Consider the following 922,746-nt stretch of genomic DNA (forward strand, 5'->3'; position numbering starts at 1 on the left):
CCACCAGACCCGCCCCCCTCCTTGCCATAAAGCAGAACGGCGAGCGCCGATCCGGGAGCGCCGACGAACACCGGCCACGTCGATTTGACCACGCGCCATGGCGAAAGATGGATGCAAGCGAGCAGAATAAATTCGATCAGCAATGCGACGCTAGCCGAAACCCAATCAAGGCTCAGAATCAACGGCAACGCGGCGATGAAGCCCCCAACAAGCGGAACGTCGGGTTCAGTGAAGCGAGGAACGGTGAACGGCTGGACTGCCGTTCCTGTTCGTCGCGCTCGTTGACCGGGCTGACGGTGATTGTTGCATCACTGACTGCAACGTTAGCATTCGAGACAACGTCTCCACCAATAGATTGAATGGCTCTCGGCATTTGCAATTGCAAGTCGCCGGAACTTGTGTTTCCGTCAGAATTTGAAGGATTTAATAGTCCTTCATTTCCCATGCGATTCCCGGATGCCTGTAAATGGTTTCGCTTACATCCATCATCAACACCTTCGATATCGCTTTTAACTATCTGAGATGCTTTCGACACATGCATCGAAGGGACTCCCTCGGCATCGCCTTGCGCCTGCAGCTCGATGACGCGAGCGCCTAATGCAGTTACTAGGTCGCGGTCATGGGTGACCACGATGACGCTGACACCGTCGCCGCGCAGAGAGTGGATCAGTGAGACGATCTGCATCCATGTGCGTCGGTCCTGCCCGAAGGTCGGCTCGTCAAGGATGATGACGCGCGGCGCTGCGGCGAGCGAGGCCGCGACGGTCAAACGTCGTTTTTCGCCGCCGGAAAGCGTGTAGGGGTTGACCGATGCATATTGCGAAAGCCTGAATCGGCGGAGCAACGCCATGGCTTTCTCCTTGGCCTCGTCCTCCGGTGTGCCGGTGCGCAGAAGCCCGAGCATGACCTCTTCAAGCACGCTGCCCCGCGCGAACTGATGCTCGGGGTTCTGGAAGACGTAGGAGATTCGTGCCGCCAGTTCCGTCGATTTCCAATCCATCGGAATATCGCCGGTGGCACCTTTCGCCAGCTGAGGTGAGGCTTCGACATTGCCCGCCACAGGCTCCAGCAGTCCGGCCAGCGTCAGCGAAAGCGTTGACTTGCCGACTCCGTTGCGCCCTACCAACGCGGTAATCTGCTCGGCGGCGAACGAGACATTGATGTGTTCGGCTATGGCCTTGCCATTACGTCCGATAGACAGGTCTTTGGCGGAAAGCAACGCCTTGCCATCGCCAAGCGCAGGGTCGCTGTCGGGCTCGTCGTCAGTATGGATGCGCCGAATCTCATCTTCTTCACGACGGTATTTATCCGGCATCCAGATGCCAAGCGCCGCAAAATCGAGATTACGGTTCTCGAATACCTCGTCGGGCGTGCCGTCCGCCACCACGATGGTCCTGCGGAAACCGCTGTGGTCAATCTCGGCGTCGTCACCAACCTGCGTGACGCGGGCCTTGACCTGATCATCGGATTCGAGGCCTAGAACGATGACCCTATCAATAAGATCGATCCACGGTCCGGCCCGATGCTCGACCAACAACATGGTCGCCTCGGTATCTCGTAAGACATCAGCAACAGCTCCGACGACCTGCTCGACACCCTCCGGGTCGAGATTCGCCGTCGGCTCATCCAGAAGCAACGCCCCCGGCTGCATGGCCAGTGCCCCGGCCAAAGCCAGACGCTGCATCTGTCCGCCGCTTAAATGCATAGTGGAACGATGCAATTGCAAGCCTTCAAGCCCCACTGCGGCAAGGCTTTGCCTGACCCGCTGCCAAATTTCTGGACGTGGCACGCCCATGTTTTCCGGGCCGAAAGCGACGTTGTCGCCCAAGCGCTCGAAAATCGTCTGCGCGTCAGGGTCTTGTAAAACGAGTCCAATCCGACCGTGGGCACAGGTGGCCGGGACGTCGCCATCGATGAAGATGCCGCCTTCGGTCACTCCGCCTTCCGAATCCTCGACGGCAACAACCTGGCCCGTCTCGTCTTGCCCGTCCTCGTTCGTAGCTTCGACCACATCCCCGCCCAACAGGCCGGAAGCACCTTCGAGTATCGTCGACTTGCCGATGCCCGAGGCCCCAAGCAGAAGCACGCGCTCGCCAGGCCGGATGTCAAGGTTGAGGCCTCGCACGGCGAAATGCTGGCGTGAGGCGTGACGATAGCCCCAATTCTCGAAACGGATTGAAGCCGGCGAGACCTTGGACGAGACCTCGCTACCAGCAGGTTCTACATCCTGCGAAACCGTCGAGGCGACAGTCGCGTCGACATATGGAGCAGACTGCACGGCCATACCATCTTTTCGGCTATCGGACCTTCGATTGCTCGTCTTGCATACGTTCCCCCATTGATGCCTGAATTCTGACGAATACCGCTCACTTGGATGAAGTACGGACCTGACGGCCCGAAGCGAACTTGTCAATCGCGCCGGTCTTGGCGATAGCGATGTAGAGATACCACATCAGTACACCCGCCACCAAGGCTCCGGAAATCACCGTGGCGACGAGGTTCCAGATGCCGTAGACACCGGTGATCTGGAATCCCTGCAGATTCGTGAAGAAGGTATAAGCCCAGCAGCTGATGGCGGAAAGCGTGCCGGAAAGCATGACCGTAACAAGGTTCCAAACCTTGTACATCACCACGATAAAGACGATTTCGGCGAAGAACCCTTGCACCAGCGCAATGAGGAACGTCTGCATGCCGCCCCAGGTGTTGCCCCAAAGCGCTTCGAGCACTCCCGCGACCACTTCCGCGTATATCGCGGCACCCGGCTTGCGCACGATCACCGCGGCGAGAGGGCCGGCGAAGAGCCAGAAGAAGCCGTTCATCAGACCTCCGAGTCCGGGAACGAGCGCGTCGAGGGGCGAGGCGACAGGGCCATAAAGCAGGGCTGCAGCCCAATAGATCAACGCGCTGGCAACGCCGATGACCGAGGCGACGGCAATGTCGACGACGCGCCATTTGAGGTTGGGTTTTGAAACGATAGTCGTTTGATTCGATGATGACATGATTTGTGCCTTTCCGTTGTGCACACCGCCTATCGGCGTGCATACAAGGCACGGGAAAAGAGACGTCCGTGCGCCGGCATTGTCCGGACTCACGTTCATTCGGTCGAGGAAATCCTCATCTCAGCCAGCCCCGAAAGGCCAGCCCCCGTGTCAATTCGCCATCCTAGAGCAATCCCCTGTCAAACTGTTGCCGATGGGTCGTGTGGGATTAGAACATCTGCGAATAGCTACCGCATAATTGAGGTACCTGAATGATTAGTGGAGGCGTGGAATATGCGATGTTCGGGCGTAAGACACGGCCGAGCGGCCAAGGAGCGTCCCGAACATCGCATATTCCACGCCTCCACGACTAACCGTTGAAATAAGCGGACTACCTGTTACTTGGCGAGTTTGCTGAGAATCAGGGCCTCGGTGATGACGTTGTTTTTGAGGCTGTTCAGGTCGATGGACTCGTTGGGGCTGTGGGCGTTGGCCTTCGGGTCTTCGGGGCCGGTGACCAGTACCTGGGCCTTGGGAAAGATGCGCTGCAGTTCGGGGATGAACGGAATCGAGCCGCCCTCGCCCTTGTTGATCGGGTCGACGCCGAAGGCCTCACGCATCGCCTCGAGCGCGTCCTGGGTGGCTTCGGCATCGGGATCCATGCTCCAACCCATACCGCTGTCGAGCGTAGAGACCGAGACCTCGGCACCGAACGGCGCATGCGAGATGAGGAAATCAGCGACTGCCTTGGCCGCATCTTCCGGACGCTGGCCGGGTGCAGTACGGACAGAAAGGCGGAACTTGGCCTCATTGGCGATGACGTTGAACGAGCCTTCCACCGGATGGGCGTCGAAACCGATGACGGAGATGCTCGGCTTGGTCCACAGGCGTGAGGCCAGCGAGCCTGTACCCGCGAAACGATAGGAATCGACCACACCGGAATCGGCGCGAACACTTGCCTCGTCGAGGTCGCGCTGAAGCCCGCCGATTGGGTCTCCCCCTTCGAGACCCGGAATATTCAGCGCTCCATCTTCGTCGTACATCGAGGCGATAAGCATGGATGCGAGAGTATTGGTATCGAGAATCGGGCCACCGAACTGGCCGGAATGCACGGGATGTTCCAGCGCCTTCACGGTGACGTCCAGATCAGTGTTGCCACGCAGGCTGGTGGTGAGGCTGGGGATTTCAGCACTCCAATTGCCGGAGTCGGCCACAATGATTACATCGGAATCGAATTCGTCCTGATGCGCCTCGATGAAGGGGATGAAGCTCGGCGAGCCCATCTCCTCCTCACCTTCGATGAAGACCTTGATATTGACTTTGAGGTCGTCGCCCAGCGCATGCAGCGCGCCGGAATGGATGGCGATGCCACCACCGTCATCGGCCGAGCCGCGACCATAAAGCCTGCCGTCCACTTCGGTGGCCTTGAACGGATCAGTGTCCCATGCCGAAGCGTCCGGCACCGGCTGAACGTCGTGATGGGCGTAGAGCAGGACGGTCGGCGCGTCGGGGTCCACAATCTTCGAGCCGACAACCTCGAAGGCACCCGGGGTGCCGTCGGGATTCTTGGACTGGACGACCTTGGTGTCCAAACCGCGCTCCCGTAGCTCGTCGGCGACGAATTGCGCCGAACGACACATGTTCTCGCCGGTGATGCCTTCGGCAGAGACGGATTTCAACGCCACCTTCCTGCTCAACAGATCAACGACTCGATCGAAATCGCCGTCCACCCGAGAACGTATCTCCTCAACCTTCAATGCGGCCATGTCCTGCTCCTTTTCAAACGCGGTCATATCCACATCGATAATCACACAGCCCCGCGAAAAGCGCCAGAAACCGGTAAAAAATAGTGTCTATTATCACCATTGAGAACCGCCCAGCGTCGAGGCTTTCCCGTAACCTCAAACACATGACATGGAATCCTTTCAGCAAGGACAAGAGCACAGACTCGGCGCAAACGACCGTCGAGCAGACCAACAAAGTACAAGAGACGGAAGGCAAGGGCCGCCCCACGCCGAAGCGCAAGGAAGCTCAGGAGCGTAACCTTCACCCTCTCGTTCCCAAGAACCGCAAGGCCGACAGAAAAGCCGCCAAGGAACGTATCAGGAAAAAAGAGGACGAGCAGTACGAGGCTATGCGCACCGGTGACCTGCCCCATATGCCACGCATCGAACGCGATCCTGTTCATATCTACATCCGCGATTACATTGATGCGCGCTTCAATCTTGCCGAATACTTCATTCCGGTGCTTTTCGGCGTGATGATCCTTATGCTGGTCATCGCCTTCATCTGGCCGGCGTTCTACACACCTTTGGGCATTTTGATGTACGTTTACATCATCGTCGCGGCCATCGATATCTTCCTCATGTGGCACAAGCTCAAGAAGAAGATCGTTGAGAAATTCGGAGAGAAAGCCGTCGGCAAGGGCACACATGTGTGTTCTTATGCCTGCAGCCGCGCTTTGCAGCTGCGTCGCTGGCGCGTTCCCAAGCCGACTTCGAAGAAGCGCGGCAACTGGCCGAAGTAAGCCAGTCATCCAAACGCTAGAGTTTCCCGTGAATATGCCTTGAGCGCTATATTCACGGGTTTTCTTATATTGGCATCATACCATTCCCCGACCTTTCGGAAACCTCATGAGGGTCGGCGGAGATTCCGGAGGCAGCCATGCAGACCAATCATTTCGACATCGCCATCATCGGCGGCGGCCCAGGCGGTTATGCCACGGCGCTGCGCGCCTCTCAGCTGGGACTTTCGGTGGCCTTGATCAATCGAGAGGACAGGATTGGAGGCACCTGCCTCAACCGGGGATGCATACCCTCAAAAGCACTCATCACCGCCACCCGAGCGATGCGCAACGTCGGCGACGCCGGACGTATGGGCATCAACGCGAGAATCGGCAATGTCGATTTCCCAAAATTGGCCGCGTTCAAGGACCAGGCCGTCACTTCGATGACCGATGGCCTGGCCTCATTGCTCGAGGCGCGAAAAGTAACCGTAATCCGCGCAGAGGCCTCGATAACAGCCCCACACACTGTCTCCATCGAATATTCGGATGGGGATGACGAGTCAACAGCACGTATCACCAGTTTGCAAGCGGAGCATATCGTCGTGGCGACAGGATCCCGCCCTCGTCCGATGCCCGAGCAACCGTTCTGCGGAGCACTGATTGACTCCACACAAGCGCTGGCTCTTCCTCGATTCCCCCAATCCGCCGTCGTCATCGGAGCAGGTGCCGTGGCCGTGGAATTCGCTTCGATGTGGAACGCGGCAGGCGTGGATGTCACCTTGCTCATCCGGCACGAACGGGTGCTTTCACACGCTCATCGACGCACCGCAATGGCATTGACACGGGCATTAAGCAAGGATGGCATCCACATCGTCACTCACAGCGAGGTCACTGATATCAAAGTCGGAAGCCTCCCATCCGAACTGCGCCATGAGCCATACAACGCCAACTCAGAGACCGCAATCACCGGCAGCAAGGCGGATTCGGAACAACCTCGCGACGCTGTACATGATGAAAACCCTGGCTTGACAGGAGCCATCGTCACCTATCACACCGATCGCGATGAAACAGAACAGCAATGCAAAGCCGACGTGGTGTTAAGTGCAATCGGCCGCGATCCGAACACCGATGGGGATTGGTTCGCCACAGCAGATATCGACTTGGACGAACACCGACTTGTCAAAACAGACGCTTACGGACGTACCAGCCAACCGGGAATCTGGGCATTGGGCGACATCACGCCGGGCCCGGCCCTCGCCTATCACGCCTTCGAACAGGGCATCGTCATCGCCGAATCCATCGCCGGCCTCGACCTCGAACCGGTGAACGACGACACCATACCCGAAGTCGTTTTCTCAACCCCAGAATTCGCCAGCGTCGGATTGACCATAGACGAGGCCAAAAACCGCAAGGACATCATCGAAGCCCAAGAGACCGCCTACCCGATGATGGGCAATGCCCGCGTACTCATGAGCGGAGAAGCCGCCTCCCTGTCTCTGGTTTCCGGAACCTATGCGGACCGACCGGACACTCCGGTGGTTTTGGGCGTTCACATGCTTGCCCCGGATGCCGGAGACCTTATCGCCGAAGCGGAGGAACTGGTCGGCAACCGTGTGTCTTTGTCCGATGCGGCACGCTTGATTCATCCACACCCCACGTTCAGCGAAGCACTAGGCGAGACGCTGCTCAAGGCCGACGGGCGTCCGTTGCACACCAGATAGACTTACGCGTGCGTCAACCGTCCGGCATCGCCGGACTTCCGCCACCACTGATACCATAATCAACCAGTACGTCCATTTTTAATAGGCAAGTGAGGGAGTAGATGGCCAAAGAGAAAAAGGCGAAGAAGGACAAGAAAAAGGGTCCGAAAATCATTGATCAGATTCGCCAGATCTACAAATACACTCGCGCGGAGGACCAGGCACTCCCCTGGCTGCTGGCCGCGGCGTTCCTTCTACCGGTGGTCATCGGCGTTGTAGTCGGCCTCTTCCTGCACTGGGGCTGGCTCATGTGGATCTTCATGGTGATTCTGCTGGTCATGATCGGCGTGCTGCTGTTCACCATGACATTGACCAGGCGTGCCGACAGGGTGGGTTACGCCAAGCTTGAAGGCCAGCCGGGAGCTGCCATCAGCGTGCTCGGCAACATCAACAAGGCCGGATACACCTTCCCGCAGACTCCGGTATGGATCGATCCCAAGACCAAAGACGCCATCTGGCGCGGTACCGGCTACAACGGCATCTATCTGCTGGCGGAAGGCAACCCAAGCCGCACCAAGCGTGCGCTCGAGCGCCAGGAACAGGCCATTAAAGGCATCACCGCAGGCAGCGAAATCCCTGTCTTCTGCATTTCCGTAGGAACCGCCGAAGGCCAGGTAAGGCTGAAAGACCTGCGTAGCAAAGTCATCAAATGCAAGAGCTATGAGCCGACCGATCATTCGTTCTTCCTGATGAAGAAGATTCATCCGCGTCGCCGTTTCGTGCTCACCAAGGCAGAACTCGAAACCCTGAACGACCGCCTGCGCACCCTGCAGGAGAAGCGCGGACTCGGCATTCCGAAGGGCATGGATCCCACACGCCCGCAGCACATCAGCCGCAGAGCCATGCGCGGCCGGTGATCTCATCCTCTTGTGACCAAATCACGAGAGGATTTTTCATATTTAATTCGTTTGATAGCTCTTGATAATGTCACGAATTACAGCTGAAAATCACATTCCGAAACATATTCGTAACCCAATAAGCGACCCGTTGAAATTCATTACCCTACACTTGAACATTGTTAGAACAACGAAAGGAGCGGTCCATTGACTGCACTCGAAACGAAGGAAGACCTCGAAGCCCTCATCAACACGGAAGGCGTGGAATACATCTCCGTGCGCTTCACTGACCTGCTAGGCGGCCAGCAGCACTTCACGGTGCCTGCCAGCGAATTCCTCAAGGATGCCTTCACCGACGGCGAGCCGTTCGATGGTTCCTCCATCCGCGGTTTCCAGGCCATCGAGAACTCCGATATGAAGCTCGTACCGGACGTCTCCACCGCATTCATCGATCCGTTCCGCAAGCACAAGACGCTCGTTGTCTCGCATTCTGTGGTCGACCCGATCACGATGGAACCCTATTCGCGCGATCCGCGTCAGGTGGCTGCCAAGGCCGAAGCCTACATCAAGTCGACCGGCGTGGCCGACACCGCCTGCTTCGCTCCCGAAGCTGAGTTCTTCCTCTTCGACAGCGTGCGCTATGAGAACACGATGCAGCGTTCCTTCTACGAGGTTGATTCCGTCGAAGCACCGTGGAACACCGGCGCCGAAGTCGAGGCCGACGGTTCGGCCAATGTCGGCTTCAAGAACCGCGTCAAGGGCGGCTACTTCCCGCCGGCACCGCAGGACCACAACCAGGACCTGCGCGACGACATGGTCGCCAACCTGCAGAAGGTCGGTCTGATTCTCGAGCGCAGCCATCACGAGGTCGGCGGCGCTGGCCAGCAGGAGATCAACTACCGTTTCAATACCCTGCAGCACGCCGGTGACGACCTGCAGAAGTACAAGTATGTCGTGCACGAGACCGCATTCGAGGCCGGCAAGGCCGTGACCTTCATGCCCAAGCCCATTGCAGGCGACAACGGTACCGGCATGCACTGCCACCAGTCGCTCTGGAAGGACGGCAAGCCGCTCTTCTATGATGAGAACGGCTACGGCGGCCTCTCCGACATCGCCCGCTGGTACATCGGCGGCCTTATCAAGCACGCTTCCTCGGTGCTCGCCTTCACCAACCCGTCGCTCAACTCCTATAAGCGCCTGGTGCCCGGCTATGAAGCTCCGACGAACCTCGTCTACTCGGCTCGCAACCGTTCGGCCGCCATCCGCATCCCGTTCGCCGGCACCGCTCCTGCGGCCAAGCGCATCGAGTTCCGCGTCCCCGATCCTTCCTGCAACCCGTTCCTCGCCTTCTCGGCCCAGCTGATGGCCGGCATGGACGGCGTCCTGAACCACATCGAGCCTCCGGCTCCTGTCGACAAGGATGTCTACGAACTGCCGCCAGAAGAGCTGGACAACATGAAGCACGTTCCCGCTTCTCTCGACGAGGCACTCAACGCCCTTGAGGAAGACAACGACTTCCTGACCGCAGGCGACGTCTTCACTCCCGATCTCATCGAGACTTGGGTCTCCCTGAAGCGCGACGAGATCAACCAGCAGCGTCTGGCCCCGACCCCGCTTGAGTACGAGCTCTACTTCAACTGCTGAGTCCGTTTCTTTCGGCAATAAATAAGATGCCTGCCACTTTATTGAAGTGGCAGGCATCTTGCTGTTGTAAGTCTGGACATCTTTTGATAGGTAATCGCAGAAATCAGATTGACGATATTTCGTCTTCATTGCAATGATGAGTGTCTCACAGCCATTGCAACAATGCACCATGCACTATTGCAATGTTGAGATATTTCCGCCGCTACTACCGCATCAAGGTTTCGGCCAGATTCTTGAATGAATCGGCCAAGCCTGATGAAGCAAGAGTGCCGTCCGGATTGAGCACGGCTGGGCGGCCGGACTCGTCGATTTCACGGATTTCAGGCTGAAGTGGCAATTGTGTCAGCAACGGAACATCATAGCCAAGCGCTTCACTCAGTTGTTCCGAGACACGCTGGCCACCACCTTCGCCAAAGATGCGCAGACGCTCGCCCTTGTGGTCGAAATAGCTCATGTTCTCGACCACACCGCGCACTTTCATCGGCACCTGCAAGGCGACCAGGCCGGAACGTACGGCAACATCGGAGGCACTGGGCTGCGGGGTGGTGACCACGACCAATTCGGCATTGGGCAACGCCTGCGCCACGGATATGGCCATATCGCCGGTTCCGGGGGCCAGATCAAGCAAAAGAACATCGGGGCTTCCCCACCACACATCGGCAAGGAATTGCTCAAGCGAACGCTGCAGACGCGGACCGCGCCAAAGAATCGCACGGTCGGCTCCGGCAAACATGCCAATGGAGATCATCTTGACCCCCAGGCCACCACTGGCATCAGCATGCCATTTAAATCGGTCGGCCGAGAATGAACACCGAATAAAGAAGGCAACGAGAACCCATAAATATCGGCGTCAATGGCAGCCGTATCGTAGCCGAGTGCCGAGAACGTCGCCGCAAGATTGGCTGTGACCGATGATTTGCCTACACCACCCTTGCCGGAAGCGATGGCGAAGATTCTGGTTTTCGTTCCAGGTTTGTTGAAGGGATTCTGCCGACGTTCGGCCTTGAGCTCACCCACGAGTTTCTCAAGCTTGTCCCGGCTCATCGCGCCTATTTCGATGTTCGGTGTCAACTTCGCGTCGGGATAGGTGAGCACAGCTTGCGTAATGCGTTCGCTGATGGTCCTGGAAAGCGGGCAGCCAGGTACGGTGAGTTCAACATGAACAGTGAGATCGTAATGGTTAGCGCCATCGTCGCTCTTGACTGCTTTGATGGCGGGAATCATCCCCAGATCGGTGACGGAACGGCCAAGTTCCGGATCGATGACATGGCTCAAACGCTCGTAAACCTGTTGTTCAATCCTCTGCTCAATCGTGCCGTTATCCGTCATTGCGTTTCCTTTTCTCACTCGCTTTCCACTGTATCGTTTCCCGGTAAGGCTCGCCAGTACCTCATTGCCCGATGCACGACATCATTTTCGTTCGCTGGGTTCTCCGGTTTCTAGCAAGGTCGCGAACTGAGCCTCGTCGAGCATCGGCACACCGAGTTCCTCGGCCTTGGCCGCCTTGGAACCTGCATTTTCACCAACAACAACGTAGTCCGTCTTCTTGCTGACCGAACCGGACGCCTTACCTCCACGTTCGACGATGGCTTCCTTGGCTGATTCGCGGCTAAAGCCTTCCAACGAACCGGTGACGACCACGGTTTTGCCGGCTAGGGTTTGCGGCAGGGTGTTTTCCTCAACACTTTGACCGACTCCGGCCGTTTTCCATGCTTCCAGAATCTTGCCACGCCAATCCCCTGGCGTTCGGGCGTTAGAGAACCACGAGACCACGGATTCCGCGATTTCCTCCCCAATGCCGTTGATGGCCACAAGGTCATCGACACTTGCGTCAGCAATAGCGTCGAGCGAGCCAAAGCGATTGGCAATCATACGTGCCGTCGGCGGACCCAGACGACGAATGGAAAGCGCCACAAGCACTCGCCAAAGATCGGCCTGCTTGGCTTTGTCGATCTCTTCCAGCATCTTCTTGGTGTTCTCACCGGGCCGCACATAAACCGGCACATCACTGACGCCGCCACGAGTTTTCTTCCGATGCGTGCCGACAACCACGGCATCGGCAGGGACATCGTATCCCGGATAGCTGCGCGGTTGCGATTGAGTCCGAGACTCAACTGATGCCGGCGCCTGATCTGCAGGCTGTGCGGAAGTATTCCCATTGCTGAAAGCGCTGGATTGCCCATCAATTTGAGGGGAGGCCTCTTCACCATCATCAATGGATGATTGGTTCTTCTCGCTTGCTCCCGAACCCGAGTCCTTCACTTTCTTCGCGTCGATCGGAGCTGTCCAGAATGCCGGCACACGATGCCACAGGCCGGAACCTCCACGGTTCTTGCGGTGTTTGTGTTTCTTGCCCTGCTCATCGATATGCTCGCTGACCTCGATGATGTCGGATTCGCGCCAGACCTCGACGTCCTTCAGCTCATCGGCCGTCAGCGTGAACACGCCCGCTTCGCTGGTGAGCACCGGCTGCTGCTTGGCTGGCAACTGCAGCCCTGTCACCGGTTCGTAAGGTTCAGGCTCCTCGCCCGGGCCAACCTCGATATCGCGCAGGTCAGGCGCATAGGTCGCCACGCTTTCCGGACGGTTTTCCTCCGGGTTGGTAAGGGCGATAGCGCTCTGCTCCCCCAAATGCTCAATATCCAACGCCTTGCGGCTGGCAAGGTTCATGACCCGCTGGGTGAACTGCGCCGGGCAGCTTTCCACATTCGGGCAGCGGATGTCCTTGTCGCCTTCCTTGGCCGGAGCCAGCTTGGCGCCGCAGGACGGGCAGTACTCGGGCATGACGAATTCGCGTAGCTCGTTCTCGTGCCCTTTGCGCCGTTCCAGCACCGGTCCGACGATTTCAGGAATCACATCCCCGGCCTTGCGCACTACCACGGTGTCACCGATCATCACGTTCTTGTGCTTGACCTCGGAAGGATTGTGCAAGGTTGCCGCGGCCACGGTTGAGCCTGCGACGTACACGGGCTGCAGCACGGCCACAGGCGTGACACGCCCGGTGCGCCCGACCTGAACGACGATGTCGAGCAGTTTGGTGTTGACTTCCTCGGGCGGGTATTTATAGGCGATGGCCCAACGCGGGGCACGCGAAGTGGCACCGAGCCTGCGCTGCAATGCCAAATCGTCGACCTTTACCACGATACCGTCAAGCGCATGCTCGATGTCGCCACGATGTTCGCCATAGTAGTCAATCATGTCAAGTATCTGGTCAAAGCTGGTGACTTCACGGTTGTGCGGCGAGACCGGAATGCCCCACTTCTGGTAGAGGTCATAGGCCTCGGATTGGTCGTCGACAGCATCATGTCCCTCATTGACGCTGCCTGGCGCCCATTGCAAAAGACCAAGGCCGTGGGCATAGAAACTCAGGTGCCTGGACGCGGTAATTCTGGGATCCTTCTGACGCAACGAACCCGCTGCAGCGTTGCGCGGATTGGCGAACGGCGCCTTGCCGTCGTTTTCGTTCACCTTGTTGAGGTCATGGAAATCGTCCCAGCGCATGAAAACTTCGCCGCGAATCTCAACAAACTGAGGAATGTCCTCGGGAGCGCCTTTGAGATTCTGCGGAATGAAGGCGATGGTACGTACGTTGGTGGTGATGTCCTCGCCGGTCGTGCCGTCACCGCGGGTGAGCCCCTGTTCCAGAACGCCGTCGCGGTAGAGCAAATCGAGTGCCAGACCGTCGATCTTGACCTCGCAAGTCATCGGCAACGTCTTGTCTTCCGGCCATTCCAGCGCCTTCAACACGCCATCGTACCAATCCTTGAGCTCGTCGATGGAGAAAACATCGTCCAGACTGAGCATCTTCGAAGGAAGGGTTACATCGGGGAATTCGTTGGAGAAGGTGCCTCCCACCCGATGGGTCGGCGACTGAGGATTGTCCAGCGCAGGGAAATCGGCCTCGAGCTTTTGCAGACAACGCAAGAACGCATCGTAGGCGGCGTCAGATGAAACGGGCTTGGAGTCGATGTAATAGGCCATCTGGTCGGTTTCGACCCATGCGGCCACGCGCGCCCACAACCTTGCCGCAGCCTCGCTGGAAAGCCCTGCAACATCAAGTTTATCGAGCCTCACCGCGTCGGCATCGGTGTGCTGCAGCGAGGCAATCCATGGAAGTGACCCGGGAGCATATTGGGCAGCTCCGGTATTCTCCGCCACTTCCGGCGTTTCACTGCCGAAATCCCAAGCCAGCTGATCGCTCTGATCGGACTTGCCGGACTTCCCATGGTTCGTATCCGTTTGCGTCGCCTTGCCCATGTCGCCTCATTCATTCATATCAAACCTGAAATTGCAATATATTCAGGCGCTGTCACGTACTGTTTCGATTGTACGGTCACGGCGGGAAGGAACCGCGAGAAGGTTGACGGCCTTATGCATTGAGTGAACGGAGGAACTGCGCCTGTGCCATGTCGATGCCATCATCGGCGCTGTCGTCCATGCGGGCGGCCGCGACCGAAAGCGTACGTGCCGGCACGAACATGGCCTTATCGACACTCACTTTGGCGGCCTCGCGCACGATGTCGGCAACCTCGGTATGAGGCCAGACCGGAAGATCATGGGAAGCCAGCACCTGCTGGGCACTTTCGAAGGAGACCGGCACCAGGATGCACTGCGATTCGGCCCGTGCCAGAAGCTCCTGCAATTCACCGTCAAGCGAGGCGATCTTGCCCGGTGAGATGTGCTCGCTCATGATGTAGCAGGCAACCGCCACATCGAAATCACCGAGCATCCATTCGGCATAGGCTAAGCGGTAATAGGCGTACGCTGCATCGTCCCGATCCAGAGAGACGCGCAGGGCGTTGAGACAGGCGGCACGAGCGGAATTCCAATCTTCCTCGCGTGCCAGCTGCACCGCAAGCCGCATGTGCGAAAGCGGGTAGGCGGGCGCATAGGAGACCATCATGTTCAGGTGCGGCAACGCGGCCTTGGCCCCCTGCAATTGCGCCAGAATATCGGCGAGTTCCATGTGTGCGTAAAAGAGGTTGTCAGGGATGAGCACGGTGCGCTCGTCGCTGGTGGCGAATAGCCGGTTGTAGACCACACGTTCGGCGTAGGAATTGAAATAGCGCGGAGCCCCGGTGCCAGCATACAGAGCGTCGATCTTGGAAACGGCTTCATCAAGTGAGGCGATGGCCTGGTCGACTTGGCCGGAGAAGAGCAGATCGCGGGCTTTCACACGCTGCGCATCGAGATCCTTCGCCAAAGTGAAATCAAGGTCCGGAGTGTCCACGCCGTCGATAAGCGCACTGCTCACCGCGGGAGCGAGCCTGTTCAGTTCGGGGTCGCCGTTCGCCTCGACGATTGCCATGGCGCGTTGCGCCTTGGAGACACTGGGCATGCTCTCATCGGCAGCGATACGGTGGAAGTCGGAGACCGCACGTTGCAACAGGTCGGCCCGCTGAATCGAAAGACCGGTGATGTTGTCGGTTCCCAGAACCCTGCTGGCCTCACCGTTGAGCGTGACATCGGAGAGTTCAGGTTCCTCCTGGCTGCCCAGAGGCGAGAACCGCTTGTCGCGCAAGGTGAACTGAGGATTGGGGTTACGAGGAATCGCCCCGTTGATGTTGAGCGAGGCTCCGAACGCGCTATATGTAGCAATCGGATTATTCAGTCCATCTGTTTTGAGATGACGCATGAATGCTTCACGCGTGAAAGTCACGGTCGCCATATTGTGTGCTGTAGGGCCGCTGCGCAGTACCGCCAACGGGTCGTTGCCGTCCTCGTGTCCATCCTCAGCCTCGTTGTCAGCGTCGATAGTCCCTTGCTGCCCGCCTTGTGGCACGGAAAGGGCGATGCTGTCAAAATCAACGCCTTTCATCAAATCCTCGAATTGAGCGTCGGTCTGGTCCTCGTCTCTGTTGGTGTCGCCGGATTGACCGTCTGAAGAATCAGCATCGTCTGAGTTTCCGTTCTCGCCATCACCGCTTGGGCGCGCGGAGCCGACGCCCTCGTCTGAATCCTCGTTCGGACTCACTGACGAATTCGCTTCATCTGAGGCAGAGGAATCCTGTGCCGACGGCTGGGCGAACGGCATGGCATCGCTGCCGGCGGTCATGGAACCGGAATGGGTGGGGTCACCGTGGATGTCACCGTCTTTGGGATCGGCCTTCGACCCTCCCCTGCGCATATCCGCGGAAGGCATACGTTCGAACGCTCCCAGCGCCTGCGCCATCAGCTTGGAAATCGCAGAATCCTGCTGAGCAACAGCCTCCTCCAACCCCATGGAATCGATACGAATGGAGACGTTGTTCACTGACTCGTCGGCTCCGAAGCACAACGCGGCGATAATCAGGCCGACACGCAGGTTGTATCGCTCGCTCATCGCAGTACGTTCCTCGTCGCTCAGCGAAACCCACGCATGGCTGCGCTCATCGTATCGGCTGGCCGGCATCATCGTGCGCCCGGCCGTGGTGAATGACACTGCCACATTGCCTTCGGAAAGGTTGGAGCGGAATTCCGTATCGAAACGATACGGCAGTCTCAAGCGCCGCAACAAAGTGGAGACGGTCTGACGATACACCCATTCGCCGCGACTGTCCGCCTGCGTTTGAGAATGATGCGCGGCAACAGAGGCATCACCAGAAGCGCCGCCAGTGGTGGTGCCTTGGCCGCGATCTCATCCGCGGTCTGCGCGGCTGTAGTCACCATGCGCTCCAATGACACGGAACTCGGCTCATCAAGATTCAAAGCCCGGCTTGACTGTGGCTTCAAAGCCAACAATGCAGGATTTTCAAGCAAGGCGTGGTCGATCTGCGCAGCCTGCGCACGAGTGACGGTGTCCTCAATCGGCAACGCTCCCGTGTGAGCATTGTGCTCGAGCCAGGCGCTGACAGACGCGAACCGATTAAGGTTCCCCTCGATGTTCAGCGCTTCAAGGGCCGGTGCCAGATTCAGGGAATCATCCCAAGTAAAGAAATAGGCGCCAGAATAACTGGAAGTGTAAAGGTGCAACGGTTCTGCGCCATGCACCGCCTCAAGGCCGGCCGAAGGTTTCAGCGCCCCGGATTCGCGCATAAGGTCGGCGAAATAATCCTCAAGACCGGAGACGCGCAGACCACGGCCGCGCGCATCGAGGCTGTCGCGCACGCTGCGGCGAATCGCTCCCAGCGGTGCCTCACGATTGAGCCTGCGGAAGATGTTGCCTGCACCGAAGCCAATCAGCTGACCGCTGATCTGCGGAAGCATATAGGCGGCGAAGAAGGCGATGGCCATCGCATCGCGGTATTCCAAATCGAGGCGCAACGATTCGGGCAGACGATAGCGCATCTGCTCCAGCGTATATCGGTTACCGCTCTTGAGCCATGACGCCAGCCAAGCCATTCTGCCGAACATGTCCCGTCCGATGATGCCGCCTTGCACCACATCGATACTGCGGTTTTCAGACGCCGGCCTGTGGGGATTGGACGACAATCTCTCGGTCACCTTGCCGATAGTCGAAGCAGAGCCAGACACACCCGCGCGGATTCTGGTGTCATCCTGCAAGGAAAAATCGCCTTCCTTGCCGAACATCAGCGCCGGTTCGAGCTCATGGGTATCCATCTGCGGGTCGGCACCAAGGAACACGCGGCCTTTGCCGTCAACCAAAGCGACCTGGCAGAAATCCTTATGGTTCAAGAACACGCCGAGCGAGAAGAAACGCCCGTCAAGTTGCGGCAACTGCGCCCAGCCGAGCTCCAGTCCCTGAGGAACATCAGGGAAATCTTCGAAGATGCGGCGCTTGACCATCGGCCCCAATTGCATGGACCGGCCAGCCAGTTCCTTCATCATGGCATCGATGCCACCACTGGTGGCGCCTGAAGCAGAAGAGGCCGAAGACGAAGAATTCGCACTGCTAGTATGCCGCGAAACGCCAGTACCCACCAGGGTATTCACACGGTGCGCCATGCGACGAACCTGCGGCATGAACCCACCTTGAGATGAAGAATCGGCGAAATCATGCAAATGCTGTGTGAAATTGGACATATAGTTAATTGTTTCAATTCAGCCAGACATAAAGCTTATAGAATAAACATGTGAACACTGCCGAGCATCGCTTCCTCTCCCGCCACAAAACCGCCGTATTCGCGGTGATGGCCGGGGTCGTCATCATCCTTCTCGAGTGCGTCGCGTTCAATCTTCCCTTCTGGACCACCTTGAGCGCGAGTCGTGATTCGCAGTCGGCGCTGAACACCCTCGGCTCCGGCCTCGTCCGTCAGTCCGACGGCACGATACGCGTGACTGACCCCACTTCGGCGTTTCTTACGGTGGAGGCAGACGGTAGTTCGCGTTTCGTGCGCATCGACCCGGCCGAATCGACGTTCCGTTTCACGTCGCCGGCTAACGTACTCGGCGTCAACGCCAACAACACTGAACACCCACCACAACGGGGACATGCCAGCCAGACGCCCCTCACGGCGTTTCATATCCGCATCGATGCCAATGGCCAGACTTCGCAGACCCGCTCCGTTTCCACACATGTGCCGAATTCGTTGTATCTGACGACCCCTTCGCTCAACTCTGCTCCGCAGACGACCCATCTGAAAATATGGATCGAGGAACCAGCGGGCACGCAAGTGGACATCGCCGCCGTGCGCACCAACGTTCGGGTGCCTTTCCACGCCGACTGGGGGCGGATCGCGGCACTGGCAATCCTTGTGGCACTGATCGTTCTATGGATGCCCGGTTCAAGGCTATGGCGTACACGTCTTGACACCGCAAACGTCCGGCAACGTCTCGCTTTCGCGGGGTTCATGGTCGTTGTCGGCCTTTTGGCGGTATTGGCCATCGTGCGCGAACTGTGGTCGGCCAATTCATCCACCTTCCATGAGCCCGGCGAATACACTTACGATTTCAACCAATACGGCCATATGGCCGACGCTCTGTTGCACGGCCGCACGTCAATCGACTTGCCTGTTCCGGACGCGCTCAAGCAGGCAGCCAATCCCTACGACCCGCAAACTCGTGACACATTGCTGTCCCGCGGCGTTTCGCCGATTTACTGGGACTATGCCTACCACAACGGCCACTGGTATTCGTATTTCGGGGTGCTGCCGGCACTGCTGCTGTTCGCGCCGTACCGACTGGTGACTTCGCTTTTCATCAACGGAGGCCTGATGCTTCCCTCCGGCGCGGCGGTCGCATTCCTGGTGTTCATCTTTGTGCTGTTCGGCTCACTGCTGGTCATTCGTCTACTCAAAAAGCTCAATCCGAACACTTCTCTGGCCACGGTGTCGATGGCCATCACGCTTTTCATCTTGGGCTCGCAGGTCGGTTATCTGATGTTCCGCATGAATTTCTATTCCGTGCCGTTCGCGGCTTCGCTCGCCTTGAGCGTCATGGGATTATGGTTCTGGATCGGAGCGGCGAAAGATTCTGCCGACATTGGCGACGCTACGCAGGCCAAGAAACATAGTGATTCAGGTTCGCAGGCCGGCTCGGCGCAATCCTCGCAATCTCGGAGACACGCCAGCCACCATCTTATCTCGATTGGTACGGCCCAGCCGCTCTCCTGGCCTCATCTCGTGGCTGGTTCGCTTTGTCTGGCAGCGAATTTCGGATGCAGGCCGACGTTCACATTGGTCGCACTATTGGCCTTCCCCATCTTCTGGCAGCAAATACGCGAGATACTACGAAAACCGTCGAAAAACGCGGGGCGGTCAGTACCTCGCAAATCCGTGGTTACCGTGTTGTGCGCGGTATTGTTGCCGGCATTAGTCATCGTGATTCCGCTGTGCATCTATAACGCCGTCCGTTTCGGTTCGCCGATCGATTTCGGCGAGCGTTATCAGATCACCGTCGCCGACATGACCCATTACCGCAACTCTCTCGCGAATCTGCTGCCGACACTCGGCTACTACCTGTTCCTGCCGCTACATTTTTCGAAAGATTTCCCGTTCCTCACCATCAATCCCACACCGTTGACGTCGTGGAGCTACGCGGAACCACTGGCTGGAGGACTGTTTGCGCTGTGCCCCATGTTGCTGCTGGTCGTGTTGCTCTTGGTGCCCGGCATCAGACGTCGGTGCCGCCATTCGGGGTTGCTGCGAATCGTGTTGTCCACTCTGCCACTGGCGTTGCTGCTGCTACTGGTCGATAGTGTCAAGGGTGGCATCGGGTGGAGGTACATGCTCGATTTCGGCTGGCTGATCGCTTTGGCCGGTATCGTGGTGTTGGGTGCCATTTCAGGCGACGCACAACCATGTAGTCGTACGAAAACCTTGCATGCCGACCAGAATGATGCAATAGCCTCGGAGAAAGCATCATCGCCATCTTCGTCTTCAAGTCTGCATCATTGGGTTTCGGTACCGCGGCTTGGTCATCGAATGGTATCCAAGGCCTCACCCACACGCATCGCTTGGGGTCGCGTCATCATCCGACTGATGATGCTTCTGCTCGTACTGGCCAGCATCGTCGTGGCATTCCTGGTCATCTTCGTCCCGGGACGCGAAGATGCCTTGACCCGCGCAAACCCTGCACTGTTCCAGGCGGTCGCCTCCTGGTTTACGCTCTGACGATAATGTTCGTCAAACCGCGCGGACCTGCCGGCACACTCAGCTTCGAGAATGCTCTTCTCAATGGAAGCAAGGCATTATCGCAGTCATAACAAGACATCTAATCCAGAATTGATCTATTGACGGTATGTCCGCCGTCCATTATCAGGCTCCCACCGCATTGAGTTCATCGGATACCGCAGTCAGTATGGCGCCGATGTTGCGTTCGAAGACTTCCGGCTCAGGCAGCAGTGAGACGGCGAGATAGCCGTTTTCGGTCATGTCGAAATAGTAGCCGGGCTGGCCGGTCAGGTTAAAATCACGAATCAGACGAAGTACCAAAGCGTTCTCATCGATGACCGATGGGAACCGCAGCAGCACGTTCCAGCCGCCTTCGGCTCGCAGCACGGAGACCAAACCTGCTTCATCCTCACGCAATAGGGTATGCAGTCGATCGAGATTGGCCCGTGTACGTTGCTGCAGGCGTTCTAGTTGCCCCGGAACAGCGGAAAGAAGTTCTGGCATTCGCTCGGCAATGATGTCGCTGAACGGCAAGTAGTCATCGGCGATGATATCGAGCCGACGTTGTGCCTCGGCCACCAAATCCTCCGGTCCACTGACCTGTATCCAGCCGACCTTGGCATGCGGGGCAGCCAGCAGCTTGGAGAAGCCATCGAGCGCAAAGGTCAGAGCACCCTGCTCCCCGCCAACCGCCGATTGCCGGCGAAAGGCTCCAATGAATAGTCAAAGAACACCTCATCGGCGATGATGGCGACCTCGTGCTCACGGCACAACGCCACCAACGATTCGTGTTCGTCAGGCTTGATGTAGGAACCTGTCGGATTGTTCGGGTTAATCAGCACAATGGCCCGCACCTTTTCGCCCTTTGGGCCTTCCAGAAGCTCACGCAGCCAGGCGATGTCGATGAACCAAGAGCCATCAAACTGCAACTGGTATTCAATCGTGTCCACGTTCTCAAGCCCGCCAATGGATTCGATGAGCGGATAACCGGGTTTGGGACCGAGCACGATGTCACCCGGATCGCACATCAGCTTGAATAGCCACGTATAAGCTTCCGAAGTGGAACTCAGCAAGTAAAGTCGGTCCGGATCCACCGATGCGGAAGAAGTTGGTTCCGTCTCCGTCGACTCGTACACAACCTCGCCGTCTCCGGCAAGATTCGACATCGTTTCCTTGACGTTTCGTTGCGTCAGAAATCGAGCCAGTTCCTTACGCACCGCCAACGGGCCACGCGGTTCTGCGGTATAGACGCCGGGCACCTGCACTGGTGCAAGACCATGTTTCGTCGGATTGGAATCATTGACGGTATTGAGCGTAATCCCCCGGCTTCTGGCCTCCGCCTCGGCCTTGGCGATAGGATTGAGCTTGGTTGAACCGACTCGTGACGAAAAGCGCATACTGTTCCTGTTCCGGATAGTGATTCAAACACCGCAATCCATCAATCATGGCACATCGTGATTAATAATCAATGATTGCTGGCGTTCACCGATTCGATTCCTCGAATGAATCTCGTTAAAAACACCCATGACATACAAAATTCCGCCCGACCTTGTGGCCGGACGGAACCGAAAACATCAAATCTCAGACAAGCTTGGTGGTCGCATAGTATGCGGCACCCACAATGCCCGCCTCATTGCGCAGCTTGGCCTGCACGATCGGGGTCTTGATGTCGATATACGGCAGGAACTTGTCGGCCATACGGCTCACGCCACCGCCTACCACGAAAAGATCGGGGTTGAAGTACTTCTCCATCAAGCCATAATACTTGGTCAGGCGCTTGGCCCACTTCTTGTAGCCGAGGCTCTTCTTGTCGCGCACCGAAGAAGCAGCATACTTCTCAGCATCGCCCTTACCCTTTTCCAACTGGATATGACCGAGCTCGGTGTTCGGAATCAACACGCCGTCGTAAATCACGGCGGTGCCGATGCCGGTGCCCAACGTGGTCGCGATGACCAGGCCGTCCTGACCCTTCGCCGCACCGTACTGCTGCTCGGCGAGTCCTGCCGCATCCGCGTCGTTGACCACGGTGACCGGACGCCCGCAGGCCTTGGAGAAGACCTCGGTGACGTCGACGCCAATCCACGACTTGTCAAGGTTGGCGATGAAATCAATCGGCTTGCCGGGCTTGACCGGAGCCGGGAATGCAATGCCCACCGGAGCTCCTGCAGGCACCTCGAAATGCTCGAGTTCCTGACGAACAATGGCTGCCACGGCATCCGGAGTGGAAACCTCAGGGGTGAGGATCTTCAGACGAGGAAGCGCGAATTCGCCCTTTTCCAAGTCCACGGGCGCAGCTTTAATACCCGAGCCTCCAATATCCACGCCAAAGGCCTGTGCTGTTTCAATCATCGCTAACCCCTCTTGGTACATGCGGAATAAAAGAATCGTTGACATTCTAGCGCATCCGATAGCCAATACAAGCCGATTCAGGCCCAAATTGACTTCAACGACGCACAGTCTTCAAGGGTCGTTTCAGACACCTAGAGCTTTCAACGAATCATGTTGCGTTTTATATTGATAATTAATACTACACTTCGATTAACTAGGCCTTTAAACCCGGCCCCGGTCAATCTCCGACTACTTCAACGGAGGCATTGGCTGCCAGTTCGGGTCGTGCAGCAATTTGCGCGAATCGACCCACCCCTTGGCAATGGCCTTGAGCCCTGTTTTGATGTGCTCGTGGTCGACGGCAACGAGGCGAATGACCTCTTTGATGGCGGTAAGCAAGGTTCCCAGACCGAACATGACCGGACGGTAATCACCATGCGCCATGAAGTAGCGGGCCATGTAGCCACGGTTGCGCATGATGTGGTAACGGTTCATGTCGGAGGTCGAATTGAGCTGGCGGACGCCGGCGATGTCCCAGTTACCGATATCACGGGTACGCTGGATGATCTTGTCATTGACCACGATCGGATCGGTCACCTTGCTGGCGAGATACCCGTACATGGTGTCGTCCCAATAGATGAAGAAGCGCGGATCCGGCAGGCCGATCTGTTCGACAATGTTGCGACGGAACAGGCCGCCCTCGAAGCACATCGTATCCATGGTGCGATAGCCGGAAGGTCCGAACGCCGCCGGGGCGATGGGATTCGGAATGCCGAGCGACACAATGAAATCGTACTGCCAATAGAAGTCGCCGCCGTCGTAATCGAGGCGCGAACCTTGAATCACGTCATGGCGCGGCGTCCACTTGGCGAGCTGTTGGATGGCGTTCGGCAGCACGGCCACGTCGTCATCCATCACCCAGAACCATTCGGCGCCGAGTTCGTAAGCCTTCTTGACACCGTTGGAGAAGCCGCCGGAACCGCCGATGTTGCCGGCTTGGGGCGCGTAGACCACACGATTGTCATTGCCGCTTTCGTCCGGTTCGGTCTTGCCCCATTGAACGTCGAGTGTGTCAGAGAATTGCCGTACCATCGCTGCGGTTTCATCGCTGTGCTCGTTGTCGACCACGACCACACGCCAAGGTGCCACGTTCAACGCCTTGATGGAATCGAACAGGTTCGCCAGAAGCTTCTGGCGCTTGTAGGTGACCACAACTATGGCCAGTTTCTCGATCGGCGAGGCATCAGAACCCGCGACATCCCTATCTGCAGTTTCCGCAACTTCCATGGGTTTCTCGTTTTCATTCATGTTCCTATTCTTGCACTCCCACACGATGGAGCGACGAACAATCCGCCAATACCAGCTCAGAAATGGCACATTGCTGCCTGTTTTGTGTACCCAGCAACGGTTTTTCGGCTCTGCACGGACAAAGGTTGCGCCATGACCACACATAAGGGTATAGATGGAAATGCAAGTTTCAGGGAAGGTGAAATTCCTTATTGGCGGTAACGGCACTGTCGGTTTCATAACGACAGCATTGCCGAAGCCCGCGAGCCGCGAAAGCGGTCGATCCGGTGAGAATCCGCGGCCAACGGTTACAGTCCGGATGAAAGAAACGGGGCTCATCGTGAGCGATATTTCTGATACCCAAAATCCGTCTGGTTCCCACAATCGGGACAAGACACAATCCACTCATTCCACCGGCGTGGCCGATAACGGCCGTTGGTCGACGCAACGCATCGCCATCTACGCGCTGTTCGTGGCGCTGGCAATGGCTGCTTCGTTCATCGAGTTCCCCATCATGCCGGGCGTGCCATGGCTCAAATACGACCTTTCCGGCATCATCTGCCTAGTCGCCGGCTTTGCGTTCGGCCCCATGGCGGCGTTCATCGTCAGCGTGCTGAGCTGGATTCCGCATCTGTTCATGAACCCGTGGGGCGCTGTGATGTCCATCGCGGTTGCCGTGTTCCTGAGCGTTCCGGCAGCCATGGTCTACAAGCGCATCCGCACCCGTATGGGCGCCTTGGCCGGCATCCTGGTCGGCGTAGTCTTCGGCCTCATTGCAGCCATCGGCGGCAACCTGCTGATTACCCCAATCTATGCGCACATGACCACCGCCCAGGTCCTGAAGATGGTGGTGCCGATTCTTTTGCCGTTCAATCTCATCAAGTTCGCGATTCACGGCGTGGTCACCTTCATCATCTACAAGCCAATTTCGAACCTGCTCAACCGCTGAATCACCATGAACACTGCTTTCGACAAACCAACCGACGCCGGGCCTTCCTCGCCGACCAACGAGCCAGGCCTGTCCGCCAGCCTGCACGATGTCGGATTCAGCTATGACGGCGGTACCTCATGGGTGTTGAACGGCATCGATCTCGACATCAAGGTCGGCGAACGCATCTGTCTGGTCGGGCCGAACGGCTCGGGAAAATCCACGCTGGCTCGTCTTATCGCCGGCCTCTCCTCCCCGGACAGGGGGTCAATCGCCCTTCTTGGCTATGACGTGTTCCACGACGGCAAGCCCAACAGCGGCCTCTACCGTAAGGCCCGCAAAGGCATCGGCGCGGTCTTCCAGAACCCGATGGACCAGATCATCACCACTGTGGTGGGCGATGATGTCGCGTTCGGGCCGGAAAACCTCGCCCTTGCCCCGGATGTAATCACCACGCGCGTCCACGAATCGTTGGACGCCGTGGACATGGAAGGCACTCTGTTTGATGACCCGTCGCGCATGAGCGGCGGTCAACAGCAACGCATCGCCATAGCGGGCATTCTCGCCATGGCGCCGTCGATGATCGTGCTCGACGAACCCACAGCAATGCTCGATCTTGCAGCACAACATGACGTGTTGGATGTCCTCGATAACCTGCAGCATGAGGGAACCACCATCGTTCATGTCACTCATCGGCCCGAGGAACTGAAACATGCCGATCGCATTCTGAGTCTGGAAGATGGCGAACTCGTCGAATTGACCCCAACTCAGGCCGCTTTGAAGCTTTCGGTGACCAATGCCGACGACACTGGTTTGCTGAAACCGGATGGTCTCATCATCGAAGGTGGTAGCAGGAAAGACAATGGCCTAAAAACCGATGGTGCGCTTAATGGCAGCGCAAAAGAAGACGTCAATCGCACCATTAACCATTCACAGACCGAATTCCAGGCAGCAGCCTCTTCGGACACTGCGGCGAGCGCCACAAATGCGCCAGCGAGCGACAATGCTCCTGCAATCACCGCTGAACCGGCCATCCGTTTCGACCATGTCTCCTACCGTTATCCCAAGTCCGACAAGGACACCCTGCATGATTTTTCGATGACCATCAAACAGGGCGAGATCGTGGCCATCATGGGTCGCAATGGCACGGGCAAGACGACCCTTACCCGGCTCATGTCTGCGTTGTCGAAGCCCGACAGCGGCACTATCCAGGTCTCCGGCATTGACCTCAGTTCGATGTCGCGCCGCGACAAAAAAGCACTGCGCTCAAGTGTCGGACTGGTGATGCAGCAGCCGGAACAACAGCTTTTCGCCGAAACGGTACGGCAGGATGTAGCCTATGGGCCAAGCAACCAGGGGCTTCCGGCGCAAGTAGTAGACCAACGCGTCAACCGTGCCTTGACTTTGCTGGGTATTGACGGGCTTGCCGACCGTTCGCCGTTCTCGCTTTCCGGGGGTCAGCAACGCTTGACCGCCATTGCCGGCATCATCGCCTGTGAACCGCGTATCCTCATCCTCGATGAACCGACCGCCGGACTTGACGCGAGCGCCAGCGAACGCATCTATGCGCTGATACGCACGCTCAACGCCCACGGCGTCACGATAGTCCTGATCACTCATTCCCCTCGTCAGGCACGGCAATTGGCCGACCGGGTAATCACCTTGGGCGGAGTCGAGCAAGGCGACAAGTCCCAAAAAGACAGCAATCACCATTCACGCAATGATTCCGGCCCGAACACTGCAATCGATAAGGCAATTGATACCGATACTTCCGTCCATGCATCAGCAGCGGGGAACATCGACCAACCGCGTCAACACACGTCTGACGAGAAAACGGCAACATCCGGCAATGCCGACCAAGTCGGCGCAGCCAATCAACCCACCCCACCGGCTCAACGCCAGAGCATCATCGAACGCCTCGACCCACGTGTCAAACTAATCGTATTCCTCGTCCTGATGTTCACTTCGTTTATGGTCACTTCCCTGCCGCAACTGGCGCTGACCGCTGTAATGGTTGTCATACTGGCTGCCGCCGCGAAGCTCGGGCCAAAGCTGTTGTTCCGCTCGATGAAGGGATTCCTCATACTGCTCGCCGTGATGGGTGTCATCAATATGCTCTTCGTACGCACCGGCAGGCCTCTGGTCTCCATCGCCTCCTTCCCCATTACCGATGATGGCGTCATGGCGGCGATACTCTACACCTGCAGATTCGGGCTGGTCATTCTGCTGGGCATCATCCTGCTGCAGACCACCACGCCCACCGCGTTAACCGACGGATTCGGCTCTTTGCTTTCGCCGTTACGCAAATTCGGTCTGCATACCCAGGAACTGGCTTTGGTGATGAGCCTGGCGCTGCGTTTCCTGCCGACACTGGCGGCCGAAGCCCGCAACATCATCGACGCGCAATCGGCCCGTGGAGGCAGCATCGAAACCGGTTCACCCACCCGTCGTCTCAAGGCACTGGCGGCCATTGTCGTTCCGATTTTCGCCGGTGCGCTGCGCCATTCCGACAACCTTTCGCTGGCCTTGGACGCTCGCTGCTATGAAGAGAACATCGAACGCACCCATTGGCATGCGATGCACGTCGCCCGTCGGGATGTTGCCTTCATCGTGCTCTGCGCACTGTATCTGGCGATATTGCTGACGCTCAAAACAGGACTCGTGGCGGCCCCTCGTCTCTAACTTTCCTGGTTCAGGTTCCAGGAAAAGAAACACGACCCGCGAATTCGTCTCTTTTCTGACAGTCTCAGCCAAATCCTGATAGAGTGAAAGCGAGTTTGTTTTCAAGCTTCACTTTCAAAGGAGACGATATGCACGCACCACGTAATACCGCGATAGAACCTTTCGCCATCGAGCACGCCACTGTCGCCACCGGCGACGCTGATGGCCGTACGTTGAGCGATACCACCATCCTGGTGGACGGTCTTGGCAAGATCCGAGAAATCGGACCGTCCTCGAACGTGGTGGTGCCTCCGGGCTATCACGAGCTGGACGGCACCGGCAAGGTCGTCTCCCCGGCATGATCAACGGTCACGTCCACACCTTCTCGCAGGGCAAGCCGCTCGACCCCAAGGGCAGCACTCCGGAAGGCCAGCGCAAGACCGCCAAAATCATGCATTCGGCGCCAGGCAAGCTCTTCATGTATGAGACCAGCAAATCCAACATCATGACGCTGCTGAACTCCGGTGTCACCACCATCCGCACGGTCGGCGACGTCGGCTATGAGGTCGTCGCCATCCGTGACCGCATCAACTCCGGAAAGATGGTCGGTCCGCGCATCATGGCTGCAGGCCCGATGCTCGCGATTCCCGACGGCCACGGCGCACCGCTGGTCGCCATGGAAAGCACCACCCCCGAAGAAGCGCGTAGCGAGGCCGAATACAGCATCGACCACGGTGTCAACGCCCTGAAGATCGCGGCCACCGGTGGTGTCACCGATTCTCAGGTACCCGGCGAGGCCGGCGCTCCGCAGATGACCACCGAGCAGATGAGCGCTATTTGCGAGGCCGCACACGCCAACGACATCATCGTTGCCGCTCACGCCCAGAGCGTGGAAGGTGTTCGCCGCGCACTGAAGGCCGGCGTCGACACCATCGAACACGGCTGCGAGCTGGACGACGAACTGACCGAGCTTTTCCTGAACAATCCGAACTCACTGCGCGGCTGGAGTGCTCTGGAGCCTACGCTTTCCGCGGGCCTGCCGATGAAGTATCTTTCGCAGGAAACCTTGAACATGACCGACGTCCAGATGCAGAACTCCGTCCCTGTAATTGAGGGTATGGTCAATGGCGCACGTCAGGCGCATGAAGCCGGCATCAAGGTCGGCGTCGGCACCGACACCGCCATGCCGTTCGTACCGCAGTATGGCACCTGGCGCGAGATGGCCTTGCTCAACCGTTTTGCTGGGTTTACCCCTGCCGAGGCCTTCCACGCCGGCACGCAGGTCACCGCCGAGATTCTCGGTCTAAGCGATGAAACCGGGTCGCTTGAGGTCGGCAAGTCCGCCGATCTGCTGGTGCTCGAGGAGAACCCAGTCGATAACCTGCGTACGCTGGAGAAGCCGCTGCTCGTGGTTGCCGCCGGTCATCCGATCTTCCACCCGCAGGTCGAACGTTTCGACGACATGGAAGCTCAGCTGGACGAAGCTTATAAGTAAAGCAATCATCATTTTCATCAGCTGATTCCGCTTCATTACATCGGACGATGAAAGGAAAATCCGCCACCTTACAACATTGAGGTGGCGGATTTTTATACGTCAGATACGAACATCGACCCATTCGGATAATCAAGGTAACCCGGTCACATCGAATAAGCAACCTTTCGTTCCCATCAATGACAATGTGGTCCAATTCTAAGAAGAACTGGACCACATTTATCAAATGCACGAGTCGGTAGAAACCAACCTGGCAATACCCAACCGTTTAGCGATGCGCGTTGTCCTGCAACGGCTCACCATTGGCATACCGACGTACGTTGGCCACGGCGATGTCGACGATATGGGCATCGTTGCTGGCCAGGTGGCTGCCGCCGGCGACATGCGGGGTCATGAGGCATCGAGGTTCGTTCCAGAGCGGATGGGTAGGCGGCAACGGTTCCGTCTCGAAGACATCGAGCCCGACACCACGAATGGCATTATGCTTCAACGCTTCGGCCAAGGCATCGTCGTCAACCGCGTCTCCACGGCCTCCGTTGACGAGGATGGCATCTTTCTTGAGCATCGCAATCCTACGTACATCAATCAGATGATGGGTATCAGCCGCTCTCGGAAGCGACAAGGCGACCACATCAGCCTGCGGCAACAGCTCATCGAGCTCGTCGAAGCCATGCATCTCATCGATGCCCTCAACGGATTTGTCGGCACTGCGACGCACACCAACGGTATGCATGCCGACACCCTTGGCAAGACCTGCGAAATGCGAGCCGATATCTCCGGTACCGATGACCAATGCCGTTGCACCGCGTGGGGTGAGCACGCTGCCCTCGTCCTGCCAACGATGAGCCGTCTGGTCACGGACATAGAGTTCGAGGTTCTTCATCAACGCCCACATCATCGCAATCATGTGTTCGGAAACCGACTGCCCGTATGCGCCGGTCGCACTGGTGACGGTCACACCTTCCGGCAGCACACCGGGTTTGATATACGCATCGACTCCCGCGCTCCAGGTCTGCAGCCATTCAAGATTGGTGAATTGCGGAGCCAAAGCCGGATCGAAATTGCCCAGTACCGCCGTGGCACGCCCACGCAATTGCTCGGGAATCTGCGCCTTCACTTTCATGTCGCCATAGTTCTTAGGATCCCCGCAGAACTCAATGGGAACATCTCCGGCAGCTTCGATGAACCGTTGCTTGTCCTTTTCGTCAACAGGTATGCAATTAACGATGAATTTGCCGTCTTTGCCATCTTGCTGAGTCATATTTAGCCCTTCTCATAATGACACGTTTTACGGTTTAATACTAACCGTTGTTATGGTTGCGCTCTTGCCCGTCAGAGGAATCATTACCTGCTGATCCGTTTGTCTGCCCGTTGCCACCATGCAGAATCTCGCGAATCTTCTCGAGTCTTGGCCCGACCTCACGCTCATAACCTCGGTCGTTGGGGTGATAATATTCACGGCCCACCAGCTCATCGGGCATGTATTGTTGCGTGGCGACGCCACCGGGCACATCATGCGCGTAAATGTAGCCTTCTTTGTTGCCCCAATCCTTCATGAGCTTGGTCGGGGCGTTACGCAGCCAGAGCGGCACCTGACCGATCATTCCCGCATCTACGTCGGCGAGCGCCTGGTTGATGGCATTGTAGCTGGCATTGGATTTGGGTGCCGTGGCCACGGCGATAACCGCTTCTGAAAGTATGATCCGTGCCTCGGGCATACCAACCATGGCTACAGCCTGTGCCGCGGCGACGGTAACCTGCAAAATCTGCGGAGCAGCCATGCCGACCTCTTCGGCCGAGGCAATCATGATGCGTCGGGCGATGAATCGCGGGTCCTCCCCGCTCGCAGCATTCGTGCCAGATAGTGCAAGGCGGCATCCGGGTCTGAACCCCGCATCGATTTGATGAATGCGGAGGCGACGTCGTAATGGTCGTCGCCGTCCTTGTCGTAACGCACGGTAGCGGAATCCATGACCTTCGAGACGATATCGGGGGTGATGATCGGTTTGCGAGCGCCTTTTTGCGTTCTTTATCGCCGGTGACCGCACCGGCGGCCGCCTCGAGGATCGTCAGCGTCTTACGCCCGTCTCCCCCTGCCATGCGAATAATCTCATTGATGCCCGCGTCGCTGGCTTTGACTTCGCCCTTGAGACCATGTTCGCTTTCCAACGCACGGGTAATCAGCGTTTTGAGGTCGTCAGGTTCCAGCGACTCGAGCTTGACCACCACCGACCGGCTTAGCAACGGTTTGTTGATGGAGAAACTCGGATTTTCCGTGGTGGCGCCGATGAAGGTGACATCACGGTTTTCGACGCTGGGAAGCAATGCATCCTGCTGGGATTTGGAAAAGCGGTGCACCTCATCGATGAACAGCACAGTCTCCCGCCCCTGTGTCACCAAGCGTTCGTGGGCTCGATCCAACACCGCGCGCACATCCTTGACTCCGGAAGTGACGGCGGAAAGCTCTTCAAAATCGCGTCCGGATTGCTGCGCGACAATATAGGCCAACGTGGTCTTGCCGACTCCCGGAGGACCAAAAAGGATAATCGAACTCGGCGCAGTCAATGACCCCTTCGACGCAGGACTGGCAAGCCGACGCAACGGCGAGCCTTCGCCCAACACCTGTTGCTGGCCCACCACGTCGTCAAGAGACACCGGCCGCATCCGCACGGCCAGCGGGCGGGTCACGTCTTCTGGCGCATCAGCGGCACTGAACAAATCTTCGGTCATGCCTTCACCTTATCCCATCGTTCGAACATTTGTTCGGTTCCTTGCTAGATTTCAAAGACCGAGCTGATCAATCAAGTCCGTCATCGCTGACTCGATAATCCACGAAGACCACCTCACCGCTTTCCTGCGTGGCATCGAGATCGACGGTGCCGGTGATGGCCCAGTCGTGGTCACCGTCGGAATCATCGATGATCTGCCGTACCTTCCAGGTGTGTTCCTTGGCCTCATTGGAGTCGTCCAAGATGAACAGCTTGCCGCTGCGGGCCTTCTGATCGATGCCGACGTATTCGTGTTCGTCGTAATAATCGTCCAGTGCATCCTCCCATTCGTGCACACCATAGCCCCAGTCCTTGTCGAGCGCACCGAGCTCTTCCGGCCTGTCCTGGTCCATGAGCTGAATCCGGCGGAACATGGCGTTGCGAATAAGCACGATAAGTCCTCGCCTATCCTCTACCACAGCAGTCTTGCCGCCGGGAGCGGCGGCGGTGAGCCCAGCGTTTTCTGCATCGGCAGCCGTCTCGCCGCCGGCGTTCTCCCACTCGTCCACAAGACTGGAATCGACGGAACGCACGACCACACGTAGCCACGAGATGATGTCCTCAAGTTCATCGTTGCGTTTTTCGACGGGAACCGTTCGCGCCAAGGAACGGTAAGCGTCAGAAAGATAGCGCAGAAGCGTGCCTTCGCTCCGGGCAATGTTGTATCGGGCGATGTAGCCGGTGAAATCACTGGCCGTCTCGACCATGTCGCGCACCACCGATTTGGGACTCAACTCATAATCATTGGCCCAGGGCACATCATGGCGATATTCATCGAACGCTGCATCAAGCATTTCCTCAAGCGGCTTGGGCCAAGTGACTTCCTGCAGCTTGTCGATGCGCTCGTCGTAGTCGAGTCCATCGGCCTTCATTTCGGCCATCGCCTTATCGCGCGCCTGTCGTTGCTGGGCTTTCAAAACCTGCTTGGGGTCTTCAAGCGTCGCTTCGACCATCGAGAGAACGTCGAGCGCATAAGTGTCGGATTCAGGCTCGAGCAGTTCCAGCGCCGCCAAGAGGAACGGCGAAAGCGGCTGGTCAAGCGCGAAATTGTCCGGCACCTCAACGGACAGGAAATAATCCTTTCCGCCGCGGTCATTGTCTTCCGCCTCGATGAAGGACGAATCGAACATGGTTTGGAAGATCTCATCGGCACGCTCGTGCAGATGCTCTTTCTGCTCAGGTGTTTGCGAGGAATCGTCGATGAGCTTGTCGATGCGAGCGCGCGCATCGCCGCCTTGCGCCACCTCGTTCAGAACCATGGAGTGGCTGATCTTCATGTGCGGCACCAACGTTTCGGGCTCAGCCTCGATGAGCTTGTCGAATGTGCCTTCGTTCCACGTGACGAAGCCTTCCTGGGGCTTCTTGCGCTTGATCTTCTTGAGTTTTTTCGGGTCGCCATTAGCCTTGGCGATGGCCCGGGCGTTCTCGATCTCGAATTCGGGGGCCTCCGCCACCACCAGCCCTTCGGTGTCGAATCCCATGCGTCCGGCACGTCCGGCGATCTGATGGAATTCACGAGCGCGCAATTTGCGCATTTTGAATCCATCGAATTTGGTGAGCTGGGTCAACACGACCGAATGAATCGGCACGTTGATACCGACGCCAAGCGTATCGGTGCCACAGATGACCGGAAGCAGACCTTGCTGCGCGAGTTGTTCGACCAAGCGCCGGTAGCGTGGCAGCATACCCGCGTGATGAATGCCGACTCCGGTGCGCAACAGTCGTTGCAGAATCTTGCCGAATGCCGTGGTGAAGCGCGTTCCCTTGATGGCTTCGGTGATGGCCTTGCGCTGTTCCTTGCTGGAAACACCCGTGCTGGCAAGCGCCTGTGCGGTTTCAAGCGCCGCATCCTGCGAAAAGTGGACGACGTAGATGGGGGTATCGCTGCGATTGAAGAGCAGTTCGACCGTGCCGGCGAGCTGTTTGTCGGTGTATTCGTAGCTCAGCGGCACCGGCCTCGGCGCATCGTCGATGACATCTACATCGCGCCGAGTCATGTCCTCGAGCTTGTCGGCGATGGCGTTGACATTGCCGAGCGTGGCGCTCATCAGGAGGAACTGAGTCTTGGGCAGCGTCAGCAGCGGCACCTGCCAAGCCCAGCCGCGGTCAGTATCGCCATAGTAATGGAACTCGTCCATCGCCACGCAGCCGATATCGGCGTTCACGCCTTCACGCAACGCTTGGTTGGCCAGAATTTCGGCAGTGCAGCAGATGATCGGCGCATCAGAATTGATGCTGGTATCGCCGGTAATCATGCCGACATTGTCACGGCCGAATGCCTCTACCAAGTCAAAGAATTTCTCGGAGACCAAGGCCTTGATCGGCGCAGTGTAATATGAACGCCGTCCGGTGCACAACGCCGCAAAATGCATGCCCAATGCCACCAACGATTTGCCAGACCCGGTTGGCGTGCTCAAAATGACATGGTCTCCGGCCAGCAGGTCCATCACGGCCTCTTCCTGATGCGGCCACGGGTCGATTCCCTTGACATCGTGCACCCATCCGAAAAACCTGTCATAGATCTCGTCGGCATCGATATTATGCCTCTCGTCCCCGCTGCCGTCCCAGCTAGGCGCCAATTCCCCTAAACTCTGTGTCATAACCCCAACTCTATCGTCCGCTCGCTACTCTTCACTGTTATTTCAGCATAGAGATCTCTTCAGCTCACCATTATTCACAAGTAATATCGCCTTCCCGTCCCACAACCTACCTGTCAAAGCAGGTTTACGGACAAAGAAATGGTGACCACTGTGAAAAAACAATGGTCACCATTTCAAAACTTACGACAGCAGGTTATTCATCCTTGTGTCCGTCAGACTTGTCCGTCTTCGGATGAGACTTGAGTCCCGGAATCGGGATATTAGGAAGCTCGATATGGTCGGAGTCCTTGGCGCTGTCGGGATGTGTAGCGTCATAGCCCTGCATGTAGCGCGTTTCCCTCCAGTGATGCACGGAGGCATTGGTGCCACGATGATGGATGTGGTATTGGCCGGGAGCACCACCATAGCGGTCCTCGCCCAATTCCTTGGCCACGGCAATCTGGTTGACATTGGAGGCATCCATGATGGCGATCGGGGCTACGGCTTCAGGCTCGGCGGGAGCTGCGGTGCGTGCCTGCATACGGCTCGGGAGCCATTCGGCGAGCTTGGACAGCAACGCGCAGACGATGAAGTAGACCACGCCTGCAACGACCAATGTCTGCAGAATGTTGAAGTACATCGAGCCCAGACGGCGCGATTCCTGCAACAGATCCGTGTACATGATGATCGAACCGAGCGCCGTATCCTTCAAGACGACGACCAGCTGGGTCACAGCGGCCGGCAGCATGGCGTAGATGGCCTGCGGGACTTCGACCTGCATCAACGACTGCGTGGTGGTCAAGCCAAGGGCCAGCGAAGCCTCGCGCTGACCGCCGGGCAGGTTGCCCACACCGCTTCGTACCAATTCCGCGACCACGGAACCGTTATAGAGAATCAGACCGAGTACGACTGCCCAATAGGAGGCGCTTTGAATACCCATGAAGGAGAAGAGTCTCCAGAAGAAAATCATGAACATCAGCACCGGCACCGCGCGGCAGAATTCGACGATGACGCCGGAAACCGCTCGTACGATTCCACTCGGCAGCAGCCTGCCGATACCGAAAATCAGACCGAAAACAACCGATCCGATAACCGCCAGCACAGCCGCCTTGATCGTCATCCAAAGCCCCGGCAGATAGAAGTCAGTCCAGGCCTCGCCGTCTAAAGCGGGCTTCCAGAGCGCCCAGTCCAGCTGGTTCTCGCCATCCGGCGGGTTATGCAGGCGCATGAGAATGAGCACCACGAGAATGATGACGATGATGCCACCAATCCAGTTGGCGATACGAATGTTGCGTTTGCCTTTCGGCCCCGGCTCATCGAAGAGCACGGACGATTCATTGTTGTTCTTGCTCATGCGTTCACCTCTGTACTGCAAGCTTGTTGGAAAGGAACGTGGTCAGCGCCCCGATCGGAATGATCAGAATGACGTAGCCGAACGCGAAGATCAGGAAGATGGCGACGATGGAGTTCGCATGGAATTCAATCATCTCGCTCATCAGGCTGGAAGTTTCGGTGGCGACCGATGCCGCCGCTGCGACCGTCGAATTCTTCAGAAGGGCGATCAGGGTATTGCCCAGAGGCGCGACGGAACCACGAAATGCCTGCGGTAGAATAATCTGCGTGGCCGATTGCATGAAGCTCAGGCCAAGCGCGCGTGCCGCCTCAGCCTGACCGAGAGGCACGGTGTTGATGCCGGAACGCAGGGATTCACAGACGAAGGCCGCCGTGTACAGCGAGAGGCCGGTGACCGCAAGCCAGAAGAAGTTCGTAGCGAAAGTGCTGGAGAACGTGAGCTTGAGCTGGGCGAAAGCACCAAGCACCATGAAGACCATGATAATGGTCAATGGCATGTTTTTGAAGAACTCAACGTAGCCGCTCGCGACAGCACGCAGCGAGGAAATCGGCGAAATGCGCATCATCAGCAGGATGACACCAAGAATCAGCGAGAACAATGCAGACCAAAGCGTCAACTCGATGTTGACAAGGAACGCTCCCGGAACGTTGTACTGGCTGAACAATTGCAGAAATTCATTCATTTCGCGGCTCCCGTCTCTCCGAGGTCCGGTGTCGGCGGATTGTATTTCATATTCGGCTTATATTTCACGCCACGCGTATTGTCGCTGATATAGCGTTGCCATGAACCGTCTTTTTCCATCTGGGCAATGGCCTTGTCGATCTTCTTGGCGAATTTGATATCGCCCTTCTTGACACCGACACCGTAGTATTCCTGCGTGAACGGCTTGCCGATCAGACGCAGCTTGCCGTGGGCGTTGGAGGCGAGACCGGCAAGAATGATGTCATCGGTGGTCACCGCGTCAACGATGCCGCTGAAGAGGGCGGTCGCGCATTCGGCGTAACCGGGCTGCTCCATCAACTGCACTTCGGACGAGAACTTCTTCTTGACCACTTCGGCCGAAGTCGAACCGGTCACCGAGCAAAGACGCTTGCCATTCAGGCTGCCGGGCCCGGTGATGTCATGGTCGTCTTTGCGGACCATCAGATCCTGTCCAGCCACGAAATACGGCCCAGCGAAGGTGACGGCCTTCTTGCGCTCGTCGGTGATGGAATAGCTGGCGACGATCATGTCGACGTCACCATTCTGCAGCATGGCCTCACGCTGCTTGCTCGGCGCTTCCTTCCAGACGATCTCGTCGTCGGAATAGCCGAGTTTGCGGGCAATGTACCGTGCCACGTCAACGTCGAAGCCAACATAGGTGCCGGACTTCTTGAAGCCTACACCCGGCTGATCGAATTTGATGCCGATGCGGATCTTGCCCGCCTCATTGCCCGAGCCGCAGGCGGCTACGGTGAATACGCATGCCAAAGCGCAGAAGGCCGCAAGGACCCTGCGCCACATGCGCGAAAGATGGTTGAATGATGGTTTCATAGATTTTTGCTTTCCCGATACTTCCCCATTCGCTTTTTAGCGGATTAACGATTGATGTTCTTGAATATTTGCGGAAATGTGCGTCACGGTTGCTGACGTCTACCGAATTCCCGGAATCCGATAGATACCGAACCCCGCACACGATATACCGGGTCAGTGCGTAAGAATCTTGGAAAGGAAGTCCTTGGCACGGTCGGTCTGCGGATGGTCGAAGAATTCGTCAGGAGTGCCCTTTTCGAGAATCTTGCCATCAGCCATGAAGACGATGTGGTTGGCCGCCTTGCGTGCGAAGCCCATCTCGTGAGTCACGCAAATCATGGTCATGCCTTCCGAGGCGAGCTTGATCATCACATCGAGCACCTCGTTGACCATTTCGGGGTCGAGAGCGCTGGTCGGCTCGTCGAAGAGCATGATCTTGGGCTTCATCGCAAGTGCGCGGGCGATGGCGACACGCTGCTGCTGACCACCGGAAAGCTGGGATGGCATCTTGTTGGCCTGGCTTTCCACACCAACCCTGGCAAGCAGGTCCATGCCGAGGTCGTCGGCATCCTTCTTGTCCATGTGACGCACCTTGACCGGTGCGAGCGTGACGTTCTGTAGGATGGTCTTGTTAGCAAAAAGATTGAACTGCTGGAAGACCATGCCGACCTCGGCTCGAAGGGTGGCAAGATCCTTGCCTTCCTGCGGCAACGGCTGCCCGTCGATACGGATGGTGCCGGAGTCGATGGTCTCAAGGCGATTGATGGTGCGGCACATCGTGGACTTGCCGGACCCGGAAGGCCCGACGACGACCAGCACTTCGCCCTTGTTGACCTTGAGGTTGATGTCTTTCAGGACATGGAGCTTACCGTAATGCTTCTCAACATGCGAAAGCTCGACCAGCGGATGGCTTTCGCCCATCGCCTGGCTTGACGCGCCGTTTTCGCGCGCTTTCATAATAGTTTCGTTAGTTTCTGACATGAAAAGTAGTATACCTGCACATTGTTACTACATAGTTACCAGCGAAATTATTGCAAGATATCAGCAATTATTGTTGTATATACGCATTACCGTTGTCTAATTTATCTGAAGATACAAATGTGTCCAGTTCACAATGAGCTGGACACATTTGAAAGATGATTCATCTGAAAAGAATCTATAGACTCGAACGAGTCAGAATCTCTACTCTTTATCTTCTTCCGGGTCATAATCGACACCGGTTTCGGCACGCTGGGCATCCGAAATCGGAGCCGGGGCACCCGTCAGCGGGTCGCGACCGCCACCGGCCTTCGGGAAGGCGATGACGTCGCGGATGCTGTCGGCACCGGCGAGCAGCGAGACCGTACGATCCCAGCCAAGCGCGATGCCTGCGTGAGGCGGTGCGCCGTACTTGAAGGCCTCGAGCAGGAAGCCGAACTTCTCCTGGGCTTCTTCTTCGCCGATGCCAAGCACGTCGAGCACACGCTCCTGGATGTCGTTGCGGTGGATACGTACCGAGCCGCCGCCCATCTCCTCGCCGTTGCAGACGATGTCGTAAGAATCGCTCATGGCGTGTTCCGGATCCTTGTCGAACTTGTCGATCCAGTCGGCACTCGGCATGGTGAACGGATGATGCATGGAGGTCCACTTGGAATGACCCACGGCCACATCGTCATCGTCCGGGTCGTCGGTGCGCTTGAAGAGCGGGAAGTCGACCACCCATGTGAAGGCGAACTTCTTCGGGTCGAGCAGGCCTGCACGACGGGCAATCTCGACACGGGCCGCACCCAGCAGCAGCTGAGAAGACTCACGGGCACCGGCCGCGAAGAACACCGCGTCGCCGTCCTTGGCGCCCACGGCTTCCTTCAAACCATTGCGCTCTTCCTCGGAAAGGTTCTTGGCCACGGGGCCCTTCAAGGTGCCGTCGCCAGTGAACTGCACGTACGCAAGGCCCTTGGCCCCACGCTGGCGCGCCCACTCCTGCCATGCGTCGAACTGGCGACGCGGTGTATCGGCACCGCCTTCGAAGACCACAGCGCCAACATAAGGCGCCTGGAAGACGCGGAACGGGGTGTTCTTGAAGTAATCGGTGAGTTCAACGATCTGGTTGCCAAAGCGCAGGTCGGGCTTGTCCGAACCGTACTTGTCCATAGCGTCTTGCCAAGTGATGCGGTCGATCGGCAGCTTGATGTCGTAGCCCTGGGTCTTCCAGATGGCGGCAATGACCTTCTCGGCCATGGCCATCACATCTTCCTGATCCACGTAGCTCATTTCCATATCGAGCTGAGTGAATTCGGGCTGACGGTCAGCGCGGAAGTCCTCATCACGATAGCAGCGGGCAAGCTGGAAGTAACGCTCGACGCCACCGACCATCAACAGCTGCTTCAGCAGCTGCGGGGACTGCGGCAGCGCGTACCAGGAACCGGGCACCAAGCGTGCCGGGACCACGAAGTCGCGTGCGCCTTCCGGCGTGGACTTGATAAAGGTCGGGGTCTCCACCTCAGTGAAGTCCATATCCTCCAACGCGTGACGTGCGGCGCGGGTCATGTCGCTGCGCAGCTTGAGGTTCTTCTGCATGGAAGGACGGCGCAAATCGAGATAACGATACTTCAGACGAACATCCTCGCCTGGAAGCTTGTTCTCGGCCTCGTTCTCGAGGGCGGTGGAAACCTGGAATGGCAATGCATCAGCCTTGGCCAGTACCTTAAGGCTTTCGACCACAACCTCGACCTTGCCGGTGGAAAGGTGCTCGTTCTCGTTGCCGTCCGGGCGCTCACGCACTTCGCCGACGACCTGCACCACGAACTCGCTACGCAGCGGGCGGGCAATCTCCTCGTCGTAGATGACAATCTGCACCAGACCGGTGTTGTCGCGCAAATCAATGAAGGCGACGCCGCCGTGGTCGCGCCTGCGGTCGACCCAGCCCGCAAGGGTTACCTTCTGACCGATGAGTTCCTCGGTCACTTCAGTGGCATGGTGTGTTCTATAAGCCGTTTGGCTCATGCTCCCTCTATTCCTTATCTACTAACCGCTTGAAAACCGCGAGAATCCGCGCTCTTTTACTTGTCCAAAGAGACGGTTTGCTGAGCATACACAGTATCGGGTTGCCATGACTTGACATCGGCGGGGACCTGCTCGCCGGTGATGATGTTCTTCACCTCGTCATGGTCGCTGCCTTCGCCATCACCAGATGCGTCGGCCGGGAACCAGACATACGGGATGCCCAGTTTGTCGGCGTATTTAATCTGCTTGCCGAGTTTCGCAGCCTTCGGCGCCACATCGGCGGCAATGCCACGCTTGCGCAAGGCAGCGGCGATATGGTTGCAGTTCAAACGATCGTCCTCGTTCCAGACGGCCACCATTACGGCTGCTGGCGAGACGCGAGAGGCGTGTGCACCGGCAGTGTGCAGCATATAGGAGACCAGACGCGAGAGGCCGATAGACAGGCCAACGCCCGGATACTTCTTGTTGCCCTGCGAGGCGAGGTTGTCATAACGACCGCCAGAGCAGATGGAACCAAGCTGGTCGGCGCCATCAAGGAACGTCTCATAGACGGAACCGGTGTAGTAATCAAGGCCACGCGCAATCTTCAAATCCGCAATGACGGAGCCCGGACGGGTGATGGCCGCTTCGTCTACGATCATCGCCAACGTGTCGAGGCCTTCTCGGGCGAGCTTGTAGGCATCGCTGTCCTGTGCGATATCGTGCTTGTTGCAGAGCTCGTCGAACTTCTGCAACAATTCCTTGCCATCGGCTGCAGTGAGTTCCGCTAATTCAAGGCATGCACGGGCCTGTACCTCGGTCGCGCCACATTCACTGACGAGCAGCTTGACCACTTCGTCGGCACCGATCTTGTCAAGCTTGTCGATCTCACGCAACACGCCTTCGACGTCAGTCAAGCCAAGCCCGCGATAGAAACCTTCGGAAAGCTTGCGGTTATTGGCATGTACGGTGGCCTTGGGCAGGCCGAACTTACGCAGTTCCTCAAGCGCCTGCACCATCACCAGCGGCAGTTCAACCTCATAGTGGTCTTCCAGCTCGCCGTTGCCGATCACATCGATATCGGCCTGGACGAACTCGCGGAAGCGGCCTTCCTGCGGACGCTCACCGCGCCAGACCTTCTGAATCTGCCAACGCTTGAACGGGAAGGTGAGCTGGCCGGAATGTTCAACCACGTAACGACTCAGCGGAACCGTCAGATCAAAATGCAGACCGAGACGACGCTCGATGGGCGTGTCGGATTCGTGGCCAACCTCCTGCAGACGCGAAAGGAGATAAATCTCCTTGCTTGTCTCGCCCTTTTGAGGAGACTTGATCCTTCCTCCACTGCCCTTGTCTCGATGCCGATGAATCCGTTGAGTTCGAAAACTTTACGAACCGTATCGATGACACGTTGTTCGACCACTCTTTCGCTGGGTAGCCATTCCGGAAATCCTGATATTGATGCGCCTTTTGCCATAACTCCCTATAATAAGTGTTGTTGTGGAAAATCGGGGCATCCGTCTCGATGCCGCAACGCCTGTTACACGAAGACTCTCAAGGAGCTGGCCATGGCCGACGAACAAGTCACTGAATCCGAAAACACCAATGAATCCAACGCGCAGGCAGCGCAGCCTGCCGCGGACGCACAGGCCAGCGCCACGTCCAAACCGGCAGAGCCGGCAGCAGCGCAAGAACCGGCAACGCCTGAGGTACCGAAGACCGGCGACACGCCGGCCGCTTCTGCACCGGCTGTAGCAAAACCGCATGTCCCCTCCCCTTGGCCTTTGCCAAGAAGCCGGCGAAGCACCCGGTCGCAGCTCCTGCTCACACCTACTCCGAGGCCGATGTCAAGGCCGCTGAGGCCTTTGGCCGTGTCGACGACAAAGGCACCGTCTATGTCAAGGAAGGCGAGAACGAGCGCGAGGTTGGTGAGTTCCCAGGAGCCACCAACGAAGAAGCGCTCACGCTCTATGCACGCCGTTACCTTGACCTCAAGGCCAAGCTCGACCTGTTCGCCACACGCCTCAAGGCCGCGAATATCAAGCCTCATGAGATCGATGAATCCGTCAAGACACTTGGCGAAGAGACCACGAACCCGGCCATCGTCGGTGATATCGCTGCACTCAAGGCCCAGTATGAAGAACTGAAGAAGGCCGGAGAAACCAAGAAGGCTGAACTCGCCGAGGCTCGCAAGGCCGCGCTTGAGAAGGCCATCAAGGAGCGTACCGCCATCGTCGAGAAGGCCGAGGCGCTTGCAAATTCGCTGGGAGAGAACACGAATTGGCGTTCCACCGCTGACAAGTTCCGTTCGCTCTTCGAGGCTTGGCAGGAGCATCAGCGCACTAGCATCCGCATCGACAAGCCGACCGCCGACGCACTGTGGAAGCGCTTCTCCGCCGCCCGCACCACTTTCAACCAGCACCGCCGCAAGTGGGCTCAGGCCCGCGACGCCTCCCGCGAGGAGACCAAGCGTATCAAGGAAGAAATCATCAAGGAAGCCAACGAAATCAAGGACTCCACTGAGTGGGGTGCCACTTCGCACCAATTCAACGAGCTCATGGATCGTTGGAAGGCCGCCGGCCGCGCCGGACGCAAGGAAGATGACGATTTGTGGGCCAAGTTCCGCGAGGCTTGCGATGTCTTCTTCAATGCACGTCAGGCCGATCGTGACCAGATGAGCTCCGACGAAAAGGACAACCTCGCCAAGAAGGAAGAGCTGTTGAAGAAGGCCGAGGCGTTGGTACCGGTCGCCGACGAAAAGGCCGCCAAGAAGGCCCGTCAGGCACTGGCAGATATCCAGGACGAGTGGGATCAGATCGGTTATGTGCCTCGCGAGGACATGCGCCGCATCGAAAGCCGCCTCGACGCCGTCGACACCCAGATCAAGTCCGTCGAGGAAGCCGCCTGGAAGAAGAGCGACCCCGAGGCCGACGCCCGTGTCTCCAGTTTCGAGACTCAGCTCAAGGCCCAGCTCGATGAGCTCGATGCCCAGATCGCCGCCGAGTCCGACCCGGCCAAGAAGTCCAAGCTCGAGGCCGAAAAGGCCACCAAGGAGCAGTGGCTCAACGCTGTGAAGTAAAGCCCTGAGCTTTCATAACCCAGCAAAAGTGGCTTGCACCATCAATTTGGTGCAAGCCACTTTTCATATTGCGATTGAATCAAGCCCATCTCCAAGAAGAAACGGGAAGTGAAAGCCGGAGCGCCTGTGTCTCTCATAGGGGCCGGCTTTCGCTTTGCTTACGACGTTGCAGGCAAATCTCGTGATTCCAAAGATTGACTTGGCTTATAAAAGCTATCAACCTTATGAAAATTTTTACGGATTGGATACGTAAAGACCCGGCTCCTCTTTTGAGAAAGCCGGGTCTTTGTAGTCCGGATGCCTTTAAATCAGCAGCCCTTTAGCTCAACATCATTCACTCGGAGCTGAAGAAGGATCCGTGCCTTGTACATCTGAACTGGAGTCACCCGGGAAATCATCCGCAGACGGGTCAGATGTCGGCGTTGAGGACGAAGTAGCTGGCACACCGGAATCAGTGGATACGTCAGCAGCTGCCGTATCAGACAGAGCACCGGCACCTACCAGCTCAGGTTGTTTGTCAGCTTCAGACGACTCAGCGTTGGAATCCTCGAAGGGCTCGCCCTTGAAGGTGAACTCGCCCAGGATGCCTTCACCTTCGGCGTCGACTTCCACCTTTTCGCCGTTCTTGAGGTCGCCCATCAGAATCTTCTCGGAGACGGCGTCCTCGATATCACGCGTGATGACTCGACGCAGCGGACGGGCACCGAGCAGCGGGTCGAAGCCCTTCTGCGCGAGCAAGTCCTTGGCGGCATCGGTCAGCTCGATCGACATGTGACGTTCGAAGAGACGGTCGTTGAGCTGGGTCAGGTCGAGATCGACGATCTGACGCACCTGCGGCTCGGTCAACTGGCGGAAGACGATGATGTCGTCCAAGCGGTTGAGGAACTCGGGACGGAACTGCTGCTTGAGCTCGCTCGTAACCTGGCTCTTCATACGCTCGTAGCTCGACTCCTGGTCATTGCCGGAGCTGAAGCCGGTATTAGCGGCCTTAGCGATGTCCTTGGTGCCGAGGTTGGTCGTCAGGATGATGATGGTGTTCTTGAAGTCCACCTTGCGGCCTTGGCCGTCGGTCAAATGGCCGTCATCCAGCACCTGCAACAGTGTGTTGAAGATGTCAGGGTGGGCCTTTTCGATCTCATCGAAGAGCACGACGGAGAACGGCTTACGGCGCACCTTCTCGGTGAGCTCACCGCCCTCTTCGTAGCCGACATACCCTGGAGGCGCGCCAAAGAGGCGCGACGCGGCGTACTTCTCGGAGAACTCGGACATATCGACACGAATCAACGCGTCCTCGTCATCGAAGAGGAACTGGGCCAACGCCTTGGCCAGCTCGGTTTTGCCGACACCGGTAGGGCCTGCAAAAATGAACGAACCTGCGGGACGCTTCGGGTCCTTCAAGCCAACACGCGTACGGCGAATCGAACGGGCCAACGCGGAAACCGCCTCGTCCTGGCCGATGATGCGCTTGTGCAGCTCGGACTCCATGTTGAGGAGCTTCTTGGATTCGGCCTGCGTGAGCTTGAAGACCGGAATGCCGGTAGTCGAGGAGACGACCTCAGCAATCACTTCTTCGTCGACAACCATCTTGACATCGCTGCCACCCTCGCGCCAGGTCTTTTCCTTTTCCTTGCGCTCGGCCTGCAGCTTGTCTTCCTGATCGCGCAGTTCCGCAGCTTTCTCGAAGTCCTGGCCCTTGATGGCCTTGTCTTTCTCGTCGGAAATCTTGGAGATCCTGCCGTCGAGCTCCTTGAGCTCTGGCGGCGCAGTGAGACGCTTGATGCGCAGACGTGCACCGGCCTCGTCGATAAGGTCGATGGCCTTGTCGGGCAGGTTGCGGTCCTGGATGTAACGGGACGAGAGTTCGGCTGCGGCCTGGAGAGCACCGTCGGTGATGGTCACCTTGTGGTGGTTCTCGTAGCGGCTGCGCAGGCCTTTGAGAATCTCGATGGTGTCCGCAATGGACGGCTCGTCGACCTGGATGGGCTGGAAACGACGTTCGAGCGCCGCGTCCTTCTCGATGTACTTGCGGTACTCATCAGTAGTGGTAGCGCCGATGGTCTGGAGCTCGCCACGGGCCAGCATCGGCTTCAGAATGTCGGATGCGCCCAGAGCGCCATCCGCCGAGCCCGCGCCGACGATGGTATGAATCTCATCGATGAAGAGAACGATGTCGCCGCGGGTCTTGATTTCCTTCAAGACCTTCTTCAGACGCTCCTCGAAATCGCCGCGATAACGCGAACCGGCCACCATGGAGGCCAGATCAAGCGAATAGACCTGCTTGTCCTTCAAGGTCTCCGGAACGTCTCCGGAATGAATCTTCTGCGCCAACCCTTCAACGACCGCGGTCTTGCCGACGCCGGGCTCACCGATCAGCACTGGGTTGTTCTTGGTGCGCCGAGAGAGCACGACCATGACACGCTCGATTTCCTTGGCACGGCCGATAACCGGGTCCAGCTTGCCTTCCGAGGCTTCCGCAGTGAGGTTGCGACCAAACTGATCGAGAATAGCGGAACCGGTCTGACGGCCCTTGTTCTCCACGCCACCAGCGTTGGCAAGGTCTCCCTTGCCTTCACCTTCGGCACCGCCGGAGTTGCCACGAATCAGGTCGATGGTGGAGCTGCGAAGCTCTCCCAGATCGACATCCATCTTGATCAGCACCTGGGTGCCGACGCCCTCACCCTCACGGATGAGGCCAAGCAGAATGTGCTCGGTTCCGATATAGCTATGGCCCAGCTGCAACGCCTCACGCAGGCTCAGTTCCAAAACCTGCTTGGCATGAGGGGTAAACGGAATATGACCATTCGGCGCGGCGTTGCCCTTGCCAATCATTTCCTCTACTTGCTTGCGTGTGTCTTCCAAGGTGACGCCCTTGGCAGCTAACGCCTTGGCCGCAATGCCTTCGCCTTCACGAATCAGGCCGAGCAGCAGATGTTCGGTACCGATATAGTTGTGCTGGAGGGCCTTGGCTTCTTCCTGTGCCAGCACGATCACACGCCTGGCACGGTCAGTAAACCGTTCGAACATACTTGTCCTTCCACTGTTGATAATCCATTTAACTCTACCGATTTATGGTGACGTTTATTTCACGTGTCGCACCTATTGCGCTGAGAACGCAACAAAGATGACAGAAACGGCTAGAACTGGCTCGGCTATTCCTATTCCGCCACTTCGTCGACAGAGTCGTCCAGATCTTCATCTGCCTCATCATCGTCATTGTCGGAATCATTGTCAGAGCTTAGAACGATGGTGGATTCAACGGCCGCATCAGCAGTAACAGCGCTGCCTACCGTGCCCTTGCCAATGGCTTCGTCCTCGCCGTCTTCGCTCTCGTCATCGTTTTCTTCCAACGAACCGGGAATGGTTTGTTCGGCGATATCAGTTTCGGTTGCACTGTTCTCACCCATCTCATCGGATGCTTCGGATGCCACAGCTACAGCCTCATCATCTTCGTCGATCGATTCGATGAGCTCGACCTGGTCACGTTCCTCACGCGGAGCCTGGGCGATGATGTCGATATGCAGATCGTCGAAGGCAGGTTTGGATTGCACCCACAGACGAGAGGGCTCAGGCTGCTCTATTTCAGAATGTTCTCCGCAACCATGGTCGAGAGAGACCACACGTCCATCGTCCGGGCTCCAACGGTTCGCACACACACCGAACATAGTGTCCAAATCGCCCTTGAGTCCGATGAAGAATGCACAAGTTGAGCACAGATTGCCTTCGGCCGTCTTGGTGGAAAGCGACTTCGGCCCGTGTTGCCCGTCGTACCAACGCTTGGCGGTCTGCGAACGTCCCAATTCACTCATCACATGTCGCCGCGAAAGTCCGAATTGCTCAACCGTGTCCTCAAGCTCACGGCTCAGGCCGGTTTCCGGGTCGATGTCCGCATCAGCCTTCGCTTCGCCGTCAACTGACGTTTGTTCGTCGGCTTGAACCTCTGAAGTTACAGACTCACTGTCAGTCGTCACATCGCCATTATCGGACTCATCGGCTGAAGAAGCATTCACCCCCTCAGCGTCATCGGTCTTGACGCCAGTCTTGCGGAATCCATCCTCCATGCGAGGATCGTCCGGGTCGGTGCCCAGCGAATCCGTCACAGAAAGGTCGGCGGCTTCGAGCCTGTCCTTCCAAGGAATCCAAGTCGGTGCCAACAACGAATCCTTGGAGGGGACCAACGTAGATTCATTGACGCTCCAAGAATCGAGTTCGACGTCATGATAGAGCGTCACCGCCCATTGCCAGCCCTCATAGCCTTTCCTCAGGCACTCAAAACGAAAATCAGTGACATTGTCACCCAAGTCAATGCTTTGCGCAAAGTCGCCGACTTCTTCCGGTTCATCCGCGACTGCCAGCACAACCGATTTCGCCAAGGACCGTGGGTCAAGTTTCGTCTCTTCATTCTGATCCTGGGCCATCGTATCTGCCGTTGTTTCCACCATATCGTCTTGCGTCATACCGTCTTCCGTCTTCTTTTCAGCCTTCGACATCGAAATCATCAGCCACGGCTCTCAGCAATGTGGCCAGTTTTCGGCTTTCGCCGGGATTGGGATAACGATGATGCCTCAAAGAATTACCCGCCTGGTCGAGAAGCTTGATGAGGTCTTCGACAATGGCAGTCATGTCATCGGGCTTGGGTCTGGTTGCACGCACGACCGATGGAGCTGGGCCGAGAACATGCAAATCCATGGCCTGCGGCCCCTTACGTCCGTCAACCAGCGAAAACTCAACCTTGGCCCCTTTGCGTAGGGTCGAGGTGCCATCCGGAAGCGCTGCCGCAGGCAAGAACACATCGTTGCCTGCTTCATCGGTGATGAAACCGTATCCCCTCTTGGAATCGAACCAACGCACTTTTCCGCTGGGCATGACACACCTCATTCATTCATATCTTCCAAACGGCATGAACCGTCCGGAGTCCTTGTTGACGTACTACCCATCAGTCTAGCGTAACGACTACGCAAACCGCGAAACGGCAGGACTCTATAAGTATCTCCGGCTCATGCGCCGTCTGGGGTGACGTTTCCCTGTTGCCCTTTGCCAGTGGCTTTTGTCTTGTTTTTGTCACGATGGGGCCACTTGCTCTGTTTGTTTGGCTTTCCAGGCTTCTTAGCGGCCGATCTATCGGACATTCCCGTCATCGTGGCACTGCCCAATACATGTGGTTCAACGGGCGCTACAGGAAGGATAACGGTCAAGGTCAGCCCTCCCCCGTGTCTGGTCGTTGTGGCGTCGATGAAACCGTGATGCGCCCGCACGACAGACTGGGCGATGGACATTCCCAAGCCAGTGCCGCCCTTCTGCCGCGCACGCGACGGATCGGCGGTATAGAAGCGTTCGAAAATCTGGGATTGGCGGTCAGCCGACACGCCAGGGCCATGGTCGATGAAGCTGAACACGGCATAGTTCATCCCCATCTGCATCGATTGTCCTACCTCTACGGCCTCAAGGAAATAACGCAGGGATTGCGTATCGGCTGGCATGCGTTGCAACGATTCCGGGCTGATGGAGGCAGGCATGATGGCAAGGCCCACTTCCACTGGCGAATCAGAAGGCGTATAGCGGTGGATGTTGCCGACGATGTTGGTGATGACCTGGCGCAACCTCGATCCGTCACCGGTCAACGTCACATCGGGGAACTCACCTTCCTTGAACTCCAGATAGGCCGGATTGCTGCCGTCCTTGGCATTGAGCTCAAGTCTGCCGCGACGTATGCCGCGCTGGGAGTCCAATGCATGCAGATCGTCGACGGCGTCCTTTAACTGCTGGGTGAGATTGACCTGCTGGGTCATGTCGATGCCACGGCCTTCATCAAGCCGCGCGAGGGAAAGCAAATCCTCCACTAGCACTGTCATTCGTTGGCTGGAAGCCTCGATGTGGTCGATGGATTCATCGGCCCGCTCGAGTGCACCCGGAAGATCACGCTGCATGTGGTAGAGCTCAGAATAGCCGTGAATCGTGGCCAACGGCGTGCGCAATTCGTGGCTAGCGTCGGAGACGAACTGCTTCATCTTCTCGGTGGTTTCCTCCTGCTCGCGGAAGCTGGATTCGATGCGGGCAAGCATAGCGTTGAGGGAGGCGGCCAGCGAACCGACCTCTGTGTTCTCTGGAGCGGTGGGCACACGTTGACTCAGGTCACCGGCGGCGATCTTGGCGGCGGTCTTCTCGATGCGTTTCAACGGCAACAGTGTACGTTGAATAATCAATGTTGCCACTACGGCGCCGAGCAGCACAATAATGATGCTGACAAAAATCGAATATTGGGTCAGCGTATTGATGATGTCAATCTGATCGGCCATCGACACACCGATGTAAACAGTCATCTTGACCTCGCTGGTGCCGTCAGGCCCGCGTTCACGGCCTTCAAGCGCCAGGACGCGCCACGGGGCCTGAGCCACCTGCATCGTACGTTTGTCAGCCCTCGCGGTCGGGCTTAATACTCGTACCTTGGCGGAAGCAGTGAAGGGCTTGTCGAATTTGACGTCGCCCATCGAACCGTTGGCGGGCAGCTCCGGCTCGGAGAGAATGCTGTTGCGCAGCACAGGGACCAGTGGAGTGCTGACGATGTTGTTGTTAGTATCGCGCAGCTGCATGAAATATTCGTTGGGCCCGACGTTTTCGTTCTCATCTTTGCTGCTCAGCAGATCGACGTTGCTGTATACCAATTGGGCTTGGTCACGCAGCTGCGTGTCGGTTTTCTGCACCAAGTAGCTGCTGACCAGTTGTCGGATGGTCAGGGAGATGCCGAACGTGCCGACCATCAGCAGCACGAGTGTACATGCGACGAGTTTGGTGGAAAGCGGCACGGCATCGAGGCGGGTCAGGCAGCGCTTGCGCATGCGGGCGAAAGCAGGAAATCGGCTGGGCTTGCTCCCTTTGGACGTTTTATTGGGTTTGCTTTCCTCACCGAATTTATCGGAGGCATACGGCATATCCTGATTTTCGCCGATATTGGTCTCATCCGTCTGTTCGGCGGACTGATGTTCTACACCCGTGCCCTCGTCCTCTGGCTGCAAGGCTGTCTGTATGTTGGTCATTGCCCTTGCTGGTCTTTCGGCTCGCGAATCATGTAACCGATGCCACGCTTGGTCTCGATGAGCGGGGCCACCTTATGCTTGGTGCCGTCAGAATCGGTAATGACGACGCCATCGACCTTCTTGCGCAGATAGGAAATGTAGGATTCGACGATGGCCGCATCCCCGCCCCAGTCGTATTGCCAGACGTGGTCGAGAATCTGTGCTTTGGAGAGCACCCTACCCTGGTTGTCCATAAGGTAGCGCAGCAGCTTGTATTCAGTGGGACTCAAATCGATGGCTTGCCCGGCTCGAGAGACATCGTGGGAGTCCTCGTTGATTTCGAGGTCGCCGACGCTGATGACCGGATCATCCTCTACCTGTTCATGCGTACGGCGCAGAATGGCACGGATACGGGCGACCACTTCCTCAAGGCTGAACGGCTTGGTGACATAATCGTCGCCGCCGACGGTCAGACCCATGATCTTGTCTTGAGTATCGTCGCGCGCAGTCAGGAAGAGGACCGGCGCATCGATGCCTTCCTGACGGATGCGGCGGGTGACGGTGAATCCGTCGATATCCGGCAGCATGACGTCAAGGACGATAAGGTCAGGCTGGGTCTTTTCAATCACTTCGATGGCTTCGGTGCCCGAGGCGGCCGTGGCCACTTCGAACCCGGAGAAGTGCAGGGACGCGACCAGCAGATCGCGGATTGACGGCTCGTCATCCACCACGACGATTGATGCTTCTATCGGTTTGCTCATAGCCATAAGATTTACTCATGAGGCTGTACGTTTCCTGAACGTATCCTGCATAATAAGGTTGATTTTTCACTCAGCTAAACGAAGCGAATGAGAACTTAGCAAATCTATGAAGAATGCATCATACAGGTGCAGATTCCTTCAAGCCGTTATTTGCTGCTGAGTACCTCCCAGACACTATGTATTCAGTGCTTTTTACGATGTTTGGGACCTTTTGCGTTCTCTTTACCAGATTTGCCAGAACCTCCGGCAGCCATTCCGTTGTTCTTTTCCTTGCCGTGCCGCCTGTTTGAACCAGATTTAACGCTATGAGCACCCAAAGAAGACTTGCGACGTCGAATGACCAAAGCCACTGCCACCGCAATCAGCACGATGACGCCCACACCTACGCATACACCGATGATGATCTTGGGCCTTTTCGACGCTTCCTGCTGATGCAACGTTTTGATCTCGTCCATCATCGAGCAGGCGGAACCCGGCCAATCGGGATTATCGCCCTTCTGTATCGGACCCAATGCAGCCTGCGAAAGCGCGGCTACATGATCCTTGCTCTTAATCCAATTGTCCGAATTGTGTGAAACAGCGACCACGAGTCTTCCATCATTGGAAGCTACCGCAAGCAGCACTGTATTGGCTGGCGGGTTCGTGGATTGCAGAGTCTCCGCAGCCCATTTGTCCGGATCGTTCGTGCCAGTGAAATTCGCTAAATACAGCAGACGCACGGTCACCCCGGTCTGCTCTTTGACCGCTGCAATCTCATCGTTGACATGAGACGCGTCTCCGCCCAGAAGATTCTGCGGATCGGTGATGTCCGAACTAATGTCGACTTTCGCAGGAGTCGCCGCCGCGGCTTCCCTGCTCCCAGTGACAACAAAGAGGCCAGGTCCAGTCATCAGCGCTATCGCCAATGTCAATACCAACGACACGAACTGCACTAACAGTCTTCTGAAGTCTTTTTCTCAAATCTACGGATATGGCCGCTCAATACTAAACCAGTATCGGCTACCGACTCGGAGGCTTTTGGATATTGCGAGATGATGGCTGGCATATCCACCACTGTACCGGTCAGCTTCACCAACGAAATCATGGTTCGCTTCGAGCACCATACAAAGAGGCCGATACCTCATCACGAGATATCGGCCTCTTCAGAAATCCTATCGATGTCTTAGCTCATCCTTGGCGGCAAACCGCCTGCGGATGATCGGGCATCAGTGACGGATCAGTAGCCCATGTCAGCGCCCTGGCCCTGAGCAGGAGCCGGCTTCGGTTCCGGCTTGTTGGCCACCACAGCTTCGGTGGTCAGGAACAGGCCGGCGATGGAAGCCGCGTTCTGGAGAGCGGAGCGGGTGACCTTCAGCGGGTCGGCCACGCCGGCCTCGAGCAAGTCCTCATACTCGTTGGTCGCAGCGTTGAAGCCTTGGCCGTCGGGGAGCTCGCGCACCTTGTTGAGCACAACGTCACCGGAGACACCGGAGTTCTCAGCAATCTGCTTGATCGGGGCTTCGATGGCACGGAAGACGATGGCAGCGCCGGTAGCTTCTTCGTCGGTCAGAGCCTTGATCTCAGCGGAGTCCTCAGCCTTCTTGGCGGCCTGAACGAGTGCGACACCACCGCCGGGCAGCAGGCCCTCTTCAATGGCGGCCTTGGCGTTACGCACGGCGTCTTCGATGCGGTGCTTGCGTTCCTTGGCTTCGACCTCGGTAGCAGCGCCTACCTTGATGACGGCCACGCCACCGGCGAGCTTGGCAAGACGCTCCTGCAGCTTCTCGCGATCGTAGTCGGAATCGGTGTTGTCGATCTCGGCACGAATCTGGGAGACGCGGGCATCCACATCTTCCTTGGAGCCGGCACCGGAAACGATGGTGGTCTCGTCCTTGGAGACGATGACCTTCTTGGCCTGACCCAGCACGGACATATCCACGGAGTTGAGCTTGAGACCCAGATCGTCGGAGACGACCTGAGCACCAGTCAGGATGGCGATATCCTGCAGCATGGCCTTGCGGCGATCGCCGAAGCCAGGAGCCTTGACGGCGCAGGAGTTGAAGGTGCCACGAATCTTGTTCAAGATCAGGGTCGGCAGCGCTTCACCGTCGACATCCTCGGCGATGATGAGCAGCGGCTTGCCGCTCTTCATAACGAGCTCGGCGATGTGGACCACATCTTCCTGGCTGGAGAGCTTGCCGCTGGTGAGCAGGATGTACGGGTTGTCGAGAACAGCGGTCTGCTCATCGTTGTTGGTGACGAAGTACGGGGAGATATAGCCCTTGTCGAAACGCATGCCCTCGGTGAAGTCGAGATCGAGACCGAAGCGGTTGTTGTCTTCGACGGTCACGACGCCATCCTGGCCGACCTTGTCGAGCGCTTCAGCGATCTTCTCGCCGATCTCAGGATCGCCGGCGGAAATCGTAGCGGTTGCGGCAATCTGTTCCTTGGTCTCAACATCCTTGGCGACGGAGACGAGTTCCTTGACTACGGAGTCGGAAGCCTTCTCGATGCCACGGCGAAGAGCCACCGGATTCGATCCGGCGACCACGTTCTTCAGGCCTTCGTGCACGAGCGACTGGGCGAGCACGGTTGCGGTGGTGGTGCCGTCGCCTGCGACGTCATCGGTCTTCTTGGCGACTTCCTTGACCAGTTCAGCGCCAATGCGTGCGTAAGGATCCTCAAGGTCGATTTCCTTGGCAATCGAAACGCCGTCGTTGGTGATGGTCGGAGCGCCGTAGCTCTTGTCGAGCACGACGTTACGGCCCTTCGGGCCCAGCGTTACCTTGACGGTGTTGGCGAGTTCATCAAGACCCGCAAGCATTCCCTGGCGAGCTTCCTCGTCGTATGCAATCATCTTTGCCATTGTTTCCTCCACAAGTGGCTTCACATCTAATATTGACTCACCCAAAATCCTGGAAACGCAATAACCAACCGTCAGCTGCCGATTATCACTCTCAGGCTTCGAGTGCTAATTGCAAGATTAGCACTCCCACCCGTCGAGTGCCAAAACTGATGAAATTGCGCTGTTGGCATGAAAAAAATCAGGCTCTGATTCCTGAAGAATCAAAGCCTGATATAAATACTGCTACTGATTAATCAATCAGAGCTTGGTGACGCTGGTGGCCTGCAGACCCTTCGGGCCCTGCTCAAACTCATATTCCACCTTGTCGCCGTCATCGAGCTTCTTGAAGCCTTCGCTTTGAATTGCGGAATAGTGCACGAACACATCCTCGCTCCCATCATCGGGGCTGATGAATCCGTAACCCTTGCCAGCATTGAAGAACTTCACGGTACCTTGTGCCATAATAACCATTCTCTCATCCGAGTTACCACGCGAAAACAATATGAGGAACCCGGCTGATTCCGGATACCACATCACGTGATATCAACCATGATAACCAAGACCACGGTCAAAATGTCGCAACACGCCGAAAAAATAAACAAAACCAGGTGGAAAGTCAAACATGACCTTCATACTAAAAAGTTTCGCCAGCCAATCGCATGTAAAGCGTCTAATTAATTAAGAAGGACAGCAACGATTGGCTGAGATATTCCGCTCTGCTGTTGGACAGACGTGATGCCCAACGTGTTCGCCACATCCTGCGCGGTGGCCTTTTCGTCCTCATTCTGGTACCAGACCACAGAGGCGCTGGGCACCTTGCCGCTGGGATTCGCTGCAGTGACGCTGGAATATCCAGACTGCTGCAACACGTTCTGCTTCTTGGCCGCATAACCGTTGATACGAGTAGCGTTGACGACCTGGACCGCCGTCTGCTTATTTACTTGTTGCTCTGGCTGCGAGGTTGCCTGCTGTTGCTGCTCGGACTCGGAAGAAGTATCCGACTTTGCGGCATCCTTCTTTGCAGTGTCTTTCTTTTCGGTCGTCTTCTTTTTCTCCGTCTTGGAGGCGCTGACACTCTGCGAGGAATCAGAACCGTGACCCGAGAACGTCTTCTGCAGCTCGCCGGAATAGAGGCCCCACACCAGAAGTCCCGCCAAAACAGCGACGATGACCACGATGAGATAAGGAATGAAACGGGAGATCAGAGAGGTATTGCCACGATGGACGCCTACCGGCCCTTTGGGCGGGTTGTCGAACGCGTCCTTCGGATAGGACTCGTACGTATCTTGTTCATCGCGCGCCATGTTTTCCCCTCCAAATAATTTCACTAGAGTTTACGTGTAAGTGTAGCGTTTGGCACTGTCAAAAGGCCTGATATCGAGAAAATTCAGCGAACATAGGGACCGGAACCTAAGGTTATAGCCATGAGCGAAACCCATATCAAACCACTGTCGCAGCTGGTCGAGGCCGGGTGGGCCCAGGCACTGGCTGACGTCGAACCGGATATCCACCGCATGGGAGACTTTCTGCGTGCGGAGCATCAGGCCGGACGCCCGTCCCTTCCTGCAAGTCACAACATCCTCCGCGCCTTCACCATTCCGTTTGACTCCATCAAAGTGCTGATCGTCGGACAGGATCCCTACCCCACCCCAGGGCATCCGGTGGGATTGAGCTTCTGCGTGGCTCCCGATGTGCGACCTGTGCCAAAAGCCTACAGAATATCTATAAGGAGATGCACGACGATCTGGGTGTGCCGATTCCGGAAAACGGCGACCTGACGCCATGGTGCGCACAAGGCGTCATGCTGCTGAACCGCTGCCTCACCGTAGGTGTCGGACGACCCAACAGCCATCAGGGCAAAGGCTGGGAAAAGGTGACGGATGCCGCCATCACCGCACTCAATGCCCGCACCGACGAACAAGGCCGGCCCAAACCATTGGTCGCCATCCTCTGGGGCCGCAACGCACAGAGTCTTGAGCCCAAACTGACCAATGCCTTTATCATCAAATCGCCTCACCCAAGCCCGCTTTCCGCCTCGCGCGGTTTCTTCGGTTCACGGCCATTCTCGCGGACCAACGCCGCATTGCAACAGCTGGGGGCCGAACCCATCAACTGGGACCTCACCTCGCCCTCGACCGCACCAGCCGCTACAATGCCACACACAGAGCAATAGCGATACGAATCATCACCACATCGAAGAATTGAAACATCATGGCATTTTTCCCACCACGCCCGCAGCAGGCACAGCCCGCGGAGCAACCAAGCAATAGTTCGATACCCACTCCGACATCTCCCAGCGCCGGTGCCACGGATGGCGCACGTGCCAAGCAATTGGCCGACCGTATCCGCTCGCGCTTTGCCCAGACCCTTATCGGGCAGGAGAACCTGCGAGAGGCCCTCATCACCACGATGATCGCCGGAGGCCATATTCTCATCGAATCGGTGCCGGGCCTGGCCAAAACCACCGCGGCGCAAACCCTGGCCACCTCCGTTTCCGGCTCGTTCCGCCGCGTGCAGTGCACGCCGGACCTGATGCCCTCGGACTTGGTGGGCACGCAGATCTTTGATTTCTCGACCCAGCAGTTCTCCACGCAGATCGGCCCGATTCATGCCAACTTCGTGCTGCTCGACGAGATCAACCGTTCCAACGCCAAGACGCAGTCGGCCATGCTTGAGGCGATGGCAGAAGGCGCCACAACCATCGGTGGCAAGCGCATTGCCCTGCCGAAACCGTTCATGGTCATCGCCACCGAGAACCCCATCGAAGAAGAAGGCACTTTCACCCTCCCTGAGGCGCAGATGGACCGCTTCATGATGAAGGCCGTTATGACCTACCCCAGTGCCGAAGACGAGACACGCATGCTGGCACTGCTGACTCAGCGCGGCACGGATGTGGTCGATCCCACGGCGCCTGCCCAAGATGCGCTGAGTGTCGCAGATGTGGATTTCCTGCGGGCCGCCGCACGCCGTGTGCATGTCAGCGAATCGATCATGGATTACGCAGTGGATCTGGTGGCGACCTCGCGCGGCGCCGGAAGCCATCCAATCAAGAACCTTGCGTCTCAGGTCCGTCTCGGCGCCAGTCCCCGTGCCTCCATCGCACTCGTACGCATCGGCCAGGCCCAGGCGCTGCTGAACGGGCGCGACTACGTCATTCCCGAGGACATCAAGAAATTTGTCCACGAAATTCTGCGTCACCGCATCCTGCTGACCTTCGAGGCTCAGGCCGAAGGGCTGAATACCGATCAGATCATCGACACCATCGTGGAAACGGTGCCGGTTCCATGAGTTCCTCCTTACGTGATCTCTCGCCGAACAAGACGGGAGTACGCAGGAAGATCGAGACCCTTTCATCGACCTTGACCCTGCCGACCGTACGCCGTGCGTTGGGCGTGCTCGAAGGTGAGCATTCCTCATCACGTCTCGGCGGCAACAACGACCCCATGTCCATCAGGGATTACACTCTCGAGGACGAGGCGAGGCTCATTGACTGGAAGTCCAGCGCCAAACAGGGACGCCCCATGGTCATTGACCGTGAGCGCCTGGTCACCTCACGCATCCATCTGCTCCTTGACAACGGCATAGAGATGGAGGGACGCACCGCCAGCGGCGAAACGGCGGCTCAAATCGCAACGAATGCCATGTGCATGTTTGCGGCGCTGAGCACCAGACGGCACGACAGCATCTCATTGGTGTTCGCCGACAGCAAGAGCATCATCCGCAAACCGTTCAAGGGCGGACTGGCCCAGTTCGAACAGGCCATCGACGCCGGAACCGGTGCCGAAACTCATCCCCCACGCAATTTCGGGGCGCTGCTTGACTATGCGCGTACGCTGAACGACAAAGGTTCGCTGGTGGTCATCGCCACCGACGACCATGCGCTGAGCGAAGACCATCTTCATACCATTCGGCTGATAGCCGCCATGCATCCTCTGATGCTTATCGATGTGGCGACGCTCAACCCGTTCCGTCCGATTTCCTTCGGCCAAGTCACTGACGGGTTCGACGGACGCAGAATCCCCGCTTTCCTGATGGACGAGGAAAGTGCGGCCGCCGTCGACACGCACCGCCAATATCTGGCGACGCGACTTGAGGATGAGCTCAGGAAATGCGAGGCAACATTGCTGCGTGCCACTTCCAGCGAAGACATGTTCTCGAAGTTCATCCGTCTGGTGAGCGTGGCACTGAAACAGAGCTCTTCAGGCGATGTTTCCACAACACCGATGGCTCTTGGGGCAGGTGCATGATGACAGCAACGCATTGGCTCACCTCTCTCGCCGCCAATGGGCAGCAACCACACGGCATATCAGGATTCCTCGATGGACAAATCGTCGGCGTCCCTTTCTCGGCTCCCAGGCCAGAGGGACTTATCGAAGTACCGCAAACGCTCATCATTGCCCTGGTTGCATGCCTCTGCGTGGCCGCGCTGCTGATCGTCGCGATTCCGGTCCTTTCGCGTCCCAGAAAACAGACCGACGCGAAACCTCACGGAGCCCACAGCGCAAACAACGACAAGAAGGTATGGCGAGAACGCATCAATGAAATCGTCGATAACCATGCACAAGGTGCTTCGACACGTGACGAGGCACTGCGCGATCTGGCGCAGGTCGCCCGCGATTTCGCCGGCATGCAGACCGGCAAGGATATGAGTTCGTATACGCTCTCCGACATCAGCCAGATGCCGGTTTCCGCCGCTGCCGACCCAGGTCTGAAACTGTTGCGTCAAACCATTAGCGCCCTCTATCCCCCGGAATTCGCAGATGTCGAACGCCATTCCCAGGCTCGTGAGACGAGCGTGGAACAGGCAGGAGAATGGGTCGCCAATCTCATCGAAAGGTGGCGCAAGTGAACCTCGAATGGCATTGGCCTTGGGCAGCAGCGATAGGACTGGCTCTTGCAATCGTCCTGATTGTTGCCTGGATGTTGGTTTCCTCGCATCGCCACCCCAAAGTTCCACAGATCCCAGTCTTCAACCTTGATGAAGATCTCAACACCGAACACGTTGAAGAACGATTCCATCAGTGGCGTGTGCTCGGGCGTGTAGCCACCATAATGCTGGCAGCCTCGCTGCTGCTTTCGTTGGCGACCATCTCGCGCCCCTCCACGATCGACGAGGCGGACGAACGGGCAGGAAATCGCGACATTGTACTGTGTCTGGACGTCTCCCCCTCAATGCTTTCCTACGATCATGAAGTACTTGCCTCTTATCAGAAGCTCATCGCCAATTTCAAGGGTGAGCGCATCGGTCTGAGCCTGTTCAATTCGACCTCGCGCACACTGTTCCCGTTGACCGATGACTACCAATTGGCTTCCAGCCAGCTGAAGAACGCGGGTGACATTCTGGGGCGTATATCTTCTCAGGACAAGATTGACAAAACCAATCCGCGTACGTTGCAGGATTTCTCCGACCTGATCGATGGCACGCAGAACCGCAAGGACCAGACCAGCCTTATCGGCGACGGTCTGGTGAGCTGCGCCGCGATGCTTCCGGGGTTCACCTATGGCAAGCCCCGCACCACCGGCACCGAGCGTGAGAGCGCCTCGATCGTGCTGGCGACGGATAACTTCTCCGGCAAATCGACCTATACGCTTTCTTCGGCGCTGGATCTGACGCACAAGGCCGGCATCGTGGTCGATGGACTCTACGCAGGGCCGGCAAGCAGTGAGCACGATACCACGACCATCGAAATGCAGCGTGACATCACCTCGCACGGCGGCTCGTACTTCTCGGTGCACTCCGGCAAACCAATCGAAAATCTGGTGCAAACCATCGAGAAACGCAAGAACCGCGATGAGCAGAAGGTCCGCAAGGCCGCGTTGGTGGACGCTCCTGGCTGGTGGACGCTCGCTCTGGCATTGCTTGTCGCCGTCTGGATCTGCATGGCTTGGAGGCTCAAGCGATGAACCTGCAACAATTGACAAATCTTCGTTTCGCCCCGGCATTAGGCTGGCCGGCCGGCATCGCCATCGCCACTATCATGTTCGCATTCGCGGTGGCCGTCATCGTGATTCACAAGCGAAATAAAGGCAAAAGCGATGAGACGGTATGGGCCTGTGCACGCCGGTGCGCCATCTGCGTGCTCATTGCCATTCTTGCGCTGACCCCCTCGACGCTGGCCACGACGACCAGTCGGGCGGTCAATACCACTGATGTCGTCCTTGCCGCTGATGTGACCGGCTCCATGGCAGTCAACGATGCACATTACGGTTCACAGACCCCGATGACCCGTCTGGACGCAGCCAGGAAAGCCATCGATGACCTGACCGGCATCTACGAGAATTCCAGTTTCGCGGCAGTGCATTTCGGCGCCAGTGCAACACTGGACGTGCCCCTGACCCCTGACGTCGGCGCGATACGGAACTGGGCCACCGGTCTCAAGCCCGAGCCTACCGCCGTCTCGGCAGGTTCCACTCTCGACGCCCCCATCGATCCTCTGCTGGTTACGCTCAAATCCATGCGTGCCGCGCATCCACAGGACCGCATCGTTCTGTATTACATATCGGATGGAGAACAGACCTCTGCTAAAGCCCGGCGTACTTTCTCTTCGTTGCGTCAATATCTTGACGACGCCTTCACCATCGGCGTTGGCAGCACCCAGGGCGGGCAGATCCCGGAAATCAAGGCCGGAACCGAGGACTCGTCTTCGGCCGCTACCGCAAATTCCGATGATGCTTGGGTGAAAGATCCCGCCACCGGCCAGCCCGGAATATCGAAGATGGACGAGACAAATCTGAAGACAATAGCCGACGAAATGGGCGGCAAAAGTGTCATCCTCGATGCCACGCACCGACTCAGCAAACATTCGGTCTCCTCGCTTTCCAGACATTTCAGAACCGTCGAGACACCGAAACGGCGTGAACGCATCATGCCTGTGGTCTGGCCGTTCTCCATCGCGCTGGCAGCATTGCTGGCTATGGAGATGGCCAGCTGGCTGGCGACCTCAAGGAGGCTGCTGTGAAGAAGAACAAAAAGATCACCACTCCTGCTCCCCTGTGGCGCCGACCAAAATGTCCGCGAAGCAGACCGACAGGAAACGCGATATCGGAAGCTCTGCGAGTACAAAAGCCCAAAGCAAGAAGCGACAAGCCATTGTCTCGTTGCCCGTACGTGTGACGATGGGAGTGGCAGCGGTCATCCTTATCGCCGTCGCCGGGGTGTTGCTGGCCAATATGACGGCAATCGACACCTACAACCAGGCCACCGCGTCACTCAATGCCAGCCTCGAATACGCCAAAAAGCCGAATGCGGATCCCCAGCAGCTCAAGGCGCAGCTCGATCAGGCCAACGCCCAGTTTGACGAGGCGCGCCGCCTGGGCGCATTGCTGGCGCCCAACACCAAGGAACTCATCAACACCAATAGCGACATCTCCGACAAAATCACCTCCTCCACCAAACGCAAGATAGCCAAGGCTAACGGGAACGGTTCCGCAGGCAAGGCGAACGGCCAAGGCTCGCAATCATCCAACAACGGACAGGACAATGGGCAGAATCAGGGCCTGACCGACGAACAGCGCAAGCAGGTCGAGGACACGCTCAAGGCCAACCAGCCGAATGGTCCGGTCAACGGCGACAAAAATGCCCAGACAAAAAACGACACGGATACCAACGTCAAGCCTTGGTGAGCTCCGTCACAGACAACGGGTTGCGCTAAGCTCGGGCTTATGCAGCTGACCCAAATTTCACCGGCAATCGCGTTGACTTCATTGGACGGGCGCTATCACCAGCAAACCGCCCCACTCGTCGAATACTTGAGCGAACCGGCATTGAACCGAGAACGAATCACCGTTGAAATCGAATGGATGATTCTTCTGACCAACGGCTACGAGGGCAATGGCAATAAGCCCGTGCTTGATGGTATCAAGCCACTTACCGACGCTGAAATCAATTATCTGCGCGACATCCCTGAGCATTTCGACGCCGAAGGTATCGCACGCCATGCGGCCTATGAGGCCAAGACACATCACGACGTCAAGGCTGTCGAATATTACATCGACGACGAGTTGGACCGCGCATCAAGCGTTCTCGGATCCGACACACAGCTGTCGAATCTCAAGACCTTGGTGCATTTCGCCTGCACCTCCGAAGACATCAACAATCTGGCCAATGCCCGTTGCATCAAGAAGGCCGTCACGCTGGTCTGGCTGACCAAAGCTCAGGAACTGACCGATTTCCTTGCATCAAAGGCCGAGGAATTCAAAGACCTGCCCATGCTCGCCTTGACCCACGGCCAACCGGCCACACCGACGACGCTGGGCAAGGAACTGGCGGTCTTCGTCCACCGCCTGAACCGCCAATTGAATCACATCGAGAACCAGGAATATCTCGGTAAGCTCAATGGGGCGACCGGCACGTTCGGCGCCCATATCATCGCCTGCCCGAAGGCCGATTGGCTCGCCATCTCACGCGAATTCGTCACCAACCGCATGGGGCTGACCTGGAACCCGCTGACCACCCAGATCGAGAGCCACGACTGGCAGGCGGAACTCTATGGCACCATCAGCCACACCAACCGCATCCTGCACAACCTTGCGGTGGATATATGGATGTACATCTCCCGCGGAGTCTTCGCGCAGGTTCCCGTCAAGGGCGCGACCGGATCGTCGACCATGCCGCACAAGGTCAACCCGATCCGTTTCGAGAACGCCGAAGCGAACCTCGAACTGTCCTGCTCGTTCCTAGACACGCTTTCCAATACCTTGGTCGAAAGCCGTTGGCAGCGTGATCTGACCGATTCGACGACGCAACGCAATATCGGCGCAGCTCTCGGCTATTCGCTGCTCGCCCTGGACAATCTGCTCGGCGGACTCAAATCCATTCACCCCAATTTCGAAGTCATTGCCCGCGAACTCGACGAGAACTGGGAAGTATTGGGCGAACCCATCCAGACGGCCATGCGCGCCCAGGAATTCGCCGGACGCCAAGGCATGGAACGTCCATATGAGAAAGTCAAGGAGCTCATGCGCGGCAAAAGCATTTCCAAGGCCGACATCGAAACATTCATCGATTCCCTCGACTTCGACGAGGAGACGGCTGCCCGTCTGAAAGCACTCACCCCAGAGACCTATACCGGTCTCGCCGCACAACTGGTGGATTTCGACAAGCAATGACCAACGAGATGTTTGCAACTTCTTCGGCCGACGAGCCGACCGCTGCTGTGACCTTGACATCAGACGAACCCAAACTGGTTGCCGATGCTGAAACGAATACGTCGACACCAAGCCAGACGCCAAAGCGTCGTCAACCGGCAGACATCGAAGATGTCGCCCCGCAGCGCACGCACAACGCCAACGATCTGCTCCATGCTGTCGGAGCTCTGATTATTGCCGTCATCGTCATCGTGTTCGCCACCTATATGAAGGGCATCACCCGTGGCGTGGAATACGACGCCAAGACGGCCGGGCAGGCCTTGACATGGCTGATGGATCTTCCGGTTTCGGTGCTTCAGCAGTTCCTGAGCTTTGTCATCATCATCAGCGTGCTGGTGCATCTGCTCATCAACCGAGAATGGCTGCAATCGGCGGTTTCGGTGGTGGCCCTGTTTTGCGGCTATGCACTTATTCTGGGTCTTTCGTTTGTACTGGCGCATCTGGGCGTCCCCGCATTACTGGCCGCCCTGCGTTCCAGCGAAGGGGCGGGACCGGCGATGCTGCCCGATTTCTATGCGGGCATCGGCGCCTTCCTCACCGTTGCGGGGCCGAAACGTTCCCGTTCATCGGTGAAATGGAGCTGGAATACCCTGCTGGTGGCAGCGGCCGTGTTCGTCATCGTCTCCTGGCACTCCGTGGCCGGAGTTATCGTCTCCTTCGCCGTCGGACGCATCATCGGCCTCGTTCTTCGTTTTGCCATGGGCACACGAACCCAAGGGCTTTGGGGCACGGGCGTAGTCCAAGCCGTACACAGCATCGGACTGGACATCACCGAGCTGCATCGTCGCATGGACGCCGACAACGAGCCGGGCGTACTCAAGACCAGGCTTGACGACGATCTCATCGAAAACTCCCGCATCTATGATGCACGCGACGGACAGAGCCGACGCTATATCATCTCCGTACTGGATTCACTGCCCCATGCGGCCGGCTACCTGAACCAGATATGGCAAGGCTTGCGCTTCACCGGGGTCACCATGCGCCGGGATCGTTCGGCCAGCGATGCCATCCATCATCATCTTGACATGCTTCTGGGACTGAAATCTTGCGGTCTTACCACGCCAAGCCCCTACGGAGTGGCGGACAGCGAGGAATCGTCGGTGTTGGTGTTCAACGTCACCGACACCTTGAACGCCAGCAGCCCTGAAAACCTCGACGAAAGCACCATGGCCGGCTATATGGACTATCTTGCCCAGGCGAACAACCGCGGCTACACCCATCGGCGCATCACCCCCGACACCCTGGCGCTGATCGACGGTCAACCCGCCATCATCGGCTGGCAGAACGGCGACTACGCCAGCGGCAACACCAACGTGGCCATGGACAAGGTCCAGCTGCTGATGCTCCTGTGCACGCTCACCAGCCCGGAACTCGCCATCAATACAGCGCTGAAGACGTGGGGACGCGAAACACTGGTTTCTCTGGCCCCATTCGTGCAGAAGGTCGCCATCCCCTCGGCCACCCGCAGTCTGCCGGGATGGGACAAGCAGATCATCGGCGACGTGCGTGACCGACTCAACGCGCTGGCACCCCACGAAGAGGTCGAGACCACCGAACCGGTGACATTGGCCCGTTTCAATGTCAAATCGTTTGTTTCCATTACCCTGCTCATTATCGCCGTTGCCGTCATCTTCACCCAGTTGCGCCCCAACGAAGTCATCGACGCAGTAAAGAACGCGAACATTGGCTGGGCCTTGGCATGTCTGCTCTTCTCGATGCTCGCCTGGGCCGGCTCGGCCATCACCTTGGGCGCGTTCATGGACGACGGCAAACGCCATGGGTTCGACCTGTTCTGTTCACAGGCAGCTTCTGGCTTCACGGCTGTCTCCATGCCTGCAGGCGTGGGACCGGCTTTCGTCAACCTCCAGTTCCTGCGCAAGAACGGCTACAAGAACACAGCGGCCACCGCCATCATGAGCGTGACGTGGGCCGTGCAGGGAGTGACGACAGTCGTGCTGCTCCTGCTTATGGGCCTGTTCACTGGACGCAACATGTTCTCCGGAATGGTGCCCACCAACACATTGGTCGTTGTCATCGGCGCCATCGTGCTCGTGCTGTGCCTGTGCATGGCCATCCCGCCGTTGCGCCGCCTGCTCGTCGACAAATACCTGCCGCTACTACGTTCTTACGCGCAACAGTTGGTTCAGGTCTTGGCCCAGCCCACCAAACTCGTCGGCGGTGTCATCGGCGCTATCCTCCTCAACATCGCCACCGGCCTTGGCTTCTGGGTGGCGTTGAAGGCGTTCGGCACGACTTCGAACCCGTTGGAGACCACTTTTGTCTTCCTGCTGGCCAATACGCTGGGTAGCGCGATGCCCACTCCCGGCGGCTTGGGTGCAGTCGAAGCTGCATTGACCTTCGCGTTCACTTCCATCGGCGTACCCCCGGCAGTCGCCTTGAGCGCCACACTGCTGTATCGCGTCGGATTCTATTGGCTGCGCATCCCCATCGGTGCACTGGCCATGAAATGGCTCGACAAGCGCAATCTCCTCTGACAGTCCAAATGTATCTAGACATTCAATGAACCGATGACACCCTAGTCATCGGTTCATTCATATCAATATTTGCGTCAAGAAATGGGCTAAACATTCCATTGGACGGTCATAACGCAAAAATAAGCCCTCAATCGGGTCAAATCTTTACAAATCAAAGAAAAATCCCTATAAATTGGCGGTATTTGGTCAGAGTTTGAGTTAAACTGTATAACTGAAACGTGGCTTTCACCAAACAGGAAAGCCCCTAATCACAAAGGATTCTTCATGGCATACAACAAGTCTGATCTCGTTTCGAAGATTGCACAGAAGTCCAACCTGACCAAGGCCCAGGCCGAAGCTGCCGTCAACGCCTTCCAGGATGTGTTCGTCGAGGCAATGCAGTCCGGTGAAGGCCTGAAGCTGACCGGTCTCTTCTCCGCTGAGCGCGTTCGTCGTGCTGCTCGCACCGGCCGCAACCCGCGCACCGGCGAAACGATCAAGATCCCGGCATCCTATGGTGTCCGCATCTCCGCTGGCAGCCTCCTCAAGAAGGCCGTTGCCTCCAAGTGAGTTAAACAGCAGGTCTTGTGATCTGTATGCCTCCGGTCGTCAATACGATCGGAGGTTTTTTCATGGCTTTGAAGGATATAAAGCCTGCAGGATACTATAGAAGCGGCAAAAGAATCAGGCAGGTAGGCAGGCGAATATGACGACGAATCCACGCGCGCTCGCGCTGAAAGTGGCCCAGGTGACGCAGGATGCAGGAAAATACGCCCTGCACGACCAGATCAACCCCCAAGATTTCGATACCTTAGAGATTCCCACCACCAGCCAAAGGGTCGGCAGCAGCATCGACAAAAAACTCACCGACTTCATCGAGAACCGTCTCAACTATCTGGAGCCTTATAACGGCATGTGGCGCGACAGGCCTGACGATGCGAAGCCCGGCGACAAGTTCTGGTGTGTTGGCCCCATCGACGGCGCCATCAACTTCCGGCGCAACATGAGTGAATGGGCCATCACCGTTTCGCTTTTCGAATTCAACGAGGAAGGCTCTGCGCAGCCGATTCTGGGTGTGGTGCATGCCCCGGCGCTCGGCCTGACCTATCTGGCCGCCGAAGGACAAGGCGCCATCCGCATCCGCCGCACACCGATCGGCGAAAAACGTGGCAAGGTCATCCCCTCCACCATCAGCAGCCTTACCGGTTCGGTGGTGAGTTTCGGCATGTCTCATGTAACGGAGGAATCCGAACGTGCCTTCCATGTCTTGAGCGACATCGCCGGCAAGCCTGCCGACGTCAAGCGCATTGGCCCTGTCTCCCTCGATCTGTGCAAGGTGGCTGATGGCACGTACGACGCGTATTTCGAGCCTCACCTGCATCGTTGGGACATCCCCGCAGTCTCGGCAGGCACTGTCGTCGTACGGGCTCAAGGCAAGGTGAGCCGTTGGAACGGCAATCCGATTCACTGGCGAAGCGAAAACGATGTGGTGGCCACCAACGGGCTCATCGACAAGGAACTCGAGCCTTATCTGGTCGATCTGGCCTATCCCTTCAAGTGAGCACCATCGCCAACAGCGAGAACGAACGTTCATTTCAGTTTTCTTATGTCAAGGAGCGACATGGCACAGCAAATGAAGAAGCAGCAACAATCGGCCGAGTCCGACAACGAGATCCAGGAGCAAGTCAAGAAGACCGGCAACGTGCAGGAACAAAGCGATGCACTGGACGCGGTACTTGATGACATCTCCTCAGTTCTGGAGACCGATGCGGAGCAATATGTCTCAAGCTTCGTGCAAAAAGGCGGCGAGTGATGCCACAGCTGCGAGACAGCAGCAATCAGGGACCCGGCAACCGCACACAACGTTCTGCCGAATATGATTCATACGCCCGCATTTTCGGCATTGAAACGGAATACGGTGTATCGGTGACCGGAGCCAATCAACCCTGCGACCCAGGGCAGGTCGCGATGATGATGTTCGCACCAATCCTCTCACGCTCACGCTCGACCAACACGTATCTGGAGAACGGCTCTCGCCTCTATCTTGACGTCGGCTCGCACCCGGAATATGCCACCGCCGAAGCCCGCGACCCCTCTCAGGCACTGGTGCAAGACCTGGCTGGCGAGGAAATCATGCGTCGACTCGTCAAGGGCGCTCAGGCACGGCTGCGCAAGACACATGGCGAACATGCCACCATTCATCTGTTCAAGAACAACGTCGACTCGGCCGGCCACTCGTTCGGCTGCCATGAGAACTATCTGGTGCGTCGCTATGTCTCGTTGCCCGTCATCAAGCAGCAGCTGCTGCCGTTCCTCGTGACCCGGCAACTCTTCACCGGTGCCGGACGCGTGAGCGACAACGGTTTCGAGATCACGCAACGCGCGGCGTTCCTTGACGAAGGTGTTTCCTCGTCCACCACACGTTCCAGACCAATGGTCAACACCCGCGACGAGCCGCACGCAGACCCGGACGAATTCCGTCGGCTTCACGTCATCATCGGCGATTCGAACCGCTCGCAGTGGGCCACATTTATGAAGCTGGCCACCACGCATTTGGTGCTTTGCGTCATCGAGGATGCTGCGTGCAGGGGCGTATCCTCAGGATTGGAAGCCTGTGGTCTCACCGACCCCAGCGCCTCCAATCAGGCGATGAGCGCCGACCTGAGTTGCCATCAAGCCACCATGCAAATGGAAGACATCGAAGCATTCCGGGCGGCGCAGCAAAAGTTTGGAACCCAGATAGTCGGCAATGCCGATAGCACCGGCAAGGTCACCGCACTGGAAATCCAATACCTTTACTGGCATATCGTTTCCCGATTCGTTGAATACCATGGTGATGAACTCGAAAACTCGTTACCGCACACCAGCTGCAAGGACATTCTCAACGAATGGAAACGAACGCTTGATGCGCTGTCGGAAGGCGACTTCGCTTCGTTGAGCAACCGCGTCGATTGGGTGGCGAAATATCAGCTGCTCACGCAAATGGAACGTCGCAACCCTGCACTTTCGCCGGTCCAAGCGCAGGAAATCGACCTGAATTACCATGACATCGCCAACGGAACCATTTATCCATCGCTGCTGAAGCATGGGCTGATGGAAACATTGGTTGACGACGATGCTGTGGAACATGCGTTGGGGAATCCGCCGACGGATACGCGCGCAGCCTTACGTGGAGCGTTCATTCACCAGGCTTTGCACAGTGGAGCCGCTTTCAGCTGCGATTGGACGCATCTGAAGACAACCACCCCGATCCGCTGCGAAGCCACGCTCATCGATCCGTTTGCATCTAAGCCCGATTCGGATTATGAACAACTGATGAATAGTTTGAGATAAATTTCATCAGCTAATTGCTTTATTTTTACGTTTCTTCCCAGCGTTGTCGTGGAGGGGAGGGATATACAATATTTCGACACCCTCCAGGCCGGTAGGCCAAGCTTTATGTCTCAACATCGCATATCCCTCCCCTCCACTCACTTTGTTTTTATGGCTTGCGCTACTACGATTTTTACGCAATCAGTTTAATTTGCCAAACGCTTGAGGGCCTGAACAGCGGATTCATTATGAGCTTCAGAATAGACTAGCGACTGTTCACATTGGGACTTGGTCCAGCGAGCGGAATCTGAGATGTCTAGCGAATAGAGATGTGCGGACCTGCGCGCCATGCGGTTGCCTTCGGCATCTGTCGTGTAATCGGGATGGGCGTTGGCATCGTCATTGCTGTCTTCCGAAACGGTGATGTGCGACCATGAGGCAGCAACAACATCTTGCGGGAAAAGCCTGAGGATTTCGGCTCGAAGCCAGGCTCTCGTATCTTCCGGAGGTGTTGATGTGGCGCGTTCGAGTTCGGCATCAGCCTGTTGTTGTGTGGAAACCTGCGATGGTTCAGAATCGCTATCGGAGATGTCAGATTCTTCGGAATCGGCTTGATGATGCAGATTCACGAACGTACGCTCGGTTTGCGATTGCAGGCGCGCGAATACCGAGTGCGACGGGTCGAGAGCAGCCCAACTCAGGTCCAGAGCGGCCAGTTTGGGACTGGACCAGTTCTCGCCAATCTTGCTCCGCAAGCGTTCCATCAGCTGCCATTTCAGCAGCCATTCCAGACGGGAACCTTCGTCTGTCATGGTGAGCCGTTCGTCGTCACTCGCGTGGCGGACCTTGGCCACGTCGGCGAGCGCCTGTTGCCACATCGCCATGACCCGTTTGGTTGGTTCATCGGGCCATAGCGGATCTCCCCTGCTGTCGGTGCCATAGGTGGCCGCACCTTGCGCCGATACCGCCGAAAGCAAACGCACCTGAATCTGCCAGGCCGTTGTGTTGCCGCCTTGCTCAAGCGGTAACGGCGCAGCAAGGCTCAAATCATGCGAGATGATATGCATCGCCTCAACGGGATCGACAAGCTGCAAGTCAGCAAGGAGACCTTCAATATCGAATGCTGAGTTCCCGTCCTCGGTCTGTTCAAGCAGCCACAGCAGCATGCTTGTTGTGCCAAGTTTCAGCGCCTGAGGCACATCCATGCGGTTGGCGTCGCCGACGATGACATGCAGACGACGGAAGTCACCGGTGACGTGGGATTCGTCGCGGGCATTGACAATCGGCCGGTCGAATGTGGTCTGCAAGCCAACGATGGAATGAACGTAATCGGCACGTTGGCTCAGCTGATAACCAGCCTCCTCGCTTTTCTCACCGATGCCGACACGTCCGGAACCGGCGTAGATCTGGCGCGAAACGAAATGCAAGGTCATCAGCGCGGCGACCTTTTCAAACGGAACGTTGCGCAGCATCATATAGTTCTCGTGCGTGCCCCAGCTGGCGCCTTTACCGTCCACGTTGTTACGATGCAGAACGATATGAGAACCGTTGCGTTCATTGGCCTTACGTGTCGCTTCACGCATGAGTGCATCACCGGCATGGTCGTAGCAGACAGCTTCGAAGGGATCCATCGTCTCAGGCGCGGAATACTCGGGGTGCGCATGGTCGACGTAGATACGGCCGCCGTTGGACGCGATGACGTTGACAATCTGGCGTTGCGGCTCGTCGGTGAGCATGTCGGGTCGGGCCGCTGCACGGGGCAGACGGGTACCACGGGCATCATTCAGCGGATCCTCCTGCCGGTAATCCCAACGGATATGCTGCGTTTCAGGGTTCGCCGCACCGCTGACCACATCGAACGAAAGCTGAACGGGATTGTAATGTTCCCGCCCCAAATCAGAAACGGCATATTCTGTTTCGGTGCCCATCATTCTGCGTACAGTCATTCGTTGCCACGCTTTCTTTCTGCGTCATCCCTCTGTGTCAATATCGACATCCTACCTTGCTTGTACGCCCTAATATCCCAGACAATGTATATCTCTTCCGCATCATTCAACACAGATTATTGTGCCGGACGGATGTGCACGGCATGACCGCCAGCGATGCCATTGATCTTCGACCACTGCACCGGGTCGGAATCCATGACCGAATCGCTGGTCTCGGCATATTCGTCGTCAACGGCCCGTCGCACCGCTTCGGCGCCGATTTCCATGGGTCTGCCAAGCGTAATCGAGTCTTTGACGGCATGCGTCTTGACGCGATCGACGATGTTCTTCAGCATCGCCCCGCACATGACATCAGAGAGCATGACCCTCGACCAACGCCCTTGGTCGTCACACACATCGCAGATGTGCCGTTGCAGGCCATCATCGTAGACGCTATCGACCAAAATCTCGGTCAACGACGCCGCGTCCTGCCCATGCTCATAGGGCAGGTTATCGGTCAGATAATGCGAAACAATCTGTGCCGCCTGCTTCCTGCCCGGCCGGTCGATGCGAATCTTGACATCGAGCCGCCCGGGGCGCAGCACGGCGGGATCGATCATGTCCACGCGGTTCGAGGCACCGATGACGATGACATTGTCCAAGCTTTCGATGCCGTCGAGTTCGGCCAGGAACTGGGGCACGATAGTGGTTTCCACATCGCTGGATACACCGGAACCGCGCGTGCGCAACAGCGAATCCATCTCATCGATGAACACGATGACCGGCTTGCCCTCGGCGGCTCGGGCACGGGCACGTTTGAAAATCAGACGGATGAGCCGTTCGGACTCGCCCACATATTTGTTGAGCAATTCCGGGCCCTTGACCGAAAGGAACACGCCGTTTTCGGCGTCACCTCCGGAAAGCGCGTTGGCGACGGCCTTGGCAATCAACGTCTTGCCGTTGCCCGGAGGCCCGTATAACAGCACACCCTTGGGCGGTCGCAGATCGTAGCGTTCGAAGAGTTCGCGATGGAGGAACGGCAGTTCGACGGCATCCTTGATACGCCCGATCTGATCATCAAGCCCGCCGATGTCGTCGAATGTGGCATCAGGCGTCTGTTCCAATACCAGATCGGTGGCATTCTCGCCTGGCAAGACCTCCAGCGCCAAGCGCGCAGTGCTGTCGACCAAAATCCTAGCGGAGGGCTCGATGGACACGTCCGCGAGCGCGCTGGCCCGTTCAATCAGTGTGACATTGCCGGATTCGTCGGCAACCATCAGCCGGCCATCATCCAACGGCTGCTTGACCACGCGCACGGCACCGGAGATTTCAAGCCCACGCTGCTCGACCAGCACCATGTTTTCGTTGAGGAGCACCGTCCGACCGCCGACCAGACGTGAGACCTGTACGTTCGAGGCCACGGGCACAATCAATCGACGGCCGCCGGAAAGCACCTCGGCCTTGGCATGCTGCACACCCTGCTCGTCAGTGCTGCAGGAATCCACACGCATCATCGTGGCGAAGTTCAAGGGAGGCGCAGCCATCTGCCCCAGCTGGGACTTGGCCTTTGCAGCTCCTTGCCGGCTCGCGTGAGCGCCACCGCCAGCGCATGGTTCTTGGCCCTCAGGTTGTCGTTCTCTTTCGCCAACCCCTCCGAACCGTTTTCATCGCTACTCATGTGTCCCCCGCATCTGCCGTTCCGAATCGTTTCGGTAATCCCATCTTATGATTCGACCACGAGGTTTCACCGTAGATTGATGGATATTGGACAATGCGAATCGAATAGAACCCTCACGATATGCCTGTATTCTGCATAAGCCGAAACATTCAAGCACACTACCTATCGAAGGTCTGCATTCCTTCGCCGTTACCGATGAGTCCGGCTATCCGATCCGTGCGTCGAAATCAATCGACGTAAGCATCAGCAGCGAGACGAGCACCACGGGCCCAATCGGCGGCACGCATGGCCTTTTTGCCCTGTGCCTTGACCTGTTGCAGCTCAATCGGCGCAGTTGCAGTGCCAATCCACACGTGCTTCTTGGTGGCGGCCAGCATACCTGGCTTCAGGTCAGACGGCACTTGAGGATCGTTGACATCGGCCGGACGTGCCTCAAGCACATGGAACGGCTCGGCATCACCCATATCGCTTTCGACGCTCGTACCAGCGGAAACAGAAGTATTCACACCGTCACGTCCATCGTTCCCGTTGTCCACGTTATCCATGGAAACCGCACCATGCGGATGCAGCATGCACCACGCTCCAGGCTCTGGTGTACAGGCACGAATCTGGCGATCAATAGCGAAGACCGGCACATCGAAACGGATGCGGGCGTCATCGTGTGTAATCTTTTGAGCCACCTCGTAGGCGCCCCGTGGCTGCTCCTGCATAAGAATCCGCCCTTCAGCCATAGCTGTCAACGCGGAGGCCAGCAGATACGAACCGTCGTCGGCCAAGCGCGACAACAAATCGCCGGAAGTTTCGTGCGCGCCGATTTCACAGGTGGATTGAGCCAGAATCGGACCAGTATCCATACCTTTGGTCAGCCTGAACACGGTGGCACCGGTGAGCGTGTCCCCGCTCCAGATCGAGCGCTGCACGGGAGCTGCGCCACGCCACTGCGGCAATAGCGAGAAATGCAGGTTGTACCAGCCCATCGGCAGCGCATCCAGCACGTTTTCCTTGAGAATCTTGCCGTAGGCTACCACGGCTCCGGCCTGAGCTCCTGTGGCTTTGAGCTCGTCGAGGAACGTCGGCTCCTTCGGGTCGCTTTCCAGCACGGGGATACCTAACTCGAGAGCCGCTTGCTTCACAGGGCTCGGCATCAGTTTGCGCCCGCGACCTTGCGGGGCATCAGGCCTGGTGAGCACCGCAACAACCTCAAAATGCTCCTCGTCATCCGCCAACCGGCGCAACGCAGGAACCGCCACATCAGGCGTCCCTGCAAACAATACTTTCAACATGACAATCCTTTCAGCGCTGGATATCGGGAATATTGACGCCTTGCTGTCTCAGGAGTTCCCGAAGCCGAGAAGCGTCATTGAACCGCACACCGCGTATGCCGGCGGAGTTGGCACCGACGATGTTCATCGCCTTGTCGTCGATGAAAATGGCGGTCTCGGCGGGAATATCGAAGCGTTTCAGCGCGTATTGGAAGATGTCGCGGTGCGGCTTGCGCAGGTTCCATAGCCGGAAACCACCGCATCGTCCAGTTCACTGAGAATCGGGTACATCTTCTCGGCCGGAGGGAACAGCTCTGTCGCCCAGTTCGACAGGCCCCACACACCGATGCCGGCCTCTTTGAGGTCGTTAACCAGCACGCGAGCGCCTTCCACCGGGCCGACCAGCGAATCTTCGAAGTTGGCGAAGTAGTATTCCATCATATCGGCCCAGGTATCGCCGTATTGTCCGCGCACCTGATTCACGGCCTGAACGGCTGTGCCGCCGATATCCATGGCATCGCTGGCGTCATAGAAGCCGGAAATGTCGTTGTCGAGGAACTTGTCGGTCAGCTCCTGCGAATAACGCGGCAGCATTGCGGCCTGCGGGTCCCAGCGCACCAATACGTTGCCGAAATCGAAGATCACGTTCTCGATGGGCTTGCCCGCAGCACCTTGGGCCGCATCCTCCGACTTGATCACGTTATAGTCCATTTCCGGTTCGCCCGGCCAACCTTTCATGGTGCCTCCTTCAACTGCGTGTTGATACCCTATCTGCTCTCATATTTTCATAGCGCGACGACGAGAACCCGCTGGTTTCAGATCAGGTCCTTGGGGTCAAGCTGGAAGCGCAGCTCCCCGGCGTGCGGGTGGCAACATGCCTGGCAACCTCGCTGTGCAGCCGTTGGGCCAGTTGCGCCCGCAGCGCCTGCGGCACACGCACCACGGCCTTGACACGATCCTGCGTGGCCTCCAGTTCGCGGGCATCCACCGTCCGAGGCTGGGCAATGGGCACCGGCCCCAAGACAGCCGGCAACGGGCCGATTTGTGTCTGCACTTGGCTCCAGTCTCCATCCAGTGCTCCGATATGTGCCAGAGTCGCCGTCACCGCTTCCCGTCTGCCCCAAACGCAAGCCAGCGCGAAAACAGGTGAAAGTCCGGTCTCCGCACGCTCGTCAAGTTCGCGTGCAGCGAGGATACGCGAGTCCCACCGTTTCAGAGATTCGGCGATTATCGGGTCAGTCTCGCCGATCAGCAGCACCTGCCCGCCTTCCTGGTGGCAGGCGCACATCGACGCTGCTCGCATCCAAGCGGTCAGCGCGTCGATGCGCGCGTCGACACCGGGCGCGTAAAGGCTCGTCCATGCATCGAGAATGGCCACGGCCTGGTAATGGCCGGTGGTCCCGTCTTGGCGCCTCACCCGAGGCTCAGCCTCCGGGGTGGCGATGACGATAAGCGGCTGGTCCGGAATCCAATCAACGATGCCGTTGGACTGGCTTGGGCTGGAAAGCACCATCGGAATATCACGGAATAGATGCTGCAATTGCGCCGCTGTGCCTGCCGCGCCCACGCGCACGACGCTCATCCGCTTGCCATGGCACTTGGGACAGCTCCAATCACTAGCTGGTGCCCCGCACCAGCGGCAGCGCGGCGCTCCCCGCGAATCTGCTGCAAAGGCCCGGTGCAACGCGGGCAACGGGCTTGACGATGGCAATGGGCGCAGCTCAGCACTTCGGCGATGCCTCATGGGGAATGGAAAAGAGAATCGGCCCCTTCTCCAGCGCCTCCGAAAGGACCCGGACCGCCGTATGCGGCACCCGAGCGCCAATCGACGGATCGGCCAGCCGTGCGAGTTCGTCGCGATTGAGCCAGCGAATCCACGGCGAAACGTCCTCGACCACGGCAGGCAACGGATGCACGGCAGTGCTGAATCCGCTGACCGGCGTTTCGCAAACCTCGACGTAGGCGGCCGGTTCGATGGAGAATATCGCATCATCGGACTGTTCCTGCCCAGCCATCGAAACGTTCGTGTCTTTTTGCCCTCTGTTGGGAGCATCGAGCGAGTAGGTCTCGCCAGTCTCCAATATCGGGTTTGTTGGGTCATTGCCATCGGAATTGTTGCCGTTGTTCGCCTTCGTCTGATCGACAATACCTACACTGTCCTCTTCAACATTATCGACAGCAACCGTGTCATCAACCACAGCCTGCGACGCGTTATCGGCAATCGCCGCAGTCTTGCGTACATTGCCGCTCACTTCCCACTCGCTGATGGCGCTTCGAGCATTGGCCATGGCCACGAAGGTACCGCTGTGAAGCTTGGCACGAAGCCGCAGGACCCCGCGTGCGGCGGCGTAGGGCATCATGCCGTCGGCGTTCTGGTAGGCTACGTCTTCAAGAATGGCGAAAAGACCCGGTCCTTCCACCGGCGCGTACATCGCGGCCCTGGTGCCGATGACGCAGCGCACCTGCCCACTGGCAGCCGCCAGATAGGAGCGGTAGCGTTCGGCCGGCGCCATGGCAGCTGCCAACAACGCAAAATCACCGTCGTAACCACTATGGCTCGCGTTCGTCTGCTTGAACGGCTTGAGACCAAATCGCCGCAAGGCCGCCGCCACATAGTTGACCTCACGCATCGTCGGCAGCACCAACACCGCAGCTCGCCCGGCCTGCAGCGCACAAGCGGCCATATAAGCCAAGTCATCGGCCCAGCGCACCGCTCCCGGCAAGGCATCGACCACGAACGAAGCAAAACCGCCACCGATCAAAGCTTGCTGCAGGGCCGGAGCATTGTCGTAACCAGCCCGAAAGCGTTCCGCCCCGTGCTCAACAGCGCTGTCGTCAAGTCTTACACGACCCCGGCTTCCGGCCCATGTTCCGGCCATCGCCAGATGCTGTTCCTTGTCTACTCTGGCGACTCGCGGAGGAACAGCAAGACGCAGAATGTTGGCAGGAGTACCGCCGTAGGCTTCGGCAATGGCAGTGATGTCACGCCTCATCGAGGCCGAGACCAGCACGTCGGGGGTCATCACCCGTTCGATATAGCGCAACGCGGAAGCCGTGGTGTGACTGCTCTCGACACGATCCCAAACAATCCCGTTGACACGCCTGCCGCCGAAACGCACCCGTACCATCACGCCCGGCTGCGCAGCTTCGGAGAATTTCTCATCGATGAGATAATCGAACGTCTGTCCCAAATGGGTGGCCTGCACATCGAGCACCACCTGCGCAATCGGATTCTCCTTCGCCGGGGTATGGGTGACCGGCTTGCGGCGCTTGCGCGGGGCCAGCCCGGCGAGCGCTGGTTGTTCAGCCTGCGGTTCACTCATGCTTCAAGGATAGCAAGGCCGTGGATTGTTGAAACGCAAATGTGGCCACATGCCTGAGCATGCAGCCACATTCAAAAAGCAGAATCTGATAGAAACTCAGATCTTGGTCGGCTTGACGGTCGAATCCTCGATCCACCACGGACGCAGCGGGTAGGTGTCGGTCATCTGCTTGTCATCCGGACGCACGCAGAGGAACTGGTGAATCTGGATATTGTTGAGCTCGAAGTTCAGCGCGCAGCCGGCCATATAGAGGCCCCACAGGCGCGACTTGGGCTCGCCCATCAGCTCGACGGCGCGGTCCCAGCCGGCGACCAGGTTCTTGTTCCAGTTGTGCAGGGTCAGCGCATAATGCTGACGCAGGTTCTCCTGGTTGACAACCTCAAAACCAGTGTCTTGAATCACGGTCTCGATCTCGCCCGGAGAAGCCAGCTGGCCATCAGGGAAGATGTAGCGATCGATGAACTCGCCGGCGGCCTTGCCCGTCATGGAGTTGACGCGGGTGATCTGGTGGTTCAGCAGACGGCCGTTGGGCTTGAGCTTGTCGAAGATCTCCTTGAAGTAGGAGGGATAGTGCTTGAAGCCGACGTGCTCCATCATGCCGATCGAGCAGATGCCGTCGAAATCACCTTCCGGCACGTCACGGTAATCCATCTGACGCACTTCAGCGAGGTCTTCGAGGCCTTCGCGCTTGATCCATTCCTGAGCCCACTTGACCTGTTCACCGGCCAAGGTGACACCGAGGACCTTGATGCCACGCTGTGCGGCGCGAATCTCCATGGAGCCCCAGCCGCAGCCGATGTCGAGCAGCCGGTCGCCGGGCTTCAGGTTGAGCTTGTCGAGCACGAGATCGAGCTTGCGCCATTCGGCATCCTCAAGCGAATCCTCAGGCGAGGTGAACACGCCACAGGTGTAGGTCATCGAGGAACCGAGGAAGAGACGGTAGAACTCGTTGGACTGGTCATAGTGATAGCTCACGGTGGCCTCGTCGCCGGCCTTGGAGTGTGGCAGCAGGCCTTCGGTGCGGCGCTTCCAGCGGCTCGGGCCTTCGATCGACGGAGCTTCGGGGTGACGGATGCCGTGCGAATAGACGGAAGCGACGATGCGGGCCAGGTCGGCCGGGCTCGGCTTCTTCATATCCGGCTTCAGGGCTACAAGCTTCTTGAACACCTCATACGGATCGCCGGGGATGAGTTCTGGGGAGGCAATGTCGCCCTGCAGATAGGCGCGCGCGAGGCCGAGATCGTTGGGATGGTCGACCATATAATACACGGCACGCGAGTTGTTCACCGTGATGTGCAGCGGTGCGTCCTGCGGCCCGAACGAAGAACCGTCGAAAGCGGTGATGTTGATTTTCCCATTGTCCTCAAGGAACATTGAAACCATATCGGCTACGGTCATAGCGGCCATGCGCAACCTCCAAAATAAGTGCATTTCATTGCATTTTCCTCATGCAAAACCATATTTAGACTATTGCCCAGTTACGACACCATAACGGTTTTGCTGGCCGTGAAATTCTCGGAGTTTCGCAGGCCCACGAGCAAAAAAAGAGCCGTATCCTCGGAAATCCCTCGGATACGGCTCCCTGCATATAGGTCAATTACGACCAGTTAGACACGCTCAGCCCTCGGCGATGGCCGCCTTGAGCTCGTCGACCTTGTCGGTGGCCTCCCATGTGAAGTCCGGATCGGTGCGGCCGAAGTGGCCGTAAGCCGCCGTCTTCAGATAGATCGGGCGCATCAAGTCGAGCTCGTCGATGATCGCGGCCGGACGCAGGTCAAAGACCTTGCGCACCGCAGCCTGAATCTGTTCGCGGGTCACACCGCCGATTTCAGTGCCGAAGGTGTTGACGTTGATGCTCACCGGGTCGGCGACACCGATGGCGTAGGCCACCTGCACCTCGACCTTGTGTGCCAGACCTGCGGCGACGATGTTCTTGGCCACCCAACGCGTGGCGTAGGCCGCGGAACGATCGACCTTGCTCGGGTCCTTGCCGGAGAAGGCGCCGCCGCCATGGTGGGCTGCCCCGCCGTAGGTGTCGACGATGATCTTGCGGCCGGTGAGTCCCGCATCGGCCGCCGGGCCGCCGAGGACGAAGGAACCGGTCGGGTTGACCAAAACGCGGTAATCGTCGTGGCGAATCTTGGTGCCGCACACCTCTTCGAGCACGGGCTTGATGACATGTTCCTGCAGCTGTTCCATGAGCCAGTCATGATTGACCTCGGGGTCGTGTTGCGTGGAGATAAGGACCGTGTCGACGCGAATCGGCTGGTCGTTGTCGTCGTATTCGATGGTGACCTGCGTCTTGCCGTCCGGACGAAGATGCGGCACGATGCCTTCCTTACGCACCTGAGCCAAGCGGAACGCCAGACGGTGCGAAAGATAGATCGGCAACGGCATCAGCACATCCGTCTCATCGCAGGCATAGCCGAACATGATGCCCTGATCGCCAGCGCCCTGAGCCTCGTAGCGTTCCTCACGCGAGACCGCGGACTCTTGCTCGGGGTTAAGACGGTCGACACCTTGGTTGATCTCGGCGCTCTGCTCGGTCAGCGAGACCAGAACGCCGCAGGAATCAGCGTCAAGGCCGACCTCGGAGGAGGTGTAGCCGATGTTTTTGACGACATTGCGCACGATGCGCTGGATGTCGGAATAGCCGGAGCTGGTCACCTCGCCAAAGATAAGGAATTGCCCAATGGCGGCCGAGGTTTCCACGGCCACGTGGGAATGGGGATCCTGACGAAGCATATCGTCGAGAATTGCGTCCGAAATCTGATCGCAGACCTTATCGGGATGCCCTTCGGTAACCGATTCCGCGGAGATCAGGCGACGCTCTTTTGTCACTTCTGTAGACACAGTGAACTTCTTTCTTCCATGCCAGAGCCGCAGTGCGGCCGACGTGTATACATACGAAATGTCACTCTACGCGCAGGCAGGTATGAAGAAACGCCTTTATAAAACAGAGAAGTCTCGGCCGTGCGATTTCTACTATTTGCACAGCCCAAGCCGACAAGTCCAGCACCAATTATAAATTGTATTGCAGTGTCTTTAGACATGAATTTATTTGGGTTTAAACAAAGGGTTTGGTTACCATGAGCGTTTTCCGCTACTTTATTGCTTTTGTACTTTGCATTACAACATCATTGAATATCGCCCCCCCCGCGAAATCTCATGATGTCCCGATAAACCAAAGCAGTCAGACAGCTAGCGCTTCCTCAACATCAACCCATCCCACTTCCTCATCAGTCCAAACTCATCCAGCATCGCAAGTCACCAATGATGGTGACCAACACATAGAGCCTTCGGCCCCAGCCAGCCAAGCCGAGACGCAGTCCCCGCAACCAGCGTCGTCTTCCCTGCAACAGAAAGATGCAGACAATAGCGAACCTTCATCATTGACTCGCTTGAGTCCGGCGACCCCATCACTCGCCGCGCAGCCCAGCCCCATCGATGCCTCGAACGTGCAAAACACCAACAGTCGAACGCTCCCGACTCCAAACCCGCAAGGCCAGATCAGCAGTCCGCAACGCTCGCAAGGCCAAGACAATGCCTCTCAGACCCCAGAAGCCAAGGGAATCAAATCCAGATCCGAAGTCAGCCCCCGCTCCGCCACCTGCACGTCTACCAGCCCAGCGACCTGGGCAGGTTCCAACATCCAATGGCACATCTCGGACGACGGCACGGACTGCACCCTCCACGTCAGCGGTGGCACCACACCATCCACGTTCGTTTCCTCCCCGCGGTACGACCAGGAAACCGTGTATGGCATCACGCAAGTCATCATCGAAGGCAACCTCACCATCCGCAATACTTCGAGCTATCAAGCAGGTGTGTTCGGAGAATTGCAGTATCTCAAAACCTTCAAGATGGGCAATGGAGCCTCCCTCACCTTCAGCGGAACAGGAGCAATCAATTTATTTTACAGTGGTTACTGGTCGTTATCAGATCTCGAATCAGTGGATACGACAGGATGGGATACCAGCCAAGCTACCAGCCTTCACAGCATGTTCGACGGCTGTGGAAACTTGGACTCATTGAACACCACTAATTGGAACACCAGCCAAGTCACCGACTTCTCAAATATGTTTAATAATTGCAATGATCTTGCCCCAATAGATACCAGCAAGTGGGACACCAGTCGGGCAACCAATATGGACAATATGTTCCACTACTGCCGCAGTTGGGAATCCCTGGACATCAGCAACTTCGATACAAGAAACGTCACAACCGCGAATGCCATGATGCCACCAAATCTAAAGAAAATCATCCTTGGCACCAACACTGTCCTTCCTCCTTCATCCGTCACATCATCCCATGATGACGATCCGGTGTCCTCTGGCCCAATGGGTTCTTTAGACCCCAGCCATTGGTGGCGAGAACAAGGTAATTGGTGCCAGCCCCTGGCTCCCACACAGGTCGGACTCGACAAGCCCGCCACTTACGTCCGCGATGATGTCGCTATACCTTCGAACGTCAGCTGCGTCATCTTCGCTATCAACCCCAACGGAGGGGTTATGTCCAACGCCGGCACTGGATTCGACAGCGCTCACACCGGCGGTACGCTGACCGTCCCCTCTGCAACAAACCTTATCAATAAGAGCGGCTCGTTATTTGCCAACTGGAACACCTCACAAAATGGCAGTGGAACAGCATACACCTCAGCTCAACAGTCCATGAGCTATCCAAAAGGCACCAACACGACCGTCACTTTCTACGCGCAATGGTACGACATCCCACTACCCACGTTCAACAACATCAAAGTGCACGCACTGACCGGTCAAAACCCGACCTTCGACCTCACCATAAACTCCCAAAGCTCGTTCCAAGCAGGAGACGCAATATCAGCCTATTCATCTTCAGGACCTAGTGGACAGAATCAGCTTACTTGGTACTCAACATCCTATGCCATTCCATCAGACGGGTACGCAGGACCCATCATTTTTTCGGCACAACCTGTCTCATCACTCGCTAGTCAACAAACCCAGTGGAAAGTTGGTATCGCAGTCCAGCGCAAAACGATAGACCGTAAAACCGGCAGCAGAGCACGATTGCGCAACTATTTTGCTCGGGATTTTACGATTCCACATGTGACGTTGTCCTTCGACCTGAATACAGGCGACGGCAAAGTACCAGCTATCGTGGAATCTCCAATCGACACAGATAGTTCTACGGCCACATTCGCCATCACCCGACTAACGACTATAAGTAAACCCAATTTCGCGTTCGACAAATGGGCCTCCAACGCAGACGGCTCCGGCAGCAGTGTCTCGCCTGGAGGAAACATCACATTCACGCAAGCCCAATATCAGCCGGACAACAAAGTAACCCTGTACGCGCAATGGCGGATGGTGCCCTTTGACTCCAGCGTCGCCTATCACCGCGACTCGGACACGGTCACGGCCAGCGGCACCGCACTGCAATACAGCACAATTAATGCCTGCATATCAGCCGACACCTGCCAGTCACAAACGATATCCGGCCCGACAACGATGGACAATGTTCAAAGCAACACCCGAAATACCATCACCAGCGTGACCATTGACCCATTAGACCCCGGGAACATCACTATCAGCGGAAAAGTGGGCAGTAACATCTTAAACGGCAAAGGCACATTCGGACGTGTGGTCGTTTTTCCTCGATCGCTTGCCTCCATTCCCGCTGGAGGTACTGGTATACCCTGCCCCGTTCCGACAACTTCCGACATGTTCCCCGGCACAAGTTGTGGACAAGGAGAGTCTGGTCTTATTTATCCGCTTAATAGCGGGAAAAACATGTGGACTGTAAAACTCTCCAGTAAAGATTTCATCCAAGCGGGCTATACATATCCTGCACAAGATCCCGCTACAGGTCGCTGGACTTACGTCACCGTCCCCGATACACCTGAAGCCCCTGGTTTTTATGACATCTACGTGTGCGTACAAGCTTTGGGACCGGCATCTAATTTTACTAATATTCTTAAACTCAGAGCTGATTACCCCTACAGGATGGGCACTTCCACAAGCCCGTGGAAGGTGTCGTTCCCAGCAAGCACGTTCATGGCCAAGTTCCCGATAGCCAACCAGTACTCCGTCGATGTCACCGATTCCACAGGCCAGGTAACCGATCCAGCCACAGGCAACCTAGTGGAGAAACTGACGATGAAGGGAACGCTGCCGTACATGTACGCCCACTACGACGCCAACGGCGCAACCGGAACCACGCCTCCCGACGGAGCCAAGGCGCTCGTGGACACCACGACAAGCAACTCGATCAATGTCACCCTGCCCAAGCCGAACGCGCTGGTTAACCCGGCGCACCAACTCTTCACCGGCTGGGCTACAGACAGTACCAGCCCGCCCACCGACGCGTTCCAGCCAGGTGCGGCCAAGACGTTCGACGTGGGATACTCGCCAGGCGATGTCGGCATCCCAGTCAATGTGTACGCGATTTGGAAGACCTTGGAGGGTCCGACCATCGACACAGTGACCACGCACGCACCGACCGGCGCCGACCCAACCATCGATGTCAAAGCGGTCGACTCGAACGCCCACAAAACCGGCGATGCAATCTATCTGACCTCCCTGAACGGCGCCGGCTATACCAATATCTACACCTACACCAGCGACGGCGACACCGGCAGCAACACATGGACCGGCCTGACTCCCGCTCAGCTGCGCGCTGGATGGACCGACACCTACGACCTGAAGGCGGACGCGAGCACCACCGACCCCAACACCGGCCAGACTGTGCACAGCGAATACAGTGAGAAGACCGGCGTGCTGCCCTTCTTCAACATCACCTTCGATGCCAACAGCGCCCACCACGGCGCCGGCGACCCACCCGATGGTATCAAAACCTTGGCCGACACCACCAACCAGAGCGCGACGATCATCCTGCCCAAGCCGACCGCCACCATGACGCCCGCAGCCGCGATCTTCACCGGCTGGTCCAAGACCGCCTCGAGCACGGCCCCCGACATCGGGATGGGCAGCCCCGGCCACCGCCAGATCGTCGTCAACGCCTCCTCCGAAAACGCGGAGACCGACCTGACCTTCTACGCAATCTGGAACACCGTCGAGGCCCCGGTAGTCACCGGGATGTACAGAAACGCGTCCGACAACACGGTAATTGTCACCGGCACCAGCAAGCCCTGGTCCACCGCTGACAAACCGCTCGTCGACGTGACAGGACTGGATGGACAGCCCGGCAACACCACCGGAAACCCCGTCACCTTCGACGACAGTCTCCTGCCCTACGACGGCTCCAATACCCATCCTTGGACGCTCACCCTCACTGAGGCGCAGCTGCCCAAGGGCGGTAGCTACCGCGTCAAGGCCAAGATCTCACGCAACGAGGACGCCTGGCGCGACCCGAGCCGCACCGTCGAGGCCAGCGACACCAAGGACTACACCATCCTCAAGCCCTTCCTCCACGGCCTGCCCATGACCGGCGGCATTTGGAGACGGGTCCTGCCCCTAGGCATCGTTCTCGCTGCTTTGGTCGCCGGACTCGCCATGGTCCTGCGCGACCGGCGACGTCGCCACGCCAGGCGCGCGTAGTGGAACCTTTGCGTGTGACGGCCTCTGACAAAGGTCGCCATACGCACGGGCGCACCTCTACACGCGATAATCCCCACACACGAAGAGCCCACAATAAGCTCTACCCATAGGGGACGTGATTGCGGCCAGATTACAAACGACTGTGCCATCCGTCCCCTCCTAACACTTCCCGCCAGGCCACCCAACACCCGGCCCGGCGGGAACACCAACTGGGTGCCGACGACGGGTTCAAACAAACCCAAACCAACCGACCCGCCGCCGGCACCCACCCTATTTTTTCTACAGACAGCATCACGTTCATTTCCCGCACCCAATATGGTTGCTTGGCGTAGATGCGTGACGACCATATGTCAACGAAGACGCATTCATAATGAACAAGACGCAAGCGCTAACAACAAAAACGTTTTGTATCTTGCGAAGACAGCGCTTACCGAAAGAGCACCTTCATTAAGTTTTGTATCACAATTTGGACACTTTCCAGATTTACACATTATGAGATATATGATTAAGTACGGATAGTTATGGAGTGCGCCGCTCCGGCGAACTCCACATAATTCTCTAGGAATTGGGTTTGATCATGGGTATTTTCCGTACAATTGTCGCCTTCGCGCTATGTGTCGCGAATACTGCTTTTATCGCGCCCCCCGCGATTTGAGTCCCAAGAACTAAACTCCGCATCCGCGGCACAGTCGCCGCGCACCACCGCTGACGCAACAGCTTCCAGCCATTCCTCAACTCAATCGGGCAATACCGCCCATCCAGACAGAACTACTTCCCTAACTTCTTCGGGCAATGTCCGCTCCGCTTCGGAGGCCGAGCCGAACACAAGTGCCACATCCCGGCAACCAACGACCACGCAATCCCCTCGCAGACGCCACAGTCCCAATCAGCACCGTCACCGTTACAAGGACAGTCGCCCTCCGGCATAGGTCAAAGCCGACTTCCATCCCCGTCATCGCCGCTACAGTCTTCCGGTATCACATCCACACCCCCAGCATCCGCAAACAAGCAGGATGCTACTTCGGGATCAGGTTCCAACCCGCTGCTGCGCGGGGGCGTGACACCACAGACACCATCCCTGCCATCGCTCGGCTCACCGGTAGACGGCCAGTCCGGCATCAGCCTGCGCGACTCCAACCCCCAGGTCACCGGCTTCACGCAAAACAGCGATGGCACCATCACCATCACCGGCACCGCCACCCACCTCTTCATACCCACATACAACCCCGGCTCCTGGTCAGGCGGCACATGGTGGGAATCCGGAGGCACCGTCATCGCCATCTACACCTGCCGCACCGGCATTGACTCCGTCCCCCTCAACTGCACCAGGATATGGGCGCAGCCAGAGAACGTGTTCCCCGCAACCCCGACCTACGCGAATACAACCAACTCGACCTCCACGCCTGGTACCCAAACGGGAAAAGCAGCAACAACTACGGCGTCATCAAACGCACCGTCTACCAAAACGACCCGTTCAACTGGACCGCCAACCTCGACAGCAGCTGGTTCAACGGCGCAGGAACCTACGACATCTACGCCCAGCTCGAGACCGTCGGCCGGTTCTCACAGCCCTTCAGCAGCCTTCTCCCCTACGACCAGCAGACCGCCCCCATCGTGACCATCCGCACTGGCGTCCCCTACGGGGGCGTCAACCTGCACCTCGATCCCAACAGCGGCCAAGGCGGCTACGGGTCCGTCAACGACCAATGGCGGAACCTGGCCGGGTCCGGCTGGGCATCCTTCACCCTGCCCACCAGCAACGGCATGGCCAACACCGGTAACAAGCTCTTCACCGGATGGAACACCCGCGCCGACGGCAACGGCACCCAATACAACGCCGGAAGCACATACAGCGCCTACACCTCCACCGGTCAGACATTGACCCTCTACGCCCAATGGCGGAGCGTCAACAGCCCGTCCATCAGCGGCACATCGCGCACCAGCCGCACCCAGATGACCGTCAACGGCTATAGCCAGCCCTTCACCAGCTCGGACCAAATCAAGGTCTGCTCCAAACCCTCCAGCTGGGCCGAGTCCGAAAACAACTACACCTGCACCACCGTCAACCCATCCAGCTACGGCAGCTACGACGGCAGCACCAGCCACTACTGGTCCACCAACATCAGCCCCTACAACTTCCCGACCGGCGGCACCTACACTGTCCGCGCCCGCATGCAGTCCTGGGATTCGGCCAACAGCCGCTGGGTATGGAGTGACGCCACCCGAACCACGGTGACCTACACCGTCTACCCCTCCCAGATCACCCTCCAGCCCAACACCGCCGCCGGCGGCCAGGGCGCCGCGCAGACCCAGAGCCTTAACCCCGACAGCGGCGGCCATGCGACCTTCACGCTGCACGACCCCACTTATTACTTCACCAACACGAACAGCCATGCCACCTCGACCGGTTGGAGCACCAACGCCTACGCCCTAGACGCGGCGGGCGCCACGAACACGAACAGCCAGACGGGCCCGTTCACCCTCACTCCGCCCGAGGCACGCACCCTCTACCCAGTGTGGCAGACCGTCAAACAGCCGACATTCGCCTCCGTCACCCGGCAGTCCGACCAGACGCTCACCGTGACTGGATCAGCCAAGCCCATCAGCGCCAACGATACCGTCGAAATATGCTCCGCCACCCCAGGCACGGCCAGCACACCCAACTGGGGCAACTGCGCGAGCGCAACGCCCTACACCGGCACCACCCCCGACGGGCAGGCCAGCCAACCATGGACCCTTACCGGCGTCGCTACACCCAGCAGCGACTACTACTGGCTGCGCATACGCCTCGGCCACCAGAGCGAACGCGGCACCACCTGGAGCAGTGAACAGTACGCCGCCGGACCCGACACCACCTGGAAGTTCCACCCCAACACCGCCCAAGGCGGTCAGGGCGACGACCAGACCGTCACCGCCACGCCCAACGCCACCACCGGCCTGAGCACCACCACCATGCCCAAACCCGACACCGTAGGCGGCACCGACGGCTACACCAACACCGACCTCCACAAGGTCTTCGACGGCTGGAACACCGATCAGAACGCCACCACCGGCGATCCGACCCTGAACCCCGGTCGCACCGCCACCAGCCCCGGCGGACCCACCGACCGCTACGCCATCTGGCGCACCGTGCTCGCCCCCACCATCACCAGCACAATCCGCCAGACCGACGGTACACTGAAGATCAGCGGAAGCAGCACACCCCTCAAGTCCGGCGACACCGTCACCGCCTGCACCAAAGAGACCAACAACCCGGTCGCCATGGCGAACTGCCAAAGCATTGCCATCCCTGACAACCCAGCCGGAACAAGCAACGCGTACGACGGCACCACCCCGCACGCATGGACCATCACCCTTCCCGCCGCCTGGTACACCAACACCAGCTTCGGCACCGGCTACACCATTACCGCCTTCACGACCAGCAAAGACTCCTGGCGCGGCGACGGCACCAACACCGTCAACAGCGCCGAGGCCAACGGCACATACACACGCCCGGCCGTCACGCTAACCCTCGACCCGAACGCAGGCACAGGTGCAAGCCAAGGTGGTTCCGGCACCCTAACCGACACCAACTGGACCGACAACGCACAATCCCTGTGGTCCGACGCCGGCGGCACCGTGACGTTCACCTACCCGTCCAGCGCAGGCATGAGCGCCCCAGGCAAGCTGTTCCTCGGCTGGGCCGAGAACCCCACCGACACCACGCCCAGCAAGACCGCCGGCCAGACCGAAACGTTCACCCAAACCTCCGGCACCCGCACGATTACCCGCTATGCGGTGTGGAAGGCCTTAGACGCACCCACCGGCGTCACCGCTACATGGAAGCGCTCCACCAACAAAGTCACGTTTACCGCCTCGGGGTTGCCGAGCGCCGCCACCGGCTGGCAAATCCGGTACAAGCCCAACAGCAGCCAGTACGGGTGGCACGTTCCGAGCTGCGCACCGGCATTAACAAGCTCCTGCGAGGTGTATGCCTACAACGATTTCACGCCGGGCGCCACATGGATAGCCCAGCTACGCTCGACCTCAAGAGACAGCACTGGAGCTACCGCCACCAGCGCATGGAGCAGCGACATCACCGGAGTCCTGCCCTACATGGACGCCACCCTCAAGCCCGGGTCGGGCACCGGCCCAGCACCGGATCCACACGTGAAAGCCCTGCTCGACAAGACCGACGGCAAAGCTGACCTGACCCTGCCCACCGCTGCGGACAAAGGCATGACACCTCCCACGTCCATGAAGTTCGACCAGTGGAACACCGCCGGCGACGGATCTGGCACAAGCTACCAGAACGGCCCGGTCACCATTCCCGCAAGCCTCGGCATCCCGGACGGGCAGGCCACCCGCCTGACCCTCTACGCCCAATGGAAGCCAAGCACGCCCACCGCCACGCCCGGCCATTGCGAGGACACCGCCGGCTGGCACACCTGGGGCGGCCCCGGCCAACCGACACCGGGCCTCATTCCTCCGGTGCCCGAAGCCGTGTGCTGGACCATCGACAACGGCGACACCCTGCGCCTGTCCGGAGGCACCAGCCCCAACTACTACGGATATACAGACATCCCCTGGATTGCACGGAAAAGTGGCATCACTAGAATCAGCATCGAGGGTGATCTCACCCTCACCACCAGTAGCTACGCCGGCAACGGCCCCCTCAACAACATGTCCGCGCTCACCGCAATGGACAACGGACATCATACCGTAACCCTCGATGGGAAAGCCGGCTATTACCTCTTCTACAACGACTCCGCCTTGCAATCATTGGACCTGAGCGATTGGAAAACCAGCACCCTCACCAATATGACGGTCATGTTCACCGAATGCACCAGATTGTCGCGGCTGACCGGCCTAGAGAATTGGGACACAGGCAATGTTACCGATATGACCCAAACGTTCGGCTACGACCAGGCGCTCACCAGCCTCGACCTCAGCGGTTGGGACACCAGCAATGTCACAGACCTGAGGTCGATGTTCAACGACTCCGGTATCATCGACCTCGATCTGACCGGCTGGGACACCAGCAAGGCCCTAGCCTCCGGCACCTACAACATGGCCAGCATGATGCCCGCCAACTTACAACGTTTCCGGCTCGGCGAGCACACCCGATTCGCCGCCAACACTCTCAACGGCCTCGACCCCTCGCACACTTGGACAAAATGGGATTGGCCCAAAGGCCACCACCCCTCCAACCCCAGAATCGTCGGCAATCTCACCGGCCTCCAGACGAACACCACCTCCGCCACACCCCAAGGCACTTATGTGCGCGACGACGTAACCATCACTTACGTCGATCTCAAATACGACCTGGCCGGCGGCACTGGGGACGCCAGCCTGCCCACGCAGGCGAGCACCACCGACAGCAACGGCCTCGCCATCGACACCACCTTCCAGCCCGGCACCTACACCGTCCCCGACACCGCCACGGCTCATATCACTGCCAACAAACCCAACAACCTGTTCAACGGCTGGGCCTATGACACCATCGGAGTCACCGGCGGTGCGGCTACGGTGAGCAACCACACAATCACAGCGCCAAAAGGCACAGGAGGCACCGCCACTGTCAAGGCCGTCTGGAGCACAATCGCGGAGGCCGTCACCGCTGCGCCCCAGGTCGCCATCGACACCCACGCCACCGACAAGGGCACCGCCACCGTCGCAGCGACCGCCCCGCTCAGTGCGGCCCTGCCGGCACTTGGCTGGATGCCGGCGTCCGGCACCGATCCTGGCCGAGTCCCCCAGCCCGCCGTGAACGCCGGAGGAACGGTGACCGTCTGTGTGAAACCCTCCAGTCAGACCGGCGCCTACACCGGCGGGCAATGCCACACCAAGACGAGCTCCACCGCGGGCAGCCAGACGGTCACTCCCGACGCGTTCACTCTGCCCGGCTCACTCACCGCAGGACAGGACACCACCTTCCCCGAACCCGGCGAAAGCTACGTGATGACGGCCTCGTACACGACCACCGACCCGATCACGCGCAACAGCATCACCAGCGACGCCACTGCCGCGGGTGGCGGGCTCGTCTCGGGAACCCTGCCATGGGTGGATGCATCGTTCGACGCCAACAGCATGCACGGCGGCGCCGGCACACCCCCAGGCGACCTGAAGTCCCTAGTCGACACCGGCAGTAGCAAGGCCTGGATCCAACTGCCCTACGCCACCGCGAGCATGGCACCCGCCCACGCCGTGTTCGCCGGCTGGTCCGCCAGCAGCGAGGCCCAGCAGCCCGACACCGGCATGAACGACCCCGCCCACCGCGACATCCAACTGGCCGCAACCCCCGGCGCCACACGGACCGGGACGACCCTGCACGCCGTCTGGCACACCCTCGCCGCGCCCCACGCCCTGCGCGCCACACGCGACCCCGCCACCAACAACGTCACCATCACCGGCACCACCACCCCATGGGACAGCCGCGACAGGTCCCGCGTCCAGATCAACCCCATGGCCGGCCAGCACCTCGCCCTCCTCGGCTACCAGGACACCACCACCAGCCCCGACGACCCACAGGGCAACCCACTGTCCTACGACGGTGCCACCGAACACACCTGGACGCTCACCATCCCCGCCGACCGGATCCCCCAGGGAGGGGAATACGGAGGCTACACCATCCTCGACGCCGACGACGGGGCCTGGCACGACACCGCCTTCCGCTACGCCGAAAGCGACAGCTCTGCCATCAACCCCCACCTCACCATCCCCGGCACTTACCAACACCAGCTCCCCTGACCGGCGGACGACAGGACAAGGCCCTCCTCGCCGCCACCGTCATCGCCACGGCTGCTCTCCTGCTGGCTACCGCGCTGCGCGACCGACGACGCCGGAAAACCGGTCGCGAACAATGACGGCAACCGAGTAAGAAAGGGCATGGCCCGCAACCCGATACAGAAGCCATGGGCCACGCCCCTACACCACACAAGACTTCCCGCCGGCCCCCAACACCCGTCCGGCGGGAACCCCGGCGGGTGCCGGCGGCAGGTAAAACCAAACCCAAACCAACCACCTGCCACCGGCACCCGCCATACACTTACAACAGCACTCAACCATCCATCAATAAGATAATCACAAGGTTATAGGCCAGAATATTTGGTTTGCAACCCTTATCAACAACCAACAGCAACCACCCACATACAAAAACAGGTGCCCGACTCCAATCACGGAACCGGGCACCTGTAACGTTTAAAGGACGAAACCGCCTTAGTCGAGGCTGCCTTCGCTCAGGTCATCCTCGCCAAGAGTCTCCTCCAACAGACCTTCGTTAATCTCACGGAAGGCGATGGAAAGCGGCTTCTCGTTGTTCTGGTACTCCACCAACGGGCCAACGTTCTGCAGAAGGCCTTCGTTGAGCTGAGTGAAATAGGAATTAATCTGGCGAGCGCGCTTCGCGGCGAAAATCGACAGCGAATACTTGTTGTGCTCGGAATGCTCCATCAACTGGTCGATCGTCGGATCGGCAAGACCGCTCGGTGTAGGCTCGGTGCCAAATGCCATATTGTTTGCTCCCTAAAGAAGAATAAAGCTACTCAAAAGTTTAAGTATACTCAATACCTTTGATATTTCACTGTTTCCATGTGAAAGAACAATACACTTACGCAAATTGATATCTGACTACATTCTGATGAATATGAGAAGCCAAAACCCAACGTCTCAGAACCCTGTGAATGGCCGAATTTCAGCGCTTATCCCACTTACGCAAGTCTTTCAACGGTTTGTAACCGGGCTCGTCCGGGCCGAACAACGTCTCGTCGTCACGAATGACATATGGCGCTTTGGCTTTCCCTTCCAAACCCGCCATCGACGCTGTGGTGAAGGTCAAGACATGGTCATCGCTCCAACTGCTGACATCGCAACCATCGTCTTCCCATCCCGAGCCCGAAAGACAACTGGCTTTATTTGCCAAAATCTCCGTGCCGGTGCTAACGCCCAGCGTAACACGACCGTTCTCATGCTGGATGTAGTGGACTTGGACGGTTATTTTCACGTGATTCATGTCCGGCATACCATCTGCCTGAAGATACCCGTCTTCGCAGTCCATGGCGACGTCCCGTTCCCTTTGCGAATATTCTGACATCACCGTCTGGTTGTTTTCCAATGTCGCCTCAAGCAGGGAAACATAGGCATCCAACGATTTCTTTACATCGGGCTCTATCGATATTGTCCGTTTCTCTTCCTTTATTTCATGGTTATTCCATGCGCCCTTAGCAGTGACTGCAGCAGCCGCCAGCAAGCAAAGTACCAATATGACGGCCAATACAATCCACACCGCCTGTACGAGCTTTTTATATCCGCTCTTCATATTGACCATGTTGACCGCCTATCAATTGCGCAACGCCGTGAAATCAATGAAAATCGTTCACGCGTTTCAACATTTGGTCGAAAATCAGCAAATATGAGACGAATGAACTTATATGGAACCATGCAAATGCGCTCACATAATATCATGACCGGCCGCATGTTCGCCGGCGCCCGAGCACTCTATCGCGCCGCAGGCGTGCCAGGAGATGACTTGGGCAGAAAACCCATCGTCGCCATCGCCAACTCATTCTCCGAGTTCGTGCCTGGCCATGTCCACCTCAACAAGGTCGGACGTCTCGTCTCGAAGGCTGTCAAGGAAGCCGGCGGCATCCCCCGCGAGTTCAACACCATCGCCGTCGATGACGGCATCGCCATGGGCCACACCGGCATGCTCTATTCGCTGCCGAGCCGCGATATCATCGCCGACGCCATCGAATACTCCGTCAACGCCCACTGCGCCGACGCCCTGATCTGCATCTCCAACTGCGACAAGATCACCCCCGGCATGCTGATGGCCGCACTGCGCCTCAACATCCCCACCATCTTCGTCTCCGGCGGCCCAATGGAGGCCGGCGAGACCACGCTGTCCAACGGCGAGACCGAGACCTCCGATCTCATCGACGTGATGTACGCCTCCGCCGACGACAACGTCTCCGACGAAGATTTGCTCGCCTACGAGAAGACCGTCTGCCCCACCTGCGGCTCCTGCGCCGGTATGTTCACCGCCAACTCGATGAACTGCCTGACCGAGGCGCTTGGTCTGGCCCTGCCCGGTAACGGCACTACGCTCGCTTCGCACGGCTATCGCAAGCAGCTCTTCATCGACGCTGGCAAGAAGATCGTCGACCTTGCGCACCGTTACTACGACGAGGACGACGAGAGTGTTCTGCCGCGCAGTATCGCCACCAAGCACGCCTTCGAGAACGCCATGACCATGGACGTGGCCATGGGCGGTTCCACCAACACGGTGCTGCATATCCTCGCCGCCGCCCAGAGCGCCGACGTCGACTTCACACTTGACGATATCGAACGCATCAGCCACACCGTACCTTGCATCTGCAAGGCCAGCCCTTCCGGCGATTGGGAAATCACTGACGTGCACCGCGCCGGCGGCATCTGCGGCATCCTGGGCGAGCTCGACCGCGCAGGCAAGCTCCACAAGGACGTGCATTCCGTCGATTATCCGACGCTCGAGGCCAAGCTTGACGATTGGGATATCATGCGCCCGACCTGCCTCGACAAGGCCAAGGAACTCTATCGCGCGGCTCCGGGCCACATCAAATCCCCCGAACCGTTTACGCACGAGACGCTGGCCGACTCGCTCGACACCGATCGCGTCAACGGCGCCATCCACGACATCGACCATCCGGCCGTGAAAGAAGGCGGTCTCGCGATTCTGCGCGGCAACCTCGCTCCCGACGGCTGCGTGGTCAAGACCGCAGGCGTCCCCGAGAACATCTGGAAGTTCCGCGGACCGGCCCACATCGTCGAATCCCAGGAACAGGCCGTTGAGGTCATTCTGAGCGACAAGCTCAAGAAGGGCGAAGCACTGGTCATCCGCTATGAGGGACCGAAGGGCGGACCGGGCATGCAGGAAATGCTCTACCCCACCTCATTCGTCAAGGGCAAGGGCATCGGCCGCGATGTCGCGCTGATCACCGACGGTCGTTATTCAGGCGGCTCGTCAGGTCTCTCCATCGGCCACGTCGCCCCTGAAGCGGCCAACAAGGGCCCGATCGCCCTGATCAAGGATGGCGACATGATCGACATCGACATCCCCAACCGCACCATCAACGTGGAGCTTACCCCCGAGCAGTTCGAGGAGCGCCGCAAGGAACTCGAAGCCGGAGACGGCTACGTTGCCCACCGCGATCGCAAGGTCTCGCAGGCCCTCAAGGCCTACGCCGCCTTCGCCCGTTCTGCCGACAAGGGTGCTACTCGAGACCCCGAGTTGATAAATCAGCTCTCTGGCCTCAAGTAGCCTTCGCGACCTTAGCGGTCGCTCACCTCGCCTACGGGGAGTCCACAGAACTCCCCGCTTCACGGCTCGGCCCGAGATCCTGAACTTATCAATAAGCTCTCTGGCCTAGCATGATTCAATAAACTAATAAAAGGCTGATTCTTCAAATAGAATCAGCCCTTTTATTATCTAACAATCTAAACAATCAAGTGGTCAACGATATGCTGCCATCGATGAAGCATTCGATTGCTACTTGATGCCATATTCCTTGGCGATGACGCCCCAGAGCTCATCGGCGGCACGATCGACGGTATCGTTAACGATCTTGACATCGAATTCCGGTTCTGCAGCCAACTCGACTTTCGCGGTTTCCAAGCGCTTTTTGCGCTGTTCCTCGTTCTCTGTACCTCGTCCGACCAGTCGCTTCACCAGCTCGTCATAACTCGGCGGAGCGATGAACACCGAAACAATCTCAAGGTTCAGTTCCGCGGCACGCTGCTTCACACGCCGGGCACCTTGCAAATCGATCTCAAGAATGGTCGGGATGTTCTCGGCCAAGTGGTCGAGCACCGGCTGCAACGGCGTGCCGTAATGGGCCATGCCATGCACGACAGCGGTTTCCAGGAACCAGTTCTGCTTCTCTTTGGCGACGAACTCGTCCTCGCTCATGAACCAGTAATTCTTCCCGTCGACTTCCCCTGGTCGCGGATCGCGCGTGGTGGCGGAAACGGAGACCCACACCTCAGGATGCTTACTCAGCAGATCGGCCTCGACGGTCCCCTTGCCGACGGCCGTAGGACCGGTCAGAACAATCAAACGTCCCTTATGTGTCTCTTGCCTGTTCTCGTTACCGTCATGTTCGCTCAAGATAGCGCTCCTCTCGATGCGTCCCAGTCTACCAAGCCATAGGGAATGACCTCCCGGGAACGAACATAACCACAAACAAAAACGCTCCGTGGAAGTCCTTTAAAAACTTCCACGGAGTGTTATCAAGCTAGTGCCTGAAAGCCATTATCAGCTTTCAGACAGTACCGGTTATTCCTTTTCAGAAGCGAAAAGCTGCTTGGCGTGTTCCTGAATGCTCATCACCTGATAATCATTGGCTTTGACTGCCTCTATGGCAAGCAGGACCGCAGAAAATTCGGTCATGGTGGTGAACTGCGGGATGTCGGCAATCACGGCCGAGGCACGGATGGCGTAACCGTCGGAACGAGACCCACGGGAGCTCGGAGTGTTCAGCACCATGTCAATTTCGCCGTCTTCGATCATCTGAACAGGGTTCTTGCCGATATAATCGTCGCCGTATTCCGACTGCACCTCCTGCTCATGCTCTGGTGTCTCCGTAATTTTGCTGACTACCCTGGAATCAATGCCGTAACGACGCAGGACGGAAGCCGTGCCCTCGGTGGCGCATACCGTGAATCCGAGCTCCTTCAAACGTGTGGCAATCAGCGGCAGCTGGCGCTTGTCGGTATCGGAGACCGAGAGGAACACGTTGCCATGCGTGGGCAGACCGCCCGTGTAGGCGGCGAGCTGGGACTTGGCGAAGGCGTGCGGGAAGTCACGGTCGAAGCCCATGACTTCGCCGGTCGAGTGCATTTCCGGGCCAAGCAACGTGTCGACGGATCTGCCGGCTTCAGTACGGAAGCGCTTGAACGGCAGCACGGATTCCTTGACAGCGACCTGCTGACCTGGGCGGATGGTGCCGCCGTCGCCCTTGGGCAAGAGCAGACCACGCTTGCGTTGGTCGGCGATGGTCTCCCCACCATAATGCGCGCAGCGGCCTTGGCCAGAGCCACACCAGTCGCCTTCGAGGCGAAGGGAATGGTGCGAGAAGCACGCGGGTTGGCTTCTATGACGTAGAGCGTGTTGGCCATATAGGCGAACTGGACGTTCATCACGCCTCGCACGCCGCAGCCTTCGGCGATGGCAAGTGTCGCATTGCGCAAGCGCTGAATCTGGTCGTCGGAAAGCGTGGAGGGCGGCAGGGTGCATGCCGCGTCGCCGGAGTGAACGCCGGCTTCCTCGACGTGCTCCATGATGCCACCGATGTAGAGTTCTTTGCCGTCATAAAGTGCGTCCACGTCGATTTCAATAGCATCCTGAAGGAACTTGTCGATCAGCAACGGTGAAGGCAAACGACCGGAAACCACCGTATCGGCCTGGGCCTCATCGAGTGCGCGATCGACGTATTTCTCGAGCTGCTCATCGTCGTAGACGATTTCCATGCCTCGTCCGCCGAGCACATAGCTCGGGCGTACCAGCACCGGATAGCCGATGGAATGGGCGGCTTCACGGGCTTCTTCAAGGTTGAGCGCAGTGCCGTACCGTGGCGCGTTGAGCTTTTCACGACGCAGCACTTCGCCGAAAAGCTCGCGGTTTTCGGCCAGGTCGATGGATTCGGGAGAGGTACCGAGAATCGGGACGCCTGCAGCCTTGAGACGTGCAGCCAGCGAAAGCGGGGTTTGTCCGCCAAGCTGAACCACAACGCCCTTGATCGGACCGAGCTTCTTTTCGGCATCATAGATCTCCATGACGTCTTCGAAGGTGAGCGGCTCGAAGTAGAGCCTGTCGGACATGTCGTAGTCGGTGGAGACGGTTTCGGGGTTGCAGTTGACCATGATGGTGTCATAGTCCTTGCCAAGCTCCTGCACGGCATGCACACAGGTGTAGTCGAACTCGATGCCCTGGCCGATGCGGTTCGGGCCTGAGCCGAGGATGATGACGGCTTCGCGGTCGCGCGGCTTGAGTTCGGATTCGTCGGCGTAGCAGGAATAGTAGTACGGTGTGATCGCGTCGAATTCGGCGGCGCAGGTGTCGACGGTCTTGTAGACCGGGCGCAGGCCGTAGCTGTGGCGCAGCTCGCGAATCGTGTTCTCGCCCTCATCACCCAAGTGCCGCAGATGGGCGATCTGCAAATCGGAAAGTCCGGCCAGCTTGGCTTTTTCAGCAGCTTCGGCGAGAGGATTTCCGTGAATCGCACCTCCATCGCGGTCTGGTTGATCAGCGCGAACTGCTTGAGGAACCACGGATCGATCTTGGTGGCGTCGAAAAGCTGTTCAAGGCTTGCCCCGCCCCAAATCGCCCGCTGCACCTGCAGATAGCGGTTCTCTGTAGGCGTGCGCATGTCTTCGAGCAGCTGGTCGACCTCGGCTTGGCTCGGCTTGGTGCCATCCCAGTTGAAGCCCATGTGGCGCTTGTCGATGGAACGCATGGCTTTGCCCAACGATTCCTGGAAGTTGCCGCCGAGTGCCATCGCCTCGCCCACTGATTTCATCGAGGTGGTGAGCGTCGGGTCGGCATTCGGGAACTTCTCGAAGGTGAAGCGCGGCACCTTGGTGACCACGTAGTCGATGGTCGGCTCGAAGCAGGCCGGCGTGGATTGGGTGATGTCGTTCTGAATCTCGTCGAGCGTATAACCGAGCGCGAGTTTCGTGGCAATCTTGGCAATCGGGAAACCGGTCGCTTTCGAGGCGAGGGCGGAAGAACGGGAAACTCGCGGGTTCATCTCAATGATGATGATGCGGCCGTTCTTCGGATTGACGGCGAACTGGATGTTGCAGCCACCGGTGTCGACGCCGACACCACGAATGATGGCGATGCCGAGGTCACGCATTTTCTGGTATTCGCGGTCGGTCAATGTGAAGGTCGGGGCCACGGTGATGGAATCACCGGTGTGCACGCCGACGGGGTCGACGTTCTCGATCGGGCAGACGACCACAACGTTGTCCTTACGGTCGCGCATGAGCTCCAGCTCATATTCCTTCCAGCCTTCGATGCCCTCTTCGATCAGAACTTCGTCGGTCGGCGAATCGTGGAGACCAGCGCCGGCAATGCGGTGCAGTTCCTCCTCGTTGTGGGCGATACCGGATCCAAGGCCACCCATGGTGAAGCTCGGGCGCACAACGACCGGGAAGCCGAGCTCAGCGACAATATCGTCGACTTCCTCGAGAGTATGGGCCACGTCGCTTTTTGCGGATTCTCCCCCAACGGAATCCACAACCTTCTTGAACTGTTCGCGGTCTTCGCCACGGTCAATGGCTTCAAGCGAGGCACCGATGAGCTCGACATGGTATTTGTCGAGTACTCCGGCCTTGCCCAATGCTTCGGCGGCATTCAGAGCGGTCTGGCCGCCGAGCGTCGGCAGTAAGGCGTCCGGCCGTTCCTTGGCGATGATGCGCTCGAGAATCGGCACGTCGATGGGCTCGATGTAGGTGGCATCGGCCATTTCCGGATCAGTCATGATGGTGGCCGGGTTGGAGTTGACAAGGATTACTCGGATGCCTTCCTCCCGCAGCACGCGGCAGGCCTGGGTGCCCGAATAGTCGAATTCCGCGGCCTGTCCGATGACGATGGGGCCGGACCCGATGACCATGACGGATTTGATGTCCTGACGTTTCGGCATTACTTGTTCTCCTTGTCAGCGGCGACGGTTTGGCCGGTTGCAGCGGTATTCGATGACGATAATGACGTTGGTGCGGCAAGCACGGTTGAGATTGGCTCCCCTGCCTTATGTGCCCGCATCAGCGCGACGAAGCGGTCGAAAAGATAGGCCGCATCGTGCGGGCCTGCGGCGGCTTCGGGGTGGTATTGCACCGAGAAGGCCGGGATATCAACACATTGAAGGCCTTCGACCACGTCGTCGTTCAAGTCGATATGAGAGACGAACACCTTGCCGAATTTGCCGTTATCATAAGGCGAATCAACGATCTTGCCGATTGGTGCATCCACGGCGAATCCGTGGTTGTGCGCCGTAATCTCAACCTTGCCGGTGGTCATGTCTTTCACCGGCTGGTTAACGCCGTGATGGCCGAATTTGAGCTTATAAGTGTCGAAGCCAAGCGCGCGACCAAAGAGCTGGTTGCCAAAGCAGATGCCGAAGAAGGGGTATCCGGCATCGAGTACTTCGCGCAGCAAGTCCACTTCAGGGGCAGCCTCTTCAGGATCACCAGGACCGTTGGAGAAGAAGACACCATCTGGATTCAAGGACTGGATTTCGTCAAAGGTAACGGTAGATGGCACAACGTTCACTCGGCAGCCACGTTCGGCCAAACGATGCGGCGTCATGCCCTTAATGCCAAGATCGACCGCTGCAACGGTGAACAACGGCTCTTTGCCTTCAAATTCTCCGCACGGCTCGATGGTATAGGTTTCGTCAGTGCTGACATGATCGTACAGCCTGGCTCCCTGCATCTTCGGCGAAGCCAAGACCTCTTGCAGTAACGAGTCCGGCGAACGCAACTCCCCATTCTCATTGTCGACTAAGGCGTCTCCCGAGAAGATGCCGGCCCTCATCACCCCTGCGCTGCGCAAATGACGCACCAGCTTGCGGGTGTCAATATTGCTGATGCCGACGATGCCATCACCCTTGAGCTCATCATCGAGGCTGTCGTTGGCCCGCCAGTTGCTGACATTCGGACTGGGCTGCCGCACGACATAACCTGCAACCCAGATCTGTTTGGATTCGGGATCTTCGTCATTGACCCCGGTATCGCCGATATGCGGGAAAGTCTGCACGACGATCTGCTGGTCGTAGCTTGGGTCGGTAATCGTCTCCTGATAGCCAGTCATGGCCGTTGCGAACACGATCTCGCCAAACGTCGATCCGAGCGCTCCATAAGGCTCGCCGACGTAAAGTTGCCCATCTTCCAACAACAGCACGGCATCCTCTGCGGAATACCGTGCTGTAGAAGCTGTTTGCTGACTCACCACGAGTCCCCCTTGCTCCGGGCCCGTGTGCGGACTCGGAATAACTGGACCGGAAAAACAAATTCGCGGCCCGGCCACCGTACCGCGGTCAGACTAATTACACAATTATTGAATTATTGTCACCATCCGGTGGCAACGGTTGATCCTCACCCGATGACTCGGATTGATCGGATGAACCATCAGGAGATGAAGGCAAATCGCTCGCTCCCTGACTCGATTCATCAACCACAGCAGGAATCGGAACGTCACCGACTCCGCCAGATGAACTCGCTTCCACAGCAGAAGAGTCATCAGCAGTAACGTCTCCTACTACAGCAGGTACCGCCGAAACCTCTCCGTCATTATTAGCTTCATCCTTTTCTGCAGAATCGACAGCCTCCGCAGAATCCGTGTCACCACTGGCTGCAGAGTCATCATTGTCGTTTTCCGTCTCAAACGGCACGCCATCGCCCTTGCCGGAAATGCCTCCGGATTGAAGGAAACCAGGCGCAGTAGGTGAATTGAGCCTGCGCTCGGCCGCCTCACGTTCCGCCTTTTCCTTGGCTTCTGCTTCGTGCGCAGCCTTAATATCGGCAAGAACCGAATCTTTATCGTCGCAAAGAGCGCTCAGCAAACCATGAATAAACGCAGGCGACTCATCGTCGGAAAGGCTTTTCGCCAGCCCCAACGCCTCATCGATGGCTACACGCTCGGGCACGTCATCATTGAAAAGAATCTCCCAAGCTGCAATCCGCAGAATATTTCTGTCGATGACCGCCATGCGCCGCAGAGGCCATTTGGTGGAATGAGCCTCAAGGGCCTTGTCGATGCCAGCCTGCTCGTCGGCCACTCCACGAACGATCTGAATGGCATAATCCGGCAACGGGGTCTGAGCCCCGGGTTCGGCAATACGTTCGGCGAGCAACGACGGGATGTCCTGCCCCTTCTCATCTGCTTCGTAGAGCGTATTCAGCGCTCGTTTACGAGCTGTCGAACGTGCCATGTACCAGTTACCTCTCAGTCAAAAATTTCGCGATTTACCGTTAGCCGGATAGAGTATCCCGACTTGGGCGACGAAGCCGCTCCAAGTCGGAAATGGGAATCAGTTGTTTTCACGTCCAAGATAGGAACCGTCGCGGGTATCGACCTTGACCATTTCGCCTTCGCCGACGAAGAGCGGAACCTGGATCTCGGCACCGGTTTCAACGGTGGCAGGCTTGGTGCCAGCGTTTGCGCGGTTGCCCTGAACGCCCGGCTCGGTCGAAGTGACCTTGAGAATCACTGATGCCGGCAATTCGACGCTCAGCGGAGTGCCATCGTGGAAGCTGACGATGCAATCGGTGCCTTCCAGCAGGAACTTGGCCTGATCGCCAACGAGCTCCTTGGGGATGCTGACCTGGTCATAGGTGGTCATATCCATGAAGACGAAGGTGTCGCCTTCCTCATAGGAATACTGAAGAGTGCGGTTGTCGACGGTTTCGAATTCCATCTTCATGCCGGCGTTGAACGTCCTGTCGACGATCTTGCCCGAGAGCACGTTCTTGATGGTGGTACGCACGAAAGCCGGTCCCTTGCCGGGCTTAACGTGCTGGAATTTCGTGACGGTCCAGAGCTGTCCGTCGAGGTTCAATACCGACCCGTTTTTGATGTCATTGCTTGTTTGTGCCACGTCTCGTCACCTTAGTCATTTACTTTTCAAACGATTTGCATTCCATAAAATGCCTCAGCAATTATGCCACAGCGTATGTACAGCCTACAAGCCGTATGTCTCCAAAACTTCACTGCTATATACAGTTGTGCCCCGCACCTTTCGATGCGGGGCACAAACAGTTAAGTAAATCTACAACTTACGTTCTAGAACTACTCGATCACCTTGGTGACACGGCCTGAACCGACGGTGTGGCCGCCTTCACGAACTGCGAAGGTCAGGCCCTCTTCCATTGCGACGGGCTGAATCAGCTCGACGGAGAAGGTGGCGTGATCGCCAGGCTGAACCATCTCGACGCCTTCCGGCAGCGTGATGACGCCGGTGACGTCGGTGGTGCGGAAGTAGAACTGCGGACGGTAGTTGGAGAAGAACGGCGAATGACGGCCGCCCTCATCCTTCGTCAAGACGTAGACTTCGCCCTCGAACTTGTGGTGCGGGGTCACGGAGCCCGGCTTGGCCACAACCTGGCCACGCTCGACGTCGTCACGGTTGATGCCGCGGAGCAGCAGACCGGTGTTGTCGCCAGCCTCGGCCTCGTCCATCTGCTTGTGGAAGGTCTCGATGGAGGTGACGGTGGTGGTCTGGGTCGGACGAATGCCGACGATCTCTGCCGGGGCGTTGACCGGGATACGGCCACGCTCAACACGGCCGGTCACCACGGTGCCACGGCCGGAGATGGTGAAGACATCTTCGATAGGCATCAGGAACGGCTTGTCGAGATCGTGAACAGGAGTCGGGATGTAATCATCGACGGCGTCCATGAGATCCTTGACGGTCTGGACCCACTTGTCGTGATCCGGAGCATCATCATGCAGAGCGCCATAAGCGGAGGTGCGGATGACCGGGCAGTCACGATCGAAGCCGTTTTCTTCGAGGAGGTCGCGGACCTCTTCTTCGACGAGCTCGATGAGCTCTTCGTCGTCGACCATATCGCACTTGTTGAGCGCAACGAGAATCCTCGGCACGCCTACCTGACGAGCGAGCAGAACGTGCTCGCGGGTCTGAGCCATCGGGCCATCAGTGGCGGCGACAACGAGGATCGCACCATCCATCTGAGCAGCGCCGGTGATCATGTTCTTCACGAAATCGGCGTGGCCGGGGCAATCCACGTGAGCATAGTGACGCTTCTCGGTCTGATACTCAATGTGGGCGATATTGATGGTGATACCACGCTGCTTCTCTTCAGGAGCGGCGTCGATCTGATCGAAGTCATACTCCGGGTTGAGATCGGGGTACTCTTCGTGCAGCACCTTCGAGATGGCCGCGGTCAGGGTCGTCTTACCGTGATCAACGTGGCCAATGGTGCCAATGTTAACGTGCGGCTTAGTCCGCTCGTACTTTTCCTTTTCTGCCATTACTTTGTCCTCCTGGACGTTTCGTAGTTACTCTCAGACCTTTCGGCCCTGAGATACTCGCTACAATTTACTGGGTTTCTGGGTTACTTGCCACAAAGTGCCCGAACCCAGTCAGCGCTAGAAAATTCTAGCGCCGACTGGAGACAGACACGCCTTGAGCGAAGTATTTTATTCGCCGCGCTGGGCCTTGATGATCTCGTCGGCGACGTTCTTCGGCACCTCTGCATATGAATCCATCTGCATGGTGAACATCGCGCGGCCCTGCGTCTTGGAACGCAGATCGCCGATGTAGCCGAACATCTCGCTCAGCGGGACCTTCGCCTCGATGACCTTGACGCCGGTGGCGTCCTTCATCTCCTGGATGTTGCCACGGCGAGAGTTGATGTCGCCCATGACGTCGCCCATGTACTCTTCAGGCGTACGCACCTCGACGGCCATAATCGGCTCGAGGATGACGGGCTTGGCCTTCGGGGCCGCGGTCTTGAATGCCATGGAACCGGCGATCTTGAACGCGAGCTCGGAGGAATCGACATCGTGGATCTGGCCATCGGTGACGGTCGCCTTGACGCCGACCATCGGGAACCCGGCGAGCACGCCGGCTTCCATGGCTTCCTGCACACCAGCATCGATCGAAGGAATGAATTCCTTGGTGATGTGGCCGCCGGTGACCTCGTTGACGAACTCGTAGTCCTTGCCCTCGGCGGGGTCGATCGGCTCGAAGTTCATGAGGACCTTTGCGAACTGGCCGGAACCACCCGTCTGCTTCTTGTGGGTGTATTCCTGGTTCATGACGGCCTTGCGGATGGTCTCGCGGTAGGCGACCTGCGGGTTGCCCACGTTGCACTCCACCTTGAACTCGCGACGCATACGGTCGACGATGATGTCGAGCTGAAGCTCGCCCATGCCGGAAATCAGCGTCTGGCCGCTTTCCTCATCGGTCTTGACCTGGAAGGTCGGATCCTCGTCGGCGAGCTTGGCCAGAGCCAGGCTCATCTTCTCCTGATCGGCCTTGGTCTTCGGCTCCACGGCGACCTCGATCACCGGGTCCGGGAAGGTCATGGACTCGAGGGAGATCGGAGCGCTGTCGGCGCACAGGGTGTCGCCGGTGGAAACGTTCTTCAGACCGACGAGCGTGTAGATGTTGCCGGCTTCGGCAGCGTCAACAGGGTTCTCCTTGTCGGCGTGCATCTGGAAGATCTTGCCGACGCGTTCCTTCTTGTCCTTCGTAGAATCGAGCACGGTGTCGCCCGGCTTGATGGCGCCGGAGTAGACACGCACGAACACGAGTTTGCCATAGAAGGGGTGGGTCGAGATCTTGAAGACCAGAGCGGCGAACGGATCGTCCATCGTGGGCTTACGATCGATCTCCTGGGACTCGTCACCGGGCTTGAAGCCGACGATGGCGGGAACGTCCTCAGGGCTCGGCAGGTAATCGACCACTGCGTCGAGCAGCGGCTGAATGCCCTTGTCCTTGAAGGCAGAGCCGCAAAGAACCGGGTAGGCCTTGCGCTCGATGGTGAGCTTGCGGATTCCTGCACGGATCTCCTCATCGCTCATCTCGCCGGACTCGAGGTACTTCTCCATCAGGTCGTCGTCGGACTCGGCCACCTGGTCGAGAAGCTCCGAACGATACTGCTCGGCCTTGTCCTTGAGATCATCAGGGATGTCGACGGTGTCGTAGTGGGCACCGAGATCGGTGGTGACATCGTTCCAGACATACGCCTTCATGCGAATCAGGTCGACCATGCCGACGAAGTCGTTCTCAGCACCAATCGGCAGCTGGACGACCAGCGGGGTGGCTCCGAGCTTCTTCTTGATGGTGTCGACGGAGTAGTAGAAATCAGCACCGAGCTTATCCATCTTGTTGATGAAGCAGATGCGCGGCACGCCGTACTTGTCGGCCTGACGCCACACGGTCTCGCTCTGGGGCTCTACGCCTTCCTTGCCATCGAAGACGGCAACGGCGCCATCGAGCACGCGCAGCGAACGCTCCACCTCGGCCGTGAAGTCCACGTGGCCGGGGGTGTCGATGATGTTGATCTGGAACTTCTTGTCGGGATCATGGGTCTGACGGTTCCAGAAGCAGGTGGTCGCAGCAGACTGAATGGTGATGCCGCGTTCCTTTTCCTGGGCCATGAAGTCCATGGTCGAGGCGCCTTCGTGCGTCTCGCCGATCTTGTAGTTCTTACCGGTGTAGTACAGAATACGTTCCGTACACGTTGTCTTACCGGCATCGATGTGAGCCATGATGCCGATGTTGCGGACCTCATTGAGGTCGTTGAGCACATCAAGTGCCATAAGTGTTTCCTTACCTTAACTCGTCTGCGAAGATTACCAGCGATAATGAGCGAAGGCCTTGTTGGCCTCAGCCATCTTGTGCGTATCCTCGCGACGCTTCACGGAAGCACCGAGGCCGTTGGAGGCATCGAGAATCTCGTTGGCGAGACGCTCGGCCATGGTCTTCTCACGACGCTTGCGGGAGAAGTCGGTCAGCCAGCGAAGGCTCAGAGCGTTTGCACGGTTGGGCTTGACCTCGACCGGGACCTGGTAGGTCGCGCCGCCGACACGGCGGGAACGAACCTCGAGGGACGGACGGATGTTGTCCAGTGCGCGCTTCAGTACGGAAACGGGTTCCTGATCGGTCTTCTCCTTGACCATGTCAAGTGCGGAGTAGACGATGTCCTCGGCGATCGACTTCTTGCCGTCGAGCAGGATCTTGTTGATGAGCTGAGCGACCACGGTCGAGCCGTAGATCGGATCAGGGAGCAGCTGATGCTTCTTGGATGGTCCTTTACGTGACATATCTCTTACTTCACCTTCTTTGCGCCGTACAGGGAGCGTCCCTGCTTGCGGTCCTTGACACCCTGGGTATCGAGCGCGCCGCGCACGATGTGGTAACGCACACCAGGAAGATCCTTCACACGGCCACCGCGGACGAGCACGATGGAGTGCTCCTGCAGGTTGTGGCCCTCGCCCGGAATGTAGGCGGTAACTTCGATGCCGGAGCTCAGGCGCACACGGGCGACCTTACGCAACGCAGAATTCGGCTTCTTCGGTGTAGTGGTATACACACGGGTGCACACGCCACGACGCAGCGGGCTACCCTTCAAGGCCAAAGTCTTGGATTTCTTTGACTTTGCCTTACGTCCTTTGCGGACAAGTTGTTCTATAGTAGGCAACTTCAGTTCTCCGATTCGTTAATCATTATTACTTGCGGAGCCGCCTCGCTGCAGCCCCAATCGACGAATCGAAATGAGACAGCCACAGTCCACCGGCCCGATGGCCCTTCACTCTCCTGCCGCCGCATTGCTGCGCGCAATCTAACAAGTTCCGGGATATCCCAGTACCCACGCCTGTTACATAAGGCATGCCACTGGCACACACGTTCAGAACTATAGCATGTCACTTCGGACATTTTGGAAAGCCGCGTGGTAACCAATACGTATCAGACAAGGAACCTACACTGAACGATATCGGCAGATGCGGCGTACCGATAAATCGACATAGGAGCACGAAGCAAGATGACAGAGACTTGTGAACAGACAGTCAGACGATTGCACCGTTCATTCGACGAGGGAGTCTCACGCCCTCTTGCCTGGCGACGAGAACAGCTCGGGCGGATGAAACGCATGATTACCGCCCATCGAAAGGATATCGAACAGGCGGTGTTCCTCGATCTCGGCAAACCTGCTGCCGAAACGGCACTGATGGAAATCAAGTTGGTTCTGGACGAGATACGCTTTGTCGAGCCACGTATCGAACGCTGGAGCAGGCGACATCATGCGGTCATGCCACTGCTGATGCAACCGGCGAGAAGTTGGACGATGGCTGAGCCCAAAGGCGTCGTTCTGGTCATTTCGCCGTGGAACTACCCACTGATGCTTAGCCTTGAACCGATGGTCGATGCCATAGCAGCAGGCAATTGCGTATGCCTCAAGCCTTCCGAGCTCTCCCCCAATACCAGCACATTGCTCGAACGGCTGATTGGCGAATACCTTGACCCGCGTGCGTTCGCCGTTGTTCAAGGGGCAGTACCCGAAACCACAGAGCTTTTGCGACAACCGTTTGACCATATCTTCTACACCGGCAATGGCAGGGTCGGTTCGATTGTGATGGAAGCGGCAGCGAAGCAACTCACGCCAGTCACTCTCGAATTGGGCGGTAAATCACCGGTATTTGTGGATTCGAGTGCCAATCTCGACGCTGCTGCCGGACGTATCGCTTGGGGACGCTTCACGAATGCCGGTCAGACTTGCGTAGCACCTGATTATGTCTTAACAACCCCTGATCTTATCGAACCGTTGGCAGAAAAAATCACAGCCTTCACGAAGAAATTCTTTGGCGATAATCCCACAGAATCTGCCAGCTACGGCCACATCGTCAACACCAAACAATTCGATAGACTCGTGAAACTACTACCAACTGACAGAAAAGCGTTTAGCGTTAGCAAAACAGATCGCGAGCGCCTTTATATTGCCCCGACCGTTCTCACTGACGTTCAGCCAGACGACCCGGTGATGCAGGAGGAAATCTTCGGGCCGATTCTGCCGATTCTTGCGGTAAAAGATGCAAAAGAAGCCGTGGCGTTCATCAATGAACGGCCGAAACCGCTGGCTTTGTATGTATTTACATGTTCCAAAACGACCCGCTTGCTTTTCGAACAACACACCAGCTCCGGCGCACTCGGGTTCAATCTACCTCTTGGGCACCTGCTTTCCAACCGCCTCCCCTTCGGCGGCGTCGACGCCTCCGGCATGGGCTCCTATCACGGCAAAGCCGGCTTCCTCGAGTTCAGCCACGTCAAAACCGTGACCAGCAAACCGACGTTCCCGGACACGTTGCGTATCGCTTATCCGCCATATAGGAGACTTACAAAATAAACAGAGTCACGAGGTAGGCATTGATTTGGAACTTCTGAATCAAGGATAGGTGAAAAGGCCAAAACACAAAATCCCCGAAACCTTAATGATTTCGGGGATCGATGGGGTGGCCAACGCGGTTCGAACGCGCGACCTTCTGAACCACAATCAGATGCTCTACCTGCTGAGCTATGGCCACCATCGAAGTGAGAAACTGACCGATTCAGTGAACCGAATCAACATCCGCACAACAGATAAGAACTATACATGATTCTCGAGACCTTAGGTAATCGGCGCGTCGCGAGTTGTCCAATACCGCCTATTCTCAGTACTTGAACATCGGGATGTTGTGGTCTTTGATGAGTTCCTCGGCGACGCCTCTGGTGTGATAGGCCTCAACGACCTTGCGCAGTGTCTTGCTGTCCTTGTTACTCGTGCTGGCCACGATGATGTTCACATAGGGCTTGAAACTTGCGTCACCGGGCTTGAGGCTTGGAGCGTAGATGGCGTCTTCAGGCTTCTTGCCCGCATCAACGATGAAGTTAGTGTTGACGACGCCTCCGGCGTAGTCGGGCAGAAGGTTGATGATAGAGGCCGCGTCATTGAGCTCGACGACGATGCCACTGGGATTGGCGACGATGTCATCGGTTGTGGGGTCGGCTTTCGTGTTGTCTTTGAGCTTGATAAGACCCGCCGAATCCAGCACCTTGAGCGAACGGCCAAGGTTGGTGGCGTTGTTGGGCACGGCTACCTTGTCACCGGGCTTGAAATCCTTGACGCTCTTGTATTTCTGCGAATACAGGTTCATTGGAGAAATGTAGGTCTCGGCGATGGGAGTCAGCTTGTATCCCCTCTTCTTGATGTCTTGATTGAGGAAGGCGTAATGCTCACAGGCGGAAATATCAAGCTCATGGTTGGCGACCGCCTGGTCGGCGTAGATGGCGTCCTGGAAAGTTCTGTATTTCAGTTTGATGTTGGCATGTTCCTCATCGAGCCGCGCCTGCACGGCTTTCCATTCGGCTTCGTCGGAGTTTCCGACAAGGGCCACGGTGACGACCTGTTCCTTGGAAGCTTTGGCATTATGGTAGATATTGATGCCGGCGACGACTAACACCACCGCAGCAATTGCCGACAGAAGAGCGATAAGTTCGTGCTTGGCTCTGATTTGCTTTTTAGTGGCCATGGAAAGCCCCTTTCATGAGTTCATCTATCAGATATCCATCATTTTCGCGTTGCTTGCATTGCCGCTGAATGGTCGTTGTTGAAGTCGAAGTCGACATCGTTACCGGAAATGAGTTCAGGTCACCGTCAGGGTTCGGTGATTTCCACAAGCAGCCGGCCGATGAGTTCAACCAAACCGACAAGCAGCACCAAGACGATAATGGTGGCGATGGTGACGTCCATCATGTAACGCTGGTAGCCGTAGCGGATAGCGAAATCGCCGAGTCCCCCGCCGCCGACCACACCAACCACTGCGGTCATATCGATGAGGCTGACCAGCGTGATGACGCTGACGCGAATAATCGAGGGAATCGCCTCGCGCAAGTAGACTCGCCAGATGATTTCCGGCAGGCCCATGCCCATAGCCTGCGCTGCCTCGATCAGACCAGAATCGATACCAGCCAAAGCCGACTGAATCTGACGGGCGAAGAACGGCGTGATGCCAATGACCAGTGGGAACAACGCGCCTTTTGTGCCGATGGCTGTGCCCATGATGAAACGGGTAACCGGCACCAGCGAGGCCGCGAGGATGATGAACGGAATCGAGCGGAACAGGTTAATCAGCTTGTCGATGACGTTGAAGACGATCTTGTTGGGATGCAGTCCGCCAGGTTTGGTGATGGTGACGGCGACACCCAGGATGAGCGCCAGAACGAAGGAGATCAGGCCAGCGACGGTGACCATGATGATCGTCTGCACGAATGCATCGAAGAACTCCGGCAAACGGCTCATCACATTCGGAAACCATTGGTTGAGCAGATTAAGCACGATCGATCACCTCGATACCGATATTGCGTTCCTTGAGATAGACGAGCGCGTCATTTGCCTTTTGGGAATCCCCCTTGAGCATCACCACGAGCCCGCCGAGCGGCGCGTCTTCCACGATGTCGATGTCGGCGAAAATGATGTTGACGTCAATCGAGAACTCGCGCGAGATGTGCGAGACCAAGGCTTCGGAGACCTCTTTGGCGATGTAGTTCATGCGTAGCAGCACCTGCCCGGGCTGTGGCTCGACCAGCGGCGAATGCTCGTCAAGCAGATCATGGACCTTGTCGAGATTCGAGGTCGTGGCGACGAACGCTTTGGTCAGCGCGGCCTTCGGGTTGGCGAAGATGTCGAACACATCGCCTTTTTCGACAATAGTGCCGTGGTCGATGACGGCGACCTTGTTGCAGATCTGCTTGATAACGGCCATCTGATGGGTGATGATGACGATGGTCAGGCCCAATGTGTCGTGCAGGTTGCGCAGCAGGGCAAGAATCGATTTGGTCGTGGTCGGGTCGAGAGCGCTGGTTGCCTCGTCGCTCAAAAGGATACTGGGCCGGTTCACTAAGGCCCTGGCGATGGCGACGCGCTGCTGCTGGCCGCCGGAAAGCTCATTGGGATAGGCATCGGTCTTTTCGGTCAAGCCAACCAATTCCAAAAGCTCGGCGACACGGGCCTGCTTGGTCCGAGCATCGGCTTTTCCCCGAAATGCAAGCTCGACGTTGGCGGCGACCGTACGTGACGGCATGAGATTGAACGATTGGAAAATCATGCCGACATTGCTTCTCAGGGCGCGCAGATCCTTGGGCTTCAGTTTGGCGACTTCCTCGCCATTAACGCGAAGCGTTCCACCGTCATAATGTTCAAGCCCATTGATGCAACGGACCAGCGTGGACTTGCCGGCGCCGGAAAGACCGATAATGCCATAGATATCCCCCGATTCGATATCGAGGTTCACACCGCTCAGCGCGGTCTTTTCGCCATCTTCACTGGAATATTTCTTGGTGAGGTTGCGTATCGTAATAGCCTGTGACATCGTACCCCTTCTTGCTCAAATAACTGCCGCGCCACTTCCGTTCTTCTCAAAACCGACTGTAAACCGAACGCACAAAACCCTTGTTGCATCTAGCTCATTGGCGTTAAACATTGAGTTTATTAGGCATGAATTGGCAATTGCAACCTGAACGATATACACAGAATCAATAGTTCTTTATCAATCGACGGAGCCGCAGGCGACACGGGAAAATAATCGATATTTTTATTTTTGTCTATCTGTAAACTTTTATCATCATTGAGCGAGCCGATTGGCAATGCAGTTTCAAATTATGTAACATTTATCACATAATTATTGTGTTCTTGCTTACAAAGTGGCATGTTCTTTCAAAAAGTGACGTGTCACCGTCTCATAATGAGATTTAGCGGACTTAATTGCAAAAACTAACAGATCAAGAAGAAAAATACACATTGAAGAGCAAACTATCAGAACTCAAAACGACCATTTCCGAAGTCGAAGGCACTGAGGACGAAACCAAGCCCCTGTTCCCCGGGCGCGCATTCATCTCGACCGTGCTCGACGCGCTTGACAACAAAGAGACCATGACCGGCAAAATGACCGGACGCTACATCCAGCGGGCCATGATGGCAGGCATTCTCGTCGGCGTCTTCTTCACCGCATTCTGGGTCATGATGGGAGCCAGCTCCAACGGCGGCCCGGGCTTGATGCTGGCCGGCAAAGTACTGGCGGGAACGACCTTCGGCTGGGCACTCGTGCTCATCTATTACACCAATTCCGAGCTGCTGACCTCCAACATGATGGTCGTCAGCGTCGGTGCCTACCACAAGCGCATCGGCTGGCTGCAGTCGCTGAAACTGCTCGGCCTGTGCCTGCTCGGCAACCTGCTGGGCGCACTGATTGTCGCCGTCATCCTGCGCTTCTCGACCATCATCTCCGGTGCCGGCTACGACGCCATGCTTGCGGCAGCCAACACGAAGCTCAACTACCTGAACTCCGTCGGCGGTGTCGGTGACCTCTTCGTACGTGCAATCTTCTGCAACTTCTGCATCAACATCGCCATGCTGATGGTCTACAACGGCAAGCTCTCCAACGATTTCACCAAGTGCATCATCATGGTGGTGGCCGTGCTGGTCTTCACCTTCTGCGGCTTCGAACATTCCGTGGCTGATTCTGCGATGTTCCTCATCCTCGGCATGCACGGTGTCATCAACGCATGGAAGGCGATTCTCGTCATCGTGGTGGCGATTCTCGGCAACCTTGTGGGCGGCGGCATTCTCATCGGTCTCAACTTCGCGACCATGAACGACGAGCGCGGCATCACCGCTGAAGCAGACGAGAAATAGGTTCTATTCTCCGGCGCAGATTTCCGTATCCGGCATGTAAACGGCACTTAACCGTGAACTATAAGAGGTAATTCGCATTCCACGCGAATTATCTCTTTTATTATTCGCCATCCCGCCAAATGAGAGAGCGATATCGCGCCCTTTCTGGCTTGTCGTAACCACCCTTGGGATTATGGTTGAGGCATATTATTACGCGCAAAGCAAGGAGCGATATGCTGGACTTCACCAGTGATTACACGGAAGGCGCTCATCCCTCGATTCTGAAGCGGATGGCCGAGACCAATATGGAACAGCTGCCAGGTTACGGCTCCGACAAATACTGCGATTCCGCCAAGGAAAAGATTCGTCAGGCCTGCGGCTGCCCGGACGCCGATGTATGGTTCCTGGTCGGCGGCACGCAGACCAATCAGACCGTCATCGACACCATCACCCCGGCCTATGCGGGCGCCATTGCTGCGACCAACGGGCACATCAACGTGCACGAGGCCGGCGCCGTGGAATCGACGGGACATAAAGTGCTGACGTTGCCGAGCCACGAGGGCAAAATCGATACCGGCGAACTCGACCAGTTCTGCAAGGACTTCTACGCCGACGGCAACTACACGCACATGGTCTTCCCCGGTTGCGTCTATGTTTCACACCCCACCGAATACGGCACGATGTATACCAAGGCGGAACTTACGGCCATTGCCGAAGTCGCACACCGTTACGACATGCCGCTCTTCCTTGACGGGGCACGACTGGGTTACGGGCTGACGGCGGCCGACAACGACCTGTCGCTGGAGGACATCGCACGTATCGCCGATGTTTTCTATATCGGCGGCACCAAGGTCGGCGCCCTGTTCGGCGAAGCGGTCGTCTTCACCAAGAACAACACACCCAAGCATTTCCTCACACAGATCAAGCAGCATGGCGCGCTATTGGCCAAAGGCTGGCTGCTCGGGCTGCAGTTCGATACGCTGTTCACCGACGGACTGTATACGAAGATCGCCAAGAACGCGAACGTCATGGCCGATCAAATCCGCTCCGCGCTGAAAGCCAAAGGTTATCAGCTCGTCTACGAAAACACGACCAACCAGGTCTTCGTGGCCATGGATCAGTCGACCATCGACCGCCTTTCGCCGCAAGTCGCCATGGGCTTCCTGGAGAAATACGACGACACCCGTTCGGTGATGCGCCTCTGCACCAGCTGGGCCACCACGCAGGAGCACACCGACCAGCTCATCACGCTGCTGTAACGCCCTACGGATTCGGACATGCGATGAGCATCAGGACTACAAGGCTGTTTTCCTGATGCTCATCGCTTTTTGCGTTCGTCGGCGATGGCCTCACGCTCCATCGCAATGAATTTGCGCACGCACTGCGGCAACGCATATTCCTCGCGGGCTTCCTTCGCGTATTGTGGCCCCCACTCGGCGCGCTTCTGCGGATGTTCGATCCACCAGTCGATGCGCCGAGCAAGAGCCTTGGCATTGCGGGCCGGGAAGATTGAGGAATCCGTCAGCGCGAACTGGCTGGCTGCCGAAAGCGGCGAATCAGCGATGACCGGGACCAGGCCAGAGGCAATGCCTTCGAGCACACTGAGCGATTCGATATCGACAATGGATGGATGAACCAGCAAATCAGCTTCACGCAGCAAGTTAGGCATGTCTTCGTTGGCATGGAATCCGATGTGTGCAGGCCGCGGCAGCAACCGCTTGGCGAGCCGACGAAGATGCCGTTGCAACGGGCCGGTGCCGCAGATGGTCAGATCGATCTGATTGGCGTGACGGCTCATCGCCACTGCACGAATCAATGTCTCATGATCCTTTTCGTGGGTCAGTCGGCCTGATGCGACGATACGGAACACGCGCCGAGAAACATCGCCGTCGGCACTGCACGACTGCGCTTTCGCGGGATGAAAACGGCCCGAATATCCGTTGGAGATGACATGAAGCCGTGCCCGATAGCCGTGTGCGCGCAGCTGACGGGCAATCATCTGGCTTGGGGTATGGATATGTCCGATATGGCGGTACAGCCAGAAATCGAAAAGATAATAAATCAGTGAGGGAATGCCGGGAATATAACGCAACGGACCTGCCGAATAGGTAACGTTCTCAGGCTGGAGATGGAAACCTGCGGTTACGGGAATCGCCATCGAGCGTGCGACGGCAAGCGCACATCTGCCGAATTTGAACGGCATGTAGATGTGAACGATGTCAGCGCCCTTGAAAGCCTGACGAAAGACGGCATCGTCAGGCTGCGCGAATTGCATCTGCTGTTTGGCTGCGAGCCAAGAAACGAACGGAAGATGGTGGACTTCGACGGGATAATCCGGTGCGTCTACACCTATCAGCCGAACATGATGGCCTTGCCGCTCAAGCTCTTGGGCATATTGCAACGCCGAATTTGAAGTACCATTGCCCCGATTGCCAACAGAATCCACAACCAGCGCGATGGTCAATGGCTTGTCGGCATCGACTGCGGCGTTTCGAGAATCTGACATGATTTCGACCGACCTTTTGTTGACGGAATCTGAGGACTCAGCCCATAAATTTAGCGTCTTTGAGGTAGCCCTTGCCGGCAGTGACATCGTACTGAATGAGCTTGTAGTCGTGCATGAGCTGCTTGGTTTCCTTGTCGAAATCACTCTCAGCCATCGGCTGGCCCTTGGGGTCGAGGTAAATCGGCTGGCCTTCGGGAATGCGCGACCAACCCTGGATCTGATTGACCACAGGCGGCTCCATCGCGGAGACCTTGCCGTGCAGCTGGGTCAGGAAGGCGAGGAACGGCGTCACCTTGGAATTGGTCTGCTCAGCGGTCTGCGCCATGAAGAAGTTCGGAGAGGAATACTCACCGTCGGGGCTCTTGTACCCCTGCCTGCCGCTGGCTTTGTTCGACCAGATGAAATAGTCGGTGGTGTGCAGCGCCAGCGAGTTCTTCTGGTCGGCCGAAGCGGTCTTATAGATGCCTGGCAGATGGTCGCCGTAGAAGACAACGGTGACAGGCTTGTTGAGGGAATCCATCTGTTCCAAGAACTTGGCAGTGGCCTCGTCGGTGATGTTCGCGCCCTTGGCATAGGTATTGATCGACTCGTTCTCGTCCGCATCGAGCGGCTGCGAGGGATCGGTGGATTCGGCCTTGAAATCGTTGTCCTTGTACCAGTTATGGTATGGCATGTGGTTCTGCATCGTGGCCAACTGGACAAATTCGTTCTGCGAGTTCTTTTTCATCGACTCATAGACGCTCTGATAGGCCGAAGCATCGGAAACATAGGGAGAGGAATCAATCTTCTGTCGGTGCGCGATGACCTCCGGTGGTTCCAGCGAGTAGAAGTGCGAGAAGCCGAACTTCTTGTAATTGTTGGCGCGCAGATACATCGAAGGCTCGTAGGGGTGGAAGGCTACGGAATGCTCCTTGCTTCCCCACAGCTGGTTGATGGTCGGCGTCCATTTCTCGCCGGGAATGAGCTGCTGGTATGGACTGGTGAGCGACGGGTCGAAATTAGCCATCGACATGCCGGTCAGGCTCATGTATTCAAGGTTCGCGGTACCGCCACCATAGCCAGAAGAGAGCATGTACCCGCCGGTCGTATGCTGTTTGATTTCTCGGGTATTGGGAATCGGGTCATGGTTGAGTTTGATTCCCGGTACGCGTGAAGGGTCGGAATACGATTCGGAAAGAATGAAGACGACGCTGCTGTCGTTCATCTTGGACGTGCGCGTCTTGTTGATCTTCACGGCTTCGGTGTTATAGCGTTTAGCGATCTGTTTCATGGTCGCTTCGTTGTAGTCGCTTGGCTGATCCATCACCTTGGGATGTGCCTGACCCAAGAACGAGACCAGCGGCCCGTTGCGCTGCGCATCGTAGACGGAATCCCACATGGAGGGGATGTAGCCCATGGTCTTGGCGAAGGAATTGGTGAAGGTATTGACTTGCCCTACCTGGTAGCTGAAGCCGGTCACCAAAAGCAATGGAATAAGAATGAACACAATACGCAACGCGGCACCAAGACTCTTGCTCCTAGTGTTGCTGTCGCTTTCCTTATTGTTGTTCTCGACCCCGCTCTTCACGGCACGTTCACTGCTATCATCGTCGTTCCCGTTGGCTTCATGGCGGTGAAAACCGAACACCTTGCCATGTCGCGCGTCAAAATGGCTCAGAGCCACGAACAACACGACGACCAGCACCATGGCAACCACGACAGAGGCAATCAACCCTCCCGAGCCAGAGGGAATGAAACTCATCAACGAACCGGCGTCACCGTTGGAAACGAAGCTCAGATCGGAAGGCAGAATCGTCTCGTAGCGCACACTGACCTTGAAATGCTCAATGACAGAAATCAGCATGATCAACACGAACATCACCGGAGTGGCAATCCAGAACCGGTTGAACGCCATGATCACCGCAAGGTAAATAAGCCCCAACAGCAGCAGGTTCAGCACCAGGACGAAATTGCCCTTCTCCCACATCTTGGAGATCATGCCCCACACCCCGGTAAGCGGGCTGGCAAGCTTCACACGGGTGTCGTTTTGAGAGACGCCCTGTTGCAGGATAAGCGTCATCATGATGTCGAAGACGATGAACAGCAGCACATATACCCAACCGGGAATGTGCATACGCCAGCCTTTGCCTGACCGATGGGATGCATCCCCCGTCTGCCCATTGTTGTTCTGATTCATCGGCTCCTCCACGTCCGTCGCATTGGCATCGGCAACGTGCCTGCCGTTGTCTTCAGCGAGTGCATTTTCCTCAACACCGTCCATATTGTTCTTTTCCTTCATACTTCAGATTTCCCGCAAAGAGGAATCGCCACCACCTTCATAAGCGACCGTTTCACGTCATAAGCCTATGATCCCCATCACCGGCCGCATTCGTTGTGCTGTACCGCAAGGCTATGGACCTCACCCATGCCACGATTCACGTATTTTCCCTATATCATAACGACACAGTACTATATCTAAGGCACCGAATTGCGTTAAAAAGGGAATCATTCTTCCGACCGATAGACCTCTCACAGTTCGGGAGTCTAGAATCATCAGATAATGATGTTCGCGCTTTGGATGGCGAGAGGAAAAGATGGACTGGTTTTACAATATCAATCTGCTTGAAGGATGGCTGCCGAACTCCCTGAAAACAATCACGGTAATTGGCTTTATCGCTGTCATCGTGCTCAAGTCGAAGGACGGCTGGCGCGATCCGCTGCTCAAGCAGCTCGGATGGGGATTCATCGGTACCATCGTCGGATATATTGTCGTGTGGCTGCTTTCCGACGTGTTCATGGTCTTCGGCGTCAGTCTGGGCCGAGTCATCGAGTTCAACATCGCCTTCGGCATCGGTTTCATTTCAGCATTGATTGCTATGTGCTTCGATTCGGGAACATTGCGAAAGGTCCTGGCGATCATCACCGCAATCCTGACTCTCCTCACCTTCGCACTTCGCGTCGATATCATCTACGGGGAATACACGACCGTCGGTTCACTGTTCGGACGTAACCAATTTGCCACGCTGGATCCCAAGGTCGTTCATAAGGTTTCGACGACCCAGCCGCGCACCGTCGAGGACTGGAAAAAGCTCGGCAAGGAAAACAAATTGCCTAAGGACATGCCCAAGCAAGGTATCGTCCGCTCGGTGGATATTCCTGCCACCATCTCGCATTTCAACGCCCGTACCGCCAACGTCTATCTTCCTCCGGCTGCACTGACCAAGAATCCGCCACGACTCCCTGTCATGGTCGTTATGGCAGGGCAACCCGGCACTCCAGACCGTTTCTTCAACGCCGGAGTACTCGGGCAGAAGCTCGACAAATACGCAGCAAAGCATTACGGTCTGGCACCCATCGCCGTCTCCCCGACCAGAACGGATCCATCACCCACAATTCCCTTTGCTCGGATACTCCTGTCTTCGGCAATGCCGAAACATACCTGACCAAAGATGTGACCAATTGGATCAAAAAGACCCTGCCTGTGGAAAAGACCCCCGATAAATGGTTGATCGGCGGCTATTCCCAAGGCGGCACATGCGCCACACAGCTGGGTGCGGCCTATCCCAATCTTTATAGTCATATCTACAGCGCGGGCGGCGAAATAGAACCGACCGACGGCTCGCACAATTCCACGGTGAAGCGTTTCTTCGGTGGCGATGAAAAGGAATTCGACAAACACGTCCCCATCTCCATCATCCAGAGCCACGCGCCTTCAACTCAAAGCTGGTTCTCGGCGGCCGGCCAGCTGGATACCAAGTCCCAGAAGAATCAGAAAGCCATATCCATGGCTGCCATGAGGGCTGGCATGTCAACGACCACCGTAATTGTCAAAAACAGCGCACACGACTGGCATACCGTCAACGCGGGAATGACAGCACAGATTGATCTCTTTGGCACAGATACAGGATTGGGAGAAACCGGAAGGCAGATATCCTCCTATCCGAATCTTGAAGTAGTGGCCGCAAACACGAATCGCGAAAGCGACTAATGCCCATGTCTAGAGTGGAATCCCATTGTTTGGCGATTCCACTCACTGATAATCGGGAAGCCATAAGATTGAAGAACGAAAGTCACAAGATGCAAAACAACGTTGAAAACAATACCGAGCCACCGGCACCTTCATCAGCACCTTCTGCCATGAACCCGGATTCTTCGGCTGCAGCGCCTGATGCATCGAAGGCACCGGCCAATAGTGAATCGGCCGGCAACGGCGGAAAAGCAACCGCCAAAGGCGACCGGGCCGGCAATAGCCGGAGAAATTCGTCCGGCCAGCCTTCAAAGCCAAATCAGCATGGCTCCAATCCCAATCGTTCCACATCCTCAAAAGGCAAAAAACGCGGCCCCTCAAGTTGGACCGTTTTGGGCCATGACCTTGTCAGTTGGATGCGTGGCCATCTTTTCGCCATCGTAGTCGCCGCACTGTTCCTCGTCATCAATATCGTCGATATGGTCTTTTCGGCCATGCGGCATATGCATGTCCCAGCTAACGGACGCAACCTGAGCCTCACCGAAATTCTGTTCGGAAGGGCGAGAAATGGAATGAGACCGCACAATCCGTTCCATCAAACGCTGCATAGTCAGGACATCATCCCTTGGTTGACGCAGATCTTCCGCTCCTCGGTTATCGTGCGCAGCCCCTTGATGCTGATCATTTACACGTTGTTGATTGTTATCATCCTCTCCGTAGCCCAATCCAAACTTGGCGCATGGAACGACGACATTCGCCGCCCTCTTCAGCGCCGTCATCGGTTCCACGATTGGTCTGCTTGTCTGCATGCTGGTCGATATGGCGATGCACGACTGGCAAAGCATGGAACGTCTGCCGGTACTGCTTTCCCCACTGACCATTATCATCGGCGCCTTGATGGCTGACAGTGCCTATGAGTCCATCCTCTGGCGGCGCCGCATCATTCTCATCGGATACACCTTCATCTGTACGCTCCTGCTCTTCAGCGGCAACCCGGGCGATTACTGCACTCTCGGCGCCGCTATCGTCGGTCAGCTCACCGGCATGCTGATGCACGGCCCCATCAAAGATCGCATCCATTGGACCAACACCTCCGATTACGAGATCAGGCGACTCTTCGCCTTCGCCCAGCTGGTGCTCGCCGTCGGCCCGCTGCTCGCCCTGACCTCCACTTCCCACCTCGGCCCGCTGACCACTTTCGGCCTCTTTACCTCGTCGCTCTGGAGTGATTCCTCACTGCTCACCTCATGCAGCGTCAACAAATCGGTAACCAGTTGCCTGCGTCTGGTCGCAACTCAGAAACATCTCGCTGTGGCCGGACTGTGGCTGCACATGTTGCTGCCCATCGCCGCCCTTGCGGTGGTGGCCTGGGGCCTCTACCACGGACGTCGATTGGCAGCCTGGGTGAGTATCGTGCTCAATGGCGCTGTCGTCGTGTTCTCATTGCTTTACTACGTCATCTTCCCGTTGACCATCACACCGAGCAACCAGAGCATGGCCAACAAATACGACTTCATGCCTGCGTTCTTCACCACGGCCCTACCGCCTCTGGTGCTGATTGTTCTGATGATCAAGGAACTTTCTCACTTCAGCGTCTCCACGGGATCGTCGCGCATACGTAACGGCATCATCGCCATGGTCGGCATGCTGCTGATCACCAGTTTCGTCTATATCGGTTTTGCTGTGGCCGCTCCTCAGGACTTCAGACCACGGCCCACCGTCAAACTCATGGTGATGGATATGCTGCGCAGGCTCCTGCCCACCGGTTTCGGCGGTCGCAAGTCCACTGCCCTGATCATGCCACAAACCACGTTGGCGACATTGGTGAGCGAGGGACTGACCGTCGTATTCTGGCTGACCGTGCTTATCGTCTTCATCCTCTGGTTCCGCGACAACGTGACACCAGACGAACGCGATCGTAAGAGGGCCGAGGCGTTGGTCACTCTTGGCGGCGAATCGATGAGCTTCATGACCACGTGGGAAGGCAACCACTATTGGTTCTCCCCACCGGCCGTTCCGCCATCGCCTATCGCGTCCTGCACGGTATCGCCCTGACTGTCACCGGACCGTTCGGCGAGCCCAGCGAATACATGAACGACCTGCGCCAATTCACGGCATTCTGCTATGAAAATGGCTGGTCCCCTTCCTTCTACGCGGTTCACGATGATCAGCGCGAAGAGCTGGAATCATTGGGCTGGTCTTCCATTCAGGTCGGTACCGAAATGGTGCTCGATCCCAACCGCTGGGAGACGCGTGGCAAGAAATGGCAGGATATTCGTACCGCCATCAACAAGGCCAAACGCGACGGCATCACCGATGTGCTCACCACCTACGACCAGGCCGGTTTCAATATCGACCAACAGATCGTCGACATCTCCGAGCAGTGGTCCCAGCTCAAGGCGCTGCCGGAAATGAAATTCACGCTCGGCGGCATCGAGGAACTGCGCGACGACCGTGTGGCACTGCTCTATGCGGTGGATTCCAACGGCAAGGTGCTCGGTGTCACCAGCTGGCTGCCCACCTATCGCGGCGGCCGAATCATCGGCTGGACGCTTGATTTCATGCGTCACCGCACCGACAGCCCCAACGGTACCATGGAATTCCTCATTGCACGCATGGCCGAACGCCTGCGCGACCAGGGATTGACCGACCCCGCCAACGCGATAGAGTTCATGAGTCTTTCGGCCGCACCCTTGGCCGGCATGGGCGAGAAGGCCCCGGCTGCCGCCGACAAGGCGGTTGAAGGCGACAAGGACACAAGAACCAGGAAACCAAAGAAAACCGGAGAATCCGAGCATACCGATAACAGCAAAGTCTCTACGGATAGGGTAGCTAGCAGCAGAGAAAAGGAAGCCGTCTCTGTTGCCAAATCCGCAGATGACAAATCAGACAGCCTCAAGGCAAATGCCTCTGCACCTGATGCCAAATCAGATACCAAAGATGCTCAGCCTGCGTCTGCTGACAGCGCCAAATCGAAACCTGCATCACCGACAGGTACGGAAATCATCGAGCACGCCCTGCAGATTGCCGCGGACATCCTTGAACCGGCGTACGCTTTTAAGTCCCTGTTCTTCTTCAAGAAGAAGTTCCAGCCTAGCCCGGCCCCGATCTATATCTGCTACCTGGATTCGGCCAAGCTGGCACAGATCGCCTTCGCCGTAATCAACGCCTATGTGCCGGAACTCAAGCCGAAGCAGGTTGTGGAGATCGTCAAGCAGATGACGACTACGGATAAACCAGACAAGAAGTAACATCTGGAAGTTCCGTGAATATGAAAAAGGATGGTGACCAGTCAATCAAGGCTGGCCACCATCCTTTTCTATTTAACTATTCTCCTGACGAGAAATTTGATACAGATTCTTACAAGTCCGACTTGTTCCGGGTTTCCGTTTCAGCTTCCAAGCGCTGGCAGTCCGGGCAAAGGCCGAATACTTCCAGCGTGTGCGAGCTAACGGTGAAGCCATGTTCCACGGCGACCTTACGAACCCACTCCTCGGGCGGTTCGATTTCCACCGTTTTGCCGCAGTTCTCACAGACCAGATGATGATGGTGCTCGCCGTCGTCGCAGATGCGGAACATCTGCTGATCATTAAGATGAATGGTGTCGGCTCTGCCATCATCAGCCAATGCGTTGAGCTGCCGATACACGGTGGAAAGTCCGATACCCTGCCCGTTCTCGCTGAGGATTCGATAAAGGTCCTGCGCGGAGATGAAATCGTCGCAGCCCGAAAGCGCCTTCAGTACGGCATCCTTCTGCCAGGTATGCTGGCTGCCGCGGCGGCCATGCCTGGTGAGCACTCTACGCATAGAATGTCTCTCTTCGTTTTGCCCGTTGGCTACCACCGTCACATAACCTCTTTCGTCATCATGTTTATGGCCAATGTGCTGTCCTGATTGTTCTGCGGACTCACCATTGGACGTAAACGGCATTTTACTCGCAATCGCATGGCTTGGAAAGAGCAGCTCAATCCAAGAGACTTGACGCTGCAATCAATTACCAACCAACGTTGAGATAAAGCCCCCTCAACGCGAAACGCAGCAAACCATGAGTCCGTCATCATTCAGCACTGTTGACTGGTCCTGGCTATTGTCGCAAATCATCCCAGCACCCGGTGGCCTCAAGTTCGGACCGTTCATGATGCATCGTCTCTCAATCGCTTGCCGAACTATAATCACTGCTATTGATGGAACGTGAGCTGCCATGATATCTCCGAAGTATCGTTGGGAGATCTGAGCCGTTCCCAATTTTACGCGACACTTACAAGACAATACGACTGCTCAATTCCTTATACAAAACGTCTCATTTCATCAAAAATGCCACCGGCACATACCGGTGGCACACAAGTCATAAAACTTATGACAAATGACTAATGAACGAGCTCAATCTTAGTGATGCCGGGCTTCTTCGAAGGCCGGTAGAGCACGAAACGATGACCAATCACCTGTACCAGCTGCGCACCGATCTGACCGGCCAAGGTCTCACCGACCTCTTGCTCATCAATCGGGCATCCGTCCTGCACCACGCCTTTGAGCAACTCGTGCGATTCAAGTGTCTCCGAAGCCTGCTTCACGGCGGCGTCGGTAACCCCGTTCTTGCCGATCCACAGCATTGGCGAAATCTTGCTCGCCAACGCCTTGAGCTGCTTGACTTGTCGCTTGTTGAGTTTTGTTGCCATGTAACATTCCATTCTTCGTAATCGCCTATTGCCGTAATCGGTCCTTGCCTTCTCATCGAGTAGACAACGCCCGGCCTTCCATATGATTACACCATATCCCAAAGGCTTGTCCTGTGGCATTTCGACGGAACAGCATATATCACAATTTGCTTTTCAGACATGATGCCATCAACACGGGCTTAAACCAGTACCGCAACATCAGCAGAAAAATGATCTCCATCTATTAGACTTCAGATGGTTGGAAGGTTCAGTTTCAAGGTGGTTTTCTAGCCGGAACACAACCGCGACTAGCTTTGACGGCGTTCCGGCCATTTTGCGTCCCGCGTGCTGATATAATCGAACATTGGTGTCTGGCCCCGTAGCTCAGTTGGATAGAGCAACTGACTTCTAATCTGTAGGTCGCGAGTTCGAATCTCGCCGGGGTCACTTTGTTTTGCTGGCCGAATTTTGCCAGCCGCGCCGAAGGAGTCAGATGACCGATCACGGCAAAGGCAAGGCGGCAGGAAAACCGTCAATATTCAGTATCGATGGGAAGGCGCCGCGCCGCCGATTCCCCAAGTACTCGGCATTGATATTCGGCTTGGCGTTTGCTTTTATCATTCCCGATTCCGCGTATGTGGGCCATTTCGTGCTTATGGTGCTGCAACCGGTACTGATTCTGCTGCTCTATATCGCCATGTTCAAGGCACCGAAACTGTTCTGGCAACGCACGGCAGCCTTGGTTCTGATAGTGGTCTGCATATGGTCGGCGCCTTACCTGCGCCATGGCGGGCAGCTGCTCGCCTACATCGTCATTGCCGAAGCATCGATGTTGTTCAATGCCGCATTCGGGTACATCACCATCGTGGTTTCCGCAATTGCCATGTGGTTACTCTCGCCGATACTCAATAATTTGTCAAGCCTGCATCTCTTCGATTCCATCGCTACTTCAGTCTATATATTATTCGCCGGAATCCTTTTCATGGTCTATACCGTGCAATCAGAGAAACTGCAACGGGCCAATACTCAACTGCAAGAGAACGTGGAGCAGATCGAATCGCTGACCCTCTCGCGCGAACGGGCACGAATGGCCAGCGAAATGCATGATTCGCTGGGGCAACAACTTACCGCGATGCATTATGCCCATGAATCTGCGGCAAATGCCACCGCTGCCGCTACCAATCTCACTGAAACAGAACGGGTAGCCATCAGCAAACCTATCACCAGAGCCGACGACATTGCGGAAGGCGCGCTGTCCGAAGTGAGGCAGATGGCACGCGCTCTGGATCCAGCGGCGTTCGGCCAAACACTGACGAATGCATCCATCGACGCGATGGCGCACTCGTTTAGCCAAACAGGACTCGAGATGCAGACCGACATTACGGGAGAAGTGAGCTTACTCAGCTCTACCGAGCAGACTCTGCTCTTCCGTGCTCTGCAGGAAACGTTGACCAACGCCGTCCGTCATGCCCACGCCGCCAAGGTACGGCTCGCCATTACTGTCGGCAGCCATGAAACAACACTGTGCGTTGAGGATGACGGACCGGGCATCGATCCGAACGACATCGATCACGGATTCGGCCTCGCGGCGTTGCGCCAGCGCGTGGAACAAACCGGAGGGACTCTGACACTTGGGGAATCACAATTGCTGGGCGGGGCCAAGGTGACTCTGACCATCACGGAACAGCACAAGAGTCCGCCAAAACAACCAACGCGTTTTGACCAAGCAGACCAGACCACTAAAAACAATACAGAAAGCAACGCGCCGACGCCGATGAAAGGAACAGACGAGTCGTGAACAATACCGTCGAAACCGAAGTTAACCTGCCCGAGCGTCCTATCCGCCTCCTGATTGTGGACGATCAAGAGCTCATTCTCACCGGACTCGCTGAACTCGTCACCTATATGCCCGGCGTAGAAGTGACCGCCCAAACGCAGAGCGGACAAGCGGCACTGGCACTGAAAAACGAGATACTCAGCTCGATCGATGTCGCACTCATCGACGCGCGCATGCCACAGATGAACGGCCCCGAACTCATTGCGCAACTGCACAACAAATATCCCAATATCAAATGCATCTTGCTCACTGCGTTCGACGAGGATGACAATCTCATCAATTCCTTACAAGCCGGGGCGGTCGGCTATCTGCTCAAGGACGTCTCCACGGCCGACCTCGACGATGCCATTCATCGAGCAGCCGAAGGAGGGCGCATCATCGGAGCCAGCGCCACCGCTCATGTCATGCGTCTCATCTCGCAATCCGGCACGAGTAACGACAATAGCCATAAAAATACGGCTTCTTCGAACAATCCCGGCGAACAGTCCACGGATGAAAGAATCCTACGAAGATTTGACGCCTCTCCTACCGGAACCGCTCATCAATCCCAGTTCGACCGGAATGCTGACAGCCATGTAGAAGCTATCGAAAATCCCGATACAACTGCAAGCAGCGTCACGGACTTCTCTCAAACCAGTCCGGAAACCCGTGCGCTGCTCGCCGAGCTGACGCCACGAAACCAGCAGATTGCCCTACTGATCGCGCAAGGCCGCACCAATTCGGAAATCGCAGATCAGCTGTTCCTCTCCCCTGGAACGGTGAAAAACCACGCCAGCCACATCTTCGCCAGCCTCAATGTCCGCAACCGCACCGAGCTGACCGCCATGCTTGGCGGAACGTTGGACTGAAACCGTCTCTTATCGTCCTCCATTTCGTGCAACACCACGATAGACCGAACGATACAACAAGCCACCGCAGCCAACAACAAACAGCAATGCGAGCGCCATCATGCCCAGTTGCGGCCACGGCACATACACCCGAGCCGCATGCCAATAGCCGGCAAGGCTCTGTTGTTGGGTGAGGTTGCTGGAGACTACGACAGCCACCATAGTGAGCAACCCTGCCACACCGACCTCGACACCGGTGCGAACACAACCGATTGTGGCCCACTGTCGTTCACTCATGCCAATCATCCAGGCGGCCCTGGCCTCACGGCGACGAGATTCCGCATCGTTGGCGACCACCGAGACCAAACCGACCACCGAGATGAGCAGAATCGGATAGACCGTGAAATAGAGACTGGTTCGGTTGCCAGCCGAATATTCACGCTGAGCGACCGCACCAAGCGGCAGTTGGTCGATGATGTTCCGCGTATCCGAAACCTGCAAAGATTTCCTGCTGCCGTCAGATACCAGCGCCCGAACTTGACCCACACGATTGTTATGAATCATCGCCATGCGCTTGCCATGCTGGTTCTCCATCGGCTTGAGCGAGCGCGGAACATAGAAATTACCGGTCATACCGCTGGCCATCCGCACGATTGCGGTAACCTTGCTGCGATGCCAATGCCCATCCGCGCCGGCTACGCACACCGGCTGACCGATCTTGCCGTATTCTCCGCCATAATCAGTCGATACCACACCATCGCGAGCATCCACGTCTCCCTGTATTGCATCTGCCGGCACGAAGCTCGAAAGCGACCCATGGTCGATCACCGAAGAAAGCCCCTCATTCAACGGCTCATGTTCCGCGATTTCCTCCTTGATCTGCCCTTCACAACTGGTCGAGTACGAATCCGTATATTGCACGCCAGTCGGAGCCAATACCAACGCATGAGGATCGGCTTCAATCGCCGTTGCTCTCAGCCTGTCGGTACCGGATTTGCCAGCGCTCGTTGTCTGGACAATCGCCGTACCGTCGAACATCGCATGCAACGAGCTGCGGGCGGCGTTGTCCAGAGACGTCTGCAACCCATAGAAGAACACGAACACAGCCACCGCGACGACGGTGATACTGAAAATCGACATGGATTTGAGCGCAGCCAAATCACGCAAAGCGATATCCGCCCATGAACGACCATGCAATCTTTTGCTGATGCCGCCGCCTATGGCTCGCAGCAACGGTTTGGCCAGACGAGCAATACCCCAGCAAACCAACAGAGGCATCACGCCATTACCCATCTGGGCCATCTCGCTGCCGGACCGAGATGAGACAACACCCCAGCCAATACCGACAATGAACATCGCCAAGGTGATGAGGTTACGAGATACCGTTGAAAGCCGCGTATACACGGTACGTCTCGTCTTGGGTTCAGAAACGTGTGGAGAGCGTCAGTCTCGATCTGACGACTTTCCTGCCTGAGAAATATGCGGACACCACGGCGCAGAACAACGAAATCAGCACGGTTTGCCAGACTGCTTTGACGAAACCGGAACCGGTGCGATTCAGCGCCTCTGGTCCCATTATTTTGAAGAAGAACGTGAAAATCGCATTGCCCGGCACACCCAGCACACAAGCGCCGAACGCCGAAACAAAGGCGATAGGCAGTTGCACACCGATCATGGCACCAATCAGCCAACGCGGGGTGGCGCCCATCATCCGCAGACGCATCAGATCGCTCCATTTGGCGATGAAGGCGTGGTCCGTAGTGGTCTTGTCAATCAGTACAACACCAATGACCATGAAGACAAGGAACGTCCCCAACTCCGATCCCAACGCCGGCACCGAGTTCGTGGCCCAAGCCAGCACAAACACCAGAGCCATCCCCACCATGTTCGCCACACCGTTGAGCAGCTGCAGACGCCTGTTGCCTCTCCAAAGCGAGGACATGATATGCACGCTGTTCATCCAAGCCCTGTATGACGGCAGACTACCCGTACTTTCTACGCCACCCGCGCCAGTTGTATGCCTCGAGTCGGCAACACCCATGCCGTCTTTTTGCTTCATCCTCCCGATTTTGGACTTACTCATGGCGACCTCCCAGCAGCAGATCTTCAATCTGTGCGGAGGAAAGCTCATTACCGTATTCCCCTACGATGCGGCCGTCAGTCATCAGCACTACACGGTCGGCCGATGAAGCGACCACCGGGTCGTGCGTGACAATCAATGCGGCTTTGAGCCCAGCTCGCATGGAGGCATGGATGGTCTCGATTACCTCATCACGGGCCTTCGGATCAAGATTGCCGGTCGGCTCATCAGCGAACAACACATCGGCTCCAATTGCGAGCGCCCTGGCAATGGCGACCCGCTGTTGTTGCCCGCCGGAAAGGCTGGTGACAGGTGTGCCCAATGGTTTGGCGGCAAGCCCCACGCATGCCAGGGCCCGCAACATCTCATCGTCGCCCATCCGCTCGCCGCGAATCGAGGCAGGCAATGCCACGTTCTCCCCTATGGTCAGGTTCTCGAGCAGCATGTAGTCCTGGAAGATGAACGCGAAACGCAAGGCACGCAGCTGGGCCAGTTCTTTCTCGCCGAGCTTGGCCAGCACCTTGTCATCGAATATCACTTTGCCGCTGGTGGGCTTGTCCATGCCCGCCATCGACCGCAGCAACGACGACTTGCCACATCCCGATGGCCCGATGACCGCCACCGTCTCGCCTTCGCGAAGCGTCAGATCGATCGGCCCCAGCTTGAACCCGAAGTCACGAACCAAACCTTCGGATCGCAAAACCTCTTTGGTTCTTGTCTTTTGCTGTATGGGATATGTCTGTGTTGCATAGCTTGTGATGTTTTCGTTTTCCATATTTTTATCGTCACATATTCCAAGATGCCCAGCTCAGTGCCGAAAGTCACTGTTTTCCCTTAGGTATTTTCAATTGAGAATCAAAGAACAGCCAGCATTCTGCCTCGCATTCACGAATGTTGTCACTCCCCGATCGCCAAAGCGATGATGTGCACGGAATCCTGGTACTTGGTTGCCAAGCCCTGAATCCCCGTGGCGACGGCGCCGACGATAACCGCGATAACGAGAATGCCGAGCCAGCCGAGCAACTCCAGATTCGGCACACAATGGCCCACCAATTTCAGCAAGCCGAAATCGAGGGAAAGCAACGAGATATTCGTGACGATGAATGCCAGCAGCACCGCGGTCGCGGTCATGATGGCACCATCCAAGAACGAGAGCACCGTCAACTGGCCGATATCGGCACCGGCGACGTAGGTCAGCGCCGCATCGATTTTCCGTGCTCCTGCTGAAATGCACAACCCTGCCACGACTCCGGCCAGAGCCACGATGATGGCCGGTGCCAAGCTGGCGAGAATCCGTTCAAGACTTGCAGCCCCATACCCTTTGACGCCCGGAGCGATGTGACGCATCGTCGTGCTGAGTGTGGCCAAAATACTGGAAACCGTCATGGTCATTGCCAACCCGATCACCAACGGCATCACCGTGCCCCGCTGCCGATTGATGCGACCGCTGGACTGCTGGCCGGCTAGTCTCCAAGTAGCCGAAGGTATGGGAATCGAGGTCCACCACGAAGCGAACCGGCCCAATACCAACGGTGCCGCCGTAGCCAACGCGAAGACCAACAGGAACATACCGAGAATCGCCGTCAGCATCAGCAAGGTGCTTGTCGAATCGGTGAACGCCTTGCCACGCATAATCGTCGCTTGGCTCACGGGTTTGAGTGTCAGCCCGGAAATGCTCAAGACCACCAAAGCCGCCACAAGGAGTATTACAGTCATTACCAAGCGTTTGATACCGGAGCGGCGCGGAGGATTCTGTGACTGCCGCAGTGCCTCTATCGGGCTGATTCTCGCGATCGAACGCATGGTGAATACCGTGCCGACCAGCACCGTCACACCGCCGAAAATCGCACCCTTAGCCAAAGCGGAATAGACTCCGGAGCCTACATACGGCGAAAACGAATCCACATCAATCGCAATCGGCATATAGAATCCATAAAATCCCGGAGCAACCAGCGGCACAACGACAAACGCCACCATATTCGCCACTACGAACAACACCGCCACCACCGCAATCGTGCGCAGGAGCAGCTGAATCGGCGTGGCACCCTGCAAGACCAGCAACGCGAGCTGACGACGACGCTGGGCCAACGCCGAAGATACCGTCCACAGCACGACGAAGGCGAACATGACAATCAGGAAGGACAACGGCATGGTCATCATGAATGACTGATCGCCGCTCGTGCCTATACACGGCCCTGTGCAGGCACGTTTCAGCGATTCCCACAAGGCCATGAACAGCGAGAGCATGGTCTGACCGACGACCAGCACCAGCCCGACTGCACCCCAGACCATCGGAGCGGCTTTGAGGTCTTTCAATGCGCATTTCATGCCGTCACCCCGTCTTGAGCCGAACCCTGCGAAATTCTGCCGTCTCGGACTTCGACGACCCTGTCGCATTGATTGGCAATCTCAGCGCTATGAGTCACCAGCACGACGGTTTTCTGAGGGTTCTGGGCGATATCACGTAGGATTTCCATGACCTTCCTGCCGTTTTCCTGGTCCAATGCACCCGTCGGCTCGTCGGCGAAAATGATGTCCGGACTTGCCAGCAGCACCCGGACCAAGGCCACACGCTGCTGTTCGCCGCCCGAAAGCTCGGTCACATTGGCTTTGCGTTGCTTCAGCAGTCCGAAATAATCCAGCATGCTTTCAGCCTGTTTGCGCGGAAAACGGGCACTACGCAGCGTGAACGGCAGAGCGATGTTCTCCTCAACGCTCATACTGGCCACAAGATTGTATGACTGGAAGACAAAACCCAGATGGTTACGCCTAAATTTGGTCAGTTTCGTAGGTTTCGTATCTTTGATCGGCGTACCTAACAATGAAACGGCACCATCGCTGAACGTTTCAAGCCCAAGAGACAGTAAAGCAGCGTCGACTTTCCTGATCCGGAAGGACCGACAATAGCGGTGATTTGGCCGGGGTAGGCACAGAAATCGACCTTGTCAAGGATCGTGACCGAGTCGCCTTTACGGGGCGAGACCACCTTCGACAACCCGACCGCTTTCACGCTCGGCTCTGGTTTTGCTTGCTGTTGGGCAGTATTGGCAATCGTGGAATCCGATGTAGTCTGTTGGATTTTCATATTGTTATCGTCACATATTTCAACGTGCCATGCCCGGTGTCGAAAGTCACTGTTTTCCCTTAGGTGTTCTGAAATACCGAATTACTGATTGGCGACGACGATATGAAAATTCACCATGGCAAAAGGATTCGAACGAACGGTGCAACGATTGCGTAAATGCCGAAATATGGCGGAATTGCAATGGAAAAATTACTATTCGTGTCGTAAAGTGACGATAAACTCAAGACATGGACACGGACAAGGAAACGCCTCAGACTGTTGACAATGACGACGCTTGGCAAACAGCCCACGCGTTTTCCTCTACGTTGCCCTTTGACCATCGTTTGAGCGCCGATCAGAATCTGACTTTCGAATATGCGAAGCCGGCGTTTGCTTCGGCCGGATTTGAATGGTCCGACGAAAACCTTATTAAGTTGCATCTTTTCAATGCCGAAAAGCAAGCCACCAATACAGCTCTGTTGCTCTCCGATCAATGCCCATTTCGCGTCAAGTGCGCGGTATTCGACGGCGACACCAAAACGAATCTGATTGAGCGACACCATGTTTCCGGCTCGATTTTAAATCAGATCGATGCCACGATGATGTTTCTGAACCAGCACAATCCCGAAAACGCATGGCCACAAGCTGCGTTGCGTGAGTCGCTGGTCAATGCGGTGATGCACCGTGATTATGACAAGAATGGCCCGATTCTTATCAGCATCTTTGATTCAAGCATCGAAATCGTCTCTCCCGGCGGCTTGGTCGACGGTTTCGAAGTCAACGATTTGTTGAATGGCGTCAGCGAATCGCGCAACCCATGGCTCGCGGACGTGTTCGAAGCACTGCACTTGAGCGAGAACTGCGGCACCGGTGTGCAACGCATCCTTGACTCGTATTCCGAAAGCCTTGCCAGCCCCCAACTTCGTGTCGGGCCGGGTTCGGTGGCAATGATTCTGCCAAAGCCAGTGCTGGATTCGGCATGGCCCGAGCCTCAAAGCACTGACGAGAATGAAGACAAATCGGGAAACGAAACAGATAATCCCGATAACGATAATTCGGGCGTTGTCTCAGGCAAAGCCAAGCGCTATACATTCCCGCTTGGCGGGCAACATCTTTTCACCACCATCCCCGCGGAAGCCCTGAACGGCAGCCGCGTGCTGAATGTCGCCTCTTTGAATTCACTGCCTTCCATGGTTCTGGCCGGAGCAAAAGCGTGGGAGCAACTACATGATTCCCACAAGATACCAACTTCCGAAAATTCTCAATTAGCCAAAGGCAAGGAACGCGGACGACGGCAAATCAACACGGATTCAGAAGCCTACCAAATCAACACGCTTGAAGAAATCACCATGCATCTGTTCGCGCAGCAGGGCACTGAACTGAGCCTCAAGGAAATTCAGACTCGACTCGGCACGAACTCCAACGGTCTTACCGATGCCCTCGAAGGACTCACCGATCAGGGTAAGTTGAGCAGCTTCATCCGCTCGGGAACCACCACGTATTCACTGCCCCGATAGTCCAGCAGTCTCATTTCATCAATCTGACCGTCACTGTCAGTTGATAATCAGCGCCAGTCCCAGCAACACCGCCAGGAAAAGCACATTGGTGACTGTGTAAACCAGCAGATAACGTCCCTTCTTGTCGGGATATTTGCGCGCGATCTGCTGGTAGGAAATCAGCGAGGCCATCGAAGCAATCAGTGTGCCCAAACCACCGAGATTCGTACCGATAATCAGTTCACGCCACTGGCTGCAGAAACCGGAGAGCAGAATCGAAGTGGGCACATTGCTGATCAGCTGGCTGGAGGCAACGGCGACCTCCATCGGGTGCTGGTTGACGATGGACGCCACGAAGTTTGAGAACTCCGGAACCCGACGCATGTTGCCGATGAAGATGAAGAACATGACGAAGGTAAGCGGCAGGCTCCAGTCGACCTTGAGGAACGCACGACGGTCGCAGAACAGGAATGCCACGAACACCAGCACACACATGAGCCACAGCGGAATCGAGCCGCCGACGGTGAAAATGCAGATAAGGAACAGGACAATGTAAACGACTACGCGCCAGCCGCCGTAGCCTGCACCATAATCTACCACCCGCACCTCATCCGGCTTTTGCTTTCTTTCCGGCGCGAACAACGACTGCTCGATGCCCTTGCTACCAAGTCCCGAGAAATCAGCCTGGCTGTCGCGACGACGGAAAACAACAAGAATGACGACCAGCAGCAGTACCGCCGAAGCCAAGGAAAACGGCCCCATGACCTCGAGGAATTCCGCGGTCTGCATCTTGGAGATCGATTTGAAATAGAGATTATGTGCATTGCCGACAGGCGTGAGCATGCTGCCGGTGTTGGCGCCGATGGTCATCAACGTGGCCACCAGAACGGCCTTGTCCTCCATTTCCGCCATGACCAGCACCGAAATGGCGAAGGGAATGAACGTGACCAGTGAAACATCGTTCGTGATGAAAATTGCAGAGAAGAAAGCTAGAAAAACCAACGAAATTACGAGAGCGCTCTCGTTGTGGACGTGAGAGAGGAGCTTGGTTCCGATGATATGAAACACGCCGATGCGCTGGAACCCGCAGACCACGAGCATGAGGCAGACCAGCTGGCAGATGGTGTTGAGGTGGATATAACCAAGATACTGACGATCGGGTGGAACAATAAAACACGAGATGATGGCGAGTATCATCGCCACCACGAGAATGGTGTCGTTTTTCAGTTCCTTGATAATCCACTGGCGCATTGACTCACCAACCAACCGTCAACAGGGAATACACGACGCATTGAAGATCTCTCATTGGTGCAGTCCAATCGTCTTCGGGTGCGCGCACCCGGCAATCTCCAGCGTCTTGATCATCCGTCTTCCCATCCATCATTTCGGCCGGCAAAGCGGCCAACGAAAACACGTCCCATAATGAGTTCCATCACGATATCGGACGCATATATTCGTTTTTCTATTACCCATTGTATGGGTATTTGAAAGCAGAAAAAGACCAAAAAACGGGCTTTTAGCGACCTTTTGCCGATGTATTACCGAAACGAAATGGAAGAATACTAGAAAATATTGATATTGTTTCGTCCGTTCAAAAGCGACCAAAATTCTCAAAAATTCTTAAGAAATTCTTCATAGCCTGTCGTATTTAAGGCTCAAACGGCAATGCTATGCCACAGTATTGCCATAAACCTGCGCTTGAAGATCCTTTCGTGCGGTTTCCATTTCAGTGATCTTGCCCAGAAGCCGGATCTTTTCCTCGCCGTCCGGCAATTGTGCCATCTTGCGCTTTGCAGAGCCGATACGGCGCATGTAACCGACATCGAGCAGCCGTGCTGTCAGCTCCGAGGCATAGCGCTGTTCTTCGGCCGTTGGTGTGCGCAATTGGGCGGCTGCAGGATTGGGCACACCCGTGCCATTAATGTCACCATTCTGTCCGTTATTTACTGCAGAAACGTTGTTTGCTCCATTGGCATTGGCGTTCTGATCATCGCCACCAGGCAACGGCAACGGCATGACGGCAAGCTCGTTGATGACTTGTTCGAGCATCGGGCCGCCGGCCTTGGTGAGATTATGCATCCAAAGACCCTGAGGCGTGTTGTTCTCCGGCAGACCGCCCGCCGCCGCAATTGCCTGGAACAGGGTTCGGAACACCGGCGTCATGAAATCGGCCAATGTCAGCTGTGCGAACGCATTGGGGTCGATGGCACGCGGCACCTGGATCAGCACCGCCATGAACTGCTGCTCGCAGATAAACACGGCGTCATCGACCCGGAAATAGGTCTGATCGGCGGCATCACGGTGTTGCAGCGCCTTGCGAGCTGCGGGATTGGCGTAAGCGTTCTCGCGGCTCTGTGCATTGGCTTCATAACCGTTGCCGCCACGGCGTTTGGATGCATATGCATCGTCGTCGCGCACATGGAGCTGGTGCCGGGCGCGGTCGACCTCGCGGCGCATGATATCGAGATCCACGCCGATACGACGAGTCGCCTTGCGGGTATAGATGTCCAGCAGCGAACGGTCGCGAATCTGCGCGATGAGCGGCGCCGCGGCCTTGACCGCACCCATTTGCCCGGTGGTGTACGACGTGTCAAACCGGCCGATGGCGGTATCGATGACGAAGTCATAAAGCGGCTTGGCGCGGGCGATCAGCGAGCGCACGGCCTCGTTGCCTTGCTGAATGCGCAGGTCGCATGGGTCAAGATTGTTGTCGGCTACCGCCACGAAGGTCTGCGAAAGGAACGCAGAGTCAAGCCCGAAGGCATGAATCGCGGCCTTCTGCCCTGCCGCGTCGCCGTCGAAGGTGAATACGATACGCGAGCTCAGGGATTGTCCCTCTACTTTCAGCGGACCGACCAGCTGTACGGCGCCGAGTGAATCATCGGAAATCAATCGGCGGATGATCTTGGCGTGTTCCTCGCCGAACGCGGTGCCGCACGTGGCGACGGCCGTGTCGATGCCGGCCAGTTGACAGGCCATCACGTCCGTATAGCCTTCGACGATGACGGCCTGGCGCTTCTTGACGATGCTGGACTTGGCCAGATCGATGCCGTAAAGCACCTGGGTCTTGCGATACAGCTGGGTGTCGGGAGTGTTGATATATTTGGCGTTGATGGTGTCATCGTCATACAGTTTGCGTGCTCCGAAGCCAAGGGTGCGGCCCGTGGAATCGCGAATCGGCCATGTGGCACGACCGCGGAAATAGTCGTAAACACCGCGCTGCCCCTGCCGCGCAAGTCCGGCGTCCAGCATCTCCTTCTGGGTGAAGCCCTTTTCTGCCAGATGACGGACGAGATTGTCCCACCCTTGCGGCGCGTAACCGCAGCCGAACCGTTCGCAGTCCGCCTGGCTGAAGTTGCGTCCGCCAAGCAGCTTGCGGGCGGCGAGCGCCTCCGGGGTCAGAATCTGCGAGACGAAAAAGCGCTGGGCCTCTTCGTTGGCTTCGAGCAAGCGAGCGCGTTTAGAGCCGCGATGCTCCTGCTTGTCCCCGTTGTCACTGACGTAGTGCAGCTCGATATGGTATTTGTCGGCCAGCAGTTCCACGGCCTCGCGGAAATCGATGTTTTCCTTATGCTCGACATAGCCGAAGACGTCACCGCCGAGCCCGCATCCGAAGCAATGCCAGACTCCCAATGATGGGCGCACGCTGAAACTGGGAGTCTTTTCGTCATGGAATGGGCAGAGCCCCATGAATGTGCCGGTGCCCGCAGCCTTGAGCGTTACCGTCGACGAGACGATATCGTAAAGGTCCGCCGTCGCGCGCACCTTTTCAATGTCTTCTTTCGGAATCATTCCCACCATAACTGCTCACCTTACCGCGCACCATGCATCAGAGGCAATCACAGCGAACACCGGAAACCGAAAATCAAGACTTCCTTTTTCCATCAACGCAAAAAAGCAACAACCCAATCATGGAGATTCATTTGCCAACGACCGACCGGCTCAACTGTTCATGAGCCACACGAATGACCCAAATTCAGCAAATCAGCGAATGTAGGGTCATCGCGGAGCCGTCGGTGAGGCTGGCCACTTGGTCGATGGCCACGCGCAGGCGCTCGTCATCGTTGGTGGACTCGTTCCAGTCCTCAAGGAACACGGTTTCCAACGCGTCGGAAGGACGCGGCGAATCGGCCATCAGCACATCGACCAGATCGGCGACAATCTGCTGCTCCTGTTCGTGCAATGGTTCGTGTTCACGCGGCGCCATAACGAAGTACACCGCGATACCCTTGAGCGCGACGATCTCGTAATTGGTCTCTTCTGGAATGACGACATTGGCGCTGTAACGTGTCAGCGGCCCCTGCCCGTACTGCTCGCGTGTCGCCCGTTCCACGGAGCCAGCGAATCGACCGATCAACGAGCTGGTGATGTTCTTCAACTGCGCCAACGCCTGGCGCGAACCGTTGAAATGCGAGGGGAACATATGACGTTTCTTCAAACGTTGGAATGCCTCGAGAAGCTTATCAGGATCCCACTGCTGCCCATACCATTCGCGGGTAACCTCAACAATGCCGTCGAGCACACGCGAATCGGCCAAAGCCAGCGGGTTGAAGGCACCCGTGGCGATGGCGTCCTCCACGTCGTGAACGCTATAGGCAATGTCGTCGGAAAGGTCCATGACCTGGCATTCCATCGGTTTGGCGTCCTTCGGCGCGCTCTGTTTGAGCCAGTTGAACACATCGACATCATCTGGATAGACGCAGAATTTCGCGCTCCGCTCCCCTTTCGGGTGCTGTGCGGCCTCGGCAAGCGTCCAAGGATATTTCACCGCCGCATCGAGCGAAGCACGGGTGAGGTTGACGCCTGCGGAACGCCCATCAGCATGGAAGACTTTCGGCTCAAGCCTCGTCAGCAGACGCAAGGTCTGCGCATTGCCTTCGAAACCGCCGATTCCGGAGGCGATATCGGCCAGCACACGCTCGCCGTTATGCCCAAATGGTGGATGGCCGAGATCGTGGGCAAGGCAGGCACAATCGACCACGTCCGGGTCACAGCCGAGCATCGAGCCGATCTGGCGGCCAATCTGTGCCACTTCAAGCGTATGCGTCAGACGGGTTCGGGCGAAATCATCGGTGCCTGCCACCAGAATCTGGCTTTTCGCACCAAGTCTGCGCAACGCCGAGGAATGGATAAGACGCGCACGGTCACGTTGAAAAGCGGTACGGGACTGCGATTTTGGCGGCTCGGAAGCCCAACGCTCCTCGTCAAAGGCATCATAGCCTTCCTCCGTCAGCACTTCTTCACCATCCGCAGTTCGCGTCTCAGTCATGTAAATCTCTTTCCGTCGCCTTATCTTGTCGTCATCGCAGTTCTACAAGCCCTTTCCTAATGCAACACAACCATACCGATGAATACATCATTCATCCATTATCGCTACAGCACTATGAATCAGAGCAAGGTCTTGGAATTGAGTTTGCTCATGTCTTGCGGCTCGAGCACCTCGGCTGCATGCAGGTAAAGCCGAGGGATACGAGTACGTAGGCAAGTGAAAATCTCGTAGCTGATGGTGTCGGCGGCGCGCGCCCAATCGTCGGCTGTTGGTTCCGCGTAGTCCTCGCCACGCCCCGGCCCGAACAGCTCGACCGTATCGCCTTCATGCACGCCAAGTTTCTCGGAATCGCCATGCAGGTCGAGGATGAACTGGTCCATGCACACGCGTCCGGAGACCCGCATCAGCCTGGGCCCCTCATTGGTCATCACACGCACCGGACCGCCCGGTTTACGCGTATGTTTCGCTCCGGACTCGTCGAAACCTGAGGCGGAACGGTGGATGCCGTCGGCATAGCCCAGCGGCACGATGGCAGTACTGGTCGCCTCGTCTGTGATGTAGGTGCGTCCGTAGGAAATGCCGTGACCGGCCTCAACGCTTTTGACCGTGGCAAGCTGGGCCTGCAACGTCATCGCCGGCTTCAGGCCATACTGCGACGACGTACCCATTGCCGGATCGGCCTCGTAGCCGTAAAGCCCGATACCCGGACGTGTCAGCTCGAAGCGTGCCTCCGGACGCGAGAACGTGGCCGCAGTGTTGGCGATATGACGGATGCGCGGCGGAATGCCGGCCTTCTCCATGCGTGCAGTAAATTCTTTGAAGTTTTCGAGTTGCTGATCCGTCACCTCTACGAATTCAGGAACATCGGGCGCGTCGGCCACAGAGAAGTGACTCCACTGCCCCACGATGTCGAGCACACCTTCCTTGGCCAGCGGTACCAGCTTGTCGAGCGCAGCTTGGAACCCCTCTGTGGTGAAGCCGTTGCGCCCGAAACCAGTGTCGACCTTGATATGCACTCGCGCCGGCATATTGAGCTTGCGCGCGGCAGCGGCCACGGCGTCGATGCCGTCAAGCGAACCGACCGAAATGTCGATGTCGCTGGCGATGAGCTCGACTAGCGGGGCGTTGCGCCCGTTGTACATCCACGTGAGAATGTGGCAACGGCTCGAATCGATACCCGCCATGCGTAGCAGCAACGCCTCACGCGGCTGTGCGGTTCCCAGCCACGTCGCACCGCCCGCGAGCGCCGCCAGCGCGGAGGGAATGAGCCCGTGCCCATAACCGTCGGCCTTCACCACGCCCATCACAGCCGTGCCGGACTTCGGCCCGCCGACGACCTCGACCATGTGGCGCATATTGTCGCGCATCACCTTCAAATCAACGATGGCCTGCCCTGGGTAACGCCGCAACGCTGCGGTATAGTTCGCCTTGCCAAGGGTGGAGGAAAACGGCCATGGTTCCAATGCATTCAATGTCATGTTCTTATTGTGTCGCGCGTAAGTAACGAACGCAATAAGCGTGGCAAAACAGCTACACAACCGGCAAATTCAGCGAGTCGCGGGACAGCCTCAGCGATCACGGCGCTGATAGGCGATGCGCACGTCAGGCTTGTCGGTGATGTTCATGACATGAATCAGCCCGCAACGTTGGAACCCATCACTCTCGAACACATGCTGCATGGCTTTGTTGTTCGGATGGGTGTCACAACGGACATTGCCATACGTCTTGACTGCCCAGTCAAGGCAGGTTTTGGCACTATGCAGCTTGAGTCCTGAAGCCGCAAGACGATGCATCGTGGCGTATTCGTCATCGTTAAGCCACTCACCTTCGATTTCGGCATAGGTCGGCTCCAATCCGGTGAACATCGCGAACTGCGCAAGAATGCGCTCCGCACCGTTCTCGCCTTCGTTATCCACCAAAACAAAAGCATTGCCGCCGTCGATGTCCTGTTGAACGAGCTCGGCCGGAGGCCACGTCGTGCCCCACTGCGTCGGATTGCCATTTTGCGCCATAAGTTTGCGCGCCCGCTCGAAGTTGTGCTGAATCGCTTCGAAATCCGCCTGTGTCGCCTTACGGATGTGTTCGCCTGACTGTTGCTCGCTCATGAAATTGCCTGCCCTTTTCATACATCATCAACCACTACGAATGCCGAACGAAAGCCTAACATAGAGATGTTCCAGAGAACAAAGTATCGCCTTCAAAGAAAAGCACTGAAATGACCTATACAAGTTGTCACATCACTTATGGCTTCATCGCCGAATACTGACAGATTTCTTTAATCCTGATTTTCATTGGACACCCCAGGCACACATCGGCAGCTTTGCAAAGCACCATCGTTGCCCACAAACCCCAAACAGCAAAACGGAATAAACAAAATGCAAGAGGCACCGGCAGAATATTTGCCGGTACTTCTTGCATTTCAAATTCCGATTACTCACAAACCTCAAACCGAGGTCAGGACGTTGACGAAATCAGACCACCTTGCGGACGTATGGATCGGAGCTGATGCCCTCATCGAGAATCTTCTTGCACCATTCCTTGGCGGTGAAGAGGCTGTGGTCACGATAGTTGCCGCAGCTCGTGATGTCTGTGGCCGGTACGTCGTCCCAGGTTGCCTTGTATGCGATGAACTCGAGCGATTCCTTGAGCGCCTTCGCCACGTCCTCGGTGCTGTGCTCGCCCCAAGTCAGCAGGTGGAAACCGGTGCGGCAGCCGAACGGCGAGCAGTCGATGTAGCCCGGGATGCGCTCGCGCAGTAGCACCGCGATAGTGTGCTCGATGGTGTGTAGACCGCCGGTCGGTATAGCGTTCTCGTTAGGCTGCACCAGGCGCAAATCGTAATTGGAGATCACGTCACCCTTCTCGCCCGTCTCGGTGTCGATAAAGCGCACATACGGCGCCTTCACCTTGGTGTGATCGAGCTTAAAGCTCTCCGGTTCCGGCTTGTTTTCCGAATTGACTTCTTCAGTCATGTTGCCTCTTTCGTTAATATTTACCTTAGGATTTCAGTGTAGCGCGCGAATACCTGCTTTCCTACACAAAAGCGCGTATTCAATACGATTCCTGTATAGATTTTATCAATATTTACTTATCGTATGTAATCGAGCCAATAGAATAGCAATACGCTATCGATACTGAAAACAACTAGTTTCGACTCGCACGCATCCGCACGATGATCAACAAACCTGCAATCAGTAGGGCAACCACCGCTATTATTGCTATTCCCCTGACATCAGAGCCAGTTTTTGCGAGCGAAGTACCATCATCAGATGTTGCTTGGCCGGAAGTTTTAGACGCTTTACTGGAAGAGGGATCTGCAGGAGTCAAAGATGCTGCATCTTGATGACCTTGATTTTGCTCAACGCCATGGTGTCCTTCAGCGGCACTGATTTCACTAGACTGCGATGAATTACTCGCTTGGGATGGTTGACTCGTCGAATTGCTCACTTGAGAAGGAACCGCCACTGGGCCACCTAGATGCGACGACGAATTTGCCGAGCTCACTGGCTGCGAAGGCGGAGTAGCCGGGCTGACTGGCTGAGACGGCGAAGCCAACGCATTACTTGGCGGGGACGGAACCGTCACCGAACCTTCAGACGATGAAGGCACATTCGGTTTTGCAGGCTGAGAAGGCTCAGAGACCGGATTACTGGGTTGTCCCGATGAACCCGTCGACTCCGCCGGATGAGAAGGCGAAGTCACAGGACTGGTCGGCTGTGAAGGCGAAGCAGTAGGATCACCAGGTTGCGAAGGTGGAGTAGTCGGGCTGCTTGGCTGAGACGGAGACGAGGGCTGAGACGGCGAAGTTACGGGATTCGTCGGCTGTGAAGGCGGAGTGGTGGGATTACTCGGCTGCGACGGAGTAGACGGGCTGCCCGGCTGAGACGGAGACGAAGGCTGCGAAGGCGTCTGTGAAGCTCCACGTTCAGTGCCGTCAGGCTTTACTTCATCCAATTGATCGGTGGGAATAATGGTCTTACTCGCAGGACACGTATCAAGCGTCTGCTGCATAGCTTGTTTTTCAGTGGAACTGACAGTCAGATTCCATTTGTGTTTCACCGCAATCTGTCGAGTAACGAATTCGCAATCATATGAGTAATCCATGCTGATGCCATTAAGCTGACCGGCCTTGTCGGTTTTGCGACTCCAGTCTGTTGGCTGCCACTGGTCTGCGGCCATATCACCATGGTCAATATTGCCTAAATGATCAGCGGCAAAGAGAATATAAGGATCGTTATAGTAGGATCGTCGATTGGCCGCACTCCATGAACGAGCACCTGATTTCCACGCGTCCCCTGTTGCCACACTATGCTCGATATCAAGATTGCTCATAACGTACGGCTTGCTGCTACCGGCAATAAAGGTAACGGTTTTGCCGGAATACGGCTCGACCATGGTTCCACCCTGAACATGGCATTTGCCTGTGACCGTTTCTCCGGTCAAATCTCTCTTCAGAATGCTGTTGCGCGTGTTGCAGCCATCTTTACTAGCCCAGCTTTTTGCGAAATCTTTTCCTCGGTTGTAGTCACCACGATCATCTTTGGCAACGACACGTAACTCATTAAGCGCCGTGCTTGCCTGTGTGTCAGCAGCAATTTCCTCATTCGGATCCGTCTGGGATGATGCGGTGTCACCCATTGCAGGAACAGCATAAAACCCAAAAGCAAGAGCAACGGCAACAACGCTGCTCACAATCCCAGTTTTTATCTTCATTTAATCCCCTTCTGCAATCGTTATTACAATTTGCGTTATTTTATTGGAATAGCGTCGTATAACGATAAACGCTCAACCCGACGAGCATTGTCTTCCATGTACTACGTCAACGATTGACGTACGGAAATTTTCACTCTAAACCGCAAAATGGCACCGAGTATAAGAAGAACAGAGCCGCCACACACATCTTCACGATTATCGTGCCGGTGGTGGATATGCACATTGGGACAAACTCATATGGAAGAACACACTTACCAGCAAGTTATCGGTGGGCTGAAGCAAAAGCCGAAGGACGCAATCACGCAAGGCGGGCTGCCGGCCTTCAAGGCCAGCGAGTTCAACCCGGATGCACCCAGCGTCGACCCGCATGTCAATTACTTCTGCCCCGACTGCGCAACTCTCGACCACGCCATCGCACCTACACTGAAGTGACCGACTCACTACAGATTAACCCGTATAGTCAATCCCCTCGACACCAAGACGAAGAATCACTACTCCACCCGGCCCGCAAAACGTTGCCACTTATTCCCGCGAAGGAAGTAACGCTTCTTCTCCCGCCACGCGCCTCCAGAAGCGTCCGATTCCAATCCGTGCCCTACGAAGGGTGCGACAGACACTTGCCGGCGACGAGGATCTTGGGGGTATTTCAATCCACGCCCCCGCGAAGAGAGCGACGATGGGTAAGCTTGCCGTCCCTGAGCATGTCCTGATCTCAATCCACGCTCCCGCGAAGGGAGCGACTCAAAAACATCACCTGCACCATACGCAAATACTCATTTCAATCCACGCCTCCGCGAAGAGAGCGACTTCAGCACGCCTCAACCCGCACTCCGCGCCGAGTCATTTCAATCCACGCTCCCGCGAAGGGAGCGACGCGACTCCCACATGGTCACGGCCGTGTGATCAAGATTTCAATCCACGCTCCCGCGAAGGGAGCGACCAGCCATCCGTGGCCGGGGTTGCACGAACCGGCATTTCAATCCACGCTCCCGCGAAGGGAGCGACTGGTTTCTCATCGGCGTGCTCGTATTGAGAGGGATTTCAATCCACGCTCCCGCGAAGGGAGCGACCAACACGGTTCTTCTCGATCGTGCGGATCCTTTGTTATTTCAATCCACGCTCCCGCGAAGGGAGCGACTCAACAAGTTCTATGGAGATGATGCAGCATGGCAATTTCAATCCACGCTCCCGCGAAGGGAGCGACCAGCAGGGCGCCAAACACCCGCTCGCCCCGGACCAATTTCAATCCACGCTCCCGCGAAGGGAGCGACATCTGATGGCCGGCATACTGAGGTGGGGCCATATATTTCAATCCACGCTCCCGCGAAGGGAGCGACGTTTAAAGGTGCGCAGAAAGACCATTAGCGAGTGATTTCAATCCACGCTCCCGCGAAGGGAGCGACCTGGACGTAATGGCCGATCTCATGGGCGAGCGTATTTCAATCCACGCTCCCGCGAAGGGAGCGACACCGGCGGATGGCACGTTGCGCGGCCTTCAGCCAATTTCAATCCACGCTCCCGCGAAGGGAGCGACATGCGTACATTGACCGATTGAGCAAGATAGCCAAATTTCAATCCACGCTCCCGCGAAGGGAGCGACGCAAGGCATGGCAAAGCTTCACGTCTTGGCTATCATTTCAATCCACGCTCCCGCGAAGGGAGCGACTTACCTGTTGGGCGAGCATGTCGATGACGGTTTTATTTCAATCCACGCTCCCGCGAAGGGAGCGACCCGCGCTGCCCCATGGCGGACACCTCCAAAAACATTTCAATCCACGCTCCCGCGAAGGGAGCGACTCGTGGCCGCCGGCAACGCGGCCACGGCCAAATGATTTCAATCCACGCTCCCGCGAAGGGAGCGACTCGGCAGCGAGTTCAGAAACTCCGGCGAGTTCCTATTTCAATCCACGCTCCCGCGAAGGGAGCGACACCAATCATCATTCACCGCCAATATCATCAAGTATTTCAATCCACGCTCCCGCGAAGGGAGCGACCATATTCCCAATCTTGTCTGCCACCCACTGCCATATTTCAATCCACGCTCCCGCGAAGGGAGCGACATGCAATGTTCCATGACATGATTTTCCGTGCGGTATTTCAATCCACGCTCCCGCGAGGGGAGCGACCATCAAGGGTTCCACCTGCGCCTTGTCTGATATTATTTCAATCCACGCTCCCGCGAAGGGAGCGACCTGCCGTAGCCGCCTGTCTTGCGGATGGTCGGGAATTTCAATCCACGCTCCCGCGAAGGGAGCGACGGAAATCAAGAAAATCATCGAACAAATCCAAGGAATTTCAATCCACGCTCCCGCGAAGGGAGCGACGGAAAATCGGAGCAGTATGGTCGGCCACCTGGTTATTTCAATCCACGCTCCCGCGAAGGGAGCGACGGAAAATCGGAGCAGTATGGTCGGCCACCTGGTTATTTCAATCCACGCTCCCGCGAAGGGAGCGACAAATTCGGCATCGTCAGCGTATTGGATGGTTATTATTTCAATCCACGCTCCCGCGAAGGGAGCGACCTCGCCTACGAGACCGCATGACACAGGAAAGAGATTTCAATCCACGCTCCCGCGAAGGGAGCGACACGACGGATGGGCCGCGGTCGAGCCGCTCGGCGAATTTCAATCCACGCTCCCGCGAAGGGAGCGACCAGTAAAGGCAATACGTTGGGCGCGGATAGCTGATTTCAATCCACGCTCCCGCGAAGGGAGCGACCTTAACGAGCTTGCCGACCAACGGCGTATCCGTATTTCAATCCACGCTCCCGCGAAGGGAGCGACCGGCTGAGGATTTGGCCAGTGTAATCGACACTAAATTTCAATCCACGCTCCCGCGAAGGGAGCGACTCATAACCTTCAAGGGCTTGCACAATGACCCTGAATTTCAATCCACGCTCCCGCGAAGGGAGCGACAGCAGTGATGGAATCAATAATTCCACTATACGAACATCATAATAGCAAATGCCGAGCCAAATGAAAGATAAAATTATCTTCAAAACAAAAAATCACTTTTAAGTTATCAAATGACCATCAAAGATGAAGAGAAAACTCAAAATCTTGAAAATTTATCAAATCAATTGGTGCGAACCTCATACATAAACTATGAGTCCTTACCCTTCGCACTAAACCATCATGACTTCATCATTAGGCAAATGCCTTTGAACACCGATATGTTCAATGCGATTTGAATATTTGGCACCAAGATTGTAAAAACGAAGGCTATCACAATCCGTGTCAATGATTTCGGTCAAACCATGTTTTAAAACCAATAAATCCGAAGGTGTAACAGTACATTCGAAAACGCTGTTGTTCTGTACTCTCTGTCCATATTTCGTACAAACTTTCGCAACCCTTCTCAAACGACTACGCCCTTGAGGAGTTTCTGTATTCACATCATAAGCAACGACGACCATCATGTTTTCTCACACTTCTAGCGATGAAGCTCACGGAAATTAACGACTTCCATTTGGCCTATCACTTCCACAGCAGTGGCGGATATGCATCCAAATCTCCTCGTAATGCCCGCACCAAGAGCAGCGCCTGCACATAAGGCACGAGACCCCAAGGTATCTTTTCATTAAGAAATGGGTGAGTCATTTGCTCCTGTTTACGTTTCTGCCACGACGCTAAAACAGTTTTTCTACCCTTCTCATTAAGGAAAATCCCGTCATTCTCACGTTCTTCGAAATCCTTCCGTTTAATTGCTCCTGTATTGACCAAACTAAGCACGAATCTATCAGCTACAACCGGCCGGAACTCCTCCATTAAATCCAATGCTAAAGAAGCGCGGCCAGGCCTATCAACATGCATAAATCCCACATAAGGATCAAGGCCAACACCTTGCAATGCCGCAGTACAATCACCGGTCAAAAGCGTGTACACAAAAGACATCAGCGCATTCATCCGATCCATCGGTGGTCGACGGCTCCGCCCCTCAAAATAGAAATCATCTTTTGAACGAAGAATCAAATCATCATATGCAGCAAAATAGTCCTTAGCCGCATTCCCTTCTATTCCACGAAGCTCATCTACTGAGGAACAATTCTCCACTTCCCCTAGCGCACACTTTAGCGCAGCACTTTGAGCCGAAATTCTCTCCACATTAACACGCATAGCATGGTCACGCTTGGTTCTTTCCAAAACCCAACGGCAATTAAAAACTTTGCCAAGAATAAATGACTTAGCGACAGGCAAACTACGGCTTTCGTCATCGGCTACCCTGAACTGCTCTCTGCGTAACAACACATTGCGATTCTTCTCGCCAAGAATTGAACAATAGTAATGTCCGTGTGGTGAGAAGAACGCAATCGAGACACCAAACTCAGCACATTTACCCATCAATGCCGGAGATGCGCCTTTGTAGCTAAAAGATACTATTCCTTCAATAGAGCGCAAAGGGATTGAAGCCAAACGCTTGTCTTTATTTTGGACGACAACATTGTCGTCTTTCAACGACAGATAGGCACCTTCACTAAGCACAAATAAAGTATTGAGTAATTGTCTCACAGTTTCTCCCTTCATCTATCAACCGCAATATTCTCTTTGATATATTCTTTTGCCGACATGGTTTTGCTCAATTCCGGCAAACATAAATCCTTCAACGAGCATGCATTACAAGATTTTGTTCGTTTCACTTTTGGTGTGCATCCCCGACGATAGAGATCATGCATCTGTTGAGTCAGACTGACCACAGTGTCACGCAAATTATCATCCAGCTCAACGATTTCCCGACGTTTTGTCTCCCGATAGAACAACGCCGCATTCGGAATCTCGCATGCAAGCATCTCCTCCAGGCACATCGCTTCAGCACAGAGTTGGAGTCTGTCCTCATCCCGCACTTTGGCGTGGCCGTGTTTGTATTCAATCGGATATGGCGACCATTCCCCATCACGGCCGTGAAGTTCGACACCATTATCATCACGGTGAAACTCAACCACATCGCAAATTCCCGTGATTCCCAACTTCCTTGAAAACACTCTTAGACTACGCAAAATCAATAGATTCCCTCGCGTTTCGGACTGGCTGTAGTCATCCACACGTTCATGTTCCAGCTGCCCTGCTGTTGTACGCGCATTTTCCTGCCAAAGCTGCTCGATATGAATCAACGCCCATTGCCTCTTGCAGAAGGCATAATGTTGAATGCCCGAAAGGGCCAGCCAATCGCCCTCAGGATAATCGGCCGACCCGTTCAACAATTCTCGGTATGTTGGAAACTTGGAGTTCATAATTCGTCTTTGTCTAAACTCAAAAACGTTACGACCAACATGACCTCACTGCCCATCGAGGATTTCATACTTCAATCCCGGAATTTCAGTAGCATCGACGGACACATTACCACCATCATCAATATGAACAGAACGATGAACTTTTGCAGAAGAATATTGCCCGGCTTTGCAGTTGTGGGTGAACCAGACGACTTTCAACACCTCCATAGACCCTGCCGGACGTGCAGAGCTTTCATCATTGACAAAGAGGGTGAGTAGAGCATCCTTAATCTTTTCGGCATCTTCTTGAGAGAATCCAGTCTTTTCAGAGAGCTGTGGACTGATACTTCCTTTAGTAACATAAACGGCTTTACCGGAAATTCGGTATTTGGTACCCATAGTGTCACTAGATTTCTTACCGTCATCGGTTGTCTCACTATTCACCGATTTGGTAATTTGCACGCTGTCAACGGCAACCGGCTCAAGGGAAAAAGCAGATTGTATGGACACCGGTCCACGAACACCGATAGAAACAGCCTCAACACCTGTACCTTTTTTGAAAGCAAAAACCTGTCCGAATGACCTTACATCAAACCATTCTTGACACACTTTGTTGAATACAACATCTCTGTTCTTCTGATCTTCCTTCGGAAGCCCTTTAAGGAATTTGTTCAAACGGTCGGAAAGAGACTTGGCTCCGTCATCAGACCTTTCTTGCATCCGGACAAAAATATTCTCGCCCTCGTCTTGCTCACGGTTGCGAATCTTACGTTTGATGGCCACGTCGGAAATCTCTCCAAGGCCATCGGAGGTGGTTCTTGGCCGATTCCCTCCCAATGGATCACCATTAGGGTTGGCGTTATCGACACCTAAAACCACAACGAAATCAATCTTGTTCTGTAAAGTTTCCATCATTTCTCCTTAGCTAGTTCCACTTTTATCGATTTTTGTTTCCGCTGTTTTTTCTTTTGCAGTTTTCTGCGCTCTTGCGAATACCCCATCAGATACAGTGGCGTCAACGGATGATTATCCTCATATTCGTTGTTTTTGAATAAGGCCATCACTTCATCAATATCATTCTGGAACCATTGACTACCATTGAGCGATTTTATATAGGGGGCAAGCTGAAGCATGATATTTCCCCAAGTCGTATAAGGCTTAGCTGCAAAATTCGTCATCAGTTTCACCGCCGTAGTCGGCCTATCAGCGTTCTGCTTCCAAAGCACTCCCCTTTCCAAATGATCTGCAAGTGCGAGCAGTCTGCCATACAGATAATCTCTGTCCTGGCGTTGTTCATCCAACTCCATAGTTATTCCCTTCCCGTTTTGTATATAAATGCTCTTCCAAATACTGCAGGTAATTTCAAGGTCGCGTTTCCACTGGTTTTCCTTTTCATAGCTGGCAGGTCGAATAACGTTATTAAACGCAGAAAGCGCCAACCCTCTGGGCAGACTTGAGTTGCTGAACATCGATTGAATCAGCTGTTTCTCAACTTTCATTTTCAAGCTACTATAGGAGTTACCACTTTTTCACCTGGTCCATATACGCAATTGACAATGTCCAAATATGATGGAGCACCAAAATACTCTATAGGCTTGCTAGACGCAGAACTTGTACGCGAGCCTTCTGCGGACGACATATCAAAACGCACCAACGGCCAAGACGAATCTTCATGCCAACGATTTATCGATTCAAAATACTGATCTTCTAGCAGCTCTTGATAATAGGTAAGACTTAGCCTGCCCGTAGTGGCCGAATCGAATATGGACACGACGACAGTTCTTGGATGTTTTTCACTTGCTCAGCAGAACCGAAGCCACGGACCAATGCTCCAAATTTTCTTGCATAATCAGTGTCTGTGTTCGATTTTGCCCGGCTAAGGATTTCTGTATCCGTCAAATACGCTTCGGTCGCTTGTTCGACGACATAGGAATTCCCGAAAGGCAAAGGAATACGCCGCCTCTGCCCTACCGCCCATATCACTATTGCTTGTTTATCGGTTATAGTGCCGTTATTATTTACCAGCCATTTCAAGGCAGCATGCGCTTTTTGCGATGTTATCGAATCGATTCTACTAGCTTCAGCTTGTGAAGAGAATCGTCCTCTGAACGTGAAATTACTGTTGTCATTTGCCGAAACAAGCTTAGCGTTGCCCGCAGTACCGACAATGTTCTTGGGATAATTGGCTGCCTGTGAGCGGAAAATGCCTCCCAATGAATCCCGACCCTTGGCTGGTTTATCTCCAGTTTCATACGCTATCCAACGCTGCCATAATGTTTTATCCTCCCAGACGTTGCTTTCAGAACTGTCAAGATCCCTTACGGAAAAACGAACTCCGGCTTTCTCCTCACCTTTTGGCAAGGCGACGCTTCCATCTTCATTGCGCTCGTAAATACCGTGATCACATGCATCGGAAATGAGACTGTGCTGACTCAGATAGGCAAATATCGCATTAAGTTTGACATTGCCGCCTTTCCAATCACCCAATTGTCCCATATACTGACTGAATTTCTTCTTATCGAATGTACTATCAATATATTGCAATTGATCACACAGCGGATGCGGAGCTGGGTCTTTTCCAGCACGCCCCATGGAAGACTCCGTACAGGGTGCAATAATCGTGACATCCTGGGCATCTCTTGTAACGCCAATACAATTACCTGCGGCATCGAGCGATATCTGCAGCTTGGTTGGAAACGTCATATGGAACAAAGGCAACAGAGCTTTTTTGACTTGCGGATTACCTTCTTCATCAAAAGGCACGATGCCTGTGCTGGACTCAATCCCATCGTAAGTTTTTAACAAATTGGACCACAGACTCATGACTCCTCCTCGCCCAAATTGACATTGTTACCAGGCACAAATTGACGAATATGTCGATTTTCCCGAATAAGATTCGAGTCAAGTTCCCGCGAACCAGGTTGCGGAAATTCTATAACCCCATTGTGCATCACAGGACGCCAGAACTGAGCGATGAAATCATGCTGATCGTTTTCATCTGGATAAATGAAGGAATGGAAGGTGTACCCCATGTCCATCTCGCCATAATCATCATAGAAACCTCCGCCTGAACCGAATTCACAAGGTTCGACATACCCTTGACACTCGCGCGTCCCAAGAAAGACATCTCTTCTACCACCAAGATTCACCGATCTTTTAGCGATGTTATGATGTTTGTTTTCATCCCGGTCAGCTGCCAAATCTTCTCGTTGCTTGTTCCACTCGAAGTGGGCGAGTACTTGGTAACGTACATCCTTCAGGTATGTATAGTACGAAAGATCGTTGCCACCTTGTGTATATTTTATGGGACGAATGCCTTTGCTTTCGGTCTGAATTCGGTTGACGACCCGGACGGCATCCACATACCAAATAAACGTCGGCTTCCAGTAAACGCTTTCGGTGATGCCTTTAAGTGCCTGGTACGTGGGAATCTGATAGGAGAATTTCTCACCTCCTACACGCGTTGCCACTTCAGAAAACAACGCATAAGGTCCGAACACCTCAAATTCTATGGAATTACGATATTTTTCATATTGCACATCCTGTTTCATTGTCAAACATCAAAAGGGGCATCTCCGTCTCAGTTACCACACCGTAGTCATCCTTATAATAAACCTCATTAAGCTGCCACACGTCGAAATCCTTATCGATACATTCCAAAGCGTGGTGGCTCATCAGTTTTTGAACTTCATAATCAAACAGAGATACAGAATAATCCTGTAACTTCCTTAGAGCCTTTACTCTTTGTTTGGCATCGCCGTTTCGCAAACAATCAACCCAAATATCACTGTCTCCATAATGGACCACAACATTCCTTGCGACATTCGATATTACATGGAAGTTATCGCTTACCGTCTTAAACGACTGAGCGAGACAGTGCGCATAACCTCGATTGTCAATATGATCCATATACGATTCTCGCGCCGTCTCATTTACAGATAACAACTCATAGGCTGTCCTATCATTTGCCATAGGGTAATCCATTCTTCCGCCCTTATCACATTCATGAAAATATTCTTGGTAAAACGCATCCAACATCTCCTTTGATTGCAAATCCGCATCCGGATAGTCATGCATCAGGCCCAGAGTAATGGATTTGCCCAACTCAATGTCCTTGAGTCTGCTTAGTCCTCTCTCATTTGCGATTGGATAGACGTACACATTTTTCGGGGTCTCGGATTCACCGCTTCGATTGCATCGCCCGGCTGCCTGCATAATGCTGTCCAGACCAGCCATCGCGCGCACGACACTGGAAAAAGACACATCGACGCCAGCCTCAATGAGCTGCGTACTGATGCAGATAACGGGCTTACCTGTATACACACGTTTGTCCCTAATTGTCTCATTCAGGGGTTTAAGCAGGGTTTCCATATGACTGATTTGATCTCGTCTGTGACGACCACACATCGAAGTACTTAAATGGATGACGTTACATTGTTTGAACCGATCATCATTCGCAATCATCTGGTATATTCTGCGCGCCTCTGATTTAAGATTGACAATTGCCAGACAACTACCTTCTGTCATCGCCAGTTCAAGAATCCTGTCGGCGAGCGCCTCGATGCTTATTTCTTCTGCGGTCGCAATGATATTCGTTCTACGCAATTGTTCTTGGTAGCCTTCTGATTCGGCAATCAAATCAGGATTGTCCGAAATCAGAAGATTCTTCCTCTGTGTTTTTTCCAGTGGAGGCTGGGTTGCCGTACACAATAAAACCGTCGTGTTCAGCACCTTTGAGAGGAAACTGACAACTTCATCAAACAGATGGATTGTGTTGATTGGCAACGACTGTATTTCATCGAAAATAATCACGCTGTCGGCCATGTTATGGAATTTCCGCAAATCAGTACCATGTGAGGACATAACCGTTTCAAGAAACTGCACCATGGTCGTCACTATTATGGGGTTGTCCCAGCGTTGCGCAGCCTCCTGACGCTTTCTCTGCAACTCATCGCGCATCTGCTCGGGTATTTTCATATCGTCAAACTCATTGACGGCACTTGAATAATGTTCGAGCAAGGTGTCATCGTCCGCCGATAAATCTAGGAATTTTCGCAAATCGCGTGAAGTCTGTTCAGTGATAGATAGATACGGAATAACATAAATAATGCGCCTCTTAACAGTCTTCTGAGCGTGATGCAGGGCAAAGCGGAATGAAGCCAACGTTTTGCCACCTCCTGTCGGAACAGACAGACGATAAATTCCGGTAGGCCTATCGCATGCATCAAGACATTGCTGCGAAATACTGGTTCTGATGCGATTGACCAGAGACGTGTTGTCAAAATCTTTCAGATGAGATTCAAATCGTGAAATCAAAGCATCCCAATCAACTTCCCGCTGCTGTCTTTTCGCCCCCTCGCTGAATTGTGCAGTATCTAACCGATCGGCATCGATCAGTCTCGAATAAACATATTTCGTATATAGCCCCAAGGCGAAATTAAATGAACCCTGCCGTTGTGCACCCTGATAGCCGTCGTTCATCAAACCTTCCACAAAATTTTTGGAATCCAATGCTGCGGTATTGAAGTAATCAGACAAATCCAATTTCATTCCTGTAAGATTTTTCTTCACCTCATCGAAATGATACTTTTCATCGCTTTGCCGGTCACTGTTCACTGAATCAAAAAAGGTACTGTAACCATCTGGACTGAGATAATCAGGCAAATCGCCGTGATGCTTCGCAATGGCTCCCTCCAACACCTCTTGTGTCAACATCTCAAATTCATCTGAAATCGGGAATCCAGCACTGACGAATGCACCTTGCAACGAATGAATCACATCACCGCGATTGGCGTCTCCATTGAGCAAATAACTTTGAAAACGATTGGTCGCCTTGCCTATATCATGCAGACATCCCGCCAAAAAAGCGATATTTCCAAACCGGTTTTCGAATTTCTTAGAAAATGTAGCAGTATGTAATAAATGTTCTTGCAACGTCTGCTCACGAGTATGTTCATCATTAATATGTGCAAGTAAAGCTTTCATTCTGGCCGCTCCTTTGCGTTTCTTTTGAATAAGTATATCACGTTTTTATTTAATCATTCATTAGAATAGAAAAATAATTTATTTGAAACATGACTGTATACTTTAAAACGTCATCAGCAATGATGTGGATTGAAATTAATGCATGATTAAGAACATTCTTGTTGCGCCACAATAATTATTGCAGCGCAACAAGATGAGCTTATTCACCAATTCTTTCTTGAATACAGCACTAAAACAGTAAGTCTTATCACAAGATATTGGTTTATTCGTCCATCATGCCCATAAATCAGCCCTAATCCCAGAGTCCTATTCAAACTCAGGTTCATACCCGTCATCCGCTTCAGACTCTCCACCAAACACTTCCTCTTCAGTTAGACGCTTGCCATCATCGTTTTTAATCGTTCCAGTGCTTCTTGATACAGCACGAAATTCTCTTCAGCCTCGTTCAGCCGACGATAATCATCTGGACTTACAATAACCGCTGTCGGTTTATTATTTTTCAAAACAACAACCGGGTTATCATCCTGTACACGTTTGAACGTCTGACTCGCCTTACCGTGGTTAAAATCGCTGACCGAAACCAAATTATTCAAAAGAGTAACAGTTCCCATAATACCTCTTTCTTACAATTATAATCCATGTAATATATGTTATTTAAATTTAAAACATAATTCAAATCAGTAGTATCAATCATTATAATCGCTTTGCCGCTTCTCTATAAACGGTTTCATCATCTCGTACACCTACAATCACAACAGTCATCGTTTCATTAACTCGTTCGAGGGAATAAACGATTCTTATCCCGTCGCCTCTTAATTTCACTTTCAATAAGCCAGTTAAATCGTTATTTCTTTTATGCCCTAAAGGCTTACCATATCCACCTTCAGTGAACGGTAAAGGGTTATCGGAAACCTTATGAATTGCTTTACGCACATGGCTTGCACGTGGTTCACCAAGTTTTTAATGTCAACCTTTGCCTCATTTAAATATTTAACTTGCCATTTACCCATTTTGACACCTCTCCGTTGCTTACAGCCCATCTCTTTGGAAGATTATCAATCCAAAATCAAAATAATCAAATCAGTTTTAGGAAGATGTCAAAAAAATCAAGATTTCATTCCTATATAAAATAGCAATCAATACAATACATGTTGCTAATAGAACCAGTTAATCTTCACGGTTATTAAAACCTCAACATTGATACTTCATTTATTTAACTGATTTCTTTATTGATGAGCAACCGATAATATCTCGCAGCAAAGAATAGTAAAATATCAGAAGAAAGCGTTGGAGGACAGTTATAAAGAATCAGGGAGAAACGCAATATGGCAAACAACGGAAATGAAAACAACGTTCAACGACCAAACATTGCGATAAACGATAACTCACAAACTCATTATTATGGTGAAACAAACAAAAGTTTTCCTCATTCAGCTGATACGAAGCAAAAGCACCACACGCTCACTATCTTCGCGATCATCGCGGCCGTGTTGGTCGTGGTCATTGTGGCGGTTGTGGGGTATGCGTATTGGGACAAGCAGCATGCGGAAGATCGTGCTTACCAACAGCTGCAGGAACTGACGCAGAAGCCAGCAGACATGACCAAGCAAGGCGGCCTGCCGACTTTTAAAGCCGGCGAGTTCAATCCCGATGCGCCCAGCGTCGACCTGTACGTCGATTACTTCTGCCCCGACTGCGCGGATCTCGACCGCGTCCTCTCCCTCACGCTGAAGAAACTGGCCGATGCGAGACAGATCAACCTGTATCTGCACCCAGTCAATTTCCTCGACGCCAAAACGAAGAACCACTACTCCACCCGAGCTGCAGGCGTTGCCGCTTATATCTCTTCCCACGAACCGGACAAACTACTCGATTTCACCATGGCGATGTATGCCGATAACTTCATGCCGAGCTCAAAGAACGGCAAAGACATCACCGACCGACAGTTGACCGACCTGGCCATAAAGGCCGGAGTGAGCAAGCAAGTGGCCTCAGCAGCTACGAACGGTACCTACACGGATTACGTTCAGAAGGCCACGAAATACACTCTGCTTCGCAAAGACCTGTTTGTCGACGTACATGGCGAACATCGTTTCTCGTCACCGACCATCGCCATTAACGGCACCATGTGGAAATACCGGGCAATGCAGAAGCTAGAGAACGTCTCGCCTGCACTGGTTCAGGTCATTGGTCTGCGCCAGCAAGACGTTGGCAACCCCCAGGTCATGCCGTCGATTGGTGCGCATGGGCAAGTCAGGGCGATGGCAAAACAATATTTGTGACCACCGAAGATTGATGCCGGAATCCTTGTCAACAAAACAGACTAGCCAATCAAACCGGTTCACAAGAGGTCGGGCACATCGTCCTTGCCTCCCCCACTGCCGACTCATCACTCACAGCATATTCAATGTTTAGTTGAGTCCGAAATTAAAAGGGCCGTTGCAAATCAGTTTGCAACGGCCCTTTTAATAAGCAAATACAACCCGAGTCAAACACTCGAATTCATACTCGCAGGGTTTAAAACCACTCAGACAATGCTTGCCAGAATATACAGCGCGGCGATATGGGCGGGATAGAAGATATAGAAGAAATACTTGTCTCCGCGTCCTTTCGCGCCATTGTAAAGCAGGATCGGAATGATGGCGAAAATCATCATCCATTGGGTCTGTCCTACTAAAGCGTAGAGCACCGCAACCACAGCGATAGCCAAGCTCTGCCAGATTGCGCTGCGTTTGACGTTGCGGAGAGCGTACATCACCGGAATGAGTAACACCATAACCGTGTTTTCAGCGAGCAGGATCGCAGGATCGACCGCAGTCAGCACTCGCAACGCCCAAAGCATCATCGGGCTTTGTGAGCCGTCACCTTGAGCCATGAACGGCAAAAGGGCAAGCGAAAGCAGGAACGGAAGGGCAAAAAGCAACAATCCTTCGGCCGTCTTCTTGACGCGGAAACCGCGGGTGACATCATGTTTTTTGAACGCAGCCTCAAAACAATCGACAGCGACCATGAAAATCGTGCCGATGAAGAGGTCTCGGAAGATGTTGTTGACCAGCTGTGCACCGTCATAATTGACCACCTGCTGAAGGCCCATATCAAGTGCAGCCATCAAGACCATGCACACGTAAAGCCGCACCATGTAGGCCTTTTTGCTGTGCGTGTGCGAGAAGCCAATGACGCTGACAAAGAAGAACAGCGTGGCCACGGGTCGCCCGAACCAGTCGAGCCAATTCGGCGCACCTTGTGTGGCGAACATCTGATGGACGTGGTCGACCACCATCAGTACCACGCCGATCATCTTGATGTCGAAAGTCGTCAGGCCAAGCCGCCGGATATGGCCCTTGCCGACCGTACCGGTTCCGTTGCTAGCGATAGTGATATTTCTACTCATTCGTATATTTCCCCATTTGCAATTGGCGTTTTAAAGCCAATACTGTGTCTGCTTTGTGTTCATAAAAATCCCAAATGCCGTCTCGATTCCCCAACGGAAACCAGCATCCTTACGAACTCCAAGAATACGGGCCAGTGACAGTTACGCCATCGTTCTGCAGGATGAAATATTATTCTTGCCTGTCTAATTATTCGGAATGACACTGAATTGAATCGTTAAGCCCACATACTGTCAAGCTATCTTCCGTTTTCGTCTCCGCCGATATACTTGTTATACAACACTGAGCGCTTGTTACAACACTCAAGGAACAGAGTCCATAAGCAAGCACAAAAAGGGGCAAAGTATGTCACGCAAACACCGCAAGCCACAGAACAGAACGGCTCACCCATCAAGCAATTCCACTACTTCAACGCGAGCTCAGCAGCAACGACTCGCATCCAAACTAGCAGCTGAAGCGCAAGCGGCTGCGGTAACAGCGAAGGAACGTCAGCAGCAGACAATCATCGGCGCTATTGTGACGCTGGTTGTTGTGGCACTGGTCGCAGTAATTGGCGTAACCGCATGGGGTGAGCACAGCAAGGCACAACAAATCAAAGCTCAGACCACTTCCGGTGCCTATCGCCAGCTGCAGGCAGTCGCTCAGAAACCCGCGAACACCACCGATCAAGCCGGCTTGCTCGCCTGCAAGAAGGCCAAGCTCAACGCCAAGGTACCCACTGTCGAAATCTATCTCGACTTCATGTGCCCCACCTGCGGCGAGCTTAACCGCAAGCTTGACGCCACGTTAGAGAAGATGAACAAGGCCCGCCAAATCAATATCGAGGTGCATCCGGTCACATTCCTCGATGGCAATTCGACCGATCATTATTCACTGCGCACAGCGAGCGCCGCCGCATATATTGCCAGCAAAGACCCCGACCATCTGATGGATTTTGTATCGTCCTTGTTCGAAAAAGACTTCCAGCCCAGCGAAACCGCCTACAAGCCAGTGAGCGACGACCAAATCATCTGCCAAGCCGTCAAAGCTGGTGTCGACAAGACCACGGCAACCAAAGCCACACAAGGCACTTACACTGAATATATGAGCAAAGCAAACAATTACACTGTTTTGCATCGACCGGAATTATGCGACACCGCCATGTATCCGCAAGGTGGCACCTTCGCCACCCCGCTCATCCGTATCAACAAATCCGTCTGGTCGCTGAAAGACCGCTCTTATGATGAGCTAGCGTCCGACTTTGAAAACGGCATCGGCCTGAAGGCTCAGGATGTCGGCAACGCTAAGGTCCTACCAACGCTCGGCCCCGATAACGCGCCAAAATCTGCATGAAAACCCACACAGCTAGAGACGACTGAAACAGTCAGCACACAATCTGATATGGAATCGGGTCCGCACCTTATGGGTGCGGACCCGATTTCTATTTACAGTATTACTGCACAAGTCGTCTTTGTGCTATTCATTTCAACGGAGCAGCAACAATGATTAATGCGCCTGCCGTGCACTTCAATACACATTCGGCGGAACGTTCCTAATGGAAACCGTCCCGCCGAATTATCTGAATTACTTAGAAGATATTATTCCAAACTTCCTCAGGCCTTGGCGACCGTCACCTTCAACTCATCGGCGGACGCGTCGGCATTGATGTCAAGCGACGTGGCGAGCGTCTCGTGAGCGATGAGGTCACGGAACTGCTCGGCCTTTGGAGCGTCGGCAGACGGCACATCGAGCTTAAGGCTGATACGGTCGGCGATGTCGAGGTCAGCTTCCTTACGGGCGTCCTGCACGGCGCGGATAACATCACGTGCATAGCCTTCAGCGACGAGATCGTCGGTCAGTGCAGTGTCGAGGATGACGAAACCGCCGCCAGGAAGCGCTGCGGAGACGTCGTTGGCACGGTCGTCCGCACCGACTTCCTCGACCTGGTTAATGAGCGTGTACTCGCCCTCCTCCAGCTTGAGATCGCCATTCGGCGTCTCAACAACCGGCGCACCGGATTCGTCGACATGCCAGTTGCCAGACTTGGAACCCTTAATGGCAAACTGCACCTGCTTGCCGAGCCTCGGGCCGGCGGCACGTGCGTTGACCTTGAGGTCATGAACGATCTTCAAGCCGTGTTTGCCGGCGTCCGCGAGCGTGGAGAATTCCACGTCCTTGACGTTGAGCTCGGTCTTGAGAATGTCATCATATTCCGCGACGGCATCGGGATTATCGACCAAAACGGTGAGCTTAGCGAGCGGCTGGCGCACGCGAATCTGGCAGGACTTGCGCAGCGACAGCGTGCCGGAAACAACCTCACGCACCTGCTCCATGGCCTCAACCAACGCCGGCTCGTCGACCAAAACGCGACCCAGCTCGGTTTCCTTGCCCTTGTTGAGCTCGCTGGTCGATTCGGCGTTCGCGCCGACATCGTGGGACTGTTCGTCCTGAACAGTGACAAACGGCCATTCGGCCAGATGCACGGATTCTCCGCCGGTAAGTCCCCGCCAAATTGACTCAGCTTCCATCGGGGCCAACGGCGCCATGACGCGCATGAGCACCTCGAGCACGGTGTACAGCGTGTTGAAGGCGTTCTCGTCTTCGTCCCAGAAGCGTTCGCGGTTGTTGCGAATGTACCAGTTGGTGAGCATGTCGATGAAGTCTTGAACCGCGGCGCACGCGTCGGAAATGGCGAAGGTGTCGAGCGCATGCTCGACCGAGACCACGAGCCTGCGGGTGCGGGCCAGCAAATAGCGGTCCATCTGCGGCAGTCCAGCAACTTCCTCGGGCTTCAACGCACGCGCATCGTAGCCTTTACCGCCGTTCGCCGCGTTGGCGTAGAGCGTGAAGAAGTAATACGAGCTCCACACCGGCAGCAGCACCTGACGAACGGTATCGCGAATACCGTCAGCGGTGACAATGAGGTTGCCACCACGCAGAATCGGCGAAGACATGAGGAACCAGCGCATCGCGTCGGAACCATAGTCGTTGAACACGCCGTTGACGTCCGGGTAGTTCCTGAGGTGCTTGCTCATCTTCTGCCCGTCGTCGCCGAGCACGATGCCGTGGCAGATGACGTTCTTGAAGGCGGGCTTGTCGAAGAGGGCGGTAGCCATGACGTGCAGCACATAGAACCAGCCGCGGGTCTGTCCGATGTATTCGACCACGTAATCGGCCGGGAAGTGCTGCTCGAAATACTCCTTGTTTTCGAAGGGGTAATGGAACTGGGCGAACGGCATGGAACCGGATTCGAACCAGCAGTCGAGCACGTCGGAGATGCGGTGCATATGCGACTTGCCGGTCGGATCGTCGGGGTTGACGCGCGTGAGGTTATCGATATAAGGACGGTGCATGTTGACATTGCCCTCGCCGTCGCGCGGATAATCACCGAAATCGGCCTTCAGCTCGTCGAGCGAACCGTAGACGTCGACGCGCGGATACTTAGGATCATCCGAAACCCACACGGGAATCGGTGAACCCCAGAAGCGGTTGCGGGAGATCGACCAGTCGCGAGCATTCTGCAGCCACTTGCCGAACTGTCCGTCCTTGACGTTCTCGGGAATCCAGTTGATCTTCTGGTTGTTCTCCAGCAGACGATCCTTGATCTTGGTCACGGAGACGAACCAGGAGGAGACCGGTTTGTAGATCAGCGGGGTGCCACAACGCCAGCAGTGCGGATAGGAGTGCACGTAGCTCTTCTCCTGGAAGAGCAGGGCGCGGTGGTCCTCAGGAATACGAGCCAGCGGACCGTCACCGTTGCGCAGGTTGCGCAGAATCGGCATATTGGCATCGAAGACGTACATGCCTTCGTAATCCGGGCAATCGGCGGTGAAGGTGCAGCTAGCGTCGAGCACGTCGATGCAATTGACGCCGGCTGCGTTCAGCGTGTTCATATCGTCTTCGCCATAGACAGCCTGATGGACCATGCCGGTACCTTCGACGGTGTCGACGTAATCGGCGGCGAGAATCTGGTAGGCGTTCGGCCCAGGGACATGGCCTTCAGACTCGGCTTCTTCACCTGCGAAATATGGGAAAACCGGCCAGTAGCGACGACCGACCAGCTCCTTGCCTTTAAGTTCACGAACAACCTCATAGTTCTCGCCAAGTTCCTTGGTATACGAGCCGAGCAGCGGCTTTCCAAGGTAGAACTTCTTCCCAGCGAACTTGCCTTCAGTAGGCTTGACCTCGACATAATCGATATCCTCACCAACGACAATAAGGAAGTTGGTCGGCACGGTCCAAGGCGTTGTGGTCCAGAAGACGGCGTAGGCGTCGTCCTCATCACGCATCTTAACGGCGACGGAGAGGGTGATGTCCTGACGGTCCTGATAGACGTCGGCATCCATGCGCAGCTCGTGCGCGGAAAGCGGGGTGCGATCTTTCGGGCAGTACGGCAGCACGCGATAACCCTTGTAGGCCAGGCCCTTGTCGTACAGGGTCTTGAACGCCCACATCACCGATTCCATATAGGTGGTGTTGAGGGTCTTGTAGCCGTGCTCGAAATCGACCCAGCGAGCCTGGCGGTGGACGTAGTCCTTCCACTCGTTGGTGTACTTCAGAACGGACTTACGGCAGGCGTCGTTGAACTTCTCGATACCCATTTCCTCGATCTGATCGACCGATTCGATGCCGAGTTCCTTCTGCGCTTCAAGTTCGGCTGGAAGGCCGTGGGTGTCCCAGCCGAAGACGCGGTTGACCTTGCGGCCCTTCATGGTCTGATATCGCGGAATGACGTCCTTGGCATAGCCGGTCAGCAGGTGGCCGTAGTGCGGCAGGCCGTTGGCGAACGGCGGACCATCGAAGAAGACGAATTCGTTGTCGCTGTGGTCGCCGCTGGGGTTGCGCTCAACGGACTTTTCAAAGGTGTCGTCCTTGTCCCAATAGTTGAGCACCGATTCTTCCATTTTGGGGAAGCTCGGGTTCGGTGCGACGTGCGCGCTTTGCTCGCCTACGGACGCCTTGGGATACACATGGGAATTGGTGGTTTCGCTCACCGCTGTCTCCTCGCTTGGCAGATGTCATTACTACCACGAGGACGATGACGAACGCTAGCACGCGCCGTTACCGCGGTACCACCTCGCTTGTCACATCACCGGTACTCGAACGCACCACGCAACGCAACCGCTTGAAGTACAGGCTATGTCGGGCCCACCCGTCGGTTCTAATAAGCCGCTCACCTCAAGTGAGCAACCGTTCTTCCGAAAGCTCCCCGCCGATAACGGATCAGCGCTTACACATTGTTATATTAGCAACGCCCTCTGAAAAAGTTCTCTCCAGATTCATTCTGCGGACAAATTCTAACGGAACTGATTGTTCAACATGCAAATCACTAGCGGCCGCTTCTTACGTCCCACTTGAAGAATTTGCGGGAAATGACAACCGAGGCGACCAGCCATACGGCACAGACCGCCAAGCCTGGCGAAACCAACATTGCCAGTCCCGTGTGGCTACCCAAAATCAAACCGCCGTTTCGCACTGTAGCGTGGACGAAATCCTGACCTAGCCACATGGAACGCATCGATTCGGCCAAATAGCCGACCGGGAAGAAAGCACTCAACGTACGCAACGACGAGGGAATGATCCACGACGGCGTGAACACACCGGAAAGGAACATGAGAATCAGCGTAGGAACCAGAAGCATCATCTGCGAGGAGTCAGCGGAAGGAATCAACGCGGAATATGCAACGCCGATGACGGTACAAAGCACCGCACCCAAAATCGTGACGAGGATGACACCGGGAATATTGGCAGGAGCTTTGAGGCCAAGGAACAGCACGGCGGACAACAGCAGAACTGTCTGGCATATCAAAGCCACAACAAATCCGGAAAGCGCATAACCAAAGAGCACAGAACCATCGGAACGTCCCCTCAACCTGATGCGCTTGAGCAGGCCCGAGTCTCTTTGCGAAACGATGTCGCCAGCCACCTTGACGAACCCACCCATCAGGACCACGTATGAAGTAAGGCCGAGGGCCGACCAACTTGCAGCCGAAACCTGTGCTCCCCGCCGAGCGGAAGATTGTCGCCTTTGTAAGCCAGTCCAAAGAGAAGCGCCAATGCGACAGGAAAAGCGAGTGTGAAAAACACCGATTTGCCGTTACGAAGGAAACTCAGCGTTTGCAGATGGAACTGGGGAAGAATGGTGTCGTTCATCGTTTGTCGTCTTTCGTCGCTGGGATATTGTTTTTCGACTTTTCCGTCCCGACCAATGCCGAATAGGCCGCACGCAAGGAAGGCTTTTCCACGCACACATCAGCGATCTGCCATCCGTGATCCGCACAAGTGCGATAGATGGCCTCCAAATCGCGAGCCGGATCATGCGATTGCCATTCCAGACGACCATCTTTTCGGCTTGCACCATCGCCATGTTGTGGCAAGCAATCTGCCAGACCATCCAAAACATCCTGACTCGCCGCCACCGAACTGGCTCGAGGCGCGGGAACGGATGCAGCCAGCTCATCAACGGTTCCCGAGACGGTGATATGTCCTTGCTTGATGACGCTGACGGAATCGGAAAGCGCCTCGACCTCATCGAGATAATGGGTGGTCAGCAAAACGGTGGCGCCAAGGTCTCGCTGGCTACGGATGATGCCCCAGACGTTCTCACGAGAGACGGGATCGAGGCCAGTCGTCGGCTCATCGAGCACAATCAGTTTCGGATTGCCATACAAAGCAATGGCAATATCGACTCTTCTCCGTTCGCCGCCAGAAAGCGAACTCAGCGGCCTGTCCAACAGATACTTGAGATTCACCCGTTCGACGATGTCCAAGACATCCTTTTTCGTCATTTCAGGCACATAGCGCCTCCAGCTGAAAAGAATATCCTTGACCTTCATCCCGGTCGGGAAACCAGCGCTTTGCAGCACGATGCCGACATCCGGTCGCAACTTGGCGGCATCGCCTATCGGATCAACCCCGAGGGTGCGAATACTGCCGTCCGAGACCTTTCTGGCACCGATGACCGCATCGACAAACGTGGATTTGCCGGCACCATTGGGCCCCAACAAGCCGATAATTTTGCCCGTCTCGGCCGTAAAAGTCAAGTCTCGCAAAGCTGAGAAATTACCATATTTCACGGTCACGTTCTGGGCGTTGATGGCATAGTCAGACACTGTGATGGCCTTTCATTGAAGAAACGAATCAGATCAGGGCTATCAGCTGAGACCAATTGACGACAATAAACACCAGCACGCCGCCGCCAATCAGCACTACCCGTCTGATGATTTTCTGCTTGCGCTTCTTCTGATAAGCCAGAGCTTCGGATTCTTCGTCCATAATGACAATTCTCAATTCAGTAGAAAGGCTGGAATCACAGGCGTGTCATCACACGGTGTCGAATCACCTTGTTTCAAGCCATGTTGAAGTACGATTGATATCTTGCGAAAGCCTTATCCCCAATAAGGTTTCAAAAGTCAAGACAAAAAGTTTTAAAGAAACCAGTCCACTGATTTCGCCAGTTAGCTACGATTCCCTTTCATGTCATCTATCAGTCTATTAAAATAGATTTTATTATCTTTGCATACAACAACGACATACAATCATCAACCGAGTTCCCACACCGAGAAACCATGTCATATCCGAAGAAATTCTAAAAATTACATAACGTCTTAACGGGCAAACAACAAATGCCCTGATCAAAGGTCGGATACCGATTAATCTTTGATCAGGGCATTTATTGACTATTTATTGGGCTTTAGTGCTCTTTAATAGACCTCAAAGCCGTGAGCCTTGAACTGGTCATGGACACGCTTTTTCAGTTCCTTGGATGGGCCTTCCTTGGTTTCCAGAGGATACGGAATGTTGAGCTCGTGCCACTTCGGACGGCCGAGCTGGTGGAACGGAAGGACATCGATATGCTCGACGGCATCGCCGAACGACTCGCAGATCTTGGCCACGTTCTCGACGTTCTCAACGCTGTCGGTCAGACCGGGAACGAGAACGAAACGTACCCAGATCTTCTTGCCGGCCTTGCTCAAACGCTGGCCGAACTCGATGGTCGGAGCGAGCTGGCTGCCGGTCACCTCGTGGTAGGTCTTCTCATCACCGGACTTGACATCGAGCAGGCACAAATCAACATCGTCAAGCATCTCGTCGGTCCATTCCCTGTTGAGGAATCCGGAGGTATCGAGGCAGGTGTGGATGCCATTCTGGTGCACCGCGTGGAAGACGCGTGAGACGAACTTTCCCTGCATCATGGATTCACCACCAGAGAACGTCACTCCCCGCCAGTGCTCTGGAAAACGTCCTTGTAACGGGTGACGCGTTCAATCATGTCGTCAAGATAGACCGGTTGTCCGTCACGCATCTTCCAGGTGTCAGGGTTCTGGCAGAACTGGCAACGCAGCGGGCATCCGCTCATGAACACGGTCATTCTGGTCCCCGGCCCGTCGACGGACGTGTTGATGTCCCAGGAATGGACGAAGCCGATGTCTCCGGTGCGCAGCGCGGAGATACGGTCATGACGATCCAAGCCTATGGGAGATTCGAAGCCCGAAAGACCGCCCATCAACGTGTGCTTGGCATATACCTTCGACTCCTTGAGCATGTGCTGCGTCGTGGTTCTAAATTGAGTGGTTTCGGACATCGTTGCCCTCCTTGTCAAATTCTGGTTTCATACTATCGGATTTCAGGTTGAAATCCCAGTCGTTCGGTGTGCCTCAAACACAATGTGATGCGCGAAATATTCCATAGCTGAAAACCAATGGTTGCCGCCATCGGCAATGGTTTCCACGGCCATGAAACATGATTGAAGGGACGGAGCCAGAGCCCCGCCCCTTCAATCAATCATTCACCACATTTTACCGTTCAATGAACTGTCACTCAGAGACAGCACCCTGGTGGAACGTACGGGAAATCACATCGAGCTGCTGCTCGCGGGTGAGCTTGACGAAGTTCACTGCATAGCCCGAGACGCGCACGGTGAGGTGCGGATACTTCTCAGGATGCGCGACGGCGTCCTCAAGCTGCTCCTTGCGCAACACGTTGATGTTGGCGTGATAGAGGCCATGGCCATTGCCGGAATCCAGGATGCCGACCAGGTTGGTGACACGCTCTTCCTCGTCACGGCCGAGACCGTCAGGGGTAATCGTGTTGGTCAGCGAAATGCCGTCCAGCGCGTCGTTGTAGTTGATCTTGCCGACCGAGAACATGGACGGCAGCATGCCGTGCGAATCCATGCCGTTCTCCGGGTTGGCACCAGGGGCGTAAGGCTCGCCCTTCTTGTGTCCGCTCGGGAAGGAACCGGTCGCCTTGCCGTAGACCACGTTCGAGGTGATGGTCAGGACGGACTGCGTCGGCACCGCGTTGCGGTAGACCGGCAGAGCCTTGATCTGATCCATAACCGTGGAGACGGTCCACTTGGCGAGGTCATCGGCGCGATCATCGTCGTTGCCGTAGATCGGGAAGTCGCCGACCGTGCGATAGCCGACCACCAGGTCGTCGTCAGCACCTTCGACATATTCCTTCTCATGGCCTTCGAGGTTCTTCGCATCCTTGTTGTAGATAGGATAGACCTTTGCATACTTCAGTGCGGAGAGCGAATCTGCAGCGATCGACAGGCCGGACATGCCGCAGCCGAGGGTGCGGTAGACTTCCTTGTCGTGCAGAGCCATCTCAATGGACTCATACGCATACTTATCATGCATGTAATGGATGATGTTCAGCGCTTCGACGTAGGTCTCGGAGAGCCACTCAAGGGCCTTCTCGTAGTTGTCCTTGACCTTCTGATAGTCAAGAGTGCCGTCGGCTTCGGGCTTGATCGGATCGATGATGCCCTTGTCGATGACCTGCATACCGGTCATCTCGTCGCGGCCGCCGTTGATCGCGTAGAGCAGAGCCTTCGCGGAGTTCACACGAGCGCCGAAGAACTGCATCTGCTTGCCCACACGCATCGGGGAGACGCAGCAAGCGATGGCTGCATCGTCGCCCCAGTGGTTGCGGATATCGCGGTCGGACTCATACTGGATGGCCGAGGTGTCGATGGAGATACGGGCGCAGAAACGCTTGTAGCCTTCAGGTAGCTTGGAATCCCAGAAGATGGTGATGTTCGGCTCAGGTCCGGGCCCAAGGTGATCGAGGGTCAGGGTCGCGAGCAGACGGAACGAGGTCTTGGTGACCATGTGGCGTCCGTCATCGGCGAAGCCTGCATCGGACCAAGTGGCCCAGTACGGATCGCCAGAGAAGATCTGATCATAATCCAGAGTACGCAGGAAGCGCACGATACGCAGCTTCATAACGATCTGGTCGATGATCTCCTGAGCATGAGGCTCGTCGAGCACACCGTTCTTCAGATCGCGCTCGAAGTAGCAATCGAAGAAGGCCGAGTTACGGCCGAAGCTCATGGCCGCACCATCTTGGCTCTTGACGGAGGCGAGGTAGCCCATGTAGGTCCACTGCACGGCTTCCTGCGCGGTCTGCGCCGGGCGGGAGAGGTCGAGGCCATACTCGTTGCCGAGAGCGATGAGTTCCTTCAGGGCCTTGATCTGATCGGAGTGCTCTTCGCGGAAGCGGATCCAGTGTTCGATCTCGGCCTCGGTGAAGTCGTTGCGATAAGGAATCGAATCCTTGTCAATCTTCTTCTGAGCAATCAGATAGTTGACGCCATAGAGGGCAACACGGCGATAATCGCCAATGATGCGGCCGCGGCCGTAAGCATCAGGCAGGCCGGTGAGAATCTTGTTGTGGCGAGCAAGCTTGATCTGCTTGGTGTAAACGCCGAAGACGCCGTCGTTGTGGGTCTTGCGATACTTGGTGAAAATCGTCTTGATGTTGGGGTCAGGCTCCTTGCCAGCCTCAATGATGGCCTGCTCGACCATACGCCAGCCGCCGTTCGGCATCATGGCACGCTTGCAAGGCTCGTCGGTCTGCAGGCCGACGATCACGTTATCGTGTTCCTTGTCCATGATGTAGCCAGGGCCGAAGTTGTCGATGCCAGCCGGGGTGTGGGTATCAACGTCATACACACGCTGCTTGCGCTCTACGGCAAGCTGGTTGTTGTCGAGGTACTCCCACATTTCCTTCGTCTTGGGGGTCGCCTTGGCAAGGAAGGATTCATCGCCATCGTACGGCGTGTAGTTCTTCTGAATGAAATCGCGAACATCGATTTCCTTCTGCCAATTTCCTCCGACGAAGCCGTCCCAAGCCTTTGCTTGGAGCTCTTCCTGAGAGAGAGCAGTCTGATCTACTGCGGTCATTTAGCACTCCTTGTTTGTGGAGCAACGCATCTTCACGTTGCGTTCGTTTACCATTGTAGAGTGGTTTGTGTCACATTAGCACCAAAATAGATGTGACATACGTCACTTTTTGGATTTTATCGACACGCAGTTAACCAGCAGAGATACGGCAACGATACGGAAACCCAGCCACAAGAACGATTTAACAAAAATCGATTCTCATACACAATCGGGAACATCAAGCAAAAATAAAGTGATGTACGTCACATTTTGTCTTTAGATAGAACAATAGGCCAGCAGACGACGTTCCGTCCACTGACCCATTGTTGATTGAGCGCGACCTTTTTATAGTGAAGACTCTCAGAGCTGTTGTCTATTCGCTATCAGAACCCTCACCAGAGCCGTCATCCTCTCCGGCCCTGTCCCACGCATTCCATTTACGATTCTGCTCATCCCAGACCTCGTTGCGCTTCTTGGCGATTTTCCAAGCATTCTCAGCGTCCTTACGGGACTTGTATGGACCGCTGCGTTGGTTAACCGGCGAAAGCTTACCCAATTCCGGCTTGCCCGTGACGGTATTGAAATACCACTGTTCGTTTCCACCGTCATCGTTCATATTCTGCGTATCCTGTGCCATCGCCATTCCCCTTCATTGTCAACGTCAATGTTTCAACTCTAACCCAGCCTAGTTCACGGTTATGCTTGTCTTACCCGTGGGCGTAGCCATATTGCACAAACGCGTCGACGGCATCTAATCGCATCTCAAAGCATCTCAGCAAACCCACGAACAACGGGGTGTTTGCTGAGATGCTTTCCTTGCACTATCCGACTATTCGCGGAACGCGCTGGTCACCGGGAGGCGACGGTCGCGGCCGAAGGCCAACGAGGTGACCTTGGGGCCGAGCGGATACTGGCGACGCTTCCACTCTGCGCGGTCGACCAGACGCATCACCGTATCGACCGTCTTCTCATCGAAGCCATCTTTCAGCAAATCTGCACGCCCATGGGCCTTTTCGATATATGCAGCCAAGACCTTGTCGAGCAACGCATACTCAGGCAACGAATCAGAATCTTTCTGTCCGGGACGCAATTCGGCGCTCGGGGCTTTCTCGATACTGGCAACAGGAATCATCACACCGTCTTTGAGCGGCACTCCTGCTCCCCGTTTTCGTTACCGACGATTTTCAGCCCTCCGACACCCACACCTGCAGCAGCGGCACGGTTGCGCCAACGGGAAAGCTCCCAGACACGGGTTTTCAGCAAATCTTTGATTGGCGCATAGCCGCCCACGGCATCACCGTAGATGGTGGAATAACCGCACGCCAATTCGGATTTGTTGCCAGTGGCGAGCGCCAGCAGGTTCTTGGAGTTGGAATAGGCCATGACGATGACCCCTCGGATGCGCGCCTGTAGGTTCTCGGCGGCGACACCATCCAAGTCAAGTTGGGATTGGAATGCCTTGAACAGGGGTTCGATAGGCTGGATGTCGTAATGCGCGTCGAGGTTCTGCGCCAAATCGGCGGCATCATCCTTGGAACCGTCAGAGGAATACATGCTGGGCATGGAAACACCTTGCACGTTGGTGCCACCCACCGCGTCGGCCGCCATCGCCGCCACAAGCGCCGAATCGATGCCTCCGGAAAGGCCGAGCACAACGCCGGTGAAATGATTTTTGGCCATGTAATCTTTGAGTCCCAGAACGCAGGCCGTGTAGACTTCCTCGTCCGGATCGCGCGGTGCATCGATGGCGCCGACCTGTTGATGTTCCGCTGCCGAATCGAAATCGAAGTAGCTCAGGTCTTCCATGAACATCGGCGAACGTTCGATAAGCGTGCCGTCGGCATCGACCACGAAGCTGCCGCCGTCGAAGATCAGGTCATCCTGGCCGCCGACCTGATTCAGGTAGATCAACGGGGCGCCCACTTCGTGGGCACGGCGAACGGCCAGATCTTGCCTTGTGTGGGTTTTGCCTTCTTCATACGGAGAACCGTTGATGGTGAGCAGCACGTCGATGCCGCTCGAAGCCAATTGGGCGACGGGGCCGCCATCCTGCCAGATATCCTCGCAGATGGCGACGCCAACCTTTACGCCATCGATATCAAGGATGACGGAACGTTGACCGGGCTCGAAGATACGGAACTCGTCAAAGACGCCGTAATTGGGCAGGAAATGCTTGTCGTACGTTGACCATACCGATCCGCCGTGCAGCACGACCAAACGATTCGTGGGCTTGTCGTCGACATCGGTCACCGCGGAGGTGCCCACGGTTCCCACCACCACGTAAAGATCGCCCAACCCCTCCTTTTCGAGCGTCCGGGCCAGTTCGTCGGCCTTATCCGCCGCAGCCTTGCGGAAGGTGGCCCGCAATGCCAGATCTTCGATGGGATAACCGGTCAGTGTCATCTCAGGGAACACGACCACCTGAGCGTTGTTGAGCGCGGCCATGCGAGTGAATTGCAAGACGCTGGAAGCGTTGCCGTTAAGATCGCCCACGCAGGTGTCGATCTGGGCCAAAGCGAAACGTAGTTGAGTCATGCCTTCATCATATCCGTTCGTCTGCCGCTTTGGGCCAATACCCCGAGCAATAGCGCCTCCGCAATGTCTTGTTTCTTACATGAGGTGTATGAAATTGCCGCCCCACTCTGAAAGGCAAAGGCGGCATCAATTCAAGCCACTAATCAGAAACAGCCGATCAGGCGAGTTCGCTTTCGACCCGCAGCAATGCGTTGACCAGGAATTCCGCCGTGGGTTTGATGGCTTCGTCCAAGGCCACGAATTCCGGATTATGGATGCCGCGATGCCCGGGGCGGCCGTTGGAACCGATTGAACCGAATACCAGCGGGCCCAGCTGCTGAAAGTCCGCGAAGTCCTCGCCTCCCATCGACGTGATGACCGGGACGGAGGTGGCATAACTCGGCAGGTCTTCGGACACAGGTTCGATCAGTGTCGCGGCGCTGACCAGCGGAACCGCAAGCTCGTCCCATGTGATGTCGACCGTTATGCCGTAGGCGGCCGCCGTGGATTCAACAATCTGGCGGAAACGCTTGGTGACCAGATCATGGTCATCCTTATAGAAATAGCGAACCGTGCCGAGGAATCCGGCGGTGTCGGGAATCACGTTCCACACGTCGCCGCCGTGCACTTCCGTGATCGAAAGGACAACGGGACGGAACGCCGAGACATTACGGCTGACGATGGTCTGCAACGAAAGGATCGTCGAAGCCAGAGCCTCGATGGGACCGGTGCCGCACTGCGGCTTCCCCGCATGGGTGCCTTCGGCGTGGAATGTGACGGCGAAGCTCACGCATCCGGCCATCATCGGGTCTTTGCTCACTGCGATCTCGCCCGGCTTGTGGTCAGGCGTGTTGTGAGTACCGATGAGTGCGTCGACCTTGCCCAAGGCGCCGGTCTCGATGACGTGCCGCGCTCCCCTGCCGGTCTCTTCGGCAGGCTGGAAGAGGATGACGGCGGTGCCGTGAACACGGTCACGATGCTCAGCCAGCCAGAAGGCGGCGGCGAGCAGACCGGTCATGTGGATGTCGTGGCCGCAGCCATGCATTACGCCGGGATTCTTGGAAGTGAACGGCAGTCCGGAATGCTCATGGATGGGCAGACCGTCGATATCGGCGCGAAGCACCACACGAGGCCCCGGCTTGTCGCCCTTGATTTCCGCCACCAATCCGGTCTCAAGTGAAGTGTCCAAGACCTCGATGCCATGGGAGGTCAGCTGGTCACGCAGGAATTTGGTCGTCTCGTATTCCTTGAAACCCAGTTCGGGATATTGGTGCAGATGATGCCTGATTGCAATCAAATCGTCGGAAATTTCCAATTGCTCTGCCATAGTGCAATGCTCCTTTTGTCTGTTCCTTATTAAACGCATTGAGCGGTTAACGTTATCGAAACACCGATTCCACTCGTTAACAGCCTGAAATCCGTTATCTTGCAGGATCTTGGACCCACATCTGTGGGGCCTGCTGATCTTTGGTCTCCGTTATCTTTTCGGACCTGATGCGCGCAAACCTCATGCTTCTTGCGACTTGCGCATGTCCTTTTCGACATCACTCAGGAACCCTCGAAGCTGGGAACCGCTGTATTGGTCGGCAAATACACACGTGCCCTTGGACTTCTGCTGCAAAGCCGCCTTAAATTCCTTGGTGTGGGCGATGCCTGCGAGCTTCAGGTAGAGCGGGTTGTTGATATCCGCCTTCTTGACGATGAAGATATTGATGTAAGGACGGGCATGGTCGCTGTGCGGATCGTCGCGGAAAATCGATTCCGAAGGCTTGAGACCAGCGTCGGCGACGAAATCATTGTTCATGATGCCTGCTGCAACATCCGGATCGTTGAGCGATTTGGGAACTTGGGCTCCCTTGACCGGCACGACCTTGACCTTGGAATTGGCCTCATCGAGATCGGCTTGCGAAACGAATGGGGTCCATGGGCGCTTCAACTTGATGAGCTTGGCTTGGTCAAGCACACCCAAGGCTCGGGAGAGATTCGTCTCGTCATTAGGCACAGGGATGCTGGCTCCAGCCGGAATCTGCGAAACGTCTTTGTATTTGGTGGAGTACATGCCGAGCGGGAAGACACCGGTGGCACCAATCGGTTGCAAATCCTTGTGGTTCTTGACGTTGTAATTGGCCAGCAGAAGAATATGCTGCGACTCGTTCATATCGAGGCTGCCGGAATCCACAGCGGGATCTTCGGAGGTGTAATCCTGGAAATCGACCAGCTGAACCGAAATGCCGAGCTTCTGCGCCTGTTGCTTGAAGACGACCCAGTCAGGGTTCGTCACGCCGACCACGCCGATCTTGACCGGGTTGGAAGGCGTGCCCTTGGCAGCACTCGCCTGCTTCGCTGCGAAACCCCGGTAGCCGAAGAATGCAAGCGCGGCGAGCAACACGATGACGACGGCCGCAATCACGACGTTTCGTTTTGTGTGATTGACACGTACCGGTTCCTCCGGCCGGAGGCCGCCTGCCGACAGCGGGCTCAAGTCTGGATTGGGTTGCGTATGCAGGTTGGTTGATGACATGTGCTTCCCTTCTCACTGATTTGCAATTGATGTCTTGCGGCAAGAATACACGGCGCAAACCGCGGAAAATATCGAAAAATTAAAAACAATTATCCGTATTCGTTATGACGCGTATAAGAACCACGATATTCTGCGATCGCTGTCGTTCAAATACATAAGAAAAAAAGAGGCGCCTTTTCTGCGAAATCTGCAGAAAAGGCGCTATCGATAAAGTCAGCCGCGCGACAGACGAATTCAACCAAACGTCACGCTAGACGGCAAAGGTCTTCTCAAATTACTTCTGCCGCTTGAGAATGCGTTTGGCAAGCATGTTGGCAATGGCCTGCACGACCTGCACCAGCACGATCATGATGATGACCGCCGTCCACGTGACAACGGGATCGAACTTCTGATAGCCATAGGAAATCGCGAAATTACCGAGACCGCCACCGCCGATATAGCCGGCCATGGCCGACATATCGAGAATCGAGATGAACAGGAAGGCATAGGCCAGAATCAGCGGCCCCAACGCCTCGGGAATCAGAACCGTACGCACGATGGTGAACGTGGAGGCACCCATGGAACGAGCCGCCTCGATCACCCCTCGGTCGACTGGTACCAGATTCTGCTCGACAAGCCTTGATGTGGCGAACGTGGCCATGATGATCATCGGGAAAATCGCCGCGGCCGTACCAATCGACGTACCGACGACCTTCATGGTCAGCGGCTGAATCGCAGCCAAAAAGATGATGAACGGGATGGGCCTGACGATGTTGACGATGACATCAAGGATGCGATAGACCACCGAATTCTGGAAAAGGTTGCCCGGCCTGGTGCCGTATAGTATGACTCCCAATACCAATCCGAGGATACCGCCGACGACAAGCGTGACAAAGACCATTTCGAGTGTCTGCGCGATGGATTGGAAGAGCATCGGTTTCAAGATCGACCAATCTTGGTTCGCCGCCAAAGTCACGGTTCCCGTGGTTGTTATGGCCGATGAGCCGGCCAAGTTAAAGGTATTCATCAAGATCGCTCCTCTTTCTCGTCGCCATCAGAACCGTCATCATCAGCACTGTGCACCGGACGCGTCTTCGGCCCTCCAAGGGGTGCGGAAACTGCCGTGTCATACTCCACCGGGGCCTGCGCCGTACCGAAATCGAACACATCGCTGTCACGCGACAATTCGTCGAGGAAAGCATCGATGAGCGACGCTTCCCCTGCCAATTCGTAGGTCATCGCGCCGATGGCGTAGCCGGTGACGGTATCGATGCCGCCATAAACCAGATTCGTGGCGACGCCATATTTGGAGATGAGCCCCGAAATGTTCTGTCCAGAAGACGGTACGATCGAATCGTCCAACTCGTTTTGCGCGTCCTTCTGCCGAATGAGCACGGTGACGAGGCGTCCGGGCCACTGCCGGTGCATATCGACGACACGTTCCGAGCCGGGAATGCCAGAAATGGCCGTGGCTATGAAACGTTTGGTGATTTCTTGCTTCGGTGCGGCGAAGACACTGTAGGCGTCCCCGCGTTCGACCACACGGCCATCGCTCATCACAGCAATCCGATTGGCGATTTGCTGCACGACGTTCATCTGATGAGTAATCAGCACGATGGTGACGCCCAGCTGACGGTTAATCTGTTGCAGCAGGTCGAGCACCTCCCCTGTAGTCTCAGGATCGAGAGCGCTCGTGGCCTCATCGGCCAGCAGGATTTCAGGATTCGTGGCCAACGCCCGGGCGATGCCCACACGCTGCTTTTGCCCGCCAGATAGCTGTGAAGGGTATTTATTCGCGTGTTCCTCAAGACCGACGAATTTCAAAAGCTGGTTTACACGGCGCTCCTGGTAATCCTTGCGCCAATGGTCAAGGACCAGCGGATAGGCGATGTTCTGCGCCACGGTTTTGGTGGAAAACAGGTTGAACTGTTGAAAAATCATGCCAATCTTGCGACGCAGAGGACGCAGACCCGATTCGTTCAAGGAAGTGATGTCCTGACCCAAAACGCGCACGGAACCGGAAGTCGGCCGCTCCAAGGCGTTGATCATGCGCACCATGGTCGATTTGCCGGCACCGGAATAGCCGATAATACCGAAGACGTCGCCTTTATTGATGGTAAGCGACACATCATCAACCGCCCGCATCGGTTGTTTGCTGTCCTTTGACCTGAATTCCTTGACCACATGGTCGAGTTCGATGATTGCCTCGCTCATATTCCTCAATCCTCACATTCTTTTGTGTCATACGGCAACGATTGGCGACAGATTCCATCTGTCGCCAATCAAACCGAATGCTCAAACGTACGTATCAGTCTTTGGCCTTGGCATCCTGCTCGACATCCTGCAGGAAGCCTTGCAGCTGCTTGGCGCTGTATTCACCAGCCAGCGAGGCACTGTTATCGGATTTCTTCATGATGCCCTCAGAAACCTTCTTGGAATGGAAAATCTTGACCAGTTTCAGATATGTAGGATTGCTGGCATCGGCCTTTCTCGCCGCGAAAATGTTGATATAAGGCCTCGCCTCTTTGCTTTCGGCGCTGTCATGATAAATGGCGTCACTGGCCTTAAGCCCCGCATCCTTGACATAATCATTGTTGATGACGCCTGCGGAGACCTGCGGATCCTTCAGAGAATTGGCGACCTGCTCGGCCTTCAGCGGCAGCACTTTCACTTTTGAGGCGGCGGTGTCGATGTCGGCCGGGGTGGTGAATGCCGTCCATGGATGATGGAGTTGGATGAGCCCAGCGGATTTGAGCACACCGAGCGCACGAGCCTGGTTGGTTTCGTCATTGGGAACGGGAACCGTGGTGCCGGCCGGAATATCTTTGACATCCCTATATTTACTGGAATAGATGCCCAACGGGTAGACTGCAACACCACCAATAGGCTGTAAATCCTTGTGGTTCTTCACGTTGTAATCTGCAAGGTAGAGGATGTGCTGGAACTCATTCAAATCAAGGTCGTTGGAATCGAGAGCCGGGTTTTCGGAAGTGTAGTCCTGGAAATCCACCAGCTTCACGTAAATTCCCTGCTTCTGCGCCTCTTCCTTGAAAATCGGCCACTCAGGGCTGATAACACCCACCACGCCGATTTTGATGGGATTGGACTCGCTGCCTTTGGTGGCCGCTGCCTTGTTGCCTGCGAATCCACGATAACCGAAGAAAGCCAACACCACGACAAGCACCACGACCACGGCCGCGATGATGACGTTGCGGACCGTGTGATTGACCCTGACCGGCTCCTGCGGGCTCTGGAAATCGTCGGCAGACAATGCGTCCTCTTCGGGTGTGCGATCGTCAAGATGTTGGTTGTTGGATGATGACATATTTTGCCTCATTTCGATAGGTGCCTGTGGTCACCATACCTGAGCTTTCGCCTATGACACAACGCAGAACCCAGAAAAGCCTATCGACATTCGTTATAACCCGTGCAATAACGGTTAAAACTCAGCATTACACAGCGTAATGCCATATTACGTAAGACAGCGGCTCGTCCTAACACGGTGGGAAAATGAACCTCATGACAAATGTAATCATGCATACCACTGAGGGCGACATCGCTCTGAACCTCTTCGATGACAAAGCTCCAGAAACCGTGAAGAATTTCCTCGGGCTGGCCACTGGCGACAAGGAATGGACCAATCCCGAGACCGGTGAGAAATCGCACGATCCCTTCTATGACGGCCTGACCTTCCACCGCATCATCAAAGATTTCATGATCCAAGGCGGCTGCCCACTGGGCAACGGCACCGGCGGCCCTGGCTATGACTTCGACGATGAGATCGTCGATGACCTGAAATTCGACGAGCCCTTCAAGCTCGCCATGGCCAACGCCGGTGTTCGTCGCGGGCGTGACGGCCAAATCCACGGCACCAACGGTTCGCAGTTCTTCATCACCACCGTGCCGACCCCATGGCTCAACGGCCATCACACCATTTTCGGCGAGGTCGCTGACGACGCGAGCAAGTCCGTGGTCGATCGCCTCCAGAACCTGCCCACCGACGGCAACGACATGCCGCAGGAACCAGCCGGCATCGTCTCCGTTGAAGTCGTGAAGTAACCAACAGACGCATCAAACGCACGAAGTCCCCGCCATTCGCAATCAGAATGGCGGGGACTTCGCATATTTCAACTCAACATGCGCCAGAATCAGCATCCAACTCTATTTTGCCGATTTTCATCACAGCTTCGAGTAAACCTTCGATGAAAATTACGGTTTTGGCCTGTTTATTTTGATTGTCGTCCGCATCTTCGATGTTCTCCCTCAGTCGGCATGAACCTTACATCTTGCGCATATGCGGGACGGCGGAATCCTTCGCTCCCGTGAGCCGATAGACATCGAAGACGCCATCGATCTTGCGAACGGCGCTCAGCAGCGTGTTCATATGCTGCGGATCGGCCATTTCAAAGGAGAACTGGCTGGTGGCGACACGGTCCGAGCCGGTGGCGACAGCGGCATTAATGATATTGACGCCGTGATCGGAAAGCACTTGGGTGACATCAGTCAGTAGATGCGGCCGATCGAGCGCCTCCACCTGAATCTTGACCATGAACAGGCCCTTGGCACTGGTCCAAGCGACCTCAACCACGCGATCTGGCTGCTGCTTCTCGAGATTCAGCATGTTCTGGCAATCGGCGCGATGCACGGAAACACCCTCGTTCTTGGTGATGAAACCGACAATCTTGTCGCCGGGAACCGGCGTGCAGCATCGGGCGAGTTTGACCCACACGCCTTCCACACCCTTGACCGAAATGCCGAGTTTGTTGGTATCGCGGCGGCGTTCGGCGTGCTTGAGCGGCAACGCTTCCTGCTCGACATCCTCTTCGACCTCGTCCTGCCCGGCGTCCTTGACCAGACGTGAAATGACGTTCTGCGTGGAGATCTGGCCGTCACCAATGGCGGCGAACACGGCATCGGCGTTGTCGAAATTGAGCTCGTCGGCCACACCAATCAGCGCCTGTGGAGTCAGCAGATTCGAGACCGGCAGATTGCGCTTGCGCATGGCACGGGTGAGTTCGTCTCGACCTTCGTCGATGGCCTCGCTGCGGCGTTCCTTGCTGAACCACTGGCGAATCTTGTTGCGAGCCTTCGGGCTTTTGACGAAACTCAGCCAATCGCGCGAGGGGCCGGCAGTCTCGGATTTGGAAGTCAGAATCTCGACGGTGTCGCCACTTTCGAGCACCGTGTCGAGAGGAACGAGACGGCCGTTGACGCGAGCACCCATGGTGCGGTGGCCGACTTCGGTATGCACGGCGTACGCGAAATCGATAGGCGTGGCATGGGCCGGCAGCGAGATGATCTTGCCTTTCGGCGTGAAGACGTAGACTTCGGCGCTGCCCAAATCCTCTTTCAACGATCCCAAGAATTCGTCGGAATCCGGGGTCTCGCTGGTCCAATCGGCCAGCTGCTGAATCCATTTGAGGTTGTCGGCCTCACTCAAGTCCTGGTTCTCTTCGCTTTCGCGCTTGCGATCGCCCTTGTCCGGTTCGCTCAGCCTGCGTCCGGCCTGTCCGTTTTCCTTGTATTTCCAGTGCGCGGCGATGCCGAATTCACTGCGCCGATGCATTTCCCAAGTACGAATCTGAATCTCGACCGGCTTGCCGCCAGGGCCAACGACCGTGGTGTGCAGGCTCTGGTACATGTTCATCTTCGGCATGGCGATGTAGTCCTTGAACCTGCCGGGAATCGGGCTCCAGCGAGCATGGACAGCACCAAGCGCCGCGTAGCAGTCCTGGATGGTGTTGACGATGATGCGCACACCGACCAAATCGTAGATATTGGAGAAATCGTGGCCGCGCACAATCATCTTCTGATAGATCGAGAAATAGTCCTTCGGCCGCCCCGTGACAGTCGCTTTGATGTGGTCGTCGTCGAGGTCTTCGTTGATCTCGCTGACGATCTGCTTGAGGTAGACATCGCGCTGGCCAGCACGACGATTGACGAGCACGACGATCTCGTTGTAGATCTTCGGGTAAAGAACCTTGAAGCTCAGTTCCTCGAGCTCGGTCTTGATGGCGTTCATGCCGAGCCTGTTGGCCAAAGGCGCGTAGACATCAAGGGTTTCACGGGCCTTGCGCTGGGCGTTGGAAGGCTTGACATAGCGCCAGGTACGCGCGTTGTGCAGACGATCGGCCAATTTGACGACAAGCACACGCACGTCGCGGCTCATGGCGACCACCATCTTGCGGATGGTTTCGGCCTGCGCCGAATCGCCGACCTCCATGCGGGTCAGCTTGGTGACCCCGTCGACCAGGCCGGCGACAGTATCGCCGAATTCCTCACGGCACTGGTCGAGCGTGTAATCGGTATCCTCTACGGTGTCATGCAAAAGGCCGGCGGCAACCACCAATGTGCCCATGCCGAGGTCGGCCAGAATCTGGGCTACGGCCAAAGGATGGATGATATAAGGCTCGCCGGAACGACGGCGCTGGTTGCGATGCTGCCAGACTGCCCTGCGGTAGGCACGCTCGAGGATGCTCATATCGGCATCTGGATGGTGTGCACGGCAGGCGCGCACGATGGGTTGCAGAGGGTCGAGAGGGTCGGTGCTAATCTCGCAGCCCAGCACCCTTGCTGAATTGTTGTCTGAAACCGTATCGACCATGTCCGCTCCCATCATCGTCGCTGTCTTCATTCTATCTGATTGGAAGACGGTCTGACGCTACTTGCTCGCCATTCCAGTAGAACCGAATCCACGTTCGGCCCGATCGCTGCCCGGAAGGGTCGCCGCAGGAACGAACTTCGCCTCGACGTAGCGCTGAATAACCAACTGCGCAATGCGGTCTCCGGCGTGAAGCACCACGGTCTGTTCCGGGTCAAGATTGATCAGCGGCACCTTAATCTCACCACGATAGCCGGCATCAATGGTGCCGGGCGCGTTCAGCACCGTCACACCCATCTTGATTGCCAGACCGGAACGCGGGTGGACAAGACCGACATAACCATTGGGCAACGCGATGGAGACGCCCGTCGGCACCAAGGCGCGTTCAAACGGCTTGAGCTCGACATCTTCGGTGGTGACCAAATCGGCACCGGCATCGCCTGCATGGGCATAACGCAACGCAGAACGTTGCCGTCCGCGTCGGCCTTGAGCAGCACCTCGACGTTTTCCGGTTCGTTGTAGCTTTCGGCGTAGGCCATCAGGCGGCACACTCCTTGCATACCGGGCCGTCGGCGCCCATGTGGTCAAGCTGGCTGCGATGCTTGACGAGGAAGCACTCCGAGCAGATGAACTCGTCGCCCTGCATAGGAATGACGGTCACGGAAGAGTCCTCATTGCTCAGATCAGCACCAGGCAGCTCGTAATCCTCGGCAATGGCATTTTCGTCATCGTCGATGTCTTCCGCCGAATCCCTGTTGCTTTTGCTCAGCGCCTGCAGCGATTCCTCGTCTTCATCCTTGTTGCGGGGGAATCATAATCCTGGGCCATGTGTCGTCCTTTCTTATCGGTTCACGGCGTTTGCCAAGATGTCTATATCTGACAAAAAGTGTTTTACGGGCTAAAGGATACACGATTTAGCCAATTCGTAAAGTACGACACGGGGGACATAATGGAATAAAATAAATTTCTCGGGGTTTTATTGTTGAGGAAAGTGGTGCTTGTATGCCAGTGAGTTCAGTTCAGGAGGCACAGTTCGACCATGTCGATGAGGACGGCGAGCTGGTGTTCCGCGCACGGGGACTCGAGTTCCGTGTGCCGGTGGATGACACGCTGGAACACGCCATACTCGAGGCACGCCAGATCTTAAGCGAAGTCAGAGAACCCGAGAATCCGGGTCTTGCCCAAACCCTTCCAATTTCAAGCATTCAAGCGCTTATTCGCGCCGGAGCACAGCCCGATAAAGTCGCAGAGAAATACGGACTGAGCCAGGCACTAGTACGACGTTTTTCCGCTGCCGTCGAGACCGAAAAACAGTACGCCATCGAACAGTTTCTTTCGGTCTCGGCGCCGAAAGGCAGCAAGGTGCATTCCGTCGAGGAACTCATCGCGCGCACGTTGGCGGCAGCTCGCATCGGCATGGAATCGGTGACCTGGGGCGCGACACGCCGAGGGCGCGAACCTTGGCGAATCACGGCCACATTCAGCACCCAGCGCAATCGTGTGCGCGCCGAATGGACCTGGAACATGCACGACAACACCGTGGAATGCCAGAACGCCGTGGCACAAATCCTCTTAGGCGAGGGAAATGCGAATCAATCAGCTGCCGCAAACGGTAAGACTGAGTCCCAGACCACCTCTGCAGAAAACGGCGAGGCCGGCCAACCAGCAGCCCAGAACAGGCAACCTCAACAAGCGCCAGCCCTATCAAATCAGCCTGCGAACGGCGTCGAACAGGCGGCAGTCACGGAACTTGGCGGTAATCGGCAATTGCCGGGTGACTCGGTGCGCTCGGCTCGCATCGCCAACACAGTGGCTTCGATGCAAGAGCAATCTCAACGCGTGCAGCCAGAAGGCAATGCGACCACTGCGACCTCGGTAAATGCGGAAAATCAGACAAGTCAGGCACTGCACGAGAATCGCAATACGACATCCGCCGCACCCTCTATGCCGAGTCCGTCGGCAACGGCACAGACCACGACTTCTGCCAATAAGCAGATTTCCAACGCCACCAAGCCAACAACGGCACCTGTCGATGCTTTTTCGTTGCCATTGCCCAATCGCACACCTGCCGAGCAACCGAAGCCTTTCAATACATCCAACGCTTCTGCCCAAACAACAGGAAATGACAGTTCTCAAACGGTTTCGGACACATCATCCAACATTCCATCCGGCGCATCTGCACAGAAAAACGCGACCGACCAGAAGGAACACAAACAGGGCAAGCGCAAGTCGGGCCGTTCGGCTGTGCCGAGCTGGGACGAAATCCTGTTCGGAGAGTGAGTCCAAAAGCCAGCTTCTCAGTCGTAGCTGATTGTTGGCTATAAGCTACGAACAGATTATTTATTGGCTCAATATATTGCTGTAGTTCTAGATAGCTCTAGATAAAAGACACCGCTATGGCGTCATATCAAAAAGCCGCTCAGGTCACATCGATGAGGCACGGAATCTCGCGCTCCAGACGTGTCAATGATCCATGAACACCTTTGAGCCCCAGCGAACTCTCACTCTGAGTGCGCGAATCCACAATCGTGGCGTTGCCTTTGGCGCAAACAATCACGTCACCGATCAACGGCCTGACTCGAGCTTCGACCTTGCCGTAGAGACCGTGTTCAATCGCCTCGTTACGAGTGAAGATTGTCGCCTTGTCTCCCAATTCTTCTCGCCAACGTGCCGCTATCGCCCCGATATCCGTTTTCGGTTCGGCATACAGCATCGTCATACGAGGTTCTCCCCTACTAAGGCGACATCGCGTGTCAGATTCTCGTTGTTCGCAATATCAATCTGATGGTCGAAATCGACCTCGACCATGCCGTGATCCGCGACAATCACCATCAGGGTGCCGGGTTTCAACCCGCGTCTCAACGTCTGCAACTGTTCGTCTGTGTTTTCCAGCGCCGTGGCCCATTCCTCGCCAAACGGACTGTAATGGTGCCCGGCTTTATCAACGTCATCGATATAGTAAAATGTCAATCCCGGCTTGGCGGCAGCCTTGAGGGCGGCACGCACACGAAGCTCCTCATGCCGTGAGCCTTGATATTCCGGTCCCCGCAAGGCGGCGCGAGTCAGGGCCGAATGAGCAAATTTCGGCAAACCGACACTGGTCACACGCACACCGGCCTCGACAAGACGCTCAAAAATCGTAGGTTGCTGCTGAAGCTCCTTTGGATCGGGAGCGCCGGCGAAACTGATGAGCTGCCCCAATTCACCAGTCTCTTGGTTGCGTTGAGTGAAACCGGTCATGCCAGTCATGCCAGGGCAGGTGCCGGTGCCGAAGGATCCCATGACAATCGGTGTGGTGCTGGGCATGCAGGTCGCAATCGGTTTTGCATTACATTCCTTGTTCATCAGACCACGCAGGTACGGCGCATGGCCGGCACGCATGGCGAGATTCCAGAAACCCAAGCCATCCACCAGAACGACGATCGCCGAATCGGCTTTTGGAAAGCCCAATGCCAATCTTGTGGCCTCCGGGTCGGGATGAACGGAAGTCGGCATCGGATGGCCGATGGCGTCGCTCAAAGCGGGAAGAACCCCGGAAATGTGACGGGAGCTGCTATACGCATCGATTTTGCGGAATTTCAGCAGTTCATTCATCGGTTCGACTTCAACACTCATATTTCCATTGAATCACCGCACGCCGAAAAGCCATGCTCGTAAACAATCATCCATCCATACACGCATCCACGCATCATCATGCGCGCAGTACAACAGGATCCACAACCTCGACGAGGGCAACGGATATGATGAGACGGATTGTTTTTTCGTGAAGAGGAGTGCTTTTCAGTATGGCTCAACGTCGCAAAACGGCCAAACCTTCCTATGACCCGCACACGGTTAAGGAGAACATCGTCGAAACGCCGCTCGACGAGGAAATGAGCAAGTCCTTCCTCGAATACGCCTATTCGGTGATCTATGCGCGAGCTCTGCCTGACGCGCGAGACGGCCTCAAGCCGGTGCAGCGGCGCATCATCTACCAGATGGGCCAGATGAACCTCACCCCCGACAAGCCGTACATGAAATCCGCACGAGCCGTCGGCGAGGTGATGGGCAAGCTCCACCCCCACGGCGATTCCTCAATCTATGAGGCGATGGTGCGCCTCGCACAGCCGTTCGCGATGCGTCTGCCACTGGTGGACGGACACGGCAATTTCGGCTCGCTCGACGACGGCCCGGCAGCTTCGCGTTACACCGAGGCAAGGCTCGGCCCCGCGGCGCTGGGTATGAACGCTGATATCGATGAAGATACGGTCGACTTCTCCCCCAACTACGACAACAAGTTGAAGGAACCGGACGTGCTGCCGGCCGCTATTCCGAACCTTCTGGTCAACGGCGCTTCCGGCATCGCGGTGGGCATGGCCACCAATATGGCCACGCACAACCTCGGCGAAGTGGTGGCTGCGGCGAAATACCTGATGAAGCATCCAGATGCCACATTGGACCAGCTGATGGACTATGTACCGGGGCCGGATTGGCCGGGCGGCGGCATCATCATCGGCCGCGACGGCATCCGAGAGGCCTACGAGTCCGGACGAGGCACACTGACCACACGCTCGGCCACGCACATCGAAAACGTGACCGCACGCAAAAAGGCCATCGTGGTCACTGAGCTTCCGTTCATGGTCGGGCCTGAGCACGTGCTCGAACGCATTTCGGAGGGCGTGAAGAACCATCACATCGAAGGCGTTTCCGGGGCAATCGACCTGACGGACAGGCACAACGGCACGCGCATCGTCATCGAAATCAAAACCGGGTTCGACCCCAATGCCGTACTTGCCCAGCTCTTCAAGTACACACCGCTGGAAGACAACTTCGCCATGAACAACGTGGCGCTCGTGCATGGCCGGCCGCACACCATGGGCCTCAAGGAAATGCTCGAAGTCTGGGTGGAGCACCGACGCAACGTCATCCACCGTCGCAGCGAATACCGCCTGCGCAAGGCGCAGGAACGGTTGCACTTGGTCGAAAGGCATGCTGCTGGCCATGGTCGACATCGACGAGGTCATCCAGGTCATTCGCACTTCGGACAACGCCGATGCCGCCAAGACACGGTTGATTGCCGTCTTTGACCTCGACGAAATCCAAGCACAATACATTCTCGACCTGCGACTGCGTCGACTCACCAAGATGAGCCGTATCGAGCTCGAGGCCGAGCAAGACGATTTGAAGAAGCAGATTGACGGACTCAATGAAATCCTCGCTTCGCGCGAACGGCTTGACGAGGTCATCGTCTCCGAAATGGACGAGGCCGTGGAAAAGTGGGGCGACCCGCGACGCACGGTGCTGCTGGAACGCCATGAGGACGGCAGCCTGACGCCGGTGCGTTCGTTGGCTTCCTCCAGCTCTTCAGCCGATGACGCTGCAAATGCCAATCCGGATTCCTCCGCCTTGGCCGCCATCCGCGTGGAGAACACCGTTTCACAGGCCGCGCAGGACGTCGAAGCTGCGAAGAAAGCCAAGAAGGCCGGCAATGTCGAAGAAGCAGCCGCAGCATTGCGACTGGATGATGAGCCCTGCGCCGTGATGTTGAGCGCCACTGGACTCATCGCGCGCACTTCGCCGAGCGCCGTCGACCTTTGGCAGACGCGTGAAGCGAACGGAAATCGTGCGCACGATGACCAGATCATTTCCATCTTCGCCAGTACCACACTTTCCAGCTATGGACTCATCACTTCCGCGGGGCGCTTGGTCTTGGCCCATGTCGCCGATCTGCCGTTGCTTCAGGCAAGCGAGAATCTGAACGTTTCCGGCGGCGTGAACGCCGATGAGCTGCTCGGCATGACCACCAGCACCGAACCGGTTCCCGGCGAACATGTCGTGGCAGCAATTGCGATGAGCGACGTTTCCGGGAAGTCCGAATCCGCTGATTCAGGCGAAGCCAACGCCTCCAACGCTGATACCACCACCATTCCGCTAGCCATCGGAACGCGTAACGGCATTGTCAAGCGCTGGAACCGCGAATCGCCCAGCACTATGGACTCCTGGCCGGTCATCGACTTGAAAGACGGGGACACGGTCGTATTCGCCGCGCCCGCAGCTGACGACGACCGCATCGTCTTCATCTCCTCGGATTCCTCGCTTCTGACGTTCGAAGCGAATGTCGTGCGTCCGCAAGGCCGCACCGCAGGTGGCATGAACGGTATCAGGCTTGCCGAAGGGCAGCACGTCGTAGCCTTCAACGTCGTTCCGGCCGGCAAGATCGCATGGACTTACGACGAAGGCGAGAACGGCCTGTATTCGGCATCAGGAGCCGTCGTGCTCACCGTCGCTGGCGATGACGCGGCCCTGCCCGGCACCGAAACCGGAGCAGCCAAGGTGACCCCGCTGGAGATGTACCCGACCAAGGGACGCGGCACCGGCGGCGTACGTTCGCAGCGCTTCCTCAAGGGCCAGAACATCCTGACCTGCGCGGCCATCGGCACCTATCCTCTCTACGCCAGCACATCCGGCGGCCAGCCCGTCGAGCTGCCCAAGCCGGACATGCGCCGCGACGCATCGGGCGTAGACCTGCCTGCGCCGATTGAATATGTGGCATAAAGCAAGACAGAGCACAAAACGGACGGAACGATGGCTAATCGATTCCGTCCGTTTTGTGCTGCCCAAAATCGGCTACCGGTAAAGTTTCATGCCTTGCGGTGACGATATGAAACCGGCGGCACGCAAAAGCTGAGTGTAACGGTTCAAAGCCGTCAACGGCTCCCCGTTTACGTCACGGAAGGTGGCGCTGCCATGCCTGCTCCCCGGCTGGTGACCTGATTGGTATTGTGCACGCAAGATATCGGCCAGTTGGGTAACAGCACGTTGCAATTCAAAATCCGTGGCTTCGAAACAGACCAGATGATGGCTGGACACCATGGCATACAGTATGGGTTTGCCTTCAATAAAGACGACCACGGAACCAGTCTTGCGCATAGGCTGCGCTGATTTTCTGCGCCTATTGGACCCTGCCGCCAATCCATGCTCTTGATGCTCTTGGCTGGAGTCGACGGAATCATCTCCGCCATTGGCGGTATCAGCGAGCGTATTCAAGGAAGGCCATGTGACGGCACCACCGGCAAGACTGGCTGGATCTGCAGCATCGAGCGCCACCGCGAATGGGGCGTCCTGTGTACGCCATTGACGTAGCTGATCGATGGTCTCACGCTCAGCAAATTGGACCGCCGACAGACCCTTCACAAACATCCCCGGACCAACGTACCTACGGCTTCCATTCGTTTCAGTACCGGATAGATATCCGAAAAACTCAGGTTTCCCGGATCCATATCCATCAAAGGCGGTGCAATGATGCCATAACGGTTAAGCAGCGTTTCAACCTGTGCGATGGCACGCTGTTCCGGTCCAACCTCTTGGAATTGTGGCACAGCAGACCACAAACCGGCCAACGTGCCCGGCAATTGTGGACGTCGCTCAACCCGAGGCCGCCCATATAGCCGATGACGGCTCAGTGACGCTTTTGTATACGAACGACGAGACGCTTGAGCATTGCTTCCGCTCTGCAGTAAGGCGCGAACCGGAGCGAACGATGAGTTGGTGACCCGTCCTCGCCACACCAACGACCATACAGCTCGTTCAAAGCCGGTGTCACCGGCAGACGACAGCCGTACCTCACCGGTCAGCGAATCCACGACCTCCTGCGGTTTGTCGCCACCATAAAGTTGCCATTGCTGTTTCAGTTGTTCCGCACGATAGGAACCGCCTAAACTCAGCGCGGCCATAATGTGATTACCTGTAGAATCGCTATTTTCATCGACCCTGCTCAACAGAGGCGAATCAGCAAGATAGAACGCGATTTTGCCTGGCTTCATCGACGATTCTGGGCCGGTAGTGCCGCTTTGGTCTTTGGAGCCCACCCAAATAACCTCTCCCGCCGAGAGCAACTCGTCGAGCATGGCTGCATTGAAGTCAGGCACTCTGGCCGGGAATACCGATGATTCCCACATCGCGGCAGGTAATGGCATGCCTTCCAACTGCTCGATGACGTGCAGCAGACCGTCCGTTCCGGTAAAACGCGACCATACAGCTTGAGGATTTCTCAATTCCTCTTCGATGGACTCGTTTTCTGTCGAATCCTCATCACCAGCCAATGGTCTGTTATCTGGCACACCGTTTCGAAAAGCTGCACTACTGGCTTTCGCACCAATCCCCTGCCGTACCAGCAACCACGATTGATATGTTTCGGAACTTACAGGTTTCAGAGATTTGCGGGTCAACGTCTGCGAGCGCGAACGAATGCGTCGGAAGACCTCGCGGTGCAGATATTGCGGGCTCGGCAAGTCATGCACAAACTCGCCGGCCATCAGCACGCCACGAGCCTTCAAATCGTCAAGTTCATGGACGACCGCGGCCGCATCCAACCCAAGTTCTTTCATGGCCTGATCCGCGGTGAACGGCCCGTGCGTCTTGGCGAACCGCACCATTCTGCCATTGACGTCATCGGGTTCCAGCTCATTCCAGAACTGCCGATGGCTCAGCTCCTCCTCGATCTGTTTGATGGTCTTTGGATCAAGGACGTCGGCAATATGGTCGCTGCCCAGTAGCTCTTCCAAGACCTCGGGATCCATCGCCAACAACGAGGCGCGGCGCTCGGCCTGCGGCGAGTCGTATTCATACATCACCGAGCCCACGAAACCAAAGAGCAAATTCTGTGCGAACGGTGATGGGCTCTGCGTCTCCACATCCTTGACTTCGATTTTGCCGTCATCGATATCGGTCATCAACCGCTTCAGCGCGGGCAAATCATAGACGTCTTGCAAACACTCACGGGCGGTCTCCAGAACCAGAGGGAAATTATGCTGCGTTTTGGCAGCAGCCAAAAGCTCCGAAGCACGCAAACGCTGTTGCCACAGTGGCACCCGCTTACCCGGATTCATTCTTGGCATGTAGAGCGAACGAGCGGCACACTCGCGGAATCGGGTGGCGAAGAGCACCGAGTCGCCGATCTCTTCCTCCACATCCCGCAGCAATTCGTCGGCATCAAATTGGAAAAGCTCGGCGGCACTGACGTGGCTGTCCTGCTCTGGCAACCGTACGACTATGCCATCATCGGTGGCATAGGTTTGTCCGTCAAAACCATATTTACGCTTGAGCCGATTCGTGATGGCAAGCGCCCAAGGTTCGTGCACACGCCGACCATACGGAGAATGCAGAATGATGCGCCAGTCGCCTTCTTCGTCCTGACACCGTTCGATGACGATGGTCTTGTCTGTGGGCAACGCGCCAGTGGCAGCCTTCTGTTCGGCAAGCAGACGAGCAAGATTGGCCCAGCCGTTATCGTCCAAACCATCGTCACGCAAGCGCTGCGCGGTGACGGCATCAAAATGCGGCTCTCTATTATCGTTCCAATGAGTCTTGTCAGCACAGTTTGAATCGTAGGAATCCGGGGAATTAGCGATACTTGATGAGACAGTGGTAGAAAATGGTTCGGCACTGTCGTTATCGGATTGCCAGATACCCATATCCGACGATGACGACGGTATCAGGCCGTTACCGATCTCACGGACGAACGCGCCCAACAAGGCACCAAATCCTGCGTCGCGTCCCGGTCCTTCGCCATGCCAAAACGGCAGTCGTGCGGTGCGACCGGGAGCCGGGGTGACCACCACACGGTCGTTGGTGATTTCGTCAATCTGCCAGGTCGAGGTGCCAAGCGTGATGACATCGCCGACGCGGGATTCATAGACCATCTCCTCGTCAAGCTCCCCCACCTTCTTGCGTCCAGACCCGGCATCGGCCTCAGGCAGGACGACGGTATAGGTACCGCGGTCGGGAATGGTGCCGCCACTGGTGACGGCAAGACGTTGCGCTCCGGGACGGGCGGAGATGATACCCTGTTCAGCATTAAGTTGCAACGGTGGCCGAAAAGCCGAGAATTCCTCGGAGTTATAGGCACCGGTGAGCATACCGATGACATTGTCGAACATATCTCGCGAAAGCTTGGCAAATGGTGCCGTTCGACGGACGGCCGCATACCACTCGTCGACCTTGAGGTCGTCCATCGCGGCTGCCGCGACAGTCTGCTGAGCCAGGATATCAAGAGGATTGTGGCGTACAGCCAACGGTTCGATTTCACTACGTCTCATGCTTTCCACGGTCGCTGTGGAGGTAATCAGCTCCTGACGGGTCAGCGGATAGAACAGCGCGTGCGAGACGCCACCGACTCGGTGGTCGGCCCTGCCAACGCGCTGCAGGCCTGACGAGACCGACAGAGGCGGCGCCACCTGAATCACCATCTCGACCGAACCCATATCGATGCCGAGCTCAAGGCTGCTGGTGGCGACTACGCAACGCAGACGTCCATGCTTGAGATCATCCTCGATGATCTTGCGCCGTTCCTTGGAGACGGAACCATGGTGTGCCATGGCGATGGTCTTGTTTTTCGGGTGTGAACCCACCAGAGACGTGGAGGAACCAACGACGGAATCGTAATGTTTGCCATCGCCGTAAGAACGATTGTCGACTTTTGCACCGCATTCGGTTTCGGCGTAAAGGTCATTGATACGCGCGGTGAGCCGCTCAGCCAATCCTCGGGAGTTGACGAACACCAGCGTACTGTGATGGCTCAGTATCTCGTCCAGAATACTGCGCTCAACAGCCGGCCAGATGGAATGTGAGGCGGCCGAAGTCGGTGAGGAATAGTCACCGTGTTTGGCCGACCGACTCGAATGCTTGGAAATTTCATCAATATTCGGTTCGCGGTTTATGCCATCGTTGCGGGTTGTGGCCAGGGCGCGCATAGCAGGACTTACCCCACTGATATGACGAGGACCGTTATGCCCCTTAACGGTTCCGACCGACTTCGATTTTCCAGCTTTCGAGCCGCCGACGTGGAACCCGTTATCATCATCGGATGATGTGCCCAGCGCTCCCATATCCGCAACGGGCTCGACAATCTTCAAATCCATGTGAACCGGATCGGTGGCATCGACGATGGTGACCGCTTGATCGCCTCCCAAGAAGAACGCCGCTTCCTTGGGAGGATTAACCGTAGCCGAAAGGCCGATGCGTTGTACCTTTCGCTTAGTCAACAAGTCAAGTCGCTCAAGGCTTAAAGCCAGATGGGCCCCACGTTTGGTGGCGGCGAGCGCATGAACCTCATCGACGATGACGGTTTCGACGTTCTTCAGGATGTGCCGCGCCTTCGAAGTCAACAGCAGATACAACGACTCGGGAGTGGTGATGAGAATATTCGGCGGGTGCGAGGCGATGCGACGCCGTTCCTTGGCGCTGGTATCCCCCGAACGAATCGCCACGTCAATATCCGGCGATTGCAGACCTTCCGTAACGCACTCGGCGGCTATGCCTTCCAAAGGAACCCGCAGGTTACGTTCGACATCAGCGCCCAATGCCTTCAACGGAGAGATATAAAGTACCTTGACACCTGGCTTGCCTGCCTTACCGGACTTGGTCGCTTTGGATGTAGTCGCTCGTTTAGCCGCGCCATCACATCGATTCGATCGCGTACCGCTCTTGCCTGATTTGGATTCATCCTCGGAATCATCAGACTGACTGATCTGGCCCGTTTGCTCGCCCATCAACCCGTCGATAGCCGAAAGGAACGCCGCCAAGGTCTTGCCGGAACCGGTCGGGGCCACCACCAAGACATTCTCTCCGGCTTTGATGTGCGGCCAGGCCTCCTGCTGGGCATCAGTAGGGGCAGAAAACGCATGTCTGAACCACGCCTTGGTAGGCGAAGAAAACAAATCCAGACATTCGTACATATGTTCGATTATCGCAATGCCTCAAGACGTTGCCGAACAGCAATCAAGCCTTATGACCCACCTTGCGACGCAACATCTCATGCATCACCACCATGAGCGCCAACAGCACCAACAGGTACCACGGATAGAGCGCTATCGAGATATGCTGAGCAATAAGGCCGAACAGCGGCGGCATGACCATCGAACCGGCATAGGCGCATGCCATCTGCACTCCGACAATCGCCTGCGAACGCTCCACACCGAAATAAGCAGGAGTGGAATGAATGACGCACGGGTAAATCGGCGCACAGCCAAGCCCGATTAGCACCAAGCCGACGACGGTAGCAACATGCCCCGGAAGCGGGATGAGCATCACGACAACGCCCAAGCCAAGAACGGCTTGGCCAATACGAATCATCGCGGGATCGTCGAACTTCATGGTCATGAATCCGCTCAACGCACGGCCCGCGGTGATACCGAGGTAGAACAGGCTGGCCAGAGACGCAGCGGTGACCTTGCTGATGCCGTCATGGCCGACCATGTAACTCGAGGCCCAAAGTCCGGAGGTGGTCTCGATGGCGCAGTAGCAGAAGAACATCACGAGAATCTCTTTGGCACCGCGGATGGCAAGTACCCCTCGCACGCCCAGCGGTTTGACGGGCTTGGACTCGGTTTTCGCCTCGGCAACAGCCTCGGTCTCATCTACAGGAGTCTGGCTTTCCTTGTGGCCGGCATCAACCGCATCCGAAACCTCATCGCGATTTTTCCACAACGGCAGCGAGAAGACGATGATGATCGTAAGCACGATCTGGATAATCGAAATATAGCGGTAGCCCCACGGCCAGCCCTGCCCGTTGGAAAGAGCGAATCCCATGATATAGGGGCCAACCGAGGCTCCGATGCCCCACATGCAGTGCAGCCAACTCATGTGTCGGCTGGCGTAGTGAATGGCGACGTAATTGTTGAGAGCCGCGTCCACTCCGCCAGCGCCCAGGCCGTAGGGAATCGCAATCAATGCCAGCACCCAGTAATTAGGCGCCACGGAGAAGCCGAAAAGGGCCACCGCAGTCAGGCCGACCGAAGCGGCGGTCAATTTACCGGTTCCGAAACGTAACGTCATGCGGTCGGAAAGCAAGGCCGAGACGATGGTGCCGGCCGAAATAATCATCGAGATGCCACCGACCCATGAGAGCGGAACCCCCATCTGCGGGCGCATACTCGGCCACGCGGCACCAAGCAACGAATCGGGAAGACCCAGCGAGATGAACGCCAAATAAATGACGGCAAGCAGCAGATTGGTCACAATGGCTCCTTTGTGCCATGCCGACGGCAGCAGACTTTACGGCTCCGAGAGCAAATTGCAGACAACGTTTTCATTCTCTCACACCCGTGAGGACGAGGCGAACAATACGCTGACTTCATCTCGCGATATGAAATCGGCGTCTATTTTGCAAACGGTTTATTCATATTTGTCTCAATTTGCAGAATCTCAACCCGCATGGTCCAACAAACAATACAAAAATTGCCCATGCCGGCGTTGAAGGGGCATGGGCAAAAATCAAGGTTGGCGTCAGAGATCAGGTGTCGATCTTGGTGCGGTCGAAATCATCGGCGTTGTCGACGATGAACTGGCGGCGCGGCGGCACTTCGTCGCCCATGAGCAGCGTGAAGATGCCGCTGGCGTCCTCCGCTTCTTCCATCGAGATGCGGCGTAGCATTCGCGTGCGCGGGTCCATGGTGGTGTCGGCCAGCTGGTCGGCATCCATCTCGCCCAAGCCCTTGTACCGCTGCACATCAGGGTTGTAGGCGATGCCCTGCTCGTCGAGTTCAGCGAGCTTTCCGGCCAGTTCATCGTCGGAATAGGTGTAGATGAACTCGCCCTTGTGCTTACCAGCAAGCGCGATACGGTGCAGCGGAGGCACCGCAGCGTAAACGTGGCCATGCGAAATAAGCGGACGCATGAACCGGTAGAACAATGTCAACAAGAGAATGCGGATATGTGCGCCGTCGACATCAGCATCGGTCATCATGATGACCTTGTCGTAGCGGGTCTGAGTAACGTCGAAGTTCGCACCGGACCCGGCGCCGATGACCTGAATAATCGCCGAGCATTCCTTGTTGGCGAGAATCTGGGTCATGCTGGCCTTCTGCACGTTCAGGATCTTGCCACGAATCGGCAGAAGCGCCTGGAAACCGGAATTGCGTGCGGCCTTGGCGGTGCCGAGTGCGGAATCGCCCTCGACGATGAACAGTTCGGCCACATCGTCGTTTCCCGGCTGGCAGTCGGAAAGCTTGGACGGCATGGAGGCGGACTCGAGCGCATTCTTACGGCGAGTGACTTCCTTGGTCTTGCGTGCCTGAATACGGGCGTGCATCTCGCCGACAATCTTCTCGAGTACACGTCCGGACTGTTCCTTGAAGCCGCGGCGCGATCCGTTGATCATCTCGCCAAACTGCTTGTCGGTCATCTTGGAGACGATCGGGCGCACCGGAGCCGTGCCAAGCACGTCCTTGGTCTGGCCTTGGAACTGCGGTTCGGCGATACGTACGGTGACCACAGCGACGAGGCCGGCAAGAATGTCGTCACGCTCGACCTTGTTCTTAGTGTCCTTGAGATTGACCTTGAGCTTACGGGCGTTGGCCTCAACAGCCTTGCGCACCTGCTTGGTGATACTTTGCAGGAAACCGTCGACGTGCATACCGCCACCGGGAGTCTCCACGACGTTGACAAAGCTGCGAATGGTGGTGTCGTAGCCGTTGACCCAGCGCAAGGCGATATTGACCGAGCAGTCACGCTTGATCTTCTCGGCATGCAAATCGCCATTGGCGTCGACCGCCTGCGTTTCCTCGGTATAGGTGGCGTCGCCGGAGATGCTCCAAACGCTCGAGACGGACTCTCCATGAGAAAGGAAATCGACAAAATCCTTGACGCCACCGGTGTGCAGGAACTCCTCGACGCGCTTGTGCGGGCGCTCTGGAGCACCATTGGTTTCGACATTCAACGATGCATTGGCATCGCTCTGCGATTGGCTTTCGTCTTCGGCTCCGTCATTCGTCGAATCGTCATCTGCGGAATCCGTTCCTTCTCCATCGGAGGAGTCGAGTTCCGTATCGTTGGATGACGGTTCCTTGTCATCGTTTCCAGCGTTGTCCTCGATGCTGTCAGCATCACCGTCGTCTGATGATTCACCAACGCCAGTCTCATCGGCATTGTTGTCAGCGCTTTCGCCAGCTTGCGATGACAGAACATTGTTACCCTCATCGAATGCCGAAGCCAACGTGGGTGCCTGCCCCACACTGGCGGCATCAGTTTCCGATTCCGTACCGGCTTCTTGCACCGGTTGCGGCGCATCAACCTCAAACATGTCATCCACGGAAGCGTCGCCGGTCTCTGGAATGTTCTCGTCAATGACCACAATCTTGAGGCCCGGTACCAGGAAGCTGGTCTGGCGCACACGGTCTATCAACTGCTCGTAGCTGAATCGCGCAGTATCGTTGAAAATCTCGGGATCAGCCCAATAACGGATACGGGTGCCGGTGGTCTTAGACGTCACCTTGCCGATAACCTCAAGCTCGGTCGGCTTGTTCTTGCGAGTCTTCTTGAATTTGTTGTCCGGCGAGCGATGCTCGGCATCCGGATCGTCATAGACCCCGGGATGACCTTGATGGAACGCCATATGGTAAGTCTTACCGTTGCGGTCAACTTCGACATCCAGGCGTGAACTCAGCGCGTTGACGACAGAGGAGCCGACACCGTGCAGGCCGCCGGAGGCACCATAAGAGGAATTGCCGAATTTCGCGCCTGCATGCAGTTTGGTGAGCACGACTTCGACGCCGGTAAGTTTGGTCTTTTTCTCGACATCGACGGGGATGCCACGGCCGTTGTCGGCCACTTCGATGGAACCATCGGTGTGCAGAGTGACCACGATCTTGTTGCAGGCACCAGCGAGCGCCTCATCGACGGAGTTGTCGATGATTTCCCACAGGCAGTGCATGAGCCCTTGGCTGTCGGTGGTGCCGATGTACATGCCGGGGCGTTTGCGCACGGCGTCAAGCCCTTCCAGCACGGACAGGTTCTTGGCACTGTATTCCTCAACCATTCGCTTCTCTACCTACCTTATAAACACTTTTGGCTTTCGGCCACGAATTATCACCATACCCAACAGCCTCGCCAAATCCGCACCTTCAAGCCTATGAAACCTCAATCACAGCAGCCGACATTGATTTCCTGTTTCATACGCAAAACAAATTCAACGCACCAGGCGGGGTCGAAACGTTCAAGTCCGTTCTTACAAAACTTAAGAGGATACGGAAAACCCGCCGCACCAAGGCGACGGGCACCGAAAATCACTGATCGAGGAAGTCGCGCAGCGTCTGCGAACGAGACGGATGGCGCAGCTTCGACATGGTCTTGGATTCGATCTGACGAATGCGCTCACGGGTGACACCGTAGACGCGCCCGATATCGTCCAACGTCTTGGGCTGTCCGTCTTCGAGACCATAACGCATCTTGATGACGCCGGCTTCTCGAGGCGAAAGCGTCTCCAACACCTGCTTGAACTGTTCCTGCAAGAGGGAGAAGGCGACGGCTTCGGAAGGTGCAATCGCGTCGGTGTCTTCAATCAAATCGCCGAACTCAGAATCGCCATCTTCACCAAGCGGGGTGTGCAGTGAAATCGGCTCACGACCGTACTTCTGCACTTCCTGAACCTTCTCGACAGGCATATCGAGCTCGCGGGCCAGCTCGTCAGGAGTAGGCTCACGACCCAAATCCTGCAGCATCTGGCGCTGAACGCGGGAAAGCTTGTTGATGACTTCGACCATATGGACGGGCACGCGAATCGTACGGGCCTGGTCAGCCATGGCTCGGGTAATGGCCTGACGAATCCACCAGGTAGCGTACGTGGAGAACTTGAAGCCCTTCTTCCAGTCGAACTTCTCGACGGCGCGAATAAGGCCCAGGTTGCCTTCCTGAATCAGATCGAGGAAGAGCATGCCGCGGCCGGTGTAGCGCTTGGCCAGCGAAACGACCAGACGAAGGTTAGCTTCCAGCAGGTGGTCCTTAGCCTTCTTGCCATCGTTTGCCGCCCACTTGAGCTCGCGCTTGCGCTTGAAGTCCATGCCTTCGGACTCGGTGTCGAGCAAGTGCTGGGCGTAAAGACCAGCCTCAATACGCTCGGAAAGGTCGACTTCCTGCTCGGCGTTCAACAGGCTTACGCGGCCGATCTGCTTCAGATAATCCTTGACAGGATCGGCTGTCGCACCGGCGGCGACCACACGGCGTTTCGGATTGCCGGAAGGAGTCAGATTGTCATCATCGTCATCATTGTTGCTGACAACGAACGCGCCCTTGGCCTTCGGCAGTTCGGCGGCGCGGCGATGCGAAGCGGCATCGTCCTCATCGTCGTCATCATCCTCCGGTTCGGAATCCTCATCGTCATCATCGGGCAATGTCGAGGAATCATCTGTAAGGTCGTCGAAATCCTCGTTCTCGTCGACTTCGCCGACATCCTCCATGTCCTCTTCCTGGAACTCATCGTCATCGACGATGTCCTCAGCCTTCTGATTTTCGATTTCAGACTCTTTGGGCTTCTTACGAGAATTCTTCGTAGCAGTTTTGGCGGAACGACCGGTACTGTTCCTCTTGGCCGTCTTCTTGGAAGCGCTTGTTGAGGCGGCGGTCTTCTTGGCCTTCGTCGTTTTGGTCGACTTTTTGGCTGATGACGATGAGGAAGACGAACGGCTTGACTCCGACGCGCGAGTGACTTCGCTATCCTCGCTCTGCTTAGCCTGTGCGGTTGTTGTCTGTTCCTTCTTGGCCAAACTTGTCCTCCTCAAGTAAATCCGATTATTCCACGCATCCAAAAACGACGCGAATACGCCATATTACAAATTTTGTGACTATAAGAGTCAACCATCTCATAAGGACGATTATTCCCGATTCCGGCAAATCGCTTCGTCAAAAAATAACAGAATGTCTTATTCACCGTAAAAGGGTTCAATCAAGTCCACCCGGAGCAGTTTCAAAAATCCATTTTCGTCACTATGTCAGCATTTCAGCCGCCAAGCCGGCCTCAGTTCCTGAGCCACAGCCGAAGCCACGATACGCGCCAGCGTGCATTGACTGTCAAGCTCCAACGCGCGCTTCGCGTAATCAAGCGCGTCATCGCTGCCAAGCCACCAGGAACCGTATGCTGCCACGGTGAGAGGCTGCACTTCGAAACGGCCCGATACCTGGTCGGCCATGCTCTCAAGCATGTCAATGCCGCATACGCAACGCTCACGATCAGGCAAACAGTCGGCGTCGTTGAAGGCACGGTCAAGCAGCCGGTACAGATGGATGACATTGGCCGGATCGTGGGGACTTGAGGCCAGATCAAGCATGGCTTTGGTATCGACCACGGTCGGCGCTCCGGACACCAGCGACATGATCAGGGCATCACGCGCGGAAAGCATATCCGCCATCGCCACGCATAGCTCCTGCGCATGCTCCTGCGACATGCGATGCACGCGGCCATCGAGATTGCCGTTCCATTCGTCGAAGGGAGCATCAAGCCAATCTCGGTTGGCCTTGGCGATGCCCCGTTCCATCTTGCAATGCTGCAATCGACGGGACAAAACTTCCAACCGGTCATCATCGTGCGGCCTTTGCGATTCATCAGCAGCTTTTGCCTTGCCTTCATCAAAATCAAAAGGGGCACCTCGCTCCCCAGACGCGCCACGAGAACGATTTGCCGGCCGATTGCAAGGCGGACGGCAAGCATGTGAACCCGTACATGCTTGAGAAGTTGGACGTTTCCTTGTTTTGCGGCCATACCTATTTTCGGCTGAATCCTGTCTTTCCGCCTCGGCCCTTCTTCTGCCTTTATCGCCACGCCTTCTACTGGCTGAAGACCTTTGAGCCGAAACTCTTGTCTCCGTTTCGTCCTCGGCAAACTTCGATGTTAGTTGCGTCATAATCGCTCCTTGATGGTTGGTGCTCCGCACCTATCCGATCCTGGAAAAGAAATGTGCGAAGGCATCTTGTTCAATTCACTATGTCATACTTCTCAACATTTCCGCGTGATTTTCGGCCACTGTGGTCGAAGGCTTCTTAACGTTGGAAATTCGCCATTTTCTACACCAAAACAACAATGTGAATAGCCAAGTATGGCGATGTGGATAATCTTGGGCAATATGCAGACAAGTGTGGATAGCCGTGTCATCGATCAACGCATCGCAGAACTGACCGACAAGTGGATGCAATGCCATGACGGGGACGATATCGCCGCAAGCTTACAGCCGACATTGCAGGCGGTCATCGACGAAGGAGCGGCTGCAAACCGGGGCGGAAAACGGTTGCGTGCCCTGCTCGCCTTGGCTGCTTTCAAGGCATATGGCACTGAATGCAACCACGACCTCTCCCCTATGCTCGACCTCGCCTGCGCCATCGAAATCTATCAGACCAGCGCGCTCATCCACGACGACATCATCGATGATTCACCCCTGCGCCGCGGGCACGCGAGCGCCCACATCGCCCTGTCTCAAGCCGGCGGGCCAAGCAATTCAGGAACCGGGCTGGCACTTATGCTCGGCAACATGCTGGCCACAGCCTCAGTCGACATCGCGGCAAATGCCCTTGAAAACGATGCCCTGCACCACTCGCAAGCCAATCTGCACACCTTCCTTGAGATGCAGCGAGCCGTGGAAATCGGCCAGAGCATGGATTTGGGGGCCGAGACCATCAGCTTGAGAAAACCGGACGAGCTGATCGACGCCTCACTCAACGTCTTTGCTTGGAAAACGGCCAGTTACACCACCATCGCACCGTTGCAGCTGGGCCTGTGCGCGGCAGGAATGTCCCCGGAGACAGCACGCGAGACAGCACGTTCCATCGGTCTGCCACTGGGTTTGGCGTTCCAGCTGGCCGATGACCTCATCGATGTTGTTGGCACGACGGAAAACACCGGCAAGCCCGTAGGAGGCGATATTCGTGAGGGCAAACGCACGGTATTGCTGGCCGACGCCTTGCTCGCGTCGGATGACAGTGAAAAGAAAACCCTAATTAATATCTACACCCACCAGCAACGAGACAACGCAGATGTGCGCACGGCACTGAATCTGTTTGCCGTCACCGGTGCCATCGAAACTTCTAAACAGCGCATCGACCAGCTTTGGCAGGAAGTGCAAACGGCCATCAACTGGACGGATTTGGATACCGAAAACCAGAGGATCTTACAGGACGCCTGCTCCCATTTCATTCCCAAAGATTTCCAATAGGTCTTCATTTCCCGACAGCAAAGCACAAGATGCTATATTTCATCGTTTCATAGGCAAAATCGCAAAGACAAGAAAAACGTTGTCGGCTCAGTACCTTGGCGCATGTAATATTGAAATAATCCGTATTCACCATTCGAGCCAAGGAACAGCAACCAAGCCATGAGCGAAGCCGAGCAGGAGCCGCAAACCCAGCTGATCGATGGACGTTACCGCGTCTTGGGGCCGATTGCGGACGGCGGCATGGCCACGGTCTACAAGGCGAAGGACGAACGGCTTGAACGCGTCGTCGCCATCAAGGTGATGCACACGCAGCTGGCGCAAGGCCCACACCGCGACCAGTTCGTGGCCCGTTTCCACCGTGAGGCCCGCAGCGCAGCGGCCATCAGTAACCCGCATATCGTACAGGTCTACGATTCCGGTACAGCCGGCGGACGCGACTATCTGGTGATGGAATACGTGCACGGCGTCAATCTGCGCCACGAGATGAATGAGCGCGGCACTTTCAGCGTCCACGAGACGGTGCGTATCATCTCCCAGACGCTCGACGGTCTGGCCAGCGCCCATCGAGCCGGGGTGGTCCATCGCGACATCAAGCCCGAGAACATCCTGTTGAACGACCGTGGACGGGTACAGATCACCGATTTCGGACTTGCCAAGGCAATGAGCGAAGCAACGCTTTCAACCACCGGTATGCTACTCGGCACGGCGGCTTATCTGGCACCAGAGATGATCGAGAACAATCTCGCCACTCCACAAGGCGATCTCTATTCCGTAGGTATCATGGCTTGGGAGATGCTGGCCGGACGCGTACCTTTCACCTCCGATAACCCTGTGACGATGGTGTTCAAACACGTCCATGAGGACGTACCCGCACTGGACACTGTCTGCCCGGGCATAGACCCCTCGATTTCGGCATTCATCAGCCACCTGACGGCCCGAATGGTCGAGGCTCGACCAGCTGATGCCACAGAGGCCTTGCAAGAACTGAAGACGCTCAGTTCAAAGATTGGCGTTGACGGATGGCAATACCGTTATGTCGTGTCAGCTGACAGCCGTGAAGCCGACGGAAAAGGGACCACTACGCCACTTGTCGGCACGGCCCCGCCGATACCTCCTGCCACAGTTGCCGAAGTTCCTGACGAGGCTGCCGCCGCTCCCGCAGTGCAGTCGGTTTCACCCACATCTCCGATGTCTCCTCTACCGTCTGCCGCTTCAACGGCGCAAAAGGCATCTTCACCGTCATCGGCTTCTCCGACAACGCAGGACATGCCCTCCCAATCAGAGGCTCCATCGATCGCGCAGAATACGACCCCTCAATCACAGGCGCCCTCAGCGATAAAAGACATGCCATCCGACTTTTATGAGCGGCAATCAGCGCCAAACGCTGCCACACAAGCAATCGACGGGCGTACCTTGGCCAACGACGGCACTGCCGCAGCGAACAACCCGACCATGTCGATAGGTCTAATGGACGTCCCGGTGACGGCTCAACAAGAATCTGTGGCACTGGACAACACCGCCGCCACATCAAAATCCGGCAAACCCTCGAAACTGCGTAAACCGGTAATCATCATGACCATCATTCTCATTCTTCTGGCGATACTCGGCGCCGCCGGCGTGGCATGGTGGTATTTCCTCGGCCCCGGCAGCTACTACAGCCTGCCCAAGCCCGAAGATCTGAATTGCGCGCAAAACACGACCTGCCGCATCACCGATGTCAAGTGGAAACCGTACGAAAGCACACTCAAGATCGCCGGCATCCCCTATGAGACTTCAGAACAGTTCAGTGACAAAACGGCTAAAGGCAAGGTCATTTCCACCGACCCTGGCAACGTGGGCGGCAAGGTGAGCAAACGCACCGATGCAAAACTCAAGGTGGTCATTTCCAAGGGCGTCCGCCATATCACCATTCCCGAAGATATTCTCGACCCGTCGAGCACAGATGGCCAAAAGCCGCTGGAAGCACTCTCCCAGGCTGGTTTCACCAATGTGGTCCATGAGCAGAGCACGGACGAATACTCCGAAGACCTTCCCGAAGGTGCGGCAAAATCCGTATCCCCCAAGCCCGGAACAACCATCGCCCACAACAGCAAAATAACGGTGGTCCTTTCCAAAGGACCCATGCCCGTGAGCATGCCCGACGTGACAGGTCGTTCGAAGGATGACGCACAAGCCGCGTTCGACGATGCGAAACTGAAGCCGAACTACAGAGAGCAGTTCAACGATTCGGTGCCCGCCGGTTCCATCGTCTCCACTTCCATCAAGCCAGGCACGCAACTGCACTGGGGCGACAAGGTCGACGTTGTGGTCTCCAAAGGGCCGGAAACGGTGACCATTCCCGATGTGCGGGGCAAAAACAAGGACGATGCACAGAAGATTTTGGAAGATCTGGGCCTCACAGTCAAGGTCTCAGCGCCCCTCGGCGACATCACCCACCAGGTCCGCTTCCAGTCCCCCGATCCCGGAGCCCAGGTTCGCGTACGCGGCGACGATGGCAATCCCACCGTCATCACGATTACCGTGGTTTAGCAATCGCTCAGCCTTAAGACCTATTGAGTCTTTAACCGGCGCCATTACTTTCAGCATCACGGATTTGGAACGCTTCAACCCGTACTTGCAATGATTATTTTCATCATCACATGGTCAAAGCAATCTGTTTCACTGCCCGATCTGTTTGGCCTGCTTCGCCTTGTTCATCTCCGCTTTGACCTTCTGGGCATATTCATCCACGTATTCCTGCCCGCTGAGCTTGGCAATTTCAGCCATGACACGATCTGTCAGATCACGTAACTCTTCATGCGTGATGGTATCCGGATCGACTTTGCGCACTGAAATCGGTTTGCCGTAGATGACCTTGGTATGGCCAGAACTCGGGATAATCTGACCAGGCATCTGTACCTGTCTGCTGCCGACCACAGCCGTGGGAATGATAGGACAACCGGTTTCCAACGCCAACTTCGCCACACCGGTATGACCGCGATAAAGCCTGCCATCGGGGCTACGCGTGCCTTCCACGTGGATGCCGAAAAGGTGTCCGTCTTCGATAATCTGGCGCGCATGGGCAAGCGCACCGAGCGATTTCGAGCCACCGGAGCGATCCACCGGGAACACACCGACCGAGGTGAACCACCATTTGATGAACTTGCCCTTGATGCCTTTGCCTTCAAAATACTCGGCCTTGCCCATGAAATGAATCATGCGCGGGCTGGTGAGCGGAATAAGCGCATCATCGATGACCGCCAGATGGTTCGAGGCGATGATGCCGCCGCCGGTCTTGGGAATGTTCTCCACACCGATACCCTGGGGATGCATGCGCCAACGCGCGAGCGGACCAAGTCCACGGACAAAGAACCAATAGAGCACGAACTCTTCCCTCCTCATGGCACACGCATCTCACAGGCGTGCATATTCCACATCAATTGGCCGACCACTGGGTTAAAGTGGTCGGTATGACTAGTCTCAAGGATAGCAACAACGCTGACGATAACCATGGTGACGCCGATTCGAACGCGACACCAGTTGATCATCACGATGATGCCACCGAGACCAGTGCGATCATGAATAATACAAACGGTGGGAACACCGATGACATGTGGAAGCAATTTGAAGCCGAACATGCCGACGATTTGAGCGATATCAGCAGTTCCCACAACGCCAAGCGCTTCGAGAAACATGCCAAGCGTGAGGAGAAGAAGGCACTGCTTTCCGTCGAAGATATCACTCCCGACTCTTTCGCACGCGGATCTTCTTCTTCCAAACCGCACGGCCCGCGTGATTTCGTAGGTTCCAGCTGGCTTGACGCCGATGATGTGATGGACAGTTTCGATGACTTCACACCTCCGAACCCCGATCTCGGCCACTTTGACCCGGTAAAGGTCGTTTTCTGGGGGTTGCTGATTGTCGGCATCGCCGGGCTGATCGCTCTGGTCTTCTTCCCGAGATTCGCCACCATCATGGGTCTTGTGTTCGGCTTATGCGCTCTGATCGGAGGCGTGGGGCTGCTCAGTGTGCATAAGGGACACAGTCAGACACGGATGGACTATTTTGATGATGGATCCAGGGTCTGAAATACCTTCTTAAAACAAAACAAGACGGTGGCTGACATACACAATGTCAGTCACCGTCTTTCATATCCGGCAACATTGAGTTACCGGATAATCAACACAAGCTTCACTTCTCTTCGTTCTGCCCGTGGCACATCTTGTACTTGCGTCCCGAACCGCAGGGGCACGGATCGTTCTTTTTAGTGCCCGGGAACGTCCTGCCATCAGACCACGGGCTCTTGAGCTCTTCGGCCTTCGGACGCTTGTTGGCTGGTACCTTGCCTTCGGCGTGGCTTGAAGGCTCCGGGCCGACGATGCTGGGCTCGGGGTTGCCTTTCTCGCTTTCTTCCGTTTCGGCGATGTCCGCTTCCTCGGCGTCCTCATCGGTGGCATCGGGATCGGCCGGTGCGGAGGCAACCGTGGCCTCGGCATCCGCTTCACCATTATCCATCGAATCGAGGCCAGCGGCTTCAGCGGCCATATCAACGGCCTCATCCTCGGCAGAAGATTCGGCATCTGCGTTCTGGGCTTCAATGTCTTCGGTCTTGGCAACCTGATCGATGTCAACATGGAAGAGCAACTGAATGCTTTCTTCCTTGATGGCGTCAATCATCTTGTTGTACATTTGGAAGCCTTCGCGCTGATATTCAACCAGCGGATCACGCTGACCCATACCACGCAGGCCGATACCATCCTTGAGGTAATCCATCTCGTAGAGGTGTTCACGCCACTTCTTGTCGAGCACCGCGAGCACAACACGACGTTCGAGCTGGCGCAGTCCGTCAGAGCCAATCTTGTCCTCGTAGCCGTCGTATTGCTTCATGGCGTCTTCGACGATAAATTCCTTGACCGCGTTGACGGCCTTTTCGCCCTTGAGACCTTCTGCCTTCTGCTTGGCTTCATCCTCTTCAACGGCAATCGGATAGACCGTCTTCAATGCGCTGAACAGACCGTCCCAATCCCATTCATCAGGCTTGTCGCTGCCATTGTTGGCACCCTTGATATAGCTTTCGATCGTCTCATTGATGAAACGCAGAATGTCGTCGTGAATATCGATGCCACGCAATACAGCCTGACGCTCGGCATAGATCACCTTGCGCTGCTTGTTCATCACGTCATCATATTTGAGGACGTTCTTACGCATTTCGAAGTTGCGGGATTCCACGGACTTCTGTGCGGTGCGCACACCCTTGGAAACGCTCTTGGACTCGATGGGTTCGCCTTCAGGCAGGCCCTTGGCCATTACGCGCGCAACGAGCTGGGTGTTGAAGAGACGCATCAAATCGTCTTCAAGGCTCAGATAGAAGCGGGATTCGCCCGGATCGCCCTGACGACCGGAACGGCCGCGCAGCTGGTTGTCGATACGACGGGATTCGTGGCGTTCGGTGCCGAGCACATACAGACCGCCGAGCTTGGTGACTTCCTCATGCTCGTCCTTGGCCTGATCCTTCATCTCGGCCAAGGTGCCGGGCCAACGCTTCTCGTACTCTTCGGGAGTGTCATCCGGAGAATAGCCCTCGCTCTTGAGCTTCTGATCGGCAAGGAACTCGACGTTGCCGCCGAGCATGATGTCGGTACCACGGCCGGCCATGTTGGTCGCCACAGTGACGGCGCCCTTACGGCCTGCAACGGCGACGACCGCCGCTTCCTTCTCGTGATGTTTCGCGTTCAGGACCTGATGAGGAATGCCTGCCACATCAAGCAGCGAGGAAACGACCTCGGAGGATTCGACGGAAGCTGTACCGAGCAGGACCGGCTGACCTTTCTTGTAGCGCTTGGCAACATCCTTGATGATGGCGGTGAGCTTTTCCTTCTTGGTGCGATAGATCAGATCGTCGTTGTCCTTGCGGACCATCGGCTTGTTGGTCGGAATCGGCAGCACGCCCAGCTTGTAGGTGTTCATGAACTCGGCGGCTTCGGTTTCTGCCGTACCGGTCATACCTGCGAGCTTGTCGTACATACGGAAGTAGTTCTGCAGGGTAATCGTCGCGAAGGTCTGGTTCTCGGCCTTGACCTCGACACCTTCCTTGGCCTCGATGGCCTGATGAAGGCCCTCGTTGTAACGACGGCCGGGAAGCACACGGCCGGTGTGTTCGTCGACGATGAGCACTTCGCCGCCGGTGACGACATAGTCCTTATCGCGCAGGAAGAGTTCCTTGGCCTTGATGGCGTTGTTAAGGTAACCAATCAGCGCAGTGTTGCTGGGCTCATAAAGATTATCGATACCCAGGAAGTCTTCAACCTTGGTGATGCCCGGGTCAAGAATGCCGACGACCTTCTTCTTCTCGTCGACCTCATAATCCTCGTCACGCGTCAGCTTGGTGACGAGCTTGGCGAACTGACGATACCAGCGGGTGACACCGCCCTCTGCGGGGCCGGAAATGATCAGAGGAGTACGCGCCTCATCGATAAGAATGGAGTCGACCTCATCGACGATGGCAAAGTGATGGCCACGCTGCACCAGCTCGTTCTTCTCCCACGCCATGTTGTCGCGCAGGTAATCGAAACCGAACTCGTTGTTGGTGCCGTAGGTGATGTCCGCCTCATACTGCTTGCGGCGTTCAGCGGGCTTCTGGTCGGTGATAATGCAGCCGACATTCATTTTGAGGAAGCGGAAGATACGGCCCATCAGTTCGCTCTGGTAGCTGGCGAGATAGTCGTTGACCGTGACGATGTGAACGCCCTTGCCTTCCAATGCATTCAGATAAGCAGGGAGGGTGGCGACCAAGGTCTTGCCTTCGCCGGTCTTCATCTCGGCGATGTTGCCCCAATGCAGGGCCGCGCCACCCATGAGCTGCACGTCGAAGTGACGCTGACCAAGCGTGCGCTTGGAAACCTCGCGTACCGTCGCGAAAGCCTCAGGCATGAGCTTGTCCAGTTCCTCGCCGTTGTCGAGACGCTCCTTGAACTTGGCGGTTTGCCCGGCAAGTTCCTCGTCGCTCAGCGCCGCGATCTCATCTTCGTGGGCGTTGGTCGCTTTGGCCACATTCTCGAGCTTCTTGAGCTGATGGCCTTCACCCATACGTAGGGCCTTGTCGACGATATCTACCAATTTCGCTCCCTAGTTCGCTTCCCATAAACGAGCAAGACCAAGCCAACCGAGGCTTGGCACAGACTGTATTTTATCTTACGCGACGGCGCAGATTTTCCGAACTATTTATTCACAATGATACGATGTGTGATATTTTCTCTATGACGACATGAATGACGGCCCATCAGCTTCCCGATGGGCCGTCATTCAAGAACATTCAACGCCGTGACGACACTTGGCCAACCGCTAGCGGCAAACCGCATGTCAATCACAACCAGACAAGCTTACTTCTTGGCAGCTTTCTGAGCCTTCTCAACGTTCTCTGCAGTATCAATCTCAAAGACACCGTAGCTCCAGCCGTGACGACGATAGACTACGGACGGGCGATGCGTCTCACTGTTGACGAACAGGAAGAAATCATGGCCGATGAGTTCCATCTCATACAGCGCTTCATCAATGGTCATCGGTTCGGCGATATGCAGCTTGCGACGAATGACGATAGGGGTGTCTCCAACCTGCACCTCAACGCTTTCGCCGGGGCCGAGATCGGTGGACAACGGATGCTCCACGTCTTCGGGCTCCTGAAGCTCCGTAGGCTCAGGATTAATCGGCTCGTCAATGGGCACCACGCCCATATCGACGACCTTCTGCTCCTTGCGAGTCGGACGATGGCTCTTGCGGCGATCGCGCACACGGCGCAGACGCAAGGTCAGCTTGTCCAACGCGATATCGAGAGCGCTATACTCGTCGGAACTCGAGGCTTCGGCGCGTACCACGGTTGCTCCGGCCTCAATGGTGATCTCGACTCGTTTGGCGGTATCGGCCTGGCGCGGGTTGCCTTCGCGTGACACCACAATCTGAACGCGTGCAGTGTCCGGAGCGATGGACGTGACGCGATTCATCTTGGTATCCACAACATCGCGGAACTTCTGATTGACTTGCATGTGACGTCCTGTGACGACAATATCCATGGTCGACCTCCTACTAGGTTCGACGGGGTTAAATCCGCCTGCGTACCAGCAGCGCCATTACTGCCGCGCTGCTAGTTCCAGTTTAGCGTCATACCTTGGGACTAGCTGAGTATTCCCCGAAAAATACGCCATTCGCATGGTCGCAACGCCGAGCATGCGCGTTTTGCTATAATTGATTTCTTGTGAGACCTCTTGATGGCTGCGGCCGCATTCGGCTCGTCCGAGTCGGCTGAGGAACTTCCGGGCTCCATAGAGCACGATGGCGGATAACGTCCGCCCAGGGCGACCTGAGAGCAAGCGCAACAGAAAACAAACCGCCCGAGCAATCGGGTAAGGGTGAAACGGCGGTGTAAGAGACCACCGGGCCACTGGTAACAGTTGGCCGCTGGCAAGCCTCATCGGGAGCAAGGCCAAGCAGAAGGCACGTCGGATTTTTCAGTTTCGACACGGGCTGCTCGTCCGGCCTTCGGGTAGGCTGCTGGAGCCTGGCGGCAACGTCAGGTCGAGATGGATGGCCATCCGCGTGGCAACGCGCGACAGAACCCGGGGTATACGAGGTCTCACTTCACTTTTAAACGACAGATTTCACAGAAGAAATAACCATATAGTCGCCAAGGTAAATCACCGCTCTCGACACTCAGTCAGGCTTATTTTTCCCGTTTCCGGAACATTGTCGAACAACTCGTGAGCGACACGTCTCAGTGTTTCCGGATCATGACCTTTGCGTCCCCGGCACTCCAGAAACGGCGTCGACGAACCTCAAGTTCTAGACCTTCTGTTTTCGCAGCCACCTTGCGTCCCAGCTGCCAGGCAGCATCTTCGAACACACCTTGTTCACGGGCTTGCACGGCCACTTGCTGGGCCATGTGGTCATCGACACCTTTACGTTTCAGCTCCATGACGGTGCCGCGAAAACCAAGCATTCGTCCGGCGCAGCTGCGCACCACGGAACGTGCGTATTCCTCGTCATCGATCAGATGCACCTCGACCAGACGAGTCACAACATCTTCGGCGACAACAGGGTCATAGCCCTTATCGATCAACCGTTTGATAAGCGCCCCGGAAGAACGTGCAGTGGCATCCAACAGCGTCAGCGCCGCTTCACGGCACGCATCCCCATCTGCAGGATCGTCAGGAACGCGTTTTACCGGTGCACCCGTGCGATATCGACGATAACGATTGTTACTTTTACCTCGACCATACCGTCGATACTTGCGCTTGCCGGAGCCGGTATCTTCAGTGTCAAGGCTACCGCCAAACCCACTGGTATAGTTGCTGGTCACTGGTACGGCGTGGGTATGGGCTCTATTCGGCCTTTTGACACGCTTACGTTTCCCGTCAGTTTCCGCGTGGGTTCCTGCACTCTCAATCTGAGAGCCAGGAGTTGATTCACGAACTTGAGGGGTGTCCTCTAAGCGCTCATCATCTTGCGTTGCATCGGCAAGACGACGAGGGGCCTGCCCATTCTGCGACCGAGGGTCGTCGTAATCCAGCTGCGCGACCGGAATATGACGACCTTCGAGAAACTCTTCGACGCTGATCATGTCTCAGACCAATGAATCAGGCGTTCGACACCGATTCAGAAGCGGGCGCGGCATCGCCATTGGCATCGGCCGCCGAGTCAGTGCCTTCGCCTTTATCTGCATCCCCACCGTCAGCCGGCTGGGAATCATCGGGAATCAAACCATACTTCACTTTGACCTTGCGTTCAATTTCCTCGGTCAGTGCCGGGTTATCCTTAAGGAACTGGCGGACGTTTTCACGCCCCTGCCCCAGTTGGTCTCCCTCATAGGTGAACCATGAACCGGACTTCTTGACGACATCGCTCTGCAAGGCCATATCGAGCACCGAACCCTCTTTGGAAATGCCCTCTCCATAGAGAATGTCAAACTCGGCAAACTTGAAGGGCGGCGCCATCTTGTTCTTGACGACCTTGACCTTGGTTCGATTGCCGATGGCCTCGTCACCATTCTTCAACGTCTGGATACGACGGATGTCGAGACGCACGGAAGCATAGAACTTCAGGGCCTTGCCACCGGTCGTGGTCTCTGGACTGCCGAAGAAGACACCGATCTTCTCGCGCAACTGGTTGATGAAGATGGCGGTGGTGTTGGACTGGGCCAATGCACCGGTCATCTTACGCAACGCCTGGCTCATCAACCTGGCCTGCAGACCGACATGGCTGTCGCCCATCTCGCCTTCGATTTCGGCCTTCGGCACCAAAGCCGCCACCGAATCGATGACCACGATATCAAGTGCGCCGCTGCGTACCAGCATGTCCGCGATTTCAAGCGCCTGCTCGCCGTTATCCGGCTGGGAGATAATCAGGGAATCTGTATCGACGCCTAGCTTCTTGGCATAGACCGGATCGAGCGCGTGTTCGGCGTCGATATATGCCGCGACACCACCGTTCTTCTGCGCGTTGGCCACAGCGTGCAGCGCCAACGTGGTCTTGCCGGAAGACTCAGGTCCGTAGATCTCGACGATTCTGCCGCGCGGAAGGCCACCAATGCCCAACGCCATATCAAGAGCCAGAGAGCCCGTGGGGATGACCTCAACATTCTGCACAGGCTTGTCGCCAAGCCTCATGGCCGATCCCTTGCCGAAGTCCTTTTCGACCTGCTTCAGTGCGGTGTCGAGCGCCGCCTGCTTGCGCGGATCGATGCCATTCCCGCTACCAGACTCGGTCTGGGCGTTCTTGGCCTTGGCGCCTTTCGTCGTTTTTGATTGCTGTGCCATCGTTCTCCTTTACGTTCGCTCCTGCACTACCAGAGTACGGAGCAATCCGTCACTTGCGCAAGCCGAACAGGGTTATGTGGTCGAACGCTTGCCTTTTCGACACGCCATGGTTTTCCGGGCTTTTGAGACCCAAACCCCGTTTATTCGTTCCTGCTTTCAACATAATCATAGAACAACATACGAACATTTGTTCGAATGACGCGCCGAGATAACCTTCAGCAGAAAACCTCCATTACGCCGCTTGCCTACTTCGCCGGCAGCGGCGGAGCGTTATGGTCTTTGCCCCATCGTCTCGAATCCGGAATCTGCAGCTGGTCACACAGCACGTTCCATATGACACGCGGCTCAACACCAGCCGCAAGCGCTTCGACGACGGTCATGTCGTCAAGCGCGGTCAACACCTGATCGCGCGCCAGCGAACGCCCGTATGTCCGCCCGAGCACTTCTTCGAGCAATTGCCAAAATTCACGTTCCTTCACATGCAGCAGTCTATCAGCGCGAATGAATAGCAATCTGTCCGCGAAATTCATGGACGAATTTCCAATATTCATGAAGGAAGTCACAAAAGGCGCCGTCAGATATTCGACGCCACCAACCACGAGCTTGTTCTAAAACATCGTGTAACACCCTATAATCCGACATCGTTTTGTCTGTCGCAAATTCCGTCATAAGCAATCTCGCACAAACAGCGAGGAAACAAGGGAAGGCCCACCGGTTAGATACCGATGGGCCTTCCCTGCGGGACGCTTTACAAACGCAAATCACGCCTCGTTGTAGTCAAGGTAATCCGCCACCATACGCAGCATCTGCGCGGTGCTCAGTCCGAGCGATTCGGCGATGGACGCCAGCAGTTCGGAACTGGCTTCCTTCTGCCCGCGTTCGACTTCGAAAGGTAACCGAGCGAGACGCCGGCCTTTTCACTGACCTCTCGCAGGGTCTTATGATCGCGGGTACGCAGGTCACGCAGCACGTGGCCGATCGCCTCGCGCAACGAGATGTCGCGCGTCTCACCGTCGGCGTCATGCTTGCGCGTGGCCGCCCTGGGCTTGGACTGCTCGGCGTCCTCTTCCTGCCACATCCTGTTGAGCACCGCCTGGCGTTCGTCCTTCGCCTTTTTGCGGCGCGTGCTTTCAAAACTTGTTGCTGCGCGAATGCCACCGCGCGGCGCTGAGCAGGGGTCAAGTCCCTGTTGCGCGCATTGCTCGGGCGCGTGGCCCCTGTTGCAAGCGTGTTCATTGCCATCTGCTCCTGTGGTCGAGTCATCGTTTCCATTACGCCACCCCTCTTTACCTCGTATTGACCTGTTCACTTCAATCAACAACTGAGGGGAAAAGTTTATTCCTTTTTGGACGCTGTGAACTGCGTCACAAACCGCAATACGTTCAGTACCGAAAGGTGCCGCACTTCCTCGCGTGAGCCGGAAAGTCGCAGCTTTACCGCAACGGTTTTGCGGGTATCGGCGAGGGCCCCTGCGGGGATGCTGACACCGATATAGACAAGTCCCGCAGGCTTGTTCCCATCCGGACCGGGTCCAGCGACGCCGGTAGTCGATAAGCCCAAGACATGACCCTCGTATTGCGGCTGGTCATAAAGATACGCCGTGCGTTCGGCCATTTGACGGGCCACCTCGGGATGCACCGCCCCCTCGGCACGCAGCAGGTCCGCATCGACTCCGAGAACGCTTGCCTTGGCGTTGATGTCGTAGGTCACTGCCGAGCCAAGGAAGACCTCGGAAGCCCCCGGAATACGAACAAAGGCGTCAGCCAGGAGGCCGGCGGTAAGCGATTCTGCCGCAGCAATCTTCCAGCCGCGAGTCTTCGCTGTTTCAAGGATATTCGCGGCCAAAGTGTCACATTGCGGTTGGACGGCTGCGACCGTGCCGCTTGAAGTCAAACCGTCCATGTCCTGTATCGCATAGGATGCGCCGTCCGGTGTCTGAATATATCGCTCCATATTCCCCACTTTTGCGGCCTTGCCGTCACGGCTGCAAACCCGGAACCCAAGACCATACAAAACCGCCCCAAACCTACCTACCAGTCGGTCGGTAGCAGTTTGGGGCAAATTTACAAGCTGCTCATGCAACTTTCCGCGCACGCACCACATTGCGGACATAAATATAACCGGAATACAGGCACAGAATCAACGCGATAAGAATGAGCAAATCAGTGACACTGTAGTAGCAGAACCACCACACAGGAACGCCTGCACCGATATGAGAGAACGCGGGAATGCCGCCAGCGAAAGCGACCAATCCCGGATTGGTGATATGCGAGGAAAGCGCCCAAACCGGCATCAACAGCATTCCCAAGCCAATGCACTGCGTAAGTGTCTTGTATTTGCCGACTTTGTCCGCAGCAATGACCTTGCCACCGGTATCGATGACGAAGAAACGCATGACCGTGATACCAATCTCACGGATGAGGAACAGCGCGGTGACCCACCACGGCACCTCGCCGAAAACCGAGGCGACAACGAGCGCCGAGCAGATCAACAGCTTGTCCGCGATGGGATCCATCAGCTTGCCGAGCTCGGTGACCTGGTTGTAGGTACGAGCCATCCAGCCGTCGAGCTTATCGGTCGAGGCAGCCACGATGAAGAGCATCGCCGCGGCAAAACGCATCCATGGGCTGCGCTGCCCCCAAGGGCCCGCGGCGATATCTACCCACAAAAATACCAGCACCAGAACGATGCGGGTATAGGTCACCAGATTCGGCGGGCTGTTCCAGCCGTCCACAAAGCGATTTCTTACCATCTCGTTGTTGTTGCATACCCAATACCTTAGCGCGGCGGCGATACTGTGACGTGCCGAAATCAGCGAGGACATTGCCGTCGAGAAGGCACAGCCCGTTACTGTGCCGTAGAACCCGAGGAAGCTGAAGGCGACACGGCACCAGTCTTGCCTTGGATGAAGTCAAGGACCTGAGTCAGATCCTGCGGTTGAACGAGGACCTCGCGGGCCTTGGAACCTTCGGAAGGCCCGACCACGCCGCGGGATTCCAGCAGATCCATCATGCGACCGGCCTTGGCGAAACCGATGCGCAGCTTGCGCTGGAGCATGGAGGTGGAACCGAACTGGGTAGTGACCACGAGCTTCGCCGCTTCCAGCAGCGTGTCCATGTCGTCACCGATTTCCTCGTCGGGATGGGTCTCGTTCTCCTCGGCCTTCTTGGCCATTTCCTCGATGTCCTCGCGATAGTGCGGCTTGCGCTGGGTACGGGCGAATTCGACGGCCTTGCGAATCTCGGACTCCCCTACCCACGAGCCCTGCACACGAATCGGCTTGGCGGCGCCCATCGGCAGGAAGAGCGCATCACCCTGGCCGATCAACGATTCGGCACCGGTGGAGTCAAGGATGACTCGAGAATCGGTGGCCGACGAGGTGGCGAACGCCAGACGAGAAGGAATATTCGCCTTGATCAGACCGGTGATGACATCGACCGACGGACGCTGGGTGGCCAGCACAAGGTGCACACCGGCGGCTCGCGCGAGCTGGGTGATGCGCTGGATGGAGCTTTCGACATCGTTCTTGGCCATCATCATCAAATCGGCCATTTCGTCGACGACCACGACGATATACGGGTAGGGAGCCACCTTGCGGTTCGAGCCAAGCGGCGCGTGAACCTTGCCAGCGAGCACGGCCTTGTTGAAGTCCTTGATGTGGCGGAAGCCGAAGTACTGGAGGTCGTCGTAGCGGGCGTCCATCTCCTTGACCACCCATTCCAGAGCCTGTGCGGCCTTCTTCGGGTCGGTGATGATTGGAGTCAGCAGGTGCGGAATGCCGGCGTAGGCGGAGAGTTCCACTCGCTTGGGGTCGACCATGATCAGACGCACCTGCTCGGGGGTGGCACGCATGATCAGCGAGGTGAGCATCGAATTGATGAAGCTCGACTTGCCGGAACCGGTGGCGCCGGCGACCAGCAGATGCGGCATCTTGGTAAGGTCGGCGGTAACGAAATGGCCTTCGACATCCTTGCCGACGCCGGCGAGCATCGGGTTCGGATCGTTCATGGCCTTGTCACTGCGCAACACGTCGCCCAAGTGCACGATTTCACGATCGATGTTCGGAATCTCGATGCCGATGGCGGACTTGCCGGGAATCGGGGAAAGGATGCGCACATCGGTGGAGGCCACGGCGTAGGCGATGTTGCGCTGCAGGTTGGTGACCTTCTCGACCTTGACGCCCGGGCCAAGCTCGACTTCGTACTGCGTGACCGATGGGCCGCGCAGGAAGCCGACGACCTTGGCATCGACGTTGAATTGTTGGAAGGTGGCGGTCAACGCCTTGATGACGTTGTCGTTGGCCTGCGTGCGGACCAGATGAGGCTTGCCTTTGACGAGAATATCGAGGTTGGGAAGATGGTAAGGCTTGTTGTCTTCCTCGTCTTCCGCGTTTTCGGCCTCATGACGCGCAACCGGATCGTCGCCATCATGGTTGGCAATGGAAGCCGGAAGATTCGCCGCTCCACCGGCGATACCTTTGACTTCGGGTGTCACTGGTTCCGTGGCGCTACCGTCTTTGCCAACCGCCGCCCAAGGATCCGAGGCGTGCCCTCCAACAGAAGCCTCAGAATCAGCATCGGACCCGTAAGCGCCAGACGCGTTTGCCGGAACCGCAGCGGGGAAAGCGCCGGTCTGCCCGTTCACAGCCGTGTTCGGCACTGTCGTATTAATGGCGTTATTGACGTCGTAATCGGGCATGCTAGTTGGCAGAGAAGTAGGCATATGAGCGTCGCTAGCAACACTTCGAAGTTCACCGGTAACAGGGTCCACCAGTGTGTGTGCACCGCCGGCAACGAGCTGGGTCTCGTCGGTATTGCCATTGAGGTCGGCGGCCCTGTCGAACGCCTCATCTCCGGCATAACGTTCGAGCTTGGCTGCACCGTCGTCATCATCGGAATGACCGAAAAGACGAGAAAAGAACGCTCCGATACCACGTTTGTGGGGCTGTGAGGCATTGTCAGATACAGGTTCCGCGTCATTACTATCATGCGTCGGTACACCCGCGGCAAGCTCCAACGTTTCATCGCCGACGCGCACCTCGTTCGGGAACTGCTCACTTTGGACATCAGCATTGTCAGCAGCATCGTTTTCGGCACTGTTTTTACGTTGTTGCAACCAGTTCTGCAGCTGTTCGGGAATCTTGGTGATGTCAAGTTTGACAATCAGCAGTATTGAGAATATCGCCACTACCACAAAAATAACGACGGCGAAAATGCTGGAAAGCCCCCAAGCCAAGGCGATCCCAACACGAATCCGAGCAGACCACCTGCACCTCGCAGCACTTCCATGCTGAAGTCACGGGAGGGCGAAGCGACGATGGCGTCGATGATGGAACAGATTGACCAGAACAGCAATGCGCAGCCGATAATCAGACGCAGATTGCGCTTATGCTTGGCAGGGTCGAGCAACACCTGGTATGCCACAACCACCAGAAAGACCGGCAACACCACGCTCATCACACCAAAGAGCCCAGCCGCAACCATGTGCAGCCAATGGCCCAGGAAGCCATCGACATGGAACCATTCGGACGCGCAGAACATAATGGCCAATATCACCAACGCGAAGAAACCGGCGATGCGGCACAGCGTGGTATGACGAGCGAAGAACGAAGCACCATCGGGCGGCATGACCTTCGTCGTCTCGGTATCCTTATCAGAAGAAGACCCGTTCGCCTTACTGCGACGGGTCTTTGAGCTCTTGCTATTCGTCTGTGTCTTACGTGCCATAACAACAGCGATTCTACTTCAAGCCCGCCCCCTTGGAAACGTTGAACGGTCAACCTGCCCAACCCTTTCAAATGCGATCGAGTTTCCAAGCAATTGTCCGCAAATCATGTTGGCAACGCTATGGGAATGGTCCCGACGGTTCAGGCTGTCTGCGTTGACTTACGCAACTGCACGCAAATGGAGACAACTTCGCCCATAGCCCTACGATAGAGGCATGGTCATGACTCCTGCCGAACGTGCGAGCGCCGTCGCGTTCTCTTACAAGAACTGCGAGCTTTCCGGGATTGTGCCGAGCGATGTGATGGTCGAGGCCGCGAACGGCTACCAGCGCGGAACGTTGAAACTTTCGAATTTCGCCGCAACCCCCGAGCGCTATAAACCGCACTCGAATGCACAACACGAGGAACACCAACCTTCTGAGTGCAACGGTAGCAATGAAAATTCTCTGCTTGGACACACCGAGATAGGCATCGGCGATGACGCTCATCCAACCAATCAACGCAAGCGAATAGGAAAACGTAACGAAACCCGTCTTCGGGGCGACCGCATTTTCGCGCGTTCGGTGCGATTGATCGATTACGGATGGCGTGCAGTCGGCGGGCTGGATGAACTCATGACCATTCATCGCGGATTGTTCGTCGGCGCGATGCCAGGTGCGGGGCGGTTTCGCACCGATAATGATGCCATTGTCGACGCCAATCTCGCAACGGACCAATCGAGCCCAACCGACGAACCTCGCAATCAACAGCACCAACCATCGAGCCCGTATTTTCCGGCGGCGCTCATCGAAACCGGAGCGGCCAACATCTTCTCGCAGCTGGCCGAGCAGGATTATTTCTCCAGGCTCGACCGCGCAGGATTCATCCACGCCCTGGCCAGTATCTACGACGAACTGAACGCCTTGCGCCCTTTCGCCTACGGCAACGGAATGGTGCTGCGCATCTATATTTCGGAACTCACACATGCGGTGGGCTGGGATCTGAACTGGGGCACAGTGACATTCGACAGTTACCACGACGCAACCCGCAAAGCACTGGTCGAGCACGATATCTCAGGATTGGAGCGCATGTTCGCTTCGATCATTCGACTTGCCAATCCGACGCGTATTTTCCTGATCTCCGGTTGGGACCAAGGCCCTGCACACTGAGCTCAAGAGCAATGAGAAAAGCGTTTTCAGGGCCTTTGGGCACTTTCCGCGGTCTCGCGTGAGAGCATCATTTTCAATCAATTGGCTCTTTCCGAACCAGAGCTCAGTAAAATAGCGCTTTCACTTTGTTTCGCACTATTTGATGTTGGCAATATCCCCCAAATGATGAGCAATATGCTGCTCGTCGGCGTGTGCATCGGCCTCGTCGTATTCTCCGGCATCAGCACAAGCGACAATATCGAACGCCTTGTCCACCAAGCCGTCATCAAGCGCATCAAGCCAATGAATCCGCGGGTCGCGGCCAAACCAGCCCATCTGCTTGCGGGCCAAGCGCTTCGTCTTCTGCGCAATATCGGCGAATGCCTCATCTTCGCTCATTTCGCCATCCAGATACGCCTCAATCTGAGAGTATCCAAGAGCGCGCGACGCCGTGACGCCCAGCTGCGGCCGGATGCGGCGCACCTCATCGACGAATCCTTGCTCGCGCATCTGGGCCGTGCGAATGTCGATGCGCCGGTCAAGTTCCTCACGAGACAAGTCCAGACCAATCTGGACGGAAGGGATGACGTAACGATATCGCGGCAGACTCGCGGAATAGGGCCGACCGGTAATCTCGATGACCTCGAGCGCGCGGATAGTACGACGGGCGTTGTGCGGATCCATACGCTCGGCAGCCTCGGGATCCTTGCGCTTCAGTTCGTCGTAAAGCGCCCCCGCCCCTTCGTTTTGCTCGCGCTGCTCGAGCTGCGAGCGCACTTGCGGGTCGGTTCCGGGAAACGAAATATCGTCAATGGCCGCACGCGCATAAAGTCCGGAACCACCGACCAGAATTGGCCGGACTCCCCTACCTTGTAATTCTGCGATTTCTTCACGTGCCAGCTTCTGAAACCTCGCAACGGTCATCGTTTCATAGGGATCGATGATGTCAAGTAGGTGATGCGGTACCGCGTCCTGTTCCTGCGCACTCGCCTTGGCCGTACCGATATCCATGGATCGGTACATCTGGTAGGCATCGGCGTTGACGATTTCCGCTTTCTGGCCACATTGCGCGAGTTCACGTGCCAACGCTATACCCAAACCAGTTTTGCCAGAGGCGGTCGGGCCAATGATGGAAACGACACGTCCTCTGTTGTCATTCGTCGCCATACGTCCGCCTTCCGATCATCCCGTTTACCCGTTATTCGCGATTCTAACGACGGGCATAACCTTCAACTTCCCTCACAATTTTGAGGAAACATCCAGTTTAGATAGACGGGACTCATTAAGATGGAGGCCGTGATACTTGATCGACACGAACGGATTAACACTGCAGAAATCCAGGCCCGGCTTGAAAAAGTGGCGCAGAGCGGCAACGGAGAGCCGAACAAGCGGATTTTCCCTGCGGAAGAAATCACCGAATTCATTGACATGATGCAGGTCTACGAAGGCGCAATGTACGAGATCAGCACCAAATTGGAGGTGCTCGACAGCGAGTTCCACGTCCATTTCGCCCACGACCCCATCCACCATATGGAACGGCGGCTGAAGTCCGTCAACTCGATTCTTGGCAAACTGCAGCGCCGAGATCTGCCGATGTGCACGAAATCGATTCGCGACAACCTCTTCGATGTGGCCGGTATCCGCGTCATCTGCAACTATCGTGATGATGTTTACTCGGTGGCCAACTATCTTTCCAGCCAGTCCGACATTCAGGTCCTGCGTGTCAAGGACTATATCAAGAACCCGAAGCAGAACGGTTACCGCAGCCTGCACGTCATCTACGCCGTGCCAGTCTTCCTCTCGACCGGTGAGCATTACACGCCGGTCGAAGTGCAGTTCCGCACCATCGCCATGGATTATTGGGCCAGCCTCGAACATGCTTTGCGCTACAAGTCCGACCTTCCTGACGCCAAGCTGAGTGAGCACTCTCAGACGCTACTCGACTGCGCACGCAGTCTGCAGAACATCGAGACGCAGATGCAGAACATCCACCGCGACATCAACGGCGCTCCTCGACAGGAGGAAGCCCCGATCTCACAGACGTTCGATCCGAAGAAATAAAGCACAGCGGCAAACGACATTCTTTGTCGAACATTGGTTTCGCCGGTTCCTCCTGATCGAGGAACCGGCGAAATCGGTTCTATAGATATTCAGAAATCAATCCCGAATCAATGAACAGTATCTAGAAATCGAAGTTGTCGGGGTCACCGCCGGTACGCACGCCAGTCGCCAAACCCGCAATCTGCTGCATCTCCTCATCGCTCAGCTCGAAGTCGAACACGTCGATGTTCTGCTTAATGCGCTCGGCATGCGTGGATTTCGGAATGACGATGACACCGCGCTGCAGATGCCAGCGAATCACCACCTGGGCCGGCGACTTGCCGTATTTCGCGCCAATCTGAGCCAATTGCGGAGAAGAAAGCAGCGAACCGCCGGTGCCACCAAGCGGACTATACGCTTCAACAGCAATATCCTGCGACTTGACGAAATCGATCAGCTCCTGATTCGGGAACTGCGGCGAGGACTCAATCTGGTCGACCGCAGGCTTGACGCCGGTTCCCAACGCCTCCAGTTCTCGCACATGATGCTCCTGCAGGTTGCATACGCCAATGGCACGGATGCGTCGTTCGTTATACAGCGCGACCATGTCTTCCCATGCCTGCTGCCAACCCTGCGCCGGCCAATGAATCAGATAGAGATCGACGTAATCGGTGCCCAGCCGGTCGAGACTTTCATAAAAGGCCTCGCGTGTGCGTCCGGCACGAATGTCCTCGTTCCAAAGCTTCGTGGTGAGGAAAATATCATGACGAGGAAGTCCGAAACGACGCATGCCCTCGCCCACCGACTTCTCGTTGCCGTAGACCTTCGCCGTATCGATGTGGCGATAGCCCGAACGCAGCGCCACATCGACCGCATTGGCCGTGGTTTCGCCTTCCGGGGTCTGGAATACGCCCAGCCCCAGCTGCGGGATGGTAATGCCATTGTTCAGTGTGATATTCGGAACCTTGTTATCAATCATTGCAGCCTCCAAATTGTGTAGCCGTATAGCACCTGTCTTGACCTTTCGAGACAGGTTTAAAGACGTTCATTGGCTATGATAATCGGAGAACATTACGCTGGGAGCTCCATAGGAAAATACTCGGTCAATTCGCACCATATCGCGCTTGCAGCACCTTCGTTGTTCACACTCAGCCAATTGCCAGCGTATACCGATAGACTTTGAGCCATACACGAAATGTCAATCGCAAATCGATAAAGGAGCGGATATGGCTTTCGGGAACAGACCTGAGGAAAACAACAACGCACAGCAGCCTTATGGGCAACCGGCGCAGTATGGGCAGAACTACGGGCAACCACAGTACAACCAATACGGGCAGCCTCAAGACCAGCCTTATGGCCAGGGGCAGAACATGCAGTACGGCCAGCCTTACGCACAGCCGCAATATCAGCAGCCCGCATACGCCGCAGCTGGTGCAGGAACAGCGGCACCGACGATGACGATGAACGGGCAGGCCGCCTATTCCTTCGAGCGCGAGCGCCACGTCTCCACCACCAAAGCCTACGGCGAAATGACGCTGGGCCTGCTGCTCACTGCAGTAGTCGCCGTCGTCACGCAGATGACCGGAGCTCTTGACAGTTTCCTGATGGCCACGGGCATGATCGGCTGGATTGGCCTGGCTGTGGTGCAGGTGGCCATCGCGGTTGTGCTGGGTTGGCGTATCAACAAGATGAAGGTCGGTACCGCACGCGCGATGTTCTATCTTTACGCGGCACTCACCGGGTTTACACTTGCCACGATCTTCGAGGCTTACAGTTTGCCGTCCATCGGCATCGCGCTGGGCCTGTGCGTCGCGTTCTTCTTCGTGCTGACCATGCTTTCCCTGACTACTAAGAAGGACATGCTCAAAGCCGGCCCGATTCTCATGGTCGCGCTGGTGGTGCTCTTGGTCGGCGAGGTCATCATGATGTTCCTCGCGCCTTCGCACACCACGCTTATGGTGACCGGCGCCATCGGTCTCATCATCTTCGCGGGTCTGACGATGTATGACGCCCAGCAGACGCGGGCCATGTTCGACGCTGCTGAGCAAACCGGCGACACCGTGACGTTCAACCGCATCTCGATTCTCTGCGCGCTGAACCTCTACCTCGACTTCATCAACATGTTCCTCTATCTGCTCCAGCTGTTCGGCAACAACGACAACTGATAGATAACGACAGATATTAAAAGGCCTGTCGGCAACCTAGTTGCTGACAGGCCTTATTTTGTTGTACAAATTGGAGATATATCTAATCTCGGCATCGGCGCTCGCTACGAAGATGCCATTGATTGACTTACGCTACTTCATCAGTCGACGTAGGACGTACTGGAGGATGCCGCCGTTGCGGTAGTATTCGGCTTCGCCGGGAGTGTCGATGCGGACCTTGGCGTCGAACTCGATTACCTTTGACACTAGCCTTCCGTCGGCTGAGGGTTTGGTAGCTACAACATGGACGGTATCGGGGATTGCCCCATCATTAAGTGCATCGATACCCTGGAAATCATAGGTTTCCGTACCGTCAAGCCCCAACGACTCAGCTGATTGGCCTTCGGGGAACTGCAGAGGCAGCACACCCATGCCGATGAGGTTAGAACGGTGAATGCGCTCGAAGCTACGGGCGATGACGACCTTGACACCGAGCATCAGCGTGCCCTTGGCCGCCCAGTCGCGCGAGGAACCGGTACCATATTCCGAGCCCGCCAGCACGACTAACGGAGTGCCGGCCTCGCGGTAATCGAGCGAGGCATCAAAAATCGTCGAGGGCTTGCCGGTGACGAAATCGTAGGTGAATCCGCCGGGCCGCACTTCCTCTCCAACCGAAGCAAGCAACTGGTTGCGTAGGCGAATGTTGCCGAACGTGCCACGAACCATGACCTCGTGATTGCCGCGCCGAGAGCCGTAGGAGTTGAAATCCTTGGGCTGGATACCATGTTCCAGCAAGTATTTGCCTGCGGGACTTGTAGCGGGGAAAGCACCGGCCGGCGAAATATGGTCGGTGGTCACCGAATCGCCAAGCAGGGCCAGCACGCGAGCGCCACGAACATCTTCGACCGGTTGAGGCTTGGCACTCATGCCGTCAAAGAAAATCTGCTTACGTACATAGGTCGAATCCGGATCCCACGCGAAACGCTCACCCTTCGGCACATCGAGCGACTTCCATCGTTCGTCGCCTTCGAAGACATCAGCGTAATCACGCACGAACATCTCGCGGTTGACGGACGACGAAACGACCTTGGCAACTTCCTCGTTGGAAGGCCAGATATCGCGCAGGAAAATCTCACGTCCGGTCTTGGCATCAGTGCCCAGCGGCTGGGTTTCGAAGTCGAAGTCGAGGGTGCCAGCGATGGCATATGCAATCACGAGCGGCGGCGAGGCCAGATAGTTCATCTTGACATCGGGGCTGATGCGCCCTTCGAAGTTGCGGTTGCCGGAAAGCACCGAAACCACCGTGAGATCGTTATCGTTGACAGCCTTGGAGGTCTCGGGCAACAACGGGCCGGAGTTGCCGATGCAGGTGGTGCAGCCGAAGCCGACGAGCTCATAACCTAAGGCATCCAAATCCTCCTGCAGACCAGCCTTCTTCAAGTAATCGGCCACAACCTGCGAGCCTGGGGCCAGCGAGGTCTTGACCCACGGTTTGGGCTTCAGACCATGCTCGCGTGCGGCGCGGGCAAGCAGACCGGCGGCGATCATCACCGACGGATTAGAAGTGTTGGTGCAGCTGGTGATGGAAGCGATGGCGACGTCGCCGTTCGTGATCTCGAAGTCGCCGCGGAAATCGGTATGTACCGGCACCGGGTTCTGGTTGGTCTTCGACGTCTCGTAATCCGGCAGCGTCTTTTCGAACGTTGCTTTGGCTTCGTCCAAGCGAATGCGATCCTGCGGACGCTTCGGGCCGGCGATGGAGGGGACGACCGTACTCAAATCCAATTCCATGTATTCGGAATATTCCGGTTCGACATAATCGGGGTCACTCGTGTCGCCCCAGAGACGGTTGGCCTTGGCATAAGCTTCGACCAACGCGACCTGCTCGTCACTGCGGCCGGTAAGACGCAGATAATCCAGCGTGACCTGATCGATTGGGAAGATGCCACAGGTCGAGCCGAACTCGGGGCTCATGTTGCCGATGGTGGCTCGGTTGGCCAGCGGCACGGATGAGACGCCATCGCCATAGAATTCCACGAATTTGCCGACCACGCCATGCTCGCGCAACATCTGCGTGATGGTGAGCACCACGTCGGTGGCAGTGACGCCTTCGGGGATGGAACCGGTGAGTTTGAAACCGACAACGCGCGGGACGAGCATGGAGATGGGCTGGCCGAGCATGGCCGCCTCGGCCTCGATGCCGCCGACGCCCCAGCCGAGCACGCCCAGGCCGCCTACCATGGTGGTGTGCGAATCGGTGCCAACACAGGAGTCAAGATAGGCAAGGTCACGCCCGCGCTCCCCGGTTTCGTCATAACGACTTTGGCGAGGTATTCGATGTTGACCTGATGAATAATGCCGGTCCCTGGCGGCACCACGCGGAAGTTCTTGAACGCCTGCTGGCCCCAGCGCAGGAAACGGTAGCGTTCGCCGTTACGCTGATATTCGCAATCCATATTGCGCGCCACCGCATCGGCGACACCGTAATTGTCGATCTGCACGGAGTGGTCGATGACCATATCGGCTTCGACCTGCGGGTTGATGACCTCAGGATTGCCGCCAAGATCCGCCACCGCGTCGCGCATGGTGGCGAGGTCGACGATGCACGGCACGCCGGTGAAGTCCTGCATCAGCACGCGTGATGGGCCGAATTCGATCTCATGGCTGGGTTCGGCGTTCGGATCCCATTTGAGCAGCTCGTTGACCTGATCTTCAGTGACGTTGACGTCGTTGATGCGACGCAACAGGTTTTCGACCAGAACTTTCAACGAATACGGCAGATGTTCGATGCCCGGCAAATCGGCAATCCGGTAATAATCAACATCTTTGTCCCCGACCCTCAACGTATCGAGCTGTTCGTCCCGCAATGACATTTCAACCCTCCGAACATGTGGCAATGTGACTTTTCATTATCGGTCAATCGAAAGTCAAAAACGTTAATTGCATCGTTTCTCTGCCAATCTCGCCTTTGATTTCTAGATAAAACAGTGGAAAATCAACAAAAGCAGCCAATCCACTATGTGAGACTATTAGGGATAAAGATGCCAAGGGAACCATAGGCAAGATCGGAACCAGCAAAATTTTCATTATATAAACAAAGCGTGCAGATTCGACATTCTCGTTATGAGAAACGATATCGAATCCGCACGCTTGGCAACCACAGCAGAGTTGCGAATCTACTTGATTTTGTTTTTGTCCTTCTTGCGATTGACGAGGCTGGAATACACACGGCCAATCAGATCGGCGATGGTCTGGACGCCGGCGAAGATGACGATGGAGAGCGCCAGCACGATTATCGTGGCGACCAACATCCAACCGGTCGGGAAAGCCAATTCGAAGAAGTTCGAGACAATCGGAATGAACATGCCAATCAGTCCGGCCAGTGCAAAACCGGCCACAAGGACGCCACGCCAAGATTTGAGCGGCTGGGCCACACGGGCCATCACGAGAATACCCAGTACAAAGACGATGATGGCACAGACATCACGCAGCTTCAACAAATCACCCGGCTTGGAGAGGTTCCAGTTCATGAAACCTGGCAACACCCAGGCGGTGAGCAAGACGGAAAGCCCTACCGCGATGCCACCCGGCAAGGCGAAACGCACCACACGTCCCAGGAATCCCGGAATATAGCGCCGATTATTGGGAGCAAGCGCAAGAATGAAGGCGGGGATGCCGATGGTCAGCGCGCCGATATAGGTGATGTGACGCGGCAGATACGGGAACGGGATGAACGTGCAAACCACGCCCAGAGAAATCAGTGCGGAATAGACGGTCTTGACCAGGAAGAGCGATGAGACGCGTTCCATGTTGGCCATGACCTGACGGCCACGGGCCACAACGCTCGGCAGGTGCGAGAACTTGGAATCAACCAAGACAACCTGCGCCACGGCCTTGGTGGCAGGCGCGGCGTTGCCCATCGCGATACCAAGATCGGCCTCTTTCAGCGCCAAAGCATCGTTGACGCCGTCGCCGGTCATCGCCACGACATGCTTACTTTCGTGCAGCGCTTCGACGATAGCCTTTTTCTGCTCGGGCAAGACACGGCCGAGTACGTCAACATTCTCCATGACCTTGGACAGTTTCTTGATATCGCTGGGCAGCTCACGAGCATCCATTGCCACCGGTTCGCGGTCACCGGTCAGTTTGACGGTTCTGGCGATGGCACCGACAGTGGCCGGGCTGTCGCCGGAAATGATGCGGCAGCGCACGCCCTGATCACGGAACCATGCCAGCGTCTCTTCGGCGTCGTCACGGATGTGCTCACTGCATAGCACCAGCGCGACCGGCTGAGCGGAAGGAATCAACACAGGGGTATTGGCGAAATCGTTCGTGGCTTCCGGAGTATTTCCCGCCCCCGCCGCACGCGCCAACAGCAGTACACGCATGCCCTGATTGGCATACTTGGCTACCATATTCTTGGCCGCGGCGCCGTCCCCTTCGAAGCCACTCAGGAGCATTTCGGGCGCACCCATGTACCACACGTCGCCGTCGCGTACGATGGCGCTCCACTTTCGAGCCGATGAGAACGGCACACGGGCATCGACCGGCTGAGCGCGAACACCCTTGGCGTTCAACGCCTTGAGCACTGCGGCGCCGGTTCCATTGGGATTCTCTTCGTTGGAAAGATCGTAAAGGGCTTGTACGGCCGCGGACTTTTCGTCATCGGTGGTGCCGACGGTAACGCTGGCATGTACGGCGTGCTCACCGGACGGAGCATCAACCACGATATCGGCGTCGGCCGTCGGACTGGCCGTATCGGCCTCACCGAGCATCACGACCTGATTGAAGACGATGCCACCGTCGGTGATGGTACCGGTCTTGTCAAGGTTCAGAGCATCCACGCGGGCCAGGGTTTCCACGCTTTCCAGCTCCTGGACCAGAGTATGCTGACGTGCCAGACGCATCGCGGCGATGGCGAAATTAAGCGATGTCAGAAGAACCAAGCCCTCAGGAATCATGCCGACCACGCCAGCAACGGCCGAGACGATGGCCGAACGCCAAGCCCCTGTCGTGAAAGCGACCTGCCAGCCACCGACCGTGCGAATCTGCGAGGCCACCAGCAGAATGCAGAGCGGAATGACGATGACGGTCATCACCTTGAGAATGGTGTTGATGCCCCTGCTCAGGTCGGAAACGGTCTTCTTATAGACCTTGGCCTTGGCCGTCAGCTTGGCGGCGTAACCGTGCTCACCCACCGCGCGTCGACACGCACCAGCGCCATGCCGGAAGTGGCGTTGGAACCGGAATAGACCTCGGCGCCCTCGCCCTTTTTAACAGTGCGGGATTCGCCGGTGAGCATCGACTCGTCAAGTTCGAGCCCCCACGTATGCACGATGGTCGCATCGGCCGGCACCTGCTCACCGCTTCTGAGCCACAGCAGGTCGCCAAGCACGATGTCTTCATGCTCGATTTCAACATCCTGCCCGTTACGGCGTACCAGAGATTTCGAAGCGACCAGAATGGAAAGCTTGTCGAGCGTATGCTTCGCTCGCATCTCAGTGAATACACCGATACCGGAGTTGACGATGATGACCAGTCCGAAAACGGCGTCCTTCCATTGACCGGTCAAAAGCACCAAGATCATCGCCACGAAGATGATGGCATTGAAAAGCGTAAAGACGTTCTCGCGAATGATCTGTCCCAGCGAACGCGAGGTCTCGGTATCGATCTTGTTAACATTGCCCTGCGCAACCTGTTCTTCGACTTCGGCAGTGCTCAGGCCCGCTTCGCTGATTTGAGGAAGACGAATCGCGGACTGCTGACCGTCATTGCCACCGTTGCGATTGTTGCCATCTTTTCCGCCGTTGACGGCCGAGCCGCCATTGCCGCCCTGTCCGTCTGCCATTGTTCTTGCCGTAGTCTCGCCGTTATTCTGCCCGAACATTCCGGTTGCACTCATCGGTCGCCCCTTTACCCGCGCCCATTCGCCCTGCGGATTATCCACAGTTCATTGCTGCGTGTCGTGTCATCTCATCTGCCGCCAATCCCTGAAATACTTGGACGGCCTGATCTATTAAAAAGTATATGCGGTGTCACTCTACCGTGTCTCAAACGTTCGCGTTGGGCGCTTGCTGCATATTTACGGTAACGTCACGCTCATCGTCTTGGCATGAGGATTGTCATTGACCGCCGATTGCACAGCCTGATCGAGCGGTATGGCCCCTTTGCCATCTTGCGCCGAGCTGTCGGCCTGATCCGAGGACACGATGTGCAGGGATTCGGCATACAGTTTCCCGTCGGCCGGAGGTTTGACAGCGTTGACCAATATCACCGGAATACCGGCGTTCCTCGCCGATTGCAGGGATTTCGTCCAGCTATCAGCAAGCTGACCACCCATGTCGAGGCTATCGACGACAAAAGCGCGGACGGGCCGTCGGGCCATGTCTTTGAACGATTGCACCGGATCCAAAGCCATTCCTCCATAGGGCGCCTGCGCATAGATGGCCTTGATTCCGGCTTTGTTGAAGGCATTGAGCACCGTACGATCGAGTTGCGCGTCACCGGCTGTGACCACGCCGATCAGCATATCGGATTTGTCGACGCTATCGTGCGGAACATGCCCCGAGACCGATGCGGTGTCACCGACAGCGGCATTATTCGGGGTGCAGGACGCAAGGGCCGGCATGACCAATAATGCCATGCAGATACCTAGAACGATTCCTCGCACCCTCCGCACCGTGCACCTACCTCATTCATGATTTCGCACGAACAGTGCCACGGTTTCGACGTGGTGGGTCATCGGGTAAATGTCGAACGCCTGAATCGATTTGAGGCCATACCCGAGCTTGGTGAGCGTGGCCGTGTCACGGGCAAGGCTGGTCGGATCGCAGGCGATGTAGACGATGGCGTGCGCACCCGAATCAGCGAGCTGGCGGCAGACCTGTGCCTTGGCGCCGGCACGGGGCGGATCGAGTACGACGACGTTGGGATTGGCGAGTTCTTCGGGAACATTGCGCAGGCAATGGGAGACATCGCCTTGCAGTGCGGTGACATTGGCATCCTTGGCGATATGCAGGTTGCGTTCCGCGTTGCGAACCGCCATGCGTCCGCCTTCCACCGAAAGCATCTTGGTGTGAGCGAAAGTCTTGGCCAGCGGCACGGTAAACAGACCGGAACCGGAGAACAGATCCCAAAGCGTGGCGGATTGCACGCCGGAAAGCTCCTGGCTGACCAGACGCATGACATACTTGACCAGCGTGAGCGGGGCCATGCGATGTACCTGCCAGAATCCGTCATCCTCGACGCCGTATTTGTAGCGTTTGCCGTCCACATCCACGACTTCCTTAAGACGCTTCGAACCGGCATGCAGATGCCCGTCGACCGTGATGGCGAAGTTGTCGCCGATGGCCTCAAGCAAGGCCTTGTTGGACACCCGAGAGGTGTGGATATCACGCGGTTCCGGCACCGCAACGCGGATTTTGGCACCGGGTTCGAATGCTTCGTCCCAGAGTTTCTGCTCTCGCGCCACGGCCAGCAACGCTCGGGTGGCCAGAGGCATCGTGTCGATACGAACGCGGGTATGCGAGGCGCGACGGCGCATCGAAGCACGGCCTTCTTCATCGGCAATCAGTTCGATGCGGGTGCGCCAATGCAGGCCCTTTTCCTCGACATCACCGTCCATGCGTGCCACCGGCACGTCGTCGATGTCGAGATGGCCCATGCGCCGCATCTGGTCGGTAATCACGGCAGATTTCCACTTGAGCTGCCCCGGCAGCGAGACGTGAATCAGGTCGGCACCGCCGACTCCCCGCCTTGCGAGAGCGGCCCAGCCAACGGCCACAACGGTTCGACACGATCCTCGGAAGGTTCCACCACATCGACGACTTCTCCGGTCCAGAAACGATCGTCGCGTTCGTGCGGCTCATCAAGTTCAATGGTGTCCAGTTCACCGGGCAGCGCGAAACGCACGAAAACCACCCGCCCGTCGATATGGGCGACGCAGCGCCCTTGGTCGGCGTAGCGTTCGATACGTACTGTGGCTTGCATGCTTGACCTCTGCTTCTAGAAATTCAATAGCGACACGAAAACATTCGATTCCGTGACTCATCATTCATGTTGTTTGGCATATTGCCGCGAGTTCCGATGTCGATATATGCAAATTGGAACCGGCATATCCTCATAACTGGAATCCCAGTCTATCGTTCACCCTCGTCCGCAGCTCGCGTGGTTTTGTCAGCCTTCAAGGCATCGCCGACACCGTGAGCTTTGCATTCACGTTGCTTTGATACATGTACCTATCTTGCGGTATCAGTCTTCACGTCGTCGTTTTCATCTTCATCTTCCGACCTGAATTTGGGATGGTGCCTCATCGGATCGGCTATCAGAAGGTAGGAAACCCAAATCGCCAGCGCCCAGAACGGCAGGCCCATCAACAGGCGCGCCGTTCCAAGCCAAGTGACGTGATTGGTCAGATAGAGCGGCACCTGCACCACAAGCCGCAGCGCAAAGACACCGATCCACATGGCCGTGACGATGTCGTAGGCGCGCATGAGTGTTTTGTCGCCGCGCCAATCCGCCAGCCATGCACGGTAATGTTCGGTGGGCAAAGAACGGATGAACTCGACCAGGAAACCAACGCCGGGTACGCGGATGGCTAGCGTAATGGCTAGCAGCACGATATAGACGCTGTTGGTGATGAACCCGTACATGTAATAGTTGCGGGCCTCGTGGGTGTTCCATGCCCAAATCAGGCAAATGGCGATGGAAATCAGGCCGGCCAACGCGCCGAGTACGGTCTGGCGCTGCACCAAACGCACCACGACCGAAAGCAGTGCCAGAACCGCCGAGACGATAATGGTGAGCTTGAGATCACTGGTGACCACGAACATGACTACAAAGACGAAGCCCGGCAGCATCGATTCGACAACGCCGCGTATCCCGCCGATGGCGTCAATGACGGAAAAATCCTCGCCGCTTCCTGCCGCGGCCAGTGCCGCCAGTCCTTGTTTCTTGTTCGCGTCAGCCATGATTTCCTATCATTCCATCCATCGATACCGATACATAATTCGCCGGCCTGCCCGAAGACATGACCGGCGAAACGAATAAGCAAACAATCAGCGCAATTCCGAGAACATCGGGCCACGCGAAATGGTGGTCTGCACCTCGGTCTGCTGATCAGCCACGAACGGGCCCTTGATGCGCTTGGGAATCTTGTGGCCCTTGCCGTCCTTTTCAGCTGCAGCCGCAGCAGCCTCGTCGGCCTTGCGACGTTCCTCGGGCGAGACCGGAGGATGCATCGGGATCAGGTCGCGCGGAGCCAGTGGCTCCTCACCGCGATCAACTACGATGTCGGAGAAGAACTGGTTCAATGCCTTGGTCTCCGGGCTTTCCGGATGGGTGGCAGCACGACCGGAGAAGATGCCGCGAAGCATCCAACGCGGGCCATCGACGCCGACGAAACGGGTGACCAGTTTCTTGCCGCTTTTGACGGTAATCGGGAACTGGATTTCCGTGCCGAAAATGCCAGGCTGCGCCTTGGCTTTGGGATGGTCGGCAAGCAAATCCTCACTCATTCCTTCCCAGAGGCTCAAGGACTTGGGCGCCGCAAACGCTTCGATCTCCAAGCTGGAAGCCTTATAGGAAATGGTGCATCCGATGACCTCGCCGGTGGCACGCTTGGCCTTCACGCGAAGTTCGATGCCCGGCATGAACGGCAGATAGAAAGCGCCCATATCGAGGTATTCGTCGTAATCGGGTGTTTCCTCTTCGTCAATGTCCCACGGCCCGTAAAGCTCGCCGCGCTCCGGATACGCGTCACTCGGCTCGTCTGGAACCTTGTGTTCGTCCGCATCATCATCGGCATCCGATTCCGAACCTGTGTTGTCAGAAGCCTTTACGGTGTCATTATCAGTGTCTTTGGCCTTGTCTTCACTGGCTTCATTAGCCTGATCATCCTCAGCCTGCACACCCGCGTCTTCATCCTCGGCAGCAGTTTCCTTGGCCTTCGCTTCGGCCTCGTCATCCTCGTTGCGATGCTTCTTTTTGCCGAATCCGAACAATCCCATAGTTCCTCGTTTCAAAACGCGTTATACTTCTGGCAAGCGTAGCACGTCGCTTTGTCCACAACCTCAAACTGGCACCGAAACTCAAGACATCAAATTCCGGCCCCTGTTGTTGAGAGCCTCAGTTTCCGATTGTCAGACCTTATAGACCACGCTCAGTGGCGCGTGGTCGGACCAACGGGTGTCGTAGGAAGGTGCACGGTCGATGTCGAAGGACACGGCCTTTTCGGCGAGCCCCGGCGTGGCCAGCTGATAGTCGATTCTCCAGCCGACATTGTTGTCGAAGGCGCGTCCGCGCTGGCTCCACCACGTGTAGGGACCTTGTACATCGCCGGCGAGGCTTCGCAGCACATCGACGAAGCCATATTGCGCGGGGTCCAGCCATTTATCGACATAAGCACGCTCCTCGGGCAGGAAGCCGGCATGCTTTTCGTTGGCTTTGGCATTCTTGATATCCAACGGCGTGTGGGCGATGTTCATATCACCGCACAGCAACGCCTGGCGTCCGCCCTTTTCGGCCTCGTCGCGCAATTGCCCCATACGCTCCAGCATCCGGTCGAGGAAACGGTACTTCTGGGTCATCTTGTTCGGGTCATCGGTGTTACCGGCATGCACGTAAACGCTGGCGATCGTAAGCTTCATCCCCTCCGGAGTGGTGACATCGGCCTCAATCCAACGGCCGGAATCCACGTCATCACTCAGGTCCATCAGCCCGTAGCGCTGCTCCTCGATCTTGAGGTCGCTCAACAAACCGACACCGGCACGGCCCTTGATGCGGCAGACTTCATCCATACGTCCCAGTTCGTCGGCCCCCGGAACCTTCCCAGCTTTTTCATACCCTTCAGCCATTGCAGCGAAAATCGGATCGATCTCCTCCTGCGGGGCACGCACCTCCTGCATGCACCAGATATCGGGGGTATTGGCCTCGGCCCAGTCAAGCACGCCCTTGCGTTTGGCCGCGCGGATGCCGTTTAGATTCGAAGTAGTCACAGTAATGCTCATGCGGTCAGTCTATCGTGACGCATACGAACAATCAATACAGTGCGAAATGAAAATGGCGAAGAACCAAGCTTTCGCCGCTTGCTGGGTCACATGGTTTCAGGCAGCCATTCAGAATCAGTTTTGACAAATCAACATCAATCACAGCACTGAAGACCATTTCTGTTGAGCTATTGCTTCAATGCTGCAAAAGGCGTCGATATGAAAAACACGAAACCTTAAAAAGGCTGGGATATCAACGATTGCCTGTTCACATTCACCAGTCGTCATAGCAGGGAAAATCAAATCTCGCCCTAAAATGCTTCGATGCTACCTATGCTCGAGGAAACGCCTGCTTATAACGGGATTTCAGCTGTTCGATGGAGACATGCGTATAGCGCTGGGTGGTTTTGAGGGAGGAATGGCCCAGCATCTCCTGCACCTCACGCAGATCCGCACCACCGTCAAGCAGATGGGTCGCAGCACTGTGCCGCAAGGCGTGCGGGCCAATATCGGGCACACCCGCCTCTTCAGCCTTTTCATGGACCACTTCGCGTACGACACGCTGGTCGATGCGCCCTCCACGAGCGCCAAGGAACAGGGCATTCCCGACATCAATGGACTTGCCTGGTTTCCCTTTTCTCGAGTCGACTTCTGCAGATTGAGCCAATGCTCTTCCCTCCGAAGTAATTCCCGAGAGTCCGGCAAGTCGCTTCTTTGCCCCGGCGAGCACCGGTCGACCTTCATCACTCAGCCAAGCTTCAAGCGCACGCAACGCCGGCACGCCGAACGGCACAACCCGCTGTTTGTCGCCCTTGCCGGTCACTCGAACGGTACGCGTATCAAACGCGACATCACCGATATCAAGCCCGGTCAGCTCCGCCACACGGATACCCGTAGCATAAAGCAGCTCCACCATCGCCGCGTCTCGCAACGCCAACGCCTCATCTCTGGGTGTGCGTTTCTGGGGATTCTCTCGGGTTCCCTCTTGATCGGTGTCGTTTATGACATCACCATCAGCCAAATGCTTGACTTTGCTTCCATGACTCGGCGAATCCTCACAATCCGCATCGACGGTATCCATTAACCGTTCGGCCTGCGATTCGTTGAGCACGGTCGGCAAGGTCTTCGGGATTTTTGGCGTCATCAGCGTCGCTGCAGGATTGGTGGCGATAACATCATGCTCGTCGGCCCACGCGAAAAAGTTGCGCACTGCCACCGTCTTACGTGCCATGGAACTGCGGGCATGCCCTTGTGATTCGTTGGCCATCCACTCGCGCAGGCTCTCCAACGTTACGTCGCTGAGTTCGTTCATACCTCGGTTATCAAGGAATCCCAGGCATTCCTCCAAATCGGAGCGATAGGCCTTAATAGTATTGTCGGCAAGCCCGCGATTGGCTTTGAGAAAGTCAAGGAACCGGTCTATCTGACGTTGGTATTCCGTAGACTTTGTTTCCTCTAATGACATATTCACATTACGATATTGCGAACAGTTTAAGACTCATCAAAGCCAAAACGCACTAATCTATGATATGCCTCTGCTTCTGGATCTCGCCCCGTGTCGCTAAATCCATTCCTTTCGAAAAGTGCCATGCTGTTTTTATTGTCAGGATCTATTCTCACACCGATAACTGGGTCTCTCCCAGTTTCCTTTTGGTTGCTTTCCATGACAGAAAGGGCATGTTTCAACGTCGAATCTCCAAAATGGCAACCTTTTGCATCTAAAGATCTGGCGATGTACCCAACCATATAGGTTCCCATTGAATCTTTCTTTGTTCCGCCAACAATACCGAACCAGACAAACGACCAGATACGTTCCTTCTTCTCGCGAGATACACAAATATCCACCCACTGACTCTTCCGGTCCCATGATCTCATATCACGTATCGTGGATTGAACTTCATACTCATATTCTGCGTAATATTGATTGTGTTTTCGCACAGCATTTAAAGCAAAGCCGCCCAAAGGGGCGGCACATGCAAACTGCTGTAATCTTGCTCTGTAATCAGGAGACGCTTCAGTCCAGCGGCAGTCGCTCTCGCTTGTCATATTTCTCCCGTGCGGCTTCAATAAAATCTTTATTAAAAGAACGTTCCAAAGACTGCCAATACTCTTCTTGCTTAAGATTTCGGCCAGTCGGTGCCTTGGCGCGCTCAAGTATCTTATCTCGTGCCATATTGTCCCACTTTCCTTTGGTTTTGCAAAGCTCGGTACACTCAGAAACTAGCACCGAAACAATGTGATTACACTTTACAAGAACGGAATGACTGATTACAACAATGTTTGCGTATAGTGGATAACAACAAAATTTAGGATGGCGTTCAAAACCAACGTCACAAAAAAGAAAGCAAAACCTATGCCATTGCCGAAATCCATTCCTGTCGGCGCCCGGCTGATGGTACGCACACTCGACGGCAAAGATCCACAGACCGGCCGTCAGCAGTTTCGCGACTACATAGGCCACGTCCGCTCCTGGGACGGCGACACACTTTCCATCACCCGAGACCCGGCCGCCAACGGCTCACGCCCTGCGCAAGACGTCGACATCCCGCGCAACCGCATCGTCGCCCTCAAGCCCATTCCAGAGCGGAAAAAACACGAGCCTCATGGCTCCATCAGCAATCGCTAATAGCTGCTTTCACCTGCCCCAACACATTGTATTCGTCAGCGATAATCAGCTCATACTTTCGAACGAGTCTCAACCTCAACCTGCCAAGGCTGAATGAAGCGAATGATGTGCTCACCCCGGCGAGCAGAATCCAGGAATGTGTGTTGCCAACCGGATTCCGGAATGGAGATGGCGATGCGTTCGTCCTTATCCGACTCCCCTGACTTCCCGAATTCATCGAATTGGTGAGCATTGCCCGACTCATTAAGCTCGCGCTCGCGAGCCTTGTAGTCACGGAATGGCTGGCCTGCCTCGAAGAATCGCGTTAACGCTGCATCGTCATGATTGTGCAGTTCATCGGCAAATGCTGTGAGACGATTGGCCAGATCACGTAGCAATACCTCGACGTTATCGGCGTCCTCCTCAACCATCGCGCGGGTGCGGTTGGGGTCGGTCAGTGCCACACGAGTCATGTCGCGCCAAGAACCGGCGGCGAGCGCAGCGGCGATGTTGCGGTCTGGGCTTTCGCTCAATTCATTAATCAACGCCGTCGAGACGACATGCGGGGTATGGGAAATCATCGCGGCAGCGCAATCGTGTGTCTCGTCATCCAGCACGATGATACGGTTCTCGAGGACACCGGTAATCAACGTGGCCACCTTCAAAAATCGTTGATAACCCGTAGTGTCATCGACACTCACCGCCCAAAGCGCATCATCGTATATCGCCGGATCACTGGCTGCAAACCCTGAAAATTCGGTGCCAGCCATCGGGTGGGCACCAACATAGCAATCGCCAAGGCCGGCGGCCTCAACCTGCTGACGTACCATGCCCTTGACACTACCGACATCACTCAGCGTAGTGGCATCACGATCGAGCACCGAAGACAGTTGCTCCAGCATCTCAGGCATGGCTTTCAGCGGATTGCACAGGAAAAGGATTTCGGGTCTGGCTATGGCCAAATCCTCCAGCGAGTCGACACAGGTGATACCATCCTCGCGAGCCGCCGCGTACGGGCGCTCGGTGTGGTTCCATGCGATGACCTCGACCTCACGCTGAACCAACCGCCTTGCCAGCGAGCCACCGATGAGACCAAGCCCCACGATTCCGACGGTTTTCACCACAGCAGTTCTCTTTCCTCTTTGCTTTCAATCTCACCGGAGTGCGCACGTTTCAGGCATATCCCACCTTGAGGCAACATCCAGGTGTCGACCGGCGGATTCGGATGCTCACCTCGCGGATAGACGGCCAGGGTCTTGACCCAATCCCCTTCGGCCACGATTTGCGAAAGCAGATGGTTGAAGTTCTCTTGCCACGGGGCCGCATCGAGCGTGATGATGAAGCTGTAGGTGCCGGCGTTGCCTTTGATCGGCCGCGACATAAGGCTGGTCATGTTGAGGCCCTCATCACGCACCGAATCAAGCAGCTTGGCGATGACGCCCGGCCCTGTGCTCAAGGGAATCACCGCAATGATCGTCTCATAATCGGTGACACCGCTGTGCCGTTCAGCCTGCAATCGACGACGTACCGCATCACGTGGAGCCACCACCAGGAAATCCGTGTTGGCGCCAACGAAATCCTGCACATTGCGTTCCAGCATTTCTCTTCCCGTATAATTCACCACACAAACCCGGTCCCAGCGCCACCTGGCCGGGCTTGACGTCCCGGCAGGCCGCAGCGTTGGACGATGCAGGCACGGGTGTCAGATGATGGTCTCTTGCAAATCGCTTGCATTGCGCCAACCCGTGCGGATGCGCAACCACCTCGTGCAAAGCAACTGATCCATCTTGAGCTTTTGCATCTTTCCCGCCATCGCCGTCAACCTTGCTTTGCACGGTTTCAACGTTTCCGTCAACATCACCATTGCTCGGACGCACGAAGGCATCGAACGCGATATCAACACTCAAACGGGCCAGACCTGCTATATCGTCGGCATCAATCACGGCGTCAAGATTCGGTACGACATACCCCTCGACGCTGTTCTCCCAAGCGATGACGCCCCACCCGAGTCCGGCCTCGACGTCATGAATAATGGACGGGACGTTCTCACGCGCGACCAGCGCGACCGAATCGTCTCGCTGCCCGAGTTGCCGGGCCGCCATGGCCGCCGCCTGATGCGTGAACGACCCTTGCGGACCAAGGAAAAACAGAGTATTCACATCATCGCGTGACGTCTGACCGTCATCGGCATTCTTGCGTTTATCCACGGAAGTCCTCAAACTTCCTCGACGGATTTGGCTTCATCGGAATCATCCGCCGATTCTTCTTTTGCGTTCGCCTTGTCCTTATTCGCAATAACAAACCAGCGCCTCGGCAGGAACGCGAAAATGACAGGTACCACAATAAGACCGCCAAGCCAGAACCAGCCGACGTACTGGCTGAAGAACGAGAGCGTTGTGCTGTAGAAGCCCATCGGCAACAGAACGTCGCCCATGAAATCGGCGAAGAATCCCGTCACGGCAGTCGAGAACATAAGGTGCAACGCCAGCCCTACGATGCCGCTGCGAGCGCGTGCGCTCCAAGTGGAAATCATGAGAATCAGCCAAGCCAGCAGAAGTCCAATCGGCACGTTGTATTGTGCACCGATCCGGTGCACAAGTGTGCCGCACACGCCGACCACGATGCCGGAGACTACACAGATAAGTGCACGAACCACGACGTTCTGACGGAACGACCATGGCAAGTGCTTGGTAGAAGGTTGAGGTGTCTCGTGGGCGGGAGCAACAGCAGGCACGGACGATACGACAGCATGGGAAGCGGCGTGAGAAGTCATAGTGCCAGTATGCCTCACCGGGCGGTCAACAGGCAGGAACCGCCATATTCCAGATGTCAATGACTACTAATGCACAACAAACGAAACGCCATGCTTTCGTTCTTGAAGAGCAAAAGCATGGCGTTGTTCACGGATTTATATCCGTATGTCTAGATGAGCATTGCAGCCACCAATATCACTTCTTGTTGGCGTTCTGGCGACGCTGCTTGGCGTGCCACTTGTACCATTCGTCGCGGTCGAGAATGACCTTGCGCACGCGGATGGCCTCGGGGGTGACCTCGACGCACTCATCCTCGTTGGCGAAATCAAGCGCCTCTTCGAGGCTCATCTTGATCGGCGGCGGGGTAAGCGTCTCGAGCACATCCGCGGTGGCCGAACGCATGTTGGTCATGTGCTTGGCCAGCGTGATGTTGACGTCGAGCTCGTCGGGCTTGTTGTTGATGCCGACGACCTGGCCTTCATAGACGTTCGACTGCGGTTCAACGAAGAAGTTGCCACGAGCCTGCAGACGCTGCATCGCATACGGAGTAGCGGTGCCGGCGCGGTCGGAAACCATCGAACCGTTCAGACGGGTCGAGATCTCGCCAGCCCACGGAGCGTATCCGGCGGAGATGGAGCTGGAGATGCCAGTGCCGCGGGTAGCGGTCAGCAGTGCGGTGCGGAAACCGATCAGGCCACGGGAAGGAACCGTGAACTGCAGACGAACCCAACCGGAACCGTGGTTGGACATGGAGTCCATGCGGCCCTTGCGGTCGGCCATGAGCTGAGTGACCGCGCCCATGTACTCTTCGGGCACGTCGATGGTGTTCGCTTCCATAGGCTCGTTGAGCTTGCCGTCGATAGTCTTGGTGACCACCTGCGGGCGGCCGACGGTAAGTTCATAACCTTCGCGACGCATCTGCTCGGCGAGAATGGCAAGCGCGAGTTCGCCACGGCCCTGTACTTCCCATGCGTCAGGACGATCGGTCGGCAGCACCTTGATGGATACGTTACCGATGAGCTCCTTGTCGAGCCTGTCCTTGATCATGCGAGCGGTAAGCTTGTGGTCCTTGCCTTCGCGGCCGGCCAGCGGAGAGTCGTTGATGCCGAAGGTCATGGAGATGGCCGGGTCGTCGACATGGATGAGCGGCAGGGGCTTCGGATCGTTCTTGTCGACGATGGTCTCGCCGATCATGATGTCGTCCACGCCCGCGACCGCGACGATGTCGCCGGGGCCGGCGCTCTCAGCGGGGGTGCGCTCAAGGCCCTGCGTGCGCAGGATCTCGGTGAGCTTGAAGTTCTCAATGGTGCCATCAACACGGGAAAGGCCGTACTGCTTGCCCTTTTCGAGCGTGCCATTGTAGACGCGGACCAGGCCGAGACGTCCGAGGTAATCGGAGGCGTCGATGTTGGTGACATGGGCCTGCAGCGGAGCGCCCTCTTCGTATTCCGGAGCCGGAATGTTGGAGATGATAGCGTCGAAAATCGGCTCAACGTTGTCATTGTCCGGCAGCTCGCCGTTCTTGGGCTGGTTGACCGAGGCATACCCCGCCTTAGCGGCGCAATAGATGACCGGCAGATCGAGCAGGGAATCGAGATCGAGGTCCACGCCTTCCTCGCTCACGTCCTGGGCCAGGCCCAGCAGCAGATCGGTCGACTCGCTGACGACCTCTTCGATACGGGCGTCGGGACGATCGGTCTTGTTGACGCACAGAATCACCGGCAGCTTGGCTTCGAGGGCCTTGCGCAGCACGAAGCGGGTCTGCGGCAGTGGGCCTTCGGAGGCGTCCACCAGCAGCACAACGCCGTCGACCATGGAAATACCACGCTCGACCTCGCCGCCGAAATCGGCGTGGCCGGGGGTATCGATGACGTTGATGGTGATGCCGTCGGGCTCGCCGTACTTGGCGGCCAGCGGGCCGGTGTAACGCACAGCGGTGTTCTTGGCGAGGATGGTGATGCCCTTCTCACGCTCAAGATCGTTGGAATCCATCACACGGTCCGGCACTTCCTCGCGCTCGTTGAACACGTGCGACTGCTGAAGCATCGCGTTGACCAGCGTGGTCTTGCCGTGATCGACGTGAGCCACGATCGCCACATTTCGAATATCACCACGTACCGCCATAAAAGCCTCTCCTAATTACCTTTTCCTGAGTGTTTATCAGATAGAGTTATTCTAACCTTCTACTTACACATAAACCTTCACAATAGTATCCACGTATCCCGACACAGATATGCTATTTGCAAAACAATCAGCCGACCAATGACCAGGCAGCCCATTCAGTCCGTGGTCAACGGCGAAAGCGCATCATCGTTTCCACGCGAAAACCCATTGTCTTTACGGCCATCGTCACCTGATGCCGAAAGACCAACCTGCGGGCCCCATGGCTTCCACATCTCGCTGCCTCCGACGACCACGCCAGGCACAAAGCGATAGACGGTAGCCGGGCGATGCCGACCTTCCGCCAGCTTCTCCCCGTTTCCTCAAGCTGCCCGGAAGCGAGCATCTTGCGCCGGAAATTGCCCAAGTCGAACCTACGCCCTGCGATGGCCTCATAGACATCGTGCAGACGTCGCAAGGTGAAACGCGGACCCACCAATTTCGAAGCGACATCGGGATACGAGAGTTTCGAGCGCAACCGATCCAGCGCATAATGCACGATGACCGAATGATCGAAGGCGAGGGACGGCAAGGCCGATTCGGCGAACCATTGCACGTTCTCGCCGCCTTGCAGATCATCAGCCTCGGTACTGCCAATCAGGGCCCAATAGACGATGGAGACCATGGGTAAGCCGGAACCCGAACGACCTGGGTCACCGAACGTATAGAGCTGTTCAAGGTAGCCAGGGCGCAGGTTCGTCGTCGATTCCAAAGCGTCATAAGCCGAGGATTCCAACGAACGCCCAGCCTGCACATCGCCGCCGGGCAACGCCCACATGCCTTTATACGGTTCACGGACACGGCGTACCAGCGGTATCCAAAGCTCGTCACGTTGATCTTTGGCGTTTTGCGGTGCCTGAGGCGAAGGAGCGAGCGCGAAAATAATGACGGAGACCCCAACCTCGGGCGGGCCAGCCTTGCGTTCCGTCACATTGCCTTGTCGCATCTGCCGATTGCCTCCGCTCTTCTGCTCCGCCATTGAAGATTACCCTCACGAGATTAGCAAGCCGACGGCACAATACAGATGAAAATCAGCCCTAGCCTATTTATCCCGTAGAGCGCAAAAGGTCTGCCATAAGTCAGTTCTCAGGATTTTGGAAAGCAGCTTAGTTGGAAAATCTCAAATCTTCATGACAACGCTATGACAGGCCTTATCAGCGAAGCTTATAAGATTGGCGAATACTCAGTCCTTCGCCTGATTGACCACATCACTGGCCGCCGGCATGAACGGGGCCAACTGCGGCAACTGGTCAAGCGATTCAAGACCCATCTTCTCCAGGAAGAGGCCTGTCGTCACTAAAAGCGCCGCACGCGAATCCTCGTCGGTGCCCTCTTCGCGAATCAGACCACGCACACTCAACGCACGCACCACACCATCGGAATTGACTCCGCGAATGGCGGCAATCTGCGCACGGGTAATCGGCTGTTTGTAAGCGATGATGGCAAGTGCCTCGAGCGCCGCCTGCGAAAGCCGGGCCATCTGCCCATCCGTGACGAAGGCCGAGACCACCGGCTCGAACACGGCCCGGTTGCCGAATTGCCAGCCGCGCGCGGTATGGCGCAGCTCGAAGCCGCGCGGGGCAAGATTGCATGCCTCGTCACCGTCATATTCGCGTTGTATCGCCTGCAGCGCCGCAGTGACCTGATCTTCTTCCAAGGCCAGCACACGAGCCAGATCGCCGGCCTGCTGCGGCTGATCGGCGACCATCAGAATCGCCTCAAGGCAGGATTCCAATCCGCCCGGAAAATCGTCGACGCTAAAGTCCACATATTCAGGCCGCGTGGAGTCTGCATCGGGTCCGATTGACGAAGAACTTTCGCTGCCGCGATTGTCATGACGTCCATTGACGTTTTCAGCTGAATCGTCCACTGTCTCGTCAGTTTCGTTCGTCATCTCTTCGGTTTCGCTTTGGGCATTATCGAATGCGGAATCGCCATCGTTTCGAACGTCCGTATCTTCAAGATTCCCTTTGATGTCTGACTTTTCCTCATAAACATCAAACATCGATTTCGTACCGTTTTCGGCCATATCATTGGTCTCGCTCATGCGAAATCACCTTCATTCACGTCCACGGCGTCGTCCCCGTCATCGGCGCCTGGTACCCATCGTAGATGCAAATCCTCAAAAGGACCTGCCTGTTTGTACTGCAATACCCCTTGTTTGAAGAACAGCAAAATAGACAAAAACCTGGCCACAATAACCAATGTGCTTGAGGCGTCGGCCGTCAGCTCACGAAAGGTCATCGAGCCGCCCTCGCCGAGTTCCCGCAATCGACTACGCACGATCTGCGACTGCTGTTTCAAGTCGACCTGCGAGACGTGCAGCTGGTCGAGCCGTACCTGATCGGCCGGAGCGTTCAAAAACACTTCGACGGCAATCTTGGCCAGATCCTCCGGCCCCAGCGTCCACGCCAGTTCCGGCAGCATCGCGGCGATGGCCGGGTCGCTGAAAGACGGATGCGGGTAACGACCGGAATTGGCGGCGAGCTGCGCGCGAAAATCATTGGCGGCACTTTTGAATGCGCGGTATTGCACAAGTCTGGCGAACAGCAGATCCCGCTCGCGTAGGGCTTCCATGCTCTGCTCGTCACGTTCGCCGTTCTCGTCACCAGGCAGAATCGCCGCACTTTTGGCTTCCACCAAGACGGAAGCGACATCGAGGAAGGCACTGACCTGCTCCATATCGCGGGTCATGTCGAGTCCGCGCACGTATTCGATGAATTCTTCGGTGATGGCCGAAAGCGAGACCTCCGTGAGCTCAAGCTTGCGATTGGCGATCATCGTCAGCAGCGCGTCAAACGGCCCGGAATAGACCGAAAGATTGACGGAGAATCCCACATTTTCAGGCTTTTGCGAATCTTCGACACCATCCGCCGGACTCGACGCCAAAGGCAAATCATCAACAGTCATGTCATCAACGTGAGACTCAAGCCCGTCCTCGTCCATGACACCTCGCTTATACCAATCAACACCACCTGAAAACCAGAACCCTGCCTATGCCGGAAATCTCATTCCACGATGCCGCGGGCAATGAGCTCACGTGCGGTCTCGCGGTATTCCTTGGCCGTCTTGTGGTTCGGCGCATAAATCGTAATCGGCGCGGCCGCAACATTGGAATCGGGCAGTTTGATCGAACGGGAAATCACGGAGTGGAAGACCTTGTCTTGGAAGGCCTCGTAGATGCGCTGCAGGACTTCCTCGCAGTGCAGCGTCGAGGTGTACATCGTCACCAGAACGCCGTAGACCTCAAGCTGCGGGTTGATGCGAGAACGCACCTTTTCAATGGACTGCATCAACAGCGCCACACCACGCAAGGCGAAGAATTCGGCGGCCACAGGGATGATCACACCGTCGGCCGCGGCGAGCGCATTGACCGTCAACAGCCCCAGTGAAGGCTGGCAGTCGATGATGATGACGTCATATTCATCGCGCACGCCTTCCAAAACGCTGGCGAGGATGCGTTCACGCCCGACCTCGGTAACCAGTTGCACCTCGGCCGCAGAAAGGTCGATGTTAGCGGGGATGATGTCGAGATTCTCGAAAGCGGTATGCTGCACCACGTCATGCACATCAAGCGAGGAATCGAACAAAGCGTTGTAAATGGTGGCATCCACGGTGTTCGCATTGATGCCCAAGCCGGCACTGGCAGCACCCTGCGGATCGAAATCGACGATGAGCACACGCCGGCCATACTGGCTCAGCGCCCCACCGATGTTGATGGAACTGGTCGTCTTGCCGACCCCGCCCTTCTGGTTGCACATCGCGATGATACGCGCCGGGCCGTGGTGGCTCAGCTGCTTTGGCGCGGGAAACGTCTCATATTTTCGTCCAAGAAGATCGGTAGGCATGTCTTTTATGCTATCAACAGGCCTGTTCACCGGAACTGGCGGCGGTTTGACCGAAATCGTGCCCGGCAACGGCAATTGACCTTGCATGGCTTTGTGCTTCTTCTTTGCCATCTCACCCCTCCAGCTTCATCGCATTCCGTCTTCCATACGCCATCATAATCGACGACATACATCGGCTGTTTCAACGCGCTCGTGGATGGGCGGTCAGATAGGTTTCGATGAGGTTTTCCGGACTCACATGAGTGTAGATCTGCGTGGTGGTCACCGAAGCGTGGCCCAGCAGCTCCTGCACGGTGCGCACGTCGGCACCGCCCTGAATCAGATGGGTGGCAAAGGAATGACGCAATGTGTGCGGGTGCAAGGGCTTGGTGATATGGGCTCGCTCCCCGGCGGTTTTGACAACCTCCCACACCGATTGCCGCGAAATGCGATGCCCGCGTTTGTTGAGGAATATCGCACGACGCTCTTTGCCTCCTTTGCCCTTGGATTCAAGCTGCGGCCGTCCAATCGTGGTATAGCGCTGCAATGCCTTGATCGCGTACTCGCCCAACGGCACCAGCCGTTGCTTCGAGCCTTTGCCAGTGAGCACCACTACCCGCTCGTCAACATCCATATCATTCAAATCAGCATCCACCGCTTCGGAGACGCGGCAGCCGGTGGCGTACATGAACTCGAGCAGTGCCTTGTCACGCAGAACCACCGGGTCATCGGAACCGCCCATCGACGCGGCATCGAGCAAACGAATAACCTCGTCAACACTCAGCACATCAGGCAAGTGGCCATTGGCCTTCGGCGCCTTGACACGCGAGGAAACATCATCGGCCACCACGCCCTGCCTCAGCGCAAAATTATGAAACTCATGGACGCTGGCCAGCCGACGCGCCTTGCTGCGCCCGCTCTCCCCCGCCTCGTCAAGCGCGGCGACATAAGACTCGACATCGTGACTGGTTACATCAACCAGATCTTTGATTCCTTGCGCATCCAGCCAATCCAGATACTTGCGGATGTCGGCCGCATATGCCTTCACCGTGGATTTCGCCAGCCCGCGCTCCACGTCGATATGCGCCAAAAACTGCGCAAGCAATGCGTCTGATCCATCCATAATTCCATTCTCGCCGCATTGAACGACTTTCGCCATCATTGCCAGCGTCATAAATTAAAAAATCCACGAATACGGTCACTCCAGCCCTGGCGCATAGCAGAAGGTCCGTGTTCGCAACAATCGCCATTGCAAGCAATACATTGAAAACACGGACCTTCAGGAAGGCAAAACCAGCAAACACAGCATTTGATGGTTTGTGTCAGGCCACCGGTCCGGCTTTCAGCATTTGCGCGAACCGAACCCGCAGCCTAACGCTTCGACATCACCTCAGCCTTCCTGGCTCAGGGCCTTTTCTCCACGACGGGTGTAGATGAAGAGCGCACCCGCACCGCCGAGCAGGGCGATGACGATGAGTCCGACCACAATCGCGCCTGCACCGCCGGTCATCGGCAGCTGCGAGAAGGAATTGATTTCCTGGACGAGGATGTAGTGAGTAGGATCGGCCGCCTTGTCCCAGTTACCTTCGGCCACCAGGTCCCATCCGTCATGAGAGTTGGAGTACGCAGGCTCCTCAGCGGACGGATCAGGAACGGAAGTGGTGGGGGTATCAGTCGAGACCGTGACGGTGAAGGTCGACTTGCCCAGTGCAGAATACGGTACCGGTACCGTGTTCTGTACGACAGTGTAGGTTCCTTCCGCAAGACCGGTGAACCGCATCCTACCGACAGCCAGGTCATAGGTTCCAGTGCCACTGCCGTCAGCTGGAGTCAACGTATCGAAGACAGTAGAGTTATCGACAGTAGCCGTTTGGTCCGCTGCCTTCTGATACGTTCCATCGCCCAGCTTCATGAACTTGATCACCGTGGCACCCTGCTTGATCTGGAACTCACCACCGGTCAGATAGGTCGAATGGTTGTTCTTGTCGACATCGGCAAGACCGAAGCCGTACATATATGTCTTAACCGTACCGATCGGATCGCCGTCGTTGTCAACATCGGTGGTGGTGCCGTCTCCAGGAGTTCCGTCGTCACCGGTTGGCGGATTGCTCGGATCATTGGAATGAGTCAACGACACGCCGTTCTGCAGCTGCACATTTTCACGTGCGCTGTCATCGATCTTCATCGTATAGGTGATCTTGAAATAATCGCCGTAGTACGAGGGAGTACCTTGCGTGAAGTTGATGATGCTGCCGGAGAAGTTGAATTCCACCGGATCGCCAGAAGAGGCGCCGCCGGACACCGTATAGTCGGTACCAGCCAAGGTATGTTGAATTCCGGTATCCGCAAAATCGGCGTTATCGGCGATCTTGATGCTGGTCACTCCCTGATAGGTCAAGCCATCTGACGGATCATCCTTGACTACATAGGTGTAGTGGCTGAACCCGGTGGTCAACGGAACCTTGGAGACAATCATGTAGGTCAACGTGTCGCCGACGGAAGCATTACCCGTGGTCGGAGCAATCATCTTCTTCTTCACGGTCAACGGATCGTTTTTCACACTGACCTCACCGAGCTTGACCAACGGACTCGTGGAGAAGGCATCGTAGACATTCGGGGTGCTTGCGGTGTCGACCACTGCCGTGCTTGCCAGCATCGGAATCGATGCCGGAATCTTGGTGAGATTCACTGCACCGTGGTTGGCGGTGGTGTCGACGATGATGTAGATACCCTGTTTGACGCTGAATTGAACGGTGGTGTCATCATCATCAAGCACGGTAGTCGAAGCCTGAACCTCATGGCCATGGGCCGGATCGGCAAGACGGTTCTTGAAGTTCGCGTTCTTGGTCAACGTGGTGACGAACTTACGAAGGCTGCCGCTCCAAGCCGCCGAACTTGAATTTGAGGTGGTATCGGCTGTTTCTCCGGAAGGAGGTGCGACAGACGAGGGGAAGCCAAGCCATGTCACCGCGACCGCGCCGACAGGGTTGTTGGCATAGCCGGATGGCAAAGAGCCACTGGTGCTGGTGGTTGTATAGGCATCCTTCATGGCCTGCATGATCTGCTCATTGGCCGGTACGCTGCCGGCATCGACCTGGCTGGAATCCACACCAACCGAGGACAACTTTCCGCCACCGACAGCTGGGGTCTGCGCATTGCCGTAGGCACCGATACGCATCGCGGTGAAGTAATGTCCACGCAGCTTGGAGCCCTTGCCTTCGATCTTCAACGTCGTATTGGCGTTCTGATCGATGGGAATGTTGTCATCCGCCGACGCGGTGCCCGCAGGCACCATTGCCAACGCCACTAGAGCCGCAGCGGCAACAACACCGCCAACGCCGCGTCTCAATCCTTTGTTGATATTCATGATGGTTCACTTTCTCTGTGAAATTTCGGTTTCAAATATTGGTTATGTTCGGCAATCAACTGTTTATTCGGTCGTTACACCTCCATCGACCTGCAGTCGGCCGAACGTCCCGGGCGGCGAGAGCGACATCAACGTCAACGCAGACGTCGCCCGGGAACACAGCAATTTAAGGATCATCGGCCACCGCCTTTCCAAACCTCATTTTCCGGCTGATCACCGTGTAGACTCCGGCTCCGATCACCAGCAACGCCGCAACAATTCCGGCGATGGTCGGCACAAGCCTGCTGCGGTCACCGGTTATCGGCAACGAATAGACCGGCGCGGACAAATCCAAATCGTGAACAATCCAATCGGATTCGTTGGTCTGCGGATCGATGCCGTACACCCTGACCTGACCAGGCGTCATGCCATCCGGTACGGTGAACGACCACGTGCCATCCGCCTGAACGGTCGCCGTCTCCTCGTTATTGTTGGGCCAATGGATATGAACCGTTGCCCCGCTGGCCGGAACCGTATGGGCGGCATCGAGATATGCAGTGCCACTGACCGTATTCAAGGCTTGCGAAGCGTCAAATGCTACGAACGGCGCCGTCATATCAACGACCTGCTCCTTGTCCGCCGAGAAGCCAGAATCCACACCTCCCGCCGTGTTGACCAGTTTCGCAACAAACACATAGTCTTCGCCCTGCGCCAACTCACTGGTGAAGAATGACGGATCCACCTCACACGACCAGTTCTGCAATCCAGCATTGGTGAGAACCTGCGTGCAACCGCTGATGATATCGCTCTCGCTCATCGGCGGATCAGACACATGCCTGACGTAGACTTTCAGCGTCTCTCCTGCCGAGTTGGGGGTCGCCGTGCCGTGGATAACCACCCTATCGGTGCCCAGGAGCACGCCGCCATTGGGGTTGGTCGTGTGCGGCACGTCAACCGTCGTGACCGGCGGAGCCGTACTCGGCACTGCGAACTGGACTGTACGGATGTTGGAGAACTCCGAGGTGATGTCCATTGAATCCCTGGTCGCGGTTTGCGTAGCATGGTAGCGCTGGGATCCTGTGACCTTCGTGTTGTCCGTATCGGTATACGACCAATTGCCATCCACGTCCACTACCACGGTGCCGACCAGACGGCCTTGCGTAGCCGGATCGTTGGGGTCGCTCGACTGAATAGGATGGGCGTCGTCTTCGGCGTAGAGGTTGATGGTGGCTCCTGGCTCGCCGGTGCCATAAATCGTCGGATGCTGGTCAACATACGCATTTTCGTTTGGCGTGGTGATGACCGGCGGACGTACCGGCAGACCGTACTTGCTGAACACCGTATCGATGACCCAGCCCCTGTTGACCAGTGCTGCAATATCGAACTGGGACATAGAGGTCGAAATCCCGGGATTGGTCTGTCCATACAGAGGATTGAATATCTCCTTCGGGCTGAAATCCTGCCCCGAGGCGACAGTGGTCGCTCTGCATGAACTGTTGCCAACGCTGGTAATCGGCCAGGTGACCAGTTTGAAATAACCGTCAAGGCCCTGATCAGTTTTGGCCTTCGCAAAATCAATGGATCCATCTGCATTCTGAGCAGGACTCAACGTATTTCCCGGGCCTTGCATGGCACGCAGATGCGGTGAGGAGCCACTTTTGTTGAACGCGTATCCGGCCGACTGCGACCATGCGAAGGTCAAGAGTTTATCGTTAATCGCCGTTTGCGAGACTTCCTGGGCTTGCGGTGTCAAATCAGTCACCGGCACCCATTTACCGTCTTTAAGGCCAATCCATTGGAAATAGTAACCGGCAGTAGACGAACAAGGCGATAAGGAGGACGCGCGATTGAACCATTTCACGAAGAATGAGTTGGGAGGCGCGACACCGATATTGTAATCAATACTGTTGGCGGTCAACCCATAATCGGTGACCAATCCCCAATTGGTCTGACCGCCGCTCCATAGATCCGGATTGTCGTTCCAACCGACCATAGCACGCGGCCCGTTGCAGCCCATTCCGTCACCGTTGGCCCCACATGTCAGGTCCTGATAGACATAGGCCGGATAATCCGCCAGAACATTGGTCATGTAGTCAGTATCGATACCCGCCTGCTCTGTGGCCAGTACAGGGTAAACTCCGTAAGGCAAAAGCGTTGTAGCGGCCGTGGGAACCTCAACCCATAGGTACTGGCTGAGCTTTGACCCACCCAAATCGTACGGACTGGTGGTCAGCACACCCGATATGGCAATGGCGCAGGTCACCGAAATAGTAAGGTAATCGAAATCCCCGGCAGTCAGCACGCTATGGATGGTGAAGCAATTGTCTTGGTTCGCCGCCCAGTTCATGGCACCGGCCTTGCCTGACAAGGTGTTCTTGTAGGTAAGGGTAATGATTGCGCCGACCCCAAGCAGATTCAAAGTGGAGTTGTATCGGATGACCATGCCACAACTGGCTCCAATATGATTGGTTCCATCGGCACATTGCCAAGCCAGATCTGCCGTGCTCGTCGCATTAGCATTGACTTGGCCGTGGCGCACACGTACAACAAAATCAGCACGCATCTGTTCGCTGCTGGCCGGGTCGCTGTTGAGCACGATGTGCTGGTTGTCGGCCAGCATCTTGGTCAACACCGGCTTGCTGGTCAACGGAACATCCTGCGTCGACACCTCGTCGGCATTCGCGACGTTTTTCGAAGATACCGGAGCGAGCAACTCCATCCCCGCCTGCGCCACTATCAGAAGAATCGCCAATAACAGCGCGCATAGGGAAGTTGCCAGTCGTTTGCTTCTCTCACCATTGCGCAACATAATCGCCACCTTTGGCATAACAGTTACATCTGTTGATTAATCTATGCTGTCAATAACTAGTATATAACAATTGGTACAACGGCGGGCGAAATTACTGAAATATCCTCTTTTCAGCGGGATTTATTTAGATTTATCTATCGAGAAATGCCTATATAAAATGATTGACGGATTTTCTAAAATCCAACTACAGAACCACAGCAAACGAAATCAACGGCGATGACGAATCGGCCACTTACGCCGGTGGCGAATTAGGTTGATGGTTATTCCCACAGCGAGAACCGCCAACATGCCGCAGATACCCATCAGCACACCGTCGCCGGACGAGTCTTCAGGATAGGGAATGTCCTTGGGAATCGGCCGCCGTTCGGCGGTAAGGATCAATCTGTGCGTATTGACGCCATAGGGAGTGCAAGTCATCAGCGTAACGAGGTCTTTGCCTGGCACAACGGAGTAGAAACGGGTGTCATCCGGCAAGACGACATGCCTGGCGACGATTTTGTAGCCTATGGTGTGGTCCAGCGTATTGATGTAGATGACATCACCCTTTTTAAGCTCATCAAGACGCGTAAACAACAGCTCATAGGGCCGTCCGGTATGACCGGTCAGGACGGCATTGGTGGATTTACCGCCCACCGGAAGACTGGTGCCATACAGGTGCCCGACACCATTATCAAGCACCTTATCCGAAGTACCGTGGTAGATCGGGAGCTTCAAAGAAATCTTAGGGATGCGAATCATGCCCATGGCGCCACCGCCTTCATTGAGCAGACTTTGGTAAGCCGTGTCTTTCTCAGAACGGGTGGCCACTTTCTTCTTGCCTTGTTGGCTCTCGGGCCCCGAAGCAAAGGGGTCGACATACTCTCCGAATGATTGCTTGCCAGCGGCTATGCCGGCATTGTATTGCTGCGCAGCCGCAAACTCCTGCGCCACACGGCCCTGTGGCCATTTCTTGACGCGGTTCATGGCAGCGACCGCCTCTGCCTCCTGCTTGCGAGAATTGATGTATTGATTGGCCGGCAACCATAGAGCCAGCCCTATGGCGCAGACAACACACAACGCCATCAACGCTCTCAGTGCATTGATGAGCATCCGTTTGCGATGAATGACATGATAATGGGTTTTGGCATGCCTGAGCACCCTGCTAAATGATTCGTCGAAAACCGGGATATTACTAGCAACAGCACCTTTATGGCGCGGCTTCGTCGATCCGCTCATCGCAGGCCTCCCACAACCGAACAGCTGTCGTTCGGCTTTCACTGCCTATCAAAGATCACGACCATCACAAGCAATCTTTGCTTCGATTGTCTTAGTTTTTACTATTTATTATCTATGTTTATTCCGACATATCGTAAATTTTTTGCTGGTCAAACCGTCAAACTGCACCAGACTGGTATAAAAAGAACCCTGCATCAAACAATGCAGGGTTCGAAAATACGCGACCTGAAAGAATCAGGCAGCCACTGGGGCGTTGACATCCTTGGGCAGTGCGGCCTTCGCCTGGTCGACGATGGTCTTGAAAGTGTCCGGATCGGAAACGGCGAGCTCGGCAAGCGCGCGGCGGTCGAGTTCGATGCCTGCGAGCTTCACACCTTGCATGAAGCGGTTGTAAGTGATGCCCTGAGCGCGGACAGCGGCGTTGATGCGCTGGATCCACAGCTTGCGGAAGTCACCCTTACGCGCCTTGCGGTCGCGGAAGTTGTAGTTAAATGAATGGAGCAGCTGTTCCTTCGCACGACGGTACGAACGGGAACGCTGGCCACGGTAGCCCGAAGCCCTCTTGAGAACGACGCGACGCTTCTTGTGAGCGTTGACTGCGCGCTTGACACGTGCCATATTGTTTCCTCTAGCTTTCTATAAACCTTTTAAAACCTATACGCCAAGCCGATTTCAGCGGCCGAGCAGCTTTCGCATGTTCTTGCTCTGCGCCGTGGCCAGCACCTGGTCGCGGGAGAGGTTGCGGCGCTTGCGCGCGGACTTGTGCTCAAGGTTGTGGCGCATCGAGGTGCCAGCCTGCATGAGCTTGCCCGTACCGGTGACGCGGACGCGCTTTTTCGCGGCGGAATTGGTTTTCATCTTCGGCATTGCTGCCCTCCTATTTCCTTCGGATATCGAATGCATTCTTCGATGCCCTGTACCTGCCGACGTTTTCGCCGACCTGCACAAAAATTTCGTTGTTACTTCTTGCTTGCCCTAGGTGCTGGCTTGGCCGACTTTGTAGCGGTGGTAGCAGACTTGGCGGCTTTTGCCGGCTTGTCCGACTTGGTCGCAGCTTCAGACTTAGTGGCCTTCGGTGCTACCTTGGCAGCAGTCTTCTCGGCAACTTTCGCGGGCTTTGCGGGAGCAGATTCTTCCGCTGCCCTAATCTCGCTAACCGCGGCCTTGGCCTCGCCGGCCTCCTGTGCCTTTTCCTTTTCCTTGGCTGCCAGCCTTGCCTTCTGGCGGGCCTGACGGTCGGCACGGGTGTCGGCGCCACGACGACGCTGCTCAGACTGAGCGTGCACCTTCTTGCCCTTAGGAGCCAACGTCATGAAGATGTTGCGTCCCTCGTGCTTGGGGTAAAACTCGATGGTGCCGTACTCGGAGACCTCATCGGCCAGACGCTGCAGGAGTTCCACACCGCCGATCGGACGGGACTGCTCGCGGCCACGCAACATGATGGTGACCTTGACCTTGTCGCCGCCGGAAAGGAAACGAATCACATGGCTCTTCTTGACTTCGAAGTCGTGTTCGTCGATCTTCAAGCGGAAACGGATTTCCTTGATCTCGGCCGCACTCTGGTTGCGACGCGCCTCACGTTGCTTGATCTTCTCGTTGTACTTGTACTTGCCGTAGTCGATGAGTTTGGCGACCGGAGGCTTTGCATTCGGCGCCACCTCAACCAAATCGAGATTCGCTTCCTTGGCCAGATTCAATGCGACGGAGGTCGCGATGACCCCGACCTGCTCGCTGTTCGGGCCGATCAGTCGTACCTGGGAGACGCGTATCTCGTCGTTAATGCGTGGTTCTGCGCTGATGATGAACTCCAATCCTTGCTGCCGTCGGACGCGTCATCATCGGAAAGCACACATCATCGAACAATTCGACAACCATCGCAACAGGAATTCAAAACAAAGGCATCGCAAAACGGACACCAGGAATATTCGGCAAAGCCGATTTCCTACTTCCGGATAAAACCGGAATGCTTTGAACCCGAAGCTACGATAAGCTTCCAGGTGGGGCGCACCCACTTTCTTGATTTCTCAAGCCTGTTTAAGTATACCCGGCCTCCAGACAATAACAACACCCTATAAGCAGACTCTCAACCAATGGCTTATCATTGAATGTGACTTCAATCACATTCTTAAAGGAGAGATTATGAAAGCGGTCCGTTACTACGGCAAGGAGCATGTCCAGCTTGATGACATTCCGGAACCAGAGTTGAAACCGGGAACCATCAAAATTAAACCGGCTTATACCGGTATCTGCGGCTCTGACCTGCACCTTTACTTCGACGGCCCGGAGAGTGGCGGCATCACGCCCGGCACCCCTCACCCACTTTCCGGAGAGAAACTTCCCACCGGCTTCGGCCATGAGTTCTCCGGTGTTGTGGAGGCAATCGCGGATGACGTCGATACCCCCGTCAAGGTCGGCGATCACGTCGTGGTCGAGCCGCTTATGGTTTGCGGCAAATGCTACGCATGCCAATCCGGAAACTACAACGCCTGCGAAAAGATGGGCTTCATCGGAGTCAACGGCGGTGGCGGCGGCCTGAGCGAGCACATTGTGGTCGAATCCCGCTGGGTGCATCCCATCGGCGATCTGCCGCTTGATCAGGCTGCGCTCATCGAACCCATGTCAGTGGCTTATCATGCGGTCCGCCGCACCAACCCTCAACCCGGCCAGACTGCTGTAGTCGGCGGCGCCGGCCCCATCGGCCTCTTGATCGGCACCGTGCTCAAAGCCAAGGGCGTCCGAGTCATCATCTCCGAGCTTTCCAGCGCCCGTAAGGAAAAGGCGTTGAGTTCCAAGTCGGCGGACATCGTCATCGATCCCAGCAAAGAGGATCTCGGTAAGCGGGTGCACGAAGAAACCGGCGGCGCCGGCGCGGATATCGCGTTCGATGCGGCAGGATCAGAAATCGTCGTTCATCAGCTGCTCTCTGCCTTGCGCCCTGAAGGAAGGCTGGAAATCGTGGCGTTGCATGCCAAACCCGTCACGCTCAATGTCCTGCCCGAACTCATCATGCCCGAAAAGCTCATCGGGGCATCCATCGGCTACGCCCACGATCATGAGCCCGTTATCAAGCTGGTTCATGACAAGCACATCGATCTTTCGCAGTTCATCACGGATCGAATCAAGGTCGACGACATCGTGGAGAAGGGCTTCAAGGCCCTGCGTAACGATGCCGAACACCACGTCAAGATCATCGTCCAGATGTGACGATTAATCCACGATATATATAAGAGGTGGGGTGCCGATATCGATCGGCACCCCACCTCTGCGTTACTCATGAACAACTACTTCCTGCACACGGCTTCGATGTTGTTGCCGTCAGGATCGTGAACGAAGGCCGCATAATAGTCCGGGCCATAATTCGGACGAGGACCGGGCGCACCGTTGTCGGCGCCGCCAGCCTTGAGGCCAGCCTCATAGAACGCCTTGACGGCATCCTCGTCGGCAGCGGTGAAGGCGATGTGGATCGGCGCCGGAGTCGTGCCCTGCGCGGCTTCGATCCAAACACTGTCGCCATCCTTGCTGTCCGCAAACATCACGGCTCCGGGGAACTCCACTCCCTGCACGTAGCCGAGCGGGGCCAACGCGGCCTGATAGAAGGCCTTTTCGGTGTCGAAATTGAGCGTGTACACGCCGATATGATTGATCATGGCTACTCCTCGAAACGATGAATATATCGCATGTCATATTAACAGTGCCGCATATACATTTTCAGCCCGTATCACCGAGCCACGGCGCACCCATACCTCTACAATTGCCTTATGTCTCAAACTTGCGTCGTTTTCGCGGCAGGAACCTATTACGGCAATGAACCGTCAGCCAGAGAGCTGCCCGACCACGCCTTCGTGGTGGCTGCTGACGGCGGACTCGATCACGTCTGCAAAGCAGACATTCGCCCCAATCTGGCTATCGGGGATTTTGATTCCGCAAAAACCAAAGTTCCGCAAGATATCGAGGTCATCACACTGCCTCCCGAACACGACGATCCCGACATGCTTTCAGCGCTCAAGGTCGGCTGGTCGAGAGGATGCAGGGATTTTCGCATTTATGGCGGCCTGGGTGGACGACTAGACCACACCATCGCCAATATCCAGTTGCTTGCACTGCTCGCCCGCAACGGCGGACACGGGTTACTATACGGCGAGCACAGCGTCATCACCGCCATTTGCAATGGTTCGATGCACTTCCCTGCTCATGCTTTGCACCTTGGTGATGCCGTCAATGCCGACAATCGCATGGTCTCGGTCTTTTCGCACAGCGATGTTTCGCACGGAGTCACGGAAACGGGACTCAAATACGAACTGCAAAACGGCACGATGCACAATGACACCGTGCTCGGAGTGAGCAATGAACTGCTTGATGATCGCTCTTCAACGATAAGCGTGGCTGACGGAACTTTGATCGTCACATTCCCCACCGAAGCAGCCTCGCCGACATTCAAAACCGAAATCAAGAGCGCTGAGACGTTGGGACCGCTGGCCTCCCACGTCTCGGCACTGCTCAATAAGTCACGTTGAACCCCAATCAGCACTGAGCGTCTCCCAGCGCTTCCGGCCTGCATGCCATCGAAACGACGATTCCCATTACACTCTGCCTCAAAGTGCGCAAATCCACGGATGCCCCATCGCTAACACAACTGTGAATCAGCGAACATAGATTGGTCACGTTTCCGGCATTTCTCACTTTCAAAGCACCAAGGAAAAACCTAAAATCAAATCAACAATATAGTGAAAGGGCTCATTATGGCCAACGAAAAACAACCGTGAAACCAGATCCGGCGCAGCAGGACGGCAAGGCGCTCTTCGTCTGCTACAACCACTGCACCACCTGCGCCAAGGCCCGCAAATGGCTCAACGAAAACGACATCGACTTCACGGAACGCAACATCAAAATCGACAATCCCACCGCCACGGAGCTCAGGCGCTGGTGGAAGGCAAGCGGTCTGCCTCTGAAGCGTTTCTTCAACACTTCCGGCATGCCGTATCGGGAGATGAAGCTCAAAGACAAGCTACCTGACATGAGCGAAGATGAGCAGCTGAATGTCCTCGCCAGCAACGGAATGCTGGTCAAACGACCAATTATTGTGAGCGCTAACAAAATTTTGGTCGGTTTTTCTCCTGAAGCGTGGGGAAACGTCTTCGCTAGTACAGCAGACAGGTTACAGTAAAAGTGTTGGTAAATATACAGCGAAGGACACGAGCCCGTGTCTTCAAGCTGTTTCCTTTAGGGAGAATTACATGACAGTAAAGATTGGTATTAACGGTTTTGGCCGCATCGGCCGCCTTGCGTTCCGTCGCATTTTCGAACTTCAGGCCCGCGGTGGCGAGGCCGGTGACATCGAAGTCGCAGCAATCAACGATTTGACGACGCCTTCCATGCTCGCCTACCTCTTGAAGTACGACAGCACCCACGGCACCTTCCGTCACGACGACGGCACCCCGGTCGACGTCAAGTCCACCGATGACGCGATCATCGTCGACGGCAAGGAATACAAGGTCTATGCCGAGAAGGATGCCCGCAACATTCCGTGGGTAAAGAACGATGGCGTTGAGTTCGTGCTCGAGTGCACCGGCTTCTACACCTCCGCCGAGAAGAGCCAGGCTCACCTGGACGCCGGCGCCAAGAAGGTCCTCATCTCCGCTCCCGCGAAGGATGAAACCACTCCGACCATCGTCTATGGCGTCAACCATGAAACCCTCAAGGCCAGCGACAACATCGTCTCCGCCGGCTCCTGCACCACGAACTCCTTCGCGGCGCTCGTCAAGCTGCTTGATGACAACTTCGGCATCAAGGTCGGCTTCATGACCACGATCCACGCCTACACCGGCACTCAGATGCTGCTCGACGGCCCGCGTGGTTCCAAGCCGCGCAGCAACCGCGCTGCCGCCATCAACACGATCGAACACTCCACCGGTGCCGCCAAGGCCATCGGCAAGGTTGTTCCTTCGGTCAACGGCAAGCTGCAGGGCCATGCCCAGCGCATCCAGGTCCCGGACGGGTCCATCACCGAGCTCTTCACCGTGCTCGACAAGGATGTCACCGCTGACGACATCAACGCTGCCGCCAAGAAGGCCTTCGAGAACAACGAGACCTACGGCTACAACGCTGACGGCATCGTCTCCTCCGACATCATCGACGACACCCACGGTGGCGTCTTCGATCCGACGCAGACCGACGTCAACACCGTTGACGGCACGACGCTGGCTCGCACCGTTGCCTTCTACGACAACGAGTACGGCTTCACCTGCAACATGATCCGCACCCTGCTCTACTTCGCTGAACTCAGCAAGTGAGCCGTTGCGACGTTAAGCTGCACATCCGTTTCATCAAGGAAACGTGATTAATACAAAAATCCCCAGCCAAGTGGTTGGGGATTTTTGTATATAACAGCAATCGTTCATACGAGCCTGGCAAATTCAATGAAATCGGCCTTCCGTACAGACAAACAGCACAAAACCCGAAGCATTCTGTTTCATAGGCATACTCTATGACGATTAGACTTAAACGATATGAGCAAGAAGCATAAGAAAAACGGCGGGACCGCCTCCACTCCGGCAACGCGCGAACTGACCGAGGCGGGAATTCCCTTCACCATCTACGAGTACGAGCATTCTTCGGATCACATGGACGAAGGATACGGACTCGAAGGCGCGGAGAAGCTCGGTGTCGACCCGCATCGATCGTTCAAGACGCTGATGGCCGACACCGGCGAGGAACGAGTCATCGGCGTGGTGCCGGTCAGCGGACATCTGGATATGAAATACCTTGCTGCAGCAGTAGGAGCCAAGAAAGCCACGATGGCTGATCCGAAGGTCGCACAACGCGAAAGCGGCTACGTCGTCGGCGGTATTTCTCCGCTTGGCCAACGTACCAACCACAAGACGGTGCTTGATAAAAGTGCGATGCAATTTGACGAAATCATTATCTCCGGCGGCAAACGTGGCTTCAGCATCGGCGTGAACCCGAACGACCTCGTGAACGTGCTTGGGGCGACCGTCGCCGAAATCGGTACATGGTAATCCTCGCGCGCGAAAGAGTGAAACGGGGGTTCTGTCGTCTCGTATAACCGCACGCCCTTAACCAGCGTTTCCATCATGGACATTTAATAAAGGCTACCTACCATTGCGTGGTGTGCAGACTACGACAAATAGTGTGTTCAATATCGCATTTGCGCGACATCCGATTAGAATAGCGAACGATAACCATTACGTTTTCATCTTTCAGGAGTTGACATGACTTCATCGGTTCTCCCCTTCGTTCGGGTCAGCAATTCACTATTTCGCACGGCGATTACACTGCTGTGATTACCGAGCTCGGCGCAATCCTGCGTAAGCTCACCTATCGCGGCAAGGATATGATCGCCTCGTGGGACCCAGACAACATCGTGCCCTGCACCAACGGCGAACTGCTCGTTCCCTTCCCCAACCGTATCGAAGACGGCGTTTACACTTTCGAAGGCAAGACCTATAAGCTGCCAATCGACGAGCACGAAAAGCACAATGCCATTCACGGCTACGGCTATCGCGCCTTCTGGAATCTTGAAAGCCTCGAAGAAGATAAGGTGACGCTCACCTGGCGCACCGGCAATATGAAGGGCTATCCCTTCGACCTGCTGGTTCGTGCAGTGTACAGCCTCAGCGACGATGGACTTCAGCTGACCTTGTCCGCGGCTAATAACGACAACGTCAACGCGCCTTGGGCCTTGGCCATCCATCCGTGGATTGCCAATGGTTTTGATGGCTATGGCGATGAAATTGATGGACAGAACGCGCAATGCTCGGTCACCATCCCGGCACGCACACACGTCACCGTCAACGAGCGCCTGCTGCCCACCGGCACCGAGCCCGTCAGCGGCAAATATGATCTCCGTCAGCCCACGGCGCTGACCGAGCAGCCGTTCGACGATGCCTGGACCGACGTGGAGCGCGATGCCGAAGGCAACACCTTCGCAACGCTGACCCGTCCCGACGGCCTGACGGTGAGCGTCGGCGGCGACAAGACCATCACCTCCTTCCAGATGTGCACCGGCACCGGTTTTGCACCAGAGTCGCATCCGTCCGGCGTCGCCATCGAGCCGCAGACCGCGTACGCCAATGCGTTCAACACCGGCCGCGACCTCATTGTCGTGCGTCCTGGCGAAACCAGCACAACCAACCTCTATTTCAAGGCCGAGCAACACTGAGCAACCAGCTGATTTAACGTGTAGCACGATCGGCATGGTCCAGCTGCCGCTAACCAGCCAGTTCTGCTAGTTTCCGTGCACCTTGGTGCTTAAAACATACGAAAACTAGCAGAACTAACCTGAATCCAGCAGCAAAACCAGATACGAAGTCGCAACAACGTGCGATAATACCTAAGGCTTATTCATTGGAAAGTAAAGGAGTCCATCATGGGAATGCGCGGACGTAAACGTAAGGCACGCCGCAAAAAGGCGGCCAACCACGGCAAAAGGCCAAATGCCTGAGTTCCGTTAGGTACGCAAAAATAACGAATGCCTCGCAGCAATTGCGAGGCATTTTTGTATACCGCTCACGAAAAACATCTGCAACAATCACAGACAGCAATGATGCCATCAACCTGACGATATACACGAAAACCGAATATGGCCGAATTCAGCATCGTCCACAGTAACACCAATAAAAAAACCACGCATTGAAGCGTGGCTACAAGATTTAAGCTTGTGCACAAGACTATGCGGTAGCGATTTCCCCACCGCAAGATTCCTCCAAGCAGCAACGATCGAGCGTTGCTTGGAGCTTGAAATGAGGCATTGCGGAGCGCAAGTCGGACGCAACAATTCACGCAATTCGGCAATCAATGCTTTCTCACGCGCATCACAACAGGATTCCGGGTTGAAACACTCTTCATCAGCCACAGTATTGTTGGAATCATAACGAGAGATCTCGATGTCGGCGCGATTGACACCGTCGGCGCATTGGCTTGTTACCACCACTCGGCTGGTGCGTTCAGTTCGTCCGTCCATCGTTGCTCTCCTTTCGTGATGCCGATAAATCACTATTATTACTCATTTTGGCCGTTTTGGGGTTCGCGGACAGTGAAGACGCCGCCTTATCGCCGTTTTTCATGTTATTTGTGGCTTTTGTCGCATTCGCAGAGCCTGCAGATTCCGAGGGCATTGCGGTTTTCCCTGATTCCTCTTTGCCATAGCCACGTTGACGGGCGTACTCGGTCAGCTCATCCTTTAACTGCGCTCGAGCTCGATTAAGCCGGCTCATCACCGTGCCAATCTTGATACCCTGTTCCTTGGCTACCTGCTTATACGATTTGCCGTCAATGGCGGTATCGATGAACACCTGCCGGCGTTCCGGCGAAAGCGAATCCAACGCCTGCATGATCTCGGCTGGCGCGAATCCATCCAGATATTCCTGTTCGGCGGATTTGAGCCCTTCAGAGGAATGATCGGAAGCGGAATAGATATCCCAGTCGTCGTACTCCCCGTCGAGTCGTTGGCACGCTGTGGCCGACGCTTGGCCTTCGCATATTGATTGAAGTAGGCATTGCGCTCGATCGTGGTCATCCACGCCTCAAAATTGCTGCCGGGGCGGAAGCTGTCGAACGCCTTGAATGCGCGCTCGTAGGCATCCTGAACCAAATCCTGCGCATCCTCGGGCTTATTGGTCAATTTCATGGCCTGCCGATACAACGCATCAACTGCAGGCATGGCGAGTTTTTCGAAACGTGCGCGCTTCTGCGCGGTCGTCTCGGTTTCGCGGTGTTCTAGCTGCGCCTCATCGGTTTGTGTCACATCACCATTCTAAACATCACGCACCTATCAGCCGACACGCACCATCCACACTGTTAAAATAGACGATTCTCATACTTTCTTTTGATTCTTTAGACTCCATTCTCATTGTTATACAATCACGCAATAAACGTTGTGCCGTAAGGCTTTTGACGGCTCAACGGACACGGCCCAGATGTCGGAATGGACACGCACAATAGAATCATGGACACAGCAAAGAACCTCGATAAGGACAACAGCACTTCGATCAGCGAAGCAATCGCGAAAGCTCCAACCCAATCGGACGATACAAAACTCTCCGATGCCTGGCTCTTGGGATTCGATACCGAGACCACTGGTACCGGAGCTAAAGACGCCATCGTCTCCGCATCACTGGTACTCCGCAACCCGGCAGAAGGCTATGAAGGCGACGTCGTAGCGGAATGGATGATTAACCCTCACCGACACATCAGCGAGGGTGCAAGCCGTGTCAACGGGTTCACCGATGAGTTCCTCGAAGCCAACGGAGCCGAACCTGGCGATGCCATCGCCTCCATCGCCGCCATTGTCACCGCAGCGCAAAACAAACACATTCCACTGCTCGCCTACAACGCGCCGTTTGATGTTCGCATGCTCTCCGGCGATCTCAAGCGCTGGGACCTCGATCCGCTTCCCGATGAGCTGCTGGTCGTCGATCCACTAGTCATCGATCGTGAAATCTCCAAGCGCCATGGCAAACGAACATTGACCTACACCACCGAATATTACGGCATCGAACCGCATGGCGACTTCCATGACGCCACCGCCGACACCACCGCGGCCGTCGATCTCATCAAGCCGATGTCCACGCTGTATCCGCAGGTCGGCAATCTCAAGCTCGCCGACCTCATGGATTGGCAGCGTGAGGCCCACAAGAAGTGGAAAGACTCGTTCAACGAGTGGATGAAATCGAAAGGCCGCCGACCGGTCACCGATACTTGGCTGTGACGAAAGCCTCGCCACAAACGAAGCGTGGCAAAGCCATGAACGCGAACCAAAACACGGCACATTAAAAGATGCCGGAGCTATCGCAAATTATTGCAATCACGGTTGCAATTCCGGCTTCCCTCGCCCACACCATGCGGTAGCCTTACCTATGGCAAGAAAGGTTCGGTATGGCTCTGACATTGGCATCGGCGGTTGAACTGCTCGACGAGCACCATCTGCTTCGCGAAATCATCCAAGGCAAGAAATGGTCCCGCAATCCGGCCCGCTTCGCCGGCGCCGAAGACGCCTTTACCTCCATTACGTATGACACGCGGCAAGTGCGTGAGGGCACACTCCTGTGCTGCAAGGGCCATTTCAAAGCTGAGTATCTTGACGGCTGCGACGAACGCAGGCTCAAGGCTTACGTGGCCGAGACGGATTTCAGCGCGAAATGTGACGCCATCGGCATCATCGTCAATGACATACGCAAGGCCATGAGTCTGCTTTCTGCAGAGTTTTACAGGCGACCACAAGACGAGCTTACGGTTATCGGCATCACCGGGACCAAAGGCAAGACGACCACCGCCTACTTCGTCCAGGCAATCCTCAATGCCTCCAGCGACGGCAAGGCCGCGTTGTTCTCATCGGTCGACAATTGCCTCGACGGACACACCTACACCACCTCGGCACTGACCACACCGGAATCGATGGACGCGTTCGCGATGATGCGACAGGCCGTTGACAACGGGATGCGTTACCTGGTGATGGAAGTCTCCTCGCAAGCCTACAAGGTCGACCGCGTTTACGGGCTCACGTTCGACGTCGGGGCTTTTTTGAACATCTCCCCGACCACATCAGCCCTATCGAGCATCCTACTTTCGAGGATTATCTGTATTGCAAGCGACAGATTACGGCCAATAGCAAGGCCTTGGTTCTAGGAGCCGACTGCGACCATGCCGATTTGATTACCGAGGACGCCGCGGCCGCCAATGTTCCCGTCACGACCTTTGCGTTGCATACTGACGAACGCGACAGCGGCACAGAAGCCAACACCGTCGCATGGCCGGCAGATAAAGATCACACGGCATTCCATATTGAGGTTGCCAGCACAGCCAATACCTACAAGCTCCGCATGGACGGCGATTTCAACTACGCCAATGCCGCAGCGGCGCTGACCATCGCACGGCTCGCCGGCGTGGATCTGGGCGACGAAAAGATCTCACACGCCCTGGAAAACGTTCGTATCTCCGGACGTATGGAACGGTTCAAGGACTCGCACGGGCCGAACATCGCCATCGTCGATTACGCCCACAATTTCGCCAGTGTCTCTGCACTGATCGATTTCACCATGGAACGCTACGGCTCGAACAAACCGCGTATTACTCTGGTCAGCGGCTCTGCAGGCGGCAAAGCGGTTGACCGCAGACAAGAGATCATCGATGCCGCGCAACATCGCGTCGACCGCATCATCATCACAAGCGACGACCCGGACAAGGAACGAGCGGAAGACATCTGCGAGACGATGCAATCCGCCGTCAACGACCCTGATGTGCAATCGAGCATCATCGTCGACCGCCAGCAGGCCGTCGAAACCGCCATCGCCGAGGCGCAGGCCCATGATGGGTTCGACGTCATTCTGGTCGTCGGCAAAGGCGAGGAGCAGTGGATCAAGGTCGACGGCAAGCACGCCCCCTACGAAGGCGATACGCATATCGTCACCAGATTGTTCTCGTAATCGAAGCAACGGCGAAAACAGATAGACGATATACCGGATTCGATTACATTCGTAGACGTAAACTTGAACGTTAGTACGGTGAAAGCGAAACGACAAAGGAAAGCATGATCAGCTTAGAAAAAATCGAATACCCCCAGCTGGAACAGGCCGCAGCCGAAGCCGGCATCACGCTGCCGATTGAGCAAACCGGCATTTGGGCCAACTTCCAGGCGGATATCCCCGGGCGCACGCCGTGGGGCTCGTATCGGATTCTGCAGGACGGCAAAACCTTGGCGTTCATTGGGTTCATCGATATGGAAACGCATGGCTATCACTATCTGCGTGCGGTTCATGGACCGGCCTGGATTACCAAACCGGACGAAGCGCTGGAACGCGAGACCATCGATGCCATTGTTGCCGAGGTGAAACGGGTCGATAAGAAGGTCGTTTTCCTCCGCATTGACACTTGGTACACCGACGGCACCACGCCGGTGCTTTCCACCATTCCATACAATCAAACCGTTATCATCGACGTCACCGGCGGCGATGACGCCATCATCAGCCGCATGAAAAAGCGCGGACGCCGCGACGTACGCAAGGCACTACGCGAATGCCCGGCCGACGTGGCCGACGAAACGAAACAGGCCATCGCCGACTTCCACGAATATTACGATGTGATGGTAGAAACCGGCAAGCGCGACGGCTTCACCCCTGCCCCTATCACCGATTATTCGGACATGATCGAAGCGCTGGGAGCTGAGCACTGCCGCGTCTTCGCCGCCCGTATCGACAATCGTGTGGTGGCCTGGTCCATTGTCACCGTCAACGGCACGCGCGCCGTACGCTATTATGCCGCGATGCGAAACGACGTGATGCGCCTGCACGTCACCGACAAACTGCTCTATCAGGAATGCTGCATCCTCGGCTCGCAGGGCATCACCGACTATGATCTGATGGGTATCGGCAACGACTTCGCGCCAAGCCTCACGGGTTTGAACGAGTTCAAGTGCAAGTTCACCGAGGACATCACACCGGTGGCTCCGGCACGTGACGTACCGATCAAGAAGACCTTCTATAAGGCACTTAAGGCCGCAAAAAGCTTAGGAACAGGCTGTAAACCTGCAAAGGATTGCATAACATGGCAAACAATACAAACGTCACTAGCGGCGTTGAAAACCCCGCCTCGACACGAAACCAGCAGACTGAGTTCCTGCCGGTTTTGATTGGCACCGGGGCCAACGCCTACGGACTGGCCTGCGGGTTTTACCAGACTTACGGCGTTAAATCACTGGCCGTGGGGCCCGCCGCACTGATTCAATGCCGGAACTCTTCCATCGTCGATATCCGTATCATTGCGGACTTGACCGAAGACGAGCATTTTGTTCCCGAACTGCATAGGCTTGCCACGGAGCTGAAGGCCCAGAATCCCAACCGCCAACTGCTTATCATCGCCTGCGGCGACACTTCCGCGGCGTTGCTTGCCGAACATCGTGACGAAATCCGCAAGGACTACCTCACCTCGACCATCGACGGGCCAACGCTGGAACGCGCCGTCGACAAGGTTTCGTTCTGGAAACTTTGCGAGACCACAAACGTCAATACTCCCCTGACCGCGGTGTATTCCTTTGCTGATTTTGAAGCTGGTCAAAAGGTTCCGCAGCCTTCCGCTTTTCCGCTGGAGCTCAAGGCAGCGGACAGCGTTTCGTATTTGAGCATCGATTTCCCTGGCCGTAAGAAGGCCTACACCATCGGCGATGCCAGCGAGCTCAACCAAGTGGCGCACGACATCTACACCAACGGATACCGCGGCGACCTCATCATCCAGGAGTTCATTCCCGGCGACGACACCGGCATGCGCACGCTTAACGCGTACGTCAACAGTGACGGCAGCGTGGCCATGATGTGCATGGGACGGCCCGTCATGGAGGAATACGCACCCAACCGCATCGGCAACTACGCCGCCATCATCTCCGAAGGCAACAAAACCGTGTACGAGCAATGCAAGCGCCTCATCGACGAACTCGGCTACACCGGCTACGTGAACTTCGATATCAAGCGTGACCCGCGCGACGGCAGCTACCGCTTCTTCGAGATCAACCCGAGGCCGGGCGGGAGCAGCGATTACGTCACTCAGGCCGGTTTCAACCTGGCCAGCTGGATTGCCGAAGATCTGGTGATGAACCACCACGCCGAACCGTCGTTATGTTTCAGCGAACACCTTTGGATGGAAATTCCCAAGCGAGTGCTCAAGAAGTACGCTCCCGCCGGGCAGCTCAAAGACGATGCACTGAGACTCATTAGCGAAGGAAAGTGGAGCCGTTCCTGCTTCAATCCAGCCGACCGCAACCTGAAGCGCACGCTTCAATTGTGGCGCTGGCAGCTGCATATCTCTCGTGATTTCAAGCAGTATGCACCGAAACGGAGCTAAGACTGAACTTCCGATATCTATTTTCGGAATACGAAATAAACTTGATGATCTGCTACTCACTGCTAAAAGCAGGAAGTAGCAGATCGCGTAAGAAGCGCGTCTCTCTAAACACGCAACCATGTTCAAACGCATAAGGCACCTGACGCTGGTACTATAAGTCGGGAGCATCGTTATATTCCGTTTCGAGCGGATACCGTATCTGTTGGCTGGGAGAGCTATGAAACGACCGTTTTTCGCCGTCATCGGCGGCATGGGCACTTTGGCGACCGAATCGTATATCCGGCTCATTGACAAGATGAGCGACGCCACCAACGATCAGGATTTCCTCGACTACGTGGTTTTCAACGACGCTTCCGTGCCCGACCGCACCGATTTCATGCTCGGCAACAGTACCGATGACCCCTACCCTGTCATCGCCGACGACATCGAAAAGGCCACATCCATCGGTGCCAGCTTCATCACAATTCCCTGCAACACCGCGCATTTCATGCTGCCACGCTTCCAAGAACTCACTGACGTGCCGATTCTCAATATGCTGACCGGCGCCGTGGAGCGCATGAAGGCCACCCTGCCCGTTTCCACGCACCCGCGCGTAGGTTTCATGGGCACCGAGGGCTCACGTCATTCCGGCCTGTACCAGCGCGAGATCGAAGCCGCCGGTTACACGTTCATCGAGCCCGACGACGAGCTGCAGAAGCGCATTGATTCACTCATCTACGACGATGTGAAAAGCGGCGGCCCGCTGAGTCTCGAACGCTACCGCTACGTCATCGACACCTTCCTTGACAAGTCCTCCTCGGCTCGTTATCGCTGCGACATCGTGGTCCTCGGCTGCACCGAGCTCTCCGTCTTGAACGAGACCTTCCCGCTGCCCGATCTGCCCATCATCGACGCCCAGACCATCCTCGCCGAAGACACGGTCGCACGCGCAAAAGCGCTAAGGCAATAAATTCATTCCAGCTTTATAACACGTTGTGGGGCCTGCGTAAACATAGGTTTTACGCAGGCCCCACAACAACTCCGGACTGCCGATCCGAGATTGCAAACGGTCAAAACGAAACCGGCTTACCGCTTGCAGCTTTGGAACGCCATATCAGCGGACTTCGCTTCAGACCAACAGACGCATGACGTTCTCTGCCGTACGGTTGATGTTTTTTTTCAGCGCTCTCCTCACGAATCGCCTCTGGAAGCGTGCAGACACCAGGCAGCACACCGAAAATGGCATCGATACCAAGGCCGTACAGCACCTCAACCCCGTCGCCGACATTGCCGGCCAAGGCGATGACCTTGGCATCAGGTGCAACCTCTTTCACCGCCTGCGCGGTACCCATCGGTGTCTTGCCGTATTGCGTCTGAAAATCGATGCCGCCTTCGCCGGTGAAGCAGTAGTCGGCACCACGGGCTTTGGCTTTAAGCCCTGTAGCCCCCACAACCGTCTGGACGCCCGAACGCATATGTGCGTCGGTGAACGCGAGGAATCCTGCGCCCAAACCGCCGGCAGCACCCGCTCCAGGCGTATCGGCAATATCACGGCCAAGCTGACGATCGATGAGTCCGGCATAATGTTCCAAACTCGCATCGAGCTGTTTGACCATTTCCGGCGTAGCGCCCTTTTGCGGTCCGAACACCGCGGATGCGCCAGTGGCACCCGTCAATGGATTGGTGACGTCCGAAGCCAGGGTGATGGACACCCCATCGAGTCTCGGGTCAAGATCCGAAACATCGATAGTGGCCAAATCCTTCAGCGCAAGGCCCCCTTCCGGAAGCGGATTGCCCTGACCATCAAGGAAACGGACGCCAAGAGCACGGGCCATACCAGAGCCTCCATCGTTGGTGGCGCTGCCGCCCAAACCGACGATGATGTCGCTGATACCACGCTCGAGCGCATTGACAATCAACTCACCCGTGCCACGAGTCGTGGTGATCAGAGGGTTCTTGGTATGGTCATCAACAAACTGGATGCCACTGGCCGCAGCCATCTCGATGACGGCGGTTTTGCCATCTCCCAACAGACCGTAGGCCGCATCGACAGGGGTACCGAGCGGACCGGTGACTTTTACCGTGACAATCTTGCCGTTTGTCGCATCAACCAAAGACTGCACCGTGCCCTCGCCACCATCGGCCATGGGCACTTTTACGCACTTGGCATGGGGAACGGCCTTCAGAACGCCAGCCTCGATGGCATCGGCCACTTGCTTTGCGGTGAGGCTGCCTTTGAACGAATCCGGCGCTATCAATACCTTTGTTTCTTCGTTTGCGCCATGTCGAGCTGTCATTTGCTCATCTCCTAACCTTCGAATTTCGAATCACTATGATCAACGATCAGAACACGATGTACATCAAAGTTGCCACAACCGTCATCGTCAGGCCGACCAACACCTCGAACGGCAGCACGCCCATACGCTCGCCAAGAGTCATGTTCATCGACTTGGCAGTGACGTGGAAGTAATTGCCATGAGGCAACGCATCGATGACGGTGGCACCCGCCTGCATCGTCACCGCGGCCGCGACCGGAGAGGTGCCGAAAGCGAGGATGGAGCTGCCGAACGAATTGCTGCCAAGGATGACGCCGGTGGAGGTGGAAGCTGTGGCCGCAGCCATCAGAATGCCTGCGATAGGTGCGAGCAGCGAGCCAGGAACACCCATGTGGTTGATGAGGCTGACGATTTGCTGGGGCAGATTCGAGTTGGAGATCAGGCCGCTCAGAGCGCCCGCACCGATAAGAATCATGACCACATCGATCATGCGGTTGAGGCCTGCGGTGGTGTAGGAGAGAATCTTCTTGCCCTTGCCCATGGCCAGAAGTCCGAGGATTGCGGCAATCGGCAGAATGTACATGGCATCGACCTGGAAGCTTTCCAGAAGCTTGATGTGAAGCATGGAACCGATCGGATTGATGAGCAGCAGCACCACAGCCACCACCGGAGCGACGAGCGCACGGCCAATGGAAGGCAGTTCCTTCTCGTCCTTCTTGTCGCCGTCCGTGCCTGAGTCGATATCCGCAGCAGTAGGCATGGCGCCCTTGTGCTGGACGAGCGTAGCCAACAACACCGCCATGGCCAGTCCACACAGCGCAGGGATGAAACTCTGAATCATGACGGACGAAGCCTGGACCTTGAACCCTGAAGCAACCGCAATGGTGTTGGGGTTAGGCGACATGATGTTGCCGGCCTTGCCGCCACCGGAAAGAGCGACCAGAAGCGCGAGCTTCGAAATCTTGAGCCTTGAACCCACTTCAAGGGCGATCGGGGCGACGATGAGGACGGCAACCGGAATGAAGACGCCAACGGCGCAGATAATCATTGTGGCGAGCGCCAGAGAGAAGATCGCCAGTTTTTCGCCGAGTTTATCGACGATGGTTCGGGCTATTCGATCGGCAGCCCCGGATTCCATCATCACGCCGGCCAGCACACCGGCGGCGATGACACGCACCACGGTACCCATCACGCTCTGTGTGCCGCCGACGATGATGGTGACCGTTTTCGGCAACGAGGCCCCACCGATGATGCAACCGACAATCGCACCAAGTAAAAGCGAATACGTGGTATTCAGCTTCGCCAGAATAAGAATGATGGCCAACGCAAGACCAATAAGCGCCGCCCACCATGCAAGAGAGCTATTCATGACTTATTTCTCCTTTTCAAGCCAAGTCGCCTGACAGCCTTCCTCGGCTTCCAGTTATGACCAACAGTGTCATTACGTAAATATGAGATACATCACATTTACATACTGTATTGTTGTCCGATCCGCTCGCTGTTTCCATATCCCCAAGACTTGTTCTTGCATGTCTTGCTCTCTGAGTAATTGTTCTGGGTAACAAATTCTTTATTTTGGCAAAGAGGTCATCCATGGAAATAGATCCGGCTATCGCCACCACCATAGTCAGCAGTTTGAAAGATGTGACCCAACACGAAATCAACTTTTTCAACACCGATGGGGTCATCATCGCCAGCACCGATACATCCAGAATAGGAACAACCCATGCCGGCGCGAGAGAAGCGATCATCACCAAACAGACGAACGTCGTTCACAGCAATCACGAATACGAGGGCGCACGAAAAGGCATCAACATGCCCGTCCTATTCAACGATTCGGTGGTGGCCGTGGTCGGAGTGACAGGCAATCCCAATGAAGTCAAGCCCCTTGGCGGCACCGTCAAGAAAATGACCGAAATACTCATCCGCGAGAACCTGGAGCAAAATTTCAATTTCAACCGTGCCATGCTTATGCAGAACCTCATCAACACGCTTATTCTCCCCCGACATGACGTGGGGTTCACCGCCTATCTCTCATCCGCACTCAACGTCGATCTCGACCTGCCACGGCAAGCGGTTGTCGGGCGCATGCCATATCCGTTGAAAAGGATTCCTCCGCGCGACAAAGTGCAGAAAATACTTGATTCGAATTTCGGAGATGATACTAACAATCTGTTCTGCATAACAGCTCAGGGCTTCACCCTTCTGGTCAATATCAGCGATGGACAACATTGGAAACCCAGATTGAGCCAATGCCTGAACGAACTCAAAGCAGAGACCGGAATACAGTTCACCCTTGGTATCGGCTTGCCCGCATCGGATGTCGATCAATATCATCTAAGCTACCAGCAAGCCCATCAAACCGCCGAGTGGCACACCTTCACTACAGGTAAAGGCATCGGAGACTACAAGGACCTACGCATCGGGCTCATTGTCACGTCCACTCCCATCAACCTCATTCGACGTTTCACGAATGCCCTGTTGGGATCACTCAGCGAGAGCGAAATCAAGGAATTCCGCGAGGCTTTCGACGCTTATACCGCCTACAATGGCAGCATCACCCGCGCGGCGCAATCACTCTACATCCACAAAAACACCTTGCAGAACCGGCTGAACAAGCTCGCTGAACGCACCGGATACAATCCCCGAGATCTCAATGATTACACGACGTTGAGCATGGCGTTTATCATGAACGACTATTTGAATTTCATCTCAGAAAAGTCAAATAACGACGCTGCAACTGACGATTGACAATCGAACAGCATTATTGTCTATCAGGAATTTCACGGCAGATGAATCAGCTATCGTGCTCAAGCTTCTGGCTCACCACAGCCGTGACGCCATCGGAACGCATCGTCACGCCGTAGAGAGCATCGGCGATGGCCATCGTGCGCTGCTGATGGGTGATGATGATGAGCTGGGCGTGCTGGCGCAGGTCATTGAACGCGTTGATCAGACGAGTCAGGTTGATGTCATCAAGCGCGGCCTCAACCTCGTCCATCACATAGAACGGGCTGGGACGCGCGGTGAAGATGGCGAAGAGCAGCGCCAGCGCCGTGAGGCTGCGTTCGCCGCCGGAAAGCAGGCTCAACTGCTTCACGCGCTTGCCTGCGGGGCTCGCCTCGACGATGACGCCCGTGGTGAGCAAATCGTCCGGGTTCTCCAAACGCAGACGGCCTTTACCGCCCGGGAACAACGTGGCGAAGACCTTTTCAAAGGCTGCCGCCGTGTCGTCGAAAGCGTTCTTGAACACTTCGATCATCGTGTGGTCGAGGTCCTTGATGAGCTTCAGCAGGTCGTCACGGCTCTTGGCGACATCATTGCGCTGATCGTTCAGGTACTGGTTGCGCGTCTCGAGCGCGTCGAATTCCTCGGCCGCCAGCGGATTGATCTTGCCCAACGCCTTGAGGTCACGTTCGGCCTTCTGCAAGCGCTTCTCCTGCTCCGCACGAACGAATGGAACCATCTGGTAATGGTCGGCATCGATTGGTGCGTTCTCGCGTGAATCATCCTGATCATCGTTTTCAGACGTATCTTCATCTGCGTGGTGAGGAACTTCAACGCCGGAAACATGCTCTGCACTATCTACTGCGTCGAGGTTATCGGTGCCATCAGCTGAAGCCGACGTCGATTCGCCATTTTCAGCACCAGAACCATCAATGACGCCACTGTTTTCAAGCGGAATCGGATGGCCTTCGTCGTCGAGCACCGGAATCAGCTTGTCGGGGCCATATTCGTTGACCAACGCTTCAAGGCCCATGCCCAGCGTGTCCGAAACCTTCTGCTCAATCTGCCCATATTGCGCGGCCAAACGTTCACGGTTCACGTCCAACTCGTGTTCACGCTGCTGCAAAGCGGCAACCTTAGGCTCGGCCTCATCACGTTGCGCACGCAACTGCTTCAGTTCGGCATCATGGCTCGATGCCGCTTTGGAAAGCTCATCACGTTTGGCCACCACGGTCTTGAGCTCAGTGGCGACCAACGCAGCCATGCCCCTCGCATCTGCAGCAATCCGCCGATCGTGGGCCTGCTGGCGCTCACGCTTTTCATTGAGCGCCCTCATCTTCGCACGCCTTGCCACGGCATCACTGGCCTGGTCATGGAGCAGCCCGGCCTGACGAACCAACGAATCGGCCTTGCGATTGGCGTCATTCCAGACAATCTTGGCCGAGACTTCCTGTTCACGCGCCTTGTCAAGGGTGGTTTCGAGCTCGTGGACACGTTTGTCCAGATCGTCGAAATCTTCATTTTCGGCATCTGAATGTTCAGCGGCTTCCAGCGCCTGACTCAAATCCTCAAGCTTGAGCTGGTGGGTCTGTCGGTCGTCGTCCGTCTGCTTGATTTTCTCATCAAGCCCGTTCAGCTGCCGTGTCAGCTGTTTGACCCGTTCTTCGACATTCTTAAGATTTTTACGCGCCTGATCGGCCCTCACCTTGGCCTGAATACGCTGCTGCGATTGGCGGTCAACTTCCAGTCTAGCCTTGTTGCGGGCTTCCTTCGCAGCTTCAATTTTCGGCTGAATCACAGCCGTTTCACTCTCCAGTTGTTTGGCTTCTGCCGCAGCCTTGTCACGTCTTGCAGCCAATGACAAATCACTTTGCGAACGCGAGGAACCGCCGATAGCGCCAACAGCGTTGACGACCTCGCCGGATTTCGTGACAGCTTGGTTAAAGCGCTTCTGCTCCCCCTCCACGGCTTCCAACGCTGTGTTCATATCGAGCACAGCCGCTACGTCGTCCAACAACAGACGAACAGCACGCACGACATTGGCCGCGAAATCAGCATCTTTCGCGGAATTATTGGCACTTACCAGAGTCGAAGCGCAACGAATCGGATATTGGTCGTCTTTTCCGTCGGATTTTTCAATTTCCGCGTCATCAGCACTTCCGCCTTCAAGCGGATGCAGTACCACCGCCTGCCCCAGCTTGCCTTCGCTGGCTTTACGCAACGCTTCCACCATGTTTGACTTGCCCGGCACCACGATGGCGCTGGCGAACTGATCGAGCGCATGTGCAACGGCTTCTTCCCAGCCATCTTCGACATGAATGAAGTCTGCAAGCCTGCCCAATGCAGCAACGGCATCGTCCTGTTCCAGCTCACCAGAGGCGTTGCGACTTTCCAACGTCTCGTTCAGCGCATCGGCCTTCGCCTTCAGCGCCGTTACCCTGGCATTTGCGGCCCGCAGTTGTTCCTGCAAGGCGTCAAGCTCCTCCTGACGCTGCTGCATCTCAGTTTTCGCCGCTTCAAGCTCGGAAGCACTGTCTTCCTCGTTGGTATTCTGCATTTCCCTTTCAAGGGCATTGCGTTGAGCGGTGACATCATCACATTGCTTGGCGATGGATTCACGCTGCCCATTGAAATCCTTGGCACGACTTTGCGCCAGTTCGATGGCAGATTCCTCACGCGTCTTGAGTTCACGCAGATTGGTGACCTTCGAGGTATGTTCCTGCGCCACCTTGCGCAGCTCTGTCAAAGTCTGACGTGCCGCAGCGAGCTGCTTTTCATTGCCGGCGCGCGCCTCGGTCGCTTTGTCATAAGCGATACGCATGTCGGAAACGGCCTTTTTCTGCGCCTCGGCCTGTTCGTCGAGTTCTTTGGCACGAGATTCGAGAATATCCGGATCCTCACCGAAGTTCGTAATCATCTGACCGGCAAGAGAACGTGCACGTTCGTCGGCCAGCGAGGCCAGCGAGCGGAACCGTTCCTCGATACTCGAAAGCTCATGCCACGTGTCGTTGATCTTGGCCATGGCCGGGCTGGATTCGGAACTCAGCGCCTCGACCTGCTCGATATGCACCTTGACTTTCGCCAGTTCACGTTGACCGGTTTCCAGCTCTCGCCGCACATCCCCCAACTCATTGCGCAGCTTGGCACGGCTTTCAAGGATTTCTGCGCATCTTCGGCAAAGATTCTCGATTGCGCGTCACGCAAGGAAATCTGGATACTCGCCGCACGGCGCGAAATCTTGGCCTGTCGACCTAATGGACCCAGCTGCCGCCGAATCTCGTGGAGCAGATCGTCGGTGCGAGCAAGGTTTGCCTCGGTGTTCTTGAGCTTACGTATCGCACGTTCCTTGCGCTTGCGATGCTTGAGAATGCCGGCAGCCTCTTCGATGAACGCACGGTGGCCGGCGGGGTCGGCTTTGAGAATCTCGTCAAGCCTACCCTGACCGACAATGACGTGCATCTGCTGGCCCAAGCCGGTGTCGCTCAGAAGCTCCTGAATGTCGAGCAGACGGCAGGGCGAGCCGTTGATGGCGTATTCGGAGCCGCCGTTGCGGTAGATGGTACGGCTAATGGTGACTTCCGTGTAGTCGATGTCGAGCGTACCATCGGTGTTGTCAATGGTGAGACTCACCTGAGCACGCCCCAACGGCGGACGCGAGGAAGTGCCGGCGAAGATTACGTCTTCCATCGAGGTGCCGCGCAGGTTCTTGGCGCCCTGCTCACCCATCACCCAGGTCAGCGCATCGACGATGTTGGATTTGCCGGAACCGTTCGGGCCAACGACGGCCGTGATGCCCGGCTCAAAACGCAGAGTGGTTGCAGAGGCAAAGGACTTGAATCCCTTGAGCGTCAGTTCCTTCAAATACATGGACGATGCTTCCTCTGCTCTTCCCGTTTGCCCTTGAGCGCCATTGCACGACGCTTCCGTTTTCCTTAGCCATCATACCGTCTGGGGCAACCCAACAAATCGTCCCAGACCGCTGAAGTTATACGGTTTCAGCCCCTGTCTTCATCACCGTTCTGCTTACGACGGAGCTGCTCAGCGGTGTCGCCCGGCTCGGGCTCGCCTTCGAACGGAACCTGCTTGACTCCAAAATCACCGAACGCATCGCCGAAGACCTCGGAGACAATGTCCTCGTCCTCGTCTTTCACGTTGTCGGAATCGGCCTCATTCTTGTCTTCCGTTGACTTGTCAGACACGCGCTGGGCCTTGGGCAACGCCAGTTCCGGGTTCTTTTTCTCTTTCAGGAGCGTACGGGCGTCGCCTGCAGTGACGAAGCTGCCGCAGATGAGCACACCGTGGCCGTAGCCGACGCCCAACTCATCGTCAGCATCGACCATATTGACGGCCTCCTGAATGGCATCGGGAAGATCGTCGATACGGGTGACACGATCACGACCGAACACGCCGACGGCGATCTTCTCAAGGTCTTCGGCGGGCATCACGCGGTCTCGCCACGAATTCTCGGTGACGATGATGTGGCTCAGCATCGGCTCAAGCGTGCCAAGATATTCTTCGACCTGCTTGTCCTTCATCATCGCGACTACGCCGACCAACTGCTTGAAGCTATAGTTCTCCTCGAGGGCCGCGCGCAGCGATTCGGCGGCGTTGACATTGTGGCCACCGTCGACGATGATGGTCGGCGAGGTGCGCACCTGCTCGATGCGGCCGGGAATCTTCACCCCGCCCAGTGCCTCAGCCACAACATCCTGCGTGAGCTGCCCGGAAACGGGAATGACCGTCTCGGCCGCCGCGAGCGCCGCCAAGGCGTTGTGCGCCTGATGCTCGCCGAACTTGGCGACTGGAATGTCCTCGTAGGTGCCGTTGGGCGTACGGAACGTGACCAGCTGGCCGCCGACCGCAGGCTGCCTGGAGACGACCTCCATCTCCTCGCCGTCGCGGACGAGTGTGGCATGTTCTTTGACGGCCGCCTCTTCCAAAATCGGCATGACTTCCATCTCGTGCGGCTGCACGCCGATGATGGCGGTGGACTCGTGCTTGATGATGCCGGCCTTCTCGGTGGCGATCTGTTCGACCGTGTCCCCCAGCCACTGCATGTGATCCATATCCACCGGACCGATGACGGCGGCATCGCCGTTGAGCGCGTTGGTGGCATCCCACTTGCCGCCCATGCCTACTTCGAAAATCGCGACGTCGACGGGTGCGTCGGCGAACTTCCAGACGGCCATGGCAGTCAGAATCTCGAAATAGCTCATCGGCGCCTTGCCGTCAGACTCCATCTTGTGGTCGACCAGCGCGACGAAATCCTTGATCTGCATCCATGTGTCGATGAAATCGTCGTCGGAAAGCTGCTGGCCATCCACGGCGATACGTTCGTTGATTTTCTCCAGGTGAGGTGAGGTGTAAAGACCAGTACGCATGCCATAGGCGCGGCAGATGGCCTCGGCCATGCGGGCGGTGGAACCCTTGCCATTGGTGCCGGTGATGTGGATGATGCGGAACGTGTCTTCCGGATGTCCGAGCAGGTCAAGCATCAGATCCATGACCTCGAGGTCGTGGCCCAGTTCCTCGTGGCTGGTACGCCGACTCATGATCTCGCGCTCGACGTCGCGAATGGTGACCCCGTTGGTTTTCGGATGCTCGAATGACATAAGACCTCGTTTTGGCTTGAATCCCTTGAAAAATAGACATACCTATTCTATGAAACAGCCTCGAAAAGCGCTACGCCGAACGACGAACAGACCAACATGTTCCGTCCTGGCAGCCACCGCGAACGCGTGAGAGGGATAACCGCTAACGGCAACTTCCGCGACATGAACCGATTATTTCGACTTGAGTAACGAACTCCAGTTGCGCCGAGAGGAGTCACACTGGATTATTAGGATGAGAAGCAACAGATTCATCGAATGGAGCATGTATGGCTGACGTGATTACGCCAAACGACAAGAAATACGAGGCACAGGAACTGGCAGCGGCACCTGGGGCCGAGCAGCCCATGGAGGATCGGACCAACAACCGCACGCTGCGGCCGAATATGTCCAAGGCATTCCAGAACTTCATGAAAACGGGCTGGGACAACCAGGAGCCGGACATCGAGCCGCTGGAATCCAGCAAGTTCACGCCCGCCCGCCTTGAGGCGCTGGGTAAGCGCTTCCCGGGCGAGCGCATCGTCATCCCGGCAGGCAATTATAAGAACCGAAACAACGACGATGACTATGCGTTCCGCCCCAACACCGAGTTTTCGTATTATACCGGCCTCGGTCAGGACTACGAGGCGGGTGCTGTACTCGTGCTGAACCCGCTTGACCCCGATTCCGACGAAGCCAAGGCCGGCAAGACGCACGCCCCTGAGCTTTTCGTCGCCCCGCGCGCCGACAACAGCACCGTGGATTACTATGCCAACGCGCAGTACGGCGAATACTGGGTCGGGCCGCGAGCCGGCGTCAAGGAGCTGTCCGCGATGACCGGCATTCCCACGCACGACATCGCCCAGTTGCCCGACGCTTTGGGCAAGGACGTCGGTACCGAAGCCGGAGCGGTGCGTATGCGCGTGGTGCGTCAGGCCGACCCGCAGATGACCGCCGAGGTCGAAAGCATACGCGAGGCCAACGGGTTCCCCGATTCGGATACCAACGAGAAGGCCGACAACGAGTTGCAGGAGTTTGCCTCGACCGCACGCATGATCAAGGATTCCTATGAAATCGGTGAAATGCGCAAGGCAGTGGCCGCGACCAAGGACGGTTTCGACCGCATTCTCTCCCGCATCCCGCAGGCTGTCGGCAAGCCTCGCAGCGAGCGCATGTTGGAGGGCGCGTTTACCTCGGTCTCGCGCGAGGAAGGCAACAGCGTGGGATACAGCACCATCGTGGCTTCCGGCGAACACGCACCGATTCTGCACTGGATGCGCAACACCGGTGTCGTCGGCCACGGAGAGCTGGTGCTGATCGACGCCGGCATCGAAGTCGAAAGCCTCTACACCGCCGACATCACCCGCACCTTCCCGGTGGACGGCAAGTTCACGCCGCTGCAGAAGAAGATCTATCAGGCGGTACTTGACAGCCAGCAGGCCGGGTTCGAGGCGGCCAAACCGGGCGCCACCTACTCCGACATCCATCACGCCTGCATGCGCGTCATCGCCGAGCGCCTGCACGAATGGGGCATCTTGAAGGTCGACGTCGAGGAATCGCTCTCCCCGACGGCCAGCAGCACCGTCGTTGGATTGCCTGCGGCGTGGCCCATCATCTCGGCCTCGATGTGCACGACTGCGCGCAGGCGCGTTACGAGTCCTATCAGGGCGCGAAGATCACGCCAGGCATGATCTTCACCATCGAACCAGGGCTCTACTTCGCCAAGAACGATCTCATGGTTCCGCCGGAAATGCGCGGCATCGGCGTGCGCATCGAAGATGACGTGCTGATGACTGAAAACGGCCCGGAATGGATTTCCAAGGACATCCCGAAGCAAATCGACGACGTTGAAGACTGGATGGCCCAGCGCGCGGCGGCGAATAAGTAAAGAGGACCAGATGACTACACCATCGTTCATTGTCGAGCTGCGCGAGAAAATCGGGCATGATCTGCTCTGGCTCAACGGGGTCACCGGACTCGTCGAAGATGCCGAAGGGCGGATTCTGCTTGGACAGCGAGCCGATACCGGCGAATGGGCGATGGTGTATGGCATCAACGAACCCGGCGAGCAACCGGGTGACACTGTAGTGCGCGAAATCAAAGAGGAGACGGGCATCGATGCCGAAGTCACCGATTTGGTTGCGGTGACCTCTTCTTCGGAAATCATCACCTATGCCAATGGCGACCGCACGCAGTATATGGACCATTCATTCCTGTGCCGACTCAAGCCGGGCGGCAATGCTGACCCGTTCGTCGGCGACGACGAAAGTCTCAAAGTCGGCTGGTTCTCGCGCGACAACCTTCCCCAACCGCTTGCCAAAAGCACCATCGAACGCCTGAAAATCTTTGATGCATACCAACGCAATAAGGCCGCTGGCGACGTACACGCCTTGTTCGTGAGCGACGGGCAACTCCACTGACCTAAAAGCCGATATCGTGCCTCCAATGAGAACAACTGGGCACAATATCGTTGGCCTGACATCAGACACCAATCAGCAGAAAACCGCGGCAAATTAACTTCTTTCTTGAATCTTGCTATTCCGATTTGCGGTTTTTTATTAACCTCGTTAATATATGAAGTCAGTTCATCAATACACAACCGTTAATAACGACGGTTGAGATGCAGGATTGGCCCAAGGAGGCGTCAGATTGCACGAGAATAGCGAAGCATCAACACCTCAGCCAACGACGCGGCCCCTCTCATTCGACCACTTGGCACCTTCGACTCCGGACTTTCCCGACGGCCATACGCATGCAGCTGCGTCACAATCCGTCGTTTCCGAACGCAACCGCTCTCGAACGTTGTGGCACCTGTATCACTATGACATTTCATCGCGTGCACAGATCGCCAAGACGCTCGGTTTGACACCCGCTGCCATCACAAAAATCACCGCACGTCTGATCGATGCCGGAATCGTCGCCGAAACTGGCGATATGAAAGGCAGCAAACGCCGGCGGTCCATCGGGCTTAAAATCGATACGGAACGTTTCCACTTCATCGGCGTCAAATTCGCGCGCAGTCTCGTCCAAATCGGAGTCTTCGACCTGAAGGGCACTCGTCTGAGCCTCGAGGATATGCCAAGAGTCAGCGATGACACCATAGACGCAGCCATCGCCGCCACGCACAAGACCATCGACTCTCTGCTGGCCAACGACCCCGATATCGTCGCCATCGGCATGGCCGTGCCTGGGCCGTATCTGCACGGCACCGGATATGCGGCACTTGTTTCCAGCATGCCGCATTGGCGCAACATCAATTTCCAGAAAGAATTCGGGCAGAACTGTCCCGTTCCGGTTTTCATCGAGCAGGACGCGCGGGCCGGAGCTCTGGCACAACGCCTTTTGGAGGTCTTGATGACGCAGGAAGCCTAGCCTATTTCCTGCTTGGCGAAGGGGTCGGTCTCGGGGTCATCGAGAACGGCAGGCTTATCTACGGCAATCTCGGAGCATCCACCGAACTCGGCCACGTCTCAATCGATGCCGTCAATGGCAAAAAATGCGAATGCGGCAATGTCGGATGCCTTGAGTGCTATTGCTCAGCGGGTGCAATCCACAAACAAATCGACAAACTCGGCATCGTCCCAGGTTCCGAAGCAATGACCCATATCGAAGCATGCAAGGCCTTGTTCGCGCTTGCCGAACAGCAGAATGACGATGAGAAACAAACCCATGAAGCGCGTACACTCGTCACCGAAATCGGCCGATACGTGGGCTACGGATGCGTCATCATCTGCAACGTCTTCAACCCGTCCCGCATCGTCCTCGGCGACATCGGAGCGCTCGGTGGCGAACAACTGCTCGCCACCGCCCAAGCCGTGGTGAACGAACGTGTTATCCCAGAGATAACGCAATCGACCGAAATCACCCTATCCGGACTACCTACCGACGCGGCGGTTCTCGGCGCCGCCGCCACAGCCATCACCCAATTTCTGGACCATCCGTCATATTTCCTCATGACACGACCTCCAGGAAACACAGGCTGATTGCACAACACAGCCGACTCCGCACCAGCTTCCTGAGCTAAAACGGACGGTCGAATCAACCAATCAACAAACTCATAATTGAAAACTTTTAAAGAGAAGTAAGAAAGGATCACATCATGACCAAGCCAATCGTTGTCTCGCTGGGAGAACTGCTCTGGGATATGCTCCCCACCGGCAAGCGCGCAGGCGGCGCTCCCGTCAATTTCGCCTACCACGCCACGATGAACGGCGCGGAAGGCCACGCCATCAGCGCTGTGGGCGAGGACCCTCTGGGCGATGAACTCGTCGCAGCCACCGAAAAATCAGGCGTGGAATCCATCGTGCAGCGCAACGCATGGCCGACCTCCACCGTCGAGGTCGCCCTGAAGAACGGCATCCCGGAATACACCATCATCAAGGGCGTGGCATGGGACCACATCCTCTACACCCGCGAGCTGATCAACTTGGTGCAGCAGGCCGACGCTATCTGCTACGGCACGCTTGCCCTGCGCAGCCAGGAATCCCACGACACCATCGTGGAGTTGCTGAAGCACACCAAACCCACCGCCATGAAGTTCTTCGACATCAACATTCGCGGCGACCACTATTCCAAGGAACTGATCGAGGAGCTGCTCGGCTACGCCACCGTTTTCAAGATCAACGATGCCGAGCTCCTACTTCTGCGCGACATGTTCAACATTCGCGGCACCTCGGACGAAGAGGCATGCAACTGGTTCATGGAGAAGTACAACCTGAACTATGTCATCCTCACCGGCGGCTCGACCTTCAGCACCATCATCGCCAAGGACGGCGAATCCTCCACCCTTGACACCCCGCGCGTTGACGTGGTCGACACGGTGGGCGCCGGCGATTCCTTCTCCGGCACGTTCACCGCCAAGGTACTTACCGGTTCGTCGTTGCAGGAAGCGCATCGCGCCGCCGTCAACACCGCCGCTTTCGTCTGCACACAGAACGGCGCATGGCCCAAGTATCCGGAGAACATTCCGGATTATCTGGGTGAAGCTGAGAAGTAAACCGCTGAAAACAAAATAGTTTTTGCTTTATTACATTCCAATAAGAGTCGGGGTGCGAACGTTATGTTGGCGTCCCGACTCTTATTGGATAGATCAGGCAAAGAACCCACGGCACTTGATGCAAAAATTACGCTCAGAGACCGTCTTGCGCTAACCGTCGTAGTGGCAAGCTAAAATAAGAAATTCCGGTGCAAGCCGGGGCTTGATAATTCAAAATTGGGGATGATCGGTTTCGACGGTGACCTGTTCGTCGCAGGGAAGCGTGCCGAGAATGTGGAGTCCACTCGAGATGACCTCCACGAAACAACAAGTGCTAAATCTAATCGCACTGAGTTCGCTCTCGCTGCCTGAGCTTCGCGCCAGGATTAACCAGTGAGCTGCTGCTCCGTCCACTCCTTTTCGTCTTCGGGAGGATGTTGGGCGTCATTAGAGGACTTGCTTGAGCCATTGAACCACAGGGTGACTCAGGGACTTTAACTGTAGATATGCTCGCCATCCATTGTCCGCGACACGGATGGGGGCAGAAAAATTGCCATACGGCCAGCGGACTAAGCACGTAGAAGACTGAGGGTTCGGCCATCGGACCGGGGTTCAATTCCCCGCATCTCCACTGTTCAAACGCCGCCGGGGTTCGCCTTGGTGGCGTTTTTGCATTCACACACCAATTCTCAAGATTCATCTCGCTGCGTTTCAGGCAGTGGTATACGTCATCTCATATGTCGCTCTCATCGCATCCTTGTTATCAATACGCCAATCAAGCTAAACTTGAAACCATGAAAATCGTGTTGCAGAAAGTCAGTAAAGCCGATATCGATGTCGTCAACGAAATCAGCGGGAAAGTTGATACGACGTTTGAGCCACAGCATATCGGTATCGGATACGTTTTGCTCGTCGGGGTCAGCGACGAGGACGGACAAGAGCAGATCGACTGGCTTGCCCGTAAAATCAGCAAATTGCGTGTGTTCGAAGACGAGAACGGGAAGATGAACCTTTCTCTGAAACAGGTCGACGGCGCAATTCTGTCGGTTTCGCAGTTCACCCTCTTCGGTGACACGCGAAAAGGCAACCGGCCGAGTTTCATCAACGCCGGCGAACCAGAACATGCCAAGCGTATATGGCTGGATTTCAATGAGGCACTACGGGCACAAGGCATCACTGTGAAAGAAGGCCGTTTCGGCTCGCATATGCGAGTGAGTCTGACCAATGACGGCCCGGTGACCATTCTCTTCGACACCGACGAGCTGATGTCCAAGCACTGACAGCAAGTCTCGTCACTAAAGTGCGGCAAAGACGCAATAGAAATCAAGAAAACCAGTCACGAATCCTGATTTCGTTCGCATGTTCCATCGAGCACGCGAACGAAATCACGCAAATCACAGCAGAACACTGATTCTCATCGCATTTCGGGTTGCACACCGCCCGCATACGGAGTCTGGTCACTTGATAATCGGACGCAGCGGGGCCGAAACGTCAACCTGATGTTTATCGCCGATCTTGGTGGGGTCGTTGATGATTTTGTCGACCACGGCCTTCTTGAGCTTCATGTCGGAAGCGTCGCCCCAGACGATGACGCGCTGCCCGCCGTTGAGCTCGGTGGTGATGGAATCTTGGGTTTTCGCGCTCACTTTGGTGATTGAGGCACGCATGTCGTGCGGTAGCAGGTTCAGCACCTTGAGCGCCTGCTGAACGGAACGGTCACGAAGGCTGGTCTGAACGTCGTCCACTTCGATAACCGGGATGCCATCGGCGGAGACATTGCCGACCTTGTTGAGCACTCGCCCGTAACCGTCCACGGCCGTTTCGGTGTTATCAGGAGTCTTAAGCATCGCCGCAGGCTCTTGTGCCGTAATGCTGACTTTCAGACCTTTGGGATAGGTCTTGTCGACCTTGGCCTTCGAAACGCCGGGAATGTTTTTGAGTTCCTGTTCCACATCATTCGAAGACACTAATAACAGCGATTTGCCAGCCTGCTTGTCGGCGATGGAAACAATCTGAGATTTGCCAACCCATTGATTTTCCCCGGAAACCGCAATCTGGTGTGCGTCAAGCCGAAACAGAGGCGAGAAAAACAGCGTCCACGACAAGGCGACAATCACGGCCACAATCAGCAACGCCACCAACACCCGAGTCGTCATCTTCCAAGCGCTTATCCGACGCCGTTCCTTGAGACGGGCGTCAAAATCAATGACTTTCGGACGCGAGGCAACACCAAGCGGACCGGCAGTCTGCTCCAATGTTTCGCCGACCAGGTCCTCGTCCTGCAATTGCCTAGCATCTACAAAACCACCAGGAGTGCTTTTGGTCGCCGCTGCCCCAGACCTTGCCGAGCGTGCGGTTCTTGGAGAACCAGCATTCCCGCCATCTGCCAGAGGTTTGTCAATCCCGTATTGGCGCTTGGATCGGCGACGACGGGACACGCTGACGGACTTGCCGCTATGTCCCGTTTGTTTGCCGATGGTCGCTTCTGCAGACGAAGACGATGAGCGGACCGATGAACGACGCTTGCGCCCGCTGCTCTTCCCTGTCTTTTCGGAACCGGAACGAGTGGAGTCTGATTTCACGGAACGCGGCTGACGCGACCATTCGTCATGGTCGGCATCATGCCGTTTCCCGCTGGTGATACGTCGGCCGCTCATCAGCGCAACTCTTTCGCTCGGTCTTTGAGCTGCGAAAGCATAACATCGTCCATGGCGGTGACATCACCTGCGCCGACGGTAATAAGGACATCTCCCGGCCGAGCGTGACGGACCAAGGTTTCAGCACCTTCTTGAAGATCCTTTGACGTGGCGATCCATCCTTGAGCCGGAGCATGCGCCAACGCGGCGGCAGCATTCACAATAACCTGCGAGGTGACCTCCGGGAAATCCTCCTGCCGCTCACGGGCCGGGAAAATAGGCGCGATGACGACATCATCGGCCTTGGCGAGCGCCGCTGCGAATCTGTCAGTAAAGAACTTGGTGCGGCTGAAGAGGTGAGGCTGGAAGAGCACGCGGATGGTTGAATCGGGATAACGACGACGGGCCGCATCAAGCAAAGCGGCGATTTCCGTGGGATGGTGCGCATAATCGTCGACCACCGTCACCCCGTCTTCCACGCCGTTGACCTCGAAGCGTCGCGAGGCTCCCTTGAACGTGGAAGCCGCACGCGCGGCGAGCTCGGGATCCATGCCCAGCAGCGTCGTGGTGATGATGGCAGCAGTCGCATTGCGCGCGTTGTGAATGCCGGGAACGCGAAGCGTGACGGAGACACTGCGTTCCTCGCTGCAACCGGCGAACCCTGCCGGGAACGCGATGGTGAAACGTTCCGTCCCATCCCCGGCGCTCTCCTGCTCCGAGAGAATACGAACGAGTTGCGGCTGACCGTCAGAACCCGCGATTTGCGTGATGTCATCCGTTGCCTGCGTGGTATAGCAGATTGTTCTAGCTGCCACGTCGGCCGGCAATGCACGCACGATTGCCTGCGCTCCCCGTCATCGACGGACATGATGACATGGCCTTTGGCATGACCGGCATACTGCACGAAAGCCTGCTGGTAGTGTTCGGCATCGCCGTAATGGTCGAGGTGATCGGCTTCGGCGTTGGTGATCAGCGCGAACTGCGGACGGTATTTCTCGAAACTGCCGTCGGATTCGTCGGATTCGGCCACAAGTACATCACCATGGCCGGCGTGCCCTCCATCGATCGCCACCCCGTCAGGGCCTTGAATCGATCCACCGATGGCATAGCTGGGGTCTGCCAGTTTCACTGCGGCACTGGTTCCCGATTGAGCATCGGCCTGCCCCCGGCGTTGACGAGAATATGGGAAATCAGGGAACTGGTGGTCGTTTTGCCGTGAGCTCCGGCAACGCTAACCGCACATTTCGCAGCCATCAGGAGCGCCAGAATGTCACTGCGGTGGACGATATGGGCTCCAGCATTCGCCGCTGCCACGATTTCGGGGTTGTCCGGCTTAATAGCACTGGAGTAGACGACGGTCTGCGCGCCCTCGACGTTTTCAGCGCGTTGTCCGAAATAGACCTTGACGCCCAACGCAACCAGACGGTCAGTCTTGGCATTGGCCTCGCGATCAGAGCCGGAGACCTCGACGCCCTCTTCGTGAAGCATCTCGGCGAGCACGCTCATGCCCGCGCCGCCGATACCGATGAAATGGGTACGCCCAAGCGATGCCACCGTCTCCGTGGGACCGAACGCTGCGACCGTCGGATCAAGCACGATGGATTCAGAGCTGGTTGTTGACTGCACGATACGCTCCTTGGACGTTGGTTACTGCCGATAAAAACATCATTCGATGACCGTTATACCCGATATCTGTACCAGACCTAAGCCCAAACGCCAAACCCACGCAGACTACTTGCAATTGCCGGACTCGGACGACATTTGCGAGTAGTCTCGATTGACCCTGACCATGTCAGAACCATCAATCAGATACTTCGAACGCGGCGCTCGCCTTAAAAGCCAAAAGCGGATACCGCGCGTCACGAATTCCTGTCAGCCATGTCAAGCACCACTGCGGCCATGGTCTCTGCGGCATCGCGCATGCCATAGCCATAAGCCTTGTGGCCCATGGCCTCGAGCCGTTGGCGGTCGGCCAGAAGCGCCGGCACATGCTCACGTACCCATGTCGGCGTGAAATCATCGTCAACAACCATCAAACCGCCTCCGGCCTCAACCACCGGCTGTGCGTTGAATCGTTGCTCACCATTGCCGATGGGCAACGGCACATAGACCGCAGGCATGCCGATGGCCGCCAGCTCGCTGACGGTGCCTGCTCCGGAACGGCAGACCACCAAATCCGCCGCAGCGAATGCCAGGTCGATGCGTTCCAGATATTCGGCAATATGATAATCGCCTTGCCCTGCATGGGCCGGGTCAAGGTCGGTGATGACCTGCTCCCCACGTTTTGCGCCACACGTCGGCGCACATCGTCGCTTTTCTTCCGACCAGTCAGATGGATGACCTGGGTGACATCGAGCAGCTGGGCCGCCGCATCGCTGACCGCCTCGTTAAGACTCACCGCTCCCAACGAACCGCCGGTGACCACCATCAACGGGCGATTGGGATCGATGCCCAGCTGACGTGCGGCTTCTTGACGAGCCAACGACTTGTTCTCTCCGAGCTTCCGGCAAAGATCGGCCATCACCGGGCGCAACGGCAGCCCAACCCGGCGTATTTCCGCGCCGTTACGAACTTTAAGGCCGGTGCCATCGTAAGCGGTGCCAATGAACGAGGCCCAACGTGCGCCGAGCTTGTTGGCCATACCGGCACGAGCGTTCTGTTCGTGGATGACAATAGGCAAGCCCATCGAGTGTGCCACGGTGTAGACGGGAGCCGATACATACCCGCCGAAACCGACGACCACATCGGCCTGACGACGCTGCAGAATCTCACGGACCTTCTGCTGTTCATGCTTCCAACGGCCGGGAAAGCGCAGCGCCTGCATATTGGGGCGCCGAGGAAAAGGAACCTTGGCAATGGTATCGAGCTCAAACCCTGCCTGTGGCACCAAATCGTGTTCAAGCCCGACATCTGTGCCGATAACGCTCAATGCGGCTTGTGGATCGGCGCTTTTGATGGCAGATGCGACGCTGAGCAACGGGTTGACATGTCCGGCGGTTCCACCGCCGGCCAGTACGATATGTTTCATTCCATTCATCCTTGCTTGTTCACATGCAACAGCGCGTTCAGACGCTCAATGATGCAACATTAGCCTGAATCTGTGGTTGCATCTTCATCATACTGGTGGCCACGCCTGCCGCGAACAGACACATGACCAGGCTGGAGCCACCGGCCGAGACGAAGGGCAACGGCACGCCCATTACCGGCAACAGTCCGATGACGACCATGATGTTTACAAGCGCCTGGCCCACAATCCAGATCGCGATGCAGATCAACACCCTGGAAGCGTACTTGTCGGGGGTCTGCAAGGCGATGGCGAACATGCACCAACCGAGGATGGCGAACAGAATAATGACGATGGCGGCACCAATGAAGCCAGTCTCCTCGCCGATGATGGCGAAGATGAAATCGTTGTGCGCCTCGGGAAGATAGTTCCATTTCTCGCGTGAATTGCCGATGCCTACCCCGAAAAAGCCTCCGGAGGCCATGGCGTATTTGGCGTGCATGGACTGATAGCATTCGCCTTGCAAGGCTGAGGTGGGGCAAGGCCGGTAGGCCGCCGTGATGCGCATCATGCGGTTCGGGCTGGTGACCACAAAGAGCACAACCACTGCCAACAAAGCCAGTCCAGAACCAACCAGCCATTTAAGCGGGAATCCGCCGACGAGCATGGCAGTGACGCCAATAGCCACAAGAATGAGTGCGGTACCCAGGTCGCCGCCGAGCATGACCGCCCCCAGACAGGCCAGGAACACGACAATGGACGGCAAATACGCTTTGAAGCCCTCAGCCTTATAGTGTTTCGCGGCAACGGAAATGGCCCAAGGCATCCACATGCACAGCGCCAGTTTCATGACTTCCGCCGGCTGCATGGTGAACACGTTGCGGATGCCAATCCAGCCTTTGTTGCCATTGACTTCCACACCGAGCGGCGTCATGGTCAACAGCTGAAGGACGATGGAGAAAACCGTGAACCAGAACGAGATTTTCCGATAGGAATCGGAATGAACGTGCATGGCCAGCAGACAAACGACCAGTCCGATGATGCAATACAGTCCCTGGCTCAGCGCTTGTTTCCACGGAGACAGATTCGCGGCGATCATGGTGACCGAAGAGGCCGAAAATACCATGACTACACCGAAGCAGGTCAATGCAACAACGGCGATGCGGAAGCCGTAATAACACCATAGCGGATTCATCAACGCGCGGATGCCGGTATAGTCAGAAATCTGAAGCGCTCCACCCGAGTTGTCGACCTTGGAAAGCGAGGATGGCGATGGAGAGGCTTTTTGATAGAAGACATCGAAAAGCGACTTTGCCTTCGCTTTTCTGCTGGCTGCTTTATCTTGCTTATCTCGCGCCGGCAAGGAAGATTTGAAGGCTTTGGCTATCGAATTCCAATGCCTTTGCCCTGCCTTGTCAGAACGTTTCGAACGTTCCTCATTTCCGTGGTCATACACGCGTTTAACCATGGACACGCACCCACTGACGGGCGGCATCGGCGAACTGCGAACCGCGGTCGGCGTAGGAGACGAACTGATCCATCGAAGCGCAGGCCGGTGCCATCAGCACCACATCACCGTCCGCAGCATACTGGCCGGCAGTCTCGACCGCACGGGCCATCACGCTGTCCTGGTCTTTCGGGTCGATAACCGTAAGCGGAATATCAGAAGCGCTGGCCTTGAAAGCCGAAAGCATGGGTTCCTGATCGACGCCGATGATGACGGCGGCCTTGATGGTCTTGGCCTGATCGGCAACGAGATCTTCGAAATGCCCGCCCTTGGCCAGTCCCCCGGCAATCCAGACCACGGACTTGGGCTTGTAGCTGGAAAGCGAGGCGTGGGCCGCATGAGCGTTGGTGGCCTTGGAATCATCGACGAACCGCACGGTACCGCCGTCCTGCAAATGTGCGGTGGCAACGGTTTGGATACGGTGGCCGCCAGGGGCGAAAGCGCGCAGAGCATCGAGACAGCGTCCGGGGTCGGCACCCAAGCCCATCGCCAACGCCAACGCGGTGATGGCATCGGCCAGCAGATGCGGATAAACCGTCCCGTCCGGCTCGCAAAGATGGGAGAACTCGGTGACCTTGGCCAGCGCGTTCATATCCCCCTCTGGAGCCCCGGCCAGGCCGCTGGCGTCGACGATCCAGCCATCGGATACACCGATCTGACCGGGTTCAGGGGCATGCAACGTGAAGCCCACCTTACGGCATTCGGGGCTAGTCTGAGCAGTCTGCGCCAAGGCCGTAACTCGTTCATCATCGGCATTGAACACCAGCGCACGCTTGGCATTGTGGAAGACCTTGGATTTGTCGGCCGCATAATTGGCCATGCCGCCATGCCAGTCGAGGTGGTCGGCAGCGATGTTGGTGATGGCCGCGCAATCCAAAGCCACGGAATCGGTGAAATGCATCTGGAAGCTACTCAGTTCCACGCACAACGCGTCATGTTTCGGATCGACGGCGGCGAGGCTGACGGATTTGCCGATATTGCCCACGGCTGGCGCGTTCATGCCACATTCGGTGAGCATGGCCGAAACCATCTGCGTGGTAGAGGTCTTGCCGTTGGTGCCGGTGATGCCGACCCATGGCGCTGGGGCGTGCGAGGCGGAATGCTCGGCAGGCACACGCAGTGCCCAAGCCAGTTCGACTTCACTGATCACCGGGATATGGCGACGCTGAGCCTCAAGAATAAAGGGAGTACGAGGATTGAATACCGGTGAGACCACCACGATATCGACGTCATCGAAATCGATGTCATCAAAGGAGTGCAGATCGGCTTCCGGTTTCTTCTCGTCCAGACTCACCACACGGCCGGCACGACCTTGCAAAGCCTCGACGGCACCTCGGCCGGAAACGCCTAGGCCAACCACCAATACGGTTTTACCAGCAACATCCAAAGGAGACGAAGCACTATTCGTGTTCTCGCGGTTCACCTGCGAAAAACCAGAATCCGTCGTTGTCTGCATTTGAATCAACCTTTCCTTTGACACCCGTAAACCGTTCCATCCGATGTCTTTGTCTTCTAGATCAAAAGACCGGTGCGTGACGCCCAATCCGTATAGAAGATGACCAAGCCGATGAGCATGAACATGAATTCGATCATCCAGAAGCGCACGACGACCTTCTGCTCGCTCCACCCCATCAGTTCAAAATGATGGTGAATCGGCGCCATCTTGAAGACGCGCTTGTGGGTGAGCTTGAAGCAACCGACCTGGATGATGTCGCTCGCCACCTCGATGACGTAAAGACCGCCGAGAATGATGGCGAGGAATTCGGTGTGTGTGGCGATGGAGAGGGCTGCGAAAAGCCCGCCCAGAGCCAGCGATCCGGTGTCACCCATAAAGATGGTGGCCGGGTTGGAGTTGTACCAGAGGAAGCCGAAGCAGGCCACGGCAGCACAGGCGGCAATGATCGTCAAGTCCAGCGGGTCCGAAACCGCATACGAGTAACCGGGCTTCGGGCCGCCTTTGACGTGGTAGCTTTCCCAGAAGGCGATGATGGTGTAGCCTGCCAGGGAGATCATCGAGGAACCCGTGGCGAGTCCGTCAAGTCCATCGGTCAGGTTGACGGCGTTGGTCCATGCAATCATCAGGAAATTGACCCAGATGACGAAGATGACAATGGCAACGGCCTTGCCGGCGAACTCGAAGCTGAAGAACGGATGCTCGATGAAGCTCATGCCTGCTTGTGCCGAAGGAAATCCGGATTTGGTGGGGATCAGCAGCGCCAGCACCGCGTAAATGGTCGCGAAGACGAACTGGCCGAAGAATTTACCGCCAACGCTCAACCCTGTATTTTGCTTTTTACGCACTTTGGCGAAGTCGTCGATGAAGCCCAAAGCCCCCATCGACACCATGGCGAAGAGGACCAGAACGGCCGACCATGACACACTCTGCCCGCCAGTCAAGCCGCGATAAAGCGCCGAAGCCCCCATCCAAGCACCACTGCGAAGATGATGACCACGCCGCCCATCGTGGCGGTACCGCGCTTCAGAAGATGCGATTGCGGGCCGTCCTGACGGATATACTGGCCGTAATGCAACCGGTGAACCAGTCGAATCATGGCTGGCGTGCCGACCATCGTGACCACGAGCGAGACCACGATGCCGATGATGAGGGAAATCAATGTTTCGGCTCCACTTCTGTAGGCTGTTGCGAAGAGACGTGCGCCCAATGCTCGGCCAAGGCGGAAAGTCCCGAAATATGGGAGCCTTTGAGCAGCACGACGGTATTAGGATGCTGGTGGGCTATTTCGGCAACCAACCGATCAGCCTGACCTGCACTATGTACCCATTGCACCACGACGGGGGTACGCAAATCACTGTTGGACGCACCGGCAACAGCACTCGGAGCGGCGTCTTGGCCCAATTCCTCTTGGGCCCCTTGTGCCAAGGCCGAGGCCAGCTCATCAAAATGCTGGTCCGTCTTGTTGCCCACGGCGATGATCTCGTCGATGCCCAGCGAGGCGGCATAAGCTCCGGTCTGTCGATGCAGCTTCAATTCGTCGGCACCGAGCTCCAGCATCGCGCCAAGCACGGCGACACGATAAGGTTTCGCAGCATTTGCGGCGGACGTACCAGCCTCGGATTCTTGAGGATTACCGTTGACCTGCCAGCGAGCCAAGCCATCCAAACCGGCGCGCATAGAGTCGGGATTCGCATTGAAGGAATCGTCAATCAGTGTGAAAGAATCCTCGCCATCACCGATTTGGGAGACGGCCATACGATGCGGGCTGATGTGCGCGACTTCACCCAGCCCCTCAGCAATATCGTTTAGCGACATTCCAAAATGCCGGGCGACCGTGGCCGCTGCGAGCGCGTTCATGACATTGTGTGCACCGCCGATGCCCAAATGCACCAAGGCACGGGAACCATCGGTATCTACCAATGTGAAGCTCGGACGGTCCAAGGCGTCTACCGTGACAGCTTCTGCGCTCATCCTTGTGGCATTCGGCTGTGCGTCGCCGTCAAGTCCGAACCACAGCACGTCGCCCGGAGCAAACTTGGTCATTGCCGCCACATGTTGATCGTCGGCATTGAGCACGGCGATGCCTCCAGGCACCAGACCTTGCACAATCTCGCTCTTGGCCTGGGCGATGCGTTCCACGGAACCGAACTCCCCCAGATGCGCCACACCGACCTTCAGCACCACGGCCAGGTCGGGAGGCACGATGCTGGTGAGCTTCGCGATTTCACCGACATGGTTGGCCCCCATCTCGGCGACAAAGAACCTGGTGCGCTCCCCAACTTTCAACGCCGTCAGCGGCAGACCGATTTCATTGTTGAACGAGCCGACGGGAGCCACGGTCTCGCCAAGCTTCGCCATCAATGAGCGCAGCAAATCCTTGGTGGTCGTCTTGCCGACGGAACCGGTGATGCCGATTACCGAAAAATCCGCGCCCAGCTCACGGCGACGCTCAATATTATGCTGTGCCAAACCGCCCAGCGCCTGCACCGTGTCGTCAACCTCGATTTGCACGATATCGTCGGCGCCGTCCACAACGTGGTCGACCAGCGCAGCGACCGCACCTTTCTGCGCAGCACCGGCCACGAAATCATGGCCGTCCACCCGTTCGCCGGGAATGGCCACAAACACCGAACCGGCGCGAATCTGCCGGGAATCGCTCACGGTCGAGGTGGCCACCGGCCCCTCCGGCACAGCGCAAGCGGCACCGGCCACCAGACGCCCGCCGACCGCTTCGGCAATCTCCGCGACCGTCATCGGCATCATCATGCCGGTTTCCCCTTGCGTCCCGGCCTTGTTGTCGTCCAACCTATGCGCTCCTTTATTACATATCACCGTTTTCAAAGTCAAACCATGAAAAGGCATCAATTTCAAATCAATCCGTCTACGAGAACCGGGAAGAATGCCTTCACTGCATCTCCTTCGAAACGCGCAGGGCATTGCGAATATTGCTGCGGCGCACGCCGGCGTCCATCGCCATCGCAATGGCCAGCGAAAGTCTGCGCTGCCCGTCCAGATTGCGAATCACCGCGGTCTGGCCTGCAAGCCAACCGGATTCCTCGTTGCAGACGACTAGATGCTTGTGCTCGTCGATCGAAAAACCATAACGCTGCTGAACTTCGTCAAACATCCGTTGAGAACCGGCCTTATCCAACGGCTCAATGGACCCGAGCACATCGACATTGACACTTTCGAGCGCACCCGGTCGCAGCGTCTGCCTGTCCGCCGAAATCACCATGGCCGCAGCCCCGTCCTCGGAACAGACGGCGAGCATGTGCTGGATGTCGAATATTCCCAGAGGATAGGTCATGGCGAGTTCACGTTCCAGCGAACTCGAGCCGGAAGCGCTGACAATGCCTACCGGATTGCCAAGCATGTGCAGAAAATCAGCCAGACGCACCACATCGGCCTGGTTCTCTTCATCGTCATCACCACAGACGACGAACACGGCCATCGTATTGGCCGGCGTTCCGGCGATGTCGGCTGCCAAAGCGCCAATGGTGGCCTTGCTCGGTGTGGCCAGCAGCGCGGGAACCCCTGCGGATTGTGCCAGAGCTGCCATCGAAGGCGGCACGAGCACGGCGTAGGCTCCCCGACTCACTGCAAAATTAAGCAAAGAGGATTCCTCGATATCCTGAAGAACATAAAGTGCTCCCGGACGAACGGAATCAGGGGTGTCGGCGAGAGAAGTAACCGTGACGCCATCGGCGAATCCAGGTTCAAGATCGAAGCCGTAATGGCTGGCGATGTACCCCAGGGTCACACGCCGTGAAATCGACTCACTTACCGCACTCATAGCCTTACGTCCTTCTGCCTCGCGGCACACGGAAACGTCACTATCTGATGTTGCCGCATGCCATCACCACGACACAGGAATAGCACCAGTACGCGGGGCCGAGGCCGGGACTTCGTACTTCTGCATAAGGAATTCACCGATTTGCTTGAACAGCGTGCCGCTGGTGAGGCCACCATATATGCCTTGCGGATTCTTCATCGCCACCGTGACCACGAAACGAGGATTGTCGGCGGGCAGGATGCCGGTGAAGTCACCGACGATGCCATCAAGCGCGCCACTGGGGCCCGCTACCTGCGCGGTTCCGGACTTGCCGGCGATACGGTAGCCGTCGATGCCGGCTGTCCTGTGATATTCCTCGGCGGCGGATTCCATGGCGTTCATCAATTGCGCGTCGGCGTTCGGGTCGAGGATGCGAGTGCCTTCGTCCTGAGGCTGGTTGATGACATGCCCATTAGCATCCGTGGTCGAAACGACGATCGACGGTTTGCGATAGATGCCGCCGTCGGCGATGGTGGCGATGGCATTGGTGAGCTGGAGAATGTTGGTGGCATAGCCCTGTCCGAAGAGGATCGTATCGCGCGTACGTTTGTCCCACGCCTTGGGATTAGTAAGCGTTCCGCGAGACTCGCCCGGAAGGTTGAGGCCGGTGGGCTGTCCGATGCCGAACTTGGTAAGCATGTCGTAGCGGTCCTGATCCTGGTAATTGTCGGAAGCCATCACCATGCCGACGTTGGAGGACTGCTGCAGAATGCCGGCCAACGTCCAGTTGGAAACCGCATGCGGCGAGGAATCGGTGAAGATCTGGTTGTTCTTGTTCAGATGGTCCGGAACTTGGAACTGGTCGGTCATCTGATGGATGCCATGCTGCAAGAGGCCCGCCATCGAGAAGGTCTTGCCAATCGAGCCGGGTTCGAAGGTCTCGGAGACAGCACGCGAGACATTAAGTTTGGCCTGATCGCTACCGGCCTGAATATCATCGGAATCGTCAATCGCGATGATCTGGTGCGTGCGTATGTCCTCGACGCAGGCCACCGCCCAATCCGCATGATACTGCGCCTTGCCTTGGGTGAGTACCTTCTTGACGTACCAATCAACATCCGAGTCGATGGTCAATTTCACGTCACTGCCGTTCTGGGCGGCTTTGGAATCGGTCAACGTGCCGGGAATCTCGACGCCGTTGTTGCCTTGCTGGTAGATCTTGTAGCCATCGGTGCCGGAAAGTACCTTGTTCTGCACCTGCTCCATGCCCGAAGCGCCATTGACCTGAGCATCGACGCCGCCAAGGAACGCGCCGAGCAATGTGCCGTCGGAATAGACGCGGTTCTGCGAAAGCTCGCCGTAGACGATGCCGCCAAGATCCAATTTGTCAAGCTTGCGCTTGGTAGCCGGCTCAACGTCTTTTTCAGCACGACATAACGGCCGGAAGTCGCGAGCTGACCACCGAGTTCCATGGCGTCCATACCCAGTATCGGGGCAATCATTCTCGCCACACGCGCGGCACCGACCACACCGATGGTTTTGCCTCCCTGGCTTTTCGGCTGGGTGCAATTATTGGTGACCTGCTTGCTGCAAACCGGCTCATAGGCCTGGGCCGCTTCGGGGTCACCGATGATGGTGTAGCGTTCCACGCTTTGCGCAAGCACCGCACCGTTGGTATCAAGAATCTTGCCGCGCATCGCGTGCACCGGCACTTTCAGCGTGCGGCCCGCCGTGGCGGCCTCGGCCATGGAACGCCCATTCAACAACTGAATGTTGGCCAATTGTCCAAAGCAAACAACGAAAACAATCGCGAGCACCGTCCCGATGACGGCGCAACGCGATACGAATTGTTTGGCTTTGGCATTATCGGCAGGTGTACGCATGTCACTGGCCTTTGCTCGTCGGTGTTTGTTGGCTTGGCGGCGCCTGATAACCTTGCAAATCAATGGAAAGTGGCCCTTGCTGAGGCACCATGCCCATCTTCTGGGCACGATCGGGCAGGCTGGCCTGCAGGCTGTCGAGTTGAGCCTGATCGTCTTCCACGTCCTGGTTCAATTTGCTGATGTTCGACTGTACCTGCGCCTGTTCGAAGGAATTCTGCACCATCTGCGTACGCAAAGCCAGAGAGCCCAGCAACGATGCGAAAAGAAAGACCACGGCAATGACGATATGCACCACCGACACCGTTTTGATATGGCTGAAAATGCCGAAGGCGTCGCGGGCTTTGTCTTTATCTGCCTTGCCACCGGCAACAACCTGGAAGCGAGGACGCGAGGAGATTGCATGATTGTCGTCTTCACGTCCGGCAGGCGCCACATGGGAACGAATCGATCTTGCGTTTGCACTGCTGCTCATCATGCCCTCCTTTCCCTCTGGTTATCTGAATGTTTCTGGCTATACATAGTTCCGCCGCTCAGACGTTCCAACGGTTCGGGTTCCTTTTCAGCGTCCCGTTCGAAGCGATTGCGCCAACGCTGAGGCAACTCACGGGAAAGCTCGACACCACGCAGACGCACCGGCGCCGAACGCGAGTTGTGCTCGATTTCCGCCTCATCGGCCTTGATTGCACCCCGGGTGAGCTCGTGGAAGAAGGGCTGCGCATCATCAGGAATCACCGGCAGATCGGCCGGCGCATCGACCTTGAGTCCTTGGGCCATGAACGTCTTGACGGTGCGGTCTTCCAGCGAATGGTAAGACTCGACCACCAGTCTGCCGTCAAGCGCCAGATGATTGGCAATCTGCGGCAAGGTGCATTTGAGCTTGTCCAACTCACCATTGACCTCGATGCGCAGCGCCTGGAAAACGCGCTTTGCGGGGTTGCCCTTGGCGCGATGGGATTTCGGCACCACACGGTCGACCAGCTCATCGAGCTGACGTGAAGTCTTGAGCGGCTCGGTTTCGCGTTGGCGAACAATTGCACGGGCTATCGGCTTGGAAAAACGTTCCTGCCCGTATTCGCGGAAAATGCGGGTCAGATCCTGTTCCGAGTATTGCGCCAGAATCTGCGCGGCGTCAAAGCTTTGCGTAGTGTCCATGCGCATGTCGAGCGGAGCGTCGTGCGAGTAGGAGAATCCGCGGTCGGTCTCGTCAATCTGCAGGCTGGAAAGCCCCAAGTCCATAAAGGCCGCATCGACACGACGCAGCTTCAGATCATCAAGCACATCACTGAATTCGTCGAACGCGGCATGCACCGGAGTGAACCGGTCGTCGAGACCGGCTTCCTTCATACGTTCGGTAGCCATGCCCAGCGCTTCCTCGTCGCGATCGATGCCGATGAGACGAGCCTGCGGCGAAGCCTGCAGGAACGCAAGTGCATGACCGGCAAGGCCGAGTGTGCAATCGACGACAATGGCTCCAGGATGCTGCAGCGCAGGGGTGACCAGATCCACGCACTCCTGCAGGAGCACGGGCTGATGAATATTCGCCAGTTCCGCCATCACCACTCCACCGCCGGTAATACGTCATCGGCTATATCGGAATAGCCCTCCTCCTGGGCGGCCAGATAGGCATCCCACGATTCCTTGTTCCAGATCTCGGCGCGGGTGCCGACTCCGATGACCACGATATCGTCGCCTAACCCGGCATAGCTGCGCAGGTTCTGTGGCACCAGAACGCGGCCTTGCTTATCCGGTTCGCCTTCAACGGCACCGGAGAGGAAGACACGCAGATAGCTTCTGGTCGCTTTGTTGCCCATGGACGCACGCTGGATTCGCGAGGCGATACGCCTGAATTCCGTTTGGGGCAGCAAGTAGACACATTTTTCCTGGCCACGCGCCATCACCATGCCCGTCCCCAATTGGGCACGCATTTTGGCAGGCAATGCCATACGTCCTTTGCTGTCGATTTTCGGAGTATAGGTGCCGAGCAGCAGCGGTTCAGGCTGGGTCATCGGGGAAACGGTATCCTGAGGCTGAGCTGTCTGGCCGGCATTCATCGCTGTCGGAAGGCTTGAGGAAGCGGCAAATGCCACGCTTTCATCAGGATTTTCATCGTGTCCGGTCATCTGCCACCCCCTTTACCCGAATGTCAAGAATTGACGAGTCCTACAACTAGTTCACCACTTTACCCCACTAATCACCATTCTCCCCCACAAAAACGCAAAAACACTACTTTTTTCTTCGGAAAAACTGCATTACGGCGTTTCTTCACGATTCGACCATCGACAAAAATTAGATAACCGCGACCAATACGAATAATTTGACGTTTTGTTGACGCACACATCTCGTCATTACTGTTTCGGCATCGTCCATAAGCGCAATCGAGGCGGCGGAAATAGGGAGCGCAGACTAGAATTATTAATTCGAGTTTTCACTTGAATCTCCATGCCGAAACAATCCGCATAAAAGGGGACTGTATATATGTCGAGCTACTCCTCACAAATCGACGACGAACAGCACGCGGTCGATCGCGCTTACGGACGCCTGGACTCCTTGAGGGCCCAGACACGCACACGACTCGATACCGTGCGTGCCGCCGGCGCCCACGGCTCCCCACCATGCGCACTGAACGCGACTCTTTCGCCACGATGTACGAAGACAGGCTCACCCAGCTGCGTGGCGTCGAGGACCGGCTCGTTTTCGGACGCATTGACAACGATAAAGGCGAAAAACGCTACATCGGACGCATGGGCCTCTCCAGCGAGAACCATGAGCCAATATTGACCGACTGGCGCGCAGAGGCCGCTCGGCCTTTCTACGAGGCCACGCCCTCCCATCATGGCGATATCGTCATGCGTCGCCATCTCACGCTGAACTTCCGCAAGGTGGTCGGCATCGAAGATGAGGTGCTCGATGTCAATTCCGGGCAAGTCGGCGTTGCCCAGCAGGCGGGGACACTGACCGGCGAAGGCGCGCTGATCGCCTCGCTCAATTCCAAGCGCACCGGCAAGATGACCGATATCGTGGCCACCATCCAGGGCGAGCAGGACCGTATCATCCGCGCCCCGCTCGACCGTGCCATCGTGGTGCAAGGAGGCCCGGGAACCGGCAAAACCGCCGTGGCATTGCACCGTGCCGCCTATCTGCTTTACACCCATCGCCGCAGGCTTGAGCGCTCCGGCGTGCTGGTGGTCGGTCCAAGCTCCGCTTTTCTGCGCTATATCAACCAGGTGCTGCCGTCGCTGGGCGAAACCGGAGTGGTCTCGCGCACCATCGGCGATCTGGTACCCGGATTCAACGCCGCCGGCACGGACGAACCTCATGCGGCGAAGCTCAAGGGCGAGGCGCGTATGGCGCATGCAGTCGCCAACGCCGTTGCGGCGCGTGAACGCGTGCCCAAGCACTTGCCAACCGTACGCGTCAACGGCATGGACGTGCGCATGCTCAAAACCGACGTCCAGCAGGCCATCGAAGACGCCAAGCGCACGCGTTCCCCGCACAACAAAGCCCGCGAAACTTTTGTGCGCAGCGTGCTGAGTGCCATGCGCAACCGTTACGTCAACAACCTTGACTACACCCCGGAGCAATCCGAAATCTCGGACGCGGCCCTGCAGCTGAAGATGAACGACGAGATTCGCAAGACGCTCAATCTCGCGTGGCTGCCGATGAACGCCGCATGGCTCATCGATCAGATGTTCGCCAAACCGGCACAGCTGAAACGTTTCGCGCCATGGCTTTCCGAGGATGACATCGAGGCGTTGACACGACCGAAGCATTCCCCGCTCACCGTCTCTGATATTCCACTTCTGGACGAGGCCATGGAGTTGCTTGGCCCTGATCCGAAAGTATCGGCACGCGAAGCTGCGGAAAAAGCCAAACGGGCCGAGGAAGAGCAATTTGCCAAGGACACACTGGCCCAGGCTGGCATCGGCTCAGGCATCGTTACCTCCTCGATGCTGGTGGACAACATCAACGGGCTGGATGCCGAGGCTGTCGCGCAGCGGGCCGGCTCGGATCGCGAATGGACTTACGGTCATATCGTCATCGACGAGGCCCAGGAGCTCACGGCGATGGACTGGCGGATGCTGATGCGCCGCTGCCCCTCGCGCTCCTTCACTATCGTGGGCGACGTTGCGCAAACTTCTGCGCTGGGTGGTACCCACCGCTGGGATCGGACCATGAATCGGCTCTTCGGCCCCGACGGCTGGGACCTCAAGGAGCTGACCATCAATTACCGCAACCCTAAGGAAGTCTCACAACTCGCATCGCGTTTCGCCGAAAACGAGGGTCTTTACGTCTCCACCACCGAGGGCGTGCGCACGATGGCCGACTCCGTGAAACGAGTGGCCGTCGCCGAAGGCGAATCGGACAGCGATCTTATGCACACCATCGAGCACGAGACTTTGGAATCGGTCCAGCAGTTCATCGCCGATGACGGAACAGGCCGTGTCGCCGTGATTGCGCCGGACGCCTTGGTCAAACCGCTACGCAGTAGCCTCTATCACCATCTCTCTGAAAACGTTGGGGAGAAACGGGCTTCGACTTTGATGGGCATCTCCTCCGACACCCGGCAAACCGGCAACGGTGAATATACAGAGGATGCCATGAGCGATGCGCCGTTGAGCGTCTGCGACACCCAGATGATCAAGGGACTGGAATACGACGCTGTCATCTTGGTCGAACCTGGGGAAATCACCCAGAACGCACCATCACGGCTTTCCGGCGCCGCCAACCTCTATGTGGCTCTCACCCGACCGACCCAACGTCTGATTATCGTTCAGACTTCGTCCGACCGAGAGTTGCTTACCATATAGATTCGCTGCCTAGCCACGCCAAGCTACGAGTCTCCACTTCATTACTCCCAAAAGTACGGAAAATATTTGAGCGTTGCATCCGAATTTGAAATCGGATGCAACGCTCAAATATTCAATGCGAAACGACTGCTTACTACTTGTTTGCCGCTTGATCACGCTTAAGATCGTCAATGGCATTCTGAAAATCAGCGAGCCCGCTGAAATTCTGATAGACGCTGGCGAAGCGCAGATAGGCCACTTCGTCAAGTTCGCGCAAAGGCTTCAAAATAGCCTTACCGATATCTTCCGATTTCACTTGGGCAAGCCCCTGGCTACGTAGGTCTTCTTCAACCTGCTGGCCCAATTGTTTCAGTGCACCTTCATCAATCGGCCTGCCCTGGCACGCCTTGCGCACTCCATCAATGACTTTCTGGCGATTGAACGGCTCGAGATTGCCTGACCTTTTGGTGACCAGCAGCATGGTTGTCTCAACCGTCGTGAAGCGACGGCCACATTCCGGGCATTCACGACGACGCCTGATAGAATGGCCGTCCTCGCTGATACGCGTATCGACAACTTTAGTGTCATTATTCTGGCAAAAAGGGCAGTGCATACTGACACCATAGCCAGAGGCCGCGAAAATAGCGTGTTATTCCTCAGGCACGACAATCTTCTGTCCGGGCTGCAACTGGGCGGAATCAAGCTGATTCAAATCCATCAATTGGTTGACCGTGTCACCAACATTCTTATTGGACGGAGTAATCTTCCTTGCATAAGACCACAAGGTGTCTCCCGGGCGAACCGTATAACTGACCACATTAACGTCGCTTTGTGCTGAGTTCGCAACATGCGGGGCGACGACCTGCCAACCGAAGAACACGACTACCGCCATCACCATTACCACGATGAAACGGTGAAATGCAATCTGACGACGCTTTGCTGCGCTGCGAACCATTGAATTGTTGGCATTTCCACTCATCTTCTGCACTCCTTCGAACATCTGTACTAACGAACGTTTGTTCTATATTGGCACACTTGTTCGAAAAAAGCAAGACAGAATCGAACATCTGTTTGATTTTGCGGCAAAACAGGGTTATGCTGTAAGTCAAACGCCGAAAGGAAGCATCGTGAGCACCCTCCCACCTACCCATCATCCGCATGGCAACTTTGCGCAGGCCACCCCTTCGCAACAATTAACCGACCGTCAGCAGAAAGTCTTGGATGCGGTTCGTCGGCATGTCTCGCGTTATGGCTTTGCACCTTCATTCCGTGAGATAGGCGAGGCGGCAGGGCTCAAAAGTCCCTCTTCGGTCAAACATCAGCTGGAGGTCCTTGAAGACAAGGGCTACATCAGGATGAACGCGAATAAAGGACGCGCCATCGAATTGGTGGAGAACGAATCGAATGTCGCCGCTGAGAGCCGCACCTCCACGGTTCTTCCCTTCTCGTCCGATGAAGACACCGACGAGGCCATCGCTCAATCGCACGACATTCCTTTGGTCGGCCGCATTGCCGCGGGTGCTCCCATCACGGCCGAACAGCATGTCGAAGACGTGATGCGCCTGCCGGAACGGCTCACCGGCAACGGCAACCTCTTCATGCTGGAGGTTCATGGCGATTCGATGATCGACGCAGCCATCTGCGACGGCGACTTTGTGGTGGTCCGCGAGCAGGAGACAGCAGAAAACGGCGATATCGTCGCCGCATTGCTCGACGGCGAGGCCACGGTCAAAACCTTCCAGAAGGATCACGGCCACGTGTGGCTGATGCCGCACAATCCTTCCTACTCCCCCATCGACGGCACTTATGCCAAGGTGATGGGCAAAGTCGTCACGGTGCTACGCAAGATCTGAATCAGCGGTGAATCTTCTCTTTCTGAGAAGAACTGAATCCCTTCGGTTCAAGTTGGAATGTGGTGTGGGGAATCGAAACCGAGAAATGATTGGTCAGGCAGGTATGCAGCTGATGTAAAATCTCGGCACCTTGCGCCATCGAAAGCCCCGGTTCCACCACAACATGCGCCGTAAGAATCGGCATGCCGGTCGCCACAGTTGAGGCGTGCACATCATGGACATCAATGACATGGTCGACGCTTTTCATATGCTTACGAACCTCGTCCAAATCGAGGCCGTCCGGTGTCTCTTCAAGCAATACCTTGACAGCGTTCTTCATCAGGATGAACGCCCTGGGCACAATCAACAACGCAATAATCGCACCGGCAACGGCATCGAAGCCGTGCCAGCCGGTAGTCATAATCACGACGGCTGACACCACCACAGTAAATGAGCCGAGCGCGTCGTTCATGGTCTCAAGGAAAGCGGCTCGCATGTTCATATTGTCCTTGTGCTGCCCGGAAAGCACGAACACAGAAATGACATTGAAGACCAGGCCCAGAACACCGAAACCGAGCAGCATGCCGACGCTTTGCACCTCATCGCCGGAGATGCCGACCAAGCGCAGCACGGCTTCGACCAGCGCATAGACGCCGACAGCCATCAGAATCAACGCACCCAGGCCTGCGGTGATCGGCTCGAGCCTCGCCCACCCCCAGGTCCTCTCCTTATCAGGCTTCCTGCGCATCAATATGGCGGTAATCGTTGAGGCGGTCAGCACTGCGACATCGGTGAGCATGTGAGCACAATCGACGAGCAACGCAAGAGAGCCGGTGATGATAGCACCGATAACTTCGACCAAGAAGATCGTCAAGGTGAGTCCCAACGTGACCATCAGCCTGGTCTGGTGTTCCCTCGCCCTGCCTTGGCTGTCCAAAACTTTCGTCCCTTGACTTTCCTGCGTGCTGGTTTCCTGCCCTCGCGAAGCCATATCCGCTCCCTGCTCGATTCATCACCGTCGACGAAGCCGGAACTCATATTCCGTCGGCCTTCGCCGATTGACGTACGTTCGCTTTCGCATGACCTATACGTCTTGTTACTGGTGACACTATACGCGTCAGAATCTCTGCCTCAGTTGGGTTTTACGACTCAGAGCCGAAGACCAAGCAGGTCGCACAATATTGTGTATTTCATTTTTCTTTGACACTAAAACCGACAATCTTTTCCATTGTCAACAAGCGCCATGAATGGCAGTACTAAAAAGCCAGAATCCTTTGGTTCCAACGATTTCCTGCTACTGCAACAGCAGCATTGCGCAACTCAGGGTGACGAACGAAAGAATCGTACTCAAGAATTGCGTCGAAGCCATCTCCGACTCGTGGATGCCGTAATCGATGGCCAGATTCGTAGGCAAGGTGGCAGTAGGAATGGCCATGGTAATCACGACAATGCGAGTCAAATCGCTTGGCATGCCAGTGGCAGCCATCAACGCCCAGATAATAGCCGGGTAAGCGATGTTCTTCAGGCCCACGGTGAGCCAGACGTGCGGGCTGAAGGAAATCTTACGAGTAACGAGCACGATGCCAGTGGCAAACATCGCGACACCGCCAGCGGTCTTGCCCAGTACAGTGAACGTCGGCTCAAGCACGCTAGGCATTGACCAACCACAGATGGAAAGAATGAAGCCTAGGAACGCTGCAAGCACCAACGGCTTGGTGAGCCCTTTGACTAGTCGCTTGCCCACCGAAATCTTCGGGCCGCCCTCCTTGTTGACGTCCGCGGCAAGCGCCTCGTAGACGAACGGAACCAGAATCACATTGATGATGAGGCTGGCGATGCCAATATCGATGGCGCTGACAGTCTCGTCGAAGAAGAGCGGCAGCACCGCGGAACCAATGAACGGAATGGAGGGATCAGCCACCGAAAGCGCACGCAGCGAGGAGAGCCCGCTTTCGTTTTTGACGATCTTCCAGTAGATGAAATACAACACGAAATAGGAAACGAGCATCGCGCCGAGCATCCACAGGGCCAACGGGATGTCTTCAACAATCAATTGGCGTTTGGTGCCCCAGATACCACCGAAAACGTGCATGGGCAGAGCGTAATTCATCACGAATTTGATGAGCCTGCTGCTGTCAGTGCTATCGAAATCCCCGCGCTTTGCAGCGAACGCGCCAAGCAGCATGGTAACAAGTATCGGCAACAGCGCAAATATGACAGTTTTCAGCATAATCCACCCAATCTCTCACACGCCTCCCGATAAACGTCTCAACGCACATCATTGAACAGCGACACCGCACGTAAGACGTTCTGGCGTGAATTAGGGCTACTGTACACGACGAATATTTTCTTGATGTTTCTGTCTCAACCAACGGACAACAGAAATGACAGCGGAAATTATCGATCAAACACCCGCTGAAATCACGAATGCCGCCCCTGCCTCGCAGAAGACAGAAGCGGCATTACGCGTATCGTTATCGCTGAACGATCAACAGCCGAGCATCAGAAGCCGAACTTGGAGACGGTCTCCTTGAGCGTGTCGGCCGAGCGACGCAGCTGCGCGAGCTCATGGTCCGAAAGCGGCGTGTTGATGTGCGAGTTGACGCCGGAGCGGTTGACAAGCGTCGGCACGGACATGCAGATGTCGGAGATGCCGTGGAAGTCCTGCAGCAGCGAGGAGACCGGCAGCACGCGGTTCGAATCGTTCAAGACCGCGTCGATGATGTCGACGCCGGACATGGCGATGGCGAAGTTCGTCGCGCCCTTGCCGTTGATGATGCGGTAGGCGGCGTTCTTGACTTCCTGGTGAATCTCTTCACGCTTGTCGGCATCGAGCGGCTCATGGCCGGGCAGTGCCTTCCAGTCGCACATGGTGACGCCACCGATGGTGGCGGAGGCCCACAGCGGCACTTCGGAATCGCCATGTTCACCGGCGATGTAGGCGTGCACGTTCTTGACGTTGACGCCGGTCTGCTCGGCAAGCAGGAAACGCAGGCGCGCAGTGTCGAGGTTGGTGCCGGAGCCGAAGATCTGGTTGGCCGGCAGGCCGGAAAGCTTCAGCATCACGTAGGTGACGATGTCGACCGGGTTGGTGATGAGCATGTAGATGGCGTTCGGGGCGACGTTGATAACGCCGGGAACGATGGACTTCATCATGTTGACGGTCGCGTTGGCGAGGTCGAGCCTGGTCTGGCCCGGCTTCTGGCGTGCACCTGCGGTGATGACGACCATATCGGCGTCACGGCAGATCTCCACGTCATCGCTGCCGTCGATGGAGACGGAGGGATAGAAGCTGGAGCCATGCTGCATATCGAGAACTTCCGCCTCGACGCGCTCCTTGTTGATATCTTCGAGCACGATGTCGCGAGCGACGCCACGCTGGGCGGCGGCGAAGGCGAGCGTGGAACCGACAGCGCCGGCTCCGATGATGGCAAGCTTGGTTGGTTTAATCGAATTGGCCATGTGATTGGCCCCTTTCAAAATGAGTGTTTGCAAGAAGGCCACTGATGTGCTGAACCAATTCCGGCATACAGATGAACCTCCCTCACACAATTACGCGAGCGTGCCGCAACGTGCCAAACGGGCAACGCTTTGCATCTCGTCATTGTGATTTATCACAAACCTTAATCGGCACAGTCTCAGAGCGAAGAACAACCGCTCCTGCACTGCCGGTAACCGCCCACCGAATTCAAATCGGTGCCAAAACGGAACCTTTGTGACTTATAAAATTTTAGCATGAGGCACTCATAAATTTGAAATTCGTCACATTGATAGATTTGTCTCATTTCAGTTCAGGAAAGGCTGAAAATAGCTGAATATCCTTTATTGTTCCTCTTGCTGCTGCTCGATCACAACTGGAAAATCCGCGTGTCGATAAACGTCACTTCCGCAAGGGGAAATGCAAATCAGTCGATTGCCTGATCCATCACCTGGGCCGCCAGACGCGAATCGACATCCGCCTGCAACGCAACGCCGTCGGCGCGGTAATCCTCCTGCTCCACCTTGCCGTATTCGCGCACACGGGAGAGCAGGGCCCCAGCCTCATCGGTATATGGCAGCAGCGCTTCGACGTGGACTTGCGGAACAGGCAACGTCTGCTCCACCTTCTTGCGCAAATCGTCCAAACCGCTTTGATCGGCCGCGGAGACGATAAGGGCATCGGGACGGATGTTATGCAGACGGTCAAGCGTACCCTGATCGACCTGGTCGGCCTTGTTGAAGACGAGGATGTGCGGAATATCAGAAGCACCTTCGATACCGGCCAACACGTCGTTGACCGCCTCGATCTGGGCGAACGGATCGGTGGTGGAAGCGTCGACGACGTGCAGAATAACGTCGGCCTCACCGATTTCCTCGAGAGTGGATTTGAAGGCTTCAACCAGCTGCGTGGGCAGACGTCGCACGAAACCGACCGTATCGACGTAGGCATAAAGGCGTCCGTCGGCAGCTTTGGCGCGGCGAACCGCGGTATCGAGCGTGGCGAACAACGCGTTGCCGACCAACTCACCGGAGTTCGTCAGACGATTGACTAGCGAGGATTTTCCGGCGTTCGTATAGCCGACCACGGCAACGGTAGGCAGGCCATAGCGATGGCGAGAGCCACGTTTGACCGCTCGTGCCGGGGCCATGGCGCGAATCTGCTTCTTGAGGCGAGCGATACGGGTGCGGATGACTCGACGATCCAACTCGATCTGCGTCTCGCCCGGTCCACGGGAGCCGATGCCGCCGTTGACACCTGCAGCCTGGCCGCCGGCCTGACGAGAAAGCGAACCACCCCAGCCACGAAGCCTCGGCAGCATATATTCCAGCTGCGCCAGCTCCACCTGAGCCTTGCCTTCGCGGCTGGTGGCGTGCTGGGCGAAGATGTCGAGAATGACGGCGGTGCGGTCAACCACCTTGACCTTGGTGGCATCCTCAAGCGCACGGCGCTGACTCGGGGCCAAGTCGCCGTCGACGATGATGGTATCAGCCTCGCATTGCGCCACGATTCCAGCGATTTCCTTGGCCTTGCCTCGGCCGACGTAAGTGGCGGCGTCAGGCTTCAGACGATGCTGCAATACACCGTCGCAGACCACGGCACCAGCCGTATGTGCGAGTGCCGCAAGCTCTCGCAGAGATTCCTCAGCCTGCTCGATGGTGGTGTCGACGTTCGACCACACCCCCACCAACACGACGCGTTCGAGGCGCACCTTGCGGTATTCGACGTCGGTCTCGTCCTGCATCTCGCCCAAGCCAGTGACATGCTTGAGCTCGTTGCGTGACTCTCGCTCGCTCCATTCCTCGGCCCCGGGAGCGCGGCCATCGCTGGTCTCCTGCAAAATGTCGGACTGCCGTCCCAACACTTCGTTCTGCTCGTCACGCTCACCATGCTCAGCTTGAACGCCCTTACGCCCGTCGTTTGTTGCCAATAAATCAACCTTTCGCTGGTCAATACTCTTTCTAGAACCAAGCATATTCGGTGCGGTGAACTCGTTTCACTGTTCTGGTATGCCACTAAGATTGAAAACCTATTATTGTGGCACAGCGAAGGCTGAAAGAAATCGAAATCTGACGGGGCATGATGAGCGAAACAGCGGAAAAACAGCAGAAGAGAACGGACGCCGAGCATCAATCGGCAGAACAGTATTTTTCGGCGGAACCGACCTCACGCGACGTGCGGCGGAATCTGCACGTTACTTTGCGCGGGCACGATGTGAATGTTGAAGTCTCGAATGGGGTGTTTTCAGGGCATCGGCTCGACTTGGGCACTTCCGTTTTGCTGCGGCACGCTCCACAGACCCCGGAAAACGGGACTTTTCTTGACATTGGGTGTGGCTGGGGGCCCATTGCGCTCTCGCTGGGAATGGAGTCGCCTAAGGCCGATATTTGGGCGCTCGACGTCAACGAACGCGCGTTGGAACTGACAACAGCGAATGCCGGAAAACTCGGGCTGGGCGAACGCATTCACGCGGTGAAAGCCGCGGATATACCGACAGACATGAGCTTTGACCTGATCTGGTCGAACCCGCCGATTCGCGTGGGCAAGGATGAACTGCATGCACTGCTGATGACCTGGCTTCCCCGACTGAGCGCCAACGGATACGCCTATCTGGTCGTGCAGAAAAACCTTGGCAGTGATTCGCTGATCAAGTGGCTATCGACGACGCTCGGCGACGATTATCAGGTATCAAAATACGCGAGTTCCAAAGGCTATCGCGTCATCGAAGTAAAGCACTGACAAATTCGTACATCCAAACGGAACACGTAAAACAAGACCTGCGGAACTCCGCTCATTATCTATAAATAGACCATTTGGGTGTGCGTACAATAGAGAAACACATGAAATACCATTATCCTTCGGACCTGCCTGTCAGCGCCGCGCGCGACGAAATCCAGCACGCCGTACGCGATTCGCAGGTCGTCATCGTCTCCGGCCAGACCGGTTCGGGCAAGACCACCCAGATTCCGAAAATGCTTCTGGAAATGGGCCGCGGCACCCACGGCCATCAGATCGTGCACACCCAGCCGCGTCGTTTGGCCGCACGAACCGTAGCCGAACGCCTTTGCGACGAAATGGACGTGAAACTCGGCGAGGAAATCGGCTATCAGGTGCGCTTCACGGACGAAAGTTCGCCGAAAACCAGATTGCGCATTGTCACCGACGGTATTTTGCTCGCCCAGATCCAGCATGATCCGCGACTTTCGCGCTACGACACCATCATCATCGACGAGGCGCATGAGCGCAGCCTCAACAACATGATTTTCTGCTCGGCTATCTGACCGCACTACTGCCCAAACGCCGTGACCTCAAGCTCATCATCACCTCGGCCACCATCGATTCGGTGAAGTTCAAGGAGCATTTCGAGGATGCGCTGCATACGAAGGTGCCCGTCATCGAAGTTTCCGGGCGAACATACCCTGTGCAAATCGTCTACGAACCACTGGGCGGCATGCCCGCGCTGATGCGGCATGTACCAGGCTTCGCGGACGGCTCCTTGCCTGATCAAAATGGCGAGATTCCGGGAGCCGACAGCAGCAATAGTGACGGCAACTTCGGCAACACCGGTAGCGAGGACATGCCACGCGCCGTGGCGAGAGCCTGCGCCGAACTGGTCATCCACTCCTCTCATGACCGCGGTCCACGCGATATTCTGGTCTTCGCTTCCGGCGAGCGCGACATCCATGAATACGAGGATGCCATCCGCCACCACTTCGGCCCCCGCGCCGCCGATATGCGCCGGCCGGACGCACTGGAAATCGCGTGCCGCTATACGCCCGCCTCTCCTCCAAAGAGCAGCATCGCGTCTTCGAGCACCATTCTCACCAGCGCATCGTCATCGCCACCAACGTGGCCGAGACCTCGCTGACCGTACCCGGCATCCGTTATGTGGTCGATCCCGGCGAGGCCCGTATCTCGCGTTATTCCAAGTCCGCCAAGGTGCAGCGCCTGCCGATCGAGGCCATCAGCCAGGCCAGCGCCGATCAGCGCTCGGGCCGTTGCGGGCGTATCGCCGACGGCATCGCCATCCGCCTCTATTCCAAGGACGACTACGAATCTCGCCCACGCTTCACCGAGCCTGAGATCCTGCGTACCTCGTTGGGCGCAGTGGTGCTGCACATGCTTTCAGTGGGCGTGGCCCGCACGGCCGACGACGTGACCCATTTCGGCTTCATTGACCCACCCGACACCCGTTCCGTCTCCGACGGCTTCAACGAACTGACCGAGCTCAAGGCCATCGCTCGCAAGCACGGCGAAGTGCGGCTGACCCACACCGGCCGTCAGCTTTCGCGCATTCCCATCGATATCCGCTTGGGCCGCATGATTCTCGAAGCGGCGCAGAAATCTACACCCAACACGTTGGCCGCGGTACTGGTCATCGTCGCCTTCCTCAGCCTGCAGGACCCACGAGAACGACCCGACGCGATTCGCGCCGAAGCCGACCGCGTCCACAACCGTTACGCCGACGAGACCAGCGACTTCCTGACCGCCCTGAACATGTGGGACCATATCTTCGGCCCCGACGAAGGCAACGACGGCAACCACACCGGCAACGCCAAGTTGCGTAAGATCTGCAAATCCGAATACTTCAGCTTCATTCGGCTGCGGCAATGGCGCGATTTGGTCTCGCAGTTGCGGCAGATGTGCAAGCAGATGCATTTCAAGGTCGGCAAGCCCGCCCCAATCTCTCGTCCGGCGCCTGAAATTCTGATGCTGCCCATCAACCAACAGGCGGCACATTCGTTGTGCTGCTCGTGGGATTCGCAGGGCATCCACTCCTCCATGCTTGCCGGTCTGCTCTCGATGATGGGCATGCAAGTGGTGCGCGAGCCCAAGGCCTCTGATTTCTCCGGGCTCAAAGGTGCAGCAAAAGCGCGAGCCATGAAACGTGCTGCCAAACAGTCGAAGAACGAGTACCAAGGCGCGCGCGGCACACGCTTCGCCCTCTTCCCCGCCTCATCGGTGTCCAAATCGACCCCGCCTTGGGTGATGTCGACCGACTTGACCGAGACCTCGCGCCTTTGGGCCCGCTATTCCGCCGCCATCGACCCGGCATGGGCCGAACCGTTGGCCGGCAATCTCACCCGTGTCACCTACGCCGAGCCGCATTGGTCGGGTTCACGAGGCAGTGCCATCGCCAGCTCGAAAGTACTGCTCTACGGCTTGCCGATTGTGCAGAATCGCCAGGTACAATGGGGGCGCATCAATCCTCCCGAAGCCCGCGATTTCTTGATTCGCCAAGGCTTGGTCGAAGGCGATATCCAGCAACGCTTCTCCTACGACGATTTCATCGAAGCCAACCGCGACATTCTGCTCGATGCGGTGGATGACACCAACCGCACCCGCCAGATCTCCGATAGCGTCAGCGACGAAGACCTCTTCGACTTCTACAATGCCGTCATCCCTCAAGACGTCACCAGCGTCGCCGATCTCGGCAAATGGGTCAAGTCCATCCACGTCGAACAGCCGCATCTGCTCGATTTCGACCCGGACAAGGTCGAACGCCTCCAGTCACACGAATCCGTGAATTTGCGCGATTATCCCAATCAGTGGCATACGCTGGGCACCGACGGCACCCCGATCGATCTGCGCCTGAGCTATATCTACAATCCGAGCGACCCTACCGATGGCGTGACGGTGCATATCCCTATCAAAGCCTTGTCCCGCCTGACTCCAGAACAGTTCACATGGAACGTTCCAGGGCTGCTGGACGAGCTGATTCTTGGCTACATCAAGTCGTTGCCGAAATCGCTACGCGTCCAGTTCGTGCCTGCTCCCGACACCGCCCGCACCATCCGCGCCGCCATTGACGCTCGCTACCCCGACCTACCCGGTTCGGGCTCTGAAGGCAAACCGAACCTGCCGCCGGTCGACGAGGCAACCGGCACCGCACGCTGGCCCGACTTCGCCCACACCTTCACCTACGCCGCCATCACCAGCGTCAACGCGACCATCCATCCCGAGGATTTCAACAGCAGCCAGCTCGACAAGCTCTCCTCATATCTGCGCGTGACGTTCAGCGTCGAGGAGCCACTGCCGCCGGCACCCGGCAAAGGCCGACATGGCAACAAACGAAACGGCAAAGGCAACCACATTGGCACAGCCAACGCCAATCCCAACGCCAGCAATGCCACCAGCAACCCGACCATCATCGACGACGCAACCTTCCGCGCCCAACGCCACGGCAAAGCCCAGCGGTATCGGGTACTCGGAACCGGCAAATCGCTGGTCGAACTGCAGCGCAAGTTTGCTCACGAAGCCCAGGCCAGCGCCCGCAAGACCGTGGAGCGCCAAGCTAGCAAGGCCAAGTCGCAAGGCAAGGTAGTCGCACAGGCGAACCTTTTGAACAAAGCTGGCGCCACCACGGTCTCCCGCGCCGAGATGCTTTGGCAGGCAGCATACGAGAAGCTGAAGCTTCCCGAGGACCGCATCTCGTCCCGCTGGCTGGGCAGCGAGGCACTGATGCTGGCCAGCGCGCCGTACAAGTCCACAAAACTCTTGGTCGATGACCTTGAGCTGGCAGCCGTCAAGCGCTTGCTGCCCCATATCGACAAGCTTGCTGACGACACCGCGTTGGCAGAGGCCGTGAGCGGAGTGACGCAGACCTTCGAAGACACGGTTTACGCCGTGGCCCACGATGTCATCACGATCCTCAAACGCTACGCTGCCGTTGATTCCGTGGTAGGCGGCAAGGCCGATCTCACGATGCTGGCCGTGCTGCAATCGGTGCGCGAACATATCGCCACGCTCGTCTACCCCGGTTTCATAGGCGCGACACCGCCCGAAGCACTGCCGAACATCGAACGCTACCTCCACGCCGACCTGATGCGTCTGGAAAAGGCCAAGGCCGACAAAAATCGCGACGTACGTTGGGCGTGGGAGGCCGACGAGGCCAAGGATCTGGTCACCAGAGCTCAGGAAAAGCTCAAAGCCGAACCCGCCGGCCCACGTCGTGAACAATTCGGCAAGCAAGTAGAACAGGCCCGCTGGATGCTCGAGGAATTCTACGTCTCACTGTGGGCGCAGGAACTCGGCACCAAGTCCCCCGCCAGTCTCAAGCGCATTCGTAAGTTGTTGGCATAACCAAGATAAGACGCACAGTCTTACCAACTATCAACGTTTCATAGCGGTAAACAGCGATCAAGCCGGAAAGATTTATGAGACAGGTGCGTGACCGGGAACTGAAGGCCGAATCAAGGAACTCTGCCTGACGATATTGTCATTCCCGTCATGTGCTCTCAGGAATTGGACACTTCGGCGTTTTGTACTACGAAAGCTGTATCATTGATGACGGTTTATCAGCAGTGCGCCCGTCGGCGCACCGCTCACATTTTCACGAAATGGGTTTGGTCATGGGTATTTTACGCAGTATTCTCGCATTCGCACTATGCATTACAAATTCAGCAATTATCGCCCCCCGCAAATCTAAACCCCTCCCCAACAGCACAATCATCCAGCAGCGCCACTAGCGCGCAGGCCCCCAGCCAATCCCCGGCACAACCGGACAGCACCGTCGCCGCCCGCACACACGAAACCGTCTCCGTCTCCCAGGTCACCACCGACCCGGGCAAGACCACCACCCGGCAGCAACCCCAATCCGCGTCACAACCGCAGACGCAATCCCAGACACAGCAATCACAGTCGACCACACTGAGACAGGGCACTTCGACTCTTCAGAACGGCCAGCAGCCAACATCTACAGGGCAGGGGTTATCTAAAACACAGGCTCTGCAGGCACCGACCTCCCCGGTCAGCCCGAAGTCGCCCTCCACACCGTCTCTCCAACCGCGTTCCGGCGCGGACCAGTCGCAGCAATCTGGCATAAGCCCACGGAGCAGCAGCCAGATGAGCAGCTGCTACAACACCAGCTGGGCCGACTGGGGCCCGCCCGCCTCGGGCGTGCCCTACATCCCCGGCCGCGATACCGGCACCGTCCGCTGGCGCATCACCAAGGACGACTCCGGTATAAACGCCGATTATTGGCCAACCTGCACCCTGCACCTCACCGGCGGCACCAGCCCGGACTTCAGGCCTTCCTACGGCACCGCGAGCTATCCATGGCCCACCGGACGCTACACCTATAACAACAGCGACTCCCCCATCGACAAGATCTCCGTCGAGGGCAACCTCACCCTCTATTCCACCGGGAACATGGCTCAGGGGGCAGGCCCGTTCAACGTCGGCCTCGACAGAAACAACCGGATGCTCGTCTCCAAGCACGGCAACCCGTTCCACCTCGCAGGTACCGCCGCGAGTAACCTCTTCGGCCCTGCCAACGGCCAGAGTAGCCTCATTGTCACCAACAGCAGCGAGATGACCACCCCGAGCGACCCCAGCTACTTCGAGGTGAACGACTGGGATCTCAGCCAGGCCACCAACATGGATTCGATGTTCGGCCTGAACATCGAAAGTTTCAAAGGCGACGCATTCTCCAACTGGAATGTCAGCAACGTCACCAGCGCGAACAACATGTTCGTGGGCGGATCACGCCTGGGCAGCAACGGCATCTTCGACATCAGCAACTGGAACACCAGGCGCATGACCAACCAAGCGGCAGGCCTCACGGAACTGAGCCGCTACGTAGGCGTGGTCCTTGGACCGGACACCGTCCTCGCAGCCAACGCTTTCCCCACTTCCAACGCCAACGTTTGGTACCGTGTCGACCAGAGCCAGCTCACCCGTATAGGCAACTCCCAGGCCCTCGCCGACTACACCAGTTCCAGCCGCATCTATCATCCCACGCTTTTCACCTGGAGTGCTCTGGGCAGCATGTGGGTGTTTCCCGACTACAACGGCGGGCAGGGACACGTGACTCCCTACAGGGCCGGCCTCAACTGCATGCCTAACTGCAGCACCAGCCGCCTCAACTCGGTCAGCATCAGAGTGCCCGATTCCTCCACGGTCACGAAGGCCGGCAGCTTGCTCACCGGATGGTACCTGTATTCCAGCTCGCTCTACTACGACAACAACGGCCGTTACACCTTCACCGGCCCCAAAGACCAATACGGCAACCAAAGCTATTACCAGTCCAGTTACAACTACTTCGGCATCGCAGACAATGATTACGACACCGCCACCGTCACCGCGCAGTGGCAGACCATCCCGGTCCCATCGATCACGTCGACCACCTACCAGAACGACGGCACCGGCACCGTATCAGGCACCGCCTCAAGCTCGCCTCCGGCGACTACCTCGAGGTCTGCGCCAAACCCTATGGCAGCGGCGACAGCAGCTACCAATGCACCAACCCCGGCATCGCCTCCGACGGCACCTGGACCACCACCCTGCCCGCCAGCTGGCTCACCGGCACCAACCGGTTCACCGTCCGCGCCCGCCTGTCCACCTACGACAAATGGCACAGCAGCCGCGCCTGGTCCAACCCTTCCACCGCCACTCTCGTCGTGCCCCCGCCGACCCTGCGCCTGCAACCCAACACCACCGCCGGCGGCCAGGGCAACGCCACCGACATCACCGGCACCCCCGCCAGCAACGGCTACGCCAGCATCGCCATCGGCCACGACCCGACGTACTACTACACCAACACCAACAGCCACGCCACCTCGACCGGCTGGTCCACCACCCCGTACGGCCTCGACGCCGCCGGAGCCACCAACGCCAACAGCAGCCAGGGGCCCTACAGCGTCCGTGACCACACCGTCACCACCCTGTACCCGGTGTGGCAGACCGTCAAGCAGCCGACGTTCGCCTCCGCCACACGCCAGTCCGACCACACGCTCACCGTCACCGGCACGGCCAGGCCTCTGGCCGCGGGCGACACGGTCGAGGTGTGCTCCAGCACCGCCGGCACGGCCGCATGGTCCAACTGCAGGACCATCACGTTCGACGGCACCACCCCCGACGGGCAGGCCAGCCAGCCCTGGACCGTCACCGGCATACCCACCACCAGCGATTCCTACTACTGGCTGCGCATCCGCCTGGGCCACCAGAGCGAACACGGCACCACCTGGAGCACCGAACAATACGCCGCCGGGCCCCAATCGGCCATCACCTACCATGCCAACACCGCGCAGGGCGGCCGGGGCGACGACCAGACCGTCACCGCAACACCCAGCGCCGCCACCGGCCTGTCCACGACCACCACGCCCAAACCCGACACCATGGGCGGCACGGAAGGCTACACCAACACGGACCCCCACAAGGTCTTCGACGGATGGAACACCGACCAGAACGCCACGACCGGCGACCCCGCCCTGAACCCCGGGCGTCCGGCCTCCACGCCCGGCGGGCCGACGGACCGCTACGCCATCTGGCGCACCGTGCCCGCCCCTTCGGTCACCGGTGCCACCCGCCAGGCCGACGGCACCATGAAAATCACCGGCACCAGCACACCCCTCAAGTCCGGCGATACGGTCAAGGCCTGCACCAGGGAATCCTCAAGCCCGCTCGCCACGCCCACCTGTCTGACCGCCACGGTGCCCGACAACCCGTCCGGCACCAGCAACGCGTACAACGGCACGACCCCGCACACGTGGACGATAACCCTGCCGGCCGCCTGGTACACGAACACCACCGTGGGCGCCGGGTACACGCTCACCGCCACGCTGACCACCAAGGACCAATGGCGCGGCGACGGCACCGGAGACGTGTCCAGCACGACCACCGAAAGCGCGTACACGCGCCCGGCCGTCACCCTCAAACTCGACCCCAACCCCGGCACCGGCAGCAGCCAGGGCGGGTCCGGCACCCTCACCGACGCCAGCTGGACCGGCAACGCGCAGCCCCTGTGGTCCGACGCCGGCGGCACCGCCACCTTCACCTACCCGTCCAGCACGGGCATGAGCGCGCCCGGCAAGCTGTTCCAGGGCTGGGCCGATACGGCCACCGCGACTTCGGCCGCCCACCAGCCCGGCTCCACCGAGACGTTCACCCAGCCCACCGGCACCCGCACGGTGACCCGCTACGCGGTATGGAAGACGATCCCGGCACCCACGGGCGTAAGCCTGACGTGGAAGCACAACGGCTACTACGGCAACAACGGGGTCACGTTCACCGTCTCGGGCCTTCCCGCGGGGGCGACGGGCTGGCAGATCCGCTACAGGGGCGGCAGCAGCCAGTCCTGGTGGTACACGCCCAGCGACACGATGACACCCACCGGCACCTACACCTACTACGACTCCGGCTTCACGCCCGGCGACACGTGGACCGCCCAGCTGCGTGCCATTGCCACGGACAGCACCGGCGCCACCGCCACCAGCGCGTGGAGCGCGGACCTCACCGGCATCCTGCCCTACATGGACATCACCCTCAAGCCCGGTTCGGGCACCGGCCCCTCGCCCGAACCGCACATCAAAGCTCTCGTGGATCTGGCCGAGGGCAAGGCCTACCCGGTCCTGCCCGCCGCCACCGACAAGGGCATGAGCGCACCCTCGGCGGCCCTGGTCTTCGACCGCTGGGACACCCAGCCCGACGGCAACGGCACCTCCTACCCCAACGGAGACACCGCCATCCCCACTGGCCTGGGCACCCCCGACGGGCAGGCCACCGACGTGACCCTCTACGCCCAATGGAAGCAAAGCACACCCACCGCCACGCCCGGCAACTGCGCGGCTACCGCCGGATGGCACACCTGGGGCACGCCCGTCACAGACACCGGCGGACTCACCCCGCCCGATCCCAGGGCCGTGTGCTGGACCATCGACAGCGGCACGACCCTGCGCCTGTCCGGCGGCACCGCCCCCGACTACTACCACAGAACCGACATCCCCTGGAACGCGCAGATAAACACCATCACCGCCATCAGCATCGAGGGCGACCTCACCCTCGCCGGAAAGAACAGCATGATGGTCTCCCCGTTCAATGAGATGGCCGCCCTCACCACGCTGGACAGCGGACGCCACACCGTCAGCCTGTCACGCTGGGCCGGCAACTCCCTGTTCGACAGCGACCAATCCCTCACCAGCCTCGACCTGTCCCACTGGGACGTCAGCCACAACACCAGCATGAACTACATGTTCAGCCGCTGTACCAACCTGAAGACCCTCACCGGCGTGGCCGGCTTGCAAACCGACAACGTCACCGATATGTCTGGCATGTTCCAATACAGCCGGAACCTGACCGACCTCGACCTGTCCGGCTGGGACACCCACAACGTCACCAGTCTGTACGGCACCTTCGACGGCTGCGACAAGCTCGCCGACCTCGACCTGTCCGGCTGGGACACCCGCAACGTCCCCGCCGGTTTCTTCTCCGACAGCTACATGCTGCCCGGCAACCTGAAACGCCTCACACTCGGCGCACACACCACCCTGCCCAACGCCGCCAATACCTCGACCGCGAGCATGGGGCCGGGCGACGCGTTCTACCGGCTGGACCCCGCCAGCCACTGGCACGAATGGGACTGGCCCAAAGGCCACCACCCCACCGACAACGGGCCCGTAGGACCCACACCCCTCACCGCCGGGGACGGCACCCTCGCCACACTCAGGGCCCGCGCCGCAAGCGCCACACCCCAAGGCGTCTACATCCGCGACGACGTCACCCCCACCTGGACCGACCTCACCTACAACCTCACCGGCGGCGCCGGCGACAACAGCCTGCCCGCCCAGATCGGCCAGGCCGCCAGCGGGTCGACACCCAAACGCGACGGCCTCGCCATCGACACCACCTTCCGGGACGGCTCGTACACCATCCCCGACGACCCCGACACCGGACGGGCCACCGACCACATCACCGCCAACAAGGCCCACAGCCTCTTCAACGGCTGGTCGTTCGACACCAGCGGCGTGACCGGCGGCACACCGAGCGTCAGCAACCACACCCTCACCGCACCCAAGGGCGCGACCGGCACGGCCACCGTCAAGGCCGCATGGAACACGGCCGACGAGGCCGCGCCCGGCACGCCACAGGTCGCCACCGACACCCATACCGCCGACCAAGGCACAACAGCCGTGGGCGCCACCGCCACACTCGGCACCGCCCTGCCCGCGCTGACCGCCGTACCCGCGTCCGCCAACGGAATCGGTCGGCCAGCCAGGCCCGCCGTCGACGCCGGAGGCACGATGACCGTCTGCGTGAAACCCGCCACCCAGACCGGACCCTACACGTCCGGGCAATGCCACACCAAGACCAGCAGCACCGGCGGCAGCCAGACCCTGACGCCGGACGCGTTCACGCTGCCCGGCAGCCTGACCGCGGGACAGGACACCACCTTCCCCGGGCCCGGCGAGGCCTACACGATGACCGCCTCGCACACGGCCACCGACCCCGTGACCCGAAACACCGTGTCCAGCGACACGACCACGGCCGGCGGCGGACTCGTCACCGGCACCCTGCCCTGGGTGCACGCATCGTTCGACGTCAACAGCGCGCACGGCGGCACCGGCACGGCGCCCGGCGAGCTGAAGTCCCTGGTCGACACCGGCAGCGGCAGGGCATGGATCCAACTGCCCTACGCCACCGGCAGCATGACGCCCGCGCACGCCGCGTTCGCCGGATGGTCCGCCAGCAACGAGGCCCAGCAGCCCGACCAAGGCATGAACGACCCCGCCAACAGGGACGTCCGACTGGCCGCCACACCCGGCGCCACCGAAACCGGTGCCACCCTGCACGCCGTATGGCACGCCGTCCACGCGCCCGCCATCACCGGCGCCACACGCAGCCCCGCGGACAACGCCGCCGTCATCGACGGCACCGGCACGCCATGGGACGGCCACGAGACCATACGCCTGGCCCTCACCGGCCTTGACGGCCAGTCCAACACCGCCACCACCTTCCTCTGGGACACCAACATCGACCCGGACGACGCCCAGGGCAGTCCCCTGCCCTACGACGGCGCCACACCCCACGGCTGGCACCAGACATTCACCGCCAGGCAGCTGCCCCAAGGCGGCCGCTACACCGTCAGCGCCCACGCCACCGCCGACGACACCGCCTGGCACGCCGGCACCACCCGCACCGCCACCAGCGAGGACACCGCCACCACCCTCACCATCCCCGGCCAATACCAACACCAGCTCCCCTGACCGGAGGACAACGGGACAAGGCCCTCCTCGCCGCCATCATCGTTGCCACCGCAGTGCTCCTGACCGCCACCGCGCTGCGCGACAGAAGACGCCGGGAAACCGGACGCGAGCAATGACAGCAGCCCGCCACGACAGGTAGCCGCCCCACCTATCCGGTTGGTGGCTGCCTGTCCATCCCAGACCGGTAGCCGCTAACCGGATAAGACCAGGACAGGAAAAGACACTGCCGGCAACCCACGAGTAAGAGAAAGGCGTGGTCCACCCCATCCACAGGGGCCACGGGCCACGCCGCCACCACAAGACTTCCCTCCGGGCAACACCCAAACACCCGCCCGGAGGGAACACCAAACCGGACGCCGGCGACGGGACCAACAACCCAAACCAACCAACCCCGCCGCCGACGCCCAACCCTAAACACAACACCAGCCACCCAATATTCATCGAGTTTTCTCTGGGAAAACATTCAAGGGCGGACGATAGCATGAATGATGTGTCTTCCCGTTCAAAATCTCGCACCAGTTCCCACCCCTTCAAATCCTTCGCTGCGACCTGCAAACGCAAGTGGCGCAAGGCCGGCGTACCCGCCAAAGTCGGGGTGGTGTTCGGCGGTATCGTTGCCGTAATCTGCGTCATGGCATTGGTTATGGGTCTGATTCGTATGGTTCAGTGGCATGTCGAAGTCACCAACGCTCAGAAACGACAGGAAGAACTCGTTCAGAAATACGATTTCGACCCCGGCAACATCATTTCCGACGCACAATTCTTCAACCCTGATGCGATGAGCCAGGCCGAAGTGCAGGCCTTCATCATCAAGCATGGCCCGAACTGCACTTCGCCGAACTGCCTGCCCGTCAAGACCTTCGACACCACCGACATAGCCGCCAACAATCTTTGTAAGGCCTATAAAGGGGCCAAAGGCGAATCCGCGAGCGCCATCATCTACAAGTCCTCGCAGGCCTGCGGCGTCAGCGAAAAGGTGCTCCTGACCGTGATGCAGAAAGAGCAGCATCTCATCGGTTCCGCCAATCCCACTGATTTTCAATACAAGGCCGCCATGGGCCTGAGCTGCCCGGACGACGCCGACTGTGACCCGCAATATGCCGGTTTCTTCAATCAGGTCTACGGCTCGGCAAAGCGCTTCAAGTACTATCAGGCCCACAAAAGTCAATACGGTTATCACGTGGGCACGCTCAACTACGTGCAGTATCACCCAAACAAAAGCTGCGGCGGCACTCAGATCTATATCCGCAACCAGGCCACTGCCCTGCTCTACGTCTACACGCCCTACCAGCCCAACTCAGCCTCGCTCGCCGCGGGCATGGGCGAAGGTGACTCCTGCTCCAGCTACGGCAACCGCAACTTCGCCCTGATCTACAACAACTGGTTCGGAGACCCGCGCAAGTAGCTGGAATTTCAGCATATCGAGCATTCTCCGATAGTATCCGGTATCATCAAATATAAGTCGACCTTATACAATCAGCTTCATCCCGATACGACAGTCAGGAGAAATGATGGAAACAGTGTGGTTCACCATCGCGCTTGGCGCATGCTTGACTTTTTGGGTGGCACTGATATGCGTGAATACGGCTCACAGAGAGCAGGAAAAGACGAAACTTAACACCGCACTAAGGGTGTTTCTGTATCTCGTGCTTTTGGGCTATCCGGCTGTAACGATATTGTTCAAGCCACTGCGACCATTCGCACTGTGGAATATCGCATTGACCTTCGGCGTAGTAGATAGCAAGGAAAATAGCAACGGCATCTTCTATATCGCCGGGCTCATGGCCATTGTTCTGACCACGCTGTTCATTTTTTGGTATGTACTCGTCTGGCAGAGCCGTCGCCATCACGATGAACATCCAGAACATACGGAAACCAATGCCATTGAGAATGACAAAGCAAAGCAGGATGAGGACAGTTGCGCTGAAACCGCCTAAAACATCAGCGCAACTTCATTCAACATCTCGCGATTCCTACATCTCGTCCGACCATAGAATCTCAACATTAATAGAAACCGCGATATAAGTCTCCGTTCCGCTCCATCTTGAATCGGAAAGCACGTTCATCACAGCTTCGGCAGGAACTTCTCCAGCTCGTAGCGAGTGACCTGGCGGCGGTAATCTTCCCATTCCTGGCGCTTGTTGCGCAGGAAGTATTCGAAGACATGCTCGCCCAAAACGCTGGCGACGAAGTCAGATTTCTCCATCACCTTCAGGGCCTCGTCAAGGTCCTCCGGCAACGGCTCGATGCCCATCGACTTACGCTCCGCGTCGGTCAGATCCCAGACCGCGTCGCTGGTGGGCTCGCACAGCGTCATCTTCTGCTCGATACCGTCGAGGCCACTGGCCAGCAGCACTGAGAAGGCCAGGTACGGGTTGGCCACCGGGTCAAGCGCGCGGTATTCCATACGCGCCGAATTGCCCTTGCCAGGCTTGTACTGCGGGATGCGCAGCAGGGCGGAACGGTTGTTGTGGCCCCAGCAAACGTAGCTCGGAGCCTCATTGCCACCCCAAAGCCGCTTGTAGGAGTTGACGTACTGGTTGGTGATCGCGCTGATTTCGCGGGCGTGGTAAAGGATGCCAGCGGCAAACTGACGCGCAATCAGCGACATGTTGAATTCCTGTCCGGCCTCGTAGAACGCGTTCGAATCGCCTTCGAAGAGACTCAAATGGGTATGCATGCCGTTGCCGGGTTCGTCGGTCAGGGGCTTGGGCATGAAGCTGGCATGAATGCCACGCTCGAGCGAAATCTCCTTGACCACGGTACGGAAGGTCATGATGTTGTCGGCCGTGGCCATCGCGTCGGCGTAACGCAGATCAATCTCGTTCTGGCCTGGGCCGGCCTCATGATGCGAGTATTCGACGGAGATGCCCATCTGCTCGAGCATGTTGACGGCGGCGCGACGGAAGTCCATCCCTGGGCTGCGCGGCACGTGATCGAAATAGGCACCGTGGTCAACAGGCTTTGGCGCCGCTCCCCAATCGTCCTGCTGCTCGAAAAGATAGAACTCAATCTCAGGATGAACGTAGAAGGTGAAGCCCTTCTCTTTGGCCTTTTCCAGTTCCTGCTTCAGCACATGCCTGGGGTCGCCCAGAGACGGCTCGCCGTCGGGGGTCAGAATGTCACAGAACATGCGGGCGGTGCCTTGCGGGCCGTCGCGCCAGGGCAACAGCTGGAAGGTGGATGGGTCCGGCTTGACGATCATGTCGTCTTCGGAGACACGGGTCATGCCCTCAATCGCCGAACCGTCGAAACCAAGACCTTCCTCGAAAGCGTCCTCAAGTTCGGCCGGAGCGATGGCCACGGACTTCAGCGTCCCCAGCACGTCGGTGAACCACAAACGAATAAATCGCACATCGCGTTCCTCAACGGTACGCAAGGCGAATTCTTGCTGTTTATCCATAATTACTATGGTCTCATGGCATTATTACATTTCAGTTAAACCTGCGCGTTATGCCAACGATTTTGCCGTTTCCGATTCGCTATCGACGTTCCCAGGCCTGTTCGATTTCGTCAAAGTGCAACGCGGCGGTATTCGGTACGAGCAACTTGGCGTGGCCAAGCTCATTCGGACTGCCGACACCGACCGAGAACGCACCGGCGGCGTTGATGGCGGTAATACCAGCAACAGAATCTTCGAGACCAACGCAATCATCGGAGTCAACGCCGATTTCGGAAGCCGCCTCCAGGAAGATGTCAGGCGCAGGTTTTCCAGCAGCCACCTTGCTCGGGTCAGCAATCGCGTCGAAGGTATCCGAAAGCCCAAGCTTTTCAAGGATGAACGGCCCGTTCATACTCGCCGATGCCAGCGAAAGCTTCACACCATGCTCTTTCATCTGTGTGATAAGTTCAGGGATTCCGGGAAGGATATCGGCCGAAGTCAGCCCAGCCAAAAGCCTGCGGTACGCCTCGTTCTTCTCGGCGGCCATCGCGTCAAACTGCTCCTGCGGAACGGTGATGCCAAGATAGTTGAGAATCACCTTGAGCGAGTCGACACGGCTGACGCCTTTGGTCTTCTCCTCAAGTTCGTCGGGAAGCTCGCGGTCGAAGTGGTCTTTCACCAGCTTGCGCCAGGCCTGGAAATGATAGACTGCAGTATCGGCGATTACGCCATCCAAATCAAAAAGCGCACCCTTCATAAACTCTCTCTTTTCTTTTTGATAATCACATTCATTAAAGCATGATACTCATGTGACCAATATTCGTATGGCTCGTTTTAGCGTATTACAGCGGAGATATTTCCTACTTGTCTCATCTTCGACTTTTATTCAGCTTATAAAGCCGAATCTGTAAACCCAGCTAGTCAATCCAGTTCAAGACCGAAACTTACCAACTAGATGATTTAACTTGCACTCCACAAACAAACCAGCTTACGAGATTCGGCGTTATTCCTGCCCCGCAAGCGCTAATGCCTCTTTGAGCGTAAAAGCATGGGCATACAGGGATTTGCCGAGAATCGCGGCATCTACGCCAACACTTTCGAGTTGAGCGACCGCACGGATGTCGTCGAGGCTGGAAATGCCGCCGGAAGCGGTAACATGGGCCGGCGTGCGTTCGGCAACCTCGCGCAGCAATGTCAGGTTCGGGCCGTCCATCATGCCGTCGTGGGCGACGTCGGTGACCACATAACGCTGGCATCCCGCCTTATCGAGCATTTCCATGGTCTCGAAGAGGTCGCCGCCTTTGCTGGTCCAGCCGCGACCAGCCAGCGTATGGCCTTTGACATCGAGGCTAATGGCGACTTTGTCGCCGTATTTCTCGATAATCTTGGCCGTCCATTCGGGATTTTCCAGCGCTGCGGTGCCGATATTGACACGTGCCGCACCGGCTTCGAACACCGCTTCAAGGCTGGTGTCGTCGCGAATGCCGCCGCTCATTTCGATATGAACCTTGTCGCCGAGTTTTTCGCCGATCTCACGCAGTTTCGAGCGGTTGTCGCCAGTGCCGAAGGCCGCGTCAAGGTCAACCAGATGAATCCAGCTCGCACCTTCATCGAACCATGTCTGCGCAGCCTCGTACGGGCTGCCATAGTCGGTTTCGGACCCGGATTTGCCCTGCCTCAGACGCACGGCCTTGCCACCTCGGACATCTACTGCCGGAAGCAATGTCAGCATGTTTTCTCCTTCGAATTGAAACGTTCATCCCTATCTCGGCAAACAGACAGCAATACATATTGGAGGCTCTATATGCTTTGAACCTCGACATCACTCCAGTGCCGAATCGTTACATTACAGCGTTGCGGCCCAGTTCTTGAGCAACTGCGCACCCGCCTCGCCCGACTTCTCAGGATGGAACTGAGTGGCCGAAAGCGGGCCACGCTCATAGGATGCGACAAAATGGCTACGTCCGTAATCGCAGAAACCGACCTTTTGCGTAGCAACATCATCGATGGAAGCTTGCGCATGACCGCGATAGCCATCAAGTTCCAAAGAGACTGTATTCGCCGCCATCACAGGCTTTTCAGGAATGGCTGCACTCATCGAAGCGTATGAATGCACAAAATAAAAGCGCTGATCTTCAAGACCATGAAGAATCACGGAATCATCGGGAGCGCTGATCGTGTCCCAGCCCATATGCGGCACCACATCCGCATCAATCAAATCCACGCTGCCATCGATAACGCCAAGACCTTCGGCGGCGGAACCACCTTCCGTGCCCTGCGCGAACATAATCTGCAAACCGACGCACACGCCCAGCACCGGACGCCCCGAAGCAAGCCTGTCGAGAATGATCTGATCGCCGCCCACGGCCTTAAGCCCATCCATGCAGGCCGCAAAAGCACCCACGCCAGGCACTACCAGCCCATCGGCCTCAAGAGCCTGCTGACGGTTGCTGGTCAGGGTCGGCTCAAGCCCGATATGCGCCAGCGCGCGCATCATCGAGCGCACGTTGCCGAAGCCGTAATCGAACACCACCACTGTGGTCATTGCCATTCCCCGTTCTATAGATTTGCCTGAATATTCTAAGTATTGCCTAGATTCTCGCTGCACATCAGAATCATTCACGATACGATATGAATGGTTCTGGCACATATGCCGTTGGCCTGAGTCGCTTGCACAGCAGACCCATCACTTATTCAATGCTGGGCTTGCCGCGTCCACGCGAACGCGTATGGCTGGCAATCACGTCCAAAGCCTTTTTGCGGTCGAAATCAGCGGTTTTCACCACATGTTCCCCGTGTTCTTCAAGCCCTTTGACGTCAACGATGCCCAACATCAGATCTTCGACGAACTCAGGAGTGGTGGTGAACAGTACCGGCGGTGCGAACTGCTGCCCCGGCTCCCCTGCCATGTAGAGCGTGGAAACCAGCTTGTCCGCACGATTGACCGAGAGTACGGCCGGCATGCCGTTGACCACGCTGGTCAGGTCCTTTGCAGCACCTTCCGGCGCATCACCGTCAAGATTGTGCAGAATCGCAACAGCCCCGTTCTCGTCGGCCACACAATCAGCGGAAATATCCGCAATCTGGCAGAACGCAGCGAGCAAATCCGCCGAAATAAGCCTGGTAATCAGCACGGCGACCTTGGCACGGTTGCCGATGAGCCCTTCGAGCTCTTCGTCAAAGTTTATCTGGTCTAGTTCGTCGGTGATTTTGCGATCGGTCTGTTCCGAAGTATTCGTGCCGCTCATACCGGCTTCAGCGTTTGACTGTGATTCGGCATTGCCGCGCGAAACGCTACCTCTTGTACCATCGTCAGGAGCCTTGCCGTCTACGCCCAAATCGTTGGAACCTGCGGCATCGTTATCGTTCGAACTTTTGCCATCCGGGTCATCCGCAAACTCCTTCTCGAAACCAGCCAGTGCCGCTTCGAGTTCTTCGTCGCTGAACAGACCGCCGTTCTCGTCGTTGGAACCATCGGGTTTATTGGCCTTATCGGCATTATCGAAATTTTCGAAGCCGTCGGTTCCCTCGTTGTCGTCACGACGTTCGCTCATCACAGCGCCCCTTTGGTGCTTGGAATGATACCGGCAATACGCGGGTCGGGCTCGACAGCGAAACGCAGTGCACGAGCGAGCGCCTTGAACTCGGCTTCGGCGATATGGTGCGGATCGCGGCCGGCGAGCACTGTCATATGTAGGCAGAGATCGGCATGGAAGGCGATGGATTCCATGACATGACGAACCAGAGAGCCGGTGAAATGTCCGCCGATCATGGCGTATTCAAATCCCTCCGGTTCTCCGGTGCACACTGCATACGGACGGCCGGAAATATCGACCACGGCGCGAGCGAGCGCCTCGTCCAGCGGCACGGTGGCATCGGCGAAACGACGGATGCCGCGCTTGTCTCCCAATGCCTGCTTCAGCGCCTCGCCGAAAACGATGGCTGTGTCTTCGACGGTATGGTGCACGTCGATGTCGGTGTCGCCGCTCGCGCGAATCTTCAAGTCAATCAGCGAGTGCTTGCCGAGTGCGGTCATCATATGGTTGTAAAAGGGTACCGAGGTCTCGATATCGGTTTTGCCGGTGCCGTCGAGATCCAGGCTCAGCTCAATCTTGGATTCGCTGGTCTCGCGCACTATCGTCGCCGTTCTTGCCATGACCGCTCCTTATCGCTCATTCACACACATTTCAACGCTTAACACCATCATAATTCATCACGAAGTCAAGCAGACATTACCACTATTCGTTTTCGAGCTGGCTCAGCACTTCCGTCAATGCCTCGCGGAAGCGGGCCATCTCTTCGTCAGTGCCCATGCACACACGCAGCCAGCCGTCCGGCCCAACAACACGAATCAAAACGCCGCGCTTCAGCAGTTCGTCGAAAATGCGTTCGCGGTTTTCGAATGAACCGCCGAACAGCACGAAGTTGGACTGAGAATCGGCAACCTGAAGAGGCTTGCCATGCCAGGTGAGGGTCTTCAACCAAGCGGCAGTCGCCTCACGTGTTTCACGCAGGTGCTTCACTTGGCTCAGCTGTTCGTCGGTATGTTTGAATGCCGCGAGCGCCGTGGCCTGAGTGACGGCGGAAAGATGGTAAGGCATACGTACGATACGCACGCAGTCGATGATGCCTCGATCAGCCGCCAGATAGCCTACACGAGCGCCCGCAAAAGCGAAGGCCTTGCTCATGGTGCGGCTCACGGCGAGATTCGGATATTTCGCCAGAAGGTCCAGCGCTGTCGGCGTGCCGGGAGTACGGAATTCGATATAGGCTTCATCGACCACAACCACAGGGTGCACACCTTCTGCCGCACCTTCGACCTTCGCGTTTTGTGCGGCTTGCAGGATTGTCTCCAGCTGGTCCATCGGCAGGATGGTGCCGGTCGGGTTGTTCGGGCTGGTCAGCAGAATGATTGACGGCTGCTCACGTTCCATGGCTTCCAGCACGGCATCAAGGTTCAGCGAGAAATCGGGATTGCGCTGTACCGTAACCCACTTGGTAAACGTGTCGCGCGCATACTCGGGGTACATGGAATAGGTCGGATCGGCACCCAGAGCCTTGCGTCCGGGACCGCCAAAGGCTTGGAAAAGCTGGAGCATGATCTCATTGCTGCCGTTGGCGCCCCACAGCTGCTCGATACCAAGTTTTACACCGGACTCGCGTTCGAGATAATCGGCAAACGCCTGACGCAGCGCGGTATGCTCGCGGTCAGGATACCGATTGAGCGTCGGAGCGATCTTGCGGACGTCTTCTGCAATCTCATTAACTACAGCCGGCGCGGGCGCATACGGATTTTCGTTGACGTTCAGGCACACCGGCACATCGAGTTGCGGCGCACCGTAGGGGACCTCGCCGATAAGGTCATTGCGCAGTGGCAGATTCTGCGGAATCGTGTCGGTCATAGTCTGTTCTTCTCTCCTCGCCTTGTGGCGACATACATGTAATGGCATACGTCTGCAATTCCGGCCAATCGAGACCAGAAAATTGCTTGCTGGTAAGCATGAGCCTATACGTCGCCCATGCCCATAAAAATGTCAAAGCGGTTTTGCCAAGCCGAAGACCGGATGGCAAAACCGCTGAAATCTCAACCGAAAGGGCGCTACTTACGCAGGCCGGCCTTGCGCTCCTGATCCTTCAACGTGGCCTTGTCATACGGGTCGTCGACGAAACGGCTCAGCACGCACTCGCCGTGGGCGGGCAGGTCTTCGGAAACGGCGAAGGCATTGATAAGCGAGGCCAGAGGCTTGAGTCCCTGCTCGTCGTATTCGATGACTTCGACAGGCTTCATGAAGGTGTGCACACCGAGACCGCAGGCAAAGCGAGCAGTACCACCGGTGGGCAGCACGTGGTTGGAGCCGGACATGTAATCGCCCAACGGAACCGGAGAATACGGCCCGCGGAAGATGGCGCCGGCGTTCTTGATGCGCGGCACAACCTCGTCGGGGTTCTCGGTCTGGATCTCCAAATGCTCGGCAGCGTAGGCGTTGGCGGCATCGACGGACTGATCAAGTCCATCCGTGAGGATGATGCCGGACTGGCGGCCAGTGATCGATGTGGCGACGCGTTCATGCGACATGGTGCGCGGTACACGCTTATCGAGACTTTCCTGCACCTTCTTGGCCAGCTCTTCGCTATCGGTAATCAGAACGGAACCGGCGAGTTCATCGTGTTCTGCCTGACCGATGAGGTCGGCAGCGACCCAGCTCGGATTGGCGGTCTTGTCGGCCAAAATGGCGATTTCGGTAGGTCCAGCGACTGCGTCAATACCGACGATGCCGGAGACCATGCTCTTGGCCGTGGCTACAAAGATGTTGCCGGGGCCGGTGATCTTATCGACCGGCTCGCACAGCACTTCACCGTCTTGCGGCTCGGAGCCGTTGGCGCCGTATGCAAACATGGCGATAGCCTGTGCACCGCCGACCGCGTAGACCTCATCGACACCCAAAATGGCGCAGGTGGCAAGGATGGTCTTGTTGGGCAGACCGTCATTGTCAGCGCTCGGAGGCGTGGCAATGGCCAACGAAGAGACGCCTGCAACCTGGGCCGGTACGGCGTTCATAATCACGGAAGTCGGATAGACCGCCTTGCCACCGGGCACATACAGGCCGACGCGCTCGACAGGAATCCAGCGTTCGGCGACACGCGCGCCTTCGGCCAAGTCGGTGTAGAAGTCCTTCGGCACCTGCGAGGTGCAGACCTTACGAATACGGCGCACCGATTCCTCGATGGCGGCACGAACTTCGGGATCAAGCTCTTCAAGCGCACTCTGCATTGCTTCAGCAGGCACACGCAGATGGTGCGGACGAATATGATCGAACTTCTCCTCGAAATCACGCAAGGCCGCAGCTCCGCGAGCCTTGACATCGTCGAGGATAGGACGCACAGCACTGCTGGCTTGTTCGTGCCCATTTCGGCACGAGGCATGGCCTCCAGCATCTGTGCGCGGGTGAGGCGCTTTCCGCGCAGATCAATAATTCGCATGGTGTTATTTTCCATACTTGACTATCGTATTCGGCACCAAATACCAATATGAGATACAAGCCACATGCTGAGATAAACCGTGCACGGCGCTCATGATGCGAGACAAAAGTGTCCGAAACCAGGCTCTCTCAACTCAATCAGCCACCCTCAACCTAGGCCTTGCCGGAAACTTTTGCCAGATCTGGTCACTCACGATGCCGGCAGGCAACGCGGGCCGAAAAGAATCTTGATTTCGGCAAAAAGCGTGGTATCGCGCTTGACCCTGAATCTGTCACCGAACGTGAGCACCTGGGCATTGCCGCTGGAATCCATGATGGCGAGCTTGACCTCACAGATGCCGGGATGATGGGTAAGCACCTGCCCGAGCTTCATGACATGTGGCCGGTTCAACGCGGCTTTCGGCAGCGTGATAATCAGCGGACGCTCATCCTCGGCCTCCAGATTGGGGACAGTCATCTCGTTGGCGCGCATGCTTACCGTTTCGTCGCGCTGCTCGACGAAACCGCGAATCTGCACCACTTCGTCGACAGCCATCAGCTCGGCGGCGGAACTATAGGCCTTGCCGAAGAACATGCACTGGATGGAGCTTTCCATGTCTTCGATGGTGACGATGGCCCAAGGGTTGCCCTTCTTGGAGACACGACGGTCCACTGCGGTGATGAGCCCGGCGATGGTGACCTGCGCACGATCGTCCATGTTCGGCGCGCTGTTGATCAGTTGTGCGATCGACATATCGCGTAGACCGTTGAGCACTGCGGTCATGCCGGAAAGCGGGTGATCGGAAACGTAAAGGCCGAGCATCTGCCGCTCGAAATTGAGCTTGGTCTTCTTGTCCCATTCCTCGATATCGGGCACAGAGACCTGGGCGTCGCCCATCGCGTCGTCCTCTCCCCCGTCGCCGTCCAAGCCGGCAAAGAGGTCGAACTGACCTTCCGCCTGCTTGCGTTTGAGGCTAATCACCGAGTCGATGGCGGACTCGTGAATCTGGAAGAGCGCACGACGGTTCGGGTCGATGGAGTCGAAAGCACCGGCCTTGATCAGTGATTCCACGCTGCGCTTGTTGAGCGCTTCCAGAGAGACACGGCGGATGAAGTCCATGAAGTTGACATACTTGCCACGCTTGGTCTCGCGCTCGTCGATGATGTCCTGAACGGCCTTGTCGCCCACATTGCGGATTGCGCCCAGGCCGAAACGGATGATGTTGCCGACAGGAGCGTACTCGAGTCGGGATTCGTTGACATCCGGCGGCAAGACCTGAATACCCATGCGCCTGGCCTCGCCCAGGTAGAGCGCGGTCTTGTCCTTGTTGGTGCGTTCGTTCTGCAGCAACGCGGCCATGAATTCCACCGGATAGTGGGTCTTCAAGTACGCGGTCCAATAAGAGATCAGACCGTATGCAGCGGAATGGGCCTTGTTGAACGCATAGCCGGCGAACGGCACGAAGATGTCCCAAACGTCCTGTGCGGCCTTCTGCGAGTAGCCGTGTTCCTTCATGCCTTCGAAGAACGGCTTCTGTTCCTTGGCCAGCACCTCGGGCTTCTTCTTGCCCATCGCTCGCCGCAGCACGTCTGCTCGGCCCAGCGAATACCCTGCCAGGATTCGTGCCGCGGACTGCACCTGCTCCTGGTAGACGATGAGGCCGTAGGTCTCGTCGAGCACGGGGGCGAGAGCCTCGGCCACCTCGTCGTTAATCGGAGTAATCGGCTGCAAACCGTTCTTGCGTTTGGCGTAGTTGTTGTGCGAGTCCACATCCATCGGGCCCGGGCGATAGAGGGCGATGAGTGCGGATATATCGTTGAAGTTATCGGGCTTGAGGCTCTTGAGCAGAGCCCTCATCCCGTCGCCATCGAGCTGGAAGACACCCAGAGTGTCACCGCGGGTCAACAGTTCGTAGGTTTCCTTGTCGTCCAGCGGAATCTTGGTGTAGTCGATGGGTTCCTTGCCATTGAGCTCGATGTTCTTCAAGGTGTCGCGGATGACCGACAAGTTGGAGAGACCGAGGAAGTCGTTCTTCACCAGGCCAAGCGTTTCGCAGGTGTGGTATTCGAAGGTTGTGGTCACTGTGCCGTCGGTACGTTCCAGCAACGGCGAGGTGTCGGTGATCGGCGTGGCCGACATGATGGTGGCGCAGGCGTGCACACCGGTCTGGCGAATCAACCCCTCGATACCCTTGGCCTCTTCCACAATGCGCTTGGCGTCCGGATCGGAATCATAGAGCTCACGGAACTCACGCGCTTCGGCGTATTTCTTGGAAGTCGGGTCGAACATCTCCTTGAGGCTCGCGTCCTTGCCGTTCTTGCTCGGCGGCAGGGCCTTGACGATGCGGTCGCCCACGGAGAACTCATAGCCCATGATGCGTGCGGAGTCCTTGATGGCCTGCTTGGTCTTGATGGTGCCGTAGATGACGCACTGCGCCACCTTGTCGTGTGCCCGTATTTATCGGCCACGTAGTCGAGTACTCGCTGTCGGCCTTCGGGGTCGAAATCGATATCGATATCAGGCAGGGAGACGCGCTCCGGGTTGAGGAATCGCTCGAAGATCAGACCGTGCTTCAGCGGGTCAAGTTCGGTGATGCCCATGGCGTAGGCCACCATGGAGCCTGCCGCGGAGCCACGGCCTGGTCCGACCATCACACCGTGGGTCTTGGCCCAGTTGATGTAGTCGGCGACCACCAGGAAGTAGCCGCAGAACTGCATCTGGCAGATCACGCCGCATTCGTAATCGGCCTGTTTGTGCACTTCTTCAGGAATGTTGCCGTCGTAGCGCTTCTCGAGGCCCTTCTGCACGTCGTGCAGGAACAGCGAGGTCTCATCCCATCCGTCGGGGCAATCGAACAGCGGCATGAACGCGCCATCCTCATGGTCGTCGAACATGACATTGCAGCGTTCGGCCACTTCCAGCGTATTGTCGCAGGCCTCTGGCAATTCCTTGAAGAGCGCACGCATCTCTTCGGCCGACTTGATGTAGTAGCCGGAACCGTCGAATTTGAAACGATTCGGGTCGTCCAGGTGCGAACCCGAGTTGATGCAGAGCATCGCGTCCTGCGAGCCGCGATCTTCTTCGTGTACATAATGGGAATCGTTGGTGGCGATGATGGGTGCACCGAGGTCCTTGGCGATTTTGAGCAGGTCCTTGGTCACCCGTTTCTCGATCTCCAGGTTGTGGTCCATCAGCTCGATATAGAAATTATCCTTGCCGAAGATGTCTTGCAACTGATGTGCGGCGCGCAAGGCTTCCTTGTACTGGCCCAAACGCAGACGGGTCTGAATAATGCCGGACGGGCAGCCCGAGGTGCCGATGACACCCTTGTGATAACGCTGCAGGACATCGTAATCCATACGCGGCCATTTGCCGACACGTCCCTCTAGGTTGGCTACCGACGAGGCCTTCATCAGGTTGACCAAGCCCTCGTCGTTTTCGGCCCACAGGGTCATATGGGTGATGAAACCACCGCCGGAGACGTCATCACTACGCTGGGCTTCGGTACCCCAATGCACACGGCCCTTGTCTGTTCTCGAAGTTTCAGGTGTGACGTACGCTTCGATGCCAATAATCGGCTTGATACCAGCGTTTACAGACGTGCTCCACATCTCGTAGGCGCCGTGCATGTTGCCGTGATCGGTGATGCCGATAGCCGGCATTTCAAGCTCTTTGGCGCGATTGACCAGGTCGGGAATCTTGGACGCACCGTCAAGCAGCGAATAATGCGTGTGATTGTGCAATTGAACAAAGTTTCCCGATTCAGCCATAGGTTCCACGATACCGACTCGGTCAGACGCATACAGACAGTATCCAATTAACTTTTCCAGCTACACTCATGACGGTCGGAGGGGCGGGCATACCTTATTCGGGACGTTCCTTGGCTAAGCCGTTAAACGGAAAGCTCTGTGAGCTTTCCGTAGGCGAAGTGAGCGCGATGCACGAGCGCGAAGACACGATTTCAAATCGTGTACGACCGTGTCTTATGCCCGAACAAGGCATGCCCGCCCCTCCAACCTCAACCTCACTAATTATTATTTAGCAAAAGCTGTAAGCGTAACACTCTATCTTCACCTATTCTTTTGTACGTTTGACGTCACGCACGATGCTGAGAGCACGCTGGAGATCGGCGGGATAACGGGACGAGACCGTGGTCCAGAGGTGGGTGCGGGGATGGCGGAATTCCAAGCGCATGGCATGCAACCATTGACGTGTCAGCCCCAGGTGTTCGGCCAGCACGGGGTTGGCACCGTACATCGAGTCGCCGACCAACGGATGACCGATGGAGGAGAAATGTACACGAATCTGATGGGTACGGCCGGTCTCGAGGTTCACGCTCACCAGTGTGGCTTCGCTGAACCGTTCAAGTACGTCCCAATGGGTAATCGCCTTTTTGCCCAACGGCGTGACGGTGAAACGGAAATCAGAGACTTTCGCACGGCCGATGGGCGCCTCAATGGTCGCTTTATCGTGAGTAAGGTTGCCCTGCACCAAGGCATGGTAGATCTTGACGACTTCATGGTGGGCGAACTGGCGGCGCATCTCGCGATATGCCAGATCTGATTTGCATACCAGCATCAATCCGCTGGTGCCGACATCGAGTCTACTGACGATGCCTTGCCTGCCAGGAGCGCCGAGGGAGGTGATATGGGTGCCACGCGCCAGAAGGCTGCCCAGCACCGTGGGCCCCGTCCATCCCGCCGACGCATGAGCCGCAACACCAACCGGTTTGTCGACCACGACGACATCCTCGTCCTCATAGACCACGGCCATGCCTTGCGCCAACGGTTCGGGATCCGGATCCTTCTCCACGATATCGAATTCGACGGTGTCGCCGTCGGCCAGTGTTCCTGATTTCGAAATGCTACGTTGTAATACAGATACTTCGCCGTCTTCGATGAGTTCAACGGCCTTCGAGCGTGAGACACCCAGCATCTTGGCCACGGCAATATCGAATCGCTTGCCGACCAAAGCATCCGGAGCGGGCACCAATCGGCTCATCGACCATTCACTCCCCTGCCCTGCGGGCTTTGACTTTGTTCATCACGCTGTTCCTGCGCTTCCTTGGCGCTGAACGGCACACTGGCCAACAACAGGACGACAATCATCACAGCGGCCACGCCAAGTTCGATATCGGCCACATTGCCGACGGACCAGCCATAGTTGAGGAAATCCACCACGGAGCCGTTGAGGAATCCATGGGCAAAAATCACCCTGTCGATAAGATTGCCGAAGGCTCCTGCAAATGCCAGCGTTAGCGCCGCTGTCCACCACAGCGAAATCGTGGTCAGTGCCAGATACACCAACACCACGCAGGCTACCAATGCCACGCAAGAAATAAGCCATGTCACCGACGAGCCCATGCCCAGCGACGCACCGGGATTATGGACCAACGTCAATCCCAACAATTTGGGAATGACCACAACGGTGGTATCGCTGCTCAACGCAGCCTGCGCCCACAGTTTGGTCAGACGGTCGAGTACAAGCGCCGCCACTGCCACGATAACGAAAACGGCCACACGAGTGCGCGGCCGTTTGGGTGATACATTCTTCATATCGATGGCCGAATCAGTCCTTGGACTCTTCCATCTTCTTGTACGTGCTGCCATCGCTCACCTGAGAGACGAGCTGGCCGAGGAACTCGGTAAGGCGCGTACGGTATTCGGTCTCGAACTGCTTGAGGCTCTGGATATTGGCCTCAGCGGTCTTGGACTCCGAAGCCAGATTCTCACGCACCTGCTTGGCGTAAGTATCGGCAGAGGAACGGGTCTTCTGATCGTAATCGGCAGCGCGGCGCTGTACTTCGGACTCATAGGAATCTGCAGCGGTATGCTTCTGCTTCTCATACTCTTCGGCAGCGCCACGGGTCTTCTGCGCATAGGTGTCGGCTTCCGAGCGGGTCTGCTTGGAATAGTCCTCAGCCTTGCCGCGAGTCTGCTTGGCGTATTCATCGGATTCATTGCGAGTGCGGGTGGAATAATCGTTGGCCTTGTTGACCAGCTCCTGATACTTGTTCTGGCTGGCTTCGGTGATTTCCTTGGCCTTAGCCTTGCCCTTGTCAACGTACTGATCGTGCAGCTGCATCGCAAGCGTCAGCATTGCAGTAGCGCGTTCAGGCTCGCTGGCGGCGCCGGCTGCGGCACCCGCGATCTTCTGCAGGCTGCCGGTCTCGGCGCTCGGCTCAATCTTGGAGACCTGGGCACGAAGCTGGTTCTCACGCTGCTTGGACTCTTCAAGCTGACGAGAGAGATCCTGCAGCTGCTTGGACTGCTCGCTAGAGTTGGAAAGCTGCTTCTTGGCCTGCTCAAGCTCACGGGAAAGCTTCTCGTTGCCGCTGCGGAACTCATCGCGTTCACGCTGCACGGCGGCGAGCTGGTTATCGACGTCTTTCTTGCCTGCGGCTTGCGCAGCTTGGGCGGTGAGCTGATCGATCTGCGCGTTCAGGCGATCGACCTGATCCTTCAGCTGCTTGTTCTGCTCAGCCAGGCCCCTGTTGCTTTCCTCAGCCTCGGCGAGCTTGGACGCGGCAACCGTCGCGGCCTGATCGCTGCCATTGCCGGACTGCTTGCTGGCATCCTTGAGCGTCTGGTTCTCGCGGCTCAGCGCCTGAACCTGTGAGGTAAGATCAGAAATCTTCGAGTTGAGCTTGCTGACATCCGGGCCCAACGATTGCGTCGACTGTCCGTTGCCGCCTGCCATAGCCTGCTTGCCAAGAGCTTCTACGGTCTCGGTGACCTGGTCGAGAAAATCATCGACCTCTTCGACGTCGTACCCCTCTTTAAAACGTACGGTTTGGAAGGCATGTTCCCTGATATCCTTCGGCGTTAACAGTGCCATAAACTTTTACACCTCACTTTGGGCATAATGCCTCTAATTTTTATTCTCCGATAAATGCTACACCACCCAGTGTACCCGAAATAAGGGGCTATAATCGGCATAAAGGACGGTTATCTGTCCCACGACAGCTGTGCGGAAGAACCATTCTCTCCGCCTTCGGATTCCTCTCCGTCATTGAGTTGAACAGGCTGAGCCGCTTGCGAATTCGCGGAAGGCCACGGAGAAGGGCTGCTACCGGTGCTGCTACCTGAATTGATAGGGAGGCTTCCTGGGACCCTGCCTTCAAGATAGGCGATGCGTTGTTCTTGCTGAGTCAACGTTTCTGCGACTTCGTCCAGGAAATCATCCACTTCCCGGACATCGTAGCCTTCCTTAAAACGAACCGTCTGAAACGCCTTATCTCGTACCTCTCGTGCAGTCAGTATTGACATAAAGGCCTCTTTTCACCCAGAACTGCTTTCAAACCAACTTAAATCAAATAATCACTTCGAGCACGGCGATGACAAACCACAACACCATCGGCGTAACATCCAGCCCCATGTTGCCAAGCCTGATGGGCGGAATAAAGCGCCGCAGCCAGCGCAGCGGCGGGTCAGTCAACACATAGAAGACATTGATGATCGATCCGAGTACACGGCCCGGACGCCAGCGCGGCGCGAGCACGAACAGCCAATCCAAAAGCACCCTGATAAAGAGCACGGTTCCATAGAGACCAAGGAGCCAACGCAGAATGGAGAGTATGAGAAAAAGCATAGGACCTCAGAACAAGCCGTCGCCGGCTTCATCGGACTGGGACTTTTCGACCTTGATGTTGACCTGGGCAGGGCTCAGGAGGAACACCCTCGGGGTGACGCGTTCGAGCGAACCACGCACGCCGAAAACAACACCTGCCGAGAAATCGACGATACGATAGGCCACCGCTTCGGAAACGTCAGTGAGATTCAGGACCACGGGAATGCCGTCACGAATGGCACGACCGACCTGCTGCGCGTCCTCGTAAGACTTGGGATGGATGGTAGTGATGCGGTTCATGCGTCCGGCAGGGAACGGCTTCGAGGCACGCGAGACCGTCGAGGAATCCTGAGAAGCGGCAGACGTGGTGTGCTGCGTAATCGGCGTCACGGTGCTATCCGAATCGAAATCCGAAGGCGTTGGCTCGTCATCGTCCTGCACGTCGATGTCATCGTCATCGACGACATCGGTCATACCCAGATATGACATCGCCTTTTTCATGTATCCAGCCATCAAAAATCCTTTCGTCTACTTGCTTACCGCAGGAAATCCGGGATATCGAGATCGCCGGGATCATCGGGAGAAGTGGAATTGTCAGGCTCCTCATACGTCGGAGTTTCCGGGGTATGAGACACAGTCGGCGCGTCCAAATCAGGCATTTCGTGTACCAAAGGCTCACTATCGGATCGATAGGAATCGCGTGCCGGGGCATCGTCACGGCGAGACGTGGACTTGGCAGCGGTGACGCTTTCGAGGCTTTCAGTGTCTTTCTTGCTTTCGGAATCGAATCCTGCCGCGATGACGGTGACACGAACCTCGTCGCCGTAAGCATCGTCCAAGGCAAGACCCCAGATGATCTGTGCTTCCGGATGAATGGCCTTGCGCACCAGTTCGGTGGCATCGCTGGCTTCCTGCAGCTTGAGGTCGGTTGGGCCGGCGATGTTGATAAGCGCACCGTGAGCGCCCTCAATGCTCTCTTCGAGCAACGGCGAGCTGATGGCGATTTCGGCGGCCTGGGTGGCACGGTCCTCGCCGCGCGCCGAACCGATGCCGAAGAGCGCCGTTCCTGCACCGCGCAGGATCGCGGTGACGTCGGAGAAATCGACGTGAATGTAGGAGTTCATCGTGATGAGATCGGTGATGCCCTGCACACCGGCAAGGAGTGCGGTGTCGGCGGTCTTGAAGGCATCGACGATGCCGATGGTCTTGTCGGAAAGCTCCAGAAGACGATCATTCGGGATGACGATGAGCGCATCGACTTCCTTGCGCAGGTTCTCGATGCCCAACTTGGCGGAAGCCGCACGCTGCGGCCCTTCGAAGGCGAAGGGACGGGTGACCACAGCAATGGTCAACGCACCCTGCTGATGTGCCGCCCGAGCAACGATGGGGCTTGCACCGGTACCGGTGCCGCCGCCCTCGCCGCAGGTGACGAAGACCATATCGGCACCCTTCAGCGCTTCCTCGATGTCGGACTGGTGATCTTGCGCAGCCTTGGCACCCTTCTCGGGGTCGGCTCCGGCTCCCAGCCCGCGGCTGGAATGATCGCTCAGGGAAATCTTGACATCCGCGTCGCTGCGGAGCAAATCTTTCGCATCGGTATTAATCGCTACAAATTCAACGTTCTGCAAGCCTTCGGCAATCATGCGATTGACGGCGTTGCCGCCGGCACCACCGACACCGACCACCTTGATGCTCGTCTTATCGTTGAAATTGTCATTCTGGGCAATCTCGCTCACCATAGTCTCCTGTCACTTCACGGTTATGCCTATTACTCTATCGCAGAACACGCCTATGTTAAGACTATTTCCCGGTGTGTACCACATCTTTTTATATTTTTTATCGATCAGTAACTGGCATCCATCGGGTCATCGCCGAAAAGCTGCTCGCGTTCCTCGTGGGTCGTGGTGCGTGAATCGAACCAGCCGTAGGGAACGTGGACCTTTTTCGCGTAGCGAACACGGCCGCGGGGCTTGTCGGTGACACGTTCCGGATATGTGATGGATGGGTCAAGTTTGTCCATCACGTTTTTGACATCGGCCAATGTTTCGGATTCCATGAACTCACGACGGGTATTGCCGCCGACGGGGAATCCCTTCAAATACCATGCGATATGCTTACGCAGATCGTGCACAGCCATCGTCTCGTCGCCGTCGTAGAAGCGCAGCAACAGTTGGCCGTGGGCCATGATGATCTGGAAGACACCACCGAGCGTGGGGCTGAAGCGCTCGTCGGAGCCGGCGAAGGCATGCTTGATATCGGAGAAAATCCAGGGCCTGCCTTGGCAGCCACGACCGACAGCAACGCCGGCGCAACCGGTTTCACGTACCATTTCCAGAGCATCCTCGGCACCCCAGATGTCGCCGTTGCCGAAGACCGGAATATCTACGGCTTGGACGAGCTCAGCGATACGGCTCCAATCGGAGTGGCCACCATAATATTCGGCGGTGGTGCGCGCATGGAGCGTGACGGCCGCGCATCCTTCATCCTCCGCGATACGAGCTGCATCAAGGAACGTAGTGTGGTCTGCATCGATGCCGACGCGAATTTTTGCGGTCACGGGGATGTTCGCGTCGCTACACACCTCAACCACGCGGTGAACAAGTTCACGGAACAGGTCGGTCTTCCACGGCAGCGCGGAACCGCCGCCACGACGCGTGACCTTCGGCACCGGGCATCCGAAGTTCAGATCGACGTGATCAGCCAGATTGCCGTCGACCACCATCTGCGCGGCCTGGGCGGTGATGTTGGGATCGACACCATAGAGCTGGAGCGAACGAATCTTCTCGGTGGGCGCGAAACGGCAGAGACGGAAGGCCTTGGGATTGCGAGCGACCAGCGCACGAGCAGTGATCATTTCGGCCACATACAGACCATCAGGACCATACGCGCGGCACAGAGAGCGGAATGGCCAGTTGGTGACGCCAGCCATCGGAGAGAGCACGACCGGAGTCTCGATATGCAACGGTCCCAAATCGACGGGCGCAATCTTCGGCAACGGTTTGCCATCATCCTTGGCTTCGTATTCGCCGTCCTGTGCACTGGTTTCGCTCGAATCAAGCCCGGGCAACTCCTTGAGCACCTCGTCCCAACCATCATCAAACCGCTGCCGAGCTTCCGAATAATCGACCTTACTCAGCCATTCCTTAAAATCCTTCACGTATCACCTATTCTCAATCACAACTTATTGAAACGAAATCTAACTGACGTGGTGGGGCGGGGATATGCGATGTCCGACACGCTCCAGGCCGCTCAGGCCAAGTCTTTACGGTCTGACATCGCATATCCCCGCCCCACCACTCAACGGTATTATTGTTAGTTCAAATAGCTATTAGTAGAGACCGCCAGCCTCTGCGACCTTAACCGGGGCGGACTCATCGACGCCAGACTCCTTGGCGAAGTCCACGCCGCCGTCAGCTGCAGTGGTGCCAACGATGGAAGCCGGGCCTTCGGGATAGCGCACGCGCTTCTCGCCGATACGGTCGGCCACGTACTTGGCCACGTTGTCGAGGTCGACGCGCTCCTGCTTCATCGAGTCACGCTCACGGATGGTGACCGCGTGGTCGTCGGCGGTATCGAAGTCAACCGTGATGCAAAGCGGGGTACCAATCTCGTCCTGACGACGGTAGCGGCGGCCGATGGCTCCGGCCTCGTCGTAGTCAATCATCCAGTCGTGCTGGCGCAGTTCAGCGGCCAAGTCATGGGCGATGCCTTGCAACGGCGCCTTCTTGCTCAGCGGGAAGACGGCGGCCTTGACCGGCGACAGGCGCGGGTCGAGACGCAGCACAGTGCGGCGGTCGACGCCGCCCTTGGTATTCGGTGCCTCGTCGACGGCATAGGCGTCAACCAGGAAGGCCATGAGCGAACGGGTCAGACCCGCAGCCGGCTCAATGACGTAAGGAATGTACTTCTTGCCGCTGGTCTGGTCGAAGAAGGCCAGATCCTCGCCGGAATGCTCCTGATGTGCGGAAAGATCGAAGTCGGTGCGGTTGGCCACGCCTTCAAGCTCGCCCCAGTCGGAGCCTTTGAAACCGAACTTGTATTCGATGTCGACGGTGCGCTTGGAATAATGCGCGAGCTTCTCCTTGGGATGCTCGTAGTGGCGCAGGTTCTCCGGGTTGATGCCGAGGTCGGTGTACCAGCGGGTACGGGTGTCGATCCAGTACTGGTGCCACTCTTCGTCGGTGCCGGGCTCGACGAAGAACTCCATCTCCATCTGTTCGAACTCGCGAGTGCGGAAAATGAAGTTGCCGGGGGTGATCTCATTGCGGAAGGACTTGCCCATGTTGGCGATGCCGAACGGCGGCTTCGAACGCGAAGAGGTCATGACGTTCTTGAAGTCCACGAAGATGCCCTGGGCGGTCTCCGGACGCAGATAGTGCAGCGAGTTCTCGTCGTCGACAGGACCCAGATGCGTACGCAGCATCATGTTGAAGTCGCGCGGTTCCGTCCACTCGCCGCGAGTGCCGCAGTCGGGGCAGACGATGTCTTTCAAGCCGTTCTCGGGCATCTTGTCACCGTGCTTCTCGGCATAGGATTCCTCGAGCTTATCGGCGCGCTGGCGCTTGTGGCAGTTCAGGCACTCGATCAGCGGGTCGTTGAAGACCTTGACATGGCCTGAAGCCTCCCAAACGGCGGAAGGAAGGATGATCGAGGTATCGACACCAACCACATCGCCGCGGGTAACCACCATCGAGCGCCACCACTCGCGCTTGATGTTGTCCTTGAGCGCGACGCCGAGCGGACCATAATCCCATGCGGAACGTGTGCCGCCGTAAATCTCCCCGCAGGGAATACGAAACCACGACGCTTGGCCAGCGATACGACTTCATCTAGTTTGGATTGAGCCACGACACACCTTCCGCTTTCGGCTTTAAACAGCCATTTCATGACATTTACTCGTGTGCCCACTTTACCGATACATCGTGACACAGCCGGCAAACGCATGAACCCGCATTGCCAAGCCTGACAGGTAGGATGCAGGAAGTACCAAAAGGAGAACAATCATGGACCAAGATATCGACCGTAACGCCGTCAAACAAACCGTTCCCACCGACCCGAAAACTGGCAAGCCCTATATCAATACTGTGGCCGCCGTGGCCATTGCACCGAGCGGCACCGGCTCGGAGCTGAGCGAATATGTCGCGCAAGCCATCGATGTCATCCGAGAATCCGGACTGCCCAACGAGACCAACGCGATGTTCACCAACATCGAGGGCAATCTTGATGACGTGCTCAAGACGGTGCGCGACGCAACCATGGTGCTTGCCGAGCAGGGCTATCGTACCGGTTTGACGTTGAAGCTTGACATTCGCCCCGGTTTTTCAGGTCAAATCAAAGAGAAGCAACAGCTTGTTGACGAAATCCTGAGTCAAACGAAATAACCGCCAGTTTGCGGCGAAATAAGCCACAGTGTAAACTGTGATTACAAGTCTTGATTTCGTCCTTGAAGAGGTATAACTTAAAAGTATGTTGACAATGAAAGATGTCGCGGAGAGAGCTGGGGTTTCAATTTCCACTGTCTCCTTGGTGCTCAATAATCGAGACGCCGGGCGAGTAAAACCAAAAATCGCCACAAAGGTGCGCCAGATTGCAGACGAGCTGGGCTACAAGCCCAATCCGATGGCACGAAGCCTGCGTACCAGCAAGACCGGCATCCTAGGATTCATTGCCGAAGATATCTACGACATCCCCTATACCGCGCAGACCCTGCAGGGCGCGCAGGACGCGGCCAGCCATTACGGCTACATCATTCTTTTTGTTGATACGGACGGTTCCGCAAGTCAGGCCGAGCAAATCAACGTGCTTCAGCGCTACGGCATGGATGGATTCCTTTATTCCAAACCCTCGAGCCAAGTCACCGAGGTGCCGGAAGACCTCGTGCACTCCCCGCTGGTGCTCATCTCCACCAACACCGTCGACAACCGCTTCCCCATCGTCGAACCGGACGAATTCGCCATCGGCTACGATGCCACCAAGAGACTGATCGACGCCGGAGCAAAGAAAATCGCCTACATCGGTAACAGTGAGCCAACCATCGCCCAGGCCACACGCATCGAGGGCTACCGCAGGGCCATCAAAGAGGCCAAAATCCCCTTCGACAAGAACCTCGTGGTCAACGTCTCGCAGGACGGCGAAGCTCTGGGCCGTGTCTCGGAACTTTTCGACAAGGAAAAGCCAGACGCTTTCTTCTGCTACGGCGATTCGCGCGCCTGGTACATCTACGAATGCGCCGCCCGCCGCGGCCTCACGGTAGGCAAAGACATCTCCGTGGTTGGCGTGGGCGACAGCAGCAACATCGCCGACACCTTCTCCCCCAAGCTCACCACCATCGCCATGCCCTATTACGAAATGGGCTATTGGGCGGTGTGCAAGCTGGTCTCGCTGATCGAGAAGCGCTCGCTGGGCAACGATCCGTTCCCCAAGAACCTCATCGACCTGCCGCCGATCAATTCCGCAATTCCCGCCTGCATCCACTGCCAATTAATCGAGAACGATTCGGTGGTTAGCGCAGACAAAGACTGAGCGTTGACAAGTCCGGCTTGATTCCGAATTGTTTGCTTTTCTCCGGCATACGGCTTCTTCGCCATGTGCCGGTTTTGTTTTTCTCAAACCCTACCAAGATTTCCTGCCCGGAATCCAACACCGTCGGACAGGAAACCCAAATGGATACCAACACGGCAACAAACTTAAACCAACCTCCGTGTCAGCACCCTTCTACTCTAATAAAACCGATATGAAATACAAATTTCTGGGCACAGTACAACTTTCTCATTGACTCAACACACGAGAAATTCAAAGGTGAACGAGCAGAAAACCGACGCCAAACTCGCAAAGTTATTGTCGCAACAACGCCGAATCCCTGGTGATTCCCTCAACCGTCCGGCTAATAACCCCATCCCGATCCATAGGGGATAATCGTTCGGCAGTCTCCGGCAAAGCCACACGCAGGCCGTGAACGGCATCCTGCACAATGCTTTCGCTCTTCGCCGATGGAATTCCCAGACGAATACCTTCTGCCACTACGGTTTCGGGGAACATCTGCCGCATATCGTAAGTCTTGCCAATCTTCATAGAAGACAGCGGTACGGCACCATCCTTGAGAAATGGTGCGACGGAAAGCACATCATACATTGGAGCCAGCTGCACCGAATCTCTTTCAAGCAATAACGAATAGTTTTTCGCATGAGCATCTGTATTGAGCAATGCGATATTTACACTCAGCGCACGCAGAAAATCAGCCGCCACCTGTTGTGCATATTCCGGCGTCACCCGGGTCCGCAACAACTGCGCTACCTGCCCTACGCCAGGGCCACCGTCGTTACGCTGATATTTTTTGGAAGGAGAAACGGACATCGCTTGGCACAAGTCCTCTTGATGCAATCTCGACCACGTGCCATCAATGTTACGTTTTCGATCATATCTTGTCGAAACCAAAGCCCGTACATCACCGTCAGGCGACTGCCACAAATCAGTCTTTGCAGCAGGAATGCCAGCGCTCTCAACCACCTTCTGGCAGAAGAACTCGACGATATCCATATCAGGTAGCATCATATCGGAGGCTAGCAATGGCTTGAAAATATGGGTGGTTGGCACGCCTCGTTCAGGAATGCACCACCTACCATCATCGGTACGCGTCACGGCAACCTTGGCTTGCGCACCAGCAAGGCTCATACGCTGCTTGTTGGAAACTCGAGCTCCATGCTCATACATGGTTATCGTGTTTTTCAATAATTGGGACAGCTGCGTATCATCCATCGCCTGTATTGGACGAGTCCGGTTAGCCTGCGCATCTTCAGAGACTCCGCCAGGCTCTACTATCTGCAACGCACCTGCAACATCATGGCCAACATATTGCAATAACGAAAACGGCGACGAAGCCGAAACCTGATACGTCGAAGCCATCGATGCCAAAGCCTCAGAGTTATCGGGAAGCAAGCCCTGCAGAAAAGGAAGAACGGACCTGTTGCCATAACTTTTTTTCGTCAACGGCATCGACAACGAGAGCGGAGTCGCCCTGGAAGATGTGCGGTATCGTTCCTCGTAATCAAAGGTCAAGCGCCCCTCGGTCGACATGGCAAGCGAGCCGACAAACGTACCATCCATATAGACATCAAGTGTACGTTTCGCCATCAGTTGACCTTCTCCCCCTAGGCTTAGCCTGAAACCCGGGACGCTCTTTCACTTCCAGTTGTAGACCGAGTATGGAAAACACCTGGAGCACCTTGTAGACGTCAAATGAAGGTTTACCTGTCTCGACCTGGGCGATCCAACTCCGTGAGACTCCTGACTGATCCGCAAGCTGCTGTTGGGTAAGGCCGATGTCCTCACGCCGTTTCTTAACAGCCAAACCCATATCCAGCATCGTTCTGACTCGCATACCAGCTCGACCACCTTATCTTTTGTTCACGTTCGTGAACAAATTACATTGTACACGTTCGTGAACAACTATCAAACCCAAGCGCACGTGTGCTTCTGGACTATCAGCGGTTACTAAGCCGTTGCCTTGGTTTTGACGCCGCCGAAACGACGGTCACGGTGGACGTAGTGGTCGATGGAACGCCAGAGGGCCTCGCGGCCATAATCCGGGAACAGTTCGGGAGCAAAATCAAGCTCGGCGTAGGCGGCTTCCCACGGCAGGAAGTTCGAGGTGCGCTGCTCGCCAGACGTACGAATCACTAGATCGCAATCGGGGATATCCGGGTTGTAAAGATGGTCGGCAATCATCGATTCGGTGACGCGGTCACCGCTGATCTTGCCGTCACGCACTTCCTTGGCGATGGCCGCCGCGGCATCGGCAATCTCGGAACGGCCGCCGTAGTTGATGCAGAAAACCACGTCGATGGTCGAGTTGTGCTTGGTGCGCTCCATGGCGACCTCGAGCTCGTCGATAACCGATTTCCAAAGCCGCGGACGGCGGCCGGACCAGCGCACGCGCACACCCCACTCGTCCATCTGGGCCACGCGACGATGAATGATGTCACGCGAGAAGCCCATCAGGAAACGCACCTCCTGGGGGCTGCGTTTCCAGTTTTCCGTGGAAAAAGTATAAAGGCTCAGATATCGCACTCCTGCTTCGATGGCACCGGCGATGGTGTCGAAAACGACCGGTTCGGCCGCCTGGTGGCCATGCGTGCGAGTCAAGCCACGCTGTTGAGCCCAGCGCCCATTGCCGTCCATGATGACACCGACATGGCGAGGAACCTTGTTTTTCGGGTAGTCAGGAATAATCGAGGGGTCGGAAAAAGGCGCTGCCGGAACGTCTAGCGACTGGTAATCCACGTGTTCAAAAGCCATAGTTAAAAATCTAGCAATTTCAGCGAGCGAAGGGGACGTTCCAGGTAATATTCTCCCCATTCTTCAACAAATCGACGAATTTCGGCTTTGAGCGGGGCCTGATCGAGCACACTCCAGTCACCTTCGACCAATGCTTCCATCTGCTCGCGCCCGTCAAGATCGATGCGCCGCGAGTCCGGAGTGTGGTCGGTGGAACAGAGGACACCGCCGGCGGCCACGGAGAAATAATCGAGATCATCGCGTTTGCCGCATACCGCACAAGACGCGAGTCGTGGCGTCCAGCCAGCCTGCGCAAGTGCCCGCATCACATAGGAATCGCTAATCGCTCCAGCGGGGTGACGCGCTCGGGCAAGCGCTGCCAAGGCTGAAATCAGGAGCATATATTGGTTTCTGGCAGGCTCATGTTCTGTAGAAATGAGCTTGTCTACTGTTTCGGCGATGACATTGGCGGCAGTGTAAGCGTCATAGTCCACGCAAATGCGGGCGGCGTAGGAGGAAATCGAAGCGGCCTGCGAAATCACATCGAGCGAACGACCTTCGGCGACGAGCAGATCGTCTCGCATGAACGGCTCAAGTCTGCCTCCAAAACGTGATTTGGTGCGGCGCACGCCTTTGGCGACCGCCCGCACCTTGCCGTGACTTTTGGTCATCAGCGTGACAATGCGGTCCGCCTCTCCCAGTTTGACGGTTTTCAGTACCACGCCTTCATCCCGATACAACGCCACTGAAAACCACCTCCTCGGGTTCGACTCTCGATATTTTCAGATGTTTCCAGCCTATACGCCGCACGAACCTGCGTTTTCTAGAAGATGAACAAGCCCCAGAAGGCAAAGAACAGCAGGACACTGAACATGGCCGCAGCGACCAGCCAGAAGAAGACTCGGCCAAAACGCTTTGAGGCGAAAACGGGCTCGCGACCGCTGACCACATCCTGGATGGCACCTTTCCGAGGCGGAATCTGCGCCAATCCGCGCCCTTGGGCCACTTCGATGCACCGGGCAAGGATGCGGGCCCAAGCCCACACCACCAAGGTGGAGACCACCTGGATGACCGGCCAGCTCCAGTACATCATGCCTGGATCCTCAGTGGGTGCACCACCCCAGCCAAGCTTGACCACAGCCATGATGACCTGCCCGAGGCCTGTGGCGAAGAGCACGAATGTCGCCAACGTCGTAAGAGTGATGGCAAAGAGCTCTCCGCCGAATCCGCGCATGAAACCGAACACCTTGTTATGGTTGCCGCGAATCATACGCAATGCCTTAATCACACAGCCAATCAACGCCATCAGGAAGGCCGCAAGCAGCAGAACCACCATACCGACATTGACAATGGCACCATAAATGGTGAGGTTGCGGTCCGCCTTGAGTTCCCGTGGCACAGCGATGGACTGCCGGATGGTGGTGCCGGCGACTGGTTCGCTCGTCTGCTTCAGCCCTGCTACGGTGCCCGTTGCCCAAGAGATGACATCGTTCTCATAATCGTCGGCGAACGGCGTTCCAGTGTCAGCCTCATCGCCGAGGCGCAAGACATGGTTCGCCACGGAATAGCTGCGTACCGTTACGTTCTGGTTGCCTGCTCGGTGGGCCGAATAAAGAATGTGTTCGAGGCCTTCGACCTGCGCGGTGAGCACGTCCTTGGATCCGTAGACCACCATGGTCGGTACGGAGTAAGCCTGCGGCAAATCCATCGGGAAGTCAAGATTGTGAAGCCCCATCATCTCCGTGTCGGTATGGAACAGCCTGCGGACGATGGACTGATAGCCGTTGTTCGCACCAACCAGCGAAAAATCCTGTCCGACAAAGAATCCCAGCGATTGCCGAGGGCCGTAGACCATCGGACTCAGGAGCAGCTGGAAGGCGATATGCTTGTCGTATTTGATGACGTATGGCGAAATCCAAGTACTCTCAGAGGTGGCATAAAGGCCGACTTTGTCCGGATCGACATTGCGTTGCGTGCGCAGGTAATTGACCACCTGGTCATACGCTTTGGCGCTTCCTGGATAATCTCGAGTCAGGTCGCTGGTCGACCAGACCGGCTTGTCGAGCACGGCCGTGACGAATCCCGCAGACGAAAGGTCCTGGGCCACATCGCCGAAGCTGTTTTCGGCGGTACCGTAGCCTGCTCCATGCATGAAGACCACACCCGGATGCTTCGCGTTTGTGCCGGCAGAATCCTGAGGCTGGCGAATCAGGACATTGATATGCTGTATCTCCCCTGTAGCCGGCCGTTTGATATCCAGCTTGACCGTGCGCGCAACAACCTTGAAACTTCCCTTTTGAGCCAGGGGCACGCCTTGCGGATTGTCGAACGTTACGGCGGTGTTGGGCGAAAGCGTGGCGATTGATTGCTCGGTCGGATCACGTTTCCATGGCACGCTGGTCAGGTTGGAAACCGTGACCAGAATGCCTAAAAGAACAATGAAAATAGGAATGGTGACCAGCAGACGACGTCCAAGGCTCCATGCCGTCTTGGACTTGTCGGTTCGAGACGGATCATTGCCGTTTGCGGCATTGCCGCTCAAGGCGCTGTCGTTCAAACTGGCGTCAACAGACGAAACCCGCTCGTTGTGAGCGGGAATATCGTTGTGATTAGACAGTGGATGTAACACGGTACTCATATTAGACAAAGACGGCGTCTGGCACGCCTTCTGCCAGAAAAATCACTCGCCGGTCTTCGGGCTATCAGTGCCGGAAACATTGAAATCAGGGAAGGAAAGGCTAGGGATGTCCACATCGTCGCTGTCACCGAGGCTGTTATCACCAGCGGTAGCGGCATGGTTATCATTCGAGGCGAACAACGTCTGAGTAGCTGCGTCCGTGTTCGCATCCGCGGACGCGTCGGCTGATGAAGCAGCTGACGGTTCCGGTGCCTGAGGCGGAGTACTCAACGCCGATATCGTCGGCGACGGTGGCGCGAACGAAACAGTCTGATTCGAGCTCGGCTCAGTTGTCGAGGTATGTGCCATACTCGCCAAAGCGGCCAATGACGAGTCGCCATTAGTATCCGTCGTGCTGCCGAAGTTCGTAGTCTCTGCAGAAGAATTCTGTGAAGTGGCCGTTTCGCCTGGAACAACAGCGTTATCGGGAAGGTCCGGAATCACCGGTGTAGCGGTATCTGCTGCAGTTACATTGAAATCGAACGAAGCAGGCGAAGACGTGTCAATGCCGAAATTCTGCCCCGTCTGAGAGGACATATCAAAAGGCGACGAGGAGGCTTGCGTAGCCTGATACGAAGCTTCGGGCTGAGGGGCGGGAACCGTAGGCGTGGCGAATGCAGCCGTAGCATTCTCGTCAATCAGAGGGCTGACGCCGGCAGCTCCCATCGTTTCAGAAGTCATAGAATCCTGCGCCTGCAACGGCGTTACCGGCATGCTTACCTGGTCGACAGACACGGATGCCGCACCATTCATCTCAGCGTAATCACTGACTCGCGCATAGGATTCAATGCGGCTCAGCAGCTGCACGCACGCGTCCAGGAAGTAATCGACCTGACGTTCGTCATAGCCGCGATGCCCTTTGCGCTGAGTGAAAATGACATTGGCAACACTGCTGGAATTGAGATCGGCAAGGTTGCGGGCCTCTCGCTTTTGCTCATCGGCTTGATGCCCAAATCATCGGACGTGCGCGTAACAATCTGGTCAATCAGCCGATCGACCTGCTTCATGTCGTAAGCGGGACGCTTTTTCTCCGCGCGAATAAAACGTTCTTTGTGAGCACGCTGTGCGTGGTCGCTCACCATCTTATAAATCTGTTGGGTCTGGGCCTGCCAAGTCACTTGACCGTTGCTCGCAATCTCACGAGCGGCGTTCTTGTCGACCACCGCATGCTCGAGGCGCGCCAAAGCGGCATCCACCTCGGCGATGACGTAACCACCTTTGGCGAACGTGAACGAGGCACTCTGAATGTCCTGCTGCGTCAGCGATCCGTCATTCCTGTCATACTTTTCGTGCGCGCTCTCGAGAAAATCATCAACCTGATCAACGTCATAACCCCATTTACGCTTTCCCGCGTACTCGATCCCTGTCGAGCTCTGTCTGTTATCGGATTTTCCAGCCATCAGTCGTGCCTCCTGAGGTGTTATCTGCAATGTGGCTAGTATACGTGAGCGTTACGACGCGGCAAAAGGAAGGAAATACCCCGCAAAACCACACTTATCAGCGCAGGTTCAAGTCTGAAAACGGAAGCTATACACCCAAGAAATCTACTCGATATACACAATCAACTCGGCAAGCCGGCTTCGATCAACGGCTCTCACTTCAACCCATCACTATTCGAGTATCCACTGGTTAATCAACTATCAGAAGCATCCTTGCATTCTTGCTATTACTTCCCTCGAACGCCCGATCAAACCCGTTTCGCACCGCACCTTTTAAGATTGACTATTTCACCATCGAGCCGTTTCCGGTCACACGACTTGGTCATTCTCTTCTTTTGAGATCGGTTTCTTCGTCGTTCACGGGAGACTGCGGCTCTTGCCGAATATTCCGGCCAGAATTCCCGGCATCCTGCGGACCGGATTTCACCTCGACGCGCTCCTGCGTCCGAGCCTCCTTGATATCACGCAAGATATCAGGAAGTGGTTGTCGTATTTGGCGGCCAATACCCGCAGCCATCCGACTACTACCTTCACACAACGCCAGAGCATACGAAGTGTCCGAACCGCCCGGCCCGGGCCCTCGATCGGCACCAATCTCTGTGCCACCGGCGGCGCGGCACCAGTTTTGCGCAGGCGCCTGTTCTCCTCGTTCAGCCGGTCTGCCTCTTCAAGCCATGCCAACTCCGGAGCCACCAACGCCAACGCCTTATCACGCCTCGCCTCATTGTGTCCGGCATGTTTCGCCAGACGCACTGCCCGCTTGTAACGCCTCGAAGCCTCACGCACTCGCGCTCTCACCTCGCGCGACACCGCACACCGGCTCTGTACACAGGTACGCGGTAACGCCACTCCATCACCGTTCCACGCTCTACGGAACAGGCCGCCACCTTCGGCCACCACATTCCATAACACCGAATCCCGTCCACGATCCCGCACTGCCAGAAAGAGAAAATCACGCGTCCAGACCGGACGCTTCCGCATCACCATGAACGGCGTACGAATCACCGTCCCGTCCGCCGTTACTTCCTCGCCGCCCAACTCGCACAATGAAGTCGACACCGACACCACCACACCACGCGGATCGACATCCTCACCCGGAAAATCTGCGCCACGCGCCGCGAAAAATCTCGCTACCTCGTCCAAACGAAACAAAAAACTAAACGGAGGACGAATCAAAAGCCAAAGAAAACCCAACGAGATCGCAACGCCACAAAGGAAACCCCACAAATCCGTCCACGAAAACACAAACGTACCCTGGTATAAATCCTTCACGATGTAATAAATTTCACCTGGTATTATCCATCCTGTACACAGCACACCACCAGCACCTAGCTTGCGCATGTATCGGTCGTTCTCCGCGTGGAACATCTGTTTGAATCCGTCGAATCCGATCTCGAACCGGAACGGCCCCAACAGCGTCGATGGAGAGTCCGAAACCGGTCCATCCGACAAAAGACTTCCACTCATAACCGTTCTCCTCCATGCAAGAGACCGTCAGGACCATTCCTAGACTCGTTATCCATACCTTCACCTCTCCTTGAAGGTTTTCGAACTCGACAATGAAACAGTCTTTGCATCATAAAGCAACACAAATTATCGTTACCGAACGATATTACACGTATGGAAGATTGACTTTAAAATACTGCCCCTTGTTCTGGCCGCACTGTCAAACAACCGCGACCAACACTCCGATGGGCAAGCGTTGCGCTAAACTAGTCACATTAACGGGCGATTAGCTCAGCTGGTTAGAGCGCCACCTTTACACGGTGGATGTCGGGGGTTCGAATCCCTCATCGCCCACTAGGACTTCCATAGTCCAGAAACGTTGAAATTCCAAGGTTTTCAACCTATTTACTTCTCTCTGATGCCGCCTAAAAACCGAAATCAGACACAAATCAGGCACACTTTTCGGCAAGCTCCTTTTCCGGAAACACCGGAACACCATCGATTTCCTGCTGCTCGACATCTATCGAGGCGTCTATCATGCGGGCCACGTCGTCCAGATCGGAGTCGAAAAGGTCGGCGTAGACGTCGAGTGTCATGGACGCCGAAGCATGACCCAGCATCCTCTGCAGGGCTTTCACGTTCGCACCTGCATGCACGGCTATCGACGCCGCGGTGTGGCGAAGGTCGTGGGGCGAAGGCATGTCCTCGGGCCGGTATCCGAGACGTTTGAGGGCGGAGATGTACCAGGTGCGATTGCTCTTCAGATTGGCGACCGATTGTGGCCGTATCGTCCTGCCCGAGGGGTCAAGGAACACATGCTCGTCCCTTGCTTTTCCACTGCAGACCCCGTCCAGTGTATTCTCGACGATTCTCGGCATCGGGACATCACGCATCTCACCGTTCTTCGGCGTGCCCTCCACACCTTTACCTTCGACCATGACAACGTTGTGCCTGACCTTGATGCGATGGTCAGAGAAGTCCACATCCCTCACCCGGAGGCCTGCGGCCTCGCCCCAGCGCAGCCCGCAGAATCCGAGCAGGAGTATGAGCGCCCGTCGTTCGTCGCCTTTTTCCTGGGCATTACCACATTCGTCCGCGAAAGCGATGAGCTGGGATATCGTCAGATAGACGCGACGCTGTTTCCTTCTCGGCTTCCTCGGCACCTTGACCGCGGTCAACGGGCTTTTCGCGATGCGCTTGTCCTGGACGGCCAGTTCGACGATGCCCTTCAGTATTCCATAGGCTTTGTTGACGGTGCTGGCGCTGCGTTGCTTGCTGAGTGCTGACACCCATTGCTGCACGCCGCTGCGTGTCACATCGGATATTCTGACCCCGGCCCATTCGGGCTCCACATGGGTCCGCCAGGAGATGCCGACGGTGCTCGCCCACGAGGGCTTCCAGAGCGGGCTCCGCTCCGCATACCATGTTTGGTAAAGCTCCCCAACGGTTATCTTTCCTTTTCCGGGGTCGACATAGGTGTCGTTGGCGAGCGCGTCGGTCACATGGTCTGCAGCCCAGAGCTCGGCGTCCCGTTTTCTTTGAAAACCGCTCTTCCGCCCCATCGAATGGTCAGGTTTTCGATACCGAACAGAATATCGCCTGCCTTTTGCCGTATCGTACGGCTCAATACTGGTCATTGCTTTTTCCTTTTCTTAACCAACGGCAATATGGAGTCTTTTATTCTTCTTTGACTTCATAGGTGGCCCTGAAGCCGGAATTTCCGTTATAGGACCATGTCACCTCGAGATTTCCCCAAGAATCGTGCTGCGAACCGTCCAGTCCTGAAGTCTGTTCCATTTTGGATAGAATCCCACTGGGCACATGCAGTTGCTGATTGACGCATTGCTGAGTCTTCATCCCCTCGTACATGTTGCTTTCCGGTATGAACATGCTAAGGCTGCGGCCGTCGCTTCCTGCGGTCAACTCGGTTTCTTCATCACCAATTATGCATTCGTTGCCTATTTTCTTGAAGTCAGGCAATTTTGCTTTTTCGGCCGCGACGGCATCATTCTGCTTGGCCACCTTGTAAGCGGCAATACCGCCCAACGTGCCCACTCCCGCTATTGCACCTATAACGATACCCGTTACAAGACCGGTCCAGAAACGTCCATCTTTAAAAATGGTTTTCTGACGTGCCGAGGTGGGAGCGGGATGTTTCCGATGCTCATTTCTCGTTGCCCTTGAGACGACTGTTGCGACGCTACGAACGTAGACGACATAGCCTCCGGCTGGCTTCCAGCCGCATTTTGCGAAATCTCGCTTTGAAATTCCGGCACGGCATCTTGATCACTGACAGCCCTTGTGCTCTCTTGAGCACGAACACCTGTCCCCTCGAATTCCGCTAAACCTGTCGAAGGGTCTTTTAAAGCCTCATCATGCAGCTGAGTCTCATCGTTTTCTTCTGTCATTTTTCTCTTCTTTGATATTCTTTTAATCTACTAAATTATTTTGGTAAAAATTCGGTATAGTATCGTGCAACCAGCAGCGATATGCCAGAATCAGGTCGGGCGTAACGCCGAGTTCGCTGGCAATCCACGACGGATTGTCACAGCACCGCTCTGCATTCATGTAGTCGGCTTGATCTATGAGCATTCTTGCTGCTTCGATGTCGGCACGAAGCTCCGCCGCGTCATGACCATTGCGACAACCACAGTCGCCATGCCTGGCATGGCTGAGCTCGTGGGCGAGCACGCATTTATGCTGTACGTCGGTGAGCCTGTCAGACAGGTAGATAGCGTCGCGTTCGATGTCGTAGGCGCCTTTGAACCCGTCTTCCATTGGCAGCACATAGACCTTGGCCCAGTTGCGGGCGAACAGTTCAAGGTCTGTGTTCACGGCATCTCCTCCATCGCCTGCTGCTCGGCATCAATATCACCTTGTTTCGCCGCGAGGCCCAAATCACTGGCATGAAGAGCACGATAACGATTCTCTTCCGTTGGCACGTCAGCAACAATCTTCGAACCTGTATCGGAATCTTTAGACGCACACATAAGTTCGAGACCATCTTCGTACCCGAGATGCGGAGCAAGAGCATCCAGCTCATCAATCGTCCAAGATTTAAGACCTTTAATCCTCAGAGACGCATACGACTGCGCCCTGTTGATAATTGCCCCTACATCTTCCTGCGTGAGATGATGTACTTCTATCTGTTCATAAACAAAAGCGGCAACGTTCTTCGCCGTGTGACCTATTTCAGACAATTCACTATTTCGAACCATGCATAAATAATATCTCATTTGAGTTCTTTCGCAACATGCCCATTACAAAATTTATCTCATTTGAGTTGACAAACCCAAAAAAGAGCGTAGATTAGCAATTAGCTCATTTGAGATAAAGGAGGTGAAATGAAAGACAGTCAAAAATATCTATCCCAAACAATTAACGGCTTACTCGCTTCCTCGGGTAAAACCCGCGATGACTTAGCAAAATATCTGGGAATCCAACGTCGTGTCCTATATCAGCGACTCTCCAACAAACAATCCTGGACTGTCGAAGAACTCGACAAAATCGCCTTGTTCTTCGGTTACGACGACGCCTATGCACTTTCCGCTCTTGCTTCCGCTCAGAAGCAAGTCGACCGAAAACTCTCAACCACTCAAGCCGCATAAAAATGCCGCAGTCACAGCTGCGGCAAATCGACACAGAAAGAATCACAAACCATGTCAAAGAGCATTCTAGCAAAAGGAGGAACCGATGGCACGCACGTTGGAGGACGACGAAATCCTGACCAGCCAGCAGGCCGCGGACACCCTCAAAGTGACAAGGAACTATCTCAGCCAACTCAGGTTCCAAGGCGAGGGACCAGTATTCATCCAATGCGGGAGACGGACAATCCGCTACTGGAAGAGCGACATACAGAAATGGCTCAGCCAAAACCTGCACCAAGGCACAGCCGAATACCACACCTGAAACGGCAAACCATTGCGCTCATCTGCCTTGCAGGCGGCTCCATAAGCGCCGCGGCCATGTGCGTGAGCGTCACATGGCTGGTCGCAGGCCTCGCCGGCGGACAACTGGGGATTCTCCAACTGCTGGCCGTGCTCGTCACCATCCCCCTGACCGCGTTCCTGCTATGCCGCTGGGACGAACTCGCCACCCACGAGGACTGGCACGACAAGCGCATCAGCTCATTGGAGACCACCTGCATCGCACTGGCCGACGCCAACGCACAACTTCAGGAAAAACTCGACGAGACCTCGAGGGGAGGCGAAGAAGATGACCAGTGAATTCAGGTTCGTCGTCCCTGGGCCGCCGCAGTCAAAGGGTCGGCCACGGGTCTACCGGAACCCCGGCGGCAGGGGCGTGCACGGCGTCACGCCGAAGAAGACGAAGGACGCCGAGAACCGCGTCTACAGCACGTTCATCGCCAAGTACCCCGACGCACAGCCGTTCACCGGCGACGTCGAGGTCGCGTTGAGCTTCTGGATGCCCGACCGTTCGGGCAAGGACTGGGACAATCTCGCGAAACTGGCAACCGACGCGCTCAACGGCGTCGCCTACCTCGATGACAAGCAGATCATGCACGCCACCGTGCGCAAGATTCTTCCCGACAAAAGGGTTCAGGGCAAACGCGGCATGCGCAACCGGAAGGCCGGCGACCCTCTCACCCACGACGGCGTCCCCTACCAGGCGCACACGCACATCCACATCGCGGAAATCAGCAGCATCGGAAAGGAACAGGAACAATGAGCAAGAAAATAACGGTGTCGCTGGAGGTGTTCCAGGAAGTACCGAAGTATGCGGAACCGAAGCCGACGACGGTGACGGTCCAGATCAATCCCCTAGAGGCATGGCCGAACTGCCTGCGGGTGGCCCTGCTCCATCTTGCCGAGGAGAACGCCATGTTCGGCGACTATACGACGTTCGAGGAGTTCAAACGGCAGATGGAGACGCTGCGCCCGTTCGAGCAGATGGCTTCGGACTGGCCCGACCAACTCGACAAGCACGGTGACCCGTGGAAAATCGTCGCCTACTGCACCGCCGGGCCGAAGGCAGTCGTGGATGAGCCTCCCTACTCGTCGTGCCCGCGATGCGGAACGTTCCTGTGGGGCAAGCCGAGCGGTCTGAACAAGCCGCTGCTGCTCGACCAGTACAACCACGACCCGACGCCGGTGTTCTGCATGAAATGCGGGCAACGGTTCAAATACGACGGCCCCGAACTCGCCTACGCGGCCGTAGCCAATTCGAAGAAATGGTCGGAACGCATCAAACGCGAGCTCGGGGCGACGCAGCCGAAACTGGCGACGGTGGACTGATGGCCGACCTCAACCACTACATCCCCAGATGCAGGATATGCGGCCCGCTGCACGCGCCATGCCACATCGAGACGGCCATGCAGATCTGCGCGGCCCACCGCATCAGCCACCCCAACCACCGCCCGCAATGGGTGCCCATCAAAAGCCAAAAAGACAACAGCAAGGAACAGACAAAATGACAGCAACCACAATCGACAGGAATCCCGCCCTCCAAGAGCAAACCCAGCCCGACCCCACCGAACAGCAGAGCATCGACGAGGGCAGGACGAAACTGCTGACGGCACAGGCGAAGAAGATCGTCAGCCTGCAGGAGGAGATCGAGGAACGCCAGCAGTGGGTCGACCGGCTGAAACAGGACATCCTCGACACCCACGAGCCCGGCACCTACCAGGCCGGAGACCTCAAGGTACAGATACGCGAAGGCTCGAAGCGCCTGAACGCCAGCAGGTTCAAGAAAGAGTATCCGGCCGAGGACCATCCGGAACTCTACAAGATCGCCCCGGACTCCACGGAAGCACGCAAGAAGCTCGGCGAGGACGCTTTGGCCGGCCTGTTCGACCAGGGCAAGAGCACGGTGGTCATCAAATGAAACAGCTTGACAAGGAAAAAATAGTCGAAATCGCAAACTCGGCAATTGACTCATACGATTTCAGCTCCGTTGACGAATTGGCAATCATCCGTACCGAAGACCTTCGCAACCTATGTCTGAATATTGCAGACAACATTCTCAAAGCCGAAAGTGAGGCAGCCAAATGATCCGGCAATTGAAAAGCGACATCGAGAAGACCATCGGCCATGAAATCCAGAAGCACGACCTGAACCTCACCGACGACCTGTACATCATCAAAAGCGACGAGCTCGACCAGTTGTGCCGTGAAGCCGCACAGCAGATCCTGAAGCAGGAAGGGGAGTCTGAAGCATGAGCAACATCACCGACGGAGGGTTCAGAATCACCCGTGACAAAGCCAGTGACTCCCCGGCAACGGCATCGGATTCAAGCTGGAAATAGTCCAAGCCGACAGCGTGACCAGAACCCGCATCAGCAAAACGGACGTGGAGTACATCCGCCGCGAGGCAGGACGAGCGTTGAAGGAGCTGAAACATGAGCAAGACAAACGGTAGCACCGTAAACCCAGTACTCGCCGTCACCAAAGCCCGACAGCAGGAAGCACAGCCTCCGAAACAGGAGCAGCCGACCTTCGGCGACGACACCGTACTGTGGCCGAGAATCCGCACGGTCATCGAGAACTCCATCGCCAACAACCCGCGCAGCCTGCAGAAGACCATCGGCCCCAGCGAACTCGGCACCGACAGCCTCCACACCCTCGCTGCCAAGCTCGCCGGATGGCCCCACCCCGAACAGCCAAACTGGGGCGCGTTCGTCGGCACATCCGTCCACGCCCAGCTCCAACGCGAGTTCGACGCCCTCAACGAAACCCACGATTCCGAAACCATCGCCATGCTCAACCGCATGTTCGGAGACAGAATTCGCGGACACCGCCGCTTCGAGACCGAGAAAAGCGTCACCGTCGGCCATCTGGAAGGCCTCTACGGCGGATACGACGTGACAGGCAGCATCGACCTCTACATCCCGGGCTGCGCGACCATCATCGACTGGAAGAACGTCGGCACCACCACTGCCAAAAACGTCAAGGCCAACGGCGTCAGCCAGCAATACCGCGTCCAGGTCTCGCTCTACGGGCTCGGCATACGCAACTCCGACCTGCCAATCGAATGGGTCAGCGACATCTTCCTGCCCCGCACCGGACTCAGCCTCAACGACACCATCCCCAGACGATGGCCGTTCGACCCCAAACCCGGCCAATGGGCACTCGCCAGGGCGCAACTGCTCGTCAATTTGATGGACGTCATCGAACAGGCCGACGGCGCGGAGATGCGAGACGCATGGATCTCATTGCTGCCCGAAAGCCCGACGCACGACTTCAACGACGGCACATGGCCCGACAGTGACCAGCTCGGCCTCGGCATCGACGAGAAACCCAGGCCAGAAGTCCCCGAGAAGTGGAAACAGCTGATCCCGCTTCTCGAACCTACCTATTCACCCCAGCAAACCAACAACCAATAAGGAGAACATCAATGTTCGGAAACAACAACCAGGCACAGAACCAGTACGGGCAGCAGCCACAATACGGCGGCAACGGCGCATGGCAGCAGCAGGGCCAGCCACGCCAACAGCCGCAAGCCCAAACACAGGGAAGCCAGCTCAGCGGTTTGGACGACCTGCTCTCCGGCAGCGGAGCCAAGGCCTTCTTCGGCCGCGACAGCCAGCCCGGCAGTTCGGTCACCGGAACCCTGGAACTCATCGAGACCCAGCAGATGCGCGACTTCAATACCCAGCAGCCCGCCTTCTGGAACGACGGCAAGCCACAGCAGGAAATCCACATGGTCATTCAGACCACCCTGCGCGACGACGAGGATGACGACGGGCGCCGCAGCCTGTACGTGAAAGGCTGGGGAATCCAGCTGAAGGCGTTCCGCGAGGCCATGCGCAACGCGGGAATCAAGAAGGCGCCCAAACCTGGCGACACCATCACCGAAACCTATAAAGGGGCCGACCCGCAAAGCAAGAACCCCGCCATGCCGGCCAAACTCTACAGCTTCATCATCCAGCCTGCCAACAGCGCCGACAGCCTCCTCAACCCACAGCAAACCCAATCAGCACAGAACCAGCAGACCGGCTACACGCCGCAACAGCAGCAAGGCCAGTTTCAGCAGGCCAACACGGTTCCGCGGGCGCAAGGCCAGCAATACCAGCCGCAGCCACAGCAGCCCGCGACACCGCCGATGCAATCCGGCCCCCAAGTCAACCTGCAGCAACTGCAACAGCTCCAAGCCTTAGGCAAGAGCCAGCAGGAGATCGCCGCGCTCACCGGACTGCCCGAAACCACTGTCGCAAACGCCCTGCAGCCAAACCATGGCAGCGAGGACGACGTGGCAGGCAACTTCTAGAACGACATAATCTAAACCCCTCGAATTCGAGTCGTTTAAAAACAGGAAAGTAGCGTGAGGAACCGTGAGGAAAACTGTGAGGACACCAAACCCCCTGAAATCAAAAGGAAACAGGACGATTCGCATCAGTTTCCCTCACGCTTTTTCCTCACGCTACCAATTATTAATCAACACGTACTCCCGTAAATACCGTAAGAAGTGTGAGGACACATTGAAACCTGTTGTAATCATTGACCTTAGAGCCTCACACTTTTCCGTGAGGAAAGCGTGAGAACCGTGAACTATTCCCTTTACTCTCATTCCTGCTCGAAAATTCCCAATGGCCCCCAACACGTTTCCGACCTGCTGCTGAACATGAAAATCTCCAGATTCGAAAACACGTCGAACACGTTCATCGACCGCACCGGCCAGATCGTCGAAATCCCGAGAAACACATGGGGTAAAAACCCCACACCATACGCCGACGACGGATATGCCAAAGCGTTATGGGACTATCGCAACGATTCGCTGCTGCTCGGCGACGACGACCACACCCTCTATGTTCGTGATGTCGACCAGACCGGCAACAACCAGCTACTCGACACCTGGCACGCAATCACCAGCCTCGAAGCCGAATACCACGTCAAAAGCAACAAAGCCTACCTACCCTGGAACCAGCAGCTCGTCGTCGAATGCCGCAAACTCGACAAACGCGTCCGCCACGGCATCAAATTCCAGGACACCGCCTTCAAACGAGAAGCCAACGGCATCGTCCGCTACCACCAAGGCGACACCATGTTCGACCAGCCATACGAGCTGACCATCGACCAACGATTCGACACCCAACTCGCCACGCAGGCCGTCAAATACATGCGCGATGTTACCGAAGACGAGCACTCGGCCATGAACCTTGCCAGAATGTTCGCCACACCTCTGCTCGAACCCTACAAGCACCTCACCTACGTCATGTATGGCGACGGAGGCAACGGTAAAGGCATATTATTGAGCACACTCAGCTCAACCTTCCCCGGATTGGCCGTCGCTGTGGACTCGCAGAAAATACTCGGCGGACGACGTGGATCCGGAGGATTCGACACCCAGCAGGAGACCGGCAAACTCATCGGAGCGTTATGGGCTTACGACGAGGATGCCGACACCATCGGCATCGATCAGCTCACCTACCTGAAGAAAATCAGCACAGGCGACAGCGTCACCGCCCGAAGGATCGGAGAGAACGCCGTCAGCTTCTCACCCAAATGCACATTCATCATCGCCACCAACAACCCCGTCATCACCACCATGACAGCCGCAAGCGCCAGACGATTCGCCTATATTCGCATGAAAGACGGCAGAAAACCAAGCGACTTCCAAGAACTTCTTAAGTTCCGGACGGAGAACGGAGCTGCCCCGTTCATCATGGCCAGCTGCAAACTCTGGGAGAACCACGGCGAAAACCCATTCGACGACGTGAGCGTTGGCAGCGCCTCCGACGTCACCGACGTAGAGCAATCCATCATCAACACAATTTGCGCCAACGGATACGCGCCGACCAGCATGCTGGAAGGCATGAAACGCTACGAGCAACGAGATCTATTAGCCCGATTCGGACTCGTTCGCGGAGGAAGCAAATGGGTCAAAGAGGAAGGAAAAACCATGCGAGTTCTCAACGTGAAAGACGAGACACGTTTCGCCCCCTACCGTAAAGCCTACGAGCATGACCGCGAACAGCTCGCCAAACAGATTGACGACACTCCCAACATTCCCAAACCTATCGAGGCTGACCCACTGCCGTTGCCCAACGAATTCGGATTCCCCTGCGACTTCGTCCCAGCCGAACAGAAAGTAGCCAAAAACTGGAAACGGCACGCCGAAGACCAAAACCTTGATACCCACATCCGACCCACAACGGAATCCTATGCGGTCGTTCCCAACCTCGGCATGGCCATCATCGACATGGACAAATGCAAGGACAACAAGACCGCCGACGGCTGGACCGTCCTCAACCAGCAGATCGGCGAATACGGCAGCCAGGACTTCCCCTCGACCTATCTCGTCGGCACGCCATCCGGAGGTGTCCATGCCTACTACGCCCTACCCGCCCAGCTCATGGGCACGCTGAAAAACTCGGTGCATTCCAACGGCATCCCCGTCGACATCAGATGCGAGCGCAAAGGCTACGTCATCGGCCCCGGCAGCCACACCCAAAACGGCGACTACCAGCTCCTCGACATGCCTAAAGGCCAAGTGCCGGTCATGCCAGACAAGATGGCCCAATGGCTTCAGGACAACGGCTACGTCGAGGGCTTTGGCGAGAAGCCGCGAACGGTCGCATCGGCAAAACGTGCGGATGTCTCGTTGTCGTCGCTTGACGCGTTGCTGGCGGAGCCTGTCGGCAGCGGTCGGAACGGGAAGCCTGACATGTCGCCGATACCCGAGGGCCAGCGCAACCAGACGCTGCACGACTGGGCCTACGGACGTTTGTTGAATCATCCGGAGAATCGGCAGAACATTCGTTCGGATTTCTTCCAGCGTGGCCGCGCCAGCGGTTTGAAGGATGACGAGCTGGTTACGACTTGGAATTCCATCGAACGGCAACTGGGAGGCAACTGAAATGATCGACGCTGCATGCCGACTACCAGAACACGCTCATCTCGGCCATCTCTACCGCTGCCCTGACTGCGGGCAATGGTGGCAGGTCGATATCGCGCCCGACCGCGAGTTCCATCTCATCTGGAGACCAGTCAGCAAGTTCGAGATGTTCTTCGACCATCATCGTCAGTACAGGCATTGGAAATCAACACAGAAAGCAGAAAGAAAATGACAGACAAGAACCTAATCATCAGCCAACAGCTCGCGCTGACCATCCTCAACGAGATCAACCAAGCCCGAACAGACATGGACACGCTCCGCGACCACATCCTGCTGACCGACAAGGGCAACCCCGACGAATGGAATCAGGCTGCGCAACACCTCGGACAGGCATCGGCGATACTCAAGAACCTCCGTCTCATGCTGGACGGCAACGACTTCATCGACCCGCCCGAACCCGGCTATTTTGTCACTCAGGATTACGTGGCCTGCGATCTGTGCGGACAACATTGTTCCTCCTGCGAAATGCAGCGATGCACCATCATCCACGGCGACAAGCCCGTCTACGTGACTTCCGTCTGCCCGCAATGCATCAAACGCTTCGGCTTCGAACCAGTCCAATGCGTCAACGCCAAAGCATGGCAGCAATACGCGGACGAGATAGAACGCAAACACTGGGAGGGACGCGACCGTGCCTCGTGAATCCAAGCCGTCTTGGCTGCGCATCCTCTGCCCGTCAGGCAACCTTGCCAAACTCGAAGCGCAACGGTGCGAAGGATGCGGACGATGGATTGTCAGTTGCAGGCAGGGCGTGTGGGAGTCATGGGATCCCGGCATCATCACTGGCGACAATCTCACCATCGCCATCATCCTCGAACGCCCCCTCACCTGCATCAAATGGATACCGGGACTGCGACAGGCTCAGCTCGAGGATGTGTGCGGACGATACGGCATCACACCAGACGGCCAATACCTCAGCCTCCACGACTGCCGGCTCGCACCCATCAGCACAGCACCATTCAAACCGCCACGCCAGTCACGCAAACCCGGCAAACCATTCCCCACCAACATCAAGCTCACGGAACAGGAGATCAAAACATTCGAGAAAATCTGGCACACGCCACTTAGCGAATTGAAACCGCAGGAATAGCAAAGCCCCACCACGACGGCAGGGCCCTGACCAGCATCACCATTCTACCGTCGCCAAAGGAAACCTGCACCATGAACACCTGCCAGCACTGCCACAAACCAACCGACCCCCAACACACCCTCTGCGAAAACTGCGAACTCCGCTTCGCCATCCTCCTCTACCAGACCGCCAGCGACCTCCGCCCGCTCCACGACTCCCTCGACGCCACACTCCACCCAGGCGGACACCAACCCGGCCGCACCATTCTCGCCACGCCTCCCACACCAATCAGGCTCGAGGTCCTCGACCTGCTCGACCTCATCGACAGCATCACCGGCGAACTCCACCGCATCCTCCTCGGAGAACCCCAGCCGCTCCCCCTGTTCGATATGCTCTGCGACTGTGCAGCAGCGGACAGACTGGCCACGTTCCGCGACTGTGGCATGTACATGAGCCAATACGAACGTCTCGCCAGAAAAGCGGACAATATTCTCGACCCTCCTGAGGAACGACGCGAGATCGGCACCTGCACCAACCCGCTGTGCGGCATCATGCTCACCGCCGGAAGCCGCGACCAATGGGTCACCTGCCCAGTCTGCGGCATCGAGCAACGTGTCCTCACCGTCAAACTCAAACGCCTCGAGACGCTCTGTTTCGACCAGTCCAAAACCGGCACCGCTTCGGAAATCAGCAAGGCATTCACCGACAGCGGCATCACCATGCGACGCAACCTCATCAACCTCTGGGCCAGCCGAGGCAAAATCAAGCCCCAAACCATTCGGGACGGTAAACCCGAATACGCCTACTGCGACATCTACCGGCTGAAAATCGCGGGAGCCGCTTGACAAAATCAAAAGTGAAACCGATAATTGTCAGTGGATTATTGGGTCGAAGCCAGCAGGTTTCGACCCTTTCTCATATCCACAGCATTCTTGCCGGCGGTCTGTCAACATGGTTCAAATAGCGGTTCCAAAGCATGCAGGCTTCCGGCATTCCAACACCTCCACGCCATGAAAGGCCTTTCGGAAGGAGGCCGCTCATGGCACAGCACAAGCACCACAACGTCACCCAAGCCGAACAGGACAGGATACGCGAACTCCACGCACAGGGCAAAAGCCTCAACAGCATCGCCAAGACGCTTCACCGGTCCAACAGCACCGTCAAGAAATACGCCGACCTGATGGGCCTGTCCTTCGACCGTGGGGCCACCATGAACGCGACCAAAGCCAAGTCGGCGGACGCGGCGGCGAAACGAGCCGACCTGAAGAACCGGCTGCTGGACGAGGCGGCCCTGCTGCTCGAGGATCTGCACAAGCCTTATCCGGTGTACTCGTTCACCCAGTCCGGCAAGTATCTGGAACACGAGATGAAGAAGCCTTCGGCCGATGTCATCCGCAACCTCATGACCAGCGTGGGCATCGCCCTGCAACGGTCGATTGATTTGGAACGGGTTGATCAGCAGTCGGAAGCTTCAACGACGGTTATCGATGATTATCTTAAAACATTAGGAATCGATTTTTAGATTTGCCATTTATCGAGATGCTTTATCTTGATGAACCCCCAAGTAACCATGAGCGCTGAAATTATCAGTGGCATAATCACTTGTGCTGTTGATCCTACATTTACTGCTTCATTTACTGCTTTAACGAATTCGGCTACGAACGTTCCAGCTAGAATTCCATCAGAACCCCAAGATAAACAATAATCGTATTTTTACATTCATAATCCCCTGCTAAACTTAGCAACACCGTAATACCGAGATTAATTATCAAGCCCCACGGGTTATAAAAAGAAATGACTAATGCGGCAATAATCGAAATAATAAAAACGAACCGTATAAGTTTCTTTTGTTTTCTACTATATTTGAACTTCTTTAGTTTTAGTTTCATAATCGCTCTCCTTACTATAAAATAAATTATAGGAAGCCACAATGCCATCATTGGAACCCCTCACCGGTAAAGCCAAGACCGCCATCCAAATCCCCGAGTGGGCGAAGATCGTCGCTTTCGACGGAGCGGTGCGAAGCGGCAAGACGGTCGGCGACCTGCTCTACTGGATTCACTACTGCCTGCACGGACCGCAGGGGCTGCTGCTCATCGGCGGACGTACGGAGCGTACCGTCGCCAACAATCTCATACACCCGCTCATCGAATGGTTCGGCCCCAAGAGCATCCGATACACCCGTGCGACGGGCATGTGCTCGATATTCGGCCGCGAATGCCTGATCGTCGGTTTCAACGACGCTCAAGCGCAGACCAAGATACAGGGTCTCACGCTGGCTGGCGCATTGCTTGATGAGGCTGCGGTCATTCCAGAGTCCGCGTTCACGATGCTGGTCAGCCGTCTCAGCATTCCGGGAGCACGGTTGTTCCTGACCTGCAACCCCGAAGGGCCCGAGCATTGGCTGAAGCGCAAGTGGCTCGACCGTGCCAGACTGTGGGTCGACAAGAACGGCGTCGAACACCATAACGATTTCAACAAGGCGTTGAACCTGTACCGAGTCACGTTCGTTCTCGAAGACAACACGTGGCTGGTCAGGCACAACCCCCAGTACATCGAGGAGCTGAAGCGCCAGTATACGGGCCTCTGGTATCGGCGCATGATCGAGTCGGAATGGGTCGCGGCAGAAGGCTCCGTCTACCCCATGTGGGACCCCGGCAAGCACGTCATCGACTGGCATGACCTGCCGCAGATGAGCCGTATCCTCGCGGTCGGCTGCGACTACGGCACCACCAACGCCTCGACCGGCATCATGCTCGGCCTCCACGCCAACCACGACCAGTACGGTCGGATAACCGGCCACGACCTGTACGCCATCGACGAGTTCCGCTACGACAGCCGCGCTGGAAACCCGCGCATCACCGACGGCGAGCTCAGCCGACGCTTCCGCACATGGCTCAACACCCCGCACCTCCCCTATGAGACCGCGTTGCAGCCCGAATGGATATTCGTGGACCCCGCCGCAGCATCATGGAAGGTGCAGCTCGCACAGGACGGCATACAGAATCTCGGCGACGGCGAGAACAACGTCAGCTACGGCATCAGCAAGGTCGCCAACCTCCTCGACACCGGCAAGCTCCACATCAGCAGCAAATGCAAAGGCCTCATCGAGGAGTTCCCCGGCTACTGCTGGGACCCCAAAGCATCCGACGAAGGCATCGACAAGCCCATCAAACAGGCCGACCATTCGCTCGACGGACTCCGCTACGCCATAGCCAGCACCGAAACCGAATGGCAGCCACTCTTGAACATGTGAAACCCTGAAGGAGGCTCATCATGGCAATGCCCGAAAACGACACCATCTGGCCACCAATCAGCGAGAACCGCATCCAGGACGAATACCGGCACGAAAACGCCTGGTACGCAGGCGACGAGACCGCACTCAGCACCCTGTACATGAACGAGACCAATGGTAGCCTCGGACTGTTCGGCCATGTCAAACGCTTCTTCTGGGGCACCCCCACACCCGCCGACGCCAAACAGCGACCCGTCAAGTTCCACTTGCCGCTGCCTGCCGAAATCGCGAGAATGAGCGGCGAACAGCTGTTCAGCGAAATGCCGTCCATCCGCATGGACGACGACAGTCAAAACGACAAGCTCGCTGCCGCACTCACTGACCTGTTGGACGACAGTGCACACGCGGAACTCCTGCAGGCAGGCGAACTGGCCAGCGTGTTCGGCGGCACCTACCTGAAAATCCAATGGGACCGGAGCATCGACGCCAAGCCGTTCATCACAGCCGTGGCACCCGACCATGCGCTCCCCGTGTTCGGATTGGGCGGACGGCTCAAATCCGTCACCTTCTGGAGCGATCTGCCCCACCTCGACCATTCGAAGGCCGACTACCGGCTACTCGAAGAGCATTCCTCCGGACGCATCGAATACGCCCTCTACGAATCCGGTTCAGACACCATGCTCGGCCATCGCGTCCCGCTCGACACGCACCCGGTCACCCAAGGACTAGAAGTGGATGCGCAAAGCGGCATCAGCACCGGCAGCACGCTGCTCACCACCGTCTACGTCCCGAACGTCAAACCCAAACGCCGTTTGCGCAACGATCCCGCCAGCATGCACCTGGGACGCAGCGACCTTGAAGGGGCCGAAGGCATATTCGACGCCTTGGACGAGGCCTATACCAGCTGGATGCGTGACATCAGGCTCGGCAAGGCACGGGTGTTCGTCAACCGTCAGATGCTTGAGCAGCACGGCCCCGGACATGGAGCCTCGTTCAATACCGATCAGGAGATCTTCACCCCGCTCAACGGGCAGCCGGGCAGTGCACTGAATCAGGGGCAAATGCTGGAGACCTTCCAGCCTTCAATCCGCTGGGAGGAACACAAGCAGACCTGCGAGGAACTCGTGGAGCGGGCCTATTCGGCCTGCGGGTTCAGCGCCTCGACGTTCGGCAATTCGGGCGACGTGGCCATGACCGCCACCGAAGTCCAGCAGCGCGAACGTCTCACGATGCTCACCCGCGATTCGAAGATACTCTACTGGCGTCCACAGCTGGTCAGGCTCTTTTCCGCCCTGCTCGACGTCAACAGCTACGTCTTCGACGGTCCGAAGCGCGGTGAAGCTAAACCGAGCGTGGAGTTCCCGCCGGCGGCGACGGATTCGCTGAACACGATGGCCCAGACCCTCAACATGCTCGCCTCGGCCGAGTCGGCTTCCATCAAGGTCAGGGTGGAGATGCTCCACCCGAACTGGAACGACGAGCAGGTGGCAGCCGAAGTCGGGCTCATCAAGGCCGACCAGTCGATGCCCGCCATCGGCGAACCCTCAATCCAATTGCCGTCCTTCACCGGAGACAAGGAAGATGACGGAAACGACGACAACGACGATGAGGCCGAGCAGTGAGCGAGCAGCCACAACAAACCGAACAGGAACAACAGTCACCCAGCAGCGCGGCAGATGCGCTCATCGCGCTCTATGTGTGGGGCGACATGATGTGGGTCAAGTCACTGGGCAAGGCGTTCAGCCGCATCCGCAACGCCAAGTACGGCAGCGAGCTTCAGACGGCCGTCAGCTACATGGAGCAGCAGGGTCGGCTGATCGTCAGCCGGTTGGATTCGCAGACCCCAGTGCTGTTGGAGAATCTGGTAGACAGCGTCCGGCATGAAACGGCGGAACAGGCGAAGCACATACCGCCTTCGCCGCCGTCGCATGTCGGGACGCCGCAACCGCCGGAGCCTCCACGGTTCGACTTCACCGTGCCGCTCGGCCAGCGCGCCACCGACGCGATACGCGTGGACCTGCAGACCGAGCTGAAGAGCATCCGCGCCCGCATCCTGCGACAACAGAACGACATCTACAAGCTCACCGCCGCAGGCGCCGCCACCCACAGCGTCCAAACCAACGGCGATCCCATCAAAGTCGCGCAGCAGCGGATGATGACGGACCTCCTGCAGCACGGCACGACTGGGTTCACCGATCGTGCAGGACGTGAATGGCAGCTTTCCAGCTACGTGGAGATGGCCGTCAGGACCGCCACGATGCGCGCGTTGAACGAAGCGCACCTACAGGTCATGACGGCCGCAGGCATCAGCCTGTTCACCGTCCCCACGCACGTCCGCACCTGCCCACTCTGCTTCGCATGGCAGGGCAAACTTTTAAGCCGTACTCCAGACCCAAGGGCCGACGCGACCATAGACGAGGCAAGGGCACATGGGTTGTTCCACCCGAACTGCGAACACAGCATCGTCGCCTGGCACGAAGGCGACAAAATGCAGAAGCCACGCGAATGGTCGAAGGACGACGAACGCATGTGGAAAGCATCGCAGCAGCAGCGCGAACTGGAACGCAGGATACGGGCGCAGAAGCGCGTGCTGCTCGCCTCCCCCGCACCTGAAATGCGCTCCGAGGCACGCAAGAAGATACGCGATTACCGTACGCAGCTCAAGGCGCTCACGGATTCCACCGGCCTGCTGCGACGGCCGCACCGCGAACAAGTCGACCTCGGTCTGAGGCCAAAGGTCGTCACCAAATGATTTCCCGGCCGTCCGAAACGGGCAGCCGCAAATAATAAATAGATCCGAAACGGAGAAAACAACAATGGCAGAACAAGCAGCCGGCAACACCGAAACCGGTAGTGAAAACCTCGAAGGCCAGCAGACTTCCAACCCCGCAACGGGTGCTGAAGACGCAACCGGCACCGAAAGCCAGAACGCCGAAGTCACCGACTGGAAAGCGGAAGCCGAGAAGTGGAAGGCCATGTCGCGCAAGAACGAGGCTCAGGCCAAGTCCAACGCCGACAAAGCCAAACAGTTCGACGAGTTCCAGGAATCGCAGAAGACGGAGCTGCAGAAGGCGCAGGACGAAGCCGCGAAATACAAGGCCGAGTTCGAAGCCCAACAGGTCAAGTCCCTGCAAGCCGAAACGGCAGCCAAGAACAACATCCCCGTCAGCCTGCTCACAGCCACCACGCAGGACGCGCTCGACGTCCAGGTAAAGGCGCTGCTCGATTTCAAGACCCCGCAGCCGGCCTCCAAAAGCGGCGTGGACGTTGGCGCCGGCTCCAACCAGCCGCCGGTGTTCACACAGGCGCAGGTCAGCGACCAGAAGTTCTACCACGAACACCGGGATGAGATCCTCAAGGCCATGTCCGAGGGACGCATCCGTTAAGCTCTAGAAAGGCAACATCACCATGACAGACAACATCACCACGGGCGCAATCGCACCGTTCATCCCCCAGGTGTGGGCGAACGAGGCGTTGGAGATCCTGCGTAGCAACATCGTCCTCGCTCCGATGGTCACCAAGGACGCCGACGTGGCCACGTTCAACGTCGGCGACACCCTGCACATCCCCTACGTCGGCACGCTGCAGGCGCACGACAAGGTGCAGGGCCAACCGGTCACCAAGCAGGTGCCGAACACGAGCGACACCGCCGTGAAGCTCGACAAGCACAAGGAGGTGACGGTCGAGATCGAGGACTTCGCGAAGGCCGTCGCCACCCCGCTCGTCGAACAGCAGTACGTGAAGGCGCAGATCATCGCCCTCGCCGAGCAGGTGGAGACCGACCTGTTCAACATCTACAGCCAGTTCAGCGGCTCCGTCGGCACCGCCGGCACCAACATCGACGCCGCCACGCTGCGCGCCATCAACAAGAAGTTCACCGACAACAAGGTGCCGGCAGGCGACCGCCATGTGGTCATGAGCACCAAGGATTCCGCCGCGCTGCTTGCCGACGATTCCCTGCAGAGCTTCTTCGCGTTCAACGACGGTTCACGCGGGGATGTGACCACCGGCCAGCTCGGCCGCATCTATGGCCTCCAGCTGCACGAATCACAGCTCGTGCCCGCCGTCGAAGGCACCCCCACCGTGACCAACAACCTCGCGTTCGATCCCGGTGCCATCATCCTCGCGTCCCGCGCGCTGCCTATGGCCCCGACCGGTTCCGGTACCGTGCAGTCCGTCGTCGCCGACCCCGTTTCGGGTCTGACCGTCCGCTGCTCGATGAGCTACGACCACGATGACCTCGGAGTGCAGACCACGTTCGACATCCTCTACGGTGTCAAGAAGCTGCGCGACGAGAAGGGCTTCGTCGTCCTCTCTCTAATCAAAACGAACCATTAAATATTCTTTAATGGTTCGTTTCAATCGTGTGCGTCGTGGCCGGTAATCATGTCAAACTCCACGGCGCACACCCATATCCAAACGAAAAGAGACTGTTTTGAAGTACATCAAGAACGCCGAGGGCGGCGTGCAGGCCGTCAGCGACGAGCACTACGACAAATACCTCACCGTCAGGGACGATGCCGGAAACATCCAGCTGAAGCCCGGCTACGAGGAGCTGAAGGAAAAGGACGCCAGGAAGTCAAATCCTCAGCTCTTTGGTGAAGTTGACCCGCATATCGTTTACTCGGCCAAGGAACTCGTGGCCAAGCGCAAGTATGCGCAGGAGCTTGCCGCCTTCCAGAAAGCCGATGCTGAAGCCACACAGACACCGATTGACCCGGTCCCCGCAGCAACTCCTGCGCCAACGGCTTCGGCAACCTCACAGGCTTCTGCTGCCGCCGACAAGAAAGCCTCTGCCAACGACGCCAAGAAGGACAAGTAAACCATGCAACCCGTGTATGCGACCAAAGAGGATTGGCGCCAGTACCGAGGTTTGAAAGAGAACGCAGAACTTCCCCAGAACCTTGACTCGCTGCTGAACGCCGGTTCCCTTGCCGTCCGTGAATACACGGCGTTATGCGTCTACCCGGTTGACGGGCAAGGCCTGCCTACCGGTCGCCGCGCCAAGGAAGCGATGCGTGATGCCACGTGCGCCCATGCCACGGCCATGCTGCAGCTCGATATCGACCCCGACAGGGGTGGGGCGGTCGACACCCGCACCAAGACGTCGAAAAGCATCAACGGCGCGTCGATAACCTACAACAAAAACGAGCAGGACAGCGAGGCCGAAGCACGGCTGCAAGTGGCTCAGGGCATCGCTCCTACCGCGCGACGGATACTCGATGCGGCCGGCATGTCTGGCGGCTCGCCGTGGCTGGGAGGCTGATATGGACGAGCTCGACGAATTCTACGTGCATCGTGCCGTCGTCCGCACGTCGGAAGGCGTGAACGGCGACGGCGAGGACATCTATACGGAATCCGATGCCGTCCCGTGCTTCATCAACGACCAGTCGAAACTAATCCGCGACCAGCAGGGGCAGCAGGTCGTAGGTTCCACCACCGTCATCTGCAGCAACCAATATGCTCCCCTGTTCCGGCAGGACAGCGAGGTGCTGCAAGTAACAGCCGATGGGACGAAAGTCTCCAGAGGCCGCGTGGCATTGGTCGATGTGGCCGATAGCGGGCCGTTGGGGCTGCCTGACCATACGACCGTCAATCTCGTCTGAAGGAGAAGCATGAAGTTCGACGGCTCGTTCGACTTCTCAAACCTCGAGAAGGGCGCCAACCGGGCCCGTACCAAAGGGCTCATGCAGGCCGGAGAGCATATCAGGCAGGTGAGCGCCGAGCTCGCGCCGAAGGAATCCGGCTCACTTGCAGGTTCCGCCGACGTGCGTATGACCGGAGACGGCCATCTGACGGTCGTGTTCCCCGGCCCGTACGCACGCTATCAGGAGTTCGGCGTCTTCTACCGGCACGGCCGGTTCGGCGCCCCGCTCCGCCACGACAACGGGCAAAGCTTCTTCCTGACCACCGCGATGAACACCGAGAAGGACCGTTGCATCGACATCATGGCCGACGCATTGAAGGAGGATCTGTGAGTGGATACAACCCCACTGCCGCCCTGCTTGAAGGCGTGGCCCAGCTGCTCGCCGACCACGATATCGGCGTCTACCGGACCGGCAAACCGTATGAGGTTACCGACACGGCCATCATCATGAAGACCATGCCCACAAGCCCCGACCGGTGCATCATTCTCAACTGGACGCCGATGCAATCCGACCCGAGCCTGCCACGGGAATCCGGCATACTGCAGACCGCCTGCAGAGGGCTGCCCGGCAAGCCGCTCGACAGCGACCGTCTCGCCGACCTGTGCAGGCAGCAGCTCGACGGGCTCACCTGCCTCGGTCTCGGCGACGGGGTGAGCATCACCCAGTGCTGGAAGCGCAACGGCGTCAACATGGGGCAGGACGAGAGCAAACGGTGGGTCACCGCCGTCCAGTTCAACGTGGACCTCGACCTGCCTCCCACCAGGCTCCGGCCGACAACCGGCACCTGGTAAACAATCCTGAAAACAAAAACGAAAGGAACATCATCATGACCATCGCATTGGCACGCCGCTTCAAGGTCGAAATCTCGAAGGACGGCACTACATGGAATCCCCTAAATGGCTTGACGGATTTCAACCCGAAGTTCGACCCGACCCTGCAGGACGCGAACGACTATGAGAACGAGGGCTGGGGTTCCAAGGAGATCACGATGAACACGTGGTCTTTGGAATGCAAGGCCAACCGCATCATCACCGCCAACAGGTTCGACGAAGGACAGGAACTGTGCCGCAAATGCGTCGGCAAGTTCGGCGAGGACGCGCGACTCTACGTGCGCTGGTACGACCGCAACGGCATGCCGGAAGCCCATCAGGGCCGCGCCATCGTCGGGTACACGCAGTCGAAGACCGGCGTCGCCGACCTCGAAGAGGTGTCCATCACCTTCACCGGCGACGGTGTATGCGAGGAAATCGACAACCCTGCAGCATCTTCTCCGGCGCCCAGTTCCCCGTCCACGCCCTCCACCGAATCCGCGGTGTCCGGCGACGGTACGACTCCGGAAAATCCCGCCTCATACACTGTGCCTTCCATCGACGAATCTACCGAAGACACAGCATCCGCCACACCTGCCGAGTAATTTCGGCAGACCATTTAACATTTCCCGCCTTTTCCTCCACTTTCCTGTCATTGCTCCGGGAAGAGGCGGGACTTCTCTAATTCAACCGGCAGAGCAGCAATGGCACTTTCCCAGGAGCAACAATGACATTCAAGGATTTCAAAGACATCGCACCCGAACCGCTGGACCTGTCCATCAGCGGCAAGACCTACACCATTCCGGCAGTCAGCGCAGCCGACGGTCTGAAGGCATGGCAGTGGATCCGCAGCGGCAAGAAGGATGACGGCCAGCCTGCCAAAGTCGAGGACATCGCCGGCATCCTGCTCGGAGACGTCCAACAGCAGCTCATCAACGACGATATAAGCTGGCAGGCCCTCAACCGCGTGTACCTCACCGTCATCAGCGACTTCACCAACGGCCGCAGGAGCGCCGAAGCCATGTGGGAGACCGGCGGCGACCCAAAAGCACTCGAACGGCTGACCGCATCCGCAAGGCGGGACGAGGCAAATACGACCCGGAAACCGGACTCTACGAATGGTACGAAGACATCCCGGAAGAAGCCCACGGAGGCACGATAGCGCCAACATGGCCCCAACTGCTCGACCATTGGGACCTGCTGGTCGCCGACGCGCAGGAGCGGTACCAGCTCGAACTCGACAACAAGCAGCTCTTGGAACAACGCCCGTGGCCGTGGCTGGCACGCCGCGTCATCGGGCTGATCGGCGTGGACGGCAGACTGCGCAGAACGTTGGAAGCGGAACGGAAGGACAAGGACCATGGCCAGCGGTAGCACCGAAGTAGGCAGCATCAAGGGGCTGCTGGAGCTCGACATCACCGACTACATGGAAGGCATCGAGAAGGCCAAGACCGCCGAACAGGAGCTGAAGCACGGCGACGGCGACACCGACCTCCGTATCGGCGCGGACGTGCACGAGGCCGTCGAGAAGATGGACGAGGTCACCGCCAAGGCCGACAAGCTGGGTGACGAGTCGAAAGACATTCGCATGGATGCGGATGTGGATGAGGCGGTCGGCAAGATACAGGCCGTCGCCGCCACTGTCGACGAGGCTACCGGCGACGAGAAGGAAGTCCAGGTAGGCGCCGATGTGCAGGAGGCCATGGGCAAGGTCGAGCAGGTGGCTACGGTCGCCGACGATCTCGAGGCCAAACGTGTCCAGATGCGCGTGGATGCTCGCGTGGACGAGGCCATGGCCCGTATCGACGAGGTGACAGCCAAGGCTGATGGTGCCGCCAAGACGCATACGGTGATCGTGGATGCGAAGACCGGCAAGGCCGTCGGCGAGATCGAGGCCGTGAGAACTGCCGAAACATCGTTGGAACGTTCCAACGCCCGCCTGTCGGAAGCATATTCGGAACTGGACGCGGTGCAGTCTCAGACCGTGTTCAGCCAGTCGAGCCTGATGACCGCCGAGGCTGCTGCGACACGTGTCGAAGAGGAGCAGGCCGCAGCCCAGAAAAAACTCAACCTCGTACTGGCCGAATACGAAGTCGCATTGCAGGCCGATGCCACGGCATCAACGGCAGACGCTTCCGCCAGCGGCAGGGAGGCGTCGCAAACCAACAGGGTGGCCGAGGCGAAACGTTCCGGCGCCGCAGCCTCGCAGGCCGACGCCAAGGCCACCGAGACGGATACTGCGGCCAAGAACGCCAACGCTGACGCGTCGGAACGGCAGGCGGCGTCCCAGAACATGCTCCGCAACACACTGCTGCTCGTCGCGCCGGCTCTTGTGCCCATCGCCGGTGCCGCCGCTGGCGCGGGTACAGCTCTGATCGGGATGGCGGCCTCCGGCATCCTCGCGTTCCGCGGGGTCAACACCGCCATGGACGAGGGGTCTCTGACTGGCCAGCAGTACAGTGCAGATCTGCGTTCCCTTGGCAATGACATGGACAGGCTTTCGAATACGGGTGCAGTGGCCTATTTGTCCGGCATGAACCAGGTTGCTGGGGAGCTGCATGGCAGCATGCCGGTGCTCAACGGCGATGTGAGCATGTTCAGCCGGGGTCTGGGCACCATCAGCGGCAACGCGTTGCAGGGGGTATTGGGCCTGCTGCGGGAGATGACGCCGGTGTTGGTGAGTGTGGATTCCGGGTTGGAACGTAGTTCCGCGAAGTTCGCCAGCTGGGGTACGGGCAGCGGCGCGAAGCAGTTCGTCTCCTATCTTATTTCCACGCTGCCTTCCGTCGGCTCGGCGCTGTCCAGCCTGATCGGCGCAGCAGGCCATGTGGCCAGCGCGTTCGGCCCGTGGGGCAGCCTTGTGCTCACGGCCGTGACCGATGTCAGCGATGTGATCCAGGCGATTCCCACGCCGGTTCTGTCGGTTTTGGCGACCGGGGCGATGGCCGCTTATACGGCTTTCAAACTGTTTGGTGCCATCACTCCTATCATCGAGGGCGTGCAGGCGGCCATGGAGGGTCTTGCTGGCGGTGAGGCTGCAGCCTCGTTGGCTTCGTTGGCGACACCGTTGGGAGCGGTCACGGTGGCTGTGGGGCTGCTTGGTGCCGCGTATGCTGCGGTTGCCGGGAAGAACAGGCAGGCCACGAATGCGCAGCAGGATTACACGTCGGCGCTGCAGCAGTCGAACGGGGTCGTTGACCAGAATGTCGCGAAGAGCGTCGCCAAGCAGGCGAAAGATTCCGGTGCTCTTGACACCGCCGGCCAGCTGGGCATCGCTCAAGGCAAGGTGACCGATGCTATCACCGGGCAGAACGACGCGTATGATTCGCTGACGAAGAGTCTGCAGAAGACCATCGATTCCGGTACGACGTACACGACCACGCAGTACGGCATGTCGGTGTATCAGGACAAGAACGCGAAGGCGGCACAACAGCTGCTGAATACGGTGAAGGAGCAGCACGGGGCCTATCAGAAGGCTGCGGACGACCAGAAGCAAGTTGCTGCGGCGTCGCAGGATACGACGACGAAGCTTTCGGCGCAGGCGCAGATTCTCGGTTTGAGCCAGGGCGAGTGGACCCGGTTGCAGAATGCGGAGACGCAGGCGAGTGCTGCGGCCAAGGACTACAAGTCGGCGTTAGACCTGCTGAACGGGCAGGCGCAGAATCTGGATCAGGCTACCAGTACGCTGACGATGCAGTTCGACACGATGGCTTCGACCATCAGGCAGAACATCTCGCAGGTCGGCAAGGCCAAAGCCACGAGCATGGACGTGAACACGACGTACGGCGCGAAGAACCACCAGCTCATCGAGCAAACTGTGAAAGACGCCCAGGACGAAGCGGATTCCATTATCAACAGCGAGGGCAAGTCACAGAAGGCGTATCTGGATGCGAACCAGTCTTTGACGGAATCCAGACAGAAGATTCTCGATGTGGCGGCAGCCAACGGACTCAACCGCAATCAGGTGTCCGCACTGCTCGACCAGATCATGAAAATGCCCGCCGACCCTACGACCCACATCATGGTGGACGACGACCAGGCGAAGAGCGAGCTGAAGAATCTCGGAGTCACGGCCGCCAACGTTTCCAAGGATGAGAAGACCATCACCATCACCGGCGACAACAAAAAGGCCATGGATGCCATCGCCAAAGTCACAGGGGCGAAAATCGACGACAAGACCGGCAAGCTCACTCTGGACAAGCAGCAGTATGACGTGGCCTTGGCCATCGCCAATGGCGCTGCCATCGATACCAAGACCGGGCAATTGAAGGCTGACAACAATGAATACTGGCAGAAGCTAGCTCAGACGAACGGCTGGAAAATAGACCCGCATACTGGCCTGCTGATCGGAGACAACGGCCAGTACATGTCGGCCCTAGGCATAGCCAACGCTTCAACATTGAACGACAAGCAATCAGTACTACGCGCAATTGACCAAGCATCCGGTGTCGTGGCGACGGTCGAGCAGGAAAAAATCCACGACAAGTATTTCAGGATTGTCACGGATTATATCCATAACAATATCGAGACAGGCGGCAACTTCGACAATAGTGGGGTTCCATTCGCAGCAGGTCTTGGTAAGGGCTATACGGGCGGGGAGTTTGACGGCAGGTCCTTCCTGAAAGGTTATGCTTCCGGCGGCGAGTTCGAAGGGGCGGTCACCGGCCCGTATTCGCCCGTCAAGGACAATGTGATTCTGCAGAATGCACGTCTGAACCCGGGCGAACATGTGCTCACGGTTGACGATGTGCGCGCGATGGGCGGGCAGAAGGCCGTCTACGCGTTCCGCAGCAGTCTGCACAATCCGAAACCCGTCTACCGAACACGCGAGGAAGTCGACCGCATTCCCCAGCGGAAACACGAGACGCGGCCGATACAGATCATCGTGCAAGGCAACGGCGACCCCGATGCCACCGCACGACGCACGTACGAGCTGTTCAGGCAGAAACTGGAGGTGTGAATTGAGAATCACCGTAGAGCCGAAGGGACGTCCCGAGCACGGTATCATCCTGCTCGACAGCCATGAGCAGTGGGGGCACGACCCGTTTCCCGACAATATGGCGTTCCTGTCGGCCATGCCGGAAGGTTGGTACGATTCGCTGGAACAGCGGAACTCCCCGGTCGTCAACCCGCAGGGCGACGGCTCGTACATGCCGCTCCGCCTGTTCACCTCGCACCGCACCGTCACCCTGCACTGCCGCCGCAGCCAGCACCGGTGGTCGCGGCAGTCGTCGTCTCTGGCCGACCTGCGGTTCCTCGACCTTCTGAACAGCCTTGTCACGCAACGGGTCCGTCTGGCCGTAGAGGACGGGCTGGGCCGCAGGCACAGCGACGGGATACTCACACAGCCGATAACGCAGTCATGGCCGGGCGTCGAATCGACACGGTTCACACTCATCCTCAGCCTCGACCCGCTGAAACTCGGCGACCCCATCGCCGGCACGCTCACAGGGAGCGGGACCCTGCACATCGAAGACAACGGCATGGCCCCAAGCCTCCCATCCATCCACGTGGACGGCCCGGTCACCAGCCTTTCCGTAGCCTCCGGCGGCCATTCCGTACAGTGGTCGGGCAACGCCGCAAGCCTCGACATCGATTTCAGCGATCTGACGCCCAGCAGCGGCAGCATCACGGACGACGACCTGTTCGCCATCCAGCCCGGCGCCAACAGCATCGCCGTGTCCGCGGACCGGACGGCGAAGACCACACTGTCCTTCTGCCCCGCATGGAGGTAAGCATGGAACCATTGACCGTCAATGCCTACGACACCGTCACCGGAGCCTATATCACCCGCATACCCGTCAGCGAATGCGACTGGTCCGACGAACGCAATGGCAAAGGCAGCCTCAACGTGACCGTGCCCCTCACCGACCAAACCGCACGAAAATCCGTCTGGGCCAAAGTAAAACCATGGAAGGCGACGCTGGCGGTCCTACAAGGCGAAACGGTCAGATACGCCGGCCCCGTGGTCTCACGCCACTACACCATCGGCGGAGAAAGCGCGTCCGACGAGCTGAAATACACGTGCGGCAGCATGATGACCCTGCTCGGCAAACGTCTGGCCATCGACCCCGCGAACCGTGCCGGATGGGTGGACCGCCAGATCGTCATCGACGACCAGCATCCTGCAGCAGGCATGAGCGTGGAATATTCTGCGACCGGGCCGAACGTGCTGTACCGTCTCGTCCAGATAGCCCTGCAATGGGGGCCGCTGCCCGTCGACTCGCCCGCACCGGTTGCAGGCGGAAGCGTGAGCATCAAGTATCTGATCACCGACCTCAAGACCATCTCCGACGCGATGGGCGACATCACCCAGCGGGGCTACGAGACCCGTTTTGACCCATACATCGCAGACAACACTCTCCGCTACCGTTTCAAGGCGTCTGGCACGCTGGCCGAACATTCATGGGCGTTCAACCCGCTCGCCCCGGAGCAGCGGGTCATCATCACCGACGTGGACGACGACGGGCAGGAGATGATCGGGCAGGAATGGGAGGTCGGAGGGTCGAACGACGACAAGGCCTTCATGGCCAGGGCCGACTCCTCCGCGCTCACCGATGACGGATATCCCCTATTGCAGGGCGGCGACCTGAGCCATTCGACCGAAGCGAGCCTCGGCAGCCTGCAGGGGTACGCCCGACGCACCGTCTCGGCAGGCTCGCATGGGCAGGACACCTATCAGCTGCGCATCGGCTGCGAGCACAACGTGCTCGCCGGGGACTCCATCGGCCTGCATACGGACGACCCCGTTCTTGGCCGTACACAGCTGACGTTGCGCGTGGAAAGCGTCAAGGGCTCTTTCTCGGACGAATTTCTGACAGTGGAGGTGAAATGAGCAGCGGCAACGACCCATTGCGTTGGATAGTCGAGCGTCTGAACTCCATGCAGAAGCAGCTGGACGAAGCCTCCCGCCCCAAGCGCACACAGACCTATGCAAGCGTCGACAAAATCAGGGAACAAGACCAGCATTTTACCGACCTGCAGAAGAAGGTCGATGCCATCGTGGAACAGAACAGCGGGGTGCCGGTGTACGTAGTGTCATCGCTGCCTGCGTCGAGCCCGTCGGTGCCGTGCGTGCTGCTGGTCGCTGACACGTCGAGCGTTCGCGCGTGGTTCGACGACGGCAAATCCAGGCGCGCGGTGTCGCCGGGGGTCACGCGCGTTTCGGCGGGGATCTTCGACTTCGCGCGTATGGGCGATCTGGCGACCGTAAGCGTGGGACGGAATCCGGTGGGCTTGGCCCTGCCGGCACGCACGACCACCGTCTACACGCAGCGCATACCTGAAGGATTCCGGCCCCACAGCCGGGTTTCAGGAGCATTGGCGGGAGCCGATGATGCCGGTGCGCTCGGCTATTACGAGCTGCTGCCCGACGGCGGCATCGCGATTACGCCGTCGTCGGCGGTGGCGGCCTCCCGCACCGTGGTGGTCGCCAGCATCGCCTACGAGACCGCATAAGGAAGAGGGGAACACATGAGTGTGATCAGCAGGCTGCCGGGCAGGGGGACATCCTCCTGCACCGCGGCGGCACGGAAACGATCGGGGTGCGCTGGACGCAGGACCGTGGTGACGGTAGAGGATTCCAGCCCGTTGACCTGCTGCGCTGGCAGGGTGTGCTGGAGCTGCGCTCGCCGTCGGGTGCGGTGTGGTATTCGCAGCAGTGCCGGCTGACCGCCGACGGGTTCGCCGTCGCCACAATACCCGCTACCGCGTTCGTGACGAACGTCTGGATGCAGCGTCAGGGCGGCGAGTGGCGTATTCGCGCGTGGCCGAGCGATGATTCCGACAGTACGGAGATATTGGGGTGGGGCTATTGGAGTCTCGCCCTCTGACATATACAAGGGAAGTGACCAGTTTATGGTGGATCAGATTTTTGACAAGCGTGAGGTGTGTATCCCGGGCCCGCAAGGCGAACAAGGCGAGCAAGGGCGGCAGGGGCTGCCCGGAGTCAATGCCGTTCCGGCCGATAAGGCCGTCGCAGCATACCTAGCCGACCCCGATGCGGCTTCGGGGCGAATCATGGACGGCAAGCTCGACAAGGCCGTGTACGATGCCGACTACCACATCACCGACGACGACCGGGCTGACGCCCCAGCCCGCGAACCGGGCGTAGGTGCGATGGCGCACCCCGTGGTACATGCCGCGCAGACGTGGGGCACTTACCGCCACGCAGCGGTGCAGTCTACGATTGCCGGTACAGACCGCACCGTGCGGGTGCTCGGCACCGACGGGGCTGGTCTGGCCAAGTACCTCAACCGCGACAGCGCAGCCTCATATGTCAGCAACTCAATGGATCCGGCTATGCACACAATCGAGCCTGCCTCGTATACGTCGGCCGGATTCCGGGCACGTACCACAGCTGACGTGCAGGGACTGCTGCCGGGCATGATTGTTGACTCCGGCTCCCGGTCCGGAGTCAACCGAGACTGGTACGTGGGCGTGGTATCCACTATCGATGGCATAGATGTGGGCCTGGAGGACGGCTGGCACCTGTGCCGCAACGATGACGGCCCGGATGTCATGGGCACCCCTCCGTCGTACAACCCGTTAATCCTCTCGCCGACCACCAAATTGTACGGGCAAAACATACTGGTCGACAACCGCGCCGGCGTGAACGCCATGACGGGGTCAGAGATCGACATGGTCGCCATGAACGATACAGACGACAGCGTCGGTCTTGATATTGTGAGCATGGGCGTCAAACAGGTAATCGACGGCGTACATGTCAGGTCAACCAACGCCTCGACCACCTTCCAGACAGCGTTTCGCTCCACCGGCAGGGCTGGCGCCAAGGCTATCGCTGCCCACGACATCAACAGTCCGTCCGCTGGTTTCGGCATCGACAACGACGGTACCACTCATGGACTGCGCCAGACCGTGACGGTAATGGATTCGGAGACCATAGATACAAACCCCGGCGTCGTGATCTTCTACGCCCAGCATCTTACAGTCTTCAAACTCCCCTCGGCCCCCAGAGGCACCGTGCTTACGCTCATTACTCTCAATGACTGTGTCCTGCAGCCCCAGACCACGCTCGTGCGCCCGACGGGCAACACCGACGCCGGCGTCAATATACGTCTGTCAAGGGCCGCCGATTTTCTGCACACAGCCGTATCCGACGGCACCAACTGGTACATGGACTAATTCCTTGAAGGCAGCATCAAACAGAAACGAGGTTATCTTGCCTGATTATCCATCCGGCACTCCTTTGTGGCTGTTTGTCATCGTCGCCCTGATCCCGGCCGTCAGCTCCATCGTGGTCGCCGTCATCAGCAGCCACAAGCTCGACCAGGCGTCGGCATCGAACAAGGCCGACAACGAGGACCTCAAATCGGCCATCGAGGACGAGCTCAAGGAGTCTTCGACCATCAGGCGCATGGACGAAAAGCTCGACAACGACTGGGAGCACGGACAAGAGCTCGACAGGCGGTGGCGGAAGTCAAGCTCATGATCCTTCGGCAGGACCTGTTCGCGCCAATCACTGACCGAGCCGGCCACGAGCACGCCATCCAGTCCGGCGAGGAGTATGTCAGGCTCGGCGGCAACGGCATCGGCCACTTGCGCCTCGAATGGCTCAAACAGCGCTGGCAATGGCGGCAGGACCACGACGACTGGAACTACACGCACGATGACCAGCAGAATAAGGAGAAGGAACCATGACACCGCTCAAACGCTTCGCCGCACAACACAAGCTCATGCTGCAGGCAATCGTCATCCTGCTCGCACTCGTCCTGCTCGGCCTCGCGACCGGCGCACTCATATTCGCGGTTATGGAGGCCTGCGGGCTGGCGGAATGGGCTGCGCTCATCTGGCTGCTCGCCACCGCATAGCACATCCAGAAAAACAGACCACGGCCGTCCCACAAGCGGGGCGGCCTTTTTCATGCCCCTGACAGGGCGGAAGGAAGAATATCCATGACAATGAGATTCGTGGACGTCAGCAACTACACGCCGGACTTCGACCCGGCTGCCGCGGACTGCGACGGCGTGGTCGTCCAGTGCACCTGGGGTGCTGGCGAGCTCACCCACAACGGCATCGTCAACAGCGTGTGGCCGGGCGCGGACCCCATCATTCAACGCGCGGCGCAGGCGGGCAAAGCGGTCGGTTACATGCACTATTGCCGAGGCCGGGCCAGCGCCGAAGCGGAGGCGCAGTTCTTCGCCTCCGCCACCGCCGGCTACCTGCACTGCTTCGTGCCGTCGGTGGATTGGGAGGAGGGCGACAACCGCGCCTACGGCGACGTCTCCTACCTCGACCGCTGGCTCGCCGCCTACATCGACATCACCGGCGTGCACCCGCTCGTCTACCGGGGCCGCAAGGACGCCGGCACCGTCGACTCCATCGCCAAGAAGCACGACTGCGGCGTATGGGACGCCTGCTACGCCAGCGAGAACCCCACCGGCTGGCAGGAGCACCCGTGGAACGGGCAGCCCGCCACAATGCGCCAGTACACCAGCAACGGCCGCATCAACGGCTACGGCAAGCCGCTCGACCTAGACCTCTTCTACGGCGATAGGGATGCGTGGAACCGTTATGCCGCAGGCAGTGCAAGCCCCGTACCCCAGACGTCAGCGGCAGCCACGGCACAGCTCGCCGTCGACGGTGCCTGCGGGCCGGATACCGTACGCCGCTGGCAGCAGGTCATGGGCACGCCGGTAGACGGGGTGATCAGCGGGCAGGTGCAGCCATCCGGAGGCTGGACGGGACGGCCCGCACTCAACGCCTACTCCTACGGCAATGGCGGCTCGCAGCTCGTCCGCCGCGTCCAGGCCGTGCTCGGGCTCCCGCAGGACGGGCTGCTCGGCCCCGATACCGTACGCGGCATCCAGGCGCATCTGGGCGTCGCCCAGGACGGCGTCTTCGGCCCCGCCACCGTCAAGGCCCTCCAGACCCGGCTCAACCAAGGAACCTTCTAAGGAGGCAGGAATGGCAGAAGAAGAAACACCGCACGAGGCCGAACACGCCGCACGCGACAACACCAGCGGACGCACGCCGTTCACGCAATGGTGCAAGGCCGCCGCCATCCGCGCGCTGAAGACCGGCGCGCAGGCCGCGCTCGCCACGATACCCACCACCGCCGCCACCATCGGCAGCGTCAACTGGCCCATCGTCCTCGGCACCGCCGCGCTCGCCGCCCTCTGCAGCATCCTCACCAGCATCGCAGGCGTCCCCGAAGTCCAAGACGGCGCCAGCCTCCCACAACTCAAATAGACCAACATCCTTAAAAACAACATCAAATGTTTAAGTTGATGTCGAATCTTTAAACCCAAGCGCCCCGCACCGGCATCAAAGCCGGAGCGGGGCGACTTTCGTCGTTTCTGGACCAATCTGCGCTCACAAAACAGGTTTTCGTCATTTCGTCCCGAAAACGCTGGAATCAAGCCTGTCAATTATGACTAAAATTGTATGTCTAAACATACAATTCGTCTTTTTTGATAATCAATCAATAATTTATTGTTTGCAATATTTATTTTCAAATTCGCTGAACGACAGTATTTCTACAACTTGAGATTCCTCAAGGGGCGCCACAACCTCATTTTCTTCGTTAACTGCACCCCAAGCTTCAATATCGCTTATGTCCACGGCTTTCTTAACTTTTTGCACTATAACGAAACCTCGTAAGCCTTTGCTGGCAAAATATGGGCTACATAAAGCTTTGGGAGTCTTAGTAAAAGAAACCCAGTGACCGTCAAAACGTATGCTTCTGAGATCTGATTGCCTAACCCATCGACGATGGTCTTCCCGGAACGCCTCTTGTTGGTTATCTCCAAAGTCATCATATTCCGACAACGTCGGTTCGTCGCCCCCGCCGTGATGGACTCTGAAAATCAGCATTCCTTCAACAGCTCTTAAAGAAGGGCATTGCCGATATATGCGTGTCCACATCAAATCGCTGAAGGAAAGTCCATCTCTGGGTACAGCGCTCATGGTTTTGGTTCGCCAGTCATGAATGAAATCAGCAATACCGGCTTCGCTTAAGCCCCCAGACGGTTGAATATTCTCTTCTGTCATACTGTTTCCTTTTGCTGCACATCGGGTTCCATGAAAATCAGGCACAAATCAGGCACACTTTTTAGAAAAATATCATATTTCAACTAATGCACAAAATTTATAAAACCTTGAAATTCCAACGTTTCCCAGCTAAGACCTACTGCCATATAAGGGAATTTTAATGGTTCGAATCCCTCATCGCCCACTCTCTTAAACCCTTGGAATCGCAACAATTCCAAGGGTTTATTTTTGTTTTGAAGCTTTTGATCGGTTTTTGCCCCACCTGGACTCCGAATTTTCAGACTTCATTCCCTTGTCTATGAACCTATTTGAAAACTGTTATTATCAATCGGCCTCTTCAGAATCTGATAAAAACAACGGATTCCGATAATGCATTATCGATTCTTACGATAGTCTTCTCGTCCATAACCACAGCCAGTTGAGCGAATTCCACAATGGTTCTGCCATAATGGGACTCACATGGCAGCCGGTCAGAACGAAGCGTCATGCGGTTTGCGTTTATCTCCCTGCCAAAAAGACGGGGCGAACGCTGGCCTCATCCGCCACAACACTGGCGGTTCATCGAGATTATCAAAGGAGTCTGAAATGGCTGAACCATTTAAAGCCGACACATCCAACCCTGCAGTCGTCCAGAGTTCGTCGGACGTGTTCAATGCGCCTATCTCACAAGCGGACCCCGAAATCTCGTCGCTGATCCAAGACGAGCTCAAGCGCCAGCAAAACGGTCTTGAGATGATCGCTTCCGAAAACTTCGTGCCCCGTGCCATCCTCGACGCACAGGGTTCCATCTTGACCAACAAATACGCAGAAGGATACCCCGGACGCCGCTATTACGGCGGCTGCGAATTCGTCGATGGCGTCGAGACCCTGGCTCGCAACCGTGCCAAGGAACTTTTCGGCGCCGAGTTCGCCAATGTTCAGCCACATTCGGGAGCGCAGGCCAACGCAGACATGGAGGCGTTGCACGCCCGTGTCATCAAACTGACCGAAGACTTCCCGCTTTATCCGGGGCTCTGAGCCATAGCTGAACACTCGATATGCTAAAGTCCCCACCGGTTTATCGCCGGTGGGGACTTTAGCATAAAAGGTAAATTCACATTCCTGTTTAGCGGCCTTTGCCGAAAGCGCGGAGACGGATGCCGTTCCAGTCGTCAGAGACCGTTAATGGAGTGGCCGCGTTCATGCCGGCGGTCTTTGCAGCAGATTGCACCGTATTGGAAGCGGCAGCTCCCGAGCGGCCGGGCTTCGGGGTCAAAATCCAAAGTGGCCCATCTTCGCCGATGACGCTATAAGCGTCGACGATGGTATCGGCCAAAGCGTCTTCATCATCGCCGTCGCGCCACCAGATGATGACGCCATCGACGGCAGAATCATAATCCTCATCGACCAAATCCTGGCCGGTCAATTCCATGATTCTCTCGGATGGATTCACTTACATCGTCATCCCACAGCCATTCCTGCACGATGTCGCCTTCGTGAAAACCGAACTCTTCAGCGTTTTTTGATGCCGTTTCATTCACCCTTCCAATATAGCAAACCGTGGGGAATTGCGCACGCAGCCACACGCGGTGTTATCCACATTACGGTCACTCTTAGGCATATCTGGCACCACTGTATCTACGGACAGATAGCAGAAGCGTGCGGAACCACCACAGCAAAGGCAAAGCGTCGGAAATGACGAATCAGAAAGACAATCGAGCCAAGCAGCCAGAAGGCAACAAACCATGAACAAAATACAGTTGTGAAATCGTCACGAGCTCAATAGCGTGGTTACCCGCAAACTTCGCTCATTAATTCGCCGTGCAATGCGGCAGGTCCGCATCCTTGCCTTGCCCGATGGCGACAAGCGACTTATAGGCTTCATCGAGATTGGACACCTTCACGTCGCGCAGACCGGAAGGCACATGTCCCACACCAACCTCGCTGCAATTGTCGGCAGGAGCCAGGAAATAAGTGGCCCCATCACGCTTGGCTCCAAGCATTTTCAGCTGAATACCGCCGATTCTGCCGACGGTGCCGTGCTTGTCGATCGTGCCAGTGCCGGCTATCGTCTTGCCACCGGTCTCGTCGGCCGGGGTGAGCTTGTCAATGATGCCCAGAGCATACATCATGCCCGCCGAAGGACCACCAATATCGTCAACATGCAGTTTGACCTTGGCCGTATCGGCTCCCGCGATCTTCCGCTTCTCGGCATACGCGAGCGCCGCACTGGTGGCAGCGTCCTGGGAAGAGCTCATCTGCTTGGTAGCCGTTTTGTGATACTGCTCGGGCGTTTGCCCGACAGGGAACACAGCCTCACTGGGCATAACCTGCTGCTTGGGGTTAATCCATGCAAGCAGAGTATGAATGCCAAGCGTCGAAGAAGCACCTGGAACGCCTTGCGCATTGACCGTCAGCAAGAGAAGCTTGCCCTCGCTCTTATGCGTGGAGGCATTGCTTATCGCGATGACCTGTTTGCCGTCCACTTTGCCAAGAACGTCTTGGGTTGGCCCTGCCGATTCGACGACATAGGGACTCGGGAGTACCAAAGTCAGCAGACATAACGCCGCGCAGAATAGACCGGCGAAATATTTCAGCGAATGGCGGGAGGAACGGCGGCTTCCACGTCGAGAGCCATGAGCAGTTCGGGAACGATTGGAACCGTGGTCCCCAGCGACCGAAGCGGAAGAATCGATACCGTCATCGGTAACGGAATCGGCATCAACAGTGGTATCGGAGTCGATATCGCCGTTCTGGATGTCACCAGAATCGTCGCCAGCGCCCTCAGCCACAGCGTCTTCCTCAATCACATTACCATCCGAAGATTCACCGGCAGCGCTTTGAATACGAATGTCGCCATCCGAGGGATCATTCCAATGCTCCTGAGCCTCGGCATTGGAGTCGAAATTCTCTTGCTGCTGGGATGACGAACCGCCCGTGTGACGGCCATGCTGGGTTGCCGACGCACGATGGTTGCCTGTTGCGCTGTGTTTGCTGCGTGCCATAGTCCTCAAGTATTGCGCTTTGCCGCGACGCAAGACAAAGAAAAAGCGAAAATACACAGTGTCATCAAGAATTATCATTCGGTAGCGTAGAAACGGGCGTAAGACCATGGAAGACCATAATATGGAGTCATCAAACCGTCTATGGGCACTGTGCTTCGACGAGACTTTAGATAAGGACTAAACGGTATGGACGAAAATGCGATTCACCAATGGCTGATCGATTGCTTTGGCCAGATTCAAGGCGATATGGCTTTCCAACAGCTCAACGCCCTGCCTGACGCCGTGAAGAACCAGCTTATCGGTCAGGACCCGTCCAAGCTGCCCAAGCCCGCCGAGGTGAAGGCGCTGATGAGCGCATTCGCTTCCAGCGGTCTCAACACAGTAGGCGACATGCAGCAAAGCGCCGATGAGGGCCCCATCAACGTGAAACTGGCAACTTCTCTGGCGCTGGCCGTCGCCAACGACGAGGGCAGCGAGCAGACTGTCACGGCTACCGAGGGCGAAGCCGTACGCCGCGCCATGAGCGAGGCCAATCTTTGGCTCGATACCGCCTGCGACATCGACCCGGCTCCGGGCGAACCACAGGTGTTCACCCGCGCCGACTGGGTGAATGCGACGGTCAATTCCTGGGCGAAATTCGCCAGCCCAGTCGAAGAGTCCATGGGCAACGCACTCTCCAGCGTGATTTCCGAACGGTTCGGCGACGCTTTTGACGGCGGCGAAATCGCAGGCATTTTCGCGGGCCCTGTGCCGGTGCCGATTCCGGACAACATGAAGGATCCTGCCAATCTCATCAAGATTCTCGGCAACACCGCCTTCTCAACACAGCTCGGGCACGCGGCAGGCCAGCTTTCGCACGAAGTGCGCGGCAGCTTTGACCAAGGCATCGCCTTGCAGAAGAACCCCGCCGGCGCACTCATCGCGCAGAACTCCATCGAATACGCCAAGACGTTGGAAATCGACCAGTCCGAAGTGCTGGCATTTTTGGCACTCGAAGAGGTGGCCCACGCCCGTCTCTTCGCCCACGTGCCGTGGCTGATGCCGCGTTTCGAGGCACTGATCGGCAAGTACGCCCGTGGCATCAACATTGATTTGGACGCCATGGAAGAACAGCTGCGCGAAGCCACTTCGATGGATCCCGATTCGATTTCCGGAGCCGTTGATCTCACCAAGGTGGGCATCGCCGACACCCCGGAACAGAAGGAAGCGCTGAACAGTCTTGAAACGTTGCTGGCGTTGGTCGAAGGCTGGGTCGACGCAGTGACGTGGAAGGCCGGCATGGCCCATATTCCGCACATCGAGCAACTGCGCGAGATGGTGCGCCGCGAACGTGCCGTCGGCGGGCCGGCGGAACGCACATTCGAAAGTCTGCTCGGCATGGAACTGCGCCCGAAGCGCATGCGTGAGGCGGCCGACATCTGGGAGAAAATCGGAGCGGAACAAGGCGACAAGGCACGCGACGAGAAGTGGTCGCACCCCGACCTACTGCCGAAGTTGCCGGATAGCGAGGAGGACAAGGCCGAGGCCATTAATTCGGAAACCATCGAATCCAGCAGCAATACCAATCCCGATGCGAACATCACGGCTCCAAGCGCTGACGGCAGTAATGGCGCGGAATCCAAGCCGACCATCGATTGGGACGCCGAACTCGAGAAACTACTCGATGCTCAAGGCGATGACGGAGACGCCGAAGACGCTGATACCGACAACGGAGACAATGCCGACAACAGCAAGGGTGAGGAAGACGGTTCGCCAACGCCAGACGATTCAAAGAAGCCTGATGACGGCAATGACCCATCGAACGAAACCGACGGCAACAAGCCGAACGACGGTGATAGTCCTCAAATCTAACAGCCGAATATCAGGCATTTCATAAGCGAAAGTCCGTTATCGAATGATTACCGTCGATAACGGACTTTCATGTATTTGCATCACCAGAAACGGCTCGGCGCACGAGAAAAGGTCGAAGTCCCGTCCTTGCTGCGCGCATAGGAAAGATGAAGCGAATCCTCGGCGCGGGTGACGGCCACGTAGAACAGTCTACGCTCTTCCTCCAACGCTTCGCCAGGAGCCGGCGAGCCATACGGCAGCAGCCCTTCTGAGCAGCCGATGATGAAGACGTGTTTGAACTCCAAACCTTTTGCGGCGTGGATCGAAGAGATGGTGACACCTGGTTCACGCCTGCTGGCAAGGACTTCCAACGCCTCGCGACGGCTTGCATTGTCATCTTCCAAGACCGTGTCCTGCCCGCTGGCGTCGTGGCGAGTGCGATAAGGAATACCCTGATCTTTCAACGCTTTGCACACCACCTGCTGTTGGGCGTTGAGCCGCGTCAACACCGCGCAATCGGACGGTTTCGCCCCCTCGGCTATGAACTGGGCGATGCGTTTGGCCACACCCTGCGCTTCTTCTTCATCACTCTCATAAAGCGGTTTTTACCACGCGCATGCCTTCGTTTTTGTCTCTTGCGGAAGACAGACGCAGGTACTGGTCCCGGTCGGGCGCGCCGGCAAGCACACGGTTGGCCGTCGAGACGACTTGCGGGGTGGAACGGTAATCGGTGTTGAGGTTGACGTCGGCGGTCAGTTTGCCGAACTCACCGGCGAAATTCAACAGGTCGTAGCTGGATGCCCCGGCGAAGGAATAAATGGTCTGGGCGGGGTCGCCCACCACGCATACGTTGCGGTTGTCGCCCAGCCACAGGTCCATGAGACGGTGCTGCAGGGGCGAAACATCCTGATATTCGTCGACAGTGAGCCAACCGACCGATTGCCGAATCTGCGCGGCCTGTTCGTCGAAAGCCTCAAGCACATGACAGTCGAGAAGCAGGATATCGTTGAAATCCATCTCGCCACGCGAGGTCTTTTCTTGCTCGTAGGCCGTGTAGACATCGGCAAAGCGTTGTGGATCAAGCTCTGCAGGCGGGATGCGATGAGTAGCCGCGCAGACACGTTGATAGTCTTCCGGAGCAACCAACGAAACCTTGGCCCAGTTGATTTCGGCGAGCAGATTACGTCTGGCGATGCCGTCGAATTGATCGGAGCCGGTAGCTCGTTTGAGCGCCCGAGCCATGATTTCCTGCGTATCCTCGAGGACGTGCGGGAATGGAGCTTCGCTGACCTCATACCAGACCCGGCGCAACTGGTGCAACGCCGCGGAATGGAATGTGGCAGCGGTGACCTTGTCCCCCACCCCGAGCGCGCCCAAACGCTGTTTCATCTCGTCGGCGGCCTTCACCGAAAACGTGACGGCGAGCGCACGACTGGCATCCCACTGCCCTTTGGCACAACCGTAAGCAATACGGCGCGTGACGGTGCGCGTCTTGCCCGCTCCGGCTCCGGCGATGATGCGCACAGGGCCTTCGAGGGCGGTGGCGGCGGCACGTTGGGCGTCGTCCAACCCCTCAAGCATCGTTTCGGCATCGCGGGTGGTCATATCTGCCTATTCTGCCAGCCGCACCCGATAGACCCGCAAGCGCGGCGAATCCAAGAAAACACTAGGACATACGATGTATTAATCTGGTAGATGTGACTTTACGAAGCAAGTTTATGTTGGCGGCACTCGCCTCAGCCGCCATGCCGAAGACCTCTGTGGCAGGGGTATGCGAACACGACGAAGCCAATACTACCGACAACGAGGCCGGTATCGACTATGCCGTGGTGCAGGACACCGCAGGACGCCGTTATGACGTATTCGTCTCGAGCGAGGAAAAAGGCAAGAAGCGCCTCGCGGGGCGAGTCAAGGCGGCACGGGTACTCGCCAAATCCCATGAGATGAGCGGACTCGGCTTTGCGGTCGACCGTGCGCTGGCGTTCAGCCCGGCGGGAACGGGCAGCCCGACCGGCAAGACCTCTGTGCTAGTAACCCCGCACGTCGAGGGCGAACCCCGCCAGCTCGACCTACTGACTTTGCAGGATGCGTCCAGCGTCGGCACAGCCATCGGTGCGATTCACCGTCAACGCACCGAATTTTTGACCGAGGCCAAATACCCGTCCTTCACCACCGGGCAGATTCACGCACAGCTGACGGGTTGGATCAAGCGTTTGCAGCAGGCGGGCCACGTACCGCCGGCCATCACGTCAAGCTGGGCGAACATCATCGAGACGGACGGGCTATGGTCCTTCTCCACCACGTTGACCCACGGCGGCTTCTCCGACGGTGACTTCCTTTTCTCCGACTCCACCATCACCGAGGTCAGCAACTGGCAGGACATGCAGATCAACGATCCTGCGCGTGACCTGGCCTGGATATTCGCCAAGCTGGACGAGGACCATCGTAATGCGCTGATGAGTGCCTACGGCAGGATGATGGGTTCTCGCGTCGACGATTTGATTCTTTTGCGTGCCAACCTGTGGCTGCAGATGGAGCAGGTCGGCGAATTCATCGAGGCATTGGGGCGCGCGGACAACACCAGGATTCTGCAATTCAAGGCCCAGGTGGAACATCTGGCCCATCAGTTGACCGTTGTGGCCAACAAGGCCGCCGGTGCAGCCACCGCGGCATCGGCCGTTGTGGCGCCCAAGAACGGTTCCTCTTCGGATTCTTCAGACTCCGCCGACGCTTCACCTCAACTCGACGATGACGCCACCGGAGAGACCGACAAAACCGGTTCTGCTGAAATCACGAAGCTCGTGGAGGAAAGCGACAGCACCGCCGACCGACCAGCGCACTTCAAGACATTCTCGGCGCACTCTCTTGATAAGAGCGAAGACGACGATCGAACCAATGACAAGCAATCGCGAATCGGGCATTCTGCGCCGTTGTATTCCAATATGCCCAATCCCTCGTCTTCGGCCACCATGGTGTTGACCGAGGCAGGCAAGGCCTCTGTCGACGACGATATCGATGACGAGTCGGATGAAACCGGTGAAACGGTCTATAGCCACAGAAATGACGATTCAGACGACACCGAAGCGTCCGCCAATAAGATTTCTTGGCACGTGCAGTATTCCAAAGACGACGACACGTACGACAAATCGCCCGCCGCAAAATCCATCAGCCACGATGCGCCCACCACGCTTATCCCCCAGCTCGAGCGCGAAGAACAAGCCTTGCGCGACGCCCAAGAAGGGCTTGAGGAAGCCGAAAAGAAGGCGAATCATTCGCTATCCGAGACCACCGGCAACAGCGATGGTTCCTCCGAAACCGACAGTTCGGAAGAGGTTGAGAGTGCCGACAAGACCGATAGCTCTGATGGAATCGACAAGTCGTCAGACTCGGACAAAACCGAAGACACCGTCGACTCTGACGACACCAGCAGTATCGACGACTAGGACAAATCCGCACAATCCTAGCCAAAAGCGTAATGACCGACCCTCGGGCAAAATAAAACCTAAGAACAATTTCAACAGAAAGAGGCAATACATGGATGTCGAACTCGGGATTCAGAATGTGGCACGTCCGGTCAATTTCACCACCGAGCAAAACGCCGACGAGGTCAGCAAAGCGATTTCGCAGGCCGTGAGCCAAGGTCAGCCGATCGATCTGGTCGACGACAAGAACCGTCACATCATGGTGCCGGCCGGCGCGCTGGGCTATGCCATTGTGGGTTCGGAGACCAAGCACGCTGTCGGCTTCGGCGCCCTCTAAATTTCGTATCATCGTCTTCGTGGGAAGGCCACAACGTCTCTACGAGCCTCGATGAATAAATCATAGTGATGCCCTGTTTGGTGCTTTAAGCATCTAGCAGGGCATCGCTTTACCTTTTAGTGTTTCACACTATATCCTGGTACGTTGCAACGGCGTCCCTCTACAATGATTTTCTCTACCGATAATCCGGTTTGCCGATTCCTCCGCCAAGAGCGCTATGAAACGAGCTTGATGGCTCCGCGCCGCACGATTTCGGCAACGACGTCGTCTTCGGTCAGGTTCTCCCCCAGTTTGTTCGGCTTACCTGCACCATGCCAATCCGATCCGCCGGTCACCAAAAGCCCCAATTCCTTGGCAAGATTGAGCAAATGCTGCCTCGATTCCGAACTGTTGCCACGGTGCCAGACCTCCAGACCGCTAAGCCCGGCCTCAGCCAACCGCCGAATCTGCTCGTCGGATAGCAGCACCTTGTTGCGGCTGCAATCTGCAGGGTGTGCAACGACGCTTACTCCCCGGCCTCTTTCACCACTTCGACTACTTGCAGAGCGGTCGGCGAAGGCGTAGGAATGTAATATTCACTGGAAGCCGAGATGGCGTTGGCAAACGCTTCCGATCTGGTGCGGTAGACACCGGCGGCTACCAACGCATCGGCCATGTGCGGCCGACCGACCGTGGTCTCGTCACCCTTTTTGGCCTGTTTAAGCACATCGTCCCAGCTGATTGGAAAATCCTTTGCCAAGTGTGCAACCATACGCTTGGCACGAGTGACACGCGCAGCTCTTGTAGAAGCGAACAACTCAATGATTCCTGCATCGTCCGGGTCGTACTGATAGGCCAGCATATGCACGGAAACTTGATCGTCCTGAGCGGTGATTTCGCTGCCACGCAACAATGGAAAACCTTGGGATTGTGCGGCTTGCTGCGCGTCGGCCCAACCTGCGGTGGTGTCGTGGTCGGTAATGGCCACACCGTGCAAACCCAGCGAAGAAGCGAGCTCAACAAGCTGCGTCGGGGTCTTGGTGCCATCAGAGAAAACCGTGTGGCAGTGAAGATCCCAACCTGCGCTCGGAGTATAATCGTTATATTCATCGCTTGCCATACGACCATCGTAAGCCCACGTATCCGACAGCAAGCTACAAGACAAATCCATTGGAACGCATATATGTCAACCACACACTCTGCTGATGCCATCAGCGATCAAAAACAGCAAGAAACGGTGGAGAATCTCAAGCAATTCCTTCCTCAATCCGGCAACCGTGAGCCCACAGGCTTCTTCCACGATTGTTTGTGGAATTACGGCGTCATGCTTGTCGGCGCAGCTGTCGGCCTCTTCGCTTCGTTGATGCTCGCTGCAGACACCCTGAAACTTGCCCGCAACCCCAACCAAGCCCTTGGCTGCGATGTGAACTCCGTGCTCTCCTGCTCGGATGTGGCCAAATCCTGGCAGGCCGAAATTATCCGGTTCGGCGACCTGCGATTCCCGAACGCCTTCTTCGGCATCGCCGCCTATTCTGTGTTCATCACCATTGCGGTCATCGGCATGTGCAATGTCAAACTGCCGCGCTGGTTCTCCACCTGCACCTGGTTAGGTGGCCTCTTCGCCATCTGCTACGCCTACTGGCTGATGAGCCAGTCCATGTTCGTCATCAAGGCGCTCTGCCCCTGGTGCATGACCATGATGTTCGCCACCACAGTCATGTTCATAGCGCTAAGCCATGCCACGGTGACAGTACAGAAGATTCCGCGCAAACGCAAGGCGCTCAACACTTACTACCGCATGCGTTACGACTGGATGGTCGACGCCCTCTGGATCGTCGCCATCATCGCGCTGATTTTCCTGAAGGAAGGAAGGCTCCGCGCTTTTCGCATAAGCATTCCGGCACTATTCAAGAACCCGCATGTTCACCACATTGATGCGATGAACATGCGGGTTCTTTTGTCTCAGGTATTTGGATACCGTCGTTTCAGCCGTTTCTCGAAATCTTGCGTTCCAAATCCATACCGCTCCTACAGCAGTTCCACTTTGGCCACGATGACCGCGGCACCAGTCAGCTTCACGTCCTCATCGCTGACTTCGACCCGTACCAAGCCGCCACGAATGGTGATGTCCCAACGACTGACACCGGTTTTGGCCCGCAACGTCACCGCCGTGGCACCAAGCCCCGTACCACAGGAAAGCGTCTCTCCGCACCCACGTTCGTTGACACGCATGGTGGCCTTGCCGATATTCCCGGCTTTGTCGCATGCGTCGATACGCACGAATTCGGCATTCTGATCGGTTTCGATCACCGGGCTCACCATCGGCTTGACAATGAGATTCAGATCTTCAACGGCAGGCAACGTGGCCTTGCCGTCTTCCAAAACCGAGACAACATGCGGGTTGCCCATATCCACGAACGTGCCTTCGGCCTCACCGGAGGTGCCGGGGATGGTAACCGCGTAGGCATCCACATCGCCGATTTTTCCTGCGCCCAGGCTTACCTGAAACACATCCTGACCATAAGGCTCAAGCGCTCCCAGCGAGCGCAGGGTCTTGACCCCGGCCCGTGTGCCCAGTTTGAACGGCGCACCACCCGGAGCGTCTGCTATACCTGCCCGCTGCGCAAGCAACGTGGTCACCCTCGTGCCATTGCCACACATTTCCGCGAGCGTTCCGTCGGCGTTGCGGTAATCCATGAACCATTCGGCACCGCCATCGTGGCATTGCGCGACCTGTTCGACGGAAAGATCGCTGACGCATTCGGGCTTGGTCAAACGAATCAGCCCGTCGGCACCAACACCGAAATGACGGTCGCAGACATGGCGGATCTCGTCGGCGTTTGGCTCGAACTCGCCGGTCCTGTCGATGTAGATGACGAAATCGTTGCCCGTGCCGTGGCCCTTGTAGACATATTGCGGAAGACTCATAACCGACAGTTTACCTGCTCCTGAGCCTCATGCCGAGAGCCAAGAGCCGAAAGCTGAGAACCGGAACCCGGAGCGCCCGATTAACGCTTTCGCCTCTGGGCACGACGATATGGTTCTTATTAGCACAGTTGGGCTATCATGTGTATGTTCGCTCAGGCAGTTATCAAACAACAACAAATGGCTAGGCTTACAATCAGACTGGTCAAAATCGTGGTGAAAGAGGACGGTATGGCAAGCAACGCTCCCATAGGCGTGTTCGATTCGGGGCTGGGCGGCATTTCCGTCGTACGTGAAATCCGCAAGGAAATGCCGGGCGAGCGAATCGTCTATTTCGGTGATTCCGCCAACGCACCATATGGCACCAAATCACCTGAAGAGGTCCGCAAACTTTCCTTCGCCATCGTCGAGCGATTCATCGCCATGGGCGTCAAAGCCATCGTCATCGCCTGCAACACCGCGACCTCGGCTGCCGTAAACGATTTGCGCGCAACTTACGATCTGCCCATTATCAGCATGGAACCGGCGCTCAAAGTAGCGTGCGACCGCGGGCATGGCGAGCCGCAACGCGTCATCGTCGCCGCCACCCCGCTGACACTGCGAGAGAAAAATTCACCGCACTGATGAATCGTTTCAGCGCCACCAACACCATCTACCGTCAGCCTTGCCCTGACCTAGTGGAAATCGTGGAACATGACCAGCTTGAGGACCACGACCTCGTCATGCGCACCTTGCACCGTTATTTCGACAGCTACGATCTCGAATCCATCGACTCGGTGGTGCTCGGCTGCACGCATTTCGTCTTCTACCGTGATTATTTCCGCGAGCTGCTCCCCGCTTCCACCGCTATCATCGACGGCAACGAGGGCACTGCCCGGCATCTGCACGACCTGCTAGCCGCCGCCGACGAACTAGCAGCCCCAGATGCCGAAGGCAGCGTAACCTTGGAAAACTCAGACACCAGCGAGCGTATGGCCGCTCTGGCCGCTAAACGCCTTAATGCGTAAAATACATCAACGCTTGCAACAAACCATATAGAGATCCAACGCCTTAAGCATCAACCAATACGCGGCCGCTGACCAGGCGGTTAAGGCTGACCTGCTGCTCAGCTGCTTCCATGGCCAATTCACGATGCTGCTCAGGAGTAACGCGCACCACAAATTTGCCTGAATAATGCTTGTCAGCTATTGGTTCTGGCACACTCTCGTCATTGGCTTCCATGTCTTCAACGGTCTGTGCCGTCAGATTGCAGATACCTTGAAAAGCCTCAACCTGGCTCTTGCTCAGCCAGGAAAGACTCGGGAATTCAACGACAGTACCCACAAATTCGCCATCGTCCGAACTCCAACTGACCCGATACGTGTAATGATGAATGTCTACCATTTATATCCTCTCAGCGTTTACCTTCAGTTAGCCTGCCGATAGCTTTCAATACCTGGCGTACTTGATATGGCTTTGCTAAACCATGCTCATTTTGAATATTCACTCGTGGGTCACCGGCCCACGGTGTCTTATAGACGCAATGACTCGTCGAATGTTGTCGCGGCTGTCCAAAATACGCCTCACACACCTTCTGCAAATCGGCATATCGTATCCCCTGCGGGCTACTGCGCATTCTCTGAACAATCTTCCCTATGTCTCCCATTGCTCTATGGTATCACTATTGATACTATAGAGCAATGCGCTCTTCTTCCGTTTACTACATTTTTGACATTCTTTAGCGTCACAAACAAGACAAAAAGATAGACCATGACCGAATGGAGACACTGGAACCAGGATGTCCGTAAGGCGGACGTATGCTCGGTTAACTAAGGATAATGACTACGGCACGAAGGAAAGGTGACGCAATGACGAAAACCGCTTTGATCGATGTCGGTGGAGGCTTCCGTTCCATTTACGGGGCAGGCGTGATGGATCGGCTGATGGACAAAGGCATCGTGTTCGACAAGTGCTACGGCGTCTCTGCGGGCAGCGCGAACATGATCTCCTACATTTCCGGCCAGCGTGGTCGCACCTATAAGTTCTATACGGAATACGCCTTCCGCCCCGAATATGCCAGCGCCACCAACTTCTTCAAGCTGCATAATTACGCTAATCTGGACTATATCTACGGCACCCTGTCCAACTCCGACGGCGAATATCCCGTCGACTACCCCGCCTTTGCCGCCTCACCCACCGAATTCACGGTGGTAGCCTGCGACGCACGCAATGGCTACGCACGCTATTTCGACAAGTCGGACGTGCATCAGGACAATTATGACGTTATGAAGGCCTCAAGCGCGGTTCCGGTCGCTTGCGAACCGTACCTCATCGACGGCGTTCCCTATTACGACGGCGGTATCGCCGACCCGATTCCCGTGCAACTGGCGGCCGACGAGGGTTACGACCGCATCGTGCTCATTCTCACGCATCAGCGTGATTTCGTGCGTGAAGCCAAGAAGGACGCAGCTCCGGCGGCGTTATTGAAGCACTCCTACCCCGCTGCTGCGGAACGGCTCAAGAACCGCTATCGCACATACAACGAAGAAATGCAAGTCGCCGAGCGTATGGCCGCCGACGGCAATGTGTTGATTCTCGCTCCTGACGACCTGTGCGGATTGGACACGCTGAGCAAGAACGCCGAGGGATTGGAAGAGATGTATCAGAAAGGACTCGATGCGGCCGAAGCCGTGCCTGATTTCCTCTCGAACTGATTCGATAAGTTCCAAATCTGATATCAGCGTCGGCAAATGGCTGCACGAGTAATGTTCACACCGTTTATCGGCGTCAATATGTCAGATTGATGAATACAAAACGATGGGGCGGATTCCTTGGGTGAGCAAGGAATCCGCCCCAACTTATTGACACCCCGTCGTGTCTAGGTCAAGCCGTCCGATTTGCTGGGCACCTTGGCCAGTACTGCTTATTATAGTGGATAAATCGTAAATCTGCCGAATTAACAGACAAGATTTATCGATTTATGCAACCTATTTATTTCGCCTCGTTGGAGGTGACCATGGCCTTGGTGACCTCATCGAAAAGCTGCTGGTAGCCGCCGGGCGTGGAAGCCGGAAGCACCACGGTCTTGGCATTGCCGGATTCGCTCAGCGAGCGCATCACGTCGAGGTACTGGTTGAACAGCACCACGTTGTTGACGTCGGCGATATCCATGCCCACACCTTGCAGGCTCTTGATCTGGTCGACGATGCCGTTGGCGATCTCGCGACGGTAGTTGGCCTGGCCTTCGCCCTGAAGACGGGTCTTCTCGGCGTCTGCGGTGGCCTGTGTCTCAATCTGGATGCGCTGGGCATCGGCACGCTGGCGGGTGGCTTCCTTCTCACGCTGGGCGGCGTTGATGGAATCCATCGCGGTCTTGACGGCCGGACTCGGGTCGATGGCGGTAATCAGGGTCTTGACGACGGTGAAGCCGAACTTCGACATCTCGCCGCCCACCGTCTTCTGCACGTCGGCGGCCACGTCGTCCTTCTTGGCAAACGCATCGTCGAGCGAAAGTGCAGGAATGGCGGAACGCAGAGCATCCTCGACGTAGCTGCGCAGCTGGCCGGCCGGATCGCGAAGCTCATAGTAGGCGGTGGCCACATTGTTGGGATCTACGCGGAACTGGGTGGAGGCGACTACAGTGACGAAGACGTTGTCGAGCGTCTTGGTCTCAAGCTTCACATTGAGCTGGTTGACGCGCATGTTGGTCTTGGTGGCGATGCGGTCGGCGAACGGAACCTTCAGATGGATGCCCGCGAGCTCGACCTTCAAGAATTTACCGAAACGTTCGATAACGTATGCCTGCTGCTGCGGCACCACGAAAATACCTGAGACAATCAACCCAATGATAATTATCAGAACGATAATCAGGAAAATAAGCCCTACCATGTTCTCTCTTTCTTTCAAGGTTTCGATGCCGTCGTCCGCGAATCCGCGATGTGCCCGGCATCATCCACCGGCTTGCGACTTCATCGCTTCCGCCGATGCACTACATGAAATCGTAGCAGAACATCAGGCAATTATCGAAGTGCCATACCAGCCACCAATACAGCGAGGCTCGCCACCATCATGCCCGCACTATGGGCAACCGCCCACCATGGATGGCGGGCTTGCAGAAGTTTCGCGCCTTCCACGCTGGCGGTGCTGAAGGTCGAATAACCACCAAGGAATCCAGAAGCGAGCAGATACTGCAATGTCGCTGTGCCGGCATGGGCACCGCACCAGCCCGCTACCAGGCCCATTGCGAGACAGGCAGTGATGTTGACGACGACGGTGCCGCAAGGAAACGGCAGACGGATATGGTTGTTGACCCATGCGTCGACGCTATATCGAGTGAACGCACCAAGCCCACCCAACAGCGAAGCTGCAATGAGCAGGCCAAACGCACTGCCGTGCCGCCAGTCCTCGTTGACTATCAGCGCAGCTAAGGCCACGCAAAGGAAGATAACGAGCGCAATTTTGCAGGGGGCCACGGTCAGGTTCGGAAGACGAAGATGCGTCATCAGCGGATTCACGACCGGAAGATGCGCCTTCACGAGTATCGCCGTTACGCGTGGCAATCCTGCGAACATGCCATTCCCCGATGGACCTGCCAGCCGCAAAACCCAGCAACGCGCACACAAGCCCCACGACGACGCTCACCAGCAGATAGGCCAATGCGATACCCGCCTTGCCGTTCTCCAAACGTTTAGCAACTTCGAGCATCAACGTGCTGTACGTGGTATAGCCGCCGATCAGGCCCGTCCCCAGGGAAAGCCTCATCACCTTCCAGATGCCGATATCCGGGCCGAGCACGGCCATGTATGCCGTGATACAGCCAAGTAAAAACGCACCGGTGAGATTGATGACGGTGGTCATCCACGGCCATGCCGCCGTGGCAGGTTGCAGGGCGCTCAACGCCAGACGCACCAACGACCCGCAAGCACCTCCGGCGACAAGTCCCACGGCGATTGCGCCACGAGCAACGACGGCGGATTCGGTTTCATGCCGCATTTCGGATTTCATTGACTTCACTCCTGAAACGACCACGATCCGGCAACTACCCGGCTAGGGATTCTCAGCAGAACAGCAGCGAATCCGAAGCCTCTCCATCTGCTGCCCACATCACTATTTATTTCCCGAAGCTAACCTTGCTGTTTGACAAATCCGCCACAGCAGACAAAACGACGCCAAATGACGTATATTACGTTCTACTCCTGCGGCTCCCGTCCAAGCCATTCAAAACAACGTACTCATTGACGCAACAACTGATAAAATGGATCACTTAAAATTTTGATGTTCATTTATACTCAATAATTATATGGTTAGATAAGACTAAAAACGTTTTAAATAGTGCCTTTTTCATTGCTTGCCGTCGAGCCTTATCACTATTCTTTCATATTGGTTCAAGTTCTATCTTTTGCCACAGCGCAAAAGGCCGGAAGATATATCATAGGAGATTTCATGACCACAGTTGCTGTCATTGGATGCACTCATGCGGGAACATTTGCCGCGAGATCTATTCTGAAAAACCATCCCAATTGGACGGTCGACGTCTTCGAGAAAAACGACACCGTTTCCTTCCTCTCCTGTGCCATTGCGCTGTGGGCAGGCGATCATGTGAGCGGTACGGAAAAGATGTTCTACACCTCCCCGAGGAACTCGAAAAGGCCGGCGCAAGCATGCACATGCGTCATGAAGTCACCGACGTTGACGTCAAAGGAAAAAAACTTGACGCCACCGACCTCGAAACCGGTGAATCAAAGCAATATCGATTCGACAAACTCGTGGTGACCACCGGCTCCTCACCCGCCACCCCGTTCATCCAAGGACTGCGAGAGGCTCTGCAAAGCGGCCAGGCCATGCTGTGCAAGGACTTCAACGACGGCAAACGCATCGTCGAACAGACCAAGAAGGCCAAGTCCATCATCGTCATCGGGGCAGGCTACGTCGGCAGCGAATTGGCCGAGCAGTTGAGCACCCGTGACATCAAGGTCACGTTGATCGACGCCTTGCCTCACGTACTTGACAACAACTACGACAAGTCCGTCACCGATCAGGCGGAGGCGGCGTTCCGCGACCACGGCGTGACCTTGGCCATGAATCAAAAGGTCGTCGCTTTCCGTCCTGAAACGGGCGACGACGGGGTGGAGGATTCGAAGATCACCGTGGTCACCGAGCTCGACGAATACACCGCCGACTTGGTCGTTATGGGAGCCGGTTTCGTGCCAAATACCCGACTCGTCTCCTCGCAGTTGCGCACGTTGGGGTATGGCGCCATCATCGTCGACCAATACATGCGCGCTTCCACTCCTAACAACGAGATACTCGATTACGTGTTCGCCGCCGGCGATTGCGCCACGGTGCATTTCAACCCTACGGATTCCGACGAATACCGTCCGCTCGCCTCCAACGCCATTCGCGAGGCCATGCTCATCGGCGAGAACATCGAAGAGCCGACCAAGGAATATGCCGGCACGCAGGCAACCAGCGCCGTCCAGCTTTATGACCTCTCAATGTCGTCGAGCGGTATGACTTTGGATCTTGCCCAACGCCGCCGCATCGAAGCCGATTCCGTGACCATCAAGGAAAACTATCGACCGGACTTCATGCTTTCGACCACTCCCGTGACCGAGACCCTCGTCTATGACAAACAGAACGGCCGCATCCTTGGAGCCCAGTTCGCCGCCAAGCACGACATTTCTATGGCCGCCAACCTCATTTCCGTGGCAATCCAAGCCAGGTTCACCATTGACCAGCTCGCCTCCACGGACATGCTTTTCCAGCCGAACTTCAACCAGCCGGTCAATTATGTGAGCCAGTTGGCCATGGCCGCCGTAGCCAAGCGCGACTCGGAACTTGCAAACAACGAAGAGGGCGCAAGCGAGAGCAAATGATGACTGATAACAGCGGATTGCGCTGCGGATAACTGGCAGCAAGCGCAATTATGATCAGTCCAAAATTAAGCCGGTTCTGAGTCGCGAACGATACTAATAATCCGAATACGGTTTCGGCGTTTGGACGAAACCGTCAACGATTGAACATATTAAAAATGCGGGGCATTGCCATTGATCAGCAATGCCCCGCATGTATATTCAGTTATTTTTTATCGACTCGCAATCTGTCACTCGGTACGCAGCGCCGTGGCCGGATCCTGCTTGGCGGCCTTGCGCGACGGGATGAGCCCGCCAATCAACGTCAGCACCACCGACAGCACAATCAGGATGATCGCGCCGGAAAGCGGCAGGGCGGCATTGACGCGGTTGGTGCCCATGAAGTGGTGCATCAGCGCGTTGCCTGGCACAATCAGTATCAGTGTCACCGCAATGCCTATTACACCGGCACATAGGCCGATAATGCCCGTCTCGGCATTGAAGACTGTGGAGACGTTGTGCTTCGAAGCACCCATCGCGCGCAAGATACCGATTTCCTTGGTACGTTCGAGCACCGAGATGTAGGTGATGATGCCAATCATGATCGAGGAAACCACCAGCGAGACTGCAACGAAGGCGATCAAGACGTAGGTGATGACGTTGATGATGGTGGTCACCGAGTTCATCATCAGACCCGCGTAATCGGTGTAGACGATGCGATCCTTCTTCTTGGCACCGTCGTTGTACTGCTTGATGGCGTCCTCGATCTTGTTCTTCGCATCGAAACTGTCGGCGTAGATCTTGATGGAGCTTGGGGCGTCACGGCCGATGACACCGAAATCGGCGAGGTTGCCGTTGTAGGTGCCGGTGGAGACGTATTGGTTGTAGATCGAGACCAGTACGTTTTCCGGAGCGGTGGCGAGATAGTTGCTGAAGGCCTGCGCCACCTGCTGCTCGTTCATGCCGGAGACCGCTTCCTGCGGATTGCTGGCTGCCGCCGAATTACCGGCTGCGGCCGCAGCGGCGTTGCGCTGATTGGTGACATCCACGGACTGGTTGGAGCTGGCTGCACCCATGCCACCAGGAGCCTGGGTCATGAGATTTTTAGCCATGTTCGCCTGATCCGAGACCGGCAATGAGGCTACGTAAGCCTTGGCGTTGGCCGCCTTGGTCGCATCATCTGAAGGGGCGAAAGTCATGCCGTTGAGCACATTGTGGGCAGGGTCGGCCTTCTGAGCGTCGACGATCTGACTCGATTTCGCGTGATCAATCAGAGAATTGGTGAGCATACGCGTGTACCCGACGCCCGGCGCCAACGGTGTGGTCTTGGCATCACTGTTGGCACGGATGACGCCCACGACCTTGAGCTTGACCGCAGACTGCGAATCCATGAGCTTGCCGACCTGATCAGCGTCGTTGCCCACGTACTGGTAGTGGCCGTTCGCATCCTTGACGTACTGGTCGGCGGCGGGCAGCAGGGTCAGTGGCTGGTTCATCGCCTTGGAATAGTCGATACGGGAGGTGTTGGTCTTGACCTTTTCACCGCTGTTGAGCTTGTTCATCATGTCGTTGTAATCGGATGCGGGCAGCAAACCGAGTTCGTAGACCTGAGTAAGCGGAATCTCGTTGTTCTTGTCAAGCACGAGCACCACCTGGTTGCTCGACTTCGGCCAATGGCCCTTGACCATCTGGTAGTTGTCGGTGATCACCGAGCTGATGGGCTGCTTGTCGGCATGTTCGCCGGGCATGATCTCGGTGAACGCGGACGGCGCCTTGTTGTTGTCGGTCTTGCCGGTGAATTGGGACATCTGCATGGATTGCAGGCTGGAGAAATCGGTCGAGGACGAATTGAGACCGGCAATCTTGCCGGCCACGGACTGCGAGGCCGAGCCGCCCAACTTCACGCCTTCGACATCCACAAGGGCGCCTGTGGAATCGTGGGTGAACACGGAGAACTTGGGTGAGTACGAGTACTGGATGCCGACGTCGCCAACATGCTTGCGCACGTCATTGTCCGGCTTGTCGAGATATTGCTTGAACGGACTCAGGTTGTTGCTGGTGATGCCCGTGGTGACCGACGCTGCGCCCTTGACGCTGGAGTCATCGGGATAGATGCCGTTGCGCGGCTTGGCCTTCTGCTTGGAATCGGCCGCCGCCTGGGCCGTGTCCATGATCTTGTTCATGTCAAAGGTCTGTTCGTTGATCTCGATGGGGTACGAGGTCAGCGTCTCCTTCTGGATGTCCGCAATATAGCGGTTCACACCCGTGGAAACAGAAAGAATCAGTGCGATGCCAATAATGCCAATCGAGCCGGCGAAGGAGGTGAGAATCGTCCTCGCCTTCTTGCTTTTGAGATTGTTGAAGCTCAAGGCGACCGCAGTGGCGAACGACATCGAGGCCTTGCCCATGGTGCGGTGTACGGCCGGCTTTTCGTCGGCTACCTCCTCGGGCTCGACAGGCCTTGAATCGCCAAGAATCACACCGTCTTTCAGCTCGACGATACGGTTGGCGTATTGATGGGCAAGCTCCGGGTTGTGGGTGACCATGACCACCAGGCGGTCTTTGGCCACTTCCTTAAGCAAATCCATGATCTGCACGGAGGTCTCGGAATCAAGCGCACCCGTGGGCTCGTCGGCCAGCACGATGCTTGGGTCGTTGACCAGGGCGCGGGCGATGGCCACGCGCTGCATCTGGCCGCCGGAAAGCTGGTTCGGCTTTTTGTTGATATGCTCGCCGAGGCCGACCTTCTTCAACGCATCTTCCGCACGCTTGCGCCGGTCAGCACGTGAGACACCGGAAATGGTGAGAGCCAACTCCACATTGGAGAGGATGGTCTGGTGAGGAATGAGGTTGTAGCTCTGGAAGACGAAGCCAACCGTGTGGTTGCGGTAAGAGTCCCAATCGCGATCCTTGTATTTCTTGGTCGACGTACCATTGATCACCAGATCGCCGGAATCGTAGCGGTCAAGGCCGCCGATGATGTTCAGAAGCGTCGTCTTACCTGAACCGGAAGGTCCCAGAATCGCGACAAACTCATTGTCGCGCAACGTCAGACTCACATGATCCAACGCCTGCTGAACAAAATCACCCGTCTTATACTGCTTGCTGATGTCTTTGATTTGTAGCACAGATTCCCTCTCTCTGCCTAGTTATTGTGTTGTTCACCACATCAAAACTTCGTCTTGCAACTCTACCCCAACGCACGACCGACCACGACCGTCGTGTGGCGGGCATTTGCAGGCCACGAACACACTTGATTCGGACCCCGCATGAGTCATTTGCTATTCCCGATTTACGCTTCTCATGCAATCCGTTTTCCCTACGCGTTTTCTTCGCTATAGTGACGAATACATTGCAGGCGCTGCTTAACGACTCCTTGTCGCCCGGCACCTCATGAACTTGAAATCTATGGAAGGACTCACCATGAGCAAAAAAATCGCTGTTGTGGCCGCCAATGGCAAATCCGGCCGACTGATCGTCGAAGAGGCCGTCAACCGAGGGATGGACGTCACCGCCATCGTGCGCGGCGAGAACAAGACCAAGGCGCAGCATGCCATCGTCAAGGACCTCTACGATCTGACCGCCGAGGACCTCGCTGGCTTCGATGCCGTCGTTGACGCCTTCGGCATCTTTGACCCGGCCAAACTGGACGAGCACAGCACTTCGCTGAAGCACCTGGCCGACGCGCTTTCCGGCAGCGACACCCGTCTGCTGGTAGTCGGCGGCGCCGGCAGCCTCTACACCGACAAGGCACACACCAATCAGCTTTCCGATTCGTTCCCGGACAACATCAAGGGCGTTCCGCTGGCGATGGGTAAGGCGCTCGATGCGCTGCGCGAACGCAACGACGTGCATTGGACCTACATGAGCCCCGCCGGCGATTTCCAGGCCGACGGCGAGCGCACCGGCAAGTACGAGCTGGCCGGCGAAGAATACACCACCGACAGCGACGGCAAGAGCGCCATCAGCTATGCCGATTACGCGGTGGCGATGGTCGACGAAATCGACAGCGACCAGCCGCACGACCGCGAGCGTATCTCCGTGCGCTGGTAAAAGTAGCGCATACCATATCTGACGAATGTGGCTTCCAACCGATGAATGGTTGGAGGCCACATTTGAATGAGCCGCTAACTAAATTAGGAAGCGTTCAGTCGCTTTAGTCGACCGACTTCAGCGCTTCGAGCATGTCGAGGCGCTTGAGCTTCGAGTTGACGAACCAGCCCAGCGCGGCGGTGATGAGGCCGACCACGACCAGCGGGACCACGAACGCAAGCCAGATGATTGACGGGTCGAACATCACATCGTCCGGCGGGACGGCGGTAATGATGTAGCGATGCAGCCACGCGCCGAAACCGTAGCCGACGAAGATGCCGAGCACGGAGAGCAGAATCGTTTCGCGGTAGATGTACATCGTCGTCTCGCGGTTGTAGAAGCCAAGCACCTTGATGGTGGAAAGCTCGCGGACGCGCTCGGAAACGTTGAGGTTGGTGAGGTTGTAGAGGATGACCACGCCGAGCATGGTCGCCACGATGATCAGCACCCACATGATCTGGTTCAAAGCCTTGACCACGACGTCAATCTGGTGCATGAGCGTCGTGTTCTGCACCACGCCTTCGATGCCGCCGAGCCGCATGAACGAGGCCGATTGGCGTTTGGTGTTCGCGACGCTGCCGTCCTTCAAGGTGACCATATAGGCGTTGGTCTTGTAGCGTTGCCCGAACACGGAACGGTAGGCCGAAGGGCTCATCATCATGAAGTGGCCTAGGTACATCTCGCAGACGCCAGAGACCTTGACGTGGTAGGTCTTGCCTGCACCGTCTTGAAGTCGACGGTGTCGCCCTTCTTGGCGTGCACAAGGTTCGCGAACCGTTCGGAAATCACCGCGCCGTTCGAATCCAACGAAATCGGGTGGTGGCCTTGGCGCGTGTTGAGTTTGATGTACTCGTCGAAGCTCGAGGTATCACGCGGCACGAGCATGGTGACGGACTGCTTGTCGCCATTGCGACCGGCGACCTTGCTCACCGATTCATAGTGGACCGGCAGCGAGCGTTGAATGTCCGATTTCTCGAGCCGTGTATCGATAGCCTTGCGCTGGGAATCCGTGACATTCGTATTTTCCGCAGCGATGAGATTGTAGTGCATCACGCCGCCGAACTGATGCTCGTTGATGCCCGAAATCGAGCCCTGAACTGCAAAACCGGCAGTCAACAGCGCCACGGAGCCACATACGCCGAAAATGGTCATGAACATGCGCTGCTTGTAGCGGAAGATGTTGCGCGCGGTCACCTTGTGGGTGAAGTTCAGATGGTTCCAAATGAACGGTATGCGTTCCAGCAGAATCTTCGATCCGGCGCTCGGCGGCTTGGGCAGCATGAGCGCAGCCGGCCGTTCCTTGAGCTCGCGGGCGGCGCTCCACACCGCGGGCACCACGGCGCTCAGCATGGCGAGCACGATGGCAAGCAACGTGACCTGCCAGTGGAAGCCAAGATGAATGACCGGCACGTTGAAGCCAATCTTGTAGGCGTTGTAGACAATCATCGGCAGCAGCGTATGGCCGGTGAAGATGCCGATAATAGCGCCCAGAATCGAGGCGGCAAAGCCGTAGACCACGAACTTCTTCATCACGTCGCGGTCGGAATACCCCAGGCCTTTGAGCGTGCCGGCGTTGATGCGCTCCTCGTCGACGAAACGGGTCATTGTGGTGAACGTGACCAGCGCTGCGACCAAGTACATGAAGTAGGGGAAGATGTGCGAGAGCGAATCGACAATCACCGAAACGGAATCATAGATCTTGTAGCCATCAGAGCCCGGTGTCTCGCGCTTGGAATCCACGGAATAGACCGGATCTTCCACGGCGTTCAGCATAGCTGTGGCGTCGTTGAGCTTGCTTTCGGCGTCCTTGATCTTCTGCTGCGTGCCCGGCTCGGCCTGATCGAATTGCGCCTTCTTGGTGTTGTATTCGTTGGTTTTATTGGTCAGCTCGGTTTGCGCGGCGTCAATCTGCGCCTGGGCCTGCTTCTGCTTGGCGGCCAGCTCCTGCTGCGATTGCTGGACCTTGGCTCGTGCCTGCGTAAGTTGGGCCGCCGCCTGGTCGAGTTTGGTCTTGGCCGCAGCCAGTTGCTGCTGCTTCTGGACCAGCTGGGTGTTGCCGGCATCCGCTTGGGCTCGTTTGGTGTTGAGCTGGGCCTGCGCCGCCTGCACCTGGGCAATGCCCGGGTTGTAGGTGCCGTTGATGAACGCATCACGGCCCTGGCTCGCCTCTGTCGACTTTTGCGCCACAACCTTAGCCTGAGCGTTCAACTGAGTCTGTTGAGCTTTCAGCTGAGCAAGCTCACCCTCTAATTTTGCCTGATCGGAGGACGACACGGCGCCACTACTCAATTGCTTGTTGACAGCATCAATCTGCCCCTGAACCACAACAATCCCCAGCTTGACGGATTGTTGCGCGGCTGCAGCCTGCGTCACCGCGTCATCGGCCTGTTTTTGCCTACCGCAAGTTTGGCTGAGGTATCGTCAATCTGCGATTGCCCGGTTTTCAGTTGCGTATAGGCGTCGTTGACCTGCTGCTGCGCTGCCGTGACCTGTGGCACAGAGGCATCGTACTGCTGTTTGTTGGTGTTGTAGTCGTTCTGCCCCTGCGTGATCTTGGCTTGGGCCGCCACTATCTGCTGCTGCGCCGAAGCCACCTGAGTGGCGAGCTGTTGCTTGGAATCGGCCAACTGCTGGTTGCCATTGTCCAGCTGCGTTTTGCCGTCGGCCAGTTGCTGGCGCGCATTGTCGAGCTGTTGCTTGGCATCCGCGACCTGCTGCCGGCCGGAGTCGATCTGCGGCTTGACCTGGTTCTCGATGCTCTGCCGCCGCGCCTTGGGCCGCCCGGCGAGAATCTTGTCGAGCGCCTTCTTGTGCTCCTGCAGTTTGTCGTTGTACTGGGAAGAATAGTGGTCTCGCATGTGGTCGAGATCGGTGTAGGTCAGGCGGGCAATCATATAATCGTCGGATTTGAAGGCACCTGGCGTCACCACCGCGTAGCCGTCGAGCGACCCAGAACCGGAAGTCGAAGGCCCCATATTTACCGAGCTCAAAATCTCGGTGGAATCGACGACACCGACGACTTTGAAACTGTCGCGACGCAAGACCTTACGCCCCAGCGCATCTGGCTTTTCGCTCAAACGCAGCGTCGAGCCGATGGGATATTGGCTCTTATGTGCAGAATCGATGGCTGTCTCACGCGCATTCTTGGGCATGCGCCCGGCCACGAGATGGTAGGTGGAAACGTCTTTCGGCGCGGAAAGCACACGAACGCTTTCATCGCTGTTGCGGATGACGACATCTTTCAGATACCCGTATTCAATGCGCGAGGCCCCGGGAGCCTTGTCAATCTGCTGCCTATCGGCCTTGTCGAGCCCGTAACTCGAAATAACGCTCAAATCGGCCAGATGGTGCTCGGCAAAGTAGGCGTTGCCCGTGTCTCGCATATCCGGCCCGGAAACCGTGAGCCCCACCAGTGCGAAGGAACCCAGCGCCACGAGGCAAACGATGGAGAAGAAACGGCCTTTCGATTTCGAGAAGGCCTGACGGATGTCGCGCCACAGCATGCGCTTGGAAGTACGAGACCGCGAAGTCTCAGAATCCATAGTGTTATCGTTCGCCATGCCTGTCACCACTCGATGTCATCGATATCGGCCGGCGTCTCATGCCGTTCGACGGACTGCACCCGCGAATCGCGCATATGGATGACACGGTCGCCAATCGGCGCGATGGCGGCGTTGTGGGTGACGATGATGACGGTGGAACCGAACTCGCGCGACTGGTCCTGCAGAATGCGCAGCACCTGCTTGCCGGTGTTGTAGTCCAACGCGCCGGTCGGCTCGTCGCACAGCAGAATCTTCGGTTTCTTGGCCACGGCGCGGGCAATGGCCACGCGCTGTTGCTCGCCGCCGGAAAGCTGGGCCGGGAAATTGTCAAGTCGGTTCTCGAGGCCAACATCAATGAGCGTCTGCGTCGGGTCGGCCGCGTGCGGCACAATTTCGGCGGAAAGCTCGACATTTTCGCGCGCGGTCAGATTGGAGACGAGATTATAGAACTGGAAGACGAAGCCGACGTCGTAACGCCGGTAGGTCGTAAGCTGCCGAGCGTCGTATTGCGCGATATCGTTGCCGTCGATGACGACTTGCCCGGAATCGCAGGTGTCCATGCCGCCAAGGATGTTCAAAAGCGTCGATTTTCCAGCGCCGGACGCGCCCAAAATGACCACGAGCTCACCGCGTTCGATGGAGAAACTGACGTCGTGATTCGCATAAATCGTCGTGTCGCCGGTCTTGTACTGCTTCGTCTCGCCCCGTACCTCGATATATGCCATCTCAACCCTTCCGCGCTTCGTCGGCACCGACACGTCAATGCCCCATGACGCGCCTATCTTCAATCTCGATGATAACGTTTTGCGCGGATTATACGCACTACATATTGTTCTTCTAGCGTTTGGAATTATTCAAATAATTACGCAAAAATCATTTATTTAGATGAACATAATACATTTACTGAAAATCGTCTTGAATTCGGCATTAGCATAACGTTTTCCATAAATACGCCGCAGCCCTTCATTAAGCCCATACGACCACATGTACCTTATGCGCATATGTCCCGAAAACTAGATACGAGGTTGCGAATTTTGTATTGCAAGGTTACTATATTGATTTCGGTAAGAGAATCACAGTTCGCCGTCCCCCAGTCGAGATGGCGTTTTTCTATCACGTTTAGGGTTAGGTTTGGTCATGGGTCTCATCACGCGTATCGTTTCAGCCGCATTGTGTATTACAATGGCATCGAATATCGTACCCCCCGCAATCGCGTGACACTCCAGTAAGCCCCACCTCCACATCCGCCGCCGCACCGTCGCGGCCGGCATCCGGCAATCCCCCGGTTCAGACCGCCCGACACAGCCAACCCCCTTTCGCTTCGGTTTCAGAATCCGCTTCCTCCAGTGCCTCACTCAGGCCAGTCACAGCCGAGCTTCGCGCAGCAACATCGCCCGTCGCGGCCACGCGCAAGGCCGAATCCAACGTCAGCAGTAGCACGACCGGTTCCGAAGACACTGCACCATCGAAATCCAAGACCGGCGAATCGTCTCACGAGGCGAAGCACACCGCGTCAACATCCCCTGCCGTTTCCAGCCGCACGGCGCCGTCCGGCACCGAAGCCGTGGCGCAGACGTCTCTCCCGGCAGCGCCGACAACCCCCGTCACCGGCCAGCCGTCGCTGACGGCGCCCCGGAGCCCCGTGGCGGGTGCCACGGCACCGCTGCAGGCCCGGCCGCAATCCCAGGCCGGGAATCCTTCCGCATCCGCGACGCCACAGGCATCGGGACAGCCAAACAAGCCGATGCCCCCAGAACAGACAGCACAAAACAGCCAAACACCAGCACCATCGCCCCTGCTCCGCTCGAACCCCTCTCCCGGACCGCGTGGCGCCTGCACGGCGGGCAGCGGCAATTTCGGTGGCATCCCCTGGCAGCTCGGCAGCGACTGCACCCTCACCCTGAACGGCGGCACCTCGAACCACAACGGCATCCGCCCCTGGGAGTCGGACATCAACAACATCACCCGCATCGTCATCCAAGGCCACCTCACCGTCAACCTCCAATACAACGTCTACAACCCCAACATAGGCAATTCTGACGGGAGCAACGGCGGGCGCATGAGCGGCGGCCTGTTCTCGGAGATGGCCGGCCTGCAACGCTTCGAGATGGCGCCCGGCGCCACCCTCACCCTCAACAACCGCACCTGGCGAGGTACCGACGGACAGAACCACTACACCGATGGCGCCACCTATCTCTTCTACGGCGATTCCAGCCTGACCAGCGTGGACACCACCGGCTGGGACACCAGCCAGACCACCGACATGAGCGGCATGTTCGACGGCTGCGCCAGCCTCACGTCCCTCGACCTGCACAACCTGAACACCCTGCAGGTCGGCACCCACGCCAACGACTACGGCCAGACCGGCAGCATGAGCTCCATGTTCTTCGGCGACACCGCACTGACCAGCCTCAACCTCACCGGCTGGGACACTCGCAACGTCACCAACATGAGCTTCATGTTCGGCAGCTGCGAGAGCCTCGCCGGCCTCGACCTCGGCAGCTTCAACACCGGCAACGTCACCAACATGGACGGCATGTTCGACGACTGCGAGAGCCTGACCTCGCTCGACCTCAGCAACTTCAACACCAGCAAAATCGCCAACCACGTCATCGGTGGCGGCCCCGTCGGCACTCTCGGCACCGACGGCGTGAGCGCCATGTTCTGGGACTGCAGGAACCTGAGGACGCTGAACCTCGACGGATGGGACCTCCACAACGTCTTCAGCCTCGGCTCTTCCAGCACTTCGAACCCACTGTTCCTAAGATGCGAGAACCTGACCACGATCAGCATGCGGAACTGGAACATCCGCTACACCGACATCAGCTACCTGTTCGCCGGACTGGAAAACCTCACCTCGGTCGACACGACCGGCTGGGACACCACCTACAGCTCAAGCATGACCGGCCTGTTCCAGGGATGCGACAAGCTCGCCGTCCTCGACCTCACCAGCCTCGACACCACCAACATCAGCAACCCCTCGAACCCGGGCGAGGCCAACATGCTGCCCAGGAACCTGAAGAAGCTCACCCTGGGCGCCAGGACCATGCTCAACACGTCCGCCTTCTACAACGTCGACCCGTCCCACCTGTGGCGAGACACCCCGTCCGGGCCCTGCCAGGCGCCCGCCTACAAGCTCAAGGACATCGCCGTCGATGCCAGCGGCACGTTCTACCGCGACGACACCATCCCCACCTGCCTGGTCATCAGCTACAGCCTCGGCGAGGCCACCGGCACCCCGCCCGCCGGCAGCACCTTCGACACCACCACCGCGGGGGCCTCGTTCACCGCCGCCAGACCCACCGGCGCCGCCAACCCCGCCGGCAAGCTCTTCGCCAACTGGCAGGGCACGTGGCAGGGCAGCACCATCAGCTGCACCGCCGGAGGGGCCTGCGCCACCGCCGCCCTGCACCAGATCGGCTCGCTCACCCTCACCGCCCAATGGAAGGCCATCACCATGTCCATCGGCGATGTCGCCCTCACCGGCAGCAGCACAACACCCACCGTCGGCTTCAAGGTGTCCGGCGCGCCCGACGGCGGCACCACGACCGTGACCACCAACCACTACACCACCACGTGCACGAGCCCCGCCTCATGCACGTTCGCCGGATGGCCCGTCAGCCGGCTCGAACCCAATTTCGGCGTCGCCTACCGGATCGACGCCGCCACCAGCATCACCGACCCGGCCACTGGCAAGACCGTCACCGCCAGCGCCCCCACCAGGACCGGCACCCTGCCCTACCTCGACGTCACCTTCAACATCAACGGCGGAACCGGCACTGCGCCAAGCCCTATCAAGGCCTTCATCTCCTATCCGCCAAACGCACCCGGGCAAGGCTCCATGGTCGCGCCGGCCTCCACCCCGATCTTCGACGGATGGAACACCGCAAAAGACGGCACCGGCACCGCCTACAAGCAAAACCAGCAACTCGCCTCCGGCCGTTACACGCTTTACGCGCAGTGGGTGGCGACATGCCACGGCAGCGGCACGAACGGCACCGCCCCCTGGAGCATCAGCAGCGACTGCACCCTCACCATCGGCAGCGGCACCGTCACAGCCAATGACCCCAACAGATACGGCACCGGTTCCGCCAACCCAGATTGGGGTATGTATTACTGGTATCACAAACCTGATTTCAGCTATCAAATCCTTCGGTCAACTTACCCAAAATATATCAAGCACATCGTCATCCAGGGGAACCTCATACTGAACACCGATAATTCAATATTCGGTGCTTCTTCAGCGTTTTTCTCGAATTTCTCATCCCTCAATGACTTCAAGATGGCCGAAGGAGCAACACTAACGTTTGAAGGAACGGCCACACGGTGGTTATTCATTAAAGAGCACACATTATCGAGCATCGACACCAGAGGTTGGAATACGAGCAAAGCTACCGACATGAGTGATATGTTCTCAGAATGCTACGCCCTGCAATCGATCGATTTGTCAACTTTCAACACCAGCGCCACAGTGGACTTCTCGAGTATGTTTTATGAAGACCAACAAATAACACAGCTCGACCTCAGTACTTTCGACACAACCCATACAATAGATAACGATCGTTTCGGCTCCTTCTTCCCCCGTTATCTAAAAAAACTAATTCTCGGGCCAAAGGCAACAATGCTGAGCAGCGGATACAACAGTCCCTTTAATTCCTATTCCTTCGACCAATCTCATACATGGCGGGAGAAGACGGACACCTCGTGCACGGGCTACGGCCCGGCAATGACGGTCGCCCAACTGGGCGTACGCGTGCAGACCGGCAACGGGAGGTTCATCCGCGACGACGTGACCCCGTCCTGCGCCACGCACGCCTACGACGCCAACGGCGGCACCGGCACGATAGCCGGCACCGGCATGGACACGACGTTCAACGCGGTCAGGATGACGGTCGCCCAACCCACGGCCCTCGCCAACCCGGACGGCCAGGTGTTCACCGAATGGAACAGCAAGACGGACGGCACGGGCGAGGCCCGGCAGCCCGGCGAGACGATCGACTACGCGCAGGGCTACGACGGCACCGTGACCTGGCACGCCCTCTGGACGCCGCTGGACCAGCCCGGCACGGTGCACCAACCGGTCGTGCACGCCCCGGCCGACGGCGCCACCACGGTCGACGTGTCCGTCGACGGGCCCGCCTCATACAAGGCCGGCGACACCCTCAGGACCACGGTCAACGGCACCGCCATGCCCGTCTACACCTACACGTCCGACGGGTCCGGCGGCACCTCAGGGCCCACCGGCATCGCCCCAGACGTCTTCCAGGCCCACATCGGCGACTACTTCACCATCAAAGTCGTCCACACCCGCACGGACCCCGCCACCGGCAGGACCGTGACCAGCGAGGCCAGCATGCTGGCCGACGGGATCCTGCCGTTCGTGTCCGTCAGCTTCGACACCAACGACGCCCACGGCGGCTCCGGCACCGCGCCCGCGCCCGCCCGGGCGCTCGTCGACACCGGCACCCACACCGCCCGGCCCGTCATGGCCAAGGCCGACGGCATGAACGGCTATGCCGACACGGGCGGCGCCAACCACGCCGTCCTCTCCGGCTGGAACGCCGACCCCGCCGCCACCGGCGGCGACCCCGCCTACACGCCCGGCCAGACCGCCGGCGTGGAGGGCGTGCCCGGGCAGACGATGACCATGACCGTCCTCCACGCCGTCTGGCACGAGCTCAGGACCCCCGCCGTCACCGGCATCACACGCGACGTGTCCACCAACCGGATCACCGTCACCGGCACCGGCCAGCCCTGGACCACCGATGACAGAATCGTCGTCTGCGACACCCCCGACGACGGCCACCTCGCCCAGGCCTGCTCCGACCCGATCACCCTCGACCCCAACGACGCCGCGGGCGCGCCCATAGCCTACGACGGCGGCCGGGACCACACCTGGTCCTACACCATCCCCGACACCCAGGCCGGCCGTCTCCGCGACGGCGGCGACTGGCACTTCACCGCCCGCCTCCAGGCCGCCGACCCCTACCGAGGCAACGGAACCGGCACCGCCAGCTCGCCCGATGCCAGCCTGACCACCAGGCTCGCCGGCACCTACCAGCACGCCCTCCCCTCACCGGCGGACAGCCCCAACAGCTCGCGACACTGCTCGCCCTAGGGCTGGGCGCCCTGCTCCTCCTGCTCGTGCCCGCCACCACCCTGCGCGACCGCCGCCGGGCACGACGCAACAGGTAAACCACCCTGGCGGTCGGACCGCACACGATCCGACCGCCAACCCGTCCGTGCGAAAACCCACAGCCTTCCGCACGGACGACAACCAAAAGACTTCCCGCCCGGAACCCAAACACCCTCCGGACGGGAACACCAACAAGGGACGGACGCCGATTAACCAACCAACCCAAAAACCCAACCGGCGCCCGCCCCACCCAACTTTCAACACCGCAGCTGCATCGATGTAACAAAAACGATTGAACGAGTCTTAATTTTGCTTTACAGCCGCAAAGCCATCTACTGGGCGAATCAGAGGCCTTATTTCACTTGGCTACGTAGCCAACACCAAAAGCACAGACTTTTAATACATGTTTTTTACCCCACGAAAATACATCCAATGTTCTGTTATACTCTATTTAGAGTCATATATACTGACAAATGACTTTTATTTAGCAAAGGCAGTCATCATGGCACAGGCAACAGTCAATCAAACGCGTATACAGATCCGCACCAGCAAAACCCTCAAGGATCAGGCGACAGAGGTGTTCGCCGACATGGGCATCGACCTGACTGCGGCCATTAACATGTTTCTTTCGCAAGCGGTCAAAGAGGGCGGCATGCCCTTCAAGCCGATGGCGCTCACCCCCTCGAAAAAGCCGTGCGCAAGGCAGAAAACAGCGGCTTCGTCTATGCGGGAGACGCGGATGCGGCGCAAAGGATGATCGAACATGTATGAGATCTCGTTCTCAAACGAGTTCCTGCGCGATGTCAAGAAACTCAAAAAGAAACATTACGACCTGAGCAAGCTCTACTACGTGTTCCATGTTCTTTCGAGCAATGACGCGGAGACGCTGCGCCGCAAATATCGAGATCATCAACTCAAGGGAAGCCTCAAAGACTATCGCGAGTTGCACATCGCCGCAGACTGGCTGCTCATCTACCGCGTCGAAGGTAGCGTCTTGCTCATCACCCTCATGTGCACCGGCAGCCACGACGAGCTGTTGCGATAGTCACGGGCCAATCAACGGCGATATTGAATCATTCTTTGTTCAGAGACAAAACTCAATTTTATAATTGCAGCCCACTGTCGACGTGGGCGAAATCGGGGACCTTGTTCCACTTGACGGTGTAACCGGCGCCGTGGGCGCAGAAGACCGAATCTGGGGTGTTTTCAAGATCCGTTTCTGGATTGTAGGCGGTTTGTTTGATGACTTCATCAGCATTATGGCAGGGGTGGTAACCCGCGAAAACGCAAGTCAACGAGCCGCGGCCGTGGGTGTAGGAGTTGACATCCATCGAGTAGTCGCGCATTTCGGAAACCGGCGCGCGGCCCTCCAATTCAGCATAATCACCGTCGGATTTCGGAGCATCGAAGCTGCCGCTCATCCGCTGGATATCGGCCATCGCGCGACCCAGCATGTCCTGCGGGACCTCCAGACGGAAGCTGTACCACGGCTCCAGCAGCCGGCACTCCCCTCGCGTCTTGAGCTCCATCAAGCCTTGCCGCACCGCACGATAGGTCGCCTCGCGGAAATCTCCGCCTTCGGTATGCTTCTCGTGGCCACGGCCGGCAATGAGAGAAATCTTCATATCCGTAATCGGCGAACCGGTGAGGACGCCAAGATGTTCCTTCTCACGAAGGTGGGTCAAGATCGCTCGCTGCCAGTTGCGGTCGAGGTCGTCAAGACTGCAACGCGACTCGAAATGCAGACCGCTGCCGGGATCTGCCGGTTCGAGCAGCAGATGAACCTCGGCGTAATGGCGCAATGGCTCGAAATGGCCGATTCCCTCGACCGGAGCGGTGATAGTTTCGCGATAGAGAATGCCGCCAGGACCGAAATGAACATCGATGCCGAAGCGGTCGTGCATCATCTGCGTGATGATCTCGACCTGCACCGCGCCCATCAGCTGCACATGAATCTCGCCAAGCCGCGCCACCCAACGCACGTGCAGCGCCGGGTCCTCGTCCTCGAGCGTGCGCAGCGCCACCAGAATCTTGTGCAACTCCGGCGTGACTTCGGTAGGCTTGGCAGACTGCTCGGCCGATGACGAATCATCGTTTTGTGATTCATCAACATCGGTCTGCCCATCGTCACCATCATCTGCCTTACCGGGCAGCACCGTATAGGTCAGCACTGGCTGCAATACAGCTTCACCGGCATCGGCCTCGAATCCCAAACCTTCTCCCGGGAAGGTTTGCGTCAGCCCTGTCACCGCGCATACATCACCGGCCGAGGCCTCGTCTGCCAGCTCAAACTTTGTTCCGGAATACCGCCGAATCTGATCGACTTTCTCTTGCCAAGGTTCGGTGCCGGATTCAGTTGAGTTGTCTTCTTTACCCCTATTCGTCAACGTTGCCTTGACCTTGAGCGAGCCGCCGGTAACCTTGAGCCAGGTGAGGCGATTGCCCTGCTCATCGTGCGAAATCTTATAGACGCGAGCGCCGAAGTCGTTGGGACAACTCCCCTGCTTCGTAAAGCGTTCCAACCCGGCAAGAAACTCGTCAACGCCTTCAAGCTTCAGCGCAGAACCTGAATAGCACGGGAAAAGTTGACGCTTGGCAACCATCGAACGCAGGGTGTCATCTGAAATCTTTCCGCCATCCAGAAGCTCATCCATCGCAGAGCCGCTCTCATCAAGCAACGCGACTTCTTCCTGCTCGCCCGGCTCGACGTCACCTTCGAAATCAACGCATCCTTCGGAAAAGCGCTGTCGCATCTGCGCGATGAGCCCAGCCTTATCGGCACCAGCGGCGTCCATTTTGTTGATGAAAATAAACGTAGGCACGTTGTAGCGAGCCAACAGTCGCCACAAGGTTTCGGTATAGCCTTGCAACCCATCGTTGGCGCCGACAACAAGGATTGCGTAATCCAATACCCGCAGCGTCCGTTCCATCTCGGCCGAGAAATCGACATGGCCAGGGGTATCGAGCAAAGTGAATTCAAAGCCGTTCTCGCTTATACCGGCTTTCGAATTCCCGCCTTGCTTCACCGAAGTACTATCAGTATTGCCCGCATCGATATTGAGAATAGCTTGCTTCGAGAAAATGGTGATGCCGCGACGCTTTTCCATGGCATCAGTGTCGAGGAACGCGTCACCGTGGTCCACACGACCAAGCTTGCGAATCTCACCGGCGCGATACAGCATCGCCTCGCACAGCGTGGTCTTTCCCGCGTCCACATGCGCCGCGATTCCCACCACTGCTCGTCTCATCTGCCGCTCTCCCAATCACGCTCGCCGGTCATCTTCGACCAATCATAAAACGAGCCCTTCATCGGGGCGCGGCGCTGCAACATTTGAAAGCTCAATGAATCTGGCCTTTTTTGAGGAAGCTATGTAGCCGAAACGGCTCGTGTTTCAATCCAACACATTAATAAAGAATCCTCACATTAACCCACGCTTTGCGAAAACAGGTATGGTGGGGCGGCCCTAGGAATTGGGAAGAAAGGACAAGCGACACAGCTCCACCACACTGCTATGAGCTCCGGCTCTCCAGTAAAGCCAAACACTCGAATGATTATCCGAAAGACAGCACAAGGCCTTTAGCGAATCACCGTTGATAGTGTACCTCGTTTTTGCATTTTTCGCGACACTTCAAAGAAATTCGTCTCGAAATTTGAAAAGCAAAGGCTGCGACCATCTATTCATCGATGATCGCAGCCTTAAACAGCTTTCAAAAAGCCTTCGGGAACCTCACTCCGCGTACTTAGCGGGGTCGGCGGCGAAGCTCTTGGCGCAGTTGTCGCTGCAGAAGTAGTAGGTCTTGCCGTTGTAGTCTTGGCTGCCGGCGGCCGTCTTCGGGTCGATCATCATGCCGCAGACCGGGTCCTTGACAGTGCTGGCGCCGTTGTTCATGTTCATATCCATAGTGGTTCCTTCTTTCGCTTTCGCGGGTTGATTGGTTATGTTGTCTGATGTATCCGGAGACGCATCAACAGTTGGGGTGATTTGCAGCGCTTTCCTCGCCGATTCACTTGGCACCGGCGAAGCACCAGATTTCGTATCATGGGCCGATTCAGTAGCGGAGTCTGAAGAAGCACCCTTGAGCTCTATGTGACGCTCGCGGAGCTTAAAGGTAAAGCGACGCGGCTTGACCGTGGCCGGATTGAAGCCGCGCAGGCGATTCGCATTCAACACCACGGAAAGCGAGGAGAACGCCATCGCGGCGCCGGCAATCATCGGGTTCAGCATGATATGCCAAAGCGGGTAGAGGATGCCGGCGGCGACCGGAATGCCGATGCCGTTGTAGCCGAAGGCAAAACCGAGGTTCTGCTTGATGTTGCGCATGGCCGCGCGGGAGAGGTCGATGGCCGTCACCAAGCCGGTGAGGCTGCCAGAAACCAGCGTGATATCGGAGGATTCGATGGCCACATCCGTGCCGGTGCCGATGGCGAAGCCGACATCAGCGGCTGCGAGCGCCGGGGCATCGTTGATGCCATCACCGACCATGCCGACCGTATGCCCCTCGTTCTGCAAGCGCACGATTTCCTCGGCCTTGCGTTCAGGGCGAACACCTGCGATGACGCGGTCCACGCCCACTTCGTTGGCCATCGCGGTCGCCGTCGTTTTGTTGTCGCCGGTGAGCATGACCACTTGCAGGCCACGTTCGCGCAGTGCGGCGATGGCTTTGGCCGAATCCGGTTTGACGGTATCAGCTACGGCCAGCACGGCGACCAGCCTGCCATCTACAGCCGCCAGAATCGGGGTCTTGCCTTTTTGGGCATAGCTTGCGAACAGCTCTTCAACATGGCTTGATTCCGAATGCGTACGCTCGATGTCTGTTTTATTGACATCAGAGATATTTGTGTTGGTATCGTTCTTGGCAACAACGGCACCCTGTTGATTATCGTTCGTATGAGACGATACCGAAGCTGCGATGTTGCGACTGTTCATCAGTTCGGCATTGCCGACGATGACATCGTGGCCGCTTACTTTCGCCACTACCCCGCTGCCTGGCACAGCTTCGAACGAGTCCGCCTTCGGCACGGTGAGTTTGTGTTGCGCGACGCCTTTGACGATGGCTTGCGCGAGTGGATGCTCGGAAACCTGTTCGGCTCCGGCGATGAAAGAAAGCAGATGGTCCCGCTGCGTTTGCGCGTTGGCCTCGCGGCTGCCGCCGCTGCTGGCGGCATCCCCAATCCAGCCGATGTCGGTCAGCTCGGGCTGGCCACGAGTGATGGTACCGGTCTTGTCGAGCACGACGGTATCGACGTCGCGCGCGGTCTGCAACGCCTCGGCGGAACGGATGAGCACACCGTATCGCGCAGCTTTGCCGGTGGAGATCGTCACCGAAAGCGGGGTAGCGATACCCAACGCGCATGGGCAGGCGATAACCAAAACGGCCACGGCGGACACCAAACCGTACAGTCCTTGCGGCACAGGGCCGAACACCCACCAGATGACGAACGTCCAAATGGCAATCAGAATGACACCTGGCACGAAGTAGCCGGAGATCTTGTCGGCAAGCTTTTGAATCGGCGCTTTCGAGGTTTGGGCGGTGCGCACCAGCTTGATAATTTGAGCAAGAACCGTGTCTCGCCCGACCTTGGTGGCACGATATTGCAGCGTTCCGTTGCCGTTGATGGTGGCGCCGGTGACGGTATCGCCTTCGCCTTTCGAAACCGGAAGAGATTCGCCGGTAATCATGGATTCGTCGACGGAGGTCTGGCCCGAGATGACCGTGCCATCAACTGGCAGCTGCTCTCCCGGCTTGATGACGACGATATCGCCTACTTCGACCTGATCGGCGTTGACATCGAGTTCCTTGCCGTCACGCACGACATGTGCGGTTTTCGGCGTGAGATTGATCAGCGCACGAATCGATTCGCCGGTGCCAAGCCGCGCGTGGGCCTCGAGCAGTTGCCCCAGCAACATCAGCGTGATGATGGTGCCAACAGATTCGAAATATGGTTCACGGGCACTTGGCGGCAAAATACCGGGCGCGACGGTAACCACCACGCTATACGCATAGGATGCGGCGGTTCCCAGCGCTACCAGCGAGTTCATTTCCGGGGCACGATGCGCGAGCGCAAGCCAACCGGTGCGATGAATCGGCCAGCCGGAATAGAACATGACCGGCGTGATGAACACGAACTCGACCCAAGGATTGGTGAAGAAATCGATGACACCCATGGGAATGAACGCCTTCAACCACATATGGAACATGGCAAAGACGAACACCGGAATCGTCAGCACCGCAGCAACGATGAGCCGACGGTCGAGCGCCTTGATCTCAGCCTTACGCACCGCGTCCGGGTCATCTTCCCGGAATTGGCCTTTGTTTGCGGCAGGTCGCGCCTCCGACTGCTTACTGACTTGACTCATTGGTTACTCCGTATCATTCCCGCGCCGTACACCGTTTCAGCTTGTTTGTTCGAACTTCGTTTTGAACCCTATTGAATAGGATTTCGTTATTTTTCCATCGCCAATTGTTATATGCTGACCGGCGTTATCAATGTATCCGCAAATTTCTTGGATTCGATGAACTCAGCTTTTGTTCTTTCCGCCTTTCGGCAGCACATGCACGACGCCATGCAGCATGTTCATGCCGCAGGCATATGGCAGATCGCCAGGCTTCTTCGGCGTGAATTCGACATCGGTGGTCTTGAACGGCGGCAATGTCTGGTCAATGCCGAGGTCGCTGAAAACGACATGCGACGAGCATTCACCATCTTCTTGCCGATCGAATTGCAGACGTACCGGCGAACCAGCTTCCACGTCGATTTCGGCTGGCGTATAGCCACCCTTGACGACGATATGCGCCGTCTGCAAGGCACCCTCACGGCTGGCCTGAGCCGCCTTTCGAGGGGCGAAGAAATACCAGATAATGGCAATGCTCACCACCAGCGCCACCACAATCACTGCGATGTTGCCAACCATGTTCCCTCACATTCCGCTGCCCAAATCGCTTCCGGCAGCCTGGACGCATCTATTCGCTATAACTGAAACTCACCATACCCCCTAGGGTATATAGTGTCAATTATTCAGCTCAGCACCGTAACGAATAAGACACGGATGGGGGTACATGTATGGCAGGAAAGAAAGCACAGATGAAGCAGCAGACATCAAACGGCGAAAACAACATTGAGAAAGAAGCAGGCAATAACGGGACTTGCGAGCATTGCGCCGGCTCCAGCGTCGGCTACGTTCACGACAAGAAAAACTGGTCACCCGATTGCGCCGCATCGAAGGACAGGTGCGGGCGATTACTGCGATGGTTGAGAACGACACCTATTGCATCGACATCCTGACACAGATCGCCGCCTCAAACAGTGCACTGAAATCCGTGGCACTGCTGCTACTCGGCGACCATCTCAACAGCTGCGTAACGACGGCCGCAGCTAAAGGCGGGCCGGTCGCAGACGAAAAAATGGACGAGGCCATCGCCGCCATCACACGGTTGGTGAAATCCTGATTTGCCAATCCTCAAACGGACACAAAGATACCAGACGTATCGCCAAACCGTAGCCATCCACGCAAAAACAAGCAGCAATCTCAAAATGTCCTGATTCCTCCATCAGGTAAAGGAATCAGGACACGTTGTTATTTAATCTTGCCGGCGTTCGCCGACCAGCTAAGCGGTTCAGTCGAGACGAAACCCGCACTTACGCAGCAGCAAAACGCTCACTTCTTGCTGTCTGCGCGGGAGCGGCTGTAGATCATCTTCATCGAGCAGACGAAGATGATCAGCGCGCCGAAGATGACCAGACCACCGATGATGAACACATTGGCGTACGAGGACGCAGCGCCAGCGGGGGTTCCCGCGATACTGCCGCCACCCATGGAGGTCTTGGCCATCATCTGCCCGAAGAGCGCCACACCGATGGAACCGGTGATGGCCTGGACCAGGTCGTTGAAGCCGAGCGCACGTCCGGACTCCTCGGGTTCCACCGTCAACGTCGCGGTATCGACGATCGGCTGGTAGAAGAAGGAGGTGCCGAAGTAGTAGAGGCACGGCGCCACGGCGAGGGCCCAGATCTTGCCTGCGGGAATCAGGAACGCAATGGCGAGCAAACCGCTGCCCATGCAGGCCAAAGCAAGGATGATCGAGGCCTTGCGACCGATGCGCTGGATGATCGGGCCTGCGGCGAAGCCCATGATGGCGGCGAGAATGATCGACCAGACCAGCAGGTTGGAGACCTTGGAAGAGTCGATGCCGTAGACATTGAGGCCGATGTTGTTGACGCCGGCATTCAGGGTGTAGCTGAAGAAGTAGCCGACGAAAATGACGGTCATGGTCACGGCGAAGGCCGGATTGGTGAGCATCTTCGGGGTGATGAACGGCTTCTTGGCCTTGTTGATGTAGATCACGAACGCCACGAGCGTGAGAATGCAGGCGGCGCCCCAGCCCCAGTTCATATCAGTGAAGAACATGGTCACGGCACCTGCGAACAAGCCGATGAGTGTGAAGCCGACACCGTCGATGTGGGCACCCTTCGCATGCTGGTCAGGAAGGTTCTTGGCCAGGGCAGGCAGGAAGAGGACCGCGATGATGCCGATGCCGAAGAGCCAACGCCAATCAATCAGGGTCATATAGCCCGCGAGGAAAACACCCAGCGCGGCGGCGATGCGGAAGACGGCCACGAAGACGCCGTACCAGATCACGCGCTTGCGCTTTTCGACGTATTTGGAGACCAGCACCAGGAAGATGGAGCCGGAGACCTGCCAGCCGATGGACTGCAAGACGCGGGCCGCGATGACGATCCAGATGCTATAGGTGCCGAAGCAACCAAGCACCGAACCCAGGATGAAGACGATGGTGCCGAGGCAGACCATCTTCTTCAACGATACGAAATCGCCCAGCGAACCATAGATGACGCTCACGATGCCCAGTACAATACCCGGGATCGAGGTAATCAGCGGCGCAAGCCCAGGCTGGCCAAGCTGCTTGCCGATGTTGACATAGACCATGCCGAACGCCTGCTGTTGCAGCACGCCCAATGTGAACAGGGCCAAAATGACCGGGATGGCGACTTTCGCCATCTTGTTCATTTTCTCGAACTCCGGGGTCCCCTCCTCGGGAACCGGTATTCCGTTGGTCTGCTCCTTGACTGCTGTATCAGTCATGTACTTTCCTTTCCCTTCGAAAAGTATTGTTTTTATTGTTGTTCCCGTTCAACGGCTGCGATTCGTTGGACGAAACGTTTACGGAACCGATCGACGTCCACGTCCACGCAGACGCTGACGTTGTGGTTGCCGCTGATGGTGCCGTCGTAGTCGACCACGGTGGCACCAAGGGTCAGAGGACTGGAAATCTCCACATCCACGAAGGCGTCGCGCATGGTGAACAGGTCGGGTTCAACCATGGCCAGCGCGGCGGAAGGATCATACATCTTGATGCCGTTTTCAATGTGGCCGCCGTCGTAGGAACGGAACAGCGCGCCGATCATCATGCCGACTTCGCCGGTTTCTTCCATGCGTTCCAGATCGTCGACCACCAAGTGCGCCTTGCGGCCGATATCAAGCCCCACCATGGTGATGGGCAGGCCGGAGCGGAAGACCATTTTCGCGGCTTCCGGATCCACCGAGATGTTGAATTCGCCGTAGACGCCGATATTGCCTCGGCTGGTCGAGCCGCCCATCATCACGATGCGTTCGACATGTTCCTTGACTTCTGGGAACGTGGCGAAAAGCAGTGCGATGTTGGTCAGCGGACCAAGCGTGAGGAGAGTAACCGGCTCTTCACTTTCCATCAGGACGCGGCGCTCTTCCAAAACCGCATTGTTGACGGTCAACAGCGATGTGTCAGGCGCCGGAAAATCGAACATGCCCATGCCGCCCTTGCCATGCGCTTCGGTGGCGAAACGGTTCTCACGCATCAAAGGCGCCACAGCACCCTTGGCAACGGGAATCCTACGGCCGAGGAAGGTCAGCAGTTTCAACGCGTTGTTGGTGGTGTGCCCGACGCCGACGTTGCCGGAGACCGAGGCGATGAGCTTGATATCGACGCTGGGCTCGCCCACCAGAAGAGTGATGGCGGCGGCGTCATCGATGCCGGGGTCGGTGTCGATGATCAATGGTTTTGGTTGTTGGGTATTCATGAGTTATTCCTCCGTTGAAATAATCGGTGAAGATTGGAAATTGTTGACCTCGTCGGCCAACGGTATTGAAGGGGCCGCGCCCTGGCGCGAAACCGCAAGCGCCGCGGCTTTCGAGGCTCTTTCAAGACTTGTGGCGATGTCCTCGCCGGCCACCATATTGGCCAAGACGTAGCCGGTGAAGGTGTCCCCCGCGGCGGTGGTATCAACCACGGGCACACGGTAGGCTCGCTGACGCACACGCTGCGTTCCCTTTGCGTAGCCCGAGCCCCACGACCCCGAGGTGAGGATGGTGGCAGCGTTCGGGAACTTCTCGCACATCGCATCCAGCAGGATTTCCGGCGTACCGGACTCGCCGGTGATCGCCTCGGCCTCGCCACCGTTGAGGATGAAGCAATCGACCAGACTCAGGTCGACCTCATCCAGAAGCTCATCGGCCGGCGAAGGATTCATAGCCACTTTCATGCCGCGACTACGCGCCTGTTCGACGATATAGCCCAGCAGGTTGGTCTCGTTCTGCACCAGAAGCCAATCACCCTTGTCGAATTTCGAAAGCACTTTGTCCACAAAACCCTCGGTAAACGCGCGGTTGGCACCGCTATACAGGATGATGCAATTGTCACCATCCTGATTGCGCTGAATAATCGCGTTGCCGGTGCGCTCCTCCTCGCAAATTTTCACCTCGCTGGTATCCACTTGCGCCCGGTCAAGCAGATTACGCAGGAAGAGACCGTCTTTGCCAATCATTCCGGCATGGCTGATTGACGCGCCGGCCTTACCTGCGGCAACGGACTGGTTAAGTCCTTTGCCGCCGGGATATTGGTTCAGCCCGCTTGAAGTGACCGTCTGTCCTTTGGTGACGAAATCGACGACATCATAGACAAAATCGATGTTCAATGAACCGAAATTCAGAATTTTCATTGACATTCATTCCCCTTGTTTTTTCTTTGGGTCATGGACGATTGCCCGCCATGGCCGACTATTTCATAGTGGTTATTGTTGATTGCTGACGTTTTTAAGAGCGGGACCAAACCCGCACGGGTTTCCTCGAGCGTCTCGACAAATTGCGGAACGGTAAGGACGGTTTTTCCAAGTCCGACACCCTGCGCCACTCTGGTGATGGGAGGCGGCGTGACATAGGATTTGCGCAATACGTCGACCTGTGAGAACACCTCTTGCGGCGTGCCATCGAGAAGCACTTCGCCTTGGCACATCACCACGACACGATCGAAGTTGGCTGCCACGAATTTCATATCGTGGCTGATGGCGATGCACAGCTTGCCTTCGCGCTTGAGCTCGGCGATCAGGTCATGCAGCCGCACGTCTCCCACATAGTCCTGCCCGCAGGTCGGCTCGTCGAAGACCACAGCATCCGGATCCATCATGATGACCGCACCGATGCCGCAGAATTTCTTTTCCGTTGGACTCAGATCGGCGGGATGAACGTCGAGCTTGCCTTGCAAGCCGGTCAATGCTGCTACCTTGTCGATGCGAGAGTCGATAGTGGCTTCGTCCACCCCGAGGTTCCGGGGGCCGAAAGCGAACTCTTCACGCACGGTTTCCAGGAACAGCTGGTCGTCGGGATTTTGGAAAACATAGCCCACACGCTTGGACCATTGTGCCGTCGTTCGCTCCGAAATTTCAGTTCCGTCAATCGTCAATGAGCCTTGCGTCGGGCGAAGTATCCCGTTGAGCTGCTTGGCCAGCGTCGTCTTCCCTGCGCCGTTCTGTCCGATGATGGCCACCGATTGGTCGCCTTCAAAGCAGAGGTTAATGTCATGAAGGGCCTGGTGACCGGATTGATAGCTGTAGCCGACATTGTTGAATTCGATCTTCAATGCTCAAGCACCTCCTTGGCCATCACCAGACTTTCGTCATAGGTAATCGCAAGCTTTCCGTCACTGAGCCCACTCCGCTCAAGGCCTTTCGAGAGTTTCACGTAATCAGGAGCATCGATGCCGTACCGGTTGATATCGGAAACGGAGAACACTTCACGGGGACTTCCGGCAAGCCTTATCTGCCCACGCTCCATCACCACGACGGTATCGGCATATTCCGCAACCCGTTCCATATCGTGGTCAACCATGATGACGGTGATCCCGGAGGCATTGAGCTGCTTGACGATATCGAAGATCTCGGAAGCGCCGAGTGGATCGAGCTGTGTGGTGCACTCGTCGAGTACGAGGATGTTGGGCTCCAGAATGAACGTGGAGCCGAACGCGACACGTTGCACCTGGCCGCCGGAAAGCTCAAGCGGGTCGCGATCCAGCAGATTTTCGATGTGCATCAGCTGCGAGACCAGCTTGACCCGGCGGCGCATTTCCTCGCGGGAGATGCCACGATTGCCGAGGCCGTAGGTCAGTTCCTCGGCAACCGTTCCCGAGGCATAGGTGAGCTGGTTGAAGGGGTTCTGAAAGACCAAGCCGATGTAATTAGACAGGTCTGACACACTGGTCTCGGCTGTATCCGCGCCGTTGATACGTACGCTGCCCTCGCTTTTGCCGGTGAAATAGTGCGGGATAAGCCCGACCAATGCGTTGCACAGCGTGGTCTTACCTGCACCGTTGGCTCCGACGACGCAGACGAACTCACCTTCACGCACGGTGAGGCTCACGTCCTTGATTGCCGGAGTTTCGGCGTCCTGATAGGTAAATGAATAGTCCTGTACTTCAACAACGGGTTTCATCGCACACCTCCCCACGGATAGGTCACCGAAAGCGTTCCGGTGCGATCAAGAATCGAAAGGACAAGGATGAGAGCAAACAGACCGACGAGCAACCAGAGCGCCATTGCATCCTTAGAAGTCCAAGGAACCTTGACATAGCTCGTGCGTCGCACTCCTTTGACACCGAAACCTCTGGTTTCCAGCGTCATACCGCGTTCTTGAGCATCTGTAAGTGAAGACATCACAACTGGGCCGATCAGCGGCAAGAAAGCCTTGAACCGCGAAACCAAGCCGCCGCCTGTGGCCAGCCCGCGTGCGCTTTGCGCCTGACGTATTACGGTGGTCTTGCGCTGCATCTGTGGCACCACGTTCAGAGAGGCGAAGACCAAATAACCGAGTTTGCTTGGGCAGCCAATCTGCGTCAACGCCGCAACCAGCGAGCCGATATAGGTCGTTTTGTTGGCGATATAGAAACTGCCGAGGAATACCAGCACAGTGACCACAATTTTCGCGGCGTAAAGCACGCCTTGCAGGCCCAGCTGGGCGAACCCGAAATCAGCAATGACAGTCGTATTCTTAGGACTATAAAGGCCTTGAATAAACATCAGCATAATGGCCATCGGCATGCCGAACCCAAACATCAGCTTGGAGAACGCCTTCAGACAACCGGCGCGCCACGCAAGGACGAAGAGCAGAACGACAATTACCAGACCCAACGTGAAATCCGGCCAGGCAAGCGCCGCGAGACCTAAGAGCAGCACACCAAGGAATTTGACCAGCGGGTTAGCTTTGCCCATCGCCCCCGGGACATCATGCACCGAGTCTGCCTTAAGCAGGCGCTCGTTCATTTCGGCATCGGACAGCAAGGAACTGGCATCGGCATTGGAGCTTTTACCTTCACGAAGATCGGCGAGAATCGATTCGAGATCGTAACCGTGAGAGTCCACGTCCGCCTTGATCGGCTTGAAATTAGCAGTCTTGGTCCCGATATTCTCCGAGGCGTACTGGCTCACGAAACGGCGAGGAATCTTATTCACGATCATGGCGACGATGGCAATGGTGATGCCCTTGTCGATCAAATTTTCCAGCATCGAGGAGGAAAAGACCGGGATGAGAATGTTCTTCCACGCCACAGTGAGCGCCGCGGTGAGGATGGAGGTGCCGTTGAGGCCCGTGGCACCACCGTAGACGAAAACGGTAATCATGGAAGCGGCGACGGTATTGACCGCAGAATAGACCAGCCAGATCAGCAGAATGCCCCACAACTTCTTGAGCAACCCCGCCTTCACCATATAGCCGACCGCCAAACCGCAGAGCACGCTTGAAAGCGCATAGGGCAGGTAAACCGGGTTGGCCACGATGGCGAGGAAAACATTGGTCAGGAGTCCGCAAAGAGCGGCGACCCACGGCCCGCTCAAGCAGGCGATGACCATAGTGCCGATCATGTCCATGAACAGCGGCAGCTTCAGCGTCGAACACAAGGTGCCGCCGATGAGGTTGATTCCCACTGCGATAGGAATCAGCACCAGCGATTTTGTCGAGAATTGGGAAGTAATACTAGGTAACAGTTTGGACCATAATGTTACTTTCATGCCACCCTTACCAATCTTTCGTGACCGGCACAGCATCATTGCCTGCAGCTATACCTGTTGGGAAACGATTTACTTACATTCTTTCGTGGTTACATTCAAACTATGAATTGCATTAATTAGACATCTAAATTTTTATTGACCGATATCCGGCTAGAGCTCGATAATAAATGAGTGGCCAGAGGAACGCAAGCTGCCTAATTTTTATCACTTGAAGCGAATTATTGTGAAGTAATCCACATCTCCTGTTAAAAGCATGCAAGAAAAATAGACATTGAATGCAACAGAGCTTCGCCGCAAAAAGCACTGACAACGAAAGATGCCCGTCACAGCCTTGCGGTCGTGACGGGCATCAGAAATTCTAAAGGGAACTTCTATCGATACCGGCTACTCCAGTTCGAGCTTGCCGGTGTAGAGCTGGTAATATTCGCCGCGCTGGGCGATAAGCTCATCATGGGTACCACGTTCGATGATGCGACCGTGGTCGAGCACCATGATGATGTCGGAGTTGCGCACGGTGGAAAGCCGATGAGCGATGACGAAAACAGTGCGACCGTTCATCAGCGCATCCATACCTTGTTCCACGACTTCCTCGGTGCGGGTGTCGATGGAGCTGGTCGCCTCGTCGAGAATCATGGCGGGAGGGTCGGCCACGGCGGCACGCGCAATGGAGATCAGCTGGCGCTGACCCTGCGAAAGGCCGGAACCGTCGCCCTGCAGCACGGTGTTGTAGCCTTGCGGCAGCATGCGAATGAACGCGTCGGCATTGGTGCGCCTGGCCGCGTCGATGCATTCCTCGTCGGTAGCGTCGAGCTTGCCATAGCGAATGTTGTCGAGCACGGTGCCGGTGAAGAGGTTGACGTCCTGCAAGACGATGCCGAGCGAGCGGCGCAGATCGGCCTTCTTGATGTTCTTCACGTCGATGCCATCGTAAAGAATCTGGCCTTCCTGCACATCGTAGAAGCGGTTGATGAGGTTGGTGATGGTGGTCTTGCCTGCACCGGTAGCACCGACGAGCGCCATCTTCTGCCCCGGCTTGGCGAACCATGTAATGTCATGCAACACGGTTTTATCGGGGTTGTAGCCGAACGAGACGTTGGTGAAGCGTACGTCGCCGCGCAACAGCGTCAAGCGTCCGTCGGGCGAGGTTATCGCCTTTTCGTGCGCCTTCATGGCCACTTCGCGGGCGGATCCCTTGAGCTTCTTGGCAGCCTCGAGCGAACGTGTACCATCATCATCCGCAGCGCGCTTCCAAGCCCAGTGACCGGTCTCGCGGTCTGTTTCGGTCATCGTGCGACCGTCTTCGCCGAGCTCGACGCTCACCAAACGAACGGTGCCGTCGTCAGATTCGACCGGCTCGTCAATCAGGTTGAAGATACGCGCGGCGCCGGCGAGCGCCATCATGATCATGTTGATCTGCGAGGAAATCTGGCTAATCGGGTTGATCAAGGCCTTCGAAAGCGTCAGGAACGAGACAATCGCGCCGAGCGTCAACGACCCTGAGCCGCCAAAGCCGAAATTGAACCAGCCGTTGATGCCCGCGATGCCGCCGACGATGGCCAGCAGCACATAGAGCACGTTGCCCATGTTGCCGATGACCGGCATGGTGATGTTCGCATAGATATTGGCCTTGGAGGAGGCTTCGAACAGCTCCTCGTTCTTCTGGTCAAAACGCGCCTGCGTGGCATCCTCATGGTTGAAGACCTTGATGACCTTCTGCCCGTTGACGGATTCCTCGACGAACGCGTTGACGTCGCCGATGTTCTCCTGCTGACGCACGAAGTAGCGCCCGGAACGGCTGACAATCACCCGCACCACCAGCATCATCAGCACCACGAAAACGACGGTGAAGATGGTGAACGGCACGGAAAGCCAGAGCATCGCCAACAGCGCGGCCACCACGGAAGCACCGGAAATCAGGAGCTGCGGCAGGGCCTGTGAGACCATCTGGCGCAAGGTGTCGGTGTCGTTGGTGTAGCGGCTCATCATGTCGCCGTGTTCGTGGGTGTCGAAGTAGCGAATCGGCAGTTTCTGCTGGTGCTCGAACATTTCGTCGCGCACTGTCCTCAGAACACCCTGCTCGATGGCGACGACCATATAATTCCACACGAACGAAGCAATCATGCCCAATCCGTAAATGGAACCAACGATGATGGTCATGTGAATCAGCGGGCCCCAGTCAGGGGTCTGCGCATGGATGAAGGGCATGATGCAGTTGTCGATCAGCGGCTGCAGCACGAATGAGGGCAGCGACTGAGTGCAGGCACAAATCAGAATGCCGATAATCACGACGATGCACTGCCAGCGATAATGGAAGATGTAGCCAAGCAACCGTTTGGTGGTGCCTTTTGGAGCCTTCTGAACCGCGGGCATGCCGGATGGCTTATTCTTCTTCATCGCGCCCTTGGCCTGGCTGTTGCTGTCTCCAGCGATTACGTCTTGCTCGTTGCTGTTTTTCGTGGTCATGGTTGCTTCACTCATCGTCGTCATCCCCCTTGCCCTGGTTCTTCGTCTGGGATTCGTAAATCGAACGGTATTCCTCGCATGTCTTCAGCAGCTCATCGTGCGTGCCGTGGTCGAGGATGCGGCCTTCATCCATAACGATAATCTCGTCGGATTCCTCTACCGAAGCCAGTCGCTGGGCGATGATGATCTTCGTGGTGTCGGGGATTTCGGTGGCGAATGCGCTGCGAATCAGCTTGTCGGTCTTGGTGTCGACCGCGCTCGTGGAATCGTCGAGAATCAGAATTTGCGGCTTCTTCAGGAGCGCACGGGCGATGCACAAGCGTTGCCGCTGACCTCCGGAAACATTGGAACCGCCTTCTTCGATATAAGTGTCGTAGCCCCTCGGGAATTCGCGGATGAACCCGTCGGCCTGCGCGAGCTTGCAGACGCGCACCACGTCTTCATCAGTGGCATCGGGATTGCCCCAGCGAATGTTCTCGGCAATCGTGCCGGTAAAGAGGACGTTCTTCTGCAGCACCATGGCCACCGCGTCGCGCAGGGCGACCAGATCGTAGTCGCGCACATCGTGACCGCCAACCTCAAGCGAGCCGGAGCTGACATCATACAGACGAGGAATAAGCTGCACCAGGCTCGACTTGGACGATCCGGTGCCGCCGACAATGCCAATGGTCTTGCCGGCCTTGATATCCAAGTTGATGTCTTCGAGCACCGGCCGTTCCGAACCTTCGGAATAGCGGAAGGTGACGTCGTTGAATTTGATAGAGCCGTTGGGAACCGCCATGATCGGATTGCTATTGTCACGCACCGTGCTCACTTCGTTCAAAACCTGACAAATACGTTCGGCATCCGCACGCGAGATGACGACCATGACCACGATCATCGAAACCATGTTCAGCGACATCAGAATCTGCATGGCGTAGGTGACCAGCGCGGTCAGGTCGCCGGTGGTCAGGCCCAGCACCGGGTTGTTATGTGAGGCGACAATCTGCTTGGTGCCCATCCACGAGATAACAAGCATCGCACCGTAGATGCAGGTGTTCAAAATCGGCCAGTTGAAAGCCATGACGTGCTCGGCCTTGCAGTAGAGCTCATAGATGCGCTTGGAGACGCGGCCGAACTTGCGGTCCTCGTGTTCTTCGCGGTCGTAGGACTTGACCACTCGGATGCCCTGCAGGTTCTCGTCAACGATGTTGTTCAAATGGTCGTAAGTATGGAAGACCTTCTCGAAGGTCGGGTGCACAGAAAGCGCCAGAGCCGTAAGAGCCACGCCCAGAAGCGGGACGATAACAAGGAAGACCATCGAGATGGAATGGCTGATTCTGAAGGAGAAGATCCATGCGACGATCACCATCATCGGGGCGCGCACGGCCACGCGAATGATCATCTGGAAGGCAAACTGGACATTGGTGACGTCGGTGGTCAGACGGGTGATGATCGAGCCGGTCGAGAAGCGGTCGATGTTGGTGAAGCTGAAGGACTGCACCTTCTCAAACAAATCGTGACGCAGATTCTTGGCGAAACCGGACGAGCCGATGGCCGCATATCGTCCGGACATGAACCCGGCGAACAACGAAAGAACGGCGCAACCAAGCAGGATGATGCCGAACTTCCAAATCGCCGGCATCGAGCCGCCGGAGACGCCCTGATCGATCAGCTGAGCCATGACCGTGGGAATCACGATCTCAAGGATGCTCTCGACCATCACAAAGGCCGGAGCCAAAAGGCTTTCGCGCTTATATTCGCGCAAGCTATGCAGCAACGTACGTATCAGATGCTTGGGGTGTTCCTGATCCGTTGCCATCACCTGTTCGCTTTGGGGAGCATCAAGTGCCTTACTCATCCAACCCTCTTTTCCTGCTTTTGACGAAACCGCCGCTTCTCCCCCATGACATTTGTCCCGCTCACGCCCGGTACGACATATCAAATTCAGCGCTGATATCCGAGCAGAAACGAGGGACTACTGAAGCCGGCAGACTATATATAAGCTATTACGAACCTGCTACAATCCGCCTGCCGAAGCGCATGCAAAACAGGCCAAGATTCACCACCGCCGAACTTTTCGCCCGATCGATAATTTTTAAGCTGGAAGAATATTCTGTCAAATCGCGAGCCGTCTCCTTCCATTGATTTTTATTGTTCAACGCGGGAAATTTCAAAAAAATATTAAAAACAATTATTGCTAGTTTTCAATCTGATAGAATACTTACCGACCGTACGGTAACTACGAAGTTGCCATAAATCAAGGAGGAAATGCATGGCCGCAGAAGATACCCAAATTTATGTGACACCAGCTAACCTGGCACCCGACACGCAAAAACCGTTGGAACATAAGGTTCGTTTCGCCACAGGCTTCGCATTGGTCTCCATCCTGTGGGCCATTCCCTTTACCATGGGCTCTGGAGTCCTGCTGCCTCAAGTGTTCTCAGGCATCAAAGGCATGTCTGCCGAGGGCGCTCTTGGTACGATGAACGCCGTCAGCTCGATTTTCGCCCTTATAGCGAACATCGTTTTCGGTACATTCTCCGATATTTCCAAATTCAAGATCGGTAAGCGCACCCCCTGGATTGTAGCCGGCGGCATCATCGGCGCTGTAGGCTACTTCCTCACCGCCCATTCGACCTCGTTAGTATGGATGGTCGTTGGCTGGTGCATCGTGCAAGTCGGCATCAACTGCCTGATCGCCCCTGCTGTCGCCGTACTCTCCGACCGCATACCGGAGGACGTGCGCGGTACCTTCTCCGCCCTGTACGGCGCCGGACAGATTGTCGGCATGCAGGCCGGTAACTTCATCGGCAGCTTCTTCCTGACCAAGCTCAACACTGGTTTGACCATCGGCACCTGCGTCTTCCTCTTCTCCGGCATCATCACCGTATTGATCTGGCCACGTGAAAAGTCCGCGGAAAACAACACCAAGGCCACTTCCGTAGGGGAAATTCTCAAGTCGTTTATTCCCCCGACCAAGAATTGCCGCGATTTCTATCTCGCCTTGTTCGGCCGTCTTGCCTTCGTCATCGGTACGTTCATGATCTCCGGCTACCAACTCCTGATCCTCGAGAGATACATTCACCTGAGCATCAAGGATGCCGGCACCGCCATGCAAATCATGTCGATCATCACGCTGATCGCCACGATTATCGCTTCAGTGGTTTCCGGCCCACTTTCCGACTATCTGCACCGCCGCAAGTTCATCGTCGCTGTTGCCTGTGTCATCATTGCCTTGGGTATGCTTGTCGCTTGGCTGATGCCCACCACCACCGGCATCTATATCTATGCGACGCTCGCCGGTCTCGGCAACGGCTGCTACATGTCCGTCGACCAAGCACTGAACGTTGACGTCCTGCCCAACCCGCAAGAAGCCGGTAAGGACCTCGGCATCCTGAACCTCGCCAACACCATCGGCCAGGCTCTCGCCCCCGCCTTCACGACCATGTTCATCGGCATCTGCGGCGGCTACAAGGGCGTCTTCCCTGTCGCCATCGTCTTCCTGCTCGTGGGCACCGTCTTCATCATGATGATTCGTCGGGTGAAGTAAGACTCAACAAGCAATTCATAATGTTCCAGTGATGCCGTGCCTTATATTTTTCTAGGCACGGCATCACTGTATATTCACGACCATCATCAATGCCGATATATACGACATCAAGCCTTACTCGGTCTAGCTCATACGGAATAATGAACAATTGTCGTACAAAAAAGAGGTTTCCCATATCATGCTGCACCTTTCCCATGCAAAAAGCCGCGATAAAAGCATTGACAGCCGCACCGCCATATTGAATGCCGCCGTCGTATCGTTCGGAGAATGCGGATATTACGGAACCTCACTGCAGAAGATCGCCAACACCGTAGGCATGACCAAGGCAGGAGTACTGCATCATGTCGGCAGCAAAGAGGGACTGCTCGATATCGTGCTCGATGAGATATACGACCCCTGCACCGAAACCATCATGGACAATTTCCGGATGACCGACAAACCCAACGTGGCGCGCATGTGGCGCGAAGTCGTGGCCATCAACGCCAAACGCCCCGAGCAGGTTCACATGTTTTCGACGTTGGACGCCGAAGCAATCGACGCCGAACATCCGGCACACGAATATTTCAGAAAACGAGACCAGAATCTGGTCGAAGAAATGACACAGATTCCTTGGTATGTGCCCGAGAGCACCAATATCGATCACCTACTACGGGCCGGTTTCAGCATGATGGACGGCATCCAGCTGCGGTGGCTGCGCGCCCCGGAACGCGACCTGAACCAGATGTGGGCCGAATGCGAGGCCGAACTGATGCCGATGCCGATTTGGGAAGGCTACCGGTAAACGCAGTCACTTCTGGAACACGTCGGGGCGAACCGGATCGCCAGGGATATTGGCTCGAGTATCTTCCAAGTTGAGAATATCCTGCCATTCGTCCATAGATTTGCCGAAGGGTTGGGCATTCATGCCACGCGCCTGCAAATCGTCCTTTGCCAACTCGACGTCCACGACGGAAAGACCGTCAACAAATGACTTCCAGCGAGCGAAATTCGCGTCATCGTAAAACACGTTTTTGACGGTTTCAGCCAGCAGTTCTGCTCGCTCGATAGGCAACGAATCCCAGTGCCGCAGTTCGACGAAATTCTTCAAGCGCACGTCGTTGAAATGCGTGGAAAGGATATGGCTCACCTCGTAATCGTTAAGCTCGCGATCCGGGTAAATATCGGCGGCATTGCGGTCAAACGCCACGAATTCCTGCTCATCCTCGCTCAGGTCGGCTGCCTCAGGAGTGTGCGTCAGGTCGGCGAACATCATCGGCGTAGCCAAAACGTCACGAGCATAATCCTCCCAGCCGAACCTCGGGTCGAACAATCCGGGCGTGATGCCGGTGCGCTGCGGGTCGGCCTTATCCCAGATACGCTGACGCAGGAGCGGGAACGGATTTTCCGCGCCTTCGAAATACGGGGAGTTGCGGAAGAACAGGGAAATGATTGGGCCCAGCGCCGACCCAATGCGCATTTTGGCGACGGCATCCGCTTCGTCGCTGTAATCGATGCTCACCTGAGTGGAGGCCGAGCAGCGCATCATGCAGGGGCCGTATGAGCCGACGTGGCCGAGATAATCGTTCATCGCCGCGTACCGGCGCTTGGGATTGAGCGGAATGTCGGCAAAACTTGTAACCGGCTGATAGCCGTAATTGATCAGACGAAAGCCCAAATCATCCAGAATGGGATCGATCTCGCTGCGAAACTTTCCGTAGATATCGAGCAGTTCCTCGGGAGTGTGCAGCACACCGATGGACGTCTCGAACTGGCCGCCCGGTTCCAGCGAAAGGCTGATGCCCGGTCGTGAAAGCCCCAGCAAGTGGCCGTCCTCCACAAATTCCTTGTCAGAGTCGTAATAGGGACGAAGCCGTTCCAACAGCGCTTCAACACCGTTGGGCTCGGCATAGCTTACCGCCCGGTCGCTGCCATTACGCACGGGAAGGTGCTCAATCTCGACCCCGTAGCCATCATCGCGCTCCGGCTTGGCGCCAGATTCGAAAAAGTGCAGCAGACTGGCCACATGCTTGCCGTTCACCTTCGCGCCTACGTGCGCGTAGCTCACCCGTGGAGTAATATTCATGGTCTCATGCTATCCACTTCTATCGCATTTAACCAAGAATTACGCAGGTTGCGCACTTCTCTTGCATCATTCGCACTCGGTGGTGAACACGGTCCGTTTCAAGCCCTGACGTTCTACTTGTCCAAATGACAAAGGCCTTGGTATAACGACAATAGCTTTGTTTTCCATACCGTCTTCAAGGAGCACTTCATGACCACGGATAATCGCAACACGTTGTTTTCGCCGTTGACTCTTCCTACACCGGATGGAACGGGGTTGAAGTTGCGCAACCGCACCATCCTCTCCCCCATGTGCCAATATTCCGTCGATAAGATGGATGGCGTGGCCACCGACTGGCACTTGCAGCATTACGGGGCCATCGCCGCCGGCGGATTCGGACTGCTCACCGTCGAGTCGACCGGGGTGTCTCCGGTTGGCCGAATTTCACCGCGTGACCTCGGGATGTATAGCGATGAGCAGGAGGACGCGCATCGGCATCTGGTCTCCTTGATTCATTCTCAGGGCGCAGCGGCGGCCGTGCAGCTCAACCATGCCGGCGGTCGCGCTTCCGGCAAGCCTTGGATGCCCGGCTCACACGGCGGCTCCGAACCCATCGAAGAGGGTGGCTGGCAGACGGTCGGCATGACCGACCAATCCATTGCCAAAGGCTATCAACCGACAACAAAATTAGACAAGACGGGCATCAAGCAGATTGTCTCGGATTTCGCCGAAGCCGCCGGCCGCGCCGACGCTGCCGGCTACGATGCCATTCAGATTCATGCCGCTCATGGCTATCTGCTGCATCAATCACTGTCGCCATTGACCAACACCCGCACCGATGAGTACGGCGGCAACATCGAGAACCGTGCGCGTCTAATCTGCGAGGTCGTCGATGCCGTACGCGAGGTGTGGCCGAATTCGAAGCCGCTTGGCATCCGCATCTCCGCCACCGACTGGGTGGAAGACGGACTTGATATCGAGACCACCGCGCGTCTTATGCGCGAGTTGGTCAAACACCACGGCATCAACTGGGTCGATGTGTCCTCCGGCGGTCTGGTCAATACCCCGTTGCAACCTTCCGGGCCGGGTTTCCACGCCCTTCTCGGCGCACAGATGAAGCAGGCATTGGCCGATACCGACGCGATTGTGAGCGTGGTCGGCGGCATTTCTAGTCCGGAACAGGCCGAAACCATGCTGCGCACCCATCAGGTCGACGCCGTTTCTATCGGCCGCGCCGCCATGCGCAACCCGCACTGGCCCGCGATGGCCGCCGCCAGCCTTGGTGTTCCGCGCGAAGCCAATCCCGCCGCTGTGCAATATTGGCGCGCTGAATGGTAAAAAGCGCTGCATCAGCGGAATTGCGAAACTGGTGATGACAATCAGTGGCTGAACCATTAATCGGTTCCGCCACTGTTTCATTGAAAAAGTCGGGCGATACCTTATGCAAAGGTATCGCCCGACTTTTGTTGTTTACTCGTTTATTCGAGCGCTGTAATTAGCAGCTCAATTTCAGTCCGCCTTGGACAGCTTTTGCTCGTTCTTCTTGGCGGCCGCGATCATCAGCTTGATGCGGTTGAGCTGGTTGGCGGCAGAAGCACCGGGGTCATAGTCGATGGAGACGATGTTGGCCTCAGGATGCAGCCTGCGAATCTTGCCAAACATGCCTCGTCCGGTGACGTGGTTGGGCAGGCAGGCGAACGGCTGGGCGCACACCACATTCGGGCAGCCAGACTTGATGAGTTCCAGAATCTCGCCGGTCAGCAGCCAGCCTTCGCCTGCTTGCACACCGATGGAGGTGACGGTGGAAGCGAGTTCCACCAGTTCCGGCATCGGGGTGTCCTGGCTGAACTTGCCGTGTGCGAGGTCAATCGCACGACGTACCGGGTTCAGAATCCGGTCGAGACCCCAACGCATCACAGCATAGGCCTTCTGGTTGCCGCCCATACCAAGGTTCTTTTCCTTCCAATCCGTGATGTACGGACCGGTGGTCATGAACTCCATGATTCCAGGCACCACGGCTTCGCAATCCTGAGATTCGATGACGTCGACCAAGTGGTTGTTGGCATCGGGATGATACTTGACCAAAATCTCGCCGACCACGCCGACGCGCGGCTTACGCGGGATGTTGCGCAGCGGCAGAGCATCGAAACTCTTGACGATCTCCTTGAGCAACGTCTGATACGGCAGATAGCCCTTGCCGATCTTCTGCTTGGCGGTCTTGGAATAGCCATGGTGCTCGATAGTCTCGCGAACAATCGTGTCCCACATCTCGTAAAGCCTGTTGGCGCTGCCCTTCTCCTTTTCGTAAGGACGCACGCGGTAATGGCATTTCATCAGCAAATCGCCGATGACCAACGCCTTAAGCGCGCGCCACAGCAGGGTCGGGGTCGCGGTGAAACCGGGGTTGTCCTCGATGCCTTGCGTGGAAAGCGCGATGACCGGCACCTGCGGATAGCCGGCGTCAACCAGCGCTTTACGAATCAGACCGTAATAGTTGGTCGCACGGCACATGCCGCCGGTCTGCGTGATGGCCAGGCAGACCTTGTCTGGGTCGTACTTGCCTTTGATGATCGAATCGACCAACTGGCCGACGACCATAATGGCCGGGTAGCAGGCATCGTTGTTGACATACTTGAGGCCGGTTTCCACATCCTGCTGGTCGGCCATCTTGAGCACGTCGAACTTGTAGCCGCCGGAACGAATCACAGCCTCAACCAGGCTCATATGCACCGGGCTCATCTGCGGAGCAACGATGGTGTAGTCCTTGCGCATGTCCTTCTGGAAACGCACCTTATGCGCGTAAGCGGAAATGGTGCCCTTGCTACGTTTCTTAGATTTGTCTGCAGCAGACTTCTTGCCAGCCTTCGCGGTGGCATCAGCCCCATCGGCCTTGGCATTTCCTGCTGCCGACGTCTTACCATTGGCGCGACGCGAGGCTTCTTTCATTGACTCAGTGAGCTTCGGATTCGCCTTCATCACGCTGTCAAGCAGCACCTGACGACCCGGGGTCGGCGCCTCGGAACCGGTCTTGCGGAATTCGCCCTGCTTGTCGGCAGGAACATCGGCGTCTTCGGCTACATCAGCAGAGCCATCGGCATCAAACGAATCAGCCGCAGCAGAAGCTTCTGCGTTCTGTTTGGCGGTTTCGGCCTTGTTCTCGGCCTCATCGACAGCGGCCTGAGCGGCTGCCAACTGCGCCTTAGCCTCTTCAAGCTTGCTTTCGGCATCCTTCAACTCGGCCTCGCGCTTGGCGGCGGCCTCTTGACGAGCCTTGACTTCGGCAGCCTTCTTGGCCGTTTCTTCGGCACTGGCCTGCGCAGATTCCATAGCACCCTCTTCATTGGCCGCTTCAGCGGCAGCCGTTGCTTCAAGTTCGGCCTTATCAGCAGCCTTCTTCAGCTTGGCCTTGTTGGCTTCACGCTCTTCAATGGCCGCCTTGAGCGAGCGCAAACGAATCTTCGCCGCACCGAGGTTGCTGACCTCGTCGATCTTCAGCAGCGTATAGACGTCGGCCTTGTCGGCGAGAATCTCGCTGACCTGGTCGGTGGTGATGGCGTCGATGCCGCAGCCGAAGGAGTTGAGCTGCACCAACTCGAGTCCCGGATAGGACGACACGAAATTCGCCGCCGCATACAGACGCGAATGGTAGGCCCACTGGTTGGCCACGCGCAGAGGCATATTGATGACCTTGCGATCGCCGACCTCGCGGAACCCTCCTTCGTCCTTCGCCTTCGGGTCCTTTTCGCCCTCGCTCAGGTATTCGCTCAGGTGCAGGTTCTCGCCGGGTTGCAGTTCGCAGATGGAGTCCTCTGACAGCACTGCCATCCCCAGCGAGCAGATGGTCTCGGGGATGCCGTGGTTGATTTCGGGGTCGATGTGGTAGGGACGGCCGGCGAGCACGATGCCGCGGCAGTTGTGCTCCTTCATATAGGCAAGCGCGCGCAGGCCTTCCTGCTGCACGTCGTGCTTGAAGATCTTGTCTTCGGTGTATGCGGCCTTAACGGCCTTCTCGGCCTCTTCGCGCGTGACATTAGTCCATGCAAACTCTTCGACGATGCGGTCGACCATCAAATCGTGGTCGGCAAGGTTGAAGTAGGGGCGCATATAGCGGATGCCGGGCTCGCGCAGTTCGGCCATATTGGCTTCGATCACGACCGGGTAGTTGGCGACGATCGGGCAGTTGTAATGGTTGTCGGTGTCGCTCTCGACCAGGTTCTCCTCATAGGAGACGCAGGGATAGAAAATCGTCTTGACGCCACGGTCGAGCAGCCACTTGATGTGGCCATGCACCATCTTGGCCGGGTAGCAGATGTTCTCGGAAGCGATGGATTCGATGCCGGACTGGAAGAGTTCATGGCTGCTTCGCCCGGAAAGTCGGACTTTGAAGCCCAAGTTGGTGAGCAGGGTGAACCAGAACGGATAGTTCTCATACATATTGAGCGCACGCGGTATGCCAATTTCGCCGCGGTAGGCCTTCTTGTCGGTCAGGCGACGATAGGCGAAGACGCGCTTGTACTTGTAGTCGTACAGGTTCGGACGATCGCTGCGTTCCGCCTTCGCGTCGGCGCCACGTTCGCAACGATTGCCCGTAACGTAACGCGAGCCGTCCTGGAAGGTAGTGATGGTGAGCTTGCAGCGGTTCTGGCACCTCTTGCAGACATCACGCTCGGAAGTCATCGACAGGTGGTCGAGCTCGTCGCCTTCGACAATGGCGGATTTCGTGTGTTCAGCCGTCTCGTCGATATCGTGGGCATCCTCATAATGCATACGCGCGGTCAACGCCGCACCGAACGCACCCATCAGACCTGCGATATTCGGCCTGGTAACCTCTTTGCCGGTCAGCAATTCGAAAGCGCGCAGCACGGCGTCGTTGAGGAACGTACCACCCTGCACTTCGATCGTGTCGCCGAGCTGTCCAGAATCGCGCAACTTGATGACCTTGTAAAGCGCATTACGAACCACGGAATAGCACAGACCCGCCGCGATGTTCTCGACGCTCGCGCCTTCCTTCTGTGCCTGCTTGACCGATGAGTTCATGAACACGGTGCAACGCGAACCCAAGTCGACCGGGTGGTCGGAGTTCAGCGCGGCCTGCGTGAACTCCTCGATGGTCAGGCCCATGGATTGTGCGAAGGTCTGCAGGAACGAGCCGCAGCCCGACGAGCATGCCTCGTTGACGGAAATCGAGTCGATAACGCCATCAGCAATGGCGAGGTACTTCATGTCCTGCCCGCCGATGTCGATGACGGCCGTGACGCCGGGGCTCACCATTTCAGCACCACGATAGTGCGCCATGGTCTCCACGACGCCCTCGTCCAAGTGCAAGCCAGTGGTGATCAGACCTTCACCGTAGCCGGTAGCGCAGCTGCGAGCTATCCAAGCACCTTCGGGCATGGCGTTCTCAATCTTGCGCACGATTTCGATGGCCGCGTCGAGCGGGCTGCCTTCGTTGGTGCCGTAGGACGACCACACGATCTCGCGGTCGTCGTTAATCAATGTCGCCTTGATGGTGGTCGAGCCGGCGTCGATGCCAAGGAAATGCGGGCCCTTTGCGCCTTCCAGCGTACCAACCTTGACCTGTTCCTTGTGATGGCGTTCATTGAACTTACGCCGATCCTCTTCGGTCGGGAACAATGGCGGCATGGTGGCCGTATCGACCGGCTTGTTCTTGAGGCTTTCGAGGTCGTCGATAATCTCCTGGCAACTGCGGGGCTCGAAATGCTGGCCGGCATCGAGCTCGTTGTCGTTGCCGCACATCAGCGCGGAACCGTAGGCCACATACAAATGGGCGTTTTCGGGGACGATGAACTTGTCAACCTTGCCTTCCAGCGCACGGGCAAAGGCTTCGCGCAGCTCGGAAAGGAAGAAGAGCGGACCGCCAAGGAAGACCACGTTGCCGTGAATCGGGCGACCGGAAGCAAGACCTGCGATGGTTTGCGTGGCGACTGCCGAGAAAATGGAAGCGGCCAGATCGGGCTTGTCTGCGCCGTCGTTGATCAGCGGCTGCAGATCGGATTTGGCGAACACACCGCAACGCGAGGCGATCGGGTAAAGAAGCTTGTAGTCCTTGGCCATTTCGTTGAGGCCGGAAGCGTCCGTATCCAGCAACGTTGCCATCTGATCGATGAATGCGCCAGTGCCGCCCGCGCAGGAGCCGTTCATACGCTGTTCGGGCGTGGGCTTCAGATAAGTAATCTTCGCGTCCTCGCCGCCAAGCTCGATAATCACATCGGCTTCGGGATAGACCTGATCGATCGCCTTGGTTTCGGCGATGACCTCCTGGACGAACGGCACGTTCATGTCGTCGGCCAGTCCCAAGCCGCCGGAACCGGTGATGGCAAGATTAATCGGCTGCGAACCGCGGCCCTCTTCCTCAAGCTGCTTCTTGATGTCACGCAGCAATCCGGCCACCGTGGCACGCACGTTGGCGTTGTGACGCCGGTAATCCGCGAACAGCACATCGTTCAGGTCGCTGCTTTTGTCGAGTACGACGGCCTTGACCGTGGTCGAGCCGATATCGAGCCCGACCCGCAGGGGCGTAACCTCATGCTCCGTTGTCTTGGTTTCCATCACGTCAGCCATGCCTGAATCCTTTACCGTTTCCGTAAACTTACGGTATTTTGCGCAATCTGCAACCGTGAGCTTACACACATATATCTAGACAGATTAGTCGTGGTCCTTCCCAGCAGAGCGATACATCACTATGATTCAGCTCACAGAAGCAACCATTGTGACCTACATCTCTTGACATTGGGAACGATTCATGCTTACTCATATTGTCATACTCGTTTTGCCAAAGATCACCATAATCTAGTCAGACGGACCAACCCGCCGAATCAATCCGACGAGTCATCTGATTGTTCACGGCAACCGGGTCATCGCATAAGAGCATCATCGCCTGCATCGTTTTCAGCTGGCGGCACCTTCGCCGGCGGAACGGTCCTTGCCGTAGACCTCGGGAATGAAGCGGTGCTGGTCATGCAGTTTCGACCAAATGACGGGCGCAGACGTTCCGGTCTCCTCATGCGCGCGCAACGAAGCTGGAACGTCAACGATGCGCTGGTTGCTTGAGCCTCGGAATTGCAACAGCGAATCATGGTGGTCCTTCATATAGCGGCCGTCCACCAATATATCGATGTCGTGCAGCAGCTCGAGTTTATCGGCACTTTCGCCAGGGCGCATGAGCTCTTCCCATGTGTATCCGGTCCAGCACCAGATGTCTTTATCATGGCCGAATTCCTTGCGGATGCGTTTGGAGAGCTTCAGCAGCACACCGGTGTTGAGCAACGGCTCGCCACCGAGATAGGTGATGCCTTGAACCACGCCTTGCGATAGATCTTTGATGATCCTGTCCTCAAGGTCTTGTGTATAAGGGTGTCCGGCCTGAAAATCCCAAATGGACTCGTTGAAGCATTCGACACAGTGGAACGGGCAGCCGGAAACGTAGACGGAGCAGCGGATGCCTTCGCCATCGGTCATCACCAGCGGCTTGTAGTCGGCGATCATGTCATGGCTCAGCCTCTCGCTGGTCCACTGCCCCGCCTTCGGATTGTTGGCGTAAGCCGTGGGAATCCACGGTCCGCGATTGTCTTCTTCCTTCGCAAAGTCGTGCAGCTTACCGCCTGCCAGCTTTCCCATTGCTTTCCTTTTCTCCCTTAATCCATCACCATTGCCGCGATTCCGCGGACTTTCAGGCAAAAGTAAAGGCGGCACACCGAACGATGAACCGCCTTGCTCCTGTATCTCAAACGCTACCGAACTACTTGGCCTCTTCGTACCATTCGCGCTCGGTACCGTCTTTCAGCACCACATGGCCAGTCTCGCCGCTCATGTGCTTGGCGCGATGGGTGATCTCCTCGTGGCGGCCGTGCACCATCGGGCGCTGCACCGGGTTGCCGAGGTAGCCGCAGGTGCGCTTGGTGACGTTGCACTTATCAGGATCAGCGTTGCCGCACTCAGGGCACTTGAAGCCCTCTTCGGTGGGCTCGAAGTCGCCCTCGAAGCCGCAGACGTAGCAGTGGTCAATCGGGGTGTTGGTGCCAAGGTATCCGATGCCGATGTTGTGGGCGTAATCCCACACGGCCTCGAGCGCCTTCGGATTGGTCTGCAGGGTCGGGAACTCGCAGTAGTTGATGAACCCGCCGGAAGCGTAGTACGGGAAGTCCTTCTCATAGTCGAGCTTCTCCATCGGGGTCGGCGAGAGCCAGACCGGATAGTGGAAGGAGTTGGTGTAGAAGTCATGATCGGTAACTCCCGGCACGCGGCCGAACTTCTCACGGTCCATGCGGTTGAAGCGGTCGGTCAGCGACTCGGCAGGCGTGGAATAGAGTGAATAGTGATAGCCCTCTTCCTTGGCCCACTTGGCGCACAGATCGTGCATCCTCTTGACGATTGAAAGTGCGAACTCCTTGCCTTCCGCATCCCAGCTGTGGTCGGTCATCCAATCCTTGCCGTAGAAGACGCTGGTCGCCTCATAGAGGCCGATGTAACCGAGCGAGACGGTGGCGCGATCGCGGTTGAAGAGCTGGTCGACGCTGTCGTTGGCATCCAGACGACCGAAAGCACCATAGCGATAGAGCGTCGGGGCGTTGATCGGCTTGGCCTGCTTGCAGCGCATGATGCGGAACTGCATGGCTTCGTGGGCGACATCCATGCGCTCATCGAAAATCTTCCAGAAGCGATTCCTGTCGCCGCGAGATTCCAGCGCGATACGCGGAATGTTGACGGTGACGACGCCGAGGTTCATGCGGCCTTCCTCTTCGTCCTTGCCGGTGTCCGGATTGGTCCAGTTGGGCAGGAACGAACGGCAACCCATCGGCGCCTTGAAGGAGCCGGTGATCTTGACGAGGTTCTCATAGAAGAGAATGTCGGGGTACATGCGCTTGGTGGAGCACTCGAGGGCGAGCTGCTTCAGGTCATAGTTCGGATCGCCGGGCTCGGAGTTGACACCATGCTTGATGGCATAGGTGAGCTTCGGGAAGATCGCGGTGTGGTGGTCGCGGCCGAGACCGAGAATGCGCACCAGGAAGATGCAGCGGGTGATCTCGCGGGAGAACCACGAAGTACCGAGGCCGAAGCCGACGGTGACGAACGGGGTCTGGCCATTGGAAACGCGGTTGGAGTTGATCTGATACTCCATGGTCTGCATGGCGTCATAGATGGCCTTGCGGGTCATGATCTTGGCGTAAATCTCACGAATCTGCTCCAGCTTCGGTGCATCGGCATGGAACGGGGTGTCCTGCGGAATCGGCTCGCGATCGGCATCAAAGTGCAGAGACTTCGGCTCGTTGGCCTTGAGTCCGTCGACGATTTCCTGCGCCACTTCCACGGGCATGGAATCCGGAATCATGGTGTGGGCCTGATCGAGGAACTTCTTGTAGTCCTTGCGGGCGTATTCGTCGAGCATCTCGTCGGCGCGGTTGACGGTCTGGCCGCCGTACTGGTCGCCCGCGATGTCCTTAATAATCTGCGTAATCTGCGTGGCGGCGGTGCCGATGGACTTCGGGGTGTCCATCATGGCGTTGCCCAGCTCGAAACCGTTGTGGAGCATGTCGGCGAAGTTCGGCAGGCTGCAGTTGGTTTCAGCGGTGAACGGCGAATAATCGGCGTCATGGAAGTGGATGTCGCCCTTCATGTGAGCATTGGCGACGCGCTTGGGAAGCATCGAGAAAGCCGAAGCCTTGGAGACGGCGCCGGCAAGCAGGTCACGCTGCGTGGCGTAGACGTTGGAATCCTTGTTCGCGTTCTCGCGCACCAGCGTCTCGTCCTTGTTGACCAGACGATCGACGGCAGCGTTGATATCGGTGGCCTTGGCACGATCGATATCCTTATTCAAACGATAATTGGTGTAGTTGCGAGCCACGTCATATAGATGGTTTTCAACCAGACCGTGTTCGACAAGATTCTGGATGTCTTCGATCTTGGCCGGACCGGCGTAACGCCCCTTGACTTCGCCCTCAATACCATTGGCAAGATCGCGAATCATCTGCTCTTCTTCAGGACCAACCTCTTTATTAAGGTCTTTAAAGGCCGACTTCACTGCGGCGATAATGTTCACCGGATCGAAGTCGACGATACGTCCGTCACGCTTCTCCACCAATACGGTTTTTGTCGCCGTAGTCGGCTGTGCCGGTGCGTCCAAAACCTGATCCTGCATCCCAATCCTTCTTTCCTTGGCACAAAAACAAAATTTATCAATCATATGTGTGAAATCACACACATGTAACTTTCTGTGTCTTCCATCACTATACGACTTCCCGAATACTACATTTAGGGTTATATCGGGTGTTTCGCCCCCAGATATAGTAATAACGGCGGAATGATGCGGATAATTAATGCGAAAAATCTCATAAAAATTTTGGCGCCGGTGTGTCGCACCTCAAGGCATCGAAACTTGTCCATACATGCAATACAAAACCTTGATGCCCCCATCAGGGAAAGCGCATTCTTGTCCTTCATAAAGAGGATTGTGGAATCATGGCATTCAACACGAGATATGGGTATGCAGCACCCGACCAAGCAGCCGGACCAGAAGGCGGCGCAAATGCACTCGCCGCGCAACCAAGGCGTCCTGACGAACTGCCACGGCTGGCACGTGACACGACTCCGGAGAACCCTTGGCCGGTCAGCGTAGTCAGCCAGAAATATCACGATGCCGTCAAACGTTGGCCAGGCTCGTGGGTTGAAGGGCAAATCGTCGAGATCAATATGCGCCGCGCCAGCTCCGGCTATATCACCTTGCGCGACAATTTCGAAGACATCTCCATCTCGGTAATGGGCTTCCGCAATTTTGTGGCGATGGCCTCGAACTTCCATCAAGGCGACCGCGTGGTCATCCATGGCAAGCCGGATATATGGGTCAAGGCGACTCGCTTGAGCTTCGTGGCCGACGACATTCGTCGCATCGGCGCCGGAGACCTCAAGGCCCAAATCGACGAGCTGCGCAAGAAGCTTAAAGGTGAGGGGCTGTTCGATCAGGAGAACAAGGTCGAGCTTCCCGAGTTCCCCAAATGTATAGGTCTCATCTGCGCTCCACAGGCCCGTGCGGAAGGCGACGTCATCACCAACGTCAACCTTCGTTGGCCGGCCGTGAACTTCAAGGTCGTTCACGCGCACGTTCAAGGTGTGCAATGCCCATCAGATGTCATTGCCGCTATTCAGAAACTTGATGCCGACCCGGAGGTCGACGTCATCATCGTTGCCCGTGGCGGCGGCAGTTTCGAGGACCTCATCGGCTTCTCCGACGAAGGCGTAGTGCGTGCCACCGCGGCTTGTGAGACTCCTATTGTCTCCGCTGTTGGCCACGAAGACGACTGGACGCTCATCGACCTGGCTGCCGACCTGCGCGCCTCCACCCCCACCGATGCCGCAAAGAAAGTGGTACCGGATGTTCGGGAACAATGGCAGCTCATCGCCAACGCCCGCGCACAGATGAGCATACGGGTCCACGCCCGGGTTGACAACGAAATCCGCGTTATCGAAGGCTATGCAAGCCGACCCAGCCTCACCCATCCGCAAACGATGCTCGAGCCACACCAACGCTTCCTCGATGAATCCGTGCAACGCATGCAATTGGGGTTGACCAGACTTGTGGACGACGCCAGTCTGACCGTCGAAAAGCTGCACGCCAGCCTGAGTGCCTTGAGCCCGCAATCCACGCTCGATCGCGGATATGCGGTGGTGCAGGCGGCCGACGGGCATGTGCTCGATGACGCAGCAGCGGTCTCCCCGGCGACATGCTCACCCTGACCTTGAAGCGGGGCGAAGTCGTCACCGAGGCCAAAACCGTCAATCCGGAATAAAGCCAGACGATGTCAATAGAGTTGCCGTAATCGGAATTCACATTAAGACACGGCACGCGACTTTAGACATAACGAAATCGAATAACACCAACCAATACCAACAAGAGATATAAAGGATCGATTATGGCAGCAACAACCAACAACGCAAAAGACGACAAGGCCGAAGAAGCCAAGGCGAACCAAACCAGCGCTCCCGCTTCAAGCCTCACCGACAAAGAGCGCGATCAAATCGCCAAGATGCCGTACGAAGAGGCACGCGACAACCTCATCAAGGCCGTACAGGCGCTGGAAGCAGGCGGACTCAATCTCGACCAGTCGATGCACCAGTGGGAAGTCGGCGAAGCGTTGGCCAAGCGCGCGCAAAGCCTGCTGAACGATGTGCGGGCAAAGCTCGAGAACGCCGAAGCCGAACAACAATCTACAGCCGCCACGGCAGGCACGCAATCTAACCTCGAATAGCACGAGATTAGATTGCGTCTTCGCGTGCGTTGGCGCGCTCACCTCGGCTATGAAGAACCCACAGGGTTCTTTACTTAACGCCTCAGCAATCGAATCTCGAATAAGCATAATTTAATGAAAAATGGAGAATCCGATGGGGTCCTCCATTTTTTGTTTCCGATTCATCTTAAGCCTTTGAGATTGGATATCACATGGCATTCGGACCTTCGAAGCGACGAAGCTCGACAGACCACATCCGTTTTATCCATAAAATGTCGTTCCCTGACAAAATGTGAGGTAGACCACTATATTGGTATATATAGGTATCCGATATCGCAGTATGGAACAGCAACAAGGAAATTGCAACGCAAGCTTGATGCGCGGATGCCAAAACCGAGAAGAAAGGAACCATGGTGATTATCGGAATACCCAAGGAGACATCTCCCGGGGAACGACTGGTTGCGGCAACGCCAAAAACCGTCAGTCAGTTGAAAAAACTGGGCTATGACGTCTCCATAGAAGCCGGCGCAGGAGCAGAGGCAAGTTTCTCCGACAGCGACTATCAACAGGCCGGTGCCACCATCGGCGAGACGACCGACGTGTTCAATGCCGACATCGTCGTGACCGTCGACACCCCGACACCTGATGAAATCGACCGGATGAAGCCCGGTGCCATGCTGATTTCTCGCCTTGCACCGCAAAGCAACGACGCGTTGTTGGACATTCTGGCATATCACAACATCACTGCACTGGCGCTTGATGCCGTTCCTCGCATCTCGCGAGCGCAGTCGTTGGACGTGCTTTCGACCATGTCAAACGTCTCCGGCTACCGCGCAGTCATCGAAGCCGCGGAATCCTACGGTGGCATGTTCGCCGGGCAGGTCACTGCAGCTGGAAAGACAGCTCCCGCCAAGGTCTTCGTCATCGGCGGCGGCGTGGCAGGTCTCGCGGCCATCGGTGCGGCCGTGTCGATGGGCGCCGAAGTTCGCGCTTTCGATGTGCGGCCGGAAGCTGCCGAACAAATCGAGTCCATGGGCGCCACGTTCGTGCGCGCCGAAGGTGCCCAGCAAGAGAAATCCGACACCGGTTATGCCAAGGCGCTGAGCGACGACCAGGAGAAGGCGACACTGGCGCTTTACACCAAAGAGGCAGCGAACGCCGATATCGTCATCACCACCGCCCTGGTGCGCGGCGCAGGCGTGCTCACCATCACCAAAGATGCCGTGGCTGGCATGAAGCCCGGTTCGATCATCGTCGATCTCGCCGCAAGCGGTGGCGGTGATTGCGAACTGACGCAGCCCGGCAAGAAAATCACCACCGACAATGGCGTGACCATCATCGGCTACACCGACCTTGCCAGCCGCATGCCTCAGCAGACTTCGCAGCTTTACGGCACCAACGTGGTCAATCTGATGAAGCTGCTGACACCGAAGAAGGACGGCAACGTTGTTCTCGATCTTGACGACGAGGTGCAACGCGGCATGACTGTAACCAAGGAAGATGAGATTCTTTGGCCGCCGCCAAAGGTTTCGGTTTCAGCCACGGCCAAGGTCGGCGACAAGCCAAAACTTACCCCTGAAGAACAAAAGGCTCAGGAAGAGGCTGCCAAAGCCAAGGAAGCAGCCATCAAAGCGCAGAAGAGCAAGCGCAACACCGTGTTCACGGCGATTGCGGCCATCCTGCTCGCCATAGCGCTAGCCTTTGCAGACACGAAGCTACTGATGACGTTCTCGATCTTCATTCTGGCGATTTTCGTGGGCTATTATGTCGTCTCGAATGTCACTCATTCGTTGCACACCCCGTTGATGAGCCAGACGAACGCGATTTCCGGCATCATCCTCATCGGTTCGCTGTTGCAGATCGGCTCGAGCAATACCCTGGTGACGGTGCTTACCGTGATCTCGGCGGCTATTGCCTCGATCAACGTGTTCGGAGGGTTCCTGGTGACCTACCGAATGCTCAGCATGTTCAGGAAGGATGCGTGACATCATGACACTCGAATCCATCGCTCAATCCGCCTACTTGCTGGCGGCAGTGCTCTTCATCCTTTCTCTTGCCGGACTTTCCAAGCAAGAAACCGCCCGTCGCGGCAACATCCTCGGCATGATCGGCATGTTCGTCGCCATCGTCGCCACTATCGCCTTGGCTTTGGTCGATTCCCAACGCCCGGTATGGGTGACCGCACTGCTCATTGCCCTGGTCTTCATCGTCGGCGCGTCCATCGGCATCTGGAAGGCCCGTACCGTCGAAATGACGCAGATGCCGGAACTCATCGCCATGCTCCACAGCTTTGTAGGTATTTCGGCAGTTCTCATCGGCTACAATTCATGGCTCACCGAGACGAACCCGAACGGCGCACATCTAGCTGAAACCTATATCGGCGTGCTGATCGGTGCCGTGACCTTCACCGGTTCCATCATCGCCTACCTCAAACTGGCTGGCAAGATGAAATCGAATCCGCTCATCATCCCCGGCCACAACATCATCAATCTGGTTGTACTGATCGTCATGATTGCCATGATCGCCTGGTTCATCCCGACACGATCAATCTGGCCGCTGGCCATCATGACCGTGCTCGCGCTGCTGCTTGGGTTGCACATGGTTGCGGCCATCGGCGGCGGCGACATGCCTGTGGTCATCTCGATGCTCAACTCCTACTCGGGCTGGGCTGCAGCCGCTTCGGGCTTCATGCTCGACAACAATCTGCTCATTATCACCGGCTCGCTGGTCGGCGCTTCCGGCGCCATCCTCTCCTACCTGATGTGCAAGGCCATGAACCGCAAGTTCATGTCTGTCATTCTCGGCGGTTTCGGCGAAAAGCCAGCCAAAGCAAGCGACACCAAGGAGGTCACCGGCGAGGTGCATGAGACCTCGGCCTCAGACGTGGCGGAAATGCTCAAGAACGCACACTCGGTCATCATCGCTCCCGGTTATGGCATGGCTGTGGCCAAGGCGCAACAGGCCGTGGCCAGTTTGGTCGATAAGCTACGCGCACAGAATGTCGAGGTTCGGTTCGCCGTCCATCCAGTGGCGGGACGTTTGCCCGGTCATATGAATGTGCTGTTGGCCGAGGCGAAGGTACCCTACGATATCGTCATGGAAATGGACGAAATCAACGACGACTTCGCTGATACCGATGTCGTCTTGGTCATCGGCGCCAACGATACCGTCAACCCTGCCGCAGCCGATGACCCCGACTCCCCCATCGCCGGCATGCCTGTGCTTCACGTCTGGGAGGCCAAACAGGTCGTCGTTCTGAAGCGCTCGATGGGTGCCGGTTACGCCGGCGTGCAAAACCCACTGTTCTTCAACGACAACACATCAATGTTGTTCGGCGACGCGAAGGCCAGCGTGGAGGCCATCTCCAACGCAGTGTGAACGAGACACGATGAGAACGCGATAAATAAATAAAATAACGATTGAGGCCCATCTGCAGGAAAAGCGGATGGGCCTCAACTATCAACAATCAGAATTTCGGAACTCAGCCGAAGATGTCCTTGGCAGCCTTGGCCACGGAATCACCCATGAGTTCGCCCGTGTCGTTCTGCGCGCCGAAGAGACGATTCAACGCCTTGTCGGCCTGCTCAACGGTCATCGGCTTGCCGGCCTCCTTGGCGACTTCCTGCAAATCAGTGATGGTAGTAACCTTGGAAAGCTTGTCTACCAATGTTTTTCGTCCATGAGCACTCCTCATTGTAATCTCACTTATACGTTCGGCATTCACTGCCTGGACTCCATCTTAGCCGCCCATGTAGATGAATGTACACTTTGCCACAGTTTCATAAAAATACGACAGAACCTCAGCAAAACCATCTAAAGAATTGAGCGAATGAATCAATCGGCCGGCAGAATGAAATTCTTGGCCTTCATTGCTCTGTCGGTTTGCCTATTTACTTGCCTGTCATTGCACGGCAATGGTGGCCAATAACGCGGCATGATCCGACCCAGGAATCGGCAAAGTACCGACCTGCCCGGCGACAATGCCCTGATCAAGCACGATATGATCAATACCCGCGAATTTAGGAACATAGGGCATATTCGCCGGCCAACTGAAAACAAAGCCTCGGCCGGAGCTTTGAGCCGCGTCGTGGAAGCGTGTGCCCAATATATTCCTGAATGGCGTGTGATCGGTGGTTGCGTTGAAATCGCCCATCAGGACGTATTTGGCTTGTGTATGCGAGCGCATCGTAGCCACGTCGTCGAGCGATTTGCGCCAATCGGACCAATAACCGGGCTTGGGTGAAGTGGTATGCACCGAAACGAACCGAATCGGCATCTTGCCGTCACCAAACGATACCGTGCCGCCGGGCATAAATGAGGCGCTCGAATCGACGTCGTCATCGTCAGGGGAATCCAACGGAGTGGCGGAAAACAGCGCGTTGCCGTATTTTCGATCCGATGAAGCGACTTGGGAATACGGCAGATAGTCGTCGATTCCTTCCGCTTTCAGCGCATGAATGAAGGAAGTGGTGGTCTCCTGCATCGCCAGCACTTCCACCCGCTGATCTCGTACGGCTTCAACGATAGCTTTCGCCGAAGCATGGCCCTTGTAGACGTTCGCAGTCATCACACGGGCGTAGGAATCGCTGGTATTCACATGGTTGCCGCCCACAGCAGCAACAGCAGCATCGTCAAGCTGATGCTGGGGAACAAAATACGGATATTGCCACCACACCTGCAAGCCCAGGCAAGCCAACGCCAAAAGTGCGGCAATCCATTTTCGCGAGGCCAAGGCCAAAACCAATGCCACCAAGCCGAGCAAGGCGAACCATGGTGCGAATGCTGCCACCACTGGTACATAAGGCAGCGATTGCAACTCTTCAGGCAAAGTGCGAGAAAGAGTGCCAAGCAGCGCAATCAGCAGAAATATCCAAGCCAGCAAACCGCACACGAAACGTATGAAACCGTGAAAGATATGCGTTTTTTGCCCACTGTGTTCCCATTCCCCGCAACAGCTGCCATAAAAGTGCCCGGAATCAGATTCGAACTGACGACACCCGCTTTAGGAGAGCGGTGCTCTATCCCCTGAGCTACCCGGGCAACATATCGTATTGTACACGGGAACCTGTCCCGCCCGCCACACCTAGAGAACCGGCTGTCGATTATTCCCCAAAACTCGTTCCTCACAACAGATCACAGAACACAAAATGCTTCCGCCATCATCGAAACGATAGCGGAAGCATTCAAAACTCCATCATCCATTGACCGGCTCATTGCAGTCAACCAACAGAACAATCAGAGCAGGTTATAGGAGAAATCGCGAATCTGCCGCAGTGTCTCCTGACTTTCCTCCAACCAACTCATGCAGACCGGATAAACGTGACCAAGTGTCTGGCCTTTGCACGTATGCCGATCATGCAGTTCAAAGTCACGGCCTGCATCGCAAAGCGCCGCGCCGAGCCTCATGGCATCACCTTGCAGAAAATCGTCGTTGCTGGTGTTCAGGAACAGCGGCGGCAAGTCGACATGAGCGGCCATGTAGTCCAGATCAGCCCACTGCGCTCCCCTCTCCTTCAACGTCTTGAAGAAAACTGGAGCGATGACCTTCATCGACCCGGTCGGCGAGCTTTCATCGATGTCGCCAACTCCATCGACCGCGTCGAGATAAGGCTTCAGGTCGAACAGTCCGGAAATCAGAGCGGAACCTTTAATATTCAACCCCGAACGGTTGAGGCCCAAAGCATCCGCCATCTCCTGACTGCGTTCGACAGCCGTGGCATACAGCGCCAAAGTGCCGCCGGCCGAATCTCCGGTAAGGAAAATCGAGAGCGGGTCGACCGGATAATCGCCGATATGGTTGCGAATCCATGCGAACGCGGCTTCCACGTCGGCAAGCTGGTCCAGAAAATCGCCTTCCGGCATCACCCGGTAGTTGACCGAAAATACCACGAAGCCCTGTTGAGCCAAATGCGTGTTGAAGTTGCGGTTGAGCTCCTTGTGACCATACATGAAGCCGCCACCATGGATGTCGATATACACCGGAGCGGTTTTGCCGCCGCGCACTACCACATCGTGTGGCAGATACACGTCGAGCTTGTGCGCACGCAAACCATCATCGACATAAGGAATGTCGGCGATAACGTCGATATCCTCAGGAACCTTCCAATAGTCGGTTCGGGAACGGTCGCCGCGAGCGAACATCAGGCGCGAGGCCAAAACGGTCTGCGCAATGTGCTCATCACAGCCTTCCAGGTCGCCGTCAAGCTCGGTCCATGTCGAAAAGAGCTCGCGCTCATCATCTTCGATTTTCACCCCCATGGCGTTCACTCGGCTTTCATGTCCTCAAGTTCGACACCATTAGTCTCAGGCAGAGCCTTGACCACAAAGATCCAGCTCAAAGCCGCGAAGACCGCATACAGCAGATAGACGTTACCCACGCCCATGCCATCGCGCATCGACGGGAAACTGGTGCTGACAACAAAATTGCCAATCCAATTGAACGCCGTGGCCACTGCCACGCCCATGGCGCGGATGTTGTTCGGGAAGATCTCGCTGATAACCACCCACATCGCCGGGCCCCAGGTGCCGCAGAAGATGAGATAGAAGAGATAGACCGCCACAAGCGTCAGCGGAGCCCAGACGCCGCTCAATGAAACACCGTTCGGGGTCACCGTGGCATGGTAGAAGCCGAAGGTCGCGATGACCAGGAAAATGGTCATGCCGGCAGAACCGAAGGAAAGCATCTTACGGCGGCCGACTCGGTCGACCAGCACCATGGCGAGGATTGTCGGAATGAAGGCGACGATGCTGCGAATCACGGAGATGTTGAGCGCCTGCTGCTCGCTGAAACCGACCGAGCGCCAGAGGCTGGAATCATAATAAAGAATAATGTTTACACCGTTGAACTGCTGGAACAGTGCGATCGCGATGGCAATCCACACCACTTTCTTCAGGCCGAAGGTATGACCACGAAGATCAGAAAGACGAGGCGTGGTGTCGTTGCCGAGCGAAGCACGGATCTGGGCGACCTTGGCCTTCGGATTGGTGGAACCGTTGAGACGGCGCAGCAGAGTCATTGCTTCCTCGTCGCGCCCCTTCATCACCAAGTAGCGCGGGGATTCAGGAAGCCTGAAGCAGGCAATCAGCATCAGAACCGCGGGAACGACCATCATCAGCAGCATCCAGCGCCACGTGGAGATACCCAGCCAGAACGGACTATCGGCACTGCCGGAACCTTTGGCCAGCAGATTGTTGACGATGGTGGAAAGGAACATGCCGATGGCGACGCCGAATTGCTGGAAGCTGGTGAGGAAGCCACGCATCTTGGTAGGCGCGACCTCGGAAATGTAAGCAGGACCGACCACGGAAGCAAATCCGACACCAAGACCGCCGACAATGCGGAAGATCACGAAGACCCAAACCCCGGGCGCGAATCCCGAACCGATGGCGCTCACTAGGAAGAGGACGGCGGCGACCAGCATGATCTTGACCCTGCCATAGCGGTCGGCCAGCTTGCCGGCGAACCAAGCGCCGATGACACAGCCGAGCAACGCGCCCGAGACCGAGATACCGCTCATCAGGCTGTTGAGGTTGAAACCGGAAACCTTGCCGGCGATGGCATCTACGGCGCCGTTAATCACTGATGTATCGTAGCCGAACAGCAGGCCGCCCATGGCACCTGCCAGACATACCAGAATAATTCTTCTGCGAATCTTAGGATCGAGGACTTCGACAGCCTCATCGGAAGAAGGCGCGTTACCAGTGTTTTGTGACATTGTTACTCCTTCGTTTTCTTTGACAACGATGTGCAACTCTGAATGTATCAAGCTCAAAAATCGGAATACAGGTATTCTGTGATATTAAAAATCGATTTTGTGATTATTTTTTCGTACAATGTGGCATATTTCCACCGCCGGATGCGTTATGCTCAACTGAAGGAGGGAGACATGGCTCTTTCATCACCCAATTCAACGTACAACACCGTCATCACTCCCGACTACCTCGAGGAAGACGTGTATCCGGAGGAATACCCCGCCTTGGTGATCATCCATGACGGCAACCATGAACATGTGCATCCTCATTGGCATCGCGGGTTGGAAATCGTCCATTCCGCCAGCGGCAATGCCAGGTTCACCGTAAACGGCAAGGTCCACGACCTCAAATCCGGCGGCACCCTGATCATCAGCCCCTACGACCTGCACCATGCCCTCATCGATTCGCCATATCGCGGAATCTCGGTAACCTTCAACGGCGACAGCATCGCCAAACTCTATCCTTTCGCCGACCGTTATCGGTTTTCCTGGTCGGCATCAGGCGCGAGCGCTGACGACCGCGCCTCTTTGACGGCCTTGCTGACTCGCGTCATGGAACTGTCCGGTCGCCACGAACGGGATCGCAGTTTTCTCATCAACGCGGCTCTCTACGAGATGCTCAGCCTGCTTTACACTCGGTTCACTTGCGGCATCCGACGTCCCGAAGAAATTCGCCGCGGCCGCAACATCATCATGGAAATCATCGGATATCTCAACAAGCACTACACCGAACCGCTTACCGAGACGTTTGTCGCCCAGCAGTTCGGCTACAGCCGTGAGCATTTCAGCCGTCTCTTCAAGCGTGCCACTGGCAACAGCTTCAAGGAATACCTGACCGAACTGCGTTGCGAAGACGCCCACGCCAAGCTGCTCAATTCGAAAAGCAGCGTCGCCGACATCAGCCAGCGCGCGGGATTCCCCAGCTCCGCCAGCTTCAATACCGCTTTCCGCCAACGTTACGGCACTTCCCCACGCGAATATCGCGCCAAGCACCATTCGGCGGCACGGCAGGCATAAGCGAATAATCGATATAACGATCCGCAACAGAATCCGTCACAATGGGCCTGGTCCACATTCGCTCCGCTCTATCCATCTCGGATATACTAGCCAATGAACGGTTGCTACCCAGCAGTTTCTCGAGTGGCAGCTAGAACGAGTGAACACGCATTGAGATGCATCAGCTTCTGGAAGGAAGGCCGACAATGACTGTCGCACACTGCGAAACCGTAAGCGCAACCTCGCTGGGGTTGCCTGATTCCTGCGCAATCCCCGAAGCAAAGGGCACGCTGCCCAAGCAGATGTTCTACCTCAAACCTCCGGTTTCCGCCCGACTCAAGCAACGGTTTGTCGGCGACATCGACTCGATCACTATGCTTGCACTGCTGCGTCCGGGCACCGTCAATGTCACCGCTGGCACCAAAGTGCGGGAAATCCTGGTGATGGGTCTCAAACAAAACTGCGCCAAGGCACCGGTCGAAGTGATGGAGCATATTGCCCAGTTGCGCTCCTCGTCTAATATTCTCTTCGTTTGCGCAAGAGATGCCAGTCTTTCCGAGGCAAATGATGCATCGAACGGCAATGCCGAAAGCAATCACACAACACCGGCTGGAAACGATAAATGGCAATGTGCATTCGGCGTGCAGCGCATCCTGCCCGTTCGCGCCGGTCACCAAGGCGAGGCGCAGACGCAGACGTACGTCAGCGATTGGCAGGATGCCAAGGATGCAAAGCTCAGCGTGAACGGAAATACGTTGGACGACACCTGGCAGAGCTTGTGTGCACAGGTCATTTTCGGCGACCCTGATGGCAGCAATCTTGATGGACGACTTGCCAAGCAAGCAGCGATCACCGAGCTCACCGCCCAGATCACCAAACTCGAAGGTGACCACGCACGGGCAAAAGACGGGGCCAAACGTAACGAAATCTTCGTTAAACTGCACAAGGCCAGAAAACAGCTGGAAGAGCTGCAACAGCAATAGATTAAGGCGGTTTAAGGCGGTTATTGATTAGTTATTAGACAACCCTTAAATAGCCACTTAATCATTTGCCTGCTTGGTGAATACTAATCACCAAGCAGGCATCCACCCGTCATCAGACTATCAATATTGGTCACGAGTCAGCTATCACCAGCAACAGCCGTGTAGATCGCACGCCAATCCTTCGACCATCACCAATCGGTCACGCCTCAGCTATTGTCGGCGTCTCCTCCGACTCATCTTCTCCCACAATCTGGCGATAGAGATGGTCGAGGGTTTGTTCGCGACGGTCTTTGGTCAGTTCACATTCCCAAACCACGAGAACCTTCCAGCCATCGGCCTCAAGCTGTGCGCGCTGAAGGATGTCACGGTCATGATTGCGCACCAGTTTCGCGGTCCAGAATTCGACATTGGACTTGGGCATCGAAAATTTCTTGCAACCCTCGTGCATGTGCCAAAAACAGCCGTTGACGAACACAATAGTGTGCCATTTAGGTAAAACCACGTCTGGGTGCCCCGGATAACGCTTGTCGTTTTTGCGGAACCGCAACCCACGACGGAAAAGATAGGAACGCACCAACACTTCGATTTTCGTATTCTTGCCGCGAATATGCGACATCGTATAACTACGAGTGCCTCGTTCGTATTTTTCTGGAGTTTTCGACTTCCGTACCACCATTCCATTTCACGATCACTGCGCGACAAATGAACAATCAGGAAAACGAAGCAGACATTCTATGATGCCGTCTTGCATAATTGCCACTGAATATTCAACAAAAGGTGAATGGATGAGAAGAAAACATCCGTCTTATGAGAAAATATTTTCAATAACTGTCCACTATATGAAATAGACGCCTTTATTTTTGAGACAACAAAGTCAATCCGCTCAGCACCTCTCTAGCATGACGTTCATCCCTGCACACCAGAGAAAGAAGTTGAAGGAAGATGGAAAAGGTAAAAGCGGTAGCGGATTGGATCACCAAGTGGTTTACGCTTATCGTCATTGTCTGGGCGGTATTCAATTATTTCGTGCCGCAGACCAGCGAATGGGCCAAGCACGACACGAGCTGGCTATTGGGCATTGTGCTCTTCGGCATGGGGCTGACCCTCTCACTCGATGATTTCGCGCGAATTCTGAAGCAGCCACTGATGATCATCGTCGGCACCGTGGCCCATTACATCATTATGCCGCTTGTTGCCGTTGCCCTCTGCTGGATTTTCCATCTCGACGGCCCGCTCGCCGTGGGCGTTATTCTCGTAGGCTGCTGCCCGTCCGGCACCTCGTCGAACGTGATGAGCTTCCTCGCCCGAGGCGACGTGGCGCTCGACGTGTCGATCGGCCTGCTTTCCACACTGCTTGCACCGTTCATGATTCCGCTATTGATGCAGCTGCTCGCCTCGAAGTATGTGGCGATTCCTTGGCAATCACTCTTCCTCACCGCCGTCAAGGTGGTGCTCATCCCTGTCGCCCTCGGTGTCCTCTGCCATACCATTTTCAAGGATAAAATCTCCAAGGTGACCGACGTGCTGCCAATCATCTCGCAGACCGCAATCTTGCTGATCATTGGCATCGTCGTCGCAGCCAACCACGCTGGCCTCTTCAGCAAGGCCACCGCATTGGCCATTCCCGTGGTCATCCTGCACAACCTTTGCGGCTACGGTCTCGGCTTCGGATTCTCCAGGCTCATGTACAAGGTTTATCCGAAGGGCTTCGGCTACGCACAACAGAAGGCCATCACCTTCGAGGTCGGCATGCAGGATTCCGGCCTTGGTGCCACGCTGGCGTTGACTTCGTTCGCCGCCGCACCGATTACCGCAATCCCGTCGACATTCTTCAGCGTCTGGCACAACATCTCCGGCTCAGTACTCTCCTCCTGGTGGCGTCGTCACGATGAAAAGAAGGGTCTGGTCTCCGCCGACGATAGCGAAGCCGGCGAAGCCTGACGATAGTGCACTGTCCAAAGCCGCAGATTCCTCTGCAAAGGTTGCCACTATTTTCTCGAAGCCGCCGATTCCAAGGCTTCCGACACCTCTGCAGAATCCACAGATAGCTCGCCATAACCGCGGATACTTCCGGTAAAACCGCAAAGGCAGTCTAGAAGGACTGAAACTGAGCTGAGGCTATTAGGAATGACGGCGAAATAGAAAACTACCATTCGATTCGCAGCACGGAACGTTTAAATTGAATTTTTCGACGTTCCCTGCTGCGAATTCTTTATATACCAAATATCAAAACAACGCCATTCCAGGGTTCTTACCATAGCTTTATTCCCACAACAAAGCACTGAACAGAAGAATCACGAAATGCGATCTTCATTGCTACGTCTTCACAGTACTCTTACGGCAAATAACACATATCGGAACTCCCTGCTTATTTGCCTGACCAGCAATGCGTACCTGACTTTAGAATGGAGACGTTGCATACATTTTCATGCAAGAAAGGGCTTCCATGAGCAGACTGAACGGCAAACGCGCCGAAGCGGAAGAACAAGGACTCAAGATCAACGTCGCGATTCTTGGAGCCGGTGGAATCGCCAAATCAATGGCGAACACACTGGTGGAAATGGCCGCAGACCCACGATATAGCAGCTTGGTTGAGCCTTATGCCGTAGCCGCGCGAGACGCGGACCGCGCCGCTGATTTCGCCCAAAAGTATGGATTCGATGTTTCTTACGGTTCCTACGACGAACTGCTGGCCGATCCGAAAGTCGACCTCGTTTATATCGCCACACCCCATGCTTTGCATGCTGAACAAGGCATTGCGTGCCTGAAGGCTGGAAAGAACATTCTGGTCGAAAAGTCCTTCACTGCCAACACTTCGCAGGCACAGGAACTGCTCGGCGTCGCCAAAGAAACCGGCTTGCTCTGCACCGAAGCCATCTGGACACGCTACATGCCTTCGCGCGGTCTTGTCGCCGACATCATCAAGTCCGGCGAAATCGGCGAGGTGCAAGCTGCCACGGCCAATCTCTGCTACCCCACCACGCACAAGTCTCGTATGACCGACCCGGAGATGGCCGGCGGCGCACTGCTCGACGTCGGGGTTTACCCGTTGAATTTCTTTGACATGGCGCTGGGCGCCGATACCAGCGAACGCAAGATTTCGGATATTTCGACTTCGATGGTCCCCTACAAAACCGGCGTGGATGCCACCGATTCCATCGCTTTGCATTATGACGACGGCGTGATGGCCACGGCCACCGCCTCGATGATGTGCGCTTCGGACCGCTCCGGCGCCATCTGGGGCACCAAGGGCTACATGGTCTGCCAAAACATCAACAACATCGAAGGCATCGACTTCTACGGACTCGACCACAAGCTCACCCGCCACGTCGACGTCCCCGCCCAGCTGACCGGCTACGAGTACGAGGTTGCGAGCGCCGTCAACGCCATCCTCGACGGCAAGACCGAATGCGCCGAAATGCCCCACGCCGACACCCTGCGCATCATGAAGCTCATGGACCAGATTCGCGACAAGTGGGGCCTCAAGTATCCATTCGAATAAACCTATGCGATTCCCACAATGCAGCAAGTTGAAAAGCGTTTTTAACTTGCTGCATTTTCTTATCAAGTTAAAAAGTATTTTTCAACTTGGCCGATTTCCTTAAGTTTAAAAAGTATTTTTTAACTTACTTATTCCAGCCATAACAGCTCAGCAAATTTATGCCCTTGATTGGCCGATAGAGAGATAAACTTCAAATCACCAGCATGGAATCTTTTACCTCACTTTGATGTCTAAAGCACATGAGCGGTCCAACGACGGACTGACAACACAAAGACATCTATAAAAGCAACTGACATTTCTGAGTTATCCTGGACACAGTGTCTTTTGTGTAAAGGATGTCAGCGATATGAGTAATGCACCAGTACAAGTCGTCGGAGCCGCAATAAGAAAGGACAATACCATTCTTTGCGCGCAAAGAGGTCCGTCGAAATCTTTGGCTGGATATTGGGAATTTCCCGGAGGAAAAATCGAGCGCGGTGAGACACCAGAACAAGCGTTGCAACGGGAAATCAAAGAGGAATTGCTCTGCGATATCGAAGTCGGTCCAAAAATATGCTCAACGCAGCAGGATTATGATTTCGGAACTATCGAACTCACTACATTCTTATGCTCTCTTGCTAGCGGTGAACCGGCATTAACTGAACATACCCAGCTGCGTTGGATTCCCGTAAACCAACTCTCAACTTTGGATTGGGCTCCAGCCGACCGCAAAACAGTCGAAAACCTGACAACGGCAAATTGGATCAATAAGCAAGAGAACAATGACTAAACAAGAAACAGATGAAAAAGATATGACTAACGATTCAACGTTCTCAAACGATTCATTAGTAGATGCCCTCGCGTCAGGATTTATTCGTCAAAATCCTAATGCCGACGACACCCTCACGCCAATCTTGATCGCAAACCGCAATGGGCTAACCATGGAAGAAGCCATAGAATCCGAACTCGAACAATGTCACGATTTCGATATGTCCGTTGCCTTCCTCAACAACGAGGAACTCAAAAAAGTCTCAAACAGTACCTACTCAATTTTGATAATGGCCAGAGTGAGCGATCAGGCCGGATTATCACCTCAACCTATAACTATTTCAACAAGCCTGAAGCTTTTAAAACCCTTCTGCAAATTCAGAATCGAACCAACATCAAGGTATTCATCTGGCAAGCAGAGTCTGAGAACCACCGTTCAGAAGCAATATCAAACTACCGATATCATCCAAAAGGTTACGTCTTCCGACACCGCACTGAAAACGAAGAAGAACTGGATTCAACCTACATCGGTAGCTCGAATCTGACATCCAGCGCGCTCAAACTCAACAAGGAATGGAATCTTCGAGTCTCTTCGCAGACCAACAGCGGTCTTACTCGCCAAATCAACAGTGAGATTGCTAATCAGCTAAGCGAATCGGTCCAATTGACTGATGACTGGCTGAAACAATATGAGGAAGAGTTCGAGCACTACGCGCCTCCACAACGCCTGCTACCGCAACCCGAAAACGGAACGATCGAGCCCAATGCCATGCAGCAAGAAGCATTGATGAATCTGGCTCAGCTCAGGAAAGCAGGCGAAAGCCAAGCTATCATTGTTTCAGCTACCGGAACCGGTAAAACATTCCTCTCAGCATTCGACGTGCGTCAATGCAAACCAAAACGCATGCTCTATGTTGCTCAGCAGCAGCAAATCCTCAAGAAGTCAATGGAGTCGTACCAGAAAGTGCTTGGTTGCGAGAGCAAAGACCTCGGCTTGCTCTCTGGAACAAGCAAGCAAGGCGATCGCAAATATGTCTTCGCAACAGTTCAGACATTAGCCAATAATCTCGATTCTTTCCCACCAGATTCTTTTGACTACATCCTCATCGATGAAGCACATCATTCCGCGGCGGATTCCTATCAAAAAGTACTCCACCATTTCACCCCCGGTTTCCTGTTAGGAATGACCGCGACACCAGAACGAACTGATGATGCCGATATCTTCGGTCTTTTTGGCAACAATATCGCCTATAACATTCGGCTTCAGAGAGCGCTCGAAGAGAATATGCTCTGTCCGTTCCACTATTACGGCGTTCATGAGTACATCAAGGATGAACCTGATCCAAATACTATAGGCATGGTGAATGAACGTGTCGATGTAACACAGAGCAGTGAACGCGGTGCACTGAGTGAGTGGATTCAACAATTGGTATCAGCCGATCGTGTCCATTACATCATTGACAAGTTGCAGACCTATGAAGACCCGGGAATTCCAGTAAAAGGCTTAGTCTTTTGCAGTTTGCAAAAAGAAGCAAAAGAACTATCCGCACTGTTCAACACTCAATGGAATCAACAAGCGGAACGGAAATATCGCACGGTGGCTGTGACCGGAGACAACGCAGTCGACCGAGATTCAGCTGTTAATCAGCTTGAGAATGGGGAGTTGGACTATATCTTTACCGTCGACCTATTCAATGAAGGTGTTGATATCCCCGCTCTGAACCAAATCGTGATGTTGCGTCAGACTAAATCAAGCATCATTTTCACTCAGCAGCTAGGCCGCGGATTACGTAAATACCCCGGCAAGGAATCAGTCACCATTATCGATTTCATCGGCAATTACGCCAATAATTACCTGATTCCTATTGCCCTTTACGGCAACACCGGCGACCGCGATATTGCTCGTAAAAATTTGCAACGAAAATCTATCGGCCTCTCGTCAGTAAGTTTCGACCCCATAGCCGAAAAGAAGGTTCTTGCCTCTATCGACAAAGCCGATCTCTCGCAGATGCAATTGCTTGCGAGCCAATACCGTCAACTGCGCAACCAGCTCAACCGTATTCCCATGCTTACCGATTTTGCCAAAACTGACCCATCGCTGATCTATACGTTGGCGAATAAGAAAGACAGCTATTTGCAATTCGTCCGCTCTCGCGAACAGAGTCTCTCACATGGCAACAACTCACAAACATCATACATTGAGACATTGGAACCTACCAATGCCGACGAAGATGGCACATTAAAAATGCTGACTTCGACGCTTTTAAGGGGATTGAGACCTCATGAGCTACTGATTCTGGCAAATCTTTGCGATATTGCCTTACCTGATTCAACGCACACCTCTATCGAGCACAAAACCGATCGTTACCGTGGTCCAATCGGCAAACGCACGCTTTCGATTGAAGAACTGGGAACGATGATATCGAATCATTTCCCGAAAGCCGACAACAGTGTGCAGCAACGCACACAAGCATTTCACGTGCTAGATCTGTCATATTTCATTACTAAAAACAAGGAACGCTTTGGCGGTGAACCACTAGTCACACAAATCCGAGAACACGTATTCTCTCTTGCCGACTGGTTGTATGATGCTTTGCGATCAAATTCTACTTTCGCAACATTCTTCGCAGACACGGTACAAGCCGGTCTGATCAATTGCGATATACGCTATGAAAAGAGTCCAGATACATCCCTCGATCAGACACGCGGCTTTATTTACGGAGAAAAATACAGCATCTTCGATGTGATGCGGCTATGCGGATGGGAAAGTGAACAAGTGCCACAAAATGTAGGCGGCTATAAGCTCGATTCTGCAACGAGTTCGCTGCCTATCTTCATCAAATACGAAGCAAGCCAATATGGCGACCGTTTCATCAATACCAGTGAAATTGAATGGTTCAGCAAGAATCAGCGTACGCTACGCTCAAATGAATTTGTCTGGCTTACGAATGGTATTGAAAGTAACAACTGGCAGCAATCTCACTTCGTTCCGATCTTTATTCGTCGCAAACAAGAAGAGAGAGAAAAACTTATTACTACATCGGCCATGTAGCCGATATCAGTGATATACATCCCGATCACAACCTCGATGATAACGGGAAAGAGCTGAACGTTGTGATTTCCACCCTACGTCTGAACAAGCCCGTCGATCCTGAATTGTTTAGACATCTGACAGGCAAATCAGCTTTATAATATATCGCTCAGAGCACTCGTGTCCTTGATAAAACAGTTGGTGTGATTCCTTAAAGACTAAGGAATCACACCAACTAAAAAGCCGTAAGTTGTATCTAGGGTTCTTGGCTCGATACAATTTACAACTATGCAGTAAGATTACCGCTCACTCGTATCAGAACTCGGTAGCGTCCAAACGGATAATCTCCAATTGCTTTACTGCTCACGCATAAGTGAAAGTCATTGGGTCATGGCCGGCACGAGTCGGGCCGTCCAAGGCATCGATTTCGGCGTGCTCGGCAGGATTCAGAGAGAAGCCAAAGAGGTCGAGGTTCTCGCGCTGACGCACGGTGTGAACCGATTTGGGGATGATGATGGTGCCGTTTTCGATATGCCAACGCAGGATAGCCTGGGCAGGTGAAATGCCGTGCGCTTGGGCAATGCGGGCGATGGTGCCGTCGCCGGCGTCAAGGTCGGCCCCACGAGCGATCGGCGAATACGCCTCGACGGCGATGCCATGTTCACGGCAGAAATCGACCACCTCACGCTGCTGCCATGTGGGGTGCAGCTCAATCTGATTAATCGTCGGCCATTCGCCGGTCTCTTGATGCAGCCGTTCGAGATGTTCCGGCAGGAAGTTGCACACTCCCAGCGTACGCACACGTCCTTCGTCACGCAGTTTGACGAGAGCCTTCCACGTCTCGCCCGAACGCCAGTTGAACGGCGTCGGCCAATGCAGCATATACATGTCGATATAGTCAAGACGCAAATCATTAATCTGACGGTCGAAAGCCTTCAGCGCGTTGTCGTAACCCTGCTCGGAATCCTTGAGTTTAGTGGTCACCCACAGCGTCTTACGCTGCTCTCCGGTATTGAAACCGGTTTCTGTGAGCGCACGACCCACCCCCGGCTCATTGTTATACCCTGCAGCCGCATCGATATGGCGGTAACCAACCTCGAGCCCGGACTTGACGACATCCGTCACTTCGTCATCATCGATGCGCAGCATGCCAAGGCCAATCTGCGGAATCTTGTTGCCGTCACTCAGCGTGATATCCGGAATCTTCGTTACGCTTCCAACGGTTTCTTCAGCACTCATCGTCATTGCTCCTTTGATCATCAATTGCTACCCACAGTACTAGCCGACCCTGTCCACCCAAACTATGAAATAGGGACAATGGTTTTAGAACATATAAATGTTGGTGCCGAAAACAGCCATCGATAGTCTCTTAACGGATAGACCCTTTTCACGCACATTCAAAAATGGCCACCCACGTCCTCCAGATGACCGTTTCCTTACATGCGCAACCCTACGTACAAGCAAAACTCACCGGCATTTATCAAGTAAACAATCTCCCGCACTCACAAATCAGAAAATCGAACGCAACCAATTCCGCACCAAGATTTACAGCGTTATCACACGATCGGCAATCTGCATGGTGGAAGCACGGTGGGAAACGAGGACGATGGAGACCGGACGCTCGTTGGCTAGCGTGTTGATCGAGTGGAGAATCACAGATTCGTTCAGCGCGTCCACACGGCTCGTGGGCTCGTCAAACAGCACCAACGAGGCACCGGTGAGGAAAATCCTCGCCAGGCTGATGCGTTGTCGCTCCCCCTCCGAAAGCCTGCTGCCAAGCTCACCGACCGGGGTATCCAAACCGTCCGGCAAAGCGTCGATGGCACCAGCAATCGACGCCTGTTCCAGCGCCCGATGCATTTCGGAGTCCTTGGCCGTCGGATCGGCGACCAGCAGGTTGTCGCGTACCGTTCCGTCGAACAGATACGTGTCCTGATCCATCATCGTCTCGACGCGACGGCGATAGTGCGCCTCAACCTTCGGCAGCGGTTCGCCGGAGAAATCGACCGAACCACTCTGCGGATCCCAATAGCGCATCATCAGTTTCAGAATCGTGGATTTGCCATGCCCCGAAGGCCCTTGTACACCAAGTATTCCGGAATGCAGGGTCGTGAAGTTGAAGTCTTTGAGCACCAGTGCCGGCGAAGAACTCTTGCCGAATTTCGAAGGGGCGGCAGGATAGCCAAACGTCACATCCTTCAGGGAAACGTTAGCGAACTTTGGCTGGTCTCTACCAGTTTCCTCGACGGCCGGCTGTTCATCAAAGAGCGCAAAGAGACGGCGTGCCGCGGCGAGCGGCTGATTGAGGCTGCCCGGCAGAGCGTTGAGCGCGAGAGTGGGTCCAAACGAGCTGAAAATAAGTATGACCGCGACCACGCACATGGCCATCGATGTGGGATTCGCCTGGACGATGCCGAACATCATCTTGATCGCGATGAACGTGAACGCAATGACCGAAACGGCTCCAAGCCCTTCAAACACACCGTCTTTACGGCTCAGCCTGCTTTTGAACAGCCAGAGGTTCTTGCCATCCGAAATGATATCGGTCAAGCGACGACGCCCTTGGTTGAAGCGGATAATTTCGTCGAGCCCGTGCATATCGTCGATGAGCCGATCACTGAGCTTGGCAGAATCTTTACGAATCCTACCGCCGATTCCGCGCACATTGCCCGCATAGAAACGAGGCAGAACGACTCCGACGAAGAGGTGGGCGAGCACCAGCAGAAGCGTGAACCATGGATTCAGCGTCCACAGGGCAATCGCGAAGACTGCCGAAGTCGTCAGGGCGATGACTACCGGCGAGATGGCATGTGCAAAGAAGGTCTCCAGAAGCTCGATGTCGGAGGTCATCAGTGTAGTAAGGTTGCCGTCGCCATGCTTCATCAGTCTTGCAGGTGCCAGACGGCGCAAAGTCGCGAAAGTCTTGGAACGCAAGAGCGAAAGCATCTGGAAGCTCATGTCGTGGTTCAAGTATTCCTCGGCATAACGCATCAAACTGCGCAGCAAGACACATGCCACCATGGCCAGTGCCGAATATCCAACGCTCATTGACCAGACGGGATGACCAAAGAACGCCATCAACGCCAGTACACCGAAGACTGGCAGGAAGGTATCGGCAAGACGACCGATAGTCCCGCAAATGCTGGCACCGATGATCATGGGGGTGAGCCTGCCAACGCAACCAAGCAGCCGAAGCACTAAGCGGAAGGTGCCCATAGGCTTGCCGTCATCGTGCGGACGGCTGCCGACATTCAATACCGAATCGGATTCATCGCCGCTATTGTTCGGCTTGTCAGAACGTGTGCCGTTGAAACCCTGACCCGCTTCACGCGAAGGCGTGGCGACATTACCCGCATTCGAAGCAGCTGTACCGTCTTTCACCGCGGCCGAATTGATATCGTCATTGCCGGCCTTCGACTTGGACTTGGTAAGTGGGAAATGAACGCGCGCAGATTCGCTTGTCGCATTATGGACGGCGGCACCGTCTGCACTCCCCTTGCGCGTATCGGACGCCATCTTCGATTCCTCATGCTGAGTGTCATCGTTCTGCTCATCCTGAGTGCGATAATCCAACAATGTGAAATCAAAGGGTCTTCTCACCTCGGAATTGCCGGACTGAGGCTTGGCGTAAGCACTTCCCCAGCTGTTGCGATGAGACACGCGTTCAATCGATTCCTGGGTGTGGAACATCGTGGCATATCGGCCATCCAGAGCCATAAGCTCTGCGTGGGTTCCGCTTTCCACCACCTGACCACCGTCGAGCACGACGACATTGCCGGCATCGACCGTCTGGGAAAGCCGATGGGTGATGACGATGACCGTGTGAGTTCTGGCCAGATCACGAATGGTCACGTCGATGAGATGCTCGCTGTCTGCGTCAACGCTACTGGTCGCCTCGTCGAACACGTAAATCGGGCTGTCACGCAGCAGCGCCCGCGCAATCGAAAGACGCTGACGCTGGCCGCCGGAAAGGTTGCGCGCATCGGCCTCGATGGTCATATCGAGCCGCTGGGGCTGCGAATAGACGAAATCGTCAATATGCGCACCCTCCAACGCCAGCCACATCTCATTGGCCGTGGCATCAGGCTTCGCCATCAGCAGGTTCTCGCGCAACGTTCCGGTGAACAGATGGCTGCGTGAATCCACCAACGTGACGGTGTCCATGAGCGAGCGATTCTTCAGGCTGTGCAATTCGCAGCTGCCGACGCTGCCGAAAACGCGATAGCCAAGCCTGATGGACCCCTGGTAATCGCTGCGTGTACCGGCGATCAGCGAGGCGACCGTCGATTTACCCGAACCACTGACGCCGACGATGGCAGTGAATCCGTTGGCACGAGTGGTGAAACTAACCGAGTCCAGCGCCCTCTGGCCTTGATCTGTTTTGTCGGCCTTCGCATTGGTTGGCGCTGTTTGCGCATCCACAGACGCCGCGGCAGGAACGAGATGAGTCGGCAGAGGGTCGTCCTTCGTCTCCTGAACCGGAGCATACGTGTAACTGACATTACGGAACGTAATCGAACAGTCTTCCACACCTTGCGGCAATGCAGCCTGACCATCATTGACAACAGGAACATCCAGCAGGCGATAAATGCGCTCCACAGCGGAAAGCCCGTTCATGGCCGTGTCGTTGTAATCCGCAAGCCTTCGCAACGGGACGAAGAACATGACCGCAAGCAGTATGGACACCAAGGCCGCCGGCAATTTAAGGTGTCCGGAAGCGACCTGCCAGATGACAATGCCGATGGCCCCGGCGGTCCCGCCATACGAGACCAGGTCCAACGCCAGCCGTGAGAACAGCTCTATGCGCAGCACCTTCATGGAGGATTGGCGGAACTTCTCCGACTTTTGGCTCATATTCTTTGCGGCAGCCTCGTCGGCATCGAAGGTTTTCAGTGTCTCCAGCCCCTGAACGTTGTCAAGGAATGTAGCACCCATGTCGGTGTATTGATCCCAATACTTCCCGTAGGCACGCGAGGTTGCGATCGAAACCAAAACTACGATACCGATAATCAGAGGAGCACAGACCAGCAGCACGCCGGCCGTCGGCGCGTTCAATGGCAACAACACCACAAACAGCGTCAATGGCGCCAGCACCGCAAATGCCAGCTGTGGCAGGAACGATTCGAAGAAGCTCTGTATCCGGTCGATGCCCTCAGCCAGCGATTGCACCACATCGGCGGTCTTCACATGTTCGGAATAAGTCGGCCCCAAATCGAGCATCTTGTTGTATAGACGTTCACGCAGCGATATCTTGATACGCTCCGAAGCCTCGGTACCGAAAAAATGGGAAAATCGAACAGCCAGATATTTGATGATGGCAATGACGACCAAAGCGAAAACGAAAGCCGAATAACCTTCCGGCACCGCTTGGAAGTCCTTCAGCATTTTGGCCGCCACGCTGGGCTTGGCGTTGGCGTTGATACCGGTGAGCACAGGGAACAGCTTGCCAAGAAGACCGACGGCGATAAAAGCGAACCCGATATCGGCCAGCAAGGAAACCCACAAGCTCAGCACCTTCGCGGCGACGAACACGCCACTGCGCGGAACGAGGGTGAACAGCCGACGATCGAACATAAAAACCTTCCCAACAACTATCTGCAGCGGGCCCGAGAGTAAGGGCGCAACGCATTGAAACAGAACGCCTATTACACAATACTGTAGGCCGAATACGACGATAATCGCCAGCGAAATTCGTCACAAAAGCACTATAATTATGAGGCTTCGGCGCGCCGGAATCATCGACGCTTAGCCATCGCATACACCAATAGTCAGGTTACTGCTTCGCTGTGGAACGCACGAGATTCTAGATTCTGGGAGTAAACGGTTCCGTGTCGCCGATGGTGTTACGGATGCAACTGATGCTGTTGATGACCTTAGAAGCGGTTTTCAGCCAAGAGATTTTCAAAAAGGCACTCTACGGAATTCCGTAGAGTGCCTTATCAATCGTTTACCGATCAATGAGAATCATGGCTGCATGCTGTCATTATCTCAACAAGCGACTTTCAGCAACGATTGTCGAGGCGATGATACATTTCGGAAATCTCGAGGTCGCGCTCGAATTCGCGCGGCGTCGTGTTCTCGTCGATGGTGGCCAGCTCGACGCCGGCGATACGGGCGAAGTCCTCCCAGCCCTCACGGCCGAAGGAGGTGGTCATGCAGGTGTGGTGCGAACCACCGGCGCGCAGCCAACACTCGGCAGCAGTCTTGAGGCTCGGACGCGGCTTCCAAAGACCACGGGCGCACGGCAGCGCTTTCAAGGAACCTTCCGGCTCGACCACGTCGACCACGTCCATCAGCAAACGGAAGCGTTCGCGCATGTCGGCCATGGAGATGACCGTAGCAGCCTTGTGCGGGGCAACGGTGAAGACCAGACGCACCGGATCGGACTTGTTGCCGATGCCGAGCGGATGAATCTCGAGCTTCGGCTTGGCAATGGTGCCGACCGAGGGCGAGACCTCGAGCATGTGCGAGCCCATGTCCATTTCGTGGCCCGGCACGAAGTTGTAGGAATAGTCTTCCATCAGGCTGGAGCCGCCCTCAAGGCCGTAACCCATCACGCTGGCGATACGCACGAGCACCGAGGTCTTCCAGTCGCCTTCGGCGGAGAAGCCGTAGCCGTATTCGCTGGGCAGGCGCTGGGCGCCGACGCCCGGCAGCTGCGACAGAGTGCCGAGGTCCTCGAAGTTGTCGACGGCAGCGGTGGCGCCGTTGTCTTTCATCATGTTGACCATCGCTGCCTCTTCCTTGGCGGCGATGAACAGCTCTTCATAACGGGAGTCCAAGAGTTCAGGGGCCACGTCGTACTTGGCCTTGTAGTCCTCGATGATGCCCTTGACCTGATCGTCCTTGACCTTCTCGTAGTAGCCGACCAGCTCGTTGACGGCCCAGGTGTTGACCTGCGTGCCGAAGACGCGCTCAGCCTCGGTCTTGTCGCCCTCGGTGACGGCGACGTTGCGCATGTTGTCGCCCCAGCGCATCACTCGCATGTTCTGCGACTCGTTCCAGCCGGCGCAGGCGCGAACCCAGGTGGCAATCCTCTCGGCGACTTCGGGGTCGGTGTAGTGGCCGACAACGATCTTGCGCGGAATGCCAAGACGAGTGACGATATAGCCGAACTCACGGTCGCCGTGGGCGGACTGGTTGAGGTTCATGAAGTCCATGTCGATGGTGTCCCACGGAATCTCCTTGTGGAACTGGGTGTTGAGCTGCAGCAGCGGCTTGGTGAGCACCTGCAGGCCGCGGATCCACATCTTGGCCGGCGAGAACGTGTGCATCCAGGCGATAACGCCGATGCAGCTGGGGTCGGCGCTGGCTTCGGTCATAAATTGCTTCACACCATCGGAGGATTTCAGCGTGGGCTTCAGGACGAGCTTCACTGGAATCTTGCCGGTGGCGTTCAGAGCGTCAACAATCTTCGTGGACTGCTCGGCGACCTGACGCAGTGCTTCCTCGCCGTAGAGGTCCTGCGAGCCGACGCCGAACCAGACGGTCTTGCCTTCAAATGGATTTTCGAATGTCATCATTACTTCCTTTATATTGTTATGTACTTCGTTGTAGGGAACAAGATTATTTAGTGTTGGCCGTAGATGTTCTGGTAGCGGTCGTTGAGCTTGTCGATGTCGTCCTGCGCGATCGGGATGATGTCGCCGATCTGACGGGCGGCCCACATCGTATGCGCCACCTCCTCGGTCATCGCCGCGGCCTTCACCGCAGACTCAGCATCCCTGCCAATGGTGAAGGGACCGTGGTTCTGCATCAGCACGGCCGGGGAATGGGGGTACTTCTTCAAGGTATCCACCACGCCCCTGCCGATGGCCTCCGAACCGATCAGCTCGAACGGGCCCACCGGCACCGGCCCGCCGAACTCGTCGCCCATCATCGTCAGACCGCACGGGATATCCTGACCCGTCGCCGCCCAGGCCGTCGCATACGTCGAATGCGTGTGCACCACGCCGTAAACGCCCGGCATGTTCCGATAGATGTAGGCATGCGACTTGGTGTCGGAGCTCGGCGAGGCCAGGCCGTCCACCGGCTCGCCATCCAGATCGCACACCACCATCGACTCCGGCGTCAGGCTCTCATAGCGCATGCCGCTGGGCTTGATCACCATCAGATCCGCCGTACGCAGACGCTGGGAAACGTTGCCGGCAGTCCACACCACCAGATTCCACTTGATCAGCTGCTCGTGCAGAGTGGCGACGACCTCGCGCACCTGCTTCACCTCGGCACGCACCTCAGGACCAAAATCATCCAACGTAGTCATATTTATTATTCCTTCCTTAATGAAGTTTCTTGGTTAAAACTGTTGGTTAAGTTGTCTTTGACTGAATATCTGTTGGAAAGCACATTGAGTGAATTTCTAAAGTGAGCGCTAACAAAATTTAGAATATTCATTCCGCCGTCCTGTTAATCACTTATTTGGCTTTACTCGCCTTAGCTTTCTGAACCAGACCCTCAGCCTTCCAAATCGATAGTCTCGATGGCAGCTTTCTCAATCGGGAGAGCCTTAGTGAACCGAGCGAAGAAGTCTTCAAAACCGGCGACATCCTTGGGATCCGGTTCCTCGGTGGTCGATTCGGCGTTGGCAAAGACGCGCTGATCGAGGTAAACATCGAGTGGGGTGTCCTTGTGCCAAAGATAATCGGCGAGCACGGCCATGCCCCAGGCACCACCTTCCGCTGCTGTCGACATCACCTTGATCGGGGTATCGAACGCCGCAGCAAGAATCTTCTGCGCTACCTTCGGCGTGGTGAAGATGCCGCCATGGCCGACCATCGAGTCGACCTTGACGTGTTCGTCCTTGGTCATGATGTCCATGCCAATCTTGACCGGCGAGAACGCACCAAAGAGTTGGGCACGCATGAAATTCGCAAGGTTCATGTGACTTTCCGGGCCACGCGCGAACACCGGACGACCTTCTTCAAGCCCTGCCAAGAATTCGCCGGAATAGAAGCAATAATTGATGAGTCCGCCGGCGTTGTCATCCGCGTCCTCGCTGATGGCAGCACGGAACAGCGTGCCATAAAGAGTAGCGGCATCCAATGGTGTACCGATGGCCTTGGCAAACTCGCTGAAGACCTTAATCCATGCGTTCAGGTCGGAGGTGAAGTTGTTGGCATGGCTCATCCCGCATGGGTCTCCCGCCGGGGTCGAAACGAGGTCGACTTCAGGATGCAGACGTTCCAACGGGTGATCGAGCACGACGGAAGCGAAAATCGACGTACCTGCAGAAACGTTGCCGGTGCCGACGCGCACGGAATTCGTCGCGACCATGCCGGTGCCGGAATCACCTTCCGGCGGAGCCAGCGGTGTGCCGGGCCGCAACGTTCCGGTCGGGTCGAGCAGTTTAGCGCCCTCTGCTGTAAGCGTTCCGGCATCACTTCCGGCAACCAGCGGAGTCGGCAGCAAATCCTCGATTTTCCAAGGCTGCGCAGCGACCTCAGGCAACGCCGAAAATTGCGCGAGCATGTGCTTGTTCCAGCCGTGGGTTTCCGGGTCAATCGGGAACATACCGGAGGCATCATCAACACCCAGCACCTTCTTGCCGGTCAGTTTCCAATGAACGTAACCAGCAAGCGTGGTAAAGAATGCAACGTTCGGCACGTGATCCTCTTTGTTGAGGATGCACTGATAAAGATGCGCAATTGACCAGCGCTCTGGGATGTTGTATTGGAAGAGCTCGGAAAGTTTCTCGTGCGCCTCGTGCGTGTTGGAATTGCGCCACGTACGGAACGGGACAAGCAGCTTGCCGTCCTTATCGAAGGCGAGGTAACCGTGCATCATCGCCGAGAAGCCCATGGCACCGATTTTGGTGAGTTTCTCACCGTAGGCATTTTCGACATCGTAGGCGAGCGCCGCATATGCCGCTTGCAGGCCGGACCACACCTCGTCGAGCGAGTAGGTCCAAAGCCCGTTTTCGAGGTGGTTCTCCCAGTCATAATCGCCCGCAGCAATCGTGGAATAGGTATCGTCAATAAGCACGGCTTTGATACGTGTGGAACCGAATTCAATACCAAGGGAGGTCTTGCCTGCACGTATCTTCTCCGCTATCGCCGCCACTTGCTCCGTGGTATCCGCCTCAACTGTCATCGTCAAGCTCCTCTGCTGTCATCCTGACTGCTATGTTCAGGTGAAATCGCTGATCGCCCAGACAAAGCACATACTTCATCGTTCCAACCAGCCATCTTTCGCCAGTTTGCAAGCCTTTCATCACTGCTTTACGACAATGTCTCAGCAATAATGTGAACGCTCACATTTCTTTAGCTCACATCTTACACTCAACCTCTGCCATCCGCATTCTCGACTGTGAGCCGCACGGCCTGCCATCGAAAAATCTTGACTTGCACATCATTGTGAAATGTCAAATTGTCACGCCGAATTTGAAGAAAAATCAAGAAATCTTGAACTTTTACAATGTAATTAGGAATTTCACAATGTGTTATATAGGCTTGAACGATGGAAGAGAGAAGACCATCCTCTTGGGATGAATTGCACATTGTTGTCATCGACGACGACCCATGCGCCTTGCATTACGAGAAAACCATGCTCAGTCATCTGCAAAATCGCAATGGCTGCCATGTCAGGATATGGGGCACCACCAAACTCGAAGATGGGGTGCAAAAATGCCTGTATGACTTTCATCCTGTAGATATCGTCATCATCGACATGACTCTAAAAGAGCGGAAAGACTGCGACATTTTCCATGAACTTGCCAAGGCCCGTTCCGACATCATCGTCATCGGTATGACTTCTCATATCGGAAAATATCGGCACCGAACAAAACAAACTTCGCAAATGCGTTGCATTGTCGATAAAGCACAACTGAACCATGAGCTCCCACGTATTATCGATGCCATCTATCGGGAAAGAACGCCGCGACACCGATCACCCGAGGAACAAGCAATAGCCGACAGATCTCCGTTTATCCATTGCAAACCTGAGGCCTGTCAACCACAGTTGTGCCTGGTGCCACAAACATATTGTCCTTGTAGTCCAAACCGTCATCACGCCGCGACTTCCGAGCGCAAACCACCAGCAATCGCTACACACATATCAAAACCGGCAAGCCAATGGCAAAGTCAGCCTTCATCATCGAGTCAAAAGAACATGTCGCAACAAAACAAGGCAGTTTCCCTACGCAACAATCGCAGAAAACAGGTTCACGACCTCGCCGCATCCGCGCCAACAAGCCACAATCTCGCAGCACAACACCAAAACATGCAGTCGGAGCATCAAGACCGATTAATCTCGGTTCCGCTCACTCCCACAGAATTGCAAATTGTCAAATTCAGCATCCTCGGCCTGAAACCGCAGCAAATCGCCAAACGTCTGGGCATTTCCGCCAGCACCGTTTATTCTCATCGTAGCCACATCAAGAGCAAATGCCATGCAAAGACCTGGATGGATACACTGCTCATCTGTCAACAGAAAAACGGGACAGGTTGAAAGCGGCTACCATCCAGGAAGCAATCAAGCCAGTTTGAAACCGAGTTCGCGAGCGGCATCCGTCGGCACCGGGTCTTCACACCAGTAGTCCTCAAGATTTTCGTCCGTAGCCAGAGAACGAATTTCGGCCTGGTCGATATAGACCTCGCCGCTAAGATGATCCGTCTCATGCTGGAAAATACGCGCGGGCCAGCCATGCAGATGTTCCTCATGCTTGTTGCCGTCTTCGTCCTGCCAACGGGCAGTGATGTCGAGCCAACGACGGCGCACGGCCTGATAACCCGAGAAACTCAGGCATCCTTCGTAGAAGCTGCGTTGTTCGGTGCCAATGGGCTCATACGTCGGGTTGATGAGGGCACGGAACGGGAATTCCGCGATTTCACGCGGATCGTTCGTGTCATCAATGACGTTCCCATTCTCGGAGTTCTCTTCCGCACCCGAAGAATCATCGTCATCCTTACGTCCCACACTGCCATTGGGATTATCGGTGATGCCTCTGCCGCCGGGACGGACATGGTCTTCGACCACGGCAATGCGCAATCCCAAACCGATTTGCGAGGCGGCGACGCCGACACCAGGAGCCTCAAGCATGGTGACACGCATGGCTTCGATGAGTTTGGTCAAGGTTTTTTTGCTCAGCTGTCCGTCGTATTCCGCAGCATTCTGACGAAGGACCGGCTCCCCCATCTGCACGATGGGAAGGACCTTGTCTTTGCCTGCCGACTTGAGCAGATGCTCGACGGCATGATTGAGTTCAACATCTACTTTTGCATTGTGCGAAAACATCAGATCGCAAGCTCCTCAGCTACTACTGCGGCAAGACGCTGGCAGACCTCATCGGCCTGCTGCTGCGTTTCCGCTTCTACCATTACACGGACAAGAGGTTCGGTGCCGCTGGGGCGAAGCAGCACACGGCCGGTGGAGCCAAGCAGCTTCTCTTCTTGAGCAACGGCATCCTGCACCTTGGCATTGGTGGGTGCAGCCTTCTTGTCGACGTTGGGGACATTGATCAGCTGCTGCGGCAGCTGCGGGAAATCGGCAGCCAGCTGCTTCAACGACTTACCAGACTTGACGACCTCGTTGCAAAGCGTCAGCGCGGTGAGCGTGCCGTCACCGGTGGTGGCGAACTCACGGTTGATGACGTGGCCGGACTGCTCGCCGCCAAGCGAGTAATCGCCCTTGAGCATTTCCTCAAGGACATAGCGGTCGCCGACGTTGGTCTCGACAGTGGCAATGCCCATGTCCTTCAACGCGAGCTTCAAGCCGAGGTTGCTCATCACCGTGACGACGAGCGTATCGTGGTTGAGTTTGCCTTCGCGCTTTTTGGCACGCGCGAGAATGCCCATGACCTGATCGCCATTGACCATGTTGCCGTCCTCATCCACGGCCAAACAGCGGTCGGCGTCGCCATCGAAGGCCACGCCCATTACGGCACCGGATGCCTTGACCATGGCCTGCAACTGCTCGGGATGGGTGGAACCGGCCTTCTTGTTGATGTTGTAGCCATCGGGAGAAGCATTGATGACCAGCACTTCGGCGCCGGCACGACGCAATGCCTCAGGCGCAACCACGGAGGTGGCGCCATTAGCACAGTCGGCCACAATCTTCAGGCCCTTGAGTGGCTTCGGCTGCGTCTTGTCAGGCGCAATCGGCGCAATGGACGCGACCAGATGATCGATATACATGTTGGTGGCGGTGGTAACGTCGTGGCTCACACGGCCAACACCCGCGCCGGTCGGACGGTCCCAGTCCTTGCCGAGTACTGCTTCGATCTCGTCTTTTTTTGTCGGGCAGCTTGAAACCACCACGAGCAAAGAACTTGATGCCATTGTCAGGCATCGGGTTATGTGAAGCGGAGATGACAGCACCCATCTCAACGTTCAATTCACTAGTCAAGTACGCCACGCCAGGAGTAGGAATAATGCCGGCATCGATGACGTCGAACCCGCCGGCACTCATGCCTGCAGCGAGCGCCGAAGCCAGGAAATCACCAGAAACACGGGTATCGCGGCCAATCAAAGCACGGCGACGCCCTTCCCGATGCTCTTCCTCGGTTCCCGATGAATCACCCAGTACACGTACCGCTGCGTCACCCAAATCGAGCGCCAGTTTCGCGGTCAAATCCCTGTTCGCCAATCCGCGAACACCATCGGTTCCAAACATATTGGGCATGCCGCCACATCCTCCGTTTACACGAATATTGCTCAAACCATCCTAACTCAACGCCGCTCACGAACGCCACGCCCCGGCCAATATTGCCCGATTTCGTCGCATTTGGCGATTCGGAAAGATGTTGGCCGGAGACGAGGATGCAAATGAACGCTGACGAGTCGTGGCACCCAGGCCAGGAATATCTATTTCAGGCTGGCGTTGTAGGCACTGACCTTGAGGGCTCGGCGGGAGGATTCAACATTGCCGATGACGATGTTGCGCAGAGCACGCGCGGCGTCCTTGTGCGATTCCAGCCATTCGTCGCCCAGGTTCACCAGCTCCGCCGGGTCGGCATAGGAGGGATAGAGGTCTTCCAGCAGCGTTTCGGCCATATGGAAGGTACGGTTCTCCCAAATCCAATCGACGGTGTCGTAGTATTTGGCGGTATATGGCGCCGCCAACTTGCCCTTGAGATTCGACGAGAAGCCGAGCGCTGCCGCATCAAGCTGCGAATTGGTAAGGCTCAGATCATGAATCGAGGCGCCCCAAGCCCACGCCTTGGCCTCGGCGGTCGGCACGGAGGCACGCGCACCATAAGCGAATTCTCGGTTGTCGGTGGTGTCGCGGAGCTTCAGTTCCGCATCAATCGCCTCGTCGTCCATCTCACCGACGGCAGCGAGCGCCTTCACCAGCGCCCAGCGCATGTTGTTGTCGATTTCAAGGCCTTTGAGCTTCAACGAGCCGGAAAGCAAATTCTTGACATTGGAGATGAAGAGGGCATCGCCCTGCTCGCCGTAACCAAGATAGGCGCTGACCAGCTGGAACTGTTCATCGCTGCCGGCCTCGGCCTCGTTGGCCAGGTCCCACAGTCCTTCGGCAACGTGCTTGTCGACGGCCTCGCGGCGTGCGGGAGCGACATAGTGGGTGGCCGTGGTCTTCAGGCAGCTCAACGCATAGCGGAACGTAGTGGACTCGTGTTCGGTCGAAAGCATCTTCAGACTCAGGTCGATGAAGCGTTCCGCCGGGAATTCGGCGTCTCGGGTCATGTCCCAGAATGCCAGCCAAACCACGGCACGTGCCAGTGCGTCGTCAAACTCAAAGAGATGATCGGCGGCGAACTCGCGCGACTTGCTGTCGAAACGCAGCTTGGTGTAGGTCAGGTCATCGTCGTTCAGAAGGATGAAATCGGGACGCTTCTTACCAGCGGCTTCGGAAGCCACGGTCGTCTCGCCGTTGACATCAAGCTCGATCCGGTCGGTGCGCACGACCTTACCGGTTGCCGCGTCGCGGTTGTAGAAACCGATGGCCATGCGATGCGTACGCAGCACAGGGTGTTCGGCGGGTGCGGTCTGGGTCAGAGTCAGCGATTTGATGGTCCCGTCGCCGTTCTCTTCAACATCAGCGGCAATGGTGTTGATGCCGGCTTCCTCGAGCCACTGTTTGCTCCAGGTCTTGAGATCACGGCCGCTTGCCGCTTCCAACTCGATCAGCAAATCATTCAGCGTGGCGTTGTCGTACTTGTGCTTGTTCAAGTAGCTGTTAATGCCCTTGAAGAACTTGTCACGCCCGACGTAGGCCACGAGTTGCTTCAAGACGGAGCCGCCCTTGGCGTAGGTGATGCCGTCGAAATTCACTTCGGTATCGTGCAGGTCGTTGATCGGCGCGGTGATCGGATGGGTGGTCGGCAGCTGGTCCTGGTTCAGGCCCCAGCTCTTCTCCCCGACGTGAATGTGGCCCAAGAATCCTTCCATTCCGTGGCTTCTGCGGTCGACAAACTCGACATGAACTCGGCGAAGGATTCGTTCAGCCACAAATCATTCCACCACTTCATCGTCACCAGGTCGCCGAACCACATGTGAGCGAGCTCGTGCAGCACGGTGACCACACGGCGCTCGGCCAACGCGTCGGTGACTTTGGAGCCGAAAACATAGGAGTCTCGGATGGTGACCATGCCGATGTTCTCCATCGCGCCAGCGTTGTACTCAGGCACGTAAATCTGGTCGAACTTGGCGTACGGATAGGGCACGCCCCAGGTCTTGGCGTAGAAGGCGAAGCCCTTCTTGGTGATGTCGAAGAGATAGTCGACGTCCTTGTCGAAATCACTCTTCAGAGATTGACGGCAATATTGGGCCATCGGGATGGTGCGGCCGTCCTCATTGGCATACGTAGTGTGCCACTCGGCGTACGGACCAGCGCAGATGGCGGTGAGGTAGGAACTCATCTTCGGCGTGGTCTCGAAAACCCAACGCTTGGTAGATTCAGCAGGATGCGTTCCCAACGTACCCTCAGCGGTCATCGTATCGAGGTTTTCAGTGGACTTGACCGGGGTGTTCGAGGTGACGAGCCAGGACTGCGGTGCGGTAACTTCGAAATCGAACGTTGCCTTGATATCAGGCTGGTCGAACACGGCGTAGACGCGGCGAGCATCCGGAACCTCGAACTGGGAATAAAGGTAGACGTTGCCGTCAGCGGGATCGACGGAGCGATGCAAGCCCTCGCCAGTGGTCGAATATTGGCAGGATGCGACAACCTTCAACGTGTTGTGCGCCTTGAGATTCGGCAGTTCGATGCGGCTGTCAACAAAGTATTTGGCCGGGTCCAGCGACTCACCGTTGAGCTCGATGTCACTGACCTCATCGGCAATGAGATCGGCGAAACTGGAGGTACCAGGTTTGGCATCAAAAGTAATTTCCGCAATCGATGGGAAATTCTTCGGCCCCTTCGTCAGATCAAGATCGACATGATAGCTAACCGGTCCGGTAATGACCGACTTACGTTCCTCGGCTTCGACACGGGTGAGATTCGCTCCTGGCATTTCGCTCCTTTTGGACGATGAAAGACAACGCTACTTACCATTATGCCAGTGGTAGTTACGTTTGCTGCGTTTCTAGGCGAAGCGCGAATACCGACACTCATCCACCGCTCACCGTGAGGATGTCGAAGACGTCCTTATGCTGAAAGCAGTTGAGAACAGTTCGAGAAATCAGGTCATGATGGCAGCGACTATCGCCTATGAGCGGTCGGGATGCAAGCAGTTTTTCAAGAAGCACCGCGATGATGAAAGCACCATCAAGACCTGCATTGAACACGCTCTGACCGTACAATTGCAGACCGGAATGTCGAAGGTCAAGCGGGCCGTTTCGGCACGGGTGAACGGTCAATGCGTCTATGAATGCCGCATCAATCTCAAGCGCACTGGATCGGCGCGCGTCGCCTTTATCGTCAACGGTACCGATACGTTCGGCAATGGTAACAACAACAGCGACGATGAAACCATCCCAGACGTCACGGTGCTGTTCATTTCCTCGACCTTGCAAAAGACGAGTTCACGCATTTGCTGGAACACAGTCTGAAGGAGGCCGGACTATGCGACTGATTCCTGTCAAACAGGCGCTGAGCATGATGGAGAACGCGGCAACGGCAAAATCGGAGTATAAGAAGCTTACGTTTCTGACTGCCAAAAAGGACCGTTCGCTCTGCCTTGAACACGACCACAATGGCGTCATTCTGCATGAGCAAGGCTATCGTGACGAAAGCACAGCCTTTACCAATGATTCCAAAGACATCCACGCCCGCAAGCGCGCTGTCAAGCAGGCGTTCAAACGCGAATTTCCACGTAGCCACAAGGTCTACGTTTCCACGGTGAAATAACAACCCTTATGAAAACGGCGGCAGATCGCTCCGCCGCCGAAACCTGCCTTGCTACCTGTCAGAATAACGAGGTGCCGGCACTACTCCATCCTGCTAATCGCGTACAACAGGCAAATCAGCAGGACTGCCGCTGCTACAAGTGAGCCAACCTTGCGCACGATCGTGAGCAACACTGTTGCCACGAGCCAGCAGAGCCCGGAGTTCCCGGGCTTGTTATCGTTATAAGACGCCATTTCTGACCTCCACTATTCAATGTCGGCCGACCTTTTGGCCCAAGCCGGTCGCACGTACGTTTCCGGTTCTCCGGTTCAGGGATCACCTGCCGCATACGTGCGGCATAACCAACGTGACATATCAAGAAATGAATTGCAAATTAACTGGCAAAAAATCAAGGAAAATCAAGATTTCTTCATATACAAATCAAGAATCTTGAGAAAAGTTGTAGATTCATAAGGACCGTGATACGCTCAAAAAGTCGATTGAAGTCGGTTCACTTCAAGGCACTTGCCCGGGTCTTTAAAGCTTCGCCTTGTTGGGCTTCATCGATAGGGCGTCTTATCGTTATCGCCCTTACTATTTGATGGATTCGTGTGGGCCGTTGGCTTTGACTGACGGCCCACACGAGTTTTAAATCAGGAAAACGGCAACCACCAAAATTCTGATAGTCGCCGTTTTTCATCAATTGCTTATCAACGAAATCACGCAAGCTCGTATTCTTGCGGATAATGCTGCGCGAGCTGCTTTATCAACAGGTAACGCGCCAGCCAAAGGGCGAGGAACGGAAGAGCAAAACCGACGGTGACGTCGGAGAGGAAATGAGCGCCCTGCATCATGCGGCTGAACATAACAACCAGGGCATAGACCAGCGCGACACCATAAACCATGCTTTCCTTGTCCTTCCAGTTCGGGTTCACCAAAGCGAGCAAGCAGAGCGACAAAACCGCACCGGCAAATTGCGAATGGCCGGAGGGGAAGGATTTGATATTGTCTGCCACGGCAACGGCAGAACGGAAATGCTTACCGTTGGGGTGATACCAAGGAGTGAATAGGTCGAAATCACCCTGCATTGCGCGGAAACGCACACGGCCCCAGATGACTTTGGCAACTTCCAACACGGCTATTGAGCAAAGGAATACCGCCACAATCGCGATGCCGGCCCAACGATAGCGTTGTTTCAGATTGTCGGGAATCCTGCTGACGAGCCAGGCAATCAGCACCGCGACGATAACGCCGTATACCACGCCAGGCGTATGGCAATATTTATGACACAGCACCAAGGCGATAAGCGTCGAACCGAGGTAGACCAGGCCTGAAACCACCAGCTTCGCCAGATTTTCCTTGACAAACTTATAGGTCCAGAACAGCAAAGCCGCGCCGATCATCAGAACCGTCGCGCCGATGAGCGGTGCCAAACGCTCGAAGAAGGACGAGAATCCGTTGCCCGGCATATAAAGCACCTGGTCGATGCGCAGATCGGCAAAGGTGCCGATGATCAGCAGCACCAATGCGCCGATAGCCGTTGCAGGAAATATCTTTTTCATACGTTCATTCCTTGTCATTCATAAAATCCCCGGCAAGTGCGAAACCTACCGGGGAAATCATATAACAGCTTGTTCAGATTATTTGCGATAAAACCAATCCAAATATCAACAAGCCAGGTTCAGACTTAGCGGCCTGACGGCGTGCCATCGATGACGTCGTGGGCGATGTCGGCGACGACCGGAACGATCATCGGCTTGCGATGAAGCTGACGGGAGACCCAGCTGCCGATGGTGCGGCGCATGATCTGCTGGAGCTTGTAGGTGTCGTGAGTGCCATCCATCATCGCGTCCTCGAGCTGTTGGACGATCTGATGACGCACCTTCTCGAACTCGCTTTCGTCCTCGGGCATCGCGTTCAGGTAGACCTTCGGGCCGGAGATAACGTTCTTGGCGTCGGTATCGACCACGGCGAACGCGGAAACGAAACCTTCGGTGCGAGCACCTTGCGCTTCTCGAGCTCTTCGTCCGTGAGTTCGCCGACGGTATCGCCGTCGACGTAGACATAGCCGCACGGCACAGAGCCGACGACCGCAGCCTGACCATGATAGAGGTCAACCACGTCGCCGTCCTCAGCAAGCACAACGTTCTGCGGGTCAACGCCGGTCTTGACGGCCACAAGACCGTTGGCGACCAGGTGGCGGTTCTCACCGTGAATCGGCATGACGCACTTGGGCTTCAAAATGTTGTAGAAATAGGTGAGCTCACCCTCGTTGGAGTGGCCGGAAACGTGAATCTTCGCGTTGTCGCGATTGATGACGCGCGCACCCTTCTGCACGAGCTTGTTGATCAGGCCGTAGACCTCGTTCTCGTTGCCGGGAATCAGAGAGCTGGCCATCACGACGGTGTCGAACTCGTTGATGGTGATGTCGCGGTGGGTGCCGTCGGCGATACGGCCAAGCGCGGCCATCGGCTCACCCTGCGAACCGGTGCACATGTAGACGAGCTTGTTGTCCTGGATGTCTTTGGCCTTCTTGAGGTCGACCACGGTTCCTTCAGGGATGTGCAAGTAGCCGAGATCGGCGGCGATGGACATGTTGCGCACCATCGAACGGCCCACGAAGACGACCTTGCGGCCGACCTTGTGTGCGGCGTCAACGACCTGTTGCACACGATGGACGTGGCTGGAGAAGGAGGCAACGATAATCTTGCGGGTGGCCTCGCTGAAGGCACGCTCGAGCTCGGGGCCGATGGTGCTCTCCGGGCGGACAAAGCCCGGAACCTCGGCGTTGGTGGAATCAACCATCACGAGGTCGACGCCCTTTTCACCGAGCTTGCCGAACTCCACCAGATCAGTGATGCGGTGGTCGATGGGCAGCTGGTCGAGCTTGAAGTCACCGGTGTCGATGACGGTGCCAGCAGGCGTGCTGATGCACACGGCCAACGCGTCAGGAATCGAATGGGTGACGGCGACGAATTCGAGGTTGAACGGGCCAACCTTGAGCTTGTCGCGGCCGGTGACCTCGACGCAGCGCGGGTTCTGGTGGTGCTCCTCGCACTTGGCCTTGACGAAGGCCAGCGTGAGCTTGGAGCCGATGAGCGGGATGTCCGGACGCAGGTTGAGCAGGTAAGGCACGCCGCCAATGTGGTCTTCATGGCCGTGGGTCAGCACGAGCGCTTCGATGTCGTCGAGACGGTCCTTGATATAGCTGAAATCAGGGAGGATGAGATCAACGCCGGGCTGCTCCTCATCGGGGAAGAGCACGCCGCAATCGACCAGCAGCAGGTGGCCGTTGTATTCGATCACGTTCATGTTGCGGCCGATTTCGCCGAGGCCGCCGAGCGGCACGATGCGCATGGAGCCCTTGCGGTACTTCGGCGGAGCAATCAGCACGGCGTCCTGGTTAGGCGAAGTTCCCGGAGTGCGGGAGACGGCGCGCGGGTTACGACGGCCATTGGAACGGCTGCCTCCACGCGCATTACGCGAGGAATTGGAGCCACCTGAACGACGTCCGCCGGAACGAGAGGAACCGCGGGATTCGCCACGCTTAGCGTCAGCGCTCGAACCGGAACGCTTCGTGCTGGTGCGCTTGGTACGCTTCGTAGTTTTCTCGGCAGGCGCCTCGCTTTTGCGGTCGCGCGCCTTGCTGGCGCTGCCACGACGATGCGTGGTCTGCGCTGTAGTGTTTTCTTCTGTATCTGTCATATCTGTTACTGAACTTCTGTTTACTTATTGTCTGCGCCTGTGCACAGACGAGGAATAAAAACAGCGGAACAGAGCCCGCGGCCGCTTACGCGCCACCGACTCCCCGCTGTGATGAGTTATGCTTCTGCCGTGTCTGATTGTCAAACGCTCTAAAACCTAAGCTTCCAAGATACCGGCATCAACCATGCCTTGATGAGCACGCTTGAACTCCGGATCGCTCGGTCCGACATTCGGCAGGCGCATCATGGTCTCGTCAAGCCATCCGCGCTCATGCAGCGCGGCCTTGGCCATAACTCCTTGGAATCCGGTGCCGTTGATGGCATCGACCAGCGGGGCCAAACGAACCGCAAGGCGCTGGGCCTCATGGATGTCGCCACGGTCGAAGGCATCGGCAAGCTGACGCATCGGGTTCGACGCCACGTGCGCAATCACCGAAATAATACCGACCGCTCCGATGGAAAGGAACGGCAGGAACAGCGCATCATCACCAGAATACCAAGTCAGACCGGTTTCCATGCGCTTTCGCACTGATCCGGCGATATCTCCCGTAGCATCCTTGACGGCCTCAATATGATTAAGCTCCGCAAGCCTGCGATAAGTTTCAAGCTCGATATGAACGCCGGTACGCCCGGGGACGTCGTAAACGATAATCGGCTTGTCCGCCGACTCGTTCACCGCCTGATAATGACGGAAAATGCCTTCCTGCGACGGACGGGAATAATAAGGAGCAACCACCAGCACCGCATCGGCACCAGCTTCCTGAGTCTGCTCGACCATGCGCACCGTATGGGCGGTGTGTCGTTGGAGCCAGCGCCGGAAATCACCGGCACATCGACGGCATCCTTCACGACCTGAACGAGCTTGACTTTCTCGTCCATGTGGGTAACCGGCGACTCACCGGTCGTGCCGTTGACCAACAGGCCATCGGCGCCTGAAGCGACCAAATGCTTGGCCAATGCCGCAGATGCTTCGAAATCAACGGAACCATCATGGTGCATCGGCGTCACCATAGCGGGGATAACCCGGCCGAATGGCGCTGGATCAAGTAGATGCATAGAAGACTCACTCATACCTTAACGCTACTTCTCGGGCGAGACGCTTATCAGCAATCAATAAACAACAAGATTGCGATGCATATTATCCTTGCCCGAATACGCAAAACCGCCGAATACAGGCTGGACCCATATTCGACGGCATAACAAACGAATTAGCGACGAATCTCAGAGGTCAAGAAATGCGTCAAGGCCAACAGTCAAGCCAGGGTGAGACCCAGAGGCGATGTTGCGCACAGCCAGCAGAACGCCCGGCATGAACGAGGCACGGTCGAAGCTGTCGGCGCGGATGACCAGCTGCTCGCCGGTGTTGCCCAGAAGGACTTCCTCATGAGCGTTGAGGCCCTGCAGACGCACCGCGTGAACATGGACACCGTCGACGATCTGGCCACGGGAGGCTGCCTCGCCTTGAGTGCCGTCCGGCATCGGAGCGCAGCCGGCCTTCTTACGGGCCTCTGCAATCGCTTGAGCCGTGTGAATGGCGGTGCCGGAAGGCGCATCGACCTTGTCGGGGTGATGCAACTCGATGACCTCGGCAGAAGTGAAGTATTTGGCGGCCTCGGCGGCGAACTTGTCGGCCAAAACAGCGGAAATGGCAAAATTCGGCGCGATGAACACGACCTGATCCTTGCGTGGAGCCTCGGCAAGCGCAGCCTTGACCTGATCCAATTTCTCATCGGTCCAGCCGGTGGTGCCAACCACCACATCGACGCCTTGGGCCACAAGTTTCAGCACGTTGCCCAGCGATGCGCTCGGTACGGTGAACTCCACGGCCACGTCCGTATTGTCAGGCGTGACGGCCGCGACATCGTCGTTCTCACCAATCTGCAGTGCGATTTCCATATCGTCCGCCGCCTTGACGGCCTCGACCACGCTGCCGCCCATGCGCCCTTGAGCACCGACTACCGAAACTCGAATCATGTTGACCTCACCTTCGTGATGTTCTTGTTATCTACCTATACGCCACAATACGGCGGCAAGGGAACATCTGAACGAATCCTCACAGTTTTCGGCAAGCGATACAACGCTATGCAATCTCGACCAATAGCTTTGCACTATGCGCGGAGCAGAACGATTTATTCCGCGTGCTTTCGAGCCAGGAACCAGCCAAGAACCGCCAACGGCACCGCGGCGAACGTGGTGGCGATAGGCAGAAGCAGGCCAACGTGAGGGCTGGAGACATCGAGCACCATGCCGGCCAGGGACGAGCCGAAGGACGTGCCAACCGAACCGGCCGTAGTAACCCAGGAAAGGCCCTCGGTCAAGCTGCTGGGCGGAACGATGTCTTTGACGATAAGGTTGCCCGTCGCGAACAGCGGCGAAACACACAGGCCGGAAAGAACCGAGCAGAGTCCAAGCAGAATGAGGTTGTCCATCGTCAGGCGGCAGAACACGTAGCCGCAGGTGAGCAGCGAAAGGAAGATCACCATGTGCTGCCAGTTGGAGCCTTTCGGCTTCTTGGAGCCGAAGATGAACGCACCGATGCAGGAGCCGACGGCGAACATGGCCAGCTGCAGGCCGAGCAACTGTTCGCGGCCGATGGCCTTCATCATCGCAGTGACCGAGACATCGAACTCGTTGAAGCTCATGTTGAAGACAACGAAAACCACCAGAAGCGGGATAATTCCAGCGTAGAGCAACACGCTTTTGCGCTTCGGGGCATGGGTATGCAGCTGGCGGAGGCTTACGCCATCCTCGTCAAGCCGCGCACCCTGTGTACCGCCGAGATTGGCAGTGGCAGCCTTCACATCCTCGTCGCCAGGCGAAGCAGCGGCGACCGACACGGTTTCAATCACCGGCGGTTGCGTGTCTTTCAGCGAGAAGAACACTGCTCCCCCGACCGCGCAGGCAATGGTCGGCACGAACAACTGGGAGACAGGGCTCACGGAAGTCGCCAGGAAAGCGGCAAGGATGGGGCCCAAGATGAAGACCATCTCATCGATGCCGGCTTCGAGCGCATAGGCAGTATCGAGCAAGGCACCATCTTTGGGGTCGCGCAGCGCGTAGGCCCAGCGGGTACGCACCAAGGCACCGAATGAGAACTGCGTGCAGCCCATCAGAATCGCCAAAACAAACAAGACGGGAATCGAGACACGAGCCCATGCGGCGAAAGCGAAAACAAGCATAGACACCACGGAAAGCGTCAACGCCACCCAGCCGACTTTGTGCTGGCCGAACCGGTCAAACAGCCGGGCGTAGAGCGGCGTGACGGCGGCAACAGCGAGGATATAAACCGCGCTCATCGTGCCGGCGACCGTCCAATTGTTGTACATGTGGTTCAACGCCAACACGATGCCAAGGCTCATCATCGAAATCGGAAGCCTAGCCACTGCTCCGGAAATACAGAACGCCTTGGCACCAGGGATGGCGAAAAGCCGCCCGTATGGCGAGCGATGACGCTGGGTTGGCACGCTACGACCTGCCTTATTCACTACCCATCAATCCCTTCTGACACCAATTATGCCCAATCAGGCAACCCCAACACACAGCACAATGGCCTGATATCGCGGGTTGCCGTATCCCCCATGCATCTTAATTCGATGCTTTCAATATGTTTAACCAGTCTATCCAACCGTCACGGACGAAAAGCCTGCAGCGTAACCAAAGAGCGTAGCCTCTTATCGGCGCACATGCCACAACATGCGACGCGCAAGACAGAGAAAGGGACTCGCCGAAAATGACGAGTCCCTCTTGTTAGAGATGACAGCATTGATCTGAACAGACGAATCAAGCCATCAAACGCAACTCAGCCTCAGGCTTGCTGCTTCTCGCTGGCGGCAATCTGCTGAGCAATCTTGCCACCGGGGCCGAGTTCCGGCATCGCGATGACAAACACCGCGGAAACCAGGAAGATGACGCTTTCGATGGCGAGGTTCAGAATCAGGTTCGCACCGCAGATCTTGGAGACGATAACCGGAATGAGGAACGCGCAAAGCAGACCCACAGCGGTGACCAGGCCACCGGCGCTGCCGGCGTACTTGCCACGAATCTCAGGAAGCGCATACGGCATGGCCTGCACGATCGGGCCGTTCATGGCGCCAAAGGTGCCGGAGATCATCATGATGATGAAGAGCACCGGGATGGCCGGCGCAGCCTTCATGCCCAGAACGACGGCCCAGAAGAAGACCATGAGCGCAGCACCCACCACGATGGTGAACACGAGGTACCACTTCCATGTACGCAGCCTGGAGCTGATTTGCGGGCCGATGACGGAGCCGATGATCGAGCCCAAGGCGGCAGCGGAAGCGACAAGGCCGGCGGTAGTGACGTCGAAGTGGTTGATGGTGCGCAGCGTCTGCGGAATGAAGCCGGCGAACGCGGTGGAGGCGGCCATGGAGAAGCCATAGCACAGGCCGATCAGCCAGACATTGCGGGACTTGGCGGCCACACCGAAGTACTTGACCGGGGACTCGCCAGAAGCCGGCGGAAGCTGTACCCCGTTAGGCACATCCTTGATGAGCACGAGCCAGATGACGGTGAATACGGCCAGGATGATGGCGGCGGTCAGGTACGAGACGAACACGCTCATACGAGGGGCGACCATCTGGGCGAGAATAACACCGACGCCTGCAGCGCCGAAGAAGAAGCCCATGCCGACCTGCGCCTTGTCGCCGAACCAGACGCTCAAGATCTTGATGAGGTTCGCGTTGAGTGCGGCGATGCCGGCACCCAGCAGGAACATCGAGATGGCCTGCATCGGGAAGTTCAGGAAGAAGGTACGCAGGAACGCACCGATGACGGCGATGATGAGGCACCAGAAGACCACGCGCTTCGGGCCGATCTTGTCACCCAACGTACCCATGGGGATGCTCAGGAACACCGCGGTGAGCATAGGCATCATCAGCAGTGTCGAGAAGCCGGCAGGGTCGATCTTCAGCAGCGGCGTCAGCGAGACGGCCATGGCCGAAATCTGATACTGCATGTAATTCGACAGCACTCCGATCAGGCATACGACCACCAGGATGACCCAGCGGTATGCGGGAGCTTGTTTCTTTTCCATGATTGTTCTTTTCTCTTACTTTTCGAGCAGGCACTCTTCGAATGCAGAACGCAGCAGCTCGTCATTCTTATCGTTGATGTTCTTCTTGCATTCCCATGCGTCTTCATCCATGACCATGGTGTTGCGGTTGTCGGCGTCGTAAGGCTCCCACTTCGGAATCGAAGGGTTGCTCGGGTCGCCGGTACGGGCGAAGGAAGCCCAGGCGTCCTGCATACGATCGGCAAGACCCTGAGGCGGTACCTCACCGGTCAGGCCCTTGTTGACGCCGACCACGTCGCGGTTGTCGAACACGAACGGCAGCTCGAGCGCGTGGCAGGAACCCATGCCCGGAACCTTGGACTCGTACTTGAACAGATAGTGATAGACCTTGTTGTACTTGGCTTGATACTGTGCAATGAGATCGGTGCCCACGCGGAAACCGATCTGGTTGGTGTACTCCAGATAGCGGCGGCCGGGATCCTGGTCGGGATAGGCCTCGGCCCAAGCGGTCTCGTACTTGTCGTTGTCAAGCTTGCCATCGAAGTGGATGACCGCCTGATGGTGCCAGAAGTCCGGCATCTGAGTGGCGAGATCCCAATAAAGGCCCCAATAGGCGAATTCGTCGTTGTTGGTGCCGATCATCAGCTCGATGTCCTTGGCGGCGCCGTCCTTCAGAGCCTGCAGCGGCTTCTTGGGCAGCACCCTGCCATCGCAGGTCGGCGCGTACAGCAACGAAACGTCATGCTCGTGGTTGTAGAAGAACTTGTTGCACACGATCTCCTGAACCATGCCAACCGGCACGGCAGCGAGCTCCTGCGCGGTCTTGCAGCCGAGCAGTTCCATGACCTCCTTGGCATACGGGGCGCTGGTTTCGGGAGTGTTGTAGAGCTGAATCGGGCCAGACTCGCAGATGGCCTTCTTGAACAGGCCCTTGGCGCTTGGTGCCACGCACAGCAGCAGCACCGAACCGCCTCCGCAGGACTCGCCGAACAGCGTCACGTTGCTCGGGTCTCCGCCGAACGCGGTGATGTTCTCGTGAACCCACTTCAGAGCAGCGATCTGATCCTGAATGCCGCAGGTGCTGGCATCCTGGAATTCCTCGCCACCGGGCAGGGAACCCACGTTGAGGAAGCCGAACGCGTTGAGACGGTAGTTCATGTTGACCATGATCACGCCGTCGCGGCGGGCGAACTGAGCACCATTGATCTCAGGATCGGCGATACCGCCCTCCATGTAGGAGCCGCCGTGGATGAAGACCATGACGGGCAGGTCCTTCTTGCCTTCGGGGTTCTTGACCCAGACGTTCAGGTTGAGGCAGTCCTCGCTCATTTCCATGCAGGAATCGACCATGACGGGATCGACCTTCTGCATCGGAACCTTGCCGAACTCGGTGCAGTCAATCTCCCGATCGCTTGGATCCAGAGGCTGCGGCGACTGCCAGCGCATGGCACCCACCGGGGGCTTGGCATACGGCACGCCCAGATAGGCATGAACGCCACCTTCAAGTTCCTTACCGGTCAGCACGCCGGTTTTTGTAGTGACTTTCGGCATTATCGTTCCTTTCTCTAAGGAGGTCATGGCCGATATGTGCAGGCACACAGCACCGTCCAATCCTCAAATCGGCTTCAGGCTATACCCCTGAGCCGCAGGAGGGTCAAGCCGAAAACACACGAGAAAATACGACAAAAATATCTACATAGAACGATTAATCTAGGTAAATCAGTATCCGTTTGATGAATAGAAGATTAAAATGACAGTAAACAACCCTTGTGCTAGTCCAGAGATTTCAAAGGTGACATCACTCATGCACGTCAAACATCTCATCAACGGCGGCAAATCAATCAAAGAGACCGCCAAAACCTACGGTGTCAGCATCGACACTCTCTATTATTACGAAAAGCTCGGGCTCGTGGTGCCCAAAAGGAATCCCTATAACGCATACAGGGTCTACGATTCGGCCGATTTCTTCAAACTCAACGTCATCATGGAGCTGCGCACGATGGGCGTGAGCCTGGATGACATCCAGGAATATCTCAAACACCACGACTTCAAGTCGACATTGGCTTTGCTCGACAAAGAGCTCGAATCGGTGCAAGAGCAAATCGACAGACTCACCCGGCAACGACAGGACATCGTCCAGGAACTCAAACACGACCTGAACTCGCTTTCCGACGCACAAACCTCGACGATGACCATCGAGCAACTCGACGACAGGCCCTGCGAACTGGTCTCCACAGACCTGCTTTTCTACGAGGACATCCCTTACGCCTTCGCGCAATACATGGCCGTCAACAAACACGAGCGTCTGAAAACGCTACGAAGCATACCAACCTATCTGGTCGACACCACACACAAGGTGAACGGCTGTTTCCCATCAAAGTCGATCATGCTCTACACTGGCGAGCGCAATCCCAAGATTCCCTACATCATCGGCAAAGGCCTGTACGCCTGCCGCACGTTCAAAGGCCCGTTCCTGGAATGCGCGAAAATCTATGAAGAAATGAAAACGGAAATCGCCAAGCGCGGCTATCTGATAAACGGAGACCCCATCGAAATGTGTCTGATCGGCTCATACGAATCCGACCATTTCGACGAACACGTCTCGCGAATCGAGGTTCCGGTGAAACCAACGGAGACAGAACAGCAAGCCATGAAGACAAGATCCGAATAAATATGCGAACGGCTGCCGGAGACCACTCTCGTGCAGGTCTCTGGCAGCCGTTGCTTCCAGCGTTTATCCGTTTCGCAATTGGACGCTTGTACTGACTTCCCAAGTCAGCACATCATTGAAATCCAATGCCCGGCATCATCTTCCGAAATGACGCCGACGATAATTCATCGTTACTTTTGGGATACAGATTCCTTGACTTTGGCGGGAACACCGGCGTAGATGAACATTTTGGTCGGTGCCATCTGCGGATCACGGCCATCGTCGGGATGACGCTGCTCCTGACGCTCGGCGATACGCTCCATGCCATGACGATCGTAGAAGCTCACATCGCAATCCGTGTCGGTGTGCAGATAGAACATCGGCACCTCAAAGCGCTCGAAGCTCTCCATGGCACGGCGCCACAGCTCGCCACCCACACCATGGCCACGGGAGGCCTGAGAAACAAGGAAGAGCTCGACCTCGGCCGGGGCCTTGTCGTTGATGGCGGTCTGGCGTTCCATACGCCGTTCGATCTCGAAACCGAGTTCGAGGTCCGCGAGCGCCTTATGTCCGGCCGGAATGGAGTTGATTCGCTCATCGATCTTCGCCATTTCTTCGGCGACATTCTGGAACATCACCGGCTGACCGACGACGCGAGAAAGCGTGACGCCCATGAATTCGCCGTTCTTGTGGGCGATTTCGCCGCGTGTGGCCGGCTCAAGATAATGCAATACAAAATGATAGGACAGCAGCATCGAAAGCTTTTTGTCGTTGCCGATGGGCGCATAATGCCCCCACGTCTCATCGAACTGCTTGGTGATTGCCTCGACGTCACCCCAAAGCATCGGCGCGTAGACCACTCCGATTCCAGCATCACCCTTTGGTTCATTGTGCATAAGTTTGTGTTCCTCCATAGTTATCTTCCCCTCTTGCCGCCTGCGGCCCCTACCGGAGCGACAATGGGCCTTTCATCCCGAAGCCTTTACGAGCAAAGTCAAATAAAGTCAATGCATCATACGCATAATCCGTTACGCTGCCAACCATACCCATAACCCCATCAAGGTTTATACAATACGCCAATGGGTAATCCTCATACAATATATCACCAAATAATATACATCGCCGCGAAAAATGACTAATCTTCATCGGACCCAACAGGGATACCCGCGTTCAATTCGGCAAGAATCTCGGCCTCGGATTTGGGTAAAGCGTAGATCTCCCGCTGGTTCTCGGAAGCGGCGCTCAGGTAATAAAGCGTAGCGTCCACACTCTCCAGCGGGATACCTTTCATCGCCGAAAGCATAAGCCGGTACATGTCGAGCTGGGCAAGCTTGTGGTCGATATCTTCCTGCGTCGTCGGTTTCTTGCCGGTTTTCCAATCAACTACGGTGAAACGCTTGGTCTTGTCGTTTTCGTCAAGTCCGCCATAAAAGACGGCGTCAAGCTTGCCATTGACGATTCGGTTGCCAAGCTCAGGAATCGCGACGACGATTTGCTGCTCAGCCGCATACGGACGACGCAAGGCCCAGCGGCTTTCCACCAGCCGCCGCTGCCAGGTTTGAATCTTGCGATCCGTTGCGGTCTGGTCGGCTTGCAGATGCTGCTCCGCCTCCTCAAGATCGGCAATCAGCGAGGCTCGCGTTTCAGGCTCATTGCCTGCAGCGATGGCCGATAGCCCGCCGTCAATAGCCACCTCCGAGACTTCGTCCTCACCAAAAGCATCGACGAAACGCTGCGCCCACGCATGGAAACGCGTGCCGGCTTCTGCGGCAGGTGAAGATACTCGCGGAATCGGACGAACCAAGCCGCGCCAGTATTCCTGGGCTTCTCGCTTGTTCATGTTGCCGGCGCTGGCCTGCAGGGAAGTGACGTTCTGCCGGTGGTTGGCGAGAATACGCTCACCGCGGATACGCACTTCGGCATCCAATGCATCGGCATTACCGATCTTGCCAGCAGCGCTGAAATCGCCCGATTTGCCGTTACGGTCATTTTTGGAAGTACTAACACCCGCCAACGGTGACGCACCATCGTTTCCGATGATTTCCGTGGATGGCATCAAATCTTCATCGGCCAACAACATACGGGTCCGCTCGGCCAGCGACTCACCCGCCGGCAGATTGGCGGCTACGCGACTGACCGTTTCGGCAATGACGTCGTTTTCGGTTCCGTTGTCGGTTTCAGATGCAGCCGTAACGCTACCGCTATGCTGAGCTCCCGCGTCTCTGGCTTGCGCAACGAGACGCTTGTGCGTTTTGCTGGTCAGCGTGGCCGAGCGCCGCAACCGCGAGTCCATTTCCTCGCTCATCGAAGCGGGCCATGGCAACGATTCACCTTCCTGCTGCTCGTCTTCAAGGGGATCTTCCCAAGCTTGTTCAACGACGGCCTGCTCGTATTCCTTTGCCTGAGCGCCGACGAAGATGCCATCGGGCTTAGCGGCACCCAGCTGCGCCAAGGTGACAGGTGCGGATGTGCCGTTCTGCATAATCGCATCAGTGTCGGAAACGTTGGCTTCTGCGGGGGTACCAGCTTCCGAAATCGCCTTCGAACCGCTGCTTTTGGCGTTCGGCACTGCAGCATCCCTGCCTGCATTGCCGTCATCGCTTCCGCTGCCCGCAATAGCCACGTCATCGTGATGAGCCAACGCGTCCCGGACTTCCGCGAAGAAATTCGATTCTTTGGAGGCATTGCGCGTACCTGCGACTTCGGGATTACGGGAAATATTGGCGTGACGGCTGTAAGTCATCAGCACTTCTTCGCGCGCACGCGTCAACGCCACGTAAGCGAGGCGACGTTCGTCCGCATGAAGTCTACGACCGTATTCCTCCTGCTGAGACAGGTAATTTACAGGGCCGCCGCTACCGTCGTTGCCATCAATCGCGTCGAAGACGCGCATCAGACCTTCGGACTCATTCGCCACAATCTCCACGCTGGAGAGTTCCTGCAGGGCCTCGAGCGGATCGTCGCCGACCGCCATATCGTGAGGGAATCGAGGCAGGATATCGGCGTCGGCACGTACCGGGACGGGCACGGCGGCCGGGTTATCCAGCCAGGTATTGGCCGTTTCGTGATATTGCGGCGACTGCCAGACTCCATCACGCAACCCGCCGATATGATCTTCGTCCAGTTCAATCTTGAGCCTGTCCCCCTGATTGGACGGAAAACTCGTAGCCTTCATGCCGACGATGGCCACGGAATCCCATTCGAGGCCTTTCGCCTGATGGATAGTCATCAGCACCACGTCGACCGGGTCGCTCGGGACTGCCGCCATTTCATCGGGAATGCTGCTCAGCGAATCTACCCAGGAGATGAATCCGCGCAATGTCGGCGTGGTACCTTCCGTGATTTCCTGGGTATACGTGTTGACCAGATCCACCAGAGCGTTCATTGGTGATCGCGCCAACGCCGGCTCGATTGTCCTACCTGATTCCTGCAATGCTTGAGCCACAACGGTATCGATATCAAGATCGAGTGACTCAACCGCCGTCTCGACGATTTCGGCAAGCGGATGGTTGACGACGGCATTGACCTGCTGCAAGACCTTCGCGGCATGACGGATGGCCCTAAGCCCGGAAGCGCTGAAACGCGAAGCAATCCGAGGCGAATCCAGCGAAGATTCAAGCTTACTATCCATCAGAACATCGGCAAGGAAGACCATGTTGGGCACTTGGTCGCGATGCTCGGCGACCAGTTTCGCCTGCTCACTCGGCTTGGCATCGCTCGGCACCAAACCGGCCTGCGCCAACGCACGGAAGCGGTATTCGTCGTTGCGACGGCTGGCAAGCTTTGCCAAAGCGTTCAGGTCCTTGCTACCCAAGCCAAACCTTGTCGTGGCCAAAAGCCGCATCAAAGCATTGGAATCCGCATGGTCGGCGACAACATGGAGCAAGGCGAGCACGTCGCGGATTTCGGGACGGTCCAGCAGTGCCGAATAGCCCACAGTCAGCGTCGTCAACCCAGCTTTGCGCAACCCCTCGGCGAATTCGGGCATATTACTTTTGCCTCGGAACAGGACGGCGACATGCGGGCGGACGTCTTTCGCACTCGGGTCAGTCGGCGTGTGCCGGGCGATGGAGGTTTTGGCAAAACGCACCACGGCATCGATTTCCTGACCGAGCGTATCGAAACCAAGCACGCCCAACGTGCCTTCTTTGGCGCCGTCAATCGTGGTCAGCGCCGGCACAGGCACTTCCCGCATCGGCGAACTTGACGGGATTGCATCGGGAGTGCGCAACGGTTGGGTCAGGTCGTTGGCAGCTTCGAGCACCACCTGGGAATTGCGACGGGTAACGCTTAACGAATACGGCCTGGCGGTCTCGTCCATACCGAAATCGCGCTGGAACATACGGAAGGCACCAGGGCTTGCGCCTCGCCATGCGTAAATGGACTGGAAAGGATCGCCGACGGCGTTGACCGCGGAACTGTCCGATGCGAATTGCTGGCGGGAAACGTGAATCTGCGAAACGCTTCCTTCTGAATTGTCGTCTGAGGCAATGCTGTCCACGGATTCGAAGACGTTCATTGACTCCGGCTGCGCACCATCAGGATGGAACAATGCGGCAATAAGTGCGGCCTGCGTGGTGGACGTGTCCTGGTATTCGTCGAGCAGGACGTGGGTATAGCGGTGGCGAAGACGCTCCCCTATCGACGGGAAACGCGTGATCAACGCGTAGGCGGCCACGGTGAAATCGTTGAATTCGGCCATATTGAGCTGCTGCTTGCGTTCGTGGTAACGCTCGACCAGGGTCAGCAGAATCTCACGTTTTCGCGCGACATCACGCAAGCCGGCACTGCGGTAAATCGCAAGCCGATGATAGTCGTCACGATGTTCGGACAAACGTTTGGCGAACTTTTCGTCGGTCTCGTTCTTCTTGCGTTTCAGCGCTTTCGGCTCGTCCTCGGGCACCTTTTCGTCGTCGATGACGGTGTCCATCTGTGCGATGAACGCCTGATCCCATTCGCGGATTCGAGCGATGGCTTCGGGCACGCTGGCGCAATGTTCACCGATCATCGAACCGCTGATGGCATTGGAAAGATCCAACACTTTGGTGACGATATCCGAAAAACTGCCGAATCCCTGCCCGCGCAGAATATCCATGTTGTCGTCGATGACGGTGACGGCAAGCTGATGGGCCCCGGCCTCGCTCAGCGGCTGGGTATTCTGGTCGAAGCCAACCAAAAGGCCGTACTGGCGCACGATGGACTGGAAGAATGCATCGTAGGTGGAGACCTGCGGCTTCAGGAAAACGTTGGCACGACGCGGGTTGTCGGAGACTTTTGCCTCGGCTTCATCCATTCGCGCGTTTTCGGCCACGGCGCTCGACACTCGGCCGAGCAGCTCCGAGGCGGCCTTGCGGGTGAAGGTGAGACCAAGGATTTTTTCAGGCGGCACGCCGACCTTGATCAGGTTGATGATGCGGCGGGTCATGGTGTAGGTTTTGCCGGATCCGGCGCCTGCGACCACGAGCACGTCCGCGTCCTTGGGCGCGTTGACGACGGCGGCCTGCTCGGGGCTGTCCGTCGGAGCTTGGTTAGCTGCTGGACCATGTGACCGTTGATTATCCTGCGTCATCTCTCAGCCTCTCCTCACTTCGTAAACCGTATCCACTTCGCCGGCGCAGGCCGGGCACACCGTTTTCATGTTGCACCAGGTGACATGGTCGGGTTGCGGACGGGCGACTAAAATGCTCGAGCGCGAAGCCGCCGCGGCGTAGAAGATCCGCGAGATCATGGTCAACGCCCAAACGGCTTGGGTTCCGCGCAATGAAAGGAACTGCTCCCAGGCATACGCACTCACGCCTTCTGGCGCGTCGTCCGGCAGATCGGGCGAGTCCGCAAGTTTTTGCAGATTGGAATAATAACTGCGTGGCGTGAAACCAGTGTTGTTCAATGCCCCGCCATGGAACAGCGGCGGCTGGAAAAGCGTTTCCGGAACCCCGTGACTTTGCGCCGGGGCCGCAGCCAGGTCGACATCGAACAACGCGCTTTGAGTGATGTCGGGCATGGCCTTGAGCGCATCGACGCCATGCAACCCGGCATTCGGCAGAACCGCCGAAGCCCCGTTTTCGCCGTTCTTTTCATTTCGCTCTGCTTCAGGGAAAGCGAGCCCAAGCTGGTAGCAGACCAGCTGCAAATCGTTGAACATGTGCTTGCCATCGTGTTTATGCCCGGTTTTCCAATCGATCAGACGCACATGCTCTTTGCCGTCCCCCAAATCTCGCCATTCTATGCGGTCGATGCGTCCGGTCAACCGTATCTGCAAGTCGGGGGTCATGCCTTCGGGCCAGCCACCATTCAGCACGCCCATGATGGCCGCGAGTTCATCACTGCCAATCGGGTCGATGCCGTCGATGGCATTATAGGCTGCGCCAATATCGTCAAGACCGAATTTTGCGGCGAACTCGTATTCGCTCTCCGCACGCCGCAGATGGCCCACAGTGAAGTTCTTGAGATTGGCGTACGGATAGTCCGCGTCGTTCGAAGTCACGAAATACGTGGCAATATCGGTGAGCGTCCGTTGTGCGCCTTCGTCCTTGCTCTCCGCACGATAGCGCTGCTCGGGGTCGTCGATGGCATCGAAGTCGTCGGCAAGCTCATGGTACATATGCATCATGCGGGCAGTTATTTCTGCAATGCGTTCCTCTTCGGAACTGCCTGCCATGAAATCCGGGGCATCGAGGCCGGCCTCATTGGCAAGCTGAGCCACCTTGTGAATCAGGGTGCCGAAACTGGTGGCGGCATTGGAAGGACGCGGACCGGCGAATTGGCTTTCCAGCATCCAGCAGACCGGGCAGGCCCAGATTCGGTCGACCTGCGAAGGCGAAAGCGTCACCGTCGAAGCCGTAGACGACGATTGATCAACATGCACGGCATTCGTCTTTTGCGGGATTTCGGATTGCACGCCGGCATTGTCCTTCGTGTTGAAGGTATATGGCCAGCTATCAGGATTGGCGATTCCAAGTCCGGCGTCAGCAAGCAACGCTAATGAGACGGCGGCATCACGAACGCGCGCAGCGGAAGATGACGTGCCGTCCCCCGAGTTAAGGTGCGGGGAATTGACTCCGCCATTATCCAAAGCACCGTCAGCACGAACTTCCATATTACCGTTTGTGTCCGCATCGGTTTGGCTCATCAGTTCGATACGGGAGGCAGCGACCAGTCCACGCGGGTCGGTGTCAAGTCCAGCAAATCGGCCGGAATCCGCCAGTGGCGTGTAATCCCGGGTTTCAAGGTCGGCATCACGTAAGCGGTCGAAGAATTCAGGCACATAGGTATACAGAAAATCGGACGGCACGGTGTCGTCACTCAGCACGGCGCTCAGGCTCACCCGTTCGCTCGCCCTCGTCAACGCCACCAGGAAGCTTTTCTGCTCGGCCGAAAGCACCTGAGCAAGTTCCGAATCGACGCCGGCCATGCCAGATGCTCGCTCGTCGCGCATCTTGCCGTGCAAGACGATATCGGCAAGATTTTCACCGCCGAACATGGTGTTGCGGGCGGCAAGATTCGGCCAGACGTCCTGCTGGATTTCGGTGATGAACACGAAACGCCAATGCCCGCCTGCAGCGCCGGCAGGGGTGGTGAGCGTGACGGCTTGGTCAACGGGTGCGACCTTGGCCAGCGAATCCGCCTCAATCCGCATCGAACGCACGCTGGAGATGAAGTCCCCAACGCTTTGCTTCGCGCCGGACCCGGAAGCATAGGCGAAAAGCCGCATCATCACATCGAGCCTGTCGTTGGCGGCTCGGCCGTCGGCGTTGTTCGCGAGCGCCTGAACCTGCCACGCGCTGGCCACATGGCATGCATCCCAGGCCAGAGAAAGCACATACTGAGGCTCCCGGCTCGGTAAGTCCGACAAGCCTTGCTCGACCTCTCCCACCAGATCCCAGACGTGGGCGAATGCGCGCGTATAGGCGTCACTGCCTACGTTTGCGATAAGTTCCAATACCTCGCCCGCGACGCTTCGGGCTTCATCACTATCGGAAGATTCCGGTACATCGGTTTGCGCTTGTTCTTGAGAGGCACTATTGCCGGACGGTTTTTCAGCCATATCGAAAGTAAGCATGACATAGAGAGCATCCACGCCCAATGGCATATCCGCCTCATCGTCGACAGCATCGGCGCTCTGGTCAATGAGACTGTCGTCGACCCATACGTTGCCCTGCTGCCTTCTTGCCAGCACATGGTCACGCAACTGGCACCAATACTGCTGCAAACGAGGCAATGCAGCGGTGACATCGGCAATATCCGCCCGGTCGACTGCGGACTCGTCGATGACATGCGCCAGTGACGCGATGGCTTTCATCACCGATTCCACCGGCGCCAAACGCGCAGGTGATGACGAAGTGGAACCCGCCGAAGACGAACGCAGACTTACCAACGGGCTCTCCAGCAAGGTCTGCACCCGGCTGCGCACATACTTTGCGGTCTCGCTCAACGACATATCGGAGGCGTCGATGCCATCATGCCGTAATTTGGCCAGTTCCAGCAGCGCGAAGAGGCCTTGGACGCTCGGATCATCCTTCAACGGCTTGGTGACCGCGGAATAGCGCACCGGTACCCCGTCGCCCCGCAGCCGCTCGCCGAATGCACGAACCGTATCGTTGTCGTGGGCAATCACCGCGAAATCGTTCCATTGACAGCCAGAGGAAAGATGCGCTTCCTTAATACGCCAGACCACATCGTCCAATTCTTCACGTGAAGTGCGGTAAAGTGCGGTCGCGACGCTGCCGTCGTTCAGCTTGGGATTGTTGGCATCCAATGCCTTAATGGGAAGACTCGACTCAAGACGTGGCATTTTCCCAGGTCTGTTGGGCAACGCTACCGAAGTATCCTCGTTCGCGGCAATGGACAACGAAACTCGCGAAGCCAGAAGATCAAGATATGACGGCGATGCAAAGGCACCATTCCCCTCGGTGGTGTCAGAACCGTCCGAAGTCTTCACAGTTTTGCAAATCGGTCGGGCTGGCAAGGTCATCAACTCGGCTGAAAGCGGAGCCTGCTGCGCACGCGTGAACAGATATTCCGGATAGGAACCACGGAAGGTCTGTACAGCTTCATCAGGATTGCCGACGAGCAACAGTTTCACACCACGACGTGCCAACATCTCCAGGAAGGAGAGCCCGGCCAGCGTCAGATCCTGGAAATCGTCAACCGCCACGAATTTCGGAAGTACCGAGTCGTCAATTTGCGCGGCAGCCTGTGCACCTTCGACCAGCAGACGCGAGGAATCAAGGCGAAACTCCCCGGATAGCTATCAGCCGCCGCCTGCGAATACTCACGCCGCAACGCGAACGCCAACCGCCACTGAACGCCAAGCCGTTCCACCAATAGGCTATAGCCGTCCCCAGAATCCTGCGCATCAGCAAGCATCGCGAGCACCTCGTCCTCGCGTTGCGCACCCAAGCCCAGCTCATCCATGCGAGCCAGCATGTCACGCAATTGCATGACCAATGCATCGTTGATACCGCGGGCGAAAAGAACATCGCTGGAACCGCTGCCCTGCGATGTCGAACGAAGTTGACCATCGATATCCGAAACATTCGACGTTTGTTGGCCCGAAAGCGTGCTACGAGAACGACCATTCGCTTCACGAGAACCACGGCCCGATTCACTCCCGTCATCGCCGTAGACAGTATTGACCCAATCATCGGCGGCGAAATACTGGCGCATCAGCTCGCAGGTATCGCACAACTCGCCGGATCGGGCATGTCCGACATGCACTGCCACAACCTGGCGCAGCAACGCATCCTGCTCAGCGCCATTCAAGAGTTTCGGCAACGGCTCGTGTCTACTCTCACGAACTTGCGAAAGCAGCTTGAACGCGATGGCCGAAAGCGTGGTGACCGGCCGGGCACTCGAAGTGGAACCGACGGCACGAATGATTCGATCGGAAAGTTTATCGGCCGCCTGTCGCCCCGAAACCGCCATGAACACCTTGGAATCGCCGAATCGCGAGATGCCCTCGAGCGTTGCCGACAGCGCGAACTCGGTTTTGCCTGCACATGGTGCACCAGCCACCAGAAGCGTATAAGTGCGAGCGCTCTGGTCAATATTGGTCTCGGTGGAGGAATCGGCTAAGGAAGCAGTAGACTCGTTCGAGGAAACCGGAATCTCAGCAATATCGACGGATTGAGCATTGGCAGCCATCGACACATCAGCTGTTTCATTCAGCAAAGTTTTCACCGCATCCATTGCGGCATTATCGCTGAAATCCAATGTACCGTTTCCACTCATAGCCATTGCTCCAGTCTAAAGGCCGGTGTGGTCGCCTACCCTGAATTCCTTGACAGCCGAATCAAGACCCAACAGCCGACATCGCCATTGATGAAGCTGGGCTTAAAGATGAGAAAACCTTCACGCACCCGACAGAGGCCACTTACCCTTGCTGCATTCCTGCCCTGGGGGATTTGGGTGACATAACGCCACGTGAAGGCTTAATCAGTATACCCCATGCCCAGACCGCGCAGCATCCAGTGAACAATCAGCGCCTGAAGCAGAGAACCATATTGTTCTATCCCTTGGGGAACGGCCTTGATAAGGAGTTGAATAATATCAACAGTGCTACAGGAGCTGACAAAACCAAGCCCACGAGTATCATGGAACCGTTAATCGCCGAAAACACACGGCAACGTACATGGTGGATGACGATTGAAAACGACATCAATTCAACTCATCCGTGGTCGAAAACGCCGAAAGACGCATTTCGAGCAGGCCAAGGAACTGACGAAAAGCCGATTATGAGGCGGAAAGGGAAACTGCAATGACCGATAACGAAAAGGACACCTCACTGCCTGATCTGGTGGTGGTGGGAGCGGGGCTCTTCGGCCTGACCGTCGCGCAGCAGGCTGCGGAGAACGGACACACCGTCGAGATCATCGACATCCGCCCGCATATCGGCGGCAACGCCTACTCCTATATGGATAAGGAAACCGGCGCAGAGATTCACCAGTACGGCGCGCATCTCTTCCACACCTCCAACAAGCGCGTGTGGGATTACGTCAACCGCTTCACCGAATTCACCGACTACCAGCACCGCGTCTACGCCACGCACGACGGCGAAGTCTACCCCATGCCGATCAACCTGGGGACCATCAACCAGTTCTTCCATTCTCATTACACCCCGGCTCAGGCGCAGGAGCTGATCAAGGAGCAGGCGGGCGAGCTGGCCGGCACCGACCCGAGCAACCTCAACGACAAGGGTATCCAGCTCATCGGCCGCCCGCTCTACGAGGCGTTCATCAAGAACTACACGGGCAAGCAGTGGCAGACCGACCCGGCCGAGCTGCCAGCCTCGATCATCAAGCGCCTTCCGGTCCGCTTCACCTACGACAACCACTACTTCAAAGACACGTGGGAAGGTCTGCCCAAGGACGGCTATACCGCCTGGATGCAGCGCATGATCGACGACCCGAAGATTCACGTCACCTTGAGCACCGATTTCTTCGACGAAAGCCAGCCTCTCAACAAGAAGGCGTTGCTTGGCCGCGTGCCGATCGTCTACACCGGCCCGGTCGACAAGTACTTCGACTACGCGCTCGGTGACCTCAAGTGGCGCACCGTCGATTTCAAGGAGCAGCGCTATGACGAGGGCGATCACTTCGGCTGCCCGGTGATGAAACGTGTGGACGCCGACGTGCCCTACACCCGCGCCATCGAGTTCAAGAACTTCAACCCGGAGCGCAAGGAGTCCCAGAACCCGGACAAGACCGTGGTTTGGGAAGAGTACAGCCGTTCGGCCGGACGCGACGACGAGCCCTACTACCCCATCAACACCGCCGACGACCAGAAGCTTTATCAGCAGTACAAGGACCTGGTAGCCAAGGAGCCGGAAGTCGTCTTCGGCGGTCGTCTCGGCACCTATGCTTACTACGACATGCACCAGGTCATCAACTCGGCGCTCATCGCCTACGAAAAGCAGGTCGGCCCGCTGCTGAGCAAGTAGTCACCACCGATAACAGCCAATAAACGATTGTGGGGTTGCAACCATTCAGGTTGCAGCCCCACAATGCTATTCACGCGGCTATTTGCTTGCCACGTATCAACGTTTCACTCAGGCGTGCCAGACATCCTTGCCGTTGTCCTTGGCGGCCTTCACGTCGGCATCGAGTTCAGCTTCATCAGCCTCAACGTCGCCCTTGATGAACTTCTCCACCAGCTGGCGAGCCTCGGTGTCCTCATGCTGCACGGCCGGGGACTTCATGAAGTAGGAGCTCGGCGCGAGAATCGGGCCGGAGAGGTGACGATCGAGCGCGATCTTGGCAGCACGCACGGCGTCGATGACGATGCCGGCGGAGTTCGGGGAATCCCAAACCTCAAGGCGATACTCAAGATTCAGCGGCACATCGCCGAAGGTGGTGCCTTCCAAGCGCACGAACGCAAGCTTGCGGTCGTCGAGCCATGCCACGTAATCGGACGGGCCGATGTGGACGTTGCGGTCTTCCATCTCGTGCGGCACGATCGAGGTGACGGCGCGGGTCTTGGAGATCTTCTTGGACTCGAGACGAGAGCGCTGCAGCATGTTCATGAAGTCCATGTTGCCGCCGACGTTGAGCTGATAGGTGCGGTCGAGACGCACGCCGCGATCCTCGAAGAGACGAGCCATCACACGGTGGGTGATGGTGGCGCCGACCTGGCTCTTGATGTCGTCGCCGATGATCGGCACGCCGGCATCGCGGAACTTCTGGGCCCAGACCGGGTCGGAAGCGATGAAGACGGGCAGGCAGTTGACGAAGGCGCAGCCGGCGTCCATCGCGGCCTGAGCATAGGCCTTGTCAGCCTCTTCGGAGCCGACGGGCATGTAGCTGACCAGAACGTCGACCTTCTTGTCGCGCAGCACCTGGGCCACGTCGACCGGTTCGGCGTCGGACTCGGTGATCATCTGACGGTAGTACTCGCCCAGGCCGTCATAGGTCGGTCCACGCAGCACCTCAACGCCCATGTTCGGCACGTCGCAGAACTTGTAGGTGTTGTTCTGCGAAGCCCCGATGGCCTCGGAGACATCCTTGCCTACCTTGAGGGCATCAACGTCGAATGCCGTCACAAACTCAATGTCGCGAACCCGGTAGCCACCGAAGTTGTTGTGCATCAGGCCGGGGATCTTTTCGTCGTCCTTCGCGTTCTTGTAATACTCGACACCCTGAATCAGGGACGAGGCGCAGTTACCAATACCTGCTACTGCCACGCGAATACTCATATTCGACTCCTTTATTTCACGTGCAAAATTCCACTATTGAGTTTAGCGCCTCATAAAGAAAAGGACAGCAGCACACGCGCAATGTGCGCAATACCATATATTAAAACTACACATTTTCGACTAAATATGCCATTTTTACCCGTCAATCCCAGTACTTTTTCAGGGGGAGCAGTTACGGTAGTTGGCATGGTTAGAGAGTCCCGCAGAGTTCCGGCACGTTCCATCGGCTCGGGTAGAGCCAAACCGCGACCCAACTACAGCAACTCCGCAAAGCCACGCAATCAGCATCAGCGGCGGAGCGGCAACACCACGGGCAAACGCCCGAACACACGCGGCCCACAGCGCAATACGCCCAAACAGCCCAAGCAGCACAAACATCGCATCCTCAAATGGACGTTGGGCATCATCGCCGTGCTCATCCTTGCAGGCGTGGGCACCTTCGCCTACCTTTACGCCACCACCGAAATCCCGCTGCCAGAGAAAATCGCCATGGCAGAGAAAACCAAGGTCTATTACGGCGACGGCACCACCGAGGTCGGCAGCTTCGCTACCCAGAACCGTGAAATCATCAGCTGCGACGCACTGCCCAAATACGTCGGACAGTCCATGGTGGCCTCGGAAAACCAGACGTTCTACAAAGACACCGGCGTCGATTTCAAGGGCATCGTGCGAGCCCTGCTCAACAACGTGAGCGGCGGAGCACGGCAAGGCGCCTCCACCATCACCCAGCAGTATGCGGAACGCTACTATATGGGTGACACCCACACTTACTCCGGCAAGGTGCGCGAGGCGATTCTGGCGATGAAGATCACCAAATCGCAGGACAAAGACACGGTGCTGTGCAACTACATGAACACCATCTATCTCGGACGAGGCGCGTACGGTATCGAGGCAGCCTCAAAGGCCTATTTCAATAAGGATGCCAAAGACCTGACCATGCCCGAATCGGCGTTGCTGGCCGGCATCATCCCGGCCCCCTCGACCTGGGACCCGGCGATCAACCCCAAACGTGCGCAGCAGCGCTACACCCGTGTCATCAACATCATGGAGAAGCAGAACTACATCAGTTCCAAAGACGCGGCGGCCGCGCAGCAGATGCCGCCGACCATACCGCCGCAATCGCAGCAAAGCTCCTATAAGGGCACGAACGGCTACATTCTGCAGATGGTTCGCGACGAGCTGATTGGCAGCGGCAATTTCACACGCGACGACATCGACACTGGCGGCTATACCATCGTCACCACCATCGACAAGGACAAGCAGGATCTGATGTTCAACACCGCAAGTCCGTCGACCCCGGAGAATTCCAAAATCCTGAACCAAGGCATGCAGACCGGAGCGATGAGCGTCAATCCGAAAGACGGCTCCATCATCGCGTTTTATGGAGGTGACGACTACCTCACCAAACAGCTCAACAACGCCACACAGGCTACTTACGAGCCAGGTTCGACCATGAAACCGTTCGCGCTGTTGGCGGCCATTCAGGATGGGGTGAGCCTCAACACGACCTTCAACGGCAATTCGCCGCGCACCTACGCGGGCATCACCCAGCCGGTCAGAAACTTCGGCAACGAGCAATACGGCTACACCAATCTTTACAATGCGACAGCAAATTCCGTCAACACGGTCTACATGGACCTTCAGCAGCACCTGGGCGCCAAGAAGGTGGCACAGACCGCGCAGGCCGCGGGCATGAATCCGAAGCTGATTACCGGCGACAACCCCTTCACCGTGCTAGGCAACGACGGCGTGCACGTCTCCGACATCGCGCAGGCCTACGCCACCATCGCCAACCAAGGCAACAAGCCGACTTTGCATATCGTGGCCAGCGTCAAGGATTCCGCCGGCAAAGACATGTACCGAGCCCCCACCGACAGCGAACGCGTCTTCAGCGCCAACGACACGGCACTGGTGGCCAAGGCCATGACGGGCACCGTGCAATATGGCACCGCCACGGAAGTGCGGAAGGTGGGCAAGACCATCGCCGGTAAAACCGGCACCGCAAACGATTCCACGGCAGGCAGCTTCATCGGCTTCACCCCCAGCGTGGTCACCGTCTTCGCGATGTGGAATCCAGGCGCGAACGGCAGTCCGCAGGAAATCACGCCTTTGCGCGACGGCTACGGCACCGGTGGCATGTACCCTGCCCATCTGTTCACCGAATACATGAAGCAGACACTGGCCAATCAGCCCAACGAGACCTTCCCCGTCGCCCACGACGAAGGCAAGATCGGTGGACCCGACGGGACCTGGGGCAGCGGTGCTGGAAGATCATCGGGTTCCAGCGGATACAGCCGTAGAAGCTACGGAAACAGTAGTTCAAATGGATCCGACAGCTCTTCCACTTCCGGCAACAGCGGCACTCCTTCAGGCAATTCAGGCGGCACAACCGGCAATAACGGCAATGAGAACGGGACCGGCACACAAAACACAACCGGTGGCGGAACCGCCGAAACACCCAATGCCAGTGGGAACGAATCCGGCAATGGGACCAGCAGCAACACCGAAGGTCAGCAACAAAACACCGGCGGGCAATAGGCCAACTTCAATTCCCTACAGAAAATGGGTTTGTACCTTTACCAATAAGGTGCAAACCCATTTTCAATAATCGACTACCGATATTCTTGTATTCCACAATGATTACGCGGAACGCCATCGGCATTTCTTACGGTTTGGTTATTCCACTGTTCAGCTGTTCAGTCGATTGGTTGCCACATCTCTTTGCTACGCAGCAACCAAACAACTAGAAATCAGTGAATCAATCAGCGCATCGAACGATTAATCGCGGAGATAATCGCCTTCAGCGAGCTGGTGGTAATCGACGAATCAATGCCGACACCCCAGATAATCTGAGCGTTGGCCTCGCCGCCGATCTGGCATTCGATATACGAGGCGGCCATAGCGTCGGTGCCTGCGGTCATGGCATGCTCGGCGTAATCCATGACGCTGACGACCAAGCCGATTGAAGAAAGTGCATTGAGGAATGCATCAAGCGGACCGTTGCCGGCTCCGGAAACCTCGCGCTCGATCGGGTCGGCACCCGGTTCGGCGCCGCGGTCGAGCAGCTTGGCCTTGAGCACGGTGTCGGAACCATCCGCACCGGAGCTGACCGAGACATTGAGCAGCTTCAAGCGGCCCCAAGTCTCGAGGCTGTCGTCGCTCTCGTCGCCCACAGCCTCGCTGGCCGCGAACGCACCGTTCTCCTCGATGGGCAGGTATTCGTCTTTGAAGAGACGCCAAATCTCGTCGTCCTTGACCTCTTTGTCGGTCGTGTCGGCGTAGTTCTGGACGACCTTCTCGAACTCAATCTGCAAGCGCTTGGGCAGGTCGAGATTGTGGTTGGTCTTGAGCAAGTAGGCCATGCCGCCCTTGCCGGACTGCGAGTTGACGCGGATGATGGCCTTGTAGCTGCGGCCGATATCCTTCGGGTCGATAGGCAGGTAAGGCACGAGCCAGATGAAATCGTCGAGGTTGGCTCCTGCGCGTTCGGCCGCAGCCTGACGGGCTTCGAGCCCCTTCTTGATGGCATCCTGATGGGAGCCGGAGAAGGCGGTGAACACAAAGTTGCCAGCATACGGATGACGCTCGGAGATGGTGAGCTGGTTGCAGTATTCGACGGTCTTGCGAATCTTCGGCACATCGGAATAATCGATCTGCGGATCGACACCCTGTGTGAGCATGTTGAGACCCACGGTAACCAGGTCAACGTTGCCGGTGCGTTCGCCGTTGCCCAGCAGGCAGCCCTCGACGCGGTCGGCACCAGCCAGCACGGCCAGTTCGGTGGCGGCGACACCCATGCCTTCGTCATTGTGCGGATGCAACGAAAGAACGATGGAATCGCGGTCTTTCAGGTTGTTGGAGACGTATTCGACCTCGTCGGCAAAAACGTTCGGAGTGGTCATCTCGACGGTGGCCGGCAGATTGATGATCATCTTGTGGTCGGGCGTCGGCTTGATGACGTCGATGACGGCATTGCACACCTCAACGGCGTAATCCGGCTCAGTGCCCGTGAAGGACTCCGGCGAATACTCGTAATACAGGTCGGTACCCTCAGCCGCACCTTCAAGGTCCTTGCAAAGCTCGGCTGCGTCGGTCGCGAGCTTCTTGATGCCTTCCTTGTCCTTGCGGAAGACGACTTCACGCTGCAGGACAGAAACGGAATTGTAGAAATGCACCACGGCACGCTTGGCACCACGCAGGCATTCATAGGTCTTGCGAATCAGATGCTCGCGGGCCTGGGTGAGCACGACGATGGTAACGTCGTCCGGAATGAGTTCACGTTCAATGAGCAAACGTACAAAATCGTAATCCGTGTCGGAAGCCGACGGGAAACCGACCTCAATCTCCTTGAAGCCCATGGAAATCAAAAGGTTCCAGAAGCGCAGCTTGCGCTCGGAATCCATGGGGTTGACCAGAGCCTGATTGCCGTCACGCAAATCGACCGAGCACCAACGCGGCGCACGGCGCAGCCTCTTATCCGGCCAGGTGCGCTCAGGATAGTCGAACGGAATCTGCTTATCATACGCGACATATTTCGTGTACGGCATCTTGCTGGGCTTCTGCGGTTCTCCCACGAAACGCGGCGGAGGCAGCAGCAGGTCGTTGTTACCTCCATTGGACTGTGCGGCGACTGCCGCGAGATCGAATACTGATGATTCTTGATCCTGACCCATCACTCCTCCTTTTCTTTGTGTAACGCACCGCGGGTTGCGGCACGATGTCAACAAACGATATACGTTTCGATAAATTTAATAATCTTACGAAAGCGTATAAATGATAATAATAGGCGGCTTGCAGCAATAAATTCGCCTATATTCCACCATTTGACGCAGAAAAACGAAATCTGCATTCACGCTCACTGCGGCCGCTCGAAGGTACTGCACGCATTCCTAGAGCTATTTTTGTTGCCCTGAGCAAGCGCAAGCTATTCCCCATTGACAATTTAGAGGAATCATTTTGGAATTGCTATGGAAACGAGAATATAGGTAACGCATAGTCAATAAACTACGGTCAACAGACAATCTCTGCGAAACACTCAGCGGAACAAGGAGATGCCACGACGGGCTTGGCAGTAAGCATTGCCGAGCCAAGTGTGACGAGAAGTCGGCCAAACCGAGCCCAAGCGTGGGGCATTCTGACTCATCCAAATGCTGGGCACGCGGCCGTCGGCGCTGCGGGAACCAAGCAGGTTGAATCCATTCTTCTTGACCAGCCAGTCAGGATGCTGAGTGGCGATGGCGAGGCCTTCTTCGAGCGTCAGCGGCATGCGCTCGTCGGAATCGATGAGTTTGCGGGCGACGTCTGGTTCACGGTTGACATAGGCAGTGCCGGTGTGCGGATCGACCACCAAGTAGAACGGGCCTTCCGGCGGTTCGAAGCCGTCCTGCGGAAGGAAACTGGCGACATCGCGCGGGGGCATGGTGGTGAAGCCGGCCATGCGGTTGATGCTGGTTCGAGCAATCAACGATTCGGGGCTCACCAGTTCATGAGTTGGCACCAACAGGATGTTCTCGCCCAAATCGCTGTCTTTCAAGGCATCAATCAGCGGACGCGCGAGCGCACGGAACGCCGCCGCACTCATATCGGCCACATCGGGATAGCCCAACGCCACGATGCGGTCCAGTTGTTTCTGTGCTTCTTGAGATGCCTTCGACATGGTTCCAGTATGTCACTTGCTCATGATGAAGCAGCGAGAAGATTACGATTCCAAGCCATCGTCCTTGATTTTCATCGTAGCTAAGACGACAATGCGGTCAAAAGCACGATTTTCTGCTGTTTCGCGCTTTTGGCCGCATTGGAAAAGATACGTGTAAATGCTATGAAAACGTCACGCACCGAAATGCTTGCGTGCCACGATTTCGGCCAGTTCGACGGCATTGAGGGCGGCACCCTTGCGCAGGTTGTCGTTGGCGATGAAGAAGGCAAGACCCTTCTTACCGTCGACGGCCTGATCCTGACGAATGCGGCCGACGAAGCTCGGGTCCTTGCCGGCGGCCAGCTGCGGGGTGGGAATGTCATCGAGTTCGACACCCGGCGCGTCCTTCAGGACCTCACGGGCCATATCCGGCGTGACATCGTGCTCGAACTCTGCGTTGATGGACATGCCGTGGGCAGTGAAGACGCCGACGCGTACGCAAGTGCAGGAGGCGGCGAGGTTCGGCAAGTGCAGAATCTTACGGCTTTCGTTGCGCAGTTTCTGCTCTTCGTCGGTCTCTTCGCTACCGTCGTCGACAACGGCGCCGATGAATGGCACGGCGTTGAAGGCAATGGTGCGCGCAACCTTGGTGGGCTCAGGGAAATCGATGGCGGAACCGTCGAAGACCAGCTTGTCGGCGCCTTGGTCGACGGCGGCCTTGGCTTCGTTCATCAGCTGTTCGACTCCGGCGCGGCCGGCTCCGGAAACCGCCTGATAGGAACTGACAATCAGTCGCTTCAGGCCGAAGTGAGTATCGAGCGCCTTGAGGACGGGAATGCAAGCCATGGTGGTGCAGTTCGGGTTGGCAACGATGCGGCGCGGAATGTCGTCAAGGTCATCAGGATTGGCTTCAGCCACAACCAGCGGCACGTCGTCGTGCATACGCCATTGCGAGGAATTATCGATGACATAGGCACCGGCCTCGGCGAACTTTGGCGCCCAGACCTTGGAAGTACCGCCGCCAGCAGAGAAGATGGCGATATCGATGCCGCTCAAATCGGCTTTGGCCACGTCTTCAACGACGATATCGCGGTCACGCCACTTGAGCACGGTGCCTGCCGAATGTGAGGAAGCAAGGAAACGAAGGCCGTTGATCGGGAAATCGCGTTCGTCGAGCACGCGGCGCATCACCATACCCACCTGCCCGGTGGCGCCCAGTACCGCGACGTTGACCTTTCGTTGCTGCCCGCTTGACTCAGCCATGATAGTTCCTCCTCTAAGCGGCCGCTCGCTTCTGGCTTGCACCGCCGCAATCTCATGAAAATGTTCATCACCCGCACACGAAAACGCGGCGAGGCATTATGTGCCATATCATAGCGCGAGGTACTGCACGGTTAACGGCGCATTCGACTATGCGAGATACGGCGAAGCAGTTGCGGGAGATCACGGTTGTGTTGAGATAAGCGGCCGCAGGGCTACTGAGCTCCAAGAACCTGAAATGGCATACACGTCTTGACAGTAACGCAGAAAAACGGCTGCGACACTACTAAACTCGCGTAAAACCGCACTCAGCGGCCGGTACCGCCGTAGACCACAGCCTCCACCTGATCGGCATCAAGGCCATAGGCGGTGTGAAGCGCACGTACCGCGTCGTCGAGCTGATCGAGCGGGACAAGAGCGGCGATGCGAATCTCAGAGGTTGAAATCATCATCACATTGATGTGTTCGGCGCTCAAGGACTCGAAGAACTTCGCGGCAAGACCGGAATGAGTTTTCATTCCTACGCCCACCACGGCAACTTTACCGACATTCGAATTGATGAAATACGAATCGTAACCGAGATCGTCTTTCTTGCCGTCAAGGGCCTTCTCTACGGTTTTCGCTAAAGAATCGGGAACCGTGAAGGAGATATCGGCCGTGCCGGTGGACGCGCCGGCCTGCACGATCATGTCGATGTTGATGCCGCTTTTCGCCAACTCGGTGAACACACGCGCCGCCATGCCGGGCTCGTCGGGCACACCGCGCACGGTGACCAGGGACTCGGTGCGGTCGTGGGCCACGCCGGAAATCACCGGGGTTTCAGGACCGAGATCAGGGAAAATATCGCCCATTGATTTGGTGTTGTATGAGGCCGAGGCCTGAGCTGATTGACCGTTTTCGACCCCGGACTGGCCTTCGGACTTCACACTCTCGCCCGCTGCATTGTCACTGCTCATTGTCGTTGTCCTTTGTTGCTGTTGTTTCTCGTGTTCTTATTGGTGCCGGCTACCAAACCGTTGAGCAGGTTGCCGTTCATGGTCGCTGAGAATTTCAAGTATTGATGTATCGCCATCGGCTGTCATTCTCATTGCCAGTCATTGATGATCATTGCAGGTTCGGCAAGGTGCGAGCATCGACGCCCTCGGGAACCACCAGAGTGCCCATCCGGTGCGAGAACGAGCTGCGCACATGCAAAGGCATCTTGAAACGCTGGGCGTATTCGACGCAACGCAAGGCCAGCACTTTCGAGCCGCACGAGGCCATTTCGAGAATCGCGTCGTAGCTGATGGAGGGGATGCGCTTGGCGGTAGGAACGATCCGGGGATCGGCGGTGAAAATTCCATCCACGTCCGTATAGATTTCGCAGATATCGGCGCCAAGAGCCACCGCGAGCGCCACCGCTGAAGTGTCGGAACCGCCACGGCCAAGCGTGGTGTAATCGCCGTCGGCGTTGATGCCTTGAAACCAGCGACAATGGCGACATTGCCGCCTTGCAGTGCACGAGCCACACGATCTGGCTTGACGGATTTGATGTGCGCCGCGCCAAATCGCGCGTCAGTCATGAATCCAGCCTGCGAACCGGTGAAGGAATAGGCCCGCTCACCGGTGGCATGGATGGCCATGGCCAGAAGGCTCATCGAGATACGCTCCCCTGCTGTCATCAGCATGTCCATCTCGCGGGCGGGAGGGTTGGAATCGATGCTCATGGCCTGATCGATCAGGTCGTCGGTGGTGTCGCCCATCGCCGAAACAACCACAGCCACACGGTTGCCCTTTCGTTTTGTCTCCACGATGCGTTTGGCGACGCGTTTGAGGGACTCTGCGTCCGCGACGGAAGACCCGCCGTATTTCTGCACGATAAGTGCCACGATGTTCCTTGTCTCTCAGGCTTTTGCGTTTAACGCATGAAAGCCGAAATCTCGCCGCCGGCCGTGACTTCAAGCCATGGAAGGCGCAATAGCCACAACCGGTTTTCGACAGTGATGATTGAATTATATGCCAGCTTGACGCCCGCAGCCGCAACACTCCATCATACGGGCACAGAAACGCTTCATTTGAACGTTTTCCTATTCCCTATGATGGGACGCATTTACGCTTCCTGCCGACCTTCCAAGGCACGACCGAGGGTGATTTCATCGGCGTACTCCAGATCGCTGCCCACCGGCAGACCACTGGCCAGGCGCGTGACCTTGAGGCCGAGCGGCGAAAGCAGACGGCTCAGGTAAGTCACGGTGGCCTCACCCTCGATATTGGGATCAAGCGCCAGAATAATTTCTTTGACTTCGTCGGTTTTGAGCCGGTCCAACAGTTTGGGGATGGCAAGGTCGCCGGGACCGACGTTCGCCATCGGGTTGATGGCACCACCCAAAACGTGATAGACACCGTGGAACTCACGGGTACGTTCGATGCTCATCACGTCCTTGGGTTCCTCGACCACACAGATAATGGAATGGTCGCGCCGAGGGTCGGAACAAACCGGGCATGGACTGGTCTCGCACACGTTGCCGCAAATCTCGCAGAAACGCACCTTCTCCTTGACCTCACGGATGGCATCCGCCAAATCCTGCGCTTCCTCATCGCTAGCCGAAAGCAGGTAGAAGGCAATACGCTGGGCCCCTTTGGGGCCGATACCCGGCAGACGAGCAAACCCGTCGATAAGACGCTGAATCGCGCCGTCATACGCCAAAGCCATGCTCTACCGCCTCTCGTCTTCCTGATGTTTGTTGGCCGGCTTGATGTTCTTGGGATTCTTCGGATCGTCCGCGGCGAACGTCTCCACTTTCTTGACTTCGAAGAGTTTAGAAAGTTCTTCCATATCCACCGATACGGCATCGCCCAGTGATTGGTCGTTGAGCGAATAGTCATCCTCATCGGCCGCCACCTCAGGCTGCTGTTCGACATCTCCAACTGCTTCGGCGCTTTCGAAACGTGCGGCTACATCTCCCCTATCATCAGGAATTGATGCTGGCTTACCCTGATTCGCGGTAGGAGCTGCTTGAGCATTATTCACCACCGCTGAGCCGGGACTGGCTGCAGAAGGCTGCTGAGAAGCATTCACGGCATTGGCATGGACCGATACTTGGTCGGAAGAACCCTTATCGGACTGACCGGCATTGTCGGAAGCAGGCTGACCTGTTTCCGCTGGCACTGGAGCCGTAGTAGCCCATGGGTCGATACCATCGCTGATATCGGGCACCGCCACATGCTTCTTATGATGTTCCGGAGCACGATTCGCCGAATCATCGACCGGTGCCACATGGCTGGATACACTTGTGTTTACCTGCTGTGAAGGCGATGAGGCCTGCCCTGACTCGGCAACAAATCCTTGACCATTACCCGAACCGGGCGCGGGCAGAGGGTGCATCCATGGATCGAAGTCGTCGTCTAACGGGTCTTCGGCTGCCTTGTTTTCATTTCCCCCTTGGCTCAGGCCATTTCCACCGGCTCGGTGGGAGGAATCATCGGACTCGCCGGACGCATCGGCATCAGCCTTTTTCTGTTCCTTGGGCTGGGAAGCGGCGTGGCCGCCCTGCCCCGAGACCATTCCTAAACCACCGGCAGACGAGACCTTGGCCATCGCGATATCGTGCTTGACCTTGGCAAGTTCCTCAGGCTTCATGCGCTTGGTGGAAATGACTTTCTCACCATTCGCCGCCACACTGGTAGGTGCAATCATGGTCTGCGGGCCGAAGACCGAGCGCACACCGTCCAAGACCACATTCGCGGCCTTCTGCCCATTGTGCTCGGCATCGGAAGCGAGCGCCAGCGCGAAGGCATGCTGGCTCAACGCGCAGTCAAAAGTCATCGACAGACGCGATTTGCCGGCGGGATTCGTCGCCAATGAAACTGTGGGCACCTTGGCGTGCTCGACATATTCGCGCACGTTCTGTGGCAGCACATCCAATACCACGTCCCACTTCTCTTCGACGGTGGCATTCGGATCGACATTCACCTTTACCGGTGCGGCACTCTTCGAATCCTGCTGTTCTGAGGCATTTGCAGAAGTATCAGACGTGCCGCTTTCAGCAGCAAGTTGCTGGTTCTGCCCATTGCCAATGCCACCACCGTTGCTGTCGCTGGCATTGCCTTGTCCGGTGATAGAACCGCCATTCGCGCTCGTCCTCTGCTCTCCAAGCGCTTGCGATGGCACGCTGGGACTCTGCACATTGTTGCCGAGTCGCGGGGTCTGTGCAGGAATGTTCTGCGCAAAACCATTGGAAGCAGGAACTGCCTGTCCTGCAGCCTGGCGGTTGCCTTGCTGAGAATTCGCCGCATTTCTGCTCGAACCGATGAAACCGCCACGCCCGCGCGATCCGCCGTTGCCGCGGCTTGCGCCATTGTTTCCGGCTGGCATCGGAGCTCCTGCAACCGGCTGTGCAACACCGGCCACCGATGCCGGTGCAAAACCGTTCTCGCGACCTGCCAACAGTTTCGCGGCGAGCAGTTCCAGACGCATGCGCGGAGAAATCGCACCGGTCATATTGCCCAAGGTGTCGTTGATGGTCTCGGCCATCCCCGTCAGTGTCGACAAGCCCAACGCCGAGGACTGGCGATGCAGGTCGCTCATATCCTCTGCCGCCGAATCATCGCTCAAAGCGCTTTCGGCCTTTTCGCCACCAAGCGTCAGTACCAGCAAATCTCGGACACGGGCCAGCAGATCCTCTACAAAACGTCTTGGCTCAAAACCGCCGACGACCACTTTCTCAATCACGCCGTAAAGTTTCTCGCCATCCTTGTCGATGACAGCATCGATGGCCTCGCCAATTAGCTCATCAGGCGTGAATCCCAACAGTGCTACGGCGGAATCGTATGAGACTGTGTCGTCGGAAGCACCCGCCATCAGCTGGTCAAGCACGGAAAGCGTGTCACGCACTGATCCGCCGCCGGCACGCATGGTGAGTTTCAGCACGCCTGGCTCAAGGTCGATGTGTTCCTTGTCGCATACCTCTTCGAGATAGGGACCCATGACCTCCGGAGGCACCAGACGGAACGGATAATGATGAGTACGCGAACGAATCGTGGAGATGACCTTGTCTGGCTCGGTGGTCGCAAAGATGAACATCACGTGTTCCGGCGGCTCTTCCACGATTTTGAGCAGGGCGTTGAATCCCTGCTGCGTGACCATGTGGGCCTCGTCAAGGATGAAAATCTTGTAGCGATCACGTGCCGGGGCGAATGCCGCACGTTCACGCAACTCTCTGGCGTCTTCCACGCCGTTATGGCTGGCCGCATCGATTTCAACCACATCGATGGAACCGGGACCGCCGGTGGCCAGGTCCTTGCAACTCTCGCATTCACCGCAGGGATGGGAGGTCGGGCCTTTGGCACAATTGATGCAACGGGCCAGTATTCGCGCCGAGCTGGTCTTGCCGCATCCACGCGGACCGGAAAATAGGTAGGCATGAGTCAATTTGCCCTCGTCCAAGGCGCGGGAAAGCGGGACAGTGACCTGATCCTGCCCAATAATGCCGTCAAATGTGTCTGGCCGATACCGTCGATACAATGCAAGTGCCATACTCTATAACCTACCTTCACCCGACTATTTTCAAGACATCCCGCGAACAACGTCACACATTCCGGACTCATATATGAACGCGCCAATTGGTTAACATTCTCATGTGGCAACCACCCTTCGTGTTGCTGCACTGGCCGGCAAATCCTCATTGGCATTCCACCGGTCCGGCCCGTGCCATGCGCGAGACCAGCGGGGCGAACGGAACCACCGTTTTCACGGCGACCTTCACCGTGACATCCTCTTCTACGACTTTGCAGCTGACAAGCGAAGCTTTATTTGCCGATGCAGCGGCATGAGATTGAAGACAGGGATCCAAGTCACCGTCACGGGCCGACTGCGCTCCGGCGATGGCCGCCTGGTCGGCAGCCGATCTCGCCTCAGATATACACAACAGAAGATTGCCGCCCAAAGCCACCGCCGATATCAGGATGGCGGTGACGGCGATGAGCATGACACCATTGATGGTGCCGGAGCCTTCGTCGCATTTTTCAAAGGCCTTGAGCGGCTTTCGTCCACTCGGCAGCGTCAATCCCTGCTTCCGGGAATCCCGCGGTTGCGATGCCACCTCTTTCTGAGCCGACGATGCTAATACCAATTCTTGAGAATTTTGCCATTCCGATACCGGTTCTTTCGCCGTTTGTCTGGACACAGCGCGTCGCATCCTCTGCCTCAGCCGATTCATTGCACCACTCCTGTCGCTTTGCCCACCACTGCCATCGGCAAGACATGCATCGGATCTGGCACGACACGGCAGCTGACGACCACATTCACGCGCTTGAGGCCGTGCGATATCGAAACATTGGCATCTCCGCCAGCTGCGTCCTGAGCCGCCGCACGCGCTTCGAGGTCGCTGCCAGACACCACGGCTACACGGGCTGCGGCCGAAGCCGCGTCCTGACAGTTCATCTCCACGGTCACCGCTCGGGCAAGCATCATCAGCAGCACGGCCATCACCATCACGGCAGGAAGAACCACCGCAAATTCGGCGGTGACCGCACCTTCGTCGTCGCGCCCACGACCATGCCAGAGATTATGCCGATGCAGGCCTCTGCCACACCAACGCAAACCTCCGCTTTGTCCACGCGAACTTCTCCTTCGCCAGAACAAACCCTTGCCTCGTCCAGTCCGACTCCGATCTTTGCCATATCGAAAATCCCAGAGACCTCGATGCCGTCGTTGAAGGTAGCTGCATACGCCATGTTCGCCATGCGATATTTCCGTATCCGCTTCCCGGCTGCCTGCTTGACTTATGACACTCGTTTGGCTGCTTCGCCGTCCAACATGGCATCGCAACCAAACGAGTGGCGAGCATACGGCCAAGCCCTCCGATTGATTTAGGTTTGGCGGCATCGTTCCACATCCCCTCTCGAACCCGCATTGACCAATACACGCAGCACGAAGCCCGCCATCAGACCACCTTGAGCGCCTTGTTGACCAATGCCTGCAACAGCGACTTGACCGCACCGGACTTGAGCAGCGCTACCAACACCGCCGCAAAACCGGTCGCCGCCACCAGAACCACTGCATATTCGGCCGTGGCCGCACCTTCGTCCGGCTCGGCCAATGCGGTGCGTACGCGTGCATCAAGCAGGCAAATCTGCCCCTTGACTTGCCTGCCGCGCTCGGCCATGCGATCGCCGAAACGCCCGATGGCACCATGATTGCTTTGTTCGATAGTCGTCAGTTCCATACTCATGATTGCTCCTCTGATTGTTCTGTTTTGCTTTACCGCAACCGTTTTGTTGCGATACAATCAGTCTCGCAAAGTTCCGCGTTTCTCCGAGGCGATTACGGCCACTGTGGTCAAACGCTAGAGGTTATGCACAATCCGGGCGTGTTGCGGTTTTCATCCACTTATTTATCCACTTCCCCAAAGCGCAACAAACAAAGTCCTACAAGAATGAAGACACCATGAAAATATGACTTTGAAAAGTCAATCAGACAACGCATGAAACCAGCAATAGCTACAGGCACACAACCCGTTACCCCTACGCCATAAACGAGCCAATGGCCGGATAACACCGATGAGCATGAAAGCCGGCAGGAAGCAGAGCCCAGTCGGCAGCAACAGACTTACCGACAGCCTTTGTGCCGACTGCTCGATCGAAGCACGAGCCCTGGCGTCCATCTGCTCAACCGCGCTCTCCAGCGGACCAACCGGCGAAACGCCACGAATCCACGTACTTCGCAACGCATCATTGATGATGTTCAATGCCTCATCATCAAATGTGGTGTCATCGGCAGATGAATCGTTCTGCGATTTCTTGTTGCCTTTATCTTGGGATTTGGCAGAAATTCGCGCTCGCCCCTCACGCTTTCTTCGCTGTTGGGACGCCAACGAGGCAGCGAACCATGCATCCTCCCACGAATAACCCTGCATCAATGAATGCGAGGCCCTGCATAACCCAACACCAAGGGAACCGCCGACAATCGAACCTATGACCTCGAGCGCATGGGGAATCGACGATCCTTCACGCATGGCCACTGCCATCATTTCCAAGACGACTCCGAGCGACGGCCCAGACGTGAAGGTCACATCCAGCGCGAGCAACTGCCTTTCTGCACGCTCGACAGGCGAACGCCACAACAGCCATGCGATCGCGACCAGAATCCCCGCAAACAATGCATTCATCGCTCATCCCCATTCTCGGTGGCCGCTTTTTGTATATAAGACCATTCCGCCTTATTTGTCTTTCATGCCGTCGTTCTTGTAGGATTGGCCGCCAGACGAGTCGACACCATCCATCAGGGTCTTCATCCACAACATCCCCAGCGTGTAGGTCCCAATTCCCAACAACAGGCAAATCCGGCCCGCCGTATTGCCAAAAAGAAACGCAATCGGCGAAGCTCCCATCAGCTCGCCCAAGACGAGCGTGGCCAATGGCAGCAGAGAAAGAAGCTTTACCGTGGATTTCGGTACGGTAAAGGCATTATCCTTCAATGTTTTCATCATCCGGTTGCGCTTATAAGACGCGGCGACTGCATCAAGGCAATGTGTGGCCTCGCAACCGAGCGTTCCAATCAGCCTGCACGCCAGGTCCAGCTCGGCCGCCGCCTGATCAGCTTGTTCCACCGTTTCTTTGTTGCCGAGATTTTCGCGCAGCATATCCTGCAATTCTTCACGATTTGGCATGCATGGAGTATGGGAAAGAGGCTGGGCACCCATGAGCCCGGCAAATGCCTCCTCCAGCGATCCGCCCGCCCGAACATGTGCACGCAAATCGTCAATAAGCGACAGTATGCCTTTTTCTTTGGTCGACGACGGCGCCATAGTCGCAGATTGGGGCGTCATCGATACTTCGCTGCCCCGCCAAAAGAACAAGATGATGGCGGAACTCACCAATACCGCAGACAACAAAGGAAAATATCCCATACACTCATCCCGCCCAACGTTTGGCGAAAGCATGGAAAGCCGGGCCGGGAACCGGCATGCCGGAGCCGTCCCAAGTCGCCAATGACTCGCCGGCAAACTGTTCGGGATCGGCAGCAAGCCGACCAATCTGGGTGATGCACCGTTTGCCATGACGACGCTCGAGATGCAACACGACATCGAAGGCCCCGGCCGCAAGCATGGTCAGCGCCTGGTGGTTCAAACCGGCCAAAAGCCCCAATGAAACCAGACGGGAAGGCACGCGGTCGACGCTGTCGGCGTGCAGGGTGACCATGCCTCCATGATGGCCGGAATTGAAAGCCCGCAGCAGATCGGCGATCTCTTCACCGCGGCACTCGCCCAGAATGATGCGGTCGGGCCGCATACGCAATGTCGCCTTGACCAGCTCCGGCAAACCTATCGCACCCGCACCTTCGACATTGGCCTCGCGCACCACCAAGGAGACGTGGTTGCCGCGCCCGAGCGTACCCAGCTCCCTGACCTCTTCCACGCTGACGATGCGTTCTGACGGGTCGGCCTGACCCAGCAGCGCCTTGAGCAGTGTGGTCTTGCCGGCTCCTGTGCCACCGGTAATCAGAATCGTCGCACGATTGCTGACCAGACCGCATAACAACGGAAACCACGAGACGGGAAACAGGCCTTGCGCACCTAGCCTGCTCAGCTGCGGCGCGGTTCGGCTCGGAAACCGTATCGATATGCTGGCACCGAATGGCACAATCGGCGCGATGACAGCGTGCACACGAATACCTTCCACACTTGAGGCATCGGCAATCGGGCAGGCATCATCGAGTCGCTTGCCCAGTTGTGCGCAGAGCTGGGTGGCATATTCGCGCACCACCTGAGGCGAACGGAAGGGCACTGCGGGTTGGTATTCCGCCATTCCTGCGCCCCGGTCGATCCACACCCGGCCTTCGCAGGTCACGGCGATATCCGTCAACTCACGCTCATGGGTCAATTCTTCAAGAGGTCCGAACATCAAGGCCGATCGCCTTCTTTCGCGCACTTGCCGATCGCTTCTACCAACTCGTGCATCACTGCACGGTCCACCTTCGAAATACCGAGTCCCAAACCTTCCAGCGCATCGCTGACCTTCACGTTATTGGGACAGAGTGGGCCGAAAACCTCGCGATTCAGATATTCTTCAGCCTCTCGGACACTCACCACACCACGCTTGCGCGACGTACCACGCGGTTCGATGCCTACAATCGTCAGCGGATGTGAAGCACGGGAACTCGTTTTCTGTGTGATCTTGCCCTGCTCCGCAACATTCCCGGTACTGTGTGACGATGCTGGCCAAAGCGACGACCGAGATGCCACTTTTGACGATGACTTCGGAAAAGCATCAAACTCGCTGAACTCATCATCATGGAGCGAACCAGATCGGCCAGCATCCGACGAGAAAACTTTACTCAGCAACCCCTTGGCACGTGCCAGCCCAAGCACCGAAAGCTCCACAGCCACCACGACCGGCGATGAGTGCAAATCGGGAACCATGCCGAGCACACGCCCATGCGCCCCGTCGACCAACAGCATATCCGTGCTCTGTTCCAGTGACGCCATCGCGGCCTGAACCTCCCACCATTCAGGAACCTCGCTGTTCCACGAATCAAAGGCGAGAACCGGAATGCCTTCCCATCGAGGAAGTCGTCGCAGCAGCACTTCGCCATCAATCCTGCCCAACGGCGCATTCAATGTGCCAAACCGCAGCCCTTTATCGTTCTCAAGGCCAAGCAGGATATCGAGACCACCGGCGTCAAAATCCGTATCCACCAACGCAACGTTCGTACCCTCATCATGAAATGCCAGCGCCGTCAACGCACAAAGCGCGCTCAATCCGATGCCGCCGCTGGCCGACAAAAACACCACGGTATGTTCGCCAAAGGTAGGTCCGGCATAATCCTGGTTCTCCAGCGACGATTCGGAAGGTTGACAATCAACCATGGCTGCCTGCAGTCTCGGAGGTTCAACGAGCGCCAAAGCGCCCTGCTTCTCAGCCCGAGACCGATGCACCACAATCTCCTGCGTCATCGGCGGATGCGGCAGTTTTGGCACATCCAGCACCCGAGGCGAATACGACAGCTCACGCGCAGACATCGAATCTCTTGAACGGCGAGATCGAGGCTTTACCATCTGAACCGGTTTGCCTCGAGCCTCAGCCGGCAACGGTATGCGTTGATGCCGGGCAAACGGTGCATCTACCTGACGGCGCATTGCAATTGGTGACATATTTTCCATATATCTATTCAATCCGCCAATGGATCTCGATGGCAAGCCAGAACGGGTACTGTGGTCGAACGCTCGTGGTTATCCACATTTGAGGCGTGTCGCGTATTCAAAAAACAAACTGGCCTGCAACCAAATCAAGTAGGTTGCAGGCCAGTTATCCGTTATCTAACGATGAGCCGATTACCGAATTCGTTGACTATCCGATTGAAACAATCAACCGATCAGCGAATTCGCCGGCTCATCAATCGATCAATCAGTCATCGAACGGATCGAAGTCGCGGCGGACACGACGACGCGGGCGCTCGCTGCGCTCTTCGCGGTCTTCGCGATATTCGTCATAGTGATCATCGGTCGCGTAGCGCGGATTGCGGTCGTTGCGACGGCCACCACGGTAGCCACCACCACGGCGTCCTTCGTGACGGTCGGAACGACGGTAATCGTCGCGATCCTCACGGCGGCGACGCGGACGATCCTCAAAATCAGCATCGTCATCACGCTCAGCACGGTCATCACGACCACGGCCACGGCGGTCATCACGATCGGAACGACGACGGTCATCACGATCCTCGTCACGGTCGTCACGACGGCGACGCGGACGATCCTCAAACTCGATGTCGTCGCGATCCTCGCGGTCCTCACGACCACGGCTGGAACGACGATTGTCACGATCATCGCGGTCGGAACGACGACGGTCGTCACGGTCTTCGCGATCGCGTCCGTGGCCACGATAGCCACGTCCACCGCGATCGTCATGGTCACGATGGCCGCCACGGCCACCGCCGCGCGGGCCAGATTCCTGATCTTCGAAGCCAGGAATGGCCAGTGAGATCTTGCCGCGGTCGTCAACGCCCTGGACGGTCACCTCAACGGTGTCGCCTTCCTTGAGCACGTCTTCGACGGCATCAATGCGCTCGCCGTTGGTCAGGTTGCGAATCTGCGAGATGTGCAGCAGACCGTCGGTGCCGGGGGTCAGATTGACGAACGCGCCGAAGCTCGTGGTCTTGACGACCTTGCCGTTGAAGTTCTCGCCGACAGCGGGTACATGCGGGTGCGCGATGGCATCGATGGTGGCCTTGGCCTTTTCAGCGCCCTCGCCGCCTTCGGAAGCGATGTAGATGGTGCCGTCGTCCTCAACACTGACGTCGGCGCCGGTCTCTTCCTGAATCTGGTTGATCATCTTGCCCTTGGGTCCGATGATCTCGCCGATCTTGTCGACAGGAACGGAGGTGGTGATGATGCGCGGAGCATACGGGCTCATCTCGGCCGGAGCGTCGATGCACTCGTTGATGACCTCGAGGATGGTGGTGCGGGCTTCCTTCGCCTGCTGCAGCGCGGCAGCCAGAACGTCGGCAGGGATGCCGTCGAGCTTGGTGTCGAGCTGGAGCGCGGTGATGAATTCGGAAGTACCGGCGACCTTGAAGTCCATGTCGCCGAACGCGTCTTCGGCACCCAGGATGTCGGTCAGGGTCTTGTAAACGTGCTTGCCGTCGACATCACCGGAGATGAGGCCCATCGCGATGCCCGCGACCGGAGCCTTCAGCGGCACGCCTGCGTCGAGCAGCGACAGCGTGGAGGCACAGACGGAACCCATGGAAGTGGAACCGTTGGAGCCGATGGCCTCGGAGACCTGACGGATGGCGTACGGGAACTCTTCCTTGCTGGGCAGCACCGGCACGAGGGCCTTTTCGGCGAGCGCACCGTGGCCGACCTCGCGGCGCTTCGGGGAGCCGACACGACCGGTCTCACCGGTGGAATACGGCGGCATCTCGTAGTTGTGCATATAGCGCTTGGTCTGAGGGCCGGAGATGGAATCGAGCGTCTGCTCCATCTTGAGCATGTTGAGCGTGGAAACACCCAGAATCTGGGTCTCGCCGCGCTGGAAGAGAGCGGAGCCGTGCACGCGCGGCACGATGCCGACCTCGGCGGAAAGCGTGCGGATGTCGCGCAGGCCACGACCGTCGATACGGAAGTCCTCGGTCAGGACGCGACGGCGCACAATCTGGCGCTGCAGTTCCTTGAAGGCGTTGCCGAGTTCCTTTTCCTTCTCGGCGTCATCCATATCGGTGAATTCGTCGGCGAGCTTGGCGCGGACGTCTTCCTTGATCTCGTGGATACGCTCCTGACGCGGCAGCTTGGCAGCGATGGACAGGGCGTCGTTGAGGTCGGCATGAGCGATCTCGTCGATGCGCTTGTAGAGCTCGTCCGTGTACTCCGGGAAGAGCTGGAATTCCTTGTCGTTGGTCTTGCCAGCCTTCTCCTTGAGCTCGCTCTGAGCCTCGCAGATGACCTTGATGAACGGCTTGGCAGCTTCGAGGCCGCCAGCGACAACTTCCTCGTCCGGCTTCTGCTGACCCTCGTCGTAGATGAGGTTCCAGGCGTTCTTGCCGGCGCCAGCCTCAATCATGGCGATGGCGACGTCACCGTTTTCGATGACACGGCCAGCCACGACGATCTCGAAGACCGCGCGGTCACGCTCGCTCCAACGCGGGAAGGCGACCCACTGGCCGTCGACCAGCGCCAGACGCACACCGGAGACCGGGCCTTCGAAAGGCAGACCGGAGATCATGGTGGACGCGGAAGCGGCGTTCAAAGCGATCATGTCGTAGGCATCGTCCGGGTTGCAGGCGAGGACGGTCTCGACGACCTGAACCTCGTTGCGCAGCGTGTGCGGGAAGAGCGGACGCAGCGGACGATCGATGATACGGCAGGCCAGGATGGCGTCGTTCGAAGGACGGCCTTCGCGGCGGAAGAACGAGCCCGGGATCTTGCCCGCGGCGTACATCTTCTCTTCCACATCGACGGTGAGCGGGAAGAAATCGTAGTTTTCCTTCGGGCTTGAGCCGGCGGTGGTGGTCGAAAGGACCATCGAATCGTCATCGAGGTAGGCGGCTACAGCGCCGTCGGCCTGCTGCGCAAGACGACCCGTCTCGAATCGCAGTGTACGTTTACCAAATGAACCATTGTCAATAACGGCCTCTACGGCCTTGATTTCGGGACCCTCCAAGGGTTCCTCCTTTGTTTAATTCCTGTTTTCCAACATACTGCAAAATGCTTTATCAACGTCCGGCCTTTGTTTATTTTGTAAGGCTTACCTGGCCTCACCAACGTTGGTGCCGGCACATTGAATTTCACTTCTCAGTCTGAAGCAGCATTGTCGGCGATCACGCCGGAACACATATCCAGATATTTCAATTATCGACCCTCACCTTAGGGCCGTCGGTTTTTCTTCACCCGCGAACATTGTTAGACGTTTACTAACGCCTATGTCCAATCAAACCTCTGAAAAAGCCCGAGCACGAAGCCCGGGCATCAAACAGCTATCGACGAAGACCAAGACGCTCGACCAGGGAGCGGTAACGGTTGATGTCGACCTTCTTCAAGTAGTTGAGAAGACGGCGACGATCGCCGACCATCAACAGCAGGCCACGACGAGAGTGGTTGTCGTGCTGATGGGTCTTCAGGTGCTCAGTCAGATCGGAGATACGCTTGCTCAGCAGCGCAACCTGAACCTCGGGAGATCCCGTGTCGCCTTCGTGCGTCGCATACTTGGTTACGATCTCGTGCTTTTCTTCAGCCGTAAGTGCCACGGCATCCTCCTTATAGTTGCTGCGCGGTGCCACCGGCATTATGCCGAAGCGCTCTTTATCCGCGGGCGAATTCACGCCAAGTTTCAAGTATAGAAAGAGGTACGGATGAATCGCCGAAGCTATCACACCGCGGTGAGCAGGCCACTCCAGAGAACAATCAGCAACGCGATGCCTTCGATGACGAAGAACATCAGGAACGCGGCCCAACTACGGGTAAGGATGTTCAGCGACGAATCCTTCTTGATGCCGATAAGCAAGCCGACGAAAAGTACCACGAAGACGCCAGCGGCCAGCAATGCCGCGATGATGCCCAGATTCGCCGCGTTCACCAAAACCGACGAAGCCTGGTAAACCACGTACGTGGAGAACCAGAATTTGAATTTCAGCAGACAGATACCGCCGATGAGCTGTTCGACCGCCAGCGAGAGCAGGAACAGATTGCGCCAAAGCCATGCGTGCGCTTCTACGAACGACAGCGCGAACGTGGCGAGGACAAAGACCATAACCGTCCATGAAATGAGCGCCACGCCCTGTGGAGAGAAGTGACTCAGAATCCGCACCACCGGCGCGGTCTGCCGCACGGCCAGCACACGACCAATCCAGTAAGGCACGATGATGGCGACCAACAGGATGACAACGTAAACCGCCCAACGTACCGGATGAAACTGGCTGCGCTGGATGTCGGCCAGCGAAAGGTCGGTTTGTGGAATCGAGGCCTCAGGATGCTTGGAAACGCTGACCTTCTCGATCTTGCCTTCGACGATTTCGACGGCCTCGTTGTCGGAACGGTGTTCATCGGCCAAGAGAGCCGAAGCCCCCTCGCCTGTGCCTTGACCGTTCAAGTCCAACGACCCGCCAGCTTCGGCCACGCGATTCCGCTGTTCCGTTTCGTCTGCCATCAACCACGCCTTACTATTTGCCAAGACGCGCTCAGACACGTCCTTAATTCAGTCAAACCAGATACCAAGACTAACCCCGATACTACCTCTGCGATAAGAAATGGAACCCGAATAAACGGAAACCGCGTGGGCCGGGACCATACGACGGATGGCCCAAACCGAGATATATCGGCTTGAGCCATCCGTTCTATCCATTGAATTATGCTGCTAGGCCTTACGGCGACGGGCAAGGACCAACGACCCGCCGACCAGCAGGAGCGAGAACCCGAGCACCGCAACGGCAATGACGTCATCGCCGGTCTTGGCCAACGGCTTTGCCGCCGAACCGCCCTGCGAGGCGGAAGACGCCGCTCCCTTCGCGCCGAAGTTCTTCGGTTTCGAGCCGTTCGGCTTGAAACCATCGGGGTCGGAACCGTTCAAACCGGAAGCATTCGGACCAAGGGCATTCGGATCGGAGGCAACTACTGGATTCGCAGCTTCAGGGTTGTGCCCATTAGGGCTATGGCCGCTGGGGTCATGACCGCTAGGGTTGTGTTCGCTAGGGTTGTGGCCCTGCGGATGATGGCTACCGGACTCGGAGGCACCTGAGTTGGGAGTGCCTGGATTGACGACTACCTGAGCGATCCGGTATTGGTTGTGGAACACCGCCGTGCCCACCGACGAACCTCCGCGGGTCAGCGAGACGGAAGCAGCCAACTTATGAGAAGCTGCATTTTCCGTAACGTTCACTGTCACGCCATACGACGTGCGGTCGTAAGTGACACCGTGCTCCGCGCCAGACTCTTCGGTCAGCGTGTATCGCCACACGCCCGTCTGCGAGAACCTCATGGAGAACCTGGCCCGGCCCTGGCTCTGAATGTTCACCGGGGCGACAAGCGGTTGCAACACCGAAGAGCTCATCGGGGCAGACACGCTGACACGGTTGATCGGAGCGGTCAAAGCGCCCGTACCGCCGTGCGCGGGGTTGCCGTTGCTCGGCGTGAGCACCACGGTGAACTCGCCGTCCTTCAGCGCCCGCCCATCGAGCACCTTGCCGACATTCAGGTCGGCGTCGACAGCAGCCGGCGTATAGACGTTCTCGAAGAGCACGTCCGAGACGTTCTTATCCGCCGCAGCGGACAGCACGCCTGCCACGTCGTTCACCGTGACCGTCACCACGTAGGAGCGACCGTCATAGCCGATGGTCGAATCATGGCCTGCGACCTCGTTGATCCGGTAACGATACGTGCCGGGATGAGCGTAGGCAATCGAACCGAACGTGAACGCTGGGCCCACGTTCCTCACCGTGGACTTGCCATTGCTCACGCCGGATGGCATCGGCACCTGATTGGCCGCAACGACTCCCGACGCGTCGGTGCCGTCCAAAGCCGTCAACGCGAATTCGAACTCACCGTTGCCGGGCACACGATGAGTGCCGGAATCGGTGTTGCGCACCGACTTCACGCCACCCAGCGAGACCGCCACATGACTCGGATCATAAGTGTTCGTGAACTGTACCGAGCTGGCAGACGAAGACGAGCCGGAGGGATCGAGCTTGGCCAGCGCTTTGCTGGCAACGACCAGATGACCTTGCAAATCATCGGTGACACGATACGTGACCGAGTACACCGCCGGGTCACGAGTGATGCCCGGCACCGAGGTGGAGTCCTCGGACACGGTAAACACATAGTTACCGGCCTTATCAAACGATACCGCAGGGAAGACGATGTGGCCGTTGGCCGCATTGGAAACATCCTCGTCGGCCTGCGCACTCGCACTGGCAGGCGCGGACGTACGGTGCAACGTGAACGAGAAGTCGCCCGCATTAAGCTGGTACGAATTGCCCGCGCTCGACGTGACCGCCTTATCCGCCTCAACCACATCACTCACCGGAGCAGGCGTATACGCGTTGCGCAACATCACCTCGGTTTCGGCAATCCCGTCGTGGGACAGCGTGACCTGCGCAACCAGCTTGTGGTTCGTCGCATCTTCCGTGACATGAACCAGCACGTCATGGACCGTGTTGTCGTAGGCCACACCGCCGAGCGTGCCCGAGTCCTCCTTGATCGTGAATCTCCAGTCGCCAACGCGGCTGAATCTGAGGGAATCGAACGACACCGAGCCCTGTGAATCACTAATCTTGATGATGGACTTCTGCTGCGAACCGTTCGACGGGCCGCCGTCAGTTGGGTTGCCGGTCACAGGATCCAGCTGCGCCGAGAACTCGCGAGTGACCAGCGGCCGACCCGTCATCGTCTTTTTCGCATTCAGCGAGACATCCACCGAATTCGGCGTGTACCTGTTGTCAAAGGCAGCCACGTTGCCGGGAGCTGGCGAACCGTCTACAGAGAACGCAGCGACGGAGGTCAAGGTTCCGGAATTATCCGTCACCGTCACCGTCACATGGAAGACACGGGTGTCATAGCTCAGGGTCGGATCCTGAGCCGAGCCCGAAGGCACGACCTCGGAAACCTTGTAATTGAACACACCAGGATAGGCATACTGTGCACCGCCGAAGCCGACCGAACCATCAGCCCGGTTCGTCACCTCGATCTCGCCACCGGAGGCGCCATCAGGCATCGGCACATCAGCCTTGGCCACAGCAGCGCCGTCAACAGCACGCGTGCCATCCACCGCTTCCAACTTGAAGTTGAACTCGCCGGCAGCGGGAGCGCGATGCGTCGCAGGGTCGGCGTTGGTCATCGACTTTGACGCCCTGATCTCGAACACAGACTTCGCCGGATCATAGGTATTGGTGAACGTGACCGCTGTGGAACCGGACGGATCCGAAGTCACCACAGGAGCAGAGGCAACCAACTGAGCATTGGCCTGATCGTCGGTCACCGTGTAGGTAAGCGTGTATACCGTCGGATCACGCGAAATGTGAGCCTCGGACACAGTATCTTCGCTCATCTGGAACTTATAGGTGCCAGCCTGGTCGAAGGTCATCGACGGGAACGTGATAGTGCCATCGGCCGCATTGGTAGCATGCTGGTCGGCAATCGCCGCAGCACTTGCAGGCTTCGACGTCTGGGACAGAGTGAACGCGAATTCGCCGGCCGTCAACGCCGCATGGCTGTTGCCCGGAGTGGAGACGAGCACCTTGGAACCGGTAGGCGTCACCGAAACGGAAGCCGCCTCGTATTTGTTCGTGAAGGTCGCCGTGTCGCTCGACACGTCGTTGTTGTTATCGTCCTTCATCGAAGTCGTCACCGTGCGGGTCAATGTCACCATGTCATCGGTCACGGTCACCGTCACCAGATACGACTGCGGGGTCGACGCGTCCGGAGTCACACCAGCTTGACTGCTGACATGCTCGGTGACCTTGTATACGTAAGTGCCCGGCAGATCAAACTTCGTGCCATCAACTGCCACGGTCTTGACCGAATCATCCGTCACCGTCGTGCTGGCGGGAAGCGGGCCATGGCCCCCGCTGCAGGAGCAGTCCCCTGGGCTTCGATATCAAACGTGTACTGCTCGCCGGTCAGCCATGCCCCGGTACGGCCGTTGAGCACCTTCTGCACCTTGAACCCATTCGCCATGATCGACGGAGCAGACGGAAGCTTTCCGGTGATACCAGAATTCTCATACGTGTCGTCATAGGCGGCCGAATGCATTGTACTTGCCACCGGGAAATCGGCCAAGGCGATGGATGCGGAATGCAACGGATCACTTGGCGTCTGCGCCTGGTCGGGGACGGTCCTGGAACGCTCCGACAGCTGCGCTCCCGAACTGTCTTTGTTGGTGACCGTGAATGCCTTCCAGCCATCGGCAGAAGCGGGCTTGAACACCAGCTTGTACCCCGAACCGGCAGGTATATTCTCCAGCCGATAGTTGCCGCTGGCATCAGTAGTGGCCGTGAGCGGAGTGGTGCCGTCGACGAGCGATTTCACCGGGTCGCCGCTGGCGTCCACCAACGCCACCTTGACGCCGGAAAGTACCTTGTCATCAGGCCCACGAATGCCGTCGCCGTTGTAGTCATACCAGGCGATACCGCTTACGGTTCGCCGCACCACCGCAGCACGGGCGATCACCATATTGGTGTCGTTCATCCACTCATCGGTATAGACATCGCTCCCCTGGTTGCCCGTGGGATTGATATTCATGGTGAAATCGTAACGAGCGTTGCCCGGCAAGACATCGGACATGAACGCCCATGCCACTGGAGCATCGTAGCCGGCGGGAATCGTCACATCGCCAGTGGCATTGTCGACAGTTCCCTCATGCCAGACACTGGGATTCGCAAGAATCTCCGCACGCGAGATCGAACCGGGCGTCCTGCTGCGCAGCGACGTGTCCGTCGAGAAGAACACCCTCGGGTGTACACCGGCGCCCACTGACGCGCCCGCAGTACCCGAGATGTTGATGCCGGTAATCTGCTGGGTGCCGTGGAAGTTTGAAACCGGAGTGCCGCCGTTGAACGGTAGGATGTTCACCGCATACGGGTCGCTCTGCTGCGTCGCCGTCATGTTGCCCAGCATCATCTTAAAGCCCAATGGTTGGGAGATATCGGCGACTTTGGGGTCAGACTGAATAGCGATGGACGAGGCATGCGTACGAGAGACGCTGACGGTCAGCGTCGATTGCGTACGTTTCAGCAGATCCGGCTTGCCCATATCGCGCTTCGACTGAATACCGACCGTATTGACGTACGAATCACCGTTCTGCGCGTCTGTGCTCGGCACCGAAGCATCGCCGATGGTCGACTGGTAATGGATCACGAATGTCGAGCCGTCCACCGGCACATCCGAAACGGTCCACTTGAGCGTCGTCGTGCCATCGATATTCGGCGTAACCGTTGGCGCAAGCGCAGTACCTCCGATCACGCTGCCGCCCTCAGCACCGCCAGCCTGGTAGGTGCCACCGAGCTTCGCCGAGTTATAGACGTAATGTAAGCCCTTGGGCAAGGTATCGGTGACATAGGCTTCGGTTTTGACGCCAGGGTTTGTTGCCCCAGGCGCTCCGCTGATGGTTCCCGTCAGCGCCCAGTCGATGGTCCGCTGCTCCTTGTCCAGATCATAGATAGTTTTGACACCGCCGGACTCGGATTTCTGTTCCACCGACTTGTCGATGTTCGGCTGCTCACCGGAAACATACAGGGAATCACCGAATTCCTGCCCGCCAGTGTCGTTGCCCAGATAGCCCTGCTGGGAATCGTAATGGGCCTTCACATAAGTGGATCCAGGACGGGGAGCCGAAAGATCCGGAGTCATAGTTCTGTACAACGCCAAGGGATCAATCTCATTGGCCAGCTGCTCCCACTGCGCATCAGTCGACGTCAGCGGGCTGAGGTGGGTTCCGTCTGCCAGTACCGCTTTGCCCGCATCAGCCAGCTGGCTACGGGTGAATGCGTATGACTGCTGAGTCAGCTGGGCGACTGTGCCGACCGTCGCATCCGGTTTGATCTGGGCTTTGAACGAGCCCACGTTGTACACGGCCGCGTGGCCTGCCTTGGTGGTGTCCGCCGCCGAATAGCCTTCCAGCAACAGGCCCACGATCATGCCATGCGACTGCGCTTCGGTCTTAGTGCCATAGAAATCCAGATCATTGATACCAGCAGCATACTGTTCATTGTCGCTGGTCCACGCGGTGCCGTCCCTCTTGGTCGCGTAGAGAATGCCGGCACCCTTATTGCCGAACGTAGGAGTGGATTCCCAATCGGTCCAATACGCCGTACCTTGCGGCTTGCTGGCATCTTCGACATGCAAATCAAGATCGTTCTTCTCCGGCAAATCGAACACCGTGGGGTCGATCTTGACGAGATTGAGCTCCCCAACCGGCAGGTCGCGTATGCCGGTGTTGAAATTGGAAGCCGCAAACATACGAGCCGTGGTTCCCTGCATGGCCACGTCGGTGCCATGCGGCCAGTCATTTCCTCGCCAAGTACCGCAATCGGTGCCGTTTTCACGATCGGTGTTGTTCGCAGCACACTCGTAATAAACCCTGTTGGAATATTGTCCCTCAGGATTCAGCAAGGTGGACGCAGCCCATGAATCGTCATTGCCCGCGGCCTGATTGGACACGTCATCCGCGCCTGTCGGCGCAGGAACCCCGGAACCCGAGGTCACCGAATCGGCAGAGAGCCCGCCATCCGCAACCTTGCTTTGCAGAGTCAACGCATTGTTCGAGTACAGGTCCATCACGTTCTTCTGCCCGTCAGGCGACCCGGAATCCGGAACCGAGGACGGGAAGAACACATACAGATAGCCGGTCGATATCTCACCCACAATCTGCTGCGAGCAACCCGCAGACATCATGATTGTGGAACATGGGTTGCTCCCGATATTGAAGCCGTAAGACGGGAAAGTGCCATCGATGTCGTAACCGCTCAGCGTCAATTGGAAAACGGTCTTGTCGGACTGGCGGTCCTGGCTAATGGCGTAGTTGCCGTTCTGATACACACCGTTGGGAGAACTCCCGCGTTGTGATGCCGCATAGTCATAGTTGTCCCAACGCGGATACCATCCCTGCGGTCTCGGGTCTCGACCAGCATCATGGAACGACTGGCTTTGGTCGATGGTCCCATAATCCCAGAAATACGGCTGCAGATCCGCGCGAGACGGCTCCGGGGCGGACGCCCCACCCTTCTGCCATTTCGAAGAGGCGGAGATGTTGAAAGTGACGTCGCCCTGGGGCTTTTCCAGGCCACGCAGCCCCTTGTTCTGATCCGGCCAACGCATATCGACGGCCCAATTGACCATCGCCATCATGCCCGAGCGCTTGCCCAAACCATGATTAAGATAACCAGGGCTGCTTCGATCAAAATCGAACGACATCTCCTGGGAAAGTGCATTCTGCACACCGTTGATACGCAGGTTCATGTTGAGCTTGGCGGAAACGGTCACCGCATCCGGAATGTTGCTCATCGAACGGTGGTGTACATCGTTCGGCGTGGCCCAGGCCGTCACCTTCGGCTGGATGATGTCACCCTGATGCGCAGCCTTCACATCGACCCCCAAGGTGATGCCCGCAGAGCCAGGCACCGAAGTCGGAGAAGCTGCAGTCGGGGTCATCAGACGATAGGCCGTCAACACTTGCGTCGGCACGCCACCGACGGACTCGATTGTAGACTGCGGCTGATAGCCGGGAGTCTGATCAACCCAACCCATTGCACTGAGATCGAATGTGGCCTTGTCGGAGGGAAGCGGCAATTCGAAACGAAAACCGATACGGGCGCTGCTGTAATAGACCGTGGAGTCATCCGAGCGGACCGAGAAATCATAGCTGTAAGAGATCTTATCGAACGAGCGAACGATCTTGTTGCTGGACGAACTATCATCGCCGGGATTGTCGTCACTATCGAAAGGAGCTGTACCTGTAACGATGCCGTTGGTGGCGCTGAGCGCCAGATATGTGACACTTGCCGCGTCGCTGTCCAGCATTCCGGAGCCGCCACGCATCAATGGATTCTGCTGACCCGTGGACGGATTCTGCTGACCTGTGGACGGATTTTGCTGTCCCAGCGCCGGGGAAGCTTTGCTCGTCAAGGGGGATGCGGCAGACAAGTCAGCCTGTTTCAACGGCAACGCAGCCGAAGCCGATGAGGAGGAAGAGGTCGTCTGGCTGGGAGCGGCCGAAGGAGAAGTGGCCGACGGAGAGGCAGCCGATGATCCCTGAGAAGCCGAAGCCCCGGATGACGGTGTCTGCGACGAACCCGCCTGCTGCCCCTCATTGTGCGACTGGGTAGCAGAAGTCTGCGAAGTATTCGCCGAAGACCCTCCAGCAGAACCTGCATCGATGCTTGGAGTCACGCTTCTCGACGCCTCTTGTTGCGCCGACGACGCCGTGCCGCCTATCGCATTGGCACTGACAGGCAACAGCATCCCGCATACTGCCACGACAGCCGTTACAACCCTTACAATCCTCTTCATATCGCCCGTTTCCAAACCCGTCAAAAATTTGCACGCCCAAACAATGTGCAAAAATCATCCTTGTATTACACAAAAAATATCTTCATGCAAAGTAAAAACGATAGACATCTCACACAGCAAAGTCAAATTATTTGTAATACTTTACTGCGCTGTTGCAGAAACGGAACAACGACCACCGTCCGATACCAAACACTCTCAGTTTATCGTTGTCATACAATGAATATGTGGGTTCTGAGCAATATTCAGCATCCGCCCGATTCAAAAATGCAATAAAATTCAGGCAACATCAAAAAAGTGAGCAAGCTAACAAAAAATGGAGCGGATGACGGGAATCGAACCCGCGTAATCAGTTTGGAAGACTGAGGCTCTACCATTGAGCTACATCCGCGTGCCGTTGAGCGAATCACTAGGACTCACAAAACAACGAGTTCAAGTATACACGAGGCACGGAATTGCGACACGTTTCCGAACCGCATCACTGATGGGGCGTGTCGTGCTGCTGACAGCAACGGGCAGCACGCACAGACTTGCTTTATCGATAAATCGATTTCAAACCAGAAAACAAAACCGTGGCCCAAACCGAACATCATATCCGGTTTGGGCCACGGTTGTTTTATCTATTGAACTCAGCTACTCGATCCTACGGCGACGGGCAAGGATCAGCGATCCACCGGCCAGCAGGAGCGTGAGCACGAGTGCCACAAGAGCGATGATGTTGTCACCGGTCTTGGCCAAAAGGCCCTTCGGCGATTCGCCACGAGGCGCTGCAGCCGCTGAACCGTTCGGCTTCGCAGCAACCGGGTCGGGGCGGTATTCGTTGTGGAACACCGCGGTATCCACCGACGAACCATCGCGGTCCAGAGCAACGGCAGCAACAAGCTGGTGCGAAGCCGCATCCTCCGTGACCTTCACCGTGACGCCATAGGACGTGCGGTCATAGGTGACACCGTGTTCAGCACCGTTAGCCTCGGTCAGCGTGTAGCGCCATACACCCGTATGCGAGAACTTCATGGAGAACTTGGCTTGGCCCTGGCCCTCAGCATTCACCGTGGCAACAGACGGCTTCGACGCCAAACCAGCGGCATATCCAGACTTCGGGGAAATCGCGGAGCTGACAGGAACAGCCGTATTGACACGGTTGATCAGAGCAGTCAGAGCGCCCTTCTCACCGTCCTTCGGATTGTCCTTATTCGGCGTCAAGACGACTCCGAACTCGCCATCCTTCAACGGGCGTCCGTCAAGCACCTTGCCAACCGTGAGGTCGGCGTCGGTAGCAGCCGGCGTATAGACATTTTCGATCAACACATCCGAAACGTTCTTGTCAGTCGCAGCGGACAGCACGCCCGCGACATCGTTCACCGTGACCGTCACCACGTAGGAGCGGCTGTCATAGCTAATCGAAGGATCATGGCCCGCAATCTCACCGATCCGGTAACGATACGTGCCGGGATGAGCGTAGGCAATCGAGCCGAACGTGAACGCCGGGCCCACGTTCTTCACTGTGGACTTGCCATTGGCGGCATCAGACGGCATCGGCACCTTGTCGGCCGCGACCGCACCCGACGCATCGGTGCCGTCCAGAGCCGTCAACGCGAACTCGAACTCGCCGTTGGCAGGCGTGCGATGAGTGCCGGCGTCGGTGTTGCGCACCGACTTCACACCACCCAGCGAAACTGCCACATGCTTCGGGTCGTACGCATTCGTAAACACCGCGGAATCGGCAGCCACAGACGAGCCGGAAGCATCGAGCTTGTTCAGGGTCTTGCTGCTGATGACCAGATGGCCTTGCAGGTCATCGGTGACACGATAGGTGACCGAGTACACCGTCGGATCGCGAGTGATGCCCGGCACCACAGTGGAATCCTCAGAGAGCGTGAACACATAGTCGCCGATCTTGTCCATCGACACCGCAGGCAGAACGATACGTCCGTCAGCCGCATTAGAGGCACTCACGTCAGCCTGAGCGTTCGCGTCAGCAGGCGCGGACACACGATGCAAGGTGAACGAGAAATCGCCCGCCTTGAGCTGGTAGGCATTGCCCTCGCTCGACTTGACCTTCTTGATGGCATCCACCACATCGCTCACAGGAGCGGGAGTGTATGCATTGTGCAGCGTTACGTCGGTCTCGGTAATGCCGTCGTGAGACAGGGTTACCTGGGCGACGAGCTTGTGGTTCGTCGCATCTTCCGTGACATGAACCAGCACGTTGTGAACCGTGTTGTCGTAAGCCACACCGCCGAGTGCACCAGGCTTCTCGGTGATCGTGTAGTTCCAGTCGCCAACGCGGCTGAACCTGAGCGAGTCGAACGACACCGAGCCTTCCGAATCCGTCACCTTCGCAATGGTCTTTTCCTGCGAACCGTTCGACGGACTGCCGTCAACCGGATTGCCGGCTACGGGAGCCAACAGCGCCGAGAACTCGCCATCAACCAGCGGGCGACCGGACATGGTCTTCTTCGCATCCAACGAGACATCAACCGGAGCCGGTGTGTACTTGTTGTCAAAGGCAGCCGTGTTACCGGCGGCCGGCGAACCGTCCAGTGAGACCGCAGAGACAGCAGTCAGGGTTCCGGCGACATCGGTCACCGTTACCGCTACATCGTAGACACGGGTGTCATAGTCGAGGCTCGGATCCTTGGCCGAGCCCGAAGGCACGATCTCGGAAACCTTGTAGTTGAACACGCCAGGATAGGCATACTGCATGCCGCCGAACGCGACCGCACCATCGGCCTGATTCGTCATCTCGATCGCACTGCCAGAGGCAGCAGCAGGCATCGGCACATCGGCCTTGGCCACAGCAGCGCCGTCAACAGCACGCGTGCCGTCCACCGCTTCCAGCTTGAAGTTAAACTCGCCGGCAGCGGGAGCGCGATGTGTAGCAGGGTCGGCGTTGGTCATCGACTTCGACGCCCTGATCTCGAACACGGACTTCGACGGATCGTAGACGTTCGTGAACTTGGCCGTCGAGGAACCGGACGGATCCGAAGTCACCACAGGTGCGGAGGCCACCAATTGAGCATTGGTCTGGTCATCCGTCACCGTGTAGGTCAACGTATACACCGTCGCATCACGAGAGATGTGAACGTCGGACACGGCGTCTTCGGTCATTTGGAACTTGTAGGTTCCAGCCTGGTCGAAGGTCATCGACGGGAACGTGATGCTGCCGTCAGTCGCATTAGTCGCGTGCTGATCAGCAATCGCCGCAGCACCCGCCGGCCTTGACGTCTCGGAAAGCGTGAAGCCGAACTCGCCAGCCGCCAACGGAGCGTGGCTGTTGCCCGGAGTGGAGACGAGCACCTTGGAACCGGCAGGCGTCACCGAAACAGGAGCCGCCTTGTACTGGTTCGTGAAGGTCGCGGTATCACTCGACACATCGGCGTTGTGATCGTCCTTCATCGAAGTCGTCACCGTGCGGGTCATCGTCGTCATGTCGTCAGCGACCGTCACCGTCACCAGATACGACTGGGAAGTCGATGCGTCCGGGGTCACACCAGCTTGGCTGCTGGCATGCTCGGTGACCTTATATACATAGGTGCCAGGAAGGTCGAACTTCGTGCCATCAACCGGCACGGTCTTGACCGAACCGTTCGTCACCGTCACGCTCGACGGAACCGGACCGTTAGTCCCCGCTGCAGGAGCGGAGCCCTGGGCTTCGATATCGAACGTGTACTGCTCGCCGGTCAACCACGCACCGGTACGGCCGTTGAGCACCTTCTGCACCTTGAAGCCATTCGCCATGATCGACGGAGCAGACGGGAGTTTACCGGTAATGCCGGCATTCTCATAGGTGTCATCGTAGGACGAGGAATGCATCGCACTCACCGCCGGGAAATCGGCCAGGGTGATGGATGCGGAACGCAACGGATCGCCCGTGGTCTGACGCTGATCCGGGTCGGCACAAGACCGCTCCGACAGCTGAGCATCAGGATTGTCTTTGACGGTGACTTTAAGCGTCTTCCAACTGTTCGCAGAAGCGGGCTTGAACACCAGCTTGTACCCAGAACCGGCCGGCACATCGTCCATTCGGTAGCTGCCATCCGCAGCGGTAGTGGCCGTCAGCTGCGTGGTACCGTCGGCAAGCGACTTCACCGGGTTGCCACTGGCATCCACCAACGCCACCTCGATACCCTCGAGAGTCTTGTCCTCAGGCCCACGAATGCCGTCATTGTTGTAGTCATACCAGGCGATACCGCTTACAGAACGACGTACCACCGCAGAGCGGGCGATCACCATGTTGGTGTCGTTCATCCACTCATCGGTATAGATATCGCTCCCCTGGTTGCCGGTAGGCTGGATGTCCATCTTGAAGTTGTACCGCGCATTGCTCGGCAAGACATCAGACATGAACGCCCACGCCACCGGAGCATCATACCCGGCAGGAATCGTCATCTCACCAGTGGTGTTGTCAACAGTCCCTTCATGCCAGACACTGGGATTCGCGAGAATCTCAGCACGCGAAATCGAACCGGGCGTCCTGCTACGCAGCGACTCATCCGTCGAGAAGAACACTCGAGGATGCACACTGGCCGCTATAGAAGCACCTGTGACACCACTGACCTTGATGCCAGTGATCTTATAAGTACCGTGGAAATTAGACACCGGTGTGCCACCATCGAACGGCATGATGTTCACCGCATACGGATTGACCTTCTGGGAGGACGCCATGTTGCCAAGCATCATCCTGAAGCCCAGTCGCTGAGAGACATCGGCAGTCAGAGGATCGGCCATAACCGCGATGGACGAGGCATGCGTACGCGAGACCCTGATGGTCGCATTGGCCAACGTGCCCTTTGCACCATCCGGCTTGGCCATGTCGCGCTTCGACTGAATGCCAACCGTGTTGACAAACGACTGAGCGTTTTGCACGTCACTGCTCGGATCCGTGGCATCGCCAATGGTCGACTGGTAGTGAATCACAAACTTCGAGCCGTCCACCGGCACATCCGAAACGGTCCACTTGAGCGTCGTTGTGCCATCGGCATTCTCCGTAACCGTGGGCGACAACGCCGTTCCTCCGGTCACTGAGCCTCCCTCGGCGCCACCTTCTTGGTAGGTGCCGCCAAGCTTCGCCGAATCATAGACGTAGTGCAGGCCCTTGGGCAGGGTATCGGTGATGTAGGTCTCGGTCTTCAGACCAGACGCACCGGCCCCACTGACACTTCCGGTCAGCGCCCAATCAACAGTGCGCTGCTCCTTGTCCAAATCATAGATGGACTTGGTGCCGCCAGCCTCAGATTTCTGCTCCACCTCTTTGTCGACTCTTGGCTGTTCACCAGAAATATACAGGGAATCACCGTACTTGATGCCGCCGGTATCGTTGCCCAGATAACCCTGATGGGAGTCATAACGAGCCTTTTCATAAGAAGAGCCCGATTCAGGAGCCGAAAACGCAGGAGCTAGTGTCGAGCGCAACGCCATCGGGTCCATCTCATTGGCCAACTGCTCCCACTGCGCATCAGAAGAAGTCATCGGATCAAGATGAGTGCCGTCTGCCAACACCGCCTTGCCCGCATTAGCCAACTGCCTACGAGTGAACGCATATGCCCGCTGAGTCACCTGCGCCACGGTGCCAATCGGAACGTTCGGTTTGATCTGAGCCTTGAACGAACCAACGCTATACACGGAATGATGACCGGCTTTACTGGTATCAGCTGCCGAATATCCGACGAACAGCATGGCCACGATCGCGCCATGCGACTGTGCTTCGGCCTTGGTGTTATAGAAGTTCAGATCTTTGATATCGGCAGAGAACTGCTCGTTATCGCTGCTCCACGAGGAGCCATCCTTCTTGGTCGCATACAGGATGCCGGCACCCTTCTTGCCGAAAACGGACGGTGACTCCCAGTCGTTCCAATATGCCGTGCCCTGCGGTTTGCTCGCATCGGCGACATGCAGGTCGAGATCGCCTTTCTCAGGCACCTCCAGCACTGTCGGATCAATCTTGACGAGGTTGAGCTCCCCACTGGCAGGTCACGTATGCCGGTATCGAAATCAGAAGCCGAGAAAATCCTCGCCGTGGTCCCAGCCATAGCAGTATCCGTACCATGCTGCCAATCCGATGCCTCCCACGTACCGCAATCAGTACCGTTTTCTCTGGCGGTATTGCTTGAAGGGCATGAGTAATAGAAATAATTGGAGAACTGCCCTGGAGGGTCCAGCAAGGTGGAAGCGGACCACGAATCATCATCGCCAGCTGCCTGATTGGAAACATCGTTCGCATCGGTGGGCTGACGAAGCTTGTCGCCAGGGGTTATCGAATTGGCAGAGAGCCCGCCATCCGAAATCTTGCTTTGCAGACTCATCGCCGCGCCACCATAGAGGTCGACCACACTCTTCTGTCCATTGGGCGCGCTGGAATCAGGAATCGACGACGGGAAGAACACATACAGATAGCCGGTCGATATCTCACCAACTCGCTGCGTCACGCAGCCTTCCGACATCAGCACATTGCTGCAGGCATCGACGTTATGCGCATCACCGTAATAGGGGAATGTGCCGTTGATGTCGTAATTGCTCAGCGTGAACTGGAAAACGGTCTTGTCGGATTGACGATCCTGGCCGATGTTGTAGTTGCCGTTCTGATACACGCTGTCGGATGCGTCTCCACGTGCCGACCTGGCGTAATGATAGTTGTCCAGTCGCGGAGACCATCCCTGGTTTCTCGTGTTTCGTCCAGAGTCATGGAATGGATCGCCTTGGGTAACCGGTCCGTAATCCCAGTAATAAGGCTGCAAATCTGCACGAGCCGGCTCTGCCCCAGACGCACCATTCTTCTTCCATTGCGAAGAAGCGGAAATGCTGAAAGTGACATCGCCTTGAGGCTTCTCCAAACCACGGAGTCCCTTGGTCTGGTCATGCCAACGCATATCGACGGCCCAATTGACCATGGCCATCATGCCCGAACGCTTGCCCAAACCATAGTTGAGGACACTCGGATCAGCTCTGTTGAAGTCAAACGACATCTCCGGAGAGATCTCATTCTGAATGCCGGTGATACGCAGGTTCATATTGAGCTTGGCGGAAACAGTCACGGCTGCGGGAGTGTCAGTCATCGAACGGTGCTGCACATCGTTCGGCGCGGCCCACGCCGTCACTTTCGGCTGAATGACGTCACCCTGCACGGCGGCCTTCACATTGACTCCCAAGGCGATTCCGGCAGCACCAGGAACCGCGGTTGGAGAAGTCGAAGTCGGGGTCATCAGACGATAGGCCGTCAGTACCTGCGTCGGCACACCATCGATGGTCTCGGTCGTGGACTGCGGCTGATAGCCCGGTGTCTGATCGACCCAATTCATTGCGTTGAGATCAAACGAGGCCTTGTCTGAAGAAATTGGCAACTCGAAACGGAAACCGACGCGGGCGCTCTTGTAATAGGTCATCGGATCGTCAGGATTGACCGCGAAGTCGTAATTGTAAGTAATCTTATCGAACGAGCGCACGATCTTGTTGCTGGCCGAGCTGTCATCGCCAGCATTGTCGTCGCTATCGAACGGGGCCGTGCCCGTCACGATGCCGGAATCGTCGCTGAGCTTCAGCTGCGTGACACTGGCCACGTCGCTGTCCAGCATCTCATTCATTTTGACTTCCAGCCCGGAGCCACCGCGCGTCGACGGATTCTGCTGCACCGCAGGCGTACCGGACTGCTGCGTCGGAGCTGACTTGGTAGCCAACGACGACGCGGTAGGCAAATCAGCCTGCTTCAGCGGCAATGAAGACGACGAGGACGTCTGACCGGAAGCGGCCGAAGACGACGGCTGTCGCTGAGAATTTGAGGTATCAGCAGATGACGCCTGCGCTGAATCCGCATTCGCCTGCTGATTATTATGCGATTGAGCAGCAGGAGTCTGCGAAGCATTCGCTTGAGACCCGTTTATCGACCCCGCACCAACATTCGGAGTCATACCGCTCGATGCAACATTTTGCGTTGAAGACGGCGTGGCCGCATCCATCGCATTTGCACTTATAGGTAATACCATTCCACATGCCACAGCAACTGCTATGGCAGCTTTGAACCAATTTTTCATTTATCTTATCGTTCGCCCAACAACAACCCATACCCGTACCCAAACCAACGTATAAAAGTCATACGAACCCTGTGATGAGTGAAATATTAAGTAAATGAAAAAGAAAATCAAACCGTTTGTAATACAGTTATCCCAGGAAATGAGGCAAACGATTGACGACCCGCCAATCATTGCAACGCTTGGCGCAACTTCTTTGGTTCAAGAACGTTTCACGATTAGCGAAATCCGATGTCGGCCCAGAGACCTCTTAGCACCCAAAATGAGAACTCTGAAACCGATTCAGCGTTTCACAAACCTACCCATGATCATCACGGGAACGTTCTTGGTTTTATTATACACAATAATTCGAAAAGTCCAAACACATTTAGAAGGTGTGTTGAATAACGACAAAAAATAAGGCGTGCCACCCGCTGACAATAACGGACGGCACGCCTGCATTCACTTCAGTTATTTATGGCAAGTCACGCAAACGAATTATGCAAAACAAACCAATCACTTAGTCGCTTCAGCATATTCTGCCAGAAGCTCCTTGGTGAGGGCTTCGGACACATCAGCACCGAGCATCATGGCCATGCCGCCAACGGTGCAGCTGTCGACGAACATCACAAGCAGACTGCTGTCGGGCATGATGTTGTGTCCGAACTGCTTGCTGAGCTTGGCGACGGCCTTGTCGACGATCGGGCCACCAATCGGGTCGTCCTTCCATTCCTTGAGCGTGGACCATTCGTTGAGCTTGGCTATCTTGCCGTCGTCGTCAAGATCAACGGAGACGGTATCGGCGATGTCGCGGGACGAAGTACCGACCTCGATGCCGTAGGTGCCTTCCTCAACCTTCCAGCCCTCGAAGCGCTCGGACCAGTAGGCGAACGCACGCGAATCCAAGTCGACGGAAACCTCGGCGGACTTGCCAGGCTCAAGATAGACCTTCTTGAAGCCCTTGAGCTCGTGGACAGGGCGCTGAACGGCTTCCTTGGGCGGAGCGACGTAGAACTGCACAACCTCGGCGCCGGCCACGGAGCCGGTGTTCTTCACGGTTGCGGTGACGCGTGCGGACTGCGGGCCGGTCTTCTCGGCCTTTGCACCCGAGACCTCGAACGTGGTATAGCTCAGGCCGTAGCCGAACGGATACACGACGGGCTTGTGGAAGGTGTCGTAATAGCGATAGCCGACGAAGACGCCTTCGCCGTAGTCAACATGACCCTCTTCGCCCGGCCAGTTCATCATGGTCGGATCGTCGTCGAGGTCATTGATGATCGTCTGCGCGAGCTTGCCGGACGGGTTGACATCACCGAAGACGACATCAGCGGTTGCGGCGCCGCCGGCCTGGCCGAGCAGCCAGGCTTCGAGAATGGACTTAGCGTCGTCGGCCCACGGCATGGAGACCGAAGAACCATTGGAAAGGATGACCACGACGTTCTTGTTGGCGGCGGCCACGGCCTTCAGCAACTCGACCTGTTTGGCAGGAATGTCGAGCGAGGTGCGGTCGAAGCCTTCGGATTCGTATTCAGCAGGCAGGCCGAGGAAGAGCAGCACGGTGTCGGCGCCCTTGGCGGCGGCAACGGCCTCGTCGGTCAGCGCCGGGTCCTGCGGGTCGTCTTCGAGCGTGAAGCCGGGCGCGAAGTCCGCGTCAATGCCGCGATCCTTGAGAGCATCGAGGAAGCTGGTGAGCTTGTTCGGGTTGATAAGCGAGGAGCCGGCGCCCTGATAACGCGGGGTGCGGGCGAATTCGCCAATGACGGCCAGCTTGGTGCCGGGCTTGACGGGCAGCAGGCTGTCGTCATTCTTCAACAGCACCATGGCCTCGTGTGCGGCGCGGCGAGCGACGTCGTCATGCGCGTCGATGTCGTAGCGATAGCCGGCAGCGCCCTTCTCCATGGCCGGACGAGTCTTGTTGACCAGGTCGATCATGCCTTGGGCCATCTGCTCAAGTTGCTCGGGCTTGATCTCACCATCGCGAACCGCGTGCACGATCTTGTTGTCGGTATCGGTCGGCGGCATCTCGAGGTTCAAGCCGGCGTTCAGGGCAGCGGCACGGTCGTGCACGGCACCCCAGTCGGACATGACGATGCCTTTGAAGCCCCACTCGTCACGCAGCACGTCGGTCAGCAGCCACTTGTTCTGCGAGGAATAGACGTTGTTGACCTTGTTGTAGGAGCACATGATCGTCCAAGGCTGGGCTGTTTTGACGATGTGCTCGAAGCCCGGCAGATAAATCTCACGAAGCGTGCGCTGCGACATATTCGCGCTCACGCGCATGCGGTCGGTCTCCTGGTTGTTGGCCGCGAAGTGCTTGAGCGAGGTGCCGATGCCCTTGGACTGGATGCCCTCGACCTCGCCAACGGCTTCGTGCCCGGCCAAGTACGGATCTTCGCTCCAGAACTCGAAGCAGCGGCCACCCAGCGGGTTGCGCTTGATGTTGATGCCGGGGCCGAGGATGACGGCGACCTGCTCCTGGATGCATTCCTCACCCATGGCCTCGCCGGTTTCTTTCACCAGTTCCGGGTTCCAGCTTGACGACATACCTGCGGCCGGCGGGAAGCAGGTGGCGGGAACGGCCTTCTCCACATCCATGCCTTCGAGGTTCTGCGCCTTGCGCAGTCCGTGGGGGCCGTCGGTAATCGTGTAGTTCGGCAGTCCCTTTTCGGGCACCGAACCGATGCTCCACGGGTTAGTGCCACTGGTCAGCGCCGCCTGCTGCTCAACGCTGAGTTCCTTGGCGCTTGTCGCCGGTGTTGCTTGATTGGTCATAGTGCAACCTTTCCATATTTCGCGCCGAATCATCCCTGAGCCATGCGCGATACAACTACGTTTGTTTCAGTTATATTGCCGCGCCGGTTTGACTCTGGAATCTGAGGATAACCACTTAGTTACCGACCGGTAGGTAGATACATCTTAACACCATTATTGCCAGCTTTCCTTGCATATATAAGTAGAATTTGTCTATCGAATCACGACAGGTTCTCTCCGCACGTAATCTGCTGACATATATATTGACAACGCAGAGTCTTCGTCGTTACTGTTCGTCCGTCCCCGACCAACAACACAACAGCGGAAGCAATCGGGCCATCGTGGCTCAACGAGACATGCCAGCGCAACATTGATGGACTCACGTGCAGCAGGCGCTCACCGAACGCAAGCAAATCCTCTTCCGACGACAGCTCATCCACGCTCTGCTGGCTCTCGCCGAAAGTAACCGGATTCTCATCCTGCGGCATCTGATCAGCACGCATCGTTTCAGCCCGCTCTAACCCCAATGATTTCCATAACGTGGCTTCGCAATCAGGTGTCAACACCACACGCGGCCGCGAGCGCGAATCGTCAAGAATCTCTACCTGCGCCCAAGGGAAATTATCAAGCGTATATGGGTTAGTTCGCTCCCCCAGCGCCTCGCACCAGGCTTTAAGCACGGCTTCCTTGCCTGCCCACCGCGCGGCGAGGTGCACAGCCTCACCGTCATGCTTAACTCTGGCTCGCGCCGCCGCCTGCCGCAGTTCCCGAATCGAAAACAGATTACGCATGCGCGATCCCGGCTCACTTAACTGCGCGGCGAACCCGGCAACATCCACGACGTCGTGCCCCAAACCGAGTACACCAAAAGTGCTGCCGGCGTTCATGCTCGCCGACCCAGCATCAATTCCTGTATCCATCACTCTTTCATCGTATCGACACAAGATGAAAACAGGCAGACACCAACCATTCTCAACTAGGAACTCGGCAACAGTCAAGACTCTGAAAATACCGCTCAGCTATTTCATCAGACTCCCAAGCCCTGACCGCTACCGACTATTTCAGGAATTGGACATTTCGGCGTTTTGTACTACGAAAGCTGTATCATCGATTACGGTTTATCAGCGGTACGCCCGTCGGCGCACCGCTCACATTTTCACGAAATGGGTTTGGTCATGGGTATTTTACGCAGTATTCTCGCATTCGCACTATGCATTACAAATTCAGCAATTATCGCCCCCCGCAAATCTAAACCCCTCCCCAGCAACACAATCATCCAGCAACGCCCCTAGCGCGCAGACTTCCAGCCAATCCGCACAACCGGACAGCACCGTCGCCGCCCGCACACACGAAACCATCTCCGTCTCCCAGGTCACCACCAACCCGCAGACCACCACCCAACAGCAAACCCAATCCGCGTCACAACCGCAGCCACAATCCCAGGCACAGCAACCGCAGTCGACCGCCCCATCGCAAGGTAGTCAGACCGCAGACCCCGGCACGAATCACAGCACATCGTCTCCGGCGTATTCTCCTTCACAGCCATCCGAATCCGCAGCGGCACCCAACTCTTCAGCCGGCACGCAGGGCACATCATCGGGTTCGGCGATCTCTGCCTCACCCCAGCAAGCAACTCCTTCCCTGGAAGCACCAAGCAGCCCGGTCGCACCACAGTCCAGCGCCACTTCTCCTTCCGCGACGCCGCGTCAAAGCCCAGTCCAAGCACCCTCTACCAAGTCGGAAACAAACGGAATCGAAACGCGCGACGGCTCATCCATCGGCACACGAGGCTCCTGCAGCACATGGCAGACCTGGGGCTCGCCGTATACCGGCTACACCGGAGTCGCAGGACAGGACCATTCAGCCGTAAGCTGGTGTCTAGGTGAGAACTCCACCTTGCATCTTTCCGGAGGCACCAGCCCCAATATCCGTCCAGGAAGCGTCGATGTTCCGTGGAACAGTCTGCGTAGCAGCATCCTGCATATCCAAATCGACGGCAACCTCACCATCTACAGCAGCGCCACAACAATTGACATGTGGAACGGCAGTGTTGGCGGCAGTAATAACGGTGGCATTTTCGGTATGAACAGCTCATGGCTGCTAAGGTCCTTCGACAGTACCAATGGCAACCTCCATATCGCCGGTACAGCAGGAGTAGGCTTGTTCGCGAGCGATCACGCCCTTACCACTATCAACGGCGCGGAGAACTGGGACCTTTCCCAAGCTACCTCTTTATTCCAGATGTTTCAGACTTGCAACGAACTTACCAGCCTCGACGCGCATGCCTGGGATGTGCACAACGTCACCGATATGCGTAGTATGTTCGAACAATGCTATGATCTCACCCAGCTGGACGTTCGCAACTGGGATGTGCGCAACGTCCCCGACATGAGCAGCATGTTTTCACATTGCAGCCATCTTGTTGCCATAGACCTCCGCAACTGGGAGGTACACGCCACCAATCTCCACGGTATGTTCGCCGGCTGCACCAACCTTACTTACCTCAACGTGTCAAATTGGCAGACGGAACAAGTAGCCGACATGGCCTACATGTTCAACGATTGCTCGAGTCTTCTATCTCTGGATCTATCATCATGGAACACCAGGAAAGCACTATCCTCCACCGTTCCTCCATTGAATTATAACGGTATATATTTCATGCTGCCACAGAACATACAGCGCCTAACCCTAGGATCGAATACCACACTTGATGGCAGCTATGGCTACACCCATTGGGACGAGTGGAGCGGTCCTACTGCACCGGCCAGCGGTACCTACAAGATTCAGAGCGACATCGATACTGCAACCCGTTGGCGCAACAACCCGAGAGGTACCTATATGGTGGCCGATGTCAGGCCAACTTCGGCCACGCTCTATGTGGATGCAAACGGGGGCAGCGGCAGTCGGCAAATCACGGTGGATACCACATTTGGCAACGCGTTCACCGTCGAGGATGCCTCGTTCCTGTACAACAAGACGCACTGTCTCTACAACGGTCTGAACACCAACCCCGATGGAACCGGTACCAGCCGTCCCATCGGCGACATCATCTACTTCGCTCCGCGTTCGACCTACACCACTACCCTCTACGCGCAGTGGAAAGCGTTGCCTTCGCCGGGCGGGGTGCATGAGCCAACGCTACACGCGCCGGCCGGGCAAGCCGCGACCGTCGACCTCGCTGTGGACGGGCCGAGCCGGTTCGCCAACGCCGACGTAATGACCCTGACTTCGACCGGCACGGGCACCGGATCCTGGTCCAGCACCTATACCTATTTGGGCTCCTACGGCACCGTGTCATGGAACGGCCAGTCCGCCACGAGCCTGCAGCGCAACCCCGCCGACAACTACTCTCTGTCCGCCACGCTCAAGTCCCGCGACCCCGTCACCGGCGTCTGGGTCGAGAGCACCGCGTCCACCCGCACCGGCAGTTTGCCCCACTCCGCCCTCAAGCTCGACCCGAACACCGCCCACGGCGCCCAGCCCGGCAGCACCACCACACTCGGCGCCTACGCCGACGCCGGCACCCAGGCCACGTTCACCCTGCCCAACGCCGACGGCCTGACCGGCAAAACCGGCCTCGTGTTCACCGGCTGGGACACCAACCCCGCCAACGCGACCACCCAGGGCGCCTACACGCCCGGCCAGACCTACACCGTCGCCGCCAACACCACCGCCACGCTCTACGCCATCTGGACCGAGGCCAAGGCCCCTACCGACCTCACCGCCACACGCCAGGGCGATGGGTCGATCGCCGTGGCCGGCTCCGTGCGCGCACTGCGCCCCGAGGACACCGTCGAGGTGTGCGCCAAACCCGCCGGTACCCCCGACACCAGCTACCAGTGCTCCGGCACCGCCGCATTCGGCGGCAACGCCAGCGACTACCGCACCCTCGCCAACGCCACCCGCAGCTGGAACCTCACCGTCCCCGCCGCCACCAGCAGCACCTGGACCGGCTGGACCATGCGCGCCCGCCTGAAGACCGCCGACCAGTGGCACACCGGCCAGCCCGCCACCTACTCCCCCGCCGCCTACAAGTCCGGCCCGGCCGCGACCTTCACTTACAAGTCCAACACCGCGCAGGGCGGCCAAGGCGACGACAAGACCACCACCGGCACACCCGACGACACCACCGGCCTCGCTCCCACGACCACGCCCAAGCCAGACGCCATGGGCGGCACCAGCGGCTACACCAACTCGAACGAGCACAAGCTCTTCGACGGCTGGAGCACTAGCCCCACCGCTACCACCGGCGACTCGACGCTGAACCCCGGCAAGACCACCACCGCTCCCGCCGGCAGCACCACCACGCTCTACGCCATCTGGCGCACCGTGCCCGCCCCCACCGTCACCGGCGCCACACGCCAGACCGACGGCACCCTCAAGATCACCGGATCCAGCACACCCCTCAAATCCGGCGACACCGTCAGGGCCTGCACCAGGGAATCCTCCAGCCCGCTGGCCACGCCGACCTGCCTGACGGCCACGGTTCCCGACAACCCGTCCGGCACCAGCAACGCCTACGACGGCGCCACCATCCACGCATGGACCATAACCCTGCCGGCCGCCTGGTACACCGACACCACGGTGGGCGCCGGCTACACGCTCACCGCCACACTGACCACCAAGGACCAATGGCGCGGCGACGGCACCGCCGACGTGACCAGCACGACCGCCGAGAGCGCGTACACGCGCCCCGCCGTCACCCTCAAACTCGACCCCAACCCCGGCACCGGCAGCGGCCAGGGCGGCTCGGGCACCCTCACCGACACCAACTGGACCGGCAATTCGCAGAGCCTGTGGTCCGACGCCGGCGGCACGGTGACGTTCACCTACCCGTCATCCGCGGGCATGAGCGCGCCCGGCAAGCTGTTCCTCGGCTGGGCTGAACACCCCGACGACACCACACCCAGCAGGACTCCCGGCCAGACCGAGACCTTCACCCAACCCACCGGCACCCGAACCATCACCCGCTACGCGGTATGGAAGGCCGTGGCCGCACCCACCGGCGTGAGCGCGACGTGGTCGCACGCAACCAACTGGGTCTCGTTCACTGCCTCGGGCCTGCCTTCCGGCGCCACCGGCTGGCAGATCCGCTACAAGCCCAGCGGCAGCCAGTCCTGGTGGACCGAGCCCAGCGACACGATGCGGCCTGCCGACAGCTACCCCTACGGCTACGGACCCTCCTTCACGCCAGGCGACACGTGGACCGTCCAGCTGCGGGCCACCGTCACCGACTCCACGGGAAACACGGCAACCAGCGCATGGAGCGGGGATCTCACCGGCACCCTGCCCTACATGGACGTCACCCTCAAGCCGGGAAACCAGCAGGCGCCCGGCGGCGACACCCACGCCAAGGGCCTCACCGACCTCGACGAACGGAAATCCTATGTCACCCTGCCGGGAGGCACGGGCACCCACCCCGCAGGCATGGACTTCCAGCAATGGGCGTCCAACGCCGACGGGACCGGCGACACCTACCAGGCCAGCACCGGCGTGCCCGTCCCCACCGCCGCCGGCACGCCAGGCGCCGACCCCGGGCAGACGCTGCTCACCCTCTACGCCCGCTGGACCTACACCGGTCAGCCCCCACGCCCCGGCCACTGCACCGACTCCCCGGCTGGGCCCAATGGGGCGACAGCACCACCCTGCCGGCCATCCCCGGCATCGATGGGCAGGACACCAACAGCGTCTGCTACGCGGTCGTCGACGGCGGCACGACGCTGCGACTGACCGGCGGCACCAGCCCCAACTGGCAGTCCGCGGCGGACATCCCCTGGAACGGGCGCAAGAGCACCATCGCCAAGGTCTCGATCGAGGGCGACCTCACCCTGACCAGCAGCAACTACGACACCAGGGACAACCCCTTCAACGAGATGGGCGCGCTCACCTCCATGGACAGCAACGGCCACCGGGTCGCCATCGACCGCGACGGCGGCTACTGGGCCTTCTCCGACGACACCGCCTTGGTCAGTCTTGATTTGACCGGCTGGCAGGTCAACGACACCGACGACCGCGCCGTCAGCCTACGGGGCATGTTCATGGAGTGCACACACCTGGCCACGCTGAAGGGCCTCGAAAGCTGGCACACCGGCCACGTCGGAGCCGCCAACTTCATGTTCGCGGACTGCGCCAGCCTGACCGACCTGGACCTCTCCGGCTGGGACACCGGCCGGCTCCGCGACGTCAACGGCATGTTCTCCGGCAGCGGCCTGACCGACCTCGACCTGTCCGGCTGGGACACCTCGCACATCAACCAGACCTACTACTGGGACGGCATGCTGCCCGGCAACCTCAAACGCCTCCGCCTCGGACCCGACACCAAGCTCTGGGCCCAAGCGTTCAGCGAGATAGCCGCCAGCCCCGCCAGCAGCGGCAACCACGGTGGTCACCCCGACGAGCTCTGGCACGAATGGGACTGGCCGCAAGGCCGCCACCCCACCGACCTCGGCCTGGTCGGCCCCGACAGCACCACCCGCGGCGACGGCACCCTGACAACCCTCGAGACCCGCGCGGCCGCCAACCCCAAAGGCACCTACGTGCGCGCCGACACCACCGTCACCTACGTCGACCTGAGATACGACCCGCAGGGCGGCGCCCTCGACACCGGCCTGCCCGCCACCGCCGGCACATCCGGCGGCCTGGCCGTCGACACGACCTTCAGGGCCGGCACGTACACCGTCCCCGACACCGCCGCCAGCCACATCACCGCCAACAGATCCCACGGCCTGTTCAACGGCTGGACCGCCGACACCAGCGGCGTGACCGGCACCGCCGGCATGACCAACCACACCCTCACCGCCTCCCGGGGCGCGACCGGCACCGCCACCATCCAGGCCGACTGGACCACGCCCGCGGAATCCGCCACCACCGTCACCGTCGCCACCGACACCCACGCCACCGACAAAGGCTCGGCCACCGTGGGCGCCACCGCCGCGCTCGGCCAGACCCTGCCCGCGCTGGCCGCCCTGCCCGCGTCCGGGCTCGACCCCGGCAGGTCCTCCAGACCCGCCGTCGACGCCGGCGGCAGCGTGACCGTCTGTGTGAAACCCAGCAGCCAGACAGGAGGCTACACGACCGGGCAATGCCACACCAAGACCAGCACCACCGCGGGCGCGCAGACGGTCACCCCCGACGCGTTCACGCTGCCCGGCTCGCTCACCACGGGACAGGACACCACCTTCCCCGGCCCCGGCGAGAGCTACGTGATGACCGCCTCGTACACGACCACCGACCCCGCCACCCGCAACACCGTGACCAGCGACACCACCACCGCAGGCGGCGGACTCGCGACCGGCACGCTGCCGTGGGTCCATGCGGTGTTCGACGCGAACATGCCCGGGCCCAACGCGCCCAGCTCCGGCACGCCCACGCCACCGGACGACATCAGGACGCTCGTCGACACCGCCAGCGGCAAGGCCTGGATCACCCTGCCCTACGGCACCGCCAGCATGGACCCCGTCGACCACTCCATGGCCGGCTGGTCCGCCAGCAGCGGCGCCACCCAGCCAGACCAAGGCATGGCCGACGCCACCCACCGCGACGTCCGGCTGCCCGCCACCCCCGGCATCAGCGAGACCCGCACCACCCTGCACGCCGTCTGGCACCACCTCTCCACACCCGTCGTCACCGGCATGAGCCGCGACCCCGCCACCAACCAGGTCACCATCACCGGCACCAGCACCCCTGGGACCGCCAGGAGACCATCTTCGTGCGCGTCATCGCCGACCAGGGACAGACCGTCAACTACCAGCCCGTATCCAACTGGTGGGCCAACGCCCCCGACAGCCACCCGCAGGACAACGACACCGCCGGCAACCCCCTGCCCTACGACGGCACCACCACCCACAACTGGGCCACTACCATCCCCGCCGACACCCTGCCCGAAGGAGGACGCTACCGCATCAGCCACACGACCACCACCAGCGACCCCTGGCGCTACACCACCGGCAGCAGCGAACAAGGCACCACCACCCTCACCCTCGCCGGCACCTACCAGCACGCCCTCCCCTGACCGGCGGACGAAAGGACAAGGCCCTCCTCGCCGCCGTCACAGCAGCCATCGCCCTGCTCCTGCTGGCCACCGCACTACGCGACAGGAGACGACAGGAAACCAAGCGCGAGCAATGACCGCGGCCCAAGGCAGCCGCCCCGCGCCCCCTGCTGCCGGCCCGCCCCATCCGGGCCGGCAACCACCAACCGAGTAAGAAAAAGGTGTGGCCCGCACCCCGACACAGGGACCACGGGCCACACCGCCACACAAGACTTCCCCCGGGCACAACACCCGCCCGGAGGGAACACCAAACCGGACGCCGGCGACGGGACCAACAACCCAAAAACCAACCAACCCCGCCGCCAGCGCCCAACCCCACATAACAAATAGGTCCTCGATTCCAAAGACGGAACCAAGGACCCACAACATTCAAGACATAGGTGCCAATACATTATTCACCATCAAACGGCAAGCAACCCACAAACGTTCACAGAGCATAAAAGAACAACGAAAACCAATACAAGCCAAATAGACAAAGACGTCTCACGGCAACGATGCCCAAAACACGTGTGGGCCGCCAGCCAAAGCCGACAGCCCACACAAATACTCAAGTCGAGGACGCAATGGAAAACGCCCTGCCAGCGGAGACCAACAAGGCGAAGTTTTAAAAAGCCCCAGACCATGCCTCGAAGTGAACCGGCTCCAGCCGACAGAATCAGCGTAACACATTCCAATCAAAGACCACAACTCATCTCAAGAAACCTTGAATTTCATTGATTTTGCGGTTAATACTAAAAAGCCGTGTGGGCCGCCAGCCAAAGCCGACAGCCCACACAAACAATTAAAGAGAAGGACGGAATAACAAAACGCCCTACCAGTGGAACCCACGAGGCGAAAGCTCACAAAGACCCGGATATACCTCGAGTTGAGACGATCCCAACCAGCACAACGAGAGTATCACATCCCAGCCAAAGGCCACAACTCATCTCAAGAAATCTTGAATTTTCATCAATTCAGACTTCCTAGCTTGACTTCTGCAGCATTGATATGAGACGTTGACAAAGCCGCACGCACGCGGCACGGCAATCCCTTGAGACGGAAAGCCAGAAACGTGCGGGCGACCGGCCAGGACCAAGAGGCCGGCTGAAATTAAAGAGATAGGAGCCAGAAATGGCACCTCACAATAACAATAAGCCCGGAAACGCCGGGCTCTGCTGGCTCGTGGCCATAGTGCTGGTCACGATTGCGCCCAAGGTAAGTCCCCCATGGGCAACGGCAATCCTGCTGATCTGCCTACTGTACGCAATCCGCAGAATGAAGTAGCGCCAGCACCGTGCCGTCCATAGCAGCCAGCCGTGGACGGCACGGCAGGCAATCAATCTCCATTACCAACAAACTTGAGAAGGTATTCGAATACAAATAACCGCGTCCCGCAGAAGATGAGTTCTGCGGAGCGCGGTTATTGTTCACGACTCAGGCCAGCTTGCGCCGACCTATTATCGGCAACTGACTACTCGAAGTAGCCGTCGGAGCCAAGGCGGGCGTCCGGGTTGAGGAGCATCGCCTTTTCGGCGTCGTGGGCGTTGTAGGTCTTCGTGTCTTCGTGGAAGCGACGGTTGTCAATCTCCTCGAAGAGCGGGGCCTCGCCCATCATGCCCATCAGGCGGCGACGTTCACCACGAGCCAGACGCTCGTTGGCACGCTTGCGCCACTTGTCGAGCGCGTCCTGGCCGTACTCGTTGGCCACGGCCGCCTCGAAGGCGCCGGGGTGCACGAGGGCGACGAAGCCGGAGACGTGGCCGAAGCCGAGCGAAGTGACCAGGCCAGCCTTGACGGAACCGATGTTCAGCGGCTTGCGCAGCCAGACCATGTGATCGTCCTTGCGCATCTTCGGGTCGACGCAGTCGAGGGCCGCGTTGGCGGGAATGACGCCGGACTTGAACAGCTGAGTGAGACCATCGATCTGGAAGATCGCGGCACCACCCATCGCGTGACCGGTCAGCGACTTCTGCGAGATGACGAACAGCGGATTGCCATCGTTGCGGCCAATGGCGTGCTGGATGGAGTTGTGCAGCTCGGATTCGTTGGAATCGTTGGCGTTGGTGGACGTGTCGTGCTTGGAAACCACGGCGATATCGTCCGGGGTGACGCCGAGCGCAGCCAACTGGCGAACCAGCTGAGAGTCCTTGCCGCCCTGAGCCGCAGCCAGAGCACCGAGGCCCGGAGCCGGAATCGAGGTGTGCGCGCCGTCAGCGAAACTGTGGACGTAACCGACCACGGCCGCCACAGGCAGGCCCATCTTCAGCGCGATGTCGCCACGGGTGACGAGCATCGTGCCGCCGCCCTCGGATTCAACGAAGCCGTCGCGACGGCGGTCGTTGGAACGGGAGAAGAAGCGGTCGGAGATGCCCTTGCCGTACATCACGCTCGCGTCGGCGGTGGCGCCCATGTTGCCGAAGCCGATCACCGAATCCACGCCGATGTCATCGATTGCGCCGGTGACCACGAAGTCCGCCTTGCCGAGGGCGATCTTGTCGACACCCTCCTCGAGCGAGACCGCAGCGGTGGCGCAGGCCGAAACCGGCTGAACCATGTTGCCGTAGCCGCCGATGTAGGACTGCATGACGTGCGCGGCGACGACGTTCGGCAGGGCTTCCTGCAGGATGTCGGTCGGAATCTCATGACCGAGGAAGCGGTCGAGATAGAGCTTGCGCATGCTGGCCATGCCGCCGAAACCGGTGCCCTGCGTGGAAGCGACCATCGAAGGATGAATCGTCTGCAGGACCTCAGCTGGGGTGAAGCCGGCGGAAAGGTAGGCGTCGACCGTGGTAACGATGTTCCAGAGCGCGATCTCGTCGACTTCGCCGACCATGGAGGCCGGAATGCCCCACTTGACCGGGTCGAAGCCCTTCGGGAACTGGCCGCCGACGGTGCGGCTCATCGCGAAGCGCTTGGGCACGCGAATCATCGAACCGGGCTCGCGAGTAACGCTCCACTCGCCGGACTCATCGTCCTGGGCGATCTGCGTGTGCTCGGCGTCCATGACGACGTACTGCTGAGCAGTCTCTTCGTTCGGCACGCTGAAGGTGACCTCATGGTCGAGGTAGATCTCCACCTCACCGCTGGCGGTGTCGTCCTGATAGTCGCCGCTGCCCATGCCGTTGTCGAAGGGACGCAGGCCGGAGCGAGCCACGACCTCGTCGTGGTAGCGCTCGGCGATGTCCTCTTCGGGCACGAGGTTGCCGTCAGTGTCGTACCAGCCGGCGTTCGGGCTGTCCTGCCAGGTGACCAGGCCCATGTTCCAAGCCAGCTCGAGCACCGCTCCTGCAGAGAGATCGACGCTGCCGTCGGAATGGATACCCAGCTCGGCCTCAGCACGGGTACGGCCGGAGCCCCACGGGCCCAGCTCGCCGATCGAGACGATGACGATCTGGTCTTCGGGCTTGGCGGTGACGTTGCTCCAATCGGAGAGGTTCACTGCAGCCTGACGCGGCGGGTTCGGGGTGGGCAGCGCCTTGATGAGCGTCGCCTTGCCGTCCTTGTTCTTGGCAGCATCGGCTTGCGCGTTCTCGTCAGCGCTTGCCACAGCGGAGTTGGCCTTGTCGGCCTCGGCTTCGGCGCGCAGAGCGGCGATGTCGATGGGCTCGTTGCCCAGGCCACCGGTCAGATCGGCGCGAAGCGGAGCCTGTTCGGCCTGCTTGCGGGCATTGACATCGGCCAGACCAAGCAGCTGCTGCGCAATCTCTTGCGTCGAATAGGTGCGGATGCCATGGCGTTCGACCACATCGACCAGCGGGTCGTTGCCGCCCATCAGGCGGTGCCACGCACCCAGCCGATCAGCGGGTGGGCGAAGGTGACACGTCCGGACCAATCCTTCTCGGCGCGAGCGCGGGTGACGATGGCGTCGAACGAGGACTTGACCTCGCCGTATGCACCGTCGCCGCCGAAGACGCCGCGGTTCGGGGAACCAGGCAGGACGACGTGGAGCTTGTGCTGAACGTCGGTGTCGCCACCGATGGCCGCGAAGCCGGTGATCGCACGCTCGACGCCCCAGAGCATCAGGCGTGCCTGAGACTCGAAGAGCTGGCCGGAATCGGCCATGGTGCCGTGCACCGGAGGTGCCGCGAACGGGAAGAAGAGGCTCGGCTCGTAGGCCGGCTTCAGGATCGTGGTGGTGGCGCCGGTGGTCTTCTTGCTCACGCCGCCGACCCACTTGACCAGTGCGTCAACGTCGCGGTAGCTGGAGAGGTTGGCCGGAACCAGCCAGAGCTTGGCATCGCCGACCGCGTGCTCGCGGTAGACCTGCTCGGCCCAAGCCTTCACCGACTGCTTGAAGCTGTGGGAAGTGGCGATGACCGTTGCGCCGCCGGCCAACAGGCCTTCGACGACCTGACCCGCGATGGAGTTCGGAGCCACACCGGTGACCACGGCGACGTCGCCGGCGAAGCGGGATGCCTTCGGGTCGGTCTTGGCGTTGCTGCGTGCTTCGACCGCGATGCGGTTGAAGGTGGAGGCCAGGATGCTGTTGCCATCCGTTGCGGCCTTGGAAGCGAACCAAGTGGCCTGGTCGGCAACCTCGGTGCCTGCCCCGATGAAGCTCAGCTCGGCGACCTTCTGGTCGTGGTTGTAATAAAGACGGGCGAGATCCTCACGCGCGGTGGCCCAGCGGTCATCGAGCAGCAAGGCCTGGCGCTCGTCGAAGCGCGGAGCGACCTGGTCGACCCAGTCGCTGCCAAGCTCGGCTTCGACAGCCTCGACCACGGCGGCATCCTCATCCTCGTCCTCAGCGGCAACAGGAGCCTTGATGTCGAGTTCATTGAGCACGAAACGTGCGGTCTTGGCGAGCACACCGTCGGCACCGGTGACTTTCTCGGCGAAGGCATCCAGCGCGGCGGAATCGACCACCGAACCGCCGGCACCACCAGCGCTCGGCAGAGCCACGGCCACACCGTGGTCGGCGGCGACCTTCTGCACGGCCGCGTCGATGAGCGCGTTCGCGTCGTTGGCGTTGGAGACCTGAGCGGTGCTCAAGCTGGCGAGATCCTCGCCACGCGAGGACGTGCCTTCGCGGGTTTCGAGGACCAGCGTGCCGAGCACGTAGTCAGCCCAGCCTTGGCCGAGCTGCCAGGTTTCGGTGACGCGCTTGACGACCTGGGCCTGCTTGACGCCGGCGGCGCCGAAGAGGCCACGGATGCGGTCACGCACGATGTCGGAGAGCACCGGGCCGAACGGCTTGTAGTTCGGAGCCACCTTGTTGACCAGCGCGTAGAGATCGGCGATCGACGCTTCGGCAGCGCCATCGACCGAGGCCACACCCAGCTCGGAGCTGATGTCCATCAGCAGCTGGTTACGACGCGAAGAGACGCCGTTGGTTAGAGTGTCGGTGGTATCGCTTTCACCGATCTGATCGGGGCGCACCTTGGCCGCGTAGGCCAGGAGCATCTCGATGCCGTCGGATGCCTTGAAGGGCAGGTCCGCCGGACGTTCGCCGGAAGCGGCGACCGGAGCGGCAGAAGCTGCGGCGGCCGGTGCCGAAGCGGCAGGCTCAGCAGCCTGTGCACTCGGAGCCGGTGCGGCGGCAGCGGCCTGAGCCGCGGCAGGAGCCGAAGCCTCTGCGGAAGCATCATCGGCGTCGTCATCGTCGAGAACGAGCGAATCCGAATCAGTCATGTAGACGCGCTGCTCGTCACGGCCGAGGTTGTAGACCGCGACCTCGCTGCCCGAGAAGTCAGGCAGACGCAGAGTCTTGGTGGCGAGGTTGGCCAGCGTCGGCTGGTTGCCGAGGCCGACTTCGACGTAGTTCTCCACGCCGAGGCCACCCTGAGCAGGGTCGCCGAACATGATGGCCTGCGTCTCGATCCAGCGCACCGGGGAGGCGAACTGCCAGGCCAGGAGCTCGGTGAAGAGCAGGCGGCCGAGCTTCTGCTCGTCGGCTGCGTAGGAATCCCAGACCTCGGGGTTGTCGAGCGCTTCCTGAATGCGGGTGGACGGCACGACGTCGACGATCTTCTGGGCGAATTCCTTCGTCATCTCGAACGGTGTCGCCACGAGGTTCGGGATGTAACGGCCGACCAGGCGCTGGTAGTCGATGTGTTCCGGAAGCAGGGTGTCGAGCTTGTTGCGGAAGTCGGGCACGCCCTTGCGCAGCAGCATGGAGTGGAACGGCACATCGATGCCGGGCACGTACATGAGTGCGGGCTTGCCGCCGTATTCCTTGACACGACGCGCGGAATCAGCCTTCAGAGCCTCGAGGCCCTTGAGCGTTCCGGCGATGACGTACTGCTGACCGGAGAGGTTGTAGTTGACGATCTGCAGGAACTCGCCGCTGGCCTCGCTCACGGACTTGACGTAGTCGTCCACGCCGTCGTCGCCGATGCCGAACTGGTTCGGACGCAGAGCGGCCATGCGATAGTTGGAACGGCCCTGCTCATCGCGGTCGATAAGGCTGTTCATCGCGGAACCGCGCTGGAAGACCAGCTCAAGCACCGTCTCGAACGGGATGATGCCGGCGAAGGAGCTCAGAGCGTTGTATTCGCCCAGCGAATGGCCGGCGAAGTAGGCAGGCCAGATGTCGCTGCCGGCCTCGCGCAGACGTGAGGTCTGGGCGTAGGCGACGGTGGCGAGTGCCACCTGGGTGAACTGGGTCAGGTTCAGCAGGCCGTCCGGGTGATGATAGGTCACGCCGTTGGCAGTCAGCGTCTTCGGGTTGTCACGCACGATGGCAAGGATCGAGAAGCCGAGCTTTTCGCGAGTGAGCTTGTCAGCCCGCTCCCAGGTCTCGCGAGCAGCGGCCGACTTGGCGCGCTCGTCGAGGACCATGCCCTGCTGCTGGATGCCCTGGCCCGGGTAGACGTAGGCGGAACGCGGGGCGCGAACCGCGGCGGTGCCACGGGAGACGATGTTGCCGTCGATGCGGCAGGTGACCTCGAGGGTCATGCCGCCGTGACGCAGCTTGCCGATGCGCTCGACCGAAATCTCGACCTTGTCATTGAGCTGCACCATGCCGTACATGTTGTAGGTCCAGCCGACGATCTCGTAGTGAGCGCCCTTGTCGTCGCGAGCCTGCACCACGTGCTGGGCGGCGGCGGAGAGCCACATGCCGTGCACCAGCGGGGCCTTGAGTCCGGAGACCGCGGCGCCACGGTGCGAGGTGTGGATCGGGTTGAAATCGCCCGAGGTGCGCGCGAAGGCGGTCATCTCGCTGGGGGCGGTCAGGGTGACGCGACGAAGCATGCGACGCGGTGTGGAGACGACCTGATCCAAGCCCTCGTCCTCGTTCTCGCCGAACGGGGTGCCCGCGCCGATATGGCGCTTGCGATAGCTCAGGTAGTCGCCGTAATCGGGCACGTCCACCGGCAGCTCGTCGGAATAGGAGCGGCCACGCACGGCGAAGCGCTCGACCTCGTGGGCCAGAACGGTGCCGTCGAGGGTGGTGTGGGTGACGTGGATGGTGACGATGCGGCCGGATGCGGATTCGGCGTAGGCATCGGCCCAGCTGGTCAAGTTGACCGTCTCGCCGGTATGAGTCAGAAGCTCATCCTCGGTGACCTCGAGTTCCATCTGATGATCGAGATGAACGGCGTTCAGCAGGCCTTCGATGACCGGATAGCCGTGGACGTAGACCGAGCCGAGGGCCGTGTAAATCGCAGGCCAGGCCGGGCCGACCAGAGCGTCGGGGGCGATGCGCGAGGCGTTCAACGAGCCGGGCATGTTGCCGGCGGTGGCGGCTTCGTGGTCGTAGCCGAGGTTGGCGGAGAGAGTGTAGCTGGTGTGGGCCTGGCCGTACGGGAAGGCTTCCTTGTCACTCATCTCTTCGATCTGCGGCATGGCGGTCAGCTGGTCGCCGGTGATGGCAGTGTTGCCGATGCCGGCGGTGTCGGCCAGCATCGCATAGACGTGCTTGGGCAGACGCTCGCGGTCGACCACCGGGAAGAGGCCGGATTCTTGAGGCTTGACATTCAGCGGGATGACGATGTCACGCACCGCGTGCTTGGAAAGTCCGCCGTCAGGATCGTTGTCCCAGAACGTGTCGAGATGGATGTCGAGATCGAACATCTGGGTGCCGTTCTCGTCGCCCACTTCGCGAATTTCATAATACTTGTCACCGTTCGGCGTACCGAAGGCGGGGTTGGCCATCAGGTGACCGACCCAGGAGATGTTCGGGGACTTGCGGATGAAGTCCTCGGCGGTCGCGGCAGCGTCAAGCTCTGCGAAAGCAGACTGCGGCTGCACTTCCCCGTTGAGTTCGCGCGTGCGATCCAGCGCGGCCGACTCGAAGCGGCCGAGGATGGAGCCGACGGGCTCGTCGATGGTGGTGATGCCGGCCACGGAGATCGGGCCAGGGATGGCACGCACGGAATCAGCGGAATAGCGCGGGTCCTCGGACTGCCAAAGCTGATCCTGACCCCACCAGCGCAGCAGGTCGTTATCAATCTGCGGCACGAAGGGCATCGGCTTGTGATACTCGTGAATCAAGGTCGGGAACCAAGCCACGTCGGACGGAGTCACGGTGACCTCGGCGGCACGCGGATAAGCGCGCTGCAGCTTGTCAATCGCGCCCTGAGGGTCGTTTTCGACGTCGGCACGAGAGTTGAACAGGGAGGCGAATTCGCCGGATTCCTGATCGCAGACACGGGCTTCGGCGCGCTGCAACAAGTGCAGGAAGCGGTCGGCGTAGGTCGGATCGGCCCACGGATAAGAGAGCTCAGCGAAACGCTGCGCCCACTGGACGTAGGTCATCTTGTCGAGGTCGCCGAAGTAGGGGCGTGAAGTCTTGTTCAGAGCCTCAATGATCTCGTCGCGACGGCTTTCCAGCTCTTCCGGGTGCTTCATGACGCGCACGAGCAGACGGCCGCAACGGGCGGAGGCGTTCTCCAGCTCGTAGATGTCGGCGTGCAGGTGGCTCAGGCCACTGGCGACGCCGCCCTTGGCGACCACACCTGAGGAAACCCAGTTCTCACCGAGCGGTGCGAACGGATCGGAGTCGTCGGGCTTGGCGGAGATGCCGGGGGTCTCGACGAGCATGCGCTTGACGTCGGGGTTGGTATGGGCTTCCTTGGCCGTCATCGCGGCGGTACCAATGAGCACGCCGTCGACAGGCATGTCAGGCTTGCCGTAGACGCGCGACCACTGGCCGGAAATGTAATCGGCAGCACGTTCAGGGGTGCCGATGCCGCCACCGGCGACGAGCACGAGGTTGTCGCAGGCACGCACGTCCGCATAGGTGTCCATCAGCAGAACGTCGAGGGATTCCCAGGAATGATGGCCGCCAGCGGCTCCGCCTTCGACCTCCATGATTACCGAAACAGGTGCGACAGCCTTGGCGATGCGCACGACCTGACGAATCTGGTCGACGGTACCGGGCTTGAACGCGACATACGGGAAGCCCTGCTCGTTGAGCTGGGCAACAAGCTGCTTGGCCTCGTCGAGCTCGGGGATGCCGGCGGAAATGACGACGCCGTCGATCGGAGTGCCGGAGGCACGCTTCTTGGCGACGATGCCTGCGGGGCCGAACTGCAGGTTCCAGAGATAACGATCCATGAACATGGCGTTGAACTCGATGGTGCGGCCCTCTTCAAGCTGCTTGTCGAGATCGGCGACATTGCGGTCAAGGACATCAGACGTCACCTGTCCGCCACCGGCCATTTCGACCCAGTAGCCGGCGTTGGCGGCTGCTGCGACGATGTCGGCGTTGACGGTGGTCGGGGTCATACCGGCCAGCAGCACCGGCGGCTTGCCGGTCAAATCGCTGAACTTGGTGCGAATCTTGTCACCCGCGGGAGTGGAGATGACCTTCGGGGCGAACTTACGCCAATCCTGCGTACGGGTCGGCTCCTCTTCCATGGTGGAAAGCGCGGCGCGATCCTCTTCGCTGTCGGCTTCGACCACGCCGACACCAGTGCCCTGCACCAGTGCGCTGACGAGCTTGCCGACGGTGTTGCCCGGGCCCATGTCCACAATCCAAAGCTTGGTGGGGTCGGTGCTCTTCAAGAGCGAATCGATGCGTGCGGCCCAATCGACGTGATTGACCAACACTTCGCTGGCCAGCGTGCGGGCGCGCTCGGCATCCAAGCCACAGGCCTGTGCCCACTTGACAGTGGACTCGACGGCCTCGGCCATCAGCGGGGAGTGGAAGGGAACGGTGACCTCAAGATATTCGAGGATGGGGTCGAAGACCTCGCCGCCGCGCACCTTGTCGGCGCGGAGCTTGGCCTGGCGACGGTTCTCCTTGCCAACCTCGACGGCAAAGGCCGCAAGATCTTCAGGATGGCCGGAAAGCACATAATTATCAGTGGCGTTGGTCACCGCGAAGGCGATGGGGCCACGGGGCTTGACAACCCGGCCAACCAGCGTCTCGATCTGGCGCTTGGTGGCACCGCGCACCGAAAGCATCGGGGTGGCGTCGCCGGACTTGGTGGAGACGGGCAGCAGGCGGGACTGACGGGTGCCGGCTGCACCGATCAGACGTGCAATGGCGAGAATCTCGTCGATGGCATCGCCGGCCGCGTCAATGGAACCGGCTTCTTCGATGGCGTCCACCATGTGCTCGGCGATGATGCCCTGCGAATGACCGAGAACAGCCACGGGCTTGGCCTGTGCCACGCTGTAGCCGAGGCCTTCGGCGTCGATGAGCGCGCCCAACTGAGCCAAGGCGATGCCCGGAACGCTGGCTGCGGCGTCGGCCGCAACACCGAGCTTGGCAGGATTGGCTTCGAAGCCAAAGAGATCGACCGTGCCGCCCGTCGTGGCCAGAAGGTCCGGGGTGACCGCCGAAAGCAGGCGGGACGAAGCATCGGCATGCGCCTTGAGCTTTTCCGCCAGCGTCGGGTCGGTGCATTCGTCGGCCAGCGAGCTGACCCACGGCGTAGACTGGCCGCCGAAGACGAGCGCGTGCGGCTCGGTGCTGAGGCGGTTTAAGAAGAAGGTGTTTTCAGTCATTATCTTCCTTATATATTGTTGAAATTCTCATGGTTACGGTTACTAAAAACTCGGGATTGGTCTACATACCAAACCACCAACCCAAAGCGGTACTGAATACCATTTTATCTTCCCGCCTTGGATTGGCCTGAATGTCGCAAAACTACATCGGCTGGTTGCCGTGATGCTTGGTGGTGCGGCGTGTGCGTTTCTTATCGCGCAGCAGCCGCAGGGATTCGGCGATGGCATCGCGCGTCTGCTCAGGGTCAATCATCGCGTCGATTTGACCGGTTTCCAGCGAGAGGTTCGCGTTAAGCGTTTCGCTTTCGTACTGGTCGACGTACTGCTGGCGCAGCGCCTCGACGTCCTGACCACGTTCCTTGGCCTTGTGCAGATCCTTGCGATGGATGATGTTGACCGCACCGGCCGCACCCAAAACTGCGATCTGGCTGGAAGGCCAGGCGTAGTTGACGTCCGCGCCGATGGCCTTGGAACCCATGACGATGTAGGCGCCACCGAAGGCCTTGCGCAGCACGACCGAAACCATCGGCACCTGCGCGTTGGCGTAAGCGTAGATGACCTTGGCGCCGCGGCGGATGATGCCCGCGTGCTCCTGGTCGCTGCCGGGCTTGTAGCCGGGGGTGTCCACCAAGGTGACCACCGGGAGGTTGAATGCATCGCACAGGCGAACGAATCGGGCGATCTTTTCGCTGGAATCGACGTCCAGAATGCCGGCCTGCTCATTGGGTTGGTTCGCCACAATGCCGACCGGATGACCCTCGATGCAAGCGAAACCGACCACGGCGCACTTGGCGTAGAGCGCCTGTACCTGCACGAATTCACCGTAGTCGACAATGCAACGAATGACCTCGTTGATGTCGTAAGGCTGGCGATCGTTGTCGGGGACGATGGTGGCCAGGCGCTCGGCCGTCGAACGGTCGGCGCGAGTTGAGGCGTAAGCGTAGACTGGCGGCTTGTCGTCCGAGCTGGACGGCAGGTAAGCGAGAACCGTACGCGCGTAATCAATCGCGTCGGCCTCGTCCTCACCGAGATAGTGCGCGACGCCGGAAACCGCGTTGTGCACCTTGCCGCCACCGAGATCTTCCATGGAGATGGTCTCGCCGGTGACGGATTTGACCACGTCGGGGCCGGTGACGAACATGTTGGAATTCTGGCGGGTCATGATGATGAGATCCGTAAGCGCCGGGCAATAGACTGCACCGCCCGCGCAGGGGCCCAGAATCAATGAAAGCTGCGGAATGAAGCCGCTGGCTTCGCAGGTCTTCTGGAAGATATGGCCGTACTGGGTCAGCGCTTCGACGCCTTCCTGAATACGGGCACCACCCGAATCGATGAGCGCGACAACCGGAATCTTCAGGTCGAGCGCCATGTCCATCAGATGGCAGATCTTCTCGCCTTCGGCGTGGCCGAGTGTGCCACCGCGCACGGAAAAGTCCTGCGCGTAGACGGCGACCTTGCGACCGTAAACGTCACCGAAACCGGTGATGACGGCCGAGCCGGCGATGCCCTTGTTGATGTTGCCACCAGAGAAGCGGCCAATCTCTTGGAAAGTGCCGGTGTCGAAAAGCAGATCGAGACGCTCACGGGCGGTGAATTTGCCCTTGGCGCTCTGGCGCTCGTGAGCGTGGTTTTCGGCGTCACGAGCCAGTTCGGCAGCGCGGGCGACGGAGGCGCGGATGGGCTGCTGATCGAGGGGCTTGTCGCTGGACATGGCCTTTTCGACGGCAGCGGTGGTCATGATGTCGGTCATCAGCGCTCCCCCTCTTTCTTGATGTCATCCGTAGACGATGCAGAAGTAGCGGAATCCGCATTCTGGTCATTCGCACCGGACTTCTCGCGATTGGCGGCGCCATCCACATCAATCTTCATCAAATTGGTGCCGGCATCCACGGAATCGGACGGGCCGACGAAGATCTTCTGCACGGTGCCGTTGACGGGCGCGTAGACGTAATTCTCCATCTTCATGCTCTCGAGCACGGCCAGCAGGTCACCTTTGTTGACGCTCTGGCCTTCCGCGACATTGACGCGCGTGACGATGGCCTGCATCGGCGAATCGATGACGCCGGACTTGCCGTCGTTGACCTTCGCACGCTCCTCGACGGCCCCCGTTGAGGAACCGCGCAGCGGCTGAGTCGGGCGACGCGAGCCGCGAGCGCGGGCCGAACCGGTGAGGTTGTCGACGATATCGCGCGGAACGGTGAGTTTGACGCGTTTGTTGTCGACCTCGATGACGAAGGAATCGGTCTTCTGCTTCTTGGGCTTCTCCTCGCTGCCTGAAAGCGAAGCAGGCTGGCCGCTGTCGGCGGTGTTCGGCTTGCGGTTGAGGTACTTACGCTCAAGCCACTTGGTATAAACGGAGAACGGCTGACCTTCGGCCGTGAACTCGGGATCGTTGAAAATCGTCTCGAAGAGCGTTTTCGGCGTGGGCACGCCTTCAAGGTTGAATTCCTTGAGCGCGCGACGCACGCGGGCAACGGCGGTGGGCCTGTCCTGTGCGGTGATGACGAGCTTGCCCATCATGGAATCGAACTTCGGGGAGACCACGTCGCCGACCTTCACGCCGGAATCGATACGGATGCCGGGGCCGCTGGGCCAATCGAGGCGCGTCAGCGTGCCGCCGGACGGGGTGAGGTTCTTGTCCGGGTCCTCGCTGGTGATGCGCAGCTCGAAAGCATGGCCATGGCTTTGCGAGGCTTGCGTGAGCTCCTCACCGTTGGCGATGTTGATCTGCTCGCGCACCAAATCGAGGCCGGAGACCTGCTCGGAAACCGTGTGCTCGACCTGCAGGCGCGGGTTGACCTCAAGGAAGTAGACCTTGTGCTGCTCGGTGACCATGAACTCGCAGGTGCCCAGGCCGACGTAATCGACAGCGCTGAAGAGGCTGCGGGAATAGCGCTCGAGTTGATCCTTCTCGCCGTCAGTGAGGAAGGGCGCGGGGGCCTCTTCGATCAGTTTCTGATTGCGACGCTGCACGGTGCAGTCACGCGTGGAGTAAACAGTGAAGTTGCCATGGCTGTCGCGGCCGGACTGCGTTTCGACGTGGCGGGCCTTGTCGATGAACAGCTCGACGAAGTATTCGTTGAGGTCGCCGCCTTCGAGCGCGTCGTGGTTCATGTAGAAGCTGCGCAGCTCGTCGTCGTTGTGCACCAAGGTGATGCCCTTGCCGCCACCGCCGTCGGTGCGCTTCATCATCACCGGATAGCCGTTGATCTGCGCGAAGGTCAGGAGCTCTCGCATGTTGCTGACAGGTTCGGACAGTCCGGGCACCGGTGGTACGTGTGCACGCTTGGCCACGCGACGGGCGGTGATCTTGTCGCCGAGATCGGTCAGAGCCGTCGGGCTCGGGCCAATCCACGTCGCTCCGGCCTTGATGACCTTGTCGGCGAACGAGGCGATTTCGGAAAGATAGCCGTATCCTGGATGGACGGCATCCGCGCCGCTGCGGTGCAGCACGTCGATAATCAAATCCTCGTCCATATAGGCCCGATAGGAATCCCCATGCAGCAGATAGGCTTCGTCAGCCATCTGAACATATTGCGCATCTCTGTCCTGCTCGGCGTAGATCGCTACGGTCGGAATCCCCATCTCGTGGGCCGTGCGGATAACCCGCAACGCGATTTCGCCGCGGTTCGCCACCAGCAGTTTATTGACATTTTTGACCATGTTATCCAATCTATCGTCTATCCCCCACCTGTGGAACCGCGCGAATCGACAAAATCGCCCGACCGGTTTTGTATGTTTGCACAAAGTCTATTCCGAGTTCCGACGCGACACCCCTCCGAAATCAAAATGTACGACAGTGTCTTTAATGTATGACATTAAGGATATTTCGTCGCCGTCCGAAACGCTTCGGAAAATTCTTACACGGGTTTGGTTTATTTAAAAAGGGTTTGGGTTCATGGGTGTTATTATCCGTAATATCGTCACGTTGGCATTGTGCATCACAATGGTAAATATCGTCCCCTCGCAGAATTTGTTTGACAAACAAATGGGTTCGTCCGCTTCCTCCACTTCCAGCGCCGTCACTTCTTCCTCTGCACGGTCCAGCGCTAGCAAAACCAGTCAGTCCAGAGTGACTAGACACCACACCCATCAGACCTCCGGCAATGCGGTCGACACAACATCTCGACACGATTCCGTCACACCCGCACCGCACGATAGTCCACGACCGGCCACATCTACCTCATTCACTCGAAGCCAGCCCACAGTAGGTCCGCAGACCTTGTGCGCTCCGGCCAATGGCACCATGGGCACGCCGGCCACCCCGACGGATATCCCCGCCCTAGCCAATATTCACGACCGCGACACCAATTCAGTCGTCTGGTCCATCACCAGCGGCCCCGAAGACTGCACGCTACACTTGAGCGCCGGCACCACCCCCAAACCTCACCGAGGAATTTTACATTCCCTGGTATGCCTCCTACCAAACAAGCATCACCGACGTCAGCGTCGATGGGAACCTCACCATTGCCACTATCAACACTGCTCTCAACAACGGAAACAACTATATATTCAACGGTATGACGTCGTTACGTACCTTCACTGCCACCCACGGTCTCCATTTCGTCGGCACCATGCGTCTCATGTTGGCCTCCGATAGACCGACCGCTCCGAACACCACCCTCACCACCATCAACGGCATCAACAACTGGGACACCAGTCAAGCCACCGACATGAGTTTTATGTTCTACTGCCGAGGCGGGCTCACTAGCCTGGATCTCACCGGTTGGGACACCCACAACGCCACCAAGATGACCCGCATGTTCAATTACTGTACAGGTCTCACTTCAATCACTCTGCCGGACACATTCACCACCGCCAACGTTACCGACATGTGCTACATGTTTTCCGAAACAAAACTCACGACGCTGGATCTCTCCTACTTTGACACCAAGCTGTCCCGTGAAGAAATGGATTCAAATCAAAAGCTCCTCTCCATGTTGCCCGCCACGCTCAAAACGCTCAAGCTCGGCGCCAACACAAAACTCAACGAGTATGCATTCAGACATTTCAGAGTTTATGACACATGGATAAGGGTGTCGTCCATGGGCGACAACTACACCGCCCTTGAGGGACTAATTACCGGCAGTGTTGACGGTAAGGAAGCCATGGTTAATCGTACTCGCCTCAACCCAGCCGGCATCTGGAAACGTGGCCGGGGCGTCACCGTTTCCATCGACTTTGCCAACGGGCAGGCCGGCACAACCACCACCATCAACACCTACAGCATACGTCCAGGCCAAGGTACTCTTACGATGCCGTCCATGAACGGCAGACCCAACCCAACGGGCAAGCTCTTCGACCACTGGGAACTCAAATCCATCGCTACCCACACCGGATACGACTCGAATCAGCCTGACGACTCCATAACATTCCTCCCGGACTCATTCGATCCGCAAGCCAAGCTCACCGCAATATGGAGGGACACGCCCTCCCCCACAAATCTGAAGGCCGCATATCACTATACGGGCGACAAAGTTACCCTGTCAGGCACCAGCCCTACCACGAATGACGTGAGCGTGTGTTTGACAGGCGTAGCACCTTGCCAGACCGTGCACAGTGACCGTAATCTACCCGCCACGCCCACATCCGGCCAGCCCAGCGCTACCCTCTTCACCACCAGTCCGTCAGACACCGGCAAGCTCGACATCACCTTTGCTCAATACAGAATCTCAGATGGGCAGGTGATAGTATGCCCAGTAGGTACTGCCCAACCTACCTACCACAACATCCCCGTCACCTGTACCACTAAATCTGCCGTGGGAATGCCTACCGGGTCGCAACACTATACATATTTCACTTCGATGTCGCTGACAGGCTCAGACTTTAAATGGGGCTACGGTGACTACAACATCTGGGCCGTCGGACGAGATGGCAGCAACAACAGTTTCTCGACGGTAGTGGCGACTAACTACCACTACCGGCAGCACTACGACATCGATCTGGGCGGACCGTTCAGCGTTGACTGGCCCGCCAACGAGTTCTCCATCGGAGGCCAATACCAGTTCGAAGTGAACGCCGGCAACATCGGAGACCCCGTCACCGGCAACAGTGTGCCTCTCACAACCCAGCTGAGGGATATGCTGCCCTACACCACTGTCGATTACACAGCTGACGGTGCCAACGGCACACCGCCCAGCAGCACCAGCGTGTTCACCGACGACGCCACCAACAAGGCCAGCATTACTCTGCCTTTACTCGACCCCACAGCCAACGGTGGGTTAGGCAAGGCCAGCAGCGTGCTTGCCGGATGGGCCACCACCAACGGAGCCACTACACCGACCCAAGATATGGGCAACCCCAGCCAGCGTGACATCGAGCTCTCCACCAGCCTCGGCACTACTGACAGCACCGGACACACCACTCTTACCCTCCACCCTGTCTGGCATACCATCTCAGCCCCCGCAATCACTGCCTTCCGACGTGATCCCGCCACCAACCGGATCAACGTGGACGGCACCGGTACACCGTGGACACAAGACGATGGCATTCAAATCTGTGTCAAACCAGATACTCCGTTCGGCGCTTACCAATGCCAGACAGCTACATGGAATGACACCACCCCACTCGCATGGAATGGTACGGTCAGCCACCACTGGACCCACGTCTTTCCTCAAAGTGGCGCCCTCGAGCACGCCAGAAACTACATCGCCAAGGCCACCCTCATCACACCCGACCCATGGAGGACGCCTACTAATTCCACCGCCAACAGCCCTGATACCATTAGTCCCAGCACCCAAATCGGTAGCAGCTACATCTACGCATTGCCCCTGACAGGTGGCAGTTTACAACGCGTAACATCCATCGCCATCGTCCTGGGCGTAGCCCTACTGCTACTCGCTCTGGCAAAACGTCTACGGGTCAAACGCGCCGTTGGGAACCACGGCGGGGAAGACAAATAACAAGAAAACCCGTTGTCCGCCGGTTTCAAACTCCCTCTCACGGCCGGTAGCCGGCATCCAACCTGAACCGGCTTGGACTCGTCCGCCACGCAGCCCAAGCCAAACTACACATTTCCCATTAGACCGCACATCCAACCCAGTCCGGTGGGAACACGTGAGCGGAGGTGCTGACACGGCAAACCAACTCCATGTTGGCACCTCTCTTCCCCATCACAAACGGCGACGACGCCACAACAGAGAAGGCAGCTGAAAAATACTCCAAGATGTGGCGACACAAAATACTGAGCTTGAACGCCACCATTCCACACTCAACGATGACGCACGTTACCAACAAATGACGGAAATACTTTGATTTTCTTCATTTGCATGTTTACACAAACCAGCGTCTATCATATCTCGTTAGCTTATGAAACGAAGCGATGAATCGCTTATCTGGTTGCCAGCAGTTGCACAAGCACATATTGCTGAATCCAAAGAGTTTCCAGACCGGAGGGCGCTTTTACGCCAGCACACCCACATCGGCGGTGTGCACCGTGCGGCGAGCGCCATGCTCGTCTTCAATGACCAGTGAAGCATCGGGGTTGAGCGACAATGCCGAACCGGTCAGTGTGGAGCCATCGGTGAATTTCGCCTCAACCTGCCGTCCGAGCGTCCAGCAAGCCGCACGGGCTTCGTTGAGCAAATAGTCGAAGGCTTCCTGCGGGCCAAAAGCCAGGCGCGTCAAACGCGAGCGCAGCGATTCGGCCAGTCGCGCCGCCACCATGTCGCGCAGCATCGGCGGATCCGGCAACGGGGCATAGAGCAACTGCAGCGATGTGGAAATCGGGGTTGGCAACGCCTCGCGGGCGATATCAAGGTTCATGCCGATGCCGAACATCACTCCAACGGCTCGTTCACCATGCTGTGCCATGGATTCCACGGGCTCTCTCTCTGAATCATCTTGTGCTGGCAATTGAGGCGCTACCAACATATTCGCTTTATCCGGCAGTTCCACCAGTTCCGCAAGAATGCCACCAAGCTTGTGGCCGTTGTAGAAGATGTCGTTGGGCCATTTGAGCTCGAGTCGATGGCTCGGGTCACGCGGCTTGGCGCCACACTCGGCAAGCGCAGAGTTGAGCGCGTCCAGCGAGGCGAGCCCGGCAGCAATAGTGAACCAGCCGTTACGATTCGGGTCAATCACCAGCCGTTCGGGCAACGCCGTGGCATAGGTGACCAAAAACGAGGCACCGCCGGCCTGCGCGCTCCATTGCCGTCCGAGCCTGCCGTGCCCCGCCGTCTGCGCATCGGCGCAAATCGCGGCCACACGAGGGCGACCGGCCGCATCAATCACCGGCAATTCGCCGCTAGCCAGCATCGTTCTGGCAAGAATATTTGTGGAATCGACACCCGCGAGCGCCATTACCTCATCTGCCGCCGCCCGAGTCCTAGGCAACTGCGGCGCGGTGGCACCAGCTTGCCGGGCGAAATCGGCATAGTCACGATTGACGGTTGCCTCGCGTCGGGCAATTGCGGAATATAAGGTATCGGTCATGTTAACCAGCTTATGGCAACGGTGCGCAAGTCGCGTTGTAATTTCATACAAAGCCGGCCTTGCAGGCCTTTCATGCGGTTGATGTCAAACGGTAGAATGCCGACTATGAGCAATTCCCATTCCTCGAGCGCCACTGGCCGCCAACTCGGCGGGCACAAGGCGCACCACGAGACGGGAATGAAAAAATCTTCAGCATCCTGTGCTGGGCATTGGCGGTGGCTGCGTGCCTGTGGCTGGCGGCGTGCACCGCGCTCGGACCGATTTACTGGCAGTTCTACTACAATCCCTCCGCGGCAACGTTCACCTCGTTCTCGTGGAACAACGCTCTGCTTTTTGCTGAAACCTTTACGATTTATCTCGTTGTCATCGTCGAACTGGTTCGTTTTGCCCGCGGCCAACGCCTGCTGCCACGGTGGCTCACGCATTGGGTCACCAAGGCAATCGCCGTTCTTCGGTGTCCCAAGGTCAAAACCGCAGCAACATCCGAACCCAATGTCACCAAGCATGCTGCAGGTTTCTTTGCCACCATATGGCAACACATCAAAAAGCTCGCCTCACGCGCCGCGGCGATTGCACGCTCGGTGATGATGCACGTCACCGATAAATGCTGGAAAATCGCGCTTATTCTCATTATCGGCTGGCTGTGGGTGCCAATGACCCTGGTGGCGGCGTTTGGCGCCGATATCCGTAACCAGTTCCGCGAGTTCAGCTGGGCTTGGAACCAGTGGACTGGCCTCAAACAGCCGTACATCGGTTTCTTCTCGTTCGTACCGATGGACATCTACCCCACTGCGCACTACCTGTGGCCCCAGCATCCCGTCTATCTCACCGACCAGCACAACATCGTGCTCACGCTGCTCTACGGCGGGGTCGGCACTGCCTCCCGCTATTTCACCGGCTCGAACGACTGGGGGCTGGTCGTACTCGCCGATGCGCAATTCCTCTTTGCGGCCTTCTGCATCGCCGCCACTACAAACCGTTTCTTCAATCGTCCATGGCTCAAGGCGACTACCGCGAAACCCGTCGGACCACTGCCACGCTTCTGCATCTTGTTGTTCTTCCTGCTCTGCCCGCTGGTGCTGTTCTCCACCATCAGTCTGACGAAATCACCGCTGTTCGCCTTCGCGTTCGTCTGGTGGTTCGGCGTCGGCTACGAGCTGCTGAGCACGGCAAAGCTGTCAAGAAGCAGTCAACATTCCCAAACCCCGTCGGGTGCCCACGTACGCAAACGCACGTTCATCGCGCTTCTTCTTTCGACACTGGTGATGCTGATTTCAGCCAAATACGCCATGTACATCGTCGCCTTCGAGGTGCTGATCGCTCTTTTGGCCGACCGCAAACATTGGAAAACCTACGTCATCGGCATGTTGCTCCCTGTCATTGTCTTCGAAGGCGGGCTCAATCTGGCGATTCACAAAGGCTACATCATCAACGGCGACCCCATCGAGAGCCACGGCGTGCAGCTGCAGCAGATCGCACGCGTCGCCGTGCTCAACCCGGAAGGCATTCCGCAGGACGCGCGCGAAAAACTCGCCCCGATTTTCAATCTGGATCAAATGGCCGAAGCCTACTCCCAACAGGATGCGGACCCGGTGAAATCCTCCGGCATCCAAGCCAAGAAAGTAAGCTATCGTTGGCGCACCGTCACCAAGGCCGACATGAAGAACTTCAACGCCGCATGGCTTGAAATCGTCAAGGCCAACCCACGTATCGCGACGGATGCTCTGCTTTCCAAGAGCTACGGGTACTTCGACATCCAGGATCAGCCGTATATCGACATGACCTATTACGTTTCCTATGCGCGCAACGCGAATTTCACCGAATGGATCGGCGATTGGTGCAACGGATGGCGCAAGCAGGTGACCGACTTCGTGAAGGATTGGAGCGCAAAGCCTGTGGTCGGCTGGCTCATCCACGGCAACACCTACGTCATTGTCATCCTGCTTCTGGGCGCGGCCGAAGTGATTCTCCGCCGTTGGCGCACACTGGCCACCCACCTGCCGTTGCTGCTGCTGATGGGAGTCATGGTCACCGCCCCCGCCAACAATTTCGAACGCCACATGCTGCCGTTGGTTTTCGTGCTTGGCTTCGTGATGCTCACCTTCTGGCTAGATTCACGGGAACAGCGCGCGAAAACAAGCATGCAAAGAACCGAAATTGCCCCAGATATTACGCACATCTCGGATGACACCAACGCACGCAAACTTTCCGACGATACTGGCGCTGCCGGCAATGCCATCACAATAGGAAATGTCGAAGATATCGACAATGCGAGCAACACCGACCAAAACGATATAGACTTCCCCGCAGCCGCCGCCGAAGCCACCGGACTAGAATCATGAGTATGAGCACGCACGATACCGACAAAAGGGACGGGAAACCCGCCGAACAGGCCGATTTCCTGAACCTGGTCGAAGGAAAAGCCGATATCGCGACCACTCCGACAACGAACAACGAAAAATCGGTGCAAGAAAAGCCTTCACAAATCACCGTCATCGCGGACTCGCATGACCCCAAAACCGACGAAGAACGTATAAAAGCCGCCGAAACCCTTGGCAACCGTGACAATCTTGAGGCAATCGCCTTCGAATGCCTTGCCCACGGCCTGAGCGACCGAAGGGTGACCTCGCTGCTGCATGTGCTCGGCTGGCCTGAGCAGTTCAGCTGCTTCGCCATCGGTGGCACCGCGGCCGCCACTTTCGATCGGAGTGCGGCAATCATCCGACGCAAGGCGCACGACCTGGGCAGTGAACATTGCCTGGTCGGGCGCAGCAACGGCCTGACCGTCGGCATCGTCGTGGTGCAAAGCGCCGCAACGCCCGAGGTGACCTGCACGGCAGCGATGCCGGCGTTCGACCCCGCCAAGCCGGTGTGCCTTGGGCCGACGCGGCGCAATGTCGACGGAGCAACGCGCACGCTTTCAGCCACGTTATCAGCTTTCCACGTGATGCCAGCCATTCATCCGCTGCCTCGCCCGGCGCGTGCGGCCGACATGCTGCCGGAACGCGCATTGGTCGGCGACACGGACGCCATCGACGAGCTCTACCAGAACGTCTACCAAAGCCTGAAAAGCGAAAATGAGAACGATCCGACCCTACAGACCGTGGCGACATTCCTCACTTCTGGTGGCTCACTCGACACCACCGGCAAGGAACTCAACGTTCATCCCAATACCGTGCGTTACCGCATCAAACGCGCGGCCGATGCCACCGGATGGGATGCCAACGACCCTCGCGATGCCTATGTGCTGCACACCGCCATCATCATCGGCACCATCAGAGACGCACAAAACGGCCAAGCTCAGCGCTGAGAACCTTACATCCGGGGCACTGGTCCCAGCGAATGCCGCTGAATCAGTTCGGCAGGAATGAGGCCAGCCCCGTGGGCATTGGCCACGAACGTGGTCTCGCTGCCTTCGCCCAAGAGACGCAGCACCTCACGCATCGAAGCGGTTCCAAGGCTTTCATAGTCGGGTCGCACTGTGGTCAACGGCGGCCACATGTCATTGACACCGGTCATATCGTCGAAGCCGACCACACTGATGTCCTGCGGAATGCGCAGGCCGTGCTCGTGCAGGGCGCGGGTCACGCCAACCGCTTGCGCGTCGTTGGCCGTAACGATGACCGTCGGTTTGCGTGCGCCGGACGACCCGATACTTTCCAACTCATGGTTCATACGTGCGTAGGCTTCCGAGGAATCCCAGGAGTTGCATTGCACTTCACGCGATTCCACCAAGTGTGCAGCTGAGGCCTTGCGCCAGCCAAGCAGCCGGGTCACGGCATCACGCCATTGCAAAGGACCGGCGAAATACAGCGCCGAACGATGGCCGAACCGGGCGACCAGACGCGCCACCTCCTCCATCGCACCCCACTGGTCAATGCCGACGATGGCGGTGCGATCGCGGCCCGCAGCGTCCATCAGTCCGCCCGCTCGGCTCATCGAAAGATTGCCGTGTGTGGAAGTGACCAACACACGCGGCTCGGCAAGATTGGTGCGGCAGGCGGCGGAAAGCATGATATCGGTCGGCGTCAGGAAGATGAAGGCATCCACATTCTGTTCCTCGAATGTGCGGCACAGATCTTCGAATTCCTTTTGCGCGCATCGCGCCTCGTGCACCATGGACACCGCCAGGAACAACCCGTGGCGACGGGCAACCGCCTCGACAGACGAAATAGCGGAAATCGGACCCAGAAAATTGCGGCCTCCGGCAATGAGACCAATGGTGTGGGAACGATGGGATGCAAGAGTACGGGCCGAATTGCTCGGGCGATAGCCAAGCACATCGATGGCGTGCTGGACGCGGGCTCGCGTGGCATCGGAGACTTCGGAGGAATGGTTGATGACGCGCGAAACCGTCTGATGGCTTACCCCCGCCATTTTGGCCACCTCGAACATCGAGGGCCTCTTATGCTCATCGCGCGGTACGCCCATTTCTCGCCTCCCGGCCAGCCAGTTGCCATGCTCAACATTGCATGGCACACCATTTAAGTGAACGCTCACAAGTTTACTCTGCCTTGCCTATCGGCGACATGCGTTCAGACCAGATGCCAGCTGACACGATGCAACGGAGTCGGGCCGTACTTGGCGATGGCGGCACGATGGACGGCCGAGCCATAGCCCTTGTTGTGTTGCCATTGGTAGGGCGCGTAGCTGGAATTACCCTGCGCCAAAGCGACCATCAGCCGATCACGCGTAACCTTGGCGATAACCGAGGCGGTGGAGACGAGCGCACAACTTTGGTCGGCCTTCACCTTTGTGGTGACGTTTGGCGCAACCGGCACCACCGGCGCATCGAACGTCCCCGCAGCCTTGGAAATGTAGTCGTTCGGCCCATCGAGGATAGCGCCAACGCGGAGGCCGGAGAGAACTTTCAGTTCCCGCTCAACCTCATTGACCGCACGCAAAGCAGCGATGCCCAGAGCATAGGAGATACCCCATTCGTCAATCTCCTGGTTACTGGCCTGCCCCACCGCACTGGCGGCGCACCATGCTCGCAAATCCTCGAACATCGCCTCGCGCTTGTGTTCGGTGAGCAGTTTGGAATCGGCCACGCCGTCCGGCACCTCGAGGCTGTCCAGATCACGCGCCCATACCGCAGCCGCACCGACCATTACCGGCCCGGCAAGCGCTCCGCGACCGACCTCATCGAATCCGACGATCAGATCGAAACCCTGCTCGGCCAGCTCGCGCTCCAAATCCAATGTGGGCGCGATGGAGTGTCGGGCAGCACCGCGCTGTCCGTCACTCACTGCACGTTTGGACGTTGTCGTCATGCTTGCGGGGCGTCCGGCACCGAGCGGAACACATCGCGATGCGACTTGATGGTCTTGAAATGGCTGAACGGCCAGAACGTGAACATGGCTACCCCGCTGATGTTGCCCATCGGCACCAGTCCGTTGTTGCCATCGTCGACGTGATAACGAGAATCGGCGGAATTGGCGCGGTTGTCACCCATCACAAAAACATTGCCGGGCGTCACTTTGACCTTGAACGAGAAATTGCTCGGCTCCACGCCCGGCTTGATATACGAGGTCTCGTCAATGGCCACACCGTTGATGGTGACCGGCGAACCGCCGCCCTTGCATGCCACCACGTCGCCCGGCATGCCAATCACGCGTTTGATGAGGTCGTTGGAACCGTGGTTGTCCACACCAGCGAGCCAATGGGCCGGGTCGTTGAATACGACAACATCACCGCGTTTCACGGACTTGAGCGGGCGGGCGAGGCGGTTGGTGACCAGACGGTCGCCGATATCGATGGTGTCCAGCATCGAGCCGGAGGGAATCACGTAGACGCCGATGACGAAGACGCGTAAGAGCACGAGGACCACTAAGAACACCACGAACTCGACCACGAAGCGGAATCCATCATGTGGAGTGAGCTTCTCATCGGCCTGCATCTGCTTGGCGCGCTCCGGGGTGTTGATAATGCTGCGCGGCCGAGGATCGGGGTCTACGCCGTAATCAGCGACTTTGATGATATGCGAATCCACATCGTCCCGTGTATTCCGCTGAGCATCTTCCGCTGCCATCGCGCCTCCAGACAATTCTTCACGATTCCCCGCAACGGCCGTCGCCGACAAGTCGCAGAAATCCCCAATGTTTCTTCAAGACATCATAGTCCGTCGCCTGCAAAAGGCAGCGATGCAGGCCGCGCATCACATTTGGGGACGAAAAGGCAAAAAGAAACGGCGGTCGAACTCGCCTGGAGTCCGGCTGCCGTTTGCACAAAGCCACAAGGGTCTAGATTCACGCCTTGGCGCTGTTGTCCTGACGCTCGGTGATACGAGCGGCCTTGCCACGCAGGGCACGCAGGTAGTAGAGCTTGGCGCGACGAACGCGGCCGTGACGCAGCACCTTGATGGAATCGATCGACGGGGAGTGCAGCGGGAAGCGACGCTCCACACCGCAGCCGAAGCTGACCTTGCGGACGATGAACGTCTCGCGCAGGCCGGCGCCCGAACGTGCAATCACCACACCGGTGAACGCCTGAAGACGGGAGTTGTTGCCTTCCTGAATCTTGACGTTGACCTCGACGGTGTCGCCGGGACGGAACTCCGGGATAGAATCCGAGGGCTTCATGTGCTTGGCATCAAATGCCTCAATAGCGTTAACCATTGTTTCACCTGTCGCTGCCGCATATCAGCGTACATGTCAGGGGCGGCGCCGCACTTTCGTGCCCAGCGGCTGATGGAGCCGAACGCGCCCACTATCGTATTCCGCCGAAACCCGGCGGAATGTTGCCGATTCGCCATTGCAGAGACATCCGAGCTGACGGACGCGGCCACAAGGCTGAACCCAATGAAGAAACAAGCCCATGCGGCAGCCCGTTTCTTGGCATAACAAACTTTTATTTTAGCAACTCACGACGACACCCATGCCACACATCAAGCCGGGAAACATCGTGGACGCTTCTTTGTAAAACAAACCAATTTGACAAGCCGAGTCGAGGCCTTTATTTTGGGGGCGGTAATAGTTTCCGTGCTTGGCACACCGAGTCGAAGGAGGTGGGGATCATGGCTGACGATCTTCCTAGTAGTATCAACGATCTGCATCATTTGTGCAGCTGTGCGCAACCTCATCTCGACACGATGACTCGGCGCTGGATGTAAATCTCACCTTCATTTTTAGGCTGTCACGCTACGAGCGTAAGGCAACGTGAATCGATTCCTCCAGCATGCGGATGATTCCGTTTCGAGATTCCCATTTTAAGTTCAACTGAACGTATCTGTCACGCCACAAATCCACGGATATAGCAGCATCAAGGATTTACGATTCGCAACTCGTAGTCTGCACCTGACTGGCCAAAATCGAAAGCCGGCATTGCAGGAATCGTACATTTCTGATGCCCGGCTTGCTGTTGTTCGCAATATAGACTTCAAGCCGAGGCCCAATAGCCAAGCCCGATAAACGCTGCGACTGCAGCGAGACTTCCGCTGAAATTCGCGAGCGCCACGATACGCCGTTCATGAGGAATCATCATGACCAACTTTTTCTTCAATTTCAACCGTGCCGCACCTGCAACATCAGGCGCTGGGCGGAATACTAACTTCACTAAGCGCGTGGTCTCGGACTGCGTGGTGGCCGTCGGCATCCTCGCCATCTTCGGCCTGATTGCCTGGGTGCTGCCCGCCATCAACGCGCCAGTCGGCCCAAAAGGCATCCCCTCCACCGTCTCGACCGACCCGCGCAATCTGCCCTATTATGCGTTGCGGTCCGTCTTCCGCATGGCCATCGCGCTGTTCTTCTCGCTGGTGTTCACCTTCGTCTACGGACTGGCGGCGGCCCGCTCGCGCAGGCTCGGCAAAGTGCTCATCCCCCTGCTCGACATCCTGCAGTCCGTGCCGATTCTGGGATTCCTTTCGGCGACCGTGACCATCTGGCTCGCGCTTTTCCCCGGCTCGATGATGGGCGTAGAGGCCGCGTCGATCTTCGCGATCTTCACCTCGCAGGCGTGGAACATGACCTTCTCGTTCTATCGTTCGCTCAAAAGCGAACCCAAGGAACTCGACGAGGCGGCGCGCAACCTGCGGCTTTCGCACTGGCAGCGTTTCTGGGTGCTCGACGTGCCCAATTCCATGATTCCGCTGTTGTGGAACATGATGATGAGCGTCGGCGGCGGCTGGTTCTTCCTGACCGCTTCCGAGATGATTTCGGTGAACAATCGCACCTACGCACTGCCCGGCATCGGCAGCTACGTTGAGGCGGCCGCCAAAGAGGAGAACCCCGGCAAGATCGGCTGGGCCATCCTGACGATGGTCATCGTCGTGCTCGCCATCGATATCCTCGTTTGGAAGCCGCTCACGGCTTGGGCCGAGAAGTTCCGCATCACGCAAAGCGAGTCGAGCGAGCCCAAGCGCAGCGCCGTTCTGACGCTCATTCGTCAGTCGCATATCGACGATTTCATCGCCCGTCTCTTCCGCCCGATCGGCGAATTCCTCAACTGGATTACCCGACCGCTCGGCCAGACCGGCGCCAAGTGGGGCACCAAACCCGGCCGTCGCCGCGCTGGCGATGTGGTGTTCGGCGTTATCGTCGGTGTGCTGGTCATCGCCGGCGCCGCGGAACTGATCATCGCCATCGCGAAGACCACCGGGCTAGGCGAACTCGGCCGAGCCTTCGGCCTCGGCGGCCTCACTTTCCTGCGCGTGGCACTGCTGACCGTGGTCTGCTCGGTGATCTGGGTGCCGCTCGGCGCCATCATCGGCATGAACCCGAGGATTTCGCGCTTGGTGCAGCCACTGGTGCAGGTGCTGGCGAGCTTCCCAGCCAACTTCATCTTCCCGTTCGTCGTCATGGTCTTCGTCGCCTGCGGCGTTGACATCAACTGGGGATCGATCCTGCTGATGGCGCTGGGCACGCAATGGTACATCCTCTTCAACGTCATCGCCGGAGCGTCCGCCATTCCCGATGACCTTGTAGAAATGACCAAGAATTTCCATATCACCGGATGGATGAAATGGAAGACGCTCATCCTGCCGGCCGTTTTCGGCTCTTGGGTCACCGGCGGCATCACCGCGGCCGGCGGCGCATGGAACGCCTCCATCGTCTCGGAGATCGTCAGTTACGGCCGCCACACACTCGTCGCCAAAGGCCTTGGTTCCTATATCGCTGAAGCCACCACGCATGCCGAAGGCATGAAAACCCTTATCGGCGTAGCCGTCATGGCCATCTTCGTGGTCGCCGTCAACCGCCTCTTCTGGAACCCACTGCAGCGCCTCGCCGACCGTCGTTTCGTCGTCGGGTGAGTATGCCGCAACCCATCAATATCAGATATCGAATACTTAATTAAAGGAAGTCACGATGAACTTCAACAAACTCTACAAAACCGTCGCCAACGGTACCGAAACCGGAAGCGCCGCAACAACCCGCACGCGCAACCAGAACCCGAAGTACTCCGATCTCAATGCCGACGGCGCCCACACCGTCATCGAAGCCAGCCACATCAGCCAAAGCTTCACCTCCGAAAAAGGCAACGAGACCACCGTCCTTGACGACATCTCCTTCGACCTTCATGAAGGCGAAATCGTCGCCATCCTCGGGCGCAGCGGCGCCGGCAAATCGACTTTCCTGCGCATTCTGGCCGGGCTCATCCAGCCGACGAGCGGTCAGGTCTCCTATCGTGGCAAAGCACTCGACGGCCCGAACCCCGGAGTCGCGCTCGTCTTCCAGACCTTCGCTCTCATGCCGTGGCTCACGGTCGAAGACAATGTGGAACTTGGGCTTGAGGCGCGTGGGGTGCCGCGCGAGGAACGCCATCAGCGGGCACTAAAAGCCATCGACGCCATCGGCCTTGACGGCTTCGAATCTGCCTACCCCAAGGAATTGTCCGGCGGCATGAAGCAGCGTATCGGCATCGCCCGTGCGCTGGTGCTGCGCCCTGATGCACTCTTTATGGACGAGCCATTCAGCGCATTGGACGTGCTGACCGCAGAAAATTTGCGTCAGGAAGTGCTGAAGCTGTGGAACAACAACCAGAGCGGCATCAAGTCCATCCTCATCGTCACGCACAACATCGAAGAGGCTGTGCAGATGGCCGACCGCGTGGTCGTCTTGGGCTCGCACCCCGGCCACCTCATCGCGCAGGTTCCGGTCAATCTGCCGCGTCCGCGAGACAAGCACTCCCCGAGTTCGAGGCGATGGTCGACAAACTATACGCCATTCTGACCGGGCAAGAGGCACAGCGCAGCAGTCACACCAATACCTCGGTTGCTGGCACCGGGAGCGCCAAGACCGACTCGACGTCCGAGCAAAGCAACACGGCAGGGGCAGCGGAATCATCTGCATCGAAAGATTTCGATAATGGTTCCTCCGCTTCCAATAACACCTCATATACCAATGACACGAATGGCTCAAGCAACCCGACCGATGCTGAAAATCACGAAGCAAGCGAGAGCCGAGGCAACACCGACAGTAATCGTGCGGAACCAGAGCCAAACCGTCGTCAAAGCCAACGTGGCGGCCTCGACGACCACAGCAAGGCGCAAACCGAAGCCAGCGAAAAGCTTGCAGCCCACGAAAACGACACCAAGATCAAAGACAACAACGCACGCACCGAACTGCTGCCGAACGCCACCCCCGGCGGCCTTGCCGGTCTGCTCGATGTGGTCTCGAATTATCAGGGCGGAGTAGACCTCGCGGACCTCGCGGCCGACCTTTCCTTCGAGGTGGACGACCTCTTCCCGCTCATCGACGCCGGTACAATGCTTGGCCTGTTAACCGTTGACAACGGCCATTGCACCATCACCCGCGATGGCGACCGCTGGTGCCATGCCGACGTGCTCGAGGCCAAGAAGCTTTTCGCCCAGCTCATCATGGACCATGCACCGCTGGTGCGCACCATCGACCGGGCGCTGCGCAACCACCCCGATCGCGGCCTGCGCGGCGAGCTTATCCTCGACCTGCTGCGCAGCCAACACACCGACGAGGAAGCGCAGCAGCAGTTCGACATCGCCGTGACCTGGGGACGCTACGGCGAGCTCTTCGACTACGACGCCGACGACGACCAGCTCACCCTCGACGACGCCAACAAGTAAGCCATACGGCGGCTTCGGAATAGGCCGCTCAGCGGCCACCGAAGCTGCCGCCGCCGGAACCGCCGCCCGAGCCTCCGAAGCTACCGCCACCACCGGAACCGCCGTCAGAGCCGGAAGATGTGCTGAATGTGGACTCCATGGTGTCGATGCCGTTGCTGATGCCAGCGGCAAAATCGCTGAATTGAGCACCCAGCGACGAGTCCGTACCCATCGCTGAACCCGAATCAGTTGAATAGCGATACCAATAGCACAGCGAATCGTTGTTGCCGCGCCCATTCTTGTCATCAAGCGACGAGAACAACCCGCCAAAACGTTGCATCTGCCCCGTGGATACCCCGAGCGCGGTGGCATAAATGTAATACTTATCAAAAGTGTCCGGCGACAACGGAACAACAGGGGATGGATTAGACGCTATCGTCGAGCTGGAATCCGAGGAAACAGAGGCGGGGTTCGACTTCGCGCCAGAACCAGAGTCGGCCCCTGCACCAGACTCTGATATCGAGCCCGAACCCGACATTACAACAGACCCGGCTGCTTCCGATTGGTTTACGGTGCTGTCGCCGCCATGTCGCAGATACGCTTCCAAGCCCAGCATCGGCGCAGCCAGCCGCCTCCCCTTTCGCGTCAAACCGCTATACCGCAACAACTTGAAGAGGAAAATGAGCAGGAAAATCACCGGTACGCCCAGCAGTAGCGAAACACCCCACTGCCCGTGCAGTTGATCGGAGACATGGCCGTAATCATCGGTGCCCGAGCCGACCGCGTTGAAGGCTAGCCTATCAACGTAGAGCGCCCCCATCACACCGGCCACCACAATCGCCACAGCCGCCGCGAAGCCGAACAGCAACGGCTTGACCACCCGCAGCTTCAGATATTCGAAATTCGCGGTCCAATTGAAAACGCTTTGCAGCCATTCGGCCTTCCACCAGCCGTCCAACTTACGACCTACAGCATGGAAATCAAAAACCGGCGTATCGAGTTTCAGCGATATCGCCCGGAGCAAGTTAAGCAGGGCACGCTCGGTAGCGGTAAGACCATGGGTTTCGCCAACGGAGTCGGCGAACGAACCGGGCAGCATCACTACCGTCGAAGTCGGTTTGGAACTGTTTATACGATCGTCCGCTTCGTCAGCGATGACTTCTCGCACCGCTTCCATGCCTTTGGCAAGCCCCTGCGATCTGGCACGCTTGATACATTCCTCGTTCTGAGCTTCTCGGTCGGTGCGTTGCACTTTCTCGTCCGCTTTTCCTGCGGATGCAGCAGCGAATTCGGCATTCTTCTTTTGCATTTCGCTTACGTCGCGAAGCCGTTGCGCAATCTCATCGTCGCTGGCATTCGACAGATCTATTCCCTTGAACCACTCGGAACGACCGGGATAGACCGCGATGACGCCCTTGCTGACCAGCGAAAGCAGCGTAGAACTCATCTGACGAGACTTGAAGCTGTCTGAATATTCTCCAAAATCGAGATAATCAATGAATTTCGCCGCGTTTGTAGGAGTAATGTCAGGAATGTCTTGCGAATAGGGCACCTGTCCGGTCTCCGGCTCAGACCCACTCGCCAACTTTTTCTTCCTAGTTTTCTTCTTCTTCGAATGGCTGACACCATGCCGAGGATGCTCGTCGGGATAATACGCCTGCCAATTCGTGATCAGCACGGCAGCCAGCGCAAACAGCAGCGCCGCGCCTTCCCAGCCCAAGTAGCCCAGAATCACATTGCGCCGCATGGTGACATCATCCGCGGCCTTGCGCTGTTCGGCAGCCTCGCGGCCGAGCACCAAGCTCTTGCCGTCCTTGGCAATGCGATGCACCACATCCGCGCTCATCGGCGAGGCAGAAAACATCGAAACCAGGTCGATATGCCTGTTTGCGGCGACATTGTGCGCGGTAATCTCAATCTGCTGGCCGCCCGACTTCGCAACGGAACCTTTGCCTGTATAATGCATCCACTGCCGCGTATCTGCGCTTTTCACGCCTTGCGGCAAAGTGACCTTCGCGCGGAAATCGTCGATCGGCACGCCACTGTTGTCACCAACCGGCTCCCACTTGAAGTAGGCCACATCGTTGTAGACCTTCACCACGTCCTTAAACGTCATGGAAACATCGAATTTGAGGCTTTTCGCGGATTTAGTTGCGGGAATGTTCCAGCCGATCTCCACCGTGTCGCCGGACTTACCCATGCTCGCCGCCGCACCGTTCTCGTCGCGTAACTGACTGGAGCCGGCGTCTGATGCGGCATCTTCACCATCGCGCGCATTCCCGGTTTTGGCGCTATCAGGAGCAGCTGCAATATTGCCGTTGGTCTGAGTTCCCGCCTGTTCCCGCTGGTTCTGGGTTCCCGGCGCGTGGTTTTCCGAAGCCTGCTTGAGTTCCGCTGTTTTCTGCCGATATTGATCACCATTCATGGCAGCAGGAAGATATTCGTCGCCTTCGTTGCTATGCGTGTTGGCGAGAGCGACCGCATACCACTCGCCCGCATACTCCTCGTTCCAGTTGGGACTATAGAGATCACGCGTGGAAGAGCCATCACCATGCCTGAATTTCTGCCCAGTCGAAACATTGGTGACCGATACATCGGTAATGGCGCTCAGTATGCCGTCGCTTTTTTCATTGTGCTGAATCGTATAGCGCTGGAACAGTTGCCGCCACGGCTTGCCGCCCTTGCGCTTGTTGAGTTTCATGTCAACATGCTCGGTAATCCGCAGATCTCCGTCAGGCCGCACCGACACATCGTAGTTCAAGGAATGGTAAATCATATCGGCGCGATGAAAACCGAGATCGCCGGACTGGAAGCTGCACAGAGCAAGGAACACGACAACGACGAGCGTACCGATTACCGCTGCTTTCAATGCCGCGACAATTCGCTCACCATTCAGCCCCTGACGTATCCTCCGCATGACTTCTCCACTTCACCACAACCAACACGACGGCCCCGTGCCATCTCACTTCTCTGCGTATCACATCCATACTATCGGCCAGGAAGTACCCATCAATGAAAAGTTCACTCGTATTTTGATAGAGTAGTGCAATACGGCAATCATAGAATCGCTGCAAGAAGAAGAGCCAGGAAGGAACCGCACCGTGCCTCGTTTTAAGAATCAATCCGCAGGAGATTCGCAAATGCCGTTATCCGGCGACGATATAACCTACAATAACGTATCTTCGCAAGACAACTCTGCAGACACATCAGCACCTTTTGACTCGACCGCTTATAGCCAAGTGCCCACCAGCAACGGTGACACAGCCCAAAATGCCAGCAATATCGACGACAAACCGTGGTTAAAACAAAACAGCGGTCACAGCGCCAACCACGCAACTGCAAACACCAAAAACACTGGAGCCATTATCGCCCTATTCGTCGTCATCGCCCTATTCGTCATCCTGGCCGTCGCGGTGTTCCTCTATATCCACGGCAAAGATTCCGGCAATGGCAGCAGTATCAGCGGCGGCTATTCCTCCTATTCTTCATCGCCTGAATCGAAAAAGCTCAGGGAACAGCAGAAAAACCAGATCATCCAAGATGAAGCCAGCGACGCTTATCAAGCGATATCCAATCAGGATTCCAAGGTGAGCGAAGCCCTGAGCACCCTCATGCAAAATTCGGGAAGCAGCGGTAGCAGCACAGAAGTCACCCAAGCGCAGGTCGACGAGCTCAAGTCCGAAACGGCGAAAATGCCGAAAACGATCGGCGCCTTCAAGAAAACCAAGGCGTACCACAAATACTCAAATGTGCGCAAGGCCTATAAAGAATACCAATCCAAGGACAACGATTACATCAACGCGGTGAACAATTTCGCCGATTCCGCCATCGCCTATACCAAAGCGGTAAAAAACTGCAACGAACTCCACGACTGGTCCAGTATGGGTTCCGATGCTGCCGCTTACACGAACGCCAAGCAAAAGACCATCACCACCTGTAAGGCAGCAGCGCAAGACCTTGCAAACTCCAAAGACGGGCCGATCAAAGATTACTCCGCCGCGACCATCAAACGTATGAACGACGCACAAAAGCAACTCGACGGTATCAAAGCCCTAGGGTCGTCCGACGACATCTTCGGCGACGAAACAAAGTTCCAGAAATTCGAAGACCTCACCAACAAACTCGGCAAAGACCTCAATCCGACTACACAAATTGGCGACCAAAATCCCGTCTATAAGGAACTGATGGTGGACACCAAACCTGATAAGGCGCTGATCAAAATAAGCACCGCGATGTACAGCACGGACAAATAAACAGCTTCCGCCGACGTTGACCGACGTTAGTCGGCACTGATTGAACAATGAAGTCGAAAAGAGGACAACGATTGCGTTCATTGAGAAACTCGTCCAAAAACAAGGCACAACTATCGCCGTCAGACGACAACACTTCTTTCGATAGCACCTCGCCAGACGACAGCGCGTCCTTCGACAGCACTTCATCGCCATTCAGCTCGTACGACTATACTCAACAGGCGCCCTTCAGCAACGATGCCAATGATCCCGGGCAAAACAACGCTGGAGCCAACGGAAACCCGCCAACGAATGAACGCGGAAGTCAGAGTCAAGACGGCAACAATGACAATGACATCGATGTCACACCCGTACCGTTAACCGCAAAAAACTTTGTCATTGCCATCGTTGCCATGATCGTCATCGGCGCACTAGTACTCGTGTTTTCACATCGCTCGAGCTCCAGCAATAGCACTTCTTCCAACAACAGTGGCTACTCCAGTTACTTCGATTCACGACAAAAGAAACTGGACGCGCAAGAAAAAGAATCAGACATCATCGACAAGGCCCTCGACGTGTTCCACACGGAAATCTTCAATCCAGAATCCCAAGCGGTTCAAGCCGTCTACCCTGTCATCGAGAGCGTTGGAATCAATGCTCCAAGCACGACGGTCAATCAAGCCGATCTCGACAAGCTCAGATCCGCGACGGCAGCATTGGGCAATTCCCGGAACGAGTTCACCAAAACGGAGGCATACAGCCAATCTCAGGACGTGCGCGAAACCTACAAAACCTATCAAGACAGGAAAAAGAACTACGTCACCGTACTCAATAATTTTGCCGATGCTGCCGTCGGATACGCGGCCACGGCGAAGAACTGCCAGGAAAACTACGCCAGTATCCCCATCATGGGTGAAGACCCCAATTATTACGCTAACACGCAAAACATGATCACCAACTGCCTGACGTCAGCACAAAGCATCGCCCAGTCCAAAGACCCTGTCATCAAAAAGTATGCAACGGCGACCGTCAAGCGCATGGGCGACGCACAAAAGCAGCTCGATGCCCTCAAGGCCCTCGGCTCCCCAGACGATATTTTCGGCGACCACGCGAAATTCCTGAAATCTAGCCCAATAGAGGACAAACTCAGAGACGACCTGTACAAGGCCGAAACATACGGCAATCAGAATCCCCTGTACAAGGAATTGACCGATGCCAGGCCAGATAAAGAGATAGAAAAAATCGATACGCTATTAGTCGATATGAGCAAATAAGCAATTCTCCGACTTTTCCACAGAAAATGGGCACCCACCTTGTGGCGAGTGCCCATTTTCTATCGTGGTGTCAGTCCAATATCAGCTGACACGAAGCCGCGAAACTACTTGCGATGTGCGCGGTAGAAGCGGATGAGGCTCTGCGTGGAAGCATCCTGCTGCGCCAGCGCCTCATCGTCCTGCGAGATCGCCGGGGTGATCTGGCGGGCAAGCTGCTTGCCGAGCTCGACGCCCCACTGATCGAAGGAATCGATGCCCCAGACGGTGCCCTCGGTGAAGGTGATGTGCTCGTAGAGCGCGATGAGCTCGCCCAGCGAGAACGGGGTCAGCGCGTCACCGAAGATCGAGGTGGTCGGGCGGTTGCCGGAGAAGACACGGGCCGGAACAATGGCCTCAGGCGTACCTTCGGCGCGAACCTCATCGGCGGTCTTGCCGAACGCAAGCGCCTTGGTCTGTGCTAGGTAGTTGCCGAGGAAGAGCTCGTGCACGTCCTGGTCGCCGTCCTTGGCCGGGTTCGGGGTGTTCGCGAAGGCGATGAAGTCAGCCGGAATGAGCTGCGTGCCCTGGTGAATCAGCTGGTAGAACGCGTGCTGGCCGTTGGTGCCGGGCTCGCCCCAGAAGACCTCACCGGTGTCGGTGACGACCGGGGTACCGTCCCAGCGCACGGACTTGCCGTTGGACTCCATGGTGAGCTGCTGCAGGTAGGCCGGGAAGCGATGCAGGTACTGGTCATAAGGCAGCACGGCGTGGGTCGCGGCCTTGAAGAAGTTGCGGTACCAGACGTTGAGCATGCCCATCATCGCGATGACGTTCTTCTCCAGCGGGGTGTTGGCGAAGTATTCGTCCATCTCGTGGAAGCCGGCGAGGAACTCCTCGAAGCGCTTCGGTCCGAAGACGACGGCGAGCGAGGTGCCGACTGCGGAATCGACGGAATAACGGCCACCAACCCAGTTCCAGAAGCCGAAGGCGTTCTGCGGGTCGATGCCGAATTCCTCGACGCCCTTGAGGTTGGTGGAAACGGCGACGAAGTGCTTGCGAATGGCTTCGGCGTTCTTGTCGTCGGAACCGTCGATGGCGCCGGAGGCCTTGAGGCTGTTCAGCAGCCAGGTACGTGCCTCACGCGCGTTGGTCAGGGTTTCGAGGGTGGTGAAGGTCTTGGAGACGACGATGAACATCGTGGTCTCAGGGTCGAGATCCTTCGTCTTCTCGGTGATGTCGTTGGGGTCGATGTTGGAGACGTAACGGGCGGAGATGCCGGCGTCAGCGTACGGCTTCAGCGCTTCGTAAACCATGACCGGGCCCAGATCGGAGCCACCGATGCCGATGTTGACGACGGTCTCAATCTTCTTGCCGGTCACGCCGCGCCATTCGCCGCTGCGAACCTTGTCGACAAACGCATAAATCTTGTCGAGCGTCTCATGCACGTCCTTGACCACATCCTGGCCGTCGACGATGAACTTGCCCTCGTCGGACTTCGGACGACGCAGCGCGGTGTGCAGCACGGCACGGTCCTCGGTGTTGTTGATGTGGACGCCCTCGTACATGGCCTTGCGGCGATCCTCAAGGTGCACGGCCTTGGCGAGATCAGCGAACAGCTTCAGCGTTTCGGGCTGGATGAGGTTCTTGGAGAGGTCGAAGTGCAGATCGCCGGCGTCGAAGCTGAGCTCCTCAACGCGGTTGGGTTCCTCGGCGAACCACTTCTTGAGGTCGATGCCTTCGCTGTTCAGTTCGTCAAAGTGCTTTTGCAGCGCCGCCCATTCCGGGGTCTTGGTGGCGTCGATAGGAGGATTGATGGCCATATTCTTAAGGTCCTTTCATCACGTGCCGCGGGGGTTTCGTGGCCTTGTCAGTCTTCTCTTCAAAGTGCCGTTCCCACCGCTTGCTACAGATATCAATTTACTCACAAAAGAGGACACAACAGCACAAAAAGCGTCGCCCTAGTCACCCCTGACATAACGAGATATTTGACATCAAAACGACGGAATTTGAACGATTCAAAAACATACAAACCACGAGAAAACAAACAGAGAGCGCTCACACACGCCTTCACTCGGCCAAGTCGAATTGTGCGGCTACAGCTTCTTTCGAGTCAATACCGGTTTTTATCTACGCTAACTTTATCAAGCGCAGCAAGGGCTGACGGATGAAACGGTCGATAAGGCAGACCACAAGCACGAATGCCAGAGAAAAATGATTTCAACCAGGAACCAATTAATCAGCCAACCCACGGAAGCAGACATACCGCCGATGGCGAAGGCACTGGCAACATGAATGGCAACGGGATCAGCGAAACGGTTCTGCACGGCTATCCACGCATAATATGTCAACGCTTGCACGACATAGAAGCCCAGAATGCCGGAAGCGAGCGCCTCGACGGCACGACTGCAGAAGGCTTTTGCGCTTGGCTGGAACGCTCTTTTTGTATTACCGTTGCAACTCAGTTTAGCTTCATCCGACTTTCTGACGCTATCCGGCGAAGGTTCCATACTATGTCCCGTATCATCGGATTTTGCGTCACCAATCGGCAAAAGCTCCATGGCGAGCGAATTGCGTTTTCGCAATCTCGCACCAGGGCACGCGGCACACATCAGCGAGCAGACGGCAAGTAGGAACGAAATGGCCGAGGTGGATTTGAACGAGAGCACCGTCAGTAGGCCGTAATGTCCACCAAACGCTGCAAAAGCGACGATACAACCGGCCACGGCGACCAGAACCACCAACGCAAGCGCCCAGAAACGGCGAGTGAGCCAGAACGGCGCAGAGTCATGCTCAGAAGCATCTTTCCCATACCACCGCTGCCAAGCACAGCCCAAAGCGCCGGCGCAAATATAAGAGGCGAAATAGGTGACGGCGCTCATCTGTTTGCGCCAGTCCAGAATGCTCAGGGAATCGAAGAAGTTGCGCCCGCTTATGGCGACGTAGATATTGAGACCGTAAATCGCGACAAGGGCAACCGCCCACAACGCCACGCACCATTTCTTCCGGCAGCGCTCAATGCACCAGCCAATGAACGGAGCAAGCAACACAAATATGACATACAGCCAGACAAATTCCAAGCTCAGAATCACATCACGCAGGCCACCGATCGACTGAATCGGCACGACCCAGCGGTTGACCGCAATCAATACCACGATATAAAACACCACGGCCGCAAGGACTTTCGCGATGCGGACCGCGGTCGGCTTCCACTCATCGCGCACAAATCCTTTATGACGCGAGCGCTGCGCCAGCCTCGGGACCAGGAAAAATGCCGAAATCATGAAAAAGATGTGGTTGCCCCAGGCTCCCAGGAACATCAGCATCGAAATCAGCCACACCGCCACCGAAGTTGAGGAAACAATGGAGATGAATGTGGGGGCTGCACCGGTCTGCATGGCTGTTGAAAGCGCGTGCGGCCCATTGAGGGCAATCTGCTCGAAAGTCAGTAAAAACGTGTGAAATACCGCGATGCCGATAATCGCCAGCAGACGCAATAATTCGACTGCAAAAATACGCGGGCGACGACGTTTTGGGCGCGCTGGCACCGATGTGGAAATGCTAGAGGATGTCATCACGGCCTTCGCGGTCAAGATAGGCGACCATGTCCTTGACCTCCTGGCTGCGAGCGCGCGGGGCGATCATCAGCGCATCGGGGGTATCGGCGATGACCATGTCATTGACGCCGAGCAGGGCGATGGTACGGTCGGAAAGCGGCATCACCACGTCTCCGGCGCTGTCGAGGCTGACCACCTTGTCGGTGTCGCCAAGAATCTTGATATTGCGGGCGCCGGTGCTGGGCAACAGCGCTGCAACAGAATTGAAGTCGCCGATATCGTCCCAGCCGAAGTCACCTGGAACCATCGCCACGCCGCCGGCCACACTCAGCGGCTCAGCCACCGCGTAATCGAACGCGATTTTCTCGATGCTCGGCCAATAAGTCGCCATCGCCTCGTCAATGGCATCGCTGTCGACATCGCTGGATTCGGCATCAACGACGCCCTGCGCCGCATATCTGGCCGCCGCGATTTCCGCATTTCTTGCAGACTCAGCGTCGCCGTCGTTGTCTACGGACATGTAGGCATCGGCGATATGCGAAATCGCATCATACATCTCGGGCTTGTATTCTCGCAGATGGTTGAGCAACACGTCGGCACGCATCACGAACATGCCCGCGTTCCAACGGTATTCGCCGGTGGAAAGATAGGCCTGCGCCGTGGCCGAATCCGGCTTTTCGACAAACCGTTCCACCAGACGCGCGTTCGGTGCACCTGGTATTTCGCTGCCCAATGACCGGCCTTGATGAATGTATCCAAAAGCCGTGGAGGGCCGAGAAGCCGCGATGCCAATGGTCGTTACGTATCCGGCGCGCGCTGCGGCCACCGCCTGCCGCACCGCTTCGGCGAACGAATCCTTGCCACGAATGACATGATCGGCAGCAAACGACCCCACAACGATCTGCTCGCCATGTCGCCTCGCCAAAATGGCCGTTGCCAGCGCGATGGCCGCCGTCGAATCACGCGGCACCGGCTCAGCGAAAATGTTGGATTCCTTGAGTTCAGGCAGCTGCGCCTCAACCGCTGCAACATGCCGCCAACCCGTGCTCACCACAATGCGATCCGGCCCGGCAAGCCGCGCGAGCCTGTCGAACGTCGATTGAATCAGCGTGCGTCCGCTGCCCATCAGATCGTAAAGGAACTTCGGCCTCGCTCCACGGCTCAGCGGCCAAAGCCTGGAACCGGTGCCTCCGGCGGGGATGATGGCATAAAAGTCCTCGAAACCATTGTTTGGCGTCGATACCTCCGGCATTGCATTTTCCAAGTTGCCCATCCCTTTTCGCGCGATTTTGAGCCTGCTTGCTCTTTAATATATTGTCGCGCGGCCCGTTGTCATTGCAAACAGCCTTCGCACCGTTGGCCGAGATAGCAGTTCGGTTCCCCATAATGCTGCCGTTTATTCGCTAAATCGCATGGTAACCGCACCATAACCGCAAAGCAAACGCAAGCACCACCCAGCAAGACACGTCCGAACGCAAGCCTCGTGGACAAAATGGAAATCATCCAGTAGTATTATTGTTTTGTGCGCGAGTGGTGCATACCGCCCGGGCATTTGCCGCTTTAGCTCAGTTGGTAGAGCGTCTCACTCGTAATGAGAAGGTCGACAGTTCGATTCTGTCAAGCGGCTCTTTATTTCCCAATATTTCTAATATTTCCAATGCACTTAATAATAAAATCCAATTGACGGCACCTTTAAAATTCTGCCTAATCCACACTTGAGCGATCATTCCGCTTCGCCATAGACTCGATATTGCAGTCGGATGGGCTCAGTGCCGAGTTTTCGCAGCTTACGCTGTTCGGTTAGATATGACGGCAGCAGCGCGATGCCCTTGCCCTGCTCCACCATGGTGACGATGGTCTCCAGCGAATCGACCTCCATCAGTCGACGCGAATCATGAGTAGCAATATGGTCGCGCAACGAACGCTTGCGGAAGACACATTCCTTGTCATGGTTAATTAACAGCGGAATACCGACAGGAAAACCTTTCGCTCCATCTTCCGCTGCGAGATAGGAAGCTTCCAACATCCCGGCACTTATCACTTGATAGTTGTCTAGTTCGCCCAAATCCACGAACGCCACCACCGATTTGTATTGATGACGCCGCGCTTCGGGAACGATGTCGCTTTGACGGCGGACGACGATGGTGCCGTAGCTTTCAGGATGAAACGACGGCATGTTGGTCATCATATAGTGCAGCAAAGTTTCGGTAATCAACAAGTCACCGGGAACACCGGCCGCTTCACGCCGCACATCGTCGAGCTCGGCCGTGATGCGCAGCGACGCACGGTAAAGTCGCTTACCGATTTTGGTAGGCTCGACGCCTTTCGCGCTACGTTCCATCAGCGTCGTGTGAAACTCTCGCTCAAGCGATTTGAGCCGGGCACTGATATTCGATTGCGCGTAGCCAAGCGCCTTTGCGGCCTTGTTGAGCGAACCGGTTTCGATAATCGCCTCGAAAATTTCCAGATCGTTGAGATTCATCGCACTCCTTTTGCCTGTAACAGCGATGGCCATAGTTTCTGTGTCATGGATGAACGTCCGTCAAATCATCTGCGATAATCAATTTATAGTATCTGCTGTATTGATATGCTATCAGCAAATACAAAATAAAGTACCTAATAAATACAACGGTTCTCATTATTCATAATTTACGATACATATCATTTTTAGCGATAGGTATATCTATTTCAAATACTATGCATCCGTCTGGCAAAGTCGTATCTTGAAGCTGTTAGAAAACGAAGAAAAAGACAAGGAGCCATTATGGCAGTGAAAATCGGTATCAACGGATTCGGCCGCATCGGACGGCTCACGTTCCGCAGGCTTTTTGAACTGAAAAGCGACGAAGTCGAAGTCGTCGCCATCAACGACCTGACCGACCCGGCCATGCTCGCCTATCTACTGCAACATGACAGCGTACAGGGGCGCTTCCCCGCGGAAGTCTCCAGCGACGAGACCGGCATCATCGTGGACGGCAAACATTACACCGTCTATGCGCAGCGCGACGCCGCGAATATTCCTTGGGTCGCCAACGACGGGGTCGAGCTGGTAGTGGAGTCCACCGGTTTCTACACCAGCACCGAGAAATCCTCAGCGCATTTGAAGGCGGGTGTCAAGAAGGTGCTCGTCTCTGCACCGGCCGGCGACATGCCGACCGTGGTCTACGGCGTCAACCAGAACGTCCTGACCGCCGACGACCGCATCATCTCCCCGGCTCCTGCACCACGCAGTCTGTGGCACTTTTGGCCAAACCGATGAACGACCATTACGGCATCCGCGCCGGCTCGATGACCACAATCCACGCCTATACCGCCTCACAGAGCCTGACCGACGGGCCGAAGAGCAAGAACGCACGCAACAACCGCGCGGCGGCCGAAAATGTCATCCCGCATTCCACCGGCGCCGCCAAGGCCATCGGTCTGGTCATTCCTGAGCTCGACGGCAAGTTGAAGGGGCAGGCCCGTCGCGTTCCGGTTCGTTCCGGCTCCCTGACTGAGCTGTCGCTGGTGCTAGAAAAAACGCCTACGGCCAACGAAATCAACGAAATGTTCCGCGAGGCCACCCGCAACAACGATTCCTTCGGTTACGACGACACCGGCCTGGTCTCCTCTGACATGATCGGTGACACCCACGGTGCGATTTTCGATCCAACGCTGACCGAGGTAGTGCCGCTTGGCGAGGGCAACGGCGAATTGGTGAAGGTCAACGCCTGGTATGACAACGAATACGGTTTCACCTGCAACATGGTGCGCACGCTGCTGCATTTCGTGAGGCTGTAAAGCAGAACGTAAACCTTACGTAGTCTCTCAGACAAAAAGAAATCGGTGCCACGACTTAATTCGCCGTGGCACCGATTTTTATATCAGAAATGAGATAACCAAAAACGAACCTTTTAAAAATCAACCGTTACTTTTCAGTTGTTTCATCATCATTCCACACCTTCTTGGCACGGTTGAACGCTGACCACGCCTTGGGCCAGCCGACGTAGAAGGCGAGGTGAGTGATTTCAGCTGCGATCTCGTCCTTGGTGATGCCGTTGGCCTTACCGATGTTGAAATGGGCATCCATCTGCTCGGTGGCACCCATAGCAATGATCGCGGCGATGGTAATCATCGAACGGTCGTGCGCAGAAAGCTCGTCCTCACGGCTCCACACCTCACCGAATAGATTGTCGAATCGCTCGGAAATATAGTTTCCAACAACCTCACTTGTTCTCGGCGGCGATAGCCTTGTGCTCAGCTTCGGCGTTCGGGAGGAAGAACGACGCGACCATGCCGACGACGGCGAAGATGACCATCAGGATGAAGCCCCAGTTGTAGCCGATGGCTTGGGCTGCAGCCTTGCCGGCGGAAGCTTGCGAGGTTGCGGCTAGGGAGATGACGAGCATCGCTAGCGCGGTGCCTAGTGAGCCACCGACCTGGCGAACCGTGGACGAAGCAGCGTTGGCGTGTGCAGTGAGACTGCCAGCGCTCATGTTGATGCCGGCGGTGAACGTGGTCATCATCGTGAATGAGATGCCGACCATGCGCAGCGCATAGCACAGGCCGATCACGAAGAGGCTGGTTTTCGCGCTGAACCAGAGCATCGGTACCGAGCCGATGAGGAGCATCAGGAAGCCGAATAGCGAGAGCTTCTTGATGCCGAGCTTGTCGTAAAGCGTACCGGAAATCGGGTTGCAAATCACCATGACCAGAGCGCCGGGCATCATCACCAAGCCGCTAATCAGTGCGGATTCCCCGCGCGTGGTCTGCAGGTAGAGCGGCAGCACCAGTTCGATGCCGACCATGGCGACGTTGCTGATGGTGCTCAACAGCGTGCAGAGGTTGAAGCGGGCGTTGCCGAAAACGTGGATGTCGAGCAGCGGCTTGGCGAGCTTCAACTGGCGGACGCAGAAGAGCGCCATGATGACCACGCCAACGATGAACAGCACCGCAAGCATCAACGTGATATGACCGGTGTTGCCGACCTCGGACAACGCGTAAAGAATGAGACCAAAGCCGAAGATGGATTCAGCGAAGGAGATAACGTCGGTGGTGGTGTGATGCGGCGAGGTGAGGTTGCGCACCAGCGGGACGGCGAGAATCGCGGTGATGGCGCTGGCTATGGCGAGAATGCTGAAGAGCATCTTCCAGCTGGAAACCTTGAGAATCAGGCCGGAAATGGTGGGGCCGACCGCCGGGCCGAAGCCGATGACCAGGCCGGTGATGCCCATGGCCATGCCGCGCTTATCAGGCGGGAACATCATCAGGATGACGTTCTGGATGAACGGCATGAGCCCGCCGGCTGCGATGGCCTCGATGATACGGCCCGCGAGCAGCACCCAGAAGTTCGGTGCGAAAATGCAGACGATTGAGCCGACGAAGAAGACACCCATCAACGTGACGAACGTGGTGCGCAGATTGAACGACTCGAACACCCACGCAGACATCGGAATCATGAGCCCGACCACCAGCAGGTAGGCCGTTGTGAGCCACTGCGCCGTAGCCTGGCTCACCGAGAACGCGCCCATGATGGTGGGTAGCGCGTTGTTCAAAAACGTCTCGGCCATCAACGCCGTGAACGAGCCGAGCAACAAAACGGCCATCATCAGGCCGCGCTGCCGTGAAGTAATCGAGGCTGTGAAGCCCCCGCTCCCCTGCCCGGACTCGGGTTGCGAAGCAGAAGCGTCCTGCTGCCCGTCTTTCTGTTGTGTCGATTGTTGATTGACCATCGATATAACCTTCCTTAATTTATAGCAAGCTACAGTTTGGATAAAAAAATATGCTTTCTCCATCACGAAACAACAAATCGGTTTGCCGTACAGCCAGGCAATAGCAGCATTGAGACTGCATTCATGCCTACAAACGGCTTCAATGCTGCAAAAATGAACGACATCAAAAATCGCTTACCCCGAAAAAGGCGGAATTCCAACGTTTCGGAAATTCGGCTTATTGCTGGCCGCAGCACGGAAGCACCAATCAACCTCACATGCTCGTTCCCTGCTACGAAATCGTCATCAATCGTCAAATTCATCGCGTCGAGCTTTCCGAAAAGTTCGCGATGATCCGCTTAAACGCAGCAATCAGCCTTTTCTGCTCGACGGACCCCAAACCATCGGTAATTTTCCCGTTGATTTGCTTCATAACGCCATGAATATCGTCGATATGCGCATTGATCAACCGCTGCCCCTCGGCCGTAAGCTCGAGCAGAATCTGCCGCCGATCGCTTTCCAACTGGGACGTCTTGATAAGCCCCGCGCTTTCCAGCCTTTTGACAATGCCACGAATCGTGGGGTGGCTGAGCACGAACCGGTCAGCAATCTCGCGCTGAGTGACGACGCGACCGCGGGCATCGTGCAGATAGACCATCAACGTAATCTGCGGCCCAGTGAGGCTGTACCCCTCAAACATCGAGGCGACACGATTGTTGAGCTCCTTCTCAATCAAGGTATTTGCAACCTTGATGAGCGGCCCCAGCTTATCCGCACCGGCTTCGCCCGGCCGAGCATCGTCCTTACCCATAGCTAGCTACAATAATTCCCGACAGCGACTTATTACATGCAATGCTTTATCGCCGCCCCCACCTGTTTGTCTAGATGATTTTGACAATTTGTATCCTGTAAGATACAGTAAAGTATGAAAATACTTAAATCAGCAACTTTCGATGATTGGCTAGTCCATCTACGAGATAAACCTGTACAGAGAAAAATCCTTGCCTGGCTGACAAGACTCGGCCTTTCAGACCGATTGATTGGAGATTGCAAATCAATCAAGGACGGCATTTACGAACAACGTTTCAACACCGGCCCCGGATATCGAGTTTATTTTGCCCGCAACGGCGATCAACTCGTTTTGCTTCTGGTAGGCGGGGATAAAAGCACTCAGGCCAGAGACATCGACAGGGCAAAAGCAATGTGGAAAGAATGGAAACAGCAATGAAAAAGCCGACACCGACAAAAGAAAACTTTAGCGAATTCAACGCATCCGACTACCTCAACACCAAGGAAGACGCGGAAAACTATCTGAAAGAAGTCATCGCCGAAGCGGATAGCATCGAAGATGAGGACGAGGCCACCTCGCTGATCGTCGCCGCTCTGGGCGAAGTAGCAAGAGCTCAGAAAAAATGACTGCCATCGCCGATCGGGCCAACGTGGGGAGGCCAAGCCTGTATAAATCCCTGAAAAAGGGAGCGAACCCTTCGTTCCGCACGGTTTACAGCACTCTCAGAGAATTGTTTGGCGGCGCAAGCCCGCTATTCCCCGCCAAACTGCTTGATTTTGCCACTGGCACAACAACGAGAACCGCAAATCAAAAGCGACCATAAAACCAGCAAAATCCCGCTGACTAGCAATCATCATCCGTCCGCCAAATCAAGGAAGAAGCCCATCATGGAACGCATCACTTTAGGAGATTCGGGCGTCAAGGTCTCGCCGATGTTCATCGGCGGCATGTCATTCGGCAAGCCGGACCCGGAACAACACGTTTGGACCATCGACCAGGAAAGCACGCAGGCCGTCATCGCACGGGCGCTCGAGCTCGGCGTCAACGCCATCGACACCGCCAACTGCTACGCGCGCGGCACCAGCGAGGAATACATCGGCCAGGCGCTGAAGAACCTCGGCATCCCGCGCGATCAAGTCGTGCTCGCCAGCAAGGTCTACTTCAACGAGGGCCATTCCTCCGCCAAGGCCATCAAGCGCGAAATCGAAGGCAGCCTGAAGCGACTGCAGACCGACTACCTCGATCTCTACATCCTGCATCGCTTCGACTACACCACGCCGATGGAGGAGACCATGCAGGCGCTCGACGAACTGGTGCGCGCGGGCAAGGTGCGTGCCATCGGCGCCAGCGAAATGTACGGCTACCAGTACCACAACCTGCAGGTCGTCGCCGAAGAGAACGGCTGGACGAAGCTCTCGACGCTGCAATGCCACTACAACCTCATCTACCGCGAAGATGAACGCGAGCTCATCCCGGTCGCCCGGCAGTATAACGCGGTTCCGACTCCTTACAGCCCACTCGCTTCCGGCCACCTCGCCCGCAAGACCTGGGATTCCGATTCGCTGCGCGGCAAGACTGACAAGGTCGAACACAGCAAGTACGACCGCGACCGCGCCATCGACCAGCCCATAGTCGACCGCGTCGCCGAACTCGCCGAAAAGCGCGAGGTAAGCATGTCGCAGATCGCCTTGGCCTGGCACTGGGCGCACGGCCCGTCAGCGCCGATTGTCGGATGCAGCTCCCCCAAGCGCGTTGACCAAGCCGTTGCCGCAATGGACGTCAAGCTGAGCCCCGATGAGGTCGACTACCTCGAGGCACCCTACATCGCTCACGAACTGGTCGGCCCGCTGGCCCGTCCGGGCGATAAGCCGCTGGCCGGCACCACTGCTCCGCCGGAAACCAAGTAGGCTGAGAAGCCAGTGGGTTATAGGCCAAGCCCCTCAACCCACTGGCCAAGCGTGGACTCACTGACGTCGGCAGTGAAGCGCTGCCCCGTCTTCCATATACCCTTCGGCGCGGAATCATGCAAATGCTCGCCGCTCGCACCGTCCATGCTTCCGCCGGAAGTGGCAAACGGCACGATGGTCTTGCCCGAAAAATCCTGGCTTTCCAGGAATGTACGCACAATCTGCGGCGCAACACCGTACCAAATCGGATAGCCCACAAACACCACATCGTAAGCGCCAACGTTAATGGCCTTGGCCATCTGCGGACGAGCCTTGACGGCATGCTCCACGCTCGCGCGGCTTTTCTCGTCATCCGCCTTGAGATCAGAGGCGATATACGGCATAGACGGTGTGATTTCCTCGATATCAGCACCGGCAGCCTTAGCCAGCTTCTGCGCTACATCGCGCGTGTTCCCCGTCGCAGAAAAATACGTTACTAGTGTTTTATGAGTCATTTTGACCTCTTTTGTCTGACGCTTCTCACACTGCCGTACATTGTAAGTTCGGACCTCTACGAAGCCAAGAGTTCAAAGGCTTGAAAGCCAGAATCCAAGCCGCTCCCGCGCGACAAAGAATACACGAAAACCACAAGCAAACGTGCGAGCAAAGGGACTCGAACCCTCACGACAAAGTCACAGGAACCTAAATCCTGCGCGTCTACCAATTCCGCCATGCTCGCGTAACCAGATTCAATCTATCAGACCCATCGCCCAACGCGAGCCGACACGCCTGACAACATACCGCTGTGTTATCCATAAACCTAGCACCCTTTCCAACCGGATTTAAAATCAATATGCAACCATTTTGCACTGTAGTACAATTGCCAATTTTTCAACAAAACTGCAAAAAACGCGGTACTTCTTACACATGTCAAGCGATACTCTAGAATTAATTAGAGGTTTAAGTGTCAAATGTAATACTAAATTTGCGCTTTTCAAAGGGTTTAACTAAGAAAGTGGTTTCGAAATGGGTGTTTTTCGCAACATTGTTGTCTTAATATTATGCATTACAGTTGCGCCCGATATTATTCCGTCGCAGATGTATGACAAAATACTAAATTCTTCATCCATTTCCGCATCCGCCTCACCTGATCCCGCACCGTCGCGGCACCGTTCCTCATCTTCCGACATTGCCCAGCACCATTCCGATTTTTGCGGAATTCCGGCTCATCGCAGGTTTCTAAATCACCACAGGTTTCCACCTCCCCACAAAGCTCCCGCATATCTTCCAATCCGCAAAATTCCCGCAAGTCCAGCACTTTGCACGACCCGCACGCTTCCAACGCCACGCAACTCCACCAGACGCGCTCCGCTTCGCAAGTCACCACCGACCTGTCCAAAGGTACAACCCCCGCCCCTATGTTTCGGTCCGACCCGGAGTCTCCATCCGTCCAACAGCAGATTAGTCCGCGAACCTCCTGCACCCAGACCAGCTGGGAGAGCATGGGCACGCCCGACGACGGCCGGCCACTACGCCACCTCATGGCCAGGCGGCAACCGCCTGCCCTACGTGTCCGGCAGGGACACCAGCCCCGTGCAATGGCGCGTCGACAGCGCCTGCGTCCTCCACCTCACCGGCGGCACCACACCATACTGGCACACCTACACCGGCGCCCCGTGGTATTCGATCAGCCGAACGCTGGCGGGAGTCAGTGTGGAGGGCAACCTCACCATCACCAGCCCAGCCATGTTCGACAACTGTTTGTACGTGACGTCGTTCACCGTGCAACCCGGCGCACACATCAACCTCGTCAACCAAGGCGGCGTCCGAATGTTCGGCGATACGGGGCTGACCACACTCGACCTCAGCAACTTCAACACCACCAACGCCACCGGCATGAGCTACATGTTCTTCGACTGTTTTGCGCTGGCCACACTCGACCTCAGCCCCCTCGACACCACCAACGTCACCGACATGAGCGGCATGTTCAACAATACGGGGCTGGCCACACTCAACCTCAGCTGACCCTCGACACCACCAACGTCACCAACATGAGCTACATGTTCAGCAGTGCAGGGCTAGCCACACTCGACCTCAGCCCCCTCGACACCACCAACGTCACCAACATGAGCCATATGTTCTTCCACTGTTTTGCGCTGGCCACACTCAACCTCAGTCACTTCGACACCACCAAAGTCACCGACATGAGCTACATGTTCAACTACTGTAAGAAGCTGACCGCACTCGACCTCAGCAACTTCGACACCACCAACGTCAATAACATGCGTTACATGTTCTACTTCTGTTCAAATTTGACCACACTCGACCTCAGCAACTTCGACACCACCAAAGTCACCGACATGAGCTACATGTTCAGCGAGTGTTATGATCTGACTACACTCGATGTCAGCAACTTCACCACCGCCAAAGCCTTCGACACAAGCTACATGTTTGACGGCTGCTCAAGGCTGACCACACTCGACCTCAGCAACTTCGACACCACCAACGTCAACAACATGAACTCCATGTTCTACAGGACTTCGGGGCTGCGTCGAGTGGCGTTGGGCGCGAACACCCGTCTCCGCTCCACTTCGTATTTCCCCGGCAGCAACGTGTCGACGTGGGTGAAGGTGGACGCGCTCGAGACCGACCCCTGGCAGTACACGCTTTCCACGCCCGCCTGGTCCGGCACCTTCAGAGATCTGCAGACCCTGGCCGCCGGCACCAGCCCCCAGGGCGTCTACATCGACAAGACCCTCATCCCCACCGGGGTGCGCCTGCTCGCGGACGCCAACGGCGGCACCATGCCAGCCAACTGGTCCGACCACGTCGACACCAACCTCGGCGCCAAGACACTGACCATGCCCGCCGCCACGACCATCACCGCCAACAAGCCCGGCAGCCTCTTCGCCGGATGGAACACCTGCCAGGACCCCGCGACCGGCACCGGCTGCACCGCCTATTCGGCAGGCCAGGGCATCACCATCGCGCAGGGCGACTCCTGGCCCGTGCGCACCATCACCCTCTACGCCCAATGGACCGCCCTGCCGGCGCCCAAGGCGGGCACGCCCAACGTGAACGTGCCCGCCAGCGGCTACCCCACCATCAGCGTGGACATCACCAACCCCTCCACCCACTACAACGGCGAGCAACTCTACGCCACCACCCACAAACCCGAAACCTGGACCAGACTCGCCGCCTACACCGCCGACGGCACCGGAGGCACCACCACCTGGACCGGCCTGGGCGCCGGCAACCTCCAGGACGACATCGGCGACACCTACACCATCGACACCTACGCCACCATGACCGACCCCGCCACCGGACGCACCGTCACCACCACGCCCGACACCGCCGACGGCAGCAGACTGCACGGCATCCTCCCCTACGCCAGGATCGTCCTCGACGCCAACGGCGGCACCGGCGCGCCCGCCACCATCGCCGGGCTCGCCGACAGCACCACCAACAAGACCCAGCTGGCCATCCCCGGCCCCGGCGCCATGACCGGCCCCACCGACCCCGGGCAGACCGACAGCCACAAGACCTTCACCGGATGGAACACCACCGGCACCGCCACCGGCCCGGACACCACCCTCAACCCCGGCAAGCCCGTCGACGGCACCAACAGCACCAGGACCCTCTACGCCGTATGGAAGACCGTCAACGCGCCCACCGGGCTCACCGCCAAACGCCTCGCTTCCGGCAACCTCATCCAGATCACCGGAAGCTCGACACCATGGGACAGCACCGACACCGTCACCGTATGCGCCAAACGCACCGGCACCCCCGAGACCGCGTGGAAATGCGGCGACACCAACAGCGCCGACAGCCAGTGGGACACCGGAAGCACCACCTGGGACGGCGCCACCACCCACAATTGGACGGTCACCATACCCCACGACTTCAGCATTGACCAAGCCGGCGCCTACGACATCAAAGCCACCCTCAACACCAAAGGCCCTTGGGCTGCGACCAACACCGCCACCTCACTGGACGCCACCGCCAGCCCACAGATCGGCGGAACCCTGGCCAACCTCCCCCTCACCGGCGGACGACCGCAACACCTCGCCACACTGATGGCCGCCGGACTCGGCACGGCACTCCTCCTGCTCGCCGCAGCCGACACGCTCCGCGCCCAACGACGCAAGACGGCACGCCACACCAGGTAGACCACTGTGCCGGTAGTAGGTGCGGCGATGCCGCGAACACAGCACCGCCGCACCTCCTACCGGCTCATTACGAAATCACAACCAAACTTGCGGAGCATACCAGCCCCGCGCCATAACGACGTAAAGATTGCGACCACCAAGCATGACCCGACGTCTAAACGCCGCAGCAATTAAAAGACTTCCCGCCCGGGTCCAACATCACCGAGCGGGAATACCAACCGGGCGCCGACACGGCAACCAAACAAACCCAAACCAACCTCCGTGTCGGCGCCCATCTACTTCATACAACATAAGAATCAGGAAACAGAGCCAAAAGGCCGATTTTATCCGCAACTTCGCTCGTCAGACCTATCGCACAGCACAGCGGTTTGGCATCACCATACTTCACACGTCATCGGGAAATCAGCATTGATGCTTCTCAAAGAGATTTCAGAAACTGCTGATCACACCTCGCGAGCCATCAGGTAATCGGTCTGCTTGTCGTCGCCCTGCCAGAACGCGTGCTGGCCGACGCGCACGAAGCCCTTGCCGGCGTAGAAATGTTTGGCTGGTTCGTTGTGTTCCCAGACGCCGAGCCAGACTTTGTGCAGGCCACGTTTGCGAGCTGTATCCAACGCAAAATTCATCAGTTGCGTACCCAATCCGAGGCCTTTGAACTGTTTGTCGATATAAAGGCGCTGAATTTCCATCGTTCCAGATCCCATGTCTTCGACCTGCGCCTCGCCGAAATTCAACTTCATATAGCCCGCAGGGAGCTCATCGGTTTTGGTCGAGTCGGAAGAATCAGAATCCGCATGTTCTTTGGAGTCGCTATCAGGCTGCACCGAGATCAAGAGGAACACAGAATCTGGATTGCTCAGTTCGCCGCGCAAAACCGGCTCGGAATAGGACTCTTCGAGGAACTTGTCCATATCTTCATCAGAACTGGTGCCCGCGAACGTGTCGACATATGTGTCGACGCTCATACGATGCAGCAACGCGACATCGTCAGGCCCGCAGATTCTAATCGTGCCGTTCTCTCGTCGTTCATCCTTGCCATTCAAACTCATCACGCCTCCGCCCCAAACGTTCGGTCAAGCCCTCATAAAATACGGCATACCTATCAAAGCCAAAGCCCAAGCCCAAGCCCAAGCCCAAGCCCAAGCCCAAGCCCAGCATACGCCATTGAACTTTTCTCGATGAAGCGTTCACGCACAGATGACACCTTCCAAAAGCCCGAAGAAAATGGTCAGAATCAACAAGTCGGCACAACCTCCCAAGCTCAGATTGCGCTCGAGGCATTCTCTGTTGAGTTCCTGCAAAAATGCCATTCCTTCGGCGCTGCCGGCGCCTCCAAGCTCGAAATACCGATCGCATGTGCGCACGCATCCATTCCAGCACGTCGCGAGTTCCCGCGCGCTTGACGAGATTGGTGTCTTCAACATGGCCGGCCAAAGTCATCAACGTATCCAACAAGCGCACATTCAGTGACCCTTCCGCATCGCGCAAAAACGGCAACGCGACCTCCATCACGGAGGGGAACCCTTGCTCGGCCTCTCCCCTGGCGCCCGTCGAACGGAAACGGAGATACTGACGTTCACCGGCGGTCAGTTCGGTTTCAGCACCACCGGCGGCTTCCACACGGCCCATATCGTGCTTCGTCAGCCCAGTCAGCATGCGCTTGACCAGCCTGCGAACGCCATCCGTGTCATAATCGCGGGTCTTGCACCAATGGGCGGTGGCGCCGACGGCGATGCCAAGGGAGAAAATGGCCCCCTTATGGGTGTTCACCCCATGCGTTGCGGCGAACATCGTCTGTTCCGCCTTGCGTCCGGCGGCGCGAAGCTGGTCGAAGAGCCGGGTCATGTCGGTTCCCGCGAAATTCATGCCTAGACGGCCGGCCTCTTGGAAATACGACCTCAGCGAGATGGCGCTGTTGACGAAGGTAAAGGCGTTCATGTCATGATGCGGACCGGCGTCGACCGGATCGACGAGCCCCGGCTTGGGCTGCACCATCACCTCATAGAGCAACGCGGCCTGCGCCATGTCGGCTAATTGTTCGGGGTTATAACGCATCGCTGATTCCTGTCAGACGTTCAAAAAGATTCATATATTCAGATGGCTTATTCATGGTTCGCAAGTCTCTGTTTGCCGGATACAGGTTGTCTGCAAAGCAGCAAGAACTACAACGACTATTTACTTGTAGACTTACGATTCGCAACTTGCATCAGCCATCACAGACCCGCAGCAAGCCCGCCATTACCCACGGAAGAGCAATACGCAAGATATTGGCGTTCCACCGCCTCGCTCAGTTCGCGGGCCGTGTGGGTCTGGTCGCGAGCGCATTCCTTGGCCGGTTTCTCGCAGACCATGCAGCGCCGCGGAGGCATGCCCAAATCTGTGCGCGAGAGCTGATGGACGCTGCTCTGCTTCATGACGTCAATGTCAAAAAGCCTTCCCAACGTAAAATCGTCTTCAAAGCCGATGGCCACGCGCTTTACCGCAGTCCAATCGCTTTTTCAAAGGCCGCGAAGGCCTCGGGGCCGGTCGGTCTGTTCACATAGTAATGGCATTCGGCCACGCACAAGCATTCGCCCCGCATACGTCGCCCCAGCTCAATCAATCCGACCCTGAAAATGGCCTGCAGCGAGACATTGTTCTTGATGGCACCAGGCACGTTGAGCTTCGCGGCGACCACGCAACCATCCGGGTACCCGTCCATCAACGTTTCTTGCAGGTGTGCGCGCCATTCCCGGTTGTCCAATATGGCGGCGAGCGGTTGCCGTTCCCCGTGCTCCAATATCATCTCACTCACCTCTCCTGCAGACCGGTATGCATCCATTTTTAACATGAACGCCGACGCCACATCCAAGAAACCTTCATATCGTAGACAGCACAGTCGCCAGCAATCGCCGGTAGTCGCCGCGAATCTGCATCGACGCAACGACAAAGGCCCCGTTCGTTTCCCGATGTACAGGTACCGGGAAACGAACGGGATGGCAAAGCCGGCGACGCATCAATTCCCCGCCGGCTCACCATGGAATTCCCGACTAATCAGTCCTCGACCTCACGAATCTGGTCGATGATCGTGCCGTCACGATACTCGACCAGGGCCACGGTGCGGTCAGTGAACTTCAGCGGTTCGGGGGTGCCGAGAACCTTCTCAGCGCGCTCCTGCAACTCCTGAATCGTATAGACCGGCAGACCCGGGATATTGCTCAGAGCCTCGATGAGGTCCGTGCGCTTCGGGTTGATGGCGATGCCCACCTCGGTGACCAGCACGTCAACCGAATCGCCAGGCGTGACCACCGTCGTCACCTTGGGCACCACGGTGGCGATGCGACCGCGCACCAGCGGTGCGGAGATGATGGTGAGCTTGGCGGTTGCGGCATCCTGGTGGCCGCCGACCGCGCCACGAATCACGCCGTCGGAACCGGTCATGACGTTGACATTGAAATCGGTGTCGATTTCCAGCGCGGACAGGATGGCGACATCGAGCTGGTCGACCATGGCGCCCTTGTTGGCCGGGTCGGCGTACCACGACGCGTCAATCTCCTGCTGGTTCTTGTTCAGGCGCATCGACGAGGCGGCTCCCTTGTCGAAGTCCTGCACGTCCATGATCTTGCCGACCAGTCCCTCTTCGAGCAGGTCGACGGTCGGCTTGGTGATGCCACCCAGGGCGAACGAAGCCTTGATGTCGTTGTCGAGCATCGACTGGCGAAGGAAGCGCGTTACCGCGAGCGCCGCACCGCCGGAACCGGTCTGGAAGGAGAATCCGTCCTTGAAGTAAGGAGAGTTGACGATGACGTCATTGACGCTCTTCGCAATCTTCAGTTCCTTGGGGTCCTTGGTGAACCTGGTGGCGCCCGAACCGATCTTGTCCGGATCGCCCACCTCGTCGACCTTGACCACATAATCGACCTGGGTCTGCTTGATCGAGGCCGGGGTGTTCGGGTAAGGCTGAATGTCATCGGTGACCAGCACGACGGTGTCGGCATAAGCGGCATCCACGAGCGCATAGCCGAGGGAACCGAACGCCGACTTGCCTTCCATGCCGTTGGCGTTGCCCATGACGTCGGAATTGGGCACACCCAGGAACGCGACGTCGATGTTGATGTCACCGTCTTCGATGGCGCGCGCACGGCCGCCATGCGAGCGGAAGATCACCGGGTTCTTCAGCAGCCCGTGCGACACCGCATCGCCCAGAGAGCCACGCATACCGGAAGAGGTGATGTTGGTGACGACGCCCTTTTCGATGGCCTCGACCACGGTGTCGTTCATCACACCGGTCAGCGAGGAAGGTGCCAGGGTCAGGTCACGATAGCCGGCATCGATGATGACGCGCATGACCTTGTTGAACACATAATCGCCGCCGCGGAAATGATGGTGGAAGGAGATGGTCATGCCATCGCGCACCGTCTTCTTGACGACGTCCTCAAGGGAGTTCACCACTTTGCCTTGGCCGGTGGAGGCACGGACCTTGGGGGCCTTGCGCTGGATGACGGGATTGCCGAAATCCGTGGTCTCGAAAGGCTTGAATCCGAGCTCGTTCATGATATCGTCAGGCAGCTGACGTCCTACTTTACTTTCCAAGATAATTCCCCTCCTCATCGATGACGTGGGTGGCCTTCGCCAGTTTCATGACGCGTTCGGCCCTCAGGGCGACCGGGCGATCGACCATCTTGCCGTTCATGGAGATGACGCCGGAGCCCTGTTCACGGGCCTTCTTGATGGCGGCCATGACGCCTTGGGCGTTGACGATTTCCTTCTCAGTCGGAGTAAAGACCTCGTTGACCATCTCAATCTGACGTGGGTTGATCAGCGACTTGCCGTCGAAACCGAGCTGATGGATCAGGCGCGTCTCGCGATAGAAGCCCTCGGGATCGTTCATGTTGGAGAACACCGTGTCGAACGCGGCGATCTTGGCCGCACGAGCGGCGTGGACGACCATGTTACGGGCGAAGAGCAGCTCCTGGCCGTCGGGATAACGATGGGTCTTCATATCGGTGGTGTAGTCCTCGGCGGAGAGGGCGATGCCGATCATGCGGTCGGATGCCTTCGCGATTTCCTCAGCGTGCAGCACGCCTTCAGCCGATTCGACGGCCGCCATCAGGTTGGTGGAGCCGACGGGACGTCCGAACTCACGCTCGGCTGCCTCGACCTTTTCCTCAAGCCGCTGCATCATGGCCGCGGATTCGACCTTGGGCAGGCGGATGACTTCGACGCCGGCCTTGACCATTGCCTTGATGTCGTTCTCGTAGAACGGGGTGTCGTCGCCATTGATACGAACGACCATTTCGGTGTCGCCGTAGTCGATGTTCGTCAACGCTTCATAGACCAGATAACGCGCCGCGTCCTTCTGATCGAGCGAGACGCCGTCTTCCAGATCGAACATGATCGAGTCGGCGCCGTAGATGCCGGCGTCCTTGATCATGGCCGGGTTGTTGCCGGGGACGAACATCATCGTCCTACGTAGTCTTTCGGAATCTACTGCCATTTCAGAGCACCTCCCACTTTGGCTGATCGACGATATCGAGCGCTCGTTGCACGGCGGCCACGGTGCGCGCCTTGATGACGATGTCGAGCGCGCCCTTGTCAACGGCCTTGACTTTGGCCGAAGTGATGCCGTAGTTGTTGAGCACCTGGGTGATCGAAGCCTTAATCTGATCGCCGAATTGCTTGATGACGTCGGAGGTCAGATTGATGTCGATCCCGTCGCCTCCTGGCGCGAGCGTCACCTGGATGTCCGAAGACTCCAAGGTTCCCGCAGTCGCGGTATGTGTGATATCCATAAACTGCTGTTCCTTTCTAGATTCTCATCTGTAATTGAGCCAGATGATCTTGTATGAAAAATCTTGTAGTCGAAGGCACCAGGCCTTCGAGTCCTTCCATGTCGCCTTGAGCAATCAGCTTGCGAACACGTGAAGCGGATATGGGTTCCTGCCCCGCCCGTTTGCGTTCGACGACTGTCACCTGCGTTGGCGGTTCGAGTACTGCCTTGAGAGCCTGGTTGTAAGCCTCGGTAGTAGGCGAATACGGTTCCTGCCCCACATAGCGGCGAGTGATGCCGAGAGCGGGAACGAACCAGTCGCGGAACAATGTCGCGTCCAACTTGGTCTGGTAATCGATGACGTCTTTCGACGAAGGCAGGAAATACGCCGGAAAAGCAGCGAACCCAATCAGGTAGTCGCTCCCGTCCACAACCGTGACGTTCTTCAAATCAGCCACCCCTGCACGCACCAACTGCAGACGCTCATCGGTGGTGAAGAGGGAGCGGTCTTCATGAACGACGAAGACATAGACATGTTCATTCTCCTGCGCAGCAATCTCCACCAGTCGCCGATGCCCCAAAGTAAAGGGATTGGCGTTCATGACGATGGCTGCCGAAGCCGGCCAGCTACCCAGAGCACGAACTGTTTCAAGATAGGTATCGATGCCGGGCATCCCGCCTTCCAGCAACCCACCCCTTTCGACGCGGGCCAGGCAGGTGAAGCCGACATGCTCGAAGCTATCAATATAGCGAGGCTTGGTGAAAACGAAATAATGAGTGATTCCGCGCTGGGCCAGTCTAGAGACCAGCTCGCCGACGATGCGATTGAACAAGGCACCGTGCCCGGCATCATCATGCCGAACAGCGATGTATTTCAGTATCGGCCCTGCCAATGAACCGGTGGCAACCAGCTGGTCGTCCTCGTCGAAAAGCCCGATGGTCTCTTCGAGAGGCTCGACCTCGTTGGCTGGGAATTCCTGAATGCCTTGCGACTCCAGGAATTCCCTCCACTGATGCATTGTCATGCGGTCTGAGAGATACAGGTCCCGCATCGTCGCCGTCATCATTCGTTGTTCTCCAAACTCAGACCACGAGTCCCATGATGAAGATGGCGACCGTCACCGTCATCGCGCCGCCGAGACGGACCGCGACCTGGGCGAAGGGCATGAGTTCCATTCTGTCGCCAGCAGCGAGAATCGCGAGCGCACCCGTACCGCCCTGACCGGAGCAGCAGGACACCGCGATGGCGGTATCGACCGGGTAGAGACCGAGGATCTTCGCCGAGATGAACGCCGTCGCCACAATGGCGAGCACGGTGACCAGGATGACAATCATGGAAGCCGGGGACTTGAACACCTCGATAAGCTTGTTCCAGTCCGTCTGAGCGACGCCTACGCCGAACAGCAGCGGGGGCGTAATGCCCTTGACCACGAAGGTGTTGAGCGCGGCGCCGCCTTCGGCGATATCCTTGGGGATGTAGCCCAGCATCTTGGCGGCCATGAGCACGATCAGCACGATGATCGGGGACGGCAGGTTGAAGTGCAGGTAGGTCTTGATGATGTAGTTGAACCACACTGCGAGGAAATAGAAGGCGATGGCCATGACCATGGCCATGAGCATCTTCTCGATGCTCACTTCGCCGCCCTTGGTCTTGAGGCTCTCGAGCTTGTCGCTTTCGTCGTCGATGAGCTTGCCATTGCCGGTCAGTTCCGGCTTCTTCTCACCAAGCTTGCGCATCAGGCCGGCGCAGACGACCGCCACGAGGCTGCCGAGCATGACCGCGGGGAGAATCTGGCCGAAGATGTCGCCGGAGGTGGTGCCGCTCAGAATCGCGGCATAACCCATAGCCATAGGCATCGCGCCTTCGCCTACACCGCCTGCCATAATCGGGGCGACGATGAAGAAGTACGCCTTGTAGGCCGAAAGACCCAGCGCCATGCCGACTCCGGTGCCCACCAGGGAACCGATGACATCGCAGAGCAGCAGCACCACGATGATGCGGCTGGTGGCCTTCAAGAGCGTTTTGCGGTTCATGGAAGCGATCGAGCCGACAACCAGCAACGTGATGAAGAACATCAGGAAGTTGTTGTTGTTCATGAAGTCGGAGACCGTCTTGACGGTGTTGTCCGGAAGCCAGTGCTTGAACACGAGGAAGGAAGGCAGGAAGGTGACTACCAGAACCTTGCCGCCCAAAGACTTGAGAACCGGGATGTTGTTGCCAATCTCCTCAAGCAGATAGGAGAAGACGACCATGACGCCCAAGGAAATGAGCATGTCGTTCTCGGGCATGACGTTGGTAACGGCAAGCAGCACATAGCCCACGGCGAGCACCAGCCAGAGGCCGACAGGCATGAAGCCTATCTTGAGCGACTTGAGCTTGGACCACAGATCGGAACCCTTCGAGGACTTCTTATCGGGCTCGCTGGTGTTCTCCGCTTTCTTGTTTTGATCGACGGATGTTGATGAATCTGCCATGTTTATTGCTCCTTGAACTCGGCGACGGCGCCTTCGACCGCCTTGACCACGCCTTCATCGAAGACGCCTGGAACCACCCTGTCAGCCGTCGGGTGATCGATAAGGGACGCGAGCTTCTGTGCCACGCGCAGCTGCAACGGCACACTGACTTCATTGACGCCGTATTCGAGCAATCCCTTGAACAACCCGGGGAAGACGAGGATGTTGTTGACCTGATTGGCCCACTGGGACGAGCCCGTGGCCACGACCTTCGCACCGGCCGCGAACGCCTCATCGGGGTCGATTTCGGGAACCGGATTCGCCAAGGCGAAAATAATCGGCGAATCAGCCATCTTCTCGACTTCAGAGCCATCGAGAACATGGTCGACGGAAACACCGATGAATACATCCGCATCGGCGATGACGTCATCAAGGGTCTCGCCGGGCACCATATCCACATGAGCAGCCAGATCGCGCTGATAGCGGTTATATGAAGTGTCGCCGGGCGTGACCTCGCCGTGAATATCGACGAGAGTCTGATGACGGATGCCCGCTGCCAGCAGCAGCTTCGAAGTCGCCACACCTGCGGCTCCGACACCGTTGATGACCACACGCAGGGTCTGCAGCGGCTTGCCGACGACCTTGGCCGCGTTGATCAGGCCGGCCAGCACCACAATCGCGGTGCCTGTTTGATCGTCGTGATAAACGGGGATATCAAGCCGTTCGCGCAGCTTTTCCTCGATCTCAAAAACCTTCGGAGCAGCGATGTCTTCCAGATGGATGCCCGCGAACGATCCGGCGAAATTGGCGACGGTGTCCACGAACTCATCGGCGGAAACCTGTTCCAGCGTCATCGGAATGGCGTCGACATCGGCAAGCTGCTTATAGAGCAACGATTTGCCTTCGACGATGGGCAACCCGCCTGCGGGGCCGATGTTGCCCAATCCCAGGACCGCCGACCCATCGGTCACGACCGCCACAAGCTTGCCGCTGACGGTATATTTCTTCTTTGCCGAAGGATCCTTCTCGATGAGCTTCGCCAGCCCGGCCACACCGGGAGTGTACGCTTCAGCCAGCTGAGCACGACTCGTGACCGGCAATTCGCCTTGAATCCCCAGCACGCCGGTATGCCGTTCATGCAACTCAAGCACACGATTCTGATCTACCAAATTTTCCGCTCCTCCCTAGCCCTGGAACAGCACTATCCGGCCGTCCGCAATGACCATTTCCGATGACTCTCATCGTCGAGATTGATAACTTTTTCAGGGTAACAAAAACTTAAAATTCAGTAAAATTACATTGTTTATTTTTAAAAAATTAAAAAAATTATTTTACTTTCCTTAACAGATGTAAACTATATTTGAATTTTTTAAATTTATTCATATCGCTTGAGAAACGATCGATAGAGGAAGACAACGATGGTCACCCAAGAACTGCTCGCCAACCTGGCGCAGGACTATTACCAAAGCAACCTGAATCTGGCCGAGCTGTCGACCAAATACAACCTCAGCCGATACCTGGTCAACAAATATCTCGATCAGGCGCGAGAAGAGGGCATCGTGACCTTCACCATCCAGTCCCCCGACGTGCGCAATCAGCAGCTCGAGCAACAGCTCGGCGAATACTTCGGCATCAAGAACCTCTACATCCTCAAGAACAGCGCCGACCCCAAGCAGAACCTGGACAACATCAACCGGTTCGCCGCACGCAAGGTGGAAAACTACATTTTGCAAAGCCACGTCATCGGCACCACTTGGGGCTCAGTGATTTACAACATCATCAACGAATTCCACGGCGGCGTGCTGGAAAACTCGGTCTTCACGCAATTCATCGGCGAAAACATGAAATACCATTCCGAGGCCGGGTCAATGCGCATGGTCGAGCGTATCGCCGACCGTTTCTCCAGCGAATACATGACGCTTGCCGGGCCTCTCTACATCATCAACGACGACACCCGCAACGGCATGCTGAAGGAAATCGCGGCCAGCGCGACCCTCAAAATGGCGGCGCGCATGGAACTGATCCTCACCAGCCTCGGCACGCTGGATTCCATCAAATCAATTCCCACATGGTCGAAAAACGTCGACAAGATCTTCCCTCAAGTCAATCTCGAGCAAGTCGCAGGACTCGCCTACGGACGCCCCTACGACATCTACGGCAACTTCCTCAACCAGCACCACGACACCACTTTCGGGCTCGACCTCAACACCATCCTGCAGACGCCCATCCGCTTCGTGACGGTCAAAAGCACATTCAAGACGCGAGCGCTGTTGGGCGCGTTGCGCGGCCACCTGTTCACCGACGTGGTCACCAACGAAATGGTGGCCCAGCGCATCATCTTCGAATTGAGAAAAGGTAGCTAGAGCAGAACACAGGTCTTCTTCCGTCCAATAACAGCACCGGTGTCTCTGGCAATACGTATCAGTGCGATGGGTACCACGGCACAAACCGTGTAAGCCACATTTGCCAGCACCAATGTCGGCTTGCAATCCACGCCAACCAGTCATAACTGCGCAGATGACACGGCCATGGTTATGTCATCTGCCTATGATTACAGCGAAGAAGCCACTGCAGGCCACTCACCGCACGAGAAGAAAGAGGCGTACACCGACTATGTCAGCACTGATCCAACCAGCAACGCTGCTGCTCATCATTTTGCTGGGCTATCTGTTCAAGCGAACCGGCATCTTGGGCCCCAAAGACTATCGCGTGGTGCAGGTGCTTGAGTTCGACATTGTTCTGCCGGGCGCCATCATCTACTCCTTTGCCACAAACCCGCACCATCTCAATCTTTTGCTGCTCTCGTGTTTTTCGTTTTGTGCGGCGCTGATTCCGCCGTTGCTGATTTTCGCCGTCACGCGTCGCCGTCCGGTCGCCGACCGCGCCTTCCTGATGCTCAACGGCGGCGGATTCAACATCGGCTGCTTCTGTTTTCCGATGGTCCAGGCATTTCTGGGCCCTGCGGCGCTGATTCCCGCCGCGATGTTCGACATCGGCAATGACATCATGGTCGCTGCCGGAACGAATGTGATGACACAAAACCTGCTCCACATCGAACCGGGCAAGACTCTGGTCGAGCAACACGCAGGCGACGCGCCGACCCTGCCACGCCTCAAGGCAACCGATCCCGATGCCCGCCGTCTTCAGCGTCGCTCGCTAATACGCAATATCATCAAGGGATTCGTCACTTCGCCAGCATTCGATACCTATATTCTGATGGTGGTACTGATGCTTTTCAACTTCCGATTCCCCGCATGGATTGCGCAGGTTTCTCAGCCGTTCTCGGCGGCCAACGCATTCTGCTCGATGGTCATGGTCGGCATGCTGACCGATCTGCCCAGCTCGAAGCACGACTTCAAATTCGTCGGCGAAGTCATGGCTTGGCGTGTGCCTTGCGCCATCATTTTCGCATTACTCGCTTGGTACGTTCTGCCGTTCAACGCGCTTGTCCGCGAAACCGTCGTCTTGTGCTGCCTCGCGCCGACCGCCATCTTCTCCACGATGTTCACCGACAAGGTGCTCGGCAACGCGAAACTCGCCGGCTTCATCCTCTGCGTCACCGCTGTGGTCGGCACGATTCTGATGACCGTCGCTCACCTGCTCATTCACATGTGAATGTGCTGACCAAGTTCTTCATTCCAGCTGACTTAGAAAACGAGAAATTCACCAACTCGACCACTGAAATTACGTCGACTCGATACACGAAAATCGTCCAACTTGGGAAACGATAGTCTCAAATCTCAGCCGATGAGTTTCTTGATTGCCGGAGCAAGCGCCACAAAAGCCTTATGACGGTGCGAAATCGCGTTCTTTTCCTCGGCGCTCATTTCTGCGCTGGTCAGTTTTTCACCGTCGCTGTTCAAGCGGCCGGGCTGATCATTCGGCACGAAAATGGAATCGTAGCCGAAGCCGTTCTCGCCACGAGGCTCGCGAATCACGGTGCCCCGCATCTCGCCTAGCTCAACGGTTTCCTCGGCTTTCGGCGTTGTTCCGTTCGCTCGTTCTTCACCGCAATGCTTCGGCACCACCAAAGCGGCCGCGCAATTGAAGCGAGCACCGCGTTTGCCGTCGGGGATGTCTTCAAGCTGAGCGAGCAACAAGGCATTATTGGCCTTGTCATGCCCGTGGGCGCCGGCCCAGCGCGCCGAAAGAATGCCGGGAGCGGCGCCGAGCACGTCGACGATCAATCCGCTGTCGTCCGCGAGCGCCGGCAACCCGGTTCGCTTCGCCACGTCTCGCGCCTTAATCAGCGCGTTCTCTTCGAACGTCACACCGGTTTCGACGGGATCCGGTAGGTTCATCGACCCAGCCGAAACCAGCTCGACATGTTCTGCGGCCTTGCCCAACTCAGCCTCGATGATGGTGCGAATCTCGGGCAGCTTGCCTTCGTTATGTGTGGCGACGACGATTTTCATAGCGTTTCCTTTTATATGATGTTGTCAGGCAGGAACTAGTCCTTGGCGAGCGCCTCGTTCTGCGCGCGCTGGAGTTCCTTGTTGCCCTTTTCGGCCAGATCAAGCAGCACATTGAGTTCGTCGCGGGTGAAGGGGCGATGCTCGGCGGTGCCCTGGATCTCGATGAATTTGCCGGAACCGGTCATGGCGACGTTCATGTCGGTCATGGCCTGGCTGTCTTCGATATACGGCAGATCAAGCATCGGGGTGCCGTTGATGACGCCGACGGAAACGGCGGAAATCTGGTCTTTGATGGCCTTCTCGGCGGAACGGATGTGCTTGTGTTCCTCGGCCCAATGCAGTGCATCGACCAGCGCGACATAAGCGCCAGTAACGGAAGCGGTACGGGTGCCGCCATCGGCCTGCAGCACGTCGCAGTCCAGCTGCACCTGGTTCTCACCCAGCGCCTTCATGTCGATGACACCACGCAGGCAACGGCCGATCAAACGGCTGATTTCCTGCGTGCGTCCACCGATCTTGCCCTTCACCGATTCACGCGGGGTGCGCTCGGAAGTGGCTCGCGGCAGCATCGCGTATTCGGCGGTGACCCAGCCCAGCCCGGAATCCTTGCGCCAGCGGGGCACGCCCGGTGCGAACGTCGCGGTGCACATCACGCGGGTGTTGCCGCACTCGATGAGCACGGAACCTTCCGGCGCATCGGTGAAATGACGGGTAATTTTGACGGGACGCAGCTCGTCGACGGCACGTCCATCAGGACGAACGACGGTATCGGTATTCAATAAATCCTTGATTTGAGCCATACCGCCAACCTACCATCAGCCGGTCACGTCAGCTGCGCACAGAACCAATCAGCGGTTTCTTCGGCAAAATACGGTCAATGACGAAGAGAACCAGGCCGAGAATCGCGAAACCGATGATGCAGAACACGATGTTGATCCACATCTGGTTCCAGCCGATTTTGCTGACGTCGATGAAGCCGTAAGGATACGGATTGCCGCCGGCCTCAGGGCCCGAATGCGGCCAAAGCTGCGCGCGAATGAGCACGAACGCCAGATAGAACGGGAAGTAGATAAGCCAGGTGAGCACATAGTGCCATTGGAAACGGCGATGAGAGTCAAAGAGAATGAAATCGATGGCTGCCATAATCGGCACGACCTGATGCAGGATCCGGTTGGTGACGATGCCGAACACGTACTTTGCCGTAGCCGGGTCCGCTGGCGGCAACAGCGTGGCCGCAACGATGCCGGTGATCAATATATACAGTGTCAGAACACCTTTGAGCCAGGCAGGTGGCTGCTTGCCGTCGATCAGGCAGGCAATGCCGGCCCACAGCATCACCAGGCCGAGCAGGAAGTTGGTTTCATAAGTGAAGTAGACCCAATAGCTGGGTTCTCCCCAAGCCACACTCGTCCACGCAAGGCAGAGAAATGCGATGATGAGGCGATAAATTCCGACAAAATATTTCATGCACGCCAGTTTATGGACAGCGTAAGAAAACATGAGGGTCCAGCAAAAAGAAAACAGCGACACCGTTGAACAGCAACGCTTCTGTTTCCCAATCATCACAGACTCGAAATCGCTTCGTAGCACCATTTCTACGCATCATCATTACTTAGTAGACTTCATTTGTTTATGGCAATAATGTCTACTTATAGTCATTATTACTATTAATCGCCGTGTCGGATTAGAATCAAGGTAAAAGCAACTTCACCGGGCAACCGGCGACGAAAGCCTCGCAGCCCTATAGCTGCGCAGGCCGCTACTATCTCGTGACGCTGCGGCAATACCGCAATACTAGGGACACGAGCGATACACACCTCAGGGAGGCATGTGATGCTGGATTATTCACCGGCTTTGATGACCGATATGTATGAATACACAATGCTCGACGCGGCGCTCAAGGACGGCACCGCAAATCGCAAGTGCGTCTTCGAGGTGTTCACACGCCATCTGCCGCTCGGCCGACGCTACGGCGTGGTCGCGGGCACCGGCCGCATTCTCGACGCGCTCGAGCATTTCCATCTGAATGACGACGATCTGAAATTCCTTTCCGACCGCAAAATCGTGAGCCCTGAGACCATCAAATGGCTCGAAAACTTCAAGTTCACCGGCTCGATCAAGGGCTACCGCGAAGGCGAAATGTTCTTCCCCGACTCCCCCATTTTGGAGGTCGAAGGCACATTCGGCGAATGCACGCTGCTCGAGACGCTGCTGCTTTCCATCCTGAACTACGATTCCGCTGTCGCCTCCGCCGCCTCTCGCATGGTCAGCGCCGCAGGCGACCGGCCTTGCATGGATATGGGCGGACGCCGCACCAACGAATGGGCCGCCGTAGCCGCCGCACGCGCAGCCGTGGTCGGCGGATTCCAAGGTACCTCGAACCTTCTCGCCGCCAAGCTTTACGGCTTGAAGGCCATCGGTACTTCGGCCCACTGCTTCACCCTCGTCCATGATTCCGAGCGCGATGCCTTCGTCTCGCAGGTCAACGCGATGAGTCCGAACACGACGCTTCTGGTCGACACCTATAACATTGAAGAGGCCATCAAGACGGCCGTTGACGTGGCCGGCCCGGACCTCGGCTGCGTGCGCATCGATTCCGGCGACCTCGCAGCCCTCGCCCAGCGCGTGCGCAACCAGCTCGACGCCCTCGGCGCCAAGAACACGAAGATCACCGTGACCAACGACCTCGACGAATACGCACTGGCCGCTTTGCAGTCCGCCCCCGTCGATTCCTATGGCGTCGGCACGATGCTCGTCACCGGTTCCGGAGCCCCGACCTGCGCGATGGTTTATAAACTCACCGAACGCGAAGGCGACAACGGCGAAATGGTGCCCGTCGCCAAGCACTCCGAAAACAAGGCCACCGTTCCCGGCCGCAAGCTCGCATTCCGTTCCTATGAATATGGACTCGCCAACGGCGAACACATCATCTCCGGCTCCGAAGAAAAGCTCGCACAGTTCAAGCCACAGAACGGCTGGAAGGACCTGACGGTCAACTACATGGACCACGGCGAAGCCAACACGCAATATCAAGGCCACGATGCCATCGCCAACGCTCACAACTATCACGCGGCAGCCTTGGCCGAGCTGCCCATCACCGCACAGTCGCTGATGAAGGGCGATCCGTCCATTCCCACCCAGATCGAAGTGCTCTGAGCCTCCGACACTCACAAGCAACAAAAACCGAATGGCCGCATATATCTGATCAATCAGGAATATGCGGCCATTCGCAAAATCAGAGCCGAAGCCCTAATCAACAAGTGATTTACTTGCCAGTCATTTCCTCGTAGATGCGCTTGCAATCCGGGCAGACCGGGTAGTTTGACGGATCGTGCTTGGGCACCCAGATTTTGCCGCACAGCGCCACCACAGGCCGCCCTGTCAGCTGGGATTCGCGCATACGGTCGCGCGAAACGTAATGGGCAAAACGATCGGCGTCGCCGTCGTCACTACGCTTGGTCTCCTCATCGGTCTCAGGACGCTCAAGCACCGCCGTTCCCGCGCCCGAATCCGGATCCTGGGAGGGGTTCTCGAATCCAGCCTCGTCACGCCAACTATCAGCCTGGCCAGTCACAGCGTTCAACCTTTCCAAAAAGTCAGCCATATCGTCTCCTTAGCCAGCTATCCGGCCAATTGCGAATCATTCCAATACTGCCTACATCATAACGTTGACCGTTTACCAAGGCTCCGAATCCATAAGCCTTTCATCTCTCGGCATCACCTCGTACGCAATCGCCGAAAATCAACATCAGGCGTTATTCTTGGGATATGACTATTGCAGTGTGCCCAGGCTCGTACGACCCAGTCACGGCAGGGCATTTAGACGTTATTGAACGCAGTGCGCGCATTTTCGAGACGGTTCACGTCGTAGTGGCTGTCAACAGCGCGAAAACCCCGATGTTTTCGGAAAATACCCGCGTAGAGGTCATCAGGCGTGCCTTGGCCAAAGACGGTTGCACCAACGTGGCCGTCACTTCGACCGACGGACTGATCACCGACTATTGCACCAAGGTCGGGGCCTCGGTCATCGTCAAAGGGCTGCGGCAGAACGGCGACTATGAGGCCGAGCTGGGCATGGCACTCGTCAACCGCAAGCTTTCCGGCGTTGAGACCATGTTCCTGCCTGCGAATCCGATTCTTGAGCACATCTCCAGCACCATCGTCAAAGACGTGGCCCGCCACGGCGGCGATGTCACCGGCATGGTGCCCGATTGCGTGGTCGATATGCTCGCTGAGGCACTGAAAAAGAAAAGAGTCAATGATGGCTGACGACAAGAATCTCACCGAAGAGGAAGACAACACACTTTCTAAGGTCATCCCGGTCACCGGTCTTTCGCCGAACCATGACCATAGCCATGATGACGGCACCCAAACCGGCGGTGAGGTCAAAACCGAACTGAACGAAACCGAAGCCGCGGACGAAATCGACGTGAATATCAACCGCGAAGATGGTGAAAACGGCAGCGAGACCGAAAACGATAACACATACGATTCGATCGCTCCAAAACCCGTAAAGCCGCTGTTCTCCTCACCTGCCGACCTTCCCGACCTGCGCGAGCAGCACGATAGCGATGCCACGGCCGACCACACGGACGCCGAAACCGGTAGCGACAACAACGCCGTGGACAAAAGCCGTGACGAATTCACCACGGTCTATGACATCATCGACCAGATGAGCACTGCGGTGGAGGAATCCAAGTCGAGTATTTTCGCTCCCGGCATGGTGCGCCTCGACCGCGATGAGTTCCTCGACCAGCTTGGTCAGTTGAAGGCCATGCTCCCCGTTCAGCTTGAACGCGCTTCCTCATTGATGCGCGAAGCCGAGCGGCGTTTGCAGAACGCACAAAGCCAGGCCCAGGCCATCGTCACCAAGGCGCAAAGCCAAGCAGCGCAGATCAGGCAGGACGCCGAAGAGCAAGCGCAGATTCTCGCCGGGCAGGAGCGCGTCGTGGATCTGGCGCAGCAGAAGGCCCGTGTGATTCTGGACGACGCCCAGACCAAGTCGACTAAGCTCGTACAAGGCGCCAACGCCTACTGCGCAGATGTGATGAAGGCCCTGAAAGACCAAGTCACCGCTTACGATCGCGACATCCGCAACGGCATTGATGTGATTGACAAGCGTCAGCACGAGGCGGCGCAGCAGCTGGTACAGGCTCAGTCCGAAGCCGCGGCTCGCACGCAGACAACCGACACAACCAAATAACAGACTAGATTCGAAAGAACGAAACGAATAAATGAGCAGACCTGAAGATTCACAATGGGCCGTTTCCGTGGGACAGATCATCTCGCGCCCCGGCCAAAGCAAAACCGTTGACGCTGATTTCCCCGCCCCAAGCGGTATCGGAGACAAAGTCATCGGCGTCGAAGAGGGCGCTACCGTCAGGGTGAGCGGCTCCTTCGACTCCATCGTCGACGGGCTGATTTTCACCGGCAACTTCAACGCGCCGGTTCACGCTGAGTGCGTGCGCTGTCTTACACCAATTAAGCGCGACTGGGATATGAACGTCACGGCGTTCTTCCCCTACGATTCGGCGAAAGCCTCGGCCAACGCCGATAACGGGCATGGCAAGCACGACGAAGACATCGACATCATCGCCGGCGAGGACGAATCGGAAGACACCTATCCGCTGAGTGCAGACTGCAATTTCGCCGATTTTGAAGCGCTCCTACGCGACACGTTGGTGGAAAACCTGCCGATTCAGCCGCTGTGCAAGCCGGATTGCAAGGGCCTGTGCTCACAGTGCGGTATCAATTTGAACGACAATCCCGACCACCATCACGATGTGGTCGACAATCGTTTCGCCGCTCTGGCCGGCCTCAAGGCCGAACTGGAACAGGAAGAGGAACAGGGCAAGTAGAGCTTGTACCGAGATTGCGTTAGACTTGTCTACGCTTAAGCTCAATTTGTTCGAACGAAATAGAGGAATACCATGGCACTGCCAAAGTACAAGACTTCGCGAGCCAATACGCATTCGCGCCGCTCCAACTGGAAGGCCAGCGCGGCCAAGACCGTCGCCTGCCCGAACTGTGGTGCGCCGACCCTGCCGCACATGGCTTGCCCGAGCTGCGGTTCGTTCCGCGGCCGCGTTTATCGCGAGGCTATCAGCAAGTCGCTGAGCAAGTGAAACGCTAGCAAATAAAAGCCCTGCCATCGACGGGTGGCAGGGCTTTTGCATCTCTGCTGTAAGTTTTGATTTGCGTTTGCACTTTATTTAGGAAATAATTTCATTATTCATTACACACCACGCAGATGTGTTACAGGAACCAATCCGGTTTGACTTCACTTGATGAAGCTCGACATTCCGATATTCATCATCGAACGGCTTGGTGCCCGCAATATGTTCGTCGGGGTCGTATCGATTAATCAAAGGACTATCGTGACCGATTCACAACACAACGAAAATACCGAATCAGTAACCTCCAATGCAGATTCAGAATCCACCAAAACTCTGACCAGCTCGACTTCGGAAGGCGATGCCGCCAAATCCAGCACCCCGCAGCAGGAACTGCTTGACCGGCTCGGCACCACGCTTTCGCCGGATCTGTTGGTGCAGGCACTCACCCACCGCTCGTTCTCGCATGAGCACGAGGGCGCGCCGAACTACGAACGGTTGGAATTCCTGGGCGATGCCGTTTTGGAATTCGTTTCCACCGAAACGCTGTATCGTGTCCATCCCGATATGAACGAAGGTCAGCTGGCGAAGATGCGAGCGATGGCCGTTTCGGAGAAGGCACTCTCGCAGATCGCACGCGAAAAGCTGCAAGTAGGGCCATACATTCTGCTTGGCCACGGCGAAGCAGAATCCGGCGGCGCCGATAAGAGCTCCATTCTCTGCGACATCGTCGAATCGCTGATTGGCGCAACATTCATCGAACACGGCATCGACGAGGCTCGCAAAGTCGTGCACCACTTGGTCGACGACGAGCTGAAGAAGGTCGCCACCGAAGGTCCCGCGCTGGATTGGAAGACCTCGCTGACCGTCAAGGCGCACGGCATGGGACTTGAGGACCCGCGCTATCGCATGGCCGTTTCCGGGCCGGAATACGCACAGGTTTTCACCGCACGTGCAGTAGTCGGCGAAAATGACGAAGTACTCGGCGTCGGCACCGGTTCCAGCAAACGCAAGGCCCAGCTCGCTGCCGCCCGCGAGGCTTGGCACGAGCTTGACGACCATCCGAGCAAGCATCAGGCAAAAAAGCATCATCACGATGGCAACAAAGGCAATAACCGTAATCGCCAATAATTATCAATAGGAAATATTAAGCTCCTCCGATACTCTGCCAATATTTGGGCAACCGGCGATGCCCTTGTTGCCGCGGCGGTATGATGTCTACCACCTCGACATAGCGGCGTGACCCGTCACAAACGGCCCGTCGTAAGCCGAACGTCACTACCACGTGCGCGTACACCATACGTCACAGGTCACCGACAATCCTTATAAACCCCATGCAGAGAGATAAGAGGAACGATGGTGTCACCAACGCCTTTACAAGCATTCAGTGCAGTGCCGAAAGCATCAAAGACAAGCAAACAGACTCTCGTTGACGGCGAGAAGATGACGGGCGCACAGGCGCTGATTCGCACACTGGAAGACCTGGGCGTGCAGGACGTTTTCGGTATTCCGGGTGGCGCGATTCTGCCGGTGTATCACGAGATTCACGACGATACCAAGTTCCGTTTCGTGCTGATGCGTCATGAACAGGGCGCGGGGCATGCGGCCGAAGGATATGCCGTAGCCACAGGGCGCGTGGGCGTGTGCATCGTCACCTCCGGGCCGGGAGCCACGAATATGGTCACCCCCATCGCTGATGCCAATATGGATTCGGTGCCACTGGTTGTTATTTCCGGGCAGGTCGGCGTGGACGCCATCGGAACGGACGCTTTCCAAGAGGCCGACACCGTAGGTATTACCTATCCTGTGGTCAAGCATTCCTATCTCGTCACCGACGCGCAGGACATTCCGCGCGTGCTCGCCGAAGCGCACTATGTCGCGCGTACCGGGCGCCCCGGCCCCGTCGTCGTCGACATCACGAAGACCGCCCAGGTGAGTGATATGTATTATTCCTGGCCGCAAAAGCTGCTGCTACCCGGCTACAATCCGACCACCAAGGCGCACGGACACGTTCTGCGCGAGGCCGCCAAGCTTTTCGAACAGTCTTACAGGCCGGTGCTCTATGTCGGCGGCGGTGCGACGCGTTCCAACGCTGGCGCCCAGGTCAAGGAACTCGCTGACCTCACCGATTCCCCCATTGTCACCACGCTTCCAGCCCGCGGCATCGTGCCCGATTCCGACCCGAAGGTTTTGGGGATGTTGGGTATGCACGGCACCGTGGCCGCCACGGCAGCGACGCAGAAATGCGACTTGTTGGTCGCTATCGGCGCCCGTTTTGACGACCGCGTGACCGGCAAGCTCGAGGCTTTTGCACCCGCAGCCCGCGTCATCCACATCGACATCGACCCAGCGGAAATCGGTAAACGCCGTCAGGCAGACGTGCCGATCGTCGGCGACGTGGCCGAAGTACTCGACGCATTGAACGCCGAAATCAAGCGCGGACAAGCCGTCCATGGCAAGCCAGATCTCGAACCTTGGTGGAAGCTCATCAATTCATGGCGTGAAAACTATCCGATGAAATACGACGAAACGACGCCGGATGGCACACTTTCGCCGCAATGGGTGGTCGAAGAACTCTCCCGTCAGGCCGCACCATCCACCATCTGGGTTTCCGGCGTGGGCCAGCACCAGATGTGGGCCTCTCAGCTCATCGATTTCGAGAATCCGCATTCCTGGATTTCCTCCGGAGGCCTCGGAACGATGGGCTTCGGCCTCCCTGCAGCCATCGGTGCGCGCATCGGTTCCACACGTGATTTCGGCGGCAAGAAGCCGGTCTGGCTCATCGACGGCGACGGCAGCTTCCAGATGACTTCCGAGGAGCTTGCAGCCGCATTCATCGACAACGCACCGGTGAAAATCGCAATCCTCAATAATTCCGTTTACGGCATGGTCCGTCAGTGGCAGACGCTCTTCTACGACAAGCATTATTCGCAGACCAGCATTCAAGACGGCGAAAATGATGCAGACATCGTCAACGTCCCCGATTTTGTCAAACTCGCAGAAGCATATGGCTGCGTGGGTATTCGCGCGACGACGCAGGATGAGGCGAAGGCCGCCATCAAGCGCGCCAACGAGATCAACGACCGACCGGTGCTGATTGACTTCCGGGTCTACAAGGACGCGATGGTCTGGCCGATGGTGGCTGCGGGACAGTCCAACGACACCGTCACCTATGTGCCGGGCGTGCAGCCGCTGTTGCACAACTCTGCAGACTCAGACGCGAGCGGCAATCAAGACGACAGCGATTATGCAGCTGCAGCCACGAGCGCTGCGACTGCAGAAAAGTAAGGACGAGGCGAAAGGAACATCATGGCAAATTATCCTGCATCCACTCCGCACAGTGAGCGTCACACCTTGTCCGTCCTCGTCGAGAATCGACCCGGCGTGCTGGCACGCATCGCAGGTCTTTTCGCGCGCCGTGCTTTCAACATCAATTCCCTGTCCGTCTCCCCCACCGAACGCCCTGATATCTCGCGTGTCACCGTGACGGCCGATGTCGAGGAAGTGCCTCTTGAGCAAATCATCAAGCAGCTCAACAAGTTGCTGCACGTCCTGAAAATCGTCGATCTCGACAACATGGACGCAGTCCAGCGTGAGTTGGTGCTCATCAAGGTCTCGGCCAACGAGACGAACCGTTCCGATGTGTTGGAAATCGTACGTCTCTTCCGTGTACGCGTGGTCGACGTGCACCCCGAGTCCCTGACCATCGAGGCCACCGGAGACGAAGGCAAAATCGACGCCCTGCTCGGCTTGCTGAACGACTACGGCATCATCGAGCTGGTCCGTTCCGGCGCCGTCGCCGTCACCCGCGGCCCGCACGCATTAAGCGAAAAGGTGATCGGCAGCGAAATCACCGGTCGCTGACAACATACATATTCATATCAGATTACGAAGGTGGACATGATTTGAAACCATGTCCACCTTTTATTCTCGTTGCCCAAATATTCAGGTCTATATATTCAACAATTCATGACTCCACCTGCTCGGAGAGCTCCATCCATTCGGCTTCTAGAGACTCAGACTCAGCGGAGTTGGCGGAGAGCTGTTCGTTGAGTTCGCCTAGACCGACGTAATCGGACGGGTCGTGGGTGGCCATTTTCTCCTCGATCTTTGCCTTTTCGGTTTCGAGTTTGGCAAGTTTGCGCTCGATGGCCGAGAGACGACGGGTCGCGTCATGGAACGCCTTACCGGTCAGCTTTTGCTCACCCGATTGTGAATCAGAATCGCCGCTCTTGCCGTCGGCATTTGCATTCGCATCAGACGGTTGAGATCCGGATACGCCGTTACTCGAAGAAGAGCTCTTGCCAGCAGATTTGCCGCCACGATTGCCGCCGACAATCTCATCAAGCGTTTCGCCGTTTTCGATTCTGCGGACCATATCGAGGTAGTCATCCACGCCGCCCGGAAGATGGCGAACCTTGCCGCCAATCAGCGCAAACTGCTCATCGGTCACGCGTTCCAGCAGGTAGCGGTCATGGGAGACCACAATCAGCGTGCCCGGCCAAGAATCGAGCAAATCCTCCATCACGGCCAGCATGTCGGTGTCAAGATCGTTGCCGGGCTCGTCCAAAATCAAAACATTGGGCTCGTCCAGTAAAATCAGCAAGAGCTGCATGCGGCGCTTCTGCCCACCGGAAAGATCGGCAATCGGCGTCATCAGCTGCGCGGCCGAGAAACCGAGCCGTTCCATCAGCTGGCTGGTCGAAACCTCTTTGCCGTCAACTTCGTAGGTCGGCTTATAGCGGCTCAGTACTTCCTTGATTTTGTATTTGCCGAGCTTCTCCAACTCGTCAAGTCGCTGCGAAAGCACCGCAAATTTAACAGTTTTGCCGATTTTGACATGCCCAGTTGTCGGCGTCAACGTGCCGTCAATAATCTTCAACAATGTGGATTTGCCGGCACCGTTCGCACCGACAATGCCAAACCGGTCGCCTGGGCCAATCAGCCAAGTAACATCGTCCAGAGTCTCGCGACCGCTGACCGTCACCTTTTGCGCAGCGGACGTCGTCTCATCATCGTCAACGGCAAGTTCAACCGAACCGATGGCTTTTGGCTCTTCATATAAGGCAGGAACGATATTCCCGCCGTCGCCGCTTTCACCTTGGGGATGCTCAAAAATCTGAGTCACATCGTTCAGATCGACAACCTGTTTGCCCAGCCTAGAAGTCGCCATCTGCTTCAGCTGCAAGGTGTTGCGCATCGGCGGCACATCGGCGATGAGCTCATTGGCCTGTTTCACGTGGAACTTCTGCTTGGTGGCACGAGCGCGAGCGCCACGGGTCAACCAGGCCAACTCCTTGCGGGCCAGGTTGCGGCGACGTTCTTCACGGATGTCGGCCTGCCTGTCGCGTTCGACGCGCTGAAGCATATAGGCACTGTAACCGCCCTCGAACGGGTCAATCACCCCATCGTGGACCTCCCACATCGATTCGCAGACCTCATCCAGGAACCAACGATCGTGGGTGACCAGCAGCAGCGCGCCCTGCCCCTTGGCCCAGCGGTTCTTCAGATGTTCTGCCAACCAGTGGATGGTGACGATATCCAAGTGATTCGTAGGCTCGTCAAGTGCAAGAATGTCCCAATCTTTCAGCAGTAGCCGCGTCAGATCAGCACGACGACGCTGGCCGCCGGAAAGTGAACCAATCTTGGCGTCGAGACTCAATCCGCCAAGCAGCGCTTCAACGATTTCGCGCGAGCGAGTATCGGACGCCCATTGATAATCCTCACGCCCCTCAAGCGCGGCCTCGCGCACGGTTGCGTTGTCGTCGAGCGGATCGCGTTGATCGAGCATACCGAACGTCAGCCCGTTGCGGGTGGTCACGCGCCCGGAATCAGGCTGCTGGGCGCCTGCCAACAAGTGCAATAATGTAGATTTTCCGTCGCCGTTTTTGCCGACGATACCAATGCGGTCGCCTTCGAAGACGCCCTGCGTCACATCGGTGAAAATGTTTTTGGTGGCGAAATCAAGCGAAACGTGTTCAAGTCCCAAGTCATAAGTCGGCATAGTGATTCGATGGTACCGCCGACTCTCAACACCCTTTAGCCTGCGAGCAAATCAGCTAGTGCACATTCTCGCGTTTTCTGCCGCACCTGCATTGTGCGCACGATGAAAATCACGATTTTGCCCTGGTTCCCTGATTTTCATTGCATCTTTGATTGGAGATGCGATAGGAATCAGCATTTACAGTCTGAGTCCTAGACGTTCATCGCATCCTCAAATTTCAGGATTGTTTACCTATCTCACGGGCACTGGCGGCGCAACGCACGGCGAACGCCGAGAAGACCTGCTCGGCGAGCGGCTGAAGCTCGACATCGTAACGCTTGAAATCCTCACGAATCTTGGCGATCTCGCCTTTCTTCATGCCCTTGACCATGGAAGGTTCGCTGAGCCACTCGTCCAGAAGCGTCGGCGTCACCTCGAGATGGAATTGCAATCCCAACGCGCTTTTGTAGCAAAATGCTTGATTTTCGGTATATTTCGACGAAGCCAGAAGCTGCCCACCCTCGGGAACGGAAACGACGTCATTGTGCCAGTTGAGCACGTTGATATGGTTAGCCCACATCGGGAACCAATCGCTTTTGGCGACCCTCTTAATCGGCGCAAACCCGATTTCCGAGCATTTCCCGCTTTGCAGCTTGGCACCCAACGCCGTGGCGATGATCTGATGCCCGAGGCAAATACCCAGCACCGGTTTACCCGCCTTCACGGCCTTGCGTACCAGTTTCGCCTCGGCTTTAAGTCCCGGGTATTCCTTGTAATCCTGCGCGCCCATCGGCCCGCCCATCACAACAAGCCCTGCAATCTCCTCGCTTTTGGGAAGATCGGGATTCGCCTCACGCGCGATACTCAAGGTCTCGCTGGCCATACCAAGGTCATCAAGATTGTCGAGGATTCGCCCTGGCTTCTCACACGGGACATGTTGCAGAATAAGCACTTTCGGCGTCGTCATGGTTCCATTGTGGCATTTCGCCACCCCAAATGGTCACCGATTGACTTTCCAGCGAACGCAATCCGTCTGTTTTTGTCGGCAAAAGCCCATATCCTTGAGATTATGGGAAACGCCACGAAACCGCAGAATTCCAACCTTTCTGAATCAAGCTCACAACCAGTGCTCGCCGATGCCGCCAACGGCCTGAAGCTCTATAACACAGCCACGCACGAAGTGGCCGCATTCACGCCAATCGTGCCCGGCAAAGCGGGCATCTACGTCTGCGGCGCCACCGTGCAAAGTTCCCCTCATATCGGTCATATCCGTGCGGCCGTTGCGTTCGACATCGTCCATCGCTGGCTGCAAAAACTCGGCTATGACGTCACCTTCATCCGCAATGTCACGGATATCGACGACAAAATCTTGGACAAGGCCGCTGCTGCAGGCCAGCAATGGTGGGCGCGCGCATATCACTATGAGCGCGAATTCACCCATGCTTACGAAACACTCGGCGTGCTCGCTCCGACTTACGAACCCCGTGCCACCGGCCATATCGGCGACATGGTCGACCTCATCCAGCGCCTAGTCGATCGCGGCCACGCCTACGTCATCACCGACGACGAAGGCAAACCGACCGGCAACGTGTTCTTCGACGTGGCGAGCTGGCCGCACTATGGCGAGCTGACGCACCAGAAGCAAACTGCGGAAGCTGATTCCACAGCGGCAGTAGCCGATGAAATGGGCCCGAGCGTTGACCAATCCGGTGATGACAAATACAACCCCGCCGATCCGGCCGACTATTCCCCCGACAAGCACGATCCTCGCGACTTCGCGCTCTGGAAGGCTTCGAAGGAAAGCGACCCCGAAACGGCACGTTGGAAGACCCCGTTCGGCACCGGCCGCCCGGGCTGGCATATTGAATGCTCGGCGATGAGCCATCGCTACCTCGACGGCATGTTCGACATCCACGGCGGCGGCCTCGACCTGCGCTTCCCCCATCATGAGAACGAGATGGCGCAGACGCGCGCAGCCGGCTACGACTCCGCGAACGTGTGGATGCACTCCGCGTGGGTGACGGCCAAGGGCGAGAAGATGTCGAAATCACTGGGCAATGGACTTTCCGTGCCGAGCGTGCTCGCTGAAAACTCCGCTTGGGTGGTGCGTTATGCCTTGGGCGGCGTGCAATACCGCTCGATGCTGGAATGGAGCGACCAGACACTTGCCGAGGCGAAGTCCGCCTACGAACGCATCAGTAATTTCATCGAACGCGCCGGCAAGGCGCTGGGCCCGGGTGAGCAGCCAAGCAGAAGCGAAGTCACTGCAGTTACCGCTGACCAACTGCCCACGGATTTCATTGACGCCATGAACGACGACATCAATGTCTCCGGTGCCACGGCGGCCATTTTCACCGCCATTCGACGCGGCAACTCGCTCATTTCGGAACTCGAGGCGAAGCAGGCCGATGCTAATTTCTTCAGCGAAGCCGACATGGCCATTCTTACGGATGAATACCGTACGGTCCTTGATGAAGCCAACGACAGGTATTCGGATATCTCCAAAGAAGCCGTTCAAGAAGACGCGAAAGCCCGGTTCGCGCTCACACACGTCAACGTTTCGGCCGAGGTCATCGATGCACTCACCTCACGGGTTGCTCTGCGCGAAACCTTACTTTCGGTGCGTGCGATGCTCGATACCCTTGGTTTGGACCCGTTAGCCGAGCCTTGGAACAACGCAGCGTCAGCAAGCGGGGCCAACACCCAAAACGCCATCGGCAGCGCCGACGCCGAGGCCGAGCACCAGCTGCTGGATTCGATGATTCAGCACCAGCTCGATGCCCGTAATGCCGCTCGCAAGGCCAAGAACTTCGAAGTGGCCGACAAGATTCGCGACAGCCTAGGCGCGATGGGCATCACCATCGAAGACAAACCCACCGGCTCCACCTGGAGCCTCAAGCAGGCCGAATAGCACCACTTAGAAGCTATTCATATATAGTATATAGCCTTTGCCAATATCGCATGGTGCTTGCGGAAGGAATGTTACTTCCGCAAGCACCAACTGGTTATAGCAGTTAGATTCCCATGACGCGACGGCGATGTGCCATAAGCCCCGAGACCAACAACCCCGCGGCAGAAACCATAATCATCGAAAGCCATCCCCAGCTGTTGCCTCCGGTGTTGGGCAAGCTCGATACAGCGACGTTCTTCATCAAATCATTGGTTTTGGTCACCGCCAAAGTATGCCCGGCAGCGCACCCGATGGTTACGGGAGTCGGAGAGAACACCGATGGCATCCAATGCCAGCCTTGCACAGCCGGCATGGCACCATTGTCTGCGATGGTCACTGTTGCGCCAACCGGCAAATAGAGCTCGCCACCTCCCGCAGCTTGAGGGCCATGCGCAGCGGAAGTGTCAATCTGCAGCGTTCCCGAATTACCGGCATAGTTCACCGTGTCGTCATTGGACAACGGCTCAGTTCCGTCCTGCGCAGCCGAGTCGGCAGTCACCGGCAGTGCCGAAAATGAGCCGTCTTCCTGCTTCATGCAGTATTGGTAGGTGCCGTTCGGATAGCTCCAATTCACCGTATAGGTTTGCCCCGCAGGAACTAGCCCGCCTCCTCCAGGGTCATTGATGATCTGGATAATCTGCTTGACGTTGAAGGTGCCCATGCTGTTGATGGGGAATGCCAACGAGCTGGTGCCACTCACTGGCTTCGCGGCTGTGGCCGTGGCCGTCGCCGTGTTGGTAATCTGCCCGTTGTCGACGTCATCGGCCGCGGTGACGATATGCGTGTTCGAACATTCGGTGGCATAACCAACATCTACTTCGGTCGCCCTGCAGTTCGCCGGATTGCCCCACCCGTCTTTGACGGACAACCCGGTCATCTTGTCGCGGCCAGGATTGGTGACAATGTATTTATACGGTATCTTGTCGCCAATCTTGTAGCGCGCCTTGGCCGGCACGTTCTCCATTTCCGACCCATCCTGCATCAACAGGTTGAGATCGCCCAAAGGATTGATGCTGTTGGCCGACACCCCACGGATAAGGTGTGCGCCAGGCGTACCGTTCGAAGATGAGAAGCCCATCTTTGCTGACCTCGGCAACGGCGGCACCGGCAAATTGTTGATGACATGATTCGTCGTACCATCGTGCGCAACCATCGTCACATCCAACGTCTGCCGCCCGTGAGCGTCGGCCGGGGAAAGAATGATGTCGACCTGCGTGCCGACCTCAGCGCTGCTCGTGGGTATACCGGTACTTAAAAACGGCGATTTGTCAGGAGTTTTTGTTCCATTGCTCGGCAAAAGATCACTCTGTGCAAGACGGCAATAGCCATTGGCCGCACTATCACGGACCCCTACCAGCGGATGTGGCTTCGTTCCGCGCAGATAGAATGAATTCAAGCCCCTTGATGGGTCTCGTTCAATGGAATTACGAGCATTGGTATCAGTGACCAGAGGATACCGGCTCGTATTGTTAGTGCTTTGTGGATCACATCTGACAGGCTTGTAACCCGCCACCGACTTCGTGGGATCGTTCGCGTTATACGCCACGTCATCAGGAATGTCGTATGCTCCGAAATTGCCGAACTGGTCGAACCCGATACCCAATAAGGCATTGGGAATGCCGACATACCCCAGATGGCCGCCGTGCAACCCGGATTGCGTCAAGGTCTGGTCACTCTTCACCAGGAAGAACGAGATGCCGTCAGCGGTGCCGGTCATGTACATCTTGAAAGAGACGTGCAGGCCGTCGTAAATCGGTAGGGTTCTGTCGTATAACGCAGAGCCTACGCCGGAAGTCTTTTTATCGTATTTTTGCTGTTCTCATCAGTCAGCTGCAGGAAACCTCTGCCAACATTGCCCATCAACGCATAAGTGCCATCGGCCTTATGACAGGTCCCCAGCGTTCTCTGATTGATGGTTTTCGTTTTCGACGGATCATCTTTGTCGGTAATGGTGAGCGGTATGGTGTTGTCGCCGATATCATTGCCGTTTGCATCAACCGAAATCTTCTTCTTCGCCTGCGCCTGAGTGGTCAACGGCGTTCCACCTGTCATACACGCATCATCGAAAGCAAACCACCGTTTTTCGTCGAAGGGTTTGACACCTGTGAAATCCTCCGCGCCAAGGAAGGTGTCGTCTCCGCTCTTCGATAATCCTTCACGCGCGATTTGTTTGCTGGATTCCGGCTTTGCAACAGGTTGCCGAGAAGAAATTGCGTCTGACGAGGGAGCGGCCTTTGTAACCGGCACACCGGTCTTAGACACATTGTTCTTGACCGCATCATTCTTGGACGTATCGGGTTTCACCGTCGGTTTGGAGGCCTGCGGAACAGCAGAGTTACGATTGTTGGGGTGACCTATTGGAGGGGTGTTGGCCGTACTCTCACCGGTCTCCGGATCCTTCGAAGTGGACGGGACCTTGCCCACAGATGTCGATGCCACTTCTACACCATTGGCCACATTTGTTGAAAACAGTAAAAGGCAGAGTCCCACCAACCAAGCCGTCGCCTGGTAAACCCTCCACACCACTTGATGTATGCTCGACTTTCCCCGTGAGCATCTCATATTCTTCAACCTTCCCAAACCGCAGCGCTGCAAGGCCGACAACTCCGCCAGCCCATGAGATTTCCGTTTTCAGCATAAGTCGAATACAAATAAGACATGCCTAATTAGGCTAATTTTAATTTTATATCTAAATTATTAGTCTTCTAAAGTAATTTAGTTCATTATGCTATTTATTTTTCACATCGTCACTCTGCTGGCACATCGAATGCAAGCACATGAGAAGTCATCCCAGAAACAAGCAAATCAAAAACAGTAAGACACCACAGTGCACACGTTGCAATATTCCCCAGACCATTTCATACGACGCTTCTCACCGTTCAACGCTTCGTTTTCCTTACGAACCGCTAGAATTAAGACATTATGGCAGCATTCAGTTCTTTGACAGACAAGCTCTCCAACGCGTTCAAGCACCTGAAGAGCAAAGGCAAACTAACCGAAGCGGATATCGACGGGACGATCCGCGAGATTCGCCGTGCGTTGCTCGACGCCGATGTGGCGCTCGACGTGGTGCGCTCCTTCACTTCCCGCGTGCGCGAACGCGCGTTGGGCGAAGAGGTTTCGCAGGCGCTGAACCCAGCCCAGCAGGTGGTGAAGATTGTCAACGACGAGCTGACGCAGATTCTCGGTGCCGGCGTTGACCGCCCGCTGAACTTCGCCAAGAATCCGCCGACCATCATCATGTTGGCTGGTCTTCAGGGCGCCGGCAAAACGACGCTGGCCGGCAAGCTCGGCTACTGGCTCAAGGACGCCGGTCACACTCCCCTGCTGGTCGCAGCCGATTTGCAGCGCCCGAACGCCGTCACCCAGCTGCAGGTGGTGGGCGAGCGCGCGGATGTACCGGTTTACGCACCGGAAAAGGGCGTGCAGTCCGACGGCGGCGAGGCCGTCGCAGCTCCCGGCCAAATCACTGGCGACCCGGTGAAGGTCGCACAAGACTCGATTCAGTATGCCAAAGACAAGCTGTACGACACGGTCATTATCGATACCGCAGGTCGTTTGGGTGTCGACGAGGAGCTGATGAAGCAGGCTCGCGACATCCGTGATGCCGTCAATCCCAACGAAATTCTCTTCGTTATCGACGCAATGATCGGCCAGGACGCGGTCCAGACCGCCGAAGCGTTCAACAAGGGCGTGGACTTCACCGGCGTGGTGCTCTCCAAGCTCGATGGCGATGCCCGAGGTGGCGCAGCCCTTTCCGTCGCGTCGGTGACCGGCAAGCCGATCCTCTTCGTCTCCAACGGTGAAGGTCTGAAGGACTTCGAGGTCTTCCACCCCGATCGCATGGCCTCCCGCATCCTCGATATGGGCGATATCCTCACCCTCATCGAACAGGCGCAGAAGGAATTTGATGAACAGGAGGCGCTGGAATCCGCCAAGAAGATGGCGAAGGGCACCTACGGCCTCGACGACTTCATGGAACAGCTCGAGCAGGTTCGCAAGCTCGGCTCGATGAAAAGCCTGCTGGGCATGATTCCAGGCATGGCCGCACACCGTAAAGAGCTTGAAGCCCTCGACGAGCACGAGATCGACCGCACCGAAGCCATCATCCACTCGATGACTCCGGCCGAACGCCGTGACCCCTCCATCATCGATGGCTCCCGTCGAGCCCGCATCGCCTACGGTTCCGGCAACACGGTTTCCTCCGTCAACGGTCTGCTGCAACGCTTTGAACAGGCGGCCAAGATGATGAAGCGCATGACCAACAAGGTCGGTGGCGGCATCCCCGGCATGGGTGGCCCTGCAATGGGCGGCGGCTTCGGCGGCAAAAAGGGCAAGAAAGGCAAGAAGAAGGGCAAGTCCAAGTCGGGCAACCCGATGAAGCGCGAGGCCGAAGAAAAGGCATTGCGCGACAAGCTCGCCGGCAAGAAGAACTCTTCCGGCGGCTCGGCCTTCGCTAAGAAGCCGCAGAATCCCGCGCTTCCCGCAGGTCTGCAGGAGGCTATGGATGCGGCTGGCACCGACGAAAACGGCACCCCGAACCTTCCGCCAAACTTCGGCGGCGGTCTCTCCGGACTGCTCGGCTGAGCAGCTACTGAAGCATACTGACTCAATCGTGATGTACTAAACCTGCGATATCTTCATTTTCTAGGTTTGTGCATCACGATTCCATAAATATGTAAGGCGTAAGGATTTTCTTTACTCTTCTGCAAGAATCCTGACGCATCATTAAACGTCTCTCACCCGCTACAATTCATCCTGATCATCCCAATCATTCCGAGTCAAGGAAGTTAAGCTATCCATGGCAATCACGCTCTTCGCACTTCTGGGCCTCATCGCCTTGTGGTGGGCGTTGCGTTTCTTGCCAGCGGGCGTTGACAGACATCGTCCGTTGCCTTATCTCATTGCGTTTGTCCGTTTTCTGTGGATACCTTCACTGGTCATTGCAGGCGTGGCTCTTCTCTCCCATCATTGGATTATCGCGGTTCTTGCCACAATCCTGACCGCGCTTACCGGCATATTTGCCTCACCTTGGTATCGGAAAAGTCAGAATGTCCCGGCAGCACGAGACCAGACACAGCAACCGTTGCAAGACAAGGGAAATCGGGACAACGGCACTGCCTACACGGTCATGACGTTGAATTGCCGGTACGGTCGTGCCGATCCGAAGGCCATCGTCGCCGCCGCGCGTAGCAATGACGTATCGATATTGGCTCTGCAGGAACTCAGCCGCGACCTCGTTGCCGAACTCAAGCAAGCAGGAATAGGAAGTCTTCTCCCATACTGCCAGCTCGGTAAAGCGCAGGAAAGCGACAACGGCGGCTTCAACGGCATCTGGACCCGCGCCCAACCCGACATCCAGACGGAGAGCACCATCGATATTGCCGCAGCCGAAGTGCCACACTGCGAGGTCAACGGAATAGCAATTTACAGCGCTCATCCCAAATCCCCCATGCGTGGCTGCAAGGAATGGTCCCACGGCATTATCAGCCTGGGAACGTTCTGCCAGCAAACCTCCAATAGTCTTGACATTTCTTCGACTGAGAAATCAGACGACGGAAGCGCGGTTGTCGACAAAATCTCGCAAAGCAACTCGACAACAACTGCATCTGCGCCCGAAGCCATCGTCATGGGTGATCTCAACTCGAACTTGGATCATCCAAGCTTCCGCAAACTGCTTGACTCAGGATTCCAAGATGCCGGGCTCGGCGCCTCGCATCGCGATGCAGCCAGCTTCCCTCAATGGCTCCCCTGGCCTCGCCTTGAGCTCGACCACATCCTTGTCACTTCCGGACTTTCCACGGCGAACGTACGCACTCTCGTCATTCCCGGCAGCGACCATCTTGCATTGCTCGCCCAACTTCATCGTGCCTGAACCACATTCGTTCACTCGCAGTAAAATCCAGAAAATAACTCAAGAACAATCCACCCGGTTTCCCACTGCTCAATCAACCAGACAAACTTACTCACATATGGGCTTCGAAGCCCAAAGCGACGTTCAGCAATAGACATTTTATAGAGATAAAACTAGTCATTCCTGATCTGTCTATTGACTTTCCCGATGAGTGTCCATATGCTGTCCCTTTGGTTGCTATATCGACAGTTTGAACAGATACTAAAAGTACGAATTCAATGTCGAATGCAAAGAAGGATATATTATGAACGAAACACAAAATGCAGACATTCAATTCAATATCTCCCTCAGCCAAGACCAGCTCGCCTTCATGAAACGAGCTGCAGCACTTGAGGAGAGGTCGGTGCAGGACTGGGCGACGGACAAGTTGCTCGAGGCCGCAGGTGAAGGCATCGACCAAGAGGTGACACTTCAGGAAGTCAACGAGGAATTCGATAAAATCCTCGCCACGTTCGAGGCCCCGGCCAACGCCTAACAACAAGTCGGCCAGTTGCCAGTATCTGATGCTGACGTTATGCAAGTTTTGATTTCGTTATGTAATCGTGCAACCACAAAATCACAGAAATCCGGTCAGGGCATAGCCAGCATACAATAATCGTTACAAAAAGCGGGAAACAGTTTATACGCCTGTTTCCCGCTTTCGCATATCTGAGTCTAGAATGCCTGTCTCTCAAGCATTTCGAAGCACATTCAGACGTCAGTCTTTATCGCGGGCAAGCGCCTCGAGCAGCTGGTCATCGCGTGATTGGATGGTTTGCGCAGCCTGCTCGCCTTGCCAGTCGTAGAAGCCCTTACCGCTCTTCGAGCCCAGTTCGCCGGCATCTACCTTCGCTTTCAAGACCTGGTCTTCGCCGGTCTCATTCGACAAATCCTCATAAAGATACTTAGAAATATTGTCGAACACATCAAGACCACCGAGGTCGGCGCTGGCAATCGGGCCAAGAATGGCCCAACGACGGCCGAGGCTGTATTTGACGATGTCGTCGACGGCCTCGGGGGTGGCGATGCCGCGCTTGACAATGTTCAGGCATTCGCGGATAACCGCAAGCTGGATGCGGTTGCCGACGAAACCGAGCGATTCGGTCTTGAGCGGCACGGCATGCTTGCCGATATGGTTCATCAGCTCGACGGTGACATCGACGGTTTCCTGGTCGGTCTTCTCGCCGGGAACGACTTCGACCAACGGCATGAGCTGAGCCGGGTTCCAGAAGTGAGCGACGACGAAACGCCCAGGATGTTCGAGTCCAGATGCAATCGCCGACGGGCTCAGGCCTGAGGTGTTGGTGGCGAGAATGGTCTGGTCGGAGACGATGCCTTCGACCTTCTTCCACACATCGTGCTTGACCTCAAGGTTTTCAAGCACCGATTCGATGATGAAATCGACATCGGCGAGCGCCTCATAATCGGTGGTCATGGCGATGCGGCCGAGCACCGCGTCCCGATCCTCGACCTTAACCATGCCAGCCTTGATGAACGTGTCAAGATCGCGCTCGATCAGCTCGCGGCCACGGTCCAGCGCCGGTTGCGCCGTGTCGACCACGGTCACGTCGTAGCCATTCATCGCGAACTGCAACGCCGTGGCATGCCCCATCGTGCCTGCGCCGAGATTGCCAATCTTCTTGATATCTGTCATTTTCATATATCTATCTCCTCAAAGCGGCATCACGTTGCAGCTTCGATGCCCAAGGATAGTCCGGAAGCCGGAATCAAGATAGAACGACGCACTGTGCACATTCAACAACGATTTCGTCGGTAATCCATGCGTCTATCTCAGTTCTTCGCTCAACACATTCAACCAAACCCGTTCAAGACAGCTCTTGCAACGCCGATTCGATATCGGATCTCGGCAGGCATGTGGCAGGTCCCGAATGGCATGTTGACAGTCCGCCGGCGCAGTTGGCAAACTTCAACGCCCGAACGATGTCGTCCGATTCAAGCAACGCCGCGCAGAGTACGCCCGCATGCGTGTCACCTGCCCCATTCGTGTCCACAGCGGTGACTTCAAGGGCCGGAATGTGGGCAACCGCCGCTTCGCTGCCTCGGCGCCCGTCGCAGTACCATGCGCCCAACGCGCCGACACGTACGATAACCCGATCGCCGAGATACCCCGCGAGCGCACGGCATTGTCCCGCATAATCATCGGAAACAACGTCAAGCCTGAACCGAGAGCAAAGAATGGCAGTCTCGCGCTCGTTCATCGTCCATATCGGGTGCAGCCCGCATAGGTCTTTCAAGCAGTCATCGCTGATATCGGCAATCATCGGACTGGTGTCGAAAATAACGTAGCCGTTGTCCCATCCTGCGTTTTTCGCGGCAAACCTGCGTATCGCCTCGGTGTTCTTTTGATGGGAGAACGAATATCCGCATAGATACACCACATCGCCGTTGACGAGCTCAATGTTCTCGTACGAGTCCTCCGGCACCTGCGTTTCGGCACCACGCGTCGAAACAAACGTACGCTCACCGTCTGGCTCGGTCATCGCGATGCTGTAACCGGTATCAATGTCGGGCAGTTGGGCTCCGCCCATCTCGACGCCAATCGAAGACAAGGCCTTGCGGGCTACATCCGCCATCGGACCGGTGCCGATGGCGCCCAGATATGACGCACGCGCACCCATCTGTCGGGCGGCGTATAGCACGTTGTAACCACCACCCGCGCTCATGGCCTGACGCGTGGCGAAAACGTCGCCTCCACGCTCAGGCAGGTGGTCAACCGACAAGGTCAAATCCACACATACCTGAGCCAGATGAATCAATTCGGGTTCACGCACGGTTGGCCTCATCGCGTTCAAGTTGCGTTTCCTGTTTCTTGACTTGCGGCAAACCGAAAATCGCATATAGCACGCCTGCCAGTAGCAACGACACCAACCAGGCCAAGCCGTTCTTGCCGATCGCGGTATTGGCCAAAGGCCCAGAGAACCAGACCACTTTGTCGGAAACGCGCGCGGTGACGAAGAGGAAACCAACCATCAGACCGACCAGCCAGCTGACCATGGCCGCGATATTGATACCGTGCCAGTACCAATAGCGGGAACCTTTGCCGAGATCGAGCAACGCGGCAGAATCGTAGCTCTTGCGTTCAATCAGATCGACCAGGAACACACCAACCCAAGCCGTCAGCGGTACCGCCAGCAGGGAGATGAACGTGACGAATGGGCCATAGAAACCGCCCGAACCGAGCATGAAATACATGGCGCCGACAGTGGTGACCACAATATCAAGCGACACCGCGTATACGCGCGGAATGCGGATGCCGAGCGTAATGGTCGTCAGCCCTGCGGAATAGACCGACAGATTGTTGGACATCAATAGTCCTGCGAACGCCGCAATCAGGTAAGGCACTGAGACCCAAACCGGCAAGGCGCCGCGCACCGCAGCCACAGGATCGGAGGCCGAAGCAAGACCCGAACCACCAGCGGTAAGGATAGAGCCCACTCCGATGACGATGGTCAATGGAATCCCGGCCCCTGCCGCAGCCGTAAGTACCAAGGATCCGCTTTTTACGCTGGTTTTCTGGTAGCGCGCCATGTCGGCTCCGGAATTGACCCAGCCGATACCACTGCCCGACGCTATCGTGCCGATGGCGACGATAAAAGCACTGGTGGAGCCGGTCTTGCTGGAGAGCAGGGTACCCCAATTCACCGTTGAAACGAGATAAATCGCGACAAACAGCGTCAGCGCGCCGAAAATCCAAGTGGCCCACTTCTGGACTTCCAGGATGAAGGCATGACCAGCCACGGAAATCACAGCGGTCAAGGCCACGAAGATGACCACGCAGGCGAAGGTCAGCAACGGGATGTCCTTGTAGCCGGCGGGCGTGTGGAACATGATCACGCACAACGATAGAAGAGCCGATGCGCCGGTGATGGTATTGACGGTCTCCCAGCCGAGGCGAGAAATCAGCGCCACCAACGTCGGTCCGATGTTGCCGCGAACGCCGAAAATCGCACGGGAGAGCGTCAAGGAAGGTGCGCCTCCACGACGGCCGGCTATGGATACCAGCCCAACCAAGGCGAATGAACCAAAGGAGCCGATGATGGTGGCCAACACCGCCTGCCATACGTTCAGGCCCAACGCGATGATGGTGGCACCCAGCGGGATACCCAGAATCGAGATATTGGCCGCAAACCAGACCCAGAACAGCTCGCCCGGCGCCCCGTTACGTTGATTCTCCGGCACCGGTTCGATGCCTCGTTGCTCGACACGGGAAAGAATCCTGCCTTGCTTTGATGCTGACATTTGATTGACTCTCTTCTACTTGTTGTTGTTCACATAGTTAACGGTTATTGACCAGAGATTTCCGGGATTGGTTTTCTGCTATGCGTTGCAGAAATTGATCATCGACTATTGACTACCTTGAAAATCAGCCTTCGCTTTCCTCTGCACGTATTGCCAGCAGCGGCTCCACTGATTTCGAAAGATCGAGATGCGAAACGGCAGCGACTTGCGCAGTCAGCTCCTGAGGAAACGCGTCCGCTCCGAGCGCAGCGCCGAGCATGGCCCCGGCTATGGCACCCATCGTGTCGGTATCGCCGCCGATGTTGGCCGCTGTCAGCAACGCTTTCAACGGTTCATCCGCATAGCGGTATGCCAACGCAAACACCGTCGCCACCGACTCGTTGGACTCCACAGATGTACCGAATTCGTCGCGCAGCGTATCCGCGAAGCGATCATCGTCATCACCCGTTTCTCGCGCGAAATCAAGAGCGAGATTCACACGCGAGACCACACTGGCTTTGGGACTCCAAGCCGCTTTTTGGCAGGGCGTACCGGCCGCCAATCGAACAGCATCGCCCAGTGCGTCGCGCACGCCCTCACCGGCAATGCCGAAACTCACGGCAGCCGCTACCAGCAGAGCGCTTTGAAAACCGGGCACCGTGTTATGCGTCACCCGGCAGGACTCATATACGTAATCGGCGAAAGACGGGCGGCTGGCATCATGGGCGATGCCGACCGGAGTCACTCGCATGGCCGCACCGTTGGTCGTTCCGGTTCGCCCGGTCTGGGTAATATCCGCGCCATTCCTGACTTGTTCCAGCGCGAGTTTGGTGGAGGGGCCGAGTAGATCCAAAGAACCTCTGCGCTTCATATCGTCTTCCCAATCCAGCAGTGACGTCGCCAGACGCTGCGGGTCGATATGCCCTTTGCCTTCCGCGATCAGCTCTGCGACCAAAAGAGCCTGTTCGGTGTCATCGGTCACGGAGCCCGCAGCCATGCTCGGAGCAATCGGCTGATTGGCTATCGCATCCACCAACCCCGCAACATTCCCATATAGCCGACGCGATCCATTCCCTGCTCATGCTTTGCGTCGGCATGCCTAGAGCATCACCTAGCGAAAGCCCTCGCAACGCGCCAATCGCATGATCTCGCACCACATCCATGTCGGATTCCATATCCGTCAACCTTCTCTCGGCAACCTATCGATAGTTCTAATATAGTCACTATGACTATAAGTGCAATCTCGTACTTACTACAGTCTTGTAAAAATCTCGCAGGAAACACCTTTTTATAAGAACGCTCATCGTTTATTAGCCAGATTGATGGCAGCGACGAAAAGACATTGCCAACTAAAAGAAGACCCGGCCAAAACGAACCTGTTCTATCCAGCGGGCGAGCTATAGTTGAAAAGTTATTCACGGGTGCGGGGCCCTCTCAATCCCGCAGGCCGTGAGGGACAACGTGGATTCGAGCAAGTATGCCCCACATACGAGCGAGAAACCGCAATGAACCAACAAGGAGAGCCACAATGGCTACCAAGATTCGTCTGAAGCGCATGGGCAAGAAGTTCTATGCCTTCTACCGCATTGTCGTCATGGATTCGCGCAAGAAGCGTGACGGCAAGTCGATCGAAGAGATCGGCCTGTATGATCCGAACCAACAGCCTTCGATGATCAAGATCGATTCCGATCGTGCTCAGTACTGGCTGGGTGTCGGCGCACAGCCGAGCGATCCGGTCCTGAATCTTTTGAAGATCACCGGTGACTGGCAGAAGTTCAAGGGTCTGCCGGGTGCCGAAGGCACGCTGAAGACCGCAGAAGCCGGCCCGGATGCTGCTGCTCGCGTCGAAGCTGCTGAGGCTGACGCCCAGAAGCTCAAGGCCAAGCAGTCCGAAGCCAAGGCAAAGGCCGAGGCTGAGAAGGCCGCGGAAGCCGCCAAGGCTGACGAGGAGAAGGCTGAAGAAGCCGGCGCCGAAGAGGCCAAGGCCGAAGAAGCTGAGACCGAGAAGGCTGAGTAATCATGCTCGCGCAAGCTGTGGAACATCTCATTTCCAATATCGTCGACTTCCCCGATGATGTGTCGGTGAAGTCTCACGAAAACGCCCGTGGCGAACTGCTGCGGGTGCGTGTGAACCCTGAAGACATCGGACGTGTGATCGGTCGTTCCGGCCGCACCGCCAATGCGATCCGTACCGTGGTGCAGGCTTTGTCCGACCACAAGGTGCGCGTCGACATCATGGATGTCCGCAAGTGAATCGCGACGAAACTATTTCGCAGCAGGCAGACCCTCAGCAGCGCGAACTGTTGAGGGTCTGCCGTATCGGGCGTGCACAGGGACTCAAAGGTGAGGTCAACGTCCGTTCGTTTACCGACGAACCGGAACGCCGGTTCGCTGTCGGTTCGGCTTTATATACGAAAGATGGCGAGCACGCTTATACCGTCGCTCATTCCCGTACGTTCAAAGACCGCTGGATTCTGCATTTCGAAGGCGTTGACAACCGTGACGCTTCCGAGGCACTAAATGGGTTGGATTTGTACGTCGAAGCCGATGATCCTGAAGAAATGGCTGAGGAAGACGCTTGGTACCCCAAGGATCTCATCGGTCTTGTTGCACGCGTCGCAGAGAATCCCGTCAACGGAATCGATGCCGCGAAGTCCGGCCAAGTCATTGGCAAGGTCGTAGATGTGATCGACGGCCCGGCACAATCCCTGCTGAAGATTCGTTTAGCTACGCCCGTCATCGAGCAAAAAGACGGCAGCTTTATTCCGGCCTCTTCCGATGAAAACGACGAGAACGAGAACACTGCAATCATCAAAACAGCTCTAGTGCCATTTGTTGATGAACTCGTACCAGACATCGATCTGGATGAAGGCTATCTCACGCTCGACCCGCCAGTCGGTTTGATTCCGGGCTTGTAAATCCGCGCATCAGTCTTTTGTTACCCAGACGGATGGGGTCACGATATGGTTGAAACCATGAAGATTGATATCGTGTCCGTATTTCCAGAGTATTTTGAAGCCCTCAACGTCGGCCTGTTCGGCAAGGCCATCGAACGCGGGCTGCTCGATGTGAAAACACACGATCTGCGCGACTGGACCCACGACGTGCACCATTCCGTCGACGATACGCCTGTCGGCGGCGGCGCGGGTATGGTGATGAAGCCGGAAGTTTGGGCCGAATGCCTCGATGATTTGCTGGGCTTAAAACCCGTTGAAATCAACGACGAAGACAATCCTGCCACATTCGCTACCACTCACCAAGTAGCTGACAGGCCAGTCCTGATTTTTCCCAATCCTTCCGCACCACTGTTTACTCAGCGCGACGCGACCGAGCTTTCGCACACCAGCCACCTTCTCTTCGGCTGCGGCCGTTACGAAGGCTATGACGCACGTATCCCCCGCTATTACCGAGCGCAAGGCGTTGATGTACGCGAATACTCCATCGGCGACTACGTCTTGAACGGCGGCGAAGTGGCCGTTTCGGTGATGCTTGAGGCCATCACGCGTCTGATGCCGGGTTTCATGGGCAATCCTGACTCCATCGTGGAAGAATCCTACACCGGCCAGAACGCGCTCTTGGAGCACTACCAGTACACGAAACCGGCCGTCTGGCGCGGCATGGGTGTTCCCGATGTCCTGACCAGCGGCGACCACGGCAAGGTCGACCGTTTCCGTCGCGACGAAGCCATCGCTCACACCGCCCAACTCCGTCCTGACCTCATCCAGCAGCTCGACTGCAAATCGCTCGACAAAGCCGACCGCAAAACCCTGATGTCCCTAGGCTGGGAGGTCTCCGGCCCTCACCCGCGCAAGCTGGACGATTAATCTCGTTATTCTGCCAAGTTGGCTTTTATGTTATTTATAAATAACATAACTACCCTATTTACCCATAAATGTTATTTATAAATAACATAAATAGCGGTTTTAGGGTATTATGTTATTTATAAATAACACGGTAAAGCAAGCAGAGCATCCAGAGGTGGACGATATGACCGTTTTAAAAGTACAAAACTATATTCCACGCCCCGACCTGCTCAAGCGCCTCGAAATGTTCCGCAACACTCCGGATATCAAAGTACTTATCGGTGTCAGAAGATGTGGAAAATCAACGGTCCTGCAGATGTTTGCGGATTTCTTACGAACCGAAAACGTTCCGAAAGCTAACCTCTTCTATCGCCGTTTCGATAGTTTCGACACCCCAATCGATTACGACGTGATAACGCTCTACAACGAACTCCAAACAGCGATGGACAAAGCCGACAACAATTACCCGATGACGGTGATGCTCGACGAAATTCAAGATATCGATGGCTGGGAAAAAATAGTTCGGCGCCTGCATACGCGGGAAAACACCGACGTGTATATCACCGGTTCGAACGCCAACCTGCTTTCCAGCGATCTGGCCACATATCTGACAGGACGGTACGTAGAAATTCCCGTTTACCCCCTTTCTTTCAAGGAATATTGCGTATTCTCCAAAGCTGAAAACAAACATCACACATCCAGCAAAACAGCAAAGAAAACTGCCACGGATCCCGAAACCGCCCTTTCACGAAATGTCTCAACCGATCAGCAGTTCAACGAATTCTTACGTTTCGGTGGGATGCCAGGACTTTTCGCCTTGAGGGCAAGAAACACGACGACTGTCGGCACGGAACTTCAATCCATCTATGATTCGATAGTTTTCAAGGATGTCGCGCAACACAATAACATACGTAATCTGGGAGTGCTTGAAAAAGTCAGCCGCTTTCTTTTCGCTACTTCTGGTTCACTGTTCTCGACTAGAAAAGTGGTCAATACTCTCAAAAGCGCAGGCGAGAGCATCAGTACTACCTCTTTGAATAGCTACGTCGATGGTCTCGAAAAGGCTTTCCTCGTTTACCGAGCCGAACAAACGAACATACAGGGCAAATCCATGCTACGGCCAATGAGCAAGTTCTACCCTGTTGACGTCGGGTTCAGAAATCTGGCCACCGATTTCTCGCAACGTGATCTGGGTGCGCGGTTGGAATGCGTGGTGTACATGGAATTGCGTCGACGAGGTTACAACGTGGCCATCGGCACTGACGACGATACTGAAATCGACTTCATCGCCACCAAAAACGATCTCGTCAAATCCGAAAAACTCTATATCCAAGTCACCGCAAGCATGTTGGAAGAGACGACAAGTCAGCGCGAACTCGCACCGCTGCTCAATCTGACGGATGCTTTCCCGAGAATCGTCATTACGCTGGATTCCTATTCTTCCGGTATGACTCCCGAAGGCATCAACATCGTCAATGCAGTAGATTGGCTGCTGCAATAATAAGAAAAGCCGCGGGTACAAACACACAGCAAACAGCAAGATCATAATCGATAACCAGTGCTGAGTACTTGCTATCGCCACATCGCCGTTTACTTATTATTGCTTTTGCCCAAGTCGGCTACTCATGGTCGATGTAGTAGACCTCGGTTTCGCCGTAGTGGCGCTGATCGCTAACTTGCCAGCCTTCGGGCATCGTCAGCGCGTCGGAACGGGTCGAACGCTCAAATAGTATTACCGTTTGTTCATTTGCGGCAGGCGATACAGCCAAATCAGCGATGAGTTGGTTGCACTCTTCGGTGGTGAGTGCATAAGGCGGATCGGCGAAAATCACGTCGAAGGCAGGGCCATCATAGCCGGAGGCGATGCGTTCGGCGCGCTTGCGCATCACGCGGGCTTTCATCGTGCGAGAATCCCACGCACGGTTGCGTTTGAGATTACTCAATTCCTTATCAATCAGGGCAGCTGCAGGCCCAGCTAACTCAACGGCAACCAGCTCATCCGCACCACGCGAAAGTGCCTCGATGCCCAGCGCCCCGGTTCCGGCGAACAGGTCAAGCACTCGGGCGCCATCGAGCACTCCCCATGCCTCAAGCTTCGAGAAAATAGCCTCTTTCGTCCGGTCGGTAGTCGGCCGCGTACCCGGCTTGGCTTTCGCCAGCTCAAATCCCTTGAATCGTCCCGCAATTACACGCATATTCGCCATCGTAGCGTCTGGCCGAAACCGATAAATCTATCGAAAGCTCCATCGGACTGCCGGATGGCAACAAGCGACAGATAACACAGATCCTTTTCCGTGATGAATCAGTTGCTCAGGATTTCCGATTCACCACCTCGCGTGAAGTCAAGGACAGCACCGGCAAGCTGAGTTTCATCGGCCAGCGTCGGGTCTTGCTTGAGCAGCGCTTCGGCCTGCTCGCGCGCATCGGCGATAATCTTGGCATCCTTAACCACGCGCAGGAGCTTCAAGCCGGATTTGCCGCCGGACTGGGCATCACCCAACACGTCACCGGCACCGCGCAACTCGAGATCGGCCTGAGCGATTTCAGCGCCGTCAAGCGACCCTTCGATGACCTTCAGTCGCTGTTCGGCGATGCTGCCAGGTTCGGCACGGGAGACGAGGAACGCCCAGGAATCGGTGCCGCCACGGCCGACGCGACCGCGCAGCTGATGCAACTGGGAAAGGCCATAACGGTCGGCATCAAAAATGGTGATGCAACTGGCCTGCGGCACATCCACACCCACTTCGATGACGGTCGTCGCCACCAGAATCGGCGTTTCACCGGACTCGAAATCAGCCATTACCTGCCGTTTGGTCTCGTCATCATCTCGTCCAGTCAGAGTCGCGAATTTGATGCCTGCGAACTGCGGAAGGGACGAGAGACGCTGCGCAATTTCATCAACGGCATGCAGCGGTGGCTTCGGCTCGCGGGGCGTGCCATCGTCATTCTCGTCGCCGTAATCGTCGACTTCCACGAAGCCGCTTTCGATATCGTCGCTACCCGCACCAGAAATCGAAGACTTTCCTCGACTGCGACCACCGGAACTGGCACCTGCCGAAGCTCCTGCGCTCGCCTTGCCGCCTGCCGCGGCCAAAACTTCTGCATCGGCTTCATCCGCGTCGATGCGCGGGCAGACCACATAGGCCCGCTCCCCGCATCGATGCGTCGACGAATATGGACGAACATCTGACCCATCGTATTGCCATCGGCTTCAGGCACGATGAACGTGCGAATCGGCTTGCGGCCGCCAGGCAACTCGGTGAGCCACGAGATGTCGAGATCGCCGAACCATGTCATCGCCGCGGTGCGCGGAATCGGCGTCGCGGTCATGACCAGCAGGTGAGGCGTCTTGTCGCCTTTCGAACGCAGAATCTCGCGCTGTTCAACGCCGAAACGATGCTGTTCGTCGATGACCACCAAGGCCAGATTCGGCGCTTGGAACATCTTGGAAAACGCGGCATGAGTGGCGATGATGATGCCAGGTTCACCGCTGGCCGCCGTGGCGAGCGCCCTGCGCCGCGCCGCCAGTTTCATACCTCCGGTCAACAGTGTCACAGGAATGGTCGGTTCATGTTCAACTTTGCCGGCAATCTTGCCGACCATGCCACTGATAGTCTCGAAATGCTGCTCGGCAAGCACCTGCGTCGGCGCCACCAGCACGGCCTGGTAACCCGCACCGACGGCCTGCAGCATAGCCGCAAGCGCCACTACAGTCTTGCCTGAGCCTACTTCGCCCTGCAACAGCCGCTGCATCGGTAGCTTCGGCCCATATCCTCACAAATGGTGTCAATAACGTCCTGCTGACCTTTGGTGAGCACAAACGGCAACGAGTCGACGAACCGTTCCCGCAGCTCGGAATCCTTGCATTCAACCGTCTCGGCCTTGCGGGAATGCTCACGTTCCTGCAACACGGAAATCTGGGAAACGAACGCTTCCTCATAACGTAAGGTGTCCAGTGCGCTGTGGAATGCCTTGGTGGATTGCGGGTCATGGATGGCGGCGAACGCATCGGCTCGGTGCATAAGGTGCTTAGCTTCGATCACGTTCTGTGGCAACACGTCGGGGATTGCAGCACGCAAGGCCAGAGTATCCGTTTCGCCATTGTTATTGCCGCTTTTTAGCTCCGCTTCCCCGCTCGTTCGCAACGCATCGAGCATCGCAACGATGGATTCGTGGATATGCTCGGTGGAAATACGCGACGTAGCATGGTAGACCGGACGCGGGCGGCAGACATGCTGCAACGCTTCGTAGGAGGTTGACGCATCAAATCTCAGTGCATTGGCCTGAACCGGCTGTGAGTTCGCAGCGGAAGCACCAACACTGGCAGAGACACCATTTGCCGACGCCAATTGCACATTGACCTGACTGGAAGCATCATCGAAAGAAAGTTCGCCAGCACTGGCGGAACCTGACGCTACTGCAGGATCGACGAATACGTTCGCACCTTCCAGCATCACTGTGAGCACTTCTGGATGGGTGAATTGCAACTGGCCATTGAACTCCGTGGGAGTGCCTGAAAGAACGACCTCGGCGCCAGAATGCAGGCGACCACTCATCCAGTCCATATACTGCTTTTTATGCGAGAAAAAGACGAGTCTACAACTCGAGGCCGGAACCTGGCGGCTCGCGGCAAACGCGGTGTCATCGACAACAGCTTCCAGCCGGAAACCGCGCCGGCCGCCCATCGGAATGACGCGCATGAAACGCACCACTGCGGCGAACGCCATCGGCATGCCGACCTTCGCCTCACGAATCGCGCGCAAGGGCACGGGCTCGGTGACGCGGAACGGATAGTAGGTCAGGGCGTCGCCGACCGTCACCATGCCAAGCCCTTTCAACGCGCTGACCCGCCGCTTGTTGGCGATTAGCGCGGAAATCGGGGTGGTCAAAGTGACGGTATTGCTCATACTTCTATTCTATTGAAGGCCGCCGAACGGTTGGAAATCATAGGCATATCCAACCTTGCATGTGACGACGCTGATGCATGAAGACCAGCGCTAGATGAGCGCTATATAAAGGACCAATCACACAAGTTCATTCGTACCTTAAAATGATGAAATCACTCTTTTAATACAAAAATTCCGTATAAATCAACAAATATATTGCCTTGAAACGGCTGTATTCAGCCAATTGGCAAAACCTATTTGTTGACTTATGCGGAATTGATCAGTTGAAGCCGTTTACCTAACGACTTTCCAACTGCTATTCACAGACACTCATCAGCGCTTGGAAGCATCGTCCGTCGAAGTCTGCTTCGAGAGACCGAAGGAGACGATGAAGGCGATGATGGCAAGAGCCAGCGCGAAGGTGAAGCCCCAGCGCGAGCCAGTGACGAAGGCCATGGCCTTGCCGCCGGAATGGGAGGAAGCTTCGCCTGCACCAAGCAGAATCGTGGCGACCGCGGTGATGACCGCGCCGACGACCTGCTGCATGGTGTTGAGGATAGTGGAGCCATCGGTCGAAAGCTGCTGCGGCAGGGAGGCAAGAGCCGAGGACTGAGCCGGGCTCATGGCCATCGGGACGCCAATCATCAGGATGACGTGCGCGCAGATGATGTAGGCGATGGAGGACGACGGGCTCGCCAGCATCAGCAGAATCACACCGATCATGGAAAGCACCAAGCCACCACGGACCAGCCACTTCGCGCCGACGATGTCGTAGAGACGACCGGAGAACATGGAGACCAGCGCGTTGACCACGCCGCCGGGCAGCATCACCAGGCCGGTGAGCGCGACCTTCACGCCCAAGCCGTTCTGCAGTTCCTGAGGCATGAGATACATAGTGGCCAGCGTGATGCCGAAGTTCATCATCACGATGAGCGCACCGACGGTGAACTGACGGATGCCCAGCGCATGCAGGTCGATGACCGGGTTGTTCATGTGCAGCTGACGATAGCTGTAGCAGGCGATGGCGAGGATGCCGATGACGAGAATGGCGATGACCGGCAGTGAGAAACCGAAATCGCTGATGAGGCTGACGCCGAGCACGAAGCCACCGAAACCGAGAATCGAGGTGATGCAGGACAGCAGGTCGATATGCGGCTTGGTGAGCTTATAGGCGTTGACCATCCAGATCGCGGCGCAAACGAATGCGACCAGCGCGACAGCGGCAAAGAAGAAGAAAATCGCACGCCAGGAGAACGCGCCAATGAGCGCGCCGGCGAGGGTCGGGCCGATGGCCGGAGCGAACATCACGACGAGGCCGGCAGTGCCCATGGCAGCGCCGATCTTGTTGAGCGGGAAGACCTCGAGAATGACCGAGAACATCATCGGCAAAGCCAAACCGGTCGAGATGCCCTGAATCATACGACCAGCGAGCAGGATAGCGAACGAATTGCCCGGTGCGAAGCCGGAAATCAGCGAGCCGATGAAGAACATGGACAGCGCAAACAGCAGCAATGGCTTGGACGGAATCCACTTCAACAGCAGACTGGTGAACGGCAGCACGATGCCGATGACGAGCATATAGCCCACCACCATCCACTGTGCGGTACCGGAGCCGATGTGGAAGCTCGTCATCAGGTCGGGCAGCGCGATGTTCATGGCTGTTTCGCTGAGCATTCCCAAGAAGGCACCGAGATAAAGACCCAGCATCGTGAGGTTCGGATGTTTAACATCCACACGCGCTTTCAACGCCCCATGCCCTGCTGGCGCGGCGTTCTGTTGTTGCGATTGAGGTTTCGCCCCCTCAGCTTCTTTTAAGTTCCCGTTTTCGGGCGCAGTTGACTGTGACATGGCAGATCCCATGTGTTTCTTCTCCATTTCATTCCCACGTCTTATCGCCGTTCACGGTTGCGCAGGACATTCGTGTATCGCGCGTTCAGGCGCATTCCTTTATATATGTAAGGGTGACGCGGGAAGGCGTCCACTTTTCTAAAACAGGAACCCCTCAATTCCCAAAGCGAAATCTCATTATTAGCAGTTCACTGGACAACAAGTATTGCACCGTTGGATATTTACACCGCAAAGCACGGGCCGAAATACAGTATCCGAGATTGGCCTCGTCTTGCGAGAGTAAGCGTTCACCCATATAGCGTCCCACAGAAAATCCACTGTACGGGCATGGAAAAACCTCCGACATCAAATGATGTTCGGAGGTTTGAAAATTGCTATTCGCTACTTGCGATTCACGCAACCACGCGCTGAACCTTGCCAGCCTTGAGGCACTTGGCGCACACACGAACGCGAACGTTCTGTCCGTCGATAGTGGTGCGAACCGGCTGAAGGTTCGGGCTGAAGGTGCGCTTATTGCGGATATGTGAATGCGAAACGCTGTAACCGGTCTGCGGTCCCTTGCCGCACACTGCGCAACGAGCTGCCATAATGGACTCCCTAAACTATTTTGACTTGCAAGTCTTGATGCCGTCATCCTGCGTTTGGGCGCACAACAGCGACACACAACTTATCAAGTATACAACCAGTGACGACCAAGGGCAAGATAGTGCGATCTCAGCCGCATCTCTTGTCACAGGAATATGCCCGCCTTCACAGCCATACTCACCTACCGGAGCTAACCGACTCAGCTTGCTGCCGTTCAGCACAAGCTCACGATACGATAGGAACCGCAGCAACGCTCACAGCCCGGAGTGACAACATCCAAATCTGCTCGTTGTCTCGGTCACTGCCCTCCTGCCCCCACCCAAAAGAGACAAGCGCGTTTGACCCGAAAGAATCACCGATGCAGTCAACGCCTTTTGCCCTTCTTCAACGGCGTAACTAGACATTGTTAACACTTAATGTTCGATACCCTTGCTATGCTTGTAATGCAATAACTCAAACCCACCAACGATTAGGCGGCAAACTCTTGTATCCATACCGATAATTTATCTTTCCCAGCATTCCATACCAACTTAAAATCAGCGTTCGAAAAATATGTGATTTTCGTCACGTTTCAGTTTATAATATAAGAATGAATTGCGTAAAGAGGACTACACTAGCATGCGGTTTAGCTGATTTAATGCGCACCGTTGTGGTCATCCCATTAAATTTTCGTGTTTTCTCTACGCGATATTCGAATTTTGGTGCCAATAAGCGGCCACTATCCTCTAGAATCAGTACAGAAATTCTTCACAACGGAATTTCTTCAATTATCAGGAGGCATCACAATGTCTAGACCCCGACAAGACTCCAATCAGTTGCCGGCTACGACACGCATGGAAAATGCGTTCTGGAAGTTGCTTGAGGAACGAGATTATCCCAAAATCACCGTCACCGATATCGTGGACATCGCCGGTGTCAACCGTAACTCTTTCTACTACCATTACTGTAAGCTCAACAATCTGGCCGAAGCCGCGATTCAGCATGCCGTCGAAGGTGCTAGCAGGTGCTTGCCTGAATTCACCGTTGATCCGGCGAAAGCCTGGAACGGCATCGTCATGCAGCTGATCGGCGTACCGGCGAACCGTCTCTATATCGACCGTATGTCGCTGACAGTCAGCGAACATAGCTCGCCGTTCCTGATCTTCACCGTTCATGACGCCATTCGCGACGCCTTTATTACTTGGCAGCACCTCGACCGCAATATGACCATGAATCAGCAGGTCCTTTTGGAGTTCTCTGTGGGCGGTCTTCTGGCGATTTTGGGTATGTGGCCAAAGCTTTCAAGGGAAACCACGGTCGAACAGTGGAGCAATCTCGACGCTGCCCTGGTGGCCCGTACGCTCTACATGGCTGTTTCCGACGAAAGCATGCCTGGCTTCTGGGTGCAGATGTTCCGTAGCGCTCTTAAGAAGGGCGACAGCTCGTTGCTCAAGAGCATCGCCACAGCCGAAAGCACCGATCAGGACTTCAAGCATGAGATCGATGCCCTGATTGACGACCTTCACAACATGCAGCACCAGCATGTTGACGGATTCACTGGTCATCCTCAGCTCATGGGAGATATCAGCCACTCGGCTTGATTTCTGATTCAGCCGGTCCAACGGGCAGAGCTAACGGGGGTAAGCTAAAGCCTTATGGAAATATTGTTGGACTGGCTTAAGGCGCATGACAGTCGTATCATCTTTCTGGTTGTCGTACTGGCCGCTGCTTTTGTGGGGACAAAGGCAGTTTCTCGCGGCCTTAAAAAACTTTTACACCATTCCGGCATTCCGAACGCCTCGATTTTCATCAACCTCTCGCTGGTGGCGATTTGGACGATAGCCGTAGCCATGGTGCTTCAGCCGGTTTTCGGCATCAATCCGACCACCATCGTCACCGCTCTCGGCGTCGGAGGCGTGGCCATCTCGCTGGGTCTCAAAGACACCATCGCCAATGTCATCTCCGGTTTCGGGCTGATGCTTGGCCATGTCATCCATCCCGGTGACCATGTCAGCATCCAGGGCATCACCGGCACTGTCGAAGACATCACCTGGCGGCAGACGGTGGTGCGTGAACGCAACGGCAACCAGCTCATCATTCCTAATTCTGTGCTCAACACTTCTGCACTCGAACGGCTCACTCGCGAAGGCGAAGCCTGCGTCAAGGTCTCATTCACTGTGAAACCTGGTACCGATCTGAAAATGGCAGCGAAACGCATCACCTCGGTGCTCAAAGAATCCACGGCCAATTTCACCGACCGCAGGAACCCGCCGCAAATCAATTTCACCGGATTCTCAGCCGACGGTGTGCAGGGCGACGCGCTGCTCTTCGCCAATTCCGGCATCGATCAGGCGCGCGTACGCGATTGCGCGGTGCGAACGCTGGCGAAAGAAGATTTCATTCTCTAAATATGGCGATTCACAAGCCGCTGAAAATCCGACGAATACCTCGTCGACAATCAGCAATCAACAACGGCCCGCACCCAGATTCAGGCACTGATCAGACGTTGAATAACGCCGCAATCATCAGCAATGCGCATATCACCACAAAGGTGATGGCCCCGGGATTGCCCAGCACCGTCTTGATTCTCACACCCCTGGGCAATTCCTCTGGAGCGGTGAAGAAAACGAGCTTCTTACGGTTGATGATGGCCAGGACGATACCGACAATCAATATCACCACGATGAAAAGTTCATAGGCCAACAACGGAATGAGCTCGGCTCCATGGCCGGAGGCGAATACGTTCCTGTAAGCCGCGCTGGAACCGGAAGTGACCGCCTTCATCGTGGACTTGCTCATCGGCAGGTAAATCGCTTCCGGCAGGAATCCGCCGAAGAAATTGAACGTCATGTGCATGGCAATGGTGTAACGCAACTTGCCGGTGCGCACATAGACATAGGCCAACAGCAAGCCAAAGCCGAAGGCATAGAAGAACTGGAAGAAGTTGCCGTGGAACAGTCCGAAGGCGAAGGCGGAGACCAGAATCGCGGTTTTCTCGCCGTATTGTTGGACGCGATCGATCAGCAGGCGGCGGAAAAGCCACTCCTCGAAGATCGGGCCAATGATGACCGTGAGGAGTATCAGGCTCAGCGGGTCGAGACCCTGAATCACTTTGTCGATGCTGCTTTGCGCATGGCCGGCTGAGAACAGGGCGGAGAGGAAGGAGCCGATCCAACTGCCAATATAAGAAATCGGGAACGATATTGCCATCAGCGTCAGGAACATGCCCACACTCATGTTGCTTGTTTTGCGTTTGACTTTCGGCACGGTGCGGAATATCAACAATGAGAGCGGAATCGCGACCACATACAGCGGGCCGTTGCTCATCAGCAATTCGGCCCACATTGGCAGGTTCTTCGGATCAACCACCATCGATACCACCTGGCTGATGGCGAGGGCGAGCACGTTCCACACCAGAATGACCATGGTCAAGGTGAAGCCGATGGTCGAGAAACGCTTGCGGACGTTGCCGAGCCAGCGGGATAACGCAGCTTGGCGGGCCGGATCAGGCTGGTACCAGAAGCCGTTCGCGGCAGGGCGGGGGTAGCCATACTGTTGCGGCATCGGCTGCATGTACTGCGGCTGACCATACCGTGGCAGCTGGTATTGCGGCTGCGGATATTGTGGCTGTTGGTACTGGTACTGCTGGGGCTGAGTGTATATCGGCCGCTGATATTGGTACGACTGCGGTTGCTGCCAAGCTTGCTGCTGCGGATATTGATTCTGATAGGTCTGGTACTGCGGCTGAGTCATCGGCTGATTCGGCTGCCCAGGATATTGCGGATACTGATTGAGCTGATACGACTGACCTGGATTTTGAGTCTGACTCGGGCCAGTTGGATAATCCTGCGTTTGGTACGATGGGGTCTGTTGCGGTTGCGGGCTTTGAGCCGCAGACTGCATTGGTGAGCTGCCCTGCATCATCGGTTGCGTAACCGGCATCTGCTGTTGCGTTTGCTCAGATTGGCCCGGCTGGGCGGTATTTTGCCAAGTCTGGAACGGCTGAGACGACTGATTGGCAGTGTTCTGCTGGGACAACGATTGCAACGTTCGGTAGGCAGACTCGGGTTGGTATTCGGACTGTTGATCTTCAGCTGGTGAAGACTTCTGGTCTCCTGCGATGTCGTCTTGACGGAATTCACCCGAATCAGGCGTTGGTTCGTTGGAAAAGTCGTCTTCCTTCATGTTGTGGCGCGTCCCTTCAGCTCAAGCATACGTGATACGTTCAGCGATGATGCAACCTTATCGCAATTTCAATTGCATCATCAAGGACCAACATTTATCCATATCAAATCGCTCGGTTCTTAGCGCAACCCGCCTGCGAGGTACCACTGGTAATAGCCAAAGCCGGACATTAAGCTATCCGGTTCTAGCGCAGCACGCCCTCGATGAGCTTGGTGATGAGTTCCGTATAACTCACGCCAGTGGCCTCCCATGCCTTGGGGTACATCGAAATCGGCGTGAAACCGGGCATAGTGTTGATTTCGTTGACCATCACTTCGCCGCGTTTGGTGATGAACGTGTCGACACGCGAAAGCCCTGCCGCGTCGACGGCCTTGAACGCCCGAACCGCCACATCCTGCGCCCTTTTGAGCGTCTCAGCGGGCAGACTCGCCGGCACCTCGACATGCGAGGCCTCGGAGTCGGTGTATTTGCTATCGAAATCGTAGAACTGATCGTCATCTTCGGTGCGATGGTCAAGCACGACCTCGCCGGGCAAAGCCGACTTCGGCTCCTCGCCCGCCACCGGGTTGAGCACGGCGCACTCAATCTCGCGCCCGTCAATGCCCTGCTCCACCAGCACCTTCCAGTCATGGTGCGACGCCTCGAACAGCGCAGCCGCCAGTTCATCGGTGTCGCCCATGCGTTCCAGCTTGGTCACGCCGAAACTCGACCCAGCGCGTGAAGGCTTGACGAACAGCGGATAGCGCAACTTCGCCGCCTTGATGCGCTTCATCACACTTCTTCAGCACCATTGGCGAACATTTGGGAAGTGGACTTCATCCTATCGTCTGAGCCCTCAAAACCGGCAAAATCACGAGTGTCTACGATGACGCCAGGCGCTACGGGAATACCGGCCTGTGCAAGAACGACCTTGGTGAATGCCTTGTCCATGCAGGCGGCCGAAGCGAACACGCCACAGCCCACATAAGGCACGCCCATCATCTCCAGCAGGCCCTGCACCGTGCCATCCTCACCGTACGGTCCATGCAGCACGGGAAACACCGCGTCCACATAGCCCAGCGAGGTGAGCGTCCCGTCTTTTCTCGTGCATAAAAGCCGTTGTTGCCGCGCGACATATCCAGCACCACGGGCTTTACCGCGTCGTCCGCATCCGGTCCGACGACCGTCGGCATCGCGCCATCGTCCACATCGAAATCACGAGGATCAGTGCCACCCATCACCCATTCGCCGGCCTTGGTGATGCCAACGGGAATCGGCTCGAACCGCTCGGCGTCCATCGCCTTGAGCACCCCTGCCGTGGAAATGCAGGAAATCGAATGCTCGTCCGCCTTGCCGCCATACAGAACCACCACGCGCCGCTTACGCATATTTCCCTCGCTTTTACCGTAGAAATCGAATCTGAGCCCAAGCCTACACGGCACACTAAAACCAAAAAAGGGAATGAATCTCTCATTCACAAAGCCGATGCACGCCACGCCGATAAAGGCACGCTGAACTGTCACTAATGACGAGAAATACTTCTTACATGCGTTCTCCCAAGCCGCGACAAAAGACTTTATTCTTCGGAGACGTCGCCGCTGACCAGTTCGTGAAGCATTTGCTCGCAGGTGACGCCGTGCTCCAAGACGTCGTTCATCGCGCTGGCGAGCGGGGTCGGCACGCCCAGTTCGGCACCCATACGCACCACGGCTCCCGTGGTCGGCACGCCTTCGGCGACGCCGTTGCTCGCCTTGGTGGCTTCCTCGACGCTCATGCCACGGCCCAAGTTCGCGCCGAAGGTGTAGTTACGGCTCAACGGTGAACCGCAGGTAGCGATCAGATCACCAACGCCCGCAAGCCCTTGGAACGTCTTGGATTCGGCGTGCGACGCCTTGCCCAATGCGGCCAGCTCGGCCAGCCCGCGCGTCTCAATCATCGCGGCAGTGTTCTCGCCGTAGCCCGCGCCGCGCGCCATGCCAACCGCGAGCGCCACCACGTTCTTCAACGATCCGCACATCTCCACACCGATAACGTCGGTGGTGACGAATGCCTTGAAATACGAAGTCCGGCAGGCCTGTGCCACAGTTTTGGCATTGTCGATGTTTTCGCAGGCCACCACAGTCGCACTGGGCTCACGGGCGGCAACTTCCTTGCTCAGGTTCGGCCCGGAAATCGCAACAAAACGGTCTGCAGGCAAGCTGTTCAACGCCTCGCACACCACCTCGTCCATTCGCTTGCCGCTGGTGCGCTCAATACCCTTCATCAGCGAAACGACGATGGCGTCATCAGGAATCAACGACGCGAACGGTTCCAACGCCTCACGAGCATGCTGGGCAGCTATGGCGACGACAATAATCCGTGCATCTTTCACCGCTTCGGCCCTGTCGCCGGTCGCGGTCATGTTTTCTGGCAGACGTTTGACGCTTGGCAGGCGTGCACCGTTGAAGTGGCGGTCGCGAATACTCTCGACGATCTCGGGCTCGCGCCCCCACATCGTCACGTCGTTGCCCGCGTCCGCAAGCACCTGGCCGAATGCCGTGCCCCACGCACCTGCTCCGAGTACCGTCACCTTCATAATCAGCTCCTTTGCATCCGCAACTTTATCCATAGTAGTGGTAGTTATTCCATATCACCATGAATAGCGCATGCTTGCCGTCAAGAACTCAACTATTGTGCCGCGTACCGACCACCTCGTCAATTCCGGGGTGCATGTCACCTGACGCACATAGGCATCGACTGACTTCATGCCAAACGTTGACGTTCGGCTGTTTGCCACATCATTGATGCCTATTCAACGACGCGGCTTGCGGCTCATCGTCCGGAAATCCCAATAGCCTTCGGCAGGCGGCTCCTCGCCACGAATCTCGGCCATAATCGTCTCCATCCGCTCGCGGATACGCGTGGTCAATTCCGTTACCAGCTCCATCGGCGGCTCGACGCCCCATGAATCGCTGTCTTTGAGCAAATCGCCGTAATCCAGCGCATCGTCGTAGCACATCACCACATTCTTGCGCGGCCACGGCCACCAATGGTTGATGCTCGCCGCACCCCAGGTCACCGAGCAATAAAGCGGCACCTGGTAGCCAAGCCGGCGCGAAGATTCAAGCGCGATGATGCCGACGCCGCCTTTGAGACTCATCGGCCATTTGAGTGGGTCGCGCGAAAGCGTGCCTTCCGGCCAGACTGTCAGAGGGCGGCCGGAAGTGATGATGTCGATGGATTCCTTTTCGATTTCCAGCGCTTTACCGCTGCGGCGCGGCACGGGCTGCATGCCCACCAGCTGGAACCATTTACCGATGATCGGCCAGTGTGCCATTTCGGCCTTGGCCATGTAGCGCGGGCGGCGGCCCATATGGAACAGCGCATCCATGGGAACGAAAACGTCATACATCGTCACGTGCGTGGCAGCGGTGATGAACGGACCGGTTTCGGGTACATGCTCGAGCCCCCACGCGTAAACCTTGCTGTGCGCACGAAGAACCGCGGAAACGGCATCGAGCAGACGCTTGGTGCCCTTCGGGTTCTGCGCCTCGATCTCGGCGGTATTCGCCTCGCGCGGGCCGGTTGGGAAATATTGCGTCGGGTCAACCAGACGATGACGCTTGCCCAAGAGCTCGACTTGTTCCTCGCTCAACGGTTTCACGGCCGAACGCGGCGATGGTTTTCCTTTGGAAGTCATGCCACTATTGTGCCTCGGGGCGGCGAAGTGTGAACGCCGGATTCATCATTAATTCTCGGGCGGCGCAGGAGGCGCGGTTAGAGCGTCGAACTCATAATCTGTTGGTCGCATCAATCTTCAGGCGGGGCGGGAGGTGCACCGACCAGGCCAAGGCGGGTCAATGGTGAGGCAGTCAGTTGACGCAAGGCAAGTGTGAGACCGAACATCAAGCAGGCCACGCCGATGATGGCGGCCATACTCGATGCGCACGCGCCGCTTTTCGCCCAAGCCGCGCTCAACTCCAGGCCAGGATAAATCTGCCAAAGCAAGTAGGCGGCGTAGATGCAGGAGACAACGCCAAACGTAATCATCACGCTGGCGACGATTTGTATGCTCGCCGACGAGACGCGACTGCCTGGACTGTCCATGCCGGATTTGCGGGTGAAGACGAGCGTGAGCATCATGAGCCCGCCGCCGATAAGCAACGACATCAGCACGTCGGACGGCCTGTGCCAATGGCCGACGATCAAAGAGGCAGCGACAAGAATGGTGTATGCGGCGCCAAGCAGCGCCACCACCGCACGCCAGACGCGAGGCACGGCCACGAGCAGCACCAAGCAGCATCCAATGGCCAACAATGTGTGCCCCGAAGGAGCGGTGTTCTTGTGCGAAGACGCGATATTCATGAGCATCGGACGCGGCAGGAGACGTTTGAGCCATGCGGCGGCATAGGTAATCACACCGCATACGGCCATCTGGCCAACCAACCACCAGCGTTTGCGCACAACTGCGACGACAAACGCAATTACAGCCAGAGCCAGACTGATGATTACGATGACTAATCCGCTGTTCAAAGCGCGTGAAACGGCAACAAACCAGCCCGGCATGCTGCCCACGAAACCGTTCCAGACGATTTCGTCAAAGCTCTGGCCGTTCAACGTATGCACGCCAAACCAGTAGATTCCAGCAGCGAGCGCCAAGGAGACGAGTGAGAGCACCAAGGCCAGCACGCAACTGGAAATCCTTGGATGGATGGTCAACGGGTCAATCTGCGCCAGACCTTTTTCAACTTCGTCATCAGCGCCTGCATCGTTGCCGGCATTGGTTTCCGTATCAAGATCTGCGACTGCAGCAACGCCAGTGACCGCATTGGCACCAGCACCGATATAGGTGCTGGCGGCGGAAGCGCCGTCTTCCGGAATCTTGGCCATAAAGGCGCCATTATCGCCGCCAAATGCCACAAAACTCACGGGCTCTGACCCTCTCGATTCATTCTGCATTGGCTGTTCGGCAACCTGTTCCGAAACTTGGTCAAAACTTTGGACTCGAGCGGAATCATCGATTGACGACTGATCGAAATCCGGTGACGGAGTCTGGTCAGAATCCGGCACTGCGGTTTGACCGGCACCTTGCGCCGGCATCCCTTCTGGCAACGGCGACGGTTCTTGTTCCGGCGCCGCCGATGGCACGCGCGGAGGCACCGGCACCGTAATGCGCGGTTGCGCCTGCTGTTGCGACGCGGAATCAGAAGAATGATCGGTCGGCTTGACCTGTTCGCTGGAATCGTCAGTCATAGTTTCAAGTTTAGATGGCCCAGACTACGAGCATGCCCCTGCGCACATCTCAAGTCGGAATATCCACAAGTCGTGTTCAGACGCAACGGCCCCGCCAAACATAAAGGAGACCCGCCGAAGCGGGTCTCCCACAAGTCCAAACTGGGAAGCAGATATCTTCACAACTCCATCGTTGCAACGGAAGCTTTAGTAACGGCCCGTTCAACGTAATAGTCATCGAGACCTTATCCTTTTGTGGATCTGCTCTGTTCAGTTGTTCTTGTAATTCATATTATGTACTATCTGCCCTGCCGATACAAGCCGAAAAGGACGTTTGTGCGCTATTGGTAGCTAAACGTTTCCTTCCCTCTGGTAACGCACAGAAAATGTCACGTTTTGGCCCGTTCAACAAATCGATTGTGCATTTCTGTCGTTTCGCTACCCCTGCAGCGTAACCGTCAGCCAACACGAGTCGGAATTACGCACATTTGGGGCGTGTAGCAGTGGAGAAAAAATTAATTATCCACAATATCGTGAATTTTACGTTTCTTGGCTTCCATAGCTCCACCCGCATGCCTAAAGTAGGGATATGGCACAGATTTTTGACGCACCCTCGAAGGCATTGCTCCGCAGCCAGATTGCCGAGCACATCGCTGAAACAGAGAAATTCGACAAGCGCAAGGCGCTGCCGGAAGAGCAGCCCCTGCCCGAAGACCGTTACTTCGACCGCGAGCTGAGCTGGCTCAAATTCAACAAACGCGTACTCGAAATGGCGGAGGACCCCGAGGTCCCGCTGCTGGAACGCGCCAATTTTGCCGGCATTTTCGCTTCGAACCTTGATGAATACTTCATGGTGCGCGTCGCCGGCCTCAAGCGTCGTATCGACACCGGCATCGCGGTGACATCCGCCTCCGGGCTGAGCCCGCGCCAGCAACTGCGCTCAATCAGCGAAACCGCGCACGAGCTGCAGACCGAGCACGCCAACGAGGCCATCAAGCACATCCTTCCCGAACTGGCGAAGGAACACATCGTGCTGCTGAGCTGGGACAAGCTCACCAGCGCCGAGCAGGAACGCCTTTCACGCTATTACCGCCAGCAGGTCTTCCCTGTGCTGACGCCGCTTGCGTTCGACCCTGCTCACCCGTTCCCCTACATTTCCGGCGGTTCCCTGAACCTCGCCGTCCTGGTGGAGAACCCGAACAGCGGCAAGACGCATTTCGCCCGCGTCAAGGTGCCAGATAACCTGAATCGTCTCGTGCCTGTTGACGACCTGACCGACGAGGAGAGCCGCGAGGAACGCTATGGCTTCATCACCATGGAGAATCTCATCATCGCCCATCTCGAATCGCTCTTCCCCGGCATGATCATCAAGGAAGCGCGCTCGTTCCGCGTCACTCGTAACGAAGATATCGACGTCGAGGAAGATGACGCCGAGAACCTGTTGAACGCGATGGAGAAGGAACTGCTGCGTCGCCGCTTCGGACCGCCGATTCGCCTTGAGATCAGCGACGCCACCAGCCCGTTCCTCTCCCAGCTTCTCGCGCACCGTCTGCGCGTCAACGAGGAAGAGATCTACCGTCTGCCTGCGCCGCTCGACATGAAGCTCATGTTCGAGTTGCAGAACATCGATCGACCGGACCTCAAGAACAAGCCGTTCATTCCAACGACCAACCGGCAGATTGCCACAGTTGAATCGAGCCGTGCACAAGACATCTTCGCCGCCATTCGCGAGCACGATATCCTGCTGCACCATCCCTACGATTCGTTCTCCACTTCGGTACAGGCCTTCCTCGCACAGGCTGCCGCCGACCCGAAGGTGCTGGCCATCAAGCAGACGTTGTACCGCACCTCCAGCAATTCGCCGATCATCGACGCGCTGGTCGATGCCGCACACGCCGGCAAGCAGGTCTTGGCGCTGGTCGAGATCAAGGCACGATTCGATGAGGACGCCAACATCGCGTGGGCCCGCAAGCTCGAGCGCGCCGGCGTTCACGTCGTCTACGGCATCGTGGGCCTGAAGACCCACTGCAAGCTTTCTCTGGTCGTGCGCCAGGAAGCCGACGGCCTGCGCCGCTACTGCCACGTTGTTGGCGGGCAACTACAACCCGAAGACCGCCCGCCAGTACACCGATCTTGGCCTGCTGACCTGCGACCCGGTGGTCGGGCAGGATCTGACGCGCCTGTTCAACCAGCTTTCCGGCTACGCACCGCGCTCCAGCTTCCATCGACTCCTGGTCGCGCCGCGCACCGCACGCAGCGGCATCATCCAGCGCATTCGGCGTGAAGAGGATGCGGCACGCGCCGGACAAGAAGCCTGGATCAAGATCAAGGTCAACTCCATCGTCGACGAAAAGACCATCGATACGCTGTACCGTGCCAGCCAAGCCGGTGTAAAGATTGACATCGTCGTGCGAGGCATCTGCACCTTGAAGCCAGGAGTTCCCGGCTTGAGCGAGAACATCCGTGTTCACTCCATTCTTGGTCGCTTCCTAGAGCACAGCCGTATCTATGCCTTCGCAAATAGCGCAGGACCGCAGATTGGCGAGGGACCGGCAACAGGACCGGAGGTCTGGATTGGTTCGGCAGATCTGATGCACCGCAACCTCGACCGTCGTGTGGAGGCTCTGGTGCGCATCACCGACCCCGAGGAAATCGCTTCGCTGATCGATTACGTCGACTTGCAGATGGCCGATACCACCTCGTCCTGGCACATGCAGCCAGACGGCACCTATATCCGCCATTCGCACGACAAGGACGGCAAGCCTCTGATCGATTGCCAGGAACTGTTGATCAAGACCCATCAACGTGGTCGCAAATAGCGATCGACAGGCGGTATAGCGATGACTTCCGAGCTGAAACCAACACATATCGTCGAGGCGGCAGGGGGCATCCCCTACCGTTGGATCGCTGCGGGCAAAACCACGAATGTCGATGAACGAGCCGTAAAGGCGAACAAATTCGCCGAAGCTCGAGCGACGCATGCCACCAGCAAGCGCAAACGTCATAAGCATAAATTGCCATTGACGCCAGCCGAAATCCACTTCCGCGCCATCATCACCCAGCTGGAAGTCTGCTTGGTGCATCGTCCGAAGTATGACGATTGGAGCTGGCCAAAGGGCAAGCTCGAGGAACACGAATCGAGTCGCCACGCGGCAGTACGTGAGATGGAAGAGGAAACCGGCGTTCCCGTGGCGTTAGGGCCAACCATCGGCGAAGTCGAGTATCCGCTGAATGCCGAGGGCAAGAATTCGAAGCGCAGCAAAACCGCTGCGAAAACCGGCACCATCTACACCAAGCATGTTGCCTATTGGATGGCTCACCCCATTTCGGCCGAAGCAGCACAACGCCGAGAACAGGCCATCGGCCCTATTTTGCCTGCGAAAACCAGCGAAATCGACGAAGTCCGATGGCTCACCATTCCCCAGGCTCGCAAGCTGTTGTCGCATTCGCACGATCGCGATATCCTCGACCAGTTCGTCGATCGCATTCAGGAAGGCGCACTCAATGCGCAGAAACTGATCATCGTACGCCACAGCAAAGCGGTTGCCCGCAAACATTGGAACGGCACCGACGCGAACCGCCCCATCATCCCCCGCGGCGCGTCAGCAAGCTTTGCGCTGGACCAGGAACTGGGATGCTATGCCCCTGAGAAGCTCACTTCCTCACCCTGGCTTCGCTGCCTGGAGACTCTGGAACCTTATGCTTGGCATACGGGACTTGAAGTCACCACGTTGCCACCACTGACCGAAGACGCTTTTGCGGCTGATCCGGATGCGGCATGGCAATGCGTTCGCGATGTCATTGATGATTTGTTTGCCGAAACCGACGGCACATCCGTGGCGAAAAACGCCGTACAAGTGGCGACCAAGGCCGTGGTCAAAATCAGCGATAATGTCAAGCAAACCGCTGATATGAATCACGGTAAATCCGAAAGCGACCATGCCGACGCTGCAAACGGCGCCGATGGAAAAGATGACAAGGCCGAAAGCAAACAGGCAACGGACACCGCATCTAGCAACGATTTAGGCACTAGCGCGAATCAATCCGATACCGTTTCTTCTACACCGGAAATGCCGAAACAATATAGCCGAGCCACGGCAATCTGTATGCATCGACCGGTCATCGGTGGCATCTTCGAGCATCTGCGCGCTATGTGCGCCTCGAAGTCGCTGGCCAAACAGCTTATCGCAAAGTCACCTTACATGCCTACAGGCAATGCCGTAGCATTGTTCGTTGTCCCAGACGCGGAAGGCCCGCGCATCATCGATATTCAAAGAATGGCTCCAGTTGTCTACTAACTCAGTGCATTACAGTTCCGGTTCCGTCAATTCCGCCCATCCCGGCTTCACGCCCACCCGAACCGGTTCCTCGCGTCCGGCCCGTCCGGCTCAGCTTGACCCGGCATTGACCGAGAAAATGGCCGGCGGCATGGATCCTGAGGAGATCAATGAGATGAGCCATGCTTCCGCCCAGGCCATGCTTGACCGCGTGCAGCACACGCAGGATCCGGAAATCGTGCAGCGCGTGCTGACACTGGTCGACCGCGAAGGCGTCGATATCATCGCGGAACTGTGGAGCAAATCGGAGCCCGATTCCCTGCCCGGCATTCTTTGGAGGCTGTACCTCCTGCGCACGTGGATGCGCAAGAACCAGCGTTCGCTGGCCAGCCTGTACCGCATCGCCGAGCCGGAGGACACTGCGGCTTCGGCCATCGCCGGCGTCGACACTCCGCCAAGTTCCGACGATATTGTGCGGACTGCGGACTCCATTCTTTCCGGTGCCTTCACCGGTGATTTCGCCATTGCGCTTGAACGCGCCTCGGCGTTCATTGACATCATCGCCAAAGGTCTCGCCATCCGCGCGAAAATGCTGACCAACAAGGCTCGCAAGATAGAAGCGGCAGAGGCAGCCCGCCGTGAAGCACACCTGCGGGAACTGCAGCGAGAAGTCGAGGCGGCAGAGGCAGCCGAAGCAGCACAGCGAGTCGCCGACGAGGCTAGTGATGCCAACGGAACCAATCCCGGCAATGATGGCGACGGCACCAATACGACGAATCGCAACGATAATCGCCATGGCCATGATGCCGATTACGGCGAAAGCGACCGTAACAGCACTGCCGCCAATCGTTACAATTCAGCACTGAACGACGCCGATGCACGGTACCGTGCCGGCAAAGGCCCGGCGAGCTCGGCCGGCCCGGCATCCAACGATCCACGAACCGTTGCTGCCCGACTGCTGCACACCGGCAGCAACCTGATGACCACCTCCGCCGATTTCCGCCACGGGGCGAGTCTCTGGCGTCAAGGCAAACTCGAGTAATCTGACAAGTTTCGTCGGTCACACCCGCACTTTACGCGCTCGGCGTGTAAACGTAGGCCAACCCGTTATACTTGGGATACACGCTGGACCGCGCTTAAGCCCCGGGCTTCATTTTTTGCCGCTGCGAGCGGCGTTCGCGCCGACAGGCGCTTTCACGGTTCAGCGTTTTACTTTTCTTTTTCAAAAAATCATGAATCATGTAACGTATCCACGTTTCCGATTTTCAAAAAACCACGGCTGGGCATATCCTAGAAGTATGCAACTTCAAGTTTTGGATCACCCGCTGGTCGAGCATAAGCTCACCGTTCTGCGGGATAAGAACACACCCTCCAACATCTTCCGCGAACTCGTCAGCGAGCTCGTCACCCTCGAAGCCTACGAAGCGACGCGCAACCTCGACATCGTCGACAAAGACATCGAGACCCCGATCTGCAAGATGACCGGCAAGCACCTCGCCTCCCCGCGTCCGATAGTGGTGCCGATTCTGCGTGCAGGTCTCGGCATGCTCGACGGCATGACCAAGCTCCTGCCGACAGCCGAAGTCGGCTTCCTCGGCATGAAGCGCGACGAAAACACGCTCGACATCATCACCTACGCGAACCGTCTGCCTGAAGATCTCACCGGCCGTCAGGTCTTCCTGCTCGACCCGATGCTCGCCACCGGCGGCACCACGATTGCTGCAACGCACTATCTCATCGAGCGCGGCGCGAAGGACATCACTTCCATCAACATCATCGCTGCCCCCGAAGGCCTCAAGCGCGTCGAGGAGACACTCGACCCGAGCATCAACCTCAAGGTTGTGGTCTGCGGCGTCGACGAGAAGCTCAACGAGCACGGCTATATCGTCCCCGGTCTCGGCGACGCGGGCGACCGTCTCTACGGCCTCATCGACTGAGTCGGTTTAGCTCCAAACATTTAAAAGGTGCTTCCTGATTGCATTCAGGAAGCACCTTTTATTTATATTTTCGAACCGTCGTCAAAAAGCCATAACCGACAACCTCAATGACACTGAAACTACTTGCCTTTGGCGGCTTTCTTGGCCTTCCGACCTTTGAAGTAGATGTCGAAAACAATCCAGACGCTCAGGATGAAGGCGATGACGTAGCCCATAAAACCAACGACGGGAATGCCGAAAACGATGGGTTTCATGCCGGCATAATACACAATGGACGAGCCGACGAACAGCCCGACCACGATCAGCGCCATCGTCAGACGATTGATCATGTCAGAAACCTGCTTCAGCGGCTCTTCGCTGCCGACCAGTTCCATGTTCATCCGCAGCTGGCCGCGCGTCAGCATACGCATCGCAACCTTGCTCTCCGCCAGCGCATCGAGCGAGCCATGCAACGCCTTGTTACCTTCAATGGCCAGTGTTTTGGCCTCGTTTTTGGCTGCCTCGTCCAGACGCTGGCTGGTTTTGACGTGATTGGTGATGATTTCTATCATGTTGACGTCGGGGATGAATTCGTCAAGCAGGCCTTCGAGCGTGACTAGCGCACGACTCATCGTGGTGATTGTCGAAGGCACTTCGATGCCGTGACGTTGCGCCAGATTGGTCAGGGCCAAGGCGAATTCAGCGATGTTGAGGTCGGCTAGATCGACCTTGCCGTATTCCTCGACGATGACATCCAAATCGCTCAACAGCGTCGGATAGTCCTCAGCATCGGGCTGAACGTCGGCAAAACGCAACAGCCCATCGGCGAGCGCTGGCGAATCCTGAGCGCCGACCGCGAAAATCATCTGCCGCAACACCTGCCGCGTCTTGCGATCAAGCCGGCCAATCATGCCCAAATCGATCAGGACGATTTTGCCGCCGGAAATGATGACGTTGCCCGGATGCGGATCGGCATGGAAGAAGCCGTTGTCAAGAATCTGCGCAGCATAGTTGTCAACCAGCTTGGTGCCGATTTCCTTGAGATCGTAGCCGGCCGCGATGAGTTTGTCGGTGTGATTCAGCGAAATTCCCTCGACGTAATCCATCACCACCACGTGCTGTGTGCACAAATCCATATACGGCTTCGGGCAGTCCATATAGCGGTACGAGGCGCAGAATCGCTTGAACTCCGCGAGATGCTTCGCCTCCATGAGGAAGTCCGTTTCATCCTCGAAAGTGTCCCAGAGCTCTTCGACCACACCGCCCAGGTCGACCACCTGCATGCTGGAACCCATGAATTTCGTGGCCGCTTTGGCAATCGAACGCATGATGGAAACGTCCTGCGCCATGGTCTGCCGCACACCAGGCCGTTGCACTTTCACTGCCACGTCCTCGCCGGTGACCAACGTCGCGCGATGCACCTGGGCCAGCGAAGCGGAACCCAACGGTTTGGGATCGATGTTCGCAAAGATCTCGTCCACCGGACGCCCGTATTCCTGCTCCAGCGTCTCGACGACAATCTGGTAAGGCATTGGATCGGCATCCGCACGCAGCTTCGCAAGCTCGTCGCAATATTGCTGCGGCAAAATCTCCGAACGCATCGAAAGCATCTGCCCAACCTTGACGAACGTGGGGCCAAGCGCCTCGAGCATCAGCCTCATCTTGCGCGGCGTAAGCCCCTTGGTGATGTCGAACTGACCCATGATGCGCGTGATCTGGCCAAGTCGCTTGACTTTGCCGCGCCGGGTCAGGTGATAACGCTGCGCAAACGATTCGCGCTTACGTCCAAATAGACTGATTTCACCGGTATCTTCGGCGGATTTGGCAGTGCTGCCAACGCTCGCAGCTGTTTCAGTATTTACAGCATTCTCAGCACTTAAGCCCGGAACAGCACTATCGCCTTTGGAAGCGTTGTCTGACACACCTGCCTTTAAGCCCGCATTGGAAGAGGCCGCATCCGACACCGATGCAGTTTCGGCCTTATTGTTGTCATCCACCGTCTCTTTTTGGGCATAGTCACCCTTCAAAGCGGCATTGCGCACTGTATCGGCCATTGTCACCTGAAATCAAATCAACGAGCGTTACGTCTTACTCGGCTTTGTTGCCGCTTTCATCGGACTTGTCGGCAGCCGTCTTGTCGGAGCTCTTCTCGTCCTTGACAGCCTCCGACTTCATGTCGTCCTTGACTTCCTGAGCCTTGTGCTTGAGCTCGGTGTTGAGCGTCTTGCCCTGCTCCACCGTCAGCTCGCCCTTCTTAACCAGTTCGTCGACGATTTCCTGCCCCTTTTCAGCGGTAGTCGCCAGCGCTCCGATGCCTGCCAGAAATACGGTGCGCAGCCCGTCACCCAGTTTGTAATCAGCCATGATTGCTCCTTTTCAACCGAGGTAATACCTATACCATTGATTCTAGCCCATTTGACCGGCAATGGCTTCCCTGACATAACAAAACGAAACAATTTTGCCGAACCCATCATCCAGTCAATAATCAGCAGACAAAACCGCAACAAACCAGGCAAAACAAAGCAACGGAATAACTACGGCTTCGCCGCCACCTATCATCGCGCCGCAGCCGTGGTGCCTCGCATCATGAGAATAGGTCGCACGACGGCATGAGGTTCATCCGGCTGACCTCCCCTCATCAGCTCCAGCATCTTTCGCGCCGCCAGCCTTGCCATCTCCACAGGATTCTGATGAATCGTCGTCAAACCGACCACCGAAGCCAAATCGTTGTCATCAAAGCCAATGACCGACATGTCCTCGGGAACACGAATACCAAAATGCCTCAGCTTCGCTATCAATGGAACCGCGAAACCATCAGTCTCTACACAAATGGCCGTAGGCCTCGGGTACAGTGAAAGCAACTGCGCAACCGCGGCCTCAAGGGCATCTTCCTTGGAACGATAGTCACTCGCCTTGCCCAAGCTGAGATTGTGCACCTCATCGTCGGCAAAGCCTTGTTCCAAAGCCGCCTTGATGAACGTATCGGCACGTAGCTGGGAGCTCAGCTGCAGATCGCCCGGAGCAGGCCAACCGACGAACGCAATATGACGATGGCCCATGTTCTTCAGCAAACCAACAGCATCGATCATGGCCTGCCCGTCATCCAAAAGCACCGAAGCGTCAAACCCGTCAATAGTGCGGGAATCCAGCCCTACCGAGGGGATGGAAAGCTGTTTGAGAATGTTGGACTGGGCAGCATTGAGATTGATCGACCCGACCATAATCCCGTCGACGTTTCCGTTTGACGGCAACCTGTCGAAAAACCCATCGAGACGTTCGGAAGTGCCGGCAAGACTCGGCACCACGTCGTATCCCGCAGGGGAAAGAATCTCATACGCTCCCTGCAGCACCGACGAATCGAACCAGGTGTTGAGCGAATCCGCCAGCAACAGCGAGACGCGCATGGTCTTACCGCTCGCCAGTGAGGACGCATTGCGTGAGAACTGGAAGTGCAAGCGCTTTGACGCTTCCTGGACCTTGCGCCTGGTGGAATCATCCACGCGGTCCAAGCCCCTTAAGGCACGAGAGACCGTCGAGTCCGACACACCGGCCTCAAGCGCGACATCATGAATGGTAACTCTGCTCACAATCATGCCTTTCCAAACGCTTTTATTCCCGACCACAACATCTAATATCTTACAACCAATGCCCTCACCTGCGGCATTCCGGCTATAGAACAACATATCAAGCGCGTTCCAATGCGTCACGCCGGAACGTCGTCAGTAGACAGATGAATTACATTTGACAACTTTTGTGCAAGCGCTATTATTAACAATGTCGGTTTTCTTAAAAGGATTCTGAGATTATTTTTAGCAGGCGAATCATGCGCTTTTACAAAAACGATCCGACTCCGCAAAGAAGCTTTTGATCAAACCGACGTTGGACAACTCAACGAGGATAAGGAACAAGGAGGTCGCAGTGTCAAACAATACGTTCAATCTGGCATTTGACAAGCATGTACCAAAGATTAACCTACCGGTTTCAGAACAGCGCAAGCGGTGGTTCAAGGAGTTCATGAAGCCGTTCATCATCAGTGTGCTGCTCTACAGCTTCATGTATTTCGTGCGCGATGATTTCAAGGCGGCGCAGCCTTTGCTCAAGTCGCAGCTGCACATGACGACGACCGACCTCGGCCTTATCGGCACCGGCTTCTCTCTGGCGTATGGCATCGGCAAGATTGTTGTCGGCTACTTCGTCACCGACAAGGACAACAAGAAGGCCGCCTCCATCATGCTGATGGGTGCATCGCTGATCGTAGCCTGCTTCGGTTTCCTGCTGACCTTCAACAACATGCCCATCGGCTGGCTGCTCGCCTTCTGGGCTGTCAACGGACTCTTCCAGTGCGGAGCTGGCCCCTGCTGCTCCGGCGTCATCATGAACTGGACCACCAAGAAGAACTACGGCCGTTATTACGGCATCTGGAGCGCCTCCCACAATATCGGCGGCGGCCTCGCTGGCATGTTCTCGCTCTGGTGCGCCAACACCTTCTTCCACGGCAAAGTGGCGGGCATGTTCATTGCCCCGGCCATCGTTGCGTTCATTGTGGGCATCATCTGCTTCACCGTCGGCAAGAACCGCCCCGAAGACCTCGGCTGGGAATCCGCTGAGACGATCTTCGGCGAACCCGCCAAGGAAGAGGATGTCTCCTCCGAAGGTGAATCTACTTGGACCATCTTCTGCAAGTATCTGTTGAAGAACCCGCTGGTCTGGCTGCTCTGCTTCTCCGACGTCTTCGCCTACATCATGCGCACCGGCGTTGATAACTGGTCGTCCCTGCGACTCACCGAGCAGCTCGGCTTCAGCACTGAGGTCGGCGCTCAGGCCATCTTCTACTTCGGTCTCGGTTCCATGATCGGCTGCATCACCTGGGGAGCCGTCTCCGACGCCCTCAAGGGTCGCCCTGCACTGGTTTCCCTGATCTGCCTCGCCGCCGTGAACATCCCGATGGTCTTCTACCAGAAGGGCACCACGCCCACCGCAGTACTGATCGCCATCTTCTTCGTCGGTCTCTTCGCATTCGGTCCGCAGGTGCTCATCGGTATCTCCCTGCTCAACCAGGTCCCCAAGAAGGCTTCGGCACTGGCCGGCGGCCTACTCGGTGCGTTCGCCTATCTGCTCGGTGACTCCACCGCCAAGGCGCTGCTCGCCAAGATCGCCGACTCCTCGGCTAAGGGCATCAACCTCTTTGGCCATGTGCTGCATGGCTGGGGCGACACCTTCACCGTAATCTACGTGGCCATCGCCTGCGCATTCGTCATCCAGCTGATCGTCGCCATCGCTGAGGAGCGCAAGATCCGCGCCCGCAAGTCTGAGGTCGCGGCACAATGAGCGACACGAACAGCACTGCTCCGGTAACGATCTACCTAGCCCGCCATACCAAGACCACATCCAATGCGATGGGGCTGATGCAGGGCTGGTCAGACTTCCCGGTCACCCGTGAGGGACGCGAGATCATCCGCTGCTTCGGCCGCGGTTTGAAGGGCATCACCTTTACGGCCGCTTGGTGCGGCACTTTGCAGCGCCACTACGAGACAGCCCGCGGAGCTCTTGACTATTCAGGGAACGAATCAGTATCCATCACCCGCGACCCGGATCTGCGTGAGGACAACTTCGGCAGTTTTGAAGGACGCGACATCGCAGCTTCCACCCAGGCCGCGATGGACGAGCTGGGATACGCCTCGATGCAAGCCGGCCTTGACGCCATCGGCACCAAGGCGAATCTGGACTTGCAGGATGCCCTGTATGCTCTCGACCAGCGCAACGTGCTGAACACCGACTTGGACGCTGAAGACCGAGCCGAAAGCTCGCAACAGGTTCAGGATCGCATGATGCGTGCCATGACCCGCATCGGCCAGTCTGCGGAACAGCAGGGCGGAGGGAACGTGCTGGTTGTCAGCTCGGGCCTGAGCCTGCGCCAGTTCCTTTACCGCGTGGACCCGGAGGCAGACTTGTCCGATCAGGGCAACACCGCCACCACCAAACTGAGCTACGCCGATGGACGTTTCACCATCGTCGGCCCGGTAGGTTCCACGGAATATTACGAGCGGGGACGGCAATAGCTTTCACCTCGCCAGAAGGTGGCCGGCGGCAATGACAGTTGTTCCTGCCGGCCACCCCGTATGCAAGTCCGTATTCGGGACCACACACCAATTTGTGGTTTCGAATACGGACTTGCACATGGCCATTCACGGTTCCATAACTTCATATTGAGATCAGACAGCAAGGAGCACCATGTCACACATCGACAACGCACCGCAACCATCCGCCCATGCCAACGGCTCTACCCCAGCCGACCTGTGGTGGAAGCAAGCGGTGGTCTACCAGATCTACCCCCGCAGCTTCAAGGATTCCACTGGTTCCGGCTTGGGCGACCTCAAAGGCATCACCAGCAAGATGGGCTATCTGAAAGAACTCGGCGTGGACGCGGTATGGCTCTCGCCGTTCTACCCTTCCGAGCTGGCCGACGGCGGCTATGACGTGCAGGATTACCGCAACGTCGATCCGCGTCTGGGCACCATGGACGATTTCGACGACATGGTTGCGGCGGCCCATGAGGCCGGCATCAAGGTGGTTGTCGACATCGTGCCGAACCACTCCTCCCGTCTGCATCCCTGGTTCCAGGAAGCCCTCAATTCTGAGCCGGGTTCCGACGCGCGTAACCGCTATATCTTCCGCGACGGCAAAGGCCCAAACGGCGACGAGCCGCCGACCAAGTGGATCGCCAACTTCGGCGGTTCGGCATGGACCCGCGTGCCTGACGGCCAGTGGTACCTGCACTTGTTCGCCAAGGAACAGCCGGACTTCAACTGGGACAATCGTGAGGTGCGCGACGACTTCCTGAAGACTCTGAAATTCTGGTGCGACCACGGCACCGACGGCTTCCGCGTGGATGTGGCCGAAGGCCTGGCCAAAGACCTTGACCGCGACGATCTCGACAACTATGACGTCGACGCGATGCACATAACCGTCGAAGATGGCACGCACCCGGTCTATGACCGCGACGAAGTGCACGAGATCTTCCGCGAATGGCGCAGCGAGGTCTTCGACAAGTACACACCAGCCCGTTTCGCGGTCGGCGAGGCCTGGGTGCCGGCTTCCCGTCAATATCTCTATGCCCGTCCTGATGAACTCGGCCAGGTCTTCAACTTCAAGTTCGCCGAGTGCAACTGGCTGCGCGACGAGATGCACGAGGCCATCGAGGACGGCATCGCTTCTGCCGCACGTACCAACGGCTCCACCTCCACTTGGGTGATGGGCAACCACGATGTGCCCCGCAGCGCCTCGCGTTACGCTCTTCCACAAATCAAGACCGACAATGGCCTCTACCATGCCGTGGCCAATGACTGGCTGCTGCGCAACGGCTCCACTTATCATGAGAATCGCGAACTGGGTACCAAGCGCGCCCGTGCCGCGGTGATGCTGGAAATGGCACTGCCGGGTTCGGCATACGTCTACCAAGGCGAAGAACTCGGACTCTTCGAAGTTCCCGATATCCCGTGGGACGAACTCGAGGACCCGTGGGCCTTCGGCACTCGCCGCGACCTGACCAAGAAGGGACGCGACGGCTGCCGCGTGCCACTGCCTTGGCAGTCAAGCGCAAGCACCTTCGGCTTCTCCCCTGAGCAGCAGGCCGACGGCAGCAACGCCGAGAAGCCCCATCTGCCGCAGCCCGCATGGTTCTCCGACTATGCCGTGGACAGCGAGGAAGCCGATGACGATTCGATGCTGGCGCATTATCGCCGCGTGTTGAAGCTACGCCACGAGCTGCAGACTCCAGACACCTCCCTGACCTGGCTTGATGACTATGACAGCCAGTCCAATCTCCATGACGGAGCTGACGGCAATCTGGGCGGCTCCATCGCCTATCGTCGTGCCAACGGCTGGGCAAACATCACCAACTTCAGTGCTGAGCCGATGGCCCTGCCCGAAGGTGAAGTGCTGCTGAGCTCCAGCCCGCTCACCGATGACGGCAAGCTGCCGCAGGACACCTCCGCGTGGATGCGTCTGCAATAAAGCCGATTTACTTCTTATAAGTGCGTATTCTTTGCCCCTACCCTTTGAGGGACAAAGAAACGGAAGCCGGGTTCCTTGTACTTCATGGAATCCAGCTTCCGCGTTTTCAGCCTTCTTCTTTACTTCGTTTAGCGCCATCCCCCAATAAAAGACAACTTCTAATGGCACATCTTATGGCTGAATTCCTGCTCTATGCGCGTATAGCAGGTAAACGCCATGCGTCCGGGCCTCGATATGCCTATGCGAAATGCACAGACAATCCTCTCATCTTGGGCGAGAAATGGCTACGTCACGCGCATTGGCGGCAAGCTCGTCGATGTGGGCGAGCTCGGCCTTTTGAGCGGCACTTTGCTGCGGCTCGAATTCGCCGTAGCGGTGGACGGCGGCGGCGCGGATGAGGAAATCGGAGACCTTTGGGTTCTTGGGCAGCAGCGGGCCGTGCATGTAGGTGCCGATGACGTTGTGGACGATGGCGCCTTCGGTGCGGTCTTCGCCGTTGTTGCCCCAGCCCTCGTGGTCGACGTGGCCAAACGGTTGCACGCCTTCGCGCAGGAAGGTCTGGCCGGAATGATTCTCGTAGCCGATGATGTCACCGAACTGGTCGGAATGTTCCAAGAGGTTGCCGATCATACGCGTTTCGCGGCCCTCGGTGTAGACACCGAAAACGCCGATACCGTCGAGTTTAGTGCCGTCGATGGTCTCGAAATACTCGCCGAAGAGCTGGTACATGCCACAGATCATAAGCATCGGCACGTCCTCTTGTGCGAGCCGACGCAGGATGTCCGCACGCTTGAAGAAGTCTTCAGAAATCTTCTTCTGTCCGTTATCTTGCCCGCCGCCGCCGAGAATCATGTCGACATGCTCCGGCCATAGGTCGCCTGTTGTAGGTATGGATGACCGGTTCGTAGCCGTAAAGCGCAAGCCGACGCTTGATGGTGAGCACATTGCCCCAGTCACCATAGATGTTCATATCCTTGGGATAAATGGACATCACGTCGATGGGACGGGCGGCCACTGGAGATTGCATATTACCGTTGTTTTCGGTCATCGGACTCACTTCCCCACCCCGGCGTCGGCGACTTCGGCGTATTTGCCAAGCTCCGAGCGCACCTTAAGCATCGCGGTATACGTGCAATAGATATGTTTCGGTGTGCCTGGATTGGCTGTGACGAACTTACGAACGGCCTCTTCAAGATTCGTGTCGGTTTCCGCCACGTTTACACCTTCATATTCCAAGCGCAGCGCCATGTCCCAGGCACGCACGCCTGAAACCATCTTGACACCGGTGCCGCACAACGAAGTAAAATCAACGTCCCACAGCCAGCTCATGTCACGCCCGTCGGCATATTCGTCGTTGATCACGATCATGGTGTCGTGGCCAGCCGGCGTAAAGCTCGAAAGCGACATCCTGAAGCCCATCGGGTTCTTGACCAGCAGCAGCTCAACGGGGGCGCCGTCGACGTTGATGACCTCGCCACGGCCGAACGCCGGGGTGACATGCGAAAGTGCCCGCATCAGCCGCTCGTCGCGCGCCCTGGGCAGGGTGGTGTTCGCGTTTTTCATTTCCTCGGTGACAGCACGCACCACGGCGAGCGCCGCAGCCGCGTTGAACAGGTTATAGACGCCCTCCAGTTGGACTTTCGTCTCGAATTCGGCGTCATCCATCACAAATTCCGCCTCGTGATCGCCCACGCGGTTCAGCACCACGTCCGCAAGGCGATGAGATGCCAACGAATCAGACATGGCCGCAGAGGCCGAAACCGTTTCGCGCGCGTCAAGCTTAGGAATAACGCGGTTTCCCGCGGAATCAGTAGCGGTGTTGGAATCACTAGAAACAGCTTCCTGCGCTGATGCCCTGACACCATCACTACTTGCAAGAGGCGATGAAGCTTTTTCAGTTTGTTGCTGGAGGTTTCCGGCGGCGGAGATCTTGGCGATCCCATCATGATCAGCGTGTGAAACGGCTCCAGGAGCAACGGCACTGGCCAATGCCGTATTGACGCCCTTCACCTTCCCGGCCGCCTTTTCTGCGGCTGACAAATCCCCGCATGCATATCATCGTCGGATGGGAAAAGCTTGCGCAACTCATCGGAAAGGCCGAAATAACGGACCTGCGTACCTTCCGGCACCACGTCCGCGAGCGCCGCGATTCGGCGGTCCTCACGGTTCAACACCACTGTCCCCGTCGTCGCCTCGGCAACTTTGCTCAGCAGCCGCGCGGTGTTGTCGATCTCGCCGAAACGGTCGAGTTGGTCGCGCATCACGTTCAGCAGCAAGGCGTAACGCGGTTTGACCTGCTGGACGAAATGCACCGCATACGCCTCGTCAAGCTCCAGCACCGCGATGTCCGCGTCGAGCTTGCCGGAGGCTGAGACCTCGGTGAGCAACGCTGAAACGACCCCACGAGTGAAATTGGAACCGGTCGGGTTAGTGAATACCTTGAGATTCAGGTCTTTCAAGATCGAGGCAATCATGCGGGTGGTCGTGGTCTTGCCGTTCGTGCCGGAAACCAACACGACTCCGTAAGGCAACTGGCCCAGCGTTCGCACCAGGAACGTCGGATCGATTGTCTCGACGACCTTGCCCGGGAATGCACTACCGCCATGATGCAGCAGCCGCGAAAGCCCGCGAACCGCCTTGCCGATGGTCGGAGTAGCAAAGGCGTTCCACGGTTTGCGCAGCGTCGAAGCTTCGTCCGATATGCCGCTTTTCTTGTTGCCGTCCTGGCCGGTCTCATTGACGTTGTTCTGAGTATTCATGATTCACCGACTTTGCATAAACGACGGGTGTACCGGCTGAGACGACTGCGCTGATTGAACTATTCGACGGACGTTCATTTGCGATTTGCCAACCATCAGACCCCCTGGTTGTAGTCCTGCGGCATATCCTGGAAGCGCGAGACGTCGCCGCGGAAGGCGAGCGGGTACGTGCCAGTCTTGCCGTTGCGGTGCTTCGCGAGGATGATGTCGGCCTCGCCCGGCCTGTCCTCTTCGTTGTAGAAATCGGGACGATGGACGAGGAAGACCACGTCGGCATCCTGCTCGATGGAGCCGGATTCACGCAAATCGGCGAGTTGAGGTTTCTTGTCGTTACGCATTTCGGGGCCACGGTTGAGCTGAGACAGCGCGACCACTGGAACTTCAAGTTCCTTGGCCAGCAGCTTCAGCGCACGCGAGAAACCTGAAACCTCTTGCTGACGGCTCTCCTCCTGCTTGCCTGAGCTCATGAGCTGCAGGTAATCGATGATAACGAGCTTCAGATCATTGGTCTGCTTCAAGCGGCGGCACTTCGCACGAATCTCCATCAGGCTCATGTTCGGGCTGTCGTCGAGGAACAACGGCGCATTCTGCATCGCCGTCCAGAAGTCGTTGAGCGTATTCCAGCGCTCCGGGGTCAGGCTATCGTTGTCCGCACGACGCAGAGCAACCAGAGGGATACCGGTTTCGGCGGAGATGATACGCTGTGCGAGCTCGGTTTTGCTCATCTCGAGCGAGAAAATGACGGTGGTCAGATTGTTGTGCAGTGCAGCGGAACGCGCGAAATCCACGCCCAACGTGGACTTGCCCATAGCTGGACGGCCGGCGACCACAATCATCTGGCCGGGCTGCAGACCTTGCGTCTCATCGTCAATACCCTTGAAGCCTGTCGGCACGCCCTTTTCGATGGTGCCGTTCTGGAGGGCGTCGAGCTGGTCGAGCGCATCATGAACCACTGGGCCGATGGCCTCGTAGTCCTGGCGCACCTTGCCCACGCTCATCTCGTAGACCTCGGACTGAGCCAGGTTCACCACATCTTCGGCCTGCGAGCCTTCAGCGGAATAACCGAGCTGGGCGATTTTCGTGCCGGCGGCGATGACATTGCGCAGGATGGCACGCTGGTGGACGATTTCGGCATAATACGTGGCGTTGGCTGCGGTCGGCACTGCGGCCACCAGGCTGTGCAGATAATCGGCGCCGCCCACTTTTTCAAGGTCGCCGTCTTTGAGCAGCGCGTTGGCGACAAGCACCGCGTCAACCGGTTCAGAGGCGGAGAACAGGGTGATGATTGCCTCATAGATGGTTTGGTGCTTGGGCTGGTAGAAATCGGAGACGTCGATCATCTGCGAGACCTCGCCGATGGCATCCTTGCTCATCAGCATGCCGCCCAACACGGCCATTTCCGCGTCATCGTCATGCGGCGGCACGCGATCGAACAACGTCGCATTGGCTGCCGAAGTATCGCTGTTGAACTTGTCCAAGCCAAAATCGCCGCCCGAACGCGAGCGCGAAGAGTCCCAAGAATTTCCGTCTGCCATGCCGCCTAGCTTAACCAATTCCTCGTAAAAAATCAGTATTTTGCGCGCTCTTCCTCCGAAAGCTCTACAAGCATGCGGTGATGATGTCCTCTTCGGATTCGAAAGTCGAATGCGACACGCACGGGCTATTGCATGTGGACAAGAAAATAAGTTATCCACATTCAAGGCGTGTCACTGGGGACAATACACAAAGTTATCCACACCATGGGGATAACTCAGTGCATAATATGGGGATAGAGCAATCCTAATCAACCTTCGATTTGCCTATTCCGCTACCCTGTGATACATCGCTCGTCTGCTCAAAAATCGGGCTTGCCCATTACTGCCACATACTGATTTTTGCGACAAAGAAAATCTCCCCACCGGAATATCCGGCAGGGAGATCATGTGAACAGTTACGGCCTATCGATTTCAGTCGAAATCGGCTCCGAGGGCGGCGAGCTTGCCGCGGAAGTCGGCGTAACCACGATCGATCAGGCTGATGCCCTGCACGTTCGACGGGCCGTTGGCCGCGAGCGCCGCGATGAGGTGGCTGAAGCCGCCGCGCAGGTCCGGCACATCGATATCGCGGCCTTCGAGCGGCGTGGGCCCGAAGATGACGGCAGAATGCTTGTAGTTACGCTGTTGGAAGCGGCACGGCAGGCTGCCAAGGCACTCACGGTAAAGCTGGATGGTGGCGCCCATCTGCACCAGCGGCTTGGTGAAGCCGAAACGGTTCTCGTAAACGGTCTCGTGCACGATCGACAGGCCGTTGGCCTGGGTCAGTGCGACGACTAGCGGCTGCTGCCAGTCGGTCATGAAGCCGGGATGCACGTCGGTCTCGATGGCCACGGGCTTCAAATCCCCGCCCGGATGCCAGAAACGGATGCCTTCGTCGGTAACGTTGAACTCGCCGCCAATCTTGCGATAGACGTTGAGGAAGGTCATCATCTCGGGCTGCGTGGCGCCCTTGACGAAAATGTCGCCGTGCGTGGCGAGCGCAGCCGAAGCCCAAGAAGCGGCCTCGATACGGTCGGTCAGCGCGGTATGAGTGAAGCCTTTGAGCTCCTTGACGCCCTCGATACGGAAAGTACGGTCGACATCGACGGAAATAATGGCACCCATCTTCTGCAGAACCGCGACCAGATCCATAATCTCAGGTTCGGTGGCCGCACCGGAAAGCTCCGTCTTGCCCTCGGCCTGAACGGCGGCCAGAAGCGTCTGCTCGGTCGCTCCAACGGATGGATACGGGAGGTGGATCTTCGCGCCATGCAGGCCGTTGGGAGCGGTGATGTGGATGCCGTCCTGATGTTCCTTATCGACATTGGCACCGAGTTTGCGCAGGGTCTCCAGATGGAAGTCAATCGGTCGTCCGCCGATATTGCATCCGCCCAGTTGCGGGATGAACGCCTCGCCCAAACGGTGCAGCAGCGGGCCGGAGAACAGAATCGGAATGCGGGAGGAGCCGGAAAGCGTATCAACGTCGGCCACATCGGCGAGCTGAACGTTGGTCGCGTCAATCTTCAATGTGCCCTTGTCGTCATCCCAGTCGACAGTTGCGCCATGCAGACGCAACAGGTCGGAGACAACGTGGACGTCGCGAATCTCAGGAACGTTTTTGAGCACGGAGACACCGGGCGCAAGCAGAGCCGCGACCATTGCCTTGCTTACGAAATTCTTGGCGCCGCGCACCTTGATGGTTCCGTTGAGCGGTTTGCCGCCTTCGACGTGCAGGACATCTTGTGTAGTATCTGCCAAAATCAACCTCTTTCGTCGGCTCTCTATTAAGCGAGCTTACTACTACATAGTGTGCCACAGCGGTTGTGGTGGCTCGGTGAAGCATCCACGAAAATGCGCCCGAAGCCGAACGGATTCGCTGCAACTGCGCAATTTGACCCGGCAAAATGGTGTAAAACCGCCATTCAGAGCGATTGTTCAGTCATTACTATTACTGTCTCATTTTTGACGATATGTTTCATGACAAACAACATGCGCTCGTCCACTTCGCGGGCTCTGGCATTGTCTAATAAACCCAAGATAGACAGCAATTGAGCAATCATCAAGCGACGTTTCCGTTTTAGTCATTCCAAAACCAAACACCATCTGTTCTTCAGCGTCAAGGGTCAGAGATTCGGGATACGATGATGTATCAATCTGTAATGATCAGCAGTCAAACACGAACCGCCAGAGATTGAAGTGAAACTCGATGCAATCGCATCGGGCCAACGTCAATGTCAGTGAAAGGACATCGCATGAAAGGCATCGTCTACACACAATTCGGAGCGCCCAAAGAGGCTCTGCACGTCGAGGAAGTCGACAAGCCGACGATTGAGGACAACCAGGTCCTGGTGAATGTCAAGGCTTCATCGCTGAATCTCGCGGATTACATGCGGTTCATCGAGCCGGTGATGGGCAAGGAAATGAGCCCGATGATGCGCAATATGGACGAGAACGTCATCCATGCGCTGGGCAAGGTGCTCGGCGTCGATGTCGCCGGCGTGGTCGAGGAAGTCGGCAACAAGGTCACCGATGTGAAGCCGGGAGACGAAGTGTTCGGCGCTACCCCGATGCTCATCGGCGCATGGGCGGAATACACAGTCATCAACGACGGCGATCTTTACCTGAAACCGACGAATCTGAGCTTTGAGGAAGCGGCAACGTTGCCGGCAGCCGCGCAGGTTGCGTTGAGCGAGGTTCGTCTGGCGGACATCAAGCCCGGGCAAAACGTGCTCGTCAACGGCGCCACCGGCGGAGTCGGACTGTTCACCTTGCAGATCGCCAAGGCGTTTGGCGCAACGGTGACCGCGGTATGCAGCACTCACAACGTTGATCTCGTGCGTTCGTTCGGCGCCGACAAGGTGATCGATTACACCAAAGAGGACTTCACAAAATCCAGCGATCGCTATGATTGCATCCTCGCCGTCAATGGCTATGCGACGCTCGAGCAGTACCGCGACTTGCTTGCTGACGGCGGCGTCTACGTTCCCGTCGGCGGCATGCAGCAAACCGGCGAAGCCAACCAGCGTGGCAAGGAATGCTTCGAAGGCACCGGCAAATCGTTGCGCAGCATCGGGTTCGCGCAGATGAAGAAGGAATACCCCTACATCAAGGAGCTCGCCGAAAACAAGGCCATCACGCCCGTCATTGACAGGACCTTCGCCATCACCGACATCGCCGAAGCCATCGAATTCGCGGTGAACCACCATCCGCAGGGCAAGATTGCGCTGAGCTACAACTTCTAAACCTTTCAACATATAGTTGAATATGATTGAGCCCTTATCCTGATGAATAATCAGAGTAAGGACTCAGTTTTTATATCCGAATTGAAAATCTATCTACGCCTTTAACGGTCCGGAACGGCAATTATTGTCCGTTCCTTTACGGGAACGGCCTCAATGCTTTGTTACCTCGCTCCAGAATCGCAAGGTAACGCAGGACCTACGCGTAGCCCACAGGGCTACACGCTTAACGGTCCTGTTCCTGTAATTATTGACCGTTTCCTCCGGAAACGGGCTCAATGCTTTGTGGTTCCGCTCGAGAATCGCGGAACCACGCAGGACCTACGCGTAGCCCACAGGGCTACGCGCTTAACGGTCCTGCCCAATACTGTCATCAACCGGGCGCGCGGAGGAAACAGGCTCTTCAGGGGCATGCTTGGCGGGCAGCGTCTTGGGCTTGAACGGGAAGCGCTGGGCGCGCATCTTTTCGTAGTCGGCGATGGCGTCCTCATGCTGCAGCGTCAAGTCGATGTCGTCGTAGCCGTTCATCAGGCGCCAACGCGTGTAATCGTTGACTTCAAAGGGCAGAGTGACATCGCCGCAGGTCACAGTGCGTTCCTTCAGATCAACGGTCATCTCACGACCAGGCTCCTCTTCCAGAAGCTTCCACAGCAGTTCAACGCTTTCCTGCGGCATAATGGCGGCCAGCACGCCGTTCTTGGCGGTGTTGCCATAGAAGATGTCCGCGAAGCGCGGGCTGATGATAACGCGGAAGCCGTAGTCGCGCAGCGCCCAAACCGCGTGCTCACGCGACGAGCCGATGCCGAAATCAGGACCAGCGACCAGAATCTTGCCCTTGTTCTGGTACTCGGGCTTGTTCAGAATGAAGTCCGGGTCGCGTCGCCACGCATAAAACAGTGCGTCCTCAAAGCCAGTCTTAGTGACGCGTTTCAAAAAGACCGCCGGAATAATCTGGTCGGTGTCGACGTTCGAACGCCGAAGCGGGACGCCAACGCCGGTGACCTGCGTAAGTTTCTCCATAATGTTTCTTCCTTATATACCTAATGTCTTCAACAGCCGAATCGAATCGGCGAAAAACCGTTCAACGTGTCTATCTGCTACTTTTACCAACTCAACAGCAATAAGTAAATGCCTTACAGCATTGAACTTGCTCACTTATCGTTTTCGCATGACCACTTTGAGTATGTGCGTAAAAGCAACAGACGTTGATTACAAGTCGACGGGGCTGGAAATCGTGCCGCGAATGGCGGTGGCGGCAGCGACCAGCGGCGAGGCCAGGTGCGTGCGCCCACCCTTGCCTTGACGGCCTTCGAAGTTACGGTTCGAGGTCGATACCGAACGTTCGCCGGGAACCAGCTTGTCCGGGTTCATTCCCAGGCACATCGAGCAACCGGCGTTGCGCCATTCCGCACCGAAGTCCTTGAAGATCTTGTCAAGCCCTTCATCCTCGGCCTGCAAACGGGCTCGGGACGAAGCCGGGACGACCAGCACGCGATGGATGGAATCAGCCTTGTGATGGCCCTTCATAACGGATGCGGCGGCGCGCAAATCCTCGATGCGGCCGTTGGTGCAGGAGCCAATGAAAACGGTATCTACCGGAATCGATTTGATTGGCGTTCCGGGCTTCAAGCCCATATATTCGAGCGCGGATTGCGTGGCCTGACGCTGCTCGGCGTCGGCGATATTGGCCGGATCCGGCACATCGTCGGTAATCGGAGCGCCCTGGCCGGGGTTGGTGCCCCAGGTGACGTAAGGCGAAAGATCAGCAGCGTTGATGGTGACTTCCTTATCGAAAGTCGCGTCATCGTCGGTTTTGAGCGTCTTCCAATAGGCCACGGCCTTGTCCCACATCTCGCCGGTCGGCGCGTAGGGACGGCCCTTCAGGTACTCGAAGGTGGTCTCGTCAGGGGCAATCATGCCCGCGCGGGCGCCAGCCTCAATGGACATATTGCAGATGGTCATACGCGCGTCCATGGAGAGCGAACGGATCGCAGAACCGCGATATTCGATGACGTGGCCCTGCCCGCCGCCGATGCCGATCTTGGCGATGATGGCCAAAATGATGTCCTTCGCAGTCACGCCTTTCGGCAGTTCGCCTTCAACGTTGACGGCCATGGTCTTGAACGGCTTCAGCGACAAGGTCTGCGTAGCCATGACGTGCTCGACCTCGGAGGTACCGATGCCGAACGCGAGTGCGCCGAACGCACCGTGCGTGGAGGTGTGCGAATCACCGCAGACGATGGTCATGCCTGGCTGCGTCAGGCCGAGATTCGGCGCGAAGGCGTGAACGATGCCCTGATCGGCGTCACCCAACGGATGCAGCAGCACTCCGAATTCCTTGCAGTTCTTCTCCAGCGTGCTCAGCTGCTTGGCGGAAGTCTCGTCCGGATTGGGCTTGTCGATGTCGACCGTAGGCGTGTTGTGGTCTTCGGTGGCGATCAAGAGGTCGGTGTGGCGAGGCTTACGTCCGGCCAGTCGCAGGCCTTCGAACGCTTGCGGACTGGTGACCTCGTGCATGAGCATGAGGTCGATATACAGCAGATCCGGAGCGCCCTCTTTACCTTGATACACCAGGTGATCGGCCCAGACTTTTTCAGCCAATGTGCTCGCCATACGACCTCCTATCGTCGGTTTTCGGGCCGTCTCCCGTCAATACTTCGTCCACACGGATTTTTGTGGTGATGTGTATTTCTGAGTATCGGCGTTTGTCAACAATATGGACATCTTTGTTTCATATCGTGAGATAAATAAGGTGATAGACCCCACTGTATAATATTCATGTATGGACTCATCATCAAAGGATCCCCAAGCGGCGCGGGTCTCAAGCGCGCCCCAAGCAACCGGCAATACTGCCCAAACCTCAAGTCGTGCCCCTATTCACGACGAGATTCATTCCGGCGTCGGCGTCCTTGATAAGACAGTCAAGATTCTTGAGGCCCTGGAAAGTGGGCCTTCCACACTGGGCCAACTCGTTGCAGCCACAGGGCTTGCACGTCCTACCGCGCATCGCCTGGCCATTGCGCTGGAACGTCATCGTTTCGTCCTTCGCGACCAGCATGGCCGCTTTATTCTAGGTTCGAGGTTCGCCGAACTGGCCACTGCCGCCGGCGAAGACCGCTTGCTGACAGCCGCCGGGCCAATCCTTCAAACGCTTTTGGACCGCACCGGAGAATCCGCACAGATTTACCGCCGCCAAGGTGACCAACGTGTCTGCATCGCTGCCGTTGAGCGGGCCAGCGGGCTGCATGATTCCATTCCCGTCGGCGCCATGCTTTCGATGCAGGCCGGCAGTGCCGCACAGATTCTCGTCGCTTGGGAGGATTCCGAGCGACTTCACCAGGGCCTGCGCCACGCCAAGTTCACGACTTCCACGTTGGCAACCGTCCGTCGACGCGGATGGGCCGATTCAGTGAACGAACGCGAGGAAGGCGTCTGCTCAGTCTCTGCACCAATCCGCAACTCCTCCGGCCAAGTCATCGCTGCCATTTCCATCTCCGGCCCTTCCGGCCGTATGGGCCCCTCACCCGGCCGTCGTTACGCCCCGTACGTCATGGCCGGCGGTAAGTATCTGTCCGATGCCCTGATGAAGGCCAGCGCCGGCAGATAAGCACTGTCTAATAACAGGCGGCGGGCCGCTCCCGATTACTCTGGGAGTGGCCCGCCGTCTGTTTATATCAACTCAAATATCACTGCATATCATATTCCGAAACAGTATCGTCCTGATCGTCACGACGCGTGCTGCGATAGTACATAATTCCCAACACAACGGTGGCAACAGCGAGAATCAAGTCAACCAAAATCCACCAATCGAAGTGGGACTTCGGCGCTACGTACTGCTGAGGAGACGACAATACCGAGCACATCGGCAGATCCGACGAGGAAGCAGGTTCAACCCATTTACTCATGGTGGCGTAATGACCATTGTCCATCTTGCAGATGCGTTTTCCGGATTCCTTCTTCGGAGTCTTGATAGTGTCACCATCACTAGTGGAATCATTCTGCGGAGCACCTTGCGTGCTGTTCTGTGCACCGATCACGGGAGCGGGAAGAATCTTCGGACGCTGCACCACGACACGGTTCACCGTCGCAGGCTGAGCCGGCAGGCTGGGCGCAGAAACGTAATAGTAATGATTGACGGTCTGCGTAGGTTGCGACGTCGGAGCGGGCACGGCAGGTTGCGCAGGCGTGGCGGGTTGAGCCGATGCCACAGGCTGCGGCTGCGTGCTGCTCTGATGGTGCTGGACGGTTTGGTGTTCCTGGCCGTTTTCATGGCTCTGGTTATGGTGCTGGTCCTGACCATTCTCATGGTTCACGTTACCGTGCTGATTCTGACCATTTCCATGGTTCTGGTCACCATGCTGATTCTGACTATTCTCATGGCTGTGGTCTGCCTGATGGCCCTGACCACTGTTATTGCTTGCAGACTGGTGATCGTGGACGTGCTCGATAACCACTTTCTGCGGTTTCTCCAGTCCGGAGAGTGCAGCGAGCAAGGTGTTTTGAGCAACGTTGACGTCTTTTTGAGTGGCGTCGTCATTGCCGAGCACGTCCTGAGCGGCGGACAACGCCGGAGACAAGGCGTTCCAGGACTCAGCAGTGTAATCGGCCTGATGCACAGCGGCAGCCTTGTTGACCAGCACGGTAAGTCCGCTCATATCGGCCTTGCGCTCAAGCCCGTTGATGGCACGCTTCAACGCCTTGACGGCAGAGTTCACATCGCTGCCCGTCGCATCAACATTGGCGTTCACAGCATCGGCCTGCTTGACCGCTTCAGAAAGTTGCGACCACGTCGAGGGACGGTAATCGTCTTGGTGCTTGGCGTTAGCCATGTCCAACAGTGTGGTCAGAGCCAGCTTGTTCGGCATCAGTTCCAGTCCGTTGCGCGCTGAGGTCAAATCCTTCAAGGCATTGTCGATCGCGGTCTGGCTTGCGCTGGCATCGTCGAGCGCCTTGTTCGCTGCAGTCAATGCTTCGTCGAAGGGGGACCATGTCGAAGACACGTAATCCTTCTGCACCAAGTTCGAGTCGTTGACGACCTCGTCGTTCAATGCGCTGCCATCTCGCACCCGAGTCCACTGCGAAGCGACGGTCGTGCTCTCGTTCTCAGGAATCATCTGGGCACCAACGGCGTAAGAAGCGTTGGAAGAGGTGTCCTTCCAACCCGCATACGCATAGTCATAGGAGGCGCGGTCACCGTTGGCGTAACGAAGCCTTGTGGGACCAGCAGGCAAGGTCACCGGAACGAAACGCTCAACCTTGACGGGAGCACCACTCGTCTGCGGCACGCTTGCCGAATAGCCATGGCTGCGCAAGGTGACATCGTTGCCGTCAACCTTGTGATTCTTGTCAGGAACCGAAACGGTGGCGGTGACGTCACGATAGCGTTCCCATACGAAGGTCTCGGACTGATTACGCGGGTTCTGGTTGATGGCGTCCTGCAGATTCGGGGCGTCATATTCGGTGATTGAACCATTATTGGCAATCGGCGAGTCGACCACCAGAGCCCACTTGCCCGTGTAGCCGTTTTGCTCACGGCCGCCGTTCGCCTGTTGAAGGCCATTGATCTGCGTGCGATACGTTAAAGGCGAGCCGGGCGCAGCCGTCGAGCCGACCGTAAATTCCCGGAGCGTCGACGGCAGGCTGACACCAAGGCCGCCCTGCACATTGACCGTCTTCCATTTGGTCAGGTCAAGCGAAGTCAAAGCAGTTTTGGTGAAAATGCCGCTCATGCTCATCACCTGGCTGACATCAAAGTTCTCAATGCCTTTGATGGTATTCAGCAGGGACGAACCGGTGAACATGGAGCTCATATCGGTGACATGCGAAGTGTCGAAGCCGGAAAGATCCAAAGAACTCACGGCTACGGTGTCGAACGCGTAGGCCAAATCGGTCAGTTTCGGGGTCTTGAAATTCTGCAGGCCTCGGATGGACTCCAGATGAGTGTTAACCAGGAACATGGAACGCATAGTCGTGACGTTCCTAGTATCAAAACTCGAAAGGTCCAAGGAACTGTAATGGCCGCTGTAGAACATTGCGGACATGTCAGTGACCTTCGAGGTATTAAAATCGGTCAGACCATCAATGGTGGATAGTCCTTTAGTACCCGCCGCACTCTGGTTGTCGGCGAACATATAGCCCATATCCGTCACGTTCGAGGTATCAAAACCAGAAACATCCAAGGAGCGTAATGCCCAATCGGACGAGAACATGGCGTGCATCTTGGTCACTGCGGAAGTGTCGACGAAACCGTTGGACGCGAAGCTTTTGAACCCACCGTTATTTTTGTAGCCTTGAAATAGCCGGCGCTGACATTGTTCAGCTTCGTCTTGTTCGGGCCCTGAAACACAATATGGTCGATATTAGAATCGACGTGGCCGCCCGAAATGACATTGGCATCATTAGGCATGGCATCATTACCAGAGGCATCGGCCGCGATGGTCAATGTGCATTCGCCGGATTTGTCTACTGTCTTCATCCAACCGGCATGCCCGCCTTGCGCCGGCGCCGAACCAAGGCATCCACTGCGAGTAAGCACGCCTGCGGGCTTGGCAACCATGCTTGTCTCGCTCGCAGAAGCGGTAACTGGGGCCGCTATCATAGCAGCTGCGACCAGCACACCAACAACTATGTTTTTCTTCATCTCACTTTTCCTTACCAACATCCTGATTCAAACCACAGAAACACAGCAAAACGCAGCTACAAACCCATGAAGCTACTTCGCTTGCGAATGACACTTTAATGCCGGCGTTAACCGTTATTCCTTGACCACATCAAAAAGAAACATCAAACGATAATTAGAACTATGTTTTATTAGATATATCACTATGATTTAGTTAACTATTGTCAAAAAGAGTTGAAAAATATATAAAATTACGCGAGAAAATGCAATTTTTCGAAATTTTTTAAAATTCTGCTCTCAGCAATATATATCGTTTGACATAGGGTTTCCAATCGGATAGTTTGTAACAAACATGAAACGATTGACGTATTGGAAATCACAGGAACTCGACCCTAATCATCAGCGGACCTAGCATGCAACAGCGAAAAACACAATAGCTGGCACCGACCATCACCTGGCACCAGCTACTTATCGAAAATAAGTCCCCTCAGCCGCTACTTCTTCAAATGCATCTTGCGTAGAATCTGAGCCAGAAGGCGGGGACGGCGCAGAAGATTCGTGCCCTCTTTTGCGGCATCAGGAGTGCCATTGAGCGCGTATGTATAAGGCTTGTTGGAGCTTGACTTGCCCACCAGATCACCGAACTCGAGCAGCTGGGTGCGCGGTTGATAGGGGTGACGGATATCGAATTCAATCAGGCGCGCGGCGCGCTGGGCCGGAGCGGGACCGTAGGAACCGAACCCGCAGGTCGGCGTGGCGGCAAGCATCAGACCATCAGTGGTGCCAACGAAACGGTTGCGGTGGTCGTGGCCGGCGAGCAATGCGAAATAGCCGTCGGTCGACTTTAAAATATCGAATTCACCGGTATCGGTGTCGGGGCAACTGACGCCCTCCCCCAGAAAACTGCCCGGCAACGTCTTGCTCTCATCAATCACGTAATTGTGGCCGGCGAACGTGCGATAGCCTTCGACTGCATGTGCAGCAGTGGCGGGCACTTCCTTGAGCAAGTCGTAGTACTGCGGCACCGGAATATGCTGGAATACCATCGATTTGGCGCCGATCAAATCCGGCACGGCCTTCAGAAAGTCGAGCGCACGCGGGCTGGGAGCCCCGTATCCGCCGAGCTTGCCATAATCGCCGGAATTGAACAGCACCAGGCCAAACACATTATCGCCTTTGTGGTCTTCGCTGACCGGCAACGCGAATGTGCCCGGTTCACAAGGATAGATGTATTGGTCCGGCAGACCGCTGCCGGGCTGCTTACGCGGGCGATCGGAACGTTTAATGGTGGGTTCCGGGTTCAGGCAACCCGGGAATTCGCGGTAGATCTCATCAAGCTCGACGTTGGAAAGCCCACACTGAAAATCATGGTTGCCATAGGTGACGGCCCACGGAATCTTGCGCTCGATCAGCGGCGAGACGAACTGCGAAATCTCCTGCCGTACCAGTTCACGAGTGTGCTCAAGCTCGGTATCGCGCTGGTTCGTGGCCGCCGTGCCCATCGACCACTTCTGCGGCGTCCATGTGCGCTTACGGAAGGTCTTGGCGTAGGCCTTGTCGTACCCGGCAATCTGATTACCCGGGAAAATCACGATATCCGGACGCGAGCTGTCGACCGCAGCCTCGATAAGCCTGATGGTGTCGGCATTGACTTTCGGACCGTCCTGAATATCGGCCAAGACCAGAACGCGGAACTTGCCGGAATCGTGGAACTGCAAACGACCAAGACGGGCCGAGACGGACACCGGACGGGTGTCGCCCGGATGGACCGGTTGGATGCGCGGCTTGGACTCAAAATCCGTGGAATCCTTGGCCACATGCGTAAGTTCAGTCATCGCTCAACCTTTTCCTTAGCGCTAGCACCTGTTACCTTTCATCACCATACATCAGCACGGCGGCCTCGTCACCTTTCAGCAACGCGTCTCGTGCAGCGACATCGCGTTGCATCACGACCGAATCAAGCAACAAAAAAGCCCCGCAACCGAAGCTGCGAGGCTTTCTGCATCTTTGCTGGGGTACCTGGACTCGAACCAAGAACAACTGAACCAGAATCAGCCGTGTTGCCAATTACACCATACCCCAATTGGCTTGGTGCTGTAGCCGATTAGCAACTATAGCACTTCGTACCTCCAATCGGATTTGAACCGATGTTGGCGCCGTGAGAGGGCGTAGTCCTAGACCGCTAGACGATGGAGGCCAACTTATATGCTGCCCTTCCCAAGGCAACAAACCAGTAGTCTATAGGAAAGCACGAACGAACGCAACCCGGCGTGTTGCTCTCAGCGTATTAGCCGGCCAACGACAGACAAAAACAGCACCCCGCTTCAAGAGCTTCGAGACATACACGAAGATGGCCATGAGTCTCACTCTTACCCTCAATACGGCAAGTCCAGACTCACTCCGTATCCTCAGAATTTAGTAAAAAGTTCGACGGCATGTGTATATTTGTATTGTTATTAATTTTTACTACTGCGTAATTGGGTACGTAGCAGTAGATTCAAAAGAGGTTTGGTACCATGGATGTTTTCAAAGCTATCGTTGCGTTCGCATTGTGTATTACAACAACAAATATCGCCCCCCGCAATACATGACAAAATATTAAATTCCCTATCCTCCGTCACATCTGCCTCACCAAATCCCGCACTGTCGCGTTACCACCCTTCATCTTCCAACACTCCCGCAGTCCATCCCGATTCCCAACGGGCTTCCAGTTCCCCTCACGGTATCCATTTTTCACGTTCCTCGAAGATCTTCAGCGCTGCACCCTCCCATCAAATGCACACCGTTTCGCAGGCCAGCATCAACCGATCCAAAGGCACCACCCTTATCCCATCGCCACAGTCCAACCCTGAGCATGAGCCGATAGTCGGCCCGCAAGCCACCTGCTCACCGACCTCGGGAAATCTGGGTACGCCTTACGGTGCCTATTTCCCTGGTCAGGACCTCAGCACAGTCAGTTGGTCGTTAGACAGTGACTGCACCATGCACCTCTCCGGTGGCACCACATCAACTGTTTTGTATACTTACGGTCCGTGGAGCAACGCTATCAGGACTTCTATTCGCGCAGTAAGTATTGAAGGGAACCTCACCATCACCGGCAGCGACATGTTCCGTGAGTGTTCGAATATGTCATCGTTTAAGGTAGCGCCTGGCTACAAGGTCTACCTCGCCCGAAATAGCGGAAACACCATGTTCTACCAATGCCGCAGCTTGACATCACTGGACCTGAGCAGTTTCAACACTAGCTACACCGACGTCATGGCCAATATGTTCAGAGAATGCTCCCACTTGACATCACTGGACTTGAGCAGTTTCGATACCAGCAAAGTCAACAACTCAGCCTTCATGTTCTTCGGCTGTTACGAGCTGACGTCACTGGATCTGAGCAGTTTCGATACCAGAAGCAACGGCGTTATGAGCCAGATGTTCTCCTATTGCAGCAAGTTGCGCGCGGTGGCGTTAGGCCCGAACGCGAGCTTCCATGAAACCACTAACGGGTCGTGGCCTGATTTTCTTAATGGTGTTTCAGTGTCAACATGGGTGAAGGTTAACGCATTGGTTTCTGACCCGTGGGATTACACGCTCGCCAACCCCCAATGGAGCGGCACCACCAGTCAACTACAAACCCGAGCCGCTGGCAGTAACCCGGCAGGCGTGTACGTAGACCAAAAGTTGCTTCCTACTGGCGTGCGACTCATCGCCTATGCCAACGGCGGGTCGATGCCCGCCAACTGGACTACCCACGTCGACACCAGTCTCAGTGCACAAACCCTCACCATGCCCGCCACCGCTATCACCGACAACAAACCCGGTAGCCTCCTGAGCGGTTGGAACACCAGCCCCTACGGGTATGGCACCAGTTACACGCCCAACCAACAACTCACCATCGGCCAAGGTAACTCATACCCGGCGCGTACCATCACCGTGTACGCGCAATGGAAAACCTTGAACGCGCCGTCGATCACCACGCCGCCAGTACACGTGCCAGCCACCGGCGATCCAACCGTTGGCATGAGCGCGAAAGTGACCGACCACCTGGTCGGTGACAAGCTCCACCTGTGGGTCACGACCGGCAGCCAGTGGGATGCCACCCATACCTATACGACAGGCGAGAGCGACACCTACACGTGGCAGGACGCCTATCCTAGCCAGCTACGCAGCGACTGGGCCGACCAATACGATTTGAAGGCCACCCTCACCAGACAAGACCCTGCCACTGGGCGGGATGTGACAAGCGGCACTGCAGAGCTCAAGGTATACTGCCCTACGCCAGCATCAAGTTCGACGCGAACGGCGGGACGGGAGCGCCCACCGGCACCCTGTCCGGACTGGCGGACTCAAGCGACAACCTCAGTCGCATCACCATACCCACCGGTACCATCCCTTCTAAAGGCGCCAAGGACGTCTTCGCCGGATGGAGCCCGTCCGCCACCGCCACCAGCGCCGACACCAGCTATAACCCTGGGAGCCGCGCACCCGGCATCGCCAGCAGCCACACCACCACGTTGTATGCCGTCTGGCACCACGTCAACACACCCACCAACCTCAACTTCACCCGTGACCCCGCCACCAACCACATCACCCTCAGCGGCGACAGCCAACCATGGGCGGCCAACGACATCATCACCGCCTGCTACACCCCGACCACCGGCGGTACACCCACCTGCCAAGGGCCGGCTTCCACCAGCGCCACCGACGCCAGCGGAAGCCCCCTCCCTTACGACGGCGCCACCAGCCACCACTGGACCATCACCATCCCCACACCAGACGACCACGCCCTTGACAACGGCGGTCAATGGAACCTCACCGCCACACTCACGGCCCAAGACCCCTGGCGCGTCCCCGCCGGCAGCACCATCACCAGCGATCAAGCCCAAAATGGCCCCATCCGGCTGGCCGGCCTCTACGCCCACAACCTCCCACTCACCGGCGGGCAACCACAACACCTCGCCACGCTGCTTGCGGGCGGCCTCGGCGCGGCATTGATCCTGCTCGCCGCGGCCAGCAGCCTACGCAACCAACGCCGCAAGAACGCCCGCCACAGCAGATAGGCCAACGGTGTGGCGGCGCTCCGAACACGCAGCCGCCACACCGCCCAATATAGGAACCACATCCACACAACCAAAGACTTGCGGGACGATTCGAACGTCCGTCCCGTCTTAGAAGCGCGGACAGAAGACACATCCACGCCATAACCAACCAAAGACTTCCCGCCCGGCCTTAACACCCCCTGACGGGAACATATCGGGTGCCGGCACGGTAAACCAACAAACCCAAACCAACCTCCGTGCCGGTGCCCATCTACCTTTTCTAATCCGCAAGATGAAGTCATATGTCGTTCATCAAATTTCAATGAATGACACAAACTTCTAAAAATATTTAAGAAGTTTAGCGCATAGCTTCTTAAAAAATACAAGGCTCAAACGATACTAAAGAAGCCTCTATACACAGCAAAACAAAAGGGCTGCCCTTCTCAGGACAGCCCTTGTAACTATGAATCTTCCGATTAAGTTCAATCAGAAAATCCTATATGCGTTCTACAGATGCTCGCGCAGCCCCTTCAAGCGGGCGAGGGTCAGCGGCTTGCCGACGATCTCCATGGACTCGAAAAGCGGCGGGGAGACGCGGCGGCCGGACATAGCCACACGCACCGGGCCGAACGCCAGACGTGGCTTGAAACCGCCGTCTTCGACCAGCGCCTTGTTGAGCGTTTCATGGAGGTTGTCGGTCTTCCAGTCGGCTTCGTCTACGGCAGCGAGCGCTTCGATGGCCTTGTCAAGCACCTCGGGAGCGGAATCCTTGAGCGTCTTGCGCGCGTCATCCTCGGGCTCGATGTATTCGTCTTCGCTCAGAAGGCTTCCGGCCATACCGGCGACCTCGCCAAGCAGACGCACGCGCGGCTGAATCAGCGGCGCGGAATCGGTGAGAATCTGGCGTTCGCGGTCGGTCAGCTTATCCCACGAATCGGCGGAAACCACGCCGTCGCGGTGCAGGTACGGCACGGAACGGTTGAGGAAGTCCTGCGGCTCGAGCATGCGGATGTGCTCGGCGTTGATGGAGATGGCCTTGTCGATATCGAAGTGGGCCGGATTGGCCTTCACGTCGCGGATGTCGAACTTCTCGACCATCTCGTCCATGCTGAACACGTCGCGGTCGGGCGCGATCGACCAGCCGAGCAGCGCCAGATAGTTGAGCAGGCCTTCGGGAATGAAGCCGTTCTCACGATGCAGGAAAAGATTGGACTCCGGGTCACGCTTGGAGAGCTTCTTCTTGCCCTTGCCCATGACGTAGGGCATGTGGCCGAAGAGCGGCATCTCCTTGGCGACACCGAGCTCGATGAGGTAACGGTAGAGCACGACCTGACGGGGCGTGGAGCTCAGCAAATCCTCGCCGCGCAGCACGACGTTGATGCGCATCATCGCATCGTCGACCGGGTTGGTGAGCGTGTAGAGCGGATCGCCGTTCGGGCGCACGATAACATAATCGGGAACGCTACCGGCCTTGAACTCGATATGACCGCGGATGAGGTCGTCGAAGGCGATGTCTTCGTCAGGCATCTTGATGCGCAGCGCGGGCTTGCGGCCCTCGGCCTTGAACGCAGCCTTCTGCTCCTCAGTCAAGTTGCGGTCGTAGCCGTCGTAGCCGAACGCCTTGGGGCGGCCGGCAGCAACGTTGCGCGCCTCAATCTCTTCGGCGGTGGAATAGGATTCGTAGGCATAGCCGGCATCGAGCAGCTTCTGAGCCACGTCCTTATAGATGTCGCTGCGCTCGGACTGGCGGTACGGGCCGTCAGGGCCACCAACGTTGATGCCCTCGTCCCAATCGATGTTCAGCCAGTTCAGCGCATCAATGATCTGGTTGTAGCTTTCCTCGGTGTCGCGCACGTTGTCCGTGTCTTCGATGCGGAAGACGAAGGTGCCATGCGTATGACGCGCCTCCGCCCAGTTGAAGAGGGCGGTGCGTACCATGCCGACGTGCGGCGTGCCGGTGGGCGACGGGCAGAAGCGCACGCGAACGTCTTTGGGCAGTTCAGGTCTAGAATCAGTTGCGTTTTCAGTCATAGCCCCATTATGCCGCGCGAGTTTGACGGGAATACCGGTTATATAGCTTTAAAAACTGGTACGCTTCCCCGTCACGCCAGAAAAAGCGAGTTCACACACATAAAACAATAAAAATTGGCAGCCAGGAGCACCTCCCGGCTGCCAAAAATACCGACTACTACTTTATATGAATCGCCGTCCACGAAACCGGCGGCAACGCAATCTTCACGCTGCCGGATTGCAGGTCAAGCGCAGCGGTTTCATTGGTATGAGGAGTTACACGATTTTGCTGCTCAAGGGTGTTCTTCGCGAACATGTCGTCATCATGCAGCGTCTTGGCATCCAGTTTCAGCTCGGAGTTGCCACACAGCTCGGCGGGCAGCTTGATTTCGAATTCGGCCTCGTCTTCCAAAGAACGGTTGACCGCGAAGACGGACACCGAGCCGTCCGCGCCGCGCACCGCCACCGCGTTGACAACGTCCACTTCGCCATAACGCGGCGTGGACACCTGTGCGGAATCCAGCTTCGGCTCCAGCACCGTGCCGCCCTTCGCCAGCTTCGCGGTGATCGAGAACGGGTAGAACGTCGTCTGCCGCCACGCCGGGCCGCCGGGAGCCGTCATAATCGGTGCAATGACGTTCACCAACTGCGCCAGACTTGCCGCATGAACGCGATCCGCGTTCTTCAACAGGGTGATCATCAGATCGCCGAACACCACCGCATCTACTGCCGAATACACATCTTCGAGAAGATGCGGGGCAACTGGCCAATTGCCAATTCCCTCAGGATTCTTGCTTTCCTCAGCATCGTGATACCAAATGTTCCATTCATCAAAGGAAAGATAGACGTTGTGCTCGCTCTTGAGCCTCGCCTTAGTCGCGTCGATGGTGGAAGCGGCATCACGAATGAACCCGTCCATATCCACACCGGAGGCAAGGAAGCTCGCCATGTCGCCGTCGTGGGGCTGATAGTAGGCGTGGCAGGAAACAAAATCAACCAGATCATAGGCCTTGGAAAGCACCGTCTCCTCCCAGGTACCGAAGGTTTGCATGCCATGCGACGACGAACCGCACACCACAAGTTCAAGGTTCGGGTCCATCTGGCGCATGCCACGAGCCACCGATGCGGCCAATGTGCCGTAATCTTCGGCCGACTTGTGCCCTAGCTGCCAAGAACCATCCATCTCATTGCCCAAGCACCACATGCGGATGTCGAACGGCTTATCAGCACCGTTGGCACGACGTTGCTCGGAGAGTTTCGTGCCTCCAGGAATATTGGCATATTCCAGCAGATCAAGCGCACTTTCCAGTCCGCGAGTACCGAGATTTACCGCCTCCATCAGCTCGTTGCTGCTTACCTTGCGCAGCCACTTGACCATCTCATGGAGACCGAACTGGTTGGTTTCGGTGGAATGCCAGGCCAGATCCAAACGCCTCGGACGCTCTTGTTTCGGACCGACACCGTCTTCCCAACGATATCCAGACACGAAATTCCCGCCGGGATATCGAATGGTCGTTGCTCCGAGCTCGCGGACCAGGTCAATCACGTCCTGACGGAAACCATTTTCGTCGGCAGTGGGATGACCTGGTTCGTAAATTCCTGTATATACACAACGACCGAGATGTTCAACGAACGAGCCAAACAGTCTGTCGTCAACCTTCTCCACTTCGAAATCATTATCAATAACAAACTGAGCTTGCAACTTCGATGAATTATTATGCATTATTCCCCAATAAATATGCTTGCTGTTGAAACATGCTTCCATATTCCAACGTTGAGCGGTTCTTTTTTGCTTGACTATTCTGCGTTTTTGATTGCGGTGGCGATGGAGACGGCGGGGTCGAGATACGGGATAAGGGTGGACTGAAAGGCGTGGTAGACGTCGGACTTGCCCGGCCAGACTGTGCCGATGACATGGTTGTCCTTGTCGAGCTGATGGAACCAGCTGCCTTTGTCATGGTCGATCAGATGCTCGTCGACGTACCGGGCGAACTGAGCGTACCAATTGCGGTACTCTTCCTTGCCGGTGGCCTTGTAGAGCGTGGCGGACGTGTTGAGCGACTCGGCCAGCGTCCAGTGCATGCGGTCGGTGACCACCGGGTCGCCGTTCCAATCGACGGTGTAGGCCATGCCGGTCGTGCCGTCGCGGTTCCAGCCGTCGGCGACCGCCTGGCGGAACAGGTGTTCGGCGGCGTCGATGTACGGCCAGGCCCCGTCGCGGTTGGCGAAGGAGCTCAACGCCCACTGCGTGATGAGGCGGGCCCATTCGATGCCGTGGCCCGGGGTGGCGCCGTAGGGCTTGAACTGGTCGTCCTTCTTGTCAGCGTTGTACTCGAGGTCGATCGACCAGTCCGGTCCGAAGTGCTCGGGGATGCGCCAGTTATTGTTCATTGCCCAGACCACGACATGGTCGACGATGCGTCCGGCGCGCACGCGGTACTTGTTGTCGCCGGTGGCGTCGGCGACGGCGAGGAAGGCCTCAGTGGTATGCATGTTGGCGTTGACGCCGCGGTAGTCGTCAAGCTCGGTAAAATCGCTGTTCCACGTATCCACCGCCAGACCGGTTTCGTCATCCCAGAAATACTCGTCGTAGGTTTTCAGGACTTCGTCGAGCAGTTCCTTGGCTCCGGGATGCCCCGCTAGCAGGGCGGAGGATGCGGAAAGCATCACGAAGGCGTGCGGATAGCAGGTCTTGCCGGCTTCGGGGGTGCCATCGGCCCGAATCGAGGGATACCAGCCGCCGTTCACGTCATCGTGCAGGACGCCCATAAGCCCCTTGAGGCCAGCGTCCACCAGCGCCTCGGCGCCTGGCCAGCCCAACATCGCGGCGATGGAGTAGACGTGCGTCATGCGCCCGGTAATCCATGTTTGCACGCCGTGCGACGGATCGATATGTCCCTCGTCATCAAGCCAGCCCGAGCCTCCCTGCGGCACCGGGAAACCTTTGCCGAAGTCCAGCAGCTCGTAGGTCTCGCTCGCCATGAACGTGCGGTTGGCCACTGTTCCCAACTCATATTTCGGATTCGCTTGCGACGTCTTAACGTCTTGTTTGCTTGTATCCGTATCTTTCATTGTTCATCTTTCCTTATCAGGTAAACTGTATTTATTGCATTAAAATCTCGACAATGCTCAGCGCTGCCAAGCGGCTTTCATGGCGACGAATATCTCGTCATCCGTCTTGTACTTCTCCATCGTCGCAATCACAAACACGGTTTTCTCGCCTTCGGGGTACATGAAGTCACGCTTCCATTGGTAGAAGTGCGGACCGTCACCCATCACACGGGCATATGACATCAACTTGCCGCAGATATAGACGCTCTGACTGACGTCGGCCAGGCAGTCATTATCCCAGAAACCGGCCCATTTGCCGTGTTCACGCCCCTGCATGGCGGCGTTGCCCGCAGCGAACTCGTCGCGAGCAAGACCGGCGTAATAGAACGCGTGGCGCCAATGCTCCTGATCCGCCTGAAGCAGGCTCTGGCACACATAACAGGCACCGGCCACGCAATGGCTGTAGATATTGGCCATCAAACCAATGCTGTCACGAACCAGCCCGGCCTCGGCAGCATCACCGTTCAATTCGATTTGTGCGGCGACGGATTCAACCTGCAGCAGGAAATCACGGTAACGCTTTACGGCAGGGGCCACCTGGTCACGGTAGTGAAGGACCTGGGTATGGAGATCGGGGCCGTCGCACATCCACTTGAGATCCGGGGAAGGCTCGTTGTGATTGCGTAGATACTGGGTAATGAGCATGCGCGGGACATGGTTGAAGTATTGCTCGCCCGCGCAATCGTCCCAGTTCGGACCGTAATGGACGGCGATATTCCAATACTGTTCAAACAGGGCAAACACGGCCTCGACGTTATGTTCGCCATAGTAATCGGCGATATACGATTTGGCCGTCTGCTCGAAATCGATCGTCCCCTCACGCCATAGCGCCGCAATCATATTGAGCATGTACACATGAGGCTTGATATTCGAGGAATTGATGATCCATACATCATCGCCGCCGTTACGGATCACCGCTTCGAGCTCCTGTTGAATGAGCCTGGGATCGCAGCACAACTGCGTGATATGGTTGGCCGCCTGCAGATCGTAGAAGCTGGCATGGTAATAGATACCGTTGCCCCCGTCGCCTTCAGGCATCGCCGCAACCCGGGGATTCCAGTTCTCCTGTCGCCGGGAAACCATTCTGCCGAAACCGTTGTCGGACCAGATCTTGATCAACGCCTCAGGGTATTTCAGCAACCCCTTGCGGTAGAGATCCATCATCTCGCCATACAGATAAATGCAGCAGGGCGCACCGGGGTAAGCACGCTGTACCATTTTATATTGCAAATCAATGACTTCGCTGAGCACTTTGCCCCGCGCCTCGTCAGTATCGTAACGCGCGTCCACGTTCCAGAACGGCTGGTCGCCCTGACCACGAAAACCGAGCGTCCATATCGTGCGCTGGTCCTTTTGCTCGTCGATGGCCTTTTGCCACAAGGCCTGGAACCGGTCTTTCTGTTCGGGCCAAAGCGGCTCGATGCCGGGATAGGCCGTCGCAAACATTGGTGCACCCAACGGCGTGACGTGATGCTGATTGATATAGAACCCCATATCGCGGGCCAGTTTCAGATGCGGCTCCCCGCGTTGGCCGGAACCCGGGATAACCAGATTGCCGCCCAAACGATAGATCGTCTCGAAGGCCAGACGCCAAGGCTTGGTCTTATCATTGTCAACCTGCCAATTCTCCAACAGCACCTCGTCGTTGACGAAGAAACCGCGGTAGGTGACAGCGGCGGGCTTGCTGACGATATGAAGATCATCCGCGACTTCGATACGCTCGCACGGCTCAAAACGCTGGTTGTCCCAGAACCAGAAATCCTTGACGCCGAGGATTTGGCGGCTGAAAGCGTACAGACCGAAGATGAAACCGAAATCGTCACCGGCATGAATCTCGACATTGCCACCGGCAGCATCAATCTCATAGGCTTCCGAATCGTGCGGTCCAGCGACCAACACGATATCCGCACCTTTGCCACCTGCCGGCAACAGCACCTTGCCGATGTCGCGCAGCACGTCCTCGACGGCAAACGACACCGCTTTCGAGGGCTTGTCGCCGACTACCCGTGTTTGCGAAGTGATGAAACTTGACATAGTTTTTTCAACTCCCGTTAGAGATGTATCGCAAGATTGCCGGACCGCTTTCAGACGCGTTCTACGCCGGAACGATGCAGGCGCAGAGTCGCCAGCTGGTAAGGCCCCATGCGTAGTTGCGCTCCCTGGGCAGGAATCGGCGCACCGGCTCGAGACTCCACCAAAGCGGTCGCCAAGGAGCCCTGCACAGGATTTTCCTCGAGCAAATCCGTTTCACGAACCGTAGCCTGGGCCATAAGAACGTTTGTGCGCAACTTCGCCGACGCCTGGCCTCCCACGGCCTCATAGAGACGCACGACAATGTCGCCAGACCCGTCGTCAGCCTCCTTGAGCCAATCGAGAACAATATGGCCGCGCTCGCAATCGAGGGACACCAGAGGATCCACTACAGGCAGGTTGCTGAGCACCGGAGCGTTCAATTCACTGGCCTCGTCAACCACTTGTGGAAGGCTCGCCCCGACGCACACCGACCAGGCAAAGCTGTGTACACGCCCGGCATCGGTATGCGGATCGGGATATGTCGGAGATTCAAGCAACGACATCCCCAGCTGGGTGCCGCACACCCGTTCGTCGCCGTCGAGCTCACGGACGCTCGCACCATACGTCGAAGCGTTCGCGACGCCGACGCCATAATTCGATTCGGCGAGATAGACGAACCGATGGGTGCAGCTTTCGAAATGCGCCTCGTCGCTTTCGGTGTTCTTGCAGACCGGACGTTGCACGGTGCCATACTGGCATTCGTAGGTCGCGTTATCGGTCACCAATGCCAGAGGGAACATCACCTTAAGGAAACGATCCTTTTCGTTCCAGTCCACCTGGGAAGTGAAATCGAGCTTTTTCGCGCCGGCTTTGAGGCTTACCGTCATCGAGACGCGGGAAGCCCGACCGAGGTTGCCGCTGATGCGCAGTGTTGCTTGATCATTGTCACCCTGCTTTTCGATAGTGACATCGCGCAGCCCCTTGGCCACAGGGCCAAGGAACGCATCACGATCAATCTCCCACGCATCACGTTCCGAAGGCTTGTCCGTCAGCAACGCGTACTGGGCCAGATGCTCGCCTGAAGCGACCAATTCACGGCCCTCGGCCAGATCGACCAACGAATCAACCGTTCCCTCCGACGAGACCAGGATACGCAGTATTCCGTTATCGAGGACATAGCCATCATGTTCACGTTCGCAGGTCACGGGGATACCGCCACGTTGCCCGATTGACAGGTCGTGCCCTCTCCAATCGGCTTGCGATATCTTGCCTTGCGCAAGAACTTGCTCGCCGGGCATGGCTTTCGCAATCGCGTCGCAGGCCTGCCGGGTCAGTTCCTTGAGCAGCGCCTCATCCCGCTGGTAATCCTCACGAGCCAAGCGATGGGCCCAAGAAATGGCGGAACCTGGCAAAATATCGTGGAACTGATTCAAAAGCAAGGTCTTCCAGATGCCGTTGATCTGCTCGCGCGGCACCTTATAGTCCTGGTCAGCGAGCGCCGCGACACAGCACAGGTATTCGAGAGCGCGTAATTGCGACTCTTCAGTGCGGCAGCCATTTTTCATGTCCTGCTGCGAGGTCAGTGTGGCCCGGTGCAACTCAAGATAGAGCTCACCACGCCAATGGGGACGCTCGTCGCCGGCATCATCCATCTGCTGGGCTAGCTTGTCGAAGAATTCGTCCGGTGCGGTCGACTGGCAGGTCGCAAGCCCCTCAAGACTGCGCATCCGATGCATGCGCCCCACCATCTCGCGCGTCGGGCCGCCGCCGCCATCACCATAGCCGTAGAGCATCAGCGACTGGTCGATGAGCTCCTTATCCTGCGCGTTCGATTCGGCATAGCGAAGCTCTTCAGGCTGCATTTCGGAGGCGTAAGTATCGGTCGGCGGAAAATGCGTGAGTATTTCGGTGCCGTCGATGCCTTCCCACATGAACGAGTGATGCGGGAACTTGGTGGTGTCGTTCCAAGAGATTTTCTGCGTCAGGAACCATCCGTACCCGGCACGTCGGGCGATCTGCGGGAAGGCCCCGGTATAGCCGAAGCTGTCGGGCAGCCATATGCCTCGCGGCTCGACGCCCAGAAACGTCCTTGAAATAACGACGGCCGAACGTGATCTGGCGGACCAGGGATTCTCCGGCAGGCATCACCGCGTCGGCTTCAACCCACATGCCGCCCACCGGTATGAAACGCCCTTCCTTCACCCGCTGCAGCATGCGCTTGAAGATATCCGGATGCTCCTGCTGAAGCCACTCATACTGCTGCGCGGAACTCATGGCGTATCGGAAATCGGGGTCATAATCCATCAAGGCCAAGGCGTTGGAAACGGTTCTGGCGACCTTGCGGTGGGTCTCGCGCTTGGGCCACATATACGCTGAATCGATATGCGAATGTCCGATGGCGCTTTCATGCAGCACGTCTTTCGGCGCTTCGCTTGACATCACTTCCTTAAGGCATGCGCGAGCAGCGCCCAATGTGCCTTCGATATCGTCATCGTCATAGGCATTCAACGAACGCTGCAGAGCTTTGACGGCTTTCCAATAGCGAACGGTCGAGGAATCCAGCGACCTGATCAGGCCACGCACCACTTCGAGGTCACGCGCGTAATTCCATAGCTCTTCATCAAAAGCGGCGATATCGATGCGCTTGAGCAGATACGGCAGATCGCGCTTGCCGGTCGGGCCTTCGCCCAGATCCGTGCTGCGCGCCGGCCAACCGACGAGATAAGGATTGTTGGCCGCCTCGATATAGAACCTGAACGAGCCATCGGCATTGATCAGGTCGGGCAGGCTTGCGTTGCCAGTCAGCCTGACCCAGTTATTCAACGGGTGCAGCCCCTTGATGGCGGTGCCGTCGGCGCGGTATACCAAACCTTCGGCCTGGCCTCCGACCTTGTCGGGCTCCCAACCGAGATCCGCCACGAGTTCAAGGGTCTGCCCACCGGCAAGGCTTTCCTGGGGAACGGTGCCTTCGATGCGGAACCATGTGGTTCCCCATGTCGTACCCCACTTCTCGCCGAAACGTGCGGGTGAAAATGCCACTTGACCACGCTCCGCACGTTCTATGAACGCACCCGCCGGCTCGGGCTCTCCGGGATTCTCGACCATCGCCACATCGCACGAAACGACGGTACGCTCGATATGGGGCTCGATCCGGTCGTGTAGGAACCGACCGCATTTGGCCAATTCACGATCAACTTTAATCTTCATCTTTTTCCCTATCACATTTCCGCATGTAACGGAAATTGCTGGTTCGGTTTAATTTGATATTGAATTAACGGCTGGCTTGAGGAAGCAGCATAATCTTGAAAGCAAAATCCTGCTCATCCAAGCGATAACGCGAAGCAAGCTGCGGGCCGCAGCTGTTCGAGCCCACACCACTTTGGACATAGTCGAGGCACAGCACGTTCGATGCGCAAGGCTCAAGCTCGTAACGATGCTTCTTTTCGGTCATTTCCTCCTGCGTATACGGCAGGAACTGGAACGAGAACGGTACTTCTGAGACTGCGGTCAACGTTACGTCATCGCTGGCGTCTTCAAGCCTGACATAGTCGCAACCATAGTGGGAGCCGTTTTCCTGAGGCTTGATATACGGCTCATAGAGATCTTCCGGCGAACCGGCGAAAAGCCCGTAATGGCTTGACCTCCGTTTGTCGATATAGCTCTCGTTGGGTCCGTATCCGCAATATGCCGCATGGTTCATGGCCTTCGGCACGAAGAGACGAAGCCCGAAACGCGGCAGGAACGGCATCGCCTGCCCACGCCTGACTTCAACGGCCAGCTCAATGGCACCATCACCGTGAATCGTCCACGTCGCATCGGCGCAAAGCACCGGCTGCACGGCGGCGGCCGCAAGCGTAAGTCGAGCGGTGATGAAAACGTCGCCGGACTTGGCATCACGCCTCACTGCCACGTTATCCGCCCTGGTCTCCACACGGTCGTAGCCGGCGGCCTCCCACTCCTTTTTGACGAACATATCGTTGTCGGTGGGAGCGCGCCAGATATTGATTTCCATTGAACGGTCGATGATCCTGCGGTTGCCGAAAACCATCGAGGAGAACAAGCCGGTTCGCTTGTCGCATATATACTGCCATTGCGCTGCGCTCAAGCGAATCTGCCGCGAATCCTGCTCAATCTCAACATCGCCTGATCTGCCGTGATTCTCTTGAAGCAGATGCGTGGCGTACTGATTGCGTGCGTCGGCGTTTTTCAGCGGCACCTCATCGAATCCCAAGACAAAACCTGCAGGGAGCACAACTCCGGCTTGGGCTGTGGCATAGGCAACCAGTAACGTGGCCTTGCCGCAATCAGGAATCAAGATACCGTCCAGTTTCACCGTTCCTTCTTGGTGCGGAGCAATATGCGGCTCCTCGCTTTGAGTGTCGAGCATTCCCCGATCGACGACCTTGCCGTCCACCAGCAGCTGCCACGAAATCTCGAACGCCGATGAATTCTGGAAATCCATGTAGTTATGCAGGGTCAGCAGTTGCTTTTGCCGGTCGAATCCGACAACGCGCAACGGTCTGAAGACGTTCTTGAATTCCTTGAGCCCGGTGTGCGGCGTCCGGTCGGGGTAGACCAATCCGTCCATGCAGAAATTGCCGTCATTCGGGTATTCGTGGTGGTCGCCGCCATAGGCGTATATGGTTTTGCCGTCTATGGTGCGGCCCTTGTCGATGGCGTGATCGCACCATTCCCAGATGAAGCCGCCGGCTATACCCGGATACTTCTGGAAGACATGGAAATAGTCTTCGAGATCGCCCGGGCCGTTGCCCATGGAATGGCAGTATTCGCACAGGACGTAGGGACGCAGGGTGTGCGTGTCCCCGGCACCGTAGGCACCCTTCCCTTCCTTGGCCTGCTCGAAATATCCTTCGATGTCTTCGATGGAGGGATACATACGGCTATAAACGTCGAGATCGGAATAATCGAATTCGCGGTCGTCCGCCGGATGAATCGCACTCTCATAATGTGTGGGACGCGAAGGATCGAACGATTTCGTCCATGCCAGCGCTTTTTCGAACGCGCGGCCATAACCGCTTTCGTTGCCCATCGACCACATCACCACGCAGGGACGATTTTTATCTCGCAGCACGCAATGTTGAACCCTGTCCAAAATCGCCGGGAACCATTGCGGGTTATCGTTGATCGTGCCATGCCACGCAAGCTTTTGTGTATCGGAGGCGGGCTGATAATACAGGCTCTCCACGCCGTGGCTTTCGATATCGGCCTCATCGATGACGTAGAAGCCCATCTGGTCGCACAATTCGTAGAATTCCGGCGAATTGGGATAATGGCTGGTACGTATCGCGTTGACGTTGTGCTCCTTCATCAAACGCAGATCGCGTATCATGTCGTCGCGGTTGACCGCAAAGCCCTTGACCGGATCGGAATCGTGGCGGTTCACGCCGTGCAGCTTCACCGGCCTGCCATTGATTTCGAGCACTCCGTCGTTGATCTCAACCTTGCGGATACCGACCCGGGTGACAATCATTTCACCATCGCCCGGCAACCCTGTGGAAATCACCAATGTATAGAGGTAAGGATCTTCGGCGTTCCAAAGATGCGGTTGGGCGATAGTGAATGTCGCCGTCGCCTCAGCGATGAAGCCGGAGTTGGCACTAGTGCCTTGTGCGGCCTGGGTGTGCGTGGTATCAAGCAGCTGACCTGATACGTCCAACAATGATAGCGAGACATCGGTGGCCTGCGAGCCCAGGAAGCTGAAATCGACGCTCAACGTTGCCGTGTCAAGATCATCGGCGAGATCCACATGGACGAAGAAATCACGAACGGCATCTCGCGGACGCTGCATCAGATAGACCCGCCGGAAAATACCGCTCATACGGAACTTGTCCTGGTCCTCGAGATAACTCCCGTCGCACCATTTCAGCACCAGCACGGCAATGCGGTTGCGGCCTTCATGAAGCATCTGTGTCACATCGAATTCGCTGGTCGAATGCGAAATCTGGCTGTAGCCCACCAACTTGCCGTTCAGCCAAACATAAAAACATGAATCCACACCTTCGAAATCAAGGAAGACGCGGGGCGCGGCACTATTTTGGCGATACTCGAAGTCCCGTACATAGACTCCGCAGGGGTCATCCTTTGGAACATGCGGCGGATCAAAGGGGTACGGGTAGCGCATGTTTGTATATTGTGGTTTGTCATAACCGTTGCACTGCCAGACTGACGGTACCTCGATTGAATCGAAGGCACCTAAAACGCCATCGTCTGATATATCGCAGGACTCGTCGAAAAACTTGAGACCTGTAGATGCCATTTGCGCATCCAGGTCATAGATGCTCGTGTAATAACGGAACTTCCACGTACCGTCAAGCATGATGCATCGGTCGGATTGCTCCAAACCAACTAAAGCAGGCATGTTCTGCCTTGCTACGTCTTCACACGCACTCTTCTCAGCAGGTAGGGAACATGGAACAAAATATGACCTGTTGGGTTCTGTCCCACTATGAAGCAGCGAAAGATCCTCATAATATTCAGGAACAAACATGTGTATACAACCACCTAATCTTATCGGATCGAATATCCGCACCGCTATGTCACAAACGCAGCCAGACAGCTACGCACAGATATTTTGAGAGCAACACATCACCCACACATGTGTTGCTCTCAAAATATCAATTGCACTTCTTTAAACTGCCGTGGAGTACTTACTTGCCAGTAACCTTATAGCCCTGCTGGTTACCATAAGTGACCAAAGCCTTCTGGTATTCCTTCAGCGCCTTCTCGAAAGTGGTCTGGCCCTGATACGCCTTGCCGACCGTATCCATAGTGATGGAATTGGCATAGGCCTGATAAGGAAGGAACTGCCAACCGCTCACGACGTCCTTGCCGCTCTCGAGGAAGACCTTGTTGATCTGCTGGCCACCGAAGTAGTCGGACTTTTCGTTGAGGAACTCTTCAGAAGACAGCTCCTTCTTGGTGGAGACATAACCGCCGCTCTGCTTGAACAGATCGATGGATTCCTGGGAGGTATTGAGCCAACGAAGGAATGCAGCTGCCAAAGCGGGATTGGCCGACTTCTTCAGCACGACTTCGGAAGAGCCACCATAGTTTGCGGAAGCAGGCTTGCCATCATAGGAAGGCATCGGGGCGACGCGCCACTGGCCGGTGGTCTCCTTGACGGAGGACTTGAAGGCACCGGCCATCCAAGAGCCAGAGACCACAGAAGCGATCTTGCCCTTGTTGGCGGCCTGATACCATTCAGTGCCCTGGTTGGTCAACGAGGAGATGTAGTGGTTCTTGAACAGGTAGTCCCAGTTCTTGGCCCAACGCATGGCACCCGGATCGTTCAGATTGATCTCGACGTTGGTGCCGTTGACCTTGTAGGCGTGGCTTCCGGCCTGCCATAGCATGGAGGTGATGAAGTTGCCCTGGCCAGAATCGTTGGTGATGTAGACGCTGGAATCCTTCTCGTGGAGAATCTTCGCATCCTGCATGTACTCATCCCAGGTCTTGGGAGGATTGGTGATGCCTGCGGCATCGAAGACCTGCTTGTTGTAGAACATGACCATCGGGCCGGTGTCCTGGGGCAGACCGTAGATACTGCTGCCACTGGTCACGCCTTCCCAAGCGGACTTGACAAACTGGTTCTTGTACTTGGCAAAGCCGTACTGCGAAAGATCCAGCAGATTGCCCGGAACCGAGAACTGAGGAATGGCCTGATACTCAATCTGGGAGATGTCAGGGATACCGGAGCTGGCCTTCAGAACGTTCTGCAACTTGGTGTAGACGGTCATGCCCGTTCCAGGGTTGACGACCTTAATATGAACCTTCGGATATTTCTTCTCAAATGCCGCCGCCTGAGCTTTGGCGCTGTCGGTCCAAGTCCAGTAGGTGATCGTACCGCCCTTTTGCAGAGCCGCGTCCAGATCGCCTTCTTTCCCGCCGTTCGAGCCGCTGGCGCTGTTTGACGAGCCGCCGCAACCCGCAAGGCCTGCAGCAGCCATAGCGATGGCTGCAACTCCTGCCACGAAGCGAACTACCTTTGTACGTTTCATTGAAGGTACCTTTCTTTTTAATTTACTAAAATCTGAACAGTCTGATTACCTGCATCACTGCTTCACGCTACCGGCACTCAAACCGGACTCCCAGTAACGCTGGAGCATGAGGAAGATAATGATGATTGGGATGACAGTGACAAGCGCGCCCATGATGACCAGGTTGTAAATCGGCTTTGGAGTGGCCGATCCGGTCGCCTGCGCGTTCCATTCCGCCAAGCCAACTGTCAACGGATACCACTTCGGATCATTGAGCATGATCAACGGAAGGAAGTAATTGTTCCATGTGGACACGATGGCGAACAACAGCACGGTGACGATGCAGGGCATCAGCAGAGGAAGAACGATCTGGAAGAAGATTCGAACCTCTCCAGCGCCGTCCACACGCGCCGATTCAACAACTTCCCTTGGCACACCAGACTGTACGTAACTGATGACCAGATAGAACCCGAATGGGCTAATGAGTGAAGGAAGTATCACCGCCAGCGGGGTATTAGTGAGGCCCAACTTCGCGAACAGCAAGAAGGTGGGGACAACCAAGGCGTTGCCCGGAATGGCGATGGCGCCGATGATGATTGCCATGACGATTTGCTTGCCGGCGAAGTCGAACATGGCCATGCCATATCCTGCCAGCGCTGCCAGCAGCGTAGCGCCGCCCGCACCGATGACCACGTACATCACCGTATTGCCCAGCCACCTCAGGAACGACCCATCCTCATAGGTGAATGTCGCCTTGAGATTTTCGACGATGTTGAGCTTGTGCCCGAAACCGAGGCCGAAGGTCGAGAGAATGTCGCCCTGGCTCTTGGTTGCATTCAGCACCAGCCACAACAGCGGGATAATCGAATAGAGCGCCAATACCAGCATGAATATGAACAGTACGGGGGAATGACGGCGTGAATAGCCATTCTTCCTGACACCGGATCCGGTGGAGACCGCTACGGTCGCAGCGTTTTTCGTATTCTTACGAGACATCTTTTTCTCCTTGCGATCTCAGTCGATATTCTTTGAACCGTGGTTCTGCGTCACGAACGCAAGCACACCGGTGATCAGACCCATGATGATGGCCAACGCCGCCGCCAAGTTGTATTGGCTGCCGTTCAGCGAGAGGTTGTATGCCCAGAGGTTCGGGGTATAGCTACTCGAAATCGCATTCGGTGCCGGCGTCTGCAATAACTGTGGTTCGCTGAAAAGCTGGAATGTGCCAATGATCGAGAACATGAAGGAAATCAGAAGCTGGCCCTTGATCGCAGGAACCTTGATGTGCCAGGCAACCTGCCATTCGCTCGCTCCGTCAAGCCTTGCCGCCTCATAGAGTTCGGTCGGAATGGTTTTCAGACCGGAGTAAAGAATAAGCATGTTGTAACCCGTGAACGACCAGGTCATAATGTTGCCGATGGACCACAGAATCATGTTCTTGGACAGCGGCTGCAGCGACAGGCCGAACAAGGTGTTGATATTGGCCGTCAGACCGAACTGATTGCCGTACAGGAATTCCCAGATAAGCACGGCGACCACGCCAGGGACCGCGTAAGGCAGGAACAGAAGGATTCGGAAGGCCGAGCGACCAACCAACCTTGCGCTGTCGATAGCCAACGCAGCAAGAAGAGCGAGACCCAACATAATCGGCACCTGAATCAGGAAGACGCGGATAACGCGCCAAAGACCATCCCAGAACAAACCATTCGTCAGAATCGCAACATAATTGCTCAAGCCGGTGAAAACTCTGCCGCCAATCAATTTATCAGTAAACACACTGAGATACAGCGCATAGATAATCGGCATGATAATTGCTATGACAAAGAAAATAAGGAAAGGCGTGATGAAAGCCCAACCGATTAAGCCATTGCGACGATGCTTATGAGCTTTCTGGATGTTCTTTGACCGGGAACTCTTTCCAAATTTCCGTGACGATTGCACAACGCTTGTGTTCGCGTCCATTCTTCCTCCTTAAGACTTTACAACTTTGCAAAGCCGCATATTGGCAACCCGACATCCGTGTGGGAGGTCAATCTTTTTAAACATATCCAAATCCGTTTTTGAATATTCAAAGTTGCCATAGTTTGCTTTGAAATCATATTTCGACATTGAATAACCTAACGTACTATTTATACTAATATGACAAATATACAGTCACCAAAGCTAAAAACACCAAAGCGATGGCAAGAAGCCTGTTATCAAGCCTCATGCCATCGCCAAGAGCAGGAAATGCTGTCCCGCCCGAACTAACTCGAGTCCTTTATCTTTTATTCGCTTACAAAACCCACTCAACGCAGAGTGCCTTGGCTGGCATGTGCGTTGTTCGACCGTAAAGACTTGGCCTCTTTTTATTCGCTTACAAAAAGCACCATTAGTCAGAGCGATGGGGCGGGATATGTGTTGTTCTGGCGTAAGCTTGGCCGAACGGCCTTGAGTGTCCAGAACAACACATATCCCGCCCCATCGCGGCAGTCACTAAGAAAAATCACCACTCGTGCATGGTGCCGTCGAGTAGGCGATCGACCGGCAGCGGAGCCGGCTGATACGGGTACTTCGCAGCGAGCTTCTCATCGAAGTCAACGCCGAGGCCCGGCTTGTTGCCCGGGTGCAGATAACCGTCCTTGAACGTATAAGAAGTATGGAACACCTCGAGCGTCTCGTCGCTGTGCTTCATGTACTCCTGGATGCCGAAGTTCGGAATCGCCAAGTCGAGGTGCAGGTTCGCGGCCATACCGACCGGCGAAACATCGGTGGGGCCGTGGAAGCCGGACTTGACGCCGAAAAGCTCAGCGAAGGCCATGAGCTTCTTCATGTGGGTGAGGCCACCCGTGTGGGTGACGGCCGAACGCACGTAATCGATGAGCTGTTCCTCGATCAGGGTGATGTAGTCGGTCCAGGAGTTGATGATCTCGCCAATGGCAATCGGAGTGGTGGTGTGCTCGCGCACCAGACGCAAGAACTGCTGGTTGTCCTCCGCGGGCGTGGTGTCTTCCATCCAGAAGAGGTCATAAGGCTCAAGCGCTTTGCCGAAGCGAGCGGCCTCAATCGGGCGTAGACGGTGATGGGAATCGTGTAGCAGAATCAAGTCCTTGCCATACTTGTTGCGCACTTCTTCAAACACACCTGGAATGGTGTTGAGGTACGTGCGTGCGTCCCAAACTTCCTCGACCGGCACGCTGGTACGGCGGGCGGGCTCGTAATCGTAACGCATGCCCTTCTCACCCTTGCCAGTCTGCGCGTTGGCCGAAGCCGCGACACCGTAGGTCGACGGGATGCCGGGCAGCGCGTACTGGATACGCGTGGCTTTGAAGCCCATGTCACGATACATATCAATCGAATCGAACAGGCTCGGCAGATCGGTGCCAGAGGCGTGCGCATAGGTCAGAATGCCCTTGCGGGATGCACCACCGAGCAAGTCGTAGACCGGAACGCCGAGCTTCTTGCCTTTGATATCCCACAATGCCACATCAACAGCGGAAATGGCGGCCATCGTCACCGGTCCACGCTTCCAATAGGCGCCCTTGTAGAGATACTGCCACATATCTTCGATGTTGTCCTCGTCCTTACCGATGAGGGCGGGGGCGATAGTCTTCAGATATTCGGCAGCGACCAGTTCACGCCCGTTGAGCGTTGCATCACCGAGTCCTACGATGCCGTCCGTCGTCGTGAGTTTGAGAACGACGAAATTGCGCCCCGGACTCGTGACGAAAACCTCGGCCTTTTCGATAGCCATATCGATTCCTTTCTGTTATACAGATTTTTATTCACAGATGCTTACTGCTTGACGGCATCCGCTTTATTCAATTTTCATTCACGCTTTTCATGACAATCACGCCGCCAACCCTGATACAGAGCGCGACAATACCAATCATGATGTGCAACGAGCCTTGGCAGCCTTGCCCACCTCGCTGATCTGCTGGACGACCTCGTCGACAAACGACGACGAAGACGCAAGACCTCGATCAAGATAAGCGATGACATGCCTGACTGCTTCGCCGTCGATGTTGCCATCGGAGGTGAAACAGGGTTTGGCAAGCGAAACGACCTTGTCTTTATTGATGACATCCGCCAGTTCATCGCTAAACCGGTTAAGGAACAAAATCCACGCGGCAATGGCACGGGCGGCCGGAAGCGCAGAGGCCCCGTCCTCCAGGGCTTTACGGGCAGCGGGAACGATGCGAACTGGCAGCTTCTCGCTTCCATCGGAGGCGATCTGCATCAGCAGATGACGAATATTCGGGTTCTCAAAGCGTTGAAGCAATTGCCGGCGATATTCGTCGGTGGGCACGCTGACATAGCGTCCAGCTAGATCCCACCACTCGTTGATCCACGAACGCAGGGTCGGATCGGCCACGGCATCCGCGACGGTTTCGCAGCCGAACAACGGGCCGCAGTAAGCCAGAGTGGAATGGGAACCGTTGAGCATCCACAGTTTGCGCTGCTCGTAAGGAGTCACATCGTCAGTAATGACGGCCCCTACTTCATCCCATGCCGGACGTCCTGACGGGAACTCCCCGGCAATCACCCATTCGCGGAACGGCTCGGTGCGCACCGGAGCGGCATCGTGCCAACCTTTCGTGCGTTCAACCAGCTCGATATCGGCCGATGTGGTGGCAGGCGTGATGCGATCGACCATTGACGTACCCCAAGCAACGTTGAGACGTGTCCAGTCAAGCAATGACGGATCGACTTCGGCAATGGCCTGCTCGACCACTTTACGGAACGCGGCACCGTTACCAGCCAGATTATCGCAGGGCAGCACGGTGATCGGGCCGGCACCCGCGTTTCTGCGGGCCAAAAACCTGCAACCATACGAACAGGAATCGTTTTGAGCCTGTCCACCTCCGGATCAGCCTTCAAAGCCTGAAGATCGGAAGCAACATTGGCGTCGGAAATATCAAGATCTCCGTTCTGGGCACGCATATACCCAGCCTCAGTGACCGTTGAAGTAACAATCGAGATATCCGGATCGGCGAAACGAAGACGCAAAGCCGTCATATCCGCACCTGCATGCATGGAGGAAATCGACGAAATGACTTCAAATTCGTCGCCCTGAGCTCCGGAAGTAATCAGGGTATACACGCAGCCCTGTGCTGCAAGCAAGTCGCTCATCCTCGACCCAAGACCGGTGAAACCGGCGATACCCCATTGCGCCGCATCGGATGCATGCTGGGTGTACCAAGACTGATGGGCACGCGTGAAATTGCCGACCCCCAGATGAATGATTCTTTCCGGAGCCGCTGAACGGCCATCCTTTTCACGGCTAATCGCCGGAACCGAAGCGCTTACCTTTGACATCATTGCTCCTTACGCTTCTATTTTCCAAATCCTTATTGTTGCTTCACGGTATCGATTTTGAACACTCGCTTGGGCTGCGTGGCAACCTCGTAGTGCATAATCGAAAGCCCTTCGTCCATGGAAATACGATGATCGCATATCAGTGAAGCAACGAAACTCGCGGTAATCCTCCTGTTCATGTCGTGACGGGAAGGAATCGAACAGATTGCACGCGTGTCGTCAATGAAACCGGAAAGCTTGGTGAATCCGGCGTAGGGAACCGTGGCACGGAAATAGCGCGAAATGGCTTCCGGAGAGTCGATGAACCACCATGGAGCACCCACATAGAACGAAGGATAGAAGCCTGCGAGCGGCGCAAGTTCACGGGAATATACCGTTTCGTCGGTGGTGAAGGCGACAAAATGGAAATCGATATTGTTTCCGTACTCATTCAAGAGCGGGCGCAAAGCCTCGACGAACTCGGCTCGCGCAGGAATGTCACCGCCGATATCCGCGCCATAATCGGCATAGGAAGCGGCGTCGTAATTACGAGCAATGGAAGGATGGACCGTCATTACCAAGCCATCTTCCTGGGCCAATCTCGCCTGATCGTTAAACAGATGTGCACGAAGGCGGTCGGCATCGCGAGAATCGATTCGTCCGGCATAAGCTTCTCGGAACAGACGATCTGCCTCGGCATCCGTGAGCCTTTCGGAATTGATGCTGATATGGGAATGGTCGCTCAGCACCGCGCCATGCTCTTTGAAATACCGGCGCCGGCGACGCATGGCTTCTGTGAAACCTTCGTAGCCGGAGGCATCCACATCGGCGGCCGCACCAAGGTTGCGGACCAGCTGCGGCCAATCGGCACGGCCCGGCTCAAGATAAGCGTCAGGTCTGAACGCAGGAGCGACAAACGGCTCGAAATCCGAATCGGCGTTGACCTTATCGTGAAGCTTCAAATCACTGACGGGATCGTCGGTGGTGGAAACGAAATCCATATTGAAGCGGTTGGCGAGCGCTCTCGTGCTGAATTCTGGGGTCTTGAGCATCTCGTTGAGCTCATCGTAAATCACGCCCGCCGTATCCGGGCCAAAAGCAGTATCGATACCGAAAACGCGCACCAACGAATCCTCGAACCAATAACGCATCGGCGTTCCCGCAAAAGCAAACCAGTGCTGACCAAACAGCAGGAAAGCGTCACGGGCCTGCCGTTCGGTGAAATGAGGCTGGTTGACTCCCAGCGCACTCAGCGCAATGCCTTGGGCATGCAGCACGCGAGTGACGTAGTGGTCAGGGGTGATGAACAAATCAGTGGGATTGGCGAAATGCTTGTCCTGCGCAAACCATTCAACGGGGATATGCCCGTGAGGGGAAATAATGGGAAGATCCTTGACGGAGGCATACAGTTCGCGTGCGGCATGCAACGTTTTTTCCTCGGCAGGAAATAGCCTGTCTGGGGATAAAGACGTTCCTGATTTGTCAGCCATAAAATTCTCCTAGCAGAAGAGCACAACAGACAATCCCTGGTGATTGCCCGAAAGTCTTAAATCGTGCCTCAGTTTACGCTCAGCAGCATTTGGCCGTATGCTGTTGCCATTACTTGCCAACGTATGCTTATACTAAAGGGCGAAGGACGGCAAAAGAGTGCGCAATGACGAGATAACGGATAACGGCAAGGCCGAGAATCTTCAAGACTTATCGAAAGACTCCCAAGACAATCTGCAAGATCCGCATGCCACCTTGGAGGATGTCAAGAAACCCGTCACCATCAGAGACGTGGCCCAGGCTGCCGGAGTTGTGCCGTCTACTGTTTCCCGAGCGTTTGCAAGGCCCGGCCGCGTCAGCGCCGCAACCGCCGAAAAAATCTACAAGGTCGCCGACCGGCTCGGTTATCGTTCGCATACAATCAATGCGCATACCAACGACGACCATCTCAACGGAATGCTAGGCATCGTGGTAGCCGACCTCAGCAACCCGGTTTTCGCGGAATACACACGAGCCGCGCAACACGAATGTCTCACGAATGGCTTCGGCCTGCTGGTGCTCGACTCAGAGGAAAATACCGTCATCGAACGAACCTCGATTCACATCGCCGGGCAGCATATTGACGGAATCATCCTCGCTTCGTCCCGCCTTTCCGACACCGGCATCAGAAAACTTGCCCAAACCAAGCCATTGGTGACGCTTAACCGCTCCATTCGCGGCATCCAGTCGGTGATCGCCGAGGTACAAACAGGACTTACGCAGGCCATCAATCACCTTGTCACGCTAGGACACCGCAGTTTCACCTATCTGAGCGGACCGGAATCGTCTTGGCAGGACGGCGTGCGTTGGAGGACGCTTTCCTCCATCTGTCTAAGACGCCATCTGAAACTGCGCCGCATTCCTGCCAATACACCGACTTTCAGCGGCGGCTTCGGCACCGGAAACCAATTTCTGAGCAACCCCACCGATGCCGTCATCGCCTACAACGACATCATGGCCATCGGGTTCATCGCGGCTTTGCACAGCAAGGATGTCAGCGTTCCCGACGACGTATCGGTTGTGGGTATCGACGACGTGCAATTCAGTTCGCTGGTCTCCCCCGCATTGTCAACGGTCCGTCTGCCACGTAAGGCATTGGGCGTGAAAGCCGTGACCGAAACCATCGGCCTTATCCGCCATACCAAACCGCTAAACGACAGAAAGCCCATCATGCTGGAATCGTCTTATATCGTGCGCGCCAGTACGGGCAAGGTCAATCCCTCTGCACTGTCTGATAGGAATTTATGAACACCAACAGGAACACCTTGTCCAAACGCCGGTTTGCCGGATATTTACCTTCGAGCGTGAACTGTTTATTTTTCTTGGTGTTTCACCGTGTTATGCCGTGTTGTCTTATCCCCCGTTAATCGGCTTACCTGACAGGTTATTTAAGCTGTTTATTTGAGCGCCTTACCAGCGGAACCCAGTTCGACGCAGGCCTCGACCACGCGCTGGGCCATCGCGTCCTCGGCCGTGCGGCCCCATGAGCGCGGGTCGTAGTAGCGTTTCTCTCCAACCTCGCCGTCGACCTTGAGCACGGAATCGTAGTGCTCGAACATGTGGCCGGCGACAGCGCGAGTGAAGGCGTACTGGGTATCGGTGTCGATATTCATTTTCACCACGCCGTAATGTACCGCGGCAGTGATGTCGCCCTTCGTCGAGCCTGAACCACCATGGAAAACGAGCATGAACGGCTTGTCGTCGTGCAACTCGGCGTCGGTGTAATCGCTTCCCAGATTGCCAGCCTTTGCCACCGACGCAACCTCGCGCTGAATCTCGCCAAGCAATTCCGGGCGTAGCTTTACGACTCCCGGCTTGTAAGCGCCATGCACGTTGCCGAACGTGAACGCCGCCATGTAAGCGCCCCGCTCCCCCAGACCAAGTCTGCGTGCCACCTCAATGCCGTCGGCCGGCGTGGAATACAGCTTTTCATCGATATCCGCACGATGTCCGTCTTCCTCTCCGCCAACTGCGCCGATTTCGATTTCAAGAACGGTGCGAGCCTTGGCGGAAAGGTCGAGCAATTCTTCAGCGATATCAAGGTTTTCCTTGAGCGGAACCGTTGAACCGTCCCACATATGCGATTGGAAAATCGGCTCCTTGCCGTGCGCTACCTCGTCGGCCTCATGAGCAAGCAACGGCCGCACCCAGCCGTCGAGATACGGCTTGGCGCAATGATCGGTGTGCAGCGCAATAGAAATATTTGGATATTTCGCCGCCACTTCATGCGCAAACGCTGCAAACGCCAATGAACCCGTAACGCGATCATCGACCCGTTGTCCAGAAAAATAGGAGGCGCCGCCGACGGAAACTTGGATGATGCCGTCAGATTCAGCCTCGGCGAACCCTTGCAGCGCGGCGTTAAGTGTCTGGGTGCTGGTCACGTTAATTGCCGGATAGGCGTAACCGTTACGCCGCGCGGATTCCAGCATTTCACGATATCGTTCAGGGCTCGCAATAGTCATGTTTCCCATTATTGCCGTGAGCCTCGCCATTGGGCCTGCCATCCCACCGTCTGTAATAAACGCAAAAATAGTGTGATATAGTTATCAAGTGCTTCATGCTGGGTTTTGAACAACAAACCTTCTACGGCACACTAATTGGGGGATTAGCTCAACGGTAGAGCCCGCCGCAAGGCGGAGACGCACGGTTCAACTCCTGCCTCCTCCACTTTCTTTCGATTTTCCGTTTTTCGATTTCAATATATTTCTTGAACGTAGTTACAGCTATAATCTGGAAACTTTTAGATTGTTGCATCAGCGCCACATCAACCTATCAAAATTGACAAAAGGCTTAGAATCGTTGGAAAATCAAGGAATATCAAAGAGCGGATGACGGGAGTCGAACCCGCCTCTGAAGCTTGGGAAGCTTCCATTCTACCGATGAACTACATCCGCAGTGACGCACGCAATGTCGCGCACATACAAATCATGAGTCTAGCACAGAGACGCGAAACAGCGTGCCGAATCGGCTCAGTCAGCTTTCACTGACGAATGATTCAGCTCAATTCACTGATTTGACTTATCGAGATTCGTAACTTCGGTATCATTGTCGATTCGCTCTGACTTCGAAATCATTCGAATCTGTAATTCAGGTCATGCCTCAATCCGCAAATTTGAGTCACATTCGTATTCACGGCGGAAATCCCGAACAATTCTACATTCGTACGACATTATTTGATACAAGCCGCCCTCTCACCGCAGTCACTGCACCTCTTACCGATACCTATGCACCTCTTATCCACATTAGCTTTCCTTCCATAACCACGCAGCGCCACAATCGTCCCATCACCAAGTTTTGCGGTTCACGTCGCAATCTGACATCGGCACGAAAGGTTTTATCCATGTCAACACTGCTGCAAGCAGAACATCTGTTGAAGTTCTACGGCAATCACGAAGCCGTTCACGACGTTTCGCTGAGCATCGAGCGAGGTTCACTTACCGCGGTCATCGGGCCGAACGGCGCTGGCAAATCGACCACGATCTCGATGATTACCGGTATCAATGCACCAGATGCGGGCACAATCAAATTCCCAGACTCTTATGCCTCCGACAACCACGCAGAAACAGGCAACACCAACAAAACCGAAATCCGCAAGGCATCCGCAAACAACCGCCCGGCAATCGGCGTGGTGTTTCAACAAAGCGTGCTCGACCATCTGCTGACGGCCCGCGAAAATCTCCAATCCCGCGCCCGACTTTACAAGAACCTTCCTAGCAACCGAGTCAAGGAAGTCATTGAACTCGTCCATGCCGAAGATTTTGCGGATCAGCGCTACGGCTCACTTTCCGGCGGTCAACGTCGTTCAATCGATATCGCACGGGCGCTTATCAACAATCCCGATCTGCTCGTGCTCGACGAGCCCACCACCGGCCTCGATATCGTCACCCGCAACTCGCTGTGGTCCCTGCTGAACCGACTTCGCCGCGAAACCGGACTTTCCATACTGCTGACCACGCACTATCTCGAAGAAGCCGAGCATGCCGATCAGGTTTATCTCATCGATCAGGGTCATATAAAGGCTTCCGGTTCGGCGCAGGAACTTATTTCCTGTTACGCCGATTACCGGCTTGAAGTCACGCTAAAACCAGGAACGAGCCGAACAGCCAAAGCCACCCTTGAACAGCTCGATGACAACATTCCTGTCCAATTACCCAGATCCGTACCCACAACCAAAAGCCAAAGCCAACAAAACAATGCATTTGAAGAGCCAACAAGCAACGGCAATACCAGCTGCGACAACCCTGATCATCTGTCATTCACCTTGTCATCAGCCAACAACTGTCTGATAATCCTAAGCGAACTCCGGCCGTATATCACCGATTTCCAGTGCCGCCCAGGCACAATGAACGACGTGTTCTTGGCACTAACGGAACGATGAGTCCATCACAAAATTTGCCGCCCCCAAATTTGTAAGTCGACCCGACAAATCCAGCCATCAAAACTTTGCATATCGTTGAAATATCAACGATTATTCATATTCCGCCACTGTTCAAAACTCATATTTTAACGGCTAAAGAAAATGTGAGCCGAAACCATCTAAAGGACCATCATGCTCGCCTTATCGCAACGCAATCTCAAACTGTTTCTGCGCGACCACGCCCGCGCCCTGCTTTCGCTGCTCAGCGCCCTTATCGCGTTCGGACTTTACGTCATCTTTCTCAAACAGACCGTTCGTTCCGGCTGGGGCGGCAACGGCCTTAGCACAAGCACCATCAACACCCTGCTCGACAACTGGTTAATCGGCGGCACTCTTTCCATCACCGGACTCACTACGTCTCTGGCCATGGTCGGCCAAATGGTCAACGACCGAGAAAACGGCCTCGATATTGATTTTCGGATGGCCATACACTCACGTTGGCGTATCGCCGGCGGCTACGTACTGAGCAGTGTGGCTATCGGATTTGTTATGCAATTGATTGTGTTTGCGATTATGCTTGCCTATTTTCTTCCCGTCGACCGTATCTCCGTACCTTTGAATCATCCGATGACTGTCCTTGGGATACTCATGCTGATGGCATTCAACGCCCTTGCCAGCTCGGCACTGTCCTATGCAATCGTCGCCGGCATCCACTCACAAAGCGCCAACACCGCGCTCAACACCATCGTCGGCACCGCCTCGGGATTCCTCGCCGGCGTCTATCTGCCCGTCAGCGCCATGCCGAAATTCGCGCAACACCTCATCGAAGCGTGGCCGGGAGCCTACACCTCGTCGCTGTTCCGTAGATTGCTTATGGACAATGCGATGGATTCCGCATTCGCACCCCTACCCCATTCTGCTGCGGTCGCCGCCAGATTCCGTGCCGATATGGGTATCGGCTACACGCTGCCCCGCACGTCCCAGCCAACTTCGGCCGCCGGGGAGATCATTCTACTTGTCGCTACCACAGCCTTGATATCGTTGATTATCTGGGCCATTCGTGTGCTTGCTGTAAGTATGCGTAAGCTGGGTATCAGTAAGGAACGCAGCCTTGCAGCAATCTGAAAAATGACAGCCCCAGCGTTCCATAATGGGATACGGCACGCATATACAGTCACTTATACAATCGAAAATGTATCCGTCTGCGTATGAACATGTGAAAATACGGATGCACAAGCGAATAAAATAAGGCCGATGAGATAAGGCCGATCAATCAGGAAGGCGGTGGACACGTGACCATCATGTTTCGAGCGAATCCTGAGCTTGAAGATGGCGAGGTGAACATTGTCATCGAGGCCACAGCACCCACCGCCGAAGCCTTATCGGTGATGAAAGCCGCGGAAACCCTGGGACGTCGAACGTCGCAAACCATCTCCATCGACACGGATGGCAGGATCGAAATCGTGCGCAAAAGCGCCATCATCGCCATCGAAGTGCATGGCAACTCGCTCATGCTCCGGCTCGCCGCCACACCAGGCTCACCAGCACACACGCTGAACACCAAAGACCGGCTGCAGCATTTCATGGAGTCGCTGCCACCTTCCGACTTCGTCCAGATATCCAAACAGGTCGCCATCAACCTGCGTCACTTGAAATCGCTGGAAGCCAGTTATTCCGGCAATATGACGGCAAAGCTCACCGACGGCGTCGACGAAACCGTCAGCCGACGCTATGTGGCCGACCTGAAGAAAACATTGGGAGTCTGAAATGCGTCAAAACGAATACTTCATCGATGAGAACACCGACACAAACAATTCCGATGATATCAACAACATCTTCGACAACTACCAAGAGCGCGACGAGAAAGGCGAGAATATGAACCACCGGTCAACAATTCTCCGCGATGTCGCCCGCAACGCGGCCATCGGGCTGGGATTCGGTTCGTTCTTCTACCTCTTGGTGGAGGCAATTGCTCCGAACTGGGTGCCTATCACCCCGCTCAGCATCATTACACTGTTCATCATGAGCGCTCTCATCGGAGAGCTGACGTTCCTGCTCGGCAATGAGCGTATCGCCGGTTATATTGCGCACTGCGTACTCACTTTTGCACTGGTTATCGTGTGGATCCTGATGAACGGTTGGAGTTTCTCACACATCACCGGCGGTCTGCCTACCGTGGCTTTAGTGTTTATCGCAATCTATGGCGCAATCTGGGCAATCAGCATCGCCCACAACAAGCTGGATGCTCGAAAAATCAACGAAAAGCTGACAGCACAACGCTGAAACACCGCATTTCAGCTCAGTACGCGGCCTGTGCTTCGTTGTCGGAACCCAAGCGGTTCCAGCGTTGCCCGCGGTTTGAAGCGGCTCCGACACCTTGCATCTCCTGAGCCATCTGCATCAGACGATTGATACGATCCTGAGTGGGCGGATGCGTTGAGAATAAGCGGCTGAAACCCTCGTCGGAGAAAGGATTAGCAATCATCAGCACTGCGGTGGACTGGGTGCCGGCGGTCTGCGGCATCGGGTTGGCCTGCGCACCGGAAGTGATCTTGCTCAGTGCCGAGGCGAGCGCCGCCGGATCACCGGTGAGTTTGCTGCCATCTTCGTCCGCGTCGTATTCGCGGGTGCGAGAAATCGCCATTTGAATCAACGAGGCACCAATCGGCGCGAGAATCGAACTCAACGCCACCCCAATCAGCCCGAAAAGACCGGAATCACGGTCATCATCCTCCCGTCCGCCACCGAAGAACATCAGCATATAGCCAAGATAGGTAATCACCGTCGCCATCGCGCTGGCAACGGCCGACGTGAGGATGTCATGGTTGTAGACGTGCATCAACTCGTGGCCGAGCACGCCTCGCAATTCGCGTTCGTTCAGAATCTGCAGGATTCCCTCCGTGCAGCAGACGGCGGCATGACGCTCGTTGCGGCCGGTGGCGAAAGCGTTCGGGCTCATCGTCGGGGCGATGTAAATGCGCGGCATCGGCTTGCCGGCACGAGCGGAAAGCTCGCGGACGATGCGGTAAAGCTCGGGCGCTTCGGCCTCAGAAACCTGCCGCGCACCCATCGAAGCAATCGAGATGCGGTCTGAGAACCAATAGGAGATGAAAGTTGAAGCGAGACCGATGAAAATATAGTAGACAAGCGTGTTGCGGCTGGCGCCGGTCAGCCACCAAATGAGCATGATAATGGCCCACATCACTCCGAAAAGCAGTGTGGTTTTAAGGCCGTTCAAATGGCCGTGCACTTTGATCTTGCCGTTCATAAACCAAAGTGTAGCGAATCAGCCTGTACTTTTGCTGAACGTCAGCTGTGACTACACAGGCATCTTGGCCACAGCAGGCCTACGCCCGTCTTCCCGCATCGAGCTCGCGGCAAAATCAAGAAAAGGGTGCTTTCTGTCGCAACAACAGAAAGCACCCGAATGGAAACTCGGCGTTACGTCAACTAATCGGTCAGAGCAATCCGCCGAGCGCCACCAACCTGCTCAACATCTCAAAGCGCCACTCAGCCAAGCGCGAGCGAACGCATCTGCTCGGGATCGATCACCTTTTTGTGTTCGCGGCCTTCCTTCGCACCCTCGGCACGCTCGTAAGCATCAACCTTCTTCCAGCCGGCGAAATCGATAGGCTTGACGCCGCGCGATGCCAGCAGACGGTCGATGGATTCGGGGTCACGGTCGGCGGCGATGCAGCCCTTGCCTGCACCGTCAACGTCCTCAGCCTTGGCGAGGTCCTCAAGCATGTTGCCGACAATCATCAGCGCATCGGACTTGGTGGAACCAATCAGGCCCACCGGTCCACGCTTGGCCCAGCCTGTCGCGTAGAGGCGCGGACGGACGGTGCTCTCGCCGGTTTCGGCAGTAAGCGCCGGTTCGGCGAGAATGCGGCCTTCTTCATTGGCCAGGACGTCACGTTGTTCGTCGTAGGCCACGCCCGGCACGCTCGCCGGCTTATAGCCGATGGCGTGATAGACGGCCTCGACCGGATAATCGGTGAACTCGCCGGTGTGACGCATCACGCCGTCGGCGCTGGTTTCCGTACGTTCGACATGTAGGCCGATGACCTTGCCGTCCTCGCCCAAAACCTCGGTAGGCGCGGAATTGAAATGAATATAATACTTCTTGGGTGCAGGATTGCCCTCGAAATCAACACCGCCATCGTCGTCCATATCCTCGGCCATGTCGCGGATAGCATAGAGCTCCTCGACCATCTGACGGGTCAGCTTGTCTTTACCGGCCTGCTCGACGGTGTCGTCATCAAGGTCGAAATCGTCCTCGTTGATGATGATCTGCACGCCCGGCAGCTTCTCGAGCTCGCGCAGCTCCTGCACGCTGAACTTGGCCTGGGCCACGCCACGGCGAATGAAGAGATGGAGTTCGCGCGCCTTGTTGGCCTTGATGCCTTCATAGACATTGTCGGGAATATCAGTGCGGGACTTGAGATCGTCGGCGTTACGCACCAGCTCACGTGCAACATCCATTGCCACGTTGCCGCCACCGATGACGGCCACCTTTTCGGCGTCAAGCGGCCAGGTGCGAGCGCCGGTCGGATAGCCGTCGTACCACTCCACGAACCGTGCGGCACCATGCACGCCATCAAGGTCGGATCCAGGAATGGTCAGCGGGCGGTCGGCCACCGCACCGGTGGCAAAGAGCACCGCATCGTAGCATGGCATCAGATCGTCAAGTGTCAGGTCACGGCCAAATTCCACGTCGCAATACAAATGAATATCTGGGTTGTCGAGCGTCTTCTCCAACGCATCGGCGATGAACTTGATGGCCGGGTGATCGGGCGCGACACCGTAACGAACGAGACCAAATGGCACCGGCAGCTTTTCGAACAGGTCAATGCGCGCGTTGGCCGGCAGACCAAGCGATTCACCCTTCTTCTTCAGTTCGCGCAGGAAAATGTCGGATGAATAAACTCCAGCAGGGCCGGCCCCGACGACGGCGATGCGTAATGTGTTGCTATTGTTTTCGCTCATGGTTCTAGATTAACGCAACCGGTCATACCACGAAAGACCGAATGGCAAGAGATTGCTTACATTTCAACGGCAAACCCCGTGCCATTGCTTGGTAAAAGACATATTTGTGGCCCCTGATGCCTATACTGAAGAATCGTTCGCGTGGTTGGTGGCAGCAGCTGCGCCAAGACGATTTAGCAACGCAGACAGCTTGGAAACACAGGCTTTGCGGCGATATTTGCTGGGATGAATCCAGTCATATCCGCAATGCCGGCAAACATAGTCGATTTCCCAAGCTCGATGCACCGGCTTGATTCGTCGCGCGGACTCCTCACCTTTCCGCATGCGTCGTCTCAAGCCGCAGACAAGACAAGGTGATTCACCGTGAACATCAAATCAATTAAAAAGGTTACTGCAATCATCGGCGCAGCAGCGCTGGGCCTTTCGCTGGCAGCCTGCGGCAACACATCGTCAAGCAACAGCAACGCAGCCGATGCCAACGGCAAACCGACACTGACCTTCATGCTGGATTGGACGCCGAACACCAATCACGTCGGCCTCTATGTCGCCCAGCAGCTCGGCTATTTCAAGGATGCCGGCGTCAACGTGAAGATCCTGCCGACCGCCCAAGCCGGAGCCGAAACCAGCGTGGAGAACGGCGTGGCCAACATCGGCTTTTCCAAGCTGACCGACCTCGCCAACGCCGATGCGCACGGGGCTGACCTGAAACTCGTCTTCGACCTGACGCAGAAACCCATCGCCCGCTGGTGCAGCCTGAAAAGCCGTACCGACATCAAGACGCCCAAGGATTTTGCCGGCAAGACCTTCGTCACCTTCGGATCGGCGGAACAGAGCGCTTCGGTGCGCCAGATGATTCGTTACGCCGGCAGCAACGGTGACTTCAAAACCGCGACGGCAGGCACCAATACTTTCCGTACACTGACGAGCGGCAAAGGCGATTTCGCCGGCTTCTACGCCAACTGGGAAGAGGTCGAATCGCAGCTCAACGGCCCGGCGCTCAACTGCTTCGCCGCCGACAAGTGGGGCGTGCCCGGCAATCCCGATCAGCTCGGTTTCGCGGTGAAGAACTCGTGGCTGAAGAACCCGCAGAACGTCGCCAACCTCAAGAAATTCCTCAAGGCCGCACGTCGCGGTTACAACTACGCACTGGCCAATCCAGACAAGGCAGCCAACATCCTCGTCAACCAGACCAAGACCTCACACCTCGACCCGAAGCTCGCCCGCGCCTCAATGGAGAAGGTCGTCAAAGAGGGCTATTGGAGCGGCAACGGCATGGCCGATGACGCGGCCAACGGCAAACCTGACCAGAAGCTCGCCGCCACCGTCAACACCGAAGACGGTCAGAAATACCTTGACTTCCAGTACAACGCTGGCACTTACACCGATTCGCACAAGAAGAAGCTCGTCCGCGCGCCCCAGGCCGCCGAGCTTTCAACTAACAAATACGTGGAATAAGGCATGTCACAACAACATTCAGCAACTCAACAACACCATGACAGCTGGTGGCGCAAAGTACTGCCGCCGGCCGTCGCCATCGGCGCTGTGCTCGCCGTCTGGCAGATCGCGGCGAGCGCCCACTGGGTTTCCGAAACCACGCTTGCCTCCCCCGCCGCCATCGTCTCGTCAATGATTGCGACCTGGCCCGATCTTATGGCGGCTACAGCCGTAACCACAGGTGAGGCTCTGGCTGGTTTCGCGATCTCAGTCATTCTCGGCATCGCCATCGGCATCGGCCTCTACGCCTCGAAAACCGCCAATCGAGCCATCTACCCGCTGCTGGTGGCAGCTCAGACCATCCCCATCATCACCATCGCGCCACTGTTCATGATCTGGTTCGGCTTCAATCCGGCCGGCAAGATCACGCTTGTGGCCATCTTCGGCCTGTTCTCCATCGCCGTCGATACCTCGCGCGGACTGAACGCCGTCCCCGCTTCTATCAGGATGTGGCGCTGACCTGCGGAGCGACAAAACTGTGGACACTGTTCCACGTGAAACTTCGCGTCGCCGCCCGCCAGATTTTCTCTGGCATTCGCATCAGCGCCGCCTACGTTTTCGGCACGGCCGTCACCGCAGAATATCTCGGTGCCACCAACGGCCTCGGCGTGTGGCTGCAGGGCGCGTTCAACTCCTTCCAAACCGCTCTGATCTTCTCGGCGGCTCTCGTCGTGGTGGCACTGACCGGCATTCTGCTCGGTCTGGTCTCGCTTGCCGAACGCCTGTTGCTCGGACCTGCCGATCAGGATGGTGCCCTATCACTGGATGACAGCGAATTCTAGAATCGTCGCTGGCCTACTTCGTCCGCTGATGTCTATTAATCCGAAGTTGTTTGACGCCAAGATATCTGAAGTTGATTAGTTACGACACTATCGGCTAAGCTTGAAAGTGTATGTAAGACGGCATATTCGCAATATGGCTGAGTGACATAAATATCGCGGTTGTCAACGCACACGGAGAGAGAATATCTGTTTCACGAAAGGACATTGATGGACGACACCAATCCAGAAACCAACGGGGATTACACCAATCCAACGCAGGATTCGAACACGGGCGAAAATCCTTTGAACACTTTCGGCGATTCCACAGGAACTTCACCGGAACAGCAGTATCAAGCCGAAACGACACAAACACCTTCTTCGGAGTCGTCAACATCGGAGCAGCAAAGCGCTCCGGAATTCAATCTGGTGATGCCCGACCTGCCATCCATGCCCACTCCAGCGACGCAGAACGAAAATCCCGCGACGAATGCCACACCGTACTCCGGCGATATCTATGCTGCAGACTCGCAAAATTATGGATTCGCCTCGCAGCCCGGCTCAACTCAGCAATTTGGCTCAACCTCACAAGCCGAAACGGTTCCGCAATACAATGCGCCTCAGGCCGATTCAGCCCCGCAAAATAGCCCAATCCAGCAAAGCGCATCAATACCGCAGTACAACACCGCACAACAGACGGACGGCAATGTTCCGCCGCAAGGCAATCCCTATCAGAACGAGCCGTATCAGGGCGATTCGTATCAAAACGCTCAATACCAGCCTCAGTACCAAGGCTCGGCACAGCCCAGCGGCGACGCTCCCATATTCCCGCCAGTAGCGCCTAACCAGCCACCGTACGGCAACCAGAATCCGAATAACTTCGCCGCTTCACCGACAGTTCCGCTGGGCCTGCCGTTCTACGGCTGCCCGCCGGTGGAGGCCGTCAAGCGCTTCTTCCTCAAGTACGTCAAGTTCTCGGGCCGCGCAAGCCGTAGCGAGTTCTGGTGGACCTACCTATTCATCTTCTTAGTCAATCTGGTACTCAACATTGTCGACTCCGGTCTATTCCGCGGTAACAACAATCTTTTCGACACCATCTGGGGACTGGCCATTCTCATTCCGTCCATAGCCATTGGCATTCGCCGTCTGCACGATTCCAACCGATCGGGTTGGTGGTTGATGCTTCCCGTCGGCCTAGTTTTCGGAAGCACGATTATCTTCATCATCGCCGCAATCGCCGGAGGAATCAGCATCGGTGCCGCAGTCAGTTCAACCGGCAGATATACCAGCGGTATCGGAGCCGGAGCGGGCGCAGGTATCGTCATCACAGCTATTCTTCTGCTCATCTGCTATATCGCAGCGTTCATCGTGGCAATCGTCCTCATGGTTGCTGGCCCCAAGCCGGAGGGTGCACGGTTCGATGAAGTTCCACCGATGCAGGCCGGCATGAATGGCTCCTACGCGCCGACGATGGGTCAGCAGAATTCCTTCAACGGACAGTATGCGCAGCCGGGACAGTACATGCCGCCCACCAACCAGGAGCAAGGCAATCCATATCAGACGCCAGCTACGCAGCAAAATCCTGTCAACAACCCATACACGACATCTGCGGAAACATACGGGCAGAACCAGAATTACTCCGGCGAGCAGCCTTACACGGATGCCAACAACGTCAACAATGGCAACAACAATGCTGATAACGGCTTTTCGCAGTTCCCGGGAAATGGCGAAAACCAGGCGCAGCAATAAATCATCCAGCTAACCGGCACCAACAATGTCGGCGATGATATACGAAATCCGCCTCGTCCGAATAATGTTTCGGGCGGGGCGGATTCTTATTACTTTAACGTATGCAGCAATGACACTGTCTGGTCACGAGGTTTACAACGCTACCAGCGAATCGTTCCGCCATCACCAGCTCATTGCACCTCACGACACTTCCAGGTTTACAGTTCCACCGGTGGCTTGTTTTTATCTTCCGGAATGTCTTTGAACTTTTCGGCGAGCTTGGCCTTCTTCATCTTCTCTTCTTTTTCCTTTTCGGCCTTGGCCACCGCCACCGGATCGTAGACGACGTCGTTATGGTGCTTCTCCCACTCAGTCTTGGCCAGCGGCGCAACAAACTCAGCAACCGCATCCAGGCCACGCTCAGCGTTGCCGGAACCGGCCGCTTCACGATAGTTGTTCACCAGATCCTTGAACTGCTGACTCGTCAGGTTCATGCGCGGAATCGACATGCGCTCGCACAGCTCGTTGATATACAGCATGATAGGAGTCGCGTTGCGGGCCGCGGCATCGGAACCAGCCGGAACATCGTCGTTTTCAACCAAACCGAACAGCCCGCCAATCGCGGCCAATACCACCGCGAGGCGCTGGGCCACACTTTCGACGTCCGTCCCAAGCGGCGTGGAATCGTCATCACCGAATACCGCACTGGTACCCGCTGCATTTTCGATTTCTTCAAGCGCGGCAGCTACGGCCTTCACCGTTTTGTCATCCCAGCCGACGTTGAGATCACCGGCACCCGCCATCACGAGCGTAGTGTCGCCGTTACGGGAATAGTCTTCCATCTGCTCGTACGCATCGTTGACGTCAATCAGCGCGTCAACCGTCGACTGTGGACGGCCGGGAATGCTGACCGCACCTTCATAGACGAATTCGGCATCGGCCATGGGGATTTCTTCACCAGTGATGACCTCTGCGACAGCCCGGCAAACGAGAACCTGCAAGTCCTCGGCGTATTTCGCATCATTGCTCAGCTTTTGAGCGGTATCCAACGGCCAAAGCCCAATGAGATCGACGCCAGCCTGCGCCGCATCCCGCACCTCAGGCATCAAAGCCAGACGCGCCAAGTCACCGTCTTTGATGATGCCGCCTTCAATATCCACCGCCATAGTCGCTCCTTTGCCTTTGCTGCCAACTGCCGGTTTCCTCACTCTATCGTAATCCCTACACGGCTACGACACCGCCGATGAGCCTACTGGACGTCTTTGGCAGGATCGACGTACGTGATGTGCAACATCTTGCCGGTGGCGCTGTCGTAAGTAATCGAGGTGATCGAGGCAAGTGCGGTGTGGCGCAGAAGCATATTATGCTCGGGATGACCGGTTTCCAACATGTGACGGTAACTGAAGATCGGTGATTCGTGGCTGACGATGATGACCTGCGCTCCGGGGTGGTTGCGCACGGCTTCCTGCGCGAAATCACTCACGCGAGCAGCAATGTGCTGATAGCTCTCCCCCAGCTCGGCTTCCAGAGGTTGCGTACCAGCTTGAGGTTTTTGGACGCCACAACGCGCCCTGACCATAGCCGATACGCGTGCCACGGAACTCGTTGCCCGCTTCGATGAGCCGCGAATCGGTTTCCATCGTCAACTCGTCGTCGCCGCGCGCAATGCGCACCGGGTTGAGTTCAGCGAGAATCGCCTGCGCGGTCTCGCACGTGCGGTCCAACGGCGAGGAATAGAGAGCAACCGCCTGGTTCATGGTCGTATCGGCGGCGATGTAACGCCCGCTGGCCTGGGCCATTCGCAAGCCCAATGCCGAAAGGTGGAAGTCAGGAAGACGCTCGTACAGCAGATGATTCGGATTCTCAACCTTGCCATGGCGGACGAAATGCAACGTAGTCTGCAAAGCGGTTGACGACATGAATGGCCTTTCCGACGACTGGTAGATCTGACTGCGGCATTGTTGGACACCGCCTATCACAATGTCACATAACAAGCAATAGAGCACCGAAGACTCATATGATAGCTGAAAGCTTTACTGCCAGCCCTTAGGGGTATGAGTGATTGACCATTCACCAAGCTTTTGAGCGAAGGTCTTGCGCTTGGGAGCGGACATCTTGGATTCAGGATTACCGGATTCGGATTGTTTCTCGGCACTAGCTTTCTGCCCGGAACGGTCGTCGAGCAACCACTTGCGGATGATGAAGTTCCAGACGGCGACGACCACAGTGGCGACGATCTTGCCGATGTTGGTGCGCAGGATGTACATGCCATGCTGCGTCATGGCAGCGTTGGCGGCCATACCGAGCGTGCTCATCCAGATGATCCACTCGTTGATAAACAGGCCGACCACCGCGGAAGCCAGGAAGATCAGGCCTTCCATCCAGCGTGCCATGTCGTCGCGGTGCTTGAAGACGTACTTCATGCTTGCCCAGTAATTGAACACCAGCGAAATCAGGAACGAAATGGTGCTCGCCACCACGTTGTTGACATGCATGAAAATCAGGATGTTCATGATGCCTTCGTCGATGACGAAAGCGACGACACCGACCAGTCCGAATTTCACGAGTTGTTCAATAAGTTTTTTCACAAGAGACCATTTAACTACCCGAGCCTGCCAAATTCATGCAAGACTGCAAATGAGCACTGATTCATCGCATAGAATTATCGAATTGCACGCCACTGCCCGGACGATGCACAGCAATCTCACAATCCGGCAAGCGGTTGCGCAGCTCGTCGGCGACGCGTTGTGCATCGCGGCCGTCGGTAAGCACCTTGACGTTCGGACCGGCATCCATCGTCGACCATGCGCCCAAGCCCGTTTCACGAATGGAGGCAACGGCGTTCAATGCGGAGACGGTCTGTGGCAGCCAGTAAAGCACGGCTGGGCGCGAAGCCATCATCGCCGCATGCATGCCAAGTGTGCATTGGCCTCGGTGATTTCGCCCAGGCGCTGCACATCGCCTTCACGAATTGCCGCGAGCGCATCGTCCAAATCCTGCCCACAGGAGTCGATCCAAGCGTCATATAAGGGCGAGGTGGCAATGGTGCGACGCATGGCCTCACGGCTGGAAATCGGCTTCTTTTCGCCGGAAATCAGCACCACGATGATGGCCAAATCCATATTGTCGGCATCCACCGGTTCCGCGTATGAGCTCTCATCGTCATGCCCGGCATTCCATTTCACCAATCCACCGAAAACCGAACGGCAAGCCGACCCGGAACCGCGTCGTGCCAAACGGGACAAATCACGCGGGCTCAGGTCCAGCCCAGCCGCCTTGGAGGCCGCGGCCGCGAGCGCCGCAAACGCCGACGCCGAACTGGCCAAACCAGCTCCGAACGGTACGGTATTGGCTGAAGTCACGCGTGCGGGAAGGGCGATGCCCGCCTTGTCGCGCACGATATCAAGGAACCTTGAGACGCGGGTCAGCGCCGAACCTTGCTGCGGTTTGCCGTCAATGGTCAAAGAATCGTCGGCCGGCGACGTATCCGGCTTTGCAAATTCGACTGTGGTGCGAGTCGAAAGTCCATCAAGAGTGAGCGAGAGACTCGAAGCGCGCGGGATAATCAAGTGCTCGTCGGCCTTACCCCAATATTTGATCAGTGCAATATTGGCGTTGGCGACGGCGGTAGCACTATGACCGTTGCCTTTAGCCGCATCAGTTGAACTTGCTGCGTGGCGAGCTTCATCTACCGTATGCTTCGGCCTCGCAACGCCTTCTTCCGATCGTTGCGACTCTTGCGCACCTGCCATATCCGATACACTGACCTTCACAACCAACGAGTGTATGCCGCTTGGGCGGACCCGTCTATACAAATGCAGGACTATCCACCAAACCCGCAGAATTGCCAATCATTTGCGCCCGTATTCACTGAATCTCGCAGTAGCCAATCACCACTCGAGCCGACATCATACAGGTTCACTATGCCGTTTGCGGCAAGCCTAGCATCGCATGCCTTTAAACGCTTGCCATACCGGTTTCCAATCGTTACTGCGCAGCGACAAACGACCTGTCGTCATAACGGTTGCCGGCTTCATCTTCACGATAAAGCTCCTGGTCAGAATCCTGCGCAGACAGCGAATGAATCCAGACTTCGCGCGCACCCTCGTGGAGCAGAGTCCGCTTGACATTCTTGGCAGTTTCGGCATCGGCCGCCAACGCGATTAGGCAGCCGCCCAAGCCGCCGCCGGTCATTTTCGCGCCGCTTGCACCTGCCGCACGAGCCGCTTCGACCAAATGGTTGACCAGAGGATGGCTGACGTTGAGCTCATCGAGCAATTCATGCGCACGGTTCATGCTTTTGCCCAGCATGCGCACCGCACCCAGCTCAAGATCGGTTTCGGAAGCGCGAGCCAGTTCGCCGAGCTCGTCCATGATGGACTTGACGCGCGCATGATCCTGCTCATCCTGTTTATGGACGTTGCCCACGGCCTCGCGTGTGCTGCCCGCGATGCCGGAATCGGCGATAACCAGGTAAGCCGGCATATCAACGCTCATTTTCTCAATATCGCCGGATTCGAACGCGACCAAATCGCGCGAGCAGGTCGTCGCCGCATCAAGCCCGGACGGATTGCCGTGCGTGATGACCTCGGCCTCGTTGGTCAGCCGCAGAATCTCCTGCTCGCTGGCCTTGACATCGCAAGCATCGAGAATCGCGCGAATCACCGCGCCCGCGCTGGCGGCCGATGAACCCATGCCTCGTCCTGCAGGGAACGAGCTATCCGTGACCACATCGAAGGTGAGAGCAGGGTGGCTGGCAAACTCGGTGGCGACTTTCACCGCACGTTCCAAGCCGCCGAAACGGCTTCCGGCATCGGAAAGCGACCCCTCATAGTTCAAGGCCTTAAGCGTGCCGACATGAGATTGAGAAGAGAAAGACCGAGAAGGTTCCAGCTTGGAAGACAATGACAAGTCATCGTCGGAATGACGGAAATCACTGATAACGCTGTGCCGCGCCTGGCCGGAGACGACTTCGACATGTTCCTGTTCAACAGGCGTGACCCAAGCCCGCATCTTAAGCGACAGCAAGGGCGCGGCAACCGCAGGATAGCCGTAGACCACAGAATGTTCGCCCATGAGAATGACCTTCGCCCAGGTCTCGCCATACCCCATGTGCACCATCTAGAGCCTTTACCTTTCATACGCATTTCATGCGCGCACGTTCGTCAACGTCAATCAACAGTTTCAAACTTTTCGCAGCGAAACCGCCTGCCGAAGCTCAAAGCAAACTCAGTAACCGATAAGCCGAACAGCGAGCGAGACAATTCCACTCTTCACGTGCCGCAGCTGTTTACCGTTACGAATATCGGCATCAATTGTCTATCGATTCCCGAGTCTAGAAATCGATTTGTGAACTGTGCGCAAACGAGCGTGAAGATAATGGGAAGACGACAGCGGAATTACGAAGAAAAAATCACACGCCAGGAATCGGGACTCGACAGATCGGCGGAACGGTAGGACTGCGCGAGCGAATCCCAGTGACGCACCAACGATGTGGCGATTCGGTAGCATTCACGCAGATTCTTGCGATACAGCTTGCTATCGCGTTTCAGCCATGCTGCGCCGTTGCCATCAGAAGTAGTGACCAAAGCCGAACTGACCCCGTCGAACGACGGCCAGACCGCATCCTTGGATTCCATTGCAACCTGTGGCGCAGCGTCGCCAGTCCCGTCCTGGCGGGAAAGCACCGCTTTCACGACTTCCTTCGCGGCCGTCTTCGCGAGCTCGCCGCCTGAAAGCACAGGACGACGGTTTTCGAATGACGCAGCAGGAGTCGGGAACGACTCGATGTCTTGTGAAACTTCGCTATCGCTGAATCCTTCGCGAGCCGCTCGAACTTCGGGCAGCTTGGTCGAAAGCGTGTCGACGAGATAACCCGGCCCGCGCATCACGTCGCGCAAAGCCATGTGGTGCAGCTTCATGCCCGAATACATCAGTTTGACACCGAGATGGGCATCCTCGTACATCATGCGGAACACATAGCGCTTCCCGGCGCTCGGGAAGTGCAGCAACGCGCAGATCCAGCGATTGCGCTGGGCATAGTATTCCTCCCACGTGCGCGAAATGTCCTTATCATGCCAGCCCTGGTGCCAGACCGCAACACCCGGAAGACCGACCGTCGGATAGCCGTGCTCGCGAGCGCGCAGGCCATATTCCACGTCGTCGTATTTGATGAACAGCGGCAGCGACAGGCCAATCTCACGGATGACCGAGTTGGGAATGAGGCACATCCACCATCCGCTGTAATCGCAGTCGAAACGGGCGTGCAGTTCCGGCGAATCGCGAAGCGGCGAGACGGCGAAATCATGGTTGTAGCTGGCTCCGGCGGGCGGGCACGGCTTCAGACTGCCGCGATCGAAGCGCTCCCCCTGCACATGTAGCATCGTCCGGTCGTCAAGATGGAACATGCCACCGCCCACCAACACGGGGTGCTTGGCATAGTCCTCGAACTGAATCGAACGCAACAGCGACTCAGGCTCCATGATGGCGTCGTCGTCCAGCAGGATCGTGTAGGCGCTTCTGCCCGCATCGATCGACTCGAGCATGCCGCGCGAGAATCCGCCGGAACCGCCGATGTTGGCCTGCTGGATGTAAGTGAGCTGGTCACCCAGATCTTCGGAAACCTCGTCAAAGCCGTTCTGCTCGCAGACCTTATCGCTGCCCTGATCGACGCAATAAACGGTATCAAGCCTTTTGCGCAGCTCGGCTTCACCCGCGATGGCCTTCAGCTGTCGCAAGCAATATGGAGTGCGGTTGAACGTGGTGATGGCAATGGAACAGGATGGACGCTGACTCGTTGCACTGGAAAAATCAGCTGCCGGCACCTGCCAGCCCGCGTTACGGATCATCAAACTCTCAGCGTCAAGCTTGCCGTCGCTCGCGTTCAAATGGCAGTAAGCATCGAACCAGAAATATCCGCCGTCCAGCAAGCCGGAAAGCGGAATCTCCACGGCTATCTGCTTCCAGCCATCGCCAGCGCTCTCGCCATCGTTGCCTTGAACCCGAATCGTTTTGACCGTCGAAAACAGACCGCGAGCCGTCGATTTGAACACGCTGATCTCACCGTCGCCACGCACCTGCATCACCAGACGGACGGAGCGGACGTTCGTCCAACGCTGCCAATACGACGCCGGAAAAGCGTTGAAATACGTGCAGAAAGAAATATGGGAATCCAGTGCAAGACAGACCGAACGGCGCGAAAACACCATGAAATCTGAAAGCTCGTCGCAGGCAGTCCCGGCGTCAGCGGTCGCCTCGCGCAACGTCTTCTCAAAGCCAGTCGGGTTCAACGCACCCACATCGGCGCGTTGCAACTGTGAAACACTGTCGAACACGGACGCGGAAACATGAGGCCTCGTCCATCGCACCGCATAAAGCGGCATGACGGCTTCCTGATCGTCGACGGGAAAGACGACACGGTTGACGGTTTCCCACTGCGTTTGCGCATTATTCGATTGAGCCATAGCTTTCAGTATAAACTTCGAGGCGGCAAAACAGGTACGACAACGTGAACCTTATGGGGAACTCGGTGATTTAAGACCATAATCCGACCATCATTGCTAAACTATGTTGATTGTGAAGACATTAGTGAAAAAATGAAGGACAGATACCACTATTCGTGGGTCGTTCTGAAAGAATTGGTGAAAACCGATTTCAAGCTGCGCTACCAAGGCTCCTTCCTCGGCATCGCTTGGTCGGTCATCAAGCCGCTCATGTTGTTCGGCATTATGTACATGGTGTTCGTACGCTTCCTGCACTTCACCGACGGCACCCCGCAATACCCGGTCGTGCTGCTGATGGGCAACTGCCTGTGGCAGTTCTTCTCCGAAGCAACCGGCTCCGGCCTGCGTTCCATCGTCGATCGCGGCGACATCCTGCGCAAGATTCATTTCCCCAATTACATCATCGTCGTATCCGCCACCTGCGGCGCGCCTTGATCAGCTTGGGAATCAACCTCGTGGTCATCCTGATTTTCGCCATTATCAATGGAGCTCATTTCACCTGGCGTGTGGTTCTTCTGCCGTTGAATCTTATTGAGCTCTATGTTTTCTCACTTGGCTGCGCCCTGTTGCTCGCCACCATGTATGTCCACTTCCGCGACATCCAGCACATCTGGGAAGTCGTCAGCCAGGTCATCTTCTACGCGACGCCTATCATCTACCCGCTTTCCATGGTCAAGAACAATTATCCGATCATCTCAAAGCTGATGCTGATGAGCCCGATAGCCCAGACTTTCCAGGATGCACGACACAATCTCATCGATCCACAGAACGTGCAGATTATCTGGAACGAGATTCACAATCCGATCATCTGCCTTATTCCGTACATTCTTTCATTCGCATTCCTGGTTCTCGGCGTGTATGTCTTCCGCAAGTACAGCCGCAAATTCGCGGAAATCATGTAGTGAGCGAGGCACGATGACTTCTTCAAAACAAATGGTTTCCAAAACTACTTCATCAAACGACGACAAGGATTCCTCCGTGCTCACCTCTTTAGGCAAGACCGAGGAAAGCAGCGAAGTCGTCCTTTCGGCCAAACACGTCGGCAAATACTTTAGGCTGCCCACCGAGCAGGCGACCGGCTTGAAGCAGGCCTTCATCAACTGGACCAAGGGCATCAAGGGCTACAAAAAGCAGCAGGTGCTCAACGACATCTCCTTCGATGTACACAAAGGGGACTTTTTCGGCATCGTCGGCCGCAACGGATCCGGAAAATCGACGCTGCTCAAGATCATCTCCGGCATCTACGTGCCCGACGGCGGCAGTGTGAATGTCAAGGGCAAACTGGTGCCGTTCATTGAACTCGGCGTCGGTTTCAACCCCGAACTCACCGGGCGCGAAAACGTCTTCCTCAACGGCGCCCTGCTCGGATTCACACGCGAAGAAATCGAAGATATGTATGACGATATCGTCGATTTCGCGGCTCGGCGAGTTCATGGACCAGAAGCTCAAGAACTATTCGAGCGGTATGCAGGTGCGTCTGGCGTTCTCAGTGGCCATCAAGGCCCAAGGCGATATTCTGGTGCTCGACGAAGTGCTCGCCGTCGGTGACGAGGCGTTCCAGCAAAAGTGCGACGACTACTTCACCGAGGTGAAAAAGGACCCGAACAAGACGGTCATCCTGGTCACGCACTCCATGGACGCCGTCAAGAAGTACTGCAACAAGGCCATCCTCATCAAAGACGGCGATATCATCGTCAACGGCAATAAAGAGGAAGCCGCCAACCAGTACACGCTTGAAAACTTGCAAGCGGACAAGGCGGAAATCGAGCAGAAGAACGGCAAGTACCCCGACGGCCTCAACAGCCGCTGCCCGGTGCTCAAGGTGAAGCCGATTTCCCATCAGATCTGCAAGAGTTCCGATACGCTCCGCTTCGAGGTGGAATACGAGTTCAACGAACCCGAGGACTTCTACCTCGCCATCGCGTTGCACGACCTGCGCCGCGGCGGCGTCGCGTTCGACACCGGCTCGGAAACACTCAAATTTACGGAACACGGGCACCATACCGTCGAGTTCAAGATGCCGCTCGAACTGTTCAACAACGGTGATTTCAGGCTGGTCGCCTCATTGCGCACGCTCTCGAAAAAGAGCCCCGACACCACGGATATGGTGGCATTCACCAATGACGCCAACTCCTGCTCGTTCGCCATCAGGGATTCGGAAAACCGTGAATACGCGCTGATCAACGACAGGGTCATGCAGATTACTCAGGTCGGTTCACCGAAGTAGTCCGATAGACGCTGACAGGTCGTTGAATTATACGGTCGCAGACAAATATAGTTAGACCTGATCAATCACCGTCAGATATATCGGATATAGAAGAATGGTTCTGAAATCTTCAAGGATTTCAGAACCATTCTTTTTTTAACGCCGATATTCCTAGCATTCAACGATGCAACAGTTGACGGCGCAGCATACTTATGGTTTATGCCGGCCCCGCATCGCCGCAAACGCGCTTTAACGTTTGGCAGGAACCTGCGGATAGTCGATCTTCGGGTTGAAGCCCCAAGATTCACGAAGCTTCTTGTAAATCCTCTTTTGCAACGGCTTGGCCACATGACCACGGCGCATGTTGTTCGCCACCATCGCAACAAAGCGCGCGTACTGATAAACGCCTTCGTGGTGCAGGTGGAACGAGCCTTCGTTGCGAGCGCCATACTCGAATTTCCAGATGTTCTTGTCGTCGATCATCGAATAGTTGACGCCCTTGTTGCTGCCCATATCGTGCAACACGACGCTGTCCATCACCTGAATGCCGGGGCAGGCCTTGGTGATGCGCATAGTGTATTCCGCATCGTCGAACCAGATGAAGTATTCCTTGTACGGTAGGCCGTAATCCTCCATGACCCAGCGTGGGATGAGCACGGAAACGAACGAGCAGCGGCTGACCAGCGCAATATTGAGGCCCTGTGCCATGAGCCTGCCCCAGTCCCACGTGGTGACCGGGTTGTTCATTTCCGAGATGTTGCCATCGATGAATTTGACGAGTGAACATGCGAACGGGATATCGGTGCCCATTTGCTTGGAAGCCGCATCATAGCCGTCCACCAGCTTCTCCAAAGCGTCGGGCTGCGGGTAGCCGTCGTCGTCAAAGATCCAGGCGAAGTCGGCGCCGAGCTCGTAGGAACGGCGCATGCCGGCCGAAAAGCCGCCTGCTCCGCCGAGGTTTTCCGGCAACGTGACGATATCGAGCTGCATCTTGTCGGCAAGCTTGAAATTGGCCTGATATTCTTCGAGATACTTGTCGGTGCCATCGGTCGCCGCGTTGTTGACGATGATGAGCTGATCCGGCAGACGGGTCTGCGTTTCCATGCAATGCAGCACAGTCTTCAGCTTGTCAAGGCGATTAAAAGTAACCACCACTGCGGCTATTTTCCGTTTGTCTTCAGCCATCTTACTTATTCCATCCCTTGAGCATTCGTGCGAACAGATCATCTGCCGATTCGAGTTGCGAGAACTTCTCCAATCGGTTCTCCTCAACTGCCCACAGCTGTTTGCGGTCGTCTTCGTTGCTGGCCAGATGCGCGAGCGCAGACTTGGCGTCATGCACCATTTCCGAAGTCATACGGCGCAGAAGCCCCTGCTTGGGAATCAACGTGGACTGTGAGCCGACGTCGGTGGAAATCACCGGAATACCGGCGGCAAGTGCCTCGATGGTCGTCAGCGTGATGCCTTCGTTGATCGAGGAGACCAGCAGCACATCGGCATCCTGATAGGTCTTCGCCACAGGAACCGTCATCGGACGCCGTTCCAGGACCTTGCCGAGGTCGTATCGCTCAATCAGGGTATCGGCGAAGATATCCATGTCACCATTGCCTTGCATGATGAACCGGAACTTGCCGGGATAGGCTTTCTGCAACGCATGAGCGGTGAGGATGAACGCCTCGGGGCGCTTCTGGCGCACCATACGGCCGATAAAGCAACAACGGTCAACGGCTTGCTCGGGTCCTTTGGCTTGAATGTCGCCTTTTCGCTGTCTGCGGTCAAACCGACCAGAGGCGCGACAACGACCTTCTTGGGATCGAGGTGGTGAGTATCGACCAGCCAACGCTGCAGCTGCGGCGAAATGACATGATGAAGGTCGATCCATTGGTCGCGGATGGCCGATTCGTGCGGATAGCCACCGCGGAAGAAGTACTCGATGATATGTAGGGAATCGACGATCTTCGTATCGGGGAAATACTTCTTGACCCACCACGCCCTGTCGTACATCCACTGGCAGTGGTGAATCAGGATTCCCTTGATGTCGAAATGCTCGAAAAGCGCACGAAGCAACGGCGCATCGCCGGGACGTTCCTGCAGCGGTGCAGTAAGCGGAAGCAGCAACGCATCGTCGAATTCGGGGCGATTAATCCAAGGCTGGTGGCCGTCCCTGTCGGTGATGACAATCGGGTAGAACCCGGCCTGTTTCACCAGTTTCACGGTTTCCAAGGCCCAACGTTCTGCACCGCCCGCCTGGAACCAGTGCATCGCGATAATGACGGCTTTTCTCGAACCTGCCGGCGCCTTTCCAGGTTTAATCTCGACAACCGGATGGTGGTGCCCGGACCAGGCATTCTCCCGTTCCACAGTCCGTGGAATCCACGGTTCGACCGGCTTCCTGCCGAGATATTCGCGGATGCTGCGCTTGGCGTCGCGGAAGATGTCGAATGTCGCAGGAGCGGACAATTCGAGGGAGTCATAGAGTTTCGACTTCGCGCTGTCGTTGGGATGCTGACGCTCAACATCCTTGTCGGTGGCATCATCGGGGGTGAGCAGCAGATAGCGATTCCCTGTATCGACCACCTGATTGTCGCCGTCAAAATACTGCGGAGGGTAGGCGGACAGCGGTTCCACCGTCGAGGTGACCGTCACCTCCATGAAAGGCGTCAAGCCTGCTTCTCGGGTCAGCAGTCCGTTGAGCGTAGTCAGATCCGTCAACCTCGGATACTGCCACTTCTCCCCCATGTACAAATGGAAAACAAGGGTTCTGCCCGGCTGAATCAGCACGTTGTAGTTGATCGCTCCCACAACGAGACGCCGCAACCGTTCACTGAGCGAATCAAGTTTGCCTTGATCGTCCGTGGAAATCCTAAAAAATCATACATAACTCACGATGATACTCGAAGGTATTAAAAAACTTCGATCCGCCGGATACGCATACCAATACTTTGCACTATCTAGATATAAAACGACAAAGTAATCATTTTGCGCTATGCTGAAACCAATCAGCGAGTTAGGAGTCCAAAGCCGCTATGCGCCCAATCAACAAGTTCAAACGTCTACTACCTCCTTCCTCACGCTCGTTCCATACTTTCGAAGACAACTCCTATCAGCGTATGGATAATCTTGAGGCGCAGATACACGATCTTCAGACACAAACGCACGATCTTGAAGCGCAGGCGCAACGTCTTGTCAACCAAAACGAACGGCTCATATCCCTGGTCGAGGATTTGCAGAAAACCTCCCAGCAGGAACATGCCTACGAGCAGGACCGCGACATGATGCTTTACTGGCAGATGTTTCGACGGGATGGCGAAAGCCTTGAGGCGGCACAACTGCGGTTCTTCCGTGGTCTGCCCAAGGAGACCGGTATCCACAAACTGTTTCAGGATGCCGAAGCGGCGTTGTTCTCACAATTCGATGTGCTCTGCCGACAGCACGACATCCTTTACTGGGGCAGCGGCGGCACCATTCTGGGAGCCTACCGCCATCAGGATTTCATTCCCTGGGACGATGACATCGACGTCTATATCACTCGCGACCAGCTGCAAAAGCTTGAGCAGGTGGTGCGCGAAGACGGCCGTTTCCGGGTGACCGTTCTTTGGGACTGGTACGTTCCCTGCAAGCAGATACGCTTCCGCTCCGCTGACGAGGACAATCCCTGCTTCGTCGACCTCTTCACCCTCGACTGGGCCAAAGGCGATCCCCAGCAGGTCTGGGACGCGGGCGTAGAACAGAGAAAAAGCTTCGTCTCGGAAATTCGAACTCATTTCGGCGACACGAACTGGCCGCAGACCCCATACCTGCCCAGCTCTGACCCATTGGCCCCGAAACTCGAAGCGACGCTCGATGCGCAATTGGACAATCTCAAGGCGACGTGCGACATCCTCCCGAACCAAACAGGAGCCACATGCCTGGTCGAGGGGCCGGAAAACATCGACGACACTAATCCATCCGGGCCTTACCCGATTGAGGAATGGCTGCCCGTCGAGCATCTGCGTTTCAGAGACCTTGAAGTCCCCGTACCTGCCGGCTGGAAAACATACCTTTCGAAGCTCTACGGCGATTACATGGCCATCCCGAAAGACATCAATTCCCACGAGCACGTTGCCGACGACTATATCGAGTCATCGCAAAGCGTCGCGGCGATGCATCGGCTTATTGACGAAGCTGAAAAGTAGAATTCAGATGTTTGAATAACCAACGTTCGACAATGAAATGCGGGTCAAATCAAACCCTGTGATGTTATCGGTTCAAGACAAAGCTACCTCCTTAAAAGAACCGACAATATATCTAAAATTATTTATAATGGATAACATTTGCAAATGACAATGCTTAGGAGTTCAAAGAAAAATGGTATCATCTCTTCCTAAAAAACAACGTGATCACGCTTTGGATACCATACGAATCATCGCGATTTTAGATATTGTTATTTGCCATATTGCAGCCGGATCATTCCCTGCCGGTATCGTCCAGCAAATTCTCGTAGCACTCGGGTCTTTGGGCGTACCGCTGTTCGTCATGCTCACCGGGTATCTCATGCTCGACCGCACTTACGACGCTACATATATTCGCCGTTTTCTCAAACGGAATCTGCTGCCGCTATTTGTGAGCCTTGAAGTTTGGAACGTCGTCTGGTTCTTCCTCAGCCATTTCATCGGCGACACGCCAATGCGAATCAGCACATTGATAAAAGTCGCGACGTTTACAGGAGATTCGGGACGGGATTCTGGTTCCTACCCATGATTTTCGCCTTGTATCTTGGCCTTCCAATAGTCTCTTCAGCGTTGCGTTATTTCATCGCCCAAAAATCTCATACCTATTTATATATTCTTGCTTTCTGCGTCATTTTCTTCGGTACAGTAATCCCTACTTGTACACAACTCCTGGCATGGAGTCCCGTACATTTCAACATCACCAGTGTATTGCAAATGAATATCTTCGGCACTGACGTTTGGGGCGCATCGGTGTGGATATTGTACCTTCTGCTTGGTTTCATTCTCAAACGGTTCAGCTCAAGTATCGAACGCATAGCTACGTGGGTACTTATCGCCGTGTTTATCGTCGCATTTGCGCTTAAATCATTGCTTCATATTTGCGCATGGAAAAGCAATTTCGCAAGTGACCCATATTATGCTAATCTCGCCTTGGTCATATCGGCAGCAGCCCTTTTCCCCCTCTTGCATAGGATTTTCAAATTCTCGTCCGATTTTTCGCAAAAGCTCATCCCGCTCAATGCACAATTCTCCAAACTTTCTTTTGGCGTCTACATGATTCACGTCTGGCTCTATGACTTGAGCATGTCGTTGCTTGCGAAGCCGCCAATCAACATGGCAAACCAATATATGGTTTTTCTCATCTGCCTGCTTGTCAGCTATTTCGGGTCGGTTCTTATCGCCAAGTTGCTTTCTTTAGTGCCTGTTGCCAGAAAATGGCTCCTGCTTATGAAATGACTGGCTATGAACGATTCCCACTTTGAAGGCATCATTCAATCAACAAAGTAGTGGGCATTCGTGTATTCTGTTATCGTCTGGAATCTTTGAGCAATAACATCGAGGAATAGTGCCAAATACAAGGAAAACACGGAACCTGAACGTCGAAGTACTTCGAATAGTGGCGATGTTTCTTATTGTCGCGTGCCATGGGATTCTTCATATCCATTGGATGCTGAATGTCGATCAGGGATTTACGTTTAAACCCGGCTGGCGATATGCCCTGTCATATCTCGTAGTGCAATATGGTCAAGTAGGAGTCACCATATTCTTTATTATTTCGGGATATTTTCTGGTAACTAAAAATTTAATTGGACACGCATCTTCAAAACATGGTTCCAGATGCTGTCCTATAGCCTGCTGATACTTGCCGTCATCGCTTTGGTGGTAGCTTTCGTAAAACCGGAAGACATCACCCCTCTTTTCCGGGGAGATAATCTCGTCACAACACTGGTTTGGAATTTCTTCCCGTTCCTTTATGACAGCTATTGGTTCATTACCGCCTATATCGCAATGCTCCTGCTTCTGCCATTCCTTAACTGCCTGTTTGACAATCTCCAAGAAAAATATATTAACGCACTCATTGCACTCCTCGCGGTTTTCTCAATCTGGGTTCTTTTCTTTGGCCGCGTGGGGGCATGGAACAATGTAACGTATGCGATTTGCGGCTATCTTATCGGTGGTTGGATTCGCAACTATTCCACGAACCATCCTCGTCTGCTGCAAACCAAATATCTTATTGCAGCAATACTGCTTTCATCCGCAGGTATGGCCGCGTTCAATTACATCTCGGCAAGTGGAGCCCACGTGGTCACGCTTTTGGGCTGGCAGAGCCAAACTAAACAGGGAATTCAGATATTGCCAATGATTATCGCCACCGCGGTATTCATACTTGTTGACCGAATCAACATGTCAGCAACACCGAGCATCTTACGGAATTTTGTGCTGAAACTGGCAGTATCCACTTTCGGCGTCTATCTTTTGCATGAAAATATGTTTTTGTACAGGTTGATATGGCCAACGATGACGTCTCTGCTCCCGACGCCGACTTCCAATGTTTCCACAGTGCTGATTTTCATCGCCATCATCGTAATTATTTATCTGGTGGCATCATTAGCAGCATTCCTACTTGATACCTGCATCGTGCATCCGCTGGAACGCGTGATACTACGCAAGGCCTCTGTATATACAAAATCTAAAATCGGCACAAAACATTGAAACTTACAAACATGCCGATTCTAATTTGCGTTAAACCTCCATTGCGATGCCTATAGGCGTTTATCTACTAAAACTGTTCCTCAATATAGAAACGAGGACGGTGTTTAGCCTCCAAGTAGATTTTGCCTACGTAATTACCAACAATGCCAAGGCATACCATAAGGAAACCGCCAATAAGCCAAATCGAGCACATCAACGATCCCCAACCGGCCATAGCCTTGCCGCTGAACAGCGAGATAAGTACGTAGACAAAAATACCAATACCCACCAAGATGGATGCCACGCCACAAGCGGTTACAAAAGAAAGGGGCTTAGTCGAAAATGACGTAATGCCTTGAATCGCGAAAGAAATCATCTTCTTAAGCGGATATTTTGATTCGCCGGCTTCACGTTCACCACGTTCATAATATACTTTCGCTGTCTTGAACCCCAGAGTCGGTACAATACCCCTCAAAAACAGGTTAACTTCATGGTATTCGGACAATGCTTGCAGAGAAGCACGACCCATCAAGCGATAATCCGCATGGTTGTAAACGGTTTCTGCACCCATCCAATTGAAGACCTTGTAAAAAGCTTCGGCACTAGTTCGCTTAAACCACGTGTCTTTGGCACGTTTCGACCTTACACCGTAAACAATCTCATTGCCGTTTTGATATTCGCTGATGAAATCATCCACAACATCGACATCATCCTGCAAATCGGCATCCATTGAAATTGCGGCGTCGCACCCGCTTCGCAAGGCAACCATTAAACCGGCATAAAGAGCGTTCTGATGCCCACGGTTATGAGCCAGCTTGACCCCGCCGAAAGTCGATTGATCGGACTTATGCAAATCAGCGATGATGGACCACGTCTTATCGTGAGAGCCATCATCAACAAATAGAATCCTGCTTTTCTGACTAATGGATTCCACTGCAACAAGATGCCGATATTTTTTAAGCAGGACATCAGCGGTATGCCGCAATCCCTCTTCCTCTTCGTAACAAGGAAGAACAAAAAAGACAACCGGCTTCTTACGGTTTTCTGAATCCGGAATCACGGTTTCTTGTTGATCCAAAGTCCAAGCCTCCACTCAGTCGACAGCCAATCGTAATCATCGAATCGCGGCCGACTTATTCTTATCCATCGTGTGCAAATATGCGTCAAACCTATCTTTAAAGAGTTTATTACTACCTGGATAGATTTTCTCGAAATACTGTTGTAACCGAACAATATCCTTTTTCTCAAACGGAGAAATCTTTTCATACACGGTAACAGTTGTTTTCTTGCTGAATCGGAAAGAACGATCTTTTTTATAGTGCCTTCCCAGATAACTCGATTTATTCCGAACCAAAGAGTTCAATTCACACACCACACGTTCATTCTTTTTGGTCATATGTACTGAAACCGGACTCGAAGTGACCACAAATTTGGAATCGAAGAATTGAGTATTGAACCCATCTCTCGAATCGACATCAGCTGAGGCCACAGGGAATGGCTGGATATAAGCATAAGGCAAGAAATATGTTTGGGGAAGCATAGAATTGAGATCCGAACTTGCGGCTGCGAAATAGACCATGTCGGTTCCCTGAGTTTTTTGTTTAAGATACTCGACGAAAGCACTTTTTGCTCGACATCCGATTGGACAAAAGGAGTCTGAATCGGAGCGTTCATGACCTTCCCCAATATTCCCGGAACTGACAGTGCAGAAAGACCTGTAGCACAGTTGGCAACTGAAAGGACAACTGCAATCAAAGCAGCTATCACCCGCTTTGGAGCCAATACAGGAATCGATAAAACAGCGAACAGAGGCAACAGAACAGCCACCCACAGACCGGGTATGACAATATACCAATGCTGGGGGCTAAAATCTTGAATACGCCAGAAGACCAACAACGATGCCAAGACACCGATATAAGAAGACACCACGAGCGTCGCCAGACCGGCAAAATCGAATCTCTCACCGTTTTTTCCGGCTTTTTTGAGACACATCCATACTATGACGGCTATTGAAATCAACGACAACGCAAACCAGATCCAGCCAAACTCTTCGAAAAGATTGACGAATTTTGCGCTATAAGAATCGAACAACGTCCAAGAATGATAGGACTGAGAATAATCACCGCCGAAAGATCGGCTCAGGAATCCTTGGAAAAACAGCAGGATGGGAGCGAAAAGAGCAACAGCAATCGTAACAGCACGTAATACAAGTTTTTTGAATATCGACAGACGATCTTGCGCTTTGGAACGAATAATCCGACAAACCCAATAAATGATGACTGAGATAGCTAGTCCGATAACTCCGAAGACGAACCATCGACGAATCAAAAAGGTGCAGCACAAACCCAGACCTATAGCAATGGCGCCAAAACGACGATTGGGCAAATCGCTATCAAAAAGGCTCACAAATAAAGCAACAAAAAGAAGGAAGCCCATTCCATCCAGATAACCGCTGAATACAGGTCGTAGCGCGACTGGAGTGAGCAAAACCAGCAGATAAAAAATCCACATCGGCAACGGCTTTTTATTAGGACCAAGAAAAACATCCACCTTATTCCAAAGAAATGCCGCCATCAACAACGAAGCAGGAATAATAGCCAGTACCAATTCAGTGAAAAAGGTTCCCGTCCACTCAGGAAAAAGATGAACAGGAAATGACATTACCCAGCAGAGAAGCTGATTATAGTCGGATTTATTAACGGAATCGAACATTTGCAGAATGGCATTATGAGGCGCGTTGAATAGCGTGTTATTGAAACTGAGAGTCGCCATCCAATAGAAAGCGTTATCCCAAATCGGAATGAAGTGATAACGGGTAAAATACCACCCTCCGAATACCAAAAACACTGCGGAAACTATGATAAGTGCAATATGCCCAATCGAAGATGTTGACTTCAAAACCTGCCAAGCGGAAGTTCGAGACACGATAAACGCAATCAGCACATAAAAAATAATCAAGCCAGATAGGCTGATTGCAGTAGTCCGGGTTAAAGGAACCACCAATAGAACACCCAATAGAACGGCCCCCGCAGCCAAAAACATATGATTGTGTAGCCAAGATTCCATTCGATGCATAGCTGTTTTTCTTTCATGAAATGAATAAGTTGCATGGCGAAAAACCATGCAACTTAAGACTATATCAAATAAATATGTTCTTCTCTTCTAAAGACGTTGGAGGTTGAATTGTTGGTTGAGGCCACCGTCGGCAGCCCACACATCAATCCGGCCCAACGGATTCGGGTTCAAGCCGTGAATCTGCAGCACCTTGTTATGAGAGCCGCCATACACCGACTCGATCAGCATCCGTCCCTGCCCGTTACGGTAGAAACGCCAACGCTGGTTGCCGCCACCATTGCCACGGTACTGAGCAATCACCGTCCCGTTGACGAACGACGGCCCCGAGGCATCCACCATAAGGCCAGAATGCTTCGGCGAAATCGTATACGACCCGTCACCCACCGGACGAATATGGAACACCTGATTGGCCCCGCCGTTAAGAATGCACGTGATCAGGCGCGCGCCCTCAGAACGCGAAGCCCCGTTCACATCCAGATACAAGCCGTTGTACGCCGAAGCGATACGATAATCACCCTCACGAATATCCCTCACCTGCGAACCCAACGACGACAACGAACGACCATCAAAATCTACAAGTTGGAGGTTGAATTGTTGGTTGAGGCCACCGTCGGCAGCCCACACATCAATCCGGCCCAACGGATTCGGGTTCAAGCCGTGAATCTGCAGCACCTTGTTATGAGAGCCGCCATACACCGACTCGATCAGCATCCGTCCCTGCCCGTTACGGTAGAAACGCCAACGCTGGTTGCCGCCACCATTGCCACGGTACTGAGCAATCACCGTCCCGTTGACGAACGACGGCCCCGAGGCATCCACCATAAGGCCAGAATGCTTCGGCGAAATCGTATACGACCCGTCACCCACCGGACGAATATGGAACACCTGATTGGCCCCGCCGTTAAGAATGCACGTGATCAGGCGCGCGCCCTCAGAACGCGAAGCCCCGTTCACATCCAGATACAAGCCGTTGTACGCCGAAGCGATACGATAATCACCCTCACGAATATCCCTCACCTGCGAACCCAACGACGACAACGAACGACCATCAAATTCGAGTGCCATAGGCTGGCCTATACCGGTTACCGCATAGTAATAGTTGCCGAAAGCGTTGAGGTCAACATTGCCAATACCGTTAATCCAGCCATTATCTGCATACTGCCAACCACGGTCGTTGGTGTAATAGTTGAAGCCAGCTCGCGAACCATAGCTCGCGACCCAACGTGTACTGCTGCGAGTGTTGTATGAATTAAGCGGCCCATCGAGATACGAAGCATAGGAGTAGACAGACAAATTGTTATAGCCACTCTGCTGCATACGGCGCCACCAAGTGTTGACTATGCCGTCATAAACTCCAGGATTAGTAGGCGGAGTATGACCAGTCCATGTCCAATGCTCAAGATCATAGAAGACTGGATAGCTTAAATCCCCTGGCTTCACGCCGGCGTAGTAGAGCTTTTTGGCAGTATCATCGCCTTCGCCCCATGCGCAATTGCTATCGTAGGCATAGGAATAGATATAGATACCGAACGGGATATGCAAACGCTTGCATTCTTGGATATTACGCAAAGCTTGGTAATCGTAACGATTGTACCAGCCAAATGAGAGACGAATAATGGCGCCTTGAACACCATCATTCTTAGCTGCCTGCCAATTGATGGTGCCATTGTGCTCGGAAACATCGACCACACCCTTGGCCTGCTGAGCGAAGAACTTGCCACCTCGTTCGAAGAACGCCTCAGTCCCGTTGTACGACCCCCAATACGCACCATATTGGCTTCCCCACTGACCGACATTTTGCACTGTACCGGATGTCTTCTTTGCCGTTTCGATGTTGGAAATACCGCTGACGCTGGAAGAAGACGAGGTTGCACCACTACCGCTGCTCGCATTGGCATCGCCGCCATTCTGTTGGACGGCTTGCTTCACCTCGTTCGCCTCAACCGGAATAAACCGCTTGCCGTCGGTTTTGGCCAACGGGTCGGCGGGCTGGTCCTGCGTGCCGACCAGGTTCGGATCGGTCACCGGCTGGCCCGTTTCCACATTCTTGACCTGGCCATCTTTGGTTACCGCCAAATCCTTGGAAACCACGGTCGCGTCATTGGGCACCTCGGTGCTGACCTTGTCCGGCAGCTTCTGGCTCGGGTTGTCCGGCATCACGTCTTTCGGTGCATCGGCGGCCGTAGACACTTTCTGGTTACCAATGGTCTTCATGCCGAAGCCGGCTGGCTGCGACTGATCGCCAGCTGTTGCACCCGAAGCGTCGGTACCCAGCCCGGCAGCCGCCGATGAAGCGTCTGAGCCGATTCCGGCTCCTTCAAAACCACTCAGGTTCGTGTCCGTCGCCGCACTCGCCGGCACTACCGTCAGCGCCATTCCCAGCGCCGCAGCAGCCAAGACAGACACGGCCTTGGTCGTTGCTCTCACCATATTGTTCTTCATCTTGCATTTCCTTCGCGCAAGCTGTCGCAGACCGCGCATTGCCGTAAAATCCGCTTGAATGTTTCCAACGAATCCCGTTCTGGGTCATCACTTACGATTCCGCGTTTACGATACGTATCTTTTAGTTCTACGAACAGCCGGCATCCCTTAATCGAGAACGCTTTCGTTCAATCCATTGTTATGGTAATGCCATACACACAAAACGTCAGCGCAAGAACCCAAATATTAGCGAAATCATGACACTTTATTGGAATTTGAAGGGAATTAATATATTTGCTTTATGCAAGTCAGGCAGCCATCAGTTCTGTATGTATCCCTCAGACTGCTTGCTTCATTTGTTTCCTAGTTACCAATACTGTTGCCTTCGTTGACTCCCATCATTACTCGCAGTGCAAAATAACCATGACATTGGAAAGAAAAACAAACATTTTAAATGTTATATTTACTCACTTTAATTCTCGTAAAATTCATTAGTTGCTTCCAATTTGTCGGAATAAAACGAATCATTCTAACACCGATGAATTTCTCATGAACAAAGTCCTTCGGACACCATTCGTGTGCTAGACTAAATGCACCGGCACAGCAAAGTGTCGGAAATAGCTGAACGAGTTGTTCTTTCGAAAAGGATGTTCAATATAACATCTTTCGAACAAAACGGCACGTCGTCCATCGGTTCAAAGAACCGATAAGGAGGAATGCATCATGGCAGATGACAAAACCATCATCGTCGATCCGACGCTGTACGGAGAAACCACGGCCGAGAAAACCGCAGAGGCCAACAGGGTGGCCCGCAAATTTGGCATCGGAGACGACGCCCTTGCCAAGGTAGAGGATTTCAAGAAGGAACTGACCTCCCACAACGCTTGGGATTTGCCATTTATGGGCTATATCGACGAAGACGGCTACGGCTATGCCTACGTCCCCGACAAGGCCATCGCGCCGCCGAACTGGGACGCGCACGCAGCTTTCAAGGCCCTGCCCTATGACGCACAGACCGCCTTCGCGATTCGTATGCTCTTCACCCACCGCGACGTCGATCGTTACGGCGCCACGATGTTCCTGCACTATGAGCGCAACTTCGACATCAAGTTCAAGGAAGACTGAACGGCAGCTTAATCTTCAACGATTTACTCAACGGCACGTTTCGGAAACGGTTATCAGCTTTCGAAACGTGCCGTTCTTTGTTCAATCACATATATTCCTGCTCTTGCACACGGTCCTTTTCCCAATCTAATTGCCGGCAAATGCAACCAAACCGCCTGCCGCCACGCCGATGCGAAATTGCTTGCGAAGCTCGGGGACGCATGATATTCTATTTAAGTTGTGTGTTGACTGGCCTGCTTGTCAGGTCGGAAAATGTACAAGCTGGAGAATTCGCCTAGTGGTCTATGGCGCACGCTTGGAAAGCGTGTTGGTGTAACAGCCTCACGAGTTCGAATCTCGTATTCTCCGCTCTCAAGGTTTCGGGCATTTGCTCGGAACCTTTTTGTTTAGCCGAAAACGGCTTTATTCCAACGGTTTTAAGCGATACTGTCTCTTCCAGCCTGCCTGCGCAACTGTGCGTAACCCTGCATAAATAAGGTAATCTAACTGGGGAAATAGCTGGGGAAAAGAATCAGCGTTTATGACGCTGAGGCCACTCGTGGCATACGTAACTACCAACGCACAATCCCGCCAGCTATAAAGCTCAAGCTCGCAGCTATTAGTAGAGAATCAAATCTGGGTCGATATTTTTGCCAACCACGAGAGAGTCGCCGAACTTAACAGAATTCCAGCCACGAAGCGGCGGACCAAGCAAACCGTGGCGGGTGGTGACAGTGCGAGAGCGCGTCGATATTATGGCGATAACGCCACAGACAAGCACCACGAACACGGTCAGCGCAGCGAAAAGCAGCGGATCGCCTTTGGCACGACTCGGCTCTGGGATCGGTTCGGGGATGGATTGGCGAGTACCAGTGATGATGAGGCGCTGGGTGTTGATGGCGTAGGGCGTGCAGGTCATGAGCGTCACCAAATCGCGGCCTGGCACCACGCGGTAAAGATGGGTGTCTTGCGGGTCAATGACGTGGATGCCGGTAACGCGGTAGCCCATCGTGCGGCCGAGCGTCTGGACGTAGAAGATATCGCCGCGCTTGAGCTCGTTGAGGCGAGTGAACAACAGGGCGCTGCTCAGGCCGCGGTGACCGCTCAGCACGGCGTTCGTGGATGCGCCGCCAACGGGCAGGCTTGTGCCGTACAGGTGGCCGGCACCGTGAAGAAGTGCATCGTCGGAAGTGCCGTGGTAAATCGGCATGTTGACTGAGATTTTGGGGATACGAACGTCGCCCATCACGCCGCCACCGGTGTTTAAGAGGCTCTGATATGCGCGATCACTCTCGCTTTGTGTTTTTGCCTTAGCAGATGACGAGCCAGGATTTGCAAACGGATCAGCGAACTCCCCCAATGATTTTTGCCCGGAAGCCGCGATATGACGGTTATAGGCCTGAGCCCGGCGGTATTCGTTGACGACCTTACCTTGCGGCCAGCGATCAACGCGGCTTACGGAATCGTCGACGAGCCGGCTCTGCCGATATGACTGAATCGCCCAGACCGTCGGGAACCAAGCGATGGCCACGACGAGCGCTGTGGCGCAGCAGACGAGCAGCACATCGACCACGAGCATGATCGTCCTGCGAGAATTGCTCACTCCGCCATTCTCGTTGCGTAAAATCGCATCGAAATCCACGGCGCTCCTATACCTTGTTACTAGTTGCTATTACGTTGCAATGGAAATGAAACGATGAGGGACGAAACCCGTTGCAGAATCGTCCCTCATCATTGCGCTGTTGGCAGTCAGGTTCGCCTTACTCTTGGCGAAGACGCCTGCGAGCAATAATCAGCAGGCCCGTGAGCACCATGAGCACCACGATGACCAGCAGAATGAGAATCGCGCCGGCACCGCCAGTCAGCGGCAGCTGCGAGATAGAAGAGATGGCAAGCACCACGATCGGCGTATCGCTGGAGACCGCTTGACTGTGAGCCTCGACTAAGTGCCAAGCATCGGCTTCGTTCGTGTACACGGACCTCGTAGCATTACTCGAATCAGCCTGCACATGCACCTTGAAGATGGGCATGAAGGTGTCCGAGTAACCGGCAGGACGGGTGACTTCCTGGACGGTGTAGTCGCCATCACCCAAGCCGTTGAAGGTGAGAGTGCCATCGGCCCCGACCTCAAGATCTTCGACGAAGGCAGCACTGGTAGCACTCTGCGCGGCGGCCAGCTTGTAATTGCCGTCACCCAGCTTGATGAACTTGAGTGCAGTGTCGGCCGGCGTTTCGCCGGACTTAGTCTGAGTGGCCGTTGCGGCAGACAGACGATACTTCACGCCCGTAAGCCCCTTGATGGCATCCTTTTCCTTTTGATCCTTGGCATCATCCCACGCCACCTTGGGCTTGGTGATCACCGAGAACTTACGGAAGCTCGCCACGGAGGCCGGGTTCTGCGGGCTGGTGGAATTGGAGGCGACGGAACCGGTGTTCGGACCGGTCACGCTGCCGGAGTCCGGGTCGACGGTAGCGACGGTCGGATCGGTCGCGTTCGTGGCCGTAGGTTGGTTGTTGGCATCGTTCGAATAGCTGAGCGTCACGCCGTTCTGCAGCCATCCGCCGTCAGCATCATCGGTAATTGACATGGCGTAGGTGATGACAATCAAGTCCCGGTAATGGAACTTCAGAATGCTCGGCGAAAGGTCGAAGACCACGTAATCGGTAGAATCGTCGCCAGCGATGTCCTGGAACTGACCGGATGGGGACTTGTGGGAGGTCACCTTGTAATCGCCGTTGGCGGCGTTGAGCTGGGTGGTGCCAATCATCACCTTTTCGGAATTGGCAACATAATGCAGACCGAGCTGCGCAGGACGATCGATCATGGTGTAGATGTAGCGACGGAAACCGGTGGTCAGCGGGACGCTGCCAGTGAGTTTGTAATGCAATTTGCCGCCGATGGAGACGTTGTTGTTGTAGCCGTTGGACGAATCCAGCTCCTTGCTGACCGTCGGGGCATCGTTCTTCATGTCGACCAAGCCGAGGGTCCTGTCGTCGTCCATCTTGTCGCCGACCATCTTGTTGTAGGTCACGCCGCCGTCGGTGATAGCGGTGCTCACCAGCATCGGGATGGAGTTGCCGGCAATCTTCGGATCGGACGCGCCGGACTTGCCGTTCACATTGGCCTCGCCGGTGACATCATCGACCATGTAGATGCCTGGCAGCAGGCCAGAAATGCTCACAGTCATATGGTCTCCGGTATCAGAGGAAACGGTGGACTGCGCCGTGGCCGCACTCACCAAGCTCGCGAACTTATCGGTGTAGAAGACGTTGCTGACGAACTGGCGCAGCTTGCCGTCCCAGGCGTCTGCGGTGCTACCGCTGTTGGAAGTGGTGTCCTCGTTGGCGGTGTCGCTATTCGCCTGACCCTCGTAGCCAAGCCATTTGGCCGCAACCTCGCCGACAGGGTTGCCTTGGTACTGCACATCTTCCGCAGATCCCTTGACCGCTTGCAACGCGCTCGAGGCCTCACTGCGAAGCTGCGGATCGGTGCCGACGGATACGGCGTTGAGCATGCCCGTCTTGCCGTCACTGTTCACGGTGCCCTTGGCGTTGACGTACGTACCGATACGCACGGCCTTGAACTGGTGGCCGTCAAGCATCTTCTTGTCGCCCTGAACGGTGATGGTCTCGCCCTTGTACGGCGCAGCCACGGTGGTCGGCACGGAAATGCCGCCATCCCCTGCCCCTGCCGCGTTCGCAGCACCCATCGGAACGGCCAGCAACGTGACAGCGGCAAGCGCAGCCCCGGCAAGCTTATGTATGGTGGTTTTGAAACTCATATACCCTAACCTTGTCTTTCTTTCCTCAAATTGATACGGATATTGGCTATCGGCCCTTGTTGCCTTTGTTTCCGAAGGTTTCGTCGGACCAAATTTTTAACATTGTGCATTTGCATTCGCTGCGCATTGCAGCACGCTCGGCAGCGAAAACTGGCCAGCGCGAGAGAACACCCATATTGGGCGAACTCAGCGCTTGGCATGCGTACCGCGATGTCTTCCCGATTGTGTGCCGACTTTCTTCTTGAATCTGGCTAGGAAGACAAACCCCGCTGCACTGGCAAGCGCGACCACAGCCGCAACGACCAGCAGCCACCAACGTTTCCAGCCCGTGAACGGCAAGGACGAAACCGGCTCCGGCGAAGTCAGGTCCGCCGTAATCGCATCGGATTGGTTGCCAAGCTCGTTGCCGGAAATCTCGGCGAGCGTGTTGATGTTGTAGATGAAGTCCAGCGTTCCGGCGCGATCCATCGAGGTGATGGTGATTTTCCCCGGCGGCATGAACGTCGGGATATCAACGTGCCATTTTGCGTCCTTGTCCGTGACAACGTTCGACTCGCTGCCGTCTGGCCAAGCCACCGTGACGTGGTTACCTTCCATCCCCGTAAGATGGCTGACCGGCGTCGGATCGAGGCCGGTATGAGCCGTATCGGTCACCATGCCGTCGATGCCGCTTTCTCGGCTGATGGACGTGACCTGGACCGCGGTGGGATACATGTCGATCAGCTGGTTGCGCACCTGCCCGAAAGACAATACGCCCGTGTCCGAGTTCTTGAGCACCGCGACGATCGTGTAGAGAATCTTGCTGGCGTTATTGCCCTTCATGAAAGTTGATACGGGCTCCTGCCAGCTCCAATCGGTAAACCAGTGTTCCCCGCGCTGTTGCTGAGTCTGGTGCGCGGCATCGAGCGGGCCGAAATCCTTTAGCAAATACGTATCGGCAGGCGGCTGAGGATTGTTCGGATCGTCGTAGGGCTGGCCGGTGACGGTGTCGTGGTGAATCGGGCCGGACTGGGCCACCGCGTACAGTTTGAGCGAATCATTGGCATGCAGCGATTCCACAGACCCCTTGATGCTCACCGTCGCGTTTGCAGGCATTTCACTTTTGCCGGACGCATTGCGCACAGTGTGCGGCACTTTGAGCTGCTTGATCTCGGGATTCTTGTTCGTCTCGAGCTGGAAATTACCCTGCACGACGTTCGAGAAAAGCGAGGAAATCTGGAACTCACTGCTGTCGGTTTGCCAGGCGTGGTAGCGGATGGAGTGCTGCAGGTTAGTGTCGATCTTGCGCGGGTCTGTCATGGACCACGCACCATCAACGCCCACCTTGACGGAGCCGATTCTGACACCACGCGTGGCAGGGTCGTTCGGTTTGTTGAGATCGATGATATGCGACTGGTCCTCGGCAAAGAGCGTGACCGTATCGCCGGGAATGCCGGTACCGGTGACGGTGCGCGAAGCGGTCGGCACATAACCGCTGAACTGGTTGATGACCGGAGCGGTCGGCCGTGGGATGCTGTAGTTGGCAAACGCGGTGTCGATGGTCCAGCCGGTGTCGAGCAGTTTGTTGGTCTCTTCCTGCGGCATACCCGCCTTGATCGTCAACGGATGACTCGGATCGTCGTTGTTGTAGAGCGGATTGTATGCGTCATGGACGCTTTTCGTCTGCCCGCCCGTAGGCGTGTTCTGCACGACGCAGCCTTCGTAAGCCGCAGCGCTGTTCTGATCTTTGACATTGGGATTGGTGGAAATCGGCCACGTCACAAGCTTGAAGTAGCCGTCAAGGCCTTCCTTCTGCTTGATCTTACCGAAATCGATATTGCCCTTGGCGTCCTGCAAGATGTTCGGGTCGGTGCCGGCACCGGGAACCATCAAATGGTTCGGTGTGCTGTTGAACCCTCTGTTGTTCGGGCTATTGAACGCCGAATACCAGTCGTTGGCACCATAATTGTAGTAAGGCAACTGTCCGTCAACGCGTAATACAGTTGGTGTCAGTGACTGCACTGGCACCCAATCCTTGCCGCCTTTTAGCCCAAGCCACTGGTAGTAGAACGAAGTGTTCTGCGAGCAGGGATAGCCGCTATAGGCGATGTTGTACCAGAAAACGAAGAACGAATTGGCCGGGGCGACGCCCGAACCTGTTTGCTGGCTGGGGAAGCCATAATCAGTCACCAATCCCCAATTGGCCTGACCGCCGCTCCACAAGTTGGGATGCGCGTCGAAGCCGACATGCGAGGTCGGACCATTGCACCGCTGTACCTTGTCGGCCGTCGTGGTTCCTCCGGAATTGCACGAGTTGGCATACATGTAGGAAGGCACGCCTTCGGTGATGTTGGTGACGTAACGCGAATCAAGCGACGAATAGTAATAGCGGCCGTTATTGGCCGGCGTCTTGCCGTACATCTGCCTGCCGGGCGCCGCCACGGCGTAGACGTACTGGTCGTATTCGGTACCGCCTACATTGCGCGGGTCAAGGTTCTTTCCACGGTAGGATATATTGCCCTCGATGGAGATAGTGAGGTAATCGTAGTCGCCGGAGACCAACACGTTGTGGATAGTGTAATACTCGTCGACGTTGCTTGCCCAACGAAGAGCGGCGTTCTGCGCCAACGCATTGGCGTCACGGTCTGCGTCGCCACCGTAGGTGTTGATGTAGCGGAAACTGGTGAGATAAGTATTGGGATTAGTGCCCTTCGTGCCAGACTGGGAGACCAGCAGCTGCATGCCGCAGTCGATGTAGGGATCTTCGCCGTTGCCATAGCGTGGTTTGGTCTTGCCGTTGCCGCCATAATCCGAGATGGATGACACGTCCACGCAATTGGGGTTCACCATGCCATGCGGCATACGCAGCACAAAGTCGATGCGCAGTTCGTCGTCGACATCGTTGCCCTGCATCTTGTTGTTGTTCGCGAGGAACTTGTAGAGCTTGGGCTTGCAGTCGACGCGCTTGTCTGCAGGAACCGTGCTGGTGGTGTCCTGCGCGCACAGCGCCGGGTAGTCGTCGATGGTCACGTCGTTCCCGCTCGCGTCAGGGGTCACATTGTTGCCGGACGAAAGGTTTGCCATATCATCCTGGGCGCTGGCGGCATCCTGCGCCGCGATGTTCTGGGCGACATACGTCCCAATCTGCGTCGGATCGGCAGACGCGATATACGGGCTCAGCCCAACACTTCCCACCAGCAGGGACACCACGATGACCACTGCCATAAGCAAACGACCGCGGTGCGGGATCGCTGCTGGCTTTTCAGATACATCTTCGTCACGGAAATAGGTTGACTTCACAGCAATCACCCCCTCAACATCATCCGACATTGAAATACAATCTTTATATTTATTCATATATGCGTATAAATATCATGTTTTTCAAGTTCTATCTGTTGCATTGTCGTCGCAGGCAATGCACGCGTTTACCCCCCTAAACGCGCGAAGAAAATTTACGGATATTAAGTGTGCAGACCAAGAAAGACAAGATTTCTGTATTTTAATTAGACAAATGATGGTACGTATGTGAAGTTAATCTCACTTCAGCTCAACACTTTGTAAATCACTTCTTACGCAAATTTGTTCATTCCACTAGGTAAATAAAATATTCATCAGTGAATATTTATTATGAATAAATTCCTAAAATAACAAAATCTGCGACTTATTATGCTATTTCAAGATGTGATATTGCTCATAACATAGCAACCGGTTTTATAGCTCATAGAAATAATCAATACGATCTGCTTTTACTCAGCCGACACAGAACCGCCTGAAATGATATCAATCCATCAGCAACGGCCGTTAACCAGCCGAGTCCGAATCAGCCGAATACGTAGGCAGCGCGAAGGACGTGAAGGAGATAATCAATGCCTTATAACTTCTAGGTAACTAAAAGTCGACCGGCTTGGTGCAGAACATCAAACCGGCCGACTTCTTCTTTGACTAAAAGGCGCTAAATGGCGTCACCGTCTGTTTCGCCGGTGCGGACGCGGGTGACCGAATCGAGCGGGAGGACCCAGACTTTGCCGTCACCGATATTGCCGGTGCGGGCGGTACGCACAATGATATCGACCAATAGATTCGCATCGGCGTCGCGCACCGCCACTTCCACGCGGATCTTGGGGATGAGATTGACCGAGTAGCTCGCGCCGCGATAGACCTCGGTATAGCCACGCTGCTCACCGCAACCGTTGACTTCGCTGACCGTCATACCCTCAACACCGGCGGCCGCAAGGGCCTCCTTGACCTCGTCGAACTTCTGCGGCTGGATAATCGCTGTTATCAGTTTCATCACTTCATCTCCTTGAAGAGGGCGGTGGCCTTACCCACGAAATCGTACGCACTCTCGCCCTGGTCAGCAAGATCGACGCCGGTCAGTTCCTCGTTCTCGTTCACCCTCCAGCCGATGGTCTTTTGTAATACAAATGCAATGACGAACGTGACCACTACGGAGTAAACGACTGCGGCGAGCGCCACGACCACCTGTACCGCGAGCTGCCTCCAGCTGCCACCGGTGAACAGGCCAGTGCCCTGAGCAAAGAAACCGATGAGGACAGTGCCGGTCAGGCCGCCGACACCGTGAACACCGACCACATCGAGGGAATCGTCATAGCCGAATCGGAATTTGAGACCGCATGCGAGACAGGTCAAGACACCGACAATCGCGCCAATGACCATGGCCCAGAGAGGCGAGACCACATCAGCGGCCGGTGTGATGCCAACCAGGCCGGCCACCATGCCCGAGGCCGCGCCGACTGCCGTGTAGTGGCCGGTGCGAATTTTCTCAGTGAAACCCCATGTCAACATTGCCGCGGCGGCGGAAAGCGAGGTGCTCACCCACGCGTAGCCGGCGGTGCCGTTGGCGGCGAAGGCAGAACCGGCATTGAAACCGAACCACCCGAACCAGAGCAGGAACGCGCCGAGCATCACGAAGGGGACGTTGTGAGGGCGAATCGGCGCCTTGCCGAAGTCCTTGCGCTTGCCAATCAAGAGAACGATGACCAGCGCCGCGACGGCCGCATTGATATGAACGACCGTACCGCCAGCGAAATCATGGACAGGCGCACCGATGAACTTGGAAATCGGGCCGTCAGGCGAAAGAAGTCCACCATTCCAGACCATGTGGGCCATGGGCGCGTAATCGAGCGTGATCCAGATGGCCACGAAAATCATCCACGTGCTGTATTTGATGCGTTCCGCGAGCGCCCCGGAGATCAGAGCGACGGTAATCATCGCGAACGCGAGCTGGAAGGCGACGTCGATGCTCGCCGGATATTTGTTGCCGTTCGGCGTGAGGCCAGTGGCGGTGAAGACGCCGTCCTTGCCGGCCTTCATCGTGTCGCCGAGCAGGAATCCGGAAGCGGGGTCGCCGAAGATGCCGCCGATATCCTTGCCTCCCCATGCAATCGACCAACCCCAGAGGGCCCAGATGATGGTGCTCACCGCGAGCGCACCCGCAGACAGCATGAGCATGTTCAGCACTGCCTTGCGGCGCACCATGCCCCCGTAGAAGAACGCCACTGCGGGCGTCATCAGAAATACGAGCGACGCACAGACCAACATCCATGCGGCATTTCCAGTATCCATTTCGCGTTTCCTCCCCTTCGGCTTGCCTGCGCGACGGGATCCGACGCGTCCTGAACCGTATGGGGCTATACAACACGGAAAACGTAAGGAGAAGTTTGACGCAAGATTACGGCGGTGTAAAACTCATGCTTCTATCGAAACACGCTGGTTACCTGCGATCGAGGCAGATATACAAGCAGCCGCACACCAACCCGTTTGAGATGACATGCGGCTGCTGCGTTAACGCCCGTTTACGATTCTTGCTACTTAGGCAAGGATGCCGTCGACGAAACCTTCCGGATCGAATGGTGCGAGGTCATCCGGGCCTTCGCCAAGGCCGACCAGCTTGACCGGAACGCCCAACTCCTGCTGCACGGAGACGACGATACCGCCCTTGGCCGAGCCGTCAAGCTTGGAGAGCACGACGCCCGTGATACCGATGGCTTCAGCAAATACCTTGGCCTGCGCCATACCGTTCTGACCGGTGACCGCATCGAGCACCAGCAGCACCTCGTCGACCGGCAGGTTCTTTTCGGTGACACGACGAATCTTGCCGAGTTCATCCATGAGGTTCGCCTTGTTCTGCAGGCGGCCGGCGGTGTCGATCGATAATAAGGACATCGACGTTCTGTTCCTTGGCTTGCTTGGAGGCTTCGAATGCCACCGATGCCGGGTCTCCGCCTTCTTTCTCGCTACGCACAACCGGCACACCGACCTTCTGTCCCCAGGTTTCGAGCTGATCTGCGGCTGCAGCACGGAAGGTATCGGCGGCAGCGAGCATCACGCTCTTGCCCTCGGAGACGAAGAGACGCGCGAGCTTGCCGGCGGTTGTGGTCTTGCCGGTGCCGTTGACGCCGACCATGATGATGACGCTCGGCTTCTTGGCATCGGGCTTGTCGGCATTAAGCGCGCGGTCGGGCTGGGAATTGACCATGTCGATGAGCTTGGAACGCAAGGCCTCGCGCACGGCCTTCGGGTCGGAGGTACCGGTGATGCGGGCGTCGTTGCGCAACTCGTCCACCAGCTTTTCGCTGGCTTCGCTGCCGACATCGGCCAGCAGCAATGTGTCTTCGACGTCGTCCCAATCGGACTCGGAAAGCTGGTCCTTGGCGAGGATGTTGAAGAGCGCACGACCGAATGGATTCGACGACTTGCTGAGCTTCTCCTTGAGGCGAATGCCGCGAGAGGCCTTATTTTCCGGAACCTCAACGCTCGATGAAGAAGAAACGGTCTTGTCGGCAGAATCTTCGGTGGATGTATCGGAAGTACCGTTGTCAAGAGACGATTCTGAAGCGGCTGACCCGTCAGAAGTTTTTTTAGCTTCCGCTTCAGCACTGGAAGTACTGCTTTTAACAGCCTCAGAAACGTTGGCATCTTGCGCATTCGCAGCATTTTTCTTGCGCGAATGTGACACCAACACGGCCACAGCAATGAGCACAACGGCGACAACAACCAGCGCCACCACGATAAGCATCGGATTCATAGTAAAAGTCATGATTCAAGATTATTGGCGAGGCACGACGCATTCGGCCCTGCAGCAAGGTTTCCGCAACTTTTCAAAACCCGTATATAAATGAGGTATTCAGCAACAGTATTTGTAATGGTTTTGCAATCCAAAACATGAATCTGCAGCAATGAAGCTTTCTACAGTCGATTCCCTCGTTCCCTGCTGCACATCGGGAATGCCCAAATTTTAAATCCGCGAAATATCAGCATTCCAAAATCCACGTTCTCGATTTCCACAGCGCGGAAGCGCAAAATCCATCAGCATCGGCCTTCAATGCTATTTAAAGCAGAACATTGGCGATTTTGGAACACTTAATCCAATAGAAACTGTTCAAATGCGCTCATTTATTCTCAGAATCGCAAAATCAGTAACGTTGTGAACCGTGCACTTTACAATATAACTATGTCGAACGCTTCAAGAATGACCTCGTACCAGCGCCGCGAACAACTCATCACCATCGGCCGCGGACTTTTCGCCGCCAAGGGCTACGAAGCAGTGAGCGTGGAGGAGATCGCCGCAGCGGCGAAAGTTTCGAAGCCAATCGTCTACGAACATTTCGGGGGCAAGGAAGGGCTGTACGCCGTCATCGTCGACCGCGAGATGCAGAAACTCACCAGCACGCTCATCGATGCGCTTTCCGCCGGCGACACCCATCCGCGCCAGATTGTGGAACGCACGGCGCTGGCACTACTCACGTATATCGAAGAAAATTCCGAGGGCTTCAACGTGCTCGTCCGCGACTCCCCACCACCGACCCAGCTGGCTCGTTCAGTTCGCTTTTGGGTGATGTAAGCCTGCGCGTCGAAGAAATTCTCACGAAGGCGTTCAAGCAGCACAAGTTGCCGGCGAAGGGCGTTCCGTATTACGCGCAGATGCTCGTCGGCATGACCGTTTTCACCGGTCAGTATTGGGCCGCCAACCAGAAGAAAATCAGCAAGGAGCAGCTTGCCGCACACATCGTCAACCTCGCCTGGCACGGACTTTCGCGTCTCGAAGCCAAGCCCAAGCTGCAATTTGAAAACGATCTCGGCGTCCAAGATAGCGATAAAAGCAATAAGGGCGATGAAAATGGCAGAAACGGTGTCACTCAAAGCACCAGTAACGACAATGCAGCCAAAGACGAAGACGATGAGGAAGCCGGTAATAGCGACACCGATAACTCCGATGATATCGGCGACCAACATCAATGATGGCGCCATTGACCAACACAATGCTGCCATGAAAAGCAATTCGTGAATGCAGAGAACCCCAGCGACGCCTTGCACAACTTACGTTAAAAGTAACGCAATTCACGCGCGCACGCCTGCCATTCTCGGGATTGCATGGTAAATTAGGCTTGCTCGCCGCATCAACGCGACGGATTCCAATAATGAGGAAACATGCCGGAAACTAGCTCGAAAACACTCACCTTCGTGGTGCCCACGTTCAACATGGACGCTTACCTCGAGCGCTGCATCTCGTCATTGACCGCGATCCCCGACAACAGCGATATCGAAGTCCTGATTGTCGATGACGGCTCGTCAGACGGCACCCCGGCCCTCGCGGACCGAATTGCGGCAGAACAACCCGACATTATCCGCGTCATTCATCAGACCAACAAAGGCCACGGCGGCGCGGTCAACACCGGTATCGCCAACGCAAAAGGCATGTACCTGAAGGTCGTCGACGCCGATGACTGGGTGGGCGCGGACTCGCTCAAGCGACTCATGGATGTCATGCGCCAGCAACGTGACAAGATGGCTCCGATCGACATGTTCGTCACCGATTACGTCTACGACAAGGTCGGCAAAAAACGCAAGCACGTCGTGAAATTCGACAGCGTGATGGACGCGGATCGGCGCCTGGATTGGGACGACCTCAAGCATTTCGGCATTGCACAATACATGATTATGCATGCGCTCATCTTCCGCACTGACGTCTTGCGCCAGGCCAAGACCCAACTGCCCGAGCATACGTTCTACGTTGATTTCATTTACTCCTACCAGCCGTTCCCGTGGGTCAAATCGCTGATGTACATCGATACGCCTCTGTATCACTACTTCATCGGCCGCGACGGGCAAAGCGTGCAGACCGATGTGATGATTCGGCGCGTGGACCAGCTTGTGCGCGTCAACCGTGCGATGGTAGCGGCAACCCCCGAACGTGACACCGTGCCCGACGGCCTTTACCGCTATATGATTCACTTCCTCTCCATCGAGAGCGTGGTGGCAAGCGTCTTCCTCATTCTCTCGCGCAACCCCACGAACTATCAGATCAAGCAGGAGCTGTGGGATAACCAGCGAGCCGTTTCGCCGAGCATCGCGCGCGACGTCCGTCGCCAGCTGCCATCCCGCGCCATCAACCTGCCAGGTTCGATCGGCCGCTGGATTATCCGCATGGGCTATCACGTAGCCGAAAACATCATCGGTTTCAACTAAACCAATTCAACTTTGGCGGAAACCGTTTCAGCAGTAGCAGTTTCCGCAATTTGCTTCGCTAGGTTTACGCGCGTAGAATACCGAAACGTAAGCATGCCTATAGACCCCTATGGGTGTGGCTGACGGCCGAGGTAGGCCGTCAGGGTTGCATTCTCAAGGAGAGAGTATGAGCAATGAACAAGGCGGCACCCAGCCGGCCGACACCGCAGAACCAAGCGGCGCTTCACCGCAAATCAGCGATCTGAACCTGAGAACCAAAGAAGGTCGCAAAAGCTTCTGGACCAACATCGTCTCGGTATGGCTCGGAACGACGATGGAATACGTCGATTTCGCCCTCTACGGGTTAGCTTCCGGCTTGGTCTTCGGCGAACTGTTCTTCCCGAAGCAGACACCGGTCATTGCGCTGCTTTCCTCGTTCGCCGCGTATGCCGTGGGCTTCATCGCCCGCCCGATCGGCGCCTTCGTACTCGGCCGCGTAGGCGACAAGCACGGACGCAAGTTCGTCATGGTCTTTACCGTGCTGCTGATGGGCATCTCCACCACGGCCCTCGGCCTGCTGCCAACATACGCACAAATAGGCATCTGGGCCCCGATTCTCCTCTTGGTCTGCCGCATTCTACAAGGCTTCGGCGCAGGCGCGGAACTTTCCGGCGGCGCGGTCATGCTCGCGGAATATGCACCGGTCAAGCATCGCGGTCTCGTCTCCTCGCTGATTGGTGTGGGCTCGAGCACCGGCACTTTGCTCGCTTCTGTGGTCTGGCTGCTGGTGCTGTTGCTGCCACATGACAAGCTCATCGCTTGGGGATGGCGCATCCCCTTCATTCTCTCAGTGCTCATCGCGCTGTTCGCGGTCTATCTGCGCCAAGCCATGCAGGAAACCCCGGCATTCCGTTCGTATCAGGAAAAGCGCAAGCAGGAAGACGCCATCCTTGCCAAGTCCGGCAAGAAGCCCGAAGAACGCAAGGGCGGCTGGAAAGCCTTCTTTGTCATGCTCGGCCTGCGCATCGGCGAGAATGGCCCGTCCTATATTGCACAGAGCTTCCTGGTCGGCTACGTCGTGACGTTGGGCGTTTCCAAATCCGTGCCGACTACGGCCGTGATGATCGCCTCGATCCTGGGCTTCGCCGTCATCCCGTTCTCCGGCTGGCTGTCCGATAAGTTCGGCCGTCGCATCACCTACCGCATTTTCTGCGCCCTGCTCGCCATCTACGCCTTCCCGGCGTTCTGGGCTCTGCAGACCAAGAACACCCTGGTGGTCAGCATCGTCATCATCGTCGGCATGTGCCTCGGTTCGCTCGGTATCTTCGGCGTGCAGGCGGCATACGGCGTGGAGCTTTTCGGCATCCAGCACCGTTATTCGATGATGGCCGTTGCCAAGGAGCTCGGCTCGATACTTTCCGGAGGCACCGCACCTATGATCGCTTCCGCACTACTCGCAGCAACGAAATCCTGGGTTCCTCTGGCGGTATACTTCTGCGTCATGGCGCTGATCGGCTTCTTCACCACTTTCGTGGCCCCGGAGACGCGTGGCCGCGATCTGACACTGATCGACGACGCCATCTAAAACTGAACCGTTTATGCAGTAAAAGAGCGATTATATGACAAAACAGGGCAGGCGCCCGACCAGGGATGACGTGGCGAAGAAAGCCGGCACATCCACCGCTGTCGTCAGCTACGTCATCAACAACGGCCCCCGCCCTGTTTCCAAAGCCACACGAGAAAAAGTGTTGCGGGCCATCCGAGAAACCGGTTATCGTCCCAATACCGTCGCGCAGTCGTTGGCAAGCGGCAACAGCGAAACATTCGCTCTGCTCGTCCCTGATATGACTAACCCGTTTTTGGCGCAATTGGCGAGGGCGTTGGGGCACGAGTGCCTGCTCAACAACAAAACGCTGCTGTTGGGGGACGCGGAAGACAACGCGCAGCATGAGGTGGAGTTGCTGGAGGCTTTCCAGCGCCAGCAAGTGGCCGGCTTGGTCTGGTATGGCGTCGATCAGCCGTTGCCGCTCGAAGTGATTCGTCATTTCCCAAGAACCGCGGTACTGCTCAACCAACCGGAGGCCGCAGAGCCGACAGCTCAACAGGACGGACGCAGAATCCGAGTCACCATTGACGAATATCAACAAGCGTATATGGCCACCGAGCATCTCGCCAGCCATCATCGTCGCCATATTGCCATCGTTATGGGGCCCACCACCCGTCTCAATTCGCGCGAACGCCTACGCGGTTGGAAAGACGCGCTGCACAAAGCCGGTTTGGAGCCCGGGCAGGAAATCGTGACACCGTATTCGCGCGAAGGCGGCTTTGAGGCCACGTCTGCGTTACATGACGATGTGGATGCCGTGTTTACCGCGAACACGCTGCAGGCCATCGGCCTGCTAGCCGGCCTTGCCGAGCAGGGGAGAACCGTACCGGATGACATCGCAGTGGCTACCATGAACGCCACCGATGCGGCAAGGTACCTTGTACCGTCGTTGACTTCCGTCCAGCTGCCTTCCAGCTCCTTAGCGGTAAGCATCATCCACGAACTGCTCGGCGAAGAACATAGCGCCGACGACACTATTTCAGCCGCTCCCCTGCTGATTCGCCGTCATAGCTGCGGTTGCGAACAGCCGAGTGCCAACAATCATTGAGATCCTGAGGAATGTACATGAACAACCAACGAACGGTCATCATCGACTGCGATCCCGGCAACGGAGTACCGGGCGCAAATGTCGATGATGCAATCGCCATTGCGTTCGCTGCAAAGAACAACAACCTTGACTTGCACGCAATCTGGACGGTTTTCGGCAATACGCCGTCACCAATGGGCTATGCGAGCGCAACATCGCTTCTGCGCAGTCTGCACGAAACCGCAATCACGGTTCGGCAGGGAAGCGACGCGCCCCTTAACGGCAATCGGGAACACTGGATCGAAAACCGCGAACACATGGCCAACGACCCTCACGCTCCTGAGGAATGGCGAGAAGCCGGTACTTTGAACGTTCCTGCTTCGGATACAAACACAGCTGCCGTTGCCGCTACAACGCACGATTTGGCTTCGGATATTTTAAGCGCTCGAAAACCCGTTAATCTCATTGCCATCGGCCCGCTGACCAATGTGGCACATGTGATTCAGGAAGAGCCCGAAACGGCTTCTCAGATTTCGCATATCTACGCGATGGGAGGGGCACTAGGCTTCGATGATCTGGTCGACACGAATTTTGCGGTCGACCCTCAAGCCGCACGCATTGTTCTCGAATCGGGAATTCCGCTGACGCTGGCGCCACTCGATGTCACGCGTACCACGCATCTTTCGCAAGCTCGTTTCGACGAAATCATAGACAAAGCCGACTCGCAACAGTCTCCGTGGAAGTCCGCCATTCGTGGCTGGCTCGAACCTTGGCTTGAATTCAGCGACGCGACCCGACCGGTCAACGGCATGTGGATCCACGACCTTGTAGCCCTCGCAGCGCTTTCGAACCCGGAGGTCGTCACTTCGCATCAAGCCAAGGTCTGCATCGCCGGAAACGGAAAGCTCATACTTGCGCAAGGCATGAACGATGCCACCAGCGAGCAGAACAACGATGCCGATACCGATTATGCCGATGATTGTTCGGCTCCCGTAACCATTGACCTGTGCGACAGCGTCGACAACGATGCCCTCATCGATCTATGGTCTCGCACCGTTTTGGGCGTGGATTCTTCGACCCGTATATAACAAATACGGCGATTGGTACACCACTCGCCCATACGATAAAATCGAGCAAATAAGTTTTAGCAGGAGACGCCAATTCGATAAAGCATGTGCACGTCCCCTCTTTTAGAGCGTAGAACCAGTTTAAATCGTAGAACCGGTATTCGATTCACCGTGTACCGGCTCTGCAAGTTGCGAGGCCCAACAAGTGTAGAAACAAAAAAGGTACCGCCGAACGACGATACCTTGCTTGTGCCCCCGTCGGACTCGAACCGACAACCCACGACTTAAAAGGACGCTGCTCTAACCATTGAGCCAGAGGGGCAACAAAACTTCATTATACAGTCACTTCTCGATTTGCATATCGGGTTTTGCGTGTCGCAAACCTACTTCATGATAATCGGGAAACCGCCGGTGAGTACGAAGCCAAGAACAGCGACAACGACAGCCAGAACAATCGGCACCCAAATGGTCATCGGTGTCGCAGCACTTTTGCTCTTCTTGGCAAAACCAATCTCGGCAAACGCAATCATCGCGAGCGCCAGAATGAGCTTGACAACAAGCAGCACAGGGTTGCGATGCCAAGCGTGAACAATCATCAGCAAGCCGCTCAGAATAATCAGGATATAGCAAACGCGGGCAATCATCGCCCAGATCTTGGTGCCCTTCGCCGGCCCCAGCAATCCCACGGCCACCGCGACAATCAGCACCACTCCAACAACCAAATGCATCCAAGGCCAGACCATATCCACTCCCGACAATTACACTAACTACGAATTCTCTACATCCAATATATAAGCGGCTGACGAAGTATCCGTTTGAGGAACTTCGTCAGCCGCGTTCAGTTAAAAAGCTACCGCTCACTCACCCATGTGAGGGACGACAACGGCACGCTTGGAGAGCTTGCCGTCGGTCAGCTTGTGATAGGCGTCGAGCGCGTTGTCCATTGAGTAGGTCTCGATCTCGGGGGTGATGAGGCCCTGACGATAGAGCGCAGCGACCTCGTGCAGCTCGGGCATGGAGCCCCAGTAAACGCCCATGAGCTCCTGCTCGGAGGGCTTGGAATACCAGTCGAACTCGGCCTTGCCACCGGCGATGCCGACCACGGTGACGCGAGAACCGGTGGCACCCGCAGCCTGTGCGGCAGCGATGGTCGGCGCGATGCCTACGAAATCGAAGGCGGCGTCGACGCCACGGCCACCGGTGATCTCGCGGATTGCAGCAACCTCGTTCTCGTCGCTCGGCACGACGATGGCGCCGTTTGCCTCAGCCTTGGCCATGGCTTCCGGCTTCATATCGGTGGCGATGATGGTGGCGCCGGTCAGCGCCTTGAGGATCTGGATGGCAATCTGGCCCAGACCACCGAGTCCGATGACCAGCGCGTACTTGCCGCCACCGTTGAGGTGAGGCAGAGCTGCCTTGATCGCGTGATACGGAGTCAGGGCAGCATCGGCCAACGGAGCCGCAGCAATCGGATCGGCATCGCCCAGCGGCACGAGGTTGCGCGCGGGAACGACCATGTATTCGGCCATACCACCGTCACGGCCGAGGCCGATGGCGAGGGACTTGTTGGTGGCCCTGTTCTCGCAGTAGTTCTCTTCGCCGGCAACGCAGCGCTTGCAGTGGCCGCAGCCGGTTGGGCCGTAGACCAGATAGGCATCACCCTTCTTGAAGCCGGTCACGCCGGTGCCGACCTCTTCGATCCAGCCGGAGGTCTCGTGGCCCAGGATGAACGGCGGCTTGGTCTGCTTGCCGGTCTCAGGCGTGTAGTCGCGGAACACCGACACATCAGAATGACAGCAGCCGGCACCGGCGACCTTCAACAGCACCTCGCCCGGTCCGGGAGTAGGCTTGTCGACTTCCTTCAACGACGGGAAGGTCTTATAGTCTTCGAATACAACGGCTTTCATAGCTGTCCTTTCATATCGGCAATACGGTTCACTCTCAATAGGCGCTTAAAGCAGAAATGCATAAATACCTTTGAGATTGACCACCCTACCGCTTTCATCGCGCGAAAAAGACGAAAATAAACGTGTGAAATTAGACAATCGAAAATCACTGTACAAAAGAGGCAAAAACCGCGTAATTCCAGCATTTTCACGCGTGTATAGAATTTCACAAACAGCATTCGACCATAAAATTGGTCACAAAATATGCCGTCAGTCACCTCAAAGCCCAAAAATATGCCTCGAGTAAAGCCAACCTCGGCCACACCGTTGGAGCAGCCGATACTCAAAACTGCACAAGAGCAACCTACCCACGCAGATGACGTCAACGAAATGAAGGACATCATCAATAATGCCTGAAACGTCGCCGAATCACCGGCGGCGGCTAGCATATGAAGAATGACGACAATCAAAGAGGTGGCCAAGGCAGCCGGAGCATCAGTAACCGCGGTTTCCATGGCGCTGAACCACCGCGAGGACGGGCATGTCAAGAAGGAACTTGCCGAACACATCCGCGAAACCGCCAAGAAAATGGGCTATCGCCCCAATCCGTTGGCCCGTTCCCTGCGCACCAGCCGCACGCACACCATCGGCTTCATCAGCGAGGAAATCGCCACCACCCCCTACGCCGGCGAGATAATCCGAGGAGCGCAGGACGCCGCCAGCGAGCTTGGCTACATGATGCTTTTGGTCAACACCGACAGCAAGGCCGACGAAGCCAGCGAAATCGCGGCGCTCAAACGATACGGCGTCGACGGCTATCTTTACGCGAAGATGTACGACAGGGTTTCGAGCATCCCTTCATCTCTAGCGCGCGAACACACCGTCCTCATCGATGCCACTGCATCCGACAAGCACTTACCTTGCATCGTCCCCGACGAGGTAGCCATCGGCTACGATGCCACCACATACCTCATCAAATCCGGAGCCAAACGCATCGCCTACATCGGCTGCAACGAAGGCCTGCTCGCGGAATCACTGCGCCTCAAGGGGTACCAAAAAGCGCTCACAGATGCCGGTCGGCACTTCGACCCGAACCTGGCCATCAGCGTAGGCAAAACGGAGGCGCATTGCAGACAGTCTCCGACCTCTTCGATCGCGAGCACCCCGACGCCTTCTTCTGCTTCAACGACGCCCGCACCTGGTACGTCTACCAATGCGCTGCACAGCGCAACCTGGAAATCGGCCGCGATATCTCCGTGGTCGGCGTCGACAACAACCGCATCATTGCCGAGACATTCGATCCACAGCCGACCACCATCGCCCTGCCTCATTACGAGATGGGCTACTGGAGCGCGCGCAAGCTGGTTTCCATGATCGAAAAACAGGATTTGAAACCTTCCGAGAGCAAGAAAGCCGTCGCCGCAATCCCTCCCCTCGATGCCCCCAGCCCCGTGCGCATCCGCTGCACCCTGCTCGAGCGCGGTTCAGTAGTCACGAAGTCTAAGAATTAGTTCGCCGTTGTCGTTCCGTTTAGCCTAAGCCCAACACGGTTATCGCCAAATACCGCATAACCGCGAAAGTCAGCAGGGCAAACCCCGGTTCACGAAGACATCGAGGGAAAAGGAAGCGTACACCGACGCCAACCAGTTACAACAATCAACGGGCTTTCAAACATTATCGATTAAGCAAATTCAGTCTGAGTACACTTTTCTTTAATAGAATTCACCCTACAGCTTAATTTATTAAAGTAAATGTGACGCATTTCATATATTTTCCAACGATTTAAAAACCCATTTCCTTAAAGTCACCTCCCACAAGCCGGCTAAACAGTTTGAGCTTTTTATTTCATTGAACTAGTTTGAAGTTAACCGCTTAAGGTTAACTACTAGTTTGTTCGAGGCATCGTCCGCCTGGCAAACATTTTGGAGAGAATGATAATGGGGTCTGCCATAGTCGCCATATTGCTGGCTTTAACCTTCGTAGGTTTTGTCATATTTTCCGTCAAAGGCGGGAATCTTACCATCGCGTTCTTCGTCATGGCAGTGTTGTGGACGGGAATCTACTTCATTGCTGTGGCGTTCGGCCTGGCGAAACCGTTTAATTTCATTACTGACATCTTCTCGACGCCCGCCGTGAATTACGGTTCCACCGCCGTGCAGATTATCCTTGGCGCCTGGTTCGGACGCGTGCTCGTCGATACCGGCATCGCAGCCGGCATCAGCAAACTTACCGTCCGCGTCGGCAAGAACAAGCCGGTCATCGCCACCATTTTGATCGCTCTGGTCACCTGCCTGATCTTCACCAGTGCTTACGGCGTCGGCTCCGCAGTGGCCATCGGCTCTATCCTTTTCCCGATCATGGGCTCGCTCGGCGTTCCCAAGAAGATCGCCGTTCCCGTCTTCACGCTTTCAATCGGCGCCGCAATGTGGATCAATAGCGTGATCTTCGTGCAATTCCAGCCGTTCTTCCAAGGTTACAAGTCCCCGGACGGACAGGTTGTCGCTTGGGGCGACCATTACCTTCGCTTCGGCATGGCAGCCATGGTCATTCAGATGATCGTCATCATTCTTTTCATCCTGGTTCGTTCCAAGACCATCCGCAACGGCAAGCCTTACGAAATCGGCGGCGTCGGTAGCGACCAGGAATGGGCTCCGGTTTCTCCGGTCACCTACGTCCTGCCTATCGTTCCGGCCGCTCTGAGCATCTTCTTCAAGTGGCCCGCCGTCCCGGCGCTACTGCTGGCCACCATCCTGGCCTTCCTGCTGACCGGAAACATGAAATCCATGAAAAAGCTGGTCAGCGTGATCGGCTCCACCGCTAAAACCGCTATCGGCGACATCGGCGGACTGCTCATCATGCTCTTCTGCCTGATGATGTTCCAAGCCGCAGCCATCAAGGCGGTCGGCGTGGTCACCCCGATGCTGGCACATGTCATTCCGAACAACGAACTCATCCTGATCGTCATCTTCCTGGTTCTCGCACCGTTGGCCCTGTTCCGCGGCCCGTTGGAACTCTATGGCGCAGGCGCAGCCACCATCACTCTGCTGCTGAGCCTTGGCACATTCAACGTCTGGTTCCTTTACGCGTTGATGGTCATCCCTTCCATGATCGGCATCTCGGCCTGCTTCACCCAGTCCTGGAACGCATGGTCTTTGGAATACACCGGATTGGACACCAAGACATACCTGTTCAATGGCGTCCCGGTGGCATGGATCAGCTCCGTGCTCATCATGGGCGCGGCATCTGTGCTCCTGTTCTAAAAGAAGGCAACATTCATACCATTCGGCGGATTCATCGCAAGCAGTCACTCTGCGACGAATCCGCCGGAATCCGCGTACTTATATTAAGGAGAATCATATGGAAAACGGGAATGCGAAATCGTATCGCACGGATCCCAAAGTTCGCGCGCGCATCGACAAGACCATCGACTATCTGATCAACCACGAAAGCGAGCTGTCCGCCAAACCGGACGGAAGCTATCCGCTGGATGATTCCATCGTCCTGTTGCTGCAGAGCTACGACACCGCCGATTACGAAAGCATCAGCTACGAAAGCCACTATGATCACATCGATCTGCACTATATGCTTTCGGGACAGGAATACGTGCGTTGGTGGGACACCGGCACGGTGGAGCCGAATACGGAATACAACAAGGAAAACGACATCATTTTCTATCCGCATCCCGACCATCACAACCGTGCGCTGCTGACCGACCACCATTACGTGCTGGTCTATCCCGAAGACATGCATGCCGCTCGTGGCAAGGTCGGCGACAAGCCGGAACACGTGCACAAGATCGTCGTCAAGATTTCCACGCTCTGAACCATTCGGTGCATGGATTGTCACAGGCCAATTCAAACAACAAAAATTTAGCAGCAACCCGCCATCCTGGTGAATCGCTGCACGCTCAGCAAAGGAGCCAATGAATATGAACAAGGAATTAGATGGAGTCATTTGCCCATCCATTACCATCACCAAGGAAAACGGTGAAATCGACTACGAAGCTTGGGGAAAGCATCTGGACCATTTGGTCGAAGCCGGCATCAACGGCATCCTCATCTTCGGCAGCATCGGTGAGTTCTATGCGTTCCCGCTCGACGTGAAGGAACAGGTCACGGACTTCGCGGTCAAGCGCGTCGCCGGCCGCACCAATGTGTTCATTGGCGTCGGTGGCACCAATCCCGACGAGGTCGTTGCACTGACGAGCTATGCCTCCAAGGCTGGCGCTGACGCCGTTGTGGCCGTCGCTCCTTATTATTTCGGCCCGTCGGATGCAGCAGCCAAGGATTATTATGCAATGATCTGCGAAGCCACGACCATCCCGGTCATCCTTTACAACTTCCCGCCTCGCACGGGCATGGATCTTTCGCCCGCGCTGGTCGCGGACCTGGTGAAGGCACATCCGGAAATCATTGGCATCAAGGACACCGTCGATACCATCAGCCACACCCGCAAGATGATTGCGGCCGTACGCCCGATCAATCCTGATTTCCGTGTCTTCTCCGGCTTCGATGAGTATTACACTCCTAACCGCATCGCTGGCGGCAACGGCGTGATTTGCGGTCTGACCAACGCCAAGCCCGAGCTGTTCCACAAGATGAACGAAGCCTACCTCTCCGGCGACTACGCCACTTCGCTCGATTGCGCCAAGAAGATCAACAAGCTGATGGCGATCTACGACACCGCCGATCTGTTCGTCTCGGCCATCAAGGGAGCGGTCAAGGCCGAGGAAGGACAGCCGATTTCTACGGATATTCGCAGACCTGCAGTCCAGCTCACCGAAAAGCAGTTCGAGCAAATCAAGGAACTGCTGGATGTGTGAGTCGCTAATATAGCGATTTCCAAGTAATTTCGCCGTCCAACGTCACCCGTATTAGTTTGATACGGTCTCGTCGGGCGGCGAAATTGTTTTTCCGCTTTCGAGCACTGCATTGAAGCAGCCTCAGGCTTCGCAACATCTCAAACGGCAATCATGGTCAAGCCGACAGATAACCGGAAAGTCAAGTCGAAATACTTTTATTTAGATGAATTTCTATATTTAATTTATTCAGATAGTTTCTATTTATCCGAAAACGCGAGAAACGATTTACAATTTGACGTGAATCGTTTCTCGTCATATATTTTTACCAGTTTCTTGCTTAAGGCAATGCCGCGAAATCGGCAAGAACATCAGTAGAGACCATGTCACGCGGCAGCGGCATGGAAAAGAAAGGTGACGACAATGGCAATCAAAGGCGCCAAAACGTACCGGAACCCCTCGTATCTTCAGAGTTCGACCGGCATCTTTATGTTCTTCTGCTCGTGGGGCATCTGGTGGTCCTTCTACTCAATCTGGCTGACCAGCCCGGCCCCCAAGGGCATGGGTATGACCGCTGCTCAGCAGGGCACCATCTACTCCATCAATTCCGCGGTAACGCTGGTCATTATGTTCGTCTACGGCGTGCTGCAAGACAATCTCGGCATCAAGCGCCGTCTGGTGATCGCGGTCTCATGCATCGCGGCCTGCGTCGGCCCGTTTGCCCAATTCATCTATAAGCCGATGCTCTCGGCGGGTGGTACCACCAAGTTCATCGGCGTACTGCTGGGCTCGGTAGTCCTTTCCGCCGGCTTCATGGCCGGCTGCTCGCTGATGGAGGCCATCACCGAACGCTACAGCCGTCACTTCGGCTTCGAATATGGCCAGTCCCGCGCATGGGGCTCCTTCGGTTACGCCGTCGTGGCGCTCATCGCCGGCCCGCTGTTCAACATCGATATGAAGTGGAACTTCTGGCTCGGTTCGCTCTTCGGCATCGGCATGCTGTGCGTCTACCTGTTCTGGCGCCCGGCCGAGCAGGAAGAGGAGCTCAAGAAAGAAGCCGACCCGAACGCCCCGCGCACCAACCCGACACCCAAGGAAATGGCCTCGGTGCTCACCATGGGCTCGCTGTGGGCGCTAATCATCTTCATGCTCTTCACCAACACTTTCTATACGGTCTTCGACCAGCAGATGTTCCCGAGCTATTACAAGAGCCTCTTCGCCACACCAGACCAAGGCGCGGAATGGTACTCCATCCTCAACGCGGCCGAAGTGTTCTGCGAATCGGCGATGATGGGCATCGTCCCGTTGATCATGGACCATATCGGCGTGCGCAACTCGCTGTTGCTCGGCGCGATGACCATGTTCCTGCGCATCGGTCTGTGCGGCGTCTTCCACGACCCGGTGATGATTTCGATCGTCAAGATGTTCCACGCCATCGAGACCCCGCTCTTCAGCCTCCCCGCCTTCCGTTACTTCACCTTGCATTACGATACGAAGCTTTCGGCGACCTTATATATGGTCGGCTTCCAAATCGCTTCGCAGGTCGGTCAGGTCCTGATGTCGAATCCGCTCGGCTCGTTGCGTGACGCACTCGGCCCGCAGAAAACCTTCTTCACCATCTCCGGCATCGTGTTCATCGCCCTGATCTACGGATTCTTCGTCATCAAGAGGGACAACCAACAGGTGGGCGGCGACCCGTTCATACGCGTCAAAGACCGCAAGAAGGCCGAGGCGGAAGGCGAGGCCATTCAGGCCGAAGCCGCCAACGACCAGATCCCGGCCTGATTCATCAAACCGGTGTCGTGCGCCTTTAGCTGCGCACGGCGCTTCCCGCAAAATTCCATAGCGCACAAGGCCTCCGCAGCCATCAATTCAGGCGTGGGGGCCTTGTAGTGAATAAAGAACAATCACCATATGATAGTTACGAGAAAGGCATCAAAGATGACTACTGAATCTCCCGTTTACACTCCGATTCGCGACCATGCCAAGGAGCTCGCCAAGGCCGAAGCCGGCGTTGAAACGCTCGCTCTCGAGCGCGACGACCGCTGGTATCCGAAATACCATATCGCCTCGAACGGCGGCTGGATCAACGACCCGAACGGCCTGTGCTACTACAAGGGTCGCTGGCACGTCTACTACCAGCTTCATCCCTACGGCACCCAGTGGGGCCCGATGCACTGGGGCCACGTCTCCAGCGCAGACATGGTCTCCTGGCGCCGCGAACCTATCGCCATGGCCCCCAGCCTCGAGCAAGAAAAAGACGGCGTCTTCTCCGGCTCGGCCGTGATCGACGACGAAGGCAAGCTCAAGTTCTATTACACCGGCCACCGCTGGACCAACGGCAAGGATGACACGGACGGCCAGTGGCAGGTCCAGATGCTCGCCGAAGCCGAGGATGACGACGCCACCAAGCTCAACAAGCTCGGCATGGTCATCGACTGCCCGCGCGAGAAGGTCGATTCCCACTTCCGCGACCCGAAGGTCTGGAAGCAGGACGGCGTCTGGCATCTGGTTCACGGCGTCTCCACCGCCGACCATCGCGGCCAAATCTGGGACTACACCTCCACCGACATGATCAACTGGACCTTCCAGAACGTGCTGTACGACGACCCGGACCCGGACGTTTTCATGCTCGAGTGCCCCGACTTCTTCCCACTGAAGGACAAAGACGGCAACACCAAGTGGGTCATCGTCTTCTCCGCCATGGGCTCGAAGGCCAAAGGCTACATGAACCGCAACGAGAACAACGCCGGCTACATGATCGGCACTTGGAAGCCGGGCGAGGCGTTCAAGCCGGAAACCGAGTTCCGTCTGCTGGATTGCGGCGCGAATTACTACGCTCCCCAGTCCTTCGAAGCCGACGGCCGCCGGATCATGTACGGCTGGATGAGCCCGTTCAGCGAGAACGCACCCATGCAGTCCGACGGATGGTGCGGCCAGATGACGCTGCCGCGCGAGTGCTTCCTCGGCGACGACGGCGATCTTCACACCGTGCCGGTGCCAGAAATCGACAAATTGCGCATCAACACCTTCGACCACGTCGCCCGCCCCATCGAAGCCAACGAAGAAGCACTCGTGGATGAAGACGCCGAAGCCGTGGAAATCGAACTGGATATCGATCTGAAGCACACCACCGCCGAACGCGCCGGCCTCAAGGTCCACGCCACCCCTGACGGCTCCCACACCTACGTGGCTTATGACGCACAGGCCGGTACCGTGGTCGTCGACCGCCAGGCCGCTGCCCGCGGCGACCGCGGCTATCGTGCCGCCAAGCTCACCGACGCCGAATTAAACGCCGACCAGCTCAAGCTGCACGTCTACGTCGATCGCGGCTCAGTCGAGGTCTATGTCAACGACGGCCTGCATGTGTTGAGCTCCTACAGCTACCCGTCCGAGGGCAAGCGTGCGGTCAAGCTTTCCTCCGAATCCGGCGTTCTTGCCATCGACAAGCTCACCGTTCACGACATCAAGAGCATCGGTCTGGAGTGAGCCCTCAATAAAAATATTGAGCCCGTTGTCAGTGCAAAACTGACAACGGGCTCATTGCGTATCTGCCGCAGAGTTGCAGCTACCAGCCGATCTTGCCGGCATCCTCCGGCAGGCTCAACTTGCCTGCAGCCAACTCGGCCAGAGCCTGGTCGAAGGCCTTGAAGGCCTGCTGCAACTGGTCTTCGGTGATGACCAGCGGCGGCTGGAAGCGCAGGATATAGCCACGAAGGCTGATGATGATGACACCCAATTGGTACATGCGATAGATCAGCTTGGTGGTGGCCTCTTGATCGCCTTTTCCGGTTTCGGGGTCAATGATGTCGATGCCGCCGTCGAGACCGTAGAAACGGACATCGCCGATGAAATCGTACTGTTCGCGTTTCTTCTCGAAGTAGGCCTTGACTTGGGGGCCCAGCTTCGCCGAGCGCTCGACCAAGTGCTCCTGCTCCATGACATCCAGCGTGGCGTTCGCCGCAGCCGTGGTGACCGGATTGCCCGCCGTGGTATAGGTGACGGCCGGGGAACCCAGAGCATCCATGATTTCGGCGCGGCCAATGATGGCGCTCAACGGCAGACCAGAGGCGATGGACTTGCCGACGGTCATCAGGTCGGGCTCGAGGCCGAAGTTCTGAATGGACCACCATTTGCCGGTGCGCCCCATACCTTGATTGACCTCGTCAATCGCGGTCAGAATCCCGTGCTCGTGGGCGAATTCCCAAACGAAATCCATATACTTTTGCGGCGCCTTGACGATACCGCCGTCGCCCTGAATCGGTTCGATGACGATTGCGGCCACTTCCTCGGCCGGCAGATAGGTTTCGAAAGGCAGCTTGAAAGCGGCAATCATGCGCTCGACGAACTCGTCCTCGCTCTCGTGAGGCAGGCGCTCATGAATGTCGGGATATGGCACTTTCACCACTCCCGGCAGCATCGGGGCCATCTTGCGGCTCATATTGAGGCTGACCGACGAGATGGACATCGAGCCATAGGTGGAGCCGTGGTAAGCACCGGTGAAGCTGACGATGTATTGGCGACCGGTGTAAGCGCGGGCATATTTGATAATCGCGTCATTGGCATCCGAACCAGAATTGCCCCAAGCGACCTTGACCGGTCCGCTCATCGGAGCCAATTTGGCGAGGCGCTGGGCCAATTCAATTTCAGGCCCATTGGCGAAGTAGGCCGGCGTATATTGAATCAGATTTGCGGCCTGCTTCTGAATCGCCTCCACAACATGAGGGTGGCAATGACCGGTATTGGTCGCAGACGCACTGGCCAGCAGGTCAATATAGTCACGGCCATCAGCATCAGTGAGCACCGCCCCACGAGCCTTCTCGATGACGATATCAAAATACTTGATACGCACCGCGGGAGATAGGACCTCGTCTTCACGAGCCAATAATTCTTGATTGTTATCCAACTTCTCTCCTCCTTACTTGTCAGCGCTGAGAGACTTTTCGCTGTTAAGAGCGGAATGTCGCATTCCGTAGCAGAAATAGAGAATCAGGCCGAAGACGAACCAGCCAAAGGCATAGATCTTCGCATCATTGCTCAGTCCGATAAACACAATCAGGGAACCCAAGAAAGCCAAGGCAGGCATCACCGGATAGAACGGCATCTTGAAACCAGGCTCAGGAATATCCTTGCCTTCGCGCTTGCGCAGACCATAGATGCCGAGCGAGACGAACATGAAGGCAATCAGAGTTCCAGCTGAAATCAACTGGCTGAGGAACGCGAACGGGAAAATGGAACCAATGATTACGGCGAAGACAGTCAACGCCAACAAGGCGTTATTCGGCAGGTGCTTCTCGTTGATCTTGCCCAGCCAACGCGGGAGCAGGCCATCGCGTCCGAAGGAATAGAGCAGGCGGGAACCAGCCATCATCATGCCGATCAACGCTGCGAACATACCCAAGCAGGCCACTGCCTGCACGATCGTGGCAATGATCACATGGCCGCTCTTGCGCAAGGCCCAACCCACCGGTTCGGCGTTGTTGGCATAGAGCGGATAGTGGAACATACCGACCAGAACCAGCGAAACAGCCGCGAACAATACGACGCCGATCAACAGGGAACCCATGATTCCCTTCGGCATTGTCTTGGCAGGATCCTTGGCTTCAGCGGAATTGGCGGCGATGGAATCAAAGCCGATATATGCCAGGAAAATCATCGAAACGCCGGCATAGATTCCCTGCCAGCCGCCGAAGGCCGACCCATCAGGATTGAGATGGTACTTCGGAATAAACGGTACGTAGTTTTGCGGCTTGATAGCCGTGCAGCCTACCACGATGAACAACAGAATAACGATTACCTTCAAAACCACCAGAACGTTTTCGACACGACTGGTTTGGTTGGCTCCTCGGGAAAGCAGAAGCGCCACGGCGAGAATCGCGACCACGGAAACCAGGTCGATTATCCCGCCATCAGTTCCAAAGGGATTGGCCAACATCTTCGGCAGTTTCAAACCCAGAGGCTCAATCAAACCGCGGAAATTGGCGGACAGGCCCGAACCGACGAAGGCTACGGCGATGAAATATTCCGCCAACAGGGCCCAGCCGGCAATCCAGCCAAAAAACTCACCGAAAACGACGTTGATCCATGAATACGCAGAACCGGCGAACGGCATCGCCGAAGCCATTTCGGCATAGGCAAAGGCCACCAGTCCGGCAACCACACCAGCGGCGATAAAGGAGAGCACTACGGCTGGGCCCGCATGCTGTGCCGCCACCGTTCCGGGCAGGGTGAAAATAGCCGTCGACAGGACGGTTCCCAACCCCAGGGCCAAAAAGTCTCGCACGCGCAGGGTCCGCTTCAGATGAGCATCCTTCTGCTCATAGACGCTGGGATCCTCTTTTCGGAAAATACGCTCCTTGAACGTCGCCATACCTAATCCTTCATCTCTAATAGCATTAAATGAATCATGAAAATCTTGGTTGATGGTGCCAGCCTTACTGAGCACACTTGATTCTCTATTTCGATAATCGAACGTACTATATTTTATCTGCACAGAACACCATCAGTTCGCATAGTGGCACGGTGAACCGCGGCGTTCAAAATCGTTCCGACCACACGACGTACGAACGCCGCACAATCGCCGCTCGATGCTCAGGGCGAATGAAGGCTCAACATATTCGTGTTAGATACATCACAGCAATATCCCGCGTGCCGCAGAGCAGAGGCACAGCCTACCGATTACTATATTTAGAGGTATCACGTTGCCGAACCACTAGATGTAGTGTTGCCAGTGTTGAGAACCAGCCGCTTTATGTCAACGGAATACGGAAGAATGTACCCTCTGAAACGTATCCGCAAGCAGCCGACCAGGCGATTACGAATACCGACGAAACTTTAAAAACAGACCGGCACGAAAAGAAGGAATACCTATGACATACGAGGTCAAACTCGCCGACGACAAGATGATGGCGGATTCACTCACTCCCCCGCAGTGGTCGACGGCCTTCGCGAAGGGCGCGGACCCGAAGAGCCTGCGCATCCGCCCCGTCAACTGGAACAACATCCAGGACGACAAGGACCTCGAGGTCTGGAACCGCCTCATCGCCAACTTCTGGCTGCCTGAGAAGGTGCCGCTGTCCAACGACATCCCCACCTGGCGTTCCATGACCGAGCATGAGCGCACCACCACGGTCCGCGTTTTCGCCGGCCTGACCACGCTCGATACCGAGCAGGCCACCGTGGGCGAACTCGTCCAGATCCCTGACGCGCTCACCGAGCACGAGCAGGCCATCTACACCAACATCGCCTTCATGCAGTCGGTGCACGCCCGTTCCTACTCCTCCATCTTCTCCACCCTCTGCTCCTCCGAGCAGATCGACGAAGCTTACCGCTGGGCCGTGGGCAACGACCTCGTGCAGGAGCGCGTGCGCATCGTCATGGAGCAGTATCAGTCCGACGACCCGCTAAAGCGCAAGGTCGCGGCCGTGATGCTCTCCTCGCTGTTGCTCTACGCGGGCTTCTACCTGCCGCTCTACTTCTCCAGCCGCGCCAAGCTGATGAACACCGCGGACATGATCCGCCTCATCCTGCGCGACAAGGCCATCCACGGCTACTATTCCGGCTACAAGTATCAGCGCCACCTCGAGCACCGCACCGAGGCCGACCAGGAAATGCTCAAGAAGTACACCGACGACCTGCTGAACCAGCTTTACGAACTGGAAGTCAAGTACTCCGATCAGGTCTACGAAGGCTTCGATTTCATCGACGACGTGCAGGCATTCGTGCGCTACAACGCCAACAAGACGCTGATGAACCTCGGCTACGAGGCCAAGTTCAGCGCCGCTGAGACCAAGGTGAGCCCCGAGATCATCGCCGCGCCTCCCCCTCGGCCGACGAGAACCACGACTTCTTCTCCGGTTCAGGCTCCTCCTACGTCATCGGCAACGCCGAGGCGACCGACGACGAGGACTGGGACTTCTAAGTTCTTATCAGCGCAAAGGCCGGTAGATACAACATTTGAATTGGCAGGAAAACAGCCATTTTCAACCTTGTATCTACCGGCCTTTGTGCTGTTTTTGCTGCTCTATTTCCATTTATCGACTATTACGAAACGATAGATTTATTGATTTGTTCATTTATTCACATTGCCGATCTTTTTTGCGCTTATTGCCAGTCGTTGCATAAAATTTTATATAATTACCGTAATACCGAGGCAACAGGGCCTTGGCACGAAAGGAATCAACGATGAAAGCTGTTCGTATTTATGGCCAGGAAGATGTGCGCGTCGAGGATGTCGCCATTGCTGATCCGAAACCGAACCAAGTACAGATCAAGGTAAAGGACTGCGGCATCTGCGGTTCCGACCTGCATGCCTATTCTGCGGCCTGGGGCCTGCCCACACAGCCGCACCCGCTGACCGGCAAGACGGTGCCGATCACCCTCGGCCATGAGTTCTCCGGCGAGGTCGTCAAGGTCGGCAGCGCGGTCACCGATTTCAAGGTGGGCGACGGCATCGCGGTCGAGCCTCTGATCGCCTGCGGCAAGTGCGCTAATTGCCGCTCCGGCAACTACAACTTCTGCGACAAGGTTGTGGCCGAAGATGGCGCCGGTAACTTCCTCGGCTTCTCCGATGACGGCGGCATGGCCGAATACGCCAATATCGACGACGTATTCGCACACCACCTTCCCGAAGGCCTGGATTACGAGCTGGGTGCGATTTGCGAGCCGACTTCTGTCTCCTTCGAAGGCATCAAGCGCTCCGGCCTGCGCGTCGGCCAGAACGTCGCAGTGCTGGGTGCAGGCCCGATCGGCCTGACCACCGCAATCCTGGCTCGTATCGCCGGCGCACCCCGCGTCTACATCTCCGATGTCTCCGACGTTCGCCTGGACAAGGCCCGCGAGCTCGGCTTCACCGACGTGCTAAATCCGACCAAGGAAGACGTCAACGCCATCATCCGCAAGGACTGCCCCGACGGCGTGGATGTTTCCTTCGAATGCGGCGGCGTGCAGGCCACATTCGACACCGCTTTGCAGGTCACCCGCCGCAACGGCACGGTACAGCTCGTCGCGCTCAGCAAGCCGCTGAACGTCAACTTCACCGATGACGTCATCATGCAGGGCTTCACCATCACCACGACCCTCGCCTACGAGAACTGCTTCGACACGGTGCTCGGCATCATCGCCGCCAACCAGGACCAGTTCAAGCCGCTTGTCACCAAGAAGCTCGGCCTCGATGACGCCATCGAAGGCATCAAGGCCCTGGCTACTGACAAGTCCCAGGTCAAGGTAATGATCGACCCGGAGCTGTAAATAGCTGATTGTTACGCAAAAAGTGGGGATGACCAATCGCTGGTCATCCCCACTTCTGTATCCGAAGCCAAACCCGTCCACCATTACCATAGAATAGGAACCGCTCACTAATAATAAAATCATAGAAACGCAAGAATGAATACACTTCATAGCAGTACAACAAAACAAACCGGAATCGCACGACGCGTATGCGCCGTCGGCATCGCCATAGCCGCTGGCATCGCCACTCTGATGCCGATCTCGGCCCAAGCCGCCGAAACCGCACAGGGATGCGTAGTCGGGCAGAGCACCATTACTCAGTGCTTCCCCGACAAGAGCTTGGCCGCAGCCGTTGCCACCGCTTCGCAATCTTCTGCCGATGCGGTGCTGACTCAGCAGGTCATCGACAAGACCACCGTCGTCAACGACAACAATTATGGCAATACGACTTCACCTTCCACCAATCTGGAAGGCCTCCAATTGCTCACCAACCTTGACCGTCTGCACTTGGCTGGGAACAATATCACCGACATCACCCCACTTGCGGGGCTCACCAAGCTGACCGTCCTCGACCTCAGCAACAACAAGATCGCCGATATCGCCCCGCTGCGCAATCTCACCAAACTGACGAATCTCAATATTCAGCAGAATTCGGTGACTGACATCACTCCTCTCGCCGGTCTCACCCAGCTTGAGGAACTTGAAGTCAACAACAACCAAATCTCCTCCCTCTCTGGGCTTGAACAGATGGCTTCACTGGACAATCTCGACGCAGGGCACAACAAAATCGTCAGCATCGACCCACTGAGGAATCTCACCCAGCTCACCACCCTCAAACTGGGCAACAATCAGATCAGCGATCTCTCTGCCCTTGCCAATCTCAAGGCAGTCACTTCCCTCACCATCAACGGCAACAGGATCACCGGAACCACGCCACTGGCTGGGCTGACACAACTCACCTATCTAGACCTCAGCGACAACGCCATCACCGACATCTCCAGCATTCAAGGCCTGACCAACCTTGACCAACTTCAGCTGCAGGTCAACCGCATCAACAGCGCAACGCCGTTGGCGGGCCTCGTCAATCTGACCGGCCTCGACCTTGACGACAACGCACTTTTGTCGGCAGACGGACTGCAGGCGATGAGCAAGCTGGGAGACCTGGATTTGTCCGGCAACGTCATCACCGACATCTCCGCACTGTCGAAACTGACCAACCTCGCCAACCTCAATCTCGGTGAAATGGACCAAGGCAACCGCATCAGCGACCTCAGCCCACTCGCCTCGTTGAAGCAGCTTGGCTATCTCAGTGCGGCGCACAACCGCATCGCCGACCTTTCCAGCCTCGCAGGACTGACCAGTCTGACCTATCTGGATCTCAGCAACAACATGATCACCAATACCAAGCCCTTGGCCCGCCTTACCAACATCACCGGCGGCACCCTGAGCAATCAATCCGGAAATCAGGCGACGCCGTCCGCATCGAATTCAGCCACGCTTGAAACGGCGGTAGCCCCTAACGGTTCACATCTCAAGCCCACAGCCATGAACCCCACATCGGGAAGCTACAACGCCAAGACCGGCATCGTCACATGGGCGGCGAGCGCAGCAGATGCAAGCACCTCGCTGTCACTGTCTTTCTCCGACACCATCCAACTTGGGAAAAGCCATCTCGCCTTCAGCGGCACCATCGCCCGCAATCATTTTGCAGCCGAGGCGACCTCGCATACGGTCACCTTCAACACCATGGGTGGCAGCGCCGTGGCAAACCAGACTGTCGCTGACGGCAAGACAGCCATGCAACCGGCCAGGCCGAAGCGCGACGGATACACCTTCCTCGGCTGGCAGATTGCCGTCAACCCAGCCCCGAACGCTGCTTCTGACGGCAAAGTCACCTATCAGGATTACAACTTCAATACACCGGTGACCGGTGATCTCACGCTATACGCCAACTGGCACGACGACAGCGTCGCCTATCCGGCCACCGCGCCCGACGATTCCGATCACAAGCCGTCGTTCCTTGACGATGTTATCGATGGTCTCGGTAACATCGTCAATGGCGTAGGCAATATCATCAGCGGCGTAGGCAATGCCATCACGGGCACAGTCAAACAAATCGGCCATTTCTTCCACATCTGCTGACGGAAGAACAGACTGACCTACACTGACCAATCTTGGTTTAAGGTTCATGGAATTCTACCCCTGAACCTTAAACCGAAGTCATGCTTGACCTGAGGATATAAACCAATCCATATAACAGAAGTGGGGATGACCAATCATCGGTCATCCCCACTTCTGTTATATGGCGTGCATCGCTTTTCGTTCCGATTGTTCACCGTAACAATGAAGAATAAATCTTCACCCAGCGACGTTCATGCACTCGCCGAGAATCTCCTAATCCGTTACCGATGAGGTCCTCATAGAACTTTGGGAACAGCCACTCATGATTTCCGCAATCTCCTCGAAACGCCCATGATGCAACTCCAGATATTCGCCGATAGCCTTACGTATCAAGACCGAGGGCTTGATGCTTTCTGCATCGGCACCGCAACGAAGCCACTGATTCAGCTTCTCAGGAACCCTCACCGACAACATTCGCTCGCTGACTCGATGCTTCTTATTAATCGCACCACTATCAGACTGGGCCATTACATTACCTTCACTTTCATTTTCGATTTCCAATCAAGCAGTCGCCTGAAGGTCACAGCTCTCCCGACGACTACCCAATCATTCAATAGGATTTAGGGCCTCATCGGAATCAATCTGCCCCCTGCGCCATCCGTGTTTGACAGAACGACCGTTCCACCGACGTTGCCAGTTGTGCCACTCACTTTGACCCGATAAGTTATGGCTATCACACTGAGCGGGTCGAGCTGCATGCTCGGGTCAGTCGTCGAATAGCCGGTCGGCGATAGGACGAATCGATCGGCGATATCGATGTCAGTATCTTTGCTGTTGGAGGAGGTGTATTTGACCGAGAACGAGCCGGGCACCAATGTACCGTTCTGCCCCCAGCTGTCTTCAATTTTCACAGTCGGGTTTTTGAAATTCGACAGCTCGTTGCGTACCAGCACTGTATATTTCACTTCATCGCCATCGTGCACCGGTGTCGCTTGGAAGGGATACGCGTTCTTAATCACCGTCTGGTAACTGCCGACGTTCTGCACTTCAGGCACAAACGTGGCCGGCCAAACGTAGAGGCCGGACTGTGCCCTCTTGCCCAGCGTCGCCAAGACCTTGGGCGAGACGCATCCTGGCTGCCCGTAGGCGCATACGGTCGTGCCATAGCCCTGGCCGCCCAAAGAGACGCCGCCCCCGTTCTCGCCCCAGGTATAGACGGAACCGTCGCTTAAGTTGAGATTGGCGCCATCCTTGTTGCCGCCTACCTTTACGGCCATACGATGCTGCGGATCCTTAGTGGGATCCCAGACGATGCCAGGACGGTCTTTATCGTTGGTCGGCAGGGCGTCCTGGGTGGGCGACATGTTGGACGAGAAGGCCCCGCCCCACTTATGCTGCCCCCAAGCCCACGCGTAACCGTCCGCAGTCACAAACTGTCCGGCATGATAGGCACCGTTGGCATCGATCACATTGTCGGCGGTCACGGTAGAACCATCCACTGCCGTTGTGGAAAGAACCTGCGGGGTTGTCCGGTATGTCAAATCATTCTGTTTGTCCGATTCCGGCATGCCGACACCATCGGTCGAGACACCCCATGTCCAAAGCTTTTTGTTCTTGGTAAGCATGGCTCCATAGCTGTAACCGCCTAAGAGCTTGGTAAATCCGCCATTGTCTGCTATCAGCTTGGTGAGGCTCGGCACTGGCACCGGCGCGAAGCAATAATAGTTGCTACCTGCCAGGCTGCGGCACGGCTTACTGGTGTCGGTCGATGAGGAATAGGCTTCAAGCTCATCGTTGCTCATGGCAGCGCCACCTGCATACGACTGGCCCCAGAAGTACACCTGGTTGTTAGTATCGATTGCAAAGTATGACAAGTATCCGCTATAGACCGCTTTAATCTTCACGTTTCCAGGGAAAGTCACCTTAGTGGGCGAAAGAGCCACACCCCAGCTGTTACCAACCGGATATCCAGCGGTGCCCACGCTGCCCCACTGGTCGACCGTGTTTCCCCATTTGCCCACGCCTCGGGCCCCATAAGTGTTGGCACCCGCAGTCCATACCGTCCCGTCATCCTTGAGCCAAGCGAATCCGTACTCATTAGAAGCGACCTTGACTACCTTCGAGGTATTATCGCCGCCGGGATAGGTTCCTGTAGGAGCCCCGGGACCATCGATTGGCTTCCATGTCTCGGGACTAGCTTGCGGATTGGCCTGATTGACCGTATTTGGTATAGCTTCCGAAGCGCCTTTCTGGTTCTTGTAAAGCCCGTAGACGCCTCCCGTCACATTGGTTTTGGGCCCGCCCGCTGCAATGAACGCAGGGTCGGAGGCCACTACGGAACCGTTCTGGGTGTTGTCTCCCCATCCATAGAGGTTGCCGTAGCAGTCAACTGCCATAAGCGCATACGCAGAACCAGCCACATCGGTAGCACAGGTGAAGCCACGAATCACCGAAGGTTTGTTGTTGATGGTAACACCCCCGCAACTGCCACTTGCATTGCCCGTGTAGACAGCGCCATTTTTGCCGCCGCCATAGTAGCCGCCTTGTCCCGCATTGTCGATGTTGCAAAGATTGTAGTAGCCCCATACCCAGATGTTGCCGCTTTTATCCTTGGCAATCTGGGTATCCAGAGCGTATTCGCCCTGCACGCCCGCTCCGGTAGTGAAGTTCTCTTCGGGGAAGAGACTGCGACGCTCTTGCTTTTCACGTAGGCGCCATAGGCCACCGTCGACAGGCTGGCAATCAACACAGTCACCAACGTGACGGCCAGCATCATGCGGCCCCTGAATCTGGTTTTGTTCGAATTCATCTCGTCTCACCTTTCACAATCAGACCCAATCGAGTGGTGGTGCCGTTGTAGGCGGCAAGCTGATCCTTGCTCATGGGCGAATCCACATATACGTTTACTTGATAGGTCTTGCTTTCCCCTGCATGTATAGGAGCCGGCACACGAGCCGAAAGCCAGCCTGGCGCCTTGGCGTTGTTCGCGGCGGGGTCACTGAGATTCAGGTTCCCCTCCGTGCCGAGCTTGCCCGTCCACAACTGCCGGGATCCGTCGGAGACACTGAAACGCAGCTGGGTGAACAGGTCGGGATAATAGGCATAGTTCATCTGGTCAATGGAACCGTTGGTGGCCGAAGCAGGCAACTGCTTGTATTTGATTTTCATGTTGGGGTCCGGGTCAAGGAATTTCATTTGCAACGACCCGACGTCATTACCCAGCGATTTGACAGTGACATTCCAATGCTGGGTGCCGCTGGACAGAGGATCGACCAAATCGATGATGATGGGATCATCCGACGATCCCGTACCCTTGCTCTGCGGATTAGGGCCAGTAGCGGCCTGAATGTCCACATCAAAGTCGGTACCCGTCGAAGTCGGCCCGCTTGCACTGCTTACCGTCGCCCCGCACACGAGCATCGCGGACGCGGCCAACGCAACGATTGTTTTCCGACGAATCGAGGATGATCTCGCTTTCATTTTGTGTTTTGCCATCATTTCTCCTTGCCAAACCTTGCATTTTGCGAACCATACGAAGTGTTGATCATCGTTTCTCATCCCGAGCATGGCGAATCGGGAACGCTGTCTTCCGGCTGCGAATGAACGCGAGGACCACCAAGGTCACAAGCGTCAAAAGAAGCACCAATGCCATCAACAGCACGAAATCAGGCCGAGCATCCTCAGGCGCAGGTATTACATTGGGAATCTCTGAACGGACTCCGGAGACCAGTAGCCTATGCGTGTTAATCCCATAAGGAGTGCAGGTCATCAGGGTGATTCTGTCCGCACCCCGTTCGATTTTGAGTCTGCTGGTATCCTGCGGGTCAATGACGTTGATGCGATCGACTTTGTAGCCGATTGTCTTGCCCATCGTCCTGACGTAGAAAGTATCGCCTTTCCTCATTTCGTCAAGTCTGGTAAACATCAACGCCTGCACCATGCCCCTGTGCCCGGTAATCACCGAATGGGTGGACGTGCCTCCGACCGGCAGCGAGGTCCCATACAGATGGCCGGCACCGGCGGCGAGAGCTTTTTCTGATGTGCCATGAAAAATAGGAATATTGACGGAAATCTTGGGAATCACAATGGAGCCCATAACCCCTCCGCCTTGATCAAGCAGAAATTGATATGCCCGATCACGCTCTTCGGCGCTTTGACCAGCGGACTTCCCAGACGAGAACGGATCAACGCTCTCACCCATCACCGGCTGACCACTCAAGGCGAGTCTATGGTTGTATTGGTCAGCCGCCTCCAACGCCTCTTTGGCATGGGGATATGGCCAACCTGCCACCTGCGCAGCCGAGAAATCAGACTGTCGCCTCTGGCTCATACCGGTGATGAACTGAGCTGTAAAAGGATAAGCGACGACGCCGAAGCCGGAAAGCAGCATCAGTACCGCCAAGGCCTTGAGGATAAGTTGTGTTCTCCGGGCCTTTTTGGCCCTCTCCTGCGCGGCCTGAATATCGTCTTTATCGGGAAAAGCCAAGGCCTTGCGCGGCTTGACGACATCGTCTGCCGACGCACCGCTCCCCGCGCATAAGGCCTTGGTCATTTCGAAATTCCTGTTTTGTCGTTGCTGTTTGGTTTACAGGGCGATTGGCTCGTCCATGTTGTGTGCACGCTGGTTGCGACGCACGCCGACGTACAGGCCAGAGCCGACAGCCACAAGCAGGACGCCGAAGGCGACCAGCATGGTGATACCTGCCGCACCCGTGAGCGGCAAGGAAGCCAGGCTACGCACGTTGGTGACGGTGTACTTCTTGGAGGAGTTGTCGCTGTGGGAAACAAGATTCCAGGTCACGTCCTTGCCACCTTCATAGCTGACCGAAGTCAGCGTCTTGTCAGCGGCATAGACGGGAGCGATGATCGCTTCGAAGGAGGTGTTCATATTCTTGAAGCCGTCCACGGCCTTGGTTTCCTTCACCGTGTAGGTGCCAGACTCGACGCCCTGCACGTGGATAGTGCCGCCGGCAGGAACCGTGACGGTATCGACGGTAGCTTCGCCGCTCATCGGGGAACGGTAGTTGCCATTGCCCTCATCGAAGAACTTGACCGGCTGGCCGTTGAAGGAGATCTGGAACTGAGTGCCGGGAAGGGCTTCGCCCGTATCCTTAGCGACTTTCTCGACATCGAAACCGAAGGTGTAAATCGGGGTTTGACCAGGCTCAGTGGTGTTGGTCTTGTTGTGCTCAGTGCTGGAATTCGGATCGTTGGTGTATTCGACGTTTGCAGAGTTCTTGACACTGCCAGGAGCCATGGAGATGGCATCCTCGTTCAGCACGGCACCATAGGAGATAGTGATGGTGGAGCCGGCAAGCTTGTAGTTCTTAGCGGCAATCTGAGCCTGCATATACGGCGAGAGATCGAAGGTAAGCGCAGCGGCCTTAGTGCCGTCGGCGGGAACGGTGACGGTGTAATCAGTGCCCTTGGCCAGCGTCTTATCACCAATCTTAACGACCGCGTTGAAGGCCGCGTCCTGGTAGGTCAGACCTTGAGAAAGCTGATCGTGAACGATGAGCTTGTAGGAGGCCTGGTCGAAGTCCGTGTAGGTCGGCACCGTGGTGCTGATCTTGAAGGGCACGACGTCACCGACGTTGTGGCTCGGCTTGTCCGTGGTCTTGTCTGGCTTGCCGAGGTACGGAGCTTTGACGTTAATCTCGCTGACAGCGCCAGCCATGCCGGGAGCGTTCGGGCTGGTAGTGCTCACCAACATCGGAATCGAGGCTCCGGTGTGCTCACCAAGGCCAGTGGCCGTATCGGCGGTGGTGTCCACAATCAGATAGACGCCATTAGGCATGGTGAATTTTGCGCCGTTGTCCTTGGTGCCGGTGGCGGTGATGGTGGAAGAGGCAGCCGCGCTCTTGATTGCGGATTCCTTCCAAAGATTGGCAACGAACCGACGCAGATTGCCTTCATAGGCAGTGGCCTTGTCGGAGGTCGTATCCCCGGCAGTGTTCCATTTGCTGGCCACATAACCAATCGGATCGGTGAATGTATCAGCCGAGCCAAGCTGGCTGAGCGTCGTGGTCAGTGCCGAAGATGAAGAGGACTTGATGGCGGCGTTGTCCACTGTGGAGACTTCCACGCTGCTCGCAATCGAGCCGCTGCCGCTGACAGCGTTGCCGTAATCACCGAGCTTGACCGCCGAATAAGTGCGGCCCTGAACAGTTTCGCCCTTCAGCGTCAAGTCCACATCTGGCTGGCTCTCAACCGCAGAGGCCGTCATAGCAGTGGACGCGAACATAGTCGCTCCGGCCACAAGCGCGGTTGCTGAGGCAAGAAGCCTCGCCAACTTTGTCTTTCCCATTATTTTTCCTTTCCTTGCGGTTGGGGCGATAACAAATCTCGTTGTTGTACCCCTACGCTGCGCGGCGACTGCGATTGCCGTCGCCGCAGGTCTTCCGTATCTGTTTGACGGAAGAAATCTTTATTACTTGCTACGCGACTTACGCCTTATGACGTAGGAAGCGCCAATGACGACCAGGCCGACAAGCACACAGAGCAGCAATATCCATGCCTGTTTGCCCGTCAGCGGCAGTGTCCCCACCGTTTCTCCGGCTGCAAGCGTCTTCACTGTGGTGCTCGGGGCAAGCGAGGTCTGCGGCGAGGAGACTGCATTGTGGATTTCGACATCACGTTCGACATCTCGCCGGACCGTTACCGTGTAGGAGAGGGTCACCCGTTCTCCAGGTTTCAGTCCTGTACCGCTCCACTGCAGTTGTTTTTTGGCTGCATTAAAGGTTGGCGCTTTCAAGACGTGAGCAGAATCCGAGGAGGTGGCCGACAAGTCAGTGGGCCCGGTGGCGCTCTTGAGCACGTTGCTCAGGTCGTCGAGGATATCGGCTTTGCCGAGCGTCACTCCGGTCGTGTTCTCGTAGACGACGTCATAGCGCATCTTCGCCCCGGGCTTTACCGTGGCTATCGGCTGTGAACCGTTGGCCTTATACACTTCTTTCTTCAGCCCGACATCGACCAGAGCGTCCTTGGACTGCTCAGGGTTCGGTCCGAGCGGATTGTCGACGTTGCCGACAATCGATGAGTCACCGTTCGGAGAGGTGCCAGCTGCATTGGTATGGAACGGAATCTTGATCTTCACCTTTTTGCCTGACGGCACAGTGCCGTTCCATGTCACTTTGCCCGTCGCCGGGTCGTAGACGGCTGAACCCGAATCAGTGGAGATGCCAGACTGCCCGACAGTGCCATCGTCCACGATGCCGTTGAGGTCACCGGTGGCTGAGAACGCAGGGGCATCGGTATCTGTGTCATTGCCGACGGTGACGACATAGACGTAATCCTGATCCTTGCCTAGCGAAGTTCCCGCCGGAACCGGGTTGCCGTCGGCGTCCTCGATGCCCAACGTCGTATCGATCTTGCCCAAGGGGTTGTTAGTGGCCGGCACATCCTGCGAACGATCGGAGCTGAAGACATTCTTCACGGAACCGTCGTAATACTTAGCCTTCTCACTTTTGCCGACAACAATCGAATAAGTGATTGTCAAGGAGGAACCTCCGGGAATCGATCCGCTCCACACAAGGGTTTTAGATCCCAAATCCACATTCGGAACCGCCGGGGTCGAGGTCGACGGATCGAACACCGCATTCAGACCTTCCAGGGCTCCGCTTTTGGAGTAAGCCAGCACATCCGTCAAGTCGTCCTTCACCGTCGTCTCCATCAGGCTGCCCTTCGGATTCGAGTTGGTGGCGGTCAGGGTATAGGTGAGTTTTTGCCCCGGGAACACACGAGTACCGCTGCCGGGATTCACCGATTTCGTCAGACTGAGGCCATGCTGCGTCTCGAAATTGTAATTGGCGTCGCGCGAGGTGACGAAGAGGCGACGATGCTTCGCACCGTCCTGACCGACGACCGAATACGGCACAATGGAACCGCCCAACAGACCAAGCGAGCCGAAACCGACGTCTCCAGCAGCATCCGAAGGTTGCAGTGTTGCCTTGTCGACAACGGCGCCATCGCTCGCAACGGCATAGCCCCGGACGCGCCCTTTATCGTCACCATCCGTGTCTCGGTAGGCAACGAACAAGGTGTCGTTGCCTGCCTCTGCGTCACCGACAGCGAGGGAACCGCCGAAGTAATTGGCATTCTGCAAGGTAATGGTATGGGCGATTGCTCCGGACTCGGTATTGAAAGCGAGGACCGCGCCTCTTTGTGCTCCCCAAGTAGTAGCCGAATCCCAAGAGGGGTCCGCGGCATACAGGGTCGAACCGTCATTGCTGAAAGCAAGCGCGCGGCCCAGGCCCGCCATGCTGGGACCGTTAGCAGAAGGATATGACCCACTGGCCGGGTCGACCACGAGATCGGCCTTCCACACATTCGCCTGATAAAGCTGCACCAGGCCCGTGGTCACCGAAGCGTCACCGACTTTCGTGACATAACCAGGCAAACCGGCGGCAACCATGGTCCCCTTCACAGCGACGCTCTGGCCCGCCAAAGCGCCCTCCTTGATCGAGGGATCACCCTTCGCCGGCAACAAGGCTGCCGGAGCTGACGTCGGATTCCCGAGGTCAACGGTGAAGACGGCACCAGCGTCGCCTTTGCCATCCACAGTTGAATTCGGTGCACCAATCGCCAACATGTCACCATTCAATGCAACAGATTCCGCGAAATTATCGGCTTGCACCCGATCGTCATCGACCGGAGCATTGATGGTGCGCTGCAAGACGCCATTCAAATCATAAACAAAAACCTGCTGCGACCATTTCGCGCTGATCACAAGACGGCTGGCATCCATCGCGACCCCATAGCCGAATCCCGAAGCATCGGCCGGAGCAGCAACTGTGATCGAGCCAGGCAGCACACCGCCCGCATGGTCAAGATTTCCCGTCCACGCAGAAGCGTCTGTATTCGGGGTCGAGTAATCCCCCGTGAACGTCTCGATGACCACCGAACCGTCGCCTGACATACCAGGCCGGCCCTGTTGACTGACATAGGCCAGATGGTTGCCATAAGCCGCAGCGGCATAGCCTTGGCGATCGTTGCCTGCAACACCAAACCGGGCGGACTGCCCATAGTCAGGGAACTGCATGCGTTGTTCGCTCCGAATCACCGAAGACGGGCTGAATTCCTAGTCGATGTCGCCTGCGGAGTCGAGCCACGCAGACCGACAGAGACAGCGAAAGAAGTAAACACAATCGCAAACGCCGCCATCAGCGTGATCGCAAACGCTGATTTCTTTTTCAACGAAGCCATTTTCGAGACCTTCACCTTTTCATGACGCATGAATCGTTCCTTGCGTTGACGCTTTCAAACTGTTGCGTTGCATTGAATATGGTCAAACTCCCATGCCGGAAAGAATCCAACAGTCACACTCATGCACATTGCACGGTGCAGTGGAGCTGTGTTTGCAGGGCGTCTCTCATTCAGACGCCCCAAGGATGCGAGATCAGGCGATATACGACGCCGAACTCGTTTCTTAAATCGTTTTACGCAGCAATACCTGATGGATTATGCGCGGATACAGCCAACGTATCCAAAACGCGCCATCGAACCCCATTGGTCTACCAAATTGCCGCTTTGTCCGGCAAATGCTGAGATATGCCGCTTTTCTATGCTAAAAACATAGACTCCTCCTTGTGCACAGATCTTGCTGTACAATGAAGAGCTGGTTATGGATTCGCCAAAATTCAAACCATTGCCGTCAGCCGTGGATTTCGCTTGATACCGACCACGACCGGCGGCGCTCTTCTCTTCTCGTTTCCGTTTCCGGACTATTTCTTACTTTGTTATCCAACATCCCGCATCGCATATCCGACAACGGGATTCTTTCTTCGACAGGCTTTCATCGAAATAAGGAACGAGCTGCCCAGACCAGCGCCATGCCATGGCGCTTCCACCGTTACACACATATCCCTCATCTACTTCGCTTACTCGCCTATGCCATTGAGTACGAATCAAAACACTACAGGAACCGCGAACAGGCTGTCTCAAAACTAATGTGATTTAGGTCATAGTTCACGATGATGCCCAAATCCACTGCCGCCCAAACGGCTTTCAGCCCGCAGCGATACTTTCTGACAAAAATGAATGACAATTTGACCAAAAATCATCGTCGAATTACCTTTAAAATTCGACATCAGAGATTAAAACGACAATCATATTTGCGTAATCTTCACAAATAAAAAATGCGATTCCCTTTTGAGCGAAAATAATTTCCTTTTATGAACGCTTCAAATATCCGCCATATAGAGTCCTCAAAAATTATATTCTCGAATTGCGTTGACCGAACTTCATCCCCGCTGATGCCCTCACTTGCCCGCTCTCGGCAACGCGATGCGTCCCAACTTTTCAGCAACAATCAAACCGAAAGCGCCGGCGGCGAAAAGAAAACGAATCTACTGGTCGCGACCGAGATTGAGACACTCAGTCAAGGTGAACGAATGCAAAGGCGTAATTGACCCGGAGCAATAAAGAACTACGAATGCGAAAGTGGGGATAACCGGCCATCGGTCGGTTATCCCCCACTTTTGATATCCGGCAAAGCCGCCGGATTCTCGCTCCTGCCATTACCGGCGAGAGCGAATCAGTACATCAGCTCAGTACATCAACGCGTCAAGAACCTCACTCGGCGATGCCCATGTACTGGTCAAGAATCTCCTGATACATCTTGATGAAGTCCTCATACATGCCCTTCGGCAGACTCTCATTGACGCAATGCATGGTGCTGTTGCCGGGGCCGAACATCACATAGGCGGTGCCGGCTGGGCTGTTGACCAGCAGCTTGCTGCCATCGGTCGCGCCGGACAGTCCGAGCATCGGAATCTCCGGCTTCTCACCCTTTGCAGCGAGATGGTCCTCGCCCACGGACTTGACAATCTTGGCGAGCTTGGCATCCTTCGGGCCGACAACAGAAACGATATCCATGCCGATGGTGTAAGAAACCTCGGCCTTGTGGGTTTCGTTGAATTTCTTCACTTCCTCATCAAAGATGCCAAGAATGGTCGCGTTGTTGAACTCCGGAACGATGCGGATGTTGATCTGCGCGCTGGCCGATTCCGGGATGGCGTTGACCTGCTGACCACCGTGGAAAACATCGATGTTGTAGACCGTGCCGCCCAAATCGGGGTTGTTCTTGCCTTCGGCTTCCTTCTTGATGCGGGCGGAAAGCGTATCGAGGAACTCGATGAGGTTCTCGACGGCGTTGATGCCGAGCGCCGGGGTCGAGCTGTGAGCGGCCTTGCCCTTCATGTTCACCGTGATGTCATACTCGCCCTTGGTGGCATAGACGATCGAATATCCGGAAGGTTCGCCGATAAGCAGCGCTTCGACGCCCTTCATGTAGCCCTGCTTCTCCAAGGCTTCGGCACCGGGCATGCCAACTTCCTCGCCCGCGGTGCAGAGGAAGCGCACCGTGCCGTGCATCTCGGACTCATGTTCCTTCAAATGCAGCATGGCAATGACCAATGCGGCGGTACCGGCCTTCATGTCGGTCACACCACGGCCATAGAGGAAGTCACCCTTCTCAGTGACCTTGAAGGGGTCGGTCTCCCAGCCATCCTGCTGAGCCGAGACGGTGTCCGTGTGTCCGCAAATCGCGACAACCGGCTCACCATGACCAACCTCAGCGACGAGGTTGGCGCGAGTGGGATCGTCCTCGAGCGGAATCACCTTCGAGTTGATGCCGGCTTTCTCGAAAATGCCCTGAATATAATCGGCCACGACCTTCTCGTTGCCGTTCTCCGTGTGGAATGCCACTAGAGTGTCCAGCAATTCCCTAGCTTCTTGTGTATCCATAATAGCCTCCTTCGGCTTAGTTATTACTTAGCGATACAACCGATTCCGTCGTGTTGATTCACCGGTTCATGAGCATGCACTCATGCACCGGTTTTCCTGAAGGCCGACGGATCCTTCTGATTCGGAAATATACTTGCCCGCAATCTGCGGCCGGTCGGGGTATCAGCCAAACCGCCGAGTCCCGTCTCACGGAACTTGCTCGGTAGACTCTTGCCCACCGCGTCCATGGCGCCGATAACCTCGTCGGGCGGAATCTTGCTGACGATGCCGGCCAACGCCATATCGGCCGCGATGAGACCGTTGCCTGCGCCGATCGCATTGCGCTTGACGCACGGCAACTCGACCAACCCGGCAACCGGGTCGCAAATGAGACCCAGCAAATTGGAGATGGCCATAGCCATGGCCTGTGCACTCTGGCTTGGGGTGCCCCCTGCCGCCTCGACCGCCGCAGCGGCACCCATGGCGGACGCGCTGCCCACCTCAGCCTGACAGCCACCCGTGGCGCCAGCGATGCCGGCGTTGTTGGCGATGATCAACCCGAAAGCGCCGGCGGTGAAAAGAAAACGAATCTGCTGGTCGCGGTCAAGGCCGAGACGCTCTGTCAAGGTAAACAGAATGCCCGGAATCGTGCCCGACGAGCCGGCCGTAGGCGTGGCGCAGATGACGCCCATGGCGGCGTTGACCTCGTTGCAGGCCATCGCGTTTTGCACCGCCATCATCATCGTGTCTCCGCTCAGGGTCTTGCCGTGTTCGCGGTATTTCCGCAACTTCACGGCATCGCCGCCCGTCAATCCGGTCGTGCTGTGCACACCCTCGCCTGCCGCACCCCTCTCTACGGCCTGGTGCATCACATCGAGATTACGCCCCATCTTCTCCCAGATCTCTTCTCGGGATTCATGGGAGTATGCCATCTCCTGCCTGATCATCAGCTCATGGATCGGCAGCCCCTGTCGTTCGGCATCCTCGACCAGTTCCGCAACTTTCGAATACATATCATTCCTCACATATCAGGTGAAAGTTTCATTCCCCGCAAACGCAATCCGGCGCCCGCAGGACTCATCTCAGATAGAACAGACGGTCATTGGCCTTGCGCAGTTCCTCGACCGTATTCGGCGGCAAAGGAGCATCAAGATCATACTCATAGATTCGCTCATCGGTGCCCTCTTTGCCGAAGGAACGTACATCACCAATAAGAGAAACGCCTTGAAGCTTGCTGCCAAGCCTCTCGTTATCTGCCGCGCTGCCTCGCAGAAGCAACATCGGCAACGGGCCGCGCGGCGTGACGTCAAAGCCATCCATGACAATCCGCTTGATTTGGGCGACACCGCCGCCGATGGAAACACCCACGACGCTGACGGACTTTTCCCCGTCGGAAATGTTGACGACCGCTGTATTCGGATGACCGACCGGGCTTTTACCTTCTTGTTCAACGAAAGTGAGGTCGATACCCCGCTGCTTTGCAATCTCTATCGAATTTTTGATGCGCCTGTCATCGGTCGCAAACCCGAGAATACCGCCTATGATCGCAAAATCAGTGCCATGCCCTTGATGGGTGCTGGCAAAGGATTCATAATAATCCACCACAATTTTAGTTGGTGTTCCACGAAATACCTCATGGACCACCCGCCCAATGGCCACCACACCAGCGGTGTGGGAGCTGGACGGCCCGATCATCACCGGCCCGATGATGTCGAATACGCTTTTGTAGTTCGCGGTTTCCGACGACGGGCCGTCGTCAGGCATGTCCCCTGCATGCCCCGACTCTTCGCTGATACCAGCTGACACCCCCATGATTACACCTCTCTTGATCATTTTGGGTATAGAAAAAGCCGACCATACGCCATACATACGTACGGCCGGCTGAAATTATCGATCACTGAAGCTGCGGCTTGTGTTCGGTAATGCTACCTGTTCATTTGCCGCCAAACCAGAACATCCATCATTGGATAAGGTATATACAACTCTCACCATTCTGTTCAGCGGGAAACGTAACACTGCACCACGGACTCAGCCGTGAGGCTGAGTCTCCGGCGGGATGACCGACTTGTAAGGCTTACCCTTGAATTCCTTGGCATAGGAATCCTTGGCTTCCTGCAGAAGGCTCTCGTCGGTCAGCGCGTCGTAAGCGGTCAGAGCGATGGTCTTCGCGGCCATCACCAAGCCCTTGTGCGCCACGCTCGACTGGCCGTTGGCGACCCACTGCCAGGAATGCGGCGGCGTGCCCAGAGGTTCAAAACCACCGTTGAACTGCGCGGTCGGGGTGCACCAGCTGACATCGCCAACGTCGGTGGACGCCTGGCCCTTGGTGTCGGTGGTATAGATCAGCGGGAACTTCGGCAGCGCCATACTCGAATGAGCCATCTCGCTCGCCTCGTCGTCGCTGAGCTCCGGGTTCGCGGCCTTCAGACGTTCCGCCAGCGGGCCTTCGAAGCCCTGCGGGTTATTGTTCTGAATCTTGCGTTCGAACTCAAGCTCTTCGTCGGTCAGCTGCAGCGGACCAACCAAGTCGAGATTCTTGTCCATGTCCTCGCTCAGCGGGTGGTTCGGCACATAGTTGGCGCAAGCGGAATCAAAATCAATCGACAGCTCGGTGTCCGTCATCATCGCGGCACCCTTGGCGATCTTGACCACGCGGTCGTAGATTTCCTTGGCCTGGTCGAGGAACGGGGCACGCACGAAGAAGTACAGCGTCGCCGTGGGGTGAACGACGTTCGCGGACTTGCCGCCGGCGTCGATGTAAGCGTAATGAATACGAGCGGCGTCGATGATGTGCTCGCGCAGGAACTGCACGCCCACCGTCATCAGCGTGGCCGCATCGAGTGCGTCACGACCCTGCTCCGGGGCAGCCGCGGCGTGGGCGGCAATACCTTTGAAGCTGAAGTTTGCCTGCATGACTGCAAGGCCGCCGCCCCCGGCGACATTGGTGACGTCGGCAGGATGCCAGGTGAACGCCGCATCGACATCATCGAAAACGCCGGCACGGGCCATGAAGGCCTTGCCATAGCCGCTTTCCTCAGCCGGGCAGCCGAAAAGCTTCAACGTACCCTTGAGGTGCTTCTCTTCCATCAGCGTCTTGAGCGCGACAGCTGCACCCAACGCTCCGGTGCCGAGAACGTTGTGTCCGCAGCCCTGACCGGGAGCACCCTCTACCAGCGGCTTGCGCTCGGGGTTACCGGCTTCCTGGCTCAGGTTGTCGAGCGCGTCGTATTCGGCGGTGATGCCGATGACGGGCTTGCCCGAACCGTACGTGGCGATGTAGGCATAATCCATGCCCGCAACGCCCTTCTTGATGTCAAAGCCTTCCTTCTCGAGCACTTTGTAATGCTGCTCGACCGACTTCGGGACGGTGAAACGCGTCTCCGGTGTCTCCCAGATGCGATCAGCAGCCTCGATGAACTCATCCTTCTTATCATCGACAATGTCCATGATCCGCTGCTTGTTGTCGTCAACTGCCATGAAACACTTCCTTTCGTTAGCCGCCGGCGCCGATGCACCGGCAGTCATTACTACATTTACATATCCGAAGCCATCGCGCCTTTTGATGGCGGATATCAATGCCTAATATTTACTTGGTCTTGGGAACCTTGACGAACAACACCACAAACGCGGCGATGATGACGACAATTGCCAGGAAGAAGAACGCCGGGGTGAAGGAGCCGCCGGCTACCTTGACCAGCTCGCCGATGATCATCGGGGCAAGGAAACCGCCAAGTGTGCCACCGGTGTTGATGATGCCGATGGAGGAACCGATGGTGCGGGCGTCCATGATCTTGTGAGGCCAGGTGAAGATGCCCGTGAAGGCGAGCATGCTGCACATGCTGATCAGAATCAGCAGGATGACGGAGACCACGAGGTTCTTGCTCAGCACGAAGCAGATGATCAGCAAACCGGTGACGATCGAAGAACCGACGATGGCCTGCTTCTCCTTATGCAGGAAGAACTTGGAGAGCAGCGTTCCCGAGAAAATCGTCGCAACAGTCTGGAAGATGGCGTTGAAGGCCAGGATGTAACCGGCCTGGCCCACACTCAGGTGGAAGGTCTTGGTGATGTAGGAAGGCAGCCAAGACATGTTGCCGTACAGCACGATGTTGAGCATCAACATGGCTGCGAAAAGAATCAGGACGTTCGGGTTCTTGATGACTTCCAGGAATCCGGGCTTGGGCTCTGCAGCAGCCGCTTGCTTCTGGTCGAGCTCCGCAAGCTCCTTCTTCTCGCTCTTGCCGCCAGGCACGAAGATCCAGATCATGATGAAGGCGACGAGATAGAGGCTGCCCAGAACGGCGTAGGCGATGCGCCAATTGGCGGAGACCAGCTGGGCGCCGAGCGTGAAGGCGAGAATGCCGCCGATGCCGGACGTGGAGAGAATCAGCGACTGGACGAAGGTCCTCTTCTGCTGCGGGAATCCTTCGGCGATGGCCTTCGAGCAGCTCGGCGGATAGCCACCGTGGCCGAGACCTGCGCAGAAGCGGACGACGATGAACAGCAGCAGGCCGCTCATCGCGCCGAACAGATAAGAGAACACGGCGATGACCAGCATGGAAGCCATCAGCACGCGCTTAGCGCCGAACTTATCAGCCAGCCAGCCGCAAGGAATCTGCATGATGGAATAGCCCAGGAAGAACAGGGACATAATCAGGCCCGTTTGGCTGGTGTCCAGATGGAACTGGGAGGAAATCGGGATGATCGCCGTCGAGATCATGCTCTTATCCATGTAGACCACGGAATAGCCGACCATCAGCGCCGCGATCAGCATCGCGCTCATCAACCCACTTCTCTGCGGCGCGGATGGCGCCACATCAGATGTATTCTCTGTTTTCGTCATTTATGGACCCACCTTTGGGGAATCAATGGATAAAAATGTTGCACAGCTCACATTAGCGCAAATCGAACACGAAATGCCGATTTTTGATAAATTTCTTGCAAATTAATTATTTTTTATCTTTTAAGCGTAGAAAGGCTACTTTGCCCGCTTCGCAACCTGTTTGACCTCGTGCAGATAACGGTAAACGGTCGGTTCGGATACGTTGAGACTCTGGGCCGCCACAGCGACGGCATCCTTCAGCAAAAAGAACCCCTGCTCGAACAGCAGGCTGATGACCTTTATCTTCTGGTCACGCTTGAGGTAATCGACCTCGACGTTGCATTCATCGCAAACCTGCCTGACCACCGAATCCGCCATGGACTGCGAGGTAGTGACCAAATGCTCCAGCATCATCGACGGAGAACCGGCAATATCGTCGGATTGCTCTTCAGACCGGTCATCGACGATGGCGTCCGCCTTGCTTTTCACGCCATCCCGAATCGACGGGTCGGCCGCACGCAACAGCTCATAATTTTTTCTCAGCGATTCCAGTTCGGAACCCATGTCCAGCAGCGGGCCGTCATCGGTATTGATGCAGATCATCGCCACGATTTCGCCGCCATAGCGCAAGAAGAACGTCGAGGAGCGCAACACGTGCCCGTTGCGCGAGACACCTGGGTAATTGGCCAGATAATTACGCGATTCATTGCCGTGCTGCTGAACGATGCGCAGTGCAAGATCAGTGGCCGGATCACCTATTTTGCGCTGCGATATTTCAGAATTGCGGATGGCCACCACCGAGTGGTCGACATCCGTCAGATCGTTGAGCACGACTTCGCTGCGTTCACCAAGAATCTCGGCAAGAAAATCGACCGCAGGAATAAAGGAACGGATATATTCCTGAACCTCATTTTCATCTGGTTCGTTTTCCACTTCGCGCCTCGCCGCTTCACGTATCGTTCAACCACCCTGATGCCAAGCAAGAATACAAGGAACACCGCCCAGAATCCCCCATCGTCCATTTCTACGCACAATCGTTAAGCATTTCGGCCGACCCCTCAAGCGCGAGAGACAATGTACTAAGTATTTAATAACAGATAACTCAATGGATATCAACAGTGCACGTGCAACAACAAATTATTGCTTAACCGCATTACAAAAAATAAGTATTTCGAAACGGTCCTACTTATATCCGCATAAACAGCGCGGAAGCCGGGCCCCGTGAAACACAGGGACATCCGGCTTCCACTTCCCCATCTCCTCGAAGATAAGGCCTAATTAATAATATATCCGGCAACTCAGATTTTTGCAATTCAAAATTATCGGGATTCCATCTAGAGATTAATTTTGAAGAATTCCACATTGTCAACCGAAGGATACTTAATGCCTATAGCTCCTACGGAGCCCAAAACTTGATCCGGTATCCACAATCTCGCATCTTGAGGGCCCGGCAACAGGTTGTATTGCAAAGAATGAAGAAAACCTCGCGAGCGCAATTTCTGAATAAGCAATAATTCGTCTTTATTCTGTTTAGAACTTCTAGCCTCCATGATGAGCTGCTTAATGTCGTATTGGTCTTCCAATATCGGGAACAAAGTTTCAAGACATTTTCTTCGAGCCCGTTCGGAACGCATGTTATCAAGCAACGGTTCAGCAGAAACAACAATGTGTCGCAAATTGAAACCGTTAATCAAGGAAATGGATTTCTTTTGCTCTTTGAGAGCCATATCATGCCAATGGACTTTCTTCGTTTTGAAAAGCCCAGCCTTCATAAACTCCGATCGAACCTCCGACTCATCGAGGTCGCAAATCGACACACCAATTAAGTATCTGGACGGTCCGCCATCTTGCTTACGGATGCTCTCATCTCCCCACGCAACATTGCCACCCAGCATCACATTTCTCCTCGACTCTTACTCCATTGCAATGCACCCGAGTCTACCGACTATTCACTAGATGTTCAAAATGATATGGATATCTTGATGGTTTTAAGCCTGCTTCAAGTTTATTTTGAAACCGTTAGAGCAGAAGATAGGACTTAGTCATTATTGTTGAGGCCGCAACTGCTTCGACAAGCCAACCATTTTCGATGATCTCAGAGAACTCAACACACTTCTTAATAAAAATCCCAACATCCGCCAAACAATGTCTTCGACGATCAAAATATGAACAGATACTTACTGACGCGCTTAAAGAAGCAGGAATCTGGAAATAAATGATTCGCAAAAGATATTTATTTGGTTCAATACTTATTGATAAAAGCACCTAACTGTGATTCGCACGACAATGGAGGGTATGGGGACAAATTTATGCTCACGAATAATGGGGTCGCCGGTACACTTGAGGGTATGAGTGAACTAAAAACTTGGGTGAACCCTCTGCGCGACCCGCGAGACCTGCGGCTGCCACGCATTGCAGGACCCTGCAGCCTGGTGATTTTCGGCGTCACCGGTGATCTGGCAAAGAAAAAACTGCTGCCGGCCATTTACGACTTGGCCAATCGTGGCCTGTTGCCGCCAAGCTTCGGACTGACCGGCTTCGGCCGTCGTGAATGGAGCAACGAGGAATTCGCGAACTTTGTCAAGGAATGCGTGAAGGCCCGTTGCCGCACGCCGTTCCGCGAATCAACCTGGACGAACCTCGCCAAGGGCATCCGCTTCGTGCAAGGCACGTTTGACGACAAGGCCGCCTTCGAGCGCCTGAGCCAAACAGTCAAGGAACTCGACCGCGACCGCGGCACCCGCGGCAACCACGCGTTCTACATGTCCGTACCGCCGAGCGCTTTCCCTATCGTTTCCAAGCAGCTGGCCGATTCCGGCCTGGCGAAGTCCAACGACGATGCATGGCGCCGCGTCATCATCGAGAAGCCGTTCGGCCACGACCTGAAGAGCGCGAAAGAACTTGACCGTGTAGTCTCCGAGGTCTTCGACCCGAGCTCGGTCTTCCGTATCGACCATTACCTCGGCAAGGAAACCGTGCAGAACATGATGGCGCTGCGTTTCGCCAACTCCATGTTCGAGCCGATTTGGAACTCCAACTACGTCGACCACGTACAAATCACGATGGCCGAGGACATGGGTATCGGCGGCCGAGCCGGATACTACGATGGCATCGGCGCCGCGCGCGATGTCATCCAGAACCACTTGCTGCAGCTGATGGCCCTGACCGCGATGGAGGAGCCAGTGAGCTTCGCTGCCTCCGACCTCACGGCCGAAAAGACGAAGGTGCTTTCCGCCGTTCGCCTGCCTGGTGACCTCGGCGCCTACACCGCCCGCGGCCAGTATTCCGCCGGCTGGCAGGGTTCCGAAGAAGTCTGCGGCTATCTTGACGAAAAGGGCATCGACAAGTCCAGCACCACCGAGACCTACGCCGCCATCACGCTTGACGTCGATACGCGCCGCTGGGCCGGAGTGCCGTTCTACCTGCGCACCGGCAAGCGCTTGGGCAAGCGCGTCACGGAAATCGCCGTGGTCTTCAAGCGCGCCCCGCATCTGCCCTTCGAACAGACCGCGGTCCGCGAGCTTGGCAACAATGCCATCGTCATCCGCGTGCAGCCCAACGAGGGCGTCACCATGCGCTTCGGCGCGAAGGTGCCGGGAGCCACCGCTATGGAAGTCCGCGATGTGTCGATGGACTTCAGCTACGGCCAGAGCTTCACCGAAAACTCGCCTGAGGCTTACGAACGCTTGATTTTGGACGTGCTGCTCGGCGATCCGCCGCTCTTCCCGACCACCAAGGAAGTCGACCTGAGCTGGGAAATCCTCGATCCAATCGAGGAATACTGGTCCACACTCGGCCAACCGCAGCCTTACCGCGCCGGCACTTGGGGACCGAAGGAAGCCGATGAAATGCTCGCGCGTGATGGACGCCATTGGAGGATGCCATGATTATCAAAATGCCCGATACCGAAACCAGCGCCATCGCACGCAAAATCGACGAACTCCATCAGGAGCGCGGCGAGGCAGGTAACGATCGCGTCCTGACGCTTATCATTTCAACGGATGAGAGCGAACTCGAGAATGCGCTGAAAATCGCCAATTTCGCAGGCCGCGAGCACCCCTGCCGCGTCATCGTCATCGTGCCAAACAGCAAGGAACTGCCCTTCTGCGATGTGGACAAGGAACCGGATTGCTACGTCACCGATTCCGGCGATGCCGAAACCGACCTCGACGCTCAGGTTCGCTTTGGTGCCGATGCCGGCGCAGGCGAAATCATCATTCTGCGCCCGCGCGGTGGACTTTGCCAGCATACTGACACCCTCGTGATACCGCTGCTGGTGCCGGATGCCCCGGTCGTCACTTGGTGGCCGACCAACCCGCCGGCAAACCCGTCGCAGGACCCGCTGGGTGCCATGGCCGGAAGCCGCATTACCGATGCGCTGCGTTCCGACGATCCCGACAAGACCTTTGACACGCTTCGTGCCAACTGGGAGCCGAAGGACGTCGATTTTTCCTGGACACGTCTAACCATTTGGCGTGCGATGCTGGCCACGACCATCGACCAGCCACCGCACCTGCCGATTGAAAGCGTCAAGGTCTGCGGTCAGCGCGATTATTTGCCACTTAAGCTGCTTGCCGCCTGGCTTGCACTGAAGCTCAACGTGCCGGTCAAGCTCGAATATGTCACGGATGCCGAAGCGATTACCGGCGTCTATCTCAACCGTTCCGACGGCGTGATTTCGCTGGAACGCCCGGATTCACGCGAAGCCGTCATCAGCCAGCCCGGCCAGGCGCCGCAGCGCGTCGCCATGCCGTTGCGTACGCTTGAAGACTGCCTGAGTGAGGAATTGCGCCGCATTGACCCGGACGAGGTCTACGCCGACGTCATTCGCAAGGGTTGGGACATGGTTCAGGACTGAGCATCAGCCTTGGCACTGTAACCACCCTAATAAGGTGCTGCAAACCTGTAATGAAGGTTCTGCGGCACCTTATTCTTATTCATCTTAGGAATTGCATACAGTCTATTGATGTATCTTGCTGAATTGCAACGCATGCCTTGAATTCATTATCGGCAATGGCCAAAAGCCTGCTGGACAACAAATCATCTAGACTGAAAATATTTGATACTTTAAGCACAACGTAAAGGAGCACAACACATGGCCGATAGGAAACTGGAAGCGTACCAGGACGCGGAAACCGTGGCTCAGGCGGCAGCACAACGCATATTGCTCGCTATTCTGGACGGATTGGACGAGCGCGATAGCAACAGCTCTGCAGCTGCAACCCAACCGATTCGCAGCCGATACGACGTGGCGCTCACCGGCGGATCCGATATTCTGCGAGCCTTGACTTATATGGCTTCCAATCCACTCGTTGACGCCATCGATTGGAATCGCGTTCATTTCTGGTGGGGCGACGAACGATTTGTGGCCGCCACTGACGAAGACCGCAGCTCATACCAGGCTCGCAAGCGTTTCCTCGACAAGCTGGTAGCCGACGGGCGCTTGCCAGAAAGCAACATCCACGAGATGGCTGTCGATACACGAACACCCGAGCAGGTCGCCGCAGCGAGCGATGCCGAAAACGACGAACTTCTTGCAAAAGCCGCGGCCGATTACGAGGCTGAACTCAAGCGTGAACTCGGCGACGAACCGGCAATGGACCTGCTGATTCTCGGCATGGGCCCTGACGGCCATTTCGCCTCACTCTTCCCCAATCATGACAGCATCAAGATCACCGACCCGTGTTTGGTCGTAGGAGAATCGCACTCCCCCAAGATGCCGCCACTGCGCATCTCCATGACCGCATCCCTGCTCGCCCGCACCCGCCGCACCTGGATGCTCACCTGCGGCGCCGGCAAGTCCGATGCCACCGCCCACGTCTTTGCACAGCCCAACAACCCCGCCTATCCTGCGAGCTTCGCTACCGGGACGGAAGAGTTTGTTTGGTTTACTACGCCTGATGCAGTAACAGAGTTGTAAAACAACACCAACAATAGAGGATGACGAAAATAACGCGTCACTGATGAAATAAATCTACGGTATACAATTTGTGCCTCCGCTCCCAAAAGGAACGGAGGCACAAATGCTATTGCCAACCGAATAATCAGTCAGTCGCGCAAACCGGATATCCGCATTCAGTCGGACATCTTCTCTTCCGGACGACCTTCTTCAGCCCAAAGGGTGTGGAAGGCACCGGGCTCATCGACACGGCCGTAGGTGTGAGCGCCGAAGAGGTCACGCTGGGCCTGGATGATGGTGGCAGGCAGACGCTTGGAACGCAGGCCGTCGTAGTAGGACAGCGAGGTCGAGAAGACCGGTGCGGGGATGCCGCAGCTTGCAGCCTTCGCCACGACACGGCGCCAGGACTCCTGAGCTTTCTCGATGGCGCTCTTGAAGTACGGTGCGTAAAGCAGCGAAATGTCAGCCTCGCCGGACTCGAAGGCGTCGGAGACGACGTTGAGGAACTGGGCGCGAATGATGCAGCCGCCGCGCCAGATGCGCGCGACCGCGGCTAGATCGATCTTCCAGTCATACTTCTTAGCGCCATCGTTGATCTCGTTGAAGCCCTGTGCATAGGCAACGATCTTGGAGGCATACAGCGCCTGACGGATGTCCTCGATGAAGGCCTTGCGCTCGTCACCGTTCGCGAACGTAATCTTGCCGTCAGGGCCGGCCATGTTCTGCTTGGCAGCGCCTTCACGCAGCTCGGTCTGATCGGACAGGCCGCGGGCGAACACGCCTTCGGCGATAGCGGTGACCGGAGTACCCAGCTCGAGAGCGGTCTGAACCGTCCAGGTACCAGTGCCCTTCATACCGGCCTGATCAACGATGACATCGACCAGCGGCTTGCCGGTCTTCTTGTCCTTCTGATGCAGCAGATCAGCGGTAATCTCGATCAGGTAGGAGTTAAGCTCGGTCTTATCCCACTCCTCGAACACGTCGCCGATCTCGTCGGGGGTCATGCCCATGCCACGACGCATCAGGTCGTAGCTCTCGGCGATGAGCTGCATGTCGGCGTACTCGATGCCGTTGTGCACCATCTTGACAAAGTGGCCAGCGCCGTTTTCACCGATATGGGTGACGCAGGGCTCGCCCTCCGCCTTCGCGGCGATGGACTTGAGAATCGGGCCGAGGGTCTTCCAGGACTCATCGGTGCCGCCGGGCATCATGGACGGGCCGTTGAGCGCGCCCTCTTCGCCGCCGGAGACGCCGCAACCAACATAGTGCAGACCGCGAGCGCGAATGTCCTTCTCGCGACGGATGGTGTCCTTGAAGTAGGAGTTACCGCCGTCGACGATGATGTCGCCCGGATCCATAGCATCGGCGAGCGCCTCAATCATGGCGTCTGTCGGTGCACCGGCCTTGACCATAATGATGGCCGTACGCGGCTTGGTGAGCGAGGCGACGAACTCGTCGATGGTCTTGGCAGGCACGAACTTGCCTTCGCTGCCGTGGTCCTTCATGAGCTTTTCGGTGCGCTCATAGTGACGATTGTAAAGTGCCACGGTGTTGCCGTGATGGGCAAGGTTCCTTGCAAGGTTGGAACCCATGGCCGCCAGTCCGACGACTCCAATATTTGCGATAGCTTCCGTCATTGTCTGCCTTTCAAATTGATAGTCCTTCGACGACCAAGGCAACCGGCACCTCTCAATCGGTTCCCACACGAGCCGTCTAAGCCCCTAGCGTTTTCGGAGATTTCTTAGTCCGAAGCACACGCTTCCAGTCTATCGCCAACTACGTCTAAGCGCATTCAGGAAATGTGGAATACACCACATTTTTGCGTCCATATCTTGCAAATTCCAGCAACACGAATCATGCCAAGTTCAAAGCGTTTTTATTGAGTTGCATTTATCGCAAAGCCTTCGAAGAGAACGCACAACGCACATGTTAAAAGACGGAATCCCAAAATTATAAGCCCGTACATACCCCAGCGATTTGGGGAATGTACGGGCTAGAAACGCGCGATACCGCAGCCAAAAATGAAAAGCTCGGTTTTACTCGACAAACATGGCACGCAGCTCGGCCACTTCGTCTTCGCTCATGCCGTTTTGCAAGCAATACTGCTCGACGGAACCGTATTCATTCTTGATACCGGCGAGCACATCGCGCATGAGTTCCGGCGGCGAAGCCAGCATGGCGGTCTGCGCGGCCGTAATCTGGCCAACGCCTTTTTCGTCGCTGGTAAGGCCTTGCAACACGGCCTTCTTGAACGCGGAGCCGAGGTTCGCGCCGGATTGGGCATAGCAGGAAACGACCATGTCGTCGCTCACCCCAAGCAGGCTCATCAGAATGCCGGCGGTGATACCGGTACGGTCTTTGCCGGCGGTGCAATGGATGAGCATCGGATGGCCGTCGTCCTTCAGCAGTTTGCGCAGGATGAGCACGATTTGCTCGGCCGAACCGAAAACGATGTCATGGTACATTTCGGACATGTCAATGCCATTGGCAACTTGTTCCATGCCTCCCCGATCGGTCATGGAGGTCTTCAGGAGCGGAACGCGATCGACATGGATGTCATCGGGAAGCGTATACGGCCACTGCTTGACCTCGAGCGGGTCGCGCAGATCCACCACTTCCTTAATGCCGAGGCGATGCAGGTCATCAATGCCATGCTCGCCCAGGAAATTGAGGCCGGCCGTGCGGAAGAACAGTCCATCACGCACCTTGCGACCGTCCTGCGTTGGATAGCCGCCGATGCCGCGAGAGTTGGGAACGCCGTCGATCTCGACACCCGCCCCGTCTCCTGTCGGACGATAATCAAGGTAGCTCGCGCCCGTAATGTCGCCGGAATCATCCGTATCGGACGAATCAATACCGCTAACCGTGCCTTTGCTGGAATCTGCCATGATGAGCCTTCCTTCGTGGACTATGCTTAGATAATCACGCCTAACCGATAACGAGACAAGTCTATCGAGATTCCTTAGACTTGCCTGAACGCCGCCACAATGTGGCATGCACGCGATGAGGCGTTGCAGGCACTACACACACGGCAAACGCAAAGCCGAATACCCCACTGCATTCTTTTGCTGGCGATGCTTTTACCCAAGCTCCTGTGGCTTCATGAACATTGTCATATACCAAGGCAAATCAATGACGGTGTCATTCTGTTTCTCACGCTTCACATTGTTGCTGCAGAGCACAAATCCAGAACCAAGCTTCCATTCCTTGACCGACAATAATTTATCGAGTGCGGCGTGAGCAGTAAAATTCTTCCCCGATTTCGCCTCAATCGGCGTAATATTACTGCCGCATTGCATCAGAAAATTGACTTCGCCAAGCTTGACCTTATCGAAATAGTAAAGTTCAGAGCCTTGAGCTGCTAATTCCTGCGCCACAAAATTCTCAAGCGAACTGCCCCAGTTCACTCCTAAATTGCCCTGGAGAATTTCAAACGCCGTTGAACCCGCACTGGCTGCGCTCAGCAATCCGACATCGCAGAGAAACACTTTCACCACTATTCTGCGACGTTTTATAACTTAATTTAACATAGTTTTGCGACGTTTTCATATATTACAAGTAGTATTTTGCGACGTTTTGTTAACATAAAACACTGTTACCGCAGAATTTTATAATGGTTACGAACCAAGGTCGAAGAACGACCACAACACCAAAAGGTCGAAAGCAATGCAATATATCAATACGACCATCGCTGGCATCGATGGCAGCGAAGCCAATTTCAGCGTGTATTCCATCGACAACAGCAAAGAGATGGACCCAGGACGCCGGCGTCCGACCGTGCTCGTCATTCCTGGCGGCGGGTACGAATTTACCAGTGACCGCGAGGCCGAACCGATTGCCCTCAAGATTTTGGGAGCGGGTTATAACGCTGCCATTCTGCGCTATTCCTGTGCTCCATCTGTCTACCCTACCGCGCTGCTGGAAGCTGCTGAGGCAATGAAACTGTTGCGAGAGAATGCCAAGGCTTGGCACATCAACCCAGATGCCATCATTGCCGCAGGCTTCTCCGCGGGCGGACACCTTGCCGGCAACCTCGCCACCACCGCAGGAGACGAGACTATGCGCGCACACGGTTACGATGCCGATGCCGTACGGCCGAACGGGCTAATGCTCGGCTATGCAGTGACCACGTCCGGCCAATACGCACACCGCAGCAGTTTTGACCGACTGCTCGGCAACGAAGGCAAGAATGATGCCAAACTGCTTGAGGAGGTCTCCATCGATAAACACATCGACGCCAAGACTCCACCAACCTTCATTTGGCACACTGTTACAGACGAGACCGTGCCTGTTGAAGGCGCGATGATGACGTTTGCCGCCTGCGTAAGGGCGGGCGTGAGTGTTGAAGCCCATTTCTTCCCCACCGGCCATCACGGCCTTTCGCTCGCCAACGAAGATGTTGCGGGCGCAGGCGATGACCATGGCGTGGACGTTGGCGTTCAGCAGTGGATGCCCCTGTTCCTCAACTGGCTGCGGCGCAATTTCGGAAATTCAGCGGCGGAAGCATAGTACCGAAACAACATGCCATAGGCAAATCGGCTTTCTCGTCGTGTATAAAACAGCACGGGAAAGCCGATTTGTCATAGGGAATATGACACCGGCACCATAAACATTGCCGATGAATATCCGACCACCATTCCCCAAAGATTTCACTTCTTTCAAAGAATCTGAATAGAATGAACAGCGCGATATACGGAAATCAAGACGAGAGGCAGACGCATGGCAACAGACATTAGAGAAGTTGCACAAGCGGCGGGAGTTTCGATATCCACCGTCTCTCGCACGTTTACCAAGCCGGAACTCGTTGCGCCTCGGACACGCGAAAAGGTGACACGAGCAGCCGAAAAACTTGACTTCCACATCTCTCGTTCCGCTGCCGCGCTCAAAAGCGGGCAGACCATGCGCGTCGCCCTGCTCACCAGCGACGGCGTATCTACGTGGTTTGACGCGCATGCATTCGCCGGCCTCGATTCCGTCTTCCATCCTGCCGGATATGACATCTCGGTGTTCACAATGACCACCACAACCGAACGCCGTGATTTTTTCATGAACCTGCCCGTACGCCGCAACGTGGATGCGGTCATCGTCGATTCGTTCGACATCGATCCGGAAGAGGTCTCTCGTCTCAAGACCATGCACGTACCGATCGTCGGTATTAACGTACCGTCTTCGGCCGGATTCGACGCCACCGTCGGCATCGACGACAAAGGCGCCATGCGTACGGCCGTCGACCATCTGGCGGCTTTGGGCCATCGCAATATCGGCTATGTCGGAGAGAGCAACCGCCGACAGCTGCATTACGGCGCCGAATCACGCCTGCAAGGATTCCGCGAGGCCTGCGAGGCGCACGCCGATGTACGGCCGCAAGTGCTGCTGTTTGACGCCGACTCGGATTTTATGGATAACGCCGTCAACGCCATCCTGACCTCGCAGCCACGGCTCACTGCAGTATGTATGAGCAAAGATGAGACCGCATTACCGTTATTGTATCGATTGCACCGTTATGGACGCGAAATCCCGCGAGACCTGTCCATCATTGGATTTGACGATATCGAACTTGCCGGCGCAACAGGACTGACCACCCTACGTCAAAATCCCTTCGAGCTCGGAGCCGAAGCCGCGCGCCAGACCCTGCTGGCCATGGGCAATAAAGCCGGACCTGACAGCTCGGATTCATATCAAATTTTCCCGGCGCAACTCATGCTGCGCGACACCACCGCACCAGTCATCGCCGCCGAAACCGGGCAAAACAGAGCAGCAGAGATCTCTAATGCGGAAAGGCGACATGAACGTACCGCTCCGAACTCCACGGTTTCGCGAAGGGCTTCATCATTTGCCTACGTGCCCACTGCCGCCTATCGCGGCAGGTCATGAGCCCTGTTAAACGGCCCTATTCACTTCGCGAGCCAGTACCACTGACAACGTAATCAATAGTAAAACTGCTATTAATCTCTGACTCTTAGCAAGAGTAAGACAATCATATGCTAACGTTGTCAGTATCAATATTTATTACCGCTTGAACGCATCATCAAATCCAAGGAAGGCAATCATGACTGCTAACAACACACACGACGACTGGTGGAAGCAGGCCGTTGTCTATCAGATCTACCCACGCAGTTTCAAGGACGTCAACGGCGACGGACTCGGCGACATCGCCGGCATCACCGAGAAGATGAATTATCTGAAAACGTTGGGCGTCGACGCGATCTGGCTTTCACCCTTCTACCCCTCCGAGCTGGCCGACGGCGGCTACGATGTCATCGACTATCGCAACGTCGATCCGCGACTGGGCACCATGAACGATTTCGACGCCATGGTCGCCGCAGCGCATGGCTCAGGCATCAAGGTAATCGTCGATATCGTGCCAAATCATACCTCTGACAAGCATCGCTTCTTCCAGGAAGCGCTCAAGGCCGGACGCGGATCGGCCGCACGAGATCGCTATATCTTCCGCGAGGGACGGGGCAAAAACGGTGAATTACCACCGAACGATTGGCAGTCGCTCTTCGGCGGCCCGGCCTGGGAACGTGTCGACGATGGCCAATGGTATTTCCACATCTTCGCGAAAGAGCAGCCGGACGTCAACTGGAAGAACCCAGACATCCACGAGGAGTTCAAGGAGACCTTCCGCTTCTGGAGCGACCACGGCGTCGACGGTTTCCGCATCGACGTGGCGCACGGCCTGGCCAAGGACTTCGACTCCGAGTCGCTGGAGCAGCTGGGCGCAGAATTCAGCGTTCAAAACCAGGAGAACCGGGACGGCCGCAGCCCGATGTGGGACCGACCGGAAGTTCATGACATCTACAAGGAATGGCGCCAGGTCTTCAATGAGTACAATCCGCCGCGCTTCGCGGTCGGCGAGGCTTGGGTGATTCCCGAGCACCAGTATCTTTACGCCTCCACCGACGAGCTCGGGCAGGTGTTCAACTTCGAATTCGCCAAATCCAACTGGAACGTTGACGACATGCGCAAAGCCATCGTCGAGGGACTTGACGCCGCGGCACGAACCAACGGTTCGACTTCCACATGGGTGATGAGCAACCACGACATCCCCCGCAACGCAACGCGTTACGGCCTGCCACAGGTGCCCTCCCATGAGAAGCACCAGGTCGCCAAAGACTGGCTGCTACGCGACGGCAAGACCTATTTCGAGGACCGCAAGCTAGGAACGCGTCGCGCCCGCGCCGCCGTGCTGATGGAAATGGGGCTTCCTGGCTCCGTCTACATCTATCAGGGCGAGGAACTCGGTCTCTTTGAAGTGCCGGATATTCCTTGGAATCGTTTGGAAGACCCCAATGCTTCCCGCACCAAACAAGCCGCCAGCGACAAAGGCCGCGACGGATGCCGTGTACCGCTTCCTTGGGTCGCCGACGATGAGCCCAAACCTGCTTCATGGGATAAGAACTTCGGTGAAGGGGCCTCATTCGGTTTTTCGCCGGCCTCGAAAGCCGACGGCACGCCTTCCGAGGCTCCGCATCTGCCGCAGCCCCTGTGGTTCAAGGACTTCGCGGCCGACAAGGAAGCAGATGACCCGACTTCGATGCTCACGCTCTATCGCTCGGTATTGAAGAACCGCGCCGAACTTCTGACCGCGACCGGCGACTATGACAGCCTCGATTGGCTCGATATGGGCGATGATGTCATCGCTTACACACGCCCGGCGATCTATCAGGGTTCTGCGTCCACATTTGCCAGCGTCACGAACTTCGGCGCAGCTCCGATCGCCCTGCCGAAGGGTCGAGTCCTGCTCACTTCCGCCGAACTTGCTGAAGACGGCGGTCTGCCGCAAGATGCGAGCGCCTGGCTGCTGCTCGACGAATAAACAATAATTAGGCTCATACAAAATGCCTGAAACCTTCTGCTTTATAAGGTTTCAGGCATTTTTATTGCTTATTCCGAGGCGTACACATTCAATGCAACTGTTCACACATTCCAACGAACGATGACGGGGTCGTTTTTGTAGTAGCCGAGCACCGAGTGGTGCGCAGTGTCGAGACGCAGGAAACGGCCCGAATGCGGGTCGGCGTGCACCCATTGAGTGGTGATGACGCGCAGGATATGGGCGTGGGCAACAAGCAGCACATTGTGGCCCGCAAGAAGCAGCGGAGTCACTTTCGCAATCACACGACGTGCGCGTTCTGCCGTCTCCTCGACGGTTTCGCCGGGCCCATTATGGACGTTCATCGTTTTGCCGTCGGGAATCTCGCAAACCCAATCGCCCTCCAGCGAAGCCGGCAGCGTCTCCGGCCCTTCGTCCCAGACGCACCAATCATGCCCCAAAGCGGCGGCGACTTCTTCACGCTTGCGGCCTTCAGCGCGGCCGTAATCCCATTCCATCAGATCGTCGAGCGTCTCGAAATCGGAATAGCCCGCCAATTGTGCCGTTTCGCTGGCACGATGCAACGGACTGGCGAAAATATGCCCGCGCCCGAAGCCCTCGGGGAACGCCTCTCGCAGCCGCTTGCCGCCCTCCATTGCCTGACGCCGGCCTTCCTTGTTCAACGGCACATCAGTGCGCCCTGTGTATTGCCCACTGAGGCTCCACGCCGTCTGTCCATGACGCAGCAGTACCAAATAACCGGGTTTTGAGGCTTCCTCGCCTGAAGTCAGGTAATTAGTCATACCGACACTTTAACGCAGGCTGAGTTCGCGGGCAAAAACAAGGGGCGGTTTTGGCTTGAGACTGCGGATTCGCTTGTTTATCTCACTGTGCCATAGTGCGCACAGAGATCGTACATAACTGCATACCCACCGCACCAACACACTGCCCGCCACAGCGAAAGTTTTGCGTTCGCCACCACGGACAGTGCGCCGTCTATCATGAAGATATGCACGCACGACACAGCAGAAACGCAGTAGAGGAAACCGGCGAAGGAGCCTCCGCAGATTCCGACGAGTTCGCACGCTCGTCCAACGCCTCGAACGATTCGCGTTCCGCCGAATGGGATTCTTTTATGCCATCAACTTCTTCCAATGCCAGTTCCGCAAAAGGTTCCGACGCGCGCGATAACGACGCCGAAAACCATGGCGACACAACGGTTTCGTCTTCTTCAAACGCTTCATCGTCATCTGAAGTTTCGCCGCAATCCAACAGTGTTGCAACAGTGTCCGCAGTTTCGCCAAACTCGGCCTCGTCAACCACTTCGTCCTCACCCTCTTCAGCCGACCGCATCGTCGAGAGCCTTCATCGCGTCGACAAGAAAGTAGAAACCATGCGCCAGAACCGTTTGCAAGACCCAGATACTTTGGGCGACAAGATTTTCAAGATCATCCTTCCTGCTGCCTTGGGCGCCATCGCAGGCAAGGTTTTCAAGATAATTTGGGACCAGCAGGTCACCAGCAAGCGCGGCCCCGCAAATGGTGAAGCAGCCGAAGAAGCTGATCAGCAAGGGCTGGCAGCCAGCGTAATCTTCGCCGCAGCATCGGCGGCTTTCGGCTCAATCATTTCCACATTGGGCACGCGCGGCTCGGACGCTTTGGTAACCCGTCGCCACAATCGTCGCAGCGGGAAATAAGTCATTCTGCAACATCATGTTGCGTACGGTTTTATGCGTATTCTTTCATAATCCGCTCGAATTAGCACAAAATCATGAGGAAAACAAGTCTTTTTATCAAAGACAGATGCTGATATATTGGCCGCTGGCATAGCAATTGTCGGCATCGCATCTTTACGGACGCCGCCCGATAGACAAGGGGACACCGTGTCAACCTCATTCATTTCCAAATTCCGCCGCCCGCTGGTCCGCGCCATCGCCGCGGTGGCAGCCGTGGCCTCACTCGGGGCCTTCGCCGCGTGCGGGTCAACGAACGAAGCCCAATCAAACGACAACCAGACGAGCTCGTCGTCCAAATCCGATAAAAGCCAAGGCTTCCCGGTTTCGATCAAGCACGTCTATGGCACCACAACCATCAAGGCCAAGCCCAAGCGCGTGGCAACCGTCGGCTGGGGCAGCTTCGATAATCTCATCGCTCTGGACGTCGCGCCGGTGAGTATCGAGAAAAACACCTTCGGCAAGACCGTGCGGCGGATTCCTGCCGTGGACTTACTCCTCATTGGAAAAGATGGGCGTGAAGCCGGCCGATATGCCTCAGCTGCACGACGAATCTGATGGCATCGACGCCGAGGCCATCGCCGCTTCCAAGCCGGACCTCATCATCGGCCTGCAGTCGGGCATGACTCGCAAGGACTATGACACTCTGAGCAAAATCGCGCCGACCATCGCCTACCAGAAGGTCGCTTGGGGCGATCCATGGCGCAGCATGATCAAGACGACCGCCCAAGCCATCGGCGAACCGGAGAAGGGCGCCAAGCTCATCTCCAGCCTCGAAGAGCAAATCAAGGCGGACGCGGCGAAATACCCGCAGATTGCCGGCAAAACTGGGGCGGTGATGTCGTTCGACGCCTCCAAGCTCTCCAGCTTCAGCGTCTACACCACCACAGACCTGCGCCCGCAGATGCTCAACGACCTCGGCATGAAGACCCCGGAATCGGTGACCAAGCTTTCGCGCAGCACCCAAAAGTTCTACAAAGACGTCTCCTCCGAGAACGCAGACCAGTTCAAGGACGTTGACGTCATCGTCACTTACGGCACCCCGGACCTGCTCGCCGCGATGCAGAAGGACCCGCTGCTTTCCAAGATTCCAGCGGTCGCGCGCGGATCGGTGGTCGTCATCGACAACAACAGCCTGATGGCCAACGCCCTTGACCCGAGCGCACTGTCGATCCAGCAGACCGACGGCGAATATGCCACGCTGCTGGGCGACGCGGCCTCGAAGGTAAAGTAACCCGAAATTGTCCAAGAAGTCGGCCATGAATACCGCGGGAGAGCAGTCACATCGCATTCCCGCGGTACCGCTTTATGCGCTGTTGGCGGTGGGCATCATTGTGGTGGCATTGCTGTCGGTGATGTTCGGCTCACGTATCGTCTCGCCCAGCGATGTGGTACGGGGACTGACTTCCGGCGCCAACGACATCGCGGCGGCCACGGTGCGCACGCGAGTGCCACGCACCGTGCTGGGCCTCCTCGTCGGAGCAGCGCTGGCGGTCGCGGGTGCGCTGATGCAAGGAGTATCACGCAATCCACTGGCTGACCCTTCACTGCTGGGTCTCAACACGGGTGCGGCATTCGCCATCGTCATCGCCATCACGTTCTTCGGTCTTTCGACGCCGAGCGCCTACGTATGGGTCGCGCTGGTCGGCTCCGCAGCCACGGCGGCACTGGTCTGGGTCATCGGCTCCTTGGGACGTTTCGGCGCCACCCCGCTCAAGCTCACGCTTGCCGGAGCGGTGCTGAGTTCCGTGTTGAGCTCGTTGACCAGCGCTTTGCTCTTGCCCCGAGCGCAGACCATGGCGACTTACCGCTTCTGGCAGGTCGGAGGCATCTCCGGCGCTCGATTCAGCCTCATGCTGCCAATCCTCCCACTGCTTGCTTTGGGATTCATCATCGCGTTCGCCGTCGCCCCATCGCTCAACGCCCTTGCCCTGGGTGACGAGATGGCGATTGGGCTTGGCGCACAGCTCACGTTGGTTCGTGTGACCACCTGGACCGGCGCGGTTTTGCTGTGCTCGAGTGCCACGGCGCTGGCCGGACCCATCGGGTTTGTCGGACTGGTCGTGCCCCACGCGGCGAGATTGCTCGTCGGAGCCGATTATCGCCGCATCATGCCGTTGTGCGCGGCACTCGGCCCGTTGCTGCTTCTTGCGGCCGATGTTATTGGCCGGGTCATCACCCGCCCTGCCGACGTTGAAGTCGGCATCGTCACCACTATTATCGGCGCCCCGATTTTCCTGATCCTCATCCGCCGCCGCAAAGTAAGCGAGGTGTGACGTGGCCGATTCACTACAAAACCACATGTCACAGCGCGATGCGGAACGCGAACTCGGGAAGCGATTGCGCCGTGCACGCCGCCGCGCCAAGTCGCGTTCAGTATTCGTCACAGTACTACTGCTGTTCGCACTATTAGTGCTGCTTTACTTGGATCTCGCCTTCGGCCACGAAATCTATTCGTCTGCCGATATCGCCTCCGTCATCGACAGAATGCTGCACGACGAAACCGTCCCGGGTCTAAGCTTTGCCATCGGCGAGCTGCGCATGCCACGGGTCATCATCGGCGCGCTGTGCGGCGTGGCATTCGGCATGGCCGGCGCCAGTTTCCAGCACATGCTGCGCAATCTCATGGCCAGCCCCGACATCATCGGCATCACCGCTGGCGCCAATACCGCAGCGGTATTCGGTATCGTCATCCTTGGCCTTTCGGGAGTAGGGCTTTCGGCATTTGCGCTTCTGGGAGGTCTGGCCACGGCAGCGCTGATCATCTGGCTCTCCTGGGAGCACACGCCCAATATCGGCAAACTCATTCTCATGGGCATCGGTCTGGCCGCAGCGCTCAATGCCCTGACCTCGTGGATTCTCATCCGCGCCGACCAGTGGGACATGCAGGCGGCCCAACGCTGGCTGACCGGTTCGCTGAGCGATGCCTCATGGCAGCAGGTCGGTCCGCTCGCAGTCATCGTCATCGTGACGGGTCTGTTGCTCACTTTGCTCAACCGGCATATCGACATGCTCCGCCTTGGCCCCAGCATGGCCACCGGCCTCGGCGTACGCGTCGCACCCACGCAGATTGCCGTTCTGCTGCTGGCGGTTATCCTGCTCTCAGCGGCCACGGCCACCAGCGGACCCATCGCGTTCGTCTCGTTCCTGGCCGGCCCCATCGCAGCCTGGTTGGCCGGACCCAATAAACCGGCCATCGGACGCGCCGGTCTGGTCGGCGCGAGCTTGGTCTTGGCCTCCGATATCGTGGCGCAGCACCTGCCCGGCGCACACGTGCCCGTAGGAGTAGTCACCAGTCTTATCGGCGGACCAATTCTTGTCATTCTGATGATTCGCATGGCCCGCAACAAGGAGGTTTGATATGGGAGTTCTCACCAGTCATGATGCCAATCACCAGCATCCGGCGCACACCCTTAAGGCGCGGCACGTCGCACTTTCCTATGAGGGCCGACAAGTCGTGGCCGATCTGTCGCTGGACATCCCCGCACATCAGGTCGGTGTCATCATCGGGCCAAATGGATGCTGCAAATCGACGTTGCTCAAGGCCTTGGCGCGGTTGATCAAGCCAGACAAGGGGTCGATCATGCTCGACGGCCAATCCCTGAGCGACGTGCCCACCCGCGAGGTGGCCACCAAGGTCGGGCTGTTACCGCAATCACCGCTTGCCCCGGAAGGCATCACTATCGCCGATCTGGTGACCCGAGGGCGATACCCATATCACGGCCTCACCGGCGGCTGGAATGATGACGATGAGGAAGCCGTCGCCCACGCTCTGGCTGTCACTGGCCTCGCGGAACTCGCCGATCGGCCCATCGAATCGGTCTCCGGCGGTCAGCGTCAGCGCGCCTGGATTGCTCTGGCACTCGCTCAGGAAACGGATATCCTGCTGCTGGACGAGCCGACCACCTACCTCGACATCGCTTACCAAGTCGAGGTACTTGACCTGCTGAGCTACCTCAACGCCGAAGAAGGCGTGACAGTGGTCATGGTGCTGCACGATCTCAATCTCGCCGCGCGCTACGCCGATTGGATGGTGGCGATGAAAGACGGCACCATCCGCGCACAGGGCACCGCCCAGGAAGTACTCACCGAACCGTTGCTACGCAACGTCTTCGGCTTGAATGCCTCTGTCGCTACCGACCCGAGCACCGGCCTGCCGATGGTCGTACCCGACAAATCCCATTCCCTTGCCGCACAGCGCGACCTGAGACTGTTTCAACCGGCCGAGGCTGTCGATGAGTGCTGAGACGACACCGAATAGCACGAACATGGCGACCGAACCCGCGTTCCAGCCCTATCTGGTGCACGTCGCCCGCAAGCAACGGCTTTCGCCGCACTTCATGCGCATCGTCTTCACCGGCGACGAACTCGACCACTTCGGCAACGACGGCTACGACCAACGTATCAAGGTCATGCTGCCAATGACGCTTACCCACGGCGAAAGCCAGGCGTTATGGGCCGATCCGCTGTTGTTCGACCACGAATCGATCGCACGCGGCGGATGGTGGGAGCAATGGCGAGCCCTGCCGCCTGAGAATCGCAACGTCTTCCGAACTTATACCGTCCGCGCTATCGACCAAGCCGCACGAGAGGTGACCGTTGATTTTGTGCTGCATCACGATGCCGGGCCTGCCGGCAGTTTCGCCGCTACTTGCCAACCCGGTGATATCGCCACGCTCATCGGACCCAATGCTCGTTCAGAAGATTCGGCCATAGGCATCGATTTTCATCCGAACGATGCCGATTCAGCCTTGCTCATCGGCGATGAGACCGCAGTTCCCGCCATTTCTTCGATTCTCGAAGGGGTCGTGCGCGATGGCTGGCTTGGACGCATCGAAGTGTTCGCAGAAGTGCCCTCAGAGGACGATGCTCTTGACTTGATTCGGCCGGAACAGACTGCCATTCATTGGATCTCTCGGGGCAGTGCGCCTCGCGGCCAACATGTACTAGCCGCGCTTCTTGACCGCTATAGGTCTTTCAACCCCATACCGGGTCGAGGCCATCCGAATGAGGCACTTCCCCTCCCCTCCTACTGTTGGATTGCCGGCGAATCCTCCTTGGTTCGTGACACCAGGCGCCTTTTGGTCAACGAATTCGGCATCGCCAAGGAACGCATATCGTTCATGGGCTATTGGCGCGAAGGCAAATCCGAGCTATGACACATAGCGGCTTCGTGCCCAATGCGTTCAGCAAACCGAATATCGTCGTACAACGATGAATAAATAGATACGAATATCACATATGCCTCATTACCCAGAGCAGAAAAATTCAAGAATTGTGCCGCCCCTTGCTGACACAATATTGGTATGACTGAATCGAAAAACAACCTTCGTACCAACGAAACCATCGAAACGCTGCTGAACCGCCGTTCGATCCGCAAGTTCAAGCCGGAAGCCATCGATGAGCAGACCGTCGCCACGCTCGAGACCGTGGCGCAGCACGCCGCCTCAAGCCAGTATCTGCAAGACTGGTCGGCCGTACGCGTGGAAGACCAAGACGTCAAGGATGCCATTGCAGCAATCTGCCACCAGCCCTACGTGGCCGAGGCGCCGCTGCTGTACATCTTCATCGCCGACGAGCACCGCAACGCCGCCATCGCCAAGCGCAAGGGCGTCAGCATCCACTCCGACGAATTCACACTCAACGCCAGCTACCGTTTCTCGCAGGCGCAGAACGACGCCGTACTTGCGCTGCACGCCATGGAAACGGCCGCCTATTCACTTGATTTGGGCTGCGTGATTCTCGGCTCTGTACTCAACGATCCGAGCAAGCTCATCGAACTCCTCCACCTGCCGGAATTCACCTACCCCGTGCTCGGCCTCGCCATTGGCAAGCCCGACCAGGCCCCGGCGCTGAAGCCGCGCATGGAACGTTCCACCCAGTTCTTCGCCGACCGCTATCCTGCCGACGACACGTCTCTGATGAGCGACCTCGACGAGTTCGACGACACGGTTCATCAGTATTACGACCTGCGCAACACTGAGCGCCCGGTTGACGCCTTCAGCGACCAGATCGCCAAGAACGCCGTCGACACCGGTGTCTTCAGCCGTGCCGTCAAGCCTGCCGCCGAAGCACAGGGCTTCCGTCTCGACCACTGAACATAATCTGAATCCCGAAAGTGCACTTTTCCCACATCACAGTCAGAAAAGTGCACTTTATTCAATGACCGTACTTGCATGTTTCTGATACCACTGTCAGAAACATGCATTCTGCGACTGGCCACTTGCACTTTTCAGACGCCACTATCGAAAACATGCACTTTAACCGGCTGATAGTGCACTTTCATAGCATCGTCAGAAAAAATGAACTATAGATGCGGACTCAATAAGCTCTGCCGATTCGCAAGAAACAGGAAATTACCAGCTAGCGCCTCCGCGGTTTGAACCCACGCTTGCGGGAATGATGCTTGCCACGTTGCGCAGCGGCCTGGGCACTGACTCCCCGCAAAAACTGTTCCTCTTTGGGGTCGTGATGGGTCAGGTGCCAACCGCCGCAATATTCACACCGATAAACCCATAGCTCGGCATCGCGCTCGATGAAGGCCTGCCGGGCAGCGCGCTCGGCCTGGGCCTTGTCGCGGTAGATGATCTTGCGCGAGCTGGCGCAACGTTTCGGGGTGAAGTAGTGCACGCCCCTACCCTAACAACGCGGGATTACACAGATCAGACGTCCGCCAAATCCTTATTCCGCGCAAACGAACAACTAGCGCACGCACACACCAGCACTTAGCGACGACGCATAATGTCAACCAGTTACCTACGTCGCGGTAATTCATACACGCCAAAAGCGGGTCAACTGCGCCTGATTCGGAACCAGACGCGGTTGACCCGCATGAAAATATTGACCACTGATTTACGGCAGATCGTTGCCAGCGGCGGTGTAGAGATCGTACCATTCCTGTGCCCTAATCTCGACATCGGTTCCGGCCATCATCTCCTGCAGATATACCAGAACGTTCAAGACAGGCACCACGATAGGATATGAGCATACGAAACAGGAAAATAAGCGTAGACAAGGCAAGAAGCGACCAGAAATATGACCAACGATAACAAGGCAGACAGCGGCAATATGACAAACGAAAACAATGCCGAGAAGGCGATGAGCGTTGAGGACGTGCGCGCGTATAGCGAAAACTACAACATGGGCAGCGCGGCGCGGGCCAACCATGTCGCGGCGAATGCGGCAGTCAAGAACGGCGTAATCAAAGCCGCAACCAGCTACGAGGGCACACGCGAGTTGACTCACGATTTTTCCATCGAGCTGAAACAAGGCAGCATCACCGACCAGCAGCGCAGCGGACGATGCTGGATGTTTGCCTCGCTCAACACCTTGCGTTACGAGCTGATGCACCGCTGGAAACTTGAGGATTTCGAGTTTTCCGAGACCTATCTCTTCTTCTGGGACAAGTTCGAGAAGTCAAACACCTACCTCGAAAACGTGCTTGCCACGCTTGACGAGCCGACCGAAAGCCGCACGTTCGAAGCAATCAACGCCTATCCGGCCGATGACGGCGGATGGTGGCAGATGTTCGCCAATCTAGTTAACAAATACGGGCTGATGCCGAAGTCCGCTTACCCGGAATCCGCCAATTCCAAGGATTCTGACGCTTTTACACAATATCTGACCACGAAACTGCACCAAGATGCCATCGAGTTGCGTGAGCGTCACAGCAAGGGTGCAAGCATAGATGAATTGCGTACGCTGAAGAAACGTTACATGGAAGACATTTATCGCATCTGCGTGATTGCACTGGGCGAACCACCGGCCAAGTTCGATTGGCGTGCACGCACGAAAGACGACGAGGACGACGACAAGACCGAAGCTCAGAAAAGCGGTCCCAAATTCGACAAGGCATCAAAGACTTCGGATGGTTCCACCCAACTTGACTCTGCGAAGACCGACGCAAACAACAAATCCGACAACGCACAAGGCGAATCGGGCATCGATGAACGCAAACAGATCGTGGAACACGACATCACACCGCTCGAGTTCTACCACAAATATGTGCCGGTGGACGTCAACGACTTCGTGACGCTGTGCAACAACCCGATGAAGGAACGCACGTTCTACACGAATTACGAGCTTAAATACTCCACCAATGTGGCCGAAAGCGGCGATCTCAGCTTCACCAACGTGCCGATTGACGTGCTGCGCCAGGCCGCGGTCGACCAAGTGAAGGCCGGGCACCCGATCTGGTTTGCTTGCGATTGCATGCAATACTGCGTGCGCGACGGCGGCTACTTCAGCAAGCAGGCCGTGCGCGTGGACGAACTGTTCGGCACTGACTTCAACATCGACAAGGCCAACGGCCTCAAATATGGGGATTATCCGAGCAACCACGCCATGACCATCACCGGCGTGAACCTTGACGAGAACGGCAAGCCGAACCGTTGGAAGATCGAGAACAGCTGGGGCAAATCCACCGGCACCGACGGCTACTACGTGGCAGACGGCGAATGGTTCGACCAATTCGTCACCGAAGTCATCATCCGCAAGGAATTCCTCGACGCCAAGACGCTAAAAGCCACCCAAGCCGAACCCGTCAAGCTCGACCCATGGCAAACACTCAGCGCCCGCTGCGAGTGACGCCAATCATAAGATTTACGACAACTCAAAATGCTAATAATACGCAAAATGCTAGTCCGAAAACATAATAAAAATGCCGGCAGGGGACGGGCCTACCGGCAAATCGGCTGCGATTCGTGACCCTACTGGGTTAGATCATATGCAGTACTACATACACAGCGAGCCCAATACCTACAAGCCAGAGTGGCACCATAGTCAGCACAAAACACACACTGGCCGTTCTCTTGCTCAAGCTGCGCGACAAAATCCGGAGCAGCCTGAATATCTCTGCTACAAGACGGGAAAATGGTCCCGTCGGTCCTCTTCGAGTGCTCATGACACTCCTTTCACTAGTAGTGAATTGTTTTGTCCCGAATCAGATTCGAAGCCAATCCGGAACTGTTAAAATAATATCTCTTGTAATGCTGGAATCCAAACTTCATCAACGGTTGCACCAACTACGTGACGGAGACATGATCAAAAAATAAGGGCACGCTGATGGAAGAACAGGGGAAACGAATCCAGAAAGTGTGTTACTATTATCCCAGTGGTTGAAGCTATTCGAACAATTGCCAACAGACCGCCGTCATCGCCGTCATTAATTTTTTAGGTAGTTGAGCTGCAATCACAGGCTAGCTTTCACTAGTCGTGAATTGTTTGGGAGCCGCCGTAAGGCGGCTCTTTTTTATTGAATAACCCAATCTATTTATTCACAATAAGTCACAAACTAGGGTTATAGGCCAAAAATATAAAACACATGACTTTGAAATTCGTCCGCAGACAGTCATGCACTCGTTCAAATACAAGAATTTGATAGCCCCAGCATGCACAAATACAATCCAGAAAAGAGATGCCCGGCGGAGAGAAAGCCGCCGGGCGAGAGAAGAGAGAAGAAGGTTCAATTATGGGATTCAAAGAAGAAGAATCTCGTCAGTAGTTCAACTGCTGACATCTTTAATATAACTACGTCTTCCTTGGAGAAACGATGTGCAAAACTCAAAGAACTCTGTGAAAATTGTAATGGTTTTGTAACGACTCGACAAGAAGGCTGTTCTACTGCGGAACAACTAACGAAATGGCGGCTTGTTCAGCGAAAACCCACCGAGCAAGCCGCCATACAAACCGCTTATTTCTGCTCTTTCTCCGCCAGCTTCTCCTTGGCTTCTTCAAAACGCTTGGCTTCTGCTTCCTTACGCGCCTGAAGATCAGCCTCGAAACGGGCCAGCTCCTCGTCAACAGCTTCCTTCGGAATCTTCTCGAAGATTGGAGACGGCTTCGGTACTGGCGTGCCCGAAACAATCGCCTCGCTCTGCCATGGATGCACGGTCTTGCCGAGCTCGTAGTCGCCGGTGATAATCGGATACTTGAAACCGGGCTTGTCGAGGTCTTCAACTTCCTCGATATGCGCGGCAGCGGCGAGAATGTGCCCGTACCGCCAAGCGCCTCCCAGACCTTCTGCGCAGAGTGCGGCAGGAACGGAGCCAGCAGATGGTTTGCATCGCTGACGGCCTGCGCGCAGATGTGCAACACGGTGCCGAGGCGCTTCGGGTCGTCCTTGATCTTCCAAGGCTCGACCGCGGAGATGTACTTGTTGATGTCGCCAACAACCTTCATGGCATCATTCAAGGCATTCTTCTGATGATGGTGCTCAATGAGCCCACCAACCGTATCGAAGGCATCAGCCGTCTCTTCGAGCAACGCGCGATCCTCGGCGGTCATGGAATCCTCGTCAAGCTCCGGAATTTCGCCGAAGTTCTTGTACATGAGGTTGGCAACGCGGTTGACCAGGTTGCCCCAACTGGCTGCAAGCTCCTCGTTGTTGTGACGCACGAACTCGGACCAGGTGAAGTCCGCATCGGAGGTCTCCGGACCGGCCACGGAAATGTAATAGCGCACAGCGTCAACGGGGTAACGCGCCAGAATGTCCTTGACATAGATGACGATGCCGCGCGAAGAGCTGAACTTCTTGCCCTCCATCGTCATGAACTCGCTGGCGACGACCTGCTCGGGCAGGTTGAGCTTTCCGTATTCGCCAGGCTCGCCACCCTTGGAGCCCTCGCCGTTGTAGGCAAGGAGTTCAGAGGGCCAAATCTGAGAATGGAAGGTGATGTTGTCCTTGCCCATGAAGTAGTAGCCAGGAGACTGCGGATCGTTCCACCATGCCTTCCATGCGTCCGGGTCGCCCTTGCGGCGGGCCCATTCGATGGATGCAGACAAATACCCGATGACCGCATCGAACCAGACATAAAGCTTCTTGTTGGGGTTGTCAATCCAGCCGTCGACTGGCACAGGGATGCCCCAATCAATGTCACGCGTGATGGCACGCGGCTTGACTTCTTTGAAGAGGCCCAGCGAGAAGTTGATGACGTTGGTGCGCCAACCCTCGCGGGTCTTCAACCATGCCAGATTCGCTTCCGCGAGCGCCGGCAGATCGAGGAAGAAGTGCTCGGTCTCCTTGAATTCCGGCGTTTCGCCGTTGATCTTGGAAACAGGGTTGATCAGTTCGTCCGGGTCAAGCTCGTTGCCGCAGTTGTCGCACTGATCGCCGCGAGCGCCATCAGCCCCGCAAATCGGGCAGGTGCCCTCGATATAGCGGTCGGGCAGCGTACGGCCTGTGGAAGGCGAAATCGCGACCTTCTGCGTACCTTTATATATATAACCGTTCTCCAGGCACTGCTTGAACAGCTCCTGCACGACGTGCTCGTGATTGCCCGTCGTGGTGCGGGTAAAGAGATCGTAGCTCAGACCAAGATCGCACAGATCCTTGGCAATGACGCGGTTGTAACGGTTGGCCAGCTCCTGCGGGCTCACGCCTTCCTTGTCCGCCTCGACCAGGATTGGGGTGCCGTGTTCGTCGGTTCCCGAGACCATCAGGACATCATTGCCCTTCATACGTTCATAGCGCGCGTACACGTCGGACGGCACGCCGAAACCGGCTACGTGGCCGATGTGGCGGGGGCCGTTCGCGTACGGCCATGCAACGTTCACCAAAATATGAGTCATAACTACCGATTATTGGGCCCAGCGGGGACAGCAAACAAGCCTTTTGTATAGCTTTGCAATACAACCGAGGCAATCAGCGGCATGAAAACACTTATTGACCGTGTCCTCCACAATTTTCGTGGCGCCGTCGCGAGTTATACACATATCCACTTTTACGGTTTTCTCATTTGCCAATGCCTCAATGAGGCGGCTACATTGCGACCCATGAACACTACAACAATTACCAAGCAACGCACCAACCGCACCAACGCCCGTAAGGCCGAAAGCAAAGACGGATACCTGAGCACCGGCCGTCCGCCACCACCAGCGAACTATTCCATGCCGACGTCAATGCCAATGCTGATGAGCAACCGCGATCTGCCGGGGCCGTTGAGCATGAACCGGCTCGACGATGTCGGCGCAGTGCACCGTCTCGATGGCTTCAACGCCTATCTCGCGGAATATTCGGACACGCTTTTCGGCAGAGGCGTCATCATGACCAAGGTTGTGCCGAGACCTTGCATCGCTTGCGGCCGAAGTGCGCTGTGGGTGTGGATGGGCGGCACATTCCCCAATGTCATCGACATCATCTCAGGCTCGCATTATCGCTCGATGGTCTACGGACGGCCCATCAAGACCTACAAACGCAACGTATCAGCCGGACACTTGAGCACCATCGGCGGGCTCAAACTCACCTCGCCGACCAGGACGACCTGCGATATCGCGCTGATGGACGAGCGCACTATGCCACATAAGCAACGAACGGAATTGGCCTACGCCATGATGCAGGAATATCACGTTGATCCGGCGGACTGTCTGAAAATCCTCGACGAAAACCGTTTCTGGCCCAACATCGCACAAGCCAGGCAATTTTTCAAAGCGCTCGAATACTGCATCTGAATACCACTTGCGGAAAAACAGCTGAGACATGAAGGGGCAGGAGAAAGAAAGGAGATAAGGATAAGAGAAATAGAAAGCAGTGAAGAAAACTCAGTAGAAGGAAACGGGCGAAAATAGGCATGTCTGGATGCCGATTAAGCCCATCAATGCAATGAAAAAGGGGAGGAAGGTATCATGGTGTAATTGCACTAATGCCGACTAGTCGCGCTGCAGCGCACACGGAAGGACGGATTTGTCATGTCATCACCAGCTAATCAGGGGCAGAACCACGACGCTGGGAGGTCAAAACACACTTCATATGGCGTGCACCCAATCCAGAGCGTCAAGCATGTGATGCATATCGGGACAGGCTCGGCAACCGGCGAATCCGGTAAGGCCGGTTCAGCAGGCAAGACGGCAGAACCAGAGATGCAGAAAGTGCACGTCCGCCGCCAATTCCTGCGCGAGAAGGACATCACCGTCGTCGAGGAAAAGACCCTGAAACAAGCCATCGCGGGCACCGTGGTCGGCAACTTCATGGAATGGTATGACTTCGGCATCTACGGCTACCTTGCGGTGACCATGGCGAGCGTCTTCACCAGTGGGCTGCCAAAAAGCATGAGCCTGATCGTGATGCTGCTGGGCTTCGCAGTGAGCTTCCTCGTCCGGCCTTTGGGCGGCATTGTTTTAGGTCCGCTCGGCGACCGCGTGGGACGGCAGAAGGTGTTGTTCCTGACCATGGGCATGATGGTGGTTTCCACAGCGCTTATCGGTATTTTGCCGACCAGCAAGCAGATCGGCGCGTGGGCCATCGTCCCGCTCTACGCGCTGCAGATGGTACAAGGCTTCTCGACCGGCGGCGAATATTCCGGCGCGACCACCTATATCTCCGAATTCTCGCCCGACCGCAAGCGCGGCTTCTACAGCGCCTGGCTCGACATGGGCTCCTACATCGGCTCGGCATTCGGCGCTGCGATGGTGGCCGTCACCACAATCCTCGTCGAGAACCACTGGGGCCCGAGCGCCATGGTGGTCGGCGGCGGCTGGCGTATTCCTTATCTCCTGACCATTCCGCTGGGCATTCTGGCAATGGCCCTGCGTACCCATATTCCCGAAACCCCGCAGTTCGCGGCTCATCAGGAACGCCAAGAGGAAGAGCAGGAGCATTGGTCGCACGAGGCGCGCGAGGCCGCGTGGAGGCAGGAATCGCCTTGGGACCGCCCCGGTACGATGCTTTATGTCATCAAGCGCCATTGGCGCCGCCTGCTTATCGCCGTGGCCATCGTCGCAGCCACCAACACCGCCGGCTATGTGCTCACCAGCTACATGCCGACCTACCTGCGCGAGGAAGTCGGCACCACGCCAACCATGGCCGCCGCTGCGACTGTACCAGTGCTCATCATTATGGCGCTGTGTCTGCCGCTGATCGGCCATCTTTCCGACATCATCGGTCGCAAGCCCATCTACGCCATCGCTGTCATTTCAACGTTCGTTCTGGTGTATCCAGCCTTCCAACTGCTCCATCGCGGCACATTCTGGTCCATTCAGGGCGCATTGGCGATGATTGCCGTTCCGGTAGCCTTCTACGCGGGTGTCTCCGCGAGCACGCTGCCGGCGCTCTTCCCGACCGAATCGCGCTTCTCGGGCATGGGGCTCTCCTATAACTTTGCGGTATCCCTCTTCGGCGGCACCACGCCGCTGGTCTCGCAGGCACTGATTACCCTGACCGGCAACCACGACGCCCCCGGCTTCTACATCATGTTCTTCGCCATCTTCAGTGGCATCGCCTGCATCGTGATGCGCGAATCCTCAAGTCGCCGCTACCCGGCTCCATGCCAACGGTAGGCAGCGAAGAAGAGGCACGCGAACTCGTTCTGACCCAGGAGCAGAACCCGAATCTCGACACCAGCACGATGCCGATGCCGATGATCACCGTAGAAATCCCGGCAGGTCAGACACTTCCCCAGCGTCCGGAAAACATTCACCCGGTTACCCACCATGCTTCGGAAACTCGCCTCGACCCCGACTCGGAAGATAATCCCGGGAACGATTCAGACGCTTCTGCGCAGAGCCACCCGGAATCCCATGACGCCGAGAACCAGCACCCTCAGGCCGCCGACGCCCAAAACGACCTTCAATAGCAGAATGCCGAATTCGCCGGGGCCTACGATGGCTGAGTCTGACTCCTGCCGCTCCTACGAGTAACACCACAAATCCGACGATCATGCCCGTCAGCACCGGATCACCTTTGACGTCATCCGGATCGGGAATGGGGTCGGGAATCGACTGGCGCGTGCCGGTGATGATGAGCCGTTGCGTATTGACACCATAAGGCGTACAGGTCATCAGTGTGACCAAGTCGCGCCCCGGAACCACCTTGTAAAGATGCGTATCCGCAGGATCGATGACATGGATGCCGGTAACGCGATAGCCCATGGTACGGCCCAACGTCCGCACATAGAAAATATCGCCACGCTTAATCTCGTCAAGCCGTGTGAACAACAAGGCACTCTGTAACCCGCTGTGCCCACTGAACACTGCGTTGGTGGACGGCCCACCCACCGGCAGGCTCGTACCGTACAGGTGACCGGCCCCATGTTCCAGCACCTTGTCGGAAGTGCCATGGTAAATCGGCAGTTTCACCGAAATCTTGGGGATACGGATGGAGCCCATGATGCCATCGCCCTCGTTGAGCAATGACTGGTACTGGCCGTCCTTTTCACTGACAGTGCGGGGATTCGTCTTGTCGGAATCAAACGGGTCCACAAATTCGCCCAGTGACTCCTGCCCGCCGTCGTCAGCGATATGACGGTTGTATGCCTGAGCAAGCTTGTATTCGTTCACAACCTTGCCTCTCGGCCATTTCGCGACCAGACTTAGGGACTTGGACTGCTGCATCTGTTCCAGATACATGCTCCTCACCCATTGCGCCGGGCACCATGCCAACGCCACGATGAATGCCACCAACGAAACGGCGATGCAACAATCGACGACGATGAAAGCAAGACGACGCGAACGGCCGATGTAGCCACCGTTCCGACCGATTACTCGTTCAAAGACCGACTCATCATCCTCAGGAGATTTGTCTGGCATTCTCGATGGCGCTGCCATATCCCCTCCTACTTCAATCAGCCCAATACGACAAAACGGGGTGGGGCCCCAACAGGCAGGGTCTCACCCCGGCGTTATTGACGCCTGGTTCGCCGACATACCGCTATCTCGACGAACCGATTCGGCATCAAACACACCTTGGCCGCCCGACGAATCATCCCGCCGGGCAACAGTTGCTTAGCCATCCGCTCATTCAGAGCTGAATGTCAGCGGTATTCTCCGACTCGGCCGCCATATGACGACGAACGGAAATCAGCGCACCAGCAAGAATGCCAAGCGCCACGGCAATCAGCAGTATCAGCGCCACGCCGGCGCCACCGGTAAGCGGCAGCTGTGCGATCGAGGAGATGTTCCTGACGACGACGGCATTGTCCTGATCCATGGCCACATCGATCAAACTGGTGGACGTTCCCTTGGCGTCAATCAAGCCGTACACCAAATCCTTGGTGTCGCTGAAGGCGGAAATGGCGTCGTTCGTCTTATCAGCGCCCAACGTCACATCGGTGGACGGGGACACATTGAAGAAGCCGTCGCCAACCTTCACTTCCTTGACGGTATAGGTGCCGTTCTTCAGACCATCGACGAGAAGCTGACCGTCGGCTGCAGGATTGTCAGAAGCACGAGTAGGCGTGGAAGCCGGGGTCGAGTAGACCTCGAGATCGGTGCCTGCGGTGGTTTCGGTCGGCACGCCAGCCTTAGGGCTGGTCTGGTCGGCAGCCTTCTTGTAGGAGCCGTTCGCAACCTTCAAGAAGTTGATAGTCTTACCGGTCGCTTTGTCGGTCACTTGGAACCGAGCGCCCGGAACACCAGTGCCATCGGTCTTCTTGATGTTCATGAGATCGAAATGACGGAGATATGCCTTAGCGGCAGCGCTGCCGTTAGTTGCATCGTCGCTGCTCTTGTCGTTAAAGACCGAACCATTGGTGCAGGTAGAGTCAGTGGGGCTGCAGTTGACAACGAGACCGGTCGCAGGATCGGTTGTGGGAGTGTCGCTCTGGGGCTGATGGCTGCTGTCGTTGGAGTACGACAGCGTGACGCCGTTCTTCAGCGCTTCGCCACTTTTGGCATTGTCGGTAATCGTCATGGTGTAGGTGACCACGATGGAAGCCTTATACGTCCAGGTGCGAATCGACTTGGAGAAATCGAAATTCACGAAGGTCGTATCACCGTTAGCAGCAGTAGTGGTCTGCACCGCGTAATCGCTTGTAGTCAGTGTGGAGGTACCGACCTTTACGCTGACACTACTCGCATCGAATTTCAGGCCGGGGCCCGGGTGATCGGTCATGGTGAAGGCATAGTGACTGAAACCAGTGGTCAGCGGCACAGCGCTGGTGAGCTTATAGCTCACGTGGCCACCGACGGTGACATCGCTGGCGGCAGCGTCCATGGTCTTGCTGACCGAAGGCGCGTCGCTCTTCATATCGAGCACACCAAGGGTTTGCGTACCAATCTTGGTATATTCCTTGCCGTTCGTGCCACCGAGCTTGATTCCGGTGCTCACCAGCATCGGGATAGCGTTGCGAGGTGCAACGCCGGTACCCCACGAGGATGTGACATCCTCGACGAGATAAATACCAGGCGTGGGGACGCTGATGGACGTCGAAGTGCTGCCCGCCGTCACAGGACCGATTTTGAGCGTGGAAGCAGCAATCTTGCTAGCAATGCCGCTTTCCCCAGACAAACTGGTAACGAACGTACGAAGGTTGCCGTCCCAGCCATGTTTGCCGGGAGACACGGCCGTAGCGGTATTCGACGTGGTGTCGCCTCCGGCATAGCCGGGCCACAGCGAAGTGACCTCACCAATAGGGTTGTCGGTAAACTCTGGAGCCGCGGCGCTGCCTGTACCTTTGGCAGCCAGCAATGCAGCTGTTGCGTCGTCCTTGACACTCGCTTCGGTATCGACCGAAAGCGACGACAGGGCATCCCCGTCAGCCATGACCTGGTTGTATCCGCCGAGCTTCAGTGCAGCGAAGGAATGTTTCTGCAACAACGCAGCACTGCCGTTGATGGTGATATTCACCGGCGCGACATTCGACAGGTCCACAGTCGTCGAAGCAGCGTTCGCCATCCCCAACGGCGCCAACGCGAGCAGGGTCGCGGCCGCGACCGCAGCCCCTGTCACCACGCGGAGACGTGATTTCTTGTTCATGTGAATAAACCTTTCTTTACTCTTGTTTTTTGGTTACATCTGATCCGAACGCATCCGCTGCAAACGAATGCGAGCCGGAAAAATTGTGCATGCGCAGGTCTGCGCCGAATATGTCTTGCGTCGCCGTAATCCTGCACACGAGACGCGCAGCAGCGTGACACCGATAAACTGTCTGTCATCGCGAGCGCCTTCCTTCATGAGGTCCATGAGGCGAACCATCACGTAACGACTGGCGCCACATGCGTTCCAACAGATAGAGAGTCAATGCCAAAGCGGCCGCAAAAGAGACTATGGCCAGAGTCCTGCGAATATGGGAACTACCAGTGAACGGAAGCTGTTCGGCCGCAGGCGCTCCCGTGAGCTTGGCCGTAACGGCTACCGACTCGTTGCCGATCGGCACCGGCCCAGTAGCACCGACATTGACCACATGCTCCTTGTCGCCCGTTCTATCCCTAGCCGTGACAACGATATTGCCTGCCCGCATCGTCTCCGGAATCGATATTTTCCACGCGCCGCTGTCGTCCGCGGTGAGCTTGACCGGCGAGCCGACAGGCCATTGCACCCACACATGGGATCTGGTCGGGTTTCTAGGGTCGACGACCTTGGGTTTGATCACCTTGCCGGTGAGAAAGCCGGAGCTACGGTCAACCGGATCGACGGTGACCGTCGGAGGATACATGTCGATGATCTGGTTGTTCACCATACTGACCGTCGGAGGCTGCTTGTGCTGGCTGTCGTTGAGCACCCCATAAATCTGGTACCAGATGTAGGTATGGCCCGAGGAGTCGGAGAAATCGGCACCGTCGAAATGTGTAGGGTCGATGTCGCAACTCCACGTACCGGTCGACGGCTTGTCCGGAGTCGCGGCGCTGACCGGCTTCCCACTGCAATCCGATATCAGCCATTTTTGGTCCGGCACACTCAGCGAATTCACGCGAGTCGAAGCAGCCCCGATCGGCGCATTCTTCTCAAGAGCCGATTTCGTCTCCGCAGTCGCACCATTGACCTGAGGAACCACATAGACATCGAGCAGATTGTCGCCACGAGCCGAATCGAAGTTGCCAGCAATCTTGACCTTGGCCCCTTTGGCCAACGCCGAAGTCGTGCCATCTGCGCTTCGGATGCTGTGCGGCACGGTCAGTTTGGTGATTTCAGGATTGACATTGACGTCGACCTTGAGCTCACCTTCCGCAAGATCGGAGAATTTCGAGCTCACCTTATCCGCACTGGTATCCACTTGCCATGCGTGGTAACGCACATATTTGGCTCGGTTGGAGTCCAGTTTCGTGTCATCCTGAATCTCCCAGGTGCCATCCGGTTTCACCTCGGTCGTACCGACATAATCCCCTCGGGTGTCGGGGTCATCGGGATGCAGGGTATTGACTGGCTTATCGGGGTTCTCACGGAAAACCGTCACGGTGTTGCACTTCACCCTGGTGCCATCACTGGCGATGGTGCCGCAATCGGCGTTCACTTCGTTCGCTGGTATGGTTCCGGTGATTCTGCGGGTATTCGGATTGACGTATTTACCAGTCGAATCGGCATCCACTGACGTGATAATCGGCTTGCTGGGCCTTTTGACGCTAAATTTCGCAAAGGCGGTATCAATCGTTATGCCCTTTTCGATGACGCTCTTGATCTCATCCTGGGACGTTTGATCGGTGATGTGGATGTGATGACTGGGATCCGTCTCGCTATAGAGCGGATTGTAGGCATCGCGAATGCTGGCGGACGACCCACCGGTCGGCGGATCCGTCGCGATGCATCCGTCATACGACTGCGGGCCATCGAAATTCGAAGTCGTCGGCGTAGTGGTGACCGGCCAAGTCACCAGTTTGAAATAGCCATCAAACTGCTGCTGCGCCTTAGCTTTTCCAAAGTCGATGCTGCCGTCGGCGTTCATCACGCTTCCCGACGTTCCTGCATTGGGGAGCATAAGGTTGAAGGGCTTGGCGGGACTATTTTTGGCGACATAATCGTCGCTTCCATTGTTGGATGTCGACTTGGGCTGCCCATTGACCTGCTGCACGTCGGGGGTCAACGCATCGACGGGATACCATTCCTTGCCGTTCTTCAGGCCAAACCATTGGTAATAGAACGAATAGTTGCGCGAACATGGCCAAGGTCTCGTCACCGTGTTTCCTTGGGCGTCCTTGGCTGTATACAAATTACTGGAGACCACGTTGTACCACTGCACGAAGAAGGAATTCGCAGGCGCGACCATGGGATTGGCTGTGGCTCTTCCCGAGAACCCGTAATCGGTCACCAAACCCCAATTGGCCTGGTTGCCGCTCCAAAGGCTCGGTGTGCCATCCCATCCGATCAACGAAAGCGGCCCGTTGCTGCGTTTCGGCAACAATGCATTGGCATCAGCCACAGTCGTCACACCATCGGTTCCACCGTAGCGGTAATCGTACATGTACGCTGGACTGTTCTCTGCAATGTTGGCGACATAACTGGGATCAGCGAAGTCCGAATAGCTGATGCTATCTGCCTCGTTTTTCGCGCGTCCGGGAAACGCAGCAACATACACGTACTGCGGGCTAAATTTCAGGCCGCCGACATTATTGGGTGAAGCGTTAATGCCGGTGGACTCACCATATGCGATGTCGCCTTCGACGGAAATGGTCAGAAAATCATATGAACCGGCCATCATCACATTATGAATCGTGAAAAACTGAGCGTTGTTCAGCGCCCAATCAGTGGCCGCATCCTGGCCTCCGGACGTGTCACTGGAATCCTCGTCACCACCATACGTATTGAGATAGTGTGCCACCGTGAGATTGGTGTTGGGCAGACCGCCACGCGAAAAGACGACCTGCATGCCGCAATTTTTGTTCGCATCTCCAATTCCTCGCGCACTGGCCGCACGCCCGAGAGACACACAACTCGGATCCACCATGCCATGCGGCACACGCACCACGAAGTCCATACGCAGCTCATCGGCAATGTTCCAGCCCTGCATCCTCGTGTTCTCGCCCAAGAACTCATACAGCTTGGGCTTGCATTCCACCCTCTCGTCCATGGGCACCGTGGATGCCTTGTTTTCCACGCAATGCATCGGATAATCGGCCTGCGTCAGATTACCCACCCCGTGAACAGCAGTGCCATCCTGCGGCGCAACGCTCGCCGAATCCGCCATGACTTCGGCAGAACTTACGGAGAGCATGCTTCCTATCACCAGCAACATGACGACAACCGCCCATAGCAACCTCGGGATCAAGGCAACGAACGATTTAGACCGTCCATTACGTTGACGGCTTGTTCTCGACAACACTTTTCGTCTCATCTCCTTCGGCCACGCATCACCACGTTGAAGAAAATCAGCATTTTTGGCTAATTATCTATTTATCTGCACGTAAGTACGAATGTTGTCATATTTTAATGTGACATACATCATACATCTTGTCTTGTTATTAGACAAATCATGACGCTATGTATCGCAATTACGAAGTTTGAGGACCACTTCGTCTCATCAATGCAGTCGAGCGATTCGAACATAGAAAAGGGCCGTCTCCCGGAAATCCCGGGAGACGGCCCTAAAACAAACCGATTGGTTGACTATGCCACCAACGTGGAGAACTGGCTGTTGTAGAGGTCGGCGTAGAAGCCACCCTTCTCCAGCAACTCGTCGTGAGTGCCGCGTTCGATGATGTCGCCATGGTTCATGACCAGAATCATGTCCGCATCCTTGATGGTGGAGAGACGGTGCGCGATCACGAAGCTCGTGCGGCCAACCGTCAGGTCATCCATCGCCTTCTGAATCAGCTCCTCAGTACGCGTATCGACCGACGAGGTGGCCTCGTCCAGAATCAGGATCGGGGCATCCTGCACCATCGCGCGGGCAATCGTCAGCAACTGGCGCTGGCCCTGCGAAAGCGAGGAATTGTCGTCGAGCACGGTGTCGTAGCCCTGCGGCAGCGACTGCACGTAATGGTCAAGACCGACGGCCTTGCACGCGTCTTCGATCTGCTGGTCGGTGACGCCCTTCTTGGAGTAAGCGACGTTCTCCTTGACCGTGCCACGGAAGACCCATGTATCCTGCAGCACCATAGAGAACTGGTCGTGCACGTTGGCGCGCGGAACCGTCGAGGTATCGACACCGTCGATGTACATGGCGCCGCCGTCGATGTTGTAGAAGCGCATCAGCAGGTTGACCATGGTGGACTTGCCGGCGCCGGTCGGGCCGACGATGGCGACCTTCTGGCCGGCCTTCACATCCGCGGAGAAGTCGTGGATGATCGGCTTGCCGGGCTCGTAGCCGAAGCTGACGTTCTTGAACTCGACATCACCACGCACGCGGGTGGGTTCACCGGTCTTGGAGTCGCGACCGAGCAGCGCAGGCTTGTTGCTCTCGTTGCTCATCTCAGGCTCCTCGAGGAAGCCGAAGACGCGCTCGGATGCTGCGGCGCAACGCTGCAGGTTCTGGAAGGCCTGAGCGAACTGCGAAAGCGGCTGGGTGAAGAGGCGGACGTACATCATGAAGGCCACGATGACGCCGAACTCGATCTTGCCGTTGATGGCGAGCGCACCGCCGACGATGCAGACCGCGACGAAGCTCAGGTTGCCGACCATGTTCATCATCGGGTTCATCAGGCCCGAGAGGAACTGGCTCTTCCATGCGGAATCGTAGAGGTCGTTGTTGTACTTCTCGAAGCGACGGATGGAGTCGGCCTCGCCGTTGTACGCCTTAACGACGGTATGGCCGGAATACATTTCCTCGACGTGGCCGTTGACGTCACCGAGCGCGATCTGCTGGCGAGCGAAGTACTTTTGCGAGAAGTGCATGATGGTCATCATGATGATGACACCCAGGACCGAGATGGCGATGGCGCACAAGGTCATGATGACGTTGTTGTAGAACATCATGATCAGCGAGCCGATGAACAACGTGGTCGAGGTGATCAGCATGCCCAGCGACTGGCCCAAGGTCTGGCCGATGGCGTCGACGTCGTTGGTGATGCGCGAGAGCACGTCGCCGTAGCTGGTGTGGTCGAAGTACTTGAGCGGCAGCTTGTTGATCTTGTCGGAAATCGACTTGCGCAGGTTCTGTGCGATGCGCTGGGTGACGGTGGCCATCATCCAGTGCTGCGCATAACCGAGGACGGCATAGCCGACGTACAGGCCGACCAGCAGCCATGCGATGCGCGTGACTTCACTCATGTCGACCGCGCCCATCACGGGACGCCCGTGCACCATGGCAGGCAGGCCCTTGGCGATGGCGTTGGTCATGTTCTTCAGTTGGTCCGGTCCGACAATCTGGCAGACGGTGCCGATGGCACCCAAAACGAGCGCGATGACGATGGCGGGCAGGTATTTGCGGCAGTAACGCACCAGCTTGAGCATCACTCCGCCGAAATCGGCCGGCTTCTCGACCGGTCCCCTCATTCTTGGCATTTGTTAGCTACTTTCCTATTGATTCTTACGTTTGTTGTGATCTTTGGCATTGCCGATGTCGGAACGGCGGAGCGCGAGCACCTTATCGGTGCATTGATTTGGTGCTGCAATCGTGCAGCATCCCAACATCGCGCTGACTCCGCCGCCCCTCAGCTATCAGGCAGCCAGCTCGTCGGGACTCAGCTGGGACTCGGCGATCTCCTTGTAGACCTTGCAGTTCTCGAGCAGTTCCTTGTGCGTGCCCTCACCGACGACCTTGCCGTCGTCGAGCACGACGATGGTGTCGGCGTCCATGATCGTGCCCACACGCTGGGCGACGATGAGCTTGGTGGAGTCGGCGGCGTCCTTCTTGAGGGCGTCACGCACTGCACGGTCGGTCTTGAAATCGAGCGCGCTGAAGGAGTCGTCGAAGACCATGATCTCCGGGTGACGGTAGACGGCGCGGGCGATGGAAAGCCTCTGCTTCTGGCCGCCAGAGACGTTGGAACCGCTCTGAGCGATGGGGGCATCGTACGTGCCATCCATGCGCTCGACGAACTCGTCAGCCTGCGCCACAGCGCTGGACTCGCGGACGTTGTCCATCTGCTCGGGGGTCAGTTCGTCGCGCTTGTCCTCGCCGGCGATGAGCGCCAGTTCGCGCTTGCGGCCCTTGGCCGTGGAAGTATCCGCAACCTCGACGGTTTCGGAATCGCCTGGGCGGTCGCCGTAGCTCACGTTGGATGCCACGGTGCCCTTGAACATCACGGACTGCTGCGGCACGTAACCGATCTTGTCGCGCAGGGACTTGATATCGTAGTCCTTCACGTTCACGCCGTCGATGAGCACTTCGCCCTCGGTTGCGTCGTAGAAACGCGGAACCAAGTTGACCAGCGAGGACTTGCCGGAACCGGTGGAGCCGATGAAGGCGATGGTCTGACCCTTCTTCGCGGTGAAGTTGATGTCTTTGAGCATTGCCTGGCGAGTGCCGGGATAAGCGAAGCTGACGTTCTTGAACTCGATGGTTCCGGTCTCGCCGGGCTTGCCTTCCTTCAAGGTGCCGGACTTGACGCTCGGCTCGGTGTCGAGCACTTCCATCACACGCTGGGCGGAGACGTCGGCGCGAGGCCAGAGCACGAAGACCATGCTCAGCAGCAGGAAGGCCATGATGACCTGCATTGCGTAGCTGGAGAAGACGACCATGTTCGAGAAGTCGGTGAGCTTGGTAGCTGGAAGCTGCGCGTCCTTGATGAGGTAGGCGCCGATCCAGTAGATTGCCAGGCCCAGGCCGTTCATGACGCTGGACATGACCGGGTTCATCGCGGCCATTGCACGGGTGGTGAACAGCTGGGTGTTGGTCAAATCATCGTTCACCCTGGCGAACTTGTTTTCCTGATAATCCTCGGCGTTGTAGGCGCGGACGACGCGCAGGCCGGTCAGGTTCTCGCGGGCGACGGCGTTGATGTTATCGGTCAGTCGCTGCATGGAGCGGAACTTCGGCATCACCAGAATCATGATGACGATGACGAAGACCAGCATGGCCACCGTGGCGATGGCCGTGGCGACCGTCCACTCGAAGCCCTTGCCAGCAATCTTGCAGATTGCCCAGACGGCCATGATCGGCGCACGGAAGATCAGCAGAACGCCCATGGTGATGAACATCTGAATCTGCGTGATGTCGTTGGTGGAGCGCGTGATCAGCGACGGCGTCGAGAACTTGCTCATCTCGGCCGGGCCGAAGGATTCGACCTTGCGGAACTCGAGCGAGCGCAGGCGCTGGCTGAACGAGGCGCCGATGCGAGCCATCAGGTAACCGACGGCGATGGCGCAAACCACCGACCCCAAGGAAACGAGCAGCATCTTGCCGCCCTCTTTCCAGATGTCGGCCATTTTGCTGCCTGGCGTCTCAACAAGCGCCGTAACGCTGGACATGTAGTCCGGCAGTTTCAGGTCGAAAAAGACCTGCCCTGCGATGAACGCAAGGCTCAGCAGCATCTGCCCGATCTCCGTTTTGGAGAGATATTTGCTGATGCGAAGCATGAATCCCCTTCCATATTTTTGTTTTGGCCCCGGAGTCTTAATTACCGAGCACCCATAATGATTAACGATGTTAAATATTTTATTGCCTGAACGTACAATACTCGCGGCCGCTGGATTGCGTCTGGTTTTCACCCAACGCGTAGGAATCTGCGAAACGTATGTGAGGTTTTGGCAGCCACCGCGCCTTATGCCAAGAAGCATTCATCGGACAATGCAGCACGAAAACAGCCCTCAGAACCCGCGTCCCGTCACGAGTACATACGATTTACCCGTCGACTTCCGGCGAAGAGGCTTTCGCCTTCTCTTCGTCTTGTTCACGCTTGGCGGCAAACGCCTCGTGAACTTCCTCAGCGGTAGGCCGAGGAGCACCCGGTTTGCACACGGACATATAGGTCACGAATTCCCGTGAAAGATCGACGAACTCGCGAGTGCGCCGCTCGCCCATCTGCGAGAAAATCCAACGCACGACGGAATCGATGTCATCGCGGTCGTGTTCGGCTTGTTCCGTACCTTTCGGCGTCAACGAGACGAGAATGTTGCGACGGTCATGATCGTCGATTTTCCGCGTAACGTAGCCCTTTTTCTCCATGCTGCCAAGCAGCGCGGAGATCCTGCCGGAACTGGCGTGCAAGGCCTCAGCAAGCCGCGAAGGAGTCTGCGTACCGTGCTTGAGCAGATGGCGCAGCACAAACGGCTCGCCTTTGCCTGCACCTTCAACCTGGTGCCACATGGCCGATTTGTTGCTATGCACTTCGTCACGCAGCGTCTGCAACGCTTCTTGTTCGAATCCCATGGCCCCTCCTCGTTCGGCTACCCAAAAAGTCTAACACCAAAAATAGTAAACACCGTTAGTATTTCATGTATTGTGAAGCAATTCACATTGAAAGACGAAATCCGAGTCCGTATATCCATGAGCGTCCACCTATTTTTACGAACACCACTCACCAATAAACGGAAAATCGTAAAGATGCTTATCCCAAAATAAGACTCAGCAAAGCACACATACTTGTATCACATATTGTGTATAATTAATCTTGGTTTTTTGGGGTGCGCCGCAGTGGCACGCTTTTCGTTATTTAGGGAATGGGTTTGATTATGGGTGTTTTCCGCTCTATTGTCGCGTTAGCTTTGTGTATTACAAATTCAGCATTTATTGCCCCCCGCAAATCTGAACCCCTCGCCTTCGGTAATACAATCATCCAGCAGCGCTCCCAGCGCGCAGGCTTCCAGCCAATCTTCAACACAACCGGACGGCACCGTCGCCGCCCAACCCAGTAAAACCGCCTCCAACTCGCACAGCGTCCGCCCGGTCTCGCAGGTCGAACGCGATACAGGCACCGCATCCGGGCAAAGCAAATCCTCTCAATCTCCTGCGCAATCCTCATCGCCGTCACAGGGCACGCAAGCCCCCGGTACAGGCAAGACCACGCTTCCCTCCCCGCAATCATCATTGCAATCCCTCGGCACGGCACCCACGCCATCAGTAGGCGGGTCCAATACCGCTTCGGGTTCCCCGGCCCCCGGCTCCAACAACCTCCTGCGCGGAAGCGTGGCCCCGCAGTCACCGTCACTGTCAGCCTCACCCTCACCGGTCGGCCCTCGGTCGGGAAGCGCACAGTCATCGGTAGGCCCGCAGGACCTCACGTACACAAACTTCCAGACCAGGAACAACGGCACCGAGCTCCTCTTCCAGGGCACCGCCAGCCAGCTCGCCAGCTATGGCTCGACCACCCAAATCACCTGGGGATGCGGCAGCAACGGCGCCGGCGGTGAGAACTCCTGCTGGGCATCACTTCCGTGGTACCAGTCTGGAGCCACATACGTCATGGTCTACGTGTGCCCCGCCGGCACCGTTATGTCCGGCACTACCGACAATGAGCCCAACGGCTGCCGGGAGCGCTGGGCCGCACTCAACACGGACCAGGGCTACGACGGTTGGCCCAGACTCCCCACCTACGCTAGCAACGGATGCAGCAGCAGCAACAGCGACTTCATTTTCGGATGGCACAGCAGGGACTGGGACCAGATACCATACGACGGCAAGAACTGCGTAACCAACGGCTATTACTACAAAAACCAGACATGGGAGTCAGGATGGGGGCCCTCGTTCACATGGAGCGCCATCCTCAACTCGTACTGGTTCCGCAACGGGGCCGGCCTCTACGACATCGCCGTCCAACCCATCACTGTCCCCGAATGGATCACCTGGGGCCACAACAACTACGAATACAGGGCCTATCCAAATGACGACAGCGTCGTCTACGGCCCTATCACCACACTCGCCAGAAGCTACCCCTACGGCAGCACCAAGCTGCACTTCGACCCCAACAGCGGACAAGGCGGCTACGGCAGCATCACTGACCGGTCACAGGCGTGGTCCGCCTCCGGTATGTCCTTCTACAACCTACCTGGTGGCAGCGGCCTGTCCAACACCGGCAACCGCGTCTTCACCGGCTGGAACACAAGAGCCGACGGCTACGGCACCCAATACTCCCCGGCAGCACCTACACTGTCAACGCCAACGCGGGCGACACCGTCACCCTCTACGCCCAGTGGAAGAGCGTCAACGCCCCGTCCATCACCAGCCACTCCCGCGCCAGCCGCACACAGCTGACCGTCAACGGGTCCAGCCAGCCGATCACCGGCAGCGACCAGATAGAGACCTGCGTGAAGGCCAGCGGGGCCCCCGACTCCGCATACAACTGCGCCGCACCCGTCGCCCCGTCCACCGCCGGCGCCTACAACGGGTCCACCGTCCACGCCTGGACCGCGACCGTGACACCCCCAGTTTCGAACAAGGCGGCAACTACACGCTCAGAGCCCGCATGAAGACCTGGGACACCGCCAACAGCCGATGGGTATGGAGCGCCGCCACCACGCTCGACGCCACCTACACCGTCTACCCCGCCACCCTCACCCTCCAGCCCAACACCGTCGCCGGCGGCCAGGGCACCACGCAGACCCAGAGCCTCAACCCCGACGGCACCGGCCACGCCACGTTCACCCTGCACGACCCCACCTACTACTTCACCAACACGAACACTCACGCCACCTCGACCGGCTGGTCCACCACCCCGTACGCGCTCGACGCGGCGGGAGCGACGAACGCGAACAGCCAGACCGGCCCGTTCACCCTCACCCCGCCCGAGGCCAGGACTTTGTACCCGGTGTGGCAGACCGTCAAACAGCCCGCGTTCACATCCGCCACCCGCCAGTCCGACAACACGCTCACCGTCACCGGCACGGCCAGGCCTCTGGCCGCGGGCGACACGGTCGAGGTGTGCTCCAGCACCGCCGGCACGGCCGCATGGTCCAACTGCAGGACCATCACGTTCGACGGCACCACCCCCGACGGGCAGGCCAGCCAGCCCTGGACCGTCACCGGCATACCCACCACCAGCGATTCCTACTACTGGCTGCGCATCCGCCTGGGCCACCAGAGCGAACACGGCACCACCTGGAGCACCGAACAATACGCCGCCGGGCCCCAATCGGCCATCACCTACCATGCCAACACCGCGCAGGGCGGCCGGGGCGACGACCAGACCGTCACCGCAACACCCAGCGCCGCCACCGGCCTGTCCACGACCACCACGCCCAAACCCGACACCATGGGCGGCACGGAAGGCTACACCAACACGGACCCCCACAAGGTCTTCGACGGATGGAACACCGACCAGAACGCCACGACCGGCGACCCCGCCCTGAACCCCGGGCGTCCGGCCTCCACGCCCGGCGGGCCGACGGACCGCTACGCCATCTGGCGCACCGTGCCCGCCCCTTCGGTCACCGGTGCCACCCGCCAGGCCGACGGCACCATGAAAATCACCGGCACCAGCACACCCCTCAAGTCCGGCGATACGGTCAAGGCCTGCACCAGGGAATCCTCAAGCCCGCTCGCCACGCCCACCTGTCTGACCGCCACGGTGCCCGACAACCCGTCCGGCACCAGCAACGCGTACAACGGCACGACCCCGCACACGTGGACGATAACCCTGCCGGCCGCCTGGTACACGAACACCACCGTGGGCGCCGGGTACACGCTCACCGCCACGCTGACCACCAAGGACCAATGGCGCGGCGACGGCACCGGAGACGTGTCCAGCACGACCACCGAAAGCGCGTACACGCGCCCGGCCGTCACCCTCAAACTCGACCCCAACCCCGGCACCGGCAGCAGCCAGGGCGGGTCCGGCACCCTCACCGACGCCAGCTGGACCGGCAACGCGCAGCCCCTGTGGTCCGACGCCGGCGGCACCGCCACCTTCACCTACCCGTCCAGCACGGGCATGAGCGCGCCCGGCAAGCTGTTCCAGGGCTGGGCCGATACGGCCACCGCGACTTCGGCCGCCCACCAGCCCGGCTCCACCGAGACGTTCACCCAGCCCACCGGCACCCGCACCGTCACCCGCTACGCGGTATGGAAGACCGTGGCCGCGCCGACCGGCGCGAGCGCCTCGTGGTCGCATTCCGGCGGATACAGCAACGGCACGACCACGTTCGCGGCCTCGGGCCTGCCTACGGAGGCGACGGGCTGGCAGATCAGGTACAAGGCCGGCAGTAGCTGGTACTGGTGGGAGGCGCCAGGCAACACGCTCACGCCGTCCGACACCTTCGCCACAAATACCGCCTTCACGCCGGGCGACGTCTGGACCGCGCAGGTCCGCTCGGTCGCCACCGACTCCGCGGGGGCCACGGTCACCAGCGCATGGAGCGGCGACATCACCGGGACCCTGCCCTACATGACCGTCACCCTGAAACCGGGCAGCCAGCAGGCGCCCGGCGGGGAGGCGACCGCCAAGGGCCTGGTCGACGGCGCGGACCACAACGCGTACGCGACCCTGCCCGGAACCGTCGGCACCAAGCCCGACGGCCTCGACTTCAGCAACTGGGCCTCCCATCCGGACGGGTCCGGGGACAGCTACCGGCAGGGACCGGCCGCGATACCCGTCTCGGCAGGCTCCGCCGACGGGACCGGGCACTGGACCGCGACGCTCTACGCCAGGTGGTCCTACGTCAGCGACACACCCCCGCTCCGGGCCACTGCGACCAGCAGCCCGGATGGGACTGGTGGGGCGGCGACCACGGCCAGAAGCCCTCGATCGCCGGACTGGGAGGACGGCAGGACCGCTCCACCGTGTGCTACACCCTCAAGGACAACGGCAGCACCACGCCCGGCGGCCCGGGCAAGACGCTGCGCCTGACCGCGGGCACCAGCCCCGACTACCAGGCCAGCGGCAACATCCCATGGGACAACGCCAAGAGCCAGATCACCCGGATCTCGATCGAGGGCGACCTGACCCTCACCGCCAGCTACTACCCCTACAACAACGACACCCCGTTCGGGCAGATGGACAACCTGACCGCCGTGGACGACAACCGCCACGACATCAACCTCGACCGCTCCGGCGGCGCCATGCTGTTCAACAACAACAGCACGATCGCCCGGCTGGACCTCGCCGCCTGGCACACCGACACCGCAACCAACCTGGGCGGCATGTTCAGCGGATGCGCCGACCTGCAACGGCTCGACGTGACCGGATGGAAACTGTCCGCCGCCAACAACATCAGCAGCATGTTCAGCAGGCTGTCCAGCCTTTCGCGGATCACCGGCCTGGAGACCTGGGACACCAGCCACGTCCAGGACATGGGATTCCTGTTCGAATACACCAACAGGGTCACCGACCTCGACCTGTCCGGCTGGGACACCGGCAGCCTCAGGAACGACTACACCTCGACACGCTACATGTTCCCCGCCGACCTGCAACGCCTCCGCCTCGGCCCCCACACCAGGATCGACGGCAGCCTCGCATTCTACTACCTGGACACCGCCCACACATGGCACACATGGGACTGGCCCCAAGGCCACCACCCCGTCGACCAGGGACCCGTCACCGACCCCGCCGGCGCCGCCACGGCCGGCACGCTCGACGCCCTCAAGGCACGCGCCGCAAGCGCCGACCCCCAAGGCACCTACATCCGCACCGACACCACCGTCACCTACACCGACCTCAAATACGACCTCGCCGGCGGCACCGGCGACACCGGCCTGCCCACCACCGTGAGCACCACCGACACCACGGGACTCGCCATCGACACCACCTTCGCCGACGGCACCTACACCGTCCCCGACACCGCCCCCTACCACATCACCGCCAACAGGCCCCACAGCCTGTACAACGGCTGGACGTTCGACACCAGCCAGGTGGCCGGCGGCACCGCCACGGTCAGCAACCACACGCTCACCGCACCCAAAGGCGCCACTGGTATTGCCGGCATCCAGGCCAGCTGGAACACGACGGCGGAGGCCGCGCCCGGCACGCCACAGGTCGCCACCGACACCCACACCACCGACAAGGGCTCGGCCACCGTGGGCGCCACCGCCACACTCAACCAGGCCCTGCCCGCACTGACAGCCCTGCCCGCCTCCGGCCTCGACCCCGGACGGCCAGCCAGACCCGCCGTCGACGCCGGAGGCACCCTCACCATATGCGTGAAACCCTCCACCCAGACCGGCAGCTACACGCCCGGGCAATGCCACACCAAGGCCAGCACCACCGGCGGATCGCAGACGGTCACGCCCGACGCGTTCACCCTGCCCGGCTCACTGACCACGGGACAGGACACGACCTTCCCCGGACCGGGCGAAAGCTACGTGATGACCGCCTCGTACACGACCACCGACCCGCAGACACGCAACAGCGTGACCAGCGACGCCACCGGCACGGGCGGCGGGCTCGTGACCGGGACCCTGCCCTGGGTGCACGCGTCGTTCGACGCCAACAGCACGCACGGCGGCACCGGCACGGCGCCCGGCGAGCTGAAGTCCCTGGTCGACACCGGCAGCGGCAAGGCATGGATCAGACTGCCTACGCCACCGGCAGCATGGAGCCGGCCCACGCCGTGTTCACCGGCTGGTCCACAAGCGCGGAGGCCGTCCAGCCCGACCAGGGCATGAACGACCCCGCCCACCGCGACATCCAACTGCCCGCCACCCCCGGCTCCGCCGAAACCGCGACGGCCCTGCACGCGGTCTGGCACACCCTGGTCGCCCCCACGATCACCGGCGCCACGCGCGACCCCGCCACCAACCAGGCCACCATCACCGGCGCCACCACCCCGTGGGACAGCCAGGATATCGTCCGGCTGACCCTCACCGGACTCGACGGGCAGTCCAACACCGCCACCAGCTACCTCTGGAACGCGTCCACCGACCCGGACGACGCCCAGGGCAACCCGCTCGCCTACGACGGCGCCACACCCCACGCCTGGAACCACGCCTTCACCGCCGCGCAACTGCCCCAAGGCGGCCGCTACACCGTCTACGCCCACGCCGACGCCGACGACACCGCCTGGCGCGGCGGCACCACCCGCACCGTCGGCAGCGAGGACGCCACCATCACCCTCACCATCCCCGGCACCTACCAGCACCAGCTCCCGCTGACCGGAGGACGAAAGGACAAGGCCCTCCTCCTCGCCATCCTCATCGCCACAGCCGCCCTCCTGCTGGCCACCGCACTGCGCGACAGGCGGCGCCGGGAAACCGGACGGGAGACCGGACGCGAGCAATGACGGCCATCAACGGCCCGCAACCACCAACCGAGTAAGAAAAGGCGTGGCCCGCAACCCACAGGGCCACGGGCCACGCCACCACATAGAAAGACTTCCCTCCGGGCAACAACCAACACCCGCCCGGAGGGAACACCAAACCGGACGCCGGCGACGGGACCAACAACCCAAACCAACCAACCCCGCCGCCGACGCCCAACCCCAACACAACAAATGGGCTCTCGATTCCAAAGATGGAACCGGGAGCCCAATATTATTTACGCGATATAAACTCCGCTCTAATAACCCCACAACAGACGGTGCACAACCCATACGCACCAGTTACGAAACATAAATAAGAACCCCAAAACCCAACACCGACGCAACAAACAAAACCCACCATGGCAACGACGCCAAAACCGCGTGAACCGCACACCCGCAGTCCAGCGGGCATTAAAAAACCATCCGTCAGAACAACTGACGAATGGCCAAACGCAAGTTACTTATGCGGCCCTAAACCCCTGATCCCCAATTTTACCGCAAAAGCAACTAATTTATAAAAGCTTATATATGCAGCCAGCCCCTATCAGGCCTTCTCTTCCGCATTCGGGCGAAGATTGGAATGGTGGCGCTTCAGATACTCCCCAACAGCCTCACGGATGAGCACAGAGGGACGAACACTCTCATCAGCCGCACCCGCAAGCACCCAATCAGCAAGCTCCGATGTAGCGCGCACGCACCATGTACGCTCCTGAAGCTGGCGCCCACCATGATGCGCCTTTACTGCCTTAGCCATTTCCTACCTCCGTAAAAATATAGGATTATTGTGTCATAGACCAACATATAGTATCACTTTTTTAGAAAAAAATTGGTATATTGTCCAATTAATTTCAGAAACAGAAACCAACCTGTAACACCAACCGATATGAAGCTTTATTCCACACCAACATTTTTAAAGGTAATACCTATTTTAGGTTTGTCAATCCGTTTACGGCGTTTTGCGGAATTTGTCACACTAAAATTTTAATCGCAACGTGAGAATCATTGTTTTGACGCGATAAAAGCAATCAGGGCATCAAACGTTTAATGCCCTGATATATTACAGTTTTAACTGAAGAAAAACTTGCTTTTACCTGTTTATCAATTCTTGTAATGTAATATAGCTTACACCCATTTTACAATGGCAGCTTATATCCATTTCAGTTCAGCAGGTCAACCGCTTCTTTGCCGCGATAACGAATCACGCTGTAGCCGCCAAAGAGGACCAGCCAAATGAGGCCGGCGATAGCAGAACCGCGCGTATCGGAGGAGAGGAACAGCGTCACATAGATGAATACGAAGAAGATGATCGTCAGAGTGTTGGTGAACTTGTAGGCCGGCATCACGAAGCCATCCGCGTCGAAATCGGCGGACTGGCGGTAGCGCTGGTGGGCAATCATCGTCAGCACGTAGACGAAGATAATCACGGCGCTGGAAGCCGAAGAGAAGAGCACGAACACGTTAGAAATCTGCGGAATCGCGTTAATAATCGGCGAAAGCAGGATGAAGCAGGCGGAGACCACGATGGCACGCGCCGGAACCTTGCGCTTCGAGACGACACCGAGCGGACGCAGCACGGACGAGCTGGAGACCTCGGCAAGCTGGAAGAGGTGTCGGCCTGCGGAATAGAGCAGCGAGTTGAGCGCGGAGGACGCGGCGGTGATAACCACGAAGAAGACGAGCGCCGAAGCCCAGTTGAGGCCTGCGTACTGGAAGACCATGATGAACGGGGAGGCGAAGGAACCGTCCTTGTTCGGCTTGAACGTGTGCCACGGCACGATGAGCATGATGGCGACGAGCGCGCCGACGTAGAAGATCAGGATTCGCATGATGATCTCGTTAATCGCCTTGGGGAGCACCTTGCGCGGGTTCTTCGTCTCGGAGACGGTGACGCCGACGAACTCGATCATCTCATAGGCGAAGAAGACCATCTGGAAGCTCATCAGGAAGGCCAGCCAACCGTTCGGAGCCATCGAGAGGCCACTGACGATATTGTCGAATCCGGCATGGCCTGCGGGGCTGACGTGGTCGACGCCGTGAATCTGGACGGCTGGATAATGGTAGCCGAGGAACACCATGACCAGCGCTGTGACGATGAGGCAGACGATCAGGGTAATTTTGATCATCGAGAACCAGAATTCGGTCTCGCCGAACGCCTTGACCGCGATGAGGTTGATGATAGCGAGCACTGCGAGGAAGCAGACCTCGATCAGCGGCTGCCACTTGCGCAGGTCGTAACCGAAGGTGTCGAAGAAGGTGACGAAATACGTACCGACCGCGGTAATCTCGGAAAGGCCCATGAGAATCAAGACAATCCAATAGGTCCAGCCCGCGAAATGGCCCCAGCCAGGGCCGAGGTAGCGGCCGATGAAGTTGATGAACGTGTGCTGGTCGGGATCGTGGTACATCAGCTCGCCGATGGCGCGCATCAGCAGGAACATCATGACACCGACGAGAATATAGACCAAAATGATGCTGGGGCCGGTCAGCGCGATCGACTTGCCGGAGCCGAGGAAAAGGCCGGTGCCGATGGTGCCGCCGATGGCGATGAACTGGACGTGCCGGTTGCTCAGGCCTCGCTCGAGCTGGTTCGTCTCCTCACCGGCGCTGCCGCCGGAGGCCATATTAGCGTTCTCGCCGTTATCCGATTCAGTCATGTCTTCCCTTCGCATAGTCATGCTTACTTACCCAATAGTGAATAGAGTACGCCAAAGTAGATAACATCAACATTTCGTGCTATGTTTCTGTGGCACTTGTTGCAAGAACAATACATATCTCTCATGAAATCACAGAAAACATCAGACAATCCCTTCATCCTTTATAAGATTTGCCGCTGCGCCCTTATTTTGGGCCTAGTTTTTAAAATTTACATTCGAATCTGGCATTAAGAAATACAAGATAGTTCATTATATGAGATTTTAACTGCATAACATTTTATTATTCAATATACTTGAAAGCGTTAAAAGCCACCACTGCCTCTCAACGATGCACACTAGGGTGGCACTTTCATGCCCAAAGGAGCGCCATGACCGGGAACACAGAAATCACGACGCTGACCTCTTATCCTGAACACGGCGCGAAGACTCCATTAGAATTAGCGACAAAACTCATTGAAGGCAATTTGCAGGGCATAGCGAAAGAGCCCTTGAGCCGTTATCTGTCACAAATCGGTTACTACCGACTAAAAGGATATTGGTATCCTTTCCTTACTCCCGATACTTCAAATCAGGCAAAACGCATTTTGCCTTTTATCGAGGGGACAAATTTTAACGAAATCTTAGAAAGATATCACTTCGACCAAGAATTACGTGTGCTTGTTTTTAGCGGAATTGTGCCGATTGAGATTTTTTGAAAAGCTATCTGGCAACCGAGCTATCAAAATCAACTGGACCTTTTGGCTATATGACCCCCGAAGGATTACCAAACCTAACATACTATGGTTGGGTCGATTGCCAACAGAAACTCAAAGTCAGATATTCGAAATCGAATGCACCATATATTAAGCACTTCAAGGAAACCTACAACAATCCATTACCTCCGTATTGGATGATAGTTGGATGTCTGACTTACGGTGAGCTAAAACAATACTTTTTCTCTGGAGCACCGCTCGAAATACAACGTCATCTCGCTGCAAAGCTTCATATCATCACACCGAACTCAAACCCCGAATTCAATGGGAGTGTCAAAATCCTAGCGAGCTGGCTGGAAGCCATACGCCGAGCTAGAAACATGGTGGCTCATCACGAACGTTTTTGGGATACGCCAAATCTTGCTTTCACTTTTCCAAAGCATCGAAGCGGTGCGCATGCAAAAACGTGGTGGGGCAACGATTGGGATTTTCTGCGCGAGAAAAAGGGAACCGCCGCATTTTTGACTATGGAAAATTATCTGCTCAAACAAATAGGCAATACGACCTGGCAGCAAAAATTCATTGACCTCATCAATCAATATCCAAACATTCCGTTGGATCAGATGGGCTTCCCCGAAAATTGGCAGGAAATGAAGCTGTGGCAATAAAGCCCGGAACAGCGCACGGCAAACTCGGCATCACCAATATGTCTACTGCACCTATAGGAGCTAATACGCCCGCTCATCGAACCACAGGAATATATCTCTGCACACAAGGTGCCGCGAATCGCCATACCTCGAATCTATTGACTGCAAATATCCTTTTGCCCTCCTACACTGCAAGAGTTGGGGAATTTTTAGGCGAGCCATAAATTTCAGCCGTCAATTGCGGTAGAACAGTTCACAGATTTATTTCCACTGAAAATCAGCATGTCGAAAATATGGCATGCAATATATAGCACGAGCAGGGAATCCCGTGAAAGAGGAGCGCCACATGACTAGCCAGTCGGGCACAATAACAGGCAATAGCAGTACCAGCGCAAACGTAAGCACTAGCGCAAGCACCGGCACCAGCGGCAAACCACAAAAACACGGCGGCAACGGCGTCGTCCGCAAACTCAAGACGCGTCACATCTCGATGATCGCGCTCGGCGGATGCATCGGCACCGGCCTCTTTATGACCTCCGGCGGCACCATCGCGCAGGCCGGACCGGGCGGCGGACTCGTTGCCTACGCGGCCATGGGCGTCATGATCTACTTCCTGATGACCAGCCTCGGCGAACTTGCAACCAACATGCCCGTCTCTGGCTCGTTCGCGGTGTATAGCACCAAATACGTCGACCCCGCGCTGGGCTTTGCGATGGGCTGGGACTACTGGCTCAACTGGGCCATCGCGGGCGCAACCGATATCTCGACCGCCGCACTTTTGATGCAGTATTGGTTCCCGAAGTCGCCGGGCTGGGTGTGGAGCCTGACGATGCTCGTCATCATCTTCTGCCTCAACGCCTTCGTGGTCTCTGCGTTCGGCGAGACGGAATTCTGGCTGGCGCTCATCAAGGTCGTCACCATCATCATCTTCATCGTCATCGGCCTGTTGATGATCTGCGGCATCATGTTCCAGCCGGCCATCGGCTTCAAGAACTTTACATATAAAGGCGGTCCGTTCATCGGCGGCATGCCCGCAATCATGGGCGTCTTCCTCATCGCCGGCTACTCGTTCCAGGGCACCGAGGTCGTGGGCGTCACCGCCGGCGAATCCGAGAACCCGAGCCAGGCCGTGCCGAAGGCCATCAACAACGTCTTCTGGCGCATTGTGCTCTTCTATTTGCTTTCGATTTTCGTCATCGCGGCGATTATCCCTTACACCGACCCGAACCTGCTCGGCGCCTCCGACACCAACGTTGCGATGTCGCCGTTCACCATCGTCTTTGAAAAGGCCGGATTGGCCGGAGCTGCCAGCATCATGAATGCCGTGGTGCTGACCTCGATCCTGTCGGCCGTCAACACCGGTGCCTACGCCTCCAGCCGCATGCTCTACGGTATGGCAAAGGACGGCTATGCCCCGAAGTTCCTCGGAACCACCACCAAACGCGGCGTGCCGCTGGCGGCGCTCATCACCACGCTTTGCGTCGAGGCCTTGGCCTTCTCGTCCAGCATTTTCGGCCCGAAATTCTATATGTGGCTTGTCACCGCAACCGGCCTGACAGGCTTCATCTCATGGATCGGTATCGCGTTGAGTCATTTCCGTTTCCGTCGCGCGTTCAAGCTGCAAGGCCACAAGCTTTCGGAACTCAAGTACCATGCAAAGCTCTTCCCGCTCGGTCCGATTCTCGCCATTGTTATCTGCCTGGTCGTGATCTGCGGGCAGGATATCCCAGCATTCGCGTCTGGCAACTGGGGCGAAATCCTGATGACCTACTTCAGCGTCATTCTCGTCGCCATCCTCTACTTCGGCTTCAAGTTCACGCACCACACCCACATCGTCAAGCTCGAGGACATGGACGTCTCCTCCGCCCGCCCCGAGGTGCTGAAACAACAGCCAGAAGAAGCATAGACAATCGCCAAGTAAATATTGCCAGCTCCAAGGAGATATTTCTGACTGATCATCGTTTAAAAGGCATCGAAGCAGATAGGGAATATGGGCGCCGGTCCACACAGCAGCAATCTCTGTGAAGACCGGCGCCCAATTCATTGAACTGAGTTGATTTGCTGGAGATTTTACCTTTTAATTGTTTGCAATATTATGCTATTGTTATAACAACGCAAACGGTATTGAAAGGCAACAATGACTACAACGACCATCAGCTTCAGGACAGACAAAACCACCAAAGAACAAGCCAAAGCGCTGTATGCCGAAATGGGTATGGATCTCTCGACCGCCATCAATATTTTTCTGCGTCAGTCAATCACTGACAACGCTATGCCATTCCGCGTCACACGCGACAAGCCCGAAAATATTGCCGCCCGCCGTCAGGCCGAACGTCACGAAGGAAAAACCTTCCAATCAGTAGACGACCTGATGGAGGATTTGAGCCATGCTTAATTCAGTCTTCCGCACCATGCAATTCAAGCGCAAAACCACTACGAATAAGCAAAGGGGTTGCCATCAAGCCGAAACCTGGTGGCAACCCCTTTGAACGTCTAGGCTGACGAGCGCAAACGCTCAGACAGCTGGGACGAACGGCCTTAACGGCTCAACGTGAGCAAACAGCTCACTCCTGAACCTGCGTACGGGCGATGTCGCCGTTGAAGGACTCGTTCTCGTCGGCATCAGCCGACTTGTCCTTCAACCAGGAGAACATCGAGCGGAGCTTCGGGCCAACGGTCTCGATGCGCTCGTGGCTGTACTTCTGCTGCAGCTCCTTGAAGTGCGGAGCGCCCTTGGCCTGGTCGTCCATGAACTCCTTGGCGAAGGAGCCGTCCTGAATGCGCTGGAGCTGATGTTCCATGTTGTGACGGGTGTTCTCGTCGATCACCGTGGAGGTAAAGTCGCCGTACTGAGCGGTGTCAGAGCAGGACCAACGAGCCTTGTTCAGGCCGCCCTCGTTCATCAGGTCGACGAGCATTTTCAGCTCGTGGCAGACCTCAAAGTAGGCGATCTCCGGCTGATAACCGGCATCGGTGAGAACCTCAAAACCGGTCTCGACCAGATGGTTGACGCCACCCATGAGCACGTCCTGCTCACCGAAGAGATCGGTCTCGGTCTCTTCCTTGAAGGTGGTCTTGATGGCGCCGGCGCGCAGAGCGCCCAGAGCCTTGGCATAAGCCAGAGTGATGTCCCAGCCGTCGCCCTTGTCGTCGTTCTCGCAGGCGACAACCACCGGCACACCACGGCCGGCGACATACTCACGACGGACGATGTGGCCCGGGCCCTTCGGAGCAACCATGAAGGTCATGTGGCCCTTGCCCGGCTTGATGTAGCCGTAACGGATGTTAAAGCCGTGCGCGAAGGCGAGCGCCGCATCGGGCTTCAGGTTGGGCTCGACCTCTTCCTTATAGATCTTGCCCTGATACTGATCGGGAGCCAGGAACATGATGATGTCCGATTCCTTGACCGCGTCGGCGACGGGCTTGACTTCCAGGCCCTGTTCCTTGGCGTACTCAACGGACTTGGAGGTAGGCCGCAGGCCGACGACGACGTCCACACCGGAGTCGCGCAGGTTCAGCGCATGAGCGTGACCTTGCGAGCCGTAACCGATGATGCAGACCTTCTTGCCGTCGAGAGCGGAAAGATCAGCGTCGTCTTCGTACCAAATTTGTGCTGCCATAATATGCACTCCTTGCATAATTCATTATTGATTGTGCCCGGCAAAGGCAATCTGCCTGCCGCGGCCTAGAAAATTGGCTCTTAATCGAAAAGGGATTTTGTCCCGTTGTTCGTTCATTGTAACGCCGGCCACACTGCGAACCACACCGTTGTCCAATAATCGAACAGGCGATAAATATTTTTGAGACGACATCGAGCCCAAGGCAGCAATCATTCTCAAATACTTGTATTACTTTTCAGCTATCAATATTCAGCTATTAAAAACGCCTGCGATAAATGACGATTCAACGCTCAACCGAACGATTGCTTGCTTGCCCTGCCTTCATTGACGGGGCTCAAGCAGAAAACGGCGAACCTTCCCCGTGCTGGTACGAGGCAACGCTTCGACGCGATAAAAGCGCTGTGGCACCTTGTAATGAGCCAGACGAGCACGGCCGAACTCGCGCCACCGCGCAGCCAAGGAAGCCGGAACCTCGGCACTGGGCACGCTTGACGCGGCAAGTTCGTCGGCTTCCGAGCCATCAGCAGCAGAAACGGTTACGTCGGATTGCCGATGTTCCGCGGACCTGGCGTAGTCCTCTCCGCACACCACGTAAGCCACCGGAACCTCGCCCCACTTCGCGTCGGGCTCTGCGGTGACGGCAATCTCGTCGATGCCCGGGCAATCCGCATAGATGCGCTCGACCTCTTCGGGAAATACATGTTCGCCGCCGGAAATCATCATGTTGTCAAGGCGGCCGTCGACGTAAAGATAGCCGTCGTCATCAAGATGCCCGACGTCGCCGGTCCTGTACCATCCGTCGGCGGTTTTCTTGGCCTCGAATACGCCCGGCCGGTTGAGATAGCCCGGTGTGAGCGCATCGGTTTTGATGAGAATCTCGCCGGTCTCATCCGCGATTTTCAGCGACGTGGTGAAGTATGGCTTGCCGCTGGAAAGCAACTTACGAGCGCCATCGCCGGTACCTGTACCGACGATCTGCGAGCAGGTTTCACTCATGCCGTACGAGCGCACAACCACCATGCCCAAGCCATGGCAACGCTTGAGCAGTGCGAGATTGGACTTCTCGCCACCCAGAATAAAACCTTTGAACGTCGGCGAATAGCCGAAATTAGCAGGAAGCGCCACAGCCTCCGACGCAGAATTGCCAGCATCGGAACCGGCGGAACGCTCAGAATCAGATGATTCCGCAATCCGTTGCTCTAAACCGGCCGCACCGGCATCGCCAGACGCCTCAACAGACGGCACCGCCGAAGCCGAATCGCTCGGCACATATCCGCCGTGCTGCATGGCGAACGCACCGGATATGCGCTGCTCGTGCTCAGGCACCAATGCCGTCAGCATCGTCGGCACCACGGAGACCCAGGTCACCGGTTCGTTGGTGAGAATCCGCTCCATTTCTGGCGCATCAAAATGATTCATCAGACGTACGGCGACGCCGAAAATGAGGCCGCGCAGAATGATGGAGTAGCCGCTGATATGGAAAATCGGGACGGCGCACAACCATTCGTCGGCAGGATTTGTGCCAAGATTCAAAGCCACGCTCGTCGCGGAGGTGAAGTGGTTGCGTACAGTCTGCCGAATGCCTTTCGGCGCGCCCGTCGAACCGGAAGTGAACATGATGCTCACCACCTGGTCGTCGGAGAATTCGCGCGGAATCGGCGATTTCTGGCGCAAATCTGCGTCATCGACCAGTTTGGTCTCATCGACTTTGGCGAATATCTCGCCGAAACTCACGACGCGAATATCGTCGCCGCACGATGCGCCGTCCAGCAACTCAGCTGGCAGGCTGTCGCCCTTGAGGCAGCAGGCGACCCCGGCATCGCGCATCTGCTGATTGAGTTCGTCGTTGGTCAGGCGCTTGTTGAGCCACACCACCGTCTTGCCGTATAGCAGAAGCGTAACGGCCAGCAGATAACCGCGGATGTCGTTGTTGGAGGCCATCGCGACGTTCTGCGCTTTGAAAGCGCCGAGGCCATCGAGCACCGCGCCCAGCCGTTGTGCTTGGTCGAATACGTCACCGAACGTATAACGGGTCTCGCCGTCGAAAACCGCCGTCCGCTCCGGCGTGAGCATCGCTCGTTTCAGCACCCAATTATCCATCGATGACCCTTCTCCTATTCCCGTACACAACCGACCGAGCTTGGGATCACGGGAATTTCGGGAACTGTTCGAAATTAGGCGTGCGCTTCTGGTTGAAGGCGTCACGGCCTTCCTTCGCCTCGTCGGTGGTGTAGAAGAGCATCGTCGCGTCGCCACCGAACTGCTGCAAGCCGGCAAGTCCGTCAGTCGCGGCGTTCATGGAGGCCTTGATGAAGCGCAGGGCCATAGGCGACTTGGTCAGCAGCTCGTCGCACCACTTAAGCGTTTCGGTCTCGATGTCCGCGAGTGGGACGACCTTATTGATCCAGCCCATCTGCAGCGCCTCTTCGGCGGAGTAGAAGTGGCCGAGGAACCAGACTTCCTTCGCACGCTTCTGGCCGATGACATCGGCGAGCAAGCCGGAACCGTAGCCAGCATCGAAGCTGCCGACCTTCGGGCCGGTCTGGCCGAATTTGGCATTGTCAGCCGCAATCGTCAAGTCGCAGACCAGCTGCAGCACGTTGCCACCGCCGACGGACCAACCCTTGACCATCGCAATGACGGGCTTGGGGATGATGCGAATCAGATGCTGCAGGTCGAGCACGTTCAGGCGCGGGACCTGGTCGCTGCCGACGTAGCCGCCGTTGCCACGCACGCCCTGGTCGCCGCCAGACGAGAAGGCCAGATCGCCGGCACCGGTGAAGATGATGACACCGATGGTGGCATCGTCTCGGCAGATAGTGAAGGCGTCGAGCAGTTCCTCGATGGTCTTCGGCGTGAACGCATTGCGCCGTTCGGGCCGGTTGATGGTAATTTTGGCTATGTGGTCGAGACGTTCGAACAGTATTTCATCATACGTTTTGACGGTCTCGAAGTCCGGCTTATGCCCGTTGTGCGGGCTGCCGATCTCTTGGCTTGTCGTCATGGTTGCTCCTTAAGCATCATGTCGCAGGATCATCCGGCCGGCAAAACCGGCGCCTGCCTGCCGACGGTACGGAACATCCGGCCGCTCGGCGCATGAGTCTGAAGTTATTGGTTATGGAATCGAAATGCGAGGTTCGGTCATGTCACTGGCGAATTATCTGGGCATCAAGCAACAGGAAATCTCGCGGTCAAAGGTCATCCTAACATTGCCGGTTACCGAAAACCTTCTGCAGCCTTTCGGTGTCCTCCACGGCGGGGTCAATGCGGTACTCGCCGAGGAGGCCGCGAGCTTGGGTGCTATGGCACGACTGGATGCCTCGCGCGTCGCCGTTGGCGTCGACATCAACACGCATCATTTCCGTCCGGTGACGTCGGGAACGCTCACCGCCACCGCGACACCGGAAAACATCGGCAAAACCTTGCAAACATGGCACGTGGAAGTACGGATGGGCAGCAAGCTCACCAGTATTTCGACAGTCACCTTAGCTGTCCGCGAACGCCGGTAACCGCGAAGCCAACCCACCAGCGAATTGTCCGAAAAACCAAGAAAAGTGCTCGTTCAATCCTTCTGAATAGGCAGATACGATTTACGTATTGGCTCGACGCAACCTCCACCGAAAAACCCGTTACACTGGCAAAAAACGAAACAACATAGGCACTGCACGCAAGCTCATCTCGAGTTTCTTTGTCAGCGAAGACAAAATCCTCGTGCTTTGTTAGTTTTTTACCGAATCCTAATACGACAAAATATAAGGAAAAATTATTTTCCTCAACAAAAGTATTACACCTGCCCGTTTTTTCAAACGCTATTAGACAGAACATCCCCTACCACCTATCGCAGTAGAAAACTTTAGTGTGTATCGTTTTAAGTCGTTACAGATTGCGCGCGCAGCAGGTCGAGCGAGGCAACGCAACGATACCCATCCTTTTCTCATTCACTGCGCCTTGAAAGGACCGCGAACCGCCTTATGTCTTCGGTAATCACCAAGAAGAAACTTCCCTTAGCCCTTTTCCTGCTTTGCTGTGTGGGACTTATCTTCATGTGGTTTACGCCCGCGCCCGCTCATGTGCAAGTCAGCGGTTGGCATAGCTTCGCTATCGTGCTCTTCTTCTTGGCCGGATGCGTTTTCAACGTCGCTCCCCTGTCAATCCTTTCACTGACGATGATGACTCTGCTGGGCGTCACCTTCACGATGCCGGCCGATACGCTGATCTCGTTCTTCGGCTCCGCGCCGGTCTGGCTGGTGCTGTTCGCCTTCTTCATGGCCATCGGCTTCCGCAAAACCAATCTCGGCGCACGCATGGCCTACTGGCTCATCGCCCGCTTCGGACGCAGCCCGCTGGCCCTGGCCTACGTCATGGCCATCTGCGACCTGATTCTGGCCCCGGTTATCCCGAACACCAACGCACGCGGCGCCGGCATCCTCTTCCCCATCAACCAATCGCTGGTCGAGGCGCTTGACGAGCCGAAGGATCCCAGCAAACGTTCCGTCAGCTCGTTCCTCACGCTGGCCACCTTCCACCTGAACCTCATCATCGGCGGGCTTTTCCTCACCTCGATGGCCACCAATCCGTTGGTCGCCAGCATGGCCGCCAGCACGTTCGGCATCAAGATCTCGTGGTTCCAATGGTTCGCCTACGCCAGCGTACCAACGCTGCTCGCGGCAGTAATCGTGCCAATCATCATCCTCGCCATCCATCGCCCACAAGACCAGAGCGCCGACCTCACGCTCGTGCATCAGACCGCGCAGGACGAGCTCAGGAAGATGCCGAAGATGGCATTGAACGAGTACCTGATGATTGCCGTGTTCGCCATCGTCGTCGCGCTCTGGGGCACCTCGTCCATCACGAAACTAGACAACACGCTGATCGCGATGCTCGGCCTCACCGCCCTGCTGATTCTGAAAATCATCGATCTCGACGACGTCTTCGCCGAAAAGCAGGGCTGGAACATCCTGCTCTGGCTCGCCCCGCTCATCGGAGTGACTGAATATCTCAACAAAACCGGCGTGGTCGGCTGGATCAAGCGCGTTCTGACCTCCAGCGTCGCCGGCATTCCCGCATGGCTCGCTATCACGGTGATCGTATTGCTCTACCTCTATGTCCATTATCTGCTGACCAGCGTGCTCGTCCACGTGCAGACGTTCTTCATTCCCTTTGCGGTCATCCTGGTCTCGCTTGGCGTACCGCCGATTGTGGCGACCATGCTGCTGGGACTGCTAACCTGCGTCTCACCGGGCATGACCCATTACGGCACCGGTACCGCGTCGATCTATTACTCGACCGGCTACGTCAGCCAGAAGGAATGGTGGAAGGTCGGCTTCATTATCAGCCTCGTCAATCTCGTCGTTTACGCCGGGGTCGGCACGCTTTGGTGGAAGTTGCTCGGCCTATGGTAATACAACAGGTTTCGCCGGTTTCCTGCCTTGCCTCCAACTACGAAAGTAGTTCCGAGGCTTTGCAGCTTGCGCACACGGCCCGCACGTCTGTCGAATCCCGAACTCGAGACATCCCACGCCCCGAAATCCATTCAGACAGACAACGCAAGGATGAACACCAATGAATATCATCTTCCACGTTATCGCTGCCGTCCTATGCACTGCCATATCGTTCGCAGCACCGTCGCCAAGCGCCATCAGCCAGGCAGCGGATACTTCCGCGAGCGCCGAAACCGTCGAAACCAAAGCGCAAACCGACCGCGCCCTTTCTAACTCATCAAACGCGCAAAGCTCGCAGCGTTCACGCAGCGGGCAAGTGCGAACCGTCAGTGAAACCGATGAGACTCCAAGCGGCGAGCAATCGTCGTCAGCAGCCTCGCAACCTGAAATAAGCCCTCGAGGCTCCTGCACTCAAACCTCCCCGACCAGCTGGGGAAGCCCGTACACCGGCGCCACCGGTATCAGCGGCACTCAAGACCGCAGTGCGGTCCGTTGGTATGTCGACAGCAGCTGCGTCCTGCACCTCAGCGGCGGCACCAGCCCGGACATCTCCAACTCGCAGTCCAGCATTCCGTGGGATTCGCAGCGCGATGACATCGTCAAGGTCAAGGTCGAGGGCAACCTCACCCTGTTCAAAAGCAACATCCAGCTCAACCCCATGTTCACCGACATGTATAGCCTCACCAGTTTCGACACCACCGGCGGCACCCTGCATCTGGTCGAATCCGCGGCCGCCGGCCTGCTCGACAGCAACACGGCGCTGACCACCATCAACAGCATCGCCAACTGGGACACCAGCCAGACCACCGGCATGCCCAGCATGTTCTACTACTGCACCCAGCTCACGCAGCTGGATCTCTCCGGTTTCAACACCGCCAAGGTGGAAGACCTGAGCAACATGTTCACCGGCGACGCCGCGCTCACTTCCGTCAAACTCGGCAGTTTCTCGACAGGCAGCGTGACCAGCATGAGCGACATGTTCACCGGCTGCACCAGCCTTGACACGCTGGACATCTCCCATTTCAACGTCTCCAGAACGACCTGGACGGCCAACATGCTCCCGAACGGCCTGCGTCGCCTAAAGCTGGGATCGGGTACCAAACTCAGCAACAGCGCATTTTCCAACGTTGACAGCACCATCACTTGGAAAGAACTCTCGAGCCTCGACAGCAATGCCACACTCGTGGGTACCATCGGCACCACCAGCAGCCTGGCGACGCGAGCGGCATCGGCCAATCCTGCCGGCAGCTACATCGATCAGCGGCTGATGATTTATGGCGCCAAACTCGTCATCGATGCCAACTACGGCACCACGAACTTCGTCCCCGTCACCGTCGATACCACCAACTCGGCCGCCACGCTGACCGTTCCGCAACCCAACGTCCTCACCGCGAACAGACCGACGTCCCTGTTCGCCGGCTGGAATACCTGCAGAGACGGCGGCACCACAGGCGGTTGCAGGCCATATTCCTCGGGAGACACCATATCCGTCAGCAAAGGTGACTCCTTCCCCTTACGGACAATCACGCTTTACGCCCAGTGGACCCAGATGTCCGCGCCGTTAATCGACGACAAGACACCGGTCATCCACGCTCCCCTTGGTGGCAATCCAACCGTTGACCTCAGAGTCTCGAATACCGCTGCGCCAACCGGCAGCACAACCACAGTGACCACAGGCCAGGGCACATGGTCGACCGAAACCGGGCCGGGCACGGAATTACACCAACCGGCCAGTGGCCAATCTGCAGCCCAACCTCGGTGTCGGCTACAGCATCAGGGCGGTCACCAGCATGACCGATCCGATAACCGGCAACGCCATCTCCACGTACGCCAGCAAAAACGGCGTGCTGCCCTACGCCAGGCTCATTTTCAACGCCAACGGGGGCACTGGGGCTCCAGGCAACGTGTCCGGTTTCGGGGACGCCAGCAACGACAATCTGACCGCGTTCACCATTCCCACCGACACCATCCCCACCAAAGGCGCGCACGACATGTTCGCCGGATGGTCCACCAATCCGAACGCCACCCAGCCCGATGCTGCCTACAACCCCGGCAATCACTCGCCAACCTGGTTCAAAGACACCGGCAAAACCACCACACTTTACGCGGTATGGCACACCGCCAAGACCCCGACCATCACCGAAGCACACCGCGATCCATCGACCAACCAGATCGTCGTCACCGGCACCGGGCAGCCGTGGAGCGTCATCAGCACACCGACCGTCAGTGGCACCACATCGAGGGGCTTGAAAGTCACCAGTACCTCCCTCGGCCCGGACGGGAAGCTTTCCCTCACCGGCCTTGCCTCCGGCACTGGCAGCACCGTCGCCGGCGAGGTTGTCATCGTGCACGTGCGCGCCTGCACCGTCAACACCAGCGGACCCAACGGCACGGCACCACCGGCAAAAACCGGTTGGAGCAACACTAACAGCGACATTCCTGCCGGCTGCACCCAAATTTCGGCGACCCCGGCCTATTCCGACTATCCTTCGTACCCAACCTGGCTGTCGGGCATCAACACCTCATGGTCCGCCAACCTCAACGTCAGCGGTTACCAATACATCTGGGTTTACGCCCAATTCCAAGGCGACGGCGGCATCGACGGCCCGCTCATGGTCACCCCGGATGTTCAAGGTTCCGACAACTCCGTCAAAGCCTGTGTGAAGCCCGCCGCAGCCGCGTCCAGCGCCTACGTTTGCGGCAACACCATCTGGGATTCCAGTTCTGCCGCATGGGACGGCACCGCCAGCCATCAGTGGACGCTCTACCTGCCACGCAGCACCACGTTCGACCGTGCCGGCAATTACGACATCAAAGCCAACCTCAACATCAACGACACGTGGCGCACGCCGTCCGGAGGCATCGTCAGTTCGGAGGACGCAACGCTTCTGGGCACGCCCATCTGCGGACTCTACCTTTCGGCGCTGCCGTTGACCGGCGACAAGTCGCATCGACTCGCCATCCTCATGGCCGCCATTGTCGTTTCGTCGCTCATTCTGCTCGCCGTCGGAGCAGATTTCCGCTACCGCCCACGCCGTCATTTCCGCCGGCAGTGATCGGCAAACGCAACGACGGCCGACAGAAAATTGGCTCTATCGGTATACGTTTCCCGCCGCCACAATATATCTGCCGCCGCTAGAGCGTTTCGATGTCCTTAAACAATTTTGGCCCGCTAACCATCATTGTAAATTGATGGTTAGCGGGCCAAAATCACGAATAATCTTTAACGGTAATCAGTCGACGAGCGAGCGCACCTCAATGATGTGGTCGCGCTGCGGGCCGGTGCCGATGGCGGAGATACGGCAGTTGGAGATCTCCTCAAGGCGCTTGACATAGGCTTGGGTGTTGGCCGGCAGGTCCTCGAACTTGTGCACCTTAGAGATGTCCTCGGTCCAGCCGGGCATGGTTTCGTAGACCGGAGTGGCCTTGGCGAACGCCTCCTGATCGATGGGCATATCCTCGTAACGGGTGTGCGTACCATCGCCATTGTCGACGTCGTAGGCGACGCAGATCGGAATCTCGTTGAGGCCAGTGAGCACGTCGAGCTTAGTGAGCACAATATCGGTCAAGCCGTTAACTTGCGTGGCATAACGGGTGACGACGGCATCGAACCAGCCGCAACGACGCGGGCGTCCGGTGGTCACGCCGAACTCGTGGCCCTGCTGGCGCAGCCATTCGCCGGAATCGTCGTTGAGCTCTGTCGGGAACGGGCCTTCGCCCACACGGGTGACATATGCCTTGGCTACACCGATGACGCGGTCGATCTTGGTGGGGCCAACGCCAGTTCCGGTGCAGGCACCGCCGGCGGTCGGGTTGGAGGACGTGATGAAGGGGTAAGTGCCATGATCAACGTCGAGCATGGTGGCCTGGCCACCTTCGAAGAGCACGGTCTTGCCTTCACTGAGCGCATTGTTCAGCAGCAGGGAGGTATTGGCAACGTACGGCTTCAGGCGTTCGCCGAGTTTCAGCAGCTCGTCAGTAGTCTCGTCGACATCAATCGGACGACGGTTGTAAAGCTTGATGAGCATCTCGTTCTTCTGATGCAGGCTTGCCTCGACCTTATCGCGCAGACGCTCAGCGTCGAAGAGATCGTGTACGCGAATGCCGACGCGGTTGATCTTGTCGGCGTAGGCCGGGCCGATGCCACGGCCGGTGGTGCCGATCTTATGCTTGCCGAGGAAGCGTTCGGTCACCTTGTCGATGACGCGATGGTAGGAAGCAATAATTTGCGCGGATTCGCTAACCTTCAGCCGGGAGCAGTCGACGCCACGCTTCTCAAGTCCGTCGATCTCTTCGAAAAGTACCTCGGGATCGACCACCACGCCGTTGCCGATAACCGGTGTGACATTGGGGTTCACAGTACCGCTGGGCAGCAGATGCAGCGCATATGTCTCGTCACCGACCACCACCGTATGACCGGCGTTGTTGCCGCCGTTGAAACGCGCAACATAATCGACCTTCGTGCCAATGAGGTCGGTGGCCTTACCTTTGCCTTCGTCTCCCCATTGAGTACCAATCAGAACAATTCCAGGCATATGAACCTCCCAAGATACGCGTTATTCCGCCGTTAACAGCCTACCGTCACGCCTATACCGGCATTTTGCGACTATCTAACTTTTCATCAATATATTGTTGTTGTATTGTCACCGCAGAAGCATAAAACCAACCGGTTCCGTTCCCCTCGCCAGACTTTCCCAAAGGCTTGTCACGGCAAAGAGAACGGGTCAGCTTCCAATCTACTATCTGCTACTTCATTTCGGCGAGCGTCGGGAAGGCGGCATGATTGCCTACACGGCTAACTTTCACCGCTGCTGCGCGATTGGCAAAGTTCACAGCGGCAAGGAAATCATGATGCTGTGAGTAGTGAACCGCCAAAGCACCAGCAAACACATCACCGGCACACACACTGTCGACCGCATTGACCTTCACTGCATCAATCTCATAAATTTGGCCATCGTGATAAACGACGCTGCCGTCACCGCCCATCTTAACGATGGCGGTCTTAGGACCAAGATCCACAATCGCTTTTGCGGCTTTAATGGCATCAACTCGATTGTTGACCTTGATGCCCGTAATTTTCTCGGTTTCTTGTTGGTTCGGCGTCACACAATCGGCGTATTGCATTGCTTCCGGGAAATAGTTGTCAGCCGGTGCGGGGTCAAGGATGATGTACATCCCCTTTCGCTTGCCTTCTTTGAGCGCGGCCATTACCGATTCTTTGCAGGTCTCCAGCTGCAGGTCGAGGACAGGAGCGTCAATCTGGCTCATCACAGTCTTGATGTCTTCTTCGGTGGTGGCATTATCCGCGCCCATGGTGCCGAGCATCGTGTTTTCGGAGCTGTCATCGATTTCAACGATGAACGTTCCGGTCCCCAACTCCTTGGTCTGCTTGATGAATTTGGTATCGACGTTCCACGAAGCCAGATCATCAAGAATCTGCTTGCCAGCACCGTCATCACCAACGCTACCGAGCATAGCCACCTTGCCGCCGAGTTTAGCCGCAGAAACAGCCTGATTGGAGCCTTTGCCGCCGGGAATCATCGTGATGCTTTTAGCAGTGGCCGTATCGCCATGCTTAGGATATGTTTTGGTGAAGGCCTTGATATCAAGGTGCATGCTGCCAAGAACCGCTACATCGTATTTCATGTTCATTGCTATATTCCTTCTTGTATCCCATCACCTACAACATGATGCAGTAACCGGTTACGTGACCTTTTTGATACACAATTGCCAATAAAAAGGTATGGCTCTCGCCTGGGTACACGCCTTTCGTAAGAAAATCGCGTATCCGTGATGGAATCTGTTGTGATTTTTTGAATTAATTATTCAGTTATAAAACTGACGGCTATCGAATTGTCGAGAAGCAAAATCTCAGTTCTTGAGACGACATCGATTCATCTCGAAAGCCAGGCACCAAACCATCTGGCGAAATAAGTATCGCGGATGCCTCACTCTGTGCGGACCCGTCAGCGCGAGCCGGCCCTGGCCTTGCTAAACAAGGCACGCGTCGCCTTCACATTGTCAGCCAAGGTTGAATCTTTCCGGAAAATCGCACTGGTGCCGCCGATGAATCTTGTGGCTCCACGACGAACACATTCCGGAATCGTCTCAGCGCCGATATTGCCATCAACCTCAATGGGAACATCGAGGCCGCGTTTGGCGATTCGCCCAGCCAGATCAGAGATCTTGTCGTACATAGGATCGATGAATTTCTGACCAGCGAACCCCGGGTTGACTGTCATGACGATGACGTAATCAGTAACGTCATACACATAGTCTAGGGCTTCGAGAGGTGTCGCCGGACTAATCGCCACACCGGCCTCCATACCAGCTTTGCGTATAGCGGTAAGCGTGCCCTGCAGATTGTTCGTAGATTCGGCATGCACAGCGATCCTGTCGGCACCGGCGTCAGCGAACATAGAGATATAACGCTCAGGCTTATCAACCATCAGATGCATATCCAACGGTTTTGAAGTCATACCCCGTACACTTTTTACCAAATCAGGGCCCAAGGTGAAGTTGGGGACGAACGAACCATCCATGATGTCGATGTGATAGAAATCGACTCCCGCGGCATCCAGTTGTTTGATGTCGCGTTCCAGATTGCCCAAATCGGCGCACATCAATGAGGGACCTATCTCACACATTTATAACACTCCTTTATGCGCTCCTTGCCTGAGAAGTGTCACGTATGACAAGGTGCGGCTCAATCACGTTTTTTTGAGGTTTGCTTCCGGCCTTGACGCTTTGCTCGAACATGTCCAGTACCATATCTCCGATATTTTCGGGAAGCTGGTTGACCGTGCTCAGACGCGGAACCGAATACCTACTCATTTCAATGTTGTCGTAACCGATTACTCGTATATCCTCTGGAACCTGCAAACCTGCATCGGCGATAGCCCTCAACGCCCCCAATGCAATGGCATCATCCGAACACACCACACCATCGATATCCCTGCGAACTTTAAGCAGATCTCCAATTGCTTGGTAGCCGCCGGAAACAGAGAAATCGCTGTACAGCTTGATTGCGTGCGTGGCATCGCATTCGCTAATGGCCTTCAGATAGCCTTCGTACCGATCCTCAGAACTTTTTCTCCCTCGGGACCAGAAACGAAGACCAACTTTGAACTATGGCCTTCCTCAATCAGATATTTCGTAGCTTGGTAGGAACCGCTTACGTTGTTGACCGCCATCGCTGCATACGGATGCGAAAAACAAGCCCTATCGATCGTAAGCGGCACAATCCCGCTATTGCTTAGGGTTTCAAGATCTTGCTCATCGACATAAAGCGAGTTGATAATCGCTCCTCGAACCCGAATATTACACATGAATTTAAGGTAATATTCGACTTTTTCTCGATTGTCTTCGCTGTTGCACAAATACACGTGATATCCGCGCGCATCCGCCGCCTTCTCGATACGACTGACCATTTCCGCAAAAAACGGATTGGTCAGATTGGGGACAAGCAAGGCGATAAGGTCTGAAGCCTTCTGCGACAACGTTTTTGCAACGAAATCAGGCTCATAGCCAAGACTGTTGATTACGGCATTGACCTTTTTTATGGTCTTCTCACTCGCTCCCCCTTCTGATTGATGATGCGCGACACGGTTGCGGTGGACACTCCGCTCATTTGCGCGATGTCTTTAATCGTTGCCATCATTGACCTTCTAGTCAGGTATCGGATAGGGTTAGGTATCTTTCACACTAAACCGGAGTCATGATTATTTGGCAAGTATCCAACGGGGAATACGGCCAAAATTCAAGATTTATCTAGGTTCCGGCCGTATTCCAAGTTTTCAGATCACCCGATGGCGACAGGGTGCCGCACTATGGATGAACGCAACCGATTTCGCAAAGAACGCGATATCCGTTTACCCGTCTGCTTCAATGAAACCGACGCGTTCGGCATCGCCTCCTCGCAAGAGACTGCACGCTCCTTGCTTTTCTGAGACGATTTGTTCTTTTGAGCGGAGATGGCAGATTCGGCAGACTGTGCAGTCGCATCGGCAACATCACCCTCAGCAACAGTTTCGGAGACCTCGGCAGAAGTCACCGCGACTGTCGGAGCATTGTTCTCGCCGCGCAGTCTAGCTTCCTTACGGAGCGTATGCACATACCATGCAAACAGACCGACGTAAGCGACCAATGCGAGCACAGAGCAAAGAATCAGCTTCCAGTCAAGCGTCTTCGCCGCATTGCCAAAGAGCAACGCAAGCATCTTTTCGATGGGGTCGGAATCGACGGCACTGAACATCTCATGCTTGCCCAAGCCGGCAGGGAAGACACCCATAGCTTTGGAGGTCTGCGTAAGGAATGGCGCAATCAACGTTCCAGCCCACAAGAAGAGCGGAATCATGATGGTACCGATGATGGTCATGCGCACCACCTTGCCGCGAGTACCGATAAGCAGCGCAGGGGCGAGGACGGTGAGAATGATGCCACCCAACGGAAGCACCTTGTTGCCCGGAAGCACCATGGCGATAATCAGAAGGATCGGTGCCAGGATGTTCGCGACGGCCCAGATTTCCGCACGGGAAGCCAGAATCGGCCAATCAATGGCGACATAAAGCTTGCGGCCGTGCATCCTACGTTCCATGAAGGAGGTGATGCCTTCCGAGAGCGGCTCAATGGCCGGAGCAAACCAATCGCCCACGATACCGAAGAGTTCCAGAGCCACACCAGCAGTGAATGCCAGCGTGAAAATATGCGGTGCGTCCTGACGTCCAAGCAAACCGACAAACACGCCAAGATACGCGCCAATCGCACCCTTGCTGCCCAGGAAACCGATTTTCTTGTTAAGTGTTTCCGCATCGAAATCAAACTTATCGATGAAGGGGAAGATCTTGCTGATCAACCTGTCGAGCAACACCACGACGGGTGTGACCAACAGCTCAGGATGCGCGGTGGTGGTGATGTTCGATTCGTCATAACCTAGCAAATCGTTGATGGTTGGCTTCATCGCGTCGGCGTTGAACAGCATCAGTGCATAGATGAAGACCACAAAAACAGACATCAAGAAGAAATTGCCGCCCGAACTCCAGTTGATGAGCAGGCCGAGAATCGAAACATTCCAGATGTTGAACAAATCGACATTCAGTGTATTGGTAACTTTAAGACCCAACATTACCAAGTTGGTGATGATGCAGATGAACGCGAAGTACAACGTATACAACGAACTCCACGTAATCACCGCGATGGGCGCCCAACCGAGATCACTAATCGACAAGTGCAGGCCAGTGAAGGAAACGAACGCCTTCAATGCCGGACCAAATGCCGTAGTCAGCAGTGAAATCACCGCACTCATGCCCGTCAAAGCCATCGCCATACGTAGGCCGCCCTCAAACGCCCTGCTCAGTTTGACACCAAATGCCAATGACAGCAGAGTGATGATGATAAACATCATTGCCGCGCCACCCAGGCTGATGAACCAATTGAAACCTTGGTCCAATGCGCCTACGACTTTGGAGAAATCCATTGATACCTACCTCCTCGTAGAACTTTCACTACCTCTTCGTTGGTATTCTGCCGGCATTCCATTACGTAACCGGTTACGTAGATAACACTATATGCTCCTTTTTGAAAAATGCAAACTCGATAGCAAATTTCCTGGCATAAACCTCATATAACGGCTCTATTACAAGTTTTATGTAGTCCTAATAAAATCAGGAAGTGCGTGTCGAGAAAAATAAGCTACAAATACATAACAATAAATTACGAAACCGATTACTCAATATTGATGCGAGCTACTAAGCAGATATGGATCTATTCATTCATTTTCTGTAATCTAGCCAAAGAATTATGGTTTCTCACAACTATTCTGTGGCGCAGATGCTTTCCATATGTTATTTCTTGTCCAAGTGCATAATTGTTGAGCACATCATGTGCGATCGCGTAGGGCGGTCAGCGCCCAGAGAATCGAAACGACATCGATGGCCTCCTGCGTGAACGCGCCAACCACCACGGGAATGAGGTTGAATGCAGCGGCGACCATGCAGACCAGAGCGAGGCCGAGACCGGTAACCACGGCCTGCAGCATGGTGTGCTTGGTCTGGCGGGCGATGGCAACGGCCTTGGGCACATCGGCAATGTCGTCGTTCATGATGACCACTTGCGCGGTTTGCGAGGCGGCTGTGGAGGTACCGTCCGTCATCGCGATACCGATATCGGCCGCAGCCAGCACTGGAGCATCGTTGACGCCGTCACCTACCATCACCGAAATCGGGCGCGGCTTAGGTTGGCCAGAAAGCCGATCGAGGAATGTCTCGATCTTCGAGGGATGCTGCAACGTTTCACGTGAAACTGCCTTGACTGCAGACACCTTGTCTTGCGGAAGCAAATCGGCTCGAACATCATCAATGCCGACCTCGGCAGCGATAACATCGGCGGAACTGCGGGAGTCCCCAGTCAGCATAGTCATCTTGCCAACACCCATGGAACGCAGGCGCCGCAACGATTCACGGGCATTATCACGAGGCACGTCACGCAACACGATACGCGCAGCGAGGATACCATCGATGGAAACGTACGCCGCCATTTCATCGGCCGATCGCGGCGTGAACTGCGATGCTGGAGATGCGTTATCCTCAGCAATATTCTCGTTCACGACGAAACTCAACCGACCAACGCGAACTGTATGGCCGTCGACCATACCCTGCACGCCGTTGCCCGCGTCCTCATGCACATCTTTGACCACGGGAAAAGCGGTACGCCCGCTATGCAATTTCTTCGATGCGGCAGCTCCAGCGGCAACAATACCCTGCGCAAGAATATGCACCGAATAGGTTTCGACGACCGCAGCTAGCTCAACGATAACATCTTCAAGTTGCACCGCACCCGAAAGCTGAGTTCTGCCACTCTCTACAACTTCCGGAACGGCGATATTGCCCGCCGGAGTAGTGCTGGCCTTATTATCACTGGACAGATCGGTAAGACCATTCGTTGACTTCAACACTTCAGGTAACCGCTTGCGCGCGGTTTCCGGAACGTCGACCCGCACGACCTGCGGCTTCGCGACTGTAAGCGTGCCGGTTTTATCAAAGAAAATATGCGAAACCTTGCCGAGATTTTCCAGAACCTCTTGCGTTTTTGTCAGAATTCCGGCCTTCGCAAGCCTTCCGGTTCCAGCCATATACGCCACCGGCGCGGCGATAAGTAGCGGGCAGGGTGTGGCTAGCACGAGCACCTGCGCGAAGCGCTCGGGTGTGCCGGAAACAATCCACGCGACGATACCGATTGCAAGCGAAATGACAGTAAACGGCACTGCAAGCACGTCGGCGGTTTTGACCACGGGTGCTCGCGAGGAACGCGCCGAATCGACCAGCTGCATGGTCTGCTGGTACTGCGAATCCTTCGCCAGCTGCGTCGCACGAATCACGATCATCGTTGAGCCATTGATCGCCCCGGACATCACGCGAGCGCCTGCGAACACGGTACGCGGCAACGGTTCGCCGTTGATGGCGCTCAAATCCAGCGTTGCGGTTCCGCTCAAAAGCTCGCCATCCACCGGAATCGTCTCACCAGGCAGGACCACCAGCACATCGCCGAGCGCGACCTGATCGACCGGGACCGTGTGGAAATGTGCGTCCTTAGAAGCCTGTGATTCCAACGTTTTCGCAGCTTCTGAATTCCTTGCGAGCGAACCGCCGATGAAGGTGTGACGAGCCAATGAACCCGCCGGCTGCGCACGCCTACTTCGAGAACCATTGCGCCCGTCAGTCGCATTAGCCGCATTATCTTTGGCAACAGAAGAAAGTTCGCAGTTGCAATCATCCGCATCAATCATGCACAGATTATTTTGCAGATCGCGCACGTCGCCTCGCGGCAAAGCCGTCGCCAACGTCGCCCGGAAACCATCGGCCAATTGCTTGTCAGCATTAGCAAACAGCGCGTCGAGACGATCTCTCTCACCGTTACCATCCGGCGTTGGAGCTCCAACAGAAGTTGCATTCTCACCGCCACGAACACTGCCGGCATTTGCTACATGACCGAAACTTTCAACGTTGCCAGCAGGCCCAGAAGTCTTGGCATTCGGCAACCCAGCTTTATCCATGGAATGGCCAGCGGCCACACCGACACCAGGCAAATCGGAGATATGTGCCATCTGTGGGGCGGCGGCGACCAGTGCGCTGAGGTTACTTTCGGCTTTGGTCTGTGCGAATTCCTCGATGGCTTCACCCGACCAGATCATCAGGACCACGGCCCAACTGGCCCAATATTCCTGGACTCCCAGCGTCGAGAGCAGTGCCAAAATTGCAAGTATATCGATACCTACATGGCCGGCCTTAAGCGAAGCGATCATGCCACGAATCGAATCGAAAACGGAATACGCAACGAGCAACACCACAATGAGTTGGCCGACGGAAGGATTGAATGTGAACGGCCCGATATGCCATGCTCCAGCACTCGGCGGAGCTGCTACGAAATTGCCTATATCAAGCGCCCCAACGCCGCCTTGCCACGGCCGATAATTCCAGAGCAACGCCACAAACACCGCAGACACGATGGTGATGGGAAGCATTGGCACTTGCCGGCAGATATTGGCAATCTTGCGAAAAACCTGCATGATTCTCCTTGCGCGTGTACTGCCTGGCGCACAAGTCGCGCAACCAAGCAAGTTGGTCACGCCTTGTTAACCCACCGGCGGCGCGAAGCCCTCCGATACACGGCGTAAAGATTATGAATTACAGTATAGCGGAACCACATTGACATCCTGCCCAAACCCGTGTGGACCGCCCAACTTAATACCAACAAACGCAACGCAGGCAGGTGCCGGCATTTACAACAGAAGGTCCGGCATCCGAATGGATTGCCGGACCTTCTGTTTATCGGGTCATCTTGTTTTTACCAGAGACCGAAGGGATCGAAGAGGCCGCCGCCATCTCCGTCGTCGTTGCCATTACCTTGGCCCTGTTGACCTTGACCGTTCTGGCCATTGCCTTGGCCTTGCTGGCCCTGGCCATTGCTGTTCTGCTTCTCGCTTTCGGAACGGTTGCTACCGCTGACATCGCTTTCCTTCTGGTCGAGCGTAACGTCGACATCCATGGTCTTGCCGCCGCGAACGATGGTGAGCTTCACCTTGTCGCCGAGGCTGGCTGCACGGACGTAACCGAGCAATGCGGAGCTGCTGCCGACCGCCTGGCCGTTGAAGGCCACCACGGTGTCGTCGGCCTTGAGACCGGCCTTGTCAGCCGGGCTGCCCTTGACGACGGCCGAACCACCGGTAGAAGGCGTGGTAATCTGCGCGCCGCCGCGGGTGATGCCATCGGATTCGACGGTTGCAGACTTGATGGTCACACCGAGCATCGCATGCTCGACGGAGCCCTTCGAAACGATCTGGTCAGCCACACGCTTGACGAGGTTCGAGGGAATCGCGAAGCCAATGCCGATGGAACCGGATTCGCCGGAAGACGAAGACGCAGAGGCGATCGAGGAGTTGATGCCGATGACCTGGCCGGCCACGTTGAAGGTTGGGCCGCCCGAGTTGCCGGGGTTGATGGCCGCGTCAATCTGCACTGCGTTGGTCACGATCTGGGCATGATTGTCGTCCATCACCGAAACCGGACGATTCAGCGCGGAGACGATGCCGGTAGTGGCGGTATCGTCGTAGCCAAGCGGGTTGCCGACGGCCATGACGTTCTCGCCGACCGCAAGCTTGCTGGAATCAGCAAATTCGACAGGTTTGAGGCTGCTCGGCGGGTTCTGAATCTGCACGACCGCAAGATCGGTGGTGGTGTCGGTGCCCACGACGGTCGCCTTGTACATCTGACCATTGGAAAGCGTGACCTGGATGCTGTTGTCCTGAGCGCCGGAAATCACGTGGTTGTTGGTGACGATATGGCCCTTGTCGTCAATCACCGCACCGGAACCCTTGGCAGTGCCCTGGCTGACCTGTGTGGTAATGGAGACCACCGAATCGGACACCTTCGCGGAAACCGCAGCCCAATCCGGAGCCTGGCCGCCCTTAACGGTGGCCGAACCGGAGCCGGATTTGTTGGAGGTGATGCCAGACATCGAGCTTGAGGACGGGACCGTAACCCAGCCGTTGGAAATGGCCGCGTAACCGACGCCGAGGCACAGAACTGCAGCGACTACCGCCGCAACAATGGCGGTGATGATGTTGCTGTGCGATTTGGTCTGGCCGTAAGTTCCATTGCCGTTGGCATTGCCATTACCGTTGCCATAGCCGCCAGGATTGCCGTAACCGTTACCGTTGGGCATGTTCGGCCCGCCGAAATTGCCACCGTTGCCGTTGACATTGGAACCGTTTGGCTGACCTTGCGCATTGTTGTAAGAATTGCCGTAACCGTTGCCGTTGTTGGCGTTCCTGCCGTTGCCAAAGATACCGTTCAAAGGCGTGGTGGGCGAGCTCTGCTGGCCGTTGTTGTTGCCAAACTGGCTCGGCGACGGACCGTAAGCGCCATATTCCGGGGCAGGACGGTACGGATTATCGCTCGACGTTGCGGATGAGGGGGCATCAGAGGCACCCGTCTCATTAGCGGCAGACGCGTAGGAGGAAGGACCGAAACCGGTCAGCAATCCATCGTTCTCTGCATTCGCATCATCAGGGCGATAGCCGGTGCTGAACACCTCGGTAGGTGTGGTATTGAAATTCTGAGTTTCTTGCATTGAGGAAGGCGAGATCTCGGCGCTTCCAGCCTCATTATTATCGCCGTCAGAAGCACCGCCATTGACAGAGCCAGTTCCTTCGGCAGCAGTATTGCCCACGCCCGCGTTGCTCGCTTCTGCATTGGCATCGCTGCTCGCAGAATTGGAACCGGCACCGGTAAAGTCTGATGTGGTATTGGTATTCGTTTCCTCGTTCGGACGTGCAGGCTGACCGCTGCTCCACTCGTCTTTGTTGTCTTCAGCCATTGCTGCTCCTTATATTTCGGATGGCCACGGCTCGACGACTTCCACCGCGCCACCACTCGTGAACCGCTAATGACGAGTAAAGGCAACCGTTCTGAACGTTTCCTGAACGTTAGTTGAAAGGAAGTTTCAAACCTCGTTCCAATATCCTGATATGCTCGCCAAAACTTAGTTCTGGAGCTATTTTATCGGCCCCTATGAACCGAACAGATGGTTGACAAACTTGTGCCATGGCTTCGCCTAAAGTGAACTTAGAACCAAGTTTCGCCGTATATTGCCATCGATATGCTGGTAGGGCGAAGCGAATGAGATGAACTTGCAGCAACGGAAACGGATATGAACACTTCAGCAGATAAAACAGCAGACGCCCAGCTCAAAGATACAAACGTGCCAACCACGGATGCGAAAAACCGCGACAACCATGTTCCTGGCCATAAAGACATCGCCTCCGAGGCTACTGCATATGCGCAGACACGTTCTGCGACAACGGTTTCGCAGCTTGCGGCGAGCGCCTCTGGCCTGCTTGAGCACCCGCTCGGAGCCGAACCGGGCAAGCCCGGCGACCGCAGCAAGTTCTATTTCGAGCAGCACACGCGGCTTTCGGATTCGGCCTCCGGAAAGGGGCGCGGCGGCGCACGTTATGGGCGAACCGGAGTCATCCATACGCCGCACGGAGATATTCGTACCCCGGCTTTCGTGCCGGTTGCCACGCAGGCGGCCATGAAGGGCGTGCTGCCGGAAACCATGAAGTCACTTGGCGCGCAATGCCTGCTTTCCAACGCTTTCCATCTGTTTGAACGCCCCGGCGAAGACGTGCTCGACGAGGCTGGCGGACTCGCTCGCTTCGAGAACTGGGACGGACCGACCTTCACCGATTCCGGCGGATTCCAGGTGCTTTCGCTGGGGGCCGGGTTCAAGAAGACGCTGGCGATGGACGTTACCGGTATGAAATCGGACGACGTCATCGCGCCCGGCCGCGAGCGCAAGGCCTTCGTGGACGAGGACGGCGTCACCTTCAAATCGCCGCTCGACGGCTCCAAGCACCGTTTCTCCGCCGAAATCTCGATGGGCATCCAGCACAAGATCGGCGCCGACATCATGTTTGCCTTCGACGAACTGACCACACTGATGAACACGCGAGGTTATCAGGAACGCTCGGTCGAGCGCACTTTCCGCTGGGCGCGGCGTTGTGTTGAGGAGCATCAGCGACTCACCGAGGCACGAGTCGGCAAGCCATATCAGGCGCTTTACGGCGTAGTGCAGGGCGCGAATTACGAGGATCTGCGGCATAAAGCAGCCTCCGAAATCGCCTCGCTCGACTTCGACGGCGTGGGCATCGGCGGCGCCATCGAAAAGCGTGTCATCGGCGACACCTGCGCGTGGATCTGCGACGAAATGCCGGAATCACGACCTCGCCACGTCTTGGGAATCGCGGCAGTGGATGACATCTTTGCCTGCGTTGAAAACGGCGGTGACACCTTCGACTGTGTGGCCCCCGCCCGCTGTGCCCGCAACGGTGCCATCTACACGCGCGACGGCCGATACAACATCAAGCGCGCCGCCAACAAGCGCGACTTCGGACCGCTCGAAGAAGGCTGCGACTGCTATACATGCACGCACTACTCCCGCGCCTACGTCGACCACCTGCTGCGCGCCCATGAAATCAACGGCGCGACGCTCGCCACCATCCACAACGAACGGTTCTTCATCCGCCTGCTCGACGACATCCGCGCCTCGATCGATGGTGGTTACTTCGATGAGTTCCGCGACGAAACCCTCGCCCGCTACTACGCCCACGGATCCAAAGGCTGAGCCGACCGGACTACCTGCAATTTCGGACCTGCGGCACCGGCAAACAAAATCTTGCCAATCCAAAAACCTATGTTTACCGGTGCCAACTACGCCTCACATTTCGACGAAAAATTTCATACCCCCACAAATGTGTCATTCGTCACTTTTTCTGTTGCGTAGGAGGCACTTTGACATACAATCCCAGGCCAATCTGTATGATGGAACACGTTTAGCGAAGATAGGCAGAGGGGCAAGATGGATCTGAATGAGGCGATAACGGAGCGCCATTCCGTACGTATGTACACCGACGAACCAGTCAGTAAAGCTCTGCTCGATGAAATCTCCGCGGAAGTTGACCGTTGCAACGAGGCATCCGGTTTGCATTTCCAGATGGCCGCCGGCCTTGAAGACGCCTTCTGTGGTTACAAAACGCATTATGGCCGGTTCACTGATGTGCACAACGCCATCGCTTTAGTCACGAAAATTAACGAACCTTACGATCTGCATCCGGCAAAGAAAGCTCGTTCCGACACCAATAATTCCGCGACTTCCACTCAGCCCGATTTAACTTCACACACAACTCAATCGAACACCAAGCCACCTGCCAATCGATGCCCAAGCAAGCCAATCTCTGCCGTCCACCCTCTCTCAAAGACGAATGAATCAGCGGCAAACACCGACCAGAGGATCAACTCAGCCGAACAATCCATTGACCCGATTCCGCCCGAAGAGGCTGAAACCGAGGAAAAAGTCGGCTATTACGGCGAACAGCTGGCACTAAAACTTGTACAACTTGGGTTGGCGACCTCATGGGCAGTGCTTGACGATGCTGCGACCGGTTGGTGGAAGCTCGAGCTTGGCGAACGTGTCGTATGGATTCTCGCCTTCGGCCACCCAGCACGCCCTGGTGCCAAACACCACAGCAAACCTTTGGATTCGGTGTGCTCATTGCCCGCAAACTTCGGCCCCGATGCGACACTTGCCGCCGCCCCAGATTGGTTCCAGCGCGGTATCGAAGCCGCTTCGCTCGCACCAACATCACTGAGCCAACAGCCGTTCCACTTCACACTGGAAGAGAATCAAACCGTCAGCGTCTGCGTAACCCCGGTCTTTTCGCACACGTCGGCCTGGGTTGCGCCAAGCGTAACTTCGAAATCGGAGCCGGCACAGACAATTTCCAATGGGCAGAATGACGTCTCAGACCTTCGCTGGTCCAACATCAGCGCTCCGCCCATTTTGTAAATCTTGCCTCAAACAACACGCATAGCCACGAAACCCCTTGCGCTCGTCGGTACTGAGCAGTAACCTTATTATTTGTCTGCGAGTATGGCGGAATGGTAGACGCGCTGTCTTCAGGTGGCAGTGAGCGAATGCTCGTGGGGGTTCAACTCCCCCTACTCGCACGAGATTTCAAAACTCTCGGAAACATTGGAATACCAAGTTTCCGAGAGTTTTGTTTTATTAATCAGCATTTGGTCTGCCGTAGACCGCTTACTTCTGCTCAGGGAACGTACGAATCTTCGGCGGCTGGTAGGCGGCGACCCAGCGAGAAATGTCGTCGTAGGAATCGGTGAAGAGAAGCTTCGCGCGGTCGGGGGCGGTAAGGAAGCCGGCAGAGGTCATCGCATCGAACATCTGAGCCATCGGCTGCCAGTAACCGTCGAAATCGAAGAAAACACAAGGCTTATCGTTGAGGCCGATTCGCGCCCACGAGAAGGCTTCTGCAATCTCCTCCAGCGTGCCAGGGCCGCCCGGGAAAGCAATAAGCACGTCACCGAGCTCCATCATCCGGCGCTTGCGCTCATCCATATCGTCGACGACTTCCATCGTGGTCAAACCCTTCGCCGCGGCATTGCGATCAATGAGCATCTGCGGCATGATGCCATGCACCTTGCCACCGCCGTCGAGCACCGCCTGCGCCACAACGCCCATCAGCCCAACGCCACCACCGCCGTAGACCAGCTCGTCGTCGTTCGCTGCAATCCACTCACCAAGCTTCTTCGCTGCAGCCGCGTACTTCGGGTCGTTTCCGCTTGCCGCGCCGCAATATACCGTGATCTTCATGCCGTTCTCCTTGTAGTTATCCGTCACCATTCAACAACCGGTAATCTTGAAATCCACTATACCGTCCGCGCAAAAAGTCGGCCTACGAGAGGCATCACAACGGAATGCCGCAGCAATCACACCAAGGCTCCTAAATTGCCAGATTCGGACCGTCGGATTAGCTTTCCCAGCGCTTCACCATCCGCATCGGTTAAATCCGCGATAAGCTTTGCTGAAAGTATCCCAAATCGTCAAATTTTCGCATGAAATACATAAATAGACATTATTGCCTTTATGTCTTCTTATCTGGCCGTCTCAAAACTGCGACGAAAACAGTCCACGATGCGAAACAAAGCTGAGAAACCCTACTCCCGTAACGCATACTGCGTGTTACCGGCGATGCCACATGATGTTGTCCACAAGATTTTGCGGCATTCGTCGCAATACCCACAAGGGCCAGATAAATGAAGGGAAAGATTATGAGATACGGCATCATCGGCGCAGGAGCCATGGGATTCAGATATGGCGTGCTGCTACAGGAGTTGGCACACCAGCCGGTGGACTACATTGAGATTTGGGAGCCGAATCTCAAGAAGGTCAAGGAGCAGTGCGGAGTTTACGTCTCCCGCGATCACGAAGGCCGTCATCTCGTCAAGGCTGACATTTACTCGCCGGAAGAGTACGCAGCCAAGGGCGGCGATCCCGACCTGTGGATCATCATGGTCAAGCAGATGGATCTTGACAACTACCTCAAGCGCTGCGCGGACGCGGGCCTCTTCAAGGACCATCAGGTCGTCTTCAGCGCAATGAACGGCTGGGGCCATTTCGAAAAAATCCTCAAGTACTTCCCGAAAGACCGCATCTACGGCGGAACGGCCATGGTCGCGAGCGCCTTCAACGGCCCGGGCGACGTGGACTTCATTGGCAAGCCAGGAGCCGGCACGATGCACATCTGCGCGATGACCGAGGAGGTCACGCCGGTCGAAAAGGAATTCGTGGCCGACCTCGACAAAACCGGTTTCAACCCCCAGATCACACAGAACTTCCGCGGCACCTGCATGGCAAAGGTCATCTTCAACTCAGTCATCAACTCGATCTGCACGATGTATCAGATCACGATGGGCCAGTTCGTTTCGTACCCCGGCTACAAGGACATGGCCACCGTGCTGATTAACGAGGCCTACGATGCGCTCGAACGCTCCGGTTTCCAGCCCATCCAGACCCGTGCTGAGGCCATCGAGGAAGTCGATTACGTTAGCCGCGTCTCCAACCCACTGCACTATCCGTCGATGTACCAAGACATGTCGAAGGGCCGCAAAACCGAGGTGGACTATATCAACGGCTATATCGCCAAGGTCGGCCGCGAAAACGACTGCCCCTGCCGCGTGCAAGAATTCCTGACCCACGGCGTCCACGTCGCCGAGCTCGCCTTCCAGATTCACAAGAAGGAAGCCGCCGAGAAGGCCGCCGCTGAGGCCGGCAAGTAGGCTGCGTCTCGCACCGCCCTCACGCCGCTAAGAAAATATCCCGCCGGAAGATGTACCACCCAGATTTGAGTACGCACACTTTCCGACGGGATATTTGCATTTTCAACAACAATGTGCCATCGACCCGTGCCATTCGTGCACTTCACGCAAGTTATATCCGCACAATAAACCGCCGCAAACAGGCAGAATCGTTCTCAAACACATATTCCCAGCAATCTATTGACGTTTTGCGGCAATGAGGCAACGCTGCGATCCCACCCGTCACTGCCTATAAAAAATGGAATCTTGTCCACAATCTGACCGTTTATCACCTATTTCTGGCTTTAGGGCTTAAGCCTAATAGTTACATATCGCGTTCAGATCCACAAGATTCAGCGATGGGTGCCCATACCCAAAAGGCAGAGCGGCGGCAACAAAATTGAAACACGGGAAAGAATGACTATGAAATACGGAATTATCGGCGCAGGATCTATGGGCTTTAGGTATGGAGTGCTGTTCCACAATCTGGTGGGCCGCGACGTCGATTACATCGATATCTGGGAGCCGAACCTCAAGGCAATCAAAGAGCAGGGCGGCGTCTACGTTTCCCGCGATTACAAGAACCGTCATCTGGAGAAGGTCAACGTCTATACGCCCGAGGAGTACGCGGCTAAAGGCGGCGACCCGGACATGTGGATCATCATGGTCAAGCAGATGGACCTGCAGAACTATCTCACCCGTTGCGCAGACGCCGGGCTGTTCAAGGACCATCAGAACGTCTTCAGCGCAATGAACGGCTGGGGCCACTTCGAGAAGATTCTCAAGTACTTCCCCGAGGACCACGTCTACGGCGGCACCGCCATGCAGGGCAGCTCCTTCATCGCGCCCGGCGAGGTCGATTTCCAGGGCGAACTGGGCAGCGGCAGCATGCACATCTGCTCGATGAGCGGCGAGGTGACGCCGGTGGAAAAGGAGCTGGCCGCCGACTTCGAAAAGGCCCGCTTCAACCCGACAATTTCGCATGACCTACAGGGCACCTGCCTGGCCAAGATCATCTTCAACTCCGTAGTCAATTCGCTGTGCACGATGTATCAGATCCGCATGGGTCAGTTCATTTCCTACCCAGGCGCGATGGACATGACCACGCAGCTCGTCAACGAGGCTTACGACGCGCTGGAACGCGGCGGGATTCAGCCGATCCAGACGCGTGCCGAAGCCATCCACGAAGTGGAGAACTCCAGCAAGGTCGTCATGCCGCTGCACTACCCGTCGATGTACCAGGACATGATTGCCGGCCGCAAGACCGAGGTGGACTACATCAACGGATATATCGCCCGTGTCGGCCGCGAAAACGACTGCCCCTGCCGCGTGCACGAGTTCGTGACCAACGGCGTCCACGTCGCCGAACTCGCCTTCCAGATTCACAAGAATGAAGCCGCCGAAAAGGCCGAGGCCGCCAAGTAAGTCAAGGAACCATTGTTTTCTTCGGCTTGCCTGACTCCGGAAACGTTTAGAGCCGAGTAAGCCGAAGAAAGCAAGCAACGACTCGTTATGTTGCAATAGAGAAAACCGCTACCAAGCGTGTACTTGGTAGCGGTTTTCTTGTATCCAAACGGACTTGACAATCAGTAGTCTCGCACGGAAATTCAGTCCACGAAAACGTACTTGTTCAGGCGCTCCATCGCTTCCTGCACGCGGGAGAGCGGGAGAGCGACGTTCATGCGGATGGCACACGGGGCCTTGAACTGGCGGCCGTCCTGCACGGCGACGCCGACGTTCCATGCACGCTTCAGCAGCTCGTCAAGCGTGACGTTGTGGGCCTTGCACCAAGCGCTGCAATCCAGGAAGAGCATGTATGTGCCCTCGGGGTGGCCGAACGTGACCTCCGGGAAGTGCTCAGCGAAGTAGTCGCAGACGTAATCGACATTGCCGGTGAGCACCTGCCTCAGCTCGTCGACCCATTCATGGCCTTCGGGTTTATAGGCGCCGATCAGCGCGTGCATCGAGAGCACGTTCATGGCGTTGTAATCGGGCTTTGCGCCCTTCGAAGTGACGCGATCGCGCAGATACTTGTTGTAGATGATGTGGTACGAACCCACGAGCCCGGCCAGATTGAAGGTCTTGCTCGGCGCATACATCGCGGCGACACGGTTGCGTGCGTCCTCGCTCACCGATTGGGTCGGAATGTGCTTGTGATCGCCGAGAATGATGTCGGACCAGATCTCGTCGGAGATGACCACGCAATCGTTCTCGCGGTAGACTTCCATTGCCTTTTCGATCTCCCAGCGCTCCCAGACGCGGCCGCAGGGGTTGTGCGGGCTGCAGAAGACGGCGACGTGGATATTGTTTTCCTTAAGCTTCTTATCCATGTCTTCGAAGTCCATGCGCCAGACGCCGTTCTCATCGCGCTTGAGCGGCGAATGGACAATGCGGTAGCCGTTAGATTCGATGGCATTGGTGAAGCCCACGTAGGTCGGGCTGTGCAGCAGTACCGAATCACCCGGCGCCGCAAACGAAGTGACGGTGGAGATGACCCCGCCCAAAACGCCATTTTCGTAACCGATATCCTCGGGTTTCAAATCGGTGACACCGTTGCGCGTCTTCTGCCAGTCGATAATCGAGTTGAAATACTCATCGGTCGGGCTGAAATAGCCGAATGCAGGGTGCTTCGCGCGCTCGATGATGGCATCCTGAATCGTCGGAACAGTCGGAAAATTCATGTCGGCCACCCACATCGGGATAACATCGAACCCATCCTTCGGCGGATCAGGCGCGAATCCCGGCCGCAAGCCGAGCCCGTCGACCGCAATGGCGTCCTTGCCGTGCCGATCCATAATCGACGTGAAATCGTACTTCATTGTCTGCTCCTTTATCTAGCGCCGTGCGCTTACGCCATTGCCTGTTATGATGCCACTCTACATCGGCCGATTGCACGAAATGCTACGACCACGTATCGAAGCAGAGCCGTCATTCTTCTTCGGCGACCATCTCCTCAACCGATTCGCCGTAGAAGTCGATGATGCGCTCGACATAGGGGCCAAGCACGGCGTTGGGCATGCTGAAAATCTCGTGGACGGCGGGCTCGACGCGTTCCAAAACCACGTCGCCGCTTTCGACGCGGACGCGCTCGACGAAGCGGTTCTGCGCAGCGTTGTGCACCCACGTATCACGGCCAGCTTGGAAGAGCAGAATCGGCGTCTCGATGCGCGAGCAGGCCTCGCGTGAAAGGACGGCGTGCGACATCTTGAGCGCCTGGTTGACCCAGCCGAAGGTGGCCGCATTGGTCTGATAATGCTTGTCTTTCTTACGTAAGTCGAAATACCATTGCACACGCGCCTGTTCTGCGCCTTCGTAACCTTTGAGTTTCATGGTCGGCGAGAATTCCTTCTGGCCGGGCGCACGGTGGCGCGAAAGCCCGATAGTGCTGGCGAGCGCGGTGACAGGTCCGGCGATGGAATTGGGCATGCCGGTGACCGGTTCGATCATCGGCGAGGAAAGCACAGCCCGGTTGAAAAGCATCGGAAAACTTTCAAGCGTTGCCGCCGCAATGCCACCACCCATCGAGTGCGAATAAAGATGCATCGGCTGGTCGCCCGCGTACCGCCGCCCGACGGTTTGCGCGAACTTGGCCAAATCAGCGACATATCGCCGCCAATCATCGACCCAAACCAGCGAGGGATTCGCAACATCGCGCACTGAGTAGCCATGGCCGCGGTGCTCAAGAATGCAGACGGAATAGCCAGCAAGTAGGAAATACCATGTCATTTCGGCATGCTTGGCCGCAAATTCCGTAAATCCAAACGAGAAGACGATTGACCCACGGAACTTGGCACTTGCGCCAGGAATATTTAAAGCGTCAAACTTGTGCGCATCAAAGCAAACATAATGCAACTTGCCGGGCGTTGGCGGAGTCTTGAGCGAAGACATGTCGAACAGCTTGCCACGTGCAATCTGCTGGGCTTCCTCATCGTCCGGCCCAACGTCAATACCGGTTCCGCTGACTCCGATTCCCGCGTCACCCATACCGATGCGGGTCTCACCATCTACACCACCTACACCGTCAGCCGCAGCAGAATTTCCAGCATTATCAGCATCATCGGCAGCGCCATTGGGAACAGTCCCCTGCATCGGGACGGCAACCCCGTTCGCCGCAGCACCTTGCGCTGAAGCAGCAACGTTATCGGCCACCCCAGCAGGCGACATCCAGCCTTCTTCGCGGCATTTCGCGAGCGCCGGCAGCACGGTATCGCGCATCACCTCGGCATAATGATTCTCGTCAATCAGCGGCATATGCATACTGCCAGTCTAGCGGCATTCGCCGGCACATTTCTCACTCATTCCAATCCCAGCGAACGCACTGGCGCCCATCCAGCATCATCGCGCAATTCCCAACGCATCATAGAGGAAATCTCGTTGGAGAGTGAGCAGGTTTTCGGCGACCTTCGGATCATTGGTCATGTGGGTGATGCCGGTGAGCGGCAGGTAGGTATGGGGGCGGCCGGCCTCCATCAGCGCCTGTGAAAGTCGCAGCGAGTTGGCGATGGTGACATTGTCGTCGGCGAAACCGTGGATGAGCATGAGCGGACGAGTGAGCTTCGGGGCGTCGGCGACAATGGAGTTGCGCTCGTAGACCGCCGGGTCGAGGCCGAGATAACGCTCGGTGTAATGCGTGTCGTAGAGGGCCCAATCGGTCGGCGGAGCCCCGGCGCAGGCCGCGTGGATGACATCGGGTGCGTCAAGCACCGCAAGCGCCGAAAGATAGCCACCGTACGACCAGCCGATAATCGCCACCTTGTCAAGATCGGCGTCAGGCGCGACATCTGGCAACGCACGCACAGCCTCAACCTGGTCGGCTAACGTCACGTCCTTCATGCGCTCGAAAATCTCGCGATCCCATTTCGGGCCACGACCGGTGGTGCCGCGGCCATCAGCGGTGACCACGATGAAGCCCTGATCAGCCCACCACTGCGATTCCCAATAACCGGCCTGCGAGAAAGTGACCTGCTGCGCACCCGGCCCACCGTAAGGCTTCAGCAATACCGGCAGTTTCGCTGCACCCGCGAATTTACTGGACGCGCTCGGGCGGGTAATCGCAGTAAACAAACGATGCTCACCCAGCCGTACAAAATTGACATTTGGCGTGAATCCAGGAGTTTCGGCATAGCTGGAGATGTCAGCTCGAACGGTATAAATTGAGTCGTTCGTCAGCACATTGTCAGTACAGTTATTGTCAGATTGACTTACCAAACCATGTACCATCATCGAACCGGAATGCACCATATCATGACCCGAAATCACGATGCCATCACCCGCGCGGCTTGCACTCCATACGCCCGGACGCGCAGTCACCGGCGTAATATTCCCATCAAAATCAATGGTGGCCACATCAAAGCTACGGGCATCATGCAACGCTTCGTCACCCCGCCAGGCCTCAGGGACAACGGGAAGCGAACCACGCTCGGAGGCAATTTCCCGAGTCGAGCATCCCGAATTTATCGCCGCATCTTCAACTTCCGAGCCAGCAACTTCATGCGGTGTACGCTGCACCACCGCGAGCACGTTCTCGTCGCTCACGTCCAACACCGTGCGCACCTGCCAGCCGACCGGCGCGAACGGTTTGCCATCGACGGTCAACCGGTTCGTGTCAGTATCCATATCGTTCAAAGCGCAGACCAAACGCCCGTCCGGCGTGAAAGCGGGAGTACCAAGGACGAGATCAATCCATTGGTCGTTGGCATGCTCTTCCAAAATACGGGTCCGTCCGTCAGGCCGTACCTCCAGCACCTGGTCGTGCGACTGCCGACGATTCTGCACCAATACGAGCGGCTCATGGCCGGTCTGCCAACGCACCGCCGCCACATATTCGTAGCCCTCGCGATCCCATGAAACATTCTGCACATCACAGCCAACATAACGCCCATCGCGTTCTTCATCGAACTCAAGATGAGCCAGCATCAGCCGCACAATGGCATTCTTGGTGAGTGCACGCGCGTAGCGGCGACCAGTCGCAGGCTTGCTCGGGTCAGCCGGATCGCTGATATACCACACGGCTCAGGCGAACTGTCGTACATTTCAAACATCAGCCCACGCGAATCAGGAGCCCACCAAAATCCGTCGTAACGGTCCATTTCCTCGCCGGCGACGAACTCGGCCAAACCGATTTTCAGCGTCCCACTCGGGTCGTTTCCAACGCTCCAAACCGTGCTAAATCGATCACCAGAAACGTTAGTATCATTGACATTCCCCGCCCCATAAGCCTCTTGCGCTTCGGCTGCGCAGGTATGCGGATGCACATGTTTATTATGCAGACGTCGAGCCCCAGTCGCACTATCATTCCGTCCACCCGCCAGGCTTCCACCGGCAACTTCCACGACACTTTTATCCGCATCGTCTGCAACGACGAAATCGGTTTCACCATCTTCTTGGCCCTCGGCCGACATGTCGAATTTTTCGTTACCCCAATCGGCAATATCCACCATCACCAGGCGCGTGCCAGTTGTGTAAACGATATGCCGCCCATCCGGCGAAATCCGAGGATTCAACACTGGCAACCACTTGCAATCCGATGACGAAACTTTCGAATTGGTATTGGCCGCGTCATTACCATTCTTGAAATTCGCGGCATCGCTATGACCATTTTCACCACTATCATCAGCGTCGCCAATCGCGATCTGACGGGTGCGGGCACCGTCGCCATCCTCATCGATTTCACTGACGAACAGTTGGCCATTAATGGTAAAAACCACGCGCCGCCCAGCGGCATCCACCGAATACGAAACGATGCCCTGCCCACCTTCGCGGGCACGCTCACGCCGTGCCTTCTCCTCAGCCGGCACATCCTCGCTGTCCGCGTCAGCCAACAGTTCGCGCGGATCGGCCAAGAGCACCTCGCGATGTGAACTGTCACGACCAATCACACTCATCCACAGAGAGGTAACCAAATCCTCCGGCCCATCCGAACGCAGAAACAGTGCCCTCGATCCATCGCCAATTGCCTGCGCGGCCCGCGGCGCCCCGCCCGTAAACCGCAGCGTCCGAGCTTGCGCGCCCCGGAAACTCCGCAATCGCCTTCGCTTGCGACTTCAAATCAATAGCATCTTGCGTCTTATCTAAGCCCATGCTTTCAGTATAAGTAAATTCACTCAGTCTCATTCACCTGACATACAATTTTCAAATTGCTATCAGGGACGCTAAGCGATAGTGCTACCACGCAGTCATACTGCAGCAGCACGTCTTATTTTATCTCCAAAAAAGTGTAGAAATTTACATTTTTTTGGAGATAAAAATGTATTTATTTACACTTTTCTGGAGATAACTTCGGCAGTGAAAACGGAATTATGAGTCATACTCTTCTCCCTCTTCATTCTGCTTTCACCAGCCCAAGAAAATCCCACTTACATTCACTTCATTTCTCATCGCAAAAATATCCTCGCCTACGTGTTTTGAAAATTGTACGACACGCCGGGAAATGCTTTGACTAAACTACGTATTACAATACGCGAAAATCGATAGAAACGCGATGTTTTAGCGGATTTCAAGCATTTTAAAGTCATTACATAAAAGCAAAAACTGTCATAATCAGAATTAGACAGCGTAAAAAATGTTGTCTATACGAATAATGTTTGACAACGCAGACGAAAACGTGGTTAGGCAATGCATTACATCATTCAATCACGTTGCAGATAAAGGTTGGTTGTTTATGGGTGTTATTGACAGTTTAGTGGCGTTATCATTATGTATTACCTTAGCAATCGGCGCCCCTCCTTCGCTATCTCAGCATGCTGCGGAAGATACCGCCTCGTCAAACGATATTACTCAATCTACAGTAATTAGACAATCATCCTCTAAATCGTCTACCAAATCCAAGCAATCTCAATCCCCATCTGTCCGTTCCGCTTCGCAGGTCACCGCCGACCCGTCCGCAAGCGCAGCACCAGCCACCAGTGAACAGCCATCTGTAGGCATGCGTGGCTCCTGCACGGCCAAGACCGGCACATGGGGCACAGCCACCTGGAACTTCACCGCCGACTGCACACTCACCATCCACACCGGCGACACCCAGACCGTCACCAGCGCCACTACATTCGGCACGGGAACCGGCTATAACAGCCCGGCCACAGCTGGTTCCATAGCCGCCACCGCGACCACGATAATCATCGACGGCAACCTCACCGTCAGCCCTACATCTTCTGTGCCGTCTGGCATATTCCACCACTGGGCCAGTCTGCAGCATTTCCGCATGGCCCCTGGCTCCACCTTCACGCCTGTCGGAGGCGCCGGATACGGGGTGTTCTGGCAGGACACGAACCTGGAATCGGTCGACACCACCGGCTGGGACACCAGCCAGACCACCGACATGATCGGCATGTTCGCCTTCTGTTCCAAACTCGCCAGCCTGGACGTCACCCACTTCAACACCAGCAAGGTGGCAAAGATGTCGCAGATGTTCTACCAATGCTCCAACCTGACCAGCCTGGACGTCAGCCACTTCGACACCAGCCACTGCACCGAGATCATGACCATGTTCGCCTACTGCACGAAACTCGCCTCAATCGACGTCTCAAACTTCGATCTGACTAATGTACGTAAAGGAGATGCTAACGCCATCGCGAACGGATTAGGCGGCAAAATCACGGGCATGTTCATGGGCGACACCAATCTGACCATGCTGGACCTGCGCACGTGGAACACCGACGCACGCCTAGAATTAAACGCGCTATTGCCGGACGGCCTGCGCATGCTGGCCCTCGGCCCCAACACCAAACTCCACCAAAACACGTACAACTTTATATCGCAAAACGCGTTCAGCATGGTCAACCAGGGCATCACGTGGATGCAGGTCAGCAGCTTCGACCCGAACACCGCCACCGTCATCGGCACCGTCGGTACCACGCCCACGCTCGCCACCAGAGCCGTCACCAACCCCGGGGGCTTCTATATGGAACGAAGCACCACGGGCCTCAACCTCGTCGTCGACGCCAACGGAGGGACCGGCTCCTACAGCCAGGAATACAACACCGCCACCATGGGCCAGAGCGTCGACGCCCCCGCCGCGAACAAGCTCACCGGCAACAAGCCGGCCGCCGTGTTCACCGGATGGAACACCAAGCGCGACGGCACCGGCACCCACTACGCGGCCGGCCAGCACATCGCCACACTCGCCAAGGGGCAGTACGTCCCCGAGCAGACCCTCACCCTCTACGCCCAATGGTCCGACGTCACCACACCCACGACCCTCTCGATCGCCTACCGCCATACCACCAACACGGTGGTGGCCACCAGCCCGACACCGGTCCGGGTCTGCATATCGGCCGTGTCCTGCCAGACGTCCGTCGCCAACGGGTCGTCGTGGACCGTGTCGTACTCGCCCGCGGCGTTCACCTCCCAGTTCCCGGTCGGCACGGCCTACTCGCTCACGGCGAGCGGCTACGCCGTCGACCCGGTGACGGGCACGACGGTCAGCAGCAAGACCCCGGCCACGTTCACCGGCACCCTGCCGTGGATGACCGTCACACTCGACGTGGGCGACACCCACGCCTCAGGCACAGTGCCCACGGTCAGCCCGGCGCTCGTCGGCAGCGACGACGGCAAGGCGGACATCAACCTGCCCAAGCTCGCATCCACCGACTCCAACGGACCCTTCTATCTGCACCACTTCCCCGCCGGCTGGAACCACCTCACCGGTCAGACCACGCCCCAGTACGCCACGCCCGGCCTGACCGCCATCCCCACCAGCGACGGGACCACCACCGGCGGGCACACCGCCGTCACCCTCTACCTCGTCTGGAACAACATCGCCACGCCCCTCATCAGCGCAGGGAAGACGCGCCGTTCCGCCGCCACGAACCAGATCACGACCGAAGGCGACGCGGCCCCCTGGACGGGCAGCGACATCCTCAAGGTCTGCATCAAGCCCACCGGGAGCACCATCGCCCCGACCTGCCAGAACGCCACGTGGACGCCCACGAGCGCGGCATGGGACGGCACCACCCGGCACGGCTGGACCGTCACCTTCCCGCGCAGCGCGACCCTCGACAAGCCCGGCAAGTACGACATCACCGCCACGGACACCACCGGCGACACCGTATGGCGCGACCCCGCCGGCACCGCCACCAGCTGGACCGGCCGCTTCAGCAGCGGCGTGTACATCAGCGGCCTCGCCCTCACGGCCATGCCGCTCACCGGCGGCAAACCGCAGCACACGGCCGCAGCCCTCGCCTCCGGGCTCGCCGCGGCACTCATCCTGCTGGCGGCCGTCACCGCCCTGCGCAACCGCAGGCGCCAGGCCCGCCACAGCAGATAACCGATACCCGGGGCGACAAAACGCCCCATCGACCACCGGCGCGGCCGGAGGCCCGAACAACGGGCCGGACCGCCGCGCCGCACACACAGCACTTCCCGCCCGGTAACCAACACCCAAACCAAACCCACCGGACGGGAACATCGGGTGCCGACGCTAATACAAACCCAAACAAACCCGGCGCCGGCACCCACCCACACTTTCAAAATTTCCCTACCGCAAAAATGTCCCCACAATCTGATTTTGAGGACCATTACGACACGCCGATGCAATGCTTTTACTAAGCCGATTTTTATAGCACTCACAAAATTGTCGAAAATGCAATACTTTAGCGGGCTGCGAACATTTTAAAGCCATTACGTAAAAGCAAAAACTGTCAGAACAAGAATTAGACAGCGTAAAAAATGTATGACCAACCGTATAATGTATGACCACAGACTAGGAGATTGGGGTTGGCTCATGCATTACATCAGCCAACCGTTTTGAGAGCAAAAAGGCTGGTTTCTTATGGGTGTTATCAACAATTTAGTGACGTTGTCGTTGTGCATAACTTTAGCAATTAGCACCCCCCGCAATTCCAGCATGTAACTGAAAATGCCGCCTCACCAAATACTGCTGCTCAATCGACAGTAATTAGACAATCATCCTCTAAATCGTCTATCAAGTCTGAGCAATCTCAATCCTCGTCCGTCCGCTCCGCTTCGCAGGTCACCGCCGACCCGTCCGCAAGCACGGCACCAACCACCAGCGAACAACCATCTGTAAGCACGCGCTCTTCCTGCACGGCCAAGACCGGCACATGGGGCACAGCAGACTGGGACTTCACCAGCGACTGCACACTCACCATCCATTCCGGCGACACCCAAACCGTCACCAGCGCCACAGCATTCGGCACGGGGGCGCCTACAACACCCCTGCAACAGCTGGCTCCATAGCCGCCACAGCGACCACGGTGATCATCGACGGCAACCTCACCGTCAGACAATTTTCTATGTTCACCCAGTATGGAATATTCCACGACTGGTCCAATCTGCAACACTTCCGCATGGCCCCCAGCTCCATACTCAAACTCGTCGGGAACATCGGCTATGGGGTGTTCTGGAACGACACAAACCTAGTATCGATCGACACCACCGGCTGGGACACCAGCCAGACCACCGACATGCTCGGCATGTTCGCCAACTGCCCCAAACTCGCCAGCCTCGACGTCACCCACTTCGACACCAGCCAAGTAACACGACTTGAGCGGATGTTCTACGGCTGCTCTGGCCTGACCACCCTAGACGTCAGCCACTTCAACACCAGCCAAGTTCACCAGTTTAAGACCATGTTCTACGGCTGTACGAACCTAGCCGCGATCGATGTGTCCAACTTCGACCTCTCCAATGCCATCAAACTCACCCTCCCATATTATGACGGCAGCATCACGGCGATGTTTGCCGGCGACACGCACCTGAGCACGCTGGATCTGCGCACCTGGAACACCGACGCCCCGATCGAAGTAAACAACCTGCTGCCTCCAAACCTGCGCATGCTGGCCCTCGGCCCCAACACCAAACTCCAACAAGGCAAATACGCCTTCTCGCCTAGCATAAACCAGAACGCATTCGCATCGGTTAATCAGGGCATCACGTGGATGCAGGTCAGCAGCTTCGACCCGAACACCGCCACCGTCATCGGCACCGTCGGCACCACGCCCACCCTCGCCAACAAGGCCGCCACCAACCCTGCGGGCTTCTACATGGACAAGACTGACGTAGGCATGAATCTGGTAGTCGACACAAACGGTGGAACCGGCTCTTACAGCCAGGACTTCGACACCTCGTCCACAGGGCAAATCGTCGATGCGCCTGCAGCCAGTAAGATTACCGGAAACAAACCCAGTGCCGTGTTCGCTGGCTGGAACACCAACCGCGATGGCACCGGCACCGCTTACGCACCTGGACAGCGCATCGCTTCACTGTCTAAAGGCCAATATATCCCGAAGAAAACGGTCACTCTCTACGCCCAATGGACCGACGTCGCAGCCCCGACAACCTTATCAATCGAGTATCACCACACCACCAACACGGTGGTGGCCATCAGCCCGACTCCGGCACGGATTTGCCTATCAACTTCATCTTGCCAAGACGCCGTCGCCAACGGATCATCGTGGACCGTATCTTATTCTCCATCAACATTCACTGCCCAGTACTCCATCGGATCTGCGTACCAACTCAGAGCGAATCGTTATGTAGTCGATACGGCAACGGGAGAGACGGTCATCAGCCAGGCCCCGACCATATTCGTCGGCACCCTGCCATGGATGACCGTCACACTCGCCAAGGGCAGCAGCACGGGCACAGTGCCCACGGTCAGCCCGGCGCTGGTCGGCAGCGACGACGGCAAGGCGGACATCACCCTGCCCAAGCTCGCATCCATCGCCTCCGGCGGAATCCACAACTACCAAGGTTTCATTGCTGGCTGGAGCCACCTCGCGAACCAGGCCACGCCCCAGTACGCCACGCCCGGCCCGACCGCCATCCCCACCAGCGACGGGACCACCACCGGCGGGCACACCACAGTCACCCTCTACCCCGTCTGGACCACCGTCGCCAAGCCCGTCTTCACCGCGGGGAAGACGCGCCGCTCCGCCGCCACCAACCAGATCACGACCGAAGGCGACGCGGCACCCTGGACGAGCAGCGACACCCTCAAGGTCTGCATCAGCCCCTTCGGAAGCACCAGCACCCAGACCTGTCAGAACGCCACATGGACGCCCACGAGCGCGGCATGGGACGGCACCACCCGGCACGGCTGGACCGTCACCTTCCCGCGCAGCGCGACCCTCGACAAGCCCGGCACCTACCTAATCATCGCCACGATCACCACCGGCGACACCGTATGGCGCGACCCCGCCGGCACCGTCCACGTGGACACCATCTACTACGCGCATATCGACGGCCTGGCCCTCACGGCCATGCCGCTCACCGGCGGCAAGCCGCAGCACACGGCCGCGGCCCTCGCCTCCGGACTGGGCATAGCCCTCATCCTGCTCGCGGCCGCCACCGCCCTGCGCAACCGCAGACGCCAGGCCCGCCACAGCAGATAAACCACAAAAACCGGCGCGGCCGGAGGCCCGAACAACGGGCCGGACCCCGCGCCACATACAACACTTCCCGCCCGGTAACCAACACCCAAACCAAACCCACCGGACGGGAACATCGGGTGCCGACGCTAATACAAACCCAAACAAACCCGGCGCCGGCACCCACCCACACCTACCGCTTTGCCAATGTCGCACAAAGCATTACAAATATAAGTTCTTGGTATCGACGAATTGCATATGGACGCCACTTTTGTCACACTGCAAAGCCGCGGTAAGCCCCTGCAGCAATCAGCAAACCCGAACCAACACCACGTCGGTACCCATCTGCATTCCCACAATGAAGAAATTGCACGGATTAGGGGTAAATTCGCAACTCGTTTGCGGCCTCGCGTAAGATGGTGACTGATAAGAAAGGGGCTACGATGAGCGTTTTTGATCGTTTTGAGAAAAGCGTTGAGGGAGCCGTGAACGGTGTCTTCTCGAAATTCGGTTCGAAAGACCTTCAGCCGGTCGACCTCTCCAGCGCACTCGAACGCGAGATCGACAACGAGGCCATGCCGGTCGGTCGCGACCGCACCGTTGCCCCGAACGAATACCGCTTCAAGCTGAGCACACCCGATTTCGATCGTATCGAGCAATGGGGCAGCGAGACCTTGGCTAACGAGCTTGCCGACAATCTCACCCAATACGCCAAAAGCCAGCACTACGCTTTCGTCGGCCCTGTCGTCGTGATCTTTGAGGAAGACCTGGACCTGAGCAAGGGCAACTTCAAGCTCACCAGCGAATCCGTGCAGGGCAACGCCGTTCCTGTAACCACCGAGAATCAGTCGCAAGACAGCCCGATGCTCGAGATCAATGGCAACCAATACCTCCTCACCAAAGACAAGACCATCGTTGGCCGTGGCTCCGGTTGCGACATCGTCATCGACGATCCAGGCATCTCGCGCAACCACCTCGAAATCGACATCACGCCGAACGGCACCATCGCTCGCGATCTGGGCTCCACCAATGGGACCTACGTGGAGGGGCACCAAGTGCCGGCGGCGACCCTGCTCGACGGCAACACCATCACCATCGGCCGCACCCGCATCCTCTATTGGGCTTCGTCGCAGGATCAGGACTAACGGCCAGACGCCAGGTACATCGCCAATGATCACCGAACTTACCTTTGCGATTCTTAAGTATGGCTTCCTCGCCCTGCTTTGGATTTTCGTATGGCTTGCGGTCCGCTCGCTGAAGCGCGACGTCGATACGCTGAGCCCGCACAAATCGTGGTCGCACCGCAAGAGTGCCCGCCGCGCGCGCAAGGCCGCCGAATCCAACCCGATGCCCGCCATGGCAAACGCTCCCGTAGTCACGTCGCATCGCGGCAACCCCGGTATGCAGATGGGTAACGCCGGCGGACGCGGCGCCAACGCCAAACCGACGCTGCTAACCATCATCGACGGTCCGCTCGCCGGTTCCTCCGTACCGTTAAGCAACGGCACCATTACTCTCGGCCGCTCCAGTTCCAACACCGTCGTGCTCGACGACGAATTCGTCTCCTCGCAGCACGCTCGCGTCTATGCCGACCCCGCCTCCGGCTCCTGGGCCATCGAAGACCTCGGCAGCACCAACGGCACCATCGTCAATCATCGTCGTATCACCTCGCCCGTGGTCCTGCCCGCACGCGTACCGGTGCGCATCGGCGCCACAACGTTCGAATTGAGGTGATCGCTATATGCCAGAAACCTCAGATTCTTCATTGACACCGAACGAACTCAGCAATCCGAACGATTCCAACATGCCACCTTCAATTCCGGTAACGGCAAACGAGACCGATGGCTTCTCTTCAGATGCGTCTTCTACGTCTTCTGCACTTTCTACGTCTTCTGTATCTTCTGAGCCTTCCAATGACGGTGCGGCCGATAACCAAACGACTGATACAACGGCTTCGGAAGCAACAGACCAGGCCGAAGTAAGCAGCACGGTGCATATTCCCAGCCACAGCCTGGGCGAGCGACCACAGCAACGACTTTTCCTTTATTCCACCACGGTTTCCGACGTGGGCACGGTACGCAGCAATAACCAGGATTCCTCGTTCGCCGGCGAGCACCTCGTCGCCATCTGCGACGGCATGGGTGGCCACGCGGGCGGCGATACAGCCTCGACCATCGCCATTCGTTCCCTAGCCCATATCGAGCAGAGTGGCGCAAAAAACGACGTCGCCTCCATCGCTTCGATGATGGAAACCAGCGTGATGGCAGCCCATGACGCGATTGTGGGCAAGGCAAAACGCGAGCGCACGTTGGCCGGCATGGGCACGACGGTGACAGCCGTGGCGCTCGTCGAAGGTCATTGGGTGGTCACGCACATCGGCGACTCGCGCGCCTACCTGCTGCGCGACGGCAAAATCCGCCGCATGACGCAGGACCACAGCTACGTCCAACATCTGATCGACACCGGCCGCATCACCGAGGCCGAAGCCCGCAACCACCCGCAGCGCAATGTCGTGATGCGGGTGCTCGGCGATTTCGACATCGACCCGCACCCCGACATCGCGGTCTTCCACGCGCAGCCCGGCGATCGCTGGCTGCTATGCTCCGATGGCCTTTCCGGAGTTCTTGAAGACGATACACTCGAACAGATGCTTGCCAGCGTCTCCGACGAAGAGGAATGCGCCCAGCAGCTGGTCGCCATGGCACTGAAGGCCGGCAGCACCGACAACGTCACGGCCGTTATCGCCGATGCCACGCTCGCGCTCGACGCCGATTCCTTCGACCTTCCCCACCAGACGCCGCTTGTCGGCGGGGCCGCGAGTTCGAACCTCGAAGCCATCGCAGACATTATCAAGGAGCCCGTCGCCTCTTCGCCCGCGCTGCGGTTGGGCAAACAGTCGCCCGCGCAGCGTGCCGCCGCCTTGACCCACGCCGAAAACAACGCCAAGGCAAACGGAGGTTCGCCGGATGCAAACGGCCAACCTCTCTCCTCGAAGTCCGGCTCATCTGAGGCAGGTCAGAAACAGGAAGCCTCCGCCTCATCCGATCCAGGAGATACCGGCAATGTCGTCCACGTGGCCCAGCCCTCGGCAGTGCGAGACGAAGAGGACAACAAGGCCAATATGGACACCGGCGAGATTCCGGTGATCACCAAGAAAGACGGCCGACTTTCCGCCGATCCCAACGATCCGGAAGTGGCGCGGGCCATCCGTCGCGAACATCAACGCCACCGCAAGAACGAGCGCCGCAAGCGCAACCGCGGCCGTATAGCGGTTATTGTCGCTTTCATCGTGGCCGTAGCTGCCGTGCTCGGTGTTGGGTTCGGGGCCTATCGCTGGAGCCAAACGAAATATTACATCGGTACTAGCGGTGGGTCTGTGGCCGTCTACCAAGGCGTCAACACCAATCTGTTTGGCGCGCAACTGTCCCACAAGGTCGAATCCACCGATATCAAGCTTTCCGATCTGCCGCAATCCTGGAGGGACGAGCTGAACCAAGGCATTACCGTGGATTCGTTCGACCAAGCCAAGAGCCATGTCGCGATGATCAAGAAAGAGGCCAAAACCCTCGATAAGTCCAAATCCAAGGACAAGAGCACACCGTTGCCATGGGCGGAGCAGGAATCCTCAGGCAGCTCCGGAGCGGGTGACTCGAACGGTACGAATAACTCAAGCGCCTCGAACGACGTCGAGCCTAGTACTCCCAACAACTCAGGCAATGAAAGCGCCGATCTCAACGGTGCCAGCCCCACCGCGACCTCAGCGGCAGCTGCCGCAACTCAAGCAACCACTGTCGCCGGTATAAAGGCGGCGAGCGCATGATCGCCACCCGTTTCCGTCAGATAGGTCTGCTGCTGCTCGCCATCGCGATCAGTGGCATTGCCTTTTTCCAGCTCTTCGCCCGCGTCTACAGTGGCTTCCCCGCCAAGTATGTCATCATTCTCTTAGTGGTGGCGGCACTGTTCATCGTGCTCTGGGCGCTGCTGCTGAAATTCAAGCCCTACGCCAGCCAGGAAATTCTGCCGTGCGTGATGCTGTTGACGGCCATCGGCACAATGATGATTGCACGCATCGATTACGACAAGAAGACCACCGTGGCCTTCCGCCAGCTGGTCTGGGTATGCATCGCCTTGGTGCTGACCTGTATTTTCATCGTTGCCCTGCGCGATTACCGCGTTCTGCGGCGCTTCTCGTATGTCAGCATGGTGGTGGGCCTGGTACTGCTGCTCTCCCCCATGATTCCGGGCCTCGGCAAGGAAATCGGCGGCGCACGCATCTGGATCGGTTTCGGCTCGCACACCTTGCAGCCGGGCGAATTCGCCAAGCTATTCCTCGCTTTCTTCTTTGCGGCCTACCTCTTCAACCACCGCGACCAGCTGGCCGTCGGCGGTAAGAAAGTAGCCGGTCTGCAGCTTCCGCGCGTCAAAGACATGGGCCCGCTGATCATTGTCTGGCTCGCTGCTATTGGCGTACTGGTGGTTCAGCATGATCTCGGCACCTCGCTGATGTTCTTCGCCATGTTCGTCTCCATGCTTTACGTCGCTACCGGCCGTGGCAGCTGGCTCATCATCGGCGGCATTGCCTTCGTTGTTGCAGCGGTCTTCTCGGTCAAGCTCTTCGCACACGTCGGCTATCGCGTCGACGGTTGGCTTCATCCCTTCGATGCCGCGGTTTACAACCGCCAATACGGCAGTTCTTACCAGTTGGTCACGGGTATCTTTGGCCTGGCTTCCGGCGGCTTGCTAGGCACCGGCATCGGGCAGGGCCACCCAGGGCTCACTCCGCTGGGCAATTCCGATTTCATCTACTCCTCCCTCGGCGAGGAGCTCGGTTTGGCCGGTTTGATGGCCATCCTGATGCTGTACCTCATCATCATCACCTCCGGCTTACTCACGGCGATGAAAATCAAGGACGGCTTTGGCAAGCTGCTGGCCAGCGGCCTCGTTTTCACCATGGCGTTCCAGGTCTTCACCGTGGTCGGCGGCCTCACCTTGGTCATCCCGATGACCGGTCTGACAATGCCGTATATGGCGGCAGGCGGCTCATCGCTCGTGGCCAATTATCTGCTCGCAGCCCTGCTCATTGTCATCTCGAACGAGGCCAACAAGCCTGAACCGGAGGGTGAGCTTTCAAATACGATGCAATACGAGGCGATGGAAGCGCTGAATGAGCGCAATGCCCAAAAGAAGCGCAACGAGGCCCGTCATTCACGTTCCCGGTCGCTTGCTCGCTCGACTAACGCGAGCGATGCGAATGAGGAACCGGCAACGTCGAGCTTCCCTGTATCCACGCCTACAGAACAGCCTCGGTCGGCCTCGTCATCGGCCGGTGTCACGGTCAATTCTGAAGGAGGCGAACGATGAACAAATATCTGCGTCAGATTTTCACCGCCGTCATCGTCCTCTTCGCGATTCTCGGGCTTTCCAGCACCATGATCACGGCCATCGACGCCAACAAGCTCAACAACGACCCGCGCAACCAGCGCGGCCTCTACCACGAATTCAACGCCCCGCGCGGCTCGATTCTGGCCTCGGACGGCACGGTAATGGCCAAATCCGACCCGGTGAACGACCCGTTCGCCTATCAGCGTTCCTATTCCAACGGCACGCTTTACGCGCCTGTTACCGGATATTTCTCTATCAGTCAGCGCGCCGACCGTGGCATCGAGAACTCGCGCAACAAACTTCTGACCGGCGAATCCAACCAGCTTTTCTGGCAGCAATTTAAGTCGCTGTTTACCGGATCGGCCAACAAGGGCGCTTCCATTGAAACGTCCATCGACCCGAAGTTGCAACGCGTCGCCTACGACCAGTTGAACGGCAAAAGTGGCGCCGCCGTAGCCTTCGAGCCCAAGACCGGCCGTATTCTGGCGATGGTGTCGACCCCGAGCTACGACCCGAACGTGCTGGCCAGCCACGACACCACGAAGGTCAACCAGGAGTATTCCAAGCTCACCGGCGACAAGTCCAACCCGATGCTCAACCGTGCCGTTTCCGAGCTCTACCCGCCAGGGTCCAGCTTCAAGACGGTCGTGGCCACGGCGGCCTTGGAAAGCGGCAAATATCAGCCGGATACACGTATCCCGGCAGGCGCAAGCTATACGTTGCCCAACACCAACACGAAACTGACCAACCAATCAAGCGCGGCCAACGGAGGTGCAGACGGCCAGATTTCGTTCGAGGACGCGTTGGCCTACTCCTCCAATACGGCGTTCGCCCAACTCGGCGGCGCGCTCGGAGCACAGGCTATCCAAGACACGGCCAAGAAGTTCGGCTTCGGTTCCTCCATCCCCATCGATGGGTCGAATTCGACAGGCGACCCGATGCAGGCCATCGCCTCGAAATTCCCGGACAACCCGACTCCCGACCGCCTTGCGCTGGCATCGATTGGCCAGGGCGACACCCAGGAGACACCTTTGCAGAACGCTATGATCGCCTCGGCCATCGCCAACGGGGGGACGCTTATGCGCCCAACGCTGGTCGACCGCGTGCGTTCCAGCGACCTCACAGTGATTTCAACCACCAGCCCAAGCGCGATGAGCCAGCCGATGAGCAAAGACACCGCGAACAAATTAACGGAAATGATGAAAGCAGTAATTACCAAAGAAAATCCCAACCTGGCCATTCCAGGCGTATCCGTCGCCGCTAAAACCGGCACCGCGCAAATCGGCGCGGGCAACCAAAGCAACGACGGCTGGATCATGGGCTTTGCTCCCGCAGACGACCCGAAAATCGCCGTTGCCGTGGTCGTTCATAATACCAACCAAGCAGGCAGTGACGCGGCTGGGCCGATTATGAAGGCGATGATGAGGGAGGCACTGGGCAAATGAAGCTCGTTGAGGGTCAACTGATTCACAACCGATACCGCCTCGACCGCCGGCTTGCACAAGGCGGAATGGGCGAGGTCTGGAAGGGCTACGACATCCAGCTCAATCGCGTTGTCGCCATCAAGGCGCTGCGCGGCGACCTGACCGACGTGGAGGCCAAGCGGCGCAGGTTGCGCATAGAGGCTCACAATTCTGCCGATCTGGCCCATCCGAACATCGCTGCGTTGTTCGATTACTACGAGCACGACGGCATCGGCTTTTTGATCATGGAGTACGTCGACAGCGAGTCGCTGGCCGATATGTACCACGAAAACGGCGCGGTCGATCCGCTTCATCTGCTGCCGATCCTGGTGCAGGTGGCGCGTGGTCTCTATGTCGCGCATTCGCACGGTGTCATCCACCGCGATGTGAAACCCGCCAATATCATGGTCTCCAAGGACGGCGAGGTGAAGATCACCGATTTCGGCGTCTCCTATTCCACCAACCAGGCGCAGATCACGCAGGACGGCATGGTGGTGGGCACCGCACAATACATTTCGCCGGAGCAGGCGCAGGGCAAGAAGGCCACGCCACAGTCCGACATCTATTCGCTGGGTGTGGTGGCTTACGAAGGCTTGTGCGGGCATCGCCCGTTCACCGGCGCCACGCCCGTCGACATCGCCGCCGCGCACGTCAATGACGCGGTACCCCCGCTGCCAGACACGGTCGACGTACAGCTGGCCCAGTTCGTGATGTCGATGCTTTCCAAAGACCCACGTGACCGGCCAAAGGACGCGCTGGTCGTCTCCCGCACGCTTTCGCACATCGAACGCCGGCTGATGGATCAGCAGGCCGCGCTGGACGACACCACAATGGTTTCGCGTGACGGACGTATCGCACGACGGGTCGTCAGCGCCCCGTATTCGGCAGACGGACGCGTGGCCGGCGGCAACGCTTTGGCGCTCCGCCCGCAGCAGCCATCGCTTCCTGAACCCACATCCGAACCTGAACCTCAATCCGATGACAAGCCTGCCGACAACACCGGCAAAGCCCTCATCGTCAGCAGCACCGAGATCGTCAGCATTGGCAACTACACGAATGCCGGCGACACTGCCTTCAACGGCACAGAGCCTGTCACCGGAACCGGGGAAACCGACAGCACCGAACACGTCGATAACCCTGACGAGAGCAATGCCACCACCGAAGCCAGCAACGTTGACGACAGCGTTCTCACAACCGACTCATCCAAGTCGTCCATTGAATCCGACGACAACGATACGACCACCAGCACTGCAACCAGCGGCTATGCACCGGAAGTGCAAGCCGCATTGGACACCATGACGGCGACCGTCCATGCCATACAAGACATCGGAACGCCCAACAACTTAACCCAAGACAATGCCGGCGAAGTGGAAACTACGCGCAACCGGAAGGAGCAGCAATGAGCACCAATATGCCAACATCCCTGGCAGACGGCCGTTATCAGCTGGGGCAACTCATCGGCCGAGGCGGTATGGCCGAGGTCCATATCGCACAGGACACGCGTCTGGGGCGCGTTGTGGCGGTCAAGATCATGCGTTCCGATATGGCCAACGACGATATCTTCCTGAAGCGCTTCGCTCGTGAGGCGCACTCCGTTGCGCAGATGAACAACGTCAACATCGTCAACATCTACGATTCCGGCGAAGAAGCAATCACCACCGAAGACGGCAACACCGAGCGCGTGCCATACATCGTCATGGAGTACGTGAAGGGCCAGACCCTGCGCGATATCATCAAGGCGAACGGCCCGCTGAGCCAGCGCGATGCCGAACAGGTGATGCTCGGCGTCTTGAACGCGCTCGATTACTCGCACCGCATGGGCATTATCCACCGCGATATCAAGCCCGGCAACATCATGATCAGCGAGCAGGGCATGGTCAAGGTCATGGACTTCGGCATCGCCCGCGCGCTCGACGATTCCGTGGCCACGATGACCCAGTCACAGGGTGTGGTGGGCACCGCGCAGTACCTCTCTCCCGAGCAGGCCCGCGGCGAAACCGTCGACATGCGTTCCGACCTCTATTCGGCCGGCTGCGTGCTCTACGAAATGCTCACCGGACGCCCTCCATTCCAGGGCGATTCGGCCGTGGCCATCGCCTATCAGCACGTTTCTGAAGTGGCCACCCCGCCCAGCACGCTCGTGCCCGGCCTGCCCAAGATGTGGGATCAGATCTGTGCCAAGGCCATGGCCAAGGACCGGCAAAACCGCTACGCAACGGCCGCCGAGTTCCGCAACGATATCCTCACTTACATGAACGGCGGCGTCCCGGTGGCGGCAGCGTTCAACCCGCTCACCGATCTTGCCAACATGAAGGAACGCAAGCAGGCCGAGCAAACCGCGGCAACAGAGGCGATGAACCCCGTCGAGACCACTGCTACGCAGGCCTTTGACCCGCTCACCGGCACGTACGGCGACGCGGCGGCAACGCAGCTTGAACCTGCCGGCAACACCGCACTCAAGTCCCGTGCCGAAAAAGCCGCAGCAGATAAGGCTCGTAAGAAAAAGAAAATCATCATCGGCTCAGTCATCGGTGCCATTGTGGCCATTCTGGCCATCGCTGGCATCGCTTTCGGCGTCACACATATGAAGAAGACCGAGATGGTCACCGTCCCGACCTTCACCTCTACGACCACGCAGGCGCGGGCCGAGGAACAACTCGATGAAGTCGGCCTAAAGATGAAGGTAAAGCAGGACACCGATTCGAGCGAGCCCCAGGGCACATTCACCAAGCAGTCTCCCAAGGGCGGCGCAAAGGCCGCCAAAGGTTCGACTGTTGATGTCTGGTTCTCCGCTGGCCCGCAATCCGGCCAGGTGCCCGATGTAAAGGGCAAGTCGCAGGAAGAAGCGCGTAAGGTGCTTGAGAAGGCCGGTTTCAAGGTCGCACCCACTGCGCAAACCGAAGACAGCAACGACGTGGCGAAGGATATGGTCACGCGCACCGATCCGGCAGCCGGTTCTTCTACCGACAAAGGCACTTCGTTGATGCTTTATATCTCTTCAGGCGTGGCCAAGGTGCCCGATGTCACCGGCCAGCAGCAGGATCAAGCGCTCAACCAACTCAAGGCATTCACCGTCGTCGTACAGCAAGAGACTTCCGACGATGTGGCTCAAGGCCTGGTAACACGCACCAACCCGGGTGCTGGCGCCAGCCTCGCACAAAAGGGCAATATCACCGTCTACGTCTCGCAGGGTAAGCCAAAGGTCACCGTGCCAAACACTATCTCGCTCGGCACCACGACCCTGGCACAAGCCCGTGGCATGCTGCAGGGCTTCACCGTCAGTGTCACCGAAGGCAATCCGAGCGACGACAACGCCATCGTTACGGGAATGTCGCCTTCTCCTGGCCAGCAGGTGGACAAGGGCAGCACCATCACCCTGAGCACCAAGGCTCCCGCCCCGTCTCCCACGACCACAGGCGGCTCAGGTTCCACGTCCGGCTCAACAGGCACCACTACCGGTGGCGCCACCGGCACGACCTCTGGCGGGACTACTACTCCACAAGCCCACTAATTCGTCAGACGACGCTATACGGCAGAGGTTCAGACACACACCGGAATCCTTTCACTAGTACCGCTATGCAGGCCGATTAATTCGCCTGACGCGGTATGTGACATGAGTGTGGTGTGCTCCGGAGGTAACTGCAGCCTTACAGCCCCACTAATCTGACGATCTGCATTCAACACAAAAGGTGCGATGGAATTCAATCATGTTTTCCATCGCACCTTTTGCATTTTCAGTTGTATTTCCAAGCGACTAGTTCATTGTGCCCTTAAGCAAGAATCGAGTTGGTTTGCTGTGACAGTACCCGTCATAGCAAACCAACTCATTAACTTGGTCTTTTGATATCCTCTTCGGATGTCATGCTTTCTGCGATGCCTTAAGCCTCAAGTATCTTTTGGCACCATGGCATCTCAACATATAGGATTCTCCCCGGCATCAGCGTAACTACTCATTACACGCTGATGCCTGCTCCAGAGAGTTCACATGATGCTTGCAGAACCTCTGCATCGCAGAATCCAGCGTCATTCCTTCTTGGGGGATGTTTTCGCCCTTGGTGACGTGGGCGATTGCGATGGGCCAAGACACCCATAGGCGGCAATCCACGCTCATCGACGAATCGAGGCAGAAGCAGTGATGGCGGAATCGGTGTACCGTCATAGTGCCACGGCGGCGGCACCAATTCACGATAGTTCTTACGCAGCGCGAGGATAAAGCCGACAACTAGCACTATAAAGACGGTCAAGAGGCCGTACAGTTTTGCATCTGCCGCAACATCCTCCAGGGGAGGAATGTTCTGCGGAATATTGCCTCGTTTGGCGGTAATAACCAGTCGCTGGGTATTGACACCGTACGGTGTGCAAGTCATGAGTGTCAGCAAATCCTGGCCAGGCACCACCTTATACAGATGCACATCGTCTGGTTCCACCACATGAATAGAGGTAACGCGATAACCCATGGTATGGTTCATCGTCTTTATATAGATGATGTCACCTTTGTCGAGCTCATCGAGCCGAGTAAAGAGCAAGGCGTCAGGTAAACCACGATGGCCTGTAAGCACCGTATTAGTCGACTTGCCACCTACTGGCACGCTAGTGCCATAAAGATGTCCGGAGCCTATCTGCAATATCGCACGAGATGTACCATGATAAATCGGCAAATGAATCGAGACCTTGGGAATCTGAATCGTTCCCATTACGCCGGTCGGACTATTTAAGATTGATTGATACGTTTGATCCTTGACTGATTCAGTATCTTCATCTGGATTGGGGTCAAATGGGTCCTTTACCTCGCCCAATGTGGTCTGCCCTGAAGCAGCAATTTGTTCATTGTAGCGTTGAGCTGCATGATATTGCTTTGCCACATCGCCACGCGGCCACTTCAACACATCTCGTTCAGCCTGAATGGCAGCCAATGACTCGGACCGTGCATTGACGGCCCAATGAACAGGAGCCCACATAATAAGGATGACGGTGAGGATAACGAAGATGTCGTGGACGAGCTCGATGAAAATCCGGTAGACATACTGCCCACGATTCCTATGGGGCTTGATGACTTCATCGAAAGGCAAGGCCGCAAGAGTCTGCGGTTCTTTTTGCTTTGTATGTTTCATACGCCCATTCCGCTGATCAACTTCAATTACCCAAATAATTACTTTATTGTCTCGCAAAAAGCAGACAATACTACCATACACTAGTGCAATACATAACAAGCCACATATAGCAAAAGGTGGTCAGTCTGAAATTTTCATTCCAGACTGACCACCTTTAGATATCTTCTACAAGTTCAACCCAACATTAAACTTCTAGAGACGTAGACCTCACTTGCGAGCGGAAGCCATGTTGCGACGGCGAGCGACCGAGGTGACTACCACGATAGCAGCGCAGAGCACAACGAGAGCCACGAGCAGGATGATGCCTGCACCACCAGTGAGAGGCAGAGAGGCAAGGCTGGTCACAGACAGAACCTGAATAGCAACATTCTTATCCGTGCTGTCCTTGACAGTGGTGGACGGCGTCGGAGAACCGGTGCCATCGGTGACTGTGGTGAGATGCCAAACATCCTGAGTCAGCGTGAACTTCGTGCCGGGAGTGGTACCCGAAGTAGTGCCAGGTGCGATTTCAATCTTGAACGTAGGCTTGACAGCTTCCGAGATACTCGGATTATGCGTACCAACAGTCGTTTGTGTGAACGTAAAAGTACCCTGCGAAAGACCAGCAACGACCAACTTACCATCAGCACCAGTGGTTACCGAAGTAACAGTGCCACTAGGATCGTAAGTATAGGTAGATCCATCTTGCGTGAACTTAAGATCAGCTGAACCGTTCTTAACAGTAAACTGTGCGCCTGGAAGCCCAGTTGAAGTGCCCTTAAGGACATTAGTCAGGTTGATCGTATAAGTTGACAGCACGATTTCAGAGTTGTGAGTTGGATCCGTCGGATCAACGTTCGGCGTGGTCTCAGTAGTAGTAGAAGGATTGCTGGGATCAACACTATGAATCACAGTCGCCTTGTTGGACTGATCACCGGTAGCGGAGAGCTTCATCGTGTAATCAATAGTAATCGTTGAGTCATAGCTCCACTTCAGAACACTGTTGGAGAAATCGTAGGTAAACGAAAGATCCGATCCCGACGGAGCTGTGTACGTATAATCAGTTCCAGCAGTCAAAGTGCTTACAGTACCATTGTTATCAATCTTAACAACCGGAGCTGCAAACGGTGCAGGGCTGTCCTGCAGCGTAAAGCCAGCAGTCGGGGTATCCTTCACCTTGAAAGTGTATCCGTTCTTGAAGCCGGTCGTCATCGGC

General features: G+C 56.8%; 604 protein-coding genes, 13 tRNA genes, 3 other RNA genes, 87 pseudogenes, 1 CRISPR repeat array and 2 riboswitches (2 of these 710 running past the window's edge). Of the genes and pseudogenes, 274 read left to right on the top strand and 433 right to left on the bottom strand.

What is annotated here, in order from left to right; genetic code table 11:
* From OZX57_RS04985 to OZX57_RS04995, 3 genes and pseudogenes are all read right to left on the bottom strand, one after another.
* Window positions 1–2,176, bottom strand: a pseudogene (locus OZX57_RS04985) (ATP-binding cassette domain-containing protein) (it extends 507 nt beyond the left edge of the window).
* Window positions 2,177–2,366: 190 nt separating this feature from the next.
* Window positions 2,367–2,999 (bottom strand): ECF transporter S component, encoded by a 633-nt coding sequence (locus OZX57_RS04990; RefSeq protein ID WP_277161626.1) that lies wholly within the window; start codon window positions 2,997–2,999, stop codon window positions 2,367–2,369.
* Window positions 3,000–3,046: 47 nt separating this feature from the next.
* Window positions 3,047–3,158: riboswitch (TPP riboswitch) on the bottom strand.
* Between the two features lie 218 nt (window positions 3,159–3,376).
* On the bottom strand, window positions 3,377–4,744 hold the full coding sequence (locus OZX57_RS04995) for a dipeptidase (protein ID WP_277161628.1): 1,368 nt from the start codon (window positions 4,742–4,744) through the stop codon (window positions 3,377–3,379).
* A 143-nt stretch (window positions 4,745–4,887) separates the two neighbouring features.
* Between OZX57_RS04995 and OZX57_RS05000 the strand changes: the two genes are divergently transcribed.
* The 4 genes from OZX57_RS05000 (at window position 4,888) to glnA (OZX57_RS05015) (ending at window position 9,724) form a co-directional block, all read left to right on the top strand.
* Window positions 4,888–5,505 (top strand): DUF3043 domain-containing protein, encoded by a 618-nt coding sequence (locus OZX57_RS05000; protein WP_277161629.1) that lies wholly within the window; start codon window positions 4,888–4,890, stop codon window positions 5,503–5,505.
* 137 nt (window positions 5,506–5,642) lie between these two features.
* The gene (locus tag OZX57_RS05005; protein WP_277161631.1) at window positions 5,643–7,205 is read left to right on the top strand and encodes an FAD-dependent oxidoreductase; all 1,563 of its coding nucleotides are present in this window, start codon (window positions 5,643–5,645) and stop codon (window positions 7,203–7,205) included.
* 101 nt (window positions 7,206–7,306) lie between these two features.
* Window positions 7,307–8,101 carry a DUF4191 domain-containing protein gene (locus tag OZX57_RS05010; RefSeq protein ID WP_277161633.1) on the top strand — a complete coding sequence of 265 codons (795 nt, stop codon included), beginning with the start codon at window positions 7,307–7,309 and terminating at the stop codon, window positions 8,099–8,101.
* 186 nt (window positions 8,102–8,287) lie between these two features.
* Window positions 8,288–9,724, top strand: a complete 1,437-nt coding sequence (glnA, locus tag OZX57_RS05015) for a type I glutamate--ammonia ligase (RefSeq protein ID WP_277161635.1) — start codon at window positions 8,288–8,290, stop codon at window positions 9,722–9,724.
* Window positions 9,725–9,929: 205 nt separating this feature from the next.
* On the opposite strand, the pseudogene OZX57_RS05020 reads toward glnA (OZX57_RS05015), so the two are convergent.
* The 3 genes and pseudogenes from OZX57_RS05020 to OZX57_RS05030 all read right to left on the bottom strand — a co-directional run bounded on the left by OZX57_RS05020 (window position 9,930) and on the right by OZX57_RS05030 (window position 17,491).
* Window positions 9,930–11,053 (bottom strand): annotated as a pseudogene (locus tag OZX57_RS05020) (P-loop NTPase).
* Window positions 11,054–11,134: 81 nt separating this feature from the next.
* Entirely contained in the window at window positions 11,135–13,981 is a 2,847-nt protein-coding gene (ligA, locus tag OZX57_RS05025; protein WP_277161636.1) for an NAD-dependent DNA ligase LigA, read from the bottom strand.
* A 112-nt stretch (window positions 13,982–14,093) separates the two neighbouring features.
* Window positions 14,094–17,491: pseudogene (locus OZX57_RS05030) on the bottom strand (tetratricopeptide repeat protein).
* Between the two features lie 245 nt (window positions 17,492–17,736).
* Here OZX57_RS05030 and OZX57_RS05035 point away from each other — a divergent pair.
* Window positions 17,737–20,214 carry a glycosyltransferase gene (locus OZX57_RS05035; RefSeq protein ID WP_277161638.1) on the top strand — a complete coding sequence of 826 codons (2,478 nt, stop codon included), beginning with the start codon at window positions 17,737–17,739 and terminating at the stop codon, window positions 20,212–20,214.
* A gap of 144 nt (window positions 20,215–20,358) precedes the next feature.
* Here OZX57_RS05035 and OZX57_RS05040 read toward each other — a convergent pair.
* The 3 genes and pseudogenes from OZX57_RS05040 to OZX57_RS05050 form a co-directional block, all read right to left on the bottom strand.
* A pseudogene (locus OZX57_RS05040) lies at window positions 20,359–21,611 on the bottom strand (pyridoxal phosphate-dependent aminotransferase).
* 184 nt (window positions 21,612–21,795) lie between these two features.
* Window positions 21,796–22,563, bottom strand: a complete 768-nt coding sequence (gene ppgK / locus OZX57_RS05045; protein WP_277161640.1) for a polyphosphate--glucose phosphotransferase — start codon at window positions 22,561–22,563, stop codon at window positions 21,796–21,798.
* 228 nt (window positions 22,564–22,791) lie between these two features.
* Complete coding sequence (locus tag OZX57_RS05050; protein WP_277161642.1) at window positions 22,792–23,829, bottom strand: glycosyltransferase family 2 protein; 1,038 nt, start codon at window positions 23,827–23,829, stop codon at window positions 22,792–22,794.
* 182 nt (window positions 23,830–24,011) lie between these two features.
* Window positions 24,012–24,164: riboswitch (FMN riboswitch) on the top strand.
* On the opposite strand from OZX57_RS05050, the gene OZX57_RS05055 reads away from it, so the two are divergent.
* The 4 genes from OZX57_RS05055 (at window position 24,149) to OZX57_RS05070 (ending at window position 28,913) form a co-directional block, all read left to right on the top strand.
* The gene (locus tag OZX57_RS05055; protein WP_277161644.1) at window positions 24,149–24,778 is read left to right on the top strand and encodes an ECF transporter S component; all 630 of its coding nucleotides are present in this window, start codon (window positions 24,149–24,151) and stop codon (window positions 24,776–24,778) included. It overlaps the preceding riboswitch by 16 nt.
* A gap of 6 nt (window positions 24,779–24,784) precedes the next feature.
* Window positions 24,785–27,439 carry an energy-coupling factor transporter ATPase gene (locus OZX57_RS05060; RefSeq protein ID WP_277161647.1) on the top strand — a complete coding sequence of 885 codons (2,655 nt, stop codon included), beginning with the start codon at window positions 24,785–24,787 and terminating at the stop codon, window positions 27,437–27,439.
* A 128-nt stretch (window positions 27,440–27,567) separates the two neighbouring features.
* Window positions 27,568–27,780 (top strand): hypothetical protein, encoded by a 213-nt coding sequence (locus OZX57_RS05065; protein ID WP_277161648.1) that lies wholly within the window; start codon window positions 27,568–27,570, stop codon window positions 27,778–27,780.
* Window positions 27,777–28,913, top strand: coding sequence for an amidohydrolase family protein (locus OZX57_RS05070; protein ID WP_277161650.1), 1,137 nt, complete (start codon window positions 27,777–27,779; stop codon window positions 28,911–28,913). The genes OZX57_RS05065 and OZX57_RS05070 overlap by 4 nt, the downstream gene beginning before the upstream one ends.
* Window positions 28,914–29,178: 265 nt before the next feature.
* On the opposite strand, the gene OZX57_RS05075 is transcribed toward OZX57_RS05070, so the two are convergent.
* The 9 genes and pseudogenes from OZX57_RS05075 to hisS all read right to left on the bottom strand — a co-directional run bounded on the left by OZX57_RS05075 (window position 29,179) and on the right by hisS (window position 41,561).
* Window positions 29,179–30,171 (bottom strand): D-2-hydroxyacid dehydrogenase, encoded by a 993-nt coding sequence (locus OZX57_RS05075; protein ID WP_277161652.1) that lies wholly within the window; start codon window positions 30,169–30,171, stop codon window positions 29,179–29,181.
* A 40-nt stretch (window positions 30,172–30,211) separates the two neighbouring features.
* Window positions 30,212–31,640, bottom strand: a pseudogene (locus tag OZX57_RS05080) (replication-associated recombination protein A).
* A gap of 67 nt (window positions 31,641–31,707) precedes the next feature.
* Complete coding sequence (locus tag OZX57_RS05085) at window positions 31,708–34,278, bottom strand: DUF3516 domain-containing protein (protein ID WP_277161654.1); 2,571 nt, start codon at window positions 34,276–34,278, stop codon at window positions 31,708–31,710.
* 193 nt (window positions 34,279–34,471) lie between these two features.
* Window positions 34,472–35,611: an amino acid ABC transporter permease gene (locus OZX57_RS05090; protein WP_277161656.1), complete on the bottom strand. Its 1,140-nt coding sequence runs from the start codon at window positions 35,609–35,611 to the stop codon at window positions 34,472–34,474.
* Window positions 35,612–35,615: 4 nt separating this feature from the next.
* Window positions 35,616–36,293 (bottom strand): ABC transporter permease subunit, encoded by a 678-nt coding sequence (locus OZX57_RS05095; protein WP_277161658.1) that lies wholly within the window; start codon window positions 36,291–36,293, stop codon window positions 35,616–35,618.
* Window positions 36,290–37,114 carry a glutamate ABC transporter substrate-binding protein gene (locus tag OZX57_RS05100; RefSeq protein ID WP_277162945.1) on the bottom strand — a complete coding sequence of 275 codons (825 nt, stop codon included), beginning with the start codon at window positions 37,112–37,114 and terminating at the stop codon, window positions 36,290–36,292. The genes OZX57_RS05095 and OZX57_RS05100 overlap by 4 nt, the downstream gene beginning before the upstream one ends.
* Before the next feature lie 183 nt (window positions 37,115–37,297).
* Complete coding sequence (locus OZX57_RS05105; RefSeq protein ID WP_277161660.1) at window positions 37,298–38,080, bottom strand: amino acid ABC transporter ATP-binding protein; 783 nt, start codon at window positions 38,078–38,080, stop codon at window positions 37,298–37,300.
* Between the two features lie 225 nt (window positions 38,081–38,305).
* On the bottom strand, window positions 38,306–40,105 hold the full coding sequence (gene aspS / locus OZX57_RS05110) for an aspartate--tRNA ligase (RefSeq protein ID WP_277161662.1): 1,800 nt from the start codon (window positions 40,103–40,105) through the stop codon (window positions 38,306–38,308).
* A 56-nt stretch (window positions 40,106–40,161) separates the two neighbouring features.
* Window positions 40,162–41,561, bottom strand: a pseudogene (gene hisS, locus OZX57_RS05115) (histidine--tRNA ligase).
* 91 nt (window positions 41,562–41,652) lie between these two features.
* Here hisS and OZX57_RS05120 point away from each other — a divergent pair.
* Window positions 41,653–43,163, top strand: a pseudogene (locus OZX57_RS05120) (DUF349 domain-containing protein).
* 330 nt (window positions 43,164–43,493) lie between these two features.
* Here OZX57_RS05120 and OZX57_RS05125 read toward each other — a convergent pair.
* From OZX57_RS05125 to OZX57_RS05165, 9 genes are all read right to left on the bottom strand, one after another.
* Window positions 43,494–46,187: an ATP-dependent Clp protease ATP-binding subunit gene (locus OZX57_RS05125; protein WP_277161664.1), complete on the bottom strand. Its 2,694-nt coding sequence runs from the start codon at window positions 46,185–46,187 to the stop codon at window positions 43,494–43,496.
* Window positions 46,188–46,318: 131 nt separating this feature from the next.
* A complete protein-coding gene (locus OZX57_RS05130) occupies window positions 46,319–47,659 on the bottom strand; it encodes a DUF3027 domain-containing protein (RefSeq protein ID WP_348637166.1) in 1,341 nt (446 codons plus the stop codon).
* The gene (locus tag OZX57_RS05135) at window positions 47,637–48,026 is read right to left on the bottom strand and encodes a cold shock domain-containing protein (RefSeq protein ID WP_277161666.1); all 390 of its coding nucleotides are present in this window, start codon (window positions 48,024–48,026) and stop codon (window positions 47,637–47,639) included. Before OZX57_RS05135 ends, OZX57_RS05130 begins: the two co-directional genes overlap by 23 nt.
* A 131-nt stretch (window positions 48,027–48,157) precedes the next feature.
* Entirely contained in the window at window positions 48,158–49,996 is a 1,839-nt protein-coding gene (locus tag OZX57_RS05140; protein ID WP_277162947.1) for a HAMP domain-containing sensor histidine kinase, read from the bottom strand.
* 194 nt (window positions 49,997–50,190) lie between these two features.
* Window positions 50,191–50,934 carry a response regulator transcription factor gene (locus tag OZX57_RS05145; protein WP_277162948.1) on the bottom strand — a complete coding sequence of 248 codons (744 nt, stop codon included), beginning with the start codon at window positions 50,932–50,934 and terminating at the stop codon, window positions 50,191–50,193.
* A 182-nt stretch (window positions 50,935–51,116) separates the two neighbouring features.
* Window positions 51,117–51,824, bottom strand: a complete 708-nt coding sequence (locus OZX57_RS05150) for a hypothetical protein (RefSeq protein ID WP_277161668.1) — start codon at window positions 51,822–51,824, stop codon at window positions 51,117–51,119.
* A gap of 326 nt (window positions 51,825–52,150) precedes the next feature.
* Complete coding sequence (groL, locus tag OZX57_RS05155; RefSeq protein WP_277161670.1) at window positions 52,151–53,779, bottom strand: chaperonin GroEL; 1,629 nt, start codon at window positions 53,777–53,779, stop codon at window positions 52,151–52,153.
* 237 nt (window positions 53,780–54,016) lie between these two features.
* A complete protein-coding gene (locus OZX57_RS05160; protein WP_277161672.1) occupies window positions 54,017–54,220 on the bottom strand; it encodes a cold-shock protein in 204 nt (67 codons plus the stop codon).
* 212 nt (window positions 54,221–54,432) lie between these two features.
* The gene (locus tag OZX57_RS05165; RefSeq protein WP_277161674.1) at window positions 54,433–55,062 is read right to left on the bottom strand and encodes a LytR C-terminal domain-containing protein; all 630 of its coding nucleotides are present in this window, start codon (window positions 55,060–55,062) and stop codon (window positions 54,433–54,435) included.
* A gap of 120 nt (window positions 55,063–55,182) precedes the next feature.
* On the opposite strand from OZX57_RS05165, the pseudogene OZX57_RS05170 reads away from it, so the two are divergent.
* From OZX57_RS05170 to OZX57_RS05230, 13 genes and pseudogenes are all read left to right on the top strand, one after another.
* Window positions 55,183–55,931 (top strand): annotated as a pseudogene (locus tag OZX57_RS05170) (uracil-DNA glycosylase).
* 38 nt (window positions 55,932–55,969) lie between these two features.
* Window positions 55,970–57,046, top strand: a complete 1,077-nt coding sequence (locus tag OZX57_RS05175; RefSeq protein ID WP_277161676.1) for a MoxR family ATPase — start codon at window positions 55,970–55,972, stop codon at window positions 57,044–57,046.
* Window positions 57,043–58,005 (top strand): DUF58 domain-containing protein, encoded by a 963-nt coding sequence (locus OZX57_RS05180; protein WP_277161678.1) that lies wholly within the window; start codon window positions 57,043–57,045, stop codon window positions 58,003–58,005. The genes OZX57_RS05175 and OZX57_RS05180 overlap by 4 nt, the downstream gene beginning before the upstream one ends.
* Window positions 58,002–58,607, top strand: coding sequence for a hypothetical protein (locus OZX57_RS05185; RefSeq protein ID WP_277161680.1), 606 nt, complete (start codon window positions 58,002–58,004; stop codon window positions 58,605–58,607). Before OZX57_RS05180 ends, OZX57_RS05185 begins: the two co-directional genes overlap by 4 nt.
* On the top strand, window positions 58,604–59,662 hold the full coding sequence (locus tag OZX57_RS05190) for a VWA domain-containing protein (RefSeq protein ID WP_277161682.1): 1,059 nt from the start codon (window positions 58,604–58,606) through the stop codon (window positions 59,660–59,662). The genes OZX57_RS05185 and OZX57_RS05190 overlap by 4 nt, the downstream gene beginning before the upstream one ends.
* A complete protein-coding gene (locus OZX57_RS05195) occupies window positions 59,659–60,717 on the top strand; it encodes a VWA domain-containing protein (protein ID WP_277161684.1) in 1,059 nt (352 codons plus the stop codon). Before OZX57_RS05190 ends, OZX57_RS05195 begins: the two co-directional genes overlap by 4 nt.
* 49 nt (window positions 60,718–60,766) lie before the next feature.
* Window positions 60,767–61,381, top strand: coding sequence for a DUF6466 family protein (locus tag OZX57_RS05200; RefSeq protein WP_277161686.1), 615 nt, complete (start codon window positions 60,767–60,769; stop codon window positions 61,379–61,381).
* Window positions 61,382–61,420: 39 nt separating this feature from the next.
* Window positions 61,421–62,866, top strand: coding sequence for an adenylosuccinate lyase (purB, locus tag OZX57_RS05205; protein ID WP_277161688.1), 1,446 nt, complete (start codon window positions 61,421–61,423; stop codon window positions 62,864–62,866).
* Window positions 62,863–65,400, top strand: coding sequence for a lysylphosphatidylglycerol synthase transmembrane domain-containing protein (locus OZX57_RS05210; RefSeq protein WP_277161689.1), 2,538 nt, complete (start codon window positions 62,863–62,865; stop codon window positions 65,398–65,400). Before purB ends, OZX57_RS05210 begins: the two co-directional genes overlap by 4 nt.
* A 264-nt stretch (window positions 65,401–65,664) precedes the next feature.
* Window positions 65,665–65,949: an HU family DNA-binding protein gene (locus OZX57_RS05215; protein ID WP_033521170.1), complete on the top strand. Its 285-nt coding sequence runs from the start codon at window positions 65,665–65,667 to the stop codon at window positions 65,947–65,949.
* 136 nt (window positions 65,950–66,085) lie between these two features.
* A complete protein-coding gene (locus OZX57_RS05220) occupies window positions 66,086–66,940 on the top strand; it encodes an inositol monophosphatase family protein (protein WP_277161690.1) in 855 nt (284 codons plus the stop codon).
* Window positions 66,941–67,000: 60 nt separating this feature from the next.
* Entirely contained in the window at window positions 67,001–67,192 is a 192-nt protein-coding gene (locus tag OZX57_RS05225; RefSeq protein ID WP_277161691.1) for a ubiquitin-like protein Pup, read from the top strand.
* Window positions 67,192–68,712 carry a proteasome accessory factor PafA2 family protein gene (locus OZX57_RS05230; RefSeq protein ID WP_277161692.1) on the top strand — a complete coding sequence of 507 codons (1,521 nt, stop codon included), beginning with the start codon at window positions 67,192–67,194 and terminating at the stop codon, window positions 68,710–68,712. Before OZX57_RS05225 ends, OZX57_RS05230 begins: the two co-directional genes overlap by 1 nt.
* Window positions 68,713–68,897: 185 nt before the next feature.
* On the opposite strand, the gene dop is transcribed toward OZX57_RS05230, so the two are convergent.
* From dop to metK, 8 genes and pseudogenes are all read right to left on the bottom strand, one after another.
* Window positions 68,898–70,637 carry a depupylase/deamidase Dop gene (gene dop / locus OZX57_RS05235; RefSeq protein WP_277161693.1) on the bottom strand — a complete coding sequence of 580 codons (1,740 nt, stop codon included), beginning with the start codon at window positions 70,635–70,637 and terminating at the stop codon, window positions 68,898–68,900.
* Window positions 70,638–70,753: 116 nt separating this feature from the next.
* Window positions 70,754–72,294: pseudogene (gene arc / locus OZX57_RS05240) on the bottom strand (proteasome ATPase).
* Window positions 72,295–72,521: 227 nt separating this feature from the next.
* Complete coding sequence (gene fmt, locus OZX57_RS05245; protein WP_277161694.1) at window positions 72,522–73,577, bottom strand: methionyl-tRNA formyltransferase; 1,056 nt, start codon at window positions 73,575–73,577, stop codon at window positions 72,522–72,524.
* 10 nt (window positions 73,578–73,587) lie between these two features.
* Window positions 73,588–74,294: pseudogene (locus OZX57_RS05250) on the bottom strand (HAD family phosphatase).
* Between the two features lie 77 nt (window positions 74,295–74,371).
* Window positions 74,372–75,502 (bottom strand): annotated as a pseudogene (locus OZX57_RS05255) (primosomal protein N'); the annotation flags it as partial.
* 297 nt (window positions 75,503–75,799) lie between these two features.
* Window positions 75,800–76,879 (bottom strand): annotated as a pseudogene (locus OZX57_RS05260) (primosomal protein N'); the annotation flags it as partial.
* Window positions 76,880–76,975: 96 nt separating this feature from the next.
* A complete protein-coding gene (locus tag OZX57_RS05265; protein ID WP_277161695.1) occupies window positions 76,976–78,286 on the bottom strand; it encodes a class I SAM-dependent methyltransferase in 1,311 nt (436 codons plus the stop codon).
* A 210-nt stretch (window positions 78,287–78,496) separates the two neighbouring features.
* On the bottom strand, window positions 78,497–79,720 hold the full coding sequence (metK, locus tag OZX57_RS05270) for a methionine adenosyltransferase (RefSeq protein WP_277162949.1): 1,224 nt from the start codon (window positions 79,718–79,720) through the stop codon (window positions 78,497–78,499).
* A gap of 551 nt (window positions 79,721–80,271) precedes the next feature.
* Here metK and OZX57_RS05275 point away from each other — a divergent pair.
* A complete protein-coding gene (locus OZX57_RS05275) occupies window positions 80,272–84,414 on the top strand; it encodes a BspA family leucine-rich repeat surface protein (protein WP_277161696.1) in 4,143 nt (1,380 codons plus the stop codon).
* Between the two features lie 1,332 nt (window positions 84,415–85,746).
* Complete coding sequence (locus OZX57_RS05280; protein ID WP_277161697.1) at window positions 85,747–91,143, top strand: BspA family leucine-rich repeat surface protein; 5,397 nt, start codon at window positions 85,747–85,749, stop codon at window positions 91,141–91,143.
* 468 nt (window positions 91,144–91,611) lie between these two features.
* On the opposite strand, the gene rpoZ is transcribed toward OZX57_RS05280, so the two are convergent.
* Together rpoZ and OZX57_RS05290 are read right to left on the bottom strand one after the other, a co-directional pair.
* Window positions 91,612–91,905: a DNA-directed RNA polymerase subunit omega gene (rpoZ, locus tag OZX57_RS05285; protein ID WP_277141794.1), complete on the bottom strand. Its 294-nt coding sequence runs from the start codon at window positions 91,903–91,905 to the stop codon at window positions 91,612–91,614.
* 181 nt (window positions 91,906–92,086) lie between these two features.
* Window positions 92,087–92,719: a hypothetical protein gene (locus tag OZX57_RS05290; protein ID WP_277161698.1), complete on the bottom strand. Its 633-nt coding sequence runs from the start codon at window positions 92,717–92,719 to the stop codon at window positions 92,087–92,089.
* Between the two features lie 111 nt (window positions 92,720–92,830).
* Here OZX57_RS05290 and ilvD point away from each other — a divergent pair, with 111 nt between their 5' ends.
* A complete protein-coding gene (gene ilvD / locus OZX57_RS05295; RefSeq protein WP_277161699.1) occupies window positions 92,831–94,690 on the top strand; it encodes a dihydroxy-acid dehydratase in 1,860 nt (619 codons plus the stop codon).
* A 228-nt stretch (window positions 94,691–94,918) separates the two neighbouring features.
* Here the strand turns inward: ilvD and gmk are convergent, their stop codons facing one another.
* From gmk to rpsL, 9 genes and pseudogenes are all read right to left on the bottom strand, one after another.
* Window positions 94,919–95,536, bottom strand: coding sequence for a guanylate kinase (gene gmk, locus OZX57_RS05300; RefSeq protein WP_277161700.1), 618 nt, complete (start codon window positions 95,534–95,536; stop codon window positions 94,919–94,921).
* 168 nt (window positions 95,537–95,704) lie between these two features.
* Window positions 95,705–99,074: pseudogene (carB, locus tag OZX57_RS05305) on the bottom strand (carbamoyl-phosphate synthase large subunit).
* The gene (carA, locus tag OZX57_RS05310) at window positions 99,074–100,378 is read right to left on the bottom strand and encodes a glutamine-hydrolyzing carbamoyl-phosphate synthase small subunit (protein ID WP_277161701.1); all 1,305 of its coding nucleotides are present in this window, start codon (window positions 100,376–100,378) and stop codon (window positions 99,074–99,076) included. Before carA ends, carB begins: the two are co-directional and overlap by 1 nt.
* A gap of 514 nt (window positions 100,379–100,892) precedes the next feature.
* Window positions 100,893–101,360: pseudogene (gene nusB, locus OZX57_RS05315) on the bottom strand (transcription antitermination factor NusB); the annotation flags it as partial.
* Window positions 101,361–101,459: 99 nt separating this feature from the next.
* Window positions 101,460–102,026 (bottom strand): elongation factor P, encoded by a 567-nt coding sequence (efp, locus tag OZX57_RS05320; protein ID WP_277161702.1) that lies wholly within the window; start codon window positions 102,024–102,026, stop codon window positions 101,460–101,462.
* A 191-nt stretch (window positions 102,027–102,217) separates the two neighbouring features.
* Window positions 102,218–103,420 carry an elongation factor Tu gene (gene tuf, locus OZX57_RS05325; RefSeq protein ID WP_277161703.1) on the bottom strand — a complete coding sequence of 401 codons (1,203 nt, stop codon included), beginning with the start codon at window positions 103,418–103,420 and terminating at the stop codon, window positions 102,218–102,220.
* Between the two features lie 168 nt (window positions 103,421–103,588).
* Entirely contained in the window at window positions 103,589–105,718 is a 2,130-nt protein-coding gene (gene fusA / locus OZX57_RS05330; protein ID WP_277161704.1) for an elongation factor G, read from the bottom strand.
* A gap of 33 nt (window positions 105,719–105,751) precedes the next feature.
* Complete coding sequence (gene rpsG / locus OZX57_RS05335; protein ID WP_277161705.1) at window positions 105,752–106,222, bottom strand: 30S ribosomal protein S7; 471 nt, start codon at window positions 106,220–106,222, stop codon at window positions 105,752–105,754.
* 5 nt (window positions 106,223–106,227) lie between these two features.
* Complete coding sequence (gene rpsL / locus OZX57_RS05340; RefSeq protein ID WP_277161706.1) at window positions 106,228–106,599, bottom strand: 30S ribosomal protein S12; 372 nt, start codon at window positions 106,597–106,599, stop codon at window positions 106,228–106,230.
* 342 nt (window positions 106,600–106,941) lie between these two features.
* Between rpsL and OZX57_RS05345 the strand changes: the two genes are divergently transcribed.
* Complete coding sequence (locus tag OZX57_RS05345) at window positions 106,942–108,300, top strand: aldehyde dehydrogenase family protein (RefSeq protein WP_277161707.1); 1,359 nt, start codon at window positions 106,942–106,944, stop codon at window positions 108,298–108,300.
* A 102-nt stretch (window positions 108,301–108,402) separates the two neighbouring features.
* Here the strand turns inward: OZX57_RS05345 and OZX57_RS05350 are convergent.
* The 4 genes from OZX57_RS05350 to OZX57_RS05365 all read right to left on the bottom strand — a co-directional run bounded on the left by OZX57_RS05350 (window position 108,403) and on the right by OZX57_RS05365 (window position 111,301).
* Window positions 108,403–108,478 (bottom strand) — tRNA-His (locus tag OZX57_RS05350).
* Between the two features lie 126 nt (window positions 108,479–108,604).
* Window positions 108,605–109,462: a MetQ/NlpA family ABC transporter substrate-binding protein gene (locus OZX57_RS05355; protein WP_277161708.1), complete on the bottom strand. Its 858-nt coding sequence runs from the start codon at window positions 109,460–109,462 to the stop codon at window positions 108,605–108,607.
* A 125-nt stretch (window positions 109,463–109,587) separates the two neighbouring features.
* A complete protein-coding gene (locus OZX57_RS05360; protein WP_277161709.1) occupies window positions 109,588–110,268 on the bottom strand; it encodes a methionine ABC transporter permease in 681 nt (226 codons plus the stop codon).
* Window positions 110,261–111,301, bottom strand: a complete 1,041-nt coding sequence (locus OZX57_RS05365; RefSeq protein ID WP_277161710.1) for an ATP-binding cassette domain-containing protein — start codon at window positions 111,299–111,301, stop codon at window positions 110,261–110,263. Before OZX57_RS05365 ends, OZX57_RS05360 begins: the two co-directional genes overlap by 8 nt.
* Window positions 111,302–111,729: 428 nt before the next feature.
* On the opposite strand from OZX57_RS05365, the gene OZX57_RS05370 reads away from it, so the two are divergent.
* Together OZX57_RS05370 and OZX57_RS05375 are read left to right on the top strand one after the other, a co-directional pair.
* Window positions 111,730–112,623: a formate/nitrite transporter family protein gene (locus OZX57_RS05370; RefSeq protein ID WP_277161711.1), complete on the top strand. Its 894-nt coding sequence runs from the start codon at window positions 111,730–111,732 to the stop codon at window positions 112,621–112,623.
* Window positions 112,624–112,835: 212 nt separating this feature from the next.
* Window positions 112,836–113,861, top strand: coding sequence for an aminotransferase class I/II-fold pyridoxal phosphate-dependent enzyme (locus OZX57_RS05375; RefSeq protein ID WP_277161712.1), 1,026 nt, complete (start codon window positions 112,836–112,838; stop codon window positions 113,859–113,861).
* 59 nt (window positions 113,862–113,920) lie between these two features.
* Here the strand turns inward: OZX57_RS05375 and OZX57_RS05380 are convergent, their stop codons facing one another.
* Both OZX57_RS05380 and OZX57_RS05385 read right to left on the bottom strand, forming a co-directional pair.
* A complete protein-coding gene (locus tag OZX57_RS05380) occupies window positions 113,921–115,108 on the bottom strand; it encodes a glycosyltransferase (protein WP_277161713.1) in 1,188 nt (395 codons plus the stop codon).
* Between the two features lie 37 nt (window positions 115,109–115,145).
* The gene (locus OZX57_RS05385; protein ID WP_277162950.1) at window positions 115,146–117,221 is read right to left on the bottom strand and encodes an LTA synthase family protein; all 2,076 of its coding nucleotides are present in this window, start codon (window positions 117,219–117,221) and stop codon (window positions 115,146–115,148) included.
* Between the two features lie 460 nt (window positions 117,222–117,681).
* Here OZX57_RS05385 and OZX57_RS05390 point away from each other — a divergent pair, with 460 nt between their 5' ends.
* From OZX57_RS05390 to OZX57_RS05410, 5 genes are all read left to right on the top strand, one after another.
* Window positions 117,682–118,530 carry a hypothetical protein gene (locus tag OZX57_RS05390; RefSeq protein WP_277161714.1) on the top strand — a complete coding sequence of 283 codons (849 nt, stop codon included), beginning with the start codon at window positions 117,682–117,684 and terminating at the stop codon, window positions 118,528–118,530.
* 8 nt (window positions 118,531–118,538) lie between these two features.
* Window positions 118,539–119,075, top strand: a complete 537-nt coding sequence (locus OZX57_RS05395) for an alpha/beta hydrolase-fold protein (protein WP_277161715.1) — start codon at window positions 118,539–118,541, stop codon at window positions 119,073–119,075.
* A gap of 89 nt (window positions 119,076–119,164) precedes the next feature.
* Window positions 119,165–119,959, top strand: a complete 795-nt coding sequence (locus OZX57_RS05400) for a hypothetical protein (protein ID WP_277161716.1) — start codon at window positions 119,165–119,167, stop codon at window positions 119,957–119,959.
* A complete protein-coding gene (locus tag OZX57_RS05405; RefSeq protein WP_277161717.1) occupies window positions 119,874–121,109 on the top strand; it encodes a hypothetical protein in 1,236 nt (411 codons plus the stop codon). The genes OZX57_RS05400 and OZX57_RS05405 overlap by 86 nt, the downstream gene beginning before the upstream one ends.
* The gene (locus tag OZX57_RS05410) at window positions 121,049–122,305 is read left to right on the top strand and encodes a DUF2156 domain-containing protein (protein ID WP_277161718.1); all 1,257 of its coding nucleotides are present in this window, start codon (window positions 121,049–121,051) and stop codon (window positions 122,303–122,305) included. Before OZX57_RS05405 ends, OZX57_RS05410 begins: the two co-directional genes overlap by 61 nt.
* Window positions 122,306–122,414: 109 nt before the next feature.
* On the opposite strand, the gene OZX57_RS05415 is transcribed toward OZX57_RS05410, so the two are convergent.
* Both OZX57_RS05415 and OZX57_RS05420 read right to left on the bottom strand, forming a co-directional pair.
* Window positions 122,415–122,861 carry a transcriptional repressor gene (locus tag OZX57_RS05415; RefSeq protein ID WP_277161719.1) on the bottom strand — a complete coding sequence of 149 codons (447 nt, stop codon included), beginning with the start codon at window positions 122,859–122,861 and terminating at the stop codon, window positions 122,415–122,417.
* A 560-nt stretch (window positions 122,862–123,421) separates the two neighbouring features.
* A complete protein-coding gene (locus OZX57_RS05420) occupies window positions 123,422–123,730 on the bottom strand; it encodes a YhbY family RNA-binding protein (protein ID WP_277161720.1) in 309 nt (102 codons plus the stop codon).
* Between the two features lie 352 nt (window positions 123,731–124,082).
* On the opposite strand from OZX57_RS05420, the gene OZX57_RS05425 reads away from it, so the two are divergent.
* From OZX57_RS05425 to OZX57_RS05435, 3 genes are all read left to right on the top strand, one after another.
* Window positions 124,083–124,156, top strand: a tRNA-Arg gene (locus tag OZX57_RS05425).
* Between the two features lie 46 nt (window positions 124,157–124,202).
* Window positions 124,203–125,507 (top strand): sensor histidine kinase, encoded by a 1,305-nt coding sequence (locus OZX57_RS05430; protein ID WP_277161721.1) that lies wholly within the window; start codon window positions 124,203–124,205, stop codon window positions 125,505–125,507.
* Window positions 125,504–126,394 carry a response regulator transcription factor gene (locus OZX57_RS05435; protein ID WP_277161722.1) on the top strand — a complete coding sequence of 297 codons (891 nt, stop codon included), beginning with the start codon at window positions 125,504–125,506 and terminating at the stop codon, window positions 126,392–126,394. The genes OZX57_RS05430 and OZX57_RS05435 overlap by 4 nt, the downstream gene beginning before the upstream one ends.
* A gap of 9 nt (window positions 126,395–126,403) precedes the next feature.
* Here OZX57_RS05435 and OZX57_RS05440 read toward each other — a convergent pair whose 3' ends face one another.
* From OZX57_RS05440 to OZX57_RS05465, 6 genes are all read right to left on the bottom strand, one after another.
* On the bottom strand, window positions 126,404–127,777 hold the full coding sequence (locus OZX57_RS05440) for a hypothetical protein (protein WP_277161723.1): 1,374 nt from the start codon (window positions 127,775–127,777) through the stop codon (window positions 126,404–126,406).
* A gap of 19 nt (window positions 127,778–127,796) precedes the next feature.
* A complete protein-coding gene (locus tag OZX57_RS05445) occupies window positions 127,797–128,456 on the bottom strand; it encodes a hypothetical protein (protein ID WP_277161724.1) in 660 nt (219 codons plus the stop codon).
* The gene (locus OZX57_RS05450; protein ID WP_277161725.1) at window positions 128,449–129,153 is read right to left on the bottom strand and encodes an ABC transporter ATP-binding protein; all 705 of its coding nucleotides are present in this window, start codon (window positions 129,151–129,153) and stop codon (window positions 128,449–128,451) included. The genes OZX57_RS05445 and OZX57_RS05450 overlap by 8 nt, the downstream gene beginning before the upstream one ends.
* Before the next feature lie 197 nt (window positions 129,154–129,350).
* Window positions 129,351–130,781 carry a hypothetical protein gene (locus OZX57_RS05455; protein WP_277161726.1) on the bottom strand — a complete coding sequence of 477 codons (1,431 nt, stop codon included), beginning with the start codon at window positions 130,779–130,781 and terminating at the stop codon, window positions 129,351–129,353.
* The gene (locus OZX57_RS05460; protein ID WP_277161727.1) at window positions 130,778–131,275 is read right to left on the bottom strand and encodes an ABC transporter ATP-binding protein; all 498 of its coding nucleotides are present in this window, start codon (window positions 131,273–131,275) and stop codon (window positions 130,778–130,780) included. Before OZX57_RS05460 ends, OZX57_RS05455 begins: the two co-directional genes overlap by 4 nt.
* Window positions 131,269–131,538 (bottom strand): ATP-binding cassette domain-containing protein, encoded by a 270-nt coding sequence (locus tag OZX57_RS05465; protein ID WP_277161728.1) that lies wholly within the window; start codon window positions 131,536–131,538, stop codon window positions 131,269–131,271. The genes OZX57_RS05460 and OZX57_RS05465 overlap by 7 nt, the downstream gene beginning before the upstream one ends.
* Before the next feature lie 227 nt (window positions 131,539–131,765).
* Between OZX57_RS05465 and OZX57_RS05470 the strand changes: the two genes are divergently transcribed.
* Window positions 131,766–133,034 (top strand): ATP-binding protein, encoded by a 1,269-nt coding sequence (locus OZX57_RS05470; RefSeq protein ID WP_277161729.1) that lies wholly within the window; start codon window positions 131,766–131,768, stop codon window positions 133,032–133,034.
* A gap of 36 nt (window positions 133,035–133,070) precedes the next feature.
* On the opposite strand, the gene OZX57_RS05475 is transcribed toward OZX57_RS05470, so the two are convergent.
* From OZX57_RS05475 to OZX57_RS05505, 7 genes are all read right to left on the bottom strand, one after another.
* The gene (locus OZX57_RS05475; RefSeq protein WP_277161730.1) at window positions 133,071–134,264 is read right to left on the bottom strand and encodes an SLC13 family permease; all 1,194 of its coding nucleotides are present in this window, start codon (window positions 134,262–134,264) and stop codon (window positions 133,071–133,073) included.
* A 417-nt stretch (window positions 134,265–134,681) separates the two neighbouring features.
* The gene (gene dnaG, locus OZX57_RS05480; protein ID WP_277161731.1) at window positions 134,682–136,814 is read right to left on the bottom strand and encodes a DNA primase; all 2,133 of its coding nucleotides are present in this window, start codon (window positions 136,812–136,814) and stop codon (window positions 134,682–134,684) included.
* Between the two features lie 175 nt (window positions 136,815–136,989).
* Entirely contained in the window at window positions 136,990–138,282 is a 1,293-nt protein-coding gene (locus tag OZX57_RS05485; protein ID WP_277161732.1) for a deoxyguanosinetriphosphate triphosphohydrolase, read from the bottom strand.
* A 119-nt stretch (window positions 138,283–138,401) separates the two neighbouring features.
* Window positions 138,402–139,760, bottom strand: a complete 1,359-nt coding sequence (alr, locus tag OZX57_RS05490) for an alanine racemase (protein WP_277161733.1) — start codon at window positions 139,758–139,760, stop codon at window positions 138,402–138,404.
* Window positions 139,761–139,850: 90 nt separating this feature from the next.
* A complete protein-coding gene (locus tag OZX57_RS05495; RefSeq protein WP_277161734.1) occupies window positions 139,851–140,387 on the bottom strand; it encodes an N-acetyltransferase in 537 nt (178 codons plus the stop codon).
* Window positions 140,388–140,753: 366 nt separating this feature from the next.
* Window positions 140,754–141,254, bottom strand: a complete 501-nt coding sequence (locus OZX57_RS05500) for an S-ribosylhomocysteine lyase (RefSeq protein WP_277161735.1) — start codon at window positions 141,252–141,254, stop codon at window positions 140,754–140,756.
* Window positions 141,255–141,426: 172 nt separating this feature from the next.
* The gene (locus tag OZX57_RS05505) at window positions 141,427–142,995 is read right to left on the bottom strand and encodes a DUF1524 domain-containing protein (protein WP_277161736.1); all 1,569 of its coding nucleotides are present in this window, start codon (window positions 142,993–142,995) and stop codon (window positions 141,427–141,429) included.
* Between the two features lie 237 nt (window positions 142,996–143,232).
* Here OZX57_RS05505 and OZX57_RS05510 point away from each other — a divergent pair, with 237 nt between their 5' ends.
* Entirely contained in the window at window positions 143,233–143,427 is a 195-nt protein-coding gene (locus OZX57_RS05510) for a hypothetical protein (RefSeq protein WP_277161737.1), read from the top strand.
* Window positions 143,428–143,574: 147 nt separating this feature from the next.
* A CRISPR array of direct repeats spans window positions 143,575–145,910; the repeat unit is 32 nt; unit sequence ATTTCAATCCACGCTCCCGCGAAGGGAGCGAC.
* 209 nt (window positions 145,911–146,119) lie between these two features.
* Here the strand turns inward: OZX57_RS05510 and cas2 are convergent.
* The 11 genes from cas2 to OZX57_RS05565 form a co-directional block, all read right to left on the bottom strand.
* Window positions 146,120–146,413 carry a CRISPR-associated endonuclease Cas2 gene (gene cas2, locus OZX57_RS05515; RefSeq protein ID WP_277161738.1) on the bottom strand — a complete coding sequence of 98 codons (294 nt, stop codon included), beginning with the start codon at window positions 146,411–146,413 and terminating at the stop codon, window positions 146,120–146,122.
* A 58-nt stretch (window positions 146,414–146,471) separates the two neighbouring features.
* A complete protein-coding gene (gene cas1c, locus OZX57_RS05520) occupies window positions 146,472–147,503 on the bottom strand; it encodes a type I-C CRISPR-associated endonuclease Cas1c (RefSeq protein WP_277161739.1) in 1,032 nt (343 codons plus the stop codon).
* 11 nt (window positions 147,504–147,514) lie between these two features.
* Window positions 147,515–148,222 (bottom strand): CRISPR-associated protein Cas4, encoded by a 708-nt coding sequence (gene cas4, locus OZX57_RS05525; protein ID WP_277161740.1) that lies wholly within the window; start codon window positions 148,220–148,222, stop codon window positions 147,515–147,517.
* A gap of 45 nt (window positions 148,223–148,267) precedes the next feature.
* Window positions 148,268–149,113, bottom strand: a complete 846-nt coding sequence (cas7c, locus tag OZX57_RS05530; protein ID WP_277162951.1) for a type I-C CRISPR-associated protein Cas7/Csd2 — start codon at window positions 149,111–149,113, stop codon at window positions 148,268–148,270.
* Window positions 149,113–149,700 carry a type I-C CRISPR-associated protein Cas8c/Csd1 gene (locus tag OZX57_RS05535; RefSeq protein ID WP_277161741.1) on the bottom strand — a complete coding sequence of 196 codons (588 nt, stop codon included), beginning with the start codon at window positions 149,698–149,700 and terminating at the stop codon, window positions 149,113–149,115. The genes cas7c and OZX57_RS05535 overlap by 1 nt, the downstream gene beginning before the upstream one ends.
* Window positions 149,701–149,702: 2 nt before the next feature.
* Complete coding sequence (locus OZX57_RS05540) at window positions 149,703–149,972, bottom strand: type I-C CRISPR-associated protein Cas8c/Csd1 (RefSeq protein ID WP_277161742.1); 270 nt, start codon at window positions 149,970–149,972, stop codon at window positions 149,703–149,705.
* Window positions 149,936–151,024: a type I-C CRISPR-associated protein Cas8c/Csd1 gene (locus OZX57_RS05545; protein WP_277161743.1), complete on the bottom strand. Its 1,089-nt coding sequence runs from the start codon at window positions 151,022–151,024 to the stop codon at window positions 149,936–149,938. The genes OZX57_RS05540 and OZX57_RS05545 overlap by 37 nt, the downstream gene beginning before the upstream one ends.
* On the bottom strand, window positions 151,021–151,752 hold the full coding sequence (gene cas5c, locus OZX57_RS05550) for a type I-C CRISPR-associated protein Cas5c (protein ID WP_277161744.1): 732 nt from the start codon (window positions 151,750–151,752) through the stop codon (window positions 151,021–151,023). The genes OZX57_RS05545 and cas5c overlap by 4 nt, the downstream gene beginning before the upstream one ends.
* Window positions 151,730–154,186, bottom strand: coding sequence for a CRISPR-associated helicase Cas3' (gene cas3 / locus OZX57_RS05555; protein WP_277161745.1), 2,457 nt, complete (start codon window positions 154,184–154,186; stop codon window positions 151,730–151,732). Before cas3 ends, cas5c begins: the two co-directional genes overlap by 23 nt.
* Window positions 154,187–154,557: 371 nt before the next feature.
* Window positions 154,558–154,797 (bottom strand): type II toxin-antitoxin system Phd/YefM family antitoxin, encoded by a 240-nt coding sequence (locus OZX57_RS05560; RefSeq protein WP_277161746.1) that lies wholly within the window; start codon window positions 154,795–154,797, stop codon window positions 154,558–154,560.
* Window positions 154,798–154,879: 82 nt separating this feature from the next.
* Window positions 154,880–155,119 (bottom strand): hypothetical protein, encoded by a 240-nt coding sequence (locus OZX57_RS05565; RefSeq protein WP_277161747.1) that lies wholly within the window; start codon window positions 155,117–155,119, stop codon window positions 154,880–154,882.
* A 563-nt stretch (window positions 155,120–155,682) separates the two neighbouring features.
* On the opposite strand from OZX57_RS05565, the gene OZX57_RS05570 reads away from it, so the two are divergent.
* Window positions 155,683–156,468: a thioredoxin domain-containing protein gene (locus OZX57_RS05570; RefSeq protein ID WP_277162952.1), complete on the top strand. Its 786-nt coding sequence runs from the start codon at window positions 155,683–155,685 to the stop codon at window positions 156,466–156,468.
* A gap of 245 nt (window positions 156,469–156,713) precedes the next feature.
* Here OZX57_RS05570 and OZX57_RS05575 read toward each other — a convergent pair whose 3' ends face one another.
* Window positions 156,714–157,577 (bottom strand): TraX family protein, encoded by an 864-nt coding sequence (locus OZX57_RS05575; RefSeq protein WP_277161748.1) that lies wholly within the window; start codon window positions 157,575–157,577, stop codon window positions 156,714–156,716.
* 343 nt (window positions 157,578–157,920) lie between these two features.
* Here OZX57_RS05575 and OZX57_RS05580 point away from each other — a divergent pair, with 343 nt between their 5' ends.
* Window positions 157,921–158,907 carry a thioredoxin domain-containing protein gene (locus tag OZX57_RS05580; RefSeq protein WP_277161749.1) on the top strand — a complete coding sequence of 329 codons (987 nt, stop codon included), beginning with the start codon at window positions 157,921–157,923 and terminating at the stop codon, window positions 158,905–158,907.
* Window positions 158,908–159,167: 260 nt separating this feature from the next.
* Here the strand turns inward: OZX57_RS05580 and ileS are convergent, their stop codons facing one another.
* From ileS to OZX57_RS05650, 13 genes and pseudogenes are all read right to left on the bottom strand, one after another.
* Window positions 159,168–162,548 carry a mupirocin-resistant isoleucine--tRNA ligase gene (ileS, locus tag OZX57_RS05585; RefSeq protein ID WP_277161750.1) on the bottom strand — a complete coding sequence of 1,127 codons (3,381 nt, stop codon included), beginning with the start codon at window positions 162,546–162,548 and terminating at the stop codon, window positions 159,168–159,170.
* Between the two features lie 335 nt (window positions 162,549–162,883).
* Window positions 162,884–163,645, bottom strand: a complete 762-nt coding sequence (locus OZX57_RS05590) for an ABC transporter permease (protein ID WP_348637181.1) — start codon at window positions 163,643–163,645, stop codon at window positions 162,884–162,886.
* 58 nt (window positions 163,646–163,703) lie between these two features.
* Window positions 163,704–164,666 carry an ABC transporter ATP-binding protein gene (locus OZX57_RS05600; RefSeq protein ID WP_277161753.1) on the bottom strand — a complete coding sequence of 321 codons (963 nt, stop codon included), beginning with the start codon at window positions 164,664–164,666 and terminating at the stop codon, window positions 163,704–163,706.
* 28 nt (window positions 164,667–164,694) lie between these two features.
* Window positions 164,695–164,829 (bottom strand): hypothetical protein, encoded by a 135-nt coding sequence (locus OZX57_RS05605; protein ID WP_277161754.1) that lies wholly within the window; start codon window positions 164,827–164,829, stop codon window positions 164,695–164,697.
* Window positions 164,830–165,257: 428 nt separating this feature from the next.
* A pseudogene (gene pflA, locus OZX57_RS05610) lies at window positions 165,258–166,138 on the bottom strand (pyruvate formate-lyase-activating protein).
* Window positions 166,139–166,370: 232 nt separating this feature from the next.
* Window positions 166,371–168,746: a formate C-acetyltransferase gene (gene pflB / locus OZX57_RS05615; RefSeq protein ID WP_277161755.1), complete on the bottom strand. Its 2,376-nt coding sequence runs from the start codon at window positions 168,744–168,746 to the stop codon at window positions 166,371–166,373.
* 352 nt (window positions 168,747–169,098) lie between these two features.
* Window positions 169,099–169,362, bottom strand: a complete 264-nt coding sequence (locus tag OZX57_RS05620) for a hypothetical protein (RefSeq protein ID WP_277161756.1) — start codon at window positions 169,360–169,362, stop codon at window positions 169,099–169,101.
* A gap of 192 nt (window positions 169,363–169,554) precedes the next feature.
* A pseudogene (locus tag OZX57_RS05625) lies at window positions 169,555–171,260 on the bottom strand (NAD+ synthase).
* A gap of 157 nt (window positions 171,261–171,417) precedes the next feature.
* On the bottom strand, window positions 171,418–172,566 hold the full coding sequence (locus OZX57_RS05630) for an amidohydrolase (RefSeq protein ID WP_277161757.1): 1,149 nt from the start codon (window positions 172,564–172,566) through the stop codon (window positions 171,418–171,420).
* Window positions 172,567–172,746: 180 nt separating this feature from the next.
* Window positions 172,747–173,760: a MetQ/NlpA family ABC transporter substrate-binding protein gene (locus OZX57_RS05635; protein ID WP_277161758.1), complete on the bottom strand. Its 1,014-nt coding sequence runs from the start codon at window positions 173,758–173,760 to the stop codon at window positions 172,747–172,749.
* 274 nt (window positions 173,761–174,034) lie between these two features.
* Window positions 174,035–174,673: a methionine ABC transporter permease gene (locus tag OZX57_RS05640; protein WP_277162953.1), complete on the bottom strand. Its 639-nt coding sequence runs from the start codon at window positions 174,671–174,673 to the stop codon at window positions 174,035–174,037.
* Window positions 174,674–174,765: 92 nt separating this feature from the next.
* Window positions 174,766–175,953 carry a methionine ABC transporter ATP-binding protein gene (locus tag OZX57_RS05645; protein ID WP_277161759.1) on the bottom strand — a complete coding sequence of 396 codons (1,188 nt, stop codon included), beginning with the start codon at window positions 175,951–175,953 and terminating at the stop codon, window positions 174,766–174,768.
* 94 nt (window positions 175,954–176,047) lie between these two features.
* Window positions 176,048–177,064 carry a MetQ/NlpA family ABC transporter substrate-binding protein gene (locus OZX57_RS05650; protein ID WP_277161760.1) on the bottom strand — a complete coding sequence of 339 codons (1,017 nt, stop codon included), beginning with the start codon at window positions 177,062–177,064 and terminating at the stop codon, window positions 176,048–176,050.
* A 194-nt stretch (window positions 177,065–177,258) separates the two neighbouring features.
* Here OZX57_RS05650 and OZX57_RS05655 point away from each other — a divergent pair, with 194 nt between their 5' ends.
* Window positions 177,259–177,798: a peptidylprolyl isomerase gene (locus OZX57_RS05655; RefSeq protein WP_277161761.1), complete on the top strand. Its 540-nt coding sequence runs from the start codon at window positions 177,259–177,261 to the stop codon at window positions 177,796–177,798.
* A 220-nt stretch (window positions 177,799–178,018) separates the two neighbouring features.
* On the opposite strand, the gene OZX57_RS05660 is transcribed toward OZX57_RS05655, so the two are convergent.
* The 3 genes and pseudogenes from OZX57_RS05660 to OZX57_RS05670 form a co-directional block, all read right to left on the bottom strand.
* A complete protein-coding gene (locus tag OZX57_RS05660) occupies window positions 178,019–180,343 on the bottom strand; it encodes a bifunctional (p)ppGpp synthetase/guanosine-3',5'-bis(diphosphate) 3'-pyrophosphohydrolase (protein WP_277162954.1) in 2,325 nt (774 codons plus the stop codon).
* Window positions 180,344–180,400: 57 nt separating this feature from the next.
* Window positions 180,401–180,879, bottom strand: a pseudogene (gene dut, locus OZX57_RS05665) (dUTP diphosphatase).
* Window positions 180,879–181,168: pseudogene (locus OZX57_RS05670) on the bottom strand (DUF4193 domain-containing protein). Before OZX57_RS05670 ends, dut begins: the two co-directional pseudogenes overlap by 1 nt.
* A gap of 174 nt (window positions 181,169–181,342) precedes the next feature.
* Between OZX57_RS05670 and sepH the strand changes: the two are divergent.
* Window positions 181,343–182,620, top strand: a complete 1,278-nt coding sequence (gene sepH, locus OZX57_RS05675) for a septation protein SepH (protein WP_277161762.1) — start codon at window positions 181,343–181,345, stop codon at window positions 182,618–182,620.
* Between the two features lie 139 nt (window positions 182,621–182,759).
* Here the strand turns inward: sepH and OZX57_RS05680 are convergent.
* A pseudogene (locus OZX57_RS05680) lies at window positions 182,760–183,955 on the bottom strand (nucleotide pyrophosphatase/phosphodiesterase family protein).
* Window positions 183,956–184,125: 170 nt separating this feature from the next.
* On the opposite strand from OZX57_RS05680, the pseudogene OZX57_RS05685 reads away from it, so the two are divergent.
* Window positions 184,126–186,874 (top strand): annotated as a pseudogene (locus OZX57_RS05685) (DNA topoisomerase IV subunit A).
* A 72-nt stretch (window positions 186,875–186,946) separates the two neighbouring features.
* Here the strand turns inward: OZX57_RS05685 and OZX57_RS05690 are convergent.
* The 6 genes and pseudogenes from OZX57_RS05690 to OZX57_RS05715 form a co-directional block, all read right to left on the bottom strand.
* The gene (locus tag OZX57_RS05690) at window positions 186,947–187,513 is read right to left on the bottom strand and encodes a hypothetical protein (protein WP_277161763.1); all 567 of its coding nucleotides are present in this window, start codon (window positions 187,511–187,513) and stop codon (window positions 186,947–186,949) included.
* Between the two features lie 959 nt (window positions 187,514–188,472).
* Window positions 188,473–192,054 (bottom strand): annotated as a pseudogene (locus OZX57_RS05695) (DEAD/DEAH box helicase); the annotation flags it as partial.
* A gap of 43 nt (window positions 192,055–192,097) precedes the next feature.
* A complete protein-coding gene (locus OZX57_RS05700; RefSeq protein ID WP_277161764.1) occupies window positions 192,098–193,336 on the bottom strand; it encodes an MFS transporter in 1,239 nt (412 codons plus the stop codon).
* Between the two features lie 274 nt (window positions 193,337–193,610).
* On the bottom strand, window positions 193,611–196,133 hold the full coding sequence (locus OZX57_RS05705; protein ID WP_277161765.1) for a toprim domain-containing protein: 2,523 nt from the start codon (window positions 196,131–196,133) through the stop codon (window positions 193,611–193,613).
* A gap of 247 nt (window positions 196,134–196,380) precedes the next feature.
* A complete protein-coding gene (locus OZX57_RS05710) occupies window positions 196,381–197,856 on the bottom strand; it encodes an RNA polymerase sigma factor (protein ID WP_277161766.1) in 1,476 nt (491 codons plus the stop codon).
* A 225-nt stretch (window positions 197,857–198,081) separates the two neighbouring features.
* A complete protein-coding gene (locus OZX57_RS05715; RefSeq protein ID WP_277161767.1) occupies window positions 198,082–198,624 on the bottom strand; it encodes a hypothetical protein in 543 nt (180 codons plus the stop codon).
* A gap of 585 nt (window positions 198,625–199,209) precedes the next feature.
* On the opposite strand from OZX57_RS05715, the gene OZX57_RS05720 reads away from it, so the two are divergent.
* Together OZX57_RS05720 and OZX57_RS05725 are read left to right on the top strand one after the other, a co-directional pair.
* Entirely contained in the window at window positions 199,210–200,292 is a 1,083-nt protein-coding gene (locus OZX57_RS05720; RefSeq protein ID WP_277162955.1) for a polyprenyl synthetase family protein, read from the top strand.
* Between the two features lie 159 nt (window positions 200,293–200,451).
* Entirely contained in the window at window positions 200,452–202,821 is a 2,370-nt protein-coding gene (locus tag OZX57_RS05725) for a Stk1 family PASTA domain-containing Ser/Thr kinase (RefSeq protein ID WP_277161768.1), read from the top strand.
* A gap of 129 nt (window positions 202,822–202,950) precedes the next feature.
* Here OZX57_RS05725 and OZX57_RS05730 read toward each other — a convergent pair whose 3' ends face one another.
* A complete protein-coding gene (locus tag OZX57_RS05730; RefSeq protein WP_277162956.1) occupies window positions 202,951–203,655 on the bottom strand; it encodes a lysophospholipid acyltransferase family protein in 705 nt (234 codons plus the stop codon).
* A gap of 86 nt (window positions 203,656–203,741) precedes the next feature.
* Here OZX57_RS05730 and OZX57_RS05735 point away from each other — a divergent pair, with 86 nt between their 5' ends.
* Window positions 203,742–204,359, top strand: a complete 618-nt coding sequence (locus OZX57_RS05735) for a DUF308 domain-containing protein (RefSeq protein ID WP_277161769.1) — start codon at window positions 203,742–203,744, stop codon at window positions 204,357–204,359.
* 103 nt (window positions 204,360–204,462) lie between these two features.
* Here OZX57_RS05735 and secA read toward each other — a convergent pair whose 3' ends face one another.
* On the bottom strand, window positions 204,463–207,387 hold the full coding sequence (secA, locus tag OZX57_RS05740; RefSeq protein ID WP_277161770.1) for a preprotein translocase subunit SecA: 2,925 nt from the start codon (window positions 207,385–207,387) through the stop codon (window positions 204,463–204,465).
* A gap of 263 nt (window positions 207,388–207,650) precedes the next feature.
* Window positions 207,651–208,337, bottom strand: coding sequence for a ribosome-associated translation inhibitor RaiA (raiA, locus tag OZX57_RS05745; RefSeq protein WP_277161771.1), 687 nt, complete (start codon window positions 208,335–208,337; stop codon window positions 207,651–207,653).
* Between the two features lie 183 nt (window positions 208,338–208,520).
* Here raiA and rnpB point away from each other — a divergent pair.
* Window positions 208,521–208,904: RNase P RNA component class A (gene rnpB, locus OZX57_RS05750), an RNA gene on the top strand.
* 54 nt (window positions 208,905–208,958) lie between these two features.
* Here rnpB and OZX57_RS05755 read toward each other — a convergent pair.
* From OZX57_RS05755 to OZX57_RS05785, 7 genes and pseudogenes are all read right to left on the bottom strand, one after another.
* Window positions 208,959–209,527, bottom strand: a pseudogene (locus OZX57_RS05755) (regulatory protein RecX); the annotation flags it as partial.
* 370 nt (window positions 209,528–209,897) lie between these two features.
* Window positions 209,898–211,076 carry a recombinase RecA gene (gene recA, locus OZX57_RS05760; protein WP_277161772.1) on the bottom strand — a complete coding sequence of 393 codons (1,179 nt, stop codon included), beginning with the start codon at window positions 211,074–211,076 and terminating at the stop codon, window positions 209,898–209,900.
* A 245-nt stretch (window positions 211,077–211,321) separates the two neighbouring features.
* Window positions 211,322–211,555: a DUF3046 domain-containing protein gene (locus tag OZX57_RS05765; protein WP_277162957.1), complete on the bottom strand. Its 234-nt coding sequence runs from the start codon at window positions 211,553–211,555 to the stop codon at window positions 211,322–211,324.
* A gap of 282 nt (window positions 211,556–211,837) precedes the next feature.
* Window positions 211,838–212,348: pseudogene (locus OZX57_RS05770) on the bottom strand (helix-turn-helix transcriptional regulator).
* Between the two features lie 63 nt (window positions 212,349–212,411).
* Complete coding sequence (locus tag OZX57_RS05775) at window positions 212,412–212,978, bottom strand: nicotinamide-nucleotide amidohydrolase family protein (protein WP_277162958.1); 567 nt, start codon at window positions 212,976–212,978, stop codon at window positions 212,412–212,414.
* Between the two features lie 172 nt (window positions 212,979–213,150).
* Entirely contained in the window at window positions 213,151–213,828 is a 678-nt protein-coding gene (pgsA, locus tag OZX57_RS05780; RefSeq protein WP_277161773.1) for a CDP-diacylglycerol--glycerol-3-phosphate 3-phosphatidyltransferase, read from the bottom strand.
* 95 nt (window positions 213,829–213,923) lie between these two features.
* A pseudogene (locus OZX57_RS05785) lies at window positions 213,924–216,802 on the bottom strand (DNA translocase FtsK).
* Between the two features lie 214 nt (window positions 216,803–217,016).
* Between OZX57_RS05785 and OZX57_RS05790 the strand changes: the two are divergent.
* Window positions 217,017–217,949: a Fic family protein gene (locus tag OZX57_RS05790; protein ID WP_277161774.1), complete on the top strand. Its 933-nt coding sequence runs from the start codon at window positions 217,017–217,019 to the stop codon at window positions 217,947–217,949.
* A gap of 135 nt (window positions 217,950–218,084) precedes the next feature.
* On the opposite strand, the gene miaA is transcribed toward OZX57_RS05790, so the two are convergent.
* The gene (gene miaA / locus OZX57_RS05795) at window positions 218,085–219,095 is read right to left on the bottom strand and encodes a tRNA (adenosine(37)-N6)-dimethylallyltransferase MiaA (RefSeq protein ID WP_277161775.1); all 1,011 of its coding nucleotides are present in this window, start codon (window positions 219,093–219,095) and stop codon (window positions 218,085–218,087) included.
* A 120-nt stretch (window positions 219,096–219,215) separates the two neighbouring features.
* Between miaA and OZX57_RS05800 the strand changes: the two genes are divergently transcribed.
* On the top strand, window positions 219,216–219,989 hold the full coding sequence (locus OZX57_RS05800) for a GTP pyrophosphokinase family protein (protein WP_277161776.1): 774 nt from the start codon (window positions 219,216–219,218) through the stop codon (window positions 219,987–219,989).
* A gap of 121 nt (window positions 219,990–220,110) precedes the next feature.
* Here OZX57_RS05800 and OZX57_RS05805 read toward each other — a convergent pair whose 3' ends face one another.
* Window positions 220,111–220,947, bottom strand: a complete 837-nt coding sequence (locus OZX57_RS05805) for an aldo/keto reductase (protein WP_277161777.1) — start codon at window positions 220,945–220,947, stop codon at window positions 220,111–220,113.
* A 391-nt stretch (window positions 220,948–221,338) separates the two neighbouring features.
* On the opposite strand from OZX57_RS05805, the gene OZX57_RS05810 reads away from it, so the two are divergent.
* Window positions 221,339–222,133 (top strand): Bax inhibitor-1/YccA family protein, encoded by a 795-nt coding sequence (locus tag OZX57_RS05810; protein WP_277162959.1) that lies wholly within the window; start codon window positions 221,339–221,341, stop codon window positions 222,131–222,133.
* A 132-nt stretch (window positions 222,134–222,265) separates the two neighbouring features.
* Here OZX57_RS05810 and acnA read toward each other — a convergent pair.
* The 10 genes and pseudogenes from acnA to OZX57_RS05860 form a co-directional block, all read right to left on the bottom strand.
* Window positions 222,266–224,985, bottom strand: a pseudogene (gene acnA / locus OZX57_RS05815) (aconitate hydratase AcnA).
* Between the two features lie 303 nt (window positions 224,986–225,288).
* A pseudogene (locus OZX57_RS05820) lies at window positions 225,289–227,864 on the bottom strand (HAD-IC family P-type ATPase).
* Between the two features lie 330 nt (window positions 227,865–228,194).
* Window positions 228,195–228,755 carry a hypothetical protein gene (locus OZX57_RS05825; protein WP_277161778.1) on the bottom strand — a complete coding sequence of 187 codons (561 nt, stop codon included), beginning with the start codon at window positions 228,753–228,755 and terminating at the stop codon, window positions 228,195–228,197.
* A gap of 48 nt (window positions 228,756–228,803) precedes the next feature.
* A pseudogene (locus tag OZX57_RS05830) lies at window positions 228,804–230,101 on the bottom strand (TRAM domain-containing protein).
* A gap of 248 nt (window positions 230,102–230,349) precedes the next feature.
* The gene (locus OZX57_RS05835) at window positions 230,350–231,081 is read right to left on the bottom strand and encodes a DUF3159 domain-containing protein (protein ID WP_277161779.1); all 732 of its coding nucleotides are present in this window, start codon (window positions 231,079–231,081) and stop codon (window positions 230,350–230,352) included.
* 87 nt (window positions 231,082–231,168) lie between these two features.
* Window positions 231,169–232,119: a DUF3710 domain-containing protein gene (locus tag OZX57_RS05840; protein ID WP_277161780.1), complete on the bottom strand. Its 951-nt coding sequence runs from the start codon at window positions 232,117–232,119 to the stop codon at window positions 231,169–231,171.
* A 132-nt stretch (window positions 232,120–232,251) separates the two neighbouring features.
* Complete coding sequence (locus OZX57_RS05845) at window positions 232,252–233,118, bottom strand: exodeoxyribonuclease III (RefSeq protein ID WP_277161781.1); 867 nt, start codon at window positions 233,116–233,118, stop codon at window positions 232,252–232,254.
* Window positions 233,119–233,428: 310 nt separating this feature from the next.
* Entirely contained in the window at window positions 233,429–234,562 is a 1,134-nt protein-coding gene (locus OZX57_RS05850; RefSeq protein ID WP_277161782.1) for a tyrosine recombinase XerC, read from the bottom strand.
* A 26-nt stretch (window positions 234,563–234,588) separates the two neighbouring features.
* The gene (locus OZX57_RS05855; RefSeq protein WP_277161783.1) at window positions 234,589–235,143 is read right to left on the bottom strand and encodes a hypothetical protein; all 555 of its coding nucleotides are present in this window, start codon (window positions 235,141–235,143) and stop codon (window positions 234,589–234,591) included.
* Window positions 235,112–235,270, bottom strand: coding sequence for a hypothetical protein (locus OZX57_RS05860; protein WP_277161784.1), 159 nt, complete (start codon window positions 235,268–235,270; stop codon window positions 235,112–235,114). Before OZX57_RS05860 ends, OZX57_RS05855 begins: the two co-directional genes overlap by 32 nt.
* 180 nt (window positions 235,271–235,450) lie before the next feature.
* On the opposite strand from OZX57_RS05860, the gene OZX57_RS05865 reads away from it, so the two are divergent.
* Window positions 235,451–235,723 (top strand): DUF6725 family protein, encoded by a 273-nt coding sequence (locus OZX57_RS05865; protein WP_277161785.1) that lies wholly within the window; start codon window positions 235,451–235,453, stop codon window positions 235,721–235,723.
* A gap of 50 nt (window positions 235,724–235,773) precedes the next feature.
* Here the strand turns inward: OZX57_RS05865 and OZX57_RS05870 are convergent, their stop codons facing one another.
* The 15 genes and pseudogenes from OZX57_RS05870 to infC all read right to left on the bottom strand — a co-directional run.
* A complete protein-coding gene (locus OZX57_RS05870; protein WP_277161786.1) occupies window positions 235,774–236,826 on the bottom strand; it encodes a prephenate dehydrogenase/arogenate dehydrogenase family protein in 1,053 nt (350 codons plus the stop codon).
* Window positions 236,820–237,804, bottom strand: a pseudogene (locus OZX57_RS08620) (prephenate dehydratase domain-containing protein). The gene OZX57_RS05870 and the pseudogene OZX57_RS08620 overlap by 7 nt, the downstream one beginning before the upstream one ends.
* Before the next feature lie 113 nt (window positions 237,805–237,917).
* Entirely contained in the window at window positions 237,918–238,475 is a 558-nt protein-coding gene (locus OZX57_RS05885) for an alcohol dehydrogenase (protein ID WP_277161788.1), read from the bottom strand.
* A gap of 175 nt (window positions 238,476–238,650) precedes the next feature.
* Window positions 238,651–240,579 carry a translational GTPase TypA gene (gene typA, locus OZX57_RS05890; RefSeq protein ID WP_277161789.1) on the bottom strand — a complete coding sequence of 643 codons (1,929 nt, stop codon included), beginning with the start codon at window positions 240,577–240,579 and terminating at the stop codon, window positions 238,651–238,653.
* Window positions 240,580–240,875: 296 nt separating this feature from the next.
* A pseudogene (locus tag OZX57_RS05895) lies at window positions 240,876–241,561 on the bottom strand (NUDIX domain-containing protein); the annotation flags it as partial.
* A 237-nt stretch (window positions 241,562–241,798) separates the two neighbouring features.
* Entirely contained in the window at window positions 241,799–242,419 is a 621-nt protein-coding gene (gene scpB / locus OZX57_RS05900) for an SMC-Scp complex subunit ScpB (RefSeq protein WP_277162961.1), read from the bottom strand.
* A 239-nt stretch (window positions 242,420–242,658) separates the two neighbouring features.
* Window positions 242,659–243,561, bottom strand: a complete 903-nt coding sequence (locus OZX57_RS05905; RefSeq protein ID WP_277161790.1) for a segregation/condensation protein A — start codon at window positions 243,559–243,561, stop codon at window positions 242,659–242,661.
* A gap of 62 nt (window positions 243,562–243,623) precedes the next feature.
* Window positions 243,624–244,463 (bottom strand): AAA family ATPase, encoded by an 840-nt coding sequence (locus tag OZX57_RS05910; RefSeq protein WP_277162962.1) that lies wholly within the window; start codon window positions 244,461–244,463, stop codon window positions 243,624–243,626.
* 181 nt (window positions 244,464–244,644) lie between these two features.
* A complete protein-coding gene (gene xerD, locus OZX57_RS05915) occupies window positions 244,645–245,565 on the bottom strand; it encodes a site-specific tyrosine recombinase XerD (protein WP_277161791.1) in 921 nt (306 codons plus the stop codon).
* Window positions 245,566–245,832: 267 nt separating this feature from the next.
* On the bottom strand, window positions 245,833–247,809 hold the full coding sequence (locus OZX57_RS05920; protein WP_277161792.1) for an isopeptide-forming domain-containing fimbrial protein: 1,977 nt from the start codon (window positions 247,807–247,809) through the stop codon (window positions 245,833–245,835).
* 166 nt (window positions 247,810–247,975) lie between these two features.
* On the bottom strand, window positions 247,976–250,597 hold the full coding sequence (locus tag OZX57_RS05925; RefSeq protein WP_277161793.1) for a hypothetical protein: 2,622 nt from the start codon (window positions 250,595–250,597) through the stop codon (window positions 247,976–247,978).
* Window positions 250,598–250,804: 207 nt separating this feature from the next.
* Window positions 250,805–251,812 carry a class C sortase gene (locus OZX57_RS05930; protein ID WP_277161794.1) on the bottom strand — a complete coding sequence of 336 codons (1,008 nt, stop codon included), beginning with the start codon at window positions 251,810–251,812 and terminating at the stop codon, window positions 250,805–250,807.
* 234 nt (window positions 251,813–252,046) lie between these two features.
* Window positions 252,047–252,430, bottom strand: coding sequence for a 50S ribosomal protein L20 (rplT, locus tag OZX57_RS05935; RefSeq protein ID WP_277161795.1), 384 nt, complete (start codon window positions 252,428–252,430; stop codon window positions 252,047–252,049).
* 54 nt (window positions 252,431–252,484) lie between these two features.
* Window positions 252,485–252,679 (bottom strand): 50S ribosomal protein L35, encoded by a 195-nt coding sequence (gene rpmI, locus OZX57_RS05940; protein ID WP_277147283.1) that lies wholly within the window; start codon window positions 252,677–252,679, stop codon window positions 252,485–252,487.
* A gap of 287 nt (window positions 252,680–252,966) precedes the next feature.
* Window positions 252,967–253,623 (bottom strand): annotated as a pseudogene (gene infC / locus OZX57_RS05945) (translation initiation factor IF-3); the annotation flags it as partial.
* A 328-nt stretch (window positions 253,624–253,951) separates the two neighbouring features.
* Between infC and OZX57_RS05950 the strand changes: the two are divergent.
* On the top strand, window positions 253,952–255,016 hold the full coding sequence (locus OZX57_RS05950) for a 2,3-butanediol dehydrogenase (protein WP_277161796.1): 1,065 nt from the start codon (window positions 253,952–253,954) through the stop codon (window positions 255,014–255,016).
* 77 nt (window positions 255,017–255,093) lie between these two features.
* Here OZX57_RS05950 and OZX57_RS05955 read toward each other — a convergent pair whose 3' ends face one another.
* The gene (locus OZX57_RS05955) at window positions 255,094–255,459 is read right to left on the bottom strand and encodes a VOC family protein (RefSeq protein ID WP_277161797.1); all 366 of its coding nucleotides are present in this window, start codon (window positions 255,457–255,459) and stop codon (window positions 255,094–255,096) included.
* Between the two features lie 111 nt (window positions 255,460–255,570).
* Between OZX57_RS05955 and OZX57_RS05960 the strand changes: the two genes are divergently transcribed.
* The 5 genes from OZX57_RS05960 to OZX57_RS05980 all read left to right on the top strand — a co-directional run bounded on the left by OZX57_RS05960 (window position 255,571) and on the right by OZX57_RS05980 (window position 259,991).
* Window positions 255,571–256,326 (top strand): thiamine diphosphokinase, encoded by a 756-nt coding sequence (locus OZX57_RS05960; RefSeq protein WP_277161798.1) that lies wholly within the window; start codon window positions 255,571–255,573, stop codon window positions 256,324–256,326.
* Window positions 256,327–256,466: 140 nt separating this feature from the next.
* Window positions 256,467–256,976 carry an arsenate reductase family protein gene (locus OZX57_RS05965; RefSeq protein ID WP_277161799.1) on the top strand — a complete coding sequence of 170 codons (510 nt, stop codon included), beginning with the start codon at window positions 256,467–256,469 and terminating at the stop codon, window positions 256,974–256,976.
* 70 nt (window positions 256,977–257,046) lie between these two features.
* A complete protein-coding gene (gene gap / locus OZX57_RS05970) occupies window positions 257,047–258,102 on the top strand; it encodes a type I glyceraldehyde-3-phosphate dehydrogenase (RefSeq protein ID WP_277161800.1) in 1,056 nt (351 codons plus the stop codon).
* A gap of 216 nt (window positions 258,103–258,318) precedes the next feature.
* On the top strand, window positions 258,319–258,828 hold the full coding sequence (gene ybaK / locus OZX57_RS05975; RefSeq protein WP_277161801.1) for a Cys-tRNA(Pro) deacylase: 510 nt from the start codon (window positions 258,319–258,321) through the stop codon (window positions 258,826–258,828).
* A 221-nt stretch (window positions 258,829–259,049) separates the two neighbouring features.
* Window positions 259,050–259,991 (top strand): aldose 1-epimerase family protein, encoded by a 942-nt coding sequence (locus OZX57_RS05980; protein WP_277162963.1) that lies wholly within the window; start codon window positions 259,050–259,052, stop codon window positions 259,989–259,991.
* Window positions 259,992–260,381: 390 nt separating this feature from the next.
* Here OZX57_RS05980 and OZX57_RS05985 read toward each other — a convergent pair whose 3' ends face one another.
* On the bottom strand, window positions 260,382–260,792 hold the full coding sequence (locus OZX57_RS05985) for a hypothetical protein (RefSeq protein WP_277161802.1): 411 nt from the start codon (window positions 260,790–260,792) through the stop codon (window positions 260,382–260,384).
* Window positions 260,776–261,491: pseudogene (locus OZX57_RS05990) on the bottom strand (sigma-70 family RNA polymerase sigma factor). Before OZX57_RS05990 ends, OZX57_RS05985 begins: the two are co-directional and overlap by 17 nt.
* Window positions 261,492–261,776: 285 nt before the next feature.
* Between OZX57_RS05990 and OZX57_RS05995 the strand changes: the two are divergent.
* The 5 genes and pseudogenes from OZX57_RS05995 to OZX57_RS06015 all read left to right on the top strand — a co-directional run bounded on the left by OZX57_RS05995 (window position 261,777) and on the right by OZX57_RS06015 (window position 267,608).
* Window positions 261,777–262,538 (top strand): exonuclease domain-containing protein, encoded by a 762-nt coding sequence (locus OZX57_RS05995; protein ID WP_277161803.1) that lies wholly within the window; start codon window positions 261,777–261,779, stop codon window positions 262,536–262,538.
* Between the two features lie 167 nt (window positions 262,539–262,705).
* Window positions 262,706–264,252 (top strand): annotated as a pseudogene (locus OZX57_RS06000) (UDP-N-acetylmuramoyl-L-alanyl-D-glutamate--2,6-diaminopimelate ligase).
* A 104-nt stretch (window positions 264,253–264,356) separates the two neighbouring features.
* Window positions 264,357–265,454 carry a GNAT family N-acetyltransferase gene (locus OZX57_RS06005; protein ID WP_277161804.1) on the top strand — a complete coding sequence of 366 codons (1,098 nt, stop codon included), beginning with the start codon at window positions 264,357–264,359 and terminating at the stop codon, window positions 265,452–265,454.
* The gene (locus OZX57_RS06010) at window positions 265,370–266,659 is read left to right on the top strand and encodes an ATP-grasp domain-containing protein (RefSeq protein ID WP_277161805.1); all 1,290 of its coding nucleotides are present in this window, start codon (window positions 265,370–265,372) and stop codon (window positions 266,657–266,659) included. The genes OZX57_RS06005 and OZX57_RS06010 overlap by 85 nt, the downstream gene beginning before the upstream one ends.
* A gap of 217 nt (window positions 266,660–266,876) precedes the next feature.
* Window positions 266,877–267,608, top strand: a complete 732-nt coding sequence (locus tag OZX57_RS06015; RefSeq protein WP_277161806.1) for an amino acid racemase — start codon at window positions 266,877–266,879, stop codon at window positions 267,606–267,608.
* A gap of 159 nt (window positions 267,609–267,767) precedes the next feature.
* Here OZX57_RS06015 and OZX57_RS06020 read toward each other — a convergent pair.
* Together OZX57_RS06020 and OZX57_RS06025 are read right to left on the bottom strand one after the other, a co-directional pair.
* Window positions 267,768–268,935: pseudogene (locus OZX57_RS06020) on the bottom strand (glycerate kinase).
* A gap of 46 nt (window positions 268,936–268,981) precedes the next feature.
* Window positions 268,982–270,283, bottom strand: coding sequence for an SLC13 family permease (locus OZX57_RS06025; RefSeq protein WP_277161807.1), 1,302 nt, complete (start codon window positions 270,281–270,283; stop codon window positions 268,982–268,984).
* Between the two features lie 224 nt (window positions 270,284–270,507).
* Here OZX57_RS06025 and OZX57_RS06030 point away from each other — a divergent pair, with 224 nt between their 5' ends.
* The gene (locus tag OZX57_RS06030) at window positions 270,508–271,665 is read left to right on the top strand and encodes a sugar diacid recognition domain-containing protein (RefSeq protein WP_277161808.1); all 1,158 of its coding nucleotides are present in this window, start codon (window positions 270,508–270,510) and stop codon (window positions 271,663–271,665) included.
* A gap of 46 nt (window positions 271,666–271,711) precedes the next feature.
* Here the strand turns inward: OZX57_RS06030 and OZX57_RS06035 are convergent.
* Both OZX57_RS06035 and OZX57_RS06040 read right to left on the bottom strand, forming a co-directional pair.
* A pseudogene (locus OZX57_RS06035) lies at window positions 271,712–275,508 on the bottom strand (AAA family ATPase).
* Between the two features lie 128 nt (window positions 275,509–275,636).
* On the bottom strand, window positions 275,637–277,253 hold the full coding sequence (locus tag OZX57_RS06040) for a folylpolyglutamate synthase/dihydrofolate synthase family protein (RefSeq protein ID WP_277161809.1): 1,617 nt from the start codon (window positions 277,251–277,253) through the stop codon (window positions 275,637–275,639).
* 266 nt (window positions 277,254–277,519) lie between these two features.
* On the opposite strand from OZX57_RS06040, the pseudogene OZX57_RS06045 reads away from it, so the two are divergent.
* The 6 genes and pseudogenes from OZX57_RS06045 (at window position 277,520) to dtd (ending at window position 283,484) form a co-directional block, all read left to right on the top strand.
* Window positions 277,520–279,117: pseudogene (locus OZX57_RS06045) on the top strand (aminopeptidase P family protein).
* A 10-nt stretch (window positions 279,118–279,127) separates the two neighbouring features.
* Complete coding sequence (locus tag OZX57_RS06050; RefSeq protein WP_277161810.1) at window positions 279,128–279,649, top strand: NUDIX domain-containing protein; 522 nt, start codon at window positions 279,128–279,130, stop codon at window positions 279,647–279,649.
* Window positions 279,650–280,031: 382 nt separating this feature from the next.
* Window positions 280,032–281,212: pseudogene (locus OZX57_RS06055) on the top strand (ROK family transcriptional regulator).
* Between the two features lie 116 nt (window positions 281,213–281,328).
* Entirely contained in the window at window positions 281,329–282,225 is an 897-nt protein-coding gene (locus OZX57_RS06060) for a carbohydrate kinase (protein ID WP_277161811.1), read from the top strand.
* Window positions 282,226–282,443: 218 nt separating this feature from the next.
* Window positions 282,444–282,838, top strand: a transfer-messenger RNA (tmRNA) gene (ssrA, locus tag OZX57_RS06065).
* A gap of 160 nt (window positions 282,839–282,998) precedes the next feature.
* Window positions 282,999–283,484: a D-aminoacyl-tRNA deacylase gene (gene dtd / locus OZX57_RS06070; RefSeq protein ID WP_277161812.1), complete on the top strand. Its 486-nt coding sequence runs from the start codon at window positions 282,999–283,001 to the stop codon at window positions 283,482–283,484.
* A 177-nt stretch (window positions 283,485–283,661) separates the two neighbouring features.
* Here dtd and OZX57_RS06075 read toward each other — a convergent pair whose 3' ends face one another.
* From OZX57_RS06075 to mraZ, 12 genes and pseudogenes are all read right to left on the bottom strand, one after another.
* Window positions 283,662–284,861 (bottom strand): FtsQ-type POTRA domain-containing protein, encoded by a 1,200-nt coding sequence (locus OZX57_RS06075; protein WP_277161813.1) that lies wholly within the window; start codon window positions 284,859–284,861, stop codon window positions 283,662–283,664.
* Window positions 284,861–286,469, bottom strand: a pseudogene (murC, locus tag OZX57_RS06080) (UDP-N-acetylmuramate--L-alanine ligase). Before murC ends, OZX57_RS06075 begins: the two are co-directional and overlap by 1 nt.
* A 230-nt stretch (window positions 286,470–286,699) precedes the next feature.
* Window positions 286,700–287,877 (bottom strand): annotated as a pseudogene (locus tag OZX57_RS06085) (UDP-N-acetylglucosamine--N-acetylmuramyl-(pentapeptide) pyrophosphoryl-undecaprenol N-acetylglucosamine transferase).
* A gap of 28 nt (window positions 287,878–287,905) precedes the next feature.
* A complete protein-coding gene (gene ftsW, locus OZX57_RS06090) occupies window positions 287,906–289,312 on the bottom strand; it encodes a putative lipid II flippase FtsW (RefSeq protein ID WP_277161814.1) in 1,407 nt (468 codons plus the stop codon).
* Window positions 289,305–290,738, bottom strand: coding sequence for a UDP-N-acetylmuramoyl-L-alanine--D-glutamate ligase (murD, locus tag OZX57_RS06095; RefSeq protein ID WP_277162964.1), 1,434 nt, complete (start codon window positions 290,736–290,738; stop codon window positions 289,305–289,307). The genes ftsW and murD overlap by 8 nt, the downstream gene beginning before the upstream one ends.
* 125 nt (window positions 290,739–290,863) lie before the next feature.
* Window positions 290,864–291,966: pseudogene (mraY, locus tag OZX57_RS06100) on the bottom strand (phospho-N-acetylmuramoyl-pentapeptide-transferase).
* Window positions 291,963–293,570 carry a UDP-N-acetylmuramoyl-tripeptide--D-alanyl-D-alanine ligase gene (murF, locus tag OZX57_RS06105; protein WP_277162965.1) on the bottom strand — a complete coding sequence of 536 codons (1,608 nt, stop codon included), beginning with the start codon at window positions 293,568–293,570 and terminating at the stop codon, window positions 291,963–291,965. Before murF ends, mraY begins: the two are co-directional and overlap by 4 nt.
* A gap of 142 nt (window positions 293,571–293,712) precedes the next feature.
* Window positions 293,713–294,600, bottom strand: a complete 888-nt coding sequence (locus OZX57_RS06110; protein ID WP_277161815.1) for a UDP-N-acetylmuramyl peptide synthase — start codon at window positions 294,598–294,600, stop codon at window positions 293,713–293,715.
* 63 nt (window positions 294,601–294,663) lie between these two features.
* A pseudogene (locus OZX57_RS06115) lies at window positions 294,664–296,462 on the bottom strand (penicillin-binding protein 2).
* A gap of 1 nt (window position 296,463) precedes the next feature.
* Window positions 296,464–296,937 (bottom strand): hypothetical protein, encoded by a 474-nt coding sequence (locus tag OZX57_RS06120; protein WP_277161816.1) that lies wholly within the window; start codon window positions 296,935–296,937, stop codon window positions 296,464–296,466.
* Window positions 296,934–298,016 carry a 16S rRNA (cytosine(1402)-N(4))-methyltransferase RsmH gene (rsmH, locus tag OZX57_RS06125; protein WP_277161817.1) on the bottom strand — a complete coding sequence of 361 codons (1,083 nt, stop codon included), beginning with the start codon at window positions 298,014–298,016 and terminating at the stop codon, window positions 296,934–296,936. The genes OZX57_RS06120 and rsmH overlap by 4 nt, the downstream gene beginning before the upstream one ends.
* Window positions 298,016–298,513 (bottom strand): division/cell wall cluster transcriptional repressor MraZ, encoded by a 498-nt coding sequence (gene mraZ / locus OZX57_RS06130; RefSeq protein ID WP_277162966.1) that lies wholly within the window; start codon window positions 298,511–298,513, stop codon window positions 298,016–298,018. Before mraZ ends, rsmH begins: the two co-directional genes overlap by 1 nt.
* A 424-nt stretch (window positions 298,514–298,937) precedes the next feature.
* On the opposite strand from mraZ, the pseudogene OZX57_RS06135 reads away from it, so the two are divergent.
* Window positions 298,938–301,270: pseudogene (locus tag OZX57_RS06135) on the top strand (AAA family ATPase).
* Window positions 301,271–301,403: 133 nt separating this feature from the next.
* Here OZX57_RS06135 and nrdR read toward each other — a convergent pair.
* Together nrdR and OZX57_RS06145 are read right to left on the bottom strand one after the other, a co-directional pair.
* Window positions 301,404–301,862 (bottom strand): transcriptional regulator NrdR, encoded by a 459-nt coding sequence (gene nrdR / locus OZX57_RS06140; RefSeq protein ID WP_277161818.1) that lies wholly within the window; start codon window positions 301,860–301,862, stop codon window positions 301,404–301,406.
* Between the two features lie 36 nt (window positions 301,863–301,898).
* Window positions 301,899–302,228: a LysM peptidoglycan-binding domain-containing protein gene (locus tag OZX57_RS06145; protein WP_277161819.1), complete on the bottom strand. Its 330-nt coding sequence runs from the start codon at window positions 302,226–302,228 to the stop codon at window positions 301,899–301,901.
* A gap of 148 nt (window positions 302,229–302,376) precedes the next feature.
* Between OZX57_RS06145 and lexA the strand changes: the two genes are divergently transcribed.
* Entirely contained in the window at window positions 302,377–303,102 is a 726-nt protein-coding gene (gene lexA / locus OZX57_RS06150; RefSeq protein WP_277161820.1) for a transcriptional repressor LexA, read from the top strand.
* A gap of 1 nt (window position 303,103) precedes the next feature.
* Here the strand turns inward: lexA and OZX57_RS06155 are convergent, their stop codons facing one another.
* The 4 genes from OZX57_RS06155 to hflX form a co-directional block, all read right to left on the bottom strand.
* A complete protein-coding gene (locus OZX57_RS06155; RefSeq protein WP_277162967.1) occupies window positions 303,104–303,976 on the bottom strand; it encodes a cation diffusion facilitator family transporter in 873 nt (290 codons plus the stop codon).
* 399 nt (window positions 303,977–304,375) lie between these two features.
* On the bottom strand, window positions 304,376–305,311 hold the full coding sequence (locus OZX57_RS06160) for an AEC family transporter (RefSeq protein WP_277161821.1): 936 nt from the start codon (window positions 305,309–305,311) through the stop codon (window positions 304,376–304,378).
* 272 nt (window positions 305,312–305,583) lie between these two features.
* Entirely contained in the window at window positions 305,584–306,543 is a 960-nt protein-coding gene (locus tag OZX57_RS06165; RefSeq protein ID WP_277161822.1) for an L-lactate dehydrogenase, read from the bottom strand.
* Between the two features lie 443 nt (window positions 306,544–306,986).
* A complete protein-coding gene (gene hflX / locus OZX57_RS06170) occupies window positions 306,987–308,423 on the bottom strand; it encodes a GTPase HflX (protein ID WP_277162968.1) in 1,437 nt (478 codons plus the stop codon).
* Window positions 308,424–308,638: 215 nt separating this feature from the next.
* Between hflX and OZX57_RS06175 the strand changes: the two genes are divergently transcribed.
* The 6 genes and pseudogenes from OZX57_RS06175 (at window position 308,639) to OZX57_RS06210 (ending at window position 322,478) form a co-directional block, all read left to right on the top strand.
* The gene (locus tag OZX57_RS06175) at window positions 308,639–309,298 is read left to right on the top strand and encodes a methyltransferase (protein WP_277161823.1); all 660 of its coding nucleotides are present in this window, start codon (window positions 308,639–308,641) and stop codon (window positions 309,296–309,298) included.
* 101 nt (window positions 309,299–309,399) lie between these two features.
* A pseudogene (locus OZX57_RS06190) lies at window positions 309,400–313,642 on the top strand (DUF3418 domain-containing protein).
* Between the two features lie 204 nt (window positions 313,643–313,846).
* Complete coding sequence (locus tag OZX57_RS06195) at window positions 313,847–316,774, top strand: BspA family leucine-rich repeat surface protein (RefSeq protein WP_277161827.1); 2,928 nt, start codon at window positions 313,847–313,849, stop codon at window positions 316,772–316,774.
* Window positions 316,775–318,381: 1,607 nt separating this feature from the next.
* Complete coding sequence (locus tag OZX57_RS06200) at window positions 318,382–320,541, top strand: BspA family leucine-rich repeat surface protein (RefSeq protein WP_277162969.1); 2,160 nt, start codon at window positions 318,382–318,384, stop codon at window positions 320,539–320,541.
* A 481-nt stretch (window positions 320,542–321,022) separates the two neighbouring features.
* Entirely contained in the window at window positions 321,023–321,946 is a 924-nt protein-coding gene (locus tag OZX57_RS06205; RefSeq protein ID WP_277161828.1) for a hemagglutinin, read from the top strand.
* Between the two features lie 103 nt (window positions 321,947–322,049).
* Window positions 322,050–322,478 carry a hypothetical protein gene (locus OZX57_RS06210; protein WP_277161829.1) on the top strand — a complete coding sequence of 143 codons (429 nt, stop codon included), beginning with the start codon at window positions 322,050–322,052 and terminating at the stop codon, window positions 322,476–322,478.
* A 128-nt stretch (window positions 322,479–322,606) separates the two neighbouring features.
* Here OZX57_RS06210 and glnA (OZX57_RS06215) read toward each other — a convergent pair whose 3' ends face one another.
* The 18 genes and pseudogenes from glnA (OZX57_RS06215) to OZX57_RS06300 all read right to left on the bottom strand — a co-directional run bounded on the left by glnA (OZX57_RS06215) (window position 322,607) and on the right by OZX57_RS06300 (window position 343,300).
* Window positions 322,607–323,944 (bottom strand): type I glutamate--ammonia ligase, encoded by a 1,338-nt coding sequence (gene glnA, locus OZX57_RS06215; RefSeq protein WP_277161830.1) that lies wholly within the window; start codon window positions 323,942–323,944, stop codon window positions 322,607–322,609.
* Between the two features lie 79 nt (window positions 323,945–324,023).
* Complete coding sequence (pgmB, locus tag OZX57_RS06220) at window positions 324,024–324,680, bottom strand: beta-phosphoglucomutase (protein WP_277161831.1); 657 nt, start codon at window positions 324,678–324,680, stop codon at window positions 324,024–324,026.
* A 246-nt stretch (window positions 324,681–324,926) separates the two neighbouring features.
* Window positions 324,927–325,655, bottom strand: coding sequence for a bifunctional 1-(5-phosphoribosyl)-5-((5-phosphoribosylamino)methylideneamino)imidazole-4-carboxamide isomerase/phosphoribosylanthranilate isomerase PriA (gene priA, locus OZX57_RS06225; protein WP_277161832.1), 729 nt, complete (start codon window positions 325,653–325,655; stop codon window positions 324,927–324,929).
* A gap of 114 nt (window positions 325,656–325,769) precedes the next feature.
* Entirely contained in the window at window positions 325,770–326,468 is a 699-nt protein-coding gene (hisH, locus tag OZX57_RS06230; protein ID WP_277162970.1) for an imidazole glycerol phosphate synthase subunit HisH, read from the bottom strand.
* Between the two features lie 145 nt (window positions 326,469–326,613).
* Window positions 326,614–327,477: a hypothetical protein gene (locus OZX57_RS06235; protein WP_277161833.1), complete on the bottom strand. Its 864-nt coding sequence runs from the start codon at window positions 327,475–327,477 to the stop codon at window positions 326,614–326,616.
* A complete protein-coding gene (gene hisB / locus OZX57_RS06240) occupies window positions 327,477–328,079 on the bottom strand; it encodes an imidazoleglycerol-phosphate dehydratase HisB (RefSeq protein ID WP_277161834.1) in 603 nt (200 codons plus the stop codon). Before hisB ends, OZX57_RS06235 begins: the two co-directional genes overlap by 1 nt.
* An 82-nt stretch (window positions 328,080–328,161) precedes the next feature.
* Window positions 328,162–329,325 (bottom strand): histidinol-phosphate transaminase, encoded by a 1,164-nt coding sequence (locus OZX57_RS06245; RefSeq protein ID WP_277161835.1) that lies wholly within the window; start codon window positions 329,323–329,325, stop codon window positions 328,162–328,164.
* 197 nt (window positions 329,326–329,522) lie between these two features.
* A pseudogene (hisD, locus tag OZX57_RS06250) lies at window positions 329,523–330,919 on the bottom strand (histidinol dehydrogenase).
* Between the two features lie 174 nt (window positions 330,920–331,093).
* Window positions 331,094–334,653: pseudogene (gene dnaE / locus OZX57_RS06255) on the bottom strand (DNA polymerase III subunit alpha).
* Window positions 334,654–334,957: 304 nt separating this feature from the next.
* Window positions 334,958–335,884: an RluA family pseudouridine synthase gene (locus tag OZX57_RS06260; protein ID WP_277161836.1), complete on the bottom strand. Its 927-nt coding sequence runs from the start codon at window positions 335,882–335,884 to the stop codon at window positions 334,958–334,960.
* Complete coding sequence (locus OZX57_RS06265; RefSeq protein ID WP_277162971.1) at window positions 335,881–336,438, bottom strand: signal peptidase II; 558 nt, start codon at window positions 336,436–336,438, stop codon at window positions 335,881–335,883. Before OZX57_RS06265 ends, OZX57_RS06260 begins: the two co-directional genes overlap by 4 nt.
* Before the next feature lie 13 nt (window positions 336,439–336,451).
* The gene (locus OZX57_RS06270) at window positions 336,452–337,720 is read right to left on the bottom strand and encodes a DivIVA domain-containing protein (protein ID WP_277161837.1); all 1,269 of its coding nucleotides are present in this window, start codon (window positions 337,718–337,720) and stop codon (window positions 336,452–336,454) included.
* A 110-nt stretch (window positions 337,721–337,830) separates the two neighbouring features.
* Complete coding sequence (locus OZX57_RS06275) at window positions 337,831–338,151, bottom strand: DivIVA domain-containing protein (protein ID WP_277161838.1); 321 nt, start codon at window positions 338,149–338,151, stop codon at window positions 337,831–337,833.
* 43 nt (window positions 338,152–338,194) lie between these two features.
* Window positions 338,195–338,473, bottom strand: coding sequence for a YggT family protein (locus tag OZX57_RS06280; protein ID WP_277161839.1), 279 nt, complete (start codon window positions 338,471–338,473; stop codon window positions 338,195–338,197).
* Between the two features lie 6 nt (window positions 338,474–338,479).
* Window positions 338,480–338,965 (bottom strand): cell division protein SepF, encoded by a 486-nt coding sequence (locus OZX57_RS06285; RefSeq protein ID WP_277161840.1) that lies wholly within the window; start codon window positions 338,963–338,965, stop codon window positions 338,480–338,482.
* A gap of 23 nt (window positions 338,966–338,988) precedes the next feature.
* Entirely contained in the window at window positions 338,989–340,191 is a 1,203-nt protein-coding gene (gene ftsZ, locus OZX57_RS06290; RefSeq protein WP_277161841.1) for a cell division protein FtsZ, read from the bottom strand.
* Between the two features lie 104 nt (window positions 340,192–340,295).
* Entirely contained in the window at window positions 340,296–341,609 is a 1,314-nt protein-coding gene (gene dusB, locus OZX57_RS06295; protein ID WP_277161842.1) for a tRNA dihydrouridine synthase DusB, read from the bottom strand.
* Between the two features lie 171 nt (window positions 341,610–341,780).
* Window positions 341,781–343,300, bottom strand: a pseudogene (locus OZX57_RS06300) (glycine--tRNA ligase).
* Window positions 343,301–343,455: 155 nt separating this feature from the next.
* Between OZX57_RS06300 and OZX57_RS06305 the strand changes: the two are divergent.
* Both OZX57_RS06305 and OZX57_RS06310 read left to right on the top strand, forming a co-directional pair.
* Complete coding sequence (locus OZX57_RS06305; protein ID WP_277161843.1) at window positions 343,456–343,833, top strand: thiamine-binding protein; 378 nt, start codon at window positions 343,456–343,458, stop codon at window positions 343,831–343,833.
* 85 nt (window positions 343,834–343,918) lie between these two features.
* Window positions 343,919–344,974 (top strand): LacI family DNA-binding transcriptional regulator, encoded by a 1,056-nt coding sequence (locus OZX57_RS06310; RefSeq protein WP_277161844.1) that lies wholly within the window; start codon window positions 343,919–343,921, stop codon window positions 344,972–344,974.
* 312 nt (window positions 344,975–345,286) lie between these two features.
* Here OZX57_RS06310 and OZX57_RS06315 read toward each other — a convergent pair whose 3' ends face one another.
* The 7 genes from OZX57_RS06315 to OZX57_RS06345 all read right to left on the bottom strand — a co-directional run bounded on the left by OZX57_RS06315 (window position 345,287) and on the right by OZX57_RS06345 (window position 352,984).
* Window positions 345,287–346,582, bottom strand: coding sequence for a HipA domain-containing protein (locus OZX57_RS06315; RefSeq protein ID WP_277161845.1), 1,296 nt, complete (start codon window positions 346,580–346,582; stop codon window positions 345,287–345,289).
* Between the two features lie 360 nt (window positions 346,583–346,942).
* On the bottom strand, window positions 346,943–347,746 hold the full coding sequence (locus OZX57_RS06320; RefSeq protein WP_277161846.1) for an isoprenyl transferase: 804 nt from the start codon (window positions 347,744–347,746) through the stop codon (window positions 346,943–346,945).
* A gap of 2 nt (window positions 347,747–347,748) precedes the next feature.
* Window positions 347,749–348,471, bottom strand: coding sequence for a DNA repair protein RecO (gene recO, locus OZX57_RS06325; RefSeq protein ID WP_277161847.1), 723 nt, complete (start codon window positions 348,469–348,471; stop codon window positions 347,749–347,751).
* A 77-nt stretch (window positions 348,472–348,548) separates the two neighbouring features.
* Window positions 348,549–350,363 carry an alpha/beta hydrolase gene (locus tag OZX57_RS06330; protein WP_277161848.1) on the bottom strand — a complete coding sequence of 605 codons (1,815 nt, stop codon included), beginning with the start codon at window positions 350,361–350,363 and terminating at the stop codon, window positions 348,549–348,551.
* A gap of 42 nt (window positions 350,364–350,405) precedes the next feature.
* Entirely contained in the window at window positions 350,406–351,209 is an 804-nt protein-coding gene (locus tag OZX57_RS06335) for a hypothetical protein (protein ID WP_277161849.1), read from the bottom strand.
* On the bottom strand, window positions 351,197–351,802 hold the full coding sequence (locus tag OZX57_RS06340) for a DivIVA domain-containing protein (RefSeq protein WP_277161850.1): 606 nt from the start codon (window positions 351,800–351,802) through the stop codon (window positions 351,197–351,199). Before OZX57_RS06340 ends, OZX57_RS06335 begins: the two co-directional genes overlap by 13 nt.
* 462 nt (window positions 351,803–352,264) lie before the next feature.
* Window positions 352,265–352,984 carry a hypothetical protein gene (locus OZX57_RS06345; protein WP_277161851.1) on the bottom strand — a complete coding sequence of 240 codons (720 nt, stop codon included), beginning with the start codon at window positions 352,982–352,984 and terminating at the stop codon, window positions 352,265–352,267.
* Window positions 352,985–353,567: 583 nt separating this feature from the next.
* On the opposite strand from OZX57_RS06345, the gene OZX57_RS06350 reads away from it, so the two are divergent.
* A tRNA-Val gene (locus OZX57_RS06350) sits at window positions 353,568–353,641 on the top strand.
* Window positions 353,642–353,736: 95 nt separating this feature from the next.
* On the opposite strand, the gene OZX57_RS06355 is transcribed toward OZX57_RS06350, so the two are convergent.
* The 5 genes from OZX57_RS06355 to OZX57_RS06375 all read right to left on the bottom strand — a co-directional run bounded on the left by OZX57_RS06355 (window position 353,737) and on the right by OZX57_RS06375 (window position 356,523).
* Window positions 353,737–354,789, bottom strand: a complete 1,053-nt coding sequence (locus OZX57_RS06355) for a site-specific integrase (RefSeq protein ID WP_348637167.1) — start codon at window positions 354,787–354,789, stop codon at window positions 353,737–353,739.
* A 175-nt stretch (window positions 354,790–354,964) separates the two neighbouring features.
* Complete coding sequence (locus OZX57_RS06360) at window positions 354,965–355,333, bottom strand: hypothetical protein (protein WP_277161853.1); 369 nt, start codon at window positions 355,331–355,333, stop codon at window positions 354,965–354,967.
* Between the two features lie 38 nt (window positions 355,334–355,371).
* Window positions 355,372–355,695 carry a hypothetical protein gene (locus tag OZX57_RS06365; RefSeq protein WP_277161854.1) on the bottom strand — a complete coding sequence of 108 codons (324 nt, stop codon included), beginning with the start codon at window positions 355,693–355,695 and terminating at the stop codon, window positions 355,372–355,374.
* A 22-nt stretch (window positions 355,696–355,717) separates the two neighbouring features.
* On the bottom strand, window positions 355,718–356,122 hold the full coding sequence (locus tag OZX57_RS06370; RefSeq protein ID WP_277161855.1) for an ImmA/IrrE family metallo-endopeptidase: 405 nt from the start codon (window positions 356,120–356,122) through the stop codon (window positions 355,718–355,720).
* Window positions 356,119–356,523, bottom strand: coding sequence for a hypothetical protein (locus OZX57_RS06375; RefSeq protein WP_277161856.1), 405 nt, complete (start codon window positions 356,521–356,523; stop codon window positions 356,119–356,121). Before OZX57_RS06375 ends, OZX57_RS06370 begins: the two co-directional genes overlap by 4 nt.
* 108 nt (window positions 356,524–356,631) lie before the next feature.
* Here OZX57_RS06375 and OZX57_RS06380 point away from each other — a divergent pair, with 108 nt between their 5' ends.
* The 12 genes from OZX57_RS06380 (at window position 356,632) to OZX57_RS06435 (ending at window position 364,101) form a co-directional block, all read left to right on the top strand.
* Window positions 356,632–356,895: a helix-turn-helix transcriptional regulator gene (locus tag OZX57_RS06380; protein ID WP_277161857.1), complete on the top strand. Its 264-nt coding sequence runs from the start codon at window positions 356,632–356,634 to the stop codon at window positions 356,893–356,895.
* Between the two features lie 85 nt (window positions 356,896–356,980).
* Window positions 356,981–357,196: a helix-turn-helix domain-containing protein gene (locus tag OZX57_RS06385; protein WP_277161858.1), complete on the top strand. Its 216-nt coding sequence runs from the start codon at window positions 356,981–356,983 to the stop codon at window positions 357,194–357,196.
* A gap of 56 nt (window positions 357,197–357,252) precedes the next feature.
* Window positions 357,253–357,513, top strand: coding sequence for a hypothetical protein (locus OZX57_RS06390; RefSeq protein WP_277161859.1), 261 nt, complete (start codon window positions 357,253–357,255; stop codon window positions 357,511–357,513).
* Window positions 357,503–357,976 carry a RusA family crossover junction endodeoxyribonuclease gene (locus OZX57_RS06395; protein WP_277161860.1) on the top strand — a complete coding sequence of 158 codons (474 nt, stop codon included), beginning with the start codon at window positions 357,503–357,505 and terminating at the stop codon, window positions 357,974–357,976. The genes OZX57_RS06390 and OZX57_RS06395 overlap by 11 nt, the downstream gene beginning before the upstream one ends.
* A gap of 26 nt (window positions 357,977–358,002) precedes the next feature.
* Window positions 358,003–358,542: a hypothetical protein gene (locus OZX57_RS06400; RefSeq protein WP_277161861.1), complete on the top strand. Its 540-nt coding sequence runs from the start codon at window positions 358,003–358,005 to the stop codon at window positions 358,540–358,542.
* Window positions 358,542–358,721, top strand: coding sequence for a hypothetical protein (locus OZX57_RS06405; protein WP_277161862.1), 180 nt, complete (start codon window positions 358,542–358,544; stop codon window positions 358,719–358,721). Before OZX57_RS06400 ends, OZX57_RS06405 begins: the two co-directional genes overlap by 1 nt.
* Entirely contained in the window at window positions 358,718–359,131 is a 414-nt protein-coding gene (locus OZX57_RS06410; RefSeq protein ID WP_277161863.1) for a hypothetical protein, read from the top strand. The genes OZX57_RS06405 and OZX57_RS06410 overlap by 4 nt, the downstream gene beginning before the upstream one ends.
* Window positions 359,128–359,298: a hypothetical protein gene (locus tag OZX57_RS06415; protein WP_277161864.1), complete on the top strand. Its 171-nt coding sequence runs from the start codon at window positions 359,128–359,130 to the stop codon at window positions 359,296–359,298. Before OZX57_RS06410 ends, OZX57_RS06415 begins: the two co-directional genes overlap by 4 nt.
* Window positions 359,295–359,465, top strand: coding sequence for a hypothetical protein (locus OZX57_RS06420; RefSeq protein WP_277161865.1), 171 nt, complete (start codon window positions 359,295–359,297; stop codon window positions 359,463–359,465). The genes OZX57_RS06415 and OZX57_RS06420 overlap by 4 nt, the downstream gene beginning before the upstream one ends.
* A gap of 179 nt (window positions 359,466–359,644) precedes the next feature.
* Entirely contained in the window at window positions 359,645–360,628 is a 984-nt protein-coding gene (locus OZX57_RS06425; RefSeq protein ID WP_277161866.1) for a hypothetical protein, read from the top strand.
* Window positions 360,629–360,639: 11 nt separating this feature from the next.
* On the top strand, window positions 360,640–361,512 hold the full coding sequence (locus OZX57_RS06430) for a hypothetical protein (protein ID WP_277161867.1): 873 nt from the start codon (window positions 360,640–360,642) through the stop codon (window positions 361,510–361,512).
* A 276-nt stretch (window positions 361,513–361,788) separates the two neighbouring features.
* Window positions 361,789–364,101, top strand: coding sequence for a bifunctional DNA primase/polymerase (locus OZX57_RS06435; RefSeq protein WP_277161868.1), 2,313 nt, complete (start codon window positions 361,789–361,791; stop codon window positions 364,099–364,101).
* A gap of 22 nt (window positions 364,102–364,123) precedes the next feature.
* Here the strand turns inward: OZX57_RS06435 and OZX57_RS06440 are convergent, their stop codons facing one another.
* Window positions 364,124–364,279 carry a hypothetical protein gene (locus tag OZX57_RS06440; protein WP_277161869.1) on the bottom strand — a complete coding sequence of 52 codons (156 nt, stop codon included), beginning with the start codon at window positions 364,277–364,279 and terminating at the stop codon, window positions 364,124–364,126.
* A 29-nt stretch (window positions 364,280–364,308) separates the two neighbouring features.
* On the opposite strand from OZX57_RS06440, the gene OZX57_RS06445 reads away from it, so the two are divergent.
* From OZX57_RS06445 to OZX57_RS06575, 27 genes are all read left to right on the top strand, one after another.
* Window positions 364,309–364,782, top strand: a complete 474-nt coding sequence (locus tag OZX57_RS06445) for a hypothetical protein (protein WP_277161870.1) — start codon at window positions 364,309–364,311, stop codon at window positions 364,780–364,782.
* Window positions 364,772–365,230, top strand: a complete 459-nt coding sequence (locus tag OZX57_RS06450) for a hypothetical protein (protein ID WP_277161871.1) — start codon at window positions 364,772–364,774, stop codon at window positions 365,228–365,230. The genes OZX57_RS06445 and OZX57_RS06450 overlap by 11 nt, the downstream gene beginning before the upstream one ends.
* A 71-nt stretch (window positions 365,231–365,301) precedes the next feature.
* On the top strand, window positions 365,302–366,054 hold the full coding sequence (locus OZX57_RS06455) for a hypothetical protein (RefSeq protein ID WP_277161872.1): 753 nt from the start codon (window positions 365,302–365,304) through the stop codon (window positions 366,052–366,054).
* A 194-nt stretch (window positions 366,055–366,248) separates the two neighbouring features.
* The gene (locus OZX57_RS06460; RefSeq protein WP_277161873.1) at window positions 366,249–366,731 is read left to right on the top strand and encodes a helix-turn-helix domain-containing protein; all 483 of its coding nucleotides are present in this window, start codon (window positions 366,249–366,251) and stop codon (window positions 366,729–366,731) included.
* A gap of 408 nt (window positions 366,732–367,139) precedes the next feature.
* Window positions 367,140–368,465: a phage terminase large subunit gene (locus OZX57_RS06465; RefSeq protein WP_277161874.1), complete on the top strand. Its 1,326-nt coding sequence runs from the start codon at window positions 367,140–367,142 to the stop codon at window positions 368,463–368,465.
* A gap of 20 nt (window positions 368,466–368,485) precedes the next feature.
* Window positions 368,486–370,066 carry a phage portal protein gene (locus OZX57_RS06470; protein ID WP_277161875.1) on the top strand — a complete coding sequence of 527 codons (1,581 nt, stop codon included), beginning with the start codon at window positions 368,486–368,488 and terminating at the stop codon, window positions 370,064–370,066.
* The gene (locus OZX57_RS06475) at window positions 370,063–371,196 is read left to right on the top strand and encodes a phage minor capsid protein (RefSeq protein ID WP_277161876.1); all 1,134 of its coding nucleotides are present in this window, start codon (window positions 370,063–370,065) and stop codon (window positions 371,194–371,196) included. Before OZX57_RS06470 ends, OZX57_RS06475 begins: the two co-directional genes overlap by 4 nt.
* Before the next feature lie 64 nt (window positions 371,197–371,260).
* Window positions 371,261–371,830, top strand: coding sequence for a hypothetical protein (locus tag OZX57_RS06480; protein WP_277161877.1), 570 nt, complete (start codon window positions 371,261–371,263; stop codon window positions 371,828–371,830).
* A gap of 22 nt (window positions 371,831–371,852) precedes the next feature.
* Window positions 371,853–372,782, top strand: coding sequence for a P22 phage major capsid protein family protein (locus tag OZX57_RS06485; protein ID WP_277161878.1), 930 nt, complete (start codon window positions 371,853–371,855; stop codon window positions 372,780–372,782).
* 97 nt (window positions 372,783–372,879) lie between these two features.
* Complete coding sequence (locus tag OZX57_RS06490; RefSeq protein ID WP_277161879.1) at window positions 372,880–373,266, top strand: hypothetical protein; 387 nt, start codon at window positions 372,880–372,882, stop codon at window positions 373,264–373,266.
* 3 nt (window positions 373,267–373,269) lie between these two features.
* A complete protein-coding gene (locus OZX57_RS06495) occupies window positions 373,270–373,710 on the top strand; it encodes a hypothetical protein (RefSeq protein ID WP_277161880.1) in 441 nt (146 codons plus the stop codon).
* 1 nt (window position 373,711) lies between these two features.
* On the top strand, window positions 373,712–374,050 hold the full coding sequence (locus tag OZX57_RS06500; RefSeq protein ID WP_277161881.1) for a hypothetical protein: 339 nt from the start codon (window positions 373,712–373,714) through the stop codon (window positions 374,048–374,050).
* A 9-nt stretch (window positions 374,051–374,059) separates the two neighbouring features.
* The gene (locus tag OZX57_RS06505; RefSeq protein WP_277161882.1) at window positions 374,060–374,422 is read left to right on the top strand and encodes a hypothetical protein; all 363 of its coding nucleotides are present in this window, start codon (window positions 374,060–374,062) and stop codon (window positions 374,420–374,422) included.
* Complete coding sequence (locus tag OZX57_RS06510) at window positions 374,419–374,883, top strand: minor capsid protein (RefSeq protein ID WP_277161883.1); 465 nt, start codon at window positions 374,419–374,421, stop codon at window positions 374,881–374,883. Before OZX57_RS06505 ends, OZX57_RS06510 begins: the two co-directional genes overlap by 4 nt.
* Window positions 374,884–374,918: 35 nt before the next feature.
* Window positions 374,919–375,506 carry a hypothetical protein gene (locus OZX57_RS06515; protein WP_277161884.1) on the top strand — a complete coding sequence of 196 codons (588 nt, stop codon included), beginning with the start codon at window positions 374,919–374,921 and terminating at the stop codon, window positions 375,504–375,506.
* A gap of 122 nt (window positions 375,507–375,628) precedes the next feature.
* Window positions 375,629–376,063 (top strand): hypothetical protein, encoded by a 435-nt coding sequence (locus tag OZX57_RS06520; RefSeq protein ID WP_277161885.1) that lies wholly within the window; start codon window positions 375,629–375,631, stop codon window positions 376,061–376,063.
* 198 nt (window positions 376,064–376,261) lie between these two features.
* A complete protein-coding gene (locus tag OZX57_RS06525) occupies window positions 376,262–379,861 on the top strand; it encodes a hypothetical protein (protein ID WP_277161886.1) in 3,600 nt (1,199 codons plus the stop codon).
* Between the two features lies 1 nt (window position 379,862).
* Window positions 379,863–380,636 carry a hypothetical protein gene (locus OZX57_RS06530; RefSeq protein ID WP_277161887.1) on the top strand — a complete coding sequence of 258 codons (774 nt, stop codon included), beginning with the start codon at window positions 379,863–379,865 and terminating at the stop codon, window positions 380,634–380,636.
* Window positions 380,637–380,638: 2 nt separating this feature from the next.
* The gene (locus tag OZX57_RS06535; protein ID WP_277161888.1) at window positions 380,639–381,736 is read left to right on the top strand and encodes a hypothetical protein; all 1,098 of its coding nucleotides are present in this window, start codon (window positions 380,639–380,641) and stop codon (window positions 381,734–381,736) included.
* A complete protein-coding gene (locus OZX57_RS06540) occupies window positions 381,733–382,359 on the top strand; it encodes a hypothetical protein (protein WP_277161889.1) in 627 nt (208 codons plus the stop codon). Before OZX57_RS06535 ends, OZX57_RS06540 begins: the two co-directional genes overlap by 4 nt.
* Window positions 382,360–382,445: 86 nt before the next feature.
* The gene (locus tag OZX57_RS06545; RefSeq protein ID WP_277161890.1) at window positions 382,446–382,733 is read left to right on the top strand and encodes a hypothetical protein; all 288 of its coding nucleotides are present in this window, start codon (window positions 382,446–382,448) and stop codon (window positions 382,731–382,733) included.
* Window positions 382,734–382,758: 25 nt separating this feature from the next.
* Window positions 382,759–384,045 (top strand): hypothetical protein, encoded by a 1,287-nt coding sequence (locus OZX57_RS06550; RefSeq protein WP_277161891.1) that lies wholly within the window; start codon window positions 382,759–382,761, stop codon window positions 384,043–384,045.
* Between the two features lie 37 nt (window positions 384,046–384,082).
* On the top strand, window positions 384,083–384,352 hold the full coding sequence (locus tag OZX57_RS06555; RefSeq protein ID WP_277161892.1) for a hypothetical protein: 270 nt from the start codon (window positions 384,083–384,085) through the stop codon (window positions 384,350–384,352).
* Window positions 384,331–384,561, top strand: a complete 231-nt coding sequence (locus OZX57_RS06560; RefSeq protein WP_277161893.1) for a hypothetical protein — start codon at window positions 384,331–384,333, stop codon at window positions 384,559–384,561. Before OZX57_RS06555 ends, OZX57_RS06560 begins: the two co-directional genes overlap by 22 nt.
* Window positions 384,558–384,731 (top strand): hypothetical protein, encoded by a 174-nt coding sequence (locus tag OZX57_RS06565; RefSeq protein ID WP_277161894.1) that lies wholly within the window; start codon window positions 384,558–384,560, stop codon window positions 384,729–384,731. Before OZX57_RS06560 ends, OZX57_RS06565 begins: the two co-directional genes overlap by 4 nt.
* 84 nt (window positions 384,732–384,815) lie before the next feature.
* Window positions 384,816–385,817, top strand: coding sequence for a GH25 family lysozyme (locus tag OZX57_RS06570; RefSeq protein WP_277161895.1), 1,002 nt, complete (start codon window positions 384,816–384,818; stop codon window positions 385,815–385,817).
* A 10-nt stretch (window positions 385,818–385,827) separates the two neighbouring features.
* Window positions 385,828–386,112, top strand: a complete 285-nt coding sequence (locus OZX57_RS06575; protein ID WP_277161896.1) for a holin — start codon at window positions 385,828–385,830, stop codon at window positions 386,110–386,112.
* Between the two features lie 240 nt (window positions 386,113–386,352).
* On the opposite strand, the gene OZX57_RS06580 is transcribed toward OZX57_RS06575, so the two are convergent.
* Window positions 386,353–386,913, bottom strand: coding sequence for a hypothetical protein (locus OZX57_RS06580; RefSeq protein WP_277161897.1), 561 nt, complete (start codon window positions 386,911–386,913; stop codon window positions 386,353–386,355).
* A gap of 585 nt (window positions 386,914–387,498) precedes the next feature.
* Between OZX57_RS06580 and OZX57_RS06585 the strand changes: the two are divergent.
* Window positions 387,499–387,861, top strand: a pseudogene (locus OZX57_RS06585) (serine hydroxymethyltransferase); the annotation flags it as partial.
* Between the two features lie 157 nt (window positions 387,862–388,018).
* On the opposite strand, the pseudogene OZX57_RS06590 reads toward OZX57_RS06585, so the two are convergent.
* Window positions 388,019–388,433 (bottom strand): annotated as a pseudogene (locus OZX57_RS06590) (DUF3052 domain-containing protein).
* A gap of 270 nt (window positions 388,434–388,703) precedes the next feature.
* The gene (locus OZX57_RS06595) at window positions 388,704–389,588 is read right to left on the bottom strand and encodes a S16 family serine protease (protein ID WP_277162972.1); all 885 of its coding nucleotides are present in this window, start codon (window positions 389,586–389,588) and stop codon (window positions 388,704–388,706) included.
* Between the two features lie 495 nt (window positions 389,589–390,083).
* Between OZX57_RS06595 and OZX57_RS06600 the strand changes: the two genes are divergently transcribed.
* The gene (locus OZX57_RS06600) at window positions 390,084–391,748 is read left to right on the top strand and encodes a zinc-dependent metalloprotease (protein ID WP_277161898.1); all 1,665 of its coding nucleotides are present in this window, start codon (window positions 390,084–390,086) and stop codon (window positions 391,746–391,748) included.
* An 80-nt stretch (window positions 391,749–391,828) separates the two neighbouring features.
* Here OZX57_RS06600 and OZX57_RS06605 read toward each other — a convergent pair.
* Window positions 391,829–393,332, bottom strand: a pseudogene (locus OZX57_RS06605) (ATP-dependent helicase).
* Window positions 393,333–393,445: 113 nt separating this feature from the next.
* Between OZX57_RS06605 and OZX57_RS06610 the strand changes: the two are divergent.
* Together OZX57_RS06610 and OZX57_RS06615 are read left to right on the top strand one after the other, a co-directional pair.
* Window positions 393,446–395,170, top strand: a complete 1,725-nt coding sequence (locus OZX57_RS06610; protein WP_277161899.1) for a phosphotransferase — start codon at window positions 393,446–393,448, stop codon at window positions 395,168–395,170.
* Between the two features lie 91 nt (window positions 395,171–395,261).
* Window positions 395,262–395,486, top strand: coding sequence for a DUF3107 domain-containing protein (locus OZX57_RS06615; RefSeq protein WP_277161900.1), 225 nt, complete (start codon window positions 395,262–395,264; stop codon window positions 395,484–395,486).
* A 215-nt stretch (window positions 395,487–395,701) separates the two neighbouring features.
* On the opposite strand, the pseudogene OZX57_RS06620 reads toward OZX57_RS06615, so the two are convergent.
* Window positions 395,702–396,585, bottom strand: a pseudogene (locus OZX57_RS06620) (PHP domain-containing protein).
* Between the two features lie 186 nt (window positions 396,586–396,771).
* Between OZX57_RS06620 and OZX57_RS06625 the strand changes: the two are divergent.
* Window positions 396,772–397,335, top strand: a pseudogene (locus OZX57_RS06625) (vitamin K epoxide reductase family protein); the annotation flags it as partial.
* Window positions 397,336–397,493: 158 nt separating this feature from the next.
* Here the strand turns inward: OZX57_RS06625 and dapF are convergent.
* Window positions 397,494–398,393 (bottom strand): diaminopimelate epimerase, encoded by a 900-nt coding sequence (dapF, locus tag OZX57_RS06630; protein ID WP_277161901.1) that lies wholly within the window; start codon window positions 398,391–398,393, stop codon window positions 397,494–397,496.
* 228 nt (window positions 398,394–398,621) lie between these two features.
* Here dapF and murI point away from each other — a divergent pair.
* Window positions 398,622–399,397: pseudogene (gene murI, locus OZX57_RS06635) on the top strand (glutamate racemase).
* 43 nt (window positions 399,398–399,440) lie between these two features.
* Here the strand turns inward: murI and OZX57_RS06640 are convergent.
* Window positions 399,441–399,773, bottom strand: a complete 333-nt coding sequence (locus OZX57_RS06640; protein ID WP_277161902.1) for a type II toxin-antitoxin system HicB family antitoxin — start codon at window positions 399,771–399,773, stop codon at window positions 399,441–399,443.
* Between the two features lie 464 nt (window positions 399,774–400,237).
* Here OZX57_RS06640 and OZX57_RS06645 point away from each other — a divergent pair, with 464 nt between their 5' ends.
* Window positions 400,238–401,083: a patatin family protein gene (locus OZX57_RS06645; RefSeq protein WP_277161903.1), complete on the top strand. Its 846-nt coding sequence runs from the start codon at window positions 400,238–400,240 to the stop codon at window positions 401,081–401,083.
* Between the two features lie 277 nt (window positions 401,084–401,360).
* Here the strand turns inward: OZX57_RS06645 and OZX57_RS06650 are convergent, their stop codons facing one another.
* From OZX57_RS06650 to OZX57_RS06660, 3 genes are all read right to left on the bottom strand, one after another.
* Window positions 401,361–402,257, bottom strand: coding sequence for an SPFH domain-containing protein (locus OZX57_RS06650; RefSeq protein ID WP_277161904.1), 897 nt, complete (start codon window positions 402,255–402,257; stop codon window positions 401,361–401,363).
* A gap of 131 nt (window positions 402,258–402,388) precedes the next feature.
* Window positions 402,389–402,724 carry a CrcB family protein gene (locus tag OZX57_RS06655; protein ID WP_277161905.1) on the bottom strand — a complete coding sequence of 112 codons (336 nt, stop codon included), beginning with the start codon at window positions 402,722–402,724 and terminating at the stop codon, window positions 402,389–402,391.
* Window positions 402,693–403,373, bottom strand: coding sequence for a CrcB family protein (locus OZX57_RS06660; protein ID WP_277161906.1), 681 nt, complete (start codon window positions 403,371–403,373; stop codon window positions 402,693–402,695). The genes OZX57_RS06655 and OZX57_RS06660 overlap by 32 nt, the downstream gene beginning before the upstream one ends.
* Window positions 403,374–403,811: 438 nt before the next feature.
* Between OZX57_RS06660 and OZX57_RS06665 the strand changes: the two are divergent.
* Window positions 403,812–405,244, top strand: a pseudogene (locus OZX57_RS06665) (FAD-dependent oxidoreductase).
* A gap of 227 nt (window positions 405,245–405,471) precedes the next feature.
* On the opposite strand, the gene OZX57_RS06670 reads toward OZX57_RS06665, so the two are convergent.
* Window positions 405,472–408,348, bottom strand: a complete 2,877-nt coding sequence (locus OZX57_RS06670) for an ABC transporter ATP-binding protein/permease (RefSeq protein ID WP_277161908.1) — start codon at window positions 408,346–408,348, stop codon at window positions 405,472–405,474.
* A gap of 295 nt (window positions 408,349–408,643) precedes the next feature.
* On the opposite strand from OZX57_RS06670, the gene OZX57_RS06675 reads away from it, so the two are divergent.
* Complete coding sequence (locus OZX57_RS06675; RefSeq protein WP_277161909.1) at window positions 408,644–409,273, top strand: NAD(P)H-binding protein; 630 nt, start codon at window positions 408,644–408,646, stop codon at window positions 409,271–409,273.
* A gap of 103 nt (window positions 409,274–409,376) precedes the next feature.
* Here the strand turns inward: OZX57_RS06675 and OZX57_RS06680 are convergent, their stop codons facing one another.
* The 5 genes from OZX57_RS06680 to OZX57_RS06700 all read right to left on the bottom strand — a co-directional run bounded on the left by OZX57_RS06680 (window position 409,377) and on the right by OZX57_RS06700 (window position 414,312).
* Entirely contained in the window at window positions 409,377–409,973 is a 597-nt protein-coding gene (locus OZX57_RS06680; RefSeq protein ID WP_277161910.1) for an ABC transporter permease, read from the bottom strand.
* A gap of 8 nt (window positions 409,974–409,981) precedes the next feature.
* The gene (locus tag OZX57_RS06685) at window positions 409,982–411,685 is read right to left on the bottom strand and encodes an FtsX-like permease family protein (protein WP_277161911.1); all 1,704 of its coding nucleotides are present in this window, start codon (window positions 411,683–411,685) and stop codon (window positions 409,982–409,984) included.
* Entirely contained in the window at window positions 411,682–412,872 is a 1,191-nt protein-coding gene (locus tag OZX57_RS06690; RefSeq protein ID WP_277161912.1) for a hypothetical protein, read from the bottom strand. The genes OZX57_RS06685 and OZX57_RS06690 overlap by 4 nt, the downstream gene beginning before the upstream one ends.
* A gap of 5 nt (window positions 412,873–412,877) precedes the next feature.
* Entirely contained in the window at window positions 412,878–413,579 is a 702-nt protein-coding gene (locus OZX57_RS06695; RefSeq protein ID WP_277161913.1) for an ABC transporter ATP-binding protein, read from the bottom strand.
* Between the two features lie 562 nt (window positions 413,580–414,141).
* The gene (locus tag OZX57_RS06700; RefSeq protein WP_277161914.1) at window positions 414,142–414,312 is read right to left on the bottom strand and encodes a hypothetical protein; all 171 of its coding nucleotides are present in this window, start codon (window positions 414,310–414,312) and stop codon (window positions 414,142–414,144) included.
* A gap of 184 nt (window positions 414,313–414,496) precedes the next feature.
* Between OZX57_RS06700 and OZX57_RS06705 the strand changes: the two genes are divergently transcribed.
* The 3 genes from OZX57_RS06705 (at window position 414,497) to OZX57_RS06715 (ending at window position 420,035) form a co-directional block, all read left to right on the top strand.
* Window positions 414,497–418,972: a BspA family leucine-rich repeat surface protein gene (locus tag OZX57_RS06705; protein WP_277161915.1), complete on the top strand. Its 4,476-nt coding sequence runs from the start codon at window positions 414,497–414,499 to the stop codon at window positions 418,970–418,972.
* Window positions 418,973–419,492: 520 nt separating this feature from the next.
* A complete protein-coding gene (locus OZX57_RS06710) occupies window positions 419,493–419,747 on the top strand; it encodes a type II toxin-antitoxin system RelB/DinJ family antitoxin (RefSeq protein WP_277161916.1) in 255 nt (84 codons plus the stop codon).
* A 6-nt stretch (window positions 419,748–419,753) separates the two neighbouring features.
* Window positions 419,754–420,035 carry a type II toxin-antitoxin system YafQ family toxin gene (locus OZX57_RS06715; protein ID WP_277161917.1) on the top strand — a complete coding sequence of 94 codons (282 nt, stop codon included), beginning with the start codon at window positions 419,754–419,756 and terminating at the stop codon, window positions 420,033–420,035.
* A gap of 58 nt (window positions 420,036–420,093) precedes the next feature.
* On the opposite strand, the gene OZX57_RS06720 is transcribed toward OZX57_RS06715, so the two are convergent.
* Complete coding sequence (locus tag OZX57_RS06720) at window positions 420,094–422,238, bottom strand: TetM/TetW/TetO/TetS family tetracycline resistance ribosomal protection protein (RefSeq protein ID WP_277161918.1); 2,145 nt, start codon at window positions 422,236–422,238, stop codon at window positions 420,094–420,096.
* Window positions 422,239–422,718: 480 nt separating this feature from the next.
* Window positions 422,719–425,904 (bottom strand): annotated as a pseudogene (locus tag OZX57_RS06725) (heavy metal translocating P-type ATPase).
* Window positions 425,905–426,145: 241 nt separating this feature from the next.
* Between OZX57_RS06725 and OZX57_RS06730 the strand changes: the two are divergent.
* Window positions 426,146–426,439 (top strand): metal-sensitive transcriptional regulator, encoded by a 294-nt coding sequence (locus tag OZX57_RS06730; RefSeq protein ID WP_277162973.1) that lies wholly within the window; start codon window positions 426,146–426,148, stop codon window positions 426,437–426,439.
* Window positions 426,440–426,648: 209 nt separating this feature from the next.
* On the opposite strand, the gene OZX57_RS06735 is transcribed toward OZX57_RS06730, so the two are convergent.
* The 9 genes and pseudogenes from OZX57_RS06735 to OZX57_RS06770 form a co-directional block, all read right to left on the bottom strand.
* The gene (locus OZX57_RS06735) at window positions 426,649–428,091 is read right to left on the bottom strand and encodes an MFS transporter (RefSeq protein WP_277161919.1); all 1,443 of its coding nucleotides are present in this window, start codon (window positions 428,089–428,091) and stop codon (window positions 426,649–426,651) included.
* Between the two features lie 32 nt (window positions 428,092–428,123).
* On the bottom strand, window positions 428,124–429,065 hold the full coding sequence (locus OZX57_RS06740; protein ID WP_277161920.1) for a nucleoside hydrolase: 942 nt from the start codon (window positions 429,063–429,065) through the stop codon (window positions 428,124–428,126).
* A gap of 3 nt (window positions 429,066–429,068) precedes the next feature.
* Window positions 429,069–429,983 (bottom strand): ribokinase, encoded by a 915-nt coding sequence (locus tag OZX57_RS06745; protein ID WP_277161921.1) that lies wholly within the window; start codon window positions 429,981–429,983, stop codon window positions 429,069–429,071.
* Entirely contained in the window at window positions 429,980–430,900 is a 921-nt protein-coding gene (locus OZX57_RS06750) for an ATP-binding cassette domain-containing protein (protein WP_277161922.1), read from the bottom strand. Before OZX57_RS06750 ends, OZX57_RS06745 begins: the two co-directional genes overlap by 4 nt.
* On the bottom strand, window positions 430,897–431,748 hold the full coding sequence (locus OZX57_RS06755) for an ATP-binding cassette domain-containing protein (protein WP_277161923.1): 852 nt from the start codon (window positions 431,746–431,748) through the stop codon (window positions 430,897–430,899). Before OZX57_RS06755 ends, OZX57_RS06750 begins: the two co-directional genes overlap by 4 nt.
* Window positions 431,745–432,524 (bottom strand): energy-coupling factor transporter transmembrane component T, encoded by a 780-nt coding sequence (locus OZX57_RS08625; protein ID WP_348637182.1) that lies wholly within the window; start codon window positions 432,522–432,524, stop codon window positions 431,745–431,747. Before OZX57_RS08625 ends, OZX57_RS06755 begins: the two co-directional genes overlap by 4 nt.
* Before the next feature lie 186 nt (window positions 432,525–432,710).
* Window positions 432,711–433,319: pseudogene (locus OZX57_RS08630) on the bottom strand (ECF transporter S component); the annotation flags it as partial.
* Between the two features lie 384 nt (window positions 433,320–433,703).
* Window positions 433,704–435,713, bottom strand: a complete 2,010-nt coding sequence (locus OZX57_RS06765; protein ID WP_277162974.1) for an ABC transporter ATP-binding protein — start codon at window positions 435,711–435,713, stop codon at window positions 433,704–433,706.
* Between the two features lie 76 nt (window positions 435,714–435,789).
* A complete protein-coding gene (locus tag OZX57_RS06770; protein ID WP_277161925.1) occupies window positions 435,790–437,622 on the bottom strand; it encodes an ABC transporter ATP-binding protein in 1,833 nt (610 codons plus the stop codon).
* Between the two features lie 414 nt (window positions 437,623–438,036).
* Between OZX57_RS06770 and OZX57_RS06775 the strand changes: the two genes are divergently transcribed.
* Together OZX57_RS06775 and OZX57_RS06780 are read left to right on the top strand one after the other, a co-directional pair.
* Window positions 438,037–439,314, top strand: coding sequence for an MFS transporter (locus OZX57_RS06775; RefSeq protein ID WP_277161926.1), 1,278 nt, complete (start codon window positions 438,037–438,039; stop codon window positions 439,312–439,314).
* Window positions 439,315–439,492: 178 nt separating this feature from the next.
* The gene (locus tag OZX57_RS06780; protein WP_277162975.1) at window positions 439,493–440,095 is read left to right on the top strand and encodes a helix-turn-helix domain-containing protein; all 603 of its coding nucleotides are present in this window, start codon (window positions 439,493–439,495) and stop codon (window positions 440,093–440,095) included.
* Between the two features lie 6 nt (window positions 440,096–440,101).
* Here the strand turns inward: OZX57_RS06780 and OZX57_RS06785 are convergent, their stop codons facing one another.
* Window positions 440,102–441,376 carry a glutamate-cysteine ligase family protein gene (locus OZX57_RS06785; protein ID WP_277161927.1) on the bottom strand — a complete coding sequence of 425 codons (1,275 nt, stop codon included), beginning with the start codon at window positions 441,374–441,376 and terminating at the stop codon, window positions 440,102–440,104.
* 189 nt (window positions 441,377–441,565) lie between these two features.
* On the opposite strand from OZX57_RS06785, the gene OZX57_RS06790 reads away from it, so the two are divergent.
* The gene (locus OZX57_RS06790; protein WP_277161928.1) at window positions 441,566–442,693 is read left to right on the top strand and encodes a tRNA-dihydrouridine synthase; all 1,128 of its coding nucleotides are present in this window, start codon (window positions 441,566–441,568) and stop codon (window positions 442,691–442,693) included.
* Between the two features lie 171 nt (window positions 442,694–442,864).
* Here OZX57_RS06790 and OZX57_RS06795 read toward each other — a convergent pair whose 3' ends face one another.
* From OZX57_RS06795 to nrdD, 3 genes are all read right to left on the bottom strand, one after another.
* Window positions 442,865–447,937 carry an acyl-CoA dehydratase activase-related protein gene (locus OZX57_RS06795; RefSeq protein WP_277161929.1) on the bottom strand — a complete coding sequence of 1,691 codons (5,073 nt, stop codon included), beginning with the start codon at window positions 447,935–447,937 and terminating at the stop codon, window positions 442,865–442,867.
* 327 nt (window positions 447,938–448,264) lie between these two features.
* Window positions 448,265–448,984, bottom strand: a complete 720-nt coding sequence (nrdG, locus tag OZX57_RS06800) for an anaerobic ribonucleoside-triphosphate reductase activating protein (protein WP_277162976.1) — start codon at window positions 448,982–448,984, stop codon at window positions 448,265–448,267.
* A 130-nt stretch (window positions 448,985–449,114) separates the two neighbouring features.
* Complete coding sequence (gene nrdD / locus OZX57_RS06805) at window positions 449,115–451,511, bottom strand: anaerobic ribonucleoside-triphosphate reductase (protein WP_277161930.1); 2,397 nt, start codon at window positions 451,509–451,511, stop codon at window positions 449,115–449,117.
* A gap of 410 nt (window positions 451,512–451,921) precedes the next feature.
* Here nrdD and xseA point away from each other — a divergent pair.
* From xseA to pntB, 4 genes and pseudogenes are all read left to right on the top strand, one after another.
* Window positions 451,922–453,156, top strand: a pseudogene (gene xseA / locus OZX57_RS06810) (exodeoxyribonuclease VII large subunit); the annotation flags it as partial.
* Window positions 453,157–453,279: 123 nt separating this feature from the next.
* A complete protein-coding gene (locus OZX57_RS06815; RefSeq protein ID WP_277161931.1) occupies window positions 453,280–453,615 on the top strand; it encodes an exodeoxyribonuclease VII small subunit in 336 nt (111 codons plus the stop codon).
* A gap of 389 nt (window positions 453,616–454,004) precedes the next feature.
* On the top strand, window positions 454,005–455,579 hold the full coding sequence (locus OZX57_RS06820; RefSeq protein WP_277161932.1) for a Re/Si-specific NAD(P)(+) transhydrogenase subunit alpha: 1,575 nt from the start codon (window positions 454,005–454,007) through the stop codon (window positions 455,577–455,579).
* Complete coding sequence (gene pntB, locus OZX57_RS06825) at window positions 455,572–456,972, top strand: Re/Si-specific NAD(P)(+) transhydrogenase subunit beta (protein WP_277161933.1); 1,401 nt, start codon at window positions 455,572–455,574, stop codon at window positions 456,970–456,972. The genes OZX57_RS06820 and pntB overlap by 8 nt, the downstream gene beginning before the upstream one ends.
* A gap of 103 nt (window positions 456,973–457,075) precedes the next feature.
* Here the strand turns inward: pntB and OZX57_RS06830 are convergent, their stop codons facing one another.
* The 5 genes from OZX57_RS06830 to OZX57_RS06850 all read right to left on the bottom strand — a co-directional run bounded on the left by OZX57_RS06830 (window position 457,076) and on the right by OZX57_RS06850 (window position 461,309).
* The gene (locus tag OZX57_RS06830; RefSeq protein WP_277161934.1) at window positions 457,076–457,261 is read right to left on the bottom strand and encodes a hypothetical protein; all 186 of its coding nucleotides are present in this window, start codon (window positions 457,259–457,261) and stop codon (window positions 457,076–457,078) included.
* A gap of 234 nt (window positions 457,262–457,495) precedes the next feature.
* On the bottom strand, window positions 457,496–458,485 hold the full coding sequence (locus OZX57_RS06835; RefSeq protein ID WP_277161935.1) for an endonuclease/exonuclease/phosphatase family protein: 990 nt from the start codon (window positions 458,483–458,485) through the stop codon (window positions 457,496–457,498).
* A 76-nt stretch (window positions 458,486–458,561) separates the two neighbouring features.
* Window positions 458,562–458,634 (bottom strand) — tRNA-Arg (locus OZX57_RS06840).
* 195 nt (window positions 458,635–458,829) lie between these two features.
* Complete coding sequence (locus OZX57_RS06845; protein WP_277162977.1) at window positions 458,830–459,852, bottom strand: alpha/beta hydrolase; 1,023 nt, start codon at window positions 459,850–459,852, stop codon at window positions 458,830–458,832.
* 5 nt (window positions 459,853–459,857) lie between these two features.
* On the bottom strand, window positions 459,858–461,309 hold the full coding sequence (locus tag OZX57_RS06850) for a sugar porter family MFS transporter (RefSeq protein WP_277161936.1): 1,452 nt from the start codon (window positions 461,307–461,309) through the stop codon (window positions 459,858–459,860).
* Between the two features lie 171 nt (window positions 461,310–461,480).
* Between OZX57_RS06850 and OZX57_RS06855 the strand changes: the two genes are divergently transcribed.
* Both OZX57_RS06855 and OZX57_RS06860 read left to right on the top strand, forming a co-directional pair.
* Complete coding sequence (locus OZX57_RS06855; RefSeq protein WP_277161937.1) at window positions 461,481–462,362, top strand: AraC family transcriptional regulator; 882 nt, start codon at window positions 461,481–461,483, stop codon at window positions 462,360–462,362.
* Window positions 462,363–462,547: 185 nt separating this feature from the next.
* Window positions 462,548–463,324 (top strand): DUF4391 domain-containing protein, encoded by a 777-nt coding sequence (locus OZX57_RS06860; protein WP_277161938.1) that lies wholly within the window; start codon window positions 462,548–462,550, stop codon window positions 463,322–463,324.
* A gap of 199 nt (window positions 463,325–463,523) precedes the next feature.
* On the opposite strand, the gene OZX57_RS06865 is transcribed toward OZX57_RS06860, so the two are convergent.
* Complete coding sequence (locus tag OZX57_RS06865; RefSeq protein ID WP_277162978.1) at window positions 463,524–463,997, bottom strand: very short patch repair endonuclease; 474 nt, start codon at window positions 463,995–463,997, stop codon at window positions 463,524–463,526.
* A gap of 269 nt (window positions 463,998–464,266) precedes the next feature.
* On the opposite strand from OZX57_RS06865, the gene OZX57_RS06870 reads away from it, so the two are divergent.
* The 5 genes and pseudogenes from OZX57_RS06870 to OZX57_RS06885 all read left to right on the top strand — a co-directional run bounded on the left by OZX57_RS06870 (window position 464,267) and on the right by OZX57_RS06885 (window position 470,625).
* Window positions 464,267–465,265 (top strand): bile acid:sodium symporter family protein, encoded by a 999-nt coding sequence (locus tag OZX57_RS06870; protein ID WP_277161939.1) that lies wholly within the window; start codon window positions 464,267–464,269, stop codon window positions 465,263–465,265.
* Window positions 465,266–465,770: 505 nt separating this feature from the next.
* Window positions 465,771–466,826 carry a Gfo/Idh/MocA family oxidoreductase gene (locus OZX57_RS06875; protein WP_277161940.1) on the top strand — a complete coding sequence of 352 codons (1,056 nt, stop codon included), beginning with the start codon at window positions 465,771–465,773 and terminating at the stop codon, window positions 466,824–466,826.
* A 346-nt stretch (window positions 466,827–467,172) separates the two neighbouring features.
* On the top strand, window positions 467,173–467,595 hold the full coding sequence (locus OZX57_RS06880; RefSeq protein WP_277161941.1) for a (deoxy)nucleoside triphosphate pyrophosphohydrolase: 423 nt from the start codon (window positions 467,173–467,175) through the stop codon (window positions 467,593–467,595).
* A 183-nt stretch (window positions 467,596–467,778) separates the two neighbouring features.
* Window positions 467,779–468,147 (top strand): annotated as a pseudogene (locus tag OZX57_RS08635) (phospholipase D-like domain-containing protein); the annotation flags it as partial.
* A gap of 90 nt (window positions 468,148–468,237) precedes the next feature.
* Window positions 468,238–470,625 carry a DUF3427 domain-containing protein gene (locus tag OZX57_RS06885; RefSeq protein WP_348637183.1) on the top strand — a complete coding sequence of 796 codons (2,388 nt, stop codon included), beginning with the start codon at window positions 468,238–468,240 and terminating at the stop codon, window positions 470,623–470,625.
* 342 nt (window positions 470,626–470,967) lie between these two features.
* Here the strand turns inward: OZX57_RS06885 and OZX57_RS06890 are convergent, their stop codons facing one another.
* The 5 genes from OZX57_RS06890 to OZX57_RS06910 form a co-directional block, all read right to left on the bottom strand.
* Window positions 470,968–471,849 (bottom strand): aldo/keto reductase, encoded by an 882-nt coding sequence (locus tag OZX57_RS06890; protein WP_277161942.1) that lies wholly within the window; start codon window positions 471,847–471,849, stop codon window positions 470,968–470,970.
* Between the two features lie 300 nt (window positions 471,850–472,149).
* Entirely contained in the window at window positions 472,150–476,178 is a 4,029-nt protein-coding gene (locus tag OZX57_RS06895) for an ATP-binding cassette domain-containing protein (protein WP_277161943.1), read from the bottom strand.
* 428 nt (window positions 476,179–476,606) lie between these two features.
* Window positions 476,607–478,124 (bottom strand): L-arabinose isomerase, encoded by a 1,518-nt coding sequence (araA, locus tag OZX57_RS06900; protein ID WP_277162979.1) that lies wholly within the window; start codon window positions 478,122–478,124, stop codon window positions 476,607–476,609.
* A gap of 50 nt (window positions 478,125–478,174) precedes the next feature.
* Window positions 478,175–478,867 (bottom strand): L-ribulose-5-phosphate 4-epimerase, encoded by a 693-nt coding sequence (locus OZX57_RS06905; RefSeq protein WP_277161944.1) that lies wholly within the window; start codon window positions 478,865–478,867, stop codon window positions 478,175–478,177.
* 191 nt (window positions 478,868–479,058) lie between these two features.
* Window positions 479,059–480,693 carry an FGGY-family carbohydrate kinase gene (locus OZX57_RS06910; RefSeq protein ID WP_277161945.1) on the bottom strand — a complete coding sequence of 545 codons (1,635 nt, stop codon included), beginning with the start codon at window positions 480,691–480,693 and terminating at the stop codon, window positions 479,059–479,061.
* A 366-nt stretch (window positions 480,694–481,059) separates the two neighbouring features.
* Between OZX57_RS06910 and OZX57_RS06915 the strand changes: the two genes are divergently transcribed.
* A complete protein-coding gene (locus OZX57_RS06915; protein WP_277161946.1) occupies window positions 481,060–482,049 on the top strand; it encodes a response regulator transcription factor in 990 nt (329 codons plus the stop codon).
* Between the two features lie 24 nt (window positions 482,050–482,073).
* Here OZX57_RS06915 and OZX57_RS06920 read toward each other — a convergent pair whose 3' ends face one another.
* The 3 genes and pseudogenes from OZX57_RS06920 to pepN all read right to left on the bottom strand — a co-directional run bounded on the left by OZX57_RS06920 (window position 482,074) and on the right by pepN (window position 487,015).
* Window positions 482,074–482,835 carry a peptide deformylase gene (locus OZX57_RS06920; RefSeq protein WP_277161947.1) on the bottom strand — a complete coding sequence of 254 codons (762 nt, stop codon included), beginning with the start codon at window positions 482,833–482,835 and terminating at the stop codon, window positions 482,074–482,076.
* Window positions 482,835–484,221, bottom strand: a pseudogene (glmM, locus tag OZX57_RS06925) (phosphoglucosamine mutase). The gene OZX57_RS06920 and the pseudogene glmM overlap by 1 nt, the downstream one beginning before the upstream one ends.
* Window positions 484,222–484,403: 182 nt before the next feature.
* Window positions 484,404–487,015: pseudogene (gene pepN, locus OZX57_RS06930) on the bottom strand (aminopeptidase N).
* A gap of 136 nt (window positions 487,016–487,151) precedes the next feature.
* Here pepN and OZX57_RS06935 point away from each other — a divergent pair.
* Window positions 487,152–487,553 carry a hypothetical protein gene (locus OZX57_RS06935; RefSeq protein WP_277161948.1) on the top strand — a complete coding sequence of 134 codons (402 nt, stop codon included), beginning with the start codon at window positions 487,152–487,154 and terminating at the stop codon, window positions 487,551–487,553.
* A gap of 13 nt (window positions 487,554–487,566) precedes the next feature.
* On the top strand, window positions 487,567–487,851 hold the full coding sequence (locus tag OZX57_RS06940) for a hypothetical protein (protein WP_277161949.1): 285 nt from the start codon (window positions 487,567–487,569) through the stop codon (window positions 487,849–487,851).
* Window positions 487,852–488,549: 698 nt separating this feature from the next.
* Here OZX57_RS06940 and OZX57_RS06945 read toward each other — a convergent pair.
* The 7 genes and pseudogenes from OZX57_RS06945 to OZX57_RS06975 form a co-directional block, all read right to left on the bottom strand.
* Window positions 488,550–489,392 (bottom strand): phosphatase PAP2 family protein, encoded by an 843-nt coding sequence (locus tag OZX57_RS06945; protein WP_277161950.1) that lies wholly within the window; start codon window positions 489,390–489,392, stop codon window positions 488,550–488,552.
* Window positions 489,393–489,517: 125 nt separating this feature from the next.
* A pseudogene (locus OZX57_RS06950) lies at window positions 489,518–491,187 on the bottom strand (ribonuclease J).
* A gap of 504 nt (window positions 491,188–491,691) precedes the next feature.
* A pseudogene (dapA, locus tag OZX57_RS06955) lies at window positions 491,692–492,605 on the bottom strand (4-hydroxy-tetrahydrodipicolinate synthase).
* 150 nt (window positions 492,606–492,755) lie between these two features.
* A complete protein-coding gene (gene dapB, locus OZX57_RS06960; protein WP_277161951.1) occupies window positions 492,756–493,508 on the bottom strand; it encodes a 4-hydroxy-tetrahydrodipicolinate reductase in 753 nt (250 codons plus the stop codon).
* Between the two features lie 155 nt (window positions 493,509–493,663).
* On the bottom strand, window positions 493,664–495,019 hold the full coding sequence (locus OZX57_RS06965; protein WP_277161952.1) for an MFS transporter: 1,356 nt from the start codon (window positions 495,017–495,019) through the stop codon (window positions 493,664–493,666).
* 320 nt (window positions 495,020–495,339) lie between these two features.
* The gene (locus tag OZX57_RS06970) at window positions 495,340–496,587 is read right to left on the bottom strand and encodes an MFS transporter (protein ID WP_277161953.1); all 1,248 of its coding nucleotides are present in this window, start codon (window positions 496,585–496,587) and stop codon (window positions 495,340–495,342) included.
* 15 nt (window positions 496,588–496,602) lie between these two features.
* A complete protein-coding gene (locus OZX57_RS06975; protein WP_277161954.1) occupies window positions 496,603–498,117 on the bottom strand; it encodes a carboxylesterase family protein in 1,515 nt (504 codons plus the stop codon).
* Between the two features lie 253 nt (window positions 498,118–498,370).
* On the opposite strand from OZX57_RS06975, the gene OZX57_RS06980 reads away from it, so the two are divergent.
* Complete coding sequence (locus OZX57_RS06980; protein ID WP_277161955.1) at window positions 498,371–499,237, top strand: MerR family transcriptional regulator; 867 nt, start codon at window positions 498,371–498,373, stop codon at window positions 499,235–499,237.
* A 170-nt stretch (window positions 499,238–499,407) separates the two neighbouring features.
* Here the strand turns inward: OZX57_RS06980 and OZX57_RS06985 are convergent, their stop codons facing one another.
* The 5 genes from OZX57_RS06985 to ffs form a co-directional block, all read right to left on the bottom strand.
* Complete coding sequence (locus OZX57_RS06985; protein WP_277161956.1) at window positions 499,408–500,112, bottom strand: GNAT family N-acetyltransferase; 705 nt, start codon at window positions 500,110–500,112, stop codon at window positions 499,408–499,410.
* A gap of 239 nt (window positions 500,113–500,351) precedes the next feature.
* Window positions 500,352–504,785, bottom strand: coding sequence for an ATP-dependent DNA helicase (locus OZX57_RS06990; protein WP_277161957.1), 4,434 nt, complete (start codon window positions 504,783–504,785; stop codon window positions 500,352–500,354).
* Window positions 504,786–504,788: 3 nt separating this feature from the next.
* A complete protein-coding gene (locus tag OZX57_RS06995) occupies window positions 504,789–508,370 on the bottom strand; it encodes a PD-(D/E)XK nuclease family protein (RefSeq protein ID WP_277161958.1) in 3,582 nt (1,193 codons plus the stop codon).
* Entirely contained in the window at window positions 508,343–509,446 is a 1,104-nt protein-coding gene (locus OZX57_RS07000; protein ID WP_277161959.1) for a hypothetical protein, read from the bottom strand. Before OZX57_RS07000 ends, OZX57_RS06995 begins: the two co-directional genes overlap by 28 nt.
* A 108-nt stretch (window positions 509,447–509,554) precedes the next feature.
* An RNA gene (gene ffs / locus OZX57_RS07005) (signal recognition particle sRNA small type) lies at window positions 509,555–509,651 on the bottom strand.
* A 321-nt stretch (window positions 509,652–509,972) separates the two neighbouring features.
* Here ffs and glf point away from each other — a divergent pair.
* Window positions 509,973–511,154 (top strand): UDP-galactopyranose mutase, encoded by a 1,182-nt coding sequence (glf, locus tag OZX57_RS07010; protein ID WP_277161960.1) that lies wholly within the window; start codon window positions 509,973–509,975, stop codon window positions 511,152–511,154.
* Window positions 511,155–511,262: 108 nt separating this feature from the next.
* Here the strand turns inward: glf and OZX57_RS07015 are convergent, their stop codons facing one another.
* Complete coding sequence (locus OZX57_RS07015; protein ID WP_277161961.1) at window positions 511,263–512,405, bottom strand: inositol-3-phosphate synthase; 1,143 nt, start codon at window positions 512,403–512,405, stop codon at window positions 511,263–511,265.
* A gap of 186 nt (window positions 512,406–512,591) precedes the next feature.
* Between OZX57_RS07015 and OZX57_RS07020 the strand changes: the two genes are divergently transcribed.
* Window positions 512,592–514,943, top strand: coding sequence for a transglycosylase domain-containing protein (locus OZX57_RS07020; protein ID WP_277161962.1), 2,352 nt, complete (start codon window positions 512,592–512,594; stop codon window positions 514,941–514,943).
* Window positions 514,944–515,167: 224 nt separating this feature from the next.
* Here the strand turns inward: OZX57_RS07020 and leuA are convergent, their stop codons facing one another.
* From leuA to OZX57_RS07145, 25 genes and pseudogenes are all read right to left on the bottom strand, one after another.
* Window positions 515,168–517,078 (bottom strand): 2-isopropylmalate synthase, encoded by a 1,911-nt coding sequence (gene leuA / locus OZX57_RS07025; protein WP_277161963.1) that lies wholly within the window; start codon window positions 517,076–517,078, stop codon window positions 515,168–515,170.
* Window positions 517,079–517,440: 362 nt separating this feature from the next.
* Window positions 517,441–518,061, bottom strand: coding sequence for a DUF5701 family protein (locus OZX57_RS07030; protein WP_277161964.1), 621 nt, complete (start codon window positions 518,059–518,061; stop codon window positions 517,441–517,443).
* A 171-nt stretch (window positions 518,062–518,232) separates the two neighbouring features.
* Window positions 518,233–519,303, bottom strand: coding sequence for an aspartate-semialdehyde dehydrogenase (locus OZX57_RS07035; RefSeq protein ID WP_277161965.1), 1,071 nt, complete (start codon window positions 519,301–519,303; stop codon window positions 518,233–518,235).
* Between the two features lie 305 nt (window positions 519,304–519,608).
* The gene (locus OZX57_RS07040; RefSeq protein WP_277162980.1) at window positions 519,609–520,151 is read right to left on the bottom strand and encodes an ACT domain-containing protein; all 543 of its coding nucleotides are present in this window, start codon (window positions 520,149–520,151) and stop codon (window positions 519,609–519,611) included.
* 253 nt (window positions 520,152–520,404) lie between these two features.
* Window positions 520,405–521,168 (bottom strand): annotated as a pseudogene (locus tag OZX57_RS07045) (aspartate kinase).
* 221 nt (window positions 521,169–521,389) lie between these two features.
* Complete coding sequence (recR, locus tag OZX57_RS07050; protein ID WP_277145654.1) at window positions 521,390–521,992, bottom strand: recombination mediator RecR; 603 nt, start codon at window positions 521,990–521,992, stop codon at window positions 521,390–521,392.
* A 3-nt stretch (window positions 521,993–521,995) separates the two neighbouring features.
* On the bottom strand, window positions 521,996–524,815 hold the full coding sequence (gene dnaX, locus OZX57_RS07055) for a DNA polymerase III subunit gamma/tau (protein ID WP_277161966.1): 2,820 nt from the start codon (window positions 524,813–524,815) through the stop codon (window positions 521,996–521,998).
* A 145-nt stretch (window positions 524,816–524,960) separates the two neighbouring features.
* Window positions 524,961–525,344: an Rv3654c family TadE-like protein gene (locus tag OZX57_RS07060; protein WP_277161967.1), complete on the bottom strand. Its 384-nt coding sequence runs from the start codon at window positions 525,342–525,344 to the stop codon at window positions 524,961–524,963.
* 149 nt (window positions 525,345–525,493) lie between these two features.
* On the bottom strand, window positions 525,494–525,790 hold the full coding sequence (locus tag OZX57_RS07065; protein ID WP_277161968.1) for a TadE family type IV pilus minor pilin: 297 nt from the start codon (window positions 525,788–525,790) through the stop codon (window positions 525,494–525,496).
* Window positions 525,772–526,023, bottom strand: a complete 252-nt coding sequence (locus OZX57_RS07070) for a hypothetical protein (protein WP_277161969.1) — start codon at window positions 526,021–526,023, stop codon at window positions 525,772–525,774. Before OZX57_RS07070 ends, OZX57_RS07065 begins: the two co-directional genes overlap by 19 nt.
* Before the next feature lie 200 nt (window positions 526,024–526,223).
* Window positions 526,224–526,445: a DUF4244 domain-containing protein gene (locus tag OZX57_RS07075; RefSeq protein ID WP_277162981.1), complete on the bottom strand. Its 222-nt coding sequence runs from the start codon at window positions 526,443–526,445 to the stop codon at window positions 526,224–526,226.
* A 303-nt stretch (window positions 526,446–526,748) separates the two neighbouring features.
* Window positions 526,749–527,447, bottom strand: coding sequence for a tadC protein (locus tag OZX57_RS07080; protein ID WP_277161970.1), 699 nt, complete (start codon window positions 527,445–527,447; stop codon window positions 526,749–526,751).
* A gap of 51 nt (window positions 527,448–527,498) precedes the next feature.
* Complete coding sequence (locus OZX57_RS07085) at window positions 527,499–528,188, bottom strand: hypothetical protein (RefSeq protein ID WP_277161971.1); 690 nt, start codon at window positions 528,186–528,188, stop codon at window positions 527,499–527,501.
* Window positions 528,189–528,192: 4 nt separating this feature from the next.
* The gene (locus tag OZX57_RS07090) at window positions 528,193–529,182 is read right to left on the bottom strand and encodes an ATPase, T2SS/T4P/T4SS family (protein ID WP_277161972.1); all 990 of its coding nucleotides are present in this window, start codon (window positions 529,180–529,182) and stop codon (window positions 528,193–528,195) included.
* Window positions 529,182–530,300, bottom strand: a complete 1,119-nt coding sequence (locus OZX57_RS07095) for a hypothetical protein (RefSeq protein WP_277161973.1) — start codon at window positions 530,298–530,300, stop codon at window positions 529,182–529,184. Before OZX57_RS07095 ends, OZX57_RS07090 begins: the two co-directional genes overlap by 1 nt.
* Window positions 530,301–530,685: 385 nt before the next feature.
* Complete coding sequence (locus OZX57_RS07100) at window positions 530,686–533,436, bottom strand: polyribonucleotide nucleotidyltransferase (protein WP_277161974.1); 2,751 nt, start codon at window positions 533,434–533,436, stop codon at window positions 530,686–530,688.
* Between the two features lie 313 nt (window positions 533,437–533,749).
* Window positions 533,750–534,019 (bottom strand): 30S ribosomal protein S15, encoded by a 270-nt coding sequence (gene rpsO / locus OZX57_RS07105; protein WP_277142331.1) that lies wholly within the window; start codon window positions 534,017–534,019, stop codon window positions 533,750–533,752.
* A gap of 122 nt (window positions 534,020–534,141) precedes the next feature.
* The gene (locus OZX57_RS07110) at window positions 534,142–534,918 is read right to left on the bottom strand and encodes a hypothetical protein (RefSeq protein ID WP_277161975.1); all 777 of its coding nucleotides are present in this window, start codon (window positions 534,916–534,918) and stop codon (window positions 534,142–534,144) included.
* A 207-nt stretch (window positions 534,919–535,125) separates the two neighbouring features.
* Complete coding sequence (locus OZX57_RS07115; RefSeq protein WP_277161976.1) at window positions 535,126–538,296, bottom strand: FctA domain-containing protein; 3,171 nt, start codon at window positions 538,294–538,296, stop codon at window positions 535,126–535,128.
* Window positions 538,293–542,768, bottom strand: a complete 4,476-nt coding sequence (locus OZX57_RS07120; RefSeq protein ID WP_277161977.1) for an SdrD B-like domain-containing protein — start codon at window positions 542,766–542,768, stop codon at window positions 538,293–538,295. The genes OZX57_RS07115 and OZX57_RS07120 overlap by 4 nt, the downstream gene beginning before the upstream one ends.
* A gap of 314 nt (window positions 542,769–543,082) precedes the next feature.
* Window positions 543,083–543,156, bottom strand: a tRNA-Gly gene (locus OZX57_RS07125).
* A gap of 242 nt (window positions 543,157–543,398) precedes the next feature.
* Entirely contained in the window at window positions 543,399–548,444 is a 5,046-nt protein-coding gene (locus OZX57_RS07130) for an FctA domain-containing protein (protein WP_348637184.1), read from the bottom strand.
* Between the two features lie 50 nt (window positions 548,445–548,494).
* Window positions 548,495–550,744, bottom strand: coding sequence for a hypothetical protein (locus OZX57_RS07135; RefSeq protein WP_277161978.1), 2,250 nt, complete (start codon window positions 550,742–550,744; stop codon window positions 548,495–548,497).
* A 540-nt stretch (window positions 550,745–551,284) separates the two neighbouring features.
* Window positions 551,285–553,540 (bottom strand): exo-alpha-(1->6)-L-arabinopyranosidase, encoded by a 2,256-nt coding sequence (locus OZX57_RS07140; protein WP_277161979.1) that lies wholly within the window; start codon window positions 553,538–553,540, stop codon window positions 551,285–551,287.
* Between the two features lie 200 nt (window positions 553,541–553,740).
* Window positions 553,741–554,439 carry a 4'-phosphopantetheinyl transferase superfamily protein gene (locus OZX57_RS07145; protein ID WP_277161980.1) on the bottom strand — a complete coding sequence of 233 codons (699 nt, stop codon included), beginning with the start codon at window positions 554,437–554,439 and terminating at the stop codon, window positions 553,741–553,743.
* Between the two features lie 148 nt (window positions 554,440–554,587).
* Here OZX57_RS07145 and OZX57_RS07150 point away from each other — a divergent pair, with 148 nt between their 5' ends.
* Window positions 554,588–559,249 (top strand): BspA family leucine-rich repeat surface protein, encoded by a 4,662-nt coding sequence (locus OZX57_RS07150; RefSeq protein WP_277161981.1) that lies wholly within the window; start codon window positions 554,588–554,590, stop codon window positions 559,247–559,249.
* 293 nt (window positions 559,250–559,542) lie between these two features.
* Here OZX57_RS07150 and OZX57_RS07155 read toward each other — a convergent pair whose 3' ends face one another.
* Window positions 559,543–560,607: a hypothetical protein gene (locus OZX57_RS07155; protein ID WP_277161982.1), complete on the bottom strand. Its 1,065-nt coding sequence runs from the start codon at window positions 560,605–560,607 to the stop codon at window positions 559,543–559,545.
* Here OZX57_RS07155 and OZX57_RS07160 point away from each other — a divergent pair.
* On the top strand, window positions 560,560–561,723 hold the full coding sequence (locus tag OZX57_RS07160) for a hypothetical protein (protein WP_277161983.1): 1,164 nt from the start codon (window positions 560,560–560,562) through the stop codon (window positions 561,721–561,723). The genes OZX57_RS07155 and OZX57_RS07160 overlap by 48 nt on opposite strands.
* Window positions 561,724–563,019: 1,296 nt before the next feature.
* On the opposite strand, the pseudogene OZX57_RS07165 reads toward OZX57_RS07160, so the two are convergent.
* The 3 genes and pseudogenes from OZX57_RS07165 to OZX57_RS07175 form a co-directional block, all read right to left on the bottom strand.
* Window positions 563,020–572,447: pseudogene (locus OZX57_RS07165) on the bottom strand (fatty acid synthase subunit beta domain-containing protein).
* Between the two features lie 142 nt (window positions 572,448–572,589).
* Window positions 572,590–574,197 (bottom strand): acyl-CoA carboxylase subunit beta, encoded by a 1,608-nt coding sequence (locus tag OZX57_RS07170; protein WP_277161984.1) that lies wholly within the window; start codon window positions 574,195–574,197, stop codon window positions 572,590–572,592.
* Window positions 574,197–576,110, bottom strand: coding sequence for a biotin carboxylase N-terminal domain-containing protein (locus OZX57_RS07175; RefSeq protein WP_277161985.1), 1,914 nt, complete (start codon window positions 576,108–576,110; stop codon window positions 574,197–574,199). Before OZX57_RS07175 ends, OZX57_RS07170 begins: the two co-directional genes overlap by 1 nt.
* An 857-nt stretch (window positions 576,111–576,967) precedes the next feature.
* Here OZX57_RS07175 and OZX57_RS07180 point away from each other — a divergent pair.
* Complete coding sequence (locus OZX57_RS07180; protein WP_277161986.1) at window positions 576,968–579,349, top strand: BspA family leucine-rich repeat surface protein; 2,382 nt, start codon at window positions 576,968–576,970, stop codon at window positions 579,347–579,349.
* Window positions 579,350–579,848: 499 nt separating this feature from the next.
* Here the strand turns inward: OZX57_RS07180 and OZX57_RS07185 are convergent, their stop codons facing one another.
* Window positions 579,849–580,880, bottom strand: coding sequence for a biotin--[acetyl-CoA-carboxylase] ligase (locus OZX57_RS07185; protein WP_277161987.1), 1,032 nt, complete (start codon window positions 580,878–580,880; stop codon window positions 579,849–579,851).
* 185 nt (window positions 580,881–581,065) lie between these two features.
* On the opposite strand from OZX57_RS07185, the gene OZX57_RS07190 reads away from it, so the two are divergent.
* Window positions 581,066–583,222 carry a DUF6020 family protein gene (locus OZX57_RS07190; protein WP_348637185.1) on the top strand — a complete coding sequence of 719 codons (2,157 nt, stop codon included), beginning with the start codon at window positions 581,066–581,068 and terminating at the stop codon, window positions 583,220–583,222.
* 2 nt (window positions 583,223–583,224) lie between these two features.
* On the top strand, window positions 583,225–584,190 hold the full coding sequence (locus OZX57_RS07195; RefSeq protein ID WP_277161988.1) for a helix-turn-helix domain-containing protein: 966 nt from the start codon (window positions 583,225–583,227) through the stop codon (window positions 584,188–584,190).
* A gap of 5 nt (window positions 584,191–584,195) precedes the next feature.
* Here the strand turns inward: OZX57_RS07195 and OZX57_RS07200 are convergent, their stop codons facing one another.
* The 4 genes from OZX57_RS07200 to rplS all read right to left on the bottom strand — a co-directional run bounded on the left by OZX57_RS07200 (window position 584,196) and on the right by rplS (window position 587,497).
* The gene (locus OZX57_RS07200) at window positions 584,196–585,275 is read right to left on the bottom strand and encodes a LacI family DNA-binding transcriptional regulator (RefSeq protein WP_277162984.1); all 1,080 of its coding nucleotides are present in this window, start codon (window positions 585,273–585,275) and stop codon (window positions 584,196–584,198) included.
* A 140-nt stretch (window positions 585,276–585,415) separates the two neighbouring features.
* On the bottom strand, window positions 585,416–586,093 hold the full coding sequence (locus tag OZX57_RS07205; RefSeq protein ID WP_277162985.1) for a ribonuclease HII: 678 nt from the start codon (window positions 586,091–586,093) through the stop codon (window positions 585,416–585,418).
* Between the two features lie 56 nt (window positions 586,094–586,149).
* Entirely contained in the window at window positions 586,150–586,911 is a 762-nt protein-coding gene (gene lepB / locus OZX57_RS07210; RefSeq protein ID WP_277161989.1) for a signal peptidase I, read from the bottom strand.
* A 217-nt stretch (window positions 586,912–587,128) separates the two neighbouring features.
* Window positions 587,129–587,497 (bottom strand): 50S ribosomal protein L19, encoded by a 369-nt coding sequence (rplS, locus tag OZX57_RS07215; protein ID WP_277161990.1) that lies wholly within the window; start codon window positions 587,495–587,497, stop codon window positions 587,129–587,131.
* 863 nt (window positions 587,498–588,360) lie between these two features.
* Between rplS and OZX57_RS07220 the strand changes: the two genes are divergently transcribed.
* The 3 genes and pseudogenes from OZX57_RS07220 to OZX57_RS07230 all read left to right on the top strand — a co-directional run.
* On the top strand, window positions 588,361–590,127 hold the full coding sequence (locus OZX57_RS07220; protein ID WP_277161991.1) for an ABC transporter permease subunit: 1,767 nt from the start codon (window positions 588,361–588,363) through the stop codon (window positions 590,125–590,127).
* A 181-nt stretch (window positions 590,128–590,308) separates the two neighbouring features.
* A pseudogene (locus tag OZX57_RS07225) lies at window positions 590,309–591,054 on the top strand (ABC transporter ATP-binding protein); the annotation flags it as partial.
* A 384-nt stretch (window positions 591,055–591,438) separates the two neighbouring features.
* Window positions 591,439–591,915, top strand: a pseudogene (locus OZX57_RS07230) (AAA-associated domain-containing protein); the annotation flags it as partial.
* Between the two features lie 28 nt (window positions 591,916–591,943).
* On the opposite strand, the gene OZX57_RS07235 reads toward OZX57_RS07230, so the two are convergent.
* Window positions 591,944–594,811, bottom strand: coding sequence for a DUF2207 domain-containing protein (locus tag OZX57_RS07235; RefSeq protein WP_277161992.1), 2,868 nt, complete (start codon window positions 594,809–594,811; stop codon window positions 591,944–591,946).
* Between the two features lie 223 nt (window positions 594,812–595,034).
* Here OZX57_RS07235 and OZX57_RS07240 point away from each other — a divergent pair, with 223 nt between their 5' ends.
* A complete protein-coding gene (locus OZX57_RS07240) occupies window positions 595,035–596,147 on the top strand; it encodes a hypothetical protein (RefSeq protein ID WP_277161993.1) in 1,113 nt (370 codons plus the stop codon).
* Window positions 596,148–596,218: 71 nt separating this feature from the next.
* The gene (locus tag OZX57_RS07245; protein ID WP_277161994.1) at window positions 596,219–597,397 is read left to right on the top strand and encodes a hypothetical protein; all 1,179 of its coding nucleotides are present in this window, start codon (window positions 596,219–596,221) and stop codon (window positions 597,395–597,397) included.
* 104 nt (window positions 597,398–597,501) lie between these two features.
* Here the strand turns inward: OZX57_RS07245 and pgi are convergent, their stop codons facing one another.
* The 3 genes from pgi to OZX57_RS07260 form a co-directional block, all read right to left on the bottom strand.
* The gene (gene pgi, locus OZX57_RS07250) at window positions 597,502–599,196 is read right to left on the bottom strand and encodes a glucose-6-phosphate isomerase (protein WP_277161995.1); all 1,695 of its coding nucleotides are present in this window, start codon (window positions 599,194–599,196) and stop codon (window positions 597,502–597,504) included.
* A gap of 321 nt (window positions 599,197–599,517) precedes the next feature.
* Window positions 599,518–600,966, bottom strand: coding sequence for an acyltransferase family protein (locus tag OZX57_RS07255; RefSeq protein WP_277161996.1), 1,449 nt, complete (start codon window positions 600,964–600,966; stop codon window positions 599,518–599,520).
* Entirely contained in the window at window positions 600,935–602,182 is a 1,248-nt protein-coding gene (locus tag OZX57_RS07260) for a sugar phosphate nucleotidyltransferase (RefSeq protein ID WP_277161997.1), read from the bottom strand. The genes OZX57_RS07255 and OZX57_RS07260 overlap by 32 nt, the downstream gene beginning before the upstream one ends.
* A 302-nt stretch (window positions 602,183–602,484) precedes the next feature.
* Between OZX57_RS07260 and OZX57_RS07265 the strand changes: the two genes are divergently transcribed.
* A tRNA-Thr gene (locus tag OZX57_RS07265) sits at window positions 602,485–602,557 on the top strand.
* Window positions 602,558–602,653: 96 nt separating this feature from the next.
* Here the strand turns inward: OZX57_RS07265 and OZX57_RS07270 are convergent.
* Window positions 602,654–603,412, bottom strand: coding sequence for a LysR family transcriptional regulator (locus tag OZX57_RS07270; RefSeq protein WP_277161998.1), 759 nt, complete (start codon window positions 603,410–603,412; stop codon window positions 602,654–602,656).
* Window positions 603,413–603,694: 282 nt separating this feature from the next.
* On the opposite strand from OZX57_RS07270, the pseudogene gap (OZX57_RS07275) reads away from it, so the two are divergent.
* Window positions 603,695–604,710: pseudogene (gene gap, locus OZX57_RS07275) on the top strand (type I glyceraldehyde-3-phosphate dehydrogenase).
* Between the two features lie 127 nt (window positions 604,711–604,837).
* Here the strand turns inward: gap (OZX57_RS07275) and OZX57_RS07280 are convergent.
* From OZX57_RS07280 to OZX57_RS07290, 3 genes are all read right to left on the bottom strand, one after another.
* The gene (locus tag OZX57_RS07280; RefSeq protein ID WP_348637186.1) at window positions 604,838–605,170 is read right to left on the bottom strand and encodes a carboxymuconolactone decarboxylase family protein; all 333 of its coding nucleotides are present in this window, start codon (window positions 605,168–605,170) and stop codon (window positions 604,838–604,840) included.
* A complete protein-coding gene (locus OZX57_RS07285) occupies window positions 605,136–606,641 on the bottom strand; it encodes an MDR family MFS transporter (RefSeq protein WP_277161999.1) in 1,506 nt (501 codons plus the stop codon). Before OZX57_RS07285 ends, OZX57_RS07280 begins: the two co-directional genes overlap by 35 nt.
* Before the next feature lie 298 nt (window positions 606,642–606,939).
* Entirely contained in the window at window positions 606,940–607,431 is a 492-nt protein-coding gene (locus OZX57_RS07290) for a MarR family transcriptional regulator (RefSeq protein WP_277162000.1), read from the bottom strand.
* 114 nt (window positions 607,432–607,545) lie between these two features.
* On the opposite strand from OZX57_RS07290, the gene OZX57_RS07295 reads away from it, so the two are divergent.
* From OZX57_RS07295 to OZX57_RS07305, 4 genes are all read left to right on the top strand, one after another.
* Window positions 607,546–607,848, top strand: coding sequence for a type II toxin-antitoxin system RelE/ParE family toxin (locus OZX57_RS07295; RefSeq protein ID WP_277162001.1), 303 nt, complete (start codon window positions 607,546–607,548; stop codon window positions 607,846–607,848).
* Window positions 607,845–608,036, top strand: a complete 192-nt coding sequence (locus OZX57_RS07300; RefSeq protein ID WP_277162002.1) for a hypothetical protein — start codon at window positions 607,845–607,847, stop codon at window positions 608,034–608,036. The genes OZX57_RS07295 and OZX57_RS07300 overlap by 4 nt, the downstream gene beginning before the upstream one ends.
* A complete protein-coding gene (locus OZX57_RS08640) occupies window positions 608,033–608,233 on the top strand; it encodes a hypothetical protein (protein WP_348637168.1) in 201 nt (66 codons plus the stop codon). The genes OZX57_RS07300 and OZX57_RS08640 overlap by 4 nt, the downstream gene beginning before the upstream one ends.
* A 64-nt stretch (window positions 608,234–608,297) precedes the next feature.
* Window positions 608,298–609,317, top strand: a complete 1,020-nt coding sequence (locus OZX57_RS07305) for an aldo/keto reductase (protein ID WP_277162003.1) — start codon at window positions 608,298–608,300, stop codon at window positions 609,315–609,317.
* A 17-nt stretch (window positions 609,318–609,334) separates the two neighbouring features.
* Here OZX57_RS07305 and OZX57_RS07310 read toward each other — a convergent pair whose 3' ends face one another.
* Window positions 609,335–609,811 carry a flavodoxin gene (locus OZX57_RS07310; RefSeq protein ID WP_277162004.1) on the bottom strand — a complete coding sequence of 159 codons (477 nt, stop codon included), beginning with the start codon at window positions 609,809–609,811 and terminating at the stop codon, window positions 609,335–609,337.
* Between the two features lie 143 nt (window positions 609,812–609,954).
* Window positions 609,955–610,035, bottom strand: a tRNA-Leu gene (locus OZX57_RS07315).
* Between the two features lie 854 nt (window positions 610,036–610,889).
* Here OZX57_RS07315 and OZX57_RS07320 point away from each other — a divergent pair.
* Together OZX57_RS07320 and OZX57_RS07325 are read left to right on the top strand one after the other, a co-directional pair.
* Window positions 610,890–611,321 carry a BspA family leucine-rich repeat surface protein gene (locus tag OZX57_RS07320; RefSeq protein ID WP_277162005.1) on the top strand — a complete coding sequence of 144 codons (432 nt, stop codon included), beginning with the start codon at window positions 610,890–610,892 and terminating at the stop codon, window positions 611,319–611,321.
* Window positions 611,318–613,465, top strand: coding sequence for a BspA family leucine-rich repeat surface protein (locus OZX57_RS07325; RefSeq protein WP_277162987.1), 2,148 nt, complete (start codon window positions 611,318–611,320; stop codon window positions 613,463–613,465). The genes OZX57_RS07320 and OZX57_RS07325 overlap by 4 nt, the downstream gene beginning before the upstream one ends.
* 443 nt (window positions 613,466–613,908) lie before the next feature.
* On the opposite strand, the gene OZX57_RS07330 is transcribed toward OZX57_RS07325, so the two are convergent.
* The 10 genes from OZX57_RS07330 to OZX57_RS07375 all read right to left on the bottom strand — a co-directional run bounded on the left by OZX57_RS07330 (window position 613,909) and on the right by OZX57_RS07375 (window position 622,837).
* Window positions 613,909–614,514 carry a GNAT family N-acetyltransferase gene (locus OZX57_RS07330; protein WP_277162006.1) on the bottom strand — a complete coding sequence of 202 codons (606 nt, stop codon included), beginning with the start codon at window positions 614,512–614,514 and terminating at the stop codon, window positions 613,909–613,911.
* The gene (locus OZX57_RS07335) at window positions 614,492–615,520 is read right to left on the bottom strand and encodes a triphosphoribosyl-dephospho-CoA synthase (protein ID WP_277162007.1); all 1,029 of its coding nucleotides are present in this window, start codon (window positions 615,518–615,520) and stop codon (window positions 614,492–614,494) included. Before OZX57_RS07335 ends, OZX57_RS07330 begins: the two co-directional genes overlap by 23 nt.
* 158 nt (window positions 615,521–615,678) lie before the next feature.
* Window positions 615,679–615,936, bottom strand: a complete 258-nt coding sequence (locus OZX57_RS07340) for a citrate lyase holo-[acyl-carrier protein] synthase (RefSeq protein WP_277162008.1) — start codon at window positions 615,934–615,936, stop codon at window positions 615,679–615,681.
* Window positions 615,937–615,941: 5 nt separating this feature from the next.
* A complete protein-coding gene (locus tag OZX57_RS07345) occupies window positions 615,942–616,250 on the bottom strand; it encodes a citrate lyase holo-[acyl-carrier protein] synthase (RefSeq protein WP_277162988.1) in 309 nt (102 codons plus the stop codon).
* Between the two features lie 248 nt (window positions 616,251–616,498).
* Window positions 616,499–618,037: a citrate lyase subunit alpha gene (gene citF / locus OZX57_RS07350; RefSeq protein WP_277162009.1), complete on the bottom strand. Its 1,539-nt coding sequence runs from the start codon at window positions 618,035–618,037 to the stop codon at window positions 616,499–616,501.
* The gene (citE, locus tag OZX57_RS07355) at window positions 618,027–618,941 is read right to left on the bottom strand and encodes a citrate (pro-3S)-lyase subunit beta (protein WP_277162010.1); all 915 of its coding nucleotides are present in this window, start codon (window positions 618,939–618,941) and stop codon (window positions 618,027–618,029) included. The genes citF and citE overlap by 11 nt, the downstream gene beginning before the upstream one ends.
* Window position 618,942: 1 nt before the next feature.
* Window positions 618,943–619,236, bottom strand: a complete 294-nt coding sequence (citD, locus tag OZX57_RS07360) for a citrate lyase acyl carrier protein (RefSeq protein ID WP_277162011.1) — start codon at window positions 619,234–619,236, stop codon at window positions 618,943–618,945.
* Window positions 619,237–619,252: 16 nt separating this feature from the next.
* Window positions 619,253–620,281 carry a [citrate (pro-3S)-lyase] ligase gene (gene citC / locus OZX57_RS07365; protein WP_277162012.1) on the bottom strand — a complete coding sequence of 343 codons (1,029 nt, stop codon included), beginning with the start codon at window positions 620,279–620,281 and terminating at the stop codon, window positions 619,253–619,255.
* A 16-nt stretch (window positions 620,282–620,297) separates the two neighbouring features.
* Window positions 620,298–621,689 carry a 2-hydroxycarboxylate transporter family protein gene (locus tag OZX57_RS07370; RefSeq protein ID WP_277162013.1) on the bottom strand — a complete coding sequence of 464 codons (1,392 nt, stop codon included), beginning with the start codon at window positions 621,687–621,689 and terminating at the stop codon, window positions 620,298–620,300.
* A gap of 2 nt (window positions 621,690–621,691) precedes the next feature.
* Window positions 621,692–622,837 (bottom strand): malic enzyme-like NAD(P)-binding protein, encoded by a 1,146-nt coding sequence (locus OZX57_RS07375; protein ID WP_277162014.1) that lies wholly within the window; start codon window positions 622,835–622,837, stop codon window positions 621,692–621,694.
* A gap of 249 nt (window positions 622,838–623,086) precedes the next feature.
* Between OZX57_RS07375 and OZX57_RS07380 the strand changes: the two genes are divergently transcribed.
* Together OZX57_RS07380 and OZX57_RS07385 are read left to right on the top strand one after the other, a co-directional pair.
* Window positions 623,087–624,031: a sugar-binding domain-containing protein gene (locus tag OZX57_RS07380; protein WP_277162015.1), complete on the top strand. Its 945-nt coding sequence runs from the start codon at window positions 623,087–623,089 to the stop codon at window positions 624,029–624,031.
* A 250-nt stretch (window positions 624,032–624,281) separates the two neighbouring features.
* Window positions 624,282–625,283 (top strand): AEC family transporter, encoded by a 1,002-nt coding sequence (locus tag OZX57_RS07385; protein WP_277162016.1) that lies wholly within the window; start codon window positions 624,282–624,284, stop codon window positions 625,281–625,283.
* Between the two features lie 125 nt (window positions 625,284–625,408).
* Here the strand turns inward: OZX57_RS07385 and rdgB are convergent, their stop codons facing one another.
* The 3 genes from rdgB to OZX57_RS07400 are packed head-to-tail and all read right to left on the bottom strand — an operon-like array spanning window position 625,409 to window position 627,550.
* Window positions 625,409–626,083, bottom strand: a complete 675-nt coding sequence (gene rdgB / locus OZX57_RS07390) for an RdgB/HAM1 family non-canonical purine NTP pyrophosphatase (RefSeq protein WP_277162017.1) — start codon at window positions 626,081–626,083, stop codon at window positions 625,409–625,411.
* A gap of 35 nt (window positions 626,084–626,118) precedes the next feature.
* Complete coding sequence (rph, locus tag OZX57_RS07395; protein ID WP_277162018.1) at window positions 626,119–626,883, bottom strand: ribonuclease PH; 765 nt, start codon at window positions 626,881–626,883, stop codon at window positions 626,119–626,121.
* A 28-nt stretch (window positions 626,884–626,911) separates the two neighbouring features.
* Window positions 626,912–627,550, bottom strand: coding sequence for a Pr6Pr family membrane protein (locus tag OZX57_RS07400; protein ID WP_277162019.1), 639 nt, complete (start codon window positions 627,548–627,550; stop codon window positions 626,912–626,914).
* A gap of 366 nt (window positions 627,551–627,916) precedes the next feature.
* Between OZX57_RS07400 and OZX57_RS07405 the strand changes: the two genes are divergently transcribed.
* Entirely contained in the window at window positions 627,917–629,239 is a 1,323-nt protein-coding gene (locus OZX57_RS07405; RefSeq protein WP_277162020.1) for a nicotinate phosphoribosyltransferase, read from the top strand.
* A gap of 109 nt (window positions 629,240–629,348) precedes the next feature.
* On the opposite strand, the gene OZX57_RS07410 is transcribed toward OZX57_RS07405, so the two are convergent.
* Window positions 629,349–629,687 (bottom strand): DUF3039 domain-containing protein, encoded by a 339-nt coding sequence (locus OZX57_RS07410; RefSeq protein WP_277162021.1) that lies wholly within the window; start codon window positions 629,685–629,687, stop codon window positions 629,349–629,351.
* 164 nt (window positions 629,688–629,851) lie between these two features.
* Here OZX57_RS07410 and coaD point away from each other — a divergent pair, with 164 nt between their 5' ends.
* The 7 genes from coaD to ilvN all read left to right on the top strand — a co-directional run bounded on the left by coaD (window position 629,852) and on the right by ilvN (window position 636,060).
* Window positions 629,852–630,352 carry a pantetheine-phosphate adenylyltransferase gene (coaD, locus tag OZX57_RS07415; protein WP_277162022.1) on the top strand — a complete coding sequence of 167 codons (501 nt, stop codon included), beginning with the start codon at window positions 629,852–629,854 and terminating at the stop codon, window positions 630,350–630,352.
* Window positions 630,342–631,286 (top strand): hypothetical protein, encoded by a 945-nt coding sequence (locus OZX57_RS07420; protein WP_277162023.1) that lies wholly within the window; start codon window positions 630,342–630,344, stop codon window positions 631,284–631,286. The genes coaD and OZX57_RS07420 overlap by 11 nt, the downstream gene beginning before the upstream one ends.
* A 31-nt stretch (window positions 631,287–631,317) precedes the next feature.
* Window positions 631,318–631,941, top strand: a complete 624-nt coding sequence (locus OZX57_RS07425; RefSeq protein WP_277162024.1) for a DUF177 domain-containing protein — start codon at window positions 631,318–631,320, stop codon at window positions 631,939–631,941.
* A 72-nt stretch (window positions 631,942–632,013) separates the two neighbouring features.
* Window positions 632,014–632,208 (top strand): 50S ribosomal protein L32, encoded by a 195-nt coding sequence (gene rpmF, locus OZX57_RS07430; protein WP_277142447.1) that lies wholly within the window; start codon window positions 632,014–632,016, stop codon window positions 632,206–632,208.
* 213 nt (window positions 632,209–632,421) lie between these two features.
* Window positions 632,422–633,327, top strand: a complete 906-nt coding sequence (gene rnc / locus OZX57_RS07435; protein WP_277162989.1) for a ribonuclease III — start codon at window positions 632,422–632,424, stop codon at window positions 633,325–633,327.
* A gap of 225 nt (window positions 633,328–633,552) precedes the next feature.
* Window positions 633,553–635,484 carry an acetolactate synthase large subunit gene (locus OZX57_RS07440; RefSeq protein WP_277162025.1) on the top strand — a complete coding sequence of 644 codons (1,932 nt, stop codon included), beginning with the start codon at window positions 633,553–633,555 and terminating at the stop codon, window positions 635,482–635,484.
* 21 nt (window positions 635,485–635,505) lie between these two features.
* Window positions 635,506–636,060 (top strand): acetolactate synthase small subunit, encoded by a 555-nt coding sequence (gene ilvN / locus OZX57_RS07445; RefSeq protein ID WP_277162026.1) that lies wholly within the window; start codon window positions 635,506–635,508, stop codon window positions 636,058–636,060.
* Window positions 636,061–636,163: 103 nt separating this feature from the next.
* Here the strand turns inward: ilvN and OZX57_RS07450 are convergent, their stop codons facing one another.
* Both OZX57_RS07450 and OZX57_RS07455 read right to left on the bottom strand, forming a co-directional pair.
* Window positions 636,164–638,200 (bottom strand): ABC-F family ATP-binding cassette domain-containing protein, encoded by a 2,037-nt coding sequence (locus OZX57_RS07450; protein WP_277162027.1) that lies wholly within the window; start codon window positions 638,198–638,200, stop codon window positions 636,164–636,166.
* A 217-nt stretch (window positions 638,201–638,417) separates the two neighbouring features.
* Window positions 638,418–639,146 carry a type 1 glutamine amidotransferase gene (locus OZX57_RS07455; RefSeq protein WP_277162028.1) on the bottom strand — a complete coding sequence of 243 codons (729 nt, stop codon included), beginning with the start codon at window positions 639,144–639,146 and terminating at the stop codon, window positions 638,418–638,420.
* Window positions 639,147–639,248: 102 nt separating this feature from the next.
* On the opposite strand from OZX57_RS07455, the gene cysS reads away from it, so the two are divergent.
* The gene (gene cysS, locus OZX57_RS07460; protein ID WP_277162029.1) at window positions 639,249–641,090 is read left to right on the top strand and encodes a cysteine--tRNA ligase; all 1,842 of its coding nucleotides are present in this window, start codon (window positions 639,249–639,251) and stop codon (window positions 641,088–641,090) included.
* 103 nt (window positions 641,091–641,193) lie between these two features.
* On the opposite strand, the gene OZX57_RS07465 is transcribed toward cysS, so the two are convergent.
* A complete protein-coding gene (locus OZX57_RS07465; protein WP_348637187.1) occupies window positions 641,194–642,882 on the bottom strand; it encodes an LPXTG cell wall anchor domain-containing protein in 1,689 nt (562 codons plus the stop codon).
* Between the two features lie 29 nt (window positions 642,883–642,911).
* Complete coding sequence (locus tag OZX57_RS07470) at window positions 642,912–643,568, bottom strand: hypothetical protein (protein ID WP_277162030.1); 657 nt, start codon at window positions 643,566–643,568, stop codon at window positions 642,912–642,914.
* A gap of 483 nt (window positions 643,569–644,051) precedes the next feature.
* Between OZX57_RS07470 and ffh the strand changes: the two genes are divergently transcribed.
* The 3 genes from ffh (at window position 644,052) to OZX57_RS07485 (ending at window position 647,518) form a co-directional block, all read left to right on the top strand.
* Complete coding sequence (gene ffh, locus OZX57_RS07475) at window positions 644,052–645,716, top strand: signal recognition particle protein (protein WP_277162031.1); 1,665 nt, start codon at window positions 644,052–644,054, stop codon at window positions 645,714–645,716.
* A gap of 214 nt (window positions 645,717–645,930) precedes the next feature.
* Window positions 645,931–647,004, top strand: coding sequence for an endonuclease/exonuclease/phosphatase family protein (locus OZX57_RS07480; protein ID WP_277162032.1), 1,074 nt, complete (start codon window positions 645,931–645,933; stop codon window positions 647,002–647,004).
* A 283-nt stretch (window positions 647,005–647,287) separates the two neighbouring features.
* Window positions 647,288–647,518 (top strand): DUF1778 domain-containing protein, encoded by a 231-nt coding sequence (locus OZX57_RS07485; RefSeq protein WP_277162033.1) that lies wholly within the window; start codon window positions 647,288–647,290, stop codon window positions 647,516–647,518.
* A gap of 222 nt (window positions 647,519–647,740) precedes the next feature.
* On the opposite strand, the gene OZX57_RS07490 is transcribed toward OZX57_RS07485, so the two are convergent.
* The 4 genes from OZX57_RS07490 to OZX57_RS07505 form a co-directional block, all read right to left on the bottom strand.
* On the bottom strand, window positions 647,741–648,676 hold the full coding sequence (locus OZX57_RS07490) for a 3-hydroxyacyl-CoA dehydrogenase family protein (protein WP_277162991.1): 936 nt from the start codon (window positions 648,674–648,676) through the stop codon (window positions 647,741–647,743).
* Between the two features lie 172 nt (window positions 648,677–648,848).
* Window positions 648,849–649,814 carry a PfkB family carbohydrate kinase gene (locus tag OZX57_RS07495; RefSeq protein ID WP_277162034.1) on the bottom strand — a complete coding sequence of 322 codons (966 nt, stop codon included), beginning with the start codon at window positions 649,812–649,814 and terminating at the stop codon, window positions 648,849–648,851.
* A complete protein-coding gene (locus OZX57_RS07500; protein WP_277162035.1) occupies window positions 649,807–651,282 on the bottom strand; it encodes a cytosine permease in 1,476 nt (491 codons plus the stop codon). The genes OZX57_RS07495 and OZX57_RS07500 overlap by 8 nt, the downstream gene beginning before the upstream one ends.
* 124 nt (window positions 651,283–651,406) lie before the next feature.
* Entirely contained in the window at window positions 651,407–652,294 is an 888-nt protein-coding gene (locus OZX57_RS07505) for an ADP-ribosylglycohydrolase family protein (protein WP_277162992.1), read from the bottom strand.
* A 495-nt stretch (window positions 652,295–652,789) separates the two neighbouring features.
* Between OZX57_RS07505 and rpsP the strand changes: the two genes are divergently transcribed.
* The 5 genes from rpsP (at window position 652,790) to OZX57_RS07530 (ending at window position 656,565) form a co-directional block, all read left to right on the top strand.
* Window positions 652,790–653,278 carry a 30S ribosomal protein S16 gene (gene rpsP / locus OZX57_RS07510; RefSeq protein ID WP_277162036.1) on the top strand — a complete coding sequence of 163 codons (489 nt, stop codon included), beginning with the start codon at window positions 652,790–652,792 and terminating at the stop codon, window positions 653,276–653,278.
* Window positions 653,279–653,280: 2 nt separating this feature from the next.
* Window positions 653,281–653,514: an RNA-binding protein gene (locus OZX57_RS07515; protein ID WP_277142488.1), complete on the top strand. Its 234-nt coding sequence runs from the start codon at window positions 653,281–653,283 to the stop codon at window positions 653,512–653,514.
* A 14-nt stretch (window positions 653,515–653,528) separates the two neighbouring features.
* Complete coding sequence (rimM, locus tag OZX57_RS07520) at window positions 653,529–654,179, top strand: ribosome maturation factor RimM (protein WP_277162993.1); 651 nt, start codon at window positions 653,529–653,531, stop codon at window positions 654,177–654,179.
* A 57-nt stretch (window positions 654,180–654,236) separates the two neighbouring features.
* A complete protein-coding gene (gene trmD, locus OZX57_RS07525; RefSeq protein WP_277162994.1) occupies window positions 654,237–655,085 on the top strand; it encodes a tRNA (guanosine(37)-N1)-methyltransferase TrmD in 849 nt (282 codons plus the stop codon).
* 163 nt (window positions 655,086–655,248) lie between these two features.
* The gene (locus OZX57_RS07530) at window positions 655,249–656,565 is read left to right on the top strand and encodes an ATP-binding protein (RefSeq protein WP_277162995.1); all 1,317 of its coding nucleotides are present in this window, start codon (window positions 655,249–655,251) and stop codon (window positions 656,563–656,565) included.
* Window positions 656,566–656,683: 118 nt separating this feature from the next.
* Here OZX57_RS07530 and rsmD read toward each other — a convergent pair whose 3' ends face one another.
* The 4 genes and pseudogenes from rsmD to rpmB form a co-directional block, all read right to left on the bottom strand.
* Window positions 656,684–657,259 carry a 16S rRNA (guanine(966)-N(2))-methyltransferase RsmD gene (gene rsmD, locus OZX57_RS07535; protein ID WP_277162037.1) on the bottom strand — a complete coding sequence of 192 codons (576 nt, stop codon included), beginning with the start codon at window positions 657,257–657,259 and terminating at the stop codon, window positions 656,684–656,686.
* Window positions 657,260–657,366: 107 nt separating this feature from the next.
* Window positions 657,367–659,971: pseudogene (locus tag OZX57_RS07540) on the bottom strand (ATP-dependent DNA helicase RecG).
* Window positions 659,972–660,283: 312 nt separating this feature from the next.
* Window positions 660,284–661,798: an MFS transporter gene (locus tag OZX57_RS07545; RefSeq protein ID WP_277162038.1), complete on the bottom strand. Its 1,515-nt coding sequence runs from the start codon at window positions 661,796–661,798 to the stop codon at window positions 660,284–660,286.
* Window positions 661,799–662,190: 392 nt separating this feature from the next.
* Entirely contained in the window at window positions 662,191–662,385 is a 195-nt protein-coding gene (rpmB, locus tag OZX57_RS07550; protein ID WP_277162039.1) for a 50S ribosomal protein L28, read from the bottom strand.
* Window positions 662,386–663,168: 783 nt separating this feature from the next.
* Here rpmB and OZX57_RS07555 point away from each other — a divergent pair.
* Both OZX57_RS07555 and OZX57_RS07560 read left to right on the top strand, forming a co-directional pair.
* Window positions 663,169–663,963 (top strand): TetR/AcrR family transcriptional regulator, encoded by a 795-nt coding sequence (locus OZX57_RS07555; protein WP_277162040.1) that lies wholly within the window; start codon window positions 663,169–663,171, stop codon window positions 663,961–663,963.
* A 54-nt stretch (window positions 663,964–664,017) separates the two neighbouring features.
* Window positions 664,018–664,770: a mechanosensitive ion channel domain-containing protein gene (locus OZX57_RS07560; RefSeq protein ID WP_277162041.1), complete on the top strand. Its 753-nt coding sequence runs from the start codon at window positions 664,018–664,020 to the stop codon at window positions 664,768–664,770.
* 91 nt (window positions 664,771–664,861) lie between these two features.
* Here OZX57_RS07560 and OZX57_RS07565 read toward each other — a convergent pair whose 3' ends face one another.
* The 5 genes and pseudogenes from OZX57_RS07565 to OZX57_RS07585 all read right to left on the bottom strand — a co-directional run bounded on the left by OZX57_RS07565 (window position 664,862) and on the right by OZX57_RS07585 (window position 671,758).
* Window positions 664,862–666,547, bottom strand: coding sequence for a CPBP family glutamic-type intramembrane protease (locus OZX57_RS07565; protein ID WP_277162042.1), 1,686 nt, complete (start codon window positions 666,545–666,547; stop codon window positions 664,862–664,864).
* A 184-nt stretch (window positions 666,548–666,731) separates the two neighbouring features.
* Window positions 666,732–667,914: pseudogene (locus OZX57_RS07570) on the bottom strand (D-alanine--D-alanine ligase family protein).
* A 188-nt stretch (window positions 667,915–668,102) separates the two neighbouring features.
* A complete protein-coding gene (locus tag OZX57_RS07575; protein ID WP_277162043.1) occupies window positions 668,103–669,101 on the bottom strand; it encodes an NAD(P)H-dependent glycerol-3-phosphate dehydrogenase in 999 nt (332 codons plus the stop codon).
* A 216-nt stretch (window positions 669,102–669,317) separates the two neighbouring features.
* Complete coding sequence (locus tag OZX57_RS07580) at window positions 669,318–670,205, bottom strand: lysophospholipid acyltransferase family protein (RefSeq protein ID WP_277162044.1); 888 nt, start codon at window positions 670,203–670,205, stop codon at window positions 669,318–669,320.
* A gap of 110 nt (window positions 670,206–670,315) precedes the next feature.
* Window positions 670,316–671,758, bottom strand: coding sequence for a phosphatase PAP2 family protein (locus OZX57_RS07585; protein WP_277162045.1), 1,443 nt, complete (start codon window positions 671,756–671,758; stop codon window positions 670,316–670,318).
* Between the two features lie 568 nt (window positions 671,759–672,326).
* On the opposite strand from OZX57_RS07585, the pseudogene OZX57_RS07590 reads away from it, so the two are divergent.
* The 4 genes and pseudogenes from OZX57_RS07590 (at window position 672,327) to upp (ending at window position 677,951) form a co-directional block, all read left to right on the top strand.
* A pseudogene (locus tag OZX57_RS07590) lies at window positions 672,327–674,556 on the top strand (RNA degradosome polyphosphate kinase).
* A 21-nt stretch (window positions 674,557–674,577) separates the two neighbouring features.
* The gene (locus OZX57_RS07595; RefSeq protein ID WP_277162046.1) at window positions 674,578–676,035 is read left to right on the top strand and encodes an NUDIX hydrolase; all 1,458 of its coding nucleotides are present in this window, start codon (window positions 674,578–674,580) and stop codon (window positions 676,033–676,035) included.
* A gap of 4 nt (window positions 676,036–676,039) precedes the next feature.
* Window positions 676,040–676,621: pseudogene (locus OZX57_RS07600) on the top strand (hypothetical protein); the annotation flags it as partial.
* A 691-nt stretch (window positions 676,622–677,312) separates the two neighbouring features.
* A complete protein-coding gene (gene upp, locus OZX57_RS07605) occupies window positions 677,313–677,951 on the top strand; it encodes a uracil phosphoribosyltransferase (RefSeq protein ID WP_277162047.1) in 639 nt (212 codons plus the stop codon).
* Between the two features lie 119 nt (window positions 677,952–678,070).
* Here the strand turns inward: upp and OZX57_RS07610 are convergent, their stop codons facing one another.
* The 3 genes from OZX57_RS07610 to OZX57_RS07620 form a co-directional block, all read right to left on the bottom strand.
* Window positions 678,071–679,984, bottom strand: a complete 1,914-nt coding sequence (locus OZX57_RS07610; RefSeq protein ID WP_277162048.1) for an AarF/UbiB family protein — start codon at window positions 679,982–679,984, stop codon at window positions 678,071–678,073.
* A 34-nt stretch (window positions 679,985–680,018) separates the two neighbouring features.
* The gene (locus OZX57_RS07615) at window positions 680,019–680,294 is read right to left on the bottom strand and encodes a phasin family protein (protein WP_277162049.1); all 276 of its coding nucleotides are present in this window, start codon (window positions 680,292–680,294) and stop codon (window positions 680,019–680,021) included.
* Between the two features lie 191 nt (window positions 680,295–680,485).
* The gene (locus tag OZX57_RS07620; RefSeq protein WP_277162050.1) at window positions 680,486–681,517 is read right to left on the bottom strand and encodes a LacI family DNA-binding transcriptional regulator; all 1,032 of its coding nucleotides are present in this window, start codon (window positions 681,515–681,517) and stop codon (window positions 680,486–680,488) included.
* Window positions 681,518–681,848: 331 nt separating this feature from the next.
* On the opposite strand from OZX57_RS07620, the gene uhpT reads away from it, so the two are divergent.
* The 3 genes from uhpT (at window position 681,849) to OZX57_RS07635 (ending at window position 685,943) form a co-directional block, all read left to right on the top strand.
* A complete protein-coding gene (gene uhpT, locus OZX57_RS07625; protein WP_277162051.1) occupies window positions 681,849–683,258 on the top strand; it encodes a hexose-6-phosphate:phosphate antiporter in 1,410 nt (469 codons plus the stop codon).
* On the top strand, window positions 683,255–683,989 hold the full coding sequence (locus OZX57_RS07630) for a histidine phosphatase family protein (RefSeq protein ID WP_277162052.1): 735 nt from the start codon (window positions 683,255–683,257) through the stop codon (window positions 683,987–683,989). Before uhpT ends, OZX57_RS07630 begins: the two co-directional genes overlap by 4 nt.
* Window positions 683,990–684,161: 172 nt before the next feature.
* Entirely contained in the window at window positions 684,162–685,943 is a 1,782-nt protein-coding gene (locus OZX57_RS07635) for a glycoside hydrolase family 13 protein (protein WP_277162053.1), read from the top strand.
* 264 nt (window positions 685,944–686,207) lie between these two features.
* On the opposite strand, the pseudogene OZX57_RS07640 reads toward OZX57_RS07635, so the two are convergent.
* The 5 genes and pseudogenes from OZX57_RS07640 to murA form a co-directional block, all read right to left on the bottom strand.
* Window positions 686,208–686,970: pseudogene (locus tag OZX57_RS07640) on the bottom strand (glutamine amidotransferase).
* A gap of 26 nt (window positions 686,971–686,996) precedes the next feature.
* Window positions 686,997–687,656 (bottom strand): annotated as a pseudogene (locus OZX57_RS07645) (DUF1727 domain-containing protein); the annotation flags it as partial.
* A 338-nt stretch (window positions 687,657–687,994) separates the two neighbouring features.
* A pseudogene (locus OZX57_RS07650) lies at window positions 687,995–688,702 on the bottom strand (Mur ligase family protein); the annotation flags it as partial.
* A gap of 95 nt (window positions 688,703–688,797) precedes the next feature.
* Window positions 688,798–690,237, bottom strand: coding sequence for a replicative DNA helicase (gene dnaB / locus OZX57_RS07655; RefSeq protein ID WP_277162054.1), 1,440 nt, complete (start codon window positions 690,235–690,237; stop codon window positions 688,798–688,800).
* 411 nt (window positions 690,238–690,648) lie between these two features.
* A complete protein-coding gene (gene murA, locus OZX57_RS07660) occupies window positions 690,649–691,974 on the bottom strand; it encodes a UDP-N-acetylglucosamine 1-carboxyvinyltransferase (RefSeq protein ID WP_277162055.1) in 1,326 nt (441 codons plus the stop codon).
* Between the two features lie 494 nt (window positions 691,975–692,468).
* On the opposite strand from murA, the gene OZX57_RS07665 reads away from it, so the two are divergent.
* Window positions 692,469–693,458 (top strand): NAD(P)-dependent alcohol dehydrogenase, encoded by a 990-nt coding sequence (locus OZX57_RS07665; protein ID WP_277162056.1) that lies wholly within the window; start codon window positions 692,469–692,471, stop codon window positions 693,456–693,458.
* A gap of 345 nt (window positions 693,459–693,803) precedes the next feature.
* Here the strand turns inward: OZX57_RS07665 and leuD are convergent, their stop codons facing one another.
* Both leuD and leuC read right to left on the bottom strand, forming a co-directional pair.
* Window positions 693,804–694,475 (bottom strand): 3-isopropylmalate dehydratase small subunit, encoded by a 672-nt coding sequence (gene leuD / locus OZX57_RS07670; RefSeq protein ID WP_277162057.1) that lies wholly within the window; start codon window positions 694,473–694,475, stop codon window positions 693,804–693,806.
* Window positions 694,476–694,664: 189 nt separating this feature from the next.
* Window positions 694,665–696,068, bottom strand: a complete 1,404-nt coding sequence (gene leuC / locus OZX57_RS07675) for a 3-isopropylmalate dehydratase large subunit (RefSeq protein ID WP_277162058.1) — start codon at window positions 696,066–696,068, stop codon at window positions 694,665–694,667.
* A gap of 271 nt (window positions 696,069–696,339) precedes the next feature.
* On the opposite strand from leuC, the pseudogene OZX57_RS07680 reads away from it, so the two are divergent.
* Window positions 696,340–697,062: pseudogene (locus OZX57_RS07680) on the top strand (IclR family transcriptional regulator); the annotation flags it as partial.
* Between the two features lie 79 nt (window positions 697,063–697,141).
* Here OZX57_RS07680 and OZX57_RS07685 read toward each other — a convergent pair.
* From OZX57_RS07685 to OZX57_RS07705, 5 genes are all read right to left on the bottom strand, one after another.
* Window positions 697,142–699,673 carry a BspA family leucine-rich repeat surface protein gene (locus OZX57_RS07685; protein WP_277162996.1) on the bottom strand — a complete coding sequence of 844 codons (2,532 nt, stop codon included), beginning with the start codon at window positions 699,671–699,673 and terminating at the stop codon, window positions 697,142–697,144.
* A 5-nt stretch (window positions 699,674–699,678) separates the two neighbouring features.
* On the bottom strand, window positions 699,679–700,095 hold the full coding sequence (locus OZX57_RS07690) for a hypothetical protein (protein WP_277162060.1): 417 nt from the start codon (window positions 700,093–700,095) through the stop codon (window positions 699,679–699,681).
* Between the two features lie 473 nt (window positions 700,096–700,568).
* Window positions 700,569–701,909, bottom strand: coding sequence for a metallophosphoesterase (locus tag OZX57_RS07695; RefSeq protein WP_277162061.1), 1,341 nt, complete (start codon window positions 701,907–701,909; stop codon window positions 700,569–700,571).
* Between the two features lie 175 nt (window positions 701,910–702,084).
* Window positions 702,085–702,156, bottom strand: a tRNA-Gln gene (locus OZX57_RS07700).
* Window positions 702,157–702,198: 42 nt separating this feature from the next.
* Window positions 702,199–702,271, bottom strand: a tRNA-Glu gene (locus OZX57_RS07705).
* A 2,308-nt stretch (window positions 702,272–704,579) separates the two neighbouring features.
* Between OZX57_RS07705 and OZX57_RS07710 the strand changes: the two genes are divergently transcribed.
* Window positions 704,580–705,125 (top strand): hypothetical protein, encoded by a 546-nt coding sequence (locus tag OZX57_RS07710; RefSeq protein WP_277162062.1) that lies wholly within the window; start codon window positions 704,580–704,582, stop codon window positions 705,123–705,125.
* A 486-nt stretch (window positions 705,126–705,611) separates the two neighbouring features.
* Here OZX57_RS07710 and gltX read toward each other — a convergent pair whose 3' ends face one another.
* From gltX to uxaC, 13 genes and pseudogenes are all read right to left on the bottom strand, one after another.
* On the bottom strand, window positions 705,612–707,135 hold the full coding sequence (gltX, locus tag OZX57_RS07715; protein WP_277162063.1) for a glutamate--tRNA ligase: 1,524 nt from the start codon (window positions 707,133–707,135) through the stop codon (window positions 705,612–705,614).
* Window positions 707,136–707,292: 157 nt separating this feature from the next.
* Window positions 707,293–708,837, bottom strand: coding sequence for an alpha-L-arabinofuranosidase C-terminal domain-containing protein (locus OZX57_RS07720; protein ID WP_277162064.1), 1,545 nt, complete (start codon window positions 708,835–708,837; stop codon window positions 707,293–707,295).
* 74 nt (window positions 708,838–708,911) lie between these two features.
* Entirely contained in the window at window positions 708,912–710,186 is a 1,275-nt protein-coding gene (locus OZX57_RS07725; RefSeq protein ID WP_277162065.1) for an AGE family epimerase/isomerase, read from the bottom strand.
* Between the two features lie 57 nt (window positions 710,187–710,243).
* Window positions 710,244–712,259, bottom strand: coding sequence for a glycosyl hydrolase 115 family protein (locus OZX57_RS07730; protein WP_277162066.1), 2,016 nt, complete (start codon window positions 712,257–712,259; stop codon window positions 710,244–710,246).
* Between the two features lie 50 nt (window positions 712,260–712,309).
* A pseudogene (locus tag OZX57_RS07735) lies at window positions 712,310–715,445 on the bottom strand (glycoside hydrolase family 38 C-terminal domain-containing protein).
* Window positions 715,446–715,509: 64 nt separating this feature from the next.
* Window positions 715,510–718,746 (bottom strand): glycoside hydrolase family 2 TIM barrel-domain containing protein, encoded by a 3,237-nt coding sequence (locus OZX57_RS07740; protein WP_277162067.1) that lies wholly within the window; start codon window positions 718,744–718,746, stop codon window positions 715,510–715,512.
* 160 nt (window positions 718,747–718,906) lie between these two features.
* Window positions 718,907–720,256: a sugar ABC transporter substrate-binding protein gene (locus OZX57_RS07745; protein ID WP_277162068.1), complete on the bottom strand. Its 1,350-nt coding sequence runs from the start codon at window positions 720,254–720,256 to the stop codon at window positions 718,907–718,909.
* A gap of 54 nt (window positions 720,257–720,310) precedes the next feature.
* Window positions 720,311–721,231, bottom strand: a complete 921-nt coding sequence (locus tag OZX57_RS07750; RefSeq protein ID WP_277162069.1) for a carbohydrate ABC transporter permease — start codon at window positions 721,229–721,231, stop codon at window positions 720,311–720,313.
* 18 nt (window positions 721,232–721,249) lie between these two features.
* Window positions 721,250–722,041: a sugar ABC transporter permease gene (locus OZX57_RS07755; RefSeq protein ID WP_348637169.1), complete on the bottom strand. Its 792-nt coding sequence runs from the start codon at window positions 722,039–722,041 to the stop codon at window positions 721,250–721,252.
* 679 nt (window positions 722,042–722,720) lie between these two features.
* The gene (gene manD, locus OZX57_RS07760; protein ID WP_277162071.1) at window positions 722,721–723,968 is read right to left on the bottom strand and encodes a D-mannonate dehydratase ManD; all 1,248 of its coding nucleotides are present in this window, start codon (window positions 723,966–723,968) and stop codon (window positions 722,721–722,723) included.
* A 135-nt stretch (window positions 723,969–724,103) separates the two neighbouring features.
* Window positions 724,104–725,033 (bottom strand): hypothetical protein, encoded by a 930-nt coding sequence (locus tag OZX57_RS07765; RefSeq protein WP_277162072.1) that lies wholly within the window; start codon window positions 725,031–725,033, stop codon window positions 724,104–724,106.
* Window positions 725,034–725,155: 122 nt separating this feature from the next.
* A pseudogene (locus OZX57_RS07770) lies at window positions 725,156–725,536 on the bottom strand (mannitol dehydrogenase family protein); the annotation flags it as partial.
* A 29-nt stretch (window positions 725,537–725,565) separates the two neighbouring features.
* On the bottom strand, window positions 725,566–727,002 hold the full coding sequence (gene uxaC / locus OZX57_RS07775) for a glucuronate isomerase (protein WP_277162073.1): 1,437 nt from the start codon (window positions 727,000–727,002) through the stop codon (window positions 725,566–725,568).
* 157 nt (window positions 727,003–727,159) lie between these two features.
* Between uxaC and OZX57_RS07780 the strand changes: the two genes are divergently transcribed.
* Entirely contained in the window at window positions 727,160–728,287 is a 1,128-nt protein-coding gene (locus OZX57_RS07780) for a LacI family DNA-binding transcriptional regulator (RefSeq protein ID WP_277162074.1), read from the top strand.
* Window positions 728,288–728,436: 149 nt separating this feature from the next.
* Here the strand turns inward: OZX57_RS07780 and fbaA are convergent, their stop codons facing one another.
* Together fbaA and OZX57_RS07790 are read right to left on the bottom strand one after the other, a co-directional pair.
* Complete coding sequence (fbaA, locus tag OZX57_RS07785) at window positions 728,437–729,504, bottom strand: class II fructose-bisphosphate aldolase (protein WP_277162075.1); 1,068 nt, start codon at window positions 729,502–729,504, stop codon at window positions 728,437–728,439.
* 361 nt (window positions 729,505–729,865) lie between these two features.
* Window positions 729,866–729,936, bottom strand: a tRNA-Gly gene (locus OZX57_RS07790).
* 200 nt (window positions 729,937–730,136) lie between these two features.
* Here OZX57_RS07790 and OZX57_RS07795 point away from each other — a divergent pair.
* From OZX57_RS07795 to OZX57_RS07810, 4 genes are all read left to right on the top strand, one after another.
* Window positions 730,137–731,420 (top strand): ABC transporter ATP-binding protein, encoded by a 1,284-nt coding sequence (locus OZX57_RS07795; protein ID WP_277162076.1) that lies wholly within the window; start codon window positions 730,137–730,139, stop codon window positions 731,418–731,420.
* Window positions 731,421–731,591: 171 nt separating this feature from the next.
* Complete coding sequence (locus OZX57_RS07800) at window positions 731,592–732,524, top strand: ABC transporter permease (RefSeq protein WP_277162077.1); 933 nt, start codon at window positions 731,592–731,594, stop codon at window positions 732,522–732,524.
* A gap of 176 nt (window positions 732,525–732,700) precedes the next feature.
* Window positions 732,701–733,165, top strand: coding sequence for a LytTR family DNA-binding domain-containing protein (locus OZX57_RS07805; protein WP_277162997.1), 465 nt, complete (start codon window positions 732,701–732,703; stop codon window positions 733,163–733,165).
* A gap of 1 nt (window position 733,166) precedes the next feature.
* Window positions 733,167–733,682 carry a DUF3021 domain-containing protein gene (locus tag OZX57_RS07810; RefSeq protein ID WP_277162078.1) on the top strand — a complete coding sequence of 172 codons (516 nt, stop codon included), beginning with the start codon at window positions 733,167–733,169 and terminating at the stop codon, window positions 733,680–733,682.
* Between the two features lie 16 nt (window positions 733,683–733,698).
* Here the strand turns inward: OZX57_RS07810 and htpX are convergent, their stop codons facing one another.
* Both htpX and OZX57_RS07820 read right to left on the bottom strand, forming a co-directional pair.
* Window positions 733,699–734,667, bottom strand: a complete 969-nt coding sequence (gene htpX / locus OZX57_RS07815; RefSeq protein WP_277162079.1) for a zinc metalloprotease HtpX — start codon at window positions 734,665–734,667, stop codon at window positions 733,699–733,701.
* 242 nt (window positions 734,668–734,909) lie between these two features.
* A complete protein-coding gene (locus tag OZX57_RS07820) occupies window positions 734,910–736,388 on the bottom strand; it encodes an FAD-dependent oxidoreductase (RefSeq protein ID WP_277162080.1) in 1,479 nt (492 codons plus the stop codon).
* A gap of 363 nt (window positions 736,389–736,751) precedes the next feature.
* Here OZX57_RS07820 and OZX57_RS07825 point away from each other — a divergent pair, with 363 nt between their 5' ends.
* From OZX57_RS07825 to OZX57_RS07835, 3 genes and pseudogenes are all read left to right on the top strand, one after another.
* Window positions 736,752–737,843 carry an ABC transporter substrate-binding protein gene (locus tag OZX57_RS07825; protein WP_277162081.1) on the top strand — a complete coding sequence of 364 codons (1,092 nt, stop codon included), beginning with the start codon at window positions 736,752–736,754 and terminating at the stop codon, window positions 737,841–737,843.
* A 3-nt stretch (window positions 737,844–737,846) separates the two neighbouring features.
* A pseudogene (locus OZX57_RS07830) lies at window positions 737,847–738,664 on the top strand (ABC transporter permease).
* A 207-nt stretch (window positions 738,665–738,871) separates the two neighbouring features.
* Window positions 738,872–740,389, top strand: a complete 1,518-nt coding sequence (locus tag OZX57_RS07835; protein WP_277162082.1) for a DUF805 domain-containing protein — start codon at window positions 738,872–738,874, stop codon at window positions 740,387–740,389.
* Between the two features lie 197 nt (window positions 740,390–740,586).
* Here OZX57_RS07835 and OZX57_RS07840 read toward each other — a convergent pair whose 3' ends face one another.
* The 7 genes and pseudogenes from OZX57_RS07840 to OZX57_RS07870 all read right to left on the bottom strand — a co-directional run bounded on the left by OZX57_RS07840 (window position 740,587) and on the right by OZX57_RS07870 (window position 747,831).
* A complete protein-coding gene (locus tag OZX57_RS07840) occupies window positions 740,587–741,534 on the bottom strand; it encodes a hypothetical protein (protein ID WP_277162083.1) in 948 nt (315 codons plus the stop codon).
* 83 nt (window positions 741,535–741,617) lie between these two features.
* A pseudogene (locus OZX57_RS07845) lies at window positions 741,618–742,287 on the bottom strand (histidine phosphatase family protein).
* A 114-nt stretch (window positions 742,288–742,401) separates the two neighbouring features.
* Window positions 742,402–742,956, bottom strand: coding sequence for a GtrA family protein (locus OZX57_RS07850; protein ID WP_277162084.1), 555 nt, complete (start codon window positions 742,954–742,956; stop codon window positions 742,402–742,404).
* A gap of 61 nt (window positions 742,957–743,017) precedes the next feature.
* On the bottom strand, window positions 743,018–743,281 hold the full coding sequence (locus OZX57_RS07855) for a hypothetical protein (protein WP_277162085.1): 264 nt from the start codon (window positions 743,279–743,281) through the stop codon (window positions 743,018–743,020).
* Window positions 743,266–744,120 (bottom strand): diphosphomevalonate decarboxylase, encoded by an 855-nt coding sequence (gene mvaD / locus OZX57_RS07860; protein ID WP_277162086.1) that lies wholly within the window; start codon window positions 744,118–744,120, stop codon window positions 743,266–743,268. The genes OZX57_RS07855 and mvaD overlap by 16 nt, the downstream gene beginning before the upstream one ends.
* A 235-nt stretch (window positions 744,121–744,355) precedes the next feature.
* On the bottom strand, window positions 744,356–745,489 hold the full coding sequence (gene mvk / locus OZX57_RS07865) for a mevalonate kinase (protein ID WP_277162087.1): 1,134 nt from the start codon (window positions 745,487–745,489) through the stop codon (window positions 744,356–744,358).
* Window positions 745,490–745,767: 278 nt separating this feature from the next.
* Window positions 745,768–747,831 (bottom strand): glycosyltransferase, encoded by a 2,064-nt coding sequence (locus tag OZX57_RS07870; RefSeq protein WP_277162088.1) that lies wholly within the window; start codon window positions 747,829–747,831, stop codon window positions 745,768–745,770.
* Window positions 747,832–747,963: 132 nt separating this feature from the next.
* Between OZX57_RS07870 and OZX57_RS07875 the strand changes: the two are divergent.
* A pseudogene (locus OZX57_RS07875) lies at window positions 747,964–748,772 on the top strand (ABC transporter permease).
* 31 nt (window positions 748,773–748,803) lie between these two features.
* Window positions 748,804–750,097: pseudogene (locus OZX57_RS07880) on the top strand (polysaccharide ABC transporter ATP-binding protein).
* 228 nt (window positions 750,098–750,325) lie between these two features.
* On the opposite strand, the gene OZX57_RS07885 reads toward OZX57_RS07880, so the two are convergent.
* From OZX57_RS07885 to OZX57_RS07895, 3 genes are read right to left on the bottom strand one after another with little or no spacing between them, the layout of a single operon-like run.
* Complete coding sequence (locus OZX57_RS07885) at window positions 750,326–751,261, bottom strand: glycosyltransferase family 2 protein (protein ID WP_277162089.1); 936 nt, start codon at window positions 751,259–751,261, stop codon at window positions 750,326–750,328.
* Between the two features lies 1 nt (window position 751,262).
* Window positions 751,263–751,745 (bottom strand): glycosyltransferase, encoded by a 483-nt coding sequence (locus OZX57_RS07890; protein WP_277162998.1) that lies wholly within the window; start codon window positions 751,743–751,745, stop codon window positions 751,263–751,265.
* A complete protein-coding gene (locus OZX57_RS07895; RefSeq protein WP_277162090.1) occupies window positions 751,649–752,878 on the bottom strand; it encodes a hypothetical protein in 1,230 nt (409 codons plus the stop codon). The genes OZX57_RS07890 and OZX57_RS07895 overlap by 97 nt, the downstream gene beginning before the upstream one ends.
* Window positions 752,879–753,102: 224 nt before the next feature.
* Here OZX57_RS07895 and OZX57_RS07900 point away from each other — a divergent pair, with 224 nt between their 5' ends.
* From OZX57_RS07900 to OZX57_RS07915, 4 genes and pseudogenes are all read left to right on the top strand, one after another.
* Complete coding sequence (locus tag OZX57_RS07900; RefSeq protein ID WP_277162091.1) at window positions 753,103–754,251, top strand: LicD family protein; 1,149 nt, start codon at window positions 753,103–753,105, stop codon at window positions 754,249–754,251.
* A gap of 172 nt (window positions 754,252–754,423) precedes the next feature.
* Window positions 754,424–754,816 (top strand): acyltransferase, encoded by a 393-nt coding sequence (locus OZX57_RS07905; protein ID WP_277162092.1) that lies wholly within the window; start codon window positions 754,424–754,426, stop codon window positions 754,814–754,816.
* Window positions 754,813–755,523 (top strand): hypothetical protein, encoded by a 711-nt coding sequence (locus tag OZX57_RS07910; RefSeq protein ID WP_277162093.1) that lies wholly within the window; start codon window positions 754,813–754,815, stop codon window positions 755,521–755,523. Before OZX57_RS07905 ends, OZX57_RS07910 begins: the two co-directional genes overlap by 4 nt.
* A gap of 357 nt (window positions 755,524–755,880) precedes the next feature.
* A pseudogene (locus tag OZX57_RS07915) lies at window positions 755,881–756,780 on the top strand (acyltransferase family protein); the annotation flags it as partial.
* Window positions 756,781–756,847: 67 nt separating this feature from the next.
* On the opposite strand, the gene OZX57_RS07920 reads toward OZX57_RS07915, so the two are convergent.
* The 3 genes from OZX57_RS07920 to OZX57_RS07930 form a co-directional block, all read right to left on the bottom strand.
* Window positions 756,848–757,837, bottom strand: a complete 990-nt coding sequence (locus OZX57_RS07920; RefSeq protein WP_277162094.1) for a glycosyltransferase — start codon at window positions 757,835–757,837, stop codon at window positions 756,848–756,850.
* 314 nt (window positions 757,838–758,151) lie between these two features.
* Window positions 758,152–759,834: a hypothetical protein gene (locus tag OZX57_RS07925; protein ID WP_277162095.1), complete on the bottom strand. Its 1,683-nt coding sequence runs from the start codon at window positions 759,832–759,834 to the stop codon at window positions 758,152–758,154.
* An 87-nt stretch (window positions 759,835–759,921) separates the two neighbouring features.
* On the bottom strand, window positions 759,922–762,276 hold the full coding sequence (locus OZX57_RS07930; protein ID WP_277162096.1) for an RICIN domain-containing protein: 2,355 nt from the start codon (window positions 762,274–762,276) through the stop codon (window positions 759,922–759,924).
* Window positions 762,277–762,978: 702 nt separating this feature from the next.
* Here OZX57_RS07930 and OZX57_RS07935 point away from each other — a divergent pair.
* Entirely contained in the window at window positions 762,979–763,380 is a 402-nt protein-coding gene (locus tag OZX57_RS07935) for a glycerophosphodiester phosphodiesterase (protein WP_277162097.1), read from the top strand.
* Window positions 763,381–763,643: 263 nt separating this feature from the next.
* A tRNA-Ser gene (locus OZX57_RS07940) sits at window positions 763,644–763,728 on the top strand.
* Window positions 763,729–763,978: 250 nt separating this feature from the next.
* On the opposite strand, the gene OZX57_RS07945 is transcribed toward OZX57_RS07940, so the two are convergent.
* The 6 genes and pseudogenes from OZX57_RS07945 to ftsY all read right to left on the bottom strand — a co-directional run bounded on the left by OZX57_RS07945 (window position 763,979) and on the right by ftsY (window position 774,159).
* Window positions 763,979–765,001, bottom strand: coding sequence for a class C sortase (locus tag OZX57_RS07945; protein ID WP_277162098.1), 1,023 nt, complete (start codon window positions 764,999–765,001; stop codon window positions 763,979–763,981).
* Window positions 765,002–765,119: 118 nt separating this feature from the next.
* Entirely contained in the window at window positions 765,120–767,141 is a 2,022-nt protein-coding gene (locus tag OZX57_RS07950) for a prealbumin-like fold domain-containing protein (RefSeq protein WP_277162099.1), read from the bottom strand.
* 186 nt (window positions 767,142–767,327) lie between these two features.
* Window positions 767,328–770,450 carry a hypothetical protein gene (locus tag OZX57_RS07955; RefSeq protein WP_277162100.1) on the bottom strand — a complete coding sequence of 1,041 codons (3,123 nt, stop codon included), beginning with the start codon at window positions 770,448–770,450 and terminating at the stop codon, window positions 767,328–767,330.
* Between the two features lie 622 nt (window positions 770,451–771,072).
* Window positions 771,073–771,411, bottom strand: coding sequence for a P-II family nitrogen regulator (locus OZX57_RS07960; protein WP_277162101.1), 339 nt, complete (start codon window positions 771,409–771,411; stop codon window positions 771,073–771,075).
* Window positions 771,411–772,706, bottom strand: coding sequence for an ammonium transporter (locus OZX57_RS07965; protein WP_277162102.1), 1,296 nt, complete (start codon window positions 772,704–772,706; stop codon window positions 771,411–771,413). Before OZX57_RS07965 ends, OZX57_RS07960 begins: the two co-directional genes overlap by 1 nt.
* Before the next feature lie 246 nt (window positions 772,707–772,952).
* A pseudogene (gene ftsY / locus OZX57_RS07970) lies at window positions 772,953–774,159 on the bottom strand (signal recognition particle-docking protein FtsY).
* A gap of 435 nt (window positions 774,160–774,594) precedes the next feature.
* Here ftsY and OZX57_RS07975 point away from each other — a divergent pair.
* The 5 genes and pseudogenes from OZX57_RS07975 (at window position 774,595) to OZX57_RS07995 (ending at window position 780,309) form a co-directional block, all read left to right on the top strand.
* Window positions 774,595–775,382, top strand: a pseudogene (locus tag OZX57_RS07975) (TetR/AcrR family transcriptional regulator).
* Between the two features lie 189 nt (window positions 775,383–775,571).
* Window positions 775,572–776,609: a glycosyltransferase family A protein gene (locus OZX57_RS07980; protein WP_277162103.1), complete on the top strand. Its 1,038-nt coding sequence runs from the start codon at window positions 775,572–775,574 to the stop codon at window positions 776,607–776,609.
* 166 nt (window positions 776,610–776,775) lie between these two features.
* Window positions 776,776–778,173 carry an MFS transporter gene (locus tag OZX57_RS07985; RefSeq protein WP_277162104.1) on the top strand — a complete coding sequence of 466 codons (1,398 nt, stop codon included), beginning with the start codon at window positions 776,776–776,778 and terminating at the stop codon, window positions 778,171–778,173.
* Window positions 778,174–778,207: 34 nt separating this feature from the next.
* Complete coding sequence (locus OZX57_RS07990; protein WP_277162105.1) at window positions 778,208–779,242, top strand: LacI family DNA-binding transcriptional regulator; 1,035 nt, start codon at window positions 778,208–778,210, stop codon at window positions 779,240–779,242.
* Between the two features lie 17 nt (window positions 779,243–779,259).
* The gene (locus OZX57_RS07995) at window positions 779,260–780,309 is read left to right on the top strand and encodes a nucleoside hydrolase (protein ID WP_277162106.1); all 1,050 of its coding nucleotides are present in this window, start codon (window positions 779,260–779,262) and stop codon (window positions 780,307–780,309) included.
* A 229-nt stretch (window positions 780,310–780,538) separates the two neighbouring features.
* Here the strand turns inward: OZX57_RS07995 and OZX57_RS08000 are convergent.
* The 3 genes from OZX57_RS08000 to OZX57_RS08010 form a co-directional block, all read right to left on the bottom strand.
* Window positions 780,539–780,610 (bottom strand) — tRNA-Lys (locus OZX57_RS08000).
* A 61-nt stretch (window positions 780,611–780,671) separates the two neighbouring features.
* Window positions 780,672–781,031, bottom strand: a complete 360-nt coding sequence (locus OZX57_RS08005) for a DUF1516 family protein (protein WP_277162107.1) — start codon at window positions 781,029–781,031, stop codon at window positions 780,672–780,674.
* A 114-nt stretch (window positions 781,032–781,145) separates the two neighbouring features.
* Window positions 781,146–782,195, bottom strand: a complete 1,050-nt coding sequence (locus OZX57_RS08010; protein ID WP_277162108.1) for an NAD(P)-dependent alcohol dehydrogenase — start codon at window positions 782,193–782,195, stop codon at window positions 781,146–781,148.
* Between the two features lie 435 nt (window positions 782,196–782,630).
* Here OZX57_RS08010 and OZX57_RS08015 point away from each other — a divergent pair.
* The 6 genes and pseudogenes from OZX57_RS08015 (at window position 782,631) to OZX57_RS08040 (ending at window position 790,461) form a co-directional block, all read left to right on the top strand.
* Window positions 782,631–783,685: pseudogene (locus OZX57_RS08015) on the top strand (LacI family DNA-binding transcriptional regulator).
* Between the two features lie 426 nt (window positions 783,686–784,111).
* Window positions 784,112–785,434 (top strand): gluconate:proton symporter, encoded by a 1,323-nt coding sequence (locus OZX57_RS08020; protein WP_277162109.1) that lies wholly within the window; start codon window positions 784,112–784,114, stop codon window positions 785,432–785,434.
* 97 nt (window positions 785,435–785,531) lie between these two features.
* Window positions 785,532–785,996, top strand: coding sequence for a YhcH/YjgK/YiaL family protein (locus tag OZX57_RS08025; RefSeq protein ID WP_277162110.1), 465 nt, complete (start codon window positions 785,532–785,534; stop codon window positions 785,994–785,996).
* Window positions 785,997–786,096: 100 nt separating this feature from the next.
* Window positions 786,097–786,996 carry a dihydrodipicolinate synthase family protein gene (locus OZX57_RS08030; RefSeq protein ID WP_277162111.1) on the top strand — a complete coding sequence of 300 codons (900 nt, stop codon included), beginning with the start codon at window positions 786,097–786,099 and terminating at the stop codon, window positions 786,994–786,996.
* Window positions 786,997–787,395: 399 nt separating this feature from the next.
* A complete protein-coding gene (locus OZX57_RS08035) occupies window positions 787,396–788,757 on the top strand; it encodes an MFS transporter (protein ID WP_277162112.1) in 1,362 nt (453 codons plus the stop codon).
* A gap of 156 nt (window positions 788,758–788,913) precedes the next feature.
* Window positions 788,914–790,461, top strand: a complete 1,548-nt coding sequence (locus OZX57_RS08040; RefSeq protein ID WP_277162113.1) for a sucrose-6-phosphate hydrolase — start codon at window positions 788,914–788,916, stop codon at window positions 790,459–790,461.
* A 79-nt stretch (window positions 790,462–790,540) separates the two neighbouring features.
* Here the strand turns inward: OZX57_RS08040 and OZX57_RS08045 are convergent, their stop codons facing one another.
* Window positions 790,541–791,878 carry an aspartate aminotransferase family protein gene (locus tag OZX57_RS08045; protein WP_277162114.1) on the bottom strand — a complete coding sequence of 446 codons (1,338 nt, stop codon included), beginning with the start codon at window positions 791,876–791,878 and terminating at the stop codon, window positions 790,541–790,543.
* Window positions 791,879–791,890: 12 nt separating this feature from the next.
* A complete protein-coding gene (locus OZX57_RS08050) occupies window positions 791,891–793,342 on the bottom strand; it encodes an amino acid permease (RefSeq protein ID WP_277162115.1) in 1,452 nt (483 codons plus the stop codon).
* A gap of 532 nt (window positions 793,343–793,874) precedes the next feature.
* On the opposite strand from OZX57_RS08050, the pseudogene nrdF reads away from it, so the two are divergent.
* From nrdF to OZX57_RS08065, 3 genes and pseudogenes are all read left to right on the top strand, one after another.
* Window positions 793,875–794,893, top strand: a pseudogene (gene nrdF / locus OZX57_RS08055) (class 1b ribonucleoside-diphosphate reductase subunit beta).
* Window positions 794,894–795,156: 263 nt separating this feature from the next.
* Window positions 795,157–796,221 carry a 2,3-butanediol dehydrogenase gene (locus tag OZX57_RS08060; RefSeq protein ID WP_277162116.1) on the top strand — a complete coding sequence of 355 codons (1,065 nt, stop codon included), beginning with the start codon at window positions 795,157–795,159 and terminating at the stop codon, window positions 796,219–796,221.
* A 135-nt stretch (window positions 796,222–796,356) separates the two neighbouring features.
* Window positions 796,357–798,342 carry a leucine-rich repeat domain-containing protein gene (locus OZX57_RS08065; protein WP_277162117.1) on the top strand — a complete coding sequence of 662 codons (1,986 nt, stop codon included), beginning with the start codon at window positions 796,357–796,359 and terminating at the stop codon, window positions 798,340–798,342.
* Between the two features lie 252 nt (window positions 798,343–798,594).
* On the opposite strand, the gene OZX57_RS08070 is transcribed toward OZX57_RS08065, so the two are convergent.
* The 14 genes from OZX57_RS08070 to OZX57_RS08135 form a co-directional block, all read right to left on the bottom strand.
* Window positions 798,595–798,882, bottom strand: a complete 288-nt coding sequence (locus OZX57_RS08070; protein WP_277162118.1) for a hypothetical protein — start codon at window positions 798,880–798,882, stop codon at window positions 798,595–798,597.
* A 59-nt stretch (window positions 798,883–798,941) separates the two neighbouring features.
* Window positions 798,942–801,140 (bottom strand): hypothetical protein, encoded by a 2,199-nt coding sequence (locus OZX57_RS08075; RefSeq protein WP_277162119.1) that lies wholly within the window; start codon window positions 801,138–801,140, stop codon window positions 798,942–798,944.
* Complete coding sequence (locus OZX57_RS08080; protein WP_277162120.1) at window positions 801,127–801,819, bottom strand: hypothetical protein; 693 nt, start codon at window positions 801,817–801,819, stop codon at window positions 801,127–801,129. The genes OZX57_RS08075 and OZX57_RS08080 overlap by 14 nt, the downstream gene beginning before the upstream one ends.
* 46 nt (window positions 801,820–801,865) lie before the next feature.
* A complete protein-coding gene (locus tag OZX57_RS08085; RefSeq protein ID WP_277162121.1) occupies window positions 801,866–802,873 on the bottom strand; it encodes a class C sortase in 1,008 nt (335 codons plus the stop codon).
* A gap of 33 nt (window positions 802,874–802,906) precedes the next feature.
* Entirely contained in the window at window positions 802,907–804,628 is a 1,722-nt protein-coding gene (locus OZX57_RS08090) for an isopeptide-forming domain-containing fimbrial protein (protein ID WP_277162122.1), read from the bottom strand.
* Between the two features lie 123 nt (window positions 804,629–804,751).
* On the bottom strand, window positions 804,752–807,361 hold the full coding sequence (locus tag OZX57_RS08095; RefSeq protein WP_277162123.1) for an isopeptide-forming domain-containing fimbrial protein: 2,610 nt from the start codon (window positions 807,359–807,361) through the stop codon (window positions 804,752–804,754).
* A 17-nt stretch (window positions 807,362–807,378) separates the two neighbouring features.
* Complete coding sequence (locus OZX57_RS08100; RefSeq protein WP_277162124.1) at window positions 807,379–807,555, bottom strand: hypothetical protein; 177 nt, start codon at window positions 807,553–807,555, stop codon at window positions 807,379–807,381.
* A gap of 1,338 nt (window positions 807,556–808,893) precedes the next feature.
* The gene (locus tag OZX57_RS08105; protein WP_277162125.1) at window positions 808,894–810,066 is read right to left on the bottom strand and encodes an ArgE/DapE family deacylase; all 1,173 of its coding nucleotides are present in this window, start codon (window positions 810,064–810,066) and stop codon (window positions 808,894–808,896) included.
* Window positions 810,067–810,146: 80 nt separating this feature from the next.
* A complete protein-coding gene (gene sdaAA, locus OZX57_RS08110) occupies window positions 810,147–811,058 on the bottom strand; it encodes an L-serine ammonia-lyase, iron-sulfur-dependent, subunit alpha (RefSeq protein WP_277162126.1) in 912 nt (303 codons plus the stop codon).
* A gap of 64 nt (window positions 811,059–811,122) precedes the next feature.
* Window positions 811,123–811,809 (bottom strand): L-serine ammonia-lyase, iron-sulfur-dependent subunit beta, encoded by a 687-nt coding sequence (gene sdaAB / locus OZX57_RS08115; protein ID WP_277162127.1) that lies wholly within the window; start codon window positions 811,807–811,809, stop codon window positions 811,123–811,125.
* 264 nt (window positions 811,810–812,073) lie between these two features.
* Window positions 812,074–813,522 (bottom strand): amidohydrolase, encoded by a 1,449-nt coding sequence (locus tag OZX57_RS08120; RefSeq protein ID WP_277162128.1) that lies wholly within the window; start codon window positions 813,520–813,522, stop codon window positions 812,074–812,076.
* A gap of 109 nt (window positions 813,523–813,631) precedes the next feature.
* A complete protein-coding gene (locus OZX57_RS08125) occupies window positions 813,632–814,888 on the bottom strand; it encodes an MFS transporter (RefSeq protein ID WP_277162129.1) in 1,257 nt (418 codons plus the stop codon).
* A 135-nt stretch (window positions 814,889–815,023) separates the two neighbouring features.
* Window positions 815,024–815,800, bottom strand: a complete 777-nt coding sequence (locus OZX57_RS08130) for a transcriptional regulator (RefSeq protein WP_277162130.1) — start codon at window positions 815,798–815,800, stop codon at window positions 815,024–815,026.
* Between the two features lie 401 nt (window positions 815,801–816,201).
* Window positions 816,202–816,762 carry a hypothetical protein gene (locus tag OZX57_RS08135; protein ID WP_277162131.1) on the bottom strand — a complete coding sequence of 187 codons (561 nt, stop codon included), beginning with the start codon at window positions 816,760–816,762 and terminating at the stop codon, window positions 816,202–816,204.
* 453 nt (window positions 816,763–817,215) lie between these two features.
* Here OZX57_RS08135 and zwf point away from each other — a divergent pair, with 453 nt between their 5' ends.
* From zwf to pgl, 3 genes are all read left to right on the top strand, one after another.
* A complete protein-coding gene (gene zwf / locus OZX57_RS08140; RefSeq protein WP_277162132.1) occupies window positions 817,216–818,754 on the top strand; it encodes a glucose-6-phosphate dehydrogenase in 1,539 nt (512 codons plus the stop codon).
* Entirely contained in the window at window positions 818,751–819,725 is a 975-nt protein-coding gene (locus OZX57_RS08145; RefSeq protein ID WP_277162133.1) for a glucose-6-phosphate dehydrogenase assembly protein OpcA, read from the top strand. The genes zwf and OZX57_RS08145 overlap by 4 nt, the downstream gene beginning before the upstream one ends.
* A gap of 237 nt (window positions 819,726–819,962) precedes the next feature.
* Window positions 819,963–820,787, top strand: coding sequence for a 6-phosphogluconolactonase (gene pgl, locus OZX57_RS08150; RefSeq protein ID WP_277162134.1), 825 nt, complete (start codon window positions 819,963–819,965; stop codon window positions 820,785–820,787).
* A 155-nt stretch (window positions 820,788–820,942) separates the two neighbouring features.
* Here the strand turns inward: pgl and gndA are convergent, their stop codons facing one another.
* The 3 genes from gndA to OZX57_RS08165 all read right to left on the bottom strand — a co-directional run bounded on the left by gndA (window position 820,943) and on the right by OZX57_RS08165 (window position 824,260).
* A complete protein-coding gene (gene gndA, locus OZX57_RS08155) occupies window positions 820,943–822,403 on the bottom strand; it encodes an NADP-dependent phosphogluconate dehydrogenase (RefSeq protein WP_277162135.1) in 1,461 nt (486 codons plus the stop codon).
* A gap of 399 nt (window positions 822,404–822,802) precedes the next feature.
* Window positions 822,803–823,654, bottom strand: coding sequence for a tyrosine-protein phosphatase (locus OZX57_RS08160; protein WP_277162136.1), 852 nt, complete (start codon window positions 823,652–823,654; stop codon window positions 822,803–822,805).
* 192 nt (window positions 823,655–823,846) lie between these two features.
* Entirely contained in the window at window positions 823,847–824,260 is a 414-nt protein-coding gene (locus OZX57_RS08165) for a DUF4143 domain-containing protein (RefSeq protein WP_277162137.1), read from the bottom strand.
* A 172-nt stretch (window positions 824,261–824,432) separates the two neighbouring features.
* On the opposite strand from OZX57_RS08165, the gene OZX57_RS08170 reads away from it, so the two are divergent.
* The 3 genes from OZX57_RS08170 to OZX57_RS08180 all read left to right on the top strand — a co-directional run bounded on the left by OZX57_RS08170 (window position 824,433) and on the right by OZX57_RS08180 (window position 828,588).
* Entirely contained in the window at window positions 824,433–825,275 is an 843-nt protein-coding gene (locus tag OZX57_RS08170; protein ID WP_277162138.1) for an alpha/beta hydrolase, read from the top strand.
* 210 nt (window positions 825,276–825,485) lie between these two features.
* Entirely contained in the window at window positions 825,486–826,640 is a 1,155-nt protein-coding gene (locus tag OZX57_RS08175) for a LacI family DNA-binding transcriptional regulator (protein WP_277162139.1), read from the top strand.
* Window positions 826,641–826,815: 175 nt separating this feature from the next.
* The gene (locus OZX57_RS08180) at window positions 826,816–828,588 is read left to right on the top strand and encodes a glycoside hydrolase family 13 protein (RefSeq protein ID WP_277162140.1); all 1,773 of its coding nucleotides are present in this window, start codon (window positions 826,816–826,818) and stop codon (window positions 828,586–828,588) included.
* Window positions 828,589–828,689: 101 nt separating this feature from the next.
* On the opposite strand, the gene OZX57_RS08185 is transcribed toward OZX57_RS08180, so the two are convergent.
* On the bottom strand, window positions 828,690–829,388 hold the full coding sequence (locus tag OZX57_RS08185) for a histidine phosphatase family protein (RefSeq protein ID WP_277162141.1): 699 nt from the start codon (window positions 829,386–829,388) through the stop codon (window positions 828,690–828,692).
* Between the two features lie 206 nt (window positions 829,389–829,594).
* Here OZX57_RS08185 and OZX57_RS08190 point away from each other — a divergent pair, with 206 nt between their 5' ends.
* From OZX57_RS08190 to OZX57_RS08225, 8 genes are all read left to right on the top strand, one after another.
* On the top strand, window positions 829,595–830,281 hold the full coding sequence (locus OZX57_RS08190; protein WP_277162142.1) for a DUF4235 domain-containing protein: 687 nt from the start codon (window positions 829,595–829,597) through the stop codon (window positions 830,279–830,281).
* A 186-nt stretch (window positions 830,282–830,467) separates the two neighbouring features.
* The gene (locus tag OZX57_RS08195) at window positions 830,468–830,875 is read left to right on the top strand and encodes a hypothetical protein (RefSeq protein WP_277162143.1); all 408 of its coding nucleotides are present in this window, start codon (window positions 830,468–830,470) and stop codon (window positions 830,873–830,875) included.
* Entirely contained in the window at window positions 830,829–831,551 is a 723-nt protein-coding gene (locus OZX57_RS08200) for an ABC transporter substrate-binding protein (RefSeq protein ID WP_277162144.1), read from the top strand. Before OZX57_RS08195 ends, OZX57_RS08200 begins: the two co-directional genes overlap by 47 nt.
* 25 nt (window positions 831,552–831,576) lie before the next feature.
* Window positions 831,577–832,593 (top strand): iron ABC transporter permease, encoded by a 1,017-nt coding sequence (locus OZX57_RS08205; RefSeq protein ID WP_277162145.1) that lies wholly within the window; start codon window positions 831,577–831,579, stop codon window positions 832,591–832,593.
* Window position 832,594: 1 nt separating this feature from the next.
* Window positions 832,595–833,677, top strand: coding sequence for an iron ABC transporter permease (locus OZX57_RS08210; RefSeq protein WP_277162146.1), 1,083 nt, complete (start codon window positions 832,595–832,597; stop codon window positions 833,675–833,677).
* Between the two features lies 1 nt (window position 833,678).
* Window positions 833,679–834,563 carry an ABC transporter ATP-binding protein gene (locus OZX57_RS08215; RefSeq protein WP_277162147.1) on the top strand — a complete coding sequence of 295 codons (885 nt, stop codon included), beginning with the start codon at window positions 833,679–833,681 and terminating at the stop codon, window positions 834,561–834,563.
* A gap of 22 nt (window positions 834,564–834,585) precedes the next feature.
* A complete protein-coding gene (locus tag OZX57_RS08220) occupies window positions 834,586–835,476 on the top strand; it encodes a siderophore-interacting protein (RefSeq protein ID WP_277162148.1) in 891 nt (296 codons plus the stop codon).
* A 147-nt stretch (window positions 835,477–835,623) separates the two neighbouring features.
* Window positions 835,624–836,415: a nitroreductase family protein gene (locus tag OZX57_RS08225; protein ID WP_277162149.1), complete on the top strand. Its 792-nt coding sequence runs from the start codon at window positions 835,624–835,626 to the stop codon at window positions 836,413–836,415.
* 265 nt (window positions 836,416–836,680) lie between these two features.
* Here the strand turns inward: OZX57_RS08225 and OZX57_RS08230 are convergent, their stop codons facing one another.
* Window positions 836,681–836,947, bottom strand: a complete 267-nt coding sequence (locus tag OZX57_RS08230; RefSeq protein ID WP_277162150.1) for a hypothetical protein — start codon at window positions 836,945–836,947, stop codon at window positions 836,681–836,683.
* A gap of 438 nt (window positions 836,948–837,385) precedes the next feature.
* Here OZX57_RS08230 and OZX57_RS08235 point away from each other — a divergent pair, with 438 nt between their 5' ends.
* The gene (locus OZX57_RS08235; protein WP_277163000.1) at window positions 837,386–838,903 is read left to right on the top strand and encodes a C1 family peptidase; all 1,518 of its coding nucleotides are present in this window, start codon (window positions 837,386–837,388) and stop codon (window positions 838,901–838,903) included.
* A 1,105-nt stretch (window positions 838,904–840,008) separates the two neighbouring features.
* On the opposite strand, the pseudogene metG reads toward OZX57_RS08235, so the two are convergent.
* A pseudogene (metG, locus tag OZX57_RS08240) lies at window positions 840,009–841,885 on the bottom strand (methionine--tRNA ligase).
* Between the two features lie 204 nt (window positions 841,886–842,089).
* On the opposite strand from metG, the gene OZX57_RS08245 reads away from it, so the two are divergent.
* Both OZX57_RS08245 and OZX57_RS08250 read left to right on the top strand, forming a co-directional pair.
* Complete coding sequence (locus OZX57_RS08245) at window positions 842,090–842,764, top strand: hypothetical protein (RefSeq protein ID WP_277162151.1); 675 nt, start codon at window positions 842,090–842,092, stop codon at window positions 842,762–842,764.
* A 333-nt stretch (window positions 842,765–843,097) separates the two neighbouring features.
* Window positions 843,098–844,588 (top strand): MFS transporter, encoded by a 1,491-nt coding sequence (locus OZX57_RS08250; protein WP_277162152.1) that lies wholly within the window; start codon window positions 843,098–843,100, stop codon window positions 844,586–844,588.
* A gap of 144 nt (window positions 844,589–844,732) precedes the next feature.
* Here OZX57_RS08250 and OZX57_RS08255 read toward each other — a convergent pair whose 3' ends face one another.
* The 6 genes from OZX57_RS08255 to OZX57_RS08280 all read right to left on the bottom strand — a co-directional run bounded on the left by OZX57_RS08255 (window position 844,733) and on the right by OZX57_RS08280 (window position 856,209).
* Window positions 844,733–845,854, bottom strand: a complete 1,122-nt coding sequence (locus OZX57_RS08255; RefSeq protein WP_277162153.1) for a class C sortase — start codon at window positions 845,852–845,854, stop codon at window positions 844,733–844,735.
* Window positions 845,855–846,047: 193 nt separating this feature from the next.
* Window positions 846,048–848,003 (bottom strand): isopeptide-forming domain-containing fimbrial protein, encoded by a 1,956-nt coding sequence (locus OZX57_RS08260; protein ID WP_277162154.1) that lies wholly within the window; start codon window positions 848,001–848,003, stop codon window positions 846,048–846,050.
* A 175-nt stretch (window positions 848,004–848,178) separates the two neighbouring features.
* Complete coding sequence (locus OZX57_RS08265; RefSeq protein ID WP_277162155.1) at window positions 848,179–851,172, bottom strand: hypothetical protein; 2,994 nt, start codon at window positions 851,170–851,172, stop codon at window positions 848,179–848,181.
* A 392-nt stretch (window positions 851,173–851,564) separates the two neighbouring features.
* Window positions 851,565–853,400, bottom strand: coding sequence for an ABC transporter ATP-binding protein (locus tag OZX57_RS08270; RefSeq protein ID WP_277162156.1), 1,836 nt, complete (start codon window positions 853,398–853,400; stop codon window positions 851,565–851,567).
* Between the two features lie 156 nt (window positions 853,401–853,556).
* On the bottom strand, window positions 853,557–855,416 hold the full coding sequence (locus OZX57_RS08275; RefSeq protein ID WP_277162157.1) for an ABC transporter ATP-binding protein: 1,860 nt from the start codon (window positions 855,414–855,416) through the stop codon (window positions 853,557–853,559).
* Window positions 855,417–855,681: 265 nt separating this feature from the next.
* The gene (locus OZX57_RS08280; RefSeq protein WP_277162158.1) at window positions 855,682–856,209 is read right to left on the bottom strand and encodes a transcriptional regulator; all 528 of its coding nucleotides are present in this window, start codon (window positions 856,207–856,209) and stop codon (window positions 855,682–855,684) included.
* Window positions 856,210–856,569: 360 nt separating this feature from the next.
* Here OZX57_RS08280 and OZX57_RS08285 point away from each other — a divergent pair, with 360 nt between their 5' ends.
* The 4 genes from OZX57_RS08285 to OZX57_RS08300 all read left to right on the top strand — a co-directional run bounded on the left by OZX57_RS08285 (window position 856,570) and on the right by OZX57_RS08300 (window position 862,988).
* On the top strand, window positions 856,570–858,030 hold the full coding sequence (locus tag OZX57_RS08285; RefSeq protein ID WP_277162159.1) for a hypothetical protein: 1,461 nt from the start codon (window positions 856,570–856,572) through the stop codon (window positions 858,028–858,030).
* A 211-nt stretch (window positions 858,031–858,241) separates the two neighbouring features.
* Complete coding sequence (locus tag OZX57_RS08290) at window positions 858,242–860,620, top strand: hypothetical protein (RefSeq protein ID WP_277162160.1); 2,379 nt, start codon at window positions 858,242–858,244, stop codon at window positions 860,618–860,620.
* Window positions 860,554–862,374 carry a BspA family leucine-rich repeat surface protein gene (locus OZX57_RS08295; RefSeq protein WP_277162161.1) on the top strand — a complete coding sequence of 607 codons (1,821 nt, stop codon included), beginning with the start codon at window positions 860,554–860,556 and terminating at the stop codon, window positions 862,372–862,374. Before OZX57_RS08290 ends, OZX57_RS08295 begins: the two co-directional genes overlap by 67 nt.
* A complete protein-coding gene (locus OZX57_RS08300) occupies window positions 862,320–862,988 on the top strand; it encodes a hypothetical protein (protein WP_277162162.1) in 669 nt (222 codons plus the stop codon). Before OZX57_RS08295 ends, OZX57_RS08300 begins: the two co-directional genes overlap by 55 nt.
* Window positions 862,989–863,550: 562 nt before the next feature.
* Here OZX57_RS08300 and OZX57_RS08305 read toward each other — a convergent pair.
* Together OZX57_RS08305 and OZX57_RS08310 are read right to left on the bottom strand one after the other, a co-directional pair.
* Complete coding sequence (locus OZX57_RS08305; protein WP_277162163.1) at window positions 863,551–863,760, bottom strand: hypothetical protein; 210 nt, start codon at window positions 863,758–863,760, stop codon at window positions 863,551–863,553.
* A 403-nt stretch (window positions 863,761–864,163) separates the two neighbouring features.
* Complete coding sequence (locus OZX57_RS08310) at window positions 864,164–865,660, bottom strand: amino acid permease (RefSeq protein ID WP_277162164.1); 1,497 nt, start codon at window positions 865,658–865,660, stop codon at window positions 864,164–864,166.
* Between the two features lie 368 nt (window positions 865,661–866,028).
* Here OZX57_RS08310 and OZX57_RS08315 point away from each other — a divergent pair, with 368 nt between their 5' ends.
* The 4 genes from OZX57_RS08315 to OZX57_RS08330 all read left to right on the top strand — a co-directional run bounded on the left by OZX57_RS08315 (window position 866,029) and on the right by OZX57_RS08330 (window position 869,394).
* Window positions 866,029–866,355, top strand: a complete 327-nt coding sequence (locus tag OZX57_RS08315) for an Abi family protein (RefSeq protein ID WP_277162165.1) — start codon at window positions 866,029–866,031, stop codon at window positions 866,353–866,355.
* On the top strand, window positions 866,352–867,020 hold the full coding sequence (locus OZX57_RS08320; protein ID WP_277162166.1) for an Abi family protein: 669 nt from the start codon (window positions 866,352–866,354) through the stop codon (window positions 867,018–867,020). The genes OZX57_RS08315 and OZX57_RS08320 overlap by 4 nt, the downstream gene beginning before the upstream one ends.
* A 325-nt stretch (window positions 867,021–867,345) precedes the next feature.
* Window positions 867,346–868,905 carry an amino acid permease gene (locus tag OZX57_RS08325; protein WP_277162167.1) on the top strand — a complete coding sequence of 520 codons (1,560 nt, stop codon included), beginning with the start codon at window positions 867,346–867,348 and terminating at the stop codon, window positions 868,903–868,905.
* A gap of 231 nt (window positions 868,906–869,136) precedes the next feature.
* Window positions 869,137–869,394 carry a type II toxin-antitoxin system RelB/DinJ family antitoxin gene (locus OZX57_RS08330; protein WP_277162168.1) on the top strand — a complete coding sequence of 86 codons (258 nt, stop codon included), beginning with the start codon at window positions 869,137–869,139 and terminating at the stop codon, window positions 869,392–869,394.
* A 169-nt stretch (window positions 869,395–869,563) separates the two neighbouring features.
* On the opposite strand, the gene ilvC is transcribed toward OZX57_RS08330, so the two are convergent.
* The 3 genes from ilvC to menB form a co-directional block, all read right to left on the bottom strand.
* Complete coding sequence (gene ilvC / locus OZX57_RS08335; RefSeq protein ID WP_277162169.1) at window positions 869,564–870,619, bottom strand: ketol-acid reductoisomerase; 1,056 nt, start codon at window positions 870,617–870,619, stop codon at window positions 869,564–869,566.
* Between the two features lie 321 nt (window positions 870,620–870,940).
* Complete coding sequence (locus OZX57_RS08340; RefSeq protein WP_277162170.1) at window positions 870,941–872,719, bottom strand: AMP-binding protein; 1,779 nt, start codon at window positions 872,717–872,719, stop codon at window positions 870,941–870,943.
* 46 nt (window positions 872,720–872,765) lie between these two features.
* The gene (menB, locus tag OZX57_RS08345; protein ID WP_277162171.1) at window positions 872,766–873,623 is read right to left on the bottom strand and encodes a 1,4-dihydroxy-2-naphthoyl-CoA synthase; all 858 of its coding nucleotides are present in this window, start codon (window positions 873,621–873,623) and stop codon (window positions 872,766–872,768) included.
* A gap of 139 nt (window positions 873,624–873,762) precedes the next feature.
* Between menB and OZX57_RS08350 the strand changes: the two genes are divergently transcribed.
* Both OZX57_RS08350 and OZX57_RS08355 read left to right on the top strand, forming a co-directional pair.
* A complete protein-coding gene (locus OZX57_RS08350) occupies window positions 873,763–874,128 on the top strand; it encodes a PaaI family thioesterase (RefSeq protein WP_277162172.1) in 366 nt (121 codons plus the stop codon).
* Window positions 874,129–874,590: 462 nt separating this feature from the next.
* Window positions 874,591–876,021: a DASS family sodium-coupled anion symporter gene (locus tag OZX57_RS08355; protein WP_277162173.1), complete on the top strand. Its 1,431-nt coding sequence runs from the start codon at window positions 874,591–874,593 to the stop codon at window positions 876,019–876,021.
* 406 nt (window positions 876,022–876,427) lie between these two features.
* Here the strand turns inward: OZX57_RS08355 and OZX57_RS08360 are convergent, their stop codons facing one another.
* The 3 genes from OZX57_RS08360 to OZX57_RS08370 form a co-directional block, all read right to left on the bottom strand.
* Entirely contained in the window at window positions 876,428–877,081 is a 654-nt protein-coding gene (locus OZX57_RS08360) for a hypothetical protein (protein ID WP_277162174.1), read from the bottom strand.
* A gap of 281 nt (window positions 877,082–877,362) precedes the next feature.
* A complete protein-coding gene (locus tag OZX57_RS08365; RefSeq protein WP_277162175.1) occupies window positions 877,363–877,587 on the bottom strand; it encodes a hypothetical protein in 225 nt (74 codons plus the stop codon).
* A gap of 3 nt (window positions 877,588–877,590) precedes the next feature.
* A complete protein-coding gene (locus tag OZX57_RS08370; protein ID WP_277162176.1) occupies window positions 877,591–877,773 on the bottom strand; it encodes a hypothetical protein in 183 nt (60 codons plus the stop codon).
* 20 nt (window positions 877,774–877,793) lie between these two features.
* Between OZX57_RS08370 and OZX57_RS08375 the strand changes: the two genes are divergently transcribed.
* On the top strand, window positions 877,794–879,116 hold the full coding sequence (locus OZX57_RS08375) for a hypothetical protein (protein WP_277162177.1): 1,323 nt from the start codon (window positions 877,794–877,796) through the stop codon (window positions 879,114–879,116).
* A gap of 177 nt (window positions 879,117–879,293) precedes the next feature.
* On the opposite strand, the gene OZX57_RS08380 is transcribed toward OZX57_RS08375, so the two are convergent.
* From OZX57_RS08380 to OZX57_RS08415, 8 genes are all read right to left on the bottom strand, one after another.
* Window positions 879,294–880,595, bottom strand: coding sequence for an adenylosuccinate synthase (locus OZX57_RS08380; protein WP_277162178.1), 1,302 nt, complete (start codon window positions 880,593–880,595; stop codon window positions 879,294–879,296).
* 211 nt (window positions 880,596–880,806) lie between these two features.
* Complete coding sequence (locus OZX57_RS08385; RefSeq protein WP_277162179.1) at window positions 880,807–881,712, bottom strand: ribokinase; 906 nt, start codon at window positions 881,710–881,712, stop codon at window positions 880,807–880,809.
* Between the two features lie 314 nt (window positions 881,713–882,026).
* On the bottom strand, window positions 882,027–882,707 hold the full coding sequence (rpe, locus tag OZX57_RS08390; protein WP_277162180.1) for a ribulose-phosphate 3-epimerase: 681 nt from the start codon (window positions 882,705–882,707) through the stop codon (window positions 882,027–882,029).
* 13 nt (window positions 882,708–882,720) lie between these two features.
* Window positions 882,721–883,122: a substrate-binding domain-containing protein gene (locus OZX57_RS08395; protein ID WP_348637188.1), complete on the bottom strand. Its 402-nt coding sequence runs from the start codon at window positions 883,120–883,122 to the stop codon at window positions 882,721–882,723.
* A complete protein-coding gene (locus tag OZX57_RS08400; protein ID WP_277162181.1) occupies window positions 883,119–883,559 on the bottom strand; it encodes a substrate-binding domain-containing protein in 441 nt (146 codons plus the stop codon). Before OZX57_RS08400 ends, OZX57_RS08395 begins: the two co-directional genes overlap by 4 nt.
* A 302-nt stretch (window positions 883,560–883,861) precedes the next feature.
* A complete protein-coding gene (locus OZX57_RS08405; RefSeq protein ID WP_277162182.1) occupies window positions 883,862–885,535 on the bottom strand; it encodes a PTS transporter subunit IIC in 1,674 nt (557 codons plus the stop codon).
* 402 nt (window positions 885,536–885,937) lie between these two features.
* Complete coding sequence (locus OZX57_RS08410) at window positions 885,938–888,622, bottom strand: HAD-IC family P-type ATPase (RefSeq protein ID WP_277162183.1); 2,685 nt, start codon at window positions 888,620–888,622, stop codon at window positions 885,938–885,940.
* A 278-nt stretch (window positions 888,623–888,900) separates the two neighbouring features.
* The gene (locus OZX57_RS08415; RefSeq protein ID WP_277162184.1) at window positions 888,901–890,931 is read right to left on the bottom strand and encodes a trypsin-like peptidase domain-containing protein; all 2,031 of its coding nucleotides are present in this window, start codon (window positions 890,929–890,931) and stop codon (window positions 888,901–888,903) included.
* Between the two features lie 333 nt (window positions 890,932–891,264).
* Here OZX57_RS08415 and tgt point away from each other — a divergent pair, with 333 nt between their 5' ends.
* The 3 genes from tgt (at window position 891,265) to OZX57_RS08430 (ending at window position 894,122) form a co-directional block, all read left to right on the top strand.
* Window positions 891,265–892,740, top strand: coding sequence for a tRNA guanosine(34) transglycosylase Tgt (tgt, locus tag OZX57_RS08420; RefSeq protein ID WP_277162185.1), 1,476 nt, complete (start codon window positions 891,265–891,267; stop codon window positions 892,738–892,740).
* A 234-nt stretch (window positions 892,741–892,974) separates the two neighbouring features.
* Entirely contained in the window at window positions 892,975–893,961 is a 987-nt protein-coding gene (locus OZX57_RS08425; protein ID WP_277162186.1) for a nitroreductase family protein, read from the top strand.
* A 78-nt stretch (window positions 893,962–894,039) separates the two neighbouring features.
* Window positions 894,040–894,122: transfer RNA gene (locus tag OZX57_RS08430), tRNA-Leu, on the top strand.
* A gap of 88 nt (window positions 894,123–894,210) precedes the next feature.
* Here OZX57_RS08430 and OZX57_RS08435 read toward each other — a convergent pair.
* Complete coding sequence (locus tag OZX57_RS08435) at window positions 894,211–894,783, bottom strand: TIGR00730 family Rossman fold protein (RefSeq protein WP_277162187.1); 573 nt, start codon at window positions 894,781–894,783, stop codon at window positions 894,211–894,213.
* A gap of 443 nt (window positions 894,784–895,226) precedes the next feature.
* On the opposite strand from OZX57_RS08435, the gene OZX57_RS08440 reads away from it, so the two are divergent.
* Both OZX57_RS08440 and OZX57_RS08445 read left to right on the top strand, forming a co-directional pair.
* The gene (locus OZX57_RS08440; protein WP_277162188.1) at window positions 895,227–896,249 is read left to right on the top strand and encodes a ketopantoate reductase family protein; all 1,023 of its coding nucleotides are present in this window, start codon (window positions 895,227–895,229) and stop codon (window positions 896,247–896,249) included.
* A gap of 441 nt (window positions 896,250–896,690) precedes the next feature.
* On the top strand, window positions 896,691–897,692 hold the full coding sequence (locus OZX57_RS08445) for a 2-dehydropantoate 2-reductase (RefSeq protein WP_277162189.1): 1,002 nt from the start codon (window positions 896,691–896,693) through the stop codon (window positions 897,690–897,692).
* Between the two features lie 182 nt (window positions 897,693–897,874).
* On the opposite strand, the gene OZX57_RS08450 is transcribed toward OZX57_RS08445, so the two are convergent.
* The 3 genes and pseudogenes from OZX57_RS08450 to OZX57_RS08460 form a co-directional block, all read right to left on the bottom strand.
* Window positions 897,875–899,086 (bottom strand): aminotransferase class I/II-fold pyridoxal phosphate-dependent enzyme, encoded by a 1,212-nt coding sequence (locus tag OZX57_RS08450; RefSeq protein WP_277162190.1) that lies wholly within the window; start codon window positions 899,084–899,086, stop codon window positions 897,875–897,877.
* A 109-nt stretch (window positions 899,087–899,195) separates the two neighbouring features.
* Entirely contained in the window at window positions 899,196–900,524 is a 1,329-nt protein-coding gene (locus tag OZX57_RS08455; RefSeq protein ID WP_277162191.1) for an alpha/beta hydrolase, read from the bottom strand.
* 78 nt (window positions 900,525–900,602) lie between these two features.
* Window positions 900,603–903,292: pseudogene (locus OZX57_RS08460) on the bottom strand (prolyl oligopeptidase family serine peptidase).
* Window positions 903,293–904,191: 899 nt separating this feature from the next.
* On the opposite strand from OZX57_RS08460, the gene OZX57_RS08465 reads away from it, so the two are divergent.
* A complete protein-coding gene (locus OZX57_RS08465) occupies window positions 904,192–906,531 on the top strand; it encodes a BspA family leucine-rich repeat surface protein (protein WP_277162192.1) in 2,340 nt (779 codons plus the stop codon).
* A gap of 673 nt (window positions 906,532–907,204) precedes the next feature.
* On the opposite strand, the gene OZX57_RS08470 is transcribed toward OZX57_RS08465, so the two are convergent.
* Window positions 907,205–907,513 carry a hypothetical protein gene (locus tag OZX57_RS08470; protein ID WP_277162193.1) on the bottom strand — a complete coding sequence of 103 codons (309 nt, stop codon included), beginning with the start codon at window positions 907,511–907,513 and terminating at the stop codon, window positions 907,205–907,207.
* A 6-nt stretch (window positions 907,514–907,519) separates the two neighbouring features.
* Here OZX57_RS08470 and OZX57_RS08475 point away from each other — a divergent pair, with 6 nt between their 5' ends.
* The 8 genes and pseudogenes from OZX57_RS08475 to pknB all read left to right on the top strand — a co-directional run bounded on the left by OZX57_RS08475 (window position 907,520) and on the right by pknB (window position 919,951).
* A complete protein-coding gene (locus tag OZX57_RS08475) occupies window positions 907,520–909,619 on the top strand; it encodes a BspA family leucine-rich repeat surface protein (RefSeq protein WP_277162194.1) in 2,100 nt (699 codons plus the stop codon).
* A gap of 419 nt (window positions 909,620–910,038) precedes the next feature.
* Window positions 910,039–910,740 carry a DUF3662 and FHA domain-containing protein gene (locus tag OZX57_RS08480; protein WP_277162195.1) on the top strand — a complete coding sequence of 234 codons (702 nt, stop codon included), beginning with the start codon at window positions 910,039–910,041 and terminating at the stop codon, window positions 910,738–910,740.
* A gap of 25 nt (window positions 910,741–910,765) precedes the next feature.
* A complete protein-coding gene (locus OZX57_RS08485; RefSeq protein ID WP_277162196.1) occupies window positions 910,766–911,329 on the top strand; it encodes an FHA domain-containing protein in 564 nt (187 codons plus the stop codon).
* Window positions 911,330–911,336: 7 nt separating this feature from the next.
* A complete protein-coding gene (locus tag OZX57_RS08490; protein WP_277162197.1) occupies window positions 911,337–913,415 on the top strand; it encodes a Stp1/IreP family PP2C-type Ser/Thr phosphatase in 2,079 nt (692 codons plus the stop codon).
* Entirely contained in the window at window positions 913,412–914,956 is a 1,545-nt protein-coding gene (locus tag OZX57_RS08495; RefSeq protein WP_277162198.1) for an FtsW/RodA/SpoVE family cell cycle protein, read from the top strand. Before OZX57_RS08490 ends, OZX57_RS08495 begins: the two co-directional genes overlap by 4 nt.
* Window positions 914,953–916,422 carry a penicillin-binding protein 2 gene (locus tag OZX57_RS08500; protein ID WP_277162199.1) on the top strand — a complete coding sequence of 490 codons (1,470 nt, stop codon included), beginning with the start codon at window positions 914,953–914,955 and terminating at the stop codon, window positions 916,420–916,422. The genes OZX57_RS08495 and OZX57_RS08500 overlap by 4 nt, the downstream gene beginning before the upstream one ends.
* Window positions 916,419–917,270, top strand: a pseudogene (locus tag OZX57_RS08505) (serine/threonine-protein kinase); the annotation flags it as partial. The gene OZX57_RS08500 and the pseudogene OZX57_RS08505, both read left to right, overlap by 4 nt.
* Window positions 917,271–917,839: 569 nt before the next feature.
* On the top strand, window positions 917,840–919,951 hold the full coding sequence (gene pknB / locus OZX57_RS08510) for a Stk1 family PASTA domain-containing Ser/Thr kinase (RefSeq protein WP_277162200.1): 2,112 nt from the start codon (window positions 917,840–917,842) through the stop codon (window positions 919,949–919,951).
* 442 nt (window positions 919,952–920,393) lie between these two features.
* On the opposite strand, the gene OZX57_RS08515 is transcribed toward pknB, so the two are convergent.
* Together OZX57_RS08515 and OZX57_RS08520 are read right to left on the bottom strand one after the other, a co-directional pair.
* Window positions 920,394–921,551, bottom strand: coding sequence for a class C sortase (locus tag OZX57_RS08515; RefSeq protein WP_277162201.1), 1,158 nt, complete (start codon window positions 921,549–921,551; stop codon window positions 920,394–920,396).
* Between the two features lie 207 nt (window positions 921,552–921,758).
* Window positions 921,759–922,746 carry the 3' portion of a SpaA isopeptide-forming pilin-related protein gene (locus OZX57_RS08520; RefSeq protein ID WP_277162202.1) on the bottom strand. The gene runs 863 nt beyond the window's last position, so only the last 988 of its 1,851 coding nucleotides appear in the window; its start codon lies off the right edge, out of view — the gene reads right to left on this strand; its stop codon occupies window positions 921,759–921,761.

Source organism: Bifidobacterium sp. ESL0682 (assembly GCF_029392815.1).
Classification (GTDB): Bacteria; Actinomycetota; Actinomycetes; order Actinomycetales; family Bifidobacteriaceae; genus Bifidobacterium.

Excerpts from the sequence above, each read along its gene's own strand:
- OZX57_RS04990 (WP_277161626.1), bottom strand. The coding sequence starts at position 2,999 with ATGTCATCATCGAATCAAACGACTATCGTTTCAAAACCCAACCTCAAA.
- OZX57_RS04995 (WP_277161628.1), bottom strand. The coding sequence starts at position 4,744 with ATGGCCGCATTGAAGGTTGAGGAGATACGTTCTCGGGTGGACGGCGAT.
- OZX57_RS05000 (WP_277161629.1), top strand. The coding sequence starts at position 4,888 with ATGACATGGAATCCTTTCAGCAAGGACAAGAGCACAGACTCGGCGCAA.
- OZX57_RS05005 (WP_277161631.1), top strand. The coding sequence starts at position 5,643 with ATGCAGACCAATCATTTCGACATCGCCATCATCGGCGGCGGCCCAGGC.
- OZX57_RS05010 (WP_277161633.1), top strand. The coding sequence starts at position 7,307 with ATGGCCAAAGAGAAAAAGGCGAAGAAGGACAAGAAAAAGGGTCCGAAA.
- ligA (WP_277161636.1), bottom strand. The coding sequence starts at position 13,981 with ATGGGCAAGGCGACGCAAACGGATACGAACCATGGGAAGTCCGGCAAG.
- ppgK (WP_277161640.1), bottom strand. The coding sequence starts at position 22,563 with ATGATTGAAACAGCACAGGCCTTTGGCGTGGATATTGGAGGCTCGGGT.
- OZX57_RS05050 (WP_277161642.1), bottom strand. The coding sequence starts at position 23,829 with ATGGAAGTTGCGGAAACTGCAGATAGGGATGTCGCGGGTTCTGATGCC.
- OZX57_RS05055 (WP_277161644.1), top strand. The coding sequence starts at position 24,149 with ATGAAAGAAACGGGGCTCATCGTGAGCGATATTTCTGATACCCAAAAT.
- OZX57_RS05060 (WP_277161647.1), top strand. The coding sequence starts at position 24,785 with ATGAACACTGCTTTCGACAAACCAACCGACGCCGGGCCTTCCTCGCCG.
- OZX57_RS05065 (WP_277161648.1), top strand. The coding sequence starts at position 27,568 with ATGCACGCACCACGTAATACCGCGATAGAACCTTTCGCCATCGAGCAC.
- OZX57_RS05070 (WP_277161650.1), top strand. The coding sequence starts at position 27,777 with ATGATCAACGGTCACGTCCACACCTTCTCGCAGGGCAAGCCGCTCGAC.
- OZX57_RS05075 (WP_277161652.1), bottom strand. The coding sequence starts at position 30,171 with ATGACTCAGCAAGATGGCAAAGACGGCAAATTCATCGTTAATTGCATA.
- OZX57_RS05085 (WP_277161654.1), bottom strand. The coding sequence starts at position 34,278 with ATGACACAGAGTTTAGGGGAATTGGCGCCTAGCTGGGACGGCAGCGGG.
- OZX57_RS05090 (WP_277161656.1), bottom strand. The coding sequence starts at position 35,611 with ATGAGCAAGAACAACAATGAATCGTCCGTGCTCTTCGATGAGCCGGGG.
- OZX57_RS05095 (WP_277161658.1), bottom strand. The coding sequence starts at position 36,293 with ATGAATGAATTTCTGCAATTGTTCAGCCAGTACAACGTTCCGGGAGCG.
- OZX57_RS05100 (WP_277162945.1), bottom strand. The coding sequence starts at position 37,114 with ATGTGGCGCAGGGTCCTTGCGGCCTTCTGCGCTTTGGCATGCGTATTC.
- OZX57_RS05105 (WP_277161660.1), bottom strand. The coding sequence starts at position 38,080 with ATGAAAGCGCGCGAAAACGGCGCGTCAAGCCAGGCGATGGGCGAAAGC.
- aspS (WP_277161662.1), bottom strand. The coding sequence starts at position 40,105 with ATGAGCCAAACGGCTTATAGAACACACCATGCCACTGAAGTGACCGAG.
- OZX57_RS05125 (WP_277161664.1), bottom strand. The coding sequence starts at position 46,187 with ATGTTCGAACGGTTTACTGACCGTGCCAGGCGTGTGATCGTGCTGGCA.
- OZX57_RS05130 (WP_348637166.1), bottom strand. The coding sequence starts at position 47,659 with ATGATTTCGATGTCGAAGGCTGAAAAGAAGACGGAAGACGGTATGACG.
- OZX57_RS05135 (WP_277161666.1), bottom strand. The coding sequence starts at position 48,026 with ATGCCCAGCGGAAAAGTGCGTTGGTTCGATTCCAAGAGGGGATACGGT.
- OZX57_RS05140 (WP_277162947.1), bottom strand. The coding sequence starts at position 49,996 with ATGCGCAAGCGCTGCCTGACCCGCCTCGATGCCGTGCCGCTTTCCACC.
- OZX57_RS05145 (WP_277162948.1), bottom strand. The coding sequence starts at position 50,934 with ATGAGCAAACCGATAGAAGCATCAATCGTCGTGGTGGATGACGAGCCG.
- OZX57_RS05150 (WP_277161668.1), bottom strand. The coding sequence starts at position 51,824 with ATGACTGGACCTGGCCTCTTTGTTGTCACTGGGAGCAGGGAAGCCGCG.
- groL (WP_277161670.1), bottom strand. The coding sequence starts at position 53,779 with ATGGCAAAGATGATTGCATACGACGAGGAAGCTCGCCAGGGAATGCTT.
- OZX57_RS05160 (WP_277161672.1), bottom strand. The coding sequence starts at position 54,220 with ATGGCACAAGGTACCGTGAAGTTCTTCAATGCTGGCAAGGGTTACGGA.
- OZX57_RS05165 (WP_277161674.1), bottom strand. The coding sequence starts at position 55,062 with ATGGCGCGCGATGAACAAGATACGTACGAGTCCTATCCGAAGGACGCG.
- OZX57_RS05175 (WP_277161676.1), top strand. The coding sequence starts at position 55,970 with ATGGCATTTTTCCCACCACGCCCGCAGCAGGCACAGCCCGCGGAGCAA.
- OZX57_RS05180 (WP_277161678.1), top strand. The coding sequence starts at position 57,043 with ATGAGTTCCTCCTTACGTGATCTCTCGCCGAACAAGACGGGAGTACGC.
- OZX57_RS05185 (WP_277161680.1), top strand. The coding sequence starts at position 58,002 with ATGATGACAGCAACGCATTGGCTCACCTCTCTCGCCGCCAATGGGCAG.
- OZX57_RS05195 (WP_277161684.1), top strand. The coding sequence starts at position 59,659 with ATGAACCTGCAACAATTGACAAATCTTCGTTTCGCCCCGGCATTAGGC.
- OZX57_RS05200 (WP_277161686.1), top strand. The coding sequence starts at position 60,767 with ATGTCCGCGAAGCAGACCGACAGGAAACGCGATATCGGAAGCTCTGCG.
- purB (WP_277161688.1), top strand. The coding sequence starts at position 61,421 with ATGCAGCTGACCCAAATTTCACCGGCAATCGCGTTGACTTCATTGGAC.
- OZX57_RS05210 (WP_277161689.1), top strand. The coding sequence starts at position 62,863 with ATGACCAACGAGATGTTTGCAACTTCTTCGGCCGACGAGCCGACCGCT.
- OZX57_RS05215 (WP_033521170.1), top strand. The coding sequence starts at position 65,665 with ATGGCATACAACAAGTCTGATCTCGTTTCGAAGATTGCACAGAAGTCC.
- OZX57_RS05220 (WP_277161690.1), top strand. The coding sequence starts at position 66,086 with ATGACGACGAATCCACGCGCGCTCGCGCTGAAAGTGGCCCAGGTGACG.
- OZX57_RS05225 (WP_277161691.1), top strand. The coding sequence starts at position 67,001 with ATGGCACAGCAAATGAAGAAGCAGCAACAATCGGCCGAGTCCGACAAC.
- OZX57_RS05230 (WP_277161692.1), top strand. The coding sequence starts at position 67,192 with ATGCCACAGCTGCGAGACAGCAGCAATCAGGGACCCGGCAACCGCACA.
- dop (WP_277161693.1), bottom strand. The coding sequence starts at position 70,637 with ATGACTGTACGCAGAATGATGGGCACCGAAACAGAATATGCCGTTTCT.
- fmt (WP_277161694.1), bottom strand. The coding sequence starts at position 73,577 with ATGTTGAAAGTATTGTTTGCAGGGACGCCTGATGTGGCGGTTCCTGCG.
- OZX57_RS05265 (WP_277161695.1), bottom strand. The coding sequence starts at position 78,286 with ATGGCCGCTATGACCGTAGCCGATATGGTTTCAATGTTCCTTGAGGAC.
- OZX57_RS05280 (WP_277161697.1), top strand. The coding sequence starts at position 85,747 with ATGGGCGCAGCCAGAGAACGTGTTCCCCGCAACCCCGACCTACGCGAA.
- rpoZ (WP_277141794.1), bottom strand. The coding sequence starts at position 91,905 with ATGGCATTTGGCACCGAGCCTACACCGAGCGGTCTTGCCGATCCGACG.
- OZX57_RS05290 (WP_277161698.1), bottom strand. The coding sequence starts at position 92,719 with ATGGTCAATATGAAGAGCGGATATAAAAAGCTCGTACAGGCGGTGTGG.
- ilvD (WP_277161699.1), top strand. The coding sequence starts at position 92,831 with ATGCAAATGCGCTCACATAATATCATGACCGGCCGCATGTTCGCCGGC.
- tuf (WP_277161703.1), bottom strand. The coding sequence starts at position 103,420 with ATGGCAGAAAAGGAAAAGTACGAGCGGACTAAGCCGCACGTTAACATT.
- fusA (WP_277161704.1), bottom strand. The coding sequence starts at position 105,718 with ATGGCACTTGATGTGCTCAACGACCTCAATGAGGTCCGCAACATCGGC.
- rpsG (WP_277161705.1), bottom strand. The coding sequence starts at position 106,222 with ATGTCACGTAAAGGACCATCCAAGAAGCATCAGCTGCTCCCTGATCCG.
- OZX57_RS05345 (WP_277161707.1), top strand. The coding sequence starts at position 106,942 with ATGACAGAGACTTGTGAACAGACAGTCAGACGATTGCACCGTTCATTC.
- OZX57_RS05355 (WP_277161708.1), bottom strand. The coding sequence starts at position 109,462 with ATGGCCACTAAAAAGCAAATCAGAGCCAAGCACGAACTTATCGCTCTT.
- OZX57_RS05365 (WP_277161710.1), bottom strand. The coding sequence starts at position 111,301 with ATGTCACAGGCTATTACGATACGCAACCTCACCAAGAAATATTCCAGT.
- OZX57_RS05375 (WP_277161712.1), top strand. The coding sequence starts at position 112,836 with ATGCTGGACTTCACCAGTGATTACACGGAAGGCGCTCATCCCTCGATT.
- OZX57_RS05380 (WP_277161713.1), bottom strand. The coding sequence starts at position 115,108 with ATGTCAGATTCTCGAAACGCCGCAGTCGATGCCGACAAGCCATTGACC.
- OZX57_RS05385 (WP_277162950.1), bottom strand. The coding sequence starts at position 117,221 with ATGCACATTCCCGGTTGGGTATATGTGCTGCTGTTCATCGTCTTCGAC.
- OZX57_RS05390 (WP_277161714.1), top strand. The coding sequence starts at position 117,682 with ATGGACTGGTTTTACAATATCAATCTGCTTGAAGGATGGCTGCCGAAC.
- OZX57_RS05400 (WP_277161716.1), top strand. The coding sequence starts at position 119,165 with ATGCAAAACAACGTTGAAAACAATACCGAGCCACCGGCACCTTCATCA.
- OZX57_RS05405 (WP_277161717.1), top strand. The coding sequence starts at position 119,874 with ATGGCGATGCACGACTGGCAAAGCATGGAACGTCTGCCGGTACTGCTT.
- OZX57_RS05415 (WP_277161719.1), bottom strand. The coding sequence starts at position 122,861 with ATGCGTAGAGTGCTCACCAGGCATGGCCGCCGCGGCAGCCAGCATACC.
- OZX57_RS05420 (WP_277161720.1), bottom strand. The coding sequence starts at position 123,730 with ATGGCAACAAAACTCAACAAGCGACAAGTCAAGCAGCTCAAGGCGTTG.
- OZX57_RS05430 (WP_277161721.1), top strand. The coding sequence starts at position 124,203 with ATGACCGATCACGGCAAAGGCAAGGCGGCAGGAAAACCGTCAATATTC.
- OZX57_RS05445 (WP_277161724.1), bottom strand. The coding sequence starts at position 128,456 with ATGAGTAAGTCCAAAATCGGGAGGATGAAGCAAAAAGACGGCATGGGT.
- OZX57_RS05455 (WP_277161726.1), bottom strand. The coding sequence starts at position 130,781 with ATGAAATGCGCATTGAAAGACCTCAAAGCCGCTCCGATGGTCTGGGGT.
- OZX57_RS05465 (WP_277161728.1), bottom strand. The coding sequence starts at position 131,538 with ATGAAAATCCAACAGACTACATCGGATTCCACGATTGCCAATACTGCC.
- OZX57_RS05470 (WP_277161729.1), top strand. The coding sequence starts at position 131,766 with ATGGACACGGACAAGGAAACGCCTCAGACTGTTGACAATGACGACGCT.
- OZX57_RS05475 (WP_277161730.1), bottom strand. The coding sequence starts at position 134,264 with ATGCGCCAGTGGATTATCAAGGAACTGAAAAACGACACCATTCTCGTG.
- dnaG (WP_277161731.1), bottom strand. The coding sequence starts at position 136,814 with ATGGTGGGAATGATTCCGAAAGAAGACATTGAAAAGGTGCGCGCGACG.
- OZX57_RS05485 (WP_277161732.1), bottom strand. The coding sequence starts at position 138,282 with ATGACTGAGACGCGAACTGCGGATGGTGAAGAAGTGCTGACGGAGGAA.
- alr (WP_277161733.1), bottom strand. The coding sequence starts at position 139,760 with ATGACATTGAATGCATTGGAACCATGGCCGTTTTCCTCCACCCTTGGC.
- OZX57_RS05495 (WP_277161734.1), bottom strand. The coding sequence starts at position 140,387 with ATGAGCGAGCAACAGTCAGGCGAACACATCCGTAAGGCGACACAGGCG.
- OZX57_RS05500 (WP_277161735.1), bottom strand. The coding sequence starts at position 141,254 with ATGACTGAAGAAGTCAATTCGGAAAACAAGCCGGAACCGGAGAGCTTT.
- OZX57_RS05505 (WP_277161736.1), bottom strand. The coding sequence starts at position 142,995 with ATGAAGATAAAAACTGGGATTGTGAGCAGCGTTGTTGCCGTTGCTCTT.
- OZX57_RS05510 (WP_277161737.1), top strand. The coding sequence starts at position 143,233 with ATGGAAGAACACACTTACCAGCAAGTTATCGGTGGGCTGAAGCAAAAG.
- cas2 (WP_277161738.1), bottom strand. The coding sequence starts at position 146,413 with ATGATGGTCGTCGTTGCTTATGATGTGAATACAGAAACTCCTCAAGGG.
- cas4 (WP_277161740.1), bottom strand. The coding sequence starts at position 148,222 with ATGAACTCCAAGTTTCCAACATACCGAGAATTGTTGAACGGGTCGGCC.
- cas7c (WP_277162951.1), bottom strand. The coding sequence starts at position 149,113 with ATGGAAACTTTACAGAACAAGATTGATTTCGTTGTGGTTTTAGGTGTC.
- OZX57_RS05535 (WP_277161741.1), bottom strand. The coding sequence starts at position 149,700 with ATGAAAGTTGAGAAACAGCTGATTCAATCGATGTTCAGCAACTCAAGT.
- OZX57_RS05545 (WP_277161743.1), bottom strand. The coding sequence starts at position 151,024 with ATGAGTCTGTGGTCCAATTTGTTAAAAACTTACGATGGGATTGAGTCC.
- cas5c (WP_277161744.1), bottom strand. The coding sequence starts at position 151,752 with ATGAAACAGGATGTGCAATATGAAAAATATCGTAATTCCATAGAATTT.
- cas3 (WP_277161745.1), bottom strand. The coding sequence starts at position 154,186 with ATGAAAGCTTTACTTGCACATATTAATGATGAACATACTCGTGAGCAG.
- OZX57_RS05560 (WP_277161746.1), bottom strand. The coding sequence starts at position 154,797 with ATGGGAACTGTTACTCTTTTGAATAATTTGGTTTCGGTCAGCGATTTT.
- OZX57_RS05575 (WP_277161748.1), bottom strand. The coding sequence starts at position 157,577 with ATGAGTAGAAATATCACTATCGCTAGCAACGGAACCGGTACGGTCGGC.
- OZX57_RS05580 (WP_277161749.1), top strand. The coding sequence starts at position 157,921 with ATGTCACGCAAACACCGCAAGCCACAGAACAGAACGGCTCACCCATCA.
- OZX57_RS05605 (WP_277161754.1), bottom strand. The coding sequence starts at position 164,829 with ATGGACGAAGAATCCGAAGCTCTGGCTTATCAGAAGAAGCGCAAGCAG.
- pflB (WP_277161755.1), bottom strand. The coding sequence starts at position 168,746 with ATGACCGCAGTAGATCAGACTGCTCTCTCTCAGGAAGAGCTCCAAGCA.
- OZX57_RS05620 (WP_277161756.1), bottom strand. The coding sequence starts at position 169,362 with ATGGCACAGGATACGCAGAATATGAACGATGACGGTGGAAACGAACAG.
- OZX57_RS05630 (WP_277161757.1), bottom strand. The coding sequence starts at position 172,566 with ATGGCAGAGCAATTGGAAATTTCCGACGATTTGATTGCAATCAGGCAT.
- OZX57_RS05635 (WP_277161758.1), bottom strand. The coding sequence starts at position 173,760 with ATGTCATCAACCAACCTGCATACGCAACCCAATCCAGACTTGAGCCCG.
- OZX57_RS05640 (WP_277162953.1), bottom strand. The coding sequence starts at position 174,673 with ATGCTCTTCCAATCCATCGCGCAGACACTCGAAATGGTCTTTGTCACG.
- OZX57_RS05645 (WP_277161759.1), bottom strand. The coding sequence starts at position 175,953 with ATGAGCGAGGCAATCATCGAACTCGACCATGTGGTCAAGGAATTCAGG.
- OZX57_RS05650 (WP_277161760.1), bottom strand. The coding sequence starts at position 177,064 with ATGTCATCATCCAACAACCAACATCTTGACGATCGCACACCCGAAGAG.
- OZX57_RS05655 (WP_277161761.1), top strand. The coding sequence starts at position 177,259 with ATGACAAATGTAATCATGCATACCACTGAGGGCGACATCGCTCTGAAC.
- OZX57_RS05660 (WP_277162954.1), bottom strand. The coding sequence starts at position 180,343 with ATGGTCGATACGGTTTCAGACAACAATTCAGCAAGGGTGCTGGGCTGC.
- sepH (WP_277161762.1), top strand. The coding sequence starts at position 181,343 with ATGCCAGTGAGTTCAGTTCAGGAGGCACAGTTCGACCATGTCGATGAG.
- OZX57_RS05705 (WP_277161765.1), bottom strand. The coding sequence starts at position 196,133 with ATGGTTGAGGAATACAGTGCCAAGAACCTGTCCGTGCTGGAAGGGCTT.
- OZX57_RS05715 (WP_277161767.1), bottom strand. The coding sequence starts at position 198,624 with ATGGAACGGGGCATCGCCAAGGCCAACCGAGATTGGCTTGATGCTCCC.
- OZX57_RS05720 (WP_277162955.1), top strand. The coding sequence starts at position 199,210 with ATGCAGACAAGTGTGGATAGCCGTGTCATCGATCAACGCATCGCAGAA.
- OZX57_RS05725 (WP_277161768.1), top strand. The coding sequence starts at position 200,452 with ATGAGCGAAGCCGAGCAGGAGCCGCAAACCCAGCTGATCGATGGACGT.
- OZX57_RS05735 (WP_277161769.1), top strand. The coding sequence starts at position 203,742 with ATGACTAGTCTCAAGGATAGCAACAACGCTGACGATAACCATGGTGAC.
- raiA (WP_277161771.1), bottom strand. The coding sequence starts at position 208,337 with ATGGATATTGTCGTCACAGGACGTCACATGCAAGTCAATCAGAAGTTC.
- recA (WP_277161772.1), bottom strand. The coding sequence starts at position 211,076 with ATGGCACAGCAATCAAAAACGACGAAAGGCGCCAAGGCCAAGAACGCC.
- OZX57_RS05775 (WP_277162958.1), bottom strand. The coding sequence starts at position 212,978 with ATGGACGGTTTGACTTCAAGCGGCACGGTCGCAGCCGTCCAACCGCAA.
- pgsA (WP_277161773.1), bottom strand. The coding sequence starts at position 213,828 with ATGGTAAGAAATCGCTTTGTGGACGGCTGGAACAGCCCGCCGAATCTG.
- OZX57_RS05790 (WP_277161774.1), top strand. The coding sequence starts at position 217,017 with ATGGTCATGACTCCTGCCGAACGTGCGAGCGCCGTCGCGTTCTCTTAC.
- miaA (WP_277161775.1), bottom strand. The coding sequence starts at position 219,095 with ATGGCGACGAATGACAACAGAGGACGTGTCGTTTCCATCATTGGCCCG.
- OZX57_RS05800 (WP_277161776.1), top strand. The coding sequence starts at position 219,216 with ATGGAGGCCGTGATACTTGATCGACACGAACGGATTAACACTGCAGAA.
- OZX57_RS05805 (WP_277161777.1), bottom strand. The coding sequence starts at position 220,947 with ATGATTGATAACAAGGTTCCGAATATCACACTGAACAATGGCATTACC.
- OZX57_RS05810 (WP_277162959.1), top strand. The coding sequence starts at position 221,339 with ATGCAGTACGGCCAGCCTTACGCACAGCCGCAATATCAGCAGCCCGCA.
- OZX57_RS05825 (WP_277161778.1), bottom strand. The coding sequence starts at position 228,755 with ATGGCATTATTGGTCATGCCGGCCCTTGCGTCCTGCACCCCGAATAAT.
- OZX57_RS05835 (WP_277161779.1), bottom strand. The coding sequence starts at position 231,081 with ATGGCTGACGCGAACAAGAAACAAGGACTGGCGGCACTGGCCGCGGCA.
- OZX57_RS05840 (WP_277161780.1), bottom strand. The coding sequence starts at position 232,119 with ATGGGATTGTTCGGATTCGGCAAAAAGAAGCATCGCAACGAGGATGAC.
- OZX57_RS05845 (WP_277161781.1), bottom strand. The coding sequence starts at position 233,118 with ATGAGCATTACTGTGACTACTTCGAATCTAAACGGCATCCGCGCGGCC.
- OZX57_RS05850 (WP_277161782.1), bottom strand. The coding sequence starts at position 234,562 with ATGTCATTAGAGGAAACAAAGTCTACGGAATACCAACGTCAGATAGAC.
- OZX57_RS05855 (WP_277161783.1), bottom strand. The coding sequence starts at position 235,143 with ATGACAAGCGAGAGCGACTGCCGCTGGACTGAAGCGTCTCCTGATTAC.
- OZX57_RS05860 (WP_277161784.1), bottom strand. The coding sequence starts at position 235,270 with ATGGCACGAGATAAGATACTTGAGCGCGCCAAGGCACCGACTGGCCGA.
- OZX57_RS05865 (WP_277161785.1), top strand. The coding sequence starts at position 235,451 with ATGCCATTGCCGAAATCCATTCCTGTCGGCGCCCGGCTGATGGTACGC.
- OZX57_RS05885 (WP_277161788.1), bottom strand. The coding sequence starts at position 238,475 with ATGACTTCTCACGCCGCTTCCCATGCTGTCGTATCGTCCGTGCCTGCT.
- typA (WP_277161789.1), bottom strand. The coding sequence starts at position 240,579 with ATGGCGGTACGTGGTGATATTCGAAATGTGGCGATCGTGGCTCACGTC.
- OZX57_RS05905 (WP_277161790.1), bottom strand. The coding sequence starts at position 243,561 with ATGGACGAGGACGGGCTTGAGTCTCACGTTGATGACATGACTGTTGAT.
- OZX57_RS05910 (WP_277162962.1), bottom strand. The coding sequence starts at position 244,463 with ATGCCTACCGATCTTCTTGGACGAAAATATGAGACGTTTCCCGCGCCA.
- xerD (WP_277161791.1), bottom strand. The coding sequence starts at position 245,565 with ATGGATGGATCAGACGCATTGCTTGCGCAGTTTTTGGCGCATATCGAC.
- OZX57_RS05920 (WP_277161792.1), bottom strand. The coding sequence starts at position 247,809 with ATGAATATCAACAAAGGATTGAGACGCGGCGTTGGCGGTGTTGTTGCC.
- OZX57_RS05925 (WP_277161793.1), bottom strand. The coding sequence starts at position 250,597 with ATGTTGCGCAATGGTGAGAGAAGCAAACGACTGGCAACTTCCCTATGC.
- OZX57_RS05930 (WP_277161794.1), bottom strand. The coding sequence starts at position 251,812 with ATGAGCGGATCGACGAAGCCGCGCCATAAAGGTGCTGTTGCTAGTAAT.
- rplT (WP_277161795.1), bottom strand. The coding sequence starts at position 252,430 with ATGGCACGTGTCAAGCGCGCAGTCAACGCTCACAAGAAGCGTCGCGTC.
- rpmI (WP_277147283.1), bottom strand. The coding sequence starts at position 252,679 with ATGCCGAAGATGAAAACCAATTCCGCCGCGAAAAAGCGCGTCCGCGTC.
- OZX57_RS05950 (WP_277161796.1), top strand. The coding sequence starts at position 253,952 with ATGAAAGCGGTCCGTTACTACGGCAAGGAGCATGTCCAGCTTGATGAC.
- OZX57_RS05955 (WP_277161797.1), bottom strand. The coding sequence starts at position 255,459 with ATGATCAATCATATCGGCGTGTACACGCTCAATTTCGACACCGAAAAG.
- OZX57_RS05960 (WP_277161798.1), top strand. The coding sequence starts at position 255,571 with ATGTCTCAAACTTGCGTCGTTTTCGCGGCAGGAACCTATTACGGCAAT.
- gap (WP_277161800.1), top strand. The coding sequence starts at position 257,047 with ATGACAGTAAAGATTGGTATTAACGGTTTTGGCCGCATCGGCCGCCTT.
- ybaK (WP_277161801.1), top strand. The coding sequence starts at position 258,319 with ATGAGCAAGAAGCATAAGAAAAACGGCGGGACCGCCTCCACTCCGGCA.
- OZX57_RS05985 (WP_277161802.1), bottom strand. The coding sequence starts at position 260,792 with ATGGACGGACGAACTGAACGCACCAGCCGAGTGGTGGTAACAAGCCAA.
- OZX57_RS05995 (WP_277161803.1), top strand. The coding sequence starts at position 261,777 with ATGGACACAGCAAAGAACCTCGATAAGGACAACAGCACTTCGATCAGC.
- OZX57_RS06005 (WP_277161804.1), top strand. The coding sequence starts at position 264,357 with ATGATCAGCTTAGAAAAAATCGAATACCCCCAGCTGGAACAGGCCGCA.
- OZX57_RS06010 (WP_277161805.1), top strand. The coding sequence starts at position 265,370 with ATGGCAAACAATACAAACGTCACTAGCGGCGTTGAAAACCCCGCCTCG.
- OZX57_RS06015 (WP_277161806.1), top strand. The coding sequence starts at position 266,877 with ATGAAACGACCGTTTTTCGCCGTCATCGGCGGCATGGGCACTTTGGCG.
- OZX57_RS06025 (WP_277161807.1), bottom strand. The coding sequence starts at position 270,283 with ATGAATAGCTCTCTTGCATGGTGGGCGGCGCTTATTGGTCTTGCGTTG.
- OZX57_RS06030 (WP_277161808.1), top strand. The coding sequence starts at position 270,508 with ATGGAAATAGATCCGGCTATCGCCACCACCATAGTCAGCAGTTTGAAA.
- OZX57_RS06040 (WP_277161809.1), bottom strand. The coding sequence starts at position 277,253 with ATGTCATTCGAGCATCCGAAAACCAACGGGGTCACCATTCGCGACGTC.
- OZX57_RS06050 (WP_277161810.1), top strand. The coding sequence starts at position 279,128 with ATGACTACACCATCGTTCATTGTCGAGCTGCGCGAGAAAATCGGGCAT.
- OZX57_RS06060 (WP_277161811.1), top strand. The coding sequence starts at position 281,329 with ATGACCAAGCCAATCGTTGTCTCGCTGGGAGAACTGCTCTGGGATATG.
- dtd (WP_277161812.1), top strand. The coding sequence starts at position 282,999 with ATGAAAATCGTGTTGCAGAAAGTCAGTAAAGCCGATATCGATGTCGTC.
- OZX57_RS06075 (WP_277161813.1), bottom strand. The coding sequence starts at position 284,861 with ATGAGCGGCCGACGTATCACCAGCGGGAAACGGCATGATGCCGACCAT.
- ftsW (WP_277161814.1), bottom strand. The coding sequence starts at position 289,312 with ATGGTTAAACGCGTGTATGACCACGGAAATGAGGAACGTTCGAAACGT.
- murF (WP_277162965.1), bottom strand. The coding sequence starts at position 293,570 with ATGATGCCGATGACGGTCGCGGAGATTGCCGAAGCGGTCGGCGGGCGT.
- OZX57_RS06110 (WP_277161815.1), bottom strand. The coding sequence starts at position 294,600 with ATGAGTGCGGTAAGTGAGTCGATTTCACGGCGTGTGACCCTGGGGTAC.
- OZX57_RS06120 (WP_277161816.1), bottom strand. The coding sequence starts at position 296,937 with ATGATGAGCAGCAGTGCAAACGCAAGATCGATTCGTTCCCATGTGGCG.
- rsmH (WP_277161817.1), bottom strand. The coding sequence starts at position 298,016 with ATGGCGGAACTGGCGAATATTCATCAGCCCGTGCTCCTGCAGGAGTGC.
- mraZ (WP_277162966.1), bottom strand. The coding sequence starts at position 298,513 with ATGAATGCCGGCCAGACAGCTCAGCCTCAGGATACCGTTTCCCCGATG.
- nrdR (WP_277161818.1), bottom strand. The coding sequence starts at position 301,862 with ATGCACTGCCCTTTTTGCCAGAATAATGACACTAAAGTTGTCGATACG.
- OZX57_RS06145 (WP_277161819.1), bottom strand. The coding sequence starts at position 302,228 with ATGAGTGGAAATGCCAACAATTCAATGGTTCGCAGCGCAGCAAAGCGT.
- OZX57_RS06155 (WP_277162967.1), bottom strand. The coding sequence starts at position 303,976 with ATGGTCACGTTGGGACTCACCTTGACGATCTTCTTGGTCGAAGTTATC.
- OZX57_RS06160 (WP_277161821.1), bottom strand. The coding sequence starts at position 305,311 with ATGCTGAAAACTGTCATATTTGCGCTGTTGCCGATACTTGTTACCATG.
- OZX57_RS06165 (WP_277161822.1), bottom strand. The coding sequence starts at position 306,543 with ATGGCCAATTCGATTAAACCAACCAAGCTTGCCATCATCGGAGCCGGC.
- OZX57_RS06175 (WP_277161823.1), top strand. The coding sequence starts at position 308,639 with ATGATGAGCGAAACAGCGGAAAAACAGCAGAAGAGAACGGACGCCGAG.
- OZX57_RS06195 (WP_277161827.1), top strand. The coding sequence starts at position 313,847 with ATGACGGTTTATCAGCAGTGCGCCCGTCGGCGCACCGCTCACATTTTC.
- OZX57_RS06200 (WP_277162969.1), top strand. The coding sequence starts at position 318,382 with ATGGCCGCCCTCACCACGCTGGACAGCGGACGCCACACCGTCAGCCTG.
- OZX57_RS06205 (WP_277161828.1), top strand. The coding sequence starts at position 321,023 with ATGAATGATGTGTCTTCCCGTTCAAAATCTCGCACCAGTTCCCACCCC.
- OZX57_RS06210 (WP_277161829.1), top strand. The coding sequence starts at position 322,050 with ATGATGGAAACAGTGTGGTTCACCATCGCGCTTGGCGCATGCTTGACT.
- glnA (WP_277161830.1), bottom strand. The coding sequence starts at position 323,944 with ATGGATAAACAGCAAGAATTCGCCTTGCGTACCGTTGAGGAACGCGAT.
- pgmB (WP_277161831.1), bottom strand. The coding sequence starts at position 324,680 with ATGAAGGGTGCGCTTTTTGATTTGGATGGCGTAATCGCCGATACTGCA.
- priA (WP_277161832.1), bottom strand. The coding sequence starts at position 325,655 with ATGCTGACATTGCTTCCGGCAGTAGATGTCCGAGGTGGCAAGGCCGTG.
- hisH (WP_277162970.1), bottom strand. The coding sequence starts at position 326,468 with ATGACCACAGTGGTGGTGTTCGATTACGGCTTCGGCAACGTGCGCTCG.
- OZX57_RS06235 (WP_277161833.1), bottom strand. The coding sequence starts at position 327,477 with ATGAGCGAACGTCGTGACGACAACGAGGGAACCGACGGCTTCGAAAAT.
- hisB (WP_277161834.1), bottom strand. The coding sequence starts at position 328,079 with ATGGCAAGAACGGCGACGATAGTGCGCGAGACCAGCGAATCCAAGATT.
- OZX57_RS06245 (WP_277161835.1), bottom strand. The coding sequence starts at position 329,325 with ATGACCGACACGATTCCGCAGAATCTGCCACTGCGCAATGACCTTATC.
- OZX57_RS06260 (WP_277161836.1), bottom strand. The coding sequence starts at position 335,884 with ATGAGCCGATTGGTGCCCGCTCCGGATGCTTTGGTCGGCAAGCGATTC.
- OZX57_RS06265 (WP_277162971.1), bottom strand. The coding sequence starts at position 336,438 with ATGAAGAATGTATCACCCAAACGGCCGCGCACTCGTGTGGCCGTTTTC.
- OZX57_RS06270 (WP_277161837.1), bottom strand. The coding sequence starts at position 337,720 with ATGGCACTGTTAACGCCGAAGGATATCAGGGAACATGCCTTCCAAACC.
- OZX57_RS06275 (WP_277161838.1), bottom strand. The coding sequence starts at position 338,151 with ATGTCAATACTGACTGCACGAGAGGTACGAGATAAGGCGTTTCAGACG.
- OZX57_RS06280 (WP_277161839.1), bottom strand. The coding sequence starts at position 338,473 with ATGCTTTTTCTCATACTCTCCATTCTGCGTTGGCTCCTTGGTCTCTAT.
- OZX57_RS06285 (WP_277161840.1), bottom strand. The coding sequence starts at position 338,965 with ATGGCTGGATACATGAAAAAGGCGATGTCATATCTGGGTATGACCGAT.
- ftsZ (WP_277161841.1), bottom strand. The coding sequence starts at position 340,191 with ATGGTGAGCGAGATTGCCCAGAATGACAATTTCAACGATAAGACGAGC.
- OZX57_RS06305 (WP_277161843.1), top strand. The coding sequence starts at position 343,456 with ATGGACCAAGATATCGACCGTAACGCCGTCAAACAAACCGTTCCCACC.
- OZX57_RS06310 (WP_277161844.1), top strand. The coding sequence starts at position 343,919 with ATGTTGACAATGAAAGATGTCGCGGAGAGAGCTGGGGTTTCAATTTCC.
- OZX57_RS06315 (WP_277161845.1), bottom strand. The coding sequence starts at position 346,582 with ATGGCGAAACGTACACTTGATGTCTATATGGATGGTACGTTTGTCGGC.
- OZX57_RS06320 (WP_277161846.1), bottom strand. The coding sequence starts at position 347,746 with ATGGCTTTTGAACACGTGGATTACCAGTCGCTAGACGTTCCGGCAGCG.
- OZX57_RS06330 (WP_277161848.1), bottom strand. The coding sequence starts at position 350,363 with ATGAGTACCGTGTTACATCCACTGTCTAATCACAACGATATTCCCGCT.
- OZX57_RS06340 (WP_277161850.1), bottom strand. The coding sequence starts at position 351,802 with ATGGCTGGAAAATCCGATAACAGACAGAGCTCGACAGGGATCGAGTAC.
- OZX57_RS06365 (WP_277161854.1), bottom strand. The coding sequence starts at position 355,695 with ATGACAGAAGAAAACGATGAGACTCAGCTGCATGATGAGGCTTTAAAA.
- OZX57_RS06375 (WP_277161856.1), bottom strand. The coding sequence starts at position 356,523 with ATGAGATATTATTTATGCATGGTTCGAAATAGTGAATTGTCTGAAATA.
- OZX57_RS06380 (WP_277161857.1), top strand. The coding sequence starts at position 356,632 with ATGAAAGACAGTCAAAAATATCTATCCCAAACAATTAACGGCTTACTC.
- OZX57_RS06385 (WP_277161858.1), top strand. The coding sequence starts at position 356,981 with ATGGCACGCACGTTGGAGGACGACGAAATCCTGACCAGCCAGCAGGCC.
- OZX57_RS06390 (WP_277161859.1), top strand. The coding sequence starts at position 357,253 with ATGTGCGTGAGCGTCACATGGCTGGTCGCAGGCCTCGCCGGCGGACAA.
- OZX57_RS06395 (WP_277161860.1), top strand. The coding sequence starts at position 357,503 with ATGACCAGTGAATTCAGGTTCGTCGTCCCTGGGCCGCCGCAGTCAAAG.
- OZX57_RS06405 (WP_277161862.1), top strand. The coding sequence starts at position 358,542 with ATGGCCGACCTCAACCACTACATCCCCAGATGCAGGATATGCGGCCCG.
- OZX57_RS06410 (WP_277161863.1), top strand. The coding sequence starts at position 358,718 with ATGACAGCAACCACAATCGACAGGAATCCCGCCCTCCAAGAGCAAACC.
- OZX57_RS06415 (WP_277161864.1), top strand. The coding sequence starts at position 359,128 with ATGAAACAGCTTGACAAGGAAAAAATAGTCGAAATCGCAAACTCGGCA.
- OZX57_RS06420 (WP_277161865.1), top strand. The coding sequence starts at position 359,295 with ATGATCCGGCAATTGAAAAGCGACATCGAGAAGACCATCGGCCATGAA.
- OZX57_RS06425 (WP_277161866.1), top strand. The coding sequence starts at position 359,645 with ATGAGCAAGACAAACGGTAGCACCGTAAACCCAGTACTCGCCGTCACC.
- OZX57_RS06430 (WP_277161867.1), top strand. The coding sequence starts at position 360,640 with ATGTTCGGAAACAACAACCAGGCACAGAACCAGTACGGGCAGCAGCCA.
- OZX57_RS06440 (WP_277161869.1), bottom strand. The coding sequence starts at position 364,279 with ATGCCTGTACTGACGATGATGGTCGAAGAACATCTCGAACTTGCTGAC.
- OZX57_RS06445 (WP_277161870.1), top strand. The coding sequence starts at position 364,309 with ATGACAGACAAGAACCTAATCATCAGCCAACAGCTCGCGCTGACCATC.
- OZX57_RS06455 (WP_277161872.1), top strand. The coding sequence starts at position 365,302 with ATGAACACCTGCCAGCACTGCCACAAACCAACCGACCCCCAACACACC.
- OZX57_RS06460 (WP_277161873.1), top strand. The coding sequence starts at position 366,249 with ATGGCACAGCACAAGCACCACAACGTCACCCAAGCCGAACAGGACAGG.
- OZX57_RS06465 (WP_277161874.1), top strand. The coding sequence starts at position 367,140 with ATGCCATCATTGGAACCCCTCACCGGTAAAGCCAAGACCGCCATCCAA.
- OZX57_RS06470 (WP_277161875.1), top strand. The coding sequence starts at position 368,486 with ATGGCAATGCCCGAAAACGACACCATCTGGCCACCAATCAGCGAGAAC.
- OZX57_RS06480 (WP_277161877.1), top strand. The coding sequence starts at position 371,261 with ATGGCAGAACAAGCAGCCGGCAACACCGAAACCGGTAGTGAAAACCTC.
- OZX57_RS06485 (WP_277161878.1), top strand. The coding sequence starts at position 371,853 with ATGACAGACAACATCACCACGGGCGCAATCGCACCGTTCATCCCCCAG.
- OZX57_RS06495 (WP_277161880.1), top strand. The coding sequence starts at position 373,270 with ATGCAACCCGTGTATGCGACCAAAGAGGATTGGCGCCAGTACCGAGGT.
- OZX57_RS06500 (WP_277161881.1), top strand. The coding sequence starts at position 373,712 with ATGGACGAGCTCGACGAATTCTACGTGCATCGTGCCGTCGTCCGCACG.
- OZX57_RS06505 (WP_277161882.1), top strand. The coding sequence starts at position 374,060 with ATGAAGTTCGACGGCTCGTTCGACTTCTCAAACCTCGAGAAGGGCGCC.
- OZX57_RS06515 (WP_277161884.1), top strand. The coding sequence starts at position 374,919 with ATGACCATCGCATTGGCACGCCGCTTCAAGGTCGAAATCTCGAAGGAC.
- OZX57_RS06520 (WP_277161885.1), top strand. The coding sequence starts at position 375,629 with ATGACATTCAAGGATTTCAAAGACATCGCACCCGAACCGCTGGACCTG.
- OZX57_RS06525 (WP_277161886.1), top strand. The coding sequence starts at position 376,262 with ATGGCCAGCGGTAGCACCGAAGTAGGCAGCATCAAGGGGCTGCTGGAG.
- OZX57_RS06535 (WP_277161888.1), top strand. The coding sequence starts at position 380,639 with ATGGAACCATTGACCGTCAATGCCTACGACACCGTCACCGGAGCCTAT.
- OZX57_RS06540 (WP_277161889.1), top strand. The coding sequence starts at position 381,733 with ATGAGCAGCGGCAACGACCCATTGCGTTGGATAGTCGAGCGTCTGAAC.
- OZX57_RS06550 (WP_277161891.1), top strand. The coding sequence starts at position 382,759 with ATGGTGGATCAGATTTTTGACAAGCGTGAGGTGTGTATCCCGGGCCCG.
- OZX57_RS06565 (WP_277161894.1), top strand. The coding sequence starts at position 384,558 with ATGACACCGCTCAAACGCTTCGCCGCACAACACAAGCTCATGCTGCAG.
- OZX57_RS06570 (WP_277161895.1), top strand. The coding sequence starts at position 384,816 with ATGACAATGAGATTCGTGGACGTCAGCAACTACACGCCGGACTTCGAC.
- OZX57_RS06575 (WP_277161896.1), top strand. The coding sequence starts at position 385,828 with ATGGCAGAAGAAGAAACACCGCACGAGGCCGAACACGCCGCACGCGAC.
- OZX57_RS06580 (WP_277161897.1), bottom strand. The coding sequence starts at position 386,913 with ATGACAGAAGAGAATATTCAACCGTCTGGGGGCTTAAGCGAAGCCGGT.
- OZX57_RS06600 (WP_277161898.1), top strand. The coding sequence starts at position 390,084 with ATGGACGAAAATGCGATTCACCAATGGCTGATCGATTGCTTTGGCCAG.
- OZX57_RS06610 (WP_277161899.1), top strand. The coding sequence starts at position 393,446 with ATGTTGGCGGCACTCGCCTCAGCCGCCATGCCGAAGACCTCTGTGGCA.
- OZX57_RS06615 (WP_277161900.1), top strand. The coding sequence starts at position 395,262 with ATGGATGTCGAACTCGGGATTCAGAATGTGGCACGTCCGGTCAATTTC.
- dapF (WP_277161901.1), bottom strand. The coding sequence starts at position 398,393 with ATGAGTCTTCCGCAATATGTCTACAAGGGCCACGGCACGGGCAACGAT.
- OZX57_RS06640 (WP_277161902.1), bottom strand. The coding sequence starts at position 399,773 with ATGGTAGACATTCATCATTACACGTATCGGGTCAGTTGGAGTTCGGAC.
- OZX57_RS06645 (WP_277161903.1), top strand. The coding sequence starts at position 400,238 with ATGACGAAAACCGCTTTGATCGATGTCGGTGGAGGCTTCCGTTCCATT.
- OZX57_RS06650 (WP_277161904.1), bottom strand. The coding sequence starts at position 402,257 with ATGGTAGGGCTTATTTTCCTGATTATCGTTCTGATAATTATCATTGGG.
- OZX57_RS06660 (WP_277161906.1), bottom strand. The coding sequence starts at position 403,373 with ATGAAATCCGAAATGCGGCATGAAACCGAATCCGCCGTCGTTGCTCGT.
- OZX57_RS06675 (WP_277161909.1), top strand. The coding sequence starts at position 408,644 with ATGAGCAAAAAAATCGCTGTTGTGGCCGCCAATGGCAAATCCGGCCGA.
- OZX57_RS06680 (WP_277161910.1), bottom strand. The coding sequence starts at position 409,973 with ATGATGATGAGCCCTTCGGCCTACCGTTCCGTGTTCGGGCAACGCTAC.
- OZX57_RS06690 (WP_277161912.1), bottom strand. The coding sequence starts at position 412,872 with ATGGCGAACGATAACACTATGGATTCTGAGACTTCGCGGTCTCGTACT.
- OZX57_RS06695 (WP_277161913.1), bottom strand. The coding sequence starts at position 413,579 with ATGGCATATATCGAGGTACGGGGCGAGACGAAGCAGTACAAGACCGGC.
- OZX57_RS06710 (WP_277161916.1), top strand. The coding sequence starts at position 419,493 with ATGGCACAGGCAACAGTCAATCAAACGCGTATACAGATCCGCACCAGC.
- OZX57_RS06715 (WP_277161917.1), top strand. The coding sequence starts at position 419,754 with ATGTATGAGATCTCGTTCTCAAACGAGTTCCTGCGCGATGTCAAGAAA.
- OZX57_RS06720 (WP_277161918.1), bottom strand. The coding sequence starts at position 422,238 with ATGAGACGAGCAGTGGTGGGAATCGCGGCGCATGTGGACGCGGGAAAG.
- OZX57_RS06735 (WP_277161919.1), bottom strand. The coding sequence starts at position 428,091 with ATGACTGATACAGCAGTCAAGGAGCAGACCAACGGAATACCGGTTCCC.
- OZX57_RS06740 (WP_277161920.1), bottom strand. The coding sequence starts at position 429,065 with ATGAATACCCAACAACCAAAACCATTGATCATCGACACCGACCCCGGC.
- OZX57_RS06745 (WP_277161921.1), bottom strand. The coding sequence starts at position 429,983 with ATGAAAATTCTGAATTTCGGTTCATTGAACATCGATTTTGTCTATGAT.
- OZX57_RS06755 (WP_277161923.1), bottom strand. The coding sequence starts at position 431,748 with ATGAAACCCGTTGTTGAAGTACAGGACTATTCATTTACCTATCAGGAC.
- OZX57_RS08625 (WP_348637182.1), bottom strand. The coding sequence starts at position 432,524 with ATGGGCAAAGCTAACCCGCTGGTCAAATTCCTTGGTGTGCTGCTCTTA.
- OZX57_RS06765 (WP_277162974.1), bottom strand. The coding sequence starts at position 435,713 with ATGAAGAAGAATAAGCCATCCGGCATGCCCGCGGTTCAGAAGGCTCCA.
- OZX57_RS06770 (WP_277161925.1), bottom strand. The coding sequence starts at position 437,622 with ATGAGTAAGGCACTTGATGCTCCCCAAAGCGAACAGGTGATGGCAACG.
- OZX57_RS06775 (WP_277161926.1), top strand. The coding sequence starts at position 438,037 with ATGGCCGCAGAAGATACCCAAATTTATGTGACACCAGCTAACCTGGCA.
- OZX57_RS06780 (WP_277162975.1), top strand. The coding sequence starts at position 439,493 with ATGCTGCACCTTTCCCATGCAAAAAGCCGCGATAAAAGCATTGACAGC.
- OZX57_RS06785 (WP_277161927.1), bottom strand. The coding sequence starts at position 441,376 with ATGAATATTACTCCACGGGTGAGCTACGCGCACGTAGGCGCGAAGGTG.
- OZX57_RS06790 (WP_277161928.1), top strand. The coding sequence starts at position 441,566 with ATGACCACGGATAATCGCAACACGTTGTTTTCGCCGTTGACTCTTCCT.
- OZX57_RS06795 (WP_277161929.1), bottom strand. The coding sequence starts at position 447,937 with ATGGCTGACGTGATGGAAACCAAGACAACGGAGCATGAGGTTACGCCC.
- nrdD (WP_277161930.1), bottom strand. The coding sequence starts at position 451,511 with ATGCAGGATCAGGTTTTGGACGCACCGGCACAGCCGACTACGGCGACA.
- OZX57_RS06815 (WP_277161931.1), top strand. The coding sequence starts at position 453,280 with ATGGCAGCAACAACCAACAACGCAAAAGACGACAAGGCCGAAGAAGCC.
- OZX57_RS06820 (WP_277161932.1), top strand. The coding sequence starts at position 454,005 with ATGGTGATTATCGGAATACCCAAGGAGACATCTCCCGGGGAACGACTG.
- pntB (WP_277161933.1), top strand. The coding sequence starts at position 455,572 with ATGCGTGACATCATGACACTCGAATCCATCGCTCAATCCGCCTACTTG.
- OZX57_RS06845 (WP_277162977.1), bottom strand. The coding sequence starts at position 459,852 with ATGGGGGTGAAAATCGAAGATGATGAGCGCGAGCTCTTTTCGACATGG.
- OZX57_RS06850 (WP_277161936.1), bottom strand. The coding sequence starts at position 461,309 with ATGTCACAAAACACTGGTAACGCGCCTTCTTCCGATGAGGCTGTCGAA.
- OZX57_RS06855 (WP_277161937.1), top strand. The coding sequence starts at position 461,481 with ATGGCTCTTTCATCACCCAATTCAACGTACAACACCGTCATCACTCCC.
- OZX57_RS06860 (WP_277161938.1), top strand. The coding sequence starts at position 462,548 with ATGACTGTCGCACACTGCGAAACCGTAAGCGCAACCTCGCTGGGGTTG.
- OZX57_RS06870 (WP_277161939.1), top strand. The coding sequence starts at position 464,267 with ATGGAAAAGGTAAAAGCGGTAGCGGATTGGATCACCAAGTGGTTTACG.
- OZX57_RS06875 (WP_277161940.1), top strand. The coding sequence starts at position 465,771 with ATGAGCAGACTGAACGGCAAACGCGCCGAAGCGGAAGAACAAGGACTC.
- OZX57_RS06880 (WP_277161941.1), top strand. The coding sequence starts at position 467,173 with ATGAGTAATGCACCAGTACAAGTCGTCGGAGCCGCAATAAGAAAGGAC.
- OZX57_RS06890 (WP_277161942.1), bottom strand. The coding sequence starts at position 471,849 with ATGACGATGAGTGCTGAAGAAACCGTTGGAAGCGTAACGAAGATTCCG.
- OZX57_RS06895 (WP_277161943.1), bottom strand. The coding sequence starts at position 476,178 with ATGTTCGATCGTCGGCTGTTCACCCTCGTTCCGCGCAGTGGCGTGTTC.
- araA (WP_277162979.1), bottom strand. The coding sequence starts at position 478,124 with ATGACATTCGAAAATCCATTTGAAGGCAAGACCGTCTGGTTCGGCGTC.
- OZX57_RS06905 (WP_277161944.1), bottom strand. The coding sequence starts at position 478,867 with ATGACTACGTTGGATGATTTTGGTCCTGAGGTGCGTGCCGAGGTGAAG.
- OZX57_RS06910 (WP_277161945.1), bottom strand. The coding sequence starts at position 480,693 with ATGACAGTTGAGGCGGATACCACGGAGCAAGTGGCGGCGATAGCGGAG.
- OZX57_RS06915 (WP_277161946.1), top strand. The coding sequence starts at position 481,060 with ATGGAAGAGAGAAGACCATCCTCTTGGGATGAATTGCACATTGTTGTC.
- OZX57_RS06920 (WP_277161947.1), bottom strand. The coding sequence starts at position 482,835 with ATGTTTTCGCACAATGCAAAAGTAGATGTTGAACTCAATCATGCCGTC.
- OZX57_RS06935 (WP_277161948.1), top strand. The coding sequence starts at position 487,152 with ATGCTGAAAGCAGTTGAGAACAGTTCGAGAAATCAGGTCATGATGGCA.
- OZX57_RS06940 (WP_277161949.1), top strand. The coding sequence starts at position 487,567 with ATGCGACTGATTCCTGTCAAACAGGCGCTGAGCATGATGGAGAACGCG.
- OZX57_RS06945 (WP_277161950.1), bottom strand. The coding sequence starts at position 489,392 with ATGAAAAAGATATTTCCTGCAACGGCTATCGGCGCATTGGTGCTGCTG.
- dapB (WP_277161951.1), bottom strand. The coding sequence starts at position 493,508 with ATGATTCGAGTTTCGGTAGTCGGTGCTCAAGGGCGCATGGGCGGCAGC.
- OZX57_RS06970 (WP_277161953.1), bottom strand. The coding sequence starts at position 496,587 with ATGGAAAAGAAACAAGCTCCCGCATACCGCTGGGTCATCCTGGTGGTC.
- OZX57_RS06975 (WP_277161954.1), bottom strand. The coding sequence starts at position 498,117 with ATGCCGAAAGTCACTACAAAAACCGGCGTGCTGACCGGTAAGGAACTT.
- OZX57_RS06980 (WP_277161955.1), top strand. The coding sequence starts at position 498,371 with ATGCACGTCAAACATCTCATCAACGGCGGCAAATCAATCAAAGAGACC.
- OZX57_RS06985 (WP_277161956.1), bottom strand. The coding sequence starts at position 500,112 with ATGCACAATGAACCAAAGGGTGATGCTGGAATCGGAGTGGTCTACGCG.
- OZX57_RS06990 (WP_277161957.1), bottom strand. The coding sequence starts at position 504,785 with ATGACGCAGGATAATCAACGGTCACATGGTCCAGCAGCTAACCAAGCT.
- OZX57_RS07000 (WP_277161959.1), bottom strand. The coding sequence starts at position 509,446 with ATGAGTGGAAACGGTACATTGGATTTCAGCGATAATGCCGCAATGGAT.
- glf (WP_277161960.1), top strand. The coding sequence starts at position 509,973 with ATGACCGATAACGAAAAGGACACCTCACTGCCTGATCTGGTGGTGGTG.
- OZX57_RS07015 (WP_277161961.1), bottom strand. The coding sequence starts at position 512,405 with ATGAGTATTCGCGTGGCAGTAGCAGGTATTGGTAACTGCGCCTCGTCC.
- OZX57_RS07020 (WP_277161962.1), top strand. The coding sequence starts at position 512,592 with ATGGTTAGAGAGTCCCGCAGAGTTCCGGCACGTTCCATCGGCTCGGGT.
- leuA (WP_277161963.1), bottom strand. The coding sequence starts at position 517,078 with ATGGGTCAGGATCAAGAATCATCAGTATTCGATCTCGCGGCAGTCGCC.
- OZX57_RS07030 (WP_277161964.1), bottom strand. The coding sequence starts at position 518,061 with ATGTCGAAGGCATCTCAAGAAGCACAGAAACAACTGGACCGCATCGTG.
- OZX57_RS07035 (WP_277161965.1), bottom strand. The coding sequence starts at position 519,303 with ATGGCTGAGTCAAGCGGGCAGCAACGAAAGGTCAACGTCGCGGTACTG.
- OZX57_RS07040 (WP_277162980.1), bottom strand. The coding sequence starts at position 520,151 with ATGGGCGATATTTTCCCTGATCTCGGTCCTGAAACCCCGGTGATTTCC.
- recR (WP_277145654.1), bottom strand. The coding sequence starts at position 521,992 with ATGGCTTTGGCGTATGACGGCGCGATTCAGCGTCTTATCGACGGGTTT.
- dnaX (WP_277161966.1), bottom strand. The coding sequence starts at position 524,815 with ATGGCACTTGCATTGTATCGACGGTATCGGCCAGACACATTTGACGGC.
- OZX57_RS07070 (WP_277161969.1), bottom strand. The coding sequence starts at position 526,023 with ATGGCGAACATGGCGTATGCAGCTACCTTCAACGACGGCATCGAGGTC.
- OZX57_RS07075 (WP_277162981.1), bottom strand. The coding sequence starts at position 526,445 with ATGGCCGAGCGCGGCAGGCAAGTCAAGGGGCAGATTTGCCTGCTTGAT.
- OZX57_RS07080 (WP_277161970.1), bottom strand. The coding sequence starts at position 527,447 with ATGAATGCATTGTTTGCGGGGATTCTGGTCGCGATCGCATGGCTGTTG.
- OZX57_RS07085 (WP_277161971.1), bottom strand. The coding sequence starts at position 528,188 with ATGGGATATTTTCCTTTGTTGTCTGCGGTATTGGTGAGTTCCGCCATC.
- OZX57_RS07090 (WP_277161972.1), bottom strand. The coding sequence starts at position 529,182 with ATGTTCGGACCTCTTGAAGAATTGACCCATGAGCGTGAGTTGACGGAT.
- OZX57_RS07095 (WP_277161973.1), bottom strand. The coding sequence starts at position 530,300 with ATGTCTGCGCGTGAGCTGTCGTATTCGCCTCGGGTGCTGGATGTGCCA.
- OZX57_RS07110 (WP_277161975.1), bottom strand. The coding sequence starts at position 534,918 with ATGGCAGACGAAACGGAACAGCGGAATCGCGTGGCCGAAGCTGGCGGG.
- OZX57_RS07120 (WP_277161977.1), bottom strand. The coding sequence starts at position 542,768 with ATGAAGAGGATTGTAAGGGTTGTAACGGCTGTCGTGGCAGTATGCGGG.
- OZX57_RS07130 (WP_348637184.1), bottom strand. The coding sequence starts at position 548,444 with ATGCTGTTCGTCGGATATTCGGCAGCTGATACCAGTAAAGCCGGTCAT.
- OZX57_RS07135 (WP_277161978.1), bottom strand. The coding sequence starts at position 550,744 with ATGGTATTACCTATAAGTGCAAATGCGATGGATGCGGCCACGCCGTCT.
- OZX57_RS07140 (WP_277161979.1), bottom strand. The coding sequence starts at position 553,540 with ATGACCAATCAAGCAACACCGGCGACAAGCGCCAAGGAACTCAGCGTT.
- OZX57_RS07145 (WP_277161980.1), bottom strand. The coding sequence starts at position 554,439 with ATGGATACAGGAATTGATGCTGGGTCGGCGAGCATGAACGCCGGCAGC.
- OZX57_RS07170 (WP_277161984.1), bottom strand. The coding sequence starts at position 574,197 with ATGACCGACATCATGACCACCGCTGCCGTCGAAAAGGCCATGTCCAGC.
- OZX57_RS07175 (WP_277161985.1), bottom strand. The coding sequence starts at position 576,110 with ATGGTCAAAAATGTCAATAAACTGCTGGTGGCGAACCGCGGCGAAATC.
- OZX57_RS07180 (WP_277161986.1), top strand. The coding sequence starts at position 576,968 with ATGACGTCGTTACGTACCTTCACTGCCACCCACGGTCTCCATTTCGTC.
- OZX57_RS07185 (WP_277161987.1), bottom strand. The coding sequence starts at position 580,880 with ATGACCGATACCTTATATTCCGCAATTGCCCGACGCGAGGCAACCGTC.
- OZX57_RS07195 (WP_277161988.1), top strand. The coding sequence starts at position 583,225 with ATGAGCACGCACGATACCGACAAAAGGGACGGGAAACCCGCCGAACAG.
- OZX57_RS07200 (WP_277162984.1), bottom strand. The coding sequence starts at position 585,275 with ATGTTCGAGGTGGCCAAAATGGCGGGGGTAAGCCATCAGACGGTTTCG.
- lepB (WP_277161989.1), bottom strand. The coding sequence starts at position 586,911 with ATGGCAGCGGAAGATGCTCAGCGGAATACACGGGACGATGTGGATTCG.
- rplS (WP_277161990.1), bottom strand. The coding sequence starts at position 587,497 with ATGGTTAACGCTATTGAGGCATTTGATGCCAAGCACATGAAGCCCTCG.
- OZX57_RS07220 (WP_277161991.1), top strand. The coding sequence starts at position 588,361 with ATGACCAACTTTTTCTTCAATTTCAACCGTGCCGCACCTGCAACATCA.
- OZX57_RS07235 (WP_277161992.1), bottom strand. The coding sequence starts at position 594,811 with ATGCGGAGGATACGTCAGGGGCTGAATGGTGAGCGAATTGTCGCGGCA.
- OZX57_RS07240 (WP_277161993.1), top strand. The coding sequence starts at position 595,035 with ATGCCGTTATCCGGCGACGATATAACCTACAATAACGTATCTTCGCAA.
- pgi (WP_277161995.1), bottom strand. The coding sequence starts at position 599,196 with ATGGCCATCAATCCTCCTATCGACGCCACCAAGACCCCGGAATGGGCG.
- OZX57_RS07260 (WP_277161997.1), bottom strand. The coding sequence starts at position 602,182 with ATGCCGGAGGTATCGACGCCAAACAATGGTTTCGAGGACTTTTATGCC.
- OZX57_RS07270 (WP_277161998.1), bottom strand. The coding sequence starts at position 603,412 with ATGAATCTCAACGATCTGGAAATTTTCGAGGCGATTATCGAAACCGGT.
- OZX57_RS07285 (WP_277161999.1), bottom strand. The coding sequence starts at position 606,641 with ATGGTCAATCAACAATCGACACAACAGAAAGACGGGCAGCAGGACGCT.
- OZX57_RS07290 (WP_277162000.1), bottom strand. The coding sequence starts at position 607,431 with ATGGGTAAGGACGATGCTCGGCCGGGCGAAGCCGGTGCGGATAAGCTG.
- OZX57_RS07295 (WP_277162001.1), top strand. The coding sequence starts at position 607,546 with ATGAAAATACTTAAATCAGCAACTTTCGATGATTGGCTAGTCCATCTA.
- OZX57_RS07300 (WP_277162002.1), top strand. The coding sequence starts at position 607,845 with ATGAAAAAGCCGACACCGACAAAAGAAAACTTTAGCGAATTCAACGCA.
- OZX57_RS08640 (WP_348637168.1), top strand. The coding sequence starts at position 608,033 with ATGACTGCCATCGCCGATCGGGCCAACGTGGGGAGGCCAAGCCTGTAT.
- OZX57_RS07305 (WP_277162003.1), top strand. The coding sequence starts at position 608,298 with ATGGAACGCATCACTTTAGGAGATTCGGGCGTCAAGGTCTCGCCGATG.
- OZX57_RS07310 (WP_277162004.1), bottom strand. The coding sequence starts at position 609,811 with ATGACTCATAAAACACTAGTAACGTATTTTTCTGCGACGGGGAACACG.
- OZX57_RS07330 (WP_277162006.1), bottom strand. The coding sequence starts at position 614,514 with ATGAGTTTGAATGGCAAGGATGAACGACGAGAGAACGGCACGATTAGA.
- OZX57_RS07335 (WP_277162007.1), bottom strand. The coding sequence starts at position 615,520 with ATGCGTTATAACCCCGAACAATTAGCCGACATGGCGCAGGCCGCGTTG.
- OZX57_RS07345 (WP_277162988.1), bottom strand. The coding sequence starts at position 616,250 with ATGATATTGGAGCACGGGGAACGGCAACCGCTCGCCGCCATATTGGAC.
- citE (WP_277162010.1), bottom strand. The coding sequence starts at position 618,941 with ATGGCAGTAGATTCCGAAAGACTACGTAGGACGATGATGTTCGTCCCC.
- citD (WP_277162011.1), bottom strand. The coding sequence starts at position 619,236 with ATGGATATCACACATACCGCGACTGCGGGAACCTTGGAGTCTTCGGAC.
- citC (WP_277162012.1), bottom strand. The coding sequence starts at position 620,281 with ATGATGACGGCGACGATGCGGGACCTGTATCTCTCAGACCGCATGACA.
- OZX57_RS07370 (WP_277162013.1), bottom strand. The coding sequence starts at position 621,689 with ATGGCAGATTCATCAACATCCGTCGATCAAAACAAGAAAGCGGAGAAC.
- OZX57_RS07380 (WP_277162015.1), top strand. The coding sequence starts at position 623,087 with ATGGTCACCCAAGAACTGCTCGCCAACCTGGCGCAGGACTATTACCAA.
- OZX57_RS07385 (WP_277162016.1), top strand. The coding sequence starts at position 624,282 with ATGTCAGCACTGATCCAACCAGCAACGCTGCTGCTCATCATTTTGCTG.
- rdgB (WP_277162017.1), bottom strand. The coding sequence starts at position 626,083 with ATGAAAATCGTCGTCGCCACACATAACGAAGGCAAGCTGCCCGAGATT.
- rph (WP_277162018.1), bottom strand. The coding sequence starts at position 626,883 with ATGGCTCAAATCAAGGATTTATTGAATACCGATACCGTCGTTCGTCCT.
- OZX57_RS07400 (WP_277162019.1), bottom strand. The coding sequence starts at position 627,550 with ATGAAATATTTTGTCGGAATTTATCGCCTCATCATCGCATTTCTCTGC.
- OZX57_RS07405 (WP_277162020.1), top strand. The coding sequence starts at position 627,917 with ATGCTGGATTATTCACCGGCTTTGATGACCGATATGTATGAATACACA.
- OZX57_RS07410 (WP_277162021.1), bottom strand. The coding sequence starts at position 629,687 with ATGGCTGACTTTTTGGAAAGGTTGAACGCTGTGACTGGCCAGGCTGAT.
- coaD (WP_277162022.1), top strand. The coding sequence starts at position 629,852 with ATGACTATTGCAGTGTGCCCAGGCTCGTACGACCCAGTCACGGCAGGG.
- OZX57_RS07420 (WP_277162023.1), top strand. The coding sequence starts at position 630,342 with ATGATGGCTGACGACAAGAATCTCACCGAAGAGGAAGACAACACACTT.
- OZX57_RS07425 (WP_277162024.1), top strand. The coding sequence starts at position 631,318 with ATGAGCAGACCTGAAGATTCACAATGGGCCGTTTCCGTGGGACAGATC.
- rpmF (WP_277142447.1), top strand. The coding sequence starts at position 632,014 with ATGGCACTGCCAAAGTACAAGACTTCGCGAGCCAATACGCATTCGCGC.
- rnc (WP_277162989.1), top strand. The coding sequence starts at position 632,422 with ATGTTCGTCGGGGTCGTATCGATTAATCAAAGGACTATCGTGACCGAT.
- OZX57_RS07440 (WP_277162025.1), top strand. The coding sequence starts at position 633,553 with ATGGTGTCACCAACGCCTTTACAAGCATTCAGTGCAGTGCCGAAAGCA.
- ilvN (WP_277162026.1), top strand. The coding sequence starts at position 635,506 with ATGGCAAATTATCCTGCATCCACTCCGCACAGTGAGCGTCACACCTTG.
- OZX57_RS07450 (WP_277162027.1), bottom strand. The coding sequence starts at position 638,200 with ATGCCGACTTATGACTTGGGACTTGAACACGTTTCGCTTGATTTCGCC.
- OZX57_RS07455 (WP_277162028.1), bottom strand. The coding sequence starts at position 639,146 with ATGACGACGCCGAAAGTGCTTATTCTGCAACATGTCCCGTGTGAGAAG.
- cysS (WP_277162029.1), top strand. The coding sequence starts at position 639,249 with ATGGGAAACGCCACGAAACCGCAGAATTCCAACCTTTCTGAATCAAGC.
- ffh (WP_277162031.1), top strand. The coding sequence starts at position 644,052 with ATGGCAGCATTCAGTTCTTTGACAGACAAGCTCTCCAACGCGTTCAAG.
- OZX57_RS07480 (WP_277162032.1), top strand. The coding sequence starts at position 645,931 with ATGGCAATCACGCTCTTCGCACTTCTGGGCCTCATCGCCTTGTGGTGG.
- OZX57_RS07485 (WP_277162033.1), top strand. The coding sequence starts at position 647,288 with ATGAACGAAACACAAAATGCAGACATTCAATTCAATATCTCCCTCAGC.
- OZX57_RS07490 (WP_277162991.1), bottom strand. The coding sequence starts at position 648,676 with ATGACAGATATCAAGAAGATTGGCAATCTCGGCGCAGGCACGATGGGG.
- OZX57_RS07500 (WP_277162035.1), bottom strand. The coding sequence starts at position 651,282 with ATGTCAGCATCAAAGCAAGGCAGGATTCTTTCCCGTGTCGAGCAACGA.
- rpsP (WP_277162036.1), top strand. The coding sequence starts at position 652,790 with ATGGCTACCAAGATTCGTCTGAAGCGCATGGGCAAGAAGTTCTATGCC.
- OZX57_RS07515 (WP_277142488.1), top strand. The coding sequence starts at position 653,281 with ATGCTCGCGCAAGCTGTGGAACATCTCATTTCCAATATCGTCGACTTC.
- trmD (WP_277162994.1), top strand. The coding sequence starts at position 654,237 with ATGAAGATTGATATCGTGTCCGTATTTCCAGAGTATTTTGAAGCCCTC.
- OZX57_RS07530 (WP_277162995.1), top strand. The coding sequence starts at position 655,249 with ATGACCGTTTTAAAAGTACAAAACTATATTCCACGCCCCGACCTGCTC.
- rsmD (WP_277162037.1), bottom strand. The coding sequence starts at position 657,259 with ATGCGTGTAATTGCGGGACGATTCAAGGGATTTGAGCTGGCGAAAGCC.
- OZX57_RS07545 (WP_277162038.1), bottom strand. The coding sequence starts at position 661,798 with ATGTCACAGTCAACTGCGCCCGAAAACGGGAACTTAAAAGAAGCTGAG.
- rpmB (WP_277162039.1), bottom strand. The coding sequence starts at position 662,385 with ATGGCAGCTCGTTGCGCAGTGTGCGGCAAGGGACCGCAGACCGGTTAC.
- OZX57_RS07555 (WP_277162040.1), top strand. The coding sequence starts at position 663,169 with ATGTCTAGACCCCGACAAGACTCCAATCAGTTGCCGGCTACGACACGC.
- OZX57_RS07560 (WP_277162041.1), top strand. The coding sequence starts at position 664,018 with ATGGAAATATTGTTGGACTGGCTTAAGGCGCATGACAGTCGTATCATC.
- OZX57_RS07565 (WP_277162042.1), bottom strand. The coding sequence starts at position 666,547 with ATGAAGGAAGACGACTTTTCCAACGAACCAACGCCTGATTCGGGTGAA.
- OZX57_RS07575 (WP_277162043.1), bottom strand. The coding sequence starts at position 669,101 with ATGAAGGTGACGGTACTCGGAGCAGGTGCGTGGGGCACGGCATTCGGC.
- OZX57_RS07580 (WP_277162044.1), bottom strand. The coding sequence starts at position 670,205 with ATGACTTCCAAAGGAAAACCATCGCCGCGTTCGGCCGTGAAACCGTTG.
- OZX57_RS07585 (WP_277162045.1), bottom strand. The coding sequence starts at position 671,758 with ATGACTGACGATTCCAGCGAACAGGTCAAGCCGACCGATCATTCTTCT.
- OZX57_RS07595 (WP_277162046.1), top strand. The coding sequence starts at position 674,578 with ATGACTTCCGAGCTGAAACCAACACATATCGTCGAGGCGGCAGGGGGC.
- upp (WP_277162047.1), top strand. The coding sequence starts at position 677,313 with ATGCAACTTCAAGTTTTGGATCACCCGCTGGTCGAGCATAAGCTCACC.
- OZX57_RS07610 (WP_277162048.1), bottom strand. The coding sequence starts at position 679,984 with ATGGCCGATACAGTGCGCAATGCCGCTTTGAAGGGTGACTATGCCCAA.
- OZX57_RS07615 (WP_277162049.1), bottom strand. The coding sequence starts at position 680,294 with ATGGCTGATTACAAACTGGGTGACGGGCTGCGCACCGTATTTCTGGCA.
- OZX57_RS07630 (WP_277162052.1), top strand. The coding sequence starts at position 683,255 with ATGAGCGACACGAACAGCACTGCTCCGGTAACGATCTACCTAGCCCGC.
- OZX57_RS07635 (WP_277162053.1), top strand. The coding sequence starts at position 684,162 with ATGTCACACATCGACAACGCACCGCAACCATCCGCCCATGCCAACGGC.
- dnaB (WP_277162054.1), bottom strand. The coding sequence starts at position 690,237 with ATGGCAGACGGAAATTCTTGGGACTCTTCGCGCTCGCGTTCGGGCGGC.
- OZX57_RS07665 (WP_277162056.1), top strand. The coding sequence starts at position 692,469 with ATGAAAGGCATCGTCTACACACAATTCGGAGCGCCCAAAGAGGCTCTG.
- leuD (WP_277162057.1), bottom strand. The coding sequence starts at position 694,475 with ATGGAGAAACTTACGCAGGTCACCGGCGTTGGCGTCCCGCTTCGGCGT.
- leuC (WP_277162058.1), bottom strand. The coding sequence starts at position 696,068 with ATGGCGAGCACATTGGCTGAAAAAGTCTGGGCCGATCACCTGGTGTAT.
- OZX57_RS07685 (WP_277162996.1), bottom strand. The coding sequence starts at position 699,673 with ATGCACGCCATGTTCTCGTCCGATTGGGCATTACGCTCCTTGGATGTT.
- OZX57_RS07690 (WP_277162060.1), bottom strand. The coding sequence starts at position 700,095 with ATGAAGAAAAACATAGTTGTTGGTGTGCTGGTCGCAGCTGCTATGATA.
- OZX57_RS07695 (WP_277162061.1), bottom strand. The coding sequence starts at position 701,909 with ATGACTGAACTTACGCATGTGGCCAAGGATTCCACGGATTTTGAGTCC.
- gltX (WP_277162063.1), bottom strand. The coding sequence starts at position 707,135 with ATGACTGAAAACGCAACTGATTCTAGACCTGAACTGCCCAAAGACGTT.
- OZX57_RS07720 (WP_277162064.1), bottom strand. The coding sequence starts at position 708,837 with ATGCATAATAATTCATCGAAGTTGCAAGCTCAGTTTGTTATTGATAAT.
- OZX57_RS07725 (WP_277162065.1), bottom strand. The coding sequence starts at position 710,186 with ATGAAAGATACGGATACAAGCAAACAAGACGTTAAGACGTCGCAAGCG.
- OZX57_RS07730 (WP_277162066.1), bottom strand. The coding sequence starts at position 712,259 with ATGTCAAGTTTCATCACTTCGCAAACACGGGTAGTCGGCGACAAGCCC.
- OZX57_RS07740 (WP_277162067.1), bottom strand. The coding sequence starts at position 718,746 with ATGTTTGTTCCTGAATATTATGAGGATCTTTCGCTGCTTCATAGTGGG.
- OZX57_RS07745 (WP_277162068.1), bottom strand. The coding sequence starts at position 720,256 with ATGAAACGTACAAAGGTAGTTCGCTTCGTGGCAGGAGTTGCAGCCATC.
- OZX57_RS07750 (WP_277162069.1), bottom strand. The coding sequence starts at position 721,231 with ATGTCTCGTAAGAATACGAAAAACGCTGCGACCGTAGCGGTCTCCACC.
- OZX57_RS07755 (WP_348637169.1), bottom strand. The coding sequence starts at position 722,041 with ATGCCGATTATCTATGCGCTGTATCTCAGTGTGTTTACTGATAAATTG.
- manD (WP_277162071.1), bottom strand. The coding sequence starts at position 723,968 with ATGGCTATCGAAAAGGCCGAGGTTTTCGTCACGAGTCCGGGGCGCAAT.
- uxaC (WP_277162073.1), bottom strand. The coding sequence starts at position 727,002 with ATGGCTGACAAATCAGGAACGTCTTTATCCCCAGACAGGCTATTTCCT.
- fbaA (WP_277162075.1), bottom strand. The coding sequence starts at position 729,504 with ATGACTATTGCGAGCCCTGAACGATATCGTGAAATGCTGGAATCCGCG.
- OZX57_RS07795 (WP_277162076.1), top strand. The coding sequence starts at position 730,137 with ATGCCTCAATCCGCAAATTTGAGTCACATTCGTATTCACGGCGGAAAT.
- OZX57_RS07800 (WP_277162077.1), top strand. The coding sequence starts at position 731,592 with ATGCTCGCCTTATCGCAACGCAATCTCAAACTGTTTCTGCGCGACCAC.
- OZX57_RS07805 (WP_277162997.1), top strand. The coding sequence starts at position 732,701 with ATGTTTCGAGCGAATCCTGAGCTTGAAGATGGCGAGGTGAACATTGTC.
- OZX57_RS07810 (WP_277162078.1), top strand. The coding sequence starts at position 733,167 with ATGCGTCAAAACGAATACTTCATCGATGAGAACACCGACACAAACAAT.
- htpX (WP_277162079.1), bottom strand. The coding sequence starts at position 734,667 with ATGAACGGCAAGATCAAAGTGCACGGCCATTTGAACGGCCTTAAAACC.
- OZX57_RS07820 (WP_277162080.1), bottom strand. The coding sequence starts at position 736,388 with ATGAGCGAAAACAATAGCAACACATTACGCATCGCCGTCGTCGGGGCC.
- OZX57_RS07835 (WP_277162082.1), top strand. The coding sequence starts at position 738,872 with ATGGACGACACCAATCCAGAAACCAACGGGGATTACACCAATCCAACG.
- OZX57_RS07840 (WP_277162083.1), bottom strand. The coding sequence starts at position 741,534 with ATGGCGGTGGATATTGAAGGCGGCATCATCAAAGACGGTGACTTGGCG.
- OZX57_RS07855 (WP_277162085.1), bottom strand. The coding sequence starts at position 743,281 with ATGCATGCGGCGATGATGGCTTCGCGCCCAGCCGTGCTTTACTGGCTG.
- mvaD (WP_277162086.1), bottom strand. The coding sequence starts at position 744,120 with ATGGCAGGTGCGCAAGAGTCGCAACGATCGGAAGAAGGCGTTGCGAGG.
- mvk (WP_277162087.1), bottom strand. The coding sequence starts at position 745,489 with ATGGTGCACATGGGGTATGGCGAGACCTGGGCGAAGGTCATTCTCATG.
- OZX57_RS07870 (WP_277162088.1), bottom strand. The coding sequence starts at position 747,831 with ATGGCTCAATCGAATAATGCGCAAACGCAGTGGGAAACCGTCAACCGT.
- OZX57_RS07885 (WP_277162089.1), bottom strand. The coding sequence starts at position 751,261 with ATGGCTGAAGACAAACGGAAAATAGCCGCAGTGGTGGTTACTTTTAAT.
- OZX57_RS07900 (WP_277162091.1), top strand. The coding sequence starts at position 753,103 with ATGCGCCCAATCAACAAGTTCAAACGTCTACTACCTCCTTCCTCACGC.
- OZX57_RS07905 (WP_277162092.1), top strand. The coding sequence starts at position 754,424 with ATGGTATCATCTCTTCCTAAAAAACAACGTGATCACGCTTTGGATACC.
- OZX57_RS07910 (WP_277162093.1), top strand. The coding sequence starts at position 754,813 with ATGATTTTCGCCTTGTATCTTGGCCTTCCAATAGTCTCTTCAGCGTTG.
- OZX57_RS07925 (WP_277162095.1), bottom strand. The coding sequence starts at position 759,834 with ATGCATCGAATGGAATCTTGGCTACACAATCATATGTTTTTGGCTGCG.
- OZX57_RS07930 (WP_277162096.1), bottom strand. The coding sequence starts at position 762,276 with ATGAAGAACAATATGGTGAGAGCAACGACCAAGGCCGTGTCTGTCTTG.
- OZX57_RS07935 (WP_277162097.1), top strand. The coding sequence starts at position 762,979 with ATGGCAGATGACAAAACCATCATCGTCGATCCGACGCTGTACGGAGAA.
- OZX57_RS07950 (WP_277162099.1), bottom strand. The coding sequence starts at position 767,141 with ATGAGTTTCAAAACCACCATACATAAGCTTGCCGGGGCTGCGCTTGCC.
- OZX57_RS07955 (WP_277162100.1), bottom strand. The coding sequence starts at position 770,450 with ATGTCGGATGATGTTGAGGGGGTGATTGCTGTGAAGTCAACCTATTTC.
- OZX57_RS07960 (WP_277162101.1), bottom strand. The coding sequence starts at position 771,411 with ATGAAACTGATAACAGCGATTATCCAGCCGCAGAAGTTCGACGAGGTC.
- OZX57_RS07965 (WP_277162102.1), bottom strand. The coding sequence starts at position 772,706 with ATGGATACTGGAAATGCCGCATGGATGTTGGTCTGTGCGTCGCTCGTA.
- OZX57_RS07980 (WP_277162103.1), top strand. The coding sequence starts at position 775,572 with ATGCCGGAAACTAGCTCGAAAACACTCACCTTCGTGGTGCCCACGTTC.
- OZX57_RS07985 (WP_277162104.1), top strand. The coding sequence starts at position 776,776 with ATGAGCAATGAACAAGGCGGCACCCAGCCGGCCGACACCGCAGAACCA.
- OZX57_RS07990 (WP_277162105.1), top strand. The coding sequence starts at position 778,208 with ATGACAAAACAGGGCAGGCGCCCGACCAGGGATGACGTGGCGAAGAAA.
- OZX57_RS07995 (WP_277162106.1), top strand. The coding sequence starts at position 779,260 with ATGAACAACCAACGAACGGTCATCATCGACTGCGATCCCGGCAACGGA.
- OZX57_RS08005 (WP_277162107.1), bottom strand. The coding sequence starts at position 781,031 with ATGGTCTGGCCTTGGATGCATTTGGTTGTTGGAGTGGTGCTGATTGTC.
- OZX57_RS08010 (WP_277162108.1), bottom strand. The coding sequence starts at position 782,195 with ATGAAAGCCGTTGTATTCGAAGACTATAAGACCTTCCCGTCGTTGAAG.
- OZX57_RS08020 (WP_277162109.1), top strand. The coding sequence starts at position 784,112 with ATGGGGTCTGCCATAGTCGCCATATTGCTGGCTTTAACCTTCGTAGGT.
- OZX57_RS08025 (WP_277162110.1), top strand. The coding sequence starts at position 785,532 with ATGGAAAACGGGAATGCGAAATCGTATCGCACGGATCCCAAAGTTCGC.
- OZX57_RS08030 (WP_277162111.1), top strand. The coding sequence starts at position 786,097 with ATGAATATGAACAAGGAATTAGATGGAGTCATTTGCCCATCCATTACC.
- OZX57_RS08035 (WP_277162112.1), top strand. The coding sequence starts at position 787,396 with ATGGCAATCAAAGGCGCCAAAACGTACCGGAACCCCTCGTATCTTCAG.
- OZX57_RS08040 (WP_277162113.1), top strand. The coding sequence starts at position 788,914 with ATGACTACTGAATCTCCCGTTTACACTCCGATTCGCGACCATGCCAAG.
- OZX57_RS08050 (WP_277162115.1), bottom strand. The coding sequence starts at position 793,342 with ATGGCGACGTTCAAGGAGCGTATTTTCCGAAAAGAGGATCCCAGCGTC.
- OZX57_RS08060 (WP_277162116.1), top strand. The coding sequence starts at position 795,157 with ATGAAAGCTGTTCGTATTTATGGCCAGGAAGATGTGCGCGTCGAGGAT.
- OZX57_RS08065 (WP_277162117.1), top strand. The coding sequence starts at position 796,357 with ATGAATACACTTCATAGCAGTACAACAAAACAAACCGGAATCGCACGA.
- OZX57_RS08080 (WP_277162120.1), bottom strand. The coding sequence starts at position 801,819 with ATGATGGCAAAACACAAAATGAAAGCGAGATCATCCTCGATTCGTCGG.
- OZX57_RS08085 (WP_277162121.1), bottom strand. The coding sequence starts at position 802,873 with ATGACCAAGGCCTTATGCGCGGGGAGCGGTGCGTCGGCAGACGATGTC.
- OZX57_RS08090 (WP_277162122.1), bottom strand. The coding sequence starts at position 804,628 with ATGGGAAAGACAAAGTTGGCGAGGCTTCTTGCCTCAGCAACCGCGCTT.
- OZX57_RS08095 (WP_277162123.1), bottom strand. The coding sequence starts at position 807,361 with ATGCAGTTCCCTGACTATGGGCAGTCCGCCCGGTTTGGTGTTGCAGGC.
- OZX57_RS08100 (WP_277162124.1), bottom strand. The coding sequence starts at position 807,555 with ATGCGTCATGAAAAGGTGAAGGTCTCGAAAATGGCTTCGTTGAAAAAG.
- OZX57_RS08105 (WP_277162125.1), bottom strand. The coding sequence starts at position 810,066 with ATGGATACACAAGAAGCTAGGGAATTGCTGGACACTCTAGTGGCATTC.
- sdaAA (WP_277162126.1), bottom strand. The coding sequence starts at position 811,058 with ATGTATTCGAAAGTTGCGGAACTGGTCGAGGATGCCGAACGACAGGGG.
- sdaAB (WP_277162127.1), bottom strand. The coding sequence starts at position 811,809 with ATGCCTGACGACGGCCCGTCGTCGGAAACCGCGAACTACAAAAGCGTA.
- OZX57_RS08120 (WP_277162128.1), bottom strand. The coding sequence starts at position 813,522 with ATGGCAGTTGACGACAACAAGCAGCGGATCATGGACATTGTCGATGAT.
- OZX57_RS08125 (WP_277162129.1), bottom strand. The coding sequence starts at position 814,888 with ATGACGAAAACAGAGAATACATCTGATGTGGCGCCATCCGCGCCGCAG.
- OZX57_RS08135 (WP_277162131.1), bottom strand. The coding sequence starts at position 816,762 with ATGCTGGGTGGCAATGTTGCGTGGGGAGATGAGAGCATCCGTAAGCAA.
- zwf (WP_277162132.1), top strand. The coding sequence starts at position 817,216 with ATGAGTGAACTAAAAACTTGGGTGAACCCTCTGCGCGACCCGCGAGAC.
- OZX57_RS08145 (WP_277162133.1), top strand. The coding sequence starts at position 818,751 with ATGATTATCAAAATGCCCGATACCGAAACCAGCGCCATCGCACGCAAA.
- pgl (WP_277162134.1), top strand. The coding sequence starts at position 819,963 with ATGGCCGATAGGAAACTGGAAGCGTACCAGGACGCGGAAACCGTGGCT.
- gndA (WP_277162135.1), bottom strand. The coding sequence starts at position 822,403 with ATGACGGAAGCTATCGCAAATATTGGAGTCGTCGGACTGGCGGCCATG.
- OZX57_RS08160 (WP_277162136.1), bottom strand. The coding sequence starts at position 823,654 with ATGGCAGATTCCAGCAAAGGCACGGTTAGCGGTATTGATTCGTCCGAT.
- OZX57_RS08170 (WP_277162138.1), top strand. The coding sequence starts at position 824,433 with ATGCAATATATCAATACGACCATCGCTGGCATCGATGGCAGCGAAGCC.
- OZX57_RS08175 (WP_277162139.1), top strand. The coding sequence starts at position 825,486 with ATGGCAACAGACATTAGAGAAGTTGCACAAGCGGCGGGAGTTTCGATA.
- OZX57_RS08180 (WP_277162140.1), top strand. The coding sequence starts at position 826,816 with ATGACTGCTAACAACACACACGACGACTGGTGGAAGCAGGCCGTTGTC.
- OZX57_RS08185 (WP_277162141.1), bottom strand. The coding sequence starts at position 829,388 with ATGACTAATTACCTGACTTCAGGCGAGGAAGCCTCAAAACCCGGTTAT.
- OZX57_RS08190 (WP_277162142.1), top strand. The coding sequence starts at position 829,595 with ATGCACGCACGACACAGCAGAAACGCAGTAGAGGAAACCGGCGAAGGA.
- OZX57_RS08200 (WP_277162144.1), top strand. The coding sequence starts at position 830,829 with ATGGGCGTGAAGCCGGCCGATATGCCTCAGCTGCACGACGAATCTGAT.
- OZX57_RS08205 (WP_277162145.1), top strand. The coding sequence starts at position 831,577 with ATGAATACCGCGGGAGAGCAGTCACATCGCATTCCCGCGGTACCGCTT.
- OZX57_RS08215 (WP_277162147.1), top strand. The coding sequence starts at position 833,679 with ATGGGAGTTCTCACCAGTCATGATGCCAATCACCAGCATCCGGCGCAC.
- OZX57_RS08220 (WP_277162148.1), top strand. The coding sequence starts at position 834,586 with ATGGCGACCGAACCCGCGTTCCAGCCCTATCTGGTGCACGTCGCCCGC.
- OZX57_RS08225 (WP_277162149.1), top strand. The coding sequence starts at position 835,624 with ATGACTGAATCGAAAAACAACCTTCGTACCAACGAAACCATCGAAACG.
- OZX57_RS08235 (WP_277163000.1), top strand. The coding sequence starts at position 837,386 with ATGACAAACGAAAACAATGCCGAGAAGGCGATGAGCGTTGAGGACGTG.
- OZX57_RS08245 (WP_277162151.1), top strand. The coding sequence starts at position 842,090 with ATGAACACTACAACAATTACCAAGCAACGCACCAACCGCACCAACGCC.
- OZX57_RS08250 (WP_277162152.1), top strand. The coding sequence starts at position 843,098 with ATGCATATCGGGACAGGCTCGGCAACCGGCGAATCCGGTAAGGCCGGT.
- OZX57_RS08255 (WP_277162153.1), bottom strand. The coding sequence starts at position 845,854 with ATGGCAGCGCCATCGAGAATGCCAGACAAATCTCCTGAGGATGATGAG.
- OZX57_RS08260 (WP_277162154.1), bottom strand. The coding sequence starts at position 848,003 with ATGAACAAGAAATCACGTCTCCGCGTGGTGACAGGGGCTGCGGTCGCG.
- OZX57_RS08265 (WP_277162155.1), bottom strand. The coding sequence starts at position 851,172 with ATGCTCTCCGTAAGTTCTGCCGAAGTCATGGCGGATTCGGCGAGCGTT.
- OZX57_RS08270 (WP_277162156.1), bottom strand. The coding sequence starts at position 853,400 with ATGCCAAGAATGAGGGGACCGGTCGAGAAGCCGGCCGATTTCGGCGGA.
- OZX57_RS08275 (WP_277162157.1), bottom strand. The coding sequence starts at position 855,416 with ATGCTTCGCATCAGCAAATATCTCTCCAAAACGGAGATCGGGCAGATG.
- OZX57_RS08280 (WP_277162158.1), bottom strand. The coding sequence starts at position 856,209 with ATGGGATTCGAACAAGAAGCGTTGCAGACGCTGCGTGACGAAGTGCAT.
- OZX57_RS08290 (WP_277162160.1), top strand. The coding sequence starts at position 858,242 with ATGAAGACCTGGGACACCGCCAACAGCCGATGGGTATGGAGCGCCGCC.
- OZX57_RS08305 (WP_277162163.1), bottom strand. The coding sequence starts at position 863,760 with ATGGCTAAGGCAGTAAAGGCGCATCATGGTGGGCGCCAGCTTCAGGAG.
- OZX57_RS08310 (WP_277162164.1), bottom strand. The coding sequence starts at position 865,660 with ATGACTGAATCGGATAACGGCGAGAACGCTAATATGGCCTCCGGCGGC.
- OZX57_RS08315 (WP_277162165.1), top strand. The coding sequence starts at position 866,029 with ATGACCGGGAACACAGAAATCACGACGCTGACCTCTTATCCTGAACAC.
- OZX57_RS08325 (WP_277162167.1), top strand. The coding sequence starts at position 867,346 with ATGACTAGCCAGTCGGGCACAATAACAGGCAATAGCAGTACCAGCGCA.
- OZX57_RS08330 (WP_277162168.1), top strand. The coding sequence starts at position 869,137 with ATGACTACAACGACCATCAGCTTCAGGACAGACAAAACCACCAAAGAA.
- ilvC (WP_277162169.1), bottom strand. The coding sequence starts at position 870,619 with ATGGCAGCACAAATTTGGTACGAAGACGACGCTGATCTTTCCGCTCTC.
- OZX57_RS08340 (WP_277162170.1), bottom strand. The coding sequence starts at position 872,719 with ATGGATAATTGGGTGCTGAAACGAGCGATGCTCACGCCGGAGCGGACG.
- menB (WP_277162171.1), bottom strand. The coding sequence starts at position 873,623 with ATGACGACAAGCCAAGAGATCGGCAGCCCGCACAACGGGCATAAGCCG.
- OZX57_RS08350 (WP_277162172.1), top strand. The coding sequence starts at position 873,763 with ATGTCACTGGCGAATTATCTGGGCATCAAGCAACAGGAAATCTCGCGG.
- OZX57_RS08355 (WP_277162173.1), top strand. The coding sequence starts at position 874,591 with ATGTCTTCGGTAATCACCAAGAAGAAACTTCCCTTAGCCCTTTTCCTG.
- OZX57_RS08360 (WP_277162174.1), bottom strand. The coding sequence starts at position 877,081 with ATGGGAGATGTCCAGCGTGTCAAGGCTGGTGCAGCCGGTGAACATGTC.
- OZX57_RS08380 (WP_277162178.1), bottom strand. The coding sequence starts at position 880,595 with ATGCCTGGAATTGTTCTGATTGGTACTCAATGGGGAGACGAAGGCAAA.
- OZX57_RS08385 (WP_277162179.1), bottom strand. The coding sequence starts at position 881,712 with ATGAACATGAAATACGATGTAGCGGTTCTTGGCAGCATGCACCTTGAT.
- rpe (WP_277162180.1), bottom strand. The coding sequence starts at position 882,707 with ATGTGTGAGATAGGTCCCTCATTGATGTGCGCCGATTTGGGCAATCTG.
- OZX57_RS08405 (WP_277162182.1), bottom strand. The coding sequence starts at position 885,535 with ATGGATTTCTCCAAAGTCGTAGGCGCATTGGACCAAGGTTTCAATTGG.
- OZX57_RS08410 (WP_277162183.1), bottom strand. The coding sequence starts at position 888,622 with ATGCAGGTTTTTCGCAAGATTGCCAATATCTGCCGGCAAGTGCCAATG.
- OZX57_RS08415 (WP_277162184.1), bottom strand. The coding sequence starts at position 890,931 with ATGGCTGAAGACAACAAAGACGAGTGGAGCAGCGGTCAGCCTGCACGT.
- tgt (WP_277162185.1), top strand. The coding sequence starts at position 891,265 with ATGAACACTTCAGCAGATAAAACAGCAGACGCCCAGCTCAAAGATACA.
- OZX57_RS08425 (WP_277162186.1), top strand. The coding sequence starts at position 892,975 with ATGGATCTGAATGAGGCGATAACGGAGCGCCATTCCGTACGTATGTAC.
- OZX57_RS08435 (WP_277162187.1), bottom strand. The coding sequence starts at position 894,783 with ATGAAGATCACGGTATATTGCGGCGCGGCAAGCGGAAACGACCCGAAG.
- OZX57_RS08440 (WP_277162188.1), top strand. The coding sequence starts at position 895,227 with ATGAAGGGAAAGATTATGAGATACGGCATCATCGGCGCAGGAGCCATG.
- OZX57_RS08445 (WP_277162189.1), top strand. The coding sequence starts at position 896,691 with ATGAAATACGGAATTATCGGCGCAGGATCTATGGGCTTTAGGTATGGA.
- OZX57_RS08450 (WP_277162190.1), bottom strand. The coding sequence starts at position 899,086 with ATGAAGTACGATTTCACGTCGATTATGGATCGGCACGGCAAGGACGCC.
- OZX57_RS08455 (WP_277162191.1), bottom strand. The coding sequence starts at position 900,524 with ATGCATATGCCGCTGATTGACGAGAATCATTATGCCGAGGTGATGCGC.
- OZX57_RS08465 (WP_277162192.1), top strand. The coding sequence starts at position 904,192 with ATGCGTGGCTCCTGCACGGCCAAGACCGGCACATGGGGCACAGCCACC.
- OZX57_RS08475 (WP_277162194.1), top strand. The coding sequence starts at position 907,520 with ATGTTCACCCAGTATGGAATATTCCACGACTGGTCCAATCTGCAACAC.
- OZX57_RS08480 (WP_277162195.1), top strand. The coding sequence starts at position 910,039 with ATGAGCGTTTTTGATCGTTTTGAGAAAAGCGTTGAGGGAGCCGTGAAC.
- OZX57_RS08485 (WP_277162196.1), top strand. The coding sequence starts at position 910,766 with ATGATCACCGAACTTACCTTTGCGATTCTTAAGTATGGCTTCCTCGCC.
- OZX57_RS08490 (WP_277162197.1), top strand. The coding sequence starts at position 911,337 with ATGCCAGAAACCTCAGATTCTTCATTGACACCGAACGAACTCAGCAAT.
- OZX57_RS08495 (WP_277162198.1), top strand. The coding sequence starts at position 913,412 with ATGATCGCCACCCGTTTCCGTCAGATAGGTCTGCTGCTGCTCGCCATC.
- OZX57_RS08500 (WP_277162199.1), top strand. The coding sequence starts at position 914,953 with ATGAACAAATATCTGCGTCAGATTTTCACCGCCGTCATCGTCCTCTTC.
- pknB (WP_277162200.1), top strand. The coding sequence starts at position 917,840 with ATGAGCACCAATATGCCAACATCCCTGGCAGACGGCCGTTATCAGCTG.
- OZX57_RS08515 (WP_277162201.1), bottom strand. The coding sequence starts at position 921,551 with ATGAAACATACAAAGCAAAAAGAACCGCAGACTCTTGCGGCCTTGCCT.